The organism is Saccharothrix sp. HUAS TT1, assembly GCF_040744945.1.
Classification (GTDB): Bacteria; Actinomycetota; Actinomycetes; order Mycobacteriales; family Pseudonocardiaceae; genus Actinosynnema.
The window spans coordinates 4,656,731-5,579,476 of sequence record NZ_CP160453.1 but is presented as its reverse complement, the minus strand read 5'-3'; the positions used below and the strand labels follow the sequence as shown (position 1 = coordinate 5,579,476).

Annotated in this window: 534 protein-coding genes, 1 tRNA gene, 9 pseudogenes and 1 riboswitch (2 of these 545 only partly in view); of the genes and pseudogenes, 237 read left to right on the top strand and 307 right to left on the bottom strand. The window is 73.6% G+C overall.

The window, feature by feature from the left end:
- From AB0F89_RS24920 to AB0F89_RS24895, 6 genes are all read right to left on the bottom strand, one after another.
- Positions 1 to 497: the 5' portion of a DUF4082 domain-containing protein gene (locus AB0F89_RS24920; protein ID WP_367128001.1), read on the bottom strand. 325 nt of this gene lie to the left of the window's left edge; 497 of the gene's 822 nt are visible here — the first part of the coding sequence; its start codon is at positions 495 to 497; the stop codon falls past the left edge of the window.
- 176 nt (positions 498 to 673) lie between these two features.
- Complete coding sequence (locus AB0F89_RS24915; RefSeq protein WP_367128000.1) at positions 674 to 1,081, bottom strand: Imm1 family immunity protein; 408 nt, start codon at positions 1,079 to 1,081, stop codon at positions 674 to 676.
- The gene (locus AB0F89_RS24910) at positions 1,072 to 1,653 is read right to left on the bottom strand and encodes a hypothetical protein (RefSeq protein ID WP_367127999.1); all 582 of its coding nucleotides are present in this window, start codon (positions 1,651 to 1,653) and stop codon (positions 1,072 to 1,074) included. The genes AB0F89_RS24915 and AB0F89_RS24910 overlap by 10 nt, the downstream gene beginning before the upstream one ends.
- Before the next feature lie 107 nt (positions 1,654 to 1,760).
- On the bottom strand, positions 1,761 to 4,568 hold the full coding sequence (locus AB0F89_RS24905) for a hypothetical protein (protein WP_367127998.1): 2,808 nt from the start codon (positions 4,566 to 4,568) through the stop codon (positions 1,761 to 1,763).
- A gap of 178 nt (positions 4,569 to 4,746) precedes the next feature.
- On the bottom strand, positions 4,747 to 6,069 hold the full coding sequence (locus AB0F89_RS24900) for a M20/M25/M40 family metallo-hydrolase (RefSeq protein WP_367139000.1): 1,323 nt from the start codon (positions 6,067 to 6,069) through the stop codon (positions 4,747 to 4,749).
- A gap of 96 nt (positions 6,070 to 6,165) precedes the next feature.
- Positions 6,166 to 7,110, bottom strand: coding sequence for a universal stress protein (locus AB0F89_RS24895; protein ID WP_367127997.1), 945 nt, complete (start codon positions 7,108 to 7,110; stop codon positions 6,166 to 6,168).
- 421 nt (positions 7,111 to 7,531) lie between these two features.
- On the opposite strand from AB0F89_RS24895, the gene AB0F89_RS24890 reads away from it, so the two are divergent.
- The 4 genes from AB0F89_RS24890 (at position 7,532) to AB0F89_RS24875 (ending at position 15,393) form a co-directional block, all read left to right on the top strand.
- A complete protein-coding gene (locus AB0F89_RS24890; RefSeq protein WP_367127996.1) occupies positions 7,532 to 8,254 on the top strand; it encodes a hypothetical protein in 723 nt (240 codons plus the stop codon).
- A gap of 39 nt (positions 8,255 to 8,293) precedes the next feature.
- Entirely contained in the window at positions 8,294 to 8,848 is a 555-nt protein-coding gene (locus AB0F89_RS24885; RefSeq protein WP_367127995.1) for a hypothetical protein, read from the top strand.
- Entirely contained in the window at positions 8,841 to 10,109 is a 1,269-nt protein-coding gene (locus tag AB0F89_RS24880; protein WP_367127994.1) for an MAB_1171c family putative transporter, read from the top strand. Before AB0F89_RS24885 ends, AB0F89_RS24880 begins: the two co-directional genes overlap by 8 nt.
- A 184-nt stretch (positions 10,110 to 10,293) precedes the next feature.
- A complete protein-coding gene (locus AB0F89_RS24875; RefSeq protein WP_367127993.1) occupies positions 10,294 to 15,393 on the top strand; it encodes a CHAT domain-containing protein in 5,100 nt (1,699 codons plus the stop codon).
- Here the strand turns inward: AB0F89_RS24875 and AB0F89_RS24870 are convergent.
- From AB0F89_RS24870 to AB0F89_RS24855, 4 genes are all read right to left on the bottom strand, one after another.
- Entirely contained in the window at positions 15,390 to 16,676 is a 1,287-nt protein-coding gene (locus AB0F89_RS24870) for an MFS transporter (protein WP_367127992.1), read from the bottom strand. The genes AB0F89_RS24875 and AB0F89_RS24870 overlap by 4 nt on opposite strands.
- A 178-nt stretch (positions 16,677 to 16,854) precedes the next feature.
- A complete protein-coding gene (locus AB0F89_RS24865) occupies positions 16,855 to 17,367 on the bottom strand; it encodes a DUF1360 domain-containing protein (protein WP_367127991.1) in 513 nt (170 codons plus the stop codon).
- A gap of 74 nt (positions 17,368 to 17,441) precedes the next feature.
- Positions 17,442 to 18,443 carry a glycosyltransferase gene (locus AB0F89_RS24860; protein WP_367127990.1) on the bottom strand — a complete coding sequence of 334 codons (1,002 nt, stop codon included), beginning with the start codon at positions 18,441 to 18,443 and terminating at the stop codon, positions 17,442 to 17,444.
- A gap of 18 nt (positions 18,444 to 18,461) precedes the next feature.
- On the bottom strand, positions 18,462 to 19,469 hold the full coding sequence (locus AB0F89_RS24855) for an Lrp/AsnC family transcriptional regulator (RefSeq protein ID WP_367127989.1): 1,008 nt from the start codon (positions 19,467 to 19,469) through the stop codon (positions 18,462 to 18,464).
- A gap of 101 nt (positions 19,470 to 19,570) precedes the next feature.
- On the opposite strand from AB0F89_RS24855, the gene AB0F89_RS24850 reads away from it, so the two are divergent.
- The 4 genes from AB0F89_RS24850 (at position 19,571) to AB0F89_RS24835 (ending at position 23,807) form a co-directional block, all read left to right on the top strand.
- A complete protein-coding gene (locus tag AB0F89_RS24850) occupies positions 19,571 to 20,740 on the top strand; it encodes a M20 family metallopeptidase (RefSeq protein ID WP_367127988.1) in 1,170 nt (389 codons plus the stop codon).
- Between the two features lie 142 nt (positions 20,741 to 20,882).
- Positions 20,883 to 21,971, top strand: coding sequence for an endo-1,4-beta-xylanase (locus AB0F89_RS24845; protein WP_367127987.1), 1,089 nt, complete (start codon positions 20,883 to 20,885; stop codon positions 21,969 to 21,971).
- Positions 21,972 to 22,080: 109 nt separating this feature from the next.
- Positions 22,081 to 22,821, top strand: coding sequence for a hypothetical protein (locus tag AB0F89_RS24840; RefSeq protein ID WP_367127986.1), 741 nt, complete (start codon positions 22,081 to 22,083; stop codon positions 22,819 to 22,821).
- A 164-nt stretch (positions 22,822 to 22,985) separates the two neighbouring features.
- Positions 22,986 to 23,807: an SAM-dependent methyltransferase gene (locus tag AB0F89_RS24835; RefSeq protein ID WP_367127985.1), complete on the top strand. Its 822-nt coding sequence runs from the start codon at positions 22,986 to 22,988 to the stop codon at positions 23,805 to 23,807.
- Between the two features lie 241 nt (positions 23,808 to 24,048).
- Here the strand turns inward: AB0F89_RS24835 and AB0F89_RS24830 are convergent, their stop codons facing one another.
- Both AB0F89_RS24830 and AB0F89_RS24825 read right to left on the bottom strand, forming a co-directional pair.
- Complete coding sequence (locus tag AB0F89_RS24830; RefSeq protein WP_367127984.1) at positions 24,049 to 24,903, bottom strand: TauD/TfdA dioxygenase family protein; 855 nt, start codon at positions 24,901 to 24,903, stop codon at positions 24,049 to 24,051.
- Positions 24,904 to 24,907: 4 nt separating this feature from the next.
- Entirely contained in the window at positions 24,908 to 25,870 is a 963-nt protein-coding gene (locus AB0F89_RS24825) for an L-tyrosine/L-tryptophan isonitrile synthase family protein (protein ID WP_367127983.1), read from the bottom strand.
- 338 nt (positions 25,871 to 26,208) lie between these two features.
- On the opposite strand from AB0F89_RS24825, the gene AB0F89_RS24820 reads away from it, so the two are divergent.
- Positions 26,209 to 28,185 carry a carbamoyltransferase gene (locus AB0F89_RS24820; protein WP_367127981.1) on the top strand — a complete coding sequence of 659 codons (1,977 nt, stop codon included), beginning with the start codon at positions 26,209 to 26,211 and terminating at the stop codon, positions 28,183 to 28,185.
- Between the two features lie 51 nt (positions 28,186 to 28,236).
- Here the strand turns inward: AB0F89_RS24820 and AB0F89_RS24815 are convergent, their stop codons facing one another.
- The 4 genes from AB0F89_RS24815 to AB0F89_RS24800 are packed head-to-tail and all read right to left on the bottom strand — an operon-like array spanning position 28,237 to position 71,011.
- A complete protein-coding gene (locus AB0F89_RS24815) occupies positions 28,237 to 29,400 on the bottom strand; it encodes a macrolide family glycosyltransferase (RefSeq protein ID WP_367127980.1) in 1,164 nt (387 codons plus the stop codon).
- Between the two features lies 1 nt (position 29,401).
- Positions 29,402 to 31,645, bottom strand: coding sequence for a cytochrome P450 (locus AB0F89_RS24810; RefSeq protein ID WP_367127979.1), 2,244 nt, complete (start codon positions 31,643 to 31,645; stop codon positions 29,402 to 29,404).
- The gene (locus AB0F89_RS24805; protein WP_367127977.1) at positions 31,632 to 48,734 is read right to left on the bottom strand and encodes an SDR family NAD(P)-dependent oxidoreductase; all 17,103 of its coding nucleotides are present in this window, start codon (positions 48,732 to 48,734) and stop codon (positions 31,632 to 31,634) included. Before AB0F89_RS24805 ends, AB0F89_RS24810 begins: the two co-directional genes overlap by 14 nt.
- 5 nt (positions 48,735 to 48,739) lie before the next feature.
- The gene (locus tag AB0F89_RS24800) at positions 48,740 to 71,011 is read right to left on the bottom strand and encodes an SDR family NAD(P)-dependent oxidoreductase (protein ID WP_367127976.1); all 22,272 of its coding nucleotides are present in this window, start codon (positions 71,009 to 71,011) and stop codon (positions 48,740 to 48,742) included.
- Positions 71,012 to 71,432: 421 nt separating this feature from the next.
- Between AB0F89_RS24800 and AB0F89_RS24795 the strand changes: the two genes are divergently transcribed.
- From AB0F89_RS24795 to AB0F89_RS24785, 3 genes are all read left to right on the top strand, one after another.
- Positions 71,433 to 72,344, top strand: coding sequence for a hypothetical protein (locus tag AB0F89_RS24795; protein WP_367127975.1), 912 nt, complete (start codon positions 71,433 to 71,435; stop codon positions 72,342 to 72,344).
- A 14-nt stretch (positions 72,345 to 72,358) separates the two neighbouring features.
- Entirely contained in the window at positions 72,359 to 72,820 is a 462-nt protein-coding gene (locus AB0F89_RS24790; RefSeq protein ID WP_367127974.1) for a hypothetical protein, read from the top strand.
- Positions 72,821 to 72,925: 105 nt separating this feature from the next.
- On the top strand, positions 72,926 to 73,474 hold the full coding sequence (locus AB0F89_RS24785; protein ID WP_367127973.1) for a carboxymuconolactone decarboxylase family protein: 549 nt from the start codon (positions 72,926 to 72,928) through the stop codon (positions 73,472 to 73,474).
- 226 nt (positions 73,475 to 73,700) lie between these two features.
- On the opposite strand, the gene AB0F89_RS24780 is transcribed toward AB0F89_RS24785, so the two are convergent.
- Positions 73,701 to 75,089, bottom strand: coding sequence for an amino acid permease (locus tag AB0F89_RS24780; protein ID WP_367127972.1), 1,389 nt, complete (start codon positions 75,087 to 75,089; stop codon positions 73,701 to 73,703).
- A 523-nt stretch (positions 75,090 to 75,612) separates the two neighbouring features.
- On the opposite strand from AB0F89_RS24780, the gene AB0F89_RS24775 reads away from it, so the two are divergent.
- The 10 genes from AB0F89_RS24775 to AB0F89_RS24730 all read left to right on the top strand — a co-directional run bounded on the left by AB0F89_RS24775 (position 75,613) and on the right by AB0F89_RS24730 (position 87,748).
- Positions 75,613 to 77,742, top strand: a complete 2,130-nt coding sequence (locus AB0F89_RS24775) for a septum formation family protein (protein ID WP_367127971.1) — start codon at positions 75,613 to 75,615, stop codon at positions 77,740 to 77,742.
- Between the two features lie 97 nt (positions 77,743 to 77,839).
- Positions 77,840 to 78,586 carry an FHA domain-containing protein gene (locus AB0F89_RS24770; RefSeq protein WP_367127970.1) on the top strand — a complete coding sequence of 249 codons (747 nt, stop codon included), beginning with the start codon at positions 77,840 to 77,842 and terminating at the stop codon, positions 78,584 to 78,586.
- The gene (locus AB0F89_RS24765; RefSeq protein WP_367127969.1) at positions 78,583 to 79,254 is read left to right on the top strand and encodes a PP2C family serine/threonine-protein phosphatase; all 672 of its coding nucleotides are present in this window, start codon (positions 78,583 to 78,585) and stop codon (positions 79,252 to 79,254) included. Before AB0F89_RS24770 ends, AB0F89_RS24765 begins: the two co-directional genes overlap by 4 nt.
- A complete protein-coding gene (locus AB0F89_RS24760) occupies positions 79,251 to 80,360 on the top strand; it encodes a serine/threonine-protein kinase (RefSeq protein WP_367127968.1) in 1,110 nt (369 codons plus the stop codon). Before AB0F89_RS24765 ends, AB0F89_RS24760 begins: the two co-directional genes overlap by 4 nt.
- Positions 80,357 to 80,911 carry a hypothetical protein gene (locus AB0F89_RS24755; protein WP_367127967.1) on the top strand — a complete coding sequence of 185 codons (555 nt, stop codon included), beginning with the start codon at positions 80,357 to 80,359 and terminating at the stop codon, positions 80,909 to 80,911. The genes AB0F89_RS24760 and AB0F89_RS24755 overlap by 4 nt, the downstream gene beginning before the upstream one ends.
- Positions 80,904 to 83,396 (top strand): Hsp70 family protein, encoded by a 2,493-nt coding sequence (locus tag AB0F89_RS24750; protein WP_367127966.1) that lies wholly within the window; start codon positions 80,904 to 80,906, stop codon positions 83,394 to 83,396. Before AB0F89_RS24755 ends, AB0F89_RS24750 begins: the two co-directional genes overlap by 8 nt.
- Positions 83,393 to 84,292 carry a hypothetical protein gene (locus AB0F89_RS24745; protein ID WP_367127965.1) on the top strand — a complete coding sequence of 300 codons (900 nt, stop codon included), beginning with the start codon at positions 83,393 to 83,395 and terminating at the stop codon, positions 84,290 to 84,292. The genes AB0F89_RS24750 and AB0F89_RS24745 overlap by 4 nt, the downstream gene beginning before the upstream one ends.
- Before the next feature lie 202 nt (positions 84,293 to 84,494).
- Positions 84,495 to 85,667: a glycoside hydrolase family 3 N-terminal domain-containing protein gene (locus tag AB0F89_RS24740; RefSeq protein WP_367127964.1), complete on the top strand. Its 1,173-nt coding sequence runs from the start codon at positions 84,495 to 84,497 to the stop codon at positions 85,665 to 85,667.
- A 73-nt stretch (positions 85,668 to 85,740) separates the two neighbouring features.
- Complete coding sequence (locus AB0F89_RS24735) at positions 85,741 to 86,502, top strand: SGNH/GDSL hydrolase family protein (RefSeq protein ID WP_367127963.1); 762 nt, start codon at positions 85,741 to 85,743, stop codon at positions 86,500 to 86,502.
- A 40-nt stretch (positions 86,503 to 86,542) separates the two neighbouring features.
- Positions 86,543 to 87,748, top strand: a complete 1,206-nt coding sequence (locus AB0F89_RS24730) for a hypothetical protein (protein ID WP_367127962.1) — start codon at positions 86,543 to 86,545, stop codon at positions 87,746 to 87,748.
- Positions 87,749 to 87,751: 3 nt separating this feature from the next.
- On the opposite strand, the gene AB0F89_RS24725 is transcribed toward AB0F89_RS24730, so the two are convergent.
- From AB0F89_RS24725 to AB0F89_RS24715, 3 genes are all read right to left on the bottom strand, one after another.
- On the bottom strand, positions 87,752 to 88,723 hold the full coding sequence (locus AB0F89_RS24725; RefSeq protein WP_367127961.1) for a trypsin-like serine protease: 972 nt from the start codon (positions 88,721 to 88,723) through the stop codon (positions 87,752 to 87,754).
- Positions 88,724 to 88,750: 27 nt separating this feature from the next.
- Positions 88,751 to 89,563: a hypothetical protein gene (locus AB0F89_RS24720; RefSeq protein WP_367127960.1), complete on the bottom strand. Its 813-nt coding sequence runs from the start codon at positions 89,561 to 89,563 to the stop codon at positions 88,751 to 88,753.
- 124 nt (positions 89,564 to 89,687) lie between these two features.
- Positions 89,688 to 90,125, bottom strand: coding sequence for a hypothetical protein (locus AB0F89_RS24715; RefSeq protein ID WP_367127959.1), 438 nt, complete (start codon positions 90,123 to 90,125; stop codon positions 89,688 to 89,690).
- A gap of 159 nt (positions 90,126 to 90,284) precedes the next feature.
- Here AB0F89_RS24715 and AB0F89_RS24710 point away from each other — a divergent pair, with 159 nt between their 5' ends.
- The 10 genes from AB0F89_RS24710 to AB0F89_RS24665 all read left to right on the top strand — a co-directional run bounded on the left by AB0F89_RS24710 (position 90,285) and on the right by AB0F89_RS24665 (position 99,463).
- Complete coding sequence (locus AB0F89_RS24710) at positions 90,285 to 90,746, top strand: SRPBCC family protein (RefSeq protein WP_367127958.1); 462 nt, start codon at positions 90,285 to 90,287, stop codon at positions 90,744 to 90,746.
- 30 nt (positions 90,747 to 90,776) lie between these two features.
- Positions 90,777 to 91,640, top strand: a complete 864-nt coding sequence (locus AB0F89_RS24705; RefSeq protein WP_367127957.1) for a helix-turn-helix transcriptional regulator — start codon at positions 90,777 to 90,779, stop codon at positions 91,638 to 91,640.
- Between the two features lie 44 nt (positions 91,641 to 91,684).
- Complete coding sequence (locus tag AB0F89_RS24700) at positions 91,685 to 92,266, top strand: SDR family oxidoreductase (protein WP_367127956.1); 582 nt, start codon at positions 91,685 to 91,687, stop codon at positions 92,264 to 92,266.
- Positions 92,267 to 92,295: 29 nt separating this feature from the next.
- A complete protein-coding gene (locus tag AB0F89_RS24695; RefSeq protein WP_367127955.1) occupies positions 92,296 to 92,733 on the top strand; it encodes a PPOX class F420-dependent oxidoreductase in 438 nt (145 codons plus the stop codon).
- 58 nt (positions 92,734 to 92,791) lie between these two features.
- A complete protein-coding gene (locus AB0F89_RS24690) occupies positions 92,792 to 93,625 on the top strand; it encodes a vWA domain-containing protein (protein WP_367127954.1) in 834 nt (277 codons plus the stop codon).
- A 7-nt stretch (positions 93,626 to 93,632) separates the two neighbouring features.
- The gene (locus AB0F89_RS24685; protein WP_367127953.1) at positions 93,633 to 94,415 is read left to right on the top strand and encodes a protein phosphatase 2C domain-containing protein; all 783 of its coding nucleotides are present in this window, start codon (positions 93,633 to 93,635) and stop codon (positions 94,413 to 94,415) included.
- Positions 94,378 to 96,495 carry a hypothetical protein gene (locus tag AB0F89_RS24680; RefSeq protein WP_367127952.1) on the top strand — a complete coding sequence of 706 codons (2,118 nt, stop codon included), beginning with the start codon at positions 94,378 to 94,380 and terminating at the stop codon, positions 96,493 to 96,495. The genes AB0F89_RS24685 and AB0F89_RS24680 overlap by 38 nt, the downstream gene beginning before the upstream one ends.
- Positions 96,496 to 96,643: 148 nt before the next feature.
- The gene (locus AB0F89_RS24675; protein ID WP_367127951.1) at positions 96,644 to 98,287 is read left to right on the top strand and encodes a cellulose binding domain-containing protein; all 1,644 of its coding nucleotides are present in this window, start codon (positions 96,644 to 96,646) and stop codon (positions 98,285 to 98,287) included.
- 169 nt (positions 98,288 to 98,456) lie between these two features.
- A complete protein-coding gene (gene msrA / locus AB0F89_RS24670; RefSeq protein ID WP_367127950.1) occupies positions 98,457 to 98,960 on the top strand; it encodes a peptide-methionine (S)-S-oxide reductase MsrA in 504 nt (167 codons plus the stop codon).
- A complete protein-coding gene (locus tag AB0F89_RS24665) occupies positions 98,939 to 99,463 on the top strand; it encodes a molybdenum cofactor biosysynthesis protein (protein ID WP_367127949.1) in 525 nt (174 codons plus the stop codon). Before msrA ends, AB0F89_RS24665 begins: the two co-directional genes overlap by 22 nt.
- A 36-nt stretch (positions 99,464 to 99,499) precedes the next feature.
- Here AB0F89_RS24665 and AB0F89_RS24660 read toward each other — a convergent pair whose 3' ends face one another.
- The 3 genes from AB0F89_RS24660 to AB0F89_RS24650 are packed head-to-tail and all read right to left on the bottom strand — an operon-like array spanning position 99,500 to position 126,986.
- Complete coding sequence (locus AB0F89_RS24660; RefSeq protein WP_367127948.1) at positions 99,500 to 105,439, bottom strand: thioester reductase domain-containing protein; 5,940 nt, start codon at positions 105,437 to 105,439, stop codon at positions 99,500 to 99,502.
- Positions 105,440 to 105,468: 29 nt separating this feature from the next.
- Entirely contained in the window at positions 105,469 to 114,426 is an 8,958-nt protein-coding gene (locus AB0F89_RS24655; protein ID WP_367127947.1) for an SDR family NAD(P)-dependent oxidoreductase, read from the bottom strand.
- Positions 114,427 to 114,434: 8 nt separating this feature from the next.
- On the bottom strand, positions 114,435 to 126,986 hold the full coding sequence (locus tag AB0F89_RS24650) for an SDR family NAD(P)-dependent oxidoreductase (protein WP_367127946.1): 12,552 nt from the start codon (positions 126,984 to 126,986) through the stop codon (positions 114,435 to 114,437).
- A 192-nt stretch (positions 126,987 to 127,178) separates the two neighbouring features.
- Between AB0F89_RS24650 and AB0F89_RS24645 the strand changes: the two genes are divergently transcribed.
- Both AB0F89_RS24645 and AB0F89_RS24640 read left to right on the top strand, forming a co-directional pair.
- On the top strand, positions 127,179 to 127,553 hold the full coding sequence (locus AB0F89_RS24645) for a nuclear transport factor 2 family protein (RefSeq protein WP_367127945.1): 375 nt from the start codon (positions 127,179 to 127,181) through the stop codon (positions 127,551 to 127,553).
- A gap of 1 nt (position 127,554) precedes the next feature.
- A complete protein-coding gene (locus AB0F89_RS24640) occupies positions 127,555 to 129,003 on the top strand; it encodes an aspartate aminotransferase family protein (protein WP_367127944.1) in 1,449 nt (482 codons plus the stop codon).
- Positions 129,004 to 129,184: 181 nt separating this feature from the next.
- Here AB0F89_RS24640 and AB0F89_RS24635 read toward each other — a convergent pair whose 3' ends face one another.
- From AB0F89_RS24635 to AB0F89_RS24600, 8 genes are all read right to left on the bottom strand, one after another.
- The gene (locus AB0F89_RS24635; protein WP_367138998.1) at positions 129,185 to 130,747 is read right to left on the bottom strand and encodes an acyl-CoA carboxylase subunit beta; all 1,563 of its coding nucleotides are present in this window, start codon (positions 130,745 to 130,747) and stop codon (positions 129,185 to 129,187) included.
- An 11-nt stretch (positions 130,748 to 130,758) separates the two neighbouring features.
- On the bottom strand, positions 130,759 to 131,283 hold the full coding sequence (locus AB0F89_RS24630) for a flavin reductase family protein (protein WP_367127943.1): 525 nt from the start codon (positions 131,281 to 131,283) through the stop codon (positions 130,759 to 130,761).
- A gap of 64 nt (positions 131,284 to 131,347) precedes the next feature.
- The gene (locus AB0F89_RS24625; protein WP_367127942.1) at positions 131,348 to 131,764 is read right to left on the bottom strand and encodes a nuclear transport factor 2 family protein; all 417 of its coding nucleotides are present in this window, start codon (positions 131,762 to 131,764) and stop codon (positions 131,348 to 131,350) included.
- 192 nt (positions 131,765 to 131,956) lie between these two features.
- Complete coding sequence (locus tag AB0F89_RS24620) at positions 131,957 to 133,489, bottom strand: GMC family oxidoreductase (RefSeq protein ID WP_367127941.1); 1,533 nt, start codon at positions 133,487 to 133,489, stop codon at positions 131,957 to 131,959.
- Positions 133,490 to 133,519: 30 nt separating this feature from the next.
- The gene (locus tag AB0F89_RS24615) at positions 133,520 to 134,935 is read right to left on the bottom strand and encodes a flavin monoamine oxidase family protein (RefSeq protein WP_367127940.1); all 1,416 of its coding nucleotides are present in this window, start codon (positions 134,933 to 134,935) and stop codon (positions 133,520 to 133,522) included.
- A gap of 28 nt (positions 134,936 to 134,963) precedes the next feature.
- Positions 134,964 to 136,118 (bottom strand): acyl-CoA dehydrogenase family protein, encoded by a 1,155-nt coding sequence (locus AB0F89_RS24610; protein ID WP_367127939.1) that lies wholly within the window; start codon positions 136,116 to 136,118, stop codon positions 134,964 to 134,966.
- On the bottom strand, positions 136,111 to 137,367 hold the full coding sequence (locus AB0F89_RS24605) for a cytochrome P450 (protein ID WP_367127938.1): 1,257 nt from the start codon (positions 137,365 to 137,367) through the stop codon (positions 136,111 to 136,113). The genes AB0F89_RS24610 and AB0F89_RS24605 overlap by 8 nt, the downstream gene beginning before the upstream one ends.
- Positions 137,364 to 138,920: an aspartate aminotransferase family protein gene (locus AB0F89_RS24600; RefSeq protein ID WP_367127937.1), complete on the bottom strand. Its 1,557-nt coding sequence runs from the start codon at positions 138,918 to 138,920 to the stop codon at positions 137,364 to 137,366. The genes AB0F89_RS24605 and AB0F89_RS24600 overlap by 4 nt, the downstream gene beginning before the upstream one ends.
- A gap of 140 nt (positions 138,921 to 139,060) precedes the next feature.
- Here AB0F89_RS24600 and AB0F89_RS24595 point away from each other — a divergent pair, with 140 nt between their 5' ends.
- On the top strand, positions 139,061 to 140,119 hold the full coding sequence (locus AB0F89_RS24595; RefSeq protein ID WP_367127936.1) for an NAD(P)-dependent oxidoreductase: 1,059 nt from the start codon (positions 139,061 to 139,063) through the stop codon (positions 140,117 to 140,119).
- A gap of 60 nt (positions 140,120 to 140,179) precedes the next feature.
- On the opposite strand, the gene AB0F89_RS24590 is transcribed toward AB0F89_RS24595, so the two are convergent.
- The gene (locus tag AB0F89_RS24590; protein WP_367127935.1) at positions 140,180 to 143,368 is read right to left on the bottom strand and encodes a BTAD domain-containing putative transcriptional regulator; all 3,189 of its coding nucleotides are present in this window, start codon (positions 143,366 to 143,368) and stop codon (positions 140,180 to 140,182) included.
- Positions 143,369 to 143,514: 146 nt separating this feature from the next.
- Between AB0F89_RS24590 and AB0F89_RS24585 the strand changes: the two genes are divergently transcribed.
- The 4 genes from AB0F89_RS24585 to AB0F89_RS24570 all read left to right on the top strand — a co-directional run bounded on the left by AB0F89_RS24585 (position 143,515) and on the right by AB0F89_RS24570 (position 149,844).
- Positions 143,515 to 144,393 (top strand): NAD(P)-dependent oxidoreductase, encoded by an 879-nt coding sequence (locus tag AB0F89_RS24585; RefSeq protein ID WP_367127934.1) that lies wholly within the window; start codon positions 143,515 to 143,517, stop codon positions 144,391 to 144,393.
- 36 nt (positions 144,394 to 144,429) lie between these two features.
- Positions 144,430 to 145,926 carry an MFS transporter gene (locus AB0F89_RS24580; RefSeq protein WP_367127933.1) on the top strand — a complete coding sequence of 499 codons (1,497 nt, stop codon included), beginning with the start codon at positions 144,430 to 144,432 and terminating at the stop codon, positions 145,924 to 145,926.
- 94 nt (positions 145,927 to 146,020) lie between these two features.
- Positions 146,021 to 148,144 (top strand): BTAD domain-containing putative transcriptional regulator, encoded by a 2,124-nt coding sequence (locus tag AB0F89_RS24575; protein WP_367127932.1) that lies wholly within the window; start codon positions 146,021 to 146,023, stop codon positions 148,142 to 148,144.
- 290 nt (positions 148,145 to 148,434) lie between these two features.
- Positions 148,435 to 149,844: a protein kinase gene (locus AB0F89_RS24570; RefSeq protein ID WP_367127931.1), complete on the top strand. Its 1,410-nt coding sequence runs from the start codon at positions 148,435 to 148,437 to the stop codon at positions 149,842 to 149,844.
- Between the two features lie 36 nt (positions 149,845 to 149,880).
- On the opposite strand, the gene AB0F89_RS24565 is transcribed toward AB0F89_RS24570, so the two are convergent.
- Together AB0F89_RS24565 and AB0F89_RS24560 are read right to left on the bottom strand one after the other, a co-directional pair.
- Complete coding sequence (locus tag AB0F89_RS24565; RefSeq protein WP_367138996.1) at positions 149,881 to 150,786, bottom strand: radical SAM protein; 906 nt, start codon at positions 150,784 to 150,786, stop codon at positions 149,881 to 149,883.
- A 9-nt stretch (positions 150,787 to 150,795) separates the two neighbouring features.
- Positions 150,796 to 151,851, bottom strand: a complete 1,056-nt coding sequence (locus AB0F89_RS24560) for a hypothetical protein (protein WP_367127930.1) — start codon at positions 151,849 to 151,851, stop codon at positions 150,796 to 150,798.
- Positions 151,852 to 151,982: 131 nt separating this feature from the next.
- Here AB0F89_RS24560 and AB0F89_RS24555 point away from each other — a divergent pair, with 131 nt between their 5' ends.
- Positions 151,983 to 152,864: a virginiamycin B lyase gene (locus tag AB0F89_RS24555; RefSeq protein ID WP_367127929.1), complete on the top strand. Its 882-nt coding sequence runs from the start codon at positions 151,983 to 151,985 to the stop codon at positions 152,862 to 152,864.
- Here the strand turns inward: AB0F89_RS24555 and AB0F89_RS24550 are convergent.
- A complete protein-coding gene (locus AB0F89_RS24550; RefSeq protein ID WP_367127928.1) occupies positions 152,851 to 153,477 on the bottom strand; it encodes a TetR/AcrR family transcriptional regulator in 627 nt (208 codons plus the stop codon). The genes AB0F89_RS24555 and AB0F89_RS24550 overlap by 14 nt on opposite strands.
- A gap of 97 nt (positions 153,478 to 153,574) precedes the next feature.
- On the opposite strand from AB0F89_RS24550, the gene AB0F89_RS24545 reads away from it, so the two are divergent.
- Together AB0F89_RS24545 and AB0F89_RS24540 are read left to right on the top strand one after the other, a co-directional pair.
- The gene (locus AB0F89_RS24545; RefSeq protein ID WP_367127927.1) at positions 153,575 to 155,308 is read left to right on the top strand and encodes an ABC transporter ATP-binding protein; all 1,734 of its coding nucleotides are present in this window, start codon (positions 153,575 to 153,577) and stop codon (positions 155,306 to 155,308) included.
- Between the two features lie 38 nt (positions 155,309 to 155,346).
- Entirely contained in the window at positions 155,347 to 157,164 is a 1,818-nt protein-coding gene (locus AB0F89_RS24540) for an ABC transporter ATP-binding protein (protein ID WP_367138994.1), read from the top strand.
- An 83-nt stretch (positions 157,165 to 157,247) separates the two neighbouring features.
- Here the strand turns inward: AB0F89_RS24540 and AB0F89_RS24535 are convergent, their stop codons facing one another.
- Complete coding sequence (locus tag AB0F89_RS24535) at positions 157,248 to 158,798, bottom strand: S8 family peptidase (RefSeq protein ID WP_367127926.1); 1,551 nt, start codon at positions 158,796 to 158,798, stop codon at positions 157,248 to 157,250.
- A gap of 238 nt (positions 158,799 to 159,036) precedes the next feature.
- On the opposite strand from AB0F89_RS24535, the gene AB0F89_RS24530 reads away from it, so the two are divergent.
- The 3 genes from AB0F89_RS24530 to AB0F89_RS24520 all read left to right on the top strand — a co-directional run bounded on the left by AB0F89_RS24530 (position 159,037) and on the right by AB0F89_RS24520 (position 163,890).
- The gene (locus AB0F89_RS24530; RefSeq protein ID WP_367127925.1) at positions 159,037 to 159,873 is read left to right on the top strand and encodes a hypothetical protein; all 837 of its coding nucleotides are present in this window, start codon (positions 159,037 to 159,039) and stop codon (positions 159,871 to 159,873) included.
- 99 nt (positions 159,874 to 159,972) lie between these two features.
- Positions 159,973 to 160,740, top strand: coding sequence for a calcium-binding protein (locus tag AB0F89_RS24525; protein ID WP_367127924.1), 768 nt, complete (start codon positions 159,973 to 159,975; stop codon positions 160,738 to 160,740).
- Between the two features lie 72 nt (positions 160,741 to 160,812).
- Positions 160,813 to 163,890, top strand: coding sequence for a BTAD domain-containing putative transcriptional regulator (locus tag AB0F89_RS24520; protein ID WP_367127923.1), 3,078 nt, complete (start codon positions 160,813 to 160,815; stop codon positions 163,888 to 163,890).
- 78 nt (positions 163,891 to 163,968) lie between these two features.
- Here the strand turns inward: AB0F89_RS24520 and AB0F89_RS24515 are convergent, their stop codons facing one another.
- The gene (locus AB0F89_RS24515; protein ID WP_367127922.1) at positions 163,969 to 167,193 is read right to left on the bottom strand and encodes a GH92 family glycosyl hydrolase; all 3,225 of its coding nucleotides are present in this window, start codon (positions 167,191 to 167,193) and stop codon (positions 163,969 to 163,971) included.
- A gap of 259 nt (positions 167,194 to 167,452) precedes the next feature.
- Here AB0F89_RS24515 and AB0F89_RS24510 point away from each other — a divergent pair, with 259 nt between their 5' ends.
- From AB0F89_RS24510 to AB0F89_RS24500, 3 genes are all read left to right on the top strand, one after another.
- The gene (locus AB0F89_RS24510) at positions 167,453 to 168,370 is read left to right on the top strand and encodes a GDSL-type esterase/lipase family protein (RefSeq protein WP_367127921.1); all 918 of its coding nucleotides are present in this window, start codon (positions 167,453 to 167,455) and stop codon (positions 168,368 to 168,370) included.
- A 317-nt stretch (positions 168,371 to 168,687) separates the two neighbouring features.
- Complete coding sequence (locus tag AB0F89_RS24505; protein ID WP_367127920.1) at positions 168,688 to 168,882, top strand: hypothetical protein; 195 nt, start codon at positions 168,688 to 168,690, stop codon at positions 168,880 to 168,882.
- 225 nt (positions 168,883 to 169,107) lie between these two features.
- Positions 169,108 to 169,788 carry a glycoside hydrolase family 11 protein gene (locus AB0F89_RS24500; RefSeq protein WP_367127919.1) on the top strand — a complete coding sequence of 227 codons (681 nt, stop codon included), beginning with the start codon at positions 169,108 to 169,110 and terminating at the stop codon, positions 169,786 to 169,788.
- Between the two features lie 61 nt (positions 169,789 to 169,849).
- Here AB0F89_RS24500 and AB0F89_RS24495 read toward each other — a convergent pair whose 3' ends face one another.
- Entirely contained in the window at positions 169,850 to 171,406 is a 1,557-nt protein-coding gene (locus AB0F89_RS24495) for a carbohydrate-binding protein (RefSeq protein ID WP_367127918.1), read from the bottom strand.
- 225 nt (positions 171,407 to 171,631) lie between these two features.
- A complete protein-coding gene (locus tag AB0F89_RS24490; protein WP_367127917.1) occupies positions 171,632 to 172,645 on the bottom strand; it encodes an alpha/beta fold hydrolase in 1,014 nt (337 codons plus the stop codon).
- Between the two features lie 130 nt (positions 172,646 to 172,775).
- On the opposite strand from AB0F89_RS24490, the gene AB0F89_RS24485 reads away from it, so the two are divergent.
- The 3 genes from AB0F89_RS24485 (at position 172,776) to AB0F89_RS24475 (ending at position 177,309) form a co-directional block, all read left to right on the top strand.
- Positions 172,776 to 174,530 carry a glycosyltransferase gene (locus AB0F89_RS24485; protein ID WP_367127916.1) on the top strand — a complete coding sequence of 585 codons (1,755 nt, stop codon included), beginning with the start codon at positions 172,776 to 172,778 and terminating at the stop codon, positions 174,528 to 174,530.
- 63 nt (positions 174,531 to 174,593) lie between these two features.
- Positions 174,594 to 176,045, top strand: coding sequence for a class I adenylate-forming enzyme family protein (locus AB0F89_RS24480; protein ID WP_367127915.1), 1,452 nt, complete (start codon positions 174,594 to 174,596; stop codon positions 176,043 to 176,045).
- Positions 176,046 to 176,118: 73 nt separating this feature from the next.
- Positions 176,119 to 177,309, top strand: a complete 1,191-nt coding sequence (locus tag AB0F89_RS24475; RefSeq protein WP_367127914.1) for a hypothetical protein — start codon at positions 176,119 to 176,121, stop codon at positions 177,307 to 177,309.
- A gap of 50 nt (positions 177,310 to 177,359) precedes the next feature.
- Here AB0F89_RS24475 and blsG read toward each other — a convergent pair whose 3' ends face one another.
- The gene (blsG, locus tag AB0F89_RS24470; RefSeq protein WP_367127913.1) at positions 177,360 to 178,508 is read right to left on the bottom strand and encodes an arginine 2,3-aminomutase; all 1,149 of its coding nucleotides are present in this window, start codon (positions 178,506 to 178,508) and stop codon (positions 177,360 to 177,362) included.
- 14 nt (positions 178,509 to 178,522) lie between these two features.
- Positions 178,523 to 183,565 (bottom strand): amino acid adenylation domain-containing protein, encoded by a 5,043-nt coding sequence (locus AB0F89_RS24465; protein WP_367127912.1) that lies wholly within the window; start codon positions 183,563 to 183,565, stop codon positions 178,523 to 178,525.
- A 460-nt stretch (positions 183,566 to 184,025) separates the two neighbouring features.
- Between AB0F89_RS24465 and AB0F89_RS24460 the strand changes: the two genes are divergently transcribed.
- From AB0F89_RS24460 to AB0F89_RS24445, 4 genes are read left to right on the top strand one after another with little or no spacing between them, the layout of a single operon-like run.
- Positions 184,026 to 185,207 carry an NAD(P)/FAD-dependent oxidoreductase gene (locus AB0F89_RS24460; protein WP_367127911.1) on the top strand — a complete coding sequence of 394 codons (1,182 nt, stop codon included), beginning with the start codon at positions 184,026 to 184,028 and terminating at the stop codon, positions 185,205 to 185,207.
- Between the two features lie 24 nt (positions 185,208 to 185,231).
- On the top strand, positions 185,232 to 186,500 hold the full coding sequence (locus AB0F89_RS24455; RefSeq protein WP_367127910.1) for a lysine N(6)-hydroxylase/L-ornithine N(5)-oxygenase family protein: 1,269 nt from the start codon (positions 185,232 to 185,234) through the stop codon (positions 186,498 to 186,500).
- Positions 186,501 to 186,510: 10 nt separating this feature from the next.
- Positions 186,511 to 187,170, top strand: a complete 660-nt coding sequence (locus AB0F89_RS24450; protein ID WP_367127909.1) for an FMN-binding negative transcriptional regulator — start codon at positions 186,511 to 186,513, stop codon at positions 187,168 to 187,170.
- Positions 187,167 to 188,705, top strand: coding sequence for an AMP-binding protein (locus AB0F89_RS24445; protein ID WP_367127908.1), 1,539 nt, complete (start codon positions 187,167 to 187,169; stop codon positions 188,703 to 188,705). The genes AB0F89_RS24450 and AB0F89_RS24445 overlap by 4 nt, the downstream gene beginning before the upstream one ends.
- Before the next feature lie 51 nt (positions 188,706 to 188,756).
- Here the strand turns inward: AB0F89_RS24445 and AB0F89_RS24440 are convergent, their stop codons facing one another.
- Genes AB0F89_RS24440 through AB0F89_RS24380 form a run of 13 tightly spaced genes read right to left on the bottom strand, consistent with a single transcriptional unit; the run spans position 188,757 to position 209,517 of the window.
- Positions 188,757 to 190,049 carry an MFS transporter gene (locus tag AB0F89_RS24440; RefSeq protein WP_367127907.1) on the bottom strand — a complete coding sequence of 431 codons (1,293 nt, stop codon included), beginning with the start codon at positions 190,047 to 190,049 and terminating at the stop codon, positions 188,757 to 188,759.
- Positions 190,049 to 192,031, bottom strand: coding sequence for a carbamoyltransferase C-terminal domain-containing protein (locus AB0F89_RS24435; protein WP_367127906.1), 1,983 nt, complete (start codon positions 192,029 to 192,031; stop codon positions 190,049 to 190,051). Before AB0F89_RS24435 ends, AB0F89_RS24440 begins: the two co-directional genes overlap by 1 nt.
- Entirely contained in the window at positions 192,028 to 192,753 is a 726-nt protein-coding gene (locus tag AB0F89_RS24430; protein ID WP_367127905.1) for a thioesterase II family protein, read from the bottom strand. Before AB0F89_RS24430 ends, AB0F89_RS24435 begins: the two co-directional genes overlap by 4 nt.
- A 4-nt stretch (positions 192,754 to 192,757) precedes the next feature.
- Complete coding sequence (locus AB0F89_RS24425) at positions 192,758 to 194,044, bottom strand: cytochrome P450 (protein WP_367127904.1); 1,287 nt, start codon at positions 194,042 to 194,044, stop codon at positions 192,758 to 192,760.
- Positions 194,041 to 195,759 carry an amino acid adenylation domain-containing protein gene (locus AB0F89_RS24420; RefSeq protein ID WP_367127903.1) on the bottom strand — a complete coding sequence of 573 codons (1,719 nt, stop codon included), beginning with the start codon at positions 195,757 to 195,759 and terminating at the stop codon, positions 194,041 to 194,043. Before AB0F89_RS24420 ends, AB0F89_RS24425 begins: the two co-directional genes overlap by 4 nt.
- A 1-nt stretch (position 195,760) precedes the next feature.
- Positions 195,761 to 196,444, bottom strand: a complete 684-nt coding sequence (locus tag AB0F89_RS24415) for a hypothetical protein (protein WP_367127902.1) — start codon at positions 196,442 to 196,444, stop codon at positions 195,761 to 195,763.
- On the bottom strand, positions 196,444 to 197,343 hold the full coding sequence (locus AB0F89_RS24410) for a kinase (RefSeq protein WP_367127901.1): 900 nt from the start codon (positions 197,341 to 197,343) through the stop codon (positions 196,444 to 196,446). Before AB0F89_RS24410 ends, AB0F89_RS24415 begins: the two co-directional genes overlap by 1 nt.
- Entirely contained in the window at positions 197,340 to 202,649 is a 5,310-nt protein-coding gene (locus AB0F89_RS24405; RefSeq protein WP_367127900.1) for an amino acid adenylation domain-containing protein, read from the bottom strand. Before AB0F89_RS24405 ends, AB0F89_RS24410 begins: the two co-directional genes overlap by 4 nt.
- Positions 202,646 to 203,692, bottom strand: a complete 1,047-nt coding sequence (gene ltaE / locus AB0F89_RS24400; protein WP_367127899.1) for a low-specificity L-threonine aldolase — start codon at positions 203,690 to 203,692, stop codon at positions 202,646 to 202,648. The genes AB0F89_RS24405 and ltaE overlap by 4 nt, the downstream gene beginning before the upstream one ends.
- Entirely contained in the window at positions 203,689 to 205,965 is a 2,277-nt protein-coding gene (locus tag AB0F89_RS24395) for a pyridoxal-phosphate dependent enzyme (protein WP_367127898.1), read from the bottom strand. Before AB0F89_RS24395 ends, ltaE begins: the two co-directional genes overlap by 4 nt.
- Positions 205,966 to 205,992: 27 nt before the next feature.
- Positions 205,993 to 207,453 (bottom strand): argininosuccinate lyase, encoded by a 1,461-nt coding sequence (locus AB0F89_RS24390; protein WP_367127897.1) that lies wholly within the window; start codon positions 207,451 to 207,453, stop codon positions 205,993 to 205,995.
- Complete coding sequence (locus tag AB0F89_RS24385) at positions 207,450 to 207,668, bottom strand: MbtH family protein (RefSeq protein WP_367138992.1); 219 nt, start codon at positions 207,666 to 207,668, stop codon at positions 207,450 to 207,452. Before AB0F89_RS24385 ends, AB0F89_RS24390 begins: the two co-directional genes overlap by 4 nt.
- A gap of 58 nt (positions 207,669 to 207,726) precedes the next feature.
- A complete protein-coding gene (locus AB0F89_RS24380; RefSeq protein ID WP_367127896.1) occupies positions 207,727 to 209,517 on the bottom strand; it encodes an amino acid adenylation domain-containing protein in 1,791 nt (596 codons plus the stop codon).
- A gap of 383 nt (positions 209,518 to 209,900) precedes the next feature.
- Between AB0F89_RS24380 and AB0F89_RS24375 the strand changes: the two genes are divergently transcribed.
- Genes AB0F89_RS24375 through AB0F89_RS24365 form a run of 3 tightly spaced genes read left to right on the top strand, consistent with a single transcriptional unit; the run spans position 209,901 to position 213,466 of the window.
- Positions 209,901 to 210,407, top strand: a complete 507-nt coding sequence (locus tag AB0F89_RS24375) for an FBP domain-containing protein (RefSeq protein WP_367127895.1) — start codon at positions 209,901 to 209,903, stop codon at positions 210,405 to 210,407.
- Between the two features lie 33 nt (positions 210,408 to 210,440).
- A complete protein-coding gene (locus AB0F89_RS24370) occupies positions 210,441 to 211,724 on the top strand; it encodes a condensation domain-containing protein (protein ID WP_367127894.1) in 1,284 nt (427 codons plus the stop codon).
- On the top strand, positions 211,721 to 213,466 hold the full coding sequence (locus AB0F89_RS24365; protein WP_367127893.1) for an amino acid adenylation domain-containing protein: 1,746 nt from the start codon (positions 211,721 to 211,723) through the stop codon (positions 213,464 to 213,466). The genes AB0F89_RS24370 and AB0F89_RS24365 overlap by 4 nt, the downstream gene beginning before the upstream one ends.
- A 1-nt stretch (position 213,467) precedes the next feature.
- Here the strand turns inward: AB0F89_RS24365 and AB0F89_RS24360 are convergent, their stop codons facing one another.
- Both AB0F89_RS24360 and AB0F89_RS24355 read right to left on the bottom strand, forming a co-directional pair.
- Positions 213,468 to 213,791, bottom strand: coding sequence for a respiratory nitrate reductase subunit gamma (locus tag AB0F89_RS24360; protein ID WP_367127892.1), 324 nt, complete (start codon positions 213,789 to 213,791; stop codon positions 213,468 to 213,470).
- Positions 213,758 to 214,822 carry an MFS transporter gene (locus AB0F89_RS24355; protein WP_367127891.1) on the bottom strand — a complete coding sequence of 355 codons (1,065 nt, stop codon included), beginning with the start codon at positions 214,820 to 214,822 and terminating at the stop codon, positions 213,758 to 213,760. The genes AB0F89_RS24360 and AB0F89_RS24355 overlap by 34 nt, the downstream gene beginning before the upstream one ends.
- A gap of 143 nt (positions 214,823 to 214,965) precedes the next feature.
- Between AB0F89_RS24355 and AB0F89_RS24350 the strand changes: the two genes are divergently transcribed.
- From AB0F89_RS24350 to AB0F89_RS24340, 3 genes are all read left to right on the top strand, one after another.
- Complete coding sequence (locus AB0F89_RS24350) at positions 214,966 to 215,331, top strand: PadR family transcriptional regulator (RefSeq protein WP_367127890.1); 366 nt, start codon at positions 214,966 to 214,968, stop codon at positions 215,329 to 215,331.
- Entirely contained in the window at positions 215,328 to 216,695 is a 1,368-nt protein-coding gene (locus AB0F89_RS24345; protein ID WP_367127889.1) for a permease prefix domain 1-containing protein, read from the top strand. The genes AB0F89_RS24350 and AB0F89_RS24345 overlap by 4 nt, the downstream gene beginning before the upstream one ends.
- A 441-nt stretch (positions 216,696 to 217,136) precedes the next feature.
- Positions 217,137 to 217,219, top strand: a tRNA-Leu gene (locus AB0F89_RS24340).
- On the opposite strand, the gene AB0F89_RS24335 is transcribed toward AB0F89_RS24340, so the two are convergent.
- The 6 genes from AB0F89_RS24335 to AB0F89_RS24310 form a co-directional block, all read right to left on the bottom strand.
- Positions 217,201 to 218,961, bottom strand: a complete 1,761-nt coding sequence (locus AB0F89_RS24335; protein WP_367127888.1) for a recombinase family protein — start codon at positions 218,959 to 218,961, stop codon at positions 217,201 to 217,203. The two genes, AB0F89_RS24340 and AB0F89_RS24335, sit on opposite strands and share 19 nt — an antisense overlap.
- 138 nt (positions 218,962 to 219,099) lie before the next feature.
- A complete protein-coding gene (locus tag AB0F89_RS24330) occupies positions 219,100 to 221,193 on the bottom strand; it encodes a cell division protein FtsK (protein WP_367127887.1) in 2,094 nt (697 codons plus the stop codon).
- Entirely contained in the window at positions 221,190 to 221,801 is a 612-nt protein-coding gene (locus AB0F89_RS24325; RefSeq protein ID WP_367127886.1) for a hypothetical protein, read from the bottom strand. Before AB0F89_RS24325 ends, AB0F89_RS24330 begins: the two co-directional genes overlap by 4 nt.
- On the bottom strand, positions 221,798 to 222,130 hold the full coding sequence (locus tag AB0F89_RS24320; protein ID WP_367127885.1) for a hypothetical protein: 333 nt from the start codon (positions 222,128 to 222,130) through the stop codon (positions 221,798 to 221,800). The genes AB0F89_RS24325 and AB0F89_RS24320 overlap by 4 nt, the downstream gene beginning before the upstream one ends.
- Entirely contained in the window at positions 222,127 to 222,456 is a 330-nt protein-coding gene (locus tag AB0F89_RS24315) for a WhiB family transcriptional regulator (protein ID WP_367127884.1), read from the bottom strand. The genes AB0F89_RS24320 and AB0F89_RS24315 overlap by 4 nt, the downstream gene beginning before the upstream one ends.
- The gene (locus tag AB0F89_RS24310; protein WP_367127883.1) at positions 222,453 to 222,647 is read right to left on the bottom strand and encodes a helix-turn-helix domain-containing protein; all 195 of its coding nucleotides are present in this window, start codon (positions 222,645 to 222,647) and stop codon (positions 222,453 to 222,455) included. Before AB0F89_RS24310 ends, AB0F89_RS24315 begins: the two co-directional genes overlap by 4 nt.
- Positions 222,648 to 222,814: 167 nt before the next feature.
- Here AB0F89_RS24310 and AB0F89_RS24305 point away from each other — a divergent pair, with 167 nt between their 5' ends.
- The 3 genes from AB0F89_RS24305 (at position 222,815) to AB0F89_RS24295 (ending at position 225,253) form a co-directional block, all read left to right on the top strand.
- Positions 222,815 to 223,198 carry a helix-turn-helix domain-containing protein gene (locus AB0F89_RS24305; protein WP_367127881.1) on the top strand — a complete coding sequence of 128 codons (384 nt, stop codon included), beginning with the start codon at positions 222,815 to 222,817 and terminating at the stop codon, positions 223,196 to 223,198.
- 136 nt (positions 223,199 to 223,334) lie between these two features.
- Entirely contained in the window at positions 223,335 to 224,906 is a 1,572-nt protein-coding gene (locus AB0F89_RS24300) for a transcriptional regulator (RefSeq protein WP_367127880.1), read from the top strand.
- Positions 224,903 to 225,253, top strand: coding sequence for a hypothetical protein (locus AB0F89_RS24295; RefSeq protein WP_053714951.1), 351 nt, complete (start codon positions 224,903 to 224,905; stop codon positions 225,251 to 225,253). Before AB0F89_RS24300 ends, AB0F89_RS24295 begins: the two co-directional genes overlap by 4 nt.
- On the opposite strand, the gene AB0F89_RS24290 is transcribed toward AB0F89_RS24295, so the two are convergent.
- The 7 genes and pseudogenes from AB0F89_RS24290 to AB0F89_RS24260 form a co-directional block, all read right to left on the bottom strand.
- Positions 225,242 to 226,798, bottom strand: coding sequence for a transcriptional regulator (locus AB0F89_RS24290; RefSeq protein ID WP_367127879.1), 1,557 nt, complete (start codon positions 226,796 to 226,798; stop codon positions 225,242 to 225,244). The two genes, AB0F89_RS24295 and AB0F89_RS24290, sit on opposite strands and share 12 nt — an antisense overlap.
- A gap of 328 nt (positions 226,799 to 227,126) precedes the next feature.
- Complete coding sequence (locus AB0F89_RS24285) at positions 227,127 to 227,627, bottom strand: hypothetical protein (RefSeq protein ID WP_367127877.1); 501 nt, start codon at positions 227,625 to 227,627, stop codon at positions 227,127 to 227,129.
- A 46-nt stretch (positions 227,628 to 227,673) separates the two neighbouring features.
- The gene (locus tag AB0F89_RS24280) at positions 227,674 to 228,009 is read right to left on the bottom strand and encodes a hypothetical protein (RefSeq protein ID WP_367127876.1); all 336 of its coding nucleotides are present in this window, start codon (positions 228,007 to 228,009) and stop codon (positions 227,674 to 227,676) included.
- A complete protein-coding gene (locus AB0F89_RS24275) occupies positions 227,987 to 228,208 on the bottom strand; it encodes a YccF domain-containing protein (RefSeq protein WP_367127875.1) in 222 nt (73 codons plus the stop codon). The genes AB0F89_RS24280 and AB0F89_RS24275 overlap by 23 nt, the downstream gene beginning before the upstream one ends.
- 1,231 nt (positions 228,209 to 229,439) lie before the next feature.
- Positions 229,440 to 231,305 (bottom strand): DUF6119 family protein, encoded by a 1,866-nt coding sequence (locus AB0F89_RS24270; RefSeq protein WP_367127874.1) that lies wholly within the window; start codon positions 231,303 to 231,305, stop codon positions 229,440 to 229,442.
- A gap of 565 nt (positions 231,306 to 231,870) precedes the next feature.
- Positions 231,871 to 232,158, bottom strand: a complete 288-nt coding sequence (locus tag AB0F89_RS24265; RefSeq protein WP_367138990.1) for a hypothetical protein — start codon at positions 232,156 to 232,158, stop codon at positions 231,871 to 231,873.
- Positions 232,159 to 232,299: 141 nt separating this feature from the next.
- Positions 232,300 to 232,736, bottom strand: a pseudogene (locus tag AB0F89_RS24260) (recombinase family protein); the annotation flags it as partial.
- Between the two features lie 135 nt (positions 232,737 to 232,871).
- Between AB0F89_RS24260 and AB0F89_RS24255 the strand changes: the two are divergent.
- The 6 genes from AB0F89_RS24255 to AB0F89_RS24230 all read left to right on the top strand — a co-directional run bounded on the left by AB0F89_RS24255 (position 232,872) and on the right by AB0F89_RS24230 (position 241,603).
- Entirely contained in the window at positions 232,872 to 233,156 is a 285-nt protein-coding gene (locus tag AB0F89_RS24255) for a hypothetical protein (RefSeq protein WP_367139177.1), read from the top strand.
- An 816-nt stretch (positions 233,157 to 233,972) separates the two neighbouring features.
- Positions 233,973 to 235,457, top strand: coding sequence for a DUF3375 domain-containing protein (locus AB0F89_RS24250; RefSeq protein ID WP_367127873.1), 1,485 nt, complete (start codon positions 233,973 to 233,975; stop codon positions 235,455 to 235,457).
- Entirely contained in the window at positions 235,444 to 236,103 is a 660-nt protein-coding gene (locus AB0F89_RS24245) for a DUF4194 domain-containing protein (protein WP_367127872.1), read from the top strand. The genes AB0F89_RS24250 and AB0F89_RS24245 overlap by 14 nt, the downstream gene beginning before the upstream one ends.
- Positions 236,100 to 239,579, top strand: coding sequence for an ATP-binding protein (locus tag AB0F89_RS24240; protein ID WP_367127871.1), 3,480 nt, complete (start codon positions 236,100 to 236,102; stop codon positions 239,577 to 239,579). Before AB0F89_RS24245 ends, AB0F89_RS24240 begins: the two co-directional genes overlap by 4 nt.
- Before the next feature lie 8 nt (positions 239,580 to 239,587).
- Positions 239,588 to 240,871 (top strand): Wadjet anti-phage system protein JetD domain-containing protein, encoded by a 1,284-nt coding sequence (locus tag AB0F89_RS24235; RefSeq protein WP_367127869.1) that lies wholly within the window; start codon positions 239,588 to 239,590, stop codon positions 240,869 to 240,871.
- 69 nt (positions 240,872 to 240,940) lie between these two features.
- Positions 240,941 to 241,603, top strand: a complete 663-nt coding sequence (locus AB0F89_RS24230) for an IS3 family transposase (protein ID WP_367127868.1) — start codon at positions 240,941 to 240,943, stop codon at positions 241,601 to 241,603.
- Here the strand turns inward: AB0F89_RS24230 and AB0F89_RS24225 are convergent.
- Together AB0F89_RS24225 and AB0F89_RS24220 are read right to left on the bottom strand one after the other, a co-directional pair.
- Complete coding sequence (locus AB0F89_RS24225) at positions 241,577 to 241,900, bottom strand: hypothetical protein (RefSeq protein WP_367127867.1); 324 nt, start codon at positions 241,898 to 241,900, stop codon at positions 241,577 to 241,579. The two genes, AB0F89_RS24230 and AB0F89_RS24225, sit on opposite strands and share 27 nt — an antisense overlap.
- An 82-nt stretch (positions 241,901 to 241,982) precedes the next feature.
- Entirely contained in the window at positions 241,983 to 242,732 is a 750-nt protein-coding gene (locus AB0F89_RS24220; protein WP_367127866.1) for a hypothetical protein, read from the bottom strand.
- Positions 242,733 to 243,349: 617 nt separating this feature from the next.
- On the opposite strand from AB0F89_RS24220, the gene AB0F89_RS24215 reads away from it, so the two are divergent.
- Positions 243,350 to 244,786, top strand: a complete 1,437-nt coding sequence (locus AB0F89_RS24215) for a DnaB-like helicase C-terminal domain-containing protein (protein WP_367127865.1) — start codon at positions 243,350 to 243,352, stop codon at positions 244,784 to 244,786.
- A gap of 947 nt (positions 244,787 to 245,733) precedes the next feature.
- Here AB0F89_RS24215 and AB0F89_RS24210 read toward each other — a convergent pair.
- A complete protein-coding gene (locus tag AB0F89_RS24210; protein WP_367127863.1) occupies positions 245,734 to 247,017 on the bottom strand; it encodes a helix-turn-helix domain-containing protein in 1,284 nt (427 codons plus the stop codon).
- A gap of 484 nt (positions 247,018 to 247,501) precedes the next feature.
- Here AB0F89_RS24210 and AB0F89_RS24205 point away from each other — a divergent pair.
- Positions 247,502 to 248,523: pseudogene (locus AB0F89_RS24205) on the top strand (IS5 family transposase).
- Between the two features lie 257 nt (positions 248,524 to 248,780).
- Here the strand turns inward: AB0F89_RS24205 and AB0F89_RS24200 are convergent.
- The 13 genes and pseudogenes from AB0F89_RS24200 to AB0F89_RS24140 all read right to left on the bottom strand — a co-directional run bounded on the left by AB0F89_RS24200 (position 248,781) and on the right by AB0F89_RS24140 (position 264,222).
- Entirely contained in the window at positions 248,781 to 249,068 is a 288-nt protein-coding gene (locus AB0F89_RS24200; protein ID WP_367138988.1) for an acyl-CoA dehydrogenase family protein, read from the bottom strand.
- Positions 249,069 to 249,198: 130 nt separating this feature from the next.
- A complete protein-coding gene (locus AB0F89_RS24195; protein ID WP_367127862.1) occupies positions 249,199 to 250,119 on the bottom strand; it encodes a dioxygenase in 921 nt (306 codons plus the stop codon).
- Positions 250,116 to 251,177 carry a maleylacetate reductase gene (locus AB0F89_RS24190; protein ID WP_367127860.1) on the bottom strand — a complete coding sequence of 354 codons (1,062 nt, stop codon included), beginning with the start codon at positions 251,175 to 251,177 and terminating at the stop codon, positions 250,116 to 250,118. Before AB0F89_RS24190 ends, AB0F89_RS24195 begins: the two co-directional genes overlap by 4 nt.
- Positions 251,174 to 252,976, bottom strand: coding sequence for an FAD-dependent oxidoreductase (locus AB0F89_RS24185; protein ID WP_367127859.1), 1,803 nt, complete (start codon positions 252,974 to 252,976; stop codon positions 251,174 to 251,176). The genes AB0F89_RS24190 and AB0F89_RS24185 overlap by 4 nt, the downstream gene beginning before the upstream one ends.
- A 152-nt stretch (positions 252,977 to 253,128) precedes the next feature.
- Positions 253,129 to 254,118: a helix-turn-helix domain-containing protein gene (locus tag AB0F89_RS24180; protein ID WP_367127858.1), complete on the bottom strand. Its 990-nt coding sequence runs from the start codon at positions 254,116 to 254,118 to the stop codon at positions 253,129 to 253,131.
- 469 nt (positions 254,119 to 254,587) lie between these two features.
- Positions 254,588 to 255,897, bottom strand: a pseudogene (locus AB0F89_RS24175) (IS701 family transposase).
- A gap of 147 nt (positions 255,898 to 256,044) precedes the next feature.
- Positions 256,045 to 256,359, bottom strand: a complete 315-nt coding sequence (locus tag AB0F89_RS24170) for a LysR substrate-binding domain-containing protein (RefSeq protein ID WP_367127857.1) — start codon at positions 256,357 to 256,359, stop codon at positions 256,045 to 256,047.
- A 100-nt stretch (positions 256,360 to 256,459) separates the two neighbouring features.
- On the bottom strand, positions 256,460 to 257,419 hold the full coding sequence (locus AB0F89_RS24165) for a Gfo/Idh/MocA family protein (protein WP_367127856.1): 960 nt from the start codon (positions 257,417 to 257,419) through the stop codon (positions 256,460 to 256,462).
- Positions 257,416 to 259,509, bottom strand: a complete 2,094-nt coding sequence (locus tag AB0F89_RS24160; protein WP_367127855.1) for an alpha-galactosidase — start codon at positions 259,507 to 259,509, stop codon at positions 257,416 to 257,418. The genes AB0F89_RS24165 and AB0F89_RS24160 overlap by 4 nt, the downstream gene beginning before the upstream one ends.
- A gap of 200 nt (positions 259,510 to 259,709) precedes the next feature.
- Positions 259,710 to 260,912: an ROK family protein gene (locus tag AB0F89_RS24155; protein ID WP_367127854.1), complete on the bottom strand. Its 1,203-nt coding sequence runs from the start codon at positions 260,910 to 260,912 to the stop codon at positions 259,710 to 259,712.
- A 49-nt stretch (positions 260,913 to 260,961) separates the two neighbouring features.
- Positions 260,962 to 261,855 carry a carbohydrate ABC transporter permease gene (locus AB0F89_RS24150; RefSeq protein ID WP_367127853.1) on the bottom strand — a complete coding sequence of 298 codons (894 nt, stop codon included), beginning with the start codon at positions 261,853 to 261,855 and terminating at the stop codon, positions 260,962 to 260,964.
- Positions 261,852 to 262,823: a carbohydrate ABC transporter permease gene (locus tag AB0F89_RS24145; RefSeq protein ID WP_367127852.1), complete on the bottom strand. Its 972-nt coding sequence runs from the start codon at positions 262,821 to 262,823 to the stop codon at positions 261,852 to 261,854. Before AB0F89_RS24145 ends, AB0F89_RS24150 begins: the two co-directional genes overlap by 4 nt.
- Before the next feature lie 7 nt (positions 262,824 to 262,830).
- Positions 262,831 to 264,222, bottom strand: coding sequence for an ABC transporter substrate-binding protein (locus tag AB0F89_RS24140; protein ID WP_367127851.1), 1,392 nt, complete (start codon positions 264,220 to 264,222; stop codon positions 262,831 to 262,833).
- A 194-nt stretch (positions 264,223 to 264,416) separates the two neighbouring features.
- On the opposite strand from AB0F89_RS24140, the gene AB0F89_RS24135 reads away from it, so the two are divergent.
- The 5 genes from AB0F89_RS24135 to AB0F89_RS24115 all read left to right on the top strand — a co-directional run bounded on the left by AB0F89_RS24135 (position 264,417) and on the right by AB0F89_RS24115 (position 268,399).
- Entirely contained in the window at positions 264,417 to 265,211 is a 795-nt protein-coding gene (locus AB0F89_RS24135) for a sugar phosphate isomerase/epimerase family protein (protein WP_367127850.1), read from the top strand.
- Between the two features lie 5 nt (positions 265,212 to 265,216).
- A complete protein-coding gene (locus tag AB0F89_RS24130) occupies positions 265,217 to 266,566 on the top strand; it encodes a hypothetical protein (RefSeq protein WP_367127849.1) in 1,350 nt (449 codons plus the stop codon).
- Entirely contained in the window at positions 266,554 to 267,606 is a 1,053-nt protein-coding gene (locus tag AB0F89_RS24125) for a zinc-binding alcohol dehydrogenase (RefSeq protein ID WP_367127848.1), read from the top strand. The genes AB0F89_RS24130 and AB0F89_RS24125 overlap by 13 nt, the downstream gene beginning before the upstream one ends.
- A gap of 91 nt (positions 267,607 to 267,697) precedes the next feature.
- Positions 267,698 to 268,021, top strand: a complete 324-nt coding sequence (locus AB0F89_RS24120; protein ID WP_367127847.1) for a hypothetical protein — start codon at positions 267,698 to 267,700, stop codon at positions 268,019 to 268,021.
- A 66-nt stretch (positions 268,022 to 268,087) separates the two neighbouring features.
- Entirely contained in the window at positions 268,088 to 268,399 is a 312-nt protein-coding gene (locus AB0F89_RS24115) for a hypothetical protein (RefSeq protein WP_367127846.1), read from the top strand.
- A 753-nt stretch (positions 268,400 to 269,152) separates the two neighbouring features.
- On the opposite strand, the gene AB0F89_RS24110 is transcribed toward AB0F89_RS24115, so the two are convergent.
- The gene (locus AB0F89_RS24110; protein ID WP_367127845.1) at positions 269,153 to 270,091 is read right to left on the bottom strand and encodes an aminoglycoside phosphotransferase family protein; all 939 of its coding nucleotides are present in this window, start codon (positions 270,089 to 270,091) and stop codon (positions 269,153 to 269,155) included.
- A gap of 150 nt (positions 270,092 to 270,241) precedes the next feature.
- Between AB0F89_RS24110 and AB0F89_RS24105 the strand changes: the two genes are divergently transcribed.
- The 9 genes from AB0F89_RS24105 (at position 270,242) to AB0F89_RS24065 (ending at position 280,775) form a co-directional block, all read left to right on the top strand.
- Positions 270,242 to 270,955 (top strand): transposase family protein, encoded by a 714-nt coding sequence (locus tag AB0F89_RS24105; RefSeq protein ID WP_367127844.1) that lies wholly within the window; start codon positions 270,242 to 270,244, stop codon positions 270,953 to 270,955.
- A complete protein-coding gene (locus AB0F89_RS24100; protein WP_367127843.1) occupies positions 270,847 to 271,455 on the top strand; it encodes a transposase family protein in 609 nt (202 codons plus the stop codon). The genes AB0F89_RS24105 and AB0F89_RS24100 overlap by 109 nt, the downstream gene beginning before the upstream one ends.
- A gap of 125 nt (positions 271,456 to 271,580) precedes the next feature.
- Positions 271,581 to 274,604 carry a CHAT domain-containing protein gene (locus tag AB0F89_RS24095; RefSeq protein WP_367127841.1) on the top strand — a complete coding sequence of 1,008 codons (3,024 nt, stop codon included), beginning with the start codon at positions 271,581 to 271,583 and terminating at the stop codon, positions 274,602 to 274,604.
- Between the two features lie 15 nt (positions 274,605 to 274,619).
- Positions 274,620 to 275,813 (top strand): hypothetical protein, encoded by a 1,194-nt coding sequence (locus AB0F89_RS24090; RefSeq protein ID WP_367127840.1) that lies wholly within the window; start codon positions 274,620 to 274,622, stop codon positions 275,811 to 275,813.
- A 44-nt stretch (positions 275,814 to 275,857) separates the two neighbouring features.
- Positions 275,858 to 278,293 carry a hypothetical protein gene (locus AB0F89_RS24085; protein ID WP_367127839.1) on the top strand — a complete coding sequence of 812 codons (2,436 nt, stop codon included), beginning with the start codon at positions 275,858 to 275,860 and terminating at the stop codon, positions 278,291 to 278,293.
- The gene (locus AB0F89_RS24080; protein WP_367127838.1) at positions 278,239 to 279,066 is read left to right on the top strand and encodes a CHAT domain-containing protein; all 828 of its coding nucleotides are present in this window, start codon (positions 278,239 to 278,241) and stop codon (positions 279,064 to 279,066) included. Before AB0F89_RS24085 ends, AB0F89_RS24080 begins: the two co-directional genes overlap by 55 nt.
- A 202-nt stretch (positions 279,067 to 279,268) precedes the next feature.
- Positions 279,269 to 279,778, top strand: a complete 510-nt coding sequence (locus AB0F89_RS24075; protein WP_367127836.1) for a transposase family protein — start codon at positions 279,269 to 279,271, stop codon at positions 279,776 to 279,778.
- A complete protein-coding gene (locus tag AB0F89_RS24070) occupies positions 279,721 to 280,413 on the top strand; it encodes a transposase (RefSeq protein WP_367127835.1) in 693 nt (230 codons plus the stop codon). Before AB0F89_RS24075 ends, AB0F89_RS24070 begins: the two co-directional genes overlap by 58 nt.
- Positions 280,299 to 280,775 (top strand): transposase, encoded by a 477-nt coding sequence (locus AB0F89_RS24065; protein ID WP_367138987.1) that lies wholly within the window; start codon positions 280,299 to 280,301, stop codon positions 280,773 to 280,775. The genes AB0F89_RS24070 and AB0F89_RS24065 overlap by 115 nt, the downstream gene beginning before the upstream one ends.
- A 176-nt stretch (positions 280,776 to 280,951) precedes the next feature.
- Here AB0F89_RS24065 and AB0F89_RS24060 read toward each other — a convergent pair whose 3' ends face one another.
- Complete coding sequence (locus tag AB0F89_RS24060) at positions 280,952 to 282,664, bottom strand: choice-of-anchor P family protein (protein ID WP_367127834.1); 1,713 nt, start codon at positions 282,662 to 282,664, stop codon at positions 280,952 to 280,954.
- A 657-nt stretch (positions 282,665 to 283,321) separates the two neighbouring features.
- Here AB0F89_RS24060 and AB0F89_RS24055 point away from each other — a divergent pair.
- The 3 genes from AB0F89_RS24055 to AB0F89_RS24045 all read left to right on the top strand — a co-directional run bounded on the left by AB0F89_RS24055 (position 283,322) and on the right by AB0F89_RS24045 (position 285,725).
- The gene (locus AB0F89_RS24055) at positions 283,322 to 284,482 is read left to right on the top strand and encodes a S1 family peptidase (RefSeq protein WP_367127833.1); all 1,161 of its coding nucleotides are present in this window, start codon (positions 283,322 to 283,324) and stop codon (positions 284,480 to 284,482) included.
- Between the two features lie 431 nt (positions 284,483 to 284,913).
- On the top strand, positions 284,914 to 285,495 hold the full coding sequence (locus tag AB0F89_RS24050; RefSeq protein ID WP_367127832.1) for a transposase: 582 nt from the start codon (positions 284,914 to 284,916) through the stop codon (positions 285,493 to 285,495).
- 29 nt (positions 285,496 to 285,524) lie between these two features.
- Complete coding sequence (locus tag AB0F89_RS24045; protein ID WP_367127831.1) at positions 285,525 to 285,725, top strand: hypothetical protein; 201 nt, start codon at positions 285,525 to 285,527, stop codon at positions 285,723 to 285,725.
- Between the two features lie 659 nt (positions 285,726 to 286,384).
- On the opposite strand, the gene AB0F89_RS24040 is transcribed toward AB0F89_RS24045, so the two are convergent.
- From AB0F89_RS24040 to AB0F89_RS24015, 6 genes are all read right to left on the bottom strand, one after another.
- The gene (locus tag AB0F89_RS24040; RefSeq protein ID WP_367127830.1) at positions 286,385 to 287,560 is read right to left on the bottom strand and encodes a zinc-dependent alcohol dehydrogenase; all 1,176 of its coding nucleotides are present in this window, start codon (positions 287,558 to 287,560) and stop codon (positions 286,385 to 286,387) included.
- Positions 287,557 to 288,555: an SRPBCC family protein gene (locus AB0F89_RS24035; protein ID WP_367127829.1), complete on the bottom strand. Its 999-nt coding sequence runs from the start codon at positions 288,553 to 288,555 to the stop codon at positions 287,557 to 287,559. The genes AB0F89_RS24040 and AB0F89_RS24035 overlap by 4 nt, the downstream gene beginning before the upstream one ends.
- 730 nt (positions 288,556 to 289,285) lie before the next feature.
- Complete coding sequence (locus AB0F89_RS24030; RefSeq protein ID WP_367127828.1) at positions 289,286 to 289,792, bottom strand: hypothetical protein; 507 nt, start codon at positions 289,790 to 289,792, stop codon at positions 289,286 to 289,288.
- Between the two features lie 109 nt (positions 289,793 to 289,901).
- Complete coding sequence (locus AB0F89_RS24025; protein ID WP_367127827.1) at positions 289,902 to 300,764, bottom strand: amino acid adenylation domain-containing protein; 10,863 nt, start codon at positions 300,762 to 300,764, stop codon at positions 289,902 to 289,904.
- Positions 300,761 to 310,231, bottom strand: a complete 9,471-nt coding sequence (locus tag AB0F89_RS24020) for an amino acid adenylation domain-containing protein (protein WP_367127826.1) — start codon at positions 310,229 to 310,231, stop codon at positions 300,761 to 300,763. The genes AB0F89_RS24025 and AB0F89_RS24020 overlap by 4 nt, the downstream gene beginning before the upstream one ends.
- 40 nt (positions 310,232 to 310,271) lie before the next feature.
- Positions 310,272 to 311,603, bottom strand: a complete 1,332-nt coding sequence (locus AB0F89_RS24015; protein WP_367127825.1) for a serine hydrolase domain-containing protein — start codon at positions 311,601 to 311,603, stop codon at positions 310,272 to 310,274.
- Positions 311,604 to 312,094: 491 nt separating this feature from the next.
- Here AB0F89_RS24015 and AB0F89_RS24010 point away from each other — a divergent pair, with 491 nt between their 5' ends.
- Genes AB0F89_RS24010 through AB0F89_RS24000 form a run of 3 tightly spaced genes read left to right on the top strand, consistent with a single transcriptional unit; the run spans position 312,095 to position 314,518 of the window.
- Positions 312,095 to 313,120 (top strand): class I SAM-dependent methyltransferase, encoded by a 1,026-nt coding sequence (locus AB0F89_RS24010; protein WP_367127824.1) that lies wholly within the window; start codon positions 312,095 to 312,097, stop codon positions 313,118 to 313,120.
- Positions 313,121 to 313,130: 10 nt separating this feature from the next.
- A complete protein-coding gene (locus AB0F89_RS24005; RefSeq protein ID WP_367127823.1) occupies positions 313,131 to 313,340 on the top strand; it encodes an MbtH family protein in 210 nt (69 codons plus the stop codon).
- Positions 313,337 to 314,518: a PLP-dependent aminotransferase family protein gene (locus AB0F89_RS24000; RefSeq protein WP_367127822.1), complete on the top strand. Its 1,182-nt coding sequence runs from the start codon at positions 313,337 to 313,339 to the stop codon at positions 314,516 to 314,518. Before AB0F89_RS24005 ends, AB0F89_RS24000 begins: the two co-directional genes overlap by 4 nt.
- A gap of 131 nt (positions 314,519 to 314,649) precedes the next feature.
- Here AB0F89_RS24000 and AB0F89_RS23995 read toward each other — a convergent pair whose 3' ends face one another.
- From AB0F89_RS23995 to AB0F89_RS23955, 9 genes are read right to left on the bottom strand one after another with little or no spacing between them, the layout of a single operon-like run.
- Complete coding sequence (locus AB0F89_RS23995) at positions 314,650 to 315,369, bottom strand: SDR family NAD(P)-dependent oxidoreductase (RefSeq protein WP_367127821.1); 720 nt, start codon at positions 315,367 to 315,369, stop codon at positions 314,650 to 314,652.
- Positions 315,366 to 316,475, bottom strand: coding sequence for a pyridoxal phosphate-dependent aminotransferase (locus AB0F89_RS23990; RefSeq protein ID WP_367127820.1), 1,110 nt, complete (start codon positions 316,473 to 316,475; stop codon positions 315,366 to 315,368). The genes AB0F89_RS23995 and AB0F89_RS23990 overlap by 4 nt, the downstream gene beginning before the upstream one ends.
- A 25-nt stretch (positions 316,476 to 316,500) precedes the next feature.
- Positions 316,501 to 317,802, bottom strand: coding sequence for an APC family permease (locus AB0F89_RS23985; RefSeq protein ID WP_367127819.1), 1,302 nt, complete (start codon positions 317,800 to 317,802; stop codon positions 316,501 to 316,503).
- A gap of 2 nt (positions 317,803 to 317,804) precedes the next feature.
- The gene (locus AB0F89_RS23980) at positions 317,805 to 319,217 is read right to left on the bottom strand and encodes an FAD-binding oxidoreductase (protein WP_367127818.1); all 1,413 of its coding nucleotides are present in this window, start codon (positions 319,215 to 319,217) and stop codon (positions 317,805 to 317,807) included.
- On the bottom strand, positions 319,214 to 320,836 hold the full coding sequence (locus AB0F89_RS23975) for a thiamine pyrophosphate-binding protein (protein WP_367127817.1): 1,623 nt from the start codon (positions 320,834 to 320,836) through the stop codon (positions 319,214 to 319,216). Before AB0F89_RS23975 ends, AB0F89_RS23980 begins: the two co-directional genes overlap by 4 nt.
- A complete protein-coding gene (locus AB0F89_RS23970; RefSeq protein ID WP_367127816.1) occupies positions 320,833 to 322,050 on the bottom strand; it encodes an ABC transporter substrate-binding protein in 1,218 nt (405 codons plus the stop codon). The genes AB0F89_RS23975 and AB0F89_RS23970 overlap by 4 nt, the downstream gene beginning before the upstream one ends.
- Before the next feature lie 15 nt (positions 322,051 to 322,065).
- Positions 322,066 to 323,178, bottom strand: coding sequence for a sulfotransferase (locus tag AB0F89_RS23965; RefSeq protein WP_367127815.1), 1,113 nt, complete (start codon positions 323,176 to 323,178; stop codon positions 322,066 to 322,068).
- On the bottom strand, positions 323,175 to 324,140 hold the full coding sequence (locus tag AB0F89_RS23960; protein WP_367127814.1) for an NAD(P)-dependent oxidoreductase: 966 nt from the start codon (positions 324,138 to 324,140) through the stop codon (positions 323,175 to 323,177). Before AB0F89_RS23960 ends, AB0F89_RS23965 begins: the two co-directional genes overlap by 4 nt.
- Entirely contained in the window at positions 324,137 to 325,279 is a 1,143-nt protein-coding gene (locus tag AB0F89_RS23955; protein WP_367127813.1) for a Glu/Leu/Phe/Val dehydrogenase dimerization domain-containing protein, read from the bottom strand. Before AB0F89_RS23955 ends, AB0F89_RS23960 begins: the two co-directional genes overlap by 4 nt.
- A 394-nt stretch (positions 325,280 to 325,673) precedes the next feature.
- Here AB0F89_RS23955 and cysC point away from each other — a divergent pair, with 394 nt between their 5' ends.
- The 5 genes from cysC (at position 325,674) to AB0F89_RS23930 (ending at position 330,580) form a co-directional block, all read left to right on the top strand.
- Positions 325,674 to 326,198, top strand: coding sequence for an adenylyl-sulfate kinase (gene cysC, locus AB0F89_RS23950; protein WP_367127812.1), 525 nt, complete (start codon positions 325,674 to 325,676; stop codon positions 326,196 to 326,198).
- The gene (gene cysD / locus AB0F89_RS23945; RefSeq protein ID WP_367127810.1) at positions 326,195 to 327,112 is read left to right on the top strand and encodes a sulfate adenylyltransferase subunit CysD; all 918 of its coding nucleotides are present in this window, start codon (positions 326,195 to 326,197) and stop codon (positions 327,110 to 327,112) included. Before cysC ends, cysD begins: the two co-directional genes overlap by 4 nt.
- Complete coding sequence (locus AB0F89_RS23940; RefSeq protein WP_367127809.1) at positions 327,113 to 328,399, top strand: sulfate adenylyltransferase subunit 1; 1,287 nt, start codon at positions 327,113 to 327,115, stop codon at positions 328,397 to 328,399. It begins immediately after the preceding gene.
- Between the two features lie 71 nt (positions 328,400 to 328,470).
- A complete protein-coding gene (locus AB0F89_RS23935; protein ID WP_367127808.1) occupies positions 328,471 to 329,724 on the top strand; it encodes a cation:proton antiporter in 1,254 nt (417 codons plus the stop codon).
- A 37-nt stretch (positions 329,725 to 329,761) separates the two neighbouring features.
- Positions 329,762 to 330,580 carry an SGNH/GDSL hydrolase family protein gene (locus tag AB0F89_RS23930; RefSeq protein ID WP_367127807.1) on the top strand — a complete coding sequence of 273 codons (819 nt, stop codon included), beginning with the start codon at positions 329,762 to 329,764 and terminating at the stop codon, positions 330,578 to 330,580.
- Between the two features lie 576 nt (positions 330,581 to 331,156).
- On the opposite strand, the gene AB0F89_RS23925 is transcribed toward AB0F89_RS23930, so the two are convergent.
- The 6 genes from AB0F89_RS23925 to AB0F89_RS23900 form a co-directional block, all read right to left on the bottom strand.
- A complete protein-coding gene (locus AB0F89_RS23925) occupies positions 331,157 to 331,864 on the bottom strand; it encodes a hypothetical protein (protein WP_367127805.1) in 708 nt (235 codons plus the stop codon).
- Positions 331,865 to 332,288: 424 nt separating this feature from the next.
- Positions 332,289 to 332,495 carry an MbtH family protein gene (locus AB0F89_RS23920; RefSeq protein ID WP_367127804.1) on the bottom strand — a complete coding sequence of 69 codons (207 nt, stop codon included), beginning with the start codon at positions 332,493 to 332,495 and terminating at the stop codon, positions 332,289 to 332,291.
- Between the two features lie 2 nt (positions 332,496 to 332,497).
- Positions 332,498 to 333,997 carry an amino acid adenylation domain-containing protein gene (locus tag AB0F89_RS23915; RefSeq protein ID WP_367127803.1) on the bottom strand — a complete coding sequence of 500 codons (1,500 nt, stop codon included), beginning with the start codon at positions 333,995 to 333,997 and terminating at the stop codon, positions 332,498 to 332,500.
- A gap of 46 nt (positions 333,998 to 334,043) precedes the next feature.
- Positions 334,044 to 340,319, bottom strand: a complete 6,276-nt coding sequence (locus AB0F89_RS23910) for an amino acid adenylation domain-containing protein (RefSeq protein WP_367127802.1) — start codon at positions 340,317 to 340,319, stop codon at positions 334,044 to 334,046.
- The gene (locus AB0F89_RS23905; protein ID WP_367127801.1) at positions 340,316 to 343,699 is read right to left on the bottom strand and encodes an amino acid adenylation domain-containing protein; all 3,384 of its coding nucleotides are present in this window, start codon (positions 343,697 to 343,699) and stop codon (positions 340,316 to 340,318) included. Before AB0F89_RS23905 ends, AB0F89_RS23910 begins: the two co-directional genes overlap by 4 nt.
- A complete protein-coding gene (locus AB0F89_RS23900) occupies positions 343,696 to 345,471 on the bottom strand; it encodes a carbamoyltransferase (protein WP_367127800.1) in 1,776 nt (591 codons plus the stop codon). The genes AB0F89_RS23905 and AB0F89_RS23900 overlap by 4 nt, the downstream gene beginning before the upstream one ends.
- 653 nt (positions 345,472 to 346,124) lie before the next feature.
- Between AB0F89_RS23900 and AB0F89_RS23895 the strand changes: the two genes are divergently transcribed.
- Complete coding sequence (locus tag AB0F89_RS23895) at positions 346,125 to 347,501, top strand: MATE family efflux transporter (protein WP_367127799.1); 1,377 nt, start codon at positions 346,125 to 346,127, stop codon at positions 347,499 to 347,501.
- Positions 347,502 to 347,579: 78 nt separating this feature from the next.
- On the opposite strand, the pseudogene AB0F89_RS23890 reads toward AB0F89_RS23895, so the two are convergent.
- Positions 347,580 to 348,173: pseudogene (locus AB0F89_RS23890) on the bottom strand (PLP-dependent transferase); the annotation flags it as partial.
- 145 nt (positions 348,174 to 348,318) lie between these two features.
- Positions 348,319 to 348,873 (bottom strand): annotated as a pseudogene (locus tag AB0F89_RS23885) (aminotransferase class I/II-fold pyridoxal phosphate-dependent enzyme); the annotation flags it as partial.
- Positions 348,874 to 349,482: 609 nt separating this feature from the next.
- On the opposite strand from AB0F89_RS23885, the gene carA reads away from it, so the two are divergent.
- The 11 genes from carA (at position 349,483) to AB0F89_RS23830 (ending at position 366,825) form a co-directional block, all read left to right on the top strand.
- A complete protein-coding gene (gene carA / locus AB0F89_RS23880) occupies positions 349,483 to 350,577 on the top strand; it encodes a glutamine-hydrolyzing carbamoyl-phosphate synthase small subunit (protein WP_367127798.1) in 1,095 nt (364 codons plus the stop codon).
- On the top strand, positions 350,577 to 353,891 hold the full coding sequence (gene carB / locus AB0F89_RS23875) for a carbamoyl-phosphate synthase large subunit (protein WP_367127797.1): 3,315 nt from the start codon (positions 350,577 to 350,579) through the stop codon (positions 353,889 to 353,891). Before carA ends, carB begins: the two co-directional genes overlap by 1 nt.
- Before the next feature lie 47 nt (positions 353,892 to 353,938).
- The gene (gene sbnA / locus AB0F89_RS23870) at positions 353,939 to 354,958 is read left to right on the top strand and encodes a 2,3-diaminopropionate biosynthesis protein SbnA (RefSeq protein WP_367127796.1); all 1,020 of its coding nucleotides are present in this window, start codon (positions 353,939 to 353,941) and stop codon (positions 354,956 to 354,958) included.
- On the top strand, positions 354,945 to 355,949 hold the full coding sequence (sbnB, locus tag AB0F89_RS23865; protein WP_367127795.1) for a 2,3-diaminopropionate biosynthesis protein SbnB: 1,005 nt from the start codon (positions 354,945 to 354,947) through the stop codon (positions 355,947 to 355,949). The genes sbnA (AB0F89_RS23870) and sbnB (AB0F89_RS23865) overlap by 14 nt, the downstream gene beginning before the upstream one ends.
- 5 nt (positions 355,950 to 355,954) lie before the next feature.
- The gene (locus tag AB0F89_RS23860) at positions 355,955 to 357,595 is read left to right on the top strand and encodes an FAD/NAD(P)-binding protein (protein WP_367127794.1); all 1,641 of its coding nucleotides are present in this window, start codon (positions 355,955 to 355,957) and stop codon (positions 357,593 to 357,595) included.
- A gap of 86 nt (positions 357,596 to 357,681) precedes the next feature.
- On the top strand, positions 357,682 to 359,250 hold the full coding sequence (locus tag AB0F89_RS23855; RefSeq protein WP_367127793.1) for a carbamoyltransferase C-terminal domain-containing protein: 1,569 nt from the start codon (positions 357,682 to 357,684) through the stop codon (positions 359,248 to 359,250).
- Positions 359,251 to 359,394: 144 nt separating this feature from the next.
- Positions 359,395 to 362,559 carry an amino acid adenylation domain-containing protein gene (locus tag AB0F89_RS23850; protein ID WP_367127792.1) on the top strand — a complete coding sequence of 1,055 codons (3,165 nt, stop codon included), beginning with the start codon at positions 359,395 to 359,397 and terminating at the stop codon, positions 362,557 to 362,559.
- The gene (locus AB0F89_RS23845) at positions 362,552 to 363,349 is read left to right on the top strand and encodes an alpha/beta fold hydrolase (protein ID WP_367127791.1); all 798 of its coding nucleotides are present in this window, start codon (positions 362,552 to 362,554) and stop codon (positions 363,347 to 363,349) included. The genes AB0F89_RS23850 and AB0F89_RS23845 overlap by 8 nt, the downstream gene beginning before the upstream one ends.
- A 9-nt stretch (positions 363,350 to 363,358) precedes the next feature.
- Complete coding sequence (locus tag AB0F89_RS23840; RefSeq protein WP_367127790.1) at positions 363,359 to 364,657, top strand: MFS transporter; 1,299 nt, start codon at positions 363,359 to 363,361, stop codon at positions 364,655 to 364,657.
- A gap of 8 nt (positions 364,658 to 364,665) precedes the next feature.
- A complete protein-coding gene (locus AB0F89_RS23835) occupies positions 364,666 to 365,850 on the top strand; it encodes a benzoate/H(+) symporter BenE family transporter (RefSeq protein WP_367127789.1) in 1,185 nt (394 codons plus the stop codon).
- Between the two features lie 435 nt (positions 365,851 to 366,285).
- Positions 366,286 to 366,825: a pyridoxamine 5'-phosphate oxidase family protein gene (locus AB0F89_RS23830; RefSeq protein ID WP_367127788.1), complete on the top strand. Its 540-nt coding sequence runs from the start codon at positions 366,286 to 366,288 to the stop codon at positions 366,823 to 366,825.
- A gap of 40 nt (positions 366,826 to 366,865) precedes the next feature.
- Here the strand turns inward: AB0F89_RS23830 and AB0F89_RS23825 are convergent.
- Positions 366,866 to 367,572, bottom strand: a pseudogene (locus AB0F89_RS23825) (IS5 family transposase).
- 109 nt (positions 367,573 to 367,681) lie between these two features.
- Positions 367,682 to 368,503 carry a PaaX family transcriptional regulator C-terminal domain-containing protein gene (locus tag AB0F89_RS23820; protein WP_367127787.1) on the bottom strand — a complete coding sequence of 274 codons (822 nt, stop codon included), beginning with the start codon at positions 368,501 to 368,503 and terminating at the stop codon, positions 367,682 to 367,684.
- 72 nt (positions 368,504 to 368,575) lie between these two features.
- Between AB0F89_RS23820 and AB0F89_RS23815 the strand changes: the two genes are divergently transcribed.
- From AB0F89_RS23815 to AB0F89_RS23795, 5 genes are all read left to right on the top strand, one after another.
- Complete coding sequence (locus AB0F89_RS23815; protein ID WP_367127786.1) at positions 368,576 to 369,481, top strand: SDR family oxidoreductase; 906 nt, start codon at positions 368,576 to 368,578, stop codon at positions 369,479 to 369,481.
- Between the two features lie 4 nt (positions 369,482 to 369,485).
- Positions 369,486 to 370,358: an amidohydrolase family protein gene (locus AB0F89_RS23810; RefSeq protein WP_367127785.1), complete on the top strand. Its 873-nt coding sequence runs from the start codon at positions 369,486 to 369,488 to the stop codon at positions 370,356 to 370,358.
- A 2-nt stretch (positions 370,359 to 370,360) separates the two neighbouring features.
- Positions 370,361 to 372,361, top strand: a complete 2,001-nt coding sequence (locus AB0F89_RS23805; RefSeq protein WP_367127784.1) for a long-chain-fatty-acid--CoA ligase — start codon at positions 370,361 to 370,363, stop codon at positions 372,359 to 372,361.
- A gap of 103 nt (positions 372,362 to 372,464) precedes the next feature.
- On the top strand, positions 372,465 to 373,805 hold the full coding sequence (locus AB0F89_RS23800; RefSeq protein WP_367127783.1) for an MFS transporter: 1,341 nt from the start codon (positions 372,465 to 372,467) through the stop codon (positions 373,803 to 373,805).
- 127 nt (positions 373,806 to 373,932) lie between these two features.
- Positions 373,933 to 375,123, top strand: a complete 1,191-nt coding sequence (locus tag AB0F89_RS23795; protein ID WP_367127782.1) for a 4-hydroxybenzoate 3-monooxygenase — start codon at positions 373,933 to 373,935, stop codon at positions 375,121 to 375,123.
- A gap of 297 nt (positions 375,124 to 375,420) precedes the next feature.
- On the opposite strand, the gene AB0F89_RS23790 is transcribed toward AB0F89_RS23795, so the two are convergent.
- Positions 375,421 to 376,824: an endo-1,4-beta-xylanase gene (locus tag AB0F89_RS23790; RefSeq protein ID WP_367127781.1), complete on the bottom strand. Its 1,404-nt coding sequence runs from the start codon at positions 376,822 to 376,824 to the stop codon at positions 375,421 to 375,423.
- A 280-nt stretch (positions 376,825 to 377,104) separates the two neighbouring features.
- Between AB0F89_RS23790 and AB0F89_RS23785 the strand changes: the two genes are divergently transcribed.
- Positions 377,105 to 378,148, top strand: coding sequence for a LacI family DNA-binding transcriptional regulator (locus AB0F89_RS23785; protein WP_367127780.1), 1,044 nt, complete (start codon positions 377,105 to 377,107; stop codon positions 378,146 to 378,148).
- Between the two features lie 312 nt (positions 378,149 to 378,460).
- Here the strand turns inward: AB0F89_RS23785 and AB0F89_RS23780 are convergent, their stop codons facing one another.
- The 13 genes from AB0F89_RS23780 to AB0F89_RS23720 all read right to left on the bottom strand — a co-directional run bounded on the left by AB0F89_RS23780 (position 378,461) and on the right by AB0F89_RS23720 (position 392,632).
- Positions 378,461 to 379,438: an ABC transporter permease subunit gene (locus AB0F89_RS23780; RefSeq protein ID WP_367127779.1), complete on the bottom strand. Its 978-nt coding sequence runs from the start codon at positions 379,436 to 379,438 to the stop codon at positions 378,461 to 378,463.
- Positions 379,435 to 380,334 carry an ABC transporter ATP-binding protein gene (locus AB0F89_RS23775; RefSeq protein WP_367127778.1) on the bottom strand — a complete coding sequence of 300 codons (900 nt, stop codon included), beginning with the start codon at positions 380,332 to 380,334 and terminating at the stop codon, positions 379,435 to 379,437. The genes AB0F89_RS23780 and AB0F89_RS23775 overlap by 4 nt, the downstream gene beginning before the upstream one ends.
- Positions 380,331 to 380,726 carry a GntR family transcriptional regulator gene (locus tag AB0F89_RS23770; protein ID WP_367127777.1) on the bottom strand — a complete coding sequence of 132 codons (396 nt, stop codon included), beginning with the start codon at positions 380,724 to 380,726 and terminating at the stop codon, positions 380,331 to 380,333. The genes AB0F89_RS23775 and AB0F89_RS23770 overlap by 4 nt, the downstream gene beginning before the upstream one ends.
- Before the next feature lie 121 nt (positions 380,727 to 380,847).
- Positions 380,848 to 382,050, bottom strand: coding sequence for a hypothetical protein (locus AB0F89_RS23765; RefSeq protein WP_367127776.1), 1,203 nt, complete (start codon positions 382,048 to 382,050; stop codon positions 380,848 to 380,850).
- Between the two features lies 1 nt (position 382,051).
- Positions 382,052 to 382,831 carry a class I SAM-dependent methyltransferase gene (locus tag AB0F89_RS23760; protein ID WP_367127775.1) on the bottom strand — a complete coding sequence of 260 codons (780 nt, stop codon included), beginning with the start codon at positions 382,829 to 382,831 and terminating at the stop codon, positions 382,052 to 382,054.
- Positions 382,828 to 384,570: a carbamoyltransferase gene (locus tag AB0F89_RS23755; RefSeq protein WP_367127774.1), complete on the bottom strand. Its 1,743-nt coding sequence runs from the start codon at positions 384,568 to 384,570 to the stop codon at positions 382,828 to 382,830. The genes AB0F89_RS23760 and AB0F89_RS23755 overlap by 4 nt, the downstream gene beginning before the upstream one ends.
- Before the next feature lie 18 nt (positions 384,571 to 384,588).
- Complete coding sequence (locus AB0F89_RS23750; protein WP_367127773.1) at positions 384,589 to 384,867, bottom strand: hypothetical protein; 279 nt, start codon at positions 384,865 to 384,867, stop codon at positions 384,589 to 384,591.
- Between the two features lie 7 nt (positions 384,868 to 384,874).
- On the bottom strand, positions 384,875 to 385,867 hold the full coding sequence (locus AB0F89_RS23745; protein ID WP_367127772.1) for an aldo/keto reductase: 993 nt from the start codon (positions 385,865 to 385,867) through the stop codon (positions 384,875 to 384,877).
- Positions 385,864 to 386,934 carry an FAD-dependent oxidoreductase gene (locus AB0F89_RS23740; RefSeq protein ID WP_367127771.1) on the bottom strand — a complete coding sequence of 357 codons (1,071 nt, stop codon included), beginning with the start codon at positions 386,932 to 386,934 and terminating at the stop codon, positions 385,864 to 385,866. The genes AB0F89_RS23745 and AB0F89_RS23740 overlap by 4 nt, the downstream gene beginning before the upstream one ends.
- The gene (locus AB0F89_RS23735; protein WP_367127770.1) at positions 386,921 to 388,081 is read right to left on the bottom strand and encodes an aminomethyl transferase family protein; all 1,161 of its coding nucleotides are present in this window, start codon (positions 388,079 to 388,081) and stop codon (positions 386,921 to 386,923) included. The genes AB0F89_RS23740 and AB0F89_RS23735 overlap by 14 nt, the downstream gene beginning before the upstream one ends.
- A gap of 623 nt (positions 388,082 to 388,704) precedes the next feature.
- The gene (locus tag AB0F89_RS23730; protein WP_367127768.1) at positions 388,705 to 389,865 is read right to left on the bottom strand and encodes a M23 family metallopeptidase; all 1,161 of its coding nucleotides are present in this window, start codon (positions 389,863 to 389,865) and stop codon (positions 388,705 to 388,707) included.
- A 340-nt stretch (positions 389,866 to 390,205) separates the two neighbouring features.
- Entirely contained in the window at positions 390,206 to 391,678 is a 1,473-nt protein-coding gene (locus tag AB0F89_RS23725; protein ID WP_367127767.1) for an MFS transporter, read from the bottom strand.
- Positions 391,679 to 391,735: 57 nt separating this feature from the next.
- On the bottom strand, positions 391,736 to 392,632 hold the full coding sequence (locus AB0F89_RS23720) for an ABC transporter substrate-binding protein (protein WP_367127766.1): 897 nt from the start codon (positions 392,630 to 392,632) through the stop codon (positions 391,736 to 391,738).
- A 192-nt stretch (positions 392,633 to 392,824) separates the two neighbouring features.
- On the opposite strand from AB0F89_RS23720, the gene AB0F89_RS23715 reads away from it, so the two are divergent.
- The 4 genes from AB0F89_RS23715 to AB0F89_RS23700 are packed head-to-tail and all read left to right on the top strand — an operon-like array spanning position 392,825 to position 398,007.
- Positions 392,825 to 394,447: an ABC transporter substrate-binding protein gene (locus AB0F89_RS23715; RefSeq protein WP_367127765.1), complete on the top strand. Its 1,623-nt coding sequence runs from the start codon at positions 392,825 to 392,827 to the stop codon at positions 394,445 to 394,447.
- A gap of 49 nt (positions 394,448 to 394,496) precedes the next feature.
- The gene (locus tag AB0F89_RS23710; protein WP_367127764.1) at positions 394,497 to 395,519 is read left to right on the top strand and encodes an ABC transporter permease; all 1,023 of its coding nucleotides are present in this window, start codon (positions 394,497 to 394,499) and stop codon (positions 395,517 to 395,519) included.
- Positions 395,516 to 396,391 carry an ABC transporter permease gene (locus AB0F89_RS23705; protein WP_367127763.1) on the top strand — a complete coding sequence of 292 codons (876 nt, stop codon included), beginning with the start codon at positions 395,516 to 395,518 and terminating at the stop codon, positions 396,389 to 396,391. Before AB0F89_RS23710 ends, AB0F89_RS23705 begins: the two co-directional genes overlap by 4 nt.
- On the top strand, positions 396,388 to 398,007 hold the full coding sequence (locus tag AB0F89_RS23700) for an ABC transporter ATP-binding protein (RefSeq protein WP_367127762.1): 1,620 nt from the start codon (positions 396,388 to 396,390) through the stop codon (positions 398,005 to 398,007). Before AB0F89_RS23705 ends, AB0F89_RS23700 begins: the two co-directional genes overlap by 4 nt.
- Positions 398,008 to 398,028: 21 nt before the next feature.
- Here AB0F89_RS23700 and AB0F89_RS23695 read toward each other — a convergent pair whose 3' ends face one another.
- The 9 genes from AB0F89_RS23695 to AB0F89_RS23655 all read right to left on the bottom strand — a co-directional run bounded on the left by AB0F89_RS23695 (position 398,029) and on the right by AB0F89_RS23655 (position 407,377).
- On the bottom strand, positions 398,029 to 398,469 hold the full coding sequence (locus AB0F89_RS23695) for a hypothetical protein (protein WP_367127761.1): 441 nt from the start codon (positions 398,467 to 398,469) through the stop codon (positions 398,029 to 398,031).
- A 93-nt stretch (positions 398,470 to 398,562) separates the two neighbouring features.
- Positions 398,563 to 398,916, bottom strand: coding sequence for a transposase (locus tag AB0F89_RS23690; RefSeq protein WP_367127760.1), 354 nt, complete (start codon positions 398,914 to 398,916; stop codon positions 398,563 to 398,565).
- A 415-nt stretch (positions 398,917 to 399,331) separates the two neighbouring features.
- Positions 399,332 to 400,480 carry an LLM class flavin-dependent oxidoreductase gene (locus tag AB0F89_RS23685; protein ID WP_367127759.1) on the bottom strand — a complete coding sequence of 383 codons (1,149 nt, stop codon included), beginning with the start codon at positions 400,478 to 400,480 and terminating at the stop codon, positions 399,332 to 399,334.
- Between the two features lie 43 nt (positions 400,481 to 400,523).
- Positions 400,524 to 401,072 carry an NADPH-dependent FMN reductase gene (ssuE, locus tag AB0F89_RS23680; protein WP_367127758.1) on the bottom strand — a complete coding sequence of 183 codons (549 nt, stop codon included), beginning with the start codon at positions 401,070 to 401,072 and terminating at the stop codon, positions 400,524 to 400,526.
- 12 nt (positions 401,073 to 401,084) lie between these two features.
- On the bottom strand, positions 401,085 to 402,266 hold the full coding sequence (locus AB0F89_RS23675; RefSeq protein ID WP_367127757.1) for an SfnB family sulfur acquisition oxidoreductase: 1,182 nt from the start codon (positions 402,264 to 402,266) through the stop codon (positions 401,085 to 401,087).
- Entirely contained in the window at positions 402,254 to 403,471 is a 1,218-nt protein-coding gene (locus AB0F89_RS23670; protein WP_367127756.1) for an acyl-CoA dehydrogenase family protein, read from the bottom strand. The genes AB0F89_RS23675 and AB0F89_RS23670 overlap by 13 nt, the downstream gene beginning before the upstream one ends.
- On the bottom strand, positions 403,468 to 404,604 hold the full coding sequence (gene sfnG / locus AB0F89_RS23665; protein ID WP_367127755.1) for a dimethylsulfone monooxygenase SfnG: 1,137 nt from the start codon (positions 404,602 to 404,604) through the stop codon (positions 403,468 to 403,470). The genes AB0F89_RS23670 and sfnG overlap by 4 nt, the downstream gene beginning before the upstream one ends.
- Before the next feature lie 737 nt (positions 404,605 to 405,341).
- Positions 405,342 to 406,475 (bottom strand): hypothetical protein, encoded by a 1,134-nt coding sequence (locus tag AB0F89_RS23660; RefSeq protein WP_367127754.1) that lies wholly within the window; start codon positions 406,473 to 406,475, stop codon positions 405,342 to 405,344.
- Positions 406,476 to 406,654: 179 nt separating this feature from the next.
- Positions 406,655 to 407,377 (bottom strand): aspartate aminotransferase family protein, encoded by a 723-nt coding sequence (locus AB0F89_RS23655; protein WP_367127752.1) that lies wholly within the window; start codon positions 407,375 to 407,377, stop codon positions 406,655 to 406,657.
- Here AB0F89_RS23655 and AB0F89_RS23650 point away from each other — a divergent pair.
- Together AB0F89_RS23650 and AB0F89_RS23645 are read left to right on the top strand one after the other, a co-directional pair.
- Positions 407,357 to 407,920 carry a choice-of-anchor P family protein gene (locus AB0F89_RS23650; RefSeq protein ID WP_367127751.1) on the top strand — a complete coding sequence of 188 codons (564 nt, stop codon included), beginning with the start codon at positions 407,357 to 407,359 and terminating at the stop codon, positions 407,918 to 407,920. The genes AB0F89_RS23655 and AB0F89_RS23650 overlap by 21 nt on opposite strands.
- A gap of 425 nt (positions 407,921 to 408,345) precedes the next feature.
- Positions 408,346 to 413,760, top strand: coding sequence for a biotin carboxylase N-terminal domain-containing protein (locus tag AB0F89_RS23645; protein ID WP_367127750.1), 5,415 nt, complete (start codon positions 408,346 to 408,348; stop codon positions 413,758 to 413,760).
- 103 nt (positions 413,761 to 413,863) lie between these two features.
- Here AB0F89_RS23645 and AB0F89_RS23640 read toward each other — a convergent pair whose 3' ends face one another.
- From AB0F89_RS23640 to AB0F89_RS23565, 16 genes are all read right to left on the bottom strand, one after another.
- Positions 413,864 to 414,643 (bottom strand): thioesterase II family protein, encoded by a 780-nt coding sequence (locus AB0F89_RS23640; protein ID WP_367127749.1) that lies wholly within the window; start codon positions 414,641 to 414,643, stop codon positions 413,864 to 413,866.
- Between the two features lie 98 nt (positions 414,644 to 414,741).
- Positions 414,742 to 414,936 carry a ferredoxin gene (locus AB0F89_RS23635; RefSeq protein WP_367127747.1) on the bottom strand — a complete coding sequence of 65 codons (195 nt, stop codon included), beginning with the start codon at positions 414,934 to 414,936 and terminating at the stop codon, positions 414,742 to 414,744.
- Positions 414,937 to 414,941: 5 nt separating this feature from the next.
- Positions 414,942 to 416,156, bottom strand: coding sequence for a cytochrome P450 (locus tag AB0F89_RS23630; protein ID WP_367127746.1), 1,215 nt, complete (start codon positions 416,154 to 416,156; stop codon positions 414,942 to 414,944).
- Between the two features lie 405 nt (positions 416,157 to 416,561).
- Positions 416,562 to 418,073 carry an MFS transporter gene (locus AB0F89_RS23625; RefSeq protein WP_367127745.1) on the bottom strand — a complete coding sequence of 504 codons (1,512 nt, stop codon included), beginning with the start codon at positions 418,071 to 418,073 and terminating at the stop codon, positions 416,562 to 416,564.
- Positions 418,067 to 419,647: a PfaD family polyunsaturated fatty acid/polyketide biosynthesis protein gene (locus AB0F89_RS23620; RefSeq protein ID WP_367127744.1), complete on the bottom strand. Its 1,581-nt coding sequence runs from the start codon at positions 419,645 to 419,647 to the stop codon at positions 418,067 to 418,069. Before AB0F89_RS23620 ends, AB0F89_RS23625 begins: the two co-directional genes overlap by 7 nt.
- Positions 419,644 to 419,904, bottom strand: a complete 261-nt coding sequence (locus tag AB0F89_RS23615) for a hypothetical protein (protein ID WP_367127743.1) — start codon at positions 419,902 to 419,904, stop codon at positions 419,644 to 419,646. Before AB0F89_RS23615 ends, AB0F89_RS23620 begins: the two co-directional genes overlap by 4 nt.
- Positions 419,905 to 419,935: 31 nt before the next feature.
- The gene (locus AB0F89_RS23610) at positions 419,936 to 426,076 is read right to left on the bottom strand and encodes an SDR family NAD(P)-dependent oxidoreductase (protein ID WP_367127742.1); all 6,141 of its coding nucleotides are present in this window, start codon (positions 426,074 to 426,076) and stop codon (positions 419,936 to 419,938) included.
- Between the two features lie 164 nt (positions 426,077 to 426,240).
- Positions 426,241 to 426,849, bottom strand: coding sequence for an SGNH/GDSL hydrolase family protein (locus AB0F89_RS23605; protein ID WP_367127741.1), 609 nt, complete (start codon positions 426,847 to 426,849; stop codon positions 426,241 to 426,243).
- Positions 426,846 to 427,070, bottom strand: coding sequence for a ferredoxin (locus AB0F89_RS23600; RefSeq protein WP_367127740.1), 225 nt, complete (start codon positions 427,068 to 427,070; stop codon positions 426,846 to 426,848). Before AB0F89_RS23600 ends, AB0F89_RS23605 begins: the two co-directional genes overlap by 4 nt.
- Entirely contained in the window at positions 427,067 to 428,287 is a 1,221-nt protein-coding gene (locus tag AB0F89_RS23595) for a cytochrome P450 (protein ID WP_367127739.1), read from the bottom strand. Before AB0F89_RS23595 ends, AB0F89_RS23600 begins: the two co-directional genes overlap by 4 nt.
- Before the next feature lie 131 nt (positions 428,288 to 428,418).
- Entirely contained in the window at positions 428,419 to 429,612 is a 1,194-nt protein-coding gene (locus AB0F89_RS23590) for a cytochrome P450 (protein ID WP_367127738.1), read from the bottom strand.
- Between the two features lie 28 nt (positions 429,613 to 429,640).
- Positions 429,641 to 430,906: a crotonyl-CoA carboxylase/reductase gene (ccrA, locus tag AB0F89_RS23585; RefSeq protein WP_367127737.1), complete on the bottom strand. Its 1,266-nt coding sequence runs from the start codon at positions 430,904 to 430,906 to the stop codon at positions 429,641 to 429,643.
- A 92-nt stretch (positions 430,907 to 430,998) separates the two neighbouring features.
- Positions 430,999 to 440,721: a type I polyketide synthase gene (locus AB0F89_RS23580; RefSeq protein WP_367127736.1), complete on the bottom strand. Its 9,723-nt coding sequence runs from the start codon at positions 440,719 to 440,721 to the stop codon at positions 430,999 to 431,001.
- Positions 440,722 to 440,764: 43 nt separating this feature from the next.
- Positions 440,765 to 463,486, bottom strand: coding sequence for a type I polyketide synthase (locus tag AB0F89_RS23575; RefSeq protein ID WP_367127735.1), 22,722 nt, complete (start codon positions 463,484 to 463,486; stop codon positions 440,765 to 440,767).
- Between the two features lie 40 nt (positions 463,487 to 463,526).
- Positions 463,527 to 473,810: an SDR family NAD(P)-dependent oxidoreductase gene (locus tag AB0F89_RS23570; protein WP_367127734.1), complete on the bottom strand. Its 10,284-nt coding sequence runs from the start codon at positions 473,808 to 473,810 to the stop codon at positions 463,527 to 463,529.
- Positions 473,811 to 473,867: 57 nt separating this feature from the next.
- Positions 473,868 to 496,373 (bottom strand): type I polyketide synthase, encoded by a 22,506-nt coding sequence (locus tag AB0F89_RS23565; RefSeq protein WP_367127733.1) that lies wholly within the window; start codon positions 496,371 to 496,373, stop codon positions 473,868 to 473,870.
- A 288-nt stretch (positions 496,374 to 496,661) separates the two neighbouring features.
- On the opposite strand from AB0F89_RS23565, the gene AB0F89_RS23560 reads away from it, so the two are divergent.
- Complete coding sequence (locus tag AB0F89_RS23560; protein ID WP_367127732.1) at positions 496,662 to 497,345, top strand: VC0807 family protein; 684 nt, start codon at positions 496,662 to 496,664, stop codon at positions 497,343 to 497,345.
- A 302-nt stretch (positions 497,346 to 497,647) separates the two neighbouring features.
- Complete coding sequence (locus tag AB0F89_RS23555; protein WP_367127731.1) at positions 497,648 to 498,823, top strand: helix-turn-helix domain-containing protein; 1,176 nt, start codon at positions 497,648 to 497,650, stop codon at positions 498,821 to 498,823.
- A 76-nt stretch (positions 498,824 to 498,899) separates the two neighbouring features.
- Here the strand turns inward: AB0F89_RS23555 and AB0F89_RS23550 are convergent, their stop codons facing one another.
- From AB0F89_RS23550 to AB0F89_RS23520, 7 genes are all read right to left on the bottom strand, one after another.
- Positions 498,900 to 499,604: a LuxR C-terminal-related transcriptional regulator gene (locus AB0F89_RS23550; protein ID WP_367127730.1), complete on the bottom strand. Its 705-nt coding sequence runs from the start codon at positions 499,602 to 499,604 to the stop codon at positions 498,900 to 498,902.
- Between the two features lie 495 nt (positions 499,605 to 500,099).
- Positions 500,100 to 502,877, bottom strand: a complete 2,778-nt coding sequence (locus AB0F89_RS23545; protein WP_367127729.1) for an AAA family ATPase — start codon at positions 502,875 to 502,877, stop codon at positions 500,100 to 500,102.
- 3 nt (positions 502,878 to 502,880) lie between these two features.
- Complete coding sequence (locus AB0F89_RS23540; RefSeq protein ID WP_367127728.1) at positions 502,881 to 505,499, bottom strand: AAA family ATPase; 2,619 nt, start codon at positions 505,497 to 505,499, stop codon at positions 502,881 to 502,883.
- A gap of 33 nt (positions 505,500 to 505,532) precedes the next feature.
- Positions 505,533 to 508,280: an AAA family ATPase gene (locus AB0F89_RS23535; RefSeq protein WP_367127727.1), complete on the bottom strand. Its 2,748-nt coding sequence runs from the start codon at positions 508,278 to 508,280 to the stop codon at positions 505,533 to 505,535.
- Between the two features lie 721 nt (positions 508,281 to 509,001).
- Positions 509,002 to 510,780: a thiamine pyrophosphate-requiring protein gene (locus AB0F89_RS23530; protein WP_367127726.1), complete on the bottom strand. Its 1,779-nt coding sequence runs from the start codon at positions 510,778 to 510,780 to the stop codon at positions 509,002 to 509,004.
- Complete coding sequence (locus AB0F89_RS23525) at positions 510,777 to 511,988, bottom strand: zinc-dependent alcohol dehydrogenase (protein ID WP_367127725.1); 1,212 nt, start codon at positions 511,986 to 511,988, stop codon at positions 510,777 to 510,779. Before AB0F89_RS23525 ends, AB0F89_RS23530 begins: the two co-directional genes overlap by 4 nt.
- Before the next feature lie 147 nt (positions 511,989 to 512,135).
- A complete protein-coding gene (locus tag AB0F89_RS23520; RefSeq protein WP_367138986.1) occupies positions 512,136 to 512,561 on the bottom strand; it encodes a hypothetical protein in 426 nt (141 codons plus the stop codon).
- Positions 512,562 to 512,706: 145 nt separating this feature from the next.
- On the opposite strand from AB0F89_RS23520, the gene AB0F89_RS23515 reads away from it, so the two are divergent.
- Positions 512,707 to 512,892, top strand: a complete 186-nt coding sequence (locus AB0F89_RS23515) for a hypothetical protein (protein ID WP_367127724.1) — start codon at positions 512,707 to 512,709, stop codon at positions 512,890 to 512,892.
- Between the two features lie 203 nt (positions 512,893 to 513,095).
- Here AB0F89_RS23515 and AB0F89_RS23510 read toward each other — a convergent pair whose 3' ends face one another.
- Positions 513,096 to 514,244, bottom strand: a complete 1,149-nt coding sequence (locus tag AB0F89_RS23510) for a hypothetical protein (protein WP_367127723.1) — start codon at positions 514,242 to 514,244, stop codon at positions 513,096 to 513,098.
- A 540-nt stretch (positions 514,245 to 514,784) separates the two neighbouring features.
- Between AB0F89_RS23510 and AB0F89_RS23505 the strand changes: the two genes are divergently transcribed.
- Positions 514,785 to 516,212 carry a PepSY-associated TM helix domain-containing protein gene (locus AB0F89_RS23505; protein ID WP_367127722.1) on the top strand — a complete coding sequence of 476 codons (1,428 nt, stop codon included), beginning with the start codon at positions 514,785 to 514,787 and terminating at the stop codon, positions 516,210 to 516,212.
- On the opposite strand, the gene AB0F89_RS23500 is transcribed toward AB0F89_RS23505, so the two are convergent.
- The gene (locus AB0F89_RS23500; protein WP_367127721.1) at positions 516,195 to 516,812 is read right to left on the bottom strand and encodes a zf-HC2 domain-containing protein; all 618 of its coding nucleotides are present in this window, start codon (positions 516,810 to 516,812) and stop codon (positions 516,195 to 516,197) included. The genes AB0F89_RS23505 and AB0F89_RS23500 overlap by 18 nt on opposite strands.
- 63 nt (positions 516,813 to 516,875) lie before the next feature.
- Between AB0F89_RS23500 and sigC the strand changes: the two genes are divergently transcribed.
- The gene (gene sigC, locus AB0F89_RS23495) at positions 516,876 to 517,427 is read left to right on the top strand and encodes an RNA polymerase sigma factor SigC (protein WP_367127720.1); all 552 of its coding nucleotides are present in this window, start codon (positions 516,876 to 516,878) and stop codon (positions 517,425 to 517,427) included.
- A gap of 190 nt (positions 517,428 to 517,617) precedes the next feature.
- Positions 517,618 to 518,952, top strand: a complete 1,335-nt coding sequence (locus AB0F89_RS23490; protein ID WP_367127719.1) for a GAF domain-containing protein — start codon at positions 517,618 to 517,620, stop codon at positions 518,950 to 518,952.
- Between the two features lie 222 nt (positions 518,953 to 519,174).
- Here AB0F89_RS23490 and AB0F89_RS23485 read toward each other — a convergent pair whose 3' ends face one another.
- From AB0F89_RS23485 to AB0F89_RS23470, 4 genes are all read right to left on the bottom strand, one after another.
- Positions 519,175 to 520,353 (bottom strand): PrsW family intramembrane metalloprotease, encoded by a 1,179-nt coding sequence (locus tag AB0F89_RS23485; protein ID WP_367127717.1) that lies wholly within the window; start codon positions 520,351 to 520,353, stop codon positions 519,175 to 519,177.
- On the bottom strand, positions 520,350 to 520,946 hold the full coding sequence (locus AB0F89_RS23480; protein WP_367127716.1) for a hypothetical protein: 597 nt from the start codon (positions 520,944 to 520,946) through the stop codon (positions 520,350 to 520,352). Before AB0F89_RS23480 ends, AB0F89_RS23485 begins: the two co-directional genes overlap by 4 nt.
- Positions 520,947 to 521,184: 238 nt before the next feature.
- Complete coding sequence (gene rpmF, locus AB0F89_RS23475; protein WP_367127715.1) at positions 521,185 to 521,346, bottom strand: 50S ribosomal protein L32; 162 nt, start codon at positions 521,344 to 521,346, stop codon at positions 521,185 to 521,187.
- A 1-nt stretch (position 521,347) separates the two neighbouring features.
- Positions 521,348 to 521,599, bottom strand: a complete 252-nt coding sequence (locus tag AB0F89_RS23470) for a type B 50S ribosomal protein L31 (RefSeq protein ID WP_184916285.1) — start codon at positions 521,597 to 521,599, stop codon at positions 521,348 to 521,350.
- 122 nt (positions 521,600 to 521,721) lie between these two features.
- Here AB0F89_RS23470 and rpmB point away from each other — a divergent pair, with 122 nt between their 5' ends.
- The 7 genes from rpmB to AB0F89_RS23435 all read left to right on the top strand — a co-directional run bounded on the left by rpmB (position 521,722) and on the right by AB0F89_RS23435 (position 524,761).
- Positions 521,722 to 521,961, top strand: a complete 240-nt coding sequence (rpmB, locus tag AB0F89_RS23465) for a 50S ribosomal protein L28 (protein WP_367127714.1) — start codon at positions 521,722 to 521,724, stop codon at positions 521,959 to 521,961.
- Positions 521,961 to 522,128, top strand: coding sequence for a 50S ribosomal protein L33 (gene rpmG / locus AB0F89_RS23460; protein WP_053715063.1), 168 nt, complete (start codon positions 521,961 to 521,963; stop codon positions 522,126 to 522,128). Before rpmB ends, rpmG begins: the two co-directional genes overlap by 1 nt.
- Positions 522,128 to 522,424 (top strand): 30S ribosomal protein S14, encoded by a 297-nt coding sequence (rpsN, locus tag AB0F89_RS23455; protein WP_367127712.1) that lies wholly within the window; start codon positions 522,128 to 522,130, stop codon positions 522,422 to 522,424. Before rpmG ends, rpsN begins: the two co-directional genes overlap by 1 nt.
- Before the next feature lie 11 nt (positions 522,425 to 522,435).
- On the top strand, positions 522,436 to 522,669 hold the full coding sequence (gene rpsR, locus AB0F89_RS23450) for a 30S ribosomal protein S18 (RefSeq protein ID WP_367127711.1): 234 nt from the start codon (positions 522,436 to 522,438) through the stop codon (positions 522,667 to 522,669).
- On the top strand, positions 522,666 to 523,295 hold the full coding sequence (locus AB0F89_RS23445; RefSeq protein WP_367138985.1) for a GTP-binding protein: 630 nt from the start codon (positions 522,666 to 522,668) through the stop codon (positions 523,293 to 523,295). Before rpsR ends, AB0F89_RS23445 begins: the two co-directional genes overlap by 4 nt.
- 284 nt (positions 523,296 to 523,579) lie before the next feature.
- Complete coding sequence (locus AB0F89_RS23440) at positions 523,580 to 523,915, top strand: hypothetical protein (protein WP_367127710.1); 336 nt, start codon at positions 523,580 to 523,582, stop codon at positions 523,913 to 523,915.
- A gap of 297 nt (positions 523,916 to 524,212) precedes the next feature.
- Entirely contained in the window at positions 524,213 to 524,761 is a 549-nt protein-coding gene (locus tag AB0F89_RS23435) for a hypothetical protein (RefSeq protein ID WP_367127708.1), read from the top strand.
- Positions 524,762 to 524,803: 42 nt separating this feature from the next.
- Here AB0F89_RS23435 and AB0F89_RS23430 read toward each other — a convergent pair whose 3' ends face one another.
- Positions 524,804 to 525,370, bottom strand: a complete 567-nt coding sequence (locus tag AB0F89_RS23430) for a dihydrofolate reductase family protein (RefSeq protein ID WP_367127707.1) — start codon at positions 525,368 to 525,370, stop codon at positions 524,804 to 524,806.
- 43 nt (positions 525,371 to 525,413) lie between these two features.
- Positions 525,414 to 526,493: an amidinotransferase gene (locus tag AB0F89_RS23425; RefSeq protein WP_367127706.1), complete on the bottom strand. Its 1,080-nt coding sequence runs from the start codon at positions 526,491 to 526,493 to the stop codon at positions 525,414 to 525,416.
- A gap of 334 nt (positions 526,494 to 526,827) precedes the next feature.
- On the opposite strand from AB0F89_RS23425, the gene AB0F89_RS23420 reads away from it, so the two are divergent.
- Complete coding sequence (locus AB0F89_RS23420; RefSeq protein WP_367138983.1) at positions 526,828 to 529,143, top strand: molybdopterin-dependent oxidoreductase; 2,316 nt, start codon at positions 526,828 to 526,830, stop codon at positions 529,141 to 529,143.
- Positions 529,144 to 529,237: 94 nt separating this feature from the next.
- On the top strand, positions 529,238 to 529,789 hold the full coding sequence (locus AB0F89_RS23415) for an EF-hand domain-containing protein (RefSeq protein ID WP_367127705.1): 552 nt from the start codon (positions 529,238 to 529,240) through the stop codon (positions 529,787 to 529,789).
- A 327-nt stretch (positions 529,790 to 530,116) separates the two neighbouring features.
- Here the strand turns inward: AB0F89_RS23415 and AB0F89_RS23410 are convergent, their stop codons facing one another.
- Positions 530,117 to 531,169 (bottom strand): fatty acid desaturase, encoded by a 1,053-nt coding sequence (locus AB0F89_RS23410; protein ID WP_367127704.1) that lies wholly within the window; start codon positions 531,167 to 531,169, stop codon positions 530,117 to 530,119.
- Positions 531,170 to 531,696: 527 nt separating this feature from the next.
- On the opposite strand from AB0F89_RS23410, the gene AB0F89_RS23405 reads away from it, so the two are divergent.
- From AB0F89_RS23405 to AB0F89_RS23390, 4 genes are all read left to right on the top strand, one after another.
- Positions 531,697 to 531,927 carry an RGCVC family protein gene (locus AB0F89_RS23405; RefSeq protein ID WP_367127703.1) on the top strand — a complete coding sequence of 77 codons (231 nt, stop codon included), beginning with the start codon at positions 531,697 to 531,699 and terminating at the stop codon, positions 531,925 to 531,927.
- A gap of 461 nt (positions 531,928 to 532,388) precedes the next feature.
- Positions 532,389 to 532,913, top strand: a complete 525-nt coding sequence (locus AB0F89_RS23400; RefSeq protein ID WP_367127702.1) for a DUF5994 family protein — start codon at positions 532,389 to 532,391, stop codon at positions 532,911 to 532,913.
- 318 nt (positions 532,914 to 533,231) lie between these two features.
- Positions 533,232 to 533,924, top strand: coding sequence for a GAF and ANTAR domain-containing protein (locus AB0F89_RS23395; RefSeq protein ID WP_367127701.1), 693 nt, complete (start codon positions 533,232 to 533,234; stop codon positions 533,922 to 533,924).
- 51 nt (positions 533,925 to 533,975) lie between these two features.
- Positions 533,976 to 534,722, top strand: a complete 747-nt coding sequence (locus AB0F89_RS23390; protein ID WP_367127699.1) for a GAF and ANTAR domain-containing protein — start codon at positions 533,976 to 533,978, stop codon at positions 534,720 to 534,722.
- A gap of 8 nt (positions 534,723 to 534,730) precedes the next feature.
- On the opposite strand, the gene AB0F89_RS23385 is transcribed toward AB0F89_RS23390, so the two are convergent.
- Together AB0F89_RS23385 and AB0F89_RS23380 are read right to left on the bottom strand one after the other, a co-directional pair.
- Positions 534,731 to 535,507 (bottom strand): BTAD domain-containing putative transcriptional regulator, encoded by a 777-nt coding sequence (locus AB0F89_RS23385; protein WP_367127698.1) that lies wholly within the window; start codon positions 535,505 to 535,507, stop codon positions 534,731 to 534,733.
- Between the two features lie 373 nt (positions 535,508 to 535,880).
- Positions 535,881 to 536,348 carry a calcium-binding protein gene (locus tag AB0F89_RS23380; protein WP_367127697.1) on the bottom strand — a complete coding sequence of 156 codons (468 nt, stop codon included), beginning with the start codon at positions 536,346 to 536,348 and terminating at the stop codon, positions 535,881 to 535,883.
- Positions 536,349 to 536,672: 324 nt separating this feature from the next.
- Between AB0F89_RS23380 and AB0F89_RS23375 the strand changes: the two genes are divergently transcribed.
- Positions 536,673 to 537,542 carry a hypothetical protein gene (locus AB0F89_RS23375; protein ID WP_367127696.1) on the top strand — a complete coding sequence of 290 codons (870 nt, stop codon included), beginning with the start codon at positions 536,673 to 536,675 and terminating at the stop codon, positions 537,540 to 537,542.
- A 128-nt stretch (positions 537,543 to 537,670) separates the two neighbouring features.
- Here AB0F89_RS23375 and AB0F89_RS23370 read toward each other — a convergent pair whose 3' ends face one another.
- The 3 genes from AB0F89_RS23370 to AB0F89_RS23360 form a co-directional block, all read right to left on the bottom strand.
- The gene (locus tag AB0F89_RS23370) at positions 537,671 to 538,054 is read right to left on the bottom strand and encodes an HPF/RaiA family ribosome-associated protein (RefSeq protein ID WP_367127695.1); all 384 of its coding nucleotides are present in this window, start codon (positions 538,052 to 538,054) and stop codon (positions 537,671 to 537,673) included.
- 67 nt (positions 538,055 to 538,121) lie between these two features.
- Complete coding sequence (locus AB0F89_RS23365; protein WP_367138981.1) at positions 538,122 to 539,024, bottom strand: acyl-CoA desaturase; 903 nt, start codon at positions 539,022 to 539,024, stop codon at positions 538,122 to 538,124.
- A 280-nt stretch (positions 539,025 to 539,304) separates the two neighbouring features.
- Positions 539,305 to 540,441, bottom strand: a complete 1,137-nt coding sequence (locus AB0F89_RS23360; protein ID WP_367127694.1) for a N(5)-(carboxyethyl)ornithine synthase — start codon at positions 540,439 to 540,441, stop codon at positions 539,305 to 539,307.
- 652 nt (positions 540,442 to 541,093) lie between these two features.
- Between AB0F89_RS23360 and AB0F89_RS23355 the strand changes: the two genes are divergently transcribed.
- The 6 genes from AB0F89_RS23355 to AB0F89_RS23330 all read left to right on the top strand — a co-directional run bounded on the left by AB0F89_RS23355 (position 541,094) and on the right by AB0F89_RS23330 (position 546,007).
- The gene (locus tag AB0F89_RS23355) at positions 541,094 to 541,663 is read left to right on the top strand and encodes a DUF5994 family protein (RefSeq protein ID WP_367127693.1); all 570 of its coding nucleotides are present in this window, start codon (positions 541,094 to 541,096) and stop codon (positions 541,661 to 541,663) included.
- Positions 541,660 to 541,815 carry a DUF6307 family protein gene (locus AB0F89_RS23350; RefSeq protein ID WP_367127692.1) on the top strand — a complete coding sequence of 52 codons (156 nt, stop codon included), beginning with the start codon at positions 541,660 to 541,662 and terminating at the stop codon, positions 541,813 to 541,815. The genes AB0F89_RS23355 and AB0F89_RS23350 overlap by 4 nt, the downstream gene beginning before the upstream one ends.
- 106 nt (positions 541,816 to 541,921) lie before the next feature.
- Complete coding sequence (locus AB0F89_RS23345; protein WP_367127691.1) at positions 541,922 to 543,055, top strand: glycosyltransferase; 1,134 nt, start codon at positions 541,922 to 541,924, stop codon at positions 543,053 to 543,055.
- Positions 543,052 to 544,062 carry a hypothetical protein gene (locus tag AB0F89_RS23340; protein ID WP_367127690.1) on the top strand — a complete coding sequence of 337 codons (1,011 nt, stop codon included), beginning with the start codon at positions 543,052 to 543,054 and terminating at the stop codon, positions 544,060 to 544,062. Before AB0F89_RS23345 ends, AB0F89_RS23340 begins: the two co-directional genes overlap by 4 nt.
- Positions 544,059 to 545,540: a glycoside hydrolase family 130 protein gene (locus AB0F89_RS23335; RefSeq protein ID WP_367127689.1), complete on the top strand. Its 1,482-nt coding sequence runs from the start codon at positions 544,059 to 544,061 to the stop codon at positions 545,538 to 545,540. The genes AB0F89_RS23340 and AB0F89_RS23335 overlap by 4 nt, the downstream gene beginning before the upstream one ends.
- Positions 545,541 to 545,719: 179 nt before the next feature.
- A complete protein-coding gene (locus AB0F89_RS23330; RefSeq protein ID WP_367127688.1) occupies positions 545,720 to 546,007 on the top strand; it encodes a DUF3040 domain-containing protein in 288 nt (95 codons plus the stop codon).
- 274 nt (positions 546,008 to 546,281) lie between these two features.
- Here the strand turns inward: AB0F89_RS23330 and AB0F89_RS23325 are convergent, their stop codons facing one another.
- The 19 genes from AB0F89_RS23325 to AB0F89_RS23235 all read right to left on the bottom strand — a co-directional run bounded on the left by AB0F89_RS23325 (position 546,282) and on the right by AB0F89_RS23235 (position 583,633).
- Complete coding sequence (locus AB0F89_RS23325) at positions 546,282 to 546,797, bottom strand: DUF3995 domain-containing protein (RefSeq protein ID WP_367127687.1); 516 nt, start codon at positions 546,795 to 546,797, stop codon at positions 546,282 to 546,284.
- Positions 546,798 to 546,875: 78 nt separating this feature from the next.
- Complete coding sequence (locus AB0F89_RS23320) at positions 546,876 to 547,427, bottom strand: hypothetical protein (protein ID WP_367127686.1); 552 nt, start codon at positions 547,425 to 547,427, stop codon at positions 546,876 to 546,878.
- Positions 547,424 to 548,728 (bottom strand): methylaspartate mutase, encoded by a 1,305-nt coding sequence (locus tag AB0F89_RS23315; protein ID WP_367127685.1) that lies wholly within the window; start codon positions 548,726 to 548,728, stop codon positions 547,424 to 547,426. Before AB0F89_RS23315 ends, AB0F89_RS23320 begins: the two co-directional genes overlap by 4 nt.
- Positions 548,725 to 549,174 (bottom strand): cobalamin B12-binding domain-containing protein, encoded by a 450-nt coding sequence (locus tag AB0F89_RS23310; RefSeq protein ID WP_367127683.1) that lies wholly within the window; start codon positions 549,172 to 549,174, stop codon positions 548,725 to 548,727. The genes AB0F89_RS23315 and AB0F89_RS23310 overlap by 4 nt, the downstream gene beginning before the upstream one ends.
- An 8-nt stretch (positions 549,175 to 549,182) precedes the next feature.
- Complete coding sequence (locus tag AB0F89_RS23305) at positions 549,183 to 550,610, bottom strand: acyl-CoA carboxylase subunit beta (protein WP_367127682.1); 1,428 nt, start codon at positions 550,608 to 550,610, stop codon at positions 549,183 to 549,185.
- A 33-nt stretch (positions 550,611 to 550,643) separates the two neighbouring features.
- Entirely contained in the window at positions 550,644 to 551,360 is a 717-nt protein-coding gene (locus AB0F89_RS23300; RefSeq protein ID WP_367127681.1) for a 2-hydroxychromene-2-carboxylate isomerase, read from the bottom strand.
- A complete protein-coding gene (locus AB0F89_RS23295; RefSeq protein WP_367127680.1) occupies positions 551,360 to 552,310 on the bottom strand; it encodes a thioesterase family protein in 951 nt (316 codons plus the stop codon). Before AB0F89_RS23295 ends, AB0F89_RS23300 begins: the two co-directional genes overlap by 1 nt.
- Positions 552,311 to 552,321: 11 nt before the next feature.
- On the bottom strand, positions 552,322 to 553,140 hold the full coding sequence (locus AB0F89_RS23290) for an alpha/beta fold hydrolase (protein ID WP_367127679.1): 819 nt from the start codon (positions 553,138 to 553,140) through the stop codon (positions 552,322 to 552,324).
- A complete protein-coding gene (locus AB0F89_RS23285; RefSeq protein WP_367127677.1) occupies positions 553,137 to 553,979 on the bottom strand; it encodes a beta-ketoacyl synthase N-terminal-like domain-containing protein in 843 nt (280 codons plus the stop codon). Before AB0F89_RS23285 ends, AB0F89_RS23290 begins: the two co-directional genes overlap by 4 nt.
- Entirely contained in the window at positions 553,976 to 555,085 is a 1,110-nt protein-coding gene (locus tag AB0F89_RS23280; RefSeq protein WP_367127676.1) for a beta-ketoacyl synthase N-terminal-like domain-containing protein, read from the bottom strand. The genes AB0F89_RS23285 and AB0F89_RS23280 overlap by 4 nt, the downstream gene beginning before the upstream one ends.
- Positions 555,078 to 556,199 carry a beta-ketoacyl synthase N-terminal-like domain-containing protein gene (locus AB0F89_RS23275; RefSeq protein WP_367127675.1) on the bottom strand — a complete coding sequence of 374 codons (1,122 nt, stop codon included), beginning with the start codon at positions 556,197 to 556,199 and terminating at the stop codon, positions 555,078 to 555,080. The genes AB0F89_RS23280 and AB0F89_RS23275 overlap by 8 nt, the downstream gene beginning before the upstream one ends.
- Positions 556,196 to 557,404 (bottom strand): beta-ketoacyl synthase, encoded by a 1,209-nt coding sequence (locus tag AB0F89_RS23270; protein ID WP_367127674.1) that lies wholly within the window; start codon positions 557,402 to 557,404, stop codon positions 556,196 to 556,198. The genes AB0F89_RS23275 and AB0F89_RS23270 overlap by 4 nt, the downstream gene beginning before the upstream one ends.
- Before the next feature lie 2 nt (positions 557,405 to 557,406).
- Positions 557,407 to 557,673 carry an acyl carrier protein gene (locus AB0F89_RS23265; protein ID WP_367127673.1) on the bottom strand — a complete coding sequence of 89 codons (267 nt, stop codon included), beginning with the start codon at positions 557,671 to 557,673 and terminating at the stop codon, positions 557,407 to 557,409.
- 70 nt (positions 557,674 to 557,743) lie between these two features.
- Positions 557,744 to 558,229 carry a 3-hydroxyacyl-ACP dehydratase FabZ family protein gene (locus tag AB0F89_RS23260; protein ID WP_367127672.1) on the bottom strand — a complete coding sequence of 162 codons (486 nt, stop codon included), beginning with the start codon at positions 558,227 to 558,229 and terminating at the stop codon, positions 557,744 to 557,746.
- Positions 558,226 to 558,654: a 3-hydroxyacyl-ACP dehydratase FabZ family protein gene (locus AB0F89_RS23255; protein WP_367127671.1), complete on the bottom strand. Its 429-nt coding sequence runs from the start codon at positions 558,652 to 558,654 to the stop codon at positions 558,226 to 558,228. The genes AB0F89_RS23260 and AB0F89_RS23255 overlap by 4 nt, the downstream gene beginning before the upstream one ends.
- 26 nt (positions 558,655 to 558,680) lie before the next feature.
- Positions 558,681 to 559,421 (bottom strand): 3-oxoacyl-[acyl-carrier-protein] reductase, encoded by a 741-nt coding sequence (fabG, locus tag AB0F89_RS23250; RefSeq protein ID WP_367127670.1) that lies wholly within the window; start codon positions 559,419 to 559,421, stop codon positions 558,681 to 558,683.
- Between the two features lie 130 nt (positions 559,422 to 559,551).
- Entirely contained in the window at positions 559,552 to 559,776 is a 225-nt protein-coding gene (locus AB0F89_RS23245; RefSeq protein WP_367127669.1) for an MbtH family protein, read from the bottom strand.
- Positions 559,773 to 574,535, bottom strand: a complete 14,763-nt coding sequence (locus AB0F89_RS23240; protein WP_367127668.1) for an amino acid adenylation domain-containing protein — start codon at positions 574,533 to 574,535, stop codon at positions 559,773 to 559,775. Before AB0F89_RS23240 ends, AB0F89_RS23245 begins: the two co-directional genes overlap by 4 nt.
- Positions 574,532 to 583,633: an amino acid adenylation domain-containing protein gene (locus AB0F89_RS23235; RefSeq protein WP_367127666.1), complete on the bottom strand. Its 9,102-nt coding sequence runs from the start codon at positions 583,631 to 583,633 to the stop codon at positions 574,532 to 574,534. The genes AB0F89_RS23240 and AB0F89_RS23235 overlap by 4 nt, the downstream gene beginning before the upstream one ends.
- A gap of 348 nt (positions 583,634 to 583,981) precedes the next feature.
- On the opposite strand from AB0F89_RS23235, the gene AB0F89_RS23230 reads away from it, so the two are divergent.
- From AB0F89_RS23230 to AB0F89_RS23205, 6 genes are all read left to right on the top strand, one after another.
- Positions 583,982 to 584,941: an ATP-binding cassette domain-containing protein gene (locus AB0F89_RS23230; RefSeq protein ID WP_367127665.1), complete on the top strand. Its 960-nt coding sequence runs from the start codon at positions 583,982 to 583,984 to the stop codon at positions 584,939 to 584,941.
- On the top strand, positions 584,938 to 585,753 hold the full coding sequence (locus AB0F89_RS23225) for an ABC transporter permease (protein ID WP_367127664.1): 816 nt from the start codon (positions 584,938 to 584,940) through the stop codon (positions 585,751 to 585,753). The genes AB0F89_RS23230 and AB0F89_RS23225 overlap by 4 nt, the downstream gene beginning before the upstream one ends.
- Positions 585,754 to 585,772: 19 nt before the next feature.
- On the top strand, positions 585,773 to 587,101 hold the full coding sequence (locus AB0F89_RS23220; RefSeq protein WP_367127663.1) for a hypothetical protein: 1,329 nt from the start codon (positions 585,773 to 585,775) through the stop codon (positions 587,099 to 587,101).
- Positions 587,098 to 588,084: a 2,3-diaminopropionate biosynthesis protein SbnA gene (gene sbnA, locus AB0F89_RS23215; RefSeq protein ID WP_367127662.1), complete on the top strand. Its 987-nt coding sequence runs from the start codon at positions 587,098 to 587,100 to the stop codon at positions 588,082 to 588,084. The genes AB0F89_RS23220 and sbnA (AB0F89_RS23215) overlap by 4 nt, the downstream gene beginning before the upstream one ends.
- Before the next feature lie 81 nt (positions 588,085 to 588,165).
- The gene (gene sbnB, locus AB0F89_RS23210; protein ID WP_367127661.1) at positions 588,166 to 589,185 is read left to right on the top strand and encodes a 2,3-diaminopropionate biosynthesis protein SbnB; all 1,020 of its coding nucleotides are present in this window, start codon (positions 588,166 to 588,168) and stop codon (positions 589,183 to 589,185) included.
- Positions 589,185 to 589,370, top strand: coding sequence for an MbtH family protein (locus AB0F89_RS23205; protein WP_367127660.1), 186 nt, complete (start codon positions 589,185 to 589,187; stop codon positions 589,368 to 589,370). Before sbnB (AB0F89_RS23210) ends, AB0F89_RS23205 begins: the two co-directional genes overlap by 1 nt.
- 181 nt (positions 589,371 to 589,551) lie before the next feature.
- Here AB0F89_RS23205 and AB0F89_RS23200 read toward each other — a convergent pair whose 3' ends face one another.
- Together AB0F89_RS23200 and AB0F89_RS23195 are read right to left on the bottom strand one after the other, a co-directional pair.
- Positions 589,552 to 590,508, bottom strand: a complete 957-nt coding sequence (locus AB0F89_RS23200; protein WP_367127659.1) for a response regulator transcription factor — start codon at positions 590,506 to 590,508, stop codon at positions 589,552 to 589,554.
- A gap of 307 nt (positions 590,509 to 590,815) precedes the next feature.
- A complete protein-coding gene (locus tag AB0F89_RS23195; RefSeq protein WP_367127658.1) occupies positions 590,816 to 592,078 on the bottom strand; it encodes a helix-turn-helix domain-containing protein in 1,263 nt (420 codons plus the stop codon).
- An 801-nt stretch (positions 592,079 to 592,879) separates the two neighbouring features.
- Here AB0F89_RS23195 and AB0F89_RS23190 point away from each other — a divergent pair.
- Entirely contained in the window at positions 592,880 to 593,269 is a 390-nt protein-coding gene (locus AB0F89_RS23190) for a hypothetical protein (RefSeq protein WP_367127657.1), read from the top strand.
- 78 nt (positions 593,270 to 593,347) lie between these two features.
- Here the strand turns inward: AB0F89_RS23190 and AB0F89_RS23185 are convergent, their stop codons facing one another.
- The 3 genes from AB0F89_RS23185 to AB0F89_RS23175 all read right to left on the bottom strand — a co-directional run bounded on the left by AB0F89_RS23185 (position 593,348) and on the right by AB0F89_RS23175 (position 597,152).
- Entirely contained in the window at positions 593,348 to 594,931 is a 1,584-nt protein-coding gene (locus tag AB0F89_RS23185) for a hypothetical protein (RefSeq protein ID WP_367127656.1), read from the bottom strand.
- 57 nt (positions 594,932 to 594,988) lie between these two features.
- On the bottom strand, positions 594,989 to 595,789 hold the full coding sequence (locus tag AB0F89_RS23180) for a hypothetical protein (protein WP_367127654.1): 801 nt from the start codon (positions 595,787 to 595,789) through the stop codon (positions 594,989 to 594,991).
- Positions 595,790 to 596,003: 214 nt separating this feature from the next.
- The gene (locus tag AB0F89_RS23175) at positions 596,004 to 597,152 is read right to left on the bottom strand and encodes a serine hydrolase domain-containing protein (protein ID WP_367127653.1); all 1,149 of its coding nucleotides are present in this window, start codon (positions 597,150 to 597,152) and stop codon (positions 596,004 to 596,006) included.
- Positions 597,153 to 597,348: 196 nt separating this feature from the next.
- Between AB0F89_RS23175 and AB0F89_RS23170 the strand changes: the two genes are divergently transcribed.
- The gene (locus tag AB0F89_RS23170; RefSeq protein ID WP_367127652.1) at positions 597,349 to 597,744 is read left to right on the top strand and encodes a hypothetical protein; all 396 of its coding nucleotides are present in this window, start codon (positions 597,349 to 597,351) and stop codon (positions 597,742 to 597,744) included.
- Positions 597,745 to 598,223: 479 nt separating this feature from the next.
- Here AB0F89_RS23170 and AB0F89_RS23165 read toward each other — a convergent pair whose 3' ends face one another.
- Positions 598,224 to 598,712: a hypothetical protein gene (locus AB0F89_RS23165; RefSeq protein WP_367127651.1), complete on the bottom strand. Its 489-nt coding sequence runs from the start codon at positions 598,710 to 598,712 to the stop codon at positions 598,224 to 598,226.
- Between the two features lie 176 nt (positions 598,713 to 598,888).
- Between AB0F89_RS23165 and AB0F89_RS23160 the strand changes: the two genes are divergently transcribed.
- Complete coding sequence (locus AB0F89_RS23160) at positions 598,889 to 599,218, top strand: hypothetical protein (protein ID WP_367127650.1); 330 nt, start codon at positions 598,889 to 598,891, stop codon at positions 599,216 to 599,218.
- Between the two features lie 16 nt (positions 599,219 to 599,234).
- Here the strand turns inward: AB0F89_RS23160 and AB0F89_RS23155 are convergent, their stop codons facing one another.
- From AB0F89_RS23155 to AB0F89_RS23115, 9 genes are all read right to left on the bottom strand, one after another.
- Positions 599,235 to 599,675: a hypothetical protein gene (locus tag AB0F89_RS23155; RefSeq protein ID WP_367127649.1), complete on the bottom strand. Its 441-nt coding sequence runs from the start codon at positions 599,673 to 599,675 to the stop codon at positions 599,235 to 599,237.
- Between the two features lie 51 nt (positions 599,676 to 599,726).
- Positions 599,727 to 600,989: a hypothetical protein gene (locus AB0F89_RS23150; protein WP_367127648.1), complete on the bottom strand. Its 1,263-nt coding sequence runs from the start codon at positions 600,987 to 600,989 to the stop codon at positions 599,727 to 599,729.
- A gap of 741 nt (positions 600,990 to 601,730) precedes the next feature.
- Complete coding sequence (locus tag AB0F89_RS23145) at positions 601,731 to 602,717, bottom strand: LacI family DNA-binding transcriptional regulator (protein ID WP_367127647.1); 987 nt, start codon at positions 602,715 to 602,717, stop codon at positions 601,731 to 601,733.
- A 120-nt stretch (positions 602,718 to 602,837) separates the two neighbouring features.
- Positions 602,838 to 604,814 (bottom strand): glycoside hydrolase family 127 protein, encoded by a 1,977-nt coding sequence (locus tag AB0F89_RS23140; protein WP_367127646.1) that lies wholly within the window; start codon positions 604,812 to 604,814, stop codon positions 602,838 to 602,840.
- A complete protein-coding gene (locus tag AB0F89_RS23135; RefSeq protein WP_367127645.1) occupies positions 604,814 to 605,692 on the bottom strand; it encodes a carbohydrate ABC transporter permease in 879 nt (292 codons plus the stop codon). Before AB0F89_RS23135 ends, AB0F89_RS23140 begins: the two co-directional genes overlap by 1 nt.
- On the bottom strand, positions 605,692 to 606,642 hold the full coding sequence (locus tag AB0F89_RS23130) for a carbohydrate ABC transporter permease (protein WP_367127644.1): 951 nt from the start codon (positions 606,640 to 606,642) through the stop codon (positions 605,692 to 605,694). Before AB0F89_RS23130 ends, AB0F89_RS23135 begins: the two co-directional genes overlap by 1 nt.
- A 64-nt stretch (positions 606,643 to 606,706) precedes the next feature.
- A complete protein-coding gene (locus tag AB0F89_RS23125) occupies positions 606,707 to 608,020 on the bottom strand; it encodes a sugar ABC transporter substrate-binding protein (protein WP_367127643.1) in 1,314 nt (437 codons plus the stop codon).
- A 121-nt stretch (positions 608,021 to 608,141) separates the two neighbouring features.
- Positions 608,142 to 611,006 (bottom strand): beta-L-arabinofuranosidase domain-containing protein, encoded by a 2,865-nt coding sequence (locus AB0F89_RS23120; protein WP_367127642.1) that lies wholly within the window; start codon positions 611,004 to 611,006, stop codon positions 608,142 to 608,144.
- Between the two features lie 417 nt (positions 611,007 to 611,423).
- The gene (locus AB0F89_RS23115) at positions 611,424 to 611,936 is read right to left on the bottom strand and encodes a hypothetical protein (RefSeq protein WP_367127641.1); all 513 of its coding nucleotides are present in this window, start codon (positions 611,934 to 611,936) and stop codon (positions 611,424 to 611,426) included.
- 139 nt (positions 611,937 to 612,075) lie between these two features.
- Here AB0F89_RS23115 and AB0F89_RS23110 point away from each other — a divergent pair, with 139 nt between their 5' ends.
- Entirely contained in the window at positions 612,076 to 612,915 is an 840-nt protein-coding gene (locus AB0F89_RS23110; RefSeq protein WP_367127640.1) for a peptidoglycan DD-metalloendopeptidase family protein, read from the top strand.
- 107 nt (positions 612,916 to 613,022) lie between these two features.
- Here the strand turns inward: AB0F89_RS23110 and AB0F89_RS23105 are convergent, their stop codons facing one another.
- Both AB0F89_RS23105 and AB0F89_RS23100 read right to left on the bottom strand, forming a co-directional pair.
- Complete coding sequence (locus AB0F89_RS23105; protein WP_367127639.1) at positions 613,023 to 613,922, bottom strand: DUF6801 domain-containing protein; 900 nt, start codon at positions 613,920 to 613,922, stop codon at positions 613,023 to 613,025.
- 137 nt (positions 613,923 to 614,059) lie between these two features.
- Complete coding sequence (locus AB0F89_RS23100) at positions 614,060 to 614,554, bottom strand: hypothetical protein (protein WP_367127638.1); 495 nt, start codon at positions 614,552 to 614,554, stop codon at positions 614,060 to 614,062.
- Between the two features lie 470 nt (positions 614,555 to 615,024).
- On the opposite strand from AB0F89_RS23100, the gene AB0F89_RS23095 reads away from it, so the two are divergent.
- The 5 genes from AB0F89_RS23095 (at position 615,025) to AB0F89_RS23075 (ending at position 621,908) form a co-directional block, all read left to right on the top strand.
- Positions 615,025 to 619,155 carry a SpoIIE family protein phosphatase gene (locus AB0F89_RS23095; RefSeq protein WP_367127637.1) on the top strand — a complete coding sequence of 1,377 codons (4,131 nt, stop codon included), beginning with the start codon at positions 615,025 to 615,027 and terminating at the stop codon, positions 619,153 to 619,155.
- Positions 619,152 to 619,463, top strand: coding sequence for an STAS domain-containing protein (locus tag AB0F89_RS23090; protein ID WP_367127636.1), 312 nt, complete (start codon positions 619,152 to 619,154; stop codon positions 619,461 to 619,463). The genes AB0F89_RS23095 and AB0F89_RS23090 overlap by 4 nt, the downstream gene beginning before the upstream one ends.
- Positions 619,464 to 619,596: 133 nt before the next feature.
- On the top strand, positions 619,597 to 620,439 hold the full coding sequence (locus AB0F89_RS23085) for an MEDS domain-containing protein (RefSeq protein WP_367127635.1): 843 nt from the start codon (positions 619,597 to 619,599) through the stop codon (positions 620,437 to 620,439).
- Positions 620,436 to 621,380, top strand: a complete 945-nt coding sequence (locus AB0F89_RS23080) for an anti-sigma factor RsbA family regulatory protein (protein WP_367127634.1) — start codon at positions 620,436 to 620,438, stop codon at positions 621,378 to 621,380. The genes AB0F89_RS23085 and AB0F89_RS23080 overlap by 4 nt, the downstream gene beginning before the upstream one ends.
- A gap of 132 nt (positions 621,381 to 621,512) precedes the next feature.
- A complete protein-coding gene (locus AB0F89_RS23075; protein WP_367127633.1) occupies positions 621,513 to 621,908 on the top strand; it encodes an STAS domain-containing protein in 396 nt (131 codons plus the stop codon).
- Positions 621,909 to 621,954: 46 nt separating this feature from the next.
- On the opposite strand, the gene AB0F89_RS23070 is transcribed toward AB0F89_RS23075, so the two are convergent.
- On the bottom strand, positions 621,955 to 622,905 hold the full coding sequence (locus AB0F89_RS23070; protein ID WP_367127632.1) for a helix-turn-helix transcriptional regulator: 951 nt from the start codon (positions 622,903 to 622,905) through the stop codon (positions 621,955 to 621,957).
- Between the two features lie 114 nt (positions 622,906 to 623,019).
- On the opposite strand from AB0F89_RS23070, the gene AB0F89_RS23065 reads away from it, so the two are divergent.
- A complete protein-coding gene (locus tag AB0F89_RS23065; protein WP_367127631.1) occupies positions 623,020 to 624,015 on the top strand; it encodes an alpha/beta fold hydrolase in 996 nt (331 codons plus the stop codon).
- A gap of 17 nt (positions 624,016 to 624,032) precedes the next feature.
- On the opposite strand, the gene AB0F89_RS23060 is transcribed toward AB0F89_RS23065, so the two are convergent.
- The 9 genes from AB0F89_RS23060 to AB0F89_RS23020 form a co-directional block, all read right to left on the bottom strand.
- Positions 624,033 to 624,701, bottom strand: coding sequence for a GntR family transcriptional regulator (locus tag AB0F89_RS23060; RefSeq protein ID WP_367127630.1), 669 nt, complete (start codon positions 624,699 to 624,701; stop codon positions 624,033 to 624,035).
- An 83-nt stretch (positions 624,702 to 624,784) separates the two neighbouring features.
- Positions 624,785 to 625,786, bottom strand: a complete 1,002-nt coding sequence (locus AB0F89_RS23055) for a proline racemase family protein (protein ID WP_367127629.1) — start codon at positions 625,784 to 625,786, stop codon at positions 624,785 to 624,787.
- 1 nt (position 625,787) lies between these two features.
- Positions 625,788 to 626,720, bottom strand: a complete 933-nt coding sequence (locus AB0F89_RS23050) for a dihydrodipicolinate synthase family protein (protein WP_367127628.1) — start codon at positions 626,718 to 626,720, stop codon at positions 625,788 to 625,790.
- Positions 626,717 to 628,129 (bottom strand): FAD-dependent oxidoreductase, encoded by a 1,413-nt coding sequence (locus tag AB0F89_RS23045; protein WP_367127627.1) that lies wholly within the window; start codon positions 628,127 to 628,129, stop codon positions 626,717 to 626,719. The genes AB0F89_RS23050 and AB0F89_RS23045 overlap by 4 nt, the downstream gene beginning before the upstream one ends.
- The gene (locus tag AB0F89_RS23040; protein WP_367127626.1) at positions 628,122 to 628,379 is read right to left on the bottom strand and encodes a (2Fe-2S)-binding protein; all 258 of its coding nucleotides are present in this window, start codon (positions 628,377 to 628,379) and stop codon (positions 628,122 to 628,124) included. Before AB0F89_RS23040 ends, AB0F89_RS23045 begins: the two co-directional genes overlap by 8 nt.
- Positions 628,376 to 629,572 carry an NAD(P)/FAD-dependent oxidoreductase gene (locus AB0F89_RS23035; RefSeq protein ID WP_367127625.1) on the bottom strand — a complete coding sequence of 399 codons (1,197 nt, stop codon included), beginning with the start codon at positions 629,570 to 629,572 and terminating at the stop codon, positions 628,376 to 628,378. Before AB0F89_RS23035 ends, AB0F89_RS23040 begins: the two co-directional genes overlap by 4 nt.
- Positions 629,573 to 629,682: 110 nt before the next feature.
- A complete protein-coding gene (locus AB0F89_RS23030; RefSeq protein ID WP_367127624.1) occupies positions 629,683 to 630,543 on the bottom strand; it encodes a DUF4253 domain-containing protein in 861 nt (286 codons plus the stop codon).
- Between the two features lie 44 nt (positions 630,544 to 630,587).
- Positions 630,588 to 631,646, bottom strand: a complete 1,059-nt coding sequence (locus AB0F89_RS23025) for a DUF3103 family protein (protein WP_367127623.1) — start codon at positions 631,644 to 631,646, stop codon at positions 630,588 to 630,590.
- A 313-nt stretch (positions 631,647 to 631,959) separates the two neighbouring features.
- On the bottom strand, positions 631,960 to 632,502 hold the full coding sequence (locus AB0F89_RS23020) for an EF-hand domain-containing protein (RefSeq protein ID WP_367127622.1): 543 nt from the start codon (positions 632,500 to 632,502) through the stop codon (positions 631,960 to 631,962).
- A 13-nt stretch (positions 632,503 to 632,515) separates the two neighbouring features.
- Between AB0F89_RS23020 and AB0F89_RS23015 the strand changes: the two genes are divergently transcribed.
- From AB0F89_RS23015 to AB0F89_RS23005, 3 genes are read left to right on the top strand one after another with little or no spacing between them, the layout of a single operon-like run.
- Positions 632,516 to 633,661, top strand: coding sequence for an SDR family oxidoreductase (locus AB0F89_RS23015; protein ID WP_367127621.1), 1,146 nt, complete (start codon positions 632,516 to 632,518; stop codon positions 633,659 to 633,661).
- Positions 633,658 to 635,337, top strand: a complete 1,680-nt coding sequence (locus AB0F89_RS23010) for a fatty acyl-AMP ligase (protein WP_367127619.1) — start codon at positions 633,658 to 633,660, stop codon at positions 635,335 to 635,337. The genes AB0F89_RS23015 and AB0F89_RS23010 overlap by 4 nt, the downstream gene beginning before the upstream one ends.
- Positions 635,330 to 635,575 (top strand): acyl carrier protein, encoded by a 246-nt coding sequence (locus AB0F89_RS23005; RefSeq protein ID WP_367127617.1) that lies wholly within the window; start codon positions 635,330 to 635,332, stop codon positions 635,573 to 635,575. Before AB0F89_RS23010 ends, AB0F89_RS23005 begins: the two co-directional genes overlap by 8 nt.
- Positions 635,576 to 635,606: 31 nt before the next feature.
- On the opposite strand, the gene AB0F89_RS23000 is transcribed toward AB0F89_RS23005, so the two are convergent.
- The 6 genes from AB0F89_RS23000 to AB0F89_RS22975 all read right to left on the bottom strand — a co-directional run bounded on the left by AB0F89_RS23000 (position 635,607) and on the right by AB0F89_RS22975 (position 641,493).
- Positions 635,607 to 636,251, bottom strand: a complete 645-nt coding sequence (locus AB0F89_RS23000; RefSeq protein ID WP_367127616.1) for a hypothetical protein — start codon at positions 636,249 to 636,251, stop codon at positions 635,607 to 635,609.
- A 105-nt stretch (positions 636,252 to 636,356) separates the two neighbouring features.
- Positions 636,357 to 637,007 carry a response regulator gene (locus AB0F89_RS22995; RefSeq protein WP_367127615.1) on the bottom strand — a complete coding sequence of 217 codons (651 nt, stop codon included), beginning with the start codon at positions 637,005 to 637,007 and terminating at the stop codon, positions 636,357 to 636,359.
- Positions 636,992 to 638,074 (bottom strand): hypothetical protein, encoded by a 1,083-nt coding sequence (locus AB0F89_RS22990; protein ID WP_367127614.1) that lies wholly within the window; start codon positions 638,072 to 638,074, stop codon positions 636,992 to 636,994. Before AB0F89_RS22990 ends, AB0F89_RS22995 begins: the two co-directional genes overlap by 16 nt.
- A complete protein-coding gene (locus AB0F89_RS22985; RefSeq protein WP_367127613.1) occupies positions 638,071 to 639,132 on the bottom strand; it encodes an ATP-binding protein in 1,062 nt (353 codons plus the stop codon). The genes AB0F89_RS22990 and AB0F89_RS22985 overlap by 4 nt, the downstream gene beginning before the upstream one ends.
- A gap of 165 nt (positions 639,133 to 639,297) precedes the next feature.
- Positions 639,298 to 640,221 (bottom strand): helix-turn-helix domain-containing protein, encoded by a 924-nt coding sequence (locus AB0F89_RS22980; RefSeq protein WP_367127612.1) that lies wholly within the window; start codon positions 640,219 to 640,221, stop codon positions 639,298 to 639,300.
- Positions 640,222 to 640,296: 75 nt separating this feature from the next.
- Entirely contained in the window at positions 640,297 to 641,493 is a 1,197-nt protein-coding gene (locus AB0F89_RS22975; RefSeq protein ID WP_367127611.1) for a S1 family peptidase, read from the bottom strand.
- Positions 641,494 to 641,772: 279 nt separating this feature from the next.
- Here AB0F89_RS22975 and AB0F89_RS22970 point away from each other — a divergent pair, with 279 nt between their 5' ends.
- From AB0F89_RS22970 to AB0F89_RS22960, 3 genes are all read left to right on the top strand, one after another.
- Positions 641,773 to 642,906 carry an ROK family protein gene (locus AB0F89_RS22970; protein WP_367127610.1) on the top strand — a complete coding sequence of 378 codons (1,134 nt, stop codon included), beginning with the start codon at positions 641,773 to 641,775 and terminating at the stop codon, positions 642,904 to 642,906.
- Positions 642,907 to 643,263: 357 nt separating this feature from the next.
- Entirely contained in the window at positions 643,264 to 645,378 is a 2,115-nt protein-coding gene (locus AB0F89_RS22965; RefSeq protein WP_367127608.1) for a PQQ-dependent sugar dehydrogenase, read from the top strand.
- Between the two features lie 63 nt (positions 645,379 to 645,441).
- The gene (locus AB0F89_RS22960) at positions 645,442 to 646,446 is read left to right on the top strand and encodes an SMP-30/gluconolactonase/LRE family protein (RefSeq protein ID WP_367127607.1); all 1,005 of its coding nucleotides are present in this window, start codon (positions 645,442 to 645,444) and stop codon (positions 646,444 to 646,446) included.
- 84 nt (positions 646,447 to 646,530) lie between these two features.
- On the opposite strand, the gene AB0F89_RS22955 is transcribed toward AB0F89_RS22960, so the two are convergent.
- Both AB0F89_RS22955 and AB0F89_RS22950 read right to left on the bottom strand, forming a co-directional pair.
- Positions 646,531 to 647,622 carry a hypothetical protein gene (locus AB0F89_RS22955; protein ID WP_367127606.1) on the bottom strand — a complete coding sequence of 364 codons (1,092 nt, stop codon included), beginning with the start codon at positions 647,620 to 647,622 and terminating at the stop codon, positions 646,531 to 646,533.
- Positions 647,623 to 647,670: 48 nt separating this feature from the next.
- Positions 647,671 to 649,143: a S8 family serine peptidase gene (locus tag AB0F89_RS22950; protein WP_367127605.1), complete on the bottom strand. Its 1,473-nt coding sequence runs from the start codon at positions 649,141 to 649,143 to the stop codon at positions 647,671 to 647,673.
- A 527-nt stretch (positions 649,144 to 649,670) separates the two neighbouring features.
- Here AB0F89_RS22950 and gdhA point away from each other — a divergent pair.
- Positions 649,671 to 651,011, top strand: a complete 1,341-nt coding sequence (gene gdhA, locus AB0F89_RS22945) for an NADP-specific glutamate dehydrogenase (protein ID WP_367138979.1) — start codon at positions 649,671 to 649,673, stop codon at positions 651,009 to 651,011.
- Positions 651,012 to 651,187: 176 nt separating this feature from the next.
- Here the strand turns inward: gdhA and AB0F89_RS22940 are convergent, their stop codons facing one another.
- On the bottom strand, positions 651,188 to 652,210 hold the full coding sequence (locus tag AB0F89_RS22940; RefSeq protein WP_367127604.1) for a zinc-dependent alcohol dehydrogenase family protein: 1,023 nt from the start codon (positions 652,208 to 652,210) through the stop codon (positions 651,188 to 651,190).
- A gap of 211 nt (positions 652,211 to 652,421) precedes the next feature.
- Between AB0F89_RS22940 and AB0F89_RS22935 the strand changes: the two genes are divergently transcribed.
- The 5 genes and pseudogenes from AB0F89_RS22935 to AB0F89_RS22915 all read left to right on the top strand — a co-directional run bounded on the left by AB0F89_RS22935 (position 652,422) and on the right by AB0F89_RS22915 (position 662,355).
- Positions 652,422 to 653,327: a helix-turn-helix transcriptional regulator gene (locus tag AB0F89_RS22935; protein WP_367127603.1), complete on the top strand. Its 906-nt coding sequence runs from the start codon at positions 652,422 to 652,424 to the stop codon at positions 653,325 to 653,327.
- Positions 653,328 to 653,577: 250 nt separating this feature from the next.
- Positions 653,578 to 654,111 carry a hypothetical protein gene (locus tag AB0F89_RS22930; protein ID WP_367127601.1) on the top strand — a complete coding sequence of 178 codons (534 nt, stop codon included), beginning with the start codon at positions 653,578 to 653,580 and terminating at the stop codon, positions 654,109 to 654,111.
- A gap of 282 nt (positions 654,112 to 654,393) precedes the next feature.
- Positions 654,394 to 658,347 carry a Dyp-type peroxidase gene (locus tag AB0F89_RS22925; protein WP_367127600.1) on the top strand — a complete coding sequence of 1,318 codons (3,954 nt, stop codon included), beginning with the start codon at positions 654,394 to 654,396 and terminating at the stop codon, positions 658,345 to 658,347.
- A 20-nt stretch (positions 658,348 to 658,367) separates the two neighbouring features.
- A pseudogene (locus tag AB0F89_RS22920) lies at positions 658,368 to 658,781 on the top strand (FAD-binding protein); the annotation flags it as partial.
- A gap of 307 nt (positions 658,782 to 659,088) precedes the next feature.
- Positions 659,089 to 662,355 carry a CHAT domain-containing protein gene (locus AB0F89_RS22915; protein ID WP_367127599.1) on the top strand — a complete coding sequence of 1,089 codons (3,267 nt, stop codon included), beginning with the start codon at positions 659,089 to 659,091 and terminating at the stop codon, positions 662,353 to 662,355.
- Positions 662,356 to 662,365: 10 nt separating this feature from the next.
- On the opposite strand, the pseudogene AB0F89_RS22910 reads toward AB0F89_RS22915, so the two are convergent.
- The 3 genes and pseudogenes from AB0F89_RS22910 to AB0F89_RS22900 form a co-directional block, all read right to left on the bottom strand.
- Positions 662,366 to 663,778 (bottom strand): annotated as a pseudogene (locus AB0F89_RS22910) (CATRA conflict system CASPASE/TPR repeat-associated protein); the annotation flags it as partial.
- Positions 663,779 to 663,788: 10 nt separating this feature from the next.
- Entirely contained in the window at positions 663,789 to 664,118 is a 330-nt protein-coding gene (locus AB0F89_RS22905; protein WP_367127598.1) for a CATRA system-associated protein, read from the bottom strand.
- A 386-nt stretch (positions 664,119 to 664,504) separates the two neighbouring features.
- A complete protein-coding gene (locus tag AB0F89_RS22900; RefSeq protein WP_367127597.1) occupies positions 664,505 to 664,702 on the bottom strand; it encodes a hypothetical protein in 198 nt (65 codons plus the stop codon).
- A 338-nt stretch (positions 664,703 to 665,040) separates the two neighbouring features.
- On the opposite strand from AB0F89_RS22900, the gene AB0F89_RS22895 reads away from it, so the two are divergent.
- The 4 genes from AB0F89_RS22895 to AB0F89_RS22880 all read left to right on the top strand — a co-directional run bounded on the left by AB0F89_RS22895 (position 665,041) and on the right by AB0F89_RS22880 (position 667,757).
- Positions 665,041 to 665,883 (top strand): hypothetical protein, encoded by an 843-nt coding sequence (locus AB0F89_RS22895; protein WP_367127596.1) that lies wholly within the window; start codon positions 665,041 to 665,043, stop codon positions 665,881 to 665,883.
- 110 nt (positions 665,884 to 665,993) lie between these two features.
- A complete protein-coding gene (locus AB0F89_RS22890) occupies positions 665,994 to 666,527 on the top strand; it encodes a YbaB/EbfC family nucleoid-associated protein (protein WP_367127595.1) in 534 nt (177 codons plus the stop codon).
- Positions 666,528 to 666,540: 13 nt separating this feature from the next.
- On the top strand, positions 666,541 to 666,894 hold the full coding sequence (locus AB0F89_RS22885; RefSeq protein WP_367127594.1) for a type VII secretion target: 354 nt from the start codon (positions 666,541 to 666,543) through the stop codon (positions 666,892 to 666,894).
- A complete protein-coding gene (locus AB0F89_RS22880; RefSeq protein WP_367127593.1) occupies positions 666,894 to 667,757 on the top strand; it encodes a hypothetical protein in 864 nt (287 codons plus the stop codon). Before AB0F89_RS22885 ends, AB0F89_RS22880 begins: the two co-directional genes overlap by 1 nt.
- Positions 667,758 to 667,766: 9 nt before the next feature.
- Here AB0F89_RS22880 and AB0F89_RS22875 read toward each other — a convergent pair whose 3' ends face one another.
- Entirely contained in the window at positions 667,767 to 669,056 is a 1,290-nt protein-coding gene (locus AB0F89_RS22875; RefSeq protein ID WP_367127592.1) for a cellulose binding domain-containing protein, read from the bottom strand.
- A gap of 171 nt (positions 669,057 to 669,227) precedes the next feature.
- Here AB0F89_RS22875 and AB0F89_RS22870 point away from each other — a divergent pair, with 171 nt between their 5' ends.
- The gene (locus AB0F89_RS22870; RefSeq protein ID WP_367127591.1) at positions 669,228 to 670,181 is read left to right on the top strand and encodes a PaaX family transcriptional regulator C-terminal domain-containing protein; all 954 of its coding nucleotides are present in this window, start codon (positions 669,228 to 669,230) and stop codon (positions 670,179 to 670,181) included.
- A 28-nt stretch (positions 670,182 to 670,209) separates the two neighbouring features.
- Here the strand turns inward: AB0F89_RS22870 and AB0F89_RS22865 are convergent, their stop codons facing one another.
- From AB0F89_RS22865 to AB0F89_RS22845, 5 genes are read right to left on the bottom strand one after another with little or no spacing between them, the layout of a single operon-like run.
- The gene (locus AB0F89_RS22865; protein ID WP_367138977.1) at positions 670,210 to 670,671 is read right to left on the bottom strand and encodes a choice-of-anchor M domain-containing protein; all 462 of its coding nucleotides are present in this window, start codon (positions 670,669 to 670,671) and stop codon (positions 670,210 to 670,212) included.
- 58 nt (positions 670,672 to 670,729) lie between these two features.
- Positions 670,730 to 671,620, bottom strand: coding sequence for an anchored repeat-type ABC transporter permease subunit (locus tag AB0F89_RS22860; RefSeq protein WP_367127590.1), 891 nt, complete (start codon positions 671,618 to 671,620; stop codon positions 670,730 to 670,732).
- Positions 671,617 to 672,369 (bottom strand): anchored repeat-type ABC transporter ATP-binding subunit, encoded by a 753-nt coding sequence (locus AB0F89_RS22855; protein WP_367127589.1) that lies wholly within the window; start codon positions 672,367 to 672,369, stop codon positions 671,617 to 671,619. Before AB0F89_RS22855 ends, AB0F89_RS22860 begins: the two co-directional genes overlap by 4 nt.
- Positions 672,362 to 673,195: a choice-of-anchor M domain-containing protein gene (locus AB0F89_RS22850; protein WP_367127587.1), complete on the bottom strand. Its 834-nt coding sequence runs from the start codon at positions 673,193 to 673,195 to the stop codon at positions 672,362 to 672,364. Before AB0F89_RS22850 ends, AB0F89_RS22855 begins: the two co-directional genes overlap by 8 nt.
- The gene (locus AB0F89_RS22845; protein WP_367127586.1) at positions 673,183 to 674,712 is read right to left on the bottom strand and encodes an anchored repeat ABC transporter, substrate-binding protein; all 1,530 of its coding nucleotides are present in this window, start codon (positions 674,710 to 674,712) and stop codon (positions 673,183 to 673,185) included. Before AB0F89_RS22845 ends, AB0F89_RS22850 begins: the two co-directional genes overlap by 13 nt.
- A 113-nt stretch (positions 674,713 to 674,825) precedes the next feature.
- On the opposite strand from AB0F89_RS22845, the gene AB0F89_RS22840 reads away from it, so the two are divergent.
- The 4 genes from AB0F89_RS22840 (at position 674,826) to AB0F89_RS22825 (ending at position 680,045) form a co-directional block, all read left to right on the top strand.
- Positions 674,826 to 675,020 carry a hypothetical protein gene (locus tag AB0F89_RS22840; protein WP_367127585.1) on the top strand — a complete coding sequence of 65 codons (195 nt, stop codon included), beginning with the start codon at positions 674,826 to 674,828 and terminating at the stop codon, positions 675,018 to 675,020.
- A 142-nt stretch (positions 675,021 to 675,162) separates the two neighbouring features.
- On the top strand, positions 675,163 to 677,364 hold the full coding sequence (locus AB0F89_RS22835) for a TIGR03773 family transporter-associated surface protein (RefSeq protein WP_367127584.1): 2,202 nt from the start codon (positions 675,163 to 675,165) through the stop codon (positions 677,362 to 677,364).
- A 96-nt stretch (positions 677,365 to 677,460) separates the two neighbouring features.
- Positions 677,461 to 678,951 carry a choice-of-anchor M domain-containing protein gene (locus tag AB0F89_RS22830; RefSeq protein WP_367127583.1) on the top strand — a complete coding sequence of 497 codons (1,491 nt, stop codon included), beginning with the start codon at positions 677,461 to 677,463 and terminating at the stop codon, positions 678,949 to 678,951.
- Positions 678,952 to 679,019: 68 nt separating this feature from the next.
- The gene (locus AB0F89_RS22825) at positions 679,020 to 680,045 is read left to right on the top strand and encodes a DUF916 domain-containing protein (protein ID WP_367127582.1); all 1,026 of its coding nucleotides are present in this window, start codon (positions 679,020 to 679,022) and stop codon (positions 680,043 to 680,045) included.
- Positions 680,046 to 680,123: 78 nt separating this feature from the next.
- Here the strand turns inward: AB0F89_RS22825 and AB0F89_RS22820 are convergent, their stop codons facing one another.
- The gene (locus AB0F89_RS22820; protein ID WP_367127581.1) at positions 680,124 to 680,585 is read right to left on the bottom strand and encodes a hypothetical protein; all 462 of its coding nucleotides are present in this window, start codon (positions 680,583 to 680,585) and stop codon (positions 680,124 to 680,126) included.
- Positions 680,586 to 680,721: 136 nt separating this feature from the next.
- Between AB0F89_RS22820 and AB0F89_RS22815 the strand changes: the two genes are divergently transcribed.
- Positions 680,722 to 683,835, top strand: a complete 3,114-nt coding sequence (locus tag AB0F89_RS22815; RefSeq protein ID WP_367127580.1) for a BTAD domain-containing putative transcriptional regulator — start codon at positions 680,722 to 680,724, stop codon at positions 683,833 to 683,835.
- Between the two features lie 31 nt (positions 683,836 to 683,866).
- Here the strand turns inward: AB0F89_RS22815 and AB0F89_RS22810 are convergent, their stop codons facing one another.
- The 3 genes from AB0F89_RS22810 to AB0F89_RS22800 form a co-directional block, all read right to left on the bottom strand.
- On the bottom strand, positions 683,867 to 684,019 hold the full coding sequence (locus AB0F89_RS22810) for a hypothetical protein (protein WP_367127579.1): 153 nt from the start codon (positions 684,017 to 684,019) through the stop codon (positions 683,867 to 683,869).
- A gap of 83 nt (positions 684,020 to 684,102) precedes the next feature.
- Positions 684,103 to 684,933, bottom strand: a complete 831-nt coding sequence (locus AB0F89_RS22805; protein WP_367127578.1) for a cyclopropane-fatty-acyl-phospholipid synthase family protein — start codon at positions 684,931 to 684,933, stop codon at positions 684,103 to 684,105.
- 15 nt (positions 684,934 to 684,948) lie between these two features.
- Entirely contained in the window at positions 684,949 to 685,773 is an 825-nt protein-coding gene (locus AB0F89_RS22800) for a cyclopropane-fatty-acyl-phospholipid synthase family protein (protein WP_367127577.1), read from the bottom strand.
- 305 nt (positions 685,774 to 686,078) lie between these two features.
- Between AB0F89_RS22800 and AB0F89_RS22795 the strand changes: the two genes are divergently transcribed.
- The 6 genes from AB0F89_RS22795 (at position 686,079) to AB0F89_RS22770 (ending at position 691,600) form a co-directional block, all read left to right on the top strand.
- A complete protein-coding gene (locus tag AB0F89_RS22795; RefSeq protein WP_367127576.1) occupies positions 686,079 to 686,906 on the top strand; it encodes a methyltransferase domain-containing protein in 828 nt (275 codons plus the stop codon).
- Entirely contained in the window at positions 686,903 to 687,433 is a 531-nt protein-coding gene (locus AB0F89_RS22790; protein ID WP_367127575.1) for a PPOX class F420-dependent oxidoreductase, read from the top strand. The genes AB0F89_RS22795 and AB0F89_RS22790 overlap by 4 nt, the downstream gene beginning before the upstream one ends.
- 41 nt (positions 687,434 to 687,474) lie before the next feature.
- Positions 687,475 to 687,954 (top strand): SRPBCC family protein, encoded by a 480-nt coding sequence (locus AB0F89_RS22785; RefSeq protein WP_367127574.1) that lies wholly within the window; start codon positions 687,475 to 687,477, stop codon positions 687,952 to 687,954.
- 144 nt (positions 687,955 to 688,098) lie between these two features.
- Complete coding sequence (locus AB0F89_RS22780) at positions 688,099 to 688,632, top strand: EF-hand domain-containing protein (RefSeq protein WP_367127573.1); 534 nt, start codon at positions 688,099 to 688,101, stop codon at positions 688,630 to 688,632.
- A 152-nt stretch (positions 688,633 to 688,784) separates the two neighbouring features.
- Entirely contained in the window at positions 688,785 to 690,248 is a 1,464-nt protein-coding gene (locus tag AB0F89_RS22775) for a TldD/PmbA family protein (protein WP_367127572.1), read from the top strand.
- Entirely contained in the window at positions 690,245 to 691,600 is a 1,356-nt protein-coding gene (locus AB0F89_RS22770) for a metallopeptidase TldD-related protein (protein ID WP_367127571.1), read from the top strand. Before AB0F89_RS22775 ends, AB0F89_RS22770 begins: the two co-directional genes overlap by 4 nt.
- Here AB0F89_RS22770 and AB0F89_RS22765 read toward each other — a convergent pair.
- From AB0F89_RS22765 to AB0F89_RS22745, 5 genes are read right to left on the bottom strand one after another with little or no spacing between them, the layout of a single operon-like run.
- On the bottom strand, positions 691,517 to 692,473 hold the full coding sequence (locus AB0F89_RS22765; protein ID WP_367127570.1) for a homocysteine S-methyltransferase family protein: 957 nt from the start codon (positions 692,471 to 692,473) through the stop codon (positions 691,517 to 691,519). The two genes, AB0F89_RS22770 and AB0F89_RS22765, sit on opposite strands and share 84 nt — an antisense overlap.
- Positions 692,470 to 693,624 (bottom strand): PLP-dependent aspartate aminotransferase family protein, encoded by a 1,155-nt coding sequence (locus AB0F89_RS22760; RefSeq protein ID WP_367127569.1) that lies wholly within the window; start codon positions 693,622 to 693,624, stop codon positions 692,470 to 692,472. Before AB0F89_RS22760 ends, AB0F89_RS22765 begins: the two co-directional genes overlap by 4 nt.
- Positions 693,625 to 693,632: 8 nt before the next feature.
- Positions 693,633 to 694,499, bottom strand: a complete 867-nt coding sequence (locus AB0F89_RS22755; RefSeq protein WP_367127568.1) for a class I SAM-dependent methyltransferase — start codon at positions 694,497 to 694,499, stop codon at positions 693,633 to 693,635.
- A gap of 34 nt (positions 694,500 to 694,533) precedes the next feature.
- Positions 694,534 to 695,796: an aminotransferase class V-fold PLP-dependent enzyme gene (locus AB0F89_RS22750; protein ID WP_367127567.1), complete on the bottom strand. Its 1,263-nt coding sequence runs from the start codon at positions 695,794 to 695,796 to the stop codon at positions 694,534 to 694,536.
- On the bottom strand, positions 695,793 to 696,509 hold the full coding sequence (locus tag AB0F89_RS22745) for a crotonobetainyl-CoA--carnitine CoA-transferase (RefSeq protein ID WP_367127566.1): 717 nt from the start codon (positions 696,507 to 696,509) through the stop codon (positions 695,793 to 695,795). The genes AB0F89_RS22750 and AB0F89_RS22745 overlap by 4 nt, the downstream gene beginning before the upstream one ends.
- A gap of 173 nt (positions 696,510 to 696,682) precedes the next feature.
- Between AB0F89_RS22745 and AB0F89_RS22740 the strand changes: the two genes are divergently transcribed.
- The 5 genes from AB0F89_RS22740 (at position 696,683) to AB0F89_RS22720 (ending at position 702,481) form a co-directional block, all read left to right on the top strand.
- On the top strand, positions 696,683 to 698,035 hold the full coding sequence (locus tag AB0F89_RS22740) for a DUF885 domain-containing protein (RefSeq protein WP_367127565.1): 1,353 nt from the start codon (positions 696,683 to 696,685) through the stop codon (positions 698,033 to 698,035).
- Positions 698,032 to 698,754, top strand: coding sequence for a DUF899 family protein (locus AB0F89_RS22735; RefSeq protein WP_367127564.1), 723 nt, complete (start codon positions 698,032 to 698,034; stop codon positions 698,752 to 698,754). Before AB0F89_RS22740 ends, AB0F89_RS22735 begins: the two co-directional genes overlap by 4 nt.
- Before the next feature lie 70 nt (positions 698,755 to 698,824).
- Complete coding sequence (locus AB0F89_RS22730; protein ID WP_367127563.1) at positions 698,825 to 700,114, top strand: aminotransferase class V-fold PLP-dependent enzyme; 1,290 nt, start codon at positions 698,825 to 698,827, stop codon at positions 700,112 to 700,114.
- Positions 700,115 to 700,130: 16 nt separating this feature from the next.
- On the top strand, positions 700,131 to 701,843 hold the full coding sequence (locus AB0F89_RS22725; RefSeq protein WP_367127562.1) for an ABC transporter substrate-binding protein: 1,713 nt from the start codon (positions 700,131 to 700,133) through the stop codon (positions 701,841 to 701,843).
- Entirely contained in the window at positions 701,840 to 702,481 is a 642-nt protein-coding gene (locus AB0F89_RS22720) for a hypothetical protein (RefSeq protein ID WP_367127561.1), read from the top strand. The genes AB0F89_RS22725 and AB0F89_RS22720 overlap by 4 nt, the downstream gene beginning before the upstream one ends.
- A 37-nt stretch (positions 702,482 to 702,518) precedes the next feature.
- On the opposite strand, the gene AB0F89_RS22715 is transcribed toward AB0F89_RS22720, so the two are convergent.
- The 5 genes from AB0F89_RS22715 to AB0F89_RS22695 form a co-directional block, all read right to left on the bottom strand.
- Positions 702,519 to 703,259 (bottom strand): winged helix-turn-helix transcriptional regulator, encoded by a 741-nt coding sequence (locus tag AB0F89_RS22715; RefSeq protein ID WP_367127560.1) that lies wholly within the window; start codon positions 703,257 to 703,259, stop codon positions 702,519 to 702,521.
- 53 nt (positions 703,260 to 703,312) lie between these two features.
- Positions 703,313 to 704,620 carry an ABC1 kinase family protein gene (locus AB0F89_RS22710; RefSeq protein WP_367127559.1) on the bottom strand — a complete coding sequence of 436 codons (1,308 nt, stop codon included), beginning with the start codon at positions 704,618 to 704,620 and terminating at the stop codon, positions 703,313 to 703,315.
- Positions 704,621 to 704,637: 17 nt separating this feature from the next.
- Positions 704,638 to 705,276, bottom strand: a complete 639-nt coding sequence (locus AB0F89_RS22705) for a hypothetical protein (protein ID WP_367127558.1) — start codon at positions 705,274 to 705,276, stop codon at positions 704,638 to 704,640.
- Entirely contained in the window at positions 705,276 to 706,175 is a 900-nt protein-coding gene (locus tag AB0F89_RS22700; protein ID WP_367127557.1) for a methyltransferase domain-containing protein, read from the bottom strand. Before AB0F89_RS22700 ends, AB0F89_RS22705 begins: the two co-directional genes overlap by 1 nt.
- A 79-nt stretch (positions 706,176 to 706,254) precedes the next feature.
- Positions 706,255 to 707,457 (bottom strand): DUF6004 family protein, encoded by a 1,203-nt coding sequence (locus AB0F89_RS22695; RefSeq protein ID WP_367127556.1) that lies wholly within the window; start codon positions 707,455 to 707,457, stop codon positions 706,255 to 706,257.
- A gap of 286 nt (positions 707,458 to 707,743) precedes the next feature.
- Between AB0F89_RS22695 and AB0F89_RS22690 the strand changes: the two genes are divergently transcribed.
- A complete protein-coding gene (locus tag AB0F89_RS22690) occupies positions 707,744 to 707,887 on the top strand; it encodes a hypothetical protein (RefSeq protein ID WP_367127555.1) in 144 nt (47 codons plus the stop codon).
- 9 nt (positions 707,888 to 707,896) lie between these two features.
- Here AB0F89_RS22690 and AB0F89_RS22685 read toward each other — a convergent pair whose 3' ends face one another.
- The 8 genes from AB0F89_RS22685 to AB0F89_RS22650 all read right to left on the bottom strand — a co-directional run bounded on the left by AB0F89_RS22685 (position 707,897) and on the right by AB0F89_RS22650 (position 721,478).
- Complete coding sequence (locus AB0F89_RS22685; protein ID WP_367127554.1) at positions 707,897 to 708,328, bottom strand: acyl-CoA thioesterase; 432 nt, start codon at positions 708,326 to 708,328, stop codon at positions 707,897 to 707,899.
- Positions 708,325 to 713,649, bottom strand: coding sequence for an SDR family NAD(P)-dependent oxidoreductase (locus AB0F89_RS22680; protein ID WP_367127553.1), 5,325 nt, complete (start codon positions 713,647 to 713,649; stop codon positions 708,325 to 708,327). Before AB0F89_RS22680 ends, AB0F89_RS22685 begins: the two co-directional genes overlap by 4 nt.
- Positions 713,646 to 714,581: an enediyne biosynthesis protein UnbU gene (locus AB0F89_RS22675; protein WP_367127552.1), complete on the bottom strand. Its 936-nt coding sequence runs from the start codon at positions 714,579 to 714,581 to the stop codon at positions 713,646 to 713,648. Before AB0F89_RS22675 ends, AB0F89_RS22680 begins: the two co-directional genes overlap by 4 nt.
- Positions 714,578 to 716,479 (bottom strand): CRTAC1 family protein, encoded by a 1,902-nt coding sequence (locus tag AB0F89_RS22670; RefSeq protein ID WP_367127551.1) that lies wholly within the window; start codon positions 716,477 to 716,479, stop codon positions 714,578 to 714,580. The genes AB0F89_RS22675 and AB0F89_RS22670 overlap by 4 nt, the downstream gene beginning before the upstream one ends.
- Positions 716,480 to 716,504: 25 nt before the next feature.
- Positions 716,505 to 717,425 (bottom strand): DUF1702 family protein, encoded by a 921-nt coding sequence (locus AB0F89_RS22665; protein ID WP_367127550.1) that lies wholly within the window; start codon positions 717,423 to 717,425, stop codon positions 716,505 to 716,507.
- Positions 717,426 to 717,612: 187 nt separating this feature from the next.
- On the bottom strand, positions 717,613 to 719,289 hold the full coding sequence (locus AB0F89_RS22660) for an ABC transporter substrate-binding protein (protein ID WP_367127549.1): 1,677 nt from the start codon (positions 719,287 to 719,289) through the stop codon (positions 717,613 to 717,615).
- 224 nt (positions 719,290 to 719,513) lie between these two features.
- Positions 719,514 to 719,999: an SRPBCC domain-containing protein gene (locus tag AB0F89_RS22655; RefSeq protein WP_367127548.1), complete on the bottom strand. Its 486-nt coding sequence runs from the start codon at positions 719,997 to 719,999 to the stop codon at positions 719,514 to 719,516.
- 99 nt (positions 720,000 to 720,098) lie between these two features.
- Positions 720,099 to 721,478: a cytochrome P450 gene (locus tag AB0F89_RS22650; RefSeq protein WP_367127547.1), complete on the bottom strand. Its 1,380-nt coding sequence runs from the start codon at positions 721,476 to 721,478 to the stop codon at positions 720,099 to 720,101.
- A 266-nt stretch (positions 721,479 to 721,744) separates the two neighbouring features.
- On the opposite strand from AB0F89_RS22650, the pseudogene AB0F89_RS22645 reads away from it, so the two are divergent.
- Positions 721,745 to 722,314 (top strand): annotated as a pseudogene (locus tag AB0F89_RS22645) (substrate-binding domain-containing protein); the annotation flags it as partial.
- Here the strand turns inward: AB0F89_RS22645 and AB0F89_RS22640 are convergent.
- Together AB0F89_RS22640 and AB0F89_RS22635 are read right to left on the bottom strand one after the other, a co-directional pair.
- Positions 722,263 to 724,062, bottom strand: a complete 1,800-nt coding sequence (locus AB0F89_RS22640) for an acyl-CoA dehydrogenase (protein ID WP_367127546.1) — start codon at positions 724,060 to 724,062, stop codon at positions 722,263 to 722,265. The pseudogene AB0F89_RS22645 and the gene AB0F89_RS22640 overlap by 52 nt on opposite strands.
- 131 nt (positions 724,063 to 724,193) lie before the next feature.
- Complete coding sequence (locus AB0F89_RS22635; RefSeq protein WP_367127545.1) at positions 724,194 to 724,745, bottom strand: EF-hand domain-containing protein; 552 nt, start codon at positions 724,743 to 724,745, stop codon at positions 724,194 to 724,196.
- A 113-nt stretch (positions 724,746 to 724,858) separates the two neighbouring features.
- Here AB0F89_RS22635 and AB0F89_RS22630 point away from each other — a divergent pair, with 113 nt between their 5' ends.
- From AB0F89_RS22630 to AB0F89_RS22610, 5 genes are all read left to right on the top strand, one after another.
- A complete protein-coding gene (locus AB0F89_RS22630; protein WP_367127544.1) occupies positions 724,859 to 725,065 on the top strand; it encodes a hypothetical protein in 207 nt (68 codons plus the stop codon).
- A 449-nt stretch (positions 725,066 to 725,514) separates the two neighbouring features.
- On the top strand, positions 725,515 to 726,825 hold the full coding sequence (locus AB0F89_RS22625; RefSeq protein WP_367127543.1) for an RICIN domain-containing protein: 1,311 nt from the start codon (positions 725,515 to 725,517) through the stop codon (positions 726,823 to 726,825).
- Between the two features lie 38 nt (positions 726,826 to 726,863).
- Positions 726,864 to 728,375: an RICIN domain-containing protein gene (locus AB0F89_RS22620; protein ID WP_367127542.1), complete on the top strand. Its 1,512-nt coding sequence runs from the start codon at positions 726,864 to 726,866 to the stop codon at positions 728,373 to 728,375.
- A gap of 168 nt (positions 728,376 to 728,543) precedes the next feature.
- Entirely contained in the window at positions 728,544 to 729,392 is an 849-nt protein-coding gene (locus tag AB0F89_RS22615; protein ID WP_367127541.1) for a pectate lyase, read from the top strand.
- 60 nt (positions 729,393 to 729,452) lie between these two features.
- The gene (locus tag AB0F89_RS22610) at positions 729,453 to 730,130 is read left to right on the top strand and encodes an O-methyltransferase (RefSeq protein ID WP_367127540.1); all 678 of its coding nucleotides are present in this window, start codon (positions 729,453 to 729,455) and stop codon (positions 730,128 to 730,130) included.
- Positions 730,131 to 730,227: 97 nt separating this feature from the next.
- On the opposite strand, the gene AB0F89_RS22605 is transcribed toward AB0F89_RS22610, so the two are convergent.
- The 11 genes from AB0F89_RS22605 to AB0F89_RS22555 all read right to left on the bottom strand — a co-directional run bounded on the left by AB0F89_RS22605 (position 730,228) and on the right by AB0F89_RS22555 (position 744,260).
- Positions 730,228 to 730,437: a DUF5988 family protein gene (locus AB0F89_RS22605; RefSeq protein ID WP_367127539.1), complete on the bottom strand. Its 210-nt coding sequence runs from the start codon at positions 730,435 to 730,437 to the stop codon at positions 730,228 to 730,230.
- Positions 730,438 to 730,558: 121 nt separating this feature from the next.
- Positions 730,559 to 731,470 carry an HPr family phosphocarrier protein gene (locus tag AB0F89_RS22600; RefSeq protein ID WP_367127538.1) on the bottom strand — a complete coding sequence of 304 codons (912 nt, stop codon included), beginning with the start codon at positions 731,468 to 731,470 and terminating at the stop codon, positions 730,559 to 730,561.
- Between the two features lie 248 nt (positions 731,471 to 731,718).
- Positions 731,719 to 733,380, bottom strand: coding sequence for a phosphoenolpyruvate--protein phosphotransferase (gene ptsP, locus AB0F89_RS22595; RefSeq protein WP_367138976.1), 1,662 nt, complete (start codon positions 733,378 to 733,380; stop codon positions 731,719 to 731,721).
- Positions 733,381 to 733,438: 58 nt separating this feature from the next.
- On the bottom strand, positions 733,439 to 734,488 hold the full coding sequence (locus AB0F89_RS22590; protein ID WP_367127537.1) for a zinc-dependent dehydrogenase: 1,050 nt from the start codon (positions 734,486 to 734,488) through the stop codon (positions 733,439 to 733,441).
- On the bottom strand, positions 734,485 to 734,952 hold the full coding sequence (locus AB0F89_RS22585) for a PTS sugar transporter subunit IIA (protein WP_367127536.1): 468 nt from the start codon (positions 734,950 to 734,952) through the stop codon (positions 734,485 to 734,487). The genes AB0F89_RS22590 and AB0F89_RS22585 overlap by 4 nt, the downstream gene beginning before the upstream one ends.
- Entirely contained in the window at positions 734,936 to 735,238 is a 303-nt protein-coding gene (locus AB0F89_RS22580) for a PTS lactose transporter subunit IIB (RefSeq protein ID WP_367127535.1), read from the bottom strand. Before AB0F89_RS22580 ends, AB0F89_RS22585 begins: the two co-directional genes overlap by 17 nt.
- Positions 735,239 to 735,278: 40 nt before the next feature.
- Positions 735,279 to 736,394 (bottom strand): mannitol-specific PTS transporter subunit IIC, encoded by a 1,116-nt coding sequence (mtlA, locus tag AB0F89_RS22575; RefSeq protein WP_367127534.1) that lies wholly within the window; start codon positions 736,392 to 736,394, stop codon positions 735,279 to 735,281.
- 106 nt (positions 736,395 to 736,500) lie between these two features.
- On the bottom strand, positions 736,501 to 737,436 hold the full coding sequence (gene pfkB / locus AB0F89_RS22570; RefSeq protein WP_367127533.1) for a 1-phosphofructokinase: 936 nt from the start codon (positions 737,434 to 737,436) through the stop codon (positions 736,501 to 736,503).
- A 185-nt stretch (positions 737,437 to 737,621) separates the two neighbouring features.
- Complete coding sequence (locus tag AB0F89_RS22565) at positions 737,622 to 738,329, bottom strand: PAS domain-containing protein (protein ID WP_367127532.1); 708 nt, start codon at positions 738,327 to 738,329, stop codon at positions 737,622 to 737,624.
- A gap of 389 nt (positions 738,330 to 738,718) precedes the next feature.
- Positions 738,719 to 741,559 carry an AAA family ATPase gene (locus AB0F89_RS22560; protein WP_367127531.1) on the bottom strand — a complete coding sequence of 947 codons (2,841 nt, stop codon included), beginning with the start codon at positions 741,557 to 741,559 and terminating at the stop codon, positions 738,719 to 738,721.
- A gap of 1 nt (position 741,560) precedes the next feature.
- Positions 741,561 to 744,260 carry an AAA family ATPase gene (locus AB0F89_RS22555; RefSeq protein ID WP_367127530.1) on the bottom strand — a complete coding sequence of 900 codons (2,700 nt, stop codon included), beginning with the start codon at positions 744,258 to 744,260 and terminating at the stop codon, positions 741,561 to 741,563.
- 257 nt (positions 744,261 to 744,517) lie between these two features.
- Here AB0F89_RS22555 and AB0F89_RS22550 point away from each other — a divergent pair, with 257 nt between their 5' ends.
- A complete protein-coding gene (locus tag AB0F89_RS22550) occupies positions 744,518 to 745,105 on the top strand; it encodes a DUF742 domain-containing protein (RefSeq protein ID WP_367127529.1) in 588 nt (195 codons plus the stop codon).
- An 81-nt stretch (positions 745,106 to 745,186) separates the two neighbouring features.
- The gene (locus AB0F89_RS22545) at positions 745,187 to 746,608 is read left to right on the top strand and encodes an acyl-CoA carboxylase subunit beta (RefSeq protein ID WP_367127527.1); all 1,422 of its coding nucleotides are present in this window, start codon (positions 745,187 to 745,189) and stop codon (positions 746,606 to 746,608) included.
- Between the two features lie 179 nt (positions 746,609 to 746,787).
- Here the strand turns inward: AB0F89_RS22545 and AB0F89_RS22540 are convergent, their stop codons facing one another.
- On the bottom strand, positions 746,788 to 749,397 hold the full coding sequence (locus AB0F89_RS22540) for an AAA family ATPase (protein WP_367127526.1): 2,610 nt from the start codon (positions 749,395 to 749,397) through the stop codon (positions 746,788 to 746,790).
- A gap of 125 nt (positions 749,398 to 749,522) precedes the next feature.
- On the opposite strand from AB0F89_RS22540, the gene AB0F89_RS22535 reads away from it, so the two are divergent.
- Both AB0F89_RS22535 and AB0F89_RS22530 read left to right on the top strand, forming a co-directional pair.
- Positions 749,523 to 750,311, top strand: coding sequence for a thioesterase II family protein (locus AB0F89_RS22535; protein WP_367127525.1), 789 nt, complete (start codon positions 749,523 to 749,525; stop codon positions 750,309 to 750,311).
- Between the two features lie 48 nt (positions 750,312 to 750,359).
- Positions 750,360 to 751,121, top strand: coding sequence for a DeoR/GlpR family DNA-binding transcription regulator (locus AB0F89_RS22530; protein WP_367138974.1), 762 nt, complete (start codon positions 750,360 to 750,362; stop codon positions 751,119 to 751,121).
- Between the two features lie 79 nt (positions 751,122 to 751,200).
- Here the strand turns inward: AB0F89_RS22530 and AB0F89_RS22525 are convergent, their stop codons facing one another.
- The 7 genes from AB0F89_RS22525 to AB0F89_RS22495 form a co-directional block, all read right to left on the bottom strand.
- Positions 751,201 to 757,428 carry an SDR family NAD(P)-dependent oxidoreductase gene (locus tag AB0F89_RS22525; protein ID WP_367127523.1) on the bottom strand — a complete coding sequence of 2,076 codons (6,228 nt, stop codon included), beginning with the start codon at positions 757,426 to 757,428 and terminating at the stop codon, positions 751,201 to 751,203.
- Between the two features lie 15 nt (positions 757,429 to 757,443).
- Positions 757,444 to 777,585, bottom strand: coding sequence for an SDR family NAD(P)-dependent oxidoreductase (locus AB0F89_RS22520; RefSeq protein ID WP_367127522.1), 20,142 nt, complete (start codon positions 777,583 to 777,585; stop codon positions 757,444 to 757,446).
- Positions 777,586 to 777,590: 5 nt separating this feature from the next.
- Positions 777,591 to 806,699 carry a type I polyketide synthase gene (locus tag AB0F89_RS22515; RefSeq protein WP_367127521.1) on the bottom strand — a complete coding sequence of 9,703 codons (29,109 nt, stop codon included), beginning with the start codon at positions 806,697 to 806,699 and terminating at the stop codon, positions 777,591 to 777,593.
- A gap of 55 nt (positions 806,700 to 806,754) precedes the next feature.
- Complete coding sequence (locus AB0F89_RS22510) at positions 806,755 to 815,613, bottom strand: type I polyketide synthase (protein WP_367127520.1); 8,859 nt, start codon at positions 815,611 to 815,613, stop codon at positions 806,755 to 806,757.
- A gap of 24 nt (positions 815,614 to 815,637) precedes the next feature.
- Positions 815,638 to 826,371 (bottom strand): SDR family NAD(P)-dependent oxidoreductase, encoded by a 10,734-nt coding sequence (locus AB0F89_RS22505; RefSeq protein WP_367127519.1) that lies wholly within the window; start codon positions 826,369 to 826,371, stop codon positions 815,638 to 815,640.
- Between the two features lie 25 nt (positions 826,372 to 826,396).
- Complete coding sequence (locus tag AB0F89_RS22500; RefSeq protein WP_367127518.1) at positions 826,397 to 848,647, bottom strand: type I polyketide synthase; 22,251 nt, start codon at positions 848,645 to 848,647, stop codon at positions 826,397 to 826,399.
- 101 nt (positions 848,648 to 848,748) lie between these two features.
- The gene (locus tag AB0F89_RS22495) at positions 848,749 to 858,189 is read right to left on the bottom strand and encodes an SDR family NAD(P)-dependent oxidoreductase (RefSeq protein WP_367127517.1); all 9,441 of its coding nucleotides are present in this window, start codon (positions 858,187 to 858,189) and stop codon (positions 848,749 to 848,751) included.
- Positions 858,190 to 858,383: 194 nt separating this feature from the next.
- On the opposite strand from AB0F89_RS22495, the gene AB0F89_RS22490 reads away from it, so the two are divergent.
- Genes AB0F89_RS22490 through AB0F89_RS22460 form a run of 7 tightly spaced genes read left to right on the top strand, consistent with a single transcriptional unit; the run spans position 858,384 to position 864,662 of the window.
- A complete protein-coding gene (locus tag AB0F89_RS22490; RefSeq protein WP_367127516.1) occupies positions 858,384 to 859,640 on the top strand; it encodes a glycosyltransferase in 1,257 nt (418 codons plus the stop codon).
- Entirely contained in the window at positions 859,637 to 860,476 is an 840-nt protein-coding gene (locus AB0F89_RS22485) for a 3-hydroxyacyl-CoA dehydrogenase family protein (RefSeq protein ID WP_367127515.1), read from the top strand. Before AB0F89_RS22490 ends, AB0F89_RS22485 begins: the two co-directional genes overlap by 4 nt.
- Positions 860,473 to 860,730 (top strand): acyl carrier protein, encoded by a 258-nt coding sequence (locus AB0F89_RS22480; protein WP_367127514.1) that lies wholly within the window; start codon positions 860,473 to 860,475, stop codon positions 860,728 to 860,730. The genes AB0F89_RS22485 and AB0F89_RS22480 overlap by 4 nt, the downstream gene beginning before the upstream one ends.
- Positions 860,723 to 861,829, top strand: coding sequence for an acyl-CoA dehydrogenase family protein (locus AB0F89_RS22475; RefSeq protein WP_367127513.1), 1,107 nt, complete (start codon positions 860,723 to 860,725; stop codon positions 861,827 to 861,829). The genes AB0F89_RS22480 and AB0F89_RS22475 overlap by 8 nt, the downstream gene beginning before the upstream one ends.
- Positions 861,830 to 861,848: 19 nt before the next feature.
- Positions 861,849 to 862,928 carry an HAD-IIIC family phosphatase gene (locus AB0F89_RS22470; RefSeq protein WP_367127512.1) on the top strand — a complete coding sequence of 360 codons (1,080 nt, stop codon included), beginning with the start codon at positions 861,849 to 861,851 and terminating at the stop codon, positions 862,926 to 862,928.
- Positions 862,925 to 863,905, top strand: coding sequence for an ATP-binding cassette domain-containing protein (locus tag AB0F89_RS22465; RefSeq protein WP_367127511.1), 981 nt, complete (start codon positions 862,925 to 862,927; stop codon positions 863,903 to 863,905). Before AB0F89_RS22470 ends, AB0F89_RS22465 begins: the two co-directional genes overlap by 4 nt.
- Positions 863,895 to 864,662, top strand: a complete 768-nt coding sequence (locus AB0F89_RS22460; RefSeq protein ID WP_367127510.1) for an ABC transporter permease — start codon at positions 863,895 to 863,897, stop codon at positions 864,660 to 864,662. The genes AB0F89_RS22465 and AB0F89_RS22460 overlap by 11 nt, the downstream gene beginning before the upstream one ends.
- A gap of 63 nt (positions 864,663 to 864,725) precedes the next feature.
- On the opposite strand, the gene AB0F89_RS22455 is transcribed toward AB0F89_RS22460, so the two are convergent.
- Positions 864,726 to 865,859, bottom strand: a complete 1,134-nt coding sequence (locus AB0F89_RS22455) for a DegT/DnrJ/EryC1/StrS family aminotransferase (protein WP_367127509.1) — start codon at positions 865,857 to 865,859, stop codon at positions 864,726 to 864,728.
- Between the two features lie 11 nt (positions 865,860 to 865,870).
- Positions 865,871 to 867,301: an NDP-hexose 2,3-dehydratase family protein gene (locus AB0F89_RS22450; protein ID WP_367127508.1), complete on the bottom strand. Its 1,431-nt coding sequence runs from the start codon at positions 867,299 to 867,301 to the stop codon at positions 865,871 to 865,873.
- 114 nt (positions 867,302 to 867,415) lie between these two features.
- Between AB0F89_RS22450 and AB0F89_RS22445 the strand changes: the two genes are divergently transcribed.
- Together AB0F89_RS22445 and AB0F89_RS22440 are read left to right on the top strand one after the other, a co-directional pair.
- A complete protein-coding gene (locus AB0F89_RS22445; RefSeq protein WP_367127507.1) occupies positions 867,416 to 868,633 on the top strand; it encodes a macrolide family glycosyltransferase in 1,218 nt (405 codons plus the stop codon).
- Complete coding sequence (locus tag AB0F89_RS22440) at positions 868,633 to 869,391, top strand: NAD-dependent epimerase/dehydratase family protein (RefSeq protein ID WP_367127506.1); 759 nt, start codon at positions 868,633 to 868,635, stop codon at positions 869,389 to 869,391. Before AB0F89_RS22445 ends, AB0F89_RS22440 begins: the two co-directional genes overlap by 1 nt.
- Before the next feature lie 52 nt (positions 869,392 to 869,443).
- Here AB0F89_RS22440 and AB0F89_RS22435 read toward each other — a convergent pair whose 3' ends face one another.
- The gene (locus AB0F89_RS22435; protein ID WP_367127505.1) at positions 869,444 to 869,893 is read right to left on the bottom strand and encodes an ATP-binding protein; all 450 of its coding nucleotides are present in this window, start codon (positions 869,891 to 869,893) and stop codon (positions 869,444 to 869,446) included.
- 222 nt (positions 869,894 to 870,115) lie between these two features.
- Here AB0F89_RS22435 and AB0F89_RS22430 point away from each other — a divergent pair, with 222 nt between their 5' ends.
- The 7 genes from AB0F89_RS22430 (at position 870,116) to AB0F89_RS22400 (ending at position 877,489) form a co-directional block, all read left to right on the top strand.
- On the top strand, positions 870,116 to 870,964 hold the full coding sequence (locus AB0F89_RS22430; RefSeq protein WP_367127504.1) for an STAS domain-containing protein: 849 nt from the start codon (positions 870,116 to 870,118) through the stop codon (positions 870,962 to 870,964).
- The gene (locus tag AB0F89_RS22425) at positions 870,964 to 871,329 is read left to right on the top strand and encodes an STAS domain-containing protein (RefSeq protein WP_367127503.1); all 366 of its coding nucleotides are present in this window, start codon (positions 870,964 to 870,966) and stop codon (positions 871,327 to 871,329) included. Before AB0F89_RS22430 ends, AB0F89_RS22425 begins: the two co-directional genes overlap by 1 nt.
- A complete protein-coding gene (locus AB0F89_RS22420; RefSeq protein ID WP_367127502.1) occupies positions 871,326 to 871,739 on the top strand; it encodes an ATP-binding protein in 414 nt (137 codons plus the stop codon). The genes AB0F89_RS22425 and AB0F89_RS22420 overlap by 4 nt, the downstream gene beginning before the upstream one ends.
- Positions 871,736 to 872,755: a SpoIIE family protein phosphatase gene (locus AB0F89_RS22415; protein ID WP_367127501.1), complete on the top strand. Its 1,020-nt coding sequence runs from the start codon at positions 871,736 to 871,738 to the stop codon at positions 872,753 to 872,755. Before AB0F89_RS22420 ends, AB0F89_RS22415 begins: the two co-directional genes overlap by 4 nt.
- Complete coding sequence (locus tag AB0F89_RS22410; protein ID WP_367127500.1) at positions 872,755 to 874,476, top strand: ATP-binding protein; 1,722 nt, start codon at positions 872,755 to 872,757, stop codon at positions 874,474 to 874,476. The genes AB0F89_RS22415 and AB0F89_RS22410 overlap by 1 nt, the downstream gene beginning before the upstream one ends.
- Positions 874,473 to 876,002 carry a SpoIIE family protein phosphatase gene (locus AB0F89_RS22405; RefSeq protein WP_367127499.1) on the top strand — a complete coding sequence of 510 codons (1,530 nt, stop codon included), beginning with the start codon at positions 874,473 to 874,475 and terminating at the stop codon, positions 876,000 to 876,002. Before AB0F89_RS22410 ends, AB0F89_RS22405 begins: the two co-directional genes overlap by 4 nt.
- Before the next feature lie 344 nt (positions 876,003 to 876,346).
- On the top strand, positions 876,347 to 877,489 hold the full coding sequence (locus tag AB0F89_RS22400; protein ID WP_367127498.1) for an acyl-CoA dehydrogenase family protein: 1,143 nt from the start codon (positions 876,347 to 876,349) through the stop codon (positions 877,487 to 877,489).
- A 15-nt stretch (positions 877,490 to 877,504) separates the two neighbouring features.
- On the opposite strand, the gene AB0F89_RS22395 is transcribed toward AB0F89_RS22400, so the two are convergent.
- Positions 877,505 to 878,032 (bottom strand): hypothetical protein, encoded by a 528-nt coding sequence (locus tag AB0F89_RS22395; protein WP_367127497.1) that lies wholly within the window; start codon positions 878,030 to 878,032, stop codon positions 877,505 to 877,507.
- Between the two features lie 210 nt (positions 878,033 to 878,242).
- Between AB0F89_RS22395 and AB0F89_RS22390 the strand changes: the two genes are divergently transcribed.
- Positions 878,243 to 878,632 (top strand): hypothetical protein, encoded by a 390-nt coding sequence (locus AB0F89_RS22390; RefSeq protein ID WP_367127496.1) that lies wholly within the window; start codon positions 878,243 to 878,245, stop codon positions 878,630 to 878,632.
- A 24-nt stretch (positions 878,633 to 878,656) separates the two neighbouring features.
- Here the strand turns inward: AB0F89_RS22390 and AB0F89_RS22385 are convergent, their stop codons facing one another.
- The 3 genes from AB0F89_RS22385 to AB0F89_RS22375 form a co-directional block, all read right to left on the bottom strand.
- Complete coding sequence (locus AB0F89_RS22385) at positions 878,657 to 880,759, bottom strand: M6 family metalloprotease domain-containing protein (protein WP_367127495.1); 2,103 nt, start codon at positions 880,757 to 880,759, stop codon at positions 878,657 to 878,659.
- Positions 880,760 to 880,854: 95 nt separating this feature from the next.
- Entirely contained in the window at positions 880,855 to 882,312 is a 1,458-nt protein-coding gene (locus tag AB0F89_RS22380) for a peptide MFS transporter (RefSeq protein WP_367127494.1), read from the bottom strand.
- A gap of 104 nt (positions 882,313 to 882,416) precedes the next feature.
- Positions 882,417 to 883,991 carry a hypothetical protein gene (locus AB0F89_RS22375; RefSeq protein WP_367127493.1) on the bottom strand — a complete coding sequence of 525 codons (1,575 nt, stop codon included), beginning with the start codon at positions 883,989 to 883,991 and terminating at the stop codon, positions 882,417 to 882,419.
- 176 nt (positions 883,992 to 884,167) lie between these two features.
- Between AB0F89_RS22375 and AB0F89_RS22370 the strand changes: the two genes are divergently transcribed.
- The 4 genes from AB0F89_RS22370 (at position 884,168) to AB0F89_RS22355 (ending at position 887,914) form a co-directional block, all read left to right on the top strand.
- On the top strand, positions 884,168 to 885,703 hold the full coding sequence (locus tag AB0F89_RS22370) for a PucR family transcriptional regulator (protein ID WP_367127492.1): 1,536 nt from the start codon (positions 884,168 to 884,170) through the stop codon (positions 885,701 to 885,703).
- A 121-nt stretch (positions 885,704 to 885,824) separates the two neighbouring features.
- Positions 885,825 to 887,084 carry an NAD(P)/FAD-dependent oxidoreductase gene (locus tag AB0F89_RS22365; RefSeq protein WP_367127491.1) on the top strand — a complete coding sequence of 420 codons (1,260 nt, stop codon included), beginning with the start codon at positions 885,825 to 885,827 and terminating at the stop codon, positions 887,082 to 887,084.
- Positions 887,085 to 887,093: 9 nt separating this feature from the next.
- Positions 887,094 to 887,270: a hypothetical protein gene (locus AB0F89_RS22360; protein ID WP_367127490.1), complete on the top strand. Its 177-nt coding sequence runs from the start codon at positions 887,094 to 887,096 to the stop codon at positions 887,268 to 887,270.
- A gap of 173 nt (positions 887,271 to 887,443) precedes the next feature.
- Positions 887,444 to 887,914, top strand: coding sequence for a GreA/GreB family elongation factor (locus tag AB0F89_RS22355; RefSeq protein ID WP_367127489.1), 471 nt, complete (start codon positions 887,444 to 887,446; stop codon positions 887,912 to 887,914).
- A gap of 15 nt (positions 887,915 to 887,929) precedes the next feature.
- Here AB0F89_RS22355 and AB0F89_RS22350 read toward each other — a convergent pair whose 3' ends face one another.
- The 13 genes from AB0F89_RS22350 to AB0F89_RS22290 form a co-directional block, all read right to left on the bottom strand.
- Positions 887,930 to 888,415, bottom strand: coding sequence for a group III truncated hemoglobin (locus AB0F89_RS22350; protein WP_367127488.1), 486 nt, complete (start codon positions 888,413 to 888,415; stop codon positions 887,930 to 887,932).
- Positions 888,416 to 888,463: 48 nt separating this feature from the next.
- Complete coding sequence (locus AB0F89_RS22345; protein WP_367127487.1) at positions 888,464 to 888,778, bottom strand: multidrug efflux SMR transporter; 315 nt, start codon at positions 888,776 to 888,778, stop codon at positions 888,464 to 888,466.
- 11 nt (positions 888,779 to 888,789) lie between these two features.
- Positions 888,790 to 888,857: riboswitch (guanidine-III (ykkC-III) riboswitch) on the bottom strand.
- A 26-nt stretch (positions 888,858 to 888,883) separates the two neighbouring features.
- The gene (locus AB0F89_RS22340) at positions 888,884 to 889,717 is read right to left on the bottom strand and encodes a hypothetical protein (protein WP_367127485.1); all 834 of its coding nucleotides are present in this window, start codon (positions 889,715 to 889,717) and stop codon (positions 888,884 to 888,886) included.
- 140 nt (positions 889,718 to 889,857) lie between these two features.
- Positions 889,858 to 891,105: a styrene monooxygenase/indole monooxygenase family protein gene (locus AB0F89_RS22335; RefSeq protein WP_367127484.1), complete on the bottom strand. Its 1,248-nt coding sequence runs from the start codon at positions 891,103 to 891,105 to the stop codon at positions 889,858 to 889,860.
- 32 nt (positions 891,106 to 891,137) lie between these two features.
- Positions 891,138 to 891,728, bottom strand: coding sequence for an ATP/GTP-binding protein (locus AB0F89_RS22330; RefSeq protein WP_367127483.1), 591 nt, complete (start codon positions 891,726 to 891,728; stop codon positions 891,138 to 891,140).
- Positions 891,709 to 892,044 (bottom strand): DUF742 domain-containing protein, encoded by a 336-nt coding sequence (locus AB0F89_RS22325; RefSeq protein WP_367138972.1) that lies wholly within the window; start codon positions 892,042 to 892,044, stop codon positions 891,709 to 891,711. Before AB0F89_RS22325 ends, AB0F89_RS22330 begins: the two co-directional genes overlap by 20 nt.
- An 86-nt stretch (positions 892,045 to 892,130) precedes the next feature.
- Positions 892,131 to 892,565 carry a roadblock/LC7 domain-containing protein gene (locus AB0F89_RS22320; RefSeq protein ID WP_367127482.1) on the bottom strand — a complete coding sequence of 145 codons (435 nt, stop codon included), beginning with the start codon at positions 892,563 to 892,565 and terminating at the stop codon, positions 892,131 to 892,133.
- A complete protein-coding gene (locus tag AB0F89_RS22315; protein ID WP_367138970.1) occupies positions 892,558 to 893,715 on the bottom strand; it encodes a sensor histidine kinase in 1,158 nt (385 codons plus the stop codon). The genes AB0F89_RS22320 and AB0F89_RS22315 overlap by 8 nt, the downstream gene beginning before the upstream one ends.
- 263 nt (positions 893,716 to 893,978) lie before the next feature.
- Entirely contained in the window at positions 893,979 to 895,163 is a 1,185-nt protein-coding gene (locus AB0F89_RS22310; RefSeq protein ID WP_367127481.1) for an acyl-CoA dehydrogenase family protein, read from the bottom strand.
- A 307-nt stretch (positions 895,164 to 895,470) separates the two neighbouring features.
- Complete coding sequence (locus AB0F89_RS22305; protein ID WP_367127480.1) at positions 895,471 to 895,812, bottom strand: VOC family protein; 342 nt, start codon at positions 895,810 to 895,812, stop codon at positions 895,471 to 895,473.
- Positions 895,813 to 895,879: 67 nt separating this feature from the next.
- Positions 895,880 to 896,233 (bottom strand): ArsR/SmtB family transcription factor, encoded by a 354-nt coding sequence (locus AB0F89_RS22300; RefSeq protein WP_367127479.1) that lies wholly within the window; start codon positions 896,231 to 896,233, stop codon positions 895,880 to 895,882.
- On the bottom strand, positions 896,230 to 896,676 hold the full coding sequence (locus tag AB0F89_RS22295; RefSeq protein WP_367127478.1) for an SRPBCC domain-containing protein: 447 nt from the start codon (positions 896,674 to 896,676) through the stop codon (positions 896,230 to 896,232). Before AB0F89_RS22295 ends, AB0F89_RS22300 begins: the two co-directional genes overlap by 4 nt.
- Before the next feature lie 267 nt (positions 896,677 to 896,943).
- A complete protein-coding gene (locus AB0F89_RS22290) occupies positions 896,944 to 898,170 on the bottom strand; it encodes an MFS transporter (RefSeq protein WP_367127477.1) in 1,227 nt (408 codons plus the stop codon).
- A gap of 634 nt (positions 898,171 to 898,804) precedes the next feature.
- Here AB0F89_RS22290 and AB0F89_RS22285 point away from each other — a divergent pair.
- The 5 genes from AB0F89_RS22285 (at position 898,805) to AB0F89_RS22265 (ending at position 904,547) form a co-directional block, all read left to right on the top strand.
- The gene (locus AB0F89_RS22285; RefSeq protein ID WP_367127476.1) at positions 898,805 to 899,971 is read left to right on the top strand and encodes an epoxide hydrolase family protein; all 1,167 of its coding nucleotides are present in this window, start codon (positions 898,805 to 898,807) and stop codon (positions 899,969 to 899,971) included.
- 277 nt (positions 899,972 to 900,248) lie between these two features.
- Positions 900,249 to 901,433, top strand: a complete 1,185-nt coding sequence (locus AB0F89_RS22280) for an acyl-CoA dehydrogenase family protein (RefSeq protein WP_367127475.1) — start codon at positions 900,249 to 900,251, stop codon at positions 901,431 to 901,433.
- A 235-nt stretch (positions 901,434 to 901,668) separates the two neighbouring features.
- Positions 901,669 to 903,072 carry a hypothetical protein gene (locus AB0F89_RS22275; protein WP_367127474.1) on the top strand — a complete coding sequence of 468 codons (1,404 nt, stop codon included), beginning with the start codon at positions 901,669 to 901,671 and terminating at the stop codon, positions 903,070 to 903,072.
- Positions 903,072 to 904,205, top strand: a complete 1,134-nt coding sequence (locus AB0F89_RS22270; protein WP_367127473.1) for a hypothetical protein — start codon at positions 903,072 to 903,074, stop codon at positions 904,203 to 904,205. Before AB0F89_RS22275 ends, AB0F89_RS22270 begins: the two co-directional genes overlap by 1 nt.
- 57 nt (positions 904,206 to 904,262) lie before the next feature.
- Positions 904,263 to 904,547 (top strand): hypothetical protein, encoded by a 285-nt coding sequence (locus AB0F89_RS22265; protein ID WP_367127472.1) that lies wholly within the window; start codon positions 904,263 to 904,265, stop codon positions 904,545 to 904,547.
- A gap of 941 nt (positions 904,548 to 905,488) precedes the next feature.
- Here the strand turns inward: AB0F89_RS22265 and AB0F89_RS22260 are convergent.
- The 3 genes from AB0F89_RS22260 to AB0F89_RS22250 form a co-directional block, all read right to left on the bottom strand.
- Complete coding sequence (locus AB0F89_RS22260) at positions 905,489 to 908,719, bottom strand: LamG-like jellyroll fold domain-containing protein (protein WP_367127471.1); 3,231 nt, start codon at positions 908,717 to 908,719, stop codon at positions 905,489 to 905,491.
- A 115-nt stretch (positions 908,720 to 908,834) separates the two neighbouring features.
- Complete coding sequence (locus AB0F89_RS22255; RefSeq protein ID WP_367127470.1) at positions 908,835 to 909,326, bottom strand: nitroreductase family deazaflavin-dependent oxidoreductase; 492 nt, start codon at positions 909,324 to 909,326, stop codon at positions 908,835 to 908,837.
- 86 nt (positions 909,327 to 909,412) lie between these two features.
- Positions 909,413 to 910,495 (bottom strand): cellulose binding domain-containing protein, encoded by a 1,083-nt coding sequence (locus tag AB0F89_RS22250; protein ID WP_367127468.1) that lies wholly within the window; start codon positions 910,493 to 910,495, stop codon positions 909,413 to 909,415.
- Positions 910,496 to 910,923: 428 nt separating this feature from the next.
- Here AB0F89_RS22250 and AB0F89_RS22245 point away from each other — a divergent pair, with 428 nt between their 5' ends.
- Positions 910,924 to 911,520, top strand: a complete 597-nt coding sequence (locus tag AB0F89_RS22245; RefSeq protein WP_367127467.1) for a lytic polysaccharide monooxygenase — start codon at positions 910,924 to 910,926, stop codon at positions 911,518 to 911,520.
- A 142-nt stretch (positions 911,521 to 911,662) separates the two neighbouring features.
- Here AB0F89_RS22245 and AB0F89_RS22240 read toward each other — a convergent pair whose 3' ends face one another.
- A complete protein-coding gene (locus AB0F89_RS22240; protein ID WP_367127466.1) occupies positions 911,663 to 912,205 on the bottom strand; it encodes a copper chaperone PCu(A)C in 543 nt (180 codons plus the stop codon).
- Between the two features lie 276 nt (positions 912,206 to 912,481).
- Between AB0F89_RS22240 and AB0F89_RS22235 the strand changes: the two genes are divergently transcribed.
- Positions 912,482 to 915,379 (top strand): polymorphic toxin type 15 domain-containing protein, encoded by a 2,898-nt coding sequence (locus AB0F89_RS22235; RefSeq protein WP_367127465.1) that lies wholly within the window; start codon positions 912,482 to 912,484, stop codon positions 915,377 to 915,379.
- A 42-nt stretch (positions 915,380 to 915,421) separates the two neighbouring features.
- On the opposite strand, the gene AB0F89_RS22230 is transcribed toward AB0F89_RS22235, so the two are convergent.
- From AB0F89_RS22230 to AB0F89_RS22215, 4 genes are all read right to left on the bottom strand, one after another.
- Entirely contained in the window at positions 915,422 to 916,303 is an 882-nt protein-coding gene (locus AB0F89_RS22230; protein ID WP_367127464.1) for a hypothetical protein, read from the bottom strand.
- A gap of 69 nt (positions 916,304 to 916,372) precedes the next feature.
- Positions 916,373 to 918,022 carry a choice-of-anchor B family protein gene (locus AB0F89_RS22225; protein WP_367127463.1) on the bottom strand — a complete coding sequence of 550 codons (1,650 nt, stop codon included), beginning with the start codon at positions 918,020 to 918,022 and terminating at the stop codon, positions 916,373 to 916,375.
- Positions 918,023 to 918,310: 288 nt separating this feature from the next.
- Positions 918,311 to 921,565: a DUF4082 domain-containing protein gene (locus AB0F89_RS22220; protein WP_367127462.1), complete on the bottom strand. Its 3,255-nt coding sequence runs from the start codon at positions 921,563 to 921,565 to the stop codon at positions 918,311 to 918,313.
- 497 nt (positions 921,566 to 922,062) lie between these two features.
- Positions 922,063 to 922,299, bottom strand: coding sequence for a hypothetical protein (locus AB0F89_RS22215; protein ID WP_367139175.1), 237 nt, complete (start codon positions 922,297 to 922,299; stop codon positions 922,063 to 922,065).
- On the opposite strand from AB0F89_RS22215, the gene AB0F89_RS22210 reads away from it, so the two are divergent.
- Together AB0F89_RS22210 and AB0F89_RS22205 are read left to right on the top strand one after the other, a co-directional pair.
- Entirely contained in the window at positions 922,241 to 922,690 is a 450-nt protein-coding gene (locus AB0F89_RS22210; RefSeq protein ID WP_367138968.1) for a hypothetical protein, read from the top strand. The genes AB0F89_RS22215 and AB0F89_RS22210 overlap by 59 nt on opposite strands.
- Positions 922,606 to 922,746, top strand: partial view of a hypothetical protein gene (locus tag AB0F89_RS22205; RefSeq protein WP_367127461.1) — the 5' portion only. The gene runs 459 nt beyond the window's last position; 141 of the gene's 600 nt are visible here — the first part of the coding sequence; its start codon is at positions 922,606 to 922,608; its stop codon lies off the right edge, out of view. Before AB0F89_RS22210 ends, AB0F89_RS22205 begins: the two co-directional genes overlap by 85 nt.

Here is a 922,746-nt window from a genome sequence, read left to right as displayed (position 1 = left end):
TACGCGCCCCGCTTCAGGTGGACACCGGTGAGGCGACCGGGCCGGTCCACCCGCACTCGCGCGCCCAGCTCCACCGGCAACCGGTCGACGTCCGCGACGGCGGACTCGTGCACGTGCGAGGTGCAGGGGCAGTAGACCGGCGCGAGCACACCGGGCGTGCCGACGTGCAGGACGAGCGGCTGGGAGCCGACGGTCCAGTCACCGTTGTAGGCGGCGCGCACGGTGACCGTCACGTCGCCGGGGGCCGTCGGCGTGTAGAGGAAGCGCCACGGCCAGTTGCCGTCCACGGGTAGCCAGGTGGCCCCGTTGTCCAGCGTGATCTCGGTGGCGTCGGCGTTGGAGCCTTCGCCGACCCCGGAGGTGCCGGTGATCAGCAACGGCTCCCCCACCTCCACGTGCGCGCCGGTGTGGGGCGTGCTGAACCCCGTCCAGGCGAGCCCCGCGGACGCCACCGGCGTGCCGAAGAACATCGAGGCCAACGCGACGACAACCACCACCGGTCTGCGCAACCGAACCATGAGCCCTCCCGGGCGATCAACGGGGACAGCCATCCCACCCCCGCCTGATGATCGCCCGATCCGGCCGTGGCGCTACGCGGGACGCCCAGAACACTGCAGGGCCTTCAACTCGATGGAGCGGATCTGCCGCCGGCTGCCCCGTCCGCGCCGAGTGGCTAGTCCCACCGTGGTTGCCACTCGACGCCGTCCGGCCATCCGCCGCCGTTGCGCAGGAACTCGTGGGCCGCGCGGCGTGCTTCGGCCAGCGGGATCTCCGCGTCTGCGGGGAACTCGGTGTCGGAGCCGGTGAAGTAGTAGGTGGGAGGCGGCTCTGCGGTGTACGGCCCTTTGCTGATACAGCCGTCAGGCTTGTCCGGCCCGAAGTAGTAGAGAACTCCCCGCCCGGTTCTGGCGTCCAGACCCACGTCCAGCAGCACGTGCCCCGGGTTGTCCGCTGTCAGCAGTTGGACGGTGGTGGGCATGTTCCAACCCACGACGGTGTCCAACACAGTGTCCAGCTCGGCCGAGGTGCGCACGGTGGTAGGCCCTTCGGCGTTCCGGTCGAACCATGCTTCTAGCGCCACCACGGGCGTGCACCTCCTGTGTACTGCTTGCGGAATCGTTCGCCTTTTTCGTTCGTGCCGTGCACGATGAGTGTGGCCCCTTCGGGGAGCAGGATCGGCACGAGGCCCTTGAGTCGAACGTCGGCTGCATTGACGTACTCGTCCCTGCCGCTGACGATCGGCTCGGCGGTGCCATTCGGGCCGAACCGTCGACCGTGCGTTTTCTGGCCGGTGTTGCCCACGACGGGCGGCTGTCGCTCGGCTGACCGATGTTGCGGCTGGACGGGCTGTGGGGCGTTCAGGCCCGGTGGCGGGGTGCCCTCGCCCGTGAGCGCGGTCAAGGCTGCCTGCGCCTGATCCATGCCCGCTCCGAGGATCTTCCACAAGTCGGTGATGCCGTCTTTCACCGCTGCGAACCGAGCCAGCACCTTTTCGGTGTCCGACTCCAGATGCACGGCCCCGCGCAGGTTCGCGGCCAACAGGTCGTGCGCCTCTTCCGCCAAGTCCTGCGCCTGCCCCAATGCGTCCCGGCACTTCGACGCCTGATCGCACGCCCGGGACACGCTCTTGGCCACTTCGCCGATCGACGCCACTCCGTTCCTTCCCGGTCTCAGCATCACCTGGTGTGTTCCCAACCCGTGAACCGCCCACATCACGAGAAAGTGCTTAGGGAGCGTCACGTAGGACGCTCGGGCGGGGGTCAGCAGGCGGAGGTGCCCCAGGGGCCGGGGGTTGAGTGGTCGGCGGGGGCGTTGATCTCGTAGGCGCAGGTCGGCACGGCGGTCAGGTCGTGGATGTCGGAGATGGTCAGGATCGCCAGGGGGCGGGTGGCGCCGGTTCGGGACTTGGCGAAGTCGATCGGGCCGGTGGCGCCCTCGAAGTCGTTCGGCTCCCGCAGTTCGTGCGCGATGGCGGCGCGGTGGGCGGGGCGGCGGGGGCCGGTGGGGGGTGACGGGTCCTCCGGGTTCGGCACCCGGTCCCGGGTTTCGTTCTCCCGCACGGCTTCCACGAACAGGCCGGCGGCGTCGTAGGCGAGTCCGATGCGCTCCCCCGGCCACGGCATGTGGTCGTCGGACTCCGCGAGCAGCCGGGCGAACTCCGCCACGCGGCTCGACCCGGAGGTCCGCTCGCGCACCCTCCGGTGACCCGTGCAGAACGCGGTGAGCGGCGGGGCGGCGGAGCCCGCGTCCGGCGCGTCGGGCACGCCCCTGGTCACGCAGTCCGGTCCGGACAGGACCACCCGGTGCCCCATCGACACGTAGGACACCGCGACGTTCTTGAACTGGTTCTGCAGCCGCAGGTCGCTCTGCGCGACGAACCTGGACGTGGTGTCGTCGCCGACGACCTCGGGCCGGTCGTTGCCGCACTGCTCCACGACCTCGGAGAGGAACCCGGCGAAGTCCCCCTCACGACCCGCGTAGAAGGCGATGTTCCCCCGACCGCAGACGATCTCGACCTCGCCGACCCGCCGGTCCCAGGGCCGGGTGGCGCCCTCGTCCGCGTCCAGCGCCTCCAGCAGCTCGTCGACCAGGCTGTCGAGGTAGTTGTCGGTCAGCGGCGGGTGGTAGACGGTGACGGGTTTGCCGACGTGGCGGGCGTGCTCGGCGATCAGCTCGGCCTGCACGCGATTGCCCGGCACCAGTTGGAAGTACAGCGGCGACCGGTTGCCCAGCACCTCGCCGGTCAGGGTGGTCGCCACCACCGGCGCGCCCAGGTCGCCGAGCGCGCCGATGGCGCTCTCGGTCGCGTCGACGGTCAGCCCCATGCCGATGACGCCGACGATCGTCGGGTCGGCGGCCAGCAGGGGTTCCAGCAGCTCGTCCACGACGGTGCGGGCGGCGGCCATGCCGTCGCCGCCGTTGACCACGACCACCCGCAGCAGCGGCCCGGTGGTGCTGGACTTGTTCCGGTCCTCCTGCTGGATCAGCAGCCCTTCCAGCTCTTCCGCCGTGGACGCGTCGGCGCCGGGGTCGGACACCGGGTGGGTCAGGTCGGCGAAGTAGGCCACGCTCACCAGCGTCCGGTCGCGGTTCTCGTCGTGCAGCCGCTCCGCCTCGGCGTTCAGCTCGAACACCGCCAGCTGGGCCGCCCGCAGCCGCCGGTCCTGGCCGAACACCTGCGCCGCGTCGTCGCTGTAGCCGACGCAGGACTGGATCCCGCCGATCCACGTGACCGCGACGCCGGGCGCCGGGTCGGGCAGGCAGTCGTGCTGCGCCCGCACCAGCCCCGCCGGGCCGCCGATCAGCGCCGCCGCCAGCAGCACGGCGGTCACCGCCCCGATCACGACGGGCTTGCGGGCGGGCACCGGTGGTTTGCGCGGCCGGATGTCGCCGAGGTCCTGCCACGCCGACTCGTCGGCCTGGCTGAGCGTGTGGTCGGGGACGCCGCCCGCTTCCGGCGCGGGCAGCCGGACGAAGACGAACCGCGCGTCGGGGCGCAGCGACTGCCGGTGCACGGGCAGCCCGTCCGCCCACGCGTCGAGTTCCGCCTTGATCCGGCTGACCGGCGCGACCGGTCGTCCCGCCCGGAGGTCCGCGGGCTTCTCCGCCGCGGTGGCGATCACCAGCAGCGGGTCGTGCTCGGTCGACTCGTTGCGGACGTCGTTGATGATCCGCAGGAGTTCCCAGCCGCCGTTGTCCTCGGTGAGGCCCGACAGCAGGACGACCGTGTACGTGGTCCGCTGCCAGCGGCGCAGCCGGAGTCCGCGCGGTCGGTAGGCCAGGCGGAGGTCCTGCAGGAACGCGTGCACGAGCAGCTTCTTGACGTGCTCGCCGTTCTCCTGGTCACGACGGCCGGCGGTGAGGCGTTCGGCGAACCCGGTGAAGGTGGTGGAGTGACCGGGGAGCACGAACGGCTGGCGCATCAGCCAACGCGGTTCGCGGCCGACCAGCGGCGCCCCGTGCACCCACAGCCGGAAGCGCAGCGGGCGGTGCCAGGCCATGAGCACCGCCGCCACGAGCCGGGCGGGGAAGGACTGCCCGACCGCTTGCTGCACCGCCGCGTGGCGCTCCACGTCGGACGCGCTGTCGGCGGGCGCGTACCAGTCGCGGAGTTCGCGCACGATCGCGCGGTCGTCCCGCCTGCCCTCGGGTGGCAGGTGCCGACCGGTGAGCCAGTCGACCAGCCGGTAGTGGCGGAAGGAGTTGAACCGGTCCTTGGCGAACCGGTTGGCGAGCAGCAGGCCGTGCAGGACGTCGAGCAGCGGCAGGAGCGGCGCCTCGCGCTCGACCGTCGACCACCGCTCGTGGGCGGTCGCCGCGGCCAGGTCCGCCTCCACGTGCGCGAACGGCACCTTGCGCTTGCGCCGGGGGTCGGCCCGGTCCAGGCGGACGGCCAGCGCCTTCGGCACGTCGTGCCCGCCCGCGTCGCGGATCAGGCACAGCAGCGGGAGCGGCCGGTCGCCGCGCAGCCCGTCCCGCCCTCGGCGCAAGCCCCACCGGGGCCGGTCCACGAGGTCCCGGACGACCGCCAGCAGCGCGTGCACCCCACGAAAGAGAGGGTCGTTCACCTTGGCCTCTTCCCGCCGGATTGATCCGGACAGTATCGAGGCGGCGGTTCGAGGAAATGGATGAACAACCCGAACCTGCATTCGAACGGAGGAATGCGCGGCGCCGTCCACCACGATTATTGCGGACGGCCGATCCGGTCCGGGGCGCCGACCGGCACGAGGGCGGCGCCCCGCCCGGTCACGAGTTGCGCAGGAAGCGGTCCAGGACGCGGACGCCGAATTGCAGGGCGTCGACCGGAACGCGTTCGTCGACGCCGTGGAACAGGCCGGAGAAGTCCAGGTCGGCGGGCAGCTTGAGCGGCGCGAATCCGAAGTTGCGGATGCCGAGCAGTTGGAACGACTTGGCGTCCGTGCCGCCGGACAGCATGTAGGGCAACACCTTGGCGCCGGGGTCCTCGGCGATGATGGACGCCGTCATCGCGTCGACCAGGGCGCCGTCGAACGTCGTCTCCACGGGCGGCAGGCCGAGCCATTCGCGCTCGACGTCGGGACCGAGCAGTTCGGCCAGCTCGCGGTCGAACGCCTCTTCGCGGCCGGGCAGGATGCGGCAGTCCACAGTGGCCTCGGCGGTCGACGGGATCACGTTGGCCTTGTAGCCCGCGGACAGCATGGTCGGGTTGGCCGTGTCGCGCAGCGTCGCGCCGATCATCCGCGACAGGGCGCCGAGCTTGCCGATCGAGCCTTCGAGGTCGTCCTCGGGGAACTCCAGCCCGGTGATCTCCGAGACGCCGGCCAGGAACTCGCGCACGGACGGCGACAGCACCACCGGGAAGCGGTGCTGACCGAGCTTGGTGACCGCCGCCGCGAGCTTGGCCACCGCGTTGTCGTGGTGGATCATCGAGCCGTGGCCCGCGGTGCCGCGCACCCGCAGCTTGAGCCACCGGATGCCCTTCTCGGCGGTCTCCACGAGGTAGGCGCGGACGTCGTCCTTGAGCGTGATGGAGAAGCCGCCGACCTCGCTGATGGCCTCGGTGACGCCCTCGAACAGCTCCGGCCGGTTGTCCACCAGCCACTTGGCCCCGAACTGGCCGCCCGCCTCCTCGTCGGCGACGAACGCGAAGACGATGTCGCGCGGCGGCACCACGCCGTCCCGCTTGAACCGCCGGGCGACGGCGAGGGTCATCGCGACCATGTCCTTCATGTCGACCGCGCCGCGACCCCACACGTACCCGTCCTGCACCGCGCCGGAGAACGGGTGCACGGACCACTCGGAAGCGTCGGCGGGCACCACGTCCAGGTGACCGTGCACGAGCAGCGCGCCGCGTGCCGGGTCGGCGCCGGCCAGCCGGACGACCACGTTGCCGCGGCCCTTCGCCCCGGACTCGACGTAGGTCGTCTCGTAGCCGACCTCGCTCAGCTTCTCCGCGACCCACTCGGCCGCCGCGCGTTCACCGACGAGCGTGGCCGGGTCCCCCGTGTTGGTCGTGTCGATCCTGATCAACTCGCTGGTCAGGGACACGACCTCGTCCTGCGCGAGCCGCAGCCCGGCCTCGTCTGCCAAGTTACTCACCGGGTCTTCCTACCACTCGCGAGGTCGGCTCGCGGCGGCGCGCGCCCACGGCGGTCGAACCGGGGTGAGGATCACGCCCGGGCGCGGTCAGCGCCCGATGCCGCGGACGACGGCCAGCGGGCAGGGCGCGTGGTGCAGCAGGCCGTGGCTGACCGAGCCCAGCAGCGCGCGGTGCACCGCGCCGTGCCCGTGGCTGCCCACGACCAGCAGGGCGGCGCCCTCGGCCGCCTCGACCAGCGCCTGGGCGGGCCGGTCCAGGGACACCACCCGCTCCGCCCGGACCTCGGGGTGGCGGGCGAGCGGCCCGGCCAGGGAGTCGGCGACCAGCGCGTCCGCCGACGTGCGGAGCCGTTCGTCGTCGAGCCCCAGCGCGAGCCCCTGGCCCCACGCGCCGCCCGGTGTCAGCGCGTCCACCGGCAGCCCCGTGGTGGCGTGCACGCCGACCAGCACTCCCCCGTGCCGTGCCGCGTGGTCCGCGGCGAAGTCGACCGCGCGGTCGCTCGGCTCCGAACCGTCCACACCGACCACCACCCGCCCGTCGTCGGGACCGGCGTCGCGGACGACCACGACCGGGCCCCGGTGGTGGTGGGCCAGGTCGGCGGCGACGGAACCGGCGAACACCCTGGCCAGGCCGGTCGCGCCGGACGAGCCCACGACGAGCAGGGCCGCGTCCCGGGCGACCTCGCCCAGCACGGCGGCCGGGTGGCCGTCGAACGACCTGGTCGTCACCTCCACGCCGGGCGCGACCCGCCCGCACTCGGCGGCGAGCTCGGCCAGGTGGTCGGTCGTGTACGCGCGCACCGCGTCCTCGCCGACGAACTGGGGCAGCGGCGTGGACACCGGTGTCACCACCACCTCGGGGAACGGTCCGCGCAGGACGTTCACCACGAGCAGGCGCAGCCCCCGGCCCACGGCCTCGCGCGCCGCCCAGTGCGCGGCCTGCCGCGACCGCTGCGAGCCGTCGAACCCGACGACCACCGCACCACGCCCCACCGCGCCGCTCGGCTCGCCGGCGCTTCCCGGGCTCGACATCGCCCACCTCCCGCGTTCGGGCGCGAAACCGATGTCAGCGGGGTATCCGGTGCGGTCGCGCCCACACGTCATCGGTGGTTCCGCGACATTCCGCCGGAAAAAGCGAATACCTTTCGGCGACGAGATCCCGGGACCCTGCGCACCCCTCAACGCGTGCCGCCGTGGCGGGGGCGACGGCACAACCGCAGGGCCTGGTGACGGCCGGCGTGGTCACCAGGGATCTCGTCGCACCGCGCAACCGGCCCCTCTGTTCCACTGCGAGACCGCCGAAGCGCTCTACCCCCAATACCAGTGGAACCGCCGTGGCCAGGCTACTGGGACCCCACCCTGGAATCAACTGCTGTTGCGGAGTAGCTTTTGACTCGCCACTCGCAGTGGAACTCGTGGCGAGGTGAAGCAGTCGTGCGTGCGAGGGGTGACCATGACCGCGGGCGATCAGCGGCTATTCGCCGATGTTCTCGACGGGTTGTGCCTGCGCCCCGGCGATCGGCCGCGGTACACGAATGTGGAACTCGCCGAGCGCATTCGCCTCGACGGCGGCGAGATCACGCACACCTACATCTCGCAGCTGCGGCGCGGTGACAAGGACAACCCCACCTGCCGCACCATCGAGGGGCTGGCCAACGCGCTGCACGTGCACCCGGCGTGCTTCGTCGGCGGGCGCGCCCGGCTGCGTGACGGCGAGCGGCCGGGGTGGCGGCGCGGCGCGGTGCGGCACCTGTTCGCCACCGTCTACCCGGTCGACCGCGGCCCGTTCTCGCCGGAGGAGGTCGCCGCCCGGATCAGCGCCGGCCCGTACGGCTCGATCTCGGCCAACCACATCCGCGAGCTGCTGGCGGGCACCAGCGACAACCCCAGGCTCAAGCACATCCTCGGCCTGGCCGGGGCGTTCGGCGCCGCGCCCGCCTACTTCTTCGACGACGAGCTGGCGGCCCGCGTCGACGAGCAGCTGGAGACCCGGCTCGCGATGGACAAGCTCGGCGTGAACACCGTCATCCTGCGCACCGCCGAACAACCGCCGCCGCCGGGCGTGCGGAACAAGATCCTGCTCGCGCTGGTGCGCGCGCTGCACCCGGGCGTGGCGGCCGAGGACGCCATCAGGCGGGCGCTGGAACCGGAGCGAGCCGATGACGAGACCCGGTGACGCGGCCGCGGCGGAGGCCGGGCGCCGGGCGGAGGTCGGATGAGGGGCAGGGAGCTGCGCGAGCTGAGCGACGGGCTGATCCGCGAGCTGGACCTGGACCGGTCCGCGACCGCCGAGGCGGTGTGCGTGCGGCTGTGCGAGGTGGTGGCCCGGCGGCTGCGGCGGGAGGTCGTGCTGCGGTTCGACGACCTCGGCGGGAGCGGCACGAGCGGGCTGTGGGCGGTCACCGAGGACGAGGTGCACGTCGTCATCGTCACGACGGCGCGCAGCTGGGTGCACCGGCTGCTGATCCTGCTGCACGAGATCGCGCACATGCTGTGCGGCCACCGACCGCCGCGCCTCGACGCCGAGGAGGGCCGGCTGCTGCTGTACCCGGACCTGTCGCCGTCGATGCTGCGCATCCTGGCGGGCCGGACCGACCTGTCCCGCAAGGAGGAGCGAGAGGCCGACCGGGTGGCGGGCGTGCTGACCCGGGCGTTGATCGAGTGGGCGGGCCGCCAACCGCACCAGCCCGCGCTGCCCGACGGTGACGACCTGGCCACGCGGGCCTGGTACACGTTCGGGTACTCGCCCGAGCGGGGTCACCGTGGATGACGTCCTCTACCTGCTCAGCGCCTGCGGGGTTTTGGCGCTGCTGGCGCACAAGTACCGGGCGTTCCGGCAGGCGCCGCCCGAGCACCGGGCCGCGGTGCTGCCCATCTGCCTGGCGTGCGCGACCGCCGCGCCCGCGTTCCTGTTCCTGGCGCCGGTGGTCGGGGTCAACGTCGACCGGCTCACCGGGGTGCCCAACCTGTCGGTGATCCTGGTGTACGGCTTCGGCGTCGCGTTCGTCGCGGCGAACCAGGCCATGCTGCTGTACTGGCGGCACCCGCCCGCGCGGGCGTGGCGGGCGACCCGGCGGGTGCTGGCCGCGTCCGCGGTGGTGCTGGCCGTGCTGGTGGCGCTGTTCGCGCTCGGCGCGCCCGGCGAGGAGCACCACGGCGACTTCCCGGCGGCGTTCGCCGACGAGCCGTACCTGGCCGAGCTGCTGGTGCTGTACCACGTCACGTACCTGGTGGGGCTGCTGAACGTGGTGCGCCTGTGCTGGCTGTGGGCGGACGGGACGCCGGCGGACCAGCCGTGGTTGCGGCGGGGGCTGCGGTTGAACGCGGTCGGCGTGCTGCTGGGGTCGTGCTACGCGGTGGTCGTGCTGGTGGCCGTCGTCGGCAGCTGGTTCGGCGCGGAGCTGGACTCGTGGAGCACGGCCGCGCCGAGGACGCTCAACCTCGCCGTGCCGGTGGTCGTCGTCGGCGCGAGCATCGCCGCTTGGGGGCCGAGGTTGTCCTACTGGGGTGAGCGGTGGGGCCGGGTTCGTGAGGCGGTGCGGGACCACGCGCGGTTGCGGCCGTTGTGGCGGGCGCTGCGGGCGGTCGACCCGGCGATGCGGCACGTGCCGGGGACGGTGCGGGAGCGGGTGGACCCGGAGCACCGGCTGTTCTGGCGGGTGATCGAGATCAACGACTGGGCGCACCGGCTGCGGGGTGGTCACGACCCGGCGGTGGTCGGGGCGGTGGAGCGGCGGGCGGCGGCGCTGGGGTTGGGCGAGGACGAGGTGTGGGCGGCGCGGGAAGCGGCCCGGATCAAGGCGGCGCTGGACGCTCGCGCACGCGGTGGCACGGCGGGCGGGGGCGCGGACGGGCGTGGTCTCGAACCGGCCCAGGACCACGCCGAGCAGGAGGGCCCGTTGCAGGCCAAGCACGCGTTCGCCGGTGAGCGCAGCCGACTCGTGGCGGTGGCCGAGGCGTTCGCCGGTCCCCTGGTGGCCGCCGCCCTGGCTGAAGCGGACCGGACCACCGGCGCCGCGATCCACCGCTGACCCCGCGGGAGAAGACCCGGGTGTCCGGCGCCCACGCTGGTTCCTGCTGTCACCCCGGGTCGTCGGCGCGCGCCGACGACCCGCGCTGAACACGTCGCTACCGCCGCCGGCGACGTCGCTACGATCTTTAGCGAGGCTAGCGAAATGTGTGCCCTGCTCTGTTTTCCCCGGCGGAGGGACTGCTGTGACGCAGACGCTCGAGGCGGTCGAGGTCGCCGGTCCCCACCGGTGGCGGTGGGTGCTGCGCGCCGAGTCCGGGCGGGTGTTGGCCGATCACCAGGTGGACCTCGACGTCGACACCGCCGAGTACGAGGCGTTCCGCGACCTGGTCGGGCACCTCGACCGGCACCGGTTGCCGCACGACCCGGTCAGGTCGGAGACCGCCGCCGTCGACCGGTTGGGCGCGTGGATCAGCGAACGGGTCTTCGGCGACGCGCTGCTGTCGCGGTTGTCGGGTTCGGTCCGGGTGCTGGTGCCCCGCGACGCGGAGTTCCTGCTCTCCCGACCGCTGGAGCTGGCCCGGGTCGGCGGGGTCCCGTTGGCGCGCAAGCAGATCAGCCTGGTCTACGAGCCCGACGACCTCGACGTGCCCGACGACAAGCAGGGCGTGGTCGGCGGCGTCCGGGTGCTGGCGCTGTTCTCCATGCCCGCCCGCTCGTCGGTGCTCGCCCTGCGCCGGGAGCGGTACGAGCTGGCCAGGACCGTGCGGACGATCGCGGCCAAGTCGCGCAAGGCGATCGAGCTGCGGGTGCTCCAGTACGGGGTGACGCGGGAACGGCTCGCCGAGGCCGTCGAGGAGTACCCGGGCTGGGACGTGCTGCACGTGTCCGGGCACGGCGGCGTCGGCGCGCTGGTGCTGGAGCGGGCCGACGGCGAGCCGGACGTGATCTCCACCGCCGAGCTGGTCGACCTGCTGCGCCCGGCCCGCGACCGGCTGAAGCTGGCCGTGCTGTCGGCGTGCCAGTCCGGGGCGGCCGAGGCGGCGACCACGCTGCACGCGCTGGGGCTGGACGAGCTGGCCGACCGGGTCGCGCCGGACGACCGCACCCCGGCCGACCAGGTCGGCCTGGCCCGCGGTCTGGTGCGGGAGCTGGGCATCACCGCGCTGGCGATGCGGTACCCGGTGGCGGACGGCTTCGCGGTGGCGCTGGCCGGCGAGCTGTACCCGAGGCTGTTCGGCGCGGGGCAGCCGGTGGACCGGGCGGTCGCGCTGGCGCTGCCCAAGGCGGTGGGCGAACGGCCGACCGCCGCCGTGCCCGCCGCGTCCGCGGGCACGCCGATGCTGATCGGCGCGGGTGCCGTCGGCCTGCGCGTGGCTCCCCCGCCGGGACGGGCGGTGCTCGACCCCTACGCCGAGCGGATGGCGTGGTTCCCGCCCGAGCCCAAGCGGTTCGTCGGCCGCACTCGGGCGTTGGTGGAGGCCGGCACAGCGCTCGCGCCGGAGAGCGGGCGCGCGGGCGTGCTGTTCGTCGGCATGGTGGGCGCGGGCAAGTCGGCGTGCGCGCTGGAACTCGCGCACCAGCACCGCGGCCGGTTCGGCGCGTTCGCGTGGTGGCGCGCGCCGGACCAGCCCGACGACTTCGGCCAGGCGCTGGTCGGCCTGGCCACCGCGCTGGAGACCCAGCTGGACCTCCCGCTGCCCGACGCGGTGGGCGGCGAGGCCGAGCTGCGCCGGTTCCTGCCCCGGCTGGCCGCCGTGCTGCGCGAGGAGGCGGTGCTGCTGGTGCTGGACAACGTCGACACGCTGCTGTCGGACGACGCCACGTGGCGCGACCCGCTGTGGGGCCTGCTGGTGGACTGCCTGGTCGGCCACGGCGGGCTGTCCCGGGTGGTGCTGACCAGCCGGGTGGCGCCCGCCGGGCTCGACCCGGACCTGGTGGTGGTGCTGCCGACGCACGCGCTGTCGATCGCCGAAGCCGTGCTGCTGGCCCGCGAGCTGCCGCACCTGGGCGCGCTGCTGGGCGACCAGCCGACCGCCGGGCGCGCCACCGGTCCGTCCACAGCGGACTTGCAGCTGGTGCGCCGGGTGCTGAACGTGGCCCAGGGCCACCCGAAGCTGCTCGAACTGGCCGACGTCGCCGCGGCCGAGCCGGGCCGGCTCGCCGCCGCGCTGGCCGCGGCCGAGGCGGCGGGCCGGGACGCGCCGGTCACCGCGTTCTTCACCACCGGCGCCAGCGCGCTCGACGGCGGCCAGTTCATCCGGTTGCTGTCGGCGTGGACCGGCGCCGCGTTGGCGGCGCTGCCCGCGCCCGCCCGCACGCTGCTGGAGCTGCTGGCGCACGTCGAGGAGGACGAGCGCCGGCCGCGGGTGGTCGAGGCGGTGTGGCGGGAGGTCTGGCCGGCGCTGCACAGGCAGGACGCGCCGCCGCTGGCGTCCGCGCTGGAGCCGCTGGTGGCCGCCGTGGTGGTCGAGGTCGAGGGCGACGACCCGGCCGGGCACGCCTACCGGCTGCACCCCGGCGTGGGCGAGGTGGTCCGCGCCGGCGCCGATCCGGCGTTCGGCGCGCTGGTGGACGACAAGACCATCGAGTGCCTGACCGCGGTGTACGAGCACGCGCACGACGAGGAGCTGCGCGGCCGGTCCGGCGCGGCGATCGTCCGGGCGGGCCTGGCCGCCACGCCGTACCTGCTGCGCGCCGGGCGGCGGGCGCAGGTGGTGGACGTGCTGGAGGCGGCCACCGACCGCGACCCGGCGCCGGAGACCACCACCCGGGCGATGAGCTACCTGCGCCGCATGCTCGACCGCGACGAGGACGCCCTGGAGCACCCCGGGATCGCCGCCCTGTACGCCAAGCTGCTGTCCAGGACCGACCCGGCGGCCGCGGTGGAGGCGTTCCTCACCCTCGTCCGGACCGGGGTGGAGACCGCCCGGTTCGACGTCGCGTCGCTGGCCGCGGCGGAGTGCGTGCAACTGCTCATCGACCACGACGACCTCGACAGCGCGCTCGACCTGACCCGCGCGCTGGCGCAGTTCGACGACCTCGCCGGGTACGGGCCGTGGACGCGGGCCGCCGACACGTGCCTGGAGCTGGTGGTCCTGACGAGGATGGGCGACTACCCGGACGCCGCGTCCCGCGCCGCGGAGCTGGCCGACGCGGTCGACGCGCTGGCCGACGAGAGCGGCGAGCCCGAGCGCGTCACGCCGGTGAGCACGCGGGCCGTGGTGCTGAGCACGGCGCTGGAAGCGGTGAGCCGCTTCGGCGACTGGCAGGCGGCTCTTGGGCTGTGCGAGCGGATCGACGCCCTGCACGTGCGGCGCGGCGCGACCGACCACGAGCGGGCCCGGTTGCGGCTCAACAGGGCCGTGGTGCTGCTGGCGCTCGGCCGCGTCGCCGAGGCCGAGGACGTGCTGCGGCACAGCCAGGCCGTGTTCGAGGACGCCGGTGACACCGGGCTGCTCGGCGAGGTGTTCCGGCTGCGGGCGCGGGTGCGCGACGCGCTCGACCGGCCGCACGACGCGCTGACCATGGCGCAGGCGGCGCTGCGCTACTCCTACGAGGACCCCTCCCCCGCCGCCCTGGCCGACGGGCACGACCTGGTGGCGTCCTACCTCGGCGCGACCGGCGAGCACGGGCGGGTGTGCGCGGCCCACCGCGCGGCGGCCACCGTGCTGCGGGCCGTGACGTCGCACGCCGCCCGCGGCGCGACCGTCGTGCGGCTGGCCGACCTGCTGGAACTCGGCCCGGACCTGTTCCCGGCCACGCTCGCCGACATGGTGGCGGACGTCGAGCGGACGCCGGGCGTGCGGCTCGACGCCGTCCTGCGCGCCCTGGTCCCCGACGACGAGGAGCGGGCCGAGGTCTTCACCGACGTCGTCTCGGTGCCCCGGGACAACCTGCGGATCGGCCAGGACGCCCTGGCCGACTACCGGGAGCAGCGCGACCTGCTCGTGACGGCGCTCCGGCAGGCCGAGGACGACGACCCCGACCCGGACGCGCCCGACGAGGTGGACGGGACGGACCTGGCGCTGTTCACCGTGTTCCGCTCCCTGATGGACCGGGAAGCCAAGCGGCAGCTGCGCACCACCCGGCACGGGGGCGAGCCGCGGTTGTTCGGCGCGCAGGTGGTGCCCGCGATGGACGACCGCGGCAGCGGCATCCACTTCACCGGCTTCGTGGAGCTGGACGGGCGGCCGGTCGCGGTCACCGCCGACGAGGGGGCGGTGCGCACGTGGGACCTGCGCACCCACCGGCAGCTCGGCGAGCCGATCACGCACGGCGGTCAGCGGCTGTGGGCGGCGTCGACGGCGACCGTCGGCGGGCGGCCGGTGGCCGTCGTCAGCCGCGGCGGCGGGCTCGACCTGTGGGACCTGTCCACGCGGGCGCACCTGGGCGAGGTCGAGGCGCCGCCCCGGTGGCGGGACCCGGGCGCGATCTCCGCGGTGGCGTGCACGGTGTGGAACGGGCGCGCGCTGGCCGTCACGGGCTCGTACGACGCGACCGTGCGCCTGTGGGACCTGGACCGCCGCGAGCAGATCCGGGCGCCCCTCACCGGGCACGACGCGGTCGTCCGGGCCACCGCGTTCGGCGTGGTCGACGGGCGCCTGGTCGCCCTGAGCGGCGGCGAGGACACCACGATCCGGGTGTGGGACGTGGAGCGCCACGAGCAGGTCTGCGTGCTGCACGGGCACGACGACACCGTGGAGGCGGTCGCGGTCGGCGACCTCGACGGCACGCCCGTCGCGATCAGCGGCAGCAGCGACGACACCATGCAGTGGTGGGACCTGCGGGCGCAGTGCGAGCTGGGCGACTACTTCGACGCCCACGAGGACCCGGTGGAGGCCGTCGCGTTCGGCGTGCTGCACGGCGGGCCGGTCGCGGTCAGCGGCGGCGGCGACGAGGCGGTCCGGCTGTGGGACCTGCGGACCCGCGAGCAGCTGGGCGCGGCGCTGACCGAGGGGCGGGTGGCGATGGCCATCACCGCGGTGGCCCTGGGCGAGCTGGACGGCCGGCCGCGGCTGCTGGCGGGCGACCGCGACGGCGTGCTGCGGGTGTGGGACCTCGACGCGCACCGCGCGATGGGCCTCGACGTGCCGGGCAGGTTCGCCGCCGAGCTGCCCGCCGAGTGGACCGACCCGGACACCGGCGAGGTGTTCGACCTGGCCGGCCCGATCGTGGACGACGAGGGCTCGCCGTGGGTGCAGGTCGACTTCGACGGCTTCGAGCCGATCCTGGCCGAGCCGGACAGCACCGACGTGACGTTCAACCTGCGGGACGTGCACGACCAGTACGGGCTGGCGGCCATCATCCGCCCACCCCGGCCGCCGCTGCCCGACGGGGGCTAGCGCCGGGCGCGGTCGTCCATCAGCCGGTGCGACACCAGGCCGGCCGCCGCCGCGAGCACGCCCGCGCCGAGCAGGACCGGGCGCGTGGCGTCCACGTCGAACGACGTGCCGAACAGGGTCACCGAGCTGGGCCCGACCAGGGTCACCAGCAACGGACCCAGGACGGTCGACAGGCCGAGGACGACCTTCATCAGCGACTGGACCAAGGCCACCATCCGACCGCGCACGTCGTCCTCGACGCGGGTGCCGATGATCGTCAGGCCGGTCAGGAACGCGACGCCCGCGCACCCGCCCACCAGGGCCACCGCGATCAGCGCGAGCCACAGGCGCGGCGCGAGCGACATGACGACCAGGCTCAGGCCCGCGAAGACGATCGCCACCCCGAACAGCCGGTGGTGGGTCAACCGGCGGGCGAGCTTCGGCGCGGCGCCCATGCCCGCGGCCAGGCCCACGAAGACCGCGACGAACAGCGTGCCGTAGGCGCTGTCGCCGCCCTTCAGGCTGGACGCGTACAGCCGGGCGGCGCCGATCACCGCGCCGGCCGCGGCGAACGCGCCGGTCATGCCGATGATCAGGCCGCGCAGCAGGGGCGCGCGCCAGGCGTGCCGCAGACCGTCGCGCATCATCACCAGGAACCCGTCACCGGTGCGCCGGGCGCGGGCGGCGGCCCGGCCGGACAGCTCGGGGACGCGCAGCGCGATCAGGACGGCCGAGGTGAGGTAGAGCAGGCCGTTGACCACCACGGCGATGATCGCGATCCGGAACTCCAGGTCGCCGCCGCGCACGCCGAGGTAGCCGGGGATGCCGGTGATCAGCGCGTAGAGGCTGAACGCGCTGAGGGTGGCGATGCCGTAGGTCATCACCAGGCCGAGCTGGTTGGCCGTCTCCACCTGGTCGGGCCGGCGCAGCAGGTTCGGCACGGCCGAGTCCTTGGCCGGGATCCACAGCATCGCGCAGCAGCCGACCAGGAAGTTCGCCACGAACAGCCACCAGGCCGAGCCGACGAACGCGATCGACAGGAACAGCGCGCCGCGCGCCAGGTCGCAGGCGACCATCACCTTGCGCCGGTCGAACCGGTCGGCCAGCACCCCGCCGAGCGGTGCGAACAGCACGCCCGGCAGCAGCTGCGTCAGCACCACGGCGCTGAGCGCGAACCCCTCCCACCCGTAGCCCTGGGCGAGCCTGGCCACCAGGCTGCTCAGCGCGAGCAGCGACAGCCAGTCGCCCACGCTGCACAGGAAGGTGACGCCCCACAGCCTGCGGAACGGCCCGATGGCCAGCACCGAACGGGCCCGGCGCAGGGTCGACGTCCCGGTCCCGCCCGACCCCGGACCCGCCTCACCGACACCCGCGCCGTCGCCGCCCTGAACGCCGTGAATGCCGCACCCCCGCCGTAGTCGCTGTTGATCAGCGTAGCGAGGACGGCCCACCGGCACGGCGGCTTCCGCCGGACGGAGGCCGTCAGCCCCCTTGCCCGGTGTCCTTCAGCTTGCCGTCCAGGAGCTGCAACCAGTCCGACACCGCGACCACGGACAGCACGGTCGCGGCCAGCCGGGTGGCCCGCGGCGCGAACACCAGGCTGCCGGTCAACGCGCTGGCGATCCACACGCCGGAGCAGAACGGGCAGGTCACCAGCTCGCCGGCGGCGTGCCGGACCCCGTCGCCGCGCACCGACTCGTGCACCTCGGCCGCACCCGCCGGGCCCTCGAACTTCGTGAACGGCGCCCGCAGCACGCTGGTCACGGCGCCCTTCGTCAGCAGCCGGCTGGCCTTGTGGGTGGCCAGCGACATGAGGATCGCGTCGGCGACGGCGACCCGTTCGGGCAATCGCACGCCGGCCCGGCGGCCGAGCGCGGTGGCGCCGGCGACGAGCGCGCCGTACGAGCAGAGGGTCGCCAGGTACCCGCTCAGCGGGCGCCGCTCGCCGGCGGAGTACGCGGAACTGACCCGCCGGAGGATGTCCGTGATCGGCATGGCCCAGGTGTTACCCCGACCGGCCGGTTCAAACTCGGCCCACCGGGTCGTGGTGGCGGTGGGCGCCCGGTCCCTCACCCGCGCCGGGCGTACTGCGCCAGGTCACGCGCCACCTCGTCCGGCGAGGGCATCCGGGCGATCTCGTCGGCGATCGACCGGGCCGCGTCCCGGTGGCCGGAGGCGGGCCGGGCCAGGGCCCGGACGTGGTCGGCGACGGCGTCGGCGGCCACCTCGGCCGGGAGCAGGCGCAACCCGGCCCCGGCGGCCTGGACGGCCTCGGCGTTGGCGAACTGGTCGGCGCCCTGCGGCAGGAGCAGCTGGGGCGCGCCGACGGCGAGCGCGCCGAGCGTGGTGCCGCTGCCGCCGTGGTGCACGACCACGTCGACGTGCGGCAGCAGGTCGGCCTGCGGCACCCAGCCGTGCAGGGTGACGTTGTCCGGCACGTCGCCCAGCTGGTCCGGCCGCACCCGACCGGTGGCGACGACCACGTGCGCGTCCAGCGCCGCCAGGCCCTCGACGGCCGTGGTCAGCAGCTCCGGCGTGCCGAACGCGGTGCCGAGCGTGAGGTAGACCAACGGCCGCGAGCCGCGCCACGCGCGTGGCGCGGCGGGCTCGGAGTACGCGACGGGGCGCAGTTCCACCCGGTCGGCCTCGGCGGTGAAGTCCTCGTCCTGCAACGACGGCGGGCAGATGTCCAGGTGCGGCAGGCCGGGCGCTTCGGCGTTGCGCGTCGGCAGGTCGAAGCCGATGCCCTCGGGGAACATCCGGCCGAAGCCGTGCCACAGGCCGGGGATGCCGGCGCGGTGCGCGGCGACAGCCGCTCCCGGCACGCCCCACCCGTGCACGACGAGGTCGGGCCGCAGCCGGTCCAGCTCCGGCGCGAGGTCTTCGGGGTACATCTCGTAGAACGCGTCGGCCGGGCGGAACGGGCGCAGGCCGTTGGCGGCCAGCGGCGGGTGCACCTCCTCCCCCGCGGCGAAGTGCACTTCGTGCCCGGCGTCGCGCGCAGCGATCGCGAGGGGGATCAACGGGTAGGTGTGCCCCGCGGAGGCGAGGGCGGCGAACAGGACGCGCATGGCGGCGAACCTACGCGGTCAGCCGGTCGCCCAGGGGTCGATCGGCACGACGTCGGTGATCCGGCCGCGCTCGTCCAGCAGGCACCCCATCCGCTTCACCGCGCGCAACGTCACGGCGCGGTCGGTGAGGGTGAGCGCGGGCAGCCGCCTGGCCAGCTCCGCCTCCAGCCGCTGGATGTCGCCGAGCGACCGCAGCCACAGCGTCAGCACCAGGTTGTCCGCGCCGGTGACGGCCGCGCACAACCGGACCTCGGGCAGCTCGGTCAGCGCGGTCGCGGTGCGGTCCAGCTCGTCCGGCGGCACCCTGGCCCAGAACGTGGCGGCGATCGGCCACCCGGTGACCGGCTGGGCGACCTCGCACCGCAGCGACAGCAGCCCGCCGCCGACCATCTCGTTGAGCCACCGGCGGACGGTGGACCCGCTGCGGCCGGTGCGGGCCGCGATCCCGGCCGCCGGGCGGCGGCCGTCGTCCAGCGCCCGCAGCACCTCCCGGTGGTGCGGCTTCCAGACCGGGCGGCTCCCCCTCGGCCGGGACCGGCCGCCGGGCCGGCCGGGTTCGAGCGCGCCGAGCCGCCAGTGGCTGCCCTCGCCGTAGACGGTGGTGACCGTGTGCGTGCGCGTCCGGCGCAGTCCGGGCAGGCCGTGCAGCCGGTCCAGCACCACGTGGGACAGCGTCGCGAGGTCCGGGGTGAGCAGGGTCAGGAACAGGTCGCGGCCACTGCTGATGACCGAGATCGACGCCACCTGCGGCACGCGGGACAGCACCTCGACCGCGTGCGCGCGGGCGGTCGGTTCGAGGTCCAGCTCGATGAACGCGTTGCAGTGGTCCTCGGCCCACCGGCGCACCTCGGGGTAGGCGGTGACGCGCGCGGACCCGGCGTCCACGAGCGCCTGCCAGCGCCGGGCCGCGGTGACCGGGTCGATGCCGAGCGACCGCCCGACCTCGTGCCACGTCGCCCGCGGCGCGGCCTGCAGCGCGTGGACGAGTTTCAGGTCCGTCTCGTCCGGCGTGAGCGAATCCTGCACCGAGCACCGTCCTGACGAGCGATTACCCCAGTTGCCGGGCTGAGGGTGGCAGTCGATCCGATCCTCGGCAAGAGCAGTCCCCCCACCCGAGGAGATCACCCATGTCACTGCGCGACGACCTGGTCCGGCTGCGCCGCCGCCTGCACGCGGAGCCCGAGGTCGGGCTGGACCTGCCACGCACGCAGGAGAAGGTGCTGGCCGCCCTCGAAGGGCTGCCGCTGGAGCTGTCCACGGGCGCCGCGCTGACGTCGGTGACCGGCGTGCTGCGCGGCAGCGGGCCGGGGCCGGTGGTGCTGCTGCGCGGCGACATGGACGCGTTACCCGTGCCGGAGCGGACCGGGGTGGACTTCGCGTCACGGGTGGACGGCGTGATGCACGCGTGCGGCCACGACCTGCACACCGCGATGCTGGTCGGCGCGGCGCACCTGCTCGCCGCCCGGCGCGACGAGCTGTTCGGCGACGTGGTGTTCATGTTCCAGCCCGGCGAGGAGGGCTGGGACGGCTCGGCCGCGATGATCGCCGAGGGCGTGCTGGACGCGGCGGGCCGCCGGGCCGACGCCGCCTACGCGCTGCACGTGTTCGGCGCCGGTGTGCCGCACGGCGTGTTCTCCGCCCGGCCGGGCACCACGATGGCGGCCTCGGACGGGCTGGAGGTCACGGTGGTCGGCGCGGGCGGGCACGGCGCCCGGCCGCACCGCGCCAAGGACCCGGTCCCGGTGGCGTGCGAGATCGTCACCGCGCTGCAGACCCTGGTCACGCGCCAGTCCGACATCTTCGACCCCGTGGTGCTGACGGTCGGGTCGTTCCACGCCGGGAGCAAGCGCAACGTCATCCCGGACACCGCGCGGTTCGAGGCCACGCTGCGCACGTTCTCGGCCGAGGCCAGGGCCCGGGTCAGGGGCGCGGCGACCACCCTGGTCGAGTCGATCGCGCGCGGGCACGGCCTGCGCGCCGAGGTGGACCACGTCGACGGCTACCCGATGACGGTGAACGACCCGGACGAGACCGCGTTCGTCGCCGGCGCGGTGACCGACCTGCTCGGCGGTCGCTTCCGACGCCTGCCCAACCCGATGCCCGGCGGCGAGGACTTCTCCCGCGTGCTGCGCGAGGTGCCGGGCGCGTTCGTCCTGCTCGGCGCGGGCAACGGCGTCGACAACCACTCGCCGCTCGTCGAGTTCGACGACTCCCTGCTGCCCGACGGCGCCGCCGTGCTCGCCGAACTGGCCCTGCGCCGCTGCCGCTCCACGCCGGCGGAGTCGGCACAACTGTGAATCCGGCGCGGGTCCGGGGCCGAACGGCCGCCGGGTGGCCCACCCCCGGCGGCAGGGGGTTTCGAAAACGTTCGAGAAGCATTGCCGGGCGCCGCGGCGCGCCCCGATCCTCTGGTTCTCCGCGACGGAAGGGGTCGTCGAAGTGCGCAGCCGATCATCCGCGTTCTGCACGGTGCTCGCCGCGTCCCTGGTGGCCGCGGGCATGTTGTTCCCGGTCCGCCCGGCGACCGCGCTGCCGGACGAGGGCCCGGCCACCACCCTGGCCGCGGCCGCCCAGCGCAGCGGCCGCTACTTCGGCGTGGGCATCACCGGGCGCAAGCTCGCCGACCCGGTCTACGAGGGCATCGTGAACCGCGAGTTCGACGTGGTCACGCCCGAGAACGAGATGAAGCTCGACGCGACCGAGCCGAACCGGGGCGTCTTCACCTTCACCGCGGGCGACCGGATCGTGGATCACGCCGTCGAGCACGGCAAGCGGGTGCGCGGCCACACGCTGCTGTGGCACTCGGGCCAGCCGGGCTGGTTGACCAACCTGCGCGGCGCGGCGCTGCGCGAGGCGATGCTGAACCACGTCACCCAGGTCGTTTCCCACTACCGGGGGAAGGTCTACGCCTGGGACGTGGTGAACGAGGCGTTCGCCGACGGCACCACGGGCGCCCGTCGCGACTCGAACTTCCAGCGCACCGGCGACGACTGGATCGAGGCGGCGTTCCACGCGGCGCGAGCGGCCGACCCGGCGGCGAAGCTCTGCTACAACGACTACAACGTCGAGAACTGGTCGCACGCCAAGACGCAGGCCGTGCACCGGATGGTGCGCGACTTCCGGGCGCGCGGCGTGCCGATCGACTGCGTCGGCCTCCAGTCGCACTTCACCGCCAACCACCCGGTGCCCGCCGACCTGCTCACCACGCTGCGCGGCTTCGCCGACCTCGGCGTCGACGTGCAGCTGACCGAGCTGGACGTGGAGGGCGGCGGCGCGGCGCAGGCGGACAGCTACCGGCGGGTCGTGCGGGCGTGCCTGGCCGTGGCGCGGTGCACCGGGATCACGGTGTGGGGCGTGCGCGACACCGACTCGTGGCGCGCTTCGGGCACCCCGCTGCTGTTCGACGGCTCGGGCAACCGGAAACCCGCCTACGCGGCCGTGCTGGACGCCCTCAACCAGCCGGGGTGCGCTGCCGCGCCCACTTCGGGCCGGCGCCTGTCGCGAGTCGAGGACCCGGCGATCGGGTAACGGCACCACACCGGGAGGCGATCACTTCTCAGGAAGCCGCTCGGACGGTGCACCGCCAGACCCGGGGGATGCCATGACGCACCAGCAGGGCCAGCCCCCGAAAGAGGGTTTGAGCGCGAAGGTGGGGGCCATCGCCGGGGTCACAGGGGTCCTGGTCGCGCTCCTCAGCCTCGCCTCCGACAACGACTTCTTCCCCTTCAGCGCGAACCCGCTCGCCGCGGGCGTCCTCGGCGGGGTGCTGCTCGTCCTCTCCTTCGTCGGGCACTTCCGCTTCAACAGGCACGGCAAGCCCGCTGTCGCCGCCGCGTTCAGCCTGGCCGCGGCACTGGGCGCCAGCCTCGTCGTGGGCACGGTGGCGTCCGATGCCGACGGCGGTCCGGACGAGCGGGCAACCTCCGGGCCCACCACGACCTCGGGCACGTCAACGCCGATCACGACCTCGGGCGAGTCAGCCGCGCCCTACGTCGAGAGCCGCCGGTACCGGCTCCTCGTGTCGCCGTCGTCGTACGTCGACCTCGACACCGAGAAGGCGAGCCTGGAAGGCGGGCCGGAGTACGAATTCCGCTACCCCGGTGACATCAACAGCCACATCCTGTTCTCACCGGGACCGAAGGTCTACGGGAGGTCGAAGGTCTCCCTGGTGGGGGTCGATGACGCAGAGCCCCAGAAGTGCGAAAGCAGCACGAGGCCCCAGAAGGACAGCGTCAGCGGCTACACGATGGGCGAGAGCCTGATCTGCTTCACGACGAGCGACGAGCGGTTGGCGATCATCACCGTCCAGTCCTTCGGCGGCCGGGGCGGCAGCTGGGACGGGGTCTTCGACGTCGTCCTGTACGAGCGCGGGGCTTGACGGCCACCCTGCAGCCTCCCCGGAACTGAGCAACTGTCGGATTCCACCCGGTGAACACCGGTTCTTCCTTCGTGCCCACTTACGCTTCGCGGTTAGCCGAACGCGTTGCGCAACCTTACGCTGAGGGGGTAGAGAACCGGCCGGCACGGCGGGAGGCCAAGCAGATGTCGTCATCGACCCTGGACCCACCCAGCGAGGTGGACACCGGCGTGCCGTCGGCCGCCCGTGCCTACGACTACTTCCTGGGCGGCACGGACAACTTCGAGGTCGACCGCGAGTTCGCCGAGCGGGCGCTGCGGATCGCGCCCGTGATGCGGGCCGCCGCCCGGCTCAACCGGTCGTTCCAGCGCCGGGCCGTCGGGTTCTGCCTCGACCAGGGCATCCGGCAGTTCCTGGACATCGGCTCGGGCCTGCCGACGGCGGGCAACGTGCACCAGGTCGCGCAGCGGCGGGTCCCCGGCGCGCGGGTGGTGTACGTGGACGTCGACCCGGTGGCCTGCGCGCACGGTCGGCGGCTGCTGGCGGACAACCCGTTCGCCACGATCCTCCAGGCCGACATCCGGGAGCCCGGGGCGATCCTGGACCACCCCGAGACCCGGCGGCTGATCGACTTCTCCGAGCCGGTGGCGCTGCTGGCGGTGGGCGTGCTGATGTTCGTCCCCGACGACGACCGGCCCGGTGACCTGATCGCGGCCTACCGGGAGCGGTTGGCGCCCGGCAGCGCGCTGGCGATCTCGCACATGGCGAGCGAGTACGCCGACCCGGAGTTGCGGGAGGAGATGGCGCGGTTCGCGCAGGCGTACGAGGCGGCCGGGCTGCGGCTGCGGATCCGGGACCACCGGGACGTGCTCGGGTTCTTCGGCCAGGGCGTGCGGCTGGTCCAACCGGGACTGGTGTTCCTGTCCGACTGGCGACCGGACGACCCGGCGGAACGCGACAGCTTCGCCCGGCCGCTCGGCTACGCGGGAATCGCCCGGATCGGCTAGCGCGACGACTCGGTCAGGGCTCGGCAGGACTCGGCCAGGTCGACGCGACAGCCCGCACGGCCCAGCCGGCACGACCCAGCCAGTACTACAGGCCACACGGCCGGGATGGCGCAGCAACCCGCGCGGCCCGGCCGGCGCGACAGCCGGCACGGTCCGGCCGGCGCGAGCGCCCCGCCCGGCGCCCGAACGCGGGTTCCGGGCGGGGTGCTCGTCGGCCGGTCGCGGCAACAGCGCGGTCGGGTCAGACCGTCAGCCTGCTGCGGTGCGGCGGGTCGCCCAGGACGTGGACGCGCCGCAGGTGCCGGGGCAGTCCGCGCTCGTACGGCTCACGCGTGTGCAGCAGCGAGTAGTTGTCGGTGATCAGCACGTCCCCGGGCTGCCACGAGTGCCCGTACATGTACCTCGGGTCGTACAGCGCCGAGCGCACCTCCTCCACGACGGCCCGCGCCTCCTCCGGCCCGAGGTCGGCCACCGCCACGTTCGGCGGGTTCAGGATCTCCACCCCCTCGGGCACCGGTTCGAGGAACCTCAGGGTCGGCTCGCCGGTCAGCGGGTGCGGTTCGACCAGCGGGGAGACCACCAGGCCGCCGTAGTGGCTGACCTTGGGGTTGCGGTACTCCAGCACCACCGACCGCCAGCGCCGCAGCGTCCCGGGGTCGGTGTCGGCGACGAGCCGGCCGGTGTCGGTGAACAGCGTCCGCCCCCCTGAAGCGCCGACCGGCGCGGTCAGGCAGTGGAAGATCTGGAACTCCGGGACGAACCGCGCGTACATGCCGTCCCAGTGCATCGGCATGAAGGTGGTGTCGAACGCGTGGTCCTCGGGCTCGTCGTGGGCCAGGACGTCGAAGACGGTGCCGAAGGACCACTCCAGCACCTCGCCCCACGAACGCCCGTAGGCTTCCAGCGCCGGCCCGTCGGCCGGCGGCGTGAACCCGCGCAGCACGACGAGGTGTTCCGCGCGCACCAGGGCGCGCACCTCCTCGATCGCGGGCGCGGTGAACGGCTGGTCGGGCGCCCCGGCGGTGACCAGCACGCCGAACGGGGACAACGGCTCGGTGTTCCAGGTGGTTCCCGGAGCGGTGGTGGCTGAGGACATCTCGTCAACCCTTCTGGGATGCGGTGGTGGGCAGCAGGTAGTGCGAGGGGCGGCCGCGGCGCAGCACGAGCCGCCCGCCCGCCTCCTTGGCGGCGCGGTGCTTCATCAGCCGGAAGCGCCCGCGCTGCTCGACGGCGACGGCGTGCCACGGCGTGAGCCAGCGGTCCTCGTCGCCGTCGTGTTGCAGGAAGATGCCGAACTTCTCGTGGCCGCACGGCTGGGGGTGGATGGACAGCCGGACGGCGTCCGGGTGGATGACGGCCAGCAGGTTGCCCCACGCCTGGCTGCGCCCGATCACCTCGTAGGCGCGTTGGCGGCTCTCCCGCTGCAGGGTCGCGTTGCTGCCCCGGAAACCGGGGGTCTTCGCGTCCTCGAACAGGAAGCGGGTGATGCCGCGGTACAGCCCGAGCACCGGGCCGCCGCCGCGCACCTCCTCCCGCAGCGCCGCCATGTCCGGCGCGTGGTCGGCCCACAGCTTCCGGCGCATCTGCGCCGGGTCGGCGTCCGGGTACACGTCGTCCAGGCTGTACAGGCCGATGTGCTCGGCGCCGAGCCGCCGCAGGAGGTCGTGCATCTCCCGCTGGTAGTCCGACACGTGCGGGTCCGGTATCCGCACCAGGTCGTTGAACACCCGCCCGTCGGAGCAGATGATCAGCCGCGCGCCGGGCGGGTAGACCGCCCGGACGCGGGCGCAGAGCGCTTCGAGGAACGCGATGGACAGCTCCTCGGCGAGGTCCGGCAGGTGGCCGAGCACCTTGTCCGGGTTGGGCGACTTCGCCGGGAAGGCCGGCAGCAGCATGGGGATGGCGCGCCCGGCGCGCACGTGGACCTCGACCTTGGCGCGCTGGGCGGCGCGGCAGTGCGCGCAGCGGGCGCCGTGCGCCGTGCCCGGGTCGGGCAGCAGCCGTTGGTGCCCCATCATCAAATCCAGTACGGCCTCGATGTGCTCCGCTTGTCGATCGGCCATGGAACTCCTCTTTCCCGAGCCGGTGAGCAGCAGGCACCGCAAATAGCGGTGCGGGGCGGTTCTCGAGCCACTTGGAATATTGGAGAAGAATGGAGCTCCAGGCGCCAACTATGAGCCATCGAATACATGACGTCAACCACAATCCGAGGGGTCGCCGGGCGCGCGGTTACCACAGGACGGACATAATAACAGTTCGGCAACCACGATTGACTTGAGACGATTCCATTAGTTCCCGAATTGCCATTCGGATCAACCGGCCGAACAGCGGTATGGCACCCGGAACCGCCGTGGTTCGGTTATTCGAGAACCAGCGCGGGCCCTGACAGGAGTGGAGCGGCATGCTGACGTTGGGCATAAGCGGGCATTTCGACCTGATGCCGGCCCTGTACCGGACCTACATGCACGACGCGTCCGCGTGCCTGGTGGCCGACGGCGAGCTGGTGGCCGCGGCCGAGGAGGAGCGGTTCAACCGGATCAAGAAGACGAACAGGTTCCCGGCCGGCGCGATCCGGGCGTGCCTGGACCTGGCCGGCGCCCGGCCGGAGGACGTCGACGCGATCGGCTACTACTTCGGCCAGGACCTGGTCGACCTGGGGTTGGGCAACTTCCACGTGGCCACACCGGTGCAGCCGGTGCGCTACGGCCTGGACCTGCTCCGCGACCGGTTCCGCGAGCACTTCGACTGGGAGGTGGACCCGGACCGGGTGGTGTTCACCCGGCACCACGTCGCGCACGCCTGGTCGTCGTTCGCCCGGTCGGGCATGTCGGACGCCCTGGTCGTGGTGATGGACGGTCGCGGCGAGAACGACTCGACGACCATCCACCTGGCCGGTTCCGGCGAACTGCGGGAGCTGAAGTCGTATTCGGTGCCGCAATCGCTCGGCCAGCTGTACCAGGACGCGATCGGCCACGTCGGCTACGGTTTCGGCGACGAGTACAAAGTGATGGGACTGGCCCCGTACGGCGACCCGGCGACGTTCCGCGAGCAGTTCCGCAGCCTGTACCGCCTGCTGCCCGACGGTGAATACGAGATGATCCCGTCACTGGTCGAGATCAATCCGACCGTCGCGCCGTTCTACGCGCGCGGATTCGCCGCCCGGCGGGCCGGTGAACCGGTGACGCAGGAGCACAAGGATTTCGCGGCCGGGCTCCAGGAGACGCTGGAAACGATCGCCATGCACGTGATCGCGCACTGGGCGCGGCAGACCGGGGCGACCCGGCTCTGCTTCACCGGCGGGGTCGCGCACAACAGCAGCCTCAACGGCGTGATCCTGCGCTCGGGACTGTTCGAGGAGGTGTTCGTGCACCCGTCGTCGCACGACGCCGGCGCGGCGGAGGGCGCGGCGATCGTCGCCGCCCAGCGGTTCGGCCGGCCGCACACCAGGGTCGAGCGGTTGGTGAGCGCGAGCCTGGGACCGGACCTCGGCGGCCCGGACGAGGTGGAGCGCGAGCTGCGCGCGTGGAGCGGTGTGGTGGAGGTCGAGCGCTCGCCGGACGTGGTGGCCGCGACGGCGGAGCTGCTGGCAGGCGGCGCGGTCGTCGGCTGGGCGCACGGCCGCTCCGAGTTCGGCCCGCGCGCGCTGGGCAACCGGAGCATCCTCGCCGACGCCCGCCCGGCGGAGAACCGGGACCGGATCAACGCCATGGTGAAGAAGCGGGAGGGCTTCCGGCCGTTCGCGCCCGCCGTCACGCCGGAGGCCGCGGCCACCTACTTCGACCTCACCGGCACCGAGGCCGAGCACGGGTTCATGTCGTTCGTGGTGCACGTGCGCGAGGACCGGCGGGCCGAGCTGGGCGCGGTCACGCACGTCGACGGCACGGCCCGCGTCCAGGTGGTCGCACCGGGGGCGAACGCGCGCTTCCACCGGTTGATCACCCGGTTCGGCGAGCTGACCGGCACGCCGGTGCTGCTCAACACCTCGTTCAACAACAACGCCGAGCCGATCGTGCAGTCCGTGCTCGACGTGGTCACCGGCTACCTGACCACCGACATCGACGTGCTCGTGGTGGAGGACTTCCTGGTCCGGCGGCGGACGCCGGTGGAGCGGGCGCTGGACGACCTGGTGCTCACCCCGCGCCCGGGCGCCCGGCTGCGCCAGGACTGGCGGCCCGGTGAGCAGGTGCGCGGCGAGGTCTACCTGGACCACTCGTTCGGCCCGTCGGCGACCGTGTCGCCCGCCGTGTTCGACCTGCTGGCGGCGGCGGACGGGGTCAGCACGGTGGCCGCGCTGGCCGGGCGGCTCACCGACGAGGTGCGCGCGGAACTCGTGTCGCTGTGGCAGCGGCGGTTCTTCGCGCTCGCGCCCAAGGTCTGATCACCGGACCCCGGGGTGGTCCCGCCGACCGGGCGGACCACCCCGGGACCGTCACCGCTTCAGCAGGTCCTCCAGCACGTCGGCCGCCGCGACCGCGCCGCCGCCGGACCGGACCACCTCGCGCATCCCCTCGGCCGCCGCCCGGCGCTCCGACGCCGCCGACACGGCCGCGCGCAGCCCCTCCACCGTCCGGTCCTCCAGGGTGACGCCGACCCCCAGCTCGGCCGACCGGTCGGCGATCGCGCGCTGCTCCGGGATCTGCGGCACCGCGACGAACGGGACGCCGTGGCACAGCGACTCCATGATCGAGTTCATCCCGGCGTGGCTGACGAACACCGACGCGTGCCGCAGCACGGCCACCTGCGGCACGCGGGCGTGCACCGAGAAGTTCGCGGGCAGCGGCCCGAGCCGCGCCGGGTCCAGCGCGCCGACGGACATCACCACCTCCCACGACGAGTCGCCGAACGCCTCGACGCAGGTCCGGAAGAACTCGGGCCGCGAGTTGAACACCGTGCCCAGCGAGATCAGCAGCACCGGCGAGCCGGTCCGCGGCGACCACTGCTCGTCGGTCTGCCGGCTGCCCAGCGACGGGCCGACGAAGTGGAACCGGTCGTCGAACGTCTCGGCGGCCAGCTGGAACGACCGCGGGATGAACACCAGGCTCGTCGGCGCGACGTGGCCGAACATCAGGTTCGGGTCGTCCAGGAAGCTGAACCCGGAGGCGAACTCCGCCATCCGCCCGATCGCCGCCACCAGCGCCGGGTGCTGGTGGTCGAACGTCGGCGGCAGGTAGACCCGAGTCGCGGAGAACCGCTCGTTCTCGGCGAACGTGGGCACCAGCGCCACCTCGGGCACGCCGAGCAGGTTGGCCAGCATCCGCCCGGTGAAGGTCACCGAGTCGTAGCACACGACGTCCGGCCGGTCGGCGCGGAAGTGCTCGGCCAGCACCGGGAACGACACCTCGGCGTCGTCCAGGAAGTGCTCCAGCGTCACCGCCAGCTGGTCGGCGGTGAACTCGCCGCGCGCGTCCATGTCCGGCGGCAGCTCCGACGGCAGCACGACTGGTGACGCGCCCGCCGCCACCGCGCCCTCGACGGTGGCGGGCCCGGTGGCGTAGCTGACCCGGTGGCCGCGCGCCACCAGCTCCCGCACCACCGGCAGGGTGGGGTTGACGTGCCCGGACGCGGGCGCGCTGACGAACGCGAAGTGCGCCATCTCAGTCTTCCTCCAGCACGGTGGGCAGGGTCTTGTGGCCGTTGGTGAAGAACGAGCCCAACGGTTCCAGCTCGGCGGACGGCACGGCGAGCCGAAGGTTCGGGAACCGCTCGAACAGCGCGCGCAGCGCCACCGTGGCCTCCATCCGCGCCAGCGGCGAGCCGAGGCAGAAGTGCACCCCGTGGCCGAACGCGAGGTGGTCGCGCCGGGACGGCCGGGTGATGTCGAACTCCTCGGCGGTCTCCCCGTGCCGCGCCGGGTCCCGCCCGGCCGCGCCGAACGACACCAGGATCGCGTCGCCCCGGGCGATCGGCACGCCGGCCACCTCGACGTCGGCCACCGCGTAGCGCAGCGGCAGGTTCGGCACCGGGGCCTGCCAGCGCAGCGTCTCGTCCACCACGTCATCCCAGCTGCCGTCGCCCGCCGTGACGAGGGCGAGCTGGGAGGGGTGGGTGGCCAGCGCGTGGATCGCGCTGTCGAGCAGGTTGACCGTGGTCTCGAAGCCGGCGCTGATGGTCAGCAGCAGCGTGTCCAGCAGCTCCTGCTCGCTGAGCCGGGCGCCGTCCTCCTCCTGGGCCGCGATCAGGTCGGTGGTCAGGTCGTCGCCGGGATCGGCGCGCTTCTCCGCGACGAGCCCCTTCAGCAGCACGTACAGCTCGGCCGACGCCGCCTGCACGCCCTCGGGGTCGGCGTCGAGGCTGAACACCGCCTCGACCAGCCGGCGCAGGTCGGCGCCGGTCCGCTCGGACAGCCCGAACAGGCCGGTGATCACCCGGATCGGCAGCTGGAACGCGAACTCGGCGCGCAGGTCGACCACCTGGCCGCGGGGCACGGCGGCCAGCGCGTCGACCAGCTCGGCGGTGACCTCCTCGACCCGCGGCCGCGTGGCGTCGATGCGCCGCGCGGTGAACGCCCTGGCCACCAGCTTGCGCAGCCGGGCGTGGTCCTCGCCGTAGGCGGTGAACATGTTCTTCATCGCCACCCACATGATCAGCGGCCAGTCGGGCGGGATCTCGCCGTTGCGCCACGCGGGCCAGTGCCGGTTGGCGTCCTTGGACACGTTCGGGTCCACCAGGACCGCCTTGACCGCGTCGTGGCCGGTCACCGACCACGCGCCGATGCCGCCGGGCAGCTCCACGGGCGTGACGCGGCCGCGTTCGCGCAGCCGGGCCGCCTCGCCGAAGATGTCCGCGCCGGACGGGTCGATGGTGTACCGGTCGACCGGCGGGACCTCCGCCGACTCCGCCACGAACGTCGTGCCGCGCGCGGGCGGCTCGGTGACCTCCAGCAGCGCGGCGGTGAACCGCGAGCCCATGCCGAGCCCGACGACCATGATCGTGTCGCCCGGCTTCGTCGTCGGGTCGTTGAGCAGGTGGTCGATCCCGAGGAGCTGGTCGCACGGCCCGACGTGGCCGAGTTCGCGCAGGAACGGCCAGGTGGTGCGGTCGAGGTCGATGCCGAGCGGTTCCAGCACCACCACCTCCAGCTGGGCCAGGCCCAGGCCGGTGATGACGAACCTGGTCACGTCGGAGACCGCGACGTTCGCCTCCTTGGCGGCCTGCTCGACCGCGCCGACCAGCGCCTCGCTCATCAGCGTCAGGTAGGGAGCGAGGCCGGTGACCTCGATGGGCGTGCGGTTGCGGTGCCCGAGCGGGTCCGGGATGGACGGGGTGGCCAGCACCTCCATCTGGGTGGCGGAGCTGTTCGCGGTGGCCACCAGGCGGGCCCGGCCGCCGTCGCGGGTCAGCACGGCCGCCGCGGCGCCGTCGGCCAGGAAGATGCCGACGGTCGGCTGCCAGCGCTCCCAGCGCGGCGGCAGGAACCGGGCGGTCGCGGTGACCAGGGTGGCGGTGGCGGACCGGTCGGCCACCAGGTGGGCGGCGGCGGCCTGGAGCGCGGCCGAGCCGCCGTTGCTGGTCGCCTCCACCTCGTAGACCAGGGCGTGGCCGAGGCCGAGCACGCGCTGCAGGTGGCACGAGGACGCCATGTGGTCCTGGTGGTCCATCTGGGCGTAGGCGGCCATCGAGATGTCCGCGCCGGTCATCCCGGACTGCCGCAGCGCGCCGATCGCGGCCCGCACCGCCATGGCGTGCTCGGTGACGTCGTCGGACCGGGTGAACGACGTGAAGTCCGACAGCGCCAGCAGCCGCCGCATGGTGTCGGTGTCCGGCACGGCGTCCGTCGCCCGCGTGCGCGGCGGCAGGTAGTGCCCGGTGCCGCCGATGAACACGTCATCCCAGATCATGGACGTCCCTTTCCCTGAGTTCGGACAACCCGGCGCCGTACCCGCGGAAGTCCATGAGCCAGCTGCTGATCGCCAGCGCGGTCGAGGCGGAGTGCTGTTCCAGCGCGGTGAAGTGGTCGCCGGCCACCACGACCGACTCCCGGCCGGCCGGCGGGCGCTCGTGCTCGGTGCCGACGTGCAGCACCGGCGCGGTGGTCGGCTCCGCCTCCCACTGCCCGGCCAGGTCGAGGTACCGGGCCATGGCGACCAGCCGGTCGTCGTCCACGGCGTGCACCTGGTGCGCGGCGTCGAGCACACCGCCGAGCACCGGGCCGGGGTCCTCGACCGGGGTGATCAGCACGACCGCCGCCGGTGTCACCCCCCGGCCCGGCAGGCGACCGGCCACGGCCCGCGCCAGCCAGGCCCCGACCGACCGGCCCACCAGGGCGAACTCGCCGACGGCCAGCTCCGCGACGGCGTCGGTGAGCGCGTCGACCAGCGCCTCGGCGGTGGCGGGCAGCGGGTCGCCCGCGAAACCGGGCAGCGGCACGGCGGTGACGTCCCGCATCGCCTCCAGCGCGGCGGCGAACCGCGCGTACTCCTCCACGCCGGTGAACGCCAACGCCGACGGCAGGCAGATCAGCGCGGGCGGCACGAACCCGGTGGTGAGCTTGACCGGCGTCACGGCGGGCCGGTCGGCGAGCGGCGCGAGGCGGGCCGCGGTGGCCAGCAGGTCGAGGCCGTCGGGCGCGCGGTCGACGTCGATCGCCTTGCGCAGCAGCGCTTCCAGCGGACCGGCGGTCCGGTTGGCGGTGCCGCGCAACCGGCCGTAGAGGTGGTTGGCCAGCTGGGCGGGCGTCGGGAAGTCGAAGACGGCGGTCGCGGACAGGTCGAGGCCGGTGGCCGCGTTGAGCCGGTTGCGCAGCTCGATCCCGGTCAGCGAGTCGACGCCGTGGTCGCGGAACGCCTGCTGCGGGTCGGCGGTCAGCGGCGTGGTGTGGCCGAGGACGGCCGCGCTGTGCGCGTTGACCACCTCCAGCAGCAGGGCCCGCTGCTCGGGCTCGGCCAGCGCCTTGAGCCGGTCGGCCAGGTCCGCCGGCGCGACCGCCGGGACCGGCCCGCGCCGGGACCGCCCCGGGTCGCGCAGCAGCGGCGTGGCCGCCGTGCCCGGGTCGAGGTTGGCCGCGACCAGCACCGGCGACCCGGCCGCCAGACCGGCGTCGAACAGCGCCAGCGCGCGATCGGTCGGCAGCGGGGTCAGGCCCGCGCGGGCCAGCCGGTTCCGGTCGGCCTCGGTGAGGTGGCCGGTGATGCCGCTCTCCTGCGCCCACGAGCCCCAGGCCAGCGACAGCGCGGGCAGGCCGAGGGCGTGCCGGCGCCGGGCCAGGGCGTCCAGGAACGAGTTCGCCGCCGCGTAGTTGGCCTGGCCGGGACTGCCCAGCACGCCCGCCGCGGAGGAGAACAGCACGAACGCGTCCAGGCCGTCGGTCAGCTCGTGCAGGTGCCAGGCCGCGTCCACCTTGGGCCGCAGCACGGCAGCCAGCTGCCCGGTGGTCAGGGAGCCGACCACGGCGTCGTCCACCACGCCCGCGGTGTGCACGACGACGCGCAGGTCGTCGATGGTGGCGAGGAGCCCGGCGAGGGCTTCCCGGTCGGCGACGTCGCACGCGGCCGTCGTGACGGTCGCGCCGAGCCCGGTCAGCTCGGCCACCAGCTCCGCCGCGCCCGGGGTGTCGACACCGCGGCGACCGGCCAGCACGACGTGCCGCACGCCGTGCGCGGTGACCAGGTGGCGTGCGGTCAGGCCGCCGAGGACGCCGAAACCGCCGGTGACCAGCGCGGCGCCGGACAGCGCGCGCGGCGTTCCGTCCCTGGTGGACCTGGTCAGCCGAGCGGCCAGGGCTTCGCCGGCGCGCAGGCGCAGCTGTGGTTCGGACCGGGCGAACGCGGTGCGCACGGCGGCCGGGAGCGCCTGCCGGGACGCCTCCGTGCCGTCGTGGTCGACCAGCAGGAACCGGCCGGGGTGCTCGGTCTGCGCGCTGCGCACCAGGCCCCGGGCCGCCGCGAGCGCCAGGTCGTCGGCGTCTTCGGTCACGACCACCAGGCGGGTGTCGTCGGCCAGCGCCCGCTGCACCTCGTGCAGGACCTGGCGGGTGATCGCGTGCGTCCGGTCGACCGGGTCACCCGCGCCGCTCACGAGTTCGTGGAACCGGGCGGCGACGTCCGGCGCGTCGGCGATCGGCAGCGGGGTCCAGTCGAGGGTGAACAGGGAGTTGGGGTGCCGGGCGACGGCGAGGCCGCCCAGCTCGACGGGTCGCAGCACGAGCGAGTCGATGGTCGCGACCGGACCGCCCGCGGTGTCGGTGACCCGCACCGCGTAGGTGTCCGGCGCGGTGGGCGAGAGCACGACCCGCAGCGCGGCGGCCGTGCCGGTGATCGACACGCCGGCGAACGAGAACGGCAGCCTGGCCAGGCTCTGCCCCGGTCCGTCGACGTCGGCGGTGATGCCGGTGAGCAGGGTCAGCGGCTGGATCGCCGCGTCCAGCAGGGCCGGGTGGATCGCGTAGCCGGTCAGGCCGGCGGTGTCGGCCGGGAACGCGACCTCGGCGTGCAGGTCGTCGCCGTGCCGCCAGATGGCGCGCAGGCCCTGGAACGTCGGGCCGTAGTCGTAGCCCTCCTGCGCGAGCGTGTCGTACAGGGTGGCGATGTCGACCGGTGTCGCGCCGGCGGGCGGCCAGGTGGCCGGGGCCGCCGCCGGGGTGGCCGGTTCGGGGAGCAGGACTCCGGTGGCGTGGCGGGTCCAGTCGTCCGGCTCGGCGGCGGTGCGCGAGTGGAGGGTGACGGGACGCCGCCCGGACTCGTCCGGCGCGCCGACGGTGACCCGGACGTGCGCCGGGTCGTGCAGCGGCAGCGGCGCCTCCAGCACCAGTTCGGCCAGCACCGGGCAGCCGACCTGGCCGCCCGCCCGCACGGCCAGCTCCACGAACCCGGTGGCGGGCAGCAGGGCCGTGCCGAGGACGGTGTGCTCGGCCAGCCACGGGTGCGCGGCTTGCGACAGCACGCCGGTCAGCACCGCGCCCTGCCCGTCGGGCAGCTTCACGGCGGCCCGCAGCAGCGGGTGCTCCAGCGCGTCCAGGCCCGCACCGGCCACGTCGGCGGGCGTGCTCGGGACCAGCCAGAACCGCTCGTGCTGGAACGGGTAGGCGGGCAGGTCGAGGTGGACGCGGGGCGCCGGTGGCCGCCAGTCCGCGCCCTGCTCCCAGAGCCGGCCGAGGGCGGCGCGGACCCGTTCGGGCTCGTCGTGGTCGCGCCGCATCACCCCATTGGGGACCAGTGTGGGGTGCGGTCCGATCTCCAGGAACGCCGTGACGCCGTGGGCGCGCAACCACTGCACCGCGTCCTCGAACCGCACCGCTTCCCGGGCCTGACGCACCCAGTAGGCCGCAGTGCTCACGTCGGTCGGTTCGCCCGTGACCGTGGAGACGATCGGCACGGCCGGTGGGCGGTAGGTCAGGCTCTCGGCCACTCGCGCGAACTCGTCCAGCATCGGGTCCATGTGCGAGGAGTGGAACGCGTGGCTGACCGAGAGCCGCCGCGTCTCGTGCCCCAGCGTCTCCCACAGGTCAGCCAGCTCCAGCACCGCGTCCTCGTCGCCGGAGACGACCACCGCCTCAGGCCCGTTCACCGCCGCGATGGTCACCCCTTCAGGCAGCGTCGCCGCTACCTCGGCCTCGGTGGCGCGGATCGACACCATCGCGCCACCGGACGGCAACTCCTGCATCAACCGACCCCGCGCCGAGACGAGAGTGCAGGCGTCCTCCAAGCTCAACACCCCCGCGACATGCGCGGCGGCGACCTCGCCCACCGAATGACCGACCAGGTGATCCGGCCTCAAGCCCAACGACTCCACCAACCGGTACAGCGCCACCTCGATGGCGAACAACGCAGGCTGCGTGTAACGGGTCTGATCAAGATCCACATCGGGCAACGACAAGTCCAGACGGCCACACACCTCGTCCAAGACCTCCACGAACACCGGATAGGCATCGCGGAGGCGTTGCCCCATACCGCGCCACTGGGAACCCTGGCCGGAGAACACGAACGCGGTCTTCGTGGGAGTGGCTTTCTCGACCGGGGCGTCGGCCAAGGCATCCAGGTCGGCCGAGATCCTGGTGGGATCGGTGAGCGCGGCCCGGTAGGGGAACGCCGTCCGCGCCGCGAGAGCCGCGCCGACCGCCGGGTCGTCGGCGAAGGCGCGCAGCCGCCGGGCCTGGGCCCGCAGTGCCTGCGGGGACTTGGCCGACAGCAGCCACGGCGCCGGTTCGGTCACCTCGACGTGGCTGTCCGGCGCCTGTTCGAGGATCAGGTGGGCGTTCGTGCCGCTGATCCCGAACGCCGAGACACCGGCCCGGCGGGGCCGGTCGGCCACCGGCCACGGCCGGGACTCGGTCAGCAGCCGGACCTCGCCGTCCTGCCACTCGACGTGCGGGGTCGGCGCGTCCACGTGCAGCGTCCTCGGCAGCAGGCCGTGGCGCATCGCCTCGATCACCTTGATCACGCCCGCGACGCCGGCGGCGGCCTGGGTGTGGCCGATGTTCGACTTCACCGAGCCCAGCCAGAGGGGTTCGGCGCGGTCCGCGCCGTAGGTGGCCAGCAGGGCTTGCGCCTCGATCGGGTCGCCGAGCGTGGTGCCGGTGCCGTGCGCTTCCACCGCGTCCACGTCGGACGGTCGCAGGCCGGCGTTGGCCAGCGCCTGCCGGATCACGCGCTCCTGCGACGGGCCGTTGGGTGCGGTGAGGCCGTTGGACGCGCCGTCCTGGTTGACCGCGCTGCCCCGCAGGACCGCGAGGACGCGGTGGCCGTGGCGGCGGGCGTCGGACAGGCGTTCCAGCAGGACCAGACCGGCGCCCTCGCCCCAGCTCGTGCCGTCGGCCCCGGCGGCGAAGGACTTCGCGCGGCCGTCGGCGGCCAGGCCGTGCTGCCGGGAGAACTCGACGAAACTGGCCGGGGTGGCCATCACCGTCACACCGCCGGCCAGCGCCAGGTCGCACTCCCCCGACCGCAGTGCCTGCGCCGCCAGGTGGATGGCGACCAGCGACGACGAGCAGGCCGTGTCCACCGACACCGCCGGCCCTTCCAGCCCGAGCAGGTAGGAGACGCGGCCGGACGTGACGCTGGTGGCGGCGCCGGTGGCCAGGTAGCCCTCGACGTCGCGGGAGACCTGGTCCACGCCGCCCGCGTACCCGGACGCCCAGCTGCCGGTGAACACGCCCGTCCGGCTGCCCCGCAACGAGGTCGGGTCGACACCGGCGTGTTCGAGGGTTTCCCACGCCGTCTCCAGCACCAGGCGTTGCTGCGGGTCCATCGCGACGGCCTCGCGCGGCGAGATGCCGAAGAACGACGCGTCGAACCCGCCCACGTCGGCCAGGAACCCGCCGGACCGCGTGTAGCTGGTGCCGGGCCCGCCGTCCGGGTCGTACAGCCGGGCCACGTCCCAGCCCCGGTCGGAGGGGAAGTCGCCGATCGCGTCCACGCCCTCGGACACCAACCGCCACAGCTCCGCCGCCGAACCGACCCCGCCCGGGAACCGGCAGCCCATGCCCACCACCACGACCGGGTCGTCGGTGGAGGCGGCGGCGACCGGCGCGGCGGACCGGCGCTGCCGCCCCAGCAGGACGCCGAGCAGGTGGTCGGTCAGCTTGGTCGGGGTGGGGTGGTCGAACGTCATGGTCGCCGAGAGCCGGACGCCGACGGCGGCGGCCAGCCGGTTGCGCAGCTCCACCGCCGTCAGCGAGTCGAACCCGAGGTCCTTGAACGCCCGGTCGGCGTCGACCGCGTCGGTGTGCCCGAGGACGGCGGCGCTGTGGGTGGCGACCAGGTCCAGCAGGGCGGCGCGCAGCTCGGCTTCGGGCAGCGCGGCCAGCTCCCGGGCCGCGGCGGACTTCGGGGTCTTCGCGCGGCGGGCGAGGGCGCGCAGCACCGGCTGGTCGCCCAGCGCGGACACCCGCAGCCCGGCCGCCACCAGCGTCGGACCGGTGGCGGTGAGGGCGGCGTCGAACAGGGCAAGGCCCTGCTCGGTGGACAGCGGCACGACGCCCGAGCGTTCGAGCCGGCGGCGGTCGGTCCCGGTCAGGCGACCGGTCAGGCCGCTGTCCTGCGCCCACTGCCCCCACGCCACGGACACCGCCGGCAGGCCCTGGCGGTGGCGGTGCTCGGCCAGGGCGTCGAGGGCGGCGTTCGCGGCGGCGTAGTTGCCCTGGCCCGCGCTGCCGAGCACCCCGGCGGCCGACGAGAACAGCACGAACGCCCGCAGGTCGAGGTGCCGGGTCAGCTCGTGCAGGTGGTGGGCGGCGTCGGCCTTCGGCGCGCGGACGGCCGCGAGCCGGTCCGGGGTGAGCTGGTGGATCGCGCCGTCGTCCAGCACGCCGGCCGCGTGCACCACGGCGGTGAGGTCGGGGATCGTGGCCAGCAGGTCGGCCAGCGCTTCGCGGTCGCCGACGTCGCAGGCGGCGGTGGTGACGTGCGCGCCCAGCGCCGTGAGTTCGGCCGAGAGTTCCGGCGCGTCACCGGACCGGCTCGCCAGCACCAGCTTCCGCACGCCGTGCGCGGTGACGAGGTGCCGGGCGACGAGCCCGCCGAGCGTCCCGGTGCCACCGGTGACGAGGACCGCGCCGTCCGGGTCGAGCGGCGAGGGGACGGTCAGCACGATCTTGCCGGTGTGCCCGGCCTGGCTCATGTGCCGGAACGCCTCGGACGCGCGCCGGACGTCCCAGGTGGTGATCGGCGGCACCTGGAGCTCGCCCGTCGCGAGCAGGCGCACGACGTCGGCCAGGACTTCGCCGAGCCGGGTCGGCCCGGCCTCGGCCAGGTCGAACGCCCGGTAGCCGGGCACGTCGCGGAGGTCGGCCTTGCCCATGTCGACGAACCGGCCGCCGTCGGCCAGCAGCCGCAGGGAGGCGTCGGTGAACTCGCCGGTCAACGAGTTCAGCACCACGTCGATGGGCGGGAAGCGCCGCTCGAAGTCCAGGGTGCGGGAGGAGGCGATGTGGTCGTCGTCCAGCCCGAGGTCCCGCAGGACGTCCCACTTGCCGGGACTGGCGGTCGCGAACACCTCCGCGCCGGCCCGCCGGGCCAGCTGGACCGCCGCCATCCCCACGCCGCCCGCGCCGGAGTGGACGAGCACCCGGTCGCCGGCCCGGAGCCGGCCGAGGTCGACCAGGCCGTACCAGGCGGTCAGGAAGGCGATCGGAACGGCGGCGGCCCGGGTGAACGACCAGTCGGCCGGGAGCGGGGCGAGGACCCGGTGGTCGGCCACCGCGCTCGGGCCGAAGGCGCCGGAGAGCAGGCCCAGCACCCGGTCGCCGACCCGGAGGCCGGTGACCGCTTCGCCGACCTCGGTGACGACGCCCGCGCCTTCGCTGCCGAGCGGCGCGGGGACCGGGTAGACGCCGAGGGCGATCAGGACGTCCCGGAAGTTCAGCCCGGCGGCGTGGACGCGGACGCGGACTTCGTGCGGCTGCAACGCGGGGTCGGCATCGGGGGTGGTGAAGGCCAGGTCGTCCAGGTTGCCGGTGGTGGGCCGGGTCAGGGTTCCCTGAACAGGCTGCTGCGCGGTCGTCCGGACCAGGCGTGGCGCGAAGACCGCGCCGCGGCGCACCGCGACCTGGTCCTCGTCCGCCGGCACGACCGGCGGGGAGTCGTCGGTGTCCACCAGGGCGAAGCGGCCCGGGTGCTCGGCCTGCGCGGCGCGGACCAGGCCCCAGGTGGCGGCGCCGGCGAGGTTCTCCACGCGGTCGCCGGGCACGGCCGCGACGGCGGCGCGGGTGTGGACGACCAGGCGCGTCTCGCTGTCGTCGGCGAGGTGCGCCTGGACCAGCGCCAGCGCCTCCTCCGCCGTGGTCGGCGCGACGACGCGGTCCGCCGCCACCGGGCCGTCGTCGCGGCGGATCCAGTCGAGCTGGAACAGGGCGTCGTCAACGGACCGGGCCATCGGGCGGGTGGTGACCGCGCCCATCGTCACGACCGGCGCGCCCGAGTCGTCCGCGAGCGCCACCGCGTAGCCCTCGGTGACGTTGCCCGACAGCATCACCCGGGCGGAGGTCGCGCCGGGGTGGTGGACCGTGATGCCGGTCAGCGAGAACGGCAGCCGCACCTCGGTCGTGTCGGCGAGCAGCGCCAGTGGTTGCAGGGCCGAGTCGAGCAGCGCGGGGTGGACCCCGTACCGGTGGTCGACGTCGTCCAGCGCGATCTCGGCGAACACCTCGTTCCGCGACCGCCACACCGCGCGCACGCCCTGGAACGCGGGCCCGTGCTCGTACCCGGCGCCGGCCAGTGCGTCGTAGAGGTCCCGCACGTCCACCGGCTCCGCACCGGCGGGCGGCCACATCGGGGGGAACGCCGGTGCGGTCACCGGTTCGGGGACGAGGACGCCCCTGGCGTGCCGCACCCAGCCGTCCTGCCCCTGGGAGCGGACCTCCACGGGGTGCCGACCGCCCTCCGACGCGCCCACCACCACCTGCACCCGCACGGCGCCGTCGAGCACCAGGGGCGCTTCGAGCACGACCTCCTCGACCGCCGCGCACCCGACCACACCGGCCGCGTGCGCCACCAGCTCCACGAACGCGGCGGCGGGCAGCAGCACGGTCCCCAGCACGGCGTGATCCGCCAACCACGGCTGGGCCGCGGTCGACAACGAGCCCGTCAGCACGACCGCCCCGTCACCGGGCAGCTCCACCGACGCGCCGAGCAGCGGGTGGTCGACCGGGTCCAGGCCCGCGCCCGACACGTCGCCCGACCCGCCGGCGGCGAGCCAGAACCGCTCGCGCTGGAACGGGTACGTCGGCAGGCCGACCGGCGGGCCCGCCGGAACGCCCCAGTCGACGTCCACGCCGAGCACGAACAGCCGGGCGGCGGCGGCCGGGAAGTCGGGGTCGCCCCGGCGCAGGGTGCCGGTCGTGGTGGCGTCCTGCTCCTCCAGCGCGGGCACCAGCACCGGGTGCGGGCTGACCTCCACGAACACCGGCGAACCGGTGGCCGCCAGCGCCCGCGCCACCGACGAGAACAGCACCGGTTCACGCAGGTTCCGGTACCAGTAGGCCGCGTCCAGGCCGGCGGTGTCGATCACCTCGCCGGTCACCGTGGAGTGGAACGGGACCCGGCCGGACGACGGCGTGATGTCCGCGAGGTCCGCCGCCAACCGCGAGCGGATGGCCTCGACCTGGGGCGAGTGGGCGGCGTAGTCCACCGGGAGGCGGCGGGCGCGGACCTGGTCGTCGGCCAGCAGCTCGGCCAGGGCGTCGTCGTCACCGGACACGACCACCGAGCCGGGGGCGTTGACCACCGCGACGGTCAGCCGGTCGCCCCACCGGGCCAGGTAGGAGGCGGCCCGGTCGGCGGACATGGCCAGTGAGACCATCCCGCCCCGGCCCGCGAGCGCGACCAGCGCCCGGCTGCGCAGCGCGACCACGCGGGCCGCGTCCTCCAGCGTCAGCGCGCCCGCGACGTGCGCGGCGGCGATCTCGCCCTGCGAGTGGCCGACGACCACGTCCGGCTCGACGCCGACCGACCGCCACAGCCGCGCCAGCGCCACCATCACGGCGAACAGCGCGGGTTGCACGACGTCCACCCGGTCCAGCGACCCGCCGGCCAGCACCTCGACCAGCGACCAGTCGGTGTGCGGGTCGAGTGCGCGGGCGCACTCGTCGATCGCCTCCCGGAAGACCGGCGCGCCCTCGTACAGCTCCCGGCCCATCCCGACCCACTGCGCCCCCTGGCCGGGGAACACGAACACGACCCGGTCCGGCGACCCCGCCACCCCGGAGACCACGTCGGAGGGCCCGAGGACCGCCGCGCGGTGCGGGAACCTGGCCCGACCGGCGAGCGCCCGCCCGATCCCGACCACGTCGGGGCGCCCGGCCGCGAACTCCCGGACCCGCCGGACCTGCTCCCGCAGCGCGGGCTCGGTCTTGGCCGACACCAGCCACGGCAGCTCGACCGCGGCGGGCCGCTCGACCGCGTCCGGCGCCTGCTCCAGCACGACGTGCGCGTTCGTCCCGCTGATCCCGAACGACGACACCGCCGCCCGGCGCGGCCTGCCGGTCTCCGGCCAGCCGACCGCCTCGGTGAGCAGCCGCACGTTGCCGCGCTCCCACGCCACGTGCGGCGACGGCTCGTCCACGTGCAACGTCTTCGGCAGCCGCCCGTGCCGCAGGGCCATCACCATCTTGATGACACCCGCGACACCGGCCGCCGCCTGGGTGTGACCGATGTTCGACTTCACCGAGCCCAGCCACAACGGCTCATCACGCTCAGCGCCGTAGGTGGCCAGCAACGCCTGAGCCTCGATCGGGTCACCCAGCGTCGTACCCGTACCGTGCGCTTCCACCGCGTCCACATCGGACGGTTGAAGCCCTGCATTCGCCAGCGCCTGCCGGATCACCCGCTCCTGGGACGGACCGCTCGGCGCGGTCAACCCGTTCGACGCGCCGTCCTGGTTCACCGCCGTCCCGGCCAGCACCGCCAGCACCTGGTGACCGTTGCGGCGCGCGTCGGACAGCCGCTCCAGCAGCACCAACCCCGCGCCCTCGCCCCAGCTGGTGCCGTCGGCGGCGGCGGAGAACGGCTTGCACCGGCCGTCGGCCGCCAGCCCGCGCTGACGCGAGAACTCGGTGAACCCGATCGGCGTCGCGATCACCGTCACGCCACCGGCCAGCGCCAGCGTGCACTCACCCGACCGCAGCGCCTGCGCCGCCAGGTGCATCGCCACCAGCGACGACGAGCACGCCGTGTCGAGGGACACCGCGACGCCTTCCAGCCCGAGCAGGTAGGCGATCCGGCCGGACACGACGCTGGTCGCCGCGCCGGTGCCGAAGTACCCCTCCGCCCCCGCGGACGTCCCGTACCCGGACGACCAGATGCCGGTGAACACCCCCGTTCTGCTGCCCCGCAACGACGTCGGGTCGACACCCGCGTGCTCGAACGCCTCCCACGCCGTCTCCAACAGGATGCGCTGCTGCGGATCCATCGCCATCGCCTCACGGGGTGAGATCCCGAAGAACTCGGCGTCGAACCCGGCCACGTCGGTCAGGAACCCACCGGAACGGGTGTAGCTGGTCCCGGGGTGGTCCGGATCGGGGTGGTAGAGCCGGTCCAGGTCCCACCCGCGGTCGGTCGGGAAGTCGGTGATCGCGTCCACCCCGTCGGACACCAGCCGCCACAGGTCGTCCGGCGACTCCACCCCGCCGGGCAGCCGACAGCCCATGCCGACGATCACGATCGGATCGGCCTCGGCGGGGTCGTCCACCGCGCGGACCACCGGCGCGGCGACCTCCCGGCGCGTGCCCACGAGCTCGCCGCGCAGGTGGTCGGCCAGCCGGGCCGGGGTCGGGTGGTCGAACGTGATCGTGGCGGGCAGCCGCAGCCCGGTGGCCGAGCCGAGCCGGTTGCGCAGCTCCACCGCCGTCAGCGAGTCGAACCCGAGGTCCTTGAACGGCTGCCGCACGTCGACGGCGTCCGGTGAGGCGTGACCGAGCACGGTGGCGGTGGTGGCGGTGACCACGTCGAGCACCGCGGCCAGCTGCTCGGCCTCCGGCAGCGACCGCAGCCGGTCGGCCAGCCCGCCGCGGTGGACCGGGCGCTTCACCGGGCGGTGGCCCACGAGCGAGCGCAGGGCGGACGGCAGGACGGGCGTGCGGGCCAGGGCGGCCAGGTTCAGCGCGACCGGCGCGACCGCGGCCCGGTCGACGGCCAGCGCCGCGTCGAACAGCTCCAGCGCGTGCCCGGTGGTCAGCGGCACGACGCCGGCGCGGGTCAGGCGTTGCCGGTCGGCGTCGGAGAGGTGCCCGGTCATACCGCTGGCCTCGGCCCAGTAACCCCAGGCCAGCGACACGGCGGGCAGGCCGAGCCCGCGCCGGTGCGCGGCCAGGCCGTCGAGGAACGCGTTGGCGGCGGCGTAGTTGCCCTGGCCGGGGCTGCCCAGCACGCCGGAGGCGGACGAGAACAGCACGAACGCCGCCAGGTCCAGGTCCCGGGTCAGCTCGTGCAGGTGCCAGGCCGCCCGCGCCTTGGGCGCGAACACGTCGGCGACCTGGCGCGGCGTCAGCGCGGTGACCACGGCGTCGTCCAGCACCCCGGCCGCGTGCACCACGGCGGTCAGGTCCGGGATCGACGCGACCAGCTCCGCGACCGCGTCCCGGTCCGACACGTCGCACGCGACCACCCGCACGTCCGCGTCCAGCTCCGGCGGTTCACCACCGCTGCGGCTCACCAGCACCAGCCGCCGGACGCCGTGCTCGGCGACCAGGTGGGCGGCCAGCGCCCGGCCCAACGTCCCGGTGCCGCCGGTGATCAGCACCGTGCCGTCGAGCCGGGCGGGCAGGGTGAGCACGATCTTGCCGACGTGCTGGGCCTGGCTCATGTGCCGGAACACGTCGACCGCGTCCCGCACCCCCCGCACGTCGAGCGGCAGCGGGGTCAGCACGCCGTCGGCGAAGGCGCGCACGGTGTCGGCCAGGATCTCGCCGAGCCGGCGCGGACCGGCGTCGGCGATGTCGAAGGCGGTGTAGTCGACGCCGGTGTCGTCCCGGACGTCGGTCTTGCCCATCTCCACGAACCGGCCGCCGGGCGCGAGCAGCCGCAGCGACGCGTCCACGAACTCGTCGGCCAGCGAGTTCAGCACCACGTCGACCGGGGGGAAGCGCTGCTCGAACTCCAGCGTCCGCGACGAGGCGATGTGGTCGTCGTCCAACCCCCGGTCGCGCAGCACGTGCCACTTGCCGGGGCTCGCCGTGGCGAACACCTCCGCGCCCAAACGCTGGGCCAGCTGGATGGCCGCCAGGCCGACGCCACCGGCGCCGGCGTGGATCAGCACCCTGTCCCCGGGCCGGACGCGGCCCAGGTCGACCAGGCCGTACCAGGCGGTCAGGAACACCACCGGCACGGCCGCCGCCCGCGCGAACGACCAGCCGTCCGGGATCGGGGCGAGCAGTCGGTGGTCGGCGACCGCGACCGGCCCGAACGCGCCGGGCACCAGGCCGAACACCCGGTCACCCGGCCGGAACCGGTCGACGTCCGGGCCGACGTCGAGCACCACGCCCGCCGCCTCGCCGCCCATCAGCGCCTCGCCGGGGTAGACGTCCAGCGCGATCAGCACGTCGCGGAAGTTCAGGCCCGCCGCCCGCACCCCGATCCGCACCTGGCCGGGGCCCAGCGGATCGGCCAACTCCGGCCGGGGCACGAGCGCGAGATCGTCGATGCTGCCGGTGCCGACGTCCTCCAGCCGCCACGGCCCGGCCGGCGGGGTGAGCGCGCGGTCCACCCGGACGAGCCGGGGCGCGAGCAGCACGCCCCGGCGCACCGCGAACTCCGATTCGCCGGCCAGGTCGCCGTCCCACGAGTCGTCCGCGTCCACCAGCAGGAACCGGCCGGGGTGCTCGGCCTGGGCCGAGCGCACCAGCCCCCACACGGCGGCGTGCGCGAGGTCGACCACGTCACCGGGCACGGCCGCGACCGCGTTGCGGGTGACGACCACCAGCCGGTCGTGCTCCTGGAGCGCCGCCAGCACTTCCCGGACGGCCGCCAGGGCTTCGCCGGGAGCGTGGTCGGAGACGTGGTGGGCGACCGCGTCGTCGGAGGTGGTGATCTCGGCGGGCACCGGCGACCACCTGAGCTGGAACAGGTCGTCCGGGGTGAACGGCCGCACCGACAGCGAGTCCACCGACGCGACCAGCGCGCCGTCGGGGTCGGCGAGGGCGACCGCGTAGCCACCGGGACCACCCGAGAGCCGCACCCGCAGCACCGTGGCGTCGGTGGGGCGCAGCACCGCGCCGGAGAACGCGAACGGCAGCCCCGCCGGTCCGTCCGGGGTCAGCAGCGCCGCCGGGTGCAGGGCGGCGTCGAGCAGCGCCGGGTGCGGCGCGAACCGCTCGGCGGCGGGGGCCTCGACCTCGGCGTGCACGACGTCGCCGACCCGCCAGGCGGCCGTGACGCCCTGGAACGCGGGGCCGTAGTCGTAGCCGAGCGCCGCGAAGGTGTCGTAGAGGTGGGTCACGTCGAGCGGTTCGGCGTCCGGCGGCGGCCAGGGCGACGCCCAGTCGGCGGTGGGTTCGGGCGCGTCGCCCAGGGTGCCGGTGGCGTGCCGGACCCACTCGCCGGCGTGCGAGTGCACGGTGACGGGTCGGTGGCCGGTGTCGTCCGGCGCTCCGACGACGACCTGGAGCCGCACCGGGTCGTGGTCCAGCACCAGCGGCGCTTCCAGCACCAGTTCGCGCACCGCGCCCGCGCCGACCTTCGTCGCGGCGTGCGCGGCGAGTTCCAGGAACGCGGCGCCGGGCAGCAGCACGGACCCGCGCACGGCGTGGTCGGCCAGCCACGGGTGGGTGGACAGCGACACCCGGCCGGTGAGCGCCGCGCCGCCGTCGGGCAGGTCGACCGAGGTCGTCAGCAGCGGGTGGTCGCCGGTCCCGGCGGCGGTCGGCCGCAGCCAGAACGGCTGCCGCTGGAACGGGTACGCGGGCAGCGGCGCGGGCGTGACGCCGGTCGGGAACAGCGGTCGCCAGTCCACCTCGACACCCCGGACGTGCAGCCGGGCCAGGCCGGTGCGGAACTCCGCCGGCCGGTCGCGGCGCAGGGTCCCGGTGACCAGGACGTCCCGCCGGTCGGCCGTCTCCTCGATCGCCGACGTCACCACGGGGTGCGGGCTGACCTCGACGAACACGCCGTGGCCGTGGTCGAGCAGGGTGCGGGTGGCGTGGTCGAACCGGACCGGCTCGCGCAGGTTGCGGTACCAGTAGTCGGCGTCCAGGTCGGCAGCGGGCTCGCCGGTGACCGTCGAGTACAGCGGGACGGCGGCGGGGCGCGGCGTGACGCCGGCCAGGTCGCGCCGCAGCCGGTCGCGGATGGCCTCGACCTCGACCGAGTGGGCGGCGTAGTCCACCGGGAGCGCGCGGGCGCGGAGGTCGTCGGCGGCGCAGGCGGCGAGCAGTTCGTCCAGGTCGCGGCGGTTGCCGGAGACGACGACCGCGCCGGGCGCGTTGACCACGGCGACGGTGAGCCGGCCGCCCCAGCGTTCGAGGTAGGCGGCGGCCCGGTCCGGTGACAGCGCCACCGACACCATGCCGCCGCGCCCGGCCAGCTCCACCAGGGCCTTGGCGCGCAGGGCGACGACCTTGGCGGCGTCCGCCAGCGACAGGATGCCCGCGACGTGCGCGGCGGCGATCTCGCCCTGGGAGTGGCCGACCACCGCGTCCGGGACCAGGCCGTGGGAGCGCCACAGCCCGGCCAGCGCCACCATCACGGCGAACAGCGCGGGCTGCACGACGTCCACCCGGTCCAGCGCGCCGTCGCGCAGGACGTCCACCAGCGACCAGTCCACGTGCGGCGCCAGCGCCTCGGCGCAGGCGTCGACGTGGTCGCGGAACACCGGCGACGTGTCGTACAGCTCGCGGCCCATGCCCCGCCACTGCGCGCCCTGGCCGGGGAACACCAGCACGGTCTTGCCCGGGACGCCGACCTGGCCGGTGATCAGGCCGGGGGCGTCACGGCCCTCGGCCACAGCGCGCAGCCCGGCGCGGTGGTCGTCCAGGACGACGGCGCGGTGCTCGAAGTGGGTGCGGTTGGCCAGCGCCCAGCCGATGTTCGCCCCGGGGGCGTCGACCGCTTCGAGGCGTTCGGCGTGCGCGGCCAACGCGGGCGCGGTGCGGGCGCTGACCAGCCACGGCACCTGTGCGTCCACTGTGGACTCGGGTTCGGCGGGGACGTGTTCGAGGACGACGTGGGCGTTGGTGCCGCTGATGCCGAACGACGAGACACCGGCCCGGCGCGGGCGGTCCGCCTCCGGCCACGGCGTCGGCTCGGTGAGCAGGGAGACGTTCCCGGCCGTCCAGTCGACGTGCCCGGTGGGCCGGTCCACGTGCAGGGTGCGCGGGAGGGCGCCGTGCCGCATCGCCTGCACCATCTTGATCACGCCCGCGATGCCGGCGGCGGCCTGGGTGTGGCCGATGTTCGACTTCACCGAGCCCAACCACAGCGGCACGTCACGCTCGGCGCCGTAGGTGGCGAGCAGGGCTTGCGCCTCGATCGGGTCGCCGAGCGTGGTGCCGGTGCCGTGCGCCTCGACCGCGTCCACGTCGGCCGGTTCCAGGCGGGCGTTCGCCAGGGCCTGCCGGATCACCCGCTCCTGCGACGGGCCGTTGGGCGCGGCCAGGCCGTTGGACGCGCCGTCCTGGTTCACCGCGCTGCCCCGCACCACGGCCAGGACGCGGTGGCCGTTGCGGCGCGCGTCGGACAGGCGTTCGAGCAGCACCAGACCCGCGCCCTCGGACCAGCTCGTGCCGTCGGCGGCGTCGGCGAACGACTTGATCCGGCCGTCCGGGGCCAGGCCGCGCTGGCGGGAGAACTCCACGAACCCCGCCGGGGTCGCCATCACCGTGACGCCGCCGGCCAGCGCGAGCGTGCACTCCCCCGCGCGCAGCGCCTGCGCGGCCAGGTGGATGGCGACCAGCGACGACGAGCAGGCCGTGTCCACCGACACCGCCGCGCCCTCCAGCCCGAGCAGGTAGGACACCCGGCCCGACGTGGTGCTGGTGGCGATGCCGGTGGCCAGGAAGCCCTCCAGGTCGGGCGGCGGCTGGGCGGCGTAGCCCGACGACCACACGCCGGTGAACACGGCGGTCCGGCTGCCGCGCAACGAGGTCGGGTCGATGCCCGCGTGGTCGAACGTCTCCCACGCCGTCTCCAGCAGCACCCGCTGCTGCGGGTCCATCGCCAGCGCCTCACGCGGCGAGATGCCGAAGAACCCGGCGTCGAACCCCGCGCCGTCGGCGAGGAACCCGCCCGACCGGGCGTAGGTGGCGCCCGGCCGGTCCGGGTCCGGGTCGAAGGTCACGTCCCAGCCCCGGTCGGCCGGGAAGTCGCCGATCGCGTCCACCCCGTCGGCGACCAGCCGCCACAGGTCGTCCGGCGACCCGACGCCGCCGGGGTAGCGGCAGCCCATGCCGATGATCGCGATCGGCTCGCGGGCGGCCTCCTCCACCTCGGCCAGCCGCTTGCCCATCACCCGCAGGTCGGCCGTCGCGCGCTTGAGGTAACTGCGGAGCTTGTCTTCGTCGGCCATGGCAGCTACTCCCCCGCGTTGCGGTGCTCGCCCGATCGGATGACCTGGGTCCGGCGGTGCTCGTCGTCGAGGATGCTGAACAGCTCGCTGTCCGTGGCGTCGTCCAGGTCGTCCTCGGCCCCGCCCCGCCTGGCGGTCCACGACGCGAGCAGCGCTTCCAGCCGTGCGGCGACGGCGTCGTGGTCGACGTCCGCCGCGGTGTCCAGGGTGGACTTGAGCCGGTCCAGCTCGGCCAGCACCGGGTCCGGCGCGCTCGTCGCGAGCAGGCCGCGCAGGTGGTCGGCGAGCCGGGCCGGTGTCGGGTGGTCGAACGTGAGCGTGGCCGGCAGCCGCAACCCGGTCTCCGCGTCGAGCCGGTTGCGCAGCTCGACGGCGGTCAGCGAGTCGAACCCGAGGTCCTTGAACGCCCGGTCCGGGCCGACCGCGTCGGTGGACGCGTGGCCGAGCACCCGGGCCACCGCGTGGCGGACGAGGTCCAGCACGTCCCGGGTCGGGTCGGCGGTCCGCCGTTCGCGCGGGCGCACCATGGCGCGCAGCAGCGCGGGCGGGTCGCCCGCCCGGCGCAGGGCGGCCAGGTCGAGCCGGACCGGCGCGAGCACCGGCTCGCCCGCCGTGAGGGCGGCGTCGAACAGGGCCAGCGCCTCGTCGGTGGCCATCGGCAGCACGCCCGCGTTGGCCATCCGGTTGCGGTCGGTGTCGGTGAGCCCGCCGGTCATGCCGCTCTCCTGCGCCCAGTGGCCCCAGGCCAGGGACACGGCGGGCAGGCCGTTGGCGTGCCGGTGCGCGGCCAGGGCGTCGAGGAACGCGTTCGCGGCGGCGTAGTTCGCCTGACCCGGCCCGCCGAGCACGCCGGCGGCCGAGGAGAACAGCACGAACGCCTCCAGGTCGCCGGTCAGCTCGTGCAGGTGCAGCGCGGCGGCGGCCTTGGGCCCCCAGACGACGGCGAGCCGGTCGGCGTCCAGCGACTGCACCACGGCGTCGTCCAGCACGCCGGCCGCGTGCACGACCGAGGTGACCGGGTGCTCGGCGAGCAGCCGGGCGACGGCGTCGCGGTCGGCCACGTCGCAGGCCACCACCTCGACCTCGGCCGCGGCCAGGTCCGCCACCAGCTCGGCGACGCCGGGCGCGGCCGGACCGCGACGGCTGACCAGCAGCAGCCGGGTGACGCCGTGTTCGGCCACGAGGTGCCGGGCGACCGCGCCGCCCAGCGCGCCCGTGCCGCCGGTGACGAGCACGACGCCGTCCGGGCTGAGGGTGGACGGCAGCGGCGCCAGGTCGACGCGTTCCAGGCGCGGCACGTGGACCCGTCCGGCGCGGACCGCGAGCTGCGGCTCGTCGCCCGGGACCGGCGGGACGTCGTCGGTGTCGGTGTCGACCAGGGCGAACCGGCCGGGGTGCTCGGTGGCGGCGGACCGGACCAGGCCCCAGACGGCGGCAGCCCGCGGGTCCGGCACGTCCTCGCCCCGCACCGACACCGCGCCCCTGGTCACCACGACCAGGCGGGCCGCCGTGTCGCCGTCGGCCAGGAACTCCTGCACCGCGCGCAGCGCCCCGGCCGGGTCGGTGGCGTGGTGGTGGCGGTCGGACGTGCCGGGGGCGGAACCGCCCTCCAGCTCGGGCCAGGCGATCCGGTGGAGGGCCTGCGGCCGGGAGGCAGCCTGCGGCACGCGCAGGGTCAACGACTCGACGGTCGCGATCGGCTCACCGGACGGGGCGGCCAGGTCGACCCGGTAGGCCTGCGGACCGGTGGCCGACAGCCGGACCCTCGCCGCCGCGCGGCCCGTCGCCCACACCGTGACGCCGGTGAACGAGAACGGCATCTTGGCGCGGTCGTCGGCGACCGTGACGGCCTGGATCGCGGCGTCCAGGAGGGCGGGGTGCAGCGCGAACCGGTCGCCGTCGACGGGCAGCTCGACGTCGGCGTAGAGGTCGTCGCCGGACCGCCGGACCGCGCGCAGCCCCCGGAACGTCGGGCCGTACTCGAACCCGGCGTCGGCCAGCGCGTCGTGGAAGCCGTCGAGGTCGACGGGTTCGGCGCTCGGCTCGGTCCACCGGTCCGGCGGCGCGGGGCGCGCGCCCAGCAGACCGGTGGCGTGCCGCACCCAGTCGCCGCCCGCCCTGGAGTGCACCGCGACGGGCCGCCGCCCGGCCTGGTCGGGCGCGCCGACCGCGACCCGCACGTCGACCGCGCCGGTCAGCACCAGCGGCGATTCCAGCACCAGCTCAGCGACGGACGGGCAGTCCACCTGCTCGCCCGCCCGCACGGCCAGTTCCACGAACGCGGCGCCCGGCAGCAGCGCGGAGCCCAGGACGGTGTGCTCGCCGAGCCACGGGTGGGTCGTCGGGGACAGCTGCCCGGTCAGCACCACGCCCTGGTCGTCCGGCAGCTCCACCACCGCGCCCAGCATCGGGTGGTCGGCCGGGCCGAGCCCGGCGCCCGTGACGTCGGTCGGCGAGGTGGATGCCAGCCAGAACCGCTCGCGCTGGAACGCGTACGTCGGCAGCTCCGCGTGTCCCTTGGGGATGGCCCACTCCGCGCCCTCGACCCACATGCGGCCGAGGGCGGCGCGAATCCGTTCGGGTTCGTCGTGGTCGCGCCGCATCACCCCGTTGGGGACCAGTGTGGGGTGCGGTCCGATCTCCAGGAACGCCGTGACGCCGTTGGCGCGCAACCACTGCACCGCGTCCTCGAACCGCACCGCTTCCCGGGCCTGACGCACCCAGTAGGCCGCAGTGCTCACGTCGGACGGCTCGCCCGTGACCGTGGAGACGATCGGCACGGCCGGTGGGTGGTAGGTCAGGCTCTCGGCCACTCGCGCGAACTCGTCCAGCATCGGGTCCATGTGCGAGGAGTGGAACGCGTGGCTGACCGAGAGCCGCCGCGTCTCGTGCCCCAGCGTCTCCCACAGGTCGGCCAGCTCCAGCACCGCGTCCTCGTCGCCGGAGACGACCACCGACTCAGGCCCGTTCACCGCCGCGATGGTCACCCCTTCAGGCAGCGTCGCCGCTACCTCGGCCTCGGTGGCGCGGATCGACACCATCGCGCCACCGGGCGGCAACTCCTGCATCAACCGGCCACGTGCCGAGACGAGAGTGCAGGCGTCCTCCAAGCTCAACACCCCCGCGACGTGCGCGGCGGCGACCTCGCCCACCGAATGACCGACCAGGTGATCCGGCCTCAAGCCCAACGACTCCACCAAGCGATACAGCGCCACCTCGATCGCGAACAACGCAGGCTGCGTGTAGCGGGTCTGATCGAGGTCCACATCGGGCAGCGACAAGTCCAGACGGCCACACACGTCGTCCAAGACCTGCGCGAACACGGGGTAGGCATCGCGGAGGCGTTGTCCCATGCCGTGCCACTGGGAACCCTGGCCGGAGAACACGAACGCGGTCTTGCCGGTCCGCGCTTCACCGATCGGCGCGTCACCCCTGGCCAGGGCGTCGAGGTCGGCGGCGAGCGCAGCCGGATCGGTGAGGGCGGCCCGGTAGGCGAACCGCGCCCGGGTCGCCAGGGCCGCGCCGACCGCCGGGTCGTCCACGAACGCGCGCAGGCGTCGGGCCTGGGCGCGCAGTGCCTCCGGGGACTTGGCCGACAGCAGCCACGGCGCCGGTTCGGTCGTCTCGACGTCGGTCCCGGGCAGCTGTTCCAGGATCACGTGCGCGTTCGTGCCACTGATGCCGAAGGACGACACACCGGCCCGACGTGGCCGCCCGACGGCGGGCCAGGTCGTCGCCTCGGTGAGGAGCCGGACGTCACCGGCCTCCCAGTCGACGTGCGTGGTGGGCCGGTCGACGTGCAGGGTGCGCGGGAGCGTCCCGTGCCGCATCGCCTCGATCATCTTGATCACGCCCGCGATACCGGCTGCCGCCTGGGTGTGGCCGATGTTCGACTTCACCGACCCCAGCCACAACGGCACATCACGCTCAGCGCCATAAGTCGCCAGCAACGCCTGAGCCTCGATCGGGTCACCGAGGGTCGTACCCGTACCGTGCGCCTCTACCGCGTCCACATCGGACGGCTGCAGCCCCGCGTTCGCCAACGCCTGCCGGATCACGCGCTCCTGCGACGGGCCGTTGGGCGCGGTCAACCCGTTCGACGCGCCGTCCTGGTTCACCGCACTGCCCCGCACCACAGCCAGAACCCGGTGACCGTTGCGACGCGCGTCCGACAGCCGCTCCAGCAGCACCAAGCCGGACCCCTCGGACCAGCTGGTGCCGTCGGCGGCGTCGGCGAACGACTTGATCCGGCCGTCCGCCGCCAGCCCTCGCTGCCGCGAGAACTCCACGAACCCGGACGGATTCGCCATCACCGTCACGCCACCGGCCAGCGCCAGCGTGCACTCCCCCGACCGCAGCGCCTGCGCCGCCAGGTGGATGGCGACCAGCGACGACGAGCAGGCCGTGTCCACCGACACCGCCGGCCCTTCCAGCCCGAGCAGGTACGAGACCCGACCGGACGTCACGCTGGTGGCCGTGCCGGTCGACAGGTAGCCCTCCAGGTCGGGCGGCTGGGCGCCGCCGCCGTACCCGGACGACCAGATGCCGGTGAACACCCCCGTTCTGCTGCCCCGCAACGACGTCGGGTCGACACCCGCGTGCTCGAACGCCTCCCACGCCGTCTCCAACAGGATGCGCTGCTGCGGATCCATCGCCATCGCCTCACGGGGTGAGATCCCGAAGAACTCGGCGTCGAACCCGGCCACGTCGGTCAGGAACCCGCCGGAACGGGTGTAGCTGGTCCCGGGCGCGCCCGACGGGTCGAACAGCCGGTCCAGGTCCCACCCGCGATCGGTCGGGAAGTCGCCGATCGCGTCCACCCCCTCGGACACCAACCGCCACAGCTCCGCCGCCGAACCGACCCCGCCCGGGAACCGGCACGCCATGCCCACCACCACGACCGGGTCGTCGGTGGAGGCGGCGGCGACCGGCGCCACGACCCGGCGCTCCTGCCCGAGCAGGAGGCCGCGCAGGTGGGTGGCGAGGGCGGTCGGCGTCGGGTGGTCGAACGTGACGGTCGCGGGCAGCTTCACGCCCAGCGCCGCGGCCAGCCGGTTGCGCAGCTCCACCGCCGTCAGCGAGTCGAACCCGAGGTCCTTGAACGCCCGGTTCGCGGCGACGCCGTCGGACCGCCCCAGCACCACGGCGGTGTGCGAGCTGACCAGGTCCAGCACCAGGGCGTGCTGCTCGGCCTCGGGCAACGCCGTGAGCCGGTGCGCCAGGTCGGTGTCGGCGATCCGGCGCGCACGCCGCGTCAACCCGCGCAAAGCGGGCGTGGCGAGGTCGAGCCGGGCGGGCACCAACGCGGGCGCGCCGTCGGCCAAGGCGGCGTCGAACAGCGCCAGCGCGTGCTCGGTCGACATCGGCACCACGCCGGACCGCTCCAGCCGGCGCTGGTCGGCCTCGGTGAGGTGCCCGGTCAAGCCGCTGGCCTGCTCCCACTGACCCCACGCCAGCGACACCGCCGGCAGGCCGAGCGCGTGCCGGTGCGCGGCGAGGGCGTCCAGGAAGGCGTTGGCGGCGGCGTAGTTGCCCTGGCCGGGACTGCCCAGCACCCCGGCGGCCGAGGAGAACAGCACGAACGCCTTCAGGTCGCGGGTCAGCTCGTGCAGGTGCCAGGCGGCGTCCACCTTGGGCCGCAGCACGTCGTGCAGGCGTTCCGGGGTCAGCGACGCCACCACGCCGTCGTCCAGCACACCCGCCGCGTGCACCACGGCGCACAGGTCGGGGATCGTGGCGAGCACGTCGGCGAGCGCCGCCCGGTCCGTGACGTCGCACGCGACGACCGACACGTCCGCGCCCTCGACCTCCACCTCACCGCCGCTGCGGCTGAGCAGCACGAGCCGCCGCACGCCGTGCCGGGCGACCAGGTGCCGGGCCACCAGCACGCCCAGCGTGCCGGTGCCGCCGGTGATCAGCACGGTGCCGTCCAGTTCCAGCGGGCGTGCCGCGCCGGGCGCCCGGTCCAGCCGGGGTGCGAGCACCGCGTCACCGCGGACCGCCACCTGGAACTCGTCGGCGTGCGCCCGGACCTCGCCGTCGTGGTCCACGTCGACCAGCGCGAACCGGCCGGGGTGCTCGGCCTCGGCCGCCCGCACCAGGCCCCAGACCGAGGCCGCGGCGAGGTCGGTCACCTCACCCGGCCCCGCCGCGCCACGCGTGACGATCGTGAGCCTGCCGTCGTCCGAGGTGCGCAGGAAGTCCTGGACGACGGCCAGGGTCTCGGCGGTCAGGGCGTGCGCGGCCTCGACCGGGTCCGCGCCCGGCTCGCCGACCACGTGGTGCACGGCCGTGTCCGACGACGTCGAAGGGGTGACCGGGACCCAGTCGAGGCGGAACAGGCGGTGGTCGCGGGCCTGGAAGTCCGCCGTCATCGGCCGCACGGTGAGCGCGTCCACCACGGCCACCGGTTGGCCGGTGTCGGTTGCGAGCAGCACGCGGTAGGTGTCGGGGCCGGTCGGCGTCAGATGCACGCGGGCCGCCGACACCCCCGTCGCCAGGATCGCCAGCCCGGCGAACGAGAACGGCAGCCGACCGGCCGCGACCAGCGTCAACGGCTGCAGCGCGGCGTCGAGCAGCGCCGGGTGCAGGTCGAACCCGTCGCGGACGTCCAGGGCGACCTCGGCGTAGAGGTCGGCGCCCCGCCGCCACACCGCCCGCACGCCCTCGAACGCGGGGCCGTACTCGTAGCCGCGGGCCGCGAGGTCGTCGTAGAAGCCGGTGAGGTCGACGGGTTCGGCGTCCACCGGCCACTCCAGGACACCGGTCGGGGGTGGTTGGACGCCGAGCGCGCCGGTGGCGTGCCGCACCCAGTCGCCGTCGACCCGCGAGTGGATGGTGACCGCGTTCGAGGCGTCCACCACGACCTGGACCAGCACCGGGTCCTGCCCGGACAGCACCAGCGGCGCTTCCAGCAGCAGCTCGTCCAGCACGGGCCGACCGACCTGGCCGCCGGCCCGCAGCGCCAGTTCCGCGAAGCCGGTGCCCGGCAGCAGCACCGAGCCGTGGACGGCGTGGTCGGCCAGCCACGGGTGGGTCGCCGTCGACCACCGCCCGGTCAGCACGACGCCACCGCCGTCGGCGAGCTCCACGGCCGCGCCGAGCAGCGGGTGGTCCGCCGGCTCCAGACCGGCCGCCGTCACGTCGGCGTTCCCCGGCCCGGGGGTCAGCCAGTAGCGCTCGTGCTGGAACGGGTAGGTCGGCAGGTCGACGTGACCGGCGGCGGGCAGCGGCCAGTCGACGTCGACACCGGCGACGAACAGGCGTGCGGCCGAGGCGGTGAAGTCCGCCTGGTCGCGGCGCAAGGTGCCGGTGGCGACGGTCGCGCCGTCCAGGGCGGGCACCAGCACCGGGTGTGGGCTGACCTCCACGAACACGTCGTGCCCGGTGGCCAGCAGCGCGTCCACGGCCAGGTCGAACCGCACCGGTTCACGCAGGTTGCGGTACCAGTAGGCGGCATCGGCGGTCTCGACCGGGCTGTTGGTCACCGTCGAGTGGAACGGGATCCGGGCCGGCAACGGCTCGATGTCGGCCAGCTCGGCCAGCAGCCGTTCCCGGACCGCCTCCACCTGCGCCGAGTGCGCCGCGTAGTCCACCGGGAGGACCCTGGCCCGGATGCCGTCGGCCTCGCAGGCCGCCACCAGTTCGGCGAGCGCGGCCGGTTCGCCGGAGACCACGACGGACTCCGGCGCGTTGACCACCGCGATCGAGAGCCGGTCGCCCCAGCGGGTCAGCAGTTCCGAGTCGGGCGGCAGGCTCGCCGCGACCATTCCGCCTCGACCGGCTATGGCGACAAGAGCCTTGCTGCGCAACGCGACTACGCGCGCGGCGTCCTTCAGTGACAGCGCTCCGGCTACATATGCCGCCGCGATCTCACCTTGCGAGTGACCCACGACCGCATCCGGCTCCACACCGCGTGACCGCCACAACGCCGCCAACGACACCATCATCGCGAACAACGCCGGCTGCACCACATCAACCCGATCCAACGAACCGCCGTTCAACACCTCCACCAACGACCAATCCGTATGCGGCGCCAACGCCTCGGCACACGCATCGACCGCATCCCGAAACACCGACTCCGCCGCGTACAACTCACGACCCATACCAACCCACTGCGCACCCTGACCCGGGAACACGAACACCGACTTGCCCAACAGCGAAACCGTGCCCGTCACCAAAGCCGGATGCTCACGACCCTCCGCCAACGCACCGAGAGCCGCCGGGTCCAACACCACCGCACGATGATCAAAACGCGCTCTACCTGCGAGGACGTGTGCCACGGCGGCAGCGGAGCCGGCCGAACTCGTGAGCCGACGAGCCTGGTCGCGCACCGCCTGCTCGGACTTGCCGGTGATCACCCACGGGACCCGCTCGGCCACCGGTTCCGGCTCCACCTCGGCGTCGGGCGCCTGCTCGATGATGAGGTGGGCGTTCGTGCCGCTCACACCGAACGACGACACGCCCGCGCGGCGGGGGTGGTCGGTCTCCGGCCACGACACGGTGTCCGTGAGCAGCCGCACGTCACCGGCCGTCCAGTCCACGTGCGGCGACGGCTCGTCCACGTGCAACGTCTTCGGCAACCGCCCGTGCCGCAGGGCCATCACCATCTTGATCACGCCCGCGACACCGGCTGCCGCCTGGGTGTGACCGATGTTCGACTTCACCGACCCCAGCCAGAGCGGTTCGGAGCGGTCCGCACCGTACGTGGCCAGCAACGCCTGAGCCTCGATCGGGTCACCAAGAGTCGTACCCGTGCCGTGCGCTTCCACCGCGTCCACATCGGACGCTCGCAGGCCGGCGCTCGCCAACGCCTGCCGGATCACCCGCTCCTGCGACGGACCGCTCGGCGCGGTCAACCCGTTCGACGCGCCGTCCTGGTTCACCGCACTACCACGCAGCACCGCCAGCACGCGGTGACCGTTGCGGCGGGCGTCCGACAGGCGCTCCAACAGCACCAAACCCGCGCCCTCGCCCCAGCCCGTGCCGTCGGCGGCGGCGGCGAACGGCTTGCAGCGACCGTCGGCCGCCAAGCCCCGCTGCCGGGAGAACTCGGTGAACCCCAGCGGGTTCACGATCACCGTGACGCCACCGGCCAACGCCAGGTCGCACTCACCCGACCGCAGCGCCTGCGCCGCCAGGTGCATCGCCACCAGCGACGACGAGCAGGCGGAGTCCACCGACACGGCCTGACCGCGCAGCCCGAGCAGGTAGGCGACGCGACCGGACGTGACGCTCGGCGAGATGCCGGTAGCCAGGTAGCCCTCGGCGTCCCTCGGGGCCTGCTCGACCACACCCCCGTACCCGGAGGACCACAGGCCGGTGAACACGCCGGTCTGGCTGCCGCGCAGCGACGTCGGGTCGATGCCCGCGTGCTCGATGGTCTCCCACGCGGTTTCCAGCAGCACGCGCTGCTGCGGGTCCATCGCCAACGCCTCACGTGGCGAGATGCCGAAGAAGTCGGCGTCGAACCCGGCCGCGTCACGCAGGAAGCCACCCGAACGGGTGTAGCTGGTCCCGGGGTGGTCGGGGTCCGGGTGGTAGAGGCGGTCCAGGTCCCACCCGCGATCGGTCGGGAAGTCGCCGATGGCATCCACGCCCTCCGACACCAGCCGCCACAGGTCGTCCGGCGACTCGACGCCACCGGGCAGCCGACAGCCCATGCCGACGATCACGATCGGATCGGCCTTGGTGGAGTCGTCCACCGCCTTCACCACCGGCGCGGCGACTGCCGGACGTGCGCCGGTCAGCTCCAGCCGCAGGTGCTCGGCCAGCTCGTCGGGTGTCGGGTGGTCGAAGACCAGGGTCGCGGGCAGCCGCAGACCGGTCGCCGCGGCCAGCCGGTTGCGCAGTTCCACGGCGGTCAGCGAGTCGAACCCGAGGTCCTTGAACGCCAACCGGGGCTTGATCGCCGACGCGTCGGCGTGCCCGAGCACGGCCGTGGTGTGGGTGGTGACCAGGGACAGCAGGTCGGTGTCGGCGGCGGGCGGCGCGGGCAGCGCTCGCGGACCCCTGGTGGCGAGGTGCGCGGTCGTCACGGCGGGCTGTCCACCGGCCAGGGCGGCGTCGAACAGCGCCAGCGCCTGCTCGGTCGTCATCGGCGCGATGCCGGCGCGGGCGAAGCGCTCCTTGTCGGTGGCGGTGAGGTGCGCGGTCATCCCGCTGGCCTCGGCCCAGTAGCCCCACGCCATCGACACGGCGGGCAGGCCGAGCGCGTGCCGGTGCCGGGCGAGGGCGTCCAGGTAGGAGTTCGCCGCCGCGTAGTTGGCCTGCCCGGGGTTGCCCAGCACCCCGGCGGCGGCGGAGAACAGCACGAACGCGTCGAGGTCGGCGGTCAGCTCGTGCAGGTGCCACGCGCCGTCCACCTTGGGCCGCAGCACGCGGTCCAGCTGCTCGGGGGTGAGCCCCTGCACCACCGCGTCGTCCAGCACGCCGGCCGCGTGCACCACGGCGGTCAGATCGGGGATCGACGCGACCAGCTCCGCGACCGCGTCCCGGTCCGACACGTCACACGCGACCACCCGCACGTCCGCGTCCAGCTCCGGCGGTTCACCACCGCTGCGGCTCACCAGCACCAGCCGCCGAACACCGTGCCTGGCCACCAGGTGCGCCGCCAGGGCGCGGCCGAGCGTGCCCGTGCCGCCGGTGATCAGCACCGTGCCGTCGGCGAGCCGGGGCACGGTGAGCACCAGCTTGCCGACGTGCCGCGCCTGGCTCATCAGCCGGAACGCGTCCACCGCCCGCCGAACGTCGGTGGTGGCGATCGGCGGCAGCCGCAGCACGCCCTCGGCGAACAACCGCAGCACTTCGGCCAGCACGTCACCGAGGTGCCCGGGGTCGGCGTCGTTGAGGTCGAACGCCCGGTAGTCGACCCCGGCGGGGTCGCGGACGTCGGTCTTGCCCATCTCCACGAACCGGCCACCCGGCGCGAGCAGCCGCAGCGACGCGTCGGTGAACTCGCCCGCGAGCGAGTTCAGCACCACGTCGACCCGGGGAAAGCGCTGCCCGAACTCCACCGTCCGCGACGACGCGATGTGGTCGTCGTCCAAGCCGAGGTCACGCAGGACGTCCCACTTGCCGGGGCTCGCCGTGGCGAACACCTCGGCGCCCAGGTGCCGGGCCAGTTGGATCGCGGCCGTGCCGACGCCGCCCGCACCCGAGTGGATCAGCACCCGGTCGCCGGGCCGAATGCGGCCCAGGTCGACCAAGCCGTGCCACGCGGTCAGGAACGCCACCGGCACGGCCGCCGCCCGCGCGAACGACCAGCCGTCCGGGATCGGGGCGAGCAGCCGGTGGTCGGCGACGGTCCGGGGGCCGAACACGCCCGCCGCGAGGCCGAGCACCCGGTCACCCGGCCGGAACCGGTCGACGTCCGGGCCGACGTCGAGCACCACGCCCGCCGCCTCGCCGCCCAGCAACGCCTCGTCCGGGTACATCCCCAGCGCGATCAGCACGTCGCGGAAGTTCAGGCCCGCCGCCCGCACCCCGATCCGCACCTGACCGCGCTCCAGCGGCGTCTCGGCCACCTCGGCGAACGCCAGGTCGTCCAGGCTGCCGGTGCCGGACTCGACCAGCCGCCACGAGCCGTCCGGCGACGACGGCCGCGAGGTGAACGGCGCCTGCCGGGGCACGAGGACCGCGCCGCCGCGGATCGCCAGCTCCGGTTCGCCACCCGCCACCGCCGCCGCGTCCAGCGCCTGCTCCGGCGTCGCGTCCCGGTCCAGCCCGACCAGGGTGAACCGGCCGGGGTGCTCGGCGGCGGCACTGCGCACCAGCCCCCGGACCGCCGCGCCCGCCGGGTCGTCCGCCCGGGTGGGCACCACCAGGCGCACCCGCTCGTCGGACGCCAGGAACTCCTGCACCACCCGCAACGCCTGCCGGGTGAGGACGTGCGCCGACTCGGCGTCCGGCCGCCCGGTCAGCAGCGGCGCGAGGCGCACGGGCACCGGGGCGGACGCCGTCAGCGGAACCCACTCGGTGCGCAGCAGGGTCGTCCGGGTCTCGGCGGCGGACCGCACGGTGAGCGTGTCGATGTCGGCGACCGGCCCGCCCGCCGGGTCGGTCACGGTGACGGTGAAGGCGTCCGGTCCCGTGCGGGACAGGTGGACCCTGGCCGTCGAGACGCCCGGGGCGTGCACGGCGATGCCGGTGAAGCTGAACGGCAGCCGCAACCGGCTGTCCGGGTGCAGCAGGATCACCGGTTGCAGCGCGGCGTCCAGCAGCGCCGGGTGCAGGCCGAACTTCGCGCCGTCCGGCACCGACACCTCGGCGAACACCTCGTCCTCGCCGAGCCACAGCGCCCGCACGCCCCGGAACGCCGGGCCGTACTCGTAGCCGAGGTCGGCGAGGTGGTCGTAGAAGCCGGCCGGGTCGACGGCTTCGCCACGCGGTTCCCAGGCGGTCGGGGTCGCGGTCTGCGCCCGGCCGAGCGTCCCGGACGCGTGGCGGACCCACTCGCCGTCGACGCGCGAGTGCACGGTGACCGGGCGGCGGTCGGCGTGGTCCGGCGCGCCGACGGACACCTGGACGTGCGCGGGGCGTTCGGTCACGGTCAGCGGCACGTGCAGCACCAGGTCCGTGATGACCGGGTGACCGAGGGCTCGACCGGCCTCGGCTGCCAGCTCCACGAAGGCCGTGCCGGGCAGCAGCACCGTGCCGTCGACGGCGTGGTCGGCAAGCCACGGGTGCGTGCGGGTGGACAGCCGTCCGGTGGACACCGCGCCTTGGTCGTCCGGCAGCTCCACGGACGCGTCCAGCAGCGGGTGGCCCAGCGCGGAGTCGGTCGCGCTCGGCATCAGCCAGTACCGCGTGCGCTGGAACGGGTAGGTCGGCAGGGCGACCCGGCCGGACGTCGGCCTCGGCAGCGGGAAACCGTTGACGACGAGGGTGGCCAGGGCGAGGCGGAAGTCGCTCTGCTCCCGGCGCAGGGTGCCGGTGGCGACGGCGGGGTCGTCCAGTGCGGGCACCAGCACCGGGTGCGGGCTGACCTCCACGAACACGTCATGACCAGCGGCGATCAGAGCCTCGGTCGCCAAGTCGAACCGCACCGGCTCACGCAGATTCCGATACCAATACGCCGCGTCAACGCTCTCGACCAACCCACCGGTCACCGTCGAGAAGAACGGCACACTCCCCCGCACCGGCACGACATCGGCCAGATCAGCGAGCAGCTGGTCTCGGATGGCCTCAACTTGGGCCGAGTGGGCGGCGTAGTCCACCGGGATGCGCCGAGCGTTGACACCCTTCCGCTCACACAACGCGACCAGCTCGTCCAACGCGGCCGACTCACCCGACACCACCACCGTGGATGGGGAGTTGACCGCCGCGACCGTCAGCCGATCACCCCACCGAGCCAACAACTCCGAGTCGGGCGGCAAGGTCGCCGCGACCATCCCGCCCTGACCCGAGATCGCCACCAAAGCCTTGCTGCGCAACGCGACTACGCGCGCGGCGTCCTTCAGTGACAACGCTCCGGCTACATATGCCGCCGCGATCTCACCTTGCGAGTGACCCACGACCGCATCCGGCTCCACACCGCGTGACCGCCACAACGCCGCCAACGACACCATCATCGCGAACAACGCCGGCTGCACCACATCAACCCGATCCAACGAACCGCCGTTCAACACCTCCACCAACGACCAATCCGTATGCGGCGCCAACGCCTCGGCACACGCATCGACCGCATCCCGAAACACCGACTCCGCCGCGTACAACTCACGACCCATACCAACCCACTGCGCACCCTGACCCGGGAACACGAACACCGACTTGCCCAACAGCGAAGCCGTGCCCGTCACCAAAGCCGGATGCTCACGACCCTCCGCCAACGCACCGAGAGCCGCCGGGTCCAACACCACCGCACGATGATCAAAACGCGCCCGACCTGCCAGAGCGCGCCCGATCCCGGTGTGCTCACCTGGGTTCGCGGCGAGGAAGTCGGCCAGTCGCCGAGCCTGCTCCCGCAACGCCTCCGGTGTCTTGGCCGACAGCAGCCACAACGGGTCGGGCTCGTCCTGGGCGTCCTGCTCGGGCGCCTGCTCGATGATGGTGTGCGCGTTGGTGCCGCTGATCCCGAACGCGGACACCGCCGCCCGCCGGGGACGACCGGTGTCCGGCCAGGCGGTGGAGTCGACCAGCAGCCGGACGTTCCCGGCGTCCCAGTCCACGTGCGGCGACGGCTCGTCCACGTGCAACGTCTTCGGTAATCGACCGTGCCGGAGCGCCATCACCATCTTGATCACACCGGCAGCGCCCGCCGCCGCCTGGGTGTGGCCGATGTTCGACTTCACCGAGCCCAGCCACAACGGCTCATCACGTTCAGCGCCATAAGTCGCCAGCAATGCCTGAGCCTCGATCGGGTCACCGAGGGTCGTACCCGTGCCGTGCGCCTCTACCGCGTCCACATCGGACGGCTGCAGCCCCGCGTTGGCCAGCGCCTGCCGGATCACGCGCTCCTGTGACGGACCGTTGGGCGCGGTCAACCCGTTCGACGCGCCGTCCTGGTTGACGGCCGTTCCCCGGACGACGGCCAGCACGTGGTGACCGTTGCGGCGGGCGTCGGACAGGCGTTCCAGCAGCAGCAGGCCCGCGCCCTCGGCCCAACCGGCGCCGTCGGCGGCGGCGGCGAAGGACTTGCTGCGGCCGTCCGGCGCGCTCGCGCCCTGCCGGGACATCTCGGTGAACAACGACGGTGTGGCGTTGACCGTGACGCCACCGGCCAGTGCCAGCGTGCACTCCCCCGACCGCAGCGCCTGCGCCGCCAGGTGCAACGCCACCAGCGACGACGAGCAGCCGGTGTCGAGCGAGAGCGCCGGTCCGACCAGGCCGAGCAGGTAGGCGGGCCGACCCGAGCCGATGCTGCTCGCCGTGCCGGTGACCTGGTAGCCCTCCAGGTCGTCCGGCACCGGCCCGGCCGCGTACCCGGTGGACCAGATGCCGGTGTAGACGCCGGTCTGGGTGCCCTGCAACGACGTCGGGTCGATGCCCGCGTGCTCGAACGCCTCCCACGCCGTCTCCAACAGGATGCGCTGCTGCGGATCCATCGCCATCGCCTCACGGGGTGAGATCCCGAAGAACCCCGCGTCGAACCCGGCCGCGTCGGCCAGGAACCCGCCGTGCCGGGTGGACGAGGTGCGAGGGCGGGCCGAGGTGGGGTCGAACAGCCGGTCCAGGTCCCAGCCGCGATCGTCGGGGAACCCGCCGATGGCGTCCACGCCCTCCGACACCAGCCGCCACAGGTCGTCCGGCGACTCGACGCCACCGGGGAACCGGCAGCTCATGCCGATGATCGCGATCGGCTCGTCGGTCGCCGCCGCGACCGCGGTCGCCACCGCCGCGCGCTGCCCGCCCAGGTGCGCGGCGAGCCGTTCGGGGGTCGGGTGGTCGAAGACCAGCGTGGACGGCAGCCGGCGGCCCAGGGCGGTGGTGAGGCGGTTGCGCAGCTCGACGGCGGTCAGCGAGTCGAAGCCGAGGTCCTTGAACGCCTGGCGGGTGTCGATGGCCTCGGGCGAGGTGTGGCCCAGCACGGCCGCCGTGTGGGTGGTGATCACGTCCAGCAGGTCGGCGCCGGCCGGCCCCGCCTGCTCGGCCGGTTCTTCCCGGACCCGCGCCTCGGGCAGGTCGGCGAGCAGCCCGCTCGGCCGCAGGCGGGTGAAGGCGGGTGCGAACTCCGCCCAGTCGACGGGGGTGACCACCGCGTGCGGCACGTCCTGGTCGAGCACGTCGCGCAACGCGGCCAGCGCGCGTCCGGACGCCATCTCGCCCAGGCCGAGCAACCGCCGCTGCCGCTGCACCGACTCCAGCGCGGCCATGCCGCCCTCGGCCCAGATGCCCCACGCCACCGACGTGGTCGCCCTGCCCCGGGCGCGGTGGTGCGCGGCGAGGGCGTCGAGGAACGCGTTGCCCGCCGCGTAGGCCGCACCGTGGCCGTCGCCCCAGACACCGGCGGTGGACGAGAACAGCACCAGCGCGTCCAGGTCGGGCAGCAGGTCGGCGAGGTGCGTCGCACCGGCCACCTTGGCGGTGACCACGTCGGCGAACCCGGCCAGGTCGTCCTCGGCCAACCGGCCCGACCTGATCACGCCGGCGGTGTGGAAGACCGACCTGACCTCGCCGACGTCGTCCAGCAGGGCCGCCAGGGCGGTGCGGTCCGCCACGTCGCACGCGGCCACCGTGACCCGCGTGCCGGACGCCGTCAGCTCGTCGCGCAGCTCGACGGCTCCGGGGGCGTCCAGCCCGCTGCGGCTGACCAGCACCAGGTGCTCGGCGCCCTGCCCGGCGAGCCACCGGGCCACCCGCGCACCGAGCGCGCCCGTGCCGCCGGTGACGAGGGTGGCGCCCTCCGGTCGCCAGCTGCGGACCGGCGGTGCGGGTCGGGCCCGGCGCAGCCTGCGGGCGAAGACGCCTTCGGCGCGGACCGACACCTGGTCCTCCCGGCCGCCGATCACGGCGAGCAGGCGGCGCACGCTCAGCGGGTCCGGCGTGGCGGGCACGTCGACCAGCCCGCCCCACCGGTCGGGGAACTCCAGGGCGGCCGACGTGCCCAGACCCCAGGTCAGGGCCTGTCCGGGGTGGTCGCCGAACGCGCCGCTGGTCACGCACCACAGCGGCGCGGCGTGCTCCCGCACCGCCGCCAACGTCCGGGCCAGGCCCGTGGGCACGGCCGGGTGGTCCGGGTGCGGCGACTCGTCCAGCGCGAGGAACGACAGCACGCCGTCGACGCCGTCCGCCGCGTCGACCACCTCGACACCGCTGTCCCGCAACGCTTCCACCGTCGCGTCGACCCACGGGTGGTCGCCGTCGGGCCGCAGCACCAGCCACCGCCCCGCCGGGGTGGAGGTGGCCGACACCGGGGCCCACGTGACCTCGTACCGCCAGGGGTCCACGACGGGCGCGGCGGAGGTGAGCCAGTAGGTCTCGCGCTGGAAGGCGTAGGTGGGCAGGTCGACGCGGCCGGGTGGTGGCAGCGCGGGCGCCCAGTCGACGTCCGCACCGGCGACGAACAGCCGTCCGGCCGCCGTGAGGAATTCCTCGATCCCGCCTTGGTCTCGACGCAGGGTGCCGGTGGCGACGGCGGGGTCGTCCAACGCGGGCACCAGCACCGGATGCGGGCTGACCTCCACGAACACGTCATGACCAGCGGCGATCAGAGCCTCGGTCGCCAAGTCGAACCGCACCGGCTCACGCAGATTCCGATACCAATACGCCGCGTCCACAGTCTCGACCAGTCCACCGGTCACCGTCGAGAAGAACGGCACACTCCCCCGCACCGGCACGATATCGGCCAGATCAGCGAGCAGCTGGTCCCGAATGGCCTCCACCTGCGCCGAGTGGGCGGCGTAATCCACCGGGATGCGCCGAGCGTTGACACCCACCCGCTCACACAACGCGACCAGCTCGTCCAACGCGGCCGACTCACCCGACACCACCACCGTGGACGGGGAGTTGACCGCCGCGACCGTCAGCCGATCACCCCACCGAGCCAACAACTCCGAGTCGGGTGGCAAGGTCGCCGCGACCATCCCGCCCTGACCGGCTATCGCGACGAGAGCCTTGCTGCGCAACGCCACCACACGCGCCGCATCCTCCAACGACAACGCGCCAGCCACGTAAGCCGCCGCGATCTCGCCCTGCGAGTGACCGACCACGGCGTCCGGCTCGACGCCGAACGAGCGCCACAGCGCCGCGAGCGACACCATCATCGCGAACAGCGCGGGCTGCACCACGTCGACGCGATCCAGCGGACCGCCGTTCAACACCTCCACCAACGACCAGTCCGTATGCGGCGCCAACGCCTCGGCACACGCGTCGACCGCGTCACGGAACACCGACTCGCTCGCGTACAACTCACGACCCATGCCGACCCACTGGGCACCCTGACCCGGGAACACGAACACCGACTTGCCGGTGGTGGTCGGCGGGGCGGTGAGCAGTTCGGCCCGGTCCGCGCCCAGGAGGACCGCGCGGTGGCGGAAGCGGGTGCGGGTGGCGAGTTCGCCGGCGATGGCGGCGGCCGACACGTCCGGGTGGGTGAGCGCGTACTCGCGCAGCCGGTCGACCTGCGCGTGCAGTGCGGCCTCGGTCTTCGCGGTCACCAGCCACGGCGCCGGCCGGTCCTCGACCTCGACCGGCGCGGGGTCGTCCGGGGCCTGCTGGAGGACGACGTGGGCGTTGGTGCCGCTGATGCCGAACGCGGACACCGCCGCCCGCCGGGGGCGATCCCCCGTCGGCCAGGTGGTGGCCTCGGTGAGCAGGCGGATCTGCCCGGCCGTCCAGTCGACGTGCGGTGTCGGCTCGTCCACGTGCAACGTCTTCGGCAGCCGGCCGTGGCGGAGCGCCATCACCATCTTGATCACGCCCGCGACACCGGCGGCGGCCTGGGTGTGGCCGATGTTCGACTTCACCGAACCCAACCACAACGGCTGTGGGCGGTCCTGGCCGTAGGTGGCCAACAACGCCTGCGCCTCGATCGGATCACCCAACGTCGTGCCGGTGCCGTGCGCCTCCACCACGTCCACATCGGACGGTCGAAGCCCTGCGTTGGCCAACGCCTGCCGGATCACCCGCTCCTGCGACGGACCGTTCGGCGCGGTGAGGCCGTTAGACGCGCCGTCCTGGTTCACCGCACTGCCGCTCACCACCGCCAGCACGCGGTGGCCGTTGCGACGCGCGTCCGACAGCCGCTCCAACAGCACCAAGCCGGACCCCTCAGACCAGCTGGTGCCGTCGGCGGCAGCGGCGAACGGCTTGCTGCGGCCGTCCGGCGCGAGCCCGCGCTGCCGGGAGAACTCGGTGAAGATGATCGGGGTCGCCATCACCGTGACGCCGCCGGCCAGCGCCAGGTCGCACTCCCCCGACCGCAGCGACTGCGCCGCCAGGTGCAGCGCCACCAGCGACGACGAGCACGCCGTGTCGACCGACAGCGCCGGGCCGCGCAGGCCCAGGTGGTAGGCGACCCGGCCGGAGGTCACGCTGGTCGCCGTGCCGGTGACCAGGTAGCCCTCCACGTCCTCCGGCACCGGCACGCCGACCGCGTACCCGGACGACCAGATGCCGGTGAACACACCGGTCCGGCTGCCGCGCAGCGTGGTCGGGTCGATGCCCGCGTGCTCGAACGCCTCCCAGGCCGTCTCCAGCACCAGGCGTTGCTGCGGGTCCATCGCGACCGCTTCGCGCGGCGAGATGCCGAAGAACGCGGCGTCGAACCCACCGACGTCGCCGAGGAACCCGCCCTCGGCGACCGAGCTGGTGCCGCCGCTGCGCAGCTCCGGGTCGTGCAGCCGGCCGAGGTCCCAGCCCCGGTCCGCCGGGAAGTCGCCGATCGCGTCCACCCCGTCGGCGACCAGCCGCCACAGGTCGTCCGGCGACTCCACCCCACCGGGGAACCGGCAGCCCATGCCGACGATGACGATCGGATCGGCCTCGGCGGGGTCGTCGTCCACCGCCGCGACCGGGTCCGGCACGTCGACCGCGACGCCGCGCAGGTGCGCGACCAGCGCGGCGGGCGTCGGGTGGTCGTAGATCAGGCCCGACGACAGCCGCAGGCCGAGCGCGCTGTTGATGCGGTCGCGCAGCGCGACGCCCATGACCGAGTCGAAGCCGAGGTCCTTGAAGGTCAGCGCGGGGTCGACGTCGGCGGCGTCGGCGTGCCCGAGCACGGCGGCGATGGCGGCGTTGACGTGGTCGGCGGGATCGGCGGTCGGCTCGGGCGCCGCCTCGGGCGCGACGTCGCCGAGCCAGTGCGACCGGCGTTGGAAGGCGTAGGTGGGCAGGTCGACGGGTGCGGTGGTGGCCGGGAACGCGCGGGTGAGGTCGACGTGCCCGCCCGCCGCGAACACCCGGCCCAGCGCGGTCAGGAACTCGGCCCGGCCGCCCCGGTCGCGGCGCAGCGTCCCGGTGACCAGGCTGCCCCGCTCCACCGCGGGCGCCAGCACCGGGTGCGGGCTGACCTCGACCAGCACGTCGTGGCCGTCGGCCGCCAGCGCGGCGGTGGCCAGGTCGAACCGGACGGGTTCGCGCAGGTTGCGGTACCAGTAGTCGGCGTCCAGCCCGGTCGGGTCGAGCAGGCCGCCGGTGACCGCCGAGTAGAACGGCACCTCCCCGGCCAGCGGGCGCACGTCGGCGAGGTCGGCGAGCAGCCGCCGGCGAATGCCGGACACCTGCGCCGAATGGGCGGCGTAATCCACCGGAATGGCGCGCGCCCTGATGCCGGCGGCCGCGCAGGCGGCCGACAACTCGGCCAGCTCAACGGGAGAACCGGACACCACCACGGCGTCCGGCGCATTCACGACGGCAACTGTCAAGCGGCCATTCCAGCGCGCCACGAATTGTTCGGCCTCAGCCACCGGCAGTGTGACGGAAGTCATTCCGCCCTGTCCAGCCAATGAGACGAGGGCGCGGCTGCGCAATGCGACCACGCGAGCCGCGTCGGGCAACGACAATGCGCCGGCGACGTGGGCGGCGGCGATTTCGCCCTGGGAATGGCCGACGACCGCGTCCGGTTCCACGCCGTAGGACCGCCACAGCGCGGCCAGCGACACCATCACGGCGAACAGGGCGGGCTGCACCACGTCGACCCGGTCCAGCGCCCCGCCGGTCAGCACCTCGACCAGCGACCAGTCGGTGTGGGGCGCGAGCGCGGCGGCGCAGGCGTCGACGCTGTCCCGGAACACCGGTTCGCTCGCGTACAGCTCACGCCCCATGCCGACCCACTGCGCGCCCTGGCCGGGGAACACGAACACGGTCCGGCCCAGGTCAGCGGCTCGGCCGGTGATCAGGTCGGGGTCCGGTCGGCCTTCGGCGAGGGCGGTGAGCGCGTCGGTCGGCACGTCGCCGACGAGGACGGCGCGGTGGGTGAAGTGGGTGCGGGTGGTCGCGAGCGCGTGACCGACCTCGGCGGGTGACGATCCCGGCCGGTCGGCGAGGTGGTCGCGCAGCCGCTCGGCCTGCGCGCGCAACGCCCGGTCGGTCTTGGCCGAGAGCACCCAGGGCACCGGACCGGGCTCGGCCGGGGTGGCCGTCGCCGCTGCCCCGACCGGGGGTTGCGCGACCACCACGTGCGCGTTCGTGCCGCCCATCCCGAACGCCGACACCCCGGCGACCAGCGGCTGGTCGGCGCGCGGCCACGGGGTCAGCTCGGTCTGGACCCGCAGCTTCAGCGCCTCGAACGGGATCTCGGGGTTCGGCGTGACGTGGTTCAGGCTGGCCGGCAGCATCCGGTGGCGGATGCTCAGCACGGTCTTCAGCAGGCCGACGACACCGGCCGCGCCCTCCAGGTGGCCGACGTTCGTCTTCGCCGAGCCGACCAGCAGCTCGGTGGCGCGACCGGCGTGCGCGGCGCCCAGCCCGGCGGCCTCGACCGGGTCGCCGACCGGGGTGCCGGTGCCGTGCAGCTCGACGTACTGCACCTCGTCGGGCCGGACGCGGGCGCCGGCCAGGGCCGCGCGGACGACCTCGGCCTGCGCCTCGGGGCTGGGCACGGTGAGGCCGCGGGTCGGGCCGTCGTTGTTCACCGCGCTGCCGAGGATCACCGCGTGCACCGGGTCGCCGTCCGCGAGCGCTCGGGCCAGCGGTTTCAGCACGACCACGCCGCCGCCCTCGCCGCGGGCGAAGCCGTTGGCCCTAGCGTCGAAGGTGTGGCTGCGACCGTCCGGCGACAGGCCGCCGAACTCGACGCCGCTCGCCTCCCGGCCCGCGGTCAGGTTCAGGTTCACCCCGCCCGCCAGCGCCACCGCGGTCTCGCCCCGGCGCAGGCTCTCCACCGCCAGGTGCACCGCGACCAGCGCGGACGACTGCGCCGCGTCCACGGTCAGGCTGGGGCCGCGCGCGCCGAGGAAGTGCGACACGCGGTTGGCGATGACGCCCCGGTTCGTGCCGGTCATGGTGTGCGGCGTGACGTGCGCGGGGTAGCTCAGCGCCGTGTAGTCGTCCCAGGTCGCGCCGATGAACACTCCGGTCGCGCCGCCGGTGAGCGTGCCGGGGACGATCCGCGCGTCCTCCAGCGCCTCCCACGCCAGCTCCAGCGCGAGCCGCTGCTGCGGGTCCATCGCGGCGGCCTCGCGGGGCGAGATGCCGAAGAACGCCGCGTCGAAGGCGTCGACCCGGTCGAGGAAGCCGGCGGGCAGGTCGCCCGCCCGGTCGGGCGGCGGCGCGGTGATCGCGTCGCGGCCGTCGCGCAGCAGCCGCCAGAAGGCGGCCGGGTCCGGCGCCTGGGGTAACCGGCAGGACATTCCGACGATCGCGATCCGGTCGTCTTCGCGCAGCATTTCCCCACCCATCGGGCCACCCTCTTGCGCTCGCGAGAATTCGAGTCGGTTCCCGGACGAAAGCAAATACGGCCCGCCCCACCGCAGCACCTGACAGTTTTCCCCCGGCGGTGGAGAAAGAACGTCCTGAACGTACCTCGGTTTCGAACAGCCGGCTACCGGGCGTATCGAGTAGCTGAGATCACGCATCGGTTTTCCGATCGTGCTACTGGCACCGCGGGCGCGGTTCGGCTTCAATGCGGCCGGCCGGTGTTCGAGAGCGCGTCGGCGGACCTGCCGCCACCGTGCCGACGGCCCAACCGGCCCCGCGCCGACGGCCCAACCGCCGCCGTCGAACGGCGCGAAGGACAGCAGCATTGAAGTAGTCGGCCCGGCTGGTCGCCGAGGACATTGAGTCGACCGAACTCCACCGGATGCGACGAGGTGACCGCCCATGGTCCATGCCCGGCCCGTCATCGGGACCGACCGCCCGACCAATCGAGGACGACTGATCGCCGGCAGCGCGATCGCCGGCGTCCTGCTGTCCGTGCTGTGGTCCTACGAGTTCGTGGACCACGTGATCGGCGCGAACGTGGCCAACGCGCTGCTCGGCGAGGACGCCGCCACCGCTTCTCTCGCGAGCACGGCCGCCGGCCTGGTGTTCGCGCTCGTCTCCGGCATCGCGGGCACGTTCACCGCGTGCAACATCGCCATGGCCGCGTCGATCGGGCCGATGAGTCAGGCCGGCGGACCCGCGCAGGGCACGTTGAGGGCCCTGTTGCGCCCGTTGGGCTTCTTCACGGCGGGCATGGTGGGCGTGTCGGCGGCCTACGGCGCGGTCGGTGTGCTGATCGGCACCAGCCTGCCGCAGCTGTCCAGCGCGACCATCGGCACGATGCCGGTGCGGCTGGTGCAGTCGGCCGTCGTGTTCGGCGTCGTCGGCCTGGCGATGACCTACCTCGGCCTGGCCGCCCTCGGTGTCGTGCCGGACCTGTTCCGCGACCGGCCGGTGGCCCGGGTGGTGGTGCTCGGCGCGCTGGTCGGCGCGTTCCTGATCGGCCGTCCCTACCCCATGTTCATCAAGCTGTTCCGATCCGCGGTGGAGTCCGGCAACCCGCTCTTCGGGGCGGGCACGTTCGTGCTCCAGTCCGTCGGCAACGTCCTGCTGGTCGTCATCGTGTTCGCGGCGCTGGCCCTGGGCACGAAGGGCCGGTTCCTGCGCTGGTTCAGCAACAACCCCCGCCGTTCGACCGTGGTCAGCGCCGCGCTGCTGATCGCCCTCGGCGTGTTCCTGCTCGTGTACTGGGACGTCCGCGTCCCGTCGATCTTCGGGATCGGCTGGTTCCCGACCATGCCCTACAACTGACAGAGGAGCTGATCGTGTCCGCGACAATTGCTGCCCCGATGACGAGGGCGGACTCCCACATCCGGAACGGGGTGTTGGCCGGACTCGCCGGCGGCGTCGTGTTCGGGCTGCTGATGGCCGGCATGGGCACGCTGCCCATGGTGGGCATGCTGATCGGCGTGGAGAACGCCTTCGTCGGTTTCCTGGTGCACATGGTCATCTCGGCCATCGCCGGCGTCGTGTTCGCCGTGCTGACCCGCAAGATCGGCGGCCAGGTGCCGCCGGTGTACGCCGCCAGCATGCTGTACGGCGTGGTCCTGTGGGTGCTCGGCGCGCTGGTGATCATGCCGCTGTGGCTGAGCGTCACCGCCGATCCGATGATGAGCGACATGGTGTTCGTGGTCGGCGGCGCCCAGTGGGTCAGCCTGTTCGGCCACGTGTTCTTCGGCATGACGGTGGGCGCGACGCTGCTCACCCTGCGCGGCCAGGCCCGGTAGCGGCCGCCGCCGTCCGGCCACGTCGCGCCCCTTCGCGACGTGGCCGGACCCGCACTGCGGGACCACGCAGCCCGAGATCCGCGCGGCGCGGGTTAGCGTGCACCCATGGCGCACATCGACCTCGGCTTGGACGAGACCCTGTTCCCCGGCATCACGGGCCCGATGAGGTTCCGACCCGAGACGGCCAAGCCGCTCAACGAGCTGGCCGAGGTCCTGCTGCGCGCGCCGAACTCACTGCCCGCCGGCGAGCGGGAGCTGATCGCGGCTTACGTGTCCGGGCTGAACGAGTGCACGTTCTGCTGCAGCTCGCACTCGGCGTTCGCCGCCGCGCAGCTGCACGAGGGCATGACGCTGGTGCAGCAGGTGCGGGCGGACCTCGACGCCGCGCCGATCGGGGACAAGCTGCGCGCGCTGCTGCGGATCGCGGGCGCGGTGCAGGAGTCCGGCCGCAAGGTCACCTCGGACCTGGTCGAGCAGGCCCGCGCGCAGGGCGCCACCGACGTCGAGATCCACGACACCGTGCTGATCGCGGCGGCGTTCTGCATGTTCAACCGGTACGTCGACGGCCTCGGCACGTTCGCGCCGACCGAGCCGGGCGCCTACGACGCGTCCGCGCAGCGGATCGTCGAGCAGGGCTACGTCGGGTCGGTCTAGCACTCCGGCCGCGCCGCGTGACCGCGCGTCCGGGAGGACTCGCCTCTCGGCCGTGCCAACGCGTTCTCAGGCCGTGGCCTCGTCGCAGGATGACGCGGTGACGGCGGTGACGGCGGCGGTCGACTCCGCAACTGGCGGACCACCGGAGGCGAGCCGGGTCCCGTCACAGGTGCCGGCCCGATGGACACGTGCCGGCCAGGCGATCACACCGGCACGCCGACCCCGGCTACCGGTCCTCGGCCGCCACGGCGGCCCGGCGGCGCAGCCGGACCAGCGGGTAGGACAGCAGCACCAGCGCCACGAACGGCACGCCGACCTTCCACGCCGGGCCGAACGCCTCGGTGAACGCCGTCGCGGCCAGCACCAGCACCACGTACAGCAGGCTCAGCACGGTCGTCAGCGGCGCGCCGGGCAGCCGGATCGGCGACGGCGGCAGGTCCCGGCGCGCGCGGCGGAACGCGAGGTGGCTGACGAAGATCAGCATCCACGCCACCATGCCGCTGAACATCGCGATGCCCAGCAGCACCGGGAAAGCCGCGTCCGGTGACAGCGCGGCGGCCACGGCGGCGGCGCCCAGGCCCGCGGTCGACGCGAGCACCGCGTTCACCGGGGTGCCCCGCTCGGTCACGGCGGCGAGCACGGGCGGCGCGTAGCGGTCCAGCGCCAACGAGTGCATGGTCCGCGAGGCGAGGTAGAGCGTGGTGTTCGCGGCGGACAGCGCGGCGGTGAGGATGACCAGGTTCATCACCCCCGCCGCGGCGGGCACGCCGATCGAGGCGAACAGCGTCACGAACGGGCTCTCCGCGATCCCGTCCACCGAGGCGGCCCGCGTCCACGGCACGATCGCCACGATGATCCCGGTGGCCAGCACGTAGAACAGGGACAGGCGCAGCACCACCCGCCGGGCCGCGCGCGGGATGTCCCGGCCCGGGCTGCGCGACTCGGCGGCCGTCATGGCCACCGACTCCACGCCGCCGTAGCTGAACGTCGCCACCGTCACCGCCAGCAGCACGCCGACCAGCCCGTTGGGCATGAACCCGCCGTGCGCGGTCCACGCCGACAGCCCGACCGCGTTCTGCCCCGGCAGCCCGAACACCACGTACAGCCCGCCCAGCACCAGGAACACGACCAGGGCCGTCACCTTGACCATCGCGAACCAGTACTCGACCTCGCCGAACAACCGCACGGCGGCGAAGTTGACCGCCAGGATCGCCAGCGAGAACAGGCACACCGACGTCCACAGGGGCACCTGCGGCCACCAGTACCGGACGTACAGGCCGGCCGCGACCACCTCGCCGCCGACCGTGATCACCTGGGTGGCCCAGTAGCACCAGCGCTGCACGTACCCGGTGAGCGGTCCGGCGTACCTCGTGGCGACCGCGCCGAACCCGCCCGCCTCCGGGTGCACCACGACCATCTCGGCCACCGCGTACACCAGCGCGACCGCCGCCAGCGCGCCGACCAGGTACACCAGCACCACGGCCGGGCCCGCCATCGAGATCGCCAGCCCGGAGCCGAGGAACAACCCGGTGCCGATCGTGCCGCCGAGCGAGATCATGCCGATCTGCCTGCTCGTCAGCTGCCGGCGCAACCCGCCGTTCACGTCGTCCGCCAAGGCGTCCTCCGCCAGTCGCGCCGTCTTCGGGCTCGCGACAGTGCCAGGCCGGTCCCGGCGCCGTCCGCGCCGGACGTGCTTCCTATACGGCTGCCCGAAGGTATCGGTCCTCAATGGATCTCCCGGGCGGGAAACCCCCGGTCCGAACGGACGCGGAACCCCGGTGGCCAGTCCCCTGCCAGGGCCGGAGGGGAACGTCGGCCCGGTCGGTCCGCCGCCTTCGCGTGCTCGCCGATGTCGTCGGCGTCGTACCGACACCGGCCTATTCCCGACGATAAAAGAATATCGGGAATGGTGGACCGCAACTGTGCGGAGGAGTTGCTGGACTGATCGGGTGAACGTCGTTCTTTCCCCGACCGACGACCGACCGGTTGCCGTTCCATGGGTTCGCGTCCAATCATCCCGTTTCCAACCCGCTCACATGGATCGCGGCGCCCGTGTCGCCGAAGCTGCTGGTGCCGAACGGCTCGACCTCGATGGGAATGGCGATGGCAGGACTGGCGACGCGGTGTCGGGGGGTGTGGTGGGCGACCCGGTGAAGGCGGGCCTGGCGGAGGCCGCGACCCCTCGGCTGTACCGGCGCAACGCGTTCCGGGTGACCGGGCTGCCGACCGACGCGGACCGGCCGACGGCGCGGCGGCTGCGCAACAAGGTCACCTCGATGCTCGAAGTCGGCGCGGACGTCGACCTGGGTCACGACCTGGACGTGGACGCGGCCGAGGTGGCGCGGGCGTTCGACCTGGTCCTGGGCGACCCGCGGCGACGGCTGGTGGACGAGCTGTTCTGGCTGTGGGACACCGGCAGCGCGACGTGCGGGTGCGCGCAGTCGGTGCACCGCGACCACGACGAGGCAGTCCGGGCGCACAGCCGGGCGCTGGACCTGGAGGCCCGCGACGAGCTGACCGACGACGAGCTGGACGAGCTGGAGCAGCTGTGGCCCGAGGCCGGCCGGCTGTGGGGCCGGGCGCTGCGCCGGGCCGCGTTCTGGGACCACGTCCGGCACCGCGTCGCCGCGCTGGACGACCGGCAGCTGGACGAGTCGGTGGTGGACCTGCTGCGCGACGAGATGCCGGTCGTGCTGCTCGCACCGCTGGTCCAGCTCGCCGCGGCGGCCGACGCCGACCGGGGCTGGCTGGCCGACCGGGTCCGCGAGTGGCCGGCGCCCGCCGGTCTGGCCGACGACCTGCTGGAGCGGGCCGCCGAACCCCTCTACGAGGAGGTCCGCGCCCACCTGAAGGACGCTTCGGACGAACTCGCGGCCGACGACCCGGCCGCCGCCGCGGCGATCGTCTCCGACGTCGTGCTGGACCTGCTCGACCAGCTCGACGACCTGGCGCCGCCCGACCGGCACCGGCGCACGGCGAGCATCCGCGACGACACCGCCATCGCGCTCAACAACTGCGCCACCAAGCTGGTCGAAACGGTCGGCTCGAAGGGCGCCGGGAACGCCCGGAAGTGGCTGGGGACCGCGGCCGAGCTGGCCCGCGACCCGCAGGCGGTCACGCTGATCGAGCGCAACCAGGCCGCGATCACCGAGCTGGCCGACGCCATGGCGATGATCCGCAAGCAGGTCCGCGAGCTGGTCGCGCTCGGCCGCCGGGACATCGCCAGGCGGATGCTCAAGCAGGTGCGGGCGCGGGCGGCGGGCATGGCGGGCGCCGAGGAGATCGACGAGATGCTGCGCGACCTGGGCGTGCACGTCCCCGCGCCGAGGCAACCGCGGTGGTCCGAGCCCGCACGCGGCCGCACCGGCTGGGACGGCGTCAAGCGGCTGTTCATCGGCGTGTGGCGCGCGGTCGCCCTGCTGCTCTTCGCGGCCCTGGTCCTCGCGGGTGTGCGCTGGGTGTTCGGCGACGACGGCACGGTCGACCTGTTCTCCCACGCCTCCTCGGGGAACGCCCCGGTGGGCACGTGCGTCGCGACCGAGGACGGCTGGGAGGGCGACAAGCGGCAGGTGCCGTCGGTGCCGTGCGAGGAGCAGCACTGGGGCGAGGTCCTGGCCTACGTCCCGGTCGGGGACAACCCGTCGACGCACCCCGGTGACGAAGTGGTCCGGCAGCGGGCCGGCTACGAGTGCGCGTGGAGCCAGGCCCGGCAGGACCTGCCGTTCGACACCTACACCACCCGCTACGCCTATCCCGGCGAGGACTCGTGGAACGACGGCGGCAAGAGCTCCGAGAACTACGCCACGTGCGTCGTGCACCGGGTCGACAACGCGCCGCTGGCCGCGCACAACCTGGTCGACGCCGACCGCGAGCGGGCCGACGACCTCACCCTCACCAGGGACCTGCACAGCATCGACATCGGGTCGAACCCTCCCGTGGGCTCCTGCGTGGCGGACAAGGGGAACCTGGACACCAACGCGCACGAGGTCGCCTTCGCCCGGTGCGACCGGCCGCACTGGGGCGAGGTCATCGGCTACCCGGTGCTGTACCGGCCGGAGGAGCAGTGGCCGGGCGACGCCGCCGTGTACGCCGCCGCCGACGCGGCCTGCCTGCGGGCCGCGGTCGACCTGGGGCTGGACGCCGCGTACCACTACCACACGACGTGGCCGGGTTCGAGCTGGTGGACCGACACCCCGGACAAGCCGAAGTACGCCGCGTGCACCGCGAGCAGGGCCGACGGCACGCCGGTTCAGGGCAGCCTCAAATGAGGTTCCCATCCCGGTTCCAACCCGTTCCCATGGTCGGACCGCCGGGCGGTCGGACACAGTCGACCCGACGGAAGGAGTCGGTGTGATGGTCCGGGCGATGACATTGCGCGTCTGCTCGCCGGAGGGGGCGCGCAGCGGTGTCGAACTCGACGGCGGCCCGGTCACCATCGGGCGGGCCGCGCCCGACCACGCGCCGGACGTGGCCCTCGGGCCCGACCCGCAGCGCTGGGTCGGCCGGCTGCACTGCACCCTCGACTTCGCCGACGGCATGTGGTCGGTGACCGACAACGCCAGCGTCAACGGCACGCTGCTGCGGCACGGCGACGTCACCGAACGGCTCCAGGGGCGCAAGCGGATCCAGCACGGCGACGCGCTGCTCATCCTCGGCGACATGGACCGCGACGGCAGCCCGCTGTACTGGGAGCTGACCTTCCTCGACCCGCACACCACCCGCCCGGCGCCGTTCGGGTCCGCCGCGGAGGTGCGCCACACCGGGCCGAGCCTGCGCTACGACTGGGTGGCCGCCCGCGCGTACCGGCGGGAGAACGGCGTCGAGACGCCGATCACCGGCCTGCGCCCGCAGGGGCACCAGCTGCTGCGCTACATGGCGGGCCGGACCACCGGCGGCGCGGCCGTCGCGTGCGATCACGCCGAGCTGATCACCGCGCTGTGGGGCTCGCGCGAGGAGTGGGCGCCGCACCGCTCGTACGACCGGATGGACATCGCCGGCGTGGTGCGGGCCGTGCGGCGGTGCATCGAGGTCGACCCGTCGAACCCGCGGATCCTGGAGACGATCACGGGCATCGGCTACCGGCTCAACGTCGACGCCGGGGACTCGTCGTGATCGAGTGCGCGGCGCGGACGCGGACGGGCCGCCTGCACGACGAGAACCAGGACCGGCTGGCCGCGAACCCGGAGAGCGGCACGTTCGCCGTGGTCGACGGCATGGGCGGGCTGGCGGACGCGGCGGCCACCGCCCAGGTCGTGGTCGACCTCCTCCCCCGCGCCTCGGAGCGGGTGCCGGCGCTGCGCGGCCCGGACGCGGCGCCCGCCGTCGCCGAGGCGGTGGCCGAGCTGAGCGCGCGGGTCCGGTCGGGCGCGCGGACCGGGCCGGGCACGACCGGCGCCGCGGTCGCGCTGCTGATCGTGCGCGACGGCCTGGCGCTGGTGGCGCACTTGGGCGACAGCCGCGTCTACCTGGCCCGCGACGGGCTGGTCCGGCGGCTCACCGAGGACCACGCCCGGGACGGCCAGCTGACCGGGTTCGTCGGCATGGCGGGCGCGGTCGTGCCCGGTGTCTCGCTGCACGAGCTGGTCGCGGGCGACCGCATCCTGCTCTGCACAGACGGCCTGACCAACAGCGTGGACGACGGCGCGCTCGCGGCGGTGCTCACCTCCGCCGACGGCCTGGAGGCGGCCTGCGCCCGGCTGGTCGACGCCGCCGCCGACTCCGGCGCGGTGGACGACATCTCGGTGATCGCGGTGCAGTTCGGGGCAAGGGGGTCGCGATGACGCTGCTCAACGCCGGTGACCGGGTCAGCGACACGCTGGTCATCGACCGCCTGCTCGGCGAGGGCGCGTTCGCCGAGGTGCACCGGGTGCGGCACGAGTACCTGGGCTGGCAGGCGATGAAGCTGTTCAAGAAGGTGGCCTCCAAGGCCGAGACCCGGGCCATGCTCGGCGAGGCCCGGCTGCTGTCGACGTTGGGCCACCCCAACATCATCCGGTTCTTCGAGGCGAGCACCGTGCAGACGCCCGAGGGGCTGCGCGGGTTCTTCACCATGGAGTACGTGCCGGGCGGCAACCTGGAACGGCTCGCCGCCGCGCACCGGCCCGCGGCGCCGACCGACCTGGTGTCGGAGGTGGTGGCCCAGATCGCGGCGGGTCTCGCGGTCGCGCACGACCAGGACCCGCCGATCGTGCACCGGGACCTGACCCTGGCCAACATCCTGGTCGGCTACGACGGCGCGGGCATGCGGGTCCGGGTCAGCGACTTCGGCCTGGCCAAGCGGGCGGACCCGTTCACGCACCTGGCCAGCGCGCAGGGCACCTACGCGTTCATGGCGCCGGAAGTGCTGCGCAACAAGGGCTACTCGTGCGCCAGCGACGTGTGGTCGGTCGGCACGATCGCGTACCTGCTGCTCACCAACCGCGTCCCGTTCGACGACGGGCAGCCGTTCTCGTCCTACTCGCTGGCGCGGTTCAACAAGCCGCTGCTGCCGCCGAGCAGCTACAACGACACGGTCGACGGCGACCTGGACCGGATCGTGCTGGCCATGCTGGAGGTGGACCCGGCCAACCGCCCGGCCACGGCCCTGGAGCTGGGCGCGGCGCTGCGCGAACGCCGGGACCGGGTTGCCCGCCGGTCGACCGGGCACGACCTGGCGGTCACACCGCCGACCGAGCGCGCGCAGCGGCTGCTGGACGAGGCGGTCGCCGCCCGCCCGCCGTCCGAGCGCGCGCGGCGGCTGCTGGACGAGGCGCTGGCGCTGTCCCGCGTCCCCGGCCGCCTCGACCGCGCCGCCGACCTGCTCGAAGAGGCGGTCAACCTCTCGCCCCGCATCCGCGGGCAGCACCTGCACCGGCTCATCCTGTGGCGTCGAGGAGTGATGATGTGAGCCCATTCGCCAAGCTGCGCGCCGAGTTGCGCGCGGAACTGCGGCAGCGCCGCCACCACCGGGCGTTCCGCATCCCACCCCCGGTCGCCGACGACGGGCTGCGCGAGCAGCTGGAGCGGCTGCTCGCCGACGTCCGCGACCCCGTCGAGCACGCCCGGCCGCGGCAGCTGGACGAGAAGCTGCTCGCCGACGCCGCCACGAACCTGTGGCGGGCGCAGCGCAGGCTCGCCCGCGCGGGCGAGCCGTCCACCCCGCGCGACCGACAGGCGGCGCGGCACCTGACGACGTGCCGCGACGCGCTGACCGACGCCGGGCTGGTGGTCCAGGAGCACGACGGCGACGCGTTCCACCCGGGTCGCTCGCTCGAAGTGCTGGTCTTCGAGGCCGACCCGGCGCGGTCGGCGGACGTCGTCGTGGAGACCGTCCGGCCGACGGTCTACCTGCACGACCGGCGCATCCAGCTGGGTCAGGTGATCGTCGCCGGCCCGCCGCCCGACGGCCAGACCACGTCCACCCAGCCGAGGGACCAGGTGAGGAACGACCATGCGTGACAGCGACACGATCGACTACGGCATCGACCTGGGCACCACGAACAGCGCCATCGCCGTGGTCGAGGACGGCCAGGTCGTCGTCATCAAGAGCAACGACGGCTGGGACATCACGCCGTCCGCCATCTGGATGCCCAAGCCGGGCACGGTGCACGTGGGGCGCCGCGCGCGCGACTACGTCGAGATCGACCCGGACAACGCGGCCTCGGAGTTCAAGCTGGAGATGGGCCTGGCCGACGCGCGGCGCAGGTTCGTCAAGGCGGGGCGGGAGCTGACGCCGCCGCAGCTGTCCGCCGAAGTGCTCAAGTCGCTGCGCGGCGACGCGGGCGACCGCGCGCACAACGGCGTGCCGCCGGAGTTCGCGGTGATCACCGTGCCCGCCGCGTTCACGCTGAACCAGAACAAGGCGACCACCGAGGCGGCGGCGCTCGCCGGGTTCGACCCGGCCTGCCCGCTGGTGCAGGAGCCGACCGCGGCGGCGTTCGCCTACGGCTTCCGGGACAGCGCCGACCGCGGCTACTGGATGGTGTTCGACTTCGGCGGCGGCACGTTCGACGCGGCCGTGGTCAGCAAGCGCGACGGCGACCTGCGGGTGCTCAACCACGCGGGCGACCCGTACCTGGGCGGCAAGCTGATCGACTGGGCGCTGGTCGAGCGGGTGCTCGCGCCCGCGGCGAGCCGGGAGCTGGGGCTGCGCGACTTCCGCCGGGACAACCCGGCGTGGCGGGACAACTTCGGCAAGCTCAAGGGCCGCGCCGAGGAGGCGAAGATCTCGCTGTCGCGCCGGGCGTCCGCCGACGTGACGGTCGACCTGTCCGACGGCCGGGGCGGCGTGGAGACGTTCGAGTACACGCTGACGCGGGACGAGCTGGACTCGATCGCCGAGCCGTTCTACGTCCGGGCGATCAACCTGTGCCGGTCGGCGCTGCGGGAGGCGTCGCTGGACGTGGACGACGTCGACCGCCTGCTGCTCGTCGGCGGCGTCACGCTGGCGCCCGGCCTGCGCGAGCGGCTGGCCGACCCGGACGACGGGATCGGCATCCGGCTCGACACCAGCCTGGACCCGACCACGGTCGTCGCCCGCGGCGCGGCGATCTTCGCCAACACCATCCGCCGACCGCGCACGGTGCCGACCGCGGCGCTGCCGGCCGGCGAGTTCGTCGCCGACCTGGTCTACGAGCCCGTCGTCACCACGACCACACCGACCGTGGCGGGCCGGTTGCGCAGCTCGACCGAGGTGGACTGGACCGAGTACTCGGTGCTGCTGAGCAACCCGGAGGGCCGGCCGCCGTTCCAGTCCGGCCGGATCGGGTTGAACGCCAAGGGCGCGTTCGCCACCGACGTCGACGTCGACCCGCACCGGATCTCGCGGTTCACCGTGGAGCTGACCGACGGCGCGGGCACCCGGCGCAAGCTGACCCCGGACACGCTGTCGATCACGCACCGGGACTTCGAGTTCGGCGGCGTCGGCGCGACGCACTCGCTGGGCATCCGGCTCGCCGACCGCGCGTTCGCGCGGATGCTGCGCAAGGGCACGACCCTGCCCACCCGGGTCCGGGAGGTGTTCCGCACGTCCAGCGCGTTGCACCGCGACGACGCCGACGCGGTGGTGCGCATCCCGGTCGTGCAGGGCGAGCACGACCGGGGCGACCGCAACCGCCAGGTCGGCGTGCTGGAGATCCGGCCGCGGGACGTGCGGATCGACCTGCCCGCGGGCACCGAGGTCGAGGTGACGATCGAGATGGACACCTCGGGCCTGGTGACCGTGGTCGCGGACGTGCCGCTGGTGCAGGCGCAGTTCGAGGCCGAGATCAACGTGCTCGAGGTCCGCACGCTGGCGCCGGACGTGCTGCGCGGCCAGCTGGACGAGGTGGAGACCCGCCTGGGCGCTTTGCGCTCCAAGGCGACCACCTCGTCGTCGGCGCAGGCGCAGCAGCGGCTGGACAAGCTGGACGACGAGAGCGCCGTGCTGACCGCGCGCGACCAGGTCGGCGCGGCCAAGGTCGACACCGGCGCGGCGGCCGCGGCCGAGGAGCGGCTGCGCGACCTGCAGGCCGAGCTGGACGACATCGAGGACGCGCTGGAGCTGCCGACGCTGACGCACCAGCTGCACGCGATGCTCGAAGAGGCGGCGGAGCTGACCGAGCAGACCGGCACGCCCGCGGACCGGCAGGAGCTGGGCGAGCTGCGCCGCCGCTCGGCCGACGCCATCGACTCCGGCGACCTGGCCGCGGTGCGGGCGCAGATCGAGCGGGTCGGCACGTTCCTGCTCGAACTGGAGCGGCGCGGCCCGGACTGGCCGGTGAAGCTGTTCTACGCGCTGCAGGGCATGGTGCCGCCGTCCACCCAGGCCAGCGCGCTGGTGCGGGAGGGCAGCCGGGCGCTCGCGTCGCGCGACGCCCGGACGCTGGACGCGGTGAACCAGCGGCTGATCAGGCTGCTCCCGCAGGAGGAGCAGGAGAAGGTCATCGGATTGAGGAAGGCATGACGGCATCGCTGCGCTCCGCGCTGGACCACCACCTGGCGCTCGACCACGCCCACACCGCCGCCCGCGCGGGCGACCTCGACCTGGCGGCCCGGCTGCTGGACGGGCTGGACGCGGCCGGCGCGGCCACGCCCGCCGCGCTGGACCTGCGCGCCCGCGTGCACGCCCAGCGGGGCGACTTCGCCGCGGCCGACCGGTACTGGGCCAGGGTGCTGCTGCTCGTGCCGGACGACGCGGCGGCCCGGGAGGGTCGCGAGGCGATCGCCCGCATCCAGGCCGGCCGGCGGTCGCGGCCCCTGGTGACCGCGGGCGCGGCGACGGTCGCCGCCGCGGCGGTGCTGGGCGCCGCCCTGGTCGGCGGCGTGACGTGGGTCGCCTCCAGCGAACCGGCGCCCGTCGCCCTCGCGCCGGAGAACCGCGCGGAGGACGTGTGGCGGCTGGAGCAGCAGCTCGCGGCCGTTCAGGGCGCGAGGCAGGAGGAGGCCGACCGGCTGGCCCGGGACCTCGACGCGATCGCGGCGGCGTTCACCGTGCCCGGGGTGGTGGTGCAGCGGCGGGACGCGGACGTGCGACTGGTGTTCGAGGCCGGGCTGTTCCGGTCGGACGCGGAACTCGCGGACGGGTCGTGGCCGTTGTTGACCGAGGTCGGCCGGCGGGTGGCGGGTGTGCGGGCGGCCACGACCGTGGTGGGGCACGTGGTGGCGGTTCCGGGCGGGGTCACCAGTGGCGGCTCCACCGTGGCGCTGGCCCGCGCCCAGGTCGCGGCGCGGGCGCTCGGGGAGGGCGGCGGGCTGCCGCTGACGGCGTTCACGCTGGTCAGCGCGGACCAGGCCGACGGCCCGTTCCCGGACGACGCGCGCAACCGGACGGTGACGCTGGTGCTGCGCCCGGCCGGTTGAGCCGATCTCGCATTCACCGGGTCGACGATTTGAATCCGGTGGCGGGAATGGCGATTCTCCTTTTAAACATCGTCACCGGAATCGAGTGCGTGCGCGTTCCGTTCGACCAGCGGATATCATGTCGGCACACCCACGAACCTCGGGAGTCGATGTTTTGTCCGGACGGCGGAATCGACCGGGAGCGCGGCGCGCCGGCACCACGATGATGTTGCTGTTCGTGGCGCTCGGCGCGGTGTTCGCCGCCTCGGTCGTCGTGGCGACCGGCGCCGGTCGGCCCAGCGGGCCCACCGAGCACGCCGCCCTCCCCCCGACCTCGACCACGTCGTCGTCCGCCCCGGAGTCCACCACGTCGTCCGAACCGCAGCCCGAGCCCTCGCCGGTCGCCGACCCGTGCGGGGACCGGATCGCCGCGCTGCCGCTGCGGGCCCGGCTGGCCCAGCTGCTGGTCGTCGGGGTCGACCCGCGCGGACCCGCGGACGCGCTCGCCGTGGTCCGGGGCGAGCAGGTCGGCGGGATCTTCATCGGCGGCGACGACGTCGGCCTGCTCAGCGCGGGCGCCCTCGCTCCCGTGCACGCGGCGGCGGCCCTGCCGCTGACCGTCGCGGTGGACGACGAGGGCGGCCGGGTGCAGCGGCTGGACGCCCTCGACGGGTCGCTGCCCAGCGCCCGGCGGATGGCCGCCGACCTGTCGCCGGACGAGGTGCGCGCCGTCGCCCGGAACCGCGGGGTGGCGCTGCGCGACCGGGGCGTGACCACCGACCTGGCCCCCGTGCTCGACACCAGCGGCCAGCCGGACCGCACGGTGATCGGCGACCGGTCGTTCAGCGCCGACCCGGACACCGCCCTCGGCTACGCGCTGGCGTTCGCCGAGGGGCTGCACGCCGCGGGCGTCACGCCGGTGGTCAAGCACTTCCCGGGGCACGGCAACACCTCCGGCGACTCGCACCTCGGCGCGGTGACCTCGCCCCCGCTGGACGCGCTGCGCGCCGCGGACCTGGTCCCCTACCGGCACCTGCCCGAGTTCGGCGAGGTCGTGGTGATGCTGGGGCACATCGACGTGCCCGGCCTGACCGGCGGCGTGCCCGCGACCCTCAGCCCGGCGGCCTACGCGCTGCTGCGCGGCGAGTTCGGCTTCACCGGCCCGGCGATGACCGACGACCTGGGCGCGATGCGCGCGGTGACGGACCGGGTCGGGCTGCCGGACGCGGTCGCGCAGGCGCTCGCCGCCGGCGCGGACATCGCGCTGTGGTCCTCCGGCGGCCGGGTCGGCGAGGTGCTGGACCACCTGGAGGGCGCGGTGGCGGCGGGCAGCCTGCCGCAGACCAGGGTGGACGAGGCGACGCGGCGGGTGCTGACGGCCAAGCAGGTGTGCTGAACCACTCGGCGGGCGGCCCGCCGCCGGGCGCCTCATATGCTGGCGGCGACGTTCCAGCGAGGAGGCACCGGCAGTGCGATACGCGGCCATCGGCGACAGCTTCACCGAAGGGGTGGGCGACGAGCGCCCCGACGGCTCGTGCCGGGGTTGGGCCGACCTCGTGGCGGCCGGCCTGGCCACCGCGCTCGGCGAGACCGTCCACTACGCCAACCTCGCCGTGCGCGGGCGCCTGCTCGAACCGATCGCCACCAGGCAGCTCGACACCGCGCTGGCCCTCTCCCCGGCGCCGACGGTGCTGACCCTCAACGGCGGCGGCAACGACATGATGCGGCCCGGCATCGACCTGCGCCGACTGGTCGAGCTGACCGAGCGGGCGGTGGAGCGCTGCGTGGCGTCCGGGGTGCGGCTGGTGCTGCTCAGCGGGGCCGACCCGTCGCAGCGGCTGCCGTTCGGCCGGACCATCCACCGGCGCGGCGAGGTGCTGACGGCGGCCATCGCGCGGCTGGCCGCCCGGCACGACGTGCTGTTCGTCGACGCGTTCAACGACGTCGAGGTCCGCCGGGCCGAGTACTGGTCGCCGGACCGGCTGCACCTCAACGCCGCGGGCCACCAGCGGGTCGCGTCGCTGGTGCTGATGGCGCTCGGGCACGTCGAGGAGGCGCACGCGGTCGACCCGTCGCCGGCGGCCCGCCGCAGCCTGCTGGCCGAGACCCGCTACTACCGCGAGCACGTGCTGCCGTGGGTGAACCGGCGGCTGCGCGGCATCTCGTCGGGTGACGACGCCACCGGCAAGCACCCCGACTGGGTGCCCGTCGAGGCGATGCCCCGCGTCTGAGCCCGGCCACCGGTGGTTGCCCCGGCCGACGAGCAGCGCCATGATGGCGACTCGTCAGTACTCGACCAACAACGGTGGTGGTCTGGTGAAGAAGTACCGATCAGTGATCGTCGGGTTGGCGGCAGCGCTGATCGCGGCCCTGGCGCCCGTCGTCCCCGCGCAGGCGGCGACGACGTTGCCCGCCGCGAACTTCCGGCTCAAGGCCACCTCCTACTCGGGACTGATCGACGACCTGGACGCCGCCCTGCCGAACGTGAGCGTCCCCACCGTGGTGAACGACGGCAACCGCGTCGCCACCACCTGCTCCCCGGCGGCGGCCAACCGGCTCGCCGCGTTCTGCTGGAACAACGGCGACGACGACGTCTCCTACTGGGTGCCGCAAGGCGTCACCACGACCGCGGACGCGTACGGCGAGGCGACCTACGAGGGCGCGACGGCGGTCCTGGTCAGCTGGTACGACAACGGCACGGACGGCGTCGACCGGGGCATCCGGGTGTCGTTCGTGGACTACTCCACGCCGTCCGCGCCGACCTACCGGCACGTGCTGCTGGTCGAGCCCCACACCGACAGCGCGGGCCGGGCGTCGTTCCGGCCGGTCAACCTGCACGCGGGCGGCATGTTCTGGTACGGCCACCTGCTCTACGTCGCCGCCACCGGCACCGGTTTCCGGGTGTTCGACCTGCGGCACCTCTGGCAGACCAGCACCTCCGACGGCTCGGCCATCGGCCGCCAGTCCGACGGCAGCTACCAGGCGTACGGCTACAAGTACGTGCTGCCGCAGGTGCTCGCCTACAACCAGTCGACCACCAACGGGCACGCGAGCATCCGCTTCTCGTTCGCCTCGCTGGACCGCACCAGCACCCCGGACAGCGTCGTCGTCGGCGAGTACGCCAACCCCGGCGCGGGCAGCAGGCTGTTCCGCTTCCCGATCGACTACACCACCCGGATGCTCACCGCGTCCTCCGACGGCTACGCCCGCGCGAGCGAGGCTTACGAGGTGTCGGTGCAGAGCATGCAGGGCGCGACCGCGATCGACGGCGAGTTCTACCTGTCCACCAGCGACGGCAGCGGCAACGCGGGCGACCTGGCCACGTTCCGGCCCGGCGGCTCGGTCGTGATGCACCACGACGTGCTGCCGATCGGACCGGAGGACTTCTCCTACTGGCCCGCCAAGGGCCAGCTGTGGTCGCTGACCGAGTACGCCGGCAACCGCTCGGTGTTCGCCGTCCGCGCCGCCGCCTACTGACGGTCAGGGGCGGACGGCGCCCGGCGCCGACCACACCCACTGCTCGTAGGCCGACACGCGGGTGTAGATCCCGCCGTCGCCGCACGGGCGCAGCGACGAGGCCGTGGCTCGGGACGTCGCACCGGCCAGCAGCCACTGGCCGTCCACCTGGACGTAGGCCGGGCCGCCGCTGTCGCCGTTGCAGCTGTCCCGGTCCAGGAACGGCGCACCGGCCACGAACTCGGTGGCCGGGTCCGCGCCGTACTCGGGGTCGTTGCTCGCGATCGGCACGTCCACCATGCGCCTGCGCCCGTAGCCACCGCTGCTGTGCACGTCGGTGTTGCCGTACCCGGCCAGCCGCACGAACGAGGCGGCCGCGACCTGCTCGGCGGTCGCGATCGGGCGCGGCGGCGTCGGGACCGGGCGGGCGAGCACCAGGACCGCGAGGTCGCCGGTCGGCCGGGGCGGGCGGTAGTCGGGGTGGGCGAGCGCGGTCTCGACCCGGACCACCTCGCCGTCGTCGGGGAAGTCGACGTCCTCGCCGACGAACACGCGGGCCGCGCAGCCGCCGTCCACGCAGTGCGCGGCGGTGACCACGACGTTCGGCGAGACCAGCGTGCCCGAGCAGCACCACCCGTTCCGGCTGCCGATCGCGACGCACTCGGGGAAGTCCGCGGTCGGGACGCCGCCGATGATGCGGGCCCGGTCGGCGACCACCTCGCGCATGTTGGCCAGGTACACCGGGTCCTGGTGGATGCCGGCGGCCGGCGGCTCCGCGCCGACCGCCGACCTGGTCAGCGGCGACACGCCGCGGCGCAGCAGCGAGCGGGCCAGCCGGTAGGCGTCGGCGCCGTCGCCGTGGACGAAGCCGTCGACCTGGTTGGCGAGCGCGTGGTAGACCAGCGCGAACCGGTGCTCGTCGGCGCCGGCGACCGCGCGGGCCAGGTCGGCCACGGCCTCCATCGGGTCCCGGGGTCGGTCAGGGGTGGCGGTCATCGTGCGCCTCCGAAATCAGCTCGTCGATCACGTCGTAGAGTTCCCCACCGGCGGCCCGGTCGTCCACCGCGGCCCCCGCCGGTCCGTCGTCGGCGCGGGAGCCGTCGCCGACGGCCCTCGCCACCTCGTCCAGGACCAGGTCCTGCGCGTTGAGCTCGCCGGGCGGCGGCGGTGCGAACAGGGCCGGTTCCCGGTCGAACGCCAGCCGCGCCGCCGCGCAGCAGGCCAACGCCGTCGCCGCGGCCGGTCGCCCAGGCCCGGGTAGGCGCCGTCGAGCAGGGCCGCCGTCATCGGCGCGACGTCGTCCTCGAACGGACCGCACCCGGTCGGCCAGGACCGCCGCACGGCCTGCGCCTCGGCGGCGAACCCCGTCTCCGCCAACGCCCTCGCGGCCAGCGCGAGCCGGACGGCGGCCGGCGGGTGCACCAGCACCGGCGCGTCCGGACCGATCTCGGCGGCGGCGCGCGCCGGGTCCACCACGAGCAGGTCGGCCAGGGCGGACGCGAACGCCGGTCCGGCGGCGAGCACCCCGTACAGGTCGGCGAAGACCTCCGGCAGCCACGTGTCCCAGGCGTCGCGCCGGGCCTCGGGCAGGGTGGCGAACACCGGCCGGGTCAGCGCGCGGACCGTGCCGAGCAGGCCGATGACCGGGACGGGCAGCCTCGTGACCACGCTCAGGAAGTCCGCGGTGTCCAGGGCGTCCGGGACGTCCTCCACCGCGAACGGCGTCTCGCGCAGGTGCGTGAACGGGCTGAACTCGCCGCTGAGGTGGACCAGCGGCGGCTCGCGGTCGCGGTCGGCGGCGGGCGCGTACTCGCTCCGGGCACGGCACCTCCCCACCGGCCGCTCACCCTGAAGTCGCCCCCACTTGGCATCGGGTTACGGCTAATCACCCGTTAGAGGTAACGCGAGCCAGTCCGGAGGGAGTACCGAGCGGTCGGTGTCCCGTTCTGGTGTTCCGGGGTCAGCTGGCCTGCAGGACCGCGCCGAAGATGAAGAAGGAGACGATGAACGACGGCAGCGACGCGAGCACCAGCAACCCGAAGTGGGGCCGCTTGCGGCGGACGAACAGCCAGGTGATCCACGCCGAGAGCAGGGAGGGCAGGATCAACCGGCCGACGACCTCGCCGAGCCCCCGCCCGGACGCGGGCAGCCCCGCGGTGGCGACGAGCAGCGCCAGGGTCGCGGCGATCCAGATCACGGACGCCGACACGCACCGGCCGTAGTCCGTGCCGACCGGCTGGACCGGGTGGACCGGCTGGTGCGCTTGAGGATCGGGGTACGCCTGGTAACCGGGCTGGGCGGGGTAGCCGGGCTGGGCGGCGTGAGCGGGGTGGCCCGGTTGCGCGGAGACGGGTTCCTGCTCCGGCGTGCGGAAGACGGCGTCGCGGTCGAAGTCCATGGTCCATCCCCACAGCGGCGGTTCGGCGGTTCGCGCCGCTCCGAGCAGGTTGACCAGGCAGGACGGCGGCGCAAGGCTACCCCGCGACCCCCGCTCCGCCAAGAACCCGCCGGCCCGGATCGGCCCACCGCCGCGCGCGCACCCGTGAAACCATGGGCCATGGCCCTGTCACCGAAGTACACCGTGTACCACTCCGCCGTCCTCGACGCCGACCCCGACGAGGTCTGGACGCAGGTGCGGGACATGATGGTGCTGCTCGACGTCGTGTTCGGCGACGGCATCGAGAACGCGCGCTGGACCAACGGCGGCTCGGCCGAGAAGGTGCCCTCGCGGTTCGAGTTCACGCTGCTGCCGAACCACGACCTGGCGCGCGAGGAGGTCGTCGGCCGCTCCGAGGTGGACCGCTCGCTGACCTACCGCTCGGTGGCCCAGGTCCTGTTCATCGTGGACTACCTGGCCACCTACCGGGTCCGGCCGGTGACCGACGAGCCCGGCCGCAGCTTCATCGACTGGCACCGCGAGTTCCGCGTGGTCCCGGACGCGCCCGCCGGGTTCGTCGACGACCTCGAAGTTCTGTTCGCGCAGGAGATCGCGAGCGTGAAGGCCCACTTCGCCGGCTGACCCGAGCCCGCCGCCGTTGTCACCGTGGGCATGACCAGCCGATCACCCGCCCCGGCACCACGTCGGCGCGAACAGCTGCGCGACTTCCTGCGCGCCTGCCGGGCCCGGCTCACGCCCGAGGACGTCGGCGTGGCGGCGGCCGGCAGGCAGCGGACGCCGGGGCTGCGGCGCGAGGAGGTCGCCGCGCCAGCCGGTGTCGGCGTGTCCTGGTACACGTGGCTGGAGCAGGGCCGCGACATCAACGCCTCGGCCGACGTGCTCGACGCCGTCGGCCGGGTGCTGCGGCTGACCGGGCCCGAGCGGACGCACCTGCACCTGCCGGCGGGCCTCAACCCGCCCCGACCGACCGGTGACCGCGCCGACGACGTCACCCCGGAGCTGCGGCACCTGCTGGACGCGTGGAACCCGCGGCCCGCGATCCTGCGCGACCGGCACTGGAACCTGCTCGCGGTCAACGACGGCACGCGGAGGGTGTTCGGCTACGACGACGCCGACCGCAACTGCCTGGTCTCGTTCTTCACCAACGCCCGGTACCGCGAGGCGCACGCGCACTGGGCCGAGGTCGCGCCGCTCGTCGTCGCCGCCTTCCGCGCCACGTCGGCGCACTTCCCCGACGACCCGGGGTTCGACCGGGTCGCCGACCGGCTGCGCGCGGCGATCCCCGAGTTCGCCGAGCTGTGGTCGCGGCAGGAGGTGGACGTGCCCGGCCAGGCGGTGAAGGCGGTGCGCCACCCCGACGCGGGCGACCTGGTCTTCGACATGACCACGCTGACCGTGACCGACCACCCGGACTGGCACCTGGAGCTGTACCACCCGCGGCCCGGCACCGGTACCCGCGGCCGGCTCGAACGGCTGACACCCGCGTCCAGGGTGGTGGCGACGCACCCGGGTTGACCACGCACTGGTTCGGTCGCACGGCGGTCGGCAGGCTCGATCCCATGGCGCACAGCACTTCCAGGCACAGGTCGCTGCGCGGCGGTGACCGCGTCCTCGCGGTGACCGGCGACGTGGCGGACCCGGCCGACCTCGACGCGCTGGCCGACGTGGTCCGGGACTGGCACGGTCGGCTGGACGTGGTGTTCGCCAACGCGGGCGTCGCGGCGTTCGGGCCGGGCGACGAGGTCACCGAGGACGAGTTCGACCGGGTGGTGGGCATCAACTTCAAGGGCGTGTTCTTCACCGTCCAGAAGACCCTGCCGCTGCTGGTCGACCACGCGGCGATCATGGTCAACGCGTCCTGGACGCTGCACCGGGGCCTGCCCGGCGGCTCCGTCTACGCGGCGGATCAGGGTCAACTCGATCAGCCCGGCTACGTCGAGACGCCCATGTTCCACGCCAACGTCCCGCCCGACGCGCACGCCGCCGTCCTCGCCTCGGTGGCCGCGGGCCGCTTCGGCACCGCCGAGGACGTGGCCGCCGCGGTCGCCTTCCTCGCGTCCGACGAGGCGTCCTGCGTCAACGGGCAGGACCTGGTCGTCGACGGCGGCCTCGTCACCGCCGTGCCGCCACAAGCCTGGTGACGGCCCGGCGCGGCTGGGACGATCGCGTGATGGTGGAGCTGACCGCACACGTCCGGGCGCTGCTGGCCGCGCCGAACTTCTGGCACCTGGCCACGGTGAACGCCGACGGGTCGCCACAGGTCACGCCGATGTGGGCGGACGTCGAGGGCGACCACGTCCTGTTCAACACCGCCATCGGCCGCGTCAAGGAGGAGAACCTGCGTCGCGACCCCCGGCTGTCGCTGTCCTGCGTGGCCGGGGACAACCCCTACGACCGGGTGGAGATCCGGGGCCGCGCGGTCCGGTTCGTGGTGGGCGAGGAGGCCGAGCGCGGCATGGACCGGTTGGCCCGCAAGTACGTCGGCACCGAGCGCTACGAGTGGCTGGTCCCCGGCGAGCAGCGGGTGGTCGTGCTGGTCGAGCCCACGCGGGTGCGGCACGTCGTCGGTGTCGAGCCGTTCCGGCCCGGCATCCTGCCGCAGGGCTGATCACCCGGCAGGCTAGCCTTTCGGGTGATCACACGCCTGCCCTGAGGTGGACCGCCCCGTGAGCTACACCGCCGAGATCAGCCGCGCCAACCCGTCCTGCTTCGTGTTCCTGGTCGACCAGTCGGCGTCGATGGACGACCCGATCGGCGGCGGTCGGGAGCGCAAGGCGGCCGTGGTCGCCGACGCCATCAACCGGCTGCTGGCCGAGCTGAGCGTGAAGTGCGCGAAGGAGGAGGGCGTCCGCGACTACTTCCACATCGCCGTGATCGGCTACGGGCACACGGTCGGCTCGGCGTTCACCGGACCGCTCGCGGGCCGCGAGCTGGTGCCGCTCAGCCAGGTCGCGGACCAGCCGGCTCGGGTGGAGTCGCGGGTCAAGAAGGTGCCCGACGGCGCGGGCGGGCTGGTGGAGACCACCACCCGGTTCCCGGTCTGGGTCGACCCGGTCGCCCACGGCGCGACGCCGATGCGCCGGGCGCTGTCGCTGGCCGAGTCGCTGGTGTCGGACTGGGTGTCGCGTCACCCGGACTGCTTTCCGCCGATCGTGCTCAACCTGACCGACGGCAACTCCACCGACGGCGACCCGGCCAGTGCCGCGTGGGCGGTGCAGACGCACGTGAGCGCGGACGGCGCGGCGCTGCTGTTCAACCTGCACGTCTCCGCCACCAACGCGGTGCCGGTGACGTTCCCCGACACCGACTCCGCGCTGCCCGACGCCTACGCGCGCAGCCTGTTCGACATGTCCAGCCCCCTGCCGCCGCACATGCGCTTCTACGCGATGCAGCAGGGCGTGCCGGCCAGTGACGCGACGCGCGGGTTCGTCTACAACGCGGACATCACCTCGCTCGTCCAGTTCCTGGACATCGGGACGCGTGCCACGGACCTGCGCTGACCGTCGCATGATCACCTCCTCCCTCCGCGTGCCGAAGCACGGCAACTCGCAGCAGGAGTGCGAGGACGCCCTGCACGTCCGGACGGACGCCGACGTGGTGTGCGCGGCCGTGTCCGACGGCGCGTCGGAGAGCCTGCTCGCGGGCGCGTGGGCCGACCTGCTGGCGCGATCGGTCAACGACGCCGCGCGGGACGACGAGGGCGTGCTGCGCGACGTGGACCGGTTCGCGACGGCCCTGGTGGACGCGGGTGAGGCATGGCGGGAGTGGCTGGTCGGCTACGTGGCCGGGCGGGAGGCCGACGGTCGCCCGATCGCGTGGTACGAGCAGCCCAAGCTGGACCGCGGCCCGCACGCCACGGTGCTCGCCGCGCGGTTCGACGCCGACCCGTCGGGGGTCGTCCGGTGGCGCGCGGCCGCGTTGGGCGACAGCTGCCTGTTCCGGGTCCGCGACGACGAGCCGCTGCCCGGGTTCCCGGTGACCTCGGCCGAGGCGTTCGGCAGCTCGCCGGACCTGGTCAACGCGTTCAACCGCGACCACGCGCTGCTGGCTCGACACGTCAGCGCCGTTTCGGGTGACGCGCGACCGGGTGACGAGTTCTTTCTCTGCACCGACGCGCTGGCCGCGTGGTTCCTGCACGAGGCCGAGCGCGGCGACCGGCCGTGGCGGGCGCTGGGCGAGTTCACGAAGTCGGGTGATCTCGACGGGTTCACCTCGTGGCTGACGGCAACGCGGGCCGAGGGGGTGCTGCGCAATGACGACGTCGCCGTCGTCCACGTCGACCTCGGCTGAGCCGGTCCGCGCGTTCCCGTCCGGCGGGGCCTACGTCGAGGCGTTGCAGGACACCGCGCTGTGCTTCCGCGGCACCGACCTGGCCGGCGCGGAGGTGCGCGTCGACGCGCTGGGCCGGCCGCGGGCGATCTCGGGCAACTTCGCCAGCGTGTTCTCGGTGACCGGGGTCGACGGCGCCCGGTACGCGGTCAAGTGCTTCACCCGCGCGGCGCCCGAGCAGGCCGCCCGCTACCGCGCCATCGGCGAGCACCTGGCGGGCCTGGACGACGACTGGACCGTCGGCTTCGAGTACGTCGGCCAGGGCGTCCTGGTGCAGGGCGCCTGGTACCCGGTGCTGCGGATGGAGTGGGTCGAGGCGGTCAACCTGACCCGGTGGATCGGGCAGCACGTCCACGACCCGGCGGCGATCTCGGGTGTCGCCGAGCGGTTCGCGGACCTGGTCGCCGACCTCGCCGCGGCGGGTGTCGGGCACGGCGACCTCCAGCACGGCAACCTGCTGGTCACCGCCGACGGCTCGCTCAAGCTGGTCGACTACGACGGGGTGTACGTCCCCGCGCTGGCCGGGCTGCCCGCCGCCGAGACCGGGCACCGCAACTACCAGTCGCCGGACCGGACGGCGGCCGACTTCGGCCCGGAGGTCGACCGGTTCTCGGCGTGGGTGGTGTACCTGTCGCTGGTGGCGCTGGCCACCGATCCCCCGCTGTGGAGCCAGTTGCGCGACGAGGACGCCGAGCACCTGCTGCTGGCGGAGTCGGACTTCGCCGACCCGGCGGGCTCGTTCCGGCTGGCCGTCCTCACCGGGCACCCGGACGCGCGCCTGCGCGGACTCGCCGAGCGGTTCCGCGACATCCTCCTCCACCACCGCGCCGCCCCGCCCCCGCTCGAACCGGTGCGGGAGGGCGCTGCCGCACCGCCCTCGGCACCGGCCGCCGCCCTTCCCTCGTGGCTCGCGGAACGCGTGCAGCAGCACGTGCCCGCCCCGCCGCCACCGGCGCGGTTCAACCGCCGCACGCCCGCCCTGGTCGCGCTGACCTGGGCGTTGCTGGTGCTCCTGCCCTTCGGCGTCCCGGCCGCGATCCTGGTAGAGGAGGCGCTGGCCATCGTGGACGTCTCGGCGGTGCTGGCCTGGGCGGCGTTCACGGTGGCCGGTTACCGCGGTCAGGCGGAGAGCGGCCCGGCCCGCGCCGCCCGTGCCGAGCGCGACCGGCTCGTGCGCGAGCGGCAGGCCGCCGTCGACCGGGTCGCCCGGCTGGAGCAGGAGGGCCACCGGATCGCCGGGACGACCGCGAGCGCCAAGGCGGAGCAGGACCGGCGGCGGCGCGAGCTCGGGCACCGGCACGACCAGCGGCTCCGGGCCCACCAGCAGGACGTCCGGCAGCGCCTCGGCCGGATCGAGCGCGACCGGCAGGCGTCGGTGGCGCGGGCGCACCTGGAGGAGCAGCGGCTGCTGGTCCTGAGGCAGAAGGAGCACCTGCGCGGCGAGCTGGCCCGGTCCCGCCTGGCGACCGCCGGCGTCTGCGGCGCCCTGCCGGCGGCCAACCTGGAGGCGGTCGGCGTCCGCACCGCCGCGGACTTCGTCGGCGTCCGCTACGAGGTGCACGGGGCCGACCGGGTGGCGTTCTTCGTGCTGGTCGACGGCGGCGCGGTGAGCGCGGCCGGTGTCGACGAGGCGACGGCGGCGCGGATCGACCAGTGGCGGGAACGGCTGACCGCCGAGGCGGCGAGCACCCGGCCGACGTCGTTGCCGCCCGCCGAGCAGCAGGCGATCGAGGAGCGGTCCGCCGCCGAGCGGGCCGGGCTCGACGCCGAGCACCGGCAGGTGCTGGAGGAGGCCGAGGCGGCGGCGCGGGCGTTGCACGCGGCCCGGCGTTCCGAAGAGATCGCTCTGGCGAGCGAAATGACAACCGGCAACACGGCCACCGCGCACACCCGCGTCGCCCACGAACGCGAGGTCGCCGAAGCCGCCGTCGTCCTCGAACGCGCCCAGCGGGCTGCCGCGGAAGGTGTCGCGCGAGCGGACGCGTTCCGACCGATCACCTACCGGAAGTACCTCCGCTTCCTCCTCACCGGCAAGAACTGACCCACCGGTCCTCCGGTCACCAAGTGAGACCGTGGCCTGAAGCTGCCCGCCGGGATTCGTTGACATGTTTCGGTCAAATCATCGAAACTTTAGGCGATCGGTTCTCGACCGTCGGCCGTTCCACACCCTGTCTCAAAGGAGAGCCCTGGTGATCAACAGTTCAGGCCGCTTGAGAGTTCGCTCGGCGGTGGTCGTGTTCGCGGTGGCGGCGTTGGCGCTGGCCGGGACGTTGACGGCGGTGGCGCGGTCCACGACCGCCACCGCCGTCGGGGATGTCGTGGCGTCGGCCGGGGTGGAGGACGACGGGGCGGACTGCCCGGTGACGTTGCCGGGGTCGTTCCCGTCCACCTCGCGGTTGCCCGACCCGTTCACCAGGCTCAACGGGCAGCGCATCACCGCCAGGTCGGACTGGCGGTGCCGGCGGGCGGAGATCCGGGAGACCGCCGAGCGCTACGTCTACGGCGACAAGCCGGCCAGGCCCACCAGCGTCACCGGCAGCGTGACCGGCAGCCGCGTCACGGTCGACGTCTCGCACAACGGCCGCAGCTCCAGCTTCTCGGCCACCGTGCAGCTGCCCTCGGGCACCGGCCCGTTCCCCGCCGTGCTGGTCGTGGGCGGCTTCGGCGCCGACACCGCCACCATCCGCGCCGCCGGCGCCGCCGTCATCAGCTACGACCCGATCGCCGTCGGCCGCGAGGGCACCCCGCGCAACAACAAGCAGGGCGCGTTCTACAGCATCTACGGCAACACCAGCAGCACCGGCCTGCTCGGCGCCTGGGCCTGGGGCGCCAGCCGCATCATCGACGTCATCGAGTCCAGCGGCGGCGACATCCTGCGCGCCGACATCGGCGTCACCGGCTGCTCCCGCTACGGCAAGGCGGCCTTCTCCGTCGGCGTCCTGGACCAGCGCGTCGCCCTGACCATGCCGATCGAGTCCGGCACCGCCGGCCTGCCCATCTACCGCGGCGTCAACGCCGAAGGCGGCCAGACCCTGTCCAGCGCCTACGGCGAACAGCCCTGGTTCGGCGACGCCTTCGGCTCCCACACCGGCAACCCCAACGGCCTGCCCCTCGACACCCACTCCCTGGTCGCCATGGTGGCTCCACGCGGCCTGTTCGTCATGGACAACCCCCACATCGCCAACCTCGGCCCACGATCGGCATCCGTGGCCGCACTGGGCGGCGCCGAGGTCTACAAAGCCCTGGGCGCCCAGAACAACCTGCTCTACCACTCCAACGTCACCGACGGAAACCACTGCGCCAACCGCACCGAATGGCGCGCACCCCTCCAACAGGCCATCGGCAAATTCCTGCGCAACACCGGCACCTTCACCGGCGGCATCACCATGCACAGCAAAGCCACCGGCAACCTCTCCCAATGGCGCGACTGGACCACCCCCACCCTCACCGACGGGCCGGGCAACACCACCACGACCACCACGACGACGACCACCGGTGACACCACCACGACCACCACGACGACGACGTCGCAGGGGCCCGGTGGAGCGTGCACGGCGTCGGTGTCGCTCAACCAGTGGACGGGCGGCTTCGTCGCCACGGTGAAGGTCACGGCCGGCTCCACGCCGCTCAGCGGCTGGACCGTCGCCATGACCCTGCCGTCCGGCGCCGCGGTGACCAACGCGTGGAACGTCAACCGCAGCGGCAACACCGGCGCGGTGAACTTCACCAACGTCAGCTTCAACGGGAACCTGGCGGCCGGGCAGTCGACCGAGTTCGGCTACCAGGCCACCGGTTCCGGCGCGGGGATGACGCCCACCTGCGCGGCGAGGTAGTCGCCGACGCCGGGTGAGCGACCCGGGGCCCGGTGCGGAGGTCGCAGACCCCTCCGCGCCGGGCCCGTTCCGCGCGGTCGGTCGTGCGTCACAGCCACCCCGGGATGACACCGGGACGTGGGAGCGTTCACCCTGGAGCAACCATCAGACCTAGGAGCGGAGCGACCACATGGCTACCGTGACCGAGAAGGCCGTCCTCGCGGGCGGGTGTTTCTGGGGCATGCAGGACCTGTTCCGCCGTCACCCGGGCGTCGTCTCGACCCGCGTGGGCTACACGGGCGGCGAAGTGCCGAACGCGACCTACCGCAACCACGGCAGCCACGCCGAGGCCATCGAGATCGTGTTCGACCCGGCGCAGCTGAGCTACCGGCAGGTGCTGGAGTTCTTCTTCCAGATCCACGACCCGACGACCCGCGACCGCCAGGGCAACGACATCGGGACCAGCTACCGCTCGGCGATCTTCTACGACACCGACGAGCAGAAGCGGGTCGCCGAGGCGACCATCGCCGACGTGGACTCGTCCGGCAAGTGGCCGGGCCGGGTCGTCACCGAGGTCACCCAGGCCGGTGACTTCTGGGAGGCCGAGCCGGAGCACCAGGACTACCTGGAGCGCTACCCGAACGGCTACACCTGCCACTACGTCCGCCCGGAGTGGCAGCTCGGCGAGCGTTGAGCACGACCGTCGAGGTGGTGGCGCTGCACGTGTCGCCCGTGCACGCCTACGAGGGACGGCCCGCCGACGGACCGCGACCCGATCCCGAGCCGGTCTCGCGTGATCACGTCGTGGTCCGGGCGGGCCTGGGCCTGGTCGGCGACCGCTACTTCAACCGGGCCGCGCACCGCCGGGCCGCCGTCACGGTGTTCGCCGCCGAAGCGCTCGACGACGTCGCCGACCACCTCGGCCTGGCCGCCGCGCCGAGCCCGCTGCTCGTCCGGCGCAACATCGTGCTGCGCGGGTTCGACGTGGACGCGCTGGACCGGCGGGCCGTGTTCAGCCTGGACTCCGGCGACGGCCCGGTGCGGTTCGAGGCGCACCGGGCCGCGAACCCGTGCGCGTGGATGGACGCCGTCATCGCGCCGGGCGCGTTCAAGGGCCTGCGCGGGCGGGGCGGCAAGCGGTGCGTGCCGCTGGACGACGGCGTGCTCCGGCTCGGCCCGGCGACCCTGGTCGGGTGAGCGCGGGGCGGTCGGCGCCGACCGCCCCGCGCCGCCTCACGCCCCGGCGACCAGCGTCAGCCCCCGGTTCGCCGGGTAGTACCCGGTCTCGGCGAAGAACCGGATGTAGGTGTCCACCAGGTCCCCGGTGACGGGCGGGCAGGTGATGCCGGTGCCCGCCAGCGCCTCCTCGGTCTTCGACACGTCCACCAGCGGGTAGAAGCCCGCGTTGTCGGTCGCCATCAGCTCGAACGCGTCCAGCAGCGGGATCAGCGCGTTGTCGCGGTCGGCCAGCACGGTCCGGCGCCACCGCGCCCACTCGCGCTCCTCCAGCAGGTACCCGTGGGCGCGCAGCCGGGCCACGATCTCCCGCCAGCTCACCCGGCCCGGGTTGTAGACGTGGAACGTGCCGCCCGACTCCCGCGACAGCGCGACGACCGCGGCGGCGGCGTAGTCCACCGGGACCATCGGCACCGTGCCGTCGAGATCCTTCGGCACCGAGCCCGCCTGGAGCAGCCCCTTCGTGGCCAGCCAGACGAAGTCCCTGGTCTGGCAGGCGCCGTTGACCCGGTCGCCGGACACCAGGTCGACCCGGTACACCCGCACCGGCAGCCCGCGCTCGGCGGCCTGGGCGACCAGGTGCTCGGCCACCCACTTGCTGCGCAGGTACCCGCTGGGCAGCGCCTCCGGCGGGCCGGTGGGGTCGTCCACGGCCAGCGGCACGCCCGGTTCGCGCGCCCCGGCGAACACGCCGGTGGTGGACAGGTGGTGCACCGGCACGCTGCGGTGCCTGGACGCCAGGCGGAGGACTTCCTGGGTGCCGTGCACGTTCGCCGCGCGCAGCTCGGTGTAGGGCCGCAGCCAGTTCACCGTCGCGCCCGCGTGGTAGACGGCGTCGACCTGCCGCGCCAGCCGGTCGTAGGTCTCCTCGGACAGGCCCAGCCGGGGCTGGGACAGGTCGCCGGGCACCACCCGCAGCCGGGCCGGGTCGACCTCGTCCCACAGCCGGTACCAGCGCAGGTTCGCCTCGACCTTGCGCAGCCCCGCCGCCTCGTCGTCGGCGCGCACCAGGCAGTGCACCGTCGCCGTGGACGTCCGCAGCAGCTCGCGCAGCAGGAACGCCCCGACGAACCCGGTCGCGCCGGTGAGCAGCACGTGGTCCGGCGCGTCGACCGTGCGCACGACCTCGGCCGCCGGTCGGACGTCGTCGGCCAGCGCCTCGTCGTAGTCGACGTCGGCCGTGCCCGCCGCGCCGGCCAGGAACGCCGCCAGCTCGCCGGGCGTCGGGTGGTCGAACACGACCGTCGCGGGCAGCGCCAGCCCGGTGGCGGCGGCGACCCGGTTGCGCAGCTCGACCGACAGCAGCGAGTCGAACCCGAGGTCCGGGAACGGCTTGTCGGCCACCTCGCCGGCCGACCCGAGCACGGCGGCGACCTCCCGCCGCACCAGCTCCGCGACGGCCGCCCGCCGCTCGGCCTCGGGCAGCTCGGCCAGGTTCGGCGCGGGGGCGCCGGTGCGCGCCACCGGCCGGACCGGGGGCAGCAGGGTGCGCAGCAGCGGTGGCGCCTGCTCGGGCCGGGCGCGCAGCGCGGCCACGTCCAGCGGTGCGCCGACCAGCGTGGGGAGGCCGGAGGCCACGGCGGCGTCGAGCATCGCCAGGCCCTGCGCGGACTCGACGGGGCGGAAGCCGGCGCGGGCGATCCGGGCCCGGTCCAGCTCGCTCAGGCCGCTGGTGATGCCGCTGGACTCGGCCCACAGGCCCCAGGCGACGGAGGTCGCGGGCAGGCCCAGCGCGGCCCGGTGCTCGGCCAGGCCGTCCAGGTGGGCGTTGGCCGCGGCGTAGTTGCCCTGGCCCGCACCGCCGATGACCCCGGCGATGGACGAGAACAGCACGAACGCGGTCAGGTCGTGGCCGCGGGTCAGCTCGTGCAGGTGCCGGGCGGCGTCGGCCTTCGGCCGCAGCACCGCGGAGAGCCGTTCCGGGGTCAGGTCGCCGATCAGGCCGTCGTCGATGACGCCCGCCGTGTGCACGACGCCGGTCAGCCGGGTGTCGCCGATGGCGGCCCGCAGCTGCTCGCGGTCGGCGGCGTCGCAGGCGACGACGCGGGCGGTCGCGCCCAGCGCCGCCAGCTCGGCCAGCAGCTCCGCCGCACCCGGCGAGTCCGGTCCGCGACGGCTGGTCAGCAGCAGCTCCGGCACGCCCTGGCGGGCCAGGTGGCGGGCGACCAGCGCGCCGAGCGTGCCGGTGCCGCCGGTGATCAGGACCGTGCCGCCGGTGCTCCACGACGCCCGCGCGACCGGCGCCCGGAGCAGCTTCGGCACGTGCACGACCCCGTGCCGCACCACGGCCTGGGGCACGCCCGCAGCGGCCACGGACGGGATCGCGGCCTCCGACCGCGGGTCGTCGTCCACGTCCACCAGGACGATCCGGCCGGGCTGCTCGGACTGCGCCGACCGTGCGAGGCCCCACAGGGCCGCGCCGTCCACATCGGTGACGTCCCGCGCCGCGCCGCAGGTCACCGCGACGAACGGCTCGGCGCCCTTGAGGTCGTCCAGCGCGGCGGCGGCCCTGGTGTGCAGGTCGGCGTCGGACCGCCACCGCACCACCCTGGGCGTGACGTCCGACGGCGGCAGCTCGACCGGTTCCCACACCACTTGGAGCAGGGCGTCTTGTGGTCGCAGGAGGGCGTCGGACACGGCGGCGGCGGCGGTGGGGCGCAGGCTGACCGACCCGATCGTGGCCACCGGTCCCCCGCTCGGGTCGGCGAGCAGGACCCGGTCGCCCTGCACCAGGACCCGCACGTCCGACGCGCCGACGGCGTGCAGCTCCACGTCGCGCCACCGCACCGCGTCCCCGTCGCCGACCAGGCGCAGCGCCGCGTCGAGCAGCGACGGGTGCAGCCGGAAGCCGTCGGCCTCGACGGGGTCCAGCCCGGTCCACTCCCCCGCGTCCGGCCACCTGAGCGGCGCGGCCGGGGCGAGGGTGCCGGCGGCGTTCAACGCCCAGTCGCCGTCCAGCCTGGTGTGCACGGTCACCTGCCCGTTCGCCACGCGCACCTGCAGCTGCACACCGCCCCGCTCCGGCACCACGACCGGCGTCAGCACGTCCAGGTCGGCCAGGCGCGGCAGGCCGACCTCGTCACCGGCCCGGATCGCCAGCTCCACCAGCGCGGACGACGGCAGCACCGCCGACCCGTGGGCGCGGTGCCGGGCCAGCCACGGGTGGCTGCGCACCGACACCCTGCCGGTGAGCACGACCTCGTCCGCGCCGGCCACCGGCACGGCCACGCCGAGCAGCGGGTGCTCCGCGTCCGCCACGCCCAGCTCCGCCGCGTCGGCCGCCTCCGGGTTCTCGACCCAGAACCGCTGCCGCTGGAACGCGTAGGTCGGCAGCTCCACGTGCCGCGCGCCGGTGCCCGCGAAGAACGCCCGCCAGTCCACCGCGACGCCGAGCCCGTGCAGCTCGCCCAGGGCGGCCACCAGCCCCTCGCCGCCGCGCTGGAGCGCCACGGCGGCGGTGTCCGCGGTCTCGCGCACCAGCGGGGTGAGGGCGGCGTCCGGGCCGATCTCCACGAACGCGGTCACGCCCTGGTCGGCCAGCACCCGGACGCCGTCGGCGAACCGCACCGCCTCGCGCACGTGCCGCACCCAGTAGTCCGGCGAGGTCAGCAGGCCCGCCTCGGCCGGCGCGCCGGTCACGTTCGACACGACCGGGAGTTCCGGCTCGCGGTAGGCGATCTTCGCGGCGACCTCCCGGAACGACGCCAGCGCGGGCTCCATCCGGTGCGAGTGGAACGCGTGGCTCACCGTCAGCCTCTTGGTCCGGCGACCCCGCGCCCGCAGCTCGGCCTCGACCGCCAGCACGGCGTCCTCGTCGCCGGACACCACCACGGACGCGGGCCCGTTCACCGCCGCCAGGCCCACCGAAGGCGTCAGCAGCGGCTCGACCTCGTCGGGGCGGGCGGCGACGGCGACCATGGCGCCGCCCTCGGGCAGCTCGCCGATCAGCCGGGCGCGCGCGGCGACCAGCGCGCACGCGTCCTCCAGCGAGAACACCCCGGCGACGTGCGCGGCGGTCAGCTCGCCCAGCGAGTGGCCCGCCACGAAGTCCGGGCGCACGCCCCACGACTCCAGCAGCCGGAACAGCGCCACCTCGAAGGCGAACAGCGCGGGCTGCGTGAACCGGGTCCGGTGCAGCAGGTCGGGGTCGCCGAACACCACGTCCGCCAGCGGCGTCGGCAGGTGCGGGTCGAGCAGCGCGCACACCTCGTCGAACGCCTGCCGGAACACCGGGAAGCGCTCGTGCAGGTCATGGCCCATCCGAGCGCGCTGCGCGCCCTGGCCGGTGAACAGGAACGCGACCCGACCGCGCGGCGGGGTGGTCACGCCGCCGTCGAACGCCGCCAGCTCGGCCAGCAGGCCCTCCCGGTCACGGGCCACGACCGCGCCCCGGTGCTCCAGGGCGGTGCGGCCGGTGGCCAGGGTGTTCGCCACGTCGAGCGGCGTGGCGTCCGGCCGTTCGGCGAGGAAGTCGCGCAGGCGGGCGGCCTGCGCGCGCAACGCCTCGGCGGACCGCGCGGACAGCAGGAACGGCAGCTCGCCGTCGTGCTCCGCGGCGGGCGCCCGCTCCTCGGGCACGTGTTCCAGCACCACGTGGGCGTTGGTGCCGCTGACCCCGAACGACGACACCGCCGCCCGGCGGGGCCGGTCGCCCTCGGGCCACTCGCGGGCCTCGGTCAGCAGCTCCACCGCACCGGACGACCAGTCGACGTGCGGCGACGGCTCGTCCACGTGCAGGGTGCGCGGCGCGACACCGTGCCGCATCGCCTGCACCACCTTGATCACGCCGCCGACGCCCGCGGCGGCCACGCTGTGCCCGATGTTGGACTTCAACGACCCCAGCAGCAGCGGCGTCGTCCGGCCCTGGCCGTAGGTGGCGAGCAGCGCCCGGGCCTCGATCGGGTCGCCGAGCCGCGTGCCGGTGCCGTGCGCCTCGACCAGGTCGACGTCGGCGGTGGACAGCCGCGCGTCCTCCAGCGCGGCGCGGATCACCCGCTCCTGCGACGGCCCGTTCGGCGCGGTCAGGCCGTTGGACGCGCCGTCCTGGTTGACCGCGCTGCCCTTCACCACCGCGAGGACCGGGTGCCCGTTGCGGCGGGCGTCGGACAGCTTCTCCAGCAGCAGCAGGCCGACGCCCTCCGACCAGCCGGTGCCGTCCGCCGCCGCCGCGAACGACTTGCACCGGCCGTCCGCCGCGAGACCGCGCTGCCGGGAGAAGTCCACGTAGCCGGTCGGCGACCCGTACACCGTGCAGCCGCCCGCCACCGCCAGCGTCGACTCGCCCGTCCGCAGCGACCGCACCGCCAGGTGCAGCGCCACCAGCGACGACGAGCACGCGGTGTCCACCGTGACGGCGGGGCCCTCGAAGCCGAACGTGTAGGCGAGCCGCCCGGACGCCACGCTGCCCAGCTTGCCGGTCATCAGGAAGCCCTCCAGCTCCTGCGGCCCGGCCAGGCCCAGGTAGCTCTGCTCCCCCACGCCCGCGAACACGCCGGTGCGGCTGCCCTTGAGCGTGGCGGTGTCGATGCCCGCGCGCTCGAACAGCTCCCACGCCGTCTCCAGCAGCACGCGCTGCTGCGGGTCCATGCCCAGCGCCTCGCGCGGCGAGATGCCGAAGAACGCGGCGTCGAACTCGGTGGCGTGGTCCAGGAAGCCGCCTTCGCGGGTGTAGGTCTTCCCGGGCACGCCGGGTTCGGGGTCGTAGAGCCCGTCGACGTCCCAGCCGCGGTCGGCGGGCCACGGCGTGACGCCGTCACCGCCCTCGGCGACGAGCCGCCACAGGTCGTCCGGCGAGGCGATGCCGCCGGGGTAGCGGCACGCCATCGCCACGACGGCGATCGGCTCGGGCGTCTCCAGCTCGGCGATCCGCTGCCGGGCCTGCTGGAGGTCCGCCGTCACCCACTTCAGGTACTCGACCAGCCGCTCCTCGTTGGACACTGCGCTTCTCCTCGATCGTGGTGGCTTGGTCAGCGGGCAGCGCGGCCGAGCTGGTTGTCGATGAAGTCGAACAGCTCGGCGGTGGAGTCGAAGTCCTTGCGGACCTCCGCGGGCTCCGGCTCGGTCCAGCGGGACAGGATGGTGCGCAACCGCAGGGCCACCCGTTCCCGCTGGTCGTCGTCGACCCCGGCCAGCGACACCTCCAGCCGGTCCAGCTCGGCCAGCAGCGGTGCGGTGTCGTCGGGCGCGAGCCGGTCCAGCAGCACGTCGCCGAGCGCGGCGGGCGTCGGGTGGTCGAACACCAGCGTCGCCTCCAGCGCGACGCCGGTCTCCGCCGAGAGCCGGTTGCGCAGGTCGACGGCGGTCAGCGAGTCGAAGCCCAGGTCGGTGAACGGCTTGTCCAGGTCCACCCGGCGCGGGTCGCCGTGCCCGAGGACGGCGGCGACCTGCGTGCGGACGGTCTCCTCCACGATCCGGCCGCGCTCGCCGTCGACGGCGCCGGCCAGCCGTTCGGCCAGCGACGCGCGCGGCGCGGACGCGCGGACCAGGTCGCGCAGCAGTGCTGTGCGGGGCAGTTCCGACAGCGGCGCGGCGACCACGGCGGGCCGGTCGGCGACGACCGGCGCCTCCGCGAACGTCACGGCGGTGCCGGGCAGGCCGTCGGCGGCACGCAGGCGCGCCAGCGCCTCCATGAACGCCACGCCCGCCGCGTAGTGGGCGTACCCGGTCGCGCCGAGACCGTCCACGGTGGACGCGAGGACCAGGTGTCCGGGCGTGTCCCGGTGCAGGTCCCAGGCCCGGTCGGCGGTCTCGCGCAGGACGTCGGCGAGCACGTCGTCGGTGAGGGCGGCGAGCACGACGGGCGCGGGCGGCGCGGGTCGGTGCACGACCGCGTCGTCCGGCACTGGGAGGGCCGGTGCGGCGACCCTCGCCAGCCGGGGCGCCAGCGCCCGGCCGTCCCGGAACACGACCTGCGGCTCACCGGAGGCGACGACCGCCGCGAGGTCGTCGGGTGTGCCGCCGACCAGCACGATCCGGTCCGGCGCCTCGACCTGCGCGGCCCGGACGAGCCCCCACACCGCCGCCACACCGGGGTCGACCGGGTCCGGGGTCAGCACCACCACCCGGCCGGTGCCCGCGGCCCGCGCGCGCAGCTCCGCCAGCACCCGGCGGGTCGCTTCGTGCGCGGTGGTGACGGGATCGGGTCCCGCCTCGACCCGGATCACGTCCGGCTCGGGGCCGTCGACGGCCGGCAGGTCGACCGGCGTCCAGTCCACCTCGTACAGCGCGATCCCGTTCAGGGCGCGGAACTCCACCGACTCGACCCGCGCGACCTCGGCGCCGCGCTCGTCGCGGAACACCGAGCCGTCGAAGCGCGCGGCGACGCCGGGCGCGGTGGCCCGCAGGCCCCGCCACACGGCGGGCTCCAGGTCGTCGCGGGACAGCAGGGCCAGGTCCACCCGCGCTTCCACCACCTCGCCGGCGGTGAGGGCGCCCCTGGCCTGCTCGACCCACCCGTCCTGCCACGCGTGCAGGGTCACCGGCCGGGTGTCGCCGTCCCGCTCCCCCACCTTCAGCTGGATCCGCCCCGCACCGGGCAGCGCGGCGACGTCGAGGTCCACCACCGGGAACCCGACCTGACGGCCCGCGTGCCACACCAGGTCGGCCAAGCCGGGGCCGTCCAGCGGCTCCACGAGGACACCGGTGAACAGCACCTCGTCGCGGTCCGCGATCTCCACCGGGGCCTCCAGCACGGGGTGCCCGCTCGTGGTGCGCGCCCTGGCCGTGAGCCAGTAGCGCTCGCGCTGGAAGGGGTAGGTGGGCAGCACGGCCCGGCGGCCGGGGAAGGCCGACCAGTCGACCGCCACCCCCCTGGCGTGCAGGTGGGCGAACAGCTCCACCGCGGTGTGCCGCTCGGACCGGTCGCGCCGCAGCACGGGCAGCGCCGCGCCGCCCTCGGGCAGGACGGCGGCGAGCAGGCCGGTCAGGACCGCGTCCGGACCCAGTTCCACGAACGTCGTCACGCCCCGGTCGAGCAGTGCCCGCGCGCCGGCGTGGAACCGCACCGGCTCGCGGACGTGCCGCACCCAGTACTCGGGGTCGGTCCAGTCGGCCTCGTCGCCGGTGACCGTGGAGACGGCCGGGATGGCGGGCTCGTGGTAGGTCAGCTCCCGCGCGACCGCGCGGAAGTCGTCCAGCATCGGGTCCATCAGCGGCGAGTGGAACGCGTGGCTGACCGTGAGCCTGGTGTGCTTGAAGCCCTGCACGCAGGCCAGGACCGCGTTCTCCGCGCCGGACAGCACGACCGAGCGCGGCCCGTTGACGGCGGCGACGGCCACGCCCTCGGGCAGGTCCAGCTCGTCCTCCGCCGCCTGCACGGCGACCATGGCGCCGCCGGGCGGCAGCGCCTGCATCAACCGGCCGCGCGCGGCGACCAGCTTGGCCGCGTCGGCCAGGGACAGCACGCCGGACACGTGCGCGGCGGCGATCTCGCCGATGGAGTGACCCGCGACGAAGTCCGGTCGCACGCCCCACTCCTGGAGCAGCCGGAACAACGCCACCTCGACCGCGAACAGCGCGGGCTGGGCGGTGCCGGTGTCGTTCAGGCCCTCGCCGGACTCGATCGCCGCGCGCACCGGCAGGTGCTCGCACACCTCGTCGAACGCCCGCGCGAACACCGGGAACGCCTTCGCCAGCTCCAACCCCATGCCGACCCGCTGCGCGCCCTGCCCGGTGAAGACGAACGCCGTCCGGCCGTCCCGGGCCTTCGGCAGCACCACCGCGTCCCGCAGGTCGGCCGCGCTCCCGGCGGCGATCACCGCGCGGTGCTCCAGCAGGGCGCGGCCGGCGCCGAGGGTGTGCGCGAGGTCGGCGACCGGGACGTCGGCGCGCGCCAGCCGTTCGAGCTGGTCGGACAACGCCTGCGCGGTCCGGGCCGACACCACCACGGGCACCGGGCCTTCCGCGCCCTCGACCTCGGCCGCCTCCGGCGCCTGCTCCAGCACGACGTGCGCGTTGGTGCCGCTGATGCCGAACGACGACACCGCCGCCCGGCGCGGGCGGTCGGCCGACCACTCCCGCGCCTCGGTCAGCAGCTCCACCGACCCGGCCGACCAGTCGACGTGCGGTGTCGGCTCGTCCACGTGCAGGGTGCGCGGCAGCACGCCGTGCCGCATCGCCTCGACCACCTTGATGATCCCGCCGACGCCCGCAGCGGCCTGGGTGTGGCCGATGTTGGACTTCAGCGACCCCAGCGCCAGCGGCCGGTCGCGCTCGCCGCCGTAGACCGCGAGCAGCGCCTCGGCCTCGATCGGGTCGCCCAACGTCGTGCCGGTGCCGTGCGCCTCCACCACGTCCACGTCGGACGGCCGCAGGCCCGCCGCCGCGAGCGCGGCGCGGATGACGCGCTGCTGCGCCGGGCCGTTCGGCGCGGTCAGGCCGTTGGACGCGCCGTCGGAGTTGATCGCCGTGCCCCGGACGACGGCCAGCACCGGGTGCCCGTTGCGCCGCGCGTCGGACAGGCGTTCCACCAGCAGCACGCCGACGCCCTCCGACCAGCCGGTGCCGTCGGCCGCCGCCGCGAACGGCTTGCAGCGGCCGTCCGGGGACAGCCCCCGCTGCCGCGAGAACTCCACGAACGCGGTCGGCGTGGCCATCACCGTCGCGCCGCCCGCCAGCGCCAGGTCGCACTCGCCGCGCCGCAGCGCGCCGACCGCCAGGTGCAGCGCCACCAGGGACGACGAGCAGGCGGTGTCGACCGTGATCGCCGGGCCCTCCAGGCCGAGGGCGTAGGCCACCCGCCCGGAGGCGACGCTGCCGGACGTGCCGCCGACCAGGTAGCCCTCCAGCTCGGGCGGCAGCGCGCCGCCGGTGCCGTAGTCGTGGTACATCAGGCCGGTGAACACCCCGGTCCGGCTGCCGCGCGCCGAGGCCGGGTCGATGCCGCCGCGCTCGAACGCCTCCCAGGCGGTCTCCAGCAGCAGGCGTTGTTGCGGGTCGGTCGCCAGCGCCTCGCGCGGCGACATGCCGAAGAACTCCGGGTCGAACAGGTCGGCCTGGTGCAGGAACCCGCCGTGCCGGGTGTAGGTCGTGCCGGGGTGCTCCGGGTCCGGGTGGTGCAGCCGGTCGAGGTCCCAGCCCCGGTTGACCGGGAACCCGCCGATGGCGTCACGGCCCTGGGCGACCAGTTCCCACAGGTCTTCGGGCGTGCCGACGCCGCCGGGGTAGCGGCAGGCCATGCCGACGATCGCGATCGGCTCGTCGGCCGCCACCACCGCCTCCTCGACCGGCTTGACCTCGCCCGCCAGGTGCTCGGCCAGCGCGGCGGTCGTCGGGTGGTCGAACACCAGGGTGGTGGGCAGCCGGCGACCGATGGCCTCGGCGAGCCGGTTGCGCAGCTCGACGGCGGTCAGCGAGTCGAAGCCCATCTCGCTGAACGCCCGCCGGGGGTCGATGGCGTCCGGGTCGCCGTGCCCGAGGACGGCCGCGACGTGGGTGCGCACCAGGTCGGTGAGCGCCCGGACGTCGGTCGGCGCGGACCTGGGTTTGCGGGTGGCCCGGCGCTTGGGCGCCAGCTCGCGCAGCGCCGGGTGCGGGTCGTCGCGCAACGCCGCCCGGTTCAGCGCGGTCACCGCGAGCACCGGTTCGCCGGTGGCCAGGGCCGCGTCGAACGCCGCCAGCGCCGCGTCCACCGCGATCGGTTCGAGCCCGAGCCGCCCGATCCGCTTGCGGTCCACTTCGGACAGACCGCCGGACATCGCGCTGTCGGACTCCCACAGGCCCCAGGCCAGGGACGTCGCGGGCAGGCCGAGGGCGTGCCGGTGCCGGGCCAGCGCGTCGAGGAACGTGTTGCCCGCCGCGTAGTTGGCCTGGCCGGCGGTGCCGAGCACGCCGGCGATGGAGGAGTAGAGGACGAACGCCCCGACGTCGCCGGCCAGCTCGTGCAGGTTCCACGCGGCGTCCACCTTGGGCCGCAGCACGCGGTCGACCTGCTCCGAGGTCAGGGAGTCGAGCGTGCCGTCCTCGACCAGGCCCGCCGCGTGCACGACGGCCGTCACGGGGTGCTCGGCGAGCACGGCGGCCAGCGCGTTCCGGTCGGCCGCGTCGCAAGCCACCGCGACCACCTCCGCGCCTTCGACCTCCGGCGCCTTCCCGCTGCGGCTGAGCAGCACGAGCTTGCGGGCGCCGTGCCGGGTGACCAGGTGCCGGGCAATGGCCCCGCCCAGCGCGCCGCTCGCGCCCGTGATGAGGACCGAGTCCCAGACCGGACCGCCGTGGCCGGGGCGCGGGGCCGAGGCATCGGCTTCGCCGGCCCGATCCTCGTTGCCAGGGCGCGGGGCCGGGGTGAGCACGGGTTCGACGGCCCGGCCGTCGCGCAGCAGCACGAACCGGCCCGGGTGTTCGGCCGCCGCGCTGCGAACCAAGCCCGCGACGGCCGCATGAGCCAGGTCGTCACCGACGGCGATGCCCAGCACGCCGTCCGACCCGGCCGCCCACTCGCGGAGCCGGTCGAGCACCCGGTGGGTGACGTGGCGGACCTGCTCGGGCACGTCACCCCGCGGCGTCTCGACGGTGAAGACCTGGTCGACCCGGGCCGTCGCCGTCCGCTCCTGCGGGGTGAACAGCAGTTCCGCACCGACCACCGGACCGGTCAGCGGGCGCAGGGCGAGGTCGGCGGACACCACCGGCGCGCCCGTGCTGTCCGCGACCAGCAGCGCCACCGCGTCGGGGCCGGTCGGGGTGATCCGCACGCGCAGCGACGTGCCCGCCGTGCCGTGGAACCGGACGTCGGACCACGAGAACGGCAACCTGGCCGGGCCGTCCTCGACCAGGCCCGGCAGCAGCGGGTGCAGGGCCGCGTCGAGCAACGCCGGGTGCACCGCGAAACCGGTGGTCGGCAGGTCGCCCGCGACCTCGGCGAAGACCGCGCCGTCCGCCTGCCAGACCCGGCGCAGGTTCCGGAACGCCAGCCCGTACCCGTAGCCGTGCCGGTCCAGCCCGTCGTAGGAGACCGGCAGCTCGACACCGGCGGGCGGCCACTCGGACAGGTGGTCGACCGCCGCGTCCGCCGGGTCGGGCGTGCCGGTGGCGTGCCGGGTCCACGGCTCGTCGCCCCGGCGGGAGTGGATCTCCACGGCGGCGCCGGCGCGGACGACCTGGACGGTCACCGCGCCCTCGTCCGGGATGACCAGCGGCGTGGTCACGGTCAGGTCGGCGACGTCGCCCACCAGCTCCACCAGCGCCGTGCCGGGCAGCACGGCCGTGCCGTGCACCCGGTGCTCGCCCAGCCACGGGTGCGTGGCCAGGGAGAGCTTGCCGGTGAGCACGGTCGAGCCGTCCGGCAGGTCGACCGAGGCGCCGAGCAGCGGGTGCCCGGACGACGTGAGCCCGGCCGCCGACACGTCCCCGCCGGTCGAGGCGTCGAGCCAGAACCGCTTGCGCTGGAACGCGTACGTCGGCAGCGGCACCTTGCGGGCGTCGGGGAACACCGCCGCCCAGTCCGGGTCGACCCCGGCCACGTGCAGGTCGGCCAGCGCGGCGGCGACGGTGAGCGCTTCGGGTTGGCCGGCGCGCAGCAGCGGAACCGCCTTGACGTCGTCGTGAGCGGCGGCGGTGAGACCGGAGAGCACCGCGTCCGGCCCCAGCTCCACGAGGGTGCGCATGTCGCGGTTGCGCAGCGTCGTCAGCGCGTCGTGGAACCGGACGGTGGAGCGCACCTGCCGCACCCAGTACTCGGGGTCGGTCCACTCGGCGTCCTCGCCGACCGTGGACACCACCGGGATGCGCGGCGGGTGGTAGGTCAGGCCGCGGGCGACCTCGCGGAAGTCGTCCAGCATCGGGTCCATCAGCGGCGAGTGGAACGCGTGGCTGACCGCGAGCCGCTTGCCGCGCAGCCCTTCGGCGGCCTTGAGCACGGCGTCCTCCGCGCCCGACAGCACGACCGAGCGCGGCCCGTTGACCGCGGCGACCGCCACGCCCTCGGGCAGGTCCAGCTCGTCCTCCGCGACCCGGACCGCGACCATCGCGCCACCGGGCGGCAGCGCCTGCATCAACCGGCCGCGCGCGGCGACCAGCTTCGCCGCGTCGGCCAGCGACAGCACACCGGACACGTGCGCGGCGGCGAGTTCACCGATCGAGTGGCCGACCAGGAAGTCCGGCCGCACGCCCCACGACTCCAGCAGCCGGAACAGCGCCACCTCGACCGCGAACAGCGCGGGCTGCGCGTTGCCGGTGAGGTCGAGGTCGGCGCCGGACTCGATCACCTCGCGCACCGGCAGGTGCTCGCACACCTCGTCGAACGCCCGCGCGAACACCGGGAACGCCTTCGCCAGCTCCAACCCCATGCCGACCCGCTGCGCGCCCTGCCCGGTGAACGCGAACGCCACCTTGCCGCGCGGCGGGACCACGGCGGCCGGCACGTCGTCCAGGCTCGTCGCCGCCGCCCGGAAGGGCATCGGGGTCCGGGTGGTCAGCGTGAAGGCGGCGTCCCGGCCGGCGACACCGGCCTCGGCGAGCCGTCGGGCCTGCTCGGCCACCGCCTCCGGGCTGCGCCCGGACAGCACGAACGGCACCGGGACCCCGGCGTCGCGGTCCGGGGTCGCCACCGGCTCGGGCTCGGCCTCCTCGATCACCACGTGCGCGTTGGTGCCGCCGAACCCGAACGACGACACCCCGGCCCGGCGCGGTCGTTCCCCGCGCGGCCAGTCGCGGGCCTCGGTCAGCAGCCCGACCCGGCCCGAGGTCCAGTCGACGTGGCTGGACGGCTCCTCGGCGTGCAGGGTCCGGGGCATCACGCCGTGCCGCATCGCCTGGGCGACCTTGATGATCCCGCCGACCCCGGCCGCCGCCTGGGCGTGGCCGATGTTGGACTTCAGCGAACCCAGCCACACCGGTTCGTCGCGGTCGCGCCCGTACGTCGCCAGCACGGCCCGCGCCTCGATCGGGTCGCCCAACGTCGTGCCCGTGCCGTGCGCCTCCACCAGGTCCACGTCGGACGGTGACAGGCCGGCGGCCGACAGGGCGGCGCGGATCACGCGCTCCTGCGCGGGTCCGTTGGGCGCGGTCAGGCCGTTGGACGCGCCGTCGGAGTTCACCGCGCTGCCGCGGACGACCGCCAGCACCGGGTGCCCGTTGCGGCGCGCGTCGGACAGCTTCTCCAGCAGCAGCACGCCGACGCCCTCGGCCCAGCCGGTGCCGTCGGCGTGGTCGGAGAACGACTTGCAGCGGCCGTCCGCCGCCAGCCCGCGCAACCGGGAGAACTCGACGAACGCGGTCGGCGTGGACATCACCGTCGCGCCGCCCGCCACCGCCAGCGAGCACTCGCCGCGGCGCAGCGCGTTCGCCGCCAGGTGCACGGCCACCAGGGACGACGAGCACGCGGTGTCCACGGTCAGCGTCGGGCCCTCCAGCCCGAACGTGTAGGCCAGCCGACCGGACGCGATGCTGCCCGCGCTGCCGCTGAACAGGTAGCCCTCGACGCCGTCGGGCGGCAGGTTCGGGCGCGAGCCGTAGTCGTTGTACATGACGCCGACGAACACGCCGGTCCGGCTGCCCCGCAACGACTCCGGGTCGATGCCGGCGCTCTCCACCGTCTCCCACGTGGTCTCCAGCAGCAGCCGCTGCTGGGGGTCGACCGCGAGGGCTTCGCGCGGCGACAGGCCGAAGAACCCGGCGTCGAACCGGTCGGCGTCGTGCAGGAACCCGCCGCGGCGGGTGGTGGACCGGCCGACCCGGTCCGGGTCGGGGTCGTGCAGGTCGGCGGGCCAGCCGCGGTTGGCCGGGAACGGCGTCACGGCGTCACGGCCCTCCTCGACCAGCCGCCACAACTCGTCGGGCGTGTCGGCGCCGCCGGGGTAGCGGCAGGCCATGCCGACGATCGCGATCGGCTCGTGCTCGCGGTCCTCGACCTCCTGCAGTCGCCGCCGGGCGTCCCGCGCGTCGGCGATGGCCCGCTTGAGGTAGTCGCGGAGCTTGTTCTCGTCAGCCACGTCGTCTCCTAGTCCAGCTCGTCGACCAGCGCGAACAACGCGTCGTCGTCAGCGGAGTCGAGGTCGGGGTCCAGCGCGGCGCCCGCGCCGAGCAGGGCGCGCAGCCGGGCCAGCGCGGTGTCGTCCAGCTCGCCCGCGCGGACCGCCGACTCCAGGCGGTCCACCAGCGATTCCTCCACGACGGTCGTCAGCGACCGCAGGTGCTCGGTCAGCGCCCCCGGGCTCGGGTGGTCGAACACCACCGTCGTCGGCAGGGTCAGCCCGGTGGCCGCGCCCAGCCGGTTGCGCAGCTCGACGGCGGTCAGCGAGTCGAAGCCCAGTTCGGTGAACGCCCGCCGGGGGTCGATGGCGTCCGGGTCGTCGTGGCCGAGCACGGCGGCGACCTGGAGCCGGACCACGGTGGGCAGGTCGGTCGGGTCGGGCGCCGTCGCCGCCACCGCCGGCGCCCGGCGGACGCGCACCACGTCCCGCAGCACGGCGGGCAGGTCGTCCCGGCCCTTCAGCGCCGCCTGGTCGAGCTTGGTCACCGCGAGCACGGGCGCGCCGTGGGCCAGGGCGGCGTCGAACAGCTCCATCGCCTCGGTTGCGGCCAGCGGCTTGAGGCCGGACCGGGCCAGCCGCCGCAGGTCCACCTCGGACAGGCCGCCGGACAGCTCGCTCTCGGTCTCCCACAGGCCCCACGCCAACGACGTCGCGGGCAGCCCCAGCGCGTGCCGGTGCTCGGCCAGCGCGTCCAGGTAGCTGTTGCCCGCCGCGTAGTTGGCCTGGCCCGCGGTGCCGAGCAGGCCGGCGACCGAGGAGTAGAGCACGAACGCCGACACGTCCCCGGCCAGCTCGTGCAGGTTCCAGGCCGCGTCGACCTTGGGCCGCAGCACCCGGTCCACCTGCTCGGCGGTCAGGCCGGTGAGCGTGCCGTCGTCCACCACGCCCGCCGTGTGCACGACGGCGGTCGGCCGGTGCTCGGCCAGCACGGCGGCCAGCGCGTCCCGGTCGGCGGCGTCGCACGCCACGACGCGCACCTCCGCGTCCAGCCCGGCGACCAGCTCCGCCGCGCCCGGCGCGTCCGGACCGCGCCTGCTCAGCAGCACCAGCTCGCGCACGCCGTGGGTCGTGACGAGGTGCCGCGCCAGGATCGCGCCCAGCGCGCCGGTCGCGCCGGTGATCAGCACCGGCCCGGCGCCCCAGTCCACCGGGCGGTCGGCCGCGGGGGTGCGGGCCAGGCGGGGCACCAGGACGTCGTCGCCGCGAAGGGCCACCTCGGGCTCGCCCAGCCGCAGCGCGGCGTCCAGCAGGGCTTCGCCACCACCTGCGGTGACCAGGGCGAACCGCCCCGGCTGCTCGGCCTGCGCGCTGCGGACCAGGCCGCGCACGGCCGCGTGCCCCAGCCCGTCGCGCACGACGACCGCGAGCGGGCCGTCCGCGCGCCGCAGCACGTCGAGCGTGTGGTGGACCGCCGCCCGCGCGTCCAGCTCCGGGACCCGGTGCACGGTGAAGGCGTGCGGCGGCAGGTCGGCGGGCACGGTCACCGGCCGCCAGGTCAGGGCGTGCAGCCCGTCCCGCAGGACGCGCCCGCCCAGGGGTCGCAGGGTCAGTTCGTCCACGGTCAGCACCGGCCTGCCCGCCGCGTCGGCCAGCACCAGCGACACCGCCGAGCCGCGCCGGGTCAGCCGCGCCCGAGCCGCGGGCGCGGTCGAGTGCACGGTCACCCCGCTCCACGCGAACGGCAGCACGGCGGGCGCGTCGTCGTCCACCACGCCCGGCAGCAGCGCGTGCAGGGCGGCGTCGAGCACCGCCGGGTGCACCAGGAACCCGTCGCCCGCCTGCGGCGCCAGCTCGGCGAACAGGTCGTCGCCGTCCCGGCGCAACGCCGTCAGGCCCTGGAACGCCGGCCCGTACCGGTAGCCGTGCTCGGCCAGCCGGTCGTAGACGCCGTCGAGGTCGACGGCCTCCGCGTCGTCCGACCACCCGAACGCCTCCGGCGCGGGTTCCTCGTCGGTCAGCGAGCCGGAGGCGTGCAGCTCCCACGGCGCGTCGTCGTCCGGTCGCGAGTGGATCGTGACCGGTCGGCGGCCGGATTCCGGCGGGCCGACCGCCACCTGGAGCTGCGCGCTGCCCAGCACCAGCGGCGCGGACAGGGTCAGCTCGGCCAGGTGCGGGTGGCCCGCGTAGGCGCCGGCGGCCAGGGCCAGTTCGGCGAGCGCGGCGCCGGGCAGCAGCACGTCGTCCCGCACCCGGTGGTCGGCCAGCCAGCGGTCGGCGCCCGCCGACACCCGACCGGTGAGCACCACGGTGTCGCCACCGCTCAGCTCGACCGCCGCGCCGAGCAGCGGGTGACGCGGGTCGGACAGCCCGAGCGCGCCCGCGGACCGCGTGGTGCGCGGCGCGTCGAGCCAGAACCGGCGGCCCTGGAACCGGTAGGTCGGCAGCGGGACCGGGCGGGCGTCGCCGAAGTCCCACTTCACCGGGATGCCGCGGGTGTGCAGGACGCCCAGCGCGGACAGCACGTGCTCCGGCTCGGGGCGGCCCTTGCGCAGCAGCGGCGTCGCCGAGCCCGGCTCCCCCTCCAGGCACTGGCGGGTCAGCGCGGTCAGCACTCCGTCCGGGCCCAGCTCCACGAACTCCGTGACGCCGAGCCGTTCCAGCGTGCGCACGCCGTCCAGGAAGCGCACGGCCTCGCGGATGTGCCGCACCCAGTACTCCGGCGAGCGCAGCTGCTCGACCGTCGCGACCTCTCCGGTGACGTCCGAGACCACGGTGATCACCGGCTCGCGGAACACCACGTCGGCCAGGTCGGCGCGGAAGGCGGCCAGCACCTCGTCCATGTGCGGCGAGTGGAACGCGTGGCTGACCGGCAGCGCGCGGGTGCGGCGGCCCTTCGCGGACCACTGCTCGACCACCCGCGCCACGGCGGCCTCGTCGCCGGAGACCACGGTCGAGCGCGGCGCGTTCACCGCGGCCACCGCGACGCCGGCGGGCAGCGCGGCCCGCACCTCGTCCTCGGTGGCCTCGATCGCGGCCATCGCGCCGTCGTCCCGCGCCGCCTGCATGGCCCGGCCGCGGGCCGCGACCAGCGCGCAGGCGTCGGGCAGGTCGAGGACGCCGGCGACGTGCGCGGCGACCACCTCGCCGACCGAGTGGCCGAACAGGAAGTCCGGGCGCACGCCGTGGTGCTCGGCGACCCGGTGCAGCGCGACCTCGATGGCGAACAGCGCGGCCTGCGTGAACGCGGTCTGGTCGAGCAGCGCGGAGTCCGCCGAGTCCGGCTCGGCGAACAGCACCGCGCGCAGCGGGCGGTCCAGCACCGGGTCGAGGTGGGCGCAGACGTCGTCCAGCGCCTGCCGGAACACCGGTGACGAGTCGTACAGCTCACGGCCCATGCCGACCCGCTGGCTGCCCTGACCGGTGAACAGGAACGCGGTCTTGCCGCGCCCGGCGCCGTCGCCGGCGGTCAGGTCGCCGAGGAGGGCGTCGGGGCCGAGCACCACGGTCCGGCGGTCGAGCAGCGCCCGGCGGGACAGGGTGAGGCCGACGTCGGCCGGGTCCAGGTCGGGGTGCTCGGCGAGGTGGGCGTGCAGGGCGGCGGCCTGGGCGCGCAGGGCGTCGTCGTCCCGGGCGGACAGCACCCACGGCACGACTTCCGGCGTCACCCGTTCGGTCCGCGCGGGCTCGGGGCCCTGCTCCAGGACCACGTGGGCGTTGGTGCCGCTGATCCCGAACGAGGACACCGCCGCGCGACGCGGGCGGTCGGCCGGCCACTCGCGGGCCTCGGTCAGCAGCTCCACCGCGCCGGACGACCAGTCGACGTGCGGCGACGGCTCGCCGACGTGCAACGTGCGCGGCATGACGCCGTGCCGCATCGCCTGCACCACCTTGATGATGCCGCCGACGCCGGCCGCCGCTTGGGCGTGGCCGATGTTGGACTTCAGCGAACCCAGCCGCAGCGGTTCGGCGCGGTCCTGGCCGTAGGTGGCCAGCAGCGCCTGCGCCTCGATCGGGTCGCCGAGGGTCGTGCCGGTGCCGTGCGCCTCGACCAGGTCGACGTCCGAGGTGGACAGCCGGGCCGAGGCCAGCGCCGCCTGGATCACCCGCTCCTGGGACGGCCCGTTGGGCGCGGTCAGGCCGTTGGAGGCGCCGTCGGAGTTGACCGCCGAGCCGCGCACCACGGCCAGCACCCGGTGGCCGCGCTCGCGGGCGTCGGAGAGCCGTTCGACCACCAGCAGGCCGACGCCCTCCGACCAGCCGGTGCCGTTCGCGTCGGCCGAGAACGACTTGCAGCGGCCGTCCGGGGACAGCCCGCGCTGCCGGGAGAACTCGACGAACGTGCTCGGGCCCGCCATCACCGTGACGCCGCCGGCCAGCGCCAGGTCGCACTCGCCGTTGCGCAGCGCCTGGGCCGCCAGGTGCAGGGCGACCAGCGACGACGAGCAGGCCGTGTCGACGGTGATCGCCGGGCCCTCCAGGCCGTAGGTGTAGGCGAGCCGGCCGGAGATCACGCTGGAGGTGTTGCCCGCCAGCAGGAAGCCCTCGACCTCGTCGGGGGTCTGGGGCAGGCGTGAGGCGTAGTCGTCGTACATGACGCCGGTGAACACCCCGGACCGGCTGCCGCGCAGGCTCGCGGGGTCGATGCCGGCGTCCTCGAACGCCTCCCACGCCGTCTCCAGCAGCAGGCGTTGCTGCGGGTCGGTGGCCAGGGCCTCGCGCGGCGCCATGCCGAAGAAGCCCGCGTCGAACAGGTCCGCGTCGTGCAGGAACCCGCCGTGCCGGGTGTAGGTCGTGCCGAGCTTGTCCGGGTCCGGGTCGTACAGCGCGTCGACGTCCCAGCCGCGGTTGGCCGGGAACTCCGAGATCGCGTCCCGGCCCTCGGCGACCAGCCGCCACAGGTCCTCCGGCGACCGCACACCGCCCGGGAACCGGCACGCCATGCCGACGATGGCGATCGGCTCGTCGGCGCGCGCCGGGGCCTTCGCCTCGGCCCGGCGGTTGCCCGCCACCAGGTACGCGGCCAGCGCGGTGGGCGTCGGGTGGTCGAAGACCAGCGTGGTGGGCAGCTTGCGCCCGGTGGCCGCGATGAGCCGGTTGCGCAGGTCCACGCCCGCCAGCGAGTCGAAGCCCTGGTCCCGGAACGCCTTCTCCGGGTCCACCGAGGCGCCGTCGGCGTGGCCGAGCGCGGCGGCGGCCAGCGAGCGCACCAGGTCCAGCGCGTTGTGCTCGGTCAGCGTCGTGGCCGCCGTCCTGGCGACGCGCCGCTTCACCAGGCCGCGCAGCGGCGCGGGCGCCACGTCGCCGTCCACCCGGGACGGTTCCAGCGCGGCCGGGACGAGCAGGGCCGCGTCACCCGCGAGCGCCCGGTCCAGCAGGGCCAGCCCGCGCGCCGGGTCCAGCGGCGCGATGCCGGCCCGCGCCCAGCGGGCGAGGTCGGCCTCGCCCAGGGTCTCGCCCATGCCCGCGCCCCACAGGCCCCACGCCAGCGACACCGCCGGGAGGCCCCGCGCGCGGCGGTGGGCGGCGAGGGCGTCCAGGTAGGCGTTGGCGGCGGCGTAGTTGCCCTGGCCCGCCGTGCCGAGCACGCCGGAGATCGAGGAGAACAGCACGAACGCCTCGACGTCGCCCACCAGCTCGTGCAGGTGGCGCGCGGCCAGCGCCTTGGGCGCGAGGACCCGGTCCACCTGCTCGTCGGTCAGCGCGGTCGTGGTGGCGTCGTCCAGGACACCGGCGGCGTGCACCACGGCGGTGATCCGCTCGCCGGCCAGCAGCCCGGCCAGCGCCTCGCGGTCGGCCACGTCCACGGCGGCGACGCGGGCGCCCAGCTCCTCGGCCAGCTCCCGCGCGCCGGGGGCGTCCAGGCCGCGGCGGCTGACCAGCAGCAGGTCCCGGACGCCGTGGTGCTCGTGCAGGTGCCGGGCGACCAGCGCGCCCAGGCCACCGGTGCCGCCGGTGACGAGCACGGTGCCGTGCAGCCGCGCGGGCTCGCCCAGGTCGGTGCGGGTCAGCCGGGGCACGAGGAAACCGCCGTCGCGCACGGCCACCTGCGGCTCGCCGGTCGCCACCGCGGCGGGCACCGCGTCGGCGTCCTCGGCGTCCACCACGACCACGCGGTCCGGGTGCTCGGACTGCACGACCCGGGCCAGGCCCCACACGGCGGCGTTGGCCAGGTCGTCCACCGGCTCGCCGGGACGCGCCGCGACCGCGCGGCGGGTGTGGAACACCAGCCGGTCGTCGGGGTCGTGCTCCTCGGCCAACCAGTCCTTCACCAGCTCCAGGGCGCGGCGCACGGCCACCCGCGGGTCGTCGGTCCCGGCGGGCGGCACGACCACCAGGTCGCCCACCGGCTCCTCGCCCCGGACTCCGGTCCAGGCCACGGTGAACGTGGAAGCGGCCGTGAGGCCGTCCTTGGCGACGGAGCGCAGCGTGATGCCGTCGATCCGCCCGACCGGCACGCCCGCCGAGTCGGCCACGTCGACCGCGAACGTGTCGCCGCCCGCCGGCGTGATGCGGACCCGCAGCCCGGTCGCGCCCGCCGCGGTCAGCTCCACCCCGCTCCACGCGAACGGCAGCCTGATCCGGCCGGGTCCGGCGGGGTCGAGCACCAGCGGGTGCAGCACGGCGTCCAGCAGCGCCGGGTGGACCGCGAAGTCCTTGGTGGGCGCGGTGATCGCGACCTCGGCGTAGATCGTGTCGCCGGCCCGCCACAGGGCGCGCAGGCCCCGGAACGGGTCGCCGTACTCGTAGCCGAGGTCGGCCAGCCGGTCGTAGGCGTCCTCGACCGGCTCCTCGGTGGCGTCCGGTGGCCAGGCGAACGGCTCGGCCCGCAGCTCGCTCCCGGTGAGCGAGCCGGACGCGTGCCGCTGCCAGGTGTCCTGGCGCGAGTGCACGGTGAACCGGCCCTCCCGCACGGTGACCTGCACCGGCACGGACCCCGTCGCCGGGACGACCAGCGGCGCCTCCAGCGTCAGGTCCTCGACCCGCGGCAGGCCGACCCGCTCCCCCGCCGCCAGCGCCAGCTCCAGGAACGCCGTGCCGGGCACCAGGACCGAGCCGTTGACGACGTGACCCGCCAGCCACGGCTGGGCGGTCAGCGACACCTCGCCGGTGAGCACGACCTCGTCCCGCTCGGCCAGCTCGACCGCGCCGGTGACCAGGCCCGCGGTGCGCGGCCGGGACGTGAGCCAGTAGTGGTCGCGGCGGAACGGGTAGGTCGGCACGTCGTCGGCCCGGTCCGCGTCCGGGGCGAACGACGCCACGTCCAGCGGCGCGCCGTGGGCGTGCGCGTGGGCCATGCCCCACACCGCCGTCACCGGTTCCGGCCGGTTCGCCCGGCCCAGCGACACCGCCGTGACGCCCGCGGCCTGCGCGAGCGGTGCGAGGACCGCGTCCGGGCCGACCTCCACGAACACCGTCGCGCCGTGCTGCTCCAAGCCGCGCACGGCGTCCAGGAAGCGGACCGTGCCGCGGATCTGGCGCGCCCAGTGGTCGGCGTCCGGGACGAGCGGGGCGCCGGTGACGGTGGAGATCACCGGGATGCGCGCGTCGTGGTGGGTGACCGTCGCGGCGACCGCGCGGAACTCCTCCAGCACGTCGTCCATGTGCGAGGAGTGGAACGCGTGGCTGACCTGGAGCTTCCGGGCGCGCGGGAACCTGCTCGCGAACGACGTGACGGCGTCCTCGTCGCCCGCGAGCACCAGCGAGGTCGGGCTGTTGACGGCCGCGAGCGCCACGCCCACGGGCAGTTCCCCGAGGTCGGCCTCGGTCGCCTGCACGGAGATCATCACGCCGCCGCGCCGCGCCGACTGCATGAGCCGGCCGCGCGCGGCGACCAGCTTCGCCGCGTCGTCCAGCGCGAGCACGCCCGCGACGTGGGCGGCGACCAGCTCGCCGATCGAGTGCCCGGCCACCAGGTCGGGGACGAGGCCGTGGTGCTCGGCCAGCCGGTGCAGCGCGGTCTCGAAGGCGAACAGGGCGGGCTGGGTGCAGCGGGTCTCGTGCAGCTCCGGGTGGTCGCCGAACATCAGGTCCTTCAGCGGCGCGTCCAGGTGCGGCGCGAAGGCGTCGGCGACCTCGTCCAGGGCGCGGGCGAACACCGGGAACGCCTCGTACAGCTCGCGTCCCATGCCCGCGCGCTGCGCGCCCTGACCGGTGAACAGCACCGCCGTGCGGCCGTCGGGGACGGCGCGGCCGGTGAGGGGCGCGGCGGTGGCGAAGTCCTCGGGCGTGACGCCGACGAGCACGGCCCGGTGGTCGAACCGGGTGCGTTCGGCCAGCGCGCGGGCCACTTCGGCGACGTCGGCGCGGCCTCGGACGCGGTCCGCGTTGGCGAGGGCGGCTTCCTCGTCCCGACCGCTGAACACCCACGGCACGGGCACGGCGGGCGCGGTTGGCGTCGGCTCAGCGGGCGTCGACTCGGCGGGCGTCGGCTCGTGGACGTCGCCCTGCTCCAGCACGAGGTGCGCATTGGTGCCGCTGATGCCGAACGACGAGATGCCCGCCCGGCGGGGGCGGTCGGCGGACCACTCGCGGGCCTCGGCCAGCAGCTCGACCCCGCCCGCGGCCCAGTCGACCTTCGGGGTGGGTTCGGTGAGGTGCAGCGTGCGCGGCATGACGCCGTGCCGCATCGCCTCCACCAGCTTGATCACGCCACCCACGCCGGCCGCCGCCTGCGCGTGCCCGATGTTGGACTTCAACGAGCCCAACCACAGCGGCTCATCGCGGTCGCGGCCGTAGGTGGCGAGGATCGCCTCCGCCTCGATCGGGTCGCCCAACGACGTGCCGGTGCCGTGCGCCTCCACCAGGTCGACGTCCTGCGGCGCCAGCCCCGCGTCGGCCAGCGCCTGGCGGATGACCCGCTGCTGCGACCGGCCGTTGGGCGCGGTGAGGCCGTTGGACGCGCCGTCGGAGTTGATCGCGCTGCCCCGGATGACGGCCAGCACGCGGTGGCCGTTGCGGCGGGCGTCGGACAGGCGCTCCAGCACGACCACGCCGACGCCCTCGGCCCACGCCGTGCCGTCCGCGTCGGCGGCGAACGACTTGCAGCGCGCGTCGGCGGCCAGGCCGTGCTGGCGGGAGAACTCCAGGAACATGCCGGGCGTCGCCATGACCGTGACGCCGCCCGCGATCGCGGCGCTGGACTCACCGCTGCGCAGCGACCGCACGGCGAGGTGCAGGGCCACCAGGGACGACGAGCACGCCGTGTCCACGGTGAGCGCGGGCCCGACCAGGCCGAGCTGGTAGGCGATGCGGCCGGACATCACGCTCGGCGTCGCGCCGGTCAGCACGTGGCCCTCGGCCTGGTCGGACGCCTCGTGCATGCGCGGGCCGTAGTCGGCCGCCGTGCCGCCGACGAACACGCCGGTCCGGCTGCCGCGCAACGACTCCGGGTCGATGCCCGCCCGCTCCACGGCTTCCCACGCGGTCTGCAGCAGCAGCCGCTGCTGCGGGTCCATGGCCAGCGCCTCGCGCGGCGAGATGCCGAAGAACGCCGGGTCGAACTCGCCCGCCCCGGCCAGGAAGCCGCCCTCCCGCACGTAGCTGGTGCCGGAGCGGTCCGGGTCCGGGTGGTAGAGGTCGCCCGCCCAGCCGCGGTCGGTCGGGAACGGGCCGATCGCGTCGCGGCCCTCGGCGACCAGCCGCCACAGGTCCCGCGGCGACTCGACGCCGCCCGGGAAGCGGCACGCCATGCCCACGATCGCGATCGGCTCGTGGCTCTGCTCGCCGGGCTCGGGGGTCTCGTCGGCGATGTCGTCCTGCTGGAGGTAGGCGATGACGGCTCGCGGGGTGGGGTGCTCGAACAGCAGACCGGTGGGCAGGTCGCGGCCGGTCGCGGCGGCCAGGTTCTCCCGCAGCTCGACGCCCATCAGCGAGTCGAACCCGAGGTCGCGGAACGGCCGGCGCGCGTCGACCTTGCCCGGCTCCGTCCCGAGCACCGCGGCGACGTGGTGGACCACCAGCCGGGAGACGTCCGCCGACCTCTCGACCGGCTCGGCGGCCGCGAGCCGACCCGCCGCCGGCGCGGGCCGGGCGCCGACCGGACGGACGCCGACCGACTGGGCGCGCTCGTCCAGCCAGTGCCGTTCCCGCTGGAACGGGTAGGTGGGCAGCTTGACCCGCCGCCCGACGCGCAGGGCGGACCAGTCGACGGCCACGCCGCGCGCGTGGGCGGCGGCGAGCGCGGTCAGCACGGTGGTCACCTCGTCCTGGCCCTTGCGCATCATCGGGAACGCGCGCACACCGGCGTCGGCCGCCATCGCGGAGCACACGCCGTCCGGTCCGGCCTCGACCAGCGTGGCGACCTCCAGCGCCCGCACGGCCTGGAGGAACCGGACGGGTTCGCGGACCTGGCGGACCCAGTGCTCGGGGTCGGTGAGGTCGGCGTCGGGGCGCACGGTCGACACCACCGGGATGACCGGCTCGTGGAACGCGAGGCCGCGCACGACCTCGCGGAACTCGTCCAGCATCGGGTCCATCAGCGGCGAGTGGAACGCGTGGCTGACGGTCAGCCGCTTGGTGCGGTGGCCGGTCAGGGTCTCCGCGTAGGCGGTGACGGCGTCCTCGTGCCCGGACACCACGACCGACCGCGGACCGTTGACCGCGGCGAGCGCCACGCCGTCCGGCAGGTCCAGCTCCTCCTCGGCCGCCTCCACCGCGAGCATCGCGCCGCCGGCGGGCAGCGCGCCCATCAACCTGCCGCGCGCGCTCACCAGGGCGCAGGCGTCGGGCAGGGACAGGACGCCGGCGACGTGGGCGGCCGCGATCTCGCCGATGGAGTGGCCCAGCACGACCCGCGGCGCGAGGCCCCACGACTCGGCCAGCCGGTAGGCGGCCACCTCGACCGCGAAGAGGGCGGGCTGGGTCCAGGCCGTGTCGTCCAGGCCCTCGCCCGAGGTGATGACGTCGCGCAGCCCGGGGTCGAGGTGCGCGCAGACCTCGTCGAACGCCTCCGCGAACACCGGGAACGCGCGGTGCAGCAGACCGCCCATGCCGGCGCGCTGCGCGCCCTGGCCGGTGAAGACGACGCCGAGCGAGCCGTCCGTGACGGCGCCGCTGACGACGTGGGACGCGGGCACACCCGACGCGATGGCGTCCAGGCCCGCGTCGAGGGAGTCGCGGTCGGACGCGATGACCACTGCCCGGTGCTCGAACGACGTGCGCGTGGTGGCGAGGGACCAGCCGAGGTCGCGCGGCTCGCCCTCGGTTCCCCGGAGGAGCGCGGCGTGCGCCCGCAGCGCCTCGGGCGTGCGCCCGGAAATGGGGACGACCGCGGGCGAGGACGCCTCGGTGACGTCGGGTGCGGCCTGCCGGGCGGGCGGTTCGGCGACGACCACGTGGCAGTTCGTGCCCCCCATGCCGAAGGAGCTCACGCCGGCCACCAGCGGCCGGTCGGGGTGCGGCCAGTCGGTGTGCCCGGTGTGGACGGTCAGGTTGTGCTCGGTCAGCCCCACCTCGGGGTTGGGCGTGTCGAAGTTCAGGCTCGCGGGCAGCTCGCGGTGCCGGATGGCCAGCACCGACTTCAGCAGGCCGACGACGCCCGCCGCGCCCTCCAGGTGCCCGACGTTCGTCTTCACCGACCCCACGGGCAGCGGCTCGGCCCGGCCCGCGAACGCCTCGCCCAGCCCGGCGGCCTCGATCGGGTCGCCGACCGGCGTGCCGGTGCCGTGCAGCTCCACGTACTGCACCGCCGAGGGGTCCACCCCGGCCCGCCGCTGCGCCGCCCGCACGACCGCCGCCTGCGCCGCGGGCCGCGGCACGGTCAGGCCCGGCGTCGCGCCGTCGTTGTTGACCGCGCTCCCCCGGATCACCGCGTACACGTCGTCGCCGTCGGCCAGGGCGGCGCGCAGCGGCTTCAGCACCAGCACGGCCGCGCCCTCGCCGCGCACGTACCCGTTGGCCCTGGCGTCGAAGGTGAAGCACCGGCCGTCCGGGGACAGGCCGCCGAACTTGTCCGCGCCCAGCGCGCCCTCGCCGAGGATGTTCAGGTTCACGCCCGCCGCCAGCGCCAGCGGCGACTCGCCGCTGCGCACGCTCTCCGCCGCGAGGTGCACGGCGACCAGCGACGACGACTGCGCGGTGTCCACCACGACGCTCGGCCCGCGCAGGTCCAGCGCGTACGACACCCGGTTGGCGATGATGCCGCGGTGCGTGCCGGTGTTGGTGTGCTGGGTGATCGCGCCGCGCCCGAGCACCAGCCCGGCGTAGTCGTCGCGCAACGAGCCCACGAACACCGAGGCCGCCGTGCCCGCCAGCGACGCGGGCACGATCCCGGCGTCCTCCAGCGCCTCCCAGGCCAGCTCCAGCACCAGCCGCTGCTGCGGGTCGGTGGCGGCGGCCTCCCGGGGGGAGATGCCGAAGAACCCGGCGTCGAAGTCGCCCACCGCGTCCAGGAACGCGCCGTACCGCGCGCCCCGCACCGCCCTGGTCTCCGGCGACAACGCCTCCCACCGGTCCGCGGGCACCTCGGTCACCGCGTCCCGGCCATCGCGCAGCAGCCGCCAGAACGCGGCCGGGTCGGTCGCGCCGGGCAGCCGGCAGGACACACCGACCACCGCGACCGTGTCGTCCAGGTTCGTCATCGACAAGCCCTTCGCGAGCGTGATGGTTTCCGATCTCCGGTTCTACCGAGGAATTCCGCCCGGGCAGTCATGAAGCGGTAGGCGGGCGTTCTCCGGTCGGCGAATTACCGACGCGTGACCGAGCCCTGGTTAACGTCGGATCCGTCATTCCGGCCAAACCCAGAACCAGCCGACCCAGAAAAGGACTGGTCCATGACCACGAACGTCACGCTGCCCGACGACGCCACGAAGATGACCGCGCTGTACGTCCAGCTGATGAACGCGGGCGACGCCGATGCCGTCCTGTCGCTCTACACCGAGGACGCGGTGTCGGTGTGGGACCCGGAAAAGCCCATCAGCGGCGTCGAGCACGAGCAGGCCGTGAAGGAGTTCATGGCCAAGCGCCCGGCGATGCGCGCCGAGCTCAAGGAGTCCTACGTGACCGGGGACACGGCGCTGCTGGTCGTCGACTGGTCGTTCGACGTCGAGGGCGAGGAACCGCTCTCCGGCACGGGTCTGGACGTGCTGCGCAAGGGCCCGGACGGCAAGTGGCGCTACGCCATCGACAACCCGTTCGGCGACAACTGACATGGAGCCGCGACTGGCCGAGGCGCACCTGGGCGGCCTGTTGTCCCAGTTGGGACTGGACGCCGAGTACGTGCGCGGCGAAGCGGACACGCTGTGGTGGCGCCACCCGTCCGGTGACGAGGTGCCGGTGGTGGACTTCGTCGGCGGCTACGGCTCGCTGGTGCTGGGCCACAACCACCCGGAGATCGTGAAGTGCGCCCGGGAGCTGCTGGACCGGCAGGTCCCGGTGCACGCCCAGTTCTCCTACCACCCCTACGCCAACGACCTGGCCCTGGCGCTCAACCGCGTGCTGTGGCGGGAGTTCGGCACCGACGAGCCCTACTCGGCGATCTTCGCCAGCACCGGCGCGGAGGCCGTCGAGGTCGCTCTCAAGCACGCCGAGATGGCCCGCGGCGCGCGGGTGGCGGCGCTGCGCGAGGAGATCGAGGCGCACCTGGCCGACGCGCCCGCCGAGCTGGCCGAACGGGTGCGCGAGCACAACGAGGGCCGGTACGACGCGCCCCCGGTGTTCCTGACGCTGGAGGGGTCCTTCCACGGCAAGCTGGCGGGCAGCGTCCAGCTCACCCACAACGCGGGCTACCGGCTGCCGTTCCGCACGCTGGCCGTGCAGGCGCGCTTCGTGTCCGGCGGCGAGGTCGCCAAGGAGGTCGAGGCGTGCCGCGTCACGCTGCTCGACGTCCAGGACGGCGGGCTGGTCGAGCGGGACCTGCCGGTGATCGCCGCGTTCTTCGTCGAGCCGATCCAGGGCGAGGGCGGCATCCACGTGCTGGACGCGGAGGTCGCGGCCGACATCCGCGCCGCGGCCGACGCGGGCGGCTTCCCGGTCGTGGTGGACGAGATCCAGACCGGCGTCGGGCGGACCGGGGCGTTCTTCGCCTCGTCGCACGTCGGGCTGCTCGGCGACTACGTGCTGCTGGCCAAGGCGCTGGGCGGCGGCGTCGCCAAGTCGGCGGTGACGCTGATGCGGCAGTCGGCGTACGTGTCGGACTTCGAGCTGCTGCACAGCTCGACGTTCGCCAAGGACGCGTTCTCCTGCCACATCGGGTCGCGGGTGGTCGAGCTGGTCGAGTCGACCGACGTCTACCAGCGCGCGGCCACGCGCGGCGCGGCGCTGGAGTCGGCGTTGCGCGCGGTGCGGGACGAGTTCCCGGCGGTGGTCGCCGACGTGCGCGGTCGCGGCCTGATGCTGGGCCTGGAGTTCCACGACCAGAGCGGCGCGGCGGGACCGGTCGGCGAGCTGGCGGGCCAGGGCCTGCTGGGCTACGTGCTGGCCGGCTACCTGCTCAACGCCCACCGCGTGCGCGTCTTCCCGACCGCCAGCGCCTCGCACACCCTGCGGTTCGAACCGTCGGTGTTCATCACCGACGAGGAGATCGGGCAACTGGCCGACGGCCTGCGCGCGGTCTGCACCGCCCTGCGCGACGACCCGTTCGCCCTGCTACCCGGCTGACCCACCCCCAGGGGGTCGGCTCTCCCCGACGGCCCACCGACCGCTCCCCCCGGTCGGTGGGCCGTTCAGCGTTGAGCCGCTGGTCGCCCTGCTCGGACTCCGGAGCCTCCCCGATCACCCGGCACGCGGTCGAGGCCGCCGGGACGGGTGTCCCGGCGGCCTCGATCTCCCGCTCAGCCGATCACAACGGCACGTTGCCGTGCTTCCTCGCCGGGGTGCGGCGGCGCTTGTCGCGCAGCATCGCCAACCCGCGCCGGACCGCCGCGCGCGTCTGCGCCGGGTCGATCACGTCGTCCACCAGACCGCGCTCGGCCGCGTAGTACGGGTGCGCCAGCTCGTCGGTGTACCGGGTGACGAGCACCTGCCGCAGCTCGTCCGGGTCCGCGGCGGCGGCCAGCTCCTTGCGGTGGATGACGTTCACCGCCGCCTCCGCGCCCATCACCGCGATCTCGTTGGTCGGCCACGCCAGCGACAGGTCGCAGCCGATCGACCTGGAGTCCATCACGATGTACGCCCCGCCGTACGCCTTGCGCAGGATCACCTGCACCCGGGGCACCGAAGCCTCGCAGTAGGCGTACAGCAGCTTGGCGCCGTGCCGGATCGCGCCGCCGTACTCCTGGTCCGTGCCCGGCAGGAAGCCCGGCACGTCCACCAGCGTCACCAGCGGGATGTTGAACGCGTCGCAGAACCGCACGAACCGGGCCGCCTTCTGCGACGCCGCGGTGTCCAGCACGCCCGCCAGCACCAGCGGCTGGTTGCCGACCACGCCGACGACCTCGCCGCCGACCCGGGCCAGCGCGCACACCACGTTGGCCGCCCAGCCCTCGTGGACCTCCAGGAAGTCGCCGTCGTCCACGACCTCGCCGATCACGGCCCGGATGTCGTAGGGCCGGCTCGTCTCCACCGGCACGAGCGAGGCCAGCTCCGGCCGCACGTCGTCGTCCTCCGGCGGTTCGCACGGCGGTGGCGGCTCCAGGTTGTTCGACGGCAGCAGCGACAGCAGGTGCCGCACGTCGGCCAGGCAGCTCTCCTCGTCGTCGTGCACGAACGACGCCACGCCCGACAGGGAGCCGTGCACGTCGGCGCCGCCGAGCTGGTCGTGCGTCACCTGCTCGCCGCTGACCGCCTTCACCACGTCCGGCCCGGTCAGGTACAGCTGCGCGGTCTCGCGCACCATGAACGTGAAGTCGGCCAGCGCGGGCGAGTACGCCGCGCCACCCGCGCACGGGCCCAGCACCACGCTGATCTGCGGGATGATGCCGGAGGCTTCGACCTGGCGGCGGAAGATGCCGCCGTAACCGTTGAGCGCCATCACCCCTTCCTGGATGCGCGCGCCACCGCTGTCGTTCAACGCGACGACGGGCGACCCGGTGGCCACGGCCATGTCCAGCACCTTGTGGATCTTCTCGGCGTGGCCCGCGCCCAGCGATCCGCCGGAGATGGTGAAGTCCTGCGCGTAGACGAACACCCGGCGCCCGTCCACCGTGCCGGAGCCCGCGACCACGCCGTCGGTGTGCGCGCCGGTGGTGCCCCGCCGGTACATGTCGACCTCGACGAACGAGCCCTCGTCCAGCAGCAGCTCCAGCCGCTCGCGGGCGGTCCGCTTGCCCAGCCGGTGCTGGCGCTCCACCGCGACCCGGTCGCCCAACCCGATGCGGCCGGCCAGTTCGTCACGCCGGTCGCGCAGCGCCCGCATGGTGCGCGGCGGCGGCGACGTCGGGCGCGCGGCGGGCCGGAGGTCCATCTCGGAAATGCTCATCGTGGCCCTTCGCTCGTCTCGACCTGCCGGAACCCTCCGTCGAAGAACAGCAACCCCTCCCGGCCGTCGCCGCGACCGGCGCGCAGCACCCGGCCGAAGAACACGGTGTGGTCGCCCGCCTCGTGCACGTCGGCCAGCTCGCACTCCAGCCACGCCAGCGAGTCGGCCAGCACCGGCGCGCCGGTGACCGGCCCGGCCGTCCAGTCGACCCGGTCGAACTGGGCGGGGCCCAGGGGCCGGTCGCGGGCGGCGAACCAACGGGCGCTGGCCTCCTGGTCACCGCTCAGCACGGAGGTGGCGAAGTGCCCCGCCGCGGTGATCGCGCCGTGCATGGCGGCCGTGCGCGCGACGCAGCACAGCACCAGCGGCGGGTCCAGCGACACGGAGCTGAAGGCGTTGGCGGTCATCCCGTGCATGTGCTCGCCACCGACGGTCAGCACGACGACGCCGGTGGCGAAGCGGGCGAGCGTGGAGCGCATCTCGGTCGGGGACACCCCGGTCAGCTCGGGTGCCAGTTCCATCGCACACGTCCTTCCCGCGAACAGGGCGCGGACCGCGCCGGACGACGCGGTCCGCGCGGGCGGCTCAGCCCTGGATGTCCTCGACGCTGTCGGCGACCGGGCGGTCGATCGCCATGATCCACTTGCCGTCCTCGCCGCGCACCAGCACGTCGGTGCACTTGCCGAGGATGCGCTGCTTGGCGCCGTCCTCCTTGGTGATCTCCAGGTCGTACTCCACGATGATCAGCGACGTGTCGCCCGCCGTGAAGTTGGCCTTGACCTTGGACTTCAGCTTCGGCTTGGTCGCCAGCAGCGCGACGATGGCCTCGGTGCGCGCCTGGCCGTTGAGCGGTCCGCCGGACAGGTTGGAAATCGAGTCGTCCCGGTACAGGCTGTCGAAGATCGCGCCCTGACCCGAGTTGAACGCGGCCAGGAAAACGTCGTTCTGGGTATCGGGGTCGTCGGTCAGGTCAAGGTTCTGCAAGTCGATCTGGGCGGTCATAGGGAGAGTCCTCGCTTTCCTCACGGATTCCGCTTGGCCCACCGAACACGCTAATGGCTGCCGCGTGCCCGACCGCTCACCGAGGAATAACTGGCCGCTCATTTGGCAATCAGCCGCGCATTTCCGGTCGAAATGCGCCGACGACCCGCGCGCCGGTTGGCGCGCGGGTCGTCGGGGTGGTGGGACCGGTGGTCAGCCGCGGTCTTCGCGGAGCAGGTCGGCGGCTCGTTCGGCGATCATCACGGCGTGGGCGTGGGTGTGGCCGCGCGGCGCCGCGGGGATCACCGACGCGTCGACCACGCGCAACCCCGGCACGCCGCGCACCCGCAGCCGTTCGTCGACCACGTCGCCCATCCGGCACGAGCCGACCGGGTGGAACACGGTGCTCGCGCGCTCCCGGACGTAGTCGGCCACCCCGGCGCCGGCGGGCCACGGCGCGACCGGCCCGTCGTGCAGGTCGCCCAGCGCCGCCGCGGCGAGGATGCGTTCGGCGAACCGCACCCCGGCGACGTACGTGCGCACGTCGGCTTCCGCGGTGAGGTAGCCGGGGTCGATGAGCGGCGGCACGGCCGGGTCCGCCGACGCCAGGGTGAGCCGTCCCCGGCTCTCCGGGCGCAGCAGCACCACGCCCACGGTGTAGCCGGGGATGAACTCGCCCTCCTCGGAGAACGCCATCGGCGACCAGATCAGCTCCAGGTCCGGCGGCCCGTCGCCGCCGTCGGCGCGCAGGAACGCGACCGCCTCGGCGATGTTCGAGCTCAGCGGCCCGGTGCGGTCGCGCTCGTACCGCTCGCGGCCGTCCTCCAGGAAGCGGGTGGCGCCCGGCGCGTGCACGGCCAGGTCGAGGATCATGTGGTCGTGCAGCCCGCGACCCACGCCGGGCAGGTCCACCCGGGGGGTGACGCCCGCCGCGCGCAGCTCGTCCGCCGGTCCGATCCCGGACAGCAGCAGGAGGTGCGGCGACCCGACCGCGCCCGCGCACAGCACGACCTCGCGGCGCGCGTTGAGGGCCCGGTCCGCCAGTCGCACGCCGACGGCCCGGCCTCCCGCGTCGAGCACGACCCGCTCGGCCTGCCGCCCGCTGAGCACGGTCAGGTTCGACCGGCCCAGCGCGGGCTTGAGGTAGCCGTCGGCCGAACTCCACCGGACGCCCTCGCGCTGGGTCACGGGCGTGAGCGCGCACCCGGTGTTGTCGGGCCCGCTCAGCCCGCCCTCGACGGGCTTGAGACCCACCTCCGCGCACGCGTCGAGGAACCTCGCGCTGCTCGGGTCCGGGTCGCGCTGCGGTGAGATCCACAGCGGCCCGGCGGCGCCGAACCCGGGACCGGCCTCGCGCTCACCCGCCCAGCGCTCGGCCCGCCGGAAGTACGGCCGCACGTGGTCCCACGACCAGGACGGGTGCCAGTCCTCGAAGTCGGCCGCGTGGCCGGGCACCCACATCTGGAAGTTGGTGGCCGACGAGCCGCCGTGCACCCGGCCGCGCGGCCACGGCACCTCCCGCCCGCCCAGACCGGGCTGCGGCGCGGTGGTGAAGTCCCAGTCGACCTCCGACCCGAACAGCTCCAGCGCGCCCAGCGGGACCGCGATGCCCGGGTGGTCGTCCGGGCCGCCCGCCTCCACCAGGGCGACGGTGACGGCAGGGTCCTCGGACAGCCGCGCCGCGACCGCGCTGCCCGCCGAACCCGCGCCGACCACGACGTAGTCGAACTCCTCCGCTTCCACCACGGCAACTCCTCCCACGAGCGGTCCGACGCGTCAGCGCAGCACGCGGCGCGTCACTTGGTCCGCGGCCACCAGGCCGGACTCCATCGCCCCTTCCACGTAGCCGCTCCAGCCGGAGGCGATGTCGCTGGTGGCGAACGAGATCCGGCCCTGCGGCTGCTGAACCGCGCGCAGCAGGCCGGTCAGCTGCCGGGGCCGCCGGAACGACCAGCCGCCCAGGGCGAAGCGGTCGCCGCCCCAGTTGTGGCCCTTCACCGACAGCACCCTGGCGTCGGGCACGATCAGCCGGACCGCCTCCTGCACCTGTGCGGCGTTGTTCACGTCGAGCCGCGGGTCGCCGCTGAACCCGATCATCAACCAGCCCCGGGACGTCTGCTTGTACGGCAGCAGCGTGTCGACGGGGTAGTCGCCTTCCGGGGCGTGCACGTAGGTGTTGCCGATCGAGGAGGCCACGTGCATCCACAGCTTCTTCGCGTTCGGCACGCCGATCGTCTCGCGCGACGCCTGCAGCTTGGCCGCCGACAGGCCGGGCGCGAACTCGATGGTGCGCCACACGTTCACCGGGACGGCCACGACCACGGCCGCCGCCGTGTGCACGGCTCCCGCGACGGTGCGCACGGTGACCTGCCCGCCGTTGTCGGCGATCGACCTGACCGGCGAGTTCAGCCGCACCTCCGCCCGCGACTCGGCCAGGATCGACCGCGCCAGGCCGTTCATGCCGCTGGCGGGCTTGTAGGTGTTGATGCCGTAGTACTGTTCGGCGTTGTAGTTGCACAACGCCCACCAGTGCAGGAACTGCGTGTAGGCGCCCCGCGTCGAACCGCCGCCCAGCCCGCCGGTCGCGCCGGAGAGCCACTTCTCGTCCAGCGCCGACAGCCTCATGGAATCCAGGTGCTGGCGGATCGTCAGCGCGTCCGGCGCCTGGAGCAGGTCGGCCCGCGCCAGCGGGTCGTAGGCGTTGGGGAACAGCTCGCGCGCGCGTTCGCTGAACCGCGTCAGCAGCTCGCCCTGCCGGCCGAACGCCTCCTCCGGCGAGAAGAACCCGAACCCGTTCTCCGTCGGGAAGAGCGTCCGCTCCGCACTCGCGTCGGCGACGAAGCCGATGCGCTGCGCCTCGATCTCGTTCCACACCGTGGTCTGCAACGGGTCGACCCACGTGCCGCCCAGCTCGACCTGCTCGCCCTCGAACGTGGTCGTCCACGTCCGGCCGCCGATGCGGTCCCGCGCCTCCAGCACCAGGACCCGCAGGCCCCGGCGGCCCAGTTCCCGGGCCGCGGTGACCCCGGCGAACCCGGCGCCCACGACGATCACGTCGTGGGTGGACCGGGCGCCGGGACCGGCCGCCGACGCGACGGCGGGCGGCAGGGCGCTGCCCACGACCGTGGTCGTGGCCAGCGCCTTGAGGAAGCCGCGGCGCGTAGGGCCGGCGGTCTTGACCAACTCGCTCATCTTTCTCTTTCCCCCAGTGGGATCTCTGCTACAGGAACGGGGTTTCGGGGTCGAGGCCGACCAGGACCCGCCCGTGCACCTCCAGGCCCATGTCGGGCGACATGAGGCCGTGCGTGGACAGGCCGAGCAGGTCGCGGTGGAAGCGCTGGAACGCGGCGAACTTGCTCAGCGCGGACGCGCCCGCGATGGTCTGCAGCCCTTCGACGGCCTCCTTGACCAGCAGGATCGCCGTGCCCGCCTGGCCGCGGACCGCCGCCTTCTCCTCCCACGTCGGCTGCTCGCCCGCGTCGGCGCGCCGCTGGAGCACGTCCACGTAGGACGCGGACAGCGCTTCGGCCGCGGCGATCTTGTTCGCCGCCAGCGCGACGCGGTGCTGCGTCAACGGGTGCTGCCGCTGGTCGGTCCACGACGTGTAGGCCAGGCCGCGGCCGGGCAGGCGCTCCAGGAAGACCTCCAGCGCGCCCTTGGCCATGCCGATGTAGGCGGCGACGGACTCCGCGACGACGTAGCTGATCAGGCTGTAGGCCCGACCCGGCGCCGTGGGCGTGCGGCCCGGCACGCCCTCCATCAGGGCGTCCTCGCCGGTGACGACGCGGTGCGCGGGCACGAACACGTCCTTGGCGGTGGTGGTGGAGCTGCCGGTGCCCGCGGCGGCGGACACGTGCCAGTCGTCCGCGATGGTCAGCTCCGACATGGGTACCATCGCGAACACCTCCTCCTCGGCGCCGTCGGGGTGCTCGACGATCGCGGCCAGCAGGTCCCAGTGCGCGCCGCGGCAGCCGGTGTTGAACCGCCAGGACCCGTTGAGGAGGTAGCCGCCGTCGGTGGGCGTGGCCTTCGCGGTGGGCGTGAAGCCGCCGGAGATGCGCACCGACCCGCCGGCGAAGATCTCCTCCTGCGCCTGGTCGGGGTACAGCGTGGCCATCCAGGTGCTCGACACCCAGGCCACCGACGTCCACGCCGTCGAGCCGCAGCCGCGGGCGATCTCGGTCAGCACGGCGATCTGCTCGGCCACCGGCAGGTCCAGGCCGCCGAACCGGCGCGGGACCGCCATCGAGAAGACGCCCGCCTTGTCGAGCAGGTCGACGTTCTCCTCGGGGATCCAGCGGTTCTCCTCGGCCTCCACACCGTTCTCGCGCAGCCTCGGCACGAGGTCCCGGACCGCGTCCAGCACTTCACTCATGGCTTTCCTCCCCGCTTCGGGTCAGCACTACGGGCAACGTCTCGTGGCCGTTGGAGATGAACGACCCCAACGGGCGCAGCTCGTCGGCCGGCACCGCGAGCCGCAGCCGCGGGAACCGGGCGAACAGGGCGGGCAGGCCGATCGCGGCTTCCAGGCGCGCGAGCGGTGCGCCCAGGCAGTGGTGCACGCCGTGGCCGAACGCGAGGTGGTCGCGGCGGGTGGGTCGGGTCGGGTCGAACTCGGCGGCGGTCTCGCCGTGCACCTTCCGGTCGCGCCCGGCCGCGCCGAACGCGATGACGATCGGGTCGCCCTTCGGGATGAACGCGTCGCCGAGGTCGATGTCCTCCACGGCGTAGCGCAGCGGCAGGTTCGGGAACGGCGCCTCCAGCCGCAGCGACTCCTCGACCACGTCCTCCCACGCCAGCGCGCCGTCGAGCACGGCGGCGCGCTGGGCGGGGTGGGTCAGCAGCAGGGCGATGGTCTGGTCGAGCAGGTTCACCGTCGTCTCGTGGCCCGCGGTGAACATCAGCAGGACCGTGTCGACGAGCTCGCGCTCGCTGAGGTGGCCGCCGTCCTCGTCGTGGGCCTGGATCAGGCCGGTGGTCACGTCGTCGCCGGGCCGGGTGCGCTTGATCGCGACCAGCTCGTGCATCAGCCGGTACAGCTCCAGCTCGTTGGCCTTGACCTGCTCGGGACCGGCGGAGGTGTCCATGATCTCGTGCACCGACCGCAGCAGCGGGCCGCGGATCTCGTCCGGGATGCCCAGCAGCTCCGAGATCACCCGCACCGGCAACGGGTAGGCGAACCGCTCGCGCAGGTCGACGACCTCGCCCGCGGGCGCCGCCGCGAGGTCCGCCAGCAGCTCCTCGGTGATCGCCTCGATGCGCGGGCGCATCGCCTGCGTGCGGCGGGCGGTGAACGCCTTGGCGACCAGCTTGCGCAGCCGGGTGTGCTCCGCGCCGTACGCGGTGATCATGTTGCGGTCGGCGACCCACATCGCGAGCGACCAGGTCTGGGCCAGCTCGCTCTCGCCGCCACCCCACGCGGGCCAGTGCCGGTAGGTGTCGCGGGACACCCGCGGGTCGGTGAGGAGTTGTTTGACGAGCGCGTGGTCGGTGACCCACCACGCGATCACGTCGCCGGGCAGCTCGACCCGCACGGCGCGGCCGAGCGCGCGCAGGCGCTCGGACTCGCCGTGGAGGTCGCGCCCGGCCGTGTCGATGACCGGGTAGCTCAGTCGGCTGGTCACGCGAACTTGTCCGCGTCCTGCTCGCGGAGGATCTGGCACACGTCGCGGAAGCCCGCGTCGACCTGGGCGAGTTCCTCGTCGCTGAGGTGGATCGACGGCTCGAAGCGCATCGTCTCCAGGTTGGAGGCGGTGGAGAAGATGCGGATGCGGTGCTTGCGCAGCAGGTGGCCGCCGATGACGAACGCCAGCGCCTCGTACTCGACCGCCTCGCGGATCGCCGCCGAGGCCGACTTGCCCTGGTCGTGCAGCTCGAAGCCGAGCATGAGGCCCTTGCCGCGGACCTCCTTGACGACGTCCGGGTAGTCGGCCTTGATCGCCTCCATCATGGCCTTCGCCTTCGCGCCGCGCTCCGCCGCGAGCTGGTAGGCCTTGCCGCCGTCGGCCTCCAGCATCTCCAGGAACTTCAGCGCCAGGCGGCTGGAGAAGCCGTCGCGGCCGAACGTCGAGGTGTGCATCAGCTCGAAGTCCTTGCGGTAGCGGTGCTCGTTCACCAGCACCACGCCGAGCTTCGCCAGACCGCCGCCCAGGGCCTTGGCCAGGATGATGTAGTCGGGCTTGAGGTCGATCTGGGTGCCCGCGAGGAACGTGCCGGAGCGGCCCATGCCGGACTGGATCTCGTCGGACACCAGCGGCACGCCGATGGTGTCGCACGCCTCCCGCAGGGCCCGCGCCAGCTCGCGGGTCATCGGGTAGATGCCCGCCTCGCCCAGGATCGGCTCGACCAGGAACGCCGCGAACACCGGGAAGTCGCGCTCGACCAGGTCGACCACGCCGTCCTGCACGACGACGTCCAGCAGCGCGGCCCGCTCCTCCTCGACGACCTTCGAGATCATCTCCGGGCGCTCGCGCGGGATGAACCGGGCCTGCGCGGCGAGCGACTTGAACGGGCCGCGGAACTCCTCGTTGAAGGTGAGCTGGACGCTGCTGACGAGCTTGCCGTGGAAACCGCCCTCCAGCGCGAGGAACAGCGGCGGGCGGGCCTCGGTCTCGGCGTTGCGGCGGCGCACCTCGGTGACGAGCCGGTCGAAGTCGGCGCCGCCGGCCAGCGCGGCGGCGGCCTCCGAGACGCGGGCGCCGCCCTCGACGGCGGAGCGGGCGGCCTCGATGTTGCTCTCGATGCCCGCCTTCAGCTCCTTGATCCGCATGCCGCGGTCGAGTTCGGCGTGCTTGATCGTGATTTCCACGGCCTCGGCGCCGGAATTGCCGAACAGGCCGTAGAACTTGTCCTCGGTCTTCAGCTCGCGGCGCACGATCTCGTTCAGCTTGGCCGCGAGGTTGATCGCGTAGGAGTAGCCGGAGAACTGCGCGTGCACCGGGGTCTGCTGGTCGAGCAGCCACTTGGCGTGCTCGACCAGCTCGGGGTTGTTGTGCCCGAACATCAGCGATCCGAACCCGCTGGCGGCGTCGAACACGCCGACCTCGCTGCCGTCGTCTGCCAGGTAGTACAGCGTGTTGCCTTCGGCGCGCACGTACTTCAGCGCCAGGCCGAACTCCGACAGCACTTCGACGAGGTAGGAGTCCGCGAATTCGGGCGCACCGGGAGAAGCGCTCATTTCTCACTCCGATCGACGTGAATGGTGAGGGGAGGGCCGCCCGCGGTTTCGGCGAGCGACGCTGTTCTATCGCAGGTGGGGGCGGGTGCCGGTCATCGAGGGTTCACCGGGGTCCCCGGTGAGCGGGCGATGACCGGACGATGAGCGGGCGATTACCCGGCCGCCGCCGCGGACCTCTCGCACGTGCCGGAGCGGTTCGAGAGAAGGCCGAGAGGGCGGCGCGTCAGACTGGACGGGCGGTAGGCGAACGACGGCGGGAGCACCAGCCGCCCCCCGTCGAACCAGAACAGCATGAGGAGAACCTGCAGATGACTTCGGACAACCGCGCACCGGTGACAGTGATCGGCCTGGGGTCCATGGGCTCGGCGCTCGCGAAGTCCTTCGTGGCCAAGGGCCACTCGACCACCGTCTGGAACCGCACCCCCGAGAAGGCCGACGACCTGGTCGCCTCGGGCGCCGTCCGGGCCGCCACGGTCGCCGAGGCGGTGGCCGCGAGCGACCTGGTCGTGGTGTGCGTGCTCGACTACCACGCGATGCGCGAGCTCTTCGACCCGCTCGGCGACGCGCTCGCCGGTCGCACCGTCGTCAACCTCACCTCGGGCACCCCGGAGGAGGCCCGCGAGACGGCCGGGTGGGCGGCCGGGCGCGGCGTCGACTACGTGGACGGCGCGATCATGGCCATCCCCCCGATGATCGGCTCGGACGAAGCGCTCATCTTCTACGGCGGCCCGCAGGGCGCCTACGACGCCCACGCCGAGAGCCTGGCCACGATCGCCGGCGCGGGCACCTACCTCGGCGAGGACGCGGGCCTGCCGTCGCTGTACGACGTCGCGCTGCTCGGCCTGATGTGGACGACCTGGGCGGGCTACATGCACTCGCTGGCCCTGGTGAAGTCGGAGAACGTCTCGGCCGAGGCGTTCCTGCCGTACGCGCAGGCGTGGTTCGAGCACGTGATCGCGCCCGAGGTGCCCGGCATCGCGGGCCAGGTCGACGCGGGCAGCTACCCCGACGAGGGGTCCGCGCTCGGCATGCAGGCCATCGCGATCGAGCACCTGGTGGACGCGAGCCGCGCGCAGGGCGTGGACGTCGCGCTGCCGGAATTCCTCAAGCAGCGGGCCCAGGAGGCGATCAAGCGCGGTCACGCGGGCAGCGGCTTCGGGTCGCTGTTCGAGGTGCTGCGCAAGCCCGCCGCCGAGTAGTCCCGGTCGCGGCGCACGCCCGCCGCCCGGCCGGCGGGGAGCGGGCCGGGACGGGCGGGGTCAGCTCCTCTGGTCGACCAGGGCGTGCGCCGTGACGGGGTCGAGCGCGCGACCGTGCTCGTGGTGCTCCGCGAACCCGTCGCCGAGCGCTGCGCGCAACGTGCTCTCGATCCGCGTCACGTCGCCGCGCTCGGCCTCGGGCAGCGGCGCGCCGGCGTTCTCGCGGGCGGCGGTGGCGGCGCCGAGCAGGGTGGCCGACTCGACGTGCCGACCGGCCACCGCCAGCGCGCCCGCCAGGCCCTCCAGCGCCAGCGCCAGCGACCGGGGGTCGCCGGTGGCCTTCGCCGCCGAGTACCCCTCCTGGTGCAGCGCCAGCGCGCCGGCCGCGTCACCGCGCTGCTCGGCCACGAACCCCAGCTCGGCCAGGATCAACGCCTCGCCGACGTCGCCGTCCAGCTGGCGGCACCAGTCCAGCCAGCGCCGCAGGTGCGCTTCGGCCGCGTCCAACCGGCCCTGCCTCCGCGCGCCCAGGCCCAGCCCGACCTCGGCGAACTGCTCGCCGAAGGTGAAGCTCTGCTCGGCGGCCAGCCGCATCGCCCGCTCGTGCAGCTCGCGCGCCTGGGCGTAGTCGCCCTTGAGCAGCCCGATCCGGGCCAGGCCGGACAGCTTGGTCGACACCTCCGACCACAGCCCCAGCGTCTCGGCGATGCGCAGGCCCTCCCGGTGCACGCGCACCGCGTGGTCGTAGTCACCGCGCACCTCCGCCAACGACGCCAGCGCGTCACCCGCCTGCAGCTGCCCCCAGCCGTCGCCGACGTCGCGGAACAGCGCGGCGCTCTCCTCGCCGTACTGCTGGGTCGCGTCCAGGTCGCCGCGCAGCACCGCCTGCGTCGCCAGCGCGGCCAGCGCGGCCGCCATGCCCCACCGGTCCTCCAGCGAGCGGAACTCGCCCAACGCCCGGTCGATGCGCTTCTCGCTGCTGTCCTGGTCGCCGTAGCCGATGCGGGCGAACCCGAGGAACCAGCGCGCCGTGGCCCGGCTCAGCGGGTCGGCGATCTCGTCGGCCAGCTCGTCGTAGTTCTCCAGCGGGTAGGTCGACTCGCCCGCGCGCAGGCTGAACCCCGCCTGCCACGCGAGCGCCTTGGCCCGCTCCGACGGGTCGGAAGGCCCTTCGATGGCCAACGCCGCCACGAACGCGCGCGTGGCTTCGCCGAGCCGCCCGCGCAGGAACCAGTACCAGGCCAGCGCGTTGACCGTGCGCAACGCGAGGTCCGCCCGGCCCTGGTACGCCGCGGTGTCCAGGGCGACCCGGAAGTTGGCCGCCTCGACGTCGGCCAGTTCGAGCCACCGGCGCTGGTCGGGGCCGCGCAGGTGCGCCATCACCCGCACGGCGAAGTCGGCGTGGTAGGCGGCGTGCCGGGTCCGCGTCCGATCGCTCTCCCCCGCTTCGCGCAGCCGCTCGGCGCAGTAGGCGGACACCGACTCGGGCAACCGGTACCGGCGCGCCCCGGCCACGTCCGAAGCGCTCACCAGGCTCCGGTCCACCAGCCGCGCCACCAGGTCGACCACCTCGTCCTGCTCGATGCCGTCGCCGGCGCACACCTCTTCCGCCGCGGTCAGCGGGCAGCCGCCGCTGAACGCCGAGAGCCTGCGCAGCACCACCCGCTCGCGGTTCGACAGCAGGTCCCAGCTCCAGTCGATCGCCGCCCGCAGCGTCTGCTGCCGGGCGGGCGCGCCCCGCCTGCCGACGGTCAGCAGCGAGAACCGGTCCCGCAGGCGGGCCGCGACCTCGTGCACGCCCAGCGCCCGCACGCGGGTCGCGGCCAGCTCCAGCGCGAACGGGATGCCGTCCAGCCGGCGGCAGATCGCGTGCACGCCGTCCACCGTGGACCCGTCCAGCGCGAAGTCCGGGGCCGCCGCCGTCGCGCGCGCCACGAACAGCTCCACCGCCGTGGACGCGCCGTCGGCGTCGGGCAGGGTCAGCGGCGGCACCGTCCACAGCCGCTCGCCCGCGATGCCCAGCGGCTCCTGGCTGGTGGCCAGGATGCGCACGCCGGGCGCGGCCATCAGCAGCACCTCGGCCACGTCCGCGACCCGCTCGACCACGTGCTCGCAGTTGTCCAGCACCAGCAGCAGCTGCTTGGTGCGCAACGCGTCCGCCAACCGCGTGATCAGCGCGACCGGCGGTCCCGCGCCGGTCACCTCGTCCCGCACGCCCAGCACGGTCGCCACGACCTCCACCACGCCGTCCGGCGACTCCAGCGTGGCCAGCTCGACCAGCCACACCCCGTCCGGGTAGAGGTCGGCGACCTCGGCGGCGGCGGCCAGCGCCAGCTTGGTCTTGCCGACGCCGCCGATGCCGTTGAGCGTCACCAGCCTGCTCGCGTCCAGCAGCGCGCGCACCTGCCCGATCGCCGCGTCCCGGCCGATCAGCGGCGTCATCTGCACGGGCAGGTTGGTCAGCGGGCGGGCGGCCGTCGTGATCGGGGACGGCATGGGGGTGAGCCGGAGGTCGCGCTCCAGGATCGCCTGGCGCAGCGCGACCAGCTCGGCGCTCGGCTCCAGCCCCAGCTCCCCGGACAACGTGGAGCGCAGGGCGTCGAAGCTCGCCAGGGCCTCGCTCTGCCGGCCCGCGGCGTAGAGGGCGCGCATGTGCGCGGCGCGCAGCCGTTCCCGCAGGGGGTGCCGCGCCAGCAGGTCGCCCAGCTCGCCGACCAGCAGGCCGTGCTCGCCGAGGCCCAGCATGACCTCGGCCCGGTCCTCCAGCGCGGTGAGCCGCAGCTCCTCCAGCCGCGCCACGACCGGCTGGGCGAAGTCGGCGTCGACGAAGTCCGCGAGCGCCGGACCTCGCCACTGGGCGAGGGCGTCGCCCAGCAGGGCCGCCTTGGCCCGCAGGTCGGCGCTCTCGTGGGCGGCGCCCAGCAGCGCGGCGAACCGGCGGGCGTCCACCGCGCCGGCGGTCACGTCCAGCAGGTAGCCCGGCGGGCGGGACACCACCAGCTCCCCCGCGCCCGGCTCCGCGTCGTCCAGCGCCCGGCGCAGCTGCCAGACCTTGGTGTGCAGGGCGCCGGCCAGGTTGCTCGGCGGCGAGTCGCCCCACAGCTCCTCGGCCAGGCGGTCGGCCGAGACCGCCCCGCCGCCGTGCGCCAGGAGGCACGCCAGGAGGGTGCGCGCCTTCACCCCCGGAACAGGGACGACGCGGTCGTCCTCTGTCCAGACGGTCAGGGGCCCCAGGATGCCGAAACGCACAAAACACACCATAACGGCTGACGATCAAGGTCATCTGTAACGGAGAGCGTGCTCACGAACACTCCCCGAGGTCCCCGAGAGGTCGCTGAGAGCCGATCGGGAGGGTCCCACGACACAGTGACGACGTCGGGACGAGGGGGGCGGAGATGACGGCGGGCGACCGTTCGCCTGTGACGGTGATCGGCCTCGGGCCGATGGGGTCGGCGCTCACCCGGGCGTTCGTGGGAGCGGGTCACCGGACAACGGTCTGGCACCGTTCCCACCAGCGTCCGGAAGAGCCGGCGGCCAACGGCGCGATCCGGGCCGCGACGCTGGTAGAGGCCGTGTCGGCGAGCCCGTTGGTGGTCGTCCGCGTAGTCGATCACCGCGCGATGCGGGAGATCGTGAACTCGCTGGACGGCACCACCGGACGAGTGGTCGTGAACCTCACCGCGGGCACTGCGGAAGACGCCCGCGACACCGCTTCGTGGGCGGCCTCGCGAGGCGTCGGCTACATCGACGGGGCGATCCTCACCACGGCCGAAGAGCTGGGTTCGGACACCACTTTGACGTTCTACGGAGGACCGAAGGAGCTGTACCAGGAGCACGAGCCGACGCTGACCGCGTTGGGCGGCACCTGCACCTACCTGGGCGACGACGTCGGGTTGCCCGCGCTGTACGAGATGGCGTTGCACGGCGTGATGTGGAGCGCGTGGGCCGGTCTGCTGCACGGGCTCTCGCTGGTGTCGTCCGAGCACCTGGCCGCCACCGACTTCCTGCCGCACGCCACCCGGTGGCTGCAGCGGGCCGTCGGGTCCGTGCCCGAGCTGATGGCGGGCGTCGACCGGGGCGAGTACCCCGGCACGACGCTCGGCCACCAGGCGGTCGTGGTCGAGCGCCTGCTCGCCGCGAGCCGGACGGGCGGTGTGGACGACGGGCTGCCGGGCTTCCTGCTGACGCGGGTGGAACAGGCGATCCGCCGGGGACACGCGGGCGACGGGTTCGCCAGCCTGATCGAGGTCCTGCGCGACCCGCACTCCGACTGAGCACGCTCACTTGCCTGAGCTGGAAGGGGAAGGACGATGGAACGCACCGAACGAGCCGGGGCCAGGGAGTGGCTCGGGCTCGCCGTGCTCGCGCTGCCGACGCTGCTGCTGTCGGTGGACGCGACGGTGCTCTACCTCGCGTTGCCGCACCTGGGCGCGGACCTGCGCCCCAGCGGCGCCGAGACCCTGTGGATCATCGACGTGTACGGGTTCATGATCGCCGGGTTCCTGATCACCATGGGCACGCTCGGCGACCGGATCGGCCGCCGCAAGCTGCTCCTGATCGGCGCGCTGGCGTTCGGCGCGGCGTCGGTGGCCGCCGCGTACGCGACCGACCCGGCGATGCTGATCGGCGCGCGGGCCCTGCTGGGCATCGCGGGCGCGACCCTGATGCCCTCGACGCTGGCGCTGATCACCAACATGTTCCACGACGCGGGCCAGCGCGGCGTCGCGATCGCGGTGTGGGCGGCGTGCTTCTCGGTCGGCGTGGCGGCGGGCCCGCTGATCGGCGGCGCGCTGCTGGAGCTGTTCTGGTGGGGCTCGGTGTTCCTGCTGGCGGTGCCGGTGATGGTGCTGCTGCTGGTGGCCGCGCCGATCCTGCTGCCCGAGTCGCGCGACCCCGACCCGGGTCGGATCGACCTGGTGAGCGTGCTGCTGTCGCTGGCGGCGATCCTGCCGGTGATCTACGGGCTCAAGGTCGTCGCGGCGGACGGCCTCGGGTTGGGCGCGATCGCGGCGATCGTCGTCGGCCTGGGGCTGGCCGTGGTGTTCGTGCGGCGGCAGAAGTCGCTGCCGGACCCGCTGCTGGACGTGCGGCTGTTCTCGCGACCGGCGTTCCTGGGGGCGCTGCTGGCCCTGCTCGTCGGCCTCGCGGTCGTCGGCGTGGTCTACATGTTCGTGACCCAGTACCTGCAGATGGTCGAGGGCCACTCGCCGCTGGCCGCCGGGCTGTGGCTGCTGCCCTCGGCGGTGGCGATGATCGCGTCGTCGATGGTGGCGCCGGCGCTGGCGAAGCGGGTCGCGCCCGGCAAGCTGGTGGCGGCGGCGCTCGCGGTGTCGGCGGTGGGCTACCTGCTGCTGGTGTTCGTGGACGGTCCGGGCGGCCTCGCGCTGGTGGTGACCGGGCTGGTCGTGGTCTACCTGGGCATCGGGCCGATGATGGCGCTGGGCACCGAGCTGGTGGTGGGCGCCGCGCCCGCCGAGCGGGCCGGGTCCGCGGCGGCGATGTCGGAGACCAGCATGGAGTTCGGCCTGGCGCTGGGTGTCGCGGTGCTGGGCAGCGTGGGCACCGCGGTGTACCGGTCCCAGCTGCCCGAGGGCGTCCCGGCCGACGCGGTGGAGTCGCTGGCCGGAGCGCTGGCCGTGGGCGGCGCGGACGTGGTCGAGGCCGCGCGGTCGGCGTTCACCTCCGGGTTGAACGTGGTCGGCCTGGTGGGCGCGGTGGCGACGGTGGCCATCGCGGTGGTGACCGCGGTGCTGGTGCGCGGTTCCTCGGCGGAGCGGGAGATCCCCGCGGAGAAGAGCAACGCCTGACGCGTGGTCGGTTCGGCAACGCCGCCGATCACGTGGCGGCCGGGGCGGGACCACCCGCTCCGGCCCGTCCGACGACAGCTGGGGGATAGAAACCATGGAGTTCCGATTACTGGGTCCACTGGAAGTGCTGCACGACGGGCGACCGATCGCGCTCGGCGGCATCAAGCAGCGCGCCACGCTCGGCTTCCTGTTGCTCAAGGCGAACCAGGTGGTGCCGACCAGCCAGTTGCTGTCCGCGCTGTGGCCGGGTGAGGACCCACCCGCCTCGGCGCGGAAGATGCTCCAGAACGCGGTGTGGAGCCTGCGGGCCGCGCTGTCGGCGACCGACGGGCCGGGCGCGCCCCGGCTGTCCACCCAGGCGCCCGGCTACGTCCTGCAGGTGGACCCGGCGCGGGTGGACCTGTACCGGTTCCACGAGCTCGCCGAGCGCGGCCGTGCCGAGCGGGGCCGGCCCGAGGTCGAGGCGAAGGTGCTGCGCGAGGCGCTGGCCACGTGGCGCGGCGCGGCGCTGGCCGACCTCGTGGAGAGCGGCATCTGCTGGCCCGAGCTGACCGTCGTGGAGAACGCCCGGCTCGACGCGATGGAGGACTACTTCGACGCGGAGCTGGCGTGCGGCAGGCACCAGTCCGTGCTGGGCGAGCTGGAGGCGGTGGTCGAGGCGGAGCGGCTGCGCGAGCGGTCGTGCGGCCAGCTGATGCTGGCGCTGTACCGGTGCGGGCGGCACGCGGACGCCCTGGCCGTGTACAGCAGGCTGCGCACGTCGCTGGTGGAGGACCTGGGCCTGGAACCGGGCCCGGCGCTGCAGAAGTTGCAGCAGGCCATCCTCACCCACGACCCGTCGCTGGCGCTGCCCGCCGGGCGGAAGCAGGCCGTGGTCCGGCACCTGCGGCCGGTGGAGCCGATCCCGGCGCCCCGGACGTCCTCCGGGGCGCAGCGGCGGCGCCTGACGGTGGCGCTGGTGCGGGTCCGGCCGCGCAGCGGGATCACCGACGTCGACCCGGCCGTGGTCGACCACGCGCTGGCCGAGGCGACGGCGATGGCGCGGTCGGGCATCGAGGAGCTGGGCGGCACGGTAGCCACGTCCATCGGCTCGGCGTCGCTGGCGGTGTTCGGCGGGCCGTACGCGCACGGTGACGACGAGGCGCGGGCCGTGCGGGCGGCGTTGGCGCTGCGGGACTGCTTCGCCGACGGGATGAGCCGCGGCCTCGCCGTGCACATCGCGGTGGCGACCGGCGAGGCGCTGGTGCTGACCGAGCGGGACGCGCCGCCGACGGTCAACGGCGCGCTGGTCGACCACTGCCACCAGGTGCTGTCGTCCGTGCCGGAGGGCGCGGTGTGGATCTGCGGGCAGACCCGGGAGCTGACCGGTGCGGCGTTCCAGGGCACGGAGACCGCGGACGGCGCGTGGGAGATCACCGGGTGTCGCGCGCACGCCGACGAGCACGACAGCGAACTGGCCGTGGTGCGCGGCCTGCTCGACCGGACCCTGCGCCGCGAGACGCCGCACCTGGTGACGGTGCTGGGTGAGCCGGACGCGTTCCTGGACCGGTTCGCCGGTTCGGTGGACGGCGCGTGCGTGGTGGACACCCGGGTCGTGCCCGGCGAGCCGCTGGGCGCGGTGGCCGACGTGCTGCGCGGGTACTGCGGCGTGCGGCCGGAGGACGGGCTGGACACCGTGCGGGCGAAGCTGTCGTCGACGGTGTGCGCGGTGGGCCGGGCGGAGGCGGACGCGCTGGCGACCCGGCTGCTGCCGCTGTTCGACCCGACCCTGCCGGACGGCGGGGCGCTGACGGCGTGGCGGCGGTTCCTGGAACTGGTCGCCCGCGACCACCCGCTGGTGGTGGTGCTGCGCGACGTGCACCTGGCCGGTGAGGAGGTGCTGGACGCGGTGGAGTGCCTGGCGGACTCGGACAACCCCGTGCCGCTGCTGGCGGTCGTCTCGGCGACGCCCGCGCTGCGCGACCGCAGGCCCAGCTGGGGCGGCGGCAAGCCGCACGCGGCGTCCATCACCCTGGACCCGCCCCGCGACGGCACGGTCGACCGACTGCGCCGGGTCATGCTGTCCACGGCGGACAACGGCCCGTTCGGCGCCGGGGAGACCGACCCGTGGCCGAGGCGGGAGCCGGAGGGCGCGCCACTGGCGCTCCGGCGCCCGGACCGGCGCGCGGCGCACGTCATGGCGCTGGCGGGGCTGCCGCCGGGCGCGAACGGCGTCTGACCGGGACCGGACCGGCCGCGCCCCGCCGCGCGCCGGTCCACCCGGTGGGCCGTCGATGCCCTCGCCGCTCTCCCGGCAGGCCGGGCCGCCGCAGATCATCCTTGTCGCGACCGCGCGATCCGGCCGACCGGATCGCGCGGTCGGCCTGCTCACCGGCCGGAACACCCACGTCCGACCGCGCACTACCCCTTTCGGCGCATTCAGTGCTGCGCCGAACGCGCCACCTCTTCTTCGGGTCGCCGGCCGGGTGGAGGTGGCCCGACGGGCTCGTGACGAGTTAGCTTCTGGCTGTGTCGGAACGGGACGAGGTCATCGCGGGGCGTTACCGCCTGGTGGAGCTGATCGGGCGCGGGGCCTCCGGGGTGGTCTGGCGGGCGCGGGACGAGCGGCTGGGCCGGGCGGTCGCGGTCAAGTTCGTCGGGTCCGGCAGCTCGCCGGAGGCGGTGGAGCGGATCGTGCGCGAGGGGCGGGTCGCCGCCCGGTTGCGGCACCCGCACGCGGTCACCGTGCACGACGTCGTGGAGCACGGCGGCAAGCCCTGCCTGGTGATGGAGTACCTGCCGTCGCAGACGCTGGCCGAGGTGGTCGACGAGCGCGGGCCGCTGCCCGAGGAGCTGGTGGCGGGCGTCGGGTGGCAGGTGGCGTCGGCGCTGGCGGCGGCGCACGCGGCCGGGGTCGTGCACCGGGACGTCACCACGTTCAACGTCCTGCTCGGCGAGGACGGCACCGCGAAGATCGCCGACTTCGGCATCGCCAGGGCGATCGGCGAGGGCACCGTGACCGACCCGCGGATCGTGGTCGGCACACCGGCGTTCCTCGCGCCGGAGGTGGCGGCCGGTCAGGACGCGGTGTTCGCGTCGGACGTGTACTCGCTGGGCGCGACGCTGTACACGGCGCTGGAGGGCCACCCGCCGTTCGGGACGACGGACAACCCGTACGCGCTGCTGCGGCGCGTGTCGGAGGGCGAGGTCGCGCCGCTGCGGTTCCCCGGCCCGCTCGGCGACCTGCTGGCGCACGTGCTGCGCCGCGACCCGGCCGAGCGCCCGACGATGGCCGAGCTGCACGCCCTGCTGGGCGCGGTGGTCGAGGGCCGGCCGCTGCCGTGGGCGCAGCAGTCCGGCGACACGCGCCCGCTGCCCGCGCCGCCGGAACGGCAGGCGCCGTGGCGGCGGGTGGCCCTGATCGCCGGGGCCGCGGTGCTGGTCGTGGGCGGTGTCGTGATCGGCAACCGGCTGAGCCTGGACCGGGCGCCCGACAACGCCGCCCGACCGGACCCGAGCACGACCGTCGCCGGCACCTCGACCACCGTCCCGCCGACCGCCGACGGCACGTCGACCACCGTCCCGGGCACCACCACGACCACCGACCCGACCGGCCCCGCGATCGTGCCCGTGACGTCGGACTGCAGCGCGCGCTTCGGCGTCACCAACTCCTGGCCGGGCGGCTACCAGGCCCAGGTGACCGTGCGCAACGCGGGCGAGCACGCGCTGACCGACTGGACCGTCACCTGGCCCCAGCCGGACGGCCACGCGATCAGCAACCTGTGGAACGGCACGCTCAGGGTGGACGACGGCTCGGTGTCGGTCAGCAACGCCGACCACAACGCCGAGCTGCCGGTGGCGGGCTCCACCACGTTCGGCTTCACCGCCAACGGCCCCGCCACCCCCAGCCCGGACGTCACCTGCACGTCCAGCGGGTGATGAAACGTGCGGTCAGAGGTGCCGCTGCACCGCCACTCAGTGGCCATACCTGACCTGGTGGCGGTGCCGTGAGAACGGCAGACCGGCGGCGAGGGTCGAGAGGTGGTCGCGCAGCATGGATCCCACCACCGGGTACGTGCCGCCGGCCGGTTCCGGAGTCACGCCGTACAGATTTCCCGCAGCGGTGACCAGCGCATAGGTTCCTTGCTTGTCATTTGATCGGTAGATGTCCACTTCACCGGCGCCCCGGTAGTTCTCAACTGCTGTCCGGGCGGCGTCTTCGAAGTTCCGCTCGTCATCGAGTCGGTACATCGAGGCGTTGGCGAAACCCCGTCCCACGGGGGTGAATTGCAGCAAGGACCAACGCTTGACGACCTCGTAGCGCGACAACAGCTCGGCGATCTCCGCAGTCTCCCGCCAGTTCTGCCGGGTGATGACGGTTCTGACTATGACCGGAGCACCGGCACCCTCGTGGAATTCCAGCGCAGAAATCACGGCGCGAAAATTGCCCCGGGTGGACCTGAAACCATCGTGCGCCGACGACGTCGCCGCGTCCAGGGACAAGCCGCTGAGCGATACCCGTCCGTCCGCGACCCTGTCCCTGACACGAGCGTCGAACCGTTGGAAGTTCGACTGAAGCTCCACCACCAGACCTGATGCGCAGGCATGGTCGATGAGTTCTGACAGGTCTGAGCGGAGCGAGGGATCGCCACCAGCGAAGACGAAGGTCCGCACTCCGGCGTACGCGCACACGTCGATCAGCCTCAGCCCGGACTCGTGGTCGAGAGGAACGTCCTCCGTGCGGTAGCAGAATTTGCAGTGCAGGTTGCACGAGGACCAGCACTCCCAGTGCAGCTTCGTCACCCCTATGCGGACGAACGCCTCGCGACAACCGGGCGACACGATCGCGAGCGAGGTGCACGCCGCGCAGTGTCCTGCCATCCGCTCCACCTACCTCCTCAGCCGTTCGACCACTCGTGACACGGCCTCCGGCACCCTCGGCAGGTAGTTCGAGATCAGTCCAGCCAGGACACCGCCGGTGAAGGCGACGGGCACCGAACTGGGGCTCGCGAGGAGGAGTGCCACTCCGAAGGCCAACGCGGCGATCACGGGCAACCAGATCACGCGGGTGATGGCAGTCAGTGCTCCGGTGAATCCCGGTCTGCGGCTCCTCTGCCACGCCTCGTCGAACATCGCCTTGAAGATCAGCGCCAGGTTCGTCACACCGTCGGCCACCACCTCGACCATGACGCCTTGGGTGGTGCGCTGGGAAACCGGGTCGAAGACGTCGAACCTGAGTAGACGACCGTCGAGGTACATGCTGCTGGCCGCCCACAGGTCCGATGCGCGGTTCGTCACCCTCACTTCGAAGTTGTCGTACCCGTCCGAATTCCTGACCCACCCCTCGATCCTCCCCTTCGACTCCGCGAGTGAAACATTCCCGCGAATCCTCGCGGCGAGTTTCGGCGCCGCGAGGAGGACCCTGACGGACACCCCGGAGCGAGCGACGCTCTGCAGGTCGGCGACTTGAGCGAGGTTCGGCGTGGTGTTGATCATCGGCAACAGGATTTCGTGCGTCGCCGTCCTGATTCGCGGCCCGAAGGTCTCGTAGACACCAGGGTCGTGCATGTGGCCCAAGATCCGGACCTCGGGCTGGTTCACGCTCCGGCTCTGCCGCATCGCCTCGGCGAAGGCCGGATCCCCGACGAATTCCGCGGACTGGACCGGCAGGTCGGGTGAGGCGCTGCAGAGGACCATCGTGTCCTTGACCTCCCGCTCGACCACCCAACCCCGGCGGCGGAGTGCCGCCAGGGCCGCTTCCGCGACTCCAGGGGTCGACAAGCCGGGGTACTGGCGAACGAGGTCCACCACCTCCCGCTCAGGCCGGGCATGACCACGCGTGCACATGGCGACGGCGAGCACAGCCTGCGGTTGATCCAGACCAGCACTGATCAAGCGTTCCGCGAGTGCGATCTCCCGGGCGCTCAACGAACCAGCCGATGCCATCCACGCTCCTCGAACAGTGGCCGTCCCCCCGCAGCAGTCAACCAGAGCCACCCGCCGATCGACTCCACCAACGCCAGGGTCTGCGATGATCGACCTCACCACCGCCGAATGACGAGGAACGACCACCCGCCGTGTCACTTCCCATCGAGACCTTCGACCTCGCCGACCGCGACAGCGGCCCGTACGGCGTCACCGCCGGGCCCGACGGGGCGCTCTGGTTCGCGATGGTCCGGGCCGGCGCGATCGGCCGGTTGGAGCCCGGCGGGGAGTCCACCAGCCACCGGCTGGAGCCGGGCAGCGGACCGACGGTCATCGTCACCGGCCCGGACGGCGCGCTGTGGTTCACCGAGCACCTGGCGCACCGCATCGGCCGGCTGACGACGGACGGCGCGCTGGCGGAGTTCACGCCGCCCACGCCGGAGTGCGGGCCGTACGGGATCGCGGTCGGGCACGACGGCGCGCTCTGGTTCACCGAGGTCAACGCCGACCGCATCGGCCGGATCACCACCGGCGGCGAGATCACCGAGTTCGCCCTGCCGGTCTCCGGCTCGTACCCGTCCGCCATCACCGCGGGCCCGGACGGCGGGATGTGGTTCGCGCTCAACCAGGCCAACGCCATCGGGCGGATCGACGCGAGCGGCGAGGTGGCCGTCCACCCCCTGCCGACGCCGGGCGCCGGGCCGGTGGGCGTCTGCGCGGGCGCGGACGCCGTCTGGTTCGTGGAGATCAACGCGGGTCAGGTCGGCCGGATCACCCCGGACGGGACGGTCACCGAGTTCCCGCTGGCCGACCGCGAGGCCCGGCCGCACGCGATCGTCGCCGACGGCCGCGGCAACCACTGGTTCACCGAGTGGGCGGGCAACCGGGTCGGCGTGATCACCTCGGACCTGGAGGTCCGGTCGCACGCCCTGCCCGACGCCCACTCGGAACCGCACGGCATCGCGGTCGGGCCGGACGGCGCGCTGTGGGTCGCGCTGGAGAGCGGCGCCCTGGCCAGGGTCACCCCCCGCTGATCTCCTCCGCCCGCGCCGCCGCGAGGCCGTGCAGCAGGGGCACGTAGACCTCGTCCACCAGCGACGCCACCGCCTCCTCGGTCAGCGCGGCGCCGCAGTTGGCCATCATCGACTCGGAGCGGACCAGGTCGAGCGGCAGCCGCTTCACCCGGTGCGGCAGGTCGACCGGCGGCAGTTCGGCGCGCGCCACGGCGTTGACGACGATCGCCTCCACCGCCTCGGTCAGCGGTGACGGGTCGGCCAGTCGCTCGCCGAGCAGCGCGGTGACCTCGGGGTGGCGGAACGCCTCCCCCATCACGCCCGCCACCACCTCGTTCATCATCGAGTCGGCCCGGCGCGCGATGCGGCCGAACAGGTCGCGCAGGTCACCGCTGAGCGTGCCGGTGTCGGGCACGTCGTGCTCCACCGGCACGTGGCGCATCCACGCCGCCAGCACCAGCTCGGCCCGCCCGCCCCAGCGGCGGTAGATGACGGGTTTGCTCGTCCCCGCCCGGGTGGCCACCGCCTCCACGGTGAGCCGGGCGTAGCCGACCGCGCGCAGCTCGTCCCAGGCCGCGTCCAGGATGGCCTGCTCCAGCTGCGCCCCACGACGGCGCGACTTCGTCCCTGACACCCTGTCCCTTTGCCCTCTCTTTAGATACTTTGCGTTTCTTATCGTCCGGGTCTACCTTGCATGCCAGACACGATCCGTTTCTTATGGGGGAGCATCGTTGCTGAGCCGCCTGCTGCGCAACCACCTGCGGCCGTACAGACGCGAGTTGACGGTTGTGCTCGTCTTACAGCTGATCGGCACCATCGCCTCGCTGTACCTGCCGAGCCTCAACGCCGACATCATCGACTTCGGCATCGCCGCCGGTGACACCGGCTACATCCTGTCCACCGGCGGCTGGATGGTCGCCGTCTCGATCGTCCAGATCCTCTCGTCCGTCGGCGCGGTCTACTACAGCGCCCGCGTCGCGATGAGCTTCGGCCGCGACGTCCGCGCCGCCGTCTTCCGCCGCGTCGGCGAGTTCTCCGCGCGCGAGGTCGCCACGCTCGGCCCGTCGTCGCTGATCACCCGCACCACCAACGACGTGCAGCAGGTCCAGCTGCTCGTGGTGATGTCCTGCACGATGCTGGTCACCGCGCCGATCATGTGCGTGGCGGGCATCATCATGGCGCTGCGCGAGGACGTCGGCCTGTCCTGGCTGCTCGTCGTGTGCGTGCCCGCGCTGGCGATCGCCGTCGGCCTGATCGTCGTCCGGATGGTGCCGCAGTTCCGGTTGATGCAGGAGCGCGTCGACGAGGTCAACCGCGTGCTGCGCGAGCAGCTGTCCGGCATCCGGGTGGTCCGGGCTTTCGTCCGGGAGCGCGCCGAGACCCGGCGCTTCGCCGACGTCAACAGCGCCCTCACCGACACCGCGCTGCGCGTCGGGCGGCTCCAGGCGATGATCTTCCCGGTGGTGATGCTGCTGCTCAACGGCTCCAGCGTCGCCGTGCTGTGGTTCGGCGCGTACCGGGTCGACTCCGGCGAGATGCAGATCGGCGCGCTGACGGCGTTCCTGAGCTACCTGATGCAGATCCTGATGGCGGTGATGTTCGCGACGTTCATCTCCATGATGATCCCGCGGGCCGCGGTGAGCGCCGAGCGGATCAACGAGGTGCTGGACACCGAATCCTCGGTCGTGCCGCCGACCACCCCGCTGCCCGAACTGCCCCGGCACGCCTCGGTCGAGTTCCGCGGCGCGGAGTTCCGCTACCCCGGCGCGGACGAGCCGGTGCTGCGCGACATCACCTTCCGGGCCGAGGCCGGGCAGCGCACCGCGATCATCGGCAGCACCGGCACCGGCAAGACGACCCTGCTCAACCTGGTGCCGCGGCTGATCGACGTGACCGGGGGCGGTGTGCTGGTCAACGGCGCGGACGTGCGCGAGGTCGACGTCGACGCCCTGTGCTCGCGGATCGGCCTGGTGCCGCAGCGGCCGTACCTGTTCACCGGCACGATCGCGTCCAACCTGCGCTACGGCAACCCCGATGCCACCGACGAGGAGCTGTGGGAGGCGCTGGAGGTCGCGCAGGCGCGCGACTTCGTCGCCGAGATGCCCGAGGGGCTGGAGGCGACGATCGCCCAGGGCGGCACGAACGTGTCCGGCGGCCAGCGGCAGCGGCTGTCCATCGCCCGCGCGCTGGTCCGCAAGCCGGACATCTACCTGTTCGACGACGCGTTCTCGGCGCTCGACCTGTCCACCGACGCACGGCTGCGCGCCGCGCTGCGACCGCACACGCGGCACGCGGTCGTGGTCATCGTCGCCCAGCGCGTCTCCACGATCCTGGACGCCGACCGGATCGTGGTGCTCGACGGCGGCGGCGTCGTCGGCATCGGCACCCACCACGAACTGCTCGACACCTGCCCCACCTACGTCGAGATCGTCCAGTCGCAGCTGACCTCGGAGCAGGCCGCATGAGCACCACCACCCCGTCCCGTTCCGCCCCGCCGCCCCGGATGGGCGGCGGCATGCCCGGCATGGGCATGCCGATGGGCAAGGCGGAGAACTTCGGCCCGTCCGCGCGCCGGCTCGCCCGGCGGATGCGGACCGAGCGGACCGCGCTGCTGCTCGTGGTGGCGCTGGGCGTCATCAGCGTGGCGTTCTCGGTGGCCGGGCCGAAGATCCTCGGTCACGCCACCGACATCATCTTCGAGGGCGTGCTCGGCCGGGCGCGCGGCGTGCCGGGCGCGGGCGTCGACTTCGCCGCGCTGGGCGCCGTCCTGCTGTGGGTGATGGCGCTGTACCTGGCGTCGTCGGTGTTCGGCTACTTCCAGGGCCGGGTGCTGAACAACGTGGTGCAGCGCTTCGTGTTCCGGCTGCGCGCCGACGTGGAGGAGAAGATCCACCGGCTGCCGCTGCGCTACTTCGACGGCCGGCCGCGCGGCGAGCTGCTGTCCCGGGTCACCAACGACATCGACAACGTGGCCACGACGCTGCAGCAGACGCTGAGCCAGCTGCTGGTGTCGCTGCTGACCGTGGTCGGCGTGCTGGTGATGATGGTGACGATCTCGCCGCTGCTGACGCTGATCGCGCTGCTGCTGATCCCGATCTCGGTGGTGGCGACCGGGCGGATCCGCAAGCGGTCGCAGGCGTTGTTCGTGGCGCAGTGGAAGCACACCGGCGCGTTGAACGCGCACATCGAGGAGGCGTTCACCGGCCACCAGCTGGTGAAGGTCTTCGGCCGCAGGCGGGAGTCGGAGCAGGAGTTCGAGCGCCGCAACGACGAACTGCTCGGCTCGGCGATGGGCGCGCAGTTCGTGTCCGGCCTGATCATGCCGATGATGATGTTCCTGTCCAACGTCAGCTACGTCGCGGTCGCGGTGGTCGGCGGTCTGCGCATCACGTCCGGCGCGATGACGCTGGGCGAGGTGCAGGCGTTCATCCAGTACTCGCGCCAGTTCACCCAGCCGCTGACCCAGGTGGCGTCGATGGCGAACCTGATGCAGTCCGGTGTCGCGTCGGCCGAGCGGGTGTTCGAACTGCTCGACGCCGAGGAGCAGGAGCCGGACCCGGCGGAGGCGTCGCTGCCCGCCGAGCGCCGCGGCCGGGTGGAGTTCGAGCACGTCGGCTTCTCCTACCGGCCGGAGCAGCCGCTGATCGAGGACCTGTCGCTGGTGGCCGAGCCCGGCCAGACGGTGGCGATCGTCGGTCCGACCGGCGCGGGCAAGACCACGCTGGTCAACCTGATCATGCGGTTCTACGAGCTGGACTCGGGGCGCATCACGCTGGACGGCGTGGACATCACCGCGCTGAAGCGGGAGGACCTGCGCTCGCAGACCGGCATGGTGCTCCAGGACACGTGGCTGTTCGGCGGGACGATCCGGGACAACATCGCCTACGGCAACTCGTCGGCCACCGACGAGGAGATCATCGCCGCGGCGAGGGCCACCTACGTGGACCGGTTCGTGCGCACGCTGCCGGACGGGTACGACACGGTCATCGACGAGGAGGCGACGAACGTCAGCGCGGGCGAGAAGCAGCTGCTGACCATCGCGCGGGCGTTCCTGGCCAACCCGTCGCTGCTGATCCTGGACGAGGCGACCAGCTCGGTCGACACCCGCACGGAGTCGTTGGTGCAGCACGCCATGGCGGCCCTGCGGTCGTCGCGGACGAGCTTCGTCATCGCCCACCGGCTGTCGACCATCCGCGACGCCGACGTGATCCTGGTGATGGAGTCCGGGCGGATCGTGGAGCAGGGCAGCCACGACGAGCTGATGGCCGCCGAGGGCTCGTACCACCGCCTCTACGCGGCCCAGTTCGCCGCCGCGGTCTGACCGCCGGTCTCGGCGGTGGCCCCTCCCGGAACCACCGCCGAGACCGCGACCCGCTCCCCCGCGGACGGGGTCGCGGCTACCGGCTAGTCGAGGAAGTAGCCCAGGTTGCCCTCGGTGATCTGGCCCTCGCAGTTCGCGTCGTAGGACTCCATGTGGTCACCGCTGCCGCGCACCAGGCAGCGGTAGATCGGGTGGCTGCCGGCGACCTGGCCGTCGTGCGCGTAGCCGAGCAGGCCGACGCGGGTCTGGCCCTCGCAGTTGACGTCGTACGAGGTGAAGTTGTCCCAGCCGATCACGCAGCGGTACAGCGGGTGCGTGCCCGGCGCCTGGGCGGTCAGCAGCCGGCCCAGGGAGGTCTCGACCACGTAGCCCGACGGCGCGCCGGTGACGGACGTGAGGTGGTCGCCGCGACCGCCGAGGTAGCGGATCGCCGTGACGGTCGACGGGCCGCCGGTGGTCGTGCCGGTGTGCAGCAGGCGGTTCGGCGAGCCCGCGCCCGGGTTGGTGATCTTGTTCGGCGTGGAGGCGTTGACCAGCGCGGCCTGCACGGTCGCCGGGGTGTCACCGGTGTGCGTGGCCAGGTGCAGCGCCGCGGCGCCCGCGACGTGCGGTGCGGCCATCGACGTGCCGCTGATGGTGTTGGTGGCGGCGTCGCCGGTGTGCCACGACGAGGTGATGTCCTGGCCGGGCGCGAAGATGTCCGAGCACGTGCCGAAGTTGGAGAACGACGCGCGCGCGTCGGAGCTGGTCGAGGCGTTGACGGTGATCGCCTCGCGCACCAGCGCCGGGCTGAAGCCGCACGCGTCGCTGTTGGAGTTGCCGGACGCCAGGGCGTACGTGACGCCGGAGGCGATGGAGTTGCGCACCGCCGCCTCCAGGGGCGCGGTGGCCGCCGAGGCGGGCGCGCCGAGGCTCATGTTCGCCACCGCGGGCTTGACGGCGTTCGCGGTCACCCAGTCGACACCGCTGACCACCTGGGCGAACGTGCCGGAACCCGCGCAGTTGAGCACGCGGACCGCGACCAGCCGCACGCCCTTGGCGACGCCGTACTGGCTGCCGCCGACGGTGCCCGCCACGTGCGTGCCGTGGCCGTTGCAGTCGGTGTTGGTGCCGTCCACCGCGTCGTAGCCCCACGACGCCCGGCCGCCGAACGTCGAGTGGGTGGTCCGGATGCCGGTGTCGAGGATGTACGCGCGGACGTTGGACGCGGTCGTGTCGTAGTTGTAGGACGCGTTCAGCGGCAGGTCGCGCTGGTCGATGCGGTCCAGGCCCCACGACGGCGGGTTCGGCTGGGTGGCGACCGCCTGGACCAGGCCGTCCTGGCTGACCGACCGGACCGCCGGGTCCGCGGCCAGCCTCTTCGCCTCCCGCTCACTGGCGCTGACGGCGAAGCCGCGCAACGCGTGCCGCCAGGTGGCCGTGACCGTGCCGCCGTGCTTGGCGGTCAGGTCGGCCGCCTGGGCGCCGGCCTCGTCCTCCAGCACCACCAGGTAGTGCCCCGGCACGGCCGTGCCGGCGGCGGCGAGCTTGATGTCGCCCTCCGCCGCGCCCGCCGGTGGCGCACCCACCAGCAGCCCGGCGGTGAGCGCCGCGACGCCCAACACCCCGTTCACCGCAACGGTTTTCCGCTTCATCGAAACCTCCGCAGGGTTGAGATCCGACCACCGAGCGTGACACGTCGGCCGGTGGTCGCGGCGCGGACCGGTGCGGCAGCCCGTAAGAACTGCCGCTGTCCGGCGGCCCGGCTGCCCCCTGCCGGTCGCGAGGCCGGGCGGCAACCGGACGGCAGGCGTTCGGCAGCCGGCGTGGCCCAGGGTTCGTCGGTGCGCGGCCGGCCGGTGTGGCCCGGCCGCACGGACGGAAGGTGCTCCCATGGTCATCACCAGAGCGGCCCGGGTCGTGGCGGTCCTGGCCGCCGCAGCGGTCTCGGGGTTCGGCGCGGCGGCGCCCGCGGCGGCGGACCCGCCGGGACACGTGCGCGTGGCGGTCACGACGGCGTCGAGCAGCGCGGACAAGTCGGTCACCGTGAACTGCCCGCCGGGCACGGTGGTCACCGGCGGCGGTGGCTACCTGACCGCGCCGTCGACGACGGTCCAGGGCGACATCGCCATCGACCGGCTCGAACCGCACGACGACGGCAGCGGTTTCACCACCACGCTGAGGGAGGCCCGGTCGACGCCCGACCTCTGGCGGATGACGGGGGAAGCCCTGTGCGCCACGCCGCCGGCGGGGTGGGACGTCGTGTCGGTGACCGGCCCGCTCAGCGCCTCGGTCGTGTCCGCCGGGTGCGGCGACAAGACCCTGATCGGCGTCGGCGGCCGGATCAACAACGGCGGCGGTGACGTGGTGCTGGACCACGTCGTGCCGTCGAGCACGCTCAAGTCGGTCACCGTGCGCGGCACGCTCATCCCCGGCCGCAACCGGACGACTTGGAGCGTCACCGCGTTCGCGGTGTGCGCCAACACCACCGCGCAGCTGGTCATGTGGTCGGCCCCGGTGTCGGTCGACCCGTCCAAGTCGCTGAACACGTCCTGCGCGAACGGCCGGGCGCTCTACAGCGTCGGCGCGTCGATCACCCCCGGCAGCGGCCTGGTGTACCTGGACGTCGTGCACGCGGTCGACGCGGACACGATGGCCGCGCGCGCCAACAAGGCGACCGGGGCCGCCCCACCGGCCTGGGGGCTGATGGGGTACGGCATCTGCGGCTGACGACCGGACCGCCGTCCGGGGGCCTGCGCGGCAACCGGACGGCAACCGGCGGCTGCTCCCCTGCGCCGCACAACGTTCCCAGGACGACAGGAGAGCACAGTGCGCGTGTTGGGCATCGCCGCGTCGTTGTTGATCCTCCCGCTGGCACCGGCCGCGCCCGTCGCGGCCGGGTCGGTGGGGGTGTTCGGCGCGACGCTGCGCTTCACCGGTCACGACGGGGTCGCCAACCGGGTGAGCCTGCTGCCCGGCGGGGCCGGCCACGTGGACGTCGACGACAAGGCCGGCCCGATCGACCTGCTGGGCGGGTGCGTCCCCTCCCCCGCCTCGGGCTACCCGAACAAGGTGACCTGCGACCTGACCGGCGTCACGGCGGTCGTGCTGGACGGCCGCGACGGTGACGACGGGCTGCTGGTCCGCGACCCGATGTCGGTCCACCTGCTGGGCGGCGCGGGGAACGACGTGCTCAACGGGTCGGACGGGGACGACGTCCTCGACGGCGGGTCCGGGGACGACGTGCTGGACGGCGGCGCCGACGACGACGTGGTCGCCTACGCCGAGCGGGTCAACGGGGTGCTGGCGGACCTCGACGGCGCGGTGGGCGACGACGGCTCGCCGGGCGAGCGGGACACCGTCCAGCGGTCGGTGGAGCACCTGGTGGGTGGCGCGGGCGACGACGTGCTCATCGGGTCCGGGCCGGCGAACAAGCTCGTCGGCGGCCCCGGTGACGACCGGTTGTCCGGCTCGGCGGGCGCGGACCGGCTCGTCGGCGGCGCGGGGTTCGACCTGCTCGACGGCGGCGCCGAGGTCGACGGCTGCGACGTCGGCGAGGGCGGTGGGACGGCGGTGGGCTGCGAATCCGTCACCTGAGCCGGTTCCGGTGTATTTCCGGCGGTGGTCGTCGCTCCTCCCAGCAGGCGCCGGAGAGGAGCGACCACCGGGATGCTGGAGATCAGGGTGCTCGGCCCGCTGGAGGTCGTCGGTCCGGGCGGTCCGGTCCCGATCGGCCGGCCGATGCGGCGCGCGCTGCTCGGGCTCTTGGCGCTGCGCGCCCGGCAGGTGCTGTCCCAGGAGGCGCTGATCGACGGGCTGTGGGACGTGCGGCCGCCGCCGTCGGCGCTGCGCGGCCTGCACTCCCACGTCGCGCACCTGCGGCGGGCGCTCGACGCGCGCGGCCTGGGCGGGCTGGTCGGCACCAGGCCGCCCGGCTACGTGCTGACCGTGCCGCCCGACCAGCTGGACGTGGACCGGTTCACCCGCCTGATCAAGGCCGACCGCGCCGAGTCGCCGGAGGCCGCGGCCCGGCGGCTGCGGGCCGCGCTGGACCTGTGGCGCGGTGACGTGCTGGTCGACTGCGCGCTGGGCGAGTGGGCGCGGGCCGAGGCGAACCGGTTGCACGAGCTGCGGTTGCAGGTGGTCGAGGAGCTGTGCGCGGCCGATCTCGCGCTGGGCGGGCACCGGTCGGTCGGGGCGGAGCTGGAGGCGCTGGTCGTGCGGCACCCGCTGCGGGAGCGGTTGTGGGAGCTGCTGGTGCTCGCCCTGCACCGGGACGGTCGGCGGGCCGACGCGCTGGCGGCGTACCGGCGGGCGCGCGCGGTGCTGGCGGCGGAGCTGGGCGTGCGGCCGGGTCCCGCGCTGCGGCGGTTGGAGGCGCTGGTCCTGGCCGACGACGAGACCGCGGGGTTGCCGATCACGGCGGCGGGTGGGTGGATCGGCGGAACGGCGCCGAGGTCCGGAACGCCGGTGACCGGGCCGGGCGGCGGGCAGTCGGTGACCGGGCAAGGCGGCGGTTGGCAAGACGGCGGCGGGCAGGGCGGCGGCCTACCGGTGGCCGGACAGGACGGTGGCGGGCAAGGCAGCGGACAGGGCGGTGGCGGGCAGTGGGTGTCCGGTGTTCCGGCGCCGGTGACCGGGCTGGTCGGTCGCGACGTCGACGTCGCCGGGCTGGTCGGCCTGCTCGCCGAGCGGCGGCTGACCACCCTCACCGGCGTCGGCGGCAGCGGGAAGACCCGGCTGGCCATCGCGGTGGCCGAGGTCGTCGCCCGGGACTCGGCGGTCGCGTTCGTCGACCTCACCGCGACCGCCGAGCCGCACCTGCTGCCCGCTGCCGTGTGCGAGGCGGTCGGCGTGCGAGAGAACCCGACACCCGCCGCGCTCGTGCGCGCGTTGCGGTCCCGGCGGCTGCTGCTGGTGCTGGACAACTGCGAGCACCTGGCCGAGGCGTGCGCCGCGCTGCTCGCCACCCTGCTGCCGTCCTGCCCCGGACTGCGCGTGCTCGCCACCAGCATCGGCCAGCTCGGCGCGGCCGGTGAGACGGTGTGGCCGGTGCGCCCGCTGCCGACACCCGGCCCGGACGCCCGCACGCTGGCCGAGCTGCGCCGCTACGACGCCGTCCGGCTGTTCCTGGCCCGCGCCGCCCTGCCCGCGGTCCGCGACCTGACCGACGCGGACGCGCCGGCGCTGGCCGCGGTCTGCGCCGGGCTCGACGGCCTGCCGCTGGCCCTGGAACTGGCCGCCGCCCGCACCGCGGTCCTCACCGTCGCCGAGATCGCCGAACGCCTGCGGGAACCCGGCACGCTGCGCGGCCCGGCGCACGGCAGGCCGCACCACCGCGCGCTGGACGCCGCCCTGGCCTGGAGCTACGAGGCCCTGCGCCCGGCCTCCCGGCAGCGGTTCCGGCAGCTCGCGGTGTTCGCCGGCGGCTGGGCGCTGGACGCGGCGGCGCACGTGTGGTCCGAGTCCGAGGCCGCCGCCGTCGACGTGCTCGCCGAACTGGAGGCCAAGTCGCTCGTCGTCGCGGACCGCCGCGGCGGGCGCACCCGGTACCGGCTGCTGGAGACGCTGCGCCACCACGCCGCCGGGCGGCTGGCCGCCGAACCGGACGAGGACCGCGCGGCCAGGGACCGGCACGCCGCCCACTACCTGGACCGGGCCCGGGAGACCGACCGCCGGCTGCGCGGGCCGGACGCGGCGCACTGGCTGGACCGGCTCGCCGCCGACCACGAGAACGTCCGGGCCGCCCTGGCCCGGCACGCCGCTCGGCGCGACCCGGACGAGCTGACCATGGCGGTCGCGCTGGCCCGCTACTGCCGACTGCGCGGGCGGTACGCCGAAGGGCGCCGCTGGCTGCTGGACGCCCTGGAGCGGCAGACCGGGGCGACCGCGGCCGAACGCGCGCCGGCCGTGCTCGCCGTCGCGTTCCTCAGCTACTTCGAGGGCTCCTACGCCGAGGCCGCGCGGCACGCGAACGCGGCGCTGTCGAGCTACCGCGAGGACGGCGACACCCCGGCGGCGGCGCGCTGCCTGCGGCTGCTCGGGTCGATCGCCTGCGAACGCGGCGAGCACGTGCGCGCGGGCGCGTGGTACGCCGAGGCGCTGCTCGCCTACCAGGACACCGACGACGACCCCGGCCAGGCCGACGTCCTGCAGATGACCGGGTTCAACTCCTGGCTCGCCGGCGCCCTGGACACCGCGCAGCCGCTGCTGGAACGCGCCCTGCGCCGCTACGGCGCGCTGGACGACCCGGAGAACTCCGCGTCGGTCCGGGTGCACCTGGCCTTCGTCGCGCTGCACCGGGGCCAGGACGAGCGGGCGCGCGGGCTCGCCGAGCAGGCGCTGACCGTGTTCACCGGGCTGGACTTCCCCGAGGGCGCCGCCTGGGCGCTGAACCTGCTCGGCCTGGTCGAGCTGCGCGCCGGGCGGGCCGCCGCCGCGCTGTCCGACCTGCACCGGAGCCTGGAAGCGCACTGGCAGGTCGGCGACCGCTGGCGGCAGGCCGGTGTGCTGGACGCGATGGCGGCGGCGCACCTGGCGCTCGGCGACCCGACCCGCGCCGCCGAGCTGACCGGTCTCGCCACCGCCCTGCGCGACGACCTGGGCGTGCCCGCGCCGGCCGTCGACGTGCCGTCGCTCGACCAGGTGCGCGCGGCCGGGGTGGAGCTGCTGGGCGAGCGGCACTGGCACGCGGCGGTCGCACGCGGCGCGGTGCTGGCCGTCCCGGACGTGGTGGGCGTGACGTGATCGCGGTCGGCAGCCGCCGGAGCGGCGGGGCCCACCCGGCGCGTCCTGCCCCGGCGCCGGGTGGGCTCGGCCGACGGCCTACACCAGCGTGATCGCGTACACCTCCACCCGCGGGTCGTCGGGCAGCGTCACGGAGTGCACGGTCTTGGCCGGGTCGAGCGGCAGGGTCGCGCCGAACAGCCGCACCGGCGGGCCGTCCACGCCCTGACCGGCCTTGATGCGGTGCGGCATCTCCAGCACGACGGCGCCGCCGGAGCCGGCCCAGTCGCCGACCGTCACCGGAACTTCGGCGGTGCTGCCGTCGGCGTACCGGACCGTCACACCGGCGGTCACCGGACCGTTGTGCGCCGACGCGACCAGGCGCAGGGAGCTGTACCCACCCTCGGGCAGCAGCATCGCCTGACCGCGCGCCTCGACGAAGTTCGCGGCCGTCCCGGTCGCGTCCGGGGCCTGGTAGGTCACGCCGCCCAGCGCCACCGCGCCGGCGGCGGGCAGCAGCTCGGCGTCGTAGCTCCAGCCCTGGCCGTCGAAGTCGCCCTCGCCGGGCGCCGCGACCGTGGCCGTGCCGTCGTGGTTCAGCTCCGCGGTCAGGTCCACCGCGCACTGCTCACCCGCCACCGCGCACGTCGCCGCCTGCCGCACCTCCACCACGGCCTCCCGCACGACGGTGTTCGGCCCGCTCACGGTGACCCGCACCGGGTGCTCGCCGACCGGCGTGCCGGCGGGCACCGTCACCACCACCTGCGCCGACCGCTGGGTCGGCAGCCGACCGGACTTCACCGTCAGCAGCCGGGGCGTGGTGACCGACCAGCCGGCCGGCGCGGTCGCCGCCACCCGCACCGGCACCGCGCCGGGCGCCTGGGCGAGCACGTCCAGGGTCAGCGCGACGGTCTGCGGCGCGTCCGCCGTCGGCACGACCGCCGACGTCTGCCGCAGCGACGCGTCGACGTGCCGCCGGTCGTCGGCCTGCGCGCGGTTGATCGACGGCGGCTCGGCGCCGGGAGCGGTGCCCCACGACGACGGCGTGGCGCCGAGCCGGTGCGCCAGCGTGCCGCCGGCGACGACGGCGTCCCAGTCCAGCCACGTCTTGCGCACGTCCCGGCCGTTGAGCGACACCTGCTGCACGTACCGGTTGGCGTCGCTCGCGCCCGGCGCGGTGATGGTCAGCGTGCGCTGTCCCGTTCGGACGGTCGCGCCCGGGAACTGCGGGCTGGACAGCGCCAGGAAGTCGCCGCCGCTCATGGTCGGGTACAGGCCCAGCGACGAGAACACGTACCAGGCCGACATCGTGCCCAGGTCGTCGTTGCCGGTCATGCCGTCCGGACCGGTGGTGAACAACGTCATCGCGGCCCGCACCACGGTCGCGGTCTTCGAGGGCGTGCCCGTGGACAGGTAGAAGTACGGCGCGAGCAGGTCCGGTTCGTTGTTCGGGTTGTACGTGGGCTTGCCGTAGTAGTCGTAGGGCTGGGTGATCCAGTCCTCGCGCACGGTTCCCGCCGGGTCGGTCAACAGCTCGTCGTAGGCGAAGAACGCGTCCAGCCGCTCCTCGGTCGCCTCACGTCCGCCCATCAGCCGCACCAGGCCGTTCGGGTCCTGCGGCACCAGCCACTGGTACTGGAACGCGCCGCCCTCGTGGAACTGGTGGCCGGCGTCGACCGGGTTGTACGGCGTCACCCACGTGCCCTCGGCCGTGCGCGGCCGGAAGTGGCCGGTCGAGGCGTCCCACAGGTTGCGGTACCACTGCCCCCGGTCGGCGAACAGGCGCGCGTCGTCCCGCTTGCCCAGGCCCTGCGCCATCACCGCGAGCGCCGCGTCCGCCGCCGCGTACTCCAGCGTCGCCGACGCCGGGTGCACGCAGTCGTTGTCGCCGCCCTTGTGCGCGCAGTCCACGCCGAGCGTGAGGCCCGACGGGATGTAGCCGCGCTCGCTGTAGTGCTCGACGCCGGACCGGCCGTTGTACGGCGAGTCGGCGGGCGGCAACGTGGTGGCGTTGCGCTTCAGCAGCTCGTACGCCTCCTCCTCGTGCCCGGCGAGCAGGCCCTTCGACCACGCCTCGACCAGGAACGGCGTCACCGGGTCACCGGTCATGATGTTGGTCTCGCTGTTGGCCAGCGCCCAGCGCGGCAACCACCCGCCGTCCCGGCCGCTCGCCACCACCGACAGCGCGACGTCCCGGGCGACCTGCGGCTCCAGCAGCTCCAGCAGCTGGTTCTGCGGCCGGTAGGTGTCCCACAGCGACAGGTTCTGGTACGGCGTGAAGCCCTCGGCGGTGTGCACCCGCCCGTCGAAGCCGGTGTAGCGGCCGTCCACGTCGCCGGCGAGGTTGGGGTGCAGCAGCGAGTGGTAGAGCGCGGTGTAGAAGGCGACCCGCCGCTCCGGCGCGCCGCCGTCGATCCGGATCGAGTTCAGCCGCTCCACCCACGCCTGGTGCGCCCGTGCGCGGGTGGCGTCGAAGTCGTAGGAGTCGCCGGTCTCCGCCGCCAGGTTCTTCCGCGCGCCGTCCAGCCCGGTGTAGGACAGGCCGACCTTGAGCACCACGTCCCGGTCGGCGGTCGCGTCGAACGTCACCCACGCGCCGTTGCCGCCCTGGCCCGCCGCGTCCGGGACGCCCGGCGACCGGGTCGTGCCGCGCCACGTGCCGAAGCTCGCGAACGGCCGGTCGAACGTCGCGGTGAAGTACACGGTGTGCTCGTCGCGCCCGGCGCAGAACCGGCCGGCGCGGATGCGCCCCTCGACGGTCCGGTCGCCGACGACGCGCACCTCGGAGTCGAGCACCTGCTGGTTCGCCTTGCCGGTGTTGAACAGCACGTTCGCCTGCGACCCGGCCGGGAACGCGTGCCGCTGCCAGCCGGTCCTGGGCGTCGCGGTGAGTTCGGCGTTCACCCCGTAGCGGGACAGGCCGACGCGGTAGTAGCCGGGCCGCGCCTCCTCGTCGTCGTGCGAGTACTTCGACCGGTAGCCGGCCGTGTCAACGTTGTCCACCGGGCCGGTCGTGGGCATGACCGGCAACTCGCCGGCCACCCCGCACCCGACGCCCGACAGGTGCGTCTGGCTGAAGCCGTGGATCTCCGACTGCTGGTAGTCGTACCCGCCCTGGCCGCCGGTGTCCGGGCTGACCTGCACCATGCCGAACGGCGCGCTGGCGCCGGGGAACGTGTTGCCGAAGTTCTGCGTGCCGACGAACGGGTTGACCAGAGTGGTCGGGTCGACGGGGTCGGGGGCTGCGGCAACGGCGGTCGCCGGCGTCCCGAGCAGGACCAGCGCGGCGGCCAGCAGGAGCGTGTTGCCTCTTCGGAGCGGCATCGGCGGTGGACCTCTCTGGGTGACAACGTTGTCAGGCGACCCGGGTGCCCGGTCACCGCCACGACTGTCGCGCACCACCGCCTCGTTAGTCCAGCCCTGTCCACCTCCCTGACCGGTCAGGTTCCACGGCGGTGTGGAATCGGGTCGCCGGCCGAACGGCCGCCGGAGCACCCGTCCGGTCCACAGTGGACCACCCGGTGCGAGCGCGGGAGCCGCTGTAGGCTGGGAACGATCAACCACCGGGCAGGGAGGGGCGAGCGTGCCGGCACTTCGGCGAACCGCACTGGTCGGAGCGCTGCTGTCGGTGCTCGCCGCGTGCACCGGAAACCCCTCGACCTCCCCCTCCACGTCCGACAGCGCACCATCCGACAGCGCACCGTCCAGCAGCGCACCGCCCGCCGAACGCGTGTACGTGTCCCTGGGCGACTCCTACGCCACCGGCGCGCGGCCGGCCGATGCCGGCGGTTCCGGGCGGGACGGCTTCCCCTACCTCGTCGCCGAGCGGTCGGACCTGCGGTTGGTCAACCTGGCGTGCAGCGGCGCGACGTCCGGCCAGCTGCGCGGTCAGGCGGGCTGCGCCGCCAACAACCGGGGGCCCGACGCGCCCGACCCGGCGGGCCGCACCCAGCTCGACCTGGCCGTGCAGACCCTGCGCGAGAACCGGGGTCGGATCGACCTGGTCACGGTGGTGATCGGCGGCAACGACCTCGCGCCGTGCGCGCAGTCGGGTGACGCGATGGGGTGCGCGTCCCGGGCCGTGGCCGAGATCCGGACCAACCTGGCCGTCATCCTGCCCGCCCTGCGCGAGGCCGCCGGCGACGCGCGGATCGTGGGCCTGACCTACCCGGACATGTTCCTCGGCGCGTGGGTGTCCCCGGCCTTCCCGAACGGCCAGGACCTCGCCCGGCTGTCGGTGTCGCTGTTCCGCGACTTCTTCAACACCGCCCTCAAGGCCGAGTACGAGAAGGTCGGCGCGGAGTTCGTCGACATCACGGCCGCGACCGGCGGCTACGAGCCGTTGACCGAGATGACCGAGGACCCGACCTACGGGCAGATCCCGGCGCCGGTCGCCAAGGCGTGCGCCCTGACGTACTTCTGCGAGCGCACCGACGTGCACCCGACACCCGCCGGCCACGACGCCATCGCCACGGCCGTGCTGACCGCCATCGGGCGTTAGACCGCGACCGGGGCTTCCGCTTGCGGTCGCGCGAGCCCGGGGCGACCAGGGTGAGCGGCCGGACCAGCGACGAGGACCCGCACCGCATGACGCACCCACCCCACCCCGCCAGGCCCGTCCGCGCGGTCCTGCGGGCTTGAGGAGCTGACGGCCCGCGAGCGCGGCGCCGGTGCGCCTTGGCATCGACCGCCGAATACCGCAGAGTGCAACCATGGAGCTGGTGCGAGATGGCCGCTTCCCCGGCCGACGCCGGACCCTGCTCGTGAAGCCGGACTGGTACAACTGAGGTTCGACAACGCATCGCACCGGGAGTCGTCGTGGCCGAGCCGATGGGTCAGCCTCCTCCACCGACCCTCGACATCCGGGTCACGTCCACGGGTGGCGTGCCCGTCGTCGCCGTGCTGCGGCCGATCGAGCTGACCACGATCGGCTCGCTGCTGAGCGCGTTCCCGGTCGTGGACGACGCGCTCGCGTGGGTCTCGTCCACTCAGGGCGTTCGCCAAACCGATTAGGGCTCACATTCCCCGAACGCTTTTCGCAATACCCGCGAACCCGGCCACAAACTGTTTCGCAATTCGACCGGGGTGTTTTCGCAAGGTTACGATAATCGTTGACAACTCGGCGGAGTCGGCCGAACACTGTCTGCATCGATCGGTCGTGAATGCGACCACGGCGGCCCCCGGAGTCGTACCGCACGGGTGGCCTCCCGCTGACCTCAATGAGGAGGAAGCACACCGATGGAAGACAACGCCCCCGCTCACCCGATCAGCCGCAGGTTGTTCCTCGGCGGTGCCGGCGCGCTGGCCGCGGTCGGGTCCGGGCTGATCCTGCCCGGCACCGCCAACGCCCAGACCGTCACCACGAACCAGACCGGCACCCACAACGGCTACTACTACTCGTTCTGGACCGACGCGCAGAACACCGTCTCCATGACGATGGGCTCGGGCGGCCAGTACAGCACCTCGTGGCGGAACACCGGCAACTTCGTGTGCGGCAAGGGCTGGAGCACCGGCAGCCGGCGGACGGTGCGCTACTCGGGCAGCTTCAACCCGTCCGGCAACGGCTACCTCTGCCTGTACGGGTGGACGTCCAACCCGCTGGTCGAGTACTACATCGTGGACAACTGGGGCGACTACCGGCCGACCGGCACGCACCGGGGCACGGTCACCAGCGACGGCGGCACGTACGACATCTACCACACGATGCGGTACAACGCGCCGTCGGTCGAGGGCACGAAGACGTTCCCGCAGTTCTGGAGCGTCCGGCAGCAGAAGAAGACCGGCGGCACCATCACCACCGGCAACCACTTCGACGCGTGGTCGCGGGCCGGGATGCAGCTGGGCGGCTTCCGGTACTACATGATCATGGCGACCGAGGGCTACCGGAGCAGCGGCAACTCGAACATCACGGTGAGCTGACCCCGGCACGGGCACGACGCGCGTGCGCCGCTCGACGTGAGCGGCGCACGCGCGTCCGCGCTCACCCGCCGAAGGTGACGACCAGCCTGCCGTCCGACGCGTAGGACCAGTTCAGGCCGCCGGAGTAGGAAGCGCACCGGGAGCCGTTGGAGCCCGACCAGAACTGGTTGGTCGAGTCGGCGTTGCCGATCGTCCGGTCGTTGGTCCCGCTGCCGCTGCGGCACGAGGTGTTGCCGCGGAAGACCGACGAGCCGCCGTCGAAGTTGAAGTTGCGCTCGCCGTTGTCGATGCTGACGTTGTCCGACACGGTCATCGTGCCGAGGTTGCGGTTGTACGTGAAGCCGTGCTTGCCGTTGTCGTGGGCGATGTTGCGGCGGATGACGTGGTTGACGCCGATGTCCTCGCCGCCGAGCTTGTAGCCGTTGCGGTCGCCGTTGCCCGCCTGGGAACCGTCGCTCAGCGTGCCGTTCTCGTACGCCAGCGAGTCCTCGACGGTCACCGCGCCGATGGGACCGGTGTCGGTCTTGGTGTACAGGTCCCAGCCGTCGTCGATGTTGTTGTGCGCCACGGCGTAGCGGAACACGTTGCCCGGCCCGGAGGTGAGCTTCGCGGCGAACCCGTCGGCGTCCTCGCCGTCGGAGTCGGCGTTGTCGTGCGACTCCGCGCTGAGGATCAGGTTGTTGGCGGGCCACTGGCTCTGCGGCGTGCTGGACAGCATCCGCGACAGCTGCAGGCCGGTGTCGCGGTTGAAGCGGGTGACCGTGCGCTCGAAGACGTTGTTGCTGCCGCCGACGAAGATGCCGTTGTCACCGGCGCGCTCGACCACGACGCCCCTGACGTGCCAGTGGTTCCCGTTCACGGCCAGGCCGCGGTTCGCCGGGTCCTCGGCCTGCGCGGAGAAGTTCAGCACCGGCGTCTCGCCCGGGTAGGCGAACAGCTCCGTCCGGTCGGACGCGGTGCCGTTGCTGCCCTGCGGGATGGTGACGGTCTGCGCCTGGCGGTACGTGCCGCCGCGCAGGTAGATCGTGCCGCCGGGGGCGATGCGGGAGATGGCCGAGGTGAGCGTGGTCGGCGCCGCCTGCGTCCCCGCCGCGCTGTCGGAGCCGTTCGGCGCCGCGTACAGCGTCGTGCCCGTGGGCGGCGTGGTGCCGTCGGAGGTGAAGTCGAGGTAGTCGACGTTCGGCAGGCCGGCCGAGGTGGTCGGGCTGAGCCGGATCGTGTTGCTGCCCGCGGTGACGTTCACGGTCAGCGTCCTGGTGGCCCAGGTGCTCCACGCGCCCGTGCCCTCGAACGGCACCGACTGCGCGGTCGTGCCGTTGACGAGGAGGTTCGCGGGACGGCCGGTGGTGGTGCCGTTGGCGAACCGCACGGCCAGCGTCGCGGTGCCCGCGGCCGCCGCGGTCACGGTGAACTGGACGTGCGCGCCGGTCGCGTTGTCGCCGTTGCAGAACCCGGCGCCGGAGTAGCCCGGCCAGTTGGACTCGACGGCGCCCGTGCAGACGGCGGGCGACGTCTCGGCCTCGTGGTGCGTGGTCGCGGCGCCCGCTGCGGACAGCGGTGACGCCAGGACGACGCCCGCGGCCAAGGCGACGCCGGCGGCAAGCGGTGTCAATCTCATCGTGGGCTCTCCTGTGTCGTGGCAGGGAAGACGGCGTCGACAATTCCGGGAATTCCGGAGGCGACCGGCGCGGGTTGCGACACGCGCCGGTTCACGTCCCTGAACTGCGAAAACGCCTGGGAGCGATCCCAGGCACGTTAACTCAGGGGCCGCCGGGCTCGCAATATGTGAACGGCGAACAGCCCGACATTCACAACGGTGAACAAAAGCGGGGCAATTCGGGGTTCACGGTCGTGAACGGCCGGGCGCGAGCGCGCCGAACTCCGCGAAGATCGAATCGAGGACCCCCGCGAACGCGCCCGGTCGGGTCAGCGGACCCAGGTGGTCCAGTCCCGGCACTTCCCGCACCCGGCCCGCGGGCAGCTCGGCGCAGGCCGCCGCGAGCGATTCCGCGGTCACCACGACCGACTCGCCGCCGCGCAGGAAGATCGTCGGGCAGCGCACCTCCGGCAGCGCCTCCCGCCACGGCGCCGAGGTCGCCGTCCGGAACAGCTGCGCCTCCACCGAGGGTGGGCAGCACAGCCGCAGCCCGCCGTCCGGGTCGGCGACCAGGCCGGAGTCCACGTAGTCGACGAGGACGTCCGGCGCGAGCAGCGACAACGGCGGTCGGGTCGAGTAGCGGGCGAGGGCTTCGGCCCGGGACGCGAACACCGCGCGCCGCCGGGCCGCCGCCTCGGCGAACGCCGGGTCGTGGTGGGTGGCCAGGATCGGCTCGAAGCAGGTGATCAGGTCGAACGTGCCCGGCGCGCGGGCCTCGGCGAGCAGCAGGGCCGTGCCGCCCAACGAGTGGCCCACGCCGATCAGCGGGCCCGGACCGAGCGCGCGAGCCTCGGCGAGGACGTCGTCGGCGAACACGCCCCAGTCCGCGTCCTCGGCCAGCGGCGCCGCGGAACCGTGGCCGCGCAGGTCCGGGGCGACCGCGCGCACCGGCGTCCGCAGTTCCCCCACGGCCGATCGCCAGACCCGACCGGTGAAACCCGCCGCGTGGCAGAACAATGCCGTTCGAATGGGCTCTCCCGGTTGTTCCGGATCGGCGGGCGGGCGCGGTTCGTACCGGGAATGGGAGTTCCGCGCGAGGTCTTCCACGATTACCCCTTCGGAAGTCCGATTCACGTGCTGGCGCACCCGTCGGGCAGCACCTACGCTCAGCGCCGGAACGATCCAGCTCGCCGGGAGGCGAGTTGTCCTCAGGTCATCCGCACGGCCGCCACTGATCCGGAAGTGGTCGATCCCCACCATAGTGGACCGGACGACCCGTGGGGCGGTCGCGTGATGTCACGCCGCGCACGGGCACCCACCACCCCCAGTCGTGCTCGATGGGCGCGGCGACGAGCAGCGTCGGAACGATCCCATCGGTGAAGGGCCCTCTGTGAACCCGACCCTGGTACCGGGCCTGGTCTCGGTCGTCATGCTGGTCCGCAACCGCCTGGAGCACACGCGCAGGGCCCTGGACTCGCTGGCCCGCGCGTCCGGTGACTTCGAGGTCGTCGTGGTGGACAACGGCTCCGACGACGGCACCGCCGAGCACCTGGCCGCCCTGGACCACCCCCGCCCGCTCGTGGTGCTGCGCCACGAGGACGACCGCGGCGGCAGCGAACGGCGCAACGTCGGCGCGGCCGCCGCCCGCGGCGAGTACCTGCTGTTCCTGGACAACGACGTGCTCGTGGACGACCCGGACGTCGTCGAGGTGCTGGCCGCCGAGCTGGCCGCCGACCCCGGTCTGGGCGGCGTGTCGCCGCTGCTGCTCTACCCCGGTGACAGCGGGCTCGTGCAGTGCGCGGGCGGCGCGTCCACCTCCGACGGCCGCATCGGGCCGGTCGGGCGCGGGCAGCCGCTGACCGCCGCGCACCGGGAGCACCGCGAGCAGAGCTGGGCGCCCACGGCCGCGCTGATGGTCCGGCACAGCTCGTTCCGGCGGGTGGGCGGGTTCGACGTGTCGTTCGACCCGGTGTCGCTGTGCGAGGACGTCGACCTGTGCTGCCGGCTGCGCGCCGACGGCGAGCGGCTTCGGTACGTCGGGTCGGTGGCGGTGCGGCACTTCGAGGGCACCACGTTCAACCACGTCGGGCACGACAAGCTGCCGATCTGGAAGCGCCACACGCGGGTGATCCGCAGCCGGTGGGCCGAGCTGTTCGCGGCGGGGCCGTCGCACCCGGCGGAGGCGCTGGAGTGGGTTCCGGTGCGGAAGGACTACAGCGACCTGGACCGGCCCCTGGTGTCGGTGTCGGCGGACGCCGAGGTCGGGTCGGCCGACTTGAGCTTCTTCGCCAGCGACGGCGCGCTGGCCACCGGGGAGCCGGCGGACGTGCGGCTCCTGGTGCTCGGCGCGGGAGACGCGGGCTCCGGAGCCGGCGCCCTGCCGGTGGCGGGCCTGCGCGGGGTTCGGGTGGTCGGCGTGGCCGATCCCGATTCGCGCGCGTTGCTGACCGCCGCCCGCGCCCACGACGCGCCCTGGGCCCTGCGCGACAGCACCCACCTGGTCGAAACGGTGCCCGCCGAGGGCGTCCTGGTCCACGCGCCGAACACCGGCGCGGTGCTGACCGCGTTGCGCCGGGGCCTGCACGTCCTGCTCGCCAAGCCGGCCCTGGACGACCTCCCCGCCCTGGTCGAAGCCGCCCGCCGGGCGCCGGGCCGCTGTTCGGTCGACCTGCCCTGGGCCCACCACCCGGACCTGACCGCGCTGAACAAAGCCATCACCGGGGGCGACGCCGGCGCCCCGCGCGGCTTCGCGCTGCGCCTGGACCACCCCACCGGCCACGACCTCGTCGCCGACCTCGGCCCCGACGCGCTCGACGCGCTCGAACGCGTGCTCGGCGCCCCCGTCACCGACCTCCGCACCACCACCGCGACGCACGACCGCGTGCGGGCCACCGCGTCCGCCGGAACCCTGAGCGGAACGGTCGAGCTGGGCCGGGGCGAACCCCGGCTCCACCTCACCATCACCGGCGACGGCGGCGTGCTGACCGCCGACCTCGTCGCGTCACCCACAGCCGGGGCGGACTTCCTCGGCGCGCTGCGCGGTGGTCCCGCGCCGCTGACGTGCCTGGAGGCCACCGCCGGGGTGTTCGACGCGGTGCGGGCGTGGCGCGCGGAGTCGGCCGCGACCCGGCCGGCCGACCGCTGACGCCGTCCGCAAGACGTCCCCCGCCCGCGAGCACGGGCGGGACCGAGCAGGGAGAGCACTGGGATGAACCTGGTCGAAGCGCTGCGCGCCGGAGCCGACGCCGGAGGGTGGCTGGACCGCCCGGCCTACGAGGTCGACGGCGCCATGCTGACGCACGCCGACGTGTACGAGGGCGCGGCGCGGGTGGCCGGCGCGCTGGTCCGCGCCGGCGTGCGGGCCGGCGACCGGGTGGCGCTCGTGCTCGACGACGGGCCGGACTTCGTGCTGACCTTCCTGGGCGCGGCGCACGCCGGCGCGGTGGCCGTCCCGCTCAACCCCCGGCTGCACCCCGACGAGCTGCGCCAGGTGCTGGCAGCCGCCCGGCCCGCGCTGGTCGTGCGCCGCGCCGCCGACGCGATCCCGACGACCGCCTTCCCGGTGACCACGTTCGCCGAACTGGACGGCGGCCCGCCGGTCCCGGTCACGCCGCGCGCCTCGGACGACCAGGTGTACGCCACGTTCACCTCGGGCACCACGGGCGTGCCGCGGCTGTGCCCGCGACTGCACGGCGACCCGGCCACCCACCACCGGTCCTTCGCCGTGGCCGCGCTCGACCTCGGGCCGACCGACGTCGTGCACTCGGTGTCCAAGATGTACTTCTCCTACGGCCTGATCAACTCCCTGGTCTTCCCGCTGTTCAGCGGGTGCCACGTGGTGCTGAACCCGCACGCCCCGCTGGTGGACGACGTGCTGGCGATCGTGGACAAGTACGACGTGACCGCGCTGTTCGCCGTGCCGACGTTCTACAGCAAGCTCATCGCCCACCCCGGCGCGGACCGGCTGGCCAACCTCCGCGTCGCCGCCACCGGGGGCGAGGTGCTGGTGGAGTCGCTGGAGGAGCGGCTGATGGAGGTGCTGGGCGACCGCCTGCTCAACGGCATCGGTTCCACCGAGGCCGGGCAGGCGTTCACCCACAACACCCCGACCGCCCGCCGGGTCGGCACGGTGGGCCGCGCGCTGCCGCCGTTCGAGGTGCGCGTCGTGGACGACGGGGGCGACCCGGTCGGACCGGACGTCGTCGGCCGGCTGGAGCTGCGCGGCCCGACCGTCACCCTCGGCGTCCACGAGGACGGCACGGCGAAGCGCACCGACGACTGGTACGCCAGCGGCGACCTGGCCTCGATCGACGCCGACGGCTTCGTCCGCGTCACCGGCAGGCTGGACGACATCGAGAACGTGGGCGGCATCAAGGTCCACCCGCTGGAGGTCGAACACCTCCTGACCGGCCACCCGCAGGTCCGCGAGGCCGCCGTCTCCGCCACCACCGACGCCGACGGCTCGGTCCACCTGCGCGCCCACGTCGTCCGCGCCGACGGCCCCCTGGCGGACGACGCCCTGGCCGACGCCCTCCTCACCCTGGCCCGCGACCACCTGACCCCGTACAAGGTGCCGCGCAAGGTCGCCTTCGTCCCCGCCCTGCCGCGCACCGGCTCGGGCAAGTTGCGCCGGCACGTCGTGCGGACCTGGGAGTCCTGAACCGGGGTGTCACGTTCTCCGCCCCCGTGACGACCAACAGGGCAGGAACCCCGGGACAGGAAGGTCGGCGTCGATGACCCGAGCCAGTGAGGACGTGCGCGAGTCGGTCGGCGGCGTCCCGCCGACGGTGGCCGACGTCGAGCGGATCGCCGCGCGGCCGGAGGCCGTCGTCCGGAACCTCCAGATCACGCACTGCTACCACGAGCTGTCCCGGGAGCTGGCGGCGGTCACCGGCGGGGCGGCCAACTGGTGCACGTTCGCGGTGTGGGCGTCGAAGCAGGTCGGCCGGACGATCCGGCAGGAGGACCTGCGGCGGCGGTTGGAGTCGCCCGAGACGGCGGCGCTGGTCGAGGTGGTCGTCCGGAGCCTGCGGCTCGCGGTGCCGCGGCGGGTGCTGGACGACGGCGGGCGGTTGGTGCGCCAGGCCGTCCTGGCGACCGCGCGGCTGGACGCGGCCGGCGAGGCGGCGGCGCGGGGGAACCTCAAGGTCTTCGAGGAGGTCGCCCGCGAGTTCGCCCGGTTCCTGGCCGAGTTCGCCGACGCCGAGGAGGTCGACGAGGACCGCATCGCGCGGTTCCGCGACTCGCTGCGACCCGGTGAGCCGCCCGAGGGGCAGCGCTACCTGAGGCAGGCGTTCACCCGCTACCACCACGCCAGGTTCGCCACCGACCCGAAGGAGCGGGCGGAACTGCTGCTGCTGGCCAACATCGAGGTCGGCCTGCACGAGCAGACCCGGCTGCAACCCGAGATCACGGCCGCGATGGAGGCGCCCGTCATCGACCCGGAGGAGCTGGAACGGCGGCTGCTCGACCTGGTCCTGCCGGGCAACCGGGTGGTCAGGTGGCTGCGCCGGGTGCTGCTGACCGTGCTCGGCCGCCGCACGCCCGTCCGGGCCGCGACCGAGCGGTTGGCCGACCACGCCCGCGCCCTGGTGCGCCGGGCGGTCACCGAGCACCTGATGACGATGGCGCTGCCCGGCGGCGAAGTGCTCGACCTGGGCGAGGACCTGCCCGCGCGGTTCCCGCCGCTGCTGGCGAGGTTGTCGCACCCCGAGCTGCTGGCGCTGCTCAAGGCGGTCGACCCGACCGCTGACAGCCTGCTCGACACCGCCACGCGGGACTGGTCCGACTTGCCCGACCGGATGCACTACATCGCGGACATGTTCCGCTGCCACGCCCAGCGGGCGGACCTGCTCGACCCCCCGTTCACCCCCGAGCAGGTGGCGGCCGTGGCGAGCGGGCGGCGGCCGGACGGCCCGCTCTGACGGGAACGCGGTCCGGCCACCCGCGCCACGGGTGGCCGGACCGCGACGACTCACCCGGTCGGTGGTTTGGTCACCCGGTAGTGCTCGCCCGTGACGGTCATCGTCTGCCCCCGGTAGTTGCGCAGCGCCAAGCCGTCCTCCACCACCTCGTGGTACGGCTGGCTCACCGGGATCTTGCCGATCTTCGTGGTCACCACGTACTGGGGCACGCCGAAGCCGGTCATGTGCCCCTGCAGGCCCTCCATGATCTCCCAGCCCTTCTCGATGGAGGTCATGAAGTGGGAGACGCCGGTGACGTTGTCGCAGTGGTACAGGTAGTACGGCCGGACCCGGATGCGCAGCAGGTCCGTCATCAGCTTGCGCATCGTGTCCACGTCGTCGTTGATGCCCTTGAGCAGCACGGTCTGGTTGCCGACCGGCACGCCGTGGCGCAGCAGCCGGTCCACGGCCGCCGCCGCCTCGGGGGTGATCTCGCGCGAGTGGTTGAAGTGGGTGTTCAGCCACACCGGGTGGTGCCGGGCCAGCATCTCGCAGAACTCGTCGGTGATCCGCTGCGGCAGCAGCACGGGGAACCTGCTGCCGATGCGGATGATCTCGACGCTGGGGATGGCGCGCAGGCCGGAGATGATCTCCTCCAGCTTCTCGTCCCGGTAGGACAGCGGGTCGCCGCCGGTGAGCAGGACGTCGCGGATCTCCGGGTGCTCCCGGATGTAGCGGAAGTCCTCCTCGAAGTCGCCGCCCTCGTTGTCGCGGAAGTACGTGCCCTCCACGTCCGTGGTGTGGAACTTCCGGGTGCAGTGCCGGCAGTACACCGGGCACGACTCGGTGATCAGCATGATCACCCGGTCGGGGTACTTGTGCACGATGCGGTTGGTCTTGCGGTAGAACATGTCGCCGACCGGGTCGACGTCGGCGTCCGGGAACTCCAGCATCTCGCCGTGCGACGGCACGGCCTGCAACCGGACCGGGCAGTTGGGGTCCTCGGGGTCCATCAAGGACGCGTAGTACGGCGTGACGCTCCAGCGGTACTTGCCCGCCGTCCCGGCGATCGCCTCTTCCTCCGCGGGGCTGACCTTCACCCACTGGCGCAGCTTGTCGAGGTTCGTGACGCGGTTGCGCATGTGCCAGCGCCAGTCCGACCACTGCTCGGGGGAAGGCGCTCCCGGCGCCGCTGCGGGCGCGGCGAATGACTCCGACATCTGTGCTCCGTTGCTCAGGAGGTGACTGGAAGCTGCTGCAAGCGGCGTTCCCGCCGCACGACCGCGGGTTCGACGGCCCCGGCGGTCCCGGTTGTCCCCGAGGTTTCGGCGGTCTCGGTGGTCTGGGCGTCGGACAGGACCGCGGCCAGCTCGGCCACGGTCGGTGTCTCGAAGAGCTGTCGGACGGGCAGGTCGCGGTGCAGTTCCGCGCGCAGGCGCGTGACGACCTGGGTGGCGAGCAGCGAGTGCCCGCCCAGCGCGAAGAAGTTCGCGTGCAGGCCGACGCGGTCCACCCGCAGCAGCTCGCACCAGATGGCCGCGACGGCCACCTCCACGTCCGTGCGCGGCGCGACGTGCTCCTCGCCGCCCGCGCGGTCCGGTTCGGGCAGCGCGGCCCGGTCGACCTTGCCGCTGCGGTTGAGCGGCAGCTCGGGCAGCGGGTGCAGCGCGGCCGGCACCATGTAGTCCGGCAGCCTGCCGCGCAGGTGCGCGCGGAGGTCGTCGGCGTCCGCGCCGCCCACGACGTACGCGACGAGGTGTAGGCCGATGCCGGGCAGGTCGCGGGCGACGACCACGGCGTCGGTGACGTCGGGGTGCGCCAGCAGCACGGCCTCGACCTCGCCCAGCTCGACCCGGAACCCGCGCAGCTGCACCTGCGTGTCGATGCGGCCGAGGTAGTCCAGCGAGCCGTCGGGCAGCCAGCGGACGAGGTCGCCGGTGCGGTAGAGGCGGTCCCCGGAGCCGAACGGGTCCGGCACGAACCGGTCGGCGGTGAGGTCGGGCCGGCCGACGTAGCCCAGCGCCACTCCCCCGCCGCCGACGTGCAGGTCGCCCGGCACGCCGACGCCGACCGGGTTGAGGTGCCGGTCGAGCACGTGCACGCGGGCGCCGGGCACCGGGATGCCGATGGACGGCACCCGCGGCCCGGTCGGCGGCACGGCGCAGCTCGTGGTCACCACCGTGGCCTCGGCCGGGCCGTACAGGTTGAGCAGGGTGAACGGCGCGTCCGGCGCGGGCCGCTTGCGCAGCGCGTCGCCGCCGGTGCTCAGCACCCGCAACGGGCTGCCGGCGGGCCACGGCACGTCCAGCGCCAGCTCGCACAGCGGCGTGGGCAGGAAGCCGACCGTGATGCCGTGCTCGGCCAGCCAGCGCACGGCGTGCTCGCCGGACGCCGTGGTGTCCGGGTCGGCCAGGTGCAGCTCGGCCCCGGCGGTCAGCGCGGACCAGATCTCCAGCACCGACACGTCGAACCCGGTGCCCGCGATCTGCGACACCCGGTCGTGCTCGGTCGTCGCGCAGTCGGCGTTGTACCAGTCGACGCGCAGCGCCAGGCCGCCGTGGTCGAGCAGCACGCCCTTGGGCTGCCCGGTCGAGCCGGAGGTGTGGATGGCGTAGGCCGCGTCCTCGGGGCCGATCGGCACGTCGGGCGCGGGCGCCGGGTCGCGCGGCTCGTCCACCGCCACGACGACGCCCGCGAACCCGTCGACCAGGTCCCGGGTCTCCCCCGTCACCAGCACCGCCGCCGCACCGGCCGTGGTCAGCACCTGCGCCACGCGGGCGGCGGGGAACGCGGCGTCGACGGGGGCGTACACCGCGCCGGCGCGCATGACCGCCAACGAGCCGATCACGTACTCGACGCCGCGCGGCGCGCACACCACCACCAGGTCGCCGCGCCCGACGCCCGACGACACCAGGTGGGCGGCCAGCCGGGCCGACAGGTCGTCCAGGTCCGCGTACGACACCCGCCGGTCGCCCTGCACGAGGGCGGTCGCGCCGGGCCGCCGCACGGCGTGCGCCGCGATCCGCGCCGGCACCGGTTCCCGGCCGCCGACCGCGGGCCTCGGCGCGCCGAACCGGCGCGTCACCAGCTCGCGCTCGGCGGCCGGCAGCACGTCCAGGTCGGACAGGCGGGCGTCCGGGTCGCGCACGACGGCCCGCAGCAGGGTCTCCCACCGGTCCAGCAGCCGCACCGCGGTGGCCTCGTCGAACAGGTCGGTGGCGTACTGGAGGTCGCAGTGCAACCCGTCGTCGTCCACCACGGCGACGAACGTCAGGTCGAACATGGCCGCGTTGTCCGCGCCGCGCACCCGTTCGACGGCCAGCCCGTCCAGCTCCAGGGTGGACCAGCTGCCCTCCTGGTAGTCGAACAGCACCTGGAACAGCGGTGTCCGGCTGGACGACCGCTCCACCCGCAGCAGCTCGACCACCTGCTCGAACGGCAGGTCCTGGTGGGCGTAGGCGGCGGTGACGGTGTCCCGCGCGCGGGCGGCCAGCTCGCCGAACGCCGGGTTGCCCGACACGTCCGTGCGCAGCGCGAGGGTGTTGACGAACAGGCCGACGACGCGTTCGGTCTCCTCGGTGGCGCGGTTGGCCGTGGTGCCGCCGACCACGATGTCGGTCTGCCCGCTGTGCCGGGCCAGCAGGGCGTTGAACGCGGCGAACAGCACCAGGTACAGCGTCACGCCGTGCCGGTCGGCGACCTCGCGCAGGCCGGCGACCAGGTCGGCGGGCACGTCGTGGAACCGGCTGCTGCCGGTGGTGCCGCGCACGGCGGGCCGCGGCCGGTCGGTGGGCAGCTCCAGCAGCGCGGGCGCGCCGGCCAGCGCGGTGGACCAGAAGTCCTGCAACCGCACCAGTTCGGCGGCCCGCAGGGCCGCGCGCTGCCAGCGCGTGTAGTCGGCGTACTGGATCACCGGCGGTGGTGGCACGTCCGCGTCCCGGCCGGTCTCGCGGGCGTAGAACGCGGTCAGCTCGCGGAAGAACAGGTCCTGCGACCAGCCGTCGAAGACGAGGTGGTGCCAGTTGAGCGCGAGCAGGCGCCGGTCCGGGCCCGTCGGGTAGAGGGTGGCGCGCAGCAGGGGTCCGGCGGTCAGGTCGAACGGCCGGTCCGCCTCGTGCCACGCCTGCGCCACCGCCTCTTCCGGTGACCTCCCGTCCACAACGGAGAGGGTGAGCCTCAGCTCGGACGCGATCCGCTGCACGGGCGCGCCGTCCACGAGCGCCACCGACGTCCGCAGCGCCTCGTGCCGCGCGATCACGGCGTTCAGCGCCCGTTCCAGGGCGTCGACGCGCAACGGCCCGGTGATCTCCAGCAGTTCGGCGATGTTGTAGGCGGCGCTGTCCGGTTCGAGCTGGTCGATGAACCACAGGCGCTGCTGGGCGAACGACAGCGGCACGTCCTCGACCGCCGGCGCGGCGTCGATCACCAGGGCGTCGTCCGGCGCGGTCCCGGGCACCAGCGGCGCGAGGTGCGCGGCGAGGTCCTTGAGGACCGGGAACTGGAGCATCTGGCGCACGGTGATGCGCACGCCCCACTTGCGCCGGACGCGCACCACGACCTTGGTCGCCAGCATCGAGTCGCCGCCCGCGCCGCGGAAGAAGTTGTCGTCCCGGCTCACCGCGGCCCGGCCGAGCACTTCGGACCACATGGCGGCCAGCTCGCGCTCGACCGGTGTGACCGGCTCGACGAAGTCCTCGCTCGCCGTCGTGCCCGCGTCGGTCCGCACCGCCTCGACCACGCCGTCGCGGCGGACCCGCGCCACCCGGCCGTCCTCGCGGCCGTCCGTCCACACGCGACCCGGAACACCGACGGGAACCGGTGCGCCGTAACGGTCGCGCAGCACGGCCTCGACGCCGTCCAGCACGACGGTCGCCGACGCCTCGTCGGCCAGCACGAGGTCGCCGACCCGGGTGCCCGGCGCGGTCAGCAGCGCGTCGAGCACGACCCGGTAGTGCTCGGCCAGCGCCTGCACGGTCGGCCGGTCGAACAGGTCGGTGGCGTACTCGAAGCGGCACTCCACGCCGTGCTCGTCGTACTCCACCGCCAGCTCGACGTCGAACTTCGCGGTGTCGTTGTCCAACGCCCGCAGCCGCACGTCCAGCCCGGCCATCGCCGGCGGCGGCGTGGTGGCGTTGACCGAGCACATCACCTGGAACACCGGGTTCATGCCCGCGCCGCGCTGGGCGTCCAGCGCGTCCACCACCCGGTCGAACGGGACGTGCTGGTGGGTGAGGGCGTCCAGGACCTCCGCGGTCACCCGTTCGGCGACCTGCGCCAGCGTCGGGTTGTCGGACAGGTCCACCCGCAGCGCCACGGTGTTGGCGAAGAACCCGACGGCGGACTCCCAGTCCTCGCGGGTGCGGTTGACCACCGGCACGCCGACGATCACCCGGTCCTGGTCGCCGTACCGGTGCAGCAGCACCGCCAGCGCGGTCGTCACGCCGGTGAACAGGGACGTGCCGCCGAGCCGGGCCCGCAGGTCGTCGGGCACCGCCACCGGCACGTTGTCGCCGCGCGTGCTGGACCCGTCCGGGCGCGGCCGGTCGGCCGGGATGCCCGCCTCGCCCAGGTGACCGGACAGGCGGTCGCGCCAGTGCGCGAGCTGCGCCTCGAACAGCGGGCCGCCCGCCTGGCCCGCCTCCCACACCGCGTAGTCGGCGTACTGGGCGGCCGGCGGCAGGTCGGCGGGCACGCCGCGGACCCGCGCCGAGTACAGCTCGCCGAACTCGCGGAACAGCACGGTCTCCGACCAGCCGTCGGTGACGACGTGGTGCAGGTTCAGCACGAAGTGGTGCAGGCGGTCGTCCACCCGCAGCAGCGACGCCCGCACCAGCGGCTCGCCGTCCAGCCGGAACGGGCGGGCGGCGGCGGACCGGACGGCGTCGTCCACCGCCCGGTCGCGCTCGGCGGCGGGCAGCGCGCGCAGGTCCAGCACCTCGCGCGGCAGCGGTCGGGCGTCCCCGATCACCTGGTGGACCTCGTCGTCCTCGACCTCGAACGTCGTCCGCAGCACCTCGTGCCGCGCCACCAGGTCGTCCAGCGACGACCACAGCGCGTCCTCGTCCAGGGTTCCGCGCAGCCGCAGCACGAACGGCACGTTGTAGGCGGCGTTGGGCCCGTTGAGCTGGTCGAGGAACCACAGGCGGTTCTGCGCGGCCGACGCCGGGACCCGGTCGGGCCGTTCGGCAGTCCGCACCGGCTCGGCCGGTGCGCCGCCCGTCGAGGAGAGCAGCCGGCGCAGGAGCTCCCGCCTGGCTTGCGCGACACTGTCAGCCATCGTCATCCCCATCCGTTCACGGGCATGCGCGGACGCGCCCGCCCCGGTCGGGCCGGGCTCGCGGCGTCATCGTGCGTTGCGCGCCCGATCGGCGCGCCGAAGATTTCCGGTACGCCACCACGCGCAATTACGTACGCGTCCGAACAGGTCTTGGAACACCCGGTCGGCCTAATCGGCACAACTACTGCGACGAACCCCGTGACATCCGCACCCCCAGTGCTCGTCGCTCTCCCAGGCCACTACAGCAGCCACCCCAGGGGTTGTCAAGACAACGAACTACGGGCCTTTTCCGCTGGCTGCGCCAGCTATTCCGGCCCGTTGCGCTCCGTCCGGCGATGAGTTACGTTGCGAACGATAAGCGATATTCCGCGATCTAAGCGGACCTGTTTCCCGATCGCTTTATCCGCCATTTGTCACCGTCGCCGGACAGGCCGGGTGCGCGCAGTCGAGGAGGGCGGGCATGTACGACGCCGTGGTGGTGGGCGCCCGGTGCGCCGGCGCGGCCACCGCGCTGCTGCTCGCCCGTCGCGGCTACCGGGTGCTGCTGCTGGACCGCGCCCGGTTCCCGTCCGACACCATGTCCACGCTCTACATCCACCAGCCGGGCGTGGCCAGGCTGGCCCGCTGGGGCGTGCTGGACGCGATCACCGCCTCGGGCGCGCCGCGGCTGGACACGGTCACCTACACGGTCGGCGACGTGCGGTTGAGCAGCCGCGCGCCCGCGTTCGGGGGCATCGACTCCGCCTACGGCCCCCGCCGCCACGTGCTGGACCAGGCGCTGGTGGACGCGGCGGTGGCGGCGGGCGCCGAGTTCTCCGACTCCTCGCCGGTGCAGGGCCTGGTCACCGACGGCGACGCGGTCACGGGGGTGCGGTTCCGCGCGCCCTCGGGCGACGAGGTCACCGCGCGGGCGCACCTCGTCGTCGGCGCGGACGGCATGCGCTCCCGGGTCGCCGACCTGGTCGCGGCGCCCACCGAGGTCGAAGACCCGCGCCTGAGCTGCGTGTACTACTCGCTGTGGACCGGGCTCGACACCGGGTTCGGGTTCCACGAGCGCACCGGCCGCTGGATCGCCACCATCCCGACCAACGGGGGCGCGACGGTCCTGGCCACGTACTTCCCGCAGGACCTGTTCGACCAGGTCCGCACCGACCCGCGCGCCGCGCACCTGGACGCCCTGGCCACCACGGCGGGCGAGGTGTTCGAGCAGCTGGCGGGCGGCGAGCAGGTCGGCAGGCTGGTCGGCACGGGCGACCAGCGCAACTTCTTCCGCCGGGCCGCGGGTCCCGGCTGGGCGCTGGTCGGCGACGCCGGGCACCACCGGGACACGATCACCGCGCAGGGCATCTCCAACGCGTTCCTGCAGGCCGAGCTGCTGACCGACGCGCTCGGCGCCGGCCTGCGCGACCCCGCCACGAGGGCCGCCGGCCTGCGCGCCTGGGCCGCTCGAAGGGACGACGAACTGGTCGAGAGCTACCACGGCACGCTGCAGCTCGCGCGCCTGGAGGTCACCGGCGCACGGCTGGCCATGCTGCGCGCGATCGCCGCGGACCCGGAGCTGACCTCCGGTTACTTCGCCGTCGTCGCCGGGCTCATGCCGATGGAGGACCTGCTGACCGAGGAGCTGCTCGACTTCATCTGACGCGCCACTGGGGAGGCGGAGCGATTGGCTGCGGTACCGCGCGGGAGCACCACGGTTGCCGACGTCGTCGGCGTCGGGTTCGGACCGTCGAACCTGGCGCTCGCGGTGGCGTTGGCGGAGGTCGGGACGCTGAGGGCGGAGTTCTTCGAGCGCCAGCCGAGGTTCGGCTGGCACCGGGGCATGCTGCTGGACGGCGCGACGATGCAGGTGTCGTTCCTGAAGGACCTGGTGTCCATGCGCAACCCGGCGAGCGGCTACAGCTTCGTGGCCTACCTGCACGCCAAGGGCAGGCTGCCGGGCTTCATCAACAGCAAGACCCTGTACCCGCTGCGGGTGGAGTTCCACGACTACCTGGAGTGGGTGGCCGGGCACTTCGCCGACGCCGTCGGCTACGGCAGCGAGGTGGTCGGCATCGAGCCGGTCGCCGAGGACGGCGCGGTCGAGCACCTGGACGTGCTGGTTCGCCGCGACGGCCGCACCACGACCCACCGCGCCCGCAACGTCGTGATCGCCACCGGCCTGGCGCCGGTGCTGCCGCCGGGGGTGACCACCTCGTCCCGCGTCTGGCACAGCGGCGAGCTGCTGCACCGGGTCGACGGGCTGGCCGCCCGGTCGCCGCGCCGGGTCGCCGTCGTCGGCGCCGGTCAGAGCGCCGCCGAGGTCGCCGACCACCTGCACCGCGCGCTGCCGGGCGCCGAGGTGCTGGCGGTGTTCTCCCGGTACGGCTACAGCGTCGCCGACGACAGCCCGTTCGCCAACGCGGTGTTCGACCCCGAGGCGGTCGACCTGTTCTTCGACGCGCCCGCCGACGCGCGCGCCCGGCTGCTGGCCTACCACGCGAACACCAACTACTCCGTGGTCGACGCCGACCTGTCCGCCCGGCTCTACCGCACGCACTACCAGGAGCAGGTGCTCGGCACGCCGCGGCTGCGGATCGTGAACGCCTCCCGGCTGCACGACCTGGTCGAGACCGACGACGGGGTGGCGCTGCGGGTCGAGCACCTGCCGACCGGCGCGGTGTCGCGCCTCGACGTGGACGCCGTGGTGTGCGCGACGGGCTACCGGCCCGCCGACCCGACGCCGATGCTGCGCGGCCTGGCCAAGCTCGACGAGGCCGGTCGGCCGGTGCTGGACCGGGACTACCGGGTGGTGACCTCGGACTCCGTGCACTGCGGCATCTACCTGCAGGGCGCGGTCGCCGAGCCGTCGCACGGGCTGTCCGCGGGCCTGCTGTCCACCACGGCCGTGCGGGCCGGCGAGATCGTCCGGTCGATCCTCGACCCCGGACTGTGAGGGGGTCATTGTGTACGTGCCATCCATGTACCGCGCCACCCACGACGGCTGGCCGCGCGAGATCGTGCGCGACTACCCGTTGGCCACCCTGGTCAGCAACGGGCCGCGCGCGCCGCTGGCCACGCACCTGCCCGTGGTCCGGCCGCCCGGCGCGCCGGAGGACGGCGAGCTGGTCGGCGCCACGCTGTGGGCCCACCTGAACCGGGCCAACGAGCACTGGCGGGCGCTGGCCGACGGGCCGTCGTCGGTGCTGATCTTCACCGGGCCGAACTCCTACATCACGCCGACCACCTACCGGACCACGCCGGCCGCCCCGACCTGGGACTTCGTCTCGGTGCACCTGCACGGCCGGGTCGAGCCGATCGAGGGGCGGGAGGGCACGCTGGACGTGGTCAAGCGGACGGCCGAGGTGTTCGAGGCGGCGTTCGGCGACGGGTGGGCGGCCGAGTCGTCGCACGAGTACTTCGCCCGGATCGTCGGCGGCGTCGGCGCGTTCCGGTTCCACGTCGAGTCGGTCGACTCGATGTTCAAGCTCAGCCAGGAGAAGTCCCCCGAGGTGCAGGCCCGGATCATGGCGAGCCTGCGCGCGACCGGTCGCGGCACGGGGCCGGAGCTGGGCCGGATCATGCGGCTGCACGGGCTGGGGCGTGACGAGGTGGAGGGCACATGACCGTTGCGACCACGACCCTGTGGGGCGGCCCGGCGCGACCGCCGTGCCTGCTCGACTCGCTGGTGACGACGGCCCGCGCGCACCCGGACCGGGTCGCGGTGGTCGACGGCGACCGGTCGTTCACCTACGCCGGGCTGCACGGGTGGGTCGGCGAGGTGGTCGCCCTGCTGCGCGGGCACGGCGTCCGGTCGGGTGACCGGGTCGCGGTGGCCGGCGCGCGCAGCGCCGAGGTGGTGGCGGCGTTCCTCGCGGTGGCCGCGGTCGGGGCGACCTACGTGCCGCTGGACGCGGAGTACCCGGAGCGCAGGCTGGCGCACATGCTGGCCGACAGCGGGGCGTCGGTGCTGCTGCACACGGGCGCCGGACCGCGGTTCGGGGCGTCCGCCGTGCCCGTGCCCATCCCCCGGCCGGGTCCGGGCGCGGCCTACGAGGTGGTGGCCTGCTCCCCCGACCTGCCGGTGTACGTCATCTACACGTCCGGCTCGACGGGCTGGCCCAAGGGCGTCGCGGTGCCGCACAGCTGCCTGGACGGCATGGCCGAGTGGCAGCGCACCCACTCGCCCCGCCCGGACCTGCGCACCGCCCAGTTCGCGCCGCTCAACTTCGACGTCTCGTTCCAGGAGGTGCTCGGCACGCTGTGCGGCGGCGGCACGCTGGTGATCGTGCCCGAAGACCTCCGCCAGGACCCGTTCGAGCTGCTGGACTGGCTGGCCGAGCACCGGGTGGAGCGGCTGTTCCTGCCCAACGTCGCGCTGACCATGCTGGCCGTGGCCGCGTCCGCCGAGGACTCGCTGGACCACCTGTCGCTGGTGGAGGTCAACACGGCGGGCGAGCAGCTGGTCTGCACGCCGCCGATCCGCGAGCTGTTCGAGCGGCTGCCGGGGTGCCGGCTGACCAACCACTACGGGCAGAGCGAGTCGGCGATGGTCAGCTCGCACGTCCTCACCGGGCCGCCCTCCTCGTGGCCCGCGCTGCCGCCGATCGGCGTGCCGCTGCCGGGCTGCGAGCTGCTGCTCGACCCCGCCGACCCGGACGTGCCGGACGTCGGCGAGCTGCTGGTGGCGGGCCTGCCGCTGTCGCTGGGCTACCTCAACCAGCCCGAGCTGAACGAGCGGCGGTACGTGGACGTGCCGACGACGCCGCACGGCCACACCCGCGCGTTCCGCACCGGCGACCTGGTGCGGTTCGCGGACGGGGTGGCCTGGTTCCTCAGCCGCACCGACCACGACGTGAAGATCCGCGGCTACCGGGTGAACCCGCTGGAGGTGGACGCCTGGCTGCTGGAGCAGCCCGGCGTCGCGGCGGCGGTGTGCGTGGTGGTGGAGGCGGGCGAGGGCGCCCGCAGCCTGCGCGCGGCCGTCACGCCGAAGGCGGGCGTCGAGCTGGACGTGCCGGGCCTGCTCAAGGCGCTGGAGGGCGTGCTGCCCGAGCACGCCGTGCCGCAGTCGATCACCGTGCTGCCCGCGCTGCCGCGCACCCCGAGCGGGAAGGTCGACCGGGAGCTGGTGGCCAAGAACCTCGCCGCCGCCCTCTGACCGGGAACGACCGGGAGGGGCCACCCGACGTCGGGTGGCCCCTCCCGGCGGTCAGGAGGTGGGTTGCTCGGTCGGGATCTCCTTGACCGAGCGGATGCGGGTGCACGCGATGTACACGCCCGAGCTGAGGATGCCCAGCGAGCCGATGACCAGCGCGGTGGTGGCGCTGAGGGCGTTGCCGACGACGCCGCCGAGCAGCGCGCCGAGCGGGCACACGCCCATCACGATCATCCGGATCGAGGCGTTCATCCGGCCCTGGAGGGCGTCCGGCGTGACCGCGGACCGGTAGCTGCGCTGGTTGACGTTGTAGACGATGACCATCACCGCGTCCACGAAGTGCATCACGATGATCAGCACCACCGCGGCGGGCTTGGGCACCAGCGTGGCCACCGGGATCAGCAGGGACGCGCCGCCCGCCAGCCACTGCGTCACCACCAGCAGCGTGCCCAGCGGCATCCGCCGCGACACCCAGCCGGAGATCAGCGCGCCGACCACCCCGCCGACGCCGGACGACGACAGGATCAGGCCGATGTAGATCGGCTCCAGCCCGAGCGTGCGGGTGATGAAGATCAGGAACACCGGCTCGATGAAGAACGTGAACAGGTTGAACAGCAGCGCGGTGATCGCCAGCGTGCGCACGATCGGGTTGCCGAAGACGAACCGGAGCCCTTCGCCGACCTCGCGCCAGAAGTCGGGCTTGCGGGCGTCCGGCTGCTCCTCGTCGTCCTCGTCGTCCTCGTCCTCGGGCTCCGCGTCCGGGTTCACCTTGATGCGCTGCGTGAACACCGCGGACACCGCGTAGGCGACCGTGTTGAACAGCAGCGCGAACGGCGCGGTCAGCACCTGCACCAGCGCGCCGCCCACCGCCTCGCCCGCCATCCGGGAGGCGTTGTTGCTGATCTCCAGCTTGCCGTTGCCGTCGACCAGGTCGCGCCTGCCGACCACGCTGGGCAGGAACGAGGCGCTGCCGATGTCGGCGATCACCGTGCCGATCCCGATCAGCACCGCGATGACCAGCAGGAACGGCATGCTGAGCAGGTCGAGCACGGCGGCCAGCGGCACGAGCAGCAGCAGCACGCCGCGCCCGAGGTCGGCCGCCACGATCACCGGCCGCTTGGGCAGCCGGTCCAGCCACACGCCGGCGAACAGGCTGATCACCAGGTAGGGCAGGAACGAGACGGCGGACAGCACGCCCATCTCCAGCACGCTGGCGTTCAGGGTGAGCGCCGCGAGCAGCGGGATCACACCGGCGGTGATCTCCGCCGCGAACAACGACAGGGTCTGTCCGAACCACAGGTTGCGGAAATTCGCCTGCCGGAACAAACTGCCGGGCCGGCCATTCATCACGTGTGCCTTCCGGAGGGAAACCGGGCGCCGGGCCCTTGGTCCCGGCGGAACTCGTCTACCCAGAATCGGAACGCGGGGTCGACCGAGCCAACATAGTCCGCCAACCCGTTCAGGTCTTCGGCGGCCTCCGGTCCCGGTTCGGCCCGCAATTGCGGCAACTGCGTCATCAGGTACATCGCGCTTTCGGTGTAACCGGCCTCCACCCACTTGTTCCAGGCGGCGTCGCGATCCGATTCCTGGTCGGCGAACAACCGCTCCCGGCGGGTGCGCGGCGGCAGCGCCGCGGCGTCCGGGTCGACCCGCAGCGCGATCCGCCTGCCCAGCACGTAGGCCACGCCGATGCCCTTGCGCAGGCAGAACGTGAGGGCTTCGGCGGCGGTGTCCACGATCGGCTCGCCGCGGTCGTTCAGCGAGGTGTTGCACAGCACGGGCACGCCGGTCGCCTCGTGGAACGCGCGCAGCGCCCGGTCCAGCAGCGGGTTGTCGGCGGCGGTCACGGTCTGGTGCCTGGCCGAGCCGTCGAGGTGCAGGATCGCGGGCACCCGGTCGCGCACCTCGGGCCGCACCGCGACCGCCTCCAGCATGAACGGCGACGGGCGGTCCACCGCGAACCACTCGCCCGCGTGCTCGGCCAGCACGACCGGCGCGACGGGCCGCCACCACTGGCGCCGCTTGTGCTCGTTGAGCAGCTGCTTGGTCTTCATCGACCGCGGGTCGCCGAGCAGGCTGCGGTGGCACAGCGCCCGCGGCCCGATCTCGGCCGCGCCGTCCACCCAGGCCAGCGGCGCCTTGGTCACGTCGAGCACGAACTGCTCGGGCGAGAAGTCGGCGACGTCCTCGACCCAGGGCGCGAACTCGGCCAGCGCGTCGTCCAGGTCGGTGACCTCGGCGCCGTGGTAGGCGGTGCCCAGCCGGTGCCGCACCGGTCCGGCCGGGCCGTCGTCGAACGCGCCGGTGGCGTAAAAGCCGAGCAGGCCGAGGCCGTAGGACTGGCCGGAGTCGTTGGCGCACGGCGGGGTGAGCAGGCCGCGGAACCCGAACGCGTCGAGCAGGGCGGTGTTGGTCGGGCAGTTGAGCGCGTAGCCGCCGCTCATCGACAGGTGCGCGGTCGTCGGGTCGACGCCGGCCAGCTCGCACAGCCGGTGCACGTTGCGCGCGGCGATCAGCTCGCACGCCCGCTGCACGACCTTCATCACCGCGCTCTGCAGGTTCTCCTCGTCGGTGAAGTCGGGGTCGGGCTCCTGGTCGGCGAGCTGGTCGCGGGCCGACTCCACGATCGACGCGACGAACGGCACCGCCTCGGACACCGGGTGCACGCGACCGCCGTAGAGGTTGAGCGCCGTCACGCGCTCGACGTCGAACTCGATCGCGTTGGCGGAGGCCGACGCCAGCGCCATCAGCGTGCCGGGCTCCTTGCCGAACAGCTGCTCGGCCGCCGAGTACAGCGGCGCGGGCGACTCGACCGGCGCGTAGGTGATCCGGCCCCGCTGCGACACCGCGCCCGCGTACCAGTAGGGCTTGGCGTCCTGCTCCAGCACGAAGTCCGGCGCGGCGTCCACGGCCATCGCCACGATCGTGCCGGTGGCGAAGACCTCGCTGTCCATCAGCAGGCCGCTGAACAGGTGGGCCAGCGAGTGCACGGCGTAGTCCTCGGCGCCGGGCGGCACCGGGACGTCCCGGGCGCCGGGCAGGCCGGGCGTGCCCCACGTGACGCTGATGTCGGCGGGGGTGAGCCCTTCCCCGGCCAGCAGCTCGGTCAGCACCGCTTCCGCCCGTTCCGGCGTGTGCAGCGGCCAGTAGTGGTGCTTCTGCCCGCTGAACCGCTCGACCTCCCACAGCCGCACCAGCTCGACGTCGGTCGCGGTGCGCCGCCACAGGCTGATGTTCTGGTCGTGCCGCGGTTGCAGCACGGCGTGCGGGCCCGGCGGCGTCAGGTAGGCGCTCAGGACGTACTCGGCCACGCTCGTCCCCCCGGTCATGCGGCGAGTGCCTCGGTCATGGTCTGGTCCAGCTCGGCCACCAGGTGCTCCGGCGCGGCGAGGAACGCGTGGTGCCCGCCGGCCAGCACGGGCGCGGAGAACCGGCCGTCCGGCGCGTACTCGCGCCAGCCGCCCATCTGCTCCGGCCGGATCTCGACGTCGTCGGTCCACCCCAGTGCGCACACCGCGGTCGGCAGCGCGATCGGCTCGTCCAGCCGGTAGCGCTGGTTCGCGGTGATGTCGGCGCGCAGCACGCCCAGCCCCAGGTCGATCATGTCGGGGTCCGGGTCGCCGCCCATCGCCCGGGTCAGCCCGGCCAGCTCCACGCCCAGCTCGGCGTCCGACATGGACAGGAACCGGCCGTACGGGCCGTCGTGCGGCGCGACCTGGGACGACATGAACAGCACGGAGGGCGCCGGTCCCCCGGTCTCCCACAGCCGCACGGCCGTGGCGAACGCGGCCAGCGCGCCGCCGCAGTGCCCGAAGAACGCGAACGGCCGGTCCAGGTAGGGCAGGAGATGCGGCACGGCGGCCTCGGCCAGGTCGGCGTAACCGCCGTAGTGGGGCTCGCGGATGCGGTTCTCCCGGCCGGGCGGCTGCACGGCGCAGACCTCCATCGCGCCGACCCGCGCCGGCCACCGGGCGTACATCGACGCGCCCAGCCCCGAGTAGGGGAACACGAACAGGCGGGCGGCGGCGTCCGGGTCGGGTCGCCGCAGCAACCACCTACCTCGACGTGGTGGAGACGACATCGGCACCTTCCCCCAGTTCGGCCGCGGCGCCGGGCCGCAGGACGGCGCGCACCGGCATGCTCCGGATGCCCGCCACGAAGTTGGACCTCAAGTGCGCCACCGGACCGGCCCGCTCGAACCGCTCGACCAGCCGCACGACCTCGCCGAACAGCAGGCGCAGCGCGATGCGCGCGAGCGGCGCGCCGATGCAGTAGTGCGGGCCGAACCCGAACGCCACGTGGCGGTTCGGCGTCCGCGCGACGTCGAACCGGTACGGGTCGGCGAACGCCCGCTCGTCGCGGTTGGCCGACCCCAGCCACGCCACCACGGCCTCGCCCGCCCGGATCGGCTGCCCGCTCAGCTCGGTGTCGACCACGGCGTAGCGCATGAAGTGGTTGGCGGGCGAGGCCCAGCGCAGCCCCTCCTCCACCGCGATCGACGTCTGGTGCTCGCGGCCGGTCAGCCGGGCGTACTCGTCGGGGTGCTCGGTGAACGCCAGCACGGTCCCGGCCACGGCGTGCGGCGTGGTGACGTTCGCGCCGAGCAGCAGGCTGTAGCAGTTGTAGACCAGCTCGTCGGCGCGCATGCCGCGGTCGCCGACGTCCATCGCCTTGAGGAACCCGATCAGGTCGTCGCGCTCCCCGCGACCGGCGACCTGCTCGCCGAAGTACTCGAACAGCTCGTGGTGCGCGGCGACCAGCGAGCCGTGCCCGGCCTCCGCGCCGAACGACGGGTCCTCCGGCGCGATGGCCATCGTGGTCAGCCGCGCCAGTTCCGGCCAGTCCGACTCGGGCAGGCCCATCAGCGCGCCGGTGAACTCCATCGGGAACCCGGCGCCCGCCTCGGCCACGTCCCACGGCTCGTCACCGGCGAGCGGCGCGAGCAACCGCCGCACCACCCCCAGCACGGACGGGTGCCGGGCGCGCAGGGCGGTGAACGACAGCGCCTTGGACATCGGCTCGCGCATCGCGGTGTGCACGGGCGGGTCGCTGGCGGCCATCATCTTGTTGGCCGCCGGGTCGACGCCGCCGAGGATGGACAGCAGCGTGCCGCGCTTGGACGTGAACCGGGTGTGGTCGCGCAGCACGGCGCTCACGTCGGCGTGCCGCGTCACGGACACGAACCCCCGCCCGTCGGGCAGCACCTGGCGGTGCACGGGCGCGCGGTCGCGCATGGCGTGCCACACCACGTGCGGGTCGCCGTCGGAGTAGGTCGCCGCGTCGAACAGGTCCACCGCGTCGAGGTCGACGTCCTCGTCGCCGGTCGGCGTGCTGAGCCTCATCGGGGTCCCCCCGCGTCGTTCCTCGTGCCCGGGTGCGCGGTGTCCAGGTGTTCGGCGAGCTCGGCGATGGTCGGGTTCTCGTAGAAGGTGCGGGCCCGGACGAACGTGCCGCGCTCGTTGGCGATCTCGGTGGTGATCACCGTGGCCAGCAGCGAGTGGCCGCCCAGCTCGAAGAAGTCGTCGTCCACGCCGACCTCGTCCACCTCCAGGACGTCGGCCCACAGCCGGGCCAGCCACAGCTCCACCTCGCTGACGGGCGCCCGGTAGTCGGTGTCGAGGTCGGGCCGCTCGCGGACCGGCGTGGCGGCCAGCGCGGCGCGGTCGACCTTGCCGTTGGCGGTCAGCGGCAGCGCGGGCAGCCTGGTGAACGTGGCGGGCACCATGTACCGGGGCAGCGCGGCGGCGAGGGCGCGGCGCAGGTCGGCGACGGACACCGGGCCCTCGGTGGTGTAGAACGCGGCCAGCCGCCTGCCGCCCGCCCGGTCGGGCTGCGGGACCACCGCGGCGTCCAGCACGTCGGGGTGCGCGGCGAGCGCGGTCTCCACCTCGCCGGGCTCCACCCGGAACCCGCGCAGCTTCACCTGCGCGTCCGCGCGGCCGACGAACTCGAACGCGCCGTCGGGCAGCCTGCGGGCGAGGTCGCCCGTGCGGTACATGCGGCCGCCGGGCGTGGCGGGGTCGGGCAGGAACCGCTCGGCGGTCAGCGCGGGCCGGTTCAGGTAGCCGTGCGCCAGGCCGTCGCCCGCCGCGTACAGCTCGCCGACCTCGCCGTCCGGGACGGGTCGCAGGTCGTCGTCGAGCAGGTGCGCCGCGCCGCCGCGGATGGGCGTGCCGATCGGCACGGTCGCCGTGGTGAGCGGGCCGCGGACGGCGTGGCAGCAGGTGAACGTGGTGTTCTCGGTCGGCCCGTACCCGTTGGTGAGGACGGTGTCCGGCAGCAGCGCGACCGCTTTGTCCACGTGGGACGGTGACAGCACGTCGCCGCCCGCCAGGAGTTGTCGCACGCCCTTGAGGTCGGCCGGCGCGGTGTCGAGGACCTGGTGGAACAGGCCGGCGGTCAGCCAGGCCACGGTGACGCCCTCGGCGCGCACGAAGTCGGCCACCTCGGCGGGGGCCAGGTCGCCGGGCGGCGCGACGGCCAGGCGGGCGCCGTTGAGCAGGGCACCCCAGACCTCCAGGGTGGAGGCGTCGAAGGCGACCGGGGCGTGGTGCAGGACCACGTCGGTGGCGGCGAGGGTGACGAAGTCGGGCTCGTGCACCAGCCGGGCCACGGCGCGGTGGGGCACGCAGACGCCCTTGGGCGTGCCGGTGGAGCCGGAGGTGTAGGCGATGTAGGCCAGGTCCTCGGGGCCGACCTCGACGTCCTCGCCGCGCGGCCCGTCGACCAGGACGTCGGCCTCGGTCAGCACGACGGAGGCGCCCGCGTCGGCGAGCAGGGCGGCCCGGCGTTCCGGCGGGTCGTTCGGGTCCAGCGCGAGGTAGCACCCGCCGGCGCGCACGATGCCCAGGAGGGCCACGGCGACGAGCGGCGACCGTTCCAGGTGGACGGCCACCGCCTGGCCGCGCCGGACACCGCGCTCGCGCAGGGCGTGGGCGAGCCGGGCGGACGCGTCGTCCAGCCCGGTGTAGGAGAACCGCCGCCCGGTGCCGGTCACAGCGGTCCGCTGCGGCACGGCCGCGACTTGGCGCGCGAACAGCGCCGGGATCGTCCGCATGTCACACCCCTTCGGTGTCGAGGGCCGTCCACCGGGCGGTCGACGTGGCGACCAGGTCGCCGTCGGCCCCGTAGACGCTCGTCAGGTTCACGGCCGTGCGGCCCCGGCGCTCCTCCCGGCGCGCGACCACGACGTGCGGCACGCCGGGTCGCGGCGGCCGGACCACCTCGGCGGTCATCCGGGTCAGCACCATCGGGTCCGCGCGCGGGTCGGCGGTCCAGCCGCCGGGGCAGTCGAGCACGCCCCACAGCACTTCGGTCGAGGTGTCCTCGGGCACCCACTCGCACGCCACCACGCCGTCGCGGCCGGGCACGGGGCCGGGCGCGAGCCGCAGCCCGTCCGGCCGGTCGTGACCGCACACGAAGCAGGTCGGGAACGGGTGGTCGCGGTGGCCCAGGTAGCCCTCCGACGCGCGCCGCGCCACGTCCGGCGGCACCGGTCGGACGACCGGGACCGGCTTGGTGGCGGCGGCGACGGTGGCGATCACCTCGTCGCCCAGCCACAGGTGGGACCGGCGGGCGCCGGCCTCCAGGCGCATCGGGGTGTCCAGCGGCGGCGGCGCGATCAGGGTGACCACGGCGTGCCCGGCGGCCGGCGGCGCGAGGCCCGCGAGCAGCCCGCACACGTACCCGCCCTGGCCGGAGTCGGGAGGGCCGTTGAAGCGCGCCGGGACGGTGACCTCCATCAGGCACGCACCCGCTGCGGCGCGCACGTCGTCCCCACGCACAGCGAGGTGTGCACCGACACCGCGCCGGACAGCCCCCGGCACTCCTCCACCACGAACCGCACCTTGTCCTCCCTGGCCGGGTCGCCGTCGGCGATCAGCACGCCGATCACCGTCCCGCTGTGCGCGATCACCAGACCGAGCGCGTCCACCTCGTCGCCGATCCGCCGCAACGCCGCCAGCAGCGGCCGGGGCCGGACCTTCGTGCTCAGCTCCGCGCTGCGCGTGGACACCGCGCCGACGGCCGCCAGGTCGTGCTCCCGGACCGCGTCGGTCAACGCGACCAGCAGCTCGGCGTACTCCTGCCGGTCCCGGTCGGTGTAGGGCTTGGGCACCCGGTTGTGCCGCACGGTGTCGACCTGGCCGCCCTCGTCGACGCCGACGATCGTCAGCACCGGCAGGCAGCCCAGCCGCTCCCGCAACCGCACCTCGCGGTGGTAGAACGCCACGATCCCGTCGTGCATGACGCCGTCGGTCGGCTCGATGTGCCGCAGGAACGCCTCGATCGCCACCGCGTCGAGCGGCTGGTCCAGCGCGGCGGCGACGGCGCGCGCGGTGGCCACCAGGTCGGCCGACGAGCTGGCCAGGCCCTTGCCCTCGGGCAGCCTGCCGGACAGGTCCAGCACCCCGCCGCCCCGGTGGCCGCCCGCGTCGAGCATCCGCTCGACCAGCAGCCGGGACTTCTCCTTGTTCGGCGGCGACACCACCACCGGGTCGTGCTCGCCGGTCAGCTCGAACCGCGCGGTCGAGTACTCGGTGATGGGCAGGGTGACGAGGAAGTCGCGCTCGTCCTCCGGCAGCGCGCCCTGGAGGAGTTCGCCGAACGTGCCGAACGCGCGGCCGTGGCCGGTGCGGGTCACGCGCGGCCTCCCCGGTCCGGGTCGAGGTCGAGCAGCGCCGCGACCGCCGCCGCGTGCGGTGGCCGCACCAGCGCGAAGTGGTCGGCGGGCAGGTCGTGCACGTCGAACCGGCCGGCGACGTGCCCGGCCCACCGCCCCGCGCTGTCGTGCTCCCGGTTCTCCTCGCCCTGGACGAACACCGCGTCACCGCCGTGCCGCCCCGGCCGGTGCCGGGCGTGGGCGCGCACGTTGGCCTCGAACACGGCCAGCAGCGCGGCGGCGTCCTGGACGTGCTCGTCGCCGAGTTCGAAGCGCAGCTGCTCGGCGAGGTCGGCGCCGTCGGTGTCGTACTGGCCCGGGTAGGACGGGTCGACCATGGTCAGCGACGCCGTGCGGTCCGGCGCGCGGACCGCCATCTCGTGCGCCACGACCGCGCCGAACGACCAGCCGGCCAGGTGGTACCGGGGGAACCCGCGCAGCAGGTCGAGGTAGGCGTCCGCGGTCTCGCCGACGGTCGGCGCGGGCCGGGCCGCCGCCGAGACGCCGTGCACCGGGCGCCCCGGGTCGACCGCCTCGACCAGCGCCCGGTAGGCGAGCAGGGTCCCGCCCGCCGGGTGCACCAGCACCACGGGCGTGCCGTCGCCGCCCGCGCGCAGCACCCGCAGCCGCGGCCGGTCCTCCACGGCCGCGTCGTCGCCGGTGAGCAGCGCCGCGATCGAGCGGACCGTGCCGCCGTCCAGCAGCTCGGTCACCGGCAGCGCCCGGCCGAACCGCTTGCGCACCGCGGTGAGCAGCCGCAACGCCTTCAGCGAGTGCCCGCCGAGTTCGGCGAACGTGTCCAGCACGCCCACCTCCTCGATGCCGAGCACTTCCCGCCACACGTCCAGCAGCACGCGTTCGGCCTCGGTCGCGGGCCCGGCGGAGGTCCGGTCGCGCCGCACCTCGACGGCGGCCAGCGCCTTGCGGTCCACCTTGCCGTTGCGGGACAGCGGGATCGCGTCCACCGCCTGCCACAGCTGCGGCACCATGTGCTCGGGCAGCCGGTCCAGCAGGAACGCCCGCAGCCCGGCGGGGTCGGCGTCGCCGACGAAGAACGCGGCCAGCGCGCCGTCCCGGGCCACCACCGCGCACTCCCGCACGCCGTCGTGCCCGCCCAGCACCGCCTCCACCTCGGTCGGCTCCACCCGGAACCCGCGCACCTTGACCTGGTCGTCCACCCGGCCCAGGTACTCCAGCTCGCCGCCGGGCAGGCGCCGGGCCAGGTCGCCGGTCCGGTACAGCCCGCCCGCGAACCGCTCGGCGGTCAGGTCGGGCCGGCCCACGTAGCCGTCGGCCAGGCCGACGCCGCCGATGTGCAGCTCCCCGGCCACGCCGATCGGGACCGGGCGGCGGCGGGCGTCCAGCACGTGCAGCCGGACGTTGGCGATGGGCCTGCCGATCGGCACGACCGGGCGCCCGTCGTCGCGGCACCGCCAGTGGCTGACGTCCACCGCGGCCTCGGTCGGCCCGTACAGGTTGACCAGCTCGGCCGGGTGGGCGGCGAGGAACCGCTGCTGCAGGTCGTGCGGCAACGCCTCGCCGCTGGCGAACACCCGCCGCAGGGACGTGCACGCGGGCACGCCGTCGTCGTCCAGGAACGCGCGCAGCATCGACGGCACGAAGTGCAGCACCGTCACCCCGGCCTCCCGGATCAACCCGGTCAGGTAGGCCGGGTCGCGGTGGCCGTCCGGGCGTGCGACGACCAGGCAGGCGCCGGTCATCAGCGGCCAGAAGAACTCCCAGACCGACACGTCGAACGAGTACGGCGTCTTCTGCAGCACGCGGTCGTCCGGCCCGATCGGGTACTCGTCCTGCATCCACAGCAGCCGGTTGGCGATGGCGCGGTGCGGGACCACGACGCCCTTGGGGCGGCCGGTCGAGCCGGACGTGAAGATCAGGTAGGCCGGGTCGTCGGGCGTCACCGCCGTCGCGGGCGGGGTGTCCGGGTAGCCGGCGGCGAGGTCGAGCCGGTGCGCGCCGGGCAGGTCCCAGTCGGCCAGCAGCACGACCGGTCGCGCCTGGGCGACCATCTCCTCGGTGCGCGCCCGGGGGTTGTCCGGGTCCAGCGGCAGGTACGCGCCGCCCGCGCGGACGACCGCGTGCAGCGCGACGACCAGCTCCACCGACCGCCTGGCGCTCACGCCGACGAACGTGCCGGGGCCGACGCCCAGCTCGACCAGCCGGTGCGCGAGCCGGTTGGCGCGCGCGTCGAACTCCCGGTAGGTCAGCGCGGTGTCGCCGTAGCGCACCGCGGGCGCGTCCGGGTCGCCGTCGGTCAGGGCGTGCAGCAGGTGCGGCTGCGGGTAGTGCCGGTCGGTGTCGTTCCACGCTGCCAGCAGCGCCCGTTCGCGCTCCGGCCTCAGCTCCGCGTCGGCGTGCGTCGCGTCGGGGTCGGCGACGAGGGCGCGCAGCGCGGCCAGGTAGTAGTCGCGGGCGCGTTCGACCTGCTCGGCGTCCAGCCGGGTCCGGTCGTGCCGCAGGCCGATGGCGACCTCACCGGTCTCCGCGTCGCGGAAGAACTCGGCGCCGAACGGGAAGTTGGTCGGCACCACGCTGTCCTCGTCCAGCAGCTCCAGCACGTCGCCGGACGGCTGGTCGCGCGAGACGTGGAAGTGCGTGTAGTTGAAGAACGTCTCGAACAGCGGCTCGCCGCCGTGCGCGCGTTGCAGCTCGGCCAGCGGGAAGCGGCGGTTCGGCTGGATCGCCACGTCCGCGTCCGACACCTGCCGCACCAGGTCGGCCCACGTGCCGTCGTCCAGCCGCAGCCGGAACGGCACGGTGTTGAGGAACAGGCCCAGCACCCGGTCGCCGTCGGTCTCCTCGCTGCGGCCGTTGTAGACGACGCCGGTCACCACGTCGTCCCGGCCCGACAGCAGCGACACCACGCGCAGGTGCGCGGCCAGCAGCACCACGCGCACCGACACCCTGAGCCGGTTGGCCAGCGCGAGCAGGCCGGCGCCGACCTCCGCCGGCACGGTGAACTCGGTCATCGCCATGTCCGGCTCGGCGGTCGGCGGCCCGCCCAGCGGCAGCGCGCTCGCCGTGACGTCGTGCAGCAGGTCGGTCCAGAACGCCCGCTGCGCGTCGTCGGCGAGCGCGGCGCGTTCGAGGGCGATGAACGTGCGGAACCGGGCCTTCGGGGCCGGCGGCACCTCGCGGTCGTGGCCCAGCGCGCGCACGTAGAGGGTGAGCAGTTCGGCGAACAGGGACCGGCCGCTCCAGCCGTCCACGATCGCGTGGTGCTCCACGATCCACAGCTGGACCTCGTCGTCGGCGCGGCGCTGGACGTGGAAGCGGATCAGCGGCGGCCGGGTCCAGTCGAACGGCCGGGCCCGCTCGGCGCGGAACCGCCGGGTGACGGCCGCCGCCACGTCCGCCTCGCCGCGCAGGTCCTCGAACGTCAGCGGGGTGGGCACGTCGGCGTGCACGAGCTGCACGGGTTCGCCGAACCCGGCCACCGCGAACGACGTCCGCAGCACCTCGTGCCGGGCGATGGCGGTCCGGACGGCCTCCCGCCACGCGGCCTCGGAGTACTCCGCGCGCAGGTGGTAGGTGGCGACGTTGTGGTAGATCTGCTCGGAGTCGGCGGCCTCGCTGTGGTAGAGCATCCCCGCCTGCAGCGCCGACAGCGGGTAGGCGTCGGCGACGTCGTCGCCGATCAGCTCCCGGTCGGCGGGCGCGAGCAGGTCCAGCCGGCCGACGTCGGCGGTCCGCTCCGGCCCGACCAGCGCGGTGCGCGGCGCGAGCTCGCGGATCGTCTGGTGCAGCACGAGGTCCGTCACCTTGATGCCGAGGCCGTGCTCGCGGGCCCGGGCCAGCAGCTGGACGCTGCGGATCGAGTCGCCGCCGATCTCGAAGTAGTTGTCGTCGATGCCGACCGGGTCGCGGCCGAGCACCTGGGACCAGATGCCCGCCAGCACGGCCTCCACCGCGTTGGTCGGCGCGGCGTAGGGCGCGGGCTCGTCCCAGTCGTCCGCCACCGCCGGCGGCTGTGCGCGCACCGCCGTGAGCGGTCGGTCCGGGTCGGCGGCCACGTCCCGCAGCAGCCGCGCGTAGCGCTCGGCGAACCGGCCCACCTGCTCGGCGCCGAACAGGTCCGACCGGTACTCGAAGTTCGCGCCCGTGCCGGTGATCTCCAGCGTCAGCGGGAACTTGGCCGTGCCGGAGTCGAGCAGGAACGGCGTGAAGCCGACGCCGGCGGCGGCGCGGGAGCCGTCGCCCGGCTCGAAGAACGTGAACAGCACCTGGAACACCGGGTGCCGGTCGCCCGCGCGCGGCGGCTTCACCTCCTCCACCACCAGCTCGAACGGCACGTCCTGGTGGGCGAAGGCGGCCAACGCGCTGTCGCGCACGCGGTGCAGCACGTCGCGGAACGTGGGCTCGTCGGCCAGCCGGGTGCGCACGGCCAGGGTGTTGACCAGGAACCCGACCGTGCCCGCGAACTCCGCCCGGTCGCGGTTGGCCGACACCGTGCCGACGATCACGTCGTCCACACCGGACAGCTCGCGCAGCAGGACCTTGAACGCCGCCAGCAGCGCCATGAACGCCGTCGCGCCGGACTCGGCCGCCAGCGCCCGCAGCCGGGCCACCGCGTCGGCCGGGAGGTCGAACGGCAGGTCCGCGCCCGCCGGCGGCCCGCCAGGCCCTTCGGCGGGCAGCTCCAGGGTCGGCAGCGGGTGCGCCAGCACGTCGCGCCAGTGCGCGAGCTGGGCCGCCGCCGAGGGACCGGCCAGCCACTCGTCCTGCCAGCCGGAGTAGTCGGCGTACTGGAAGGCGGGCTCGGGCAGCGCGGGTTCGCGGCCCGCGACGTGCGCGGCGTACCCCTCGACCACCTCGCCGAACACCAGGTCGGCCGACCAGCCGTCGCAGACGATGTGGTGCATGGTCAGCACCAGGACGGACTCGGTGTCGCTCAGGCGCAGCAGGGCGGCGCGGAACAGCGGCCCGCGTTCGAGGTCGAACGGCCGCGCCGCCTCGCGCGCCACCCACTCGTCGACCGGACCGGAGCGCGCCACGGTGAACTCGGGCTCCGCCGCCGGGTCCACGACCTGCACCAGCTCGCCGTCGACGAGCGCGAAGCGGGTGCGCAGCGCCTCGTGCCGGGCGACGGAGCCCGCGACGGCCCGGCGCAGCGCGGCCTCGTCCACCGCGCCGCTGAGCCGGTAGCACAGCGGCACGTGGTAGGTCGGGGCGTCGCCGACGACCTGCTGGACGAAGAACATCTGGTACTGGGCGCGCGACGCCGGGAAGACGTAGACGCCGGTGGTGGGGCCCTGATCGGCGCTCATCCGATCGGCCCCCGCCCCACCACGTCGCGGACCACGGCCACCGCCCGGTCCACGTCGGCCGCGCTGACGCCGGAGTGCGTGACGGCGCGGATGCGGCCGTGCCCCAGCTCGCCGACGGCCAGGCCCTCGGCCGCGGCCGAGGCCACGAACGACTGCCAGGTGAACCGGCGGTCGGTGACCCGGAACATCACGATGTTGGTCTGCACGGCAGCCGGGTCGACCTCGACGCCGTCCACCTCGGCCAGCCCCTCCGCCAGGCGGCGCGCGTTGGCGTGGTCCTCGGCGAGCCGGTCGGCGGCGGTGATGGCCAGGATGCCCGCGGCGGCGATCACCCCGGCCTGGCGCATGCCGCCGCCGAGCATCTTGCGCAGCCGCCGGGCCCTCGTGATGAACTCCGCCGAACCCACGACGATCGAGCCGATGGGCGCGCCCAGGCCCTTGGACAGGCAGAACTGCACCGAGTCGACGTGCTCGGCGATCCGGGCGACCGGCACGTCCGACGCCACGGCGGCGTTGAACACGCGCGCGCCGTCCAGGTGCACGGCCACGCCGCGCTCGTCGGCGAACCGCCGCACCCGCGCCAGGTAGTCCAGCGGCAGCACCTTGCCGCCCGCCCGGTTGTGCGTGTTCTCCAGGCAGATCAGCGCGGGCAGCGCGAACTGCGGGTCGTCGGGGTCGTCGGGGAAGCCGCGGGCCAGGTCGTCCAGGGCCAGCGTGCCGTCGGCGGCGGTGCGGACCGGCTCGTAGACCACGCCGCCCAGCACCGACGCGCCGCCCGCCTCGTAGATGTGGATGTCGGACTCGTCGCCGACCAGCACCTTCGCCCCGCGCGGCGCGTGCGCCATGATCGCGGTGAGGTTCGCCATGGTGCCGCTGGGCGTGAGGCACGCGGCCTGCTTGCCGAACACCTCGGCGGCCAGCTCCTCCAGCCCGCGCACGGTCGGGTCCTCGCCGTACACGTCGTCGCCCAGCGGCGCGTCGACCATCGCCTTGAGCATGTCCGGCGTGGGCAGGGTGAAGGTGTCGCTGCGCAGCTCGATCACTGGCCTGCCTCCGGCTCGATGCGGGTGTCGATCAGGTCGAGCGCGGCGGTGAGCGCGGCGTCGACCTCCTCTGGCGTCGCACCGCGGGCGATGACGTAGCCCAGGCGGTCGTAGGCGTTGACGGGCGGTCGCACGGTCGCGCCGACCTGGGCGGTCACGGTCACCCGGGCGATCCCCGGCACGGCCTCCGCGTCGGCTGCCCCGGTCACCGCGCGCAGCACACCGGGTCGCGGCGCGAGCAGGAACGCGATGCCGGCGCAGCCGTCGTCCGACGGCGCGAGGTCCGGCGGCAGCCCCGCCGCCACCCGCAGCTGCTGCTCCAGCAGCTCGACCCCGGTGGCCAGCCGGATCAGCTCGGGGATCATGCCGCCCGCGAGCCGGGGGTTGACCTCGACCACGGCGGGGCCGTCGTCGGTCAGCACGACCTCGGTGTGCGTGGCGCCCAGCGCCATCCCGGCCGCCCGCACCGCCCGCCGGGCGGCGTCGGCGAGGGCGTCGGCGACGGCGGGGTCGAGCGGCGCGGGGAACAGGTGCCGGTGCTCCACGAAGTGCGGGCCGCCGGTGACCGACTTGCGGGTGACGCCGACCAGCTCCGTCCGACCGCCCCAGCCGAACAGCTCGACGCTGAACTCCGGGCCGCGGGCGTACTGCTCGACCAGCACGCTGCGGGCGGTCGGCATGCCGCGGACGTTCTCGCGCACGGCCAGCACGCGCTCGGCCTGCGCGGCGACCTGCTCGGCGTCGTGGCACAGCAGCACGAGGTTGGAACCGGAGTCGTCCACCGGCTTCACCACGCACGGCAGCCCGACCAGCTCGATCGCCTCGGCCACCGCTCCGGGCGCCAAGGGCTCCTCCAGCACCGCGAACCGGGGCTGCGGCGCCCCCGCCTCGGCCAACCTCCGCCGCAGCAGCGACTTGTCCCGGCACGTGCGCACCGCGTCCACCGGGTTGCGCGGCAGGCCGAGCCAGGCGGCCAGCTCCGCCACCGCGGGCGTGTAGAAGTCGCTGGTGCTCACCACCCCGGCCAGCTCCTCGCGCCGGAACCGGTCCTGCACGGCGGTGCGCAGCGCGCTCGTCGAGTTCGTGTCGCACACCAGCACCTCGGCGCCGGTCGCGGCCAGCCCCGCGTACCGCTCGGGCTTGCCGGTCAGCAGCACCGGCCGCAGCCCCAGGCCGACCGCGAGGTCCAGCGCGATCATCCCGGTGCCGGTGGTGTTCGCCTCCACGAACACCAGGTGCCGGTCGAGGTCCAGCCCGGACTTGTTCACCGCGCGCGACCACCGGGTCACCTCGGTGCCGTAGTCGACCTGCTCGGGCGCGTCCGCAGCGGCCGACCCGGTCAGCCCGGACGCCTCCCAGAACTCGTCGCTGTACACGGTGTCGGCGTAGCGGTCGCCGCGGTCGGGGAAGATGCCGACCACCTTGGTCCCCGGCTCCGCCCGCCGGGCGACGTCGGTGAGCACCCGGTAGACCGAGCCGGACGTGTTGCCGGCGAAGATGCCCTGCTCGGCCGCCAGGGCCCTGGTCGCCGCGAACGCCTCGTGGTCGTTGAGCCAGTGCACCTCGTCCAGCAGCGTGCGGTCGAGGTTCTTCGGCAGCAGGCTGTTGCCCAGGCCGCTCTGCAGCCGGCGCGGCTCGTCGGGCTGGTCGAACAGGGCGCTGCCGACGCAGTCCACGCCGACCACGTGCAGCTCCGGCAGGCTCTCCCGCAGGGCGCGCGAGGTGCCGCACAGCGAGCCGCCGCTGCCGACCGACCCGACCAGCACGTCGAACGCGCCGAGGTCGGCCAGCACCTCGCGGGCGAGCCTGCGGTAGGCGCCGGGGTTGTCGGGGTTGCTGTACTGCTGCGGCCAGAACGCGCCGGGCAGGTCGGCCATCAGCTGTTCCAGCCGCTCCAGGCGAGCGCTCTGCCAGCCGTGCGAGGTCATCGCCTCCACGACGTGCACCTCGCAGCCCAGGGCTCGCAGCTTGGCCAGCGTCATCCGGTCGACCCGGGGGTCGGTGACGATGTGCACCGGGTGGCCGAGCGAGGTGCCGACCAAGGCCACGCCGAGCGCCATCGTGCCGGACGAGCTCTCCACGATGTGCGCGCCGTCGGCGAGCGCGCCGACCCGCTTGGCCTCCAGGATGATGTTCGCGGCCACCCGGTCCTTCATCCCGAACAGGTTCTGCAGTTCGAGCTTCGCGTAGACCTCGACCCCCTCGGCCGCCGGCACCCGCAGGCGGACCAGCGGCGTGTGGCCGATCGCGTCGGTGATGTCGTCGAAGATCATGCCCGGCTCCTCCCCCGGTTCCCGCCGTTACCCGATGTCCCGCGCGCGGTCGAGCCGGGCGCGCCGGGCCGCCCACTCGTCGGTCAGCGCCGCGTGCTCCGCGCGCTGGGCGACCAGCTCGGCCGCGACCGCGTCCGGGTGCGCGGACCCGGTGGTCGGCGTGGCGCGCAGGCTGCGGTCGACGTCGAACGCCGCCGCCAGCAGCTCGCCCGGCTCGGCCACCGCGTGCCCGGCCTCGGCCGCGACGCGCGTCAGCAGCTCCGGGTCCGGCGTCGTCGGCGGCAGTCCCGCGTCGAGCGCCGCGACCACGTACCGGCCGGCCAGCACCTGCGCCCGCCGCCACGGCACGCCCGCGCGCAGCGTCAGCGAGGTGGCCAGCGCGAATCCGCCTAGGTACTCGCGCTCGCAGGCCGCGCGCATCCGGTCGACCCGGAACTCCAGCCGCTCCAGCACGGCGGTCAGCAGCCGCACCACCGACCGCGCGGTGTCCAGCGCGTCGTACAGCTGGGCGCCGGCCTCCTTGGACACCTCGACCAGGTTCGTGTACGGCGTGCCGCGCTGGCCGAGCACCGCGTCCACGTGGCACGAGGTGAGGTGCGCGGTGCGGCCCCGGATGCGTTCCAGCACCGGGAAGTTCTTCTTCTGCGGCATCGCCGAGGAGATGCCGCTCAGCTCGTCGGGCAGGTCGACGAAGCCGAACCCGGCGCCCGCCCAGGTGATCAGGTCGGTGGCGAACCGGCTGGTCGTCACGCCGAACAGGGACAGCTCGGCGGTGATCTCGGCGGCCCACGCGCGCGAGGCCACGTCGGTCAGCGCGTTGCGGCCGGCGGCGGCGAAGCCGAGCAGCCGCGCCATCCGGTCGCGGTCCCACGGCAGGTTCTGCCCGGTCATCGCGCCCGCGCCGAGCGGGCAGGCGTCGATCCCGTCGTAGGTGGCCAACAACCGGCGCGCGGTGTGCAGCAGCCGGCCGGACTGCGCGGCCAGGTAGAAGCCGGGCGTCATCACCTGCGCGGCCTGGTAGTGCGTGTGGCCGGGCATCGGCGTGGTCAGGTGCGCGGCGGCCAGGTCGTGCGCCGCCCCGGTCAGCCCGAGCAGCCCGCCGGCCAGCTCGACCAGGCGCTCGCGGGCGAACATCAGCTGCGCGCACGCCTGGAGGTCGTTGCGGCTGCGGTCCACGTGCCAGTGCGGGGCGGGGCGGGTCAGCCGGGCCTCGACGTGCCGCTCCACCGCGAAGGCGACGTCGGACAGGTTCGCGTCCGGGTCGGCGGTCAGGGTGTCCGGCCCGATCCCGGCGAGCAGGGCGTCCACCTCGTCGGCCTGCCCGGCGGTGAGCACGCCCATCCGCCGGTACTCGGCCACCAGCACGCGCTCGACCGCCACGTAGTGCGGCAGCAGGTGGCGGACCTCCCGCTCGAACTGCGGGCGCAGCACCTCGTCGTGGAGCAGGTCGGCCGGGTTCGCGGCCAGCCGACCGGTCAGCGCCGTCACGCCGCGCCCTGGGACGTCTTTCGCCGCAGGCTCAGCGGGCGCATGTCGGTCCAGACCTCGGCGATGTGCGCCAGGCACTCGTCCTTCGCGCCGGTCACGCCCTCGGCCCGCCACCCCGCCGGCACCTCCCGGTCGGCGGGCCACACCGAGTACTGCTCCTCGTCGTTCACCACGACCGCGTAGGTGCGGGTGTCCTCGTCGTCGCGCTCGGCCATGCCGCCCACTCCCCTCTGCGTCGTCACCCGGTCCTGCTCGTCACCCGGTCCTGGTCCGTCACTCGGCGCCGCCGAGCAGCGCGCGCACCTCGTCCTCGGACATGTCGTCGATCTTCGCCACCAGCAGGCGCTCGATCTCCTCGGCCAGCTCGGCCACCGTGGGGGTGCCGAACACCGCGCGCACCGGCAGGTCCACGTCGAAGCGCTGCCGCACCCTGGCCGTGAACCGGGTCGCCATCAGCGAGTGGCCGCCGAGGTCGAAGAAGTCGTCCCGCGCGCCGACGCGGTCCAGGCCGAGCAGGTCGCGCCACATCTCGGCGACCGCCTCCTGCGCGGGGCCCTCGCACGGCACGTACTCGGCGTCACCGCCGCGCGGCCGGGCCGGGGTGGGCAGCTTCGCCCGGTCGACCTTGCCGTTGGCGTTGAGCGGCAACGCGTCCAGCACGACGACCACCGACGGCACCATGTGCTTGGGCAGCCGGTCGGCGACCAGGTCGCGCAGCTCCTCGGGGTCGAGCGCGCGGTCCGGGTCGGCCGGGGTGGTGTAGGCGACCAGGTGGTCGTCCTCGCCGAGGCGGCGCAGCGCCACGACCGCGTCGCGGACCAGCGGCGAGCGGCGCAGGGCCGACTCGACCTCGCCCAGCTCGACCCGCATGCCGCGGATCTTGACCTGGTGGTCGTCGCGGCCGACGAACTTGACCGTGCCGTCCGGCCGCCGGTAGCCGCGGTCGCCGGTGCGGTAGAGCCGTTCGCCGGGCGAGAACGGGTTGGGCAGGAACGCCCGCGCGGTGGCCGCCGGGTCGCCCAGGTAGCCGCGGGCCAGCCCGACGCCCGCGATGTGCAGGTCGCCGACCTCGCCGACCCCGACCTCCGCGAAGTCGGCGTCGAGCACGTGCACGCGGTTGTTGTCGAACGGGACGCCGACCGACACCGCGCCGGTGTCCGCCGCGTCCGCCGGGCCGCACGTGTGGTTGGTCGAGTCGATCGACACCTCGGTCGCGCCCCAGGTGTTGTGCAGGCGGACCGACGGCAGCAGCGCCAGGAACCGGCCGGTGGTCTCCGGCGGCAGCGCCTCGCCGCTGGACGTCACGTCGCGCAGCGCCGACAGGTCCCAGCCGCCGCGCTCCAGCTCGTCCAGCAGCATCGTCAACATGCTCGGCACCACCTGGAGGTACGCGCTGCGGTGCGCCTGCAGGGCGTCGAGGATCGCCCGCGGGTCGCGGTGCGCGCCGGGTTCCAGGACGGCCACGCGGGCGCCGACCGTCAACGGCCAGAACAGCTCCAGCGCCGAGTCGTCGAACGTCAGGGTCGTCTTGTGCAGCACGGTGTCGCCCGGCCGCAGCCGGTGCTCGCGCTGGGACCAGGTCATCCGGTTCACCCAGCCCTCGTGGCTGCTGGCCACGCCCTTCGGCACGCCCGTGGAGCCGGAGGTGAAGTAGACCGAGACGAGGTTCGCGCCGCTCGCGCGCCGGTCCGGCCGGTCGGTCCGGGGCGGCGCCGTCGGCGGCACGGCCGTCACGTCGTCGGGCAGCAGCGCGCGGTGGTCGTCGGTCACCACGCAGACCCGGGCCCGCGCGACCGCCGTGATCTGGGCGACGCGGTTCGCGGGCAGCTCCGGGTCCAGCGGCAGGTACGCGCCGCCCGCCTTCAGGATCGCCAGCAGCGCGACCACCATCTCCACCGACCGGTCGACGCACAGGGCCACCACGTCGTCCAGCCCGACACCGGCCTCGACCAGCCGGTGCGCCAGCCCGTTGGCCCGCGCGTCCAGCTCGGCGTAGGTGACCCGCTCGGCGCCGAAGACGACGGCGGTGCGCCCGCCGGAGTCGGCGACGCGGTCCTCGACCAACTCGTGCAGCCCGCGGTCGGCCGGAAAGGCCGCGTCCGTTCGATTCCATTCCCCAGGCACGATCAACCGCCCCTCGCCGCGACAGACCGGGGCCGGGCAGCGCTCGGCCACCACCGTTCCCCAAGAATGTGATCGGTCGACGCGGAATGCGCGCCAACCGCCCCGCCCAGCTCCCCAGAACCTTCCCGCCGGTTTCCGGCAAGTGCGATCAAACACTTCCTAGCACAGCCCACCTCACGTGGCAACGACCCGTAGCGAGCGCCGACGCCAGCCATGTCACCCCTTGCGCGGGCCCGATCGTGCGTGTAGTCGAAGCGGCGCGCAGACACATGTTGACCCGCGCCGACCGTCCGGCATACTGGCCTTGGCGTCACGTCAGCGAAATGAAGGGCAATAGGGTGCGGCCGACCCCGGCGGAGGAAATTCGAAAGTCGTTCGTCAACTGCTCGAAAGGCGAAGCGAAGAAGCTCACCCTACCCGCCGACCTCGATTCGAAGGACTGGTCGGAAACCGACTTCCTCGGCTGGGTCGACCCGCGCGCGGTGAACAACGCCTATCTCGTGCTGCCCTGGGACGAGGGGGTGGTGGGCGTCGTGCTGCGGGCGAACAACCCGCCGAAGAGCGCGCTGAGGTCGTCCACGTGCGCGTTCTGCCTGACCACCCACGTGCTGTCCGACGTGGGGTTGTTCGCCGCGCCGAAGGCGGGCGCGGCCGGTCGACGCGGCAACACCGTCGGCACCTACGTGTGCGCTGACCTGGCCTGTTCCGCCTACGTGCGGCGCAAGCGGCGGCCATCGGCGCCGCAGCCCGCCGAGACGATCGGCGACGACGAGCGGATCGCGCGGATGCTCGGCAACATCAACCAGTTCGTCGCGAAGGTCCTCGTCTGAGGAGTTCCCGACGCCCGTCCTCGCGGGGGAAACGTGACCCAGGAAGAAATCCGGTCGGCCACCGAGAGCATCCCGCTGTCCCCCGCACAACACGGCATCTGGTTCACCGAGCAATTCGACGGACCGACCAGCACCTACCACATCTCGTTCGCCCACCGGCTGCGCGGACCGCTCGCCGCCGACGCGCTCGACGCCGCGTTGTCGGCATTGGTCCAACGGCATGAACCATTGCGCACCCGGATCGACCTGAGCACCGGCGAGCCGCGACAGCTCGTACTGCCGACGGTCCACGCATCCGCCAAACGGGTCGATTTATCCGGACGCCCCGACGCCGAGGCGGAGGCCGCCCGGGAAAACGAAGATCACGTTCTGCGACCTTTCCGGCTGGACCGGGAGAACCCGTTCCGGGTGCTGCTGGTGCGATTGGCCGAAGATCACCACATCCTTTCGGTGGTGCTCCACCACATCTGCGCGGACGGCCTGTCGCTGCCGGTTTTCTGCGGCGACCTGGCCGCGTTCTACCGCGGCGAGCCGCCACCGCCGCTGCGTGAGACCTACACCGCGCACGCGCGGCGCGCGGCGGCCGAGCCGCCGGACACCGAGGCGTTGGCCCGGTGGCGGGAGCGGCTGCGCGGCGCGCCGCCGCTCGCGCTGCCCACCGACCGGCCGCGGCCGCGCATCCGGTCGCCGCACGGCGGACGCGTCCCGCTGACCGTCGACCCCGAGCTGGTGCGGCGCGCCCGCGACCACGCGCGGCGGCACGGCGCGACGCTGTTCATGGTGCTGCTGGCCAACTTCTTCGCCGTGCTGGCCCGCCGGTCCGGCGAGCACGACCTGAGCGTCGGCGTGCCGCTGTCCGGCCGCGAGGGCGCGGACGAGGAGGCCATGATCGGCCTGTTCACCAACACCGTCGTGCTGCGGGTGGACGTGTCCGGCGCGCCCGCGTTCCCCGAGCTGCTGCGCCGGGTGCGGTCGACCGCGTTCGACGCCTACGACGACGGCCACGTGCCGTTCCAGCAGGTGGTGGAGGCGGTCTCGCCGCCGCGCGACCTCTCCCGGACCCCGCTGTTCCAGGCGGTGTTCACCGTCCAGGACTTCGCCGAGGACGACCTGCGGCTGCCCGGCGTGACCGCCACGCCGGTGCCGCTGCCCAGCCGGACCAGCGAGTTCGAGGTGGAGCTGGAGCTGGCCTGGGACGGCGCGGGCCTGGTCGGCTTCGTCGCCCACAGCACCGACCTGTTCGACCGCGCCACGGCCGCCGCGCTGGCCGACGACTACCTGTCCCTGCTCCGCGAGCACCTGGAGGAACCCCGGTGAGCATCACCGCCGAGCTGGCACGGGTCGCCGCCGCCACACCGGACGCGCCCGCCCTGCTGGACCGCGACCGCGAGCTGACGTTCCGGGAGCTGATGACCGAGGTGCGGCGGATCGCGGGCGGCCTGGCCGCGCACGGCGTGCCCCGCGGCGCGCGGGTGGCGGTGCCGGCCGAGCGGCACTGGAGCACCATCGCCGGCGCGCTGGGCGTGCTGCACGCCGGAGCCGCGTACCTCCCGGTGTCGCCCGGCGACCCCGAGGACCGCCTGCGGTCGGTGCTCACCACGGGCGGCGCCGTCGCGGTGCTCGGCCGGGACGCCACCCTCGCCGCGCTCGCGCCCGTCCTCCGGGACCTCCCGGTGGCGCCGTTGCCGTTCGACGGGCCGGCCGGCGAGCCCACCGGCGAGTCCACTTCGGCCGCTTCGCCCGACGACCTCGCCTACCTGATGTTCACCTCGGGGTCCACCGGCGTCCCGAAGGGCGTCCTGGTGCCGCACCGGGCCGTGCTCACCGCGGGCGCGGCGCTGACCGACAGGTACGGGATCACGCAGCAGGACCGGGTGCTGAACCTGACCCCGCTGATCTGGGACACCAGCGGCGAGGAGATCTACGCGACGCTGTTCGGCGGCGCGGCCCTGGTGTGCGACGACCGCACGGCCGACCCGTCCATCGCGACCCTGCTCGCCGTGGTCGCCGACCGCGGCGTCACCGTGGTCAACCTCGCCACCGCCCTCTGGAACGAGCTGGTCGACCACCTCGTCACCACGGGCGAGCCGCTGCCGCCGAGCCTGCGCGCGGTCGTCATGGGCGGTGAGGAGGCCCGCGCCCGCACCGTGCGGCTGTGGTCCGAGCACGTGCCCGAGCACGTGCGGCTGATCAACGCCTACGGCCAGACCGAGACGGTCATGGTCACGCACGCCGCCGACATCGGCGGCCGGGTCGGGCGGGCCCTGCTCGACACCGACGACGTGCCGATCGGCCACGCCCTGCCGCACATCGGGGAGATCCTGGTCCCGCGCGGGAACGGCGCCTCGGAGCTGTCGGTGGCCGGGCCGACCGTCGCCTGGGGCTACCACCACCGCCCGGACCTGACCGCCGAGCGGTTCGCCCCGACCCCCGCCGGACGCGCGTACCGCACCGGTGACGTGGTGCGCGTCCGGCCGGACGGCGGCCTGACCTTCCTCGGCCGGGCGGACCGGCAGCTCAAGGTGCGCGGGGTCCGGGTCGAACCGGCCGAGGTGGAACGCGCGATGACCACGTGCCCCGGCGTCACGACCGCGGTCGTCTTCGCCGTCGACGGCGAGCACCCGACGCTCGTGGGCGTCTACGTGCCGTCCGCGACCGACCCGGCCACGCCCGCCGACGTGGTGCGCGCGTTGGAGGCCCGGCTGCCCCGCGCCATGCACCCGCACCACGTCCACGCCCGCGCGTCCCTCCCCCTCACCGCCACCGGCAAGGTGGACGTCGCCGCGCTGCGCGCCTCGTTCACCGGCCAGGGGCCCAAGCCCGTGGCCGACGACGCGCACGACGTGCTGTCCCACGTCGAGGCGGTGTACCGGGAAGTGCTCGACGCCGAGGTGGACGCCGATTCGTCGTACTTCGAACTGGGCGGCGACTCGCTGATCGCGGTCCGCCTCCTGACCCGGCTGCGGCAGCGCGTCGGCGTCCGGCTGGGTGTGCGGGACGTCTTCGAGCACCCGACACCGCGCCTGCTGGCGAAGCTGGTCGACGCGCGCCTGGGGTGAGTCAGCGGCTGCGGTAGACGACGTACGGACGGGTCAGGTAGCCCAGCGGCATCGAGAACACGTGCACCAGGCGGCTGAACGGCCAGAAGGCGAACAGCGCCCACGCGGACAGGGCGTGCAGCCGGAAGCCGATCGGCGCGTCCGCCATCAGCTCCGGCTGGGGCTGGAAGTAGAAGATCGAGCGGAACCACGGTGAGACGGATTCGCGGTAGTCGTGCGGGTGGTCGGTCAGGTTGCCCAGGACGGTCGTGCCGAGGCCGAGCAGCAGCGTGCCGACCAGCAGCACGTACATCACCTTGTCGTTGCGGGTGGTCGCGGAGAACACCGGGCCGACCGTGCGGCGGCGGTAGACCAGGATCGCCCCGGCGCGAGCAGGGCGACCAGCGCGAACACCGCGCCGCTGCCCGCGCCCAGCGCCGCCGCCATGGCCAGGAACGCCACCGTGCCGACCGGCATCAGCTCCGGCGTGAACGCCTGCACCACCGCGCAGACCGTCGTCACGCCCAACGCCCACGTCAGCACCCGCACCGCGCCCACCCGGTCGGACAGCCACCCGCCCACCGGCCGCAGCACCACCGCGAGCAGCACGAACCCGGCGGTGCGGTTCGCCGCGTCGGTCTGCCCCAGGTGGTAGGCGGTCTCCAGGTAGGCGGGCAGGTAGACGGAGAACGCCACGTACCCGCCGAACGCCACCGCGTACAGCGCCGACGCCTGCCAGGTCACCGGCAGGCGCAGCGCGCTGCGCAACCGGCGCGCCGTCGGCTCGGTCGGCGGCGACCAGCCGGGCGCGTCGCGCAGCACGGCGTACGCCACCACCGCGTACACCGCCAGCACGGCGGCCGTCACCACGAACGGCGTCGGCACGCCGCCCGCGTCGACCAGCTGGACCGTCGTCAGCGCGCTGATCGCCGTGCCGCCCATGCCCGCGCCGAACACGCCGATCGCCATCCCGCGCCGGTGCGGCGGGAACCAGGCGTTGACGAACGGCACGCCGACGGCGAACGACGACCCGCCCAGCCCGAGGACGAACCCGCCGACCAGCAGCCCCGCCAGCGAGCCATGCCCGACCAGGCCCAGGAACAGCACCGGCACGATCGTCACGGCCGAGATCAGCGGGAACATCACCCGCCCGCCGTGCCGGTCGGTCAGCGCGCCCACCGGGATGCGCCCCAGCGACCCGACCACCACGGGCACCGCCACCAGCAGCGCCTGCTGGAACGCGCTGAGCCCCAGCGCCTCCTTGAACATCGGCCCGAGCGGACTGAGCAGCGCCCACGCCCAGAAGTTCACCGCGAAGCCGACCGTGGCGACGGCCAGCATCAGGTAGGGCGTGGACCCGACGCGCTCTCCGCTCATCACCGGCCCATCGGTCGTCGCTGATCGGCATGGCCGGACGACCGTAAGCAGGGGATTCGAATCCCGCAGGGCGAGGAAAGGGCGCTTTGCCCCCACCTGATACCTAGTTCTACTATGCCTAGAACTTCTAGGGTGGAGGACGAGTGAAAGTCACCAAGGACCTCGTGGCCGCCTCGGCGACGCCGATGGTGCTGGGCATCCTGGCCGAGGCGGACAGCTACGGCTACGCGATCCTCCGGCGGATCGGCGAGCTGTCCGGCGGGGAGCTGGACTGGACGGAGGGCCTGCTCTACCCGTTGCTGCACCGGTTGGAACGCCTCGGGCACGTGGAGTCGAGCTGGCGGTCCGCCTCCGGCGAGCGGCGGCGCAAGTACTACCGCATCACGCCGGGCGGCCTGGCCGAGCTGGCCGAGCAGCGCCGCCAGTGGGACACCGTCGTCGGCGCCCTCAAGGAGATCTGGACCGACCCCCGGCCGTTCGCGGCGAACCCGCTCGGAGGTCTCTCGTGACCGGCGACGAGCCCGACCTGGAGGCGCAGTTCACCCAGTGGCGGGACTACGTGCAGCGCCGCGAGGAGCTGCGGCGGGCGGACGTGGACGAGCTCGAAGACCACCTCCGGGGTTCGGTCGACCAGCTCGTCGCCGCCGGACTGCGCACCGACGAGGCGTTCCTGGTGGCGGTCAAGCGGATGGGCAGCCTGGACGACCTGTCCCGCGAGTTCGCCCGGGAGCACTCGGAACGGCTGTGGAAGCAGCTGGTGCTGACCGGCGACGCCGACGACGAGGTCGCCACCACCCGCTCCCGGCGGGACCTGCTCACGATGGTCCTCTGCGCGGTGGGCGCGGCGGCGGCGATCAAGGCGCCCGAGCTGTTCGGGCTCGACTTCGAGCACGACGGCGCGTTCTACGGCCCGAACGCCGGCCTGCTCGTCCTGCCCTGGCTGGCAGCGTTCCTGGCCTGGCGACGCCGCGCCGGACGCGCGGTGATCGGCGCGCTGGTGGCGTTGTTCGCGATCGGCGCGGTAGCCGCCAACGCCTACCCGCTCACCGATGACTCTCAGTCGCTGGCGCTGACCGCCATCCACCTGCCGATCGCCCTGTGGTTCGCGGTCGGCCTGGCCTACGTGTCCGACGACCTGCGCTCACCGCGCCGGCGAATGGACTTCGTCCGCTTCACCGGCGAGTGGTTCGTCTACTACGTCCTCATCGCCCTGGGCGGCGGCGTGCTGACCGCCTTCGTGTTCGGCACGTTCGAGGCCATCGGGATCACCCCGGAGACCTTCATCGGCCAGTGGCTGGTCCCCTGCGGCGCGGCCGCGGCCGTCGTCGTGGCCGGGTGGCTGGTCGAGGCCAAGCAGAGCGTCGTGGAGAACATCGCACCAGTCCTGACCAGACTGTTCACCCCCCTGTTCACCGCCGTGCTGCTGGCCTTCCTGATCACCTTCAGCGTGACCAGCTCCGGCATCGACGTCGAACGCGAGGCCCTGATCCTGTTCGACCTCCTCCTGGTCGTCGTCCTGGGCCTCCTCCTCTACTCCATCTCCGCCCGCGACCCACTGGCGCCCGCCGGGATGTTCGACAAGCTCCAGCTCGCCCTCGTCGTCAGTGCCCTGGCCATCGACGTCCTGGTGCTGCTGGAGGTCACCGGCCGAATCACGGAGTACGGAACCACCCCGAACAAAGCAGCCGCCCTAGGCGAGAACGTCATCCTCCTGGCCAACCTGGCCTGGTCGGCCTGGCTGGTGCTCGCCCTGGTGCGCAAACGCACGCCGTTCACACGCCTGGAGCGCTGGCAAACCGCCTACCTCCCGGTGTTCGCCGGGTGGGCCTGGATCGTGGTCCTGATCTTCCCCCCGGCGTTCGGCTACCTCTGACCAACCCGACCACCCCGCGAGGAACCGAACCAGTTCCGGTCAGCCGCACTCCTGACCGGAACTCCCCCTCCCGCGCGAGCGACGCCCCCAAACTCCTCGCAGCCGAGTGACCACAAAACACCGTGACCTGCCGCTGCTCCAGTTGCACCTGGGCCACCAGTGCGTCGCCCCAACCTCCGGTGGCACGTCTGCCGTCACCACCCACCGCGACTCGCCAAACCCCACCGCCGACAGCACGCTGATCGGAACAAAGGCCACGGCTCTCAGCAACACCTGAATCCCCTCACCCACAGGCCCGCCCCATCCCTCCCCTCCTCGGCCGCCTCCACCTCAGCAAGCTTCCTACCAGCACATACAGCCTTCCCACCTCTCACAAGACCCCCCGATTTTGGCCACCGGGAACGATCATGTAATCTATGTCCACACCACGGCGAGAGCCGAGTCCGGGTGGCGGAATGGCAGACGCGCTAGCTTGAGGTGCTAGTCCCCGAAAGGGGGTGGGGGTTCAAGTCCCCCCTCGGACACGCGCACTATTCACACGGCCCACGGGTTTGATGATCACATCAGCCTCGTGGGCCGTGTGCGTGTAGCGAACTTGCAGGTCAACCGCCCTGTAGAGGCTCGCCACGCTCTCTATGTCAGCATCGGCCAAGGCCGCTCCGACGTTACCCAGTGAGTCGATCATCGCGTGGACTTCGGCGGCGCTCAGGGCGTCCGGTGCCGGTGTTCCCTCCAGTTCCGCCCGCGCGGCAGCTCGAACCGCCTGCGCCTCGTTCATCGGCTCGACCAGCGCCAGCGGGTCAATTCCGGCTTTGATGGCCTCTTGGAACCGGCTCAACTGAGCCTCCGCTTTGGCGAGCCGCGCTTTCGCCGCCTCCCTCCCGTTGGCCGCGCCGTTCGTTCCCTGGGACTCGACCAGAGCGGCAACGGTCCGCTCCCGGTTCTCCGGCGCGAACAATCGCCCGAGCCACCCGTTCACCGCTTCCTGAAGAACGTCCTCGCGGAGATAGACCGTTGGCGGATGCGTGGCGAGCGCAGGCGATCCGGGCGCGAGCGTCCGAGCCGGACACCGGTAGTACACGCCGCGCGCCCGTGGACTGGCTTCCATCTTCCGACCGCAGGCTGTGCACCGGACGATGCCCCGAAACAGGTACGGCCGTTTCGTGGGTCGCTCGGCGCGCTCAGTCTTGCGAGCCGTCTTCAGCCCACCGGCGGACTTCGACTTGCTCAGCAGGTGCGCTTGCGTGAACTCCTCGACACTCACGATCGCCGGATGCGCAGGCTTGCGGGACCGCACGATCCGATCGGCGCTCGCTCGCCGGAACCTGATCACGTAGCTGGCTGCCACGTCGTCAGGGTCGAGCAACATCTCCTGCCGCGCCCATCGCCCGAAGAACGCGAACCCGGTGTACCTCGGGTTGTCCAGGATTGCTCGGACCGTGCTGCCCTGCCAGCCATCGGCCAGTCGGTGCCGGTTCTGGTCCGGCCGTCGAGCAGATGGACAGGGAATCCCGTCTCGGTTGAGGCCCGTCGCAATCGCCCGGTCACCTCGACCGCTCACGTACTCGGCAAAGATCCGCTGGACGACCTCCGCCGACTGCTCGTCAATCGCCAGCACCCGCAACCGGTAGCCCTCGCTCGCCTTCCTGGGGTTCGGGTGCGGACCACCGTCCACGACCACGTAGCCGTAGGGTGCACGTCCGCCCTGGTGTCGCCCTTCGTTCACCACTTGGGCATCCATCGCGGCCCGGACTCGTGCCTGCACGTGCTGACGCTCGGACTCGCTCATACCGCCGAGCACGCTCATCAACATCTTGTGTGACGGGTTCCGGGCGTCGAACTTCCCGCCCAGCTCCGGCACCCACAGGCCGACGCCGTACGCGGCGAACTTCGGCGCGATGAGCGAGAACTGGTTGCCGAACCAACACCGTGTGCCTTCACCGACCACCACGGCGTTCCACCCACGATGCGGGTTCTTCAACGCCGCCAGCAGCCGAGCCGCTTCCTCTCGACGTTCCCACGGCACGGACCGCGACTGCCCCACGTCGAAGAATTCCTCAGCGACGACACCGCCGAGCGGCTCCACGAACTTCCGCGCGTTGCCGAACTGCCAACCACGCGACGTCTCGGGATCTTGGTTGCCCTCCGTCGAGCACCGCCCGTAGACCGCTACCGGTCCGATCCCGTCCTCGATCGCTTCGACCACCTCGACGCCCAGCAGCTCGTCCAGCGTCGCCCACGGGTCTCGGCTGATTTCAACAGTCATCGTCACCCCCTCCCGGAGGTCCGTCCAAGACCTCCACCTCGGTCAGTTCGACCAGTATGGCGAGCAGTATGCGGCTGGTAGCAGGCGTCAGCACAGGAAGTTCATCCGGCAGGCGCACCGTGACACGGCCGTCAGCGGTCATGCCCGATCACCGGCCTGCAAGCCGATTTCATCAGCGGCCACCCGCTCGACAGCCGCCCGGATGTCCGCCGTCAGGTAGCCACGAACACGCCGTGAGGTCTCCCCGTCCGGCACGTACTGCCGCAGCGGCTTGCACCCCAGCTCGCTCATCTCGCGAGCGAACGTGGCTGCCTCGACCTCCAGCACCTCTACCAACTCCGACGTGGGCACGAACTCGCGCTCGTCCAGCCCCTCGCCGAGGTAGTCCACGACTGCCGCCAACGGCTCCGGCAGGTCCACGACCCACCCATCAGTCGTCCCGCTCACGATCGCCTTGACCACCGACGTCGAGTCGATCGGCCGCGGAGCATCGTCGCCAACCGCATGACCGGCGAGCGTGCCCACAGCTTCCCTCAGCGCTCGACCACGCGCACAGATCACCCGCCACTCGGCGTTCGGCATGTAGTAGGTCCGCACGGTCATGGCGATCATGTCCGCGCCGGCTTCCGTCTCGCCGTCCGGCCGCAGGATGCCGACGCCCTTGTGACTCGGCAGCAACGTCGAAGCGTCATACCCACGCGTGTTCATCTGCTCGCCGAGCACGATGTTCGAGTCACGCCAGTCCATCACCCGCAACGCAAACCGCGAGCCGAGCACCGCCCGCAGCCGGGACGGGATGGTGTTCGAGTCCGGCCGCTGAGTGGCCAGGATGACCACCACACCGGCCGTCGGCCCCTTCCGCACGAGGTAGGTCAACAGGTCAGCGATGTACGCGCCGAGGGTGGTCTTCTTGCCTCCCACCTGCTCACGCGTCGGGTTCTCCAGGAACACCTGTACCTCATCGATCACCACGCCAGTGATCGGCATCCCGAGGTCCGCATCCCGCGAGATGACCGGCGTGATCTTCGACTCCGGACACACCTCATCGTCCAAAGTGGCCATCCGCGCATACCGAGCTTGCACCTCTGCCACCAACTCCACGAGGTGATCCCGCACGTCGTACGCGTGCTCAAGCTCGTCCCCGCACACGTACCGGTAAGCGATCTGCTCGCCGGCCTCCCAATCCTTACCGCCCTTCCCGTCGAACACGTACAGCCGCGCGTACGCATCCAGCACCAGCCCTGCCGCAGCCAACCGAGTAGCAAACGTCTTGCCCTGCCTGGGAATCGCACCGACGAGCAACGACGTCCACACCAACGGAAGATCAATACGTCGGTTCCGCGCATCCCGTCCGAACGGCACCGGCCGCCATGCGTCCCACCGCTCCACATCCAGCAACGGCGTCCGCAACGGCGGACCCGCGTACGGGTCGTCATCGGCCACCCACAGGAACACCCGGCCCGCGTGCCCACCGCGACCACGGACCCGCTCCACGATGAGCTGTACCTCGTCCACCGCCAACGCGGATGCCAGCGCGTCCCGGTTCTTGATGACGTCCACAGCCTTCCGCGTGGCCGGAAGATCAACCGTGACCGCCCAGCCCTCCCCCACGCGCGCCGCGCGCTCGACCAACCGCAAGGTCTCGTCCTTGCCGATCAGCTTCGCGTCCCGGAACGCGTCGACCAGGACTTGCGGGTCCATCGTCCACGTGAGCGTGCGCGGACCGGACAACACCGCTTTACGTCCTGGCGAGCCGTCCTTCCGGCGTCCCACGATCGCCAGCGTCACCGATGCCAGCCCGGCAGCGCTCCACATGGCAATCCCGCCGTAGAGCACGTACAGCACGAGCAGCGCCGCCGAGACAGCCCCGAACACGGCACCGGTCACCTTCCACCGGAACAAGGTCAAGGCGCGGATCTCCACGAACTTGTCCGCCAGCTTCTCGGACTGCTCGGCAGCCTCCCGGTAGTCCTTCACCCGGACCCAGCGCCGCCACGCGCGAGCCGCCACCACCGCTCCCCTGCCGACTCCGCTCAGGAGCTGGCCCGGCAGCCGCACGAGGGAAGTGAGGATTGTGTTTAGCCAATACTGAAGTGATTGTGACGACTTCAACTGTGGCGGCACGGCGCGCGCACGCTGCCAGCCGCTCCCCAGCCGCCGAACCAACGATCGAGGTTCACCGACCACCTCTCCTTCGAGCACCGGCTCAGCGGGCACCAGGTCGCCGTTCATGAACGGCCCCCGTCCTCGGCGAGCGCCGCTGCGAGTCGTGACGACAACCCACGCGAGCACCCGGTGACCTCCCGGACCCACGCCGGCGTCACCTTCACGTCCGGCGTCCGCGCCGCCCGAGCCACGGCGAGGTAGTCCGCGAACGACGTCCGCGGAGCCGAGGGCGCCGGTGCCGGCGGAGCGCTCGGCACGGCGTTCACGGCCGCGCCAAGCTTGTCCCGCAACTCCGTGACCGCCTCGGCAGCCACGAACACGACCAACGGCGGCACCGAGTGCAGCACCACGAGCGCCGCCGAGCCGGCCACGAACGCACTCCAGGTGTTCATGACGTACGTGGCAGCGAGCGTGAACCACTTCGCCGCCCGCACCCACCCGCCCATCCGGACGCCATATCGGGCCGTGACCTGCTCGGCCCGAAGGATCGCCAGCAACACCAGCGACACCATCGGATCGAGCAACCAAGCCGCAGACCACGCGAGCGACCACACCGGAGCACCAGCCGCCGCGAACTGCTGGACGTTCGTCATCGTGAACGCCAACCCGAGCAAGATCCCCGTCCAGCACAACCGGTCAACCTGTCGAGCCACCCGCTCAACCGGCTCACTCATCGCCGCTCACCTCGCCGCCGAGACGGCTCGTACGTCGTCACGGTCAGCGCCCGCGTCAACGTGTACGACGCGAACAGCGCCGGCACGACGAGCACCGCTAGGAGCAACCACCCGTCACCGCGATGGGTGATCACCACCCACTGCACCAGCACGATCAACACCGCGTTCACGGCCACCCGACCGGCGAGCGACACCAACCGCGCACTCGTCCTTGCCGCACTCGCGGCGGCCTTCGCTCGCCGAGCACCAGCCCGCCAGACGAGCAGCAACATCAGGACCACGCCGAGCCCGGCGAGCAGTTGCGTCGGCGTGAGGCTGAGAGCGTTCATGAACCCGACCCCCTCTCGACCCGTTCACCGCGTTGCAGCCAGTGCGGGCGCAGTTCGCGCTGGTCGTCGGCAGCCAGTCCGCCCCACACGCCGACCGCGTCCGCACCGGCCGTGCGCAACGCCAGTTCCAAGCACTCGTCCCGCACCGGGCAGCCAGCACACATGCGCGCGGCCAGCTCCCGATCGGTCATCTCCTCGTCCACCCACGGCGGCAGGTCCGGGAACGTCTCCATGCACAGTCCGTCGCGTTCCACGACCAGGGCCAGCACCGCGCTCGGCACCCACCGGAGCCGGTCCAGCTCCCAAGCGATCGAGACCAGGTTCACGGCGTGCCTCCCGAACGGGGCTCGCCGAGCAGCCGCACCAGCACGCTCGCCGGGATGACGAACCGGCCGCGCCGCCGCACCAGCGGCAGCCTGCCGAGCCGAACGGCGCGGCAGAGGGTGGACGGTTCGACGCCCAGCAGCCAAGCGGCCTGACGAACCGTGTAACCGGAAGAAGGCAGAGAAGTACGCATCAGAAAAGCCCTTCGACTTATCGAGCTGACGATTTCAGCTCTATATTGCTGATTTCAGCGCAAGGGAAGGCGCGTTTGATCGCACCCGGCGCGAAATGCGCCGTGTCACGTCACGGAACAGCGGAAGACGGCTAATCTCAGCGCTGAGGCGGAGCGCGGAGGAATACGTGTCGGAGGATTGGGCGGCAGTCGCCAAGGCCATCAACCAGCGCGTGAACGAGCTGGGTTGGCGTCAACGGGAGCTTGCGGAACGCTCGCACGTCTCCCAAGCGATCGTGCGCGAGATCCAGCACCACACGGTCGAGCGCCGCCGCAGCCCGCGGACCCTTGAGTCCCTGTCGACCACGCTCGGTTGGCACCCGCAGCACCTGGACTCCGTGCTGCACGGCCGAAGGCCACCGGAAGCCGACGAGCCGATCATCAACCCGACCGACAGCCTCTGGTCCCGTTTGGACGGTTTCGAGCAGCGGCTCAACGACATCACCGACCGCCTCGACGACCTCAAGTCGGACCTCTCGACCGTCATCGAACACGTCCGCGACCGCCGCTAGCGCGATGCATTTCCGCTGGTGAAGCGAGCTGTTTTCCATGGCTCAATTCCACTGCGGAAGCGCCTTCGGCCCCATGCATCACCGATGCACATCCAGTGCACCACCAGTGCACATCGCTCCGGGGGATAGCGAGAAGATGAGCCAGCACGAGGGTTGGACCGGCCGAACCGCCAGCGCACTCCAGGCAGCCATGCGCCTCACGAACGAAGCGTTCGCCGAGCACCTGGGAATCGCCGTCCGCACGGTCGCCGGCTGGCACCAGAAACCGGACCTCAAGCCGAAGTCCGAGATGCAACAACTCCTCGACACCGCCCACGACCAGGCGGACCCAACGGTCAAGGCCAGATTCGCCGCCCTGACCGCCGAACCGAAGCTCGACCTCCCGGACGGCTCGGCAGCCGACGCCGAACTACGGCTCAGCTCCGACCCGAACATCGTCGCGGCGCTCGACTGGCTCGACCAGCACGCGGGCTGGGAGCCGGGAACGGCACGGCGTGACGTTGCCGCCCGCCTCGTCCGCTTGGACGTCCGCGCGCTACAGGACCGAGGCGTCCGCCGGGGACGGGTGAACCAGCGCGACACCGCCCGCGCGCTCGCCGCGTACTACGGCGCGACCACCACCGGCCACGGCCGCTACGCCGCCCGCTTCGGCTCCACCACCCGCGCGTCCACGACCGTGTTCACGCACCCGGACTGGCTCGACCTCGACTGCCCGCTCATCCCAGCCCACGACCGGCTCAAGCTGTCGACCGTCACCCCGAACGATCACCAGACGATGAACGAGGAGAGCGCCGGACACGCGGCACAGCGGCTCGCCGAAGCACTGGCGCTTGGCAACCGCATGGTCAACATGCCGCTGTACCGACTGCTCGACGTCGGCGTGAGGAAACACGCGCTCGCCGGCTCCGTCGGCGTGACGAACTTCGTGGGGTACGTGGTGACGATGGACCTGCTCGAAGGCGAGCTGGTCGACGCGCTCACCACCGACCAACCGATCAGGCCCGGCGCTCTCCCCCTCCGAGACGCCTACCTGCCCGAACTGCCCTCGGTCCTCGACGTCTTCGGCCGCATGTGCGCGGGCGGCACCCTGGCCTTGACCGCAATCGCACGACCGGCCGACCAGTTCCGAGGCGAAGCGGACTACCTCCTGCTGGTCCAGGAACGCTCAGGCCACGTCATCAACGCCGCGCGCCGCCTGGCCGTGATCCCCAAGGGCTTCCACCAGCCACTGACCGACTACCGGGCCGATGCCCAGATCGGCGCGACGCTCCGCCGCGAGATGGAAGAGGAGCTGTTCGGCCGTGACGACATCGACAACACGATCGGCGACCAGCGCCACGCCGACCCGATGCACCCGACCCGCCTGTCCGAGCCGATGCGCTGGCTGCTCGCCGAGCCAGGTCGTCTGCGGATGGAGTGCACCGGGTTCGGCCTGAACCTCGTCAGCGGCAACTTCGAGTTCGCCAGCCTGATCGTGGTCGAAGACGAACAGTTCTGGACCGAGTTCGGCGGACAAGTCCGTGCGAACTGGGAAGCAGCGAACCTCCGTCAGTTCTCCAGCCTCGACACCGACAGCCTCGAAGAACTGACCAACGATGTAGCGTGGAGCAACGAAGGACTGTTCGCGCTCCTCCAGGGCCTCCGCCGTCTACAGCAAATCGGCGGAAGTCGCGTGAACCTGCCAACGATCGAATGGGAGACAGAGTGACCGCCAACTGGCAAGCCGGAAACGCCAACGAAGACGGCGCGGTGACCCGCGGCTGGCTGGTAGGCCACTTCATCGACCCGTCCGAGGGCGTCCGGTCCCAGAAGGACGTAGAGGTCAAGTGGTTCAACCACCCGGCGGGCGACAAGCGTGTCGAGTGGACGTCCGACGATCAGCGAACCACCCTGGTTCTATTGGTACAGGGCAACTTCCGCGTCGACACCACCGAGGGCAACACCACCATGACCCGCCCCGGCGACTACGTGATGTGGGGTGCCGGCGTCGACCACTCGTGGGAAGCGCTCGAAGACTCGACCGTCCTCACGGTCCGGTGGCCGTCACAGACCTGACACTTCGATTGCCGGTAGCTTCACCCGCCGGCCACCGATCTCCGCAAGCCGCCGTAGTCCCTGGAGCAACGCGAACAGCCCTTCGTTGCTCCAGGACTCGTGCGTCACCAAATCGGTGATCAATTCGTCGTCAAGGCTCGAATACAACCGCAATCCCGACGCTTCCCAGTTGGCCTCAACCGCCCCACCGAAGCGTGTCCAGAACTCCTCGTCCTCGATGACCACAAGACTAGCGAACTCGTAATTCCCGCTTACCAGATTGAACCCGAACCCGGTGCATTCCATCCGCATCCTGCTCGGATCTTCGCGCAGCCACCTCATCGACGCAGACCACCGCCCAGGGTGCATCGGCGCAGCCACGCGGCCCTCCCCCGCCGTGGTGTCCACCTCGTCGCGGCCGAACAGCTCCTCCTCCAACTCTCGGAGCAGCGTGGCGCTGACCCGAGCGTCTGCACGCACATCGGTCAACGGCTGGTGGAAGCCCTTCGGTACAACGGCCAACCGCCCGGACGTGTTGAGCACATGCCCAGACCGCTCCTGCACCAGCAGCACGTAGTCCGGCGCCCCACGGTACGGATCACGCGGACGAGCGATCGCACATAGCGCCAGCACACCGCCTGCGCACACGCGTCCCGGCAGGTCGAGCACTGCATCGAGATTCGGCAAGAACTCGTCCCGAAGCGGCAGCGCACCCGTTCCCGCGCCCGACACCACCGCCTCGACCAGCTCGCCTTCGAGCAGATCCGCCGTCAAGGCGTACTCGGCGAAGTCCACCAGCCCCACCGTGCCCTCGATGGCCGAACCGACGTCCACACGCAGCAGCCGGTAGAGCGGCAGGTTCATGACCCGCACGTCCAACGCGGCCCACTCAGCGAGCCGGTCCACAGCCGCTTCCGCCGCCACTTCACTCAGGGCAGCGCGCGGACCATCACGGCGGCCGGCGAGCACCAAGCGGTCGTTCTCCGCCGTCAACGAAGCGGGCTGATCAAGCCACTCGGGACGAGCAAGGATGCTGGTCCTGACGTCTTCGCCACCACAACGCACGCGGTACATGTCGTGCCCAGCGACTCCACGTCGGTAGTACGCGCGGAGCGCACGAACGATCTGCTCCCGACTCACCCTCGCGCGCCGATACCGCCGGTCGACCAGCGCGCCTGCCTCGAACGTGGAGAGCTTGGCGTGAACCCTCGCTCGGCTCTCCTCTGGTGCCCACCCGGCCCGCTCGTCCAACCAATCGGCCATGTCAGCCAAGTCGGCGTTCGCACGCACGTCCACCTTGCCGACGTCGTTCCCCGCGGACCCAGCAGCCGAGGGTTCCGCCAACAGCTCGTGGATGCTGGTCCGGAAGATCTTCTCCAACAGCCGAGCAGTCACCGGCCGGACCGGACCGAGCGGCTGACCGGACGACCTCCGCCCCGCAGCCAGCCTGTGGAGGTGACGCAAGCTGATCGTGCCGGGTTCTCCAGCCTCCCGCGCGAAGACCTCGACGTACTCGGCGAACTCCTCCAGCGTCTGCTGTCGGTCCCAAATCTTCTGCTCAAGCACCGTCCGCGCCGTCCGCATGACCACCTCTCACCGGCTGATTCTGCGCTGACAAGCCGTTGATTTCAGTGTGTCACGACGTAGCTGCTACCCGTCCCGAGCCCCGTCCCACCACGCCAACCCGTCCCGACCGACGGGACACCTCACACACTGGGTCTGACCAGCGCAAACACGCCACAGTGACGACCGGGACGGGACACTCCAACCCGTCCCAAACGCACGAAACGGCCGTGCACGATGCCATCCGAATGGATGGTTCGCACACGGCCGTCCCGTCCCAAGGGTGCCGGGGGAGGCATCCGGCACCCCATGCCCAACCGTCGGGGCGCGGTCAACGACGGTTGGAGGTCTCCAGCGCCAACAGGTCCGCCAAATCCGGACCGCTCATCAACTCGCCACACTCGGCAGGCGACACGAGCCACTCCGCCTTGTGCCCTTCCACCACGGCGGGCGGCAGCGGCAGCATCGAGCCCCGAGGAAAGACCAACCTCTCATCCAGCCCCTCCGCCGACGACACCACGAACACCGCCGACTCGATCATCAACCCGAGCGTCGGAACCGGAAGCATCACCACCGGCGTCGGCGACGCCCGGAACGCCTCCGAATCGACCACCCGCCGCGCCAGCTCAGGCTCCACCACCACCGCAGCCATCAGCTTGCCCAGCACAGCCAACGCCGACCGCGTGACCCCGCCGTCCGACACCGGCCACAGCCGCCGGACCTCCTCCGGGTCCAGAGTCGCCATCGCAGGCGACGCCAAGGCGAGCGCATCGCACTCAGCGTTCGTAACCGGATCAACATAGGAGTCACCGACCCACAGCGCCCCCGGCACAACCGGCCACCCACGCCCGACGCATTCCAGCGCCGTCTCCAGCCCGTTACTCGTCACCCTTGCCCCCGACCCAGAAGATCCGAGGGTTCGCACTCCCACCGGCCCGGTAGAAGATCAGCGCGTTCTCCGCCGACTGGAGCCCCATGCGCATCCCACCGTGCACGCTGATCACCTCGACCCCCTTCTTGGTGGTCATCCCCCACGCCATGATCTGCAAGTCCTCCGGAGGCCCGAACGTCTCCTGCACCACCGCGAACACCCGCGGAGCCTGATCGTCCACGAACTCCTGAACCTCACCGACGACCTTCGGGTCATCAAACAGCGAGACGGGCTTCTCCCCACCCTCTCCCTGTTCGCCGTCACTCACCAGCGTCACCGTCATGACTGCCTTCCCTCTGCTCCTCACGGATCAGGCACACCTCATCCCGCGCCCAAACCGCCACCTGTGCGTTCTTCTGGCACTGCCGCGCGTACCGCCTACCGACAGTGACGAGGTAGAGCAGAGGGATCACGAGCCACACCAGAAACAGCACGATGCCGCCGGAATCACTCGCCAACTCACTCCACACCATGACCATCACCACCTCAGACGATCCGCTGTCAACAGATTGGCCAGCGGTCCAGTCAAGGTGAATGACCCAGCAGCGACCTAAGAAGACTCACGGGGTCCGATCATCCCTCAGATCCACTAACCACCTGATGCACCCAACCGACACAGGATCGGATATGCAGACGTTTCGGCGACCGCTCGTAGACGTCGCTATACGAGATCAAGCGCCAGCGCCGTGATGCGTCCGGCCACCAGCCGTCATGAGCGCGATCAAGAAGGCAGCGACGGCCCTGACGACCATCACATGGAGAAAATCCCTCCACGACGACTGCCTGATGACGTACGATGTTCCAGAGCTCGACAGAACCCTGCAGAGGTCTTAACAATGGGATTCACGCGACACCTTGGCAAAGGAAACGAAGTCCAGTGAATTGGATCAATCTCGCACCTCTCGTAACTGGAAGTGTTTCCGCACTCGCGGGTGCCACGGGCGCCGTCGTTGCCGCTACAGCACTAAAACGCAATCGCGAAGATCAAGCACGGCGGGATGCCGCAGGCTTGCACAGCTCCGCACATATCGTCGAAGCAGGCCGAGGAGATGGAAACGCAGGCGAAGAGCACGAGCCCATTGGCCATCACCACTGGATGATCGTAAAAGTTGCCAACGCATCCGCACATCCATATTACTCAGTCGTGTGCTCACTATACGTCTCCCTAAGAGACAAGAGGTTCGCAGCTTTTATTGACACCGTTCCACCAAACAGTGTCCGTTACGCGAAGCTATTTAGGGTCGATGGTTGCGACACTGTCGCCTTTACCAATGACACTCTAGTGGATACAACGTTCGTCGATAGCCAAGGACGTGGCTGGTATCGAAATTCGCAGGGTATCCTTAGGCGCCGGAAATTTGTTCGAAGGTGGCGCCACGCGACACTCTGGGATCGCCATCATCGAGGCTTCGCACTCCATCAGATCTCCGAAAGGCAGGAGAAGGGCGCCGACGGCTACGAGTGGAACGTAATTCGCGACAGTTGCGGAAAACTGGTTGACGTCACACCGTTTTCTATTCCCCAATCCGAAAGGCTCGAAGACAACGAACTGCTATAAACAACGTTCGATTACAAAGAAGCTTCAGAACCTCCACAAGTTTCGCACCAAAATAGGTAACTCACGTGGCTCACACGTGTCGAGTGCCAACCGGACCAAACCAGTTAACAGAGTTCAACTCCATCGCAGCACCTAAGGTCGCCTTACATCCTCAGCTAAGCCCCCTTGCTCGTCGAGTACTTCGTGTGAGCCAAGCGAAAGTCGTACCGATTCCGTTTCATTTCATTCTTAGTCGCCAAGATCTCCCTACGCGCGATGTGGGAAGTGAGCCTGTTCTCCTGGAAGTCTTCCGCGACAAACGTATTGCGGGTCGAACACAGGACGACATAAATCAAGTCATAGTCGAACCAAGACAAGAACGCATCTTCAGAGACACCTGCGTTTAGTTCATTTTTACTCCATTCGTTCCGATAGTAGTTGATCAAGACATCCTTACCCTGCTCGCGGTCTTTCGAGATGACGTCTGCCGAGACGGTTATCTGGGAGCATGCGTCACGCATCTTTGCGGCGAATTCTTTTTTCACATGTATGATGTATAGCTTCCTGTTTTCGTCGTCAACCTTCAGTAGGTCAAAAAGCTCAACCTTTCCGCGGTCGACCTTTGCGAATATCTCGTCACCAAAATAGAAGTCGTTCTCTTTCGCCTGCGCGATGTTGAAGTCCCGTTCAGAACCACCAGCCCAAGGCAAGAACTCCACATCTGGTCCAAGCAAGACCGGCCGTTCGCGACTAAATACTTCCGCGATGAAGTCCCGCTTCAGGTTTTCAAGGAAGTCACCAAAACTTCGATACCAGACTTTGTCGATACGAAAGTAAGTCTTTCCTTCGAAGTCAACTTGACCGTGAAGGTACTCAAAGAGCTTGCGTCTGATTACTTTAGACTTGTCGTCCGGATCAACCCTGTAACTAAGGGTAAGGGTAATGAAGTGGTCGTAGAAGTCTTTCCGGTTTTCAAGAAATCTGCACAGCCTGTTCTTCAGAACCGGAAGCAGCTCGTCGATGGTTGGCGGACTGTCGCCAATCCTGTCTCGACCGAGCTTGAATTCCGACGCAGCCTTGAATGAAATAATCTCGTAGGGGTCAAGGACATCCACATCCGGCACTTCGTCGACGAGCAATGCTAGACGCACATTCTCGACGAACTCTTCGCAGAGGCTACACGTCAAGTCTTTATCGTTCTTGATCGGGTAAAGGTTGTCGAGAAAAGAAAGCTCTTTGAGATGTTCCGGAGTCGGCTCCGGGAGACTTTCCAAGGCTTTGACTAGCTCACACACGTCTGAAAGACCCAGCTTCTGTCGAAGCACGAACGCAGATTTGATCTCCACCGCAGGCGGCCTTTCCGGATTGATGAAGCCGCGCAGGGGACTTCCTTCCGGAAGACGCTCGGCGTCGAGGCGCCCAACAAGCTTCTTCCAAATCGTATCCATTGCTTCACTTTTGTCAATGGAATACGTGTGTCGATACGTTTCAGCCCGACTCGTCCTAGAGCCAGTCATATCACGCACGTCGGCAGCGGTGAAGTTATTCGAGATCAGCCGCTTAGCCATGTCAAACGGGAAGCTGTAGTCGACAAAATCTGCGATTATATGGTGACCGCCGCCGGAAGTGATTGCATATAGAGATGAGTCCGTGCTTATGAAGAGGCAAGCATCTACCCCTTGGACAGCGAACCTTTTCGTGTCCTCGGGCTGCATTAGATAATCTTCCACGAACGGCAGTAGGCCTACGCCGAAGTTAGGCCTTACATATAGTTCCAGTTTTATCTTTGACTCGGATTGCCTAAGCGGTACCAGAACCAACGACTGCTTGGTAGAACCTTCAGTGATCAACGCCATTTCGTAAGCTTTGATCACCTCATCAAGGCGCCCTTTTGGTGTCTCACCATCCGCAACTACGATCTTCCAGATCGCGTTGTTGGACCGCTTGATGTTCCGCCGCGTGCTTGTACTTGTTGTGTTCACTTTGGCGTCCGATGCAGCAGTGTCCGCGACTTCGCTCGACTCCGAATCGGCGGCCGACATAGCTTCCTCCCGTGGACCTTGAGCGTGGCTAGCTACCCACTCTGTCGCTTCAAAGCCCGGAAGTGATACCGATTACACCCTATTGTGCTGCATCGTCGAACGTATGATCGATCCACTAGCTAATGGCTTAGCCAACTTTGTCGGTTTAGTAGCGAGTCGACCACGGAGGGTGGCCGGGTTGGCCTCAGTCAATCTCCGGCGTCGAAGCCTATCGGCGTTCAAAGAGAGATATTCATCTTAACTGCCATCGCTGCTAACGGTGACAAATATCGGTCGTTCGGTTCGTGTTCGAGGCGCTGCGTTCGCCTTGATCGAGCAATCAAGGCGAACGCAGCGCCCCTAGAGATAGTTAGCACGATTACCGAAAGTCAATGCGTGTGAATAGTGAACAAGTCGCTCCTCGGACACAGTTTGCCCACGCGTTGCGGTTCCAGTTTATCACACCGCACCGCGTGGGCAAATCTATTTCGGCGTGTCGGACGAGCTTCCTGCCGACGGGTCGACGAACCGCCATCCAGCGACGCTGCGCTCACACGTTGCCGCAGGTCAGCCCCCGTGCGGCCGGTCAGACCAGGCGTCGACCCCGGCGGACCGGCAAGGGTGGCCCCTCGACAAGGGCGACCACGGCTGCGTCACACTGCACCAACTGTCCCTGGGCGCGCAGCCGCTCGGCGAGACCGTCCTTCCCGGCGCCTACGAGGTCCGCGAACTCGGGCAGGGCGGCCAACCGTTCCAGCAGGCAATCCTCGCGCCAGTACAACCTCTTCGGCGCGTCCGCCGGCCGCGTGTGGGCACTGGTGTAGCCGTGACGGCACCGGTAACCGGGACGGCCGTGCACCCAGTGCGAGTCCATCCGCCGACCGCACACACCACACCGCACCAACCCCGCCAACACGTACTCCGCCCGGTGATCCACATCGTCGGGACGGGTGCGCACCACCTGCGCCGCGGTAAAGTCACGCACACTCACCAGCGGCGTGTGCGCCACCTCCGACGAGATCGCCCACTCGGCGGGCAGATTGAGCCGCTGCCCCGGACGCCCGGTGACCACGTCCACGTGATCACGATCATTGGCCACCCGATTCCACACCTGACGCCCCGTGTAGCGCGGGTTCTCCAGGATCGTCGCCACCGTCTGCACGGTCCACCCCTGCCCGACCGGTGCCGGTTGCGGACCCGGTCCACAGTCGACGGACACGGCACACCCCGCTCGTTGAGCTCCCGCGCGATCCCCGCAGCACTACGGCCTGCCAGCCGCCGCGCGAAAATCCACCGCACATGCGGCGCGGTCACCGGATCCGGCTCCAGCCGCACCGCCCGCCGCCCCCACCGCGCATGCGACCGATTCGGATGCGGCCCGCCGTCCGCCAACCGGTACCCGTACGGCGGCCGACCACCCAGATACCGCCCCAACTCCGCCTGCGCCTTCATCGCCGCCAGCGCCCGATTCCGCGCCCGGATCACCTCACGCAGCGACTGCGCCCCCAACTCCCGCATGTACCGCCGCTGATCCGGATCCTCCAGATCCACCGGCCCGCCCACCTCCGGCAACCAGACCTGGACACCGTGCCGCTGCAACAACGGCGCCAACTCGTCGAACTGCCGCCCGCAGAACGCCCGCTCGTACTCCCCCACCACGATCGCGTCGAACCCACGATCCGGATCCCCGATCGCCGCCAGCAACCGGGCCGCCTCCGGCCGGTTGCACCACCGACGCCGCCGCGACGCCCCTCGTCGAAGAACGAGGCCACGACCGTCCCGCGCCCCTCGACCAACAACGTCGACATCTCCAACTGCCGCAACCGCGACGACGCCTTGTCCTGGTACTCCGACGTCGACATCCGACCGTAGAAGGCGAACCGCAACCCCAAGTGCACATATGGATCCTGCGACCGCCTCCGCTCACCCCTGCCTTGCTCGGCCTGCAACCAACCCGCCAATAGATCCACATCCGACACCGACACGGCCACCCCTCCACCCAGTCCGCCAACCAATACGATGACCAGGCACCCAACTGACAAGATGACGTCGGTCCAGGAACGTCCGAACAGGGCAGCAACTACAGTCAAATGCAGTAATGGCCATCCAGCCATTTGGCCACCAACGGCAGCCACGTGCATGGAATTACGAGGCTACACGGGTGATTCTGCTCCAAACGGAGTACGCCACCCTCTCGTTGGCCCCTACCTTCGAGCTCCCCGAGACGGCATGACACTGGTGGTCGTGCATCATCAGAGTGAAGGCATCACGCGACCCGACTCGCCGAGGAGACCGGACTCCATCCGTGCACCTTCCGTCGGTGACGCCGGTCCCCATTGACCGTCGTCACCGTTCAGCTTTCCGCAAGTATGCGACCATCGAGTGACACCCCAGCGACGGAAGGATACAAAAGGAAAATGTTCACTTCCGGTACGGCTCGGCACCGGACCGCGTGGTGCCCGAGCCAGGTGGTCGCCCCTGCGGCAGATGCGAGCCCACACATGTGCTGGAAGCCGCTCTCGCGTCGCGCCGCCGAGGACGGTAACGTTCTCGGCGTCCGGGCCGATGAGATCAGCAACCGTTGTGCATTCCTGTTTGTGCACAGCAACCGGTTCAAAGAGGTGCAACATCGACCATAAAGATGGATCCGGGAGATCGGTGCCACTGCCTGGACCTTCTGTCGCTCCCGTGGTATCGCTGCTCCACGACCAACTGGTCGAGTATCGACGCAAACATCCCGCGTGGCGGCTGCTTCGCGCCGACAACGCACCGTTGATCCTCGGATTCCTCAGCACGACGTTCCTTCAGCCGAACGTGCGCCGCATGCCAGGGCCGGATCTCGTCGAAGCGCTCGAGGCGTACCTTTCCGACCTGCGCCGCAGTCAACCCGACACTTATCCGCGCACCGCCGAGACGTACCTGGCCGAGTGGTCGGACCCGAGGGTGGGTTTCCTCCGCAGAACGGTCCCGGCCGGCTCCGAGCACCCGTACTACGAGCCGACTGCCGCGGTCGAACTCGCTGCGGGATTCTGCCGCGACCTCGGACCGCGCAGATTCGTCGGTACCGCCTCGCGGCTGTTGACCATTCGTGATCTCCTGCGACAGATCGCGGTCGGTTCCGAGACCGACCCAGGCGCCCGGATCGCGGCACTGGAACGACAGCGTGCCGAAATCGACGACCAACTCGCCGCGATCCGCGCGGGCGTGGACACCCGCCTCGAGCCGGCGGCAGTCCGCGAACGGTACCAACAGGTTGTGCTGACCGCTCGAACGCTGCTCGGCGACCTGCGCGCGGTCGAAGACAACTTCCGCGAACTCGACCGCAGCGTGCGCGCGAAGGCGACGACGTGGGACGGACCTCGCGGCACCTTTCTGTCCGAGGTGTTCGGTTCCCAACAGGAGATCGGCGCCACCGACCAAGGCCGGAGTTGGACGGCGTTCTGGGAGTACCTGCTCTCGGCCAGCGCTCAGGATGAACTCGCCGAACTGCTCGACGTGGTCGAATCCCTGCCGTCACTACAGGGCTGGACCGGCGAGGCAGAGCAGGTCCTGCGCAACGACTTGTTCACCGCCGCAGAACTCACCCAGCGCACCATCGCGTCCCTGTCGAGCCAGCTGCGCCGTTTCCTCGACGATGCGGCATGGGCAGAGACGCGCCGCATCAACAAGCTGCTGCGGTCCGCTCTCGCAGCTGCGTCCCACGCACGTGACAGATCGGACGGGCCGCTGCTGGGTGCGGAGATCGACGGGCTGCGCGCCGACATCGCGTTGCCCCTGGAGCGGCCCCCGTACACGCCCAGGACGACCACGGAGATCGACGTGGACGAGGACGCAACCGTCAACGACGCCGAACTCGACGTGAGCGAGTTGCTCGAACTCAGCTACGTCGACCTGTCCGCACTCCGTGAAGCGGTTGCGCGCACGCTCGCCGCGCATTCGGGTGTGGCAAGCCTGGGCCAGGTTGTCGCGGAGCACCCGCTGACCGAAGGGCTCGCCGAGTTGGTGGGGTACCTCCAGGTGGGCACCGAGGACGATGCCCGGATAACCGATGCCCGCGAACAGATCTCCTGGGACACCGACGGCAGGAACCGGGTCGCCGAGATGCCGATGCTCCTGTTCACCGACACCGCGGGCCGCCCGACGTCCTGGAAAGGCGCCGATGAGCGCCACTGACGAGAGCCTGGAAACAGGGCGTTCCGTCGCCACGGCCAGCCTGTTGCGCGGCGTCGTGTACCGGGAGGAGAACCAGCGCGCGTGGACGGCCATCAGCAACCAACGCGTCCGCGTGATGCTGCTGGACTACTTCGCGGTTCTCGGGCTGACGTTGGTCGTCGACGAAACCGAACAGTTCGCCTACCTGCGCAGCCTTGAGGAGCTGCCTGATGGAATGCCGCGACTCGTGCGCCGGCACGCGCTCACGTACCACGCGACGGTCCTGCTGGTCCTGCTGCGTCAATACCTCGCGCAGGCGGACACCGAGGGGGACATCGCCCGCGTCCTGGTCACCCATGCCGAACTCGTCGAGTCCTTACGGGTGTTCCACGACAGCAGCCACACCGACGACCGCATCAGCGCCGACATCCGCGTCGTGACCGAGCTCGGGTACCTGCGCAAGATGAACAACACGGACGAGCAGACCTACGAGGTGCGTCGCGTGGTCAAAGCGGTCATCACCGGCGACTGGCTCGCCCGGTTCCGGGACCAGCTCCTGGGGACATCCACCTCTTCCGAAAGTACGGGCGAGAACACCAGCGGCAACAGCTCCGGCAGCGGTCCCGTTCCCTCGTCGAACTCCGCGACGGACGAGGAGGTCATATGAGCGTCGTGTCCGGTACCAACGCGCCCACCCCAAGCAAGCCCGACAACACAGCGACCGCGTCCATACCCGCAGACAGCTCTCCCCCTTCATCGCCGGCGTCCACGGCCGGTACTCGGCTGCGGCGTCTCCAGGTCTACAACTGGGGCACCTTCCACAGGAAGGTGTGGAGCCTCGACATGGACGGCGGCAACTGCCTGCTCACCGGCAACGTCGGCGCGGGCAAGTCCACCATCGTTGATGCCCTCACCAGCCTGCTCTGTCCACCGCACCGGGTCACATTCAACCAAGCCGCCGGTGCCACCCGCAGCGAACGGACACTGACCAGCTACGCGCTCGGGCAGTATCGCAACGTCGTTGACGAGACCACGGGCATTCAACGTCCCGAGTTCCTGCGGGCACACACCGGCACCATGTCCGTGGTGCTGGCCACTTTCGACCGCCACCGCAGCGGCCACGTCAGCGCAGGTCTCGTGCTGACGTTCAAGGACTCCGCGTCAGCACCGACCAAGACGTACTTCACCGCGCCGCTCGAGCTCGACGTGCGCGAGCACCTGCTCGGTCACGGCAACCTCAGGTCGCTGCGCCAGGCGCTGCGCGCGGCCGGAGCCGCGCCACACGAGGACAACTTCGCTGCCTACCAGCGCGACCTGTGCCGGCTCTTGAACGTCAGCAGTGGCGGACTGGCGCTTTTCGCGCAGACCGTGTCGATGAAGCAGGTCGGCAACCTGACGGATTTTGTCCGCGCCCACATGCTCGACGCCGCCGACATGAGCGGCTCGATCGAGCACATGCTCAGCCACTACGAGGACCTGACCGTCGCCCACGACCGCGTCGTCGACGCGCGAGAACAACTGGACGCACTGAACAAGGTCGCCGAGGAAGCCATCCGGTACGAGCGGACGCGCCTTCGTATCGAGATCGCCGAACAGGTCAGCGCAGCCGTCCCACAACACGTGGACAACCTCCGCTACAAGTTGCTGACCGAAGTCGTCGGAGAGGCCGAGCGGTTACTGCCAGGCCTGCGATCCGCAGTCACGAGGACCGAGAGGGCGCGCGAAGCCGCTGCACGGCGACAGTTGCAGCTCAACGTCCAACTTAATGCCGCAGGGGGATCGCAGTTGGACGCGGCCGAACGCGACGTGGTCGAAGCACGCACCAAGGTGAAAACGGTCGCCCGAGCCTATGGCGAGCTCAAGGACCTCGCCCGTCGAGCTGGTGTGGAGGCGCCGCACGACGTCGGCGACTTCGGACAGTTCCGCAGCGATGTCGCCGCGGTGCGGGCCAGTCTCGCGGAGCAGGCGAAAGACCTCAAAGAAGACCAGTTTAACGCTTACCACGCGGTCAAAGTCGCACGCGACGAACTCACCGCGCTCGACGCGGAGCTCAAGGCCGCCCGCGAGCGCCCCAGCAACATCCCTCCGGACAGCGCTGCCCTGCGGGACGCCATGTGCGCCGAACTCGGGTTGAACTCGGAAGAACTCGTGTTCGCCGGTGAGATGCTCACCGTGGCGGAGGACGAGCGCGAATGGGAGGCGGCCGCCGAGCGCCTGGTCCGGCCGTTCGCGCTGTCGCTGCTGGTGCCCGACCAGCACTACAGGCGAGTCGCCTCGTGGGTCGACTCCCACCACCTGGGCCGGCGACTGGTGTACTACCGGGTCGACACTGACGCGCCCGCCGGGCAGCAGCCCAATGCCCGGAGCATGGCTGCCAAGCTGCGGGTGCGCCCCGGTACGCAGTTCACCCGGTGGGTCGCCTGGCAGATCACCAGCCGCTACGGGCACGTGTGCGTGCACGACGTGTCCGAACTCGAGCACCACCCCAGGGCTGTGACACGAGCCGGGCAGATCCGTGACGGCGCGCGGCACGAGAAGGACGACCGGCAGCGGGCCGATGATCGCCGCTATTACGTCCTGGGGTGGGACACTGCGGCGCGCCGTGCGCGTTTGGCTGAGCTTCGTCCTCACCTCGTTCAGAACCTCGCCAGGGCTGAAGAGGCGGCCAACTTGGTGAACCAGCGCGGTGGTCAGCTGTCCGAGCGCGAGTACGCGGCCCGCATGCTGGACGAGAAGTTCACCGTCGCCGCAGACATCGACCAAGTCGCGGCCCGCGAAGCTCTGCGTCAAATCGAGGAGCACCGCGACTCGCTGGCGAATTCCCCGGAGATCGCCGAACTGCGCGAGCACCTGGCGCAAGTCGAGCGTGAGCTCCGAACACTCGGTGACGAACTCGAAGGCCGCAAGAAGGCCGTCTGGCAACGGGAAAGCGCGCTCGACCAGGCGACAACCCGTCTCGCGTCCATCGCCGTCGCCGAATTGGAGTTGTCCGACGCTGTTCGGTCGACCTGGGAGGACGTCCTCGCCAGCGTGGGACAGGTGCCGCACGAGGTGTCGGCCTGCGACGCGTGGGAGCGCGCGTTGAACGACGAGCTGCGGCGCCGCACCACCAGCGCGTCCGAGACGCTCGCCCGCATCGGCCGTGACCTGGCTGCGGCGATGGGCGAGTACGCGAGCGGATGGCCTCAGATCTGCACCGACATCGACCCCCGTGACCTGGAGAACCGCCACCGACTGCTGGAGATCCGCACCCGCTTGGTCGAGGATGACCTACCCCGGTGGGAGGAGAACTTCAAGGAGCAACTCGAACGCAACGCGATCCAGGAGATCGCGGTCTTCCACCGCAAACTCGAGACCGAGGCCCGCAAGATCAGCGACCGGCTACAGATCATCAACGACGCTCTCGGACGGATCGACTACCGCGCGGGCACCTACATCCACCTCGTTCCGGACCCGTCCCCCGACCCCGTCATCAGGCAGTTCCGAGCCGACCTGCGCGATATCACCGCCGGTGCCATCGGTGCCGACGACGACACCTACTCCGAGGAGCGCTTCCTGCGCGTGCGAGCGTTGTTGGACCGGTTCACCGGTCGTGAGGGAGCCACCACGCAGGATAGGACCTGGGTGTCGAAGGTGACCGACGTGCGGCAGTGGTTCACCTTCGCCGCCGCTGAGCGCACTCGCGACGAAAACGCCCTGGTGGAGCACTACGCCGACTCCGGCGGTAAGTCCGGAGGACAAAAGGAGAAGCTCGCGTACACGATCCTGGCGGCGTCGCTGGCCTACCAGTATGGGCTCGCGGAAGGGCGGGATGACGCCTTCCGCCTGGTCATGATCGACGAGGCGTTCGGTCGCGGATCGGACGCCTCGACGACGTTCGGCCTCGAACTGTTCACCTCGCTCGGGCTCCAGATGCTGGTCGTCACACCGTTGCAGAAGGTCCACACCATCGAGCCGTACGTGTCCGCGGTCGGATTCGTCCGCAGCCACGACGAACGAACGTCCAGCGTCATCAGCCTGTCGATCACCGACTGGCGCCACACCCGCGAGACCGGCCGAGTCCACCGCACCGGCATTCACGGTGGGCAGGACTCCGGTGTGCGCGGCGACGACGGACCGACCCTCGTCCCGTCGGCCGGTTAGCCGTGACCATGAGCCCACGCGAGCACGACGAGCAGCCGGACACCGTCAGTTCCAGGGGTGCTCATACGGTGGAGCCGGGGTGGTCCCAACCTTCGACGATCACCGAAGCCGCTCGGCGCGCGTTCGACTCCGGCGTCCTGCTGCGAGCGCTGCACAACGCGAACGCCCGAGAGCAGACCTTTCCGATGAGGATCAGGCTGCGAGGCCCCGGCCGCGATGAGATCGTGGACCACTTCGCGGCGGCCAGCGCCTGGACGCGAAAGCTGCGGGACGACGCCCGCGACCGCGGGTGGCGGCTGGCGACCAAAACCATCACCTCGCGCACGTTGGGACGGCAGGAACTCCCGGCCGTCGCCTGGCTGGACAGCCCTGAGATCACACTCGGATTGCTGGACGCGCCCACTCGTCGTCAGGCTGCTCGGTTCGCCGACCTCGTGGCCGCCGCCCGGTGTCTCGAAGCGACCGCGCCCGATACGGCTCGTGCTGCGCTGGTGGTCGCCCTCGCTCGGCCGCACTCGGTCCTCGACGCGGCAGATGACTGGCCCGCGGCACTCGCGGTGTGCGCCTGGGTGGTCGAACACCCTCGGCCGGATGTCGACGTGCGGCAGGTCCCGGTCCCCGGCGTGGACACCAAGCTGCTGGAACGGCGTCGAGGGTTGGTGAGCACACTGCTCGACGAGTGCCTGCCCGAGCAGGCGATCGACACCGGTGCCACCACCTTTGAGCAGCGGTACGGCTTCGTGACCCGTGACCGCCAGGTCCAGCTTCGTGGAGCCGGTCGGGCCTTAGGCGTGCCTTGGGCCGATCATGCGAACGTCGCGTGGCCGCTCTCGATCCTTGCCGGCTTCGACCCGCTCGAGGCTGGCATCTCCGAGGTCGTCCTGGTGGAGAACAAGGTGTCGTTCGCTGCCGTGCCGACCGCGGTGGGGCGACTGGTCCTCTTCGGTGGTGGCTATGCGGCCGAGGACACCGCCGCACAGGCACCGTGGCTGGCGCAGGTGCGATTGCGGTACTGGGGCGATATCGACACGCACGGGTTACGAATACTGGCGAGGTTGAAACGTTCGTTGCCGCACGTCGAATCCGTCCTGATGGACCGGAAGACGCTTTTGGAAAACCGGGATAAATGGGGCTCTGAACGAGCACAAGCCGAACCCGAGGACGTCGATACGTTGTTGACACGGGACGAAGCAGAGTTGCTCACGCAATTGCGCGACGGGACCTGGGGTGTCGGGGTGCGATTGGAGCAGGAACACATACCCCTGGTCGATGTGCGTGAAAAGCTTGCATAATTCCTGTGCCGCTCGAAAAGTCATCGTCGCTGGTAGAGCGAAGCTGCACCGTCTTGAGAGCATGGCCGGGTGATCGTGTGCCTACTGTACAAGGCGACCCGGAAGCTGCTGTCCGTCCCGTCAGCGGTGCTGCGTAGCGAGGCGGCCAAGGACGCCGAATTGCTCGTGCTGCGGCACGAGAACACGGTCCTTCGTCGGCAACTCGCAGGTCCGGTCCGTTACGAGCCTGCGGACCGGTTCTGGTTCGCCGCTCTGTCCAGGGTAGTGGACCGTCGCCGTTGGCCAGAGATCTTCCCGGTCACGCCGGGCACCCTGCTCGCTTGGCACGGCAGGTTCGTGGCCCGCAAGTGGGACCACTCCACGCGGCGACGTACCGGGCGTCCGCTGACACGAGCGGCGATCAAGACACTCGTGCTGCGGCTCGCCAGAGAGAACCCACGGTGGGGTCACCGACGGATCCAGGGCGAACTGGCCCGCCTCGGCCATCGCATCGCCGCCTCGACGGTCTGGCGGATCCTGCACCACGCGGGCATCGACCCGGCACCCCGCCGTGCCGGTCCGACCTGGCGGGAGTTCCTCACCGCCCAGGCCCGTGGCATCATCGCGGCGGACTTCCTCCACCTCGATACCGTACTCGGCAGGTGCCTGTACGCACTGGCATTCCTCGAACACGGCACCAGGCGCCTGCACATCACCGACGTCGGATCAGTCCTCGTCCTCTTCGGTATTTAGGCCGTCGTCGGTGTCCTCTTCGGGCATGAGTGCGGCGCGGATCCCCTCTCCCACGTCGTTCAACTGCTCGACGGGGATGGTGAGCTCGCCCTCGTAGACGCGGTGGTGTCCTCGCGCGGTGATCCGCCAGGTGCCGCGCAGCTCGGTGAGGTCGGGCGCGTGGACGACCAGGGCGAAGTCGTCGGGGTCGGTGTCGTGCACGCTTCGGGGACGCAGCGCGTCCAGCGTCACGGTGAGCGTCGTCGACCCGTCATTGCGGTACAGCACCCCGATCCCCGTGGCGGCCGGACGGAACACGTCCCCACCTAGGTCAGGGAACACCACCGAGGAGTGCGGATGCGCAGCACGGTGCCGTGTCCGGCGTAGCCCGCGAGGTGGTTCAGAACGGCCGGCCAGGCTTGCCGTACCTCCTGCTCCCAGGACTCGACCTCCGCCAGGAACTGCTCCGGATCGCGACGGTCGCCGAACGCGAACGCGGTGGGCCAGGCGACCCGGCCGGTAGCACCGGCGCGGATCCTGGCGCGGGCCGATGCCTCGCCGAGCCGCTCGCGATCGCCTGGAGGTAGTCCTCCAGCACCTCCTCGTAGCCGTGCGGGTGCCGCACCGCGCGGCCGACGACGGCCACGTCCAGCTCAGCGGTGACGGTGTACTGTCGGCTCCGGTCGACCATCGCGCGGATCTCCGCGCCCTTGGCCAGTCGGGTCTCCCCGTCGGCCCGGACGAAGATGGCCCCGTCGGTCAGCTTCTCGGGCCCGTCGCTCAGGCACGTCCACAGACCGCCGGTCGGCGGGTCGATGACGATGACGTCCCTGCCCTCACCCGCGGGGATGCGCTCGAAGTCCCACCGTGGGCCGGGCGTGCCGGTGTAGCGGGCGACGAACCGGGCCAGCTCCATCGCCTCGAACGGCGCGATGCCGGTGACCGCGCCGGGAGCGACCCCGAGGACCATCAGGGCGTGCCCTTGGAGGTAGCGGGCCGCGGTGTCCGGGTCCCGGTTGGCCGCGCCGAGGATGAACTTGACCACCTTCGTCCGGCCAGCCGTCCCGGTGAGGTCAACGTCGGACTTCAGCTCCAGGAAATGCCGCTCGACCCGGTCGTCGGTCCTGCTGAGAGCGTCGATCAGCGCCATCCATTCGATCTGCCCGCGCGGAAGCACCGAGAAGTCCATACACACCCATCCCGAACCCAAGGTCGAAGGCAACGGAATCTACCGGCCGCCACCGGCAACGACGCCGGGCAGACCTGGTCCACCACCTTGACGCAGTCGGTACTGCGCGAACCGCCCCACTCCGGCCACGGCGCGGTCCCGGCCGCGACCAGGACGGACGGGAGGACGCAGCAACTGGCGCACGCGGTCGCCCCGAGCGAGGTCAGGCGGGTGGCCCCGCGGCGGGAACGCGGGTCGGGGTCGGCAGTTCTGGGTATCGGCGGGCCCTTCGTCGGTGATGTCGGAGAACGAGATGGGGTAGGACGGAAGTAGTCGCCCATGATCGCGCCGTGCTCTCCGGCGAGCCTGTAGGCGACTTCCGGCTGCCATGTCCGCGAGGTGCGCGGGTCCTGGTATCCGCGACTGGAGGCTCAGCCGTAGAACAAGAAACGCAGGACCGCGATGGCAGTGGCATCCACCGCCGGCATACCCGGCAGGGTGGCGGCCGATGATCCACTCGGGGAGCGTGGCAGTGAGGACACCTGCTGTTGTCCACCTACCGGCATGCAAGCTGATGCCCTGAGGTGGTAGAAGATCCCGTGCGCTACATCGACACCGTCGTCACCGGGTCCACGTTCGAGGACTGGTTGCTCCCGCGTTTGACCGAGGCCGACGTGGCGACGATCCGTACCGGATTCCTCACCTTGTCGGCGGTGGACACCGTCGAGCAGCACCTGCTCGGACTACTCGACCGAGAGGGCCAGGTGCTGATCGTTGCGGGCGGCGCCCCCGACCAAGCCGACCCGGACGCGCTCGTCCGGCTGAGCGAGCTTCTTGCGCCCTACGGGGACAGGGCCGTGCTGCGGGTCGTGGTGAACCCCGAGGAGTTCCAGAACGCCAAGACCTACCACCTCCACTTCCCCGACAGCCACGCCGAGGCGTGGGTGGGGTCGGCGAACCTCACCCGCGGCGGCCTGACCGGCAACCACGAAGCGGCCGTGACCCTGGACTCCCGCGACCCGGCCGAAGCCCCGATCGTCGACGACGTGCTGGCCGGAATCGAAGCGTTCCGCGACAGGCCCGGGACGACCGGCGTCTCCGAGGAGACCAGGCTGCTGCTTACGCGACGCCGAACCACCCGCCGACGGCCCGGCGCCCAGCGGGTCGACATGGCACCGTCGATGGTGTTGGAGGACTGGCTTCAGGACGCGATCGACCGCATCGACGCCGTCGCGTCCCGCGACGGTCTGCCCGTCGGCGTTCCGACGCCGTTCGCCGACCTGAACGAGCTGACCGGCGGACTGGCACCCGGCACGTTGACCGCAATCGGCGGCCGGCCGAGTTCGGGACGCAGCACGCTGCTGCTCGACTTCGTGCGCCACGCCACCATCCGGCACTCGCTGCGCAGCGCGCTGTTCTGCCTCGACCAACCCGGCATTGACGTCGTGCAGCGAATCCTGTGCGCCGAAGCGTCGATCAGACCCGGTGACATGCGCACCGGGCGGATGTCGGACGAGAACTGGACGAGCCTGGCCCGGCGGGTGACCGAGGTGCACGAGGCACCGTTGATCCTCAACGCCACACCGTCGGCCGACCTCGACGCACTGTGCGAGGAGGCCACCGCCCTGGCCCGTGACGAGGCGCTGCACCTGGTGGCGATCGACCCGCTCAACATGGTGCGGGCAAGGACGGAACCCGGCGCAGGACGGGAACGCGAGGTGTCGGTGGTGACACGTCGACTGAAGACCCTCGCGCTGGACCTGGACATCCCGATCGTGGTGACGTGCGAGGTCGGGCGTGCCGTCGAGGGCCGCCTGGACCATCGTCCCCAGTTGGGAGACCTCCGCGAGTCCGACACGATCGCGCAGGTCGCGGACACGGTCGTGCTGTTGCACCGTCCGGACCAGTACGAGTACGACGACCCGCGTGCCGGCGAAGCGGACCTGATAGTCGCCAAACACCGCGGCGGCCCCACAGCCACCGTCACCCTCGCCCACCAGCTGCACTACGCACGGTTCACCGACCTACGCGACTGATCACCGCATGCTTTGTAGGTTCTCAAACTTCCGTGGCAGATTCTCAGTCCTGACGGCAGGGTGTGGCAGGTCTGTCACGGGAGTGAGAATCCGCAGGTCAGATCCATGTGTCCTGTCCGGACGAAGGTGGCAGTGTTCGGACCTGGTTGGCGGAGTTACTGTAGTGGTGGAGTTCGGGATACATGACGGGCCGGTGCCTGCGGCACCGGAATCAGCCGGGAGAACGCCCCGCGTGCCTGAGTTGGAGTTGGCCTCGGAGGCGCTCCGGCAGCCTCGGCCGAGGCCTTCGAGGTCGCGTTCGGGAGTGGGCACATCGTGAACTCAGCGGGTACTCCCGACCCGAAAACCGTTTCCGGCTGTCGGTGCTCGTTGGTAGGATGATGGGTGTTCGTCGCTTGAGGCGAGGGTGTCCTCGGGCTGGGTTCCATCCATGCGTACCTGATCGCGATAGCGATCATCCTGCTTTTCACTCACGTCGCCTCCCACATCAGTCTCAAGCGGGCGGACAGTGAGCGTCGAGGAGGTGGTCACATGACGCTTTTCATGAGCGTTGCACTCCTGACCGCGTCGGGAGTCGGATCGAACTGGGTAGCGTCAGCGCTGCCATCCTGGCCTGAAGCGACGAACACCGGGTTTGTTACACCGACGGCTGCCATGTGATACCTCCTGGCCTGTCCAGATCCTGCCTCTGGTCTTCGCGCTCGCCGCGACCTTCTGAGTCGGCTCGAACCGACGACGTTCGCGAAGACACGTCCCAGACCGAACACGCTCGAACTCGACCAGGCCTGGGTTCTTCGCCTGCCAGTTGTCCGGACCTGGCCAGCGGACCGCAGGTCGGCCGCTCAGGCGGCTGCCAACTTCGAGTGGAACGGACACCGGTGGCCCTCCCCTGTGGCTGCTGGGCCACTACGGCTGCGCCTGCGCCCGCCGTCGGATCTGGCGCGCTATCAATAGATGCTCGATCCGTTGATCCCGAACTGGGTGTCGATGTCGTCGGCGAGTTGGCATGCTGCGGCGCGCAGGTATTCGACGTCGTCGTCGGTGGCGAACTCGGCTTCCACGGCAGCGGGGCGTTTCACCAGCCGCGACTCGGGGGGATGGTGGAAGCTTCGTCGGAAGTCGCTGCTCAGGTTGGCGATGGCGGCCAGGGGGTGGGCCTGGAGGTCGTGGGGTCGCAACAGCGTGGCGCGGACCTGGACGGTGCTGGCGTCGACGAGGGCGCGCATGTGGGCGGTGGAGAGGGCGACCGCCTCGGCGATGACGGAGTCGATGTGCCTGACCGAGACCGGCAACGCGTTGTCGGGGGCCCCGTGGACCTGAGCAGTACGGTCGAAGGTGCTCAGGGAGACCAGGACGGCGATGGAGCCGTCCTGGTGCAGCTCGACCGCAGCCCACACAAACGGTCCTTCATCGCGCCAGTCGATCGAGCGTACGGTCCATCGACGCAGCCCGACCCGCGGCCCTTCCCCTTGGAGCAGTTCTGACAGGGTCGAGTACCGGCCGTGCTTCTCCGGGAAGATCTTCTCGGCCACCTCCCTGGCGGCCCGGATGGTCGCGGTCGCCTGGTCGGACACGCGCTCGCGTGGTGGCGGCAGCGTGATGCGGGGACGGGTGGCGACCGCCATCCACACGTCGTTGCCCAGGTCGAGCTCACCGGCGAGGTCGTCGATGAGCGCGGTCAGGGCTCCCCGGTCGTCGGCGCGCCGGGCGGACCGGTCGCGGTAGGCGCGCTCGATCTCGTTCTCCGTCATCCAGTTGGTGTGCGCCCCGTAGCGGTAGGGGAAGCCCATCTCGTTCTTCTCGCCCACCACGTGGGGCGCGTTCGGACTTGCGGGCACGGCGACCACAACCAGGCCCGGCCCGCCGTCCGGGTTGTCGAGCACCTCGATGCGCAACCCGTCGACCAGGGGCTTGACCCACCGGGTGACCCACGCCTGCAACATGCCTTGCGCCTGCGCTCCGTCAGTGACCCCGACGAGCCGGTCCGCCCGTTCCCGCTGTTCAGCGACTCCATAGACGATCAAGCCACCACCGGTGTTGGCCATCGCGGCCACATCCTTGGCCGCGTCCCACCACTTCTTCTCGACCCCGGGCGGGGGGAAAGCCTGCTTCCAGTCCAGGTCCTCGGCCTCGGCCATCCTGGCCTGGACAGCCTGCGCGACCATCTCGAAGGACAGCGGGACGGGCCCCAGACCCAGCTCGACGTGGATGCGGGACGACTTGATCGGCATGATCCAACAGTAGGCTCTCCCGATTCCGCCATCTACAGTAAGTCCGGACCCTGCACCTGCCGGTTGTACGGACCTAGCCGGCGGACCGCAGGTCAGCGGCCTGGTCCTCCGCCAACTTCGAGCGGAACGGATACCACGCTTCCCGGTCCACCCGGGTGCGCGAAGCCGAGGAACTGCCACGGAGTTGAGACTGATCTTGGGTGACATCGTCGTGAGACAGCTGCGAACCCGCAGGTCGCCAAGATCGACATGTCACGAGCGGTGAGGCCCCGCACTGAGCAGCAGGTAGCGCTCGTCCTCGATGTCCCGGCCCCACAGCGCCGAGTCGGTCAACCACTGGACCAGAGCCTCCTCGCGGACCCGCCGGACCAGCGATCCCGCCTGGACAGCGATCAGACCGGCACCGGTAGACCCGTGGCCCTCGACTAGGAGCTGTTTGGGGTTCGGATCTACCGACCCTGTGGTGCGCTGGTAGAACACGGGTGTGGCGCGTTTTGATCTGACCGATGCCGAGTGGGCGTTGATCGAGCCGCATGTGCCGGTGGCGGCCACCGGGCCGTTGCCGCGTCGGGCGCGGGAGCAGTTCAACGGGATCCTGTGGCGGTTCCGCACCGGGTCGGGTTGGCGTGACGTGCCCGAACGGTACGGGCCCTGGTCCACCGTCTACTCCCGGTTCAACGCCTGGGCCAAAGCGGGGGTGTTCCAGACCTTGATGGAGGCGCTGATCGCCGAGGCCGCCTCCCGCGGGCAGGTCGGGTTGGAGCTGGTGAGCGTGGACTCCACGATCGTGCGGGCGCATCACGAATCGGCCGGACTCGCGGTGGCCGGGGAGACCCTCGATGCGTTGGAACAGGCCCTGACCGAGGAAAAAGGGGCTCCGCTGCCCACACAGCAGAGCGTGCTGCGGGTGATGCGCCGCCGTCCGCGTCTCACGCGTCCGGCGCGGGCACGTCTGCCGGCCGGGACCGTGCCGCCCTCCGGCGGCGTCGGAAGGCGCGGGCTGAGGCGGCCGGGCTCGGCCGGTCCCGCGGTGGGCTGAGCAGCAAAATCCACACCGCGGTCGACGCCGCCGGGCTGCCGTTGGCGTTCGTGCTCACACCCGGCCAGGCCGCGGACAGCCCGCGGTTCCGGACGGTGCTGGACCGGATCCGGGTTCCCGGCCCGACCGGCCGACCCCGCACCCGCCCGGACGCGGTGGCCGCGGACAAGGCGTACTCCTCCAAGGCCAACCGGTCCTACCTGCGCCGCCGCCGGATCACCGCCGTGATCCCGGAGAAGACCGACCAGCAGGCCAACCGCAAGAAGAAAGGCCCGGCCGGCGGGCGGCCGGTGTCCTTCAATCCCGCGCGCTACAGGCGGCGCAACACCGTCGAACGCTGCTTCCAGAAGATCAAGACATGGCGCGGCCTGGCCACCCGCTACGACAAAACACCGGAGAGCTACGAGGCCGGGCTGCATCTACGAGGAGCGATCATGTGGCTGAGAGCCCTGGCTTCAGCCACATGATCCGAACCTCAAACAGCTCCTAGTGCTCGCGGGTGGAAGCGCGGCCGTAGAGAACCGCAGACTCCCGGCCGGAGCGGCATCCAGTGACACGATGCCCGGCGGGACAGTGGAGGCGATCCACTCGGCGAGCGTGATCGGACTTGGCAGGGCGGACAACGTCATGAGCCGGTCCTCGACGTCGGGACGGGGTTGGATGCCGAGGTGACGGAACATCCACGCCACGATGACGAGGAATTTCAGGGATGCGCCCGGATGGACTAGTGCTGCGGCCTAGGGTCATGGTCCCGGGAACCGGTCCGATGAGCTGGTCGGCAGGCGGGTTCTCCAATCTTGAGTGGGAGGTGCTCGCGAGTCGTCGTGCGGAGGGACACCGATTCCTCGGTGATGACCACGCTGTACCGGAAATCGTCGACTCCGCCGCCACCGTACGGCTCGGGCACGGCTGGGCCCAGCAGCCCGGCACGACCGGCTGCCTGGTAGAACTCCCGATCGACGCTGCCGTCGGCTGCCCAATGGTCCAGGTGCGGGACGACTTCACCTTCGATGAACTCGCACCACCGCCCGGAAGGCGTTGTGGTCGTCGTCGAAGAGGGTGCGCGGAAGCTGGGCGTTCATGGTGTGGGTCCTTCGCGAACAGACGCCATCATGTCGACGGAACCGGGCGGGGCCGGCCCATCAGGCACCGCCCGGTTCCGCATCGGCGGGCGCCAGGACGATGTCGAACCTCGTGCGCGACCACGTCGCGCCGGCCAGGTCGCGCCCGTCGGGGGTCGGCGCGCCGGATGGCTGCTCGACAAAGTCCTTGACCAGCGAGTCCTTGACCCCGAACACGCTGTCGCACGAGAGCAGCTCGTCGCCCCGGACGAAGATGTGCGTGACCAGCGTCCGCAGACCGGGCGCAGTCACCATGAAGTGCAGGTGCGAGGCGCGCATCGGCGAGCGGCCGGTCGCGGCGAGCATCGCCCCGACTGGCCCGTCGTGCGGGATCGGGTACGGCGTCGGGGTGACGGCCCAGAACCGGAAGGTCCCGTCGCGATCGCTGAAGAGGTGGGCGCGTCCCGCGACGCGGTCGTCGCCGTACTGCACGTCGTAGAAGCCGTCCTCGTCGGCCTCCCAGACCTCGATGCGCGCGCCGGCGACGGCGTTCCCGTCGGTGTCGCGGACGGTCCCCTCGACCCAGCACGGCTGGCCCGTGGCGTCACCAGCGATGTCACCGCCGAGCTCGACATGAGGGGCGTCCTCGACGAAGAAGGGGCCGAAGACCGTCGCCTCGGTGGCGTCGGCGTACGCCTCGTTGTTGATCGCGATCGTCTGCATCGACGCACCGAGCGTGTCCGACAGCAGGATGAACTCCTGCCTCCGGCCGTCGGTGATGTGCCCAACCGCCGTCAGGAAGTCGATGCCCTGCTTCCACTCCCTCTCCGTGAGCCGCACGTCTCGGAGGAACGCGTGCAGGTGCCGGACGGCGGCGCGCATGATCTGCTGGAGCCGCGGGTCAGGGGTGTCGGCGAAGGAGTCGAGCACGCGCTGAACGAGCTCGTCCTCACGGGCGTGCTGCTCGTCGCTCACCGCTGGGGTGTCGGCGGGGATGCTCATCGCGGTTCTGCTCCTTCCCAGGCGCTCTGCAGGAGGCGCTCGAGGTTCTCGGGGGTCACGGTCGCAGGGTTGCTCTCCGGCACCGACGGGAGGATCGCCTTGACGGCGTCCGGGATCTGGTCCTCCTCGAAGCCGTAGTCGCGAAGCGCCCGGGGCGCGTCGAGCCGGGCCCGAAGGGCCTGCAACCCCTCGAGGCCGGTCTCCGTGCCGAAGGCCTGGGCGATGCGGGCGTCGGCGCCCGGCGCTGCCGGGGCGTTGAGCGCCAGGACGTACGGCAGCACGACTGCGTGGGTCGGCGCGTGAGGGAGGTCGTAGCGGCCGCCCAGGACGTGGCAGATCTTGTGGTGCAGACCCGAGCCGGCCGAGGCGAACGCGACAGCCGAGAGGTAGGCGCCGTAGAGCGATTCCTCCCGCCCCTCCAGGTCGGCGGGGTCGTCCACCACGCGGGGCAGGCCCGACGCCAGCGCCCGGATGCCCTCGGCCGCCAGCGCCGCGTCGATCGGGTCCACCCGTGGCGCCCACATCGAGTCGACGCAGTGCGCCAGCGCGTTGAGGCCGGAGGCGACGCTCATGTCCACCGGGAGACTGAGCGTCAGCGACGCGTCGTACACGATCGAGCGCGGCAGCACCCGCGCGTCGACGCCGGTGGTCTTCGTGGCTCCTTCTGTGAGGCCCCACACGTTGGTGGCCTCCGACCCGGCGTACGTCGTGGGCACGGCGACGACGGGCAGCCCCGTCGTCAGCGCGACGGCCTTGGCGAGCCCCGTCGTCGAGCCGCCACCAACACTGATCAGCACGTCGACGTCGTGACGCACGGCGGCCTCGCGGGCACGCTCAGCGACGGGGACGGGGACGTGCATGACGACCTCGTCGTGCACGAGCGCGACGGGCAGGCCCTCGGTGATCCGCGCGGCCAGCTCGGCCTCGGCGGCAGACGCGATGACCATCGCACGCCTGGCTCCGAGCGCCTCGACCTCGGCAGCCAGCGCCTGGCGAGCAGTGCCCGACGCGAACCGGATCCGCTGCTCCAGGGTCTCGTGCTCGAACCGCAGGGTCATGCCGAGACGCCCTTGCCCAAGACCTGTCCGAGCGCTGTGCGCAGAGCGCTTTCGGGATCGGCGGGCAGCGAGCTCGACCGCCAGGCGATGTGCTTGTCCGGTCGCACCAGCAGCGCTCCGCTCTCCTCGATGTCGCGGAGCTTGGCCCAGTCGTAGTAGAGGTCCGTGACCTCGCGGCCGGGCCCGATGACGACGGTCTCCAGGTGGACGCCGAGATCGTGTGCCACCTTCTCCGCGGCGACCTCCCACTGCTCCCCCGCGATGCCGGTGATGACGGTGAACCGGTCGTACGGCGCGAGATCCATCATCGCCAGCCGATGCCTGTGGTCCCCGACCCAGGCGTGCGGGAGGCGGGAGCCCGGGACGGTCGAGGCCTCGTAGTAGAGGTCGGGGTCGCGGGTGGGCTGGGGCCGGCTGGTGCCGTCGGGCACGATCGCCGTCGAGTCGTAGAACTGGCCGAGCTCGACGCCGTGGGCATTGAACTCGTAGTTCTTCAGATCCATCGCCTTCACCAGTGCGGCGCGCTTCGCGGCACCCTCGGGCGTGTTGGCCTTGCGCTCCTCGATCCGGCGGACCATGTCCTCCTCGGTCTCCGCCTCGGTGATGCCGAGTGCGACGAAGAGGTCGATGAACTCGCGACTGGACTTGTTCGCGCGCTTGACGATGCGTTCTGCGACCGGCGCCCGCTCCGCGGAGTAGGTCTCGAGGAGCGAGGCGTCTGCCTGTCCCTTGAGCACGGCCGCCAGCTTCCACGCCAGGTTGTAGGAGTCCTGGATGGAGGTGTTCGACCCGAGCCCGTTGCTCGGCGGGTGCCGGTGGATCGCGTCTCCGGCACAGAACACCCGTCCGGACTGGAGGTGGGTCGCGTACATCTCGTTGTTGCCCCACAGGGAGGTTCCTGTGATCTCGACCTCGAGGTCGGGCATCCCGAGGAGGTTGCGCACGATCTGCGTGGCCGCTGCCTCGTCGACGACCGGTGGCTCCTCGTTGATGTCGTACCCCCAGACGATGAGCCACTCGTTCCAGGGGCGGACCATGCGGACCAGGCCGGCGCCGATGCCACCGACGTTCGACCCGGGCTGGATGACCCAGTAGAGGACCGACGGGCGGTGGTCGCAGTACGCCGAGATGTCGGCCTTGAACGTGATGTTCATGGAGCCCGCGATGTCCATTGCGCCCTCGAACGGGAGGTCGATGTCCGCGGCCACCTTCGAGCGGGCGCCGTCGGCGCCGATCAGGTACTTGGCGCGGATCGTGTACTCCGCACCGGTGAGCCGGTCCAGCACGTGCACGTCGACGCCGTCGGCGTCCTGGGTGTGGGACAGGTACTCGGTGGAGAAGCGCGACTGCGTGCCGCGGGCCGTGGCGTTGCGCACCAGGATCGGCTCGAGGTAGGTCTGTGGGATGTCGACGGTCAGGCACGGCGAGGCCAGCTGGTAATCCGCCTCGCGGTCCGGGCGGGTGCCCCAGGTGTGGATGCGCCCGATCTCCTCTCCCGCGATCGAGGTGCAGAAGACGGTGTCACCGACGAGGTGGTGCGGGGTGGCGTCGGCCAGCACCTGGTCCTCGATGCCGAGATCGCGGAAGATCTCCATGGTCCGCTGGTTGGTGATGTGGGCACGCGGGGTGTTTGCCGTCCACCGGTACTTGGTGATCATGATGTTCGGCACGTCGAGCGACGACAGGAGCAGGGCCGCTGCCGAGCCGGCTGGACCGGAGCCGACTATCACCACGTCGGTCGTCACGGTCGCCGTGGTGGGCAGCTCGGTCTCGGTCTGGCCGTCCTCGAACCCGGGCATCGTTCCGCCTTCCTCGCCGGGCACCCTGCCGGCTGACAACGTCCAGTGTCAGGAATCACGAGACCGCGGTCGATGTGTGACGGGTATCTCGGCGAGAACGCGAAGAGATGGCCGATCCAGGCATCCCTCGTGGCGGCGCCGTCGTTCGCCCGTCAGTCCAGCGGGATCGCGCGCGATGCGGCCGCGTGCCGGCGTACATCGCTCGCGCGCTCGCCGTAGTGGGTGGCGAAGGCGTTGGAGAAGTGGGCGGCGGAGGTGAACCCGCAGCGGTGAGCTACCTCGGCGATCGTCATCGAGGTCGCGTCCGGCTTGGCCAGCAGCCGACGGGCGGCCTCCAGCCGCCGCGTCAGGACGAACTTGGGAACACTGGTGCCGGCCTCGGCGAAGACGCGGGAGAGGTGCCGCGTGCTGATGCCGACCGCGGTCGCCACCTGCGCCGCCGAGAGGGTCGGATCGAAGAGGTTCTGGTCGATGTACGTGTGCGCCGCGGCGCGATGAGCCGCCGCCAGGTCGGCGTCCCGGTGGCCGCCGACCACGGCGGCCACGAGCTCCAGGAGCGTCTGCTCGTCGGCGGGATCCGAGTCGAGGTCCCGGGCGGCTCGACCAACCTGACGAGCCAGCGTGTGGGCGAACGAGTTGGTCCCGGCCGCGAAGTTGAACACCATAGGACGCCTGATCCCATTGATGCCGGTGACGTCGGCGAACACGTCGCGGGGGATCTTGAGCACGAGCTCCTCGAGCCCCTGCGAGAAGCCGCGCATGAACGGACGGTCGGCGTCGCACATCAACATCTGGCCCGGCTGCGCCGTCCGGACGCCGTCGTCGTGATAGAAGAACGCCTCGCCGGCCAAGCTGAAGAAGAGCGCCACGGAGTCAGCCGGGCGCTGGCGGATCATGGTCAGGTCACGTTCCACGACATGGGAGCTGCCACGCACACGTGCCAGATGGACGCGCTCTACCTGGACGTTGATCTCCGTCGCATCGAGGACCGCAGCCGTCAGTGTGCGACAGCGCAGCGCGATGAGTGCGTCGGCATTGTGGCTCTCCCAGAGCTCGACGCGCTGCTCCTCGGGGAGGCCGACCGTCGAGAACGCGACCGGGTCAGCAGCGCCGCCTGGAACCGTCCTCGTGACCTGTCTCACCCCCCGGAGCCTACTCGCCACCCCGTCCGGCGGCCGACGTGGCAGGATTTCTCGCCGAGCGCGCGGACGGCGTGGCGTTGCGGACGCCATGCGGCGGGACCGAGATCACGTTCGGGGAGCCGGCGGAGCGCGTGGCCGCCGGTCTGGCGGGTCTCGGCGTCGAGCGCGGTGACGCCGTCGCGATCCTGCTCGTCAACCGGCCGGCACGGCTCACGCCTGGGCTTGACCCCTTCATCAGCCGGTACTTCTTCACCGCCTGCGCGGACTTCTCAGTCAGCTTCACCCAGCGACCCGGGTTGGCGGCGATCTCTGACCCGCCCGTGCCTGGCAGATGTGTCAGGTCCCGCGGTTCTGGGATGACGAGCGAAGAGCGTCTCTTCCTGAGGAAGGCGCAGGCTGGATCGACCGAGTCTGGCGGACCGACGGCTCCCCGGCCAGGCGCTAAGGCGGGCGAGATCGGTTGGTGCGCCTAGTACTCCAGCCGCACTTCGTTGTATATGGCATGTCTTCGCTGGTAGTGGGCTTGTTTGGCGCGGTGTTGGTGGCGCCTGCGCCAGTGGGACCAGGCCCAGGTGGTGGCACGCTCGGGGATGGTGGTGATCAGGTGTGCCAGGAGACGCCTGACCTCGCCGAGGGTGACCGGGATGAGGCCGCTGCCAGGGCTTTTGGGGCGATGGCGGCGGTAACGGCGAGGTAGGTGTGGGCGAGCATCGCGAGGGTGATGTGGCGGTACCAGGCGTCGTAACGGCGGACCTGGTACTGGTCCAGGCCGACCTCGGTTTTGGCGGTCTGGAAACAATCCTCGACAGCCCAGCGGGCTCCGGCCACCCGGATCAGGTCGTCGTCGGTGGTTCCCATTGGGGCGCAACACAAGTAATAGGCCAGTTCGTGCTCACCACGACGGTTCGCGGTCAGGGAGCGGCGGATCAGCAGCCATCGTCGCCACCCGGCAGGTGTGGTGTCGTCGTAGACGGGTAATGAGGCCACCGCCCAGTCGAACAGACGTGGCCCTTTCGCACCCTGGCCGCAACTGCGGCGCTTCCATGCCGCTTCCGGGGCGTCGGCGGTCAGATGGTCGGCGCGTGTGGCGCCCGCGGTGGCGGGAATGGTCTGACTGCTCGGCACGGCTACCACATAGGCGATACGTCGATCTTCAAGCCAGGCCCGGAATTTCGAGTCGCCGCCATATGCCTCGTCCGCGGTCACCCAACGGGCCGGCACACCGGCGTCCAACGCCCGGGCCAGCATCGCGCGGGCGAGCACGGGCTTGGTCGCGAACTCCACGGTGTCGGGCACCGCCGCCTCCCGACACCGCTCCCGGTCGGCGACCCAGGACTTGGGCAGGTACAGCTCCCGGTCGATCAGCGTGCGACCTTTGCCCGTGGTGTAAGCGAGAAACACGCCCAGTTGGCAGTTCTCGATCCGACCGGCGGTACCGGAGTACTGCCGCTGCACCCCGGCCGACTTGTCGCCCTTCTTCAGGAACCCGGTCTCGTCCACCACCAGCACGCCATCGCCGTCGGCCAGGTGCTCCACGGCATAGTCGCGGGCGTCGTCGCGGACCCCGTCGACGTCCCATGTCGCGGCGTTGAGCAACCGCTGCATCCCGTCCGGCGTCGTCTCACCAGCCACTTCGGCCAACGTCCAGCCGTTCTTGCCCGCGATCGGAGCCAACAGACCTCGAACATACGCCCGAGCCCGACGCCGCGGCTCCGCCCGCAGAAACCGTCCTGCCACCCGCCCGAACAACTCGTCCAAGCCGCTCACCCAAGCCTGGATGTCCTCATCAACCAACACAAGATCGACAAGCTACCAGAACATGATCACGAAGTGCGGCTGGAGTACTAGAGCAACTCGCTGCTGCTTGCGAGTCGAAGTTCTTGTGCACAATGGAGAGCGGGAGGCCGCGGGCGTTGACGAGCGCTGTCAGGCGCGGGTCCCGTCGTCGATGGCTCGGTTGGACATGCGCACGAGGTCGCTGATGGCGGTGAGGGTGCGTTGCATGTGTGGTTCGGCGCGGTGGGCGCGGTGGGCGATGGCCAGCGTGATCGTGGTGACTGGTCGGACGAGTGGGAGACAGGTGACGCCGTCGAGGGGTGGTGCGCTGACCGGTTGAGGCACGACGGCGAGGCCGAGCCCGCCGGCGACGAGGGTTACCAGGGTGGAGGTCTCGCCGACCTCGTGGCGGATCCGCGGTGTCAGACCTGCTTCGGTGAACAGCCGCATGACGACGTCGCACATCGCGGAGCGGCGATGGTGTCGCCTTCCTCTCACGGTCGGGACGGCCGTTCACACGGCGGGGATCGGCGCGGCTCGACCCGCTGTCACCCCTTTCCACGCGTCACTGCGGCATTCCACGTGATGTGACGTCCGCTCGACTCGCCAGGTCGCGGACCCGGCAGCACAGTTCCTGGGTGCGCAGGGCGTCGGCGTAGTCGCACACCAGGTGGCTCGGGTCCCGCTCGCGCACGGCGGTCAGGAAGCGCTCGTCGGCTGTGACGAGCGGGTCGCGACCGACCGGGGTTTCGTGCGTGCCCCCGGCGTCCTCGCGGCGCAGCGACTTGGTGGTCAGGGTCAGCTTGCGGCCCTCGCAGTGGAACTCGATGCCGGCGTCCACCGTGGCGTGCAGGACGGAGGTCGAGGTGAAGACGCCCAGCGGGCCGGAGGCGAATTCGAGGGTGGCCGCGTTGACGGTGGCCACGTCCAGGTCCGGGTGGTCGGGCACCGGGGAGTGCCGTGCGACCGCGTGCAGCACCTCGGCCTCGCCGAGCAGGGAGCGGGCCAGGTCGAACAGGTGGGTCGCCTGCTCGACGACCTGTCCGCCGCTGCGCGCCTCGACCCGCCACCACGGCACGGGCGGGACGAGGCCGTGCCAGGCGGCGCGCACCAGGTGCGGCGGAGTCTCGACGAGCATCCGCCGCAACCCGGGTACGACGTCCATGCCGCGCCAGTAGTAGCCGACGCAGGCGATCGGCCCGCCGTCGGCGAGCGCGGCGGCGATGCGGCGCGGCACGTCGAGGTCGCGGCCTATCGGCTTCTCGACGTAGAACGGCACGCCGTGCTCGATGAGCGCGAGTTCGATGTCGCCGTGGGCATCGGGCGGCACGCAGATCCAGGCCGCGTCCACCTCCTCGGCGGACAGCAGCCCGGCGGTGTCCCGGTAGGCCCGGCCGCCCCAGCGCGCGGCGGCCCGCTCGACGTCGGTGCGGCCGACGTGACCGACGACCTCCGCGCCCAGGCCGGTCAACGCCGCCGCGTGCCGCCCGGCGATGTAGCCGGTGCCGATCAACGCCACCTTCATCGGGTCGCCTCCTCGTCGATCGCGCGCCAGAACTCGACCCGGCTGCGCCAGTCCTCGGTGTGCCCGGGCGCCGGCGGCGGCGGGAACGCGGCGGGCAGGCCGGCGGCCATCAGCGCGGCTCCGGTGGTGACCAGCCCGTCCGCCTCGCGCCGGTAGCGGCGGGCGGGGTCCAGGCCGCGCAACCCGATCCTGCGTTGGCCTTCGCCCGCGACACCACGCACCTGGTAGAGGAACACGACCACCTCGCCACGGTCGCGCGACACGTACTGCACGGCGCACGGCTCGGTGTCGCTGGGCGGGACGAGCCAGTGCTGGTCACCGTCCTGGACGAGGGGGCGCAGCCGCTTGTACTCGGCGATCAGCTCGCGGGCCCGCGCCCGGTCGTCCTCGCCCCACCGCAGGATGTCGCCGGAGATGCCCAGCACGCCCTGCATGGCCACGCGGAAGCGGAACTCCAGCGGGGTGGTACGGCCGGTGGTGGGTTCCGGGGTGTCGGCCACCCAGCCGACCATCGCCCTGGGCGCGTAGGCGCGGCTGAACCCGTGCTGCACCCGCAGCCGGTCGGCCGGGTCGGTGTTGTCGCTGACCTGCGCCATGTCGGCCAGGCCCAGGATGCCCAGGTCCACCCGGCCGCCACCGCCCGCGCACGTCTCGATCATCAGGTCGGGGAACTCGGCGCGCAGCCGGCCGATGACCTCGTAGACGCCCCGGACGTGGCGCACCCACACCTCGCGCCGCCGCTCCGGCCGCGCCCCGGGCCAGCCGACCTCGGTGTACGGGCGGTTGTGGTCCCACTTGACGAAGTCGATCCGGTGGTCGGTCAGCAGCGCGCGCAGCTGGGCCAGGACACCCTCGCGCACCTCTTTCCTGGCGAAGTTGAGCACCAGCTGGTCGCGCGACATCGTGGGCTCGCGGTCGGGCAGGTGCAGCACCCAGTCCGGGTGCGCGCGGTACAGGTCGCTGTCCGGGTTGACCATCTCCGGTTCCAGCCAGATGCCGAACCCCATGCCGAGCCGGGTGACCTCGTCGACGAGCTGTCCCAGGCCATCGGGGAACTTGGTCCGGTCCACCACCCAGTCGCCGAGCCCGGCGTGGTCGTCGGTGCGCGCGCCGAACCAGCCGTCGTCCACCACGAACAACTCGACGCCGAGGTCGGCGGCCTGCCTGGCGAGTGCGATCTGGTGCCCCACCTCGACGTCGAAGGAGGTGGCCAGCCAGGTGTTGTAGTGCACCGGTGGCGGCGAGTCGCGGTGCCGGGCGGGCAGCACGTGGTCGCGCTGGTAGCGGTGCATGAGGCGGGCCGCCCCGTCGAGGCCGTCGTCGGCGTAGCCGCACACCAGCGCCGGGGTGCGGAAGTCCTCGCCGGGTTCGAGGTGCCAGGCCGAGTCGAACGGGTGGATGCCCGCGACGACGTGCAGCGCGTCGTTGCGCTCGGTCTCCAGGCTGATCACCCAGTTCCCGCTCCACGCGAGCGCGCCGAACCAGACCGGTCCCTCCTCCCCCGCCCGCGTGACGGCGAACCAGGGGTTGGCCTCGTGGCTGGTGAACCCACGCCTGCTCTCCAGCACCAGCTTGCCCGCCGCCAACGGGCGTCGGATCAGCTGGTACTCGTCGCCCCACCTGCCGTGCAGCGTCCACGACTCGTAGTGCGCCGGCGGCAAGCCGAGGACCGCGCTCGCGATCCGCTCCACGCGCAGCGGCGCGAGCCCCCGGTTCTCCACGCGCACGTCGCGGACGACGACGCCGTGCTCGGCGTGGACGGTGAACCGGTGCTCGACCACGAGGCCCGTGGCGGTGTCCTCGAAGACCAGGAACAGGACGGGCGCGCCCGCGTCGGTCCCGACCCGGTCCTCCCGCCAGGTGAGGCGGGTGACCGACGAGCCGTCCTCGCGCGCGACGACCAGGGCCGGTTCCTTGAAGGCGGGGTCGCCGTGGGCGGAGTAGGCCAGCGGGACGCCGTCCAGGAAGTGGGCCTGCGACGGCCGGTTCCACGGGGTGTGCGGCAGGTAGGAGTCGCCACCGAGACCGCCGCCGTCGCCGCCCCAGTGGTCCAGGCGCAGCGACCCGCCGTCCGCGACGGACAGCAGCATCGCGTTCCGCGCGGTCCGCAGCAGCCAGGCGGGGCGTCCGGCGCAGGTCGTCCGCGTGATCGGGGGGTCGGATCCGGCGGGAACCGGTGCCGCAGAACCGGATTCGGCGGGATCGAATTCGACGGGATCGGGTGCGGCGGGATCGGCAGGCATCGCGCTCCTTCGAGGTCGCCCGGTCTCGGTGTCGTGTCGTCCGGGGGTCAGGTCGTGAGCGCGGCCCGCGCGGGTTCGTGCGGGAGCCGGGCGTCCACCGCCTCGGCCGAGAAGACCTGGTCGATCACCATGTGCCGGGCCCCGTGCACGCCCGCCTGGTCCCCGAGCCGGCTCTCCACCACGGCCAGGCTGCTGGTCAGCCCCGGCACGGTGCGCTCGTACAGGCGCTCGCGGACGCCGACCAGCAGGTGCTCGCGGGTGAGCGCGAGGTCGCCGCCGATCACCACGACGGTCGGGTTGAGCAGCGCGACGGCGGTCGCCAGCACCTCGCCCAGCAGCCGGCCCGCGTCCTGGACGAGGGTGATCGCGTCCGGGTCGCCCTCCTCGACGAGCCGGACGACGTCACGGCTGGTCCCGGCCCGGATGCCGCGCTCGGTGAGCTGGCGGGCCAGCGCCGCCCCGCTCGCGTGCGCGGCCAGGCAGCCCGTGGCGCCGCACCGGCACCGCGCGCCGTCCATCGGGCGGGCGATCCGGATGTGGCCGATGTCGCCGCCCTGGCCGGTGGCGCCGCGTTCGGGCCGTCCGCCGAGGATCACGCCGGCCCCGATGCCGGTGCCGACCTTCACGAACAGCAGGTTGTCGACGTCGGGGTAGCGCTCGCGGACCTCGCCCAGGCCCAGCACGTTGGCGTCGTTGTCCACGAACGCCGGGCAGCCCAGCGCGTCGGCGAGCGTCCTGGCCACCGGGATGCCGTGCCAGCCCGGCATGATGGGTGGCTGCACGGGGCGCCCGGTCCGGAAGTCGACCGGGCCGGGCAGGCCGACGCCGATCCCGGCGAGCCGCGCCCGGTCCAGGCCCGCGCCCTTGAGCAGTTCCCGGAACCGCCTGATGACGATCTTCAGCACGACGTCCGGGTCCTGCCCGATGAGCAGGTCCTCGGTGCGTTCGGCGATCATCCGGCCGCCCGCGTCGGTCAACGCGAAGCGGGCGTGCGTCGCGCCGAGGTCGGCGGCCAGCACCAGCTTGTCGCCCTCCTCGAACGACAGCAGCTCGGCGGGTCTGCCCGCGGCGCCGCGCCGCCGCTCGACCGCCCGCAGGTAACCCGCCGAGATGAGCTGGTCGACCCGCAGCGACACCGTCGAGCGGGACAGCCCGGTCAGCTCCTGGAGGTCGCGCCGGGTCTTCACCCGCCCGGACCGGACGAGCACCAGGATCTCGCCCTGCGACGCCGTGAAACCGCTGCGCGCCACCGGGTGTCCCCTCCTCGCCACGGGCGTCGGCTCGGCTGCCACCGGCGGGTCAGCCCTTCTCCGCGCCGCTGGTCAGCCCTTGCGAGAGTAGCCGTTCGGTCAGGAAGAACAGCAGCACGACGGGCAGCGTGATGACGACGGACCCGGCCATCAGGACCGTGGTGGGCACCTCGATGCTGCCGGAGAGCTGCGCCAGGCCGAGCGAGACCGTCCACCGGTCCCGTCGCTCGACCAGGAACAGCAGGGCGAACAGGAACTCGTTCCAGGCGATCATGAACACGAAGATCCCGGTCGCGATGACCGACGGCATGGCCAGCGGCAGGCTGATCCGGCGGATGACGCCGACCCGGGTCAACCCGTCGACCAGACCGGCCTCCTCCACGCTCTCCGGGATCGTCTCGAAGTAGTTCTTGAGCATGTAGATCGCGACCGGCACGGTCTGCGCGATGTAGACCAGCACCAGGCCCGCCAACGAGCCGCGCAGCTGCATCCGGGTCAGCAGCACGAACAGCGGGATCGCCAGCACGATCGCCGGGAACAGGTACACCACCAGGAACAGCGAGCTGACCTGCCGCCTGCCGAAGAACTCCAGCCTGCTCACCGCGTACGCGCCGGGGATGGCGATCACCAGTGCCACGAGCACCGACGCGGACGCCACGACGGCGCTGTTGCCCAGCAGGCTGAGGAATCCCTGGCCGCCCTCGCGCACCGGCCGCAGCACGGTGGCGTAGGTGGACAGGGTCAGCTCGGAGAGGTCGACCAGCAGCGAGTCGGGCCGCCGCAGCAGGTCCTCGATCGGCCGCACCGACAGCACGAGCATGTAGTAGAACGGCAGCAGGGTGGCGATCAGGAAGAACACGATCACCACCGGCCGCAGGACGCCGAACACGGCGCGCTCGACGCGGTCGCGCGTCCACGGCCGGGGCGGTGCGGTCCGGCTCACGGCCTGGCTCCTTCCCGACGCCGCAGCAACCACAGGTACGCGCCGAGCAGCACCGCCAGCACGACGGCGAGCAGCACGGACTGGGCGGCGGCGGCGCCGACGTTGCGCTGCACGGTGAGCAGTTCGTAGACGCGCACGCTCACCACTTGGGTGCCCGCCGCGCCGCCGGTGAGCAGGAAGATGTCGTCGAACTCGTTGAACGTCCAGATGCTGCGCAGCACGACCAGCACGGCGATCACCGGCATCAGCTGCGGCAGCACGATGTGCCGGAACCGCTGCGACGGCGTCGCCCCGTCGACGGTGGCGGCCTCCTCCAGGTCGGCGGGCAGCGCCGACAAGCGGGCGAGCAGGAACAGGAACGCGAACGGGAAGTACCGCCAGCCCTCGAACGCGATGACGGTCAGCAGCGCGGTCGGCACCGGGACGTCGAGGCCGAACAGCGGGACCTCGGCGCGCGCCTGGGAGAGGAACGCGATCGGGTCGTCCCACCCGAACAGCTCCCTGCCCCAGCTGTTGACGATGCCGAACTCCGGGTTGAGCAGCACCCGCCAGACGAACGTGACCGCGACGACCGGCGCGACGTACGGGATGAGCATCGCCGCGCGCACGAACGACCGGCCGCGGAACGGCTTGCGCAGCGCGAGCGCCGCGACCAGTCCCAGCGAGACCGCCAGGACCGTCGAGCCCGCGGTGTAGGCGACCGTGGTGCGCAGGCTCTCCCACAGCACGTCGGAGGCGAACACCCGCGCGAAGTTGTCCGGCGTGAGCCTCGTGAACAGCCCGGTCCGGCCGACGTCGATCAGCCGGACCCGCTGGAACGCGATGAGCACCGACCACGCCAGCGGCACGAGCACGACCGCGAACACGATCACCAGGGTCGGGGTGAGGAGCAGCAGACCCGTGCGGGCGTCCTGCTGCTTGACCGTGCGCCCGCGTCGCGCCGGTGCGACGCGGGTTCCCGCTGCCACGACGGGCCTACTCGCCGAGTTCTCGGGCGATGGCCGCGGCCTGCTCGGTCGCCTTGCCCGCCGCGGTCGCCGCGTCACCGGAGCCGTTGACGACCTCGGCCAGCGCCTTGGGCACGACGAGCTGCCCGGCGACGGCGCCCGCGAGTTCGGCCTTGCCCTGGTTGAAGCCCCAGCGCCGGAACGTCTTCGGGCTGTCCTGCACCACCTTCAGCGTCTCCGCGTCGTAGAACCGGGACAGCGGGGCCTTGGTGTCCACGCCGACGTCGAGCCCGCGCCACGCCTCGGCGTACTCCTGCGGGTTCTGCGCGGTGCCCGCGCGGACCGGGACCTTGCCCTCCGGCGCGACGGCCAGCCAGTCCCGGTAGCCGTCGGTCATCAGGAACTCGACCAGCCGCTTGGCGTCGTCCGTGGCGGCGTCCTTGAGCACGGCGAACGACGCGGTCTCGCCGAACGTGGTCGGCTCGCCGCCGTCGGGTCCGCGCAGCCCGGCGACCACGCCGGTGTTACTGGCCAGGAACGCGGTGTCGCCCTGGCACTCCGGGCAGGTGGGCAGGGCGTCGTCGCGCAGGCCCGCCAGCTCGTCGAGCAGGTAGGACGACCAGATCACCATGGCCGACTTGCCCGCGAAGTACGTCGCACGTGTGGTGTCGACGTCCTGGTTGCCCGCCACGGAGTGCTCGCCGATCAGGTCGGTGTAGAAGCGGAACGCGTTCACGCACTGCGGGCTGTCCAGGGCCACCGTCCCGTCGTCGCCGACGAGCCGGCAGTCGTTGGCCAGGGCGAGGTGCTCGAACGTCTGGTGGGTGAACACGTCGGCGGGCGTGGTGCTGGCGGTGATGCCCGCGACGTCGCCCTGGTCGAGCCGTTCGGCGGCGGCCCGGATGGCGTCGAACGTGGTGGGTGGCTGGAGCCCGGCCTGCGCGAAGAGGTCCTTGCGGTAGAACAGCAACTGGGCCCAGCCGTCGCTGGGCACCACGAGCTGCGTGTCGCCCTCGCGGGTCAGGTCCAGCGACTGCTCCGCGAACGTCCCGACGCCCAGGCTGTCGACGACCTGCTTGGCCGCCTCGGTGTCCAGCAGGTCGTCGGTGCGCAGCCGGCTCATGATCGGCAGCGAGATCGACCCGATGACGTCGGGCAGCTCGCCGGACGCGGCGGCCGACGTGAGCACGGTGGTGAGCTGGTTCTCGGCGACCGCGACGAGCTTGGCCTGCACCCCGGTCTTCTCGGTGAAGCGGGCCAGCAGGCGCTCCTGGGCCTGCACGCGGTCGGCGGTGTCCTCGATCGTCCAGAAGACGAGCGGGCCGTCCGCCGAGCCGCCGGACTCGTCGCTCCCGCAGGCCGCCAGCACGAGGGCGACGGGCACCGCGGCGGCGAGCACGCGGAGTCCTCGTCCGGTCATGGTTGCTCCCTTCCGGTGGTCCGCGACCTGGCACGGGCCATGTCCTTGGCGTCAGTGGGCGCCACTGAACACCCGTGTTCGTCCCGTGACAAGCGCCAACCCGGAGACCGCTTCGGGCCCGGTTCGGGTGGTGCGCAGGCGTTTGCCGAACAGGGGCGGGCCGGGATCGGTATGCCGCATTGCCGTTCTGCCCGATGACGGGATTAATGGCCGACATGCCGCAGTGGAAGATCGCCTGCCAGGAGCACCTCCTGCCGGGCGCCTCGGTGCAGGAGAAGTGGGAGTTCGCGCGGCTGGCGGGTTTCGACGGCATCGAGCTGCGCGCGCCGGGCGGCGAGGCGTTCGGCGCCCGCCTCGGCGACCTCGACCGGGCCGTTGGCCGCGGTGTCGTCGTGCCCTCGGTGTGCCTGGACGTGCTGCCACTCGTCGGCGACGTGGACCGGCGGGTGGACATCATCGGGCAGGTGTCCGAGCGGATGGGCGTGATCGCGGCGCTGGGCGGTCGGGTCGTGGTGCTGCCGGTGACCGACGGGCACGCGGCGGCGCCGTCCGTCGAGGACTACCGGGTGCCGCTGGACGACCTGCGCCGGCTCGCCGAACGGGCCGAGGGCGAGGGCGTGTCGCTGTGCGTGCAGCCGGTCAACCGCTACGAGGGCCGCCCGGTCAACACCCTCGACCAGGCGGTGGAGCTGTGCCGGGTGATCGGGCTGCCGTCGTTGCGGGTGGCCGCGCACACCTTCCACATGAACGTCGAGGAGGTCGACCCGCCCGGTGCGCTGCTGGCCGCCGGGCCGTGGTTGGGGCACGTCGAACTGGCCGACTCCACCGGGCTGGAACCGGGTGCGGGCCACGTCGACTGGTGGGCGGCGTTCGCGGCGCTCGACGCCGCGGGCCACCGGGGCTGGGTGTCCCTGGCGTGCGACCTGTCCGGTCCGGCGGAGTCCGTGCTGCCGGCCGCGGTGAGCTTGCTCCGGCAGGCCGGCGGGTGAGGGCGGTGAGCACCGGGACGACTTCCGCGCCCGACGAAGTCGACCTGCGGCGGCGGGCCGCCGCGACGCTGCTGCGCAATTGGCGCGGCTCGGCCACCGTGCCGACCGGCACGCTGTACCCGCACCAGTGGAGCTGGGACTCGGCGTTCATCGCCATCGGCCAAGCCCACCTCAGCCCGCGGCGGGCGTTCGCCGAGCTGATCGCGTTGCACGGCGCGCAGTGGCGTGACGGGCGGGTGCCGCAGATCGTCTTCAACCCGACCGTCCCCGAGGACGCCTACTTCCCCGGTCCGGGGTTCTGGCGACCGCTGCCGCCCGCCGGACCGGCGGCGGGCGTGTCGACCACTGGCCTGGTGCAGCCGCCGGTGCACGCCGCCGCCGTGCTCGCCGTCGCCGAACGCCACCCCGGCGACGCGACCGACGCGGCGGTCCGACGCCTCTACCCCGCGCTCGCCCGGTTCCACGACTACCTGTTCGAACGGCGGCGCGTCGCCTCCGGCCTGGTGGGCATCGTGCACCCGTGGGAGTCGGGGCTGGACAACAGCCCGTCGTGGGACGAGCCTCTGCGCGCGGCCGATCCCGAGTCAGCCGACGACATCACCGGCCTGCGGCGCGACCTGCGGCACGCCGACGCCGGGCACCGGCCCACCGACCAGGACTACGCCCGCTACATGGGCATCGTCGCCGCCTACCGCGACCGCGGCTACGCCGACGACGACCTGACCGGCCTGCCGTTCTGCGTGGTCGACCCGCTGTTCTGCGCCGTGCTGGCCTGGTCCGAGCGCGCGCTGGCGGACCTGGCCCGACGCGCCGGCGCGGACCCCGGCAGGCACGTCGAGCGGGCCGGGGAGCTGGCGCACCACATCCACACACGGCTATTCGACCCGGCGCTGGGCTGCTACGTGGCGCTCGACGCGCGCACCGGCCGTGCCGTGCCCAGGCGCACGGTGGCCGGTCTGGTGCCGCTGCTGCTGCCGGACCTGCCCGCCGGGCGGCGGGAGGCGCTGCTGGCGACGCTCACCGGCCCCGCGTTCGGCCTGGGTTCGTCGGACGTGCGCGGCGTGCCCAGCTACGACCTCACCGCGCCCGACGTCGACCGCCACCGGTACTGGCGCGGGCCGACCTGGATGAACACCAACTGGCTGCTGTGGACGGCGCTGCGGCGGCAGGGCGAGACCGGGCACGCTCAGCGGTTGGCGTCCGACATGGCCGGCCTGGTCGCCGGCGCCGGGTTCCGGGAGTACTTCGACCCGGTGACCGGGGACGGCCTGGGCGCCGACCACTTCAGCTGGACGGCCGCGCTCCTGCTGGACGTCCTCGCAAGCGAACCAGGAGGGCAGCGATGGGAACGGTAGTACGGCTGGACGCGCCCCGGTCCGTCTCGCTCGCCGAGGAGCCCGACTCGCCGCCCGGGCCGACCGGCGTCCGCCTCCGCACCCTGTACTCGGGGATCTCCGCGGGCACCGAGATGACCCAGTACCGCGGCACCAACGCCCACTTCGTCAAGACGTGGGACCCCGACCTGCGCCTGTTCGTGCCGGGGCAGCCGACCGCCGGGTACCCGGCGGTGGTCGGGTACGAGGAGGTCGGCGAGGTGGTCGAGGTCGGCGAGGACGTCACCGCCGTCCAACCGGGTCAGGTGGTCTGGGGCACCTGGGGGCACCGCTCGACGGCCGTGGTAGAGGAGTCATACGCGGCGGACCGGGTGCTCGACCCACGGGCCGACCCGGTCCTCGGCATCTTCAGCCACATCGGCGCGGTGGCCCTCAACGTCGTGCTGGACGCCGACATCCACGTCGGCGAGACGGTCGTGGTGTTCGGGTTGGGCGTGGTGGGGCAGATCGTGGCGCAGCTGGCCCGGCTCAACGGCGCGCGGATCGTCGCGGTGGACGCCATCCCGCACCGCCTGGAGCTGGCCGGGCGGCTCGGCGCGGACGAGACGCTGGACGCGCGGGTGGGCGGCGTCGCCGAGCAGGTGCGGGTGCTGACCGGCGGGCGCGGCGCGGACGTCGCGCTCGACGTCAGCGGCAACCCGCAGGCCCTCAACGAGGCCGTCCGCACCGTCGCCTACAACGCGCGCGTCGTCGCGGGCGGCTTCTACCAGGGTGAGGCGCGCGGCCTGCTGCTCGGCGAGGAGTTCCACCACAACCGGGTCGACCTGGTCTGCTCGCAGATCTCCGGCGTCGCGCCCGGCCTGTCCCACCGCTGGGACCGCAGGCGGCTGAACACCACCGTCATCGACCTGGCCGTGGCCGGGCGCCTCCTGCTGCGACCGCTGGTGTCGCACGTGCTGCCGGTCGAGGAGGCAGCCTCGGCCTACGAGCTGATCGACACCCGGCCGGAGCAGGTGACGCAGGTGGTGCTGCGGTTCACCGCGCCGCCCGCGGTCGGGTAGGTCGCCGGGGTGTCGGCGTGCGCCGACCCGATGCCCTGAGCGGCTGGTCGGATCGGCTCGGCCCACCCGCTCACCGGTTCCGGCCGGCTAGTTGCTCACCGTGCCTCAGCGGGGCATCTCGCGGCACGTGGTGCGGGTTCGTGGCCGGCGAGGGCGGGTCTACGCGCTGAAGGAGATCATCGAGCGGCCGGCCCGCTACGAGTACGCGGTGCTCGGCGACTCGAGCAGGAGGGTATGCAGTCTGGCCATGTTGGCCGGACTGGAGATCCTGCTGGTCCCGATCGCCGGCTACCGGTACCTCCTGGTCCAAGGCGTCGGCGGGATCGGCTCCGTGCTCGTCGCCGTGGGCCTGGTGACGACCGGCGCAGCACTGTGGCGACTCCCGGGCACGGCACCGCCCTCGGCGCAGTGGTGATCGGCCTCGGACTCGTCGAACGATACGACGCACAGCCGTCTACAGGCGCGGACAGCCGTCGCGCACATGGCCCAGCACGACCTCGGCGGCAAGCTCGTACTGCGGATGCAGTCGCTGGAACTGACCGGTGTCGTGTTGACCACCGGGTCCGGCGCGGTGATCCGCATCGACAGCTCGACGTTCTCCGGCACAGTGGTCCTGAGGGCCGAGTCGTTGTCGGGCAGGCTTTTCGGTCAGGTTCCGATCACCTTGAACGGGAGCACGCCACTTCCCCCTCTCCCGGCACCACAGGTGACGATGAGCGACATCGTGGCGGAGGACGTGTGGCTCAGCGCAGCGACCTCGACGGTAAGCCACTTCACCGTCGAACAACGTTAGAGCGGAACGCCCATCGCGGTGCAGCGACGAACCCACCGCTCAGCCACATCAGCGCGAAGTGCAGGCCGACGGTGTGTACGACGGCGACCTCGGCAGTGCTTCCTCCCCGATGCCGATGTCGCGGCATCCGCCGGGTGTGCTTCATTCCGGCCGGTCGAAGGCGTCGACCATGGTCCGGGCATGCACGACGATGCCGGCGATGGTGTGCTCCACCAGGTCGGACAGCGCTCGGACCTGCTCCGGATCAAGGTCGCCCAAGACGAGCAGGAGCCGCTGTGCGCCTGGACCCGATGCAGGGCGAACAACCGGTGCGCCGAGCGCAGCACGTGGGCGGCGGTCGGATCGGTGGCCCGCTGCGCCCACACCGGCAGGGCCTCGGCGGCAAGACGCTCAGCGCGGGCGGTCACAGCGGCGAGACACCCGCGGACTGCGCAGCACCCGCATCCTCGGTCGCCTCGTCAACGAGTACAGACACGTCACTTGACCAGCAGCGACGACTTTTCGAGCGGCGAAGGGTGTCGATGCGGCCTTACCGGGCCTTCTTGTCGGCTTCGAGCTGGGCGTTGTGCGTGAGTGCGTCTTCGAGTTGTCGTTGCAGGGGCTCCGACGTTGGGCGGGAGTACCTCGACATCCGCCGACGACTGGGCGGCATCCTCAACAGGTCACGATCGGCGTGATCGTCACCATGACCTGCGAACCGGCCCGCGGACGTGCTGTCGTCTTGTCACAGGCGAAGGCTCCAACCGGTCGGTTTCACTGCGAGGAGCCGTTTACATCCTGCCAAGGATCGGTGGCCCGCCAGGTCTGGAGCGTCGGCGACAGGCCGTCGGCCAGCAGCGGGAGCTGCGGGATCATCGCCAGGGCCGCGACCATCTGCAGGTCGCGCAGGCGTTCCATGGCGCGCAGGACGTCGGTGTCGACCGTGCGCAACCCCAGGTCGACCGCGGTGGCGTTGTAGGAGGCGATCGCCTCCTCGCCGGTGTGCGCGAGATCCCACTCGACCGGGGCGACGCCGACGTGTTCGTAGTCGGAATACAGCACGGCGTCGGCCGTTTCGATCAGATTGTAGAACGGGGCGTCGCCGTGGACCACCTGGACGGGAACGCCGGGAAACGCCTGCGCGAAAGCTGAGGGTGACGCGACGACGGGCGAGAGGACGGCCCACTCGGCGCGGGCGCGGGCCAGGTCGGCGGCGGGCAACAGGTCCTCGCGGCCCTCCAGGTCGTCGAAGGCGAGGTCGACGTACCCCTGCATCCCCGGGAAGAAGCCGGTCTCGCCCGGGTACTCGGCCAGGATCGAGTGCAGGCGGGCGACGGCGGGCATGCGCTTCACCGCGTCGTAGTCGCTGGGAAGCACGCCCTCGACCTTCTCCCAGAAGGTCATTGCGAAACCGTCGCGCTCGACGGGCTCCGCCGGGACGAGCGGGCTGGGCACGACCGTCGGCTCGCCGCGCGACGCCATCCAACTCGACACGTCCAACTCCGTGCGTTGAAAGCCCGTCGAGGTGATGCCGCGAGGGGTCACCACCGGCACGCGCGCGACGACCGGCGACGGTGCGAGGTCCACCACCACCGAGAAGACGTCGTACAGGACCTTCGCCTCCGACACGTCCAGCCCCAGCGCGGTCACGGCGGCGACTGCGGCATCGCAGGCGCGTTGTGAGCGAGCGGCTCGTTCCTCCTCGGTGATCACGAACGCCACTGTAGAACCCCTTCGGATCGCGCCCGGTCACGGGTGGTCAGCCGGGTGAGCCCGGTTTGATCAGCTTCGCCTCCGGCCGGTTGTCGGTGTCGGTGTCAACCACGCGGACGGCGGGTCGGGACGAGGAACCGCACACGCCCTGTGCCACGCCGCGCTGACCCAACCCGGCCTGTCCGCCACCGCGGCAACCGACGAACACCTCCGCCTGCTCGCCGGAGCCGAGTTCTAGAGCGTTATTCGGAAGGTTGGTCTTGGGGTGACAGCGCAACAGCCCCGTCTGGGCAGGGTCGGTTTCCTCTCACAGAAACGATCCACCACGAGGCGGGGCTGTTGCGCTACCAGTCTACGACCGGGCTCGACCACGACCGGATCCAGGAGCTGGTCGCCCGGATCCACCAGGTCCTGGGACCGGCCGGTCGGCGGGTAGGACGACCGCCGGCGTTGGGCCTGTACCGGTCGGTGCTGCTCACCCTGGTGCTGTTGCGCCAGAACCTGGCCCAGACCGTCGCGGCGGACTGGTTCGGCGGCTCCCAGCCCACCGTCTCCCGCGTGTTCCGCCGCATCGCACCCCTGATCGGCCAGGTCACCTGCCCCCCACACCCCACCGCTGCCCGACGTGTTGCGAGAACGGGTGGTGCTGGTCGACGGCGCCCTGATCCCCACCAGCGACCACGCGGACCACCGCAGGGCCAACTACAACAGCGAACACCTCCGGGCCGGCGTGACGGTGCAGGGTCCTGGCCGCGTTGGACGGCGCCCTGCTCGCGGTCTCCCAGCCGGTCGAGGGCCGCGCCCACGACAAGACCGCCTACACCCGCACCGGCCTGGCCGACCTGCTCACCGACACCACCGTGATCGCCGACCTGGGCCACCAGGACACCCCCACCCTCCGACCCCGCCGCAAACGCCCAGGCCACAGACGCCGCACACCCGCCGACAAGACCTGGAACACCAGCGTCAGCCGCATCAGATGGGCAGTCGAGCACGCCATCGCCCACCTGAAGAACTGGAAGATCCTCGCCACCGGCTACCGCGCCCGCCTGGCCGAACTCCCCACCATTCTCCGCATCTCTTCTCCACGCTCAAGATCGAGCTGGTCTACCGCCGCTCCTGGCGCACCCGCGACGAAGCCGAGAACGCATCCAGAAGGACCTCGGCTGGCTCAGCCCCGACGAGTACGAAGTCGCCTGGCACACAGTCCAGGCCGAACCGACTGCCATCCCGGCATCACCGACCCGATCCAGGTAACAACCATCTCGGATTATCAGGGGGAAGCTCATCTCGAAAAATCCGTAATCATGCGGAGAACTTCACCATTTGAAATCTACATTGGAAATGGTGTTAGAATCAAATAATGGCGAACGGCGATTCCGCGGCCCTCCACCGGAGGGCGCGCGAACTCGCGCGCCGGTACCAGCGGACAGGGGAACTGGCCGTACTGCGCGAGGCAGTCGACCTGTTCCGACGTGCGGTCGACATCGTGAACCCACCAGCCGATCGTCTGTGCGACCTGGGCGCGGCCCTGTTCATGCTGCACAGCCGCACCGATGACGTGGACGCGCTCGCCGGAGCGGTCACCGCGACCCGCCGTGCGCTCGAACGCTCGCCGGATGACCCGCTCGCCCTGTCCAACCTCGCCGCGATGCTGGAAGCGTGGTTCCAGGCCACCTCGGACCACTCGACCCTGCGGGAAGCCGTCGACACGGGCCGCCGCGCCCTGGCCGCGTCGCCCCCCGGCACCCCGAACCTCGCCGGTCGTTCGGCGAACCTGTGCGCGTCGCTGCGCACGCTCTACATGCAGTTCGGGGACGTGGACGCGCTGCACGAAGCGGTCGCGGTCGGGCGCGACGCCGTGGCCGCAGGGCCGGATCTCGGTGTGGCGTGGGCGAGCCTGGCGAACGCGCTGTGGGACCTGTTCGAGGAGACCGGTGACGACAGGGCCGCGTCCGAAGCCGTCCGGGCGTTCCAAACCGCCTACGACAACACCCCGGATCATGACGGCGACAAACCGGCCATGCTCGCCAACCTCGCGTTCCGCCGCAGCTCCGTGGCGGTGCGGGCGGGTGACCGAGAGGCGCTGGAGGAGGCTGTCGCCCTGGCGCGGCGCGCGGTCGACTCCCTTTCCGAGGACGACCCGGACCGGGCGCACGCCGAGGCGCTCCTCGCCGCCGTCCTGAGGGGGTCGTTCAACCTCACCGGCGATGTCGGCGCGCTGGTCGAATCGGCCGCCGCCGCGACGACCGCAGTGGCGCGAACGGATGCGGGCGTTGCCGACCGGGCACTGGTCCTGGCCGAACTGGGCGGCACGCTGCGGACACTCTACGAACGCACCGGTGAGCGGTCGGTCCTGGCCGAAGCGATCGCGGCGGCCCGGCAGGCTGCTGGCGCCGTCCCGATCGGGCACGTCCAACGCGCGTCGATCCTGCTGGGCGCCGCGGCCGTCACCGTCCTGCGCTTCGAGCGCGACGGTGACGAGGAGGCGCTGCGCACCGCAGTCGAGCTGGGTCGGGAGGCACTGGCCGCTCCCGGATCGGACGACCGGACGCAGTTGATCATTCCGTTGATGGCGCTCGCAGCGCACACCGACGACCTGGCTCTGGTGGACGAGGCGGTCGAGGTGGGCAAGCGGGCGACCGCAGCGGTCGCGGGGCGCAAGGTCCCGAAGTCCGCCCTGGCCAACACGGCCTACGCCTTGCTGAACAGGTATCCGCGCACCGGCGACGTGAACGACCTGCGCGCCGCCATCGCCCATTGCCTGCTCGCCGCGGACGCGGTCGAGGAGTCGGTGGCCTCGCCGCAGGAACCGCCCCTGCTGCTCACCCTCGGCGCCGCGCTGCTGGCCCTGGGCGAGCACCTGTCGGAGCGTCGGGCGCTGGACGACGCCCGCACGACCTTCGCCCACGTGCTGAGGTCGACGGCCGCGACCGCGTCGGAACGCGTCGCAGCCGCACGAGGGCTGGGACAGGTGGAACTCGCTGCCGGAGACCCGGCGGCCGCCGTCGCCGCGTACGAGGAAGCGGTAGCGGTGCTGCCCTCCCTCGCCCCGCGCCGCCTGCTCCAGGCCGATCGGGAGTTCGGGTTGGGGCAGGCGTCCGGGCTCGCCGCGGACGCCGCCGCGACGGCTGTGACGGCAGAACGGCCCGACCGGGCCGTGGAACTGCTCGAACAGGCCCGGGTGCTGCTGCACGCGGAGAAGATCGACACCTTGGGCGACCTGCGCCGCCTGGAGCGGCAGGAACCCGTGCTGCACGGCGAGTTCCACCGCGTGCGCGACGAACTGGACGCCGCCGAGCACCCTGTTTCCGGGGAAGCTGCGTTCGCCGTGCCCCCGCACCGCCGTGAAACCCTGCGGCAGCGGATGTCGGCGCTCTTGGACGAGATCCGCCGCAGGCCGGGCCTGGACCGCTTCCTGATGCCCGAGTCGGCCTCCGAGCTGTCCGAACACGCCGACCATGGGCCGGTCGTATACGTCTACGCCACGGCATCACGCTCGGATGCCTTGGTGCTCCGCAAAGGACAGCCCGTGCGGGTCGTCCCGCTACCGGAGGTGACACACCGGCTCGTCGCGGAGCAGGCGGAGAAGTTCGACGTCGCCCAGATGACCACGGCGCCCACCTACGGCGCGCGCGCCGCCGCGCACCGGGCCGCGCACGAGGTCCTGGAGTGGTTGTGGGACAACGTGACCGAACCGATCCTGAACGAGCTCGGCTTGCGCGCCGCACCGGAAGGCGAGTGGCCGCGCCTGTGGTGGTGCCCGGTCGGCGTGCTGACCCACCTGCCACTGCACGCGGCAGGTCGCCACCTCGACGGGAAGGGGCGGTCGGTGCTGGACCGGGTGGTGTCGTCCTACACGTTCTCGATCCGCGGCCTTGCGCACAGTCGCCGCCGCGCGACCGGCGCCAACGGCCCCGCGCTCGTCGTGGCGATGCCGGACACGCCCGGCGCGCCCCCGCTGCCCTCCGCCGTCGCCGAACTGGACGAGGTCGTCGCGCTGCTGCCCGGCGCCCGGACGCTCGTCTCGGCCGAGGCGACCCGGGATGCGGTGCTCGACGCCCTGCCGCGCTGCTCGGTCGTGCACTTCGCGTGCCACGCCGTCGGCGACCCGGTCGACCCGGGTGCCGGGCGGTTGCTGCTGCACGACCACGCCGACGCCGCGTTGACCGTCGAGCTGCTCTCCCGCCTCGACCTGGGCGGCACGGGCCTGGCGCTGCTGTCGGCGTGCCACACCTCCCTGACGGCGGTCCGGCTGGCCGACGAGGCGGTGCACATCACGGCGGCGTTCCACCTGGCGGGCTGCGCCAACGTGATCGGCACGCTCACCCCGGTCAACTCGACGGCCGCGCGGATCGGCGCGGCCGTCCACGGGTTCCTGACCCGCGGCGGGAGCATCGCCCCTCACCTGCCGGACACCGCGCTCGCCCTGCACCACGCGGTGCGCCTGGTGCGCGCGGAGCACCTCACCGCCCCGATGACGTGGGCGGCGTCCATCCACGTCGGCAACTGACCACCTGGAGCGCCTGTGCAGACCCTCGCGCACGTCGACCTCATGCTCGCCGAGGAGCTGAGGTCGTTCCACAGCACCGACATCCGTCTGGGCGGCGTCACCTTTCACGGGATGCGCGTCGACCCGTTGGCCGCCGCGCAGGCAGGGCACGACGCCTACCTGGTCAAGGTGAACTACGCGACCCTGCTCGACCCGGAGGCGCCCCCGCCGACGTGGGCCGAGGTCGGGTTGCGCTTCACCACGCCCGGCGTGCTGGTCTTCGACGTGCTCCCGAGGTCGGTGACTGCGGAAGTGCCCCACACCCGCTATGCGGTCACGCACGACCTCGACTTCATCCGCTACGAATCCGACCTGTCAGGCCGAGTGCTCCACGACCAAGTGCCCGTGCCTCCGACCACGCCGGTGCTGGAGTGCGTGGAGGTCGGCGGCCCGGGCGTCCGCTGGCGGCGCACCGAAGGGGTCCGGTCGGGTTCGGACGTGGGCTGGCTGACGGTCGTGACACCGCAAGGGTGCCGGGAACTGGTCGGCGAGGCGGTCGCGGACTACGCGCTGCGCCCCGCCGACTCCTGGGGCCTGCACCCCCGCGGTCGTGCCGACGGGTTCACCATCCGCCTCCCCCACGTCGAACCGGTGCGCACCGCGGCCATCAACGTGCGGTTGGGTTTCACCCTCGACGTGGTCGGCTACGGCAAACGGACCATCCGCCAACGCGAACGGGTCCAAGAGCGCCTTCGTGAGGTCGTGGACGGCGTGCTGAAGGACGCGGGCATCGTCCTGAACGGCGACTACTTCCAGGGCACCGGGGACGGCGTGGTCGCCTTCTTCGAACCGGACACCGACCTGCCGAAGGCGCTCGACACGCTCCTGACGGCTCTGCCGCGGCGGCTGGCGGCGGACAACGCGGCGCACGAGGACCCGATCAGGCTGCGCTTGGCGATGGACGTCGGCACCGTCGGCCTGGGCCCACTCGGGTTCACCGCCGACGCGATCGTGAACTTCTGCCGGCTGGTCGACAGCGACCCGCTCCGCGAGGTCGTGCGCCGGCACCCGGACGTGCCGGTCGCGGTACTCGTGTCCGACACCGTGCACCACATGCTGATCAGCCGCTTCGAAGAGTTTTCCGAGATCGACTTCCGACGGGTCGACGTCGTGGTGAAGAACTTCCAGGCGGCGGCCTACCTGCTCGTACCGGACGGCGGCACGTCGTGACACGTGCGTCGGACCGGCCCGGGATGGGGTTCGACCGCCTTCTCATGCGCGTGCGTGAGCTGAGCGAGGACGATCGCCATCAGCCGGACCTCCTCTCCGAAGCCGCGTCGACCGACGCGCAGGCACTGCTGCACGCGGCCGAGCCCACCGACCGGTACCACCCGACGGCAGCGGAGTCCGACCGACTGTTCACCGCGCACCTCGTCGTCGGCGCGTTCCACCTCGCTCGCCTGCAAACCCTGGGCGCACGGCGCCAGGCCGGTGTCGCCTCCGTGCCCGACAGCGCGATCCACCGAGAACTCGCCGCGTCGATCGCGTTGTTCCGCCCTTACGCGATCGCGGTCGACGACCACGTCCCACCACCTCTACGGCCGCTCGTCGGCCCGTCGCGCCGCGTCGAGGCGCAGTTCATGACGGCGGCGGAGTTCCTGGGCGCGGATCCCGGGGAGATCGACCCAGTGGTGCTCGACGTCGGCATCGCGTTGATGACCGCGGCCCTCGTCCACCTGCCCGAGGAACACCCGCTCCTCCCGATCGGCCGGTCGACCCTCAGCGAAGCGTACGAGACGCGGTTCTTGCGACGCGGAGACGCCACAGACCTGCGGCACGCCATCACGATCAGCGATATCGTCCTGGCCCGCACCCGGACCGACGACCAAGACTACCCGATGTTCCTGTCCAAGATGCGACGCCTGTACCACCACCGCTACGAGATGACGCACGCGGTCGACGACCTCCGACGCGCGTTGGAGACGGCCGAGCAGAGCGTGCGCATGACAGCCCCGGGCGATCCGATGCTGGGCAGGCGACTCAACATCCTGGGCGAACTGCACCGCCGGGCGTTCATCCGCACCGAGGAAACGCACCACGCCGACCTCGCGGTCGAAATGGGCGCCCAGGCGGTCGCCGCGGCGGTACCGGGCCACGCCGAATACGCGGTCCGCCTGTCCAACCTGTCGCTCTCCCACCTGGAACGCCACCGGGGCACCGGTGACCCCGACGACCTGGAGACCGCGGTCGAAATGGGTGAGCAGGCGGTCCGGGCGACCCCGGACGGGGACGACGACCTCGTCGGAACGCTGGCGAACACCGCCGGGGCCCACCTGGCGAGGTTCCAGGCACACGGCGACGCCGCGGCCCTGGACCGGGCGATCGAACTCGGTGAACGGGCCGCCGCGTGCGGGCCGGGCACCGACCTGGCCTACCCGATGTACCTGTCGAACCTGGCGGTCGCCCGCCGCAGGCGCTTCGAACGGACCCGAGACCCGGCCGACGCCGACCGGGCGGTGGAGGCCGGAGAGCAGGCGGCCGGCGCGGTCGCCGACGACCCGATCAAATTGCCCCACGCCCTCTCCGCCCTCGCCGCGGCCTACCGAGCGCGCTACCGGCATGCCGCCGATCCCACCGATCTCGACAAGGCCATCATCACCGACGAGATCAACGTGTCGGTGATGCCCGAGAACCACCCGCGACGGGCACTCGATCTCGCCAACCTGGCCAGCTTGCACATCACCAGGTACACGGCGAACCACGACGAGGAAGACGCGCGCAAGGCCGTCGAACTCGGCGAGCGGGCCATAGCGGCGACCCCGGACGGTCACACCAGCCTGCCCATGACGGTCATGACGCTGTGCGGGGCCTATACCGCGCGGTACGGCGACGCGATCGCGGAACATGCCGGCCGGGTGCGACGGCTCGCCTCCGCACTGGCGACCGCGCGCACCGCGTCCCCGGTCAACCGCGTCGCCGCAGGTCGGGCGGTCGGCACTCTGGCTGCGCTGGCGGAGGATTGGCGCACGGCGGTGGGGTCGTGGGACGAGGCCGTGTCACTGCTGCCGGTCGTGGCCGCGCCCAGGGCGGACCGGAGTGACCGCGAATACCTGTTGGGCCAAGGGCTGGACCTGGTCGGTGGGGCGGTGGCGTCGCACCTGGCCGTGGACGACGCAGTCGGCGCGGTGGAACTGGCGGAGTTGGGCCGGGGCGTCATGCTGGCGGCCGAACTCGACTCCCGCTCCGACCTCACCGACTTGCGCGCGGTGGACGCAGCGCTGGCGGACCGGTTCGAGCAGGTGCGCGTCCTGCTCGAACCGGCGGCCGGAGACGACGGCGAGTCGGGCGCCGATCACCCTCGACGGCGGCTGTGGCGGGAATACGACCACCTGTTGGAGCAGATCCGCGCCCTACCCGGCCTGCACCGGTTCCTGCTGCCCCCGGCGTACGAGGACCTGCGCATGGCCGTGGCGGGAGGTGTCGCCGTGCTGGTGAACGCGGACCGGCGTCGCGGAGACGCCGTCATCGTGACCCCGCAGGTCCGCCGGTCGTCGTGGAACTGCCGGGGCTGCGGGAGACGGCCGACCGCGCGGCGCAGTTCCGGGAGGTCGTGCACGGTCGCCCGACCCTGCATACCATCCGGGTCCGGCAGCAGGTGTTCACCGAGACCCTGGCCTGGCTGTGGGACGGTGTCGTGTCCCCGGTGCTGAACGCCGTGCCCGGCCGGGACCCGGATCGACCGACCAGGCTCTGGTGGCTGCCGATGGGGCTCATCGGCTCCCTCCCCCTGCACGCCGCCGGACACCCGGGCCGACCGGGCGCGCTGGACCACTGCGTCTCCTCCTACGTGCCGACGCTGCGCGCACTCGCCCACGCCCGCAACCGTCCAACCGCGGGAGAGCGGCGGCAACTGGTCGTCGCGCTGGAGCACACCCCTGGGCTCGGGGACCTGCCGGGAACGACCGCCGAGTCCGAAGCCCTGCACACCGCCCGGCCGGACCTGCCGCTGCTGGATGACAACCGCGCCACCACCGAAGCGGTGCTGACCCACCTGGGGCGGAGCACCTGGTGCCACTTCGCCTGCCATGCCGTGCAGGACGCGCGGAGCCCGTCGCGCAGCGCCTTGGCCCTGCACGACCGCCCTCTCACCGCCGCCCGCATCAGCCGCCTGCGGATGGAGTCGGCGGAACTGGCGTACCTGTCGGCCTGCTCGACCGCGTACAGCGGGCCGCAACTGCCCGACGAGTCGATCCACCTCTCCTCGGCGTTCCACCTGGCGGGGTTCAAGCACGTGATCGCCGGTTTGTGGCCGCTGGGAGACTCCTTCGCGGCGGTCGCCGCCAAGCGGTTCTACCTGGGCCTGCCGGATAGCCCGGATGCGGGCAGGGCCGCGTACGTCCTCAACGCGGTCGTGAGGGAGTTGCGCGACGAGCAACCCGCCCGTCCGGATTTATGGGCGTCGTTGGTCCATAGCGGACCTTGACCCGAGTCCAGACCGGGCCGTGGCCCCACTGCGGTGGTCGCCGTCGAAGCAGTCGGTGTGTGCCCAGTCGCGTGTGCAGCGTTCGGCGAAGGGGTCTGTCGAACGAGCCGGCTCTGTCGCTGATTGCGTGATCAACGAGTTTAGGTGTCCAATGGCAGCTCAGGCGAGTCTGTGATCATGGCCGGGGTGTGATCATGACTGGTTGGACGTTCTGCTGCCGCACCTCGCCGGTGTGAAGGTGGAGCGGGTCGAGAGGAGCTCCTCGGGCGTGCGGGTCCGAGCATGTACGAAGGTGAAGTCCGCGCCTTGTCCATCCTGCGGTGCGCGGTCGGGTCGGGTGCACAGCCGCTACGACCGGAAGCCGGACGACGCGCCCGTGGCCGGTCGGCCGGTGGTGCTGCGATTACGGGTGCGCCGGTTCTTCTGCGACGACCAGGGCTGCTCGGTGGGGACGTTCGCTGAACAGGTCGACGGTCTGACCATCGGGTACACGCGGCGCACCTTGTTGTCGCGCACCGCGTTGGAACGCATCGGATTGGCGTTGGCGGGCCGGACCGGAGCACGTCTGGCCGCCGGTCTCGGACTGCCCACCAGTCGAGGCACGCTGCTGCGGTTGGTACACGCCCTGCCCGATCCGTCGATCGGGGTGGTGAAGTGCTCGGGGTCGACGACTTCGCCCTGCGGCGTGGTCGCCGCTACGCGACCGTGCTGATCGACGCGGTCACGCACCGCCGGGTCGACGTGCTGCCCAACCGCAGGGCCGCGCCCCTGACCGCCTGGCTGCGCGAGCATCCCGGCGTCTCCATGGTCTGCGGGGACGGCTCGGCCACCTACGCCGAAGCCGTCCGCCAAGGCGCCCCCGACGCCGTCCAGATCGGCGACCGGTGGCACATCTGGAACAACCCGGTCGCGGCGGCGGAGAGGACCGTGACCGCCCACAGCACGTGCTGGTACGTCGGACCGGCAAGGCGCACCAAGGCCGAGGGGGAGCGGGCCCTGCAGCGGCACACCACGGTCCACGGCCTGCTCGACCAGGAAGTCGGGCTGCTGGAATGCGCACGACGACTCGGCATATCGCTCAACACGGTCAAGCGCTACGCCCGCATCCCCTCCGCCGAGCAGCTGCGGCGCCTCCGCCCTACCGGCGCAGCATGGTCGACCCCTGCCGCGACCACCTACGCCGCCGCCTGGCACAACAGCCCGACGTCCCGGTCACCCACCTGCTCGCCGAGATCCACGCCCTGGGCTACCCCGGCAGCGCCAACCTCCTGGTCCGCTACCTCAAACAAGGCCGCGCCGAACCCGACCGCGTCCCACCCTCCCCACGGCGCCGGGTCACCTGGCTGACGAGCAAACCGGAGAACCTGCCCGAGCATGATCGCAGCCATCTCCAGGATCTGATCACCAGCTGTCCGCCGATGACGACGCTCGCCCAGCGGGTCCGCGAGTTCGCCACGATCCCCACCCGCCGCCGAGGGCACGATCTCGACGCCTGGATCGACGCGGTTCTGGGCGACGACCTGCCCGCCCTGCACCGCTTCGTCCACCGTCTGCGCGAGGACAACGAGGCGGTGCTGGCAGGGCTGACCCTGCCCCACAGCAACGGTCCCACCGAAGGAGTCGTCAACAAGATCGAGATGCTCAAGCGGCAGACCTACGGACGGGCAAGCTTCGCCCTGATAAGCAAGCGAATCCTGCTCAACCAGTAGCAACACTCAGCATTCCTCGCCCTTCCCAACTCAGATCGTTGATCACGCAATCAGCGACAAACCACTCGTTCCACAGTCCCCAGGCCCGCACACGGCTGCGGCGTGCCCGTCCGACCGTGTTTCCCCGACTGCCGGGGTGGTGCAGGTGAGGGACGCACCTGCACCACCCGGGGGTGTCAGCTGACCGGGCAGGGGTCGCCGGGGTGGGTCAGGGTGACGCGGGCGTGGCTGATCACGAGGTCGACGCCGTTGAGCAGGCGGACGTGCAGGGCGTTGACGGCGATGCCCGCGCCACCCGCCAGGGGCCGTCGTTCGTTGACCACAATGGTGGCCACGAGCGGGATGGTGATGGTCAGGTCGACCGCGGGGTCGACCACGGGGGTGCCGTTGATCCGCAGGTTGACCAGTTCGACCTGCCCGGCTGTGGTGACCGCGCCGTCGAGGTCCTCCGCGGCGGTGGCCGTGGCGTGGATCTCGTCGGCGGTGATGAGGCCACCCAGCAGGGAGACCTTCGCGGTGCGGGCCCATGCGGTGGCGGTGCGCTGGCCGTCACCGCCGACGGTGCCGCGGGCCTCGGTGTCGATGACGCCCAGCGAGCCGATCCCCGGCAGGGGGGCGCCGAGCGCCTGGTCCTGGTCGAGGCCCGGTTGGGGGGTGCAGGTGAGGTCCGACGGTGCGAGCGGGCCCACGCCGACCAGCGGAGCGGTCAGCTTGCCACCGTGGGCGTGGGCGTCGAACACCAGCACCGGCGCGATGAACCGCACCGAGGCGCACCCCGGCGCGTTGAGGCCGACCCGCGCGGTCACGTCGGTGGCGCAGGTGGTGTAGGTGCCGGGGCGGGCGGCGGTGACCGTGACGGAGACGGTGCACGAGGACTGGCCGGTGGCCAGCGCGCCGGTGGCGGTGACCGCGCCGGCGGCGGTGGAGGCGGTGGCGTCGGTGCAGTCCGTGGTGGGCTGGGCGGTGGCGGTCAGTCCCGTCGGCAGGTTCGCGGTGAACGACCAGCCGTCCTTGACCGCCAGCTCGCTGGTGTTGGTGACGGTGAAGGTCAGGGTGGCCGTCTGCCCCATCTGCACCGGGGGCGGGCTGTAGGCGACGTCCAGCTGCGGGGTGACGTCCAGGACGCGGACGTTGTCGAACGCGGCGTCGTTGCCGGTGCCGCTGCCCTGGGCGTTGAGCAGCTGCACCCCGACCGAGGAGCCGCCGAACAGCACGGGCCGGTCGCTGGTGTAGGTGCCCACGGCGGTGCCGCCGATGACGGTGGAGGGGTTGGCGCAGGGTTCGATCGGGGTGGTGAAGGTGGGCACCGCGGTCGCGCCGTCGAGCAGGTAGAACTCGAACAGCGCGTGGTTGGCGAAGCAGTTCTGCTCGGCCGCGTCCACGGAGAAGGTCAGGAACCGGTCGGGTTCGGGCAGCGGGATGGGCTGCTCGGTGCGCAACTGCACCTTGCCCGCCCCGGGGTTGCCGGCGGTGTAGGCGGTGACGGCGTGGTTGGTGGCCGGGTCGCCGCCCGACCACTGGCCCAGGATCCCGGCCATGGTCCGGACCGACTGCCAGTTGCCCGCGCTGCACCCGCTGCCGGGCGGCGGCGCGGCCGGCTGCTGCGGCGAGGCCAGCCACCCGTTGCAGGCGGTCAGCCAGGCCGGATCGGCGGTGTAGGTCTGGGCGATCGGCGGCGCGCCGGTGTAGTCGGTGAGCAGGACGGGCGTGGCGCCTTGGGCGTTCTCGAAGTCCTCGGCGAACACCACGACCGGCGCCTGGGGGACGCCCGGTGCCGCAGAGGCCGGTTGCGCGGAGGTGACGGCGAGCGCGAGCGGTACGACCGTCAGTGCTGCGACGATCGCCGGCAGGGCTCTGCCCCTGTGCCGACCGGGCGAAGACGTGGCCACCGATGAACTCCCTTGTTCGGTGCGAAAGGTGGGACACCGGTTCCTTCGTCCACCGCGGGAAGGCGCATTAGCGCCGGCCGGGAGGCCGCACCCGCTTGGCTCGCGCACACCACCCGATCACCACGGACCCCGCAGCGCTCACCCACCCAAACCAGCACCACATCGCCTGTCGGCCCTAAAAATGCGGATATACCCGGTCACCTCGAATAGCATTTCTCTCGAGGCATCCGGTACGCCTTCACCCTCGCGAAGGGAAGCGGGTCAGGGTCAGGTGAAGGCGGCGTGATGCGTTCAGCACACCTCGTGACGGCTCGGATCACCGGATGAGACAGGACGTGGTGACCGGCGACAACCGCTCGGGGACGGGGCACTTCAGCCCGAAGCTGCCCGACACGTCGAGTCGCGTCACTACGGAACACCGCATCCCCTGTTTCGGCGACACGCTTGGCGCACCCGATGATTCCACCTGCCTTTGACCTGCAGAAACAATCATCGAACGCCACCGACTCGGCGGTATGAGCGTGCCGGGCCGAAAAGTATCGTTCCGGATCCGCCGGGTTCATAAACGGCGTTGCCGATCGGTTACCGAGCTCCGCTCGCATCTCTCGGGCGACCGATCGGCGCCTCCCTGCACCCTCGCCTGAAAGGGTTGCCCAAGTGACTTCTCCGCGTATCGTCCGATTAGCCGGTGCGGTCGTCCTCGCGATCGGTCTCGCCGTTCCGTCCCTGCCCGCGGTCGCCGCACCCAGCGGTGTGGCGACCACGTCCTCCACCTCCGCACCGCGCGTCTCCCTCGGTATGACCGAGGCGATGCAGCGCGACTTCGGCCTCACCGCCGAGGGCGTGCGAACACGCCTGGCCCAAGAGGAAAGGGCCCGCGGCACCGAGGTCGTCGCCCGCAAGCTCTACGGCGCCGCCTACGCGGGCAGCTGGTTCGACCCCGCGACCGGCAAGCTCGCCGTCGCGGTAGCCGGTGACGCCGCTGCCGACAAGACCGGTCTCGACGTGACCGTCGTGCCCGTCGCGCACACCTATGCCCAGCTCGACGCCACCAAGACCGCCCTCGACCGGCGGTCCGGCAAGGCCGCGCCCGCCGGGGTGAACGGCTGGTACGTCGACGTGCAGACCAACACGGTCGTCGTCACCGTCAACCGGCACAAGGTCGACGCCGCCGTGACCGCGTTCGTCGACGAGGCCAAGGCCCTGCACCCCGCCGTGCGCGTGGTGCAGGAGGACCACTCCCCCGTGCCCTACGCCGACGTCGTCGGCGGCTGGCCGTACTGGATCAACAACGCGGGCCGGTGCTCCATCGGCTTCGCCGTGTACGGCGGATTCGTGACCGCGGGCCACTGCGGCACCCCCGGCTCCCAGGCCACCGACCAGTACGGCGCGCTCTACGGCTACTTCGCCGGCTCCACGTTCCCCTACTACGACTACGCGTGGGTGCAGACCGTCGGGGGCGTGAACCTGTGGGGCTACATGGAGGGCTACGACGGCTATTGGTACTACGTGCGCGGTTCCGCGCAGGTCCCGGTGGGCTCCGGCGTGTGCCGTTCGGGCTCGACCACCGGTATGTGGTGCAACTACATCCAGGCCCGTAACCAGACCGTGAACTACCCCCAGGGCGTCGTCTACAACCTGACCCGCACGAACGTCTGCGCCCAGCCCGGCGACTCCGGCGGCTCGTGGCTCAGCTCGAACCAGGCCCAAGGCGTGACCTCGGGCGGCTCGGGCAACTGCTCGACCGGTGGAACCACGTACTACCAGGAGGTCAACCCGATCCTGTCCGCCTACGGCCTGTCGCTGATCCTGACCTGATCGCCGACACGTCGCCCAATCCGACGACCCGACCGGCCTTCGTCCTCCGCGCGAAAGCCGGTCGGGTCAGCCCGGCTGTCGAGGGTGCGTTCACGGCCGCAGCCGGTGCCGACCGCTCGTCCGCTTCGGTTCGACAGGACCGACCCGACCCTGTGTCGTGATCGGGTGCGCGACGATGTCGGGTCCCGACCGGGCCTGCCGGACGTGCTACCCCTGATGGGTGAGCTGTGCGCACAACGCCACGAACCGGCGTTCGACGCCCTTGCCGGAACCGTTGCGCCAGTCGCCCGCCGAGCCCTGCGACAGAGTAAGAGCGCCTGAGTGCCCGTTTCCGAGCTTGGGTTGGTGGAGGGCTTTGGTTCGGACGCAAGGAACTCCTGGTAGATCGGACGTTGTCGAAGCGCCGCTCTGCCAGGAGTTCCGTTGTTGTCGTGCCCGATGCCCGCGGGCGGGTCGACCGCAGGTTCCCAGTGTTGCCGTCTGTCCGCTTCCCACCGGCCCACCCGACGGACGGCCCGGTATCCCACCGACGTCACCGACGGCCAGTGGGTCGAGCTGGATCCGTTGTCGCCCGATCCGGCGTGTCTGGCCGGTCGGGGTGGGCGGTGGGAGAAGCACTGCCGTCGGGTGATCGTGGACGCGGTCCTGTACGTGGTCGACGACGGGATCAAGGGCGGGCTCTGCCGGCGGACTTCCCGCCGTGGCCCACGGTCTACAAGCGTTTCGCCGCGTGGGAGAAGGTGGGTGCGTCGCAGCGGCTGCTGGATGCGTTGCGCGACCGCGTCCGCCTGGCGGAGGGCCGGGCCACGCGCGGGTGGGGCGGCGGGAAAAAGGTCGCCGGCCGCAAGCGGCACATCGTCGTGGACACCATGGGGGCTGCTGTTGGCCGTGTTGGTCACTCCGGCCTCGACGCAGGACCGGGTCACCGCCCGCAGCCTGCTGCGGCGACTGCGCGACACCACCGGGAACGGGCCACGTCGGTGTGGGCCGACGGTGGCTACACCGATCCCTGATCGACTGGGCACGCAGGGCACTCCGCCTGGTGGTGGAGATCGTCCAACGTCCGCAAGTGCCGTACTTCACCGTGCTGCCCAAAAGGTGGGTGGTCGAACGCACTCTGGCCTGGGTCACCGGACACCGCCGCTGCGTCCGGGACCACGAACGACTGTGCCACCACCACGAGGCCGTGGTGCGCTGGGCGATGATCCGCATCACCAGCCGCCGACTCACCCAACCCCAGTAGCTCGAAAACGGCTACCGAGACCGAACCGACTGGCTGACCGGTCTTCGGACCGACCGCAACTCACGACGCCTGACGCAGGCCGAACAATAGATGGTTATACCCGAGAAATTCCGTACCGGTTGTTCGATTGCGGCAGATATTCGAAGACCCCGCCACGGGCGAACACCGACGTCGGCGGGGTCGTCATCCGGCGGGGTGACGCGATCCTCGCCGGGTACGCGCCGCTGGGCCGTGACCCGGCACGACACGGCACGGACGCCGACGAGTTCGACATCACCCAGGCGGACGAATCGCACGTCGCGTTCGGTTGCGGCGCGCACTACTGCCCGGGCGCCGCCGGCCCGGCTGGAGGCGACGATCGCGTTGCCCGCGCTGTTCGACCGGTTCCCGGCGATGGCGTTCGCGGTTGCGCCGGAGGGGCCGGCGCACCTGGACTCGTTCATCTCCAACGGTTACCGCGCGCCGCCCGCTCACCCTGGCGGAGAAGAGGTCGGGCAGCTCGTCTGCGATCGTCGTGATCACCCGCTCGGGCAGGCCTCCGTCGGCCAGCACCCCGACGGCCACCTGGCGCGGCGCACTCATGTGATCCCCTCGCTCGTCGGGGCCTCCGGTTCCCCGGGACGGGCCACACCACCCGACCCGGCGGACCGGCGCCGCCCTCAGGGTTTGAGGACGACCTTCTCGCAGTTGTCCTGCTTGTTCTTGAAGATGTCGAAGCCGTGTTCCGCCTCGTCGAGCGGCAGGGTGTGGGTGATGATCCGGGTCGGGTCGATGTCCCCGCGTTCGATGTGCTCCAGCAGCGGCTTCATGTAGCGCTGCACGTGGCACTGCCCGGTGCGCAGGGTCAGCGACCGGTTCATCCACGCACCGGCGGGGAACTTGTCCAGCAGGCCGCCGTACACGCCGATCACCGAGACCACACCGCCGCTGCGGCACGACATGATCGCCTGGCGCAACGCGTGCGGGCGTTCGGTCTCCGACCGCACGGCTTGCTTGATCCGGTCGTAGGCGGCGATGTGCGCGCTGCCGTGGGTGGCCTCCAGGCCGACGGCGTCGACGCACTTGTCCGGGCCGCGCCCACCGGTCAGCTCCAGCAGCCGGGAGCGCACGTCGACCTCCTCGAAGTTCACCGGCGTGTGACCCGCCCGTTCCGCCAGTTCCAGCCGGTAGGGCTCCTTGTCGATGGCGATGACCTGCGCGGCGCCCAGGAGCCGGGCGCTGTCCATGGCGAACTGGCCGACCGGTCCGGCGCCCCAGACGGCCACCACGTCGCTGGGCTGGATGTCGCACATCTCGGCGCCCATGTAGCCGGTGGGCAGGATGTCGGACAGGAACAGCACCTGCTCGTCGGTCAGGTCGGACTCGATCTTCAGCGGGCCGACGTCGGCGAACGGCACCCGCGCGTACTGCGCCTGACCGCCCGCAAAACCCCCGGTCAGGTGGGAGTAGCCGAAGATCCCGGCGACCGGGTGGCCGAACATCTTCTCCGCGATCCCGGCGTTGGGGTTGGAGTTCTCGCAGCAGGAGTACAGCTCGGCTGCGCAGGCGGCGCACGCGCCGCAGGCGATCGGGAACGGCACCACGACCCGGTCCCCGACGCGCAGCCGGCCCGGATCGACCCCTGAGCCGACCTCGACCACCTCGCCCATGAACTCGTGCCCCAGGACGTCCCCGTCCTGCATGGTCGGCACGTAGCCGTCGACCAGGTGCAGGTCCGAGCCGCAGATCGCGGTGGAGGTGATCCGGACGATCGCATCGCGGCTGTTGAGGATCTTCGGGTCCGGCACGTCGCGGACCTCGACCTTGTTGCGGCCCGCCCAGGTGGTAGCCCTCACGCGTCCGCTCCCTTCGCGAGCTCGGAATCCGACAGGGGTTGCGCGGGGCGTTGCGGGAACTCCTCGCGTGCCCTCTTGCCCCACGGGGCGCCGTCGGAGCGGACCACCTCACCGGTCTCCACGACCTGCTTGAACCGGCGCAGGTCGTCGTCGAGCTGCTGGTGCGGCTCCTCGCCGAAGTACTTGGCGACCGCCTTGCCGACCGCGCCGCCCGGGATGTCGTACACCAGGACGACGAACACCTCGGTGCTCACACCGTCAGGGGCGGGCGTGAAGTGCACCGTGCCGGCGTTCGGCACGGCGGTTTCCCCGATCGACCGCCACACGATCTTCTCGCCGGGCGTCTCGTCGATGATCTCCGCGTCCCACTCGACGTCCTTCCCGAACGGGGCACTGGCCGTCCAGTGGCTCGTCCGGTCACCGGTGGTGCGGACCTGTTCGAGGTGCGCCATGAACGTCGGGAGGTTCTCCAGGTCGCGCCAGAACGCGTAGACCTCCGACGCCGGTTTGCGGATGGTTGTCGTTGCCGTCAGTTCCACGGATCCTCCTGTACGTGCGCCCCGCGCCGCCGGCGCGGAACTGGTGCGTGCCTCCCGGGTGGCCTGCACGGCGGTCAGCAGGTCCAGTGCCGTGATCCCGGCGACGGCGCCGGTGACCCCGACCAGCCGTCGTCGGCGGCCCCCGCCGCGGTGGGCGAGGGCCACCCCCAGCGCGGTCAGGTCCATCGCGTCGCCCACGACCCTGGTCCACGCCCAAGCGCCCTTCCGCCGGCTCGTCAGGAGCCCGGCCGCGTGGACCAGCTCCCTCGCTCCGACGACCGGCACCACCGCCCGCGACCGCGCGGAATCGTCCACCCCGCTGAGCCGGCGCACCGCACCCGGCGCCGCCAACTGCACCACGCCCAGGGCGAAGCTCAGCCAACCCAGTCGCCGGCCCCGCCCCTGCACCTCGTCCTGCCTTCTTCGCCTTCCAGCCAGGCTTGCCGGTGGGGTCATGGGCGGCCTCCGCATCCGATCGCGCACTGTGGAACGCCTCGGTGCGCAGGACCCGGGACGCGACTGACGTGACCTCGGCTACCCCCGGGCGCTCCGGCCAACCCACCAATCGAGCACCGCGCGGAGGTGGTAACCGACCGTGGCTGCCGAGCGATGGCTCCCGGTTGGACTCCGCAGGCGCGGATTCCACAGCCGCTCCGACGGGCAAGGCGAACCGCGCCACGTCGGTGTCCGCCTTGCCGCGCCCGACCGCGCTCGCCGAGCGGATCGCCACCGACCACCACGTGGGGAAGGCAACACTGAGGTTCCCCCGATATCCGAGGTGGTTGTTACCTGGATCGGGTCGGTGCTGCCGGGATGGCAGTCAGCTCTGTCCGGGCTGCGTGCCAGGCGGCTTCGCACTCGTCGGGGCTGAGCCGGCCGAGGTCCTTTGGATGCGTTCGGTTCCAAATACCACCGAATCCAACCCCATACCGCCGATCAAACCCTCCTTTGACCTGAACTTTCACCACGCACGATGAGTCACCCGTAATCATGCGGAAACTGCGCGAACAGTCAGCCTTCGTCGTGACGTCCCAGGTCATGGCGCAGGCTGCGCGGTCGGGTGCTGGACGGGCTGGGCCCCGACAGGACCGCAGTCGGCCAAGATCCGATGCCCCGACCGGGAGCCTCGCCGTGCGGTGGTCCGGCTGCGGCAACATCCCGGTGCAGCCCGTTCCCGGTACGGCGATCAGCGAGCCCCGCAAAGGGCGAAACGTACCGCCGTTCCGAGCGCAGGGGTGGGCGCCGCCGACGCCCACAGACGCCGAAAGACCCGCCGCGCGTGGGGTGCGGGACGGGTTATACGGGTCATGTCATGGTCTCGTTGTCCTGTGCGACGAAGCCTCGCGGGGTCCGGACTTACTGGCCGAACAGGCTGACGTCGACGTCGACGACCTTGAAACGACTGTCGTTGTGGCTGTCGGTGGCGGCGCCACCGCTGGTCCGGGCGCACGGCGCCCTGGTCGGGTTCCCCGAGCCCGGCGAACTTCTGCGCGTAGTAGCCGGCGATCCGGTCGGCGCCGTCTTCGCCGACGGTCTCGCCGGCGACCTCGCGGACGCGTCCGGTGATCTGCGCCTCGGCCCGGCTGAGCGCGATGAGCAACTGCCCGCTCAACTCGTCCGGCGTGGTCCGGACGATCCCGTCGGCGAACGTCGCGTCGACCAGCGCCCCGTCGGCGTCCACGGTGACCGTCACGACGCCGTTGGGGCTGGTGATGCTGCGAGCCCGCGTTCGACTTCCGACGGGACGGCTCCGGCCCGGTCTGCTCGGCGGTGTCGGTCGACGTGGCGGCGACCTGAATCCGCTACCCGGTCCGGGTTGCGGCTAATGCGGCGATGGTTTGGTGGGTGAAGACGTCCCGGGAGGTCAGGTGGAGCCCGGCGGCGCGGGCGTTGGCGACGACCTGGAGGCTGAGGATGGAGTCGCCGCCGAGGTCGAAGAAGTTGTCGTGCACACCGATCGCGTCGGCGCCCAGGACCCTGGTCCAGATCCCGGCCAGCAGGCGTTCGGTCTCGGTGCGAGGAGCCACGAACGCCTCCTCGGTCTGGTGGTGGTCGGGAGCGGGCAGGGCGGCGCGGTCGAGCTTGCCGTTGACCAGCAGTGGCATCCGGGGCAGGACGGTGAACGTCGTGGGGACCATGTAGCGGGGCAGGCGCTCGGCGGCCACCGCGCGCAGCCGTGCCGGGGAGAGCCGTTCCGGGTCCGCTGCCGGGACCACGTAGGCGGCCAGGTGGGCGGCGCCGGTGCGCCGGTCGTGGCGGACCAGGACCGCGGCTCGGGCGACCTCGGGCGCGGCCTCCAGCACGGCCTGGACCTCGCCCAGCTCGATCCGGTAGCCGCGGATCTTGACCTGGTCGTCCGCGCGGCCGACGAACTCCAGCTGGCCGTCCGGCCGCCACCGCACCAGGTCGCCGGTGCGGTACATCCGCTCCCCCGGCCCGGCGAACGGGCAGGCCACGAACCGGTGCGCGGTCAGCCCGGGTCGGTCGTGGTAGCCGTGCGCGACACCCGGACCGGCCACGTACAGCTCGCCCGCCACCCCGACCGGCACCGGCGCCAGGCCCGGGTCCAGCACGTACAGCCGCGCGCCGCCCACCGCGCGGCCGATCGGCGGGGCCGAGCCGTCCGGTGGCACCGGGTCGCTCAGCGTCGCCAGCACGGTCGTCTCGGTGGGGCCGTAGCCGTTGACCAGCCGGCAGGTCCGCGCCCAGCGGGACGCCACCTCCGCCGAGCACTCCTCGCCCGCCGCGATCATCGTGTGCAGGTCGGGGAAGTCCCGCTCGGGCACGGTGGCCAGCACCGACGGCGGGACCAGGGCGTGGGTGACGCGCTCGTCGGCCAGCACGTCGCCGAGCCGTTCACCGGCCAGCAGCTCGCGGGGGGACACCACCAGCGTGGCGCCGCTCAGCAGGGTGGCGCACAGCTCCAGCACCCAGGAGTCGAAGCTCGGCGAGGCGAACTGCAGCACCCGGCTGCCCGGCCCGATCCCGCAGCTGTCGATCACCGACGCGGCGAACGCCGCCAGGCCCGCGTGCGACACCACAGCGCCCTTGGGCACGCCGGTCGAGCCCGACGTGTAGATGACGTAGGCCGCGCCGTCGGCCGGGAGCGCGTCGGGCAGCCGACCCGGGGGGCCGTCCACCTCGTCGACCACCGCCGCGCGGACACCCGGCACACCGGAGACCACGCCCTCCCACTCCCGGGACACCAGCACCAGCGCCGGCTCGACGTCGGAGAGCATCAGCTCGATGCGGGCCGCCGGGTACTCGGGGTCGACGGGCACGTACACCGCGCCGGTCCGCATGACGGCCAGCGCGCACACCACGGCGTCGACCGACCGCCCGACCACGACCGCCACCGCGTCGCCGGCGCCGATCCCGCGACCGGCCAACCGGCGGGCCAGGTCCTCGACCCGGGCGGCCAGCTCGGCGTACCCGACCGCTGTCGCGCCGCACTCGACGGCGACCGCGTCCGCGACGCCGGCGATCCGGGCGGCGAACAGCTCGGGCAGCGCCACCGGCTCGACGTCGGAGGCCACCGAGGCCGTCAGCCGCCGCGACTCCTCCGCCGACAGCAGCGGGACGCCGCCCACCCGCCGGTCGGGATCGGCCACCACTCCGGCCAGCACCGTGGACAGGTGGCCGCCCAGGCGGCGCACCGCGTCCGCGTCGAGCAGTTCCGCACGGTGGTAGACGACAGCGGTCAGCTCGTCGCCGCGCTCGTGGAACTCCAGCATGAGGTCGAAGTCGACCGCGTCGACGGGCGGTGCGACGTCCGCCACCCGCAGGCCGGGCAGCTCGACCGCCGACTCGGCCGCGCCCTGCAGCACGACCAGCGTCCGCACCAGCGGCACTCGGCCGGCCACCCGTTCCGGCGCGAGGAGCTCCACCAGCTTCTCGAACGGCATCTCGTCGTGCTCGAAGGCCGCCAGCACGGTCTCCCGCACCCCGGCAAGCAGCTCCTGGAAGCTCAGTGCGGGGTCGACGTCGGTGCGCACCACGACGGTGTTGACGAAGAAACCGACGACCTCGTCCAGCTCCTGCCGGCCGCGCCCCGAGGTCACCGTCCCGACCGCGACGTCCCGTTGGCCCGCGTAGCGGCTCAGCAGCAGTTGGCAGGCGGCCATCAGCACCATGAACACCGTCGCCCCGCAGCCGCGACCCACCTCGCGCAGCGCCCGCCCGATCCCGGCAGGGAGCTCGAAGACGTGCACCGCGCCCGCCGGGGACACCTCGCCGGCGTGGGACGGGCCCGCCGGCCACGGCAGCGGCGTCAGGCCGGCCAGCCGATCGCGCCAGTAGGCGGTGAGCTCCTCGCCCACCGAGCCGGTGAGCCGGTGTCGCTGCCACGCCGCGAAGTCCCGGTACCGCACCGGTGGCGGGGGCAGCTCGGCGGACGCGCCGCGGACGGCGGCGGTGTAGGCCGCGCCGAGGTCGTGGAGCAGCACGTCGAACGACCAGCCGTCGACCGCGAAGTGGTGCACCGACCACACGAGGACGTGCTCGTCGGGCCGCAGGCGCGCCACCCGCACCCGCAGCACCGGCCCCCGCGCCAGGTCGAACGGCTCCGCGCACCAGGCGGACAGGGTGACGGCCAGCTCGGCCTCCGCCAGGTCGGTGACCGGGACCGGCACCGGACCGGCCGGGTGGACGACCTGGGTGACCCGGCCCTCGGCGGCGGTGACCGTCGTGCGCAGCGCCTCGTGCCGGGCGACGACGGCGGCCACGGCCTCCCGCAGCGCGGCGAGGTCCAGGTCTCCGGTGAGCCGGATCGCGCGGGTCGAGTTGTACGCGGTGCTGCCCGGCACGAGCTCCTGCTGGACCCACAGCCGGAGCTGGCCGAACGACAGCGGCGTGGGTTCGTCGTGGTCGAGTCGGGGGATGGCGCCGGTCTCCCGGGCTCCGGCCGTCCGGCCCGTCGCCACGGCCGCCGCCAGCGCCCCGAGCGTCGGCGCGTCGAAGACGTCGCGCGGGGACAGGGCGACGCCCAGCTCGGCCCGCACCCTGGACACCAGGCGGATGCACAGGATGGAGTCGCCGCCGAGGTCGAAGAAGTCGTCGCCCAGGCCGATCCCCTCCACGCCGAGCAGCTCGCCCCAGAGGCCGGCGAGCGCCTGCTCGACGTCGGTGGCCGGGGGCACGTGCTCGGCCTCGGCGAGGCGGCCGGTGGGCCGGGGCAGCGCCGCGCGGTCGAGCTTGCCGTTGGCGGTGAGCGGCAGGGAGGGCAGGACGACGACGTCGGCCGGGACCAGGTGCGCGGGCAACGACGCGGCGAGCCCGGTCCGCACGGCCTCGGGCGTCGGCGGTCGGCCGCCGGGCGGCGGCGCGACGTAGGCCACGAGCCGCGGCCGGCCGTCCTGCCGCCAGACGTCGACGACCGCCTCACCGACCTCGGGTCGGGCCAGCAGCGCGTGCTCGACCTCCCCCGGCTCGATCCGGTACCCGCGCACCTTGACCTGCCGGTCGACGCGCCCGAGCACGTCGAGGTTGCCGTCCGCGCGCCACCGCGCCAGGTCGCCCGTGCGGTAGAGCCGGGAGCCGGGCGGTCCGAACGGGTCGGCGACGAACCGCTCCGCGGTGGCCCCCGGCCGCCCGAGGTATCCCCGGCCGACCCCGGCCCCGCCCGCGTAGAGCTCACCCGGCACCCCGATGGGGACCACCCGCAGCCGGTCGTCCAGCACGTGGAGCCGCGTGTTCGCCAACGGTTGCCCGACCGGCACGGGCGCCTCGGCGTCACCGGGTCCGGTGGTGGTGAAGACGGTCACCGCGATCGCGGTCTCGGTGGGGCCGTAGGCGTTGTGGAAGCGGCGGTCGACGGCCCACCGCGACACCAGGTCCGGCGGGCAGACGTCACCGCCGACCGCCACGGTGACCAGGTCGGGCAGGTCCCGGTCGTCCAGGCCGGCCAGCAGTGCGGGAGGGAGCGCGACCTCGGTGATCCGCTCCTCGCGCAGCCGGTCGGTGAGCCGTTCGGCGTCTTCGGTGGAGGAGGGCGGGGCGAGGCAGAGCGTCGCCCCGGCGGTCAGCGCGCGGAACACGTCCCAGGTGCCGCCGTCGAAGCTCATCGAGAACAGCTGCAGCACCCGGCTGCCCGGTCCGGTGCCGAACCGCTCCGCCGTCGCGAGCACGGTGTTGCACAGCGACCGGTGCTCGACCAGCACGCCCTTGGGCCGGCCGGTCGATCCCGAGGTGAACACGACGTAGGCCAGGTCGTCCGGGGAGACCCGCACCGGCGGCGGGGTGTCCGGGCGGCCGGCGAGCACCAGGTCCTCCAGGCAGGTCGCCGCGCCCGGAGCCCTGGCCGCGAGCCGGCGGCTGGTCAGCACCAGGGCGGGGGCCGCGTCGTCGGTCATCACCCGCAGCCGCTCGGCGGGGTACGCCGGGTCCATCGGCAGGTACGCGCCGCCGGCCTTGAGCACCGCCAGCAGTGCGACGACCAGGTCGGCGCCGCGCTCCAGCAGGACCCCGACCAGCGCGCCGGGCCGCACCCCCGCCTCCACGAGGTGGTGCGCCAGGCGGTTGGCCGCGGCGTCGAGCGCGGCGTAGGTCAGCTCGTCGCCGCCTTGGCGGACCGCGACGGCCTGCGGGTGCTCCCGGGCGCGGTCGGCGACCAGCTCGTGCGCGCACCGGTCGAGGAACCGGTCGTCCCCGGTGTCGGTCCACCGGTCCAGTGCCCGGTGCTCCTCGGCGGTGCGCACGGGGAGCGCGCCGACCGACCGCGCCGGGTCGTCGGCGATCGCGGTGAGCAGCACGCGCAGGTGCGCCGCCAGCCGGGTGACCGTGTCGTCGGTGAACAGGTCCGGGTCGACGTGCAGGGTGACCTCGAGGCGGTCGGTCGTCCTGGCCACGAGGTTGAGCGGGTAGTTGGTGCCGGTGTTCGCGCTGCCCCCGACCAGCCGCACCCCGGAGACCGTGCCCAGGTCGGCCTGCACCGGGTAGTTCTCGAACACGACGATGCTGTCGAACAGCGCGGCGCCCGCCGGCAGGTCGCTGTAGGAGCGCACCCGGGTGAGCGGCAGGTGCTCGTGCTGGCGCGCCTCGACCCCGGCCTCCTGCAGGGCGCGCAGCCAGTCGAGCAGCGGCCGGTCCCGGTCGACGGTGACGCGGACCGGGATCGTGTTGATGAACAGCCCGATCATGGCGTCCACCCCCGGCAGGTCGCCCGACCGGCCGGAGACGGTGGCGCCGAAGCAGACGTCCGGGCCGGCGCCGTGCCGGGTGAGCAGGATCGCCCACGCCCCCTGAAGCAGCGTGTTGACCGTCAGGTGCTCGCGCCGGCACAGCGCCGACAGCCGGTGGGACACGTCGGCCGACAGGCCGATCTCCACCTCGCGGGAGGACCTGGCGCGGTGCGCGGCGGTGGGCCTGCGGTCGTACGGCAGGGGCGTGGTCGAGGACAGCCCGGACAGCTGCCGCCGCCAGTGCCGTTCCGCGTCCGCGGAGGACCAGCCGAGCTGCCACTCGATGTGGTCGCGGAACGGTCGGCGCGCGGGCGCCTCGACGGGGCGTCCGGTGAGCAGGGCCGCGTGGTGCGCGAACAGGTCGGCGAAGACGGCGGACAGGCTCCACCCGTCGACCAGGACGTGGTGGATGGTGAAGACCAGGTGGACGCGGTCGGCGGACAGGCGCACCAGCGTGAGCCGCATCAGCGGGGCGGTGGCCAGGTCGACCCCGGCGGCCTTGTCCGCGTCGGCCACCCGGCGCAGCCGGTCCTCCAGCTCGGCGGGCGCGGTGGCGCTCAGGTCCTGGTGGGTGACCGGGAGCCGGACCGCGCGGTGGACCACCTGCAGCGGCTGGGGCACGTCCTCCCAGACGATCGCGGTGCGCAGCGTGGGCGTCCGGTCCACGACGCGCTGGAACGCCTCGGCGAGCAGTTCGGGGCGGTCGACCCCGTCGAGGGTCAGGCGCAGCTGCTCGGTGTAGAGGTCGGAGCCGGGCTCGGCGAGCGCGTGGAAGAGGATGCCGGTCTGCATGGCGCTGAGCGGGTAGACGTCCTCGACCTGCCGGCCGGTGCCGCAGATCCGGTCCACCGCGGCCTGGTCGAGACCGGCCAGCGGGAAGTCCGAGGGGGTCGACCCGCCGGTCCCGGGACGCGTGCAGTGCTCGATCAGCTCCTGCAACGCGCGCAGGTGCTCGGCCGCGAGCCCGGCCACGGTGGCCTCGCGGTGCAGGCCGGTGGAGTACACCCAGGTGAGCGTCAGCTCCTCGTCCTCGACCACGCCGACGACCCCGATCGTCTGGGTCAGCCGCTGCCCGGGGTCCTGGTCGGCGCCCGGCCGCTCCGGGAGCACGCAGTACGCGCTCGCGGGGTCCGCCGCACCGGAGGCGAACTGGCCGAGGTAGTTGACGGTGATCGCCGGCTCGACTTCGAGGTCGGGCACGCCCGCGAGGTAGCGCAGCACGCCGTACCCCACGCCGCGGCCGGGCACCGCCCGCAGTTGCTCCTTGACCGACTTGATGGTGCCGTCCCAGCCCGACTCCGGGTCGACGTCGAGCACCAGGGGGTACAGGCTGGTGAACCAGCCGACGGTGCGGGAGAGGTCGACGTCGTCGAACAGCTCCTCCCGACCGTGGCCCTCCAGCCCGACGAGCACCCGCCGCCGCCCCGTCCACCGCGCCAGCACGGGTCCGAGCGTGCTCAGCAGCACGTCGTCGATCCGGGTCCGGTAGGCGCCGGGGACCTCCTTGAGCAGCGCGCGGGTCCGGCCCCGGTCGAGCCGGACGCGCACGGTGGCCAGGTGGGCCACGGTGTCGGGCCCGGTGTCGTCGGTCGGCGGCGGGGGCACGGCCCTGGCCTCGGCGGCGGTCCGGGTCCAGTGGGCGATCTCGTCGGCGGCCCCGCCGCCGGTGGCCCACGCGGTCAGCCGCCGGGCCCAGTCGGTGAAGGAGGTGGTCGGCGTGCCGAGGTCGACCGGCTCGCCCCGGGCCGCCTGGTGGTAGGCGCGGTCGAAGTCGTCCAGCAGGACGCGCCAGGACACGCCGTCGACCACGAGGTGGTGCGCGGTGAGCAGCAGCCGGGGCCGGCGGCCGGCGCCCAGGAGGAACACCTGCGCGCGCAACAGCGGACCGGTGGCGAGGTCCATGCCGGTCTGCGCGGCGCGGGCCGCGCGGTCGATCTCGGCGTCCTGCTCCGGCGGCGGCAGCGCGCCGAGGTCGAGCCGCTCGAAGCCGTCGGCCGCGACCGGCTCGACGTGCTGGCGCCGCTCGTGGGTGTCGAACCGGGTGCGCAGGGCATCGTGGTGGGCGTGCAGGGCTTGGACGGCGGCGCGCACGGCCCGCGGGTCGGCGTGCTCGGCCAGTTCCAGGTACACGGCCTGGTGGAAGTGGTGCGGCGCGTGCCGGACGGTGTCGAAGAACCAGTGCTGGATCGGGGTGAGGGGGGCCGGTCCACCGGACGGCGCGGTCTCGGGCCGGGGGCTGTGCGCGGTCGCGGCCGCGGCGAGGGCGGCGATGGTCTGGTGGGTGAACACGTCCCGGGAGGTGAGGTGCAGGCCGGCGGCGCGGGCGTGCGCGACGACCTGGAGGCTGAGGATGGAGTCGCCGCCGAGGTCGAAGAAGTTGTCGTGGACGCCGATCTCGTCAACGCCCAGGACGCGGCTCCAGACGGCGGCCAGGGCGTGCTCGGCGGTGGTGCTCGGCGCGGTGACCTCCTCGACCGCCTCCCTCCGGTCCGGCGCGGGCAGCGCGGCCCGGTCGACCTTCCCGTTGTCCAGCAACGGGATCCGGTCCACGATGGTGATCGCCGAGGGCACCATGTACCGGGGCAGCCGCTGTTCGACCAGTGCCCGCAGCTCCTTCGGCGAGGGGGTGGCGCCGGCCGAGGGGACGACGTAGGCGAGCAGGACGTCCGGCTCCCGCTGGGCCACGACCACCGCCTGGTCGACGCCCTCGGCCTCGACCAGCACCGCCTGGACCTCGCCCGGCTCGATCCGGTAACCGCGGATCTTCACCTGGTCGTCGGCCCGCCCGACGAACTCCAACTGCCCGTCCGCCCGCCACCGCACCAAATCTCCGGTGCGATACATCCGCTCACCCGGAACACCGAACGGACACGCCACGAACCGCGACGCGGTCAGGCCGAAGCGATTCCAGTACCCCCACGCCAGACCGGGGCCGGACACGTACAACTCACCGGTCATGCCCACCGGCACCAACCGCAACCGATCGTCCAGCACGTACCCGCTGGTATTGGCGATGGTCCTGCCGACCGGCACGGTGTCCTCGGTGTGGACTTCCTCGCCGACGTGGTGGCAATGGGTGAAGACCATGCTCTCCACCGGGCCGTACCCGTTGAGCAGCAACACATCCGGGTGCTCGGCCCGCGCCCGCCGCATGTGCCGCAGAGAGGCGACCTGACCACCGGTCATCACCTGCCCCACCGCGTCGAACACACCCGGGTAGTGATCCACCATCGCGTTGAACAGGCTGGCGGGCAGCAGGACCGTCGTCACCTTGTGCCGCGCCACCAACCTCTCGATCTCGTCGGCGTCCGGTGTCTGCCCACTCTGGAGAACGCTCGTGCCACCGTGCAACAACACCGACCACAACTCCAACGCCAAACCATCCCACCAGATCGGCGCACTCTGCACCACCACCTCATCCGGCCCGAACCGGATGTAATCCTGACCGAAAAAAGTCCGCAAAACCGCCCCGTGCGACGACGCCACACCCTTCGACACACCCGTCGAACCCGACGTGAACAACACACACGCCAGATCACCACCCGACACAGCGCACGACGGAAGATCATCAGGACACCGCTCGATCACCGACCAATCCGAATCAAGACAAACCACCAAAACACCACCCGCGCCAATGCCGCTGAAGCGGTCACGGAAACGCTCCTGCGTCAACACCACCCGCGCACCCACATCCGCCACCATGAACGCGATCCGATCAACCGGATAATCCGGATCAACCGGAACGTAAGCCGCACCCGCCTTCAGCACGGCGAGGATGCCCACGACCAGCTCGACACCGCGGTGCGGCGACAGCACGACCCTCGACCCGCGCCCGACCCCGAGGCCGGTGAGGTAGGCGGCCAGCCGGGCGGCCCGGCTGTCCAGCTCTCCATAGGTCAGCACGACATCGCCGTGCACCACCGCAACCGCATCCGGCCGAACCCGAGCATGCCCCTCGACAACCCCATGCACACCGACATCCCGAGGAAACGACGTCACCGGACCACGCCCCACCGCCAACAACGCCCGACGCTCCTCAACGGACAACAGCGGCAACTCCCCCACCCGCCGACCCGGGTCCGCGACCACCCCGCGCAGCAAGGTCACCAGGTGCTCGGCGCAGTGGCGCGCCCACTGCGCCCCGAACAGCTCGGTCCGGTAGAACAGCGCGCCTTCCAACCGGTCGTCGTGCTCGGTGAATTCGAGCATCACCTCGAAGTTGACCGACGTCGCGGGGATGGCGATCTCGTCGACGCGCAGGTCGGGGAGGCCGGCTGCGGCCCGCGGCGCGTTCTGCAGCACGACCATGGTCCGCACCAGCGGTGTGCGGCCGGCGATGCGCTCCGGGGCGAGCACCTCCACCAGCTTCTCGAACGGCAGCTCGTCGTGCTCGAACGCGCCGAGCACCACCTCGCGCACCGAGGCGAGGAAGCGCCGGAACGGCTGCTCCTCGTCCACGTCGGACCGCAGGACGACGGTGTTGACGAAGAACCCCACCACCTCGTCGAGGTCGGGGTGCCCGCGCCCGGAGGTGACGGTGCCCACCGCGACGTCGCGCCGGCCGCAGTAGCGCGCCAGCAGCACCTGCCAGGCCGCGGTCAGCACGGTGAACAGGGTCGCGCCGCACTCGCGGCCGAGCCGCCGCAGCGCGACCGCGACCTCGGTCGGGACCTGGAAGTGGTGCACCGCGCCGCGCGACGACTCGACCGCGGGGCGGGGCCGTTCGGTCGGCAGTTCGAGCACCGACATCCCGGCCAGCCGCTCGCGCCAGTAGTCGAGCAGCCGGACCCCGTCCGGTCCCGCGAGCCGGTCCCGCTGCCACGCGGCGAAGTCCGCGTACCGGACCCGCGGCCCGGTCGGGGCCGCGTGCGGGTCGGCGTACAGGGCGCCCAGCTCCCGCACGAGCACCCCGAACGACCACCCGTCGATCGCGATGTGGTGCACGGCCAGCACGAGGACGTGCTCCTCCGGGTCGAGCCGCAGCAGGGTCGCCCGCAGCACCGGTCCGCGCACCAGGTCGAACGCGAGCCCCGTCTCGGCGCGGAGCTGTTCGTCCAGCTCGGCGGCCAACTCCGCGCGGTCCAGCTCGGTCAGGTCGATCGTCGTGATCGGCTGGCCGTCGGGCGGCTGGACGACCGGGGTGACGGTGCCGTCGGTGGACAGGAAGGTGGTGCGCAGCGTCTCGTGCCGGTGGACCAGCGCGTCGAGCGCGCGGCCGAGCGCCCGCTCGTCGAGCCGTCCGGTCAGCCTCAGCGCCACCGTCGAGTTGTACGAGGTGTCGTCGGGGTCCAGGGTGTGCAGGAACCACAGCCGCCGCTGGCCGAACGACAGCGGCGGCGGGCCGCCGTCCGGCGCCCTGGTGATGGTGGCCGTCGCGTCCGCACCGGCCACGTCGTCCGCCTCGCCCGCCAGCCTGCGGAGCAGCAGTTCGCGGACGTGCTCGGGGAGGGCAGCCATCCGCGCGTCGTCCGCCGACGAGGTCGTCATGTCGTGCCTCCTGCTCGTGGCTGGTCGCCGGCGGTCGCCAGGTCCTCGACCAGCGCGAAGACCTTCTGCCGGACGGTGTCGCTCAGCGCGGCGACGGTCGGGTTGTCGAAGACCTCGCGCGGCGAGAGCGCGACCCCGAAGGCGGCGGACACCCTGGCCACCAGGCGGAGGACGAGGATCGAGTCGCCGCCGAGTTCGAGGAAGTCGGCGTCCGGTCCCGAGGGCTCGACGCCCAGGACTTCGGCCCAGACGCGCAGCATCGCCCGCTCGGTGGGGTTGGCCGGACGGGCCGCCGCCGGTCGGGTGGGGCGCGGGTCGGGCAGGGCGTCGCGGTCGAGCTTCCCGTTGGGGGTCGACGGGAGCGCGGTGAGCGGCACGACCTGGGCGGGCACCAGGTGCTGGGGCAGCGATGCGGCGAGCAGGTCGCGCAGGTCGGCCGGGGACGGGGCGGGTGTCCCCGGCGGCGGCGCCACGTAGGCCACCAACCGGGCCGGGCCCGCGTCGTCCCGCCACAGGACGACCGCGGCCGCCGCGACACCGGGGTGGGCCAGCAACGCGTGCTCGATCTCGCCCGGCTCGATCCGGTGACCGCGCACCTGGACCTGCCGGTCGGCCCGCCCCAGGAACTCCAGGTTCCCGTCCGCCCGCCAGCGGGTCACGTCCCCGGTGCGGTACAGCCGGGAGCCGGGCGGGCCGAACGGATCGGCCACGAACCGCTCGGCGGTCAGCGCGGGACGTCCGACGTACCCGCGCCCGACGCCCGCGCCGCCGACGTACAGCTCGCCGGGCACCCCGACCGGCGCCGGCCGCAGCGCGGCGTCGAGCACGTAGACCCGCACGCCGGCCAGCGGGCGGCCGATGGGCACCCGGCCGGCGCCGGACGCCTCCCCTGCCGGGACCGCCTCGAACGCGGTGGCCGCGATGGCGGTCTCGGTCGGGCCGTAGCAGTTGAGCAGCCGACGGTCGCCGGCCCACGCCGCGACCAGGTCGGGTGGGCAGACGTCGCCGCCGACCGCGACGACCCGCAGGCCGGGCACGGCGTCCGGGTCGACGGTCCCCAGCAGCGCGGGCGGCAGCGCCACCTCGCTGATCCGGTCGGCTCGCAGCTGGTCGGCCAGCCAGGTCGTGCTGTCCCCCGGTCGGGCGAGGCAGAGCGTGGCGCCGGAGGCCAACGCGCGGAACACGTCCCAGGTGCCGCCGTCGAAGCTCATCGAGAACAGCTGCAGCACCCGGACCCCCGGCCCGGTTCCGAACCGGGACGCGGACGCGAGCACGGTGTTGACCAGGGACCGGTGCTCGATCAGCACGCCCTTGGGTCGACCGGTGGAGCCGGAGGTGAAGATGACGTAGGCGAGGTCGTTCGGGGTCACCGGCACGGCGGGCGGCGCGACCGGGTCGCCGTCGGGGTGCTCCCGGTCCACGGGCACGACCCGGGCGGGCGTCCCGTCGAGGCGGTGGGCGTGGCGGCTGTGCGTCAGCACCACGGCCGGGGCCGCGTCGGCGACCATGACGGCCAGCCGCTCGGCCGGGTACGCCGGGTCGATCGGCAGGTACGCGCCACCCGCCTTGAGCACTCCCAGCAGCCCGACGACCAGGTCCAGGCCGCGGTCCAGCAGGACACCGACCACCGCACCCGGGCCGACGCCCAGCCGCACCAGGTGGTGCGCGAGGCGGTTCGCCCGGGCCTCCAGCCCGGCGTAGGTCAGGGTGTCCGCCCCGTGCGCCACGGCCACCGCGTCCGGCGTCGTCCGCGCGTGCCCGGCCACCAGCTCGTGCACGCACAGCCCGGCCGGGTGGCCGGGGTCGGTGGCGTTCCACCGCCGCACGAGTGTCCGGTGCTCCGCGTCGGACAGCACCGGCAACCGGTCGGGCGACCGGTCCGGGTCGGCGGCGATCCCCTCGAACAGCGCCCGGAGGTGCCCGACGAGCCGGTCGACGGTCGGCTCGTCGAACAGCGCGGGGTCGAAGTGCACCAGGAACGACAGCGGCGCGCCGGGGTAGGCGACCAGGGTGATCGGGTAGTTGGTGCCGGTCTTCCCGGTGACCGAGCGCAGCGTGAGGCCGTGCGCCGCGGCCAGGTCGGCGTCGATCGGGTAGTTCTCGAACACCACCACGCTGTCGAACAGCCGCGCCCCGGTGGGGACCTCGCTCACGGCCTGGATGTCGGCGAGCGGGACGTACTCGTACTGCCGGGACTCGACCTGCCGGTCCTGGAGTTCCCGCAGCCACCCGGCCAGGTCGTCCCCGCCGACGGTCACCCGCACCGGCAGCGTGTTGATGAGCAGGCCGATCATCGAGTCGACGCCGGGCAGCTCCGGCGGGCGGCCCGAGACCGTGGCGCCGAAGCACACGTCGGCCCGGCCGCCGTAGCGCGCCAGCAGCAGCGCCCACACGCCCTGCACGAGCGTGTTCACCGTGACCCTGGCCCGCCGGGTGAACGCGGTCAGCCGGTCGGAGACCTCGGTGGGGAGCTCGAACCGCCGCGCGGCGTGGGAGTAGACGCGGTGCCCCCGGCCCGGCGGCCGGTCGTAGGGCAGCGGGACCGGCTCGGTGAAGCCCGCCAGCACACCGCGCCAGTGGCGCATCGCGACCTCGGCGTCCTGGGCCAGTTGCCAGGCGACGTAGTCCCGGTAGGGCGGGCGGTTCCCGGGGGTGACCCGGCTGCCGCCGGCGAGCGCGGCGTACTCCGCGAACACCTCGGACAGGACCGCCATCACGCTCCACCCGTCCAGCACGACGTGGTGGAGGGTCCACAGGAGGTGGACGCGGTCGTCGGTGAGGCGGAAGACCACGACCCGGAACAGCGGCGCGGCGTCGAGCTCGACACCGGCCGCGCGGTCGGCGTCGAGGTGGTCGGCGAGCCGGCGTTCCCGGTCGGCCTCGGTGAGCCCGCGCCAGTCGGCGTGGGTGACCGGCGCCCGGACCTCGACCCGGACCACCTGGACCGGCCGCGGAACGCCCTGCCACACCACGGCGGTGCGCAGCGCGGGCGTCCGGTCCACCACTCGCTGCCAGGCGAGGTCGAACAGGTGCGGTCGGGTCACCCCGTCCAGCACCAGCGACAGCTGCTCCAGGTAGGGGCGCGAGTCGGGGTCCAGCAGCGCGTGGAACAGCATCCCGTCCTGCATCGGCGCCAGTGGGAAGACGTCGGCCACCGCGCGCCCGTCCCCGACCAGGCCGTCCACCGCGGGCTGGTCGAGGGCGACGAGCGGGAAGTCCGACGGCGTCCGCCCGCCGGCGCCGGCCTCGGCGCAGTGCTCGACGATCTCGCGCAGCGCCGCGACCAGGTCCGTCGCGAGCGTCCCGACCACCTCGTCGTCGTAGACCTCCGCCAGGTAGGTCCAGCTGAAGCCGAGCCGGTCCCGCTCGACCGCGCCCACCACGTCGAGCAGGTGCGGACGGGGCGCGGCCGGGTCCTGGTGCAGGCCGATCGGGGACACCGAGGTGAACAGGCCGCCGCGCGGCGGCGTGAACCGCCCGAGGTAGTTGAAGCAGACCTCGGGGTACGGGTCGGCGGCGAGGTCGGTGACGGGATCGGCGCGCAGGTGGCGCAGCGCCCCGTAGCCCAGGCCGTGCCGCGGGACCTGGTGGACCTGCTCCTTGGTCGCCTTGAGCGCGGCGCCCCACCCGCCGTCCCGAACGGCGTCGAGCACCAGCGGGAAGTGCGTGGTGAACCAGCCGACCGTGCGGGACACGTCGACGTCGAGGATCGGCTCCCGCCCGTGGCCCTCCATGCCGATGAGCACCCGGTCCCGCCCGCTCGACGCGGTCAGCACCCGCGCCAGCGCGGTCAGCAGCACGTCGTTGACCGTCGTGCGGTAGACGCGCGGGACGTCGTGGAGCAGGGCCCGCGTGGTGGTCGGGTCGAGTTCCGCGGTGATCACGCGGGTGGCGCCGGCGGGGGTGGCGGCGCCTCGCCTGGGCACGGCTTGGGCCGCGGTGCGCCGGGCAGGGTCGGTCCAGTACGGGATCTCGTCGTCCAGGCGCCCGGCCGCGACGTGGTCGGCCAGCCGCCGGGCCCAGTCGGTGAAGGAGGTGGTCGGCGTGCCGAGGTCGACCGGCTCGCCCCGGGCCGCCTGGTGGTAGGCGCGGTCGAGGTCTTCGAGCAGGACGCGCCAGGACACGCCGTCGACCACGAGGTGGTGCACCGCGAGCAACAGCCGGGGCCGACCGGCGGCGGCGCCCACCAGGACGGCCCGCAGCAGCGGTCCCGCGACGAGGTCCACCCCGGACGCCAGCGCGGTTTCGAGCACGGTGGCCACGTCCCGGTCGTCGACGGCGAGGACGGGACCGGCGGGGACCGGGGCCACTCGCTGCCGCCCGTCGGCGCCGAACGTCGTCCGCAGCGCGTCGTGCCGGGCCAGCAGGGCGGCCAGGGCGGTGTCCAGGGCGGTCGGGTCGACGTCCGGGTCGAGGTCGGCCACCACGTACTGGTGGAACGGGGTGTCGGGCCGGTACCGGTCGAAGAACCAGTGCTGGATCGGGGTCAGCGGGGCGTCACCGGCCGGGTCGCCGGTCGCGGGGAGGGCGGGTCGCGGGCCGGTGGCGGTGTGACCGGCCAGCGCGGCGATGGTCTGGTGGGTGAACACGTCCCGGGAGGTGAGGTGCAGGCCGGCGGCCCGCGCGGCGGCGACGACCTGGAGGCTGAGGATCGAGTCGCCGCCGAGGTCGAAGAAGTTGTCGTGGACCCCGACCTCGGCCACGCCCAGCGCCCGGCGCCACGCGTCGGCCAGCACGCGTTCGGCGTCCGTGCGCGGGGCCACCGGTTCCTCGGCCGCTCGCCGGTCCGGCGCCGGCAGGGCATCGCGGTCGACCTTCCCGTTGTCCAGCAGCGGGATCCGGTCCACGAGGGTGAACGTCGAGGGCACCATGTACCGGGGCAGCCTGCGCTCCAACCACGCCCGCAACTCCGGCGCCGACACCGGGCCCGCGGGCACCGCGTACGCGGCGAGCGATGCCGCCCCGGTGTGGTCGTGGTGCGCCACGACCACCGCCTGGTCGACGCCCTCGGCCTCGACCAGCACCGCCTGGACCTCGCCCGGCTCGATCCGGTAACCGCGGATCTTCACCTGGTCGTCGGCCCGCCCGACGAACTCCAACTGCCCGTCCGCCCGCCACCGCACCAAATCTCCGGTGCGATACATCCGCTCGCCGGGAGCGCCGAACGGACACGCCACGAACCGCGACGCGGTCAACCCGAAACGATTCCAGTACCCCCACGCCAACCCCGCACCGGACACGTACAACTCACCGGTCACACCCACCGGCACCAACCGCAACCGATCGTCCAACACGTGCATCGACGTGTTCGCGATCGGCCGACCGACCGGCACGGTGTGATCGGTGTGGACCTCCTCGCCGACGTGGTGGCAGGTGACGAAGACCATGCTCTCCACCGGGCCGTACCCGTTGAGCAGCAACACATCCGGGTGCTCGGCCCGCGCCCGCCGCATGTGCCGCAACGACGCGACTTGCCCGCCCGTCATCACCTGCCCCACCGCGTCGAACACACCCGGGTAGTGATCCACCATCGCGTTGAACAGGCTGGCGGGCAGCAGGACCGTCGTCACCTTGTGCCGCGCCACGAGGGCGGCTATTTCGTCGGCGTCCGGGGTCTGTCCACTCTGGAGAACACTCGTGCCACCGTGCAACAACACCGACCACAACTCCAACGCCAAACCATCCCACCAGATCGGCGCACTCTGCACCACCACCTCATCCGGCCCGAACCGGATGTAATCCTGACCGAAAAAAGTCCGCAAAACCGCCCCGTGCGACGACGCCACACCCTTCGACACACCCGTCGAACCCGACGTGAACAACACACACGCCAGATCATCACCCGACACAGCGCACGACGGAAGATCATCAGGACACCGCTCGATCACCGACCAATCCACATCCAGACAAACCACGGACACACCACCCGCACCAGCACCGACATCAGTGAAGCGGTCACGGAAACGCTCCTGCGTCAACACCACCCGCGCACCCACATCCGCCACCATGACCGCAATCCGATCAACCGGATAATCCGGATCAACCGGAACGTAAGCCGCACCCGCCTTCATGATCCCCAGGATGCCCACCACGAGGTCGACATCCCGGTGCAACGACAGCACCACCAGCGAACCCCGACGGACCTCCAACCGCCGCAGGTGCTCCGCCAACCGCGCGGCCCGGCTGTCCAGCTCCCCGTAGGTCAGCACGACATCGCCGTGCACCACCGCAACCGCATCCGGCCGAACCCGAGCATGCCCCTCAACAACCCCATGCACACCGACATCCCGAGGAAACGACGTCACCAGACCACTCCCCATGGCCAGCAACGCCCGACGCTCCTCGACGGACAACAGCGGCAACTCCCCCACCCGCCGACCCGGATCGGCCACCACCCCGCGCACCAGGGTCATCAGGTGCCCGGTCAGCCGGGCGGCCCAGTCCTCGTCGAACAGGTCCGAGCGGTAGGTGAGGGCGCCGTCGAGCCCGTACGGCCGGCGCCACAGCTCGATGGTGAGGTCGAACAGCGCGAACGGCTGCGGCAGGACCAGTTCCGCCGCGGCGACCCCGCCGAGCGCGGGAGGTTCGGCCGGCGCGTTCTGCAGCACCAGCATGACCTGGACCAGCGGGTTGCCACCCCCGGTCCGCTCGGGTGCCAGCAGCTCCACGACCTGGTCGAACGGCACGTCCTCGTGCTCGAAGGCGCTCAGCACGGTGTCCCGGACCGCGCCGAGGTGGTCCTCGAACGAGGCCGTCGGTTCGACCTGCGACCGCAGCACCACCGTGTTGACGAAGAAGCCGACCACGTCCGCGAGTTCCGGCCGGGTGCGCCCGGTGGTCGCGGTGCCGATCGCGACGTCCCGCCGCCCGGTGTGCCGGGCCAGCAGCGCGGTGACCGCGGCGGCCAGCACCGTGAACAGCGTGGCGCCGGAGCGCCGGCCGAGCAGTTCGAGCCCGACCACCACCTCGTCCGGGACGTGGAACCGGTGGACGCCGCCCCGCGGCGTGCCGGGTCCTCCCGCGGTGTCCGCCGTGGACAGTCGCAGCGGGCGCAAGCCGTCCAGCCGGTCCCGCCAGTACGCCAGCCGGTCGGCGAACGCCGGACCGGACACCGAGTCCCGCTGCCACGCGGCGACGTCCGCGTAGCGCACCGGCGGCGCCGGCAGGTCCGCGCGCGCACGGCGGCGGGCCGCCTCGTAGAGCGGCCCCAGGTCGCGGGCGAGGACGCCCACCGACCAGCCGTCGGACACGATGTGGTGCGCGTTGAGCACCAGCACGTGCTCCTCGGGCGCGCACCGGACCAGCAGCGCCCGGAACAGGGGGCCGGTGCGCAGGTCGAACGGGCGCTCGACCTCGTCGGCCAGGCAGTCCGCCAGCCCGGTCTCCCGCCGGTCGGCCGGCAGGTCCGACAGGTCGGCGAACCCCAGCACGGCCGGTGGCGCCGGGCGGACGGTCTGGACGCCGTGCCCGTCGAGCCAGTCGAACGTGGTGCGCAACGCCTCGTGCCGCTCGACCAGCCCGGTGAGCGCGGTGGCGAGCGCGGCCGGGTCGAGCGGGCCGGACAAGCGGTAGCCGACCGGTGTGCTGTAGTCGGCGGTGTCCGGGCTGAGCTCGTGCTGGAACCAGAGCCGTTGCTGCGCCGGGGACATCGGCGCGGTCGCACCGGTGGTGGGGGTGAGCGCCCGGTCACCGGCCGGGCGGGCGAGGCCGGCCACGGCGGCGACCGTCGCCGCGGCCATCAACCGGGCGGCCGGCACCGTCAGCCCGTGGTCCCGCGCCAGGGCGAACGAGACCCGCATCGCGGCGATCGAGTCGCCCCCGAGGTCGAAGAGGCTGTCCTCGGCCCCGACCCGGTCGACTCCCAGGACACCGGCCCAGACCTCGGCCACGACCCGCTCGGTGGTGGTGCGCGGCGCGACGAACCCGGTGTCGGGCCGTTGGCGCGCGGGTGCGGGCAACGCGGCCCGGTCCACCTTGCCGCTGGCCAGCAGCGGCAGCGCGGCCAGCACGGTGATCGCGGTGGGCACCAGGTACCGGGGCAGCCGCGCGGCGACCCACTCGCGCAGCCGGCTCGCCGTGACCGGCGGTCCGTCCGCGACCGGCACCACGTAGGCGGCCAGGTAGGCGGTCCCCCGCTCGCGGCGGGCGATGACGACCGCCCGGGCCACTCCGGGCGCGGCCGCGAGAGCCGCCTCGACCTCGCCGGGCTCGATCCGGTAACCCCGGATCTTCACCTGGTCGTCGGCCCGCCCGACGAACTCCAACTGCCCGTCCGCCCGCCACCGCACCAGATCCCCGGTCCGGTACATCCGCTCACCCGGAACACCGAACGGGCACGCCACGAACCGCAGCGCGGTCAGGCCGGAACGATTCCGGTAACCCCGGGCCAGACCGGGGCCGGCCACGTACAACTCCCCCACCGCGCCCGACGGCACCGGCGCCAGTGCGCCGTCCAGGACGAACACCCGGTGCCCGGCGATCGGCCTGCCGATCGCCGGAACACCGCCGTCCGGCTCCACCGGGTCGCTGACCGACACCACCACCGTGGCCTCGGTCGGCCCGTAGGCGTTGACCAGCCGGCAGGTCCGCGCCCACCGGGCGGCGACCTCGGCCGGGCACGCCTCGCCGCCGACGACGAGCGTGTCCAGGTCCGGGAACGGCCGGTCCGGCACCGTCGCCAGCACCGACGGCGGGATCAGCGCGTGGGTGATCCGGTGCCCTGTCAGCACGTCGGCGAGCAGCTCACCGGCGAGCAGGTCCCCATCGGGCACGATCAGCGTCGCACCGGACAGCAGCGCGGCGCACAGCTCCAACACCCACGCGTCGAAGCTCGGCGAGGAGAACTGCAGGAACCGGCTGCCCACGCCGACCGCGCAGCGCTCGATCACGTCCGCCGCGAAGGCCGCGACACCCCGGTGCGTGACGACCACGCCCTTGGGCGCACCGGTCGAGCCGGAGGTGAAGATGACGTACGCCGGGGCGTCGGGCGGCACCGGCGGCCAACCCCGCCCACCGGCCGTCCCGCCCTCGACCAGCCCGCCGGCGGCCACCACGAGGGTGGGCACGGCGACCGCCTCGCGGAAGGCGTGCGACACGAGCACCAGCACCGGTGCGGCGTCGGCGAGCACGAAGCCGATCCGCTCGGCCGGGTGCCGCGGGTCCACCGGCAGGTAGGCCGCGCCCGCCCGCATCACCGCCAGCGCGCACACCACCGCTTCGACCGAGCGCTCGACCAGCACCCCGACCACCTGCCCCGGTCGCACCCCCCGGTGCGCCAGCACCTCCGCCAGCCGCTCGACCCGCTCGGCGAGTTCGCGGTAGCTGACCGGCGCGCCGCCGTTCTCGACCGCGACGGCGTCGGCGAACACCGCGGCCCGCGCCGCGAACAGCTCGGGCAGCGCGACACCGGACGGGAAACGGGTCAGCGGCTCCGGTGACCCGGCGGCGTGCGACGGGCTGGTGGTCATGGGGCCTCCCGACGAGTGGGCGGTGCTACGGCGTCCGATCTCACGCGCGCGGAGCCGGTTCGCGGCGGGCGACGCGGCCACCGACCTCCAGGAGCGCGATCCGCTCGCCGCGCGAGTCCGGCAGGAACCGGCCCGTCACCGGACGACCGGGGCCGGTGGGGTCGGTGGCGGAGAAGACGTGGTCGGCGTGGAAGGTGACGTTCACCAGCGTCGTGGCGCCCGCGCGGATGCGGATCCCGCCGTCGTGGTCCCGCCGCACGAGGTACCGCATGTCGCCGCTGAGGTAGTCGCCGAGGCAGTCCGGCGGCTCGGCGACCGGCGCTGCCGGCGGTGCCGGGTCGCGCTCCGGGCCGACCTCCAGCCCCGCCGCCCCGAGACCGCGCACCAGGTCCGACCACAGTTCGCCGCCGTGCGCCGTGTTCGTGGCGAGGGCGACCACCACCTGCTGGTCGGGGTGGTACCGCAGGTGGCAGTGGGTGCCCTCGATGCTGCCGTCGTGGCCGAACCACGGCCCCCGTTCGGTGTCGAACCGGTGCGATCCGAGACCGGCCGCGGTGGTCGACCCGAACGGCCGCGCGTCGCCGGCGCCCTCGCGCATCAGGGTTCTGGCGGCGTCGTCCAGGACGTCGTCCCCCCGCGCCGCGGCGCCGATGTGCAGGCGACCGAACGCGACGAGGTCGCGCGCGGTGCCGGCCAGCCCGCCGGCCGGCCGGTAGTACTCCGGGCAGGAGGGGGTGATCTCGACGGGACCACCGGGTCCGAGCACGTGCCCGCCGACGACGGGCGCGCCGTCCCGCCCGTCCACCAACCGGACCGAGGCGCAGCCGAGCGGGTCCAGGACCGCGGTCCGGATCGCGGTCCACCAGTCGAGGCCGGTCACCACTTCGAGCAGGCGGCCGGCGACGGCGGAGCCGACGTTCGAGTAGGAGTACAGCGCCCCGGGCGGGAACAGCGGTTCCAGGTCCCGGCACAGCGCCGCGTACTCGCGCAGGGACGGCGCGGGCCCGGCGGGCGGCGAGTGGTCCGAGGGCAGCCCGGAGGTGTGGCTCAGCAGGTGGCGCGGGGTGACGCTGCCGATCCGGGGCACCCGGTCCGACCGCAGCTCCGGCAGGTGCTCCTCGATCGGCTCGTCGAGCCCGAGCCGACCGAGCGCGATCGACCGCACGAGCGCGGTGGCGTTGACGAGCTTGCTCACCGAGCCGAACGGGAAGACCGAGTCCGGCCCGACGGGTGGCCCGCCGTGCCGTTCCCGACCGGCCTGGACCGACAGCGTCCGGCCGCGGTGGTGGAGCGCGAGCTGGGCGCCCACCACCTCGTGCTCCCGGGTGAGCCCGGCCAGCAGTTGTGCGATCTTCCCCAGTTGCACAGGCATCAGACCACGCCATCCAAGGCGAACGGGAAACACGGGAAAAGGAAAGGAGAACGCCCTGCACCGGATATCGGCGGCGAACCGTCCGAGCCCTTTGAAAGCATCTTCCACATCGGGTCACACCCACACAAGACGCAACTTCCTACCAACTGGAACAGGGCCGTCCGGCGGATACTCACCCCGAACAGCAGGAAAACCCCTGGTCACCGCGCCGCATTCCGGCCGGCGTTCGGAGCAGTGACGACGCCGCAACCGCCGGACGGCCGAAACGGCACTCCCACTCCCCGCCGCACACATAAATCGGGATTCCGAACCAGGAAAATTCTCCACCAAGTTTCTCGCGCACTGGACAGCCCGCTCGGCGCGGTGCTACGGTCGGTTCACCACGGGACTCGACAGACTAATTCGTTCCGGACGATTCCGAGCTCATCGAGCGACTCCGCCAGCCGATCCGCACACCGGATTTCGCTCACCCGAGGAAAAGGGTGTCCCCGATGACTGCTGCCAGTAATCCCCGACGTGGGCTCGCCGGCGAAATCGAGCACAGCGGCTCCGCACCGGACATCGCGGCCGCCGCGGCGCTGCTGGAGATCGGTGACCGCCTCGGCGTGCTCGAGCGGATCGGCGCCGGCCAGGACTTCACGGCCGACGACCTCGCCTCGATCGCCGACCTGCCGGTCGACGGCGTGGCGCGGTACGCCGAGGCGCTGGCGGCCGGCGGCATCGTCGAACGCGTGGGCGCCGGGGGCCGGACCTTCCGCGCCGTGCCCGACTTCGCGGTCATCCAGCACCAAGCCGGTTACCTGTCGTGGACGATGAACGCCAACCGCCCGTTCATCGAGCACGCCCGCGAGTTCCTCACCGACTTCGACTCCGCCCGCGCGGCCCACACCCGCGACGGCAGGCAGGTGGCGGTGAGCTCCCAGTGGATGGGGTCGCTCGCCTTCTACCCCGCCGCGTTCCAGGCGATCACCGAGGCGCGCCCGGAGCGGGTGGTCGACCTGGGCGCGGGCACCTGCCGGCTGCTGATCGAACTGCTGACGATGTTCCCCGGCACGACCGGCGTCGGCCTCGACATCGACGACCAGGCTTGCGCCGCGGCGAGCGAGGCGGCCAAGCACGCCGGCGTCGATGACCGGCTCACCGTCGTGCGGCGACCGATCCAGTCGGTGGCCACCGACACCGGGCCGCTGCTCGACGCCGACGTCATCCACGCCGGCTTCGTGTTCCACGACCTCCTGCCCGACGAGGAGGAGGTCGCCGACGCCGTGCTGGCCAACTGCCGGGACGCGCTGCGGCCGGACGGCCTGCTGGCGATCACCGAGGCCGTGCCCTACCTGGACAACGACCGGGAGCGCCGGTTCAGCTCGATCGTCACCTACTTCCACCGGGAGTTCATGCACCGCAAGCTGCTGTCGGTGGCCGAGTGGGAGGACAAGCTGACCTCGGCCGGGTTCAGCCGGGTGGACACGGTCGAGCTCGGGTTCCCGACCGGCCGGCTGTTCCTCGCCAGGAAGTGAGGGGGACCCGATGACCAACCCCTTCGACGACCAGGACGGCCGCTTCCTGGTGCTGCGCAACGAGGAGAACCAGCACTCGCTGTGGCCGGCCTTCGCCGACGTGCCGGCCGGGTGGGAGGTCGTGCTGGCCGAGTCGAGCCGCCAGGACTGCCTCGACTACGTGGAAGCGAACTGGACCGACCTGCGACCGGCCGGCCTGGCCGAAGCGCACGACCGGTGACCCGGACGACCAAGGCGTCCACTTCGGACGCCCAGGGGTCGTCGGACGCCATCCGCGACATCCTGGCGGCGACGTCCGCTCCCGGTGTGCTGTCGATGGCAGGCGGCCTCCCGGCCCCGGACAGCTTCCCGGTGGCGGAGCTCGGCGCGGTCCTCGACGAGGTGATGAGCTCCGCCGCGGCGTCGGCGCTGCAGTACGGCCCGGTCGAGGGGGTCCCCGCGATGCGCGAGGTTTTCGCGGACCGGGTCGGCCCTCCGGTCACCCCCGACCAGGTGATCGTCACCAGCGGCAGCCACCAGGGGCTCGCCCTGACCACCGACGTCCTCCTGTCCCCCGGCGACGTGGTGGCGCTGGCCGACCCGTGCTACCTCGGCGCGGTCCGAGCCTTCCGCCGGGCCGACGCCGACCTCTTGCCGGTGCCCAGCGACACCGACGGCATGGACACCGAGTTCCTGGCCGCCCGGCTGCGCCAGGGCGCCCGGTGCGCGCTGGTGTACGTCGTCCCGAACTTCCACAACCCGACCGGGGCGGTGCTGTCCGAGGGCCGCCGCCGCCACCTGGCCGCCCTGGCCGAGCACTACGGCTTCCTGATCGTGGAGGACGATCCCTACGCCGACCTGTCGTTCGACGGCACCCTCCTCCCCCCGGTCGGCGCGCACACCGACCGGGTGATCCGACTGCTGAGCCTGTCGAAGACGCTGTGCCCCGGCTTCCGGGTGGCGGGCCTGGTCGCCCCGCCCGCGCTGGTCGCCGACCTCGCGACCGCCAAGCAGGACGCGGACCTGCAGACCAACACCTTCGGCCAGCACGTGCTGAGCCGGCTCGTGGGTCGCCCGGACTTCCTGCCCCGGCACCTCACCCGGCTCCAAGCCCTCTACCGCAGCAGGGCGACGCAGCTCGCTGCCCTGTTGGCCCCCTTGGACTGGCTCACCTTCACCCACCCCCGAGGCGGCCTGTTCCTCTGGGCCACCACCGGCCCGACCTCCGCCGACTCCACCACCCTCGCCCGCACGGCCCTGGCGCACGGCTTGGCCGTCGTCCCCGGTCCGCCCTTCTGCGTCCGCCACGACGGCACCCGCGACCTCCGCCTCTCCTTCGCCACCCTGTCCCCGGAGGAACTCCCGGAAGCCGTCCGCCGGTTGGCGAACGCCCACGCCCTGGCCTCTGCCCCCGGGTGACCACCCTGATCCTTCCTGGTCGAGGGCCGGTCAATACCGAGGCCCCGGAGCGCGGGCCGAGCACCCCGATCCCGAAACCGTCCCCGGCGGGAGCGCGCCGGCCGTCCCGGCAGGGGTCGGCGGGGTTGGTGTCAGGCCAGGCCCAGGCCGCCGCTGAGGGTGATCACCTCGCCGGTCAGCGAGCCGCCCGCACGCAGCAGCAGGAACACCACCGCCTCGGCCACCTCGGCGGCGTCGACGAGGCGGCCCAGGGGGACCCGGGCGCGGTAGGCCGCCATCGCCTCGTCCGGCGGCAGGGGCAGGGTCGCCAGCACCTCGTCCCGCAGCCCCGCGTCGACCAGGGCCGGGGCGACGGCGTTGCACCGCACCGGCACGCCGGACCGCGCGCAGTGCAGCGCGACGGACTTCGTCAGGTGCAGCACGGCCGCCTTGGCCGCGCCGTAGGCCACCATGCCGGGTGTGGCGAGCTGCCCCGCCGTGGACGCCAGGTTCACGATCGACACCGGGTGGTCGAACCCGCGGCCGACGACCTCGCGGCAGCCCAGCCACGTGCCGACGACGTGGGTGTCCATGATGGACGTCCACTGCTCCGGCCGGGCGGTCAACAGGCCCTGCTCGGTGCCACCGAGGTCGCCCGCGGCGTTGACCAGGCCGTCGAGCCTGCCGTGCCGCTCCAGGACCTCGTCGACGGCGCGGGTCCACTCGCCTTCCCGCGTCACGTCCAGCGCGATGCCCGGCGACGCCGTCGAGCGGGACGCCACGACCGCGGTCGCCCCGGCCCGCGACAGGGCGTCCACGACGGCCGACCCGATGCCGCCGCCACCCCCGGTGACCAGCACGACGGGGCTCACGACAGCCGCTCCGCGAGCCGCCGGGCCGCCGTGTCGAGAGTTTCCCGGCGCTTGCAGACAGCGAACCGCACCATCGTCCCCGCGGCGGACGCGGGCTCGGAGTAGAACACCGACAGCGGCAGCGCGGCCACTCCCCCGTCCAGCACCAGCCGGTCGCACCACGCCTCGGCCGGTTCGCCGACGTCGACCACGAGGTAGAACGGGCAGGCCGGGACGTCGGCGCGCAGCCCGAGGCCGGTGAGCCGCTCGGCGAACGACGTCGCCCGGTCCCGCAGGTCGCGCGCCACCTCGGCGACCACACCGAAGTCCTCGTCCAGCACGTCGGCCACGGCGTGCTGGAGCGGCACGGCCGGGCAGAACGTGACGTACTGGTGCACCGCCCTGATCCGCCTGGTCAGCCCGGGGCCGGCCACGGCCCAGCCCACTCGCCACCCGGTGGCGGCGAGCGACTTGGACACCGACGACACCTTCACCCGCAGCTCGGGGTCGGTGACGGCATCGAGCACCCCGCGGTGCCGGTCGGGGATCAGGTGCTCGTAGGTCTCGTCGGACACCACCACGACACCCCGCCGCCGCGCGAGGCGGGCCAGCGCGGTCCACTCGGCGGCGGTGAGCACGCGCCCCAGCGGGTTCCACGGGCTGTTGACCACCACGACCCGGGTCCGCTCGGTGCACGCCGAGTCGAGCAGGTCGGCGAACGAGGAGCGGACGTCGGCGAGCCGGACCGGCACGACGACCCCGCCGGCCGCCCGGATCGCGGGCCCGTACTGCTCGTAGGCGGGTTCGACGACGATCGCCTCGTCGCCGGGCCGCAGCAGCGCGAGCATCGCGCAGTGCAGCGCTTCCGTCGCGCCCGCCGTGATCGTGACCTCGGTGTCCGGGTCCGGTGCGCCCGAGGTGCGCCGCGCGACCGCCTGCCGCAGGCGCGGCAGCCCGGCGCTGGGCGCGTACTGGTGCGCGCCCTCCGCCTGCCCGGCGGCGACGAGGGCGCGCAGCAGCGCGTCGGGCGGCCCGTGGTCGAAGACGCCCTGCGCCAGGTTGACCGCCCCGTGCCGGGCGGCGAGCGCCGGGATGCGGACGAACACCGATTCCGCGACCGGGATCACGGGACCTCCCTCTCGGAGCGGGGACTCAGGACTGCGCACCGCCGGCCTCGGGCTCCCGGGTCGACGCGCGGCGGCTCTGCACGACCTGCACCACCAAGGCGACGGCGAGGACCACGACCGCGTACACCGAGCGCCAGCCCGACTGCACCAGGCTCACGCCGAGCACGACGAGCAGCAGCAGGTTCAGCACGGAGCGCACGGTGAAGCCGCGCACCCGCGCGTAGGAGACGATGCTGAGCAGGTACAGGACGATGAAGATGGCGCTGGCGGTCGCGACCGCGTCGACGACCACGTCCGGCCAGGTCACCAGCACGGCGCCCACGACGGCGAACAGGCCGGACAGCAGCAGGACGGCGCGGCGCGGCACGCCGGTCGGGGTGGTGGTGGCCAGGCCGCGCGGGAGGATGCCGCTGCTCGCGGCGCCTTGCACGAGCCGGGACACGCCCCACACCCACGCCACCGCGTTGAGCACCATCGCGCCGAACGCGATCACGGTCACCGCCAGCACGACGAGCTGGCGCGGCTGGATGGTCTGCGCGAGCTGCAGCAGACCGGTGACCTCGTCCACCTCGGACCGGGGGATGCGCACCGCGATGGCGATCGTCAGCAGGACGGTGAACACCCCGTAGACGCCGAGGGCGGTCGCGCTGACCGGCAGGAAGTCGCGGCGCGGGTCGCGGAACTCCTTGCTGAGGAAGGTGAGGTTCTCGAATCCGGCGAACGCCCAGAAGGCGAGCACGACGCCGGGCAGCAGCACGCCGAGGTCCGTCAGGTCCGGCGTGACGGCGGGCAGCCCGGTCCGCACGCCGGGGATCGCCGCGACGATCAGCACCGACGCCATGAGCACCAGCGCCCAGGTGCCCGCGTTCTGCACCCTGGTGCTGGTCTTGACGCCGGCGAGGTTGGACGCGACGGCGGCGACGAGGACGGCGGCGGCGGCGAGCACGGCGACCAGTTCGCCCGCACCCACCGCCTGCGCCACGTAGCGGCCGGCGACCATCGCGCCGGAGGGCAGGCCGACGATGACCAACGAGAGGAACATCAGCGGCACGCAGCGGCCGAACACCCGGCCCAGCCCCGTGCGGATGAACGCCTCGATGCCGTCGCCGTCCGGGTTCGCGCGCACCATGTCCTCGAACATCAGGAGCATGGGTAAGCACACGACCGTCGACAGCAGCCACACCAGCAGGCTGTTGCTGCCGGTCTCCGCGTAGACGGCGGAGGGCAGGAACAGGATGCCCGACCCCGCCACCGACCCGATGGCCAGGGGGATCGCCTGCCGCCTGCTCAGCCCGGTCCCGGCCGCGCCGGCCTGCCTGTCGGTCATTCCTAGGACTCCTCACTCCAGGGGATCATCCGACCCCGGTTGAGGATGCCGTGCGGGTCGAGCAGCGCCTTGAGCCGGGCCATCAACTCGATCTCGTCCGCGGACCGCGTGTAGCCGAGGTAGGGCCGCTTCTCGAAGCCCACGCCGTGCTCAGCCGAGATCGAGCCGCCACAATCAGTGACCAGACGATACACAACGTGCTCCACCTCGGGTTTGCGGTCCCGGGTGGTCTCCCCGGTCACGACGGCGATGTGCACGTTGTCGTCGCCGAGGTGCCCGAACACGAGCAGCTTCACCGCGGGCCAGGAGCGGGTCAGCTCGGCCCGCATCCGCCGCAGGCAGTCCGCGAGCCGCCCGGCGGGCACGCTGACGTCGAAGCCGAACAGCGGCTGCATCCGCAGGATCTCGGCGGGGATGCGCTCGCGCGCGCCCCAGAACACCGCCAGCTCCTTGGCGCTCGACGCCACGGCGGCGTCCAGGAGGTCGTCCTCCACGCGGGCCAGGCAACCGGCGAGGCGCTCCGCGTCGCCGTCCGGGTCGACGCCGCGGCACTCCACCAGCACGTAGAGGGGGTGCCCGGTGGGCAGCGGCAGCCGGATGCCGGTTGGTTCCAGCACGCGGTAGGCGTCGTCCCAGATCACCTCGAACGCGGTGACGGCGCCGGGCAGCTCGCGCTGCAGGGCGTGCAGCAGCCGCAGCGCCGAGTCGACGTCGGCCACCGCGCAGAACGCGCCGGTGCGGGTGACGGCGCCGGGCTGGAGGCCGAACGTGGCGCGGGTGACGACGCCGAGGATGCCCTCGCTGCCGATGAACAGGTGCTTGAGGTCGAGGCCCGCGTTGTCCTTCACCAGCGGGGTGGACAGGGTCAGCACCCGGCCGTCGACCAGCGCGACCTCCAGTGACCGCACGTGCTGCCGCGTCATGCCGAAGCCGACGACGTTGACGCCGCCCGCGTTGGTGGCCACGCAGCCGCCGACCGTGGCGCTGCCCTTGGACGCCAGGTCGATCGGCAGCAGCAGCCCGTGGGCCGCGGCGGCGTCCTGCACGGCGGCCAGCGTGGCGCCCGCGCCCGCGGTGACCGTGCGGCCGGCCAGGTCGACCGGTTCGACGTCGTCGAGCAGCTCGGTGGACAGCACGACCTCGTCCGCCGACGGCACCGCGCCGGACACCAGGCCGGTCATGCCGCCCTGCACCACGACCGGCTGCCGGTGGTCGTCGCAGTGGCGCAGGACCCGGGCGACCTCGGCGGCGGTGCGCGGGCGCACGACGATCTCGGCGCGGCCGACGCGGTCGCTGCCCCACAGGTCCTGCACGTGCCTGGCGGGCACGGCGTCGCCGGTCAGCACGCCGGCCGCGCCGACGATCCGCGTCAGCTCCTCCTGGTGGCGCGGGACCACGCCCTCGGTCACGGTCACGGTTCGGCCCTCGGTTCTCGGTTCGCGGTGTTCGAGTGGTCGGTGTTCGCGTGCCCGGCCAGCAGGCTGGCGCGCACGTGCAGCAGGTAGCCCGAGCGGCCCGACGCCACGGCCCGGCGCACGGCGTCGCGGACCGCGCCGGGGTCGTCGACGACCTCGCCGGGCACGCCGAACGCGGCGGCCCACGTCACCAGGTCGGGGGTGAGGAGGTCGGTGCCGCAGTAGCGGCCCGGGAACTGCCGGCGGGCGTGCTGGTCGATGGTGCCGTAGCCGCCGTTGTCGGCGACCACGACGACCGGGCACCGGCCGCGCGCCGCGGCGGTGGCCAGCTCGTCGCCGGTCATCAGCAGACCGCCGTCGCCGACGACGGCCACCACCGGGCGGTCCGGGAACCGCCCGGTGGTGGCCACGGCCGCCGGCACGCCGAACCCCATCGCGCCGTTGCCCAGCGCCAGCATGAGCCGGTCCGGCCCGGCGTGCACGTAGCGGTGCACCCAGCTGGAGAAGTTGCCCGCGTCGAAGGTGATCACCGCGCCGGGCGGCAGCTCGTCGTCCAGCGCCGCGGCGACGTGGGTCAGGTCCAGGCCGTCGTCGAAGTGCCACGGGTTCGGCGCGGCGAGCCGGTCGGCCAGCTCGCGCCACCCCCGCACCCAGTCCAGCCGCTCCGCCGACGGCGCCGGCCACCGGGTGGCGGCCAGCGCGTCCAGCACCGCCCTCGGGCGCGTCGAGGACTTCCCGGGGTGGACGACGTGCACCCGCGGCCCGCTCCAACCGCTCGTGTGCACCTCGTCGGGGGCCTCGCCGAGCAGCACGACCAGATCGGCCTCCGCCAGCCGCCCCCGCACCTCGCGGGGCGTGCCCAGGTGCAGGTGGCCCGCGTAGTGCGGGTGCCGGTTGTCCAGCAGGTCCTGCACCTTGTTGCCGGTCAGCACCGGCAGCCCGGCCGCCTCCGCGAGGGACGCGACCGCGTCGCCGGCGGAGCGGTCGGTGTGCCGGGCGCGCAGCAGCCTGCCCGCCACCAGGACGGGCCGCCGTGCCGCCTCCAGCGCGGAACGCAGGTCGGCGGCCTCGGCCGCCGCCGCATCCGTCCCCGTCACCTCCCCCGCTGGGGAGGGGTCGAGCGCCGGCGCGGTCCACAGGTCGTCGGGCACCAGCAGCACGACCGGCTGCGGCACCGGCCCGAGCAGCACGGCGGCGGCGCGGGCCAGCTGCGCCGGCAGGTCCGCCGGGCTCAGCCTGATCACCTCGGCCAGCGCCCCGAACATGCCGGCCAGGTCGGCGCCTTGGAACGCGGTCGCCCGGTCGGCCGTGGACGGGATGTCGCCGACCACCACCAGCAGCGGTGTCGGGTCGGCCGCCGCCGCGTCGACCGCGATGGCGGCGTTGCAGCCGCCGGGCGACCGGTTCACCGCGACCACGCCGGGCCGGCCGGTCAGCCGCGCCGACGCGATCGCCATGAAACCGGCGCCGGCCTCGTGCCGCGTGGTGACCGTGCGGATGCCGAAGTCACCCGCCGTCGCCAACAGCGGCAGGAACGCCTCGCCGGGCACGGTGCACAGCTCGTCGGAACCCAGGTCCTCCGCCACCCACCGGCACAGCGCCTCGACCACCGCCGTCACGGGCGCCCGACCGACGGGTGCCGGAACTCGCCGGTCACCGACTCCTCGGGCCACACCACGACGGCCTGATCCGCCGAGTCGCCGACCTCCTGGTAGTGCATGAGGACGATCTCCGGCGGCTGGTGGTGGTCGGTGGCGCCGAACCGCACCGTCCCGCGCCACGTGCGGAAGCTGCCGGACTCCAGGGCGTTGCGCAGCGACTCGCGGTCGTTGGAGCCGGCCAGCGCCGCCGCCTGGGCCAGCACCACCACGTCGGTGAACGAGTTGAGCGCGTTGTCGGGCGGGTAGCTGCCGAACTCGGCGTGGTAGGCGTCCACGAACCAGCGGCCGGTCGGGGTGAGGCCGGTCCACTCGGGGCTGAACCGGGTCGCCGGCCACACGACGCCCGCACCGGCCGGGCCGGCGAACTCCCAGTAGTCCTGCGCCCGCATCGGGAACGGGAAGCAGGCCATCATCGGCACCTTCGGCAGCAGCCCGGTCTCCGCCGCCGCCTCCACGATCATGTAGTTGGTGCGCACCACGCCGGCGTTGACCAGCAGCTGCGGTTCGAACTCGGTGGCCCGGCGCAGCGGCTCGCGCAGGTCCCGCACGCCGTCCTGGGCGAAGTCCTCGCGGAACAGCTCGACGTCCGGGATCGCGTCGCGCAGCGCGTCGGACACGGTGTCGGCCAGCATCTGCCCGAAGACGGTGTCGGCGGCGACCACCGCGATCCGCCGCCAGCCCTGCCGCGCCGCGAACGCCGCCATCAGCGGCGCCCGGTCGGCGATGGAGAAGTAGGTGCGGAACAGGTTGCGGCGCCCGTGCGTGATCGTGTTGTGCCCGTTCTCGATGAACGTCGGCACGCCCCACCGCTCGGCCAGGTCCGCGACGACCGGGCTGGTGCGCAGGTGCCACTGCCCGATGACCGCGCTCACCTCGTCCAGCGCGACCAGCTTGGCCATGCCGCCCGCCGCCGAGCGCGACATGTGCTCCAGGTGCGCGGTCCGCTGGTCGTTCTCCAGGAACAACCGCACCGACCGGCCGGAGAAGTCGCCGGGGCGCTCGGCCACGTAGCGGGCGCCCAGCACCGCGCCGCGCACCACCAGCTCGCCCGCGACGGGGTCGCCGGGCAGGGTCAGCGGGGTGAGGACGCCGACCGGCAGGGCGGCGCCGGTGACCGTGGCGTTGTGCGCCCGGACGAGGTCGTGCGCCCTGGTCTCGTTCTCGCTCGACATAGTGGTTCCCCCGGTTCAGACGTCGAATCGCTTGCGGTACTCGGCGGTGTCGGCGCGCAGCGCCTCGGCGTCGAGGCCGAACTCCGCCGGCGAGTAGCGGTGCTCGCCGGCGCTGCCCCTCCCGTTGGCCGCGAGGTACTCGCGGACCGCCGCCAGGAACCGGTCGGTGACGGGCAGGTCGAGGAAGCCGAGGATCCGGCGCAACGCGCCTTCGGTGTCGCGCACCAGGTCGGCGTAGCGCAGGTCCAGCACCGGCCGGTGGTCCACCAGCTCGTCGCGCGCCTGCGCGAGCCGGTCGGTCAGCGGCGTGATCCGCCCGCGCCAGAACGCGCCGATCTCCGGCAGGTCCAGCCGGTCGCTGCGGGCGCCGCGCACCGCCCGGCACAGGCTCGCCGTGGACGCGATGGCGGCGGCCGGGTCGCGGTGCAGGTGCACGAACCGCGCGTTCGGGTAGGCGCGCACCAGCTCCGGCAGGAACCAGGTGTGGAACGGGCACTTGAGCACCGGTGTCAGGGGCGCGCCGTCGTCGTCCACGCGCCTGCTCATCAGCACTTCCAGCTGGGCCCGGTGCCACTGGTAGGGCATCGCCATGTCCTGCCGGTGCAGCCACTCGCCGTAGGACGGGACCCGGTAGCGCATCTCCAGGACCATGCTGTGGAAGGTGTTGGCCAGCAGGCGGTGGCACTCGTCGGGCCGATCGGCCCTCAGCAGGTGGATGCCGGGCAGGTCGGGGGCCTTGGCGTTGTAGTCGTCCACGTACCGCTGCGCCCGCTCGCGCACCTCCGCGTACGTCTCCGGGTCGCCGGCCGCCGCGACCGGGTCCGCCAGCTCCCACAGCTTCGGGCCGTGCAGCCGCTCGTGCAGCGCGAGGAGGTTGTGCAGCAGCGTCGTCCCGGTGCGCAGCAGCCCGATGACGACCACGGGCGCGTCGACCGGCGCGGGCGGGTTCGCGGCGCGGGCCGCGACGACCCCCGAGACGACCCGGCGGGCCGCGTCGATCGTGCCGAGCACCACGGGTTCGTCCTCCGGGCGCAGCCGCGCCTCGGCGAGCAACGCCTCCCGGAAGCGGTCCTCGGCCTCCGCGAACGCGGGTTCCGGCCGTACCTCCGGCGGTGACGTTGTGGTCACGGTTCCTCCTCAACGGCGACGACGACGGCGTCGCGGGGTGTCCGGCCCGCGCGGAGGTCGGACAGGTTGTCCAGGAACGCCCGGCCGACCCCGGCGGGCTCACCGGGGAAGGCGAAGGCGCGGTGCGGCGACACCACCAGGTTCGGCACCGACCACGCCGGGTCGTCGGGCGGTAGCGGCTCCACGCGGTGCACGTCGACGAAGGCGCCGCGCAGCGCCCCGGCCCGCAGCGCCGCGTGCAGCGCGACCTCGTCCACGGTGGCCGCACGCCCGACGTTGACCAGGGCGGAGTGCGGTTTCAGCGCGGCCAGGAAGTCCGCGTCGACCAGCCCGGCGGTCTCCTCGGAGCCCGGCAGGCAGCACACGACGTGGTCGGCGGTCGCGACGGTCCTGGGCAGTTCGGCCACGCCGATGGTCCGCACGGCCCCTGGCACCGGCTCCGCGCCGGTCCGGGTCACCGCGACGCACCGGGCGCCGAGGGCGGCCAGCCGCCGCACCAGTGCCCGCCCGATCCGGCCGGCGCCCAGCACCAGCACGGTGGAGCCGTCCAGCATCACCGCGGGCGACGAGTACCAGGGCAGCCGCTGAGGGCGCTCGACCAGGCTCGCGAAGTCCTTGAGCAGCATCAGCAGCGCGGACACGGCGTACTCGGCGACCGACTCCACCGGCACCCGCGCGGAGTTGGTCACCAGCACGCCCGGCACGAGGCCCGCCGCCCGCAGGTGGTCGGTCCCGGTGCCGGTGAGGTGCAGCCACCTCAGGGCGGGCAGCAGGTCCAGCACGCCGGCGGGGAACTGGTAGCCCACCAGCACGTCCACCCGGGACCGGACGTCCCCGGGCAGCTCGGCCACCGTCTCCGCGCACAGCACCGGCACCTCGTCGCGCACGTGCGGGACGAGGTGCGGCGCCATCTTGGAGTGCGCGACGAGCACGGTGGGGTGCTCCCAGCCCGGTCCCGTCACAGCGCGACGTTCCGGCTCGCCAGCAGTTCGGCGACCGGGTCCGGGCTGCCCGCCGCGCTCAGCTCCTGGATGAGCTCGCAGTTCTCGGTGATCTTGGTCGAGACCCAGTCGCGCAGCCACGCCGACAGCTGCGGCATGGGCAGGTCGGAGGGCGCGACCCCGGCGATGATCGAGCCGGTCACCGCCGCCGCGCCCACGTTCACCACGACGTCGGGCAGCACGGTGCGGCCGTCGCGGCGCAGCGCGGTGCGGGCCTCCCGGGAGCAGCTCATGTTGCCGCCCTCCACGACGATCCCCGCCCGGACCCGCGGCACCGCCGCGGCGTCCACCGCGTCCGCGGCCGCCGCCAGCACGAGCACGTCCGCGTCGACGTCGAGCCAGGCGCGGTCGTGGTCGTGCACGCGGACGCCGTCCGGCAGCGCGGAGCGGTCGATCGTGCCGTCCGCGCTGGTGCACTCGATCAGCCGCCGCACCGGCAGCCCACCGGGGTCCTCGACGGTGCCGTGCACGTCGGCGACGGCGACCAGCCGGTGGCCCGCCGCCTCCAGGTGCCGCGCGACGCCCCGGCCGACCGTGCCGAAACCTTGGAGCACCACGCGCTGCGGCGGCTCCGCCCCCGCCGCGCGCAGGGTGCTCAGGGCCGCGGTGGCAACGCCGAAGCCGGTGATGTCCGACATGCTGCCCCAGAACTCGGCCCAGGGCACCGGCAGCCTGGTGGCCTGGGGGCGGGAGGTGATGTCGTAGTCCGCCGCGGCGAAGAACAGGTCCCGGTCGGGGTGGGTCGTGCCCTGGTCGCAGCCGAGGTACACGCCACCGTGCAGCAGGGGGCGGGCCACCCGGCCGAAGGTGCGCATCAGCGCCTCGCGGTCGCGGACCGGCCCGTACGGGCGGATTCCCGCCTTCGCGCCCCCGATGGGCAGGTCCACCAGGGACAGCTTGTGCGTCATGGCCCTGGCCAGGCCGATCAGCTCGGCCTCGTCCACGGTCGCGGTCATCCTCGTGCCGCCCATGGCCAGGCCGTCGACCGTGCTGTCGACCACGACCCACGCCTCGGCCTCGCAGCCCGGCAGCGCCAGAGTGGTCGAGAACAAGGGCGAGGCCGTGTGCTCGGCGTCGCTGTGCAGGAGCATCTGGCTCATGGCGCTGTCCTTCTCCAGTCCGTGGGAGCGGTGAACACGACTTGCACCAACGACGGGACGGCGGGGCGCCGCCGGGACGGCCCTCACCGACCCGGCTCCGGATAGCGCCCGATGGAAACCCGACAAAAGCCGCACCCGATTACGGAGTGGCGTTACCCGTAATTAACAAACAACTGGCACATGGTTTTTCTGAGCCCTTAGCGGCAGGGGATCATGGAAGCATCGGCAGCCGAGCTTCCCCTACCGCCAAAAGAGTGAAAGTTCCACAGGGTGGACAGGCTTGACAACGCCCTCTAGCCTCCAATCCGATCGTGAGCTTCCTCGTGGAGCAGCATGCGCGGACGCTCCTTATCGTGCGCGTTCCCGAATTGACTTCGGAGCGGAGGAGGTTGCGTTGGGCGCGACACTGTGGTTGACCGGATTGCCGAGCGCGGGCAAGTCCACGCTGGCGTCGGCGCTGGCCGAGCGACTGGCCGACCGCCACCGGACGCAGGTTCTCGACGGTGACGTGCTGCGCCGCGACCTGTTCCCGGAACTGGGTTTCAGCAAGGACGACCGCACCGAGAACGTCCGCCGCACCGGGGTCATCGCACTAATGTTGGCCCGCCAGGGAGCATTGGTCATCACGCCGGTGATCGCCCCCTACCGCGCCGCCAGGGACGCGGTCCGCAAAGGGCACGAGAGCTACGGAATTCCGTATTTGGAGGTGTTTGTCGACGCCTCGGCCGAAGTCTGCGCGCGACGGGACGTGAAGGGTTTGTACGCGCGGGCGAAACGCGGCGAGATAACCGGATTGACCGGCTTCGACGATCCGTACGAACCTCCCCTCCAGCCCGACCTCCACCTGCGCACCGACCAGCTCGCGGTAGCGGAGTGCGTGGCGCGGATGGCCGCGCTCGTCGAGGAGCGCACGTCGTGACCCGGGTCGTCGGCGAGGCGGACGTGCTCGACACGCTGGGCCGCTTGGAGTCCGAGGCGATCCACATCTTCCGCGAGGTGGCGGGTGAGTTCGACCGGCCAGTGATCCTGTTCTCCGGTGGCAAGGACTCCACCCTGCTGCTGCACCTGGCGGTGAAGGCGTTCTGGCCCGCGCCGGTGCCGTTCCCGCTGCTGCACGTGGACACCGGGCACAACTTCGAGGAGGTCATCGAGTTCCGCGACAGGGTGGTGGCCGGGCACGGCCTGCGCCTGGAGGTCGCCAGGGTGCAGGACTACATCGACGACGGCAGGCTCGCCGAGCGCCCCGACGGCACCCGCAACCCGCTGCAGACGGTGCCGCTGCTGGACGCGATCACCGGTCACAGGTTCGACGCGGTGTTCGGCGGCGGCCGGCGGGACGAGGAGCGGGCGCGGGCCAAGGAGCGGATCTTCAGCCTGCGCAACTCCTTCGGCCAGTGGGAGCCGCGCCGGCAGCGCCCGGAGCTGTGGAACCTCTACAACGGCCGCCACCGCGCGGGCGAGCACGTGCGGGTGTTCCCGCTGTCGAACTGGACCGAGCTGGACGTGTGGCACTACATCGCCCGCGAGGGCATCGAGCTGCCGTCGATCTACTACGCCCACCGCCGCGAGGTCTACCTGCGCGACGGGATGTGGCTGGCGCAAGGCCCGTGGGGCGGGCCGCGGCCGGGCGAGGAGCTGGTGGAGAAGACCGTGCGCTACCGCACCGTCGGCGACGGGTCGTGCACCGGCGCGGTCGAGTCCGACGCCGCCGACATCGGGGCCGTCATCGCCGAGGTGGCGGCCAGCAGGCTCACCGAGCGCGGCGCGACCCGCGCGGACGACCGGCTGTCGGAGGCCGCCATGGAAGACCGCAAGCGGGAGGGCTACTTCTAGATGAGCGAGCTGTTGAGGTTGGCGACGGCCGGCAGCGTGGACGACGGCAAGTCCACGCTGGTCGGCAGGCTGCTGTACGACACCAAGTCCGTGCTGGCCGACACGCTGGAGGCGGTGCACCGCGCCAGCGCCGACCGCGGTCTGACCACGCCCGACCTGTCGCTGCTGGTGGACGGCCTGCGCTCGGAGCGCGAGCAGGGCATCACCATCGACGTGGCCTACCGCTACTTCGCCACGCCCCGGCGCTCGTTCGTGCTGGCCGACACCCCCGGCCACGTGCAGTACACCCGCAACACCGTGACCGGCGCGTCCACCGCGCAGCTGGGTGTGCTGCTGGTCGACGCGCGCAAGGGCGTCATCGAGCAGACCCGCAGGCACGCGGCCGTGCTGGCGCTGCTGGGCGTGCCGCGCCTGGTGCTGGCGGTCAACAAGATCGACCTGGTCGACTTCGACGAGGTCGCCTTCGCCCGCATCGCCAAGGAGTTCACCGCGCACGCCACCGCCCTGGGCTACGCCGAGGACGCCGTGGTGGGGATCCCGGTCTCCGCGCTGGCCGGCGACAACGTGGTGCAACGCTCCGGGCGCACCCCCTGGTACCCGGGCCCGACGCTGCTGGAGCACCTGGAATCGGTGCCGGTGGACCCCGACGAGCACGACGCGCCGTTGCGCTTCCCGGTGCAGTACGTGATCCGCCCGCGCACCGCCGAGCACCCGGACTACCGCGGCTACGCGGGCCAGGTCGCGGCGGGCACCGTGCGGGTCGGCGACGAGGTCGCCGTGCTGCCCGCCGGGCTGCGCTCGACCGTGACCGGCATCGACACCGCCGACGGCCCCCTGCGGGAAGCCGGGGCGGGCCGCTCGGTGACCCTGCTGCTGGCCCACGACCTGGACATCTCCCGCGGCGACCTGATCGCGACCGCCACAAGGCAACCCACCGTCACCGACGAGTTCGACGCCACCGTGTGCTGGCTGTCGGACAAGGCGCTGACACCCGGCGCCCGCGTCCTGGTCAAACACGGCACACGCACCGTGCAGGCCATCATCACCGAACTGCGCACCCGATTCGACGAGCAGAACCTGTCCGCGGTGGAGGACCCCGGGGCGCTCGACGCGCACGAGATCGGCCGCGTGGTGGTGCGGACCGCCGAACCCCTGCCGCTCGACGACTACGTCGGGCACCGCCACACCGGGTCGTTCCTGGTCATCGACCCCGGTGACGGCGCGACGCTGGCAGCGGGCCTGGTGGGCGCCCCGCTGCCGATCACCGACCGCCGGGACGCGCCCTAGCCGGAGTCCGGGCACCGGGTGGTGCGGCACCAGCGAGTCCACGGCACGAGCGCGTTCGGAGGAACCCGGCCATGACGGACCAAGTGGCCCTGCTGCTGCTGGACCTGGCGCTGATCCTGGTGCTCGCCCAGGCGTTCGGCGCGCTCGCCCGCAGGCTCGGCCAGCCACCGGTGGTCGGAGAGATCCTCGCGGGCGTCCTGCTCGGCCCGACGCTGTTCGCCGGGCAGTTCTCCGCTCTGCTGATCCCGACCGACGTGCGACCGCTGCTGACGCCGCTGGCCAACGTCGGCGTCGCGCTGTTCATGTTCCTGGTGGGCCTGGAGCTGGACCGGTCGCTCATCGCCTCCAGGCGGCGGGTCGTGATCGGGGTCGCGCTGAGCGCCACGCTCGTGCCGTTCGCCCTGGGCTCGGGCCTCGCGTGGTACCTCGCGGACACCTACCGGACCGGGAACCAACTCGGGTTCGCGCTGTTCATGGGCGTGGCGATGGGGGCGACCGCGTTCCCCGTGCTGGCCCGCATCCTGACCGACCGGGACCTCCAGCGGACGCCGCTCGGCGCGCTCTCCCTGGGCATCGCCGCGATCGGCGACCTCCTGGTGTGGACCGTCCTCACCGGGGTCGTCGCGCTCGTCGGCGGCACCGGGTCGGAGTGGAGGCTGACCCTGGCCCTCCCCTACCTGGCGGTGATGCTGTTCGCGGTGCGACCGCTGCTGGCCCGGCTGGCCGCGCGGTGGACGTCCGGGGCGGACGCGCGGCTGCTCGTGGTCATCACCACCGGCGTGCTCGCCTCCGGCGGCGTGACCGAGTGGCTGGGCCTGCACTTCGCGTTCGGGGCCTTCCTGTTCGGATTCGTCTTCCCGAAGGGCGCGGGCAGCGACCTCAGGAGCGACGTGGCCCGCCGGGTCGGTTCGATCACCTCGGTGCTGCTGCCCGTGTACTTCGTGACGGCCGGTCTCAAGGTCGACCTGTCCGGGGTCGGCGCGTCCGGCCTGGTGGACCTCGCCTTGGTGCTGGTCGTGGCCGTGGGCAGCAAGGTGGGCGCCGGGTACTGCGCGGCGCGGCTGCACAAGGTGCCGGCGCGCGACGCGGCGTCCCTCGCCGTCCTGCTGAACACCCGCGGCCTGACCGAACTCGTCATCCTCACCATCGGCCTCCAGGCGGGCCTGCTGTCGCAGGAGCTGTACTCGCTGATGGTCGTGATGGCGCTGGTGACCACCGCGATGACCGTGCCGGCGCTGACCCTGATCGACCGCGTGCACCGCCGCCGCAACCCCGTCGCGGCCGGGGTCGGCACACCACCCGACGACCGGACCGCTCGCTCCTGATCGGTGGGCGGGTTCCCACGCGTGGGAAGATCGGCGCGTGACGTCCCGGATGACCTACGCCGCCCTGGGCAGCTCGTTCGCCGCGGGTCCGGGCATCGCCCCGCTGGTGAGCGCCGACGCCGCCCGCTCCGGCCGCAACTACCCGAGCCTGCTCGCCGCGGAGCTGGGGGCGGAGCTGGTGGACCTGTCCACCTCCGGCGCGACGACCGCCACGATCCTCGACGAGCCCCAGGTGACGCTGACCGGCGTGCGGTTCCCGCCCCAGGTGGACGGCGTCCCCGGGACGGCGGACCTGGTGACCGTCACCGCGGGCGGCAACGACCTGGGGTTCGCGGGCTCGCTGCTGGCCACCGCCTGGAACCGCGTCGAACCCGGCGGCCCGATGGCCGACGTGGTGGCGGCGGGTTTCGGCACGACCATCCCCGCCCCGACCCCGGCGGATGTCGACCGGACCGCCTCCGGCCTCGCCCGGGTGGTCGACGAAGTCCGCCGCAGGGCCCCGCGCGCCCGGGTCGTCCTGGTCGACTACCTGACCGTCATCGGTCCCCGCACGGAACCCGCCCCCGGCGTCCCCTTCGACCCGGAGGAGATCATCGCCCTGCGCGCCGTCCAGGAAGCCCTGGAGGCGGCCTGCGCGCTCGCCGCCGACCGGACCGGCGCCGACCTCGTCCCGGTGTCGCGGGTGAGCCGCACCCACGCCCTCGGCTCACCCGAGCCGTGGATCCAGCCGTTCACCCGCGACCTCGCCAGGACCGCCGCGTCGTTCCACCCCAACGCCGCCGGCATGGCCGCAGTCGCCGCCGAGGTCGGGAAAGCCCTTCGCCACGGCGACCCGAACCTGGTCGGACCCGCTTGACCTCACCGATCCCGGTGGGTACGGCGGTGTGGTGTAAGAGCATCGCCCGGTTGACGTCGACGGCCGATGTCGGATGTCCCGGCCCTGTGCCGTCCAGCAGCACCTCACCGCCGTACACCACCTCGGTGCCCTTGGACTGACGCGCACGCGGATCCTCGGCGGAGTCCTCAACGAGTACGAATACGCCGCTTGACCAGCAGCGATGACTTTTCGAGCGGCACAGGATGCGGACCGCGACCACCGCTCTCTGCCACGCACCCAACGATCGGAACCGACAGTCCGGAAATGCCATCCCACAAGGACACTGAGATCCTGGCGCGACGGCACCGGATCGGGGTCCTGGAACGCCAACTCGGAGACGCCCGCGCACGGTTCTCCCCGCCGACCGAGCCTTCCTCGCGGCACTGCTGCACCGACTCCCGGTGCAAGTGCTTCGTCGGCTCCGGCCACTGGTGCGCCCGGAGACGATTCTGCGGTGGCACCGAGACGGCCTCGCCCACCGCCACGCAGCCAAATCAGCCGTACCTGCTGCCCCAGACGAGATGGTCCTGAGGTCGGCCTCGGGAGCACTGCGGGTCAGCCCGCCAGCGGCTTCTTCAGCTCCGGCACCCGCTCGGCGCCGTAGAGCGAACCCAGCATCGCGTCGATGAACTGGTCCACGGTCATGCCACGCTGCTCGGCGACGTTCTCGAGCGCCTCTCCGACAGGGGCTATCAGCGGTCGGAAGTCGAACCGCCAGGACCCGTCCTCCTTGTCGAAGAGCAACTCCACGACCAGGGACTTCCCGGGCGAGATCATCTCCGCCGTCGCGGTGTCGCCGTCCACCACCACCGTGCCGAGGTCGACGACGTCCGTGCTGTTCTCGCCCGCCAGGCCCCTCTCCACTGCGGCGGACACCAGATGCTTGCCCGACATCCCGCGCAACTCGGCGGCGTCGAACTCAGCGCGCAGCATGTAGACCACCAGCACCAAGGCGACGTCCCGGTCGCCCAACTGCTGCTCGGAACCGGTGAGCGCGAGGTCACGGGCCTCTGCGTAGTAGTCCAACACGCCCTGGGACAGCAGCTCGGCGGCCGCGGGGCCGTCCTTGGCGCGGGCGGCTTCCCGGTAGTCGGCGAAGACCTGGCGGATCGCCTTCTCCTCAGCCGCGGCATCAACGGACGGCGTGGTGCTCGTGGTGGTCGCCGACGAGGAGGACGACGTGGAGGCCGGGGTTCCGCCGCCGCACGCGCTGACGAGTAAAACAGCGGCGCAGGCGAGTAGTGCAGGAATTATTCTGGTCATGCGAGGCAGCATATGTCGCAGGCCTGCCGCTATGTTGAGCTTCGCCGCAATTCGACATGCAGATCTGTCGTGACCGCAATTTACGTGTGGTGTTCCAACGATTTATTGAGTCGAGATCATCGACTGGATCCGGGCTGCTCCAGGCAGAATCCGATCATGACCCGGCGGACACGCCTAATAGTAACCACGAACGACGCCATACCCGAGATGCTTCTCGTACTCCTATCCCGCACCTCGCACCGCCGGGCGAACAACGTCCACATCTCGACCGGGATGACGGTTCACCATCTCCTGTCCTGCCGGGATGCGGTCGTTCGCACGCTGTCGCCGTCCGGAAGCGCGGTGCAGCAGGAGGCCCGGCGCGCCGACGACCCGTTCGTACTCCCGGGACCGTCGAGTGAGCGCTGGAGCACGGCTTCCAGCCCTACCGGGCGTCGCTGAGACGACTGCGGACGCTGAGCGGGCGGATGTCCGGCCACAGCTGTTCGATGCGGTCCAGGCACTCCTGGCGGGAGCCGGTCACGCCGATCTCCCGCCAGCCCGCGGGCACCTGGCGGCCGACCGGCCAGATGGAGTGCTGCTCCTCGTCGTTTACCACCACGGTGTACTCGGGCTCAGCGGCCTCGGGCATGGTCACTCCTGATCGATGAGGGCGCGCAGCGCGGCCTTGTCGGTCTTGCCGTTGTAGTTGGTCGGCCAGTCGCCGAGCAGCACCGTCCGCCCGGGGAGCATGTAGTCGGGCAAGCGGTCGGCGAGGACACCGGTCAGCTCCTCCGTGAGGACGGTCCGGGGCGATCCGGCGTCCGGGTCGTCCACCTGGACGGCGAGCGTGAGCACCGGGCCGAGCACGGGCGCGTCGAAGACCCACGCGGCGGAGTTGCGGACCCCGGGGTGCTCCAGCGCGGCGCTCTCCAGCTCACCCAGCTCGATCCGGAAACCGCGGACCTTGACCTGGTCGTCGTCGCGGCCGATGAAGCGCATGAGGCCGGTCGAGTCCTGGCTGATGATGTCGCCCGTGCGGTACAGCCTGCCGTACACCGGGTCGTCGAGGAACGAGGCCGAGTTGGCCTCGTTGCCGACGTACCCGAGCCCGACACCGCACCCGCCGATGTAGAGCATCCCCGGCTCACCGGGCGGGCACTGCTCGCCGTTGTCGTCGAGGATGACCGCGATCTCCCCCGGCAGCATCCGACCGACCGGGGCCGCCCCGGTGATCGGCTCGGGCAGTTCGTGGATCACGGTGAAGACCGTGGTCTCCGTGGGCCCGTACGCGTTCCACACCACCGCGCCGGCGTCGAGCAGCAGCGACACCAGGGTCGAGGTGAGCAGTTCGCCCGCGCAGATCGTCAGCACGCCGCGCAGGCAGTCCGGGCGGAGGGTGACCAGCATGTGCATCCAGGTCGGCGTCGCCGCGACCCAACCGACCCCGTGGTCCCGCACGAGGTCCGCGATCGCGTCCGGGTCCACCCGTTCGGCGGGGTCGGCGAGCACCACCGCGCCCCCGGACGCGAGGGCGTACATCATGTCGAACACCGACACGTCGAAGGTCTGCGCGCACACGGCGAGTCCCACCGGGCGCTCGCGCAGCGCCGGTCGGGCCAGCAGCGCGTTGATGGTCCCGGCGAGGCCGCGGTGGGCCAGCGCGACTCCCTTGGGCTTGCCCGTCGAACCGGACGTGTAGATCACGAAGGCCGGGTCGTCGGCGTCGACGGCCTGCGGGTCGAGGAGCGGCTCGTGCCGCAGCGCCTGCTCCACGTCGAGGATCGCCATGCCGGGCGAGGCGTCCACGTCCCCCCTGGCGAGCGCGACGCGCACACCCGCCGTCGCGAGCATGTGCTCCTTGCGCGCCTTGGGCAGCGCCGGGTCCAGCGGCATGAACGCGCCGCCGGCGAACCACACCGCCAGCGCGCTCGCCACGTAGTCGGGGTCCCGCCGCGTGGACAACGCCACGATGTCGCCCCTGCGCACGCCGTGTTCCCGCAGTGCGCCCGCGATCCGGCGGGCCCGGTCGAACAGGACGTCGTAGGTCACCGTCGACTCGCTGGTGATCACGGCGGCCTGGCCCGAGGAGGTCGCGGCGGCTCGCCCGATCAACTCGGGCACCAACCTGCCGACGTGTGCTGGTGTGGTCACTGGACGGCCTTCCCCTTCGCCTGCTGCGCGATCGTGCGCGACTCGATCATCGGTCGTCCGTGCCGGCGGCGAGCTTCCTCCGGGCCACCTCCGCGACCCCGGCCACCGTCAGGTCCGCGACCAGGTCCCGCAGCAGCAGCCGCGTGCCGACCACCTTCGACGCCCGCACGGCCATCCGCACCAAGCCGAGCGAGTGGCCGCCCAGCGCGAAGAAGTCGTCGTGGGCGCCGATGTCGGGGACGCCGAGCAGATCCCGCCAGATGTCCGCGATGGCCTGTTCGAGCGGGGTGTCCGGCGCGCGCGACGGTGTCGGGGCGGTGGGCAGCGGCGGGCGGGGCAGCCGGGACCGGTCGAGCTTGCCGCTCGCGGTGAGGGGCAGCTCGGGCACGGCGGTGGCGACGGCGGGCACCATGTGCGCGGGTAGCAGTCGGGAGGCGTGCTCCCGCCAGTCCTCGGGCACGTCCGGCGTCACGTAGGCGACCAGGCGTCCTTCGTGGACGACCACCGCGGCGCCGGTGACGTCGGGGTGCTCGGCGAGCACCGCGACGATCTCGCCGGGTTCCACCCGGTAGCCGTTGATCTTGAGCTGGTCGTCCAGCCGGCCGAGGTAGTCCAAGGTGCCGTCCGGGAGCAGGCGGCCGAGGTCGCCGGTGCGGTACAGCCGGGCGCCCGGTTCGCCGGAGAACGGGTCGGGCACGAACCGGTCGGCGGTCTTCACCGGGTCGCCGAGGTAGCCCCAGGCCACCAGCGGGCCGCCGATGTGCACCTCGCCGGGGGTGCCCGCCGGGACCGGCCGCCCGGTCGGGTCGAGCACCTGGATGCTGGACCCGGCGAACGGTCGGCCGATCGACACCGGACCGGGCAGGGTCGGGTCGGTGTCCCACGCCGTGCAGCCCACGGTGGCCTCGGTCGGGCCGTACTCGTTGACGATCCGCACGCCGGGGAACGCCTCCGCCGCCCAGGCGACGTCCTCGCCCGCCAGCGCTTCGCCGCTGGAGACCAGCACCCTGGTCCGGGCGACGACGTCCTCCCGGTTGCCCGCGGCGATCATCCGCAGGTGGCTCGGGGTGGACTTGACCATCGCGTAGCCGATCGGCTCGGCGAGCGCGTCGCTCAACGCCACCCGGTTGTCCGCGCTGCGCACGACCACCACCGTGCCCCCGGCGACCAGGGGGCCGAGCAGGCTGGTCACGGTCAGGTCGGCGCCGATCGTCGCGTACAGCGGGACCGGGCCGTCCCCCAGCCCGAGTTCGTCCGCCGCCCAGCGCAGGTAGTGGCAGGCCGAGGCGTGCGACACGGCCACCGCCTTCGGCTCGCCGGTCGAGCCCGAGGTGTGGATCACGTACGCCAGGTCCTGCGGCCGCAGGCCGGGGTCGACGATCCCGGCGGCCGGGTCGTCGAGATCGGAGAGGTCGGCGAGGTCGGCGGCGCCGAGGGTGGGCCAGCCCGGTACCGGACCGGCCGTGGTGGTGATCAACTGGCCGTGACCGAGCCTGCCGAGCATCCGGGCCAGCCGGGCGGGCGGCAGGGCGGGGTCGGCGAACACCACGCCCGCGCCCGCCAGGAAGCCGCCGACCATGGCCAGGAGTAGGTCGGCGGAGTGCTCGTGCACCAAGGCCGCGAAGTCGCCGCGGCGCACCCCGCGCGCCTGCAACGCCCGCGCCCAGCGGCCCGCGCGCGTCAGCAGGTCCGCGTAGGTGATCTCGGTGTCGCCGTCGCGGATCGCGATCGCGTCCGGTTTCCGCGCGGCGACGTCCGCGAGCAGTTCCGGCAGGGTGGCCGGGGCTCCGGTCGGGACCGGGTCGACCGTCCACGCCCGCTCTTCCGGGCCGCGCAGGTCCGCGTCCCGCCAGGGCGCCGCCGGGTCGTCGGCGATCGCGCGCAGGACCCGGAGGTACAGCTCGCGGATCGACGCCACCTGGCGGCGGTCGACCCGCTCGGTGTCGTAGTCCAGCGCCAGCAGCAGGTTGGCGTCGACCGGACTGAGCAGGAACCCCGCGACCAGGCCGATGTTGGTCGGCTCGGACCTGTCGGAGGCGAACGAGTCGATCTTGTCGTCCACGATCCGCGCCCGGCCGGACCGCAGGGTCTCGGCCATCGCGTGGAAGTGGTTGTAGATGAACGACACGTCGAACTGCGCGGCGTCGCCGACCTGGCGGACCACCTCGAACAGCGGGTACCGGCAGTGCGGGAGCAGTTCGATCTCGGCGGCCAGCGCCGCGCGGCACAGCCCGGCCCAGCTCCCGTCGGGCAGCGGCAGCCGCATCGGCAGCGTGTTCAGGAACAGCCCGCGCGTCTCGGTCGCGCCGGGCTCGTCCAGCCGTCCGTTCATGGTGACGCCGCTGGTCGGGCTGTCCGTGCCGTGCACCAGGCCGACCACGCGCAGGTGCGCGGCCAGCAGCAGGCTCTTGAACGGCACTTCGAGGTCCGCGGCCGTGTCGAGCAGGCGCTCGGTCAGCTCGCTCGGGAGCTTGGTCTCCAGGTAGCCGAACCGGCCGGTCTCCGGTGACTCGAACGACCACTCGCTCCGCGCGCCGCGCACGCCGTCGGCGATCGGTCGGGCCGGCCAGCGGAGCAGCTGCTCCGGTTCCCGGTCGCGCAGGCGCTCCCAGTACGCCCGTGATTCCGCCGCCGTGCGCGCGGTCAGCTCGGCGGCGACGTAGTTCCGGTACCGCGACCTCGGCGGGGCCAGGGGCGGGGCCGCGGGGTCGTCGACCAGGGTCACGTACCGGTCCAGGATCTCCGCGATCATGGAGTGCAGGCTCCAGCCGTCCTGGATGGCGTGGTGCTCGGTGAGCGTCCACTGGAAGTCCGATTCGGACAGCCGCGAGAAGAAGAACCTGAGGAACGGCGGGGTGGCCAGGTCGAACCGGTTGCGGCGTTCCCGCAGCAGCAGTGCGCCGAGGTGGGCGCGGCGGTCGGCGTCCGACATCCGCGTGAGGTCCTCGAACACGACCGGGAGGGTGGCCTCGGCGTGCACGAGCTGCAACGGCCGGCTGTAGCGCTCGAAGTCGAACGAGGTGCGCAGGTTCTCGTGCCGGGCGACGGTGTCCCGCACCGCCTGCGCGAGCCGGTCGGGCGCCCAGGGGCCGCGGACCCGGAAGCTGTCGACGTTGTGGTACGGCAACCCCTCGGGGTCGCTGTCCATGTGGTAGACCATCCCGGCCTGCAGCGACGCGAGCGGGTAGGCGTCGACGGCGGTGTCCGGCAGCAGGGCGCGGTCCTCGGCGCTGATCAGCGAGAACGGCGTGGCGGCCGGGATCTCCGGTGGCGCGGTGGCGCCGGCGTGCTCGGCGACGGCGCGGATGGTCGGGTGCTCGAAGATGTCCTTGACCGTCAGGCGGATGCCGTGTTCGGCGGCGCCGCCGACGACCTGGAGGCTGCTGATCGAGTCGCCGCCCACGACGAAGAAGCTGTCGGTCACGCCGATGTCCTCGCGCCCGAGGACCGTGCGCCAGATGGTCAGCAGGGTCCTCTCGACGTCGGTGCGCGGCGGTTGCGGCACCCGCTCCGGGCGGGTGGGGCCGCCGGTCGCCGACAGCGCCCGCTTGTCGACCTTCCCGTTCTCGGTCAGCGGGATCTCGGCGACCCGGTGCAGCAGGTGCGGGATCATGTGGACCGGCAGGGCGCGGGCCAGCTCCTCGCGCAACTCCTCGACCCCGAGCGCGGTGGACGCGGTGAAGTACGCGTGCAGCCTGGGGTGGTCGCCGTCACGGCGCAGCAGCACGGCGGCGCCGGTCACGGCCGGGTGCGCCAGCAGCGCGGCGCGGATCTCGGGCAGCTCGATCCGGAAGCCCCGGACCTTGACCTGGTCGTCGGTCCGGCCGACGTAGTGCAGCCGGCCGTGCTCGTCCCGCCAGGCGTGGTCGCCGCTGCGGTAGAGCCGGGCGCCGGGGCGGCTCGGGTGCGGCACGAACCGCTCGGCGGTCAGCGCCGGACGACCCCAGTAGCCGTGGGCGACACCGTGCCCCCCGACGTGGATCTCGCCCACCTGGTACGGCGCGACCGGGTGCCCGGCGTGGTCGAGCAGGTGGATCTCGGCGCGCGGCATGGGCACGCCGATCGGCCCGGCGCTGCGCTCCTGGTCGGCGGTCAGCTCGTGCACGGTCACGTGCACGGTCGTCTCGGTGATGCCGTAGAGGTTCCACATGCGTTGCCCGGGGTGGCGCGCGCGCCAGCGCCGGACGACGTCCAGCTGCACCTGCTCGCCCGCGAACACGACGTGCCGCACGGGCAACGGGTCGGACTCGGCCGCGTCGGCGCGTTCGAGCGTGCTGAACGCGGACGGCGTCTGGTTCAGGACCGTGACCCGGTGCTCCCGCACCAGCCGGCGCAGCGCCGCCGGGTCGCGGGCGGTGTCCTTGTCCACGATCACGAGCCGGCCGCCGGTGCTCAGCGCGCCCCAGATCTCCCAGACGCTCACGTCGAAGGCGTAGGAGTGGAACGCGGGCCACACGTCGCCCGCGCCGAAGCCGATGCTCCGCGCGCCGACCTCCACAAGGCTGGTCACCGCGGAGTGCGGGACCAGCACGCCCTTGGGCACGCCGGTCGAGCCCGAGGTGTAGATGAGGTAGGCGGGGTCGTCGGGGGCGACGGGCACGACCGGCGCCGCGGCCCCGGCGGGCGCGCTCACCACCGGCAGGTCGGTCAAGCCGAGGGCCGCGACCTTGGCGGGCGTCCCGATGACGATCTCCGCGGCGCCGTCGGCGGCGTGGAAGCGGGCGCGGGCGGCGGGCAGGTCGGGTTCGACGGGCAGGTAGGTCAGCCCGGCGGACAGCACGCCGAGCAGGGCGGCGACCGTCTCGCCGGTCCGCTCGACCAGCACGGCCGCGTGGGCTCCTCGGCGCACCCCGGTCGCCAGGATCGCGGCCCGCCACCGCCCGGCGTGCTCGGCGAGTTCGGCGTAGGTCCACCGGCGGGCGCCGTCGACCAGGGCGATCGCCTCCGGCGTGCGCGCCGCGCTCGCCAGGACCGCGGCCGGGATCGTGTCGACCTCCGCCGTGGGCAGCTCGGTCGGCTCCGACCGCGCGAGGGGGATCCGGTCGAGCGCGGTTCCGGCGCCGGCGGCGTGCAGCAGCGCGGCCCAGGACTCGACCATCGAGGCGACCACGGGCCGGTCGACCAGCGCGGTGTCGTGCTCGACCTCCAGGATCAGCTGCTCGCCGGACCGCAGCAGGGTCCAGGTCATGCCGAACTTGGCGGTCGCCGTGTGCGCGCGCAGCCTGCGTGCCGGGCGGCCCGGCGTGAACTCGGGTGCGGCGCCGTCCTCGTGCATGCCGAACAGCAACCGCACCAGGGGTGAGGTGTCGTCGTCGGGGCGCACCCGGGAGGCGAGCTCGCTCAGCGGGATCGCGGCGTCGTCCACCGCGTCGTACACGGTGTCCGCGACCTCGGCGGCGACCTCGGCGAACGGCCTCCCCCCGGCGGCGGGGAGCCGCAGCGCGACGGTGTTGGCGAGCATGCCGACGGTGTCCTGGCGCTCCGGGCTGAGCCGGTTGTGCGCGGGCGTGCCGACGAGCACGTCGTCCGCACCGCCGAACCGGCGCGCGACCTCGCCGAACGCCGTCAGCCCGGCCACGTACGGCGTGACGCCCGCCGACGCGGCGGCCTCGGTCAGGGCGCCGACCCACTCCTCGGGCAACGTGACGGTGACCGTCGCGCCGAGGCCGGACAGCGACGTGCCCAGCGCCGCCGGGGGCCGCCACGGCTCCGGCAGCGGATCGCACGCGCGCACCCGCCGCCGCAGCGCCTCTTCCCCGGCCGCACCGGCCAGCAGTTCCCGCTCGGCCGCCACCAGGTCCGCCGGGGTGATCGCGTCGCGCCGGGGCGTGCCCCCGCGGTAGGCGGTGACCAGGTCGGCCAGCAGCAGCTCCACCGACCACCCGTCGACGAACGCGTGGTGCCACACCAGCACGAGCAGCGCCCGGCCGTCCGCCAGGGGGTGCTGCTCGACCCGCCAGGCCGCCGCACCCCGCCGGGCGACGGCGGTGGCGATCCGCTCGACGTCGGGCTCGTCCGCCACCACCGCCTCGCGGTGGATCGACCGCACCGCGTGGACGGACTGCTCCGGGCGGCCGTCCCGGACCGACAGCACGGTCCTGAGCGCGCCCCGGGATCGGGCGACCGACAGCATCGCGTCGGCCAGGCGCGACGCGTCGAGGGGTTCGTCCAGCAGCAGCGACACCGGGACCGCGTACCGGGCGGACGGACCGGAGAGCTGCTCGGCGAACCAGATCTCCCGCTGGGCCCCGCCGAGCGCGAACGCCTCGCCCTCGGGTTCGCCCAGCACCAGCGTGAACGCCTCCCCCGTGAGCGCGCTCACTGGTCGGCCATCCGACCGACGTCGGCGCGCAGTTCGCGCGGGATGGTGACCAGGTGGGCCGCGACCCGCAACCGGCGCTCGAAGTCGGGCACGCCGTCCGAGCGCGACAGCAGCAGGTCGCGCAGCGACTCGACGGTGCCGTTGGAGAGCAGGTCGCGGGGGCTGAGGGCGACCGTCGTCAGCCTGGTCAGCTCCGCGGCGGCACGCGCGGCGCTCAGCGAGGTGCCCCCGGCCATCAGGAAGCTCTGCCCGGGGGCCGGCTCGCGGCCGAGCTGCTCGGTGATCACGGCGGCGACCACGGTCCGGGCCAGGACCGCCGGGTCGACCGCGTCGGGTGCTGCGTTCGTCAACGGTCCTGCTCCGTTCCGCGTGGGGGTGTCGGCCAACTCCAGCAGCGCGGCGGTGTCCAGCTTCCCGTTCCTGGTCAGCGGCAGCTCGGGCAGCGGGATCACCCGGGAGGGGATGAGGAACGCGGGCAGCGCGCCCGCCAGCTCGGCCCGGACCCGCTCGCCGTCCGTGCCGTCCGCGGCCGAGGTGCCCGGCGTGGTGAAGGCGACGATCTCCAGGGCGCCGGTCGGGGTGGGCGGGGTGATGACGGCGGCGCGACCACCGGTCACCGCCCTGATCGCGGCCTCGACCTCGGTGGGGTCGACCCGGTAGCCCGACACCTTGACCTGCCGGTCCAACCGGCCGAGCAGGTGGATCGTGCCGTCGTCGTCCACCGCGGCCAGGTCGCCGGTGTGGTAGATCCGCTCCCCCGCCGATCCCCGCGGGTGCGGCCGGAACCGGTCCGCGGTGCCCGCCGGGTCGGACCGGTAGCCCAGGGCCAGCCCGTCGCCCGCCACGCACAGCTCGCCCGGCCAGTGCGGTGGCACCGGGTGGCCGTACCGGTCCAGCAGCAGGACCTCGGTGTTCGCGACCACCGTGCCGACGGGGACCGGGCCGGTGGGCGGAGCCGTGATCGGGTGCGTCGTGACGAACACCGTCGACTCGGCCGGGCCGTAGCCGTTGATCAGCGAGCCCCGGCCCCCGGCCCGCAGGTGCCGCGACACGTGCTCGGGTGACAGCGCCTCGCCGCCGATCATCAGCCGCCGCACGCCGGCGAGCGCGTCCGGCGCGTGGTCGACCAGCGCGTTGAACAGCGCCGCCGACAGCCACAGGGTGTTGACGGCCCCGGTGCGCAGGGAGTTCGCGAGGCGGTCGAGGTCCAGGTCCTCGTCCGGGTGCAGCACGCAGGTCCCGCCGTTGAGCAGCGGGCCCCAGGTCTCCAGGGTGAACCCGTCCCACGGCAGGGCCGCGACGTGCAGCATGCGGGTGTCCGGGCCGAAGCCGCCGAACTCCTGGCCGTCGAACGTGCGCAGGGTGGCGCGGTGCGGGGACAGGATCGCCTTGGGCGAACCGGTCGACCCGGAGCTGAAGAAGACGCAGGCCGGGGCCGACGGGTCGACCTCGGCCCAGCCCGACCAGTCCGGTTCCCCCTCCAGGTCGGACAGGTCGGTCCGGCCGTCGGCCACGGGCAGCGCGGGCACGCCGAGGTCGTCGGCGCCGGTCCGGTCGGTGAGCACCAGCCGCACCTCCGACGCACGCGCGATCCCGCGCCGCCGGGCCACCGGCTGAGCGGCGTCGAGCAGCACGTAGTGGTGACCGGCGGCCAGCACGCCCAGCACGGCCGCGAGCAGCTCCGGCGACCGCGCGGCGGAGATCGCCACCGCCGAACCCCCGTCCGGCAGCGCCTCGCGCACCCGCGCGGCGACCCGGTCGGCGGCGAGCCCGAGCTGCCGGTAGGTGACCGGCCGGCCCGCCCGTTCGACGGCGACGTGGTCGGGGTGGCGCGCGGCGACCTCCGCGTACCGCCGGTGGATCGAGGAGTCCCGGTCGTACCGCACCCGCGGACCGGTCAGCGCGCTGCCCGCGCCGGTCGTGAGGCCCAGCTCGCGGACCGGCACGTCGGGATCGGCGGCCAACCTCGCGACGGTGTCCAGGACCAGGCGCTGCAGGCGGGCGGCGTGGTCCGGTGTGCTCGACTGGCGCAGGTGCTCGACGTCCAGGCCGATCTCCTCGTCGTCCTCGAACAGCAGCAGCGCGACCTCGAACTTCGCCGTGCCGTTGTGCACCGGACGAGGCCGCACGAGGATGTCCGGCAGGGTGAACTCGCCGAACGGGTCCCCCTGCGGTGCGAGCACCACCGGTGGTGGTGGCCGGTCGCCGCCGTCGGGACCGGGCCGGGCCAGGACGTCGGCGACCCCGGTGGTGACGGCGTCGACGAGCGAGCGCAGGGTGTCGTCCGCGCCGACCGCCGTGGTCACCCGGTCCAGCCGGATCCGGTGCCCGTCGGCGATCGTGGTCGTGCCCCGCCGGGACACCGGGAACGCCAGGCTGACCGGCTCCCCGCCGCCGAGCCGGTCGGCCACGACGGCGACACCCGCGTACACCACGCTGAACACGGTGCCGCCGCACGCCGCCGCGGCGGACCTGATCGCCGAGGACTGCTGCGCGGTCCACCGGCCGGGCTGGTACCCGCCCCGCACGTCGGTCGGATCGGTGCGCGGGCGCTGCCCCCAGAACCTGGTCCACCCGGCCTCGTCGTCGGCGGCCCGGTCGTCGTCCACCGCGGCGAAGTCGGCGGAGTCCGGAGTGGACGGATCGGCGGCCGGGAGGCGTTCGCCCCGGTACGCGGCGGCGATCGCGCCCAGCAGCGATCGCACCGCGAGCCCGTCGAAGAACAGGTGCGGCACGACCAGCACGAACAGGCTCGTGCGCGGGCCGGTGCCGGCCAACCCCACTCGCACGGTCGGCCCGTCGTGCACGTCGATCGGCTCGGTCACCAACCCGGTGGCCCACTCGGGCGACGGGTCGGCGGTTTCGCGCAGGTCGATCCCGCCGGCCCCGCGTCGGACCGAGTCGTCGGCCGCGAGCCGGGCGAACGCGCCCGACTGGGTCGTCACCGCCGAGCTGATCGCCGCCCGCAACCGGCCGGTCGACAGCGGCCCGGACAGCTCCGCCGCGACGCCGATGTTGTACACCCCGACTTCCGGCGCCAGCCGCATCGCGGCCAGCATGGCCCGCTGCGCCGGGGACAGCTCCTCCGCCTGCGGTCCGAACGCGGTCACCGGGCGTTCTTGCAGCAGCGGGAAGCCCGGCAGCGCCGCGGCGAGCGCCTCGGCCGTGCGGAACTCGTGCACGGCGTTGATCGGCACCGCGCGGCCGAGCCAGCGGCGCAGCACGACCGCGACCCGCGTCGCGGCCACGGAGTGCCCGCCCTCGGCGAAGAAGTCCCGGTCGGGAGCCAGTTCGGCTCGGCCCAGCTGCTCGGCCAGCACCTGGGCGACCTCCGCGGCGGTGCCGACCCCGGCCGGCGCACCCGCCGGGTTCGAGCTCATCGGTCAGCCTCCGCGCGGGCGGGGCTGAGGTAGGTGCGGCCGAGGACCAGGCCGTCCAGCCCGGCGTCGAGGACCGTGGCCACCGCCTCCCGCGGCGTGCGCACGATCGGCTGCCCCTGCACGTTGAACGAGGTGTTGAGCACCACCGGCACGCCGATCCGCTCCTCCAGCGCGTCCAGCAGCTCCCAGAACCGGACGTTGTGCTCCCGTCGCACGGTTTGCACCCGTGCGGTGCCGTTGACGTGCGTCACCGCCCCGAGCCCGGCCACGTGCTCCGGCCTGGTGCGGGTGAGCACCACCATGTGCTCGTACTGGTGTTCCGCACCGGGTTCGACCCGGAAGAACTCGGCCGCGGACTCCGTCTTCACGGCCGGGGCGAACGGCCTGAAGTCCTCCCGCTTCTTGATCCGCCGGTTGACCAGGTCCCGGGTCTCGGCCGACCGCGGATCGGCCAGGATGCTCCGGTTGCCCAACGCGCGCGGCCCGAACTCCATGCCGCCCTGGAACCACGCCAGGACCTTCCCGTCCGCCAGCTCGTCGGCCACTCGCGCGGCCAGCGCCCGGTCGTCGGCGAACCGCTCGACCACGAAGCCCTCGGTCGACGCGGCGACCTCGTGCAGGGCCTCGTCCGGGTACGCGTCACCCCAGTACGGCATCGTCATCCGGACGCGCGGGCCGCCCTCGCGAGCGGACACCGCCAGCGCGGCGCCCAGCGCCGCGCCGTCGTCGCCCGCGGCGGGTTGCACGAAGACGTCGTCGTACAGGCCCGAGTCGACGATCCGGCCGTTCGCGGTGCAGTTCAGCGCCACCCCGCCCGCCAGGCACAGCCGGGTCTCGCCGGTCGTCGACCGCGCCCACTCGGCCGTGCGCAGCACCAGGTCCTCCAAGCGGCGCTGCAACCCCGCCGCGACGTCCTGGTGCTGCCGGGTCAGCTCCTCGTCGGGCCGCCGGGCCGGGCCGAACAGCTCCGCCAGCCCGGCCAGGGCGTTCTCGTGCAGGTCCTGGCCACGCCGGTCGAGCTCGCGGGTCAGCAGCGGGATCACGTACCCGCCCTCCGGCGCGGGCCGCACGAGGTCGGCGAACACCTCCGAGTACCGGTCGGGGTCGCCGAACGACGCCAGGCCCATCACCTTGTACTCGTCCATCGCGGGCAGGAACCCCAGGTGGTGCGTGACCAGGCTGTACAGCACACCGAGCGAATGGCTCGCGGGCACGGTCCGGACCGGCCGCAGGCCGCGGGCGTCGGCGTGCAGCACGGTCATGCTGTCGGTCTCGCCCATGCCGTCGCTGACGATCACCACCGCGCTGTCGAAACCGCTCAGGCCCCACGCGCTGTGCGCGTGCGCGAGGTGGTGCGGCACGGCCACGAAGTCGCGCCCGGGCATCGGCCCCACGAACGCGCGCCACAGCTCCTGCTGCCGCTCCGGCCGGTACAGCGACGCGAACTGCTCGGCGGCGTCCTCGTCCAGCTCGGCGACGTCCGGGTCCAGGGTGTAGTGGAACGAGTGCGCCACCGCGTCGAGGTCCGCGGCGGTGATCCCGGCGGTGCGCAGGCAGTGCTCGATCGCCCGGACCGGGAAGTCGCCGGTGCCCTTCTCGCCGGTGAACCGCTCCTCCGCCGCCGCGGCCACGACCTGACCGTCACGCACCAGCGCGGCGGCCGAGTCGAGGCCCTGCACCAGGTGCAGCAGCCTGCGGTCCGCGTCGGGGTACCGGTCGCGCAAGTGCTCCAGGCTGCCGTGGATACCGCTGTACCCCAGCACGTACGACATCGTCGCCCACCTCGCATCCACGACCCCGGACCGCGAGCACCCCGCGCTCGTCCGAGGTCTGCAAAGATCGTTGCCGGCCGGCGCCGCCTCAGGCGTGGTGAGGCCGCGAACGGTTCGGGGTCAGAGGTCGGCCCACAGGGTTCCAGCAGCGCTGTTTCGCGCCCAGCACGGATGTCGTCGCCATCGGGAAAAGGCCTGCAAGCCCAAACAGAAATATTTGGGAAGAGTTCGGCACACCATTGACAGAATTACCGGACCTTATACATAGCGAGGCTATGCGGTGGCCGTTTGGGCTGTCAACCCCGCACCTGCGGGAGGGTTGTGAAACCCGAAGTCCGCTCACGAAAGGCCACGTCCACCAGGCAGTCCGCCACCGCGTCGGCAACCTTTCCTCCCATGGGCCAACAGGATCGACCTCGCCGAGGTCTACGGTGGCGCCTGCGGCCACGCGACCCCGAGCCGTCCGCACCCGCCCGTGATCAGTCGATGCCGCCGGGGGTGGCCGGGTGACGGGCGGACGAATTGGCCGGTGAGTCGCAACCAGGGGTCGGGAATTCGCCGAACCCGATCGCACACCACAACCGCGAGGACGTCACATGACAGCGAACCTCTCCGGACTCGAACCCGGACGCGAAACTCGCACCACGAGCGCCGTGCCCCGTCGGTTGGAATCGTCCCGCAAAGAGGCTCGGATCATCTGGGCGCCCTCGCTGGCCGTCTCGGTCACCTTCCTGGCGCAGCTCTGCATATCGCTGGTCGAGACGTCCATCGTGTCCCGGCTCGGCGCCCACCAGCTCGCCGGAGTGGGTGTCGCCGCCGGGGTGTACGTGCTGTTCTTCCTGCTGACGATCGGTTCCGTCACCTCGCTGACCCCCCTGGTGTCGGAGGCGCACGGGCGCGCGGACCGGGTTGAGATGAGGAAGATCGCACATCAGGGACTCATCCTCGCCGCCGCAGCGGGCACGGTCCTGGCCCTCGTCCTCCAGTTGTCCGCGCCCGCGCTCATCCGCCTCGTCGCGAGTCACGAGACCGCGGAGTTCTCGTTGGCATACCTGCGTGGCGCGGCCCTCGGGCTTCCGTTCTGGGCCTTGTACGTGGCCGTGAGGTGCATCTCGACCGCCGTCGGGAAGGCCGGCGTGGGCACTGTCGTGCTGTGGTTATCGGTGCCGGGGCACGCCGCGCTCTGCCTGGTGCTGACCCACGGCACGGGGTGGGTTCCCGCACTCGGGCCGCTCGGCGCCGGTATCGCGCTGGCGTGCACACCCCTGATGTCCTTGGTCGTGACGTGGACGTTGCTGAGGCTGTTCAACGTCGGCGTGCTCGCCGGGCTGCTGCACTTCCCGATCTCGTTCGATCGGCGGCAGTTCGCGCGGGTGCTCGGCCTCGGCGCCCCGTTCGCACTGCGCATCACCATCCGGGAGGGCGTCCTCCCGATCGCCGTGCTCATCGCGGCGCCGCATGGAGTCCTCGTGGTCACGGTGCAGGTCGTGATGGCGAAGTTGAGCGAATGGGGTTCGTCGCTGAGCCTGGGGGTGGCGACCGCCGTCAGCTCGCGGGTCGGGTACCTGGACGGCACCGGTGCGCGCGACAGGATCAGGGTCGCGATCCTGGGCGGGTTGCTGTGCGCGAGCCTGTACGGGCTCGTGCTCTGCGCCGCGTTGGCGGCTTTCGGGAACGGGCTCGTGACCCTGTTGGTCGGTGCCGGGATAGCCGGAGGACTCGGGCCGGTGTGGCACCTGATCTGGCCGGTGTGCGTCTGGTTGGTCGTCATCTGCGCGCAGGCCGCGTTCGTGGGCGCGCAGAGCGGGCTGCGCGACGGGATCGGCGGCCTGGTCTGCGTCCTGCTCGGCGAGTGGGTGATCGGACTGCCCTCCGCCTACCTGCTGGCGAACAGCATGGATTCGCCGGTCGTGGGGATCTGGCTGGGGCTGTCGATCGGCGAGGCAGCCACGCTGGCCATGTACTGGATCCGCGTCGAAGCCGTGCTCAACCGGCCGAAGGGGAACACCGTGGCCGATCCGGTCCGGTGATCGGCGACCACGGTGTTCGTTCGAGCGGGTTCGTTCGAGCGGTGCCCGTCAGGACGGGTTCGTCCGTCCGGGTGAAGGTCAGTCGAGGGCCGCCAGCAGGTCGGCGATCAGGTCGTCGGCGGACTCGATGCCCACGGAGAGGCGCACCAGGTCACCGGGGACCTGCAACGGCGATCCGGCGGTGCTCAGGTGCGTCATCCTGCCGGGGTGCTCGATCAGCGACTCGACACCACCAAGGGACTCGGCGAGCGTGAACAGGCGGGTGCGGGAGCACACCTGCAGCGCGGCGTCCACCCCGCCTTCGACGGTGAAGGAGACCATGCCGCCGTAGCGGCGCATCTGCTTGGTGGCGACCTCGTGACCGGGGTGGTCGGGCAGGCCCGGGTAGAACACGTGGGTCACCTTCGGGTGGCGCAGCAGCGCCTCGGTGATCTTCTCGGTGTTGTCCGAGTGCTTCTCCATGCGCACTTCGAGGGTCTTGATCCCGCGCAGGGTCAGCCACGCGTCGAACGGCCCCGGCACCGCGCCGGCGGCGTTCTGCAGGAAGCCGAAGGCCGTGTTCAGCTCGTCGTCGGAGGTCACCAGCGCGCCGCCGATGACGTCCGAGTGCCCGCCGATGTACTTGGTGGTGGAGTGCAGCACCACGTCGGCGCCCAGGTCCAGCGGGCTCTGCCCCCCCCCCCCCCCCCCCCCCCCCCCCCCCCCCCCCCCCCCCCCCCCCCCCCCCCCCCCCCCCCCCCCCCCCCCCCCCCCCCCCCCCCCCCCCCCCCCCCCCCCCCCCCCCCCCCCCCCCCCCCCCCCCCCCCCCCCCCCCTACGTACGGCGAGGCGAACGTGTTGTCCACCAGCAGCCGCGCGTCCACCGAGTGCGACAGCTCGGCCAGCAGCGCGATGTCGGCGATGCGGAGCAGCGGGTTGGTGGGCGTCTCCACCCAGACGAGCCGGGTGTTCGGTCGCACGGCGGCGCGCACCGCGTCCGCGTCCGACAGCGCCACGGGCGTGTACTCGATGCCCCAGTGCGACATCACCTTGTCGAGCAGCCGGAACGTGCCGCCGTAGGCGTCGTTGGGGATGATCACGTGGTCACCGGGACGCAGCATCGTGCGCAGGGCGGTGTCGGTCGCCGCCATGCCCGACGCGAACGCCCGCCCGTGCCGGCCGCCCTCCAGCGCGGCCAGGCACTCCTCCAGCGCGGCCCGGGTCGGGTTGCCGGTCCGCGAGTACTCGAACCCGCCGCGCAGCCCGCCCACCCCGTCCTGCGCGAAGGTGGAGGTCGCGTGGATCGGCACGATCACCGAACCAGTCGTGGGATCGGGGTCCTGTCCCACGTGAATAGCCCTCGTCGCGAACCCGTAGTGGTCTGTCTCGGTCATGGCGGTCAGCGTATCGCCGCGCAAGATCGTCTCCCGGATGGTGGTACGGGCGCCCGGTGCACCGGTTCAGCTGAGAGGTCCGCGTGCAGCCCGACCACTGCAGCACTGCCTCTTTCGGCGTAACTGCAGCCCTGCAGGGCGGAGGCCCAGGACCGCGAACTGCGGACTGCCGCTGAACCGAACACCGGCACGGACCTCGGCAACCGGCGGTACGGCGTGCGCGTCTATGAACCATTCGTGTGAACGCCATGTTTCAACCGTATAACGGTCATCAACAAATGCCGCTAAGCCAAATGGACACGTTGCCGAAGCTGTGACGACTGCTAATCTTGCCAACGCCTTGGGAATAACCAAGCATCGGTGCCGCGAAACCTGTGAGACCCGAGAAGTCGAACCACAGAAGGGATTCGGGCGAACCACGCCCGCCTTCTCGACCGCCGTGCCGACATCTACGGCGAAGAACGCCGTCAAGCTGGTATCGGCATTGCGCACGACCGATTAATCTGTATCCGACCATTTGCCCCGTTCTGACTGAGCGCGCTCGACGGTGCGCGGAGCACGGCCGGGGAACATCACGCTGGGGGAAGCGTGTCGATCAACGCTGCACTGGTGTTGGAAGACGGTCGTGTGTTCCGCGGTGAGTCCTACGGCGCGGTCGGTGTGAGTCTGGGCGAGGCGGTGTTCTCGACCGGGATGACGGGGTATCAGGAGACGTTGACCGATCCGTCCTATCACCGTCAGATCGTGGTGCAGACCGCGCCGCAGATCGGCAACACCGGCTGGAACGACGAGGACGACGAGTCGGGCCGTATCTGGGTCGCCGGTTACGTGGTGCGCGATCCGGCCCGTGTGCCGTCGAACTGGCGGTCGGTGCGTGGTCTGGACGAGGAGTTGGCCCGGCAGGGTGTCGTGGGCATCTCGGGTGTCGACACCCGGATGTTGACCCGTCATCTGCGTGAGCGGGGTGCGATGCGCGCGGGTGTGTTCTCCGGTGACGACCTGGGCAGCGCCGAGGAGATGCTGGACCGCGTCCGTACCGCGCCGGGGATGAGGGGCGCGGATCTGGCGGGTGATGTGACCACCCCCGAGCCCTATGTGGTGGAGGCCGTGGGCGAGCGTCGGTTCACCGTCGCCGCGCTGGACCTGGGGATCAAGTCGAACACGCCGCGGATGATGGCCGCCCGCGGTATCGAGGTGCACGTGCTGCCGTTGACCTCGACCGTGGAGGATCTGGTCGCGGTCAAACCGGACGGCGTCTTCCTGTCCAACGGGCCGGGTGATCCGGCGACCCAGGCGCACGCGGTGGGGTTGACCCGGGGTGTGTTGGAGCGGCGGATTCCGTTGTTCGGGATCTGTTTCGGCAACCAGATCCTGGGCCGGGCTTTGGGGCGTGAGACCTACAAGATGCGTTACGGCCACCGCGGCATCAACATCCCGGTGATCGACGTGTCCACCGGCAAGGTGGCCATCACGTCGCAGAACCACGGGTTCGCGCTGGAGGGCGAGCCGGGCGAGGAGTTCACCTCCGACTTCGGCCGCGTGCTGCTGAGCCACTACTGCCCGAACGACGGCACCGTGGAGGGCGTGCGCGCCCTGGACGTGCCCGCGTTCAGCGTGCAGTACCACCCCGAGGCGGCGGCCGGTCCGCACGACGCCGCACCGCTGTTCGACGAGTTCGTGACGATGATGGGCGAGGGTCGCTGATGCCGAAGAGGACTGATCTCAAGCACGTGCTGGTGATCGGCTCGGGTCCGATCGTCATCGGCCAGGCGTGTGAGTTCGACTATTCGGGCACGCAGGCGTGTCGGGTGTTGCGGGAGGAGGGCCTGCGGGTGTCGCTGGTCAACTCCAACCCGGCCACGATCATGACCGATCCGGAGTTCGCCGACGCGACCTATGTCGAGCCGATCACCGCGGAGTTCGTGGAGAAGGTGATCGCGGCGGAGCGTCCGGACGCGATCCTGGCCACGTTGGGCGGTCAGACCGCGTTGAACACCGCGATCGCGTTGCACGAGCGGGGTGTGCTGGAGAAGTACGACGTGGAGTTGATCGGCGCGGACATCGACGCCATCCAGCGCGGCGAGGACCGGCAGATCTTCAAGGACCTGGTCCGCGGGATCGGCGCGGACGTGCCGCGCAGCGCCGTGTGCAAAACCATGGAGGACGTCCGCGCGACCGTGGCCGACCTGGGCCTGCCGGTCGTGATCCGGCCGTCGTTCACCATGGGCGGCCTCGGCTCCGGCATGGCGCACACCCCCGAGGAGCTGGAGCGGCTGGCCGCCACCGGCCTCGCCGAGTCCCCGGTCACCGAGGTGCTGATCGAGGAGAGCGTGCTCGGCTGGAAGGAGTACGAGCTGGAGCTGATGCGCGACCGCAACGACAACGTGGTCGTCGTCTGCTCCATCGAGAACATCGACCCGATGGGCGTGCACACCGGCGACTCGGTGACCGTCGCCCCGGCGATGACGCTCACCGACCGCGAGTTCCAGCACATGCGCGATGTCGGGATCGCGGTGATCCGCGAGGTCGGGGTGGACACCGGGGGCTGCAACATCCAGTTCGCGATCAACCCGGCCGACGGGCGCATGGTCGTCATCGAGATGAACCCGCGGGTGTCGCGCTCCTCGGCGCTGGCGTCGAAGGCGACCGGTTTCCCGATCGCGAAGATCGCCGCGAAGCTGGCGATCGGCTACACCCTGGACGAGATCCGCAACGACATCACCGGCGAGACGCCCGCCAGCTTCGAGCCCACGCTCGATTATGTGGTGGTGAAGGTGCCGCGGTTCGCGTTCGAGAAGTTCCCCGGCGCCGACAGCACGCTCACCACCACCATGAAGTCGGTCGGCGAGGCCATGTCCATCGGCCGCAGCTTCATCGAAGCCCTGGGCAAGGCGCTGCGCTCGATGGAGACCAAGGCCGCGGGTTTCTGGACCACCCCGGACGACCCGGACACCACCCTGGAATCGGTGCTGGACGCGCTGCGTCGGGGCCACGACGGCCGGTTGTACACGGCGGATCGGGCGTTGCGGTTGGGGGCGAGCATCGAGCAGGTGCACGAGGCATCGCGGATCGACCCGTGGTTCCTGGAGCAGATGGCGTGGCTGGTCGGGCTGCGCCGTGAGATCGAGGCCGCGCCGGTGCTGGACGAGCGGCTGCTGCGCAAGGCGAAGCGGGCCGGGCTGTCGGATCGGCAGGTCGCCGCGCTGCGCCCGGAGTTGGCCGGTGAGGACGGTGTGCGCGCGCTGCGCCACCGCCTGGGTGTGCGGCCGGTGTTCAAGACGGTCGACACGTGCGCCGCCGAGTTCGAGGCCAAGACCCCGTACCACTACTCGGCCTACGAGCTGGACCCCGACGCCGAGACCGAGGTCACCGCGCAACCGGACAGGCCGAAGGTGCTGATCCTGGGCTCCGGGCCGAACCGGATCGGGCAGGGCATCGAGTTCGACTACTCCTGCGTGCACGCCGCGATGGCGCTGCGCGCGGCCGGGTACGAGACGGTGATGGTCAACTGCAACCCCGAGACCGTCTCCACCGACTACGACACCTCCGACCGGCTCTACTTCGAACCGCTGACCTTCGAGGACGTGCTGGAGGTCTTCCACTCCGAACAGCGCTCCGGCACGGTCGCCGGCGTGATCGTGCAGCTCGGCGGCCAGACGCCGCTGGGCCTGGCACGGCGACTGGCCGAGGCGGGCGTGCCGGTGGTGGGCACCCCGCCGCACGCCATCCACCTGGCCGAGGAGCGCGGCGCGTTCGGCCAGGTGCTGGCCGAGGCCGGGCTGCCCGCCCCGAAATACGGCATGGCGACCTCGTTCGCGCAGGCCAAGGCCATCGCCGACGAGATCGGCTACCCCGTGCTCGTGCGCCCCTCCTACGTGCTGGGCGGGCGCGGCATGGAGATCGTCTACACCGAGGAGACCCTGCACGACTACATCCAGCGCGCCACCGAGGTCAGCCCAGAGCACCCGGTGCTGGTCGACCGGTTCCTCGACGACGCCATCGAGATCGACGTGGACGCGCTCTACGACGGCACGGAGGTCTTCATCGGCGGCGTGATGGAGCACATCGAGGAAGCCGGCGTGCACTCCGGCGACTCCGCCTGCGCCCTGCCGCCGATCACCCTGGGCGAATCCGACATCGACGCCGTGCGCCGCTCCACCCTGGCCATCGCCGAGGGCATCGGCGTGCGCGGCCTGCTCAACGTGCAGTACGCGCTGAAGGACGACGTGCTCTACGTCCTGGAGGCCAACCCGCGCGCCTCGCGCACCGTCCCGTTCGTCTCCAAGGCCACCGCCGTGCCCCTGGCCAAAGCCGCCGCCCGCATCATGCTCGGCGCGACCGTCGCGCAGCTGCGCGAGGAAGGCCTGCTGCCCGCGACCGGCGACGGCGCGAAGCTCCCCGCGCACGCCCCGGTGGCGGTCAAGGAGGCCGTGCTGCCGTTCCACCGGTTCCGCACGCCGGAGGGCAAGGGCGTCGACTCGCTGCTCGGCCCGGAGATGAAATCCACCGGCGAGGTCATGGGCATCGACGTGTCCTTCGGCATGGCCTACGCCAAGTCCCAGTCGGCGGCGGGGTTCTCCCTGCCCGGCGAGGGAAAGGTCTACGTGTCGTCCACCGACGCGCAAGCGGCCAGGGTGCTGCCCGCGCTCGACACGTTGCGGGAGCTGGGTCTTGACCCGATCACCTGGACCGACGGGTCCGAACAGGACGTCCAGCGGAGGTTGGCCGAAGGGGTGGTGCTCGTCGTCACCCTGGATCGGACACCTCACGCGCGGGACGTGCGGGCCGCGGCCTCGTACCTGTCCATCCCCACCGTGACCACGGTGCCCGGACTGCGGGCACTGGCCGCGGCGCTGACCGCCGCGGCCGCCAACGATTTCACCACGACCCCGCTGCAACGGATCCACGAGCACCGGCCGGCCGACCCGGTCGTCGGTGACGACGGCATCCCGCAGTTGGGGTACGACCCCGTCGTGCTCGACCAGCACGCCCGGCGGGTGGGCGTGTCGGGCGCATAGCCCGCGTCCGCTGGGACATCAGGCATCCGCTCGTCGACCACCCCGACGTGAACCCGCATTGGAGGATCGCGTTGATCACACATCGTGTCTATGACTTGGTGCGGGATGACGTCTTCTTACGAATATCCGGACTTGGTGGACTCAACCGCTTACACCTCAAGATCGAGGGCCTCAACACGGGCGGCTCGATCAAGATGAAGACCGCTCGCGGCATCCTGGAGGGCGCGGAGCTGTCCGGTGTGGACCTGAGCCGGGTGCGCATCATCGAGTCCACGTCGGGCAACCTCGGTGTCGCGCTCGCGGTGATCTGCGCCGCCGAGGGGTACCGCTTGACGTGCGTCACGGACCCGAACTCCAACGCGGCGTCCGTCGCCGTGATGCGGGCCCTGGGCGCCGAGGTCGTGGTCGTCGAAGAACGCGACGAGAACGGCGGGTTCCTGGGTTCCCGGATCAACTACATCCACGAGCGGCTCAAGCGGGAGCCGGACCTTTTCTGGGCCAACCAGTACGCCAACCCGGACAACCCCCTGGCGCACGAGCGGACCACCGCGCCCGCCGTGCTGGACGAGTTCGAGCAGGTGGACTACCTGTTCGTGGGCGTCGGCACGGGCGGGACCCTGATGGGGGTCACCGACTACTTCCGCACGCACAGCCCGAAGACGCGGATCGTCGCGGTGGACACGGTGGGCTCGGTGAACTTCGGGTCGGAACCGAAGCCCCGGCTGATCCCCGGCCTCGGCACGAGCCGGCGGCCGGAGCTGCTGTCGCCGGACGCGCCGGACGAGGTCGTGCTGGTGCCCGAGGACGAGACGGTGCGCGAGTGCCGGTGGCTGGCCCGCACGACCGGCCTGCTCGCGGGCGGCTCGACCGGCACGGTGCTGGCGGCGATCCGCAGCCAAGCCGCCGCCATCTCGCCGGACGACACGGTCGTGGCGATCGCGCCCGACCTCGGCGAGCGGTACCTGGACTCCATCTACAACGACGACTGGGTGATCAAGAACGGCCTCGGTCGCGCGCTCACGCCCGAGCGCCCCCTGGAGGAGGGACAGCGCGATGTTCTCGTTTGAGGTCGTACCGGGCAAGGTGGTCAAGGACATCCTCGACACCTCGAAACCCGCCGTGGTCGACGTGGTCGAGGACGCCTACCTGCGTCACGACGACGGGCGCACGGTCAACCCGGACAGCTACTTCCTGAGGTTCCCGGAGAAGCCGGACGCGCGGATCATCGCGCTGCCCGCGTTCGCCGACCTGGCCTCGGGACAGGTCACCGGCATCAAGTGGATCTCCAGCTTCCCGGCGAACACGCGGCGCGAGGTGCCGCGCGCGTCAGCCGTGCTGGTGCTCAACGACTACGAGACCGGCTACCCGCGGGCGCTGCTGGAAGCCGCGTCGATCAGCGCCGCGCGCACGGCGGCGTCAGCGGCCGTGGCGGCACGCGCGCTGGCGGAGCACGTGCCGGGCAACGGCGAGGTGGCCGTCATCGGCGCGGGCGTGATCGCCCGGACGATCGTGCGCTACCTGGCCGCGATCGGGTACCGGATCGACCGGCTCAGCGTGTTCGACCTGCACGCCGAGTCGGCGGACAACCTGGTCGCGCTGGCCGAGGACGAGCTGGGCGTGGCCGCGGCACGCGTCGCGACCGTGGACGAGGCGCTGGCCGCGCAGACCGTGGTCACCGCGACGACCGCCGCCACCCCGCACATCTCGCGCCCGGTCGAGCCCGGCCAGGTGGTGCTGAACATCTCGCTGCGCGACTTCGCGCCGTCGGTGGTGCTGGGCGCGCAGAACTACTTCGACGACGTCGAGCACTGCATGAAGGCCAACACGTCACCGCACCTGGCGGAGCAGGAGACCGGTAACCGGGACTTCGTCACCGGCACCATCGCCGACGTGGTGCGCGGTCGGCAGCTGCCCGACCCGTCGCGCGGTGTGCTGGTGTCGCCGTTCGGCCTCGGCGTGCTGGACCTCGCGGTCGGTCAGCACGTGCTGGCCGAGGCCCGCGCCCAGGGGCTGGCGATCGAGGTTCCCGACTTCTTCGGCGAGACGCGGCGGTGGTGAACGACGTGTTGCGCATCGCGGTCATCGGAGTCGGTCCGCGCGGGCTGTCGGTCCTCGAACGGGTGATCAGCCACACCCGGTTGCCCGGGCCGCCGACGGAGTTGCTGCTCATCGAGCCCGGCGAGCTGGGGCTGGGCGTCCACGACCTCAAGCAGCCCGACTACCTGCTGCTGAACACGATCGCGTCCCAGCTGACCATCTTCTCCGACGAGCGGATGACGCCGGGCGCGCCGGTGACGCCGGGGCCGAGCCTGCACGAGTGGTGCCTGGAGCACCACGGGCCGGTGCGGTTCGACGAGTTCCTGTCGCGCCGGTTGCTCGGCGAGTACCTGCAGTGGGCGGTGCGCGACCTGCTGGACCGCGTGCCCGAGCGGTTGGTCGTGCGGCACCTGCCGGTGGCGGTGCGGGACGTGCGACCGGACGGCGAGGGCGCGGTCGTGACCCTCACCGACGGCACGCGGCACCAGGTGGACCTGGCCGTGGTGACGACCGGTCACGGCCTGGCCGACCCCGCGCCCCTGACCGGCGGTGACGTGGTGGACACGCCGTACCCGCTGCCCATGCGGACCGACGCCATCCCTGAGGGGTCGACGGTCGCCCTGCTGGGCACCGGCCTGACCGCGATGGACGTCGTGGCGGCGCTGACCGTCGGCCGCGGCGGCGCGTTCGACGCCGACGGCTACCGGCCTTCGGGCCGGGAACCGCGGATCGTGCTGACCAGCCGGGCCGGGTTGCTGCCCTGCGCGCGTCCCCGGACCACGCGGGGCCGGGTGGCCGCGCCCGCCGAGCACTTCACGCCCGCGGCCCTGGAGGCCCTGCGCGAGCGGGCGCCGGGAAGGCTGCTCGACTTCCGGCGCGACGTGGAGCCGCTGATCCGCCGCGAAGCGGTCGGCCGGATGGGTTCGGCGACGCCGGAGCAGGTGGCGGTGGTCGAACGCGCCCTGTCCCCCGAGCCCCGGACCTGGTCGGGCTACGAGGAGTACCGGGACGCCGTGCTCGCCGCCGCCCGGGCCGACCTCGCCGAGGCCGAGCTGGGCTTGGGCGTGAGCCCGGTGAAGGAGGCGCTGGAGGTGCTGCGCGACCACCGCGAGAGCGTGCGCGCCGCCCTCGACCCACCCGGCCTCACCGAGGACTCGCACCGGTACTTCATGGACGAGTACGTGCCGCTGGTCAACCGGGTGGTGATCGGTCCGCAGAAGGAGCGCATCCAGGAACTGTTCGCGCTGATCGCGGCGGGGGTGGTGAGCCTGGGTCCCGGTCCGCGGCCCCGGTTGGAGCAGGTCGGCGGGCGGTGGGCGGTCGTGTCCACCGCGTTCGCCGAGCCGCGCCGGGTGGAGGTGGACCACGTCGTGCGCGCCAACCTGACCTGGCCGTCGCCGGACAGCCGGCTCGACCCGGTGGGGGTGGCGCTGCGGTCCTGGGCGGCGGTCGGCGCGGACCGGTCCGCGCGCCTCGTGCTGGACCGGGACGGCTACCTGATCCCGCGCGGGAGCGGGACCCGGTCCGCCGTCGCCGTGTTCGGCCCGCCCGCCGAAGGCGCCAGCTACTACAACCACTACGTGCCGTCGCCGGGCATCTGGTCCCGCGCGCTCACCGATCTCGACCGGGTGCTGGGCCCCGCTCTCCGTGCCGACGGGAGCCGCTGACGTCCCCTGTCCAATTCGTGGCCACCGAGCCCGCCTGGCCGGCCACCGGCCTGACCATCCCCAAAACGAGAAAGTGAACAGGAACCATGCTGATCTTATCGCTCAAAGAGGGCCACGACGGCGGCATCACGGCCATCGAGGACGGCAAGCTGCTGTTCGCGCTGGAAGCGGAGAAGGACAACTACCCCCGCTACGACCGGCTGACCGGCGAGGTGATCGCGCGGGCCGCCGGGATGCTCGACCGCACGCCCGACGTGGTCGCGCTCGGCGGCTGGGTGAAGGGCCTGCACTCCATCGAGCCGCAGACCCGGGCGGGGTACTTCGGCGTGGGGCCGGGGTCGATCCTGGACGAGGAGGGCACCTTCTTCGGCAAGAAGGTGCGCTACTTCTCCTCCACCCACGAGCGCTCCCACATCTACACGTCGCTGGGCATGGCTCCGCGCCGCACCGGCCAGGCGTACTACTCGCTGGTCTGGGAAGGCAGCATCGGCGACTTCTACCGGATCGACGAGAAGGGCAACGCCACCCACCTGAAGCACGTCCTGGCCGATCCGGGCAACAAGTACGCCTACCTGTTCGCCCTGGCCGACCCGGGCTTCCCGGTGGGCACCGGCCTGTTCCGCTACAACGACGCGGGCAAGCAGATGGCGCTGACCGGCTTCGCGGAGGGCGGCCCGATCACGGCCGAGGAGAAGGAGACCATCGACTTCATCCTCAAGCAGGAGCAGATCATCCTGAACCTGTCCAAGGACAAGATGTCCTGGTCCCACATCTACAACAAGGGCGTCGACTCGCAGGAGTACCGCAACACCGCGGCGAAGCACTCCCAGGCGATCTTCAACCTGTTCCACGACTACGCGGCGGCCCACATGACCGAGGGCCTGCCGCTGCTCATCTCCGGCGGCTGCGGCCTGAACTGCGACTGGAACGCCCAGTGGCGGGAGAGCGGCCTGTTCGAGTCGGTGTTCGTGCCGCCGTGCCCGAACGACAGCGGCTCGGCCCTGGGCACCGGCATCGACGCCCAGTGGCACTACACCGGTGAGGCCACGATCGAGTGGTCGGTGTACTCGGGCGAGGACTTCGTGCAGGACGTCGAGCCGGACCCGGCGAAGTACGAGGTCCGCCCCCTGGTGCACGCCGAGGTGGCCCGCTACATCGAGCAGGGCAACATCATCGGCTGGGCCCGCGGCCGGTACGAGATGGGTCCCCGCGCCCTGGGCAACCGCTCGATCCTCGCCGCGCCGTTCACCGAGGAGACGACGGTCCGGCTGAACACGATCAAGCGGCGCGAGGGCTACCGGCCGATCGCGCCGATCGCGCTGGAGGCCGACGCGCACAAGTGGTTCGAGGGCTCGGTGGTCGACCCGTACATGTTGTACTTCAACCGGGTGACCAGCGACCAGCTCAAGGCCATCACGCACGTGGACGGCAGCGCCCGCACGCAGACGGTGACCCGCGAGCGCAACCCCCACATCGTCGACCTGCTGGAAGCGTTCCGCGACATCACCGGCTTCAGCGTCCTGTGCAACACGTCGCTGAACAACAACGGTCGCGGTTTCATCAACCGCACGAGCGACCTGATCGCGTACGGCGAGAAGCACGGCCTCGACGGCTACGTGATCAACGATACGTTCGTGACCCCGCGTCGGGGCTGAACCACCCGTTCGGCTCCCGCAGCGGTGGCGAGTTCGGGCAAGATCGTAGCCAGACGGCGACTGCCTTCAGGGCCCGTGCCGCGTTCGGCCCCGGACGCGGCACGGGCACGCCGCATGCAACCCGCAAGGAGAGAAGTACCCGACATGACCACGTCCACGCACGCCGAGACCCGCGCGCCGCTGTCCTTCGGCCAGGAGCAGCTCTGGTTCCTCGACCAGCTCACCCCCGGGCTGACGACCTACAACATCCTGCTCGCGGCGAGACTGCGAGGACCGCTGGACGTGCCGGTGCTGCGCCGGTGCCTCACCCTCGTGGTCGAGCGCCACGAGGCGTTACGCGTGACCATCCACAACACGGAGGGCACCCCCTACCAGGTGGTGGCGCCGCCGTCGGAGGTGGCGCTGGAGGTGCTGGAGCACCCCGGGCTCGACGGGGCCGGGCGTGAGCGGGTGATCGCCGACGCGCTGCGCGACCTGTCCACCAGCCCGTTCGACCTGGAGCAGGGCCCGCTGTACCGGTACCGGGTGCTGGCGTTCGCGCCGGACGACCACGTGCTGCTGCAGAACCTGCACCACATCGTCACCGACGGCTGGTCGTCCGGCATCGTCAACTCGGAGCTCGCCACCGCCTACCGGGCGTTGGTCGAGGGCCGCGAGCCGCAGTTCGACCGGCCCGGCTCGTCGTTCACCCGGGCAGCGCGGGTGCAGCGCGAGACGATGCAGGGCGAGACGCTGGAAGAGGAGCTCGCGTTCTGGGAGGACAAGCTCAAGGACCTGCCGACGCTGGAGTTCCCCACCGACCGCCCGCGACCGCCCACGCCCGTCAAGTGGGCCGACTCGATCACCAAGCACCTGCCGGACGAGCTGCTGACCTCCGCGCGGGCGTTGGCCGAAGAGCACGGCGTGTCGCTCTACATGGTGCTGGCGTCCGCGCTGAACGTGGTGCTCAGCCGCTACACCGGCCAGGAGGACATCCCGATCGGCGTGCCGATGCTCGGCCGCGTCGACCCGGACGCCGAGGACGTCGTCGGCCTGTTCGTCAACATGGTGGTGCTGCGCTCGGACGTGTCGGGCGACCCGTCGTTCGCCGAGCTGCTCGAACGCACCATGGAGGCCAACTTCGACCTGTACGAGCACCAGGAGGTGCCGTTCCACCTCATCGTGGACCGGGTGCAGCCGGTGCGCGTCCCGGGCCGCAACCCGCTGTTCCAGGTGTCGATGCAGCTGCTGGGCGACGCCAACTCGGGCGGCGCGATCGACCTGCCCGGCATCACCGCCGAGCCGATCTCGCTCGCGTCCACCGGGTCGCGGTTCGACATGGCGATCGACTTCGTGGAGTCCGGCGACACGCTGCGCGCGGTCGTGGAGTACTCGACGGACCTGTTCGACCAGTGGCGGATCGAGGCGCTGCTGGACCACATCGGCGCGGTCGTGACGGCCGCGGCGCGCGACTCGTCGCTGACGCTGTCGCAGCTGCCCGTGGTGACGGAGGCCGAGCGGGCCGAGCTGCTGGCGCTGGGCCGCGGTGAGGAGGCCGAGTACTCCGAGCTGCCGCTGCACGTGGCGTTCGAGCAGGTCGCCGCCGCCACGCCGGACGCCGTGGCGGTGGTCTGCCGGGGTGTGGAGATGAGCTACGGCGAGCTGAACCGACGCGGCGACCTGCTGGCGCGGCGCCTGCGCGCGCTGGGCGTGACGCACGAGCGCGTGGTGGCCGTGGTCATCGACCGCGACCTGGACGCCTACGTGGCGATGCTGGGCGTGCTCAAGGCCGGTGGCGCGTTCGCGATGATGGACCCGAAGGTGCCGACCAACCGCCTGGACTTCATGATCCGCGACACCGGTGCGCCGGTCGTGATCAGCCGGTCCCCCCTGGCCTCCGTGCTGCCCGAGGGCGGCGACTGGGCCACCGTGCTCATCGACACCGACTGGCCGGCGATCGAGCAGCTCGACGCCGCGGAGCCGCTGGAGGAGTGGACGACCCGCGAGTCGCTGGCCTACGTCCTGTACACCTCGGGCTCCACCGGCACGCCGAAGGGCGTCATGATCGCGCACCGCGCGGTGTCGTTCTTCTGCGAGGCTTACAAGCGGACCTTCGACTTCGGCCCGCAGGACCGGTTGCTGCAGCTGCCCGCGTTGAACTTCGACATGTCGCAGGGCGAGATCTGGACGGCGTTCCTGGTCGGCGCGCGCGTGGTCGCGGTCTCACCCGACGACGCCCAGTCCCCCGAGGCGCTGACCGCGCTGCTGCGCGAGCAGAAGGTCACCTACGCCGGCCTGCCGCCCGCCATGCAGTCGGTGATGGAGCCCGAGCCGTACCCGGACCTGAAGTACGTCATGGGCGGCGCGGAGGTCCTGCCGCCCGAGCTGGTCAACAAGTGGAACCTGCCCGGTCGCAAGTACCTCAACCTGTACGGCCCGACCGAGTGCGCCATCGGCCAGACGGAGTACCACGTCGAGCAGGTCGAGTGGAAGACGCCGCCGCCCATCGGCCGTCCTCAGCTCAACCGGCAGGTCTACGTCGTGGACCGGTTCGACAACCTGGCCCCCAAGGGCGTCAACGGCGAGCTGCTGATCGGCGGCGCCGAGGGCGGCCTGGCGCGCGGCTACCTGAACCAGCCGGAGATGACCGCCCAGAAGTTCATCACCGACCCGTTCGACCCGACCAGCAAGGTCTACCGCAGCGGCGACCTCGTGCGGTGGAGCAAGGACGGCCAGATCGAGTTCCTGGGCCGCATCGACAACCAGGTGAAGCTGCGCGGCCTGCGCATCGAGCTCGGGGAGATCGAGACGGCGCTGCAGGCGCACCCCGGCGTGCTGCGGGCCGTCGTGCTCATGCGCCCGGACAAGCGCGGCGAGAACCGCCTCGTCGGCTACTACACGTCGGTCGCCGAACCGCCCTCGGTGGACGCGCTGCGCGAGCACCTGGCCGAGTCGCTGCCGGACTACATGGTGCCGACGGCGTGGGTCGCGCTGGACAGGTTCCCGATGAACAACGACGGCTGGAAGATCAACCGCAACGGGCTGCCGGACCCGGTCGAGGACACCGACCGCGACTTCGCCGCGCCGAGCACCCCCACCGAGGTCGAGGTGGCCAGGTGCTTCGCCGAGGTGCTCGGCGTCGAGCGGATCGGCGTCAACGACAGCATCTTCGACAGCGGCGGCAACTCCTTGCAGGCCCTGCGGCTGGCGAGCCGGATCAACAAGACGTTCAAGATCCGCATCACCGTCCGGTTGCTGTACGGCAGCGCCACCGTCGGCGCGATCTCGCAGATCGTCGACTCCATGGTGGAGGCCAGGGCGAATGGCTGACCTGGAGCGGATCGTGCCGCTGAACAGCGGCGGCGACCTGGCGCCGCTGTTCTGCGTGCACGCGGTGTCCGGCTCGGCGTACGCGTACTCCGGGCTCGCCCGCCTGCTCGGCGACCGCCCGGTCTACGGCTTCGAGGCGCCGGGTTTCGACAACGACCGCACCCCCGTGCCGTCGTTGCCCGCCCTGGCCGAGGAGTACGCCGAGATCCTGCGCGAGTTCCAGCCCGAGGGGCCTTACCGGCTCCTCGGGTGGTCCCTGGGCGGGCTGGTGGCGTTCGAGATGGCGAAGCGGCTCACCGCGGCGGGCGCGGAGGTGGAACTGCTGTTCCTCGTGGACGCGGGCATGCCCACCGTGATGGACCTGCCGCCCGGGCGGGAGACCCTGGTGCGGTACGTCCGCGACATGGCGGGCACCTCCGAGGAGTCGCCGCCGGGCTTGGACGAGCTCGCGGCGGGCTGGCCGCGGGACCCCGATCCGGCGACGGTGTTCGAGCAGGTGGAGGCGGCGGGCATCCTGCCCGAGGAGATCGACGCCTACCTGCTCGGCGACCAGTACGCGGTGTTCCACGCCCTGCTGGAGGCGTTCTACTCCATCGAGGTCACCGGCACGCACGCCGGGCCGTCCGTGCACGTCCTGGCGGAGCGCTCGCCCGCCGAGGACATGCGCTGGGGCAGGCTGCTGCCCGACCTCGTGGAGCACACCGTCCCCGGCTCCACCCACCACTCGATCTGGACCGGCGACGCGCTCGCGGAGCTGGGCCGGCTCGTTCGCAAGCACCTCGGCGACTAGGAAGAGCCCGTGCCCACCACCGATCCCGAGCAGACCACCGACACCCGGACCAAGGAGAAGAGCCTCTGGCACAACGGGGACTTCCTGAAGTTCTGGGTCGGCGAGACGGTCTCCCTGCTCGGCACCCAGGTCACCATCCTGGCCCTGCCGCTGACCGCCATCTACTCGCTCAACGCCACCGACAGCCAGGTCGGCGTGCTGCGATTCGTCCAGCTGGCCCCCTACCTGGGGCTCGCGCTGCTGCTCGGGATCTGGGTGGACCGGCTGCGCCGGCGCCAGGTGATGCTGTGGACGAACATCGCCCGGATGGTGCTGATCGGCCTCATCCCGCTGCTGTACGTGACGGACCTGCTGTCCATCCCGGCGCTGCTGGTCATCGCGTGCCTCATCGGGGTGGCCTCGGTGCTGTTCGACCTCAGCTGGATGTCGTACGTGCCGACGCTGGTGAAGAAGCCGGAGCACTACGTCGAGGCGAGCGCCAAGATGGGCATCAGCTCGTCCACCGCGGACGTCGCGGGTCCCGGCATCGCGGGCCTGGTCGTGGCCTGGCTGACCGCGCCCGTCGCGCTGGCCGTGCAGACCGGCACCTACCTGGTGTCGGTCGTCTCGCTGCTGCTGATCCGCACCGAGGAGCCGAAGCCGCCCAGGCCCGAGCAGCGGCACGCGCTGCGCGAGCTGAAGGAGGGCGTGGTCTGGGTCTTCGGCAAGCCGCTGCTGCGGTGGCTGGCCATCATCGGGTTCTGCTGCAACTTCTCGATGATCACGACCTGGACCATGTTCCTGCTCTACGGCACGCGCACGCTCGGGCTCAGCTCCACGACGCTCGGCCTGATCTTCGGCACGGCGTCGGTCGGCGGGCTCATCGGGGCCCTCGCGTCGCGGAAGGTCGTCGGGCGGTTCCCCATCGGGCCGACGTACTTCATCGCGCAGACCGGCCTGCTCCTCGGGCCGCTGCTGATCGTGCTGGCGGGCGGGCCGGCGCCGGTGATGATCGGCATGTTCATCGCCTCGTTCTTCACCACGTACCTGGGGTTGGGCATCGCGGGCGTGATCATCGTGTCGGTGCGGCAGACGCTGACGCCGCAGTCGATGATGGGCCGCATGACGGCGTCGTTCCGCACGCTGCTGTTCGGCGGCGGTGCGCTCGGCGGCCTGGTTGCGGGACTGCTCGCCGACGCCATCGGCGCGCGCAACGCACTGGTCGTGGCGGCGGTCGCGTCCGCGTTCGTGGTCGTGGGCCTGGTCATCTCACCCGTCAGCAGGCTGCGCGAGATGCCGGAACCCGTGGTCGAGCCCACCCCGGCATGAGCGCGGACGTGTCGAGCGACCGAGGGCGGCGGTCCTTCCTGCGGGACGTGTCGCTGCCCTCGGTCGTGGCCGGGCTGCTCGCGGTCGTCGTGTCGTACTCGGGGCCGATGGTGATCGTGCTGGCCGCCGCCAAGGCCGGTCACCTCACCCCGGGCCAGACCACGTCCTGGGTGTGGGCGGTGTCGCTGGGCAGCGGGGTGACCTGCGTGGTGCTCAGCCTGTGGACCAGGACACCGGTCGTGACGGCGTTCTCCACGCCGGGCGCGGCACTGCTGGTGTCCAGCCTGGACGATCACCCCTACGGCGCGGCCGTCGGCGCGTTCGTGCTGGCGGGCATCCTGATGACGGCGGTCGGCTTCTCGGGGCTGTTCGGCAGGCTCATGGCCGTCATCCCGACGCCCATCGTGTCTGGTGTGCTGGCGGGCATCCTGTTCGCCTTCGGCGTGGACGCCTTCCGCGACCTGGGCGTCGCACCGCTGGTCGTGGGCGCGGTCATCCTCGGCTACCTGGTGGTCAAGCGCTTCAGCGCCCGGTACGCCGTGGTCGGCGGCCTGGTCCTGGGCGTGCCGGCGGCGCTGGTCACCGGCACCCGGTTGTCGTCGGTCTCGCTGGAGTGGGCGCGCCCGGAGTGGACGACACCGCACTTCACCGCGGCGTCCGCGATCGGCATCGGCATCCCGCTGCTCGTGGTGACGCTGGCGTCCCAGAACGCGCCCGGGCTGGTCGTGCTCCGGACCTCCGGCTACCCCGCTCCCGACCGCCTGCTCATCGGCAGCACGGGCATCGCCTCCACCCTGCTGGCGCCGTTCGGGTCGCACGCCATCAACCTGGCCGCCATCACCGCGGCCATCTGCACCGGCGAGCAAGCCCACCCCGACCCGCGGCGACGTTATCCGGCGGCCGTCGCGTGCGGTGTGTTCTACCTGGTGGTCGGCGCCTTCGGCGCCACCCTGCTGACGATCTTCACCACCCTGCCGGGTCCGCTGATCGCGGCCGTGGCGGGCGTGGCGCTGCTGGGAACGCTCGGCGCGGCCATCACCGACACCACGTCGCTGGCTTCGCACCGGGAAGGCGCGGTGATCGCGTTCCTCGTGACGGCTTCCGGCATGACCCTCTTCGGCATCGGGTCGGCCTTCTGGGGCCTGATCTTCGGCCTCGCGGCCCACTTCGCCGTCACCCGCCGCAAGCCCTGACCTCCCGGTGGCCGGGCCACGGGCCCGGCCGGGCCGCGAGGCAGGACCACCGCCCTCCCGAAGCGCCCACCCCGACGCGCCGCTTGCGGCCGGCGAACTCCTCCCCACCGTCCCCACTGCGGGGTGGTCTTCCCGACGGTGGTGCGTGCCCTCAAAGCGGGACCCCACCGGGCCGGGTCCGGTCGACCGACGCAAACCCGGCTCCAAGCACCACCTGATCTCCCGACGCCAGACGACGGCGACCGTCGCCGCTCCACCCGCCGGGTCAAGGCTGCCGGATTCCTGCGGGAGGAGTGGCTCGACGACTTCGACGTCAACCCCTCCGCCATCAACACCCTCGCCGCCGGCGCCTGGTCACCGCAGGCCGGCCGCTCTGCCTGATCGGCGACCGCGCGCTGAGCCGACGCTGTCGGTGGGAGCTGATTGACTGACCGGATGTTCGAAACCCCCGACGAGCTCCACAGCCTCCAAGTCCTGCTCGACACGTCCCTGGCCGGCTCCAGCAGCCACCTCAAATCGATCATCCGACCAGGTGAGCGCACCCTGAACGCCGAGCAGGTCGTCCGAGTCTGCCAAGGCATGTGCACCCTGGCCATCGCCACGGTCACCCGGCGCGGCGAGCCGCGCATCAGCGGCGCCGACGGGCACCTCCTGCACGGCCGCTGGATCATCGGCACCCACCGCCAGGCCGCCAAAGCCCGCCACCTCGCGGCGCGGCCCGGCATCAGCGCGACCTTCATGCGCGGCGAGCAGCTCGGCATCTTCACGCACGGACACGCCGTTGCGCTGAACCCCGAGGGGGCCGGCAGCGACCCGACGTGGCCGGCGATCCGCGACCACCTCGTCAACCACTACGACGGCGACAGCGACGACCCGTTCTGGGAGGACAACGTCTGGTACCGCATCGACCCCAGCTGGATGGTCGCCTACAGCACCGACCCCGCCGGGCTGCTCGGCCAACAACCACCAGCCTGACAGACCTCGAGCGGATCCACCTCAGGCCGTCGCTCCGGGGCTAGCGCGTGTTTCGGACGGCGAGTTCGTCGTAGCGGGTGGCGACCGCCCGGTGCTGTTTGAGCAGGTTGATGCCGCACTCGACGGCGTGGCGCCGCTTGTGGATCTCTCTGTCGATCGTCGGTGGCCGTCCACCCGCGGAGCCTTTGGCCTTGCGGTGGGCGGCCTGGTCGCGGGGTTGACGGACTGCGGGCTGTCGCCCCGCTGTCCGGCGGTGACCAGCAGCGACAACGGCCGCCGCCGTTGTTCGCAGGCCAGGTGCAGCTTGCTGGTCCACCCGCCCCGCGACCGCCCCAACCCGTGATCATCGGGCTCGGTCCCGCCGGGCGGTTCGACCTGCGGATGCCCTTTTCCGCGCACCGGCGGCGTGCTGGTGCGCCCGCATGATCGCGGAATCCACCGACACTTCCCACACGATCGACCCGGCGGCGTCGGCGCGGGACTGCAACGCGGCCAGCACCCGCTGCCGGCCCCCGACCCGCTGCCAGCGGCGGAACAACCCGCACACGGTCTGCCAGGGCCCGTACTCGGGCGGCACGTCCCGCCACGGGCGCCGACGCGCACCCGCCACCGGATGCCGTCGATCAACCGCCGCTTGCTCCACTTCGGCGGACGACCCGGCCTGCGCCCGACGGGTGACAGCGGTCGCAGCAGCGCCCACTGCGCGTCGGTCAGGTCGGCCCGCCCCGCTGCCGCTGCGCCGGCCACGAGGTCTCCGGTACTGCGGTTCTGCTTGGTCGCCAACCCTACTTATCGGAGACCTCGCCACGTTCCGGCCACCGACACGCCGCCGGCCACCTCGCCTGTGAAACACGCCCTACACCCGCAGGACGTCCAAAACGGACTCGGCGATGCGTCCGGCCGACCGGTCGTAGACCGCGGCCAGGCGGTGGAACACTTGCTCCGCCCGGATCGCGGGCCAGTCGGGAGGAAGGTGCTCGGTCGGCAGCCGGGGGTCCTGGCGCACCAGCTGCAGCCACTCCGTGTGCAGCAGGAGCTGCCGCGCGAGGTCGTCGACGGCCTCCGGCAGCGGCGCCCCGCGGTCCCAGCGGTCGAGGAAGGCGCGGTACCGGGCGGCGATCGCGGGCACGTCGAACGCCGTGTGCACGATCTGCCCGGCTTCCGTCGGCTTCGCCGTCCGCGACGTGAACACCTTCAGGTGGTCGTCCAGGTCCAGGTCTTCGACCAGGGCTGACACGTCCACGTGGCCCGGCGCGACCCACAGGCCGTTCTGGAGCGGCCCGAAGCCACCCCACACCAGCCGCGACCGCAGATCGTGCCGCCGGCTGCGCCACGACTCCGGCAGCGAGAAGCCGATCAGGGTCCAGGTGCCGTCCCAGTCGGCGTTGACCGCGCCGCGCCGCCAGATCCGGTGCTCGCCGCCCTCCAGCACCGCCGTGGAGCGCGGCGTCAGGCCGAAGTAGACACGTCGCCCGTTGCGGTGCCGCGCCAACAGGTCCCGCTTCACCATCCGGCTGAGGGTGGACCGCACCGCCTCTTCCGACACCCCGATGCGGGCGAACACGTCGATCACGCTGCCGGAGAACACGGCGATGCCGCGGTTGAGCACGTGGATGCCCAGGAAGCTCAGCATCAGCGACTGCGGCCTGGGTTCCGCGGCGGGGTCGAGCGTGTCCACGGCACGAGCGTAGCGCGGACGACGTTAGTCACAATATTGACGGCAGACGCGAAAACGCCTAACTTCGATCGCATGGAGCTGCCAGGCAAGGTCGCGATCGTCACCGGCGCGGGGCGCGGGCTGGGGTTGGCCTACGCCACGGCGCTGGCCGGGGCGGGAGCGGCGGTCGTCGTGAACGACGCCGACGAGACCGCCGCCAAGGAAGCCGTCGACGCCATCACCGCGTCGGGCGGACGGGCCGTCGCCGAGGTCGGGGCGGTCGGCGGAGGTGAAGTGGCCGAGCGGCTGGTGGAGCGCGCGATCCGGGAGTTCGGACGCCTCGACGTGCTCGTGGCGAACGCGGGCGTGCTGCGGGACCACGTCCTGTGGAAGATGACCGACGACGACTTCGACACCGTCATCGGCGTGCACCTGCGCGGCACGTTCACCTGCGTGCGGGCCGCGGTGCGGCGGATGCGCGAGCAGGGCGACGGCGGCAGCGTCGTCGTGGTCGGGTCGCCCGCCGGCCAGCGCGGCAACTTCGGCCAGACCAACTACTCGGCGGCCAAGGCGGGCATCGTCGGCATGGTCCGCACCTGGGCCTTGGAGTGCGCCAAGGCCGGGATCGCCGTCAACGCCGTCATCCCCGTCGCGGCCACCACGATGACCAGGACCATCCCGGCGTTCGCCCCCCACGTCGAGGCGTGGGAGGAGCGCGACGAGCCGCTGCCCGACTGGCTGCGCAAGGGGGAGGGCTTCGGCGTCCCCGAGGACGCGGCCGGGCTCGTGCTCTTCCTGGCCGCCGCCAGGGACGTCACCGGGCAGGCCATCGGCATCGGCGGCGACCGGCTCTCCCTGTGGGCGCACCCCGAGGAGGTCGCCGTGGCCTACCACGAGGGCGGGTGGCACGCCGACGCCATCGCGACCGCGTGGCGCACTTCCGTCGGCCGCGTCCCGCAGTCGTTCGGCATCCCGGCCCCGCGCCCGCCGCAGGGGTGACGCCGTGGACCTCGACGACGTGGTCGCCATCGACGTGCACACCCACGCCGAAATCTCCGCGAGCGGGCACAGCTCACTGCCGCCCGAACTGCTCGCGGCGTCGAAGGAGTACTTCAAGGCGCAGGGCCACCGCCAACCCTCGATCCCCGACATGGCGGCGCACTACCGGGAACGGCGCATGGTCGCCGTCGTCTTCACCGTGGACGCCGAGCACGCCACCGGCCACCCGCCGATCTCCAACGAAGAGGTCGCCTCGGCGTGCGCCGAGCACGCCGACGTCCTGATCCCCTTCGCCTCCGTCGACCCGTGGCGCGGGCAGGCGGGCGTCCGCGCGGCCCGGCGGTTGGTCGAGGAGCACGGGGTCCGGGGCTTCAAGTTCCACCCCAGCCTGCAGGGCTTCGCGCCCGACGACCGCATGGCGTACCCGCTCTACGAGGCGATCCAGGAGTTGGGCGTGCCCGCGCTGTTCCACACCGGGCAGACCGGCATCGGGGCAGGCGTGCCGGGTGGTGGCGGCATCCGGTTGCGCTACTCCGACCCGATGCTCGTCGACGACGTGGCCGTCGACTTCCCGGACCTGCGGATCATCCTGGCGCACCCGTCGTTCCCGTGGCAGGACGAGGCGCTGGCGATCGCCACGCACAAGCCGAACGTCCACATCGACCTGTCCGGCTGGTCGCCGAAGTACTTCCCGCCGCAACTGGTCCGCTATGCGAACACCCTGTTGCGGGACAAGGTGCTGTTCGGCTCCGACTACCCGGTCATCACACCCGACCGGTGGCTCGCGGACTTCGCGCGGCTCGACATCAAGCCCGAGGTCCGCCCCAAGGTGCTGAAGGACAACGCCGCCCGCCTGCTGGGCCTGGTGAAGGACTAGCCATGCGCGACCAGGGCATCGGCTCGTGGCCCGCGCGACGGGCCCGGAGGACACCGGACAAGGTCGCGATCGCGCACGAAGGCCGCGAGTGGACCTACCGGCAGCTGCACGACCGGGTGCTACGACTGGCCCACGCCCTGCGGCGGTTCGGGGTGCGGAAAGGGCACCGGGTCGCCTACCTGGGGCCCAACCACCCGGCGTTCCTCGAAACGTTCTTCGCCGCCGGGACCCTGGGAGCGGTGTTCGTGCCGCTGAACACACGCCTCGCCCCGCCGGAAGCGGTGCACGCCCTCACCGACTCGGGCAGCACCGTGCTCGTCCACGCACCGGAGCACGCCGACCTGGTGGGCGCGATCCGTGAGGAGGTCCGGGACGTCCGCGTGATCGCCCTCGCCGGACCACCGGCCCACGAGCCCGGCTACGAGGACCTGCTCTCGGGTGAACGGCCGGAGCCGCTGGACGAGGACATCGGTCTCGACGACCTCTGCATGATCATGTACACGTCCGGCACGACGGGCCGGCCCAAGGGCGCGGTGCTCACCCACGGCAACATCACCTGGAACACCGTCAACGTCCTGGTCGACATGGACTTCACCACGCACGAGGTCGCGCTGGTGGTGGCGCCGCTGTTCCACACCGCCGGGCTGAACATGACCTGCCTGCCCACCCTGATCAAGGGCGGCACGGTGATCCTCATGCCGCGGTTCGACCCGGACCTGGTGCTCCAGGCGATCGAGCGGCAGCGGGTCACGCACGTGTTCGGCGTGCCGACCATGTACCAGGCGATGGCCGCGAGCCCGCGCTGGGCGGACGCGGACCTGTCCGGCCTGCGGCTGGTCCACTGCGGCGGCGCACCGGTGCCCGAGGCGCTGATCCGCGTCTACCAGGAACGGGGCCTCACCTTCAGCCAGGGCTACGGCATGACCGAGACCTCGCCCGGCGCCCTGTGCCTGCCCGGGGGGATGAGCGTCGCCAAGGCCGGCTCGGCCGGCGTCCCGCACTTCTTCACCGACGTGCGGGTCGTCCGACCGGATGGCGCCGAGGTCGGGCCCGGCGAGAAGGGGGAGATCGTCGTCTCCGGGCCGAACGTGATGCGCGGCTACTGGCAACGACCGGAGGAGACCGCGCAGTCCTTCGACGCCGACGGCCGGTTCCGCTCCGGGGACATCGCCACCTCGGACCCCGACGGCTACGTCACCGTCGTCGACCGGGTGAAGGACGTGATCATCTCCGGCGGGGAGAACGTCTACCCGACCGAGGTCGAGAGCCTGCTCAACGAGCACCCGGACATCGCCCAGTGCAGCGTCATCGGCGTGCCCGACCCGAAGTGGGGCGAGGTGGGCCGGGCCGTCGTGATCCCCAGGCCGGGCGCGTCCCCGACCGAGGTGGAAGTCCTGGAATTCCTGCGCGACAAGCTCGCCAGGTACAAAGTCCCGAAGTCCGTGGTCTTCGCGGAGGAACTGCCGCACAGCGGCGCCGGGAAGCTGCTGAAGAAACTCGTCCGCGCCCGTTACGGTGCGGCCCGACCTTCACGGGAAGGCAGTGGCATGGGAGTGACCGCGGAAGGACTCGACGGGTTGGCGGCGTTGGCGGGCGCCGATCTGGGGCACACCGAGTGGCACGAGGTGGCTCAGGGAGCGGTGAACCTGTTCGCCGACGCCACGGGTGATCACCAGTGGATACACGTGGACGTGGAGCGCGCGGCGAACGGGCCGTTCGGCGGCACGGTCGCGCACGGCCACCTCACGCTGTCGCTGGTGCTGCCGCTGTTCGGGGAACTGCTCACGATCGACGGCGTGAGCATGAGCGTGAACTACGGGTTGAACAAGGTCCGCTTCCCCGCACCGGTCCCCGTCGGCGCGAAGATCCGGCTCCACGCCGCCGTGGAGTCGGTGAACGAGGTCGAGGGAGGTGTCGAGATGGTGGTGGACTTCACCGTGGAACTCGACGGCGGCGACAAGCCCGCCTGCGTCGCCCAAGCCGTGCTGCGGCACTACGCCTGACCCGCGTGGCTCAGCGCTCCGCCGGATGAACCGGGGATTCCCCGGCTGTCGCGGTCGGCACACCGGGTGCGACCGCCCCCTCCCGCCTCGTCGGAGGTAACCCATGGCAACGACGCCGAAGGCCGAACAGCACTCCATGACCCGCATCGCGGGCACGAGCTTCATCGGCACCGCCATCGAGTGGTACGACTTCTTCATCTACGCCAATGCCACCGCGCTGGTGTTCGGCGCGCTGTTCTTCCCCCGGTTGTCCCCGACGGCGGGCACCTTGGCATCCTTGTCGACCTTCGCGATCGGCTTCCTGGCCCGTCCCCTGGGCGGTGTGCTGATGGGTCACTTCGGCGACCGCGTCGGCCGCAAGTCCATGCTGGTCGCCTCCCTGATGATCATGGGTGGTGCGACGATCCTCATCGGGCTGCTGCCCACCTACGACTCGATCGGGGTGTGGGCGCCGATCCTGCTGGTCGCGCTGCGGTTCGTGCAGGGTCTCGGTGTCGGCGGCGAGTGGGGCGGCGCGGTCCTGGTCGCCGTGGAGCACGCGCCGCGGGCCAGGCGCGGCTTCTACGGCAGCTTCCCGCAGATGGGCGTGCCCGCCGGCGTCATCCTGTCCAACCTGGTGTTCCTGTCGCTGAACTCGGCGCTGACGCGCGAGCAGTTCCTGGCGTGGGGCTGGCGGGTGCCGTTCCTGCTGAGCGCCGTGCTGATCGCGGTCGGGCTCTACGCGCGGATCAGGATCGCCGAGGCGCCGGTGTTCCTGGAGGCCAAGCGGCGGCAGGAGGACGCGCGGATGCCCCTGGTGGAACTGCTGCGCGGCCACTGGCGGCGCGTGGTGCTGGTCGGTCTGGCGTTCACGGCGGCCAACACCATCGGCTACATCACGGTCGTCTACGTCCTGTCGTACGCCACCGGTCCGCTGAGGATGGAGCGCACCACGGTGCTGCTGCTGGTGCTGTCGGCGAGCGTGGTGCAACTGGCGGCGATCCCACTGCTGTCGTCCCTGTCCGACCGCTTGGGCCGCCGCCGGGTGTTCGTGGCCGGGGCCGTGCTGTCCCTGCTGTGGGTGGCGCCGATGTTCCTGCTGATGGACACCCGCAACGCGGCGCTGGGCCTGATCGGCATCACCGGGGCGGTGATCTTCTTGTCCGCCATGTACGGGCCACAGGCCGCGATCGCGGCGGAGCTGTTCCCGACCCGGGTGCGCTACAGCGGCGCGTCGCTGGGCTACCAGATCAGCACCATCATCGGTGGCTCCGTCGCGCCGCTGGTCGCCACGGCCCTGTACGCCCGGACCGGCACCTCGATGTCCGTCGCGCTCTACCTGGCGGTCGTGTGCCTGATCAGCCTCCTCGCCGTGCTGCGGGTGCCGGAGACGCGCCACGCGAACCTCACCGCCGTCCCCCCACCGCCGTCCCCGGCGGCGAGGGGCGGAGCCGCCCGAGCCTGACGGCCGCTCCGGCACGAGCACGTCCACCGTCCACCGTCCGCGAGGCGCGGTCACGTCTCACCCGTACCGACTCCGACCGGCTGCGCACCTCCTCGACACCCCTGATCAACGGCAAGGAGCCGAGCGCGTGACGACCACCCGCACCACCGTCGGAATCGTGGGCGGCGGCCCCGCGGGGCTCATGGCCTCCCACCTGCTGCACCTCGACGGCATCGACTCCGTGGTGGTCGATGACCGGACCCGCGCCGAGATCGAGGGCACCGTCCGCGCGGGCATCCTCGAAGCCGACAGCGTCCGCCTGCTCGTCGACTCCGGCGTCAGCGATCGCGTCCACCGCGAGGGGGTCGCCCACGCCGGCATCGAGCTGCGTTTCGCCGGGGAGAGCCACCGCGTCGACTTCACCGAGCTGGTCGGCGAGCACTCCTGGCTCTACCCCCAGACCGAGGTGTTCGCCGATCTCGCCGACGCCCGCGCCCGCGACGGCGGCGACGTCCGCTACGGAGTCTCCGGGACCGCGATCCTCGACGCCACCGGCGACACCCCGGGCATCGCCTACCGCGACGCCACCGGCGCCGAGCACGAGGTGCGCTGCGACTACCTCGTCGGAGCCGACGGCTCCCGGTCCATCTGCCGCACCCGCATTCCCCAGGACTCCCGCACCCACTACTTCCGCGAATACCCCTTCGCCTGGTTCGGCATCCTCACCGAAGCACCCAAGAGCGCGCCGGAACTGGTCTACGCCCACTCGCCGCGCGGCTTCGCCCTGATCAGCCAGCGCAGCGACGCGCTGCAACGCATGTACTTCCAGTGCGACCCCGAAGAAGACCCGAACGGCTGGTCCGACGACCGTGTCTGGGAGGAGTTGCAAACCCGCGTCGCGGGCTCCGACGGCTTCACCCTCCGGGAAGGCCCCATCATCGACAAGGCCGTCCTGCGGTTCCGCAGCTTCGTCGCCGAACCGATGCGGCACAACCGCATCCTGCTGGCCGGCGACGCCGCCCACACCGTGCCCCCGACCGGCGCCAAGGGCCTGAACCTCGCCCTCGCCGACGCCGGCGTCCTCGCCGACGCGCTCATCCGCACCATCCGCAAGAACGACCCGACCGCCCTCGACTCCTACGGTCCCCGCGCCCTCGCCCGCGTCTGGAAGGCCCAGCACTTCTCCTACTGGATGACCACCATGCTCCACACCCTCCCCCGCTCCACCCCCTTCGACGTCCGCCGCCAGCAGGCCGAACTCGCCTCGCTGATCACCTCCGTCCCCGCGTCGACCCACCTGGCCGAGGGCTACACCGGCTGGCCGGCGCCCAGACCATGACCCGTGCCGGCGTCGCGCGGCGTCGCGCCGTGGCGAGGTCGATCCACCGCTGTGGTGGCCGTGCCCTCGCCGGGGCGAGGACCACCCGGTGATCGGCAGGCCATCCTGCTCCACTTCGGACACGCGCGCCGTTCGCGCGGCCCCACCACGAACGAGCACGAAGCGAAGCGGATCCGACTCCTGCCCACTCCGGTCCGGGGTAGTCGTCGGGCACGTGCGCGGCTCGCGCTCCGCACCTTCGGCCTCGGGGTCTCGCGGAGCAGCGGTGGCCGCTCCGCGAGACCCGGATCAAGGAGGTCAGGCCGTCGTGCAGGCGATGGTGGTCGGGGACGGGTTGGCACCGCTCCACGAGCCGAGGAAGCCGAACGAGGTGCTGCCGCCGGCGCCCACGGAGCCGTTGTAGCTCGCGTTGCGCACGGAGACGTCCTGACCACTGGCGGTGAGCACGCCGTTCCAGACCTGGTTAACCGCCTGCCCGGCGCCGAGGGTCCACTTCACCGCCCACCCGGAGAGGGCGACCGAGGAGTTGTTGCGGATGGTGACCTCGCCCTGGAAGCCGCCGTTCCACTGGCTGGTCACCCGGTAGGTGGCGCTGCAGCCACTGCCGTTGCCGCCGGTCGTGGTTGTTGTTGTTGTCGTGGTGGTCCTGGTGCCGCCGAGTGCTTCGTAGACGGCCCAGTAGGACGGCTTCTTGGTGAAGTTCTCGTCGTAGATAAGGGCCGCGCCCTCACCGGGGAAGACCGAGGGAATCCAGGAGTAGCCGTCGGAGAAGTCCCAGACGGTGATGCCGACGCAGCGGGTCACGGCGAGGCAGGCGTTGGTGACGGTGCGGTAGTCGGCGGCCTGCTGGGCGTCCTTGGTCGCGTCGCGGGGCGTGCGCATCCGGATGTCGAGTTCGGTGATGGCGACGTCGACGCCGAGGTCGGCGAAGCGCTGGATGTTCTGCTGGAGCGTGCCGGGGACCTGGCCGAGGATGAGGTGGGCCTGCAGGCCGACGCCGTCGATGGGGATGCCCTGCCGCTTGAACGACTTGACCATGTCGTACACGGCATCGCTCTTGGCGCCGATGCCCTCGATGTTGTAGTCGTTGTAGTAGAGCTTGGCGTTCGGGTCGGCGGCGCGGGCGGCCTTGAACGCCTCGGCGATGTAGCCGTCGCCGAGCTTCTGCTGGAACACCGACTGCCGGCGCGTGCCGTCCTCTTCGAACGCCTCGTTGACCACGTCCCAGTGCACGACCTTGCCCTTGTAGTGGCCGGCCACGTTGGCGATGTGGTTGCGCATCACGCCGAGCAGTTCGCCGGCGGGCACGCTGTTGACCCAGTCGGGGAGCTGGTTATGCCAGACGAGGGTGTGGCCGCGCACGATCTGGTCGTGCGACTGGGCGAACGCGACGATCCGGTCGGCCTGGGTGTAGTCGAACTGCCCGCGGCTTGGCTCGGTGTACATCCACTTCTGGGTGTTGCCGACGGTGATCTGGTCGAACTCGCCGCCCAGCACCGCGGTGTAGGGGGCGTTGTCCAACGTCGGGTTGTCCGTCGCCGAGCCGAAGTAGCGCCCCTTGGCCGCGGCGAGCTGCCCGAGCGTCGGGTCCGCGGCCACGGCGGACGGCGCGGCGACCGCCATGCCGACGGCCAGCGTCCCCGCGACGGCGACGACCGTCGCGGCGAGGACGCCGCGCGCGCGCCCTGTTGGTGCTGACATGTGCCTTCTCCTGACGTCGGTGTCGGGACCGCCGCGCGGGTGCGCCCGCGAGCGGGTGGCGTGATGGTGCGCCCGGGGTATCCCCCGGTCGAGACGCGCTCCGACCAGACCTCGATCGGCGGGAGGTGCGCGCCGTCGCCTTCGGGCGCTTCGAAACTTTCGACGCAAGTTCCGAATGTTAACTTGACAGACGGTAAGCCGAGCTGCGGCGACCGTCAAGACGTCCTGCCGCAGTCGATCCGGAACACCTCGCCGCCCGCCGGACCACTAGAATCCCGCCATGACGCCGGCTGAACGCCCGTCGACCGACACCGCCGACACCGCCGGGCGCGGCGGTGCGACCATCGCCCGCATCGCCGAGCTGGCCGGGGTGTCCACGGCCACGGTGTCCAAAGTCGTCAACGGCCGTGCGGAAGTGGCGGCGGAGACCCGTGCCATGGTGGAGGGGGTGATCCGAGAGCACGGTTACCGCAGGCAGAAGAAGCCGAACCGGGCCACCCTGGTCGAACTCGTGCTCCACGAGCTCGAAGGCGCCTACGCCATGGAGGTGATCAAGGGCGTCGAGCGGGTGGCGGGCGAGCACGAACTCGCCGTCGTGCTCACCGAGCTGCAAGGCCGGCACACACCTGGCCGCAGCTGGATCGAAGGCGTCCTGACCCGCAAGCCCGCCGGCGTGATCACCGTGTTCTCCGGCCCCACACCGGCCCAGCAGGAGCAACTGGCCTCCCGCGGCATCCCGTTCGTCCTGGTGGACCCCACCGGCGTCCCGGAGCCCGACTACCCCTCGGTGGGCGCCGACAACTGGAGCGGTGGCCTGTCCGCCACCCGGCACCTGCTCGAACTCGGCCACCGGCGCATCGCCGCCATCACCGGCCCGTCGCACGCGCTGTCCAGCCGCGCCCGCCTCGACGGCTACCGCGCCGCGCTGGACGCCGCGAACGTCCCCGTGGACCCACGGCTGATCCGCGAAGGCGACTTCAATCTCGTCGACGGCCTCGCCCACGGCCGCGACCTGCTGCGGCTCGACACCCCGCCGACTGCCGTCTTCGCCTTCAACGACGCCCAAGCCCTCGGCGCCTACCACGCCGCGCACGAGGCGGGGCTGCGCGTCCCGCACGACCTGAGCGTGGTCGGCTTCGACGACCTGCCGACCGGCCGGTGGGCCATCCCGCCGCTGACCACCGTCCACCAGCCGCTCAGCGACATGGCCGCCGCCGCCACCGGCATGATCGTCACCCTCGGCCAGGGCAAGCCCCTCACCCGGCGCCGCCTGATGTTCACCACCGAACTGGTGGTCCGCGCCAGCACCGCGCCGCCACCGTGACACCACCCGGTGGGGCACGAGCCGCACCGGCCACGACGCGGCTCCCCGAAAACCCGAGCGGAACGAGGAGGAGATCGGCAGCGGTGGGTTCGTCACGGGGCCGCAGGCCGGCCTTGCTGCGGGAGCGCCGTTGCGGGCGCAGAAGTCCTCGACGATGGGCTGCGCGCGGCGGAGGTCGGGGCGGGGCGTGTGCGGGTGGAGGTGGTGCTCGATCCGGCGGTTTCGGCGGCGCCCTGATCCTCCCCTGGTCGGCGGGCCGCCGAGTGCACGCGCGCCTCGCGGATCGTGCCGTGAACGCTTGTGGTCGGGGCGCTAGACCACACGGCGCCGCACCCGCCACACCACCACACCGATCAGGACTGCCGCGAGGGCGACGAACAGGGCCGCTTCGATGAGCTGGAACGTCCAGAACCGCTCGGCCGGGTGGTGGACCTCGAACCGCTGGACGCCCCGCGCGTGCATGAACTGGTTGAGGTTGGCGCCGGCCCGGTTGGCGGCGGCCTCCAGCTCGTAGTACTCGGCCACGCTCAGCCTCCGCCCGGTGGCGTCCGCGTAGCCGTGTTCGATCGTCCAGTCGGCGAAGTCGGACAGGGACCGGCGCCCCGCCTGGTCCTCCGAGCCGCCGGCGGGGACCGGCTCCACGGTGGTCAGCGGCGTGGCGTACGCGGGACGGGCCAGCAGCGCCACCGCCATCCGGGCGGCGAGGAACGCCCCGAACGCGACGCCGAACGCGGGCAGGCTGCGCCGCAGGACCGCCCCGGCGGCGGTGGCGACGCCGAACGCGAACAGCGCGTACGCCACCGGAACAAGTCCCTCCAGGTCGAAGGCGTCGTACTGGAACCGCCCCTCCCACGCGTCGAACGGCCGGCGGAACCAGGTGAGCACCGCGGTGAACACCCCGGTGAGCGTGGCGGTGACGCCGGCCAGCGCCGCGAGCTTGGCCGCCAGCCAGCGCAGCCGCGGCACGGCCTGCGTCCAGGCGAGCTGCCAGGTGCCGTCCTCCAGTTCGCGCGCGAGCAGCGGCGCGCCGAGGAACGCCCCGATGACGACGGGGACCAGGTAGAAGGCCACCAGGAGGTTCTCGACGTACCCGTACTCCTCGTCGAGCAGGCGGAAGGAGGCCGTGCAGGCGTCGTCGGCGCCGGCCTCTCCCGCACACCGGGCGGCACCGCCGGGGAACAGGTCGTGGGCCTGCGCCCCGAGCACGAGCAGGGCGATGCCGAACACGCCGACGAGCAGCCCCAGGACGCAGACCTCGGTCCGGTGCTGGCGCCAGATCAACCACGTCATGCCGCCCCTCCCGACGTGACCGCGGCGCTCGGCCCCGACGGCCGGCGCAGGTACGCCAGCACCAGGTCCTCCAGCGAGACCGGCTGGGCCTGCCACCCGGGCGCGGCCGGGATCGCGCCGTCGCGCACCAGCAGGGTCGTGTGCCGGTCGCTGTGGACGGCCTCCACGATGGCGCCGGACCGGTCGAGGTCGGTGGCCGTGCGCGGGCCGACGAGCAGCCGGTGCTCGGCGAGGAGGGTGTCGATGTCACCGGCGAGCGTGACCCGGCCGCGGTTGAGCACGACCAGGTGGTCGCAGACGCGCTCCAGCTCGTGCACGACGTGGGAGGAGAACAGGACGGTCACCCCGCCTTCGGCCACCGCGCCCATGAGGACCCGCAGGAACTCGTGCCGGGCCAGCGGGTCGAGGCTGGCCACCGGCTCGTCGAGGACGAGCAGGTCCGGCCGCTTCGCCAGGGCCAGGGCCAGCGCGACCTGGGCCTGCTGCCCGCCGGAGAGCGTGCCGGCCCGGCGGTCGAGCGGGATGCCCAGCTTCGCCAGCCGGCGCTCGGCCAGCCCCTGGTCGAACCGCAGGTTGCAGGCCCGGCCGAAGCGGAGCATCTCGGCGACGGTGAAGCGCTTGTACAGCGGGTGGTCCTGGGCCAGGAACCCGATCCGGGACAGGGTTTGCGGGGTGCTGGCGGTGACGTCGTGGCCGAGGACCTCCACCGTGCCGGTGCTCGGCGCCAGCAACCCGACGACCAGGCGCAGCAGCGTGGTCTTGCCCGCGCCGTTCGGCCCGACCAGGGCGATCACGCCGCCCGCCGGCAGGGCCAGGGTGCAGTCGCGCAGCGCCCAGCCCTTCCGGTACCGCTTGCCCACACCGTCGGTGCGCAGCGCGAACTCGGTCGCTGTCACGCCACGTCCTCGTTCCTGACCTGCTGGTGGACGGAGGTGAGGAGCGCGTCGACCGCCTGCTCGTCGAGGCCGGCCGCGTAGGCGCGGCGCAGCCAGGTCGCCAGGCCGCGGCGCAGCGACGTGTACGTCGACGCCGACATCACGGCCGACTGCTGCTCGTTGACGAACGTGCCCTGGCCGGGTCGGCCGGTGACCAGGTCCTCCTGCTCCATCTGCCGGTACGCCTTGGCGACGGTGTTCGGGTTGATCGCCAGGTCCTCGACCACCTCGCGGATGAGCGGGAGGCGGTCCCCGGGTTGGAGGAAGCCCAGCAGCACCGCCTGGCGGACCTGCTGGACGAGTTGCAGGTACGGCGGCACGCCGGAGTGGGTGTCGAGCCGGAAGACAAACACGGCAGCTCCTTACTGCTTTGCTAGTACCATAGTAAAGCAGTAAGCCGACGGCGGAACCCTCGACGCCGGCCGGTGACCGAGGGCTCTCGCTCGGCGAGCGACCGGTGACGGGCGCCTCGGGTCAGGACCGCTCCGCGGCCTCGCCCTCGACGGCGCGCTCCGCGCGGCCGATCGGTCCCGAGGCCCGGCCCGCCGTCAGCGCCGCCACCGCGATCACCGCCCCGGCCGCGACGAACGCCCACCGCTCACCACCCGGCTGGTCCACCACCAGGCCCGCCACCGCTCCCCCGGCCGAGTTCGCCGCGACGGGCAGGGTCGCCACCCACGTGTGCGCCTCGGTCAACATCGACGACGGCACGATCCGGCTGACGATCGACAGGTACACGGTGAGGGCGGGCGCGATCACCAGGCCCGCCAGGACGATCGGCACGCCCAGGGCGACCGGTCCGGACGCGACCGCGAGCAGGCCCGTGCCCAGGGCGTTGCACCACAGCAGCACCGACAGCTGCCTGGCCGCCGGCGCGCCGCTGCGGCGGGTGCCGAACCACAGGCCGCCCACGCCGGAGGCCAGGCCCCACAGCGCCAGCAGCACGCCCGCCGCGCCCTCGGTCCCCTCGACGGACGCCGGGACGGTCACCGAGACCATCCCGAACGCCACCCCCAGCGCGCCCACGCACACCAGCACCGCCGGGAAACCGGGCACCCGCAGCGGTCCCAGGCCGGTGGCGGACGCGGTGCGCGAGACCCGGCGCAGAGCCGTGCCGGACGCCAGCAGCAGCGAGCCCGCCAGCGTGGCCACCGCCGCGCCGACCAGCGCCGCGGCGGGCGACGCGGTCAGCACGAACACCGACACCAGCAGCGGCCCGGCGACGAAGACGAGTTCGAACACCGTCGTCTCGGCGGCCAGCGCGGTCATCCGCAGGTTCCGCGAACTCGTGGTCAGCACGCTCCACGCGCCGCGCACGACCGGTGTCAGCGGCGGGTAGGTCGCGCCCGCCGCCAGCGACGCGGCGCAGGCGACCACGAACGAGTCGCCCGCCACCACCAAAACGAGCAGCGCCCCGGGGTGCGCCAAGCCGGTCGCCACCAGCACCCTCGGCGCCCCGAAGCGATCGGCGAGCCGGCCCAGCGCCGGACCGGCCACCGCCCCCGCCAGCGCGTAGCAGCCGCCCGCCACGCCGGCGTACGCGTAGCGGCCGGTCGAGCCCTGCACCAGCAGCAGCAGGGCCAGGGGCGTCATGCCCGCGCCCAGCCGCGCCGCCGCGCCGACCACGAGCAGGAACGGCGCGCCCGGCAGCCGCCACACGGCGGCGTACCCGCGCAAGTCAGCCCTCCAGCGCCAGGGTGGCGACCAGCAGCGGCGCGTCCTGCTCGTCCACGTCCACCACCGCCCACCCGGAGCCCTTGACGAGTTCGTCCAGCTCCTCGGCCGAGCACAGCAGGTAGTCCAGGTAGCCGGTGGCGAGGTCGCGGAACCGGACCCGCTGCCGGTACAGCCCGGGCAGCCGGCCGCGTTCGCGGTTGCGCTCGTGGTAGGCCAGGTGCAGCGGGTCGTCGGTGTGGTGCGGGTCGGTGCCCTGGGCGAGGATGCGCGCGCCGGGGCGGGCCAGCGCCGCCAGGTCCGCCAGGAACCGGTGCGCGTGCTCGCGCGGGCCGAGCAGCCCGAGGTTGTTGCCGAACAGCACGAAGGTGTCGTAGCGCTCGCCGGAGGGCACGTGCTCCTCGGTGGTGGCCTGCACGAGCGACCGCACGCCGAGTTCACCCGCGACCTCGATCGCGCCCGCGGACGGGTCCAGCGCGGTGACGTCCACGCCGCGCTCCTGCAACGCCAGCGCGACGCGACCCGCGCCCGCCCCGATGTCCAGGGTCCGCCCCTCCATCCGGTCCAGGGCCTTCTGCTCGCTGGGCCACCACTCGTCGGGCCCCGCCAGGTACCACGCCGCGGGGCCGCCGCGGATGAAGCCGTCGTCGCGCTCGACGATCTCGACCACCGGCCGCGGCGCCCGCGGGCCGATCGAGCGGGCCTGGGCCCTGCCGCGGTGTTGCTGCAGCACGGCGCGCAGCACCTCCCCGAACGCGTCGCCGAGCCGCGGGGTCTCGTTCATGCCCGGTCCTCCTGGGTGATCGCGGGATGGCGGTCGGGCAGCGCGCGACCGGGTTTGTCGACCAGGTAGCCGTCGAGGTAGAGGTGGTCGACCTCGGTGTTCAGGAACGTGCGCAGGGCGTCGGCGGGCGTTTCCACGATCGGTTCGCCGGCGTCGTTGAACGAGGTGTTGAGCACCAGCGGCACCCCGGTCAGCTCGTGGAAGTGGTGGATGAGCTGGTGGAACGCGGGGTTCGCCGCCCGGTCGACGGTCTGCACCCGGGCGGTGCCGTCGACGTGCGTGATCGCCGGCACGAGGTCGCGCCGTTCCGGCAGCACCTCGGGCACCAGCAGCATGTACGGGCTGTCCCCGCGCAGGTGGAACCACGAGTGGGCGTGCTCGGCGAGCACCGAGGGCGCGTAGGGCCGGAACGGCTCGCGGTGCTTGACCACGGTGTTGAGGTAGTCGCGCATCGCGGGGTGGCGCGGGTCGGCCAGCAGGCTGCGGTGGCCCAGGGCGCGCGGACCGATCTCCGAGCCGCCGTGGAACCAGCCGACCACGTGGTGCTCGGCGATGAGCCCGGCGACCTCCGCCAGGTCCGCCCGCCGTGCCCGCACCCGGCCGCGCACCTCGTCCAGCGCGCGCAGCACGTCGTCCTCGGAGTACCGCCGGCCGACGCCCGCGGTGGTGAACGTGCCGCGGCGGGCGCCACCGAGCAGTTCGTGGTAGCCGTACGCGGCGGCGCCGATGGCGATGCCCGCGTCGCCGGCGGGCGGGGAGATGTGCACCTCGTCGAACAGGCCCTCGGCGACGATCCGCTGGTTGGCCACCGAGTTCAGCGCGACACCGCCGGTCAGGCACAGCCGGGGCGACCCGGTCAGCTCGCGCGCCCGCCGCGCCAGGTGCACCATCGCCTCCTCCAGCTCGTCCTGCGCCTTGCGCGCCACGTCCTGGGCGAAGTCGGTGCGCCACGAGTCGCGCTCGGCGGCGGCGAACTCCCCGCCCTCCACGGCGAACCACTTGGCGAAGTTCTCCTCCAGCGTGCTCACCCGGGCGGTCACGTCGTCGCCGTCGTACTCCAGCAGCGGGGCCCAGTCCGGGCGCGGCCGGCCGTACGGGGCCAACCCCATGGTCTTGCCCGCCTCCAGGTAGCCGCCGCAGCCGAACACGCCGAACCCGGGGTGCCCCCACCGGGTGACGAAACCCAGCTTGGCGGTGAAGAACTCGTAGAACAGGCCGAGGCCGACCGTGGCGAAGTCCGCGTCGTAGCTGGTGCCCGCGACCGGGGCGACGCGGCCGTCGCGGGCGTGGAAGAACGAGTGCTTCTCCAGGCGGCCGGAGTCGGGCAGCCGGCTGCCGATGCCGTCCACCACGAGGATCGCGGTGTCGTCGAACGGCGCGGTCGCGTAGGCGCAGTAGGCGTGCGCGAGGTGGTGCGAGGGGCGCGGCAGCTCCCGGACCTTCGCCTTGTCCCGGATGGGCAGTTCACCCAGCAACCGGCGGACCGCGCCGTCGTGCAGCGGCCGGTTGCCCACGACGAGGTCCAGCTCGTCGATGCCGACGCCGGCCGCGTCGAGGCAGTAGGTGATCGACCGCATGGGCAGCGTCTTGGTGAGGCGGTCGAAGTAGCCGTGGACCAGAAAGCCCTCGGAGTGCTTCATCCGGTCCAGCCGCTCCTCCTCGACGGCCACGACGATCTCGCCGTCCCGGATCAGGCACGCCGAGCGGTCGTGGCTGAGGTTCAAGCCGAGCACCAGCACGTCACAGTCCCCTCGTCTTCAGGTTGTCCGTCGGGTGGTCGCCGACCGCCGGCGGTCGGCCTCGGCGACCAGTCCGAACCGGGTGATGGCGGTCGCGGCCCGCAGGTGGTCGAGGACCCGGCGGAAGCAGCGTTCCGGGTGGTCGGGTCCGGTCACCGCGCCGGCGGCGGTGAGCGCGGCCTGGAGCAGTTCGGCGACCAGGTGCACCGCCGGGTCGTCGGGCGAGGCGCGCTGCCGGGTGTGCACGGCGTCCACCCCTTCGGTGAGCGCGGCGGTGATGCGGTCCCACTCCTCCACGTCCCGATCACCCGTTCAGCAGGTCCGCGTGCTCGGGCGCGGTGCGTCCGCCGCCGACCCGGTGGACGGCGGCGGCCCGCTCGATCGCGTCGAGGTCGTCGGGCCCGAGCCGGACGTCCACCGCCGCCAGGTTCTCGTCGAGGTGGTCGCGCCGCTTGGTGCCGGGGATGGGCACGACGTCCCCGCCGCGGTGCAGCACCCACGCCAGGGCGGCCTGCCCGCCGGTGATGCCCAACCGGGCGGCGACCCCGGCCAGCGCGGTGGCGAGCCGCACGTTGCGGCCGATGTGCGGCTCGGCGAAGCGGGGCTGCTCGAACAGCCGGTAGTCGTCGGCGCTGAGGTCGGCGCGCGAGGCGAACCGGCCCGCCAGCAGCCCCCGGCCCAGCGGGGAGTAGGCGACCAGCCCGATGCCCAGTTCCCGGCAGGTCGGCGCCACCTCGTCCTCGATGTCGCGCGACCACAGCGACCACTCGCTCTGCACCGCGGCGACGGGGTGCACGGCGTGCGCGCGGCGGATCGTGCCGGCGCCGGCCTCGGACAGCCCCAGGTGCCGCACCTTGCCCTCGGCGACCAGCTCGGCCATCGCACCGACCGTCTCCTCGATCGGGACGGTCGGGTCGACGCGGTGCTGGTAGTACAGGTCGACGTGGTCCACCCGCAGGCGGCGCAGCGAGTCCTCGCAGCACTGCCGGACGTAGGCGGCGTCCCCGCGGACGGGCTTGGCCATGGGGTCGTCGGTGGTGAGGATGCCGAACTTCGTGGCGAGGACCACCTCGTCCCGCCGCCCGGCGATCGCGCGGCCGACCAGTTCCTCGTTGGTGTGCGGGCCGTACATGTCGGCGGTGTCCAGCATCGTGACGCCGCGGTCCAGGGCGTGGCGCAGGGTGGCCAGGTTCTCCCGGTCGTCGGCGGGTCCGTAGAACGCGCTCATCCCCATGCAGCCCAGGCCCAGGGCGGAGACCTCCAGCCCGCCCAACCGCCGGGTGCCGATGTCGGTCACGCTGCCCTCCTCGCGTCGGTGACGGCGACCACCCGGTCGGCCAGGACCGGGGCGAACTTGAAGCCGTGGCCGGAGCACGCGGACACCACGACGACGTCGGGCGCGGTCGGGTGCGGTGCGACGACGAACCGGCCGTCGGGGGTGTTGGCGTAGCAGGACGCGGTCGCGGCGCGCGGTCGCAGGTCCAGACCGGCCACCTCGCGCAGCCGGGCCACGGCCGCGGCGACCTCGGCGCCGGAGACCGGGCGCGGTGGTGGTCCGGCGGGCTCGCCGGTGTGGTGGAACTTCACCTTCACCCCGCCCGGCAAGGCCGGCAGCAGGCAGAACTCGCCCGCCTCGTCGGCCCACTCCACGAACGGCACCCGGCCGGGTCCCAGGTCGTGCCCGCCCGGGTCCAGCCAGAACGACACCGTGCGCTCGACCGCCAGCGGCGGCCACGCGTCGGCCGCACCGTGCCACGCGCCCAGGGCGAGCACCAGCACGTCCGCGCGGACGTCCCCGACGGCGTGCCGGTCCGCCCACCGGGGCAGGAGGTCGGTGAGGTCGACCGGCCTGCCGAAGCGCAGTTCCGCGCCGGCGCGCACCGCCTCGTGCTGGAGCGCCAGCACGCACGCCTCGGCGAGCAGCACGCCCGCCTCCTCGTCCAGGAAACCGCGGACGTCACCGAAGCGCAGCGGGTGGAAGCGGCGGCGCAGCTCCTCCGGCTCCAGCACGCGGTGCGGCACGCCGTCGCGTTCGGCGGCCTCCACGGCGGCGCGCAACGCGGGGCCGCCCGGCCGGTCGACCAGCAGTCCGCCCGTGGTGAGGAACAGCGGAACCCCGGTGCTCTCCTGCAGGCGCAGCCACGCGACACGCGCGGGCCCGGTCAGCGGGCCGTAGTCGGGGTGGCTCGGGTAGGCGCGGCGCAGCATCCGCGACTCGCCCCCGGAGCCGCCCGCGCGGTGGGCCGGAGCCGCGGCGTCCAGGCCGAGCACCCGCCGCCCGGTGGCGGCCAGGGCCATGGCGGCGGCGCTGCCCATCACGCCCAAGCCCACGACGATGGTGTCGACGCGGTCAGAGCCTGCCACCGGGCACCTCGATGGGCAGGTCGGTGACGGTCCACACCGCGTCGTCGACGACGACCTGGTGCCCGGGCCGGCAGTGCGGGAACAGGTGCGCGAAGGCCAGCGCGCGGCCGTGTCGCGGGGAGAACGCGGAACTGGTGACGTGGCCGATGAAGTCGCCCGCGCGGTCGTAGACCTCGCCGCCCGCGGCCGGGGGCGCGACCTCGTCGGCGGACCACAGGCCGAGCAACCTGAGCCGGGGGGTCGAGCGGGAGTCCAGCAGCGCCTTGCGGCCGACGTAGTCGTGGTCGTTGCCGCGCCGGACCATCCCGCCCTGGCCGACCTCCCACAGCGTCGTGCCCGAGTGCATGTCCACGGGGTAGAGCGCGAAGACGATGTCGCGGCACTCCAGGCGGAACGCGTTGAGCACTTCCCAGGCGCACGGGACGATCTCCGGCCGGTCGGCCACCAGCTGCCGCCAGACCGCCCCCAGCACGTCGTGGCGCGCCCACACCTCGTAGCCGATCACCGTGCGCACCACCCGCGCCTCACCGCCCGCCGTCGTGCGGACCACGCAGGAGCGGAACGGTTCCAGCGCGGCGACCCGCTCGCGGTCACCCGGCTCGACCAGGCTCTGCGCCGCGGAGAGCCGGCGCGGTCCCTTGATGTTGAAGCTGAACACGTCGCTGGTGTCCACCACGACGTCGTCGAACTGCGTCGACACCGCGTCCAACCACCCGGGCGGTTTGCCGCCGCCGCAGGACAGGTGGAACTCCTCGGGGCCCGTGCGCACCACCACGGCCTCTTCGTCGACGGTGCCGGCGGGCGTGGTGAACAAGGTGAAGCACGCGCTCCCGACAGGCAGGGCGGACACGGTGCGCGGGGACAGCGCGTCCAGCAGGGCGCCCGCGTCCGGACCGGACACCCGCAGGTAGAGCATGGCGGCGGCGATGAACGCGCCGGCACCGGTGTGGACGGCGCGGTACTGCTCCTCCAGCGGCACGCCGGCCCAGCCGGACACGCCGATCACGTTGTTCCCCAGCACGCACCACTCGTTCGGTGGGCCCAGCAGCTCCGCGGAGGAGGCGAACACCCCGCCGGGGTCCACCGCGCGCAGACCGAGCACCCGCTGTGCCGCCGGCAGGTCGGCGTCCTCGACGGTGTGCCACACCGCACCCGGCAGTGAAAGAGGATTCCGCAAATTCAGGTCGAATTCCCGCAAGCGAACACCCCGCCTGGAAGACAAAATAAACCCCCACCTCGAAAGACACGTGCCACACGATTGCGAAAGACACGGCCGGCCACGGGAGCGTCCAGGGTATTCGATGCCCGACCCCGCTTCTCACTCTGCAACCACTCCCCCGACACGGATAACCGCCATACGGGTGAGGGTGGAATACTGCGAGTCACCACCTCGGAGGGCGAGGCGTTGACCACCGAATTGGAATACCGACATCGGGACAGGGCGCGGTCATAACCCTCGCACCAGGTGCGCACGAACTGGTGAAGTACTTGTTGAACGAGGCCGATGACAGCACGTCGGGGTCGAGTCGGACACCGCCGTGCTCCGACACGTCCCGCATTCGGATTGTGTCGGCGACGTGAGCGGTGTGGCGCAGTCCCCCCACACGGCACTGGGCGCCTTCATATCACCGGCGGCACCGCCTGCCCCGTACAATCCTGGACAATGCGCTTTCCTGGAACTCGCAGATCTTCGGGGACCTCGGGGTTCTCCCCGGAGTTCCGGTCGAGGCCGCGCCAATCCCCGCTCGGCGGTGCGGCACACGGATCGGGTCAGCAGTAGCCGTTGACCGGCCCGTTGACCCCGGTCCACATGAACGCGTCGGTGACCCAGGTGCCGTCCGAGAGCCTGTTCCACAGGCTGGTGGCGCCCCAGCGCCCGGTGTGCGAGGTGCCGTTGGACGAGCACGAGACGCTGACGGTGGCACCGTCGGTCACACCGCCCGCGAGGGCGTAGCCGGTGCCCGGGCCGGTGCGCTTGTTGACCGTGCCGCCGCCGTTGGCGTCGATCACGCCCTGGGTGAAGCCGAGCGCGCCGTAGTTGTGGACCGAACCACCGGCGTAGACGCGAGTGCTGCCGTGCAGCGCCGAGCCCTGGTAGGCGGAAGCGCCGTTCTGCGGGACCCACTTGCCGATGTTGTGGTCGGCGATGCCGACGTAGGCGTTGTTCTGCCGCAGGCCGAAGTGCACGTGCCGGCCGGACGCGGACCCGCCGCAGGTGACGTCCGTGCCGGTGTTGCCCAGGAACGTGCCCTGGCTGACGGCGGCGCCGTTGACGTTGACGTTGTTCCACAGGTGGTAGTAGTCGGTGGCGTAACCGCGGTCGTGGATGACGCGGATCCACCCGGTGCACATGGTGTAGGCGGTGCCCGCGCGGGCGGCGAGGACCCGCTGGTCGCCGCCCGCGAGGTCGAGGGAGCTCCACGGCGCGGCGGCCCCGGACCACCCGTGCGGTCCGCCCGCCATCCCCCACGTCTGCCCGACGGCGAACGGCAGGGCCATGCCGGTCCGCAGGTCGCCGCCCGCCGCGGCGCCGGGTTGGCCGCCGTCCTGCCCGGCGAGCAGGGTGCGTTCGCGCTCACCGACGACCGGCGCCCGCCCGGCCAGTTCGGCGAACCTCGGTTCGCCCTCCAGCGCCACCGTCCACGCGCCGTCGGCGCGGTGGGCGACGAACAGCCAGCCGTCGGGCAGCTGCGGTGAGCCGGGGCGGGTGGTGAGCACGGCGGTGCCGAACGCCCAATCGCCGTGCTGCCGCGCCGGTGTCACCACGGTGGAACGGTCCGCGGCGAGCGCCTGGGCGGAGAGGTGGTGGACTTGGGCCACCACCGCCGAGGTGAGGTCGTCCCCTTCGGGCGCGGCGGTCGCGGGCGAGGCGGCGATCGCGGTGGACAACAGCGCGACAGCGGTGGCCGCGGCTCGGATTCGGACGGTCATGACGCCTCCGCAGGGTAGAGGTGCAGACCATCAGTATCACGACATCAGTGAGAAAATCACCCTCTATACGGGCTATGAGCGGATAGTTCACCGAGCCCGGTGAGGAGCTTGTCGTGCGGCAGCGCGCGGGTCACGACGCCGTCGCGACCCGCGGCCGCCCGCGCACGCCGGCACCACGCGACGTGCTCGGCCACTGGTGGCGCATCGCCACCGTCACCCGGCACGATCCCGCCGCACACCGACGGAGCCGGCCCGCACCGCTGGTCAGCACGTAGACGATCGCGGTGGACACCGCCCGGTCGTCCACCGGCGCCCGATGCGGGCAGGTCGAGCGCGGACCTCAGGAGGTCGCGGCGGTGGGGTTCGCCCCGTAGCGCGCTCGGTTCTGGCGGCGGAGGTCGACGATCACGACGACGATCGCCGCGCACAGGAACAGGCAGGCCACCGCGGTGGCCCGGTCGAGTGCGTCGCGGTGCAGCGGAGCGGGGGCGTCGGTCAGCGTGGAGCCCGCGCCGTAGATCGTCGAGTAGTACGCCATCGACGCGGCCGCGACACCGGTGCTGTTGCTGATGCGCTGGCCGAGTTGGCCGATCGCGCCCGCCGCGCCGCCCTGCGCGGGAGGGACGTCCGCGAGGGTCATGGAGTGGTTGGGCGAGACGACCAGCCCGCCGCCGAGCCCCTGCACGAGTTGCAGCGCGGGGATGAGCGCCAGCACGGCCGCGGTGGACAGGGCGGAGTGCACCAGCGCCACCGTGCCCAGGGTGCCGGCGAGCACCAGGAGCATGCCCGTGCCGGTGAGCACCCGGCCGAGCCTGGTCACGTGCCGACCGCCGAGCCAGGCGCCCAGCACCGACGTGGCCGACGACGGCAGCACCACCAGTCCCGCCAGGAACGGTGTGATGCCACGGGCTTCCTGGAGGTAGACGGTCAGCGCGAGCGCGACGCCCGGCCCGGCGGCGAACCAGGTGAGGGAGACGAGCACGCCGTTGCGGAACGACGGGATGCGCAGCAGGGCCGGGTCGATCACGCCGGAGCGGCCCGCCGCGACGCGTCGCCGCGACCGGGTCGCGAACAGCGCCGCGAGCACGACTGCCGGGACCAGCGCGAGCCACCGCGCTCCGACGTCGGACGGACGACCGGTGGTGAGGATGAACGGCGTCAGCAACGCGACCAGGGCCAGGCTGCCCAGCGCCAGGCCGACCACGTCGATGTCCGGCGTGCGCCGCCCGCCCTGGTCACGGCCGACGGCGGGCAGCAGGGTGCGCGCCGCGACGAGCAGGGCGATGCCCACCGGGACGTTCATCACGAACACGCCCCGCCAGCCCAGCAGCGGTGTGGTGACCAGCAGCCCGCCCAGGCTCGGGCCGAGCGCGGTCGCCAGGCTCACGCACATGCCGTAGACGCCGAACGCCTTGCCGCGTTCGGCTGCCGGGAACAGTTGCTGGACGATCCCCATCATCTGGGGCATGAGCAGTCCGGCGGCGACGCCGAGCAGGGCGCGGCCCGCGATGACGAAGCCCGCGGTCGGCGCCACCGCGCACAGCACGCTGGCCGCCAGGTAGAGGTAGGCGCCCGCGTAGGCGAGCGCGAGCCGCCTGCCCGCGTCGCCGATGCGGCCCGCGGGGACCAGGGTGATGGCGAAGCAGACGACGTAAGCGGCCTGGATCAGCTGGATGCCCGCCGGTCCGGGCCGCAGGGCGCGTTCGATCGCGGGCACGGCGATCGACACCTTGTGGATGTCGAGCAGCAGGAAGCCGGCGGTGGCGCCGCACAGCAGCAGCACGGCCCGGCGGTTGACGACGGTGGTGGGCATGGCGGGACCACGCGACGGCGGCGCGACCGCTGACCGCGCCGCCGTGCGACGGCGTCCTCAGGCCTCCTGGAGGATCTTGCCGGAGTCGACGAGCGCGTCGAACTCGTTGCCCGAGTCGATCAAGCCCCAGCTGGCCACCCAGTCCAGGGTCCGGTTGAAGTGGTCCTCCGGGTACGGGCCGGGGTGGACGTAGCGCAGCCGACCCGTCTTGAAGTCCTCCGGCGCCAGCTGGGCGACCGGCGCCGCCTGCGCGATGAAGTGCTTCAGGTACGGCCGGATGTCCTCGTGGATCCGGTCCACGCCCCGCGCCACGGCCCGGTTGATCCTGGTGAACGTCTCGGCGTCGAGGGAGTCGTTGGCGACCTCCGCACCGTAGTAGTGCGCCTCGGCGAGCACCTTGTAACCCTGCTTCTCGGCGACCGTGATCCACGGCTCCATCACCGCGACGGCGTCGATGTCGCCGTCGCGCAGCGCCTCGAAGCGCTCCTTGCCCTTGATGCCGACCAGGTTGATGTCGTCGCGCCGCAGGAAGCCCTCCAGCGTCTGCAGCACCAGGTAGTGCGAACCGTGGTGGAAGTTCACGCCGACCCGGACGCCGGCCAGGTCGCCGGGGACGTTGTACGGCGAGTCGGGGCGGACGATGATCGCCTGGCTGGCGACCGCGGCCCGGCGGGCCACCACCTTGCCGTTGACCTGGCTGTCCTGGGAGCGGCGCAGCTGGCCCCACTCGCAGGCGTTGTACAGCTGCGACGCGCCCGCCTCGAACAACTTGAAGCTGCTGAACGACGAGACCTTGCGCGGGTCCTCGATGAACCGCAGCCCGGTTTCGTCGGAGGGCCGGTTGCGGATGAGTTCGACGTCCAGCCCCTCGTCGGTGAAGTAGCCCTCCTCCTCGGCCACGTAGTACGGCAGGTAGAAGACGGCGCTGGTCGCCTCGATCTTGATCTTCGGCATGAGGTATCCCCAAGTGCGTACGCTAGAACTTGCACGGTAGATGTAGCTACACACTAGGTTTTCGAAGCATATCACCGTAGAAGTTTCATACAGCGAGACGGTATCCACTACGAGCGATGACAGCTCTACCGTTCTGGCACGCGCCGCCCACGGGCCGCGCACGGAGTTCCAGACGAGAGTGGGTCACCAACGATGAAGCGGCACCTCCGCGACGCGGCCGGGCGCGTCCGACCTCCCCGACGCGCCACCGCGGCGCTCGTCCTGCTGACGTCGGCCGGTCTCGTGCTCTCCGGCTGCGCCTCGGCCGGCGGCGGCGTGCAGAACGTGAGCAGCACGCCCGTCAAGGGCGGCGTGCTCAAGTACCGGGCCGCGGGCGGCGGCAAGTCGATCGACCCCGCCACCACGACCGGCTACGGCCTGGCCGTGCCGTTGCGCGGCCTGGTGGACTCCCTGGTGTTCAACAACCCGGACGGCACGTTCGCGCCGTGGCTCGCCACCAAGTGGGAGGTCAACGACAACGCCACTCGGTACTCCTTCGCGCTGCGCCAGGACGTCACCTTCAGCAACGGCGAAGAGCTCGACGCCGCCGCCGTCCAGCTGAGCTACCAGGCGCTGCGCGACGGCGGCGCCAAGTACGCCGTCGCCAACCAGTGGATCGGCGCACTCGCGCAGATCACCACACCGGACCCGCACACGATCGTGTTCGAGCTCTCCAAGCCGAACTCGTCGTTCCTGCAGGCGGTGTCCAGCACCGTGCTGGGCGTCGTGGCGCCCGCCACCGCCAAGCTGCCGTTCGAGAAGCGGCAGGAAGGCCTCGGCATCATCGGCTCCGGGCCGTTCGTGGCCGCCGAGAGCCGGGGCGAGGAGGGTTACACGCTGGTCCGCCGGGACGACTACGCCTGGGCGCCGGAACCCGCGGCGAACCGCGGAGCGCCCTACCTCGACAAGATCGAGGTGCGCAACATCCAGGACAACAGCATCGCCGCGGCCGAACTGCGCTCCGGCGGCCTCGACCTGCTGCACAACACCGAGCCGGCGGACAAGACCGAGTTCTCCACCAGCCGGGAGATCACCATCCGGCGGGAACCGCTGCCGGGTTCGGCGCTCGGGTTCGTGGCCAACACCGAGGTGCCCGGCCTGGACGACGTGCGGGTCCGCCGCGCGCTGGCGCTGGCCGTCGACCGGGACGCGGTGCTCAAGCGCGCCTCGGCGATCGACATCGCGCCCAAGGGCGCCTACACCGCGAGCAACCCGTACTTCACCGACCAGTCCGACCGGATCAAGACGGACGTCGCGGCGGCGGAACGCCTGCTCGACGAGGCCGGCTGGCGACGGGGCGCGGACGGCGTGCGGGTCAAGGCCGACGCGCGGCTGTCGTTCGAGCTGGTCTACAGCCCGTCCACGATCTCGCACGAGCCGAACATCGCCGTGGTGCAGTCGCAGTGGAAGGCCATCGGCGTCGAGCTGGAGTTCGGCAGCCTCACGCAGGCGGAGCTCAACCAGCGCCTGCAGTCCGGCAACTACTCGTTCTCGTGGGGATCGGGCACCCGACCCGATGCCGACGTGCTGCGCTCCACCTACGGCGGCCTGGACCGGGAGTTGGACGAGGTCTTCGGCCAGATCCTGGCCGAGCCCGACATCAACGCGCGCAAGGCACTCGCCGGCCGGGCCTCGGAGATCGTCCTCGACCAGGCGTACTACATCCCCCTCTACGACTTCATCCAGCCGCTCGCCCACCGCAACAGCACGCACCTGCCGCTGCTGGAAGCCACCCACATCCCGTGGCTCGGCGACGCCTGGATCGACCAGCAGTGAGTCACCGGTCGGGGCCGTCCCGGCGGTCCCGACCCCTTGGGAGCCAACGATGAGCGAACCAGTACCGTCCACCCGCACCGACGCCGCGCGCGACCTCGCCCGCGTCGTGGCGGCCAAGCTCGCGCACGCCGTCGCGGTGGTCTTCGCGGCCTACTCCGCGTCCTTCTTCCTGCTGTTCGTGCTGCCGGGCGACGCCGTGCTGGCCCGCGTCGGCACCACCGACACCATCGGCTCGGCCGACGTCACCGACCTCGACCTGGACCTGCTCCGGGACGAGGTCGGCCTGTCCGACAGCCTGTGGACCCAGTACCTGAGCGGATTGGCGGGGCTCGTGCGCGGCGACCTCGGCCGCTCGCTGATCACCGAGCAGCCGGTCACCACCCTGCTCGGCGAGGTGCTGCCGAACACGATCACGCTGGCCGTCGCGTCGCTGGCGCTCTCGGTGCCGCTCGGCTTCCTGCTGGCCGTGCTCGCGGTCAACCCGCGCGCGCGGGCGGTCCGCTCGCTGGCCTCGCTGGTGCCGTCGGCCTACGTGAGCCTGCCGGTGTTCTGGGTCGGCATCCTGTTCATCTACTTCTTCTCCCTGACGCTGGGCTGGTTCCCGTCCAACGGCAGCCAGGGGTTCGCCTCGCTGGTGCTGCCCACGGCGGTGCTGGCGCTGCTCGGCGCCGCGCAGTTCGCCCAGGTGCTGATCAGCGGCCTGCGCACCGAACTGGGCACCACCTACGCGGCGGTCACCGCGCCCGCCAAGGGCGCCGGCCGCTTCCACGTCCTCTACCGGCACTGCCTGCGCAACGCGTCGTTCCCGTTCCTGGCGGTGTTCGGCCTCCGGGTCGGACAACTGCTCGGGGGCACGGTCGTCGTGGAGGTGGTGTTCTCCCGCGTCGGTCTCGGCAGGCTGATGGTCGACTCGGTCAAGGCGGTCGACCTGACCGTCGTGCTCGGCCTGGTCGTGGTGCTCGCGGTCGCCTACGTGGCCGTCAACGCCCTGGTCGACATCGGCTACGTGCTGCTCGACCCCCGTCTGCGCCGCCGTGCGGCGAGCGCCGTCGCCCAGGAGGTGCGGGCGTGACCGACACCATCGCCACCGCCGCCGTCGAACCCGTCCCCGTCCTGCCGGGCACCGCCGCCCCGGTCCGGCGTCGGCGTCGGCCGCGGGTCCGCGAGCTGCACGTCCTCCTGGCGCTGTTCGCGTTCCTGGTGCTCGTCGCGCTCTTCCCGGGGCAGGTGACCTGGCACGACCCGTACGAGCTGGACGGGCTGCCGTTCACCGCGCCGAACGGCGACTTCTGGTTCGGCACCGACGAGATCGGCCGCGACCTGTTCTCCCGCGTGGTGCACGGCCTGCGGATCTCGCTGTTCTCCTCGCTGCTCGCGGTCGCCGTGGCGCTGGTGGTCGGGGTGGTGGTCGGCGTGTTGTCCGGGCTGCGGCCCGGTGGCCTGCTCGACCGCGGGCTCGGCATCCTCACCGAAGCTGTCATGGCCGTCCCGGGTGTGCTGCTCGCCCTGGCGGTGATCACCACCTACGGGCGCGGCGCGTTCGTGGCGGCGGTCGCCATCGGCGTCGGCGAGGCCACCGGTTTCGCCCGGCTGATCCGCGGCTGCGTGGTCCGCTCCGGCACGCTGACCTACGTCGAGGCGGCCCGCACGTGCGGCGCCGGACCGGTGCGGGTGGTCACCCGACACGTCATCCCGAGCATCCTGCACCCCGTGCTGTCCTACACCGCGCTGCACTTCGGCCTGGCCATGCTGGCCATCGGCTCCCTGAGCTACCTCGGCTTCGGCGAGGCGCCTCCGTCGGCGGAGTGGGGCGTGCTGATCGCGGGCGGCCAGAAGTACCTGGCGCACGCCTGGTGGGTCGCCATCATCCCGGGCTTGGCGCTGACCTCCGTGGTCGTGCTGCTCAGCCGCACCGCCTACCTGTTCCAGGAGGACCGCGCATGACACCGCTCGTCCGCATCACCGACCTCACCGTCACCTACCGGCACGCGCGCGGCGACGCATCGGACACCGCGCTGAAGTCCGTCTCCCTGGACATCCCGGAGGGCCAGGTGACCGCGGTGATCGGCGAGTCCGGCTCCGGCAAGAGCACCCTCGCGCACGCGGTCGTGCGCCTTTTGCCGCACAACGGGCACATCACCGGCGGCAGCGTCGAGTTCGCCGGCGAGGACGTGCTCCGGCACGGCGACAAGGACCTCCGCGCGCTGCGCGGCAGGCACATCGGTTTCGTGCCGCAGGACCCGATCGCCTCGCTCAACCCGACCAAGACGGTCGGCGCGCAGCTGCGCGAGGCGTTCGCCCTGGCCCGCTCCACCCTGTCCGCCGACGAGGTCACCGCTCGGATCCGGCAGGACCTGCTCGACCTGGGGTTCGACAACCCGGACGCGCTCACGGCGTGCTACCCGCACGAGCTGTCCGGCGGCATGCGCCAACGGGTGCTGGTGGCCATCGCGTTCTCGCAGCGGCCCGGACTGGTGATCGCAGACGAGCCGACGAGCGCGTTGGACGTGCTGGTCGGCCGAGAGGTGCTGCGCGCCATCCACACCGCACGCGCCAAGCACGGTGCCACGGTCGTGCTCATCACCCACGACCTGGCGCTGGCCAGCCGCAACGCCCGGACGGTGGTCGTGCTGCACCGCGGCGAGGTGATCGAATCCGGCCCCGTCGAGGACGTCTTCGCCAACCCGCGGCACGACTACACCCGCAGCCTGCTGGCCAGTTCCGCACGGGTGTCGCACGGTCGCGTGCTCAGCATCGCGGAGGCCCACGTGCGGCGTCCGAACCGGGCGACGGCGGTCGAGCCCGCCGCACCACCGGTGGTCGAGCTGGTCTCGGTGGCCAAGCGGTTCGGCACCGCGAAGCGCGGCACCCAGGCCGTGGACGACGTCTCCCTCGTCGTGCCGCGCGGCACGACGTTCGCGCTGGTCGGCGAGTCCGGCTCGGGCAAGACGACGACCAGCAGGCTGATCCTCGGCCTGGAACGCCCGGACCGCGGTGCGGTGCGGGTGCTCGGCCGCGACGTGCCGGCGCTGCGGCGCGCCGAACTGCGCGAGCTGCGCCGTCACGTGCAGGTGGTGTACCAGAGCCCGTTCGAGTCGCTGAACCCCCGGTTGTCCCTGCGCGACATCATCAGCGAGCCGCTGGACTCCTTCCGGACCGGCACCCGCGCCGAACGCCGCGCCCGCGTGCGCGAACTCCTCGACCTGGTGCACCTGCCGCAGTCCTACGAGGACCGCAGGCCGGACGAGCTGTCGGGCGGCCAGAGGCAGCGCGTGGCCATCGCCAGGGCACTGGCGCCACGGCCCGAACTCCTCGTCCTGGACGAGCCCGTGTCCGCCCTGGACGCGACCGTCCAGGCACGCGTGCTGGACCTGCTCAACGAGCTGCAGCGCGAGCTGGACCTGACGTACTTCCTGGTCACCCACGACCTCGCGGTGGTCGCGGACGTCGCGCAGCACGTGGCGGTCATGCGCGCCGGGCGCGTCGTGGAGCACGGTCCCACGTCGGAAGTGGTCCTGACGCCGCGGCACGACTACACGCAGGCGTTGCTGGCCGTGTGACCCCTGTTCAGCCAGCCGCGTTCACCCGATCGGGGCGGGCACCACCGCGCGGATGTCCACGTCCAGCACGGTCGACACGGCGGGCAGCACCCGGCACCCCGCGCGGTACTGCTCCAGCAGCAGCTCGACTTCCGGCTCGGCCAGCCCGTCCACGACCACCTCGACCAGCACCCGGCCCACCTTGAGCCGGTTCGGGGTGTAGCGCGACGTGCGGGCGCGCACGTTCACGGCCCGCGTGCCGGGGTTGTCCGCGTCGGGGTCGCCGTCGGTGCGCAGCACGTTGAGGAGGTTGACCACGAGCGCGGAGACCAGCAGGTCGAGCGGGCCCGGCGCCCTGCCGGGACCACCCGAGGCCACCGAGCCGTCCGCGAGCAGTTCGAACGCCGGACCGCGCACGGCGAAACGCCCGCCGACGTCGGTCGTGCAGCCGGTGATGGCGCTGATGTAGTCGTACCCGGTCATCTGCCCTCCGAGAGCGCGAGGTCGCACGTCCAGTGTGCGCCAACCACCCCTCCGGACCGCAGCCGTACCGCTATCTGGACACCTCGGACCCCGTCACCGCTTGGCCAGCTCCGCGGCGAAGATCACCGAGGCCTTCTTCAGCACCTCGATCTCCTCCTCCATCGCCTCGATCCGCACGTGCGCGGACTCCAGCTCCGCCTCCAGCTCGCCGATGCGCGCGAGCAGCCGCTCCCTCGGCGCCTGCCGCAGCCCGGCCGCCCCGCCCACGCTGAACATCCCGTCGTCCAGCCGCTTCACCCAGATCCGCAAGGACTGCTCGCCGACCTCGAACTCCTCGGCCACCTCGCGCAGGATCGACCGGTTGCCAGGCTCCGCCTGCCGGCGCTCGACGACGCGGCGGACAGCGGCGTTGCGCACCTCGTCGCTGTACTTCCGCTCGAACACCATGGCCGCCCTTCCGTCATCACCGTCTCGACACAGCGTAACGACTGTCCGGGCTGCGTCCCGAAGTCCGCCCGGTGGGACGTCGAGGCCGAGGGAGTGCCGGCCGACCTGTTCGAGCCCGTCATCAGCACCGGACCACAGCCGCGAACGACACCAGCGGGCTCGCCCCGGAAGGCGAACCCGCTGGTCGTCGGCTGTCGGACGCCAGGAGGCGCAGGTGAGCCGAGCCGAGGCAGCCGAACGTGAGGTAGCGCCGAGCACCCGGCCGAGGCCGCTGCCGAGGCCCGGCAGGACGAGGTGCGCGCGACCGGATTGGTGCGCCGGAGGTGGTGCGCGCGCCGGAGCCGGGCTGTTCCCACCGCTGTTTCGTGCCGCCGGCCCCGGCGTGCGGGTGAGCGCGGTCGACCTGCCGGGCAGATCAGCGCGTGGGGGCGAAAGGCACGCCGCTCGCGGTCTCGGCGGGCAGGTCCACGGGGTGTCGCCACAACCCCTTGTCGCGCAGCAGGGGCAGCACTCCTTCACCGAACCAGTAGGCCTCTTCCAAGTGCGGGTGCCCGGACAGGACGAACTCCGCGACGCCCGCCGCGTGGTACTCCTCGATGCGCTCGGCGACCTCGGTGTGGCTGCCGACCAGGGCGGTGCCCGCGCCGCCGCGCACCAGGCCGACGCCGGCCCACAGGTTCGGGTGCACCTCCAGGCCGTCCCTGCTGCCGCCGTGCAGGGCGATCATCCGCCGCTGCCCCTCCGAACCGCTGCGGGCGAGTCCTTCTTGCACGCGGGCGATGGTGGCCGGGTCGAGCGCGTCGAGCAGCCGCTCCGTCTCGGCCCACGCCTGGTCGGCGCGGTCGCGGGTGATCACGTGCAGCCGGACGCCAAACCGGGGTTCGCGGCCCAGTGCCGCCGCTTCGCGCCGGATCCAGGCGATCTTCTCCGCGACCTGGTCCGGCGGCTCGCCCCAGGTGAGGTAGACGTCGGCGTGCCGGGCGGCCACCCGGCCGGCGGCGGGTGAGGACCCCCCGAAGTAGACCTCCGGCACCGGGTCGGGGGTGCGGGCCAGCTCGGCGTCCTCGACGGTGAGGTGCTCACCGGCGAAGTCGACCCGCTCGCCGCGCCACAACGCCCGCACGATGGTCAGGAACTCGTCCGTGCGCCGGTATCGGGCTTCCTTGTCGAGGAAGTCGCCGTAGGCGCGCTGCTCGTGGTCCTCGCCGCCGGTCACCACGTTGAGCAGCAGCCGTCGGCCGGAGTGGCGTTGGAAGGTGGCCGCCATCTGCGCGGCCAGCGTGGGACTGACCAGGCCGGGGCGGAAGGCGACGAGGAACTTCAGCCGCTCGGTGGTCGCGGCCAGCATCGCGGTGGTGAGCCAGGCGTCCTCGCACCACGCGCCCGTGGGTGTGAGCGCGCCCGCGAAACCCAGCTGCTCGGCGCTGCGGGCGATCTGGCCCAGGTAGGCCAGGGTCGCGGGCCGGTCACCGCCCGCCACCGTGGTGGCGACTCCGTGACCGCCGCCGACGAGGTAGCGGCTGTCGCCGTAGGTGGGCAGGAACCAGTGGAACGTCAGTGACATGGTCGCCTCGTCGAAACGTCGGGGTCGGGCGGGTGTCGGGGCGTCAGGGAGCGGCGAGCAGGGAGCGACGGGCGTGCAGCGCGGCGGAGAAGCCGTCCACCACGTCGTGCAGGGGGCGCTGTGCCTCGGGGGCGAGTGCCGGCACGTCGCCGGCGGTGATGTGCTTGTCCAGCACGAACCACCCCTGCACGACGTGGTGGGCTCCCAGCGACGACAGGACCGGTCGCAACGCGTAGTCGAGGGCGAGGACGTGCGCCGGGCTGCCCCCGGTGAGCACGGGCAGCACGACCTTGTCGGTCAGCGCGAACTGCGGCAGCAGGTCCAGCAGCGCTTTGAGCGCCCCGCTGTAGGCCGCTTTGTAGACCGGTGAGGCCACCAGCACGCCGTCGGCCTCCGCCAGCGCCGCGACGACCTCGGCGATGGCCGGGTCGGTGGGGTCGGCGCTCAGCAGCGCCTCGGCGGGCAGGTCGCGGACGCGGACCACGCGCACGGCGTGGCCGTCACCGCGCAACCGGTCGGCGAGGTGTTCGACGAGGCTCGCGGTGCGCGAGGCCCGGGAGGGGCTCCCGGACAGCGCCAGGATCGAGGGCATCGGTTACCTCCGTCAGATCAAACCGTGGCGCGGCGGCGGTGTGCCGTCGAGCGCGTAGCGACCGATGTGCTGGATCTTCCAGCGCCGCGGGTCGTGCAGGGTGTGGGTGCGGGCGTTGCGCCAGTGCCGGTGCAGGTTCAGCCCGTCCAGTGCCGAGCGCGTGCCCGACACCTCGAACAACGCGCTGCTCGTCTCCAGCGCCACCGGTTCGGCGAACGCCTTCGCAGCGGCCACCGCGATCGACGCGGCCGCTGCGCTCCGGTCGTCCAACGCGGCGCCGGCCGAGTCCAGCGCCGTGCCCGCGGCGACGAGCAACGCCTCGGCGGCCCGGACCTGCACCTCCAGCTCGCCGAAGCGCTGGATGGTCAGCGGGTCCTCGGCGGCGCGCTCCACGCCCGCTTCGAACCACGGCCTGCTCTTGGTGCGCACGAAGTCCGCCGCCTCCGACAGGGCCGAGCGGGCCAGGCCGACCTCGATCGCGGTGTGCAGCGCCTGCGCCCGCGCGCCGTGCAGCTGCGGGCCGGTGAACGTCAGGTGGTGCGGCACGACGTGCTCGGCGGGCACCCGCACCCGCCGCAGGTGGACCGAGCCGCTGGCGGTGGTGCGCTGGCCCATGCCCTCCCAGTCGTCCACCACCTCCACCCCCGGCGCGTCGGCGGGCACGTACGCCACCACCACCCGGTCGTCGCTGTCCTTGGCCAGCACCGGGATCCAGTGCGCGAACAACGCGCCGGTGCAGTAGTGCTTGGTGCCGTCGAGCAGGAACCCGCCGTCGGGGTGGGGCAGCAACCGGGTCCGGTAGTCCTGCACGTGCTTGGTGCACGCCTCGGACTGGGCGTTGCCGAAGCGCCTGCCCGCCAGCACCTCGCCGAAGAAGAACTCCTGCTGCCCGGCGCTGCCCCGCTGCCGCAGCACGTTGACGTAGACGAAGTGGTTCTGCGGGATCTGGGCGATGTTCGGGTCGCCCACCGCGAGCAGCCGGAACACCTCCAGCACCGTCGTCCACGACACGTCCGGCCCGCCGTGCTCGGCGGGGACCGTGATGGCGAGCAGGCCCGATGCCGACAGCTCGTCCAGCTCGGCGCCCGGGAGCCGCCGCAGCGCGTCGCGCTCGGCGGCTCCCTCGGCGAAGCGCCCGGACAGCTCGACGGCTGTCCGGACGGCTTCCGCGTCGTCGGTGATCACGTGTACCACGTGGGCTCCGGCACCTCTCCCAGCAGCGCGTAACGCCCCACCTCGGTCCGCTTGTAGGCGATCGGGTCGTGCAGGCTGTGAGTGCGCAGGTTGCGCCAGAAGAGGTCCAGCCCGACCGAGGCGGCCGTGGCCCGCGCCCCGGTCACCTCGAAGATCCGGGTGCCGATCTCCAGGCCGGTGTCGACCGCGCGCTGCTTGGCCGCCGCGATGACCACCGCCGCCTCGCCGCGCTCGCGCGCGGTGACCTCGTCGGGGTGCTCGTTGATCCGCTCGATCAGCTGCGCGGCCCGTTCGGCCAGTGCCTCCGCCGCCCACAGCTTGGACTGCAGGTCGCCGTAGGTCTCCAGGACGTAGAACTCCTCGGTGGCCGAGTCCTTGTTGTCGCCGCCGTAGGGCCAGGGCCGGGTCTTGTCCCTGGTGTAGGAGGTGGCGGTGGTCAGCGCGCCCTGGGCGATGCCGAGGTAGAAGTTGGTGAACACCAACTGGATCAGCGGGACGTTGAGGGTGTTGTAGGTGCGGGGTCGGAACTCCTTGTCGACGTAGCCTGCGGCCTGCGCCCAGGGCACCCGCACGCCGTTGATCTCGACGCTGCCGCTTTCGGTGAGGCGCTGGCCCAGGTTGTCCCAGTCGTCGTTGAAGACGATGGCGTCCTGGTGGGACGGCACGATCGCGAAGATGTGCTTGTCGGTGCCCTCCAGCACGCCTTCCAGCACGGTCACGTCGGAGACCTTGCCGCCGGTGGAGAACGACTTGCGGCCGGTGAACACGATCTCGTCGCCGTGGTCGGTGATGACGAGGTCGTTGTCGCGCGGGTTGACCGCGCCGCCGAAGAACCAACGCTCGCGGGTGGCCTGCTCCTCCACGGCTGCGACCTGCTCCGGGGTGGCGACCAGCCGGGCGGCCCAGAACCAGAGGTAGTGGTAGCCGATGAGCTGGCCGATCGACCCGTCGCCGGCGGCGACCTCGCGGATGACGCGGTAGGCGGTGGTCCAGTTCTGGCCGCCGCCACCGTGCTCCACCGGGCCCAGGAGGGTGACCAGTCCGGAGTCCTTGAGCAGTGCGACTTCCGCGTGCGGGGTGGCGCCGACGCGGTCGCGCGCCACCGCGTCGGCGGCCAGCAGGGTAGCGACCTCCCTCGCGCGGGAGGTCCACTCGTCGGAGGTGGCGGGCGTGGTGGTCCAGGTCTGCTGGGCGGACGCCGTCACGGGCGGGCTCCGATCGGTTCGGGGGCGGCGGCGGAGGTGTCGAGGGACGCTTCGAGCTCTCGGACGATCGGCAGCACGTGCTTGCCGAAGTAGGCGACTTCTTCCTTGTAGTGAAGGAAACCGAGCAGCAGCAGGTCCACGCCGCGCCGCTTGTACTCCACGATCCGGTGGGCGACCTGCTCGGGCGTGCCGATGAGCCGGGATCGGAACCCGTCGTTGTACTGCACCAGGTCGTCGAACGCCGAGTCGGACCACATGCCCTTCTTGTCACCGGTGGAGCTGCCGGCCTGCTGCACGGCGTCGCGGAACCCGTGCACCGCCTCGGTGTCGGCCTCGGCGACGATCTCCCGCAGCGTCTCACGCGCCTCGGCTTCGGTGTCGCGGGCGATGAGGAAACCGTTGAGGCCGAACTTCACCCTGCGCCCGTGGATCGCGGCGGTGCTGTTGACCTCCTCGATCTGCTCGGTGATGCCGTCGAAGTCCTTGCCGTTGCTGAAGTACCAGTCAGACACCCGCCCGGCCATCGCCCGGGCGGCGGTGGAGTTGCCGCCCTGGAATACCTCCGGGTGGGCGCGCCCGGGCACGTCCAGGGGCTTGGGCTTGAGGTCGTAGCCGTGCAGCCGGTAGAAGTCGCCGGTGAACTCGGCCGGTTCCTCGGTCCAGCTCTTGCGCAGCACGCGGATGAACTCCTCGGCCCGGCGGTAACGTTCGTCGTGCTCCAGCCACGGTTCACCCAGAGCGGTGAACTCGGCCTTGAACCACCCGCTGACCACGTTCACCGCCGCGCGGCCACCGGAGAGGTGGTCCGCCGTGGCGACGAACTTCGCCAGCACCGCCGGGTGCCACAGACCCGGGTGCACCGCCGCGATCACCTTCAACCGCTGCGTGGCCAGCAGCAGCGCGAGGCTGAAGCTGGTCGACTCGTGCTGGTAGGCCGCGCCGTAGCCGGCCATGTAGCGGACTTGGCTCAGCGCGTACTCGAAGCCGTTGTCCTCGGCGAGCACGGCCAGTTCGCGGTTGTAGTCGTAGGACCAGTCGGTACGTTGTTCGATCTTGCTGACGACGAGGCCACCGCTGACGTTCGGCACCCAGTAGGCGAACTTCAGCGGCTCCCGCTCCCGGTTTTCGGGCACGGTGGACTCCAAGCTGTGGGTTGGGCGAGCGCGAAATCGTCCGGGCAGGACAAGGCGTGGACGGTGTCTTGGCCTATCGGGGGCAACAGCCCTGGGCGCCGACGCGGACGAAGTCCACGTGCCGGCGCCTGGTCAACACGGTCGGTCGCTGCACGCCTTCACTCCAGCAGCACAGGGCTACCGGGTCAACGAGGACCGTTCGCCTCCCACATGATGAACGCCCGGGTGAGTCACGCCGGAGTTCACTTGACCGGGTGAACGGCAGTCGCAGGAGCTACTGGGAGTGGGTGCTGACTGCCGAGGTGCGGCGGGCGCTCCGAGCCGCGCGCAGGGATCGGCAGCCGATCGGAGCAGCCTTGGGACCACGTCGCTCCGGGAGTCACCCGGCGGCGGTGGTCGAGAGACCAGGCGGACGCGGGGGCGCGGCCCGGGCCGCACGAGCGGACGAGTTCACACGGGTGCGGAAGGAAGTCGAGCGGATCCAGGCCAACGGCAGGACTTCGGCGCCGGGCTCACGATCTCCCCGGGCCCGGAGCCACGGAACTGACCGGGGGACCAGGGCGGGCTGTCCCGCGTCCGGTACGAGGACCTGCACAGGACGCACGGCGAGAAGGTCACGCGTTTCCACGCTGGAGTTCCGGCAGTCGGCGGGCGTCCACGGCCACCACGTGGACGCCGTCGACGTCGACCGCGACGCCCGGATGACTGACCGGCCGCCCCGGGGCGGCCGGCGGGCGTCAGCGGGAGAGGGTCGTGGTGACCGGGGTCCAGCGGACGCCCTTCCAGTCGCCGTCGGCGGTGGTGCTGCGACCGACGACGACGCCGTGGTTGTTCAGCGCGACCGGCGCGCTGTAGGGGCCGCCCAGCGAGTCGAGGTAGGTGAGCTGCCCGTCGCGCCAGAGGAACACGCGGGTCGACGAGTGGTCCGCCGACGAGGCGTGCCCGACGACGTCGCCGCGCTCGTTGATCGCGGTCGCCACGGAGTTGCCGGGCACGCCGAGGTCGACCTGCTTGCCGCCGGCGGGCCACAGCACCGCGCGGGACGTGCCGCCCTCCAGCACCCAGCCGACCGCGTCGCCGCGCTCATTGAGGGACTGCTCGCCGTGGGCGAGCCGGCCGCTCTCCGACAGGACGGTCACCTCCTCGCCGTCCCAGCGCAGCGCCACCATGCCCCGGTTGGCGACGATCACACCGGCCTCGTTGATCGCCTCCGGGTCGTACGTGCCGTAGCCCGGACCGGGGTTCAGCCGCGTGCACGCGCCGTCGGCGCAGCGGAGCGCGGCGAACTCCTGGAAGGAGGCGGAGGCGTAGCTCGCCGCGACGACACCGGCGTTGTTGATCGCGTACGTCGACACGTGATCACCGGCCACCGGCAGCTCCGCGTGCCGCTCGCCGTCCCACACGGTGGCGTGCTGCTCGCCCCGGGACGACGTGGCGTACGACATCGGCACGCTGCCGTCGTCGTTGATCACCTGCGCCCGCGCCCACGCGGCTCCCGGCGGCGAGATGGCCTGCCGCTGACCCGCGAACCAGACCCACGGCTTCTGCGTGTCCGGCACGCCGTCGGAGGTCAACCCGAGCACCTGACCGCCCTGGTTGATCGCGCCGGCCAGACCGGGGCCGAGGTCGGTCGCCCCGCCGCGCGGCGACCACAGCACCGCGCGCGTCGGCGCACCGCCCTGCGCGCTGCCGACGACCTGACCGAGGTCGTTGACACCGGTGGGGTAATAGCCGGGACTGCCGGGCAGGCCCGCGACGCCCGGCAGTTCGGCGATGGCGTGCGTGGCGGACGCGGCCGCCGCAGGGGTGGTGGTCAGTGGCAGGGCTGTCGCGAGCGCCAACACGGCCAGCGACGCGCGTAAGTCGGGCATGATCGCTCCGTTGCGAGTACGTCCTGAAGTGGTACTGGATCGATCAACGGTAACTCCCGCGCACCTGCGGCGGTGTCGGCCGGACGGCGCAAAGGTCCGCGAAACCCTTTCGCCGCACGGAGGTTCGCGAATCGCCGAGCCCCGCCGCGACGCATTGAGGATGACCTGCTCACGGCCGGTCAGGCCGGGGCGCCGCCCTGCGCCCGTCCCGCTTCCAGGACGTCGGCGGCGAGCCTGTCGACGTCGGCCGGGGTGGTGCGGGGGTTGATGGTGCACAGCCGCAGTGCCCGGCGGCCGTCCACGACGGTCGTGGCCATCATGAACCGGTCCCCGCGGTTGACGGTCTCGACGATGCGGGTCTGGATCGCGTCGAGGTCCGCGGCGTCGTCCGCGGCCCGAGGCCGGTACCGGAAGCAGAGGATGCCCAGGCTCGGTCCGGCGAGCAGTTCCAGCTCGTCGCTCCGCTCGACGAGTTCGGCGGCGTGCTCGGCCAGGTCGAGCCCGTGGTCGATGGCCGCGCGGAAGGCGGCCACGCCGAAACCCTTGAACGACAACCACAGCTTGAGCGCACGGGCGGCAGTGGTGAACTGGACGCCGTGGTCGGACAGGTTGACCTCGTCGGGCGCGGACCGGGTGAGGTCGAGGTACCCGGCCCGCGCGCGGAACCGGTCCAGCGCGAACGCCCGGTGCAGCGCGGCCGGGTCCCGGACGAGCAGGCAGCCGATCTCGTAGGGCTGGAACAGCCACTTGTGCGGGTCGATGGCGACCGAGTCGGCGTCGGCCAGCCCGGTACCTACACCACCTGCGCCACCGACGTCACCGCACGCGCGGGTCTCGACGCGCCGGGCTGCGCCTCCGTCCGCTTCACCGCGCCGAGGCTGGTGTTCGACGCCCACGCCCACGGCGGCAAGCTGACCGCCCCGCTCGTCGGCGTCGGCCCGCTCGCACCGTCCGACCCGGGCTGCACCATCCAACCGGGCCTCGACCAGGACGGGTTCCTCGGCGCGACCCTGCCCGGTGTCGGCTCGCTGGAGGTGATCGACACCGAGGCCCGCGGCGTGGTCGACGGCGACGGCGAGCGCACCGCCACCGCGTGGGCCCGCACCGCGCAGGTCTCCCCGCTGGGCGGCCTCATCACCACCGACGAGATCCACGCCACGGCCACCGCCGACGAGAACGGCGCTAGCGCCGTCACCGCCGCCGGACAGGCCGAACTGGTCAACCTGCGGATCAACGGCACCCCCGTGGCCGACCCCGCGACCGACCTGACCACCACCATCCCGCTCGCGGCCACCATCGTGGTCAACCAACAACGACCCCCGGCAGACGGCGCCCGCATCGCCGTCAACGCCCCGCACATCCGCCTGCTCAACAGCGTCGACCTCGTGATCAACCACGCCCGCGTCACCCTGACCCGCCCCAGCACCCCCTGCCCGGTCAACTGACACCCCCGGGGTGGTGCCGCTCACCCCGGCACCACCCGTCAGCCGGGAACCGCGGCAGCGTGGACGAGGTCGAGCGGGCAAGGGCAAGCGGTTACCGCCTGGGCCACCGGAGCCCAGGACCCGTACCGCCGGTGGCCCAGTCCTGCCGTGAACGCCGAAATTGGCAATCCACCTAGACGATGGCCCGCTTCGTTGACCGGTGTCGTCCGCGCCTCCCACTCTGAAGTCGCACAGGCCCGAGGGACAGCCCTCGGAGGTTCGATCGTCTCGACCACGGTGCGCGGTTGCAGCACGGCGGACAACCCACTGGAGCCGGACGGCCACGACGTGCGGCGGCCGGTGCGACAGGAGTACGCGCGGTTCCACGCAGACGCACGCCCAGGGGCCGGCACCGGACCGGCCCACCGTCCACGAGGAGCACGCCCTTGTTCAGCAGAATCGCCATCGTCAACCGCGGCGAGGCCGCGCTCCGGCTCCTCCACACCGTCGGTGACCTCGTCGAGCAGACGGGAGCGCGGATCGAGACAGTCGCGCTGCACACCGATGTGGACGACGCGGCGACCTTCGTCCGGCGGGCTGACCACGCGTACCTCCTCGGCCCCGCGGCTTCCCGCCCCTACCTCGACCTGGCGGTGCTGGAGCGGGCTCTCGTGGAGACCGGCGCCGACGCGGCCTGGGTCGGCTGGGGCTTCGTCGCGGAGAACCCCGATTTCGTCGAGCTGTGCGACCGGCTCGGTGTCACGTTCATCGGCCCGAGCGCCGCGGCCATGCGCCTGCTCGGGGACAAGATCGGCTCGAAGCTGCTGGCCGAGCGGGTCGGTGTGCCGGTGGCGGCGTGGAGCGGCGGTCCGGTGGCGGACCTCCGGGCGGCGGTGGAGGCGGCCGACGCGATCGGCTACCCGTTGATGCTCAAGGCGAGCGCGGGCGGCGGTGGTCGCGGCATCCGCCGGATCGACTCGCGGGCGGAGCTGGCCGAGGCGTTCGAGCGGACGTCGTCGGAGGCGGAACGCGCGTTCGGCAGCGGGGTGATGTTCCTTGAGCGGTTGGTGACCGGCGCCCGGCACGTGGAGGTGCAGGTCATCGCGGACGGACAGGGCACGGCCTGGGCGCTGGGGGTTCGCGACTGCTCGGTGCAGCGGCGCAACCAGAAGGTGATCGAGGAGTCGGCATCGCCCGTCCTGACCCGTGGCCAGGTGGAGCACATCAAGGCCGCGGCCGAGCGGCTGGCGTGCGCCGTCGAGTACCGCGGCGCGTGCACGGTCGAGTTCCTGTACCACCCCGGCACGAGGACGTTCGCCTTCCTGGAGGTCAACACCCGCCTGCAGGTCGAGCACCCGATCACCGAGGCCACCACCGGGTTCGACCTGGTTCGAGCCCAGCTCCGGGTGGCGGCGGGGCGACCGCTGACCGGCGAGCCGCCGCGCGAGACCGGCCACGCGGTCGAGGCGCGGCTCAACGCCGAGGACCCCGACCGCGATTTCACGCCCTGCCCGGGGCGTATCGCGCGCCTGGACCTGCCGACCGGTCCCGGGATTCGCGTGGACACCGGTGTCGGTGCGGGTGACGTGATCCCCGCGGAGTTCGACTCCATGATCGCGAAGGTGATCGCCTACGGCGCGACGCGCGCCGAAGCGCTCGCCAGGTTGCGCCGGGCGCTGACCGAGACCTCGGTCGTCATCGAGGGCGGCACGACCAACAAGGGCTTCCTGCTGGAGCTGCTGTCCCACCCGGACGTCATCGACGGCACGGCGGACACGGCGTGGGTCGACCGCATGCGTGGCGCGTCCGGGCGCGGTGGCGCCCCGCACCTCGCGGTGGCGCTCGCGGTGGCGGGCATCGAGGCGGCGGACGCCGCGGACGAGGTCTCGCGCGCCGCGCTGCTGGACTCGGCGCGCGGCGGTCGCCCGGCGACCGACCACGAGGTCACCCGGTCGTTCGACTTCCTCGCGGGCACCGCGGGTCACCGGGTCGAGGTCACCAGGACGGGCGTCGGGCGCTACCGCGTGTCGGTGCCCGGTGCGACCGAGGTGACCGAGGTGACCGAGGTGACCGAGGCGACCGTGGAGGTGCGGCGGTTCGACCGGCACGCCGCGGAACTCGTCGTCGACGGTGTGCGCCACCGCGTGGTCGTCGACGCGCGCGATCCCGTGTACCACGTGGAGGTCGAAGGCACGGCGCACCGCTTGAGCCGCAACGAGGGCGGCCTGCTGCGGGCGCCGATGCCGGGCTTGGTGGTCGCGGCGCCCGTGGCGGTGGGCGCCGAGGTGGCCGCCGGCGACCCCGTGGTGGTGTTGGAGGCGATGAAGATGGAGAGCGCGGTGCGGGCGCCCGCCCGCGCCCGCCTCACCGAGCTGTGCGTGCCGGTCGGCACGCAGGTCGTGGCGGGCGCCCCGCTGGCACGCCTCGACGTCGGCGAGCGGTCGGGGGTGGGCGACGGGTCGACCGTCGACGTGCGCTTCCCCGCCGCGGCTGAGGAGTCCGCCGAGCGCTGCGCGGCCCACCTGCTGGACGTGCTGCACGACGCCGTCCTCGGGCACGGCCCGGTCCCGGCCCTGGACGGGTACCTCGCCGCCCGCCGGGAACTCGCCGATCGGCCGTTGGCCGGCGAAGCGCGGCTGCTGCGGGTGTTCACCGCGGTGTGCGGGCTGAGCGCCGACCGCGCCGAGGACGGCGGCCGGGCGCCGCGCGAGGACTTCCACTGGTACCTCACCACGCTCGACGCCGACCGGGCCGGTGTGTCGGCGTCCTTCCGGCGGCTCCTGCGCGCCGCGCTCGCGCACTACGGCGTCGACGACGTGGAGCGCGGCGACGGGGTCGGCGAGGCGGTGTTCCGGCTGCACTTGGCGCTGCGGCGCGCGGGGGAGGCCGCCGAGGTCGTCCGAGCCCTGCTGCGGCGGTGGCTGGCCGAGCGCCCACCGGCGGCGCCCGACCGGGAAGCGGTGCGGACCGCGCTCGACCACCTGGCCTCGACCGCGCGGACGGCGTTCCCCGATCTCGCCGACACCGCGCGGGCCGTCCTGCTGCGGTGGTTCACCGGCCCCGCGCGCCGCCGGGCACGGGCCCGCTCCCACGCCGACGCCCGGCGGCACCTCCGCCACCTCGACCACGCCCCGTCCGCCCCCGATCGCGCGGAGCGCCTGGCCGCCGTCGCGGCGACGCCCGAGCCCCTGGTCCGGCTCCTGACCGGACGGTTCGGCCGGACCGGCGCGGGTCCCGACCCGCTGCTGGAGGCGTTGGCCCACCGGCACTACGGCGGCCAGGCCCTGGGTGACGTGCGCCCGGCGGAGGTGGGCGGCTGCGCCTTCCTCGTCGCCGAGCACCTGGCCAGTGGCTCGCGGCTGGTGAGCACCGCCGTCCCGTTCGACCGGCTCGCCGCGGCGCAGCGCGGGATCGTCGAACTGGGGCAGGAGCAGACCGTGGTCGCCGACGTGCACGTGCTGTGGGACGACTCCCCCGCCGACGCCGACACCGCGGCCGCGCGACTGCTCGAACCGCTCGGCTCGACCGAGCTGCCCGAGAAGATCGGCCGGATCACGGTGACCGCCACCCGGCGCGGCGGGACCGGGCACCACCACTTCACGTTCGTCCCGGGCCCGAACGGCCTGGTGGAGGATCGGCTGCTGCGCGGTCTGCACCCGTACGTCGCCGAGCGCGTGCAGTGGGAGCGGATGAGCGGGTTCACCCTGGACCGGCTGCCCACCGGGGACGACGAGGTGGCGCTGTTCCGCTGCACCGCGGCGGGCGACCCGTCCGACGTCCGGCTCCTCGCGCTCGGCCAGGTCCGCGGCCTGACCGCGCGGCGCCGGGACGACGGGGTCGTGGAGCTGCCGGCGGCGGAGGAAACCCTCGCCCTGTGCCTGGGCGCGATCCGGCACGCCCGGCTGGAGTCGGGCGCCGCGCACGGCCACCGCGTGCTCGTCTACCTGTGGCCACCCGTCGACGTCGAGGGGTCCGAGGTCGCCGCCGCGCTGGAGCGCCTGCTCCCGGACGCAGACGGACTGGACCTCGCCGAGGTGCTGGTCCTGGGTCACCGGCACGCCGACGGCGCGGGTGACGAGGCGGACCTCGCCGTCCGGGTCGTGCCGGACGCGCAGGGGCGGTTGCGGGTGGTCCCCGGTCTGCCGCCGGTCGGGCCGCTGCGCCCGCTGGACGGCTACGCGCGCACGGTGTCGAACGCCCGTGCCCGCGGCGTGGTCCACCCCCACGAGCTGGCCGGTCTCGCGGCCGGCGCGGGCGGCACGTTCACCGAGTACGACCTGGACGGCGACACCCTCGTGCCGGTGGACCGGCCGAAGGGCGAGAACACCGCCGCGGTGGTCGTCGGCGTGGTGAGCACGCCGACCCCGAAGCACCCGGAGGGCGTGTCCCGCGTCATCCTGCTGGGCGACGCCACCAAGGCGCTGGGCGCGCTGTCCGCGCCGGAGTGCCGGCGCGTGATCGCCGCCTTGGACCTGGCCGCGGCGCTGCGGCTGCCGGTCGAGTGGTTCGCGGTGTCGGCGGGCGCGCGGATCTCGCGCGAGTCGGGTACCGAGAACATGGACTGGGTAGCGGCCGTGCTGCGGCGCATCGTCGAGTTCACCCAGGACGGTGGCGAGGTCAACATCGTGGTGTCGGGCATCGCGGTCGGCGCGCAGCCGTACTGGAGCGCCGAGGCCACCATGCTCATGCACACCAGGGGCGTGCTGGTGATGGTGCCCGGATCGGCGATGGTGCTGACCGGCAAGCGGTCGCTGGACTTCTCCGGTGGCGTGTCCGCCGAGGACAACGCGGGCATCGGCGGGTACGACCGCGTCATGGGCCCGAACGGCCAGGCGCAGTACCGGGCCGAAGACCTCGCCGGGGCGCGCGACGTGCTGATGGCGCACTACGACCACACCTACGTCGTGCCGGGCGAGACGGGTCCCCGCGCGGCGTCGACCGCGGACCCGGAGGACCGGGACGTCACGCCCTACCCGCACCCGGCGGGCGACAGCCCGTTCACCTCGGTGGGTCAGATCTTCTCCGCCGAGAGCAACCCCGACCGCAAGAAGCCGTTCGACATCCGGGCGGTCCTGCGCGCCGTGTCCGACCAGGACCGGCCGGTGCTGGAGCGCTGGGCGGACCTCGTGGGCGGCGAGACGGCGGTGGTCCTCGACGCGCACCTCGGCGGGCAACCCGTGTGCCTGCTGGGCATCGAGTCGACGACCGTGGCGCGGCGCGGGTTCCCGCCCGCCGACGGGCCTGGCGCGTACACGTCGGGCACGCTGTTCCCCCGGTCGTCGAAGAAGGTCGCCAGGGCGATCAACGCCGCCTCCGGCGTGCGCCCGGTGGTGGTGCTGGCGAACCTGTCCGGGTTCGACGGCTCCCCCGAGTCGATGCGGGAGCTCCAACTGGAGTTCGGCGCCGAGATCGGCCGGGCGGTGGTGAACTTCCGCGGCCGGATCGTGTTCTGCGTGGTGTCCCGCTACCACGGCGGGGCGTTCGTGGTGTTCTCCAAGGCGCTCAACCCCGGCGTGACGGTCCTCGCCGTCGAGGGGTCGTTCGCCTCGGTCATCGGCGGCGCGCCCGCCGCGGCCGTCGTCTTCTCCCGCGACGTCGACCGGCGCACCGCCGCGGACCCGCGCGTGCTCGCCCTGACCGGGGCGGGTGGCGGCCGGGAGCACGGCGGGGAGGACCCGGCCCGCGTGCGGCGGGTGGTGCGGGCGGAGAAGCTGGGCGAGGTGGCGGCCGAGTTCGACCGCATCCACGACATCCACCGCGCCGTCGAGGTCGGCTCCGTGGACCGCGTCCTGCCGGCGCGGGAGCTGCGGCCGGGCATCATCGCGGCGGTGCGGGGCGCGTCGCGCCCCTGGAGGCCCTGACCGGCCGACGAGCCGGGCCCGGACGGGACCGCGAACGGACCACCACGCAGCCGGACCGCCCGGCCCGGCTCACGCAGCCGGGCCGGGCGGTCCGGCTGCGCGCTCAGTCCGAGCGCACGGTCCCGCGCGTCCGGGTGAGCCCGCCGCGCAGCAGGTCCAGCACCTCGGCCTGGTGGTCGGTCAGGAAGAAGTGGCCGCCGGGGTAGACCCGCAGGTCGAACGCGCCGGTGGTGTGCTCTCGCCACCCCTCCGCCTCGGCGGCGGTCGTCTTCGGGTCGGCGTCACCGGTCAGCACGGTCACCGGGCACGTCAGCGGCTCCCCCGGCGTGTGCCGGTAGGTCTCCACGGCGCGGTAGTCCGCGCGCAGCGGCGGCAGCACCATCGCCACCAGGTCGCGGTCCCGCAGGTTCGCCGCGCCCGTGCCGCCGAGCGCGGCGACCTCGGCCAGCAGGCCCCGCTCGTCCATCAGGTGCACCGCCTCGGAGCGGCGCCGGTCGGGGGCGCGCCGCCCGGACACGTACAGGTGCGCCGGCGCCTCGTCGTGCTTGCCGGTCAGCAGCCGCGCGACCTCGAACGCCACCAGCGCGCCCATGCTGTGCCCGAACAGCGCGGGAGGATCGCCGGGCAGGTCGGCCACGAGTGGTGCGACCTGCCGGGCGATGGCGCCGACGTCGTCGAGCGGCGCCTCGTCCCGGCGGTCCTGGCGACCGGGGTACTGGACCGCGAGGACGGACACGTCCGGCGCCAGGGCGTGCGACATCGGGTGGTACCAGCTCGCCGATCCGCCCGCGTGCGGGAAGCACACCAGGCGCGGCGCGCCGCCCCGGCTCGCGTGGTACTCCCTGAGCCACCGGGCGCGCTCGTCGTGGCGCTGTGCGGACATGGGTGTCTCCTTCTCCTCGTCTGTGCTCGGAACCGGCTCCGGGCAGCGCAAGACCCCGTGGCCGTGGTGTCACGCCCACGGGGTCGGCCCCACCGCCCTCAGTCGTCGTGCACCACGACCGCCTGCACCGGGCACGCTTGCGGCACCTCGCGCACGCGCGGGTCGTCCGCGCCGTGCTCGCCGCCCTCGACGAGCACGACCAGCGCCTCGTCGTCCTGGGTGAACACCGCGGGCGCGATCATCACGCACTGCCCGGCGCCGATGCAGCGGTCCCGGTGGAGGGTGATGCGCACCGCCGTCACCACGTCACCGGCAGCACGCGGGGCCCCTGGCCGTCGTGGCCCGCGCTGATCGGGATCTCGTCCACCGGCACGGCCAGCTTCAGCGTCGGGATGCGGGCGAACAGCGAGCCGAGGGCGATCTCCAGTTCCGCGCGGGCCAGGTTCTGCCCCAGGCACTGGTGGATGCCGTGGCCGAAGCCGACGTGCCGTCCGGCGGCGCGGCGCAGGTCGAGCGTGTCGGGGTCCTCGTAGGCGGCGCCGTCGCGGTTCATCAGCATGATCGACAGGACCACGCCGTCACCGGCCTTGATGGTCTGGTCCCCGACCTGGACGTCGTCGACGGCGAGCCGGACGATGAAGTCCGAGACGGACAGGAAGCGCAGCAGCTCCTCGATCGCGTTGGGCAGCAGGCCGTCGTCGGCGTGCAGCGCGGCGAGCTGCTCGGGGTGCTCCAGGAGCGCGAGGACCCCCAGGGAGATCGCGTTGCCGGTGGTCTCGTGGCCGGCGACCAGCAGCACCATCGCCATCTTGACCAGCTCGTCGTAGTCCAGCTCGCCCTCGGCGAGCTGGACGCTGATCAGCTCGTCGAGCAGTCCTTCTCCCGGCTGTTCCTGCTTGCCGCGGACGAGGTCGAACAGGTAGCCGTACAGCGCGCCGAACGCCGCGTCCGCCTCGGCCGACGTCGCCGCGCCCACGAAGTCGCGTGAGCGCTCCTCGAACAGGTCGTGGTCGTCGTACGGCACGCCCAGCAGCATGCAGATCGCGATCGAGGGCACGGGCAGGGCGAACCGGGAGACCAGGTCGATCGTCGGCCCGTCGGCGAGGATGCCGTCGAGCAGCCGGTCGACCTCCCGCTGGAGGACCGGGCGCATCGCCGCCATCCGCTTGACGCCGAAGCTGGGGATCAGCATGCGGCGCTGGCGGGCGTGCTCCGGGTCGTCCACCCCGATCAACGGGAGGGACAGGCCCTCTCGGCCTTCGGTGCGGGCCACCACCACGGGGAAGGCGGGACTGGCCCACTCCGAGGAGAGCCGCTGGTCGGCGAGCAGGGCGCGGCCCTCGGCGTGGCCCGTCACCAGCCACACCTCGCGCCCGTCGAACAGCCGGACCCTGGTGAGCGGGCGGGTCGCCCCCATCGGCGCGTAACCGGGCGCGGGGTGGTACGGGCAGGACCGGTCCGAGGGGAACGCGGGCACGGCCGGCTCGGCGGGCCGGCTGGTGGTCTCGGTCATGGTGCGCCTTTCGGGATCACGGGTGTGCGGTGGGTGCGGCACCGTCGCCGCGGCGCGGCCGATGCCGGGTGTCAGCGGAGGCTGCGGTGCTCGGCGACGACGCGGTCGACGGCGCGCACAACGCGCCCGGCCCCGCCCTCGCGGTCGATCGGGGAACCCGGTGCCCCTGTGTTGTCGCGGTGGGCCGCGTGTCGCGGTAGGCCGGGTTGCCGAGCACGCGTCGGGTGGTGGTGGCGAGCCGGTCCGGCGCCGGAGAGCTTCGACGCGCCGAGCGCGGCTCCCCCGGGCGGACGAGCCGGGTCATGGGGCGCGGTGCCGGCCCCGGAGGTGGGCGCCGGGGCCGGTGAACGGCGCGGCGTCGCCGTGCGAACCGATCGCGGTGATCGACAAGTGCATGATGAGGTGTCACCTCGTGGTCCGGTGCGTTCCTGGATCCGGTGCGTTCCTGGAGGAGTGGTCACCGCGTTGTCGCCACGGGGTCCGCCGCGGCGGCGTTCCCGAGCGGACCGGGCCGGGCAGCGCGCACAGCAGGAGGGCGACGGCGGCCATGAGGCCGACGAGCAGCCACAGGGCGCGCTCGAAGGCCGCGGCGTAGCCGGTGGGGGAACCGAAGAACACCAGCCCCACGAGCACGACGCCCAGAGCGGCCCCCACCTGGCCGGTGGCGCCGACCAGGCCGGAGGCGCTGCCGGCGTGCCGCACCGGGACGAAGGACAGGATCAGGCCGGTCAGCGGCGACAGCACCTGGCCGACGCCCAGGCCGACCAGTGCCAGGGGCAGCGCCATCGCGAGGGCGTCGACCCGCGTGCCGCCCTCGCGGGCGACGACGCCGAACACGACCAGACCGGCGATGGTCAGCAGCACGCCCAGCAACAACGTCATCCGCCCGAGACGGGGGTAGACGAACTGGACCGACACCCCGCCGGAGACGGCCACCGCCACGGAGAACGGGATGGAGGCCAACCCGGTGCCCAGTGCCGTCCACCCCATGCCGACCTGCACGTACAGCGTCCAGACGAGGAAGAACGCCGCGGGCAGGCTCTGGAACAGCAACTGCACCGCGAGCCCGGCGGAGAACCCGCGCGAGGCGAACAGGTCGAGCACGACGAGCTGCGGCAGGCCGCGTCGCCCGCGCGAGCGCTGGTGCCGCACGAACAGCACGAGCGCCGGGACGAACAGCACGACGGACGCGACGCTCCACGGCGGCCAGCCCAGTTCGCGGCCCTGCACCAGCGGAACCAGCAGCAGGAGCAGGGTCAGGACGGCCAGGCCCACGCCGGTCAGGTCCAGCCGCCGCACGTCCGGCGCGCGGGACTCGCGCACCCAGCGCCCGGCGAGCACGACCGTGAGCGCGCCGACCGGCACGTTGACGGCGAACACGCCGCGCCACCCCAGCCCGAGCAGGTCGGCCTCGACCAGCAGGCCGCCGACGAGCGGACCGCTGACCACGGCGACCCCGGCGATGACCGCCGAGATGCCGACGACCTTGGCGAACTCCTCGGCGAACGCGACGCGGATGATCGCCAGCACCTGCGGCACCATCATCGCGGCGAACGCGCCCTGCACCGCCCTGGCGGCCACGATCGCCCCCGCGTCCCACGCGAGGGCGCACACGGCCGACCCGAGCACGAACCCGAGCGCGCCGACGAGGAACACCCGCTTGCGGCCGACGATGTCACCCAGCCTCCCGCCGGGGATCAACAGCACGCCGAAGGACAGCATGTACGCCGCCGGCACCCACTGGAGCTGCGCCGCGGTCATGTCCAGCTCCTCGCGGATGCTGGGGATCGCGACGTTCACCACGTTGCCGTCGAGCAGGTCCATGAACAGCGCCAGCATCAACACCCACAGGGCGTGCCACCGCCTGGGGTCCGGCACGAGCGGCGCGGCGGTGGCCCGCGCGTCCCCGGTCACCACCAGCCGGTCCCGCTCGCTCGCCGCGCCGGCGTGGGCCGGTAGGTGGCGCACGCGGCCGGCAGGCGCACGCCGGACAGCCGCAGCTGGCCCACCCTGGCAGCGAACGCCGCGCCGCGCACCAGGTTGACCGCGATGTCGACGACCGAGCGGTTCTCCAGCGCGGCCAGGTACGTGCCGGCCACCCAGTCGTTGAACGCGCCCATCGCGGGCCCGCACCACACCTGGTAGTCGGTGACGCGATCGGGGGCGCCCGCCGTGCTCCACCCCGACGAGAGGCCGAGGTACCAGCGGAACACCAGCGCCATCCGGCGCTTCGGGTCGTTCTCCGCACGGGCGATCTGGGCCGGGTCGCGCTCCTGGAAGAAGCGCACGGTGTCCTCCCAGACGTCGGCCAGGGGCCGTCGGAAGATCCGCTCCTCCAGCGCGGCCCGGTCGTCGGCCGGGATGTCCTCGATGCCCGCGTGCTCGCGGTAGGTCTCGTAGAGCCGCCGGGCGCGGGACGCGAACATGGTGCCGCGCCGCAGGACCTGCACCTCGACGCCCATCTCGAACATGTCGGCGGACGGCGCCATCGCGCAGTCGGCCGCGCCGGCGGTGGCCAGCAGGCGCTTGGTCGCCGGCGACTGCCCGGCCTCCGCCGACGCCTGGTTCACCGAGCCGGTGACCACGTAGTCGGCGCCCGTGGTGAACGCGGCGGCCGCGGCGGCGGGCGTGCCGATGCCGCCGGCCGCGCCCACCCTGGTCCGGGAGACCAGGCCCGCGCCCCGCTGGACCCGGTCGCGCAGCGCGATCAGCTCGGGCAGCAGCACCGGCAGCGGGCGGCGGTCGGTGTGACCGCCGGAATCGGCCTCGGCGGTGAGGTCGTCGGCCAGCGGCACCCGCTTCGCCAGCTCGGCCTGCTCGGCGGTGATCGCGCCCCTCTCCACCAGGCCGCGCACCAGCGCCTCGGGCGGCGGGCGCAGGAACCGCTCGGCCACCTCCGGCCGGGAGACCTTGGCGACGAGCCGGTTGCCGATCCGCACGCCGCCTCGACCGTCGGGGGCGAGGCCGGCGAGCCGGTAGCGCACCACCTCGGGGGTCAGGTCGAGGAACGCCGACGCCTCGACGCACCGGACGCCGTGCCGCAGGCAGAGGTCCACGGTGGCCCTCTCCATCGCCGGTTCGCTCGGGCTGTGGATGAGGTTGCACGCGAACGGCAGGCCGGGCGCGCGCCGGGTGATGTCGGCCAGCGCCGCGTCGACCCGGGCCGGGACCAGCCCGGCCGCGCCGAACGACGCCAGGAAGCCCGCTCCGGCCAGCGCGACGACCAGGTCGGCCGAGGCGATGCCGTTGGCCATCGCACCGGCCATGTACGGGTGGGAGACGCCGTGGTCGGCGAGGAAACCCGGGGAGCCGAGCCTGTCGGGCGACAGCGGCGGTGCGGCGGCGAGGAGTCGCGCGCCGGCCAGGGCGTCCTCGTCGTTGGTCGCGGCGAGGCCGCGTTCGTCGCGCAGGACGAACACCGGCCGGTCCAGCGCGGTCAGCGCGTCGTACAGCTCGCCCGCCTCACGGGCGGGTTCCGACCTGGTGGTCACCACGACGCCTCCCCTTGGACGAGCGCGGCGGCGGTGCGGCGCTGCAACAGGTGTTGGACCTCCAGGGCGCCCGCGTGCGCCTCGGCGACGGCGGATCGCACGTCGCGCACGAGGGCGTCCACGGCTGCCTGCACGGCGTCCGCCGGGACCGCGGCGGGTCCGGCCGGCCGGCCGCTCCCCGGTCGGGGCGCGTCGGCGAGCCGGACGCCGTGGTCGAACGGCTCGCCGACGAAGCTCATCCGGTCGTCGTCGTTCACAGCGGTTCCTCCGTCCTGTCCCGGTCGCCCGTCACCGCTCGCCGCCGCCGTCGCCGTCGCCGTCGCGCCACGCGCTCACCGCGTCGGCGAACTTCGCGGCCATGTCAGCGGTCTGGATGACGGACACGCCGGACAGGCGCATCAGGACGGTCCCGTCGCGGTCGCACGCGGTCACGTCCACGGTGCTCGACGTGGCGGTCGAGCGGACCTCCCGCGCCACGACGACGAACGGCTCGTCGTCGGGCAGCGGCGCGAAGCACTCGACGTGCTCGACGCCCAGCGGCAGTCCCGCGCGACCGGTGCGCCACAGGCCGAGCACCGCACCGCACTGCAGGAGCAGGTCGGTCAGCACGGCGCTGTAGCGGTGGCCGGCGAACGCGCCGGACCCGGCGGCGTCGTCGGCCAGCCGGCACTCGACGACCAGTCGGTCGCCGGACCGGTCGAGGACCCGCCGCAGACCTTGCAGGCGCGGGCCGTGGAAGACCGTCCCGTCCGCGTACCAGGCGAGCGCGTCCTCCGGACCGGCGCCCAGCACGTGGTCGCGCACCTCGGGCAGCCGCTCGGTCCGCGGGTCCCCGGCGGCCAGCACGAGGGTGCCGGCGTAGTGGGAGCGCGCGACCGGCGCCGCGCCCCCGGCGGCGCGGACCCGGGCGCGCAGCACGAGCCGGCCGTCCTCCACCTCGCCCGGTTCGACGTCCACCGCGTACTCGCGTTCGTGGTCGCCGTCGAACACGACGCCCCGGTGCACCTCGAACCCCCGGCAGGCGACGACGCTCAGGCCGGGGTTGGCGCGCTCGACGACGTTCACCAGCCAGCCCAGGCCGAACGTGGCGGGCAGCACGGGGTGGGCGCCGATGCGGTGCGCCCGGATGACCTCGGCGTCCTCGACGCCGGTGAGGTCGCGGGCGGCGGTCAGCGCGGGCGTCGGCACCGGCGCCGGCGCGCCGGTGAGCGCTTCGGGGGCACCGGCCAGCAGTCGCACCTCCGACGCCCTCCCGGCGGCGAACCGCTCGACGAACAGGCGGGCCCCGGTTTCGGGGGCCAGCAGGTCCACCCCCCGGGCGGCGAACACGGCCCGCAGGTCCGGGCCCACCATGCCGCCGTCCCAGGCGCACCAGTCGACGGCGGTCACGAAGCGCTCCGGCCGTTCCCGCTTCAGGGTCGCCGCCACCCGGCACAGCGCCTCGTTGGCGGCGGCGTAGTCGGCCTGGCCGGGGTTGCCCAGCAGGCCCGCCACGGAGGTGAAGAGCACGACGTGCCGCAGCGGCGCGCCGGCCAGCGCGTCGAGCACCGAACGCAGGCCGGTCAGCTTCGGGGTGAAGACCTGCCGGACGTCCTCGGGCGTCTTGTCGGGCAGCAGGGCGTCGGCCAGCGCGCCCGCGCCGTGCACCAGGACGGTGGCGCGTTCGGCGTGGGGGGCGAGGGCGTTCCGCACGGCGGTCGCGTCGCCGACGTCCACGCCCAGGTAGGTGACGCGTGCCCCGGCGTCGGCCACGGCGGTCAGCGTCGCCGCGACCTCGCGCCGCGCGCGCACCTCCCGCACGGCCGCCGTGAACTCGCGCGGGGACAGCGCGCCGGTGCGGGCCAGGGCCTCGGGCAGCGCGTCGTCGGTGACGCCCCGCGCCCAGTCCGGCTCGTCCTCCAGGCCGGTGCGCCCCAGGAGGACGAACTCGGCGCCGGTCCGCTCGGCCAGGGCCCGCACGCAGGCCGCGGTGACGCCACGCGCGCCGCCGGTCACGACCACCACGTCATCCGGTCCGACGGTCGACCCCCCGTCGGCGGAGAGAGGGGTCGCGACTCCCGCCCACGGCGAGGGGCCGTAGGGCGCGGGCCGGACCGTCCAGCGGGCGAGGTCGCCGTCGACCCCGACCTCCAGGACGTCGCGCGCCGCGTCGTGCAGCTCGGCCAGCACGGTGTCGGCCGCCGCGTCCACGCTCAGGGAGGGGGCGAGGTCCAGCGCGCGGCAGAAGACTCCGGGCTCCTCACGGGCCAGCACCTTCACGATGCCGGAGACGCCGCCCGCGACCGCCTCGGCCCGGTCGCGCGTGCCGCGCAGGCCCAAGCCGCCGTCGAGCCTCGTCAGGGTGGCGAACGCGGTCCGCCTCCCGCCGCGCGCGGTCTCCGCGAGGCGCGGGGAGACCTTCCCCACGACGGCCACGACATCGGCGAGCCGGTCGACGGCGAGGTCCCACACCGTGTCCGCGCCGAGCACCACCAGGCAGAGGTCGAGCGGTCCGGCGGGCACGTCGGCCTCGGCGAAGTCGCCGCGGTGCACCGCCCAGCCCGCCTCGGCCAGGGCCTTGGCGCAGGCGTCCGCGTCGGCGCCGACCCCGCCGTGCTCCACGAGCAGTGCCGTGGGCGCGTCGCGGAAGGCGTTCGGGGCGCGGTCGACGGCGGGCAGCCGCACCAGCTCCACCCGGTGCAGCTCCGCCACCGCGCGCGGCGCATCGGGAGCCATGACCGGGACCGAGGCCGAGGCCGAGGTCAGGGCTGGGGCTGCGGTCGAGGCCGGAGCCGAGGCCGAGGTCAGGGCTGGGGCTGGGGCTGGGGTCGAGGCTGGGGCTGGGGTCGGGGCGGACGTCGCCGGAGGCGGGGCGGGCGGGGTGCCGCCGCCCTCGGTCAGGTACGACACGATGTCGTCGAGGGTGCGCAGTTCGCCCAGTTGCTCCGGGCCCAGCACCGGGAGTCCCGGCAGGCTGCCCTGCACGGCGTCGAGGATCTGCACGCGCTTGATGGAGTCGATGCCGAGGTCGGCTTCGAGGTCCATCCCCGTGTCGATCATGGCGGCCGGGTAGCCGGTGCGCTCGGCGACGATCCCGACCAGCGCTTCCCGCGCGGCATCCGGTCCGACCGCGTTCGGCGCGGCGGGCTCGGGGACCGCAGGGACCGGCGGAGCCGCCGGTCCGGTGGTCGCGGCGGGAGCCGGTGCGAACGGCGCGGGCGCGGGCGGGAGGAGGGCGGGGGGCGACGGCGCGGGCGGAGCCGGGGCAGCCGAACCGGCGCCGAGGCCCGCGAGACCCGCCAGGACCTCGTTCGCCCTGGTGTGGGTGCGGCCGATGCCGAGGGACTGCTCCTTCACCTGCTCGACCACGCGCAGCAGCGCGTCGACGTCGGCACCGGTGTCGGCGGCCCGGCGCACCGCGCCCACCAGGTCCTCGGTGATCCGCAGCTGGCCGTCGAGGTAGCGCTCGTGCAGCGCCAAGTGGTGCGCGAGCGCGTCGTCCGGCGCCGCCGGGGCGTGCCCGGCCGCGACCGGGGCCGGCGGGCGCCACTGGCGCCCGTTGACCGCGACGGCGGCCTCCGCCGTGCGTGGTGTCACTTCCATCGTCGAAACCCTGTACCCGTCCTCGATCGCCTCGCGGTACGCCGCCCGGCGGCTCTCCGGCACGTGGTCCGCGCCGTTCAACGTGATCGTCGGACCGCCCGGTTCGACCCGCTCGGGTGCGGGCGCGTCGTGGCGGTTGATGCCGGTGAGGGGCACGCCCAGCACGGCGAGCCACAGCGCCGCCTGCTTGAGGGCCGCGTCGCCGTCGCCGAGGGGCCCGGCGTCGGTGGGGATGGCGACGACCTCCGCGTCCGGCAGCACGCGGGGCACCAGCTGGGTCAGCACCTGCTTGGGCCCGAACTCCACGAACACCGAGCACCCGTCGGCGCGCATCGCGCGCAGGGCGTCCGCGAACTCGACGGGCCGCGCCAGCTGGGCGACCAGCGTGCGCCGGTTGGCGTCGACGTCGTCGCCGTACCGGGCCCCGGACGTGTTGGCGTACACCGGAACCGACGGAGAACCGATCACGGCGGCGTCCACGGCCGGCCTGAAGCGGTCCAGGGCGTGCGCGACGTAGGGCGTGTGGAACGCGGCCGACACGGGCAGCCTGCGCGCCCGCACACCCCGCAGGCCGCACTCCGCGACGAACGCCGCCACGGCGTCGGCCCCACCGCCGATCACCACCTGGTCCGGTGCGTTGTCGTTGCACACCACCAGGTCGCCGAAGTCCGCCAGCAGCGCGGCGACCTCGTCCCGGCCCGTCTGCACGGCGGCCATCGCGCCGCGGTCGCCGTCGTCGAGCGGGGCCATGGCCTCGCCCCGGGCGCGGGCCAGCCGGAAGAAGTCCTCGTCCGCGACGCTGCCGGCCGCCCAGAGCGCGGTCAGCTCGCCGAAGCTGTGCCCCAGGCACCCGGCGACGCCCAGCCCCAGCTCCCGCAGGTAGCGGAACTGCCCGGCGGACAGCGCGCCGATGGCGGGTTGCGCCCACTCGGTGCGGTGCAGCGCGTGCTCCTGCCGGTCGCGCGCGTCGGCGTCGAACACCGGAGGAGGGAAGACCACGTCGGCCAGCGACGCGCCGCCTCCCGCCCGGAACACGGCGTTGGCGTCGTCGAACGCCCCCGCCACGGTCGGGTTGGCCAGCGCCGCGTCGAGCCCCATCTCCAGGTACTGGCTGCCCTGGCCGCTGAACAGCGCGCCCACCTTCGGGTCGGCCAGGCCGGAGCGGCGGTAGTGGATGCCGGCCGGGTGGTCCCAGCGCTCGGCGTCCGGGTCGGCGGCGAGCTGTGCGAGGGCGGCGGCGCGCAGCCGCACGCCCGCCTCCCCGTCGGTGGCGACGAACCCGATCCGGACGTGGTCCGCGGGCACCGGCCCGCCGTCCTCACCCGGTCCGCCGGCGCGCAGCAGTTCGACCAGCGCGGGCACGTCCGGGGCGTGCCACAGGTGGGCCCGCGCGGTCCGCTGGAGCACCGGGACGCCCTCCCGGGAGGGCGCGTGCTCCTCCAGCACCACGTGGAAGTTCGTGCCGCCGAAGCCCATGGCGGAGGTGCCGGCGCGGCGCACCGGGCGCCGGGGGTCCTTGATCCACGGGCGGGTGGCCGTGTTCACGTAGACCGGCGCGTCCTCCCCGAGCGCCCCGGGGTTCGGCCGCTCCACGTTGATCGTGGGCGGCAGCGCCTTCTGGTGCAGGCTCAGCGCCAGCTTGATCAGGTTCGCGGCGCCCGCCGCGCCCTTGGTGTGGCCGATCTGCGACTTGACGCTGCCGATGGCCGCCGACCCCGGTTCCGCGCCGGCGTCGCGCAGCACGGAGGTGAGGGCTTCGAGCTCGGTGCGGTCGCCCACCGGGGTGCCGGTGGCGTGCAGCTCGAACAGCTGCACGGACGCGGGCGAGCAGTCGGCGTCGGCGTAGGCGCGCTGGAGCGCCAGCCTCTGCCCTTCCGCCCGGGGCGCGTAGATGCTCTTGGCCCGGCCGTCGCTGGCCGACCCGATCCCGCGGATCACCGCGTAGACCCGGTCACCGTCGCGCTCGGCGTCCGCGAGCCGCTTGAGGGCGATCATGCCGATGCCCTCGCCGAGCAGCGTGCCGTCCGCGGACTCGTCGAGCGGGCGGATGCGGTCGGACCTCGACAGGGCGCGCGTCTTGCTGAAGCACATGTACATGAACAGCGACGTCTCGGTGTCGCAGCCGCCGGTGATCATCAGGTCCGCTCGGCCGTCGACCAGCTCCGCGACGGCGACCCGGACCGCGGACAGCGAGGCCGCGCAGGCGGCGTCCACGGTGGAGTTCATGCCGCCCAGGCCGAGCCGGTTGGCCACGCGCCCGGCGGTGACGTTCGCCAGCAGGCCGGGGAAGGTGTTCTCCTCCCACGGCGGGAAGGCCTTGGCGTACTTGTCGGCGAGCACGTCGGCGTCCTGTTCGGACAGTCCGCAGCTCACCGCGACCTCGCGCAGCACTGGCGTCGACAGCCGGGCGGCGAGCGGGTGCGACAGCGGCACCGTGCCCGTCACCCCCAGCACCACGCCGGTGCGGGACGGGTCGTACCAGTCCGAGCCGGGCGCGCCCGCGTCCCGCAGCAGGTCGCGCGCGACGACCAGGCTGAGGGTCTGCATGGTGCTGGTGATCTCCAGCTGGTTGGGCGGCATCCCGAACTCGATCGGGTCGAACGCCACGTCGGGCACGAACGCGCCGCGCCGCGCGTAGGTCTTGTCCGGTGTGGACGGATCGGGGTCGTGGTGGTCGGTGGTGCTCCACCGGTCCTCCGGGAGGTCGTCCGTGCAGTCCACCGCGTCGACGATGTTCTGCCAGTAGTCGCGATGGTCCCGCGCCCGCGGGAACAGGCCCGACAGGCCCACGATCGCGATCGGGCTGTCGGCCAGTCTGCGCCGACCTGACTCGTCCGGGCCGTTCACCGTCGTCCTCCCGTCTGCGCGCACCGCGCCCGGCGGCGCGGGCCCCGATCGTGGTGCCCCGGGGTCCCGGCGCCGTGCGGTGCGATGGCCGCGATCGGTTGCCGCGTGGCGCGCGTCCGGGCGCACCACCGTTCGATGCCGGGCGCCGGGTGGCGCTCCGGTGTTCAGCCGGCCCAGCGGCCGGTGTGGGCGGACGTGCCGACCGCGCCGGCGAGCAGTTCCGCCATTCGCCCGGCGAAGTGGCGGTGGCCCGCCGGGCTCGGGTGCAGGTCGTCGTCGGACCACAGCTCGGGCGTCAGCCAGTGCGGGTCGCGGGCGATGTCCAGCAGCAGCACGCCGTGCCGCCCGGTGGCCGCCCGCACCACGTCGTTCGCCTCGGTGAAGCGCGAGCCGACCAGCTCCCGGAAGGCGGGGGGCAGGGCCGCGATGCGCGGGATGGGCGGGTAGGTGGCCGTGAACACGGTCGTGTTCGGGCCGGCCAGCGTGCCGAGGATCAGCTCCACGTTGCGCCGGAACCGGTCCGGCTCGTAGTCGCTGATCAGGTCGTTGACGCCGACGTTGAGGCCGATCATCGGGGCCTTGTTGACCAGGGCGGGCGCGAGCTGGCGCTCGACGACGTCCTGGGTGGTGGCGCCGAACGCGCCGAGGTTGCGGGTGCGCCCGCCCGCCACGCCGAGCAGGTCGGCCAGTCGCGCGGTCCAGCCGCCGGAGAGCGGGTCGTCGCCGTGCCCCTGGGTGAAGCTGTCGCCCAGGGTCGTCAACCGGGGCTTCACGCGACCACCCCGCCCGGGGCCGGGCGGAGGGCGACCCGGATGGCGTTCGCGGGGCAGTCCTCCGCCGCCCGCGCGACCGACTCGGCCAGGTCGTCGCCCGGGTGCTCGGCCAGGAGGATCACGGTGCCGTCCCGGTCGTCCTGGTCGAACACCTCGGGAGCGCGCAGCACGCACGTGCCCGCCCCGCAGCAGCGGTCGAGGTCGATCTCGATGTCGATCACCACACCACGTCCAGCCGCTGCACGCCGTAGGTGACCATCATCTCGCGCGTGGGCACGTCGCCCGCCGGCACCGCCGGCCGGAGCCCCGGGAACCGCCGGAACAGCGACAGGTAGCCGATGCGCAGTTCGAGCCGCGCGAGGTGGTGGCCCATGCACTGGTGCGGGCCCCGGCCGAACGCGATGTGCCCGGAGTCGCCCCGCCCGAAGTCGAGCCGGTCGGGGTCGGGGAACCTGCCGGGGTCGCGGTTCGCCGCCGGCAGCGAGACGGTGACCACCTCGCCCTTGCGGATGCGGTGCCCCTCGAACTCGAAGTCCTCAGCGGCCACCCGGACCGGGCCGACCTGCACCACGCTCAGGTACCGCAGCAGCTCCTCGACCGCGTCGTCCACAACGGACTCGTCGGCGAGCAGCGCGGCGAGCTGGTCGGGGTGCTCCATCAGTGCGAAAGCGCCCAGCGCCAGCATGTTGGCCGTGGTCTCCAGGCCGGCGATGAGCAGCACGAAGGTGATGCCGAGCAGTTCGTCGTCGGTCAGGTCGGTGTCGCTGATGAGGCTGCCGAGCAGGTCGTCGGTCGGTTCGGCCCGCTTGGCGGCCAGCAGGGCGCCGAGCGTGCCGCCGAGCCGCGTCATGGACTCGACCATCTCCTCGCCCGAGCTGGACAGGCTGAACAGCACGCTCACGTCGTGCTGGAACCCCGCCCGCTGCTCGACGGGCAGGCCGAGCAGTTCGGAGGTCACCAGGGTGGGGATGGGCTTGGCGAACCGCTCGACCAGGTCGACCGGCGAGCCGGCCTTCTCCATGTCGTCGAGCACGCCCTCCACGATCCCGGTCACCCACTCCTCCATCTGCCGGACGCGGCGGACGGTGAAGTGGCTGTTGAGCAGCCTGCGGTAGCGGGTGTGCTCGGGCGCGTCCATGTTGACGAACATGCCGGGCGGCAGGGCGGCGAGGTCCAGTTCGGAGCCGGGCACCTTGACCGGGGAGAGCTTGCCCTCCGGCAGCGAGCTGAACCGCACGTCGCCCAGGACCGCGCGGGCCTGGTCGTACCCGGTGACGAGCCAGCCGACCTGTCCGTACGGGTAGGTCATGCGGCTCATCGGCGCTTCCGACCTGATGGTGTCGAAGGCCGGCGGCGGGTCGAAGGGGCACCCCGCCCGACGGGCGGTCGGGAAGCGCGGCGCACCCACCGGAGAAGTGGTGTCTTCCGGTGTCCTCATCACTTTGCTCCTGTTCGACGATGCTGCCGACGCCCTGGTAACGGAGCGTACGGAGGTGTGCCGCTGCCGGGGAGGCGTCGGGCCGATGAGTAGGTGATCCCCCAGACCGCGGGAGCGGGGGGGCGTGCCGGTCACCACTCGACCGGCAGCTCGTGCACGCCGTAGAACACCATCTCGTGGCGGAACGGCAATTCCTCGACCGGCACCGCGAGCCGCAGCGTCGGGAACCTCTCGAACAGGCTCCGGAACACGATCTGGAGTTCGATCCGGGCCAGTTGCTGGCCGATGCACTGGTGCGGGCCGAACCCGAACGCCATGTGGGCGGACGGGCGGCGGGTGATGTCGAACCGCTCCGGCTCGGGCACGAACGCGGGGTCGAAGTTGGCGGCCAGGCCGTGCGCCACGACCTGCTCCCCCGCCTTGATCTCCACGTCGCCGTACCGCACGTCCTCCAGGGCGACGCGCTCGGCGCCGCGCTGCCCGATCGTGAGGTAGCGCAGCAGTTCCTCGACCGCGTTGCCGACCAGGGACGGGTCGGCGCGCAGCAGGGCCGCCTGGTCGGGCCGGTCGAGCAGCAGCGCCGCGCCCAGGCCGATCATGCACGCGGTGGTGTCGTGCGCCGCGATGAGCAGCGTGGCCGCGGCGGTGACCAGGAAGGTGTCGTCCACGACGCCCTCCGGGTCGTCGGCGGCGATGAGGGCCGACAGCAGGTCGTCCCCCGGCTCCGCGCGCTTGGCCTGGATCAGCTGGTGCAGCGCGAACATGATGCGCCCGGCGGCGGCCTGCACGGCTTCCGGCTCGACGTCGACGCGCATCATCTCCGCCGCCGCGTCCTGGAACGCGTCGAGCTGGTCCACGGGGACGTCGAACAGGCTGGAGATGACCATGGACGGGACGGGGGTGGCGAACTCGGCCACCAGGTCCACCGGCTGCGGCAGGGACGCGATCCGGTCGAGGTGCTCGTCGACGATCCGCTGGATGCGGGGTTGGAGCGACTGCATGCGGCGGACGGTGAACTCCTTGACCAGCAGCCTGCGGTCGGCGGTGTGGGTCGGCGGGTCCTGCCACAGCAGGCTGCCGCGCCCGGGCCTGGGCGGTTGTTCGTCCCTGGTGTGCACCGATCGCGGGATGCGCACGCTGAACCGCTGGTCCCGCAGCAGGTCCCGGACCTCCTGGTAGCCGGTGAACAGCCACGCCTCCTCGCCGCCCTCGAACACCGCGCGGGTGATCGGGGCCTTCTCGCGGATGTCGGCGAGGCCGTCCGGCGGCGCGAAGGGGCACCCGCGCGCGGTCGGCAGGTGGGGCACGGCGATGGACTCCGTCATGTTTCCTCCGTCCCTCGTGGTCGATCGGTCAGGCGACGGCGGTGAGGTCGTCGGCGAGCGACGTGAGGCCGGCGCGCGGGGCGTTGACGAGGACCGCCATGTTGCCGCCGGGGTGGGCGTTGTCGGCCATGAGCTGGTGGACCTTGCCGACGGCCTCGAACTCCTCGCACGCGCTCAGGCACGGGTCGAGCTGCCCCGCGGCGATGAGGTTGGTGACCTCGCGGCACTCGCGGAGGTTGGCGCCGTGCGAGCCCTGGAAGCGCTTCTGCCGCATCCACAGGTGCCGCAGGTCGACGTCGCCGTTGTAGCCGCTGGTGCCGCCGCAGAGCACGACCATGCCGAGCGTGTCGCACAGGTACATGGAGGTGGGCACGGTGTTCTCGCCGGAGTGCTCCAGCACGATCTTGGGCGCCTTGCGCTCGCCGAGGATGTCCCAGATGCGCCGGCCGAACCCCTGGACCGACTTCACCCACTCCTTGGACGCGGCCTGGTCGTCGATGTCGGGCAGCCGGCCCCAGTGGTCGAACTCGGTGCGGTTGATCACGCCCGCCGCGCCGAGCGACCGGCAGTACTCGGCCCGGGAGTCGTCGGAGATGACGGCGATCGGGATGCCGCCGCGCAGCTTGGTGATCTGGATGGCCATCGAGCCGAGCCCGCCCGAACCACCCCAGATCAGCACCGGGTCGCCGGGGCGCACGACGTTGGGCTCCCAGCCGACGAGCTGCCGGTAGGCGGTGCTGGCGGTGAGCATGTAGCAGGCCGCGGCCTCCCACGTGAGGTTGGCGGGTTTGGGGTGCAGCTGGTAGTCGTCGACGAGGGCGAACTGGGCGAACGTGCCGTAGTTGACCTCGTAGCCGTAGGCGCCGAGCGTCCTGGACCCCATGGGGTCGCGGCTGAGCCGGAGGTCTTCGGCGGTCTCGTCCCACTGGGCGGGCGAGATGACGACGTGGTCGCCGACCGCGACGTTGCGCACGTTGTCGCCGACCGCCCACACGACGCCGGCGCCCTCGGAGCCGCCGATGTGGAAGTCCTCGGGCTGGCCCGCCTTCTGCCGCATGCCGATGACGTCCACGGGCGTGCCGCGCGCGGCCCACACGTTGTTGTAGTTGATGCCGGCGGCCATGACCATCACCAGCACCTGGCCGCGACCGACCTCCGGCACGTCGATGGCCTCGACCTTGAACGCGTCCTCGGGGCGGCCGTAGCGCTCCTGGCGGATGAGGGAGGCGTACATCTGCCGCGGGACCTCGCCGAGGGGCGGGATCTCGCCGATCTCGTACAGCGACTTGGACATCGTGTCTCTCCGTTCGGGGGTGGTGCGCGGACGTGGTCGACCGGCACGCGGGCGGACGTCGTCGACGCCTGCGTGCTCGGGTGTTCGGGAAGTCAGCGGAGAAGGGCGGCCTGGTGTTCGGCCAGCCACTGGTGCAGCGCGCCGGCCGTGGCCTCCGCGTGGTCCTCCATCATCGAGTAGTGGTCGGCGGCGACCTCGACGGTCGCGTCGACGTGACCGGGCGGCGCCGGGCGGTTGTCGCCGTCGCCCGGCACGCCCGGCAGCGACTCGGCGGCCCGGATGAGCAGCGTGGGCACGTCCAGGGCGGGTGCCTCCCACGTGTCGAAGATCCTCAGGTAGCCGCCCATCGCGGTGAGCTGGTCGCCGCCCGAGGCCATGAAGCGGAACCGCTCCGCCTGCTGCTGGGCCATGAGGGACAGGAACTCGGGGTTCATGGGGACGTCGCGGGTGAAGCTGTCCAGCATCACCACCGCGAGGGGTGGCGTGCCGGTGGTCTGGAGGCGTGCCGCGACCGCGTGCGCGATCCAGCCGCCGGACGAGTAGCCGACGACCACCGGCCGCTCGCCACCGGCGCACCGCAGGACCGCTTCGGCCTGCGCGGCGACCAGGGCGTCCACCGAGGACGGCAGGGACTCGCCCGCCGCGAAGCCCGGCGCGGGCAGCACCCACACGTCCCGCTGGTCGCGGAACGCCGCCGCCAGCCGCGCGTACTGCTGCACGCCGGCGGGCGCGATGTAGGGCGCGAGGCACACCAGCGGCGGTCGGGCGTCGCCGGTGGCGAAGCGGACCGGGGTGACGACGTGCGCGGCGGCGGTGTCCTCGTCGAACGACGGCCGGAACCGGGACACCTCCGCCAGCATCCCCATCGCCTCGGTCACCCGGCCGGTGCCGCCGGCGTGGGCGTAGAGGGCGACCAGGGCGTCCGGGGCCGCGGGCGGGGCCTGCTGCCCCTCGGGGACGCCGATCGAGCGCAGCAGGTGGGCGGCCAGCTTCTCCGGTGACGGGTGCTCGAACACCAGGCTCGCCGGCAGCGGTGTCCCGGTGGCCGCGGCGAGCCGGTTGCGCAGGTCGATCGCGGTCAGCGAGTCGTAGCCCAGTTCCAGGAACTGCTGGTGCGGCAGGAGCGGTTCGCCGCGGTCGTGGCCGAGGACGACCGCGGCCTGGGCGCAGACGAACGCCAGCAGCTCCGCTTCCCGCCGGTCGGCGGGCAGGGCGGCCAGGCGGGCGGTGAGGCCGGAGCCGTCGCCGTCCTCCCCCGCAGCGGCCTCGGTGGTCTTCGCGACCGACCGCCGGGCCTCGGGCAGCTCCGACAGCAGCGGGCTCGGGCGGCCCACGGTGAACACGGGCACGAACCGCTCCCAGTCCACCCCGGCGACGACCAGGCCGGTCTCGCCGGCGGCCAGCGCCCCGCCCAGACCGCGCAGGGCGACCTCGGGCCGCATGGCGATCATGCCGCGCCGGGTGAACCGCTCGACGACGGCCTCGTCGTCGGCCATGCCGCTGCCCGCCCAGCCGCCCCACGCCACGGCGGTCGCGGTGCGGCCGGCCGCACGCCGCTGGTGGGCCAGGGCGTCGAGGTGGGCGTTGGCGGCGGCGTAGGACGCCTGGCCGCCGCTGCCCCACACCCCGGCCCCGGAGGAGAACAGCGCGAACGCGTCCAGTTCCCGGTCGCCGAGCAGGTCGTCGAGGTTGCGGGCGCCGGTGACCTTGCCGCTCGCGGCGGCGGCGAACTCGTCGGGCGCGGCGTCGGCCAGCACGGAGGACCGCGCGGTGCCCGCGGCGTGGAACACCGAGCGCAGCGGCGCGTCCTCGGGGACCGAGGCCAGCAGCTCGGCCACCGCTTCGCGGTCGGCCACGTCGCACGCGGCCACGGTGACCCGCGCGCCGAGCCCGGCCAGCTCCGCCTCCAGCTCCTCGACGCCCTCCGCCGCTCGACCGCGCCTGCTCGTCAGCAGCACGTGCTCCGCGCCCGCGCCGACCAGCCAGCGAGCCAGGTGCCGGGCGATGCCGCCGGTGCCGCCGGTGACCAGCGCGGTGCCGCTGGTGCGCCATTCCCGGGCCACGTCGGGGCGGGCGCGCACGAGCCGGCAGGCGAACGCGCCGGAGGGCCGCAGCGCGACCTGGTCCTCGCCGGGTGTGCCGCCGAGCACGCCGGCCAGCCGGGCGGTGGTCCGCTCGTCGGGCACGGCGGGCAGGTCGACCAGGCCGCCCCACCGGGCCGGCTGCTCCAGCGCGGCCACCCGGCCCACACCCCACAGCTGGTACCCCTCGGCGGCGCGGACCACGTCCTCCTCGTCCACGGCGACCGCCCCGCTGGTCGCGCACCACAGCGGCGCGGCGATGCCGGCGTCGGCGAGCGCCTGGAGCAGCAGGGTGTTCAACGCGACCCCGGCGGGCAGGTCGGTCAGGTCGCGGTAGTGCCCCCCGGCGAGGCCCAGCAGCGACCACGCGCCGGTGATGGCGAGGCCGTCCGCCGCCCCGGCCAGGAGGCGGCCGAGGGTGTCGCGGTCGACGTCCACCGGGACCTCGACCCGCACTCCCCCGGGCAGTCCCGCCGCGGACCAGGCGTCGGTGGCGCCCGCGGGGACGACGACCAGCCACGTGCCCGGGTCGGCGGGCGGCACGGGGTCGGCGACCCGCCGCCACACCACCCGGTAGCGGAGCGCGTCGACCTCCGAGTTCTCCCGGCGCCGGCGGCGCCACCGCGACAGCGCGGGCAGCACCGGGGCGAACGCGCCCGCGTCGGGCACGTCCAGGGTCGTGGCGAGCGCGTCGAGGTCGTCGTTCTCCACGACGTCCCAGAACGCGGCCTCCACCTCGTCGACCGCGCCGCCGGGGGCGGCGGTGTCGAGCCAGTAGCGCCGCCGCTGGAACGCGCAGGTCGGCAGGTCGACCGGGACCGCCCCGTCCAGCAGGCCGGCGTGCGCGGCGGCCCAGTCGACCGCCACGCCCCGCACGTGCAGCTCGGCGGCCGAGGTCAGCACCCGCGCCAGGTCGCCCGAGTCGCGCCGCAGCGAGCCGGTGACGACCGCGTCCACGCCGGCGGTGTCGGCGATCTCGCGGATCATCGACGTGAGCAGCGGGTGCGAGCTGACCTCCAGGAACGCCTGGTGCCCCAGCTCGACCAGGCCGCGCACGGTCGGCTCGAACAGCACGGTGCGCCGCAGGTTGCGGAACCAGTAGTCGCCGTCCAGCTCGGCGGTGTCGAGGACGCCCGCGGTGACGGTCGAGTGGAACGGGATCGTGCCGGTGCGCGGCACGACCGCGGCCAGCTGCGGCTCCAGCACGGCGCGCAGGTCGTCGACCTGCGCGGAGTGGCCGGCGGCGTTCGCGCCGCGCACCTTGCGGACCCGCACGTCCTGCGCGGCCAGCTCGGCCAGCAGCTCGACCGTCGCCTCCACGTCGCCGGACACGGTGACGGAGGTGGGGCCGTTCACCGCGGCGACGGACAACCGGTCCCCCCACGGCGCGATGCGCCGGGCCACCTCGTCGGCGGCCAGCGCGACCACGACCATCGAGCCCCGGTCGATCATCGGCAGCCACGCCTTGGCCCGCGCGGCCACGACGAGCGCGGCGTCCGGCAGGGTCAGGCCGCCCGCGACGTACGCGGCGGCGACCTCGCCCTGGGAGTGGCCCACCACGGCGGCCGGCTCCACGCCGCACGACCGCCACAACGCGGCGAGCGCGGCCATCACGGTGAACAGCACCGGTTGGACGACGTCGGTCTTCTCGATCGCCGGCGCGCCCGGGCGCTCGGTCAGCACGTCGAGCACCGACCAGTCGAAGTGCCGGGCGAACGCCTCGGAACACGCCTGGACCTCGGCTGCGAACACGTCGGACGTGGCGATCAGGTCCTTGGCCATGCCGATCCACTGAGCGCCGTAACCGGGGAAGACGAACACCGGCTTGGCGACGGCCTGCGCGGTGCCCAGCACCACGTTGCCGGCGGGCGCGCCCGCGACGATCGCGGCGAGCCCGTCGCGCAGGGCGGCGCGGTCGCCGACCACGACGGCCCGGTGCTCCAGCGCGGCGCGGGTGGTGAGCAGGGCGTGCGCGACGTCCGCGGCGGACCGCTCGCCGACCGCTGCCAGCAGCGCCCCGGCCTGGGCCCGCAGGCCGGCGTGGCTGCGGGCCGACAGCGCCCACGCCACCGGTCCGTCCGGCTCGGCGGCGCCGGTCGGGGCCGGGTCGGGGTCGCCCTGCTCCAGCACGACGTGCGCGTTCGTGCCGCTCACGCCGAAGGAGGACACCGCCGCGCGGCGCGGCCTGCCGGGCTCCGGCCAGTCACGCGCCTCGGTCAGCAGCCGCACCGTCCCCGGCGACCAGTCGACGTGCGAGGTCGGCTCGTCCACGTGCAGCGTCGACGGCATGTTCCCGTGCCGCATCGCCATGACCGCCTTGATGATGCCGCCGACGCCCGCCGCGGCCTGCGCGTGGCCGATGTTGGACTTGAGCGAGCCCAGCCACAGCGGGTTCTCCGCGGTCCGCTCCCGGCCGTAGGTGGCCAGCAGGGCCTGCGCCTCGATCGGGTCGCCCAGGACGGTGCCGGTCCCGTGCGCCTCGACCAGGTCCACGTCGGCGCCGGTCAGCCCGGCGTCGGCCAGCGCCCGCCGGATCACCTGGCGCTGCGCGGGGCCGCTGGGCGCGGTGAGGCCGTTCGACGCGCCGTCCTGGTTGACGGCGGAGCCGCGGACCACGGCGAGGACCCGGTGGCCGTTGCGACGGGCGTCGGACAGCCTCTCCACCAGCACGACGCCGACGCCCTCGGCGAACGCGGTGCCGTCCGCGCCGTCGGAGAACGCCTTGCAGCGCCCGTCCGGGGCGAGCCCCCGCATCCTGCTGGACTGGGTGAACGCGCTGGGCGCGGACATGACCATCACGCCGCCGGCCACGGCCAGCTCGCACTCGCCCGCGCGCAGGGCCCGCGCGGCCAGGTGCAGCGCCACCAGTGACGCCGAGCACGCGGTGTCGACCGTGAGCGCGGGGCCGCGCAGCCCGAAGGTGTAGGCGAGCCTGCCGGAGATCACGCTGGCGGCGTTGCCGGTCGCCAGGTAGCGCTCCACGCCGTCGGGCACGTCCAGCGCGCGACCGACGTAGTCCTGGTAGCCGGAGCCGATGAACACACCGGTCTGGCTGCCCTGCAACGCCAGCGGGTCGACGCCCGCGCGTTCGAACACCTCCCACGTGGTCTCCAGCAGCAGCCGCTGCTGGGGGTCCATCGCCACCGCCTCGCGCGGTGAGATGCCGAAGAACGCGGGGTCGAACTCGTCGGCGTCGTGCAGGAAGCCGCCGCGCCGGGTGTAGGTCGTGCCGGGGCGGTCGGGGTCGGGGTCGTACAGGGCGTCGACGTCCCAGCCGCGGTTGGTCGGGAAGTCGGTGGTGGCGTCCACCGAGTCCGCCACCAGCCGCCACAGGTCCTCCGGCGACCGCACGCCGCCCGGGTAGCGGCAGGCCATGCCGACGATCGCGATGGGCTCGTCGGTGTGGCCCGCGTCGGTGGGTGCGGTCTCCCCCGGCCCGTCCAGGCCGAGCAGTTCGCCGAGCAGGTGGGCGCCCAGTTCGGCCGCGGTCGGGTGGTCGAACACGAGCGTGGTGGGCAGTTCCAAGCCGGTCTCGGCGATCAGGGCGTTGCGCAGCTGCACCGCGGTGAGTGAGTCGAAGCCGAGCCGGCTGAACGCGTGGTCCGCCTCCACCGCGTCGGCCGAGCGGTGGCCCAGGACGGCGGCGGCGTGGGCGCGGACCACGTCGATCACGGCCCGTTCCCGCTGGTCCTCGGGCAGTGCGGCCACGCGGTCGGCGAGCGCGGAGCGGACCCGCGGGCCGCCGGTCCCCGCGCTCCCGGTCAGCTCGGCGAACAGGGGCGCGGGCCTGGCGACCGTGAAGGGCGCGAGGAACACCGGCCAGTCCACGTCGGCGACGACCGCGGTGGTCGCGTCGAGGTCCAGCGCCCGCTGGAGGGCGGCGATCGCGTAGCGGGGCGGCAAGGCGGTGAGGCCGCGCAGCTTCAGGCGCTCCTCGTCGGCGCCGTCGGCGACCATGCCCGCACCGGCCCACGGTCCCCAGGCCACGGCGGTCGCGGTGAGGCCGCGCGCCCGCCGGTCGACCGCGAGGGCGTCGAGGAAGGCGTTGCCCGCCGAGTACGCGCCCTGGCCGCCGCCGCCCCAGACGCCGGCGATGGAGGAGAACAGCACGAACGCGTCCAGCTCCCGGTCGCCCAGCAGCTCGTCCAGGTGGCGCGCGCCGCCCACCTTGGCGCTCAGCGCGGCGGTGAACCGCTCGGGCGTGGTGTCGGCGAGCACTTCGGCGTCGGGCACGCCGGCGGCGTGCACGACGGCGGTCAACGCCCCGTCCTCGTCGGCGACCGCGAGCAGCCTGGCGACGTCCGCGCGCTCGGCGACGTCGGCGGCGACCAGGCTGACCCGCGCGCCCAGCTCCTCCAGCTCGGCGCGCAGTCCGTCCGCGCCCGGCGCCTGCTCGCCCCGCCGCCCGGCCAGCACGACGTGCCGCGCTCCGGACCGGGCCAGCCAGCGGGCGACGTGCCCACCGAGCGCACCGGTGCCGCCGGTGACCAGGACCGTGCCCGATGGCCGCCAGGGGCGCGAGGTCGCCCCCCGGGCGGCGCGGACGACCCGCCGGGCGAGCGGGTGGTCGTCGCGGATCGCGACCTGGTCCTCCCCCGTGCCGCCGCCCAGGACCGTCATCAGGACGTCCTCGGCGATGCCGTTCGCGGGCAGGTCGACCAAGCCGCCCCAGCGGTGGGGCTGCTCCAGCGCCACGACGCGACCGAGTCCCCAGGTCAGAGCGCGGGTCGGGTCGCCGGGTGCGTCGGTGGCCACCGCATCGCGGGTCAGGCACCAGACGGGCGCGGTGATCCCGGCGGCGTCCAGGGCGCGCAGGAGCAGCAGCGTGGTGACCGGGTCGGTGTCGTGCAGGGTGTGCAGGGCCAGGACCGCGTCCACCGGGGCAGTCACGTCGGAGAGGTCCGCGTCGTCGGTCCGCACGACCAGCACGCCCCGGTCGCTGAGAGCGGCGGTGATCGCGGCCGCGTCGTCGCCGTCCGAACCGACCACGAGCCACGTGCCGGTCGGCGCGGGGCCGATCGCGTCGAAGGGGCGCCAGGTGACGTCGTAGCGCCAGTCGTCGAGGTCCGGCGTCACGGCGGCGCCGGGGACGTCCAGCCAGAACCGCTCGCGCTGGAACGGGTAGGTGGGAAGGTCGACGCGGCGACCGCCGGGGAACACCGCCGACCAGTCGACGGGCACGTGCGAGGTGTGCAGCGCGCCGAGAGCGGTGAGGACGGCCACTGGTTCGGGCGCGTTGTCGCGCAGGGTCGGGACGGCGAGGATTTCGGTGTCGGGCAGGCGGTTGCGGGTCAGTGCCGTCAGCACACCACCCGGCCCGATTTCCAAGAACCGCGTCGTGCCGCGCTCGTCCAACTGCGCGACCTGATCCGCGAACCGCACCGCGTCGCGGACGTGCCGCACCCAGTAGCCGGGCTCGGCGACCGGGGACAACATCGGAATGGTCGGCTCGTGGAACTCCAATCCGTCCACCACGGCCGCGAAGTCGTCCAGCATCGGCTCCATCAACGGCGAGTGGAACGCATGACTCACCTTCAGCCGAGAGGTCTTGCGATCGGCGAAGTGCGCCACCACCGCGTCCACGGCCCCGGCCTCACCGGACACGACCACCGAACGCGGACCGTTGACAGCCGCGATCGACACACCCTCGGTCAGGTAAGGCAACACCTCGTCTTCAGCCGCCTCCACGGCGACCATCGCTCCACCGGACGGCAACGCCTGCATCAAGTCGGCACGGGCGGACACCAACCGGCAGGCATCATCGAGGGACAACACCCCGGCCACGTGGGCAGCCGCGATCTCACCCACCGAGTGACCCACCAATACATCCGGTCGGACACCCCACGACTCGACCAAGCGGAACAACGCCACCTGCAACGCGAACAACGCACGCTGCGCCACACCCGTCGCGCTCAACGCCTCCACGTCAACGTCGAAGAACGACGTACCGCCGAGCCCCGCAACCACCTCGTCATAGGCAGCAGCGAACACCGGGAACGCCGCATACAGCTCACGACCCATCCCCGCCCGCTGCGAACCCTGACCCGAGAACAAGAACGCGACCTTGCCCAGCCGCGCGGTGCCCGTCACCAGGCCGGCGGACGGCGCTCCGGTCGCCAGGGCGCGCAAGGCGTCGGCGATCTCCTCGGCGTCCGCGCCGACGACGACCGCACGGTGCTCCAGCGCCGCACGTCCGGTGGCCAGCGAGAACCCGGTGTCCACCAGGTCCGTCCAAGCGGGGGCGTGCGCCGACAGCGACGCGGCGTGGTCCCGCAACGCCTCGGAGCTGCGGGCGGACAGGACCCACGGCACGGCGGGCATCGACGGCGTCGGCTCGGGCTCCGGCGCCTCCGGCGCCTGCTCGACGATCGTGTGCGCGTTCGTGCCGCTGACGCCGAACGACGACACGGCGGCCCGGCGCGGCCGGTCGACCTCGGGCCACGGCACCGCGTCCGTGGCCAGCCGGACCGCGCCGCTCGTCCAGTCCACGTGCGGGGTGGGTTCGTCGGCGTGCAGGGTGCGGGGCACGACGCCGTGCCGCATCGCCATGACCACCTTGATGATGCCGCCGACGCCGGCGGCGGCCTGGGCGTGGCCGATGTTCGACTTCAGGGACCCCAGCAGCAACGGCTGTTCGCGGTCGCGGCCGTAGGTGGCGAGGAGGGCTTGCGCCTCGATGGGGTCGCCCAGGACGGTGCCCGTGCCGTGCGCCTCGACCACGTCCACGTCCGACGTGGACAGCCCGGCGTTCGCCAGGGCCTGCCTGATGACGCGCTGCTGCGCGGGGCCGTTGGGGGCGGTGAGCCCGTTGGACGCGCCGTCCTGGTTGACGGCGCTGCCCCGGACCACCGCGAGGACGGGGTGGCCGTTGCGGCGGGCGTCCGACAGTCGTTCCACCAGCAGCAGGCCGACACCCTCGGACCAGCCGGTGCCGTCCGCGCCCGCGCCGAACGCCTTGCAGCGGCCGTCCGGGGCGAGGCCGCGCTGCCGGCTGAACTCCACGAACGCCGTGGGGCTGGACATCACCATCACGCCGCCCGCCAGGGCGAGCGTCGACTCGCCGGAGCGCAGCGACTGCGCCGCCAGGTGCAGGGCGACCAGCGACGACGAGCACGCCGTGTCGACGGTCAGGGTTGGGCCCTCCAGCCCGAACAGGTAGGCCAGGCGCCCGGACAGCACGCTCGCCGCGTTGCCCGTGCCGAGGTAGCCGTCGGACTCGCCGGCCGCCGCGAACACGCGCGTCGCGTAGTCCTGGTAGCCGGAGCCGACGAACACGCCCGTCCTGGTGCCGCGCGCGGTGTCCGGGTCGATGCCCGCGTGCTCGAACGCCTCCCACGCCGTCTCCAGCAGCAGGCGCTGCTGCGGGTCCATCGCCACCGCCTCACGCGGCGAGATGCCGAAGAACGCGGGGTCGAAGTCGGCCGCGTCGTACAGGAACCCGCCGGACCGGGTGGTGGACCTGCCCTGGGCGTCGGGGTCCGGGTCGTAGAGCGATTCGACGTCCCAGCCGCGGTCGGCGGGGAAGTCGCCGATCGCGTCACGCCCCTCCTCCACCAGGGCCCACAGGTCCTCGGGCGAGCGGACACCGCCGGGGAAGCGGCAGGCCATGCCGACGATGGCGATCGGTTCCTGGTCCTTCTCCTCGACCTCGCGCAGCCGGGTCCGCACCTGGCGGAGGTCGGCCGTCACCCTCTTGAGGTAGTCGAGAAGCTTCTCTTCGTTGGTGTTCGTCATGGTGCGTTCCGCCCGGTGGTCTCGGCATGTGCGGTGGGGCTGCTCACGACACGTCCAGTTCCCGGTCGACGAGGTCGAAGATGTCGTCGACCGTCGCGCCGGCCAGCCGGTCGGCCGCGGCGTCGGCCGCGGTGTCGTCCGCGTCGCCGTTGAGCCGCGCCAGCAGGTCCTGCAAACGGAGCTTGATCCGGGACCGGACGACGACGTCGCCGCCGGCGGTGGCGATGGCCGACTCCACCCGGTCGAGTTCGCCGAACACCGAAGTGCCCGGCGCCGCATCGTCGGGGACGAGTTCGGCGAGCAGGTGCCGGGCGAGTGCGCTCGGCGTCGGGTGGTCGAAGACCAGCGTGGCCGGCAGCACGAGCCCGGTCGACGCGGTCAGGCCGTTGCGCAGCTCGATCGCGGTGAGCGAGTCGAAGCCGAGGTCCCGGAACGCCCGGCCGGGTTCCACGCGGTCGGGGCTGCCGTGGCCGAGGACGTTCGCCACGTTCGCCCGGACCAGGTCCAGCAGGACCTGGTCGCGCTCGGCGGGCGGAGTATCGGACAGCGCGGCGCGCAGGGCGTCCTGCGCCGGCCCCGACTCGACGGGGTCGGGCACGCGGTGCGTCCCGGCGAGCTCGTCCAGCAGAGGACTGGGGCGGGTGACGGTGAACGGCTCGATGAACCGCTCCCAGTCGACGTCGGCCACCACGAGCGCGGTCGCGTCCTCATCGAGCGCCCGCTGGAGGGCGAGCAGCGCCGACGAGGGGGTCAACGGCGTCAGGCCGCGCGCCCGTAGTCGCTCCTCGTCCCCGGTGTCCGCCACCATGCCGCCCCCGCCCCACGGACCCCACGCGACGGCCGTCGCGGTGAGGCCGCGGGCACGCCGGGCTGCGGCGAGGGCGTCGAGGTAGGCGTTGCCCGCGGCGTAGGCCGCTTGGCCACCGCTGCCCCAGACGCCGGCGATGGAGGAGAACAGCACGAACGCGTCCAGTTCGCGGTCGCCCAGCAGTTCGTCCAGGTGCCGCGCGCCGTCGACCTTGGCGGCCAGCGCGGCGGCGACCTCTTCGGCCGTGGTGTCGGCGATCATCGCCGCGTCGGCGACACCCGCCGCGTGCACGACCGCCGTCAGCGGTCCCACCTGGTCCAGCAGCGCCGCGACCGCATCCCGGTCGGCGACGTCGCACGCGGCGATCGTGACGCCGACACCCGCAGCCTCCAGCTCGGCGCGCAGGTCCACAGCGCCGGGCGCGTCCTGGCCGCGTCGGCTGGTGAGCACCAGGCGCCGCGTGTCACCGGTGGCGAGCCACCGGGCCACGTGCGCGCCCAGCCCGCCGGTGCCGCCGGTGACGAGCACCGTGCCGCCGAGGCTGCGGGCGCGCACCGGTCGCGTTGTCGGAGGTGTCCGCCGGAGCCTGCGGACCAGGACGCCCGACGGGCGGATCGCGACCTGGTCTTCCCCGGACCGCCCGGAGAGCACGGACGCGAAGTCGGCGAGCACCCGGTCGTCCAGGGCCTCCGGCAGGTCCACCAGACCGCCCCAGCGCGCGGTGTGCTCCAGGGCAGCTGCCCGGCCCGTGCCCCAGACCAGTGCCTGCACGGGGTTGCGCAGCGGGTCGTCGGCGCCGGTGGAGACCGCCGAGCGGGTGGCGCACCACAGCGGCGCGTCCACCTCGGCATCGACCAGCGCCTGCACCAGCAGCACCGTCGAGGCCACCGCGTCGGCGGGCCGTCCCGGGTCACCGGTCACCGCGAGCAGCGATATCACGCCGGCCACGTCCGTGCCCGCCAGCCGCGCGGCCAGGGTCGACCGGTCGTCGCCGGGCTCCAGCGCCACCACCAGGGGTGTGGCGCCGTGCTCCACGAGTCCGCGCAGACAGGCGACCACGGTTTCGGCGGCCAGGCGGTCCGCGTGCACGACCACGGGCCACGTCCCGTCCAGGTCTGCCGCCGGCAGGTCCGCCAGTGTCCGCCACGCCACGTCGTAGCGCAGCGAGTCGGAGGCGGACTGCTCGCGTCGGCGGCGACGCCACTCCGTGAGCCGGGGCAGCACGTCGCCGAACCGGTCGTCAGTGCGCACGTCGAGGGTGCTCGCCAGCTCGCCGAGGTCGCCGCGCTCGACCGTCGCCCAGAACTCCGCGTCGACCGGGTCGGTGGCGGTCGCGGCGGGAGGACTCTCCAGCCAGTGGCGCTCCCGCTGGAACGGGTAGGTCGGCACGGGCACCCGCGAGCCGCCCGCCAGGAACGGCGTCCAGTCCACCTCGACACCGTTGACGTGCAGGTGGGCGAGGGCGGTGGCGGCGGCGGTGACCTCGGGCCGGTCGGCGCGCAGGGCGGGGACGGCGAGGATTTCCGCGTCGGGCAGGCAGTTGCGGGTCAGGGCGGTCAGCACACCACCCGGCCCGATCTCCAGGAACTTGCTGACACCCCGTTCGCCCAGCTCACCGATCTGGTCGCCGAACCGCACCGCGTCGCGGACGTGCCGCACCCAGTAGCCGGGCTCGGTGACCGGCGACAACATCGGGATGCGCGGCTCGTGAAACTCCAGACCCCGCACCACAGCCGCGAACTCGTCCAGCATCGGCTCCATCAGCGGCGAGTGGAACGCGTGACTCACCGTCAGCCGCGACGTCTTGCGATCGGCGAAGTGCGCCACCACCGCGTCCACGGCCCCGGCATCACCGGACACCACCACCGAACGCGGACCGTTGACAGCCGCGACCGACACACTCTCAGTCAGGTACGGCAACACCTCGTCCTCGGACGCCTCCACGGCGACCATCGCCCCACCCGACGGCAACGCCTGCATCAAGTCGGCACGGGCCGACACCAACCGACAGGCATCCTCCAGGGACAACACCCCTGCCACGTGGGCAGCCGCGATCTCACCCACCGAATGCCCGACAAGGACATCGGGTCGGACACCCCACGACTCGACCAGACGGAACAGCGCCACCTGCAACGCGAACAACGCACGCTGCGCCACACCCGTCGCGCTCAACGCCTCCACGTCAACGTCGAAGAACGACGTACCGCCGAGCCCCGCAACCACCTCGTCATACGCCGCCGCGAACACCGGGAACGCCGCATACAGCTCACGACCCATCCCCACCCGCTGCGAACCCTGACCCGAGAACAAGAACGCCGCAGAGCCCTGGACGGCCTCCCCCCGGATCGGTGCGGAGGCGCTGTCACCTGCCGCCAGCGCGCGGAGACCAGCGGTCAGTCCACCGGGTCCGTCCCCGAGCACCACGGCCCGGTTGCGCAGTGCGGCACGGCCCGTCACCAGCGAGTACGCGACGTCCACCGGGTCCGGTCCGGTTGACTCGACCAACGACAGCAGTTGACCGGCCTGCATCCGCAAGCCGTCCGCGGTCGACGCGGAGAGCACCCACGGCACCACCGGGGCCGGGGCACCAGGCGCGGGACGCCTGCCGACCACCACCGAGGGCTCCTCGATGATGGTGTGGGCGTTGGTGCCGCTCACGCCGAACGACGACACACCAGCCCGACGCGGGCGGTCCGAGGAGGACCAGTCCACGGGCTCGGTGAGCAGCCGCACATCACCGACCGTCCAGTCCACGTGCGGCGACGGCTCGTCCACGTGCAGGGTGCGCGGCAGCACACCGTGCCGCATGGCCATCACCATCTTGATCACACCCGCCACACCCGACGCCGCCTGCGCGTGCCCGATGTTCGACTTCAACGACCCCAACCACAACGGACGATCCCGATCACGCCCATACGTCGCCAACAACGCCTGAGCCTCGATCGGATCACCAAGCCTCGTGCCGGTGCCGTGACCCTCCACCACGTCCACGTCACCCGTCGACAACCCGGCACTGGCCAACGCCTGCCTGATGACCCGCTGCTGCGCCGGACCGTTCGGCGCCGTCAAACCATTCGACGCACCGTCCTGGTTCACCGCACTGCCCCGGACCACCGCCAAGACCTCGTGACCGAGCCGCCGGGCATCCGACAACCGCTCCACCAACAGCACGCCAACGCCCTCGGACCACCCGGTGCCGTCCGCCGCCGCCGCGAACGGCTTGCACCGGCCGTCCGCCGCCAGGCCACCCTGACGACTGAACTCGACGAACGCCGTGGGGGTCGCCATCACCATGACACCGCCCGCGACGGCCATGGAGCACTCGCCGTTGCGCAGGGCCTGGACCGCCCAGTGCAGGGCGACCAGCGACGAGGAACACGCCGTGTCGACCGTGACCGCCGGCCCCTGGAGCCCGAACGTGTAGGCCAGCCGCCCGGACAGGACGCTCGCCGCACTGCCGGTGCCGAGGTAACCCTCGGCGCTGTCGGCCTTGAGGACTTGGGCCGCGTAGTCCTGGTAGCCCGAGCCGATGAACACACCGACCTGCGAACCCCGCACCGACGACGGATCGATACCCGCCCGCTCGAACAACTCCCACGACGTCTCCAACAACAACCGCTGCTGCGGATCCATCGCCACCGCCTCACGCGGCGAAATACCGAAGAAATCCGCATCGAACTCCGCCGCGTCGTACAGGAAACCCCCGTGCCGCACGTAGGACCGCCCGGGGCCACCGTCCGGCGAGTACAGGGAATCGACATCCCAACCACGGTCAGCGGGGAACTCACCGACCGCGTCGACGCCGTCCGCCACCAGCCGCCACAAGTCCTCCGGCGACCGAACACCGCCCGGGTAGCGGCAACTCATCCCCACGATCACGATCGGGTCGTCCGACAGGTCCGCCGACACCTCGGACGCGGTCGCCGCTCCGTCGGCCGAGCCCAGCAGCTCGGCTTTGATGAACCTGCCCAGCTCCCGCGCGTCCGGGTAGTCGAAGACGATCGTCGACGGGAGGGCCAACCCGGTCCGCTCGCTCAACGCGTTCCGCAGCTCGACCGCCGTAAGGGAGTCGAAGCCCATGTCGCGGAACGCGCGGTCGGTCGCGACGTCACCCGCCGCGCCGTGACCCAGCACGAGTGCCGCACCGGCCCGGACCAGCTCGACCAGCGTTCGCTCCTGCTCCGCCTCGGACAGCGTGGACAACCGGGCCACCAGCTCGGGCTCACCGCCCGACGCGGGTGCAGCGGTCTCCAGCGCCGCCCGGACCTCGGGCAGGTCGCCGAGCAGCGGGCTGGGCCGGTTCACGGTGAACGTCGGCGCGAACGTGGCCCAGTCGACGTCGACCACGGTCAGGGCGGTCTCGTCGTCGGCCAGTGCCCCCTGGAGGGCGAGCACGGCCTGCCGTGCGGGCATCCGGATCAGGCCACGCCGCCGCAGCTGCTCCTCGGCGGGTCCTTCCGCCATACCGCCGTCGGCCCACGGCCCCCACGCCACCGCGGTAGCCGCGAGTCCTCGTGACGCGCGCTGATGGGCCAACGAATCCAGATAAGCATTGGCCGCCGCGTAAGCGGCCTGATAACCACTACCCCACACACCGGCAATGGACGAGAACAGCACGAACGCGTCCAATTCCCGATCGCCCAGCAACTCGTCCAGGTGACGCGCACCGTCCACCTTCGCCGACAGCACGGCGGCGTACCCCTCCGGGGTCAACTCGTCCAGCGGCGTGAGGTGGTCGACGCCTGCGGTGTGCACGACAACGGTCAAGTCCGCGATGCCCGCGAGCAACGCCTCCACCTGGACACGGTCCGCGACGTCACAGGCCACCACCACGACCTCGACGCCCAACCCGCCAAGCTCGGCGACCAAAGCATCGACACCCGGCGCCCCGGCACCACGACGACTGGTCAACACCACCCGCCCCACACCACAACCCGCCAACCACCGAGCCACATGACCACCCAGTGCCCCTGTGCCACCCGTCACCAACGCCGTACCCGACGAACGCCACACACCCGACGACACCGACGACACCCGCACCAAACGACGCACCAACACACCCGACCCACGCACCGCAACCTGGTCCTCACCATGACCACCGGCCAACACCCACGCCAAACGGTCGAGGACACGCTCATCCAGCTCGGCAGGCAGGTCCACCAGACCGCCCCAGAGGTCGGGTCGCTCCAGGCCGATCACCCGGCCGAGACCCCAGACCTTGGCCTGTTCGGGGTGCTCGACGGAGTCGGCGGGACCTGTGCCGACCGCGCCGCGCGTCACGCACCACAGCGGCGCGGCCACCTCGGCGTCGCTCAACCCCTGGGCCAGGCCCGGCGTCGCGTCCTCGTCACCGAGGGCGAGCAGCGACAGGACGCCCGCCAACGGCTCGTCCAGCGCTTCGAGGACTTGGCGAACCAGGTCTGCGAAGGACGTGCGGGTGGTGCCCGGCTCCACCTCGACGGTGACCGGAACGGCCCCGTGTCGGGTGAGAACGCCTTCGACCAGGTCCGTGTGCTCGGCGCCCGAAGGCACCACCACCAGCCAATGGCCAACCGGTCGGTGGTCGTCCGGGGTCACCGGCTGCCAGGCGATCCGGTAGCGCCACCCGGACACCGCCGACTGGTCGTGCCGCTGCCGACGCCAGGCGGACAGGGCGGGCAGCACGTGGTTCAACTCGGCCGGCGCGGTGCCCAGCACCTCTGCCAGGCCGACCGCGTCCTGCCTCTCGACGATGCTCCAGAACCCGGAGTCGGCCGGGTCGGCCGCCACCTCGGCCGCCGGTGGGCTCATCCAGTAGGTGCGCGTCCGGAAGGCGTAGGTGGGCAGGTCGACTGGCTGCGAGTCGGGGAAGAACGGCGACCAGTCGACGTTGACGCCGTGGGTGTGCAGCTGCGCCACGGCCGTGACGATCGTCGTCGCTTCGTCGCGGTCGGCGCGCAGGGTCGGGACGGCCAGGATTTCCGCGTCGGGCAGGCAGTTGCGGGTCAACGCCGTCAGCACACCACCCGGCCCGATCTCCAAGAACCGCGTCGTGCCCCGCTCATCCAACTCACCGACCTGATCCGCGAACCGCACCGCGTCCCGAACATGCCGCACCCAGTACCCGGCCTCGGCAACCGGCGACAACATCGGAATGGTCGGCTCGTGGAACTCCAATCCCCGCACCACAGCGGCGAAGTCATCCAGCATCGGCTCCATCAACGGCGAGTGGAACGCATGACTCACCGTCAACCGCGACGTCTTGCGATCGGCGAAGTGCGCAACCACCGCATCCACCGCGTCCACAGCACCGGACACCACCGCCGAACGCGGACCGTTGACCGCCGCGATGGACACCGCACCGGTCAGCAGCGGCGTGACCTCGTCCTCGGACGCCTCCACCGCCACCATCGACCCACCCGACGGCAACACCTCCATCAAGTCAGCGCGGGCGGACACCAACCTGCAGGCATCGTCCAGGGACAACACCCCGGCCACATGGGCAGCCGCGATCTCACCCACCGAATGCCCCACAAGGACATCCGGCCGCACACCCCACGACTCGACCAGACGGAACAACGCCACCTGCAACGCGAACAACGCACGCTGCGCCACACCCGTCGCACTCAACGCCTCCGAACCCACGTCGAAGAACGACGTACCACCCAACCGGAGCACGACCTCGTCATAGGCAGCAGCGAACACCGGGAACGCCGCATACAACTCACGACCCATCCCCACCCGCTGCGAACCCTGACCCGAGAACAAGAACGCAGTCTGACCAGTCTCCTGTTCACCGGAGACCACGGTGGCAGCCTGCTGTCCCTGCGCGAGGGCTGCCAGACCGGCGCGGAAATCGTGGATGTCCGTGCCGACGACCACCGCCCGGTGTTCGAGCGCCGCACGCCGCGTCGCGAGCGTGAACCCCACGGAAGCCAGGTCCGGTTCTCGGGAGTCCACGGCGTCGAGCAGGCGCCGGGCCTGCTCCTGAAGCGCCGGAACGCTCCTGGCCGACAACGGCCACGGTACGACCTCCGGCGACGACGGCGCGGTGGGTACGACCAGTGGGACGTCCTCGTAGGACTCGATGATGGTGTGCGCGTTGGTACCGCTCACGCCGAACGACGACACACCAGCCCGACGCGGGCGGTCCGAGGAGGACCAGTCCACGGGCTCGGTGAGCAGCCGCACATCACCGACCGTCCAGTCCACATGCGGCGACGGCTCGTCCACGTGCAGGGTGCGCGGCAGCACACCGTGCCGCATGGCCATCACCATCTTGATCACACCCGCCACACCCGACGCCGCCTGCGCGTGCCCGATGTTCGACTTCAACGACCCCAACCACAACGGACGATCCCGATCACGCCCATACGTCGCCAACAACGCCTGAGCCTCAATCGGATCGCCCAACGTGGTACCCGTGCCGTGACCCTCCACCACGTCCACCTGGTCGGTCCGCAACCCCGCGTTCGCCAACGCCTGCCGAATGACCCGCTGCTGCGCCGGACCGTTCGGCGCCGTCAAACCATTCGACGCACCGTCCTGGTTCACCGCCGAACCGCGCACCACCGCCAACACCGTGTGGCCATTGCGCCGGGCATCCGACAACCGCTCCACCAACAGCACACCGACACCCTCGGACCAGCCCGTGCCGTCCGCCGCCGCCGCGAACGGCTTGCACCGGCCATCCGCCGACAACCCGCGCTGACGGCTGAACTCGATGAAAGGCCCCGGCGTCGCCATGACGGTCACACCGCCGGCGAGGGCCATCGTGCACTCGCCGTTGCGCACCGCCTGGGCGGCGAGGTGCAGGGCGACCAGCGACGACGAACACGCCGTGTCGACCGTCACCGCCGGCCCCTGGAGCCCGAACGTGTAGGCCAGCCGCCCGGAGATCACGCTGCCGGACGTGCCCGTGCCCACGTAGCCGCCCGCACCGTCGGCCGCCAAGACCTGGGCCGCGTAGTCCTGGTAGCCCGAGCCGATGAACACACCGACCTGCGAACCCCGCACCGACGACGGATCGATACCCGCCCGCTCGAACAACTCCCACGACGTCTCCAACAACAACCGCTGCTGCGGATCCATCGCCACCGCCTCACGCGGCGAAATACCGAAGAAATCCGCATCGAACTCCGCCGCGTCGTACAGGAAACCCCCATGCCGCACGTAGGAGCTGCCGGCCTTGCCGGTCGGGTCGTAGAGCTTTTCGACGTCCCAGTCGCGGTCGGTGGGGAACTCACCGACCGCGTCGACGCCATCCGCCACCAACCGCCACAAGTCCTCCGGCGACCGAACACCACCCGGGTAGCGGCAACTCATCCCCACGATCACGATCGGGTCCTCGGACGAGCCTACCGCGACGGGCAGGAAGGTGTCGGCACCCCCTTCCGAGCCGAGCAGTTCGGTCTTGAGCAGCCGGGCCAGTTCGGTGGCGTTCGGGTGGTCGAAGACGAGGGTGGTCGGCAGGGACAGACCGGTTTCGGCACTCAGGGTGTTGCGCAGTTCGACCGCGGTCAGCGAGTCGAACCCGAGGTCGCGGAAGGCCCGGTCCGCCGAAACAGACCCGGTCGAGCCGTGGCCGAGCACGGCGGCGGCGCGCGTCCGGACCAGGTCGACCAGGAGGCGGTCCTGCTCGGGTTCAGGCAGTCCGGTCAACCGCGCCACCAGTTCGGCACTCGCGGTAGACGTGGGCGCGGTTCCACCATCCAGGGCGTCCCGCACCTCGGGCAGTGCGGACAGCAGCGGGCTGGGCCGGCCGACCGTGAACGTCGGCGCGAACGTCAGCCAGTCCACGTCGGCGATCGTCGACGTGGTGCGGTCGTCGGCCAGTGCCCGGTGCAGGGCGAGCACGGCCTGGGCAGCGGGCATGGTCCTCAACCCGCGGCGGCGCAGGGATTCCTCGGCGCCGGTCTCGGCAGCCATGCCGCCGTCGGCCCACGGCCCCCACGCCACCGCCGTCCCCGCCAACCCTCGGGACCTGCGCCGATGGGCCAACGAATCCAGATAAGCATTGGCCGCCGCATAAGCAGCCTGATAACCACTACCCCACACACCGGCAATGGACGAGAACAGCACGAACGCGTCCAACTCCCGATCGCCCAGCAACTCGTCCAGGTGACGCGCACCCTCCACCTTCGCCGACAGCACCGCGTGCAGATCTTCGAGCGACAGGGAGGACACGGGGTCGAAGTGGTCGCGCCCGGCCGCGTGGAACACCGACGTCGGCTCGAACTCCGCCAGCAACGCCTCCACCTGGACACGATCCGCCACATCACAGGCCACCACCACGACCTCGACGCCCGACCCACCAAGCTCGGCGACCAGGGCGTCCACACCCGGCGCCCCGGCACCACGACGACTCGTCAACACCACCCGCCCCACACCACAACCCGCCAACCACCGAGCCACATGACCACCCAACGCACCCGTACCACCCGTCACCAACGCCGTACCACGAGCACGCCACACACCCGACGACACCGACGACACCCGCACCAAACGACGCACCAACACACCCGACCCACGCACCGCAACCTGATCCTCACCATGACCACCAGCCAACACCCACACCAAACGACCGATCGCCACGTCATCGACCTCGGCAGGCAGGTCCACCAGACCACCCCACAGCGCCGGGTGCTCCAACGCCACCGTCCGCCCCAGACCCCACACCATGCCCTGCTCCGGCTCGGTCACCGCGTCGCGCGTCACGCACCACAACGGCACTTCAACCCCGGCGGCCACCAGGGCTTGGACCAGGCGGAGGGTCAGCGCGGTCCCGTCCCCGGTGTCCGAGCCGGCGAGGAGGGACACCACTCGCCCAACCTCGGGCAGGTCCGCGAGCGCGGTGGCCAGGTCGGTGTCAAGGCCGACCCGCACCACGACCAGCTCGGCCACACGATCGGCCAGCAGGTCGTGCACAACGTCCACCCAGGGCAGCACGTCACCGCCCGCCGGCAGGAGGAGCAACCAGGCACCGTCCGTCGTCACGGCTTCCGCGTCGTCCAGCGGCTGCCACGAAACGTCGTAGCGCCAGCCTTCGGCGGCTGCCTCGTCACGACGGCGCCTCCGCCAGGCCGACAACCTCGGCAGCACCGCGCCGAACGACTCGTCGCCGGTGATGTCCAGGGTCGCGGCCAGCTGCTCCAGGTCTTCGCGTTCGACGGTCTCCCAGAATCGGGCCTCGACCGGGTCGTCGTTCCGGTGGTGCGCCCCGGTCGTCAGCCAGTACCGCTCACGCTGGAACGCGTAGGTCGGCAGGCCGATGGGCCGGGCGTCGGGCACGAACGCCCGCCAGTCCACCGGGACACCGGTGACGAACAGCCTCGCCACGGCCGTGGCGGTGGTGGTGACCTCCTCGTGGTCGGCACGGAGCGCCGGGGTGGCCACGACCTCCTTGTCAGGCAGGCAGTTCTGGGTCAGGGCGGTCAGCACACCGCCCGGTCCGATCTCCAGGAACTTGCTGACACCCCGCTCGTCCAGCTCACCGATCTGGTCGCCGAAGCGGACGGTGTCGCGGACGTGCCGCACCCAGTAGCCGGGCTCGGCGACCGGGGACAACATCGGGATGCGCGGCTCGTGGAACTCCAATCCGTCCACCACGGCCGCGAAGTCGTCCAGCATCGGCTCCATAAGCGGCGAGTGGAATGCGTGACTCACCTTCAACCGCGACGTCTTGCGATCGGCGAAGTGGGCCACCACCGCGTCCACGGCCCCGGCCTCACCGGACACCACCACCGAACGCGGACCGTTCACCGCTGCCAACGACACACCATCGGTCAGCAGTGGCGTGACCTCGTCCTCGGCCGCCTCCAAAGCGACCATCGCCCCACCCGACGGCAACGCCTGCATCAAGTCAGCGCGGGCCGACACCAACCGGCAGGCGTCGTCCAGGGACAACACCCCTGCCACATGGGCAGCCGCGATCTCACCCACCGAATGCCCCACCAACACATCCGGCCGCACACCCCACGACTCGAATAGGCGGAACAGCGCCACCTGCAACGCGAACAACGCACGCTGCGCCACACCCGTCGCGCTCAACGCCTCCGAACCCACGTCGAAGAACGACGTACCACCCAACCGAAGCACAACCTCGTCGTAGGCAGCAACGAACACCGGGAACGCCGCATACAACTCACGACCCATCCCCACCCGCTGCGAACCCTGACCCGAGAACAAGAACGCGAGTCGCCCGACGCGCCGGCTGCCGGTCACCACACCCGGCGCGGATTCACCATCCACCAAGTGCCGGAGACCGTCGAGCAGGTTCGCGCCCAGCACGACCGCGCGGTCCTCGAATGCCGTGCGTCCCGCCAGGGACAGCGCGACGTCGGCGGCGTCCGCGCCAGCCGATGTGTCGAGCACTTGCCGGGCTTGCTGCCGCAGCGCGGTGGCACCGCGACCGGACAGCACCCACGGTACCACCGGCGGCTCGGGACTCACTTCGCGCGAAACCTCGGCCTCGGCCGCCTGTTCGATGATCACATGGGCGTTCGTGCCGCTGACGCCGAACGACGACACCGCCGCCCGACGCGGCCGGTCCGCCTCCACCCACTCCACGGCCTCGGTCAGCAGCCGGACCTCACCGGACGCCCAGTCGACCTGCGGCGTGGGTTCGTCGGCGTGCAGGGTGCGCGGCAGCACACCGTGCCGCATCGCCATCACCATCTTGATCACACCACCGACACCCGCAGCAGCCTGAGTGTGACCGATGTTCGACTTCAACGACCCCAACCACAACGGACGATCCCGATCACGCCCATACGTCGCCAACAACGCCTGAGCCTCAATCGGATCACCCAACGAGGTCCCGGTCCCGTGGCCTTCCACCACGTCCACGTCATCCGTGTTCAACCCAGCGTTCGCCAGGGCCTGCCTGATGACCCGCTGCTGCGCCGGACCGTTCGGCGCCGTCAACCCGTTCGACGCACCGTCCTGGTTCACCGCACTGCCCCGGACCACGGCCAAGACCTCGTGACCGAGCCGCCGAGCATCCGACAACCGCTCCACCAGCAGCAGGCCGGCGCCTTCCGACCAGCCCGTGCCGTCCGCGCCCGCGCCGTAGGCCCGGCAGCGGCCGTCGACCGACAGACCGCGCTGCCTGCTGAACTCCACGAACACCGTCGGGTCGGCCATCACCGTGACGCCGCCCGCCAGCGCCATCGAGCACTCACCGGACCGGACGGACTGAGCGGCGAGGTGCAGGGCGACCAGCGACGACGAACACGCCGTGTCCACCGTCACCGCCGGCCCCTCCAGGCCCAGCGCGTAGGCGATCCGGCCGGACACGACGCTCGCCGCGCCGCCGGTGAGCAGGTGCCCCTCGACACCGTCGGGCCGGTCGCCGGCCCCCGCGCCGTAGCCCTGGTAGGCCATGCCCACGAACACGCCCGTCGCACTGCCCGCGACCGAGCGCGGGTCGATCCCGGCGACCTCGAACGCCTCCCAGGCGGTCTCCAGCAGCAGGCGCTGCTGCGGGTCCATCGCCAGCGCTTCACGCGGGCTGATGCCGAAGAAAGCGGCGTCGAAGTCGGCCGCGTCGTGGAGGAACCCGCCGCGCGTGCTGTAGGTCGTGCCCGCGTGGTCCGGGTCCGGGTGGTACAGCCGGTCCAGGTCCCAGCCGCGGTCGACAGGGAAGTCCCCGATGGCGTCGCGGCTCTCGGCGACCAGGTCCCAGAGGTCGCCGGCGGACCGGACGCCGCCGGGGAAGCGGCAGCTCATGCCGACGATGACGACCGGGTCGTCCGCGACGTCGGCAACACGGGCCGTGTTCGCCACGACGACGTCGGAGGTGAAGAGTTCCGCGCGCAGGTGCCGGGCGAGGACGATCGCGTTCGGGTAGTCGAAGACCAGGGACGCGGGCAGGGCGAGGCCGGTCGCGCCGGCCAGCGCCGTGCGCAACTCCACCGCGGTGAGCGAGTCGAAGCCCAACTCCTTGAACGCCCGGTCCGGCTCGATGTCGTCCGTGCCGGCGTGGCCGAGGACTGCCGCCGCGTGCGTCAGGACGAGGTCGACGAGGACGTGCTCCTGGTCGCCGACGGGCAGGGTCGCGAGCCGGGCCGCCAAGCCGCCGCCGTCCGGGGCGGCGGTCGGCTCCAAGGCCGCCCGGACCTCGGGCAGGTCGCCCAGCAGCGGGCTGGGCCGGCCGACCGTGAACGTCGGCGCGAACCGCGACCAGTCCACGTCAGCGACCACGACGGCGTGCTCGTCGCGGTCGAGGGTCTGCCCGAGCGCGTCGATCGCGCGGCGGGCCGACATCCTGCGCACACCGCGGCGCTGCAGCTGGTCGGCGGAGTCGCCGTCCGCCATGCCGCCGTTGGCCCACGGCCCCCACGCCACCGCCGTCCCCGCCAGCCCTCGGGACCTGCGCCGATGGGCCAACGAATCCAGATAAGCATTGGCCGCCGCATAAGCGGCCTGATAACCACTACCCCACACACCGGCAATGGACGAGAACAGCACGAACGCGTCCAGTTCGCGATCACCCAGCAACTCGTCCAGGTGGCGCGCACCGTCCACCTTCGCTGACAGCACGGCGGCGAACTCGTCCTGGTCGAGCGTGTCCACCGGGTCGAAGTGGTCGCGTCCGGCCGCGTGGAACACCGACGTCGGCTCGAACTCCGCCAGCAACGCCTCCACCTGGACACGGTCCGCCACGTCACAGGCCACCACCACGACCTCGACGCCCGACCCACCAAGCTCGGCGACCAAAGCATCGACACCCGGCGCCCCGGCACCACGACGACTGGTCAACACCACCCGCCCCACACCACAACCCGCCAACCACCGAGCCACATGACCACCCAGTGCCCCTGTGCCACCCGTCACCAACGCCGTACCACGAGCACGCCACACACCCGACGACACCGACGACACCCGCACCAAACGACGCACCAACACACCCGACCCACGCACCGCAACCTGATCCTCACCATGACCACCAGCCAACACCGGTGCCAGTCGTTCGAGGGCGCGCTCGTCCGGCTCGGCAGGCAGGTCGACCAAGCCGCCCCACAGCGCCGGGTGCTCCAACGCCACCGTCCGCCCCAAACCCCACACCATGCCCTGCACCGGCTCGGTCACCGCGTCGCGCGTCACGCACCACAACGGCGCTTCAACCCCGGCGGCCAGCACGGCTTGGACCAGGGTGAGGGTGGCCGGGGCCGGGTCGTCGCCGAACGCGAGCAGGGACAGGACGCCGCTGTAGTCGCCTGCCGGTAGCGGGGCACCCGTGAAGCGCCACCGCACCACGTCCGCGCCCGCCCGTTGCAGGACAGCGGCGACCGGCTCCGCGAGGTCATCGGACTCCGGAACGACCAGCAACCACGTCCCGGTGAGCCGTCCTCCTGGCAGGACGTCCAGCGGCTTCCAGTCGACGCGGTAGCGCCAGCCCGCCGCGTCGGTGTCGGAGGTGCTCCCCGCAGCGCGTTCGAGCCAGTAGCGCTGCCGCTGGAACGGGTAGGTCGGCAGGTCGACCCGCCGGCCACCCCGGAAGAACGGTGTCCAGTCCACCCCGACTCCGTGGGCGAACAACTCGCCCAGCGCCGTGAGGACGGTCATCTCCTCCGGCCGGTCGGCGCGCAGGGTCGGGACGGCCAGGATCTCCGCGTCGGGCAGGCAGTTGCGGGTCAGCGCCGTCAGCACACCACCCGGCCCGATCTCGAAGAACTTCGAGACGCCGCGCCGATCGAGTTCGCCGATCTGGTCGGCGAAGCGCACCGCGTCCCGAACATGCCGCACCCAGTACCCGGCCTCGGCAACCGGCGACAACATCGGGATGCGCGGCTCGTGGAACTCCAGAGCCCGCACCACAGCCGCGAAGTCATCCAGCATCGGCTCCATCAACGGCGAGTGGAACGCATGACTCACCGTCAGCCGCGAGGTCTTGCGATCCGCGAAGTGCGCCACCACCGCATCCACGGCCCCGGCATCACCGGAAACAACCACCGAACGCGGACCGTTGACAGCCGCGACCGACACACCCTCGGTCAGGTACGGCAACACCTCGTCTTCAGCCGCCTCCACGGCGACCATCGCCCCACCCGACGGCAACGCCTGCATCAAGTCGGCACGGGCCGACACCAACCGGCAGGCATCCTCCAGCGACAACACACCGGCCACATGGGCAGCCGCGATCTCACCCACCGAATGCCCCACAAGGACATCCGGCCGCACACCCCACGACTCGACCAGACGGAACAATGCCACCTGCAACGCGAACAACGCACGCTGCGCCACACCCGTCGCGCTCAACGCCTCCACGTCAACGTCGAAGAACGACGTACCACCCAGCCCCGCAACCACCTCGTCGTAGGCAGCAGCGAACACCGGGAACGCCGCATACAACTCACGACCCATCCCCACCCGCTGCGAACCCTGACCCGAGAACAAGAACGCCGTGGAACCGGAACGGACCCGTCCTCGGGCGACCGCCGCATGGGCCGTTCCCCCGGCCAGCGCGTTCAGCGCTCCGGCGAAGTCCTCCGGGGCGCGCCCGAAGACGACCGCCCGGTGCTCCAGCGTCCCCCGGGCGCCGACCAGCGAGTAGCCTACGTCGACCGGTGAGGCGTCCACCGCCAGGAACCGGGCGGCCTGGTCGCGCAGGGCCTGCTCGGTCTTGGCCGACAGCACCCACGGCACCGGACCATCCATCGGCGGCGCGGGCGCCGGGCGTTCCGCAGGGACGTACTCGATGACGGTGTGCGCGTTCGTGCCGCTGACCCCGAACGACGACACCGCCGCCCGACGCGGCTCGGCCCACTCAACGGCTTCGGTGAGCAACCGAACATCACCGGCAGACCAATCCACGTGCGGCGACGGCTCGTCCACGTGCAGCGTCGGCGGCAGCACACCGTGCCGCATCGCCATCACCATCTTGATCACACCCGCCACACCAGCAGCAGCCTGCGTATGACCGATATTCGACTTCACCGACCCCAACCACAACGGACGATCCCGATCACGCCCATACGTCGCCAACAACGCCTGAGCCTCAATCGGATCACCCAACGCTGTACCCGTCCCATGCGCCTCCACCACATCCACATCGGACGGACCAAGACCCGAACCCGCCAACGCCGCACGAATCACCCGCTGCTGCGACGGACCATTCGGCGCCGTCAAACCATTCGACGCGCCGTCCTGGTTCACCGCCGAACCACGCACCACCGCCAACACCTCGTGCCCGAGCCGCCGGGCATCGGACAACCGCTCCACCAACAACAACCCGACACCCTCACCCCACCCGGTGCCGTCCGCCGCCGCCGCGAACGGCTTGCACCGGCCGTCCGCCGCCAGGCCGCGCTGTCGGCTGAACCCGACGAACGCGTTCGGCGTGGACATCACGGTCGCGCCGCCGACCACGGCCATGTCGCACTCACCGAGCCGGAGCGCCTGCGTCGCGAGGTGCAACGCCACCAACGACGACGAACACGCCGTGTCCACCGTCACCGCCGGCCCCTCCAGGCCGAACGTGTAGGCGATCCGACCGGACACCACGGACGCCGAACTGGCTGTGACGAGGTGCGCCTGCACGTCAGGTCCGCCGTGGCGCAGGCGCTCGGCGTAGTCCTGGCCGTTGGTGCCGACGAAGACGCCGGTCAGGCTGCCGCGCAGCGCGGCGGGGTCGAGGCCGGCGCGCTCGAACAGCTCCCACGACGTCTCCAGCAGCAACCGCTGCTGCGGATCCATCGCCAACGCCTCACGCGGCGAAATACCGAAGAACGCCGGGTCGAAGTCGGCCGGGGAGTCGAGGAACCCGCCCTCGCGCACGTAGGACGTCCCGGCCCGGTCGGGATCGGGGTCGTAGAGGTCTTCGAGGTCCCAGCCCCGGTCGGCGGGCATCGGGGTCATCGCGTCGACACCGTCCCGGACGAGCTGCCACAGGTCTTCGGGCGAGGCGACCCCGCCCGGGAAGCGGCAGCTCATGGCCACGATGGCGATGGGGTCGTCCGTCACGTCACCGACGACGGCGGGGCGCGCGGGCGCGGGGGTGTCGCCGACAAGTCGCTCCAGCAGGTGGTCGGCGAGGAGTTCGGGGGTCGGGTAGTCGAAGACGAGCGTGGCGGGCAGGCGCAGTCCGGTGGCGGTGCCGAGCCGGTTGCGCAGCTCCATCGCGGTCAGCGAGTCGAATCCGAGGTCGCGGAACGCCCGACTTGCCTCGACCAGGTCGGTGGTGGCGTGCGCGAGCACCGTGGCGGCCTGGGCGCGGACCAGGTCCAGGACCAGGTCCGCCCGATCGGTGACGGGTGTCGCGAGGAGACGGGCGGCGAGGGAGTCGCGGGCCTGTCCGGTGGCGGCGACGCGGCGTGAGGAGACGCGGACCAGGCGGCGCAACATCGTCGGCACGGCGCCGGAACGCGCCGTCAGGTCGAGCTTGGCGGGCACCAGCAACGCGTCGGGCGCGGCGCAGGCGTGGTCGAGTCGGGCGAGTGCTTCGCCCTCGGACAGCGCGAGCACCCCGGCGCGGCCCATCCGGTCGAGGTCGGCGCGGCTCAGGGCCGTCTGCTCGCCGCGCACTGACCACAGGCCCCAGGCCAGGGACGTGCCGGCCAGGCCCTGGGCGCGGCGGTGGTGGGCCAGCGCGTCGAGCAGCGAGTTGGCCGCCGCGTAGGCCCCGGTCCCCACGTCGCCGAGGACGCCGGTGAGCGAGGAGAACAGGACGAACTCGGCCAGGTCAAGATCCTCGGTCAGCTCGTGCAGGGTGAGGGCGGCGGTCGCCTTGGCGGCGAGGACACGGGCCAGCTGCTCCTCCGTCAACTGCTCGACCAAGCCGCCGTCCACGACCGCGGCGGTGTGCAGGACGGCGGTCAGCGGGTGCTCGGCGGGCACGTCGCGCAGCAGTGCGGCGAGCGCGTCGCGGTCGGCCACGTCGCACGCCGCCACGGTGACGTGCGCGCCGAGGGCCGTCAGCTCGGCGCGCAGGTCCGCCGCGCCGGGGGCGTCCGGGCCTCGCCGGCTCACGAGCAGCAGGTGCCGCGCGTTCCGCTTGGTGACCAGGTGCCGGGCGACTACGGCGCCGATCGCGCCGGTGCCGCCGGTGATCAGGATGGTGCCCTCCGGGTCGAGCGGTCGGAGTGGTTCGGCCGTGGGCGTGACGCGGTCGAGCCGCGGCACGAGGACCGTGCCGCCGCGCAGCGCCACCTGCGGCTCACCCGAGCGCAGCGCGGCGTGCAGGACGTGGGCGGAGTCGTCGTCGGTGTCGGCGAGGACGAACCGGTCGGGGTGTTCGGATTGCGCCACCCGCAGCAGGCCCCAAATCGGCGCGGCACGCAGGTCCAGGACATCCTCGTCCGGCGTGGTCGCCACGGCGCGGCGGGTGACCACGGCGAGCCGGGTGCCGGTGAGCCGTTCGTCGGAGAGCAATGCTCGGACGTGCGCGAGCACCGAGAACGGGTCGCCACCGGGCAGGACCAGCAGTTCGGGTGCGTCGGCGGCGGCTTCCCCCAGCGTCGCGAACACGCCGGTGGCGGTGGGCAGCCGGTCGTCCGCGCCGAGCAGGTGCCAGGGCTTGTCACCGGGGTCCGCGAGCTCGTCAACGGCGGCCCAGTCCACGCGCAGCAGCCGGTCGTCGGACCTCAGCGGCAGGTCGGCGAGCGGGATCGACCGGAACCCGACGGACTCGGCGGTCAGCACCGCGCGGCCGTCCGGGTCGGTCAGCAGCAGGGAGAACTCGCCGTCGCCGGCGGGCGTGAGCCAGGCCCGCACCGAGGTCGCACCGGTCGCCCACAGGGTCACCGAACGCCAGGTGGCGGCGTGCGCCCACGAGTGCGGCCGGTCGTCGGCGGCGGTCGCGAGGACGGCGTCCAGCAGGGCCGGGTGCAGCGCGAACGTCGAGGCGTCGTCGACCTCGGCGGACACCGCGCCGGCCCGGTCGACGGCCTGTTCCGGTTCGGCGCGGCGCGTGTCGCCCAGGACGCCGGTGCAGTGCCGCGTCCACGGCACGTCCGCGTTCTCCGGTTTGGAGTGCACTCGCAGTTCGCGGTGGCCGGCCGCATCGGGCGCGCCGATCCACACCTGCACGGCGACCGACTCGCCCTCGGCGAGCACGAGCGGTGTCTCGACCGCCAGCTCCTCGATCGTCCCGCAGCCCACGTGATCACCCGCGACGACGGCCAACTCCACGAACGCGGCGGCGGGCAGGACTGCGGAGTCGTGCACGACGTGCCCGGCGAGCCACGGCTGCGTGCGCGGGGAAAGCAGACCTGTCAACAGGAAGCCGTCGACGTCCGCGACCGACACGGCGGCGCTCAGCAGCGGGTGGTCGGCGGGAGCGAGCCCGGCGCGGCGCAGGTCGCCGGGCCCGGCGGCCGCCTCCAGCCAGTACCGCTCGTGCTGGAAGGCGTAGGTCGGCAGATCGGTCCGCCCGGCGCCCCGCCCCGCGAAGAAGGCTGTCCAGTCCACCTCGACGCCGTTGACGTGCAGGTGGGCGAGGGCGGTGGTGGTGGCGGTGACCTCGGGCCGGTCGGCGCGCAGGGTCGGGACGGCGAGGATTTCCGCGTCGGGCAGACAGTTGCGGGTCAACGCCGTCAGCACACCACCCGGCCCGATCTCCAAGAACCGCGTCGTGCCCCGCTCATCCAACTCCGCGACCTGATCCGCGAACCGCACCGCATCCCGAACATGCCGCACCCAGTAACCAGGCTCGGCAACCGGCGACAACATCGGAATGGTCGGCTCATGGAACTCCAGTCCTCGCACCACAGCGGCGAAGTCATCCAGCATCGGCTCCATCAACGGCGAGTGGAACGCGTGACTCACCGTCAGCCGCGAGGTCTTGCGATCGGCGAAGTGCGCAACCACCGCATCCACCGCGTCCACAGCACCGGACACCACCACCGAACGCGGACCATTCACCGCCGCGACCGTCACACCCTCAGTCAGCAGTGGCGTGACCTCGTCCTCGGCCGCCTCCACGGCGACCATCGCCCCACCCGACGGCAACGCCTGCATCAAGTCAGCGCGGGCCGACACCAACCGGCAGGCGTCCTCCAGCGACAACACCCCGGCCACATGGGCAGCCGCGATCTCACCCACCGAATGCCCCACAAGAACATCCGGCCGCACACCCCACGACTCGACCAGACGGAACAACGCCACCTGCAACGCGAACAACGCACGCTGCGCCACACCCGTCGCGCTCAACACCTCCACATCAACATCGAAAAACGACGTACCACCCAACCGAAGCACAACCTCGTCGTAGGCAGCAGCGAACACCGGGAACGCCGCATACAACTCACGCCCCATCCCCACCCGCTGCGAACCCTGACCCGAGAACAAGAACGCCAACGGTCCACCGGCCGAGGCTCGACCCACGACGGGGTCACCGCCGTCGAGGGCGGCGCGGAGACCGGCGAGGTCCGAGCCGACGACGGCCACGCGGTGTTCCAGCGGTGACCGACCGGTGGCCAGGGAGAACGCCACGTCGAGCGGGTCGGCGTTCGCCGGCAGGTGGTCGAGCAGCCGCGCCACCTGTGCCCGCACGCCCTCGGCGGTGGCGGCGGACAGCACCCACGGCACGACGTCGGTGCGCACCGACACCGGCTCGGACTCGGCGGTCTCCTCCCCCGGGGCGGGCTCGACGGGCGGGGCCTCCTCGATGACGGTGTGCGCGTTGGTGCCGCTGATGCCGAAGGACGACACGCCGGCGCGGCGCGGGCGGTCCGTCCCGGGCCAGGCCACGGGCTCGGTGAGCAGCCGCACGTCGCCAGCCGTCCAGTCGACCTGCGGCGTGGGTTCGTCGGCGTGCAGGGTGCGCGGCAGCACGCCGTGCCGCATCGCCATCACCATCTTGATCACACCGGCGACGCCGGCGGCGGCCTGGGTGTGGCCGAGGTTGGACTTCACCGACCCCAACCACAGCGGCCGCCCCTCGGGGCGGTTGCGCCCGTAGGTCGCCAGGAGGGACTGCGCTTCGATCGGGTCGCCCAAGGGCGTGCCCGTGCCGTGCGCCTCGACGACGTCCACGTCCTCGGTGGACAGTCCGGCGCCGGCGAGCGCCTGCATGATCACGCGTTCCTGCGACGGGCCGTTGGGGGCGGTGAGCCCGTTGGACGCGCCGTCCTGGTTGACGGCGCTGCCCCGGACCACCGCGAGGACGGGGTGGCCGTTGCGGCGCGCGTCCGACAGGCGTTCCACCAGCAGCAGGCCGACGCCCTCGGACCAGGACGCGCCGTCGGCGCCGGCGGAGAACGACTTGCAGCGGCCGTCCGGCGCGAGGCCGCGCTGCCGGCTGAACTCCACGAAGGCGGACGGGCCCGCCATGACCGTGACACCGCCCGCCAACGCCATCGTGCAGTCGCCGGACCGGAGCGCCTGCACGGCGAGGTGCAGGGCGACCAGCGACGAGGAGCACGCCGTGTCCACCGTCACCGCCGGCCCTTCCAGGCCCAGCGTGTAGGCGATCCGGCCGGACGCGACGCTGCCGGAGTTGCCGGTGCTCAGCAGACCTTCGAGGTTGTCCGGCGTGCTGGGCAGTCGCGAGGCGTAGTCGTGGTACATGACGCCGGTGAAGACGCCGGTGAGGCTGCCGCGCACCGACTTCGGCGCGATGCCGGCCTTCTCGAACACCTCCCAGGCGGTCTCCAGCAGCAGCCGTTGCTGCGGGTCCATCGCCAGGGCCTCGCGCGGGCTGATGCCGAAGAACGCGGGGTCGAAGTCGGCGGCGCCCGGCAGGAACCCGCCGTGCCTCGTGTAGACGGTGCCGGTGCGGTCGGGGTCGGGGTCGTAGAGGGCGTCGAGGTCCCAGCCCCGGTCGTCGGGGAAGTCGCCGATGGCGTCGCCCCCGCCGGCGACGAGGTCCCACAGGTCCTCGGCCGAGGCGACGCCGCCGGGGAAGCGGCAACTCATGGCGACGATCGCGATCGGTTCCTGCTCGCGCTCGGTCACCTCGCGCAACCGGCGGCGGGCCTGGCGCAGGTCGGCGGTCGCGCGCTTCAGGTAGTCGCGAAGCTTGTCCTCGTTCATCATCTGCCGTCTGCTCCTGAACGCGGTCTGGTCTGCACGCTGGTCACGAATCGCCGAATTCCTCGTCGAGCAGCTCGTAGAGCTGGTCGTCGCTGACGGCGCTGAAGTCCTCGTCGTCGCCGGCCGTCGCGGGGGTGTCCCACCGCGACAGCAGCGACTGGAGCCGGACCTTGATCCGGTTCCGGGTGGTGTGGTCGGGTTCTGCGTCGGCCAGGGCGGTGACGAGCCGGTCCACCTCGTCGAAGAGGGAGCCGGGCGCGCCCTCGACGGGGAGCTTGGCGAGCACCGCGGCGGCCAGCTCCTGCGGTGTCGGGTGGTCGAACACGAGCGTGGCGGACAGCCGCAGGCCGGTCAGGGCTGTGAGCCGGTTGCGCAGTTCGACCGCGGTCAGCGAGTCGAAGCCCATGTCGCGGAACGCGAGGGTCGCGTCCACGGAGGTCGCCGACTTGTGGCCCAGCACCGCCGCGACCTCGGCGCGCACGGCGGCCGTGACGGCGTCGTGCCGCTTGGCCGGCGGCACGGCGGCCAGCTGCCGCAGCAGGGCTGCCTCGCCGGAGGCGGCGCGGACCGAGCCGGCCAGCCGGCGCGCGGCGCCCGGCACCAGGCCGAGCAGCGGCGGGGGCAGGTCGGCGCGCGAGCGCAGCGCCGTGACGTCGAGCCGCACGGGCAGCAGCACCGGCCGCCCGGACGCCAGGCCCGCGTCGAACAGGGCCATGCCCTCCGCGGGTTCGATCGGCAGCACACCGCCGCGGGCCATCCGGTTGCGGTCGGCGGCATCGAGGTCTGCGGTCAACGCGCTGTCGGAGGCCCACAGGCCCCAGGCCAGGGAGGTGGCCGGGACGCCGTTCGCCCGCAGGCGCTGCGCGAAGGCGTCGAGGAAGGCGTTGGCCGCCGCGTAGTTGGCCTGGCCCGGGTTGCCCAGCGTGCCGGCGAGCGAGGAGTAGAGGACGAACGCCCTCAGGTCCGCGCCCGCGGTGAGCTCGTGGAGGTTCACGGCGGCGTCGACCTTGGGCTTGAGCACCGCGTCGAGGCGTTCGGGCGTCAGGGCCGGCACCACGCCGTCGTCCAGCACGCCGGCCGCGTGCACGACCGCCGTGAGGGGCACGCCGGCGAGGGCGTCGGCGAGGGCGTCGCGGTCGGCGGCGTCGCAGGCGGCCCAGGTGACCGCCGCGCCGAGCGCCTCCAGTTCCGCGGTCAGCTCCCGGGCGCCCGGCGCGTCCCCGCCTCGACGGCTGGTCAGCAGCAGTTCGCGGACGCCCCTGGCGACCAGGTGGCGGGCGAGCACGGCACCGAGCGCGCCCGTCGCGCCGGTCACCAGCACGGGCCCCGCGCCGAGGTCGACGCCGGTTTCCGCCCGGTCGAGTTCGGCACGCGCCAACCGGGGCGTCAGGAGCGCTCCGCCACGCACGGCGACCTGTGCTTCCCCGGAGGCCGCCGCGGCGGGCACCCCGGCGGGGTCGTCGGTGTCGACCAGCGTGAAGCGGCCCGGGTTCTCCGACTGCGCGGACCGCACGAGCCCCCACACGGCCGCCTGGCCGGGGTCGGCCGGGGCCTCGTCGCCGACCGCCACCGCGCCGGAGGTCACGACCACCAGGCGGGAGAACGCCCAGCGGTCGGTCTCCAGCCACGACTGGACCACGGCCAGGGTGGACGCGACGAGGGCCCGCACGTCGGCCGCGGAGGTCGGCGAGTCCGCCGCCGGTCCCGGCGGGCAGGTGTGGACCACGACGTCCGGCGCGTCGCCGTCGGCGGCGGTCGCCTCGTCGAGGGTGGGCAGCGCGGTGTCCGGGCCGGCGCCGGCGGGGAGCGGCGTCCAGTCGAGCCGCAGCAGGGAGGCCGTCGCGGTCGAGGGGGCCGCCGCGGCGAGCCCGTCGACCGAGACCGGCCGCAGCACCAGGGAGTCGACCGAGGCGACGACGTCGCCGTCGGGGTCGGCCAGCAGCAGCGCCACGCCGTCGTCCCCGCCGGCGGTGAGCCGGGCCCGCAGGGAGCGCGCGCCGACCGCCCGCAGTCCCACCCCGCGCCACGCGAACGGCAGCAGCGGGTCGTCGGACGGCGGCACCAGGCCGCCCGCGCCGATGGCGTGCAGGACGGCGTCGAGCAGGGCGGGGTGCAGGCCGAACCCGGTGACGTCCGCGGACCCGTCCAGCTCCACCTCGGCGAACACGGCGTCGGCGGAGCGCCAGGCCGCGCGCAATCCCTGGAACAGCGGCCCGTACTGCAGGCCCAACCGCTCCAGGTCGCGGTAGACGCCGTCGACGTCGACCGGCTCGGCGCCCGGGGGCGGCCACCGGTCGAGCCCCACGACCGGCCCGGCCCCGCTCGCCAGGACACCCGTCGCGTGCCGGGACCAGGGGCCGCCCTCGACGGCCGAGTGCACGGTGACGGACCGGTGACCCGCGTCGTCGGGGTCGCCGACCACCACCTGGAGGGTCACGGCCGCACCGTCCGGCACGACCAGCGGACCTTCGACGACCAGTTCCTCCAGCAGGTCGCAGCCGACCTCGTCGCCGGCGCGCAGGGCCAGGTCGACGAACGCCGCGCCGGGCACCAGGACCACGCCGCCCACGGCGTGCTCGGCCAGCCAGGGGTGCGACGACAGGGACAGCCGGCCGGTCAGCACGACGCCGGTGCCGTCCGCCAGCGGCACGGTCGCGCCGAGCAGCGGGTGACCGGGCGAGGCGAGGCCGGCGGCCGTCACGTCGCCCGCGGCGGCGCCGGTGTCGGCCAGCCAGTAGTCCTCGTGCTGGAACGCGTAGGTGGGCAGGTCCGCGCGGCGGCGCGGGAGGCCCGCGTAGGAGACCGGCCAGTCGACCCGGCCGCCCCGCACGTGGACCTCGGCGAGGGACAGCAGGAACCGGTCCGGGCCGCCGTTGTCGCGCCGCAGGGTCCCGACGACCGCCGCGGGCACGCCGGCGGACTCGATGGTGTCCTGCACCCCGGAGGTCAGGACCGGGTGGGCGCTGTTCTCCACGAACACGTCGTGCCCGTCGCCGAGCGCCGCCCGCAGCGCGTCCTCGAAGCGCACGGTCCCGCGCAGGTTGCGGTACCAGTAGCCCGCGTCGAGGGCGGCGGTGTCCAGCAGCCCGCCGGTGACCGTCGAGTAGAACGGGATCGTGCCGGGGCGGGGCGCGACGGGGGCCAGCAGCTCGGCGAGCCGCTCCTCGACGCGCTCGACGTGCGCGGAGTGCGAGGCGTAGTCGACCGCGACGCGGCGGGCGCGGACGCGGCGCTCCTCGCACAACGCCACCAGCTCGTCGAGCGCGTCGGCGTCACCGGAGACGACGACCGCGGCGGGGCCGTTGACGGCAGCCAGCGAGACGCGCGCGCCCCAGGGCTCGACCAGGTCGAGCACTTCGGCGGCGGGCAGCGGCACCGACACCATGCCGCCGGCCCCGGTGATGGCGGTGATGGCGCGGCTGCGCAGGGCCACCACGCGGGCGCCGTCCTCCAACGACAGCCCACCCGCGACGACGGCGGCCGCGATCTCGCCCTGCGAGTGGCCGATGACGGCGGCCGGCTCGACGCCGTGGCGCCGCCACAGCGCGGCCAGCGCCACGTTCACCGCCCACAGGGCGGGTTGGACCACGTCGACCCGGTCCATCGAGGGCGCGTCGGGCTCCTCCAGCAGCAGGTCGAGCAGCGACCAGTCCACGTGCGGGCGCAACGCCCGGTCGCACTCCTCGACGCGGGCGCGGAACACGTCCGAGGCGGTGAGCAGCGCCTTCGCCATGCCCGGCCACTGCGAGCCCTGCCCGGGGAAGATGAACACGGCCTTGCCGGTGGTGCGGACCGAACCGGTGACGACCGCGGCGGACGAGGCGCCCGCCGAGAGGTCGGCGAGCAGGTCGGGCAGGTCGTCGGGGTCGCCGACGAGGACGGCTCGGTGCGCGAACGAGGCGCGGTCCGAGATCAGGGCGTGCCCGACGGCCACCGGGTCGACGCCGGGGGTGTCGAGGTGGCGGGCGAGGCGGGCGGCCTGCTCGCGCAGCGCGTCCGCGGTCTTCGCGGACAGCACCCACGGCAGGACGCGGTCCACCGGCGCGGCGCCCGGCGCCTCCTCGACGGGGGTGTGTTCGAGGATGACGTGCGCGTTCGTTCCGCTCACGCCGAACGACGACACACCGGCGCGGCGCGGGCGCCCCGCCTCGGGCCAGGCCACCGCCTCGCTCAGCAGCCGCACGTCGCCGGCCGACCAGTCCACGTGCGACGACGGCTCGTCGGCGTGCAGGGTGCGCGGCAGCACGCCGTTGCGCATCGCCATGACCATCTTGATGACCCCCGCGACACCGGCGGCGGCCTGCGTGTGGCCGATGTTCGACTTCACCGACCCCAGCCACAGCGGCCGGTCGCGGCCGCGGCCGTAGGTGGCCAGCAGGGCCTGCGCCTCGATCGGGTCGCCCAGGACGGTGCCCGTGCCGTGGCCGTCGACGGCGTCCACGTCCGCGGGGGTCAGCCCGGCCGAGGCCAGGGCCGCCCGGATGACCCGCTGCTGCGCGGGGCCGTTCGGCGCGGTGAGGCCGTTGGACGCGCCGTCCTGGTTCACCGCGGACCCCCGCACCACCGCCAGCACCGGGTGCCCGTTGCGCACCGCGTCGGACAGCCGCTCCACGAGCAGGACGCCGACGCCCTCGCCCCAGCCCGTGCCGTCCGCGCCCGCGCCGTACGCCTTGCACCGGCCGTCGACCGACAGGCCGCGCTGCCGGCTGAACTCCACGAACGTCGTCGGGCTCGACATGACCGTCACACCGCCCGCCAGGGCGAGGGAGCACTCCCCCGACCGCAGCGCCTGAACGGCCAGGTGCAGGGCCACCAGCGAGGACGAGCACGCCGTGTCCACGGTGACGGCCGGGCCCTCGAAGCCGAAGGCGTAGGCGATCCGGCCGGACGCGACGCTGCCCGAGCCGCCGGTGCTCAGCAGGCCCTCGACACCGTCCGGCAGGGAGCGCACGTTCTGCGCGTAGTCGTGGTACATCACGCCCGCGAACACCCCGACCGGTTGGCCCTTGAGCGTGGCCGGGTCGATGCCCGCCCGCTCGACCGCCTCCCACGACGCCTCCAGCAGCAACCGCTGCTGCGGGTCCATCGCCAGCGCCTCGCGCGGGCTGATGCCGAAGAACGCGGCGTCGAACGCCGCGGCGTCGTGCAGGAACCCGCCCCGCCGCGTGTAGGAGGTGCCGGGGTGGTCGGGGTCCGGGTCGAACAGCCCGGCGAGGTCCCAGCCCCGGTCGGTCGGGAACCCGGCGATGGCGTCCACGCCGTCGTCCACGAGCCGCCACAGGTCCTCCGGCGACCGGACGCCGCCCGGGTAGCGACAACTCATCCCCACGATCGCGATCGGCTCGTCCGACGGCAGCGCGGCGGGCGCGGTCGCGACCGGCTCGTCCGCGGCGCCGAACAGCTCGTCGTGGACGTGCTCGGCCAGCACCGCGGGGCTCGGGTGGTCGAACACCAGGGTCGCGGGCAGCCGCAGGCCCGTCGCCGTGCGCAGGCCGTTCGCCAGCTCGACCGCGGTCAGCGAGTCGAAGCCCATGTCGCTGAACGAGCGGCCGGGGTCGACGGCGGTCGCCGAGGCGTGGCCGAGGACGGTCGCCACCTCCGCGCACACCAGGCGCAGCACGGCCGCGGGCCGGTCCGCGGGGAGCACACCGGCCCCGACCAGGCCGGTCGCCCGGGGGACGCCCGCCGCGCGACGGCCCTGCCGGACGCCCGCCAGCCGGCGCAGCAGCGCCGGGACCTGCCGCTCACCGCGCAGTCCGGTCAAGTCCAGCGCGGCGGGCACGACGGCGGCGAGGTCGACCGCGAGCGCCCGGTCGAACAGGCGCAGGCCGGTCTCGGCGGGCAGCGCGAGCACACCGCCGCGCGCCATCCGGTCGCGGTCGGCCACCGCTCCCGTGCCGCCCGTGGCCCACAGCCCCCACGCCAACGACCGCGCCGGGAGCCCGGAGGACCGACGGCGGCGGGCGAACGCGTCGAGGAAGGCGTTGGCCGCCGCGTAGTTCGCCTGGCCGGGTGTGCCGAGCACGCCCGCCAGGGAGGAGAAGGTGACGAACTCGTCTACGTCGCCGACCAGTTCGTGCAGGGCGAGCACCGCGTCGACCTTCGCGCGCAGCACCGCGTCCAGGTGCCCCGGCGTCAGCGCGGTGACCACGCCGTCGTCCAGCGCGCCCGCCGCGTGCACGACGGCCGACACGTCGAGCCCGGCGAGGGCCTGGGCCAGGGCGTCCCGGTCGGCGACGTCGCACGCCACCCACGTGATGTCGGCGGGCAGCCGCTCCAGGTCCTCGACCGGGCCGCGCCGGCTGACCAGGACGAGCCTGCGCACGCCGTGCTCCTCGACCAGGTGCCGCACGAGCAGGCCGCCCAGCGCGCCGGACGCGCCGGTGACCAGCACCGCGCCGGTCCCGAAGCGCGGTGTTGCGGTCCCCGGCGCCACGCGTGCGAGACCGGGCGTGAACACCCGGCCACCGCGCACCGCCACCTGCGGTTCGCCGCCGGCCACCACCGCCGGGACGGTCCCGGCGGACGCGTCGTCGCCGTCCAGGTCGACGAGCACGAACCGGCCGGGGTGCTCGGACTGCGCGGACCGCACCAGCCCCCACACAGCGGCCTGGACCGGGTCGACCTCCTCGTCCCCCACGCCCACCGCCGCGCGGGTGGTGATCACCAGCGGGACGTCGGCGTCCTCCGAGGCCAGCCACGACTGCACCGAGGCCAGGACCGAGGCGAGGACGTCGCGCACGCCGGCCGCCGTGGTGCTCGCGGTGGGCGCGTTGGACACGGCCCAGGATCCCGCCCCCGCCGGTTCGCGGACGGTCACCGGGGCCCACTCGACGGCGTACAGGTGTTCGTCCTCCCGGGGCCGCAGCGAGCCGGGGGCGAACGCCCGCAGGGTCAACCGCGACACCGACATCACCGGAGCGCCGCTCGTGTCGGCGAGGTGCAGTGAGACCGCGTCCGGGCCGGTGGCGGTGAGCGTGACGCGCAGGTCGCGCGCCCCCGCGGCCCACAGCACCACGCCCTTCCAGGAGAACGGCAGCGCGGGGCCGCCGTCGGGCAGCAGGCCGCCGACCCCGAGGACGTGCAGCGCCGAGTCCAGCAGCGCCGGGTGCAGCGCGAAGGCGTCCTCGTCGGCCGCGGCGCCGGGCAGGCTCAACTCGGCGTGCAGGCCCGCGTCGGAGCGCCACGCGGCGCGCACACCCCGGAACGCCGGGCCGTAGTCCAAGCCGAGGTCGGCCAACCGGTCGTACAGGTCGTCCACGTCCACGCCGGTCGCGCCGGCGGGGGGCCACTCAGCCGGTGTCGCGACACCGGGCACGTTCTCGCCCAGCACACCGGACGCGATCCGCTGCCGGTCCTCGTCGGTGTGGGCGTGCACGGTCATCGGTCGGCGGCCGTCCCCGTCCGCCTCCCCCACCCAGACCTGCACCGCGACGTGTCCGTGCTCGGGCAGGACGAGCGGCGCTTCGAGCGTCAGGTCGTCGACGACACCGCAGCCGACCTCGTCACCGGCCCGGACGACCAGCTCCACGACCAGCGCGCCGGGGACGACGACCACGCCGTCGACCGCGTGGTCGACCAGCCACGGCAGTTCCGCGCGCGAGAGCCGGCCGGTCAGCAGCGTGCCCTGGTCGTCCGCGACCGGCACGGTCGCACCGAGCAGGGGGTGCGCCACCGAGGTGAGGCCCAGGCCGGACGCGGAGTTCTTCGAGGCCGGCGACAACCAGTACCGCTCACGCTGGAACGGGTAGGTGGGCAGGTCGACGCGCCGGCCACCGGGGAAGAACGGCGTCCAGTCGACCCGGACACCGTTCACGTGCAGCTCGGCCAGGGCCTCGACCACCGAGGGTTCCTCCGGCCGGTCGGCGCGCAGGGTCGGGACGGCCAGGATCTCCGCGTCGGGCAAGCAGTTGCGGGTCAACGCCGTCAGCACACCACCCGGCCCGATCTCCAAGAACCGCGTCGTGCCCCGCTCATCCAACTCGCCGACCTGATCCGCGAACCGCACCGCGTCCCGAACATGCCGCACCCAGTACCCGGCCTCGGCAACCGGCGACAACATCGGGATGGTCGGCTCGTGGAACTCCAATCCGTCCACCACGGCCGCGAAGTCGTCCAGCATCGGCTCCATGAGCGGCGAGTGGAACGCGTGACTCACCTTCAGCCGCGACGTCTTGCGATCGGCAAAACGCGCCACCACCGCATCCACCGCGTCCACAGCACCGGACACCACCACCGAACGCGGACCATTCACCGCCGCGATCGACACCGCACCGGTCAGCAGCGGCGTGACCTCGTCCTCCGACGCCTCCACCGCCACCATCGCCCCACCCGACGGCAACGCCTCCATCAAGTCGGCGCGGGCCGACACCAGCCGGCAGGCATCATCGAGGGACAACACCCCGGCCACGTGGGCAGCCGCGATCTCCCCCACCGAGTGCCCCACCAACACATCCGGCCGCACACCCCACGACTCGACCAGGCGGAACAACGCCACCTGCAACGCGAACAACGCACGCTGCGCCACACCCGTAGCGCTCAACGCCTCCACACCAACGTCGAAGAACGACGTACCACCCAGCCCCGCAACCACCTCGTCGTAGGCAGCAGCGAACACCGGGAACGCCGCATACAACTCACGACCCATCCCCACCCGCTGCGAACCCTGACCCGAGAACAAGAACGCGAGTTCGCCGTCGGTCTCCGCCTTGCCAGTGGTCAAGCCATGGTGGCGTTGCCCGGTGGCGGCAGCGGTCATTCCCGTGCTCACGTCACCCCACACCACCGCGCGGTGCTCCAACATCATCCGACCGACCGCCAGGGAGAAACCGACGTCCACCGGATTCAGGTCCACCTTGGACATTTGTGCGGCCTGGTCACGCAGGCCCTGTCCGGTCTTGGCCGACAGCACCCACGGCAGCACCCGGTCGGTGGGCGGTTCCGGCGTGGTCTCGACGGCGGGGGCCTGTTCGAGGATGACGTGGGCGTTGGTGCCGCTGATCCCGAACGACGACACCGCCGCCCGACGCGGCTCGGCCCACTCAACAGCCTCGGTGAGCAACCGGACATCACCGACAGACCAATCCACATGCGGCGACGGCTCATCCACGTGCAGCGTCGGCGGCAGCACACCATGCCGCATCGCCATCACCATCTTGATCACACCCGCCACACCAGCAGCAGCCTGCGTATGACCAATATTCGACTTCACCGAACCAAGCCACAACGGACGACCACGACCACGCCCATACGTCGCCAACAACGCCTGAGCCTCAATCGGATCACCCAACGCCGTACCAGTCCCATGCGCCTCCACCACATCCACATCCGACGCACCAAGACCCGAACCCGCCAACGCCGCACGAATCACCCGCTGCTGCGACGGACCATTCGGCGCCGTCAAACCATTCGACGCACCATCCTGATTCACCGCACTGCCCCGGACCACCGCCAACACCGTGTGACCGAGCCGCCGGGCATCCGACAACCGCTCCACCAACAACAACCCGACACCCTCACCCCACCCCGTACCATCCGCCGCCGCCGCGAACGGCTTGCACCGGCCGTCCGCCGCCAGGCCGCGCTGCCGGCTGAACCCGACGAATGTCGCCGCGCCGACCATGGCCGTGACGCCGCCGGCGATCGCCAACGAGCACTCACCCGACCGCAACGCCTGCGCCGCCAGGTGCAACGCCACCAACGACGACGAACACGCCGTGTCCACCGTCACCGCCGGCCCCTCCAGGCCGAACGTGTAGGCGATCCGACCGGAGGCGACACTGCCGGAGGTGCCGGTGCCGAGGTATCCCTCCACATCCTCGGCGGCGTTCTGCGCAACACCGAGGAATTCGTGGTTCATCACGCCGGCGAACACGCCGGTGTCGCTTCCGCGCAACGTTTCGACGTCGATCCCCGCACGTTCGAACACTTCCCACGATGCTTCCAGCAACAATCGCTGCTGCGGGTCCATCGCCAGTGCCTCGCGGGGCGAAATACCGAACAGTTCCGCGTCGAAGAGGGGCAGCCCGGAGAGGAACCCGCCGTGCCGCACGTAACTCGTGCCGCGGTTGTCCGGGTCCGGGTGGTACAGCTCGTCCAGGTCCCAGCCGCGGTCGGTCGGGAACTCCGAGATCGCGTCCGAACCTGTGGCGACGAGTCGCCACAGGTCCTCGGGTGAACCGACCCCGCCGGGGTATCGGCAGCTCATGCCGATGATCGCGATCGGTTCACCCGCGCGCTCCTCGACCTGCTTCAGCCGCTCCCGCGTGTCCTGGAGTTCGACCGTGGCCCTCTTGAGGAAGTAGCGGAGCTTTTCCTCGTTCGCCACCCGAAATCACCCCTCACCAGTACGACATGGACTCGGCGCCGGCGAACCCCGTGTTTCTCAGGAAATTCCGAACTCCCGGCCGAGCAGGTCGAAAACTTCATCGTCGGTCGCCGACTCAAGGCTGTCGGCGGGGTCGTCGGCGTCCTGCCCGGCAGCGGTTTTCCCGATGTCCGCGAGCAGTGTGCGCAATCGTTCGGCGACCAGTTCCCATTCGCCGTCGCCCGGTCCCCTCGCCTTCAAATCCTGCTGGAGCGCGTCGACGTGGACAAGTAGGGACTTCCCTGGGGTTGTGGCCGCCGGGGCGATCTCGCGGAGGACGTGCTGGGCGAGGACGCGGGGCGCCGGGTGGTCGAACAGGAGCGTCGCGGGCAGCCGCAGGCCGGTGACGGCGGTGAGCCGGTTGCGCAGCTCGATGGCGGTCAGCGAGTCGAACCCGAGGTCCTGGAACGGCAGGTCGGGTTGGACGCCGGAACCGGTGGCGTGGCCCAGCACGCTGGCCACCTCGGTCCGGATGATGTCGAGCACGATCTTCTGGTGGTCGGCCGCCGGCCGGCCGGCCAGCCGCTCGGCGAGGCGCGGCGGCCCACCGGCCTCGGCTCGGGCCGTCGGTCGCGCGGTCGACCGCACGAGTCCTCGCAACAGCGGTGGCGCGGTCTCGGCGGTGCGCAGGGCGGCGATGTCGAGCCGGACGGCGGCGACCACCGGGTGATCCGATCGCAGCGCGGCGTCCAGCAGCGCCGCGCCACCCTCGGCGGTCAGGGGCCGCAGGCCCGAGCGCTCCATCCGCCGTCGGTCGACGTCGGTCAGCGCGTCCGTCATGCCACCGGACTCCCAGGGGCCCCAGGCTATGGACGTGGCCGGGAGACCGGCCGCTCGGCGCTGCCGCGCCACCGCGTCGAGGGACGCGTTGGCGGCGGCGTAGTTGCCCTGCCCGGCCCCGCCCAGCAGTCCGGACAGCGAGGAGAACAGCACGAACGCCGACAGGTCGAGGTGGGCGGTCAGCTCGTCGAGGACCAGTGCCGCGTCGACCTTGGGTCGCAGCACGGCGTCGACGCGCCCGGCGTCCAGGTCGGCGAGCACGGCGTCATCGAGCACGCCGGCGGTGTGCACGACGGCGGTGAGCGGCCGGTCGACGGGCACGGTGGCCAGCAGGGCGGCGACCGCGTCCCGATCGCCGACGTCGCAAGCGACCCACGTGACATCCGCGCCCAGGGCCACCAGTTCGGCCCGCAGTTCCTCGGCGCCGGGCGCGTCCCCTCCCCGGCGGCTCGTCAGCACGAGGTGCCGGACACCGTGCGCCCGCACCAGGTGCCGGGCGACGACGCCGCCGAGCAGGCCCGACGCTCCGGTCACCAGGGTGGTGCCGCCGGCGAGCGACGGACCGCCCTGACCGGGAGCGACCGGCGCCAGGCGCGGCACGGCCGCCGCACCGCGGGTCAGGCGCACCTGCGGTTCGCCCGCGCCCGGCACGAGGGCCAGCGCCGCGCGCGACTCGGGCGTCCCGTCGTGGTCGACGAGCACCACGCGGTCGGGGTACTCGGTTTGCGCGGACCGCGCGAGGCCCCACACTGCTGCCTGCGCCGGCTCGGTCTCCGCGTCCCGGGTCAGCACCACGACCGGGGACGCGTCGTCACCGTCGAGCCGGTCCTGGAGGGCGGGCAGCACGTGGGCGAGGGCGGCACGGATGTCCGCGGTCGGCGGGACCTCCAGCACGTCCACGTCCGCACCACCTGGCGACGGCAGGTCGAGCGGCTGCCACTCCAGGGCGAACAACCGCCCCCCGTCGTGCCGTGCGGTCGACGCGGCCCGCCGGAGCACCAGCGAATCGACCGACAGCACCGGTCCGCCGGCCGCGTCCCGGGCGACGAGCGCCACGACTCCGTCGCCGTGCCCGGTCACCTCGACCGTGACGGCCGAAGCGCCCGTGGACCACAACCGCACGCCGCTCCACGAGAACGGGACGTGCGGACCGTCGTCCAGCGGCACCAGGCCACCGGCGCCGATCGCGTGCAGCATCGCGTCGAGCAGCGCGGGGTGCAGGCCGTAGCCGGCGGTGTCGCCCGCTTCGTCCGGCAGCCGGACGTCGGCGCGCACCCACGCGTCATCGCGCGTCGCGGCTTCCAGACCACGGAACGCGGGCCCGTACCCCAGGCCGGTTCCGGCCAGCAGGTCGTAGTAGCCCCCGAGGTCGACCGGTTCGCCGGTGGTGACCGACGTGGTGGGGGCCTCGTGCCCGGTGGACGTGGCGAGGACACCTGTGGCGTGCCGGACCCACGACTCCCCGTCCCCCTCCGCGCGGGAGTGGACGGTCACCGCGCGGCGACCGGAGTCGTCCGGTGCGGCGACGCGCACGTGCACCGCGACGCCGCCGCGTTCGGGTAGCACGAGCGGTTCGCCGGTCGTCAACTCCTCCAGCAGGTCGCAGCCCGACTCGTCACCGGCGCGGATCGCCAGCTCGACGAACGCCGCGCCGGGCAGGAGCACCGCGCCGTTCACGACGTGGTCGGCGAGCCAGGGGTGCGACCTCAGCGAGAGCGTGCCGGTCAGCAGGTACTCGTCCTGGTCCGGCACGGGCACCACCGCGCCCAGCAGCGGGTGGCCGGTGGAGCCGAGACCGAGGCCGGCGGCCCCGGTGGAACGGGGCGTCCCCGCCGACAGCCAGTAGCGCTGTCGCTGGAACGGGTAGGTGGGCAGGTCGACGCGCCGGGCGCCGGGGTAGAACGACGACCAGTCCACCTCGACGCCCCGGACGAACAGCTCCGCGACCGCCTCGACGGCCGTCTCCGCCTCGTCCCGGTCGGCGCGCAGGGTCGGCACCGCGATGATCTCCGAGTCGGGCAGGCATCCCCTGGTCAGCGCCGTCAGCACAACGCCCGGCCCGATCTCCAGGAACTTCGAGACGCCGCGCCGATCGAGTTCGCCGATCTGGTCGGCGAACCGCACCGCGTCCCGCACGTGCCGCACCCAGTAACCAGGCTCAGCGACCGGCGACAACATCGGGATGCGCGGCTCGTGAAACTCCAGAGCCCGCACCACCACCGCGAAGTCATCCAGCATCGGCTCCATCAACGGCGAGTGGAACGCATGACTCACCTTCAGCCGAGAGGTCTTGCGATCGGCGAAGTGCGCCACCACCGCGTCCACGGCCCCGGCCTCACCGGACACCACCACCGAACGCGGACCATTCACCGCCGCGATCGACACCGCACCGGTCAGCAACGGCGTGACCTCGTCCTCCGACGCCTCCACCGCCACCATCGCCCCACCCGAAGGCAACACCTCCATCAGGTCAGCGCGGGCCGACACCAGCCGGCAGGCATCCTCCAGGGACAACACCCCGGCCACATGGGCAGCCGCGATCTCACCCACCGAATGCCCCACCAACACATCAGGCCGCACACCCCACGACTCGAATAGGCGGAACAACGCCACCTGCAACGCGAACAACGCACGCTGCGCCACACCCGTCCGCGCCAACACCTCCACACCAACATCGAAGAACGACGTACCACCCAACCCCGCAACCACCTCGTCATACGCCGCCGCGAACACCGGGAACGCCGCATACAACTCACGACCCATCCCCACCCGCTGCGAACCCTGACCCGAGAACAAGAACGCCGAACGACCCGGGAGAACCGTGCCTTCCACCGCGCTGCCGGAACCGTCCGCCAGGTTCGCGAGTCCACTCGCGTGATCACCCCATACGACCGCCCGCGCGGTGAGCCGGGCGCGCGTGGTCGCCAGCGACAGGCCCACGTCGGTCACGGCGCCGTCGACGGCCGTCAACCTCCGGGCCTGTTCGCGCAGCGCTTCCGCCGTCTGCCCGGACAGCACCCACGGCACGATGCCGCCGACCTGGGGCGAGGGACTGGTTTCCGGTTGTGTGACCTGTTCAAGGATGACGTGGGCGTTGGTGCCGCTGATACCGAACGACGACACCGCCGCCCGACGCGGACGACCCACCGAAGACCACTCCACCGACTCCCTCAACAGCCGGACATCACCCACCGACCAATCCACATGCGGCGACGGCTCATCCACGTGCAACGTGCGCGGCAACACACCATGCCGCATCGCCATCACCATCTTGATCACACCCGCCACACCAGCAGCAGCCTGCGTATGACCAATATTCGACTTCACCGAACCAAGCCACAACGGACGATCCCGATCACGCCCATACGTCGCCAACAACGCCTGCGCCTCAATCGGATCACCAAGCCTCGTGCCGGTGCCGTGACCCTCCACGATGTCCACATCGGATTCCGCCAGCCCTGCCGACGCCAGGGCCTGCTGGATGACCCGCTGCTGCGACGGACCATTCGGCGCGGTCAACCCGTTCGACGCACCGTCCTGGTTCACCGCCGAACCACGCACCACCGCCAAGACCTCGTGACCGAGGCGCCGAGCATCCGACAACCGCTCCACCAACAGCACACCGACACCCTCGGCCCAGCCCGTACCGTCCGCCGCCGCCCCGAACGCCTTGCACCGACCATCCGCCGACAACCCGCGCTGCCGACTGAACTCCACGAACGTCGCGGGCGTGGACATGACCGTCGCGCCGCCGACGAGTGCCATCGAGCACTCACCCGACCGCAACGCCTGCGCCGCCAGGTGCAACGCCACCAACGACGACGAACACGCCGTGTCCACCGTCACCGCCGGCCCCTCCAAACCCAACGCGTACGCCACCCGACCCGAGGCGATGCTGCCCGCGCTGCCGTTCCCGAGGTAGCCCTCGACGTCCTCCGGGGCATCGGTGATCCGCGCGCCGTAGTCGTGGTACATGATCCCGGCGAACACACCGGTACGACTCCCCTTCAACGACAACGGATCAACACCCGCCCGCTCCACCGCCTCCCACGACGTCTCCAACAACAACCGCTGCTGCGGATCCATCGCCAACGCCTCACGCGGCGAAATACCGAAGAACCCCGCATCGAACTCCGCCGCATCGTGCAAAAACCCACCACTACGCGTGTACGACGTCCCCACACGATCCGGATCCGGGTCGTACAACCCCTCCACATCCCACCCACGATCGGTCGGGAACCCCGTGATCCCCTCGCCGCCGGCGGCCACCAGCCGCCACAGGTCCTCCGGCGACCGAACACCGCCCGGGTAGCGGCAGCTCATCCCCACGATGGCGATCGGTTCGTCCGACACCCGATCGGCGGCGGCGACCTGCCGCACGTCGTCGGCCGGGGACACCTCGACCAGCAGGTGATCGGCCAGCACCCGGCTCGTCGGGTAGTCGAACACCAGGGTCGCGGGCAGCCGCAGGCCGGTGACGGCGGTGAGCCGGTTGCGCAGCTCGATCGCGGTGAGCGAGTCGAAACCGGCCTCCTGGAACGCCTGGTCCGGCTTGACCGCCGATGCCGACGCGTGGCCCAGGACCGCCGCGACCTGCTCGCACACGAGGTCCAGGACGAGAGCCGCGCGCTCGGCCTCCGGGACGCGGTCCAGCTGCGCCGCGAGCCCTGCTCCGACGGCCGCGCCGACCGGGGTGGAACGGGCGGAGCGCCGTGCGGAGGTCCGCACGCGGCCCCGCAGCACCGCCGGGGCGGAGGCGGCGTCGAGGTGGGACACGTCGAGCTTGATCGGCACGACCGCGGCCCGACCGGCGGACGCGGACGCGTCGAACATGCGCAGCGCGACGTCCGACGGGATGGGGAGGAGGCCGGTGCGGCGGATGCGGGCGAGGTCGGCCGGGTCGAGGTCGTCGGTCATCGTGCTCGTCTGCGCCCACAGGCCCCACGCCAAGGAGGTCGCGGGCAACCCGGCCGCCCGGCGGTGATCGGCGAGCGCGTCGAGGAAGGAGTTGGCCGCCGCGTAGTTGCCCTGTCCCGCCGCGCCGAAGACGCCCGACACGGACGAGAACAGCACGAACGCCGAGAGGTCGAGGTGGGCGGTCAGCTCGTGGAGGTTCAGCGCGGCGTCCACCTTCGGGCGGAACACCGCGTCGATCCGCTCGTCGGTCAGCGACGGCACCACCCCGTCGTCCAGGACTCCCGCGACGTGCACGACGGCCGACAGGTCGAGGTCCGCCAGCGCGGCGGCCAGGGCGTCCCGGTCCGCGACGTCGCACGCCACCGGGGTGACCAGGACGTCGAGGTCGGACAGGTCGCCGTCGAAGCGCCCACTGCGGCTCATCAGCACGAGGTCGCGGACGCCGTGCACCTCGGCCAGGTGTCGGGCGACCAGGGCGCCGAGGGCGCCGGAGGCGCCGGTCAGCAGCACCGCGCCGGCGCCGAAGTCGAACTCCCCGGTCGCGGTGGGCAACGCCTCCAGGCGCGGCACGAACACCCTGCCGTCGCGCACCGACACCTGCGGCTCGGCCAGTCGCAGGGCGGCAGCCACCGCGTCGGAGGCCCTGGTCCCGCCGTCCACGTCGACCAGGACGACGCGGCCGGGGTTCTCCGACTGCGCCGAGCGCACCAAGCCCTGGACTGCGGCCTGGGCGGGGTCGGTTGCCGCGCCGGTGGTCACCACGACCAGCCGCGCGGGTTGCGGGTGCTCAGCGGCCAGCCACTGCTGGAGCCCGCGGAGCACGTGCCCGACCGCGGATCGGACGCCGTCGGGCGTCAGCTCGGCGGCCGGGGTGGTCAGCACCTCGACATCCGGTCCGAGCGGGGTGTCGGCCGTGCCGCACGCGCCGCGGTCGAGCCAGTCGACGCCGAAGAGGGTCTGCTCGACCTGGTGCCGTCGGGCGGGCCGCAGCACCAGGGAGTCCACCGACAGCACGGTGTCGCCGGTCGCGTCCGCGGCGGTGAGCGACACGGCGTTCGGTCCGGCCGGGACGACCGTCAGCCTGAGCGCCGACGCGCCGGCGGCGGCGAGGTGCACGCCGGTCCACGCGAAGGGCAGCAGGGGGCCGTCGTCGAGGTCGGCCAGGCCGCCGGCGGCGATGGCGTGCAGGGCGGCGTCGAGCAGCGCCGGGTGCACGCCGAAGGCGTTCGCGGCCGCGTCGTCGGGCAGCGCGACCTCGGCGTGGACGGCGTCGGGTGCGCGCCACGCGCCGCGGAGGCCGGCGAACAGCGGGCCGTAGGACGCGCCGGCGTCCGCCATGCGGTCGTAGAAGCCGGTGAGGTCGACACGCCGCGCGCCGGCGGGCGGCCACTCGGCGGAGGGGAAGGCGGCGGGCGCGGCGGCGCGCACCCCCAGGGTGCCGCGCGCGTGGCGCACCCACTCCCCTTCGCCGTCGGTCCGCGCGTGGACGGTGAACGGGCGCGTGCCCTCGTCGGGTGCGCCGACGTGCACTTGGAGCACCACGGCGAGGTCGAGCGGCACGACCAGCGGCACCTCGATGGCCAGGTCCTCGACCAGGTCGCACCCGACCTCGTCACCGGCGCGGACGGCCAGTTCCACGAACGCCGTGCCGGGCAGCAGGACCGCGCCGCCCACGGCGTGGTCCGCCAACCACGCGTGGGTCCGGAGCGAGACGCGTCCGGTCATCAGCCACTCGTCGCCGCCGGCCACCGGCACCGCCGCCCCGAGCAGCGGGTGACCGGCCTCGTCCAGTCCGGCGGCGTGGACGCCGCTCGTTCCTTCGGGCGCGTCGAGCCAGTAGCGCTGCCGCTGGAACGGGTAGGTGGGCAGGTCGACGCGCCGCGCGCCGGGGTAGAACCGCGTCCAGTCGACCTCCGCGCCGTGGACGTGCAGCTCACCCAGCGCCGTGACGGCGGTCAGGACCTCGTCGCGGTCGGCGCGCAGGGCGGGGACGGCGAGGATTTCGGTGTCGGGCAGGCAGTTGCGGGTCAGGGCGGTCAGCACACCGCCGGGTCCGATCTCCAGGAACCGCGTCGTGCCGCGCTCGTCCAACTGCGCGACCTGATCCGCGAACCGCACCGCGTCCCGCACGTGCCGCACCCAGTAGCCGGGCTCGGCGACCGGGGACAACATCGGGATACGCGGCTCGTGGAACTCCAGACCCCGCACCACCGCCGCGAACTCGTCCAGCATCGGCTCCATCAACGGCGAGTGGAACGCGTGGCTCACCGCCAAGCGGGTGGCCTTGCGGCCGGGGAAGGCGTCGACCACCGCCCCGGCCGCGTCCTCGTCGCCCGCGACGACCACGGAACGCGGACCGTTCACCGCCGCGATGGACACCTCTTCGGTGAGGTGCGGCAGCACCTCGTCCTCGGTCGCCTCCAGTGCGAACATCCCACCGCCGGGCGGCAACGCCTGCATCAGATCGGCGCGGGCGGACACCAGCCGGCAGGCATCGTCAAGGGACAACACCCCGGCCACGTGGGCTGCCGCGATCTCACCCACCGAATGCCCCACCAACACATCAGGCCGCACACCCCACGACTCGAATAGGCGGAACAACGCCACCTGCAACGCGAACAACGCACGCTGAGCCACACCCGTCCGCGCCAACACCTCCACATCAACATCGAAGAACGACGTACCACCCAACCCCGCAACCACCTCGTCATAGGCAGCAGCGAACACCGGGAACGCCGCATACAGCTCACGACCCATCCCCGCCCTCTGCGAACCCTGACCCGAGAACAGGAACGCGAGCGCCCCGTCGAGCGGCCGGCCGGTGACCAAGCCGGGCGTGGGGTTGCCGGCCGCCAGGTCGCGGAGGACGTCCAGCAGATCGGCCTGGGCCGTGCCGAGCACGACCGCCCGGTCCTCGAAGCCGGTCCGCCCCGTCAGGGACAGGCCGACGTCGACCGGGTCGAAGTCCGTGCCCGTGACACCCACCAGCAGGTTGCGCGCCTGGTCCCGCACCGCCGCCTCGCCCCGACCGGACAGCACCCACGGCACGACCGGCTGTTCGGTGCGCGTCCGCTCCCGGACCTCGGCCCGCGCGGGCTGCTCGATGATGGCGTGCGCGTTGGTGCCGCTGACGCCGAACGACGACACGGCGGCACGGCGGGGTCCACCGGACGTGGTCCACGGCACGGCTTCGGTCAGCAGGTGGACGGGTCCGCTCTCCCAGTCCACGTGCGGGCTGGGTTCGTCGGCGTGCAGGGTGCGCGGCAGCACACCGTGCCGCATCGCCATCACCATCTTGATCACACCACCGACACCCGCAGCAGCCTGCGTGTGACCGATGTTCGACTTCAACGACCCCAACCACAACGGACGATCCCGATCACGCCCATACGTCGCCAACAACGCCTGAGCCTCGATCGGATCACCCAGGACGGTGCCCGTGCCGTGCGCCTCGACCACGTCCACGTCCGACGTGGACAGCCCGGCGTTCGCCAGGGCCTGCCTGATGACGCGCTGCTGCGCGGGGCCGCTCGGGGCGGTGAGGCCGTTGGACGCGCCGTCCTGGTTCACGGCGGTGCCCCGCACGACGGCGAGGACGGGGTGGCCGTTGCGCCGGGCGTCCGACAGCCGTTCCACCAGCAGCATCGCCGCGCCCTCGGCCCAGCCGGTGCCGTCGGCGCCCGCGCCGAACGCCTTGCACCGGCCATCCGCCGACAACCCGCGCTGCCGGCTGAACTCCACGAACACCGAAGGGCTCGCCATGACGGTCGCCCCGCCGACCAGCGCCAGGGAGCACTCGCCGCTGCGCAGCGACTGGGCCGCCCAGTGCAGCGCCACCAACGACGACGAACACGCCGTGTCCACCGTCACCGCCGGCCCCTCCAGGCCGAGGGTGTAGGCGATGCGGCCCGAGGCGACGCTGCCCGCGCTGCCGTTGATGACGTAGCCCTCAAGCCCCTCGGGCGGGGTGCGCAGTCGGCCGCCGTAGTCGTGGTACATGATCCCGGCGAACACACCGGTACGACTCCCCTTCAACGACAACGGATCAACACCCGCCCGCTCCACCGCCTCCCACGACGTCTCCAACAACAACCGCTGCTGCGGATCCATCGCCAACGCCTCACGCGGCGAAATACCGAAGAACCCCGCATCGAACTCCGCCGCATCGTGCAAGAACCCACCACTACGCGTGTACGACGTCCCCACACGATCCGGATCCGGGTCGTACAACCCCTCCACATCCCACCCACGATCGGTCGGGAACCCGGACACCGCGTCCACGCCCTCCTCGACCAGGCGCCACAGGTCCTCCGGCGACCGCACCCCACCCGGGTAGCGGCAGCTCATCCCCACGATCGCCAGCGGCTCGTCCGCGGGCCGGGTCGTGACGACCACCGGCGCGTCACCCCCACCGGACGCGCCGTCGAACTCGGTGACCAGGAAGGCGGCCAGGGCCGCGGGCGTCGGGTGGTCGAACGCGAGCGTCGGCGGCAACCGCAGGCCGGTGACCTCGCCGATCCGGTTCCGCAGCTCGATCACGGTCAGCGAGTCGAAGCCGATGTCCTTGAACGCGCGTCCCGGAACGACCGCGCCCGGGTCGCTGTGCCCGAGGACGTCGGCGACCTGCTCGCGGACCAGTGCCAGCACCACACCACCGCGCTCGGCCGGCCCGAGGGCGGCCAGCCGGCGGGCCAGGTCGGTGCCGCCCCCGGTCGTGGACCCCGAGCCCGCCGCCCGCCGGGCGGGTGTCCTGACGAGGGCGCGCAGCAGCGGCGGCACGTCGTGCCCCCGCAACGCCCTGGTGTCCAGCTTGACCGGCGCGAGCGCCGGGAGCCGCGTGCCCACGGCGGCGTCGAACAGCCGGAGCCCGTCCTCGGCGGGGATGGGCGCCAGGCCGGTGCGCTCCATGCGCGCCAGGTCGACCCGGTCCAGCGTCGCGCCCATGCCGGACGCCCACAGTCCCCAGGCCAGTGCCGTCGCGGGCAGGCCCAGCGCGTGGCGGTGGGCGGCCAGTCCGTCGAGGAAGCTGTTCGCCGCCGCGTAGTTGCCCTGCCCCGCCGTGCCCAGGGCTCCCGCGGCGGAGGAGAACAGCACGAACGCGGAAAGGCCGGTGGTCGTCTCGTGCAGGTGCCACGCCGCGTCGACCTTGGGCCGCAGCACGGCGTCCAGGCGTTCCGCGTCGAGCGAGGCCACGACGCCGTCGTCCAGCACACCGGCCGCGTGCACGACGGCGGACAGGTCGAGCCGGCCCACCAGGTCGGCCACCGCGTCCCGATCGCCCAGGTCGCACGCGTACCAGTCGACCCGCGCGCCCGAGGCGACGAGCTCCGCCGCGAGGTCGGCGGCACCCGGCGCATCGCCGCCGCGCCTGCTGACCAGGGCGATGTCGCGCACGCCGTGCACGGTGACCAGGTGGCGGGCGAACAGCGCGCCCAGCGCGCCCGAGGCCCCGGTCAGCAGCACCGTGCGGTCCCCGAAGTCCGGCGCGGCAGCCTCCGGGACGGCCACGCGGGTGAGCCGGGGCACGAAGACCTCGCCGCCGACGACCCGCAGCTGCGGCTCGTCCAGCAGCAGCGCCCGCCGCAGCGCGGCGGCCGTGCGCGGGTCGTCGTCCACGTCCGCCAGCACGAACCGGCCGGGGTTCTCCGCCTGCGCCGACCGCACCAGCCCCCACACGGCCGCTTGGTCGACGATGCCGTCGGCGACGCCGCCGGTGACCAGCACCAGGCGCCCGCCGTCCTCGCTCAGCCAGGACTGGAGCAGCTGGAGCACGGTGTGCAGCAACTCGCGGGTCCGCTCCGGCACGGGCAGGTCCTCCGGTGCGGCGCAGCGCACCGTGACCAGGTTCGACCGCTCACCGACCGGCGGCAACCCGTCCAGCACCACCAGGTCGACCTCTTCGTCCGGCAACGGCCCCACGGGCCGCCAGGCGACCTCGTACAGGTCGTCGGGCGTCGTGCTCGCCGCCGTTGGGCGCAACACCAGCGACTCGGCCGTGACGACCGGGACGCCGCCCTGGTCGGTCGCGGCCAACGACACCGCGTCCCTGCCGGTCGGCCGCACCCGCACCCGCAACACCGAGGCGCCGGTCGCCCGCAGCGCGACCCCGGTCCACAGGAACGGGACCAGACCGCGCCCGGTGCCCTCCTCGGGCTCCACCACCCCGAGCCACACGGCGTGCAGCGCCGCGTCGAACAGGGCCGGGTGCAGCACGAACCCTTCGGTGCCCCGGACCGCCTCGGGCAGCACCACCTCGGCGCACACCTCGTCACCGAGCCGCCACGCGGCGCGCAGCCCCTGGAACGCCGGGCCGTAGGCGAAGCGCAGTTCGCGCAGTCCTTCGTAGAAGCCGTCGACGCCGATCGGCTCCGCGCCGGCGGGCGGCCACTCGGCCCCGGTCTCCGCCGGAGCCGCACCGGTGCCGAGCAGGCCGGTCGCGTGCCGGGTCCACGGCTGGTCGTCCGCCGCGCCGTCGGGGCGGGAGAAGACCGAAACCCGGTAGCGGTCCGCCTCCCGGCCCAACCGGACCTGGATCGTCGCGCCGTGTCGAGCGGGCAGCACCAGGGGCACTTCGACCGCCAGCTCGTCCAGCACGTCGCACCCGACCTCGTCACCGGCGCGGACCGCCAGCTCGACGAAGACCGTGCCGGGCACCACCACGTCCTCGCCCACCACGTGGTCGGCCAACCAGGGTTGGGTCCGCACCGACAGCCTGCCGGTGAACAACCACTCGTCCTCCCCCGCGACGAGCACGGCAGCGCTCAGCAGCGGGTGACCGAGGTCGGTCATGCCCGCGGCCGTCACGCCGCCTCGCGTGGCGACCGCGTCCAGCCAGTACCGCTCGCCCTGGAAGGCGTAGGTGGGCAGGTCGACCCGCCGGCCACCCCGGTGGAACGGCGTCCAGTCCACTTCAACGCCGTTGACGTGCAGCTCCGCGAGCGCCGTGACGGCCGACAGGTCCTCCTGCCGGTCAGCGCGCAGGGTCGGGACGGCCAGGATCTCCGCGTCGGGCAGGCAGTTGCGGGTCAACGCCGTCAGCACACCACCCGGCCCGATCTCCAAAAACTTCGTCGTGCCGCGCTCGTCCAACTCCGCGACCTGATCCGCGAACCGCACCGCATCCCGAACATGCCGCACCCAGTAACCGGCCTCCGCAACCGGCGACAACATCGGAATGGTCGGCTCGTGGAACTCCAGTCCCCGCACCACAGCGGCGAAGTCATCCAGCATCGGCTCCATCAACGGCGAGTGGAACGCATGACTCACCGTCAACCGCGACGTCTTGCGATCCGCGAAGTGCGCCACCACGACGTCCACAGCCCCGGCATCACCGGACACCACCACCGAACGCGGACCATTCACCGCCGCGACCGACACACCATCGGTCAGCAGTGGCGTGACCTCGTCCTCGGCCGCCTCCACGGCGACCATCGCCCCACCCGACGGCAACGCCTGCATCAAGTCAGCGCGGGCGGACACCAACCGACAGGCATCGTCCAGCGACAACACCCCTGCCACATGGGCAGCCGCGATCTCACCCACCGAATGCCCCACAAGAACATCCGGCCGCACACCCCACGATTCCACCAAGCGGAACAACGCCACCTGCAACGCGAACAACGCACGCTGCGCCACACCCGTAGCGCTCAACGCCTCCACGTCAACGTCGAAGAACGCCGTACCACCGAGCCCCGCAACCACTTCGTCGTAGGCAGCAGCGAACACCGGGAACGCCGCATACAACTCACGACCCATCCCCACCCGCTGCGAACCCTGACCCGAGAACAAGAACGCGACCTTGCCCGGTCGGACGGCACCTCGGACGACCACCGGTGAGCTGATTCCCTCGGCCAGGGCCGCCACTCCGCTGAGGTGGTCGTCCAGTACGACGGCCCGGTACTCCAGACACGCCCGCGACACCGCCAGTGAGTGACCGACGTCCACCGGCGACATGTCCGCCATCGCGGTCAGGCGGGCGGCCTGGGCGCGCAGTGCCACCTCGGACTTGGCGGACACCACCCACGGCGTCAGCTGGTCGGCAACGGGAACGGGCGCGACTTCCTCGGCAGGTCCCTGTTCGATGACGACGTGGGCGTTGGTGCCGCTGATCCCGAACGACGACACCGCCGCCCGACGCGGCTCGGCCCACTCAACGGCCTCGGTGAGCAACCGAACATCACCGACAGACCAATCCACATGCGGCGACGGCTCATCCACGTGCAACGTCGGCGGCAGCACACCATGCCGCATCGCCATCACCATCTTGATCACACCCGCCACACCAGCAGCAGCCTGCGTATGACCGATGTTCGACTTCACCGACCCCAACCACAACGGACGATCCCGATCACGCCCATACGTCGCCAACAACGCCTGAGCCTCAATCGGATCACCCAACGAGGTCCCGGTCCCGTGCGCCTCCACCGCATCCACATCCGACGGACCAAGACCCGAACCCGCCAACGCCGCACGAATCACCCGCTGCTGCGACGGACCATTCGGCGCCGTCAAACCATTCGACGCACCATCCTGATTCACCGCCGAACCACGCACCACCGCCAACACCGAGTGACCAAGCCGCCGGGCATCGGACAACCGCTCCACCAACAACAACCCGACACCCTCACCCCACCCCGTACCATCCGCACCCGCCGCGAACGCCTTGCACCGACCATCCGCCGACAACCCGCGCTGCCGGCTGAACTGGAGGAACAGGGTGGGTGTCGTCATGACGGTGATGCCGCCGACGATCGCCATCGAGCACTCACCCGACCGCAACGCCTGCGCCGCCAGGTGCAACGCCACCAACGACGACGAACACGCCGTGTCCACCGTGACCGCCGGCCCCTCCAGGCCGAACGTGTAGGCGATCCGGCCGGACACCACGGACGCGGCCTTGCCGGTCAGCAGGTAGCCCTCGACCTCATCGGAGGGCCGGTCGACCCACGAGGCGTAGTCCTGGCCGTTGGTGCCGACGAACACGCCTGTCCTCGTGCCGCGCAGCGCGGCGGGGTCGAGGCCGGCGCGCTCGAACAGCTCCCACGACGTCTCCAGCAGCAACCGCTGCTGCGGATCCATCGCCACCGCCTCACGCGGCGAAATACCGAAGAAGTCCGCGTCGAAGCGGTCCACACCGTCGAGGAACGCACCGCCCGACGCGTAGGAGGTGCCGGGGTGGTCGGGATCGGGGTGGTACAGGGAGTCGAGGTCCCAGCCCCGGTCGGTCGGGTAACCCGCGACGGCGTCCGCCCCGCGCTCGACCAGGTCCCAGAGGGCTTCCGGGGAGCGCACGCCGCCGGGGAACCGGCAGCTCATGCCGACGATGACGACCGGGTCGTCCGCCACCGCGAGCGCGAGCGGGGTCGGGGCACCGGCGTCGGCCGTCCGACCGCCGAGTTCGTCGTTCAGGTACCGGGCGAGTGCCGCGGGCGTCGGGTGGTCGAAGACGAGCGTGGTGGGCAGCCGCAGGCCAGTCGCGTCGTTGAGCCGGTTGCGCAGCTCGACCCCGGCGAGCGAGTCGAAGCCGCTCTCCCGGAACGGCTTGGCCGCGTCCACGGCCTCCGCAGACGCGTGCCCGAGGACGGCGGCGGCGTGCGAGCGCACCACCTCCACCAGCACCGCTGGTCGGTCGGCCTCGGCTACCGCCGCCAGCTGCCGGGCGAGTGCCGAGCCACCGGTGGGCCGGGCTTCGTCGAACCTCGCCAGGGCGTCGCGCGCCTCGGGCACGCCGTCGAAGAGCGGCACCGGGCGCGCGCCGGCGATGTGCTCGACGAACGCGTCCCAGCGCACGTCGGCGATGGTGACGGTCGGCTCACCGCGGCCGACCGCGTCGTGCAGCGCGGTGATCGCGAACGCGGGCGCGAGGGGGTCGACGCCACGCCGGGCCAGGTGCTCGCCGACCCGACCGACGGCCATCCCCCCGTCGGCCCACGCGCCCCAGGCCACCGCGAGCGCGGGCAGGCCGTTCGCGTGGCGTTCGCCGGCGAAGGCGTCGAGGAACGCGTTGGCGGCGGCGTAGGCGCCCTGGCCCGGGTTGCCCCACACACCGGTCATGGACGAGAACAGGACGAAGGCGTCGAGATCGCCGGTCAGGTCGTGCAGGTTCACCGCGCCGTCGACCTTGGCGCGCCACACGGCGCGCAGGGAGTCGGTGGTCATCGTCGCGACCAGGCCGTCGGCCAGCACACCCGCCGCGTGCACGACTGCCGACGGCGGCTCGGGCAGCGAGTCCAAGAGGGCGGCGAGCGCGTCCCGGTCAGCGACGTCGCAGGCGGCCACCGTCACGGCCACGTCGAGCGCGGTCAGCTCGTCCCGGAGTTCCACGGCACCATCCGCGTCGAGGCCCCGCCGCCCGGTCAGCACCAGGTGCCGGGCGCCCGCACCGGCCAACCACCGGGCCACGTGCGCACCCACGGCCCCCGTGCCGCCGGTCACCAGGACCGTGCCGCGCGGCGTCCACCCCGCCGACCGGCCGGTCACCCGGGCGCGGGTCATCCGCCGACTCAGCACGCGCCCGTCGCGGATCGCCACCTGGTCCTCGCCCGACCCGCCGGTGATCGCGCGCACCAGCAGGCGGGCGTCGGCGTCCCCGGTGCCGGGCACGTCCACCAGACCGCCCCAGGTCTGGGGCTGCTCCAGCGCGACCACCCGGCCCAGGCCCCACAGCGACGCGGGAACGGGTCGGACGCGGTCGTCGGGGGAAACCGCCACGGCGCCGGTGGTGGCGAACCACAGCGGTGCGGTGAGACCGGCGTCCGCCGCGGCCTGCACCAGGGCCACTGCCCGCGCCACCGGGGCCGGCGAGTGGTCGTCCTCCTCGGGGACGAACGCGAGGATGCCGTCGACCAGGCCCACTCCGGCCAGGTGGACCGCGAACTCCTCGCGGTCGTCGACGAACGGGACGACCACCGCCTCGACGCCCAGCGGCTCGAACGCCGCGCGCACCCGCGCTCCCGCCTCGACGTCGGCCACCACGAGCCACGTGCCCGGCACCGCGGTCCCGGGATCGACCTGCGTCCACGTGACCCGGTAGCGCCGGTCGTCCAGGGCGGACCGATCGCGTCGCTGCCGTCGCCAGGCCGACAGCTTCGGCAGCACGGCGCGGAACGAGTCTTCCGAGTCGATGCCCAGCGACGCCGACAACGCCTCGACGTCCTCGCGCTCCACCGTCTGCCAGAACTCGACGTCCCCCGGTGACACGACGGCACCGCGATCCGGCTCCTCCAGCCAGTACCGCTCGTGCTGGAAGGCGTAGGTGGGCAGGTCGACCCGCCGGCCGCCCCGGTGGAACGGCGTCCAGTCCACCCCGACGCCGTGGGCGAACAGCTCGCTCAACGCCGTGACGGCTGTCGCTTCCTCGGACCGGTCGGCCCTCAACAGTGGGACGGCGAGGATTTCGGTGTCGGGCAGGCAGTTGCGGGTCAACGCCGTCAGCACACCACCCGGCCCGATCTCCAAGAACCGCGTCGTGCCCCGCTCATCCAACTCGCCGATTTGATCCGCGAACCGCACCGCATCCCGAACATGCCGCACCCAGTACCCAGGCTCGACGACCGGCGACAACATCGGGATACGCGGCTCGTGAAACTCCAGACCCCGCACCACCGCCGCGAAGTCATCCAGCATCGGCTCCATCAACGGCGAGTGGAACGCATGACTCACCGTCAACCGCGAGGTCTTGCGATCGGCGAAGTGGGCCACCACCGCATCCACGGCCCCGGCCTCACCGGACACCACCACCGAACGCGGACCGTTCACCGCTGCCAACGACACACCATCGGTCAGCAGTGGCGTGACCTCGTCCTCGGCCGCCTCCACCGCCACCATCGACCCACCCGAAGGCAACACCTGCATCAAATCCGCACGGGCCGACACCAACCGACAGGCATCCTCCAGCGACAACACCCCGGCCACATGGGCAGCCGCGATCTCACCCACCGAATGCCCCACAAGAACATCCGGCCGCACACCCCACGACTCCACCAGACGGAACAACGCCACCTGCAACGCGAACAACGCACGCTGCGCCACACCCGTCGCGCTCAACGCCTCCACACCAACATCGAAGAACGACGTACCACCCAACCCGAGCACAACCTCGTCATACGCCGCCGCGAACACCGGGAACGCCGCATACAGCTCACGACCCATCCCCACCCGCTGCGAACCCTGACCCGAGAACAAGAACGCCACACCGTCGTCACCGGCGGCCTGCCCGACCACGAGGTCGGGGTGCGTCCGCCCGTCGGCCAACGCCTCCAGCGCGGGCCGTCCTCCCCGCACGACCGCCCGGTGCTCCAGCACCGCACGTCCCTCGACCAGCGAGTGCGCGACATCGACGGGGTTCGCGTCCAGCAGGGGCAACAGCTGTGCGGCCTGGGCGCGCAACGCCGTCCCGGACCTCGCCGACACCACCCACGGCACGACACCGCCCACAGCTGGTTCGGGGGGCGCGATCTCGGCCTCCGGGGCCTGTTCGACGATCACGTGCGCGTTCGTACCGCTGATGCCGAACGACGACACACCGGCCCGGCGCGGACCGTCCGAGTGCCACTCCCGCCGCTCGGTCAGCAGCCGCACCTCACCCGCGGACCAGTCCACGTGCGGGGTCGGCTCGTCCACGTGCAGCGTGCGCGGCAGCACACCGTGCCGCATCGCCATCACCATCTTGATCACACCCGCCACACCAGCAGCAGCCTGCGTATGACCGATGTTCGACTTCACCGAACCAAGCCACAACGGACGATCCCGATCACGCCCATACGTAGCCAACAACGCCTCGGCCTCGATCGGGTCCCCGAGCACGGTGCCCGTGCCGTGCGCCTCGACGGCGTCCACGTCGGACGGCGTCAAGCCCGCGTTCGCCAGGGCCTGCGCTACCAGGCGCTGCTGCGACGGGCCGTTGGGCGCCGTCAGCCCGTTCGACGCACCGTCCTGGTTCACCGCCGAACCACGCACCACCGCCAACACCGGGTGACCGAGCCGCCGGGCATCCGACAACCGCTCCACCAGCAGCACGCCGACGCCCTCGGACCACCCGGTGCCGTCCGCCTCTGCCCCGAACGCCTTGCACCGACCATCCGCCGACAACCCGCGCTGCCGACTGAACTCCACGAACATGCCGGGGGTCGACATGACGCTGACACCGCCGACGATCGCCGCCGAGCACTCACCCGACCGCAACGCCTGCGCCGCCAGGTGCAACGCCACCAACGACGACGAACACGCCGTGTCCACCGTCACCGCCGGCCCCTCCAAACCCAACGCGTACGCCACCCGACCCGAGGCGATGCTGGCCGACGTGCCGGTCAGCAGGTAGCCCTCCAGGCCCTCGGCGCGCTCGTGCAGGCGAGGGCCGTAGTCCATGTCGGTCGCGCCGACGAACACACCGGTGCGGCTGCCGCGCAGCGACAGCGGGTCGATGCCGGCCCGTTCGACGGCCTCCCACGACGCCTCCAGCAGCAGCCGCTGCTGGGGGTCGGTGGCCAGGGCCTCGCGGGGGGACATGCCGAAGAACGCCGGGTCGAACAGGGCGGCGTCGTGCAGGAAACCGCCGGATCGGGTGTAGGAACGGCCTGCCACACCGGGTTCGGGGTCGTACAGCTCGTCGAGCCGCCACCCGCGGTCGTCGGGGAACTCGCCGATCGCGTCGGTCCCGGCGAGCAGCAGCTCCCACAGGTCCTCCGGGGAGCGCACGCCTCCGGGGAACCGGCAGCTCATGCCGACGATGACGACCGGGTCGTCGCGGTCGGCGACCGGGCTGGCCTGGACGACCGCCGCGCGTTCGCCGAGGAGGCGTTCACGCAGGTGGTCTGCCAGCGCGCGGGGGGTCGGGTGGTCGAACAGCAGACCGCTGGGCAGCCGGAGGCCGGTGGCGGTCGCGAGCAGGTCGCGCAGTTCGACGGCGCCGAGGGAGTCGAGCCCGAGTTCGCGGAACGTCGTGGCGGGATCGACGTCGCGGGGCTCGGCGTGGCCCAGGAGCGCGGCGACGTGACCGCGCACGACGTCCAGCACGACCCGGGCGCGTTCGACCTCGGGAAGGGCGGCGACGCGCTCGCCGAGCCCGGCGGTGGGTTCGGCCTGTTCGTCGTCCGGCGGGACGACGTCCGACCCGGACGTCTCCGGCACGGACGTCTCCGGCACGGACGTCTCCGGCACGGGCGCCGGTCGGGCCGGTGCGCCTTCCAGCCAGTGCCGCTTGCGCTGGAAGGCGTAGGTGGGCAGCGGCACGCGGCGTCGTGGCCGGTCGCCGTGCAGGGCGTCCCAGTCGACGGCGACACCGTGGGCGTGCAGCGCGCCGACGGCCTTCAGCACGGCGTCGACCTCGTCCGGGCCGCGCAGCGTCGGGATCGCGACCTCGGCGTCGGTGAGGGATTCGGTCGCCAGCGAGGTGAGGGCGGAGCCCGGCCCCAGTTCGACGTAGGCGGTCGCGCCGGCGTCCCGCAGGGCGCGGACGCCGTCGGCGAACCGGACCGCCTCGCGCAGGTGGCGAACCCAGTACCCGGGCGAGCTGTGCAGGTCGGGGGCGGCCACGCCGCCGGTCAGGTTGGACACGATCGGGATGCGCGCGGGCGAGTAGGTCAGCCCGGCGGCGACCTCGTGGAACGCGTCCAGCACCGCGTCCAGGTGAGCGGAGTGGAAGGCGTGGCTGACGCGCAGCCTGGTGGCCTTGCGGCTGGCCGCGGCGAGCGTGGCCGCGATCCCGTGCACGGCGTCCTCGTCGCCGGAGACGACGGTGGAGGTCGGCGAGTTGACGGCGGCGACGTCGAGCCCGGTGGCGCCCGCGAGCAGCGCGCGGATCTCGTCCTCCCCCGCTTGGACGGCGAGCATCGCGCCGCCCGCGGGCAGGTCGTCCATGAGGGCGGCGCGGGCGGCCACGAGTCGCGCGGCGTCCGGCAGTGACAGCACGCCGGCCACGTGGGCGGCGCTCAGCTCGCCGAGCGAGTGGCCGACGAGGTGGCTCGGGGTGACGCCCCAGGCGGTCAGGAGCCGGAACAGCGCCACCTCGACGGCGAACAGCGCGGGCTGGGTGTAGCGGGTGCGGTCGAGCAGCGCGGCCTCGGCCGAACCCTCGGCGGCGAACAGGACCTCGCGCACCGGTCGGTCGGTCGACGCGTCGAGGTGGGCGCAGACCTCGTCGAAGGCCTCGGCGAACGCGGGCAGGGCGGCGTGCAGGGCCTTGCCCGCACCGAGCCGCTGGCTGCCCTGGCCGGAGAACAGGAACGCGACCGACGGCGCGGCGTGGGCGGCGCCGGTGACGACGGCGACGTCCCGGCGGCCGGTGGCGAGTGCGCGCAGCCCGCGCTCGAAGTCCTCGCGCGTGCGGCCGACGACGGCGGCGCGGCGCGGGAAGGCGGTGCGGTGGCGGGCCAGGGACCACGCGGTGCCCGCCAGGTCGGTGTCGTCGGCGAGGTGCTCCAGCAGCGCCCCGGCCTGGGCTCGCAGCGCCGCCCGCGAGGTGCCCGACAGCGGCCACAGCAGCGGTGCGCCGTCGTCCGCGACCGGTGCGGGTTCCGGCGCGGCCGCGTGCTCGGCCACGTGCTCGGCCAGCACGAGGTGGCAGTTGGTGCCGCCCATGCCGAACGAGCTGACGCCGGCGACGAGCGGCGTGTCGTCCTGGGCGGGCGTGAACTCGGTGAGGACGCGCAGGTTGAGCGCGTCGAGGTCGATGGCGGGGTTCGGCCGGGCGAAGTTGAGGCCGGCGGGGAAGGCGCGGTTGCGCAGCGCCAGCGCCACCTTGACCAGTCCGGTGATGCCCGCCGCGCCTTCGAGGTGGCCGACGTTGGTCTTCACCGAGCCGACGCGCAGCGGCCGGTCGGTGGGGCGCGCGGCGCCGAGGACGGCGCCGAGCGCGGCGGCCTCCACCGGGTCGCCCACCCTGGTGCCGGTGCCGTGCAGCTCGACGTAGTCCACACCGCCGGGATCGACGTCCGCGTGCCGGTAGGCGCGGCGCAGCACGTCCTCCTGACCCGGTTGGAACGGCACGGTCAGGCCGGCTCCGCCGCCGTCGTTGTTGACCGCCCCGCCGCGGATGACGCAGTAGACGCGGTCACCGTCGGCCTCAGCTCGGGCCAGGGTCTTCAGGACGACGATCGCGCCGCCCTCGCCGCGCACGTAGCCGTTGGCGCGTTCGTCGAAGGTGAACGACCGGCCGTCGGGGGACAACCCGCCGAATCGCTGCGCGCCGATCGCGCTGTCCACCACGAGGTTCAGGTTGACCCCGCCCGCGATGGCCGCGGACGCCTCGCCGTTCCACAGGCTCTCGCAAGCGAGGTGCACCGACACCAGCGACGACGACTGCCCGGAGTCGACGGCGAGGCTCGGTCCGCCCAGTCCCAGGAAGTAGGAGACGCGATTGGCGATGATGCTCCGGTGCAGGCCGGTGACCGAGTGCTTGGACACGGCGGTCGGGCCGCGGTCCCGGGACAGGGCGGCGTAGTCGTCCCAGATCGCGCCGACGAACACGCCGGTGCGGGTGCCGCGCAGCGAGCCGGGCACGATGCCGGCGTCCTCCAGCGCCTCCCAGGCCAGTTCCAGCACCAGGCGCTGCTGCGGGTCCATCGCGGCCGCCTCGCGCGGCGAGATGCCGAAGAACGCCGCGTCGAACCGGTCGACGTGGTCGAGGAAGCCGCCGGAGCGCACGGTCGCGGGGATGTCGTCCGGGACCTGGCGCCACCGGCCCTCCGGCACCTCGCCGATGGCGTCCACGCCGTCCCTGAGCAGTCGCCAGAACGCGGTGGCGTCCTCGGCCCCGGGCAGTCGGCAGGACAGGCCGACGACGGCGATGGCCTGCGGCGGCCCACCGGCGGCTTTACCGGACTCGTTCATGTACGGCACTCCCACGAGTTCGCGAAAACAACCACGTGACGCCACTTCGACCACCTGCGGTGGGCGTTTCCCGGTGTGGCCCGGGACCGGTCGCGCCCGCACGGCGCGTCGGTCCACGTAACCACGGGAAGCGTTCGCGGAAGGCACGGCCGAGCGAACTCTAAGGAGTGCCCTAAAGGGGCCGGAGCGGTTAGGGAACTCCCTACACATCCGTCCCGGGAACGAAAGTCCCCGTTCACGCGGATACGGTGGCGGAACTGACCGATCGAGCACCCAGGGGATGCAACGGTGTCCGAGAGCATTGCCGCTTCGTCCGCCGCTCCCGCCACTCCGCCCGGAGGGGGTCGGGCCGCCGCGGTGCTGGCCGTCGTCTGGGACCTGGGCCTGCCGCTCGTCGCGTACTACGCGCTGCACCTGCTCGGCGCGTCCGACTGGGTCGCGCTGCTGGCGGCCACCGCGACCGCGACGGGGCGACTCGTCTGGGTCGCGCTGCGCACCCGGCAGGTGACCTGGTTCGCCGCGGTCATGATGATGGTCTTCGGCCTCGGGCTGGCGCTGGGCTTCCTCAGCGGCGATCCGAGGTTCCTGCTGGTGAAGGACTCGTTCGGCACCGCGGGCGCGGGGCTGGTCCACCTGATCAGCCTGGCCGGGGCGCGTCCGTTCGCGCTCGCGGCGGTCCAGACGTGGAAGCCGGCGCAGGCCGCCGAGTTCGGCGAGCTGTACCGGACCGTTCCGGAGACGCGTCGGCTGTTCCGGCTGAGCGGGCTCGTCTGGGGGGTGGGGTTGATCGCCGAGGCGGTCCTGCGACTACCCGTCATCTACCTGGTGCCGGTCGACGTGGCGGTGGGCCTGTCGGCGTTGATGATGGCCGTGTTCGTCGCGGCGATCCTCACCTGGAACCTGCTCCACATCGCCCGCGTCCGCACCCGTTCACCGCACGCGTGGGTGGGCCACTCGGCCGACCGGCGGTAGTGGAATCCGAACCGGTGAGCCAGGAGCCGAACAGCCCAATTTGCGAAGCGAATGCCAATTGGGACGCCGGAGTCACGGGCATCACGCCCCCCAGGACATAGAAGCCGCAGCGGGACGACCGGGAGTATAATCCTTTAAACCAATTAATGCGAATAACCCTCACATGCAGCGCGGCGGTTTTCCTCCGGCACCCCGAATGAGTTGCCGGGATACCGGTCACGCAATAACGTGGCGTGCGGAAGTGCTCATCGGCGAGCAACACCCGACGGACACCGGTGTTCCGTTCCTGATGGAGGCTGCTGATGGCTCCGGGCACGCGCGTACTGGCCGAAACCGCCGACGCGATGCTGGGCGATCTCGACAAGCTCGTGCAACGCGTCAACGAGCTGTCCCCCGAGCACCGCGCGCTGGACGAGGTGGTGCGGCGCAACAACGCCGCCGACATGGCGATCAGCCTGTCCAACTCGATCACCATCTTCCTGGGCCTGGCGCGCGACCTGCGCCCGACCGTGGAGACCGACCACGAGTGGGAGATGCGCGGCGCCTCCCTGGGGTGGGCGCGGCGCGTCATGAACAGCGGCGTGGTCGACCTGCCCGGACTGCTGAAGATCAGCACCTCGGCGCACGTGATCGTGATGCGACAACTGCTGTCCGCGATTCCCGACGACCACGTGGTCGGCCTGCTCAGCCCCCTCGGCGAGTGGCACGACACCTTCTTCACCGAAGCCCACCGGCACGCGCTGGAGTCCTTGCGCACGGTCCCGCCCCTGCACGGCCGCCAGCGCACCGGCGATCAGCACCGCAACTGGCTGCTCAACGTGCTCACGTCGTCGCACGCGTCCATGGGCGACTACGTGGACCACGTGCCGGCGCGGCTGTTCGTCGTCGTCCTGCGGGCCGCGCCGCCCGTCATCAGGACCGTCCTCGACGGCGAGGAGAGGCTGGACTCGTGGTGGACGGTGTGGCGGCCGACGCCCGAGCAGCTGATCGTCGTCGGCGACCTGGCGCGCGCCGAGGGCGACTGGCTGGGTGACACGCTGCTCGCGCTGCGGCCGGACAGCTCGACCGAGGGCGTGATCGCCGCCGACAGCGGTTCCCTGGCGGAACTGCACGACATCCTGGCCGTCCTGCGCGCGAAGGTCGCGGAGTACCAGCCGAGACCCCTGCGCCCGGCGGAGGTCCTGTCCGGCAGGCGGCTGACCGTGCTGGACTCGGTGTCGGCGAATCCGGCCGCGACCGACCGGTTCGTGCGGATGCTGGCCCAGCTCTCCGGGGCCGGGGAGCTGACCCGCTCGGTGCAGACGCTGCTGACGTGCGACCTGAACCTCAGCAAGGCCGCCGAACTGCTCGCGGTGCACCGGTCCACCCTCGTCTACCGCCTGGACCGGATCGCCCGGCTGACCGGGGTCGACCCGCGGACCACCGAGGGCGCCGCGCTGTGGTGGATCGCCCTGGGCATCGGCCGCCACAGCGGCTGAACCGCACCGGGGCGGGAGGAGCGCCGACGCGGCCGGCCCGACGCCGCGGTGCGCGGACTGGCCGTGCGCGTCGCGGTCACTTCACGAAAGCGGCGTCCACCCTGGGCGGCCAGGACATGGATCGCAGGACGCCCAGCGAGAAGGCCCGCGACACCAGGGCCGCGCGGTTGGGCGCGTCGAGCTTCTTCAGCATGCTGCCCACGTGGTACTCGACGCCCTGTCGACTCAGGTAGAGCTTGGTGGCCAGGTTGATCGTGGACATGCCGGTGGCGATGCCCTCCAGGATGCGCGCGTCCAGTTCGGTGAGCCGGAACCCCTGTCCGGGCCCCTCTTCGACCGGCCCCTCGTTCCAGGTGACGCTGACCACGATGGTCGAGACGGGAGCCTCGCCGGGCACCACCTCGCTGTGGCCGGCGACGGCCGTCATGGTGCCGCCGGTGTCGCACGTGCCGGGCCACAGCCAGGTGACGCGCTCCACGAGGCGTTCGCGACGCCCCAGGGCGAGCTGGGTGAACTGCCGGCGCAGCCGGACGTGGTCCACCGGCGGCACGAAGTCGAGCAGGGTCCGGCCGACGGGGCTGTCGGAGAGGGGGACTTCGCGCAGGAACTGCTTGTTGACCTCGTGGATGCGCAGCATCGGGTCGACGACCGCCATGCACGTGCCGGAACGCTCGAACAGCGACCGGAACGCGTCGGCGTGGCGGGTGTCGTGGTGCGCCGCCCGGTGGTTCGCCGGGCGGTTCGTCGTACGGAGGGAGGGCAGGGTTGCGACTGGACGCACTGCGTCACCATTCCTCTCGATGCGCGGCCCGCACGTGTGGCCGGACAAGGCGGAAAACGCTTGCCGGCACGCGGCCCCGAATAACCACTGCAACCACCGTAAGAAGAATCGACTGCAGGGGTCAACGCTCGCACTGCTTTCGCGGCTAATACTGTGGTGCCCCCCGCACCGGGGTTCGGTCACTTCGGGGACGGGTGGTGTGGTGTGACCGTTCGGACCGCTCGCGACCCGGTGCCGAGAAGCGAGCGAACAGCCTGGACCAGCCCTGACGCGACAACCGATCTTGTGAGAAAGGACACATTGCCGGTCGGGTCCACTATCACCCGAGGGCGGCGCGGCATTAGCCGCGCCGAACTCCCGCAGCACGCGATGAATACCCGCGACAGTCCGTTCACAACAATTTAACCGGGTTGGGACGAACAGCCCAGCGCGATGCCCCGAACCACCGGAAACCCAATTGAGTCCATCCAAGGTCCGCGCGACGCGTGGACGAAGTCACACTCCGTAGTCGTCCAGCGCGGCGGCCAGCGCCGCCCGGCCCGACAGGCTCAGCTTCCGGTAGACGCTCGTCAGGTGCTTCTCGACGGCGCGCGAACTGACGCCCAGCTCCTCGGCGATGTCCTGGTTGGTCCGCCCCTCGGCCGCCCAGCGGGCCACGCGCAGTTCGGCGCGCGTCAGGGCGGTCGACCGCCCCGGAGTCGGCGCGGGATGCCCCGCCGGGACCTGGTCGGCGGGTTGGCGGACGCCGTGCTCGGCGCTCGCCGCCCTGGCCCGGGCGGCGAGCGCGGCGGCTTCCTCCGGTCGCGACCGCTGGAGCGCCCGGGCGAGCTGCGCCTCGGTGAGCGCCACCTCCCACCGGTGGTCGGTGCCGCGCAGCACCTCCAGCGCCTCCCTGGTCGAACGCACGGCCGCGTCCTCGTCCGGCAGCACCGAGCCGAGCGCGCGAAGGGCGCGGCCGATCGCGACCGGTCCGCCCCACGTCCGCGCCGCCGCCAGTTCGGCTTCGACGAGGGCGAGCGCGGCGTCGGTGTCGCCAAGCCCGTGGAGCAGGGTCGCGGCGTGCGAGCGCCAGGCGAGCACCGCCGGGTTGACCCACCCGGCGCGCTCCAACCGGCGACCGCAGTCGAGCAGGCGCTCCACCCTGATCGACGCCGGCTCGTCGCCCTGCGGGGCCAGGGCTCGCAGGGCCTGCCCCAGGGCGGTCGCGGCCGGGTGCTCGGGGCGTTCCGGGTCGGTGCTCAGCAGGTGGTGCGCGCGCCGCGGGTCGGGCAGGCTCAGCACCGCCGCGCCGAGCAGCAGCCCCGTGGTGCTCCCGGTGGCGGACGGTTCCCGCTCGACGGACGCCAGGAGGTCGTCGGCCTGGCCGACGAGCCCCTGGGCGAGCAGCCTCAGCGCCGAAGCGACGGCGGTGGTGGCGGCGGCGTCCGGCGCCTGGTGGTCGCGCGCGTACTGGGCCGCGAGCGCCGACAGGGGGGCCGCGTCGAGCGGGCGGTCCGCGAGGACGAACACCTCGGTCAGCAAGGCGGCCGTGTCGGGCAGGCGCGGGTCCTCGGGCGTCAGCTCACGCATCAGCAGCGTGGCATCGCGCACCACGTCGTCGCGGGAGGGACGGCCCGTGAGGACGGCGGCGCGCAGCAGCACCGCGGACAGCTCCCGACCGCCGGACGTCGCGGCGAGCGCCCGCGGGTCCGCCTCCCGCGCCCGGCGCACCGCGTCCGCGAGGCGGCGCGGGTCGTCGTCGGTGATCAGGAACAGCCGCGCCTCCACGCGCAGCCGCAGTTCCGGGTGCAGCACGTCGTCGGCCAGCACGGCGCGCGCCGCGTCCGCGAACTCGTCCGGCGCTGCCCGCAGGCAGGTGGTCGCGGCACGGGCGAGCGTGGTCGCGCGGGCGGTGGCCGATCGCAAGAGGGGCAGGGCCTCCAGCAGGTGACGGGTCGCCGCGACGGGCGTGGCGGCGCTTTCCACCTCAGCCAGCTCGACCAGCAGCTCACCGCGTTGCGCGGTCTGCACGGGCGTGTCGAACAGGGCGCGGCGCAGCACGCGGGCGGCCTGGTCGCGCGCACCCCCGCGCACGGCGGCGCGGGCGGCGTCACGCAGCGAGTCCACGACCCACACGTCCTGGAACGACGGCACGGCCAGCAGGTGCGCCGCCACCTCCTCGGCCGGTCGGCCGGCCCGGTGCAGGGCCTTCGCGGCCGCGACGTGCAGGCCCTCCTCGTCCGCCGCGTCGAGGGCCCGCAGCACGGCCTCGCGGACGACCGGGTGGACGAAGCGGGGGAGCCGGTCCGGCACGACCACCCCCGCGGCGTGCAGGGCGCGTGCGGCGGCGGCGAGTTCCGCGGGGTCGAGGCGCGTCAGCTCACCGATCAGCTCCGGCTCGGCCGCGTCACCGAGGAGACCCGCCGCGACCGCGTACGACCGCACCGCGCCGGGGAACTCCACCAACCTGGCGCCGTACCACTCGCACAGCTGCGCCGGCAGGCAGGCGAACACCTCCCGCACCGCGTCGTCGACCGGCCGCACACCCGACTCCGCCAGCTCGTCCACCACCGCGCGCGCGATCAGCGGCACGCCCCGGGACACCTCCAGGCACGCGGCGGCGAACCGGTCACCGCCGTCCTCGCCGAACGCCTCCCGCACCAGGCCCCGCACACCGGCGGACGACAGGGGGCGCGGCGCCAGCACGTCCGCCGCGCCTTGCACGACCGCCCACACGGATTCGGAGCCCGACCGGGGCAGGCCGTCGCGCACCGCGACGACCACGGCGACCCGCAGACCGTCGAGGCGGTGCACGAGGTAGGCGAGGCAGCGCAGCGATTCCGCGTCGGCCCACTGGAGGTCGTCCACGACGAGCACCAGCGGTCGACGCCCGCCGGCCACGGACACCAGGTGCCGAAAGCCGTGCAGCACGGCGTGGGAGGCGGACGCGGGGTACCCGGCGCGCGGTGTCGCCTCCCCGTTCGCGAACACCGGGTGCAGGAAGTCCGCGATCCCCGCCGCGACGCGGTCGCGTTCGTCGGCGGTGAGGTCCGCGGTGAGCGGTTCGGCCAGCTGCCGCAGCACACCGGCGGGGAACGCGCGCTCGGCCCGCGCGGCGACGGCCTCCACGACGCGGGCGCCCTCCCGGGCGGCCGGCGGGCGCACGGCGTCGAGCAACGCGGTGCGCCCCGCCCCGATCGGGCCGGTGATCACGAGCAGGGAGCCGCGCCCGGCCGCGGCGTCGGTCACGGCGCGGCTCAGGCGGGCGATCTCGCTGTCACGGTCGAACAGCACGCGTCACCGCCCACCGATCAGGGCGAGCAGTTCGCCCCGGCCTGCCACACCGAGCTTGCGGTAGGCGGTGGTCAGGTGCAGCTCGACCGTGCGGCGGCTCACGCCCAGCACACCCGCGATCTCGGGGTTGGTCATCCCCCGCGCGGCGAGTTCCGCGGCCTTCGCCTGCGCCGGCGACAGCTCGGACAGCCGGCGGGTGCGGTCGTGCGGGACGTCGGCGCCGGCCCGCGCCGCCGCGCTCAGCGCCTCGGCGTGCAGGCGCACGGGCACCGCGCCGCAGGCACGGGCCGTGCGCGCGGCGGCGTCGGCCAGCCGTGCCGCTTCCCGGGTCCGGCCGAGCCGCAGCTCGGCCGCCGACAGCTCCACCTGGGCCTGGACGTGCAGCAGGCGGGCGGGTGACCGGCGCAGCACGTGCTCGGCCTCGGCCAGCGCCCGTGGCTCGAAGGGCTCGCGGCCCCAGCGCGCCGCGGCGAGCCTGGCGGCGCCGACGCAGCTGGCCGTGCCCCACGCGGCGGCCGCCCGGCTCTCCTCCGCGAGGAGGGTCCGGGCCTCGTCGGCGCGGTCCAACCGGACCAGCGCCTCGGCCGCGAGGGGGCGCCAGTCCACCAGCGCCGGGTTGCCGCGCCCCCGCCCGGCGAGCCGGCGCCCGCAGTCGAGCAGGTCGTGCAGCGCCGAGACCGGGTCGCCCGACGCGAGGCTGACGGCGGCGCGGGCGTGCAGGAGGCGTCCACGGCCCGGTCCGGATGCGGGGTCCGCGAGGGCCAGGTGGCGGCGGGCGGCGTCCGGGTCGCCGCGCTCGACCTCCAGCAGCGTGCCGGAGGCGATCAGCATGGCCCGCGTGCGCGCTGGCCACGCCGGCAGCGGAAGCAGCTCCAGGGCGTGGTCGAGGTGCCGCGCGGCCTCGTCCAGGTACCCGGCCCGGCGCGCGGCGTGGGCCAGGTGGTGGGCGATGGAGGCGGCGCTGCCGCGCCGGCCGACGCGCAGGGCGTCGGTCAGCATGTCGGTCAGCACGGCGCGGGCCTCGGCGAGGTCGTCGGTGAGCACGAGCGTGGCGGCGCCGGCCAGCCGGGGCGAGAGGAGCGGCTGCTCCGCGACGGCCAGCGACGCCAGCCTCCGGGCGCGGTGGAGGTCGCGGCCGGCGAGCGCGAGCCGCCAGGCTTCGGCGCCCGCGAGCACCGGGTCCGCCGCGGCCGTGCGGGCGTCGACCCGGTCGTCCACGTCGTGGCCGGCTATCAGGGAGGCGATCCGGCGCAGCTTGCCCAACCCGGCGTCGCCCGGCCGGTCTCCCACCTGGTCGAGCGGCAGCGTCCGGCACACCGCGTCCCCGTCGCCCACGACGAGGAGCAGGTCGACGGCGGGCTGCCGGTGCCGGCCCTCGGACGCCGCGGTGATCAGAGCGCGTCTGGACACGACCGGCCGGTCGCGGCCCTCGGCGCACGCCAGGTCGACCACCAGAGCCGCGCGGGCGGCGGGGTCGACCGGTTCGCCGGCGGCGCGCGCCAGCAGCGCGGCGGCCTCCCTGTCGTGCCCCTCGCGCAGCCTGCGCCGGCCGACGCGGCGCAGCACGGCGGCCGCCCAGGGCGCGCCGAGCGGCGCGGCGCCGAGCAGGAGACGGGCCACCACGTCATCGGGCGCGGCGACGCGGTGGGCGGCCTCGGCGATCCGGGCGTGCAGTTCGCGGCGCACCGCCGGGTCCGTGCCGGCGAGCACCTGCTCGGCGACGTGCGGCGCGAGCCGGGGGCGGTCGCCCGCGGCCGGACCGGCGGCGGTGAGGCCGTTGGCGCGGAGGTGGTCGAGCGCGGCGGCGGTACCCCGCGCCGCGGGTAGCGGGACGGCGTCCCCGGCGACGGCGAGGACGCGGACCACGTCGAGGAGACCGGCGGGCAGGCCGGTGAGCGTGCGGTCGACGACGGCGGCACGGCGGCGCAGCACGGCGGCCTCGACCGCGCGCACGTCGACGCGCGCCCCTGTGTCGCGCAGCTCGTCGAGGGCCGGCACGAGGACCCCGGGCAGGCCGAGCGACGCCTCGACGACGGCGTCGAACCGGTCGTCCGCGCCGGGCAGCCCGAGGCGGTCGCGGCTCACGCGGCGCCCGCCCGCGGCGGTGAGCGGCCGGGGGCGCAGCGGGGTGCACTCGCCGGCCTCCGGGGCGGAGCGACCGGTGCACACCACGGCGATGGGGGCCTGCCGCAGCCGGCGCAGCAGCATCCCGAGCAGGTGGGTGGAGGCCCGGTCGGCCCGGTGGACGTCGTCGACCAGCAGCAGCAGCGGAGTGCGCCTGGCGGTGGCGAGCAGCGCGGAGCACACGTCGGACGACGCGGCGGCCCGCTGCTCGGGCCGCAGGCGGTCCAAGGGCGGCCACCCGGACCCGTCCGGGGCCAGGGACGCGCGCCACTGGTCGACCACGCCCCACTCGACGTCGGTCTCCCACCGCCGGGCGCGGGCCGCGACGGTGCGCACGCCGTGCCCGGCGGCGACGCGGGCCGCGTGCGCGAGGAGCGCGCTGTGGCCGATCGCCGGCGGACCGATCACGGCGACGGCCGCCGACCGGCCCGCGGTCAGGTCGCCGACGACGCGGTCGAGGAGCGAGGTTTCCGCGTCCCGCTCCACCAGTGGTGTCACGGGGTGCTGCTCTGGGTGCGTCGCGGACACCGGTCAGTCGCCCTCCCCGCCGGCGAACACGGTCGCCAGCTCCGCCCTGCCGGTGATGCCCAGCTTGCGGTACGCGCTGGTGAGGTGGACCTCCACGGTGCGGGCGGTGACGAACAGCGCCTCGGCGATCTCGCGGTTGGTCGCCCCGCCCACCGCCAACCGCGCCACCCGCCGCTCGCTGTCCGTGAGGATGTCGGCGCGGTTGCCCGTGAGGTTCCGCATCCGGCCACCTGCCTTGAGGAGCAGCGCCCTGGCCCGGGCGGCGGCGACCGGCGCGCCGCACAGCGTGGCGAGGTCGGCCGCGCGCCGCAGGTGCTCGCGCGCTTCCCGGGTGTCGCCGCGGCGCAGCAGCGCGCTGCCCAGGCGGTGCTCCGCGCGCTGGAGGTCGTACCGGGCGCTCGACGCCTCCAGGACCCGCACCGCCTCGGTCATCGACTCGACGGCCGTGGAGCCCTTCTCGACCGCGGCCCGGGTCAGCAGGACGAGCCCTCGCGCCCGCGGCACGTCCCAGTTCGCGGTCAACCGCTCACCGTGCTCGACGTGGGCCTCGGCTTCGGCCGTGCGGCCCTGGTCGGCGAGCAGGAGAGCCGCTTCGGCCCACCACGGCGCGAACACGGGGTTGGCCACCCCGGCTCCGGCGAGGCTGCGACCGCACCACGACAGGTCGGCCAGGGCACCTTCCGCGTCGCCCAGTTCGGCGCGGGCCGAGGCGCGCGCCATGCGGAACAGGTGGCCGTCGAACAGCAGGTCGTCCAAGCCCGGGTGCTCGACCGCCGCCAGCAGGTCGGCCGCGCGACGCGCGGCGCCTTCCCGCACGAGGACGTGGGCGAGGGTGACGGCCGGCTGGACGGGGTGGGACCGCCGGGTGCGGTGGCGCGACGACTTCAGGGCGAGCCTGGCGTCCACGCCGGCCGACGTGAAGTTGCCCGCGCCGCACAACAGGGTCGCGCGGGTGCCCAGAGCGACGCGGTGCGCCCAGGCCGCGCCCTCCGCGCGGCTGCGCGTGACGAGGCGGTCGACCGCCGTGACGGCCGCGGCGGTGTCGTCCGCGAGGTCGAGCACGAACGCCGACGCCAGCGCCGTCCAGCCGCCGCAGGCCGCCTCGTCCAGCAGCAGGGCCCGCTCGGCGCGGCGGACGGCCCGCTCGACGGGGTGCCCGGCAATCGCGTCCGACACCGCCAGGACGGCCAGCAGTTGTCGTTCGGCCGGGGTGCCGCCGGCGGGCTCGCCGAGCCGGAGCACCCGGTCGCGGGCTTGGCGCACCGTCGACTTCTCGTCGACCGCGGACATGAACAACGAGGCGCGGACGTGGTGGAGCAGTTCGCGGTCCTCCCTCGACGGGGTCGGCCCGGCCGCCTCCACCAGCGCGTCGAGCGCGGTTTCCAGGACTCGCGTGGCGTCGGGCGAGCGCTGGAGGGCCAGCGCGGTCTTCCCGTGCTGCACGGCGATGCGCGCGCGCAGCCTCGGATCGGGCGCGTCGGCGAGCGCGCGGTCGAGGTGGCGCAGCGCTGAGGACGGGTCGTCGTGCGCCAGCAGACCGGCCAGCCCGGCACGCAGGGCGGCATCACCGGGCATGGCGTCGACCAGCGGCAGCAGGAACCGCGCCGCCGCGCGGGGCGCCCCTCGCCGGGCGCTGTCGTCGGCCGCCGCGCGCAAGACGGCGCGCATCCACGGCTTGTCGGGCGCCGGCAGGCGGAGCAGGTGCGACGCGACCACCTCGGCCGGCCGGCCGGCGTCGTTGAGCAGGCGGGCCGCCCGGGTGCGCATGTGGACGACACGAGATCCGGACAGGCCGGTCAGCACCGCCTCGCGGACCAGGTCGTGGACGAAGCCGTCGCCACCGGGCACGAGCAGGCCGGCGGAGCGCAGGAGGTCCGCGGCGCCGGACACGGCGCGGGTGGGCACACCCGACAGCGCGGCGACGAGGTCGGGATCGCCGGTCTCCAGCACCGCGATGGCGCGGGCGACGCGCGCCACCTGCGGGCGCTGCGCCAGCAGCCAGTCGACGACCGAGGTGATGACCACCTCGACACCGACCGCGGGGGCCGAACCGTCCGCGAGCCGCGCGAGCAGGCGCGTCAGCAGCAGCGAGTTCCCCCCGCTCAGCCGGCGGACCTCGGTCAGCACGCCCTCGTCCACGGAGTCGCCCAGGGCTTCGGTGACGAGCCGGTCCACGGCGTCGGTGGGCAGCGGCCCGAGGTCGATGGTGGTCGTGCCGGCGCCGAGGAAAGCGCCGCGCAGCACCGTGATCGGGCGGATGAGCGGTGTGCGCGCGGTCAGCGCGAGGCACAGCGGCCGATGCCAGGAGCGCCGGATCAGGTAACCGAGCCAGTCCAGCGAGTCCTCGTCGGACCAGTGGAGGTCGTCGACGGCGAGGACCAGCGGCCCGGACGCCATCAGGTCGGCCGCGCGCCGGTACAGGTAGTGCATGATGGCGGGAGCGTCGGGCTGCCCGGGCAGCCCGCTGGGACAGCCGAGGAGGTCGCGCGCCACGCCGTAGGAGACGTTGCGGAGTTCCGGATCGCAGCGTGCGCGGAGAATCGTGGTCCCCGCGGGAACGACCGCGGTGTCCAGCACCTCGTCGAGCAGCCGGGACTTCCCGACCCCCTCGTCCCCGCGGATCATCAGCAATTGCCGCACGCCGACCTCGACGGCTTCGACGCGGCCGCGAGCCGAGGCGCACTCGCGCTCACGGCCCAGCAGTCGCCCACCTCGACCTGCCGCGCGATCGAGCGTTCGGGGTGTAGACACCTCGACGACCTCCGACCACTGTGCGAACGATGTCCCAAGAGATATCGCAATAGCTGAACGAATTCCGTCGATAACCTATCGTAGCCATCCGAGCACGATGTGTAAAGGCGACCGGATGCCCCTTCAGGCAACCTCGGCCCAGGTCAGCGAGTCGCGACCGAGGTCACGACACCCCCTTCCGCGAATAGCGGAGGCTTCGCCGCCGCCGTGCGCAATTCGCGGAAGGACGGGTCGGGCACACGAGACGGAGCACCGCGACCGGATCGCGCCACCCCTGCCGACCGAATGGGAAGTCCCGACATTTCATTCCGAGGACACCTGTTCGACACACCGATCACCACCGACCGCGGCGCCGGACGACGGGCCCGGCTTCCCACCTGTGTTATCGGGTTTGCGGGTCCGGCCTGCCCATCGCCTGCCGCCGCACCACCACGAGCGAACTCCCCCGGATGAACGGACTTCTGCGGGCGTGCGGATCCGGGCGTGTTCCGTGATCGCCGTCAAGGTCACCGGTGAGGTGGCGCTGCGCAACAGAGCACCACCAGCCCGATAGGACCCCACCAGCACAGCGGCTGCGGCCTGCTGGAGGAGCCCGGTTCGCCGAGTCCTCCCCCCTGCTCGGCGGCGGGCTTCGCCTGGCCGGCGCGCACGGCTTCTTCCCCGGGACCGGCTCCGGTGCGGTGGTGGGCCGGGTGCTCGCCCGGCCCACCACCGCCGACCGCTACTGGTGCCCCTCGTCGGCGCGTTGCCGCCGCAGGTGCTCCCGTTCCGCGTCGCCGTCGGGCTCCTGGTCCAGCCCTTGGTGGATCTTGTCCACTTTCTCGTCGGGCAGGTGCGGGGCCAGGAGGGGCACCGCGGGGTCCACGACCGCCTCGACCACCACCGGCCGGTCGGCGTGGAACGCGTCGTGCCACGCCTTGCCCACCGCTTCCGGTGAGTCGACCCGGATGCCGCGCAGGCCCAGCAGCTCGGCGTAAGCGGCATAAGGGAAGTCCGGGACGCGTTGCGAGGTGGGGAAGCGCGGGTCGCCCTCCATCTCGCGCTGCTCCCAGGTGACCTCGTTGAGGTCGCGGTTGTGCAGCACCAGCACCACGAACCGCGGGTCGGCCCAGTCGCGCCACCGGTCCGCGACGGTGATCAGCTCCAGCAGGCCGTTCATCTGCATCGCGCCGTCACCCACCAGGGCGACGACCGGCCGGTCGGGCGCGTCCAGCTTGGCCGCCAGGCCGTAGGGCAGGGCGCAGCCCATGGACGCGAGGTAGCTGGAGGTGTGGGCGGGCACGCCGGCCGGCAGCGCCAGGTGGCGGGCGAACCAGTAGGTGGCCGAGCCGACGTCCACCGCCACCCGCACGTCGAGCGGCAGGTGGCCGGACAGCTCGTGCACCACCAGTTCCGGGTTGAGCGGGTCGGCAGGGGCTTGGGCGCGTTCGCCGGCGATCCGCCGCCACGTGGCCACGGAGGTGAACACCCGCTGCTCCCACCGGCGGTCGGGGTTGCGGTGGAGCAGCGGCAGCAGTGCCCGCAGCGTCTCGGTGGCGTCCCCCACCAGCGGGACCTCGACCGGGTACTTGCTGCCGACCACGCGGGCCTCGACGTCGATCTGCACGGCGCGCGCCTGGCCGGGTTCGGGGTAGAACTCGGTCCACGGGTCGTTGCTGCCGACGATGAGCAGCGCGTCGCAGCCGGCCATCAGCTCGGCCGAGGCGGTGGTGCCCAGGTGGCCCATCACGCCGGTGTGCCAGGGGGCGTCCTCGGGGATCACCGGCTTGCCCACCAGGGATGCCGTCACCCCCGCACCCAGCGCTTCGACCACCTGGGCGACCTCGCGCTCCGCGCCTGCCGCGCCGCGCCCGACCAGCAGCGCCGGCCGCCGCGCCGCGTTGAGCACTTCGGCGGCGCGGCGCAGGTCGTCGGTGCGCGGCAGCACGCGCGGCCGGGCCACGACCGCCGAGGACGGCACCACGCCGTGGGTGTGCGGCAGCTCCTCCACCGCGTCGGCGCGCTGCACGTCGTGCGGCACGATCAGGCACGTCGGCACGCGCTCGGAGATCGCGGTGCGCATCGCGTTGTCCAGCAGGACCGGCAGCTGCTCGGGCGCGGACACCGTCTGCAGGTACTGGCCGCAGACGTCCTTGAACAGCGTGTGCAGGTCCACCTCCTGCAAGTAGCCCGTCCCCAGTGCCGTCGACACCACCTGGCCCACGACCGCCACCACCGGGCGGTGGTCCAGCTTGGCGTCGTAGAGCCCGTTGAGCAGGTGGATCGCACCGGGTCCCTGGGTGGCCAGGCAGACGCCGACCTCGCCGGTGTACTTGGCGTGACCGGTGGCCATGAACGCGGCCATCTCCTCGTGCCGCACCGGCACGAACTCCGGATCGCCGCCGGCCCGGTGCAGGGCGGCCAGGATCGGGTCGATGCCGTCGCCCGCGTAGCCGAACACCCTGGGCACGCCCCAGGTCCGCAGGCGCCGGACGAGCGCGTCGGCGACGGTGCCGCTCATGCGACGTCCAGGACGGTCTTGAGCCAGCCCTCTTCGCGCCGGTCGAAGGTCTCGTAGGCCTCGACCGCGTTGACCGGCTGCTCGTGCTGGGTGATGAACGCGGTGGGGTCGACCACCCCGCTGACGACCAGGTCGAGCAGTTCGGGCAGGTAGCGGCGGTGGTTGCAGTTGCCCATCTTGACGGTGAGGTTCTTGTTCATCGCCTCGCCGATGGGGAAGGCGCTGAAGCCGGGCGGGTAGACGCCGATGATCCCGATGCTGCCCGCCTTGGCCACCGCTTCCACCGCCCACCTCAGGGCCTGGCTGGGCGCGTCGCCGGGCACCCACTGCTCCCCGGCGGGGTCGGCGTCGGGAGCGGCCTGCCGCCGTTCCTGCTCGAACCGCTCCGCCTGCTGCTCGGCCCGCTCGGCGGCGGGGCCGGTCTTCGGGCGCTGGGCGTCCACGCCGACGGCCTCGATGACGCGGTCGACGCCGATGCCCCCGGTCAGCTCCTTGACCAGGGCGACCGGGTCCTCCCGGTTGAAGTCGACGGTCTCGGCGTTCTGCTCGCGCGCCTTGTCCAGGCGGGAGGCGATGCCGTCGACCGCGAACACCCGCCCGGCGCCCTGCCGCTTGGCGGAGGCGATGGCGAACTGCCCGACCACTCCGGCGCCCAGCACCAGCACGCTGTCGCCCTTGCGGACCTCGGCCAGCCGGGCACCGAACCAGGCGGTGGGGAAGATGTCGGACAGCAGGATCGCCTGGTCGTCGCTCACCGCGTCCGGGACGCGCACCAGCGTCGTCATCGCGAACGGCACCCGCGCGTACTCGGCTTGGAGGCCGTCCACCGGACCGGTCGTCTCCGGCCCGCCGAAGAAGCTGGTCCCGGCGGTCGGCCCGTTCGGGTTCGCCGTGTCGCACTGCGCGTAGTAACCAGACCGGCAGTAGGAGCAGGTGCCGCACCCGATGGTGGAGGTCACCACCACCCGGTCACCGGGTGAGAAACCGCGCACCGCCGGGCCGACCTCTTCCACCACGCCCACGGCCTCGTGGCCGAGGACCGTGCCCTCCACCATGCCGGGCATGGTGCCGCGCACCAGGTGCAGGTCGGTGCCGCAGATCGCGCTGCGCGTGATGCGCACGATCGCGTCACTGGGCTCCAGGATCTTCGGATCGGGCACCGCCTCCAGGCGGATGTCCCCGATCCCGTGCCACACCACTGCCTTCATGCCGTCTCCTCCGTCGTCGTCCACGGACGGCTTCCCGTGCTGTGGGTGGCGAAACGCCACCCACAGCCGGTCGACCGGATCGACCACCCGGTGGGCATCGGACCGGTGACTCGTGCACCACTTCCAGCTCGCTCACGCGGGCGCCCCTCACCGGACCGGCGGGTACTGGGCCTGCTTGAGCAGCCGCGCCAGGTGCACGGCGTTGCCCGCCGGCTTCTCGTTGGTCGAGGCGACCGCATCCGGGGTCTCGTCGAGGTCGAGGTAGTCCTTCGGGTTCATCGCCTCGTTGTTCCAGTAGGTGCCGTCGCCGGTCGGGATGGTGAAGCCCACGTCGTTGAGCGCCTGGAAGCAGTCGGCGACGATCTTGTGCGCGCCGTCCTCGTTGCCCACCACCGCCACCACCGCCACCACCGCGACCTTGCCGCACATCGACGGGCGGCCCTGGTCGCCGTCGCCCATGTCGGTCTCCACGCCGGGGCGCACGTCGAAGTCCACCACGCGGACCAGGTCGCCCTCGACCGGCTCAACCCGGCACGGCGGCGGTGAGGCGCCGGTGCGCACCCGCGGTGGCAGGTCGACCCGACCTCGCTGACCGAACGTGCGCGCCACCGGAACAGGTGATCCGAGTTGCCGGTCCCCGGCGGACGGGCTTCACTCCGGTGACCGGTCGAGACTGGGGATCAGGATGCGTCCACGGCTGCGTGCCGACGTGCGGTACGTGAGGAGCCCGGACGGGGTGTACGTGCACGGCTTCGCCGGCGCCTGCACGCTGACCGGCAGCGCGAGCTACGAGTGGCTGGACCGCCTGGCTCCGTTCCTCACCGGCGAGCACGTGCTGGGCGACCTCGTCGCGCCGTTGGGACCCGACCAGCGGGCGGCACCGTCGGGTGGGACGGGCGCGTAGGACCTCCCGGCCACGCCAAAAGTGAGGGATGATCATGTCATCCAAGTCCGTCGATGCCGACCGGTGGGTGCTGGCGGCTCGCATCGCCGACGCGTTGAAGTCCCACCTGATCTGACACCCCCGTCGAATCAGCACGGGTCGGATCAGCGCGGGTCGCAGGGCGCCCGGGCGGCCCGGCAGTGGACCGGTCCACCCTCCGGTCGTCAGGGCATGCGGGCCGCGACGGCGGCGGCCAGGGGCTCCAGGCGGGCGCGCATGTCGGCGGGCGTCCAGTCCGCGTTGCCGTTGGTGAGGCCGCAGCTGATCTGGACCTGGTGGACCCCGTGCGTGAACTCCAGGGTGAAGGCGGAGGCGACGACCCCGAACACGGCCCCGTCGCCAAGACCGGGGATGTCGACCGCGCCGGCCACGTCGCGACGGTCTTCCGCCATCGCCTTCCGCGCCGCCGCCGCGTCGGGGTGCAGGGTGACCGTGACCTTGGGCGACATCGCCCCGTCCATGTAGGTGGCCCCCTCGGGGGCAGGCCGCTCGCGGTCGAGCGCGGCGGTGGTCCGCCTGCACGTCCTGGTGATCGGACCCACGGGCGTCGTGCGGTACGTGCGGTCGACGTTGGTGGGGTCGACGACGTAGCCCACCGCGTCCTGGAAGTCCGCTCCGGTGAACACCGCGCAGGCGTCGGTCACCGCCTTCCGGTCGCCGCCGCCCGGCTCACCGAGGTCCGCGGCCGGGCTCGGCCCGTTGGGCACCCCCTTGACGACGGCGTCGACCAGCGCGGTGAGCGTGGGCTCGGGGATCGCGGGCTTCTTGTTCCCCCAGAAGAGGTTGAGCCTGAAGCGCGTGTTGCGGACCCGGCCGAACACCTCCGCGCCACCGTCCCCGTCCTGGACGGCGACGTTCTCGATGCCGGGCAACGACCGGCCCCGCTCGACGGGCCTCTGCTCGACCACACCGTCCTTGGCGTACTGCTCCAACTCCAGCGACAGGGTGCGGAACACCGCCTTCTCGTAGTCCACCGGCCTGATGTCGCAGAGCGATCGCGCCGAGAAGGGCCACGTCGGCGGCGACGCCGGGTCGGCCGTCGGCAGGGGGTCCATGAAGGACTCCTGCACCAGCAGGCCGTCGTTGCCGATCGGTCCGATCCGGTTGGCCACGCTCGACGGGTCGAGCAGGCCGCAGGCGTTCACGTACTGGTACTCGCCGAGGCAGTACTCGCCCGAACAGCCGGCGCCCTCACCCACACCGCCGCTACGTCCGCCACCAGGAGTCCCTTCACCCTCACCGCCCAGGACCAGCCAGGCGGTGACGCTCCCGGCCACCAGCACCGCGATCACGACCACGACCACCCACACCATCCGGCTCGTGCGTCGCGGCGGCGGCGGCGGGGTCGATGACCACCCCGGCCCACCGTGCACCGGTCCAGCCGGGTAGGCGGGCCAGGACTGCGGCCCGTGACCCGGCCCCGGTCCACCCGGGACCTGCGGGTACGGCGACGACGACATGCCGGACACTGGATCACCCATCCCCTGAGGAGCATCGACTCGCTGAACACCCGTGCGCAACGGGCTTCGACGGCTCGACCCGGCCACGGGTTCCACCGTCGTTGACAGTGGTCATCCGTCGAGCCCCCGGATGCGATCGGCGAAGCGGTAAGTAGCAGCTGTCGACACCCTCATGCGCAAGCTCGGTCATCGGCGCTACGGCGTGCACAGCTCCGACCACGGCGCGATACTCGCCCGCGAACTCGCATCCTCCGGTTCGCGGTCGCGCGTGCGGATCAGCGACACCACCCCGCTCCGGACCATTCCTCCCGGTTCTCGAATCGCCGGGAACCGGATGCCGCCCACATCCGACCAGTGAGCAGATCCTCCCTTCGTCCCCACCAGAGGTGCTCCGTGTCCGCTCCACCGATCGACGTCGTGCGAACCGACGAGCCCTCTGGCTCGGCCCGGGTGTCCGTGGTGCCGCTGCTACGCCGGTTGCACTTCTACGCCGGGGTGCTGGTGGCCCCGTTCCTGGTGGTCGCGGCGTTCTCAGGGCTGCTGTACGCGTTCGCGCCGCAGCTCGACGCCGTGCTCTACGACGATGTGCTGGAGGCGTCGTCGACCACCGGTGCACCGCGCCCGCTGGCCGACCAGGTAGCCGCCGCCCAGGCCGCGCTGCCCGACGGCGCGGTCACCGCCGTGCTCACCGCCGACGACCCCGACGCCACGACACAGGTCGTGTTCTCCCTCCCCGGTCTGCCCGAGGGCTCCAACGAGACCGTCTACGTCGACCCCCGCACCGCCCAGGTGCAGGGCCGGCTGACCACCACGTTCGGATCCACCCCGGCCACGACCTGGTTGGGCGGCCTGCACCGGCACCTGCACCTGGGCGAACCCGGCCGCCTGTACTCGGAGCTGGCCGCGAGCTGGCTGTGGGTGCTCGCCCTCGTCGGCGTGGTCCTGTGGCTGGTTCGGCAGCGCACCGCCCGCCGCAGGGTCCGCGCGGTGTTGACGCCGGAGGGTGGCGCGAAGGGCGTGCGCAGGACCCGCTCGTGGCACGGCAGCCTCGGCGTGTGGGTGCTGCTCGGCGCGCTGTTCCTCTCGGCCACCGGTCTGACCTGGTCCACCTACGCCGGCGAGAACTTCAGCGCCGCCCTGACCGCGCTCGACGCCGGGACCCCCGCCCTGGACACCAGCCTGGGCGGCGACGCGGCGGCCACCGGCTCGGACGGCCACTCCGGACACGGCGAAGCGTCGCAGGACTCGCAGCCGGTGGACCCGGCGACGTTCGACCGGGTGCTCGTCGCCGCCCGCGGCGCCGGTCTGGACGGCCCCCTGCAGCTCGGCGTCGCGGCCGAGCCGGGCACCGCGTGGACCGCCGCCCAGATCGACAACACCTGGCCGATCCGCCTGGACAGGGTCGCCGTCGACCCTGAGGCCGCGGCGGTGAGCGCACGATCCGACTTCGCCGACCGACCGCTGTTGGCCAAGCTGTCGTCACTGGGCATCCAGGCCCACATGGGCCGGCTGTTCGGCCCGGCCAACCAGGTCGCGCTGTTCCTGCTCGCCGCGGGGCTGATCACGCTGATCGTGCTCGGCTACCGCATGTGGTGGCAGCGCCGTCCCACCCGCGCCGACCGCCGCGCCCCGCTCGGCGCCGCGCCGAAGCGCGGAACCTGGCAGCACCTGCCGCTGTGGTTCGTCATCCCCGCGCCGCTCGTGCTCATCGCCATCGGCTGGGCCATCCCCCTGCTCGGCCTGAGCCTGCTCGCCTTCCTCGTCCTCGACGGGTTGATCGGCCTGGCCTCCCGCGCACGCACCTCACCACGCAGCCGGTAACCGCTCGCCCACCCGCGTGTGCCCTGCCCGTGCCGCATCGACCACGAGTGGCACGGGCAGGGCACACGCGGTGTCCTGGTTCAGCCCCGCCTCTGCTTGAGCCCGACGAGGACGCGTTCCTGGAGGTCCTGCCAGACGACGCCCGCGCGCCTTCGGGCCACAGCGTCGCGCGCAGCGCGAGCGCGTCGGCCAACCCCGGCTCAGCCTCCGCGGCCTCCCTGGATTCCGCACCGCCGGCCGGCGCGCGGTCGCGCCGGTCGAGGGCGATGGCGCCGCCGTCGGAGTGGTCGCCGGTGGTCCCGGCGAGCAGCTGGGCCAGGGCGAGCCACAGTTGGACGATGGGGCGACCGCAGCGGGGTCCAGGCCCGGCGCCAGGGCGGTGTGGCGGGGTGGGGCGGCGGCCGGCACGGCGTCGACGAATTCCGGGCCCGGTCCTGCCGGCCGGACCCGGATGGACCTGGTCAGCGCCTGTGCGCCTGCCTGCCGCCGGGTGCAGGCGGGGCACTGCGCCAGATGCGCGTCCGTCTCGGCGGCGGGCACGGGCTCGACCTCGCCGTCAAGGCGGGCCGAGAGCGCTTCACGGCAGGATCGGCAGTCCACGCACCAACAGTCGCTCCATTCGGCTCACGAGTTCCCCACGAGGTGTGGTTACGATCCGGAATCGTGACAGCACCCGATGACGAGGGCACCCGCTGGGCACTCGCGGCGCGCTCCGGCGACCGCGACGCCCTGGAGCGGTTCGTCCGCGCCACCCAGCGCGACGTGTGGCGCTTCCTCGCCCATCTGACCGATGTGGGGCTGGCGGACGACCTCGCGCAGGAGACCTACGCCCGCGCCCTGCCCAGCCTGCGCCGCTTCGCCGGCCGCTCCTCGGCACGCACCTGGCTGCTGGTCATCGCCCGCCGCGTCGTGGTCGACCACATCCGCACGGCGCAGTCACGACCCCGGCTCTCCTCCGGCGCCGACTGGGCGCACGAGGCCGACCGCAAGGCCGCCGACCCCGGCTTCGAGGACACCGTCGCGCTGAACGCGCTGATCGACACGCTCAGCCCCGACCGCCGCGAGGCCCTGGTGCTCACCCAGATCCTGGGCCTGTCCTACGCCGAGGCCGCCGACGTGGTCGGCTGCCCGGTGGGCACCATCCGCTCCCGCGTCGCCCGCGCCCGCGACGACCTGCTGCGCGCCGCCGGCGACGAGGCCACCGAAGCGGGGTGAGCCCCGGGGCGCCGGCGGGAACCAGAACGCCCTTCCGCGCGACCACCTCTACGTCGGCTTCCCACGTTGAGACCGACAGGGACAGAGGTGGGGACGGGGGCACGAGGAACCCCCGCCCCCACCTCGGAACGTCGCACGCCCCTCGTCCCGGCACTACGATCAGCACCACAGACGAGGAGCGGACCACACGATGACAGCGGTACCAGACCAGCACCCCTCCACCGCGGGGTCCGCGGTTGCCGGGCAGGCTGCCGCGGGGGACCTGCGGGACTTGTTCGGGCAGTCCATCGCCGTGTTCGCCGCGCTGGCGGGGTCGGCGCACGTGGTGGAGGCGGCGAACCCGGCGTTCTTCGCCACCATCGGCGAGCACCGGGCGCGCACCGGCGTCCCGCTGGCGGAGTTGATGCCCGAACTGGCTGGTCAAGGCTTCATCGCCCTGCTCGACGAGGTCTACCGCACCGGTGAGCCCTACACCGGTCGCGACGTGCGGATCGTGCTCGACACCGGCCCGCACGGCCGGGAGGCGTTCTTCGACTTCACCTACGAGCCTCGGCGCGACGGCGAGGGCGAGGTCGTCGGGATCCGGGTGATCGGTGTGGAGACCACCCAGGTCAAGCACGCCCAGCACCTGATGGCCGAGCACCGCGCCCTGCTGGAGCAGATCGCCCGGCAGGCGCCGCTGACCGAGGTCCTCGACGGGATGGCCCGCTGCATCGAAGACCTGGCGCCGCAGGAAGTGCTCGTCTCGGTCCTGCTCGCCGAACCCGACGGGCTGCACCTGCGCCACGGGGCCGCGCCCAGCCTGCCCGACTTCTACAACCAGGCCATCGACGGGATCGCCACCGGCGAGGGCGTCGGCTCGTGCGGCACGGCCGCCCACCGGCGGGAGTCGGTCGTCGTCACCGACATCGCCACCGACCCGTTCTGGGACGACTTCCGGGGCCTGGCCGACCGGGCCGGGCTGGCCGCGTGCTGGTCCACGCCGATCCTGGCCCGCGACGGGAGCCTGCTGGGCACCTTCGCCATGTACCACCGCAGCCCGCGCGCCCCGCAGGACTCCGACCTCGCCCTGGCCCGCGTCTTCGCCGGCACCGCGGCCCTGGCCATCGAACGTCACCACACCGAGCAGGCCCGTCGCGACGCCGAGGCCCGCGTCGAAGCGGCCCACGCCGAGCTGACCAAGGCGATGCGCGCGGAGCAGAAGCTGCGCGCCGAAGCCGAGCAGCGCGCCACCGCCGCGGCGGAGCTGGCCGAGCGGATGCGCGCCGCCGAAGCCGCGCAGGCCGCCGTGCCGCACCCCCGGCAGTGCGCGCTCGGCGGCGCCGACGGGTGCGCGGCGCCGGCCGAGCTCAAGATCGCCGACGCCTGGGGCGACGCCGCGTGGGGCTGCCACGACCACGCCGAGGAAGCCCTCCTCAACGTGCGGTCGGCGTTCATCGCCAACGAAGAACTCGGCGGCCTGACCGCCTACATCAACCGCCGACCCGCCCGAGCACGGCACGCGGGAGATCCCCGCACCGGGTGAACACCCGCCACGCGATCGGCATGTCGGCGGCCCCGCTCGACCAGTTTCTTCGGGCCGTAGAAGGCGATCTGCGCGCCCTGGTTTCAGCCGCACGTGCCCCCGTTCGCCCATGAACCCCACGAACGCGCGCCTGATGTCGTGGGCGTTCACCGCGGCCACCGGCCGGAGCACTCGTGCGATCGTCGCGGTGTCGGCATGACCGGGCGTCCTTCCCGGGGCGTATCAGGCGACGGAGGAGGGGTGCTCCCCGCCGGTGGCGGCGTCGAGGCGGGCGCGGGCGCGGTGGACGGCGTACTCGTGGTCGGCGAGCTTGGCCCCGGCGCCGTGGCGGCCGTGGTACATCACCAGCCGCACCTGCTCGCGTTGCAGTTCGCGCAGCGCCTTGGCGGCCTCGCGGCCGTGGGCCTTCTTCACGGCCTTGCGGGCGCGGCGGCGGGCGAGCAGCGAGGGCAGGTTCGCCCGCTCCTGCGCCGTGATCAGGTCGTCGGAGACGAAGTGGTCGGCCAGCACCTTCAGGTAGCTGCCCTCCTCCTTGCCCGCGAGCCGCCAGATCAGGTAGCCCACCACGGCCACCGGCACGGCCTTGATCAGGACGCTGGGGAAGAACCCGAGGTCGGTGAAGAACGGCGAGTTCCAGAAGAAGTGCAACGACCAGGCGACGACGAGCGCGCCCGCGGCCACCGCCAGCCGCTGCGCGACGGGCTTGTGCCGGCGGGTCAGGAAGTAGCCGATGCCGAACGCCGAGATCGACGTGTACATGGCGTGGCTCCAGATGCCGCTGACGATCCCGCGCGACCCCAGGACGAGCGCCACGGGCAGCACCTCGTTGTCCATCGGGAACGCGATGGCGGCGTTGAGCGAGTAGGACAGGTCCTCCAGCACCTGGAAGCCCAGGCCGACCATCGCGCCGGTGACCACGACGGACAGGACGGTCGGGAACTGGGTGCGCGCGATGAGGACCAGCAGGACCACGCCGAGGTACTTCAGCGGCTCCTCGATGGTGGGTCCGGCCAGCGCCGCGCCCCAGTCGCTGCCGTACTGGGGCCCGCCGAGCTTGGCGGCCAGCGAGAAGATCGCGGCGTTGGCCGGGACGGCCAGGTAGGTGGCGGCCAGGCCGCCCCAGGCGAACGCCATCACGAACCCGAGCGGCGGGTGCTGCTCGAAAACGTCCAGCGACCGGAAGAACAGCAGCGCCGGGATCGTGTAGAGCGTCCAGACCACGATGCCGAACAGCACCGCGGTCGGCACGATCCGATAGGCCGTGAGCAACTGCGTGGTCTGGAAGAACAACCCGTTCGCCACTAAGAACACGAACAGCCAGAACGCCGCGCGACGGGGCTGCCAGAAGCTGTCGACGCCCACCGGCGCCAGAAAGCGGGTGGGTCCACCGGTGGTCGTCACGCGCCCGCTCCCGTCATCCGGATGCTGTTGGTCATTTCGTCGAACGGGCCGGAAACCCGCTGGGCGGTTTCCGGGACGCTGGAGGCGAAGACCACCACGGCCAGGTCGGCCGCGTCGTCGACCGCGACCCAGGCGGAGCCCTGCGTGGTGGGCCCGGTGTACCCCAGGCGCGTGCCGGTCAGGCCGCCCTCGGTGCGGAAGGGCGCACCGTCGCCGATCACCCGCAGCGAGTTGGCGTCGATGGTGCGCCGAGTCCGCTCCACCTCGGCGTCCAGGCTGTCGTCCCACTCCTTGACCTGCACGCTGAAGCTGCCGCCCTGCGCGGCGACGGCCGCTTCGCTGCCCGGCGTCGTGTTCTCGCGGACCAGGGACCACCCGTCGGCCGGCACGAAGGTCACGCCCTTGCCGACGTCCACCGTCGTGCCCGGGGCGACCTCCTCCGCGCCGGAGGTGTTCGAGTCGACCACGACCAGCGCGCCGACCAGCAGCACGATCACCGCGAACACGACCGCCGACCCCAACCAGGTCCGGTACGGCTCGCGCCGGGGCAACTCCGGCATTTCCGCCGAACCCGGACCCACCGCTCGTGTCATACCGGCACCTCCCTGATCAGACACCCGATCGGCACTTGGTCAAGAATTATGTGCAATCACAACGACCACCACCACACGAGGAGAATGACCTGAACCATGTGAAGATCCATTACGGAGGTTCGCCGGCCCGATTCACATAACCCAGAAACAGCGCATTCGCATGATGAACGAGGAAAAATCACCCACGCAGTAGTCCGGAATTTCCGCGAACCCGTTCAGGACATGGGTCGGCCTCAGGTCACAGCAGGCCGCGGCGGTACGCGGCGACGAGGCGGCGGGGCACGGTGAGCTTGCGGCCGTCCAGGGTGGTCACCGGCACGAGGTCCGGCGCGGTGGCCTTCCACTGCGAGCGGCGGTGGCGGGTGTTGCTGCGCGAGGTCTTGCGCTTGGGGACGGCCATGTCAGCGGTTCCTCTTGCCGTAGCGGCGGTTGAACTTCTCCACGCGGCCCGCGGTGTCCATGACGCGCTGCGCGCCGGTCCAGAACGGGTGCGAGTCGGACGTGATGTCCACGGTGATGAGCGGGTAGGTGTTGCCGTCCTCCCAGTCGATCGTGCGGGCGGACGTGGCCGTGGACCGGGTCAGGAACGCCTTCCCGGTCGCCTGGTCCTGGAAGACCACCGGGTGGTAGTCGGGGTGGATGCCCTGCTTCACAACTCCTCCATCTCGTCGTGCCGCTCGGCGCGGGGGTCGGGGTTGCCGGGTGCTCGAACCACCCTCGGCAACCACGTGCGCTAGCCTAACGGAAACGATTGTCGTTTCAAACTGGAGGTAGCGTGTCCTCACGGCACTGCCAGGTCACCGGGCGCAAGCCCGGCTTCGGCAAGCAGGTCTCGCACTCGCACCGGCGCACGTCCCGGCGTTGGCTGCCCAACACCCAGCGGCGCCGGTTCTGGCTGCCCTCGGAGAACCGGCACGTGGTGCTGACCCTGTCGACCAAGGGCATCAAGACCGTGGACAAGCGGGGCGTCGAGGCCGTGGTGGCCGAGCTGCGCCGCCAGGGGGTGAAGGTCTGATGGCCAAGTCCACCGACGTCCGACCGATCATCAAGATGAGGTCGACCGCGGGCACCGGCTACACCTACGTGACCCGCAAGAACCGCCGCAACGACCCCGACCGGCTGGTGCTGCGCAAGTTCGACCCGGTCGTGCGCCGCCACGTCGACTTCAAGGAGGAGCGCTGATGGCCAAGAAGTCCAAGATCGCCAAGGACCGGCAGCGGCGCGAGGTCGTCGCCCGGTACGCCGAGCGGCGGGCGGAGCTGAAGGAGGTCGTCCGCACCGACCCCGAACGGCGCGACGAGGCCGTCAGGGCGTTGCAGAAGCTCCCGCGCGACGCCAGCCCCACCAGGCTGCGCAACCGCGACACCGTCGACGGCAGGCCCCGCGCGGTGTTCCGCGCCTTCGGCCTGTCGCGCATCCGCCTGCGCGAGATGGCCCACCGGGGCGAACTCCCCGGTGTGACCAAGTCCAGCTGGTAGGAGGAACAACCGTGCCCCGCCCCGAACGCCCCGCCAAGCGCCGCGTCAACCTCCTGCGCAAAGAGGGCATCACCGACGTGGACTGGAAGGACGCGACGCTGCTGCGCAAGTTCATCTCCGACCGCGGCAAGATCCGCTCCCGCCGCGTCACCGGCCTGACGCCGCAGCAACAACGCCAGGTCGCCACCGCCATCAAGAACGCCCGCGAGATGGCACTGCTCCCCTACCCGTCGCAGGGTCGCTGACCGTCCGGTGTGCTCCGTCCGCGCGACGGAGCACACCGGGCCCTATCCGGGAAGAACCACCTGACCTCCGATTCGCGCGTTCCCGTCACGGTGCTGTCCGGCTTCCTCGGCGCCGGGAAGACCACTTCGACACGATCCTGATCGAGTCCACCGGCATCTCCGAGCCGATGCCGGTGGCCGCGACGTTCGAGTGGACGTTCGAGGACGGCACGAGCCTGTCCGACCACGCCCGCCTCGACACGATCGTCACCGTGGTCGACGCCTCGAACTTCCTGCCCGAACTGGAACGCGGCGACCGACTGGACGACCGCGACCTCGCCGCCGCCGAGGAGGAGCACGGCATCCGCTCGGTCACCTACCGGGCCGACCGGCCGTTCCACCCCGCCCGACTGGTCGCCGCCCTGGCCGACGGGGAAGGCGTGGTGCGCAGCAAGGGCTTCTGCCACATCCCCAGCCGCCCGCACACCTTCGCCGTGTGGTCCCAGGCCGGTCCGAACATGACGATCGAACCCGGCGAACTGCTCACCGACGATGCCGTCGGTCGGGTCGTAGAGCAGGGCCGCGACCCCCGTGCCCGGTCGGTGCGATCGGCACTCGTCGCGCGTGGGCGTCGGATTGCGGGGTGAGGTGGAGGTCGACGGTGGTGCCGTTGTCGCGGACTGCGGTCGTCGCCTGAACGGGCACGCCCCGCCGGGCGGGCACGTCGCAGGAGAGTCGCGTGGTCGGGGAGTCGCGATCGGCCGACGGTGTTCGGCAATTGATGTGGAGATCGACCGCGGTCGGAATCGGTCCGGCAATGGAGGCGACTCCGAACCGCGAATTCCAAGGGCGATCGGAAATCGTTCACCTGAGGTCTCCGGTCGGCTAGCGTGTGGTCAACCGGTTGCGGGAGGTTCCGTTGAGGGCACGCGTGTTCGCGGTGGCGGCAGCCGCCGTCACCATGATCACCACCGCCACGCCTGTGGTGGCCGCACCCTCCGTCGACCTCCGCTGCCAGTCGTACGGCAGTCACTTCACCTGCTTCGCCGTCCGGAGCGGCACCGCGCCGGCGGCCTTGACCTGGACCAGGAACGGCGTCCCCGTGCCGACCTCCGACGGCCGTGGCTACTTCCTGGGTCAGTGCGTGCTCGGCGAGGTGGTCGACATCGCCGTGACGGCAACCGACTCCACCGGGTCCACCACGGCCGGCAAAACCTTCCCGTGCAACACCGGTCCATGGCCTGAAAACGCGGGGACGCTTCGCTGATCGACCCGGAGCGCTCGCTTCGGCGGGGCGAAGTGCGCGCTCGGAGGACGACACTGCGTTGTCGAACGGTTGCACGTTCACGTGGCTCGTCAGCACGTCGAATTCCTGATTCACGCATGTCCTGCTCTCCCCTGTGCGGCGTGTTCAGGCTCGATGGAGGTGGGTGCTGTCGGGTCAGCAACGGCCCCTTGGATTCGGTTGAAGTGAGGACAGCTCATTGAAAACCTGAAGGTGGGGATGTCGATTCGGCACCACCCGGCGACGTGAGTGGAGAATACTGGGAGCAGGGGGTGGAAGATGCTGCGAATCGGACTTGCGGCGGTGTCGCTGCTGCTGGTGGCGCTGTGGGCGGTGGCTCAAGTGCCTGCGGCGCTGGTCGGTCAGGCCCGTCCCGTGCCCGACCAGACACCGCCGAGCGTCGCCACGGCACTCGAACGTTGCGTCCAGCTGATGGGGGCGACGCGCTTCGAATCGTTCACCGCCGGCCCGAGCATGGTGCGCGGCCGGAAGGTCGTCCTCGTGGCACGTTCGGAGTCGGTCGCCCTGGTGTGCACCGTAGACGGCGCCAGGACCACCACGTGGCACCGCGAAATCCACCACGACAAGGCCGTGGGCTCGTCGGGCTTGGTGGGTGACCCGCCGAACGGGGACTGGTACGTCCACGGGGCCGTGCGCGCCGACGTCGCCGGGTTGAGCATCCGGACGACATCGGGTCACATCGTGGCCGCGCGGGTCAGCGGCGGCAGCTTCCTGGTCGACCTGACCGGCGTGCGCGAGGACGAGCTGCCCTACATGCGCGTCCACCAGGCGCTCGACGCGCGTGGTGCGGTTCTCTACGAGGGGTGACGCACGACCCCGTCTGCCGGGAGTCCCGGCAGACGGCGTCCGCTAGTCGAGGACGGGCTTGTAGCGCAGGAGGACCGCGCCCGATCCGAACGTGCGGTTCTCCACCAGTTCCAGCTCCAACCACTTGTTCAACGACGGGAAGAACGGTGTGCCGCCGCCGATCGCGACCGGCGTGACCAGGACGTGGAACTCGTCCACCAGGCCGGCTCGGATCAAGGGGGCGGCGAGTGCGGCGCCGCCGACCTCCATCAGGCCATCGGTTTCGGATTTGAGCTTCTTGGCGGTCTCGACCACGTCACCCCGTTCCAGCCTGGAGTTCCAGTCGACCGATTCCAGGGTTCGGGAGAAGACCACTTTCGGCATCGCGAGCCACAGCCGGGCGTACTCGGCCTCCACCGGGGGCACGTCGGGCGCCTGGCCGGCGGTCGGCCAGTGGGCCGCCATCAGCTCGTACAGCTTGCGCCCGTACAGCGACAGCGCGACCTGCCCGGTCCGGTCGTTCCAGTACTGGTGCAGTTCGTCGTCCGGCGTGCTCCAGCCGAGGTCGCCGTTCGCGTCGACCGTGTAACCGTCCAGCGAGACGTTCATGCCATAGGTCAGCGTTCCCATGGCGGTACAGCCTGCCCGAACGCGAAAACCGGTTCCACGGAGGTCAGAAGTACGAGCGCAGCTCGCCGGTGCGGCGGATGTCGGCGGTGACGCAGTGGAAGCAGCCGCCGAAGCGCATGACGTTGCGGAACGGCACGGCGAGCACGTCGAAGGCCCAGTCCCGCAGCAGGTCGATGAGGGGCTGTTCGCCGGCCTCCACGACGACGGTGCGCTCGTCCAGCACGAGCACGTTCATGCTCACCCAGGCACTGGACAGGTAGAGCACGTGGTCGGCCGGCAGCGCGGGTTCGGGGGCGAACCGGATCTCCCAGGTGTCGAAGCAGCTCGGCACGGCCTTGACGCGCTCGGGGTTGAGCAGCAGCTTTCCGGGGGCCAGCGGCACGAACGAGGCGTCGAGGTGCATGGGCGCGTGGTCGGTGGTGTCCAGGACGTGCACGCGGTAGTCCTCACCTACGTGCCGGGCGACCCACTCGATGCCGGCGCGGTTGGTGACGTGGCTGCGCTGGGCGAACAGGTCGCGCCCGCAGCGGGTGAAGTCCGCCGCGTCGAAGGTCGGTTCGGCCTCGGTGGTGGCGTAGCGACCGCTGCGGTAGGGGTGCTCGTGGTCGTGGTCGGGGTCGTAGAGCGAGTCGAGCAGCCGCGGTCTCGGGGCGCTGATCCAGCGGGCGCCGCGCCGGAAGTAGTCGTTGAGCAGCGACCGGTAGGCGTCGACCTCGAAGTAGCGGCAGCGCCAGGCCATCGGCGCCTCGATGACCAGGTCGCCGACCACCAGCAGCAGGTCGCGCGGCATGGCGCTGTAGAGGCCGCCGGGGCTGCGCCAGTTCGGCGTGGCGAAGGGGCGGCCGTGGTCGACCGCCTCCGGCCGCACGACCCGGACGCCGCGGGAGGTCAGCAGGGCGGCGAAGGCGTCCAGCTCCTGGGCAGCGCGTTGGACGTGCTCGGCGGGGAAGCCGCGCCCCGCCTCCCGGCGGAACAGCTCCTGGTGCCGCTCGGGCGTGGTCGCCCCGACAGCCGGGTCCCACGCCGGGATCGCGCAGCCGCGGATCTCGCCGACGACCACTTCCTCCAGCGGGTCCCACTCCGTGTGCGACCACACCGGCGACGTGCGCACCGCATCGGCCATGGCTCTCCCGGTTCGGCGATCCGAGCAGGCTGCGACCCCGATGGAACCACGCGGTAACCGATCGGGCAGCGCGGCGAAGGACCACGATCGGGTACACCTCGTCGTTCGGGAAGTCCGAGCGCGCCGCCAGGCGGATCTCACCACCGCCGGACACCCAGCCGCCCTGGCTCGCGACCGTGACGCCGTAGCGGTTCTCGATCAGGATGGCGTTGTTCCCGCCTTGCACTTCTCGCAGATGGTCGCGCTACCGCGGGTGCCACTCGCTGGCCAACAGCCGCAGCGCGCGGCACGCTGGAGGACGGGACGGCCACTTCAGAGGCGGAGTTGACGCGTGATGGAAAGACGCATACCGGTTGCGACGCACTGGGGCAGCTTCACCGCGGTGGTCGACTCCGGCCGGTTAATGAGGATCGAGCCGACTCGCGATGACCCCGATCCCTCGCCGATCGGCCCCGGGATGGTGACAGCCGCCGACGACAGCGCTCGCGTGCTGCGCCCCGCGGTGCGCAAGGGCTGGCTGGACGGCGAGCCTCGCGCCCACGGCACGGCCAGGGGCGCGGACACCTTCGTGGAGGTGAGCTGGGACCAGGCGATCACGCTGGTGAGCGACGAACTCCGCCGGGTCCGCTCACAGCACGGGGACAGCGCGGTGTTCGGCGGGTCCTACGGCTGGGCCAGCGCGGGCAGGTTCCACAACGCGCAGGGTCAGCTCCAGCGGTTCCTGGCGCTGGGCGGTGGGTACACCGACTCGCGCAACACCTACAGCACCGCGGCCCTGGAGGTGATCCTCCCCCACGTGATCGGCGGTCACCCGTGGAGCTACCAGAGCCGGATGCCGATGTGGGACGACATAGCCGAGAACTGCGAACTCGTGGTGGCGTTCGGGGGGCTGGCCCTCAAGAACAGCCAGATCAACCCCGGTGGGCTGGCCCGGCACCAAACGCGGGACCTGCAGCGCCGGTGCCGTGAGGCCGGGGTGCGGTTCGTGAACGTCAGCCCCATCCGCAGCGACACCGCGGGCTTCCTCGACGCCGAGTGGCTGCCCGTCACCCCCAACACCGACACCGCCGCGATGCTCGGCATCGCGCACACGATGCTGGTCAACGGGTGGCACGACGAGGACTTCCTGCGCCGGTGCTGCGTCGGGTTCGACCGCTTCGCCGCCTACCTGGTCGGCGAGCTCGACGGCATCCGGAAGGACGCCGCCTGGGCGGCGGCGATCACGGGCATCGGGCACGACGTGATCACCGACCTCGCCCGCCGCCTCACCACCCAGCGGTCGCTCATCATGGTCAACTACGCGGTGCAGCGGGCGGACCACGGCGAACAGCCGATCTGGATGTCCGTCGTGCTGGCCGCCATGGCGGGTTCGATGGGCCGTCCCGGCTGCGGGTGGGGCGCGGGGTACGCGACGATGGACGCGACGGGCGTCGCCGAAGGCCGCGCCTTCGTGGCGACGATCCCGGAGGTCCCCAACCCGGTCCCGGACTTCATCCCGGTCGCGAGGATCGCCGACACCCTGCTGAACCCGGGTGAGGTCATCGACTACGACGGCAAGCGCCTCACGCTGCCCGAGCTGCGCCTGGTCTACTGGTGCGGGGGCAACCCGTTCCACCACCACCAGGACCTCCACCGGTTGACCCGCGCCTGGCAGGTCCCGGACACGGTGGTGGTCCACGAAGCCTGGTGGAACACGACGGCCAAGTTCGCGGACATCGTCCTCCCCGTCGCCACCGGCCTGGAGCGCGACGACTTCGCCGCCGGGTTCTCGGACCCGCACCTCGTCGCGATGCCGAAGGTCCGCGAGCCCGCGGGCGAGTCGCGCACCGATCACCACATCTTCGCCGCCCTGGCCGCCCGGCTCGGGTTCGAGCGGGAGTTCACCGAGTCGCGCTCCGAGATCGAGTGGGTCCGGCACCTCTACGAGCAGACGAGGGCCCAGCTCGGCGGCGAGGCCGCCCTGCCGGACTTCGACGTCTTCTGGCAGAACTCCACCGCCGAGCTGCCGGCGTTGACCGGACCGTTCCCCGGCAGCTTCGAAGACCTCCGCTCGGACCCGCAGCGCTTCCCCCTGGCGACGCCGTCGGGCCGGATCGAGGTCTTCTCCGCGGAGATCGACTCGTTCGGCTACGACGACTGCGCCGGTCACCCAAAGTGGTTCGAACCGGCCGAATGGCTTCGCGCCGACCTGTCGAACCGGTTCCCGCTGCACCTGATCTCGAACCAGCCCGCCTCGCGCCTGCACAGCCAGTACGACAACGGCGGCCACAGCCTCGACTCGAAGATCCGCGGCCGCGAGCCGTTGACGATGAACCCGTCGGACGCCGCGGCACGCGGCATCGAGAGCGGCGTGGTCGTGCGCGTCCACAACGACCGGGGCAGCTGCCTCGCGGGCGCGATCCTGTCGGACGACGTCATGCCGGGCGTCGTGCAGCTGTCCACGGGGGCGTGGTGGGACCCGGTCGAGCCGGGCCTGAGCGGAACGCTGGACCGCCACGGCAACCCGAACGTCCTCACGGCGGATCGACCGTGCTCAAGCCTGTCCCAGGGACCGAGCGCCCTCAGCGCGCTGGTCGACGTCGAGCCCTACGACGGTCCCCTGCCCGATGTGCTCGCCTTCACGCCACCGAGCCTCGTGCCGCCCAGCTGACGTGGACGATGGCGTCACTCGAACGAGTGATCCGAACTCCCCGGTGGTCGCGTCCCCTGGGTATTGCCCGACCGCTTGACTACGTTGCGCTGTCATGACTGCAGTTCAGGATCTCAAGTACCGCCAGTGGTTCGAGGGCGCGGACGTCGACGGCGACGGGGTGATCACCCGGCAGGACGTCCGGTTGATGGGCGAGCGGTACATCGCTGCTCGTGACGCGGCGCCGGGGTCCACGACCGCCCGCCGGTTGACCGACGGGCTGGACGCGTTCTGGGCCAACGTGATCGCGCCGATGGACCAGGACGGCGACGGGAAGGTCGACCTGCGGGAGATGACCGAGGGGTTCCGGCGGGCGCTGGCCGACCCCGCCCTGTACCCGCAGCAGGTCGGGCCGGTGGGCGACTGCTACTTCGACCTGATCGACCTCGACGGTGACGACAGGCTCGACCGGGCCGAGTTCGGGGAGATCTTCGGCCTGGCGGGCAACGTGTCCCCCGAGGACTGCGCCGCGGTCTTCGACGCGTTGGACCTGGACGGCTCGGGTTGGCTGAGTCGCGCCGAGTTCCACCAGGCGCTGGCGGAGTTCTTCTACGGCGACGACCCGAACTCCCCCGCCGCGCACCTGTTCGGCAGGATCGCCGGCTGACCGGCCCCGGCCTGCGCATCCCGCACGACCTGAGCGTGGTCGGCTTACGACCTGCCGACCTGCCGACCGGCCGGTGGGCCATCCCGCCGCTGACCACCGTCCACCGGCCGGGGCAAGCCCCTCACCCGGCACCCCCTGATGCTCACCACCGAACTGGTGGTCCGCGCCGGCACCGCACCGGCCGCGCCGTGGGCTTCCCGAGAACCCGAACGGGACGCCGTCGTCGTAGCGATCGCGCGGTGCCCGCCGCGTTGGTACGCCGCCCGCCTGTGGAGCCTCGCGACTTCACCGACCAGCTGAGTGGGAGCGGTCGGACGTCTGCTGCGCTCAGCCCAGCGACGCGCGGCGCTCCGAGCGCAGGGGCGCGCCGGCGTCGTGCAGGTGGCGCAGCACCTGGGCGTAGGAGGAGCGCAGGCCGGCCTTGCTGTAGGGAATGCCGTTGCGAGCGCAGAAGTCTTCGACGACGGGCTGCGCGCGGCGGAGGTTGGGGCGGGGCATGTGCGGGTAGAGGTGGTGCTCCACCTGGTGGTTGAGGCCACCGAGCAGCGCGTCGACCCACCGGCCGCCCGTGACGTTGCGCGAGGTGAGGACCTGCTTGCGCAGGTGGTCCAAGCGCTGCCCCTTGGCGATGATGGGCATCCCCTTGTGGTTGGGGGCGAAGGAGCAGCCCAGGTAGACACCCATGAGGCCCTGGTGGACCGCGATGAACACGACCGCCTTCAGCGGGGACAGCACCAGGAACACCGCGGTCAGGTACGCGGCCGCCGGGAGGAGTTGCAGCGCGGCCTCCCGCCAGGGGTGCTTGAGCTCGCCGCGCCACAGGGCCTGCAGACCCGAGATCCGCAGCACGACCGCCTCGACCAGCAGCAGCGGGAAGAACAGGAACGCCTGGTACTTGGTGATCCACCGGTACAGGCCGCGCTTGTCGCCGGCCTGCTCGCGGCTGAAGGCGATGGCGTGGATCTCGATGTCGGGGTCGTGGTCCTCGTGGTTGGGGTTGGCGTGGTGACGGGTGTGCTTGCCGACCCACCACTGGTAGCTGATCCCGGTGACACCGCCGTGCAGGTGGCCCACGAGGTCGTTGTGCCGGTGCGAGCGGAAGATCTGCCGGTGCCCCGCGTCGTGGCCGATGAAGGCGAACTGGGTGAAGACCACCGCGAAGAGCACCGCGGTCAGCACCTGCCACCACGAGTCGCCCAGCAGCACCATCGCCGCTCCGGCCACCGCGAGCAGCAGCACGTTGATCGCCATCCTCGTCGCGTAGTACCCGCGTCGCCTCTCCAGCAGGCCGGCGTCCTTGAGCTGCCGCGTCAAACGGGCGAAGTCGCTGCTCTGGCGGGCCTCGGGAGGTCGTGCCTCGGCGGTGGGTGAAGAGATCATGAACATCTGCTTTCCGAGTGGACGGGCGCGCCCGCTTCCCCGGTGTCCGCGACCTGGGGTGGAGTGGCGCCTGGGAGGAGGGGGCCGATCAGCCGATCAGTCGGCGCGGCCCGTTCGCGAGGTTCACGAGGGCCCGTGGAAGTGCGGGCCGTTGGACGCCCCGGGGGTTTTCGGTGGACGGATGCGCAAGAACCGGATTTGCCCGTCATCGAGTTGAACGCGGCCGGCACTCGGCTTGTTCCCGTTGTCGACCTGATGTGCCGAGCGGCACACGCCGGCCCGTTCACCGCAGACCGTCCGATCGCACCTGGTGGCGGCCACCACCGTGAAAATGGCGGAAATGACGTCCGGCGACAACCGGCGAGGTATTCGGGGTACCCTTGGAGGTGTCGCCCCGGTCCCCGGCGAAGCCGATCTCATTCGACGCGTCCCCGGAGAACGAACCGGGGAACCCTCCCGCCCGCGGTTCGACGTCCGCGGCGGCAGCGCATCGGACACCACGCCTCAACCACACGAAGGACTGACCGATGACGACGACCCACATGCTGATCGACCCCGTGGCGCCCGACGCCGCGAGGCAAGCCGAGCCGTCCTGCTCCGCGTGCCCGCACCAGGCGGACGCCCACGACCCCCTCGCACGGCGGTTCTGCGCCGCGACCCGGGCGGGCGGGCTGCACCGAGGTTGCCTGTGCTCCGCCGAGTCGAGCAGCGCGACCTACGGCAAGTCGGACCAGGGGAACATCAGCGATCGGGCATGACGCCGGTGCCGGCGCTCGGCCCGCGAAGACGCCTGATCGGGGCCCCGCACCGGCACATCCTCGAACTGGGGAGAAAACACCTCGAACTCGAGGTCCGGTCCGGTGACGGCCGGCGGCCGGAGCGTGGGGTCCGGGCGGGCTGACGAACATCAGGTATTCGGCACATCGCCCGGCGCGATCCCCGCACAAGGCGACGCCAAACCCGGTCCGAACATTTTCGAGCACTCCGGACTCTTTTCGCATCTCCGGCCGAAAACCTCGGCGAATCGTTTTTCGGCTGTTCGACGGCGTAATGTGGGCAGTACCGAGGGCGCATCGAGCGCCGGCGTTCGAGCCGGCGCCGCCTTGGGCGCACCACGATTCCGGCCGGACCGGCCGGAGGCGGGAACGCCGAGTTGACCTCGAACCAGTCAGGTCCCCCCACCACCGACCCGACCACAGGGCCTCGATGCCGGTGGGCGGTGAAACCGCACACCGACGGGTCGGGTTCCGTCGACGGTGGCTGGTGGCCGTGGTCCACCGACCCCGCGACCGAATTCCCCCCGCTGATCACCGCCATGGCCGCGCGGGGGGTGCACGTGCAGCGGGTTTCCTACAACCTCGACGCGTGGGACGCCGTCGGACCGCGTCTCACCGTGCGCGACGCGGTGGTGCGCATGGAGGGTTTCCGCACCACGCAGCCGCACACGGTCACGATGATCGGCCCTGGCCGCGCCCGGACCCGGCTGCTGGTGATCCCGTCGGCCACGCCGGGTGGCGCCGCTCGGGCCGCGTTGCGCGCCGCGGCGGACACCGGCTCGACCGCCGACGTCGAGGACATCCTGGAGTGGAACAACGTCGCTGTCCGGCGTGCCGGCGTCGCCGCCCTCCCGGGGTGGCGGACGGTTGAGCGCGCGGAGGTCGACGGCGGCGGGCTCGACCTGCGGGCGGCGGCGCGCGGACCGCGACGGGAAGTGCGCCTCTACGAGGACGAGGCCGCGTCATGACCGCCTCCACCCCGTCGGGACGAACGACCACGTCTCCCCCGGCGGTGGTACCCGGTTCGCCGGTCGGCGTCGCCGTGCCCCCCGGGCCGCTGTGGCGCAGGCGTGTCCGGGTGAACGTCAGCCGCCGTCGGCGACCGTCTCCCGCTCGACTGGGAGTTTCCGGCACCTGGCCCCCGACGCCGGTCAGCGGGCGGCGGGGTTGCGGCGCGTAGAGTGGGTGATCGTGTTCTGCGGTGCGGGAGGTTCGGATCGTGCCCTGCGACCCGCTGACTGGGAGGTCTCCGGATGGCCCGGTACACCACCAGTCGGTTGGCGCAAGTGAGCCGCTGGATCTCGGAGGAAGCCGCCGAACTGGGCACGCCCGTCTCGGTCGACGCCCTCTGCCAGGCCGCCGTCGCGCGGTTGGGTGTCAGCGGCGCCGTGCTCACCGTGGACACCTCGGGCTGGCCGGAGGTCAGGTGCGCCACGGACGCGCTGGGTGAACGCCTGGCCGAGTTGCAGGTGACGGTGGGCGAAGGACCGGCCGTGGACATCTGGCGCGGGGGCGGCCCGGCGCTCGTCGCCGATCTCGACGCCCCGTCCAGCCAGGCCAGGTGGCCGATGTTCGCGCCGCTGGCCGTCGAAGCCGGAGCGAGCGCGCTGTTCGCGCTGCCGCTGTGCGTCGGCGCGATCCGGGCCGGGGTGCTGTCGCTGTACCGGCTCGACGTGGGACACCTCGACGCCGCGGCGCTCATCGACTCGCTGGCGTTCGCGGAACTGGCCCTGCGGCTGCTGCTGGACGAGCACGCCGGCCTGGACCTCGCGGACGGCGCCGAGGACGGCCTCCCCCTCCACAACCCCCACGTGCACCAGGCCACCGGGATGGTCGCGGTGCAACTGGACCTGGGCATGGCCGACGCGTTCGCCCACCTGCGCGCCCGCGCGTTCGCCGAGCAGGTGCCGCTGAGCGGGCTGGCGGCCGACGTCGTGGCCCGCCGACGGCGGTTCGACCACGACGGAGGACGACCGTGAACACGCACGGAACACGATCGCGCTCTGAGCACACCAGCGGAGGTGGCTGCGATGGACGGTGAACGTCTCGTCGAAACGTTCGTCGAGTTGGCCGACACCCTGGTCGACGACTTCGACGTCATCGACTTCCTGCACATGCTCGTGAACCGGTGCGTCGAACTCCTCGACGTCGACGCCGCGGGGCTGCTGCTGGCCGACCAGCGGGGCAGGTTGCAGCTGATCGCGTCGTCCAACGAACAGGCCCGGCTGCTGGAGCTCTTCCAGCTCCAGAACGACGACGGGCCCTGCCTGGACGCGTTCGCCACCGGCACCAGGGTCAGCCACCCCGACCTGGCGGAGGCGGGTGGGCGGTGGCCGAGGTTCACCGCCGTGGCCGCTGAAGCGGGGTTCGCCGCCGTGGACGCGGTGCCCATGCGCCTGCGCAACGAGGTGATCGGTGCGCTCAGCCTCTTCCGCAACCGGTCCGGCGAGCTGGACACCACCGCGTTGCGCACCGCCACGGCGCTGGTCGACGTCGCCACCATCGGCCTGCTGCAACAGCGGTCGATCCACCACCACCAGGTGCTGACCGAGCAGCTGCAAGTCGCGCTGAACAGCCGGGTGGTCGTCGAACAGGCCAAGGGGCTGGTGGCCGAACGCCTCCAGGTCGGCATGGACACCGCGTTCACCGCGCTGCGCGGTTACGCCCGCGGGCACAACCTCAAGCTGAGCAGCGTCGCCCACGGCGTCATCGCGGGGGACATCGACACCGCGGAATTCCTCAAGGCGTCCGCCCACGCCAAGACGCCCCGGCGCTGACCGGGCGCCTACCGGTCCGGTCCGCCGCGCGGCGGCCTCGGGTGGCGTCCGACCAGGTCCCGGAGTTCCTGGGTGGGCGCCAGGCCGAGGTCCACGTGGAGGAGGCGGCTGAACCGGTCGAACGCGTGCGCCGCCTCGGACCGGTTGCCCTCGGCCAGGTGGACGCGGATGAGGGCGGTCTGCGCGCTCTCCCGCAACGGGTCGGCCCGGACGACCACGCTCGCCGCCGCCGTGGCGTCACCGAACCGCCTCGCCTGCACCAAGCCGTCCACCACCGCCTCCAACGCGTGGAGCCGGAGCTGGCGCCAGTCCTCGGCCTCGAAGTCGACCCAGTCGTCGCACCAGAACGGCAGCAGTTCCGACGACAGGGTGGTGACGGCCTCCACGCTCAGGTCCGCCGCGGCGTGCGGACCGGCTTCCAGCAGGCGGTGGGCGAGCGCCTGGGCGTCGCGCAGGTCGACCGAGACGCCGGGCGCGAGCGCCAGGCTCGACGGGGTGACCAGCAGCGTGTCCCGGCAGGCGCGATTCATCCGGAGCAACGTCGACCTCAAAGCCGCGTAGGCGTGGCCTTCGGTCGCGTCCGCCCACAGCGAGCCCGCCACGAACAGCCGTCCCACGGCCCTCCGGCGCACCGCCACGAACGCCAGCAGGCGCTCGGCTCCCCCGGAGACCGGGACGGCGTCGGCTCCGAGGGTGAGCCGGAACCCGTCCAGGAGCGCGACGCGCGAACCCGCTTGGCCCCCGTGGGCCGCCAAGCGCGCTTCCGGCGCCACGAGCGAGGTCATGGGCCCGGGTTCGGTGTTGTGTCGAAGAGGTCCGAAAAGATGATCACGGATGACCTTCCGGCTTTGACTTGCTCGGTGTGCGCGGAACCGCGCACTCGCGGCCGAATCGGAGCCGGCTGCGGTGGACCGTCGACTGACGTCCTGCCGACCAGGTTACCAGCGCGGACACGGCGAACGACGCGGTTCGTGCGCGCATCCCTTGCCACCAGCCGGATTCGTCGTGCGCGAAATGGGCTGCGCCGCCGCTCAAACCACCCGTTCAGGGGTTCGTTCCCGGAGTTCTCGGACGGCACGAGGAGCGACCCGGTCCCCTTCCGGGGCCGGGTCGTCGGCGGGTCGCCGTGTTCGTGGGTCATCCCGGTGGTGCCGGGTGTCAGGACTCGCAGCTGCTGCGGAGGTCCGGGGGAACGCCGACGGGCCCGCAGGAGTCGGTGTTGTCGCCGCCGTTGAGGGTGTCCTGGGCGAGGTCGGCGCCGGGGCCGCTGAGCGTGTCGTTGCCCGCGGAGCCGTTCAGCGTGTCCGTGCCGACGTCACCGTGGAGGAAGTCGTCCCCCACCTGGCCGGTGAGCGTGTCGTCGCCGGCCCCGCCGTGGATCGTGTCGGTGTGGGCGGTGCCGGTGATGGTGTCGTTGCCGCCGTTGCCGTGGACCGTCTTGCCGGGGTTGGCGCTGGTGCAGTCGATCGTGTCGTTCCCACCGGAACCGAACACCGTGGTGTCGTTCTGGGTCACGTTGGGGCCGATGGTGCACGGGACCGCCGCCGAGGCGCTGCCGGCGCCGACCAGACCGCCCATGACCATGATGCCCGCGGCCAGGACCGGGTAGAGCTGTCGAGTTCGCACTGTGTCCTCCGTTTCGCCTCCGGGAGTTCCGGCCACCACAGCGTGGCCCGTCAGGCGTCACCGCCGCGTGACGCCCCACCGACGAAAAGACGAGAGCACGCGGCCGTTCGGGCGACTTGGGTATCGGCCGATCCGCCGAAGCGGCTATGTTGGAACAGTCATCCCGGACCCCGGTGGCGAAGCACCCCGCAGCGTCTGCGGAGGCGCATCGCGATCCGGGGTCCTTCTCACTGGTGAACAGCACCAGCCACGCGAACCACGCCGGCCTCGACGCCGACACCCGCGCAGGTCGCCCCCAATCCTGTTCCAGGAAACGAAGTCCTCATGCGACACATCCGCACCACCGTCCAAGCCCTGTTAGGCGCCACCGCCGTGACCGGGAGCCTGATCGCCCTCGCGCCGGCGGCGCAGGCCATCACCATTCCCGTGGCGTGCAGCGAGAACGCCCTGGTCGCGGCGGTGAACCTGGCCAACTCCACCCCCACCTCGGACACCCTCGCCCTGGCCGGCGGCTGCACCTACCGCATGACCACCGGCCACGGCGGCCCGTCCAACGCCCTGCCCGTCATCACCACCCCGATCGAGATGGTCGGCCCCGCCACCGTCACCAACGCCTCACCGCTGGGCCTGGGCCTGTTCCGCATCGCCGAGGTCGGCCCCACCGGCAGCCTCACCCTCACCACCGGGATCGCGTTCACCCGCGGCAACGTGCTCGGCCACGGCGGCGGCATCCTCAACCGCGGCGCCGTCACCCTCACCGGCAGCACCCTCACCGGCAACACCGCCACCGGCAACGGCGGCGGCCTGGCCAACGCCGACACCCCCACCGGCACCGCGCCCGCCGCGACCTTCACCAACAGCCCCGTCACCGGCAACACCACCCTGCTGGGCAACGGCGGCGGCATCCACAACGGCCTGCGCGGCACCCTGACCGTCACCGGCGTCACCGGCAGCCCGCTGTTCATCACCGGCAACAGCGCCGGCCGCGGCGGCGGCATCTCCGCGATCAACTCCACCGCCACCACCCTCACCCGAACCGCCATCACCGACAACCACGCCCTGCTCACCCTCGGCAACTCCGGCGGCGTCCACCGCCAAGGCGGCACCATGACCACCACCAACTCCCCCATCACCGCCAACACCGCCAACAACTGCGTCGGCAGCACCCCCGCCGTCCCCAACTGCACCGGCTGACCACCCCGCCCAAGACGCCACACCGGTTCTCCCCGACCACCGCCTGACGGCAGCGCGTGAACGGCAAGGCCCCCTTCGGATGTGACCGAAGGGGGCCTTGCCCGTGACCGGGCCGTTCGCGGCGTCGCCTAGTCGTTCTCGGGCAGTGCGGGCACCGACCTCAGCGTGCGGTTGTCGCGCGGTTCGGTGCGCGTCTTGGCCTCGTCGACCTGTCGGATCAACTCGTCGCGGACCTCGCTCAGCGCCGCGGGCAGGTCGCGCTTCGAGGACGTGGCGACGAGGTGCAGGCGAGGTCTCCGGTTGATCCAGCACTCCAGGGCGACCCGCTGCTCGACGCCCTGGCGGTCCTTCAGGCTGATCGCCAGGTCGACCTGGTCGGCTCGGAACGACCGCAACCGCGAGCCGAGGGCGGCCAGGTGTCCCGAGACCCAGTCGTGCTCGGAGGCGAGGAAACCGGTTTCGAGCCGAAGTCGCTGGAAGATGACCGCTCTGCCTCCGGGGGCGTCATGCATGCGCTGTCCATCCTCTGCAGGTCGGGATCGGTTGGCGGAACCGGTCCTGCCGGGACCGCCGGGGGTGTCAGGAGGCGGTGGCCTTGAGCATCCGGGTCAGCCGCTCCGGCCGCTGCCAGCGGACGTTGGTGGCCCACCCGAACACCTCGAAGACCCGGATCAGCCGCGCGGAGATGTCGATCTGGCCGCGTCGCACGCCGTGGCGGGCGCAGGTGGGGTCGGCGTGGTGGGAGTTGTGCCAGGACTCGCCCATCGACAGGATCGCCAGCGGCCAGAAGTTGGCGGACTTGTCGCGCGAGGTGAAGGGCCGGTCGCCGATCATGTGGCAGATCGAGTTCACCGACCACGTGACGTGGTGCAGCACCGCGACGCGCACCAGGCCGGCCCAGAAGAACCCGGTCAGCGCGCCCCACCAGCTCCACGTGATGAGCCCGCCGGCGAGCCCGGGCGCGAGCAGCGTCACGACGGTCAGCGCGGGGAACCAGCGGTTGACGCGCTGGATGTCCTCGTCGGCGAGCAGGTCGGGGGCGAAGCGGGCGGCGTTCGTCAGCTCCCGCTGGAACAGCCAGCCCATGTGGGCGTGCCAGAAACCCTTGGCCAGCGCACCCGCCGACGTCCCGAAGACCCACGGGGAGTGCGGGTCGCCCTCGCGGTCGGCGTAGGCGTGGTGCCGGCGGTGGTCGGCGACCCAACCGATGACCGGGCCCTGCATGGCCATGCTGCCGACCACCGCGAGCGTGATCCTCAGCGCACGGGTGGCCCTGAACGCGCCGTGGGTGAAGTAGCGGTGGAACCCGATGGTCACCCCGAGGCAGGTGAGGGTGTAGAAGAAGGCGGCGAGACCGATGTCGACCCAGCCGAGACCCCAGCCCCACGCCAGCGGAACCGCCGCGGCGAGCGCCAGCGCCGGGATCACGGCGAACAACTTGACCAGGAACATCTCGGTCGACGACTTCTCACCGGCCAGCATGGGCTGCGGCGCGGCAGCGGCTCGGGGGACGTCTGGTTGGACTTTCGTGCTCACGTTCGTACCTCCGGGACGGAATGAGTTTTCCGTCGCCGGGGTCCGGGGCGATCGGTGTGGGGTTCGGTGGGTGCCGTGCGGCGGGCAACCCCGTCGAGCGTCGCGCCGGTCGGGTACCCCGCGCGCGGGAGGGCGAAACCGGCGTGACGAGGCCGGTGCCGCGCGTCGGGGGCGGCATGCCCTGCCGCGGGTTCGGGAAGGCGGCGCGGTGTCGGCGGTCGACGGCTCAGACGCGGGCGTGCGGGTACTCCGGCGAACGGTGCTGGAACGACAGGACACCGGGGTTCAGGATGGTCCCCCCGCGGATCTCGACCGCACGCCGGATGACCTCGTTGGAGTCCCAGTCGCCGGCGAGGAGCGGGCGCAGGTGCGGGAGCAGCGCTTCGCTGATCTCCCAGGTCGCCGAGTTCCACAGGTAGGACGGGCTGTGGTCCACGCCGTAGTAGCGCACGTGGTCGCCCACCTCGAAGTCCGGTTGCGCGAACGAGGTGGGGCGCGCCCACTCGAAGCCCATGCCCGCGTCGCAGGAAACGTCGACGATGAGGGTTCCCGGCGCCAGGGCGGGCAGGTCGTCGTCGACGAGGAACATCAGCGGCGCGTCGGGGTCTTGGAGCACGCAGTTGACGATGACGTCGTGCTCCGCGAGGAACTCCGCCAGTGGGACGGGGCCCGCGTCCGTGGAGACCTGGCTGCGCCGCGGATCGGCGTCGTCGTGGCCGAAGTGGATGATCCGCGCGGAGTGGATCGGCGAGCCGACCTCCGCGACCCCCCTGTTGGTGAGCACGTCGACGTCGTGCACTCCGTGGGCGTTGAGGGCGGTCACGGCGCCCCGCGCGGTCGCGCCGAAACCGATCACGACGGCGCGCAGCCGACGGCCGTAGTCGCCGGTCGAGCCGACCCGCTGCAAGGCGTGCAGCACCGAGCAGTAACCGGCGAGCTCGTTGTTCTTGTGGAACACGTGCAGCCCGAACGAGCCGTCGGCGTTCCAGTGGTTCATCGCTTCGAAGGCGATGAGGGTCAGCCGGCGCTCGACGGCCAGCTGGGTGATCCCCTCGTCCTGGACGCAGTGCGGCCACCCCCACAGCACCTGCCCCTCCCGCAGCTGCGCGACGTCCTCGGCGAGCGGCTTGAGCAGCAGGACGACGTCGCACTCGGCGATGATCCGCTCGCGCGAGCGCAGTCCCGCGACGGAGGTGGCGAGTTGCCCGTCGGAGACGCCGAAGCGTTCTCCGTAGCCGTGTTCGAGGTAGATGCGATCCCGGAGGTCCGCGTCGATCCGGTGCAGGTGCAGCGGGTGGAGGGGAAGCCGGAGTTCGTTCTCCTTGCGGGAGGTCGCGATGACCCCGAGGCTGAGCTGATCCATGTGCGTCCTGTTCGTCGGTGGTGGCGACCGCGCTCACGGGATACCCGACAGCGGTTCGACCGGAACTCGGTCGCGACCGGAGCCGGTCGGCCGGAGCGCCGCAGGCACGACGGGCGCCGTCGGGTCGAACCACGTCCAGCGCGGGCTCCGCGTCGCCGACCCGCCCAGGGCCGCACTGGAGGCGCATCCGATCAAATCGCGAACCGCCCGATGCGGAATGCCGACCCCCCCGGATCGGATTTCCGCGGCAGCTGCCGCTTCCACTTCAATGCTACACGCGTCTTGCGGGTGCGCTCGCACTTGTCGGGCATGGCGCTTCCGCCGCACAACGCGGTCCGCGATGAGTTCCGCCGGGCGATCTCGGCGTCCTCCACTCCGACCGACCTGCTGAAACGAGGTCGGCGCGCGACCGGGTCCGATGGTCGCGCGCCGGCCGCCGTGACGCCGGACCGGAACGTCCGGTGTTTTTTCGGATATTTCGTCGACCGCGAACGGCCACGTCGGAAAACACTCGGCAAAATTCCGGTCGATCATGACCGAATGGGTGTAGGATCCAGTTGTCGAGGACATCCCGCACACGGGCGGTCAAGCCCATGTCGTACTCGGTGAAAATCGAAACCGGCCTTTTCCCGGCCGGAGACGGGAGTCCGGCATGACGTCGGCACCCCACCTCCTCATCGTCCCGCCGGCCACCGCGGTCACCGAGCGGCCTCCGCACCCCCGGCGACTGCGGCTGCGGCCGAAGGCGCTCACCACCACGGGGCACGTCGACGGCGCTTGGTGGCCGCGTTCCCGGGACCTCGTCACCGAACTCCCCGCGTTGCTCGCGGTGCCGGCGGTCCGGCTGGGCGACGTCCTGCGGGTGAGCTACAACCTCTCCGAGTGGAGCTCCGCGCCCCGCAGCGTCACCGCCGACAGCCGCCAGGTCCGGCTCGACGGGTTCAACTCACGACCCGCGCACACCGTGGACCTGGTCGCGGCGGACGGGCACCGCCTCACGCTGCTCGTCGTGCCATCGGACACCGATCCGGCCGCCGCGCACCGGGCCATGGCGCTCGCGGCGGATCGCGACAACGCCCAGACCGCGGACGACCTGCTCACCGCGGGCGTCAGCACGACCGCACCGGCACGGCACGCGACCGACCTGGCCCACATCGCACTCCTGAGCTGGGAAGCGGACGGCGGCCGGGTCCCCGAGCAGACGAACAGGCGCACCTCATGACGACACCGACCTACCTGTCCTTGTACGAGCGCAGGATCGAACTGGTGCGGGAAGCGCTGTCAGCGCACTCCGAGCTCAGCCGGAAGGACGCGCGGGACCTCGCCGTGCACGTCCTGCACGCGCTGGACCGCATCCCGGAGAACCTGCGCTGACGGTCCGCTGACGGACCTCCGCGGCAGTCCTCCCCCTGACCGGCGCCGCACGACGTGATCCCGTCGTGCGGCGCCGAACCACGCTCCACCCACCCGGAAGGCTTGGATGTCCCGCACCTACGGTTTCCTGAGCACGTACCCGCCCACGCAGTGCGGACTGGCCACGTTCACCGCCGCCCTGCTGCACCACCTGACCGCGGTGACGCCGGGCAGCGAGGGACGGGTGGTCCGCGTCCTCTCCGAAGCGGACCACGAACCCGCGGTCGCGGAAGGGACCGCGGTGGCGCACCAGATGGCTCCCGGCGCGGTCGAGACCGCCGCCGAAGCGCTCAACGGCTGCGACGTGGTCGTGGTCCAGCACGAGTACGGGATCTACGCCGGTCGTGACGGCGAGGACGTGCTCGGCGTGCTCGCCCGGCTGAGGGTGCCTGTGATCGTCGTGCTGCACACGGTGCTCACGGCGCCCACGCCCGGCCAGCGCCAGGTGCTGGACGAGGTCGTCGGGCACGCCGACGCCGTGGTGACCATGTCCGAGGCCGCGCGCCGCCGACTCGTGGACGGCTACGCCGTCGAGCGGCCCGACGAGGTCGCCGTGATCCCGCACGGCGCGCTTCCCGTCGAGCCACCCGCTCGCCCACCGTCCACCGACAGGCCGTTGATCCTCACCTGGGGTCTGCTGGGGCGAGGCAAGGGCGTCGAGTGGGCCATCTCCGCGCTGGGTGCGCTGCGCGACCTGAAGCCGCGTTACCTGGTGGCCGGCCAGACCCACCCCAAGGTGCTGGCGCACGAGGGCGAGGACTACCGCAGGAACCTGCGCAACCGCGCCATCGCGTGCGGCGTCGCGGACCTGGTCGAGTTCGACCCGACCTACCGCGAGGTGGACTCGCTGGCGGAGCTGGTCGGCCGCGCCGACGTCGTCCTGCTCCCCTACGACTCGTCCGAGCAGGTCACCTCCGGCGTCCTGGTCGAAGCCCTGGCCGCTCGCAAACCGGTGGTCGCGACCGAGTTCCCGCACGCCGTCGAGCTGCTGGCGGACGGGGCCGGGCTGCTGGTGCCCCACCGCGACCCGGCCGCCATCGCCGCGGCGCTGCGGCGGGTGCTGACCGAACCGGGACTCGCGGCCGGGATGAGCCACCGCTCGGCGAGCCTCGCCCCCGCGCTGAGCTGGACCGCGGTCGCGAACCGGTACCGGGGCCTGGCGGATGACCTGCTCGCCGCCCGCGTCGTCGTGACCACGTGACCGGCCCGAGCTTCGCCCACCTGCTCCGGCTCAGCGACGACACGGGTCTGCACGAGCACGCCGACGGGCCGCTGCCCCGCAGGGAGCACGGCTACTGCCTGGACGACGTCGCGCGCGGCCTGGTCGTCCTGTGCCGCGAGCCGGAGCTGCCGGCCGACCTGGTCGTCCTGGTGGAGCGCTACCTCGCCTTCACCGCGCACGCGCAGACCGATGACGGGCGCTTCCACAACCGGCTCGGCCCCGACCGCGGGTGGCAGGACGAACCGGGGTGCGGCGACTGGTGGGGACGTGCGCTGTGGGGGCTGGGCACCGCGGCTGCCCGGTGCCCGGTGCCCTGGATCCGCACGGCCGCCCTGGCCCGTTTCGAGGCGAGTGCCCACCACCGGCCGCCGTCGGTGCGCTCGATGGCCTTCGCCGCGCTCGGCGCCGCCGAAGTGCTCGGCGCCCACCCCGACCACTCCCCCGCTGCCAAGCTGCTCGGTGACATCGCCTCGTACGTCGGCGAGCCCTCCGACGTGCCGGACTGGCCGTGGCCCGAACACCGGCTCTTCTACGCCAACGCCGTGCTGCCCGAGGCCCTGATCGCCGCGGGTCACCTCCTCGGGGACCGCACGATCCGCGACAACGGGCTGCGGCTGCTGGACTGGCTGCTGACCGTCGAGTCGCGCGACGGCCACATCTCGCCGACCCCGACCCGCGGTTGGCGCGTCGGCGAACCCCGTCCGGCGTTCGACCAGCAACCCATCGAGGTCGCGGCGCTCGCCGACGCCTGCGCCCGTGCGCACCGGGTGACCGGTGACCGGGCGTGGCTCACCGGTGTCCGCCGCGCGGTCGCGTGGTTCGACGGCGACAACGACGTCCGCGTGCCCCTGCACGACCCGGAGACCGGCGGCGGTCACGACGCGCTGGTGCCCGGTGGGCGCAACGGCAACCAGGGCGCCGAGTCGACCTTGGCGCTGATCTCCACGCTGCAACACGGCCGCACCCTGGTGGGGAGCGCCGGGTGAACGCCCTGGTCACCCGCACCTCGCTGCGACTTCGACCGGATTCCCGCCGGGTCATCACCAAGCTGTTCGTCCCGGGAGAGGAGCGGCCCGAGCACGAGTCGCGGTCCGCGGCCGTGATCCGGCGCGTGATGGCCTTGGACGAGGAGACCGTGTCCGCGGCGCTGACCCGCACGGTCCGCCTGTTCGAGGATCGGCACCGCGACGTCCGGGCGACCTTCGCCGACCACTTCGCGAGCGTCAGCCACCGCTTCCCGGCGGGCGTCGAGCTGTCCGAGTCCCGCCGACTGCTCATCGGCGCGTACTTCACGCACGAGTACGCCGTCGAGGGCGCCGCGCTGTGCAACCCCTCCATGGTCGCGCACCCGGACCAGGACGGGTTGGCGCCGGGGCACTTGAGGTTCGTGCTGAGCGTCCGCGGGATCGGCGAGGGCCACCTGTCGTCGATCGGCTTCCGGACCGGCGTGGTCGGACCCGGGGGCGCGATCACCGTCGAGCCACCCCCGGATGTCACCACCACGGGACTGCGCAGGGACTCGGTGCACGAGAAAGCCCTCTTCCTGGGCAAGCTCGCCGAGCTCGGCCACGACGACGAGGTCTCCGCCGTGCTGAACCGGTGGCTGCCCGCGCGGTTCACCGACGCCGAACTGGACGTGGTGCTGGCCGACCTGCACCCGCGGCTCGTCGCTCGCCAGGAGGCGCACCGGACCGTCGAGCTGATCCGGTGGATCGCCGCGTGCAACTACACCTCGGAGTTCCCCGGCGACACCGTCGTCAGCGGCCGGCTGCTCTGGCCGACCGGTCCGTCCGAGCGCCAGGGGATGGAGGACGCCAGGTTCGTGCGCTTCACCGACGACGGTGGTGGCCAGACCTATTACGCCACCTACACGGCGTTCGACGGCGCCGGTGTCGCGCCGCAGCTGTTGCAGACCGATGACTTCCGCACCTTCCGGGTCACGCAGATGACCGGTTCGGCCGCGCGCAACAAGGGTGTGGCGCTGTTCCCCAGGAAGATCGGGGGCCGGTTCGTCGCGCTGTCGCGCGGCGACGGGGAGAGCACGGCCGTGGTGAGTTCGGACGACATCGCGAAGTGGAACGAGCCGCGGCCCGTGGAGACGCCCGGCAAGGACTGGGACCTCGTCCAGGTCGGCAACTGCGGCTCGCCGATCGAGACCCCCGAGGGCTGGCTCGTGCTGACCCACGGGGTCGGCCCGATGCGGGTCTACTCGATGGGCGCGATGCTGCTCGACCTGGACCACCCCGAACGGGTGCTGGCGACCCTGCCCGAACCGCTGCTGCTGCCCGCCGCCGACGAGCGCGACGGCTACGTGCCCAACGTCGTCTACTCCTGCGGCGGCCTGCCGCACGGCGACACGCTGGTGATCCCCTACGGCGCGAGCGACTCGACCATCGGGCTGGCGACCACGTCCCTGCGCGGCCTGGTGGCCGCCTTGACCGGGTGCCGAGCCGAGTCCCGCTGACGAGCCGGCGCGCTTCCCGGCACAGCCGGGCTCCCCTTCCGCCGACACCGCGACCGCGGCGTCGCCTCACCCGGTCGGAGCGGTCAGAGCAACCGTGCGGTAGCAGGACAGTCGCATCACCGGTGACACTGGTGCAGCCAAGCCGACCAGGACGCGACGACGCGGAGGTGATTGCGACGATGGGGCTGAGGGAGCACGAGCAGCGCGCGTTGGCGCAGATCCAGCAGCAGTTGGCCGATGACGACCCCCGCTTCGCGGCGCGGCTCACCCGCGGGCGGGCGGTGTTGCGGGTTCCCAGGAGGGTGCTGCTCGGCGCGGTCCTGGTCGGGACCTACGTGCTCGGTCTGCTGGGCATCGTGGTCGGGACGGCCCTGTCGTCGCCGCTGCTGATCGCGCTCGGCGCTGTCGTCACCGCCGCGCTCCCCGTCAGGGTGGCGGCGCGGGCCTGGCGCGAACGACGGCCCTGAGAGGGCGGCTCGGGAAAGGGGTTCGCCCGGTCCGTGGAAGGCGGACCGGGCGAGTCGGGGGATCGTCGAACGGACGGCGAGGGGTTCTGGGAGTCGCGCGACGGGCGCGCAGTCAGCCGATCCAGACGATCCAGGGCCAGTCGGTGAGGTCGCCCTCCTGGTTCGGGGCGGTGGGGGTGGCGAGTGCGGCGAATGCGGTGAGGGACATGAAAACCATGGTGCGAAGTTCGCGCGCGCCGGACAATGGAATTGCCCAAAGCGGCAAATCGCGGTGTCAGGCTTGCCCCGCGCCCCTCCGGGCTGCCCCCCGCCGGGTGAAGCGCAGCGTGGCCACACCCAGCAGCAGCCCCCACAGCAGGAACCAGGGGTCCCAGACGAACAGGTGCCAGTAGAACGCCAGCGCGTCGTAGGACCCCGCCCGCGGCAGCACGCCGAGCGCGATCAGGGCCTGCGCGACGGTCAGGACACCGCCGTAGAGGACCAGGACGACCGTGGCGGTCCAGGACGCGGTGAGCAGCATCCAGCGCGGCACGCGGCGGCCCCACGGCTCGACCAGGGCGGGCCCCAGCAGGGCTCCGACCAGCTTGAGCACGACCGTGACCCACACGACGGCGATGAGCCGCGGGTCGCGGGCGCGGGCCAGTTCGGCGAGCGTGCCGCCGAGGGTGTCCAGACCGGCGGTGCCGCCGATCGCCCAGTAGGCGCTGACCGCGGCGTAGAGAGATCCGACGACGAACACCGCCCACCCCAGCCACCGGCCGCGTCGAATGGGCGCGGCGGTGCGCGTCATGGTCGTCTCCGTTCCGTTGATCTCGTCCGTACAGTCGTATCGACGTTCGACCTGCCGCGTCAAACCGGGTGGATCAGGTCACACCGCGGTGCGCGCGGTGGCGGCGAGCAGGTCGCGCCGGATGAGGCCGCTGCCGAAGCGGACCAGCAGCCAGTACGGGCGGAACGCGAGGCGGGTGGTGGCGTCGGTGCTGTGCACGCGGGTCTCGGTGGACAGCAGCGTGCCGTGCTCCCCGTCCGGGTCGAGGCGGAAGTTCATCACGACCTTGGTCCAGCCGGGCTCGTCGAACGCGGTGAACGCCGCGCCGTCGCCGCGCGGCAGGTCCGGCCGGCCCGGTGCGAGCCTGGTGTAGCGGGCCACGTCGGCGAGGACGATCTCGTGCGGCGGGTCGTCGAGCACCGGTTTCGGGGCGAACGAGGTGAGCGCGCGGGTGTCCGGCGGCGCCTGCACGCCGCGCAACCAGGCCACCGGGCCGCCGCGCAGGCGGACCAGGGCCATGGTCAGGGGCAGGTCGGACACCCGCAGGTCGACCAGCGCCGCCCAGACCCGCTCGGGCGGGGCGGCGACGCGGCGGGCGTGGTGCTCGCGGTGCTCCCAGGCGGGCAGCACGGTGTCGATCAGGTGGGTCATCGCTCGGCCGCCGGGGCGGGGGCGGCGGTCAGGGCCAGGCGGTCGTGGCGCCGCTCCACCGCGGGTGCGGGGGCGGCGGTCAGGGCCACGCGGTCGTAGCGCTGCTCGACGTGGTGCAGGGCGGTCAGCAGGGTGCTGCTGGTGACCGCGGTGGGCGGGCCGTCGGGGATCAGCGGCATCGCGCCCACCGACGACCAGCGCAGCCACCCGGCGCCGTCCACGTGGGCGCGGGAGCGGTTGGCGTTGTCCGGGTGCAGGCAGTAGGGCACGTCCAGCACACCGGTCTCGAACGCGCGCGCCAGCGCCTCGCCCACGTCCGGGTGCAGGTCGAGCACGGCCGCGACGAGCGTGCGCGCCTGGGCCTCGATCCCGGTGTCCGCGATCGGCGGACCGGTGCGGGAGGTGGCGCGGGCGGTGGCGGCGGCGTGCTCCAGGGACGCCACGTTCTCGGCGATCCTCGGGATGCGGTGCGCCTCGGCCGGCGTCTTCACGATCAGCCGCGCCGCCGAGCCGCGCACGGCCAGCCGGGTGGCGTCGGCGAGCAACGCCAGGGAGCCCGCTTCGGTTCGCGGGTGGACGCCCATGTAGGCGTAGAGCACCACGTGGTGGTCGACGTCGGGCAGCAGGTCCGCGGCCAGCCGGTGCAGGGCGCGCAGCGCTTCGGCGTCCTGCTCGGCGTTGGTCTGCTGGGTGAAGCTCAGCGACAGGCTGCGGATGCCGTGCGCGCGGAAGAACAGGCCCTCCAGCACGGTGAGCGCCACGAGCAGGCTGGGCGGGCACAGCTGGCCCATCATGCAGCCGCCGAAGCTCTCCAGGTGCGGTTCGCCCGGCGCGGCGGCGAACGCCTCGACGGCGCGCCGCCAGCCGGTGACGGAGTCGCGCAGCGGCGACCTCCCGTACGGCAGGCAGTAGGACACCGGGCCGCCCTCGGTGGCGTCCAGGCCGAGGCGGACCAGGGCGGTGACGATGTCGCCGGGCAGCGGGGAGCCGTGCCGGACCTGGACGGGGAAGCCGTGCGCCACCGCGTCGGACAGCACGTGCGCCGTGGTGGTCGGGTCGGTGGTGACGAGCGGGTACCCGTTGAGGGGCGTGCCCCGGGCCTCCGCCACCCTCAGCGCCTGGTAGTCGCCGATCCGGGTGTAGCTGTCGAGGGTGATCGTGCCGACGGCCGTGGCGCGGGCCCGGCGGGTGGCGACCAGGCCGGCGCGCATCCGCTCCGCGTCGCCGAAACCCATCCGGGGTTGGACGACGAGGTGCCCGGCGGCGTGCGCGTCCCGGACGAACGCGGCGAAACCGGTCACGTGGCAGCGCCTTCCAGTGCCCGCCGCTCACCGGCGGCGGTGACGAAGTGGGTGAACGCGCCCAGGTCGGAGCCCTCCGCGAAGACCGCGTCGAACCCGGCGTCGACCAGGTCGGCGACGCGGTCCAGGTCGGCGGCGCCCGCCACGCCGAGCTTGCCGCCGATGACGGCGGGCAGGCCGCGCAGCGCCGGTTCCGCGCGCAACTTGGCGATCAGGCGCTTGCCGTCGGCGTGGCCGTGGCCGTTGACGGTGCTGATGACGAGCAGGTCCGGCGCGTCCGCGAGGCAGTGCGCCAGGACCAGGTCGTCGGGCGCGCACGCGCCCAGGTTGACCACCTCGTGCCCCTGCTCCTCCAGCAGCAGCTGGAGGAACACCAGGTTCCAGGTGTGCGAGTCGGAGGACACGCTGCTCAGCAGCACGCGCCGTCCACCAAAGCGGTCGAGCATCGCTCCTCCTACAGCGGGATGTTGCCGTGCGCGCCGCGGCCGGCGGGGGCCGCGGCGAGGGCCCGGGCCAGTGCCCGGCGGGTTCGGGTGGGGTCGACGACCTCGTCCACGACGCCGATCGCGATCGCCCGGTCCACGCCGCCGGCGATCCGCTCGTGCTCCCGCACCAACTCGGCGTGCAGCGCCTCGCGCTCCTCGTCGGGCACGGCCGCGAGCTTCCTGCGGTGCAGGATGCCCACCGCGGCCCCCGCACCCATCACGGCCACCTCCGCCTCCGGCCACGCGAACACCGCCGTGGCGCCCAGCGACCGCGAGTTCATCGCGATGTAGGCCCCGCCGTAGGACTTGCGCGTCACCAGCGTCACCCGCGGCACGACGGCCTCGCCGAAGGCGTGCAGCAGCTTCGCGCCCCGCCGCACCACCCCGTCCCACTCCTGCCCCACCCCGGGCAGATACCCCGGCACGTCCACCAGCACCAGCAACGGCACCCCGAACGCGTCGCACATCCGCACGAACCGCGCCGCCTTCTCCGCCGACAACGAGTCCAGGCAGCCGCCCTTGCGGATCGGGTTGTTCGCGATCACCCCCACCGCGCGCCCGCCCAACCGGCCCAGGCCGACCACGACGTTGGGCGCCCACCGCGCCTGCAACTCCTCCAACGAGTCCTCGTCCAGGATCGCCCGCACCAGCGGCTTGACGTCGTAGGCCCGCCGCGGCCGGTCCGGCAGCAACGCCCGCAGGTCCTCCCCGTCGGGCACCGACTGCAGGTCGAACACCCCCGGCCGGGCGAACAGCCCGGTGATCCGCCGCGCCCGCAGGTAGGCGTCGGGCTCGTCCTCGGCCACCACGTGCACCACACCGGACCTGCGCCCGTGCGCCTCCGCCCCGCCCAGACCGTCCATGTCGATCCGCTCGCCGGTCACCGACCGCACCACGTCCGGCCCGGTCACGAACACCTTCCCGGCCGGGGCCATCACGACCACGTCGGTCAACGCCGGCCCGTACGCGCCGCCGCCGGCGGCGGCGGGGCCGACCACGACCGAGACCTGCGGCACCCGCCCCGAGGCCCGGATCATCGCCGCGAACATCCGGCCCATGCCGTCCAGCGACTCCACCCCCTCCGGCAGCCTCGCGCCGCCGGAGTGCCACACCCCGATCACCGGGACGCGCTCACGCACCGCGGTGTCGATCGCCTCCACGATGTGCCCACACCCCTGTGACCCCAACGCGCCACCCATCCGCGTGGCATCACTGCAGTAGGCCACGACCCTCGCGCCGTCGATGCGTCCCCGCACCGCGAACATGCCGCTGTCGTCACGCGGACGCAGCGGCACGATCGAACCGGGGTCGAGCAGCTGCGCCAACCGGAACTCCGGATCGCGCGGATCGGGTGGGACGGCGGGCAGTTCCGTGGGACGTTCCGCGAGCACGGTCATGGTCGCTCCTGGGTAGGCGGTCGGGGTGGGCGGTCAGCCGCAGCCGCCCGCGGTGTCGTGGTCGAGCCCTCCCACGCGCTCCAGCACGGGTGCGGGCAGGTCGTCCAGCACCGCGGCGGGCACGAGCTGGTCGGCGAGCGTGGGCAGCAGGGCGTCCAGGTAGTCGTCCACCCGGTCCAGGCCCCAGAAGCGGTGCCGCCCGACCTTGAAGTAGGGGATGCCGAAGACGTCGTCCTTCCACGCCTGCTCCATGGCGTCCAGCCCCTCGGCGCGGATGGCGGGGTCGTGCGCGGCCGTCACCAGCGGCTCCGGGTCGAGGCCCGCGTCGGACAGCACGCGGCGCAGCACGTCGGCGTCGCAGATGTTCTCGCCGCGCCCCCACCGGGCGCCGGTCACCGCGTCGTAGAACACGCGGTCCTGACCGAGGTGGCGCGCCTTGAGCCAGCCCAGGTGCGGCAGCTCCCACCAGGGGTCGACGTCGACCGGCCACGTCATGGAGTAGCCGAAGCGCGCGGTGAGCCGCTTGGTGTCCTGGAGGATGTACAGGTGCTTGGCCTTGCTCATCTGCACGTAGTGGTAGCCCGCGCCGCGCTCCTCAAGGCCGCGCACCGTCTCCGCGTCCGGGTCCCAGTAGGGGACGAACTCGATGATCTCGCGGGCCTGCGGCAGGCGCTCCTCCAGCCGGCGCAGGGACATCCAGCTGAACGGGCTGCGCAGGTTGAAGTACAGGCGCGGTGGCTTGCGGGCCATCAGCGGTCACCGCCCAGCAGGGCGGCGCGGGTCTCGGGGTCGAACTCGGCCAGCGACCCGGCGTTCTCACCGCGGCTGACCGCGTAGCCGTGCACGATGGACGCGGTGGCGGTGTGCACCAGGGTGTCGCCACGCCGCACGTAGGTGTCCATGCGCGCGGTGTACATGACGTCCTTGAGGATTTCCTCCACGGTGAAGACGGTGTGCAGCGTCTCCTCCATGTGCGCGTCGGCCAGCAACCGCACGCGGGCGCGCGACACGACGGGGATCCAGCCGCGCTCGTCGAGCAGCTTGCCGATGCCCAGGCCGCGCTCGTGCAGGAAGCGGTCCACCACCTCCTCCAGCGCCCGGGTGTAGCCGGAGTGCTGGAACCGCAGGGAGAAGTGGCAGTAGAAGTACGGGATGCGCCAGGACCACAGGAAGGCGTTGGAGCCCGCCGGGGTGAGCACGTCGGCGACCCCGCCGGCGCACTCGACGTCGCGGCGCACGGACGCGGCGCTCTCCAGCTCGGCCACCTCGGAGACCACGAACGGCACCAGCTCGACCGGCACCGGCTCGTGGCCGGGCGCGTCCTTCTCCGCCACCAGGGCGATCCGGACCTTGCCGGTCAGCACGGTGACGTCGCGGTCGTCGCGCCGGACGCCCAGCCGCACGGTGAACGCGGCGCCGTGGCCCGGCTTGGCCTTGGCGGGCACGACGGTCGCGGTGACCTCGTCGTCCACCAGCAGGGTGGCCGGGAGCTGGATGGAGGTCTCCACGAACTCGATGCCCAGCCCGTGCCGGTGGTACAGCGCGTCGGGGCCGATCCCGCGGTCGCGGAAGTGCTGCAGCACGGCCTCTTCGAGCAGGTAGGTGAAGTGCTTGAAGCCGATCCAGGTGCGGATGTTCGCGCCTTCGTAGCGGGGGCGGCCCACGTAGGTGGTGGGGCCCGCGTCGAGCGTCGCGGTCATGGGAGCTTCCTTCAGGTGCTGGCGCCGACGGGAGTGCGGCGGGACGGGTCGAGGAACGCGTCGAGCTCGGCCGCGACGTCGGCGGCCTGCTCCACGTGGCAGAAGTGCGAGTAGTGGGACCGGGTGCGCAGGCGGGCGGCGGGCAGCGCGCGGGACAGGGCGGTGGCGCGCTCACCGCGCAGGCACTCGTCGTCCTCGCCGACGAGCACCAGCACCGGTGTGGTCACCGCGGCCAGCGGCAGGTCGGTGGTGGCGACGAAGCTGCGGAAGAACGCGCCGAACCCGACCGGGCCGATGCGGTCGACCACGGTGCCCGCCATCGCGTCGAGCAGGTCGTCGCCCAGCCGGTCGGCCCGGTCGCCCAGCCGCAGCCGCAAGCCCGAAGCCATCACGCGGCGCACGCCGGCGAGGGCGTTCTCGTGCAGCTCCCAGTCGACGGTCAGGGTGGGCGGTCGGAAGAACGGCGCCAGCAGGGCGACGGCGCTCACCGCGCCGGGCAGCCCGTCGTGGGCGAGCAGTTCGAGGACGGCGTTGGCGCCGAAGGAGTGCGCGACCACGGCGGTCGGCTCCTCGGGCAGGTGGGCGAGCACGTCGCGCAGCACCGCGCCGGGTGTGCCGTCGTGGCACCAGCCGTGCGCGCTGCCCGCCCGCCACGGCAGGTCGAGGGCGTAGCAGGTGCGGTCCCCGGCCAGGCCGTCGACCAGCGGCAGCCAGCCCGTCCAGGTGTCCTCCAGGCCGTGCGCGAGGACCACGGGCGAACCCGTGCCGGGCCGTCGCCACGCTGTCGCCGCCCCGGCGGTGATCGGCTGCCAGTCGTCCCGCGCGCTCATCGGCCCGCCGCTCCCCCGGTGGTCAGGCGCACGGCGGCGTAGCCGTCGGCGTCGCCGCCGCACACCACGCCGGCGGCCGTGCCCGCGGCGGACCGCAGCCAGGCCGCGGCCAGCGCCACCTGGAGCACGCCGCGCGCGCCCGAGGTCGGGCCGACCAGGTCGTCGGCGCCCGCCGCGTCCAGCAGCAGGTCGTCGACCGCGGCGGTGCGGGCCACCCGGCCGAGCCGGACGCCGTCCTGCCCCCGGTCGGGTTCGAGCACGACGCACGCGGCCAGGGCGCGCAGCGGTCCGGCCAGCGCGGTGGCGACGTCGTCGTCGGGTTCGACGCCGACGACCACCACCCGGTCGGCCCGCCCCGCGCGCACGGTCAGCGCGGCGAGGGAGATCGCGTCCAGGCCGGAGGTCTCGCCCGAGCACACCGTCAGGTTCGGGCCGGTGAAGCCCCACCGGATGGCGATGGTGCTGGCCACGACGTTGCTGGAGGCGTTGGGGCTGCGCAGCGGGCTGACGTCGTGGCCGGAACCGGCGCGCTGCTCGCGGACGATGTCGGCGACGGTGGCGACGTTGCCGTAGTTCGAGCTGACCACGACGCCGGTCCGGTCCGCGCCCGGCAGGGGGAGCTGCGGCTTGCCGTCGGGCAGGCCCAGCGCCCGGTGCACGGCGCACAGCGCCAGCCGGGTGGACGGCTCCTTGTAGAGCAGGCCCTTGCGGCCCAGCAGCGCGTGCGCCTGGTCGGCCGCCACCGCCGGACCGCCGGCCAGCAGGCCGAGCAGCGGGTCGTCGACCCCGGGTCCGGGCAGGTGCACCGACTGCGCGGTCACCAGCACTTCGGCGGTCACGGGGTCACCTCCAGCACGCACACGGCGTTGACGCCGCCGAAGCCGAACGCGTCCACCTGCACCACGGTCGGCCCGGTGATCGGCTCGGCCTCGCCGACGACCAGGCGCAGGCCCGCGGCCTCGTCGATCGGCTCGACCAGACCGGTGACCGGCGGCACGAGACCTTCGCGCACGGCCCGCGCCGCGAGCACCAGGCTCATCAGCGCCGCCGCGCCCGAGGTGTGGCCGATCCCGCCCTTGACGCCGGTGACCAGCGGTCGGGCCGCGCCGAAGACCTCGGTCAGCGCCGCCGCCTCGGTCGGGTCGTTCAGCGCCGTGCCGGTGCCGTGCGCCAGCACCAGACCGATCCGGTCCGGGGTGACGCCGGCGCGGTCGTGCGCGTCGCGCATGGCCGCGACGATGCCCCGCACGTCCGGCGCGGTCTCGTGGAACGCGTCGCAGGACAGGCCGACGCCGAGCACGGTGGGGCCGTCGCCGGAGCGCTCCAGCACCACGGCCGCCGCGCCCTCGCCGAGCAGGACGCCCGTGCGGTCCCGGTCGAACGGCCGCACGGAGGTCGTCGGGGCGTCCGCGACGCGGCCGATCATGGTCAGCATGCTCTCCGCGGTGGCGTCGCAGCCGGCGACCACCACCGCGTCCGCCTCGTCGGCGGCCAGCAGGTCCTCGGCCAGCGCCAGCGCGTGCCCGGACGCCGAGCACGCGTTGGCCACCGTGATCACCTCGGCGACGCCGGGCAGGGCCGCCCGCACCGCCGCGGCGAAGTGCAGTTCTTCCGGCGCCACCGGCACGTCGTCCGCGGTCGCCCGTTCGACCGAGCGCAGCTCGCGCAGGCCGGTGCCGACGATCGCGGTGACGCGGCGGCCGGCGGTGTCGAGCCCGGCCTGCGCCGCCGCGGCGGCCACGCACTCGGCCAGCCACCCGGCGGCGCGGCGCGGGCGCTCCTCGTCACCGTCGTCGATCTGGTAGCCGTGGGTGACGTTGAGCTTGGCGGTGTCGTGGAAGCGCAGCGGTGACACCCCGCTCACGCCCTCCGCCAACGCCTTGAACGTGGTGGTCGTGTCGCCGAGGCAGGTTCGGATCTCGGCGCCGGTGATCGTGCTAGGCACGGGAGTACCCCCGCACCACGGCCGCGCCCACCGCGCCGTCCGCCGACACCGAGGTGACGACGCCGACCCGGCCGTCCAGGGCGCGGTCGTCCCGGTGGTGGGACAGCAGCGCGGCCAGCTGGAGGGCGCCCGAGGCCGCCTGGCACTCGCCGGTCAGCTCCTTGACGCGCACCCGACGGGCGGCGCCGCCGAACACCGCGGCCACCCCGCGCGCCTCGACCTCGTCGAGCGGTTGCGCGCCGGTCTCGCCGGTGGCCACGGCCCACACCTCGTCCGCCGCGACACCGGCCCGCTCCAGGGCGCGGGCGATCGTGGTCGCCAGGCCCTCGCCCGCGTCGGGCAGCTGCCCGGTGGGCGCGTAGTAGCCGATCTCCACCGCCAGCACCTCGGCGTCGGGGGTGCGACCGGCCGCGCGGGCCACGTCCGGGTTCTCCGCGACGAACACCGCCGAGCCCTCGCCGACCGGCACCTGCACGCCGAGCTGCCGGTGCAGGTGGTGCGCGCTCCACGCGGTGTGCGGGCTGAACTCCTCCACCGCGCCGACCAGCGCGCCGTCCACGTACCCGCGCCGCACCAGGTTCCTGGTGTAGCGCAGGGCGTTGAGGCCGGCGAGCTGGCCGCCCGCGACGGTGGCGTTGACGCCCTTGAGCTTGTGCCAGATCGCCGACTGGCCGGCCGCGCAGTTCATCACCGTGTTGGGGAACAGCATGGGGTTGACCAGGTAGGGCTTGTCCTGCACCAGCGTCTCGCGGCTGTAGTCGCTGGTCGCCTTCAGGCTGCCCGCGGTGGTGCCGAGCACGATGCCGACGCGGTCGCGGTTGGCGTCGTCCACGACCAGGCCGGTGTCGTTCAGCGCCAGCTCGCAGCCGATCAGCGCGAGCGAGGTGCTGCGGTCCAGGAACGAGGTGCCCTTGCGGCCGAGGTGGTCGCGGGCGTGGAAGCCCACCAGGGCGCACGCCTTGGACGTCGGCAGCTGCTCGTCGAAGGCGCCCTCGACGTCGACCAGCCCGGAGCGGCCCTCGCGGACCGCGGCGGCGAACTCGTCGGCGCCGAACCCGGTCGAGGTCAGCACTCCCCAGCCGGTGATGGCCAGCGTGTCCGGTGCGGTGCTCATGCCACCCGTCCCAGGATCGTGATGGCGTTGTTGCCACCGAAGGCGAATCCGTTGTTCTGCACGACGTCCAGCCGCGCGATCCGGGCCTTGTTCGGCACGGGGTCGATGCCCACCAGGTCCGGGTCGGGCGTGGTGTGGTTGGTCGTCGGCGGCATGAAGCCCTGGTCGATGCCCAGGGCCGAGGCGATGGCGCCGAAGCCGCTGGCCGCGCCCATGGTGTGGCCCAGCATCGACTTGATGGAGCTGATCGGCGGCGGGGTGTCGCCGAAGACGTCCAGCACCGCCCTGGACTCGACCGCGTCGTTGGCCGGGGTCCCCGTGCCGTGGGCGCAGATGTAGTCCACCTGGGAGGCGTCGATGCCCGCGTTGCGGTGGGCGCGGCGCATGCACTCGGCGATGCTGTCCGCGTCCGGCGCGACCATGTGGTTGGCGTCGCAGTTGAGGCCGTAGCCCAGCACCTCGGCGTAGACGTGCGCGCCGCGGGACTCGGCCGACTCCAGGGTCTCCAGGAACAGCGCCGCGCCGCCCTCGCCGGTCAGGATGCCCGACCGGTTGGCGTCGAACGGGCTGCACGCGTGCTCGGTGAGGGCGCCCAGGCGGTAGAACCCGGCGTGCGCCCAGCGGCACACCGAGTCCGCGCCGCCCGCGATCATGTAGTCCGCGTCGCCCATCGCGATCTGGTCGTAGGCGTAGCCCAGCGCGTAGTTGCTGGCCGAGCACGCGGTGGACAGGGTCATCGCCTCGCCGGTCAGGCCCAGCTCGCGGTTGACGGCGACCGCCAGCCGCGACGCCGGGGCCTGCCGGACGAGGTCGGGTCGCAGCGAGGACAGGCCGCCGTCGACCCACTGGGCGGTGAGCTGTTCGACCACCTGCGACTCGCCGCTGGTGGTGCCGATGCTGGAACCGGCCCGGGACCGCGCGAGCACCGCCGGGTCGAGGCCGGAGTCCTCCACCGCGAGCCGGCCCGCCGCGGCGGCGAACAGGCTCGTGCGCCCCCACTCGTCCGGGGACAGCGAGCGCACCATGGTCCCCGGGTCGAAGTCGGGCACCTCCCCCGCCATGCGGTGGGGGAAGCCCGAGGCGTCGAAGCTGGAGATCGGGGAGATGCCGCTGCGGCCCTCGCGCAGGGCGGCGCCGAAGTCCTCGGCGCCGATGCCCACGCTCGACACCGGGCCGAGGCCCGTGATCACGACACGGCGCGACACGGTCAGTCCTGCCAGTCGGCGTACTGCGCGAGCACGTCGTACACGGCGCGGAGGTTGCCCATGTTCGGCAGCTCGCTCTGCGGGATGTCGACCTTGTACTGCTTCTCGATGCGGGCCAGGATCTCGATGGCGCGCAGCGAGTCCGCGTCGTGCTCCTCGACGAAGTCGCTGGTCTCGGTGACCTCCTCGGGCTCGATCTCCAGCACCTCGGCGACGATCTCGCGGAGGTCGTCGAGCCGCTGCTGCTCGGTGGTCAGTGCCTGGGTCATGTCGTCGCTCCTGGGAGTGGGTGTGCGCCATCGCCCGACGGGGTCGCCGGGGAGGACTTGGGGGGTGGTGCTAGAGGGCGTCCGGCTCGCGGATCACGGCCAGCACGGAGCCGACCGAGGCGATGAGCCGGTCGCCCGCGCGGACCTCGCCGGTCATGAAGGCGTTGGGCCCCTTGGCCGAGTCGATCCGGACGGTGTGGGTCAGCACGTCGCCGGGGTGCGCGCGGTCGTGCACCACGACGTGGCGGGCCGCGCCGAAGATCAGGGTGCCGGGGTGGCGCTCGGCGTCGGGCGTGCCGACCAGCCACAGGATCGCGCCCGCCTGGCCGAACGACTCCACGACCAGCGGCACGGGGAAGGCGTAGGCGGCGGACGGCGCGTCCTCGGCGATGCCCGCGAAGCAGGGCTCCGAGCCGGAGATCGCCTTGGTGGCGGTGATGCGCTCGCCGGGGACCAGTTCCAGCACCTGGTCGACCAGCAGCACCGGGTGCCGGTGCGGCAGCACGCGCCTGATCTCGGCGTGCCCCATCAGGGGCCGGGTCAGCTGGGCGGTCACGCCTGGCCCCTCTCGGTGGTCGGTGCGTCGGAGGTGACGCGGACGTCCAGGGTCATCCGGGCGGCGACCACGTCGTCCGCCCGCAGGCACACGGCCTTGACCCGCACGAGGTCCTGGTCGGGCGACGGGACGCGGTCGGCGCGCACGGTGAGCGCGTCACCGGGCAGCAGCGGCGCGTTGAGCCGGACCGAGACGATGGCGGCGATCTCGGCGCGGGCGTGGTCCCCGCGCTCGGCGGACACCATCGCCCGCACCGCCTGGTGCACCGACTCGATGGTGAACACCCCGGGGTAGATGGCGAAGTCCGGGTAGTGCCCGGCCAGGTAGGGGTCGTCGGCGACGACGCGCTTCTCGGCCCGGACCCCGCCGGGGGTCGGCTCGACCTGGTCCACCGCGGTCAGCGGTGCGGCGTGCGTGCGGTTCACTGCTGGCTCCTGGTGGGTGCGCCGGGTCAGATGACGATGCCGCCGTCGACCTGGAGGACCTGGCCGGTGATGTACCCGGCCCGGTCCGACACCAGGAACGACACGAGGTCGGCCACGTCGGACGCCTCGCCGAAGCGGCGCAGCGGGATCAGCTTCTTCGCCTTGTCGCGCACCTTGTCCGGCAGCGCGGCGGTCATGTCGGTGTCGATGAAGCCGGGCGCGACCACGTTCACCCGCACCCCGTAGGGCGCCAGCTCCTTGGCCAGCGCCTTGCTCATCCCGTTGATGCCCGCCTTCGCGGCGGAGTAGTTGGTCTGGCTCGCCTGCCCGTACACCCCGGCCACCGACGACAGGTTCACGATGACGCCCTCGCGGCGCTTCATGAACCGGAACGCCACCGTGCGGCAGAAGTTGAAGGTGCCGGTGAGGTTGGTGTCCACGACCGCGTTCCAGTCCTGCAGCGGCATCAGGACCATGGGGTTGTCCCGCACGATCCCGGCCGAGTTCACCAGCGCGGCGACCTCGCCGAGCTGGCCCTCGGCGGCCTTGACGAACGCCTCGACGGCGTCGGCGTCGGCCACGTCGCACGGCGCGTGGTAGACCGCCGCGCCGCGCTCCTTCAGCTCCGCCTCGGTGGCCGCCGCGGCCTCGATGTCACCGCGGTAGCAGAACGCGATGTCGTACCCGTCCTCGGCCAGGGCGAGGGCGGTGGCGCGGCCGATGCCGCGCGAACCACCGCTGACGATGGCGCTTCGCTTCACAGACATGGGGGTTCTCCGTCGCCGTGACCGGGTGTCGGGGTGATCGGGCTCCGGGGTCCTGTGTGGCCGGTGGTCTCCGGCCGGTGGCCCGGTTTTCCTTGCCGTGGAACCAACATAGGCACCACGCGGTGCGCGCTCAACGGTTCGCGGACCGATTGCCTGAACTTGCAACCAGGCTCGTCGGGCGCATGTCGGTCCAGGTGCGCTCGACGTGGGACAGGCACTCCTGGCGGCTCTCCGGGCCGAGCGCGGTGGTCCAGCCGGCGGGCACCTCGGCGAACGCGGGCCACAGCGAGTGCTGGCCCTCGGCGTTGACCAGCACGAGGTAGCTCAGGTCGTCGTTCTCGAAGGGGTTGGTCACGGTCGGTGTCCTTCCGGTGAGGACGCGCGGCGCAGCGCGTCGGCGAGCACGCGGCCGATCTCGGCCAGCGGTTCGGGTCGGGTCATGTCGTTGTGCCGGGCCGCCACGTCGTGGCGCACCACGCCGTCGACGTGCGGCGCCCAGCGGTCCGGTGCGGGGCTGTCGGGCAGGCCCTGGTCGTGCGCGGCGACGAACAGCAGCACGTCGCCGGTGACGCGGCCGGGCACGTGCTCGCGGGCGAGCCGGGTGTTGTTGGCGAAGACCTCGTACAGGCCGGTCAGGTGCTGCTCGGTCAGCTCGCCGAACACGCCGTCCTGCGCGCTGAGCAGTTCGGCGATGCGGGCCCGGTCCAGCGGATCATCGCCGACCGCGGCGCGGTCGTAGCCCGCCAGGTCGAGCAGCGCGCCGAACAGCTCGTCGGCGTCGAGGAAGGCGCCGGGCAACCGCTCGTCGCCGAGCTTGGGGAACGAGTCCAGCATCGCCAGCACGGCGACCTCCTCCCCCTCGCCCTGCAGCCGCCGGGTCACCTCGTGCGCGACGAGGCCGCCGAACGACCAGCCGAGCAGGTGGTAGGGCCCGTGCGGCTGCACCTCGCGGATGCGCGCCAGGTACTCGTCGGCGACGTCGGCGACCGTGCCGGGCAGCGCGCCGCCGGGCGCGTCCATGCCGCGCGACTGCAGCGCGTACACCGGCCGGTCGGGGCCGAGGTGGCGCAGCAGGCCCGCGTAGGACCAGCCGAAGCCGCTGGCCGGGTGCACGCAGAACAGCGGCGGCAGGGACCCGCCCCGGCGCAGCGGCAGCAGCACGTCGAACGCGCCGCCGGCGTCCTCGCCCAGGCGCCCGGCCAGCTCGGCCGCGGTCGGCGTCTCGAACAGGCTGCGGATCGCCAGGTCCACGCCGAACGTGGCCCGCACCCGGCTGATCAGCTTCGTCGCCAGCAGCGAGTGGCCGCCCAGGTCGAAGAACCCGTCGTCGATGCCGACCGACGGCAGGCCGAGCACTTCGGCGAACAGCTCGCACAGCACCCGTTCGCGCTGGTCGCGCGGCGCGCGCCCGGCGGGGGCCGAGTCGGCGCCGGGCGCGGGCAGGCCGCGCCGGTCCAGCTTGCCGTTGGGGGTCAGCGGCACCTCGTCCAGCGCCACGAACGCCGAGGGCACCATGTACTCGGGCAGCGCGGCGGCGGCGTGGGCGCGCAGGGCGGCCGGGTCGGTCGTGCGGCCGGGTTCGGCGACCACGTAGGCCACCAGGCGCTGGTCGCCGGGCCGGTCCTCGCGGACGACCACCGCGGCGCGGTGCACGTCCGGGTGCCCGGCGACGACGGTCTCGATCTCGCCCAGCTCCACCCGGAAGCCGCGCAGCTTGACCTGGTCGTCCACCCGGCGCAGGAAGTGCAGGGTGCCGTCGGCGTTCCAGCGGACCACGTCGCCGGTGCGGTACATCCGGCTGCCGTCGCCGTCGAACGGGTTGGCGACGAACTTCGCCGCGGTCGCGCCCGGCCGGTTGTGGTAGCCGCGGGCCAGGCCGTTGCCCGCCACGTACAGCTCGCCGGGCACGCCGACCGGCACCGGCCGCAGCCGCTCGTCCAGCACGTAGAGCCGGGTGTTGTCGAGCGGGCGGCCGATGGGCAGCGGGCCGGGCGGGATGACCTCGCCGGGCTCGATGCGGTGCTCGGTGCAGTTCACCGTGGTCTCGGTGGGGCCGTACATGTTGTAGACCGCGGCGCCGGGGTGGTCGCGCCGCCACTCGTCCACCAGCTCGCCCAGCAGCAGCTCGCCGCCCAGCAGCAGCTCCGCGCTCGGCGAGAACTCGTCGGGCAGGGCGTGCAGCAGCGGCAGGTGGCTCGGCGTCGCCTTGAGGAACGTGGCGGGCCTGCGCCGCAGCTCGGCCAGGACGCGCGGGTCGGCGTCGTCCAGCGAGGTGGTCAGCACCGTGCCGCCGACGACCAGCGGCACGTACAGGCCGGTCACGGTCAGGTCGAACGAGATCGGCGAGTGCAGCACGGTCACGCCGCGCACGCCGGTGTAGTCGCGGCCCGCGAACACCAGGTAGTCGGTGAGCGAGCGGTGCTCGACCACGACGCCCTTGGGCTTGCCGGTGGACCCGGAGGTGTAGATGACGTACGCCGGGTCGTTGGGCGCGGGCGGGTCGCCGGGGTCGGTGTCGTCCAGCGCGGCCAGCCGGGCGGCCACCGCCGGGTCGTCCACCAGCAGCCGGGGGCAGTCGGCCACGGCCAGCCGCGGCGCCAGCGCCGAGTCGGTGACCAGCAGCAGCGGGTCGGTGTCGCCGAGCATGTGCGCGATGCGGTCGGCCGGGTAGTCCGGGTCGACCGGCACGTACGCCGCACCCGCCCGCAGCGCGCCGAGCAGCGCCACCACCAGGTCCGCCGAACGCGGCAGGGACACCGCGACGAACCGCTCCGGCCCGGCGCCGTGCTCGCGCAGCAGCCGGGCGAACCGGTTGACCCGGCGGTCCAGCTCCGCGTAGTCCAGCTCGACGCCCCGGTCCCACACCGCGGGCGCGTCGGGGGTGCGCGCCACCTGCGCGGCGAACAGCTCCGGCAGGCTCAGCTCGGGCACCTCGGTGGCCGTGTCGTTCCACTCCGCCAGCAGGAGGCGCCGCTCGGCGTCGTCCAGCAGCTCGACCGAGCCGATGGCGGCGTCCGGGTCGGCGGCCAGCGCGGTCAGCAACCGCACCAGCCGGGTGGCGATCGAGGCGACCGTGCCCGCGTCGAACAGGTCGGTGGCGTAGGAGATCCGCCCCGCCAGGCCCGCGGGCAGGCCGTCGGCGTCGCGCTGCTCGGCCAGGTTGACGGTCAGGTCGAACTTGGCCGCCCCGGTGTCCGGCGCGACCGCCGAGATGACCAGGCCGGGCAGCTCGAACGCGGTGTCCAGGTGGTGCTGGAAGCTCAGCACCACCTGGAACAGCGGGTGCCGCGACAGCGAGCGCTCCGGGTTGAGCGCTTCGACCAGGCGCTCGAACGGCACGTCCTGGTGCGCGAACGCGGCCAGGTCGGTGTCGCGCACCCGGGCCAGCAGCTCCCGGAACGTCGGGTCGCCGGAGGTGTCGGTGCGCAGCACCAGGGTGTTGACGAAGAAGCCGACCAGCTCGTCCAGCGCCTCGTCGGAGCGGCCGGCGACCGGCGAGCCCAGCGGGATGTCGGTGCCGCCGCCCAACCGGGTCAGCAGCGCCGACAGACCGGCCTGCACCACCATGAACAGGCTGGTGTGGCTGGTGCGCGCCAGGTCGGCCAGCGCGGTGTGCAGGTCGGCGCCCAGCTCCAGCGGCACCGACTCGCCGCGGTGGCTCGGCCGCGCCGGGCGCGGCCGGTCCACGGGCAGGTCCACCTGGTCGGGCAGGCCGGCCAGGGCGGTGCGCCAGTGCTCCAGCTGGCGGGCCAGCGGCGAGCCCGGCCGGTCCGGGTCGCCGAGCACGTCGCGCTGCCACAGCGCGAAGTCCGCGTACTGCACGGGCAGCTCGGGCAGCTCCGGCTCCATGCCCGCGCCGCGCGCCGAGTAGGCCCGGGCCAGGTCGCGGGCCAGCGGCGCGGCGGACGCGCCGTCACCCGCGATGTGGTGCAGCACCAGCACGAGCACGTGCCGGTCGTCGGCCACCTCGAACAGCGTCGCGCGCAGCGGCAGCTCGCTGGTCAGGTCGAAGCCGCGGCGGGTCTCGGCGCGCACCCGCTCGTCCAGGTCGTCGCCGGTCACCACCACCTCGGCCAGCTCCGGGCGGACGTCCAGCACGACCTGGTGCGGCTCGCCGTCGACCTCGGGGAACAGCGTGCGCAGGCTCTCGTGGCGGGCCACCACGTCGCGCAGCGCGGTGCGCAGCGCGTCGCGGTCCAGGTCCCCGTCCAGGTTCAGCACCAGCGGGATGTTGTAGGTGCCCGCGCCGTCCTCCAGGCGGTTGAGGAACCACAGCCGGCGCTGGGCGTGCGACAGCGGCACCCGGTCCGGCCGCTCGGCGGGCCGCAGCGGCGGGCGGGTGTCGTCGCCGACCTCCAGGGCGCCCGCCAGGCCCGCCACCGTCGGCGCCTCGAACACCCGGCGGACCGGCAGCTCGACGCCGAACACCGACCGCACCCGGTTGACCAGGCGGGTGGCCAGCAGCGAGTGCCCGCCCAGGGCGAAGAAGTCGTCGTCCACGCCCACCGAGGGCACGCCGAGCACTTCGGCGAACACCGTGCACAGCACCTCTTCCCGCGGGGTGCGGGCGGCGCGGCCGGTCCCGGCGGCGAAGTCCGGCTCGGGCAGGGCGCGCCGGTCCACCTTGCCGTTGGGCGTCAGCGGGAACTCGTCCAGCACGACCACCGCCGAGGGCACCATCGCCTCGGGCAGCAGCGCGCCCACGTGGTCCCGCACCGCCGCAGCGAGCACGCCGGCGGCGGGCGGCGCGACCACGTAGCCGACCAGCCGGGTCTGGCCGGCGGCGTCGGCGCCGGTGGTGACCACCGCGTCGGTGACGCCGGGCACCTGCCGCAGCGCCGCCTCCACCTCGCCCAGCTCGATGCGCTGGCCGCGGATCTTGACCTGGTGGTCGCGGCGGCCCAGGAAGTCCAGCTGGCCGTCCCGGCGGCGGCGCACCACGTCGCCGGTGCGGTAGAGCCGCGCGCCGGGCGTCGAGGAGAACGGGTCGGGCACGAACGCGCGCGCCGTCTTCACCGGGTCGGCCAGGTAGCCGTGGCCCACGCCGACGCCGCCCACGTACAGCTCGCCCGCCACGCCCGGCGGCACCGGCGAGCCGTGCTCGTCCATCACGTACAGGGTCGTGTTGCGCACCGCGCGGCCGATCGGCACGCCGGTCAGCTCCACCCCGGAACGGGCGGTGAGCACGGCGTGCGTCACGTCGTCCGAGCACTCGGTCGGCCCGTAGGCGTTGACCAGCGGCACGCCGGGCTCGCGGGCGAACCAGCGCTCGCAGGTGCGGGCGGGCAGCGCCTCGCCGGTGACCATCAACCACCGCAGGTCCGGCAGCGGCTCCACCGCCGCGCCCGCGTCCCACGCGTCCAGCGCGGTGCGCAGCAGCGACGGCACCACCTCCAGCACGGTCACCCGCTCGCGGGAGCTCAGCGCGAACAGCGCCGCCGGGTCGAGCGCGGTGTCGTCGCCGACGATCCTGGTCGTGCCGCCCGCCACCAGCGCGGCCAGCATCTGCCACACCGAGATGTCGAACGTCAGCGGCGCGTTCTGCACCAGCGAGTCGGTCTCGGTCAGCGCCAGGTCCTCGACCTTGGCCAGCAGGTGGTTGACCATGCCCGCGCGGTGCACCATCGCGCCCTTGGGCCGGCCGGTCGAGCCGGAGGTGAAGATGACGTAGGCCAGGTCGTCCGGCCCGCCGTGCACCGGCAGCAGGTCCGGGTCGGCCCCGCCGTCGAGCACCAGCACCTCGACACCGGTGCCCGCCGCCAGGTCCAGCGCCTGCCCGGCCCGCTCGGGGGTGGTGAGCAGCCAGCGCGCGCCGCTGTCGGTGAGCAGGGACGTGGCCCGCTCGCGCGGGGCGCGGGGGTCCAGCGGCACCCAGGCCGCGCCCGCGCCCAGCACGCCGAGCACCGCGGTGGGCACCCTGGCGTCGCGGTCGGCGAGCACCGCCGCCAGCGCGCCGGCCCGCGCGCCGCGCTCGACCAGCAGCCGGGACAGGTGGTTGGCCCGCTCGACCAGCTCGGCGTAGGTCACCACCGCCTCGTCGTCCACCAGGGCGACGGCGTCGGGCCGCAGCGCCGCGTGCAGGCGGACCTGCTCCACCACGCCGACCACGTCGTCGTCGCGGCGGGTCGCGTTCCACTCGACCAGCACCTGCACGCGCTCGGCCTCGTCGAGCAGTTCGATGTCGGAGATCGGCTGGTCCGGGTCGGCGACGGCGGCGGACAGCAGCCGGGTGAACCGGTCGGCCAGCCGGCGGGCGGTGTCGTCGTCGAACAGGTCCAGCGCGTAGTCGAGGCGGCCGGTGATGCCGCCGCCGGGCCGCTCGGTGAGGTCCAGCGACAGGTCGAACTGGGCGGCGTGCGCCCCGACCTGCTCCACGGTGACGCCCAGGCCCGGCAGCGCCAGCTCGGCGTCGGTGTTGTTCTGCAGCACCAGCAGCACCTGGAACAGCGGGTTGTGCGCCATCGTCCGGACCGGGTTGAGCACTTCGACCAGCCGCTCGAACGGCAGGTCCTGGTGGGCGTAGGCGGCCAGGTCGGCGTCGCGGACGCGGTCGAGCAGCCGGCCGAACGACGGGTCGCCCGAGGTGTCGGCGCGCAGCACCAGCGTGTTGACGAAGAAGCCGACCAGCTCGTCCAGCGCGTCGTCGGTGCGGCCCGCGATCGGCGAGCCGATCGGGATGTCCGTGCCCGAGCCCAGCCGGGTCAGCAGCGCCGACAGGCCGGTCTGCAGCACCATGAACAGGCTGGCGCGGTGCGCGCGGGCCAGGTCGGCCAGCGCCCGGTGCAGTTCGGCGGGCACGTCGAAGGACAGCGTGCCGCCGCGCAGGCTCGCCACCGGCGGCCGGGGCCGGTCGCCCGGCAGCTCCAGCGCCTCGGGCAGCCCGTCCAGCGCCGCGCGCCAGAACCGGACCTGCTGGGCGATCGCGCTCTCCGGGTCCTCCTCGCGGCCCATGACCTCGTGCTGCCACAGGCTGTAGTCCGCGTACTGCACGGGCAGCGGCGCGAGTTCCGGCGCCCGGCCCGCGGTGCGGGCGGTGTAGGCGGCGGAGAAGTCGCGCGCCAGCGGCGCCATGGACCAGCCGTCGCCCGCGATGTGGTGCAGCACCAGCAGCAGCAGGTGCTCGTCGGCGGCGACGCGCAGCAGGTGGGCGCGCAGCGGCGGGTCCACCGCCAGGTCGAACCCCTCGGCCACGGCGGCGCGGGCGTGCGGCAGCACCTCGTCCTCGGTGACCTCGACCAGTCGCACGGCCGGGGTCGCGGCGTCGGCGTCGAGCACCACCTGGTGCGGTTCGCCGTCGTGCTCGGGGAACACCGTGCGCAGGCTCTCGTGCCGCCGCACGACGTCCCGCAGCGCGGCGTCCAGCGCCACGGGGTCCAGCGCGCCGCGCAACCGCAGCGCGATCGGGATCTTGTAGGGCGAGTCGGCGCCCTCCAGCCGGTTGAGGAACCACAGCCGCCGCTGGCCGTAGGACATGGGCACGTGCTCGGGCCGTTCGACCACGCGCAGCGCCTGGCGGGCGGCGCGGGCCTGGCCGAGCGCCTTGACCAGGCCGGCGGGCGTCGGGTTCTCGAACAGGGTGCGCACCGCGATCTCGACGCCGAACGCCGACCGCACCCGGCTGACCAGGCGGGTGGCCAGCAGCGAGTGCCCGCCCAGGGCGAAGAACCCGTCGTCCACGGTCACCTCGGGCACGCCGAGCACTTCGGCGAACAGACCGCAGAGGATTTCCTCCTCCGGGGTGCGCGGCGCGCGACCGGCGCCCGCGGCGGACAGGTCCGGCGCGGGCAGGGCGCGGCGGTCGAGCTTGGCGTTGGCGGTCAGCGGCAGCGCGTCCAGCGCGACGAACGCCGAGGGCACCATGTACTCGGGCAGCGCGGCGGTGGCGTGCTCGCGCAGCGCGGCGACGTCCACCTCCGCGTCGGCCACGGTGTAGGCGACGATCCGCTTGTCGCCCGGCCGGTCCTCCCGGACGATCACCGCGACCTGCGCCAGACCGGGGAACCGGGCCAGCGCGGCCTCGACCTCCCCCAGCTCGATCCGGAAGCCGCGCACCTTGACCTGCTCGTCGGCGCGGCCCAGGAACTCCAGGTCGCCGTCGGCGTTCCAGCGCACCAGGTCGCCGGTGCGGTACATGCGCTCGCCGAGCGGCGCGCCGGACGCGGTGGTGAACGGGTCCGCGACGAACCGCTCGGCGGTCAGCGCGGGCAGGTCCAGGTAGCCGCGGGCCAGGCCCGCGCCCGCGATGTACAGCTCGCCCGCCGCACCGGGCGGCACCGGCCGCAGGTGCGGGTCCAGCACGTGCAGCCGCATGTTGTCCAGCGGCCGTCCGATCGGGACGGTCGTGGGCAGGGCGTCGCCGGACCGCACGAAGTGGTGGGTGGCGAACGTGGTCGTCTCGGTCGGGCCGTAGCCGTCGCCGAACACCAGGTCCGGCGCGGCGTCCAGGACGCGGCGCACGGTGGCGGGCGGCACGACGTCACCGCCGGACCACACCTCCCGCACCCCCGCGAAGCACTCGGGGTGCTCCTCGGCCAGCAGCCGGAACAGGCCCGCGGTCAACCACAGGCCGGTGACGCCCGCCGACGCGATCACCCCGGCCAGCTCGCGCACGTCCAGCTCGCCCGCCGGCGCGACGACCAGCTCCCGCCCGGACAGCAGCGGCACCCACAGCTCGTAGGTGGAGGCGTCGAACGCGTGCGGCGAGTGCAGCAGGACCCGGTCGTGGTGGGGGCCGTCCCAGGCGCCGTCGCGGGCCAGGCTCAGCACGTCGAAGTGGGTGACCGCGACGCCCTTGGGCGTGCCGGTGGACCCGGACGTGTACATGACGTAGGCCAGGTCGCGGGGGTGCGGCCGCACGCCGGGGTCGCCCGCGGGGAAGCCGTCCTCGGTGTCGAGCACGTCGAGCACCACCGCGTCGTGCGCCAGGCCGCGGTCGCCGTCGTCGACCAGCAGCGCGGCGGCGCGGGTCTGCGCCAGCACCGCTTCGAGGCGGGCGCGCGGGCTGCGACCGTCCAGCGGCACGTACGCCGCGCCCGCCTTGAGGATCGCGAGCGTGGACACGACCAGCTCCACCGACCGCTCCTGGAGCAGGGCGACGTGGTCGCCGGGCCGCACCCCGGCCGCGACGAGCCGGTGCGCGCGGCGGTTGGCGCGCTCGTCCAGCTCGCGGTAGGTGATCTCGACGCCGCCGGCGATCAGCGCGGTGCGGTCGGGCGTGGCGGCGGCCTGCTCGGCGAACGCGGTCGGCACGCCGCCGACCGGCTCCGGCCGCACGGCGCCGTGCCGCGCGGTGAGCAGGGCGCGCTCGTCGTCGGTGAGCACGTCCACCAGGCCGACCCGGCGGTCCGGCGCGGCCAGCACGAGGTCGAGCAGGCCGAGCAGGCGGCGGGCCAGCAGGTCCGCGGCGCCCGGACCGAGCAGGTCGGGCCGGTGGTTGAGGTCGAGCCGCAGCCGGTCGCCGGGCACGACGACCAGCGACAGCGGGTAGTGCGTGGCGTCGCGCGCCTCGACGGCGGTCGCGCTCAGCCCGCCGGGCAGGGCCATGCCCCCGGTGTCCAGCGGGTAGTTCTCGAACACGACCAGGGTGTCGAACAGCTCGCCGAGGCCGACCAGCTCCTGCACCTCGGTGAGGCCGACGTGCTGGTGCGCCATCAGCTCCGACGCCTGCGCCTGCAGCCGGGCCAGCAGCCCGGCGACGCTCTCGGCCGGGTCGAGCCGCACCCGCACCGGCAGGGTGTTGATGAACAGGCCGATCATCGACTCGACCCCGGGCACCTCCGCCGGGCGGCCGGAGGAGGTCGCGCCGAACACCACGTCGGTGCGGCCGGTGACCCGGGCCAGCAGCAGGCCCCACACGCCCTGCACGAGCGTGTTGAGCGTGACGCCGCAGGCGCGGGCGCGGGCGGTGAGCGCGGCCGTGGTGGTCGCGGGCAGGTCGAGGGTCAGCGTGTCGGGCAGCGCGGGCTGCCGCCGCCCCGACGGGCCGAGCAGGGTCGGCTCCGAGACGCCGTCCAGGGCCGCGGTCCACGCGGCGGTCGCGGCGGCGCGGTCGGCGGCGACCAGCCAGCGCAGGTAGTCCGCGAACGGGGTGACCGGCGGCAGCGGCGCGCCGTCGTAGGCGGCGAACAGCTCGCGCATCAGCAGCGGCGCGGACCAGCCGTCGAGCAGCAGGTGGTGGTTGGTCAGCACGACGCGGTGCCGGTCGCGGCCCAGGCGCAGCGCGGTGAACCGCAGCAGCGGCGGCCGGGCCGGGTCGAAGCGCCGGGCCCGGTCGGCGGCCAGCAGCTCCTCGGCGCGCGCGTCGGGGTCGTCCTCCTCGGACAGGTCCACCTCGGTCCACGGCGCCTCGACGCCGCGCGGCACGAACTGCACCGGCTCGCCGAGGCCCTCGTGCAGGAAACCGGCGCGCAGCACGTCGTGCCGGTCCAGCACCACTTGGGCGGCCCGGCGCAGCGCGGCGGTGTCCAGCTCGCCCGCCAGGTCCAGCACGAGCTGCACGGTGTAGACGTCCGCGCCGTCGGCGTCGTAGGAGGCGTGGAACAGCAGGCCGCGCTGCAACGAGGACAGCGGCAGCACGTCGACCAGGTCGCCGCCGTGCTCCTCCACCGCCTCCACCTCGGTCTGGGTCAGCCGCACCAGCGGCAGGTCCGACGGGGTGCGCCCGCCGTCCCGCAGGCCGGCCAGCCGCTCCAGCGCGCGGGTCCACGCGGCGGCCAGCTCGCGGACGTCGTCCTCGGCGAGCAGGTCGCCGGGCCAGGCGAAGGTCGCGGTCAGCTCGGGGCCGTCCGCGCCGTCGCGGGTCAGGGCGTCCACCGACAGCACGTGCGGCACGGGCGCGTCGGCGTCCACGCCGCCGCCCAGCACACCCGCCTCGGGCGCGGCGGTCCAGTCGCCCCCGTCCGGCGTGGCGAACCGGCCCAGGTAGTTGAACCCGACCTGCGGCACGGGCAGCGCGGCGAGCACGGGCGCGGTGTCGGGGTTGAGGTGGCGCAGCAGGCCGTGGCTCAGCCCGCCGGGCGCCGACCGCACCTGCTCCTTGACGCGCTTGAGCGCGCTCGCGACGTCGGCGGGGTCGCCCGCGTCCAGCCGCACCGGGCGGGTGGCGGTGAACCAGCCGACCGTGCGGGACAGGTCCACGCCGGTCAGGCCGTGCGCGTCCTCCTCGCGGCCGTGGCCCTCCAGCTGCACCAGCAGCCCGCCGACGCCGCCGCGCCACTCGGCGACGGCCAGCGCCAGCGCGGTCAGCAGCACGTCGTCCGGCCCCGCGTGGAACGCGGTCGGCACGGTGGTCAGCAGCGGCGCGGTGGTGGCGGCGGGCAGCGCGACCTCGATGCGGCGGCCGACGCCCGCGGTGTCGCGGGCCGGGTCCAGGGGCCGGTCGGCCAGCGGGGCGTCGCCGCCCTCCAGCACGCGGGTCCACTCGTCCAGCCCGGCGACGACGGCGGGCGCGGTGGCCAGCCCGGTCAGGTGCTCGGCCCAGCGGCGCAGGGACGTGCCGACCGGCGCGGGCTCGCCCCCGCCGAACGCGGTGGCCAGGTCCTCGGTCAGCACCCGCCACGACACGCCGTCCACGACCAGGTGGTGGGCCACCAGCAGCAGCCGGCCGGGCTCGGCGCCGCGGTCGAACCACACCGCGCGCACCACCCGCGCCCGCTCCGGGGCCAGCCACCGCCGCGCCGCCTCGCCCTGCTCGACGACCGCCGCCCGCAGCGCCGCGTCGTCCAGCGCGGTCGCGTCGACCCGGACGACCTCGGCGGTCGCCGAGCCGCGCGGCCCGGCCTCCAGCGCCCAGTGGTCGCCGGTGCGGGTCAACCGCAGCCGCAGCGCGTCGTGGTGGTCCACCAGGGCGCGGAACGCGGCGGTGAGCCGGTCGTGGTCGGCGTCGGCGGGCACGCGCAGCAGCACCGACTGGTGGAACGAGTCGATCGGGCCGCCGCGCTCGCGCAGCCAGTCCACGATCGGCGTGAGCGGCACCGGGCCGACGCCCGCGTCCGGGGCCTCGGCCACGGCCTGCTCCGCGCCGCCCGCGACGGCGGCCAGCCGCTCCGCGGTGCGGTGCTCGAACACCTGCTTGGGCGTGATCACCACGCCGGCGCGGCGGGCCCGGCCGACGAGCTGGATGGACACGATGCTGTCGCCGCCCAGCTCGAAGAACGAGTCGTGCACGCCGACCGACGGCACGCCCAGCACCTCGGCGAACACCTCGCACAGCACCTGCTCGGCGTGCGTGCGCGGCGGTCGCCCGGTCGGGCCCGCGGCGGCGGTGTGCGCGGGCGCGGGCAGCGCGGCCCGGTCCACCTTGACGCCGTTGGCGGTCAGCGGCAGCTCGTCCAGCAGCACGAACGCGGCCGGGACCAGGTGCTCGGGCAGCCGGGAGGCGACGTGCTCGCGCAGCCCCAGCGGGTCGGGCCCGGCGGCCGGGGCCACCGGGTGGGCGGGCACGGCGTAGGCGACGAGCTGCTTCACGCCGGGTCGGTCCTCGCGGGCCACCACGACTACCCGCGCGACGGACGGGTGCTCGGCGAGCACCGCCTCGATCTCGCCCAGCTCGACCCGGAAACCGCGGATCTTCACCTGGTCGTCCACCCGGCCCAGGTGCTCCAGCGAGCCGTCGGCGCGCCGGCGCACCACGTCACCGGTGCGGTAGGCCCGTTCGCCCGGCCCGCCGGTCGGGTCGGCCACGAACCGCTGCGCGGTCAGGCCCGGCCGGTCCAGGTAGCCGCGCGCCAGGCCCGCGCCCGCCACGTACAGCTCGCCCGGCTGCCCGACCGGCACCGGCTGGAGGTTGGCGTCCAGCACGTGCGCGCGGGTGTTCCACAGCGGGCTGCCGATCGGCGGGGTCTCCCCCGCGACCAGCGGCTCGCTGAACGTCGCGGCCACCGTGGTCTCGGTCGGGCCGTAGGCGTTGATCATCGTGCGGCCCGGCGCCCACGCGGCGACCAGCTCCGGCGGGCAGGCGTCGCCGCCGACCACCAGGGTGCGCAGCGCGGGCAGCGGCACGAGCGGCACGGTGGCCAGCGCGGCGGGCGGGATCAGGGTGTGCGTGATGGCCTGCTCGCGCAGCACCTCGGCCAGCTCCTCGCCGACCAGCGGCCCGGCGGGCGGCACGACCAGCGCCGCGCCGCCGCGCAGCGCCATGCACAGCTCCAGCACGGAGGCGTCGAAGCTGGGCGAGGAGAACTGCAGCACCCGGTCGCCCGGTCGCACGTCGAACCGCTCGACCTCGCTCGCGGCGAAGCTCGCCAGGCCGGCGTGGGTGACCAGGACGCCCTTGGGCGTGCCGGTCGAGCCGGAGGTGTAGATCAGGTACGCCGGGTGCTCCGGCCGCAGCGGCGCGACGCGGTCGGCGTCGGTCGGCGGGTGCGCCGGGAAGCCGTCGGTCAGGCCGGGCTCGTCCAGCACCACCGCGCCCGGGACCCGGTCGGCGCGGGCGGCGTCGGTCAGCACGGCGCGCGGGCGGGCGTCGTCGAGCAGGAACGCCACGCGCTCGGCCGGGTAGGCCGGGTCGACCGGCAGGTACGCGCCGCCCGCCTTGGCGACGGCGAGCGCGGCCACCACCAGGTCCGCCGAGCGGGGCAGCAGCAGCGCGACGACGTCCTCGGGGCCGACGCCGCGCGACACCAGCAGGTGCGCCAGGCGGTTGGCCCGCTCGTCCAGCTCGGCGTAGCGCAGCTCCACCCCTTCGCCGACGAGGGCCACCGCGTCCGGGTGGGCGGCGGCGGTGTCCTCCAGCAGCTGCGGCAGCGTGCGGACCGGGATGTCGCGGGCGGTGTCGTTCCAGCCGCGCACCAGCTGCTCGCGCTCCCGCGCGCCCAGCACGTCGAGGCGGCCGACCAGCCGGTCCGGGTCGGCGATCACGGTGTCCAGCAGCCGGCGCAGCCGCTCCAGCACCACGGCCGCCGCGGGCGCGCCCACCAGGTCGGGCCGGTGGTCCAGGCGCAGGGTCAGCTCCGCGCCGGGGATCACGACCAGGGTCAGCGGGTAGTGCGTCGAGTCGCGGCCGCGGACGTCGGCCATCCGCAGCCCGGTGCCGGTCAGCTCCAGGGCGGACGGGTCGAGCGGGTAGTTCTCGAACACCACGAGCGTGTCGAACAGCTCGCCCGCGCCGTGCACGCCCTGGATCTCGGCCAGGCCGAGGTGCTGGTGCTCCAGCAGCGCGGCCTGCTCGCGCTGCACGTCCTCCAGCAGGCCGCCCAGCCCCCGCTCGGGGTGGGTGCGCACCCGCACCGGCACGGTGTTGATGAACAGGCCGATCATCGACTCGACGCCGGGCAGGTCGGCGGGGCGGCCGGAGACCGTGGCGCCGAACACGACGTCGTCGCGGCCGGTCAGGCGGGACAGCAGCAGCGCCCACGCGGTCTGCACGACGGTGTTGAGCGTGACGCCGTGCGCGCGGGCGGCGCGCTGCAGCCGACCGGTCAGCTCCTCGGTCAGGCTCAGCGACACCTGCTCGGCGGGCACCGCGACGCGGGCCGGGTCGGCGGGCGCGACCAGCGTCGGCTCCGCCAACCCGGCCAGGGCGTCGCGCCACGCGGCGCGCGCGGCCTCGCGGTCCCGGCGGCCGAGCCAGGTCAGGTGCTCCCGGTAGGGCGTGACCGGCGGCAGGGTCGCGGCGCTGCCGCCGGCCGCGTAGGCGGTGAACAGCTCGCGCACCACCAGCGGCATGGACCAGCCGTCGAGCAGGATGTGGTGGTTGGACACCACGAGCCGGTACCGCTCGACGCCCAGCCGCACCAGGGTCAGCCGCAGCAGCGGCGGCGCGGTCAGGTCGAAGCGGGTGGCGCGGTCGCGCTCCAGCAGCTCCTCCAGCGCGGCGCCCTGGTCGTCCACGTCGGACAGGTCTGCCTCGTGGAACGGCGTCGGCACCTCCCGCGAGACCACCTGCACGGCCTGGCCGCTCTTGCGGCGGCGGAACCCGGCGCGCAGGTTGGCGTGCCGCCGCAGCAGCGCCGCCAGCGACTCGCGCAGCACGGCGGCGTCCACCGGCCCGGTCAGCTCGAAGGAGAACTGGACGGTGTAGACGTCGGGGGCCTGCTCGTCGTAGAGGGCGTGGAACAGCATGCCCTCCTGCAACGGCGACAGCGGCAGAACGTCCTCGACCCGCGATTGCCTCACTGCGACATCTCCCACTCTGCGTCCAAGTCGTCTTCGAACTCGTCGATCTCGTCCTGGCTCAGGGAGTCCAGGGTCAGGTCCGACGGGCTGTGCCCGCCCGCGTCCGGGTCCGCGGCGTGCGCCACCAGCGCCGCCAGCGCCCGGTCGAAGCCGGTGGCCAGCGCCACCACGTCGTCGTGCCGCAGCAGGCCCGCGGGCCACGCCCAGTCCACGACCAGCCGGGGGCCGTCCGCGCCGTCTCTCGTCACGGCGTTGACCTCCAGGGCGTGCGGCAGGCGGGCGCCGGGGTCGGCGCCGCCGCCGAGGCCGTCGCCCTCGGGTGCCGGGGCCCAGTCCGCCGCGTCGGGCGCCGGGAAGCGGCCCAGGTAGTTGAACCCGACCTGCGGCACGGGCAGCGCGGCCAGCGCGGGCGCGGTGCCGGGGTTCAGGTGGCGCAGCAGGCCCCAGCCGAGCCCCCCGGCGGGCAGGGCCCGCAGCTGCTCCTTGACCCGCTTGAGCGCCCGGCCCGCTTCCGGGCCCGCCGCCCACAGCTCGTCCCAGTCGGCCACGGCGGCGTCCAACCGGGCCGGGTGCAGGCCGGTGAACCAGCCGACGGTGCGCGACAGGTCCGTGCCCGCGACCTCCTCGCGGCCGTGCACCTCCAGGTCCACCAGCAGGTGGCCGGGGCGGTGCTGCGCGGCGGCGACGGCCAGCGCGGTCAGCAGCACGTCGGTGACGCCCGCGTGGAACGCGGCGGGCACCGAGGTCAGCAGCGGTTCGGTGAGACCGGGCGGCAGCTCGGTGGTGTGGTGGCGCAGGGTGGACACCACGTCGACGGCCGGGTCCAGCGGCCGGTCGGCCAGCGGCGCGTCCGGCTCGGCGAGCACGGCGGCCCAGGCGGGCGCCTCGTCGGCCCGTTCGGCGGCCAGCCCGGCCAGGGTGCGGGTCCAGGTCCGGTAGGAGGTGCCCACCGGCGGCAGCTCGGCGTCGCGGCCCGCGGCGGCGGCGTGCCAGGCCGCCGTCAGGTCCGGCACCAGCACCCGCCACGACACGCCGTCCACGACCAGGTGGTGCAGCAGCACGAGCAGGCGGCCCTGGTCGGCCCCCGCGTCGAACCACACGACCCGGGCCATCACCGGGTCGGCCGGCGCCAGCCCCCGGCGCGCCTCGTCGGCGTGCCGGGCCACGTCGAACCCGCCGCGCGCGTCCACCCGGCGCACCAGGCGGGCCGCGTCCACCGCGCCCGGCGGCAGCACCTCCAGCACGCCGTCGGCCAGCCGGGTGCGCAGCGCGTCGTGGTGGTCCAGCAACGCTTGCACGGCGGTGGTCAGGTGGTCGAGCCCGAGGCCCGGCGGCACCCGCAGCAGCATCGACTGGTGGAAGCCGTCGAGCGGGCCGCCGCGCTCGAACAGGGCGGCGGCGATCGGCAGGGGCTCGTACCGGCCGACGCCCGCGCCGGGTTCCTCCCGCACGGCGGTGTCGGCGCCGACCTGCCCGGCGACGGCGGCGAGCGCGGCGACCGTGCGGTGGGTGAAGACGTCCCGCGGCGTGAAGGCCAGGCCCGACGCCCGCGCCCGGCTGACCAGCTGGATGGACAGGATGCTGTCGCCGCCCAGGTCGAAGAAGCCGTCGTCCGGGCCGACCGAGGGCAGGCCGAGCACGGCGGCGACCAGGGAGCACAGCAGCTCCTCGGTGACGGTGGCCGGCGCGCGGCCGGAGCGGGAGCGGAACTCCGGCGCGGGCAGGGCGCGGCGGTCCAGCTTGCCGTTGGGCCCCACCGGGAACTCCGCCAGCAGCACCACCGCGGCGGGCACCAGGTGCTCGGGCAGCACGTCGGCCAGCCGGGCGCGCAGCGCGTCCGGGTCGGGGTCGTGCCCGGCCTCCGGGGTGGCGTAGCCGACGAGCCGCTTCGCGCCGCCGTCCTCGCGCACCACCACCGCGGCGTGCGTGACCTCGTCGAACGCGGCCAGCGCCGCCTCGATCTCGCCCAGCTCGATGCGGAACCCGTTGACCTTGACCTGGTCGTCGGCGCGGCCGAGGTAGTCCAGCGAGCCGTCCGGCCGCCACCGGGCGATGTCGCCGGTGCGGTACATCCGGTCGCCGGGCGCGCCGAACGGGTCGGCCACGAACCGCTCCGAGGTCAGGCCCGGCCGGGCCAGGTAGCCGCGGGCGAGCTGGACGCCGGTCAGGTACAGCTCCCCCGCGACGCCCGGCGGCACCGGCCGCAGGCAGGCGTCCAGCACGCGCAGGCCGGTGTTCCAGACCGGGCGGCCGATCGGCACCGACGTCAGCGCCTCGTCGGGCGCGCACTGCCACTCGGTGACGTCCACCGACGCCTCGGTCGGCCCGTAGAGGTTGTGCAGCTCGACGCGGGGCAGGACGGCGAAGAACCGGTCGCGCAGGTCCGCGCCGAGCGCTTCGCCCGAGCAGATCACCCGGCGCAGGCCGGCGGCGTCGGCGGGGTCGGCGTGCAGCAGGAACGCGTGCAGCATCGAGGGCACGAAGTGCAGGGTGGTGATGCCGGAGTCGCGCACCAGGCGGGACAGGTACACCGGGTCGCGGTGCCCCTCCGGCTTGGCCACCACCAGCGCCGCGCCGGTGATCAGCGGCCAGAAGAACTCCCACACCGAGACGTCGAACCCGGACGGCGTCTTCTGCAGCACGCGGTCGGTGCCGTCGAGGCGGTAGCGGTCCTGCATCCACAGCAGCCGGTTGACGATGCCGTGGTGCGGCACCAGCACGCCCTTGGGTCGGCCGGTCGAGCCCGAGGTGTAGATGACGTAGGCGGTGTCGGCGGGCCGCAGCGGCGAGGTGCGGTCGGCGTCGGTGACGTCGGCGCGGGAGCACCCGGCCAGCAGCGGGTCGAGGTCGCCCGGGTCGAGCAGCAGCGTCGGTGCGCCGGTGGCGGGCAGCGCGTCCTCGACCGCGCGGGTGGTCAGCAGCACGGCGGGGTCGGCGTCGCCGAGCAGCAGCGCGATGCGGTCGGCCGGGTAGCCGGGGTCGATCGGCAGGTAGGCCGCGCCCGCCTTGTGCACCGCGTGCAGGGCGACGATCAGCTCCAGCGACCGCGGCACCGCCAGCGCCACCAGCCGCTCCGGACCCGCGCCGCGGGCGATGAGCAGCCGGGCCAGGCGGTTGGCGCGGGCGTTCAGCTCCGCGTAGGTCAGGGTGTGGCCCTCGAAGACGACGGCCACCGCGTCCGGGGTGCGCGCGACCTGCGCCTGGAACAGCGCGGGCAGCGTGGTCCCGTCGACCGGGTGCGCGGTGTCGTTCCAGCGGTGCAGCACCAGGTGCCGTTCGGCGGCGGACAGCGCGTCGAGCCGCCCGACCGGCGCGTCCGGGTCCGCGACCACCGCGTCGAGCACCCGCCGGAACCGGGAGACCAGGCGGTCCGCGACGGCCGGGCGCACCCGGTGGTCCAGCCGGAACGACAGCCGCGGGCCGGGCACGGCGATCAGCGACAGCGGGTAGTGCGTGGTGTCGCGGGCCGCCACGTCGGCGACAGAGAGGCCCGCGCCGGGGTCGAGGGCGGTGGGGTCGAGCGGGTAGTTCTCGAACACCACCAGCGAGTCGAACAGCTCGGCGTGCCCGGCCGCGCGCTGCACCTCGGCCAGGCCGAGGTGCCGGTGGTCGGTCAGGGCCAGCTGCTCGCCCTGCACGCGGGCCAGCAGCCCGGAGACCGTCTCGGCCGGGTCGAGCCGCACCCGCACCGGCAGGGAGTTGATCAGCAGGCCGACCACGGACTCGACGCCGGACAGCTCGGCGGGGCGGCCGGAGGCGGTGGCGCCGAAGACCACGTCCGAGCGGCCGGTGTGCGCGGCCAGCAGCAGGCCCCAGGCGGCCTGGACGACGGTGTTGGCGGTCAGGCCGCGGGCCCGGGTGAGCGCGTCGAGGCGGTTGGTCTGCTCCTCGGTGAGCGCGAACGCGATGGTCTCCGGCTCGCGGGCGACGACGGCCCCCGACTCGCCGCCGGCGCCCGGCTCGCGACCGATGGCGGTCCCGGGCTCGCGGACGGCAACGGCCTCGCCGACCGCCACCAGCGTCGGCTCCTCCAGCCCGGCGAGCGCGGTCCGCCACGCGGCGCGGGCGGCGTCGCCGTCCCGGTCGACCAGCCAGCCCAGGTAGTCCCGGTACGGCGTGGCCGGTGGGACCGGGCGGCCGGCGTAGCGGGCGAACAGCTCCGTCGCCAGCAGCGGCATCGACCAGCCGTCGAGCAGCACGTGGTGGTTGGTCAGCACGAGCCGGTGCCGGTCGGCGGCGAACCGGAGCAGGGTCAGCCGCAGCAGCGGCGGCGCGGCGAGGTCGAACCCGGCGGCCCGGTCGGCCTCGGCCACCGCGGTCGCGTCGTCCTCGGTGGACACCGGGACCTCGCGCCACGGCAGCACGACGTGCCCCGGCACGGCGACCACCGGCGCGGGCAGCCCGTCGTGGACGACCGCGGCCCGCAGGTTGGGGTGCCGGTCCAGCAGCGCCTGCGCGGCGTCCCGCAGGCGGTCCGCGTCCAGCGCCCCGACCAGGTCGAAGGTGAACTGGACGGTGTAGGCGTCCTCGCCGTCGTCCAGCATCGCGTGGAACAGCAGGCCCTGCTGCAGCGGCGCGGGCGGGAACACGTCGACCAGGCCGGGCACGGCGCGCTCCAGCGCGGTGACGTGCTCCTGCTCCAGCCGCACCAGCGGCAGGTCCGACGGGGTGAGGCCGCCGCTGCCGGGCCGGGCGGCGTGCTCGGCCAGCGCGCGCAGGGCGGCGGTCCAGCGGTCGGCCAGCCGCCGCACGTGCCGCTCGGGCAGCAGGTCCGCGGCCCACGTCCAGGTGGCCGCCAGCTCGGGGCCGTTCGCGCCGTCGCGGACCAGGGCGGTGACCTCGACGGCGTGCGCCAGGGGCAGCTCGGCGTCCGCGCCGGGCGCCAGCCCCTGCGCGGTGACGGCCCAGTCCTGTTCGCCCGCGGCGATCCGGCCCAGGTAGTTGAACCCGACCTGCGGCACGGGCAGCGCGGCCAGTTCCGGCGCGGCGGCCGGGTCCAGGCGCCGGAGCACGCCGAAGCCGAAGCCGTGGTCGGGCGCGGCGCGCAGCTGCTCCTTGACCCGCTTGAGGACGCCACCCGCCGCCGGGCCGCCGGCGAACGCGCCGGCCACGTCCGCGCCGGTGAGGTCGAGGCGCGCCGGGTGCAGGCTGGTGAACCAGCCGACCGTGCGGGTCAGGTCCGTGCCGGGCAGCTCCTGGCGGCCGTGGCCCTCCAGGTCGACCAGCAGCGCGTCGCGGTCCTCGGCGAAGGCCAGGGCGAGCGCGGCGAGCAGCACGTCGTCCAGCCGGGCGCGGAACGCCGCGGGCACGTCGAGCAGCGCGCGGGTGAGGTCGGCGGTCAGGGCGACGGCCAGGTCGCGGCCGGTGCCGGTGGTGTCGCGGGCGTCGAGCGGGCGGTCGCCGAGCAGCGGGTCCGGTCCGGACAGCACCTGCCGCCAGTGCGGCAGCTCGGCGCCGCGGTCCTGCCCGGCGACCAGTTCCGACCAGCGGCGGTAGGACGTGCCGACGGGTTGCGGCGCCCGGCCGGCGCAGGCGGCGGCCAGGTCCTCCAGCAGCACCCGCCACGACACGCCGTCCACCAGCAGGTGGTGGGCGACCAGCAGCAGCCGGCCGGGCCGGTCCGGCCCGCCGTCGAGGAACAGCGCCCGCAGCGTCGGGCCGGTGTCGGGGCGCAGCTCGTCCACCGCCTCCAGGGCGAGGGCGGCGACGTCGGCGTCCGGGGAGACCGACCGCACGCACTCGTCGACGTCGACCGCGCCGACCGGCAGCACCTCCAGGCCCCACTCGGCGGACTCGGCGGGCCGGGACACCCGCAGCCGCAGCGCGTCGTGGTGGTCGAGCAGCACCCGCACGGCCTCGCGCAGCTCCTCGAACCGCAGCCCCGCCGGGGTGCGGACCAGGATCGACTGGTTGACCGCGTCGACCGCCGGGCCGCGCTCGCGCAGCCACCGCACGATCGGCAGCGGTGTCACCGGGCCGGTGCCCTCGTCCGGCTCCGGGGCCTGCGCGGTGGTGGCCCGCGCCACCACCGCCAACCGCTCGGGCGTCGGGTGGGCGAACACGTCGCGCGGGGTCAGCTCGACCCCGGCGGCCCTGGCCCGCGCGGCGAGCTGGATGGACACGATGCTGTCGCCGCCCAGGTCGAAGAACCCGTCCTCGGGCCCGACCGCGGTCACGCCGAGCACGTCGGCGAACAGGCCGCACAGCAGCGCTTCCAGCTCGGTGGCCGCCTCCCGGCCGCCGCCGCCCGCGAACTCCGGGGCGGGCAGGGCGCGCCGGTCGAGCTTGCCGTTGGAGTTGAGCGGCAGGGCGTCGAGGGTGACGAACGCGGCCGGGACCATGTACTCGGGCAGCGCGGCGGCGGCGTGCGCGCGCAGCACCCCGTGGTCGGCGGAGCCGTCCGCCGGGACGACGTAGGCCACCAGCTGCTTGACGCCGGGCGCGCTCTCCCGGACCACGACGGCCACCGCGCCGACCGAGCCGTGCCGCGCCAGCACGGCCTCGACCTCGCCCAGCTCGATGCGGAACCCGCGCACCTTCACCTGGTCGTCGGCGCGGCCCAGGTACTCGACCTCGCCCCGCTCGTTCCACCGGGCGATGTCGCCGGTGCGGTACATCCGGTCGCCGGGCGCGCCGAACGGGTCGGCCACGAACCGCTCCGAGGTCAGGCCCGGCCGGTTGAGGTAGCCGCGGGCGAGGCCCGTGCCGGACAGGTACAGCTCGCCGGTCGCGCCCGGCGGCACGGGGCGCAGCGCGGCGTCGAGCACGTGCGCGCGGGTGTTGGCCAGCGGGCGGCCGATGGGCGGCGCGGCGCGCACGTCCCGCCCGCCGGAGTACCAGGCGGTGGCGTAGACGGTGTCCTCGGTCGGCCCGTAGATGTTGGCGACCTCGGCGCCGGGGATCGCGGTCAGCACGTCCCGCACGGCGCGCAGCGACAGGCCCTCGCCCGCCAGGACCACCAGGTCCGCCTCCACCCGCACCCCGCCGTGCGCGAGGACCTGGGCGAACGCCGACGGCACCGCGCTGACCAGGGTGCCGCTCCACCGCCCGTCCGGGCGCTCGGTCAGCGCGAGCAGGTCGCGCACCACCTCGATGCAGCCGCCGCTGCACAGCGGCCCGAACAGCTCGAACACCGACACGTCGAAGTTGAGCGAGGTCGACGCCAGGACCCGGGCCATGCGCTCGGGGCGGATGTCCGCCACCGCCCAGGCCACCAGGTCGACCACGCTGCGCTGCGACACCAGCACGCCCTTGGGGCGGCCGGTCGAGCCCGAGGTGTGGATGACGTAGGCCGGGTGGTCGGGCAGCAGCGCGGCGAGCCGGTCGGCGTCGGTCAGGTCGTGCCCGGACAGCCCGTCGTCGGGCGGCAGGTCGTCGGGCGGCAGGTCGTCCAGCACCAGCACCGGCAGCCCGTCGGGCAGCGGCACGCCAGCGTCGGCCGAGGTGATCGCCAGCGCCGGCGCGGCGTCGTCGAGCACCAGCGCGATGCGGTCGGCCGGGTGGTGCGGGTCGACCGGCAGGTACGCGCCGCCCGCCTTGAGCACCGCCAGCAGCGCCACCACCAGCTCCGCCGAGCGCGGCAGGGCCAGGGCCGTGAACGACTCCGGCCCGACGCCGCGCCGCACCAGCTCGCGGGCCAGGCGGTTGGCCCGGCTGTTCAGCTCGGCGTAGGTCAGGGTGCGGTCCTCGAAGACGACGGCCGGCGCGTCCGGGGTGCGCGCGGCCTGCGCCTCGAACAACCCGGGCAGCGTGCCCGCGGGCGCCGCGTCGTCGGTGTCGTTCCAGTCGGCGATCCGGTCCCGCTCGGCGGCGGTCGCCAGGGCCACCCGGCCGAGGGGTCCGGCCGGGTCGGCGGCGAGCAGCGCGTCCAGCAGCACCGCGAACCGGTCGGCCACCTCCCGCGCCGCGTCGTCGTCGTAGAGGCCGGGGTGCAGGTCGAACGACAGGTCCAGCCCACCGCCCGGGGCCCGGCCGTCCACCACCAGCGTGAGGTCGTCCACCGGTCCGCCCGCCAGGTTCACCGCGCGGCCCGGCGCACCCGCGAAGTCCAGCGGCTGGTCGAGCAGGACGATGTTGACCTGCGGGCCGAGCAGGCGCGTCCCGCCGGCGACCAGGCCCAGGTCGCGGCGCAGGTCCTCGTAGCGGTAGCGCTGGTGGCGCACCGAGGAGCGCAGCGCGGCGGCGGTGTCGCGCAGGTAGTCCAGCAGCGGTGTCGCGGGGTGCGGGCGCAGCCGCACGGGCACGATGTTGGACACCATGCCGGGCATCGCCGCGGACCGGGGCGTGCGGGCGGCCGCCGGCAGGCCGAGCAGGACGTCGGTGGTCCCGGTGAGCCGGCCGAGCTGCAGCCCCAGCACCGAGACCAGCACCGACGGCCAGCTGACCTCCGCCTCGCGGGCCAGGTCGCGCACGGCGGCGACGGCGCCGGGGTCGAGGTGGGCGCGGAGCTTGCGCGGCAGGGCGGGCTTGTCCGGCGCCACCGCCGACAGGCCGACCGGTTCGGGGCGGTCGGCCAGCACCGCGCGCCAGTGCTCCCGGTCGCGCTCGAACTTCGCGGAGGCGCGGTAGTCGTCCTCGTGCCGCAGCAGGTCGGCCACCGCGGGGAACGCCCGCGGCTCGACCCGGCCGTCCCGCGCCAGCGCGGTGTACACCTCGGCTACGCGCGCCTCGACCAGCGCGGTCGTCGCGCCGTCGACCACCACGTGGTGGTAGCGCGCGAACCAGCGGGAACCGCCCGCGGCCAGGCGCAGCAGGGCGAACTCCACCAGCTCGGTCATCGGCCGGGCCAACCGGCGGCGGGCCCACGCGTCGGCCTCGGCGGCGTCGGCCAGGTCGACGGCCTCGACCGGGAAGTCCACTTCGGACCGGACCACCTGCCCGGCCCGCGGTTCGCCGTCCACCACGGCGATGCGCAGCGCCTCGACCTCGCGCACCACGGTGTTCAACGCGGTGGTGAGCAAGGTGTGGTCCAGCGTGGAATCCACTTCGACGACCTCGGCGACGCAGTACACCGCGTTGTCGGGGTCCAGCGACTGCGCGAACCGGATGCCCTCCTGGGCTGGTGTCAGCGCGAGCCGTTCGATGGGTTCACCGGTCATCTCTGCAGTCCTCCGCTTCGCGGCGTTGGCTCCGCCGTGGACGGTGGCGGCGCGGGCGACGGCCATAGTCTTCGACCGCTCCGACGGCGTCGCAACGACGCTGCATCAACTTGCAGCCGGCTCCTCGCGCGGCGGCGTGGGCAAGCGGATTGCACGATGCTGCAACGGTTTTCCGGCCGCAGGGCGGTTGCTGCAGCGGCGCTGCCCCCGGCGCGTGCCGCGGTCTAGCGTCGTCCGCGCACGGCACCGCCCGCCGGCCGCGCACCACAGCGCCCCTCGTGCGGCGGTTTCCTGCAACACCCGTCGACGGCGCGCACCCGCGCCCGGTTCCCGGATGAGGAGTGGCGCGTGGCAACAGCGATCCGAGCCGAAGGGCTCCGCAAGAGGTATGGCGACCACGAAGCGCTGCGCGGCGTGGACCTGACCGTGCAGGCGGGCGAGGTCTTCGGGCTGCTCGGCCCGAACGGCGCGGGCAAGACGACCACCGTGCGCGTGCTGGCCACGCTGGTCGAGCCGGACAGCGGCCACGCCGTCGTCGCCGGGCACGACGTGGTGCGCGACCCGCGCGCGGTGCGCGGCGCCATCGGCCTGGCCGGGCAGTACGCGGCCGTGGACGAGCGGCTGACCGGGCGGGAGAACCTGCGCCTGATCGGCACCCTGCACCGGCTGGGCCGGCGCGCCGCCAGGGTGCGCGCCGACCAGATGCTGGAGCGGTTCTCCCTGGTGGAAGCCGCCGACCGGGTGGTGAAGACCTACTCGGGCGGGATGCGGCGCAGGCTCGACCTCGCGGTGAGCGTCGTCGCCGAGCCCACCGTGCTGTTCCTGGACGAGCCGACCACCGGTCTGGACGTCACCAGCCGCATCGCGCTGTGGGACATGATCCGCGAGCAGGTGGCCGGTGGCGTCACCGTGCTGCTGACCACCCAGTACCTGGAGGAGGCCGACCAGCTCGCCGACCGGGTGGCCGTGGTGGACGGCGGGCAGGTCATCGCCGAGGGCACGCCCGCCGAGCTGAAGGCCAAGGTCGGCGGCGAGCTGCTGGAGGTCGGCGTGGCCAGCCGGGCGGACGCCGGGACCGTCGTGGCGGCGCTGGGCCGCCTGGTCGTCGCGCCGCCGAAGGTCTCCGCCGACGGGCTGACCGTGTCGGTGCCGGTGCACGACGGCATCGGCGGCATCGCCGACGCGGCCGACGCGCTGCGCCCGCTCGGCGCGGCCGTCACCGAGTTCGGGCTGCGCCGCCCCTCGATGGACGACGTGTTCCTCGCCCTGACCGGCGCCACCCACGCCCGGGAAGAGGTCGTCCGATGACCGCGATCCACGCGCCCTCCGCCTCGTTCGGCGCGGTGAGCGACGCCCTGGCGCTGTTCGGCCGGCACACCCGGCACATCGCCCGCACGCCGGAGAAGCTGCTCGGCGTCACGCTGATGCCGGTCGCCTACGTGGTGATCTTCGGCGTGCTGTTCGGCGCCGCCATCGCGCTGCCCGGCGGTGGCGCGTACGGCGAGTACCTGATGGCGGGCATCTTCACCCAGACGATGCTGTCCTCGGTGTCGTCCACGGCGCTGGGGGTGGCCGACGACCTCGGCAACGGCCTGGTGGACCGGTTCCGGTCCCTGCCGATGTCGCAGGGCGCGGTGCTGCTGGCCCGCACCGCCTCGAACCTCGTGCTGTCCCTGGTGTCCATCGTGGTGATGGCCGCGGTGGGGCTGGCGATCGGGTGGAAGGTGTCGGCGGGTGCGGCGGGCGCGCTGGCGGCGCTCGGCCTGCTGCTGCTGTTCGGGTTCGCGATGTCGTGGCTGGGCGCGCTGATCGGCCTGGTCGTGCGCGGCGCGGAGGCGATCAGCGCGCTGGCGTTCCTGATCGTCATGCCGCTGACCTTCCTGTCCAACGCCTTCATCCCGCTCGACGGGCTGCCCGGCTGGCTGCGCGCGGTGTGCGAGTGGAACCCGGTCAGCTCGGTCGTGGCGGCGTGCCGCGAGCTGTTCGGGAACCCCGCCCAGGCGGGGACGTCGTTCCCGATGCGGCACCCGGTGCCGATGGCGGTGGCGTTGACGCTGGCCGTGCTGCTGGTGTGCGCCCCGCTGGCGGTGCGCGCCTACCGCGGCGCGGTGGCCCGGTGACGAGGGCGGAGGCCGGACCGTGGTCGAACTGAGGCTCGGACGCCCGGCGCCGCCGCGCCCGGTGTCGCCGCTCGCCGCCTTCACCGCAGCGGGCGCGGACGTGCTGGCCGCCGAGGACCCGCACCTGCACGGCCTGCTGTGCGCCGAGCACGCGGTGCGCGAGGAGAACCTGGTGCTGCGGGTCGGCGGCCACGGACCGGACGCGAGCGTGCCCGCCGCGTGCGCCGCCGCCCTGGCCGGTCGGGAACCGCCCGGCGCGGTCGCCTGGCCGGGCGGGCAGCTGGCCGCGGAGCGGGCCCGCACCGCGTTCGGCGCCGCGCACGCCGACGTCCTCCCCCACTCCGGGCCGGAGGCGCTGGCGGCGGTGCTCGACGCGCTGCTGGAGCCGGGTGACCTCGTCCTGGACGCCCGCCTCGCGCCGGGGCCGCCGCGCCTGCCGGACCGCCGCGTCGAGCAGCACCTGCTGGCGGGCGACGGGACCGGGTCGGACGGGACCGGGCTGGACGGCTCCGGGCTGGACTACGACGGGCTGGCCGCGCTCGCCGGACGCGTGCGGCCCGCCGTGCTGCTGTGCGGTGGCGAACCGCACCCGGTGACGCCGGACTTCGCGCGGCTGCGGTCGATCGCGAACTCGGCGGGCGCGCTGCTCGTCGTGGACGTGTCGCACCTGGCGGGCTTCGTCGTGGCGGGTCTGCTGGCCACACCGGTGGACCACGCCCACGTCACGATCGCGTGCACCGCCACCCACCTGCCCGGCGCCCGCGGCGCCCTGGTGCTGGCCGGGCGGGACGCGCGGCACCCGGCGCGCGGCACGACCCTGGCCGGGCTGCTCGCCGAGCACGCCGCCCGCACCCCGCCCGACCCGCCCACCGCGGCGGGCGTCGCCAGGGTGCTCGGCGTCGCGCTCACCGACGGCTACCGCGAGCAGGTCGGCCGCACCGCCCTCGCCGCGGCCGAGCTGGCGGCCGAGTTCACCCTGCTCGGGCACCGCGTGCTCACCGGCGGCACCGACAACCACGTGGTCCTGGTGGAGCCGGAGGCCGCGGTGGCGCCGTTCGCCGGGGACGCGCTGGGCGAGGTCGGCCTCGTCGTGGACCGCGCGCCGGGCCGCCCGGACGTGCTGGCGCTGGACTTCACGACCGCCGGGTGGCGCGGTTTCGGCCGCACCGAGGCCCGGCGGGTCGCGCAGCTGGTGGGCGAGGCGCTGCGCGGCGTGCGGGCGCGCGACGGCGGCTACCGGCTGGAGCCGTTCACCCGGCTCTCGGTGCGCGACGCCGTCCTGCGGCTGCTGTGGCAGTTCCCGATGCCCCGCCACGTCCCGACGACCCTCTGGAGGAACACGCCGTGAGTGGATCCGACCTGCTGCGCGGGCTGGAGTCGATCCAGCGCTCGATGCCCGAGACACCGGTGGTCGCGCTGGCGGACGACGCCGTCGACCTGTACGCGAAGCTGGAGTACAGCAACCCCAACGGCAGCTCCAAGGACCGCTCCGCGCTGTGGATCATCAAGCAGGCCGTCGAGCGGGGCGAGATCACCCAGGACACCACGATCGTGGAGTCCTCCTCCGGGAACTTCGCCATCTCGCTGGCCTCGTTCAGCCGCTCCCTCGGGCTGCGGTTCATCCCGGTGATCGACTCGAACGTCAACACCGCCACCGAGGCGTACCTGCGGGCGCTGTGCGAGCGGGTGGAGAAGGTCACCGAGCGCGACGCCAGCGGCGGTTACCTCAGCACCCGGCTGGCGCGCGTGCAGCAGCTGCGCGAGGAGCTGGACCAGGTCTACTGGCCCAACCAGTACGCCAACACCGACGCGGTGCTGGCGCACTACCGACTCACCGGCGGCGAGGTGTGCCGGGCGTTCCGCTCGATCGACTACCTGTTCGTCGGCACCAGCACCGGCGGCACGATCGCCGGCCTGTCCCACCGGGTCAAGGAGATGTGGCCGCACGCCCGGGTGGTCGCCGTCGACGCCGAGGGCTCGGCCATCTTCGGCGGCGCGCCGCGCACCCGGCACATCCCCGGCCTCGGCTCGTCGATCACGCCACCGCTGTTCGAGCACGCGCTGATCGACGACGTGGTCATCGTGCCGGAGCGCGACACCGTGCGGGGCTGCCACGAGCTGCTGCACCGGCACGGCCTGTACGCGGGCGGTTCCACCGGCACGGTGTACGCGGCGATCGGCCGCTACTTCGCGGGACACACCGGCCCGCGGCCCACCGTGCTGTTCCTGTGCGCCGACCGCGGCACCGGTTACGCCGACACGATCTACGACCCCTCGTGGGTGGCGGAGGTGCTGCAGGACGCGCCTTCCGCCGACATGTTGCCCGTCTGAGCCGTCCAAGCCGTCCAAGCCGTTCGAGCCGCCTGAACCGGCCACCCCGGTACCGGCTCCCGTCCGCCCCGAAAGGACGTCATGCCCGACACTGCACTGCCGCCGCTGCGGATCGTCACCGCGGAGGAGGTGTCCAAACAGGTCGAAGCCGACCGGGAAGGCGCGCTCGGCGCCGTCCGGGACGCCTACCTCGCGCACGACGCGGGCGTCACCGCGAACCCGCACAGCAGCTTCCTGCGCTTCCCCGACAGACCCCGCGACCGGATCATCGCGCTGCCCGCGTTCCTGGGCGGCGACCGGGAGGTGGCGGGCATCAAGTGGATCGCGAGCTTCCCGGCCAACACCTCGGTCGGCGTGCCCCGCGCCTCGGCCGCGCTGATCCTCAACGACCTGTCCAACGGCTACCCGTTCGCGGTCCTGGAGTCGTCGATCATCTCCGCGACCCGCACCGCCGCGTCCGCGGTGCTCGGCGCCGAGACCCTGCTCGGCGACCGCCGGGCGGGCCGGGTCGGCTGGATCGGCACCGGCCTGATCGCCGAGCACGTCCGCCGGTTTCTGCGCGACCTGGGCTGGGAGGTGGGCGGGCACCGGCTGTTCGACCTCGACCGGTCCGCCGCCGAGCGCTTCGGGACCGCCCTGACCGGTGACGGCGCCGCCGGCGTCGAGGTGGTGCGGGACGCGGCGGGCGCGTTCGACGGCTGCGACCTCGTGGTGATCACCACGGTGGCGGGCGAGCCGCACCTGCACGACCCGGCGCTGCTGGCGGGCAACCCCGTCGTGCTGCACCTGTCGCTGCGCGACCTGGCGCCGGAACTGGTGCTGGCGTCGTTCAACGTCACCGACGACGTCGACCACGCCGTGCGCGAGCGCACCTCGCTGCACCTGGCCGAGCAGGTCGCGGGCGACCGCTCGTTCGTGCACGGCACGATCGGCGACCTGCTGCGCGGCCGGATCGCCCGCGACCCGGACCGGACGGCGGTGTTCGCGCCGTTCGGGCTCGGCGTGCTGGACCTCGCGGTGGGCGCGTGGGTCTACGACCGGGTGGTCGAGCAGGGCGATGGCCGGCTGGTGCCGGACTTCTACACCGGGGCGGTGGGCTGATGGACCAGGTCAAGGTCGTGGTCAACGACCACGGGCAGCACTCGACGTGGCCGGTCCGCCGGCCCAACCCGCTCGGCTGGCACGACGCGGGGATGACCGGCACGCGCGAGGAGTGCCTGGAGCACATCGCGCGCGTGTGGACGGACATGGCGCCGCGCCGCACGCCGCAGCGCGCCGCCGACTGAGGAGCGAGCCAGGCCGGGTGGGGGCGGGTCGACCGCCTCCACCCGGCCTGGCTCGTCTTCCGGCCGGTTCCGGGATCGCCGACCCGCCGTGGCGCTCACACCTCGACCACCGCGCGCGTCAAGAGCTCGGCCGGTAGGTCCCGACCGAGCTCTTGACGCGTGCGGTGGTCGATCGCCTTGCTCAGAGCAGCCCGAGCTGGGTGGCGCGGACACCCGCCTGGAAGCGGCTGCGGGCGTCCATGCCCGCCATGGCGGACGCGACGTCGTTGCGCACGGTCCGCACGCTGACCCCGATCCGGTTGGCCACGGCGTCGTCGGTCAGCCCCTCCGCCAGCAGCCGCAGGACCACCTCGTAGCGCAGGCGCGGTTCCTCGCCGGTGCGGATGACCTCCTTGTGGACCGCGCTGCCCTCGTGCCAGTGCAGGGCGGCGACGCGGCGCAACGGCTCCACCTCGCGCCTGCCGCGCAGGACCCGGGCGTGCATGTCGTCGCCCACCACCAGCGCGGTGACGCCGTCCACGATGACGGCCCGGGTGAGGGCGGCCGAGGTGGTGCGCGGCGCCTGGCCGCGTTCGGCGAGCCACCGCGCGTGCGGGACGACCGTGGGCGACATGGCGAACTCGTGGGACCACACGCTGCGGAACTCGGCGCCGCGCCGCCGCACGGCCTCCACGATCAGCGGGGAGAACTCGTAGGAGCCGGGAGCGCAGGTCGGCACCACGACCAGGACCTCGCGGGTGGCGGCGGAGGCGATGCGCTCGACGATGATGGCCAGCTCGTCGAAGGACGCGGGCGCCCGGCGCGCCGCGGCCCACTCGGTGGACCGCTCGTGCCACGTGACGAAGCGCTCGACGGCCACCGCGCTGAGCGCCTTGCCGACGCCGGGTCCCTTGAGCCTGCGGGCGGCGAGCACGGGCAGCGCGAGCTGCGGTTCGACGGCCCGGATGGCGCCCGCGTCGTCGGCGGACCCGACCAGGAAGCCCTGGCCGCGCAGCTCGCCGACGATCTCCTGGGTGCCCAGCTCGTCCCACCCGAGCTCGCGGACCAGGTCCGAGAAGCGCCAGCGCGACTGGCGCAGCATCGTGCGGTAGACGAACTCGGCCGGGGCAGTTAAGCCCAGTTCAGAGGTGGGTGTCATGATCGTCCGCCCTCCCGGCTGTCCAGGCAGGCGATCCGATTGCGCGATGGTGCATCGTGTGCCCCCAGGCATCGGTTGTTGACTGCAGTAAGCAGAACATAACCAATGTCAACACGACGGACAAGCAGTCAACCCGTACCCGCCGCAGCCACCGTCTCAACTGGCAGGAGCTGCTGTCTTCGCAGGTTCGGGCCAGTACTCCGATCACTTCACCGGCCAGGGCCAAGCGGCGGACGACGCAGACGCAGAGTGGCCCCAAGGTCACGATAGCGACACGGGAAACCGGATCATGTTTACGGCAGAAAAGTCAGCTGTTCATCTCGGCCAGCTCCCGCCAGAGCTGGGCGGCCATCCGGTGCGCGGCGATCTCGTCGCAGATGAGGGCGGCGGCCCTGATCTGCGCCGCGGCCTCGTCCACCCGACCGAGCGCGCGCAGCGCCAGCCCGCGCGCCCTGCGCAGCCTGGCCAGGTCCACCCCGACCAGGTCGGGGTCGGGGCCGTCGACGAAGTCGCTCAGCGCCACCGCGCGCTCGTGGTCGCCGACCATCAGCGCCAGGCGGCACTCCAGGCTGGCCAGCTTCGCGGAGCCGGTGTCGGTGATGGCGGTCGCGGCGCGCGCCGCGACCAGGTAGTGCTCGACCGAGGCGGGCGCCGCGTCGATCTCCAGCAGCGCCGAGGCGGCGGCCCGGACGAACTGCGCCCAGTCCTGCACCGAGGTGGACGGCACCGCCAGCAGGTCCTGCGCCCGCCGCACGTGGTTCTCGACCAGCTCGGACTTGCCGAGGCGCCCTAGGGCGACGGCGGCGACCCAGTGCGCGCGACCGATCACCGGCGGACCGGCCACCGCCTTGGCGATGTCCAGCATCTCCTCGACCAGCCGGGTGACGTCGCGGAAGTCGCCGGAGTCGCAGTAGATCGAGATCAGCACGCCGAGCGCCCGCACGTGCTCGCTGGTGCGGGCCAGCGCCGTGCTGACGATGCCGCCGACCGCCGCCTCGGCGAAGTCCAGCGCCTCGGCCATCCGCCCGGCGTCCCGGGCGGCGACGGCCCGGTCCACCTGCAGCCGGACCACGGCCTCCGGCGTGCCCGACTGCTCGGCGAGGCCCGCCAGCTCGTCCAGCAGCTGGACGCGGGCCTCGTCGTGGCCCTGCCGGATCAGCACGTCGAGCAGGTCCAGGCCGTCGGACAGGGCGTCGGACAGGTCGCCGGAGGAGAGGGCGAAGCGGTAGTTCTCCTCGAACCGCCTGCGCGCGCCGTCGAGGTCGCCGGACTCGTACGCCTGGCGGGCGAGCAGGTCGCGCACGAGCCTGCCGTCGACGGCCGAGCCGGTCTCCACGGCGGCGGGTTCGACGTGCAGCTCCGCGTTGTCTACCAGCTGCCCCAGTGGCACGCCCAGCCCCTTGGCCAACTGGATCGCGACCTCCAGCGTGGGCACCCGGGCGCCGGACTCCAGCAGCGAGATGTAGCTGGGGTTGACCACGCCCCCGGCCAGGTCCCGCTGCGAGAGGCGGCGCTCCCGGCGCAGCAGCTTCAACCGCCGTCCGAAGTCCGGCTGTTGAATGTTCAGCACGCCCACGTCCGGTCGCCCCCTTTACTGCGGCACTGACAGACCCAACACCGTACATAACTACAGTAAAGGCAGGCGACTCCAGGGGCATTTCCCGCACCACTGAGCAGGGGTTGACAACGCCGCGACCACCCCAATACCGACCGGTCGGACACCGCCCACCTCCTGCCCATCAGGGCGCGCCGGTGACCGCTGCGCGCCAAGTCATCGCCCGGTCGCACGTCACGACCAGCCGTTCCGCACAGTACGCGAATATCCCTCGCACTTACCCCAGGGCGTGCCGCAACCTGCACGCCCGCCAACCGAATGGACTAACGTGAACCCCGAAGCCATGACGTTGGTACCGACCGGTAATTACTGCTGTAATGCAGGAGAGGGCCGGTTCACGTGAAGAAATTTCCATATCGGTGCCGATGGTAATAATTTCTAACGAAACTTTCGGTACTGGTTCACGCCGAAAACCCGGCGCGGACCACCCGCCCTCGGCGCCCGCCACCGGACCGGGCATCGTCGCTGGTGAGGGTGCGACCGACGGCTCTGGACCGGGCCCGCCGCGTGAGCACCCCGCCCGTCCCCACCGGCTCACGGGCCGGCTCTCCCCTGAGGGGTCTTCGCCCTGCCCCGGCAGGAGCGGATGCGCGTCCCCACGGCCTGATACAAGGTTTCCGGGAGGGGGTTCGGCGTGCCGGCGCGAGCACTGCGGGAGCCCTGGTCTGATCGAGTGCCGTTGGTTCCGCACGTCCCTGAACAGGGGTGATCCTTGCTCCGACTCCGACTTCACAGGTTTCGAGAGGGTGGGACCCAGTGCGCAGAACCGTTCAGCGGGTGGCAGTGGTGGTGTTCGCGGTCCTGGCGTTGGCCGGGATGGGCGTGGGGGGCGCGCAGGCGTCGACCGCGTTGGTCGAGCGGGAGGTGGTGACCCTGCCGGCGCCGCCGCTCCAGACCGCCGAGGGCAAGATCCAGAGCTCGTCGGTCAACTGCATCTGGAAGTACTCCGGCGGCCGGAACTCGACGGTCTGGGTCGACTGCTACCAGATCGGCGGTGGCGCGTCCGGCTACTCGGTCTCGGTGTCGTGCAGCGACGGCAGCGTCCACAGCAGCCCGATGATCCGGTTCGGCGGTTTCGGCTCCGCGACGGCCTCCTGCCCCGGGGCGACGAAGATGCTCAGCTTCACCGTCCGGGCCCACTACTGACGGCCTGATGACGGAACGGGCGGGACCGGTTGCCACCGGTCCCGCCCATCCCCTACTGCGGTGTCACTTACTGCGGTGTCACTGCACCAGGTGGCCGATCAGGGCCTTGGCGTCGCCGCCGGCACCGACCGGGCCGGAGTGCCCGCCGGTGGTGCGGCTGGTGTTGGACGCGTCGCCGGTGGCGCCGGTCCGGCCGGTGTCACCGGAGTCGCCCGAGCCGACGGTGGTCGTCGACTCGCCGTGCCGCCAACCCCGACCGTGGTGGTTCCACCACTGGTGGCCGTGGCCGCCCTTGCGGGCGTGGTGGTTCCACCGGTCGCTCTCACCGGTGTTGTGGGTGACGGCGGTGTTGCCGCCGGTCGAGCCGGTGTCACCGGAGTTGCCGGAGTCACCGGTCACGGCCTTGTTCGAGCTGGTGGCGTTGCCGCCCTCGCCCGACTCGCCGCCGTTGCCGCCGACCGCCTTGGCACTGCCGTCACCCGAGTCGCGGTGACGCCAGGTGTGGCCCGTGCCGTTGGAGCCTTCGGCCCACGCGATCGCGTCGCCGCCGCCACCGGCCGTGCCGGAGTTGCCCCCGGTGGTCCAGCTGGTGTTCGACGCGTCACCGGTGCTGCCGGTCGACCCGGTGTTGCCCGAGTCGCCGGAGGTCACCGTCGTGGTGGACTTGCCACCGTTGTCCCAGCCCGAGCCGTGGTGGTTCCACTGCAGACCACCCAGGTCGAGCACGAACGCGGTGTTGCCGCCGGTCGAGCCGGTGTCACCGGAGTTGCCGGAGCCACCGGTCACGGCCTTGTTCGAGCTGGTGGCGTTGCCGCCCTCGCCCGACTCGCCGCCGTTGCCGCCGACCGCCTTGGCACTGCCGTCACCCGAGTCGCGGTGGTGGCCCCACGAACGGTCGGAGCCCTCCGCCCACGCCGTGGCGTCGCCGCCGTTGCCGGCCATGCCGGAGTTGCCCCCGGTGGTCCAGCTGGTGTTCGACGCGTCGCCCGTGCTGCCGGTCGACCCGGTGTTCCCGGAGTCGCCCGAACTGACGTGCGTGGTGCACTCGGCCAGCACGCACAACCCGTAAGCCGAGTTGCCACCGGTCGAACCGGAGTCGCCCGAATCACCGGAGTTCCCCGACCGCGCGCTGTTGCCGCTCACGGCGTTGCCACCGTCACCGGAGGTGCCGCCGGAACCGCCGTGGGCGGTCGCGGTGGTGTCACCTCCGCCGGAGGTGTTGCCCGACCACGCCGTGGCGTCGCCGCCGTTGCCGGCCATGCCGGAGTTGCCCCCGGAGGTGTGGCTGGTGTTGGTCGCGTCGCCCGTGCTGCCGGTCGACCCGGTGTTGCCCGAGTCGCCCGAACTGACGTGCGTGGCGCACTCGGCCAGCACGCACAACCCGTAAGCCGAGTTGCCACCGGTCGAACCGGAGTCACCCGAATCACCGGAATTCCCCGACCGCGCGCTGTTGCCGCTCACGGCGTTGCCACCGTCACCGGAGGTGCCACCGGAACCGCCGGTCGCCACACCGCTGACGGTGTTGGTGACCGACCCGACCAGCCCACCGAGGCCCAGCGGACCCTGGTCTGCCGTGTCGGCGCTCGCGACCGACTGTCCCAGCAGGACGAACCCACCGGAGATCACCGCGGCCAACAGGCCGCGTTGGACGTACTCGCGCATCAAAGCCTTCTTCCCTCGAAGCTCTCAAGCAGTGGTCAGCTCACAAAGGGAAGAACCTCAGCTCGGGTGATGTCGCCCGAACACGTAGCACCACGGCCGTGCGGTCGTGTGTTCCGACAAGGCCACCCGGCCGCCGTCCGGCGAACCGAAGCCCTGGCTGCCGGGCAGGTCCACCTGGCCAACGGAACCACCGCCGCCCGACGACGCCGTCGGGCTCGCGACGCCGGACAGGACCATCGTGCCCTGAACCGGTGCCACCGGGCCGTTGACCGGCGCCCGCAGTTCGTTCGAACCCGACGTCAGGACGGGTTCGACTACTGCGACCGTCACAGGAGGAGTCTGGACCTCGGTCCTCAAAGGACTCGCAGTCGCAACAGCCACCGGATCACCGGGTTGCGGCTGTGCCGACACCGGAGTCGGGGCGAAGTCTCCGACACCGGTCTCGACCGGAGCAGGTGCCGCGGTCCGCTCCTGGATTCCCAGTGCGCTCGGCTCGACGCCGATCGCGCGGGCCACCGGCGTGACGACCGGCTCGACCGGCCCCAGCAAGGGATCGGTCACCGGCGCCAACACCTCCAGCACCGGTTCCAACACCGGCTCCAGCACCGTCCCGGTCACCGGCTCCAACAGCGGAGCCGTCACCGGTTCCACCGCGCCGACAACCTCCGACACGCCGGCCGTCACCGGGCTCAACGGCTCTACTACGCCACCGAGCACGCCACCCAGCAAACCGGGTGAACGGCTGTCCTCAGCCGCGTGCGCGGAGCCCGCCGTCACCAGGGCCAGCAGGCCCAGGCCGAACAGGAAACCCACCGCCACCAGGGAACGGCGAACCAGCGGGTGCACCTCGTCCACCACGACCGAACAAGCTGTTCTCATGCAATCACCTCCTCTCTGCCCTGTATTCGGAGCCACCGCCGTGCCGGTTCACTCGAAAGTGGGAAAATTTTGTTTTCCCAGCTCAGGGCAGATCAGGAGAAGATAAACATGAATTCGACGTTGATTTCACCAGCCTGCGGCTGGTCGATTATTACTTTGCGTAACACGCCATGATCGTGACGTGGGCCTGCGGTCAGTCGCCGATCGCCTGGTAGACGGAGGTCCACAGGTCGTGCCACATCGGCAGCCTCGGGTCGCCCGCGTGCGCCCGTTGCATGAAGATGACCGCCGTCAGGTCCTCGGCGGGGTCGTTGTACCAGGCCGTGCCGTAGAAGCCGGACCACCCGTAGGCGCCGACCGACGGGCCGAGGTGGGTGCGGCGGGTCTGGACCGACATCCCGAAACCCCAGCCCATCGCGTCGAAGTACCCCGACCAGAACCCGGAGGCCGCCCTCTGCGCCGGGGTCAGGTGATCGGTCGTCATCAGCGTCACCGATGGTCGGGAGAGCACCCGCTCGCCGTTGTGGGAACCACCGGCCAGCAGGGCCGAGGCGAAGGCGAAGTAGTCCCGGGCGGTCGAGACGAGACCGCCGCCGCCTGATTCGAACATCGGCGGCCGGCTCCACCGCCCGTCGGGACCGTCGTCCACGACCGGCTCGGCGGCGGTGCTGTCGCGGTGGTACGCCGTCGCCAACCGGGCGATGCCCTCGCCGCTCACGCTGAAGGCGGTGTCCTTCATCCCGAGCGGATCGCAGATCCGCTCGCGCAAGGCGTCCCCGAAAGACGTGCCGGTGGCCCTGGCGATGAGCACGCCCAGCACGTTGGAGGCGGTGTCGTACATCCAGCGCTCGCCCGGCTGGTGGATGAGCGGGAGCTTGCCCAGCTGGCGCACCCACTCGTCCGGCGAGGTGAAGTCGAGGGCGTTCAGCGCGTCGGCGATCGGGACCTTCCCCGGACTGGCCGGGATCACGCCGGTGCCGGAGGTGTACGTCAGCAGGTCCCGCAGCGTGATCGACCGGTGGGCCGCAACGGTGTCGTCCAGCGGCCCGTGGGGGTCGGTGAGCGCGGTCATGTCCGCCAGCTCCGGGAGGAGGTCGTCGACCGGGTCGTCGAGGCGCAGGGTGCAGTCCTCTACGAGCGTCATCGCGCAGGCGGCGACGATCGGCTTGCTCAACGAGGCCAGGCGGCAGATCGTGTCGGCCGCCATCGGGGTCCCGGCGCCGGCGCCCTCGAACGCGATGGTGCCGATCGCCTCGACGTGCACCTCACCGTGACGGGCGAGCACGGCCACCGCACCCGGCACGAACCCGGTCTCGACGTGCCCCTCCAACAGCCCCCGCACCCGAGCCAACCGTTTCGAGGAGAAGCCGCCGGCAGTCATCCGTCCTCGCTCGTCCCATCCGTTCGCACGTCGCCCACCACGACCGTACCGGCCGTGACGAGGGGGGTGAGGAGAAGACTTCGTGCCGGCACTACGGTTCCAGGGCCGACCTCTCCGCCATCAGGCGAAGTGCCCGTCCGATCATCGAGGTGCCCGGGTGACTTACGAGTTCTGCAAGGTCTTCGTCAAGGACCTCGACGTCCGCGCCACCGCCGACGTGCTGGCGGACCTGGGCCTCCCCCTGAACCCGCCGCGATTCCCCGGTGACGGCTGTGCGGTGATCGGGCCCGTGGTGCTGGAGGTGGGCGTGAACCACGCGGGAGGCGAGGCGTCGTCGGAAGACGACTTCGTCGTCTGGCCGGTCCACATCGAGCTGGGACCGATCAGCGACGACCCGGGGGTTTCGGACGCCGAGTTGGCCGTCACCATGGTCGAGACGACGGCAATCGTCGTGCGGGGCTTCTGGGACCGGGGACACCCCGTGGTCGCCGCGTGCGACTACGAGGACAACTTGCCGTGGAACGGCGGCATCGGACGGATCTCCACACGCTGACCCACATCGCCTCCCACTCGACCGGTGATCGTCCGTGCACCCCGCCCACGAGCACGAGCAGCACCACGGCCGCCACGGCCCAACAGCCGCCTCCCGCTCGTCGGTGGTCAACCCGTCGAGGCGGGTCCCGGTATCGCGTTCGGCCCGCACTACCCACTGCGGCACCGCAGTCTCCAAGGTGAACGACCGCCGGGGCCGCCGCTTCTTCCTGCCCACGGACTCGATGACGGGACACGCCTTCGGGGCCCGCGTCCGCGAAGCCGGAGGGCGCACGGGCGTTCCCGGAATTCACCCGCAAGACCGCGTACTTCACCCAGTTCGGCAAGGCCACCAGCACGATCCCCGCGTCGGCTGGTTGGTTCTTCTCGGTCGGTCATCGGCGGCCAAGGACGTGGAGCTGCTGGTACTGCGGCACGAGGTCGCCGTTCTACGCCGGCCCAACCCTCGCCCGCGACTGGATTGGGCCGATCGTGCGGTGCTCACCGCGTTGACGCGGCGCCTACCCGACTGATTACCCCGACAACCAGTGCGCCGCATGGGTCGCCTGGGTCAGGCACGCCGGAGGTGCCCGAGCAGACCGCAGTGGTGGCCAGGGCGGCGTTCCCGAAGGGGACGCCGGGGATGCGGGTCCGGGAGGAGTTACCGGGACTGTTCGCCGACGGGCAGTTCGCGTCGGCGTTCGGTGTGCGGGGCAGGCCGGGGATCTCGCCGGGGCAGTTGGCGCCGGTCAGCTCTCCGGCGGTCACCAGGGCCGAGACCAGGTGCAGGGCGATGAGGCGGCACGGTTTCACTTCGTGTGTGAATTCGAGTCCGCTCTGCGGTCGCTCGCCCGGCGGCGCGGTCGGTTCTGCGACATTCATGCACGATTTGTGCGGACGGGCTGCCTGTGTTCGTCGTATTCCTGTTTCGCCGCATGGCGGGACGGTCTGGTGATTCGCTTCATTGTCCCCGACGTCGAGGATGGACATGAGAACACGTGAATGGCAGCCGGACTCCCGGCTGGGCCGGCTCGCCGCCGTTGTGGTCGCGACCGCCGCGTTGTCGATGGCGGGTTCGAGCGCACGCCGGTGCCAAGGCCCTCGAATTGGGCCAACCCGCGCTGTCCGCGCACGTCCCGAGCGTCTCCATCCAGACCACGTCCACGGTGACCAAAGGCGTCTGGTCCTGCACGTTGACCGCGAGCCTCCCCAACCGCTGGTACGGCGGCTCGGGCGGCGGTGAGCAGGCGTTCGGCAACCTGAACTGCAGCCACGTCATGCCCGAGATCTACGTTGCGGTCGGTCTCTACCGCAACGGCTCCCTGGTCGCCTCCGCCGACAACCACAAGTTCTCCTCGGGGTTCGCCAACGCGTTGCCGTCCAAGTCGCCGCACGTTTCCGGGAGTTACGAGAGCGGTGCCCTCGGCGCCGTCCTCTGGCCCGACAACACCATCACCGAGATCCCGCAGATCTACAGCGCCGCGATTTCTCCCTGACCCGAACGGGTTCGGGTCAGCGGCGGCCGGTGGTGAGGACGACGAGGAACTGGCCGCCGCCCGCCTGGACGTCGGCGGTCACCCGCAGTTCCGGTGTCAGGCGGGAGAACCGGTCCACCAGCCATTCCGCCGTCTCTTCGGCGTCCTTCCGGGTCGGGCAGCGGGCGACCGCCTCACGGCCGCCTTTGCGCTCCAGCCTCGCGGCCACGGCGATCAGCGGTGCGGGTTCGGCGACGTGCAGGCGGTCCGGCCAGGCGATGACCACCTTGACCGCGCCCTTGCGGGTGTTGCACCCGCGGTGCGCGAGCCGCTCGGCGACCTTGGCCTTGCGGTCGGCGGTCCGGCTGTCGACGCTGGGTCCGCGCGGGTCGTTCACCGACATGTCGGGGTCGACCGGTTCGTCGCACACCCAGCACCGCCAGCCGTCGCGCTCGGCCACGTCATCGAGGAGGCTCACCGGGGCAAACTAGCCCACCGCCCGCTCACCGCGCGGGCGGTGGGCCGCTGCTCAGCCGACGGTGATGGCGCCGTCCCCGGACCTGGCGCACGTGACCGCCCGTGCCGTCGTGGCGGCGGCCCCGGTGAGGCAGCGGCCGAGTGCGGCGTGGCCGGCGGCGTTGGGGTGCCACGACTCCTGGCACGTCTGGAAGTGCGTGACGCACGTGTTCGCGATGCGCTGCACGTCGAGCTTGTCCTTGCCGGCCAGGCTGGTGACGAACGTGCCGCTCGGTCCGTCCTGGAGCCGGATCGGGGTGGCCAGGGAGTTGGTCGGGCTGCCGTCCTGCTCGCACAGGCGCGCGCCGTCGAACGCGCGCTGCACGTTGAGCAGGACCAGGTCGGCTCCGGGGAACTCGGCGGACAGCGTCGTGTGCGCGCCCTGCACCACGGTGCCCAGCCGGGCGGAGAACACGTGGCCCGGGGCGAGGCTGGCGCGGTGCACCGGGCAGCCCGCCGCGTAGCGCTCGGCGCCGAGGTCGCGGAACTTGTCCCGGGTGTCGCTGCGGCCGTCCTCCTCGTGGTAGCGGGCGAGGAGGTCCAGCGGCAGCGGGTTGGTGTAGTCCTGGAAGACGATCCGGTGACGGCCGTCGGCGTCGACCTGGGCCAGGGTGGTGAGCAGGGACCGCAGGGCCGCGGTGGTCTCGGCGGTGGCCGCCGCGACCTCGGCCTCCGTGGCCAGGTCGGACACCGCGCACGGCTCCTGCGGCACCGGGCCGCCGAGGTAGGCCCAGAACTCCCACCACCCGGTCCAGGCGTCGGCGATGAAGCGGTTGGCGCACAGCGTGGCCACGTCGCCGAAGGTGAACGAGCTGTTGTTCGAGCCCAGGCCGACCAGGACCAGGTCGATGTCGTGGGTGGCGGCCACCGCGCGGAGCTGGTCGAGCTGGGAGGCGACGGCGCGTCCCTTGGCGCGGTTGCCCGAGGGGTTGAGCACGTCGTGCGGCTGCCCGCCCGAGCAGGCGAGGTTGAACCGGCCCTGGATGCCGGGCAGGTCGGCCCGGTGCAGGGAGGCGTTGGCGGACCGGTGGCAGAAGAAGGCGTTGTCATTCGGCGCGGACCAGCCCGGGAAGCCCTGGGACACGCCGTTGACGTCGGTCACCGCCTGGTAGGAGCCCGCGCCCTCACCGCTGACGAAGCTGTCGCCGATCGCGACCGCGGCGGTGGGCAGCGCGGCGGCTGCCGGGGCGGGTTGCGCGGCGGTGACGGCGGTGCCGGGCCAGGCGAGGGCGACGGCGAGCACCGTCGTCAGCACCGGGCGTCGAAGCAGGGACATGACGACCTCCTCGTTGACGGCCGATCTGAGGCGAAATTGATCCACGTCGATCGGCGGCGGTCAAGGCCGGAGGAGTCGTCTGTTCGGGGTGTGGCAGGCAAAAGACGTCTGTCGGGGCTCGGGGTTCCACCGCGCGGCCGATCGTGGCGAAATCATTCCGAATTTCCGTGCTGTCGACTCGGAATGGTCGCGATTAGACCGAACCATTGGCGCGTTGTTGCCGACGGTCGTCGTCGGCGCGGGGGCGTCAGCGGGACCGGCGTTCGGTGACACCTCGGCTCCGACCGAGTCCACCACGACCGAGGTCGCCGCTCCCACCACCACTGAGACTGAGCCGAGCGCCGCGGAGTCTGCCGTCCCCGATGAGCCGGCGACGGGACGGGTCGACCTGACGATCACGACCACCTTCGACAAGTCCTCGTACGTCGCCGACGAGGCCATCGGCGTGCTCGGGAGGACGACTGCTCCCGCGACCAGTGCGGCCAGGGCCGCCCAGAGGGGCGCCCTCCGCGCACGACTTCTTTCTCCTGTCGGTGGGGAACGGGGAAACCGCGGAGGAGTCCTGCCAGCCCGACTGGGCCGAAAACGTTTTCGGAAAGTCTCGCTGTCCATTTTCGCCCTGTCAACACCTGCTTCCCGTTGCCACTAAACGAATCCGCCCGCTGAACTCGCGCGAGCGCCGGTTCCGAGCACGGCGAATCCCCGGGCGTCGCCGCCTGGGGTTCCATCGGGGGCGCGCGGTCAGCGCGGCCGGGCGACCCCGGTGGACTCGCGCAGGACCAGGCGGGTCGGTTGGCGCACGACGCCGCGCGACGGGTTGCCGTCCAGGGCGGCGAAGAGGTGGCGGACGGCGGACGCGCCCAGGCGCTCCAGGTTGACGTCCACCGTGGTCAGCGCGGGCCTGCTCTCGGCGGCGAACGCCTCCCAGTTGTCGTAGCCCACCACGGCGATGTCGTCGGGGATGTCCCGGCCCAGCTCGCGCAGCGCCTCGGTGACGCCGTAGGCGATCTGGTCGCTGCCGCAGAAGACGGCGTCCACGTCGGGGTGCGCGGACAGCAGGCTCACCACGCCCTGCCTGCCCCACCGCTGCGACCACTGCCCGAACCGCGGGCCGCCCACCAGCGGCAGCCCGGCCTCGTCGAGCGCCTGCCCGAACGCGGTCGCCCGGTCCTGGGCCGCCCGGTAGGACGGGTCGCCGCTGATGTGCGCGATCCGGCGCCGGCCCAACGAGATCAGGTGCTCGGCGGCCAGGCGGGCGCCGCCCGCGTCGTCGGCGAGGATCGACACGTCGTCCGGGTCGTCGGACTCGCAGTAGACGTAGACCACCGGCACCGGGATCTCCTTGGACAGCGAGGGCCGGACCTCGTTGCCGTCGCCCAGCACGATGAACCCGTCCACCCGCCGGGCGATCAGCGTCCGGATGTAGTGCCTGCGCCGGATCGCGTCACCGCGCGCGTCGCAGAGCAGCACGCTCATCTGCTCGCTGCCCAGGGCGTTCTCCGCGCCCAGCAGGACCGGGATGGCGAACCGGGCGACCATCAGCTCGTCGGTCAGCAGGCCGACCGTGCGGGTCTGCCCGGAGATCAGCCCCTGCGCCAGCACGTTGGGCTGGAACGACAGCTCCTCGGCCGCCTTCAGCACCCGCTCGCGGGTCGACGCGGCCACCTCGGCGCGGGCGTTGAGCGCCTTGGAGGCCGTCGCGAGCGACACCCCCGCCAGCTGCGCCACATCCGCGAGTGTGACACCAGCATGCTGTCGAGCCACCGCTCTCCCCTTCCTGAAACCCCTTTCGGAAGGATACGCACAAGCCGTCGCACCTTCCCGCCGAACGCGAGCACCCGCGACCGGTCAGACCGCGGGCAACCAGACGCGCATGGTCGACGGACCCCGGTTCGCCCACTGGTGGTAGGGCACCAGCGGCACGTCCTCGAACTCCCGCGCACCCGGCGGCGCCGGGTCGTGGCGGTAGGGCCACCCGGGCTCGGGGAGGGCCACCCGGGCGCAGCGCACGACGACCCGCCCGTCGACCACCCGGGGCGGCACCGCCGGGTCCACGCGCAGCCGGTCGACGGCGTCGAGGCCGGGCACGTCCACCGACTCCACGGCGAGCACGAGCGGACCCCGCTCCACCGCCACGCACCCGCGCACCGCGTCGATCCTCGGGTCCGGGTGGGTGAACCGGGGCGCCATGGGCAGGCTCAGCACCACCTCGTCGCCGCGCCGCCACGTCCGCCGCTCGGCGACCGTGCCGGGACCGACCGGCCTGGTCGTCCCGCCGACGGTCAGCGCCGCCCCGTCGCGCGCCCAGCCGGGCACCCGCAGGGACAGGGTCCAGGGGCGCTCGTCGTCGCTGTCGACCCGCACCCGGACCTCGCCGTCCGCCGGGTAGCGCGTGGTCACGACCAGGCGGACGTCCCGGCCGCCGGGGAGCCGCGCCTCGACGGCGCCCTCGGCGTACTGGTGCAGCTGCACGCCCTCGTCGTCCGACGTGGCCACGTAGGCGGCCAGCGAGGCGAGGGTGCGGGCGAGGTTGGTCGGGCAGCAGGACACCTCGAACCACGGCGCCCGCAGCGACGACGAGGCGCGCGGGCTGGGTTCGGCCGCGGCGGGCGCCGCGGCCGGCTCGCGGCGGTGCAGGGTGTTGGTGTAGAAGAACGCGCGCCCGTCGGCGGACGGCGAGGTCGAGACCACGTTGAACAGCGTCCGCTCGATGAGGTCGGCGTACACCGGGTCGCCCTCGGCCAGCAGCAGCCGCCAGGCGAGCATCACCGAGCCGATGCCCGCGCACGTCTCGGAGTAGGCGCGGTCCGGCGGCAGCGCGAAGTCCTCGGCGAACGCCTCGTCCTGGTGCCGCGCGCCCATGCCGCCGGTGAGGTACGTGCGCGCGGCCACCGTGCGCCGCCACTGCCGGGCGACCGCGGCCAGCAGCGCGTCGTCGCCGGTCTCGTCGGCCAGGTCCACCTGGCCCGCGGCCAGGTAGACCGCCCGCACGGCGTGGCCGCGGAACACGTGCGCGTCGCGGACCGGGACGTCGTCCTGGAAGTACTCGCGGCCGAACTCGACCTCGGCGAGCACGTGGTGGCCGCGGCGCTCGACGAACAGCCGGGCCTGCTCCAGGTACCGCCGCTCGCCGGTGACCCGGTACAGCTCCACCAGGGCGGACTCGACCTCCGGGTGCCCGTCGACGGTGGCCCGCCCGGCCGGCCCGAACTCCGCGCACACCAGGTCGGCGGCCCGGCGCGCGACCCGCACCAGCAGGTCGTCCGGGTGGCCGGTGCGGGCCCGGGCGACCGCGGCCTGGACCAGGTGCCCGACGCAGTACAGCTCGTGGCCCATCTCCAGGTCCGACCACCGCGGCCCCTGACCGGGTCTGCCGAACTTCGTGTTGAGGTAGCCGTCGGGCTCCTGGGCGGCGGCGACCCGGGCCACGATCGAGTGAAACCGGTCCGCCAGCCCCGGGTCGGGCTCGCGGCCCAGCTCCCAGGCCATCGCCTCCAGCAGCTTGTAGACCTCGCTGTCGGAGAACTCCCGGCCGCGGCGGTCCGCGGGCAGCCGGCCCGCGCGGGCGGCGTCGAAGTTGCCCAGCCACCCGGTCCGCTCGACCCAGTGCTCGACGTGCGGCAGGACCGCCCGCCGGTTGCGCTCCTGGAACTCGCCCCAGTGCCCGCCGGTGAGCCGGACGTCCCGGGCGCCGAGCGGTCGCAGCCGCGCGCGGCTCGGGACAACCGGGCGGCCCTCGGTCGGGGTGGCGTGCGCCGGGGGCTCGTGCGCCCCGGCGTCGTGCCTGTGCGCCTCGTCGAGGCCAACGGTCTCAGAAGTCATCATCAGCCTTTGAACGCGCCGGACATGAACCCGCGGACGTACTGCCGCTGGAGGACCAGGAAGAGCAGGACGCAGGGCACGGCCAGCACGACCACGCCCGCCTCGGTGGCGCCGTAGTCGATGACGCCCATCACCTGCTGGCGGAGGTTGGCGACCGCCAGGGGCAGCGGCACCTTGTCCGAGTCGCTGATCAGCACCAGCGGGGTGATGAAGTCGTTCCACGCCGCCAGGAAGGCGAACAGGCCGACCGTGACCAGCCCCGGTCGGACGGCGGGCAGCAGCACGCGCCGCAGGGCCGCGAAGGTGCCGCAGCCGTCGACGAACGCGGCCTCCTCCAGCTCCTTGGGCAGCGACTCGAAGGAGACGCGCATCATGAACGTGGCGAACGGCAGCTGGAACATCGTCAGCACCAGCGCCAGGCCGACCAGCGAGTTCTGCAGCCCCAGCTCGTTGAGCAGCACGTAGAGCGGGATGAGCAGGGTGGCGTAGGGGACCATCAGGATCGCCAGCGTCACCAGGAACAGCAGGTTCTTGCCGGGGAACTCGAACCGGGCGAACGCGAAGCCGCCCAGCAGCGAGGTCGTGAGCGTGAACAGGACCGTGAGCCCGGAGACGATCGCGCTGTTGAGCAGGTACTGCCAGATTCCCTCCTGGTAGTCCACGAGCGTGCCGTAGTTGGCGAAGCCCCAGCCGTCGGTCTGCGCCGTGCCCGCCTGCGGTGCGACGGACGCGACGGCCGCCCACACCATCGGGAACAGGAACAGCAGCGCCAGCGCGCCGGTCAGGACGTAGTACGGCGTGCGCACGACGAAGCCGGGCAGCGCCGTGCCCCGGCCGTCGCGCGTCGGCCGGACGGGACGGGTGTCGAGCGTGGTGGCCATCAGGCGTCCTTCCCCCGCAGCCAGCGGAACTGCCCGAGGTTGAACACCAGCAGCACCACCAGCACGATGATCGACAGGGCGGCGGCGAGCCCGAGGTCGTTGCCGCCCTGGAAGGCGGCGTTGTAGATCAGCTGGACGATGGTCATCGTGCCGTTGTCCGGCCCGCCCTTGGTGAGGATGTAGAACTGGTCGAACGCCAGCAGCGACCCGGTGACGCACAGGATCGCGCACATCGCCAGCGACGAGCGCAGCAGCGGCAGCGTGATCCTGGTGAACCGCTGCCACCGGTTGCAGCCGTCCAGCTCGGCGGCCTCGTAGACGTCGGCGGAGATGCCCTGCAGCGCCACGAGCAGCAGCAGCATGTAGAACCCCGCGAAGCGCCAGACGATCAGGCCGACCGTCGACCACAGCGCGGCGTCGGGGGTGCCCAGGAACGAGATCGGCCCGTCGGCCAGGCCGACGTCGCGCAGCACCTCGCCGAACGGGCCGCTCTGCGGCGAGTAGAGCGCGTAGAACAGCAGCGACGCGGAGGCCAGGCCGAGCGCGCTGGGCACCAGCACGGCCGTGCGCAGGAACCCCGTCCAGCGGGTCGACTCCTGCACCAGCAGCGCCAGGCCCAGCGACAGCCCGATCAGGATCACGGTCGTGATCACCGTGTACTTCACGGTGAACCCGACCGCGGGCCAGAACAGCCGCAGGTCGACGGCGTCGACGAAGTTGTCCGGGAGGTTGACCCCCCGGTCGCCCGCGAACAGGCCCCAGTCCGAGATCGACATCCGACCGACGAGCAGGACGGGCACGGCGAAGAACAGGGTGACGAACAACGCGGTCGGCGCGGCGTAGGCCCAGCCGGTCAGCCGCCGGCGGGACCTGGCGGAACGGCGGCGCGACGGCGCGGGGGCGACCTGGTCCGGTGGACGGGTGGGCACTCGCTTGAGGGAGGTGGGCATCGCATCCTCGTCTCTGTGGGGACGGCGGGAGGGCGCCTGCCGGGTCAGGCGCCACGTGCGCGGCCTACTGGCCCAACGCCTCCGAGACCGCGGCGTTGTCCGCCGCCAGGCTGCTCCCGTCCCCGAACACCTGGTTGCGCACCAGCGTCACCCAGGGGCTCCCGGCGGCGTTGAACGCCTGCTGGAAGTTCACCGCCATCGGCGTCCGGCTGTCGGCGGCCGCGGCGACCTCGTTGATGGCCAGCAGGCGGGGGTCCTCGCGGGTGTGCTCGTTGTTGGTCAGGTCGGAGCGCGCGACCGAGCTGTTGTTGGCCGCCAGGACGCCGACCTGGGCCTCCTCGGACATCAGCCAGGACAGGAAGTTCCACGCCTGCGCGGCCTTCTCCGAGTCCTTCGAGATGCCGATCCCGTCACCGCCGAGGAAGGTCGAGGCGCCGCCGTCGACGCCGGGGAGGGGCGCCACGCCCACGTCGACGGTCTTGTCCGCCGTGGCCAGCAGGGTCGCCGGGTACGGCATGACCCCGACCTTCCCCTGCTGGAACGCCGCCACCCAGGTGGCGCCCGTCTCGTCCTTGCTGGCCGGGTCGACCGCGCCGGAGTCCCACAGGTCGCGCCAGGTGCCGTAGAGCTGCTTGGCCGAGGGGTTGTCCAGGACGCTCTTGGCGCCGTCGTCCAGCAGCGGGTCGTCACCGGAGGCCCACATCGTGGGGAACCAGGTGAAGACGGTGCAGCCGCCGCAGTTTCCGCCGAAGGAGGTGCCGTGGACGCCCTCCTTGTCCAGCCCCTGCACGGCCTTGGCGTGCTCGGCGAACTCCGCGAGCGTCGAGGGGCCCTTCTCCGGGTCGAGCCCCGCCTCCTGGTAGAGCGCCTTGTTCCAGAACATCACCGACAGGTCGAGCACGAACGGCAGGACGTGCCGCCTGCCGTCCCGGGTGCCCGCGTCGAGGTGCCCCTTGTTGATCTCGTCGGCGTGGGGCAGCTGCCCGATCTGCTCGGTGACGTCCGCGAACAGCCCGGCCTCCGTCCAGTTCGGGAGGTAGACGACGTCGGCGGCGAACAGGTCGGGCAGGTCGCCGCTGCCCGCGGCGGCGCCGACGCGCGAGACGTAGTCGTCGTTCGGGGTGATGGTCAGCTCGACCTTGTTCTTGTGCGTCCTGTTGTACGCCTCGACCAGCAGGTTGGCCTGGAACTCCAGCGGGGCCCGGGTCCACAGGGTCAGCGTGGAGCCGTCGTCGACCCCCTCGACGCCGCCCGCCGAGACCGCGCCGGCGGGGCCGTCGTCCGAACCGCCGCAGGCGGTGAGCGCGGCCGTGGTGGCGATGGCCGCTGCGACGGCGACGAGACGCCGTTGTCGGCCGCGCGTTCGCGTCCTGATCATGGGTTGCTCTCCTGGTGTGTCGACTGTCCTCGGTGACTGTCGGGAAAGGTGTCCGGGTGGGTTGCCGCGGGTCCTGCGGTTCCGGCGACGCCTCAGGCGTAGGTCGCCGTGAACTCCTCCGTCACCGCGTCGACCGACTCGGCCCCGGTGTTGAAGGACTGGTACGCCGACTTGCCCGGTGCGACGCCCGCGACCGTGCGCGACCCGTACGTCGTGGCGATCTCGACGGTGAGGGGCACGTCACCGGTGTTGACGGCGGTGACGGAGACGTGGCGTTGGCGCCGACGCGCCGGGCGCCCGCCTCGACCCGGACGTCGAAGCGGGTGGTCGACAGCTCGCGGGCGGCGGAGGCCGCCGTGGCCACGACCACGTCCCGCTCGGCCCCGGTGAACGCGCCCGCGGCGGCGAAGGCGTCGGCGAGCGCGGTGGCCGCGGCGACGAACCGGCCGTGGTTCGCGAACGGCGCCCGGTCCCAGAGCAGGTCCAGGAACGTCGGGCCGTCGTCGCCCGGCGAGGTGATGCCCTGGACCGGGACGTCGTAGTGCGGCAGGCCGTCGTCGCGCTTGCGGTTGGGCACACCGGTGTCGGTGGAGCCGAAGACCACCGTCGGCTCCACCCGGCGGGAGTACGAGGACGCGGCCTGGCCGTCGCTGGTGCAGTAGGGCCGCAGCGCGAACCCGCCCGCGGTGAACGTCGGGTCGCCGGCCGCCGTGGCCGCGCCCGCCGTGATCGCCGCGCGGCCGTAGTCGCCGTCCCGCTTGAGGTGCCGGTACAGCGACAGCTCCCGGAACGCGCCGCCGCCCGGGTCGCCCACGACCTGCAGCAGCACCGGACCGCAGAACACCGCCTGGGTGTCGGGCCGGTCGACGGCCCGCTCGATCCGGACGCTGAACGGCATCCGGACCTCCACCACGTCGCCGCGCGCCCAGTCGCGGCTCAGCGTCACGTACGTGCCGGGCCGCGCGTCGAGGTCCTGCCGCCGCCCGTTGACGGTGACGGTGACGGTGACGCCCCTCTCGGCCCAGTCGAGCGTGGCGGGCGCGTAGAGGTTGACCCACAGCGCGCTGTCGTCCGCCGAGCGGAAGAACACCGTCTCCTGGTACTTGGTGTGGTTCTCCAGGCCGGTGCCGCCGCAGCACGTCCCGGTGTTGCCGTAGCTGCGCGTGGCGCCCGGTCCGACCGGCTGGAAGTAGGTCACCTGCGGGTCGTTGGTCCGCGTGGTGTCCGCCCGCGACCCGGCGATCATGTTGAGCAGCCCGCGCTCGTAGTAGTCCGTGTACGCCGGGTCGTGCTCGTGCAGGAACAGGTTGCGGGACAGCTTGGGCAGGTTGTACGTCGTGCAGGTCTCCGCGCCGCTGGTGGCGACGGCGTTGGCGACGTTGCCCCGGTTCTGGAACAGCTCCAGGTTGTTGTTGGAGCCGGGGTAGTTGCCGCCCGCGCCGCCGTGGGCGAACACGCGGTGCGGGACGGCCATGCCGAAGAAGTTCTTGGCGGCGGTGAAGTACTCCCGCCCGCGGCGGTTCTGCGGGGTGACGACGAGGATGTCGCGGTCCGCCACGCAGGCGTCGAACAGCGACTCGCGGTTGTCGAAGCACTTGGCGGTCGCCAGGTGCTTCGGGTCGCCGGTCAGGTGGCCGATCTCCGGGAACACCTCGTTCGCGCCGCCGAACTCGCCGCCGATGTGGAGGTCCCCCATGTGGTTGAGGTCGTCGCGGGTCAGCGGGCCCTCGTAGGCGGGGTGGTTCTTGTCGCCGACGGTCAGCGCCAGGTGCGCCCAGTCCGCCATCTCCGTGACGACTTCGAGGGCTTGGGCGTTGTCGGTGTTGCGGTACGCGTCGAGCAGGCCGCGCATGATCTTGTGCTGCGTGTACCAGGGCGCCCAGGTGTTCGTCTGCGCGTTGCCGCCGTAGACCGCCCAGCGGGGCGGGCCGAGGCGCAGCACCGCGTCCTCCGGGATCGCGCCGAGGTAGCCGGGGAAGGTCGGGACCCAGTCCGCGGCCCCGCCGGAGGTGGCGGCCACGACACCGGCGTCGCGGTTGTTGGGCGAGGCGTCTTCGAGGGTCGTGCCGCCGGTCTCGTCGAACCGGTACCAGGCGATGCCGCCGCCACCGGTGGTCCCGGCCGGGGAGTCCGGCCGGCCGTCGACGTGGAGGACGCCGGTCGTGCCCGCCGGCGTCACCGCGATGTGCACCCACCGGCCGGTGGGCAGCGCCGCGTCGCCGTCGATCCGCTGCTCGCCGCCCGAGCCGCTGGTGGTGATGATGGCGAAGCGCGGCACGTCGCCGGCGACGCCCGCGCGCGGGGTGAGGAACATGGTGACGGCGGTGTTCTGGCCGAAGTCGAACAGCCTGCTCCAGGCGGTGGGCGAGGCGAGGTCGACCCAGGCGGCGATGGTGAAGTCGGTGAGCTGGTTGATCATCTCCTGCGGCAGCGTGCAGTACTGCGCCCGGCTCGGCCCGTTGAGCCGCAGGCCGCTGCCGAACCGGCCCGCCACCCGGCCGACGGGGGGCGCGGGCTCGTCCCCGCCCCCACCCGGCGCGGCGCCCATCCGCGCGGTGATCGCCGCCTGGCACGCGGCCAGTTCCGCGACCACCCAGTCCAGCTTGTCCTTGTAGACCGCCTCTCCCCCGTCGGCGTGCGCCTGGGCCAGAGCGGTCAGGCAGTGCCCGGCCCAGTGACCGCTGAGCAGCCCGCCGTCCTCCCAACCGCCCGGCACGGCGACACCGGGCGGGTTCGGCCTGCCCGCCTGGTTGTTGAACAGCACCAGGAAGCGCTTCTCGTCGTACGCCCGCAGGAACGCCTTCACCCGGTCCCGCTCCTCGCTCAGCAGACCGGCGCCCAGCCGCACGTCGCGCAGCGGGAACGGCCGCACGGGCGCCGTCCCGCCCGGACCGGCCTGGGGTGGCAGCGCGCTCGGCGCGGCGACGGCCGCGGAGGCGTGGAGGAACAGACGTCGGTTGAACGGGAACTTGGCGGATTCGGCCACTGGGAAGCGTCCTTTCTCGCGACGAGGGTCGTGCGTGTCGTGCGGCCGGGCGCGCTGCGGGGATCGGCGGCTGCGAGGTCCGGCGGGCACCGCCCTTCGGGATCACGCCGTTCGAAATCCTTTTCGGGGATCGTGGCAACTCGCTGCACCGATGTCAACGGTGTGTTTTTGCAGGCCGAGGCGTTACGCGATCCCCACGGGTTTCGTCGGCCTGATCGCCGAGCCGAAAACTTTCGACATGATCGTTGACGACGCGGGATCAGGTCAGGGCAGCGTCAGGTCAGCGACAGGCCGGCAACGGGGCAACGGCAGGTCAGCGACAGGCCGGCAACAGGGCAGCGGCAAGTCAGCGGCGGGTCAGCGGCAGGGCGAAGCGGGGCGAGGCGGCGGCGTGCGCTCGGCGGGCCCGGGTGCGACTCAGAGGTGCTGGATGGTGAGCGTGGTCGGTCCGGCCATGCTCGCCACGCCGCCGGTCAGGCACTGGAGGGCGTTCGGCGTCACCAGGCTGACCACCTGCACCGCGCCGGCCGGGGCGAACCCGCCGGACGTGATGACCCCGGTGTTGGTGGTGACCACGGCGGCGCCCGCCGCGTTGGAGACGGCGTTGTACTGGAACTCGCTGGGCGCCACCGTCCCGCCCCAGTCGAACGTCCGCTGCGCCGGACCGGCGTCGAACAGCGTCAGGCAGGACGCGGTCAGGCTGAACACCTCCGCGTAGGTCCCGGTCACCGCGCCCGCGTTCGTGCACGAGGGGAAGACGCCGCTGACGGTGATCGTGGTCTCCCGCGCGGTGAAGGTCAGCGGCGGGTCGAAGGTGGTGACCTCGGTGCCCACGCAGACCTGCTCCACGGCCGCGGCCTGGGCCGGCGCGGCGGACAGGGCGCCCACCAGCACCACCGCCGCGCCGCCGACCAGTCGTGACAGCCTCATGGGCGAGCCTCCTCCGCGAACGGGCACACCCTGACGTCGCCGGGATCGGGCCGCCGTTAGCCGATCAGCCCGCACCCCACCCGAATGGCCGTCAGTCGCGGGCGGTGTGCGGGCGTCGCGGCGTGCCTATGTTCGGTGGATGAACAACGACTGGATCAGCAGGCGCTCCCTGCTGCGCGGGGCGGCCGCGGCCGGGGTCGTGTCCGGGGTCGTGTCCGCGGTCGGCGTCCGGCCGGGGTCGGCGGACGCCGCTGTGCCGGGCTTCTACAACCCCTTCAGCGGCTACCGGATCACCGGCACCTGGCAGGACCACCTGAACCGCGGCTCGCTCGGCGGCATCGACTACGGCGTGTCCGTCGGCACGCGGCTGCCCGCGGCGGGCGGCGGTGTGGTGACCAACACCCCGTACAACGGCACCGGCGGCCACACCGTCACCATCCAGCACGACAACGGCTACCGCACCCAGTACATGCACCTGTCCCAGTTCCTGCTCGCGAACGGCACGAGGGTCGGCATGGGGGCCGTCGTCGGGCTGTCCGGCGGCGCGGCGGGGGCGCCGGGCTCCGGCTCGTCCACCGGCCCGCACGTGCACTGGCACATGATCACCCCGGGCGGCACGCGCATCAACCCGCTCACCTACCTGGGCAGCGGCACAGGCCTGCCGAAGACGACCACCGAGCAGGACGGCGTCCCCGGCCCGCTGATGTGGAAGCGCGCGCAGAACTGGCTGCGCATCGAGCACGGCTACACCGGCCCGATCGACGGCGCGCCCGGCGCGAACACCTACGCGGCCCTGCAGCGCGCCATGCGCGGGTACGGCTACACGGGTCCGATCGACGGCGTGCCCGGCCCGAACACGTGGGCGGCCGTGCAGCGGCTGGCCGCGCGGTGGGGCTACACCGGCCCGGCCGACGGCGTGATGGGCCCCGCCTCGTGGCGCGGCTTCGCCCGTTTCCTCAACCAGGACAAGTACGACTGAGCGATCCCCGGGGCCCGACCCGTCCCGCGCTCACGGGTCGCGGCCCTCGCCCGGCCTGCCACCGGGGTCCGACGAGCGGCGGACCCCGGTGACGGGGATCGCGCGGGTCAGGCCCGCGGGAGGGTGAAGATCAGGCCCTGGCTCAGGGTCGACCGGAGGCCCTGGACGTCCCTGGTGGAGACCTTCGCCCGGTGCTGCTTGTCCGGCGTCAGCCCGGTCAGCGTCACCTGCTTCTCGGTGACCAGGCCCGTGTGCCCGCCGTCCAGGTACACGTCGTAGCCCAGCGTCGCGTTCCACCAGGGGGAGGCTTCCCAGGCCAGCGTCACGGACGTCGGGGTCGTCTCGACCACCCGCAGCCCGCTCGGCCGCAGTGGCCGCTCGGAGATGACGCCCTGCGACCACACGGTGCCCAGCAGGTCGTCCTGCGCCGGGTCGTGCGAGCAGGACGCGGTGACCGTGCCGAGGGGCGTGCCGTCGGCGCGCTCGGGGCGCAGCGTCAGCGCCAGGTCGTCGACGCGCAGGTCGTAGTAGCCCGGTGTGCTCAGGCGCTGCACCGGGAAGGCGCCCGCGGCCCGCACGGCGGTCCGCTCGGTGGTCGTCAGCCACGTGGGCGCGAGGGTGAACGCCGCCTGGGCGGTCCGAGTCCCGTCCGGGCCGATGATCCTCGCGTCGAGCGTCGCGGTGCTGTCGCCGTCCAGTCGCACCCCGCTGGCGAAGGTCAGGACCGGGCGCAGCTCGCGCAGGTCCAGGTCCACGTCGATGAAGGCGGGTTCGTGGCTGGCGACGGTGTGCTGACCGGAGCCGTAGCCGGCGTCCGGCAGGCCGCCGACGACCCACACCGTCATCCGGGCACCGGGCCCGAGGGAGGTCGTGCAGGTGTAGTCCATCCGCACCGCGGTCGTGCCCGCCGACGCCGGGCTCGCGACTCCCACCAGCGCCCCGGCGGCCACCAGGACCGAGGCCAGGGACAAAGCGGTGACGCGGTGCGGTTTCCACTGTGCGCGCAAGTTTTGCGTCCTCTCCGTTTTTCACTCGCCCACGCACAGTGTCCCGCAAACCAACCCCTACCCGGGTGAACCATTCAGACGCAGTGAGGCGGGGGCACGCCCGGCGTCGAGGACCGCGCCGATCCGAAGACGCGCCCTCACGCGCAGGCCATGAAGTCTTCCACCGTGATGGGCGCGCTGGTGCCCGAGCTGTACGCGACGGTCAACTTCCGCTGACCGGTGAAACCGCACAACAGGGTTTCGACGGTGAAGTCCGAGAAAATCGTCCGCTGCTCGCCGGCGGCCAGCGCCACGGCGCCGCTGTCGTCGTCGTACCAGGGCAGGCCGATCCTGCTCCAGTCCAGGTCCCAGGTGACCGTGCGGGCGCTCGTCGCGGTGTTGATGACGCCGAGGTAGCCGCGGTGGAAGCAGGAATCGCTGTCGCAGTTGTACCGGACGCACACCTGGTAGCGGATGGGCCCGTAGGACGACGTGCCGGAGCACTTCGGGGACGCCTGGACGCCGACGTCGACCACCGCCGGCACGGGACGACCCGCCTCGTCCGCGGCGTTCGCCGCACCGGAACCCAACGTGATCGTGGCCGCCACCGCGCACGCGGCGGCCAGCATCATTCGCAGTGCTTTCTTCAGCATGTCGCCCCTCGTCGTGATGACGTTTTCACCGCCGCCACGGACCGCCGCCAACGGATAACCGGACCACGTGGACTTCGCGGAATAGGCGGAACCGGAAATGCCGCGATTCGCTTCAGCGCCCGCGAATCGTTCCGCGGCACGCAGCAGACGCTAGCGACTTCCGGAGATCAAGTAAACGCTCCCCCGCACGACCACACTTTCGCATCAATGCCGCTGCCGCGCTGCCCGGTCATGCGATCACGACATGCACGCGTGGAGATTTCCTGCGTGAGAGCGGGCTCGACCGTGACATGGGCGGGGCTCGGCGAGGCCGCCTCCGGCCGGGCTGGGCCACCTGTCGGGGGGCAGTGTCGTGGCCGTGACTTATCCTCTCCTTCCGCCGGCACGGGTGCCGGCGGAAGGGCGGTGCTGGTTGGTCGCGGTCCTGGTGGTGTCGTTCCACCGCGGCCGCCATCGGTGAGGGGTGTCGGGTGGCGGGCTCCGGCGGGAACTGGGTCGACGTGTTCGCCGTGGACGGCGAAGTCGGGCGGAACCTCGCCGCGGTGGACTGGGAGGCGACCCCGCTCGGCCCTCGGGCGGAGTGGCCGCAGAGCCTCCAGACCGCGGTGAGCATCCTGCTGTCCTCGCGGTTCTCCATGTGGATGGCCTGGGGACCCGACCTGACCTTCTTCTGCAACGACGCCTACCGGCGCGACACGCTGGGCCGCAAGTACCCGTGGGCGCTGGGCCGCCCGGCCGACGAGGTCTGGGCGGAGATCTGGCACGACATCGGCCCCCGGATCGACACCGTGCTGGCCACCGGCGAGGCGACCTGGGACGAAGCGCTGCTGCTGTTCCTGGAGCGCTCCGGCTACACCGAGGAGACCTACCACACCTTCTCCTACAGCCCGCTGCGCGACGACGACGGCGCCGTGGTCGGCATGCTGAGCGTGGTCAGCGAGGTCACCGAGGGCGTCATCGGCGAACGCCGCATGGCGACGCTGCGCGACCTCGGCTCGGACCCCAGCGTGGTGCGCACCGAGCAGGAGACGCTGGCCTTCTCCTGCCGCCAGCTCGACCGCAACCCGCACGACCTGCCCTTCAGCCTGCTCTACCTGTTCCAGGACGACGGCACCGCCCGGCTGGCCGGGGCGACGGGCGTCGGCGCCGACCACCCGGCCGCCCAGGCGGAGCTGCCGGCGGGCGGCCCGCCCGGCGCATGGCCCGCCGACCGGCTGGCGGGCGGTGAGCCGGTGCTGGTGGACCTCGACGGCCCCGTCTTCGCCGGGCTGCCGGTCGGTGGCTGGTCGCAGGCCCCGACCCAGGCGCTGGTGGTGCCGCTGCAGCAGCAGGGCGGTGCGCCGTACGGCTTCCTGGTGGCGGGGCTGAACCGCTACCGGCCGCTGGACGAGGGCTACCGCGGTTTCGTCGAGCTGGTCGCCGGGCACGTGGCGGCGGGCATCGCCTCCGCCCGCAGCTACCAGGCCCAGCAGCGGCGGGCCGAGGAGCTGGCCGAGCTGGACCGCGCCAAGACGGCGTTCTTCTCCAACATCAGCCACGAGTTCCGCACGCCGCTGACGTTGATCATGGGGCCGGTGCAGGAGCTGCGGGACCGGTTCGCGGACGACGACCCGGTGCGCGAGGAGCTGGAGTCAGTGCACCGCAACGGCCTGCGGCTGGGCAAGCTGGTCAACACGCTGCTGGACTTCTCGCGCATCGAGGCGGGCCGGGTGCAGGCCCGGTACGAGCCGGTGGACCTGGCCGCGTTCACCGCCGAGCTGGCCAGCGTGTTCCGCTCGGCCGTCGAACGCGCCGGGCTCGCGTTCCGGGTGGACTGCCCGCCGCTGGGCGAACCGGTGCGCCTGGACCGGTCGATGTGGGAGAAGGTCGTCCTCAACCTGCTCAGCAACGCCCTGAAGTTCACCTTCGACGGCGCGATCGGGGTCGCGGTGCGGCGCGACGGCGACCACGCCGTGGTCACCGTGTCCGACACCGGCGCCGGCGTGCCCGAGCACGAGATGCCGCGGTTGTTCGAGCGGTTCCACCGCATCGACAACGCCCGGTCGCGCTCGAACGAGGGCAGCGGCATCGGGCTGGCGCTCGTGCAGGAGCTGGTGGGCCTGCACGGCGGCACGATCACCGCCGAGAGCGCCGAGGGCGCTGGCACCGCGTTCACCATCCGGCTGCCGTTCGGCCACGCCCACCTGCCCGCCGACTCGGTGGCCGAGGCCGCCGGCGCGGACGTGGTCAGCTCCACCGCCGACCCGTTCGTGCAGGAGGCGATGCGCTGGCTGCCCGGCGTGCGCGGTGAACAAGGGCTCGCCGTGGTGCCGACGACGACGCCCACCGGTGGCCGGCAGGCGTCGGGTCGGGTGCTGGTCGCCGACGACAACGCGGACATGCGCGACTACCTGCGCCGGCTGCTGGCGCCCCACTACGAGGTGACCACCGTGAACGACGGCCGGGCCGCGCTGGAGGCCGTGCGCGGCGCGGCGCCGGACCTGGTGGTCAGCGATGTGATGATGCCCCACCTCGACGGGTTGGAGCTGCTGGGCGCGTTGCGCGCCGACCCGCGCACCGCGGGGGTGCCCGTGCTGCTGCTGTCCGCCCGCGCCGGGCAGGAGGCGTCCATCGAGGGGTTGGAGGCGGGCGCCGACGACTACCTGGTCAAGCCCTTCTCCGCGGCCGAGCTGCTGGCCCGGGTGCGGGCCAACGTCGAGCTGGCCCGCCTGCGCAACCACCACGCCGCCTGGCGCACCGCGCTGATCGACTCCCTCCAGGAGGGGTTCTTCGTCGCCGACGAGCAGGGCGCCGTGGTCGAGGTCAACACCACGTTCACCCAGCTGCTCGGCTACGGCCCCGAGGGGCTGCCTTACGCCCCGCGCCACCCGTGGTGGCCCGACGAGCACGCCGACCCCGAGGCGCACCGCCGCGCCGGTGAAGCGTTCGACCGCCTCAGGGAGCACGGCTCCGGCGCCGAAACCCTGCCCGTGACCCACCGCGACGGTCGTCGGCTGTGGGTGGCGGCGTCGTTCAACCGGGTGACCGACCCCGACAGCGGGCGGCACGTGACCGTCGGCACGATCCGCGACATCACCGCCGAGCACTACGCCGTGCAGCGCAGCACCGCGCTGGCCGCGGTGAACCTGCGGCTCTCCCGCGCCGAGGACACCTCCGACGCGCTGCGGGGGGTGCTGGTCGAGCTGAAGGAGCTGTGGGAGGCCCGCCGCGTCCTCGCGGTGCTGTTCGGCCCGAGCGGCGACCCCGACGTGGTGTCCGTGGGTGGTGCGATCACCTGGGCCGAGTTGTCGTCGGCGACGCGGGAATCGCTAGGAGCGCTGCGCGCCGGACCGTTGTTGACGCCCGTCACGCAGCGGTCCGGGGTGGTGTCGGTGACGCTGGAGCACCCGCTGGGCGTGCTCGTGGTGCGCATCGAGCTGGAGGGCAGGCGCACGCCGTCCGACGAGGACCAGACCCTGCTGGCCCTGCTGGCCGGGCACCTCGGGCAGGGCCTGCACCGGATGCACCAGATCGACCAGCAGCGCGAGACCGCGCTCGCCCTGCAGCGCGCCATCCTGGGCCCGGCCCGGCTGCCCGACGGCTTCGCCGTGCGCTACGAACCCGCGAGCAGGCCGCTGAAGGTCGGCGGGGACTGGTACGACACCTTCGCGCTGCCCGACGGGCGCACCGCCATCGTGGTCGGCGACTGCGTCGGCCACGGCCTGGAGGCCGCCACCGTCATGGGCCAGCTGCGCAGCGCCTGCCGGGCGCTGCTGCTCCAGGAGCTCAGCCCCGGCCGCACGCTCACCGCCCTGGACCGGTTCGCCGCCACCCTGCCCGGCGCGATGTGCACCACCGTGTTCTGCGCGGTCCTCGACACCGCCACCGGGGACCTCGTCTACTCCAGCGCCGGGCACCCGCCCGGCATCCTGGTCACCGCGGACGGCGCCACCGAACTGCTCGACCAGGGCCGCGGCCTCCCGCTGGCCGTGCGCCCCGGCCGGGAGCGCCCCGAGGTGACCGTCTCGGTGCCCGCCCGCGCCACGCTGCTGCTCTACACCGACGGCCTGGTCGAACGCCGCCGCCGCTCCCTCACCGACGGCATCGAAGCCGCCTCCGCCGCCGTGCAGGAGGCCCGGGACGTCCCGGTGGACGACCTGGCCAGCCGCGTCATGGCCGACCTGACACCCGCGAACGGCTACGAGGACGACGTCGCCCTGCTGGTCTACCGCCACCCCGCGCCGCTGGACGTCGCCTTCCCCGCGACGTCGACCGAGCTGGCGCCGGCGCGGGCGACCCTGCGGGCCTGGTTGGACGGCTGCGACATCACCGCCCAGCAGCGGTTCGACATCCTGGTCGCCGCCGGGGAGGCGTGCACCAACGCCGTCGAGCACGGCCACCGCGACCACCCCGACCGCTCGGTCCGCCTGCGGGCGATCGCCCTCCCCGGCCAGGTGCGCGTGGTCGTGACCGACACCGGCGCGTGGCGGGAACCCTCTCCCCCCGCCGACCGGAGCCGGGGCCACGGCCTGCGCCTGATGCACGGCCTGGTCGACGTCGTCACCGTGTCGCCCGGCCCCACTGGCACCACCATCGAGATGCACGCGAGGATCGCCCCGTGACCACTGCGCTGGACATCACCACCGCCGCCCTGCCCGACGGCACCCGCGTGCTCAAGGTCGTCGGCGAGATCGACATGAGCAACAACGACGTGTTCGCCGCGGCGGTGGCCGAAGGCGTCGCCGCGGGCGCCCCGCTGGTGGTCGACCTGACGGCGGTGGGCTACCTGGACAGCAGCGCGCTGCACTCCCTGTTCGCCCACGCCGACGACATCCGCGTCCGGACCGGTCCGCTGCTGCGACCGGTGCTCACCGTCTCCGGGCTGACCGAGCTGACCACCGTGGAAGTCGTCCCCTCCGATGGTCCCTGACCTGCGAACGCCCGACACCTCGGCCTCGACTGCCCGGTGGCGGACTGGCATGGTGGACTCGACGTCCCGTCGACCGGAGCGTCACACCCGACCCACCGGTGCGCCGGCGACGAGTACCCCAGAGGTGGCCGACATGCGCCGATCAGGTCTGACGGACCGGGTGAGCGGACTGGGCGCGCACGACCACGTGTGCTGGCACTACCGCGACGGGCAGGAGTTCCGCGCCCGGGCCCGCGAGTTCCTGGCCGACGGGCTCGACCGCGGCCTGCAGGTCTGGTACGTCGCCGCCGGCGCGGTGGCAGAGCTGGCGGAGGACCTGCGCGGCGACGACTCCCTCGCCGCGGCGCTGCGGACCGGCGCCGCCCGGGTCGTCTCGCTGGACGCCACCTACCCGGTCGGGGCGGTGGTCGAGCCCGCCTCCCAGGTCCGGGCCTACGCCGACGCCACGGCGGCGGCCCTGGCGGCCGGGTTCGCCGGCCTGCGCGTCGCCGCCGACTGCACGCCGCTGGTGCGCACCCCGGACCAGCTGGCGGCCTTCGCCCGCTACGAGCACCTGGTCGACCACCACATGGCCGACCACCCGTTCTCGGCGATGTGCGCCTACTCGGCCGTCGAGGTCGACGCCGACGCGTTCGACCGGATCGCCTGCATGCACCCGGGCACCAACAGCCCCTCACCGGGCTTCCGGCTGCACGCCGCGGGCGACCGGGTGGTCGCGCTGGGCGGTGAGCTGGACCTGCACAACGAGGACCTGTTCGCCCTCGCGCTGCGGCAGGCCGAGCTGCGCCCGCGGGGCGGGACGGTGGTGCTGGACGCGCGGGAGCTGGACTTCGTGGACCACCGCGCCCTCATTCGCCTGTCCTCGCACGTCGCCGCCTTCGACTCGGAGGTCGTGCTGCGCTCCCCGTGGACGGGCGTGACCACCCTGGTGGACCTGCTCGGCCTGGACAACATCCGCGTGGAGGCCGTCTCGTGACGACCACCCACGCCGACGCCCCGGGCGGTTTCGTCCACCCCGCCGTGTTCTACGCCTCCGACGAGGACTACCTCGACCTGCTGGTCCCGTTCATGACCGACGGCCTCGAACGGGGCCACGCGGTGGCGGCGGCGGTGCCCGGCGCCAGGGTGCTGCTGCTGCGCGACGCGCTGGGCGACGCCGCCGACGACGTGCTACTGCTCGACATGCGGGTCGAGGGCCGCAACCCCGGCCGGATCATCCCCGCGGTGCTGCGCCGCTTCGCCGACGCGCACCGGGACGCGCACGTGCGCATCGTCGGCGAACCGATCTGGGCCGGCCGCACGGACACCGAGTACCCCGCCTGCGCGCAGCACGAAGCGCTGATCAACTTCGCCTTCGCCGGGCGCGACGTCACCATCGCCTGCCCCTACGACACCACGGCGCTCACCGAGGACGTCCTCGCCGACGCCCTGGCCACCCACCCCCTGCTGTGGGACACCGCCCGGCGCTCCGACAGCGACCGCTACGCCCCCGCCGACGTCGTCGACCGCTACAACCGCCCGGTCGCCCCCGCCGCGGAGAGGTGCACGCTGTCCGTCACCACCACGGCCGGCATCCGCGACGCCCGCCGGCTGGCCACCGCCGAGGCGCGGCGGCGCGGACTGCCCGACGAGCGCACCGGGGAGTTCGCCCTCATCACCACCGAGCTGGTGACCAACAGCCTCCGGCACACCGGCTCGGGCTGCCTGCTGACCGTCTGGAACGACGCCGACCACCTCGTCTGCACCGTGGAGGACACCGGCCGGCTGACCGACCCGCTCGCCGGGCGCCGGCCCGTCGCCCCCGGCCAGGAGGGCGGCCGCGGCCTGTTGGTGGTCAACACCCTCGCGGACCTCGTCCGCGTGCACACCTGTGACCAGGGCACGGCCGTGCACGCGTTCCTGTGCCTGGCCGGGTAGCCGCCGGGGTCGGGGACTCGTCATGTGGCCGTGACAGGCGGAACCTACTCTGTGTGGTGGTCGACGCGACCGCATCGGGGATCGAGCGCGCAATTCATCGCCGTTGACACGGCTTCGAGGGGAAGTGGACCGATGGGCCACCAGGGTCCTGGCGCGACCGCGGCGGTGGCGTCCGCCGTGGTCGAGGGCGTGCCGGTGCTGCACGTCACCGGCGAGATCGACATGGACACCACGCGGGCGGTGCGCCGGGACCTGCTGGAGTGGCTGGAGGGCGCCGGCCCCGCCGCGGTGCTCGACCTGACCGGGGTGACCTTCATGGCCTCCAGCGGCCTCGCGCTGCTGGCGGAGATCGACCAGCACACCGAGCGCTCGGGCACCGCGTTCGTCATCGTCGCCACCCAGCACTCCGTCCTGCGCCCCCTGCGCATGACCGGCATGGACGAGGTGTTCGACCTGCACTCCGACGTGCGTGACGCCGCACTGGCCGTGCGCGGGGCTTCGGAGGACACCGCGGACTTGCAGCGCTGACGCGCGAAGTGCTCGAGCCGCACCGGTTCCCGGCTTCGCCCCGACTTCAGCCGTACCGTTCGACGAGTGCTTCGCCGATCGACGCCAGGCGGTCCCGCACCTCCTCGGGGCCGGTCACCTCCAGCCACTCGACCAGCCCGGCGAGCTCGCCGGCGAGCGCGTACTCGTTGTAGCCGCGGATCACGACCTCGACGCGGCCGTCGGTCGTGGGGCCGCCGACCTCCAGCCGGTCGCGGAGCACCATCCGGAGCCGCGCCAGCCCGTCGGGCGCGCAGGTCGCCCGGGCCTCGAGGGGCGTTCGCCTGCGGTCGACCTCGTCGGCGATCTCGCGCCAGCTCGCGGCGAGGTCGAAGTCGTCGGGTCGGCGCACGGGGTCGCCGGTCGGGTCGGCGGACGACACGCGGTCGACCCGGAAGGTCCGCCGACCGGCCTCGGTGTCGCAGACGAGGTACCACAACGGGCCCTTGGCGACGACGCCCAGCGGGTGGACGGTCCTCTCGGTCCCGGCGCCGGTGCTGTCGACGTAGCCGAGCCGCACCTGGGCGCCGCGGATCACCGCGTCCTGGAGCTGGTCGAGGAAGCGGGGCGGCGGCCGGTGCTCGACCCGGCTCGACCCCCACCGCTGCGGGTCCACGACCAGCGACGACGCCGCCGCCTCGGCCTGCGCCCGGAAGGGCTCCGGCAGGGCGCGGACGAGCTTGCGCAGCGCAGCTTTCACGGTCGGCGTCGCGGTCGAGGCCGGACCGGCGACCAGGAACAGGGCGCGGGCCTCACCCGCGGTCAGCCCGGACAGGTCGGTGCGGGCGCCGCCCACGAGGCGCCAGCCGCCGCCCCGGCCCCGCGTGGAGTAGACGGGCACACCGGCCATCGCCAGGGCGTCGAGGTCACGGCGGGCGGTGCGCTCGGACACCTCCAGCTCCCGGGCGACGTCCGCCGCGGTCAGCTGCTCGCGCTGTTGCAGCAGCAGGAGGACGGCCATCAGCCGGTCGGCTCGCACACCGCCGAGACTCCCACAGCAAACCGGTCACGAGGTGGCCTGTTTCGGCGACACGATGGTCACCTGACCGCATCGGCCGCCGGCTGCGACCCCGAACCACAGACAGGAAGTGCGATGTCCGACCCGATCGACTTTCCCCGGCCCACCCTCGTCCCCGTCAACGGTGTGGAGCTGGAGGTCTTCGAAGCGGGCCGGGAGAACGCGGGACGGCCCGTCGTGCTCTGCCACGGCTGGCCGGAGCACGCCTTCTCCTGGCGCCACCAGGTGCCGGCGCTGGTCGCGGCGGGCTACCACGTGATCGTCCCGAACCAGCGCGGCTACGGCAACTCGTCCCGCCCGGCCGAGGTGGCGGACTACGACATCGCGCACCTGTCGGGCGACCTCGTCGCGCTCCTCGACCACTACGGCTACGAGGACGCCACCTTCGTCGGCCACGACTGGGGCGCGTTCGTCGTCTGGGGCCTGACCCTGCTGCACCCGGGCCGGGTGAACGGCGTGGTGGCGCTGAGCCTGCCCTACCAGGAGCGCGGGGAGACGCCCTGGATCGAGTTCATGGAGGCCGTGTTCGGCGCCGACTTCTACTTCGTCCACTTCAACCGGCAACCGGGCGTCGCGGACGCCGTGCTCGACGAGCACGCGGCCCGGTTCCTGCGCAACGCGTTCCGCAAGGACGTGCCCCCGCAACCGCCTCAGCCGGGCATGGCGATGATCGACCTCGCCAGGGCGGAGGCGCCTCTCGGCGAACCGGTCATGAGCGACGGCGAACTGGCCGTCTTCATCTCCGCCTTCGAGTCGACGGGCTTCACGAGCAGCATCAACTGGTACCGCAACCTCGACCGCAACTGGCGCCTGCTGGCCGACGCGGACCCGGTCATCCGGCAACCCGCGCTCATGATCTACGGCGACCGCGACACGATCCCGAGGTTCGAGCGCCTGCCGGAGTTCGTGCCCGCCGTGGAGGTGGTCGGCCTGGACTGCGGCCACTGGATCCAGCAGGAGAAGCCGGCCGAGACGAACCGGGCGATCCTGGAGTGGCTGGCCCGGCAGGCCGCCGCCCGGGGCGTGTCCGGCAAGGGCGCCGGGCTCCTCCGCCTCCGCGACACCCCGTGACCCGGAGCGGAGTGGCCTCAGTCCTCGGAGTTGCCGCTCCACCAGCCGAGCACGTGGCCGATGTGGGCGGTCAGCAGCGCTTCCGCCCCCCGACCGTCCCGGGCCTCCAGGAGGTCGACCAGGCTGTGGTGCTCGGCGGCGGACCTGGCCAGCTCGGGCGTGCCGACCATGCCGGCCAGCCCGACCATGCGCGTCTGCTGGCGCAGGTCCTCCACGATCGCGACGAGCCGGCGGTTGCCGTGCAGCTCCAGCAACCTCAGGTGGAAGGTCAGGTCGGCCGCCAGGTAGCCGGCCAGGTCGGCCGCCGCGGCGGCGTCCACGATGGCCTGGGCCTTCACCCGCAGCTCGGCGGCGGTCGAGGGCTGCAACGTCCGGGCGATCTCCCGCATCGGCGGCGCCTCCAGCTGCTGGCGCAGCCGCACGATCTCCCACAGGTCCTGCTCGCTGACCTCCGTGATGCGGAAGCCCTTGTTGCGCACCACGTCGACGAACCCGCGCTTGCGCAGGTTGAGCATCGCCTCCCGCACCGGGGTGGCGGACACCCCGAACCGGGCCGCGAGGGTGGGCGCGGTGACCAGGGTTCCCGGCGCCAGCTCACCCGAGACGATGGCGGCGGCGACCGCGTCCTCCACCGAGCCGCGCAGGCTCGCGCCCGCGGCCACCGGGTTGATGGTCGACGGACCCACCTCCGCAGCCTCCCGCTGTCGTGGACCCGCGGCGCCGGGTCGCACGGCGCCGACCTTACCCCTGACCTGCGGGTCGTCACCCGTCAGAACTCGAACCCCGCCGGGTACGGGTCGGTCGGGTCGAGCAGGTACTGCCCCACCCCGGTCACCCAGGCGCGGCCGGTGATGGTCGGCACCACCGCGGGCCGCCCGCCGACGGTCGTCTCGGCCACCAGGCGACCGGTGAACCGGCTGCCGATGAAGGACTCGTTGACGAAGTCCCGCCCCAGCGGCAGCTCGCCGCGCGCGTGCAGCTCGGCCATCCGCGCGGACGTGCCGGTGCCGCACGGCGAGCGGTCGAACCAGCCGGGGTGGATGGCCATCGCGTGCCGCGAGTGCCGCGCGTCCGAGCCCGGCGCGATGAACTCCACGTGGTGGCAGTGGTCGACGCCCTCGATCTCCGGGTGCGCGGGCGGCGCGGAGGTGTTGACGGCGTCCATGATCGCCAACCCGGCGGCCAGGATGTCGTCCTTGCGCGCCCGGTCGAACGGCAGCCCGACCTGGTCGAGGTCGACCATCGCGTAGAAGTTGCCGCCGAACGCCAGGCTGTAGCGGACCGCGCCGAGCCCCGGCACCTCCACCACCTCGTCGAGCCGGTCGCAGTACGACGGGACGTTGCGCAGGGTCACGCTGTCGGCGTGCCCGTCGCGGACCGCCACCTCGGCCACCACCAGCCCGGCCGGGGTGTCCAGCCGGATCGTGGTCACCGGCTCGGTCACCTCGACCATGCCGGTCTCGACCAGCACCGTGGCCACCCCGATCGTGCCGTGCCCGCACATGGGCAGGCAGCCGGACACCTCGATGTAGAGCACGCCGAAGTCCGCGTCGGGACGGGTGGGCGGCTGCAGGATCGCGCCGCTCATCGCCGAGTGGCCGCGCGGCTCGTTGACCAGCAGCCGCCGCACGTGGTCGAGGTGTTCGACGAAGTGCAGCCGCCGCTCGTTCATGGTGGCCCCGGGGATGACGCCGACGCCGCCGGTCACCACCCGCGTCGGCATGCCCTCGGTGTGCGAGTCGACGGCGGAGAACATCCGCGACGCGCGCACCTCAGACCACCTCGGCGGTGCGCGACGCCTCGATGCCGGCGACGGCCCGGCGCAGGTCCGCCCGCACCCGCGCGGCGTGGTCGGCGGTGAGCGGGCCGCGCGGCGGGCGGCACGGCCCGCCGTAGCGGCCGACCTCGTCCATGCACAGCTTGATCGCCTGCACGAACTCGGTGCGCGAGTCCCAGCGGAACAGCGCGACGAGGTGCCGGTACAGCTCCCTGGCCTCGGTGAGGCGGCCCGCGAGCAGGTGCTCGTAGAGGGCGGCGGACTCGGCGGGGAAGACGTTGGGGAAGCCCGCGAACCAGCCGACGGCGCCGTCGGCCATCAGCTCGAAGAGCACGTCGTCGGCGCCCACGACCACGTCGACGTCGCACAGCTCGGCGATCTGGAAGAGCCTGCGCACGTCGCCGCTGAACTCCTTGACGGCGGTGACGTTGGGCAGCTCGGCGATCTCGGCGACCAGTTCCGGCACCAGGTCGACCTTGGTGTCGATCGGGTTGTTGTAGATCATGATCGGCAGGCCGACCTCGTCGATCCTGGCGTAGTGCTCGACCACCTGCGCGTGGTCGGCCCGGTACGTCGTGGGTGGCAGGGCGAGCACGCCGTGGGCGCCGTCCTCGGCGGCCAGCTCGGCCCAGTGCCTGGCCTGGTGCCAGCCGGGACCGTGCACGCCCGCCACGACGACGCCTCGGTCGCCTACCGCGGCCACGGCGACCCTGACGACCTCGCGGCGCTCGGCGTCGGTCAGCGCGGAGTACTCGCCGAGCGAGCCGTTGGCGCCGATGCCGTGGCAGCCGTTGGCCATCAGCCAGTCGCAGTGCTCGGCGTAGCGGTCGAAGTCGACCTCCAGGCCGGCGGGCGCGGCGGGGTTCTCCTTGAACGGCAGGGCGGTGGCGACGACGACCCCGCGCAGGGATGCCGGTCCGGAACTCATGGGACGTCCTCTCGGTTGCCGGTGCGGCCGTGGTCGGCCAGCTCGCCGAGGCGCAGCGGCACGGCGATGGGTCGGTTGGCGGTGCGGCCCGGGTCGAGCACGCCGGTGAGCAGGTCCTCGACGGTCCGGCCGCAGGTGCGGCCCTGGCACAGGCCGAGGCCGGCGCGGGTGGTGAGCTTGAGCGAGCGCAAGCCCCGGGAGCGGGTCGACCCGGCGGCCCGGCGCAGGGCGCCGGCGGTGACGTCCTCGCAGCGGCAGACCACCGTGGTGTCGTCCAACCAGGACCGCCAGCCCGGCCCGGTGGCGTGGGCGGCGGCGAGCCGGGTGGCGAACTCGCGGAAGACCGCGCGGCGGCGCAGTGCGGCGGGGGCGGGTTCTCCCCCGGCGGCCACGGCCCCGGCGACCAGGCCCTCGGCGAGCGCCAGGTCGACGCCGCCGATGCCGGTCAGCTCGCCCGCGGTGAGGACGCCGGGCACGGAGGTCCGCTGCCGGTCGTCGACCTCGACGGCGCCGTGCCCGTCGAGCGCGCAGCCCGCCGCGATGGCGAGTTCGGCGCGCGGGACGAAGCCGTGGCCGACGCAGACGGCGTCGACCTCGATCCGCCGCCCGGAGCCGGCGACCGGCGACCAGTCGGGGTTCAGCCGGGCGACGGTGACGGCCTGGACGCGGTCGACGCCGTGGGCGGCGACGACGGCCGCGCCCGTCCGGCAGGGGACGCGGTGCGCGGCGAGCACCCGCAGGTAACCCGCCAGCTCGACGGCCTTGCCGCCGACGCCGACGCCGGCCAGCCGCCACGGCTTGGCGCCCCAGCCCTTCGCGAGCCGTGCCGGACCGGAGGCTTCGACCACGCCGACGACCTGCGCGCCGACCCGGATCAAGCCGGCCACGACGGGCAGCAGGAACGGGCCGGAGCCCGCGACGAGGACGCGCCGGCCGACGGCCACCCGCTCGCCCTTGGCCAGCGCCTGCGCGGCGCCCGCGGTGAAGACGCCGGGCAGGTCCCAGCCGGGGAACGGCAGGGTGCGCTCGTGGGCGCCGGTGGCCAGGACGAGCGCGGCCGGGTCGAAGGTGCGCTGGGCGCGGTCCTGCCCGTCGGGCTCGCCGACGAGGGCGTGCACGAGCGGGGGCATGCCGTCGCGGCGGTCGACGGACCACACGTGGGCGTTCGTGACGACCTCGCAGCCGGGGTCGCGCAGCAGGGCGGCGCGCAGCGAGACGAAGCGCTGCCAGTGGTGGTGCCACTCCCCCTCGTCGGGGTCGGCGCGCCCGGCGGGCGGGTGCCGCCAGTACTGGCCGCCGACGTCGTCGTCGGCTTCGAGGAGGACGACCCGCTCCGCGCCGTGGCGGCGGGCGGCGAGCGCGGCGGTCATCCCGGCGGGTCCGCCGCCGACCACGAGGACGTCAGGCACGGTCGTCCTCCTGCAGCTCGACGCGGTCGCCGTCGACGGCGCGGCGCAGGCAGGCGCGCACGTCGCGCAGGCCGTTGACGGTGACGACGCAGTCGAAGCAGGCGCCGATCCCGCAGAACACGCCGCGCGGCCGGCCCTCGCGGGTGCGGCGCCACGAGGTGCGGCCGGAGGCGAGCAGGAGCGCGGCGATGCTCTGGCCCGCCAGGCCCGCGACGGGCGTTCCGTCGACCTCGACGTGGATGTCCGTCATCGGGCGGCGCCTCCGAGGTGCGGGAGCAGGGTCGGGCGGTCCAGCCGGAACGCGGCGGCCAGCGGGTCCTCGCCGGGCCCGTCGCGCACGACCTGGCCGCACAGCACCTCGGCGGTGGCCAGGCTCAGGCCGATGCCCGCGCCCTCGTGCCCGGTGGCGTGCCACAGGCCGGGCAGCCGGTGGTCGGGGCCGATCACCGGCAGGTGGTCGGGGACGAACGGGCGGAAGCCGCCGTACGCGCGCATGACCTGGACGTCGGCGAGGAACGGGAACAGCAGCAGCGCCTTGGCGGCGAGCGCGGCAAGGACCCCCGCCTCGATCCGCTCGTCGAACCCGCGCCGCTCGCGGGAGGAGCCGATGAGGACGGTGCCCGCCGCCGTCGACTCGACCACGCCGGACACCTGCAGGTCGGCCGCGTCGGAACCGACCGCGCCCACGTAGTCGGCGTCGTAGACCTTGTGCCGCACCCGCTGCGGCATCCGGGAGGTGACGAGCACGGTGCCCCGCCGGGGCGCGACCGGGAGCACGACCCCGAACCGCGCGGCGACCGCGCCGGACCAGGGGCCGGCGGCGAGCACCACCGCGTCGGCGGGCAGCGCTCCGGCGGTGGTCGCGGCCCCGACGAGCCTGCCCCGGTCGAGCACCGGGCCGGTGACCTCGACGCCCTGGAGCACCCGCGCGCCGTGGCGGCGCGCGGCGGCGAGCAGCGCCTCGGTGGCGACGACCGGCTGCACCTGCATGTCCTCGGGGTAGAACACGGCCGCGGTGCGGTGCGGGGTGAGGTCGGGTTCGAGTTCCCGGACGCGGTCGTCGCCGACCGCCTCGGCCCGGACGCCGACGGCGCGCTGGGCGTCGGCCAGCTCGTGCAGCGCCGCCGCGCCCGCCTCGGTGGTGGCGACGACGAGGCCGCCCTTGCGCTCCAGCTCCAGTCCGGGGAAGTCCGCGGGCAGCTCGTCGCGCAACTCGTCCTCGACGCGCGACCAGGAGGCGAGCGAGCGCCGCGCGAGCGCGAGTTCGGCGCCGGGTTCCTTGTCGGAGACGAGCAGGTTCCCCTCGCCGCTCGCGGAGGCGCCGCCCGCACTGGCGCCGCGGTCCACGACGGTGACCGCGACGCCGGCGCGGGCCAGGGCGCGGGCGATCGCCGCGCCGACGATGCCCGCGCCCACGACGACTACCCGATCGGGGGCGACCACGTCAGTACCATGTCACATGACTCCAGGATTGAGGAAGGGCCAGGGTTTTTCGTCCCGCCCGCCCCATTTCCCGCGTCAGTGCAATTTCACTGAGCCCCAGAGCCGTCGGGTCAGTCCCACCAGAAGGTCCACGAGTGGTCGTGCAGGAGGCGTTCGGCGTAGCCGGCGAGCGTGTTCGGGGGTTCGCCCTGCCAGACGTTGTCCGGGCAGAGGGCGAAGTGCTCGGCGGCGACGGCCATCGCGCTCGCGAGCGTGGTCGGCGGGGAGGCGACGCTCAGCACGAGCGTGGCGAACCCGACGCCGACGACCCGCGCGCCGAACCGCTCCTCCCAGCTCCGCAGCACCGCGGAGACCTCGGCGGTGTCGCCGGTGTGGTTCGTCGGACCGACCCACCCGGCGGTGGTCAGCGCGTCCGCGCCGCGGTCGGCGGCGACCAGGCCGAGGCGGATCGACGGGTGGCCCGCCACGAGCTGTTCGGCCAGGCCGTCGGCGACGCGGTCGGGGTCGGCGCCGAGCGGCGGGGTGAGCGCCAGGCCGGGCCAGGTCCGCCCGAACGGCGCGGTGACGGCCGCGCGCTCGGCCGGGGTCAACGCGTCGTCCGGGTCGTCCGCCGTGTTGTCCGCCCACCAGCCGGCCAGCAGTTCCTCGGCGACGTGGTCGCCGGGCGAGGACATCTCACCGGGCAGCACCTCGCCGTTCCCCCACGGGCGGTACTCGTCGTCCTCGTCGTCCAGCGAGTCCAGCAGCAGCGGCCACAGACCCGATCGGGCGTGCTCCGCGCGCAGGCGCTCCCACAGCCCCGCGGGCGCGGGGCCGTCGCTGAGCCAGAACGCGGGCCGCCCGGCGTCGTCCTCCTCCTCGGAGGTGATCGACCGGCCGGGCGGCAGCGGGACCGTCAGCGCTCGGCCGGCGTCGGCGCCGTCGGCGAACAGCGCCCGCAGGTCGGCGGGCAGCGGCGGTTCGGGGATCATGGCGAGGATCGTAGGGGGGCGGGACCGGTCCCGCGGTGCGCGCCCTACAGCGGCGCGACCCAGTACGGGGCGACGGTCATCGTGCCGTTGCCCGCCGCGCCGCGCAGGGTGCCGCCGGTCGCGGTCGAGAGGGTGTACCAGGAGTCGACGTAGTCGGGGTCGTCGGTCCACCAGCCGTCCGGCAGGGCGTTGAGGATCGCGTTCACCAGCGGGATGTACACGCCGCCGTCGACGATGGTCAGCAGCGCCTGGGTGAGCGCGAGGGCGAGGTCGCGGTAGTTGGTGCCGCCGTCCTCCTCCATCATGACGATGTCGGCGAGGTCGTACTTGTACTCGGAGAAGTGGACCAGGAGCTGGTTGGGGTAGTAGGTCTTGCCGTCGTCGTCCAGGTAGGGGAGCTGGACGGTGTCGACCTTGACCTTGCCGTCCAGGCCGAACCCGGCGGTGATCGTGAAGATCTCCGCGTCGCCCTTGTGCCACGGCTCGTGGTCGTCGTCCAGGCGGATCGACGTGAGCTGCGTGGCCCAGTAACCGGCGGCGGGCGCGACGGCGGAGGACAGGCCGCGCTGCGACAGCGCCGAGCGCAGCACCTCGGAACCCTTGGTCAGCGCGACGGCGGCGTCGACCTCCACCAGGTAGACCGGGCGCGTCGGCACCCGGTCGGCGGCGAGCGCCACCCGCCGTCCCGCGCGGTCGTAGGCCGTCACGGTCGTCGCCGCGTCGTCGGTGGAGGAGGCCGCGACCAGCGGTGCGGCGCCCCGGCGCAGCGCGGCGGCCATGTCGGCGTGCGCGAGTCGGATCGTGAGCAGGGACGTGCCGTCCTGCGGCAACCCCTTGGCGGTCAGGACCGCCCGGTCGGCGTCGCGCACGGCCCGCCCGAGCGCGGTGTCCCCGGCCGCCCGCGCCAGCGGCACCGGGTGGGTCGAGGTGGCCGACAGCAGGCCGGCGCGCCGGGCGTCGTCGGCGAACTCACCCGCCAGCCGTGCGGCGATCCGGTCGGTGACCGCGGCGACCGAGCCGGCCGGGGCGGCGGCGGGCTGGGCGTGCGCGGGCGCGGTCGTCAGGCCGGCGGCGACCGCCAGGGCTCCGAGCGTCGAGACCACGACCCGAGTGTGGCGCGGCAGTGACATGGCCATACCTCCCGTTACTCCGCGTGCAGGGACGGTTGGGGAGAGTGATACCTGAAAGAATTACACGAACTCTTCCCGGCAGTTGTCAATGCCCCACCCGCACCCCGCACCACCGGTCCCGAACCCGGACGTCCCGCGACATCAACGCGCTTCCGGGTCGACGTCCGCCCCATCCGACGCGCACGAAGGGCCGTGGCGCCACCGCAACGCGGTGACGTCACGGCCCGGTCGCCGGGGACGGCGCGACTCGGAACACCGCTGGGGCCACTTCGGAGGAGGAGGCGGGTCAGGCCGCGATCGGGCCGAAGATCCAGTTCCCCCTGGCGCCCTCGTCCGAGCTGCGGAAGAACTGCTCGTTGGCGGCGTGCAGTTCGTCGCGGTCGAGCCAGCCGTTGCCGTTCAGGTCGAGCTTGTCGAAGGCGGCGCTGCCCGCGTCCTCGGACAGGCGGAAGGCGCTGGCGGCCATGCGCACGTACTCGGTCCGGGTGATCCGGCCGTCGCCGTCGACGTCCATCAGGTCGTAGAAGGCGTCGGCGACCGGTGCGATGTGGTTCCGATAGCCCTCCTCGGACGCGGCCACGAACCGGTCCATGCCCGCGGAGTACTCCTCGACGTCGACGCGCTCGTCCCCGTCGGCGTCCATCGGGAGCGTGACCGCCTCCCACAACCGGTCGTAGCGGTCCCGGACGAGTTCGCTCTCGGCCGAGCCCGGCGCGTACCCGAACGCGGTGACGAGCCGGTCGGCGGAGGCCGTGTAGTCCATCCTGTCGATGGTGCCGTCGTCGTCGACGTCCAGCAGTGCGAAGAGGTGCGCGAGTTTCCGTTTCATCAGTTCGTCGAGCATGGGATTGCGACCCTTTCTCCGAGGGGCACTACTCTGGCGATGCGAAGGCTACTGTCAGCTGTGCGAACACGGGAAGGTTGTCCCCATGGCCGACCACGTGGTAGACGGGGCCAATGGGTTTGTGGCCTCCCACCTCATCGGCGCGCTCGTGGCACGCGGCGACTCGGTGATCGCTTTGGCGCGCGCCAGCGAGGAAGTCGTCAGGAGAAAGGTCGCCGACGCCTTGACCACGCTGCACCTGGACCCCGCCCTGGTGAAGAAGGTGCAGGTCAGGCCGTTCTCGCTGGCCGAACCGGGCCTGGGGACACCGACGTCCGAGCTGTTCGCCGAACCCTGCGCCTATTGGCACAGCGCCGCCCTCATCACGTTCTTCCCGCGTCGCGAGGCCGAATTGCACGCGGTCAACGTGGTCGGCTCGGCCAACACCGCTGCCGCGTTCGCGCGGCACGCGAAACCCGGTTCCCGGTACGTCCACGTCAGCACCGCTTACCAACACGGAACCACTCAGGGCAAAGCGCTGGAGCAATGGCCTGAATACGGTCACCCATCCGAGTTCAGAAATCACTACGAGCACTCCAAAAGACTCGCCGAAGTAGCACTCTCCCAGACCGAGTTAGCACAGAAGGGTGATGTATTGGTCACCCGATTGGGCGTCATGGTTGGTCACTCCGGCACCGGGCGGGCGCTGTCCGACCTCGGCGTCTACGACTTCATCAGGGTCATCGCGCTGTTCGCGAGGCGCACCCCCGGCGAACGCGTCCGCTTCGTCTGCCACCCGAGGGCGACCCTGCACCTGACGCCCGTCGACAGCACGGTGGACCGGCTGCTGGCGCTGGTGGGCGGTCCGCTCGACCGGCCGGTGCGGCACCTCGTGCCCCCGACCGCGGTGCCGGTGGCCGACCTGTTCGCCGCGATCTCCCGGCACCTGCCCGTCGAGCTGGTCGCCGTCACCGCCGCGGACGTCGAGGCCGAGCCGTTCGGCAGGTTCGAGGCGATCGTCAACATGCGGTGCAAGTTCACCTCCCCCTACCTGCGCCACGAGTACGAGTTCGAGTCCCGCGCGGACGCCGAGACACCACCGGTCAGCCCCCGCGTCCTCGACCTCCTCATCTCCTGGTACACCCGAGAGGGGCTGCCCGGATGACGGACTTCGTCACCCGCTTCCGCGCGCACCCGCGCGCCGACCGGAAGATCACCCTCCTCCGGGACGGGCGCCCGGCGGTCGAGCTGACCCACCTCGAACTGGACCGGAGGGCCAGGGCGGTGGCGGCCTGGCTGACCCGGTCCGGGCTGGCGGACGAACCGGTGCTGCTGCTCTACCCCGCCGGGCCGGACTTCCTCGTCGCGTTCCTCGGCTGCCTCTACGCGCGCGCCGTGGCGGTGCCCGCGCCCCTGCCCTCGTCCGGGGCCTCGCGGGCCGACCGGGTGGACCGCCTGGTCGAGGACTCGGGCGCACGGGTGGTGCTCACCGACGAGGCGCACGTGGCCGCGCTCGGCGGCCTGTCGGCACGCGCCTTCGACGAGACCGCCGACCCCGACTCCTGGGAGCCGCCGGAGGTGGGCGCCGACACCGTCGCCTACCTGCAGTACACCTCCGGGTCGACCAGCCGGCCGCGCGGCGTCGAGGTCACCCGCGGCAGCCTGACGCACAACCTGGAGCTGTTCGGGAAGATCAGCGGCGGCGTCCCCGTCCGGCGGATCGGCGGCTGGCTGCCGCACCACCACGACATGGGGTTGGTCGGGCTCCTGCTGCAGTCCCTGCACGCGGAGGCCGACCTGGTCCTGCTCTCGCCGGAGGCGGTGGTCGCCCGGCCGATCCGCTGGCTGCGCGCGATCAGCGACCACCGGGTGGACTGGACCGTGGCGCCCGACTTCGGCTACGCGTGGGCGACCCGCCGGATCGGCGACGGGGAGCTGGCCGGGCTCGACCTGTCCTGCCTGACGATGGCGGTCAGCGGGGCCGAGCCGATCCGGATCGCCACGCTGGACGCGTTCGCCGACAGGTTCGGGCCGGTCGGGTTCCGGCGCGGCGCGCTGAAACCGGGGTACGGGCTCGCCGAGTCCACCCTGGTGGTCACCTGCACGTCACGCGAGCGCGACCTGACCGTCCGCTCGTTCGCCCCGGCGTCGCTGGCGGCCGGCGAGGCCGTGCCCGCGCCGGCCGCGGACGGGGTGCCGCTGGTCGGGTGCGGCGAGCCGAGCGACATGCGGGTGCGCGTCACCGACCCGGTCACGGGCGTCGAGGTGGGCGACGGCACGATCGGCGAGATCCGGGTGGCCGGGCCCAGCCTGGCCGCAGGTTACCACGGCGACCCCGCCGCGACGAGCGCCACGTTCGTCACCGGCCCGGACGGCCGCTGGTTGCGGACCGGCGACCTGGGGTTCCTCCTCGACGGGCAGCTGTACGTCACCGGGCGGCTGAAGGAGCTCATCATCGTCCGCGGCCGGAACCTCTACCCGCAGGACGTCGAGGTCTCGGCGCGGGAGGCGCACCCGGACGCGGGCCGGGGCGCGGCCTTCGGCGTGCGGGACGCCGACTCCGGGGAGCACGTCGTGCTGGTGCAGGAGGTGCGCCGCGCCGCGCAGGGGAACCCCGCCGCGTTCGCCGATGCCGTGCTCGACGCCGTGACCAGGCAGTTCGGCGTGTCCGTGAGCATCGTGGTCGTCCGGTCGAACGCGATTCGCCACACCACGAGCGGCAAGGTGCGGCGCGGGCACATGCGGGAGCTGTTCCTCGGCGGTGAGCTGCCGGCGCTGCACAGCGCGCTGTCCCCCGCCGTGGCCGCCATCATCGCCGACCCGGAGGGGGACCATGTCTGACGAGACGTTGAGGGCCTGGCTCGTCGACGCCGTGGCCGGGTACCTGGAGCTGCCGCCGTCACAGGTCGACACCGAGGCGGCGCTGCGGTCGCTCGGCTTCGACTCCGTGCACGCCATGGGGCTGTGCGTCGACATCGAGGAACGCTGGGGCGTCCTGGTGGAACCCACGCTGGCCTGGGACTTCCCGACCATCGACAGCATCGTGGCGCACCTGGGCCGGCAGGTCGACCGGACGTGAGCCGCGCGCGGCGGCCGTCACCCGCTCGTGCTCACTTCTCCCAGATCAGGGGCGCCTTCTCGTAGCCCTCGGCGCGGTCGAAGCTCGCCGACGCCACCGCGGAACCCTCGCGGGTCCCCTGGAGCACGCAGGTCTCGTACTTCGCCCCGGCGGTGGTGAAGTCGCGGCCGGCGCTCTCGGACTCGCACCGGTCGGTGTCGCCGCTGATGATCACGCCGGTGCCCTTGCCGTCGCCACCCAGCGCGCGCAGGCTGACCGAGCTGTGGGCCAGGTCGGTGCCGCCGACGTTCTCCACCGTCACCCGGATGTAGACCGGGGTGATGCCCTTGGCCTTCTCGCCGAACTTGGCCAGCTCCGCGTTCGTCCCCTCCTCGATGGCGGTGACCGTGAGGGCGATGGTGCCGTTCTTCTCGGTGCCGTACTTGAACGGCACGACGGCGCGTTCCCCGACCTTCAGCTTGGACCCGGGCGCGGTGACGTCCCCGGCGGGTTGGGCGGCGCTGGTGGCGGTGCCGCGGCTGCTGGTGGTGCTCTTGGCGGTGGTGCTCTCGGCGGTGGCGGACGAGGCCGTGGTCTCGCCGGGCGTGGCGGACCCGTCGGTGGAACTGCCGCAGGCCGACAGCAGCAGGGCCGCCGAACCGGCCGCGAGGAACAGGGCGCCGCGGACGTGCGTCAAAACGGTACTCCTAACGGGCGAGGGATTCGCCTCGCAGGCTAGCCCTGTCGGACGCCCTGGGTTGTGGGTCGTTCGCACCACACCCGCGCGGGTGACGTGGTGCGGTCAGAGGTCGTCGAGGCCGATCAGTCCGTCCTGGATGGCGCGCGCCACCAGCGCGGCCTTGGTCGGCGCCTCCCGCCCGATCAGGGCGTACTTGATCCGGATGCGCTCCAGGTGCGAGTTGACCGTGCTCACCGAGATGCCCAGCCGGCGGGCCACGAAGTCCTTCGACTCCGACTGGAACCACTCCACCAGCACCTCGGTCTCGCGGTGGGACAGCGCGGGCCGGGTCTCCGAGCGGTCGCCCGCGAGCGCGCCCGCCAGCGACGGCGGCGTGTACGGCCGCCCCTCCCCCGCCGCCCGCACGGCCGGCACCAGGTGCTCCGCGCCCTCCGCCTTCGTCAGGTAGCACAGCGCGCCCAGTTCCAGGCACTGCAACGCGATCCGGTCGTCGGCGCGCATCGAGTACACGACGACCCGCCGCCCGACCTCCGCCAGCCGCCGCAGGTCGCCCAGCGCGGGCGTCGGGCCGCCCAGGTGCAGGTCGAACACGACCACGTCGGCGCGGGCGCCCTCGTCCAGCCAGGCCACCCCGACGTCCTCGCCGTCGGCGACGACCCGGATCGGCGGCTCGCCCGACGACAGCCAGTACGCGACGCCGGCCCGCACCGCCGGGTGGTCGTCCACCACCACCGCGCTCAGCTCGTCCGCCATCGGGCCTCCGTCCGGGTCTGCCCACCGTACGTGTCGCACCGCACGTCGACCGGGCCCGACGCGGGTCCCACGGGCGCCGCCGTGTCCGCCACCACCGCCAACCGCACCTCGCCGTCGGCGCGCAGCAGGCTGACCCGCGCGCGTTCCCGCGCCGCCGACAGCGCCGCCGCCACCGGGGCGATGAGCTGCCGCCGCACGTCCGTCGGCACCGGCACCACCTCGCCGCTCACCGCCAGCGACACGACCAGGCCGCGCCGCTCGGCGACGTCCACGCACGCCGACACCTCGTGCACCAGCGGGTCGGGCGACTCGTCGTGCTCGGCGAACAGGCGGCGCAGCTGGGTCGCGGCGAACGCGCACCGCCGCCGCGTCTCCTCCGCGCGCGGGTCGAGCACCCCGTCGGCCAGGTCGGCGAGCAGGGACAGGGTGCTGCCCAGCCCGCCCGCGAACCCGGCCCGCAGGTCCCGCGCCCACTGCTCGGCCGCCGCCGCCCCGGTCGCGGCCCGCTCCTGCGCGGCGGCCGCCTCCGCCGCCCGCCGCGCGTTGCGCAGCAGGAACCGGGTCAGCAGCAGCACGCCGAGCTGGAAGCTGGTCACGCCGAGCACCACCACGCCGGCCGCGCCGACCTCCGTCCGGTCCGGGGCGCCGGCGAGCGCGAACTGGGCGATCTCGGCGGCGACGTGCGCGCCGAGCGCGACCGCCAACCACCGCGCGCGGTCGACCAGCAGCACCAGCAGGTGCCAGCCGGCCTGGCCGAAGGACCAGTGCTCCGCGCCGAAGTGCCCGTCCGGCGGCAGCGCGGCCGTGGCCGTCGCCGACGCGACCAGCACCACCACCGTGCCCAGCGCCACGACCGGGCCCGGGATCGGCCGCCGCCGCACGATCCACAGGGCGCTGACCAGCGTCACCAGGATCAGCGCCAGGTAGGCGGCGGTCGCGCCGGGACCGTTGTCGTGGGACAGGAGCGGAACCAGCCCCAGCCCGGGTTGGATCACCGCCACCACCCCGAGCAGCACCAGCCGGATGCTCGCGGCCACCTCGTCGACCGACGCCCGGGGCTCGATCACGCCGGCCACGCCAACCGGACCACCGTGCCGCCGGCGCCCGAGGTCACGGCGGCCGACCCGCCCGCGTCCGCCATCCGCGCCACGATCGACCCGCTGATCCCGCGCCGGTGCCCGGACACCCGGTCCGGGTCGAACCCGCGCCCCCGGTCGACGACCGTGACCACCACCCCGTCGCCGGCGGGGACCACCGCGACCTCCGCGCGCGCCGTCCCCGCGTGCCGCTCGACGTTCAGCAGCGCCTCCCGCACCGCGCGCACCAGCGCCAGGGCCACCGGGGCGGGCACCGGAGTGGTGGACGTCCGGGTCGTGACCTCCACCGGGGACCGGTCCGCGACCTCCCGCAGCGACGTGCCCACGTCCACCAGGCTGTCGCCCGACTCGCGGGCGCGGGTCAGCAGCTCCAGGTCGCGCCGGGCGAACCCGGCGACGGCGCCGGCGTCGACCGCGCTGCCCTGCGTGGCGACCACCAGGAACGTCGCCGAGGCGGTGTCGTGCAGCAGCGCCAGGTACTCCCGCTCGCGGGCCCGCCGCTCGGCCGCCAGCACCTCCGCCCGCTCCACCTCGGCCTGCCGCACCCGCTGCTCGTCCACCCGCCACGTCGAGCGGCGGACCACGACGTGGGCCAGCCGGGCCAGCGAGCACTCCAGCAGCACGCGGAGCACCACCGCGCCGTCGAACCCGGCGGCCCACACCTGCACGCCGAGCAGCGCGGCGGTGACCGGGGCCGCCACGGCGGGCCGCCACTCCCACTGGAGCGTGATCGCGGTGGTGGTCAGGACGTTCAACGCCCACAGCCCGGACTCGCCGCCGAGGACGCCCTGCGCCGCGCACACCGCCACCACCCGGACGACGGCGAAGCCGAGCGCGACCCGGCGGTCGAAGAAGTCCGCGACCGCGCCGACCACCATCAGGCCCAGCAGCGCGAACCCGACCGGCAGCGCCTCGTCCGACACCGAGCAGACGCCGAACGCGCTGAGCAGCACCACCCCGACCCCTCGCACCGGCCCGGCGAACCGGCCGACGGCGGCGCGGACCCCTGCCTCGACCTGACCCGCCACGGGCCGGACTCTAACCCGCCGAAGTGCGGGAAGCGCCCTCGCGGTCGCGCCACCGGGCAGCCCGAGGGGCGGTCACGCCGTGTGGGAGGCGGCAGCGGTTGGTCACCGCGGTCGAACGGGCCTCGGGCAAAGGCGGGACGGGTTCCGGATCGGAATCGCGCACCCTCACTCCCACTCCCAGGAGATGCCGTGCACGCCGGGGTCGCACTTGGACAGGTAGAGGTGCGCCTGGCCGGCGGGGTCGACCGGGATGCGGCGGCGCTGCTGGGCGGGCGCGTCGACGCGAGGACGTTGGTACGCGTAGCAGCGGGCCGGGAGGGTGACGCGGTCGAAGCAGACGCGGAGCAGGTAGTTGTCCGGCGTGGCGCGGAAGCGGCGTTCGTGGCCGCGCGAGGGGACCTCGCTCTCCCCCATCACCCACTCGTACTCGACCACCGCGGTCTCGTTCTTGCCCAGCGACCGGCCGAACTCGATCTCGGCCGAGGCGTACCCGCTGTCCTCGGACACCTTCAGCGCGCCGAGCTTGCCGCCGCGCACCACCACGTGCGACGGCATCACGTCGCCCTCGTCCACGCCGTGCACGGTGACGAAGCGGTCGCAGCCGTCGCCCGTGCAGCGCAGCACCTGCGTGGTCGACACCCGGCGCAACGACCGGCGGGCGTCGACGAAGCACGTCTCGGTGGCGGTGAGCACGGCGATGTCCGGGTTCGGTTCCGGCTGGTCGCCGAGCACCGCCCGGATCGGCGGGTTCGCGCCGTAGAGGGTTTCCAGGCTCAGCCGGCCACCGGTCGTGCGCCGGCCGCGCGGGCGCGGCGGTTCGAGGAATTCGAACAGCGTGTCCCGCGGCAGGTCGAGGATGCCCTCCAGCTCGCGCAGCGCCCGCAGCGAGTTCGGCCGCTCGGGTCGGCTGCGCCCCTGCTGCCAGTAGCTCAGCGTGGCGATGCTGATCTCCACCCCGCGGTCGGCGAGCCGGGCGCGGATGCGGTCGAGGGTGAGGTCGCGCCGTGCTATGGCCGCGCGCAGCGCGTCGGCGAACTTCTCCTGGCACAGGACCTGCTCAGGTCCGGGATGTCGCTCTGGAGCTGCCATGACCGAGTATGACCACCCAAATTGGTGAATGTCGATACCCCTGGACGGAGTATCGACACCCACCTCGTGACCGGATCAGCCGACGTTGAGGGTCAGCCCGTAGTAGGACAGCGCGTCGCTCAACGGCTGGAAGTACGAGGACTTCCCGCTCTGGTAGCCCCCGTTGAACGTGCACTGCTGGTTGGTCGGGCCACCCGAGGTCATGCCCTGCGCCTGGTTGCCGGAGATGTAGGCGCCGCCGCTGTCGCCGCCCATCGTGCAGACGGTCGACTTGCCCAGACCGCGAACCACGGTCGAGGGACCGCCGTTCGGGTCGATGTAGGTGACGGTCTGGTTGTAGCCGGTGATCGAACCGCAGGTCCAGCCGGTCGTGGCGCCGGACTTGCAGATCGACGAGCCGACCGAGCCGCGCGAGGCGCCCCTGACCGTGATCAGGCCCGCGGCGCCCCAGGTGCCGACCTGGGTGGTGATCGAGTTGCCCGCGTCGAGCCGGGCCACGCCCATGTCGACGCTGTCCGAACCCAGCGCGTACCGGCTGCCGGCGCCCCTGGCGAAGCGGGCGCCGTTGTAGTGGAGCGTGGCGTTGCCCGCGACGCAGTGCCCGGCGCTGACCAGGTACTGCACCCCGCTGCTCGACCGGGCGCCGAACCCGACCGAGCAGTAGCCGGAGCCGCCGTTCAGCGTCATCTTGCTGCCGGGGTAGATGGCCGCCTGCGCGGTCAGCTCCTGCCGCACCTCCTCCACCCGGACCGCCGAGCCGTGCTCGGCCGCCGCCGCCAGGAACGCCCGAGCCGGCGGCTTAGTGCGGTCGACCACCTGGATCGTGACGACGTCCGCCGCCACGTCCACGCCCCACGAGGCGACACCGGCGGGGACCTGGCGGGACGCGAGCCGGTCGAGGCGCGCCTGCACCTCGTTCAGCGCGGCCTCGCCGCGGGCCGGCGTGCGGGCGGCGAGGCCGGCCGCCCGAGCCCGCTCCGCACCCGCGCGGTCGGCGTTGACGGTCAGCGTGCCCGACCCGTCGAAGAACGCGCCGTCGACCCGCACGCCGCGCTCCGCGAGCCCGGACAGCCGGTGCTGCTGGTCGGCCTCGCGGTCCAGCCGCCGGACCGCGGCGGCTTCGTCGACGCCCAGCGTGCGCGCCAGGGCGGCGACCATCTCGGGCTCGTACCCGGAGCCGGTGGCGGGCGCCGCCACCGCGCCGCCGGTGAACAGGGTCGTGGAGAAGAGGCAGGACAGGGCGACCACGCCCAACAATTTGTTCCGAAGCACTACGACAACCTTTCAACGCCGGGGAACGCCACCACAGGGGACAAAACGCGCGTGAATTGATTCGCGCGTTCGGTCGATGGGCCCTCTCCGGTCGGCGAAGCTCACCGCCGCAGGTCGGAAGTCTGACACCGCCCGGAAGCGCGGAGCAACGACTCATTTTTCACAAAGAGTCCGGTAAACTCTTGAAATGATCGGGCGACAAGTCGGAGCGGAATTCGGCCCGCGCGTTCCCGGCGTTCGCTGACGCGGACTTCGCACCGGGCCCGCTATCGTCGGCCGGTGACCTCGGACGCCGGCGCCCGCACCACCCCCGCGTGGCCGGAGCTGTCCGACATCGCCCGGGACGTCCTGCTGGACGTGCTGGTCCACGGACCGCTGTCCCGGGCCGAGATCGCCGACCGGCTGCACCTGTCCCGGCCGACCCTCACCCGCGTGACCAGGTCCCTGATGCTCGAAGGGCTGCTGGTCGAAGGCGACACCAGGCCGCGGCCCTCGGCCGGGCGGCCCTCCGAGATGCTGCACGTGCGGGGCGCGGCCCACCACTTCCTCGGCGTCAAGCTGACCGCCGACCGGCTCCACGCCACGATGACCGACCTCACCACGGTCCCGGTCGCCACCACCGAGGAGCCGCTGCGCTCCCACGACCCGGACGACGTGGTCGACCAGATCGCGCGGGTCGCCGCCCGCCTGCCGACCGCCACCGGCGTGGGCGTGACCCTGGGCGGGGTCGTCCTCGACGGCGTGGTCGTGCGCGACGAGCACCTGGGCTGGATCGACGTGCCGCTCAAGTCCGCGGTGACCAGGGCCACCGGCGTCCCCACCGCGGTCGGCAACGACGTGCAGGCGCTCACCGCCGCCCAGCACTGGTTCGGCCCCGGCGCCGGCCTGACCTCGATGGCGGTGATCACCGTCGGCGCGGGCGTCGGCACCGGTCTGATCGCCAACGGCGCCCTCGTCGAAGGCGCGCACGGCCTGCCGCCCCGCTTCAGCCACACCCTGGTCGACACCGGCGGCCCGCTGTGCGGCTGCGGCCGGCGCGGCTGCGTCTCCAGCTACCTGCTCACCCACGTCATGCTGCGGCGGCTGACCGGCCGACCCACCTACGACCAGGCCCTGGACCGGGCCCGCGCCGGAGACCCCGAAGCCAGGCAGGTGTTCGACGAGGCAGGCTACGCGCTCGGCGTGCTCATCGGCACCGTCGCCAACGCCACCGACCCGCAGAAGGTACTGCTCACCGGCGAGGGCCTGCCGCTGTACGAGGTATCGGCACAACTGGTGCACGACGGCATCGAGGACACCTTCGACGACGACCCCGGCCTGATCGACCTGGACGTGCGGCCGTTCGACTTCAGCGAGTGGGCCAGGTCCAGCGCCGCCCTGGCCGTCAAAGCGACGATCACCGACCGGGGCTGATCACGGGCGCGAGCCTCGGTGTTAGCGCTAACGAAGATCCGGGACAAACCTCCGCTGCTCTTGTCGACGGTGAACGCGTCGCGCTACGGTGCCCCTGGGAACGCTCCCAGCCGCGCCGCCCGATGACCCTGCTCGCAAGGAGGCGAAGCATGGACCACGTGCGCAAGAGACGCTCGGACCGTTCTCGTTCCGCTTGAGACGCGGCTCGCTCCCTTCGGGACGATCGCCCGCCGCGTCCTGCGGCACTTCCGCCACACCCCTCCTGCGCACGTCGACCGCCGCCGACGTGGCGTTGTGACGACGCATTTTGTTAGCGATAACAAGGCGAGTGCCCTTGCCCTCCTTGAGAGGAAGACCATGCGAGATCCCCTGGCGACCAGGAAGAAAGCCCTTCCCCGCTCGCGTTTCCGCGCGGTGTGGGTGGTGGCCCTGTCAGCCCTCGGTGTCGTGCTCCCACTCCCCGCCGCGTCGGCCGCCACCGTGGACACCAGCGCCTCGTACGTGCTGGTCAACCGCAACAGCGGCAAGGTCCTGGACGTGTACGGGCGCAGCACCGCGGAAGGCGCCCGGATCGCCCAGTACACCCGCAACGACGGCGCGTGGCAGCAGTGGCAGTTCGTCGACTCCGGCGGCGGTTACTACCGGATCAGGTCCAGGCACAGCAACCGGGTGCTGAGCTTCCCGTCCACCGCCGACCGCGCCGGCCTGGTGCAGACGACCGACGCCGGGCTCACCGGTCAGCAGTTCCGGTTGGTCGACTCGCCCGATGGTCACGTGCGCCTGCTCAACCGGGCCAGTGGCAAGGCCGTGGACGTGCTGAACGCCTCCACCGGCGACGGCGCGCAGGTCGTCCAGTGGCCCGACACGGGCGGCGCCAACCAGCAGTGGCGGCTGGTCAGGCTCGGCGCGGACACCACGCCGCCGACCACGCCCGGCGACCCCCGGGCCTCGAACCTGACGTGCACCGGGGTGACGTTCTCGTGGTCGGCGGCCACGGACGACGTCGCGGTGGCGTTCTACGACGTCTACCAGGACGGCCAGCTGAGGACCTCGGTGCCGGGCACCGCGCTGTCGGTGGGCCTGGCCGTCGTGCCGGGCGTCACCTGGGGCCTGTACGTCAACGCCCGTGACGCCGCGGGCAACGTCTCCCAGGCCAGCTCCACGGTCACCATCACCGTGCCGCAGTGCCAGGCCGACACCACGCCGCCCAGCACGCCCACCGGGGTGACGGCGACCGCGTCGGGCACCTCGGTCGCGGTCCGCTGGTCACCCGCCACGGACAACATTGGCGTCACCGGTTACGAGGTGCTGCGCGACGGCGTCCAGGTGGGCTCGACCAGCGGCGCGACCTCGACGTCGTTGACCGACAGCGGCCTGGCCGCGAACACCCGCTACGAGTACCGGGTGCGGGCGCGCGACGCGCAGGCCAACCGCTCGGCCCCGAGCGCGGCGGTCGCCGTCACGACCGGCGGCGCCTGCGCCACGGCGCTGTGCTCGGTCACCAGGGTCACCACCGAGACCGACCTGCCCTGGGGCCTGGCCACGCTGCCCGACGGGCAGGTCCTCTTCGGTCGCCGCGACACCTTCGAGCTGGTCCGCCTCACCCCCGCGACCGGCGCGAAGACCGTCGTCGGGCGCGTGCCGAACGCGGCCGGGACGGACGGCGAGGGCGGGGTCCTGGGCATCGCCGTGGCGTCGGACTTCACCGCCGACCCGTGGGTGTACGTCATGCACACCAGCCCGACCGACAACCGGGTGGTGCGCATCCGCTACACCGGCGGCGCGCTCACGGGCACGCCGCAGGTGCTGCTCACCGGCATCCCGCGCAACAAGTACCACAACGGCGGCCGGCTGCGCTTCGGTCCCGACGGCAAGCTCTACGTCGCCACCGGCGACGGGCAGAACGCCGAGTGGGCGCAGGACCGCGGCAACCTCGCCGGCAAGGTCCTGCGCATCGACCGCGACGGCGGCGTCCCGTCGGACAACCCCTTCGGCACCCCGGTCTGGAGCTACGGCCACCGCAACCCGCAGGGCCTGGCCTTCGACTCGCAGGGCCGGTTGTGGGAGCAGGAGTTCGGCAACTCCGTCATGGACGAGACGAACCTGATCGTGCGCGGCGGCAACTACGGCTGGCCGCGCTGCGAGGGCACGACCGGCAGCTGCGGCGAACCCGGTTTCATCGCGCCCAAGCGCACCTACCCGGTCGCCGAGGGCTCGTGCAGCGGCATCGCCGTGGTCCGCGACGCGCTCTACCTCGCCTGCCTGCGCGGTGCGCGGCTGTACCGGGCCGACATCTCCGGCGAGAGCCTGACGAACGTCCAGCAGTACCTCAACGGCACTTACGGGCGGCTGCGCACCGTGGAGCCGTCCGCCGACGGTGGTCTGTGGCTGACCACCAGCACCCGCGGCGACAAGGACAGCATCGCCAACAACAGCAGCGAAAGCATCCTCAAGGTCGAGCTCGGACGATGACCCGGCCGCGGGGTGGGGTGACCGCTCCACCCCGCGGCTCCGCCGATCACGAGAGGAAAGCCCATGACCCACCGCACGACAGCGCGGCGCCGTCGCACGTGGACGCTCACGGCGGTGGCGATCACCATCGCCGGCACCGTGGCTCCCGGCGCTTCCGCCCACGCGGCACTGGCATCGCCGTGCACCCCGGGGGCGACCTACGGACCGCCGTTACCGACCAGGGCGGTGACGTCCCAGCTCATCCGAGGGGGGTTCAACTTCCTCGAAGGTCCCACGTGGGACCAGCGGACGGGCACCCTGTTGTTGTCGAACATGCAAAACCCCACCGGTCCCCAAGGCGTGCAGCCGTCCTCGGTGCTCCGGTTCACCCCGCCGGCCACGTTCGGGACGTTCATCGCCGACTCCGGCAGCAACGGCCTGGCGGTCACCCCCGACGGCTCGCGGCTGCTCGCCGCCACCCACGACAACCGGACCGTCTCCTCCTACAGCCTGACCGACCGCAGCCGCACCACCGTCGCGGCGAACCACCAGGGTCGGGCGTTCAACTCCCCCAACGACCTGACCACCGGCCAGGACGGCACCACCTACTTCACCGACCCCAACTTCCAGCGCGGCAACCGCGCCGACGAGCAGGGCGGTCGGACCAGCGTCTTCCGCGTCCGCAACGGCGTGGTCAGCCTGGTGGACGACACGCTGTCGCAGCCCAACGGCATCGTCCTGTCGCCGGACGGCAGGACGCTCTACGTGGGCGGCAGCAACTCGATCGTGAAGTACGCCGTCGCCGCCGACGGCTCCACCGGCAACCGCACGACGTTCGCGAGCATCCGGACTCCCGACGGGGCGACCATCGACTGCGCGGGCAACGTGTACTGGGCGTCCTACGAAGAGGGCCTGGTGCACGTCTTCTCGCCGACCGGAACGCGGCTGGGCGCCATCTCCGCCGGTCGCAACACCACCAACGCGGCCTTCGGCGGCCCGGACGGCCGGACGCTGTACCTCACCTCGGGCGTGCCCGGCTCGTTCGGCCTCTACCAGGTGCGCCTGAACGTGCCGGGCAACCACTACTGAACAGGACCACCCCGGCGTCATGACAGCAGGACGAAGCCCTTCCCGCGCGGGAAGGGCTTCGTCCTGCCTGGTGTCCAGGCGCCGCTAGCGCACGATCCACGAGGTCGTGCCGGCCCGGCGACTCGTCGCCGTCAGCGCCACCCCGCAGTTGGGCCGGTACACCATCCGGTTGGCGCACTTCGCGAGGTTCCAGTTCGTCGCGAGGAACGACCCCGCCGGCGGGTTCGGGTGGAAGTAGTCGTTGACGTTGCAGTCCCAGTAGTAGTCCAGGTTCCCGTTCGGGGACGGGCACACGTTCGAGCGGTAGTTGCCCGAGTGGGGGCCGCCGTCCTTGTAGCACATGACGTCGGCGTCGTCGTTGCAGTGACCGGCGCCCGAGCTGTTGGGCGAGTTCGGGAGCACCGCGCCCATGGAGTGACCCTGCTCGTGCAGCATGTAGGTGAAGGGGCACCGCCCGTAGACCACCGCGATGCCGGGCGCGTTGTTGACGGAGTTCTCCACGCCGGGCCGGGTGTCGCCGCTGCCGTAGGCGACGCCGCCGCCGCACCCGCCGTCCCCCCAGTAGACGACGTTGTCCTGGCCGGCGACCCGCTGGCCCTGGCGCGCGACCTCCTGGTCGATGGCGCTGATCGCGCTGTTGTCGTGGCCGCTGCGCAGGACCCGGACGGCGGGCCGGCCCGTGGAGTCGCACGCCACGCGCAGCGACAGGTCGCCGCCGTGCTGCGCGGCGCGGCTGGACACCATGTCGTTGGACTGCAGGAAGTGCTGCCTGATCAGCGGGACCATCGTCGCCGACGCGTCGGGCGCGCCGGAGGGGATCAGGTAGACGAGCTGGATGCGGTACGAGTCCGTCGCGCAGTGGTGGGAGCGCGCGGCCAGGGACGCCGTCGCCGACGGGCTCACCACGTCCCGGACGCCCTCGTGCTCGGGGCGCGGGGCGTCGAAGTGGGTCACCTGGTCGCCGTGCGCGGTGCGCACCTTGAACTGGCCGTTGCCCAGCGCGCACGCGTCGTCGCCCAGTGCGGGCTTGGGCGCGGACTCGTCGTGGTGGCAGTGCTCCGCGACGGCGGCGGCGGCAGCGGCAGCGGGAACCGGGGTGTCGGCGGCTGCCGCGCCGGTCGGGGCGAGGAGGGAAGCGATGGCCGCGCCGGACGCGAGGAGCCTTGTGACGGACACTCGGACCTCCGAGGATCAGGCAGGGGTGGGTGGCGGCGGTCGGGCGGGTCAGAGACCGCGCGGCCACGAGGACGACGGCGCGGCGGGGAGGGCGGCGATGGCGGCGCGCAGGTTGGGCAGCGGGCCGATGTTCCCGGTGCCGGGGTTGACCTGCGGCGTGCCGGTGGACTTCAGGATGGCGCGCACCTGACCCGGGCTGAGGATGACGCCCCGCTGCTCGGCGATGCTGGACAGCGAGGCCGCGGCCGCCGCCACGATCGGACCGGCGCTGGACGTCCCGCTGAAGCTCGCCGTGTAGTGGGCGTTGGCGCCGCCGCTGCTGTGGAGGTTCCCGTAGCCGGTGCTCACCACGCAGTTGCCCCAGCCCTGCACGTCGATGCGGCTGCCGTGGGTGGAGAAGTTGAGCCGGGTGCGGGCGGTGCCGCACCCCGGGGCGACTCCGGCGCCCTCGATGATCGCGCCGGAGTCGGGCCTGCCGCGCGGGAACCGGCTGCCGAAGCACGGGTCGTCCAGGTTCATCGAGCCGTTCCCCGCCGTCTCGACCACGTTGATGCCCGAGGACGTGGTGGCGACGATCGCGTCGTAGATCGCCGGGACCCACTCGGGGGCGACGTACCCGGTGCAGCCGGCCGGGCCCGACGTCTGCTGCTCGACGAGCAGCACGTCGCCGGGCCGCAGGGCGCGGGCCAGGACCAGGACGGCGTTGGCGACGTCCCAGCCGCGCTCGGTGTTGGCGGCGTTGGTGACGTGGATGGGCGAATCGGGGACCAGGCCGGTGACGCCGCCCGCGTTGGCGTCGCCGACGAGGATGCCCACCACGGCGGTGCCGTGGTTGTTGTCGTTGAACGGGTCCCGCACGGTGCCGTTGCGGACGAACGCACCGGGGGCGCGCAGCTTGGACAGGTCCTCGTGGGCGGTGTTCCAGGCGTACTCGATGTCGCCCACGCGCACGTTCGCGCCGGTGCCGCCGGGGACCGTCCGGGCGTAGTCGGCGTCGATGCCGCTGCTGGTGGCGGCGGAGCGGTAGCCCTGGCGAGGGGTGAAGTCCGGCGCGATCGGCGACGGCACCGCGAGCGGTTCGGCGTAGGCGATCTCGATCTCGCGCAGCGCGTTGAGCGCGTCGACGACCGCCGCCGCGTCGGCGCCCGGCCGCAGGTCCAGGCGGTACCAGAGGGTGAGGTCGGCCTGGGCGCGGCCCGAGCGGGTCGCCGCCTGGTCGGTGAACGCCCGCAGCGCCTCCTCCGGGGCGGTGAACAGCCGCCGCACCGCCGAGACCGAGCCGGAGCGGAGCACGTCCCGGACCGCCGAGAGGTCCGTGCCCGCCGCCGACGTCAGCTCGGCGCCGCGCAGCCGGACCCGGCTCCCCTCCGCGAACTTCACGTGCACGTGCTCACGGGAGTCGTTCGCCGTGAGGGTGGTCGAGACCGGCTTCTCCGGCGCCTGGTACCGGGCCCCGGACGTCGGCGCGGCCGGCTCGGCGGCTTGAGCGGGTGCGACGGGCGAAAAGGAGAGCGCCGCCATGAGGCAAACAGCGGTCGTGCGCGTCCGGCGTGGAGGACCGGCCGTTCGTAAGGTTCTGATCACTGAAACCTCTCGTTGAGTGCGCAGGGGTGAGGCGTGACCTGATGCGACGGCGGCGGACTGCGAATCCCGAATCCTCACTGGAAAGCTGATCGACCTGTCGGCGGAGCAGCGGCGAGCGCAGTGCCCGAATAGGACGGGGACGATTCACCGACCGGCCGGGGGTGGTCGGTCGGTGAGTGCGCCACCAAGCACTGTGGCAGCCGAAAAACATTTCGGCAATGCCGCCAAACCGGTTTCGCGACTGTGCCGGCCGCGGACCGGGCGCCCGGTGCGGGAGGCCGGGGCCGTGCCGCCGGACCGTCCACGGGCGGTCCACCCGGGGGCCGCGGACCCGGTTCGGGCCGGCCGTGGTGACGACCGCCACAGGTCGGCCGGCTTGCCCCCCGTCGCGCCGCGGGGTCAGCTTGGAGGAGAGCTCTGACCACATCCATCCTGTTAGGACGATCGGGGAACGGCGAGTGGCGATCCTGGACGAGAAGCTGGGCGACATCTACGACGAGGTGCTCCGGCGCAACAGCGGCGAGCTGGAGTTCCACCAGGCGGTGCACGAGGTGCTCGACAGCCTCGGACCGGTCGTGGCCAAGCACCCGCAGTACCTCGACGCCGCCGTGATCCGCAGGCTCTGCGAGCCCGAGCGGCAGATCATCTTCCGCGTGCCGTGGGTGGACGACTCCGGCGCCGTGCGGATCAACCGCGGCTTCCGGGTGGAGTTCAACTCCGCGCTCGGCCCGTACAAGGGCGGCCTGCGCTTCCACCCCTCGGTCTACCTGGGCGTGGTGAAGTTCCTCGGGTTCGAGCAGATCTTCAAGAACGCCCTGACCGGGATGCCCATCGGCGGCGGCAAGGGCGGGTCGGACTTCTCCCCGAGGGGCCGCTCCGACGGCGAGGTGATGCGCTTCTGCCAGGCGTTCATGACCGAGCTGTACCGGCACATCGGCGAGTACACCGACGTGCCCGCCGGGGACATGGGCGTGGGCGGCCGGGAGATCGGCTACCTGTTCGGCCAGTACAAGCGCATCACCAACCGCTACGAATCCGGTGTGCTCACCGGCAAGGGCCTGACCTGGGGCGGGTCCCAGGTGCGCACCGAGGCGACCGGCTACGGCACGGTGTTCTTCGCCGAGGAAGTGCTCAAGGCCAACGGCGACTCCCTCGACGGCAAGAAGGTCGTCGTCTCCGGCTCCGGCAACGTCGCCGTGCACGCGGTGGCGAAGGTGCGGCAGCTGGGCGGCACGGTCATCGCGTGCTCGGACTCCGACGGCTACGTCGTGGACGAGGACGGCATCGACCTCGACCTGCTCCAGGACGTCAAGGAGACCCGCAGGGCGCGCATCTCCGAGTACGCCGCGGGCCGTCCCCGGAGCCGCTACGTCGAGGGCGGCTCGGTGTGGGACGTGCCGTGCGACGTCGCGCTGCCCTGCGCCACCCAGAACGAGCTGAACGGCCACGACGCGAAGACCCTGGTCGACAACGGCTGCAAGCTGGTCGCCGAGGGCGCCAACATGCCGTGCACGCCCGACGCGGTGCGCCTGTTCAGCGACGCGGGCGTGCGCTTCGCCCCGGGCAAGGCCGCCAACGCGGGCGGCGTGGCCACCAGCGCTCTGGAGATGCAGCAGAACGCCTCACGCGACTCCTGGACCTTCGAGCACACCGAACAGCGCCTGGCGGCCATCATGAGCGGCATCCACGAGCGCTGCCTGGAAACCGCCGACCTGTACGGCAAGCCGGGCGACTACGTCGCGGGCGCCAACATCGCGGGGTTCATCCAGGTCGCCGACGCGATGCTGGCCCTCGGCGTCATCTGATCCCGTGCCGGGCGGGGTCGGTCGACCCCGCCCGGCCGAGGCGGCGCGTTCGGGTGGAATTCGTTCGACGATTTCTTCGCGAATTCCTTCGAATGGAGAGCCGCAGCGGTCTCACCGGCGGAAATCATTTGCGGTCGACGCTAGGCCGTCGCCGGTGAACCGCCAGGGCACGGTTGTCACGGGCGCAGCAGGGTCTTGATGGCGCGGCGTTCGTCCATCGCCCGGTAGCCCTCGGCGGCCTGCTCCAGCGGGAGGGTGAGGTCGAAAACCTTGCCGGGGTCGATCGCCCGGTTCTGGATGAGGTCGATCAGCTCGGGCAGGAAGCGGCGGACGGGGGCCGGGCCGCCGTGCAGGTGGACGTGGGAGAAGAACAGGTCCATGCCCGGCAGCGCGACGTCGTGGGTGACGCCGACGTAGCCGACGTGCCCGCCGGGGCGGGTGGAGCGGATGGCCTGCATCATCGACTCCTGGGTACCGACCGCCTCGATGACCGAGTGCGCGCCCAGCCCGTCGGTCAGGTCCTTGACCCGGGCCACGCCCTCGTCGCCGCGCTCGGTGACGATGTCGGTGGCCCCGTACTCCGAAGCGAGCTTCTGGCGGGACTCGTGGCGGCTCATGGCGATGATCCGCTCCGCGCCCAGCTGCTTGGCCGCCAGCACGCCCAGCAGGCCGACCGCGCCGTCACCGACCACGGCGACGGTCTTGCCGGGACTGACCTCGGCGGCCACGGCGGCGAACCAGCCGGTGCCCAGCACGTCGGAAGCCGCCAGCAGCGACGGGACCAGGTCGTCGTCGGGCAGCTCCGGGGTGGCGACCAGGGTGCCGTCGGCCAGCGGGACGCGCAGGTACTGGGCCTGGGAGCCGATGCCGCCCATGGGCACGCGGTGCAGGCACGAGGACTGGTAGCCGGCGCGGCAGACCTCGCAGGTGTTGTCCGAGGCGAAGAACGAGCCGACCACGAACTGCCCCGGTCGCAGGTCCCGGACCTCGCCGCCGACCTCCTCGACCACGCCGACGTACTCGTGGCCCATCGGCGTCGGGCCGCCGACCTCCTCGACGCCCCGGTACGGCCACAGGTCCGACCCGCAGACGCAGGTCGCGGACAGGCGGAGCACCACGTCGGTCGGCGCGAGGACGCGCGGGTCCTCGCGCTGTTCGACCCGGACGTCGCCGGGGGCGTGCAGGACAGCGCTGAGCATGGTGGTTCTCCTCGATCTTCTCCGTGGGTGCCCGCCTGACCCGGGTGGACCCCGTGCCGCGGCGAAACGTGACCCGATGGTGTGACCGGTGGCGACCGCCCGATCACCTCGGTGTCCAGGACACCACTCCCGCCCACCACGAGGGAGTCCCCGCTGAAGGGTGTACCGGCAGGGCACCCCTCGCGCGCGGCGCGGGACCTACCGTGGTGGGGTGGACAACCGCTCCGAAGTTCGCGAGTTCCTCGTCTCGCGGCGGGCCAGGGTCACCCCACACCAGGCCGGCCTGCCCTCCGGCGGCAACCGCCGCGTGCCCGGTCTGCGCCGCACCGAGGTCGCGGTGCTGGCCGGGGTGAGCGTCGAGTACTACTCGAAGCTGGAACGCGGTGCGCTCGCCGGGGTCTCGGCGGGGGTGCTGGACGCCGTCGCGCGCGCCCTCCGGCTCGACGAGGCGGAACGCGCCCACCTGTTCGACCTGGCGCGGGCCGCCGACGGCACGAGCGCCCTGGTGCGCCCGCGCCGGAGCAGGACCCGGCACTGGGCGCCGCACCCCAGCCTGCAGTGGACCCTGGACGCGATCACCGCCGGTCCGGCGTTCGTCCGCAACGGCCGCATGGACCTGCTGGCCTCCAACGCCCTCGCGCGGGCCTTCCACTCCCCGCTGCACGCGCTCCCCCAGCAGCCGCCGAACCTGGCGCGGTTCCAGTTCCTGGACCCCGCGTCCCACCGGTTCCACCCGGACTGGGACCTCTTCGCCGACACGTGCGTCGCCATCCTGCGCACCGAGGCCGGGCGCAACCCGCACGACAGGGACCTCCACGACCTGGTCGGCGAGCTGTCCACCCGCAGCGACGAGTTCCGCCGCCGGTGGGGCGCCCACGACGTGCGCCACCACGGCACCGGCTCCAAGACCTTCCACCACCCCGTCGTCGGCGAGCTCACCCTCGCCTACGAGGGCCTGGAGATGGCGGCCGAGCCGGGGTTGACCCTCACCGTCTACGCCGCGGAACCCGGTTCCCCGTCCGAGGAGGCGCTGCGGCTGCTCGCGTCCTGGGCCGCCTCGCCGGGGGCCGGCGCTCCGGCGCGGTCGCTGCCGCGCTCGCCCGGCCCGTCCTCGTGACCGGGGTGGCCGGACCGGCCATCCAAGACCAAGGCGGCCACACCCGCAGGTGCGTTCGCGGCACCCGAAGAGCGAACGTCGAGCACGCCCCGCACCCGCTGTGGCCACTCGGCGTCATCCGACCCCGGGCCGGCGGGGTCGAGCGACCCGCCCGTCCCGCGTAACAGATCTTTTCGGTGCGCGATAGAACAATGCCGACGCCATCGAATCCGCATTTCTGCGGAAATGTGTTCGGAAAGGGGAATCTCGCATGTCCCGAGTCGCCTCCGCCCTCGCCGCGTTGCTGGTGCTCGTCGCGCTCGTCACGCCCGGCACGGCCACCGCCGCCGGTCTCGACCTCACGTGCACCCCGCCCAGCAGCGCGAGCCTGCTGTTCGACCCGCCCGCGACCAACTCCCCGCAGACCGTGGGGCTCACGGTGTCCCGGCAGTACGGCCCGTGCGTCTCGGCCACGCACCCGGACATCACCTCGGGCCACTCGACCGCCACCGGCACCTCCTCGGGCGCGACCTGCCTGAGCCTGCTCGGCGCGAACGCGATCACCATCCCGATCACCTGGAACACCGGTCAGACGTCCGTCCTGTCCGGGAACAACGTGTCGAGCCTGAGCGGCGTGGCCCTGACCGTCGTCACCACCGGCACGGTCACGTCGGGCGTGTTCGCGGGAGCGACGTTCGTGCACACCATCGTCTACCCCAGCCAGAACATCCTGCTGTGCAACCTGGGCCTCGGCGCCCTGTCCGCCCTGTACGGCCAGGTGGTCCTGGAGATCGTCACCCCGTGAGCCGGCGCCGAAGGTGGTGCGGCCGCCGGCTCCAAGACCTCCAACGGGCCATCCAAGACCAAGGCGGCCGCACCCGCAGGTGCATTCGCGACACCCGAAGAGCGAACGTCGAGCACGCCCCGTAGCCACTGCGGCCACGTCGAGTCCTCCGCATTCCCCTATGGTGCCAAGAGATTCCCCTGTCGAGTCATGCGCGTTGTGGCAGGCGCACGCGGCAGGCCGCCCCTGCGAGCATCGACCGGTGGTCGACGCGGTGTCGATCCGGGCACTGGAGGAAGACCCTTGACGCTGCAGGAGTCGCACACCGGGACACCGACCGACCCGGACGCCCCGGAGGTGCCGGACCTGTTCGCCGCCGCCGACGGTCCTGTCGGGCACGACGTGTGGGAACACGTGCAGCGTGGCCTGATCTACCCGTCCCCGTACGCGGTGTTCGCGACCTTCTGGCGCGCCGCGGACGACCTGGCGCCCACGCTGGCCCAGGTGTCCGAGATCCTGGCGAGGTTGCGGGAGGAGATCCACGCGAACTTCGGCAGCTCCAACACCACCGTCGTCACCGGGGTCGGGTTCCGCCTGTGGCAGGAGTGGTGCCGTGAAGAGGGGGTGGAGCCGCCCAGGGGGATGCGGATGCGCTTCCCCTCCGGCGAGCGGGGAGCGGACGCGGGGTTCGCCCCGTCGAAGGTGTTCGAGCGCTCGAACGGCACCTTCGTGGACTCCGGCGGGGACCTGTGGTTCCACATCAAGTCCGACGAGGAGGGGCACTGCCCCGCGGTGTTCGAACTGCTCAGCGGGGAACTGGCCCGCACCGGCCGCGTCGATACCTCCAGGACCGCGCACCAGCAGGCCGCCACCAAGTCGGTGCGCGACGACAAGCGGGGCGGCAAGGTCGTGGGCTGCCGCTTCTCCGAGAACCTGAACAACCCGACCAGCCCGGTCAGCTTCCAGAAGCACACCCTGGTCGGCTTGGACGACCCCGGGTACCTCGGCGCGTCGTTCGTGCTGGCGCAGCGCTTCACCATCAACTGGTCGAACCTGCTGAACATGAACCCCGACCAGATCGAGGACCTGGTCGGGCGCACCGCGGACGACATCATCATCCCGTCCCGCGACGACCGCAGCCACCTCAGCCGCTCGCGCGCGCAGGACGAGGCGGGCGACACCACCCCGCTGCTGCGGCTGAGCCTGCCCTACGGCAGCTCGGCCGCCCTCGACGACGAGGACATGCTGGCCAAGGGCGCCAGCCGCCGTGACGAGCGGGGCATCTACTTCGCCGGTTTCGCCAACTCGGTCGCGACGCTGGAGAAGATCATGGACCAGCAGATCGGGCGGACCGACGGGTTCATGGCCGACCGGCTGCTGTCCAACGTGCGGTCGGACCTCGGCGGGTTCTACTTCATCCCGAGCCAGCTCAACCTGCGGCTGGACCCCACGCCGGTGCCGGACCTGACGCGGTCGTGGGAGGCGTTCCCGGGCGTGGACTGGGAGAGGTTGGACCGGCACTTCGACCGGCGCTCGACCAACGGCTACATGTACTACAACCACCACGACTACCTGCACCGCATGTCCACGCTCCCCGCCGACCAGCGGGAGCACTGCCGGCCGCCCTCGGGCCGGGTGCTGCGGCTGCTGGAGAGCACGTTCTCCCGGTGGCAGGACGGCTGGTACTTCGACCGCGCCCAGCAGGAGCTGGAGCACCTGTCGGCCTACGTCGAGCGGTACGCCGGGGTCGAGCAGGCCCGGAGGGTGATGGCCCTGCCGGTGGTGGAGCGCATGGGCTGGACCATCAAGATCGGCCTGGGCCGGGTGTTCGCGAGCCACGACTACGGGTTCCGCGGCCGGCGGCACGAGAACGGCCGGACCGTCAACGGCGCCGACACCTACCACATCGACCCGGCCGAGCTGATCGTCGGCGGGATGCCCAACCTCGGTCTCGGCCAGGGCAAGCACGTCATCGACTACACCCGCGAGGACGAGCAGCTGCAGAACTTCTTCCGCGGCCTCAGCGCGGCCTCCGGCGTCGGGCACGTCGTCCCGGACCACCAGCGCCTGCTGGACAAGGGCCTGGACGGGCTGATCTCCGAGGTGACGGCCAAGCTCGACAGCACCGACGACGAGGGCAAGCGGCAGTTCTACCGCGCGGTCGTGCTGGCCCTGGAGGGCGTCAGCGACCACTGCCTGGCCTTCGCCGACCTGGCCGCCCAGCTCGCCCACGACACCCGGCCGTCCCAGCGGGCCGAGCTGGAGAACCTGCTGGCCATCCACGGCCGGATGCGCAAGCTGGCCCACCAGCCGCCCGACACGCTCCTCGAAGCCGCGCAGCTGATCTTCACCCTGCACTCCTGCCTGCACCTGGTGGGCGAGCCGACCGCCATCGGCCGCCTCGACCAGATGCTGGAGCCCTTCCGCGCCAACGACCGCGGGCTCGGGCTGATCACCGACGAGCAGGCGCAGGAGGTGATCGACTGCCTGTGGGTCAAGCTCGGCGAGAAGGTCCTGTGGAACCGGACGTTCGTCGAGGACCACCAGCCCTTCGGCAACATGGCCATGGGCGGCTTCAGCGGCAACTACCCGCAGGGCGGCGCCAACAACCAGTGGGTCCAGCAGGTCACCGTCGGCGGGACGCTGGCCGACGGCGCGCCCGGCGAGGGCACGCCCGCCTACAACGACACGACGATGCTCTGCCTGCTCGCGGCCCGCCGGTTGCCGCTCAACGCGCCCTGCCTGTCGCTGCGCGTGCGACCGGACATGCCCCGCGAGTACGCCGAGGAAGCCGCCCGCGCGCTGCTCAGCGGCGGCGCGCACCCCATCCTGCTCAACGACGCCAAGATCATCCCCGGGCTGGTGCGCAGCGGCGAGGGCATCGGCGACGGCGACGACCGCACCGAGTTCACGCCCGTGCGGGAGAAGGCCGGGGGGCTCTGGCGCAGCGAGGTGCCCCTGGACGTGGCCCGCGACTACGCCTGCGACGGGTGCTACGAACCCCAGTTCGTCGGCAAGAACTGGTTCACCCTCGGCCAGGTCAACATGCTGCACGTGCTGGAGGCCACCCTCAACCAGGGCAAGTCCTGGCTCACCGCCGGGCCGATGTACTTCCGGGGGCAGAAGGTGTCGTTCACCTCGCCCAAGCCCGCCGAGATCACCTCTTTCGAACAGCTGCTGGAGCTGTACTTCCAGCACGTGCGCTGGATGTACGCCAAGCAGGTCGACGGCCAGCTGGCGGCGTTCGGGCAGATGAGCGACGTGTGCCCGTCACCGCTGCTGTCCTGCTTCATCGACGATTGCATCGAGACCGGGCTGGACTACTACGCGGGCGGCGCCCGCTACAACGTGATCGCGCCCGGACTGATCGCCCTGCCGAACGCCATCAACTCGCTGCTGGCCATCAACCACCTGGTCTACGAACCCACCACCGCCGCCACCTCGCTGCCCGAGCTGGTCGAGGCGCTGATGTGCGACTGGGGCGAGTCGATGGCCGAGCCCTTCACCAACTCGACGGTGGGTGCCGGCCGCATCGCCGCCCACGCCGAGCGGTTCCGGGACCTTCGCAAGGCCGCGCTGAAGCTGCCCCGCTACGGCCGGGGCGACAAGGACGTCGACGACTTCGGCAACCGGTTCCTGCGCCGCGTCTCCGACACCGTCGTCTCCGTCCTCACCCGACCCGCTCCCCCCACCGCCCGCACGATGGTCGAGCTGGCCGAGCGCATCGGCACCCCGGAGCACCCCTTCGGCGTCCAGCTCCAGCCCGGCGTGGGCACCTTCGAGAACTACCTGGAGTTCGGCGCGGCCACCGGGGCCTCCCCCGAGGGGCGGCGGCGCGGTGAGACCCTGACCTCCGACCTCAGCCCCGTGCCCAGCCCGGCCGACCTGCCCGTCGACCACCAGGAGAAGGGCATCCTCGCCTCACTGCGCGGCTTCACCGGCGACGGCGCGGAGGCGTTGTGGGACGCCGCGCCCACCGACTTCAACATCCGCGAGGACTTCCCCCACGGCGCCCTGGTCGAGGTCGTCGAGGAGTTCGCCCGCGGCACCGGCTCCAACCTGCTGACCATCACCTGCGCCGACCCCGCCACCATGACCGCCGCGCGCCGCGACCCCGAGCAGTACGACCTGCTGCGCGTCCGCATGGGCGGCTGGAGCGAGTACTTCATCAGCATGTTCCCCGACCACCAGCACCAGCACCAGCGCCGCCCGATCAGCACCCCCGACGCACCGACGCCGCCGACCACGCCGGCCTGACGACCACCTGAGCGGAGCAGATGACCGTGCACGGGGTCGACAGGCATGACGTGCGCTACCCGGACCTGGTGCAGGGCAGCGACCTGCGCTGGGTCGGGACCCCGGACGAGGTGCACCTCCCCCGCGACGCCGGCGAGGTCGCGGCCTGCGTGCGGGGGCTGGTCGGCGAGGGGCGGCGCTTCACCGTGCGCAGCGGCGGCCACTGCTACGAGGACCACGTGTTCAACTCCTCGGTCCGCGCCGTGGTCGACCTCGGCCTGCTGCGCGCGGTGGAGCACGACCCGGTGACCGGTTGCGTCGCCGTCGGCCCCGGGCAGGGCCTGTGGGACGTCCACCTCGAGCTGCACCGCCGGTGGGGCGCCACCCTCCCCGGCGGGTCGTGCGCCACCGTCGGGGCGGGCGGGCACATCGTCGGCGGCGGGTACGGGCTGCTGTCGCGCCGCGAGGCAGGTGCTGCTGCACGACATCACCATCCCGTGGGACGAGGTCGGTCCGGCAGGCGTCGAGCCGGCCGCGGTGCTGCGCCGCTTCGGCCACTGGTGCGAGCACCGCTCCGCGCCCGCGCCACGCTCAAGGACTTCCTCGGCGCCGTCCTCACCGTCTCCTCGGCGGCCACCAAGCCCCGCGCCCTGGACCACTGGGCCGCCCGCCCGTGGCTCAACGCCACCCACGAACTGGGCCAGGGCACCTGGAACCGGCGCGCCGACTACAAGTCCGCCTACCGCGACGGACGGGTCTGGCATGCTCGACCCCGTGGCGGTGGACGGGCAGCAGCGCGAGGTGGAGGTCGACGAGCTGCTCCGCCACCTGGCCGGGCTGCGCTTCGCGTCCACCTGGATCGAGGTCAGGGACTACCTGCTGCAGCACCTCTGGCTGTTGAGCGAGGCGATGCGGGACTTCGCCGGGGCGATCCTCGCCGAACTCGAACGACGGGGCACCGCCGAACAAAGGCGAGCGATTCCGCTGATGCGGCACACGATGCTGCTCGTGGACCACGCCGCGGTGGTCTCCCTCCCCCACGAGGCGGACGCGTGGACCACGAACCTGCTCCGGCTGCTCGGCAACCACGACCGCACCGCGCTGACGGCGTTCCTGACCGACCACGCCGACCTGCACACCGGAGCCGGGCTGACCCGCAGCCTCACCACGATCGACTCGATCCTCCGGGACAACAACAAGGCCGTCGGCGGTCGCCTCCGCGACATCCGGCGGTTGCTCGTCCGCTGCGCCGAGGTCGGAGCGGCAGCGGCGGCGGCCGAGGTGGACTTCGAGGTGGCGTTCCCCCACTCGTCGTTCCCGCCCGCCTGCGTCGGACTGGTCGACTCGGCGTGGGCGCCCGGCACGAGCCGGCGCGACGCCCTCGTGGAGCTGTACCCGGGCGTCGCCGCCTCGACCCCGTTCCTGACCGCCGACCCCGACGGCCAGGCCGACACCCACTTCGCGATCGGCAACGCCCACCACGACCGCTACCAGCGGAACGCCCTGTTGGCGGACGTCGACCGAGCGGTGGAATGCTTCGAACGCGCCGCCGCGACCGGCCGGACGCGGAGCGTGGCCGTGCGCGCGCTGCTCAACCTGTCGGGAGTCCTCGACGACCGGTACTCGGGCTGGGGCGAACTCGCGGACCTGGAGCGCAGGATCGACATCTGCCGCTCCCTGGCCGACGAGCTCGACCCGGCTTCGCCGGAGTGGAGGGTGGCGGCGACCGGCCTGGGCACCGGGCTGAGGGATCGCGCCCAGCGCGGCGCCGACCCGAAAGACCTCTCGCAGGCGCGGGAAGTCCTCACGCTGGTGGTCGACGCCGCGGCGGACCACCCCGGCGAAACCGCCCGCGCCCGGCACAACCTCGGCCGGGCCATGAGCGACAGCTACGCGTTCACCGGCGTCCTGGCGTTCCTGCGGGCGGCGGTCGACCTCCACCGGCGCAGCGTCGCCGCCACCGGGCGGTCCGAGTCCCCGTGGCCGAGGAGGGTCAGCGCCCTCGGGAACGTCCTGCGGCAGCTCTGCGAGGCGACCAACGACGAGGAGGCCCTGGACGAGTCCGTCGACGTCCTCCAAGAGCTGATCGACTCCGAGCGCGGTTGGGCCACGACCCGCTACGGCGCGCGGAACAACCTCGCGCTGTCGTTGGCGCTCCGCGCCATCCTCCGCGACGAACCGGCCGACCTGGACGCGGCGATCGGCCACCTCGAACACCTGCTGGCGGAGGAACCGGACACGAGCCCGATCAAGCCGGGACACGTGGTCAGCCTCGCGACCTGCCTCCTGTCGCGCTACGAGGCGACCGGGGCGACCACCGACCTGGACCGCGCCGTCCGGCTGCACGAGTCCACGACCGACGAGTCCGCGGGGTTCGCCTGGTCCGGCCTGGTGCGCACCTCCAACCTGGCCCGCGCGCTCGCGGCCCGAGCCGACCGGACGGGATCAGACCCGGACCTGGCCCGCGCGAAGGAGGTCTACCGACGCGCCCGCGCGACCGCGCGCGGTGTGGGGGCCACCGAGGCGACGTGGCGGTGCGTCGACGCGTGGGCGCATTGGGCGGAACGGCGCGGGGACTGGCCGGAGGTGGTCGAGGCCTTTGAGCACGCCGGCTCGTTGCTGGACCAGTGGTACCGGGACCAGCACACCGCGGCGGAACGGCGCGCGGTGGTCGAGCAGATGCGCGACTACGCGGAGCGCATGGCCTACGCGTGCGGGATGGTGGGCGACGGCGTCGCGGCCGTGGCCGCGCTGGAGGAGTCGCGCTGCCTGTGGCTCGACGACGTGATGGACCGGGACTCGGCCGACCTCGCCCTCCTCTCGGACCTCGACCCCGCCCTGCACGGCGAGTGGCTGGCCGCGCGGGAGCGCTCGACCGAGCTGCAGGCCGTCCTGACCCGGTCCCCCGACTCCGTCACGGCCACCGCGTCGGCGCTGCTCGCCGTCCGGGCCGAGGTAGCGTCCCTGAGCGAGGAGGTCCGCCGATTACCCGGTCTCGCGAGCTTCCTCCGCAGGCCGGGCATCCGCGAAGTGCACGCCAAAGCGGCGGCCTCCCCGATCGTCTACCTGATCACCGCGCCCAGCGGTGGCTTCGCCTTCATAGCGCGCCCCGACGGCGTCCGCGCCCTGGCGCTGCCGGACCTCGACGCGGACTCGTTCCACCAGCACCTGCACGAGTACCTGACCGCCGAATCGGGACGGGTCGTCGACGCCCGCCGCCACGCGGACCGACTGGACTCGACCACCCGGTGGCTCTGGGACGTCGCGGTGTCACGACTCGCCGCGGCGCTGCCCGACGTCGAGGCCATCGTCCTCGTCCCGGTGGGAATCACCTCGCACATGCCGTGGCACGCGGCCTGGACCACCGGCGCGGACGGTGAGCGCGTCCACTGGTCGGACAGCTGCCTGATCACCTACGCGCCGACCGCGTCCGTCGTCGCGGCGGACCCGGTCGACACCGCGCCGGACGCGGTCCTGGCCGTCGGCGACCCCGAGGGCGCGCGATTGCCGTGGACCCTGCCGGAGCTGCGCGCGGCGACGACCCACCCCCGGTCCCTGCTCCTCACCGGAGCCGCGGCGACCCCGGCCGAGATCTTCCGCCTGATCCCCGACTACACCGCGCTCCACCTCGCCTGCCACGGCGTCCTGAACCTCTCGGTGCTCGCCGACAGCGCCATGCTGCTGAGCGGCGGGCACCGGCTGGCCGTCCGGGACCTCGCCCGCAAGCGGTTGGACCACCTCAGGCTCGCGATCCTGTCCGCGTGCGACTCGGCGTTCTCGGACTCGTGGGTCGACGAAGCGCTCGGCTTCCCCGCCATGCTGATGTCCTGCGGCGTCGCCGGGGTGATCGGCACCCTGTGGCCGGTCAACGACCGCAGCGCCGCGCTGCTGGTCGAACGCTTCTACGAGCACTGGCGATCGGGCCTCCCGCCCGCCGAGTCCCTGCGGAGGGCGCAGTGGTGGATGCGCACGACCCGCCGCCACTCCCACCCGTACCACTGGGCCGGTTTCGTCTACTACGGGCGCTGACCCGACGGGATCAGCGCCTGAACCTGGTCACCAGCGCGGCCGTCCCGCTCCCCAGCACCAGGCCGAGCCCGGCGGCGGCCCAGGTCCAGCCCCCGCCGACGGCGAACGCCGCCGCCACGACCCACCCCAGCGTCCCGCCCACCAGGCCGACCCCGGCGTGGACGAGGGCCAGCGACCAGCGCCGGTCCGGCACGACGATCCGCAGCACCACCACCGACACGAGGAGCGCCAACCCGCCCAGCACGGCGACGACGGCCGGTTTGACCGGCGTGGGCAGCGGCACGCTGTACTGGAGCGACTGGATCGCGGCCAGGCTCATCAGGATCGCCCCGACGAACCCCGTCAGCCCGAGGTTGATGCTCTCCTGGCGCTGCTGCCTGCCGCGCTGCACGAGCTGGTCCATCAACGCGCCCACCTGGGTGGCCCGCTGCAACACCGCTTCCAGGTAGGTCGCGTCGTCGTCGAGCTGGTGGGCGAACCACCGGGCCAGTTCGCGGTCGTCGGCGAACGGCCCGCCGAGCCCGTCGCCGGCGAGGGCCGCCAGGTTGGCGGTCGCGATGTCGACCGTGCGGCACATCTCGCGGAGCCGGGTCGCCTGGTCGATCAGACCCAGCTCCCGCGCCTGCAGGGAGGTCAGCTCACGCGCCGCCGCCACCAGGTCCGCCCGACCCGACCCGGCCTCGGGCCGCACCGCCGCCAGCAGCTCCCGGATGGTCGCGTCGGCCTCGCCGCGCAGGTCCCGGAAACCACGGGCGGCCTCCCAGACGCGCAGCTGGTAGCGCAACTTCGCCGCGTGCAGCAGGTACTTCGCCAGCGGCGGCAGCTCCAGCCCGGCCCCGATCCACGTCCACGCGCTCAACTCGGCGTCCCGGTCCTCCGCCGCCAGCACGACCAGCCGCCGTTCCAGCCGGGTGTCGGCCGACGCCGACGCCTCCCAGACCGCGAACCCCCCGGGCGCGGTGATCCCGCGCTCCCCCCAGGCGACCGGCGCGCCCGGAGCGGCGGGGACACCGGTCCGAACGGCCTCCGGCGACACCACCGGGTCCGCCGTGCGGCCCAGGAACAGCCGCGCCACACCGAGCAGCCCCGGCGACGGCTCGGGCGCCACCGCCGACCACCGGTCGTCCAGCACACCCCAGCCGACGCCCTCGGCGGGCTCCGGCTCCAGCACCACCGACAGGCAGAACACGTCGTGCTCGCGGCGCAGCACCGCCTGGTGCACCCCGCCACCCGGCCGCGACCGCGCCGCCAGCAGCCTCGCCGACCGACCGGCGCCACCGTCCCAGCCCGCTCCGGGGTCGAGGGCGATGCCCGCCACCGGTTCGGTCATGCCGAGCACGTTCCCGCACGCCTGCCACGTCTTCCGCAGCCACTCGACGTCCGCGGCGCGGTGCGGGCCGTCGGCGGCGACGAACAGGTGGACGACAAGGGCCTCAACGCGCGGTGGTGGTGTCCTCGGTGCCCTCGGGCCGCCGGTCGATCCGGTCGACGTCTTCCAACGCGTGGACCAGCTGGTTGATCCGCTCCCGGACCCGCTCCGGGACGGGGAGGTCCGACGCGCCCTCGACAGGAACGACGCGCACCGGGCCGGCCAGCTCCAGTTCACACAGCACCTCCCGGAAGGCGTCGGAGTCACCTCGCGCCAGCGCCGTCGCCAGGTCGTCCAGGGACCGGTGGACGGCGTGCCACCGGTCGCCGACCAGCCGCCAGCGCAGCACCTCTCCGAAAAGGCTCAGCGAATCCTCGCGGACGTCGTCCTCCACGACCGGAATCCTATAGCTGCCACCGATCCTTGTCCGGCGCTCCGCGCGAAGCCGACAGTCACCCGCGCCAGAGCTGACTTCGGTCATCACTGAAGCTATTGTGACCTTTGCCCCCCCGGACGCTCACCCTTCGTCCTCCTCCACTCCGAGCAGGCGACCTCGCAGATGTAGTCGCTGAGGTCCGCGAAGGACACGTTGGCGGGCAGGTCGGGGATGAACAGGTAGGGCGCTTCCGGCGCGAGCAGTTCCGTCCGGGGCGTGCCGCACGGGGTCGGGTCCATGCCGTGGGCGACCAGGCCCGGCACACCTCTCGCGTCACCGCGGGTGACGCCGCCGGTGACCGTGCCCGAGCACCGGCCGTCCCCGCCAACGCCAACGCCAACGCTTCAGGCGGACCGCGATGTGCTCGACAGCACCTCCGGCGGGTCCGCCCGGTGCGCGTGCAGCACGGAGGCGATGAAGGCCCAGGCGACGCCGACGACGGCGAGCGCCCGGCTGGACCAGACGACGGCGAGGAGCAGGTTCGCCGCGGCGCAGGTGACGTGCACGGCGAGGACGACGTGGACGAGGGAGGGACGTCTCAATGGTGGCTCCGGTGACGACGAGTTTGCCCGACATCGCCGACCGGACTTCCCGGCACACCGCGCGGTCGCCGGAGCGGTGACAGCGTTGTCCCCGATATCGACGGGTCAGGCCGATCCGTTACGCGAGGCGGCTCGTCGCACGGCCGTGTTCCGCTCGTCCCGTTTCGGCGGTTCGGGCGTCGTCGCCGCCGGCCGTCGGGCAACCTGACCCACATCCCCACCGGCGACCGCGGTGGGCCGCACGACGTGGACGGGAGTCCCATGCGCCTTCGACCAGCTCGCCGAACCGGACCGCGCCGGACCGACCGGCGGTCGACGCCGGACCGGGGAGCGTGACCGTGTTCCCGACCGCGATCCCGGGTGTGGCCGACCCCAGAGCGGCGGCCGCGCTGCAGCCGCGGTGGGTGCGGACGACCGGGCTGCTGCGCTGGTCGGCGGTGGTCCTGCCGTCGGCGGTGGTGGCCATCTGCGCGGTGTTCGCCGTGGTCGCCGGGGCGTGGTGGGCGGCGTTGCCGGCTCTGGCCGCCGCCGCGGTGGCACTGGGCGGGGTGCTGCGGTTGCGGTCGCGCGGGTTGGCCGAGCCGCCGTCGTGGCTGCCGACGGCATTCCTCGTCGCGGGCGGCCAGGTGCTGCTCGGCGTCATCCCCGGCTCCGGGTTGGCGTTCTCGGCCTCGGGCGGCGCGGCGGCGGTCGTCGGCGTGCTGTTCGTCGTGGCGTGGACGTGCGCCGCCGCGTCCTGCGTGACCGCCCAGCGGGCGAACCGGGCCCTGATGACGCCGGTGGTGCCGGAACTGGGCGCCACCGGCCTCACGCTGGCCGTCGCCGTGCGGTTCGCGCTCGCCAAGTCGGACCTGGCCTCGGCGCGGCTCGACGTCGGGACCGACCGGATCACCTGGTCGGCCCGGCTGCACCGGGGCCGGGGCGCGGGCCCGCGGGCCGAGCACTCCGTGCCCCTCGACCACCTGCGCGACGTGGTCCCGATCACGCTGCCGCCAAGCCCCTCGCCCCTGACGTGGCTCCAGCTCCCGGACGGCACGGTGCTCCACGCCCCACCCGGCCCGGCGGTGCTGCTGCGGACGGCCTCCGGCGAGTGGATGGTCCCGGTGCACGACGCCCTCCTGGTGCGGGACCTGATCACGGCCAGGATGAGCCGCCGGCTGCGCCGATCGGGTGGCGGATGAACCCGGATGGGCGGACGAAATCGACAAAAGGCCCACGAAGGCGTCGTCGAACGCACTAGCGTGCGGGCCGATCGCGTCCTCGCGCCACGACACGACCGGAAAGGGCTCCCGTGATCAACCCCGATCCCGCCAGAGCGGCGGAGGACTTGGACAAGTGGGCCGCCGGCCTGGAGCAGCGGGCGCAGCGGTACGTCGAGCTGCAGCAGCGGATGAACGCGACGACCGCCGGCGCGACCTCGCCCGACGGCTCGGCCCGGGTCACCGTGGACAGCAACGGCGTCCCCACCGACATCACGCTGACCGATCGCGCCCGCGGCGCCGAGCCGGGCGCCCTCTCGGCCCAGATCATGGCCGCGATGCGCAACGCGCAGGCCAGGCTGCGGCAACAGGTGCAGGAGCTCGTCGCGGCGACCGTGCCGGCGGACGACCAGCCCGCGCGCAACCTCGTCGCGCAGTACGAGCAGCGGTTCCCCGACGCGGTCGTGGAGCCGGGCGCGGGCCAGGAGGTGCACCGGGAGATGCGCATCGGCCAGGTCGAGGACGACGCGCCGCCACCACCGCCGCCACCTCCGGCGCCACCGCGGCGGTCGCCGGGCGACGACGGTCCCGACGACGGCTGGGAAGACCGGTCGTTCCTGCGCTGAGAGGGGAAGAACCATGGCAGACGGGTTCACCGTCGACTCCGGGGAGCTGGCCGCCCAGGCCGCCGCGCTGGACGGGCTCGCCTCGCGCGCGGACACGGCCTCGGCCGCCGGGCAGCACGTCACGAGCCTCGACGACGCCTACGGACTGCTGTGCCGGCCGTTCGCCGACTTGCTCGAGGAACCGCAGCAACGCGGCGTGGACACCCTCCAGGCCACCGCGGAGAACATGCGCCAGTTGGTGACGGACCTCGGTGAGACCGCGAAGGTCTACCGCGAGGCCGAGGAGAGGATCACAGCAGTGGTGCAGGCACTGGCCCGGTCGCTGGACGCCGTGTCGGCGGCGCCACGGGTCGGAGGGGGCAACTGATGGTCGACGTGGACGACACCAGCACCAACCCCCTGGTCGACCAGCGGTCCGACCTGCGGAACAACTACCTGCAGGACGCCAACCCGCTGGAGAACATGGGCGCGCCCGACGCCGAGCAGGGCACGGGCTTCATGACCGGCATCACCGCGTTCGAAGCGGGCTGGACCATCGCCCAGGGCGTCGACCAGAACGACCTGGGCCTGATCATCTCCGGCGTGGCGGCGGCGACCCTGGACGTGGTCAGCGCCGCCGTCGACCCGATCGCCTACGTCGCCGGGCAGCTGTTCTCCTGGATGCTGGAGCACGTCGAGCCCGCGCGGGCCGCGCTGCACGCGGTGACCGGCAACCCGGACATGGTCAAGGGCTACGCCCAGACGTGGACCAACATCGAGCAGGAGGTGCTGAAGCTCGGCGAGGAGTTCCAGCAGACCGCGCGCACCGGGGTGACCTCCTGGACCGGCGACGCCGCCGACGGCTACCTGCGCAAGGCGGACGCGATCGCCGGCATCGCCAAGGGCGCCGCGGGCGGTGCGCACGGCATCGCGGGCATCACCCTGGCGATGGCCGAGGTGGTCGGCGGCATCCGCGTGGCCATCCGGGACCTGCTGGCCACGCTGGCGGGCGCGCTGGTCAGCTGGGCGATCGAGCTGGCCTGCACCCTCGGCGCCGCGGCGCCGCTGGTCGTCGCGCAGGCCACCAGCAAGATCGCCCAGGTGGTGCGCATCGTGGCCAGTCTGCTCAAGGCCCTCGGCAAGGCGCTGTCCAGCGCGCTGACCTGGCTGGTGCAGCTGCGCGACCTATTCGACGCCTTCTGGCGCGCGCTCAACGAGCTGAAGAAGAGCCAGTCGAGCGCGCCCGCCTGAGCCCGACGATCACGGGCTGCCGCAGGAGAAGGAGGACGTGGGCGGTGCGCCGCCGCCGATGAAGCCGAACGTGGTGGAGGCGCGGGCGGCGAGCGCGCCGTTGTACGGGGCGTTGCGCACCGACGCGGTCGACCCGCTGACCGAGAGCGCGCCGTTCCAGACCTGGCTGACGGTCTGGCCGCCGGCCAGCGCCCACCGGGCGGTCCAGCCGCTGATCGCCGAGTCGCCCGCGGTCACCGTGACCTCGCCCTGGTAGCCGCCGGACCACGAGTTGGTGGTGCGGTAGGTCGCGCTGCACGCGCCGTCCGGCTGCGGGGTCGTGGTGGTGGTGGTGGTCGTCGTCGTGGTCGTAGTCGTCGTGGTGGTCGTGGTCGGGTCCGTCGGCACCGGCGAGGGCACGAGCGGGCACGTGCTCTGGTACGTCCTGATGCCGTTCCAGTTCGACAGCGGGCACAGGAACTGCGTGTAACGGGTGTCGCTGTCGACGAAGACCTTGAACCACGGGATGACGTTGCGCATCATCGTCGCGTTGTTCGAGGTGGGGAAGCCGTGACCGGCGCCGGCCAGCTCCAGGTACGCCTTCTCGACGGTGGACGGGATGCCGTTGTAGAGGTTCAGCACGCTCGCCGGGGTGATCGTGCCGTCGTTCTGCCCGGACAGGAGCATGGTCGGCACCCGGGTGGTCGTCAGGTTCTGCGAGAAGCTGGCCGGGGCCAACCCGATCGACGCCTTCAGCGAAGGCCGCTGGAGGGACGCGTTCGCCGCCCCGCCGCCACCCATGGAGTGCCCCATCACGGCCGTCCGCGCGGGGTCCACCCGGTCCCGCACCGCGCTGCGCTGGGTCAGGTAGTCCAACGCCGCCAGCAGCTGGGCGCCCCGCGCGGTGTCCCAGTCGTCGCGGTTGTTGGTGTCGATCCCGATGACGACGAACCCGAACGACGCCAGCCAGTGCCCCATCCAGGCGCCCTCGGCGGCCCACGTGGCCGTGTAGCCGGGCACGACCGCGATCGCGCCGAACCGGCCCTGGGTGGTGTCGGTGGGGTGGTAGACGACCCCGCCGCCGAAGCCGTTCCCGGCCGGCACGGAGACCTGCGCGGTGGCGAACGTGCCCCGGTTGGCGGACACGCTCGCCGGGGTCGGGTCCGGGCCGCGCTGGTAGGGGTTGTCCGCGGCGCCCAGCGCGGGGCGGCTCCCGCTCGCGATGGCGAACGACCCGAGCACGACCGCGGCCACGACGAGGGCAGCGCCGAACCTCGTCGGTCGCCCGGAGCGGAGGTGCCGGAACTTCCCGAGCAGCACTGGGAAAGCGCTTCCACGGTGTAACACGTGTGGTACCTCCGACCAGGAGAGGTGGACAGCCTCACGGCCCCGTTCACATGTGTCAGTTAGTTTGGCTCCGGCATCAGGAAGTGTCAACGAATGGTCTCAACAGGCAGTCGAACCAGCGCGGACCTGCGACAGGAGCACGGCGTGGTAAGCCCGTTCACCGTGGAGGAGATCTTCTCCGACCTCGACGCCGGCCCGGTCCGGCTGCCGCGCAGGCAGAGCGGCAGCTCGCCGCAGGGCCTGGCGGTGACCCTGATCGCCGACTACACCATCCGCACGCGGGCCTGGTTGCCGACGGCGGCGATCGTGGCCCTGCTGGGCGAGTTCGGCGTGACCACCGGCGCCGCGCGCACCGCCGTCAGCAGGCTGGCCCGCCGAGGCGTGCTGGAGGGCAGCCGGCAGGGGCGGTCCAGCTCCTACCGCCTGACCGGACCCGCGATCGCCAACCTGTCGGCCGGCGGCGCGTCCATCGCCGCCTTCGCCACCGAGCCCGACGACTGGGACGGCTCGTGGACGGTCGTCGTCTTCACCATGCCGAAGGAGGAGAACACCCAGCGGAGCTCGCTGCGGGCGCAGTTGAGGTGGCGCGGGTACGCGCCGCTCTACGACGGGGTCTGGGTCTCGCCCCACCCGATGACCGAGCAGGCGCACGCCGAGCTGGTCGCGGCGACCTCCGGCGCCCTGACCACGTTCCGCGCGCGTCACCTGCGGTTCGAGTCGGACGTCGCCCGCGACCCGGTCGAAGCCTGGGACCTCGCGGCCATCGCGCGGGAGTACCGGGCCTTCGTCGCGCGCTGGGACCCGCTGCTCCCCCGCCTCCGGGCGGGCGGGGTGACCGGCGCGGCCTCGGTGCGGGCCCGCACCGAGGTCATGGACACCTACCGCCGCTTCCCCACGCTCGACCCCCGGCTCCCCGCCGGGCTGCTGCCGCCCGACTGGCCGCGCGCCCGGGCCCGCGAGGTGTTCCTCGCGGTGTACGACGGGCTGGCCGAACCGGCCCAGGACCACGTCCGCGCCGTCACCGCGCAGGTCGCCAATGGGGCGCGTCCCGACCTCCGGGCGCACACCGTGGCCGAGATGAGCACCCCGTCGCGGTGACCTGCGCTGGACCGGTCAGCCGCCGTGGTCAGCAGGGCGGCGAGCAGGACGGCCGCGCCCAGGCCGCCGGTGACGCAGTCGGAACCGGGGCGGTGGTGGTGGGGCCGGTGTCGGTGGAGGTCGTCGGTGGAGTGCTGGAAGGCGCGCAGGCCCCGTTGGCGATGGTGAACACGTCGCTGTCGGTGAGGGTGGCGGCGACCTCGACGGTGATCCGGTAGGCGCCTTCGGCGCCGAACGCCCAGTTGGCGTGGGCGTGCGTGCCCGGCGCCGGCGGGTGCTGCTGGGGCAGGGGCAGGGCGGTGTCGAAGACGCGGGGCAGCGGCTCGCCGACCGGGCCGCTCTGGAACACGGTGTGTTCGCCGGGCGCGGCGCTGCCGGACAGGTCGCCGCCGATCGCGTCGAGAGTCCAGCGCACCGAGCCCAGGTCGATTTGGTCGGCGGTCAGGGCCTCGGTGTTCCACCCGACCCGGACGACGTTCGGGTCCTGGATCTCGGGACGGACAGCGCGGCCAGGGCCGCGAGCACGGCTCGTGCGCGGGTCGGGGTGGTCACGGGTTCTCCTCGGTGAGGGCGAGGACGGGAACGGGAACGGCGGTCCGGCGGTTCCGGGTGAGCAGGCCGTGGCGCGGCGCGAAGAACCAGCACAGCAGGAAGATCGCGGTGAGGGTGAGCACGATCAGACCGCCGGCCGCCAGGTCGAGCGCGTAGGACAGGTACAGGCCGAGCACGCTGCCGCCCGCGCCGATCAGCGGGGCCAGCAGCATCATCGCGCCGAGGCGGTCGGTGAGCAGGCGGGCCGCCGCCGCGGGCGTGACCAGCAGGGCCAGCACCAGGACGTTGCCCACGGCCTGCAACGAGATGACGATCGCCAGGGTCACCATCACGTGCAGCACGACGTCCAGCCAGAACACCGGCAGGCCGACCGCGCGGGCCTGCTCGCGGTCCAGGGTGGCGGCCACGAAGCGGCTGTTGAACAGCGCCGTGCACAGCAGCACCGCCGCCCCGATCACCGCGACCGAGACCACGTCGGTGTCGCTGATGCCCAGGATCGAGCCGAACAGGAACGACTCCAGCGACCCGCCGTAGCCGGGCGCGGTGCTGAGGATGACGATGCCCAGGCCGAAGGAGCCGGCGAAGAAGATCCCGATGACCGAGTCCTCCTTGAGCCTGCGGTTCTGGGTGAACACCGCGATCAGCAGCGCGGTGACCACGCCCGCGACCGCGCCGCCGAGCACGAGGTTCGCGCCGAGCACGAAGGCGATCGCGATGCCCGGGAAGACCGCGTGCGCGACCGCGTCACCGATGAACGCCATCCCGCGCAGCACCACGTGGCTGCCGATCACGCCGCACACCACCCCCGACATCAGCGCCACCAGCAGCGCCCGGCGCCAGAAGTCGTACTCCCACGGCGCGGCCAGCGCCTCGAAGAACGCGGTCACCCGGTCACCCCCGACGCCTTGAGCAGCTGCCCGGCCCGGTCCAGGCCGAAGGTGCGCAGCCAGATGTCGGTGTCGGCCAGCGCGACGGGTTCGCCGTCGGCGACGACCGCGCGGTTGAGCAGGCACAGCCGGCTGCACAGCGCGGTCGCGGCGGCGAGGTCGTGGGTGGTCATCAGCACGGCCACACCCTCGTCGCGCAGTTCGGCCAGCAACGTGCTCAGCAGCTCCTGGGTGGGCGCGTCGATGCCGGTGAACGGCTCGTCCAGCAGCAGCACCCGCGGTCGCAGGGCCAGCGCGCGGGCGACCAGGACGCGTTGCCGCTGGCCGCCGGACAGCTCGCCGACCGGCCGGGTCCGCAGGTCCGCCATGCCGACGCGGTCCAGGGCCTCGGCCACGGCCTCCCGGTCGCGGGCCGTGCGGCGGCGCAGCAGGCCGGTCAGGTGGGTGCGGCCGGTGGCCGTCGCGCCCTCGACCGTGATGGGGAAGTCCCAGGCGAACTCGTGGCGCTGCGGCACGTAGCCCAGCGACCCCTGCGCCTGGCGCGGCGCGCGACCGCCGACGACGACCGAGCCCCGGTGGATCGGGACGAGGCCGAGCGCGGTGCGCAGCAGGGTCGTCTTGCCCGCGCCGTTGGGGCCGATCAGGCCGACCAACTCGCCCTCCCGGAGTCGGAAGTCCACAGCGGACAGGACTTCCCGGCCACCGAGGTGCACGGTCACTCCGGTGATGTCCAGCACGGGCTCAGCCACCGGTCCTCCTCGCGGTCCGGCGGGAACGGGCGACGAGCGCCGCCACGAGCCCCGCCGCGAGCACGCCGCCCACCGCGATCCACGCCCAGGGCGGGTTCCCGGCGGGTCGTGCCCCCGCCGTGCCGGGCGGCGGGACGTTCTGCCCGGTCGTGTCCACGGGCGGGGCGCTCTGCCCGGTCATGGCGAACGCCGCGGCCGGGTCGCCCGGCCCGACGTGCACCCGCAGCGTCGCGCGGTCGCCGCGACCCTCGGCGGTGGCCATCTCCACGTCCAGCGAGTAGGCGCCGGGCGCGGTGAACACCCAGTTGCCGTGCACGTGGGTGCCCGCCTCGACACCGGTCTCCTGCGGGTAGGGCCGCTCGCTGCTGAAGATCGTCTCCGGGGCGCCGAAGGCGCCGGTGAGGAACAGCTCGAAGCGGCCGGGCCCGCGCACGTCGTGCAGCCGCCAGTCCACCTCGCGGCCGGAGACGTCGGCGATGCTGGGGTCCTGGGTGTTCCACCCCGGCCACACCACCTCCTGGTCCTGGACCTGGGGCAGCACCCACACGTCGGCGCCGGGCGTGCCGAGGAACGCGTACGCGGGATCGTCGGGAACGGTGGTCCTGGCCGCGTCCGCCACCTGGAGCACCACGTCGGCGGGCTCGCGCCACACCGGCCCGGCACCGGTGTCGTCGCGGAGCTGGAGGGTCCACGCGCCGTCGACCAGGCGCGGGCCGAGGTCGACGTGGCCGTCCGCGATGACGACCGGCGGTTCGGCGTGCGCGGCCGGTTGGACGAGCAGGAGCGCCGCGGCGGCCACGAGCACGGCTCGGATCAGGCGAGGCACCGGGCGACCTCCTCCGCGTTGTGGCGCATCATGTCGGCGTAGCTGCGGGTGCGCTCGTCGAAGGAGTCCCCGTACAGCAGGCACACCTGGACGCCCTGGTCGCGGGCGACCTGGGTGAGCACCGAGCCGCGTTGGGCGAGGTTGGGTTCCATGAAGACCGCGGGCACCTCCAGGTTGCGGATGGTCTCGGTCAGCTTGCGGACGTCCTCGACGCTGGGTTCCTGCGCGGGGTTGGGCACCACGAAGCCGGCCACGGTCATCTCGTAGGCGTTGGCGAAGTAGCCGAACCCGTCGTGCGTGGTGACCAGGTGGCGGCGGTGCCGGGGCACGGCCGCCACGGTCTCGCGGACCCGCGCGTCCAGTTCGTCGAGCCGGGCCAGGTAGTCGCGGGTGTTGCGGTCGTAGTCCGCCGCGCCGCCGGGGTCGGCGGCGCGCAGCGTGTCCCGGATCAGCTCGGCGTAGGCGCGGCCGTTGCGCACGTCCTGCCACAGGTGCGGGTCGATCTCGCCGTGCACGTGCTTGCCCAGCACCGCCTGCGGCAGCTGGTGCACCGACGCGCCGCCGCTGCCCAGGAACGCGAACCGGGCGTCGTCGGGCACCGTCGTGATGGCCTTGTTCGGCACCTCGATGACGGCGTCCGAGGCGGGCACGACCTGCTGCGTGGTGCCGCCGGCGCGGTCGTTGAACGTGTACAGCTCGCCGGTGTCCAGGTCGACGGTCAGGTCGGTGTGCCCCTCGCCCAGCACGGTGCCCGCGATGCCGGTCGGGTCGACGCCCACCGCGAACGTGAAGGTGCTCTCCCCCAGCGGCGCCTCGGCGGCGCCGTCGTTGAGCAGGGACGCGCGCAGGGTCAGCCGGTAGGCGCCCGGTTCGGTGAACGCCCAGTTGAGGTGGGTGTGCGCGGCGGGCGGCAGGGTGGTGGAGTCCACATCGGACAGGCCGTCGCCGGAGTCGAAGTACACCACCGGTTTGCCCAGGGACTCGGTGAGGTAGGCCACCAGCTCCCCCGGGCCCTCCACCGCGGTCGCGGTCAGCCGCACCTCGGAGGTGCGGGTGGCGCCGCGCTGCGCGCCGTCGCCGCGCACGCGCAGCCCGAGCCACAGCACGTCGAGCCCGACGTCCTCCACCAACGGGATCACGTGCGCGCCGTAGGTCTCCGACGCCTCGGCCAGCGAGACGTTCGGCGTCCCCTCGCGCGCGTTGGCGTCGACCGCCTTGATCAGGCGCTGCTCCTCCAGCAGCAGGTGGTTGGTGAACGTCACGTCCGCCGCCGCGACCTTCTTCGCGTCGGCGGGCGTGGGCTCGTAGGAGTGCGGGTCACCGCCGGGCGGCACCAGCGAGTCGACCCGGACGCGCCCTCCCCCGACGTTGCGCGCCAGGTCGGCGAGGATTTCGGTGGTGGCGACCACGGACAGGCCGTCGCCGTCGCCCCGCTCCCCCGCCGAGGTGCACGCGGTCACGGTGAGCAGGACCGCGCACAAGGTCGCGGCGGCCCGCGAGGGCGCACGCACTCGCATGTGTTCTCGAACCTCCAGACACCCGTCGCCCGATCGGCGGGGGCACGGCGAACCTAATACGAACGACAACCGTTTTCAATACGCCGTCCGGCCGTTCTGAAAACGATAACCGTGTGCGAGTGTGGGAACGCGGTCCTGCTGGGCGCCAGGTCCGCGGCGCGCCCGGCGACTTCAGCGTCTTCACCACCGACACGGTCGGCCCGCCGACCGCGCTGGTCGCCGCCGTCTTCGAGGCCACCACGACCAAGGCGGCCGGCGGCGCGGTCACCACTGGCCAGAGGAGCTACAGCTTCACCGTGCAGCCCTGACCGCCGGCGGACCCGAAGTCCCTGCACCGCAAGCGGAAGCGTGACGACCCGGTCACGCACGGCAAGTTGTTGAAAAGGATTATCATTTAGATTAGCGTGACGGCATCCGGTCCCACGAGAGGGAGACATGCGGTCCCGCCCAGTGAAGTCCCACGCAGGCGCCACCCTCGCGGTCAAGTTCGCGCGCGCCACGACCGCCCTCCTGCTCACCACCGCCGTCTCCGGCGCGACGCCCGCGACGGCGGCGGCCGAACAAGGACCGGCTCCCGGGCCACCACAGCGGCAGCTGCTCGCGACGGGGCACGTCGACCTGGTGTCGGTGTTCCTCGAAGCGGAAACCCTGGCAGTCGGCGGTCAGTCCGATGTGGACCGCGTGGCCACCCGGTTCGACACCGCGCGCACCACCGTGAACGTCACCGACGCCGCGCTGCGGCCCGCGCCGAGCGCTCCGGCCTACGACTTCCTCGGCGTCCCGGCCGGCGCACCGGTCCACGTGGTGCCGCAGGCGTTCCAGCCGGGGGTCCTGTGGGCCGGCTGGAACACCGAGTCCGTGCCGCGCGGCGCGCTCGCCGGCGACGCGGTCGACATCACCCTCCGCGAGGCGCGCGGGCCCGGCCGGGTCGAGGTCTACCTCACCGGCGTCGACGGGCCCGACCGGGTCTGGAGCTCGCACGACCCCGGCCTGCGGACGTCGCGCGTCGCGGTGCCGACGCACGCGCACGCCAACTGGGCGTTCACCGCACCGGGCGTCTACGAGCTGGAGTTCACCGCCTCGGCCACCGCCTCGTCGGGCGCACCGCTGACATCGGCCCCCGCGCGCTACGTCGTCGTGGTCGGCCCGCGCACGACCACGCCGACCACGACGTCGCTCGACGTGGCGGACACCGCCGACGGACCGCGGCTCACGGGCCGGGTGACCGGCGGACCCGCCCACCTGCACGGCGGCGTCCCCACCGGGTGGGTCGAGTTCCACGGCCACCACCCCGATCGCGACGAGGTCGTGGGCCACGCCGCGCTCGACGGCGGCCAGGCCGTGCTGGACGTCCCCGATCGCACCGCCCTCGCCTACACCGCGCGGTTCGTGCCGGAGGTCGGGGACCTGGTCGCGCCCTCGTGGTCACCTGCCGTGGCCGACCCGAGAGCACCGCCCGGCGTCGCCGTGGTCGGTGCGCGCGACCGCTACTCCGCAGGGGAGACCATCACCGCCACCGCGCTGGTCACCCCGCCGCGCCCGGACCACACCGTGGCGTGGTGGACCAAAAAGGGCGCGACCGCCACGCCGCGCGGAACCGGTGACGCCCTGAGCCTCGCGGCCACCGCCGACCTGGACGGCGCCGAACTCGGTTTCGACCTGCTGGACCCCGAAGGCGGCGTCGCGGCCTCCGCCCGGTCCGTCACCCTGCGCGTTGCTCCCCCTGCCCCGCCGACCACGTCGACGGCTCCGACGACCTCGGCGCCCACCACCGCGCCACCAACGACGACCGTCCCCGAGACCCCGCCACCTCCGAGCAGCACCACCGCGCCGTGCGTCCCGACCGCAGTCACCCGAACCGCCGAAGCCGGAGCGGCGGAAGTCGTCTCCGACGGGCACTTCGACTACGGACCGGTGGTCGAGGACGGCGCGTTCGTCGCACGTGTCAAGGACGACCGCGACGGGACACCGGCGTGGCGCGACCCCTCCGGGTACGTGTTCCACCTGACCGACGCGGCGCGCACCACCCCGCCGACGGGCTCGGGCTACGACTTCCTCGGTTCCGGTCCGGTGTGGACGATCCCGCTGACCCAGTCCCCCGGCGTGCCGTGGATCGGGTGGAACACCCAGCACCCGTCCGTGCCGGCCGCGGTCACCGGGGACGTCACCATGACCTTGGAGGGCCTGGAAGGACCCGGCAGGCTCGCCGTGTACGGCCAGGACCCGTTCGGCGGCGTCGGCGCCCGCCACTTCGGCACCGCCGAGGGCTTCCCCCGCTCCACCACCGTCCCGGTCGGCCGCTCCGGCGTCCACGTCCACGCCGTGTGGGCCTTCACGGCGCCCGGGGCGTACTCGGCGACCTTCTCCTTCAACGGCACGGTGGACGGCCGACCGCTGTCGGCGAAGAGCACCCTGGCCTTCCACGTCGGCCCGGGCGACCCGGACACGGCGCGAACCGCGCCCGAGGTCGTGGAGACGGTCGGCCGCACGGCGGGTGGGCAGGAGTGCGCGCTCGGCGCGCCCGGCCTGGCGAGCACCGGCCTGGGCGGCGAGCACCTGCTCGGCCTGGCCGTCGCCGCCGCGCTGCTGATCCCCCTCGGCCTGCTCCTGACCAGCCTGGCCACCCTGGCCGCGGCCCGTCGACGTCCCTGAACCACCCCGCGAGGAAGGAGCACGTCCCCTCCGGCGTCCGAGGACGCCACCCCACCGCGCCGGGCACCCCCGCCCGGCCAGAACCGAGGAAGAACTGTGAACGCAGTGCAGGACCGCAGGACCGGACGCCGGGCGAGGCGGTACACCGCCACCCTGGCCTCGGTCACCGCCCTGGGGCTCGCCTTGGGCTCCCTGACCGGAACAGCCCACGCCGCCACCGACGGGCAGGTCGTGTCCGAGGGCCACGTCGACGTGTTCTACATCGACGTGGTGGACTCGGCCCACGCCCTGGTGGCGCACACCGCCGCCGGCAACGTCGCGCCCGCCGACCTCGTCGTCCAGGCCAAGCCGTCGGTCGCCTCGCGCACGGTCAGCGCGACCGTCGCCGGCCTGCCCGGCTGGAAGCCGCAGGGCGGCACCTACTACCTGCTGCCCCAGACGTCCCAGGCCGGTCAGGTGTTCGGCGGCTTCGGCTACAGCTCGGCCGTCGCCCAGGGCACCTCCGTGACCTACGACCTCGACTCCGTCGAGGGTCCCGGCGCGTTCGCGCTCTGGCAGAACACCGAGGACGGCCCGAACGTCTTCCTGGCCTCCGCCGAGGGCGGCCCGAAGTCGTTCACCAGCGCGGCCGACCACGAGCACGTCAACTGGGGCTTCACCGAGCAGGGCGAGTACCGCGTCACCGTGCGGGCCTCGGTGACGCCGCCCGGCGGCGCCGCCACCCGGTTGCCGCCCACCACCTACACGTTCTTCGTCGGCGAGGAGCTGCCGCAGGAACCGACGCCGGACCCCGGCGCACCGGCCACGCAGCTCACCATCACCGGCTTGGGCGCGCACTACCACGCGGGCGGCGTGGCGGCCCTGACCGCCGTGCAGACCCCGCCGACCGGCGAGGAGCACTACCACTGGTTCACCCGCGCCGCGGGTGAGGCCGAGTGGTCGGTCGTGCCGGGCGCCCTCAGCGGCAAGTACGGCTTCGTCGTGCGCACCGCCGACGACAACCGCGAGGTCAAGGTCGTGCTGTACGACCACGACCACAAGGTGGTCGCCGAGTCCGCGCCGGTCGTCATCGACGTGGACGACCACGGCAACGACCCGGTCAACGGCCCGACCATCACCACGACGCTGAGCGCGCAGGAGGGCGTGCTGGCCATCAGCGTCGCGCCGGAGAACCGCGAGGTGGACCTGGGCGCGCTCACGCTCAACCCGGCCGCCGACCGCTACACCGCCGCCGGCGCGCTCAAGCCGATCACGGTCACCGACACCCGCGCCGACAACCCCGGCTGGAACGCCTCCGGCCGGGTGCGGGCCTTCACCACGGTCGACGGGCAGCAGCTCGGCGGCAAGCACCTGGGCTGGACGCCCACCGTGCTGTCGACCTCGGCCAACCAGACCGTGACCGCGGGTCCGCAGGTCGCCTCCGGCTTCACCGCCGGCAACGGCCTGGCCACCTGGTCGCAGCTGGGCACCGCGGCGGCCGGCGCCGGTCGCGGCACGGCCCAGCTCGGCGCCGGGCTGAGCCTGGAGGCCCCCGCCGACCTGGCGCCGGGCGCCTACCGGGCGCTGCTCATCCTCACCGCCATCTAGTCCACCCCCGGTGCGGGTCCGCTCTCAGTCGCGGACCCGCACCACCCATTCCCCGTGCTGGAGCGCTCGTGAGAACCCTGTTGGCCGCGGCTCGACGCGTCGGAGCCGTCCTGGCGGTCGCCGCACTGCTGCCGGCGCAGCCCGCGGTGGCGCAGCCCGCCGAGCCGGGAACCGACCGGCAGACCTGGTCGGTGACCCCGGCCTCGGCCGCCGGTCCGGACGGCCGGGCCCGGTTCGACTACGTCGTGGAACCCGGGATGCGGTACGACGACCACCTCGCCGTGCGCAACCTCGGGGAGGGCGAGCTGACGCTGGACCTCTACGCGGGCGACGCGGTCAACACCGGCACCGGCGGGTTCGACCTGCTCGCCCGCGACGAGACGTCCGCGGTGGTCGGCAACTGGGTCGCCCTCTCCGCACCGCGGGTCGTCGTCCCCGCCCGCGACACCGTCGTCGTGCCGTTCAGCGTCACGGTCCCCGCCGACGCCGAGCCCGGCGACCACGTGGGCGGGCTCGTCGCCGCCCTGACCACCGGCGCCGACGCCCAGGTCGAGGTGGAGCGCCGAGTGGGCGCCAGGCTCTACGCCCGGGTCGCCGGCCCGATCGAGGCGGGCGTGCGGATCGACTCGGTGACACCGTCCTACCGCGGCACGCCGAACCCCGCGGGGACCGGCGAGGCCGACGTCACCTTCACCCTGGTCAACGAGGGCAACCTGCGCCTGTCGCTGCTGCCGTCGGTGAGCCTGAGCGGCCCGTTCGGGCTCGGCGAGCGCTCGACCACCGACGAGGTGCTGCCGGAACTGCTGCCGGGCAACGCCGTGACGCTGACCCGGACCCTCACCGACGTGTGGCCGCTCGGACCGCTCGACGTCCGGGTCACGGCCGAGCCGGTCACGTCGGCGACCCAGTCCCTCGGCGGCGCGGTGGAACCCGCGACCGCCGAAGCGTCCCTGTGGGCCGTGCCCTGGACCGCCCTGGCCGCCCTGGCGCTGTTCCTGGGGATCGTCCTCGCGCTCTGGCGCGTCCGCAGGAAGATCCGCGCACTGCGGGCCGCGCCCGCGAGGTCGCTCGGTCGCGCGCACCACGCCGAGTAGGCGCGACCGCCGGGCCCCGCCCGGTCCTACCCTGAGCGGGGCCCGGCACTCACCCGGCGTGAGCGGGCGGCGTGACCGTCAGCAGTCGCGCCACACACCGGTCCAGCCGCTGCCGAGGTCGCTGGTGCACCAGTAGCCCGTGCCGCCGGTCACCCAGATCGACACGTGCCGCGCGCCGCCCGACCACCACCAGGCCCGCTTGCCCCCGACGGTGCCGTTGATGATGTCGTCGGCGGACTTGTTGCCCGGCACCTGGCGCCACCCGCCGCTGCCCGGCCAGGCGTGCCACACGGTCCGGTTGGCCGCGACCGCGAAGTACTCCGGGCGGGAGCCGTCGGAGTTCCACTCCGCCCGCGCCCACGACGAGCAGTCCATCCCCAGCAGGTAGCCGGTGTTCCAGGCGGGCACCTCCAGCAGGCAGTGCCCGTCCGCCTGCGTCGCGCCGAGGCCGGCGGGCGCGGCGGCGGCCGGTCCCGCTCCCGCCGGCAGCGCCATCACGCCCAGGCAGGCGGCGATCAGCGCGGTCTTGAACTTCCCCATTCGCACTCCTCGTGAGTCGGGACTCGGGGTCGTCCCCACCCCTCCGCGGGACGACCACCGGGAGCGTGCCGCCGGGCGGTCCAGCAGCGGTCCAGTCGCGGCTGGACCGCTGCGCTACGTTGTCCCAGGGGTGGGGATGCACCTGGAGGTGTTCGGCGACGTCGGCGTGGTGACCGCCGACGGGATCAGGACGCCGCCGGTCGCGCGGAAGCCACGGCTGGTGCTGGCGTGCCTCCTGCTGCACGCCGGTGAGCCGGTGAGCGTCGACCGCCTGGCCGCGGCGCTGTGGGGCGACCACCCACCGCGCTCGGCCGCCGGGAACCTCAAGACCTACGTCTGGCAGCTGCGCCGGTCGCTCGACGCCGACGACGGCGGCCCGGGCTCGGCACGGCCGCGGATCGACAACGACGACAACGGCTACCGCATCACCGCCGACCGCGACCGGGTGGCGCACCTGCGGTTCGAGGACCGGGTGGCGGCGGGGTGCGGCGAGCTGGCGGGCGGCGAGCCGGAGCGGGCGGCGCGGACGCTGTCCGAGGCGTTGTCGCTGTGGCGCGGCGACCCGTTCCCCGGCCTCGTCGGCGACGACGTCGACGCCGTCCGGGCCGGGCTCGCCGACCGCCTGCTCACCGGCCGCGAGACCCTGGCGCGGGCCCTGCTCGACCTCGACCGGCCGCACGAGGCGGTGGCCGCGCTGCGGGACGTGGTCGAGGGGCACCCGTTCCGCGAGGACGTCCAGGCGACGATGGTGACGGCGCTGCACCGCGCGGGCCGCACCGGGGAGGCGCTGACCCTGTTCGACCGGGTCCGCGGCGTCCTGGACCGGGAGCTGGGCGTCCTGCCGGGCGCGGAACTGCGCCGGGCGCACCTCGTGGCGCTCGGCGGGACCGGTGAGGACCGGCCGGCGCCGCGCCGCGTGACGCCCGCCCAACTCCCCACCGCGCCGCACGGGTTCGTCGGCCGCGATGACGTCCTGCGCACGATGGACGACGCCGACGCGGCCCTGTTCGTCCTCACGGGCACGGCCGGGGTGGGCAAGAGCGCGTTGGCGCTGCACTGGGCGCACCGGCTGCGGTCCCGCTTCCCGGACGGGCAGCTGTTCGTCGGCCTGCGCGCGCACGCCGCCGGCCCGCCGCTGTCCGCCCGGCAGGCGCTCGACCAGCTGCTGCACGCGCTGGCGGTCGACCAGACCAACCGCCCGACCGGGGTGGACGAGGCGGCCGCGGCGTACCGGTCGGCGCTGGCCGACCGCCGGGTGCTGGTCGTCCTCGACGACGCCGAGGACGTCGCGCAGGTCCGGCCGCTGCTGCCCGGCACGCCCGGTTGCGCGGTCGTGGTCACCAGCCGCAACCGGCTGGACGGCCTGGTCGCCCGGGAAGGCGCCCGGCAGCTGCGGGTCGACGTGCTGACCCCGGAGGCGGGTCTGGCGCTGCTCGACCGGATGGTCGGCGCGGATCGGGTCGGCGCGGAGCGGCCGTCGGCCCGCGAGCTGGTCGCGTTGTGCGGCGGGCTGCCGCTCGCGCTGCGCATCGCGGCGGCGCACCTGCTGGCGCGACCCGACCGGACCGTCGGCGACTACGTCGCGGCGTTGCGGACCGGCGACCTCCTCACCGGCCTGGAGCTGCAGGGAGATCCGGAGACGGCCGTCCGGGCCGCGCTCGACCTGTCCTACGCCGCCCGGACCGCTGCCGAGCAGCGGTTGTTCCGCCTGCTGGGCCTGGTTCCCGGCCCCGACGCGACACCGGCCGCGGTGGCGGCGCTCGCAGGGGTCGACGTCGCCGACGCCGAGCGCGGTCTGCGCGCGCTGGTCGCGGCCCACCTGGTCGAGGAACCCGTCCCCGGACGGCACGCGTTGCACGAACTGCTCCGCCGCTACGCCGCCGAACGGGCGCGCGACGAGGGGCGCGCCCCGCTCGACCGGCTGCTCGGCTGGTACGTCGACACGGCCGAACGGGCCGCCGACGCGCTCGACCCCGGCCGGGCCGCGCTGCCGCGTCCCGAGCCCGGGTGGGAGCGGCGGGAACCGCTGGCGTTCGACGGCGCCGCGACCGCCGGGGCGTGGCTCGCCGCCGAGGCGGCCAACGTCGCCGCGGTGGTGCGCCTGGCCGCCGACAGCGGGCCCCGGTGGGCCGCCTGGCTCCTGGCCGACGCGTTGAAGGGCTTCTTCCTGCGCGGCAACACCGCGCACTGGGCCGCCGTGCTGGAGGCCGCGACACCCACCGCGACCGGCCCGCGACCGGCCTCCGCGATGCGCAACAGCGCGGGCGCCCTCAGCCTGACCAGGGGCGACTACGCCGCCGCGGTCGAGCACTTCACCGCGTCCCTCGACGCCGCCACCGCCGACGGGTGGCGGCACGGCCAGGCGGTCGGGCTGACCAACCTCGGCGTCCTGCACTACTACACCGGCCCGCTGCGGACGGCGTTCGAGCACCTGACCCGGGCCCGCGCGATCGCCGGCCAACCCGACTGCCCGGTGCACGAGGGCATGATCGAGGTCAACCTCGGCTCGACGGCGCTCGCGCTCGGCCGGCCCGCCGAGGCCGCCGACCACCTCACCCGGGCATTGGCGCGGCAGGGGTTCGGCGACGACCGGGGCAACGGCATCGCCCTGCTGCTCCTCGCCGAGACGCGGCTGCACACCGGCGACCTGGTCGGGGCGCTGGAGCTGGCCGACCGCGCCGCGTCCCACAGCCGGCGGGCCGCCGTCGACCACGAACTGGCCCGCTGCCACGAACTGCGCGCCCGCATCGCCCTCCTGCACGGCGAGCACCGGCTCGCGCACGACCTGCTCACCCAGGCCGCCGCGCTGGCCGAGGGCGACCACTCGACCGAGGTCGACACGCGCAACACCACCGGTGAGGCGCACCGCCTCGCGGGCCGGCCCGACCTCGCCGTCGCGCTGCACCGGCGCTCCCTCGCCGACACCCACCGGTCCCGCTACCTCCGCGGCCGGGTCAACGCGCTGCTGGGCCTGTCCGCCGCGTTCCGCGACCAGGGCGACCCGGACGAGGCCACGGCCCACGCCCGCGCCGCGCTGGACCTGGCGCGCGCCGGGGACCTCCGCCCCCTCGAAGCGCTGGCGCTCACCCGACTGGCCACCGCCGCCCTGGACCACGGCGACCACGCCGCCGCCATCGCCCACGCCACCGAAGCGCACCGCCTCGACGCGGAGACCGGCCGGGGTCACTCCGAAGCGCGAGACCTGCTGTCCCACCCCGACACCACGTCCCGCGCCGGGACGGACCGGTAGCGGATCGGCGCGCCCGGCTCCGGCGCGCGGCTCACCGGCCGTAGGAGGAGCGGAGATCGGCGAACAGCAGCTGGTCGAGCCGGCGGCGCGGGACGAGGTGGTCGCGGAGGTGTGCCGACCACAGGGACACGACCGTCAGCCGATGCCCGCCAGGGGTGAAGTTCCAGCCGAAGTGCGGGCCCATAGGGACCCACGGTGTGCGGGTGGCGGCGTAGGCGGCGAGCACGACTCCCCGTCTCCCGGTCCGGGCGGCCAGGCGGGTGCCAGTCAGCTCCGGTGGGCGGTCATCAGCATGTAGTGCGGTTCGCCGGTGCGGGCGCAGTTGCTGAACACCGAGTCCAGGGCGGCGATCGTCTCGGCGCCGTAGGCGGCGGTCAGGTCGTCGCGGTGGGCGCGCAGCCGTTCCAGGAGCATGGGGTAGTGCCGGTCCGTCCGCTCGCTGATGTCGAGGTACTCGACCAGGTGCAGACCGGCGTCCCGGAGCATCGGGGGGTACTCCTCCAGCCGGTGGAACGGGGTGTTCAGGGCGGCCTTGCGGTACTGCTCGATCATCTCCAGCCGCTCGCCGGTGAACGGGGTCCGCTCGTAGAAGTCAGTCAGGGTCAACCGCCCACCGGACCGCAGCACCCGACCCACCTGCCCGAACACCCGCGGCCGGTCCGCCATGTGCACCAGGGACTCGATGGCCCAGGCGGCGTCGAACGACGCGTCCTCGAAGGGCAGGTCCGCGGCGTCGGCGACCTCGAACCGCACCTGCCCGCCGAGGCCCGCGGCCCGTGCGCGGTCGTTGGCCTCCCGGACCATCGCCGCGCTCGTGGAGATGCCCACGACCTCCGCGCCGGTCGTCCGGGCCAGCCGCAGGGCGGGCGCGCCGAGCCCGCACCCGACGTCGAGCACCCGCTGCCCGGCGGTGACGCCCAGCCGCTCGATCATCACGTCGGTCAGGTTGTCCATGGCCTGGTGCAGGGTGCTGGTGTCCTCGCGGGAGTGCCAGTACCCGTAGTGGACGTTGTCGCCGGCCAGGTGGGTGATCAGCGGCAGGGCGTTGTCGTAGAACGCGACGACCTCGGCGCTGCTGGGGACGTAGTCGGTGGTCATCAGGTGCCTCTCGGGTCAGCCGGGCCGGCGCCCGGTCACCAGCACGTAGCCGAGCTTGTTCCGGCACACGTCGAACACCGGGGCCAGGCTGCGCTCGAACGCCCGCACGCGCTCGGCGCCGTAGGCGTCGGCCAGGGCCGACTGTCGGGTCCGGAACAGCGCGGCCACCTCGTCGTAGGTGCGGCAGGCCCGCGCGCCCCAGTCCCACCGCCGCTCGACCACGAGGCCGGCTCCGGTGACGAGGTCGCACAGCGCGGCGGCGGTGAGCGGGTCGAGGATCGCGTGCGTCGCGATCGCCTCCCGGTCCGCCGGGGTCAACGCCCGCTCGACGGGGTAGTCGGTGACCGCGAACCGGCCGCCGGGGCGGAGCACCCGGCTCATCTCCCCCAGCCACTGCGCCCGGTCCACCGCGTTGGGCAGGGAGTCCAGGGCCAGCAGGGCGTCGAAGGCGGAGTCCGGGAACGGCAGCGCCCCGGCGTCGGCCCGCCGCGCGGTCACCAGGTCGGCGACGCCGGCGGCGACGGCGCGGCGCGTGGTCTCCGCCGCGTGCCAGGCGCTGTTGGTGATCCCGGTGATCCGCACGCCGAACCGCTTCGCGATCCGGATCGCGGGCTCGCCGACGCCGCAGCCGACGTCCACCAGGTGCTGCCCGGGTGAGAGCGCCAGCGTGTCGGCGACCAGGTCGGTCAACCGCTCCAGCGCGTCGCGCAGCGGCGTCCGGTCGTCGTCGCCGGTCCAGTAGCCGAGGTGGATGTTGCCGTGGAAGACCCCGACCAGGTCGCTCATCTCGTCGTAGATCCCGCCGACCTCGTCGACCTGCTGGCTGGTTGGGCTGGACACCGACCCGACCCCTTCCGGTTGGCGCACGCGGGGAACGTGCTCTGGTCGCCGGCCGAGCGGGGCGCTCACGGCGTCGAGCAGTCGGACAGTCGAACAGTCCTCGAAGGACATTTAACTACGACATCGTCCACCTTCCGGTCGCCGATGTCGCTTGTAGCCGGACGGGTGAACCGACAACACCTGTCCCCCTGACGGGTGAAGTGCGTCCTTCACCCGCCAGAGCAGGCGGAAGTCCGGGCCCGGTCGGTTGAGAAACTGATAGCTTGTGGGAGTTCTCGTGACCACCGCTTCCCCTGGAGCCCGGGATGACCGACACCAGCGCGCCGGAGGCCGCGGTAGCGCGGATGTACGAGCGGACCACCGCACTGGTCGAGCGGATCTGGGGTCCCAACCTCCACTTCGGCTACTGGACCGGTCCGTTCGACGACAGCGACAAGGACCGGGCCCAGGAGCGGCTGACCGACCTGATGATCGAGCGGGTGCCGCTCGCACCGGGCCGCCGCCTGCTGGACGTGGGGTGCGGCGTGGGCCACCCGGCCCTGCGGTTCGCGCGGGAGACCGGGGCCGGCGTCGTCGGGGTGACGATCGCGCCGGGCCAGGTCGCCTCGGCCACCGACGCCGCCCGCCGGGAGGGCCTGCAGGACCGGGTCGCCTTCGAGCTGGCCGACGCCGCCGCGCTGCCGTTCCCCGACGACAGCTTCGACGGCGCGTGGGCGCTGGAGAGCATGCCGCACATGCCGGACCGCGCCGCCGTGCTGCGCGAGGTCGCCCGGGTGCTCCGGCCGGGGTCCCGGCTCGCGATCACCGACGTGGCCCGGTGCGGACCGCTCAGCGAGCGGCAGCAGCGGGACCTGCGCGAGCAGATGCTGATCACCGCCCCGCCCCGGGCGGAGCTGATGGCGCTGCTCGGCGCGGCCGGGTTCGACGTCCTGGAAACCGTCGACATCACCACGAGCACCCTGCGCACCACGGAGCTGACCAGGCAGGCCCTGGTGGGGAGCGCGGACGAGCTGTCCCGGCTGTACGGCGCGGCCACGGTCGAGCACATGGCGCGCATCCTCGACGTCTACGACGAGGCGGTGCGGACGGGGGTGGAGTACCTGCTGATCACCGCGTCGGTCGGGGAGGCGTGAGCGCGACCATGCACGAGATGTCCGAGCCCGAGTGGCGGGCCTTCGTCGGCCACGGGACGCGCACCGGCAAGCTGGCCACCGTCCGCGCCGACGGCCGGCCGCACGTCGCGCCGGTCTCGTTCGTGGTGCACGGCCCGGAGGTGCTGTTCTTCACGGGCCCGGACACGGTCAAGGGCCGGGCGCTGCGCAGCCGGCCGCGCTTCGCCCTGTGCGTGGACGACGAGCGGCCGCCCTTCGCGTTCGTCCTCCTCGAAGGCGAGGCGCGGGTGGAGGACGAGCGCGAGCAGGTGCGGACCTGGGCCAGGCGCATCGCGACGCGGTACCTGGGCGCGGACCAGGCCGAGGCGATCGCCGACCGGAGCGAAGAACTCGGCGAGCTGCTGGTGCGCGGTCGGATCACCAAGGTGGTCGCGCGCACCGGGTCCGCCGCCGAAGCCACCTCCGAAGCCACCGCCGACACCGCCGACACCGCCGAAGCCACCGCCCATACCGCCGACACCGCCGCACACCCCGTGGGCACACCGTGAAGACCAGCGGCGCGAGCCGCACCAGTGGAAGGACGAAGGTCATGGGTTCGGACCGGATCGAGCGCGAGGTCACCATCGCCGCACCGGTGGAGCGGGTGTGGACGGCGCTGACGGCGCCGGAGCACGTCGGCCGGTGGTTCGGCTCCGGCGCGCCGGCGGAGGTCGAGCTGCGCCCCGGCGGGATCATGCACCTCGACCACGGGGAGCACGGCCGGTTCCCGACGACGATCCAGGTGGTCGACCCGCCGCACCGCTTCGCCTACCGCTGGGCCAGCGCCTACCCGGGCGAGGTGGCCACCGAGGACAACGCCACGCTCGTGGAGTTCACCGTGGTGCCGCACGGCGACGGGACCGTGGTCCACCTGGTGGAGAGCGGCTTCGACGCCCTCGACATCCCGGAGGACAAGCGGGCGGGCGCCTCGCACGAGAGCCACGCGGCCGGTTGGGCCGACGCGCTGGAAGGGCTGCGGCAGCACGTGGAGCGGCTGCGGGAGCCCGAGCACGCGAACCACCCCGCCTGACCCGACCGCCGCCCTTCCCGCGGCACGCGGGACGTCCGGTCCCCTGGGCGACGGAGGACGGCCGCGCCGCGCGCCGTCCCCGGGTCGAAGGCGCCACCGGCGACGTGCCGGGACCGGCGATGTGCCGAGCGAAGGAGACAACAGATGACCACCGACCTCAAGCAGCGCAAGTACGACAAGGTGTTCGAGCTGATCGACGCCGACCACGACGGCCGGATCGACCAGGGCGACATCAAGGCGATCGCGGACAAGTGGTGCGAGGCGCTGGGCGCCAAGGCCGGTTCGGCCGAAGCGGCCAGGCTCGCCAAGCTGGCCTCGGACATGTGGACCGGGCTCCAGCAGCACACCGACCTGAACGTCGACGCGACGATCAGCCGGGACGAGTGGTCCACCGCGGCCCGGGACCCCGGTTTCGTGGACGACGTCGCCGTGCCGTTCTCCCTGGCCGCCTTCGACGCCGCCGACCGGGACGACGACGGGCAGATCAGCTTCGAGGAGATGGCGGCGGCCCAGACGCGGGGCGGCATGGCCGAGAGCGAGTCCCGCGCGGCGTTCGACAGGATGGACCGCGACCACGACGGCCTGGTGAGCCGGGACGAGTTCGCCACCGCCGTGCGGGAGTTCTACCTGAGCGACGACCCGAGCGCGTCGGGCAACGAGCTGGCGGGCAACCTGTGAGTCGTCGGAAGTGGTGAGCGGGCAGGTGACGCGGCCGCCGGGGCGCCCCCGGCGGCCGCGGTCACGGGGTGGCCGGGTCCGGCCCGCACGCCGCTTAATCCTTTCGTGTCAAGGAATTCTCCTCCCCCCGGTTCTCCCCTAGCTTGGTCGACGTGCCCGGCTCATCCCGCGCGGCGACCGCCGACCAGCTCGCCGAGGCGGCGCTGGACGGCGCCCGCCGGCTCGGCGCCCGGCACGCGTCGTTCCGGTTCGACCGCGTGCGGACCGGGCAGCTGGCGCTGTTCGACGGTTCCGTCCGGTCCGCGCACGACTCCGCGATCACCGGCCTGTCGGTGGAGGTGTGGTGCGACGGCGCCTGGGGCTTCGCCGCTTCGGGCGACCCGACGACGCGGTCGGCGCGGGACACCGCCGGCCGGGCGGTCGACGTGGCGAGGTCCTGCTCGGCCCTCGGCCCGGCCGACGAGCCCGTCCCCGAGCCCGTGCACGACGGCGACTGGTCGTCGGGGTGCCGGATCGACCCGTTCTCGGTGCCCGAGGCCGAGCGGGCCGGCCTGCTGGCGAGGTGGAGCGCGCGGCTGCTCGCCGCGCCGGGGGTCGCGCACGTGCGCGCCAAGCTCGTCGCCGTGCGGGAGGACAAGTTCTACGCCGACCTGGCGGGCACGCGCACCAGGCAGCGACGCGTGCGCGTGCACCCGCAGGTGCTGGTGGCCGGCGGCGCGACGACGCTGCGCACGGTCGGGCCGCCCACCGGGCGCGGGTGGGAGTACCTGCTCGGCGAGGGCTGGGACTGGGACGCCGAGCTGGCCGCCGTGCCGGGTCTGCTGCGCGCCAAGCAGGACGCGCGACCGGTGCGGCCCGGCAGGTACGACCTGGTGGTCGACCCGTCGCAGCTGTGGCACACCGTGCACGAGACGGTCGGGCACGCCACCGAGCTGGACCGCGTGCTCGGGCACGAGGCCGCCTACGCGGGCACCAGCTTCGTGCGCCCGGACGACGTGGGCGAGCTGCGCTACGGGACGCCGCTGATGACGGTCGCCGCCGACCGGACCACGCCGCACGGCCTGGCCACCGTCGGCTACGACGACCAGGGCGTGGCCGCGCAGTCGTGGGACCTCGTCCGCGACGGCGTGCTGGTCGGCTTGCAGCACGACCGCCGCACGGCGCACGCCGTCGGCGCGACGCGCTCGGTGGGCTGCGCGTTCGCCGAGTCGGCGCTGCGGCCCGCGTTCTCGCGGATGCCCAACGTCTCGCTCGCGCCCGTTCCCGGCGGGCCCACCACCGAGGAGCTGATCTCGGCCGTCGACGACGGCATCTACCTCGTGGGGTCCGACAGCTGGTCGATCGACGCGCGGCGGTGCGACTTCCAGTTCACCGCCCAGCAGGCGCACCGCGTGCGGCGCGGCGAGCTGGCCGGTCAGCTGAGCGGTGTCGCCTACCGGTCGGACACCCTGGCGTTCTGGGGCTCGCTGGCCGCGGTCGGCGGCGAGGGGACCTACCGGGTGTTCGGCGCCGACCTCTGCGGGAAGGGCCAGCCGGTGCAGGTGGCCGCGGTGAGCCACGGCTGCCCGACGGCGGTCTTCCAGGGCGTGCGCGTGCGGAACGCGGCGGGCTCGTGACGACGCCGCAGGAGATCGCCGAGCTGGCGCTGGCCGGGCCCGACGACCGGATCGCGATCGTGGACGAGACCTCGACCGCGCACCTGCGCTGGGCGGGGAACGCGGTGATCGGCAACGGCGTCGTGCGCAGCCGGACCCTCACCGTGATCGCGTCGGCGCCCGGGGCCGGGATCGGCGTCGTCTCCCGTGAGGGCGCGCTGGACCGGGACGCGGTGCGCGCGGCGGTGGACGAGGCGAGGGCCACCGCGCGCCGGGCCGCGCCCGCGCCGGACGCGCTGCCCCTGCCACCCGCGGCGGAACGGCAGTGGTCGCGGCCCCCGGTGGAGACGTCCGCCGACGCGTTGGCCGGGGTGGTGGCGCAGCTGGCGGAGGTCTTCGGCCGGGCGCGGGCCCGCGGCGAGTCCGTGTCCGGCTACGCCGAGCACCAGGTGCGCACGACGTACCTGGCGTCGTCGTCCGGGCTGCGGCTGCACCACGCCCAACCGGGCGGTGTGCTGGACCTGACCGCGCACGACGCCGACCGCACCGCCTCGGGTCGGGTGGGCGTGGACCTGGCCGACCCGGCCGAGGCGGACCTGCTCGCGGGCTACGCCGACATCGCCGCCCGGCTGGAATCCGCGCGGCGCCGCGTCGACCTGCCCCCAGGGCGGCACGACGTCATCCTGTCGCCGTCGTGCGTGGCCGACCTCGTGGTCCACCTCCACCTCGCCGCCGACCTCCAGGAGGCGCTGAGCGGCGGCGCGGTCTTCAGCGGACCGGACGGCGGCACCCGCCTCGGGGAACGGCTCACCGAGGCGCCCCTGACGCTGGCGAGCGACCCCGCCGCGCCCGGTCTCGGCTGCCTGCCCTTCGCGGTCGTGCGCGCGCCGGGGCCGGGGGCGTCCTGCTTCGACAACGGCACGCCGCTGCGGCGCACCGAGTGGATCAGCGACGGGTCGCTGGCCAACCTGGTCACCACCCGGCACTCGGCGCGGTCGGCCGGGGTGCCGCACACCCCGAGGGTCGGCAACCTGCTGCTGTCCGGTCCGCCGACCGACCGGACGCTGGAGGACCTGGTGGCGGGCGCCGACCACGGCCTGCTGGTGACCTCGCTGTGGTACCTGCGGGACGTGGACCCGTCGCGGCTGCTGCTGACCGGCGTGACGCGGGACGGCGTCCAGGTGGTGAAGGGTGGCGAGGTGGTGGGCACGGCGCCCGACTTCCGGTTCGACGTGAGCCCGGTGGAGCTGCTGGCCCGCGTCGCCGACATCGGCCGCACGGAGCCGGCGCTAGCCCGGGAGTGGGGCGACCGGGAGTTCCGGACCGCCGTGCCCGCCTTGCGGGTGGAGGACTTCGCGCCCGTCGAGGGGTGACGCGAGGGCCGCGCGCAGGGCGTCGACGTGGGCCGGGGTGCTGCCGCAGCAACCCCCGAGCACGTCCACCCGGTAGTCGGTCCGCCACCGGTCCGCGGTGGCCGCGAACTCCTCGGGTTCCACGGCGGTCGGCAGCGGGCCGGGGTCGTCCCCGCGCACGCCGGCCCGCCGTTCCAGGTTCGGGTAGGCGCCGATCGCGCCGGCGCAGTGCGCCCGCAGCGCCGCCAGGCAGCGCTCGGTCTCCGCGAACGGCGTGCAGTTGACCAGCACGGCCTCCGCGCCCTCCCCCTCGACCACGCGCGCCGCCTCACCCAGGTCCTCGCCGGAGAGCAGCCTGGCGCCGCCCGCGCACACGAAGCTCACCCAGGCGCGGGCGCCCACCGACCGGGCCGCTTCGAGGGCGATCCGGGCCTCGCGCAGGGTGTTCATCGTCTCGATGAGCACCAGGTCCACCCTGGCCCGCACCAGCTCGGTGGCCAGCCACAGGTGTTCCCGGCGCAGCTCGTCGTCCGGCGGAACCAGGTCGGGCCGGTAGCAGTCCTCGACCGGCGCCACCGACGCGCCGACCAGGGCGTCCGGGACCTCCGCCGAGTGGCGCGCGGCCTGCGCGACGCCGACCGCGGCGTGCACCATCCAGCCCAGGCCCGCCGCGTCCAACCCGTTGGCGCGCAACGCCCGCTCGTTGCAGCGGAACGTCGCGGCGGTGATCACCCGCGCGCCCGACCGCAGGTACCGCTCGTGCACGTCGCGCAGCACCGTCCGGTTGGCGTCGGTCAGCAACGCTCTGGTCGTCCACCACGGGGGCCGCACCGGCAGCCCGGCGCGCTGCAGCTCCGTCGCCAGCCCGCCGTCCAGCAACACCGTGGGGGTCATCGCGATCGGCTCCTCTCCGCGTACGAGGCCGCCGCCATCGCGGCGGTCAGGTCCTCCACCAGGTCGATCGGGTCCTCGATGCCGAACGACAGCCGCACGAGGTTGTCCACCACCCCGGCCCGCTGCCGGACCTCCCGAGGCACGGGCCGGTGGCTCATCGTGGCCGGGCACTCGATCAGCGACCGCACACCGCCCAGGCTCACCGCCGCCGCGAACAGGTCCGTGCGGCGCAGCAGCTCGTGCACGTCGCCCAGGTACTCGAAGCCGACCATCGAGCCGGGCGCCGACATCTGCGCCGCGGCCAGCTCGAACTGCGGGTGGTCGGGCAGCCCGGGGTAGTGCACGGCGCCGACGAAGGGCGACGCGGTCAACGCCTCGACCGCCGCCCACGCGTTGGCCACCTGCCGCGCGACCCGCAGCGACAGCGTCTTCAGCCCCCGGTGCACCAGGTAGCAGTCGAACGCGCCGGGCACGCCGCCGGCGAGCGTCCGGTGCCCGGCCAGCCGCTGGTGCAGGGCCGGGTCGTCCAGCACCAGCGCACCGCCGAGCACGTCGGAGTGCCCGGCGATGAACTTGGTGGTGCTGTGCAGGCTCACGTCGGCGCCGGCGGCGAGCGGCTGCTGGAGGGCCGGGCTGGCGAAGGTGTTGTCCACGACGACGACCGCGCCGGCGCGGTGGGCGGCGGCGCTGATCGCGGCGATGTCCGCGACCTTCATCAGCGGGTTGGTCGGCGTCTCCACCCAGACCAGGTCGACGTCGCCGGACAGCGCCGCGGCCGCCGCGGCCGCGTCGGACAGGTCGACCTGCCGCACGTCCACCCCGCGCTGACGGCACAGCTCGAACAGCCCGTAGGTGCCGCCGTAGACGTCGTCCGACGCGACCACCCGGCTGCCCGGCTCCAGCAGGGACAGCACGGCCGACGCGGCTGCCTGGCCGGAGGAGAACGCCAGCGCGAACCGCACGTCCTCCAGCGCCGCCAGGCACGTCTCCAGGTTCTCCCTGGTCGGGCTCTCGCCTCGCGCGTAGTAGTACTGCGGCGGGTCCTGGGCGAACTGGTCGAAGGGCACCGAGAGGTGGATCGGCGGGATCACGTCGCCGGTGCCGGGCCGCGTCCGCTGGCCCTCGTGGACCAGCTTCGTGTCGAACCGCATCGGGCCGCTCATCCGATCGGGGCGGTCGCCCGCAGGCACAGGGCCGTGCTGGGCAACGGGATCGAGCCGTCCGGCCGGGCGCGCTCGGCCGCCGCGGCGGCGACGTCGGCCCACAGCGCGGGCTCGTCGTCGCCCAGCAGTTCGCGGGCCGTCCGCCGGATCCGCACGGGGGTGATGGCCTCGGTGAACCGGGCGTAGGACGCCGCCGAGTCCAGCTCGAACGGGACCTCCACCGCGTCGACCGACACGTCGGTGAACCCCGCCGCGACCAGGTGCGCCGACACGACCTCGGGGTCGGACATGCTGAACGGGCCGGGTTCCCAGGGCTTCGGCGCGGGCAGGTCCAGCCGGCCCGCGAGCACCCGGAAGCCGAGCGAGACCATGGGCGCGGTGTCGGGTGGGCCCCAGGTCGACGCGGCGAGCACCCCGCCGGGCTTGAGCACCGCGGCGATCGAGCGGAAGGCGCTGACCGGGTCGGGCAGGAACATCAGGCTCCACCGGCCGAGCGCCACGTCGAAGCTGTCGCGCGGCAGGTCCAGCGACTCGACGTCGCCGACCAGGAACTCCACGTTGGCCGCGCCCCCGGCTCGCCGCCGGGCCAGGTCGACCATGGCGGGCGCCAGGTCGACGCCGACCACCCGGCCGGTCGGGCCGACCGCGGCGGCGGCGGTGAGCGCGGGCTCGCCCACGCCGGTGCCGACGTCGAGGACGGAGCTGCCCGGTCCCACACCGCCGATCTCCAGCAGGCGCGCGGTCACCACCCGGGCGCCGCGCTCGAACGTGTCGGCCACGTCCAGCCACCCGGCGCTGATGGCGTCCCAGTGGAGGCGCTGGCCCTCCTTGAAGCGGAGGTGGTCGAGTTCCGTCGCGGTCATGGGGCCTCTCCGGGCTGTCGGGGGTCGGTGAGGGTCAGAGGAAGCGCTCGGTGGGGTGGTCGGCGGTCCACGGGCCGGGCCGGGCGGTCTTCAGCACCGACCGCAGGTACTCGATCTCGGCGGGGGTGTTGTAGACCGCGAACGACAGCCGCACGGTGCCGACCAGGCCGAGGCTGTCGAGGAAGGTGCTCGCGCAGTGCACCCCGCAGCGCACGGCGATGCCGTGGGCGTCCAGGTGGCCGCCGACGTCGTAGGGGTGGACGCCGCGCACGGTCAGCGACACGATGCCGCACGGGGTCGCGCCGGGGTCGCCCACCACCGCCACGCCGTCCAGGTCGGCGACGGCCTCCAGCGCGGCCTCGACCAGGCTCTCGTCGTGCGCGCGGACGGCGGGCGCGCCGAGGCCCGCCAGGTACTCCAGCCCGGCGGCCAGCCCGACCGCGCCCGCCACGTTCGGCGTGCCCGCCTCGAACCGCGCCGGGCCGGGGACGTAGCGGACCGGCTCGACGTGGCTGACGCCCTTGACCGTGCCGCCGCCCACCCGGTACGGCGGCAGGTCGGCCAGCAGGTCCCGCTTGCCGTACAGCACGCCGACGCCCATCGGCCCGTACACCTTGTGCCCGGAGAAGCAGTAGAAGTCCGCGTCCAGCTCGCGCACGTCCACCGGCAGGTGCGCCACCGCCTGCGCGCCGTCGACCAGCACCAGGGCGCCGTGGTCGTGCGCCAGGGCGGCCAGCTCCCGCACCGGGTTGACCGTGCCGAGCACGTTGGACACGTGGGCCACGGCGACGATGCGCACCCCCGGCCCCATCAGCGCGGCGAACGCGGTCAGGTCGACCCGGCCGTCCGCGCCGGTGGGCGCCACCACCAGCTCGGCGCCGACCTCGTCGCACAGCCGCCGCCACGGCAGCAGGTTGCTGTTGTGCTCCATGCCGCCGACCACCACCCGGTCACCGCGACCGACGACCCGCCTGCCGACGACGTCGGCGACGAGGTTGGTGGCGTCGGTGGTGTTGGCCGTGAAGACGACCTCCTCCGCGAACCGCGCGCCGAGGAAGCGGCCGACCGCCGCCCTGGCGCCCTCGTAGCGGTCGGTCGCGGTCATCGCGAGCCGGTGGTGGCCGCGACCGACGTTGCTGTTCGCGGTGCGGTAGTAGTCCACGATGGCGTCGATCACCGCCTGGGGCTTCTGGGTGGTGGCGGCGTTGTCGAGGTAGACCGGCGCGCCCGGACCCCGCAGCAGCGGGAAGTCGTCCCGCACGGTCGCGGGCAGCGCGCCCGGGTGGACCTGGCTCATCGGGTCTCCTCGGTGGCGAACAGCGCGCCGAACCGGTCCACGTAGGACCGGTCGAACGCGAACACCTTCTGCTGGGGGTAGGGCCGGTCACCGGGGGGCGCGTAGTCCCGGTCGCCCGGCGACCGCGGCACGCCGGCGGCGTCCCTCAGGTGCGGGCCGAAGAAGAACCAGCAGACCTGCCCGATCTGCTCGGTGAACAGCGCCGGCCGCGCGGCCACCGGGTACATCCGCGCGTGCAGGTAGGTCGCGGTGAACTCGCCGCGCGGGCCGAAGCCCTGGTCGAACGCCACGTGCCCGAACACGTCGTGCACCACGCGGAACACGTCGTTGTGGCACAGCGGCACGCCGTCCGCCGCCACGCCCGCCGGCTCGCGCATCGGGTGGTCCGCGGGCCCCGGCACGGAGCCGTGGCCGTCCTCGGTCAGGTGCAGCTTCAGCACCCGCGTGGCGCGCACCGACCCGCGCAGCTCGGCCGAGTCGCGGTACGGCAGGCCACTGCCGCGCCACGGTTCGACGCGGATGCCGGCCGCCGCCACGAGGGCGAACTGCCGGGCGCTCGCCCGCTGGAGCGCCCGGTAGCTGCGAGCGAGCCGCCGGTCCAGCGCCCACGCCGGCGCGCGGTCGTAGACGTCGGCCACCTCGCGGCAGAAACCCTCGTCCAGTCGGATGTCCAGCGACGCGGGGCGGATCCGGTCCACGATCGACTCGAACAACAGGACAACCTCCCCGACGGTCTGGTCGCCGAACCACTTCGACTGTAACAGCGGCTATATGTTCCTAAAGCCACCTGATCGAGTGGACGCGACCGCGGTGGTGGCGAGCGCTCCGCGTTGCCGACCTCCGGGGCCCCGGTTACGGTCACGGCGGTGCCGATCCGGGAGGCGCGGTGTACGAACCGGAAGTGCGCGAGTACCTGCGGCTCGGCCTGCTCCTGGGCCGGGTGGCCGACGGCTTCGTGGACTGCTGGTTCGGCGATCCCCTGCTGCGCCGGCAGGTGCACGCCGAACCCGTGCCGACGCCCGGTGAGATCGCCCGGCAGGCCACCGAGGTCATGGCCCGCGTGGCGGACAGCGGCCTCTCCGCGCGGCGCAAGCGCTTCCTGACCGCGCACCTGACCGCGATGAGGTGTTCCGCCCTGCGGCTGTCCGGCCGGCACGTCCCGCTGCGCGCCGAGGTGCGCTCCTGCTTCCAGGTCGGGATCGAGGTCGGCGACCGGGACCGCTACGCCGAGGCGCACGCCGAGATCGACGCGCTGCTGCCGGGCGGCGGTGACCTGCGCTCCAGGGTGGAGCGGTTCCACGAGGACAACACCGTGGGCCCCGAACACCTCGAACGCGCGGTGCAGGCGGTCTCCGACGCGCTGCGCCCGCTCGTGCGGGACCGGTACGGGCTGCCCGAGGGCGAGCACGTCCGCTACGAGGTGGTGAGCGACAAGCCGTGGAACGCGTTCAACCGCTACCTCGGCGGCTACCGCTCGCTGGTCATGCTCGACTCCCACGCCGGTCGCAACCTCGCCGCGCTGCCCGTGCTGGCCACCCACGAGTCCTACCCCGGCCACCACACCGAGCGCTGCCTGAAGGAAGCCGGGCTGGTCGAGGGGCGCGGCGAGGGCGAGCACGGCCTGGTCGTGGTCAACACACCGCAGTGCCTGGTGTCGGAGGGCCTGGCCGAACTCGCCCTCGCCGCGTCCGTCGGCGACGGCTGGGGCGCGTGGACGTCCGCCGTCCTGGCCGACGAGGGCGTGCGGGTGGACGGCGAGCGGGTGGAGGCGGTGATGCGCTCGTGGTGGAAGTTGATGGGCGTGCGCCAGGACGCCGCGATCATGCTGCACGACCGCGGCGCGTCGGAGGAGGAGGTGGTGGCGCACCTGGTCCGGTGGCTGCTGCTGCCCGAGCAGCGGGCCAGGCAGGTGGTGGGCTTCCTGACCGACCCCCTGTGGCGCGCCTACACGGTCACCTACGTCGAGGGCAGGCGGCTGGTCGGCGAGTGGCTGGACGCGCGTGGCGACGGGGAGAGCGTCGCGGACCGGTTCCACCTCCTGCTGCGCGACGGCGTCCTGCCCGAGGACCTGCGCGGCGCGGGGGTGGCGAATCACCCCATCGGGCAAGGCGGGGTGGTTGTGCCGCGCACCGCCGATGGGCAACGCTTTGTCCGCGGCGTTCGACGGCCCGTGCACGCGGCCACCACCGCGGAGTCCACTGGGGACGGTTCCGCCGCGGACACGGAAGGGGCACGATGAGCGGTACCCATGGTCGACCCGTCCTGCCGATCTGGCCGATGGGCGCGAGCCCGGAGTACCAGGCCGCCCGCACGCAGCTCGCCAGGGCCGAGCGGGCGCTGCGGGACCAGGTGGAGGCGGTCGCCGCGGCGCGCCGGGCGTTGCCGCCCGGACCGGTGCTGCGCGACTACGAGCTGACCGAGGACGGGCCCGGCGGGCCGGTCCGGACGCCGCTGCGCGAGCTGTTCGACGGGCACGACACCCTGGTCGCCTACCACCTGATGTTCCACCCGGACCACGACGAGGCGTGCCCGATGTGCTCGATGTGGGTGGACGGCCTGCGCGGCGTCGCCACGCACCTGGCCCGGCACACGGCGTTCGTCGTGATCGCCAAGGCCCCGCTGGACAAGCTCCGGTCCTGGGCGGACCGCCGGGGGTGGACCGGGCTGCGCGTCCTGTCCAGCCACGGCACCACCTTCAACGCCGACCTCAACGCCGAGCGCCCCGGCGGCGAGCAGCGGCCGATGGTGAGCGTGCTGCGCGACGAGGGCGGCGTCGTCCGCCACTTCTACTCGATGCCCGCGAACCACTTCGACGGCGCCGAGCGCGGCATCGACCTGCTGAACCCGGTGTGGAACGTGCTCGACCTGCTGCCGGGCGGTCGCGGCGACTGGTACGCGGGCAACGACTACGTGCCCGACGGCGGGGGCGCCCGGGTGGCCGCGTCCTCCTCCGCCTGACGGCTCCGACCGTTCGCACCGGCCCTGGCCGTTCGCACCGGCGCCGCCGACCGCACGAAGGGGACGAACCGTGGCCCTGATCACCGACTTCGACTCCGGCCTCGCCACCGCCTCGTGGGACCGGGTCCGCGACCTCTTCGCGCTCGACCCCGCGGCCACGCACCTCAACACCGGCACCATCGGCGCGATGCCGCACGAGGTCGTGGAGACCTACGACCGGGTGACCAGGGAGTGGGCGGGCAGCCTGGCCAACATCTACCCGCCCAGCCTCTACCCCGAGCACCGGGCGCTGATCGCCCGGGACTTCGGGGTGGACCAGGACGAGATGGTCATCTGCCACAACGCCACCGAGGGCATCTCGCGGATCATCGCGGGCCTCGACCTCGGCCCGGACGACGCGGTGCTGACCACCACGCACGAGTGCTTCTCGGTGCTGTCCAACTTCAACCTCGCGCACAACCGGTTCGGGGTGTCGGTCGACCTGGTCACCCCGCCGTCCGGCCCGGACGTCACCGCCGAGCAGGTCGTGGCCGCGTTCGAGGCCGCGCTGACCCCGCGCACGAAGGTGATGGCGTTCGCGGCGGTCACGCTGTACACCGGCACCCGGATGCCGATCCGCGCGCTGTGCGACCTGGCCCAGCGGCACGGCGTCATCACGATCGCCGACGCGGCGCTGATGCCCGGCGTGCTGGACGTCGACCTGCGCCGGCTCGGCCTGGACTTCATGGCGGGCTCGGGCTCGAAGTTCCAGTGCGGCCCGCTCGGCACCGGCCTGCTGTACGCGCGCAACAAGGTGTTCCCCGAGCACAACCCGCTGCCGCTGCCCCGGTTCTGGCCGGTGGTCTCCACCTGGTACCCCCTCCTGGGCGACATGCCCAAGCGCACCACGACGTCCGTCGAGACCTGCAACCTGGGCGACTACCTGCAGAGCGCGGGCAGCGCGAGCATCGGCCGCGCCGCCGCCCTGGCCAAGGCGTGCGAGCTGTGGAACCGGATCGGCAGGCGGCGCATCGAGGAGCGCGCCCTGGAACTGGGGTGGCACGCCAAGCGGCGGGTGGTGGAGCTCTTCGGCGAGGCCGCCCTGTACTCGCCGCTGCACGACGCGCGGCTGCACGCGCCGGTCGTCGCGTTCAAGCCGTTCCGCGACCCCGAGGACGCGTGGAACATCAACAAGATCATGGCGTTCGTCGACCGACTGGAAGCCGAGCACCGGATCTGGATCAGGTGGGTCGAGTTCCCGGTGCCCGGCTCACCGCACGCGCACTACGCGGCGCGCGTCTGCACCCACCTGTTCAACGACCACGACGAGATCGACCGGGCGCTCAAGGTGATGGCCCGGCTCGCCGACGAGATGTCCTGACCCGGAGGCCAGCAGCATGAGCAGCAGTGAACCGCGGCGCGGGGGGACCCTCCGGCTCTACGGACCCGGCAGCATGGACCACCTGGACCCGGCGTCGGCCTACTACGCGCTCGGCCACCAGGTCATCCGGCTGTTCGCGCGGCAGCTGTTCACCTACCCGGCGGTGCGGGACCTGCGGGACTGGCGGGCGATCGCGCCCGTGCCCGACGTCGCGGTCGAGGTGCCGACGACGTACAACGCCGGGCTGAGCGTGAACCACCTGACCTACACCGTCCGGCTGCGCCGCGGCGTGCTGTGGGACACCACGCCGCCGCGCGAGGTCACCGCGCACGACTTCGTCCGCGGCTTCAAGCGGATGTGCAACCCGGTGTGCGGCGCCGGCGCGATCCGCTACTTCACCAGCACCATCCGCGGCCTGGCCGAGTTCGCGTCGGCGTACGCGGCGGCCGTCCCGCACGCCGACGCGACCGCGGCCGAGCTGGCGGACTTCCAGAACCGCAACGAGATCAGCGGCATCCGGGTGCTCGACCCGTGGACGCTGGTGTTCGAGCTGATCCGCCCGGCCTCCGACTTCGTCCACGTCCTCGCGATGCCGTTCGCCTCCGCCGCGCCGGTCGAGTACGACGCGCTGGTGCCCGACAGCGACCGGTTCCGGCGCGAGGTGCGCTCCAACGGCCCCTACCGGGTGGTCGACTACGACCACGGCCGGTTCCTGCGGCTGCTGCGCAACCCGGTGTGGGACAAGGGGGCCGACGACGTGCGCAACCAGCACGTCGACGCCGTCGAGGTGGTCATGGAGCGCGCCGACCCGGTGGAGGTGGGCCGGCGGATCACCTCCGGCGCTGCGGACCTGTCGTGGGCCTCCCCCGTCACCGAGCCGTACGACGCCAACCCCACCGACCCCGGCAACGACCTCGGCTACGCGCTCAACCCGTACCTGGTGTTCAACACGGTGAGCCCGAACAACGGCGGCGCGCTGGCCGATCCGGGGGTGCGCCGGGCGCTGGCGTGGGCGTTCGACAAGGTGGCGGTGCTCGACATCTACGACCGGCTCGCGGCGGGCACGGTGATGCGGCCCGCCCGCTCGGCGATCCCGCCCGGCAACTTCGGGTACGAGCCGTTCGACCTGTACCCGACACCGGGCGACCGGGGCGACCCGGACCGGTGCCGCGCGCTGCTGGCCGAGGCCGGTCACCCGAACGGGTTGACGCTGACGTTCCTGCACCGCGACGTGGACGCCAACCCCGAGGTCGCCAAGTCCTGCGCGGCGGACCTGGAGCGGGCCGGGATCACCGTCGACCTGCTGCCGATGGGCCACGCCGACTACTACGCCCACCTCCAGGACCCGGCCAACGCCGAGGCGGGCGCGTGGGACCTGACCTCGCCGTCGTGGACCCCCGACTGGTTCGGCGACAACGGCCGCGCGTTCCTCCAGCCGATGTTCCAGACCAACCGGACCAGGGGCACCAGCAACTACGGGTGCTACAGCAACCCCGAGGTGGACGAGCTGATCGAGGAGGCGCTGGCCACCGTGGACGAGGACCGGGCGCACCGGATCTGGCACCGGGTGGACGAGCTGGTCATGCGGGACGCGGCGATCGTGCCGGTCCTGGAGCACGCGCCGACCATCCCGCACCTCAAGGGCGCGCGGGTCCGCAACGCCATCCCGATGCCCACCATCGACCGGTGGTTCGACCTGTCCAACCTGTGGCTGGAGCAGGCGCCGTGACCGCGCCCACGACGATCCCGGTGGTGCGCTCGCTGCCGTCGCCCGGGAGCTACCTGTGCGGGCTCACCTGGTTCGAGGGCCTGCTGTGGCAGTCCGACCAGGACGCCGGGAGGATCTGGGCGATCCACCCCGGCTACGGCGACGTGGTGCGGGAGCTGGAGTGCGACCGGGTCCGCGCGGACCTGACCCACCACGACGGCCTGCTGTGCCAGGTCGGCGGCCGGCCCAAGAGGCTCGTGCTGGTCGACCCGAGGGCGGGCGAGGTCGTCGGCACGAAGCCGGTCACCCCGTCCAACGGCAGGCTGTGCGGCGTGGAGTCGACGGCGGAGGGCGTGTGGATGTGCCTGCGCGCGCCCGCGGTGGTGCAGTTGCGGGACTTCGAGACGATGACCGTGCGGCGGGAGATCCCGATCGAGGGGTCGCCGTCGGGGCTGACCGCGGTCAACCGGACGGTGGTGTACGCGGAGTTCGACACCGGCCTGGTGCGGGCCGTGGACACCCGGGACGGGCGGATCGTGGGCACGGCCAGGGTCGAGGGCGCGCCGACGGGGATGGCCTGGGACGGCTACAGCCTGTGGTACTGCGACTTCCGGTCGCGCCGGCTCAAGGCGATCCGGCTGGACGACGTGCTGGACTGACCGGTGGGCCGCCGGCCGGGCACGCCGGACGACGTGCTCAGCCGGCCACCCGGCCACCGGGTCGGGCAGCCACCCGGTCGCCGGGTCCGGCGGGCGCCCGGTCGCCGGGTCGGGCGGGTGCCATCCCGGCCTCCAACCCGAGCAGGTCGCAGCAGCGCAGCACCGCGTCGGTCTCGCCGACCAGCGACAGCCGCCCGGTGACCATCGCGGCCAGCGGGGTGAGGCGGCCGGAGCCGATCTGCACGAACGTCGTCGCGTCCGTCGTGGCCACCATGGCGGGCTCGGCCGCGGGGCCCTTCACCGCGCGCGGCACGTGGTCGCGCACCTCGACGTGGTAGACGTCGTCGTCCACCCGGAACTCGTAGCACTCGTCGTGCCCGGTGGCCCGGTCCGGGCGCAGCATGGCCTCGACGGCCAGGAACCCCCAGTGCGGGCGCACGGTGTCCTGCTCGGTCACCTCGCCCACGAACCGCATGCCCCACCGGGCCAGGCCCGACACCAGGGGCCGCAGCTCGTGCCCCGCCGGGGTCAACCGGTACGCCAGCCGCGAGCCGGTGCCGTGCAGGTCGACCTGCTCCACGACGCCCTTCTCCACCAGGAACTTGAGCCGTTCCGCGAGGAGGTTGGTGCCCAGGGCGGGCAGGTCGGCCAGCAGGTCGACGTAGCGCCGCGGGCCCATCAGCAGCTCGCGCACGATCAGCAGCGTCCACCGCTCCCCGATGACGTCGAGCGCGGAGGCCAGTCCACAGTATTGGTTGTACGCCCGCTTACCGCCCATCCCACTACTATAAACTCCAGCGTTCGCGCGGAAGCGCCACGGGCGGCAGCCGGTCAGCGGGCGCCGAACCGGCCCTTCATCAGCACCGGCCTGGCGAGTTCCTGGAAGTCGACCTCCGGGTCGAGGTCGCGGATCGTGCCCTCGATGACCAGCAGCGACAGCAGCGGGAAGATCAGCTCCGGCGCGGCGTGGATGCCGTGCCTGCGCTGGAGGTCGAACATCTCCGCGGCGAACGCCATCAGGCTGAACCGCCGCGCCGACAGCTTGTGGCTGCGCCGCACCAGGTCGGCCATCCGGTCGAGGAAGCCGGGCAGGTCCGCGTCCGGGCGCACCTCGGCGGAACTCTCCACGACGATCGCGGCGCACTTGTCGCCGTCGCCGGTGGCCATGTTGAGGAAGAAGTCGGCGAACAGCAGCCGCAGCCGCTCGGTCAGCTGGACGCTGAACCCCGCGTCGAGCACCACCACCTGCGCGGACTCGGTGAAGTACAGGTTGCCTGGGTGCATGTCGCAGTGCACGAAGCCGTTCACGAACAGCATCTCGTAGATGGCGGTGAGCCCGGACGCGGCGAACTTCCGCCGGGCGGCGGGCGAGCACCGCGACGCCGCGTCGACGTCCAGGTCGCGGATGAACTCCATGACGATGCACTCCGGCCGGCACGCCTCGGCCACCACCCCGGGCACCCACACCCTGGGCACCACGGCCAGGTCCGCGCGCAGGCGGGCCAGGCTCGACGCCTCGCGCTCGAAGTCCAGCTGCCCCAGCACGGCGGCGCACATCGCGTCCACGACGTCCACCACCGGGACACCGCGCGCCGGCGGCAGCCTGGACACCAGGCCGGCGCCCCGCCGCATCAGGCCGAGGTCCAGCCGCATCACCCGCTCCACCCCCGGCCGGCGCAGCTTCAGCGCCACCTCGCGCCCGGAGGTCAGGCGCGCCCGGTAGACGCCCGCGATGCTGCCGCTCGCGACCGCCGAGTAGTCCACCTCGGCGAAGGTGTCGTGCAGCCGGTCGCCGTAGACGTCGGCCAACGCGCGTTCGGCCCGCGCCGCCGACAGGGGCGCGACCGCGTCCTGCAGCGTCGCCAGCTCGTCGCACAGCCCGGCGGGGAGCACGTCGCGCCGGGTGCCCAGGACCTGCCCGGCCTTGACGAACGCCGGGCCGAGCCGCATCAGCAGCGTCGCCACCGTCGCCCACCCGAGCCGGCGTGCCCCCGCGGTGCCGCGCAGCAGGACCACGACCGGCAGGGCGACGGCGACCGGGACGAGCGTCGCGGCCGTGACGAGGAGGATCGTGGTCAGCCGCAGCGCGAGCGCTGCGACTCCGGGTGGACCGCCGGAACGGGCGATGCGCGCGGTCATGCCCGGCCCCCTTCCGCTCAGCTCTTGTCGACGCCCGGCACCTCGATGGCCCGCAGCTGCAAGGTCGTGTAGTCGCAGTACCAGATCCGGGTGCCGTCCCAGGTGATGCCGGTCGGGTTGCCCGCGACCGAGAACGCGGCCACCTCGCGCCGCTCGTCGATGTCCACCATGGTGATGGTCGACGCGGCGTGGTCGGCGTAGGCGAGGTAGTTGTCCGAGACGGTCACGCCGGCCGGTCTCCCGGACACCGCGAAGGTGTCCAGCAGCTCCAGGTCGTCGTAGCCGCGCAGGTCGATGCGCCGCAGGTCCTCGTACCCCAGCCAGACGCCGTGGTGGGTGGCCTCCAGCCCGCACAGCACGTTGTCCGGTCGCGGGTTCGGGATCTCCCGGAACTCGTCGCCCGACTCGGCGTCCATCACGCGCAGCGCCCGCCGGTCGCCCACCACCTGCACGAGGTTGCCCCCGATGGTGGTCAGGTCGGTGCGCACCTCGGGGCACGGGACGTGGCGCAGCACCTCGCCGCTGTACGGGTCCAGCGCCATCACCTCGTTGGCGACCGCGTCGGAGAACATCAGGAACTCGCCGGTCCACGTCAGGCCGCACAGCTTCAGGCCGGGGACCGGGATGTCGCGGACGGTGCCCGCCGCGAACGGCATCACGGCCTCCCCGCCCGGACGATGCCGCAGTCCAGGCTCCAGGCCGCGGCGTCCCGCGCCTGGCCGCGCCCGCGCGGCGGCGCGACCACCACCCGGACCTCGTCGCCCGCCCGCACCTCCGCGTACCGCAGCGGCCACACCCACACCGCCCAGTTGCAGCCGGGGTAGGACGGGTAGTTCGACAGCGACTCGCCGTCGACCAGCTCGGCGGTGAAGTAGCCCATGACGGCCTGGAGGCAGCCGTCCCGGCGCACCGGCAGGCGCACCTCGCGCCGGGTCCGGCCCGTCGAGCCCTGCCCGACCACCTCGTCGGACAGCACGGCGGGCGCGCTGAGGAAGCGCGGCTCGCGCTGGAAGAAGTGCAGCTGCGCGTGCGGTTCCACGAGTTCCTGCACCGCGTGGAAGCGGTAGCCGGGCACGACGTCGGCCCACGTGCCCCAGCCCTCGCCGTCGAACTCGATGGCGACCAGCTCGGTGGTGAGGCGGCGCGGCACGACCGCGCCGCCGGGCCGCAGGTTGCGCCGGGCCACCGCGTCCAGGACCTCGACCATCTGCTCCTCCGGACCGAGGTTGCCCATCATCTCGGACACGATCACGTCGGCGCGGCGCGGCAGCCTGACCACCCGCGCGTCCCCCTGGACGAGGGTCACCCGGTCGTGCAGGTCGTTGTCGGCGATGATCCGCTCGGCCACCGCGGCCATGGCCGGGTCTGCCTCGATCGCGTAGACGTGGCCGGCTCCGTGCCGCAGGGCCAGCATCGACAGCACCAGGGTGCCCGCGCCGACGTCGGCGACCACGTCACCTGCCGTGATCACCGACGCCAGGGCCCGGTCGTAGGCGCTCAGCCGGGGGCGGTCCGCGAGCATCACCTGGTGCATGACTAGGAGCCGCTGGTCCATGGGCGCCTTCCTGGAAGGGCTTCCCGGACAGCCGTCCGGGCGGAACGACGAGTATGTCCGGAAAACCGCCGGCCCGCTGTCACACGTTGACCGCCGCGTGCTCGCCGACGAACGCGTCGCGCATGACCAGCCGCACGCCCGTCAACCGGGCCTTCACCTCGTTGTCCGTGGTGACCAGCGGGGCGTCCACGCCGCTCATCGACAGCTCGGTGCCGGTCGCGCCCATGTCGGTGAGGTTGCCGCTGACGTGCACCGGGTTCGCCGCGTAGAGGGTGGCCTGCGGCGTCACCAGCTCGAACTCGGCGTCCAGGTGCAGCGCGCCCGGGAACCGGACGCGGCTCAGGCTCTCCTCGGAGCCCTCGCCCAGCGTGCCGCCGGACACCCGCGGCCAGCTCGCCCGCAGCATGACCCGGCCGCCCAGCTCCGGGCAGTGGCCGACGACGGCCAGCCGCGCCATCTGCGCCAGCACGCCGACGTTGTCGGCGTGCTTCTCCGGGCCGAACAGCAGGATCTCGGTGCCGGCGGCCTTGCGGTGGTCGCCCGCCAGGTCGACGTGCACGGTCCGGCCGCCGACCTCGACCTCGATCCGGCCCTCCAGCGACACCTGCATGATCATCGACGGGTCGACCAGCATCGACATGCAGGGCCCCGCGCTCGCGGCGAAGAACACCGTCGGCGTGATGCCGACCGGCTGGTTCTCGTCGTCGGCCGGGTACCACGCCTCGGGCAGCGTCGTGCCGCGGACCACGTTCGGCGCCTGCACGACGTCGAACGGCCCGTCGCCGCGCGGCTTGCCCAGGTACGGGCCGGTGAGCGGCTTCTTGAAGGGCGGGACGCTGTCGACCACGCCGTAGATGTCGATGACGTTGCGGTGCGCCAGGCGCAGCGTGCTCGTCTCCAGGATGCCGAAGCGGCGGATGTAGAACTCCGCCGGGAAGTTCTTGCCCGGCACGATCTGCCGCACGTGGCCGGTGTTGGGCAGGAACGGGTTGGACAGCACCTGGATGCGGTCGTCGAGCTCGTAGCTGAACCCCTTGATGCCGACCTCGGGGGCGCTGATGAGCTCGGTGTCGAACTCCGCGTGCCCCTTCTCGTCCACCCGGTGCTCGAACCCCGGCATGGGCCACTTGTTCAGTTGGACGAAGCCGGACAGGTTGATGGTCTCGCGTCGGCCCGCGTAGTAGTCGTCGCCGAACACCACGGTCGCCGCGGCGAGGATGTGCGGCCGGATGGGCTTCGGTTCGAGGTTCAGCGACTCGTAGGTGTCCCGGGGGTTGCTCACTGCACTGCCTCCAGCGTCTGTCTCGCACGAGGACGTGGACGAGGCTGTCCACATACTGCGGAAACTATACTTTTCACTAGCGATCGTCCATGAGTGCCGCGTCGTTCGGCGGCGACTTCACAACACAGGCGTGTGTCGGGTAATCCGTTGGTGTGAAAGAACAACGCGCTGTCGAACCTGGCCTCGGTACGGGCCGGGCGAAGTCGACCCGTTCGGGGCCGCCGACTGGGATACCGTCGTGAGCGGTCCACTTCCGGATAGCCATTGCGGGAGCTCGGAGGGCGACATGGCGCCGCACCACGACGAGAGCACGTACCTGGCCGCGCTGGCCGCGATCGGGGCTTCGCTCGTCGGAGCGGGGGGTGAGCGGGAGCGGGCGGACGAGGCGCCGGACCACGACCGGCAGCGCACCGGCTCGGACGACTCCTGACGCGCGCCGTCACGCCGTCCCGCGCTCGTACGGGGTCAGCGCGGTGGCCAGCTCCGCCGGGACGGCGACGGGCTCGACGCCCGACCCGGCGCGGCGCAGGCAGGCCACGGTCTGCTCGCCCCGCGCCACCAGCCGGTCGTCGCGCCGGAAGTCGAAGGCCATCCGCAGACCGCTGTCCCAGCGCTCGCGCAGGGTCATCGCGACGTCGATCTCGTCGAAGGCGAAGCACTCCCCGAAGTACTCCATCGAGCAGGAGGTGGTGGCGAGCACGAGGCCGCCACCGCTCAGCTCCTTCAGCACCCGCGGGGCGTGCCGGGCCAGGAACATCTCGCGGCAGTGGCCCTGCCAGTGCAGGAACCGGGCGAAGTAGACGTTGCCGACGAGGTTGGTCTCGTCGAACGTCACCACGTGCCGCCAGTGGAACTCCCGCACGGTGTTCACGCTCCTCGGGGCAGGGCGACCGCGGCGCACGCCGGGCCGGTGGAGGTGACGACCACCGCCGCGGCGGTGCCGCCGACCAGCAGGCCGTCGTCGGTGGTCCGGGCCGCCACCTCGTCGGGGTCGCCAGGCAGGCCCAGGTCCAGCAGCGCCCTCGCGGTCGCCGCCCGGTGGTCGAGGGCCCACCCGACGCCCACCGGCGCGTCCGCGTGGGCGACCAGGACGTCCCCGGTGCTCACCAGTTCCAGGCGTTCGGCGAGGCCCAGCTCCGCCAGCCGCCTGCTCAGCAGCGGGCCGACCAGGGGCGCGGGCAGGGCGCCGGGCCAGGGCCGGGGGCCGAACGCGCGCAGCCGCAGCCCGTCCCAGCGGGCGATCCGCGCACCGTCCTGATCGGACAGCGACACGTCGTAGGTGTAATCGTCGCCGTGGTGCGACCGCTCGGCCGCGGTGACCAGGACCAGGCCGGCGGGTCGACGCCACACCGTCACCCGCTCGGCGGCGACGGGCAGGGCGCGCCGGTGCGGCAGGCAGGCCAGCAGCACGTGGATGGCGGCGTCGTGCGCGCCCGGGTCGCCCAGGAGCAGCCGCTGCGGGTGGCGGTCGGAGAACCAGGGCCCCTGGTCGGACCGGACCCACGCCCGGACGCGAAAGGCCGACAGGTGCTCGTAGTCGACCAGGCGGCGCAGGCGCCCGGAGTGGAACAGCAGGGGCCCGTAGAACGGGTGCGGGCCGTCACGTCGTGGCGGTGCGGCGGTCGGGGCGAGGTCGTGCGGCGCGGGCGGGGCGGGGCGGGCGGTCGCGCGGAGGCGGTCGGTGGTGAAGCCGTCGGAAGCGTCGCGCAGCACCACGTCCAGCGCGGTCCCGGCGTCGTCGCGGACCAGCGCCGCCACGCGCAGCGCGCGCGGCTCGTGCGGGTTCACCAGCACCGGGGCGGGCAGCTCCACGTCGGTGAACTCCCAGCCCTCCCGCTCGCCGACCGCGGTCGCCGCCGCCTGGGCCGCCGCTTCCAGGCCGACGACGGCGGGGAGCACCGGGACGCCGTCCACGCGGTGGTCGTCCAGGTAGGGGTCGTCACCGGTGGAGATCACCGGTGTCAGGACCGCCTCGACCCCCGGGACCCGCACGGGGGCGTCGGCGGAGAAGCGGAGCGGTGCGAACGGTGGCCCGGCGACCGACAGCGTCGGGCCGTCCGGGAACCTGCCGGCGACCAGCCTGGTCACCGGCCCGTCCTCGTCGGCCAGCGCGGCCAGCATCGCCGCCACCCCCGCGGCGGGCTCGACGGGCGTGATGCCCCGGTCGCGCAGCGAGTTCAGCACGCCCATCCGGCGGCCCATGCCGACGTCGGACCAGACCGACCACTCCAGCACCCTGGTGCGGCACGTCGGGTTCTCGGCCGCCCACCGCTCCAGGTCCACCCGCAGCCAGTCGTTGGCGACGCAGTACTCCGCCTGACCCGGCAAGCCGCGACGGCCGATGATGGAACCGAAGCCGACCAGCAGCGCCGGCGGTTCCGCCAGCGCGGCCAGCAGGTGGTGGAGCCCGGCCACCTTCGGGGTGACCGTCGCGGCGAGGGTCGCCGCGGTCACTGCGTCCAGCGGGCGCGGCTCGTTGACGCCCGCGCCGTGCAGGACGGCGCGCACCGGCCCGTGCGCCCCGGCCGCCGCGACCGCGTCGCGCACCCGGTCCGGGTCGGTGACGTCGCAGTCGACGTAGTGGGCGGTGACCCGCCGGTCGAGCCCGGCCAGCCCGGCCCGCACCCGCGACGCGTCCCGCGGCGAGCGCCCGAGCAGGACGAGCGTGCAGCCGGTGCGCAGGGCCAGCGCTTCCGCGCAGCGCGCCGTGATGCCGTCGACACCGCCGGAGGCCAGGCAGACGTCGCCCGGACCGATCGGCAGCGGCCCGCCGGACGTCGTCGGGCGGGCCACCGTGACCGGGCGCCGCACGCCGCCCGCCGCGTCCACGCGCAGCCGGCCGCCGGTCCGGGCCAGCCGGAGGTCCAGGTCGCGGGCGGTCGGGGGCAGTTCGATCGCGGTGGCGACGCACGAGGTCAGCTCGATCGCGGCGCTGCTCGCCACGGCCTCGGCGGCCGGGTGGCCGTGGTGCAGCACGGCGAGGACGTCCGGCCGGTGCGCGGCGATGGCGTGCAGCAGCTCCGCCACCGCGGTGGTCCCGGCGTCGTCGTCCAGCCACCCGACCAAGCCGTCGAGAGCCGCGCCGTCGGCCCGGGTCCCGGCGGCGGCGTGGAGCCACCGGGGCGCCGCGGCGTGCACGGTCCAGCGCACCTCGTCACCGGCCGGCGGCCCGGTCCACGGCTCCCACCGGTGCTCGAACGACCGCACCCACGGGCGGACGCCGGCCACTGCGGCCGTGGTGTCGCCACCGGGCGGTTGGCTCGCGACCAGCTCGGCCAGCTCGCCGACGGTCATGGTCTCCAGCGAGGGCGGCAGGGCGGGCGCGCGCCGGTCCAGCAGGGCCGCGGCCTCGGCGACGAGCTGCACGACCTGCAGCGAGTTCAGGTGCAGGTCGCCGAGCAGCCTGCGGTCCGGCCGGAGGTCGGCCGGCGGCAGTTCCAGCGTGCGGCTCAGGTGCGCCAGCAACGGGTCCACGCCCGGTTCGCGCGCCGGCTCCCGGACGGCCACCGCCGCCTCGACCTCGGTCGGGTTCGCCAGCAGCGTGATCGGGGTGTCCAGGTCGAGGTGGCGGTGGGCCCGGTCGCCGAACCACCGGTCGAGGTCGCACGCGGAGGCGGCGGCCAGCGCGGCGAGCGCGAGCGCGTGCTCGCGCCCGGAGCCGCCCGGGTCGAGCGAGACCGCCGGGAACCCGGTCACCAGCGAGGTCAGCGTGGTGCCCGGCCCGACCTCGACCAGCAGGTCGCACGTCGCGGTCAGGGCGGCCAGGGCGTCGGCGAACCGGACCGGCGCCGTGACCTGGTCGACCAGCAGCGAGCGCAGGTCCGCGCCCGGGTCCAGCCGGTGGCCGGTGACGGTGGAGAACACCGGCCGCCGCGGTGGCCGCAGCCCCACTCCGCGCAGCTCCTCGGCGAACGGGGCCGCGGCCGGGCGCATCGCCTCGGTGTGGAACGCGTGCGACACCGCGAGCACCTTCGCCCTGGCCCGGACCCGCGTCGCGCGTTCCGCCACCCGGCGCACGTCCGCCGCCCGGCCCCCGATCGTCACCTGGTCGGGCCCGTTGTACCCGGCCACGACCACCGGCGTGCTGCCGGCCAGCTCCTCGACCACGGCCACGGGCAGGCCGATGCTCGCCATCGCGGTCCCGGCGCCCCCGTGCTCCGCCATCACCCGCCCGCGGGCGGCGGCCAGCCGCAGCCCCTCGTCGGCGGACAGCGCGCCCGCCCACACCAGCGCGGTGATCTCGCCGAGGCTGTGCCCCACCGCGGCCACCGCGTCGCACCCCAGCTCGGCGAGCAGGGCCAGGGCGGCGAGGGACTGCCGGACGACGGCGGGCTGCGCGATGGCGGTCTCCGTCGCGCCGTCGCGCAGCGGCACGTCGTCGGGCAGCTCGGGCACCGCCAGGTCCCGCGCCCAGTCGTCCAGCCGGGCGCGCACCGGGGCCGCCTGGCCGGGGAACAGCAGCCCGACCCGGTGCGCCGCCCGGCGGGCGAGGACGAACCCCTCGGCGCGGTCGACCAGCAGCGCCGAGTCCCAGCCCGGCGCGCGGCGCGACGCGCGGTCCGCGACCAGCGCCAACCGCTCGGGGGAATCGGCCACGAGCAGGCAGCGCAACGCCGGGTCGGACGGCGCCGCCCGGTAGCGGGTGGCGGCGAGGTCGTGCAGCTCGGCCGCGCTCAACGAGCCCGCCTTGGCCGCCAGGGCGCCCAGCCGCGCCGCCAGGTCGTCGCGGTCCGCGGCGGTGACGAGCACGATCTCGTGCGCGGGCAGCGGCCTGCTCCACCGCAGCGCCGACGCCGGGACCCCGGAGCCGCCCCGACCGCCGCCGGTGAGCACGACGTGGGTGTTGATGCCGCCGAACCCCATCGCCGACACCCCCGCGACGGGCGTCCGGTCCGGCCACGGCTCGGGCTCGGCCGGCACGCGCACGGTGCTGTCGGAGCCCGTCAGCAGCGGGTGCGGGTCCTCGCAGCCGGTGGTCGGCGGCAGCACCCGGTGGTGCACGGCGAGCGCCGCCTTGATCAACCCGGCGACACCGGCCGCCGCCTTGGTGTGGCCCACGTTGGCCTTGACGGAGCCGAGCGCGGCGCGCGCGGCCGCACCGGCCCGCACGCGGTTGAGCGCCGCCAGCTCGACCCGGTCCCCCACGGCGGTGCCGGTGCCGTGGCCCTCCACGAGGCCGGCCGCCGCCGGGTCGACGCCCGCCAGCGCGTACGCCCGGTCCAGCGCGCGCACCAGGCCCGCCGTCTCCGGCCGGGTCAGGCCGCCCGACCCGTCGCAGGACGTGCCCCACCCGGACAGCCGGGCGTACACCCGCAGCCCCCTCCGTCGGGCGTCGTCGGCGCGCATCAGCGCCACCACCCCGCAGCCCTCGCCGGGCAGGAAGCCCGTGGGGTCGGCGTCGTACACCCGCATCCGGCGGCCGTCGGCCAGCACGCCCAGCCGCGCGAACCCGACCAGCTCGAACGGGTCCAGGCTGAGGTCGACGCCGCCGGCGAGGGCGAAGTCCAGCTCGCCGCAGTCCAGGGCGCGGCAGGCCGTGATCACCGCCAGCAGGCTGGACGAGCACGCGCCGTCCACGGTGTAGCCGGTGCCGCGCAGGTCGAAGTGGTTGCAGACGCGGCCGGCGATCGTGTTGGACAGCGCGCCGGCCAGCGTCTCGTCGCCGGGCTCCGGGAAGGGGTCCCGGACCAGGTCGCGCAGCAGTTGCAGGGCGTGCTCGGCCTGGTCGTCCGGCACGCCTGCGCCGGACAGCGCGGTGGCCGCCGCGCGCCGGACGAACGGCCAGCGCAACCGCAGCTGGGCGGCGCGGGAGAACTCCCCGGTCAGCGAGTTGCCCAGGACGACGCCCGCGCGGTCGCGGTCGAGCCCGTCGGCGTCGGGGAACCCGGCGTCCGACAACGCCTCCGCGCAGGTCTGCAGCGCCAGCCAGTGCGTCTGGTCGACGGCGCGGAACAGCGGGCCGGGCACCTCGAACCGGCGCCGGTCGAACTCCCACCCGCGCAGCAGGCCCGCGTGGGTCACGTAGGTCTGGTCGGGCCCGGCGCCGCGGTACCCGGCGCCGAGGCGCCGGTCGGGCAGCGAGCGGAACGCGCGCCGGCGGCCGAGGACCGTCTCCCACAGCCGGTCCGGGCTGTCGGCGTCGGGGTAGCGGCAGGCCAGGCCGACCACCGCGACCGGCTGCCCGCCGCTCACGGGGTGGCTCGCACGCGGGGGCGCAGGAGCTGGACCAGGAAGCGGGCCCCGCAGGTGATCACCAGCGCGAAGAACAGCCCGAAGGAGACCCCGGACACCACCAGGACCCCGTAGACGGCGGCCACCGCGACGCCGAAGGCGACCTGGTCGCGCCCCCGGGTCGGGGTGGTGGCCGGGTCGGTGATCATGTAGTTGGTGAACAGGATGAACGCCAGGCCCGTCATCGGCGCCAGCGCGGCGAGCAGGTGGTGGTCCAGCAGCAGCCAGCGCACCAGCGCCTGCGCCGCGAACCCGCCGAGCCAGCCCGCGATCAGCGGCATCCTGCCGGTCAGCTTGACGTTGATCACCGTGCCCGCCGCGAGCACGGCCAGCGGCAGCAGCCAGTCGATCGCGCCGGTGGTGGAGCTGGTGAAGTGGTAGGGCGGTGCGATGCTCACCCAGGGGAACAGCAGCAGCGCCACCGCGATGCCCGTGTTGGACGGGTTGAGCACGTGCCGCAGCCTGCCGCGCACGCGCAGCCGCACCAGGTACTTCGACCCGTTGCCCACCAGGATGGCGAAGACGTACGGCCACAGGGAGGCGTTGCCCCACATCAGCATCCCGGTCGCCAGCCCGGTGATGTGGGCGGGCAGCAGGAAGACCGCGAACGCCCGCCGGCCCTTGGTGAACTCGGCCCGCCTGCCGAACGCCCAGGCGTCGAGCGCTTCGAACGCCAACGCGGCCGCGTAGCTGGTCAGGACGGCGACGACCGGGGTGATCGGCGCCTGCTCGAACCCGAGGAACAGGTGCCCGAGGACGTTGAACGCGGTGATCGAGACGGCGAACCTGGTCAGCGCCTTGACCCGGCGCTGGTCGGCGGTCAGCCCCGGTCCCCCCGGCGCGGCGAGCGCCCGCTCGTCCGGTCCCGCGCCCGCCAGGCGCGTCGCGGTCATCGCACGACCGCCGTCGCGCCGGGGCCCAGCTCGACCGTGTGGTGGCCGGGCGTCACCAGGACCTCGGCGCGGTGCGTGCCGGAGGCGTCCCGCCAGGTGACGGTGGCCGGCGCCGCGCCACCGCCGGGCAGCGCGAAGTGCAGCGCCGCCGCGGACACCCCGCTGTGCCCGTTCGCCGGGTACAGCTGGGCCTTCTGCGGCCGTTCGGGGTGGTGCAGCACCACCTGCGCGCCGATGGCGTCGACCACCCTGCCCTCGACCGCGCCGGCGCGCACCAGGCGCAGGTCGGCCGCCGGTCCGCCGCGTTCACCGCCGGTCAGCAGCACGGAGTCCTCCCACTGGTTGGCCACCAGCACGTCGAGCCGGTTGTCGCCATCGACGTCGCCGACGGCCAGTCCCCGGGTGTTGTCGGGGAACGCGAAACCCACCTGCCCGGCCAGGTCGAAGTACCGGCCGCCGCCGTCGCGGACCCAGAACCGGTTCGGCTCGTGGCCGGACAGGTCGTCGCCGGGGCCGAAGCGCGGCCACACCGCCGGGTGGCGCAGCAGGTCGTCGTTGGCCATCGCCAGCTCCTGGAGGAGCGGCCAGCGGTTCACGTCGCCCTTCAGGAACCCGTTCGCCTGCACCAGCTCGTCCACGCCGTCGTTGTCGAAGTCGCCCGCCTTGACGTCCCAGCACCAGCCGGCGCGCGCCAGCCCCAGCGCCTCGCTGCTCTCGGTGAAGGGCGCCTCCCCCGCCAGCAGGTCGTCCGGGCTCCCGTCGGGGACGAAGGCGAAGTTGCTCTCGTGCAGGCCGTACGGGACGGTGATGTTGCTGACGACCATCATCGGCAGGCCGCCGCCGCCCGGGTAGGTGAACGCGACGCCCATGCCCTTGAACGAGTCGTGCCCCAGCACCTCGGACTTCGGCGTCACCGGGTCGCGGTCGCCGGTGACCTCGCGCAGGCGCACCGCGCCGGGCGTCGAGTGGTTCACCATCAGCTGGTCCGGCCCGAAGTCGTTGGCCTGGTAGACCTCCGGCAGGCCGTCGCCGGTCAGGTCCTGCAGGCCGGTGGCCAGCGTCCACGACTGCGCCGCGTCGCCGGTCAGGGCGGTGCTGGCGTCCACGACGACCGGCCTGCGGTCCGGCACGCCCGTCGGCCGCGTCAGCAGGACGCGGTTCACGCCGCCGTTGCGGCCCAACGACATCGAGTCCTGCATCCGGATGCGGGTCTCGTCGGAGGCGGTCGGGTCGAGCAGCCGCGCGCCGTCGGGGAAGTAGTTGCCCACCAGGACGTCGAGGTGGCCGTCGCCGTCGACGTCGCCGACGTTGAGCGTGCCGGAGTTCCACACCGCCATCGGCTCGATCAGCTCGTCGGCCCGGAACCGGGTCGGCGCGCCCACTCCGCCGGTGTTGACGAACAGGACCGGCGAGCGGCCCCAGTAGGGCACGACGAAGTCCACGTCGCCGTCCTCGTCCAGGTCGGCCGGGACGCAGCCCATGGGCGCCATGGTCGAGTCGTAGCGCAGGCCGTCCGGCCGCAGCTCGAACGGCGCGTAGGTTGCCGCACCGCCGACCGGTGCGGGGCGCAGCGTCACCGAGTCGTCGCGCGGGTCCACCAGGCAGACGTCGGCCGCGCGACCGAGGCCGCGCACGTCCGCCAGCGCGACGGCGGCGCCGACCGAGGAGATCCAGCCGCGGATGTCGTGCAGCTCCGGGGCGACGGCGCGTTCGGTCCGCGCGCCGACCGGCGCCCGGTTCAGCCCGGTCGCGGTGAACCCGAACCGGGCGGCGGTGGCGGCGGCGGTCTCGTCGCCGAGGCCGGGCCGCACCACCGCCAGGCCGGCGGCGGCGCAGACGGACAGCACGGCGATCACGGACAAGGTCTTGCGCGCGGCAGCGGTCACCATCGCACCCATCGGTCCTCCCTGACGAGCGGTCAGCTCAGGTCTGTCGGGCAATGCGGTCGCGCAGCCGCGCCTTCCACTCCAGGTACGCCTGCACGTCGCGGGAATCGAGAAGATCAGCGCCTGCGTCGTCGGCCCAGCGCGCGGCTCGTTCGGCGGTCACCCCCAGCACTCGCGCGCACGTGTCGCGCGTGTGCCGCGGCACGATCCCCGAGCGGACCCGGGCGGCTGCCGCGAAGACGACGCCCTGCGCGAAGTGCGCGCGGTGCCGCCCGACCAGGTCGAGCAGTTCGGTCCGAGCCGCCTCGCCCACCCCGCCGGCGTACGCGGCGGCGAGCCCGACGCCGCTCCACAGGTGCGGTCGCGCGAGGGCGGGCGCGCGGCCGATCACGTCCGCGATCCCCGCCGGGCAAGCGGACTCGACGAACCACAGCGCCCTCCCGCACCCGGCCACCCGGGCCCGCCACACCGGACCCGGCACGCGGGAAGCCCTGCGCAGCAACGCTTTCACGCCACCGAAGTACACCTCGCCGAACCCCGCCCCGTCGACCGCGAGCCAGCGCAGCAGCGGTGTGCCGGGCAGACGGGTCGGCGCGGGCACCCGCGCCGCCGTGAACAACCACCCGGCGCCGACGTGCACCAGGTGCGCGTAGGCGTCGCCCGGCCCGGCGAGCAGCCGGTCGAGGGCGCGGGCCCGGCCGGCGGTGGCCAGGTCGAGCAGCCCGGCGAACATGGCGGCGCCCTCGTAGGCGAAACCGCGCTCCTCGTCGGCCACCCGGCTCAGCGGCTCGTGCGGTTCCCGCCACGAACCCACCGCGAGGTTGAACCCGCCCAGGAAGTTCCGCGCGTGCAGTTCGAGGACGGCGCGCTGCGCCGGGAGGTCGAGCCGGAAACCACGCCGGGAGAAATCAGCCATTCGCAGTGGCAACCGCAGTCGTGTCGCGAGTGCGGTCGTCACTCCGGCGCCGGTAAAAGCAAGCCGGGATGCTGCATCACTCCTCCAACGACCGCGATCGCCGTGACCGGCACGGTTGGGACAGTGATTCCTGCCTACCAGAGCACCCGTGCGCCCCCAAGGTCCGAGGGTCTTCTTCACGCGATGGTGTCGACAGTAAACCCTTGTCAGTCAACACTTCCGGGGCATTTCAGCCCGCGGCCGGCTCGTCCTCGGCCAGCCAGAGGTTGGTGAGATCGCCGTTCAGCACCGGGTACGGCAACCAGTTCCGCACCCTCGTGGAGTGGAACCAGTACTGGTGGGCGAACAGGACCGGGACGATCGCGCCGTCCCGCAACGCCTGCGCCTCCACCTCCCGGAACAGCTCGCCCGCCCGCTCCTCGTCGGCGGAGGTCAACGCCTCGGTCAGCAGCCGGTTCACCCGCTCGCTGCGGTAGCGGCCGAAGTTCGAGCCCCAGTCGCCGCGCTCCGGCACGTCCCGGCTGTCCAGCAGCGGCTGGAGGTAGGTGCGGGCGTTGTTGCCGTACCAGTCGGGCTCCCAGCCGGTGAGCGCGATGTCCCACTCCCCCGTCCGGGCCGACTCCGAGGAGGAGAAGAACTCCGAGAACAGCTCGTTGATCGAGGCGGGCACGAGCCGGACCCGGATGCCCGCCCTGGCCAGCGCGGTCCGCACCGCCTCGGCGGTGGCCGGGTGGATGTCGCGGTCGCGGTAGAGCAGCCGCAGCGTGAGGCCGTCCGGGTAGCCGGCCTCGGCGAGCAGCCGCCGCGCGCGCTCCGGGTCGCCCCGGCCGCCCTCGGTGGCGTGCGGCCGGCTCTCCCGGTGGGCCAGGCACAGCGGCGGCAGGATCTGGTCGGCGATGTCGTTGAGCCTCGGCCCGCCCCACACCAGTGACACCGCCGCCTTGTCGACCGCGTGCTGCAGGGCGGTGCGGACGGCCTGCTTGCCGGTGGCGCCGCCCTCGGCCGTCGAGGCGAAGTTCACCACGACGTACGGGCTGAGCAGGCCGGCGGGGCACACCTCCAGCCGGGGGTCGTCGGAGGCGAGCAGCGCCGGCAGCTCCTCGGTGAGCGGCTGGACGTCCCAGAGCATGTCGGCCTCGCCGCGGGCCACGAGGTCGTGCGCCTCGCGCTCGTCCAGTCCCTGGCGGACCACGACGCCGTCCAGGTGGGCGGCGCGCAGGTCGTCGGTGGCCGGGTCCCAGGAGGGGTTGCGGCGCAGCTCTATCCGCTCACCGGGGCGGTAGTCGGTGAGCCGGTAGGGGCCGTTGGAGATGACGGCCTGGTCCAGCTCGGGGCTGCCCGGCGCGAAGTCGAGGTACTCCACCGGCGCGGGGCTCGCGAACGGCAGGGCCAGCATGTTGAGAAAGTCCGACATCGGGTACCGCGTGGTGAAGCGGACCTCGGTGTCGGAGAGCGCGACGACGCCGCTGATCCCGGTGTGCTCCAAGCGGTCCGCGACGGCTCCGGGGGTGCGGGGCGCGTCGGCGAGCGCGTCGCGGAACTCGGCCATGCCCTCGACGGCGTTGAGGTAATAGGCGAGACCGGGGCTGTTGGCCAGCGGGTGCGCCAGGCGCTTGATGCCGCGCACCACGTCCCACGCCGTGACCGGGCGGGGGCCGCCGGGCGCGTGCCACCGCACGCCCTCGCGGAGGGTGAACGCGTAGCGCGTGCCGCCCCCGGTGACCCGCCCGTTCGCCGCGGTCGGCACCTCGGTGGCCAGGTCCGCGACGAGCCTGCCCGCCTCGACCCGGTCCCGGCTCGCCGCGTAGCCCACGAGCTGCCGGGTGTAGGCGCGCAGGATGCCCCTGGTCACGGTGTGGTAGGCCAGGGCCGGGTCGAGGTGGTCGACGTCGCCCGCGCCGACCATCGTCAACGTCCCCCCGCGGCGGGGCGTGACGTCCGGTGGTCCCGCGTCCGGCGCTCCGACAGCCGGCGCTCCGACGGTCGGTGTCCCGCCCGCCGCTGCTCCGACCGCTGTTGTTCCGGCCGCCGCTGTTCCGGCCGTCGCTGTCGTGCCGGGTGACCTGCGCAGTGCTTGCCGCACGGTGGACACCGCCCTCCGCTGGGTGACTGGGGCATCCGGTGGCGCGCTCAGCTCCCGGCGATGCCGTCCGGGTGCCGGTCGGCGACGAGGGTCAGCACGATGTCGTGCTCCAGCAACGCCTTCGCGGCGGCCAGCGCCTCGGTGAAGCCGCCCATCGAGTTCAGCGCCCAGGTGACGACCTCGTCCGGGTCGTCGCCGCCGAAACCGGTCTCGGTGAGGTCGACCCGGGTCGCGTCGGTCGAGTGGTCGGTGAACCGCAGCTCGAACGTGGTCGGCCGCGGCCCGTTCTGCCACTCGACGGCGAACCGGTGGTCCTGCTCGAACTCCTTGACCTGGACCGTGACCGAGACGTCGTACATCTCCCACGTCCACCGCAGTCGCGCGCCGGGCGCCACCGGGCCGCTGCTCCGGGTGAACCAGAACCTGCTCGTGATCGCGGGATCGGTGAACGCCCGGAAGACCTCGGCCCGCGGCCTGCGGATCAGCATCGTCGTCGCGACCACCGGAGACAGTTCGAGGCGGGGATTGCCCACGGCTTCTCCTCTGGAGACGACCACAGCTGCACCGGCGACGTTACCGCACACCGGGCGCCAGAACCGTTGCCACGAACCGGTTGCGCCCGATCGAGTGCATCACCGAGGCTGCTCCGGCACGCCGGTCCGGGGGCCGCGGCGGTGGGCGGTCATGGGCAGCGCGTTGACCGGCATCGTGACGGCGGGCTTGGGGCGCACGCGGTGGCCCGGCGCCGGGACCAGCCGCCAGCGGGCCGCGATCGTGGCCAGCGACACCACCAGCTCCGCCCAGGACAGCCCCTCGCCGACGCAGCCGTGGAGGCCGGCGCCGAACGGCGTGAAAGCGCTGCGCGCCACCGGGTCCTCGCGCTCGGGTAGCCACCGGTCCGGGTCGAACCGGTGGGCGTCGGCGTGGATGCCCGGGTTGTGGTTGAGCGCGTGCTGGCTGTAGAGGACGGCCGCCCCGGCGGGGAGGTGGTAGTCGCCCAGCCGGGTGGCCACCGTGGTCACCCGGCTCTGGAACAGCCCCTGCGTCCGGTACCGGAGCGTTTCGGTGATCAGCCGTCGGGTGTAGTCCAGGCGGCCCAGGTCCTCGTAGCCGGCCGGCCGGCCCGCCAGCACCCGGTCGACCTCGTCGTGCAGGCGGCGCTCGACGTCCAGGTGCGCGCCGATCTCGTGGAAGGCCCACGACAGGGTGTTGCTGATCGTGTTGCTGCCGGCGATCAGGAAGGTCATGACCTCGTCGCGCAGCTGCCGGTCGCCCATCGCCGGCCGGCCGTCGGCGTCGCGGGCGAGGACCAGCTTCGACAGCAGGTCGCCGCGGTCGGTCCCGGTCGCCAGGTAGTCGTCCACCACCGCCTCGATCGTCCGCCGGAGGAACGCCTCCGCCTCGCGGTAGCGGCGGTTGCCCGGCGTCGGCAACCGGGTGAGCACCCCGGCCGCGCCGGTCATCCGCCGGAACAGCCCGCCGAGCACCACCGAGGTCGCGGCCATGAACCGCGCCCGGTCCAGGACCACCCCGTCCACGACGATGACCCGGATGATGTTCGCCAGCGCCAGCTCGTCCATCTCCTCGTGCACCGCGACCCGCTGACCGTCGTGCCAGGAGGCCGCCCTGGCCTCGGCGTGCTCGCTCATGACGGCGGTGTAGTCGGCGATCCGCGCGTGGTGGAACGCCGGGATGACCAACCGGCGCTGCCGCCGGTGAAACGGCCCGTCGGAGATGCCCAACCCGTTGCCGAACATCTGCCGGAACCGCTCGGCGATCGGGCCGCCCCGGGCGAACACGTCCGGTCGGCGCATGACGTCGCGCACCAGCGCCGGGTCGTTGACGACGTGCACGGGGTTGCGCCCGAGCAGGATCCGGGTGACCGGGTCGCCCGACTGGAGTTCGAGCAGGAACGAGCCGGGGCTCCGCTTCATCCGCAGCGCGTGACCGAGGAGGGGCAGCGCTCCCGCGGCCGTCCCCGGGGAACGCTGCAGGGCTCCGTTGGACGACATCGGCAGTCCTCACGTCGATCGCTGTCCATCGCCGGGCAATGTAACCGCGCCTGGAGGACCCGGCGACTCCGCGCGGACCGCAAGCCCCCGGTCGCGTCGCAGTGGGCGCAGGCAGCGTCCAGACCGCTCGACCTCGGAAACGTCCACTTGGTCCACCGAGGCGCTGACCTACCCTCCAGCGGCAGCCGCAGCGTCGGCGTCATCGCCGACTCGGGCGTGTCACCGCACCACGCCCACGTCGCGCAGGGCGTGCAGGCGCAGGCCACCGCCGCATCCGTTTCCTCGGCCGCCGTGACGGCTACAGCACGCAGGAGAGCCGCGTCGCGGGCTACCGCAAGGCCCTGGCCGACCACCGCGTCCCGCACGACCCCGGCCTTGAGGGCGAGGGCAGCATGGAGCGGCGCGAGGGCCACCGGATGGTCGCCGAACGGCTCGCCGCCGGACCGCGCGACTTCACCGCCGTCTTCGCCTGCAACGACCTCATCGCCGCGGGCGCGCGGCAGGCGCTGCGCGAGCACGGCCTGCGCATCCCCGACGACGTCTCCCTGGCCGGCTTCGACGACCTCCCGCCGTCCGCCGACATCGACCTCACCACCGTCCACGTGCCGCACGAGGAACTGGGCCGGACCGCCGTGCGGATGGCGCTGGAACGCGTCCGCGCCAAGACCGGGACGACCGAGCACGTCGTGCTGGGCACCCACATCGTCATCCGCGACTCGGTCCGCCCCCTCATCCGCACCGAGCCCTGGTTACGGCCGCGGTCCGGCTCCGCGAGAGGGCCCGGTCACCGCGACCGGTGCCAGTGGGCTTCGGGGTCGTCGAAGGCGTCCTGGTAGTCGGGACCGGCGATGGGCCACGCGGCGAGCAGTTCCTCCGGCAGGTCGAAGGCGTCGACCATGGTCCGGGCGTGCCCGGCCAGGCTGCCGAGGGCGTCCTCCACCAGGTCGGGCAGCGCCTCGACCTGCTCGGGGTCGAGGTCGCCCGCGGCGAGCAGGGCGCCGCTGTGCGCCTGGACGCGGCGCAGGGCGAACAGCCGGTGCGCGGTGCGCAGCACGTGGGCGGCGACCGGGTCGGCGGCCCGGCCCGCCCACCCCAGCAGCGCCTCGGCGGCCAGTCGCTCGGCGCGGGCGGTCACGGCGGCGAGGGCGTGGGGCGCGGCGGCGTTCCAGCGGTTCAGGCCGCCCGAGGACGCGCCGCGCAGCCGCGTGCGGCCCCGGTCGAGGAACCGGTGCTCCACCGCGTGCAGCAGCGACTGGAGGTGGTCGGGGTCGTCCAGGTCGCGGGTGGGCGCCGGGCGGGGGCGCCCGGTGGCGGCGAGCAGCAGTTCGGCGCCGGCCTTGGCCCACAGGGCGGTGTTGTCGCCCTCCGCGGTGATCGTGCCCTCCAGGTCGGCGGCGATGACGCTGAGGCCGTTGACCGGCAGCAGGCCCTGCGCGCCGCAGCGCTCGCGGCACTCGATCGCCACGGCGCGGGCCTGCCACGTGGTCCAGCCCTTGGTGACGGCGACCAGCCGCTCGGCGTCGGCGGTGTCGTCGGCGTCGGCCGGGTCGTGCTCGGCCCACCGGCGCACGGCGGTGCGGTGCAGCGCCGCCATGGCGTAGCAGGTGACCAGGGCGTCGACCAGCGGGCCGTGGTGGCTGCGGTGCTCCCAGACCGGCGTGCGGGCGCCCGCGCGGGCTCCGGCGACGTGGCGGTGCCCGCCGTAGCGGACGGCGATGGCCACCGCCGCCCGCGCCCCGCCGACGGCGCTCGCGCTCATGCACAGCTTGCCGGTGGTGACCCGGCCGATGCCCGCGAGGAACCGCTTGCGCCTGCTGCCCAGCGAGCTGGTGAACCGGCCGTCGTCGTCCAGCCGCCCGTGGTCGCCGGTCAGCAGGGCGGTGTCGGGCAGCAGGACCTGGTCGAACGAGGTCAGGCAGTGGTCGACCGGGCTGCCCGGCCGCACGGGCAGCGGGCGGGTGGTGACGCCGGGCAGCGGGCCCCTGCCGTCACTCAGCGGGACGAGGAACAGGAAGACGCCGTGGTCCCGGCCGCCCAGCAGCAGGCGGGCGGCGACGACCGCGCTCTTGGGTCCGCCGGCGGGACCGGTGTTGGGCATGAACTTCTGCGCGGCCGGGCCGGGGGTGTGCAGGGTGAACGTGCCCGAGTCCGGGTCGTGCTCGGCGGTGGTCTCCAGGTTGGCGGCGTCGTTGCCGTGCCCCAGCTCGGTGCACAGGAACGTGCCGATCCGCTCCAGCGAGGCGAACTCGTCCAACGCCCGCTTCTCGTGCCGGTCGTGGTCGAGCAGGCTGCCCAGGAACAGGTTGTAGTGGATGCCCGCGACGACGGTCAGCGAGCCGTTCGCGGGGGCGAACCACTCGTGCAGGGCGGCCAGCCGGCGCGGGTCGCCCGCCAGCGCGCGGGGGTCGACCTCGCGGTTGAGCAGGCGGAGCCGGTCGTAGGTGGACGCGGTCTGCTCGGCAGGCGTGCCCCGGTGGTCCCACCGGAAGCGCGGGTCCGCCACCAGGCGGCGCCAGGTCCCGTGCTCCGCTCCCTCCTCGCCGTCGAACAGCAGGCGCGTCAGCTCGCGGCGGTGGCGGTCCATGCCGGTGGTTCCCTTCCTCCACAGTGGACGATCAGTTCGCGGGCACGCGCACGACGGCCGTCCGCCGTGGGTTCCGGCAGACGGCCGTCGTGCGCGTGCCCGATGTCGGTGGGCGCCTCGGGGCAGACGGGTCAGACGTGCCCGAAGAACATGCTGCCCGGCGCGTCCGGGTCGGTGGAGAAGAAGTGCTCGCGGATCGCCCGGACGAACTCGTGGCGCGAGATCACGCCGTCGCCGTCGGTGTCCATCGCGGTGAACGACCGCATCGCGTCGGGCGCGGTGATCTGCCAGACGTCGTTCATGCAGCGGGCGAACTCGTCCTTGCTCATCTCGTTGTCGCCGTCGACGTCGACCACGTCGAACATCACGTGGCCCGCGCCGTCGACCACGTTGAGCCGGCTGGTGTCGACGCTCGCGATGCGGTTGGCCTGGACGAACTCGGCCTTCGTCAGCCGGTCGCCGTCGACGGCCGAGTGGCGCAGCAGCTCCAGCCAGTACGCCTGGAAGAAGGAGTAGAGCGCGCGGGCCCGGCGGTCGTCCCGGCCGAGCCGGTACGCCGCGACGTAGCGGTCGGCGAGCGCCTGGTGGTCGGACCAGTCCAAGAAGCCGTCCTGGTTGGCGTCGAGCGTGTCGAACGCGCGTTCCAGCTTGGCGGTGATGACGTCCTGCACAGTCGCAGTCATGGACCAGGTTCCTCCGTGATCGGGTGGGCGACTCCTCCAGCTTGGGACAAGGGGTCGCGGAAAAGCACCGGCCTGCCCATAAAACACCCGATCCAGTGACCGGGGTCAGCGGCGTGACCGGAGAGCGGTGGGATCGGTTCTTCCGCGTGCGGCCGGCCGTCTGCCTGGCCCTGGTGTCGACCGGCTTCGCCCTCGACCAGCTGTGCGGCCACCTCGACCGGTTCCGGTGGCCGACGGCGGTCCCGGCCTCGGTGGCCTGCGTGCCGCTCGCCGTCGCTCTGAGGCCGAACGCCGCCGCGCGTACCGCCACGGCCTGGTGACTTGAGGCGTCCCTCGACCGGCTCGCCGACATCGCCACCCCGGCCCCAGGAGTAGCGCAGCGTTACGCTCTTGACACCATCGTGTTCTTGCTCGCACACTATGACCGCTCCGAATGTTAACGCAAACATCCGTGGCTCTCAATCCGCCGGAGCGCCGTCGACGCCCAGTCGACGGCGGCGCCGCACCGGGCAACCGCCGATGATCCGTCGGCGTTCCCCGTGCACGGCGAGCCGGACACCGCCGACCCGAACCGGCGCTCCGGACCGGCCGGTCGTCCGGCAGCAGTCGACGTCCCCGAGGAGATCAACGATGAACTCTTCACCCTCCCGCCGCGCACGCCGGTCGCGAACGACCCCCACGGGCTAACGAGCCGATCCGCACCACCACCACACGCCACCGCCGAGGTGGCGCGATCCCGTCTGTCCAAATCAGACTCAGGAGATCACCCGTGAACAGACAGCCGAGGGTCGGGCGCCGGCTGGCCCGGCTCAGCCTCGTGGTGCTCACCGCCGCCGGCGCAGCGGTCGCCGTCACAGCGCCCGCACAAGCCGCTTCCGGCTACGTCTACACCACCTTCAAGGGCGACGCCGCCGCTGACCAGGAGCTCTGGGTCTACTCCTCGTCCGACGGCACCAACTTCAGCGCGCTCTCCGACACCAACTACCGCGGCCCGTCCGGCGTTCTGCGCGACCCCAGCGTCATCCAGCACAACGGGCTCTACTACATCGCGCACACCGTCCAGTCGTGGACCACGAACTCGACGCACTTCAACATCGCCTCCAGCCCGGACCTGGTCAACTGGACGCACGTGACCAGCGTCAACTCCGGCGTCGCCAACACGAGGTTCACCTGGGCGCCCGAGTTCTACGCCGAGGGCGGCACGGTCCGGATCATCGTCAGCATCGCCCAGACGACGTGCTCCGACTGCTTCCGCCCGTACGTCTTCACCGCCCGGAACAGCTCGCTGACGTCGTGGAGCGGACCGGTGCAGATGGGCGGTCTCGGTTACAACTACATCGACACCTACGTGGTGAAGTCGGGCAGCACCTACCACGCCTTCACCAAGAATGAGACGTCCAAGCACATCGAGCACTGGACCAGCACCAGCCTCACCAGCGGTTGGGGCAACCGGGGCCGGCTGTGGGCCTCGGGCTACGAGGGCCCGGCCGTGCTGCGGATGAGCGACGGCTCCTGGCGGATCTGGGTCGACAAGTACACCAACGGCGGCATCTGGACGGCGACCAGCTCGAACCTGGACTCCTGGTCGGGCCTGGGCCAGATCACCTGCCCCGGCTGCCGCCACGGCACGATCCTGCCGGTGGCCGACGTGCCCGGCGCCGCGCCCGCGTACCGCGTGACCAACCTCAACAGCGGCAGGGTGATGGACGTCGTGTCCGCCTCCACCGCGAACAACGCCGAGGTCAAGCAGTGGACCTGGAACGGCGGCGGCAACCAGAGGTGGACGTTCCAGGACGCCGGCGGCGGTTACTTCCGGATCGTCAACCAGAACAGCGGCAAGTGCCTGGACGTGCCGAGCGGTTCCACCGCCGACGGGGCCGACATCATCCAGTACACCTGCGGCAGCGGCACGAACCAGCAGTGGCGGTGGCAGCCCGCCGGGAGCTACTCCCGGATCGTCGCGCGGCACAGCGGGAAGTGCCTCGACGTCGTGAACTCCGGCACCGGCGATGGCGCCGACATCCAGCAGCACACCTGCGGCGGCGGCGCGAACCAGCAGTGGAGCCGGACCCAAGCCTGAGCCCGGTCCGCAATTCGGAGCTAGTGATTGGACACCTCATGACACTGATCGTGGCGTCCGGTGGCACCCCGCCGGCACCAGCGCGGAACACCCGGCCGTGGCGCCGGAAGCTGACCGCCCTCGCGGCGACCGCCCTCACCGCGGCGGCGGGCCTCGTCGTCACCACCGCCCCGGCCGACGCCGTCACCAGCCAGTTCCGCGGCATGAACTGGGCCGTGCTGGGCGACAACTTCAGCACCGGCACGCTCGTCGTGCAGGGCTTGAACCAGTCCGACAGCAACGCGACGGTGCGGGCGAAGGCCAACGCCATCTACGACGACATGGCCGCCACCATGGGGGTCAACACCGTGCGGTTGCCCATCAACACCCACACCGTGGCCAACACGACGTGGTGGAACGCCTACCGGGGCGCGATCGACGCCGCCACCGAGCGCGGGTTCAAGGTCATCCTCGCCTACTGGGAGGACGGCGCCGCGTCCGGCGGCCGGATCACCAACCTGGCCGCGTGGAACGCGATGTGGTCCAGCGTGACCAACACCTACGGCTCGAACGGCAACGTCTACTTCGAGCCGATGAACGAGCCGCACGGCTACTCGTCGGCGGACTGGCGCACCGTCGCGGCGAACTGGCTCGGCCACCACACCTCGGCCGTGCCGGGACGGGTGCTGATCGGCGGCACCGGTTACAGCCAGGACCTGCGGGACGTGTGCAACGACAGCCGCTTCAACTCGACGCTGCTGTCGTTCCACCACTACGCCTTCTTCTACGAGGCGATGACCTACGACGCCTTCCGCAGCCACATCCAGACGCGGCTGGGCAACTGCGCGTCCCGCGCGGTGGCGACCGAGTTCGGCGCGCCGATGTCCACCGGCCTGGACTACGCCAACGCGAGCAGCACCGACAACTTCGTCCGCCACATCCGCGCCATGGCGCAGGTCATGCGGGACAACAGGATGGGCGGCACCTACTGGCCCGCCATCGGCGGCAAGCCCGGCACCATCGGCTACGACTGGTACTCGATGTACGCCCTGAGCGGCAGCGGCGCCGACCTCAACCTGACCGTCCGCAACACCTCCGGCGCCAACCGCATCCGCTACGCCTGGGGCGACACCACCGGCAGCGACCCCGTTCCGACCTACTACCGGGTCACCGCGCGCCACAGCGGCAAGGCGATGGACGTCCAGCAGCCGAACACCGACAACGGCGCGCGCGTCGGCCAGTACACCTACGGCGGCAACGCCTGGCAGCAGTGGCAGTTCGAGGACGCGGGCAGCGGCTACTGGCGCATCGTCAGCCGCCACAGCGGGAAGTGCCTGGACGTGGTGAGCGCGTCGACCGCCGACGGGGCCGAACTCGTCCAGTACACCTGCGGCGCCGGGACCAACCAGCAGTTCCAGATGGTCGCCAGCGGCAGCTACTTCCAGCTCCGGGCGCGGCACAGCGGCAAGTGCGTGGACGTCCCGTCCGCGTCGACCGCCGACGGCGCGATCCTCAAGCAGTACACGTGCAACTCCGGCGCCAACCAGCAGTGGTCGCGCACGACCGTCTGACGGTCGTGCCGACGTGACCGGTGACGGCCCCACGCCCTCGACACCGGGGGGCGTGGGGCCGTCGCGGTTCCCGCCGGACTTGCCCTATGCGCATTTCCGGACAACGGCGACGACAGGAACGGCGAAACGGCCGCAGCGCCATCACCCTTCGACGACGCAGGAGCTGAGATGGAGCGATCAGCCGCATGGCGGATCTCCGCGGTCCTGACCGCGTTGACCGTGGCGACCTCGACCGGTGCGGTCCTGGCGGTGTCGCCGGCGTCGGCGGCGGCCGGTGTCGCGACCGGTCACGCGGCCGTGAACGGCGGCACCACCGGCGGCCAGGGCGGGACGACGGTCCGGGCGAACACCGGCACCGAGATCCACCAGGCCCTGTGCGGCCGGGCCGGCAGCAGCACGCCGATCATCATCGAGGTCGAGGGGACCATCAACCACGGCAACACCACCAAGGTCTCCGGTGACAGCTGCGACACCGCCGCCGTGTTCGACCAGCCGGGCATCCACGTCCGCGAGTCGCGCAACATCATCATCCGGAACGTGACCGTCCGGAACGTCAAGAAGTCCGGCTCGCCCACGTCCAACGGCGGCGACGCCATCGGCATGGAGAGCAACGTCCGCCTGTACCAGAACATCGACTCGCGGGCTCCGCTGCTGCGTGGCGGCATCGGCCACATGTACAACAACCACTACGCGAGCCTCAACGAGCCCGGCATCAACTCCCGGGCCGGAGCCAAGGCGAAGGTGGAGAACAACTACTTCGAGGACTCCCGCGACGTCCTCGGCACCTTCTACACCGACGAGGCCGGTTACTGGCAGACCGGCGGGAACGTCCTGGACAACGTGACGTGGTCCAGCCCCGACGAGGAGACCAACCCCGCAGGTCCCGAACTCCGGTCCACCACGACGGTGAGCGTCCCCTACGGCTACGCGCTGGACCAGGCCGACTGCGTCCCGGGCATCGTCAACCGCACGGCGGGCGCCAACAAGGGGATGCAGGAGTCGAACTGCTCCTGCTAGGCGTGGCCCCTCCCCCAACTCTGGGCGTTCCCCGGTGGACGTGCGGCTAGCGTCCGCAGGATGGCGAACCAAGTTGCGGTGACGAGGGAGCTGGACGACTACATCCGCGCCGTTTCCCTGCGTGAGGGCGACGTGCTGCGCGCACTGCGGGAGGAGACCGCCCTGCTGCCCGCCGGGTCGGCGATGCAGGTGACGCCCGAGGAGGGGCAGCTGCTGCACCTGCTGGCGGGGTTGGCGGGCGCGGGGTCCGTGGTGGAGGTGGGCACGTTCACCGGGTACGCGACGCTGTGCCTGGCGCGGGCCGTCGGACCGGGCGGTCGGGTCATCACGTGCGACATCACGGAGCGGTGGCCCGGGGTGGGGCGGCCCTACTGGGAGCGCGCGGGGGTGGCCGACCGGATCGACCTGCGGGTCGGCCCGGCCGCCGGGACGCTGGCGGCGTTGCGCGAGGAGCACGGGGCCGGCTGGGTGGACCTGGTGTTCATCGACGCCGACAAGGCCGGCTACGCCGCGTACTTCGAGGCCGCGGTGGACCTGGTGCGCGACGGCGGGTTGATCGTCGTCGACAACACGCTGTTCTTCGGGCGGGTGGTGGACCCGGAGGCGCGGGACGCCGACACGGTGGCCATCCGGGCGTTCAACGCCGCGCTGCTCACCGATCCGCGGGTGGACCTCTCGCTGCTGCCCGCCGCCGACGGGATCACGCTGGCGCGCCGCAGGCCCCGCGAGCGCGGCTGAACGTGGAGCGGTGGACGGGTCCTGGGGGGTAACCCGTCCACCGCTCCCGTCGCGCCGCCCGCCCGGTGTCGAGGGGTGCCGGGCCGGGCGGCGGGGCTCATTCAGCGATCTTGGTCCGGTAGGACCAGGTGAACACCGGCAGGTGCTCACCGTCGACCAACCTGCTCTCCTCGCTGCGCGTGAAGTGCTCGTGCCCCGAGGCGTGCGGGATGCGGACCTTCACGTCGACGCCGTCAGCCAGTTCCACGACCTCGCCGTCGAACGTCCCGGGGCCTCCGACGAGCAACGCCTTCCTGTTCTGCTGCACGATGTTCACCCTTTCGCCGGGGTCGCCGCCGCGCGGTGTGGAGGCGGACCGTCCGAAGTGCGCACATCGAGTATGGCTTGGCAGAACTGGGGAATCGCTTGGATTCCCGGCCGATCGGGGATCAGCCCTCGGCCGCGGGGGCGGCGTCGTGGTCGGTCGACAGCAGCTCGGTCAGCTCGGTCAGCGCGGAGTCGGCCTGGTCGCCCTCGACGGTGAGCAGCACCTCCTCACCGCCCTTCACGCCGAGCGACATGACCGCGAGGATGCTGGCCGCGTCGACCATGGCGTCCTCGCTGCGGCCGATGCGGACCTTGCCACCCTGCTTGCGCGCCGCCTCGACCAGGAGCTTGGCCGGTCGGGCGTGCAGGCCGACCGACGAACCGATGGTGACTCGTGTACTGGGCAACTCTGCCTCCTCCTCACGGTGCGGGAACGCGCGTCCGACGCGTTCCCGCCGGACCGGCCGGGGGAACCGGCCGGTCGACAACTCGACGTCGCGCGCGAACCAGGGCGTGCCGGTCGACCGGCGCTCGGGTCGCAGCGCGGAGCGGATGACGGACAGCACGCCCTCGGCGACCGGCAGCCAGCGCTCGCCGGTCTCGATCGGGCGCGCCCAGCGCACCCGGCCGCCGGGCACGGGTGCGGGTGGCAGCGGCACTTCGGCGGGCGCGCGCAGGAAGATCACGCCGGCGGGCATGTCGCCCTGGCTCCACCAGCGGTCGTTGGCGTCGGTCAGGAAGACCACCCGGCCGTCCGGGTGCACGACGGCGGGAGCGGGCACGCCGACCGCGTCGAAGCGGGCGAGCACGACGCGCGCCAGGTCGGCGGGCGCCAGGAACCCGACCGTGCCGCCGCCGAGCACCAGCCTGACCCCGGTGGGGCCGGGCGCCACGTGCCAGCCGAAGTGCCGTTCGTACCAGCGGCACGCGGCTTCGGGGTTGCGCGGAACGCCTGCGGGGGCGGAGTGCGCGGCGACGGGTCGCGGGGCGGCTGAGTGGACGGCAGCGGGATGCGCGGCGCCGGGGCGCGGCACAGCGGTATGTGGCGCAGCGCCCTGCCGCACACCGGCACGCGGCCCGGCGGCCTGCAGCGCAGCGCCGTGCGGCGCAGTGTCAGGGCGCGCGGCAGCGGAGTGCGCGGCAGTGGGCCGTGCAGCAGTGGGCCGTGCGGCAGCGGGGTGTGCTGGTGTGGCAGCAGTGGGCGGCGGGGTGTGGGTGGAGAGCTGGGAGTGGAGCGGGACGGTCACGGGTGGTTCCTCCACATCGTCGCCCGCCCCTTCTCTCAGCCGAGCGCGTACGTGCGCGCGGTGGCCGGGTCGGGTGCGCGGCGGACGCGCTCGGCCAGGTCGGTGCAGTCGTCCAGCGTGCGCTCGCGCAGCGCGGCCCGGACCGCGGGCACGGCGGGCGCGGACATGGACAGGCTGGTCACGCCCAGGCCCACGAGCACCGGCGCCAGGCCGGGGTCGCCCGCGGCCTCGCCGCACACTCCCACCGGCTTGCCCGCCGCGCGACCGGCCTCGGCCACCACGGCCACCAGGTCGAGCAGCGCGGGCTGCCACGGGTCGAGCAGGGCGCCCAGCTCGCCGAGCACCCGGTCGGCGCCGAACGCGTACTGGGACAGGTCGTTGGTGCCGAGGCTGACGAAGTCGACCTCGGCGAGGATGTCGGCGGCGCGCAGCGCGGCGGCCGGGATCTCGATCATCACGCCGACGTTCGCGAGACCGGCCGACCGCGCCAGCGCGACGAACTCCCTGGCCTCGGCGGCGGTCGCGATCATGGGCGCCATCACCCGCACGTCCGCGCCGTGGTCGGCGGCGGCGTCGGCGATGGCGGCCAGCTGGTCGGCGAGCAGGTCCGGCTTGCGCCACGACACGCGGTAGCCGCGCACGCCGAGCGCCGGGTTCGGCTCGGCGTCGGCGTTGGCGAACGGCAGCGGCTTGTCCGCGCCCGCGTCGAGCGTGCGCACGACCACCGGTCGGGCGCCGAACGCCTTGAACACCTCCCCGTACGCCCGGCGCTGCTCCTCGCGGGAGGGCGCGTCGGTGCGGTCGAGGAACAGGAACTCGGTGCGGAACAGGCCGACGCCCTCGGCGTCCACGTCGCCGTCGGTCGCGCCGCCCACGTTGAGCAGCAGCTTGACCTGGTGGCCGTCGGCGGTGGCGCCCGGACCGCTGTACCGGGCCAGCGCGGCCTCGCGCTCGGCGGCGGCCCTGGCCACCCGGTCGGCGGCGTCGTCGTCGGGGGACGTGACCACGACACCGCGGGCGCCGTCCACCACGACCAGCTCGCCGTCGGCGAGCGAGTCGGCGTCCGCGCACCCGACCACGGCCGGGATGCCGAGGGAGCGGGCGAGGATGGCGGTGTGGCTGGTCGGCCCGCCCTTGGACGTGACGATCGCCAGCACCTTGGCCGGGTCGAGGGTGACCGTGTCGGCGGGCGCGAGGTCCACGCCCACCAGCACGAACGGCTCGTCGCGCACCGGGACGCCGGGCGTCGGCACGCCCAGCAGCACCGCGATGGCCCGGTCCCGCAGGTCGGCGAGGTCGCCGGTCCGCTCGGCGAGGTACCCGCCGAGCGCGGCCAGCGCCTCCAGGTGGACGGCGAACGCGTCGTGCACGGCCCAGGCCGCCGGACGGCCCCGGTCGACGGCGGCGCGGATGCCGTCGACCAGGGCGGGGTCGTCCGCCATGGCGATCTGGGTGTCGAGGATGTCGCGGGCCTCGCCGGTCAGGCCGGCGGCCCGATCGCCCAGGTCCGCGACCACCGAGCGGAGGGCGGAGACGGCCGCGTCCACCTCGTCCCGCGCCGGTCCCGGCGCGGGGACCTCGGTGGGCAGCTCGGGCGCGGCGGCCGTCCTGGCCACCACGCCGACCGCCTGCCCGGGACTCGCCGGGTTGCCGGCCAGTTCCCTCGAACCGACCGACTCCTGCGACACCTCAGCCACCTGCGGCAACTCCGCCCCCTCCTCGTCCTCGTCGACCGTTCGTGCGGGTGGTGCGCGATCAGCCCGCGGCGGGCTCGATCGTCACCTTGATGGCGGTGCCGCTCGCGACCACGTCGATGGCCTCCAGCACCTCGTCCAGCGGCAGGTGGTGCGTGATCAGGTCGGCCACCGGCACGGCGCCCGTCGAGATCAGCTCCAGCGCCTTCTTGTTGTGGTCCGGGCTGGACCCGTTCGCGCCGACGATCGTCAGCTCGCGGTAGTGCACGAGGTTCGAGTCGCAGGCGATGATCGGGTTGTCCTTCGGCAGGCCGCCGAAGAAGCTGATCCGGCCGCGGCGGGCGACCATCTTCAGCGCGTCCTCCTGCGTCTTGCCCGCCGCGGACGCGGTGATGACCACGTCCGCGCCGCGCCCGCCGGTCAGCTCCAGCACCGCCTGGATCGGGTCGACCTCGGCGGCGCAGATCGCCGCGTCCGGCTTGACCAGCTCGGCGGCCATGTCGAGCCGGCCGCGGTTGAGCTCCACCAGGTAGACGTTCTCGGCGCCGCGGGCGCGGGCCAGCCGCACGTGCAGGCAGCCGATCGGACCGGCGCCGACGACCACGACCGTGTCGCCGTCGCCGACGCGGGCCAGCTCCTGGCCGTTGAGCACGCACGCCAGCGGCTCGGCGACCGACGCCTCCGCGTAGCTCACGCCCTCCGGGATGCGGTTGAGGCCGTCCACCTTGAGGACGTTCGCCGGCACGATCATGTACTCGGCGAAGCCGCCCTCGAAGTGGTAGCCCATCGACAGCTGGTTGGGGCAGATGGTCATCCACCCGCGCAGGCAGTCGGGGCACTCGCCGCACGGGATGGCGGCGATGACCTGGACCCGGTCCCCCGCGGCCCAGCCGTCCACCTCCGAGCCCACCTCCACGACCTCGCCCGCGATCTCGTGGCCGATCACGCGCGGCGGGTCGATGTGGTGGTGCCCGTGCCGGAAGATCTTCAGGTCAGTCCCGCACGTCGAGGTGTTGCGCACCCGCAGCTTCAGCTCGGCCGGGCCCGCGGTGGGCTCGGGCATGTCCTCGATGCGGATGTCGCCGGGCGCGTAGAACCGGGCCACCTTCACTGCGCTGTCTCCTCGTCCTTCTCAATGTCCACCGTCCGCAGGATGCGCAGGACGGTGTCGGCGTCGGGCGCCTCGCGGAGCTCGGCCGCCAGTTCGGGTTCCATGAGCACGTGGGCCAGGGCGCTGAGGATGCCGACCTGCTCCGTTCCCCTGGCCGCGATGCCGACGCACAGCCGCACGTCCTCGCCGCCCCAGTCGACCCCTTCGGGGAACTGGAGCACCGCCAGCGAGGACCGGCGGACGTGGACCCTGGAGGCGTCCGTGCCGTGCGGGATGGCCACGCCCTCGCCGATGAACGTCGAGACCGAGGCTTCGCGCTCGTGCATGGCGGTCAGGTACTCGGGGTCGACCGCGCCCAGCTCCAGCAGCGCGGCCCCGACCTGGTCGATCGCCGAGGCGCGGTCGGCGGCGGTCCGGCCGAGCCGGACCCCCGCCGCGGTCAGCAGCTCAGCCAAGCTCCCCACCGTCCCGGATGGCGGCTTCCACGCGGTCGAACACCGGGTCTCCCATGAAGTTCTGGAAGCCGATGACGACCGCGCCCGACGAGTTCTTCAGCGCCCTGGGCACCAGACCCTGCTGGCACAGCACGACCTGCGCGTCACCCGGGATCTCGTTGACCGGGCTGTGCTGCACGGCCACCTTGTACGGCTTGAGCCGCTTGGCCATCTGCGAGGCCACCATCACGCTGCTGCCCATGCCCGCGTCGCAGGCGATGACCACCTTCGTGATGTCCTTGCCCTGGATGCTCATGTCCCTCTCCTCTCGTCCGGTGCTCCCGAGTCTGACCGGGTCAGGCCGCGACCGCACCACCGTTGGCGAGCTGCTGGTCCCGCTCCTCGCGGCGGGCGTCCCGACCGAACTTCATCAGCACCGCGGCGACCACGAACGCGACGACCGCGGCGGCCAGCACACCCGCGATGACCGCGAAGTGCCCGCCCTTCGGCGTCACGGCCATCACGGCGATGATGCTGCCGGGGGACGGCGTCGCGACCAGGCCCGCGTCGAAGATGCTGAACGTGAGCACACCGGACGCGCCACCGGCGATCACCGACAGCAGCAGCTTCGGGTTCGCCAGGATGTACGGGAAGTAGATCTCGTGGATGCCGCCCAGGAAGTGGATGACGATCGCACCGGGAGCCGTGGCGCGGGCGGCGCGGGGGCCGAACACGCTCAGCGCGGCCAGCACGCCCAGGCCCGGACCGGGGTTGGCCTCGATGAGGAAGTGGATCGCCTTGCCGTTGGCCAGCGCCTCGGCCACGCCCAAGGGGCTCAGCACGCCGTGGTTGATGGCGTTGTTGAGGAACAGGATCTTGGCGGGCTCGACGATCACCGACACCAGGGGCAGCACGCCGACGTCGAGCAGCCACTGCACGCCGTTGCCGAGGGCCTTGGTGATGCCCTCCACGACCGGGCCGATGGAGAACAGGCTGCCGACCGCGAGCGCGCCGCCGATGATGCCGGCGCTGAAGTTGTCGACCAGCATCTTGAAGCCCGGCGCGACCTTCACGCCGACCTTCTCGTCCCACAGCTTGATCAGGAAGCCGCCGAGGGGGCCGACGAGCATCGCGCCGAGGAACATGGGGATTTCCGCGCCGACGATCACACCGAAGGTGGCGATCGCGCCGACCACCGCACCGCGCTGGCCGTGGACCAGCCGGCCGCCGGTGTAGCCGATGAGGGTCGGCAGCAGGAACGTGATCATCGGACCGACGAGTTCGCCGATCGTCTCGTTGGGGATCCACCCGGTCGGGATGAACATCGCGGTGATCAGGCCCCACGCGATGAACGCGCCGATGTTGGGCATGACCATGGCGGCGAGGTGTCCACCGAAGCGCTGGATGCCCACCCGCGCGCGCTGGCCGCGGGACTGGGTGTCTTCAGGGGCCTGGGTGTCGTTGCTCGTCATCGTTGACACTTCCACTACTGCTGGAGGGACTAGGGAGAACGCCGTCGCTGCGGCGGCGGAACCGGGCGTCTTCGCCCGGCGTCGGCGACCGGCGGGAACCGTCGGATCAGACGTCGATCCGGCGGTCCCACTCGATGTCCGGGTGCACCACCACCCGGTGTGCGCGCACGTCTTCGGGACCCGGCATCGTGCTGCCGGGCAACGAAACGGCCGCCGCTCCCCAAGCGACGCCCGTGGCCAGTGCGGAGGGGCCAATTCCCCCTGCGGAGAGGAAACCGGCGAGCAGCGCGTCCCCGGCGCCGACCGAGCTGCGGGCTTCCGCCCGTGCCTCGGCGTGCCAGGAGCCCTCGCCGTCGACCAGCACGGCGCCTTGCCCGCCGAGACTGGCCAGCACCGCCTTCGCCCCCCGGGAACGCAGTTCCCGGGCCGCGTCGACGACCTCCCGCAACGTCCGCAGTGGACGGTCGACCACCTCGGCCAACTCCTCCAGGTTGGGCTTGACCAGGGCAGGTCCGGCCTCCACCGCGGCCAGCAGCGCGGAGCCGCTGGTGTCCACCGCGACCTTCGCCCCCGTGTGGGCGAGTCGGTCGATCAAATCCGCGTAGAACTCGGCGGGCACGCCCGGTGGGAGGCTGCCGGCGGCGACCACCCAGTCCACTCCGGACATGTGGGCCAGCACCGCGTCGAAGAACGCCTCCAGCTCGGGGCCGCTCAGGCGGGCGCCCGCCTCGTTCAGCTTGGTCACCGTGGCGTCCGGCTCGACGATGGTGATGTTGCTGCGCACCGGGCCGAGGGCGGCGACCCGCACGACCTCGATGCTGTACTCGGTGAGCAGGCGGATGAGCTGGTCGCCCTCCGCGCCACCGGCCGGCACCACGGCGCGGGCCTTGCAGCCGTTGCGCACCAGGGCGCGGGCGACGTTGATCCCCTTGCCGCCGGGCTGCACGTGCACCCCGGACGCCCGGTGCAGGTCGCCCCTGGTCAGCCGGTCGACCTCGACTGTGCGGTCCACGCTCGGGTTGGCCGTCACGGTCAAGAACACTTCACACCACCTCGAAGTCTTTCCGGCACCGCCACCGGTCGGGCGGGTTGGTTTGGGTGACTTTAGATTCGTTTGTGTTGTTTACACAAGGGCCACAGCGGAGAAACTATGAGTTCCCCTAGTCGCACCAGCGCTACACGACCCCCGGGAAGCCACACGAACCAACACGTACCGAGCGCGACGGGCTACTTGACGTACTCGGGCAGCACGCGGGGCGGCCACGAGCCGACGCCGAAGATGCCCATGGAGTACGCCTTGGAGACCAGGGCCGGCCGGTTCTTGACCTTGAGCTTCCGCAGCAGCGTCGACACGTGGTACTCCACGCCGCCGCGGCTGAGGTAGAGCGTCGCGGCGAGCTGCACCGTCGACACACCGGCCGCCACACCCTCCAGGATGCGGGCGTCCATGGCGGTCAGCAGCTTGGCCTTGCCGGACACCAAGTGCCCGTCGCCCGCGGACTTCTCCGGGCGCACGAGCACCACGACGCTGTCGACCAGACCCGCCTCGCCGTGCACGGCGAACCCGGTCAGCTCGCCGGACAGGGCGCTGTCGCCCGGTCGCAGCGCCAGGACCCGGTCCGCGAACCGCGGGCGCTGCCCGTCGGCGAGCCGGGACAGCTGCTGCCCCAGCCGCTCGCGGACGCTCGGGTGCAGCAGGTCGCAGAACTCCCGGTCGGACAGCTCCGCCGGACCCCGGCCGAACTGGCGGTAGAAGTCCGCGTTGGCCTCCAGGATGCGCAGGGAGCGGTTCAGGTGGGCCACGCACATGCCGGAGCGCTCGAAGAAGGACCGGAAGACCCCACGACCGCTGTCCGGCCAACTGTCGGTCGAGGGCCACGCCGGAAACGCCCCGCCCACGTCCTGAATCGCGATGTCGGCCATATCCGTGCTCATCGGAAGACCATTCCTCCCAAGTTTCGAGACGAAGATCGACGGCAGCCGCCGAAGGCTTTACCGGCAGACGAACCGGAGGAAAGCAACAACCAACATGATATGGACCACACTCACCGAAATCAACAGAACCGCAACCATACGGACTTAAAACCGTGGTGGACGGACCGGACGGTTCGGACGTGGCCAGTCACCCGTTGGAGTGGTTCGGTACCGTCCGGTCAGCGGTACGGACCTGCCGAACGGACGCTCGGACCGAACCTCAGGCACGTGATCGCGCCAAAAAGCTCGTGGTTCGACCGCACTATTGCACCCAACGAACGAACGGTCACTCAGGGTGACAACAACATGAACGAAATTGGCAGCGACAACGACACCGGCAACGACCACGCTCAGCGCTCGTCGGCCACGTGGACTTCCAACTCGGGCACCAGCGCGCGCCACTGCTCGACCAACACCGAACGGCCGGGCACGCCGAGTTTCCGATAAGCGCCCGTCAGATTCTTCTCGACGGCCCTGCGGGTGACGCCGAGCGAATCCGCGATGCGCTGGTTGGTCCACCCGCGCACGACCATCGCGACGACCGACTGCTCGGCGCGCGTCAGCTCCGCGGCGCCGGACGCGCCCAACCGCAGCACCGGCCCGGTCAGCTCGGCCTCGTCGTTGCCCGCCGGCCACACCCCGCCGCCGGCGCGGGCGATCCGGTCGGCCTCCTCGACGGACTGGCTCGCGGCCGGGTCGCCGAGCGCGGTGAGCCTGCGGCCCAGCATCACCTGGGCGCGGGCCAGTTCGATCGGGTCGCCGCCGGCGCGCAGCCGGTCCACCGCCGCGCGCAGCGCGCCGATGCCCTCCACGCCGCCGAGCAGCATGCCCCGCAACCGCAGCGCGCGGCCCACCGCCGTCGGGGCGCCCCACGCCAGGGCCGCCGCGTACTCGCGCTCGGCGAGCGCGGAGGCCCGGTCCAGGTCGCCGAGCCGCTGGTGCAGCCCGGCCGCCCAGACCCGCCACGGCAGGGCGGTCGCGTTGGTCCAGCCGAAGCGGGCGGCGCGCTCGCCGCAGGCCAGGATCTTGTCCAGCGCCGCCACGACGTCGCCGCGCAGGGCGTCCAGCAGGCCGCGCAGCACGAGGTGGGTGAGCACCAGGCGGGGGTCCGCGGCGTCGTGCGCGGTGTCCAGCACGCGGCGGGCGAGTTCGCCGTCCTGGGTGTGCAGGGCGATCGAGGTCAGCACCACGGTGGCAGTCGCGGTGGACTCCGGCCAGGCCGAGGCGTCGCCGTCGAGCACGGCCAGCGCCAGCGCCCTGGCCCGGCCGGGGTTGCCGGTGGCGGCCAGCACGGCGGCGTGCTGCGCGGCGACGGCGGACCGGACGCCCGTGGACTCCTGCCGCTGCGCCGAGTCCCACACGCGTTCCAGCCACGGCGCGACGACCGCGCCGGCGTCCGCGGCGACCATCGCGGTGATGACCAGCGGCAGCGCGGTGTGCACGTGGGCGGGGTCGGCCTGCTCGCGGTCGAGCAGGTTCGCGCCGAGCGCGGCGACCTCGGTGGCGGGCAGCGCGGCCGTGGCCGCCGCGGCGTGCGCGAGGACCGCGAGCAGTTCCCGGCCGCCGCCGGTGTCGTGCGGCCGGGCCACGCCGAACCCGCGCAGCCTGGCCACCGCGTCGGTCAGGCCCTGCTTGCCGAAGCGGTCCAGGGCGCGGCCCCGCGCCTCCAGGCGCAGCGCCAGGTCCGGGTTGGCGACCGCGAGCTGCGGGTCCGGCGCGGCGGCGTGCGTGCGCAGGACGGCGGCCACCGACGGGCTGCGGGTCGCCAGCGCGAACGGCACGGACAGCACGGCGACCGCCGCCTCCGGCACGCCGGGCAGGTCGGGCAGCGCTTGGGCGACGTGGCTGACCGAGGACGCCGGGTCGGCCCCGCGCTCGGCGGCGGCCAGGTCGACCAGCAGCCTGGCCCGCTCCGGCCCGCCGGGCGGCCCGGCCAGCAGCGCCCGGCGCAGGTAGCGGACGGCCCGCTCGCCCGCGCCGCGGTCCAGCGCCGAGGCCGCCGCGCTGCGCAGCAGGTCGGCCTCCCACCGCAGGTAGCCGCGGGTGACGCGGAGCAGCTGCTCGGCGACGCGCTCGGCGGGGTGACCGGCGTCGTGCAGCACGGTGGCGGCGTGCCGGTGCAGCGCTTCCCGCTGCGGCAGCGGCATCACCGCCTCCAGCGCGACGCCGACGCCGGGGTCCGCCAGCCGCGGCGGGTCCACCGAGGACAGCAGGCCCAGCCGGTCCAGCGCGTGCACGGCGCTCTTGCAGCCCAGGGAGTCCAGGCCGGCGACCTCCGCGACCAGGTCGGTGTCCGCGCCGTCGCCGAGCACCACGAGCGCGTGCGCCACCTCCCGCACCGGCGCGGGCTGGGTGCTCAGGTGGAACAGCCTGCGCTCGCGCAGCAGCCCGTGGCTCTCCGCCGCGACCACCGCCGCGGCGGACGCCGTCGGGCGCACCGAGCGGGCGTGCAGGCCGTGCGCGACGGCCAGCAGCGCGGCCGGGTTGCCGCCGGTCACCGCGTGGCAGGCCGCGGTGAACGCCGGGTCGACGGGCTCGCCGAACTCGGCGACCAGCACCCGGTGCACGCCGACCGCCGACAGCGGGGCGAGCTGGACCGTGCGGTCGGCGGCGGTGGCGATGTCGTCCACCAGGCCGGGCTCGGCCACCGCGTGCCCGTCGGCGAGCGTGGCCAGGAGCAGCAGGCGGGTCCGGGCGAGGCGGCGGACCAGGTAGGCGAGCCAGCGCAGCGAGGGGTGGTCGGTCCACTGGAGGTCGTCGACGGCGAGGAGCAGGGGCCGGTCCTCGGCCAGGTGGGAGACGAGGGCGTGCAGGCCGGGCAGGACGGCGTCGGCGGAGGGGGCGGTGTGCGGGGCGGTGTGCGCGACGTCGTCCAGGAACAGGGGGCGCACCGCTTCGGCCGGGCCGGTGAACCAGCGGTCGTGCTCGGCCGGGTCGGCGCCGGTGACGACGGGCCGGACGAGCTGCTGCACCACGCCGAACGGGAACGCCGACTCGGCGAGCGTGGCGTCGGCGCGCAGCACCCTGGCGGGTTCGACGCCACCGTCCACCAGGTTCGCGGCCTCGGCGAGCACGGCGGACCGCCCGGCCCCCGGCACGCCGGTGACCAGCAGCAGGCCCGGCGACCCGGCGCCGGCCGAGGCGAACGCCTGCCGGACCGCGTCGAGGGCGTCCTCCCGCTCGGCGAGCACGTCAGCGCCTCGGCGCCCGGGGGTGGGCGGGGAAGGTGGAGAGCCTGCGGCGCACGGCGTGCACCGGCACGTCCAGCAGCCCGGCGATCTCGGCGGCCGACCGGCCCGCGCCCGCCAGGACGGCGATGCTGTGGTCGGCGGCATTGGGGTCGGCAATGCTGTGGTCGCCGGCGTTGAGGTCGGCGGCGTCGGGGGCGGCGATGCTGTGGTCGGCGGCGTTGGGGTCGGCGGCGTTGGGGGCGGTCGTGCCGTGGTCGGGGGCGGGCGGGCCGGGGGGCGTTGTGTCGGGGGTGGTCGTGCCACCCCTCTGGTTCACGCGGAACGCCCACAGCGACACCTGCGCGAGAGTGCTCGGCGCGCCCCAGCGCACGGCCCGCTCCACGGCGTCCGAGGTGAGCGCGCGGGCGGTGTCGCGGTTGCCCAGGGTGGCGTGCGCGGTGGCGGCCAGGGAGCGCCAGGCGGCCAGGGCCGGGTTGACCCAGCCGCGGGCCAGCAGCACGCGGCCGCAGCGGTCGAACCGGCGCAGCGCGGTCGTCGGGTCGCCGAGCGCCAGCGCCACTTCGCCGCGGACGCACTGCAGCAGGCCCCAGGCCGCGCCGCGGTCGGCTTCGGCGGGCGGTGCGGCGGTGGTCGCGCGGGCGGCGTCGTCCACCTCGTGGCGGGCCAGCAGCACCATCCCGGCCAGGGCGGTCACGGCGGGCGCGACGCGCGGGTGCCACGAGTCGGCGGGCAGGTGCCCGCGGGCCCGCGCCAGGTCGTCCTCGGCCTGGGCGAGGTTGCCCCGGCGCAGCTCGCACCAGCCGCGGTGCAGGAGCGCGACAGCGGCGACGGCGGGCACGCCGCGACGGCGGGCGTCGGCGACCACGGCGTCCAGCCCGACGACGGCGGAGGCGATGTCGTCGGCGTGCAGCAGCGCGCGGCAGGCGTGCAGGCGGTGCCCGAACGGCGCGGGCCGGTCGTCGTCGCGCGCGGCCAGGGCGCACCGGGCGAGCGCGCGGGCCCGCGCCCGGTGCTCGCCGCGCAGGGTCAGCGCCCAGGCCGCGACGCCCGCGCCGACCGGTTCACCGACGTCCGGCGAGTCGGTCGGCGGGTCGGGGAACGCGCGGGCGGGGTGCAGGGCGTCGGGGGTGCAGTCGTTGTCGGCCAGCCAGCCGATGGCGGCCAGGGCGGCGGTGTCCGCGCCGTCCGCCTCGCCGCGGGCGCGCACGGTGGCGATCACGCGGCGGGCGGTCGGCGCGTCGCCGTGCGCGTGCAGCAGGTCGGCGGCCAGGACGGCGGTCGGCCCGTCCGGCGCGGTCTCCAGCAGGGCCTGGCGGAGCCTGCGGTCGGCCGCGCGCGGGTTGTCGACCACCTCCAGCGCGCCCAGGTCGACCAGCAGGCCGAGCCGGCGTTCCGCGCTCATCGGCTCGCGCAGCGCCGCGGCCAGCAGGGCCGCCGCGGCCGCGTGGTCACCGGCCTCCCGGCGGCGGGCGGCGACCCGGACCAGCAGGGCGGCGGCCCACTCGGCGTCGACGGGTGGCGCGGCCACCAGCAGGGCGGCGAGCCGGTCGTCCGGGATCGCCGCCCGCCTGCCGATCGCCACGGCCTCGCGCAGCAGGCGGTCGCGCTCGTCGGCGGGCAGGCCGGCCAGGGCGCCCGCGCGCACCTCGGGACCGGCGGGGCGGAGCTCGTCGTCGCCGGTGATCAGCCCGACCTGGTGCAGCAGGGCGGCGGCGGTGGCGGCGGGCACGTGCCGGGGCGCAGCCAGGGCGCAGGTCAGCTCGAAGCCGAGGGCGTCGCCGCACAGCACGAGGGCGCGCAGCAGGGTCAGGGCGTCGGGCGGCAGGGTGCTGACGGCGTCGGCGGCCCGGTCGCCCAGGACGGCGGCGGCCGAGGCGGCCAGCTGCGGCACCTGCTCGGCGGCGGGCGGCAGCTGCGCCCGCGCCAGCCGGGACAGCACCTCGTGCAGCACGGCGGGGCTGCCGCCGGTCGCGGAGTGGGCCTCGGCGACGAACGAGCCGTCCACCGGACCGGGGTAGCGCGCCGAGATGACCTCGCGGACGCCGGGCTCGCGCAGCGGGCGCAGCCGCATCACGCGGGCCCCGGGGTGGTCGGGCTCGGGCCGCCAGTCGGGGCAGCCGGGCGTGTCGAGGGTGTGCGTGCCGGCGCGCACCAGCAGCAGCGGCGCCTGGCCGAGGCGCCGGGCCATCGCGCGCAACCAGCGCCAGGACGGCCCGTCGGTCCACTGGGCGTCGTCCAGCGCCACCACCAGCGGGTGCTCCCTGGCCATGGCGAGGAAGTCGGCGCACAACGCGGGGATGGCGGTCTCCTCCACCTGGCACGCGGCCAGGCCCGTGGTGCCGCGCAGGGTCGCGCCGATGGTCGTGGGAGCGCTCTCAGTTACCGAGGCCACCAGCTGGCGCACGACTCCGAAGGCCAGGTCGGACTCCGCCGGGACACCGCGCGCGGTCGCGACCCGCAGCCCGACCGCCCGCGCCTCCGCCACGACGAGCGCCACCATCGCGCTGAGCCCCGTGCCGCGGTGACCGGTGACGGTGACCATCCCGGACCGACCGCGCCGGGCCAGGTCGGCGACGCGGTGGCGGAGCTGTTCGACCTCGTCGTCGCGGTCCACGAGCAGACCGGGTGCGTGGGACGCCCACCTCGGCGCGGCGCCGGGCCCGAACGCGGACCCGGGGTCTCGCGTCGTCCCGATCTCCATCACACTCCCCCTGCTGCTGGAACGTGACCGCCGCCACAGCCGGCAGCATAGCCGGCAGATGTTGGTTCGCCAAGTCGCCGGCTTGGCTTTGGCTGCGTTGGCCTGGTTTTACCTTTGATGGCGCGCGGAGTGTGCTTACTGTGTCCCAGACCGCACCCGTTCACACCCCGACCACACGAAGACTGGACGAAACCCGAGTCTTCGGCCGGCACGATCGGCCGATTGATGGGGGCGTGCCCGCCGAAAGATCGAGTGCCATGACCAAGCGCCACAAGTCCAAGCCGGCCGCGACCACGTTCCACCCGCTCGCCTTCGGCGGCTGGCGCGACTACGAGACGTGGGCCGCCAACGACTTCCGCCCCAAGCCCCCGGACCAGGCGCCGGCGGTCGTGGAACCGCTCCCGGAACCCGAGCCCGTCGACGAGCCCGAGCCGGAGCCCGAACCGGAGCCGGAACCCGAGCCGGTCGAGGAGCCGACGGAGTACTTCACCGCCGAGGAGCTGGCCGAGCAGCCCGCCCCGACGGCCCGCCCGTACGTGCGGACCAGGGGCCGCACGCGCGCGGCCCACGAGCTGCGCCTGGAGAGCATGGTGTCGGCCGCGCCGGGCGCGCCGCCGCCCGCCGACGCGACCGCCCTCCGGCTGCACAGGCTGTGCCGTGCGCCACTGTCGGTGGCCGAGGTCGCCGTGCACCTGGGCGTGCCGCTGGGCGTGGCCAGGGTCCTGATCAGCGACGCCATCACCGACGGCCTGGTGGTCGCGCACGACGACCGCGCGCCGACCGCCGACGGGCCGTCGCTGGAACTGCTCAACCGCGTCCACGCGGGACTGCTGCGGCTGGCCTGATCCCGTGCAGGACTGGGGTTTTCCGGAGTCGCGCGCGGCTTGACTGGTGGTCGCCCCCAGTTCCTACCGGAGGAGCGCGCGATGACGCAGACCCTGGACCTGCCCGCCGGCCGCGCCGTGCCCGACCCGCGCGACCCGGTGCGGCGGCTGGAGCGGTTGCTCGACGCGGGCACCGTCGAGATCACGTTCCGGGAGCCCGGCGTCGGCGTCGTGGTGGCGCGCGGCGAGGTCGCGGGCAACCCGGTGGTCGTGTACTGCACGGACGCCACCGTCAAGGGCGGCGCGATCGGCGTGGACGAGTGCCCGCTCATCGCGGCGGCCATCGACACCGCCGTGCGCGACGACGTGCCGGTCGTCGGCGTGTGGCACTCGGGCGGGGCGAAGCTCGCCGAGGGCGTGGCCGCCATGGACGGCATCGGGCGGGTGTTCGCGGCCATGGTGCGCGCGTCCGGCCGGGTGCCGCAGGTCTCCGTCGTCCTCGGGCCGGCCGCCGGCGGCGCCGCGTACGGTCCCGCGCTGACCGACGTCGTGGTGATGTCCGGCGCGGGCCGGGTGTTCGTGACCGGACCGGACGTGGTGCGCGCGGTGACCGGCGAGTCGGTCGACATGGAGGGCCTCGGCGGTCCCGAGGCGCACGGCCGCAAGTCCGGGGTCGTGCACGTCGCGGTGGACACCGAGGACGAGGCGCTGGACCACACCCGCGAGCTGGTGTCGCTGCTGGCGGACCAGGGCGTGGTGGACACCGGGTCGCTCGGCGAGGGCGCCGACCTGCGCGCGTGCCTGCCGGACAACCCCCGCCGCGCCTACGACGTCCGGCCGCTGGTGCGCGGGCTGCTGGACAGCGGGCCGTTCGTCGAGCTGCAGGCGAAGTGGGCGCCCAACGTCGTGGTCGGCTTCGGGCGGCTGGGCGGGCGGACCGTCGGGGTGGTGGCGAACAACCCGCTGCGCAAGGGCGGTTGCCTGGACTCGCTGTCGGCGGAGAAGGCGTCGCGGTTCGTGCGGCTGTGCGACTCGTTCGGCGTGCCGCTGGTGGTGCTGGTCGACGTGCCCGGCTACCTGCCCGGTGCGGCTCAGGAGTGGAACGGCGTCGTGCGGCGGGGGGCGAAGCTGCTGTACGCCTTCGCCGAGGCCACCGTGCCGCGGGTGACGTTGGTGACGCGCAAGTCGTACGGCGGCGCTTACATCGCCATGAACTCCCGGTCGCTGGGCGCGACCGCGGTGCTGGCGTGGCCGGACGCCGAGGTGGCCGTGATGGGGGCGGGGGCGGCGGTGGACATCATCCACCGGCGCGAGCTGGCCGCCGTCGAGTCGCCGGAGGAGCGGGCCGCGCTGCGCGAGCGGCTGGCCGCCGAGCACGCGGTGATCGCGGGCGGGGTCGGGTTGGCGATGAGCATCGGGGCGGTGGACGAGGTGGTGGACCCGGCCGGGACGCGCGGGCGGATCGCCGCGCTGCTGGCGGAGGCCGCGCCGGCGCGTGGGGCGCACGGCAACATCCCTTTGTAGGCAAGGGATTCCGGCCGGTCGCGCGAGGGCCGGTCGCGCTAGGGCGGGTCGGCGAGGGCGGACCGGGCGGGCGGGTCTGCGGTGGGACCGGTGGCTCCTGCCGGTCGGGTCCGTTCGGGCGGTCGCGCGAGGGCGGCCGCTCGGCGGGGGTCGGCGGCGGGACCTGCCGCCCGTGCCGATCAGATCCGGTCCGGCGGTGGGCGCAGGGCGGACCGGCCCGGCAGGTCGAGCTTGCGGTAGACGTTGGTCAGGTGGGTTTCCACCGTGCGCAGGGTGATCCGGAGGCGTTCGGCGATCTCCCGGTTCGTCACCCCGGCGGCGGCGAGTTCGGCGATTCGGCGTTCGGCGGTGGTCAGCCCCTCGTCCGCGCCGCGGTGCAGTCGGCCGCCCGCGGCCACCAGGCGGGACCTCAGGCGGTCGGCCACGGCCCGGTAGCCCGTGCGGGCCGCCCGGTCCGCCGCGGCGCGGAACCACTTGCGGGCGCCGCCCCGGTCCTCTCTGCGCAGCAGCGCCTCGCCCAGGGCCGCCTCGGCGTGCACGCGGTGCCACGTGTTCGGGGTCCGGGCCAGCACGTCCACCGCGTCGGCGATCAGGTCGACCCCCGGGCGGTCGGCGGCGTACCCCGCGGCGAGCAGGGCCAGGCCCCTCGACACGGGGGTGTCCCAGCGGTCGGCGGCGCCCCACGCCGTGGCGGCGGCGTGAGCTGCCTCGCGGGAGCGGCCCGCGGCGGCGTGCAGCCGGGCCGAGGGCAGCCACCAGGGCGCCAGGACGGAGTTCGCCACGCCCAGCTGGGACGTCTCGGCGGCGCACCGGTCCAAGTAGCGCAGCGCCTCGTCCGGCCGCCCGTCCAGCTCGGCGGCGTCGGCGCGCAGCAGTAGGCCCAGGGGACGGCCGAGGACCGGGGCGTCGACGCCGGTGTCGGGCAGCGCGGCCAGGGCCGCCGGGGTGTCGCCCTGGCGGTGCAGGGCGGTGGCCAGGACCACCCGGGCGGTGTCCACGGTGTGCAGCGCCCCGATCGCGGCGGACGCGTCGGCGGCGGCGTCGGCCGGGTCGCCGGTGTCGACGGTGATCAGCGCGCGCAGCAGGGCCGCCAGCGACCGCGTCCAGCCGGTGGGCGCGGCGGTGTCCAGGACCCGGCCCAGGCAGGCGACGGCGGTGTCCGGGTCGCCCGCGGCGGCGAGCGCGAACGCGGCGGCGGCGTGCGGCCAGCCCAGGTCGCCCGGTTCGGCGAGGGCGGCGCGGGCGCGGGCGGCGGCGGTCGTGGCGGGCGACGTGCCGAGCAGGTCGGTGAACGCCAGCAGCGCGAGCACGGTCCGCTCGGCCGGGGTGTCGCCGGCGGGCGCGTGGTGCGCCGACTCCCCCGAGACCTGCGCGGCGCGCGTCCAGCTCGCCGCCAACCGCGCCGCCTGGCCGCGCATCAGCAGTTCCCGGTCGACGCCGACGAGCGGGCGCAGCGCGTCCTCCAGCAGCGGCAGCACCGGTTCCGCCTTGGGGACGGCGGGTGCGAGCAGGGCGAGTTCGATGGCCAGGGTGGCGCGGTCGCGCGGGTCGGTGGTGGCGTCGAGGCCCGAGCGCAGCAGCCGGTCGGCGACGTGCGGGTCGCGGTCGCCGACGGCGCGCGCGTAGTCGACCAGGGCCGGGACGTCGCCAGGGAAGTCGGTCAGGACGCGGTCGAGGTAGCGCACGGTGGTGTCGTGGTCGGGCGCGACGCGGGCGGCTTCGCGCAGGACCACCCGCATCCAGCGCTGGGGCAGGGCGGGCAGGGCCAGGAGGTGGGGCGCGATCTCGGCGGCGGGACGTCCGGCGTCGCTGAGCATCCGGGCGGCGCGGGAGTGCCGGACGGCGACCTCGGCCGGGTCGAGGTCGGCGAGCAGGACGTCCAGCAGCCGGGCCCGCGCGGGCAGGTCGAGGGCGGTGGCGGCCGGTTCGGCGGGCCGCGGGAGGGCGGCGCAGCCCAGGTCGGCCAGCACGGCGGCGGCCAGCGGTTCGGAGACGCCCACCAGCGTCGCCACCGACGCCGGGTCGGTCACCCCGAGCACCGCGACCGCCTCGGCCACGGCGAGCGCGTCGTCGTGCCCGGCCAGGTGCGCGGGCAGCAGGTCCGCCAGCACCTCCACGCCCTCGGCGACGACCGACGGCCACGACCCGGCCTCCGGCCGCACCCCGGCGCCGCGCAGCCGGTCCAGCAGCCGCCGCAGGGCCAGCGGGTTGCCGCCGGTGACCCGCGCGCAGTCCGCCGCGAACCCCCGGTCGCCCGGCGCGCCCCAGGCGCGGCGCACCAGCTCGGCCACCTCCACCTCGGTGAACGGGGCCAGGTCCACCGCGTGCGACCTCGCCGCGGCCACGCCCCAGCAGCCGCCCGCCGACCGGGGCGCACCGCCGACGGCCGCGACCACCAGCAGCCCCGGCGCACGTCGCACGAGCACGTCCAACGTCTCCACGGACGCGGCGTCGCACCAGTGCGCGTCGTCCAGCAGCAGCACCAGCGGCGCGTCGCGGGTCAGGTCGCGCACGAACGCCCGGTAGCGGTGCGACGGCGGCGCGCAGCCCGCGGTGGGCGCGTCGGGCAGCAGCCCGGCCACCACCTCGCCCGGCGAGGCGCCCTCGGCGCAGCGCACCGACCGGACGGGCACGCCGACCACGCCGGCGCACGCGTCGAGGAGCGTGGTCTTGCCGCTGCCGCGCGGTCCGCGCAGCACGACGACCCCCGCGCCGCCCGCGCGCGCCCTGGCCACCCCGCCGCGCACCGCGGTCAACTCGGCCTCCCGACCGAGCAGGCCCTGCGGCATGACGTCACCCTCCCCCGACCGCGCTGTTCCGGTGGGGTGAACGCTATCCGCCGATCCGGGGCGATCAACCGCCCGATGTCCGGTTCTAGTGATTTGCCGGTCCCCCGGGCGGTTCACTGATCAACGTGAGCACGACTCGCGTGACGACGCCCGCAGACACCACCTCGACCGCCTGGCTGCGCCGCTACCACCCCGGCGGGCACAGCCCCGTCCGGCTCGTGTGCTTCCCGCACGCGGGCGGGTCGGCCAGCTTCTACCACCCGCTGTCGGCCCGCTTCGCGCCCGGCGCGGACGTGCTGGCCGTGCAGTACCCCGGCCGCCAGGACCGGCGCCGCGAGCCGTGCCTGGACGACATCGGCACGCTCGCGGACCGGGTCGTCGCCGAGCTGGCCGCCCTCGCGCCCCGCCCGACGGTGTTCTTCGGGCACAGCATGGGCGCGGTGCTGGCGTTCGAGGTGGCGTGGCGGTTGGAGCGGGCCGGGCTGCCCGGCGCGCCGGCCGCGCTGCTCGCCTCGGGCCGCCGCGGTCCGTCCACCCACCGCGACGAGACCGTGCACCGCCTGGACGACGAGGGCGTGATCGCGGAGCTGCGGCTGCTCAACGGCACCGAGGCCGCCGTGCTGGGCGACGAGGAGATCCTGCGGATGGCGCTGCCCGCGATCCGCGGCGACTACCGCGCGATCGAGACCTACCGGTGCCCGCCCGAACGGGTGGTGTCGTGCCCGATCACGGTGCTCACCGGCGTGGACGACCCGAAGACGACCGCGGCCGAGGCGCGGGCGTGGCGGGACCACACGACGGGCGCGTTCCGGGTCGAGGAGTTCCCCGGCGGGCATTTCTTCCTCATCGCGCAGCAGGCGGCGGTCGCTTCGGCCATCGAGGTCGAGCTCGACCGCGTTGCCGCGCTCGGATAGCGCCAACTAGACTTTCCCGGGGGTTCCGCGCAGGGGGTGGGGCAGAACGTGTACGCGGAGGAGCGCCAACAGGTCATCCTCGACCGTGCCCGCGCGAAGGGCAGGGTCGACGTCGCCGCGTTGGCCGAGGAGTTCACCGTCACCACCGAGACGATCCGCCGCGACCTGACCGCCCTGGAGCGCCACGGCGTGCTGCGCCGGGTGCACGGCGGCGCGATCCCGGTGGAGCGGTTGGGGTTCGAGCCGGCCATCGCCACCCGCGAGGGCGTGATGACGGCCGAGAAGGAGCGGATCGCGAAGGCGGCGCTGGCGCTGCTGCCCGAGGAGGGCACGATCCTGCTGGACGCGGGCACGACGACCGCGAAGATGGCCGACCTGCTGCCGCTGGACCGGGAGCTGACCGTGGTCACGCACTCGGTGAACATCGCGCTGATGCTGACCAGCAGGCCGAACCTGACGGTGATGCTGGTCGGCGGCCGGCTGCGCAGCCGCACCCTGGCGTCGGTCGACGCGTGGGCGCTGCAGGCGTTGAAGGACAGCTTCGTGGAGGTCGCGTTCATCGCCACCAACGGCCTGTCGTCGGAGCGCGGCCTGACCACGCCGGACCCGGCGGAGGCCATGGTGAAGCGGGCGGCGATCGGCGCGGCGCGGCGGTGCGTGCTGCTGGCCGACCACACCAAGATCGGCAACGACCACTTCGCGCGATTCGCGGACCTGAGCGACATCGAAACGCTCATCACGGACTCGGGAATAGATTCCGCGGTCGCCGAAGAACTCGAAGCGGCCGGGCCGCGCGTGGTCATCGTCTGACGATTCACCCGGAACAGCGCGAACAACGCGGCCGGTCCGTTTCCGAAACGGACCGGCCGCGTTCTGCGTCTTCAAGGGATCACCGGTCGGCGAGCCACCGCAGCACGGTGTCGGCGGTGCCCGCGACCCGGTCCTCCATGATCGTGAAGTGGTTGCCGACCACGTCGGCGACGGCGTCCGCGGTGTCCCAGCGCGAGCGCCAGTCGGTGCCCTCCTGCTCGGGCGCCAGCGGCTCGGTGGCCCGCAGCAGCAGCGTCGGCACGCCCGCGCGCGATGGCCGCCAGTCCCACATCAGGTCGAAGCACCAGGCCATCGCGGACAGGCCGGCGCTGCCGGGCGCGGCGAACCCGCTGTTGCGCTCGGCGAGCCCGCCGAGCAGCCCGGCGCCGGAGGTGCGGACGAAGTCGGCGTCCATCAGGTAGGTGTCGGCGAGCACGACGCCGGCGGGCGGCGTGCCGCGGGCGACCAGCTCCTCCGCCACGGCGTGCGCCAGCAGGCCACCCGTGGACGACCCGAGCAGCACGAGCGGCCCGGCGCCGTCCGCGGGCCCCAGCGCGTCGGCCAGCACGCCAACCAGGGCGTCCCGGTCGGCGGGCAGGGCGTCGCCCTCGGCGAACCCCGGCAGCGGCACGGCGGACACGTCGACCCGGTCCCGGCAACGGGCGGCGAACCGCGCGTACTGCTGCACGCCGGCCAGCGCGACCAGCGCGGGGACGCACACGACGTGCGGCGAGCCCGCCGCGCCGGTGGCCAGCCGCACCGGCCGGACGGGCCGGGTCAGGCCGCCCGCGTCGGCGAACACCGGCCGCAGCCGGGCGACGCTGCGCATCAGGTCCATCGCGGCGTCGGCGCGGCCCTCGGCCTGGGCGCGGTGGAACAGCGCGGTGACGGTGTCCTCGCCGGCCGGGCGGGTGGTCGCGGTCGGCTCGTCGGGCGCGGTGGCCAGCTCCCGGGACAGGTGACCGGCCAGCTCGGCCGGGCTGGGGTGCTCGAACACCAGCCCGGCGGGCAGCGGGAGCCCGGTCGCCGCGCGCAGCCGGTTGCGCAGGTCCATCGCGGTGAGCGAGTCGAACCCGAGGTCGGGGAAGCCGCGCTCGGGCGTGACGGCGTCGGTGTCGGGGTGGCCGAGCACGGCGGCGGCCAGGTCGCGCACCAGGTCGGTGAGCCGGGCGAGCCGGGCGGCGTCGTCCAGTCCGGCGAGGTCGCGCCGCAGGTCGCGGTTGCCGGTCGCGCTCGCGGTGCGGCGGGCGGCCGGGACCAGGGCGCGCAGGAGCGGCGGCGGCTGCGGCAGCGCCCGCAGGCCGGGCAGGTCGAACCGGACCGGGGCGACGGCGGCGTCGGCGCGGGCGGTCGCCGCGTCGAACAGCGCCAGCCCCTGCTCCGCGCCCAGCGGCACGACACCGCCCGCGGCGAGCCGGCGCAGGTCGTTGTCGGTGAGGCCGGCGGACATCGCGCTGTCCCGGCTGCCCGCGGACGCCCACGTGCCCCAGGCCAGGGACGTGGCGGCGAGGCCGTCGGCGCGGCGGCGGCGGGCGAGGGCGTCGAGGAAGGCGTTGGCGGCGGCGTAGTTGGCCTGGCCCGGCGTGCCCGCGAGGCCGGCGAACGAGGAGAACAGCACGAACGCGGCCAGCCCGGCGTCGCGGGTCAGCTCGTGCAGGTGCCAGGCGGCGTCGGCCTTCGGCCCGAACACCGCGGCCAGCCGCTTCGGGGTCAGCGACCCGAGCACGCCGTCGTCCAGGACGCCCGCCGCGTGCACGACGGCGGTCACCGGGTGCTCGGCGAGCAGGCCGGTCAGCGCGGCCCGGTCGGCGACGTCGCAGGCCACCACGTCGACGTGCGCGCCCAGCCCGGTGAGGTCGGCGACCAGCGCGCCCACGCCCCCGGCGGCCGGGCCGCGCCGCCCGGCCAGCACCAGCCGTCGCACGCCGTGCGCGGTCACGAGGTGCCGGGCGACCAGCGAGCCCAGCCCGCCGGTGCCGCCGGTGACCAGGACCGCGCCCTCGCCCCAGCGCGGCGCCTCGCCGGGTTCCGGCTCGCAGCGCACCAGCCTGCCCGCGAACGCGACGCCGTCGCGCAGGGCGACCTGGGTCTCCCCCAGGGTCGCCGCGCGAGCCACCGCGTCGGCCAGGGCCGCGAGCGAGGACACCTCGCCGTCCAGGTCGACGAGCAGGACGCGGCCGGGGTTCTCCGACTGCGCGGACCGCGCGAGGCCCGCCACGGCCGCGCCGGCCAGGTCGGGCCGGTCGGCCGTGGCGTCGCGGGTGACGACGACCAGCACGCTGTCCAGCAGCCGGTCGTCCGCCAGGAACGCCTGCAGCTCGCCCAGCACCGCGGCCAGGGCGTCCTCGGTGGCCGCCGCCTCGTCGCCGAGGGGTTCGGCGGTGACCGGCAGCAGCACGGCGCGCGGCGGTTCGGGCAGGAGGCCGGCCGCCGCGGTGTCCGGGACGGTGTCGGTGGTCCGGCCGGCGGCGTGCAGGGCGGCGGTCACGTCGAGCCGGTCGTCCCCCGCGACGGCCCACGTGCCGGTCGGCGCGTCGACCTCGGGCAGCCGGGCGGTCCACGTCACCTGGTAGAGCGACCGGGTGTCGCGCTCGGGGGCGTCGGCGACCGGGCGCAGGGCGAGCTCGTCCACGGTGAGCACGAGCCCGCCGTCCGGGTCGACGGCGGTGAGCGAGAACTCCGCGTCGCCCACCGGGGTCAGCCGCACGCGCAAGGCGCGCGCCCCGGAGGCGTGCAGCCGCGCACCGGACCAGGAGAACGGCAGGTGCGGCCGGTCCGCGCCGGGACCGGTGAAGCCGATGGCGTGCAGGGCGGCGTCGAGCAGCGCGGGGTGCAGGCCGTAGTCGCCCGCCTGCGCCCGGACCGGTTCGGGCAGCGCGACATCGGCGATCACCTCGCCGTCGTGCCGCCACGCGGCGGTCAGGCCGCGGAACGCGGGCCCGTAGCCGAACCCGGCCGCGGCCAACCGGTCGTAGTGCCCGGTCAGGTCCACTTCGGACGCTTCGGCGGGCAGCGGGTCGGCCTCGGGCGCGTCGGGCTCGTCCGGGGTCAGGACACCGACCGCGTGCCGGGTCCACGGCGAGTCGGGGTCGTCGTCGGGCCGCGAGTGCACCGCGACCGACCGGTTCCCGTCGTCGTCGGCGCCCACGACCACCCGCAGCTGCACGGGCGCGTCGACGGCGAGCGGCGCGTGCACGGTCAGCTCCCGGACGCGACCGCAGCCGACCTCGTCGCCCGCGCGCACGGCCAGTTCGAGGAAACCGGTGGCGGGGAACAGCACCGTGCCGCCGAACGCGTGGTCGGCAAGCCAGTCGGGGGTGCCGGGTGCCAGCCGGGCGGCGAACACCGGACCGCCGTCGCCGGGCAGCCGCACGAGCGCGCCGAGCAGCGGGTGGTCGGGCCGGTCCAGGCCGGCCGCCGCCACGTCGCCCGCGCCGAGCAGGGAACCCTTGGGCCACAACGTCTGCCGCTGGAACGCGTAGGTCGGCAGCGGCACGGCCCGCGCGCCGCTGCCCGCGAAGACCCGGGCCCAGTCGACCGGCACGCCGTGCGCGAACGCGGCGCCGAGCGAGGCCGCGACCCGATCGGGGCCGCCGTCGTCCGCGCGGAGGGTGGGCAGCACGACGGCGTTCGCGCCGGCCTCCTCCAGGGTCTCCTGGATGCCCAGGGAGAGCACGGGTTGCGGGCCGAGTTCGAGGAACACCCGGTGCCCGGCACCGGCCAGCGCCCGGACGCCGTCGGCGAAGCGGACCGGTTCGGCCAGGTTGCGGTACCAGTACCCGGCGTCCAGTGCGGCGCCGGGCAGGGGCTTGTCGTCGGCCGTCGAGTGGAACGGGACGGGGCAGGCGGTGGGCGTGATGCCCGCGAGGGCGGGCAGCAGGTCGTCGCGCAGCAGCGCCACGTGCGGCGAGTGGGCGGCGAAGTCGACGCCCGGCAGCGGCCACCGCATGACCCGGTCGGCGGCGAGGGCGCGTTCGACCAGGGTCATCGCGTCCGGGTCGCCGGAGAGGGTGGTGGTGCGCGGTCCGTTGACGGCGGCGACGGCCACCTGCTCGGGGGTGAGGCCCAGGTCGCGCAGCACGGCCTCGACGCGGTCGACCGGGGCCATGGCGGTGAGCATCCGGCCGCGACCGGCCATGCGCTCGCCGATGAGCTTGCTGCGCACGGCGACGACGAGCGCGGCGTCTTCGAGGGACAGCGCGCCGGCCACGCAGGCGGCGGCGATCTCGCCCTGCGAGTGGCCGATGACGGCGGCGGGCTCGACGCCGGCCGACCGCCAGATCGCGGCCAGGGACACCATCATCGTGAAGAGGAGCGGTTGGACGACGTCCACCCGGTCGGCGGGCGGCGTGCCGGGCTCACCGCGCAGGACGGCGAGCGGTGACCAGTCGAGGTGCGGTGAGAGGGCGCGGTCGCACTCGGCCACGCGGTCGGTGAAGGCGGGGTGGCGGTCGAGGAGCGCCCGGCCCATGCCGGTCCACTGCGCGCCCTGGCCGGGGAACACGAAGACCGGTCGCTCGACGCGGTTCGCCACGCCGAGGGCGGGCGCGGGTGCTGGGTTCGCGCCCGGCGCGAGGGCGGGCGCGGGTGCTGGGTTCCTGCCCGGCGCGAGGGCGGGTGCGGGGTTCCCTCCTGGCGCAAGGGCAGGCGCGGGGGCGGGCGGGACCGTCGGCGCGACGCCGCCGGCCAGGTCGTCCGCGCTCGTGCCGGCCACGGCGGCCAGGCCGGCGCGCAGGTCTGCGGTCGTCGTCCCGGCCAGCGCGGCCCGGTGCTCGAACGCGGTCCGCGTCAGCGCCAGCGAGTAGCCCACGTCCAGCGGGTCGGCGTCGGGGTCCAGGCGTTCCAGCAGCCGCTCGGCCTGGGCGCGCAGGGCGGCGGGCGTGCGACCGCTCAGCACCCACGGCACCGCGCCGCCGGGCAGGCCGGGCCGTTCGGCTCCGGCGGGTTCCTCGACCTCCGCCGCCTGCTCCAGCACGACGTGCGCGTTGGTGCCGCTCACCCCGAACGACGAGACCGCCGCCCGGCGCGGCCGGTCGACCGGCGGCCACGGCTCCGGCTCCAGCGCGAGCGACACCGCGCCCGCCGCCCAGTCGACCCGGCTGGACGGTTCGGTCACGTGCAGCGTGCGCGGCACCACGCCGTGGCGCATCGCCTGCACCACCTTGACGATCCCGGCCACGCCCGCCGCCGCCTGGGTGTGCCCGAGGTTCGACTTGATCGAACCCAGGCGCAGCGGCTCGGCGCGCCCCTGCCCGTAGGTGGCCAGCAACGCCTGCGCCTCGATCGGGTCGCCCAGCACGGTCCCGGTGCCGTGCGCCTCGACCAGGTCCACGTCGGACGTCCCGAGGCCCGCGTCGGCCAGCGCCTGCCGGATCACCCGCTGCTGCGACGGCCCGTTGGGGGCGGTCAGGCCGTTGGACGCGCCGTCGGAGTTCACCGCACTCCCCCGGACCACGGCCAGCACGCGGTGCCCGTTGCGGCGCGCGTCGGACAGCCGCTCCAGCACCAGCGTGCCGACGCCCTCCGACCAGCCGAGGCCATCGGCGGCGTCGGAGAACGCCTTGCAGCGGCCGTCGCGGGCCAGCGCGCCCTGCGCCCCGTACTCGGTGAACGCCGACGGCAGCACCATCACCGCCACCCCGCCCGCCAGCGCGAGCGAGCACTCCCCCGCCCGCAGCGCCCGCACCGCGAGGTGCAGCGTCACCAGGGACGACGAGCACGCCGTGTCGACCGTCAGGGTCGGCCCCTCCAGGCCGAGCGTGTACGCGACGCGGCCGGACGCGATGCTGCCCGCGCTGCCGTTGCCCTGGTAGCCCTCGTAGTCGCCCTCCGAGGTCTGGAGCAGGATGCCGTAATCGCCGTACATGACGCCCAGGTACACGCCGGTGCGGGTGCCGCGCAGCGACGCCGGGACGATGCCCGCGTGCTCCACGGCCTCCCACGCCGACTCCAGCAGCAGCCGCTGCTGCGGGTCCATGGCCAGCGCCTCGCGCGGCGAGATGCCGAAGAACGCCGGGTCGAAGTCGGCGGCGTCGTGCAGGAAACCACCGCGCCCCGGCCCGCTCTCGGCCAGCAGCCCGACCGGCCAGCCCCGGTTCACCGGCAGCGGGCTGATCGCGTCGCCGCCGGAGTCCACCAGCCGCCACAGGGCGTCCGGGTCGTCGACCCCGCCCGGATAGCGGCAGCTCATGCCGACGATCGCGACGGGCTCCTGCCCGCGCGACTCGGCGGCGGCCAGCCGGTCCCGGGTCTGCGCCAGTTCGGCGGTGACCTTCCGCAGGTAGCCGAGCAGCTTGTCCTCGTTCATCTCTGCCGTCCCCCGCTAGTCGATCCGCAGCTCGTTGTCGATGAAGTCGAAGAGGTCGTCCGCGCCGGCGGTGCTGATCCGGGCGCCGACCGCGCTGGGCTCGGCGGCGTCGCCACCGGTCCAGCGCAGCAGCAGCGACCGCAACCGGTCGGTGATCTCCTGCCGCGCGTCCGGGTCGTCCGCGCCCACGTCGGAGAGCGCTTGGTCGAGCCGGTCCAGCTCGGCGACCACGGCCCGCGCGCCGCCCGGTTCCGCCGGCGCGAGGCCGTCGAGCAGGAGCCGGGACACGGCGTCGACCGTCGGGTGGTCGAACACCAGCGTCGCGGGCAGCCGCAGCCCGGACACCGCGCCGAGCCGGTTGCGCAGCTCGACCGCGGTGAGCGAGTCGAACCCGAGGTCGGTGAAGCCGCGGCCCGGGTCGAAGCCGTGCCCCCCGGAGCCGGTTCGGTCGTGCCCGAGCACGGCGGCGACCTGGTCGGACACCACGGCGTGCACGGCGGCCAGGCGTTCGGCGGCGGGCAGGGCGCGCAGCCGTTCGGCCAGGTCGGCCGGCGCGGCCTCGGCGGCGCGCCGGGCGACCGGCGGCACCAGGGCCGACAGCAGCGGCGGCACGGTCCCGGCGGCGCGCAGCGCGGCCTTGTCCAGCCGCAGCGCCACCACGACCGGGTCGGGCAGCGCCACGGCCCGGTCGAACCGGTCCAAGCCTTCCTCGGGGGTCAGCGCGGGCGTGCCCATCCGGGCCAGCCTGGCCAGCTCGGCGTCCGACAGCCCGCCGGTCATGCCCGCGTCGGCCGACCACGCGCCCCAGACGAGGGACTGCCCCGGCAGTCCCGCGGCCCGGCGGTTCACGGCGAGGGCGTCGAGCGCGGCGTTGGCGGCGGCGTAGTTCGCCTGGCCCGCGTTGCCGAACGTGCCCGCGACCGACGAGTACAGCACCAGCGGCACGTCGGTCAGCTCGTGCAGGTGCCAGGCGGCGTCGACCTTCGGCCGGAGCACGGTGTCGAACCGGTCCGGGGTGAGCGCGTCCACCACGCCGTCGTCGAGCACACCGGCGGTGTGCACCACGGCGGCCAGGTGGTCGACGCCGGACAGCAGGTCGGCGACGGCGTCGCGGTCGGCCACGTCGCAGGCGGCCACGTCGACGCGCGCGCCCAGTTCGGCGAGGTCGGCGACCAGCTCGGCCACCCCGTCGGCCGCCGCGCCGCGCCTGCTGACCAGCAGCAGGTCCCGCGCGCCGCGCCCGACCAGGTGACGGGCCAGCAGCCCGCCGAGGCCGCCGGCGCCGCCGGTGATCAGGACCGTGCCGTCCGGGTCCCAGGCCGGGTACTCGGCCGCCGTCGCCCCGACCGGGACGAGGCGGGGCACGCGGACCTCGTCGCCGCGCACGACGACCTGGTCCTCACCGCTCGCCAGGGCCGCCGCGAGCGCCGGGCCGGGCCGATCGGCGTCCACGAGCGCGAACCGGCCGGGGTGCTCGGCCTGCGCGCTGCGCACCAGGCCCCACACCGCCGCCGCGGCGACGTCGACGGTCTCGGAGTCCACCGCGTGCCGGGTGCCGAACACCAGGAGCGCGTCGGCGCAGCGCGGGTCGGCCAGCCAGTCGTGCAGCACGCCCAGCGCCCAGCCGGTCGTGGCGCGCACCGCCTCCGGCGCGGGCAGACCCGTCGTGGCGGGCGGTTCGGCCAGCACGACGTCCGGCAGGTCGTCACGGTCCGCTTCGGCCAGCGGGGCCCACCGCCCCTCGCCGGGGGTCACCCGGACCGGCGACCACGTGACGTGGAGCAGCGGGTCCGGGTCGGGTGCGGTGGCGCCGAGGGCGGCCGGGTCGACCGCGCGCAACGCCAGCGACCGCACCGACACCACCGGCGCGCCGGCCGGGTCGGTGGCGGTGAGCGCGACCGCGTCGCCGTCGGGCACGAGCCGCACCCGCAGCGCCGTCGCACCCGAGGCGTGCACGGTCGCGCCACCCCAGTTGAACGGCAGCAGCGGCGTGCCGGAGCCGGTCAGGTCGAGCAGCGCGGACGCCTGCAGCGCCGCGTCGAACAGGCCGGGGTGCAGCACGAAGCCCGCCGCCGCGGCCGGGTCCGGCAGGGCCAGCTCCACGAACACCTCGCCGGCGCGCCGCCACGCCGCGCGCAGGCACCGGAACGCCGGGCCGTAGTCGAACCCGGAGTCGGCGAACCGCTCGTAGACGTCGGACAGGTCCACCGGGTCGGCGTCGGCGGGCGGCCACTCGGCGGGCATCGCCCCGGGGTCCTCCGCCGACGTCCCGAGGACGCCGCTCGCGTTGCGCAGCCACGGCGCGTCGGCCGACGTCCGGGAGTGCACGCGCACGGTCCGCTCACCGCGCTCGTCCGCGCCGCCCACGGTCACCTGGACCTGCGCGCCCGCCTCGGGCAGCGCCAGCGGCGCCTCCAGCGTCAGCTCGCGGACCGTGCCGCAGCCGACCCGGTCACCGGCCCACACCGCGAGTTCCAGCACGGCCGTGCCCGGCACCAGCGTGGTGCCGAAGACGACGTGGTCGGCCAGCCACGGGTGGGTGCGGGTGGCCAGCCTGCCGGTGCCCAGCAGGCCGTCCGAGTCGGGCAGTTCGACCGCGCCGCCGAGCATCGGGTGCACGGCCGCGCCGAGCCCGACGGACGTGGCGTCACCGGCCTGGGCCTGCGGCTTGGGCCAGAAGCGGCGGTGCTGGAAGGCGTAGGTCGGCAGGTCGGCCCGGTCCGCGCCGGCGAACAGCGGCGCGAGGTCGACGCCGACGCCCTCGGTGTGCAGGCGGGCCAGCGCGGTGACGGCGGAGGTGTGCTCGTCCCGGTCGGCGCGCAGCACCGGCAGCACGACCGCCGCGCCGTCCAGGGTCTCCTCGGCCAGGGCGGTGAGCGTGCCGTCGGGGCCGAGTTCGAGCAGGACGCCGATGCCGTTGTCGCGGCACCACGCCACCGCGTCGTGGTAGCGGACGGTCGCCCGCACGTGCCGCACCCAGTACTCCGGGTCGGTCACGTCGGCGACCCCGCCGGTCACCGCGGACACGATCGGGACGCGCGGCTCGGCGAACGCCAACCCGGCGACCACCTCGCGGAACGCGTCCAGCACCGGCTCCACCAGCGGCGAGTGGAAGGCGTGGCTGACCCGCAGGCGGGTGGTCTTGCGGCCGAGCGCGGCGAAGTGCGCGGCGACGTCCTCCACGGCGGCGGCGTCACCCGCGACCACGACGGCGTTCGGGCCGTTGACGGCGGCGAGGTCGACCCGCGCGTCGAGCAGCGGGCGCACCTCGTCCTCGGACGCCCGGACGGCGACCATCGCGCCGCCGGCGGGCAGCGCGGACATGAGCCGGCCGCGCGCCACCACGAGCTTCGCCGCGTCGGGCCCGGAGAGCACCCCGGCGACCCGGGCCGCCGCGATCTCGCCGATCGAGTGGCCGACCAGCACGTCCGGGTGCGCGCCGAACGACTCCACGAGCCGGTGCAGCGCCACTTCCAGGCAGTACAGGGCGGGTTGGGCGAAGGCGGTGTCGTCCAGCCGGTCGCCGCCCGCGACGACGTCGCGCAGGGACGTGCCCAGCTCGGCCTCGACCTCGGCGGTGACCTCGTCCAGCGCGGCGGCGAAGACCGGGAAGCGGGCGGCGAGCCCCGCGCCCATGCCGACCCGCTGCGAGCCCTGGCCCGCGAACAGCAGCGCCACGCGCGGGGCGTCCCGGACGACCGCCTCGACCAGTCCGGGCGCGGTGCGCCCGGCGGCGAGCGCGGCGAGGCCGGCGTGCAACTCCTCGTCGGTGGTCCCGACGACGGCGGCCCGGTGCTCCAGCGCGGACCGGCCGGTGGCGAGCGTGCGCCCGACGGCGGCCGGGTCGTCCGCCCGGTCCAGCAGGTGGTCGAGCAGACGGGCCGCCTGCGCCTTCAACGCCCCGTTGCCGCGCGCGGACAGCACCCACGGCACTGCACTCGCCTCACCACGCGCGAGCACCGGCACCACGCCCGCCGCGCCACCAGCCGCCGCCGGCACGACGCTCGCCGCGCCGCTTGCGATCACCGGCGCGGCACTCGCCTGGCCGCCCGCAGCCGCCGGGGCCGCACCCGTCACTGCGCCGGCCCCACCACGCGCGAGCGCCGGTGCGGTCGGAGGTTGTTCGATGATCACGTGGGCGTTGGTGCCGCTGATGCCGAACGACGACACGCCGGCCCGGCGCGGGCGTTCGACGGCGGGCCAGTCGGTGGTCTCGGTCAGCAGCCGCACGCTGCCCTCGGTCCAGTCGACCTGGCGCGACGGCTCGCTGACGTGCAGGGTGCGCGGCAGGCGGCCGTGACGCATGGCCAGGACCACCTTGATGATCCCGGCGACACCCGCCGCCGCCTGGGTGTGACCGAGGTTGGACTTGATCGACCCCAGCAGCAGCGGCTCGTCGCGGTCCTGGCCGTAGGTCGCCAGCAGCGCTTGAGCCTCGATCGGGTCGCCGAGCGTCGTGCCGGTGCCGTGCGCCTCGACCGCGTCCACATCGGACGGTCGCAACCCGCCGCCCGCCAGGGCCTGCCGGATCACCCGCTGCTGCGACGGCCCGTTGGGCGCGGTCAGCCCGTTGGACGCGCCGTCCTGGTTCACCGCGCTGCCCCGGACCACGGCCAGCACGTCGTGGCCGTTGCGGCGGGCGTCGGACAGCCGCTCCAGCACCAGCACCCCGACACCCTCGGACCAGCCCACGCCGTCCGCGCTGTCGGAGAACGACTTGCACCGGCCGTCCGACGACAACCCGCGCTGGGCGATGAACTCGGCGAACGGCGTCGGCGTGGCCATCACCGTGACCCCGCCCGCCAGCGCCAGCGCGCACTCCCCGGAGCGCAGCGACTGCGCGGCCAGGTGCAGCGCCACCAGCGACGACGAACAGGCCGTGTCGACCGTGACGGCCGGCCCCTCCAGCCCGAGCGTGTACGACACCCGCCCGGACGCGACGCTGCCCGCGCTGCCGTTGCCCTGGTAGCCGCCGGTCTCGGGGTCGCCGCGCAGCAGCATCCCGTAGTCGCTGTACATGACGCCGACGAACACGCCGGTGCGGCTGCCGCGCAGGCTGCGCGGCGGGACGCCGGCCCGTTCGCACGCCTCCCACGACGTCTCCAGCAGCAGCCGCTGCTGGGCGTCGGTGGCGACGGCCTCGCGCGGGCTCATGCCGAAGAAGTCGGCGTCGAACTCGCCCGCGTCGTGCAGGAAGCCGCCCTGCAGCACGTCGCGGGACACCTCCAGCTCGTCCACGCCGGTCAGGTCCCAGCCGCGGTCGGTCGGGAAGCCGGTCACGGCGTCGCCGCCCGCCACCAGGAACCGCCACAGCTCCTCGGGCGTGGTGATGCCGCCCGGGTAGCGGCAGGCCATGCCGACGATCACGACCGGGTCGTCGTCGGCGGCCCGCGCGGTGGCCTCGACCGCCTCGACCCGTGATCCGTCCACTTCGGACAGCACGTGCTCGGCCAGCGCCAGCGGCGTCGGGTGGTCGAACACCAGCGTCGCGGGCAGCCGCAGGCCGGTGGCGGCGGTGAGGTTGTTGCGCAGCTCCACGGCGGTCAGCGAGTCGAACCCGATCTCGCCGAACGCCCGCTCGGGCTCGATGTCGGCGGCCGAGGCGTGCCCGAGCACCTGGGCGACCTGGGCGCGGACCTGGTCGAGCACGAACCGCAGCCGCTCGGCGGGCGACCGGTCGCGCAGGGCGCGCGCCAGCTCGCCCGCACCGGCCGCCGCCCGGCGCGCGGTCGGCTTGACCAGGGCGCGGAACAGCGGCGGCACCTCGGGTGCGGCGCGCAGCGCGGCCAGGTCGACCCGCACCGGCAGCACGGCCGGGCGGTCGAGGTCGCCGAACGCGGTGGCGTCGAACAGCGCCAGGCCCAGCTCCTCGCTCAACGGCGGCAGCCCGGACCGGGTCATGCGGGCCACGTCGGCCTCGGCGAGCCCGCCGAGCATGCCCTCCGCGCGCGCCCACGCGCCCCAGGCCAGCGATCGCACCGGCAGCCCGCGGGCGGCGCGGTGGGCGGCCAGGGCGTCGAGCGCGGCGTTGGCGGCGGCGTAGTTGCCCTGGCCCGCCGCGCCGAGCGCGCCCGCGACGGACGAGAACAGCACCAGCGGTCCGGCGAACAGCTCGTGCAGGTGCCAGGCCGCCTCGACCTTCGGCCCGATCACCCGGTCGAGCCGGGCCTGGTCCAGCGAGTCGAGGACGCCGTCGTCCAGCACGCCCGCCGCGTGCACCACGGCGGCCGGCGGGTGCTCGGCGAGCAGCGCCGCGACCTGGTCGCGGTCGGTGGTGTCGCAGCGGACCACGTCGACGCGGGCGCCCAGGCCGGTCAGGTCGGCGGCCAGTTCAGCCGCGCCCGGCGCGTCGGGCCCGCGCCGACCGGCCAGCACCAGGTGCCCGACGCCGTGCGCGGTGACGAGGTGGCGGGCGAGCAGCGCGCCCAACCCGCCGGTGCCGCCGGTGATCAGGACGCGGCCCGCCCACGGTTCGGCGGGCCGCGCGGTGGCGCGCACCAGCCGGGCCGCGCGGGCGTTGCCGTCGCGCAGGGCCAGCTGGGGTTCGCCGGTGGCGACCGCGCCGGGCAGCGCGGCGGCCGAGGCCGGTGTCCCGTCGAGGTCGACGAGCGTGACGCGGCCGGGGTTCTCGGTCTGGGCGGTGCGGGCGAGGCCCCACACGGCGGCGAGCGCCGGGTCCGGGTCGTCGCCGACCGCGCCGGAGGTCACCAGGACCAGCCGGGTGTCGGCGAGGCGGGGCTCGGCGAACCACCGCTGGAGCAGGTCGAGCGCCGCGCCCGCGGTGGCCCGGACGGACCCCGGGAGGTCGCCGCCGGCGCTCTCGACCACGACGGCGACCGCGCTCGGCACGTCCTCCGCGGCCACCAGCTCGGCCAGGTCCGCGTGCACCGGCAGGTCGAGGCCGGGGATCGGGGCGCCGAGGGCGGCGCAGCCCGCGGTGGTCGTCGCGGTGGTCGGCACCGGCGCCCAGTCGACGCCGAACAGCGCGTCACGGGGAGTCGTCACGGCCACCTGGCCGGACGCCACCTCGCGCAGCACCAGGCCCTCGACGGTGGCGACCGGGTTGCCCGCGCCGTCCGCCACGCGCAGCGACACCTCGTTCGCCCCCGTGGGGATGACGGTCGCGCGCAGCGCGGTGGCTCCGGCGGCGTGCAGGGTCGCGCCGCGCCACGAGAACGGCAGGCGACCGCCGGCCAACCCGGCGAAGCCGACTGCTTGGAGCACCGCGTCGAGCAGCGCCGGGTGCACGCCGAACGCCGCCGCGGCGGCCCGGTGCTCCTCGGGCAGGTCGGCCTCCACGTGCACGACACCGCCCGCGCGCCACACCGAGGTCAGGCCCTGGAACACCGGTCCGTACGCGAAGCCGTCGTCGGCGGCCCGCTCGTAGAACCCGTCCAGGTCGACCGGTTCGGCGTCGGCGGGCGGCCACGTGGTCAGCGCCACCGGGTCACCGGCGACCGGCGTCGCGGCGCCGGTGGCGTGCCGGGTCCACGGGCCGTCGTCGTCCTCCGGTCGCGAGTGGACGGTCAGCGGCCGGGCGCCGGTGTCGTCGGCCGCGCCGACGGCGACCTGCACCACGACCGAACCTCGTTCGGGCAGGACGAGCGGCGCGGCGAGGGTCAGCTCCTCCACCCGCGCGCACCCGGCCTCGGCGGCGACGTGCGCGGCCAGGTCCAGGAACGCGGTGCCGGGCAGGATCGCCGCGCCGAGCACGGCGTGGTCGGCGAGCCACGGGTGCGTGTCGAGCGACAGGCTGCCGGTGAACAGGTGGCCGCCGGTCTCGGTCAGCTCGACGCTCGCGGCGAGCAGCGGGTGGCCGGAGTCGCGCAGGCCGAGGCTGCCCAGGCCGCCCGCCATCAGCCGCAGGCCCTGCGGCCAGTAGTGGCGGTGCTGGAAGGCGTAGGTCGGCAGGTCGGCGCGCCGGGCGCCGGTGCCCGCGAACACCTCCGCCCACGTCACGGGCACGCCCGCCACCGCGAGGCGGCCGAGCGCGGTGGCGGCGGACACCTCTTCGCCGACGCCGCGCCGCAGCAGCGGGACGGCCCCGGTGGCGGCGCTGAGCGAGCCGTCCGGCCCGACCTCCACCAGCGCGGTGACGTCCAGCGACGCCACCGCGTCGGCGAACCGCACGGTCCGCCGCACCTGGTCCACCCAGTAGTCCGGCGAGCACGCGGTCCGCGCGTCCAGCGGCTGCGCGGTCACGGTCGAGGTGATCGGGATCTCCGGCGGCGCGAACGCCAGGTCCGCGACGACGGCCCGGAACTCCGCCAGCACCGGGTCCATCAGCGGGGAGTGGAACGCGTGGCTCACGGCGAGCCGGCGCGCGCGGTGGCCGGCGTCGGCCAGCCGGTCCGCGGCGGCCCGCACGCGGTCCTCCGGACCGGCGATCACCAGGGCGTCCGGGGCGTTCACGGCGGCCAGCACCACGTCGTCGTCCAGCACGGGCGCGACGTCCTCGACGGAGGCGCGCACCGACACCATCGCGCCGCCGGACGGCAGCGCGGACATCAGCCGACCGCGGGCGACGACCATGCGCGCGGCGTCGGCCAGGGACAGCACGCCGGCGACGTGCGCGGCGGCGATCTCGCCGACCGAGTGCCCGACCAGCACGTCCGGCCGCACGCCCCACGAGCGCACGAGCCGGAACAGCGCCACCTCCACCGCGAACAGGGCGGGCTGGGTGAACGCGGTGTCGTCCAGCCGCCCGTCGCCGGAGGTGACGACCTCGCGCAGCGACAGGCCGAGCTCGGCGTCCAGCGCGGCGTAGACCTCGGCGAGGGCGTCGGCGAACACGGGGTGACGGGCGGCCAGCTCCTCCCCCATGCCGACCCGCTGCGCGCCCTGGCCCGCGAACAGCAGGCCCACGCGGGGCTTGCCGCGCACGGCGGACGACGTGCCGCCCTCGGCGAACGCGGTCAGCGCGCCGATCGCGTCGGCCCGCGTCACGGCCGTGACGGCGGTCCGGTGCTCGAACCACGACCGGCTGGTGACCAGCGAGAACGCCGTGTCGAGCAGGTCGGCGTCCGCCAGGTGCGCCGCCAGCCGCGCGGCTTGGTCGCGCAACGCCTCCGGCGTCTTGGCGGACAGCACGAGCGGCACGGCGGACGGGGTGACGGCGGCGTCGGAGCGGTCCGGCGCGGCGGGCCACTGCTCGATGATGGTGTGCGCGTTGGTGCCGCTGATGCCGAACGACGACACGCCCGCGCGGCGCACCCGGCCGGTCTCCGGCCACGGCACCGGCTCGGGCACCAGGTCGACGTCGCCCGCGTCCCAGTCCACGTGGGACGACGGCGCGCCCAGGTGCAGGGTGCGCGGCACGACGCCGTGCCGCATCGCCATGACCACCTTGATGACGCCCGCGACGCCCGCCGCCGCCTGGGTGTGGCCCAGGTTCGACTTGATCGACCCGAGCAGCAGCGGGCGCTCGCGGTCCTGCCCGTAGGTGGCCAGCACCGCCTGCGCCTCGATCGGGTCACCCAGCGTCGTGCCGGTGCCGTGCGCCTCCACCACGTCCACATCGGACGGTCGCAGGCCCGCGGACGCCAGCGCCGCCCGGATCACCCGCTGCTGCGACGGCCCGTTCGGGGCCGTGAGCCCGTTCGACGCGCCGTCCTGGTTGACCGCCGAGCCGCGGACGACCGCGAGCACGTCGTGCCCGTTGCGCCGCGCATCGGACAGCCGCTCCAGGACCAGGATGCCGACGCCCTCGCCCCAGCCGACGCCGTCCGCGCTGTCGGAGAACGACTTGCAGCGGCCGTCCGGGGACACGCCGCGCTGCCGGCTGTAGTCGACGAACACGTTGGGCGTGGACATGACGGTCACGCCGCCCGCCAGCGCCAGGTCGCACTCGCCCTGCCGCAGCGCCTGCGCCGCGAGGTGCAGCGTGACCAGGGACGACGAGCACGCCGTGTCGACGGTGATCGCCGGGCCCTCCAGGCCGAGGGTGTAGGCGACCCGGCCGGAGGCGATGCTGCCGCCGCTGCCGTTGCCGCCGTAGCCCTCGGCGTCCGCGACGTTGAACAGGGTGAACGCGTAGTCGCTGTACATCACGCCGACGAACACGCCGGTCCGGCTGCCGCGCAGCGTCACGGGGTCGACGCCCGCGCGTTCGACGGCTTCCCAGGACGCCTCCAGCAGCAGCCGCTGCTGCGCGTCGGTGGCCAGCGCCTCGCGGGGCGACAGGCCGAAGAACGCCGCGTCGAACTCGGGCGCCTCGTGCAGGAACCCGCCGGACCGGGTGTAGGACGTGCCGGGGTGCGCGGGGTCGGGGTGGTAGAGGTTGTCGACGTCCCAGCCCCGGTCGGTCGGGAAGTCGGTGACCGCGTCCACGCCGTCGCTGACGAGCCGCCACAGGTCCTCGGGCGAGCGCACCCCGCCCGGGTAGCGGCAGCCCATGCCGACGATCACGATCGGGTCGTCGTCGGAGACGCGCGTGGTCGGGGCGGTGGGCGCGTCGGCGAGCGTGCCGAGCAGTTCGTCACCCAGGTAGGCGGCGAGCGCGGCCGGGGTCGGGTAGTCGAACACCAGGGTCGCGGGCAGCCGCAGGCCGGTGGCCGCGCCGAGCCGGTTGCGCAGGTCGACGGAGGTCAGCGAGTCGAAGCCGAGTTCGCGGAACGGCAGGTCGGGGTCGACGGCGTCGGCCGAGCCGTGCCCGAGCACGACGGCGACCTGCTCGGCGACCATCCCGGCCAGCGCGCCCGCCCGTTCGTCGGCGGGCAGCGCGGACAGGACGTCGGACAGCGCGCGGGCGGCGTCGGAGCCGGCGCGGGCGGCGGACCGGCGGGCGGGCGGCACGAGGCCGCGCAGCAGGGCGGGCACCTCGAACCGGCCGCGCAGCACGGCGAGGTCCAGGTGCAGCGGCGCGGCCACGGGTTCGGCGGTCGCCACGGCCGCGTCGAACAGCGCGAGGCCGGTCTCGGCGGGCATGGCGGGCATGCCGGAGCGGGCCATGCGCTGCAGGTCGGCGTCGGTGAGCGAGCCGGTGAGGCCGCCCTCCTGCGCCCACGGCCCCCACACCAGGGACTGGCCGGGCAGGCCGGCGGCGGCGCGGTGCTGCATGAGCGCGTCGACCCAGGCGTTGGCGGCGGCGTAGTTGGCCTGGCCGGGGCTGCCGAGCGTGCCGGACACCGACGAGTAGGCCAGGAACGCGGTCAGGTCGAGGTGGGCGGTGGCCTCGTGCAGGTGCCAGGCCACGTCGACCTTCGGCCGCAGCACCCCGGCCATCCGCTCCGGCGTCAACGACGTCAGCACGCCGTCGTCCAGGACGCCGGCGGCGTGCACGACCGCGCCCACCGGGTGCGCCGCGACGAGGGCGCGCACGGCGTCGCGGTCGGTGAAGTCGCAGGCGGCCACGGAGATGTCCGCGCCCAGCCCGGTCAGGTCGGCGACCAGCTCGTCCACCCCGGCGGCGGCCGGGCCGCGACGACCGGCGAGCACCAGCCGGCGCGCGCCGTGGTGGGTCACCAGGTGCCGGGCCAGCATCCCGCCCAGGCCGCCCGTGCCACCGGCGACGAGGACCGCGCGGTCGGCGTCGACCAGCGGTGACGTGCGGCGGGGCGCGTCGGCGGGCACGCGGGCGAAGCGGGGCACGAGCACGTCGCCGGCGCGCACGGCGGCCTGGGGTTCGCCGGCGGCCAGCACGGCGGCCAGCGCCTCGGCGGGCTCGTCCGGGCCGAGGTCGACCAGCGCGAACCGGCCGGGCTCCTCCATCAGCGCGGACCGCACCAGGCCCCACGCGCCGGCGGCGGCGAGGTCGGCGACGTCCTCGCCACCCACGGACATCGCGCCGCGCGTGACGACGACCAGCACCGCGTCGCCGAACCGGGTGTCGGACACCCAGGTCCGGCACAGCTCCAAGACCCGCACCGCGACCTCGTGCGCGGACTCGACCGGCCGTGCCGGGTCGCCCTCGACCGGCGCGAACACCACGCCGCTCGCCTCGGCGAGGTCGTCCAGCGAGGTGTGGCGCACCGCGCCGGGCAGGCCCAGGTCGTGCGGGCCGACGACGACCGGCGCGTCCAGCGGGGCCGCCTCGGCGGTCACCGGCGTCCAGTCGACGCGGAACACCGAGGTCGGCGCGGCCGGCGCGGCGAGGGCGTCGGCGGCGACCGGGCGCAGGGTCAGCGAGGTGACCGTGGCGACCGGCTCACCGTCCGCGTCGGCCACGGTCAGCGCCACCGCGTCCGGGCCGACCGGGGTGAGCTTGACCCGCACCGCGCCCGCGCCGCCCGCGTGGACGGTGACACCGGACCAGGAGAACGGCAGCCGGCCCGCGCCGCCGCTGCCGGGCAGGGCGAACGCGGAGGCGTGCAGGGCGGCGTCGAGCAGGGCCGGGTGCAGGGCGAACGCGGAGGCGTCCACCGAGTCGTCGGTCCGCGGCAGCACGACCTCCGCGAACGTGTCGTCACCGCGCTGCCACACGGCGGTGAGCCCCTGGAACGCGGGCCCGTAGCCGAACCCGCCCTCGGCGAGGTCGTCGTAGAAGCCGTCCAGCGGCACGGCGGTCGCGCCGGTCGGCGGCCACTCGGCCCGACCGGGCGCGGCGGGCAGGGCGGCGACGGCCAGCACGCCGGTCGCGTGCCGCGTCCACGGCTGGTCGGCGGTCTCCTGGCGGGAGTACACGGCGAGCGCGCGCGTGCCGTCGTCGGCGGGCGCGCCCACTGCGACCTGCACGTCCACCCGGCCTCGGGCGGGCAGCACGAGCGGGGTCTGGAGGGTCAGCTCCTCGACGCGGGCGCAGCCGACCTCGTCGGCGGCGCGGACGGCCAGCTCCAGGTAGGCGGTGCCGGGGACGACGATCGCGCCGAGCACGGCGTGGTCGGCGAGCCACGGGTGGCTGCGCACGGACAGGCTGCTCGTGAACAGGTGCCCGTCCGAGTCGGGCAGCTCGACGGCCGCGCCCAGCAGCGGGTGGCCGACCGGGCGCAGGCCCGCCGCCGTCACGTCGCCCGCGACGTCCGAGGTGCGCGGCCAGTAGCGGGTGTGCTGGAAGGCGTAGGTGGGCAGGTCGACGCGGCGCGCTCCGGTTCCCGCGAAGGCCGCCAGGGCGCCGCCCGCACCTGCGGTGTGCAGCTGCGCCAGGGCGGTGACCAGCGTCGTCGGCTCGTCGCGGTCCCGGCGCAGCAGCGGCACGACGACCGCGTCGTCCGCCGCGCTGTCCTGCACCGCGCCGGTCAGCGACCCGTCCGGCCCGACCTCGACGAACAGCGCGGCGCCGGTCGCGCGCACGGCGTCGGCGAACCGGACGGTGTCGCGGACCTGCCGGACCCAGTACTCCGGTGAGTCCCACTGCCCGTTGGCCGTGGACTCGTAGGCGATCCGGGGTGCTTCGAACGCGATCCCGTCCAGCACGCGGCGGAAGTCGTCCAGCACCGGGTCCATCAACGCCGAGTGGAACGCGTGGCTGACCCGCAGTCGCTTGGTCCGGTGCCCGGCCAGCCGTTCCTGAACGGCCAGGACACCGGCCTCCGGTCCGGCGACCACCAGCGACGCGGGACCGTTGACGGCGGCGATCGAGACGCCGTCGACCAGCAGCGGCACGACGACGTCCTCGGGGGCGGCCACCGCGAGCATCGCGCCGCCCGCGGGCAGGGCCTGCATCAGGTTCGCCCGCGCCACCACCAGGCGGCACGCGTCGGCCAGCGAGAACACGCCCGCCACGTGCGCGGCGGCGATCTCGCCCACCGAGTGCCCGACCAGCACGTCCGGCCGCACGCCCGCCGACTCCAGCAGCCGGAACAGGGCCACCTCGACGGCGAACAGCGCGGGCTGGGCGAACCCGGTCCGGTCCAGGTCGGCGTTCAGCAGGACGTCGCGCAGCGACCAGCCCAGCTCGGCGTCGAGCGTCGCGGCCACCTCGTCCAGCGCGGCGGCGAACACGGGGTGCGACGCGTGCAGCTCGCAGCCCATCCGGGCGCGCTGCGAGCCCTGGCCCGCGAATACGAACGCGGTGCGGGGCCTGCCGCGGGTGGCGACGCCCTCGCCGTTCTCGGCGAACGCGGTCAGGCGGGCGACCGCCCCGTCCCGATCGGCGGCCACGACGGCGGCCCGGTGGGTGAACGCGGACCGGCTCGTGAGCAGCGAGTACGCCAGGTCGACGGTGCGCAGGTCGGTGCGCTCGCCGACGAACGCCGCCAGCCGGGCGGCCTGGTCGCGCAGCGCGGCCGGGGTCTTCGCCGACAGCACCCACGGCAGCACGCGGTCCGCGACCGGCTCGGGGCCGGGCGGTTCGGGTGCGGTCGGCGCGTCGGGGGCCTGCTCGATGATGGTGTGCGCGTTGGTGCCGCTGACGCCGAACGAGGACACGCCCGCCCGCCACGGCCGACCGGTCTCCGGCCAGGACCGGGCCCGCGCCAGCAGTTCGACGGCGCCCGCCGTCCAGTCCACGTGCGACGACGGCGCGTCCAGGTGCAGGCTGCGCGGGGCCAGGCCGTGGCGCATGGCGAGCACGACCTTGATCACGCCCGCGACGCCCGCCGCGGCCTGCGAGTGGCCGATGTTCGACTTGATCGACCCGAGCAGCAGCGGGCGCTCGCGCTCCTGCCCGTAGGCGGCGAGCACGGCCTGCGCCTCGATCGGGTCGCCCAGCGTGGTGCCCGTGCCGTGCGCCTCCACCAGGTCCACTTCGGATGGTGCGAGGCCGGCGTCGGCGAGGGCGGCGCGGATGACGCGTTGCTGTGACGGGCCATTGGGCGCGGTCAGGCCGTTGGACGCGCCGTCCTGGTTGACCGCGCTGCCCTTGACCACGGCCAGCACTTCGTGGCCGTTGCGGCGGGCGTCGGAGAGCCGTTCGAGCACCAGCACGCCGACGCCCTCGGACCAGCCCACGCCGTCCGCGCTGTCGGCGAACGAGCGGCAGCGGCCGTCGGCCGACATCGCGCCCTGCTCGCTGAACTCGATGAACCCGGCCGGGGTGGACATCACCATCACGCCGCCGGCCAGCGCCAGCGAGCACTCCCCCGCGCGCAGCGACCGCGCGGCCAGGTGCAGGGCCACCAGGGACGACGAGCACGCCGTGTCCACGGTGACCGCCGGGCCTTCGAGGCCGAGCACGTAGGAGATGCGGCCGGACAGCACGCTGGCCGAGTTGCCGCTGTTGAGGTGGCCCAGCACCTCTTCGTGCGCGTGGGCGGCGACGCCCGCGTAGTCCTGGCCGCTGGTGCCGACGAACACGCCGGTGTCCCGGCCGCGCAGGGTCGCCGGGTCGATGCCCGCGCGCTCCAGCGACTCCCAGGCGACCTCCAGCAGCAGCCGCTGCTGCGGGTCCATCGCCAGCGCCTCGCGCGGCGAGATCTCGAAGAACCCGGCGTCGAAGCCCGCCGCGCCCTCCAGGAAGCCGCCTTCGCGGGTCCGCGACGACCCGAAGTCCGCGCCCGCCAACACGTCCAGGTCCCAGCCGCGGTCGGCGGGGAACGGGCCGATGCCGTCGCGCCCCTCCACCAGCAGGTCCCACAGGTCCTCCGGCGACCGCACACCGCCCGGGTAGCGGCACGCCATGCCGACGATCGCGATCGGGTCGTCGTCCACGGCGGTGCGGACGGTGGTCGGCACGAGCGCCGCCGGGCCGCCGACCAGTTCGGCGAGGACGTGCGCGGCGAGCACGGCGGGCGTCGGGTGGTCGAAGACGAGGGTGGCGGGCAGGTTCAGGCCGGTCAGCGCGCCCAGGCCGTTGCGCAGTTCGACGGCGGTCAGCGAGTCGAAGCCGAGGTCGCGGAACGGCCGGTCGGCCTCGATCGCGGCGGGGTCGGAGCGGCGCAGCACGGACGCGGCGACCGTGCGGACGGCGTCGAGCACCGCCGCGCCCCGGTCGTCCTCCGGCATGGTGGCGAGGCGTTCGCGCAGCTCGGAGGTGGTGGTGCCGGCGTCGGTCCGGTCGGCCTCGGCGGCGGCGACCGCGTGCCGGGCCTGCGGGAGGTCGGCGAACAGCGGGGTGGGTCGGCTGAGCAGCGACAGGTCCAGGAAGGCGGACCAGTCCACGTCGGCGACGGTCAGCGCGGGCAGCCCTTCGGCGACCGCGAGGTCCAGCGCGTCCAGGGCCGACTCGGGCTCCACCGGCGTGACACCGCGACCGAAGGCGGTGGTGGCGGGGTTGTCCGGCAGCGCCCACGGGCCCCAGGCGACGGAGGTGGCGGGCAGGCCGCGCGCGTGGCGGTGCTCGGCGAGGGCGTCGAGGACGGCGTGCGCGGCGGCGTGCCCGGCGCGGCCGAGGACGCCGGTGACGCCGGTCAGCGAGGAGCAGAGGACGAAGGCGGCGAGGTCGAGGTGGGCGGTGGCCTCGTGCAGGGTGGTGGCGGTGCGCGCCGGGGTGAGGGCGTGGGCGAGGTGGGCGGCGTCGGCGCTGTCGACCACCCGGTCGTCGTGGACGCCGATGGCGTGGACGACGGAGGTGACGGGGTGTTCGGCGAGCAGCGCGTCCACGGCGGCGCGGTCGGTGAGGTCGCAGGCGACGAACGTGACCCGGGCACCCGCCGCTTCGAGTTCGGCGCGCAGTTCGGCGTGCGCGGCGGCAAGCAGGTCGGCGGGCGAGGCGGCAGCGAGTGCGGCGGCAGGTGCGGCAGCGGTCGGGTCGGCAGGCAGGTCGGCGGGCGCGGCAGCGGACAGGTCGGCGGGCGCGGCGGAAAGCGGGGCGGCGGACAGGGTGGTGGGCGCGGCGGGGTCCGGTGCGGTTCGGGCGACCAGCAGCAGGTGGACACCTTCACGGGCCAGGTGGCGGGCGATTCGCGACCCGACCCGGCCGGTGCCGCCCGCGATCAGCACGGAGTCGCCGGACCACGCGCCGGTCGAGCCCTGGGTCCGGGCGGGCGCGGGGATGAGGCGTCTGGCCAGCACGCCGTCCGCGCGCACCGCCACCTGGTCCTCATCACCCGCCAGCACGCGCGGCAGCAGGGTGGCGGTTTCGGGGTCCACCGCGGCGGGCAGGTCGACCATCCCGCCCCAGCGGCGCGGGTACTCCAGGGCGGCGACGCGGCCGAGGCCCCACGCGGCGGCCTGGGCCGGGTCCGACTCGACGTCGCGGGTCGCGCACCACAGCGGGGCGTCCACGCCGAGGTCGCCGAGCGCCTGCACGAGGCACGCGCCGGCGGTCGGGTCCGCCAGGGCCAGCAGGGACAGCACGCCGCCGAAGTCGGCCCCGTCGAGCAGCGCGGGCCGCAGTGACGCGACGAGGCCGGCGCGGGTCAGGTCGTCCGGCGTCACGACGGCCGTCACACCGAGCGCGGCGATGACCTGCCCCGCCCACTCGGAGCCGAGGTGCGCGGCGGGCACGACGACCAGCCACGGGTCGGCTCCACCGGCGGGGCCCGGCTCGACCGGGGTCCACACGGCGCGGTAGCGGCGGCCGTCGGTGACGAACCGCTCGCGCCTGCGCCGCCGCCACGCCGACAGCGCGGGCACGACCGCGCCCAGCGCGGCCTCGTCCACGTCGAGGTCGGCGCTGAGCCGGTCGAGGTCGGTGGCGGCCAGGACGTCCCAGAAGCCGTCGTCCGCCGGCACGTCCTCCGGGACCTCCGGCCAGAACCGCTCGTGCCGGAACGCGTAGGTCGGCAGCTCGACCGCGGCGCGCGGGCCGAGGAACGCTGCCCAGTCGGGGCGCACGCCGCCGACCGCCAGCGCGCCCACCGCCGCGGCCATCGCCTCGTCCTCGTCGCGGTCGCGGCGCAGCGTGGGCACGACCGCGGCGGGACCGGCACTGGCCCGCGCCATGCCGGACACCGACCCGTCGGGCCCGATTTCGAGCAACGTGCGGACGCCGTCGTCCACGAGCCGCCGGACGCCGTCGGCGAACCGGACGGTGGAGCGGACCTGGGTGGCCCAGTGGTCGGCCCAGCTGTCCGGGCGCAGCGGCGCGCCGGTCACCGTGGACACGATCGGGATCGTCGGCTCGGCGTGGGTGATCGTCTCGGCGACGGCGCGGAACTCGGCGAGCACCGGGTCCATCAGCGGCGAGTGGAACGCGTGGCTCACCCGCAGCCGCTTGGCCTTGTCGCCCAGCCGGTCGGCGACGGCGAGCACGGCGTCCTCGGGCCCGGCCAGGACGACCGACTCCGGCCCGTTCACCGCGGCCACCGCGACCTCCGGCGGCAGCAGCGGCAGGACGTCGGCCTCGGCGGCGCGGACGGCGACCATCGCGCCGCCCTCCGGCAGCGCGCGCATGAGCCGGCCGCGGGCGGACACCAGGCGGCAGGCGTCGGCGAGGGTGAGGACGCCGGCGACGTGCGCGGCGGCGATCTCGCCGACGGAGTGGCCGAGCAGGAAGTCCGGGCGCACGCCCCACGACTCCAGGAGCCGGAACAGCGCCACCTCGAACGCGAACAGCGCCGCCTGGGTGTGGTCGGTGGAGTCCAGCAGCGCGGCCCGCGGCGTGCCGGGTTCGGCGAACAGCACGTCGGTGGACGTGTCGAGCAGGGCCAGCGCCTCGTCCAGCGCGGCGGCGAACACCGGGTGCCGGGCGTACAGCTCCCGGCCCGCGCCCGCGCGCTGCGAGCCCTGACCGGCGAACAGCGCGGCCAGACCGCCGCGACCGGGCGCGCCGGTGATCACGTCGGGGTGCGGTGCGCCGGCGGCCAGCGCGTCGAGGCCGGTCAGGAGCCCTTGGCGGTCGCGGGCGACGACGGCGGCCCGCTGGTCGAGCGCGGCCCGCGTGGTGGCGGCGGAGAACGCGAGGTCGGCGACGGGCGCGGTGGAGCCGGCGACGTGGTCGCGCAGCTTGGCGGCCTGGGCGCGCAGGGCGGCGGCGCCGCGGGCCGACACCAGGACCGGGACCGCGCCCGGAACGGGTTCGGCGACCGCGGCGGCGTCGGGTTCCGGCGCCTGTTCCAGGATCACGTGCGCGTTGGTCCCGCTCAGGCCGAACGACGACACCGCGGCCCGGCGCGGCCGGTTCACCGCCGGCCAGTCGCGGGCCCCGGTCAGCAGCTCCACCCGGCCCGCCGACCAGTCGACCGCGGTCGACGGGCGCTCCACGTGCAGGGTCGCGGGCAGCACGCCGTGGCGCATCGCCTGCACGGCCTTGATCACGCCCGCGACGCCGGCGGCGGCCTGGGTGTGGCCCAGGTTCGACTTGATCGAGCCCAGGTAGGCGGGCGTCTCGCGGTCCAGGCCGTAGGTGGCCAGCAGCGCCTGCGCCTCGATCGGGTCGCCCAGCGACGTCCCGGTGCCGTGCGCCTCGATGACGTCCACTTCGGACGGTGACAGGTCGGCGTTGGCCAGGGCCTGCCAGATCACCCGGCGCTGGGACGGGCCGTTGGGCGCGGTCAGGCCGTTGGACGCGCCGTCTGAGTTGACCGCCGAGCCCCGGATCACGGCCAGCACGCGGTGGCCGTTGCGCTGCGCGTCGGACAGCCGCTCCAGCACCAGCACGCCCACGCCCTCGGACCAGCCGGTGCCGTCCGCGCCGTCGGCGAACGCCTTGCACCGGCCGTCGAAGGACAGGCCGCCCTGCCGGGAGAACTCCACGAACGCGCCGGGCGACGCCATCACCGTCACGCCGCCGGCCAGCGCCAGCCCGCACTCGCGGGTGCGCAGGGCGTGCGCGGCCCAGTGCAGCGCGACCAGGGACGACGAGCACGCCGTGTCCACGGTGACGGCCGGGCCTTCCAGGCCGAGCACGTACGCCAACCGGCCGGACAGCACGCTGGCCGCGTTGCCGGTGCCCAGGTGGCCCTCGACGTCCGCGCCCGAGGCGTGCACCAGGTGCCCGTACTCCTGGCCGTTCGTGCCGACGAACACGCCGGTGTCGCCGCCGCGCAACGCGGTCGGGTCGAGCCCGGCCCGCTCCAGCGCCTCCCACGCGACCTCCAGCAGCAGGCGCTGCTGCGGGTCCATGGCCAGCGCCTCGCGCGGCGAGATGCCGAAGAAGTCCGCGTCGAAGTCGCCCGCGCCGGGCAGGAACCCGCCGCGGGCCGTGGCCGCCGCCTCGCCGAGCGCGGCCAGGTCCCAACCGCGGTCGGTCGGGAAACCGCCGATGGCGTCACCGCCCGACGCGACCAGGTCCCACAGCTGCTCCGGGTCCTCGACGCCGCCGGGGAACCGGCAGCCCATCCCGACCACCGCGATCGGCTCCCGTTCGCGGCGGCGCGCCTCGTCCAGGCTGCGCTTGGTGTCGCGCAGGTCGGCGGTGGCCCGCTTGAGGTAGTCGAGCAGCTTGTCTTCACTGGCCACGGAGGTCACTTCCCGAGTTCGTCGTCGAGCAGTTCGAACAGTTCCTCGGCGGTCGCCGAGTCGAGCGCGGGACCGGTGTCGGCGGGGCGCTCGTCCGCGTCCCAGGCCCGCACCAGGGAGCGCAGCCGCACCGAGATCGCGGCGCGGTCGCCCTCGGGCGCCGCGGCCAGCAGCCGCTCCACCCGGGCGAGTTCGGCGTGCAGGTCCACCCCGTCGCCGCCGAGCAGCGCCACCAGCCGGTCGGCCACCGCCTGCGGCGTCGGGTGGTCGAAGATCAGCGTGGCGGGCAGGTCCGCGCGGACGCGGGCGCCGAGCAGGTTGCGGAACTCCACCGCGATCAGCGAGTCGAACCCGAGGTCCTTGAACGCGACGGTCGGGTCGACCTCCTCGCCCGCCTGGTGCCCGGCCACCTGCGCGGTGGTCGCGAGGACGAGTTCCAGCAGCAGCCTGGTCCTGGCTGCCGGGTCGGCGGCGGCCAGCCGGTCGTGCCAGGTGTCCGGCTCGGCCGCGGCCGGCAGGGACCTGGCCTGCGGGACGCCGGTGAGCAGCGGCGACGGTCGGGCCGCGGTGAAGCCGGGCGCGAACCGCGCCCAGTCCACGTCGGTCACGGTCACCGCGGCGGCGTCGCGCTCGACGGCGTGCCACAGGGCGGCGACGGCGCGCTCCGGGTCCAGCGGGGTGAACCCGCTGCGCCGCAACCGGTCCGCCGCGCCGGGGTCGCGCGCCATGCCGGCCTCGGCCCACGGGCCCCACGCGATCGAGGTGGCGGGCAGGCCCTCGGCGCGCCGCCGTTCGGCGAGGGCGTCGAGGAAGGCGTTGGCGGCGGCGTAGTTGCCCTGGCCCGCCGCGCCGACCGCGCCGGCGAACGACGAGAACAGCACGAACGCGTCGAGCGGCACGTCCCTGGTCAGCTCGTGCAGGTTCTCCGCGCCCCGCGCCTTGGCTCGCAGGACGGCGTCGAACCGCTCCGGGGTCAGGGTCTCCACCACGCCGTCGTCGAGGACGCCTGCCGCGTGCACCACGGCCGTCAGGTCGGGCACGTCCGCCAGCACGGCGGCCAGCGCGTCCCGGTCGGCGACGTCGCAGGCGGCGAAGGTGGTCTCCGCGCCCAGTCCCGCCAGCTCGGCGCGCAGCTCGGCCGCGCCGTCCGAGCGCTCGCCGCGCCGTCCGACGAGGACGACGTGCCGAGCGCCCGCCGCGGCGACGGCCCGGACGACCCGGCGGCCGAGCGCACCCGCGCCACCGGTGACCAGGACCGTGCCGGAGGGGCGCCAGGTGCGGGTGGTCGGGCCGCCGGGCGCGGGCGTCAGGCGGCGGGCCACCACGCCGGCGGCCCGGAGGGCGACCTGGTCCTCCGCGCGGCCGGCGAGCATGCCGGCGAGGCGTTCGGCGGACCGGGCGTCGAGGACCGGCGGCAGGTCGACCAGGCCGCCCCACAGGCCGGGGTGCTCCAGCGCGACCACCCGGCCGAGGCCCCACACCGCGGCCTGCGCCGGGTCGGGGCGCTCGCCCGCGCCGGCCGGGACCGCGCCGCGGGTGAGGACCCACAGCGGTCCGGTGGCGCCGGTGTCGCCGAGCGCCTGCACCAGGCCGGCGGTCGAGGCGAGGTTGCGGCGGGCGTCGGTCCCGGCGGAGGCCAGGGACACCACACCGGTCGGCACGCGATCACCGACGACCTCGCGCAACCGCACGGCGACCGCCGCGCGATCCGCGCCCGCCGGGACGGACAGGTGCACGACCTCCGCGCCGTGCGACGCCAGGGCCGCCGCGACCGCGAGGTCCTGGCCGGCGCGATCCGCCCCGTCGGAGGCGAACCCGGCGAAGTCCTGGCCGGCGGGATCGGCTCCGGCGAGGTTGGCTCCGGTCAGGTCGGCCCCGGTGTCCTCGGTGACCAGCAGCCAGGCGCCGTGCAGCAGCGCCTGCCGGTCGGCCACCGGCTCCCAGGCGTCCCGGTAGCACCAGCCGTCGAGTTCGGCCGCCTCCCGCGACTTCCGGCGCCACGCCGACAGCGCCGGCAGCACGCCCGCGAGGGCCGCGTCACCGCCGAGGTCCAGCGCGGTCGCGACGGCGGCGGTGTCGGCGCGGTCGACGGCGGCCCAGAACTCCGCCTCGGCCGGGTCGGTCGACGCGGGTGCGGCAGCCGCCGGTTCGGGCCAGAAGCGCCGCCGCTGGAACGCGTAGGTGGGCAGGTCGACGTGCGTGGACCGCGTGCCGAACCACCCCGTCCACCCCACCGCCGCGCCCGAGACGTGCAGGCGCGCCACGGCGGCGGCCAGCGCGTCGGGTTCCGGCCGGTCGGCCCTGGTCAGGGCGACGACCACGCGGTCGGCCACGACATCGGCGGCCAGGGCGCCGAGCACCCCGTCCGGTCCGACCTCGACCAGGGTGGCCGCCCGCACCCGCCCGAGGGCGTCGGCGAACCGGACCGGCATCCGCACCTGGTCGACCCAGTAGTCCGGGGTGTCGATGCCGTGCTCGCTCGGCGCGGTGGGCACGATCGGCACCGCGGGCGCGGTGAACGCGAGGTCGGCGAGCACCGACCGGAACTCCGCCAGCACCGGGTCCATCCGGTGCGAGTGGAACGCGTGCGACACCACGAGCCGCTTGGTCCGCTCGAACCGCGACGCCACCGCGTCGACGGCGGCCTCGTCACCGGAGACGACCACGGCGGACGGCCCGTTGACGGCGGCGATCGACACGCCCTCGCCGAGCAGCGGCAGCACGTCGGCCTCCGCCGCCCGGATCGCGACCATCGCGCCGCCCCCGGGCAGCTCCTGCATCAACCGGCCGCGCGCCGCGACCAGCCGGCAGGCGTCGGCCAGCGAGAGCACCCCGGCGACGTGCGCCGCCGCGATCTCGCCCACGGAGTGGCCGACCAGCGCCTCCGGCCGCAGGCCCAGCGACTCGGCCAGCCGGAACAGCGCCACCTCGAACGCGAACAGCGCGGGTTGGGTGAACTCGGTGCGGTGCACCAGGTCCGAGCCGACGACCTCGTCCAGCGGCCGGGACAGGTGCGGGTCCAGCGCCGACCGCACCTCGTCCCACGCGGCGGCGAACACCGGGAACCCGGCCCGCAGGCCGACGCCCATGCCGACGCGCTGCGCGCCCTGTCCGGTGAACAGGAAGGCCGTGCCGCCGTGCTCCCGGGCCACGCCCTCCACGACCGACGCGGACGGCTCGCCGGCCGCCAGCGACCGCAGCCCGGCCGCCCAGTCGGCGCCGTGCACCACGGCCCGGTGGTCGAACGCGGTGCGCGCGGTGGCCAGCGCGAACCCGGCGTCCACCGGGTCCACGTCGCCGGTCAGCCGGGTGAGCAGGCGGGCGGCCTGGTCGCGCAGGGCGGCCGGGGTCGTCGCCGACAGCGGCAGCAGCACGGGCCGGACCCGCTCGTCCCGCGCCACCGGCTCGACCTCGGGGGCCTGCTCCACGATGAGGTGCGCGTTGGTGCCGCTGATGCCGAACGACGACACGCCCGCCCGGCGGGGCCGCGCGCCCGCGGGCCACGGCCGTTCCGAGGTCAGCACCTCCACCGCGCCGCTCGACCAGTCGACGTGCGGCGACGGCTCGGTCACGTGCAGGGTGCGCGGCAGCAGGCCGTGCCGCAGCGCCAGCACCACCTTCAGCACGCCCGCGGCACCGGCGGCGGCCTGGGTGTGGCCGAGGTTGGACTTGACCGAGCCGACCAGCAGCGGCCGGTCGCGGTCCTGCCCGTAGGCGGCGAGCAGCGCGCCCGCCTCGATCGGGTCGCCCAGCGACGTGCCGGTGCCGTGCGCCTCCACCGCGTCCACGTCGGACGGCCGGAGCCCGGCGTCGGCCAGGGCCGCCCGGATCACCCGCTGCTGGGACCGGCCGTTGGGCGCGGTCAGGCCGTTGGACGCGCCGTCGGAGTTCACCGCGGACCCGCGGATCACGGCCAGCACGCGGTGGCCGTTGCGCTGCGCGTCGGACAACCGCTCCAGGACCACCGTGCCCGCGCCGTCGGAGAACGTCGCGCCGTCGGCGTCGGCGGAGAACGCCTTGCAGCGCCCGTCCGGCGCCAGCCCGCCCTGCCGGGCGAACTCGCCGAACACGCCGGGGGTCGCCATCACCGTCACGCCGCCGGCCAGCGCCAGCGTCGACTCGCCGGACCGCAGCGACCGGACCGCCATGTGCATGGCGACCAGCGCCGACGAGCACGCCGTGTCGACCGTGACGGCCGGTCCCTCCAGGCCGAACGCGTAGGCCACCCGGCCGGACAGGACGCTGGCGTTGTTGCCGACGCCCACGTGCCCGCCGAGGTCGGCGTCCGCGTCCCGCAGCAGCGTGGCGTAGTCCTGCCCGTTGGTGCCGGCGAACACGCCGGTCCTGGTGCCGCGCAGGGTCTCCGGCACGATCCCGGCGTCCTCGAACGCCTCCCAGGAGGTCTCCAGCAGCAGGCGCTGCTGCGGGTCCATGGCCAGCGCCTCGCGCGGCGAGATGCCGAAGAAGGCCGGGTCGAACTCGGCCGCCTCCCGCACGAAACCACCAGCCAGCGCGTACACCCGACCAGTGTCGTCAAGCTGGGAGTAGGCAATTCCCTCGACTTTCCAGCCGCGGTCGGCCGGCGGGCCGGTGATCGCGTCGCCCCCGGCGGCCAGCAGGTCCCACAGCTGGGCGGGGTTCGCCACGCCGCCGGGGAACCGGCAGGCCATGCCGACGATGGCGATCGGCTCGCCGTCGGCGGCGGCGACCAGGGCCTCCTCCGCGTCCACTCCGGACCCGGTCAACTGGGCGACGACGTGCTCGGCCAGGGCCTGGGGGGTCGCGTAGTCGAACACCACGGTCGTGGGCAGCCGCAGGCCGGTGGCCGCGTTGAGCAGGTTGCGCAGCTCCAGCGCGGTCACCGAGTCGGCGCCCAGGTCGCGGAACGGGACGCGCGGCTGGACGTCGGCCGCCGAGCCGAAGCCCAGCGTCGCCGCCACCCGGTCGCGGACCAGGTCCACCGCGGCGGGCACGCGGTCGGCGACGGGCAGGGCGGCCAGCGCGGCGGCGAACCCGGCGTCGGCGGCGGGCGCGGCGCGTTCGGCCAGGGCCCGCACCTCGGGCAGGTCGGCCACGAACGGGCTCGGCCTGCTCGCGGTGAACGCGACGCCGAAGCGCTCCCACTCGACGTCGGCGACGGCGAGCGCCGGCCGCGGACCCGCCATCGCGGTGCGCAGCGCGACGACCGCGACGTCCGGGTCCATCTCCACGAACCCGTGCCGGCGGGCGGTGCGGCCCACCTCGCCCTCGGCCATGCCGCCCTCGCCCCACGGACCCCACGCCACGGACAGCGCGGGCAGCCCGAGGGCGGCGCGGTGCTCGGCGAGGGCGTCGAGGTAGGCGTTGCCGGGCGCGTAGTTGCCCTGGCCGGGCACGCCGAACACGCCCGCGATGGACGCGAACAGCACGAACGACACGAGGTCGCGGTCGCGGGTCAGCTCGTGCAGGTGCCACGCGCCCAGCGCCTTGACGGCCAGCACTTCGTCCACCCGCTCGGGGGTGAGCGCGTCGACCATGGCGTCGTCCAGGGCGGCGGCGGTGTGCACGACGTCGGTCAGCGGGCAGTCGTCGCCGATCGCGTCGAGCACGGCGGCGAGCTGGTCGCGGTCGGACACGTCGCACGCGGCGATCGTGACGCGCGCGCCCAGGGCTTCCAGGTCGGCCCGCAGCTCCTCCGCGCCGGGCGCGTCGGGGCCGCGGCGGCTGGTGAGCACCAGGTGCCGCGCGCCCTCCCCCGCCAGCCAGCGGGCGACGTGCGCGCCCAGGGCGCCCGTGCCGCCGGTGACCAGGGCGGTGGCGGGCGGTTCGGTCCGCTCGGCGGCCCGCACCGGCGGCGCGTGCTCGAAGCGGCGGCCGTGCGCGCCGGTGCGGCGCAACGCCACCTGGTCCTCGCCGTACGAGCCGTCGAGGACGGCGGCCAGCGCCCGGTGGTCGAGGTCGGCGGCGTCGGCGGGCAGGTCGAGCAGGCCGCCCCAGCGCTCGGGGTGCTCCAGCGCGACGACCCGGCCGAGGCCCCACACGGCGGCCTGGTCGGGGCGCCCGGCCGGTTCGGCGGCGGTGACGGCGTGGGCGGCGCGGGTCGCGCACCACAGCGGCGCGGTGATCCCGGCGTCGCCGAGCGCCTGGACGAGCGCGAGCGTGGCCGTGAGACCGCGGGCGGCGCCGGTGCGGTAGGGGCGTTCGTCCGCGCCGAGCAGCGACAGCACGCCCGCGTAGGGCCCGGCCGGGAGCGCGGTGGCGTACCCGGCGCGGTCGGGTGCGGCGGTGTCCAGCGCGACGACCGTGCCGGCGGGGGCGACGCGCGCCGTCCACCCCGGGTCGGGGTCGTCGGCGGGGACCAGCACCAGCCAGTCGCCGGACAGCGGCGGGGCGTCGACCCGCGGGACGGGCCGCCAGGCGACCCGGTACAGCCAGTCGTCGCCCGCCGCGCCGGACCGCGCCAGCAGCGCCAGCGCGTCACCGACGGACATCTCCGGGTCGAGGCCCGCCAGGAAGCCGTCGTCGGCCTTCGGGGCGGTCGGCTCGGGCAGCGGCGGCCAGAACCGCTCGTGCTGGAACGCGTAGGTCGGCAGCGCGGCGGGCGCGACGCCCTCGCACAACGCCTCCCAGCGCACCGGGACGCCCGCCACCCACGCCTCGGCGACCGAGCGCAGCAACCGGTCGGCGTCACCCTCGCCGCGGCGCAGCGAACCGACCACCACGGCGTCGTCGCCGACGACGTCCCGGACGCTCATCGACAGCACCGGGTGCGGCCCGACCTCCACGAACACGTCCGCGCCCGCGTCGGCCGCGGCCCGCGCCGCGCCCGCGAAGTCGACCCGCTCCCGCAGGCTGCGGAACCAGTAGCCGGCGTCGAGGTCGGCCGTGTCGACCGCCGCGCCGCGCAGCCCCGAGTAGAAGCCCGTGGTCACCGACGCGGGCTCGACGGCGGCGAGGTCGGCCAGCACGCGCTCCTCGACCGCGTCCACCCCGGCCCAGTGCGAGGCGTAGCCGACGGGGATGCGGCGCGCCCGCACGTCCCGCGCGACCAGTGAGGCGACCAGCTCGTCCAGCGCGTCCACGTCGCCGGACAGCACGACGGCGCGCGGGCCGTTGACCGCCGCGACGACCGCGCGCCCGGCGAAGCGCTCCAGCAGCGGCTCCACCTCGGCCCGCGACAGCGCGACCGACGCCATGCCGCCGCGGCCCTCCAGCACCTCGGCGATGGCCCGGCTGCGCAGCACGACGACGCGGACCGCGTCCTCCAGGGACAGCGCGCCCGCCACGCAGGCCGCCGCGATCTCGCCCTGCGAGTGCCCGATGACACCCGTCGGCTCCACGCCCAGCGCGCGCCAGGTGTGCGCGAGCGACACCATCACCGCGAACAGCGCGGGCTGCACCACGTCGACCCGCTCCAGCGCGTCGGCGTCGCCCAGCACGTCGAACAGCGACCACGGCACGAGCGCGGACAGCGCCGCGTCGACCTCGTGCATCCGGTCGGCGAACTCGGGCGACCCGGCGACCAGCTCGCGGGCCATGCCGACCCACTGCCCGCCCTGACCGGGGAACACGAACGCGACCGGGCCGCGGTCGGCGGCCGTCCCGACCACCAGGCCGGGGTGCAGCTCGCCGCGGGCCAGCGCGGCCAGCGCGCCCGCCCGGTCGTCGCCGAGCACGACGGCCCGGTGGTCGAACCGGGTGCGGCGGAGCAGGGCCGCGCCGACCGCCGCCGGGTCGTGGTCGTCCAGGTGGGCGGCCAGCCGGGCGGCCTGGGCGCGCAGCGCGGCCTCCGTGCGGCCGGACAGCACCCACGGCGCCACGCCGTCGACCGGCGCTTCGAGGTCGGGCAGCGCGGGGGCCTCCGCGGGCGGGGCCTGTTCCAGCACGGTGTGCGCGTTGGTGCCGCTGATGCCGAACGACGACACGGCGGCCCGCCGCACGCGACCCGCGTCCGGCCACGGCACGTTCCGCGCAGCCAGCTCGACCGCGCCGGCGGACCAGTCGACCTCGCCGGTGGGCTCGGTGACGTGCAGGGTGCGCGGCACGACGCCGTGCCGCATCGCCTCGACCACCTTGATGATCCCGGCGACACCGGCCGCCGCCTGGGCGTGGCCGATGTTGGACTTGACCGAGCCGAGCAGCAGCGGTCGCTCCCGGTCGCGGCCGTAGGTGGCCAGCAGCGCCTGCGCCTCGATCGGGTCGCCGAGCGGGGTGCCGGTGCCGTGCGCCTCGACCACGTCCACGTCGGACGGCGTCAGACCGGCGTTGGCCAGGGCGGCGCGGATGACGCGTTGCTGTGACGGGCCGTTGGGCGCGGTCAGGCCGTTGGACGCGCCGTCCTGGTTGACCGCGCTGCCCTTGACGACCGCCAGCACCTCGTGCCCGTTGCGACGGGCGTCGGACAGCCGTTCGAGCACCAGCACGCCCACGCCCTCGGCCCACGCGGTGCCGTCGGCGTCGGCCGAGAACGCCTTGCAGCGCCCGTCCGGGGCCAGCCCGCCCTGCCGGGAGAACGTGACGAACTCCAGCGGCGTCGACATCACCGTGACGCCGCCGGCCAGCGCCAGGTCGCACTCCCCCGACCGCAGCGCCTGCGCGGCCAGGTGCAGCGCGACCAGCGACGACGAGCACGCCGTGTCGACCGTGACGGCCGGTCCGACGAGCCCGAGGGTGTAGGACAGCCGGCCGGACAGCACGCTGCCCGCGTTGCCGGTGTTGAGGTGCGCGGCCACGTCGATGCCGGAGTGCAGCAGCACGCCCGCGTAGTCCTGGCCGCCCGCGCCGACGAACACGCCGACGTCGCCGCCGCGCAGCCCGACCGGGTCGATCCCGGCGGCCTCCAGCGACTCCCACGTGGTCTCCAGCAGCAGGCGCTGCTGGGGGTCCATGGCCAGCGCCTCGCGGGGCGCGATGCCGAAGAAACCGGCGTCGAAGTCGGCCGCGTCGCGCAGGAAGCCGCCCGCCCGGACGAACTCCGGCTCGTCCGGGTCGCGCAGCTCGGGGACGTCCCAGCCGCGGTCGGCCGGGAAGCCGGTGATCGCGTCCACCCCGTCGGAGACCAGTCGCCACAGGTCCTCGGGCGAGCGCACGCCGCCCGGGTAGCGGCAGCCCATGCCCACGATGACGACGGGGTCGTCCGCCTGCTCGGCGGTCCTCGGCGTCGCGTCGAGCAGGACGGGGGCGCCGCCGCCGATCTCGGCCGCCAGGTGCTCGGCCAGCGCGCGCGGCGTCGGGTGGTCGAAGACCAGCGTCGAGGGCAGGGTCAGCCCGGTGGCCGCGTCGAGCCGGTTGCGCAGCTCCACGCCGGTCAGCGAGTCGAACCCGAGGTCGCGGAACGCGCGGTCCGCGCCGACGGTCGTGCCGGGGTGCCCGAGGACGGCGGCGACGTGCCCCCGCACCGCCTCCAGTAGCGCCGCGACCAGGTCCGGGCCGGTCAGGCCGGTGAACTCGGCGCGGTCGGCGTGCGCGGCGGCCGTGCGGCGGGTCACCGCGGGGGCGAGGGCGCGCAGCAGCGGCGGCACGGTCGGCAGGGTGCGCAGCGTGCGCACGGCGAACTCCTGCGCCACCACGGCCGGTTCGGCGGCGGCCAGGGCCGCGTCGAACCAGGCCAGGCCGCGCTCCGGGGTCATCGGCGGCATCCCGGCGCGCGCCAGCCGCTGCCGGTCGGCGGCCGACATGCCGCCCGCCATGCCGGCCGGCAGCGCCCAGGCGCCCCAGGCGATCGACACGGCGGCCCCGCCCCCGGCGCGGCGGTGCGCGGCCAGGGCGTCCACGAAGGCGTTGCCGGCGGCGTAGTTCGCCTGCCCGGCCGCGCCGAGCACGCCGGCGAGCGAGGAGAACAGCACCAGCGGGACGTCGGGCAGCAGCTCGTGCAGGCGCCACGCGCCGTCGGCCTTGGGCCGCATCGCGGTGGCCAGCCGTTCGGGGGTCTGCGCGGCGATCACGCCGTCGTCGAGGACACCGGCCGCGTGCACCGCGCCCGTCAGGTCGGGCACGTCCGCCAGGACGGCGGCCAGCGCGTCGCGGTCGGCCACGTCGCAGGCGGCCACCGTGACGCGCGCGCCCGCGCCGGTCAGCTCGGCGACGGCTTCGGCGACGCCCGGCGCGTCCGCGCCCCGACGTCCGGTGAGGACCAGGTGGCGGACGCCGCGGGCGGTGACGAGGTGGCGGGCCAGGACCAGCCCGAGCCCGCCCGTGCCGCCGGTGACGAGGACGGTGTCGCCCAGGTCCAGGGGTTCGCCCGGGGTGTCGGCGCGGACCAGGCGGGCGGCGGTCGGGACGCCGTCGCGCAGCGCGAGCTGCGGTTCCCCGGTGGCGACGGCGGCGGGGAGGAGGTCGGCGGGCCCGTCGAGGTCGACCAGGGCGAGCCGGTCGGGCGCTTCGGTCTGGGCGGACCGCACCAGGCCCCACACCGCGGCTTCGGCCGGACCGGTCCCTCGCGTGACGAGGGCCAGCCGCGCGCCGCGTGGCGCTTCGGCGAGCCAGGCGCGCACGGCGGCGAGGGCGGTCGTGGCGGCTTGGCGGGCGGCGGCGGCCGGGTCCTCCCCGGCCGGGGTGATCGGCAGGACCGTCACGTCGGGCGCGCCGGCCGCGAGGACCGCGGCGAGGTCGGGGTAGCGGGTCGCGCCGGGCACCTGGACGGTGTCGCCGACGGTGGCGGCGGTGGGGGTGGGGGTGCCGAGGTCGACCGGCTGCCACTCGACGCGCATCAGCCCGGAGACGTCCGGCGTGATCACGTCGGCGAGGCTGCGCACGGTCAGGCGGCCCACGGTCAGCACCGGCGCGCCGGTCGGGTCGACCACGGTGATCGAGGCGCTGTCCGGGCCGGTCGGGGTGATCCGGGCGCGCACCGACGTGGCGCCCGAGGCGTGCAGGCGCAGGTCGGCCCACGCGAACGGCAGCCGGCCCTCGTCGCCGCCCATCGAGGAGGCGCTGAGGGTCTGCACCACGGCGTCCAGCAGCGCGGGGTGCAGGCCGAAGCCGTCGGCGGTGCGCGCGTCGCCGGGCAGGGCGGCCTCGGCGAACACCTCGCCACCCCGCCGCCACAGCGACCGCAGGCCGCGGAACAGCGGGCCGTAGTGCCCGCCCGCGCCGCGCGTGACGTCGGCGTGGAAGTCCGCCACCGACAGCTCCTCCGCGCCGACCGGCGGCCACTCCACGTCCTCGACGGGCGCGGGAGCGGGCGCGGTGAGCACACCGGTGGCGTGCAGGGACCAGTCGGCCCCGTCCTCGCCCCGCGAGTGGATGGCGAGGGCGCCCCCGTCCTCGACGCGCACCTGCACGACGACGCCACCGGACTCGGGCACGACCAGCGGCGCCAGGAGCATCAGCTCCCGGACACCGCTCAAGCCCACCGCGTCACCCGCGCGGACCGCGAGTTCGACGAACACCGACCCCGGCAGCACGGCCAAGCCGCCCATCCGGTGCTCGGCCAGCCACGGGTGCGAGGCCAGGGACAGGCGGGCGGTGAACACGTGGCCACCGGTGTCGGCCAGGCCGACGGACGCGGCGAGCAGCGCGTGACCGGTCGGTTCGACGCCCGCCGCGGCCAGGTCCAGCCCGGCGCCGGTGACGACCGGCCAGAACCGGCGGCGGCGGAACGCCGTCGTCGGCAGGGCGACCCGGCGCCCGCCGGGGGTCGGCGCGGTCAGGTCGACGGGCGCGCCGGCGGTGTGCAGCCGACCCAGGGCGGTGACGACGGCGGTCGGCTCGTCGTCGCCGCGCAGCAGCGGGACGGCCACGACGTCGGCGGCGCCGCGCACGGCGGCGGACAGGGCGGTGCCCGGCCCGACCTCCAGCACGGTCGAGACGCCGCGCTCCACCAGGGCGGTCACCGCGTCGGCGAACCGGACGGTGTCGCGGACCTGCCGGACCCAGTACTCCGGTGAGTCCCACTGCCCGTTCGCGGTCGGCTCGTAGGCGATGCGGGGTGCTTCGAACGCGATCCCGTCCAGGACGCGGCGGAAGTCGTCCAGCACCGGGTCCATCAACGCCGAGTGGAACGCGTGGCTGACCCGCAGCCGCTTGGCCCGGTCGTCCAACCGGGCGGCGACGGCGAGCACGGCGGCCTCCGGTCCGGAGATCACCAGCGACGCGGGGCCGTTGACGGCGGCGATCGAGACGCCGTCGACCAGCAGCGGCACGACGACCTCTTCGGACGCCGCCACGGCCACCATCGCGCCGCCGTCGGGCAGCGCCTGCATCAGGTTCGCCCGCGCCACCACCAGGCGGCAAGCGTCGGCCAGCGAGAACACACCCGCCACGTGCGCGGCGGCGATCTCGCCCACCGAGTGCCCGACCAGCACGTCCGGCTGGACCCCCCAGGATTCGAGCAGCCGGAACAGGGCCACCTCGACCGCGAACAACGCGGGCTGCGCGAACCCGGTCCGGTCCAGGTCGCCGTCCCGCAGCACCTCGCGCAGCGACCAGCCCGACTCGGCGTCGAGCACGGCCGCCACCTCGTCCAGCGCGGCGGCGAACGCCGGGTGCCGGTCCAGCCCGAGGCCCATCCGGGCGCGCTGCGAGCCCTGCCCGGCGAACGCGAACGCGAGCCCGCCGCGACGGGGTTCGCCCTCCACGACCCCGGACGCGTCCCCGCCGGCGAACGCGGCCAGCCGGTCGGCGGCCTCGGTCCGGTCGGCGGCGACCACGACGACCCGGTGCTCCAGCGCCGCTCGCGTGGTGGCCAGGGAGAACGCGATGTCGGCGAGGTCGTCGCCGGCGCCCCGCAGGTGGTCGGCCAGGCGCGCGGCCTGGGCCTGCGCGCCGTCCCGGTCCCGCGCGGACACGGCGAGCGCGAACGGCCCCCGCGCCGACGTCGTCGGCGCCGGGACCGGCGTCGGGGCCGGCTGCTCGATGATCACGTGCGCGTTCGTGCCGCTGATGCCGAACGACGACACCGCGGCCCGGCGCGGCCGGTCGACCGCGGGCCACGCCCGGTCGGCCACGACCAGGTCCACCGCGCCCGCCGTCCAGTCCACGTGCGACGACGGCTCGGTGACGTGCAGGGTGCGCGGGACGACGCCGTGCCGCATCGCCTCGACCACCTTGATGATCCCGGCGACGCCGGCGGCGGCCTGGGTGTGGCCGATGTTCGACTTGATCGAGCCGAGCAGCAGCGGCTCGTCGCGGTCCTGGCCGTAGGTGGCCAGCAGCGCCTGGGCCTCGATCGGGTCGCCGAGCGTCGTGCCGGTGCCGTGCGCCTCGACCACGTCCACCTCGGACGACGTCAGGCCGGCGACGTCCAGGGCCTGCCGGATCACGCGTTGCTGCGACGGCCCGTTGGGCGCGGTCAGCCCGTTGGACGCGCCGTCGGAGTTGACCGCGCTGCCCTTCACCACGGCCAGCACGTCGTGGCCGTTGCGGCGGGCGTCGGAGAGGCGTTCGAGCAGCAGCACGCCCGCGCCCTCGGACCAGCCGGTGCCGTCGGCGGCGTCGGAGAACGCCTTGCAGCGGCCGTCCGGCGCGAGCCCGCCCTGGCGGGAGAACTCCACGAACGGCGTCGGCGTGGCCATCACCGTGACGCCGCCCGCCAGCGCCAGGTCGCACTCGCCCGAGCGCAGCGCCTGCGCCGCCCAGTGCAGCGCGACCAGGGACGACGAGCAGGCCGTGTCGACCGTGACGGCCGGGCCCTCCAAGCCCATCGCGTAGGCGACGCGGCCGGTGGCGACGCTGCCGGAGCTGCCGTTGCCCCGGGTGTCGGAGTCGACGGCGGCGGCCTGGGCGAGCAGGCCGTAGTCGTTGTACATCACGCCCGCGAACACGCCGGTCCGGCTGCCGCGCAACGAGACCGGGTCGATGCCCGCCCGCTCCACGGCCTCCCACGACACCTCCAGCAGCAACCGCTGCTGCGGGTCCGTGCCGAGGGCTTCGCGCGGGGACATGCCGAAGAACGCCGGGTCGAACTCGGCCGCGCCGGTCAGGAACCCGCCCTCGCGGGTCACCGACGTGCCGGGGCGGACGCGGTCCGGGTCGTGCAGGGCGTCGACGTCCCAGCCCCGGTCGACCGGGAAGTCGCCGATGCCGTCGCCGCCGCGGGCCACGAGGTCCCACAGCTGCTCGGGCGTGGTGATGCCGCCCGGGTAGCGGCAGCCCATGCCGACGATCACGACGGGGTCGTCGGACAGCGCGGCGGCGCGCGGGGCCTCCCGGACGGGCGCGGGCGCGGCCACCAGCTCGGCGCGCAGGTGCGCGGCGAGCGCGAGCGGCGTCGGGTGGTCGAACACCAGGGTGGGCGGCAGGGTCAGGCCGGTCGCCGCGTCCAGCCGGTTGCGCAGGTCGATCGCGGTCAGCGAGTCGAACCCGAGCTCCTGGAACGTGCGGTCGGCGGGCACGGCGGCGGCGTCGGCGTGCCCGAGCACCTGCGCGGCGGCCGACGACACGGCGGCCAGCAGGACCCGGTCCTGCTCGGCGGGCGGGCGTCCGGCCAGGTCGCGGCCCAGGCGCGTGGTGGGGTTCGCGCGGCGGGGCGTGGCGCGGCGGGCGGGCACGAGGTCGCGCAGCAGCGGCGGCACGTCGTCCAGGGCGCGCAGCGCGGCGGTGTCCAGGCGCAGCGGGAGCAGGGCGGCGCGGTCGGCCGTGAGCGCGGTGTCGAACAGCCGGAGCCCCTGCTCGACGGTCAGCGGCGGCAGGCCGGAGCGGGCCATCCGGGCGCGGGCGGCGTCGTCCAGCTCGCCCGCCATGCCGCCGGTCCACGCGCCCCAGGCCAGGGACACGGCGGGCAGGCCGCTCGCCCGGCGGTGCTCGGCGAGCCCGTCGAGGAAGGCGTTCGCGGCGGCGTAGTTGGCCTGGCCCGCCGCGCCGAGCACGCCCGCGGCCGAGGAGAACAGGATGAGCGGGACGTCGGTCAGCTCGTGCAGGTGCTGGGCCGCGTCGACCTTGGGGCGCAGGACGGTGTCGAACCGCTCGGGCGTGAGCGCGTCGAGCACGCCGTCGTCCAGCACGCCGGCCGCATGGACCACGGCGGTGACCGGGTGCTCGGCGAGCAGCGCGGCCAGGGCGTCGCGGTCGGCGACGTCGCACGCGACGGTCACCACGTCGGCGCCGTCGACCTCGACCGGCCGACCGGTGCGGGAGGCCAGGACCAGCCGGCGGACGCCGTGCGCGGCCACCAGGTGCCCGGCGATGACGCCGCCGAGCGCGCCGGACGCGCCGGTGACGAGGACGGTGTCGCCGAGGTCGGTGCTCGTCGCGCCGGCCGTGGCGCGGGCCAGGCGGGGCGCCAGGACCCGGCCGTCGCGGACGGCGACCTCGGGTTCGTCGGGGAGGGACGGGAGGTCCGCCGAGCCGTCGGTGTCCACGAGCCCGAACCGGCCGGGCGCCTCGGACCCGGCCGCGCGCACGAGCCCGCGGACGGCGGCGTGGGCCGGTTCGCCCGCGCGGGTCACCACGACCAGGCGGGAGTGCGCGACCGCCGGGTCCGCCTGCCAGTCCTGGAGCAGGGCGAGCACGTCGGCGACGAGCGCCCGCACCTGCCGCGGCACGTCGCCGTCGACCGCCGGGAGCGGGTAGAAGACGGTCGGCGGGACCTCGTCACCCGCGCCGAGCGCCGCCCACAGCTCGTCGACGCTCGCGTAGGAGGTTCCGATGACGGCGTGGTGGCCGGTCGGCGGCACCGCGCGCACCGGCCGCCAACGGGTCTCCAGCAGGTCCCCGCCCGCCTGCGCGGTCGCGGCTCGCAGCACCAGCCCGGCGACGGTCAGCACCGGCTCGCCGTCGGCGTCGGCCAGCCGCACCGACACCGCGTCCGGCCCGACCGGCTCGACCACCGCGTGGGCGGCCACGGCCCCCGGGGCGTGCAGGGTCACGTCGGTCCAGGTGAACGGCAGTCCGGCGAGGCCGGGCAGCCCGAGCAGCGGCACCGCGTGCAGGGCGCCGTCCAGCAGCGCGGGGTGGACGCGGAACCCGGCGTCCGGCGCGTCGGTGGCGGCCGGGTCGAGTTCGACGGCGACGCCGGAGGCGGTGCGCCGGGCGGCGGTCAGCGCGCGGAACGCGGGGCCGTACGAGAAGCCGCCGGCGGCCAGCCGGTCGTAGAGGTCGGCCACGGGCAGCGGCTCGCCGCCCGGGTCGGTCCAGGGGGTGGCGGCTCCCGCTTCGGCGAGCCGGCCGGACGCGTGCCGGGTCCAGGTCTCGTCGTCCTCCGGTCGGGCGTGGACGGTGACGGCGTGGTCGGCGTCCACGACGACGCGCAGCTGCACGGCGGTGTCCTCGGGCAGCGCCAGCGGCGCTTCCACGACCAGCTCGGCGACCCGGTCGCACCCGACCTCCGCGCCGGCCCGCAGCGCGAGGTCCACGAACGCCGCGCCGGGCAGCAGCACCGCGCCGCCCACCGCGTGGTCGGCCAGCCACGGCTGCGAGCGCAGCGAGAACCGGCCGGTGAGCACCGCGCCACCGCCGTCCGGCAGGTCGAGCACCGCGCCGACCAGCGGGTGCCCGGTGGCGCGCAACCCGGCGGCGGACACGTCCCGGACCGCTCCGCTTCCCCGTCGCGGCCAGAAGCGCTGACGGGCGAACGCGTACGTCGGCAGCGGCACCGCGCGGCCGTCGGGCAGCAGCGCCCGCCAGTCGGGCTCGACGCCGCGCGCCACCAGCCGGGCCAGCGCGGCCCGGGTGGTCTCCACCTCGTCCCGGTCGCGGCGCAGCAGCGCCACGCCCTCCGCGCCGGCGTCGGCGGCCGTGAGGAGGGCCGCGTTGACCAGCGCGGTGTCCGGCCCGAGTTCCACGAGGGTCGTGCCGCCCTCCCCGACGACCGTCCGGACCGCGTCGGCGAACCGCACCGGCGCGGTGACCTGGTCCACCCAGTAGCCCGGGTCGCCCAGGTCCGCCACCGCACCGGTCACCGTCGAGACCACCGGGATCGACGGCACGCCGAACGACACCCCGTCGAACGCCGCCCGGAACTCCTCCAGCACCGGCTCCATCAGGGGTGAGTGGAAGGCGTGCGACACCGACAGCCTGCGCGTCCGGTGGCCCTGCTCGGCCAACTCCGACGCGGCGGCCAGCACCGCCGACTCCTCACCGGACAGCACCACCGCGCGCGGACCGTTCACCGCCGCCAACGCAACGACGTCGTCCAGGTAGGGCGAAACCTCGTCCTCGGACGCTTCGACGGCGACCATCGCGCCGCCCTCGGGCAGCGCCCGCATCAGGTTCCCGCGCGCCACCACCAGCCGGCACGCGTCCTCAAGGCCCAGCACGCCCGACACGTGGGCCGCCGCGAACTCGCCCACCGAGTGACCGACGAGGAAGTCCGGGCGGACGCCCCACGACTCCAGCAGCCGGAACAACGCCACCTCGACCGCGAAGAGGGCCGGCTGGACCACCGCCGTGTCGGACTCGCCCGCCGCCAACACCTCGCGCAGCGGACGGCCCAGCAGCGGGTCGACGACGGCGGCGATCCCGTCCAACGCCTCGGCGAACACCGGGAACCCGGCCGCCAGCTCCAGGCCCATGCCCGGCCGCTGCGAACCCTGGCCGGCGAACAGGAAGGCGACCTTGGACGTCCCGCGCACGGACGTGACCGGCACGTCGCCGGAAACCAGCGCGGCCAGCCCGTCCGGTCCCCACACGGCCGCGCGGTGCTCGAACCGGCTGCGCGTGGTGGCCAGCGACCAGCCCACGTCCACCGGGTCCGACCCCGGCCGGGCGGCCAGGTGGTCCGCCAACCGGGCCGCCTGCTCGCGCACCGCCTCCGGCGTCACCGCCGACAGCACCCACAGCGCCGACCGCCCGCCCTCGCGGACCGGGCGCGGCGCCGGGGGTTCCGGCTGCTCCAGCACGACGTGCGCGTTGGTGCCGCTGATGCCGAACGACGACACGCCCGCCCGGCGCGCCCGGCCGGTCTCCGGCCAGTCGACGGCGGTCGCCGCCGGTCGCACCGCACCCGCCGACCAGTCGACGTGCGACGACGGCGCGTCCAGGTGCAGGGTGCGCGGCACGACGCCGTGCCGCATCGCCTCGACCACCTTGATGATCCCGGCGACACCGGCCGCCGCCTGCGCGTGGCCGATGTTCGACTTGACCGAGCCGAGCAGCAGCGGCTCGTCCCGGTCCTGGCCGTAGGTCGCGATGACGGCCTGCGCCTCGATCGGGTCGCCCAGGGTGGTGCCGGTGCCGTGCGCCTCCACGAAGTCCACATCGGACGGTCGCAGGCCCGCCTTGGCCAGCGCGGCGCGGATGACCCGCTGCTGCGACGGGCCGTTGGGCGCGGTGAGGCCGTTGGACGCGCCGTCCTGGTTGACCGCGCTGCCCTTGACGACCGCCAGCACCTCGTGCCCGTTGCGGCGGGCGTCCGACAGCCGTTCCAGCAGCACGACGCCGACGCCCTCGCCCCAGCCCACGCCGTCCGCGCTGTCGGAGAACGACTTGCACCGGCCGTCGGGCGCGAGGCCCTGCTGGCGGGAGAACTCCACGAACGTGCCGGGCGTCGACATCACCGTCACGCCGCCGGCCAGCGCCAGGTCGCACTCCCCCGTCCACAGCGCCTGCGCGGCCAGGTGCAGCGCCACCAGCGACGACGAGCACGCGGTGTCCACCGTGACGGCCGGTCCGACCAGCCCCATCGTGTAGGCGACCCGGCCGGTGGCGATGCTGCCGGAGCTGCCGTTGCCGGCCATGCCCTCGAAGTCGCCGTCCGCGCCGCTCAGCGCGGCCAGGTAGTCGTTGTACATGACGCCCGCGAACACGCCGGTCCGGCTGCCGCGCAGCGAGACCGGGTCGATGCCCGCCCGCTCCACGGCCTCCCACGACGTCTCCAGCAGCAGCCGCTGCTGCGCGTCGGTCGCCAGCGCCTCGCGCGGGGACATGCCGAAGAACGCCGGGTCGAACTCGGCGGCGTCGTGCAGGAACCCGCCGCGCTGGGTGGTCGAGGCGCCCGCGCCGTCACCGGCGAGGGCGTCGAGGTCCCAGCCCCGGTCGGTGGGGAACCCGCTGACCGCGTCCACGCCGTCGGCCACCAGCCGCCACAGGTCCTCCGGCGACCGCACGCCGCCCGGGTAGCGGCACGCCATGCCGACGATCACGATCGGATCGGTCCTGGTGGGGTCGTCGCCCGCCGCCCGCGCGGTCGGGACCGCGTCCGCCGGGACGTCCGCGCCGAGCAGTTCGTCCAGCAGGTGCCCGGCCAGCGCGCCGGCGGTCGGGTAGTCGAACACGAGCGTGCCGGCCAGCCGCAGGCCGGTGACCGCGCCGAGGCGGTTGCGCAGGTCGAGCGCGGTGAGCGAGTCGAAGCCCAGGTCGCTGAACGCGCGGGTCGGGTCGATCAGCTCCGCGCCCGCGTGGCCGAGGACGAGCGCCGCCTGCGCGCGCACGAGGTCGCTGACGGCCTCCACGCGTTCGGCGGGCGTGAGGCCGGCGAGGCGGCGCGCGAGGTCCACCGCGCCGCCGGCGGTGGCCCGACCGGTGCGCACCAGGCCGCGCAGCAGCGGCGGCACGACGCCCGACGCGCGCACCGCGGCCGGGTCCAGCCGCACCGGGACGACGGCGCCGCGACCGGCGGCGAGCGAGGCGTCCAGCAGCGCCAGGCCCTCGTCGGTGGTCAGCGCGGGCAGCCCGGCGCGGGCCATCCTGGTCAGGTCGGCCTCGTCCAGCGCGCCCGCCATGCCGGCCGGCAGCGCCCACGCGCCCCAGGCCAGCGACACCGCGCCGGGGTGGGCGGACGGGAGGGCGTCGAGGAACGCGTTGGCCGCCGCGTAGTTCGCCTGACCGGCCGCGCCGAACACGCCGCCCGCCGAGGAGAACAGCACCAGGGGCTTGTCGGGCAGCAGCTCGTGCAGGTGCCACGCCGCGTCCACCTTCGGGCGCAGCACGGCCGCCAGGTCGTCGGGCGTGAGGGAGGCGAGCACGCCGTCCGCGAGCACACCGGCCGCGTGCACGACCACGTCCGGCCGGTGCACGGCCAGCACTCGGGCCAGGTCGGCGCGGTCGGTCACGTCGCACGCCACCGCGGTCGCCGCGCCGCCCAGGTCGGCCACCAGCTCGGCGGCGCCGGGCGCGTCCGGTCCGCGCCTGCCCACCAGCACGATGTCGCGCACGCCGTGCGCGGTGACGAGGTGCCGGGCGACGACGGCGCCCAACCCGCCGGTGCCGCCGGTGATCAGCACGCGACCGCTCCACTCGGCGGGTCCGGTCGCGGGCACCCGCGCCAGCCGCGGCGCGAGGACGCGGCCGGCGCGCACGGCGACCTGGGGTTCTGCGGCGTGCGCCACGTCGTCGCCGTCGACCAGCAGGAACCGGTCGGGCTGCTCGGACTGGGCGCTGCGCACCAGGCCCCACACGGCGGCGGCGGCCAGATCGGTGACCGGGTCGTCCGGGCCGGTGGACACCGCGCCACGCGTGACGACCGCGAGCCGGGGGCCTTCGGCCGGCCAGTCGCGCAGGGCGGCCAGCACCTCGGCGGTGAGGCGGTGGGTGGCGGTCACCGGGTCCTCGCCCGGTTCGGACGCCACGTGCAGCACGGTCGCGTCGGCGTCGGCGTCGGCGGGCACCTCGGTCCAGTCGACCGCGTGCAGCGGGGTCCGGGTCGCGCCCAGGTCGGCCGGGACGGGGCGCAGCACGAGCCGTTCGACGTCCAGCACCGGGCGGCCATCAACGTCCACAATGGACAGACTTACCGCCGACGGGCCGACGGGCGTGATGCGGACGCGCAGCGCGGTCGCGCCGGTGGCGTGCAGGGTGACGCCGGACCAGGAGAACGGCAGCCCCCCGGAGCCGACCAGGCCGGCCGCGTGCAGGCAGGCGTCCAGGAGCGCGGGGTGCACGCCGAACCCGGCCGGGTCGCCGGTGAAGCCGACCTCCGCGACCACCTCGTCACCGTGCCGCCGCACCGCGCGCAAGCCCTGGAACAGCGGCCCGTAGTCGAAGCCGTCGGCGGCGAACCGCTCGTAGGCGCCGTCGACCGGGACGTCCTCGCCACCGGTCGGCCACCGGTCGGCGGGCGCGGCGCGGCGGGCGTCGAGCAGGCCGGTCGCGTGCCGGACCCACGGCTGGTCGCCCGACTCGACGCGCCCGTACACGCCGATCGGCCGGGCGCCGCCGGCGCCGGGCGCGCCGACGACGACGTGCACCTGCACGCCGTCCTGCTCGGGCAGCACGAGCGGCGCTTCGAGGGTCAGCTCGGCCACGGTCGGGCAGCCCGTGCGCGCGCCCGCGTGCAGCGCGAGGTCGAGCAGGGCGGTGCCGGGCACGGGCACCACACCGGCCACGACGTGCTCGGTCAGCCACTGGTGGGTCTGCCGGGACAGCCTGGTGGTGAACAGGTGCCCGTCGGTGTCGGGCAGGTCGGTGGCGCCGTCGAGCAGCGGGTGGCCGGCCTCGGTCAGGCCGATCGCGGTCGGCGAGCCGGTGCGCCGGGCCGGACCGGGCCAGAACCAGGCGTGCTGGAACGGGTACGTCGGCAGGTCGACCCGCCGACCGGCGGCGTGCGGCGCGGCGCGGTCGACGGGCACGCCGTGGACGTGCAGGCGGGCCAGCGCGGCGACGGCCGCGTGCTCCTCGTCCCGGTCGCGGCGCAGCACCGGCACCACGAGCCCGTCGCCCGCGCTGCCCTCGGCGAGGCCCGACAGCGACCCGTCCGGCCCGACCTCGACGAACGCGGTCACGCCCTCGTCGGCCAGCGCCCGCACCGCGTCGGCGAACCGCACCGGCTCGACGGCCTGCCGCACCCAGTACTCGGCATTCGCCAGGTCGGTCACCGCGCCGGTCACCGTCGAGACCACCGGGATCGAGGGCGTGCCGAACGACACGCCGTCGAACGCCTGCCGGAACTCGTCCAGCACCGGCGTCATCAGGGGCGAGTGGAAGGCGTGCGACACCGACAGCGCGCGGGTCCGGTAGCCGCGTTCGGCCAACTCCGAGGCGACGGCCAGCACCGCGGGCTCCGCGCCGGACAGCACCACCGCGCGCGGGCCGTTCACGGCCGCCAGCGCGACGTCGTCGTTCAGGTGGGGCCGGACCTCGTCCTCGGACGCCTGCACGGCCACCATCGCGCCGCCTCCGGGCAGCGCCGCCATCAGCCGGCCCCTGGCCACCACCAGGCGGCAGGCGTCCTCCAGGCTGAGCACGCCGGACACGTGGGCCGCCGCGAACTCGCCCACCGAGTGGCCGATGAGGAAGTCCGGTCGGACGCCCCAGGACTTCAGCAGGCGGAACAACGCCACCTCGACCGCGAACAACGCGGGTTGGACCGCCGCCGTGTCGGACTCGCCCGCCGCCAACACCTCGCGCAGCGGACGTCCCAGCAGCGGGTCGACGACGGCGGCGACCTCGTCCAGCGCCTCGGCGAACACCGGGAACCGGGCGGCCAGCCCGAGGCCCATGCCCGGGCGCTGCGCGCCCTGGCCCGCGAACAGGAAACCGGTCAGGCCGTGACCGGAGGCAGCGCCGGTGACCACGTCCGGGTGCGAGTCCCCCTCGGCGAGGGCGAGCAGGGCGACTCGGGCCTGGTCGGCGTCGGACGCCAGCACCACGGCGCGGTGCTCGAACGACGCCCTGGTCGCGGCCAGGGAGAACCCGAGGTCGGCCAGGTCCGCCCGCACCGGCAGCAGGTTCGCGGCCTGCGCGCGCAGGGCGGCCGGCGTGCGCGCCGACAGGGTGAGCGGCACGAGCCCTTCGGCGGGCGCGCCGGGAGCGGGCTCCGCGGCCGGGACCTGTTCCAGCACCACGTGCGCGTTCGTGCCGCTGATGCCGAAGGAGGAGACGCCCGCGCGGCGCGGCGCGCCGGTCTCCGGCCACGTCACCGACTCGGTGAGCAGCGCGACGTCGCCCGCGGACCAGTCGACGTGCGTGGACGGCTCGGTGACGTGCAGGGTGCGCGGCAGGACGCCGTGGCGCATCGCCTGCACGACCTTGATCACGCCCGCCACCCCGGCGGCGGCCTGGGTGTGGCCGATGTTGGACTTGACCGAGCCGAGCAGCAGCGGGCGGTCGCGGTCCTGGCCGTAGGTCGCCAGCAGGGCCTGCGCCTCGATCGGGTCGCCGAGCGTCGTGCCGGTGCCGTGCGCCTCGACCGCGTCCACTTCGGACGGTCGCAGCCCGGCGTCCGCCAGCGCCTGCCGGATCACGCGCTGCTGCGACGGGCCGTTCGGCGCGGTCAGGCCGTTGGAGGCGCCGTCCTGGTTGACCGCGCTGCCCTTCACGACGGCGAGCACGGTGTGACCGTTGCGGCGCGCGTCGGAGAGGCGTTCCAGCACCAGCACGCCGACGCCCTCGGCCCAGCCCACGCCGTCCGCGCTGTCGGAGAACGACTTGCAGCGGCCGTCGGCGGCGAGCCCGCGCTGCCGGGAGAACTCGACGAACGTGCCGGGGGTCGACATCACCGTCACGCCGCCGGCCAGCGCCAGGTCGCACTCGCCCGCGCGCAGCGCCCGTGCCGCCAGGTGCAGTGCCACCAGCGACGACGAGCAGGCGGTGTCCACCGTGACGGCCGGGCCGACCAGGCCCATCGTGTAGGCGACCCGGCCGGACAGCACGCTGCCCGCGTTGCCGGTGCCCAGGTAGCCCTCGACGTCCGGCGGGAACTCGACGTTCCCGGCCGCGTAGTCGTAGTACATGAGACCCGCGAAGACGCCGGTCTGGCTGCCGCGCAACGACTGCGGGTCGATGCCCGCCCGTTCCGCGGCCTCCCACGACACCTCCAGCAGCAGCCGCTGCTGCGGGTCCATCGCCAGCGCCTCGCGGGGCGAGATGCCGAAGAAGTCCGGGTCGAACGCGCCCGCGTCGTGCAGGAAGCCGCCTTCGCGGGTGTAGCTGGTGCCGAGCCGGTCGGGGTCCGGGTCGTAGAGCGAGGCCAGGTCCCAGTTCCGGTTGTCGGGGAACCCGGTGACGCCGTCGCCGCCGTTCGCGACGAGGTCCCACAGGTCGTCGGGCGAGGTGATCCCGCCGGGGTAGCGGCAGCTCATGCCGACGATGACGACCGGGTCGTCGTCCGTCGCCTTGAGCGCGGGGGCGACGTCGGCCGGGGTGTCGTCGGCGCCGGTCAGCTCGGCGGAGAGGAACGCGGCGAGGGCGTCGACCGTCGGGTGGTCGAAGACGAGGGTGGCGGGCAGCCGCAGGCCGGTGTCGGCGGTGAGGGCGTTGCGCAGCTCGACGGCGGTCAGCGAGTCGAAGCCGAGGTCGGTGAACGCCTGGTCCGCGCCGATGCGGCCGGGTGCGGCGTACCCGAGGACGGCGGCGACGTGCGCGCGCACCAGGTCGGTGATGATCCGGCCGCGCTCGGCGGGCGGGCGGCCGGCGAGGCGGTGGGCCAGTGCCGAGTCGCCGGAGCGGTTGGCGCGGACCTGGCGGCGGTTCGGTCGCACGAGCTTGCGCAGGACCGGCGGGACCGGGTCGACGCCGGCGAGCGTGTCCAGGTCGAGCCGGACGGCGGCGGTGACGGCGCGGTCGGTGCGCAGGGCGCCGTCGAACAGGTCGAGGCCGTGCCGGGCGGTCAGCGGGGGCAGGCCGGTGCGGGTGAGGCGTTCGACGTCGGCCGCGGTGAGCCCCGCCGTCATGCCGCCCGCTTCCGACCACGTGCCCCAGGCCAGGGACAGCGCGGGCGCGCCGTGGGCGCGGCGGTGTTCGGCGAGGGCGTCGAGGGCGCTGTTCGCGGCGGCGTAGTTGCCCTGGCCGGACGCGCCGAACAGGCCGGCGATGGAGGAGAACAGCAGCAGCGGGGTGGTCGGCGCGGCTTCGTGCAGGGCCCAGGCCGCGTCGACCTTGGCGCGCAGCACGGCTTCGAAGCGCTCGGGGGTGAGGGATTCGACGGTGGCGTCGTCCAGCACGCCGGCCGCGTGGATGACGGCGGACAGCGGGCGGTCGCCGAGGGCGGTGGTCAGCGTGGCGGTCAGCGCGGCGGGGTCGGCGACGTCGCAGGCGATGACCTGTGCGCCGAGTTCTTCGGCGAGGTCGAGGGCGCCGGGGGCTTCGGGGCCGCGGCGGCTGAGGAGCAGCAGGTCCTGTGCGCCGTGCTCGGTCACGAGGTGGCGGGCGAGGAGCGCCCCGAGGCCGGACGTGCCGCCGGTGATCACGACGGCGCCGGTGGAGAAGTCGGGGACCACGGCGTCCTCGGCCACCGGAAGGCGGACCAGCCGCGGCACGAACCACTCATCGCCCCGAACGGCAGCGTGCGGCTCGCCGAGTGCGACGAACCGGGCGGCCAGGGCGGCGTCGCTGTCGGCCGGGTCGGCGGCAGGTGGAGTAGCGGCGGCAGGATCGGTAGCGGTGGCAGGTTCGGTAGCGGTGGCAGGGTTTCTAGCAGTGCTAGTCGGAATAGCGGTGGTAGCGGTCGGGGTCGGGGCGAGGTCGAGGAGGCCGAAGCGGTTCGGGTGTTCCGCTTGGGCCGCGCGCACCAGGCCGCCGACGGCGGCCGAGACCGGGTCGGGCGACTCGTCCGGCGACACCGCCACAGCACCCGTGGTGATGAAGACCAGCGGCGTGGGGTCGGGGGTGGACAGGCGGGCTTGCAGGTGGCCCAGCACCTCCGCCAGGACCGCCCGGGTCGCCTCGGGGACCGAACCCCCCGGGCGGGTCAGCCGCACGACATCGGGAACCGCACCGGCCTCCGGCGCGGGCGTCGCGATCCAGTCCAAGCCGTACAGCGACTCGTGCCTGCCCCGACCGGCCGCGCGCACACCGGCCACCGACGCCGGCCGCAACGCCAACCCGCCGACCGACGCGACCGGCGCGCCCGTCTCGTCGGCCACCACCAACGACACCGACTCCGGCCCCGTCGGGTCCAGCCGCACGCGCAGCGCCGACGCCCCCACCGCGTGCAGGGCGACGTCCGACCAGGCGAACGGGACGCGACCGCGCACGTCGTCCGACGAACCGGACCCGACGACGCCCAGCGCGTGCAGCGCGGCGTCCAGCAACGCCGGGTGCAGCCCGAACGCGGTGGCGTCCTGCCCCTCCGGCAACCGCACCTCCGCGTACACCCGCGAACCCTGCCGCCATACCGCCGTCAGCCCCTGGAACGCGGGCCCGTACCCGAACCCGACCTCGGCCAGCCGCGCGTAGTGACCGGCCAGGTCGACCGGCTCGGCGTCGGCGGGCGGCCACGCGGTCAGGGACTCCAGCACCGCCGTGCCACCGGGGGCCAGCACGCCGGACGCGTGCCGGGTCCACGCCAGGTCGGCGTCGCCCTCCGCGCGCGAGTGCACGGACACCGTCCGCCGACCCGCCTCGTCGGCCGCGCCGACGGTCACCTGCAGCCGCACGCCTTCGCCGGCGGGCAGCACGAGCGGTGCCTCGACGGTCAGCTCCTCGACCACGCCGCAGCCGACCTCGTCACCCGCCCGGGTGGCCAGGTCGAGGAACGCGGTGCCGGGCAGCAGCACCGAGCCCATGACGACGTGGTCGCCCAGCCACGGCGCGGTGCGGGTGGACAGGTGGCCGGTGAACAGCAGGCCGTCGCCGTCGGCGAGGCTGATCGTGGCGCCGAGCAGCGGGTGGTCGGCGGCGGACAGGCCCAGCTGCCCCGGGTCGCCGACGCCGCGCCCGGTCAGCGGCACGTCGATCCAGTAGCGCTCCAGCTCGAACGCCTGCGTCGGCAGGTCGACCACGCGCGCGCCGGAGCCCGCGAACACCGCCGCCCAGTCCGGGGACCAGCCGCGGCCGTGCAGGTCGACCAGGGCGGTGAGCAGGGACGCCGCCTCGGGCCGGTCGCGGCGCAGCGCGGGCACGCCGTCGTCCACCAGGGCGCTGAGCACGGCGTCCGGCCCGACTTCCAGGAACCTGGTCACGTCGCGCTCGGCCAGCCAGCGCAGGCCGTCGTGGAAGCGCACGGTGGCGCGGACCTGCCCCACCCAGTAAGCGGGGTCGGTGAGGTCGGTGACGCGGCCGGTGACGGTGGAGACGATCGGCACGGCGGGCGCGTTGTAGGTCAGACCGAGTGCCACGCGCTCGAACTCGGCCAGCACGGGCTCCATGCGCGGCGAGTGGAACGCGTGCGACACGCGCAGGCGGGTGGTCCGGCGGTCGGCGAACGCGGCGGCCACCGCCTCGGCCTCGTCCTCCTCGCCGGAGACGACGACCGAGCGCGGCCCGTTCACGGCGGCGATCGACACACCGGCCGTGAGCAGCGGCGACACCTCGTCCTCGGTCGCCTCGACGGCGATCATCGCCCCACCGGGCGGCAACGCGCCCATCAGCGAACCGCGCGCGGCGACCAGCGCGCAGGCGTCGGCCAGCGACAGCACGCCGCCCACGTGCGCGGCGGCGATCTCGCCGACCGAGTGGCCGATCAGGTAGTCCGGGCGCAGGCCCCACGACTCCAGCAGCCGGAACAGGGCCACTTCCAGCGCGAACAGCCCGGTCTGGGCGAACGCGGTGTCGTGCGCCCGGTCGGCGGGCACCTCGTCCAGCGGCACGGGCAGCAGCGGGTCGAGGACCGCGCACACCTCGTCCCACGCCCGCGCGAACGCCGGGAACGCCGCGCGCAGCTCGCGCCCCATCCCCGCCCGCTGCGCGCCCTGCCCGGTGAACAGGAACGCCGAGTGCCCCGGCTTGGCCTGAGCGGTGCGGGCCGTGGTCGGCGCGCCGGAGGCCAGCGCCTCCAGTGCGGCCCGCAGCTCGTCCACCTCACCGGCGACGATGGCGGCGCGGTGCGGCAGCGCGGCCCGGGTGGTCGCGGCGGATCGGGCCAGGTCGAGCAGTTCCGGCCGCTGCGAGTCCACGAAGGACAGCAGACGACCGGCCTGCGACCGCAGCCCTTCGGCCGACCGCGCGGAGAACACGACCGGCACGACGGGCGCGTGCCACTCCCCCGCGTCGTCCACGGGCTCCGGCTCGGGCGCCTGCTCGATCACGACGTGCGCGTTGGTGCCGCTGATCCCGAACGACGACACACCGGCCCGTCGCGGCCGGTCGCGCTCGGGCCACGGCACGGCCTCGGTCAGCAGCCGGACGTCGCCCGCGGACCAGTCGACGGCCCCGGTGGGCTTGTCGACGTGCAGGGTGCGCGGCAGCAGGCCGTTGCGGAGGGCCAGGACCACCTTGATCACGCCCGCGACACCGGCGGCGGCCTGGGTGTGCCCGAGGTTGGACTTGACCGAGCCCAGCCACAGCGGCTCGTCCCGGTCCTGCCCGTAGGTGGCCAGCAGCGCGGCGGCCTCGATGGGGTCGCCGAGCACGGTCGCGGTGCCGTGCGCCTCCACGGCGTCCACATCGGACGGTCGCAGGCCGGCGGCGTCGAGCGCCGCCCGGATCACCCGCTCCTGGGACGGCCCGTTGGGCGCGGTCAGGCCGTTGGACGCGCCGTCGGAGTTGACCGCGGACCCGCGCAGCACGGCGAGCACCGGGTGCCCGTTGCGCTGCGCGTCCGACAGCTTCTCCAGCACCAGCACGCCCGCGCCCTCGCCCCAGCCGGTGCCGCTCGCCGCGTCGGCGAACGACCGGCAGCGGCCGTCCGGGGCCAGCCCGCGCTGGCGGCTGAACCCGATGAACAACCCGGGCGTCGCCATCACGGTCACGCCACCGGCCAGCGCCAGGTCGCACTCGCCGCGCCGCAGCGCGTGCGCGGCCAGGTGCATCGCCACCAGGGACGCCGAGCACGCGGTGTCCACGGTCAGCGCCGGGCCCTCCAGCCCGAGCGCGTAGGCGACCCGGCCGGACAGCACGCTCGCCGCGAGCCCGGTGGCCAGGAAGTCCTCCGCGCCCGTGGGCAGCCGGGCGACGAACTCGCTGTAGTCCTGGTAGTTCGCGCCGGTGAACACGCCGGTGCGGCTGCCGCGCAGCGCGGTCGGGTCGATCCGGGACCGCTCCAGCGCCTCCCAGCTGACCTGGAGCAGCAGGCGCTGCTGCGGGTCCATCACCACGGCCTCGCGCGGCGAGATGCCGAAGAACCCGGGGTCGAACTCGGCCGCGCCGCGCAGGAAGCCGCCCTGGTCGACGTAGGACGTGCCCCGGCTCTCCGGGTCCGCGTCGTACACCGCGTCGAGGTCCCAGCCGCGGTCGGTGGGGAACCCGCTGACCGCGTCCCGCCCCTCGACCAGCAGGTCCCACAGCTCCTCGGGCGTGTCCGCACCGGGCAGCCGGCAGGACATGCCGACGATCGCGATCGGCTCCTGCGTGCCCTCCTCGGCCTCCCGCAGCCGCTGCCGGGTCTGCTGGAGGTCCGCGGTCACCCGCTTGAGGAAGTACCGCAGCTTCTCCTCGTTCTCCATCGGTGTCTACTCCCTCGGGGACCAGCGGGTGGTGACTTGCGGGACGGGCGCGGCGTCAGGAGATCCCGAACTCCGAACCCAGGAACTCGAACATCTCGTCGTCGGAGGCCGTGTCCAGGTCGGGTGCGTCGCGCGGCGCGCCGTCGCAGCGGGCGGCGAGCGCGCGGAGCCGTTCGGCGACCCGGCCCCGGGCGGCCGGTTCGCCCGGCCCGAGGTCGGCCAGCGCCTTCTCCAGCCGGTCGACCTCGGCGAGCAGCCGGTCGTCCGGGCTCGTCTCGGCGACGGCGGGCAGCAGCAGGGCGCGCAGCCGGTCGGCGAGCGCGGCCGGTGACGGGTAGTCGAAGACGACCGTGCGGGCCAGGTCGAGCCCGGTGGCGGCGGCGAGCCGGTTGCGGAACTCGACCGCGGTCAGCGAGTCGAACCCCAGGTCGGTGAACGCCTGCTCGGCGGCCACGTCGTCCGCGCCCCCGTACCCGAGGACGGCCGCCACGACCCCGCGCACGAGCCGGGTCAGGGTGGACGCCCGTTCGGGTTCGGACATGTCCGCGAGGCGCGCGGTGAGGTCGTCGGCGTGCTCGGGCTCCCCGTCCGCGGAGGTCGGGGAGGTCGCGGGCCGAGCCGTCGGGATGGCGTCGAACAGGCGGGTCGGCCGCACGGCGCCGATGCCCGGCCCGTAGACCGACCAGTCGACGTCGGCGAGCGTCAGCGTCGTGTCGCCCAGGCGCAGGGCCTGGTTGAGCGCGGCGACGCCGAGCGCGGGGGCGATGGGCGTGACGCCCGCGCGGCGCATCCACGCCTCCACGGCCGGGTCTGCGCCCATGCCCGCCTCGCCCCACGGCGACCACGACACCGACAGCGCTGCCAGGCCCTGGTCCCGGCGGTGCTCGGCGAGGGCGTCGAGCAGCGCGTTCGCGGCGGCGTAGCTGCCCTGCGCGCCCGCGCCGAGGCTGCCCGCGATGGACGCGCACAGCACGAACCGGGTCAGGTCGAGGTGCGCGGTGAGGGTGTGCAGGTGCCAGGCGGCGACGGACTTCGCCGCGAGCATCGAGGCCAGCCGCTCGGGGGTGAGGTCGTCCAGCATGCCGTCGTCCAGCACACCGGCCGCGTGCACGACGCCGGTCAGCTCGGGCAGGTCGGCGACCAGGCGGGCCAGGGCGTCGCGGTCGGCGGCGTCGCAGGCCACCACGTCCACCCGCGCGCCCAGTTCGACCAGGTCGGCGCGCAGCCGTTCGGCGCCGGGCGAGTCGATCCCGCGCCTGCTGGTCAGCACGAGGTGCGGCACGCCGGTGCGGGCCAGGTCGCGGGCGATCCAACCGCCGAGCGCCCCGGTGCCGCCGGTGATCAGGACGGTGCCGTCGGCGGCCGGGTCGACGCCGCCGGGACCGCCGGGGGCGGCGACGAGCCGGCGCGCGTGCGCGCCGTCGCCGCGCAGGGCCACCTGGTCCTCGTCGGCCGGTCCGGTGAGCAGGTCGGCCAGCCGGCCCGCGGTGGCGGGGTCGACCTCGTCGGGCAGGTCGACCAGGCCGCCCCAGCGGTCGGGGTGCTCCAGCGCGACGCCGCGACCGAGGCCCCACACGCCCGCCTGGGCGGGTGCGCGGAGGGTTTCGCCGGAGTTGATCGCCACCGCGCCCCTGGTGAGGCACCACAGGGGCGCGGTGGAGCCGGTGTCGCCCAGCGCCTGGACGAGCGCGACGGTCGCGCCGACGCCGGCGGGGTCGGCGGGCGGGCCGTCGTCGGCCGCGCCGAGCAGCGAGATCACGCCGCGCAGGTCGTGGTGACCGCGCACGGCCTCGGCCAGCCCGGCACGGGTCGCGTCGCCGACCTCCAGCACCTCCACCGCGCCCAGGGCGGCCAGCGCGGCGTCCGCCCACTCCCGGTCGAGGCCGGTCGGCGCCATGGCCAGCCAGCGGCCCGAGCGGTCGGTCGGCGTCGGGTCGGGCAGCCGGGTCCAGGTGATCCGGTAGCGGCTGCGGTCGGCGGCGGCGCGGTCGCGGGACCGGTCGCGGAAGGCGGTCAAGGCGGGCAGGACGGCGGCCACGGCCTGCGGGTCGACGCCCAGGGCGGTGGCCGGGTCGTCGGCGGTGAGGGCGGTCCACCAGTCGTCGGTCGCCGGCTGCCGCTGCTCGGCGGGTTCGGGCCAGAAGCTCTTGTGCTGGAACGGGTAGGTCGGCAGGTCCACCGGACGCGCGCCCAGGTCCGCGAACACGCCGTCCCAGTCCAGTGGCACGCCGCGCACGTGCAGGGCGGCCAGCGCCGACGCGGCGGCGACGTCCTCCGCGCGGTCGCGGCGCAGCAGCGGCACGGCCGGCCTGTCGGTGGCCTCGCCCGCGAGCGCGGCCAGCGCGCCGTCCGGGCCCAGTTCCAGGAACACGTCGACCCCGAGGTCGGCGGCGGCGGTCCGGACGGCGTCGGCGAAGCGCACGGTGGCGCGCGCCTGCCCGGCCCAGTACGCCGCGCCGCCCCAGTCGTCCCCGGCGACCAGGCCGGTCACCGTGGACACGACGGGCACGGCGGGCCGCCCGGTCACGACGTCGCGCGCCGCCCGGTCCAGGTCCTCCACCACGGTGTCCATACGAGGTGAGTGAAATGCGTGCGAGACCGGCAAACGCCTAGACTTTCGGCCGGACCCGGCGAACCGGGCCGCGATCGCGCCCACCCCGTCCTCGTCGCCCGCCACGACGACCGAGCGCGGCCCGTTCACGGCGGCGATCGACACACCGGCCGTGAGCAGCGACGACACCTCGTCCTCGGTCGCCTCGACTGCGATCATCGCCCCACCGGGCGGCAACGCGCCCATCAGCGCGCCGCGGGCGACGACGAGGGCGCACGCGTCCGCCAGGGACAGCACGCCGGCGACGTGCGCGGCGGCCAGCTCGCCGATCGAGTGGCCGACCAGGGCGACCGGCCGCAGGCCCCACGACTCGACCAGGCGGAACAGCGCGACCTCGACCGCGAACAGGGCGGGCTGGGTGAACTCGGTGCGGTCGAGCAGGTCCGCCTCCGGGGTGCCGGGCTCGGCGAACAGGACCGGCCGCAACGGGCGCGCGAGCCCGCGGTCCAGGTGCGCGAGCACGTCGTCCAGCGCGGCGGCGAACACCGGGTACGCCGCCGCCAGCCCGCGTCCCATGCCCGGCCGCTGCGCGCCCTGCCCGGAGAACAGCAGGCCCACGCGCGCGGGCGCGGACGCGACGCCGTCCAGCGACGGCTCACCGGCGGCGAGCGCGGTGAGGTCCCTGACCAGCGCTTCGGCGTCGCCGGAGACGGCGGCGCGGTGGTCGAACGCGGCGCGTCCCACCGCGAGCGCGCGGGCGACGTCGTGCGGGTGCACGTCCGCGTCGCGCAGCCGGGCGGCGAGCCGGGCGGCCTGGTCGCGCAGCGCGGCGGGCGTGCGGGCGGACAGCACCCACGGCACGGCCCGACGCGGTCCGCGCGGCGGCGGCGGTGCGGCCGGGGCCTGCTCGATGACGACGTGCGCGTTCGTCCCGCTCACCCCGAACGACGACACACCCGCGCGGCGCGGCGCCCCGGTCCCCGGCCACGGCCGGGGTTCGGTCAGCAGTTCCACCGACCCTGCGGTCCAGTCGACGTGCGTGGTGGGCGTGCCCACGTGCAGGGTCTTCGGCACGGTGCCGTGCCGCATGGACTGGACGACCTTGATGATCCCGGCGACGCCGGCGGCCGACTGCGAGTGCCCGAGGTTGGACTTGAGCGAGCCGAGCAGCAGGGGGCGGTCGCGGTCCTGGCCGTAGGTCGCCAGCAGGGCCTGCGCCTCGATCGGGTCGCCGAGCGTCGTGCCGGTGCCGTGCGCCTCGACCACGTCCACGTCGGACGGCGTGAGGCCCGCGTTGGCCAGCGCCTGCCGGATCACGCGCTGCTGCGACGGGCCGTTGGGCGCGGTCAGGCCGTTGGACGCGCCGTCCTGGTTGACCGCGCTGCCCTTCACGACGGCCAGCACCTCGTGGCCGTTGCGGCGGGCGTCGGAGAGCCGTTCGAGCACCAGCACGCCGACGCCCTCGGACCAGCCGGTGCCGTCGGCGGCGTCGGAGAACGCCTTGCAGCGGCCGTCCGGCGCGAGCCCGCCCTGCGTGCTGAAGTCGATGAACGCGGCCGGCGTCGTCATCAGCAGCACGCCGCCCGCCAGCGCCAGGTCGCACTCGCCCGAGCGCAGCGACTGCGCGGCCAGGTGCAGGGCGACCAGCGACGACGAGCACGCGGTGTCCACCGACACCGCCGGGCCTTCGAGGCCGAGCAGGTAGGCGACCCGGCCGGACAGCACGCTGGTGGCGTTGCCCAGGCCGACGTGGGCGAGCACGTCCGCGCCGGAACCGGCCAGCAGCTGCGGGTAGTCGTGCACGTTGTTGCCCGCGAACACGCCGGTCGCCGTCCCGGCCAGGGACCTCGGGTCGATGCCCGCGCGCTCCAGCGACTCCCAGGCGACCTCCAGCAGCAGCCGCTGCTGCGGGTCCATCGCCAGCGCCTCGCGCGGCGAGATCCCGAAGAACGCCGCGTCGAACCGGTCGACGCCCGCGACGAACCCGCCGTGCCGGGTGGACGAACCGCCGCCGTCGAACAGGCCGGCCAGGTCCCAACCGCGGTCGGTGGGGAACCCGGTGATCCCGTCCCGCCCGTCCGCGACCAGCCGCCACAGGTCGTCCGGCGACGCGATGCCGCCCGGGTAGCGGCACCCCATGCCGACGATCACGACCGGGTCGTCCGCGGTGGGCGTCGTCGGGCGGACCTCGCGCGTCCCTTCGGCGCCGGACAGGTGCGCGGCCAGGGCTTCGGGCGTGGGGTGGTCGAAGACCAGGGTCGCCGGGAGCGGGCGGCCGAGGTCGGCGGCGAGCGCGGTGCGCAGTTCGACGGCGGTGAGGGAGTCGAAGCCCATGGCCTGGAACGTGCGGCGCGGGTCGACCGCGTCCGGCGTGCTGTGGCCGAGGACGTCCGCGACCCTGGCCCGGACCAACCGGACGAGGTCCGCCGTGGGCGGCGCTTCGGCGCGGGGGCCGGTGCGGGGCTCGGTGCGGGGCCTGGCGCGCGCGGCCGGGATCGTGGCGAGCAGGGCGTTCGGGCGGGGCAGGACGGCGGCGTACCGGGCCCAGTCCACGTCCACGACGACCCGGCCGCCGGTGCGGTCGAGCGCGGCCAGGGCGTCGGCGGGGTCGAGGACCGCCATGCCGGCCCGGCGCATCCGCTCCCGGGCCGCGTCGCCGACGCCCGCCCACGGGGACCAGGTCACCAGAGCGTCGGGGGCGACGGCTCCGGCGAGCGCGCCGACCGCGGCGTCGAGTGCCTGGCCGGGCGCGCCGAGCAGGGCGGCGAGGGGTGCGGTGACGACGAACTCGGACGCGCCCGCGGCCAGGGTGGCGGCGGTGCGGAGGCAGGCGGTGGCGTGGGCGAGGGTGGTGGTGGTCGTGGCGGGGTCGAGGTTGTCGAGGACGCCGTCGGTGGTGGTGCGGACGGCGTGGAAGACGCCGGTGAACGGGCCGAGTTCGGCGAGGGTGGCGAGGGCGGTCTCGTCGGCCAGGTCGCACGTGACGACGGTGACCTCGGCGCCGTGCTGTTCCAGCTCGGCGACCAGGTCGGCGGTGGGATCGGCGGTCGGGTCGGCGGCCGGCGCGGCGACCGACGTGGCAGTGGTGTCGTGGTTGCGGACCAGGACTACGTGGCGGGCGTGGGAGGCGCGGCGGGCGAGGTGTTGGCCGATCGCGCCCGTGCCGCCGGTGACGAGGACCGTGCCGTGCTCCCGCTTCCCGGTCGGCTCGGAATCCGCGGGCACGAGTCGGCGTGCGTGCACGCGGTCGCCGCGCAGCGCCGCCTGGTCCTCCCCGGCGGCCAGCACGGCGGCCAGGCGGCGGGGGTTCTCCCCCACCGCCAGGTCGACGATCCCGCCCCAGCGGTCCGGGTGCTCGACCGCGGCGACGGCGGCGAGGCCCCACAGGGCGGCCTGGGCCGGGTCGGCGGCCGGGTCGCCGGGCAGGGCGACCGCGCCCCGCGTGACGCACCAGACCGGAGCCGTGCTGCCCACGTCCCCCAGCCCCTGGAGCACCGCCAGGAACTCGGCCGCACCACCGGTCACGACCACGCCGGCCGGACGGCGCTCCCCCACCAGCGCGGCCACCGCCGCCCGGTCCGCGCCGCCGTCGAGGTGGTCGGCGCCGAGGTGGGTGGCGAGACCGGCGTCCGGGCCGATCACCAGCCACGAACCCCTCAGCACTCCGTCGACCTCGCGCGGCACCCACTCGACCTCGTGGCCGAGGCCGGGAGCGGGTTGGTCGAGCGGGTCCGGCCAAAAGCGCTCCCGCTGGAACCGGTAGGTCGGCAGGTCGACGTGCGCGCCCCTGCCGTGCAACGCCGCCCAGTCGACGCGCACCCCCGCCACGTGCAGCCGCGCCAGCGCGCCGACGACGGCCTGCTCCTCGTCGCGGTTCCTGCGCAGCAACGGCACGGCCCCCGGCGCGGCGGCGCTCAACGTCGAGTCCGGGCCGACCTCCACCAGCACGCACTCGTCACCGGTCACGGCCGCGCGCACCGCGTCGGCGAACCGCACCGGTTCGACGGCTTGCCGCACCCAGTACTCGGCGTTCGCCACGTCGGCCACCGCGCCGGTCACCGACGACACCACCGGGATCGACGGCACGCCGAACGACACCCCGTCGAACGCCGCCCGGAACCCCTCCAGCACCGGCTCCATCAGGGGCGAGTGGAAGGCGTGCGACACCGACAGCCTGCGCGTCCGGTGGCCCTGCTCGGCCAACTCCGACGCGGCGGCCAGCACCGCCGACTCCTCACCGGACAGCACCACCGCGCGCGGACCGTTCACCGCCGCCAACGCGACGACGTCGTCCAGGTAGGGCGAAACCTCGTCCTCGGACGCCTGCACCGCCACCATCGCGCCGCCGACCGGCAACGCCGCCATCAACCGGCCACGCGCCACCACCAGGCGACAGGCGTCCTCCAGGCTGAACACACCCGACACGTGGGCCGCCGCGAACTCACCCACCGAGTGACCGACCAGGGAATCCGGCCGGACGCCCCACGACTCCAGCAGCCGGAACAGGGCCACCTCGACCGCGAACAGCGCGGGCTGCACCGAAGCCGTGTCGGCCTCACCCGCCGCCAGCACCTCGCGCAGCGAACGACCCAGCAACGGGTCCACGATCGCAGCGATCTCGTCCAACGCCTCCTCGAACACCGGGAACCGGGCCGCCAGCCCCAACCCCATGCCCGCCCGCTGCGAACCCTGCCCCGCGAACAGGAACACCACGCCGGGATCGACGGCGGCCGTCCCGGTGATCGCCCCCGGCGCCGCGCCTTCGGCCAGCCACCCGCTCAACGCCGCCCGCCGTGCCGCCGCGTCCTCCCCCACCAGCGCCAACCGGTGTTCGAACGCCGCACGGCCGGTCGTCAGCGCGCGGGCGACGTCCGCGTCCCGCACACCGCCGGCCGAGTCCAGGAACCCGGCCAGCGCCGTCGCCTGGGCCCGCAACGCCGCCGGGGTGCGGCCCGACAGCACGAAAGGCAGGTCCCGGTCAGGCACCCCGACAGGTGAGTCCTCAGTGGACGGGTCCTCGGCGGGCGGGGCCTCCTCCAGCACCACGTGCGCGTTGGTCCCGCTGAACCCGAACGACGACACCGCCCCCCGCCTGGCCCGGTCACCGCGCGGCCACGCCTGTTCGGCGTCCAGCAGCGACACCGCGCCGGCCGACCAGTCGACGTGCGGCGTCGGCGTGCCGACGTGCAGGGTGCGCGGCAGCAGCTCGTGCCGCAGCGCCTGCACGACCTTGATCACCCCGGCCACACCGGCCGCCGCCTGGGCGTGGCCGATGTTGGACTTCACCGAACCCAGCCGCACGGGCGTCTCGCGGCCCTGGCCGTAGGTGGCGAGCAGGGCCTGCGCCTCGATCGGGTCGCCCAGCGACGTGCCGGTGCCGTGCGCCTCCACCAGGTCCACGTCGGACGGCGCGAGGCCGGCGTCCTCCAGCGCCGCCCGGATCACCCGCTGCTGCGCCGGCCCGTTGGGCACGGTCAGCCCGCTGGTCGCGCCGTCCGAGTTGACCGCCGTCCCGCGCACGACCGCCAGCACCGGGTGCCCGAGCGACCGCGCCACCGACAGCCGGGCCAGCACCAGCACGCCGACGCCCTCGGCCCAGCTGGTGCCGTCGGCGTCGGCGGAGAACGCCTTGCACCGCCCGTCGCCCGCGATGCCGCCCTGCCGGTCGAACTCGCCGAACACCTCGGGCGCGGCGACGACCGCGACACCGCCCGCCAGCGCCAGGTCGCACTCGCCGCCGCGCAGCGCCCGCACCGCCAGGTGCAGCGCCACCAGCGACGACGAGCACGCCGTGTCGACCGTGACGGTGGGCCCGTGCAGGCCGAGCACGTAGGAGATCCGCCCGGACAGCACGCTCGCGGTGTTGCCGGTGCTGACGTGCCCCTCGTCGCGCTGCGCCGACCCGCGCAGCAGCTCCGGGTAGGACTGGCCGCTGGTGCCGACGAACACCCCGGTCCGCGACCCGCGCAGCGACGACGGGTCGATCCCGGCGTGCTCGACCGCCTCCCACGTCGTCTCCAGCAGCAACCGCTGCTGCGGGTCCATGGTCACGGCCTCGCGCGGCGGGATGCCGAAGAAGTCGGCGTCGAACAGGTCGACGCCGTCGAGGAACCCGCCGCGCCACCGCCGGTGCGCGGCGGGCCAGCCCCGGTCGGCCGGGACCGCCGCGGTGGCGTCCGCGCCGGACGCCACCAGGTCCCAGAACGCGGCGGGCCCGGCCGCGCCCGGGAAGCGGCAGCCGATGCCGACGACAGCCACCGGCTCCACGGCCCGCGACCGCACCTCGTCGAGCCTGGTCCTGGTGCGGTGCAGGTCGGCGGTGACCCGCTTCAGGTAGTCACGGAGCTGGTTCTCGCTGGCCATCGGGGTCCCTCTCGCGGTCGGGCGTCACGTACCGCGCAGCTCGCGGTCGATGAACTCGAAGATCTCGTCGTCGCTGGCGTCGTCGATCACGTCGACGAAGCCGGCGCCGGTGGCGGGCGCGGGCGCCAGCTGGTCGAGCAGGGCGCGCAACCGCTCGGCCACCTCGTCGCGCGCCGCCTCGGGCAGGCCGCCGGACACGGCGGCCTCCAGGGCGGCGAGGTCGGCCAGGTGCGCGTCCGGCACGGCCTCGAACCCGGGTTCCAGCAGCGACAGCAGGTGCGCGGCCAGGGCGGTCGGGGTCGGGTGGTCGAACACGGTGGTCGCGGCCAGCCGCAGCCCGGTCGCGCCGTTGACGCGGTTGCGCAGCTCCACCACGGTCAGCGAGTCGAACCCGAGGTCGGTGAAGCCGCGGTCGGCCTCCACGACGTCGGCGGACCGGTGCCCGAGCACGGCGGCCACCTGCTCGCGCACGAACCGGACCAGGGCGCGCCTGCGCTCGCCGGGCGTCAACCCGGCCAGCCGGTCCACGAAGGACGCCGCGTCCAGCGCCTCGGTCGCGGCGGCCCGGCGGGCGGTCCCCGCGACCAGGCCGCTCAGCAGCGGCGGCAGGTCGGCGTTGGCGCGCAACCCGGCCTGGTCGAACCGCACCGGCAGCGGCGCCGGGTCGGCGGCGGCCAGCGCGGCGTCGAACAGGGCGTGCCCGTCGGCCCACGACAGCGGCCGGGTGCCGGAGCGGCCCGCCGCGCCGCCGAGGGTCGCGGTCATGCCCGCCTCGGCCGTCCAGGGTCCCCAGCGCAGCGACTGGCCGGGCAGTCCGCGGGCCCGGCGGTGCTGGGCGAGGGCGTCGAGGAACGCGTTGGCGGCGGCGTAGCTGCCCTGACCGGGTCCGCCGACCGTGCCGACGACGGACGAGTAGGTGACGAACGCGGCGAGGTCGGCGTCCCGGGTGAGCCGGTCGAGGACGAGCGCCGCGTCCGCCTTCGCCCGCAGCACGGTCGCCAGCCGCTCCGGGGTGAGCGCGGACAGCACGCCGTCGTCCAGCACGCCCGCCGCGTGCACCACGGCGGTCAGCGGGTGCTCGGCGGGCACGGCGGCCAGCACGGCGGCCACCGCGTCCGGGTCGGCGACGTCGCACGCGACCACGTCCACCACCGCGCCGGCGGCGGTCAGGTCGGCGCGCAGCTCCGCCGCGCCGGGCGCGTCCGGTCCGCGCCTGCCGAGCAGCAGCAGCCGGGTCGCGCCGTGCTCGGCGACGAGGTGCCGGGCCAGCCGGGACCCGAGCGCGCCGGTGCCGCCGGTGATCAGCACGGTGCCGTCGGTCCGCCACGGCGCGGGCAGGGCGAGCACCACCTTGCCGGTGTGCTTGGCCTGGCTGACGTGCCGGAACGCCTCCGGCGCGCGGCGGACGTCCCAGGTCGTCGCGGGCAGCGGGCGCACGGCGTCGAGGGCGAGGAGTTCGGCGAACATCCGCCCGAGGCGGTCCGGCCCGGCCTCGACGGTGTCGAACGCGGTGTAGGTGATGCCGGGGTGGTCGGCGGGGTCGCGGACGTCGGACTTGCCCATCTCGGCGAACCGGCCGCCGGGCGCGAGCAGGGCCAGCGACGCGTCGGTGAACGCGCCCGCCAGCGAGTTCAGCACCACGTCGACGCCGCGCCCGCCGGTGGCCGCGCGGAACCGCTCCGCGAAGTCCAGGGTCCGCGACGACGCGATCCGCTCGTCCGGCACGCCCAGTTCGCGCAGCGCGGCCCACTTGCCGGGGCCGGCCGTGGCGTAGACCTCGGCCCCGAGGTGCCGGGCGAGGCGGATGGCGGCCATGCCGACACCGCCCGCGCCCGCGTGCACCAGCACCGACTCGCCCGGCTTGAGCCCCACCAGGTCGACCAGCGCGTAGTAGGCGGTCAGGTAGGCCATGGGCACGGTCGCCGCGTCGGTCCACGACCAGCCGTCCGGGACCTTCGCCACGGTGCGGCGGTCGGCCAGCGCGCGCGGCCCGTACGCGCCGGACAGCACGCCCATCACCCGGTCGCCGGGCACGAGGTCGGTGACGCCCGACCCGACCTCCAGCACCACGCCCGCGCCCTCGACACCGAGCGGGCCGGGTTCGGCGCCCGCCGCGAGGCCGAGCACGGACAGCACGTCCCGGAAGTTCACACCGGCCGCGCGCATCCCGATCAGCACCTCGCCGGGGCCGGGCGCGGGCACGTCCACCGGCACGGCCGCGATGCCGTCGACCGCGCCGGTGCCGGTCGCGTCGAGCCGCCAGCCCGTGCCGAGCCCGAGGCCGGGCGGGAGGGCGACGACGTCGCCGGGTGCGGGTCGGGCGATGCGCGGCGCGAGGAGTGCGCCCCGGCGCACGGCGGCTTGCGGCTCGCCGGACGCGACGGCGGCGGCCAGCAGCGCGTCGTCCGCGGTGCCGTCGTGGTCGAGGAGGAGGAACCGGCCCGGTTCCTCCCACTGGACCGAGCGCACCAGCCCCCAGACGGGGGCGGCCGGGAGCCCGGTCAGGGCGTCGGACGGGCTCGCCGCGACCGCGTCGCGGGTGAGCACCAGCAGCGGGACGGCGGCCAGCTCGTCGCGGGCCGCCCAGTCGCGCAGGGCCTCCAGCACGGTCGCGGTGACGCCCTCCTCGGCGGGGACCGGCAGCACGGCGAAGGCGGGCGCGGGCGCGCCGGCGGCGAGGTCGGCAGCGAGGGTCTCGGCATCAACCACGTGCCGCCCGGAGATGCCGAGGGTGGTGGAGGTGCTGGGAGCAGTGGAGTCGCCGGAAGCGGGGGCAGAGGCGGAAGCGGGGGCCGAAGCGGAGGTGAAGGCGGAGGTGAGGGCCGAAGCGGGGACGGGGGCGGAGGCCGAGGCAAGTACCACCAGGTCGACCGCATCGGCGCGCGCGACGTGTTGGGCGCTCCCAACGCTTTCGGCACTCCTGCCGCTCCCGGCACTCCCGGCACTCCCGGCGCTCCTGCCGCTTTCGGCGCTTTCGGCGCTTTCGGTGATCGCGATGCTTTCGGCGCCATTTTTACTAGCACCGCTAGCAAGCAGAGCGTCGCTAGATTTGCTAGCAGGTGTCTCGGCCGTCTCGACCGGGATCCAGAGCAGCGAGTGCGGGCCTTCGGCGCGGCCGCGCGGCGAGCCGGTGTCCGCCGGCCGCAGCACCAGCGCGCCGATCGTCGCCACCGGGGCCCCGGTGGCGTCGGCGACTGCCAGCGTCACCGAGTCCGGACCGGCCGAGGCGAGCCGCACCCGCAGCCTGCCCGCGCCCGTGGCGTGCAGCGCCACACCGCTCCACGAGAACGGCAGCTGCTTGGGGTCCGTGTCGGGGTGGGCGAACGACGTGGTGTGCAGCGCGGCGTCGAGCAGCGCCGGGTGCAAACCGAAACCCTCCGCCGCGCCCTGCTCGTGACCGGGCAGCACCACGTCGGCGAACACGTCGTCACCGCGCCGCCACACGGCGGTCAGCCCGCGGAACACCGGGCCGTAGTGGAAGTTGCGGTCGGCGTGGTGCTCGTAGAAGCCGTCGAGGTCCATCGGCTCGGCCCCGACCGGCGGCCACGGGCCGTCCAGCGCCTCGCCCGCCACCGCCTCCGGCGACAGCAGGCCGCCCGCGTACCGGGTCCACGGCGCGTCCTGGCCGTCCGGGCGCCCGAACACGGCCAGCGTGCGCGTCCCACCGCCGTCCGGCGGACCGACGACCACCTGCACCCGCACCGCGCCGTCCTCGGGCAGCAACAACGGCTGTTCGAGCGTCAGCTCGGCGACCCTCGGGCAGCCGACCTCGTCACCGGCCCGGAACGCCAGGTCGAGGAAACCGGTGCCGGGGAACAGGACCGTGTCACCGACCCGGTGGTCGGCCAGCCACGGGTGGGTGTGCCGGGACAGCCTGCCGGTCAGCAGCACTCCGTCCGAGTCCGGCAGCGGGGTCGCCGCGCCCACCAGCGCGTGCCCGGTGGCGTCGAGGCCGACCGTCCCCACCTCGTCGGCGGCGAACCTGGTCGGCCAGTACCGCTCGTGCCGGAACGCGTACGTGGGCAGCGCGACCCGGTTGCCGGGCATCACCGCCGCCCAGTCCACCGGGACGCCGCGGGTGTGCAGGCGGGCCAAGCCGGTGAGCAGGGCGGTGTCCTCGGCGGTGTCGCGGCGGGCCAGGGGCACGACCAGCACGTCCGGGCCGGCGGTGTCCTGGACGGCGGCGGACAGCGAGCCGTCGGGGCCGATCTCGACGACGGTGTCGACGTCGAGCGCGGCGACCGCGTCGGCGAAGCGCACCGGCTCGCGCACCTGGCGCACCCAGTAGTCCACTGCGGACATGTCGGACGGCTCGCCGGTCACCGTGGACACCAGCGGGATGGCGGGCGGCTCGAACGAGATACCGGCCAGTGCGGCGCGCAGGTCGTCCAGCACGGGCTCGACCAGCGGTGAGTGGAACGCGTGGCTGACCCGCAGCGGCCGGGTGCGGAACCCCGCCAGCCGACGACCGGCCTCGGCCACCGCGTCCGCCGGTCCGGCGACGACCACGGCATCCGGCGCGTTGACCGCGGCGACGACCACGCCGTCCGGCAGCAGCGGCGCCACCACGTCCTCGGGCACGCGCACCGACAGCATCGCGCCGCCGGCGGGCAGGGCGGCCATCAGCCGGGCCCGCGCCGAGACCAGGCGGCACGCGTCGTCCAGCGACAGCACGCCCGCGACGTGCGCGGCGGCGATCTCGCCGACCGAGTGCCCCACCAGCACGTCCGGCCGCACGCCCCACGACTCCAGCAGCCGGAACAGGGCCACCTCGAACGCGAACAGCGCCGGCTGCGCGACGCCGGTGTCGTCCGGGTCGCCCGACCGCACGTCCACGTCGAGCCGCGCGCACACCTCGTCGAACGCGGCGGCGAACACCGGGAACCGGACCAGCCCCGCGCCCATGCCGGTCCGCTGCGCGCCCTGGCCCGCGAACACGAACGCGGTCGTCGGCGCGCGATCGGCCCGGCCGACCAGCACGTCCGGCGCGGTCTCGCCGGCGGCGAGCGCGGCCAGGCCGTGCCGCAGCCCGGCCGGGTCCGCGCACACGACGGCGGCGCGGTGCTCCAGGTGCGCGCGGGTCGTGGCGGCCGAGAACGCCAGGTCGCCCAACGCGCGGGCGTCCACGTCCAGCCACCGCTCGGCCTGGGCCCGCAGCCCTTCAGAGGTGGCGGCCGACAGCAGCACCGGCACCGTGCCCGTCGCGGTCGTCGGGCGCGCCTCGGCGGGCGGGGCCTGTTCCACGATCACGTGCGCGTTGGTGCCGCTCGCGCCGAACGACGACACACCGGCCCGCCTCGGCCGACCGGTCTCCGGCCACGCCACGGCCTCGGTGACCAGCCGCACCGCGCCGGACGCCCAGTCGACGTGCGGGGACGGGCGGTCGACGTGCAGCGTGCCGGGCACCAGGCCGTGCCGCATCGCCTGCACGACCTTGATGATCCCGGCGACGCCGGCGGCGGCCTGGGCGTGCGCCATGTTCGACTTGATCGAGCCGAGGAGCAGCGGTTCCGCGCGCTCCGCGCCGTAGGTGGCCAGCACGGCCTGCGCCTCGATCGGGTCACCCAGCGTGGTGCCGGTGCCGTGCGCCTCCACCACGTCCACTTCGGACGGTCGCAGCCCGGCATCGGCCAGCGCCGCCCGGATCACCCGCTGCTGCGCGGGGCCGTTCGGCGCGGTGAGCCCGTTCGACGCGCCGTCCTGGTTCACCGCGGACCCGCGCACCACGGCCAGCACCTCGTGCCCGTTGCGCCGCGCGTCCGACAGCCGCTCCAGCACCAGGACGCCGACGCCCTCCGACCAGCCGGTGCCCTCGGCCGACTCGGCGAACGACCGGCACCGACCACCGGGGGCCATCCCGCCCTGCGCGGTGAACCCGGTGAACGCGGCGGGGGTGGACATGACCATGACGCCACCCGCGAGCGCCAGCGACGACTCCCCCGACCGCAGCGACCGGGCCGCCAGGTGCAACGCCACCAACGACGACGAGCACGCCGTGTCGATCGTCATCGCCGGGCCCTCCAGCCCGAGCACGTACGACACCCGACCGGACAGCACGCTGGCGACCGTGCCCGCCAGGTGGTGGCCCTGGAGGTCGGCGGGCGGCCGGTAGTCGGTGCCGACCGCGCCGACGAACACGCCGGTCGCCGAGCCGCGCAGCCCGACGGGGTCGACGCCCGCCTGCTCCAGCGCCTCCCACGACGTTTCGAGCAGCAGCCGCTGCTGCGGGTCCATCGACAGCGCCTCGCGCGGCGAGATGCCGAAGAAGCCGGCGTCGAAACCGGCCACGTCGTCCAGGAAACCGCCCTCGGCGGTGGCGCTGGAGGCGCCCAGGCCGGTGAGGTCCCAGCCCCGGTCGGTGGGGAACGGCGCGACGACGTCCCGCCCCTCGGCGACCAGCCGCCACAGCCCGTCGGCGTCCGCGACGCCACCGGGGTAGCGGCACGCCATGCCGACGATCACGATCGGGTCGGCCGCGGTGGAACCGCTCACGCCCGGGACGTCCACGTCGGCGGCGACCGGTCCGAGCAGGAGTTCCGCGACGTGCGCGGCCAGCGCCTCGGGCGTGGGGTGGTCGAACACGGCGGTCGCGGCGACCGGCGCGTCGGTGGCGGTCCGCAGCCGGTTGCGCAGCTCGACGGCGGTCAGCGAGTCGACGCCCAGCTCGCCGAACGCGCGCCGCGCGGGCACGTCGGCGGCGGACGGGTGGCCGAGCACGGCGGCGGCGGTGTCGCGCACCAGGTCGAGCAGTCGGCGCACGGCCCGGTCCCGCGGCAGGTCGCGCAGCTCGGCGGCCAACCCGGTGGCCGGTTCGGCGACGAGGTCCGCGCCGGCCCGCCGGAACGCCGCCAGCTCGCCGAACAGCGGGCTGGGCCGCTCGGCGGCGAACCAGGACGCGAACCGCTCCCAGCCGAAGTCGGCCACGACGAGCTGCGCGTGCCCACCGCCGAACACCGAGCCCAGCGCGTCGAGCGCCCGTTCCGGCGGCAGCGCGGGCAGCCCGCGCGAGGCCAGCGCGCCCGCCAGCCCGGCGCCGCGCCCGGCGGCCCACTCGGCCCACGCCACCGCGACCCCCGGCCGACCGGCCGCCCGGCGGCGCAGCACGACGGCTTCCGCCACCGCGTCCGCCGCCGCGGCGGCGGCCTGGCCCGGACCGCCGACCGCGCCCGCCAGGCCGCCGAAGACCACCAGCGGCACGTCCCCGGCCAACTCGTCCAGCACCGGGACACCGGCCGCGGCCGTGCGGACCGGTTCCAGCAGGCTCGCCTCGTCCAATGTGGACAGAGAGCCGTCGGTCACGTCGCGCGCGGCGTGCACCACGGCGGTCAGCGGCCGGTCGGCGGGGATCGCGGCGAGCGCGGCGGCCAGCGCCTCCCGGTCGGTGACCGAGCACGCCACCGGCGTCACGTCGGCCGCGCCCTCGTGCGCGCCCCGGGCGACGACGACGACGTGCTCCGCCCCGTGCTCCAGGACCCAGCGGACGACGTGCGACCCGACCGAGCCGGTGCCGCCGGTCACCAGGACCGTGCCGCTCAACCCCGGTGCGGCGACGCTGTCGGTGACCGGCACGAGCCGACGGCCGAGCAGACCGCCGGGGCGCACCGCCACCTGGTCCTCGGGCGCGTCGGGCAGCACGAGCTCGTCGCCGACCAGGTCGACCAGCCCGCCCCAGCGCTCCGGGTGCTCCAGCGCGGCCACCCGGCCCAGGCCCCACAGCGCCGCGTGGCCCGGGTTGGTCACCGGGTCGTCGTCACCGGTCGACACCGCGCCTCGCGTCACGCACCACAGCGGGGCCGACAGGCCGAGAACCCCCAGGGCGCGCAACAACGACGTCGTCAGCGCGACCCCCGTGGCCCCGTCGTCCGTGGCGGTCAGCGCCAGCACCCCGGCGGGCTCGACGCCGTCCAGCACCTGAGTGATCCGGGTCGCGGTGACGGCGGGGTCCTCGGACACCACGACCCGGACCACCGGGCCGTCCGGGAGCCAGGACTCCTGGTCGGGCACGGCGACCAGCCACGTGCCGTCGAGCGGGCGGCCGGGGCCGATCGGCGCCCACCCCGTGCGGAACCGGCCGCTCACGGCGGGCGCGGGCAGGTCGGGCCACAGCCGGGTGCGCTGGAACGGGTAGGTCGGCAGGTCGACCCGGCGCGCGCCGGGGAAGAACCCGGACCAGTCCACCGCGACCCCGGCGCAGAACGCCTCGCCCAGCGACAGCGTGAACCGGTCGAGCCCGCCGTCGTCGCGCCGCAGGGTGCCGACGGCGGCGACGGGCGCCCCGGCGGCCTCGGCCGTCCCCTGCACGGCGGCGGTGAGCACCGGGTGCGGCCCGACCTCGACGAACGCCCGGTGCCCCACCGCGACCAGGTCCCGCACGGCCCGCTCGAACCGCACGGTCTCGCGCAGGTTCGCGAACCAGTACCCGGCGTCGAGCCCGGCGGTGTCGAACCAGCCGCCGGTGCGGGTGGAGAAGAACGGCACCTGCCCGGTCACCGGCCGGACCGGCTCCAGCGCGGCGAGCAGGTCGGCGCGCACGGCGTCCACGTGCGCGGAGTGCGAGGCGTAGTCCACGGCGACCCGCCGCACCCGCGCGCCCTCGGCGGCCAGCGACCCGGCCAGCTCGTCCAGCGCCGCGGGCTCGCCGGACACCACGACCGCGGCGGGCCCGTTGACGGCGGCGATCGACAGCCCCGGCGCCAACCGGGGCGCCACCTCGGCCTCGGGCAGGGCCACCGACAGCATCCCGCCACGCCCGGACAGCGCCCGCCCGATCGCCCTCGCCCGCAACGCCACGACCCGCGCGCCGTCCGCCAGGGACAGCCCGCCGGCCACGCACGCCGCCGCGACCTCGCCCTGCGAGTGGCCGACGACGGCGGCCGGGTGGACGCCGTGCGCCTCCCACACCGCCGCCAGGGCGACCATCACCGCCCACGACACGGGCTGCACGACCTCGACGCGGTCCAGCGCGAGGCCGTCGCGCAGCACGTCCACCGGCGAGAAGTCCACGTGCGGGGCGAGCGCTTCGGCGCACTCCCCGATCCGGGCGGCGAACACCGGCGACTCGTCGAGCAGCCGCGCGCCCATGCCGACCCACTGCGCGCCCTGGCCGGGGAACACGAACACCGGCCCGGCCGCGTCGGCGTCGGCGACGCCCTCGGCGGTGGTGGCCGACGGGCGGCCGGCCGCCAGCGCGTCCAGGTCGGCGGGGTCGAGCAGCACGGCGCGGTGCGGCAGGGCCGTGCGGGTCGCGGTCAGCGAGAACGCCACGTCCACCGGCCGGTCGTCGCGGCCGGCCAGGTGGTCGCGCACCCGCGCGGCCTGCTCGCGCAGCGCTTCCCGGGACCGGGCCGACAGCACCCACGGCGTCCAGCCGGGAGCCGGGCCGGCGGGCTCGACCTCCGCCGGGGGCGCGGCTTCCACGACGACGTGCGCGTTGGTGCCGCTGACGCCGAACGACGACACGGCCGCGCGGCGCGGGGCGCCGGTCTCCGGCCAGGGCCGGGGCTCGGTGACCAGCTCGACCGCGCCGCTCGTCCAGTCCACCCGCCGCGACGGGGCGTCGGCGTGCAGGGTCGCGGGCACGGTGCCGTGCCGCATCGCCAGCACGAGCTTGATCAACCCGGCCACGCCGGACGCGGCCTGCGCGTGGCCGATGTTCGACTTCACCGAGCCCAGCAGCAACGGCCGCGCGCGGTCGCGCCCGTAGGTGGCCAGCAGCGCCTGCGCCTCGATCGGGTCGCCCAGCGACGTGCCGGTGCCGTGCGCCTCGACCACGTCCACGTCGGCCGCCGACAGGCCGGACGCCTTGAGCGCCTGCCGGATCACCCGCCGCTGCGCCGGGCCGCTCGGCGCGGTCAACCCGTTGGACGCGCCGTCGGAGTTCACCGCCGACCCGCGCAGCACCGCGAGCACCGGGTGGCCGTTGCGGCGCGCGTCGGACAGCTTCTCCAGCAGCACCAGGCCGACGCCCTCGGCCCAGCCGACGCCGTCCGCGCCCTCGGCGAACGCCTTGCACCGGCCGTCCGGCGCGACCGCGCCCTGCCGGCCGTAGAGCACGAACGCGGTCGGCTTGACCATGACCGTGACGCCGCCCGCGAGCGCCAGCGAGCACTCGCCCGACCGCACCGCCTGCGCGGCCAGGTGGATCGCGACCAGCGACGACGAGCAGGCCGTGTCCACGGTGACCGACGGGCCCTCCAGCCCGAACGTGTAGGACAGCCGGCCGGACACCACGCTGGCCGCGTTGCCGGTGCCCGCGTGCGGGCTGCCGTCCTCGCCGACCGCCGCCAGCAGGTCCAGGTACTCCTGGCCGTTCGTGCCGACGAACACGCCGGTGCGGCTGCCGTGCAGGGCGGTCGCGTCCAGCCCGGCCCGTTCGAACGCCTCCCAGGACGTCTCCAGCAGCAGCCGCTGCTGCGGGTCCATGGCCAGCGCCTCGCGCGGGGTGAGCCCGAAGAACGCCGGGTCGAAGTCGGCGACCCCGGACACGAACCCGCCCTCGCGGGTCGGCCCGACCGCCAGGTCCGCCGGGTCCCAGCCCCGGTCGCCCGGCAGCGGCCCCACCGCGTCCACGCCGCCCGCCACCAGGTCCCACAGCTGCTCGGGCGAGGTGACGCCGCCGGGGAACCGGCAGCTCATGGCCACCACGGCGACCGGCTCGGCGCGACCGGAGGCCAGCCGCCGGTTGAGCTTGCGCAGCCGCTCGTTCTCCTTCATCGACGCCCGGAACGCCTCGATGACCTGGTCGGTGGAGTGGGACATGGGTCTCCGCTTCGGGGTCGGTTGGTCAGCGGTCCGCGCCGAGCGCGGCTCGGACCAGGGCGTCCAGGTCCATGTCGGCCACGGCCAGGTCGTCCTCGTCGTCCTCGTCGTGGTCGGCGTCGTCGCCCGCGTCGGGGCCGGCGCCGCCGTCGTCCGGGTCGTCGCCGAGGGCGAGCAGGGCGTCCAGCAGGCCGAGGTCGCGCAGCCGGTCCAGCGGCACGGTCGCCAGCAGCGCCCGCACCCGGCCCTCCTCGTCGTCCGGGCCCTCGTCATCCCGGCCGACGGGCGCCGGCACGTCGGCGAGCCCCCGGTGCAGGTGCTCGGCGAGGGCCAGCGGGGTGGGCTGGTCGAACACCAGCGTCGCCGCGAGGGTCAACCCGGTCAGCGCGGCCAGCCGGTCGCGCAGCTCGACCGCGGTGAGCGAGTCGAACCCGAGGTCGGTGAACGTCCGGTCGGCCGCGACGCGGTCCGCGCCGCTGTGCCGCAGCACGTCGGCCACCTCGGCGCGCACCAGCGACAGCAGCAGCTGCCGCCGCCCGGCCTCGGGCACGGCCGCCAAGCGGGACCGCAGGTCGGCGGCGGCGGTGTGCGCGGGCCGCCCGGCGCCGGTCAGGTCGGCGGTGAGGGCGTCACCGCGCACCGAGCCGTAGCGCTCCCAGTCGATGTCGGCGACCACGGCGCTCGGCGCGTCTTCGAGCACCAGGGCGCGCAGCACCTCCACGGCCCGGCGCGGCGCCATCGGCAGCGCCCCGGACCGGCGGGCGGCTTCGCGCGCGGCCGGGTCGTCGGCCATGCCGCCGCCGTCCCACGCGCCCCACGCCACGGACGTCGCGGCGTGCCCGGCGGCGCGGCGGCGGTGGGCCACGGCGTCGAGGGCGGCGTTGGCGGCGGCGTAGTTGCCCTGCCCGGCGTTGCCCAGGACCGCCGACGCCGACGAGAACAGCGCGAACACCGCGAGGTCGCGGTCCCGGGTCAGCTCGTCCAGGTTGCGCGCGGCGGTGAGCTTGGCGCGGAACACGGTGGCGAACCGGTCCGGCGTGAGCCCGTCGAGCAGGCCGTCGTCCAGCACGCCCGCCGCGTGCACGACCCCGGTCAGGTCGGGCAGGTCGGCCAGCACGCGGGTCAGGGCGTCGCGGTCGGCGGCGTCGCACGCCACCAGATCCACCCGCGCGCCCGACGCGGTCAGCTCGGCCCGCAGGTCGTCGGCGCCCGGCGCGTCCGGCCCGCTGCGGCTGAGCAGCACGAGGCGCCGCGCGCCCGCCTCGACCAGACCTCGGGCGACGTGCCCGCCGAGCGCGCCCGTGCCGCCGGTGACCAGCACGGTCCCGGTCGGCTCCCAGGCGCCGGCGGACGCGGCGGCCGACCGCACGAGCCGCCTGCCGCGCGCCGTCGTGCCGCGCACCGCCACCCGGTCCTCCACGCCGGTCGCCAGCACGGCGGCCAGCACGGGCCCGGCGGCCGGGTCCCACTCGACGGGCAGGTCGACCACGCCGCCCCACCGGTCGGGGCGTTCGGCGGCGGCCACCCCGGCCAGGCCCCACACGGCCGCGCCGGCGACGGTGGGCGTCTCGTCGCCGACCGCCACCGCGCCCCGCGTGACGCACCACAGCGGGACGTCGCCGAGGTCGCGCAGCAGGGCGGCGGTGTCGAGCACGGCGGCCGGCACGCCGTCGCGCTCGGACCCGTCCACCGCGAAGAACAGCGCGGTGGCGCCGTCCGGCACGTCGCCGGCGGCGGGCACCACCTCGACCTCGGGCAGCGCGGCCAGCACGTCGGCGACCCACGGGTCCCCGGCGTCCGGCGCGACCGCCACCAGCCGGTCGGGTCGGGCGGCGGGCAGGTCGAGCGGCGCCCAGTCCAGGCCGTAGCGCCAGCCCGACGCGGGGTCGGCGGTCGGCACGGCGTCCTTCGGCCAGAACCGCTCGCGCTGGAACGCGTAGGTCGGCAGCGCGCCCCGGCGGGCCCGGCGGCCACCGTGGAACACCGCCCAGTCCACGGCCACGCCGTGCGCGTGCAGGCGGGCCAGCGCCTCGGTCACCGCGACCGGCTCGGACCGGTCGACGCGCAGCGCGGGCACCGCCACCGCCTCCGGCAGCACCTGCCGCACCGCGCCGGACAGCGACCCGTCCGGGCCGAGTTCCACGAACACGTCGGCCCGCGCCCCGGCGACCGCGTCGGCGAACCGCACGGTGGCCCGCACCTGGTCGACCCAGTAGCGGGGGTCGGCGTGGTCGGCGCCGACCGCGACCGTCGACACGATCGGAATCCTCGGCGACGAGAACCGCAGTCCGGCGACGACCTCGGCGAACTCGGCCAGCATCGGCTCCATCAGGGCCGAGTGGAACGCGTGGCTCACCCGCAGGGCGCGGGTCTTGCGCCCGTCGGCGGCGAGCCGGTCGGCGACCGCCGCGACCTCCTCGGCGACACCGGACAGCACGACCGACTCCGGCCCGTTCACCGCCGCGAGCGCCACGCCGGCGGTGAGCAGCGGCGCCACCTCGGCCTCGGTCGCCCGCACGGCCACCATCGCGCCGCCGACCGGCAGCGCCTGCATGAGCCGGCCGCGCGCGGCCACCAGCCGGGCGGCGTCGGGCAGGGTCAGCACCCCGGCGACGTGCGCGGCGGCGACCTCGCCGACCGAGTGGCCGACCAGCACGTCCGGCCGCACGCCCCAGGACCCCAGCAGCCGCGCCAGCGCCACCTGGAAGGCGAACAGCGCCGGCTGGGCGTTCCCGGTGAGGTGCAGGTCGTCGGAGGCCGGCACCTCGCGCAGCGGTCGGTCCAGCTCGGGGTCGAGCAGGGCGGCGACCTCGTCCAGCGCGTCGGCGAACACCGGGAACCGGGCGGCCAGCCCGAGCCCCATGCCGACCCGCTGCGCGCCCTGCCCGGCGAACACCCAGGCCCGCACGGGCTCGCGCGCGGCGACCACACCGGTCGAGCGCCCCTCGGCCAGCGCCGTGAGGCCGCGCGCCAACTCGTCCCGGTCGCCGCACACGACGGCCGCGCGGTGCGGCAGGTGCGCGCGGGAGCGGGCCGAGGCGACGGCCAGGTCCGCGAGGTCCACGTGGTCGAGTTGCCCGAGCAGCCGGGCCGCCTGGCCGCGCAACGCCTCCGGGCTCCGCGCCGACAGCAGCACGGGCAGCGGCCCGTCGACCTCGGCAGCGGACTCCGGTCGTGCGGGCTCCGGCTGTGCGGGCGGAGCCTGCTCCACGACGACGTGCGCGTTGGTGCCGCTCGCGCCGAACGACGACACGCCGGCCCGGCGCGGCGCGCCCGTCTCCGGCCACGCCACCGGCTCGGTCAGCAGGGCCACCTCGCCCGCCGTCCAGTCCACGTGCGACGACGGCGCGTCCACGTGCAGGGTGCGGGGCACGAGCCCGTGCCTCATGGCCTGCACGACCTTGATCACCCCGGCGATGCCGGACGCCGCCTGGGTGTGCCCGAGGTTCGACTTGACCGAGCCCAGCAGCAGCGGGCGCTCGCGGTCCTGGCCGTAGGTCGCCAGCACCGCCTGCGCCTCGATCGGGTCACCCAGCGTCGTGCCGGTGCCGTGCGCCTCCACCACGTCCACATCGGACGGTCGCAGCCCGGCGTCGGCCAACGCGGCCCGGATCACCCGCTGCTGGGACGGCCCGTTCGGGGCCGTGAGCCCGTTCGACGCGCCGTCCTGGTTCACCGCCGACCCGCGCACCACGGCCAGCACCTCGTGCCCGTTGCGCCGCGCGTCCGACAGCCGCTCCAGCACCAGCACCGCGACGCCCTCGGACCAGCCGACGCCCTCGGCCGACTCGGCGAACGACCGGCACCGGCCGCCCGCCGCGAGCCCGCCCTGGTGGGTGAACTCCTCGAACGCGATCGGCGTGGACATCACGGTCACACCGCTCGCCAGCGCCAGCGACGACTCCCCCGACCGCAACGACCGGGCCGCCAGGTGCAACGCCACCAACGACGACGAGCACGCCGTGTCGACGGTCATCGCCGGACCTTCCAGCCCGAACACGTACGACACCCGACCGGACAGCACGCTCGCCGCGTTGCCCGCGAGCAGGTGCCCGCGCAGGTCGGCGGGCGGCCGGTAGTCCGCGCCGGTCGAGCCGACGAACACGCCCGTGGTCGAGCCGCGCAGGTCGCCGGGGTCGACGCCCGCGTCCTCCAGGGCCTCCCACGACGTCTCCAGCAGCAGCCGCTGCTGCGGGTCCATCGACAGCGCCTCGCGCGGCGAGACGCCGAAGAAGTCGGCGTCGAACAGCGGCGCGTCGTAGAGGAAGCCGCCTTCGGCCGCCGCGCTGGTGGTGCGCAGCGAGGCGAGGTCCCAGCCCCGGTCGGTCGGGAACCCGCCGACCGCGTCCCGGCCCTCCTCGACCAGCCGCCACAGCCCGTCGGCGTCGACCACGCCACCGGGGAAGCGGCACGCCATGCCGACGATCACAACGGGGTCGTCGGAGACCTCGCGCGGACCGTCGACCTCCTCGGGGGTCGGGTCGCCGAGCAGCGCGGTGACCAGGTGGTCGCGCAGCGACTCGGGCGTGGGGTGGTCGAACACAACCGTCGCGGGCAGCGCCAGGCCGGTCGCGGCGGTGAGCCGGTCCCGCAGCTCGACCGCCGTCAGCGAGTCGAACCCCAGGTCGCGGAACGCCCGGTCGGCCGGGACGGCCGCGGCCGACCCGTGGTCCAGGACCGCGGCCACGGCGGCGCGCACGGTGTCCAGCAGCTCGCGGGCGACCTGCTCGCGCGGCCGGTCCCGGACGTCCTCCCCGAGGTCCGCGGCGATCCGCACACCGGGGACCTCGGAGAGGACGCGCGCGCCGACCGGGCGCGGGGGGATGCGCCCCCAGTCGACGTCGGCGACCACGACGTCACCGCCGGCGGTCGCGAGCGCGGTCACGGCGGTCGGGCCGTGCAGCGGGGTGAGCCCGGCGCGGCGCAGCCGGTCGGCCGACGCCGACCCGGCCCACGGCGACCAGGACACGACGGTCGCGGGCAGGCCGAGCGCGCGGCGGCGCTCGGCGACCGCGCGCAGGCGGGCGTCGGCGACCGCGTCGTCGGCGTGGCCGGTCACGCCCCACACCCCGGCGATCGTGGTGGGCAGCGCGAACAGGACCAGGTCGTGGTCGCGGGTCAGCTCGTCCAGGTGGACCGCGCCCTCCCAGCGACCGGCCGCGTGCACGACGCCGGTGAGGGCGCGCGCGGACACCACGGCCGCCAGGGCGTCCCGGTCGGTGACGTCGCAGGCGACGGACTCGGCGGTCGCGCCCAGCGCCTCGACCTCGCGGACCAGGGCGTCGGCGTCACCGGAGCGGGTGAGCAGCACCAGGTGCGGCACACCCCGTTCGGCGAGCCACCGCGCGGCGGCCGACCCGACGGCGCCGGTGGCTCCGGTCACCAGCACGGCGCCCTGCGGCAACGGCGCTTCGGCCGTCGTCGTGACGGGCGCCAGGCGTTGGGCGTGCAGCCCGTCGGACCGCACGGCCACGGCGTCCTCGCCCGCGGTGAGGGCGGCGGCGACCAGGGCGGGGTCGGCGTCGGCCGACACGTCCAGCACACCGCCCCAGCGGCCGGCGTGCTCCAGCGCGGCGACCCGGCCGAAGCCCCACAGCGCGGCCTGCGCCGGGTCCGTCGCGGCGTCCCGCGTCACGCACCACACCGGGCGGTCGCCGGCGAGGAGCGCGGTCGTGCCCGCCACGTCCAGGAACGACAGCACGCCCTCGTGGTCGCCGGACGTGACGACGTCGAGCGGCAGGGAGTCGAGCAGCGGGCGCACCCAGTCCGGCGGGTCCTCCGGCAGCGCGGCCAGCCACCGGCCGGTCGGCGCGGTCCCGGCGGGCACCGGCCGCCACTCCAGCCGGTGGTGGTCGCGGGCCCGCCGCCTGCCGCCCAACGCGGCCAGCGCCGAGTCGAGGGCGTCGCGGTCCAGGTCCAGCTCGGCGGCCAGGTCCGCCACGTCCGCGGGGTCGAGGGCGGTCGAGGGCGTCGGCTCCGGCCAGTAGGCGGTCCGCTGGAACGGGTAGGTCGGCAGGTCGACCAGCCGGCCGCCGGCGACCCACTCCGACCAGTCCACGGCGACCCCGCGCACGTGGGCGCGGCCGAGGGCGGCGGCCAGCGCGACCACCTCGTCCCGGTCGCGCCGCAGCAGCGGCGCCACCTCGGCGGCCGGCGCGCTCTCCCGGGCCACCCCGGCGAGCGAGCCGTCCGGCCCGACCTCCAGCAGCGTCACCGCGCCGGCGGCGGCCACGGCGTCGGCGAACCGCACCGTCGCGCCCACCTGCCGCACCCAGTAGTCGGCGTCGAACGCCGTGTGCGGCCGACCGGTCACCGTGGACACGACCGGGATGCGCGGCTCGTGCGCGGTCACCCCGGCGGCGACCTCGGCGAACTCCGCCAGGACCGGCTCGACCAGCGGCGAGTGGAAGGCGTGGGACACGGCGAGCCGCTTGGTGCGCCTGCCCTCCCGCTCCCACCGCCGCGCGAGGGCCGTCACGGCGTCCTCGACGCCGGACAGCACCACCGAGCGCGGACCGTTCACCGCGCCCAGCACGACCCCGTCACCCAGGAACGGCGTGACCTCGTCCTCCGACGCGTCCACCGCGACCATCGCCCCGCCGGGCGGCAGCGCGGCCATCAGCCGGCCGCGCGCGGCGACCAGCCGGCCCGCGTCCGCCAGCGACAGCGCCCCGGCCGCGTGCGCGGCGGCGAACTCGCCGACCGAGTGCCCCACCAGCACGTCCGGCCGCACGCCCCACGACTCCAGCAGCCGGAACAGCGCCACCTCGAACGCGAACAGCGCCGGCTGCGCGAACTCCGTGCCCGCCAGCCGCTCCGCGTCGTCCAGCACGTCCCGGGTGAGCCCCGTCGCGGCCAGCGCCCCGTCCAGCGCGTCGGCGAACGCCGGGAACCTCGCGGCCAGCCCGAGCCCCATGCCGACCCGCTGCGCGCCCTGACCGGCGAACAGCAGCGCCAGCGGTCCCCCGACCGGCGTCCCGGCGGCGACCTCGCGCACCTCGCCGGCCCCGGCGAGCAGCACCACGCGGTGGTCGAAGTCCGACCGACCGGTCACGAGGGTGTGGCCGACGTCGAGCGGGTCGGCGTCGACGTCCCCGAGGCGGGCCACGGCGGCGCGCACCGCGTCCTCGGACCGGGCCGACACCGGCCACGGCACCGGACCGGCCGCCCCGACGCGCGACGGCCGGACGACCTCCGGCGCGTCGAGCACGACGTGCGCGTTGGTGCCGCTCACGCCGAACGACGACACACCGGCCCGCCGCACGCGACCGGTCTCCGGCCACGGCGTCGCCCCGGTCACCACCTCGACCGCACCGCTGGTCCAGTCGACGTGCGACGACGGCTCGGTCACGTGCAGGGTCGGCGGCACGACGCCGTGCCGCATCGCCAGCACCACCTTCATCACCCCGGCGACCCCGGCGGCGGCCTGGGTGTGCCCGATGTTGGACTTGACCGAACCCACCAGCAGCGGGCGCTCGCGGTCCTGGCCGTAGGTGGCCAGCAACGCCTGCGCCTCGATCGGGTCGCCGAGCGCCGTGCCGGTGCCGTGCGCCTCCACCACGTCCACTTCGGACGGTCGCAGGCCGGAGTTGGCCAGCGCCTGCCGGATCACGCGCTGCTGCGACGGGCCGTTGGGCGCGGTCAGGCCGTTCGACGCGCCGTCCTGGTTCACCGCCGACCCGCGCAGCACGGCCAGCACCTCGTGCCCGTTGCGCCGCGCGTCGGACAGCCGCTCCAGCACCAGCACGCCCGCGCCCTCGGCCCACGCGGTGCCGTCGGCGCTGTCGGAGAACGCCTTGCACCGGCCGTCCGCGCTGAGCAGGCCCTGCCGGCTGAACTCGGTGAAGATCCACGGGGTCGCCATCACGGACACGCCGCCGACCAGCGCCAGCCCGGACTCGCCGGAGCGCAGCGACTGCGCGGCCAGGTGCATCGCGACCAGCGACGCCGAGCACGCCGTGTCGACGGTGACCGCGGGCCCCTCCAGGCCGAGCGCGTAGGACACCCGGCCGGACACGACGCTGCCCGCGATCCCGGTGCCCACGTGCCCGTCGCGCTCCACGCCGGACCCGAGCAGCAGGTTCCCGTAGTCCTGGCCGTTCGTGCCGACGAACACGCCCGTGTCGCCGCCGCGCAGGCCCGCCGGGTCGATGCCGGCCCGCTCCAACGCCTCCCACGCGGTCTCCAGCAGCAGGCGCTGCTGGGGGTCCATCGCCAGCGCCTCGCGCGGCGAGATGCCGAAGAACCCGGCGTCGAACGCGCTCACGTCGCGCAGGAAGCCGCCGGCCCGGGTGGTGCTGCCGCGCAGCGCCTCCGCCGACCAGCCGCGGTCGGTCGGGAACGGGCCGATCGCGTCCCGCCCGCCGATCAGCAGCTCCCAGTACGCCTCGGGGCTGTCCACGCCGCCGGGCAGCCGGCACGCCATGCCGACGATCGCCACCGGCTCGTCCGCGGTCACGGCGGCACGCGGCCGCTCGGGCTCGGCGGCGGTCCCGCCGAGCAGGGTCTGCAGGTGGGCGACCAGCTCGGCCGGGGTCGGGTGGTCGAACACGGTGGTGGCGGGCAGGTTCACGCCCAGCACGCGCGCCAGGCCGTTGCGGAACTCCAGCGCGGTCAGCGAGTCGAAGCCCAGGTCGCGGAACCGGCCGTGCGGGTCGACCGCGCCGGGGTCGGCGTGCCCGAGGACGGCGGCGGCGCGTTCCCGGACGGCGGCCATCAGGTCGGGGACCGCGGCGGTCCCGGCGACCGGCTCGGCCTTCGCGGGCAGCAACCCGCCGACGAACCGCGCGGACCTCGGCCGCGCGCCGGCGGCCTGCCAGCGCGCCCAGTCGATGTCGGCCACGGCCAGCGTGGTCTCGTCGGCGGCGAGCGCGCCCCACAGCGCCTCCACGGCGTGCCCGGCGGCCATCGCGCCGAACCCGTCGCGGCGGGCGCCCGCGTCGACCTGCGCGGTGTCGGCGGCCATGCCGATCTCCGCCCAGCGGCCCCAGGCGACCGAGGTCGCGGACCGCCCGGCGGCTCGGCGGTTCTCGGCCACCGCGTCCAGGGCGGCGTTCGCGGCGGCGTAGTTGCCCTGGCCGGGGTTGCCGAGCGTGCCCGCCATGCTGGAGAACAGCACGAACGCGGCCACGTCCCGGTCGCGGGTCAGCTCGTCCAGGTGCCGGGCGGCGTCCACCTTGGTCCGCCACACGGCGTCGAACCGGTCGGGTGTGAGGGCGTCCAGCACGCCGTCGTCCAGCACGCCCGCCGCGTGCACGACCACCTCGGGCTCGTGCTCGGCGAGCAGCGCGGCCACCGCGTCCCGGTCGGCCACGTCGGCGGCCACGACCCGCAGGTCCACGCCGTCGAGCTCGGCGCGCAGCGCGGCCACCCCCGGCGCGTCCGGTCCACTGCGGCTCACCAGCACCAGGCGGTCCGCGCCGGCGGCGGCGAACCGGCGGGCGACGTGCGCGCCGAGCGCGCCCGTGCCGCCGGTGATCAGCACCGGACCGGTGGGCACCGGGCGGACGGCCGTGCGGCGCGGCGCGCGGACCAACCGGCGGCCCAGGACCCGGCCCGACCTGATGGCGGCCTCGTCCTCCCCCGCCGCGCCGGTCAGCACGGCGGCCAGCAGACCCGCGTCCACCTCGCCGGGCGGCACGTCCACCAGCCCGCCCCAGCGGTCGGGGTGCTCCAGGCCGACCACGCGGCCGAGGCCCCACACGGCGGCCTGCTCCGGGTCGGCCGGCGCGTCACCGGTGTTCACGCCGCCGCGGGTCAGGCACCACAGCGGCGCGGTGGTGCCGGCGTCGCCGAGCGCCTGCACGAGCGCGGTGGTCGCCACGACCGGGTCGGGGCCGGCGGCCAGCAGGGACAGCACGCCCGCCGGTTCCAGCCCCGCCACCGCCCCGGCGAGGGTCGCCCGGTCGCCGCCGGGCACCAGCACGGCGTCCCCGAGCAGCGCGGTCGCCCACGCCGTGTCGACGCCCTCGGGCGCGACGACCACCCAGCGACCGGTCGCCGACCCGGGAGCCACCGGCACGGGCGTCCAGTCGACCCGGTAGCGCCAGCTGTCGACGGTCGCGCCGACCTGGTCGGCCACGTCCGGCACGGGCCAGTAACGCTCGTGCCGGAACGCGTAGGTCGGCACCTCCGCGGGCGCGACGCCGGGCACGAGGACGTCCCAGCGCACCGGCACGCCCGCCACCCACGCCTCGGCCACCGACCGCAGCAGCCGGTCCGCGCCGCCTTCGCCGCGTCGCAGCGAACCGACCACCACGGCGTCGTCGCCGGCCACGTCCCGCACGCTCATCGACAGCACCGGGTGCGGCCCGACCTCCACGAACACCTTGCGGCCGGCCGCCCGCACCGCGCCCTGGAAGTCGACCCGCTCGCGCAGGTTGCGGAACCAGTAGTCGGCGTCCAGGCCGGCCGTGTCGAGGGCCGCGCCGAGCACGCCCGAGTAGAAGTCCACGTCGGTCGACGCGGGCGCGAGACCGCGCAGGGCCTCCGCCAGCGCGTCGCGCACCTCGTCCACCCCGGACCAGTGCGACGCGTAGTCGACCGGGATGCGACGGGCCCGCACGTCCCGCGCGACCAGCGACGCCACCAGCTCGTCCAACGCCTCCACGTCACCGGACAGCACCACCGCGCGCGGCCCGTTGACCGCCGCGACGCCCACCCGGTCGTCGATCAGGGCCTCCACCTCGGCCACCGGCAACGCCACCGACGCCATGCCGCCGCGACCGGACAGCACCTCGGCCACCACGCGGCTGCGCAGCGCCACCACCCGCGCCGCGTCGTCCAGGGACAGCGCGCCCGCCACGCAGGCCGCCGCGATCTCGCCCTGCGAGTGGCCGACGACCCCGGCGGGCGGCACGCCGAGCGACCGCCACACCTCGGCCAGCGACACCATGACCGCCCACAGCACCGGCTGCACCACGTCGACCCTCGCCAGCGCGTCCTCGTCGGCCAGCACGTCGAGCACCGACCAGTCGACGTGCCGCGACAGCGCCGCGTCGCACTCGCGCAGCCGGTCCGCGAACACCCGCGACGACGCGACCAGGTCCAGCGCCATGCCGACCCACTGGCCGCCCTGGCCGGGGAACACGAACACGGCCTCGCCGCGGTCGGCCGCCGTGCCGAGCACCGCCGCCGGGTCCTCGCCGCCCCGCGCCAGGCTCGCCAGCGCGCGGCACCGCTCGTCGTGGTCGACGCCGAGCACGACGGCGCGGTGCTCGAAGCCGGACCGCCCGGCCAGCGCCGCGGCCACGGCCGCCGGGTCCAGTCCGGGACGGGCCCGCACGGCGTCCAGCAGCCGGGCCGCCTGGGCGCGCAGCGCGTCCTCCGTGCGACCGGACAGCACCCACGGCGCCGGCCCCGCCACGGGGGCCGGCTCGCCGACCGGCGCCACGACGGCGGGCGGCTGCTCCAGCACGACGTGCGCGTTCGTGCCGCTGATGCCGAACGCCGAGACGCCGATCCGGCGCGGCGCGCCCGTGCGCGGCCACGGGCGGTCGGCGTGCAGCAGCTCGACCGCGCCCGCCGACCAGTCGATGCGCGAGGACGGGTTGTCCGCGTGCAGGGTGCGCGGCAGCACGCCGTGCCGCATCGCGTAGATCGCCTTGACCACGCCCGCGACGCCCGCCGCGGCCTGGGTGTGGCCGATGTTGGACTTCACCGAACCCAGCCACAGCGGCTCGGTGCGGTCACGGCCGTAGGTGGCCAGCAGGGCGTGCGCCTCGATCGGGTCGCCCAGCGGCGTGCCCGTGCCGTGCGCCTCCACGGCGTCCACTTCGGACGGTTCCAGGCCCGCGTCGGCCAGCGCCGCCCGGATCACCCGCTGCTGCGCGCGGCCGTTGGGCGCGGTCATGCCGTTGGACGCGCCGTCGGAGTTGATCGCGGTGCCGCGCACGACGGCCAGCACCCGGTGCCCGTTGGCGATCGCGTCGGCCAGCCGCTCGACCAGCAGCACGCCGACGCCCTCGGCCATGCCGAACCCGTCGGCCTCCTCGCCGAACGCCCGGCAGCGGCCGTCCACCGACAGCGCGCGCTGCCGGCTGAACCCGGTCAGCGTCTCCGGCGACGTCATGACCGTGGCGCCGCCCGCCAGGGCCAGGTCGCACTCGCCGGAGCGCAGCGACCGCGCGGCCAGGTGCAGCGCGACCAGCGCCGACGAGCAGCCGGTGTCGAGGGTGAGGGCGGGGCCCTCGGCGCCGAGGAGGTAGGCGACGCGGCCGGACAGGATGCTGGTCGCGCGGCCGGTGAGCAGGTGGCCCTCGTAGCCGTCCTCGTTGGTCAGGACACCGGTGGCGTAGTGCTGGTAGGCCGCGCCGAGGAAGACGCCGGTGCTGCTGCCGCGCACCGAGCGCGGGTCGACGCCGGCGTGCTCCAACGCCTCCCACGAGGTCTCCAGCAGCAGCCGCTGCTGCGGTTCCATCGCGACGGCCTCGCGCGGCGAGATGCCGAAGAACGCCGCGTCGAAGTCGCCCGCCTCGGGCAGGAACGCGCCGCGCGCGGTGTAGGTGCGGCCGGGGCGGTCCGGGTCGGGGTCGTAGAGCCCGGCGACGTCCCAGCCCCGGTCGGCCGGCAGGTCGCCGACCACGTCCGCGCCCGCCGCCACCAGGTCCCACAGCTGCTCGGGCGCGGTGACGCCGCCGGGGAACCGGCAGCCGACGCCGACGATGGCCACCGGCTCGTCGTTCGCCTCGCGCACGACGGTGGCGACGGCCCGGTCCTCGCCCAGCAGCAGCACGCGCAGGTGGTCGGCCAGCTCGGCCGGGCTGGGGAAGTCGAAGACGACCGTGCTGGGCAGCGTCAGGCCGGTGCGGGCGTTGAGCCGGTTGCGCAGGTCGACGGCCATCACGGAGTCGAACCCGACCTCGCGGAACGCGCGGTCCTCGGCCACGGCGGAGTCGTCGCGGTGCCCGAGGGCGGCGGCGGCCTCGCCGCGCACCAGCTCGCGCAGCGCGCGGTCCCGTTCGGCGCGCGGCAGCGCGCGCAGGCTCGCGACCAGGTCGGAGTCGTCGCGCGCCGGTTCCGGGGCGACGCGCAGCGCGCGGACCTCGGGGACCTCGTCGAACAGGGCGTTCGGGCGGCCGGTGGTGAACACGGCGTGGAACGTCGGCCAGTCCACGTCGGCGACGGCGGGCACGGTCTCGTCGGCGTCCAGCACGCCGCCGAGCGCGGCCAGCGCGAGGTCGACGTCCAGGAACGGCAGGCCGCTGCGGCGCACCTGCTCGGGGTCGACGTCCGGGCGGTTCATCGTGCGCTCGTCGGCCCAGATGCCCCAGCGCACGGACACGCCGGTCAGGCCGCGGGCGCGGCGGTGCTCGGCGAGCGCGTCGAGGTAGGCGTTGCCCGCCGCGTACGCGCCGTGGTCGCCGCTGCCCCACAGGCCCGCGATCGAGCTGAACAGCACGAACGCGTCCAGGTCGGCGGGCAGCAGCGCGTCGAGGTTGGCCGCGCCGGCGACCTTGGCGTCCACCACGGCGGCGAAGTCGGCCAGGGAGGTGTCGGCGAGCATGCCCAGCTCGGTGAGCGCGGCGGCGTGGAACACCGACCGCACCTCGCGGCCGTCGGCCGCCAACCGCGCCAGCAGGGCGGCCACGGCGTCCCGGTCGCCCACGTCGCACACCGGGAACTCGACCTCGGCGCCCAGCGCTTCCAGCTCGGCCTCCAGCCCGGCGTCCACGCCGCGACGACCGACGACGACGAGGTGTTCCGCGCCGTTGCGGGCCAGCCACCGGCACAGGTGCGGGCCGAGCGCGCCGGTGCCGCCGGTGACCAGCACCGTGCCGCGCGGGGCGTACTCGCGGACGCGGTCGGCCGCGCCCGCCCGCACCAGGCGGCGCGCGTGCAGGCCGGTCGGGCGGACGGCGACCAGGTCGGCGGGTTCGGCGAGCGCGGCGCGCAGCAGGGCCGCGGTGTGCTCGTCCAGGCGGTCGGGCAGGTCGAGGCAGCCGCCGAAGCGCGCGGGGTGTTCGAGGGCGGCGACCCGGCCGACGCCGAGCACCTGCGCCTGCACGGGCGAGGTCAGCGGGTCGTGCGCGCCGGTCGACACCGCGCCGCGGGTCAGCAGCCACAGCGGCGCGTCGCCGCCGGCGTCGCCCAGCGCCTGCACCAGGGCGACGGTGAGCGCCAGGCCGGTCGCCAGCGCCGGGTGCGCGGGGTGCGGCTCCTCGGCGGCGGCCAGCAGCGAGACGACGCCGGACAGGCCGGTGACGTCGCCCAGCCGGTCGGCGAGCACGGCGCGGTCGTGGCAGTCGGCGTCGAGCACGACCACCCGGACGTCGACCCCGCCGGCGCGCAGGGCGTCGGCGACCTCGGCGGCAGTGTCCTGGGCGGCCTGGGCAGCCTGGGCGGCGGTGTCCTCGGCGGCGGTGACCACGAGCCACGCGCCGGTGAGCGCGGCGGGCCGGGCCCTGGGCAGCGCGCGCCAGACCTCCCGGTACCGCCAGTTGTCCACTGTGGACTGCTCGCCGCGCCTGCGCCGCCACGCGGTCAGCGCGGGCAGCACCTCGGCCAGCGCGGGCCGGCGGTCGGCGTCCAGGTCCAGCAGGGCGGCCAGCTCGCCCGCGTCGGCCCGCTCCACCGCGGACCACAGGCCGGCGTCGGCGGGGTCGACCGCGGTCGACGGGTCGGCGGGGCTCACCCAGTAGTGCTCGTGCTCGAACGCGTAGGTGGGCAGCACCGCGAGCCCGTCGCCGGGCACGGTCGCCGCCCAGTCCACCGGCACGCCGGCCGTGTGCGCCTCGGCGGCGGCCAGCAGCAGTCGCGTGGCGTCGCCGTCGTCGCGGCGCAGGGTGCCGAGCACCACGGCGTCCGGCCCGGCGACGTCCTGCACGCTCGCGGTGAGCACGGGGTGGGGGCTCACCTCGACCAGCACGGTGTGCCCGTCGGCCACCGCGGCCCGCACGGCCGCCTCGAACTCGACCCGCTCGCGCAGGTTGCGGTACCAGTAGGCGGCGTCCAGGCCGGAGGTGTCCAGCGCGCCACCGGTCACCGCGGAGTAGAACGCGATGCCGGACGCGGTGGGCGCGACCGGCGCGAGCACGTCCGCCAGCCGCTGCTCGATCGCGTCGACCCCGGCGAAGTGCGAGGCGTAGCTGACCGGGATGCGACGGGCCCGCACGTCCCGCGCGACCAGCGACGCCACCAGCTCGTCCAGCGCGTCGACCTCGCCGGACAGCACCACCGCGCGCGGCCCGTTGACCGCCGCGATGCCCACCCGGTCGTCGATCAGGGCCTCCACCTCGGCCACCGGCAACGCCACCGACGCCATGCCGCCGCGGCCCTCCAGCGCCTCGGCGATGGCCCGCGCCCGCAGCGCGACGACCCGCGCGCCGTCGTCCAGGGACAGCGCGCCCGCCACGCACGCGGCGGCGATCTCGCCCTGCGAGTGGCCGAGCACGGCGTCCGGCTCGACGCCCAGCGCGCGCCACGCGGCGGCCAGCGACACCATCACGGCCCACAGCGCGGGCTGCACGACGTCCACCCGCTCCAGCGCCGCCGCGTCACCGAGCACGTCGAACAGCGACCAGTCGACGTGCGCGGACAACGCCTCGTCGCACTCCCGCAGCCGCCGCGCGAACACCGGGGACGACTCGGCCAGGTCCAGCGCCATGCCGACCCACTGCGCGCCCTGGCCGGGGAACACGAACACCACGGAGCCGGGCGTGCCGGCCTCGCCGCGGACCAGCGCGCCGTGCGGCCGGTCGTCGGCCAGCGCGTGCGCGGCGTCCCGGTCGAGCAGCACGGCCCGGTGGTCGAACGACGCGCGCCGCAGCAGGGACCGGGCGACCGCGTCGGCGGGCACGTCGGGGTGCGCGTCCAGCCAGGACGCCAACCGCGACGCCTGGCCGCGCAGCGCGGCGGGCGTGCGGGCCGACAGCACCCACGGCGTGGACCGCACCACCGGTTCCGCGGCGGGGACGGCCGCGGCGGCGGGCGGTTCCTCGATCACGACGTGCGCGTTCGCGCCGCTCAGGCCGAACGACGACACACCGGCCCGGCGCGGCCTCCCGGCGGGCTCCCACGGCACGGCCTCGCGCAGCAGCCGGATCGAGCCCTCGGACCAGTCGACGCGGGTGGTGGGCGTGTCGGCGTGCAGGGTGCGCGGCAGCACGCCGTGGTGCATCGCCATGACCATCTTGATGACGCCGGCGATGCCCGCCGCCCACTGCGCGTGCCCGATGTTGGACTTGATCGACCCCAGCCACAGCGGCTGCTCGCGGTCCTGGCCGTAGGTGGCCATGAGCGCCTGCAGCTCGATCGGGTCGCCGAGCTTCGTGCCGGTGCCGTGCGCCTCGACGGCGTCCACCTCGGACGGCGCCAGGCGGGCGGCGGCGAGCGCGGCGCGGATCACCCGCTGCTGCGACGGGCCGTGCGGCGACGTGATGCCGTTGGACGCGCCGTCGGAGTTGACCGCCGTGCCGCGCACCACCGCCCACACCCGGTGGCCGAGTTCGCGGGCCCGCGACAGCCGTTCGACCAGCAGCACGCCGACGCCCTCGGACCAGCCGGTGCCGGCCGCGTCGTCGGCGAACGCCCGGCAGCGGCCGTCCGCCGACAGCGCGCCCTGCCTGCTGAACTCGATGAACAGCGACGGGTCGGTGAGCACCGTGACACCGCCGACCAGCGCCATGCCGCACTCCCCCGCCCGCAGCGCGGACACCGCGGAGTGCAGGGCGACCAGGGACGACGAGCACGACGTGTCGATCGTGACGGCCGGGCCCTCCAGGCCGAGGAAGTAGGCGACCCGGCCGGACGTGAAGCTCGGCGCGGTGCCGACCGCGTGCAGCCCCTCCAGGTGGGCGGCCTCCTCGGCGGTGCCGGGCGCGTACCCGGTGCCGGTGGCGCCGACGAACACCCCGGTCCGGGTGCCGCGCGCCGAGTTCGGGTCGATGCCCGCGTGCTCGAAGACCTCCCACGCCGCCTCCAGCAGCAGGCGCTGCTGCGGGTGCACGGCCAGCGCCTCGCGGGGCGGGATGTCGAAGAACCCGGCGTCGAACGCGCCCGCGTCGGGCAGGAACCCGCCGGAGCGGGTGTAGGTGGTGCCCTGGCGGGTGCGGTCGGGGTGGTGGATGCGGGCCAGGTCCCAGCCTCGGTCGGCCGGGAAGTCGCCGATCGCGTCCACGCCGTCGGCGACGACCCGCCACAGGCCCTCGGGCGAGTCCGCGCCACCGGGGTAGCGGCAGCTCATGCCGACGACGACGATCGGGTCGTCCTCGGCTTCGGCGATCGCCGGCTCGTCCGGCGCGGTCGCGGCCCCGGCGGCGCCGAACAGCTCCGCGCCCAGGTGGCGGGCGAGGGCGGCGGGGGTCGGGTGGTCGAAGACGGTCGTGGCGGGCAGCCGCAGGCCGGTGGCGGCGGCGAGGCGGTTGCGCAGGTCGACCGCGGTGAGCGAGTCGAAGCCCAGGTCGCGGAACGCCCGGTGCGGCGGCACCTGGTCGGGGTCGGCGAAGTCGAGGACGGCGGCGGCGTGCGCGGTGACGAGCCGGGCCAGCGCGCGCTCCCGATCGGCGGCGGGCAGGGCGGCCAGGGCGTCGGCGGGCGCGGCGGGGTCGGTGGCGGCGGCGCGGCGGGTCGGGCGGCGGTGGCCGCGCAGGACGCCGGGCAGGTCGGGGCGGTCGGCGAACGCGGTCGGGTCGAAGTGGGCGGGCACGACGACCGGGTCCGCGCCGGCGAGGGCCGCGTCGAACAGCGCCAGCGCGTCCCCGGTCGCCAGCGGGCGGATGCCGGTGGTGGCCAGCCGGGTCAGGTCCTGGTCGGTGAGGTGGGCGGTCAGCGCGCCGCGCAGCTCCCAGAAACCCCAGGCCAGGGCGTGCGCGGGCAGGCCGTTCGCGTGCCGGTGGGCGGCGAGGGCGTCGAGGAAGGCGTTGGCGGCGGCGTAGTTGGCCTGCCCGGCCTGACCGAGGGTCCCGGCGAGCGAGGAGAACAGGGCGAACGCGGCCAGGTCGAGGTGCGCGGTGGCCCGGTGCAGGTGCCACGCGCCGCCCGCCTTGGCGGCGAGCACGCGGGAGAGCCGGTCGTCGGTCAGGTCGGTGACCAGGGCGTCGTCCAGCACGCCCGCCGCGTGCACGACGGCGGTCAGGTCCGGGATGCCGTCGACCAGGCGGCGCACCGCGTCGGCATCGGCGACGTCGCAGGCGACGACCCGGACGTCGGCGCCTTCGAGCCCGCCCGGGACCTCGCCACCGGTGCGGCCGGTGAGCACGAGGCCGCGCACGCCGTGCCGACGCACGAGGTGGCGGGCGATCTCGCCGCCCAGCGCGCCGAGCCCACCGGTGATCAGGACCGTGCCGCCGCCGAACGACACCCCGCCGCTCGGCGTGACGCGCGCGAGCCTGCCCGCGAACACCGTGCCGCCGCGCACGACCAGCTGCGGCTCGTCCACGTCCGGCACGGCGTCCAGGTCGTCGTCGGTGTCCACGAGCACGATGCGCCCGGGGTGCTCGGCCTGCGCGCTGCGCACCAGGCCCCACACCGCACCGGCCGCGACGTCCTCGACCACGTCGCCGGGACGTGCGGCGACGGCGTTCCGCGTGACGACGACGAGCCGCCCGTCCGGCCCGGCCAGGAACTCCCGCAGCACGCCCAGCACCCGCGCGCACAACACCCCGGCCTCGGCCCCGGCGTCGTCGGACGTCGACCCGACCCGCAGCACGGTGGCCTCGACCCGGTTCCCGCCGACGGGGACCGGCGCCCACTCGACGCGGCGCAGCGCGGCGCCCGTCGTGGTCACGCCCTCGCTCCGACGCAGCACCAGGCGCTCGACCGACGCCACGGGCGCGCCCGCCGGATCGGTCACCTCCACCGCGAACCCGGTCCCGACGTCACCGGTCACGTGCACGCGCAGCGCCGTCGCGCCGGTCGCGTGCAGGTCGACACCGGTCCACGCGAACGGCAGCCCGGCGGGCCGGCCCTCGACCAGCGCGGTGACGTGCAGGGCGGCGTCGAGCAGCGCCGGGTGCAGGCCGTACCCCTCGGCCGACGCGGTCTCGGGCAGCACCACCTCGCCGAACAGCTCGTCACCCCGCCGCCACGCGGCCCGGAGCCCCCGGAACGCGGGCCCGTAGCCGAACCCGTGCGCCGCCAGCCCGTCGTGGAACCCGGTGAGGTCGACCGGTTCGGCGTCGGCGGGCGGCCACTCGCCGCTCGCCACCGGGGTCGGACCGCCGGCCGCCAGCACGCCGGACGCGTGGTGGACCCACTCGTCGCCGACGCGGGAGTGCACGTCCACGGTCCGCCGGCCGCCTTCGTCCGCGCCGACCACGACCTGCACCCGGACCCCGGGCGCGGGCACGACGAGCGGTTCGCGCAGGGTCAGCTCGGCCACCCGCGGGCAGCCGACCTCGTCACCGGCCGCCACCGCCAGCTCGACGAACGCCGTGCCCGGCAGCACCACGGCCCCGGCCACGGTGTGATCGCTCAGCCAGGGCAGCGCGGCGGGCCGCAGGCGGGTCCCGAACACCATTGTCCCCGACCCCGCCGGGCCGGTGCCCACCACCTCGATCGGCACGCCCAGCAGCGGGTGCCCCTCGGTGACGGCGACGGGTCGGGGCGCGGGCCAGTAGCGGCGGCGCTGGAAGGCGTAGGTGGGCAGGTCGGCCAGCGGACCGGCCGGCAGGGCGTCGGCCACCCGGACCGGACCGCCGCGCACCGCGAGTTCGCCCAGGGACAGCAGGAAGCGGCGCAGGCCGCCCTCGTCGCGGCGCACCGTGCCGACGGAGACGCCGGAGCCGGTCTCGGCCAGCGCCTCCGCGATACCGGCGCGCAGCACCGGGTGCGGCGCGACCTCGACCAGGAACCCGTGCCCCCCGTCGAGCAGCGCGGTCAGCGACGGTCCGAAGTGGACGGTCTGGCGCAGGTTGCGGAACCAGTAGCCGGCGTCCAGCTCGGCGGTGTCGAGCCAGTCGCCGGTCACGGTGGAGAAGAACGGCACGGTCCCGGTGCGCGGCGCGACCGGCGCGAGGTCGGCGAGCAGCCGTCGCTCCAGCTCGGCCACCTGGGCCGAGTGCGAGGCGTAGTCCACGTCCACGCGGCGGGCGCGCACGTCCCGCGCGGTCAGCTCGGCGAACACCGCGTCCAGCGCGCCGACCTCGCCGGAGACGACCACCGACGAGGGCCCGTTGACGGCGGCGATCGACACGTCGGGGTGATCGGCCAGCAGGGCTTCGACCCGCGCCGCGGGCCACGGCACCGACACCATGCCGCCGCGACCGGCCAGCCGCTCCCGGATCGCGGTGGCCCGCAGCGCCACGACGCGCGCGCCGTCCTCCAGCGACAGCCCGCCCGCGACCACGGCCGCCGCGATCTCGCCCTGGCTGTGGCCGATGACGGCGGCGGGCCGCACCCCGTGCGACCGCCACACCTCGGCCAACGACACCATCACCGCGAACAGGGCGGGCTGCACGACGTCCACGCGGTCCATCGGCGCCTCGCCGCGCAGGACGGCGGCCAGGTCCCAGTCGACGTGCGGCGCGAGGGCGCGGGCGCACTCCTCGGCGCGCTGCCGGAAGACCGGCGAGGTCTCCCACAGCTCGCGGCCCATCGCCACCCACTGGGAGCCCTGGCCGGGGAAGACGAACACGGCCTTGCCCTCGCCGTCGGCCACGCCGCTCACGACGTTGGCCGCCGCGTCACCGGCGGCGAGCGCCGCGAGGCCGGCCACCAGCTCCGCGCGGTCCGCGCCGACGACGACGGCCCGGTGGTCGAGCACCGAACGGGCGCCCGCCAATGCCCGGCCGATGTCGGCGGGATCGAGTTCGGGCCGTTCGGTCACCCACGCGTGGAGCCTGGCGGCCTGGGCGCGCAACGCCCCCTCGGTGCGGCCGGACAGCAACCACGGCACGGCGACCGGACCGACAGCGATTCCGGGCTCGGGTTCGCTTCCGGCTTCGAGTTCGGCTCCGGGCTCGGTTCCCGGTACGGGCTCGGCTTCCGGCTCGGGGGCCTGCTCCAGCACGACGTGGGCGTTCGTGCCGCTGATGCCGAACGACGACACCGCCGCCCGCCTCGGCCGCCCGGTCTCCGGCCACGGCTCGGCCTCGGTCAGCAGCCGCACCGCGCCGGCCGACCAGTCGACCCTCGTGGACGCCTCCCGGACGTGCAGCGTGCGCGGCAGCACGCCGTGCCGCATCGCCTCGATCACCTTGATCACGCCGCCGACACCGGCCGCGGCCTGCGCGTGCCCGATGTTCGACTTCAGCGACCCGAGCCGCAGCGGCTCGGCCCGCTCTCCGCCGTACACGGCCAGCAGCGCCTGCGCCTCGATCGGGTCGCCCAGCGACGTCCCGGTGCCGTGCCCCTCCACCGCGTCCACATCAGACGGCGACAGGCGGGCGTCGTCCAGGGCCGCGCGGATCACGCGCTGCTGCGACGGCCCGTTGGGCGCGGTCAGGCCGTTGGACGCGCCGTCGGAGTTGACGGCGGTGCCGCGCACGACCGCGAGCACCCGCCGCCCCTCGCGCACGGCGTCCGACAGCCGCATCAGCACCAGCACGCCGACGCCCTCGGCCCACCCGGTGCCGTCCGCGTCGTCGGCGAACGCCTTGCACCGCCCGTCGGCGGCCAGCCCGCCCTGCCGGGTGAAGTCCACGAACATCGACGGCGTGGCCATCACCGTGACGCCGCCGACCAGCGCCATGCCGCACTCGCCGGACCGCAGCGACCGCACCGCCCAGTGCAGCGCGACCAGCGACGACGAGCACGCCGTGTCCACCGTGACGGCGGGCCCCTCCAGGCCGAGCACGTACGCCAGCCGCCCGGACAGCACGCTCGTCGTGTTGCCGGTCAGCCGGAAGTCCTCCGCGTCACCGCTCACCGCCGCCGCGTAGTCCTGCGCGAACCCGCCGACGAACACCCCGGTCCGGCTGCCGCGCAACGACTGCGGGTCGACACCGGCCCGCTCGACCGCCTCCCAGGCGACCTCCAGCAGCAGCCGCTGCTGCGGGTCCATCGCCAGCGCCTCGCGCGGCGAGATCCCGAACAGCTCGGCGTCGAACTCGGCCGCGTCGTGCAGGAAGCCGCCGCGGTCGGTCGCGGACAGCTCCTTCAACGCCTCCAGGTCCCACCCGCGGTCGGTGGGGAACGGCGTGGTGGCGTCCACACCGGACGCCACCAGCCGCCACAGGCCCTCCGGGTCCTCCACCCCGCCGGGGAAGCGGCAGGCGGTGGCCACGACGGCGAGCGGTTGCCCGTCCCGCTCCTCCAGGTCCCGCACCCGCTGCTTGCTGCGCCGCAGGTCGGCGGTGGCACGGCGGAGGTAGTCCCGGAGCCGGTCTTCGTTGCCCATTCAACCCAACCCATCTCGACGGTCGACGGCGACACGAACGGGTACGCGTCCGCTCAGTCTCGATGGGTGATCGCCGGGAAATCCCTAGAGTCGCGGCGCCCCTAGGAGAGCCCCAGCTCGTGGTCCAGCAGCTCGAACACCTCGTCGTCGCCCGCCAGGTCGAAGTCGAAGTCGGCGGGCTCGTCGCGCACGCCCCATCGGGTCCGCAGCGAGGTCAGCCGCAGCGCGACCTGGTGGTGCAGCTCGGCGTCCGGCTCGACCTGCGAGCACAGGGCGTCCAGCCGGTCCAGCTCGACCAGGATGGCGGCCCGCTCGGAGGTCTCGGCGAGGCCCAGCTCGGCGAGCAGCAGGCCGGCCAGCGCGGCAGGAGTGGGGTGGTCGAACACGGCGGTCGGCGCGAGCCGAGCGCCGGTCGCGCCGCCGAGCCGGTTGCGCAGCTCCAACCCGGTGAGCGAGTCGAACCCGGTGTCCCGGAACGACCGGTCGGGCGCGACCCGCTCGGGTCCGGGCAGGCCGAGCACGACGGCGGCCTCGCGGCGCACCAGGTCGAGCGCGGCGGCGGTGCGGTCGGGCGCGGGCAGCGCGGCGAGCCGGTCGGCCGCGCCGGACGCGGCGGGCGCGACGGCGACGGGCCGGGTGGTGCGCCCCAGGCCGCGCAGGGCGGGCGCGGCGTCGGCGGTGATCGCGTCCACGTCGACCCTGGCCGCCACGACCGCCGGGTCGGTCCACGCCAGCGCCGCGTCGAACAGGGCGAGGCCGTGCGCGACGTCCAGCGGCGGGGTGTGCCGGGTGAGGCGGGCCAGGTCGGCGTCGGTGAGCCCGCCGGTCATGCCCGCCTCGCTCGTCCACGGCCCCCAGGCGAGGGACCGGGCGGGCAGGCCCTCGGCGTGCCAGCGGTGGACCAGGGCGTCGAGGTGGGCGTTCGCGGCGGCGTAAGCGGCCTGCCCGGCGGCGCCGAGCGTGCCGACGACCGACGAGTAGGTCACGAACGCGGCCAGGTCCAGGCGCCGGGTCGCCTCGCGCAGCACCCGGGCGCCGTCCACCTTGGGCCGCAGCACGGCCGCCAGCCGGTCCGGGGTGAGCGCGTCCAGCAGTCCGTCGTCCAGGATGCCCGCCGCGTGCACCACGGCCGTGAGGTCGGGGACGCCCGCGACGAGCGCGGCGACCGCGTCCGGGTCGGCCACGTCGCACGCCGCCGCGGTCACCTCCGCGCCCAGGTCGCGCAGCGCGGCCAGCTCGTCCTCCCGGCCCGCGCCACCGCTGCGCCCGACGAGCACCAGGCGCGTGACGCCGCGGTCGACGACGAGGTGGCGGGCCAGCGCGAGCCCGAGCCCGCCGAAGCCGCCGGTGATCAGCACGGCGCCGTCCGGGTCCCACGGCCGGGGCACGGTGAGCACCACCTTGCCGACGTGCTTGGCGCGGCTGACGTGCCGAAACGCCTCGGGCGCGCGGCGCGCGTCCCAGACCGAGGTGGGCAGCGGGGTGAGCGCGCCCGCGTCGAACAGCCCGCCCAGCGCGGCCAGCATCGGCGCGATCCGCGCGGGGGGCAGCTCCAGCAGGTCGAACGCGGTGTAGTCCACGTCGGCCGGGTCGCGCGGGTCGGTCTTGCCCAGCTCGACGAACTTCCCGCCGGGCGCGACCAGGTCCAGGGAGGCGTCGGTGAACTCGCCCGCCAGGCAGTTCAGCACGACGTCCACGCCCCGGCCACCGGTGGCGGCGCGGAACCGCGTCGCGAACTCCAGGGTCCGGGACGACGCGATCCGGTCGTCGGCGAGCCCGAGGGCCCGCAGCGCGCCCCACTTGGTCGGGGAGGCGGTGGCGAACACGTCCGCCCCGAGGTGGCGCGCGAGCTGGACGGCGGCCATCCCGACCCCGCCCGCGCCCGCGTGCACCAGCACGGACTGCCCGGGTCGAACGCCCGCGACCTCGACCAGCGCGTGGTAGGCGGTGAGGAAGACCACCGGCGTCGCCGCCGCCCGCACCCAGGACCAGTCGGCGGGCACGGGGGCGAGCAGGTCCCGGTGGGTGTCGGCGACGGGGCCGAACGCGCCCGCGAACAGGCCCATCACCCGGTCGCCGACGGCGAGGTCGGTCACGCCCGCGCCGACCGCGAGCACGACGCCCGCGCCCTCGATGCCCATCGGCCCCGGCTCGCCGGGGTAGCGACCGAGGGCGGTGAGCACGTCCCGGAAGTTCACCCCGGCCGCCCGGACACCGACCCGGACCGTGCCCGGAGCAGGTTCAGGTGTGGGCGCGTCCAGGGCGCGCAGCACCAGTGCGTCCAGCGTTCCGGGCGCGGTGGTGTCCAAGCGCCAGGCGCCGTCCGGCGGGGTGAGGGCGTCGTCGGCGCGGCAGCGGGCCAGTCGGGCGACCTTCGCCGCGCCGGCCCGCACCGCCGCCTGCGGTTCGTCGGCGAGCAGCGGTGGGCCGTCGTCGACGTCCACCAGGAGCAGCCGGCCCGGGTCCTCCGCCTGCGCCGAGCGCACCAGCCCCCACACCGCCGCGGCGTCGGGATCGCGCACCGACTCGCCCGGCTCGACGGCCACCGCGCCCCGCGTCACCACGGCCAGCGGGAAGGGCAGGTCGTGCTCGCGCCACAGCCTCAGCTCGGCGAGCACCCGGGCCACCTCGTCGCCCGAGGCGGGCAGCAGCGCCAGCGCCGGCGTGACCTCGCGCGCCGCGACGGCCTTGACCAGCGCGGCGACGTCCGGGTAGCGGTCGGCGGCGGGCAGGCCGAACGGGTCCTCCCCCACCACGACGGAGTCGGCGGGCACCGCGCGGGCGGGCGCCGGGGTCCAGTCGAGCCGGAACAACGCCTCCGGACCCGGCCGGGCCGCGCCGGTCGGCGCCTCCCGCAGCACGAGCCGGTCGACGGCGGCGACCGGCGCGCCGGTGGCGTCGGCGAGGACCAGCTCCACCTCGCCCGGTCCCACGCCGGTGACCCGCACCCGCAGCTCGGTCGCGCCGGCGGCGTGCAGTCGCAAGCCGGTCCAGGCGAACGGCAGGCCGGGCAGCCGGGCGGGATCGGTGAGCAGCGCGGTGGCGTGCAGGGCCGCGTCGAGCACGGCGGGGTGCAGCGCGAACCGGTCGGAGCCGACCGTCTCGACCGCGCCCGCCACCTCGGCGAACACCTCGTCACCCCGCCGCCACGCCGCGCGCAGGCCGCGGAACGCCGGGCCGTAGGCGAACCCGTCGGCGGCCACGCGCTCGTAGAAGTCCTCCAGCGGCACGGGTCGCGCGCCCGGCGGCGGCCACGCGCCCGCGAGGTCCGGCACGGGCGCGGCGGTCGGGGCCAGCACGCCGCGGGCGTGCCTGGTCCACGGCCCGTGCTCGCCGACGCGGCCGTGCACCGACAGCGCCCGCCGCCCGTCCTCGTCCGGTCCGTCCACGACGACCTGCACGGTCACCGGGTCGTCCCCCAGCACGAGCGGCGCCTCCAGGGTCAGCTCGTCCACCGCGGGCACACCGACCTCGTCGGCCGCGCGCACCGCCAGTTCGGCCAGCGCCGCACCGGGCAGCAGCACCGCGCCGCCCACCACGTGCTCGGCGAGCCACGGCTGGGTGTGCGCGGACAGCCGTCCGGTGAGCACCGCGCCGCCGGTGCCGGGCAGCTCGGTGGCCGCGCCGAGCAGCGGGTGGCCGGGCACCCGCAGGCCCACGGTCGACACCTCGGCGGCCGGCGCGGACGACCAGAACCGCTCGTGCCGGAACGGGTAGGTCGGCAGGTCGACCACGCGCCCGCCGGTGCCGGCGCAGAACGCCGCCCAGTCGACGTCGACGCCGTGGACGTGCAGCCGGGCCACCGCCTCAGCCACCGCGTGGTCCTCGTCGCGGCCCTTGCGCAGGGTCGGCGCGCACGCCAGGCCGTCGCCCCGGGAACCCTCGACGGCCTCCTGCGCCATCGCGGCGAGCGAGCCGTCCGGGCCGGTGTCGAGGGCGATCGTGACGTCGAGGTCGGCCAGGGCGCGGACGGCGTCGGCGAACAGCACGGGCTCGCGGACCTGCCGCACCCAGTGCTCGGGGTCGGTGACGTCGACGCGCGCGCCGGTCAGGGTGGAGATCAGCGGCACGCGCGGGGCGTGCGGGGTCAACCCGGCGACGACCTCGCGGAACCGGTCGAGCATCGGGTCCATCAGCGGCGAGTGGAAGGCGTGGCTGACCCGCAGCACGCGTGCCCGGTGACCGCGCGCGGTGAGTTCGGCGGCGGCCGCGGCCACCGCGTCCACCTCGCCGGACAGCACGACCGAGCGCGGCCCGTTGACCGCCGCGACGACCAGCCCGTGCGCCAGGGCCGGCCGCACGTCGTCCAGCCCGGCCCGCACCGCGACCATCGCGCCGCCGGGTGGCAGGGCGGCCATCAGCGTGCCCCGCGCGGCGACCAGGGCGCACGCGTCCGGCAGCGACAGCACGCCCGCGACGTGCGCGGCGGCGACCTCGCCGACCGAGTGGCCGACCACGGCGTCCGGCCGGACGCCCCACGACTCCAGCAGGCGGGCCATCGCGACGCCGAGCGCGAACAGGGCGGGCTGGGCGAAGCCGGTGTCGTCCAGGGCCGCCGCGTCCGCGCCGAACAGGACGTCGCGCAGCGGGCGCGGCAGGTGCGGGTCGAGCAGGTCGCACACCTCGGCCAGCGCGTCGGCGAACACCGGGTGCGCGGCGGCCAGCCCCGCGCCCGCGCCGAGCCGCTGCGCACCCTGCCCGGCGAACAGGAAGGCGGTGGCGGGCACGGGAACGGCGGTGTCCACCAGCACGCCCTCGGCCGACTCACCCGCCGCCAACGCCGCCAACGCCGCCACCCGGTCCTCGGCGACCACCGCCGCCCGGTGCCGCAGGTGGCCGCGCGTGGTGGCCAGCGACACCGCCACGTCGGCAGGTCTGCCGTCCACAGTGGTCAGTCGCTGGGCCTGGTGGCGCAACGCTTCCGGGCTGCGGGCGGACAGCACCCACGGCACCACCCGGGCGGTGTCCGCGGTGGGTGGCGCGTCCTGGGCGTCGCCCTCTTCCAGCACGACGTGCGCGTTGGTGCCGCTGATGCCGAACGACGACACCGCGCCCCGCCGGGGCCGGTCGTCGCGCGGCCACTCGCGGGGTTCGGTGACCAGCCGCACCGAGCCCGCCGACCAGTCCACCCGGGACGACGGCGCGTCCACGTGCAGGGTCGCGGGCACGGAGCCGTGGCGCATCGCCTGCACCAGCTTGATCACGCCGGCCACCCCGGCGGCGGCCTGGGTGTGGCCGATGTTCGACTTGAGCGAGCCCAGCCACAGCGGCTCGGCGCGGTCACGGCCGTAGGCGGAGAGCAGCGCGCCCGCCTCGATCGGGTCACCGAGCCGGGTGCCCGTGCCGTGCGCCTCGACCACGTCCACGTCCGCCGGGGCGAGCCCGGCCCGGCGGAGGGCCGCGCCGATCACCTCGCGCTGCGCCGTGCCGCTGGGTGCGGTGAGGCCGTTGGACGCGCCGTCGGAGTTCACCGCGCTGCCGCGCAGCACCGCCAGCACCGGCAGGCCGCGCCGGCGTGCCTCGGACAGCCGGGCGACCACCAGCACGCCGACGCCCTCGGCCCACCCGGTGCCGTCGGCGGCCTCGGCGAACGCCTTGCACCGGCCGTCCGGCGACAGGCCGTCCTGCTTGGCGAACTCCACGAACAGGCCGGGCTCGGACATCACCGTGACGCCGCCCGCCAGGGCGAGGTCGCAGTCGCCGGCGCGGAGTGATTGGGCGGCGAGGTGCAGGGCGACCAGGGAGGACGAGCAGGCGGTGTCGACGGTGAGCGCGGGGCCGGTGAGGCCGAGGACGTAGGCGATGCGGCCGGACAGGACGCTCGGGGTGGTGCCGGTGAGCGCGAAGCCCTCGGTTTCGCCGGAGGTGCGGTGCAGCGGCGGTCCGTAGTCCTGTGCCATCGAGCCGAGGAACACCCCGGTGCGCGTGCCGCGCAGTGCCGTCGGAGCGAGCCGGGCCCGTTCGACGGCTTCCCAGGCGACCTCCAGCGCGAGCCGCTGCTGCGGATCCATCGCCGACGCCTCGCGCGGCGCGATGCCGAAGAAGTCGGCGTCGAAGCCGGCCACGTCGGCGAGGAACCCGCCTGCCCTGCCCGCACCGGTCACCGCCGGGCTCCAGCCCCGGTCGGCGGGCATCGGGGACACCGCGTCCACACCTTCGGCGACGAGGCGCCACAACGCTTCAGGCGAATCCACGCCGCCGGGCAACCGACACGCCATGCCGACGATCGCGATGGGCTCATCAACAGCGCCCTCAACCCGGCCATTAGCACCGCTAGCATTTCTATCACCGCTAGAACTCATAGCGATGCCAGAAAGGGCGCCGACCTCACCGCCGGCACCACGCCCACCAACCCCATCGCTAGCACTGCTAGAAATAGTAGCAGCGACAGCATCGGCAATGGAGGCACCGGCACCGACGGCAGCGGCGTCACCGATGGCAGCGGCGGTATTGGTAGCAGCGGCGGTGTTCGCAGCAGCAGCCGCATCGGTAGCAGCGCCGGCGTCGACGGCGGATCGGGTGGCGATTGCTACGTCGTCGGCGGCTGCGTCGGCGGCAGCGGCGGAGGGTTTGGGGGCGGTTGCTGGGTCGGTGGCGTTGGTGAGAGCGGTAGTGGTGATAGCAGCGGGAGCGGTGGCAGGATTTCTAGCGGTGCTAGATTCAGTAGCGGCGGTAGTGGTTGTGGTGGCGGTGGTGGAAGCAGCGGTGGAGGCGGATTTCGCCAGGTGGGCGGCTAGTTGGCGAGGGGTGGGGTGGTCGTAGATCAGCGCGGCCGTCACCTCGACACCCGTGGTCTCACGCAGTCTGGCGGCCAATTCCACCACCATCGTGGAGTCGAAGCCCTGCGCCCGCAGCGGCTCGTCGACCAGCACCCGGTCCACCTCGCGCAACCCCAGCACCACCGCGCACTCACCCCGCACCGTCCGCAGCGCAGCCCCCGGCTCGAACCGCCGCGACACCACCGCGACCGGCCCGTCCTCCTCCCCCACCCAGTACCTCTCCCGCTGGAACGCATACCCCGGCAACCCAACCCGCCCCCCACCCCCGTACAGCACCCCGAAATCAACCACCCCACCGTGCACCGCCACCGCAGCCACCGACGCGAGCACCCGCGCCACCCCACCCTCCCCGCGCCGCAACGTCCCCACCGCCGCCACCGCCCGCTCACCGGCCGTGTCGCGAACACCACCCGTCAACACCGGGTGCGGGCTCACTTCCACGAAGAGGTGGTGCCCCGCACCGAGCAACCCGTCCACCACCGACCGGAACCGCACCATCTGCCGCAGGTTCCGGTACCAGTACGAGCCGTCCAGCCCCGCCGTGTCCAACTCCCCACCCGTCACCGTCGAGTAGAACGGCACGGTCCCAGTGCGCGGCCGCACCGGCCCCAGCAGCTCGACCAACCGCGAACGCACCGACTCGACCATCGGCGAGTGCGACGCGTAGTCGACCTCCACCCGCCGAACCCTCCCGGTGTGCCGCCACGCCTCCACGAACTCCGAGACCGCCTCGGCCTCACCGGTCACCACCACCGACGACGGCCCGTTGACCGCCGCCACCTCCAACCGCCCACCCCACGGCACGAGCCCCGCCCGCACCTCGTCCTCCGGCAGCGCGACGGACACCATCCCGCCCCCACCGGCCAACGTCCCGGCGATCACCGCACTGCGCAGCGCCACGACCCGCGCGCCGTCCTCCAACGACAACGCGCCCGCCACGCACGCCGCCGCCACCTCGCCCTGCGAGTGCCCGACGACCGCGACCGGCTCCACGCCGAACGACCGCCACACCGCCGCCAGCGACACCATCACCGCCCACAGCACGGGCTGCACGACGTCCACCCGGCTCAACGGCGGCGCGCCGTCGTCCTCCCGCAGCACGGCGGCGACGGAGAAGTCCACGAACGCCGACAGCGCCTCGTCGCACCGACCCAGCTCCTCGGCGAACGCGGGCCACCCCAGCAGCTCCCGCCCCATGCCCGCCCACTGCGACCCCTGACCGGGGAACACGAACACCGGCCCACCGGCCACCACCGCGCCGCGCACCACCCCGGCAGCGGGCTCGCCGGACGCGAGCGACGCCAACCCGGCCGCCAGGTCCGGCCCGAGCACGGCGGCCCGGTGCGGCAGCAGCGCCCGGCGCGTGGCCAGCGTGTGCCCGACGTCGGCGGGCGACAGCGACGGCACGTGCGGCAGCAACCGCGCCGCCTGGGCCTCCAGCGCCTCCGGGTCGCGGGCGGTGAGCAACCAGAACGGCGCGTCGACCGGTTCCCGCTCCGGCTCCGCCCCGCGCGGGTCGGCCGACAGCACCAGGTGGCAGTTCGTGCCCGACACGCCGAACGACGACACCCCGCCCAGCAGCCGACCGCCGGACACCGGCCACGGCACGGCCGACGTCGCCACCTCCAGGTTCCACTCGTCGAACCGGATGTCCGGGTTGGGCTCGGTGAAGTGCAGGCTGGGCGGCACGACGCCGTGCCGCAGCCCCAGCACCGCCTTCAGCAGCCCGGTCACGCCCGCCGCGCCCTCCAGGTGGCCGACGTTGGTCTTGGCCGACCCCACGAGCAGCGGCCCGTGCGCCCGCGCCCGCCCGTACACCTCGCCGAGGGCGGCGGCCTCGACCGGGTCGCCGACCCTGGTGCCGGTGCCGTGCAGCTCCACGTACCCGACCTGCGCCGGGTCGATCCCGGCCCGCCGGCAGGCCAACCGGGCCAGGTCGGCCTGCGCCCGCGCGCTGGGCACGGTCAGCCCCTCGGCCGGGCCGTCGTTGTTCACCGCCGAGCCCTCGATGACGGCCAGCACGTCGTCGCCGTCGGCCAGCGCGTCGGCCAGCATCTTCAGCACCACGACCCCGCCGCCCTCGCCGCGCACGTAGCCGTTGGCGCGGGCGTCGAACGTGTGGCAGCGGTGGTCGGGTGACAGCGCGCCGAACCGCTGGACCACCTCGACGCCGTCGGGGGCGAGGTTGAGCTGCACGCCGCCCGCCAGCGCCAGCACCGACTCGCCGCGCCGCAGGCTCTCCGCCGCCAGGTGCACGGCGACCAGCGACGACGACTGGCCGGTGTCGACCACCATGCTGGGGCCGCGCAGCCCGAGCAGGTGGGACAGCCGGGTCGCGGCGGACGCCCGGTGCAGGCCGGTCAGGGTGTGCGGGCCGATCGCGCCCGCGGCGCGGGTGAGCACGGCGTAGTCGTCGGCCATCGCGCCCAGGAACACGGCGGTGTCGGTGCCGTGCACCGAGTCGGCGGCCACGCCCGCGTGCTCCAACGCCTCCCAGCCCAGTTCGAGCGCCAGCCGGTGCTGCGGGTCCATCGCGCGCGCCTCGCGCGGCGAGATGCCGAAGAACGCCGCGTCGAAGGCGTCCACAGCGGACAGGAACCCGCCGGTGCCGCGACCGGGCACGGTGGCGACGGCGTCGGTCCCGGACCGCAGCAGTCGCCAGAACGCCTCGGGGTCGGGCGCCGAGGGCAGCCTGCACGACAGGCCGATCACCGCGACGGCGGTGCGGGCGCGGTCCGGTGTGGGTGCTGGTGCTGGGGTCACGACTGGCTCCCGCTGGTGCGCGCGGCGACCACGGGCCCGGCCGGGCCGACGGTCGCGGTGGGTCGTCGATGCCCTCCCCAGTCTCGGTGCCGGGCGGCCGGCGCGGGGCGCGCCTTTCTGGCGATTTCCCCAGACATGCGTCCCTATCGTCACGCTCGGCAGTCCAGGCACACCCAACCCAGGCGAAGGTGCCCATGAGGATCACGATGCTGACGTTCGGCACCCGCGGCGACGTGCAGCCGCTGGTCGCCCTCGGCCGGACCCTGCGCGGGCGCGGCCACGACGTGCGGATCGGCACCGCGCCGTCGTTCCGCGGCCTGGTCGAGGACGCCGACCTCGACTTCCACGCCGTCGAACCGCCGCCGGGGATGCGCGAGGACCTGTTCAGCCAGCCGGGCATGAACGCCGCGATCCGCAAGGGCCCGTCGTTCGTGCGCACCGTGCGGTCGGTGCAGCCGCCCACCGACGACGAGGTGGTGACGATGTTCGAGGGCATGCGCGCCGCGAGCGCGGACGCCGACCTCGTCGTGACGGCGCCGCTGACGCACATCGCCGGTTTCACCGAGGCCGACCGGCCGTGGTGCTCGGTGTCGTGGATCCCCATGACGCCCACCCGGGACTTCCCCGCCTACCAGGCGAAGCCGCGGCCGTGGGGCGGCGGCTACAACAAGCTCACGCACCGGTTCTTCGACACGTTCCAGTGGACGTCGATGTGCTGGATGGCCAACAAGTACGTGGAGCGCGTCGGCGGCACGGCGCTGAAGGGCAGGTCCCGGTTCGGCGAGATCGGCCGCGACCGGCCGCTGCTGTACCCGTTCAGCGACGTCGTCGTGCCGCGGCCGGCGGACTGGCCGGACCAGGCGCACGTCACCGGCTACTGGTTCCACGACCGCGAGTGGTGGAACCCGCCCGCCGACCTGGCCGACTTCGTCACGCAGGCGCCGCCCGTCCTGCTCACGCTCGGCAGCACGTGGCCGGTGCACGACGCCGACCGGACCGTGGACTGGGCGATCGACGCGGCGCGCGGGGCGGGCCGGCCGCTGGTGGTGGTCGGCGGCAACGACCGCGAGCTGCCCGACGACGTGTTCCGGGCGACCGAGGTCGACTACGGCTGGCTGATGCCGCGCTGCGCGGCGGTCGTGCACCACGGCGGCTGCGGCACGGCCGGTTCGGCGTTGCGCGCGGGCATCCCGCAGGTCACGGTCCCGGCGGTGTTCGACAACCCGTTCTGGGCGCGGCGGATGCACGGCCTCGGCGTGAGCCCCGCTCCCCTGCCGCTGCACCGCCTCACCCGCGACGGCCTGGTCGCCGCGGTGGCCGAGGCGGTCGCCGACGACCGGATGCGCGAGCGCTCGGCCGCGCTGGGCGAGGCGATGGCGGGCGAGACGGGCCTGGCCACCGCCGCCGACGTGGTGGAGAAGTACCTGGCGGGCGCCGGGACCGCCGCGTGATCGCGATCTTCGGCGCGGGCACGATGGGGTCCGGCATCGCGGCGCTGGCCCTCGGGCACGGCGTGCCGGTGACCCTGGTCGACCTCGACCGGGCCACCGTGGACGACGCCGCGACCCGCGTGCGCGGGTACCTGCGCCATGGCGCGCTCATGGGTTCCTTCCCCGACGTGCCGCCGGCCGGGCTGACCACCGCCACCGACCCGTCGGCCGCCGCGACCGCCGAGCTGGTCATCGAGGCGATCACCGAGGACGAGCGGGCCAAGGCCAAGCTGCTGGCCGAGCTGAGCGGGATCGTCGCGCCGGGCACGCCGCTGGTGTCCAACACCTCCGGCATCCCGATCGACGAGCTGGCGGACGCCGTCGCCGAGCCGGCCGACCTGGTCGGCGTGCACTTCATGAACCCCACCTGGCTCATCGGCACCTCCGAGGTGGTGCGCGGCAGGCGCACCGGCGCGCACGCGCTGGACGCCGTGCTGGCCCTGCTGGCGCGGCTGCGCCGCGAGTCGGTCGTGGTCCGCGACGCGCCCGGCTTCGTCACCAGCCGGCTGCTGCACCCGATGATCAACGACGCGGCGCGGGTCGTGCAGGAGGGCACCGCGACCGCCGAGCAGGTGGACGAGCTGATGCGCGGCTGCCTCGGCCACCCCACCGGTCCCCTGGCCACCGCGGACCTCATCGGCCTGGACAACCTCGCCGACGCCCTGCGCGCGCTGGCCGAGCGCACCGGGATCGCCTCGCACGCGCCGTGCGAGCTGCTGCTGGCCAAGGTCGCCGCGGGCCACCTGGGCCGCAAGAGCGGCCGGGGTTTCCACGACTACGGAAAGGTGCTGCCGTGACGGTCGAGCTGACTTCGGCGGACATCGCTGGTCCCATCACCGCGTTCCTCAAGGACCGCACCAAGGTCGACGTCCCGCCGGACCAGGACCTGTTCGCCTCCGGCCTGGTGTCCTCGATCTTCGCGATGGAGCTGATCGTGCACGTCGAGCAGGCGTTCGACATCGCGATCACCGGCTCGGACCTGCGCCTGGACAACTTCCGCACGGTCGACCGGATGACCGAGCTGGTCACCCGGCTGCGAGCCGGTGCCTGAGCGGGCGGACCCGCGCGCGCTGGTGGACGACCTGGTCGCCCCGGCCGCGGGCGGCTGGGACCTCGCGGGCGCGGTGCCGCGGGACGTGCTGCGCCAGCTCGGCGCGGCCGGGCTGCTGTGCCCGCAGGTGGGCCCCGAGCACGGCGGGCTGGGCCGGGACAGCCGGTGGACCGGCGAGTTCACCGCGCACCTGGGCAGCCGGTGCGGCTCCGTGCGCAGCGTGCTGACCTCGCAGTCGATGGCCGCCGGCACCATCGCCCGCCTCGGTGACGCCGACCAGCGCCGCGAGCACCTGACCCGGCTCACGTCGGGCGCGCTCGCCGCCGCCGCGTTCAGCGAGCCGGGCGCGGGCAGCGACCTGTCGGCGATCACCACCGAGGCGCGCCGCGACGGTGACGAGGTCGTGGTCACCGGGTTCAAGACGTGGATCACCGCCGCCGCCTACGCCGACCTGGTCGTCGTGGTCGCCCGCCAGGGCGACGGCGCGGCGGCGGTCGTCGTGCCCGCCGACGCGCCGGGCGTGACGATCACGCCGGTGGTCGCGCCGAGCGGGTGCCGGGCCGCCGGGCACGCCGACGTGCGGCTGGACGACGTGCGGCTGCCCGCGTCGGCCGTGCTGGGCGGTGGCGGGCAGCCGTTGCCGCTGCTGGTCACGGCCGCGCTCCAGCACGGCCGGATGTCGGTGGCGTGGGGCTGCGTGGGCATCCTGCGCGCCTGCCTGGCCGAGGCGTCCCGGCACGCGGCGACCCGCGAGCAGTTCGGCGTGCCGCTGGCCGAGCACCAGCTCGTCGCCCGGCGCCTGGCCGAGCTGCTGGTGGCCGAGCGGTCGGCGACGCACGCCTGCGAGCACGCCGCCGACGCGGTGGACGCCCGCTCGCCCGACCAGGTCGTGGCGGCGGTGCTGGCCAAGCACACCGCCGCGACCCTCGCCGCGCGCGGCGCCGCGTCGGCCGTGCAGGTCCTCGGCTCCGCGGCGGCCCGCGACGGGCACCCGGTGGCGCGGGCGCACCGCGACGCCAAGCTCATGGAGATCATCGAGGGCACCAGCGAGATCTGCCAGCTCATCCTCGCGCGCCACGCCGTCGACGCGGCGCGCTGACCGTCCCGGGAGGACTCCGGTGGACCGATCGACCGCGCTGGTCAAGTGCCTGGTGTGGGACCTGGACAACACGCTGTGGCAGGGCACCCTGCTGGAGGACGGCGGTGGTGCGCTGCGCGACGACGTGCTGCGCACCATCACCGCCCTGGACGAGCGGGGCGTGCTCCAGGCCGTCGCCAGCCGCAACGACCACGACCACGCCTGGGCCCGGCTGGAAGCGCTCGGCGTGGCCGAGTACTTCGTGGCGCCCCGCATCGGGTGGGGCCCGAAGTCGGCCGCGGTGCGGGAGATCGCGGACGAGCTGGGCTTCGCGCTCGGCACGATCGCGTTCGTGGACGACCAGCCCGCCGAGCGCGCCGAGGTCGCCCACCACCTGCCCGAGGTGCGCTGCTTCACCCACGAGGACGTGCCGGGCCTGCTCGACCTGCCCGACTTCACGCCCGACGCGATCACCGAGGACTCGCGCCGCCGCCGCGCCATGTACCTGGCGGGACGGCGGCGGATCAGGGCCAAGGAGGAGTTCGCCGGGGCGGACGAGGACTTCCTGCGCTCGCTGGAGATGCGCATGGGCATCCGCCGCGCCGGGCCGGAGGACCTGACCCGCGTCGCCGAGCTGACCCTGCGCACCAGCCAGATGAACGCCACCGGCGTCCACTACCCCGACGCCGCGCTGCGCGCCCTGCTGGACGACCCGGCGCACGAGGTGCTGGTGGCCACGATGGACGACCGGTTCGGCGCGCACGGCGCGATCGGCGTGCTGCTGATCGAGAAGCACGACCGGGTGTGGCGGCTCAAGCTGCTCGCCACCTCGTGCCGGGTGGTCGCGTTCGGCGCGGGCGCGGTGATCCTGGCGTGGCTGGCCGACCAGGCGTACCGGGCGGGCGTGCACCTGGCCGCCGACTTCCGGCGCACCGAGCGCAACCGGGTGATGGAGGTGGCCTACCGGTTCTCCGGCTACACCGACGACCCGTGCCCGTGCGGTGGGGTGATCGCCGTGGAGGACGGCGTGCGGCGCCTGCACCTGGAGCCCGCGCCGCAGCCGCCGCCCGCCACGATGGCCCTGTACGCGCCCGAGCTGATGACGGCGGCGGTCCGGTGATCACCGCGCGCGGGTTGGCCCGCAGCTACACCACGCGGCGCGGCGTCGTCGAAGCGGTGCGCGGCGTGGACCTCGACGTGGCCGCCGGGGAGATCGTCGCCCTGCTCGGGCCCAACGGCGCGGGCAAGACCACGACGCTGCGGATGCTCACCACCCTGCTGCGGCCGACCGCCGGCACGGCCCGGGTCGCCGGGTGCGACCTGGTCGCGGACCCGAACGGGGTGCGCCGCCGGATCGGCTACGTCGCCCAGCACGGCGGGGCGGCCCCGGACTGCCGGGTGCTGGAGGACCTGGTGCTGCAGGGCCGCATCCACGGCCTGGCCAAGGCCGAGTCGACGCGGCGGGCGGAGCGGCTGGCCGCCGAGCTGGACCTCAACGGCCTGGGCGGGCGGGTCAGCAAGACCTTGTCCGGCGGGCAGCGCCGTCGACTGGACCTCGCGCTCGGCCTGATCCACGAGCCGCGGCTGGTGTTCCTGGACGAGCCGACCACCAGCCTGGACCCGCAGAGCCGGGCGAACCTGTGGCAGCACATCCGGCGGCTGCGCGAGCAGCGCGGCATCACCGTCGTGGTGACCACGCACTACCTGGACGAGGCCGACTCGCTGGCCGACCGCGTGCTGGTGGTCGACCGGGGCCTGGTGGTCGCGTCCGGGTCGCCCGACGAGCTCAAGCGCGCCCTCGGCGGTGACACGCTGCTGCTCGGCGTGGACGGGGTGGACGACGCGGTGCGCTGCCTGGCCGGGGTGCCCGGCGTCGGCGACGTCCACACCGGACCGGACGGCGTGCGCTGCCGGGTGCGTGACGGCGAGACCGCGCTGCCGGTCGTGCTGCGGGCGCTGGACGCGGCCCGCGTGCCGCTGCGGTCGGTGCAGCTGCACCGGCCCACGCTGGACGACGTGTTCCTCGACCTCACCGGCCGCGCGCTGCGCGAGGCGGGCGAGGCGCCACCCACCGAGGAGGTCGGCAGTGCTGCGTGACACCGGGCTGCTGTTCCGCATGGAGCTGCTGCCGTCGCTGCGCAACCCCGGCCTGATCGCCGTGGCCATGACGCAACCGCTGTTCTTCCTGCTGCTGTTCGGGCCGCTGATGGAGAAGCTGGTCGGGGCGATGCCCGGGTTCCCGCCGGGTGACAGCTGGACCGTCTTCACCCCGGCCCTGATCGTGCAGCTGGCGCTGTTCAGCGCGTCGTTCGCCGGGTTCGCGCTGCTGTCGGACCGGCAGAGCGGCCTGCTCGAACGGCTGCGCGTCACCCCGGCGAGCGCGGTCGCGCTGCTGCTGGGCCGGACGCTGACCAACACCGTGCACACGGTCGTGCAGTCGCTGCTGATCATCGGCATCGCGGCGCTGCTGTTCGGCCTGACCGTGACGCCCGTCGGCGTCGGGATGATCCTGCTGGTCGCGGCGCTGCTGTCGGTGACGCTGGCGTCCGCGTCGCAGGCGCTGGCTCTGGTGCTGCGCAACGAGGAGGCGTTCCTCGGCCTGATCAACACGGTGCTGATGCCGCTGCTGCTGCTCTCCGGCATGCTCATCCCCATCACCACCGGCCTCGCGCCGCAGTGGCTCTACACCCTGTCCCGCCTCAACCCGCTCACGCACGTGGTGGACGCGGGCCGGGCCGGGTTCCGCGGTGACGTCACGTTCGACGCGCTGTCCACCGGGATGGTGCTGCTGGTCGTGATGGCGGCGGCGTCGGTGTGGTGGGGCGCGCGGACGCTGCGCCGCGACGACGCCTGAACCCGGGCTCCCCACGCGGAACGGGGGCGTCGGCAGAGCCGACACCCCCGTTCGCCGTGCCGCTCAGACCCGGTCGAGCACGTCCAGCAGCGACTCGACCACGTGGTCCTGCTCCTGGACCGACAGCGACGGGTACATGGGCAGCGAGAAGATCTCGCCGGCCAGCCGCTCGGTCACCGGCAGCGAACCCTCCTCCAGCCCCAGGTGGGCGAAGCCGCTCTGCCGGTGCACCGGCCACGGGTAGCTGATGTTCAGCCGCACGCCGTGCTCCCGCATCCCCTCCACCACCTTGTCCCGCAACGGGTGCCGCACCACGTAGACGTAGTAGACGTGGTCGTTGCCCGGCGCGAGGGCGGGCAGCACCAGGTCGGTGCCGCCCAACGCCTCGGCGTAGCGGGCGGCGATGGCGCGGCGGGCGGCGACGTAGTCGTCCAGGCGGGTCAGCTTGCGGGTCAGGATGGCCGCCTGCACCTCGTCCAGCCTGCTGTTGTACCCCGGCGTCGAGACGACGTGGTAGACCTCCTCCATCCCGTAGTAGCGCAGCCGGCGCAGGTTCGCGTCGACCCCCGGGTCGGAGGTGATCGTGGCGCCCGCGTCGCCGTAGGCGCCCAGCACCTTGGTGGGGTAGAAGGAGAACGCCGCCGCGCGTCCGGTGGCGCCCGCGAGCACCCCGTTGCGCCGCGCGCCGTGCGCCTGGGCGCAGTCCTCCAGGACCGGCAGGCCGTGCCGGTCCGCGATCGCGGTCAACGCCTCCAGGTCCACGCACTGGCCGTACAGGTGCACGGGCAGCAGCGCGCGGGTGCGGGGCGTGATGGCCGCCTCGACCTGGTCCACGTCCATCAGGTACGTGTCCTCGTGGACGTCGACGAACACCGGGGTCGCGCCGACGGCGTCGATCGCCACGACGGTGGGCGCGGCGGTGTTCGACACGGTGACCACCTCGTCGCCCGCGCCGATGCCGAGCGCGCGCAGGCCGAGCACGAGCGCGTTGGTGCCGTTGTCGACGCCGACGCAGTGCGGGACGCCGTGCCAGGCGGCGAACGCCGCCTCGAACCCGGCGACGGCCGGTCCCAGCACGAGCTGCCCGGAGCCGAACACGGCGTCCACGGCGGCGAGGACGTCCTCCCGCTCGGCCTCGTACTCACGCAGGTAGCCCCAGACGTACTGGGTGTTCCCGTTTCGGGTCGCTCCGGACACCGGTTCCCCTTTCAGGCGGCCAGCAGGCACGCGAAGAGCGTCCTGGCCTGCACGTTGACGTAGTGGCTGTGCTGGAGGAGGTCGGCGAGCTGGTGCACGGTCAGCCAGTGGAACCCCGGCGGCGCCTGGGCGGGCGCCGAGTCGTCCTCCACGACGAGGTAGCGGGTGCGGGCGTGCAGGAACCGGCCGCCCTCCTCGGACAGCACGGTGTCGAAGCGGACCTTCGCCGGGTCCGGCGCGAGCACCAGGTCGAGGAAGCGCGGCCGGTGCTCGGCGGGCAGGTGGGCGTAGTTCTCGGGGGTGGCCTGGACGGTCGGCGCGAGTTCCACCGTGTCCAGGTAGCCGGGCTCGACGTGGGCGTTGACCAGCACGTGCAGCACGCCGTGGAACTCGCGCACGAGCAGCGCCGCGACACCGGTGCCGACCGGTTCGAGCAGCGGCTGCTGCCAGGACGACACCTCGCGGCTGTTGGCCACCACGTCGACCGCGACGACCTTGAAGTAGCGGCCGTCCACGTGGGCGATCTCGTAGTCGGTGCGCTTCCAGTCCGCCACCGTGCACAGCGGGATGCGGCGGGCGTGCAGCTCGTGCCCGGCGTGCATGCCGGTGATCCAGCTCAGCACCTCGGTCGTCGTGTGCAGACCGCCCTCGTCGGCGCTGCGCGACCGCTGGAGCGCCGCGGCGAACGGGGTGGCCGCGCCGTCGTCGTGCTCTCCGCCGCCGTACGGGATGCACGACAGGACGGTGCGCGCGTCCATGCTGACCAGGTCGTCCTCGCGCAGCAGCGCCAGCAGCTGGCCGAGGGTGAGCCAGCAGAAGTCCTCGCCCGCCTCGACGTCGTCGCCGACCTCCACGACCATGTTGCGGTTGCGCTTGCGGTAGAACCAGGCGCCCTGCTCGGACTGGAGCACGTCGGCCAGCACGTGGGACGGCTCGGCGTCGCGGAACAGCGACAGGTACGGCACCTGCGCGCCGCCGTGCACCCGCGTGTAGTTGCTGCGGGTGGCCTGCACGGTCGGCGAGAGCTGGATGCCGTTGACGTTGCCCGGCTCGCACTTGGCCTGCACCAGGCAGTGCAGCAGGCCGTCGATCTCGCGCACGGCGATGCCGAGGATGCCGATCTCCGGCTGGTTGATGATGGGCTGCGCCCACTCGCGGACCGGGCCGGAGTCGGTGGTGACGTGGATGCCCTCCACGGTGAAGAACCGGCCGCTGACGTGCCCGAGGTTGCCGGTCTCGTGGGCGAAGCCCCACCGGTCCATCGACGTCAGCGGCACGCGCCGCACCTGCTGGGACTGCGCGCGCCTGCGGTCGGCGAGCCACGCGCGGAAGCCGGCGTCGTCGAGGACCCCGCCGTCGCGCGCCCGCAGCGATCGCTCCACCCACGACGACCGGCTCGGGTCGGATCGGCGCAGCTGACCGAGTTCGGCGACTGGGTGCACGGTTCCTCCTCGGTGGGCGTGCCCCTCAGGATTCCTGTTCCGGCACTAGGGAAATCCCGAGATCGGTGCTCCTACGCTGGTGGACGTCGTCGAAGTCGTGGGAGGCGTCCGGCCGTGGCACACATCGCTTTCTTCTCCATCCCGGCGCACGGCCACATGAGACCGCCGCTGGCCGTGGCCGCCGAACTGGTCCGCCGCGGGCACCGGGTGAGCTTCGCGGCCACCTCCGGTTTCGCCGACGCCGTCCGGGCCGCCGGCGCGGCGGTCGTGCCGTACGAGACGCAGATGGCCGAGTGGCTGGGCCCCGGCCAGGCGGCCAACGTCGACCAGGACGCCGAAGCGCTGGCCTGGTCCACCGTGCTGTTCTTCATCGAGAGCGCCCACCTCACCGCTCGCGCGGAGGAGGCTTTCGCCGGCGACCGGCCGGACCTCGTGGTGCACGACATGTCGCTGGCGCCGCTCGGCCGCGCGCTGGAGCACGCGTGGGGCTGCCCGGCCGTGCAGTCGACGCCGTCGATGGCCTCGAACCGCTACTACTCCCAGCTCGACGCGCTGCTCAAGGCCGGTGGGGTGCGGCGCGGACACCCGGCGCTGGTGGAGCGCCGCAAGCTCGCCGCCGCGTTCACCGCCGAGCGGGGCCTGCCCGACACCCCCGAGGCGGTGCTGGGCTGGGCGGCGAGGCGCGCCCTGGTCTACGCGCCGCGGGTGTTCCAGATCGCGGCGGACACGTTCGACGAGCACACCGCGTTCGTGGGGGCCTGCCTGGGCGACGACGACCTGGCGGGCCGCTGGGCGCCGCCGGACGACCGGCCCGTGGTGCTGGTGTCCATGGGCACCACCGTCAACGGCGACCCGGGCTTCTTCCGCGAGTGCGCCGCCTCGTTCGCCGACTCGCCGTGGCACGTCGTGCTCGCGCTCGGCGGCGGCGTCGCCCCGGAATCGCTGGGCGAACTGCCGTCCACTGTGGAAGCGCACGCGTGGGTGCCGCAGCTGGCGGTGCTGGAGCACGCGTCGGCCTTCGTCACCGCGGGCGGCCTGAACAGCCTGGTGATGGCGATGCTGACCGGGGTGCCGGTGGTCGCCGTGCCGCACATGTCCGAGGCCCTGCTGCTGGCCCGCCGCGCCGCCGCGCTCGGCATGGGCACCGTGCTCGGCGACGGCGAGGCCACCGGTCCCCGGCTGCGCTCCGCCGTGGCCGCGCTGCTGTCGGACGAGGCCGCGGCCGCCGCGATCCCCGCCCTGCGCGACCACGCCCGAAAGGCGGGTGGCACGCGGGCGGCGGCCGACGCCCTGGAGGCCCACCTGCCCGCCACCGTCCGGAGTGGAGCCTGATGGAGATCGTCGGCCGCGGTTTCGTGGCGCGCAACCTGTCCGGCATCGCCCACCGCCACCCGCACGCCCTGGTGCTGGCCGCGGGCGTGTCGAGCACCAGCGTCCTGTCCCGCGAGATGTTCTCCCGCGAGGCGGACCTGGTCCTCGACGCCCTCGACCGCTGCCGCCGCGAAGGTCTCACGCTGGTGTTCTTCTCCAGCGCCTCGCACGCCATGTACGGCAGCACGGCCCGGCCCGCGCTGGAGGACGTGCCCACCGCCACGGACTCGCCCTACGGCGACCACAAGCGGCGGATGGAGGCGATGGTGCGGGCGTCCGGCGTGCCGTGGCTGGTCCTGCGGATGAGCCACGCCATCGGCTGTTGGCAGCGGGAGCACCAGCTGCTGCCCAACTTCGTCAAGCAGATCGGCGCCGGGGCGGTCCGGCTCTACGAGGGCACCTACCGCGACCTCGTGGACGTGCTGGACGTCGTGCGCGCGGTGGACTCCCTGCTCGACCTCGGGGTGCGCGACGAGGTGGTCAACGTCGCCTCGGGCGAACCCTGGCCGGTGGCCGCCCTGGCGCGCGCGATGGCCGACCGGATGGGCGTCTCACCGGTCTACGAGCTCGTGCACGCCCCGCCGGTGCGCACGCTCGTGTCGGTGGACAAGCTGTGCCGCCTGGTCCCCGCCCTCGGCCGGGTGCGCGGGCCGGGGTACGTGGAGGGCATGCTCGACCGCTACATCGGCCACTACTGGCCCGCCGCCGCTCCCGCCTGACCCCGCGCGGGCTGCCCGCCCCCGACTTGCAGCGCCCGGAGCAGCGGTCGGATCACACCCCGTAGCGGCCGTCGGTGAAGCCGTCCGTCGAGCCGTCGACCGGCGGCGTGGCGACCTCGGCCCAGACGGTCTTGCCATCGGGGTCGCGGACGGTCCCCCAGCTCTCCGAGAGCGCGGCGATCAGCAGCACCCCCCGACCGCGGCTGTCGGCGATGCGCGAGCGACCGGGCACCGGGAGGCTGGTCGAGCTGTCCTGGACCTCGACGCGCACGCGGCCGGCCGGGGTGCGCCGCAGCCGCAGCCGCTTCGGCCGGTCGCCGTGGTCGTAGGCGTTGCCGACCATCTCGTTGACCACCAGCAGCAGGTCGTCGAGGGTTTCGCCGGTCACCTCGGGCAGGGTCCGCGCCGCCCAGCGGCGCACCGACGCCATCGCGGGCCGGTCGCGGAGGTCCAGCTCGTCGCCGCCGGCGTCGCCGGGATGTCCGTCCGGGTCATTGCTCACGTCGGTGTCACGCCCCACTTCCGCGACGACTGCAGGTGCCGAAGTCCGCCGTGCCGGTCAGCGCGCTCGCGCAGCCGCTCCTGTTCGCGGAAGGACCAGCATGCCGCACACCCGACGTGTCGGGAAAATCGGACATGCGCCCCGGTCCGGTGCCTCCGGGCCGAGTACCGCTCGAGTGAGCGGCTACTGTCTCCGATTGGAACAGGTCGGAGGGAGTTTCGGGTGGTCGGGGAAGACGAGGGTCGGCTCGCCGCCGTGCTGCGCGCACGGCAGGACGACGTCGTGGAGTCGTGGGTCCGGGTCGTCGCCGGTTCGCTGCGCGGGAGGGTGACCGCGGCCGAGCTGGAGCGGGAGTTCCGGGAGCTGTACGTCGCGCTGCTGCCGCTGGTCGGCTCGGACGGGGGCGACGTGGCCGGCGGGCGGTTCGACGAGGTCCGGTCGTTGCTCGTCGACATGTCCCGGGCACGGGCCCGCGGCGGGTACACGCCGTCGGAGACCGCGTCGAGCGTGTTCGCGCTCAAGCGCGTCGTCTTCGAGCTGACCCAGGACGACGACGACCGGGAGCTGTTCCGGCAGGTCGTCGACTTCACCTCGCTGCTGGACGCGCTGGGGCTGGTCACGTTCGAGACCTTCGCCGCCGCCCGCGAGGAGATCATCTCCGAGCAGGCCGAGCAGCTGCTCGAACTCACCACCCCCGTGGTGAAGCTGTGGGAGGGCGTGCTGGCGGTGCCGCTGGTCGGCACGCTGGACTCCGACCGCACCCAGGTCGTGATGGAGAAGCTGCTGCAGAGCCTGGTCGACACCGGCGCCGAGCACGCGATCATCGACATCACCGGCGTGCTCGCGGTGGACACCCAGGTGGCCCAGCACCTGCTCAAGACCGCGTTCGCGGCCCGCCTGATGGGCGCCGAGTGCACCATCTCCGGCATCCGCCCGCAGATCGCGCAGACCATCGTCGCGCTGGGCATCGAGTTCGGCGACATCACCACGAAGGCGTCCCTGGCCGACGCCCTGCGGCACGCCCTGCGCCGGGAGGGCGTGGAAGTCGTCGCCGCGGGCAAGGTCCGCTGATGGAGCGGGTCCCGATCCTGGAGATCGGCGGTGTGCTGCTGGTCTCCATCCAGATCGACCTCCAGGACCAGACGGTGCTGGCCCTCCAGGAGGACCTGGCGGAGCGGATCTCGGACACCGGCGCGCACGGCGTCGTGATCGACATCTCCGGGGTGGAGATCGTCGACTCCTTCATCGGCCGGATGTTCGCCACGATCGCCTCGTTGTCCCGGCTGTTCGACGCGACGACGGTCGTGGTCGGGATGCGCCCGGCGGTGGCGATCACGCTGGTGGAGCTCGGACTGACGCTGGGCGACGTGCGCACGGCGCTGAACCTGGAACGCGGCCTGAAGATCCTCGGCGAGCAGCGCCGAGGCGCCCGGTGACCGCCGCCGACGGCGAACCGGAGGAGTTGCCCATCAGGGGCGACGACGACGTCGTGCGGGTGCGCCAGCTCGTCCGCGGTTACGCGCAGCGCGTGCGGCTGTCGCTGGTCAACCAGACGAAGCTGGTCACGGCGGCGAGCGAGCTGGCGCGCAACACCCTCGTCTACGGGGGCGGCGGCGTGGCCAGGATCGAGGTCGTCACCGACGGCCGCAAGCAGGGCGTCCGGGTCGTCTTCCACGACGACGGTCCGGGCATCCCCGACCTCACGCTGGCCCTCGCGGACGGCTGGAGCAGCGGCAGCGGCCTCGGGCTCGGGCTGAGCGGGTCGCGGCGGCTGGTCGACCAGTTCGACCTGGACACCGAGGTCGGCCGCGGCACGACGGTGACGGTCGTCAAGTGGCGGGGGTGACCGCCCCCGTCCCGGTCGCGGAGGACGTGGCGTGGCTGCGGGTGGACGACGCCGCGCACGTCGGCCGCGCGCGCCGGGTAGCGACCGGCCTGGCCGAGCGGTTGGCGTTCGACGAGCCGCGGGTCGCCGAGATCGGGCTGGCGGTCACCGAGATCGTCACCAACCTGCACAAGCACGCCGGCGAGGGCCACCTGCTGGTGCGGGCGCTGCGGGCGGACGACCTGGCGGCGGTCGAGGTGGTCGCCGTCGACGGCGGTCCCGGCATCCACGACACGGGCCGCGCGATGCTCGACGGCGAGTCCACGACGGGCACGCTGGGCATCGGGTTGGGCGTGGTCGCCCGCAACGCCGACCACTTCGACGTGTTCTCCCGGCGTGGCCGGGGCACCGTGCTGTCCGCGCTGTTCCACCCGCGGCGGCGCGGGGCGCCCGCGTTCCCCGCCGACCCCGCCGTCGCGGGCATGACGCGGCCGTTCACCGGCGAGGAGGTGTGCGGCGACGCCTACGCCGTGCGCCGGACCGCCGACGGGCGGCTGTGGGTGATGATGTGCGACGGCTCCGGGCACGGGTCGCTGGCGGCGACGGCGTCGCGCGCGGCGGTCCGGGTGTTCGCCGAGGACGAGCCGACCGCGCCCGAGGCGGTGGTGGCCAAGCTGCACTCCGCGCTGCGCGGCACGCGTGGCGGCGCGGTGGCGGTGGCGGTGCTCGACCCGGTGCGCGGCGCCGTCCGCTTCGCCGGGCTGGGCAACATCGCGGGCGCCGTGCTGACCGACGGCCGGAAGCGCACCATGGTGTCCGTGCCGGGCATCGCGGGTTTCCAGGCGCGGACGATCCACGCGTTCGACCACGAGCTGCCGCCGGGGGCGCGGGTCGTGCTGCACTCCGACGGCCTCACCGAGCGCTGGTCGGTCGAGGACGTCGCCGGCATCGCCTCGCCGCTGCTGCTGGCGGCGTCGTTGATGCGGGACGCGGGTGTGCGCCGGGACGACGCGAGCGTGCTCGTGGTGGAGCCGTGATGGCGCACGACGAGCAGCTGCTCCGGTTCACCGTCGCCCGCGAGTCGGACGTGTTCCTGCTGCGCCAGTGCGGGCGCGAGGCGGCGATGACCGTCGGCCTGGACCCGCAGGACCAGATCCGGGTGGCGACCGCGCTCAGCGACGTCGGCCGGGAGCTGCTGGCGGCCCGGCCGTCCACCCGGCTGGTGTTCGGGCTGCGGCACGAGCCGGCGCCCGCGCTGGTCATCGCCATCGACGCGGGCGCGGGCGCCGGTCCGGGCTGGGACACCGCCCGCCGGTTGCTGGACGAGGTCGCCGAGGTGGACGGGCGGGTCGAGCTGGTGAAGGCGCTGCCGCACCGCTCCCGGCCGAGCCCGACGGAGCTGGCCCACCTGCGCGGCATGCTGTCGCTGCCCGAGGCGGACGTGCTGGAGCAGCTGCGCGCGCAGAACCAGGACCTGATGGAGACCCTGGAGTCGCTGGAGGCCAAGCGCCGGGAGTTGCTGCAGCTCAACGAGGAGCTGGAGAACACCAACCAGGGCGTCATGGCGCTGCACAAGGAGCTGACCGACGAGCTGGAGCAGACCAACCGGGGCGTCGTCGCGTTCTACACCGAGCTGGAGGAGAAGTCGAACCAGCTGCGCGAGGCCGCCGAGGCGCGCACCCGCTTCTGGTCCAACATCAGCCACGAGCTGCGCTCGCCGGTGAACTCGGTGATCGGCCTCTCCCGACTGCTGACCGCGCCGGGCGGCGACCCGCTCACCGACGAGCAGCGCCGCCAGATCGAACTCGTCCACGCGGCCGGTTCCACGCTGCTCGCGCTGGTCAACGAGCTGCTGGACACCGCGAAGGCCGAGTCGGGCAGCCTGAAGCCGAAGTTCGCGCCGGTCGACCTGCCGCTGGTGCTGGCGCAGCTGCAGGGCGCGTCCCGGCCGATGATCCGCACCGACGAGGTCGAGCTGGTCCTCGACCCGCCGCCGGCGGGCGTGACGCTGGTGTCCGACGAGGTGATGCTGCAGCGGGTGCTGCGCAACCTGCTGTCCAACGCGCTGAAGTTCACCGAGCGCGGCAGCGTGCGGTTGGGCGTGCGGACCGAGGACGACGGCGAGGCGATCCTGTTCACCGTCGCCGACACCGGCATCGGCATCGCGCCGCAGGAGCAGTACCGCATCTTCGAGGAGTTCTACCAGGTGCCCGGGCGGCTGCAGGTCGGCGTCGCGGGCACCGGTCTCGGCCTGCCCTACGCGCGGCGGCTGGCCCGCCTGCTGGGCGGTGACATCACGCTGCGCAGCACCCTCGACGAGGGCACGGAGGTGGCGCTGCGGCTGCCCCGGTCGGAGACGGACGTCCTCACCACCGGCACGACGCTGGTCGTGGAGTCCGACGAGGTCGTGCGGGCGCGGGTGGTGATCTCGCTGGACGGGGTGGCGGACACCGTGCTCCAGGTGAAGGACGGCCGGGAGGCGTTGGAGCGGCTGCGCGCGGAACCGCCGGACGTCGTGGTGCTGGCGGCGGACGTGCCGCGGGTCAGCGGCACGGAGATCCTGTCGTTCCTGCGGGACGACGACGCGTTGCGGGCGGTGCCGGTGGTCGTCGTGGCGGGTGACGCGGACCCGGACCTGGAGCGCGTGGTGACGGGCCTGTCGGCGGTGCTGCTCAGCGCGACCCTGATCACCCCCTCGACCCTGCGGCGGGCGCTGCGGGACGCGGCGAGGTTGGTCCGGACCGAGGGGGCGCGATGACCCTGTACAGCGCGCACGTCCTCGTCGTGGACGACATCGAGGCCAGCCGCTACGTGCGGGCGAGCTGGTTGCGCCGCGGCGGGCACCGGGTGACCGAGGCCGTGACCGGCGGTGAGGCGCTGGAACTGCTGGCGACCCAGGACTTCGACATCGTGGTGCTGGACGTCGACCTGCCCGACATCAACGGCTTCGACGTGGCCGAGCGCATCAAGGGCGACCCGCGCACGGCGGCGATCCCGGTGGTGCACGTCTCGGCGGCGTTCCGCGAGGCGGAGGACCGCATCACCGGTCTGAACCGGGGGGCGGACGCCTACCTCACCGAGCCGGTCGACGCCGGCGAGCTGATGGCCACCGTCGAGGCGGCGCTGCGCTACTACCGCGCCCGCACGCTGGCCGAGCGGCTGGCGGACCGGCTGGCGAAGCTCACCGCGGGGACCATGGCCATCAACGCGGCCACGAAGTTCGACGCGCTCGCGACCGAGGCGGCGCGGGCCGCGGCGACCGTCCTGGCCAGCCCGGCCACGGCCATCGGCCCGGTCGCCGACGGCAACGGCCGGTGGGTGGCCCACGCCACCGTCGACGGCGAGGTGTCGCTGAGCCGGGAGGCCGACTTCGACGAGCCGCCCACCGGGCTGTCGACCGTCGCGCGCCCGCCGTGGCGCCCCGACGCGCCGTCGGTGGTCGTCGTGGCCAGGGGCGCCCCGACGCGCGCGGCCGTGCTGCTGGCCGTCGACCCGGACGCCGTCGCCACCGAGGAGGACCGCAACCTGCTGGTGCAGCTCGCGCAGGCCACCGCGCTGGCCGCCGAGGGGCTGCGGGCGTACGTCGAGGAGCACAAGCTCGCGCTCGTGCTCCAGCGGAGCCTGCTGCCGCGCGAGATCCCGGTCGTGCCGTCGCTGCCGATGACCGCCCGCTACCTGCCGGCGTCCGCGCACGCCGAGATCGGCGGCGACTTCTACGAGGTCACCCGCCTCGGTGACCGGCTGCTCATCGCCATCGGCGACGTGTGCGGGCACTCGATCGGCGCGGCGACGATCATGGGCGAGGTCCGGCACGCGCTGCGCGCCTACGCCGTGGAGGAGGACGACCCGGCGGAGATCCTGCGCAAGCTGGACGTGATGCTGTCGCACTTCCACTCGGTCAAGGGCCTGACCACGATGTGCCTGATGCTGGTCGACCCGGAGGACGGGTCGACCGTGGTGGCCAACGCGGGCCACGTCCCGCCCCTGCTCGCCCACCGCACGGGCACCGACTACCTGGACATCCGGGGACCGCTGCTCGGCGTCGGGCTGTCCCGCCCGCCGTCGACCCACCTCGTCCTGCCGCCGGGCACGCTGGTGCTGCTGACCACCGACGGCCTGGTGGAGCACTCGGGCGCGGACCTGGACGAGGGGATGGAAAGCCTGCGCGCCGCGGTCCGACCGGACGTCGACATGGACGTCCTCTGCGACGACCTGCTGGACCGCTTCGGCCGTGACAAGAAGGACGACATCGCCCTCTTCGCCTTCCGCCGACCGGAGTCCTGAGGACAAGACCGAGGACCGCCTGGTCCGCGCGTGGAAGCGGCGCGGTGCCGCCGCGGACGGCAGCCGCGGCCCGAACGCCCGCGAGGCGTCGTGCGGCCGCTGTTCCGCGACGACGGCAGGATCACGCCCGGCCCGCCTGCGTCAAGCACGGCCGGCCGGGGTCCCTGCCACTCCCCGTCAGGGTGACAGGGGGACCTCGGTCAGCCCAGCGTCGTCGCGCTCCGCGACACCAGCGGTGACCTGCGAGTACCGTTCGGGTGCCATAGTTCGCACGCGCCCGTCCCCGATGACGCCCTGTGGCACAGTGGCCTGCTGAGTGCCCCAGGGACGCGCGGGAGGACACCATGCTGGAGCTGGTCGACCGGGTGCGCGCCGTGGTCCCCCTGCTCCGCTCCAACGCCGAGCGCTGCGCGACCGAGCGCCGCGTCCCCCGCGAGAACCTGGACGCGCTGCGCGGAACGGGCCTCTTCCGCGCCGCACTCCCCCGTCGCCTGGGCGGCCTGGAGTGCGACGTCCGCACGAAGCTCGCCGCCCTCACCGAGGTCGCCAAGGGCTGCGGCTCGACGGCCTGGGTCTCGACCATCTACCTGGACTCGGTCTTCCTGTTCGCCCGGTTCCCCGAGGACGTGCAGGACGAGGTCTTCGCCGACCCCGACGCGTTCCACTGCGCCACGCTGGCCGTGCCCGGCCGGGCGGCGCCGGTCGACGGCGGCTACTCGGTGACCGGCCGCTGGCCCTTCACCAGCGGTTGCCTCGACGCCGCGTACGCGCTGCAACCGGCCGTCGTCGACGGTGGCGGACCGGCCCACTTCATCATCCCCGTGCGCGACCTGACCATCGAGGACGACTGGTACGTCAGCGGCCTGGAGGGCACCGGCAGCAACACCGTGTCCGGCCGCGACGTCTTCGTGCCGCACCGGCACGTGGTCCCGCTGGACCGGCTGCTCGGCCAGGAGGAGCGCGACGGGGCGTCCGCCTACCTGCGCCAGTCGCCGCTCCCCTACCTGCTCACCAGTGCCGTCGCGTCGTTCCTCGGGATGGCGGAGGCCGCGTACGGGCTGTACCTGGAACGGCTGCCCCACCGCGGCCCGATCGCCTACACCGGCCACGCCCGCCAGCGCGACGCCGCGACCACGCACCACCAGGTCGCCGAAGCCCGCCTGAAGATCGACTCCGCCCGCCTGCTCGCCGAGCAGGCGGCGGCCCTGCTCGACGAGCGGGTCGCCGCCGGTGCGCCGTCCGACGCCGAGGACCGGGCCAGGGTCTGGGGCCAGGTCGCCTACGCGGGCAAGCTCTGCGTCGAGGCCGTCGAAGCGCTGCGCCTGGGCTCCGGCGCCTCGGGCATCACCACCCGGCTGCCCGTCCAGCGGGTCGCGCGGGACATCCAGGCCCTGGCGACCCACGCGATCATGGTCCCCTCCACCGGGGTCGAGCACTACGGCCGCGCGTTGTGCGGTGTCGAACCGAGCACACCGCTGCTGCACTGACCGACGCGCCGGCGGTCAGATGCCCACGACCAGGGCGCCCAGGAGCGTCAACTGGGAGATCCCGGTGGTCGCGCAGCTGATCGGGTCGGGGTTGAGCGCGGTGAGCTGCATCTTCGCCGGTTCGGTGGCGAACGTCCCGGTGGTGATCGACCCCAGCAGCACGATGACGATGTTCGCGCCCACCCGGCTGGAGGTCCTGTTGTAGGAGTACTCGCTCGGCGCGGCGGACGGGTCGGTCCAGGTGAAGACCCGCGTCCCGCTGCCCTGGTAGAAGAGCTCGGTGCAGCTGTAGTCCACCAGCGTGGCGGTCTCGGTGTAGGAGCCGGTGGCGACGGGGCCGCCGAGGCAGTTGAACAACTGGCCCCGCACGGTGACCGAGACCGTCTGCGGCGTGTTGGTCACCGGCCGGCTGAACGACACCACCTCGTTGACCAGGCACGTCTGCCCGGCGGCCGACGGGGCCGCCGACGCCGTGCCGGACAGCGCCGCGGCTGCCACCAGGCAGGCGACGGCGACGCGCGCGACGGCTTTGATCCCGTTCATCCAGGAACCCCCTCGGGTGCCGGACCGGCGGCGGCCGGTGGGGCCGCGACCGGACCTCGATTGACGACACAGCTCACATCGCCGCACTTCGCCGGGGCGTTACCGGTCGATCACTCTCCGTGGGAACCTGGGCGCCACGCTCGCCGGGTCGCGTGGCGACCGGCTCACACCGAACCGCTGGTCGCGACGCCGTCCTCCTATGCTGACCGCATGATCTTCTACTCCGCCGCCGAGAGCCGAACCCTGCGCACGGCCGTGTTCGGCGTGATGGTGCTGGTGTCCCACGCCGACCCCGGCCCCGTCATCGAGGAGCGCTACGCCGGCCTCCGGGCGCTGACGAACCTCTCGGCGGACCTGCGCCACGCCCTCCACGCCGCCCGCGTGGACCTGTCGCCGCTCTCGGACTCCGAGCTGGAGGACGAGGTGCTCGAAGCCCTCCGGGCGTCCGTGAAGATCCTCGACGCCAAGTCGCCCGCCGAGGCCGCCTCCTTCCCGGACGCCGTGGAGGCGATCTGCCACGAGGTGGCCGCCGCCGACGGTCAGGTGGCCGACGTGGAGGACGCCGTGATCAGGAAGGTGCGGGCCGCGCTGGGCCGTTGAGCCCCGGTCGGCGGGCCCCGGCGGTCAGCGCCCGACCACGGTGCAGGACGCGGTCGCGGACTTGGTGGGGTCGCTCTCCGAGGTGGCGGTCAGGGTCACCCTCGTCACCAGCGGACCGCCGTCCCGCCTCGCGTGCACCGGCACCTGGACCTGGCGGCCGAATCCGGCGGTGGCCAGCGCGTTGGGCACCGAGACCGTCCAACCGGGACCCGCCGCGGCCGAGACGCGGTACACGTCGCCGCCGAGGTACCGGCTGACGTCCTCCGGGTGCTGCCCGGCGGGCGCGGCGGCGCGTCCGGTGTTGACCAGCGGGAACCGGCAGGTCGCCACGCCGTCCGCGCCGGTCCGGCCCGCCGTCGGCAGCACCCGCGCGCCCCGCCGCTGCGGTCCCGCGCCGTCGAGCGAGCGGACGGCGACGGTGTAGGACAGCACGCCCCGGTCGTCGCGCTCGACGTCCAGCACGTAGAAGTGCAGGCGGTTGGCCTGGTCGACGTGCTCGTACTCGCTGCCCGAGCCGGCGCCGGCGTGGAACAGGGCGTCGGACAGCTGCCGGTAGTCCCCGACCGTGACGGGCACCTCCCGGCCGTCCGGCAGGACGTAGTCGGTCATGCCGATGTCCTGCGGGTTCGCGTCGACCACCCAGGCGAACGGCGCGCGGTCCTCGTTCTTGGTCTTCGCGAGCAGCACGCCCGCGTCGGGCGTGAACGAGTCCGCGCCCATCCGGTCCACGACCTCGACCGTGTAGTTCTGGTAGCCGCCGCCGTCGCAGAGCGGGTCGGCGCGGACGTCGCAGGCGGGCGCGAGGTCGCCCGTGCCGAGCGCGACGTTGACGCCGGAGAGCCCGTCCGGCCCCGGCTGCACGGTCCGCGCGGTCACCTTCGCGATCACCGCGCCGGAGTCGGCGAGCGCCTCGCGGGACAGCCGCAGCACGTTGCGCTCGTCCACCATGCCGAGCTTGATCTTGTTGCGCAGCACGTGCTGGGCGCCCATCGACCCGCCGGCGGTCGCCGGGATGACCCAGCGCGAGTGCGGCCCGCCGGGGCCGTTGAAGGAGCCCCGGGACAGCATGTCCCAGATGCCGGTGTAGGCGCGGCGCGGCGGGTTGCCGTACGGGTTGTTGTAGTTGTCGCCGATGCCGAGCAGGTGGCTCAGCTCGTGCGCGTACACGCCCTGGCCGGAGCTCTCCGCCTGGGTGGACGACCCGCCGCCCGCGTTGGGCCACAGGCCGGAGCCCGCCGCCCACGACGTCCAGTCGACGTAGCGGGTGGGCGACCAGTTCGGCAGGGCGGGGTCGGGCGGGCCGAACTCGTCGGTGACGTCCTCCCTGGTGGGGAACTTCATCATGCCGAACTCCTGCCAGGTGCCCGACTCGTCCTGGCCGGCCGACAGGAAGTAGACGAAGTCGTAGCCGGCGGGCACCTGGCTCCCGACGTCGGCGACCCACGCGGCGCGGCCGTCGGTGCGCAGGTCGCGGTCGCAGGTGTCGCCCGCCGGGCAGGCGACGCCGCCCTGGAACTCCATCCCGTACTCGTGGTCCTCGCCGGGCACGGTGTACGGGCCGAACCCGGTCAGGTCGACGCCGTAGCGCCCGCCGGAGTCCTCCATCCAGTACTCGTGCACGGTGTGGCCGCGGTTGAGCGCGTTCGGCGTGTTGAGGAAGTCCTGGTAGAACCGGGCGACCCGGTCGCGGGGAACGTCGTGCGCCTCGCTGCTGGGGTTGCCGAACACCGTCGACCGCGGCAGTTGCGTCACGACGAACGGCTGGTTCGGGTAGTCCAGCAGCACCAGCGCGCCCTTGAAGGTGCGGACCGACCCCTTGACCGTCGGGTCGGCCCAGTTGGCGCCCGGGACCGGCCGGTAGTCCCGCTCCCACGTCATGTGGTCCGGGTTGACCCAGTCCTGCGGGTCGATCGGGCCGGGGAACCCGGCTTGCGCCGCCACCCGCGCCGCGTCGCGGGACTGCTGCCACGGCTGCTGCCGCGGCCAGTGGTCCTGCTGCCAGGGGTGCGGTGGCGCGTCCGGTGGGGCGGCGAGCGCGCCGGAGTTGCCCGCGGTCAGCGCCGCGACCGAGAACAGCGCGGCCACCAGGAGCAGGGGGCGCTTGCGACGGGCCCGAGCGCGGTACATGGCACCTCCGACGTGTCGGTGCCCCACGCTAACGGCCGGAAGGGCTCACGCACCCGTTGTCAGTTGACAGCGAGGCGTGATCGGCGGCTCGACGGTCAGTGCACGCCGCTCATCAACCGGCGGATGGGGCGGGACGCCAGGGCCAGCAGCACGCCGAACAGGATGGCCGCCCCGCCGACGGCGGTGAAGTAGCCGGCCTCGTGGTCCGCGCTGTAGTACTTGGCCAGGGAACCGGCGGTGGCGGTGCCGAGGGCGATCGACAGGAAGTTGAGCGCCACCATCTGGGTGTGGAACGCCTTGGGCGCCAGCTTCGTGGACAGCGACAGCCCGACCGGCGACAGCAGCAGCTCGGCGACGCTGAACACCAGCAGGATCACCACCAGCGCGAGCAGCGGCGTGCTGTTGGCCGCGCCGCCCGCGGTGGGCAGGAACAGCAGGAAGGCCACGCCCATCAGCAGCGTGCCGAGGGCGAACTTGACCGGTGACGACGGCTGGCGCGGCCCGAGCCTGGTCCACATCGCCGCGAACACCCCGGCCAGCAGGATGACGAACACCGGGTTGATCGAGTTCGCCCACGACACCGGCATCTCCCAGCCGAAGAACGTGCGGTCGACCCGCTGGTCGAAGTAGATCGCCACCACCGTGAACTGCTGCTGGAACAGCGCGAAGAACACGAAGCTGGCCAGGAACATGGGGATGAAGGCGAACACCCGCCGCCGCTCGACCCGGCTGATCCGCTTGCTGGAGAGGATCACGGCGAAGTAGGCGACCGAGGCCGCGACGATGACGACGATCGTCGCGTTGGCGAGGTTGGCGGGCCTGATCACGCCGGTCAGCACCAGGACCACCACGACCGCGACGACCAGCGCCGCCGCCCCCGCGACCAGGGCGCGGCGGGAGGGCGGCAGCGGGTTCGGCACCGCGTTCACCGCGGGGTCGAACTTGCGCCGGCCGAACCAGTACTGGGTCAGGCCGGCGGCCATGCCGATGGCGGCCAGGCCGAAGCCGTAGTGGAAGCCCAGCTCCTCCTGGGCCAGGCCGGTGAGCAGCGGGCCGACGAACGCGCCGAGGTTGACCCCCAGGTAGAACAGCGAGAACCCGGCGTCCCGGCGCTCGTCGCCCTCGGCGTACAGCGAGCCGACCAGCGCGGTGGCGTTGGCCTTGAGCCCGCCGCTGCCCAGCGCGACCGCCGCCAGCCCCACGCCCACCCCGGCGAACCCCGGGAGCACCGCCAGGGCGATGTGCCCGACCATGATCAGCACCGCGCTGGCGAACAGCACCCGCTCCGACCCGACCAGCCGGTCCGCCACCCACGCGCCGACGATCGTGGACAGGTACACCAGCCCGCCGTACGCGCCGACGATGCTGGTCGCGGTGGCCTCCGACAGCCCGAGGCCGCCCTCGGCGGCGCTGTAGTACAGGTAGATCGTGAGGATGCCCTGCATCCCGTAGAACGAGAACCGCTCCCACATCTCGACGCCGAACAGGTGCGCCAGCGCGCGCGGGTGGCCGAAGAACCCCTTGTCCCGCTCCCGCTGCGCCGCCGTGCTCATCGCCCGCCCCGTCCGTCCATACCGGGACGGCTACCCGGTAACCGCCCGCCGGAACGGACCTGTCACTCGATCGGCGCAACTCCGCGCGGGGCCGGGCGGACCGGTCACTGGTAGGAGATCATCGAGGGCCTCGGCTCGAAGGTCATGGTCTGCTCCGGGGTGAGCACCGGGTGGTCCTCGTCGTAGAAGTTCTTCCACCCCATCGGCACGTCGTCACCCGGCCGGGCGGCCACGACCGAGTTCCAGGTGGCGGTCTTCTGGGCGGTCGAGCCCTGCCCGTCCATGTGGATCAGCACGGCCAGCTCGTCGCGCGTGGTGACCAGCGACGGCGCGTCCCTGATCATCGAGAGCGTGAACTGGTGGACCACGACCAGCTTCTGCGGCAGGGACTCGCGGGCGGTCAGGTCGGCCAGCCAGGCCGTGACCTCGTTGACCTCGGCCGCGTCCACCCCGCCGATCTGCCGCAGCGGCACCTGGTCCGGGCCCAGCTTCCACTCCGGGTCGACGGCGAGGCCGACGTGCGGCAGCCGCAGCAGCGGCGCGTACCGCTGGGCCTGGTCCACCAGCCGCGCCCGGCCCGGTTGCAGGTCGAGCACGACGTAGAGGCCCGCCCGACCGGCCTGCTCGACCCAGGGCAGCAGGGACTCGACGCTCGCCTCACCGGAGTAGTCGCCGTCCGGGCCGGGCGAGCCGTGCGCGACGGTGGCGATGATCTCGAACGTCGGCACCACGGGCACGTCGCTGAACGGCGCGTACTCGGCGGCCAGCCGCTTGGCCCGCTCGATGGACGCCTCGACGCCCTGCTCGCCCAGCACGCCGAGGACGGGCGCGCCGGGGTGGCCGTAGAGGCACACCAGCCGCCGGCCGGGGAACACCACCTGCCCGCCACCGGGCAGCTGCTCGGCGCGGACCGCGGTGCGCACCCGCGCCCGCAGGCGCTCGGCCGGGCCGAAGTCCGCGCCGACCGCCACGACCGCTGCCGGCGGTTGCGCGCGCAGCACGTCGATGGCGGCGGGGTCGGCCCTGGGGTCGTGGCCGTCCACCGCGACGACCCGCGCGCCGGCGGCCCGTGCCGTGGCGACCGCGGCGTCGTCGTGCCGGGTCGCGTCCACCACGACGGTCACCCCCACCGGTTCGGGGGCGTCGACGGCGGGCAGCTCGTCGGGCAGGTCGGGCGTCCGCCCGTCGCTCGCGGCGTCGATGCCGACCACCCGGACCCCGCCCCACTCCTCGGCGGCGCGGCGCGCGTCGGCGCCGACGGCCAGCACCGCCTCCGGTGACAGCCTCGCCACTTCCCGGCGCACGTCCTCGTCACCGGACCCGGAGGTCCACAGCATCGGCACGCCCAGCTCCTGCGCGACGACGCCCGCGGTGGCCGAGGCGGCGGCGTCCGCCTCGGCGGCCACCACCACGACGGGGGCGCTGCCGAACAGCGCCGCGCTGGTCGCGACCGCCGACCCCGGTCCGGGCGGGGCGTCCAGCACGGTGGTCTCCGCGCCGGGTGCGGCGACCACCGCGGTCCGCGCGGCGGCCGGTGTCCCGGGGTCCCCGGTGCAGCTCATCGCCAGGATCAGCGGCACGGCCGCGGCGAACCGGGCGACCCGTCCGGTCCGGGACGGTCGGCCGGGCAGGTGGTCGGGCAGGTGGTCGGCTCGCGGGAACTTCGTCTTCGACACCATCGACCCCCACCGTATACACCCCGGCGCGGCAACCGGAACCGGCCCGGCCGGGTGCGCGGGCATCGCGTTCGGACAGTCCTAAGTGGACGTCACAACCGCACGTCGGGCGCGCCGCCGGCGGTCCGGCCGCGCCACCGGGCGTTACGGTGGGCGTTCGGCGTCGGACAGGGGTGCTCATGATCAGCTTGGACCGCCTGGTGAACGTGCTGGGCGGCTACGGGGCGAGGTTGGCGTGCTGCCCGGTCTCGCGGTCGACGGAGCTGCGCAGCGTGGTGATGCGCGAGTCCACGCAGGCGCGGGCCGTCGCCGGGGACGTGTTCCTGGCCGTGGGCGCCGGATCGGTCGCACGGGCCGTGGGGTGGGCGGTGGCGGCGCGGGCGAGCGTCGTCCTGGTGCACGGCGACGCCGAGGCCGCCGGGCACGCCGCCGCGCTCGGGGAGGCCGGGGGCGTCGCGGTCCTGGTGGTCGAGCCCGCGGTGTCGTGGAGCCAGCTGGCCGGTGTCGTCTACGGCCTGGTGCTGGAGGGCCGCGAGACCGAGTCCGGGCGCGGGCCGACCGACCTGTTCGCGCTGGCGGACAGCCTGGCCGACGCGGTCGGCGGCGCGGTGACCATCGAGGACCGGTCCTCCCGGGTGCTGGCCTACTCCGGTGCGCAGCAGGGCGCCGACCGGGCGCGGCTGGAGACGATCCTCGGACGGCGGGCGCCCGACCGGCTGCGCTCGCTGTTCGAGGAGCGGGGCGTGTTCACCCACCTGGCCACCCGGGACGAGCCGCTGTTCGTCGAGCCGGCCGAGGCGCACGGGCTGACCGGGCGGATGGCGGTGGCGGTGCGGGCCGGCCGCGAGCTGCTGGGCTCGGTGTGGGTGACCTGCGGCAGCGCGCTGACCGGCGCGCGGCGGTCGGCGCTGGTCGAGGGCGCCCGCACGGTCGCGCTGCACCTGCTGCGCTGGCGGGCCAGCGCCGACCTGGAGCGGCAGGTGGAGTCCGACCTGGCGATCCGCCTGCTGGAGGGCACCGCGGACGCCGCCACCGTGGTCAGCAGGCTGGGCCTGCCGCAGGGGCCGCTGCGGGTGGTCGCCGTCCGGGCGCACATCGCCGACGAGCGCCACGCCGCGCTGCTGCTGGCGTTCGAACGGGCCACCACGGGGTTCGGCTGGTCGCGGCCGGGGCGCAGCACGCTGTCCGGCACCACGCTCTACACGGTCCTGCCCGGCGAGCGGGCCGACGCGGCGCGGGAGTGGGTGGCGGCGCTGCGGGCCGCGCTGCCCGCGCAGGTGGCGGTGACCGCGGGCATCGGCGGCACGGCGTCGGCGACCGACCTGCCCGCGAGCAGGCAGGAGGCCGACGAGTGCCTGGCGCTGCACGAGGCGCGCACGCCGGACGCGGCGCCGCCGGCGTACGACGAGTCGTGGGACGACATCCTGCTGCAACGCCTGCGGGCCGCCGCGCGGGCCGGGCGGACCCCGGCTCGCGGGCCGGTGGCCGAGCTGCGCCGCCACGACGCCGCCCGGGCCACGCACTACGTGGTGACCCTGCGGGCGTGGCTGGAGTCCCAGGGCGACCTGGCCGAGGCGGGCGACCGGCTCGGCGTGCACCCGAACACCGTCCGGTACCGGCTGCGCAAGATGGCCGAGGTGACCCCGCTCGACCTGGACGACGCCCGCAAGCGGCTCGCGATGATCATCGACCTGGCCGTGGCGGGGGACGACTGACCCGACCGTTGTCGGATTCCGACAAAGCCGCGTGGCCGGATTGACGGGAACGGACAACGGTGTCGGCGGTGAACCGGGCCAAGCTGGCTCTGACAGCAGCACTCGTCCGGTGGAGGTGGTCATGGTCGACGTCGAACGGCTCGACGGCGGACCTCGCTCGGCGGTCGTGGTCGGCGCGGGCGTCGTGGGCCTGTCGACCGCCTGGTTCCTGCAGGAGCGCGGCGTCGAGGTGACCGTGGTCGACCGCAAGTCGGTGGCCGCCGGCGCGTCGTGGGGCAACGCCGGGTGGCTCGCGCCCGGCCTGACCATCCCGCTCAACGAACCGTCCGTGCTGCGCTACGGCCTGCGCTCGCTGCTGAGCCCGACCGCGCCGCTGCACGTCCCGCTGACCGCGGACCCCGCGCTCTGGTCGTTCCTGGCCAGGTTCGCGGCGAACTGCCGGTGGCCGTCGTGGCTCCGCGCGGTGCACGCCAACCTGCCGCTCAACGCGGAGGCCCTTGAGGCGTTCGACGTGCTCACCGGCAACGGCGTGCACGCGCCCACCGTGAACGCGCCGATCACCGCCGCGTTCGAGACACCCCGCCAGGCCAGGGGGCTGCTGCGCGAGCTGGCCAGGATGGCCGACGCCGGGCAGCCGGTCGAGCACGTCGAGCTCGACGGCGACCGGCTGCGCGAGCACGTCCCCGTCGCCTCGCCCGCCCTCACCACCGGTGTGCGCATCGACGGGCAGCGCTACGTCGACCCGGGCGCCTTCGTGCAGGCCCTGGCCCGGTCGGTGGTCGCCCGCGGCGCGACGATCCGGCTGTTCGAGGTCACCGACATCCGCCCCTACAGCAAGGGCGTCACGGTCCACCCGCGGACGGGCGCGGCCGTGCACGCCGAGGTCGCCGTGGTCGCCACCGGCGCCTGGCTGTCCCGCCTGGCCGACCGGTGGGGCGTGCGCGTGCCGGTGCGCGCGGGGCGCGGCTACTCGTTCACCGTGCCCGTGGAGCGCCCGGTGCCCGGTCCCGTGTACCTGCCGGACGCGCGGGTGGCGTGCACGCCCTACCAGGGCGGGCTGCGGGTGGCGGGCACGATGGAGTTCCGCGACCCCGACGCGCCCGGCGTCCACGCCCGGCTGGAGGCGATCACCGCCTCGGCCCGCCCGCTCCTCGACGGCGTGCGCTGGGACGAGCGCCGCGACGTGTGGGTCGGCCCCCGCCCGATCACGCCCGACGGGCGGGCCCTGATCGGGGCGGTGCGCGCGCCGCGCGTGTACGTCGCCGGCGGGCACGGCATGTGGGGGCTGGCGCACGGCCCGGTCACCGGGCGGCTGCTGGCCGAGCAGATCACCACCGGCAAGCAGCCCGGGGCGTTGCGGGCGTTCGACCCGCTGCGCTGAGGAGCCGGCGTGGACACCACCGAGCCCACCGACGGCCCCCTCACCGACGAGGAGCGCGAGGAGCTGGTCTGGTTGCGCGCGGAGAACGCGTTCCTGCGCGTCCAGCGCGACGTCCTCACCCGCATCGCCTCCGGTTACGCCCACGACGTCGAGGTCTTCCTCGGCCGGCGCGCGACCGGCACGTGACGCGGCCGACCGCCCGTCCCACCGACCGTTCCGCCCCACGACCACCATCGCGTCCGCCGCGTCGGCGTTCACAGACCCGACGGGGCGGACACCTCCGCCGTCAGGGTGATCCCTCTCCTCCCAGGTCGCCCTGACGGCGCCTACCCGTCCCCGAAGACACCCGCGAGGCCACCATGACCGGCACCCACCCCGGCGTCCGACGCGTCTGGCTCACCCCCGACGCCCACCAGCGGCTGCGCGCCGAACTGGCCGACCTGGTCGCGGCCCGCGCCGGGACCGGCGACCCCGAGGAGCACGGCTCGCCGCCGCGCGTGCGGCGCGAGGCCCGCGTCCGCGAGATCCGGGAGCTGCTGAACAACGCCGTCGTCGGCGAGGACCCGCCGGACGACGGGATCGCGGAGCCCGGCATGGTGCTGACCGTGCGCTACGACGACACCGGCGACGCGGAGACGTTCCTGCTCGGGATGCGCGCCGTCGAGCACGGCGACATCGAGGTCTTCTCCCCCGAGAGCCCCTTGGGCGCCGCGCTCACCGGGGCCCGCCCGGGTGAGCAGCGCGCCTACCGCGCGCCCGGCGGCCACACGATCCGGGTCACCCTGCTGGACGCCGTCCCCTACGGCCTGCACCGGGCCGACGCCGGGTGAGTCCGAGGTGGACGGTCAGGACCGCTCGGTGTGGTCGCGCCGCCGGATGGTGACCAGCTCGCTGGCGTCACCGCGCTCCAGCCGCCGGGCCATCGACCGGGCGATGCGCTCGGCCTGCGACTTGGCGAGGTCGGCCTTCTCGCCCGCGAACATCCCGTCGACGGTCGCGTTCCACAGCGCCAGCCACCGCGAGAAGTGCGCGGGCGACAGGCGGGCGCGCCCGTCCAGGTCCAAATGGACGCGCAGGAGGTTGCGGCGGTAGGAGCCGGCGCGGAACAGGACCGTCTCCCAGAAGTCCGCCATGACCGGCAGGTGCGACGTGAGGTCCAGCCGGGCCACGTCGCGGAAGACCGGCCCGAGCGCCCCGTCCTCGAAGGCGCGCCGGTAGAACTCGCCGACGACGGCCAGCACGTCCTGCCGATCGCCCAGGTCGCGCGTCGCGGTCACACCCGCTCCCCCGTCCCGACCGGACGCGTCGGACGGCCGGTCGGCGGTGGGCACGGATCGACCCTAGCAAAAGAGGTGGTCCCGCTCCCTGTCCAGGTGCGGTCAGTGCAGGACCTTGAGCCCCACGACGCAGGCCACGATCCCGAGCAGGAGGACGACCTTGGCGAGCGAGACGGTTTCCGACCCCGTCCACATGCCGTAGGCGACGGTGAGCGACGCCCCGATGCCGACCCACACCGCGTAGGAGGTGCCGACGGGGAGTTCCTTCATCGCGCAGGCCAACCCGGCCATGCTCGCGAGCAGCGCGACGCCGAACACGACGGAGGGCGCCAGCCGGGTGAAGCCGTCGGACTTGCCGAGGGCGGTGGCCCACACGGCTTCCAGCACACCGGACACGATCAGGACGAGCCAGGACACGGTTGCTCCTTCGAGCGCCGTCTTGTCGCTGGCCGGGTACGGCACCGCTCGTCCGGGCGCCTCCTGGACGAGGCGCCCGACCATCGTCGCACACCGGCAGAGCCGCTAGTCGGGCATCCCGGACGTGACGGCCAGCATCAGCAGCATCATCGGCGCGCACAGGAGGGTCGTCGCGGAGGCGGTCGCGGTGAGGCCGATCCGCTGGCCGGTCCTGCCGGTGATCCTCCCGTTGACCACGAGCTGCCACACCAGGGCGAGGACGGCGGGCAGCAGCACGGAGTGCGGGATGAGCAGGAAGTGGTAGTTGAGCCGCCCACTGCCCCACGGCGCCACCACCAGCGTGACCGGGAAGGAGAACGTCCAGTAGACGACGAACGTCGCCAGCGCCCTCACCACTCGGCGCCCCGCCGCCGGCCGGGGTTCGCGCGACCACCTCCACGCCAGGAACCCCGCCACGACCACCACGACCGCGACCAGGCCCAAGGCGAACAGGAACCACGGGCCGTCGAAGACCCACGACCACCACGGGTACTCGTCCCGGACTTCCTCGGCCGCGGCCTCCAGGACGGTCAACGACGCCAGGTGCACCCGGTGCGAGCCGGGGCCGTAGTCGAACGTGCGGGTGCACGGGGTGCCCTGCCCGTCGTAGGTCGCGGTGCACGACAGGGCCGCACCGGGCGTGGTGTCCAGGCGGACGTCGAGCGCCTTCCCATCGACGGTGGTGGTGCAGGTGGCCACCTGGTCCGTGTCCCTGGCGCACTCGATGTCGTGGTGGCTGACGGCGAACTGGGTGGTGGTGATCTTGTACAGGCCGTCGGTGGCCCGGGCGGGCGAGACGGGCGCGACGGCCAGCGCGACGAGGAACAGCAGCGCGGGCACCAGCAGTGGCAGGTAGCGCAGCGGTCCGGCGGTGCCGCGCTGGATGACGGTCGTCGTCACGGGAGCCCCCTCGGGTCGCTTCCGGGATCGACGCCGCGGGCCCGACCGTTAGCCGCCTGGGCGGAGGACCGCGGGAACCGCCCGTTCGCCGCACCGGCGGGGAGCCGGTGCGGCGGGACAACCCGTGCGGCGGACCGCGCTCAGGCCGGGCTGACCGAGGTCAGGTAGCGGTCGGCGAGGTCCGGGTCGAAGAACCAGTGCCGCAGGTCCGAGGGGTCGGCGAAGGCGTTGACGAACCGCCCGGCCACCGCCGGCAGCTCGCTCGCCGCGCCGAAGATGCGCATGATGTGCTCAGGCGGCGGCTGGAGCATGGCGTTGGTCCAGAACGTGGCGTGCCGGGCGTGCTCCCAGTACGACTCGAAGGCCCCCGCCATCCACTCCTCGTCGAACGGCCGGTCACCGCGCTCCTCGATGCTGTCCAAGTAGGACGCCGCGCACTTGGCCGCGTTGTTGGAACCCTGGCCGGTGATCGGGTCGTTGGCCACGACGACGTCCGCCATCCCCAGCACCCGACCACCCGCGGGTAACCTGCCCACCGGCTTGCGCACCACCGGCGGGTAGGAACCCGTCAGGGTGGCGCGCGCGTCGGTCAGCTCCACCGAGCGGCAGCGGTCGTGCTCCCACGGCATGAACTCGCGCATCAGGCGCAACGTCCGGTCCAGGTGCTCGGCCGGGCCGGGCCGGTCGTCCCAGCAGTCCAGCGGTCCGCCGGGCAGGCCCTCGAAGAACAGGATCTCGCAGGGGCCGCTGAGGGTGAACCCGGGGATGACGAACAGCTCGCCGACCCCCGGCACCGCGTTGAACCGCACCGCGTGCACGTCCGGGTGCTCGGGCCGGGGCTCCATGCCGTGCACGTAGGCCACCGACAGCACCCGCTGCGGCTCCCGGTACGGCGACCGCTCGGGGTCCCGGTCGAACAGCTGCACCAGCTCGCCCTTGCCCGCCGCCACCACGACCAGGTCGTACAGCGAGGTCAGCGAGTCCAGGTCGGCGGTGGTCACGCCGTGGTAGACGACCTTGCCGCCGCGGTCCTCCAGGAGTTCCAGCCAGCCCGCCATCTTCACCCGCTGGTCCACCGACTGCGCGACCTCGTCGAGCAGGCCCAACCAGTCCAGCGCGCGCTGCACTCCCCCGCCCTCGCCCGGCACGCCCACCGACAGGCCGAGGCCGCGCACGTCCGGCGTCGCCTCCTCCCACAGGTTCAGGCCGAGGTCCCGCTCGTGCTGGAGCGCCGGGCCGAACATGCACTGCGTGGACATCACCCGCCCGCCGCGGATCTCCTCCGGCGTCCGCGCGGACATCACCGTGACGTCGTAACCCCCGTCCACCAACCCGAGCGCCAGTTGCAGGCCGGACTGGCCCGCTCCGACGATCAGCACCTTCCGCATTGCCGCCACCTCTTCCACCGCAGGGCGTCCACTCACACCGGCCCGAAGGACAGGCTCAGGTCCATCGCGTAGGAGACGAGGGCCCTCAGCGCGCCGCCGACCGAGGCGCGGTCCCGCGCGTCGCAGGTGACCAGCGGGACGTCCGGCGAGATGGCCAGCGCGTCGCGCACCTCGTCCAGGTCGTGCGCCAGCAGCCCGTCGAACTTGTTCACCACGACGACGAACGGCAGGTCCGAGTCGTTCTCGAAGTAGTTGATGGCCGCGAACGACTCGGCGATGCGACGGGTGTCGACCAGCACGACCGCGCCCAGCGCGCCGCGCGACAGGTCGTCCCACATGAACCAGAAGCGCGGCTGGCCCGGTGTGCCGAACAGGTACAGCACCAGGTCGTCGCTCAGCGTCAACCGGCCGAAGTCCATCGCGACCGTGGTGGTGGTCTTCTCGCCCTCCGGGTCGACCGGGTCGACGCCCTCGGCTGCCTCGGTCATCCACGCCTCGGTGTTGATCGGCGGCACCTCGGACACCGAACCCACGAACGTCGTCTTGCCGACCCCGAAACCGCCGGCGACCACGATCTTCGCCGAAATCGTCAACGGCGCGGCGTCAAACGCCCTTGAGCCCATCCAGAATCCTCTCCAGGAGGTGCACGTCGTACTGGTACTCGAAACCGGTCGGGTGGATGAACACCAGCTCCTGGGCGGCGAGGTCGCTGAGCAGCACCCGGATGACGCCGAGCGGGATGTCCAGGTGCGCCGACAGCTCGGCGACCGACGTGCGCTGCCGCGCCCGCTCGTACAGCGCCTGCGACTCGGGCATGAGCTGGGAGCTGGCCTGCGGGTCGTAGTTCGGCACCGACACCAGGGTTTCCACCAGCAGCAGGTGCCTCGGCCGGGTGCGGCCGCGGGTGATCGCGTACGGGCGGACCCTGGTGCTGCGCATGGCGCCGGGCGCCGGGTTCGGTGGTGCCGGGTTCGGGGGTGGTGTCACAGCGCTGGGGGTCACTGCGGGTCGTTCTCCTTCGGCGGTCACGTGCCCGGGCGCCGCGCGGTGACCGTGCGGCGCATGTCGGCCCGCAACTGCGGCGTGAGCGCGTGCCCGGCGTTGTCGACGAACTTGGTCATCTCGTAGCCGATGACCTTCATGTCGCACGCCGGCGAGGTCAGCACGCCGAGGCCGGCGCCCTCACCGATGTCCATGAACAGGAAGTACCCGCCCGTCAGGCGGACGACGATCTGCTCGCAGGAGCCCTTGTCGAACACGGCGGCGGCGTTGCGCGCCAGGCTGAGCATGCCGCTGGAGATCGCGGCGAGCTGTTCGGCGGCCTCCACCCCGACGGTGTCGGAGGCCACCAGCGGAAGTCCGTCGGACGACAGGATCAGCGCGTGCGTGACGCCGTGCACCCGGCGGGCGAAGTCGTTGATCAGCCAGCTGAAGTCCGGCCCGGCGGTCTGGTCAGTCATCACTCGGGTGGTCCTCGCGGTGATCGACGGGGAGGGTGCCGCGGGCGGCCTGCTCGCCCGCGTCGAAGTCCGCCAGGTCGGCGAAGAACCGCTCGCCGCCGACCGGTCCGCGGTGCTCCTGCGGCGGCACGGCGGGCGCCGGGACGCCGCGCAGGCTGGTCGGGACGCGGCGGGGCAGACCGCCGGGCGTCACACCGCCGGCGGTCGGGCCGCCGTTGGCCGCGCCGTCGTCCGACACCGCGTGCCTCGGCCCTTCGAGGTGCGGGCGGGGCGAGGGCTGGGCCACCGGGGCGGGCGGCGTGGCGGTGGTGCGCGTGAACGACACCTGCGGCGCTTCGCGCACCAGCTCGGCGGGCAGCAGCACGGAAGCGGTCGTGCCGTGCGGCGAGCGGCGGCCCAGCCACACCCGCACCTCGTGCTTCTCGGCCAGCCGCCGCACCACCGCGAGCCCCATGTGCTCGATGGTGGCGCTGTCGAGGGCGGGCGCGGCGGACAGCTCGGCGTTCAGGTCGGCCATCCGCTCGGGCGGCAGGCCGATGCCGGCGTCCTCGACGCGCAGCAGGATGCTGCCGTTCTCGGTGATGTGGGCGCTCACGGTCACCGCCGAGTTCGGTGGCGACTGGGCGGTGGCGTTGTCGAGCAGTTCGGTCAGCAGCCGGCTGACGTCGTCGGCGGCGAAGCCGACCACCGCCAGCTGCGCCACCCGGCCGACCTCCACGCGCTGGTACTGCTCGATGGCGGAGATCGCGGCCCGGATGACGTCGACCAGCGGCGCCGTCTCCTCGGCGGCGGCGCCCGCGTCCTGGCCCGCGAGCACGCGCAGGTTCTCGGCGTTGCGGCGCAGCCGGGTGGCCAGGTGGTCGAGCCGGTAGAGCCGGGCCAGGGCGTCGGGGTCCTGCTCCTCGGCCTCCATCCGCTCCAGCTCCGCCAGCAGCGAGTCCACGAGGTTCAAGTCCCGCAACGCGATCCCGGCGCACACGCCGGCGAGCACGTCGTCCCGCTGCCTGCTCGCCGGCGGCGGGGCAGGGGGCAGCGGCGCGCGGGGCGGTGGGGTCCGCCGGGGTTCGAGGAGGTCGGCGACGGTGTCCCGCGCCTGGTCCAACAGCGATCTGGCGCCCTGCCTGCGGTACTGGTCGAGCAGCGACCGCATTCGGCTCACCACGCGTGCTCCGCTTGGACGTCGTCGTCGGTCAACACCGCGTCAACCTTAGTCACGCAGAGGTCACGGTCAAGACGGAGGGTAGCTAAAAACACTCGATCGGGTACCCAAAGTGATCACAGTCGGGACAAGACCGCTGGTCACGCTGCATGTCGTGACCACGAGGTCGACGCCTCGCCATCCCGAACCCCCATCGTGGGTCCCCCCTCGCGCTCCGGGGCGGTGGTGGTCCCGCCGCCCCGGACCGCGCCGCCTCAGATCAGGTGGGTGTTGGGCTCCAGGCCGCACAGCACGCGCCCGTAGAGCTCCAGGTTCGTGTTCGGGTGCAGCACGCCGTGCAGGTTGATCGTCTGGATGTCGCGCTCGATGCGCTGCATCGGCTTGTCGGTGTAGATGGACGACCCGCCGCTGGCGGTGTTGTAGAGGTCGACGGCCTCCTTGGCGCGCAAGGTCGACGCGCCCATCCGCATCCGCGCGAGGGCGCGCTCCTCCATCGTCCACGACTCGCCGTCGCGCACCTTGGCGTCCACCAGCTCGGCCGCGCGGCGCACGTGGAACTCGGCCTCGTCGATCTTCACCGCCGCCTCGGCCACCTGCAGGTGCGTCAGCGGGGCCTCGGACTGGCGCTCGTAGTTGGTGTAGGTGATCTTCCGGTCGGGCAGCCGCTCGAAGAACTCGTCGCGCGCGGCCTTGGCCATGCCCAGCGGCACGGCGCTGGCGCCGGCGGCCGTGATCGGCGAGAACGGCGCCTTCCACATCGGGGACCCGGCGTTCAGCTCGGAGCGGTGCTGGTTCTGCATCACCAGCGGGAGCATCGGCAGGATGCGCGACTCCGGGACGAACAGGTCCTGCACGACGGTCGTCACGCTGCCCGTGCCGCGCAGGCCCACGGTGTCCCAGTCGTCCACGATCGTCATGTCCGCCTTCGGCACGGCGATCATCACCGGGGCGAACTGGCCGTCCTCGCCGGCGAGCACGGCGGAGTGGATGAACCACTGGCTGTGCAGCACACCGGTGCTGAACGGCCACTTGCCGTTGAGGATCGCGCCGCCCTCGGTCGGCGCCGCGACGCCGTTGGGGCTGACGCTGCTGCCGATCCGGACGTCGGGGTCGGCGAAGACCTCGTCCTGGACCTCGTCCGGGAACAGCCCGGCCAGCCACGAGCTGATCGTCATCGTGCTCACGGTCCACCCGACGGAGCCGTCGCCGCGGGCGAGTTCGGAGATCACGTCGCACACCGTGCGCACGTCGGCCTCGTAACCGCCGTAGCGGACCGGGACCCGCATCTTCATCAGGCCGGCGTCGACGATCCCCTGCAGCACCTCCTCGTGCAGGACCTTGTTCTCCTCTTGCCACGCGGCGTGCTTGCGGATCAGAGGGACCAGCTCGGTCGCCCGGCGGACGAGTTCAGCACTCGCCGGCGCCGCGATGATCGTCATCTGCGCTCCTCGATACGATGGCAGGACACAAGTTCGGTAGATCTACCGCTTCCCGACTCTTACACGGGTGCCATTCACGCACTTCTTCGACGTTGCCCAGTTGACCGGGGGCAGGGCTTTCCCCGAATGCGTTTCACCATAACGGGTGAAGCAGCACGCTGATTTGCGGAGTGCCGAATTCGTTTTGTTTACCCGGGACGAACGCGGCGATCAGGCGCGCACCGCCCCGATCGCCCACCCCCGCGCAGCGACGTGCCCGGCCGGCGCGAGCGCCGACCGGGCACGGGGACATCCGGGGCCGGGTGGCCTACTTCCACTGGATGATCTGGAGGTAGTTGCCGTCGGGGTCGGCGAAGGTGCCGAACTTGCCCTTCTCCCGGTCCTCGATCGAGATCCACTGCACGCCGGCCGCGTTCAGCTGGGCCTCCATGGCGTCGAAGTCCTCGACGTGGAAGTTGATGATCGCGCGGCCCGGCTCGTTGTTCTTGGCCTCGACGTCGTCGCGCCCGTCGATGACCAGCAGGAAGCCGCCCAGGTCGATCGCGCCCTCGCCGGTGAACTCCGGCGCCAGCGCCTTGACGTACCAGGCCCGCATCTCGGCGGGGCGGGTGGTGCCGAGCAGCATGCTTCCGGGCGTCAGGGTGGTCATGTCTGATCTCCTCGTTGTGTGATCACAGTTCGCGGCGGGGGCTGTCGCCACACCACGCGTCCCGGTGTTACGTGATTTCGCGTTCCACTGCCTCGGCGGCGCGCTTGATCGCCGCCAGCCGACGGTCCCAGTCGGCCGCGAGCGAGGACATCCACCGCGTGGTGGCGTCCAGACCGGCGGGCCGCAGCGAGTACTTCACCTCGCGCCCGACCCGACTGCCGACGACGAGGCCGGCGGCGTCCAGGACGGCGAGGTGCTTGACGATCGCCTGCCGGGAGACGGGCAGCCGCCCGGCGAGCGTCGTCGCGGTGACCGCGCCCTGCGCGGCGAGGAGGTCGAGCAGTCGGCGACGGGTGGGGTCGGCGAGCGCGACGAGAACACTGCCGACCTCCTCGACCGCGCCGTCGGGTTCTGCCCTCACACAGTCGACTCTTCGACGCGCGTCTTGGCCGCGTTGAGCACGTACGGCCAGCCGCCGGTGAGGTTCTTGAACGTCTGCTCGCGCAGGTCGTCGGGCACGTCGAGCGCCGCGAAGCCGCTCTCCACCACGGTCAGGCGCGTCTTGTCGCCCTCGGAGGACAGGGTGAACTCGACCAGGGTGCTGTTGCCCTCGGTCAGCTCCTGACCGGGGGTGGCGGGCGCCCAGCGGTACGCCACGTAGGACTGCGGCTCGACCTTGACCACGGTGACCGGGAAGTCGCCGTCATCCGGGTTCTTGGCCACCATCGACTCGCCCTCGACGGCGGTGGTGCCCTTGATGCTCTCCGGGTCGGCCACCCAGAAGCCGGGCGCGGCCACCAGCGACCAGACGCGCTCCACCGAGGCGTCGATCAGGGTGTCGCGCTCGATCCGGTCTTCGCTCATCAGGAAACTCCTTCAAGTGCCAACGTTGAGTGCAACCAGATGATTGCACGTCGATGGTCGTCGTGCAACCTGACAGTTGCACGAGGGTCGCGGGCGCGCCGGGCGACCGGGGACGGCCGGGCGTCGGGAATCGACCCGACAACGGCCGCGCACGGCCCGAACGCGAATGGGTAGCACGGTGACGGAAAAAGGGGAGCACGGTGGTGGCGAATTGCGCCACCACCGTGCCGCCCGAGGGGCGAGAAAAGCGGTCCGACGATTTTCGTACTACGCCGGTTCGGTTGCGGTTTGGGGGGTTGCGGTGGTGGTGTCGTCGGTGACGACCGGGGGCTTGAGGTAGCTGGTGGCCCAGGCGACGGCGATGGTGATGACGGCGAAGATGACGGCGGCGATGATGGGGGCGGAGGCGTTGTAGTTGTCGATGGCGATGCTGCCGGCGAAGGCGCCGAGGGCGATGCCGACGTTGGCGGCGGAGACGGGCAGGGATTGGGCGAGTTGGCCGCCGGGGCCGGCGAGGCTGATGACGCGGACCTGCAGGGAGGGGACCATGCTGTAGAAGAACAGGCCCCAGGCGAGCAGGGCGAGGGCGACGAGCCAGGCGACGGTTCCGACGAAGTAGAGCAGCAGCAGGGATGCGGCCAGGCCGATGGAGCCGATGATGAGGGTGCGGGAGGCGTTCCAGTCGGCGAATTTGCCGCCGCGGAAGGAGCCGATGGCGGTGGCGACGCCGTAGGCGAGCAGGAAGGCGCTGAGCCAGGCGCCGGAGATGCCGGTGACGTTCTGCAGGAAGGGGACGATGTAGGTCAGGGCGGCGAAGGTGGCGGAGAAGACGATGAAGTTGAGGAAGAGCACGGCCAGGACGCGGGGGGCGAAGGCGTACTTGGCCTGGTGGGCGGCGCCGCCGCCGGCGGGTGGGACGCGGGGGACCAGGGCGATGGTGGCGAGCAGGGTGATGACGGCGCCGACGACGATGGCGACGAAGGAGCCGCGCCAGCCGAGGGTCTGTCCGACGAGGGTGCCCAGGGGGACGCCGAGGGCGCCGGCGAGGGAGACGCCGGAGACGACGATGCCGATGGCCTGGCCCATGCGTTCGGGGGCGACGACGGCCATGCCGGCGATGAAGGCGCCGGCGATGAAGAGTCCTTGTGAGGCGCCGATGAGGAAGCGCACGATCATGAAGACGGCGTAGTCGGGGGTCAGCACGGCGACGAGGTTGCAGGCGACGAACAGCGCGACCGAGCCGATGAGGACGAGTTTGCGGTCGAGTTTGATGGTCAGGGCGGTCAGGACGGGTCCGCCGATGGCCAGGCCGAGGGCGTAGACGGTGACCAGGTTGCCGGCGGCGGGGATGGTGACCTGCAGGTCGGCGGCGATCAGGTCCAGCACGCCGACCACGAGCAGTTCCCCGCTGCCCAGCACGAACATTCCGAGGAACAGCGTGGCCAGGACCAGGTTGGCCCTGCCGGGGCTCAGCGCCGTTTGCTGGGTACTCATGTGCACTTCTTCCTTGTCGCTGTTGCGTGTCGCTGACGCGTGGTGATCGGTGCGTGCGGTCCTGTCACGCGGGGGGCGGCAGGGGCCGGGCGGGTCGTTCCGCCTCCGTGCCCGTTCCCGACGCCCGATCCCGCGTCCCCGCGGTTCCGTGGCGCCCGTGCCCTCCGGCCCCGCCCATGCCCACGGGTGCCTCCGCAGGTCGCAGCGGGGGGGTGACCCAGTCGCCGAGCTAGACTATAGGGAGCCATCCCTAACATGGCAATCACGGGGGCGGACGCGCGTCGAACCGCTGCTCAGACCCGCTCCCCGAACCAGGAGCAACCGGACACCGCTTCTTCCGCCTTGCCCTGTGGCGGCCGACTCCGGACCGGCCGGCCCCACCGCCCCGACAACCTCGCCGAGCAGGCACGGACCGGTCGGGATGATCGTCACGACCGTCCCGCGGCGGTCCGGAACGGCGGAATAGGATGGTCGACGAGGACCCTCCGAACAACTTCCACAATGCGCAGGACCAACCATTTCTTCGAGAATGCGCAGTTAGCTCCGCACACCGATCGGGTATTCCACAGACATTGCCCGGCCGTCCCGGGGATTAGTAGCTTGAAGCGATCCTCGGACGAAAGGCAGCGCGCGCATGCAACCGTTCCGCATCGAGATCCCACAGGCTGATCTCGACGACCTCGACCGCAGGTTGGCGCAGACCCGGTGGCCGGACGAGGTCCCGGGCGTCGGCTGGGCGCGCGGCGTCCCCGTCGGCTACCTCAAAGAGCTCGCCGAGTACTGGCGAACCGGGTACGACTGGCGCGCCATGGAGGCGCGGCTCAACGCGCTGCCGCAGTTCACCACCGAGATCGACGGCGCGAACATCCACTTCGTGCACGTCACCTCCCCCGAGCCGGACGCCACCCCGCTGCTGATCACCCACGGCTGGCCCGGTTCCTTCGCGGAGTACCTGGACGTCATCGGCCCGCTCACCGATCCCCGCGCGCACGGTGGCGACCCGGCGGACGCCTTCCACGTCGTCATCCCGACGCTGCCGGGCTTCGGCTTCTCCGGCCCGCCCGGCGCCGCGGGCTGGGGCGTCAAGCGCATCGCCGCCGCCTGGAAGCAGCTCATGCGGCAGCTCGGCTACGAGCGCTACGTCTCCCAGGGCGCCGACCTCGGGCTGCTCGTCGCCCTCGAACTCGGCCTCATCGACCCGGAGCACGTCGCCGGCGTCCACCTGAACATGCTGGTCACCTTCCCGCCGGACGACCCGGCCGAGATGGCGAACCTGACCGACCAGGACATGCGGCGGCTCGGGCAGCTCCAGCACTTCGACCTGGAGCTGTCCGGCCACGTCAAGCTCCAGGCCAGCCGACCCCAGACGATCTCCTACGCCCTCACCGACTCGCCGGTGGGCCAGCTCGCCTGGATCGTGGAGAAGTACAAGGACTGGACCGACTCGCACCTGGCGCCCGAGGACGCCGTCGACCGGGACCTCATGCTGACCATCGTCAGCATCTTCTGGCTCACCGCCACGGCCGGTTCCTCGGCGCAGCTCTACTACGAGTCCGTGGACCGCGCCAACCAGAACCCCGTCGCGGGCTGGGCCGGGCCCTGGGCGCTGACGATGCCCGCGGGCGTCGCCGTCTTCCCCCACGACATCGCCCCGCCCATCCGGCGGTTCGCGGAGCGGGTGCTGCCCACCATCACCCACTGGACCGAGTTCGACCGCGGCGGCCACTTCGCCGCCGCCGAGGAACCCGACCTGTTCATCGCGGACGTCCGCGACTTCACCCGCTCGCTCAAGCAGCTCTGACGTCGTCCGGATCGACGAACGCGACCGGAGCAACGCTCCGGCCGCGTTCGTCGGCGTGATTACCGCTGGTGCGGATCGAGTTTTCCCGAGCACTGCGCAACGTGGGAGAAGTACCCGAATGCAGCACCGTGCCAGAGTTGTCCACAACCGACGGTGATTGCCGCCCAACCGGACAGCAGGAAAAGACCTGCTGCACGATCCCGAGCGGGGACCGCCGAGTCCGGCGGGAGTTCCACCTCTTACTTTCCTGTCCCTGTCATCGTATCGAGGAGCGCAGATGACGATCAGTGAGGCGCCACCGCAGGTTGACCTCGTCGGCCGGGCGACGGACCTGGTCCCCCTGATCCGCAAGCACGTCGCCTGGCAGGACGAGCACCGGGTCATCCACGAGGACGTGATCCAGGGCATCATCGACGCCGGGATCATGAAGATGCGCGTCCCGGTCCGCTACGGCGGCTACGAGTCCGACGTGCGCACCGTGTCCGCCGTCATCTCCGAACTCGCCCGCGGCGACGGCTCCGTCGGCTGGACCATCTCCACCCTCACCATGGGCTCCTGGCTGGCCGGCCTGTTCCCCGACGAGGTCCAGGACGAGATCTTCGCCGACCCGAACGTCCGCATCGCCGGCGGCGTCAACGCCAGCGGCATCGCCACCCCCACCGACGGCGGCGTCATCCTCAACGGACGCTGGCACTTCAACTCCGGCGCCCCCCACAGCCAATGGGACACCCACTCCGTCCTGCTGGCCACCGACGACGGCGGCTACGTCCCCGCCACCGTCGCCATCCCCATGACCGACCTCACCATCGTCGACGACTGGCACACCGCCGGCCTGCGCGCCACCGGCAGCGTCACCACCATCGCCGAGAACCTCTTCGTCCCCCACGCCCGCGTCCTGCCCATGCTCCCCGTCTTCATGCACGGCCAACACCTCTCCAAGCTCAACGCCGACTCCCTGACCTGGAAACTGCCCTTCGTCCCCCACGCCGTCGCCGTCACCAGCTCCTCCGCCCTGGGCATGGCCAAAGCCGCCCGCGAAGCCTTCTTCGACCGCCTCCCCAACCGCAAGATCACCTACACCGACTACGAACACCAGGCCGACGCCCCCATCACCCACATCCAGGTCGCCCAGGCCGCCGTCAAACTCGACGAAGCCGAATTCCACGTCCACCGCGCCGCCGAACGCCTCGACACCAAGGCACACACCGGCCAACCCTGGACCCTGGAGGAACGCGCCCTGGGCAAGATGGACGCCGCCGCCGCCTGCCTGCGCGCCAAGGAAGCCGTCGACATCCTCAACACCGCCAGCGGCGGCTCCTCCATCTACTCCGACCAACCCATGCAACGCATCGAACGCGACATCCAAGCCCTCAACCTCAACGGCGTCCTGCACCCCAACACCAACCTCGAAACCTACGGCCGCATCCTCTGCGGCCTCGAACCCAACACCCCCCTCCTCTAACCCCAAACACATCGACGCGACCATGCGGCCGGAACACCCGGCCGCATGGTCGCGTCGGTGTGCGGCGAGCCCGTCCTCCCGGAAAGGGCGTGCTCCGAACCGGGACCGTTGTTAGAGTGCGCGAGCCGGCCGCGGGACTCCGGTGCGACTTCCGGAACCCGCTTGGTAGCGATGATTCGCTGTTCGCGCCCCCACTCCCCGGCCGGCCCCGACACCACTCCCGGAGCGTGGACGCATGGACGCCCTCACCGCCGACGACATGCTGATGTTCATCAACGCGGCGACGACGTCCACCGCGCAGCGCGAGTTCCACGGCGGCGCCGACGAGCAGCGGCTGTCGCTGGACTTCCTGCACGACTACGTGATCGGCAACTACCGCGACCTGTACGCCGCGGCGCTCGCGCTGGACATCAACGACCACAACGCCGCGCTGATCGTCCGCAAGCTGCTGGCGACCAGCGGCGACGCCACCGCCGCCCAGCGGCGGGTCGAGGGCCGGCTGATCGCGCGCCGGCTGCGGGCGCTGCCGCCGCAGCGCGTGTACGACCTGTTCCGCGCGCTGCGGCGGGCGCGGGTGAACAACCGGCGCACCCGGGCGATCATCCGCGACTGGTTCGCGGGTCGGCCCGACCCGGCGTTCGACGCCGTGAAGTACCGCACCGGCGTGAAGCTGGCGCTGCGGCACGCGCACGTCGCGCCCGGCGGCGAGCTGGGCCCGTTCCTGTTCACCCCCGGCGACCGCCGCCGCTACGACACCCCGCTGCTGGAGACGTGGCGGCGCGCGCACTACGAGCAGGCGTCGGTCTTCGGGCTGCCGTACACGGTGGCCGAGGGGTTCGCCGCCAAGCACGGGATCGACCGGTCGGCGTTCCTCAAGCGCATCGAGCCCCGGATGACCCGGCTGGAGCGGTTGCGGGCGCAGGGGTCCGCGCGGCGGGGCGAGGTCGTGGTGGCCGTGGACCTCGGGTCGATGCCGCTGACGCGCCTCGCCTCCTACGTCCTCGCCCTGCCGGTGCCCGAGCGGGTGGAGCGGCGCGACGAGCTGACCGGCGCGCTGCGCGCGGCGGCGGTCCGGGCCGCCGGGCGGGACGCGGGCCGGTGGGGCCGGGTCGCGGCGGTGCTGGACGACAGCTTCTCGGCGTCGGGCTCCGGGCAGAAGCGCCGCCGACCGCTGGCGGTCGCGCTGGCCTGCCACCACCTGCTGGCGGAGCTGGCGGCCGACTACGTCCCGCTGTGGACGTCCGGGCGCACCGACGCGCTCCTGTCCCACCCCTTCGGGATGACGCCGCTGGGCATGCGGGTGCTCGACGCGCTGGACCACGCGCCGGACCGGCTGCTGATCGTGTCCGACGGCTGGGACAACGCGCCGTACGGGCTCGCGTCGGAGGTGCTGCGGGTGTGGCGGGCGAAGCTCGACCCGGGGCGCCGGGTGGCCGCGGTGCACCTGAACCCGGTGTACGACGCGGTCGACTTCGACGTGAAGCGGCTCGCGCCGGCGGTGCCGACCGTCGGCGTGCGCGACGCGGAGGACGTGCCCGCGCTGGTGGAGTTCGCCCGGTTCACCGAGGGCGCGACCGGTTTCGCCGAGCTGCGGGCGCACTTCGACGGCCGGGTGGCCCGGTTCCTGGTGGAGGGGTGATGGCGGAGCTGGACCTGACCGGGCTGACCACGCGGCCGGCGCAGGTGTGGGGCGGTGTCCGGCTGGTGCCGCTGACCCGGGACCGGCCGATCACCGGCCTGCGGCTGCACGCCCGCCCCTACGGCGCCGCGCCGGGGGTGGTCGAGGTGGACCGGCGCACGCGCTACGTGTCCTACATCCCGCACGGCTTCGTGGCGACGTGGACCGACGACGACACGCCGGTTGCGACGTACGGCACGCAGCTGGGGCGGGGCGACGCCGGCGGGCCGCCGCGCGGCGTGCGGATGCGCTTCCACCGCCGGACGGCGCGGCGGGTGGCGCGCAACCGCCTGCGGTTCCTGCCGCTGCACCTGGCGGTCGAGGGCTACCTGGCGCTGCACTTCGGCGGCCCGGCGGTGGTGTGGGACGAGTGGTCCCAGCGCGCCGTCCGGCACGGCCTGTCGCCGCGCGTGGAGGAGGCTTACCTGGGGAACGAGGTCACCGGCCTGGTGGACGCGCTGAAGCACTTCGAGATCCACCCGGGCCAGTGCGGCGTGCTGGTGCACGTGGCCGACGCGCTGGCCGCGGCGTTCGTCGTGCCCCACCCGGACGACTACCGGGCGCTGCACGCCACCCTCGTGCAGGACCTGTACGGCGAACTGGTGCACCACTACGCGACCCTGGCGATGCCCGTGCCCCCGTTCGACGTGCGGCTGCCCGACGACGTGGCGTCGTTGGCGGACCTGCGCGCGGCGGCGGTGCGGGAGCAGGAGTCGTGGGCGGACTTCCACGACTCGGGGATGGCCGGCGGCCTGCTGGGCGGGAACTACGCCATGAGCCGCGTGTACCGGATGGGCGGCTACACGCTGTCCCGCTTCCTGCCGGCGTTCCGCCAGAAGGAGGAGAACCACATCGGTGAGCTGATCACCGACGACGGCGGCCGCACGGCGTACCTGAAGACCTTCCGGCTCTCGGAGGCCCAGGTCCGCCGCGCCTACCTGCTGACCACCCTGGCGGCCAACGACTGGCACCTGGCGACCACCGCGACCGCCCTGGGCATCACCGAACCGCAGCTGGGGCTGCGCTTGCAGACCGCCGGGTTCGGCGCGCTGCTCCGCGAGGACGTCCTGGCCCGCTACCGCGCGCACCGATAACCGGCTCCCGGCCGCCGGGGTAGCCTCGGAGGTCGGCACGGCGAACGGAGATGGGCGATGAGCGGTGACCAGGAACCGGTGATCGACGCCGAGGTCGTGGAGCACGAGCCGGCCCCGCCGGTGGCGCCGCCCGGCGACTACACCGACGACGGCGTGCCGACCTTCGAGCACGTCAGGGACCGGATCGAGAGCCGGGTCGCGACCAGCGCCGGCGCCGGTGAGCTGGCCGGAGCCGTCCCGGAGGCGAAGGCGGTCGAGGACCGGTTCGAGGCGCGTCGGCAGGCGGGTCTCGACAAGCTCGAGGAGATCCGCCGGTCGATGCGGGGCGACAGCGGGGCGTGACGCCCCCGGTCGGCCGTCACCGGTCCGGCGGGCCTTCGTCGCCACCCGGGTCTCGACGCCGTCCAGGAACCGGTCCACGCCGAAGCTGAGCGCGGGCGGCAGCGCCTGCGCACCGGCGGGCTCGGGAGCCGAGCCAGCCTCGGCGTCGTGGACGGCGGCCAGGGCCGGGTACTCCTCGGGGTCGGGGTAACCGGCGGGGGTCCGCGCCAGGTCGGCCTCGCCCGGCGGCTCCCCCTCGTCCGACCGGCGCCCGGCAGCCATGTCGATGCTGATCTGCGCCACCCCGCGGACGACCGCGGTCAGGTGCAGGGCCGCCGCGCGCGCCTCGCCGCCCACCAGCCCGGCCGCCGGCAGGGGCCGCAGCAGGCGGTCGAGCCAGGCGAGCTGGTTCGGGCCCACCGGCGCGTGGTCGAGCGGGACGCGCGGCACCCGGGGCGCGCCCCGACCACAGCAGTTCGAGGCTGCGCCGGAGGTCCGGACCGCCGTTGTCCCGTGTCGCCATCCACCATCCCGTCCGCGAGTGACACGCTCCCCGCCGGCTCCGCCGCGCGCAACCCTGGTGGCGCCGACCCTGGATCGTGCCGCTGATGCTGGTGGCCGCGGCGTTCCGGTCTTCTCCGTGCCGCCCTACCTGACGTTCGACCCGGCCCTGTCCCGCCTCGAACCGCCGGCAGGTTCCGGCTGGGCCGGCAGCGCCGCTTCGGCGACCACCGCCGGTGGATGTCGCGCAGCTTCGCGCTCACCATGTCGATCGTCCTGAGCCGGATCGTCAACGTGGTGGCCACGAGCGCGCTCACGCCCCGGCCCGCTGCTGTTGCTGCTGCTCGCGGACTGGCTGCTGGAACGGCGCAGGCAAGCGCGCTGACGGTCCCCGGTCCGAACGGGTGCGGCCCGCCTCGTCCTCGGGACCTCCGAGGGCGAAGCGGGCCGCGCGTGCCCGGTCAGCGGGCGGCGTGCTGCTGCGCCACCTCCGCGTCGGTCAGGGCGCGGTCCACGGCGCGGACCTCGTCGACCGAGCCGTGCCAGAAGTCGCCGCGCGCGCCGGCGTACTTGGCGCGCCCGATGGCCAGCGGCCCGGTGCTCACCTCGTCCGGCCCGATCGGGATCGCGGCGGCCCGCACGCCGTCGACGTACAGGCGCGTCTCCCCCGCCGCCTCGTCGCGCACTCCGACCAGGTGGTACCAGCGGCCGGGTTCCGGCGTGGCGGCCAGCGTGGCCCGCCTGCCGCCGGGGACGCTGAACGCCCACCTGCCCTGCCCGTACTGGAGGTAGAACGGGTTCTCCACGCGCCGACCGTCCTGGCTGACGGCGGTGGCGTAGTTGCCGGGCAGCGAGTCCATCGCCACCCAGGCGGACACCGAGTACGAGCCGGTGGTGTCGAGCACCGGTCCGGCGGTCTGGGCGTAGTCGCCGTCCCCGTCGAACCGGAGCGCCTGCCCGCGCACACCGGTCGTCCACGCCGCGTCACCGGTGAGCGACACCGGGTCCGCCGCGCCGCCCGCGTCGTCGCCGTTGCCGTCCAGCGACCACGAGCCCTCGCCGTCGTACGTGCGCCCGGCCGCCGCGGCGCCGGCCGCGACGACCCGCCGGTTGACCTCGCGCACCGGACCGGGGTCGACCTTGACCTCACGCCGGTCGTAGGTCCACAGGCCGTTCAGCTCGGTCTCCACGTCGGTGATCTGCGTGTAGACCGAACCGGACAGCTCCGCGCCGGCCGCGTCGAGGTAGAACTGCTCGGTGTTCGACACGTACTTGGCGGTCAGCGCCGCCTTGTCCGCCACACCGCTGTAGATCACGGCCGGCGCGCCGGGCCACTGGTGGCCGGGCGTGCGCAGGGTGAACCCGCCGTGCTCGCCGTCCATCGCGACGCGGGTGGCGTCCGGCCACGCCGGGTCGGTGTTGTTGTAGTCGTGGTGGTCGATCACGTCGCCCTTGCCGGAGTCGCCCTTCGACGCGCAGCAGTTGACGCCGCTGTGCGCGTTGACGACCCGCGACGGGTCGGCGGCCTTGACCGACTCGGTGATCCGGCCGGTCTCCTCCCGGTCCCACTCGCCCCAGCCCTCGTTGAACACGACCCAGCCGATGACGGCGGGCGAGTCGTGCAGCTGCTCCAGGGCACGCCTGCCCTCGGTGAGGAACGCCTGCTGCCCGGTCTCGTTCGTGACGTTGACGTTGACGAAGTCCTGCCACACCAGCACGCCGAGCCTGTCGGCGTGGTAGTACCAGCGGGCGGGCTCGACCTTGATGTGCTTGCGCAGCGCGTTGAACCCGAGGTCCTTCTGCGCCTTGATGTCCCACGCCAGCGCCTCGTCGCTGGGCGCGGTGTTCAGGCCGTCCGGCCAGAAGCCCTGGTCCAGCATGGCCAGCGAGAACACCGGTTCGCCGTTGAGGACGAGCTTCGGGAAGCCGGCGACGTTCCGCACGCCGATGGAGCGCATGCCGAAGTAGCTCTCGACCTCGTCCTCGCTGCGACCGTCCCGCAGGGACACGTCCAGGTCGTACAGGTACGGGTCGTCAGGGCTCCACAGGTGCGGGTCCGGCACCGGCAGGGTCAGGTCGGTGTTGGGCTTGCCGGTGACCGTGCCGACCTTCCGGCCCCGCTCGTCGCGGGCGGTGGCGGTGACCTCGGCGCCCGGCGACGCCGTCGAGGACGACACGCGCACGGCGAGCGTGCCGCTGGTGATGTCCGGTGTGGTCTTCACGTCGTCGATCGACCGGTCCGGCACGGGCTCCAGCCACACGGTCTGCCAGATGCCGGAGGACGGCGTGTAGACGATGCCGCCGGGGTTGCGCGACTGCTTGCCGATCGGCTGGTCGTCACCGGTGGTGTCGGTGACGGCCACGATCAGCTCGTGCCGGCCGCCGCCGCGCAGGGCGTCGGTGATGTCGGCGGTGAACGCGGTGTAGCCGCCGGTGTGCTCGGCGACGAGCGTGCCGTCCACCCACACCCTGGCGTGGTGGTCGACCGCGCCGAAGTTCAGCTTGAGCCGCTGGCCGCGGCCGACGCGCCAGTCGCGCGGCACCTCGAACTGCCGGCGGTAGAACATGTGGTCCTCGTGCCGCTCCAACCCGGACAGCTGGGACTCGACCGGGTAGGGCACGGTGATCCGCTCGGGCAGCCGGCGGCCGAACTCGGGCTGCTGCCCGGCGGTGGCGGCCGAGAACTCCCACTGGCCGTTGAGGTTCAGCCAGTCGTCGCGCTCCTGCTGGGGTCGCGGGTACTCGGGCAGCGGGCGGTTCCGGTCGACGCGCTCGCCCCACTCGGTCATCAGGCGCCGGGTGGAGGTGTTGGTCGCGGTGCGGATGATCCGCGGCACGGTCTCGGCGCCGACGACCAGGCCGCCGCTGCCGTCGTAGGTGACGCGGACGCGCTGCGGCTTCTGGATCGTCGCGCCGAGCCGCACGACGACCTTGGCGCGGTCGCGCCGGTCGACGGTGGCGGACTCGATCGGGAACGGCACCGTGTCGACCTCGACCTTGAGGTGCGACCGCAGGTCTCCGAGGTTGTTCACCCGCTCGTCGAAGACGGCGTCCAACCGCCGGCCGTCCGGCGACACGGTCAGGCCGACCGGGTAGACCGGGAAGTCGGCGGGCGGCAGGAACGCCGACTCCGGCACCGGCTGCTTCGCCAGCGCCGGGGTGGACCAGCGCAGCCGCAGGTTCGCGCCGCCGACGTCCTGGAACAGCTCCATCCGGAAGTCGTGCCGCTCGCCCGCGACCAGGTGGACCGGCGCGCTGTGCTGCTCGACGTCCCAGTCGCCGACCCAGTGGTCGATGACGGGCGCGCCGTCGAGGAACAGGCGGAAGCCGTTGTCGCCGATGGCGTGGAACGTGTAGTCGCCGGTGGCGGGCGCGGTGAGGCTGCCCGTCCAGCGGGCCGCGGTGTGCTCGGTGCGGCCGGTGAGCTGCTGGAACGTGCTGGTCAGGTCGGAGAAGTCGACGTTGGGGTCCAGGGTGGTCCCGCCCGGTTCGGCGAAGTCCCGGGCGCCGGGCGCGGACATCCGGAAGTACTCGCCCTTGAGGCCGTGCGCGGGCGGCGCGGCGGCGGTGGCGGGCAGGGCCAGGACGGGGGTGAGCAGGAGTGCCAGGAGCAGGGCGGACAGCCGCCGGGCGGCAGGGGGCATGGAGATCTCCTCGGGCGCGACTATGAGGCCCATCACAACGTCGCCCATCTATCCACACACATCCGCAAAAGACAACAAGAAGCTCCACAGATGGGAGCGCTCTCGCAACTGGATCGCTCAACCACCGACAAAGGACCAGACCATGGGCGGGTGAGCTAAGCGGTCACGCCTGCTCGGCGGACGTGATGGGCGTGGTCGCGATGGGCGTCAGCGCGACCACCGGGATCGTGCGGGCCACACCGGCCTGGTAGTCGGCGTAGAACGGGTACCGGGCGACCACCCCGGCGAACGCGCGGTCGCGCTCGGCGGCGTCGAGAACCGTCGCGCGGGCGGTGATCCGCTCACCGCCGACCTCCACCGCGACCTCGGGGGTGGACAGCAGGTTGTGGTACCAGTCGGGGTGGCGCGGCCTGCCGTAGTTGCTCGCCACCAGCAGGTAGCGGTCGCCGTCGCGGAAGTAGGTGATGAGGATCGTCCTCGGCAGGCCCGACCGGGCGCCGGTCGTGGTCAGCAGCAGGAGGTCCATGCCGTCCATCGCACCGCCGACGCGTCCCGCGCCTGCCCGGTACTCCTCCAGGACCGCCGCGTTCCAGGCGACGATCTCGTCCCGGGACGCGTCGGCGTTCGGAACCGAGTCGCTGGCCTTGGCGCTCATCCGGCACCCCTCCCCCGGTCGGTCACCGCACCGTACCGGCGCCCGGCGCGCGGGACCCGGACGGCGCCGGGCCCCGCTTCGGGTGGTCAGCTGTTCGCGCAGGTGACCGTCGCGGACGTGCCCGCGCCGGTGGCGAGGAAGCCGAAGGCGACCGAGCCGCCCGGTGGCAGGGCGCCGTTCCAGCCCAGGTTCCGCGCGGTCACGGTCGAGCCGCTCTGGGCGGCGGTGGCGTTCCACGCCTGGCTGAGCCGCTGGCCGTTGCCGAAGGTGAGCGTGGCCGTCCAGGTCGACGTCGTGGCCGGGGTGTTGTTGCGGACGCTCACCTCGGCCTGGTAGCCGCCGGTCCACTGGCTGGTCACCCGGTAGGTCGCGGTGCAGGAGCCCACGGGCGGGGCGGTGGTCGTTGTCGTCGTTGTCGTCGTGGTCGTCGTGGTCGTCGTCGTGGTCACCGGAGCGCCGCCGAGGGCGGCGGTGAGGGCGGGGTACCAGCGGTCGGCCATCTTGCGGAAGCCGGCGTCGTTGGGGTGCACGCCGTCGCCGGTGTCGGTGGCGGTATCGAAGCCGGTCCACTGGTCGACCACGGTGATCGGTGACCGCGCGGTCGTCTTGGAGGCGGCCCAGGCCGGGATGGCGTTGTTGAGCGCCACCACGTGCGTGCACTCCGGGCAGGCCATCGGGATGATCTTCGCGACCAGGACCTCCGTGTTCGGGTTGGCGGCCCGCATCTGGTCCACGAGCTTGAAGTACGCCGCGATGACGGAGTCGACGGGCCGGAAGTTGCCCCACATGTCGTTGGTGCCCAGGTGCATGAGCACGACGTCCGGCCGGGCGGCGGCCAACCACGGGGGGAGCTGGTCCTGGTCAGCGATGCCGGTGGCCGCGTAACCGCCGTGGCCCTCGTGGTCGCCGTCGAACGGCACCGGACACCCGCCGCCGGGCTGGGTGCCCACGAAGTCGACGTTCGTGTACCCGGCCTTCTGCAGCCGGTCCCACAGGTAGGCGCGCCAACAACCGGGTCCCGCGGTGATCGAGTCGCCGAGCGGCATGACCCGGACCGGGGCGGCGGCCACCGGTTGCGCGGCCGACGACAGCGCCGGCTGGACCACCGCGAACCCCAGCGCCGCGATGAGCGCCGCCACGAGGACGTGCGCGACGGGTTTTCTGGACATCTCGTTCCCTTCGAGTGCGCGGACGAGCCCGGCGGCGTCCGGGAGCGCTCCCAGCGAGCTGGCTGGAACCCTCCGGCCCGCGAGCCGAGATCGTCAACCAGCCTGTCCGCAATCGGACAGCCATTCACTCGACCGGAGCCTTTGACACGTCTTGACTGGGCCGCTCAGGCGCAGTGATTCCGCAGAACGGCTTCGAATGCGGCGAACATCCGAGGTAATGGCGATTGCGCTGATCAGGACGGGCTGACCGCTACTCAAAGTTTCGTTGAAGTTTCGGAGTGTGACGTATACGCTGATGACGCTCTGGGAGCGCTCCCATTTTGATCACCACCTTTCAGCCATTCGGAGATGGAGGCTCGTCCATGCGTATGCGCAATTCCTCCGGGTCCGTTACCAGACGGCGGGGCATCATCGCAGTTGTCCTCGCCATGGTGGCCTGCACGTTCGTCTGGACCCCGACGGCCTCGGCGCACGGCACCATCGTCGGTCCCGCGACCCGCGCCTACCAGTGCTGGCAGACCTGGGGCAGCAACCACACGAATCCTGCCATGCAGCAGCAGGACCCGATGTGCTACCAGGCCTTCCGGTCCAACGCCGACACCATGTGGAACTGGATGAGCGCGCTGCGCGACGGGCTCGGCGGCAACTTCCAGGGTGCGACCCCCAACGGGCAGCTGTGCAGCAACGCGCTGTCCCGCAACAACTCGCTGAACACCCCCGGCCAGTGGAAGACCACCAGCGTCGGCAGCAACTTCACCATGCACCTGTACGACCAGGCCAGCCACGGTGCGGACTACTTCCGGGTGTACATCAGCAAGAACGGGTTCAACCCGGCCACCCAGACCCTCGGCTGGGGCAACCTCGACTTCATCACGCAGACCGGCCGGTTCGCCCCGGCGAAGGACATCAGGTTCAACATCTCCACCAACGGTTCCTACCGGGGCCACCACGTCGTGTTCACGATCTGGCAGGCGTCCCACCTGGACCAGGCGTACATGTGGTGCAGTGACGTGAACTTCGGGTAACACCGGCCGGAGTTCGGGAGCAACCGGCTCGGCGCCGTTCCTCGGCGCCGGGCCGGTTTCGCCTTTCACCCACCCTGGCGGCGACCGGCGGACCGGAGCCCGCACCGACTCGGACCGTCCTCATCGGACACTGCCGAGCGGGTCACCGCCGGCTCCGCGCCGGGCACGGGTCGGGCGGCGGCGCGTCGCCGTCACCGGTGGTCTCCACCGGCACGTCCAGCGTCGTCTCACCGGCGTCGGCGAAGGTGAACGTGAGCGGGACGGTCGTGCCCGCGAGCACTTCCCGGGTGAAGTCGACGATCCGCAGGCGGTAGGCCGTGCCGACACCGCCCGGTCCGGCGACCGCGCCCCCGGCGGGCAGGCGGAGCCGGTCCACCCGCTCGCCGCGGCCGTCGCAGTCCCGGTCGGCCACCAGCTCGACGCGGGCCGCGCTCCCGGCGCGCACCCCGACCAGTGAGTCCGACCGGTCGGACTCGGTGAGCAGCGTCAACGTCACCGAGGCGTCGTCACCGGGCCGCCACGGGCCGTCCGGGGGCGCCTGCACCACGGCGTTGCGCAGCACCACGTCGCCGATCCGGCCGTTGGCCCCCATCGTGCCGCTCTCCAACACCCGCTGAGGCTCCCCGCAGGCCGTCACCGCCAGCAGGACCGCACCGAGGAGCGCCGTCGTTCGCAGACCGTCCACGTCGGACGGCTACCCGCCGGGCAGTGGCCGGAACGCCGCGGGCCGCGCCGTCAGCCGATCGCAAGGCGCGCCGATCGCACGACGCGCGCCACCCGGCGGAATTAGCACCATCGGAGCAGTAACGAATTACTTCGCTCGAATGGCGCATTTCCATCACCGTGCCACACCTGCACGCTGTGTTGATCCGCCGCACCAGCCTGTTCATATGAGGTTCCCTCATGCTTCTCGCTCTGCGTCGGACCCACTTCCCACCCCCACCGAAAGGTCAGTCGCGTCGTGACGGGTCCGAAATCATCATCGACCACCGATCAAGCCCCGCAGTCGCAGCCGCGCAAACCCCGCGCGGGTGACGCGCAGGGCGTCACCGGCCTGCTCCAGCCCGACGAGGACCACGACTACGTCCGGGTGGACGTGCGCGGTGACGGCAGCTGCCTGTTCTACTCGGTCGTCCTCGCCGCCGCGGGCGCGAACCTGCTGCCCACCCTGAGCGCGGAGCCGCCGCTCAAGAAGACGACCGACGAGGTCCGGCTCGACCTGCGGAGGGTCGCGGCCGCGCAGATGGGCGTCGACCTCGCCGGGTTCGACGCCGTGATGGAGGCTTACCAGTGGCGCGAGCGCGCCGCCATCGCCCACCACTGGACGCAGAACCCCGCCCGGTTCGCGGCGGACCTGCGCGGCGACATCACCTCCGTGATCATCGGCTTCCTGCAGAACCTCAAGCTGGTGGGGGCCATCTACGCGCAGGCGTCGGTGCCCAGCGCCACGGCGGCCGTCGACGTCGACGGCGACAACCCGGCCCCGCAGCAGGCTCCGGACGACAACACCGACGACTCGTTCTCCTTCGAGAGCGAGGACGAGGACGACGACGACCCGCAGGTGGCCGCCGCCCGCCGCACCCGGCGGCTCGCGTTCCTGACCGGCATCGGCACGCAGCACGTCCAGGACCAGGTGGTCCGCGCCGAGGCGCCGCTCGCCCAGGATCACCTGATCGTGGAGGACGACCTGCGCCAACGCGGCCTCTTCGCGGACAAGAAGCCGGGCGGCACCCTCTTCGCGTGGGCCATCAGCGGGCGGCTCGCCAACGCCATCAGCCTCGCGCACCAGGTGCGGCAGACCGGCATCGGTTCGCTCGTCCGCGTCAACAGCCCGTTCGCCCGCGAGATCAAGCTGCTCGTGCTCGACGCGCTCCAGTCCCGGCTGGCCGACCCGAACGCCGACGTCCTCGCCCCGTTCAACGGCGGCGAGTTCGCGAACCACCTCGACGCGCTGATCCCGCACTACATCGCGGAGTTCGCCGCCACGAAGGTGTACGCGGGGCAGGCGGCGCTGGCCGCGTTGAACGACCTGCACGGCCTGGAGATCGAGACCCACAGCTACCACGGCTCCTACCAGCGGCTGTTCGGCACGGACTCGGCGAGCACGGTGAAGGTGCTGGAGACGCCCGGCCACTTCCAGGTCCTCTGCGGGCCGTTCGAGCCGAACCACCTGCTGCCGCCCGGTTCGGTCAAGGCGCCCGCCCACGAGTCGGCGCTCTCCGGCACGACGAGCCTGCACCTCTGGGACAACGTCCTGGAGCTGACCCAGCTGAGCGCGCGGGCCGAGGGCAAGCGGGTCGTGGTCCTCGCCAAGGTCCACGGCAGGCGGCGGCCGGCGGCGCGGTGGCTGCGCGAGCTCATCGAGGACGGCCACCTGCTCGCGGACAGCCTGGGGACGATCCTCGCCGACGTGGAGGCCCTGGAGGAGCCGCCGTACGACGGCGGCCTGCTGAGCGAGTTCCTGCAGCCGTTCAGCGCGATCGCGCAGAAGGTCTACGACGCCCGTTCGGTCTTCGAGCACTACTTCGACGTCGACCTGGAGGTGGAGGTCGAGAGCGGGTTCGAGGAGATCACCACCCTCCAGGTCGTCGACGGGGTCATCCTGACCAACCAGCTGGTGCCGCTGGAGAGCTGCCTGGCCCGGGTGCTGCGCGGGCCGCTGGGCACCGGCCGCACCCTCCTGGGCGCCGAGCTGGTGCACGGGGTGATGGTGGACGCGCTGGGGTTCCAGAGCGCCCTGGACGTCGACCAGGTCGAAGAGGCCGAGGGGATGCTGCGGTCCGTCGGCGAGGCGCTGCACGAGCTGTCCGCGCAGCTCGGGGTCGACTCGCTGTTCGACGCGTGCCGGCGGCGGCCGATGGAGCCGCTGTTCCTCCCGTTCGGGGTGTTCTGGCCGACGGCGAAGGAGCTGGCCAAGTTCGGCATCGCGGAGGTGTTCGACGAGGACGCGTTCGTCCTGGAGGTGGAGCGCCAGGTCGGGCTCCAGCAGATCGCGATCAACCGGCTGGGCGCCGACGAGTGGATGATCAACCGCGACACGTTCAACCTGAAGGTCGGCGACCGCCGCGAGAAGATCATCGGCAACCGCAGCGGGAGCTACCTGGACGAGCTGGCGCGCACCCTGCTGCTCCGCAACGCCGAGATCGGCGACGAGAAGACGCGCAAGCGCAAGCGGGCGTGGATGGAGCAGAACAACAAGAAGCTCGCCAAGCTGGTGCCGGCGACCGACCCGCTGACGTACCTGATGGCGCGCGCCGAACTCGTGCACGACACCGCGCAGGGCATGGAGTTCGACCCGGAGAAGGAGCACGACACGAAGTTCCTGGCGGACCTGCTGGAGGACATCCTCGGCGCGGTGGTCGAGACGGACGCCGTGGACGAGGACGGCGTGCCGCTCACGGCCATGGTCGCGGGCGGCCTGGTCGGCCGCTCCAACTCGCAGGGCGGGTGGCGGCGCGTCAACCTGGACAAGCTGGCCGCCGCCGTGGAGGCGATGCGCGACGACTGGTCGGGCCTGCTCCCGCCGGTCGACCCGGGGAACCCGCTCGCCGGCCTCGCCGCGCTGCACAACCCGGACCAGGTGGCGGGCGGTGTGCGCGACCTGCCGGCCAAGCCGGAGGACATCACCGACCACATCGGGCCCGGCGTGGTGAACAGCGCGCTCGGCGCGACGTGGGGCCTGCGCGACCAGAAGGACCTGACCGCGCCGACGACCGCGAACCTGCTGGAGGAGGTCATCCGCGACCGGCACCCCGAGGCGACGTGGCCGTTGCTGGTGATGAACGTCGTGCTGGTCGTGCAGGTCGGTGACGGCGCGCACGTGCCGCCGTCGAAGCCGAACAAGAGGGTCAAGAAGTGACGTGCGGGGCCGGGTGGCGTGGCGTCACCCGGCCCCCGCGCGTCAGGCCACCGCGATGGTGATCGCCGCGGTGTGCACTTCCCCGCCGTGCGCGAACTCCAGGAACAGCCGGTACTCGCCGCGGTCGGCGAACGCCGCCTGGAACGTCAGCTCGCCGTCGACCAGCGGCACGCCCAGCGGTTGCACCGGGTGCAGGTGCGTGGCCGACAGCAGCATGGTGTGGAAGCCGGTCATGTGCCCGTAGGCGCCCAGGTGCGGTTCGAGCGCCGTGACCGGGGAGCCGTCCGGCGCGCGGATGGCGAAGCGCAGCGTCTGCGGGCGCATCGGCTCGGGCCGCTCGGGCTCGTCCACGCGCGTCACGGTGAACCCCGCGTCGGTCACCGCTTCGGCGGCCGGCGCGGGCACCGGCGCCAGCTCGGTGTCGCCGGGCACGCTGAACGGGACGCCGAGCACCACCGGGTGCCGGGGGTCCTGCGTGTCGAGCGGGACGAACTCGGCGAACATCCGGTACGCGCCGCCGTCGTCCAGCGCGATCGAGGTGTGCCAGGTGTCGCCGTCCAGGGTCGGGTGCACGTGCTGGAAGACGTGCATGTCGTCGCGGATGGCGAAGAAGTGCAGCTGCTTGGTCTGGTTGTCCAGGAAGCGGGTCGCCGGACGGCCGTCCGGTCCGATGATCCGGAACGCCACCGGCACCGCCGGGCCCCGGGTGGACGGCACGGTGACCCGCTCGAACCGGTAGCCGCTCTCGGTCTCGGACAGGCCGTCGCTGTGCGCGGCGGGCACCACGTCGGCGGGCGCGCCGCCCTGGTGCGCGGAGTGCGCGGGGGCGGGTGTGGCGCGGAACAACGTCAGCGCGCCCGCCACGACGATCGCGACGGCCACGACGACGAACACCCAGTCGGTGGAGCGCAGGTTGCGCATCATCACTCCTCACGTCCGGCGGGGACGGGTGGGGCCCGGCGCGCGGTGGGGACCACGCGCCGGGCCGTCACCTCAGAACTGGAGGCTCCAGGCGTCCACGTAGCCGGTGTCGGCGCTGTAGAGGTCCTGCACCTTCAGCTTCCAGGCGCCGTTCGCGACCTCCGCCGAGGCGTTCACCACGAACGTGGTGAGCACGTTGTCGGCCGAGTCCGACCCGGTGGACTTCAGCCGGAACGAGGAGCCGTCCGGCGCGACCAGGTCGATCACCAGGTCGCCCCGGTAGGTGTGCTTGATGTCGACGTTCACCTTCAACGTCGACGGCGCGTTGCCCGCCACGCCCGTCACGGTCACCTCGGAGGTCACCGCCGCGCCGTTGTCGGGGATGGCGACGTCGGTGGTGTTCTCGAACACCCCGGTCGGCGGCGGCTCGTCGCCTCCCAGGTCGGGCTTGACCACGACCAGGCCCTGCTCGATGCCGTTGACGATCACGATGCCGCTGGCGAAGTACGGGTAGTTGCTCCAGGCGCCGTTGAACTTCGCCTCGTTGCCCGCGGGGTAGATGTCGAAGTACCCCGCCTCGCTCAGCTGCGCCGAGGCGACCTTGGTGACGTCGAGGATGCGCAACCCCGCCTGGTAGTTGGCCTGGTAGGAGTACCCGTCCTTGACGTACTGGTTGTGGTCGATCGCGGTGGCGGGCGAGCTGTAGACGCCGGTGTGCACCGGTGCGGACAGCTTCGCCAGGTCCCAGATGTAGGTCTTGGTGCGCTTGTCGGTGCCGCGCGACTCGTCCAGCTCGTCGTCCAGCAGGAAGTAGCGCTGGTCCTCGGTCAGCCAGCCCTGGTGCGAGTACTGCGCGCCGGAGTACGCCTTGCGGGAGATCTGCACCGGCGCGGTCTTGTTGGTCACGTCGACGATCGTCAGCGTGTCCTCGTTGGCGTTGAAGCAGATCTCCCGGCCCCGGTACGCCGGGTCCGGGCCGCGGTAGACGACGCACTGGGTGTCGTGCGTGTAGCCGTCCTGGGACACGCACCCGGCCTTCACCGGCGACTTCGGCGTCCGGATGTCCACGATGTGGGGTCCGCCGCTGCAGGTGTTGGAGCCGATCGCGTAGGCGAAGCCGGTCTCCTCGTTGATGGCGATGTTGTGCGACGGGCCGAACTCCTTGTAGAGCGCGTCCGCCGTGAACGTCTGCGGCGTGCCGACCGCGCGCAGCCGGGTCAGGTCGAACACCTGCATCCCGTGGCCGCTGATGGCGTCGGCCACGATGAAAGCGTGGTTCTTGTACACCTTCATGTCGCGCCAGCTGCTGCTGCCGCCGTTGGACGGCAGGTTGCCCAGGTACCGGGGCGAGGTCGGCGTGCTCACGTCGACGAACGCGGTGCCGTTGGTCCGGCCGACGATGGCGTACTCCTTGCCGGAGGACGGGTCGGTCCAGCCCCAGATGTCGTTGCCGTTGCCGCCGCCGATGGCGGACAGGGGCAGGACGCTGAGCAGGTCCACGTTCTTGCAGGGGTAGATGTCGGCCTTGCCGTTCACGCACGGCACCCCGGCCGCGGCGCCGACCACGGCGTGCCGGTCGGCCGGGAGGTGGTCGGCCATGAAGGCCCGGACCGCCGCCTGCCCTTCGGGTGTGTCGGGGTCGTGCGCGGACGCCGTTGTCATCGACAACGCGACCACGGCGGCCGTGAGCACGGCCAGCCCCGCCGTTCGCAGGATCTTCATGGTGCGCTCCTCACCGGAAATCCCGGTCGCGGGGAGCGGCCGGGAGCAAGGTTTCCGATTGCCCTCGACGCTAGGAGGAGCGACCACCCGGCTGGAACCCCCGATCGTCGGCTCCCCGGAGGGGACGCGAGCGCAGCACGTGACCCGCCCCCGATGTCCGGCCCCCCCGATCCGATCCGCGAGGTAGCGACCTCAGGGGCGCGGAACCGCCCTCGTGCCTGCGCCGAACGGACCGCGAGGGCGGGTCGGCTGGCCCTCGCGGTCCGGTTCAGCGACCCCCGGGCGGGACTACGGGGTCGTGGTGAAGATCAGGTCGACCCAGAAGTTGTGGCCCGTGCTGGTCCTCGGGAACGCCGGGTACGACTGGATGCGGCCCGACATCCCGTTCGGGGAGGCGGGCGCGGTCAGCTGGGGTGTGTCGACGCCGCCGGAGCGGAAGTAGTCGGTGGTCTCCGAGTAGTGGCCCTGGGAGGTCTCGTACCAGACCAGGTAGGTCGTGCCCGCCGTGACCGGCACCGGCGTGGTGAAGGACTGGGACTGCCAGCCCGACGCCGTCTCGTCGGTGAACGTGCGGGACGCCAGGGGCGTGCCGTCCGGCAGGGAGAGGCCGCCGACGTGCTGACCGCCGTTGGCCGCCGACTTGTGGAACTTCACGCCCGTCACGAAGCCGTCGACGGTCGGGACGAAGTTGACGCCCAGGCCGACGCCGCCGTAGTAGGTCTGCTGGTGCACCTGCGGCACCGCCGCCTCGCTGAACAGCGAGCACGGGCACGGCGGGTTGCCGGTGGTGTACGACCAGGTGGTCGCCTCCGCCTCGACGTTGCCGTAGAGGTCGCCCGCCCGCACGGTCGCGGTGTAGGTCGTGCCGCGCACCAGCGGCGCGGCCGGCGTCCAGACCAGGGAGTGGTCGCGGTCGGCGCGGGTGAGGGTGCCGCGCATGGTGACGCCGTGAGAGTCCTGCACCTGGAACGTCGAGTCGACGGTGCTCACCTGCTCGTCGTAGGTGGCCTTGAGCGGCTGCTCCAGGCCGACGTCCACGCTGCCGTCCTCCGGCGCGTGTCCGTTGTGGACGGGAGGTGTGACGTCGTCGAACGGGGTGAGGTCGACGTCGACCCAGTAGTTGGTGCCGCCCCACGTGCGGTTGGGAAAACCGCCGCCCGGGATGAACACACCGGCCCGGCTGCCGTCCGCCGTGCTCAACGGGGCCGAGACGACCGGGTTGCGGCGGTCGAAGTACCCCAGGTCGGCCGAGTAGCGCCCGTTGGGCGCGGTGTAGGAGGCGATGTAGGTGGTGTCGCGCCTGATCGCGATCGGTTGGGCGAACGTCAGCGTCTGCCAGCCGCTCGCGGTCTCGTCGGTGAACGTGCCGGTCGCCAGCCGGTCACCGGTGGACGTCCACAGCGAGCCGGTGTGCGTGCCGGTGTTGCCGGGCCCCTTGTAGAACCGGACGCCGTTGACCCAGCCGCCGCGCGCCGCGGCGAACCGGACACCCAGCTCGTACAGCCCGCTGTCGTCGGCGGACGGGATCGTGGGCACGGTCGCCGCGCTGAACAGCGAGCACGGGCACGCCGCCGCGGGCTCGGTGGTGATCGGCCAGGTGACCGGCTCGGCCATGGTGTTGCCGTTGACGTCGGCGGCCATCACGCTCGCGACGTAGCGGGTGCCGGGCTTGAGCGGGCCGTTCGGCGTCCACGTGGCGGTTCGCCCGTCGGCCGAGAGCGCCGCCGTCCCGTGCAGGAGCCCGCCACCGCCGTCGGCCAGCGTGACGACCAGCGACCGCGGGTCGACGGCTTCGCTGAACCCGAGGGTCAACGCCCGGTCCAGCGGCACGTCCGCCGCGTCCGGGCCGGGCGCGCGGGTGTCCAGCACCGGCCGGGTGGTGTCGCCGTCGAGGCCGTTGCGGTAGACGACGTCGACCCAGTAGTTCGACGCGAGGTGCCCGGCGGTCGGGAACCCGTCGCCGTAGCGGAACAGCCCGTTGGGGCCGACCGCGCCGTCGGCGGGGGCGGTGACCGGGCCGTAGGCGGTCTGGCCCCGGAAGTGCCCCTGCGTGGCCGCGTAACGGCCGTCGGGCGCGTGGTAGGACGCCACGTAGGTGACGCCGGGCTCGACGGGCACCGGCCGGTCGAAGGTCAGCACCTGCCAGCCGGCCGTGGTCTCGTCGGTGAACGTGCCGGTGGCCAGCAGGACCCCGGTCGACGCCCAGAGCGAGCCGGTGTGCGTGCCGGTGTTGCCGAGCCCCTTGTAGAACCGGACGCCGGTCACCTCGCCGCGACCGCCGAACCGGACCTTGACGCCCAGCTCGATCGGCCGCGCGTCGTCGGAGGCGGGCACGGCCGGCACGTCGAAGTCGCCCCACAGCGAGCAGGGGCACTCCGCAGCGCGCGGCCTGCCGGTGGTGAACCGCCAGGTGTGCGCGGCGGTCTGGTTGCCGGCGGCGTCGCGGACCCGGACCGACGCGGTGATCGGCGCCCCGGCGGGCAGCGGGGCGTCGGGGAGGAACTGGGCGGTCCTGCCGTTGCCGGACGACGAGGCCGTTCCGGCGAGCGCGCCGTCGGGGCCGGTGAGCGTGAACTCGACCGAGTCCGGCGCCGGCGGTTCGTCGAAGGTGGCGGTGACGGGGGTCGACAGCGCGGCGCTGCCCGAGCCGTCCGGCGGCGTGGCGGCGACCAGGTCGGGAGCCCTGGTGTCCGCCCCGGGTTCCGGCGCCCACACCACGTCGACCCAGTAGTTGGTGTCGGCGAACCCGGTGTTCGGGAACCCGCCGCCGGTGCGGAACACGCCGTTGGGGCCGTCGACACCGGACTGCGGGCCGGTCAGCGGCTCCAGGTAGCGGGAGGACTGGGCGAAGTAGCCCCAGTCGTGCGAGTAGCGCCCGTTCGGGGCGAAGTAGGACGTGACGTACGTGGTGTCGCGGGTGACCGCGACGGGCGCGGCGAAGACCAGGGTCTGCCAGCCGCTCGCGGTCTCGTCGCGGAACGTGCCGGTCGCGAGCCGGTCGCCGGTGGCGGTCCACAGCGAGCCGGTGTGCGTGCCGGTGTTGCCGGGCCCCTTGTAGAACCGGACGCCGCGCACGTGGCCGTCGGACGTCGACCGCCACTTCACGCCCAGTTCGAGCGCCGCGTCGTCGGCCGCGCTCGGCGTCGCCGGCACGTCGGCGTCGGACCACAGCCCGCACGGGCAGGCGCGGGCGGCGACCGGCGTCTCCACGGCCGCCTGGCTGACGGTGTTCTGCGCGGCGTCGAGCGCGCGGACCCGCAGTTGCGCGGTCCCGGAGGAGGTCGGCGTGAACCGGTGGCTCCACGCCGACTGCCCGACCTGCCACCCGGCCGGCCGCCACGTCAGGCCGCCGTCGGTGGACACCTCCACGGCGGCGACCGGGCTCTCGTCGGCGACGGTGCCGGCGAACGCGTACGGCGTGCCGACCGTCGCCGTCGTCGGGACGTCGGTGAACGCGGTGGGCGTCGCGGCCACCGCCACCGGTGCGCGCCACGTCCCCGGCGCGACCACCAGCGCGGCGGCGAAGGCGATGACCGCGAACAACCTGACTGCCGTCGTACCGGATCTGAGCCGTGTCGCTCGGGGTAAGGACATCGGACCCGCTCTCTTCTCGCAGAGCCTGGCCGGCCCCGGACGCTACCGCCATCGGGGCGCGGGACGGCGCTGTTACCGCGTTGCGCCTGATGCCGTTCGGCATAGCCTTCGTGGCGCAAGCGGGCTCTGCGGAAGCCCCGAAAACTGCGGAGGCGCCCCACCGTGACCGCGATCCCCGACCGCGAGCGACCGTTCGACCGGACCCGCTTCGACTACTCGCCGTGGACCTTCTGGGAAGAGGCGGACGAGGGGGCGGGGCAGCGCCGGCTCGACGTCCAGCGCGAGCTGGTGGAGCACCGGGGTTACCGGATCGGCGAGCGCTGCTTCGTCTCCCAACCGGCCTCGGTGCAGAACGAGGACTTCCGGCTCGGCGACGGCGGTTACGTCGCCGCCGGCGCGTACCTGAGCGGATCGCTGCGCGCGGGGCGCGACTGCACCGTCAACCCCTACGCCGTGGTGCGCGGCGACGTCCGGCTGGGCGATGCCGTGCGGATCGGCGCGCACACGTCGATCCTCGCGTTCAACCACACGACCTCGGACCCGGGCACGGAGGTGTTCCGGCAACCGCTCAGCTCGCGCGGCATCACGATCGGCGACGACGTCTGGATCGGGTCGCACGTCGTCGTGCTGGACGGGGTGTCGGTCGGCGACCGGTCGGTGCTCGCGGCGGGTGCGGTGGTCACCAAGGACGTCCCGGCGGGCGCGATCGTCGGCGGCAACCCGGCTGGGCGTCGCGCCGACCGTCCGCGCCCAGTGCGACGCCGTCGAGGTCGCGGACCTGCTGCTCGGCCGGGCGCCCGACCAGCTGCCGGTCCAGGACCAGGTCCACCGGTTGCGCGGGTGGCAGGACCCGGTCACCGGGCTGGTCGGCGCCCTCCGGCCCGACGGCTCCGCAGCACCGGTCGTCAACGGCTTGGCCGACCCCGATGCCGCCTACCACGTCCTGTCCGTCGGGTACGCGCTGGAGCTGCTGGGCAGCCGGGGCGTGGGTGGACGCCCTCGGCACCGCGCTGCACTGGAACCGGCGGCACGGCGCGCGCGGCGCGACCGAAGCCCTGTTCGGGTGGCTGCTGACCAACGCCGACCCCCGCACCGGCACCTGGGGCCGACCCACGCCCGGCGAGGGCCTG

Coding starts and splice junctions, on each gene's coding strand:
- AB0F89_RS23085 (WP_367127635.1), top strand. CDS start 619,597: ATGCGCCGATCAGGTCTGACGGACCGGGTGAGCGGACTGGGCGCGCAC.
- AB0F89_RS24495 (WP_367127918.1), bottom strand. CDS start 171,406: ATGAGATTGACACCGCTTGCCGCCGGCGTCGCCTTGGCCGCGGGCGTC.
- AB0F89_RS22380 (WP_367127494.1), bottom strand. CDS start 882,312: ATGAGCACGGCGGCGCAGCGGGAGCGGGACAAGGGGTTCTTCGGCCAC.
- AB0F89_RS24680 (WP_367127952.1), top strand. CDS start 94,378: ATGACGACGTCGCCGTCGTCCACGTCGACCTCGGCTGAGCCGGTCCGC.
- ssuE (WP_367127758.1), bottom strand. CDS start 401,072: ATGCCCTCGATCCTGGCGCTGTCCGGGAGCCCCTCCCGGGCCTCGCGC.
- AB0F89_RS22820 (WP_367127581.1), bottom strand. CDS start 680,585: ATGGGGAAGTTCAAGACCGCGCTGATCGCCGCCTGCCTGGGCGTGATG.
- AB0F89_RS24010 (WP_367127824.1), top strand. CDS start 312,095: ATGACTGCTGCCAGTAATCCCCGACGTGGGCTCGCCGGCGAAATCGAG.
- AB0F89_RS23135 (WP_367127645.1), bottom strand. CDS start 605,692: ATGGCCACCACGCTCGACACCCGTCCCGTCCGGCCGACGCGCGACGGC.
- AB0F89_RS24800 (WP_367127976.1), bottom strand. CDS start 71,011: ATGGGTGGGGAAATGCTGCGCGAAGACGACCGGATCGCGATCGTCGGA.
- AB0F89_RS24885 (WP_367127995.1), top strand. CDS start 8,294: ATGAGGGGCAGGGAGCTGCGCGAGCTGAGCGACGGGCTGATCCGCGAG.
- AB0F89_RS23050 (WP_367127628.1), bottom strand. CDS start 626,720: ATGAGTTCCGGACCGGCATCCCTGCGCGGGGTCGTCGTCGCCACCGCC.
- AB0F89_RS24395 (WP_367127898.1), bottom strand. CDS start 205,965: ATGATCTTCGACGACATCACCGACGCGATCGGCCACACGCCGCTGGTC.
- AB0F89_RS24895 (WP_367127997.1), bottom strand. CDS start 7,110: ATGTCGAGCCCGGGAAGCGCCGGCGAGCCGAGCGGCGCGGTGGGGCGT.
- AB0F89_RS23225 (WP_367127664.1), top strand. CDS start 584,938: ATGACCGCGATCCACGCGCCCTCCGCCTCGTTCGGCGCGGTGAGCGAC.
- AB0F89_RS23295 (WP_367127680.1), bottom strand. CDS start 552,310: ATGACCGCGACGCTCGACGCGGGCCCCACCACCTACGTGGGCCGCCCC.
- AB0F89_RS22845 (WP_367127586.1), bottom strand. CDS start 674,712: ATGCGAGTGCGTGCGCCCTCGCGGGCCGCCGCGACCTTGTGCGCGGTC.
- AB0F89_RS23845 (WP_367127791.1), top strand. CDS start 362,552: ATGGCTGACCTGGAGCGGATCGTGCCGCTGAACAGCGGCGGCGACCTG.
- AB0F89_RS23925 (WP_367127805.1), bottom strand. CDS start 331,864: ATGACCAGAATAATTCCTGCACTACTCGCCTGCGCCGCTGTTTTACTC.
- AB0F89_RS23800 (WP_367127783.1), top strand. CDS start 372,465: ATGGCAACGACGCCGAAGGCCGAACAGCACTCCATGACCCGCATCGCG.
- AB0F89_RS24625 (WP_367127942.1), bottom strand. CDS start 131,764: ATGACCGCCCAGATCGACTTGCAGAACCTTGACCTGACCGACGACCCC.
- AB0F89_RS23935 (WP_367127808.1), top strand. CDS start 328,471: ATGACGGACCAAGTGGCCCTGCTGCTGCTGGACCTGGCGCTGATCCTG.
- AB0F89_RS22365 (WP_367127491.1), top strand. CDS start 885,825: ATGGTCGACGTCGAACGGCTCGACGGCGGACCTCGCTCGGCGGTCGTG.
- AB0F89_RS24715 (WP_367127959.1), bottom strand. CDS start 90,125: ATGGACTTCGACCGCGACGCCGTCTTCCGCACGCCGGAGCAGGAACCC.
- AB0F89_RS24650 (WP_367127946.1), bottom strand. CDS start 126,986: ATGACGAACCTGGACGACACGGTCGCGGTGGTCGGTGTGTCCTGCCGG.
- AB0F89_RS23165 (WP_367127651.1), bottom strand. CDS start 598,712: ATGTCCATCCTCGACGTCGGGGACAATGAAGCGAATCACCAGACCGTC.
- AB0F89_RS23275 (WP_367127675.1), bottom strand. CDS start 556,199: ATGAGCACCGCACCGGACACGCTGGCCATCACCGGCTGGGGAGTGCTG.
- rpmF (WP_367127715.1), bottom strand. CDS start 521,346: ATGGCCGTCCCCAAGCGCAAGACCTCGCGCAGCAACACCCGCCACCGC.
- AB0F89_RS22425 (WP_367127503.1), top strand. CDS start 870,964: ATGGAGCGGGTCCCGATCCTGGAGATCGGCGGTGTGCTGCTGGTCTCC.
- AB0F89_RS24420 (WP_367127903.1), bottom strand. CDS start 195,759: ATGCGGACGATCCCGGCGCTGTTCGCGCGCCAAGTCGCGGCCGTGCCG.
- AB0F89_RS22690 (WP_367127555.1), top strand. CDS start 707,744: ATGGCGCCGCACCACGACGAGAGCACGTACCTGGCCGCGCTGGCCGCG.
- AB0F89_RS24280 (WP_367127876.1), bottom strand. CDS start 228,009: ATGACGGTGACGCTGGTGAGTGACGGCGAACAGGGAGAGGGTGGGGAG.
- AB0F89_RS23850 (WP_367127792.1), top strand. CDS start 359,395: ATGACCACGTCCACGCACGCCGAGACCCGCGCGCCGCTGTCCTTCGGC.
- AB0F89_RS23300 (WP_367127681.1), bottom strand. CDS start 551,360: ATGGCCCGCAAGCCACCGCGCCTGTACTTCAACCTGCGCAGCCCGTTC.
- AB0F89_RS23350 (WP_367127692.1), top strand. CDS start 541,660: ATGACGACACCGACCTACCTGTCCTTGTACGAGCGCAGGATCGAACTG.
- AB0F89_RS24210 (WP_367127863.1), bottom strand. CDS start 247,017: ATGCCGATCAAGTCGTCCCGCATCCACGTCGAGCTGGGTCTGGGGCCC.
- AB0F89_RS23305 (WP_367127682.1), bottom strand. CDS start 550,610: ATGACCGTGCTCGCGGAACGTCCCACGGAACTGCCCGCCGTCCCACCC.
- AB0F89_RS23555 (WP_367127731.1), top strand. CDS start 497,648: ATGGCTCCGGGCACGCGCGTACTGGCCGAAACCGCCGACGCGATGCTG.
- AB0F89_RS23435 (WP_367127708.1), top strand. CDS start 524,213: ATGCTGCGAATCGGACTTGCGGCGGTGTCGCTGCTGCTGGTGGCGCTG.
- AB0F89_RS23385 (WP_367127698.1), bottom strand. CDS start 535,507: ATGACCTCGCTCGTGGCGCCGGAAGCGCGCTTGGCGGCCCACGGGGGC.
- AB0F89_RS24160 (WP_367127855.1), bottom strand. CDS start 259,509: ATGCTGCTGTCCGTCGCGGACGGCGGGTCGCTGCGCCTGGACCACTGG.
- AB0F89_RS23685 (WP_367127759.1), bottom strand. CDS start 400,480: ATGTCACTGACGTTCCACTGGTTCCTGCCCACCTACGGCGACAGCCGC.
- AB0F89_RS22275 (WP_367127474.1), top strand. CDS start 901,669: ATGGACGCCCTCACCGCCGACGACATGCTGATGTTCATCAACGCGGCG.
- AB0F89_RS22320 (WP_367127482.1), bottom strand. CDS start 892,565: ATGACTGACCAGACCGCCGGGCCGGACTTCAGCTGGCTGATCAACGAC.
- AB0F89_RS23130 (WP_367127644.1), bottom strand. CDS start 606,642: ATGCCCACCTCCCTCAAGCGAGTGCCCACCCGTCCACCGGACCAGGTC.
- AB0F89_RS22880 (WP_367127593.1), top strand. CDS start 666,894: ATGGTCGACGTGGACGACACCAGCACCAACCCCCTGGTCGACCAGCGG.
- AB0F89_RS23575 (WP_367127735.1), bottom strand. CDS start 463,486: ATGATGAACGAGGACAAGCTTCGCGACTACCTGAAGCGCGCGACCGCC.
- AB0F89_RS22490 (WP_367127516.1), top strand. CDS start 858,384: ATGAGGATCACGATGCTGACGTTCGGCACCCGCGGCGACGTGCAGCCG.
- AB0F89_RS23690 (WP_367127760.1), bottom strand. CDS start 398,916: ATGGTGTTCGAGCGGAAGTACAGCGACGAGGTGCGCAACGCCGCTGTC.
- AB0F89_RS23205 (WP_367127660.1), top strand. CDS start 589,185: ATGGACCAGGTCAAGGTCGTGGTCAACGACCACGGGCAGCACTCGACG.
- AB0F89_RS23530 (WP_367127726.1), bottom strand. CDS start 510,780: ATGAGCGGCACCGTCGCCGACGCGCTCGTCCGGCGCCTGCGGACCTGG.
- AB0F89_RS22230 (WP_367127464.1), bottom strand. CDS start 916,303: ATGATGCGCAACCTGCGCTCCACCGACTGGGTGTTCGTCGTCGTGGCC.
- AB0F89_RS24695 (WP_367127955.1), top strand. CDS start 92,296: ATGGTGGAGCTGACCGCACACGTCCGGGCGCTGCTGGCCGCGCCGAAC.
- AB0F89_RS24595 (WP_367127936.1), top strand. CDS start 139,061: ATGAGCGGGCGATTACCCGGCCGCCGCCGCGGACCTCTCGCACGTGCC.
- AB0F89_RS24785 (WP_367127973.1), top strand. CDS start 72,926: ATGGCGCACATCGACCTCGGCTTGGACGAGACCCTGTTCCCCGGCATC.
- AB0F89_RS23355 (WP_367127693.1), top strand. CDS start 541,094: ATGACGTCGGCACCCCACCTCCTCATCGTCCCGCCGGCCACCGCGGTC.
- AB0F89_RS24385 (WP_367138992.1), bottom strand. CDS start 207,668: ATGGCCGAGCGCGACGACGAGGACACCCGCACCTACGCGGTCGTGGTG.
- AB0F89_RS23725 (WP_367127767.1), bottom strand. CDS start 391,678: ATGCCCACCACCGTCGTCAACCGCCGGGCCGTGCTGCTGCTGTGCGGC.
- AB0F89_RS23020 (WP_367127622.1), bottom strand. CDS start 632,502: ATGAAACGGAAACTCGCGCACCTCTTCGCACTGCTGGACGTCGACGAC.
- AB0F89_RS22375 (WP_367127493.1), bottom strand. CDS start 883,991: ATGGTGTCGAAGACGAAGTTCCCGCGAGCCGACCACCTGCCCGACCAC.
- AB0F89_RS23330 (WP_367127688.1), top strand. CDS start 545,720: ATGGGGCTGAGGGAGCACGAGCAGCGCGCGTTGGCGCAGATCCAGCAG.
- AB0F89_RS22255 (WP_367127470.1), bottom strand. CDS start 909,326: ATGAGCGCCAAGGCCAGCGACTCGGTTCCGAACGCCGACGCGTCCCGG.
- AB0F89_RS23290 (WP_367127679.1), bottom strand. CDS start 553,140: ATGAGCGCGCGGGACGACTGGCAGCCGATCACCGCCGGGGCGGCGACA.
- AB0F89_RS22295 (WP_367127478.1), bottom strand. CDS start 896,676: ATGAGCGAAGACCGGATCGAGCGCGACACCCTGATCGACGCCTCGGTG.
- AB0F89_RS23900 (WP_367127800.1), bottom strand. CDS start 345,471: ATGTCGTACGTGCTGGGGTACAGCGGTATCCACGGCAGCCTGGAGCAC.
- AB0F89_RS23785 (WP_367127780.1), top strand. CDS start 377,105: ATGACGCCGGCTGAACGCCCGTCGACCGACACCGCCGACACCGCCGGG.
- AB0F89_RS24085 (WP_367127839.1), top strand. CDS start 275,858: ATGCGCGTGCGTGAGCTGAGCGAGGACGATCGCCATCAGCCGGACCTC.
- AB0F89_RS24825 (WP_367127983.1), bottom strand. CDS start 25,870: ATGGCCGATCGACAAGCGGAGCACATCGAGGCCGTACTGGATTTGATG.
- AB0F89_RS24725 (WP_367127961.1), bottom strand. CDS start 88,723: ATGACCGCCACCCCTGACCGACCCCGGGACCCGATGGAGGCCGTGGCC.
- AB0F89_RS22780 (WP_367127573.1), top strand. CDS start 688,099: ATGACCACCGACCTCAAGCAGCGCAAGTACGACAAGGTGTTCGAGCTG.
- AB0F89_RS22755 (WP_367127568.1), bottom strand. CDS start 694,499: ATGACCGCGACGGAACTCGACCACCTCCGCTTCAAGGAGGGCCAGCGC.
- AB0F89_RS23730 (WP_367127768.1), bottom strand. CDS start 389,865: ATGACCGTCCGAATCCGAGCCGCGGCCACCGCTGTCGCGCTGTTGTCC.
- AB0F89_RS24245 (WP_367127872.1), top strand. CDS start 235,444: ATGAGCGCCACTGACGAGAGCCTGGAAACAGGGCGTTCCGTCGCCACG.
- AB0F89_RS22765 (WP_367127570.1), bottom strand. CDS start 692,473: ATGACCCCCACGGTGTTGCTGGACGGCGGGCTGGCGACGGAGCTGCAG.
- AB0F89_RS24335 (WP_367127888.1), bottom strand. CDS start 218,961: ATGACTGTTGAAATCAGCCGAGACCCGTGGGCGACGCTGGACGAGCTG.
- AB0F89_RS23760 (WP_367127775.1), bottom strand. CDS start 382,831: ATGAACGAGACCCCGCGGCTCGGCGACGCGTTCGGGGAGGTGCTGCGC.
- AB0F89_RS24645 (WP_367127945.1), top strand. CDS start 127,179: ATGACCACGAACGTCACGCTGCCCGACGACGCCACGAAGATGACCGCG.
- AB0F89_RS22885 (WP_367127594.1), top strand. CDS start 666,541: ATGGCAGACGGGTTCACCGTCGACTCCGGGGAGCTGGCCGCCCAGGCC.
- AB0F89_RS22305 (WP_367127480.1), bottom strand. CDS start 895,812: ATGACCACCCTGACGCCCGGAAGCATGCTGCTCGGCACCACCCGCCCC.
- AB0F89_RS24330 (WP_367127887.1), bottom strand. CDS start 221,193: ATGAACGGCGACCTGGTGCCCGCTGAGCCGGTGCTCGAAGGAGAGGTG.
- AB0F89_RS22980 (WP_367127612.1), bottom strand. CDS start 640,221: ATGGCAGCTCCAGAGCGACATCCCGGACCTGAGCAGGTCCTGTGCCAG.
- AB0F89_RS22750 (WP_367127567.1), bottom strand. CDS start 695,796: ATGAGCCAGGTCCACCCGGGCGCGCTGCCCGCGACCGTGCGGGACGAC.
- AB0F89_RS24115 (WP_367127846.1), top strand. CDS start 268,088: ATGGCCCAGCACGACCTCGGCGGCAAGCTCGTACTGCGGATGCAGTCG.
- AB0F89_RS24480 (WP_367127915.1), top strand. CDS start 174,594: ATGAACCTGGTCGAAGCGCTGCGCGCCGGAGCCGACGCCGGAGGGTGG.
- AB0F89_RS23430 (WP_367127707.1), bottom strand. CDS start 525,370: ATGGGAACGCTGACCTATGGCATGAACGTCTCGCTGGACGGTTACACG.
- AB0F89_RS24125 (WP_367127848.1), top strand. CDS start 266,554: ATGGGAACGGTAGTACGGCTGGACGCGCCCCGGTCCGTCTCGCTCGCC.
- AB0F89_RS23150 (WP_367127648.1), bottom strand. CDS start 600,989: ATGTCCCTGCTTCGACGCCCGGTGCTGACGACGGTGCTCGCCGTCGCC.
- AB0F89_RS24535 (WP_367127926.1), bottom strand. CDS start 158,798: ATGAAGCGGAAAACCGTTGCGGTGAACGGGGTGTTGGGCGTCGCGGCG.
- AB0F89_RS23565 (WP_367127733.1), bottom strand. CDS start 496,373: ATGAACGAGTCCGGTAAAGCCGCCGGTGGGCCGCCGCAGGCCATCGCC.
- AB0F89_RS23140 (WP_367127646.1), bottom strand. CDS start 604,814: ATGATGACTTCTGAGACCGTTGGCCTCGACGAGGCGCACAGGCACGAC.
- AB0F89_RS23630 (WP_367127746.1), bottom strand. CDS start 416,156: ATGACCGAGACCACCAGCCGGCCCGCCGAGCCGGCCGTGCCCGCGTTC.
- AB0F89_RS24195 (WP_367127862.1), bottom strand. CDS start 250,119: ATGAGCATCCCCGCCGACACCCCAGCGGTGAGCGACGAGCAGCACGCC.
- AB0F89_RS22705 (WP_367127558.1), bottom strand. CDS start 705,276: ATGCCGTTCGCGGCGGGCACCGTCCGCGACATCCCGGTCCCCGGCCTG.
- AB0F89_RS23510 (WP_367127723.1), bottom strand. CDS start 514,244: ATGGTGTGGGTGGTCGTGGTCGTGATCGCGGTGCTGGTGGCCGGGAGC.
- AB0F89_RS24740 (WP_367127964.1), top strand. CDS start 84,495: ATGATGTTGCTGTTCGTGGCGCTCGGCGCGGTGTTCGCCGCCTCGGTC.
- AB0F89_RS24835 (WP_367127985.1), top strand. CDS start 22,986: ATGTCGTCATCGACCCTGGACCCACCCAGCGAGGTGGACACCGGCGTG.
- AB0F89_RS22950 (WP_367127605.1), bottom strand. CDS start 649,143: ATGGCGGCGCTCTCCTTTTCGCCCGTCGCACCCGCTCAAGCCGCCGAG.
- AB0F89_RS24310 (WP_367127883.1), bottom strand. CDS start 222,647: ATGCGTACTTCTCTGCCTTCTTCCGGTTACACGGTTCGTCAGGCCGCT.
- AB0F89_RS23065 (WP_367127631.1), top strand. CDS start 623,020: ATGTCCGACCCGATCGACTTTCCCCGGCCCACCCTCGTCCCCGTCAAC.
- AB0F89_RS23360 (WP_367127694.1), bottom strand. CDS start 540,441: ATGGATCAGCTCAGCCTCGGGGTCATCGCGACCTCCCGCAAGGAGAAC.
- AB0F89_RS23405 (WP_367127703.1), top strand. CDS start 531,697: ATGACGACGACCCACATGCTGATCGACCCCGTGGCGCCCGACGCCGCG.
- AB0F89_RS23710 (WP_367127764.1), top strand. CDS start 394,497: ATGAGCGAACCAGTACCGTCCACCCGCACCGACGCCGCGCGCGACCTC.
- AB0F89_RS22795 (WP_367127576.1), top strand. CDS start 686,079: ATGACCGACACCAGCGCGCCGGAGGCCGCGGTAGCGCGGATGTACGAG.
- AB0F89_RS24610 (WP_367127939.1), bottom strand. CDS start 136,118: ATGAGTGAAGTGCTGGACGCGGTCCGGGACCTCGTGCCGAGGCTGCGC.
- AB0F89_RS24890 (WP_367127996.1), top strand. CDS start 7,532: ATGACCGCGGGCGATCAGCGGCTATTCGCCGATGTTCTCGACGGGTTG.
- AB0F89_RS23390 (WP_367127699.1), top strand. CDS start 533,976: ATGGACGGTGAACGTCTCGTCGAAACGTTCGTCGAGTTGGCCGACACC.
- AB0F89_RS24530 (WP_367127925.1), top strand. CDS start 159,037: ATGGTCATCACCAGAGCGGCCCGGGTCGTGGCGGTCCTGGCCGCCGCA.
- AB0F89_RS23185 (WP_367127656.1), bottom strand. CDS start 594,931: ATGCGCGAGTACGTCCAACGCGGCCTGTTGGCCGCGGTGATCTCCGGT.
- AB0F89_RS22815 (WP_367127580.1), top strand. CDS start 680,722: ATGCACCTGGAGGTGTTCGGCGACGTCGGCGTGGTGACCGCCGACGGG.
- AB0F89_RS24540 (WP_367138994.1), top strand. CDS start 155,347: ATGGGCGGCGGCATGCCCGGCATGGGCATGCCGATGGGCAAGGCGGAG.
- msrA (WP_367127950.1), top strand. CDS start 98,457: ATGGCTACCGTGACCGAGAAGGCCGTCCTCGCGGGCGGGTGTTTCTGG.
- AB0F89_RS24615 (WP_367127940.1), bottom strand. CDS start 134,935: ATGAGCGAGTTGGTCAAGACCGCCGGCCCTACGCGCCGCGGCTTCCTC.
- AB0F89_RS22280 (WP_367127475.1), top strand. CDS start 900,249: ATGACGATCAGTGAGGCGCCACCGCAGGTTGACCTCGTCGGCCGGGCG.
- AB0F89_RS22965 (WP_367127608.1), top strand. CDS start 643,264: ATGCGAGATCCCCTGGCGACCAGGAAGAAAGCCCTTCCCCGCTCGCGT.
- AB0F89_RS22260 (WP_367127471.1), bottom strand. CDS start 908,719: ATGGGCGACGTTGTGATGGGCCTCATAGTCGCGCCCGAGGAGATCTCC.
- AB0F89_RS23010 (WP_367127619.1), top strand. CDS start 633,658: ATGACGGACTTCGTCACCCGCTTCCGCGCGCACCCGCGCGCCGACCGG.
- AB0F89_RS22930 (WP_367127601.1), top strand. CDS start 653,578: ATGTCCCGAGTCGCCTCCGCCCTCGCCGCGTTGCTGGTGCTCGTCGCG.
- AB0F89_RS24240 (WP_367127871.1), top strand. CDS start 236,100: ATGAGCGTCGTGTCCGGTACCAACGCGCCCACCCCAAGCAAGCCCGAC.
- AB0F89_RS22390 (WP_367127496.1), top strand. CDS start 878,243: ATGATCTTCTACTCCGCCGCCGAGAGCCGAACCCTGCGCACGGCCGTG.
- AB0F89_RS22225 (WP_367127463.1), bottom strand. CDS start 918,022: ATGAAGATCCTGCGAACGGCGGGGCTGGCCGTGCTCACGGCCGCCGTG.
- AB0F89_RS24320 (WP_367127885.1), bottom strand. CDS start 222,130: ATGAACGCTCTCAGCCTCACGCCGACGCAACTGCTCGCCGGGCTCGGC.
- AB0F89_RS22940 (WP_367127604.1), bottom strand. CDS start 652,210: ATGCTCAGCGCTGTCCTGCACGCCCCCGGCGACGTCCGGGTCGAACAG.
- AB0F89_RS22370 (WP_367127492.1), top strand. CDS start 884,168: ATGATCAGCTTGGACCGCCTGGTGAACGTGCTGGGCGGCTACGGGGCG.
- AB0F89_RS22735 (WP_367127564.1), top strand. CDS start 698,032: ATGAGCGGTACCCATGGTCGACCCGTCCTGCCGATCTGGCCGATGGGC.
- AB0F89_RS24820 (WP_367127981.1), top strand. CDS start 26,209: ATGCTGACGTTGGGCATAAGCGGGCATTTCGACCTGATGCCGGCCCTG.
- AB0F89_RS23200 (WP_367127659.1), bottom strand. CDS start 590,508: ATGACACCCACCTCTGAACTGGGCTTAACTGCCCCGGCCGAGTTCGTC.
- AB0F89_RS23075 (WP_367127633.1), top strand. CDS start 621,513: ATGGGCCACCAGGGTCCTGGCGCGACCGCGGCGGTGGCGTCCGCCGTG.
- AB0F89_RS24265 (WP_367138990.1), bottom strand. CDS start 232,158: ATGGACTCGCACTGGGTGCACGGCCGTCCCGGTTACCGGTGCCGTCAC.
- AB0F89_RS24560 (WP_367127930.1), bottom strand. CDS start 151,851: ATGGCATCGGCTGGTTCGTTGAGCGCCCGGGAGATCGCACTCGCGGAA.
- AB0F89_RS24685 (WP_367127953.1), top strand. CDS start 93,633: ATGATCACCTCCTCCCTCCGCGTGCCGAAGCACGGCAACTCGCAGCAG.
- AB0F89_RS22510 (WP_367127520.1), bottom strand. CDS start 815,613: ATGGCCAGCGAGAACCAGCTCCGTGACTACCTGAAGCGGGTCACCGCC.
- AB0F89_RS23040 (WP_367127626.1), bottom strand. CDS start 628,379: ATGACGGACATCCACGTCGAGGTCGACGGAACGCCCGTCGCGGGCCTG.
- AB0F89_RS24515 (WP_367127922.1), bottom strand. CDS start 167,193: ATGCCGCTCCGAAGAGGCAACACGCTCCTGCTGGCCGCCGCGCTGGTC.
- AB0F89_RS24005 (WP_367127823.1), top strand. CDS start 313,131: ATGACCAACCCCTTCGACGACCAGGACGGCCGCTTCCTGGTGCTGCGC.
- AB0F89_RS22330 (WP_367127483.1), bottom strand. CDS start 891,728: ATGGGCTCAAGGGCGTTTGACGCCGCGCCGTTGACGATTTCGGCGAAG.
- AB0F89_RS23110 (WP_367127640.1), top strand. CDS start 612,076: ATGAACAACGACTGGATCAGCAGGCGCTCCCTGCTGCGCGGGGCGGCC.
- AB0F89_RS22660 (WP_367127549.1), bottom strand. CDS start 719,289: ATGGTCGGCGCGGGCGACGTCGACCACCTCGACCCGGCCCTGGCCTAC.
- AB0F89_RS22400 (WP_367127498.1), top strand. CDS start 876,347: ATGCTGGAGCTGGTCGACCGGGTGCGCGCCGTGGTCCCCCTGCTCCGC.
- AB0F89_RS24405 (WP_367127900.1), bottom strand. CDS start 202,649: ATGAGCGCCGATCAGGGCCCCACCACCGGCGTCTACGTCTTCCCGGCG.
- AB0F89_RS24220 (WP_367127866.1), bottom strand. CDS start 242,732: ATGGCGCTGATCGACGCTCTCAGCAGGACCGACGACCGGGTCGAGCGG.
- AB0F89_RS22290 (WP_367127477.1), bottom strand. CDS start 898,170: ATGAGTACCCAGCAAACGGCGCTGAGCCCCGGCAGGGCCAACCTGGTC.
- AB0F89_RS22640 (WP_367127546.1), bottom strand. CDS start 724,062: ATGGACCGCCACCGCCGCGAGCTGACGCGCCTGCTGTTCGACGGCGAG.
- AB0F89_RS22725 (WP_367127562.1), top strand. CDS start 700,131: ATGAGCAGCAGTGAACCGCGGCGCGGGGGGACCCTCCGGCTCTACGGA.
- AB0F89_RS22525 (WP_367127523.1), bottom strand. CDS start 757,428: ATGAACGAGGACAAGCTGCTCGGCTACCTGCGGAAGGTCACCGCCGAA.
- AB0F89_RS23345 (WP_367127691.1), top strand. CDS start 541,922: ATGTCCCGCACCTACGGTTTCCTGAGCACGTACCCGCCCACGCAGTGC.
- AB0F89_RS23310 (WP_367127683.1), bottom strand. CDS start 549,174: ATGCTCGACCGCTTTGGTGGACGGCGCGTGCTGCTGAGCAGCGTGTCC.
- AB0F89_RS23115 (WP_367127641.1), bottom strand. CDS start 611,936: ATGAGGCTGTCACGACTGGTCGGCGGCGCGGCGGTGGTGCTGGTGGGC.
- AB0F89_RS22395 (WP_367127497.1), bottom strand. CDS start 878,032: ATGAACGGGATCAAAGCCGTCGCGCGCGTCGCCGTCGCCTGCCTGGTG.
- AB0F89_RS24760 (WP_367127968.1), top strand. CDS start 79,251: ATGACGCTGCTCAACGCCGGTGACCGGGTCAGCGACACGCTGGTCATC.
- AB0F89_RS24460 (WP_367127911.1), top strand. CDS start 184,026: ATGTACGACGCCGTGGTGGTGGGCGCCCGGTGCGCCGGCGCGGCCACC.
- AB0F89_RS24860 (WP_367127990.1), bottom strand. CDS start 18,443: ATGCGCGTCCTGTTCGCCGCCCTCGCCTCCGCGGGGCACACCTACCCG.
- AB0F89_RS22635 (WP_367127545.1), bottom strand. CDS start 724,745: ATGACTGCGACTGTGCAGGACGTCATCACCGCCAAGCTGGAACGCGCG.
- AB0F89_RS23125 (WP_367127643.1), bottom strand. CDS start 608,020: ATGATCAGGACGCGAACGCGCGGCCGACAACGGCGTCTCGTCGCCGTC.
- AB0F89_RS23715 (WP_367127765.1), top strand. CDS start 392,825: ATGAAGCGGCACCTCCGCGACGCGGCCGGGCGCGTCCGACCTCCCCGA.
- AB0F89_RS23720 (WP_367127766.1), bottom strand. CDS start 392,632: ATGCCGAAGATCAAGATCGAGGCGACCAGCGCCGTCTTCTACCTGCCG.
- AB0F89_RS22675 (WP_367127552.1), bottom strand. CDS start 714,581: ATGACCGCGACGCGCCTGGCGGGCGCGGGACCGGACGAGCGGGCGCTC.
- AB0F89_RS23590 (WP_367127738.1), bottom strand. CDS start 429,612: ATGACGGAGTCCATCGCCGTGCCCCACCTGCCGACCGCGCGCGGGTGC.
- AB0F89_RS23695 (WP_367127761.1), bottom strand. CDS start 398,469: ATGACCGGGTACGACTACATCAGCGCCATCACCGGCTGCACGACCGAC.
- AB0F89_RS22285 (WP_367127476.1), top strand. CDS start 898,805: ATGCAACCGTTCCGCATCGAGATCCCACAGGCTGATCTCGACGACCTC.
- rpmG (WP_053715063.1), top strand. CDS start 521,961: ATGGCCAAGTCCACCGACGTCCGACCGATCATCAAGATGAGGTCGACC.
- AB0F89_RS23030 (WP_367127624.1), bottom strand. CDS start 630,543: ATGATCCCCGAACCGCCGCTGCCCGCCGACCTGCGGGCGCTGTTCGCC.
- AB0F89_RS24850 (WP_367127988.1), top strand. CDS start 19,571: ATGTCACTGCGCGACGACCTGGTCCGGCTGCGCCGCCGCCTGCACGCG.
- AB0F89_RS23375 (WP_367127696.1), top strand. CDS start 536,673: ATGCGACACATCCGCACCACCGTCCAAGCCCTGTTAGGCGCCACCGCC.
- AB0F89_RS24165 (WP_367127856.1), bottom strand. CDS start 257,419: ATGAAGGTGGCGTTGATCGGCACCGGCTACATCGCCGGGCGGCACGCG.
- AB0F89_RS23100 (WP_367127638.1), bottom strand. CDS start 614,554: ATGCTGAAGAAAGCACTGCGAATGATGCTGGCCGCCGCGTGCGCGGTG.
- AB0F89_RS23905 (WP_367127801.1), bottom strand. CDS start 343,699: ATGAGCTCGAACCCGGCGGGTGCGCCGGCCGGGGTCGGCACCGCCGCG.
- AB0F89_RS24185 (WP_367127859.1), bottom strand. CDS start 252,976: ATGCCCGGGTTCGAGGACGGCCAGACCGAGACCGAGCTGCCCACCACG.
- AB0F89_RS22265 (WP_367127472.1), top strand. CDS start 904,263: ATGAGCGGTGACCAGGAACCGGTGATCGACGCCGAGGTCGTGGAGCAC.
- AB0F89_RS24635 (WP_367138998.1), bottom strand. CDS start 130,747: ATGGACCTCCGGCCCGCCGCGCGCCCGACGTCGCCGCCGCCGCGCACC.
- AB0F89_RS22440 (WP_367127506.1), top strand. CDS start 868,633: ATGGAGATCGTCGGCCGCGGTTTCGTGGCGCGCAACCTGTCCGGCATC.
- AB0F89_RS24355 (WP_367127891.1), bottom strand. CDS start 214,822: ATGAGCGGAGAGCGCGTCGGGTCCACGCCCTACCTGATGCTGGCCGTC.
- AB0F89_RS23415 (WP_367127705.1), top strand. CDS start 529,238: ATGACTGCAGTTCAGGATCTCAAGTACCGCCAGTGGTTCGAGGGCGCG.
- AB0F89_RS23985 (WP_367127819.1), bottom strand. CDS start 317,802: ATGACCGACAGGCAGGCCGGCGCGGCCGGGACCGGGCTGAGCAGGCGG.
- AB0F89_RS23970 (WP_367127816.1), bottom strand. CDS start 322,050: ATGTCGAGCGAGAACGAGACCAGGGCGCACGACCTCGTCCGGGCGCAC.
- AB0F89_RS23790 (WP_367127781.1), bottom strand. CDS start 376,824: ATGTCAGCACCAACAGGGCGCGCGCGCGGCGTCCTCGCCGCGACGGTC.
- AB0F89_RS23425 (WP_367127706.1), bottom strand. CDS start 526,493: ATGGCCGATGCGGTGCGCACGTCGCCGGTGTGGTCGCACACGGAGTGG.
- AB0F89_RS23235 (WP_367127666.1), bottom strand. CDS start 583,633: ATGACCGGTGAACCCATCGAACGGCTCGCGCTGACACCAGCCCAGGAG.
- AB0F89_RS23805 (WP_367127784.1), top strand. CDS start 370,361: ATGCGCGACCAGGGCATCGGCTCGTGGCCCGCGCGACGGGCCCGGAGG.
- AB0F89_RS23780 (WP_367127779.1), bottom strand. CDS start 379,438: ATGACGTGGTTGATCTGGCGCCAGCACCGGACCGAGGTCTGCGTCCTG.
- AB0F89_RS24170 (WP_367127857.1), bottom strand. CDS start 256,359: ATGTGCGACGTCGTCATGCGGCTGTTCACCGAAGCAGGTCTGACACCG.
- AB0F89_RS24640 (WP_367127944.1), top strand. CDS start 127,555: ATGGAGCCGCGACTGGCCGAGGCGCACCTGGGCGGCCTGTTGTCCCAG.
- AB0F89_RS22500 (WP_367127518.1), bottom strand. CDS start 848,647: ATGGGCAACGAAGACCGGCTCCGGGACTACCTCCGCCGTGCCACCGCC.
- AB0F89_RS22325 (WP_367138972.1), bottom strand. CDS start 892,044: ATGCGCAGCACCAGGGTCCGCCCGTACGCGATCACCCGCGGCCGCACC.
- AB0F89_RS22620 (WP_367127542.1), top strand. CDS start 726,864: ATGACACTGATCGTGGCGTCCGGTGGCACCCCGCCGGCACCAGCGCGG.
- AB0F89_RS23640 (WP_367127749.1), bottom strand. CDS start 414,643: ATGTCCGCACAGCGCCACGACGAGCGCGCCCGGTGGCTCAGGGAGTAC.
- AB0F89_RS23370 (WP_367127695.1), bottom strand. CDS start 538,054: ATGCATGACGCCCCCGGAGGCAGAGCGGTCATCTTCCAGCGACTTCGG.
- carB (WP_367127797.1), top strand. CDS start 350,577: ATGCCGAAGAGGACTGATCTCAAGCACGTGCTGGTGATCGGCTCGGGT.
- AB0F89_RS23420 (WP_367138983.1), top strand. CDS start 526,828: ATGGAAAGACGCATACCGGTTGCGACGCACTGGGGCAGCTTCACCGCG.
- ccrA (WP_367127737.1), bottom strand. CDS start 430,906: ATGTCCAAGTCGCTGTACGAGATCGGCGAGATCCCGCCCCTCGGCGAG.
- AB0F89_RS24020 (WP_367127826.1), bottom strand. CDS start 310,231: ATGACCACCAGCCCGTCGCACGCCGCCGGGTCACCGGAGCCGCTGACC.
- AB0F89_RS22385 (WP_367127495.1), bottom strand. CDS start 880,759: ATGTACCGCGCTCGGGCCCGTCGCAAGCGCCCCCTGCTCCTGGTGGCC.
- AB0F89_RS23325 (WP_367127687.1), bottom strand. CDS start 546,797: ATGACGCGCACCGCCGCGCCCATTCGACGCGGCCGGTGGCTGGGGTGG.
- AB0F89_RS22545 (WP_367127527.1), top strand. CDS start 745,187: ATGACGCAGACCCTGGACCTGCCCGCCGGCCGCGCCGTGCCCGACCCG.
- AB0F89_RS24585 (WP_367127934.1), top strand. CDS start 143,515: ATGACGGCGGGCGACCGTTCGCCTGTGACGGTGATCGGCCTCGGGCCG.
- AB0F89_RS23410 (WP_367127704.1), bottom strand. CDS start 531,169: ATGATCTCTTCACCCACCGCCGAGGCACGACCTCCCGAGGCCCGCCAG.
- AB0F89_RS24865 (WP_367127991.1), bottom strand. CDS start 17,367: ATGCCGATCACGGACATCCTCCGGCGGGTCAGTTCCGCGTACTCCGCC.
- AB0F89_RS22670 (WP_367127551.1), bottom strand. CDS start 716,479: ATGGGTGCGATGGTGACCGCTGCCGCGCGCAAGACCTTGTCCGTGATC.
- AB0F89_RS24795 (WP_367127975.1), top strand. CDS start 71,433: ATGGTCCATGCCCGGCCCGTCATCGGGACCGACCGCCCGACCAATCGA.
- AB0F89_RS22270 (WP_367127473.1), top strand. CDS start 903,072: ATGGCGGAGCTGGACCTGACCGGGCTGACCACGCGGCCGGCGCAGGTG.
- AB0F89_RS24565 (WP_367138996.1), bottom strand. CDS start 150,786: ATGGCAGGACACTGCGCGGCGTGCACCTCGCTCGCGATCGTGTCGCCC.
- AB0F89_RS23490 (WP_367127719.1), top strand. CDS start 517,618: ATGACAGCGGTACCAGACCAGCACCCCTCCACCGCGGGGTCCGCGGTT.
- AB0F89_RS22310 (WP_367127481.1), bottom strand. CDS start 895,163: ATGACGATCATCGCGGCGCCGGCGAGTGCTGAACTCGTCCGCCGGGCG.
- AB0F89_RS22405 (WP_367127499.1), top strand. CDS start 874,473: ATGACCCTGTACAGCGCGCACGTCCTCGTCGTGGACGACATCGAGGCC.
- AB0F89_RS23480 (WP_367127716.1), bottom strand. CDS start 520,946: ATGACACGAGCGGTGGGTCCGGGTTCGGCGGAAATGCCGGAGTTGCCC.
- AB0F89_RS24520 (WP_367127923.1), top strand. CDS start 160,813: ATGCTGGAGATCAGGGTGCTCGGCCCGCTGGAGGTCGTCGGTCCGGGC.
- AB0F89_RS23365 (WP_367138981.1), bottom strand. CDS start 539,024: ATGCTGGCCGGTGAGAAGTCGTCGACCGAGATGTTCCTGGTCAAGTTG.
- AB0F89_RS24375 (WP_367127895.1), top strand. CDS start 209,901: ATGAAGGGCAATAGGGTGCGGCCGACCCCGGCGGAGGAAATTCGAAAG.
- AB0F89_RS22805 (WP_367127578.1), bottom strand. CDS start 684,933: ATGACCACCGACTACGTCCCCAGCAGCGCCGAGGTCGTCGCGTTCTAC.
- AB0F89_RS24270 (WP_367127874.1), bottom strand. CDS start 231,305: ATGTCGGCCGCCGATTCGGAGTCGAGCGAAGTCGCGGACACTGCTGCA.
- AB0F89_RS22715 (WP_367127560.1), bottom strand. CDS start 703,259: ATGGGCGGTAAGCGGGCGTACAACCAATACTGTGGACTGGCCTCCGCG.
- AB0F89_RS24490 (WP_367127917.1), bottom strand. CDS start 172,645: ATGGTGGGGATCGACCACTTCCGGATCAGTGGCGGCCGTGCGGATGAC.
- AB0F89_RS24415 (WP_367127902.1), bottom strand. CDS start 196,444: ATGGAGGTCACCGTCCCGGCGCGCTTCAACGGCCCTCCCGACTCCGGC.
- AB0F89_RS24435 (WP_367127906.1), bottom strand. CDS start 192,031: ATGACCGGGGGGACGAGCGTGGCCGAGTACGTCCTGAGCGCCTACCTG.
- AB0F89_RS22995 (WP_367127615.1), bottom strand. CDS start 637,007: ATGGCGGACGAGCTGAGCGCGGTGGTGGTGGACGACCACCCGGCGGTG.
- AB0F89_RS24630 (WP_367127943.1), bottom strand. CDS start 131,283: ATGGAACTGGCACCCGAGCTGACCGGGGTGTCCCCGACCGAGATGCGC.
- AB0F89_RS24815 (WP_367127980.1), bottom strand. CDS start 29,400: ATGGCGCACTTCGCGTTCGTCAGCGCGCCCGCGTCCGGGCACGTCAAC.
- AB0F89_RS22565 (WP_367127532.1), bottom strand. CDS start 738,329: ATGAGCACGGATATGGCCGACATCGCGATTCAGGACGTGGGCGGGGCG.
- AB0F89_RS24235 (WP_367127869.1), top strand. CDS start 239,588: ATGAGCCCACGCGAGCACGACGAGCAGCCGGACACCGTCAGTTCCAGG.
- AB0F89_RS24575 (WP_367127932.1), top strand. CDS start 146,021: ATGGAGTTCCGATTACTGGGTCCACTGGAAGTGCTGCACGACGGGCGA.
- AB0F89_RS24135 (WP_367127850.1), top strand. CDS start 264,417: ATGACGGGATTAATGGCCGACATGCCGCAGTGGAAGATCGCCTGCCAG.
- AB0F89_RS23580 (WP_367127736.1), bottom strand. CDS start 440,721: ATGACGAACACCAACGAAGAGAAGCTTCTCGACTACCTCAAGAGGGTG.
- AB0F89_RS22540 (WP_367127526.1), bottom strand. CDS start 749,397: ATGCCGCAGGGCCTGCTCGGTCGGGAGGCCGAGTTGACCGCGGTGCGC.
- AB0F89_RS22785 (WP_367127574.1), top strand. CDS start 687,475: ATGGGTTCGGACCGGATCGAGCGCGAGGTCACCATCGCCGCACCGGTG.
- AB0F89_RS24750 (WP_367127966.1), top strand. CDS start 80,904: ATGCGTGACAGCGACACGATCGACTACGGCATCGACCTGGGCACCACG.
- AB0F89_RS24805 (WP_367127977.1), bottom strand. CDS start 48,734: ATGGCCGACGAAGACAAGCTCCGCAGTTACCTCAAGCGCGCGACGGCC.
- AB0F89_RS24830 (WP_367127984.1), bottom strand. CDS start 24,903: ATGTCCTCAGCCACCACCGCTCCGGGAACCACCTGGAACACCGAGCCG.
- AB0F89_RS23940 (WP_367127809.1), top strand. CDS start 327,113: ATGAGCGAGCTGTTGAGGTTGGCGACGGCCGGCAGCGTGGACGACGGC.
- AB0F89_RS23005 (WP_367127617.1), top strand. CDS start 635,330: ATGTCTGACGAGACGTTGAGGGCCTGGCTCGTCGACGCCGTGGCCGGG.
- AB0F89_RS24500 (WP_367127919.1), top strand. CDS start 169,108: ATGGAAGACAACGCCCCCGCTCACCCGATCAGCCGCAGGTTGTTCCTC.
- AB0F89_RS22555 (WP_367127530.1), bottom strand. CDS start 744,260: ATGGAGATCGGGACGACGCGAGACCCCGGGTCCGCGTTCGGGCCCGGC.
- mtlA (WP_367127534.1), bottom strand. CDS start 736,394: ATGACGAGCAACGACACCCAGGCCCCTGAAGACACCCAGTCCCGCGGC.
- sbnB (WP_367127661.1), top strand. CDS start 588,166: ATGCCCGACACTGCACTGCCGCCGCTGCGGATCGTCACCGCGGAGGAG.
- AB0F89_RS24730 (WP_367127962.1), top strand. CDS start 86,543: ATGATGGCGACTCGTCAGTACTCGACCAACAACGGTGGTGGTCTGGTG.
- blsG (WP_367127913.1), bottom strand. CDS start 178,508: ATGTCGGAGTCATTCGCCGCGCCCGCAGCGGCGCCGGGAGCGCCTTCC.
- AB0F89_RS24140 (WP_367127851.1), bottom strand. CDS start 264,222: ATGACCGGACGAGGACTCCGCGTGCTCGCCGCCGCGGTGCCCGTCGCC.
- AB0F89_RS23855 (WP_367127793.1), top strand. CDS start 357,682: ATGCTGATCTTATCGCTCAAAGAGGGCCACGACGGCGGCATCACGGCC.
- AB0F89_RS22355 (WP_367127489.1), top strand. CDS start 887,444: ATGACCGGCACCCACCCCGGCGTCCGACGCGTCTGGCTCACCCCCGAC.
- AB0F89_RS24035 (WP_367127829.1), bottom strand. CDS start 288,555: ATGACCCCACCGGCAAGCCTGGCTGGAAGGCGAAGAAGGCAGGACGAG.
- AB0F89_RS22250 (WP_367127468.1), bottom strand. CDS start 910,495: ATGTCCAGAAAACCCGTCGCGCACGTCCTCGTGGCGGCGCTCATCGCG.
- AB0F89_RS22580 (WP_367127535.1), bottom strand. CDS start 735,238: ATGAGCATCCAGGGCAAGGACATCACGAAGGTGGTCATCGCCTGCGAC.
- AB0F89_RS23015 (WP_367127621.1), top strand. CDS start 632,516: ATGGGATTGCGACCCTTTCTCCGAGGGGCACTACTCTGGCGATGCGAA.
- AB0F89_RS23830 (WP_367127788.1), top strand. CDS start 366,286: ATGTTCGAAACCCCCGACGAGCTCCACAGCCTCCAAGTCCTGCTCGAC.
- rpsN (WP_367127712.1), top strand. CDS start 522,128: ATGGCCAAGAAGTCCAAGATCGCCAAGGACCGGCAGCGGCGCGAGGTC.
- sbnB (WP_367127795.1), top strand. CDS start 354,945: ATGTTCTCGTTTGAGGTCGTACCGGGCAAGGTGGTCAAGGACATCCTC.
- AB0F89_RS22335 (WP_367127484.1), bottom strand. CDS start 891,105: ATGCGGAAGGTGCTGATCGTCGGAGCGGGCCAGTCCGGCCTGCAACTG.
- AB0F89_RS24705 (WP_367127957.1), top strand. CDS start 90,777: ATGACCAGCCGATCACCCGCCCCGGCACCACGTCGGCGCGAACAGCTG.
- AB0F89_RS22915 (WP_367127599.1), top strand. CDS start 659,089: ATGCTCGACCCCGTGGCGGTGGACGGGCAGCAGCGCGAGGTGGAGGTC.
- AB0F89_RS22700 (WP_367127557.1), bottom strand. CDS start 706,175: ATGGACCAGCGGCTCCTAGTCATGCACCAGGTGATGCTCGCGGACCGC.
- AB0F89_RS24300 (WP_367127880.1), top strand. CDS start 223,335: ATGAGCCAGCACGAGGGTTGGACCGGCCGAACCGCCAGCGCACTCCAG.
- AB0F89_RS24600 (WP_367127937.1), bottom strand. CDS start 138,920: ATGAGCGCTTCTCCCGGTGCGCCCGAATTCGCGGACTCCTACCTCGTC.
- AB0F89_RS23815 (WP_367127786.1), top strand. CDS start 368,576: ATGGAGCTGCCAGGCAAGGTCGCGATCGTCACCGGCGCGGGGCGCGGG.
- AB0F89_RS24700 (WP_367127956.1), top strand. CDS start 91,685: ATGGCGCACAGCACTTCCAGGCACAGGTCGCTGCGCGGCGGTGACCGC.
- AB0F89_RS23660 (WP_367127754.1), bottom strand. CDS start 406,475: ATGCCCGACTTACGCGCGTCGCTGGCCGTGTTGGCGCTCGCGACAGCC.
- AB0F89_RS23525 (WP_367127725.1), bottom strand. CDS start 511,988: ATGAAGGCAGTGGTGTGGCACGGGATCGGGGACATCCGCCTGGAGGCG.
- AB0F89_RS24015 (WP_367127825.1), bottom strand. CDS start 311,603: ATGCCTGTGCAACTGGGGAAGATCGCACAACTGCTGGCCGGGCTCACC.
- AB0F89_RS23955 (WP_367127813.1), bottom strand. CDS start 325,279: ATGAGCCAGATGCTCCTGCACAGCGACGCCGAGCACACGGCCTCGCCC.
- AB0F89_RS24710 (WP_367127958.1), top strand. CDS start 90,285: ATGGCCCTGTCACCGAAGTACACCGTGTACCACTCCGCCGTCCTCGAC.
- AB0F89_RS22960 (WP_367127607.1), top strand. CDS start 645,442: ATGACCCACCGCACGACAGCGCGGCGCCGTCGCACGTGGACGCTCACG.
- AB0F89_RS22710 (WP_367127559.1), bottom strand. CDS start 704,620: ATGACCGCGCGCATCGCCCGTTCCGGCGGTCCACCCGGAGTCGCAGCG.
- AB0F89_RS23700 (WP_367127762.1), top strand. CDS start 396,388: ATGACACCGCTCGTCCGCATCACCGACCTCACCGTCACCTACCGGCAC.
- AB0F89_RS24425 (WP_367127904.1), bottom strand. CDS start 194,044: ATGAGGCTCAGCACGCCGACCGGCGACGAGGACGTCGACCTCGACGCG.
- AB0F89_RS23265 (WP_367127673.1), bottom strand. CDS start 557,673: ATGACCCAGGCACTGACCACCGAGCAGCAGCGGCTCGACGACCTCCGC.
- fabG (WP_367127670.1), bottom strand. CDS start 559,421: ATGTCTGTGAAGCGAAGCGCCATCGTCAGCGGTGGTTCGCGCGGCATC.
- AB0F89_RS22245 (WP_367127467.1), top strand. CDS start 910,924: ATGGTGGCCTGCACGTTCGTCTGGACCCCGACGGCCTCGGCGCACGGC.
- AB0F89_RS22810 (WP_367127579.1), bottom strand. CDS start 684,019: ATGGGCCCGCACTTCGGCTGGAACTTCACCCCTGGCGGGCATCGGCTG.
- AB0F89_RS22515 (WP_367127521.1), bottom strand. CDS start 806,699: ATGGAGAACGAGGAGAAGCTGCGGTACTTCCTCAAGCGGGTGACCGCG.
- AB0F89_RS23595 (WP_367127739.1), bottom strand. CDS start 428,287: ATGAGGACACCGGAAGACACCACTTCTCCGGTGGGTGCGCCGCGCTTC.
- AB0F89_RS24465 (WP_367127912.1), bottom strand. CDS start 183,565: ATGGCTGACAGTGTCGCGCAAGCCAGGCGGGAGCTCCTGCGCCGGCTG.
- AB0F89_RS22410 (WP_367127500.1), top strand. CDS start 872,755: ATGGCGCACGACGAGCAGCTGCTCCGGTTCACCGTCGCCCGCGAGTCG.
- AB0F89_RS24190 (WP_367127860.1), bottom strand. CDS start 251,177: ATGACCCTGCGGTTCGAGCACGAGACCCTGGAGCAGCGGATCCGGTTC.
- AB0F89_RS24025 (WP_367127827.1), bottom strand. CDS start 300,764: ATGACGACCTCGTCGGCGGACGACGCGCGGATGGCTGCCCTCCCCGAG.
- AB0F89_RS24810 (WP_367127979.1), bottom strand. CDS start 31,645: ATGATCTGGGATGACGTGTTCATCGGCGGCACCGGGCACTACCTGCCG.
- AB0F89_RS23920 (WP_367127804.1), bottom strand. CDS start 332,495: ATGCCCGAGGCCGCTGAGCCCGAGTACACCGTGGTGGTAAACGACGAG.
- AB0F89_RS24770 (WP_367127970.1), top strand. CDS start 77,840: ATGACATTGCGCGTCTGCTCGCCGGAGGGGGCGCGCAGCGGTGTCGAA.
- AB0F89_RS24445 (WP_367127908.1), top strand. CDS start 187,167: ATGACCGTTGCGACCACGACCCTGTGGGGCGGCCCGGCGCGACCGCCG.
- AB0F89_RS24475 (WP_367127914.1), top strand. CDS start 176,119: ATGACCCGAGCCAGTGAGGACGTGCGCGAGTCGGTCGGCGGCGTCCCG.
- AB0F89_RS22315 (WP_367138970.1), bottom strand. CDS start 893,715: ATGCGGTCGCTGCTCGACCAGTACCGCAGGCAGGGCGCCAGATCGCTG.
- AB0F89_RS22505 (WP_367127519.1), bottom strand. CDS start 826,371: ATGTCCCACTCCACCGACCAGGTCATCGAGGCGTTCCGGGCGTCGATG.
- AB0F89_RS22550 (WP_367127529.1), top strand. CDS start 744,518: ATGACCAAGCGCCACAAGTCCAAGCCGGCCGCGACCACGTTCCACCCG.
- AB0F89_RS22650 (WP_367127547.1), bottom strand. CDS start 721,478: ATGTCGTCCAACGGAGCCCTGCAGCGTTCCCCGGGGACGGCCGCGGGA.
- AB0F89_RS22610 (WP_367127540.1), top strand. CDS start 729,453: ATGGCGAACCAAGTTGCGGTGACGAGGGAGCTGGACGACTACATCCGC.
- AB0F89_RS22615 (WP_367127541.1), top strand. CDS start 728,544: ATGGAGCGATCAGCCGCATGGCGGATCTCCGCGGTCCTGACCGCGTTG.
- AB0F89_RS24580 (WP_367127933.1), top strand. CDS start 144,430: ATGGAACGCACCGAACGAGCCGGGGCCAGGGAGTGGCTCGGGCTCGCC.
- AB0F89_RS22760 (WP_367127569.1), bottom strand. CDS start 693,624: ATGCGGTTCGACACGAAGCTGGTCCACGAGGGCCAGCGGACGCGGCCC.
- AB0F89_RS24325 (WP_367127886.1), bottom strand. CDS start 221,801: ATGAGTGAGCCGGTTGAGCGGGTGGCTCGACAGGTTGACCGGTTGTGC.
- AB0F89_RS24440 (WP_367127907.1), bottom strand. CDS start 190,049: ATGAATGGCCGGCCCGGCAGTTTGTTCCGGCAGGCGAATTTCCGCAAC.
- AB0F89_RS24745 (WP_367127965.1), top strand. CDS start 83,393: ATGACGGCATCGCTGCGCTCCGCGCTGGACCACCACCTGGCGCTCGAC.
- AB0F89_RS23320 (WP_367127686.1), bottom strand. CDS start 547,427: ATGACCCACCTGATCGACACCGTGCTGCCCGCCTGGGAGCACCGCGAG.